Origin of the sequence: Flavobacterium adiutor, assembly GCF_048282555.1 — a bacterium.
Lineage (GTDB): Bacteria > Bacteroidota > Bacteroidia > Flavobacteriales > Flavobacteriaceae > Flavobacterium.
In genome coordinates this window covers 1268769-2191514 of record NZ_CP182487.1, presented here as the reverse complement: position 1 = coordinate 2191514, position 922746 = coordinate 1268769, and the positions used below count along the sequence as shown (strand labels likewise).

Annotated in this window: 740 protein-coding genes, 14 tRNA genes, 3 other RNA genes, 4 pseudogenes and 1 CRISPR repeat array (2 of these 762 running past the window's edge); of the genes and pseudogenes, 374 read left to right on the top strand and 387 right to left on the bottom strand. The window is 34.1% G+C overall.

Annotated elements, in window-relative coordinates; all coding sequences use genetic code 11:
- Together ACNC7R_RS09445 and ACNC7R_RS09440 are read right to left on the bottom strand one after the other, a co-directional pair.
- On the bottom strand, positions 1-1046 hold the 5' portion of the coding sequence (locus ACNC7R_RS09445) for a RagB/SusD family nutrient uptake outer membrane protein (RefSeq protein ID WP_417940750.1). The gene continues 550 nt to the left of window position 1, outside the view; 1046 of the gene's 1596 nt are visible here — the first part of the coding sequence; its start codon is at positions 1044-1046; its stop codon lies beyond the left edge, outside the window.
- Positions 1047-1051: 5 nt separating this feature from the next.
- Positions 1052-3991: a SusC/RagA family TonB-linked outer membrane protein gene (locus tag ACNC7R_RS09440; protein ID WP_417940748.1), complete on the bottom strand. Its 2940-nt coding sequence runs from the start codon at positions 3989-3991 to the stop codon at positions 1052-1054.
- A 525-nt stretch (positions 3992-4516) separates the two neighbouring features.
- On the opposite strand from ACNC7R_RS09440, the gene ACNC7R_RS09435 reads away from it, so the two are divergent.
- Positions 4517-8581, top strand: a complete 4065-nt coding sequence (locus tag ACNC7R_RS09435) for a hybrid sensor histidine kinase/response regulator transcription factor (RefSeq protein ID WP_417940746.1) — start codon at positions 4517-4519, stop codon at positions 8579-8581.
- 145 nt (positions 8582-8726) lie between these two features.
- Here the strand turns inward: ACNC7R_RS09435 and yiaA are convergent, their stop codons facing one another.
- Entirely contained in the window at positions 8727-9200 is a 474-nt protein-coding gene (yiaA, locus tag ACNC7R_RS09430; RefSeq protein ID WP_417940744.1) for an inner membrane protein YiaA, read from the bottom strand.
- Between the two features lie 128 nt (positions 9201-9328).
- Between yiaA and ACNC7R_RS09425 the strand changes: the two genes are divergently transcribed.
- On the top strand, positions 9329-10852 hold the full coding sequence (locus ACNC7R_RS09425) for a hypothetical protein (protein ID WP_417940742.1): 1524 nt from the start codon (positions 9329-9331) through the stop codon (positions 10850-10852).
- A 78-nt stretch (positions 10853-10930) separates the two neighbouring features.
- Here the strand turns inward: ACNC7R_RS09425 and ACNC7R_RS09420 are convergent, their stop codons facing one another.
- From ACNC7R_RS09420 to ACNC7R_RS09395, 6 genes are all read right to left on the bottom strand, one after another.
- A complete protein-coding gene (locus tag ACNC7R_RS09420) occupies positions 10931-12964 on the bottom strand; it encodes a heavy metal translocating P-type ATPase (protein ID WP_417940740.1) in 2034 nt (677 codons plus the stop codon).
- Between the two features lie 75 nt (positions 12965-13039).
- A complete protein-coding gene (locus ACNC7R_RS09415; RefSeq protein WP_417940738.1) occupies positions 13040-13450 on the bottom strand; it encodes a Fur family transcriptional regulator in 411 nt (136 codons plus the stop codon).
- 123 nt (positions 13451-13573) lie between these two features.
- Complete coding sequence (locus ACNC7R_RS09410) at positions 13574-14836, bottom strand: efflux RND transporter periplasmic adaptor subunit (protein WP_417940736.1); 1263 nt, start codon at positions 14834-14836, stop codon at positions 13574-13576.
- Between the two features lie 66 nt (positions 14837-14902).
- Positions 14903-19219, bottom strand: coding sequence for a CusA/CzcA family heavy metal efflux RND transporter (locus ACNC7R_RS09405; protein WP_417940734.1), 4317 nt, complete (start codon positions 19217-19219; stop codon positions 14903-14905).
- 165 nt (positions 19220-19384) lie between these two features.
- Positions 19385-19708 carry a DUF6660 family protein gene (locus tag ACNC7R_RS09400; protein WP_417940732.1) on the bottom strand — a complete coding sequence of 108 codons (324 nt, stop codon included), beginning with the start codon at positions 19706-19708 and terminating at the stop codon, positions 19385-19387.
- A 499-nt stretch (positions 19709-20207) separates the two neighbouring features.
- Positions 20208-20348 carry a hypothetical protein gene (locus tag ACNC7R_RS09395; protein WP_417940730.1) on the bottom strand — a complete coding sequence of 47 codons (141 nt, stop codon included), beginning with the start codon at positions 20346-20348 and terminating at the stop codon, positions 20208-20210.
- A 577-nt stretch (positions 20349-20925) separates the two neighbouring features.
- On the opposite strand from ACNC7R_RS09395, the gene ACNC7R_RS09390 reads away from it, so the two are divergent.
- A tRNA-Glu gene (locus tag ACNC7R_RS09390) sits at positions 20926-20997 on the top strand.
- Between the two features lie 294 nt (positions 20998-21291).
- Here the strand turns inward: ACNC7R_RS09390 and ACNC7R_RS09385 are convergent.
- The gene (locus ACNC7R_RS09385; protein WP_417940369.1) at positions 21292-22407 is read right to left on the bottom strand and encodes an IS91 family transposase; all 1116 of its coding nucleotides are present in this window, start codon (positions 22405-22407) and stop codon (positions 21292-21294) included.
- Positions 22386-23225, bottom strand: coding sequence for a tyrosine-type recombinase/integrase (locus ACNC7R_RS09380; protein WP_417940368.1), 840 nt, complete (start codon positions 23223-23225; stop codon positions 22386-22388). Before ACNC7R_RS09380 ends, ACNC7R_RS09385 begins: the two co-directional genes overlap by 22 nt.
- A 246-nt stretch (positions 23226-23471) precedes the next feature.
- On the opposite strand from ACNC7R_RS09380, the gene ACNC7R_RS09375 reads away from it, so the two are divergent.
- Entirely contained in the window at positions 23472-23837 is a 366-nt protein-coding gene (locus ACNC7R_RS09375) for a transposase (RefSeq protein WP_417939511.1), read from the top strand.
- Positions 23818-24801: an ISL3 family transposase gene (locus tag ACNC7R_RS09370; protein WP_417943130.1), complete on the top strand. Its 984-nt coding sequence runs from the start codon at positions 23818-23820 to the stop codon at positions 24799-24801. The genes ACNC7R_RS09375 and ACNC7R_RS09370 overlap by 20 nt, the downstream gene beginning before the upstream one ends.
- A gap of 134 nt (positions 24802-24935) precedes the next feature.
- Here ACNC7R_RS09370 and ACNC7R_RS09365 read toward each other — a convergent pair whose 3' ends face one another.
- Positions 24936-25403, bottom strand: a complete 468-nt coding sequence (locus tag ACNC7R_RS09365; protein WP_417940729.1) for a hypothetical protein — start codon at positions 25401-25403, stop codon at positions 24936-24938.
- A gap of 791 nt (positions 25404-26194) precedes the next feature.
- Here ACNC7R_RS09365 and ACNC7R_RS09360 point away from each other — a divergent pair.
- The 21 genes from ACNC7R_RS09360 to ACNC7R_RS09260 all read left to right on the top strand — a co-directional run bounded on the left by ACNC7R_RS09360 (position 26195) and on the right by ACNC7R_RS09260 (position 55649).
- The gene (locus ACNC7R_RS09360) at positions 26195-26797 is read left to right on the top strand and encodes a DUF4255 domain-containing protein (protein ID WP_417940727.1); all 603 of its coding nucleotides are present in this window, start codon (positions 26195-26197) and stop codon (positions 26795-26797) included.
- On the top strand, positions 26794-27636 hold the full coding sequence (locus ACNC7R_RS09355) for a hypothetical protein (protein WP_417940725.1): 843 nt from the start codon (positions 26794-26796) through the stop codon (positions 27634-27636). Before ACNC7R_RS09360 ends, ACNC7R_RS09355 begins: the two co-directional genes overlap by 4 nt.
- 21 nt (positions 27637-27657) lie before the next feature.
- Complete coding sequence (locus ACNC7R_RS09350; protein ID WP_417940723.1) at positions 27658-29757, top strand: phage tail sheath C-terminal domain-containing protein; 2100 nt, start codon at positions 27658-27660, stop codon at positions 29755-29757.
- A gap of 28 nt (positions 29758-29785) precedes the next feature.
- The gene (locus ACNC7R_RS09345) at positions 29786-30214 is read left to right on the top strand and encodes a phage tail protein (protein WP_007806487.1); all 429 of its coding nucleotides are present in this window, start codon (positions 29786-29788) and stop codon (positions 30212-30214) included.
- Between the two features lie 2 nt (positions 30215-30216).
- The gene (locus ACNC7R_RS09340) at positions 30217-30663 is read left to right on the top strand and encodes a phage tail protein (protein WP_417940721.1); all 447 of its coding nucleotides are present in this window, start codon (positions 30217-30219) and stop codon (positions 30661-30663) included.
- A 7-nt stretch (positions 30664-30670) separates the two neighbouring features.
- Positions 30671-30835, top strand: a complete 165-nt coding sequence (locus tag ACNC7R_RS09335; protein WP_417940719.1) for a DUF5908 family protein — start codon at positions 30671-30673, stop codon at positions 30833-30835.
- Position 30836: 1 nt separating this feature from the next.
- Complete coding sequence (locus tag ACNC7R_RS09330; RefSeq protein WP_417940717.1) at positions 30837-31532, top strand: CIS tube protein; 696 nt, start codon at positions 30837-30839, stop codon at positions 31530-31532.
- Entirely contained in the window at positions 31533-33278 is a 1746-nt protein-coding gene (gene vgrG / locus ACNC7R_RS09325) for a type VI secretion system tip protein VgrG (protein WP_417940715.1), read from the top strand.
- Positions 33279-33314: 36 nt separating this feature from the next.
- A complete protein-coding gene (locus ACNC7R_RS09320) occupies positions 33315-33605 on the top strand; it encodes a PAAR domain-containing protein (RefSeq protein ID WP_343696934.1) in 291 nt (96 codons plus the stop codon).
- Between the two features lie 2 nt (positions 33606-33607).
- Complete coding sequence (locus ACNC7R_RS09315; protein ID WP_417940713.1) at positions 33608-34018, top strand: GPW/gp25 family protein; 411 nt, start codon at positions 33608-33610, stop codon at positions 34016-34018.
- Between the two features lie 11 nt (positions 34019-34029).
- Positions 34030-37446, top strand: coding sequence for a baseplate J/gp47 family protein (locus ACNC7R_RS09310; protein WP_417940711.1), 3417 nt, complete (start codon positions 34030-34032; stop codon positions 37444-37446).
- On the top strand, positions 37434-40136 hold the full coding sequence (locus ACNC7R_RS09305; protein WP_417940709.1) for a hypothetical protein: 2703 nt from the start codon (positions 37434-37436) through the stop codon (positions 40134-40136). Before ACNC7R_RS09310 ends, ACNC7R_RS09305 begins: the two co-directional genes overlap by 13 nt.
- Before the next feature lie 11 nt (positions 40137-40147).
- Positions 40148-43582: a hypothetical protein gene (locus ACNC7R_RS09300; protein ID WP_417940707.1), complete on the top strand. Its 3435-nt coding sequence runs from the start codon at positions 40148-40150 to the stop codon at positions 43580-43582.
- Positions 43566-45419: a contractile injection system tape measure protein gene (locus tag ACNC7R_RS09295; protein ID WP_417940705.1), complete on the top strand. Its 1854-nt coding sequence runs from the start codon at positions 43566-43568 to the stop codon at positions 45417-45419. The genes ACNC7R_RS09300 and ACNC7R_RS09295 overlap by 17 nt, the downstream gene beginning before the upstream one ends.
- A gap of 11 nt (positions 45420-45430) precedes the next feature.
- On the top strand, positions 45431-46009 hold the full coding sequence (locus ACNC7R_RS09290; RefSeq protein WP_417940703.1) for a hypothetical protein: 579 nt from the start codon (positions 45431-45433) through the stop codon (positions 46007-46009).
- Positions 46006-46833, top strand: coding sequence for a DUF6734 family protein (locus tag ACNC7R_RS09285; RefSeq protein WP_417940701.1), 828 nt, complete (start codon positions 46006-46008; stop codon positions 46831-46833). Before ACNC7R_RS09290 ends, ACNC7R_RS09285 begins: the two co-directional genes overlap by 4 nt.
- 18 nt (positions 46834-46851) lie before the next feature.
- Positions 46852-47673: a DUF6734 family protein gene (locus ACNC7R_RS09280; RefSeq protein ID WP_417940700.1), complete on the top strand. Its 822-nt coding sequence runs from the start codon at positions 46852-46854 to the stop codon at positions 47671-47673.
- Positions 47674-47751: 78 nt separating this feature from the next.
- Entirely contained in the window at positions 47752-49305 is a 1554-nt protein-coding gene (locus tag ACNC7R_RS09275) for an eCIS core domain-containing protein (protein ID WP_417940698.1), read from the top strand.
- A 13-nt stretch (positions 49306-49318) separates the two neighbouring features.
- Positions 49319-53620, top strand: coding sequence for an eCIS core domain-containing protein (locus ACNC7R_RS09270; protein WP_417940696.1), 4302 nt, complete (start codon positions 49319-49321; stop codon positions 53618-53620).
- Between the two features lie 11 nt (positions 53621-53631).
- Positions 53632-54249 (top strand): hypothetical protein, encoded by a 618-nt coding sequence (locus ACNC7R_RS09265; protein WP_417940694.1) that lies wholly within the window; start codon positions 53632-53634, stop codon positions 54247-54249.
- A gap of 95 nt (positions 54250-54344) precedes the next feature.
- Positions 54345-55649 carry an ATP-binding protein gene (locus ACNC7R_RS09260; RefSeq protein WP_417940692.1) on the top strand — a complete coding sequence of 435 codons (1305 nt, stop codon included), beginning with the start codon at positions 54345-54347 and terminating at the stop codon, positions 55647-55649.
- Between the two features lie 88 nt (positions 55650-55737).
- Here the strand turns inward: ACNC7R_RS09260 and ACNC7R_RS09255 are convergent, their stop codons facing one another.
- From ACNC7R_RS09255 to ACNC7R_RS09235, 5 genes are all read right to left on the bottom strand, one after another.
- On the bottom strand, positions 55738-56580 hold the full coding sequence (locus ACNC7R_RS09255; RefSeq protein ID WP_417940690.1) for a DUF4249 domain-containing protein: 843 nt from the start codon (positions 56578-56580) through the stop codon (positions 55738-55740).
- 5 nt (positions 56581-56585) lie between these two features.
- Positions 56586-59204, bottom strand: a complete 2619-nt coding sequence (locus ACNC7R_RS09250) for a TonB-dependent receptor (protein ID WP_417940688.1) — start codon at positions 59202-59204, stop codon at positions 56586-56588.
- Positions 59205-59306: 102 nt separating this feature from the next.
- Complete coding sequence (locus tag ACNC7R_RS09245; RefSeq protein ID WP_417940686.1) at positions 59307-60146, bottom strand: FecR family protein; 840 nt, start codon at positions 60144-60146, stop codon at positions 59307-59309.
- A 6-nt stretch (positions 60147-60152) separates the two neighbouring features.
- Positions 60153-60368 (bottom strand): hypothetical protein, encoded by a 216-nt coding sequence (locus ACNC7R_RS09240; protein ID WP_417940684.1) that lies wholly within the window; start codon positions 60366-60368, stop codon positions 60153-60155.
- A gap of 46 nt (positions 60369-60414) precedes the next feature.
- On the bottom strand, positions 60415-60936 hold the full coding sequence (locus ACNC7R_RS09235; RefSeq protein ID WP_417940682.1) for an RNA polymerase sigma factor: 522 nt from the start codon (positions 60934-60936) through the stop codon (positions 60415-60417).
- A gap of 546 nt (positions 60937-61482) precedes the next feature.
- Here ACNC7R_RS09235 and ACNC7R_RS09230 point away from each other — a divergent pair.
- From ACNC7R_RS09230 to ACNC7R_RS09175, 12 genes and pseudogenes are all read left to right on the top strand, one after another.
- On the top strand, positions 61483-62073 hold the full coding sequence (locus ACNC7R_RS09230) for a DUF6934 family protein (RefSeq protein ID WP_417940680.1): 591 nt from the start codon (positions 61483-61485) through the stop codon (positions 62071-62073).
- 38 nt (positions 62074-62111) lie between these two features.
- Positions 62112-62315, top strand: coding sequence for a hypothetical protein (locus tag ACNC7R_RS09225; RefSeq protein WP_417940678.1), 204 nt, complete (start codon positions 62112-62114; stop codon positions 62313-62315).
- A gap of 199 nt (positions 62316-62514) precedes the next feature.
- Positions 62515-63120: pseudogene (locus ACNC7R_RS09220) on the top strand (DUF6766 family protein); the annotation flags it as partial.
- A 307-nt stretch (positions 63121-63427) separates the two neighbouring features.
- Complete coding sequence (locus ACNC7R_RS09215; RefSeq protein ID WP_417940676.1) at positions 63428-63808, top strand: SDR family NAD(P)-dependent oxidoreductase; 381 nt, start codon at positions 63428-63430, stop codon at positions 63806-63808.
- A 197-nt stretch (positions 63809-64005) separates the two neighbouring features.
- Positions 64006-66147 carry a catalase gene (locus tag ACNC7R_RS09210; RefSeq protein ID WP_417940674.1) on the top strand — a complete coding sequence of 714 codons (2142 nt, stop codon included), beginning with the start codon at positions 64006-64008 and terminating at the stop codon, positions 66145-66147.
- Positions 66148-66163: 16 nt separating this feature from the next.
- A complete protein-coding gene (locus tag ACNC7R_RS09205) occupies positions 66164-66763 on the top strand; it encodes a ferritin-like domain-containing protein (protein ID WP_417940672.1) in 600 nt (199 codons plus the stop codon).
- A gap of 234 nt (positions 66764-66997) precedes the next feature.
- On the top strand, positions 66998-67246 hold the full coding sequence (locus ACNC7R_RS09200) for a DUF2892 domain-containing protein (RefSeq protein WP_417940670.1): 249 nt from the start codon (positions 66998-67000) through the stop codon (positions 67244-67246).
- Positions 67247-67248: 2 nt separating this feature from the next.
- Positions 67249-67671 carry an SRPBCC family protein gene (locus ACNC7R_RS09195; protein WP_417943156.1) on the top strand — a complete coding sequence of 141 codons (423 nt, stop codon included), beginning with the start codon at positions 67249-67251 and terminating at the stop codon, positions 67669-67671.
- A 195-nt stretch (positions 67672-67866) separates the two neighbouring features.
- Positions 67867-68043: a hypothetical protein gene (locus tag ACNC7R_RS09190; protein WP_417940668.1), complete on the top strand. Its 177-nt coding sequence runs from the start codon at positions 67867-67869 to the stop codon at positions 68041-68043.
- 127 nt (positions 68044-68170) lie between these two features.
- Positions 68171-68581 (top strand): response regulator, encoded by a 411-nt coding sequence (locus tag ACNC7R_RS09185; protein ID WP_417940666.1) that lies wholly within the window; start codon positions 68171-68173, stop codon positions 68579-68581.
- A 104-nt stretch (positions 68582-68685) separates the two neighbouring features.
- Positions 68686-71958: a CheR family methyltransferase gene (locus tag ACNC7R_RS09180; RefSeq protein ID WP_417940664.1), complete on the top strand. Its 3273-nt coding sequence runs from the start codon at positions 68686-68688 to the stop codon at positions 71956-71958.
- Between the two features lie 270 nt (positions 71959-72228).
- On the top strand, positions 72229-72957 hold the full coding sequence (locus ACNC7R_RS09175) for a TIGR00730 family Rossman fold protein (protein ID WP_417940662.1): 729 nt from the start codon (positions 72229-72231) through the stop codon (positions 72955-72957).
- Between the two features lie 128 nt (positions 72958-73085).
- On the opposite strand, the gene ACNC7R_RS09170 is transcribed toward ACNC7R_RS09175, so the two are convergent.
- Positions 73086-73208, bottom strand: a complete 123-nt coding sequence (locus ACNC7R_RS09170) for a hypothetical protein (RefSeq protein ID WP_417940660.1) — start codon at positions 73206-73208, stop codon at positions 73086-73088.
- Between the two features lie 49 nt (positions 73209-73257).
- Here ACNC7R_RS09170 and ACNC7R_RS09165 point away from each other — a divergent pair, with 49 nt between their 5' ends.
- Together ACNC7R_RS09165 and ACNC7R_RS09160 are read left to right on the top strand one after the other, a co-directional pair.
- Positions 73258-76008 carry an aminopeptidase gene (locus ACNC7R_RS09165; protein ID WP_417943155.1) on the top strand — a complete coding sequence of 917 codons (2751 nt, stop codon included), beginning with the start codon at positions 73258-73260 and terminating at the stop codon, positions 76006-76008.
- A gap of 188 nt (positions 76009-76196) precedes the next feature.
- On the top strand, positions 76197-78608 hold the full coding sequence (locus tag ACNC7R_RS09160) for an alpha-ketoacid dehydrogenase subunit alpha/beta (protein ID WP_417940658.1): 2412 nt from the start codon (positions 76197-76199) through the stop codon (positions 78606-78608).
- Between the two features lie 218 nt (positions 78609-78826).
- Here the strand turns inward: ACNC7R_RS09160 and kdsB are convergent, their stop codons facing one another.
- The 3 genes from kdsB to ACNC7R_RS09145 all read right to left on the bottom strand — a co-directional run bounded on the left by kdsB (position 78827) and on the right by ACNC7R_RS09145 (position 82028).
- Complete coding sequence (gene kdsB, locus ACNC7R_RS09155; RefSeq protein ID WP_417940655.1) at positions 78827-79561, bottom strand: 3-deoxy-manno-octulosonate cytidylyltransferase; 735 nt, start codon at positions 79559-79561, stop codon at positions 78827-78829.
- 140 nt (positions 79562-79701) lie between these two features.
- Complete coding sequence (gene ygiD / locus ACNC7R_RS09150) at positions 79702-80532, bottom strand: 4,5-DOPA dioxygenase extradiol (protein WP_417940653.1); 831 nt, start codon at positions 80530-80532, stop codon at positions 79702-79704.
- Positions 80533-80618: 86 nt separating this feature from the next.
- The gene (locus ACNC7R_RS09145; protein ID WP_417940651.1) at positions 80619-82028 is read right to left on the bottom strand and encodes an ATP-dependent DNA helicase; all 1410 of its coding nucleotides are present in this window, start codon (positions 82026-82028) and stop codon (positions 80619-80621) included.
- 303 nt (positions 82029-82331) lie between these two features.
- Between ACNC7R_RS09145 and ACNC7R_RS09140 the strand changes: the two genes are divergently transcribed.
- Positions 82332-83153, top strand: a complete 822-nt coding sequence (locus ACNC7R_RS09140) for a DUF3822 family protein (protein WP_417940649.1) — start codon at positions 82332-82334, stop codon at positions 83151-83153.
- A complete protein-coding gene (locus ACNC7R_RS09135) occupies positions 83150-83755 on the top strand; it encodes an RsmD family RNA methyltransferase (RefSeq protein ID WP_417940647.1) in 606 nt (201 codons plus the stop codon). Before ACNC7R_RS09140 ends, ACNC7R_RS09135 begins: the two co-directional genes overlap by 4 nt.
- A 74-nt stretch (positions 83756-83829) precedes the next feature.
- Here the strand turns inward: ACNC7R_RS09135 and katG are convergent, their stop codons facing one another.
- The 3 genes from katG to ACNC7R_RS09120 all read right to left on the bottom strand — a co-directional run bounded on the left by katG (position 83830) and on the right by ACNC7R_RS09120 (position 90186).
- Positions 83830-86106 carry a catalase/peroxidase HPI gene (katG, locus tag ACNC7R_RS09130; RefSeq protein ID WP_417940645.1) on the bottom strand — a complete coding sequence of 759 codons (2277 nt, stop codon included), beginning with the start codon at positions 86104-86106 and terminating at the stop codon, positions 83830-83832.
- A gap of 448 nt (positions 86107-86554) precedes the next feature.
- Positions 86555-87304 (bottom strand): LytR/AlgR family response regulator transcription factor, encoded by a 750-nt coding sequence (locus ACNC7R_RS09125; RefSeq protein ID WP_417940643.1) that lies wholly within the window; start codon positions 87302-87304, stop codon positions 86555-86557.
- Positions 87301-90186 carry a histidine kinase gene (locus ACNC7R_RS09120; RefSeq protein WP_417940641.1) on the bottom strand — a complete coding sequence of 962 codons (2886 nt, stop codon included), beginning with the start codon at positions 90184-90186 and terminating at the stop codon, positions 87301-87303. Before ACNC7R_RS09120 ends, ACNC7R_RS09125 begins: the two co-directional genes overlap by 4 nt.
- Before the next feature lie 167 nt (positions 90187-90353).
- Here ACNC7R_RS09120 and ACNC7R_RS09115 point away from each other — a divergent pair, with 167 nt between their 5' ends.
- From ACNC7R_RS09115 to ACNC7R_RS09075, 9 genes are all read left to right on the top strand, one after another.
- Positions 90354-91532, top strand: coding sequence for a hypothetical protein (locus ACNC7R_RS09115; RefSeq protein ID WP_417940640.1), 1179 nt, complete (start codon positions 90354-90356; stop codon positions 91530-91532).
- A gap of 4 nt (positions 91533-91536) precedes the next feature.
- Positions 91537-91977: a hypothetical protein gene (locus ACNC7R_RS09110; protein WP_417940639.1), complete on the top strand. Its 441-nt coding sequence runs from the start codon at positions 91537-91539 to the stop codon at positions 91975-91977.
- A gap of 2 nt (positions 91978-91979) precedes the next feature.
- Positions 91980-92471: a lipocalin family protein gene (locus ACNC7R_RS09105; RefSeq protein ID WP_417940638.1), complete on the top strand. Its 492-nt coding sequence runs from the start codon at positions 91980-91982 to the stop codon at positions 92469-92471.
- Position 92472: 1 nt separating this feature from the next.
- Positions 92473-92940 carry a hypothetical protein gene (locus tag ACNC7R_RS09100; RefSeq protein ID WP_417940637.1) on the top strand — a complete coding sequence of 156 codons (468 nt, stop codon included), beginning with the start codon at positions 92473-92475 and terminating at the stop codon, positions 92938-92940.
- 6 nt (positions 92941-92946) lie between these two features.
- On the top strand, positions 92947-93381 hold the full coding sequence (locus tag ACNC7R_RS09095; RefSeq protein WP_417940635.1) for a hypothetical protein: 435 nt from the start codon (positions 92947-92949) through the stop codon (positions 93379-93381).
- Between the two features lie 45 nt (positions 93382-93426).
- A complete protein-coding gene (locus ACNC7R_RS09090; protein ID WP_417940634.1) occupies positions 93427-93687 on the top strand; it encodes a hypothetical protein in 261 nt (86 codons plus the stop codon).
- A gap of 335 nt (positions 93688-94022) precedes the next feature.
- Complete coding sequence (locus tag ACNC7R_RS09085; RefSeq protein ID WP_417940633.1) at positions 94023-94955, top strand: LamG-like jellyroll fold domain-containing protein; 933 nt, start codon at positions 94023-94025, stop codon at positions 94953-94955.
- Between the two features lie 90 nt (positions 94956-95045).
- A complete protein-coding gene (locus ACNC7R_RS09080) occupies positions 95046-96380 on the top strand; it encodes a T9SS type A sorting domain-containing protein (protein ID WP_417940631.1) in 1335 nt (444 codons plus the stop codon).
- A 424-nt stretch (positions 96381-96804) separates the two neighbouring features.
- Positions 96805-97863 (top strand): glycoside hydrolase family 130 protein, encoded by a 1059-nt coding sequence (locus tag ACNC7R_RS09075; protein ID WP_417940630.1) that lies wholly within the window; start codon positions 96805-96807, stop codon positions 97861-97863.
- 112 nt (positions 97864-97975) lie between these two features.
- Here ACNC7R_RS09075 and ACNC7R_RS09070 read toward each other — a convergent pair whose 3' ends face one another.
- Positions 97976-99100, bottom strand: a complete 1125-nt coding sequence (locus tag ACNC7R_RS09070; protein WP_417940629.1) for a taurine catabolism dioxygenase TauD — start codon at positions 99098-99100, stop codon at positions 97976-97978.
- A 259-nt stretch (positions 99101-99359) separates the two neighbouring features.
- Here ACNC7R_RS09070 and ACNC7R_RS09065 point away from each other — a divergent pair, with 259 nt between their 5' ends.
- The 8 genes from ACNC7R_RS09065 to ACNC7R_RS09030 are packed head-to-tail and all read left to right on the top strand — an operon-like array spanning position 99360 to position 110275.
- A complete protein-coding gene (locus tag ACNC7R_RS09065) occupies positions 99360-99995 on the top strand; it encodes a nitroreductase (RefSeq protein ID WP_417940628.1) in 636 nt (211 codons plus the stop codon).
- Between the two features lie 30 nt (positions 99996-100025).
- Positions 100026-101552, top strand: a complete 1527-nt coding sequence (locus ACNC7R_RS09060; RefSeq protein ID WP_417940627.1) for a pyridoxal phosphate-dependent decarboxylase family protein — start codon at positions 100026-100028, stop codon at positions 101550-101552.
- A complete protein-coding gene (locus ACNC7R_RS09055; protein ID WP_417940626.1) occupies positions 101530-103971 on the top strand; it encodes a GNAT family N-acetyltransferase in 2442 nt (813 codons plus the stop codon). Before ACNC7R_RS09060 ends, ACNC7R_RS09055 begins: the two co-directional genes overlap by 23 nt.
- 19 nt (positions 103972-103990) lie before the next feature.
- Complete coding sequence (locus ACNC7R_RS09050) at positions 103991-105361, top strand: lysine N(6)-hydroxylase/L-ornithine N(5)-oxygenase family protein (RefSeq protein WP_417940625.1); 1371 nt, start codon at positions 103991-103993, stop codon at positions 105359-105361.
- Position 105362: 1 nt separating this feature from the next.
- Positions 105363-107198: an IucA/IucC family protein gene (locus ACNC7R_RS09045; RefSeq protein WP_417940624.1), complete on the top strand. Its 1836-nt coding sequence runs from the start codon at positions 105363-105365 to the stop codon at positions 107196-107198.
- On the top strand, positions 107195-108601 hold the full coding sequence (locus tag ACNC7R_RS09040) for an MATE family efflux transporter (RefSeq protein ID WP_417940623.1): 1407 nt from the start codon (positions 107195-107197) through the stop codon (positions 108599-108601). The genes ACNC7R_RS09045 and ACNC7R_RS09040 overlap by 4 nt, the downstream gene beginning before the upstream one ends.
- 25 nt (positions 108602-108626) lie before the next feature.
- Positions 108627-108869, top strand: a complete 243-nt coding sequence (locus ACNC7R_RS09035; RefSeq protein WP_417940622.1) for an acyl carrier protein — start codon at positions 108627-108629, stop codon at positions 108867-108869.
- Positions 108870-108886: 17 nt separating this feature from the next.
- A complete protein-coding gene (locus ACNC7R_RS09030; protein ID WP_417940620.1) occupies positions 108887-110275 on the top strand; it encodes an AMP-binding protein in 1389 nt (462 codons plus the stop codon).
- 76 nt (positions 110276-110351) lie between these two features.
- On the opposite strand, the gene ACNC7R_RS09025 is transcribed toward ACNC7R_RS09030, so the two are convergent.
- Positions 110352-112691, bottom strand: coding sequence for a TonB-dependent siderophore receptor (locus ACNC7R_RS09025; protein WP_417940619.1), 2340 nt, complete (start codon positions 112689-112691; stop codon positions 110352-110354).
- Positions 112692-112874: 183 nt separating this feature from the next.
- Between ACNC7R_RS09025 and ACNC7R_RS09020 the strand changes: the two genes are divergently transcribed.
- The 4 genes from ACNC7R_RS09020 to ACNC7R_RS09005 all read left to right on the top strand — a co-directional run bounded on the left by ACNC7R_RS09020 (position 112875) and on the right by ACNC7R_RS09005 (position 116540).
- Positions 112875-113996: a PepSY-associated TM helix domain-containing protein gene (locus ACNC7R_RS09020; RefSeq protein WP_417940618.1), complete on the top strand. Its 1122-nt coding sequence runs from the start codon at positions 112875-112877 to the stop codon at positions 113994-113996.
- Between the two features lie 170 nt (positions 113997-114166).
- Positions 114167-115699 (top strand): ArnT family glycosyltransferase, encoded by a 1533-nt coding sequence (locus ACNC7R_RS09015; protein WP_417940617.1) that lies wholly within the window; start codon positions 114167-114169, stop codon positions 115697-115699.
- Positions 115692-116216 (top strand): DUF4269 domain-containing protein, encoded by a 525-nt coding sequence (locus ACNC7R_RS09010; RefSeq protein WP_417940615.1) that lies wholly within the window; start codon positions 115692-115694, stop codon positions 116214-116216. Before ACNC7R_RS09015 ends, ACNC7R_RS09010 begins: the two co-directional genes overlap by 8 nt.
- A gap of 251 nt (positions 116217-116467) precedes the next feature.
- Positions 116468-116540: transfer RNA gene (locus ACNC7R_RS09005), tRNA-Met, on the top strand.
- Between the two features lie 134 nt (positions 116541-116674).
- Here ACNC7R_RS09005 and ACNC7R_RS09000 read toward each other — a convergent pair.
- The 3 genes from ACNC7R_RS09000 to ACNC7R_RS08990 all read right to left on the bottom strand — a co-directional run bounded on the left by ACNC7R_RS09000 (position 116675) and on the right by ACNC7R_RS08990 (position 120381).
- Entirely contained in the window at positions 116675-117481 is an 807-nt protein-coding gene (locus tag ACNC7R_RS09000) for a hypothetical protein (RefSeq protein ID WP_417940614.1), read from the bottom strand.
- A 573-nt stretch (positions 117482-118054) separates the two neighbouring features.
- Positions 118055-118261, bottom strand: a complete 207-nt coding sequence (locus tag ACNC7R_RS08995) for a transposase (protein WP_417940613.1) — start codon at positions 118259-118261, stop codon at positions 118055-118057.
- Between the two features lie 5 nt (positions 118262-118266).
- Positions 118267-120381 carry a TonB-dependent receptor domain-containing protein gene (locus tag ACNC7R_RS08990; RefSeq protein WP_417940612.1) on the bottom strand — a complete coding sequence of 705 codons (2115 nt, stop codon included), beginning with the start codon at positions 120379-120381 and terminating at the stop codon, positions 118267-118269.
- 138 nt (positions 120382-120519) lie between these two features.
- Between ACNC7R_RS08990 and ACNC7R_RS08985 the strand changes: the two genes are divergently transcribed.
- Both ACNC7R_RS08985 and ACNC7R_RS08980 read left to right on the top strand, forming a co-directional pair.
- On the top strand, positions 120520-121878 hold the full coding sequence (locus tag ACNC7R_RS08985) for a sensor histidine kinase (RefSeq protein ID WP_417940610.1): 1359 nt from the start codon (positions 120520-120522) through the stop codon (positions 121876-121878).
- An 11-nt stretch (positions 121879-121889) separates the two neighbouring features.
- A complete protein-coding gene (locus ACNC7R_RS08980; RefSeq protein ID WP_417940609.1) occupies positions 121890-122579 on the top strand; it encodes a response regulator transcription factor in 690 nt (229 codons plus the stop codon).
- A 116-nt stretch (positions 122580-122695) separates the two neighbouring features.
- Here the strand turns inward: ACNC7R_RS08980 and ACNC7R_RS08975 are convergent, their stop codons facing one another.
- Positions 122696-123355 (bottom strand): hypothetical protein, encoded by a 660-nt coding sequence (locus tag ACNC7R_RS08975; RefSeq protein ID WP_417940608.1) that lies wholly within the window; start codon positions 123353-123355, stop codon positions 122696-122698.
- Between the two features lie 187 nt (positions 123356-123542).
- On the opposite strand from ACNC7R_RS08975, the gene ACNC7R_RS08970 reads away from it, so the two are divergent.
- On the top strand, positions 123543-123737 hold the full coding sequence (locus ACNC7R_RS08970; RefSeq protein WP_008467912.1) for a hypothetical protein: 195 nt from the start codon (positions 123543-123545) through the stop codon (positions 123735-123737).
- 107 nt (positions 123738-123844) lie between these two features.
- On the opposite strand, the gene ACNC7R_RS08965 is transcribed toward ACNC7R_RS08970, so the two are convergent.
- Together ACNC7R_RS08965 and rnpB are read right to left on the bottom strand one after the other, a co-directional pair.
- Positions 123845-125095 carry a cation:dicarboxylate symporter family transporter gene (locus ACNC7R_RS08965; RefSeq protein WP_417940606.1) on the bottom strand — a complete coding sequence of 417 codons (1251 nt, stop codon included), beginning with the start codon at positions 125093-125095 and terminating at the stop codon, positions 123845-123847.
- 30 nt (positions 125096-125125) lie between these two features.
- Positions 125126-125445, bottom strand: an RNA gene (gene rnpB, locus ACNC7R_RS08960) — RNase P RNA component class A.
- Between the two features lie 124 nt (positions 125446-125569).
- On the opposite strand from rnpB, the gene ACNC7R_RS08955 reads away from it, so the two are divergent.
- On the top strand, positions 125570-125863 hold the full coding sequence (locus ACNC7R_RS08955) for a hypothetical protein (RefSeq protein WP_417940605.1): 294 nt from the start codon (positions 125570-125572) through the stop codon (positions 125861-125863).
- A 107-nt stretch (positions 125864-125970) separates the two neighbouring features.
- Here ACNC7R_RS08955 and ACNC7R_RS08950 read toward each other — a convergent pair whose 3' ends face one another.
- Together ACNC7R_RS08950 and ACNC7R_RS08945 are read right to left on the bottom strand one after the other, a co-directional pair.
- Positions 125971-126342 carry a LysM peptidoglycan-binding domain-containing protein gene (locus ACNC7R_RS08950; RefSeq protein WP_417940604.1) on the bottom strand — a complete coding sequence of 124 codons (372 nt, stop codon included), beginning with the start codon at positions 126340-126342 and terminating at the stop codon, positions 125971-125973.
- A gap of 6 nt (positions 126343-126348) precedes the next feature.
- Positions 126349-126822, bottom strand: a complete 474-nt coding sequence (locus ACNC7R_RS08945; RefSeq protein WP_417940603.1) for a BON domain-containing protein — start codon at positions 126820-126822, stop codon at positions 126349-126351.
- A gap of 230 nt (positions 126823-127052) precedes the next feature.
- Here ACNC7R_RS08945 and ACNC7R_RS08940 point away from each other — a divergent pair, with 230 nt between their 5' ends.
- Together ACNC7R_RS08940 and ACNC7R_RS08935 are read left to right on the top strand one after the other, a co-directional pair.
- Positions 127053-127271 (top strand): hypothetical protein, encoded by a 219-nt coding sequence (locus tag ACNC7R_RS08940; protein WP_417940601.1) that lies wholly within the window; start codon positions 127053-127055, stop codon positions 127269-127271.
- A gap of 118 nt (positions 127272-127389) precedes the next feature.
- Positions 127390-128487 carry an IS4 family transposase gene (locus tag ACNC7R_RS08935; protein ID WP_417940600.1) on the top strand — a complete coding sequence of 366 codons (1098 nt, stop codon included), beginning with the start codon at positions 127390-127392 and terminating at the stop codon, positions 128485-128487.
- Between the two features lie 426 nt (positions 128488-128913).
- On the opposite strand, the gene ACNC7R_RS08930 is transcribed toward ACNC7R_RS08935, so the two are convergent.
- The gene (locus ACNC7R_RS08930) at positions 128914-129489 is read right to left on the bottom strand and encodes a hypothetical protein (RefSeq protein ID WP_417940598.1); all 576 of its coding nucleotides are present in this window, start codon (positions 129487-129489) and stop codon (positions 128914-128916) included.
- Positions 129490-129695: 206 nt separating this feature from the next.
- Here ACNC7R_RS08930 and dnaX point away from each other — a divergent pair, with 206 nt between their 5' ends.
- Both dnaX and ACNC7R_RS08920 read left to right on the top strand, forming a co-directional pair.
- Positions 129696-130781, top strand: coding sequence for a DNA polymerase III subunit gamma/tau (gene dnaX, locus ACNC7R_RS08925; protein ID WP_417940597.1), 1086 nt, complete (start codon positions 129696-129698; stop codon positions 130779-130781).
- A 332-nt stretch (positions 130782-131113) separates the two neighbouring features.
- On the top strand, positions 131114-131455 hold the full coding sequence (locus tag ACNC7R_RS08920; RefSeq protein ID WP_417940596.1) for a DNA polymerase III: 342 nt from the start codon (positions 131114-131116) through the stop codon (positions 131453-131455).
- Between the two features lie 106 nt (positions 131456-131561).
- On the opposite strand, the gene ACNC7R_RS08915 is transcribed toward ACNC7R_RS08920, so the two are convergent.
- The 4 genes from ACNC7R_RS08915 to ACNC7R_RS08900 are packed head-to-tail and all read right to left on the bottom strand — an operon-like array spanning position 131562 to position 135658.
- Positions 131562-132143: a TMEM175 family protein gene (locus tag ACNC7R_RS08915; protein ID WP_417940595.1), complete on the bottom strand. Its 582-nt coding sequence runs from the start codon at positions 132141-132143 to the stop codon at positions 131562-131564.
- A gap of 15 nt (positions 132144-132158) precedes the next feature.
- Positions 132159-133049, bottom strand: coding sequence for a Ppx/GppA phosphatase family protein (locus ACNC7R_RS08910; protein WP_417940594.1), 891 nt, complete (start codon positions 133047-133049; stop codon positions 132159-132161).
- 39 nt (positions 133050-133088) lie between these two features.
- Positions 133089-135167, bottom strand: coding sequence for a polyphosphate kinase 1 (gene ppk1 / locus ACNC7R_RS08905; protein WP_417940593.1), 2079 nt, complete (start codon positions 135165-135167; stop codon positions 133089-133091).
- A 5-nt stretch (positions 135168-135172) separates the two neighbouring features.
- Positions 135173-135658: a SixA phosphatase family protein gene (locus tag ACNC7R_RS08900; protein WP_417940592.1), complete on the bottom strand. Its 486-nt coding sequence runs from the start codon at positions 135656-135658 to the stop codon at positions 135173-135175.
- 560 nt (positions 135659-136218) lie between these two features.
- Here ACNC7R_RS08900 and ACNC7R_RS08895 point away from each other — a divergent pair.
- From ACNC7R_RS08895 to ACNC7R_RS08885, 3 genes are all read left to right on the top strand, one after another.
- Complete coding sequence (locus ACNC7R_RS08895) at positions 136219-143064, top strand: Ig-like domain-containing protein (RefSeq protein WP_417940591.1); 6846 nt, start codon at positions 136219-136221, stop codon at positions 143062-143064.
- A gap of 145 nt (positions 143065-143209) precedes the next feature.
- Positions 143210-144127, top strand: a complete 918-nt coding sequence (locus ACNC7R_RS08890) for a type IX secretion system membrane protein PorP/SprF (protein WP_417940590.1) — start codon at positions 143210-143212, stop codon at positions 144125-144127.
- A gap of 11 nt (positions 144128-144138) precedes the next feature.
- Positions 144139-146064, top strand: a complete 1926-nt coding sequence (locus ACNC7R_RS08885) for an OmpA family protein (RefSeq protein ID WP_417940589.1) — start codon at positions 144139-144141, stop codon at positions 146062-146064.
- Between the two features lie 124 nt (positions 146065-146188).
- On the opposite strand, the gene ACNC7R_RS08880 is transcribed toward ACNC7R_RS08885, so the two are convergent.
- The 7 genes from ACNC7R_RS08880 to pyrR form a co-directional block, all read right to left on the bottom strand.
- Positions 146189-146686 (bottom strand): CAP domain-containing protein, encoded by a 498-nt coding sequence (locus tag ACNC7R_RS08880; RefSeq protein WP_417940588.1) that lies wholly within the window; start codon positions 146684-146686, stop codon positions 146189-146191.
- A gap of 165 nt (positions 146687-146851) precedes the next feature.
- Complete coding sequence (pdxH, locus tag ACNC7R_RS08875) at positions 146852-147496, bottom strand: pyridoxamine 5'-phosphate oxidase (RefSeq protein WP_417940587.1); 645 nt, start codon at positions 147494-147496, stop codon at positions 146852-146854.
- A gap of 376 nt (positions 147497-147872) precedes the next feature.
- Complete coding sequence (locus tag ACNC7R_RS08870; protein ID WP_417940586.1) at positions 147873-148793, bottom strand: ribonuclease Z; 921 nt, start codon at positions 148791-148793, stop codon at positions 147873-147875.
- Positions 148794-148928: 135 nt separating this feature from the next.
- Positions 148929-149261, bottom strand: a complete 333-nt coding sequence (locus ACNC7R_RS08865) for a ribonuclease Z (protein WP_417940584.1) — start codon at positions 149259-149261, stop codon at positions 148929-148931.
- Positions 149262-149530: 269 nt separating this feature from the next.
- The gene (locus ACNC7R_RS08860) at positions 149531-150457 is read right to left on the bottom strand and encodes an aspartate carbamoyltransferase catalytic subunit (RefSeq protein ID WP_417940582.1); all 927 of its coding nucleotides are present in this window, start codon (positions 150455-150457) and stop codon (positions 149531-149533) included.
- 80 nt (positions 150458-150537) lie between these two features.
- Complete coding sequence (locus ACNC7R_RS08855; protein ID WP_417940581.1) at positions 150538-151179, bottom strand: DUF6891 domain-containing protein; 642 nt, start codon at positions 151177-151179, stop codon at positions 150538-150540.
- A 30-nt stretch (positions 151180-151209) separates the two neighbouring features.
- On the bottom strand, positions 151210-151749 hold the full coding sequence (gene pyrR, locus ACNC7R_RS08850) for a bifunctional pyr operon transcriptional regulator/uracil phosphoribosyltransferase PyrR (RefSeq protein ID WP_417940580.1): 540 nt from the start codon (positions 151747-151749) through the stop codon (positions 151210-151212).
- 183 nt (positions 151750-151932) lie between these two features.
- Between pyrR and ACNC7R_RS08845 the strand changes: the two genes are divergently transcribed.
- A complete protein-coding gene (locus ACNC7R_RS08845) occupies positions 151933-152304 on the top strand; it encodes a hypothetical protein (protein WP_417940579.1) in 372 nt (123 codons plus the stop codon).
- Positions 152305-152525: 221 nt separating this feature from the next.
- A complete protein-coding gene (locus ACNC7R_RS08840; protein ID WP_417940578.1) occupies positions 152526-153260 on the top strand; it encodes a hypothetical protein in 735 nt (244 codons plus the stop codon).
- A gap of 348 nt (positions 153261-153608) precedes the next feature.
- On the opposite strand, the gene ACNC7R_RS08835 is transcribed toward ACNC7R_RS08840, so the two are convergent.
- Positions 153609-155228, bottom strand: coding sequence for an ABC-F family ATP-binding cassette domain-containing protein (locus ACNC7R_RS08835; RefSeq protein ID WP_417940577.1), 1620 nt, complete (start codon positions 155226-155228; stop codon positions 153609-153611).
- Between the two features lie 291 nt (positions 155229-155519).
- A complete protein-coding gene (locus ACNC7R_RS08830; protein ID WP_417940576.1) occupies positions 155520-156293 on the bottom strand; it encodes a TlpA family protein disulfide reductase in 774 nt (257 codons plus the stop codon).
- A gap of 98 nt (positions 156294-156391) precedes the next feature.
- Between ACNC7R_RS08830 and ACNC7R_RS08825 the strand changes: the two genes are divergently transcribed.
- Genes ACNC7R_RS08825 through ACNC7R_RS08810 form a run of 4 tightly spaced genes read left to right on the top strand, consistent with a single transcriptional unit; the run spans position 156392 to position 158960 of the window.
- Entirely contained in the window at positions 156392-157153 is a 762-nt protein-coding gene (locus ACNC7R_RS08825; RefSeq protein WP_417940575.1) for a prolipoprotein diacylglyceryl transferase family protein, read from the top strand.
- Positions 157154-157162: 9 nt separating this feature from the next.
- The gene (locus tag ACNC7R_RS08820) at positions 157163-158551 is read left to right on the top strand and encodes a radical SAM protein (RefSeq protein ID WP_417940574.1); all 1389 of its coding nucleotides are present in this window, start codon (positions 157163-157165) and stop codon (positions 158549-158551) included.
- A gap of 21 nt (positions 158552-158572) precedes the next feature.
- The gene (locus tag ACNC7R_RS08815; protein ID WP_417940573.1) at positions 158573-158746 is read left to right on the top strand and encodes a hypothetical protein; all 174 of its coding nucleotides are present in this window, start codon (positions 158573-158575) and stop codon (positions 158744-158746) included.
- A 16-nt stretch (positions 158747-158762) separates the two neighbouring features.
- Entirely contained in the window at positions 158763-158960 is a 198-nt protein-coding gene (locus ACNC7R_RS08810; protein WP_417940572.1) for a hypothetical protein, read from the top strand.
- Between the two features lie 187 nt (positions 158961-159147).
- Here the strand turns inward: ACNC7R_RS08810 and ACNC7R_RS08805 are convergent, their stop codons facing one another.
- A complete protein-coding gene (locus ACNC7R_RS08805) occupies positions 159148-161217 on the bottom strand; it encodes a beta-N-acetylhexosaminidase (protein WP_417940571.1) in 2070 nt (689 codons plus the stop codon).
- A 145-nt stretch (positions 161218-161362) separates the two neighbouring features.
- A pseudogene (locus tag ACNC7R_RS08800) lies at positions 161363-161596 on the bottom strand (glucosamine-6-phosphate deaminase); the annotation flags it as partial.
- Positions 161597-162198: 602 nt separating this feature from the next.
- On the opposite strand from ACNC7R_RS08800, the gene ACNC7R_RS08795 reads away from it, so the two are divergent.
- Positions 162199-163668, top strand: a complete 1470-nt coding sequence (locus ACNC7R_RS08795; protein WP_417940570.1) for an MFS transporter — start codon at positions 162199-162201, stop codon at positions 163666-163668.
- A gap of 83 nt (positions 163669-163751) precedes the next feature.
- On the opposite strand, the gene fsa is transcribed toward ACNC7R_RS08795, so the two are convergent.
- From fsa to ffs, 4 genes are all read right to left on the bottom strand, one after another.
- Complete coding sequence (gene fsa / locus ACNC7R_RS08790; protein WP_163410361.1) at positions 163752-164408, bottom strand: fructose-6-phosphate aldolase; 657 nt, start codon at positions 164406-164408, stop codon at positions 163752-163754.
- Between the two features lie 145 nt (positions 164409-164553).
- Entirely contained in the window at positions 164554-164754 is a 201-nt protein-coding gene (locus ACNC7R_RS08785) for a hypothetical protein (protein ID WP_417940569.1), read from the bottom strand.
- A 4-nt stretch (positions 164755-164758) separates the two neighbouring features.
- Positions 164759-165562 carry an SDR family oxidoreductase gene (locus tag ACNC7R_RS08780; RefSeq protein WP_417940568.1) on the bottom strand — a complete coding sequence of 268 codons (804 nt, stop codon included), beginning with the start codon at positions 165560-165562 and terminating at the stop codon, positions 164759-164761.
- 172 nt (positions 165563-165734) lie between these two features.
- Positions 165735-165832: signal recognition particle sRNA small type (gene ffs, locus ACNC7R_RS08775), an RNA gene on the bottom strand.
- Positions 165833-165920: 88 nt separating this feature from the next.
- Here ffs and ACNC7R_RS08770 point away from each other — a divergent pair.
- Positions 165921-166973: a glutaminyl-peptide cyclotransferase gene (locus ACNC7R_RS08770; RefSeq protein ID WP_417940567.1), complete on the top strand. Its 1053-nt coding sequence runs from the start codon at positions 165921-165923 to the stop codon at positions 166971-166973.
- A 100-nt stretch (positions 166974-167073) separates the two neighbouring features.
- Positions 167074-168312, top strand: a complete 1239-nt coding sequence (gene hutI, locus ACNC7R_RS08765; protein ID WP_417940566.1) for an imidazolonepropionase — start codon at positions 167074-167076, stop codon at positions 168310-168312.
- 50 nt (positions 168313-168362) lie between these two features.
- On the opposite strand, the gene ACNC7R_RS08760 is transcribed toward hutI, so the two are convergent.
- The gene (locus ACNC7R_RS08760) at positions 168363-169241 is read right to left on the bottom strand and encodes a hypothetical protein (protein ID WP_417940565.1); all 879 of its coding nucleotides are present in this window, start codon (positions 169239-169241) and stop codon (positions 168363-168365) included.
- A gap of 95 nt (positions 169242-169336) precedes the next feature.
- Between ACNC7R_RS08760 and ACNC7R_RS08755 the strand changes: the two genes are divergently transcribed.
- Positions 169337-170374 carry a formimidoylglutamase gene (locus tag ACNC7R_RS08755; protein ID WP_417940564.1) on the top strand — a complete coding sequence of 346 codons (1038 nt, stop codon included), beginning with the start codon at positions 169337-169339 and terminating at the stop codon, positions 170372-170374.
- A 134-nt stretch (positions 170375-170508) separates the two neighbouring features.
- Positions 170509-171756 carry a DEAD/DEAH box helicase gene (locus ACNC7R_RS08750; protein WP_417940563.1) on the top strand — a complete coding sequence of 416 codons (1248 nt, stop codon included), beginning with the start codon at positions 170509-170511 and terminating at the stop codon, positions 171754-171756.
- Positions 171757-171793: 37 nt separating this feature from the next.
- On the opposite strand, the gene ACNC7R_RS08745 is transcribed toward ACNC7R_RS08750, so the two are convergent.
- Together ACNC7R_RS08745 and aroC are read right to left on the bottom strand one after the other, a co-directional pair.
- A complete protein-coding gene (locus ACNC7R_RS08745; protein ID WP_417940562.1) occupies positions 171794-173074 on the bottom strand; it encodes a dicarboxylate/amino acid:cation symporter in 1281 nt (426 codons plus the stop codon).
- 52 nt (positions 173075-173126) lie between these two features.
- Complete coding sequence (aroC, locus tag ACNC7R_RS08740) at positions 173127-174185, bottom strand: chorismate synthase (protein WP_417940561.1); 1059 nt, start codon at positions 174183-174185, stop codon at positions 173127-173129.
- Positions 174186-174372: 187 nt separating this feature from the next.
- On the opposite strand from aroC, the gene ACNC7R_RS08735 reads away from it, so the two are divergent.
- A complete protein-coding gene (locus ACNC7R_RS08735) occupies positions 174373-175197 on the top strand; it encodes a UDP-2,3-diacylglucosamine diphosphatase (protein WP_417940560.1) in 825 nt (274 codons plus the stop codon).
- A 151-nt stretch (positions 175198-175348) separates the two neighbouring features.
- Positions 175349-175843, top strand: coding sequence for a hypothetical protein (locus tag ACNC7R_RS08730; protein ID WP_417940559.1), 495 nt, complete (start codon positions 175349-175351; stop codon positions 175841-175843).
- Between the two features lie 55 nt (positions 175844-175898).
- Here ACNC7R_RS08730 and ACNC7R_RS08725 read toward each other — a convergent pair whose 3' ends face one another.
- The 11 genes from ACNC7R_RS08725 to ACNC7R_RS08675 form a co-directional block, all read right to left on the bottom strand.
- A complete protein-coding gene (locus tag ACNC7R_RS08725; protein ID WP_417940558.1) occupies positions 175899-176324 on the bottom strand; it encodes a protease complex subunit PrcB family protein in 426 nt (141 codons plus the stop codon).
- Positions 176325-176344: 20 nt separating this feature from the next.
- Positions 176345-177481: an N-acetyl-alpha-D-glucosaminyl L-malate synthase BshA gene (bshA, locus tag ACNC7R_RS08720; RefSeq protein WP_417940557.1), complete on the bottom strand. Its 1137-nt coding sequence runs from the start codon at positions 177479-177481 to the stop codon at positions 176345-176347.
- A 266-nt stretch (positions 177482-177747) separates the two neighbouring features.
- Positions 177748-178200, bottom strand: coding sequence for a hypothetical protein (locus ACNC7R_RS08715; protein ID WP_417940556.1), 453 nt, complete (start codon positions 178198-178200; stop codon positions 177748-177750).
- A 433-nt stretch (positions 178201-178633) separates the two neighbouring features.
- Positions 178634-179749: an IS91 family transposase gene (locus tag ACNC7R_RS08710; protein WP_417940369.1), complete on the bottom strand. Its 1116-nt coding sequence runs from the start codon at positions 179747-179749 to the stop codon at positions 178634-178636.
- Positions 179728-180567 (bottom strand): tyrosine-type recombinase/integrase, encoded by an 840-nt coding sequence (locus tag ACNC7R_RS08705; protein WP_417940368.1) that lies wholly within the window; start codon positions 180565-180567, stop codon positions 179728-179730. The genes ACNC7R_RS08710 and ACNC7R_RS08705 overlap by 22 nt, the downstream gene beginning before the upstream one ends.
- Before the next feature lie 179 nt (positions 180568-180746).
- Positions 180747-180983, bottom strand: coding sequence for a hypothetical protein (locus tag ACNC7R_RS08700; protein ID WP_417940555.1), 237 nt, complete (start codon positions 180981-180983; stop codon positions 180747-180749).
- Between the two features lie 99 nt (positions 180984-181082).
- Entirely contained in the window at positions 181083-181565 is a 483-nt protein-coding gene (locus tag ACNC7R_RS08695; protein ID WP_417940554.1) for an ABC transporter ATPase, read from the bottom strand.
- A gap of 88 nt (positions 181566-181653) precedes the next feature.
- Positions 181654-182445: a (Fe-S)-binding protein gene (locus ACNC7R_RS08690; RefSeq protein ID WP_417940553.1), complete on the bottom strand. Its 792-nt coding sequence runs from the start codon at positions 182443-182445 to the stop codon at positions 181654-181656.
- A 75-nt stretch (positions 182446-182520) separates the two neighbouring features.
- Positions 182521-183852, bottom strand: coding sequence for a 4Fe-4S dicluster domain-containing protein (locus ACNC7R_RS08685; protein ID WP_417940552.1), 1332 nt, complete (start codon positions 183850-183852; stop codon positions 182521-182523).
- 5 nt (positions 183853-183857) lie between these two features.
- Positions 183858-184823, bottom strand: a complete 966-nt coding sequence (locus ACNC7R_RS08680; protein ID WP_417940551.1) for an MlaD family protein — start codon at positions 184821-184823, stop codon at positions 183858-183860.
- A 51-nt stretch (positions 184824-184874) separates the two neighbouring features.
- Positions 184875-186005, bottom strand: a complete 1131-nt coding sequence (locus ACNC7R_RS08675; RefSeq protein WP_417940550.1) for an N-acetylmuramoyl-L-alanine amidase family protein — start codon at positions 186003-186005, stop codon at positions 184875-184877.
- An 80-nt stretch (positions 186006-186085) separates the two neighbouring features.
- On the opposite strand from ACNC7R_RS08675, the gene ACNC7R_RS08670 reads away from it, so the two are divergent.
- Together ACNC7R_RS08670 and ACNC7R_RS08665 are read left to right on the top strand one after the other, a co-directional pair.
- Positions 186086-188800, top strand: a complete 2715-nt coding sequence (locus ACNC7R_RS08670; RefSeq protein ID WP_417943154.1) for a putative LPS assembly protein LptD — start codon at positions 186086-186088, stop codon at positions 188798-188800.
- Between the two features lie 27 nt (positions 188801-188827).
- The gene (locus ACNC7R_RS08665; protein WP_417940549.1) at positions 188828-189208 is read left to right on the top strand and encodes a RidA family protein; all 381 of its coding nucleotides are present in this window, start codon (positions 188828-188830) and stop codon (positions 189206-189208) included.
- Here the strand turns inward: ACNC7R_RS08665 and ACNC7R_RS08660 are convergent.
- The 5 genes from ACNC7R_RS08660 to ACNC7R_RS08640 all read right to left on the bottom strand — a co-directional run bounded on the left by ACNC7R_RS08660 (position 189189) and on the right by ACNC7R_RS08640 (position 197375).
- Positions 189189-189563, bottom strand: a complete 375-nt coding sequence (locus tag ACNC7R_RS08660; protein WP_417940548.1) for a methylglyoxal synthase — start codon at positions 189561-189563, stop codon at positions 189189-189191. The two genes, ACNC7R_RS08665 and ACNC7R_RS08660, sit on opposite strands and share 20 nt — an antisense overlap.
- A 9-nt stretch (positions 189564-189572) precedes the next feature.
- Entirely contained in the window at positions 189573-190424 is an 852-nt protein-coding gene (locus tag ACNC7R_RS08655) for an N-acetylglucosamine kinase (RefSeq protein ID WP_417940546.1), read from the bottom strand.
- 125 nt (positions 190425-190549) lie between these two features.
- Positions 190550-191554, bottom strand: coding sequence for a type I glyceraldehyde-3-phosphate dehydrogenase (gene gap / locus ACNC7R_RS08650; RefSeq protein WP_417940545.1), 1005 nt, complete (start codon positions 191552-191554; stop codon positions 190550-190552).
- Between the two features lie 72 nt (positions 191555-191626).
- The gene (gene pfkA, locus ACNC7R_RS08645; protein ID WP_417940544.1) at positions 191627-192613 is read right to left on the bottom strand and encodes a 6-phosphofructokinase; all 987 of its coding nucleotides are present in this window, start codon (positions 192611-192613) and stop codon (positions 191627-191629) included.
- Positions 192614-192878: 265 nt separating this feature from the next.
- Positions 192879-197375 carry a translocation/assembly module TamB domain-containing protein gene (locus ACNC7R_RS08640; RefSeq protein ID WP_417940542.1) on the bottom strand — a complete coding sequence of 1499 codons (4497 nt, stop codon included), beginning with the start codon at positions 197373-197375 and terminating at the stop codon, positions 192879-192881.
- A gap of 191 nt (positions 197376-197566) precedes the next feature.
- On the opposite strand from ACNC7R_RS08640, the gene tsaD reads away from it, so the two are divergent.
- The 8 genes from tsaD (at position 197567) to ACNC7R_RS08600 (ending at position 204528) form a co-directional block, all read left to right on the top strand.
- Positions 197567-198589, top strand: a complete 1023-nt coding sequence (gene tsaD / locus ACNC7R_RS08635; protein ID WP_417940541.1) for a tRNA (adenosine(37)-N6)-threonylcarbamoyltransferase complex transferase subunit TsaD — start codon at positions 197567-197569, stop codon at positions 198587-198589.
- Between the two features lie 2 nt (positions 198590-198591).
- A complete protein-coding gene (locus tag ACNC7R_RS08630; protein WP_417940540.1) occupies positions 198592-199305 on the top strand; it encodes a 16S rRNA (uracil(1498)-N(3))-methyltransferase in 714 nt (237 codons plus the stop codon).
- A 17-nt stretch (positions 199306-199322) separates the two neighbouring features.
- Positions 199323-199961 (top strand): DUF4159 domain-containing protein, encoded by a 639-nt coding sequence (locus tag ACNC7R_RS08625; RefSeq protein WP_417940538.1) that lies wholly within the window; start codon positions 199323-199325, stop codon positions 199959-199961.
- 10 nt (positions 199962-199971) lie between these two features.
- Positions 199972-200466 (top strand): TrmH family RNA methyltransferase, encoded by a 495-nt coding sequence (locus ACNC7R_RS08620; protein ID WP_417940537.1) that lies wholly within the window; start codon positions 199972-199974, stop codon positions 200464-200466.
- 155 nt (positions 200467-200621) lie between these two features.
- Positions 200622-201581, top strand: coding sequence for a zinc metalloprotease (locus tag ACNC7R_RS08615; RefSeq protein WP_417940536.1), 960 nt, complete (start codon positions 200622-200624; stop codon positions 201579-201581).
- Positions 201582-201686: 105 nt separating this feature from the next.
- A complete protein-coding gene (locus ACNC7R_RS08610; protein WP_417940535.1) occupies positions 201687-202778 on the top strand; it encodes an AI-2E family transporter in 1092 nt (363 codons plus the stop codon).
- Between the two features lie 2 nt (positions 202779-202780).
- Positions 202781-203968: a THUMP-like domain-containing protein gene (locus ACNC7R_RS08605; RefSeq protein WP_417940534.1), complete on the top strand. Its 1188-nt coding sequence runs from the start codon at positions 202781-202783 to the stop codon at positions 203966-203968.
- On the top strand, positions 203965-204528 hold the full coding sequence (locus ACNC7R_RS08600; RefSeq protein WP_417940532.1) for a hypothetical protein: 564 nt from the start codon (positions 203965-203967) through the stop codon (positions 204526-204528). The genes ACNC7R_RS08605 and ACNC7R_RS08600 overlap by 4 nt, the downstream gene beginning before the upstream one ends.
- 1 nt (position 204529) lies before the next feature.
- Here ACNC7R_RS08600 and ACNC7R_RS08595 read toward each other — a convergent pair whose 3' ends face one another.
- The 9 genes from ACNC7R_RS08595 to ACNC7R_RS08555 form a co-directional block, all read right to left on the bottom strand.
- Complete coding sequence (locus ACNC7R_RS08595) at positions 204530-205192, bottom strand: M15 family metallopeptidase (RefSeq protein WP_417940530.1); 663 nt, start codon at positions 205190-205192, stop codon at positions 204530-204532.
- A 251-nt stretch (positions 205193-205443) separates the two neighbouring features.
- A complete protein-coding gene (locus tag ACNC7R_RS08590) occupies positions 205444-207627 on the bottom strand; it encodes a TonB-dependent receptor family protein (RefSeq protein ID WP_417940529.1) in 2184 nt (727 codons plus the stop codon).
- Positions 207628-207689: 62 nt separating this feature from the next.
- On the bottom strand, positions 207690-208853 hold the full coding sequence (locus ACNC7R_RS08585) for an alpha/beta hydrolase (RefSeq protein ID WP_417940528.1): 1164 nt from the start codon (positions 208851-208853) through the stop codon (positions 207690-207692).
- Between the two features lie 45 nt (positions 208854-208898).
- A complete protein-coding gene (locus tag ACNC7R_RS08580) occupies positions 208899-209036 on the bottom strand; it encodes a hypothetical protein (RefSeq protein ID WP_417940527.1) in 138 nt (45 codons plus the stop codon).
- Between the two features lie 211 nt (positions 209037-209247).
- Positions 209248-210372: an alpha/beta hydrolase-fold protein gene (locus tag ACNC7R_RS08575; RefSeq protein ID WP_417940526.1), complete on the bottom strand. Its 1125-nt coding sequence runs from the start codon at positions 210370-210372 to the stop codon at positions 209248-209250.
- 27 nt (positions 210373-210399) lie between these two features.
- A complete protein-coding gene (locus ACNC7R_RS08570) occupies positions 210400-211692 on the bottom strand; it encodes a glycosyl hydrolase family 8 (protein WP_417940524.1) in 1293 nt (430 codons plus the stop codon).
- A 96-nt stretch (positions 211693-211788) separates the two neighbouring features.
- Entirely contained in the window at positions 211789-212748 is a 960-nt protein-coding gene (locus ACNC7R_RS08565) for a glycoside hydrolase family 43 protein (protein WP_417940522.1), read from the bottom strand.
- A 51-nt stretch (positions 212749-212799) separates the two neighbouring features.
- Positions 212800-215397, bottom strand: a complete 2598-nt coding sequence (locus ACNC7R_RS08560) for a TIM-barrel domain-containing protein (protein ID WP_417940521.1) — start codon at positions 215395-215397, stop codon at positions 212800-212802.
- Between the two features lie 958 nt (positions 215398-216355).
- Positions 216356-218470 carry a thioredoxin domain-containing protein gene (locus ACNC7R_RS08555; RefSeq protein WP_417940520.1) on the bottom strand — a complete coding sequence of 705 codons (2115 nt, stop codon included), beginning with the start codon at positions 218468-218470 and terminating at the stop codon, positions 216356-216358.
- A 286-nt stretch (positions 218471-218756) separates the two neighbouring features.
- Between ACNC7R_RS08555 and ACNC7R_RS08550 the strand changes: the two genes are divergently transcribed.
- The 13 genes from ACNC7R_RS08550 (at position 218757) to ACNC7R_RS08490 (ending at position 247321) form a co-directional block, all read left to right on the top strand.
- Positions 218757-220223, top strand: a complete 1467-nt coding sequence (locus ACNC7R_RS08550) for an MFS transporter (protein ID WP_417940519.1) — start codon at positions 218757-218759, stop codon at positions 220221-220223.
- Between the two features lie 237 nt (positions 220224-220460).
- Positions 220461-224540, top strand: a complete 4080-nt coding sequence (locus ACNC7R_RS08545) for a two-component regulator propeller domain-containing protein (protein WP_417940518.1) — start codon at positions 220461-220463, stop codon at positions 224538-224540.
- An 803-nt stretch (positions 224541-225343) separates the two neighbouring features.
- Positions 225344-228397: a SusC/RagA family TonB-linked outer membrane protein gene (locus tag ACNC7R_RS08540; protein ID WP_417940517.1), complete on the top strand. Its 3054-nt coding sequence runs from the start codon at positions 225344-225346 to the stop codon at positions 228395-228397.
- Between the two features lie 10 nt (positions 228398-228407).
- Entirely contained in the window at positions 228408-229895 is a 1488-nt protein-coding gene (locus tag ACNC7R_RS08535; protein WP_417940515.1) for a RagB/SusD family nutrient uptake outer membrane protein, read from the top strand.
- A gap of 251 nt (positions 229896-230146) precedes the next feature.
- The gene (locus tag ACNC7R_RS08530; protein ID WP_417940514.1) at positions 230147-230689 is read left to right on the top strand and encodes a hypothetical protein; all 543 of its coding nucleotides are present in this window, start codon (positions 230147-230149) and stop codon (positions 230687-230689) included.
- Positions 230690-230858: 169 nt separating this feature from the next.
- Entirely contained in the window at positions 230859-232340 is a 1482-nt protein-coding gene (locus tag ACNC7R_RS08525) for a vanadium-dependent haloperoxidase (RefSeq protein ID WP_417940512.1), read from the top strand.
- A 24-nt stretch (positions 232341-232364) separates the two neighbouring features.
- The gene (locus ACNC7R_RS08520; RefSeq protein ID WP_417940510.1) at positions 232365-234575 is read left to right on the top strand and encodes an FG-GAP-like repeat-containing protein; all 2211 of its coding nucleotides are present in this window, start codon (positions 232365-232367) and stop codon (positions 234573-234575) included.
- A gap of 55 nt (positions 234576-234630) precedes the next feature.
- Positions 234631-237927 (top strand): VCBS repeat-containing protein, encoded by a 3297-nt coding sequence (locus ACNC7R_RS08515; RefSeq protein ID WP_417940508.1) that lies wholly within the window; start codon positions 234631-234633, stop codon positions 237925-237927.
- A gap of 540 nt (positions 237928-238467) precedes the next feature.
- Entirely contained in the window at positions 238468-239673 is a 1206-nt protein-coding gene (locus ACNC7R_RS08510; RefSeq protein WP_417940507.1) for a hypothetical protein, read from the top strand.
- 9 nt (positions 239674-239682) lie between these two features.
- A complete protein-coding gene (locus tag ACNC7R_RS08505; RefSeq protein WP_417940505.1) occupies positions 239683-240198 on the top strand; it encodes a hypothetical protein in 516 nt (171 codons plus the stop codon).
- A 69-nt stretch (positions 240199-240267) separates the two neighbouring features.
- On the top strand, positions 240268-243438 hold the full coding sequence (locus ACNC7R_RS08500) for a SusC/RagA family TonB-linked outer membrane protein (protein WP_417940504.1): 3171 nt from the start codon (positions 240268-240270) through the stop codon (positions 243436-243438).
- A gap of 17 nt (positions 243439-243455) precedes the next feature.
- On the top strand, positions 243456-244904 hold the full coding sequence (locus tag ACNC7R_RS08495) for a RagB/SusD family nutrient uptake outer membrane protein (protein WP_417940503.1): 1449 nt from the start codon (positions 243456-243458) through the stop codon (positions 244902-244904).
- A 254-nt stretch (positions 244905-245158) separates the two neighbouring features.
- Entirely contained in the window at positions 245159-247321 is a 2163-nt protein-coding gene (locus tag ACNC7R_RS08490) for a beta-glucosidase family protein (protein WP_417940502.1), read from the top strand.
- A 125-nt stretch (positions 247322-247446) separates the two neighbouring features.
- Here ACNC7R_RS08490 and ACNC7R_RS08485 read toward each other — a convergent pair whose 3' ends face one another.
- The 11 genes from ACNC7R_RS08485 to ACNC7R_RS08435 form a co-directional block, all read right to left on the bottom strand.
- Positions 247447-250158 (bottom strand): T9SS type A sorting domain-containing protein, encoded by a 2712-nt coding sequence (locus tag ACNC7R_RS08485; RefSeq protein ID WP_417940501.1) that lies wholly within the window; start codon positions 250156-250158, stop codon positions 247447-247449.
- Between the two features lie 48 nt (positions 250159-250206).
- On the bottom strand, positions 250207-250572 hold the full coding sequence (locus ACNC7R_RS08480; RefSeq protein WP_417940499.1) for a hypothetical protein: 366 nt from the start codon (positions 250570-250572) through the stop codon (positions 250207-250209).
- Positions 250547-251782, bottom strand: a complete 1236-nt coding sequence (locus tag ACNC7R_RS08475) for a glycosyl hydrolase 115 family protein (RefSeq protein ID WP_417940498.1) — start codon at positions 251780-251782, stop codon at positions 250547-250549. Before ACNC7R_RS08475 ends, ACNC7R_RS08480 begins: the two co-directional genes overlap by 26 nt.
- A complete protein-coding gene (locus tag ACNC7R_RS08470) occupies positions 251760-252755 on the bottom strand; it encodes a glycosyl hydrolase 115 family protein (protein ID WP_417940497.1) in 996 nt (331 codons plus the stop codon). Before ACNC7R_RS08470 ends, ACNC7R_RS08475 begins: the two co-directional genes overlap by 23 nt.
- Positions 252756-252791: 36 nt before the next feature.
- The gene (locus ACNC7R_RS08465; RefSeq protein ID WP_417940495.1) at positions 252792-255503 is read right to left on the bottom strand and encodes an alpha/beta hydrolase-fold protein; all 2712 of its coding nucleotides are present in this window, start codon (positions 255501-255503) and stop codon (positions 252792-252794) included.
- Positions 255504-255539: 36 nt separating this feature from the next.
- Complete coding sequence (locus tag ACNC7R_RS08460) at positions 255540-256766, bottom strand: SGNH/GDSL hydrolase family protein (RefSeq protein WP_417940494.1); 1227 nt, start codon at positions 256764-256766, stop codon at positions 255540-255542.
- 239 nt (positions 256767-257005) lie between these two features.
- Positions 257006-258949 carry a RagB/SusD family nutrient uptake outer membrane protein gene (locus ACNC7R_RS08455; protein WP_417940493.1) on the bottom strand — a complete coding sequence of 648 codons (1944 nt, stop codon included), beginning with the start codon at positions 258947-258949 and terminating at the stop codon, positions 257006-257008.
- Between the two features lie 12 nt (positions 258950-258961).
- Positions 258962-262051 (bottom strand): SusC/RagA family TonB-linked outer membrane protein, encoded by a 3090-nt coding sequence (locus ACNC7R_RS08450; RefSeq protein ID WP_417940492.1) that lies wholly within the window; start codon positions 262049-262051, stop codon positions 258962-258964.
- A 973-nt stretch (positions 262052-263024) separates the two neighbouring features.
- A complete protein-coding gene (locus ACNC7R_RS08445) occupies positions 263025-264143 on the bottom strand; it encodes an endo-1,4-beta-xylanase (RefSeq protein ID WP_417940491.1) in 1119 nt (372 codons plus the stop codon).
- A 108-nt stretch (positions 264144-264251) separates the two neighbouring features.
- Positions 264252-266417, bottom strand: a complete 2166-nt coding sequence (locus ACNC7R_RS08440) for an alpha-glucuronidase family glycosyl hydrolase (RefSeq protein WP_417940490.1) — start codon at positions 266415-266417, stop codon at positions 264252-264254.
- Positions 266418-266701: 284 nt separating this feature from the next.
- Positions 266702-267733, bottom strand: a complete 1032-nt coding sequence (locus ACNC7R_RS08435; protein ID WP_417940489.1) for a LacI family DNA-binding transcriptional regulator — start codon at positions 267731-267733, stop codon at positions 266702-266704.
- A 246-nt stretch (positions 267734-267979) separates the two neighbouring features.
- Between ACNC7R_RS08435 and ACNC7R_RS08430 the strand changes: the two genes are divergently transcribed.
- The 5 genes from ACNC7R_RS08430 to cas2 all read left to right on the top strand — a co-directional run bounded on the left by ACNC7R_RS08430 (position 267980) and on the right by cas2 (position 276104).
- A complete protein-coding gene (locus ACNC7R_RS08430) occupies positions 267980-270601 on the top strand; it encodes a glycoside hydrolase family 3 C-terminal domain-containing protein (RefSeq protein ID WP_417940488.1) in 2622 nt (873 codons plus the stop codon).
- Positions 270602-270653: 52 nt separating this feature from the next.
- Positions 270654-272699 carry a transketolase family protein gene (locus ACNC7R_RS08425; protein WP_417940487.1) on the top strand — a complete coding sequence of 682 codons (2046 nt, stop codon included), beginning with the start codon at positions 270654-270656 and terminating at the stop codon, positions 272697-272699.
- Between the two features lie 590 nt (positions 272700-273289).
- Positions 273290-274726 (top strand): FAD-dependent oxidoreductase, encoded by a 1437-nt coding sequence (locus tag ACNC7R_RS08420; RefSeq protein WP_417940486.1) that lies wholly within the window; start codon positions 273290-273292, stop codon positions 274724-274726.
- 158 nt (positions 274727-274884) lie between these two features.
- Positions 274885-275799: a type II CRISPR-associated endonuclease Cas1 gene (gene cas1, locus ACNC7R_RS08415; RefSeq protein ID WP_417940485.1), complete on the top strand. Its 915-nt coding sequence runs from the start codon at positions 274885-274887 to the stop codon at positions 275797-275799.
- Complete coding sequence (gene cas2 / locus ACNC7R_RS08410; protein WP_269236691.1) at positions 275775-276104, top strand: CRISPR-associated endonuclease Cas2; 330 nt, start codon at positions 275775-275777, stop codon at positions 276102-276104. Before cas1 ends, cas2 begins: the two co-directional genes overlap by 25 nt.
- On the opposite strand, the gene ACNC7R_RS08405 is transcribed toward cas2, so the two are convergent.
- The 20 genes from ACNC7R_RS08405 to ACNC7R_RS08310 all read right to left on the bottom strand — a co-directional run bounded on the left by ACNC7R_RS08405 (position 276101) and on the right by ACNC7R_RS08310 (position 311485).
- A complete protein-coding gene (locus tag ACNC7R_RS08405; RefSeq protein WP_417940484.1) occupies positions 276101-276676 on the bottom strand; it encodes a transposase in 576 nt (191 codons plus the stop codon). The two genes, cas2 and ACNC7R_RS08405, sit on opposite strands and share 4 nt — an antisense overlap.
- A gap of 486 nt (positions 276677-277162) precedes the next feature.
- A CRISPR array of direct repeats spans positions 277163-277463; the repeat unit is 37 nt; unit sequence TAATATCGTGTTTTCTAATCTTTAATCAAACCACAAC.
- Positions 277464-277564: 101 nt separating this feature from the next.
- On the bottom strand, positions 277565-277699 hold the full coding sequence (locus tag ACNC7R_RS08400) for a hypothetical protein (RefSeq protein WP_417940483.1): 135 nt from the start codon (positions 277697-277699) through the stop codon (positions 277565-277567).
- Positions 277700-277708: 9 nt separating this feature from the next.
- On the bottom strand, positions 277709-282346 hold the full coding sequence (gene cas9, locus ACNC7R_RS08395) for a type II CRISPR RNA-guided endonuclease Cas9 (protein WP_417940482.1): 4638 nt from the start codon (positions 282344-282346) through the stop codon (positions 277709-277711).
- 241 nt (positions 282347-282587) lie between these two features.
- A complete protein-coding gene (locus ACNC7R_RS08390) occupies positions 282588-283565 on the bottom strand; it encodes a M20/M25/M40 family metallo-hydrolase (RefSeq protein ID WP_417940481.1) in 978 nt (325 codons plus the stop codon).
- Positions 283566-283593: 28 nt separating this feature from the next.
- Positions 283594-283926 carry an L-rhamnose mutarotase gene (locus ACNC7R_RS08385; RefSeq protein ID WP_417940480.1) on the bottom strand — a complete coding sequence of 111 codons (333 nt, stop codon included), beginning with the start codon at positions 283924-283926 and terminating at the stop codon, positions 283594-283596.
- A 12-nt stretch (positions 283927-283938) separates the two neighbouring features.
- Positions 283939-284988 (bottom strand): sialidase family protein, encoded by a 1050-nt coding sequence (locus ACNC7R_RS08380; RefSeq protein WP_417940479.1) that lies wholly within the window; start codon positions 284986-284988, stop codon positions 283939-283941.
- 88 nt (positions 284989-285076) lie between these two features.
- Complete coding sequence (locus ACNC7R_RS08375; protein WP_417940478.1) at positions 285077-286645, bottom strand: SusD/RagB family nutrient-binding outer membrane lipoprotein; 1569 nt, start codon at positions 286643-286645, stop codon at positions 285077-285079.
- Positions 286646-286656: 11 nt separating this feature from the next.
- Positions 286657-289767: a SusC/RagA family TonB-linked outer membrane protein gene (locus ACNC7R_RS08370; protein WP_417940477.1), complete on the bottom strand. Its 3111-nt coding sequence runs from the start codon at positions 289765-289767 to the stop codon at positions 286657-286659.
- A gap of 260 nt (positions 289768-290027) precedes the next feature.
- Positions 290028-292688 (bottom strand): glycoside hydrolase family 3 N-terminal domain-containing protein, encoded by a 2661-nt coding sequence (locus ACNC7R_RS08365; protein WP_417940476.1) that lies wholly within the window; start codon positions 292686-292688, stop codon positions 290028-290030.
- Positions 292689-292700: 12 nt separating this feature from the next.
- Entirely contained in the window at positions 292701-294944 is a 2244-nt protein-coding gene (locus ACNC7R_RS08360) for a GH92 family glycosyl hydrolase (RefSeq protein ID WP_417940475.1), read from the bottom strand.
- An 11-nt stretch (positions 294945-294955) separates the two neighbouring features.
- Positions 294956-296440 carry an alpha-L-fucosidase gene (locus ACNC7R_RS08355; RefSeq protein WP_417940474.1) on the bottom strand — a complete coding sequence of 495 codons (1485 nt, stop codon included), beginning with the start codon at positions 296438-296440 and terminating at the stop codon, positions 294956-294958.
- A gap of 258 nt (positions 296441-296698) precedes the next feature.
- Positions 296699-298549, bottom strand: a complete 1851-nt coding sequence (locus ACNC7R_RS08350) for a glycoside hydrolase family 35 protein (protein WP_417940473.1) — start codon at positions 298547-298549, stop codon at positions 296699-296701.
- A 39-nt stretch (positions 298550-298588) separates the two neighbouring features.
- Complete coding sequence (locus ACNC7R_RS08345; RefSeq protein WP_417940472.1) at positions 298589-300901, bottom strand: beta-N-acetylhexosaminidase; 2313 nt, start codon at positions 300899-300901, stop codon at positions 298589-298591.
- Between the two features lie 337 nt (positions 300902-301238).
- Positions 301239-302261, bottom strand: coding sequence for an isoaspartyl peptidase/L-asparaginase family protein (locus ACNC7R_RS08340; RefSeq protein ID WP_417940471.1), 1023 nt, complete (start codon positions 302259-302261; stop codon positions 301239-301241).
- A 182-nt stretch (positions 302262-302443) separates the two neighbouring features.
- Positions 302444-303523 (bottom strand): putative glycoside hydrolase, encoded by a 1080-nt coding sequence (locus tag ACNC7R_RS08335; RefSeq protein WP_417940470.1) that lies wholly within the window; start codon positions 303521-303523, stop codon positions 302444-302446.
- Between the two features lie 2 nt (positions 303524-303525).
- Positions 303526-304671 (bottom strand): glycoside hydrolase family 18 protein, encoded by a 1146-nt coding sequence (locus ACNC7R_RS08330; RefSeq protein WP_417940469.1) that lies wholly within the window; start codon positions 304669-304671, stop codon positions 303526-303528.
- A gap of 49 nt (positions 304672-304720) precedes the next feature.
- Positions 304721-305788 (bottom strand): carbohydrate-binding family 9-like protein, encoded by a 1068-nt coding sequence (locus ACNC7R_RS08325; protein ID WP_417940468.1) that lies wholly within the window; start codon positions 305786-305788, stop codon positions 304721-304723.
- Between the two features lie 9 nt (positions 305789-305797).
- Positions 305798-306763 carry a glycosidase gene (locus ACNC7R_RS08320; RefSeq protein WP_417940466.1) on the bottom strand — a complete coding sequence of 322 codons (966 nt, stop codon included), beginning with the start codon at positions 306761-306763 and terminating at the stop codon, positions 305798-305800.
- 445 nt (positions 306764-307208) lie between these two features.
- Positions 307209-309086 carry a sodium:solute symporter family protein gene (locus tag ACNC7R_RS08315; protein WP_417940465.1) on the bottom strand — a complete coding sequence of 626 codons (1878 nt, stop codon included), beginning with the start codon at positions 309084-309086 and terminating at the stop codon, positions 307209-307211.
- Positions 309087-309244: 158 nt separating this feature from the next.
- Entirely contained in the window at positions 309245-311485 is a 2241-nt protein-coding gene (locus ACNC7R_RS08310) for a GH92 family glycosyl hydrolase (RefSeq protein WP_417940464.1), read from the bottom strand.
- Between the two features lie 122 nt (positions 311486-311607).
- On the opposite strand from ACNC7R_RS08310, the gene ACNC7R_RS08305 reads away from it, so the two are divergent.
- Together ACNC7R_RS08305 and ACNC7R_RS08300 are read left to right on the top strand one after the other, a co-directional pair.
- Positions 311608-312666: a sensor histidine kinase gene (locus ACNC7R_RS08305; protein WP_417940463.1), complete on the top strand. Its 1059-nt coding sequence runs from the start codon at positions 311608-311610 to the stop codon at positions 312664-312666.
- A gap of 66 nt (positions 312667-312732) precedes the next feature.
- Positions 312733-313446 carry a LytR/AlgR family response regulator transcription factor gene (locus ACNC7R_RS08300; protein ID WP_417940462.1) on the top strand — a complete coding sequence of 238 codons (714 nt, stop codon included), beginning with the start codon at positions 312733-312735 and terminating at the stop codon, positions 313444-313446.
- Between the two features lie 254 nt (positions 313447-313700).
- Here ACNC7R_RS08300 and nagB read toward each other — a convergent pair whose 3' ends face one another.
- The 6 genes from nagB to ACNC7R_RS08270 all read right to left on the bottom strand — a co-directional run bounded on the left by nagB (position 313701) and on the right by ACNC7R_RS08270 (position 328903).
- Positions 313701-315614, bottom strand: a complete 1914-nt coding sequence (nagB, locus tag ACNC7R_RS08295; RefSeq protein ID WP_417940461.1) for a glucosamine-6-phosphate deaminase — start codon at positions 315612-315614, stop codon at positions 313701-313703.
- Between the two features lie 144 nt (positions 315615-315758).
- Positions 315759-317858: an alpha-L-fucosidase gene (locus ACNC7R_RS08290; RefSeq protein WP_417940460.1), complete on the bottom strand. Its 2100-nt coding sequence runs from the start codon at positions 317856-317858 to the stop codon at positions 315759-315761.
- Between the two features lie 245 nt (positions 317859-318103).
- Complete coding sequence (locus ACNC7R_RS08285; protein ID WP_417940459.1) at positions 318104-318481, bottom strand: hypothetical protein; 378 nt, start codon at positions 318479-318481, stop codon at positions 318104-318106.
- A 2-nt stretch (positions 318482-318483) separates the two neighbouring features.
- Complete coding sequence (locus ACNC7R_RS08280; protein ID WP_417940458.1) at positions 318484-319389, bottom strand: hypothetical protein; 906 nt, start codon at positions 319387-319389, stop codon at positions 318484-318486.
- A 63-nt stretch (positions 319390-319452) separates the two neighbouring features.
- On the bottom strand, positions 319453-328017 hold the full coding sequence (locus ACNC7R_RS08275) for a LamG-like jellyroll fold domain-containing protein (protein ID WP_417940457.1): 8565 nt from the start codon (positions 328015-328017) through the stop codon (positions 319453-319455).
- A gap of 10 nt (positions 328018-328027) precedes the next feature.
- Positions 328028-328903, bottom strand: coding sequence for a tail fiber protein (locus tag ACNC7R_RS08270; RefSeq protein WP_417940456.1), 876 nt, complete (start codon positions 328901-328903; stop codon positions 328028-328030).
- 464 nt (positions 328904-329367) lie between these two features.
- Between ACNC7R_RS08270 and ACNC7R_RS08265 the strand changes: the two genes are divergently transcribed.
- Complete coding sequence (locus tag ACNC7R_RS08265) at positions 329368-331080, top strand: tetratricopeptide repeat protein (protein WP_417940455.1); 1713 nt, start codon at positions 329368-329370, stop codon at positions 331078-331080.
- A gap of 806 nt (positions 331081-331886) precedes the next feature.
- Here the strand turns inward: ACNC7R_RS08265 and ACNC7R_RS08260 are convergent.
- Positions 331887-332162: a DNA-binding protein gene (locus ACNC7R_RS08260; RefSeq protein WP_417940454.1), complete on the bottom strand. Its 276-nt coding sequence runs from the start codon at positions 332160-332162 to the stop codon at positions 331887-331889.
- A 587-nt stretch (positions 332163-332749) separates the two neighbouring features.
- Positions 332750-335179, bottom strand: a complete 2430-nt coding sequence (locus tag ACNC7R_RS08255) for a hypothetical protein (RefSeq protein ID WP_417940453.1) — start codon at positions 335177-335179, stop codon at positions 332750-332752.
- A 631-nt stretch (positions 335180-335810) separates the two neighbouring features.
- On the opposite strand from ACNC7R_RS08255, the gene ACNC7R_RS08250 reads away from it, so the two are divergent.
- From ACNC7R_RS08250 to ACNC7R_RS08235, 4 genes are read left to right on the top strand one after another with little or no spacing between them, the layout of a single operon-like run.
- On the top strand, positions 335811-336176 hold the full coding sequence (locus tag ACNC7R_RS08250; RefSeq protein WP_417939511.1) for a transposase: 366 nt from the start codon (positions 335811-335813) through the stop codon (positions 336174-336176).
- Positions 336157-337140, top strand: coding sequence for an ISL3 family transposase (locus ACNC7R_RS08245; RefSeq protein WP_417943128.1), 984 nt, complete (start codon positions 336157-336159; stop codon positions 337138-337140). The genes ACNC7R_RS08250 and ACNC7R_RS08245 overlap by 20 nt, the downstream gene beginning before the upstream one ends.
- On the top strand, positions 337133-337405 hold the full coding sequence (locus ACNC7R_RS08240; RefSeq protein WP_417940452.1) for a transposase: 273 nt from the start codon (positions 337133-337135) through the stop codon (positions 337403-337405). The genes ACNC7R_RS08245 and ACNC7R_RS08240 overlap by 8 nt, the downstream gene beginning before the upstream one ends.
- Positions 337406-337431: 26 nt before the next feature.
- The gene (locus ACNC7R_RS08235) at positions 337432-337863 is read left to right on the top strand and encodes an ISL3 family transposase (RefSeq protein ID WP_417940451.1); all 432 of its coding nucleotides are present in this window, start codon (positions 337432-337434) and stop codon (positions 337861-337863) included.
- A 113-nt stretch (positions 337864-337976) separates the two neighbouring features.
- On the opposite strand, the gene ACNC7R_RS08230 is transcribed toward ACNC7R_RS08235, so the two are convergent.
- The 3 genes from ACNC7R_RS08230 to ACNC7R_RS08220 all read right to left on the bottom strand — a co-directional run bounded on the left by ACNC7R_RS08230 (position 337977) and on the right by ACNC7R_RS08220 (position 338253).
- Positions 337977-338050, bottom strand: a tRNA-Arg gene (locus ACNC7R_RS08230).
- Positions 338051-338081: 31 nt separating this feature from the next.
- Positions 338082-338156, bottom strand: a tRNA-Pro gene (locus tag ACNC7R_RS08225).
- A 13-nt stretch (positions 338157-338169) separates the two neighbouring features.
- A tRNA-Ser gene (locus ACNC7R_RS08220) sits at positions 338170-338253 on the bottom strand.
- Between the two features lie 241 nt (positions 338254-338494).
- On the opposite strand from ACNC7R_RS08220, the gene ACNC7R_RS08215 reads away from it, so the two are divergent.
- The 3 genes from ACNC7R_RS08215 to ACNC7R_RS08205 all read left to right on the top strand — a co-directional run bounded on the left by ACNC7R_RS08215 (position 338495) and on the right by ACNC7R_RS08205 (position 341570).
- Positions 338495-339673 (top strand): acetyl-CoA C-acyltransferase, encoded by a 1179-nt coding sequence (locus ACNC7R_RS08215; RefSeq protein ID WP_417940450.1) that lies wholly within the window; start codon positions 338495-338497, stop codon positions 339671-339673.
- 65 nt (positions 339674-339738) lie between these two features.
- Complete coding sequence (locus ACNC7R_RS08210) at positions 339739-340500, top strand: NlpC/P60 family protein (RefSeq protein WP_417940449.1); 762 nt, start codon at positions 339739-339741, stop codon at positions 340498-340500.
- Between the two features lie 17 nt (positions 340501-340517).
- Positions 340518-341570, top strand: coding sequence for an SMI1/KNR4 family protein (locus tag ACNC7R_RS08205; RefSeq protein ID WP_417940448.1), 1053 nt, complete (start codon positions 340518-340520; stop codon positions 341568-341570).
- A gap of 139 nt (positions 341571-341709) precedes the next feature.
- On the opposite strand, the gene ACNC7R_RS08200 is transcribed toward ACNC7R_RS08205, so the two are convergent.
- Positions 341710-341853 (bottom strand): helix-turn-helix domain-containing protein, encoded by a 144-nt coding sequence (locus ACNC7R_RS08200; protein ID WP_417940447.1) that lies wholly within the window; start codon positions 341851-341853, stop codon positions 341710-341712.
- Positions 341810-342205, bottom strand: a complete 396-nt coding sequence (locus ACNC7R_RS08195; protein WP_417940446.1) for a hypothetical protein — start codon at positions 342203-342205, stop codon at positions 341810-341812. The genes ACNC7R_RS08200 and ACNC7R_RS08195 overlap by 44 nt, the downstream gene beginning before the upstream one ends.
- A gap of 284 nt (positions 342206-342489) precedes the next feature.
- Between ACNC7R_RS08195 and ACNC7R_RS08190 the strand changes: the two genes are divergently transcribed.
- Positions 342490-343101, top strand: coding sequence for an NAD(P)H-dependent oxidoreductase (locus ACNC7R_RS08190; protein WP_417940445.1), 612 nt, complete (start codon positions 342490-342492; stop codon positions 343099-343101).
- A complete protein-coding gene (locus ACNC7R_RS08185) occupies positions 343098-343376 on the top strand; it encodes a putative quinol monooxygenase (protein WP_417940444.1) in 279 nt (92 codons plus the stop codon). Before ACNC7R_RS08190 ends, ACNC7R_RS08185 begins: the two co-directional genes overlap by 4 nt.
- 101 nt (positions 343377-343477) lie before the next feature.
- On the opposite strand, the gene ACNC7R_RS08180 is transcribed toward ACNC7R_RS08185, so the two are convergent.
- Positions 343478-344185, bottom strand: coding sequence for a class I SAM-dependent methyltransferase (locus ACNC7R_RS08180; RefSeq protein ID WP_417940443.1), 708 nt, complete (start codon positions 344183-344185; stop codon positions 343478-343480).
- A 224-nt stretch (positions 344186-344409) separates the two neighbouring features.
- On the opposite strand from ACNC7R_RS08180, the gene ACNC7R_RS08175 reads away from it, so the two are divergent.
- The 3 genes from ACNC7R_RS08175 (at position 344410) to ACNC7R_RS08165 (ending at position 347826) form a co-directional block, all read left to right on the top strand.
- Positions 344410-345297 (top strand): LysR family transcriptional regulator, encoded by an 888-nt coding sequence (locus ACNC7R_RS08175; protein ID WP_417940441.1) that lies wholly within the window; start codon positions 344410-344412, stop codon positions 345295-345297.
- A 319-nt stretch (positions 345298-345616) separates the two neighbouring features.
- Positions 345617-346894 (top strand): DUF2130 domain-containing protein, encoded by a 1278-nt coding sequence (locus ACNC7R_RS08170; RefSeq protein ID WP_417940440.1) that lies wholly within the window; start codon positions 345617-345619, stop codon positions 346892-346894.
- Positions 346895-347247: 353 nt separating this feature from the next.
- Entirely contained in the window at positions 347248-347826 is a 579-nt protein-coding gene (locus ACNC7R_RS08165) for a hypothetical protein (RefSeq protein WP_417940439.1), read from the top strand.
- 180 nt (positions 347827-348006) lie between these two features.
- On the opposite strand, the gene moaA is transcribed toward ACNC7R_RS08165, so the two are convergent.
- The 9 genes from moaA to glp form a co-directional block, all read right to left on the bottom strand.
- Positions 348007-349014 (bottom strand): GTP 3',8-cyclase MoaA, encoded by a 1008-nt coding sequence (gene moaA, locus ACNC7R_RS08160; protein WP_417940438.1) that lies wholly within the window; start codon positions 349012-349014, stop codon positions 348007-348009.
- Entirely contained in the window at positions 349001-349915 is a 915-nt protein-coding gene (moaCB, locus tag ACNC7R_RS08155; RefSeq protein WP_417940437.1) for a bifunctional molybdenum cofactor biosynthesis protein MoaC/MoaB, read from the bottom strand. Before moaCB ends, moaA begins: the two co-directional genes overlap by 14 nt.
- A 1-nt stretch (position 349916) precedes the next feature.
- Positions 349917-350348 (bottom strand): molybdenum cofactor biosynthesis protein MoaE, encoded by a 432-nt coding sequence (locus tag ACNC7R_RS08150; RefSeq protein ID WP_417940436.1) that lies wholly within the window; start codon positions 350346-350348, stop codon positions 349917-349919.
- A 240-nt stretch (positions 350349-350588) separates the two neighbouring features.
- Positions 350589-351665, bottom strand: a complete 1077-nt coding sequence (gene moeB, locus ACNC7R_RS08145; protein WP_417940435.1) for a molybdopterin-synthase adenylyltransferase MoeB — start codon at positions 351663-351665, stop codon at positions 350589-350591.
- A 10-nt stretch (positions 351666-351675) separates the two neighbouring features.
- A complete protein-coding gene (locus ACNC7R_RS08140) occupies positions 351676-351912 on the bottom strand; it encodes a MoaD/ThiS family protein (RefSeq protein ID WP_417940434.1) in 237 nt (78 codons plus the stop codon).
- A 2-nt stretch (positions 351913-351914) separates the two neighbouring features.
- Complete coding sequence (gene cobA, locus ACNC7R_RS08135; RefSeq protein WP_417940433.1) at positions 351915-352703, bottom strand: uroporphyrinogen-III C-methyltransferase; 789 nt, start codon at positions 352701-352703, stop codon at positions 351915-351917.
- 6 nt (positions 352704-352709) lie between these two features.
- The gene (locus ACNC7R_RS08130) at positions 352710-353282 is read right to left on the bottom strand and encodes a molybdenum cofactor guanylyltransferase (protein ID WP_417940432.1); all 573 of its coding nucleotides are present in this window, start codon (positions 353280-353282) and stop codon (positions 352710-352712) included.
- 137 nt (positions 353283-353419) lie between these two features.
- Entirely contained in the window at positions 353420-354166 is a 747-nt protein-coding gene (locus ACNC7R_RS08125; RefSeq protein WP_417940431.1) for a sulfite exporter TauE/SafE family protein, read from the bottom strand.
- An 82-nt stretch (positions 354167-354248) separates the two neighbouring features.
- Positions 354249-355421 (bottom strand): gephyrin-like molybdotransferase Glp, encoded by a 1173-nt coding sequence (gene glp / locus ACNC7R_RS08120; RefSeq protein ID WP_417940430.1) that lies wholly within the window; start codon positions 355419-355421, stop codon positions 354249-354251.
- 943 nt (positions 355422-356364) lie between these two features.
- On the opposite strand from glp, the gene ACNC7R_RS08115 reads away from it, so the two are divergent.
- The 7 genes from ACNC7R_RS08115 (at position 356365) to ACNC7R_RS08085 (ending at position 366583) form a co-directional block, all read left to right on the top strand.
- Positions 356365-359490: a SusC/RagA family TonB-linked outer membrane protein gene (locus tag ACNC7R_RS08115; RefSeq protein WP_417940429.1), complete on the top strand. Its 3126-nt coding sequence runs from the start codon at positions 356365-356367 to the stop codon at positions 359488-359490.
- An 18-nt stretch (positions 359491-359508) separates the two neighbouring features.
- Positions 359509-360981: a RagB/SusD family nutrient uptake outer membrane protein gene (locus ACNC7R_RS08110; protein WP_417940428.1), complete on the top strand. Its 1473-nt coding sequence runs from the start codon at positions 359509-359511 to the stop codon at positions 360979-360981.
- Positions 360982-360985: 4 nt separating this feature from the next.
- Positions 360986-362554: an arylsulfatase gene (locus ACNC7R_RS08105; RefSeq protein ID WP_417940427.1), complete on the top strand. Its 1569-nt coding sequence runs from the start codon at positions 360986-360988 to the stop codon at positions 362552-362554.
- 90 nt (positions 362555-362644) lie between these two features.
- Entirely contained in the window at positions 362645-364558 is a 1914-nt protein-coding gene (locus tag ACNC7R_RS08100) for an arylsulfatase (protein ID WP_417940426.1), read from the top strand.
- 231 nt (positions 364559-364789) lie between these two features.
- Entirely contained in the window at positions 364790-365851 is a 1062-nt protein-coding gene (locus ACNC7R_RS08095) for a sterol desaturase family protein (RefSeq protein ID WP_417940425.1), read from the top strand.
- 4 nt (positions 365852-365855) lie between these two features.
- Positions 365856-366203 (top strand): rhodanese-like domain-containing protein, encoded by a 348-nt coding sequence (locus ACNC7R_RS08090; protein ID WP_417940424.1) that lies wholly within the window; start codon positions 365856-365858, stop codon positions 366201-366203.
- A 62-nt stretch (positions 366204-366265) separates the two neighbouring features.
- Positions 366266-366583, top strand: a complete 318-nt coding sequence (locus tag ACNC7R_RS08085; protein WP_417940423.1) for a thioredoxin family protein — start codon at positions 366266-366268, stop codon at positions 366581-366583.
- A 46-nt stretch (positions 366584-366629) separates the two neighbouring features.
- On the opposite strand, the gene ACNC7R_RS08080 is transcribed toward ACNC7R_RS08085, so the two are convergent.
- The gene (locus tag ACNC7R_RS08080) at positions 366630-368834 is read right to left on the bottom strand and encodes a bifunctional alpha,alpha-trehalose-phosphate synthase (UDP-forming)/trehalose-phosphatase (RefSeq protein ID WP_417940422.1); all 2205 of its coding nucleotides are present in this window, start codon (positions 368832-368834) and stop codon (positions 366630-366632) included.
- An 81-nt stretch (positions 368835-368915) separates the two neighbouring features.
- On the opposite strand from ACNC7R_RS08080, the gene ACNC7R_RS08075 reads away from it, so the two are divergent.
- Positions 368916-370715 (top strand): glycoside hydrolase family 15 protein, encoded by a 1800-nt coding sequence (locus tag ACNC7R_RS08075; RefSeq protein WP_417940421.1) that lies wholly within the window; start codon positions 368916-368918, stop codon positions 370713-370715.
- A gap of 80 nt (positions 370716-370795) precedes the next feature.
- Here ACNC7R_RS08075 and ACNC7R_RS08070 read toward each other — a convergent pair whose 3' ends face one another.
- Positions 370796-371248 (bottom strand): DUF1810 domain-containing protein, encoded by a 453-nt coding sequence (locus ACNC7R_RS08070; protein WP_417940420.1) that lies wholly within the window; start codon positions 371246-371248, stop codon positions 370796-370798.
- Between the two features lie 195 nt (positions 371249-371443).
- Positions 371444-372697: an ornithine--oxo-acid transaminase gene (gene rocD / locus ACNC7R_RS08065; protein ID WP_417940419.1), complete on the bottom strand. Its 1254-nt coding sequence runs from the start codon at positions 372695-372697 to the stop codon at positions 371444-371446.
- A 152-nt stretch (positions 372698-372849) separates the two neighbouring features.
- Between rocD and ACNC7R_RS08060 the strand changes: the two genes are divergently transcribed.
- The 4 genes from ACNC7R_RS08060 to ACNC7R_RS08045 all read left to right on the top strand — a co-directional run bounded on the left by ACNC7R_RS08060 (position 372850) and on the right by ACNC7R_RS08045 (position 376240).
- Positions 372850-373302, top strand: a complete 453-nt coding sequence (locus ACNC7R_RS08060; RefSeq protein ID WP_417940418.1) for an Lrp/AsnC family transcriptional regulator — start codon at positions 372850-372852, stop codon at positions 373300-373302.
- Positions 373303-373435: 133 nt separating this feature from the next.
- Positions 373436-374209, top strand: a complete 774-nt coding sequence (locus ACNC7R_RS08055) for a dienelactone hydrolase family protein (RefSeq protein ID WP_417940417.1) — start codon at positions 373436-373438, stop codon at positions 374207-374209.
- 33 nt (positions 374210-374242) lie between these two features.
- Positions 374243-375214 (top strand): DUF3667 domain-containing protein, encoded by a 972-nt coding sequence (locus tag ACNC7R_RS08050; RefSeq protein ID WP_417940416.1) that lies wholly within the window; start codon positions 374243-374245, stop codon positions 375212-375214.
- Positions 375215-375223: 9 nt separating this feature from the next.
- Complete coding sequence (locus tag ACNC7R_RS08045) at positions 375224-376240, top strand: M28 family peptidase (protein ID WP_417940415.1); 1017 nt, start codon at positions 375224-375226, stop codon at positions 376238-376240.
- Between the two features lie 166 nt (positions 376241-376406).
- Here ACNC7R_RS08045 and rho read toward each other — a convergent pair whose 3' ends face one another.
- Positions 376407-378233 carry a transcription termination factor Rho gene (rho, locus tag ACNC7R_RS08040; RefSeq protein WP_417940414.1) on the bottom strand — a complete coding sequence of 609 codons (1827 nt, stop codon included), beginning with the start codon at positions 378231-378233 and terminating at the stop codon, positions 376407-376409.
- 183 nt (positions 378234-378416) lie between these two features.
- Here rho and ACNC7R_RS08035 point away from each other — a divergent pair, with 183 nt between their 5' ends.
- The 3 genes from ACNC7R_RS08035 to ACNC7R_RS08025 all read left to right on the top strand — a co-directional run bounded on the left by ACNC7R_RS08035 (position 378417) and on the right by ACNC7R_RS08025 (position 381524).
- Positions 378417-378830 carry a DUF4293 domain-containing protein gene (locus tag ACNC7R_RS08035; RefSeq protein ID WP_417940413.1) on the top strand — a complete coding sequence of 138 codons (414 nt, stop codon included), beginning with the start codon at positions 378417-378419 and terminating at the stop codon, positions 378828-378830.
- 165 nt (positions 378831-378995) lie between these two features.
- On the top strand, positions 378996-379661 hold the full coding sequence (locus tag ACNC7R_RS08030; RefSeq protein WP_417940412.1) for a response regulator: 666 nt from the start codon (positions 378996-378998) through the stop codon (positions 379659-379661).
- A 174-nt stretch (positions 379662-379835) separates the two neighbouring features.
- Complete coding sequence (locus ACNC7R_RS08025) at positions 379836-381524, top strand: ATP-binding protein (protein WP_417940411.1); 1689 nt, start codon at positions 379836-379838, stop codon at positions 381522-381524.
- A gap of 82 nt (positions 381525-381606) precedes the next feature.
- Here ACNC7R_RS08025 and ACNC7R_RS08020 read toward each other — a convergent pair whose 3' ends face one another.
- Complete coding sequence (locus ACNC7R_RS08020; RefSeq protein ID WP_417940410.1) at positions 381607-381756, bottom strand: hypothetical protein; 150 nt, start codon at positions 381754-381756, stop codon at positions 381607-381609.
- Between the two features lie 211 nt (positions 381757-381967).
- On the opposite strand from ACNC7R_RS08020, the gene ACNC7R_RS08015 reads away from it, so the two are divergent.
- A complete protein-coding gene (locus tag ACNC7R_RS08015) occupies positions 381968-383662 on the top strand; it encodes a tetratricopeptide repeat-containing sensor histidine kinase (protein WP_417940409.1) in 1695 nt (564 codons plus the stop codon).
- Positions 383663-383717: 55 nt separating this feature from the next.
- Here ACNC7R_RS08015 and ACNC7R_RS08010 read toward each other — a convergent pair whose 3' ends face one another.
- Both ACNC7R_RS08010 and ACNC7R_RS08005 read right to left on the bottom strand, forming a co-directional pair.
- Complete coding sequence (locus ACNC7R_RS08010; RefSeq protein WP_417940408.1) at positions 383718-384215, bottom strand: metallophosphoesterase family protein; 498 nt, start codon at positions 384213-384215, stop codon at positions 383718-383720.
- A gap of 169 nt (positions 384216-384384) precedes the next feature.
- Positions 384385-386307, bottom strand: coding sequence for an SPFH domain-containing protein (locus tag ACNC7R_RS08005; RefSeq protein ID WP_417940407.1), 1923 nt, complete (start codon positions 386305-386307; stop codon positions 384385-384387).
- A 463-nt stretch (positions 386308-386770) separates the two neighbouring features.
- Between ACNC7R_RS08005 and truA the strand changes: the two genes are divergently transcribed.
- The 13 genes and pseudogenes from truA to ACNC7R_RS07940 all read left to right on the top strand — a co-directional run bounded on the left by truA (position 386771) and on the right by ACNC7R_RS07940 (position 405449).
- Positions 386771-387511 (top strand): tRNA pseudouridine(38-40) synthase TruA, encoded by a 741-nt coding sequence (gene truA, locus ACNC7R_RS08000; RefSeq protein WP_417940406.1) that lies wholly within the window; start codon positions 386771-386773, stop codon positions 387509-387511.
- A gap of 87 nt (positions 387512-387598) precedes the next feature.
- A complete protein-coding gene (locus tag ACNC7R_RS07995; protein WP_417940405.1) occupies positions 387599-389353 on the top strand; it encodes an ABC transporter ATP-binding protein in 1755 nt (584 codons plus the stop codon).
- Between the two features lie 26 nt (positions 389354-389379).
- Positions 389380-390957, top strand: a complete 1578-nt coding sequence (locus ACNC7R_RS07990; RefSeq protein WP_417940404.1) for a histidine kinase — start codon at positions 389380-389382, stop codon at positions 390955-390957.
- A 79-nt stretch (positions 390958-391036) separates the two neighbouring features.
- Positions 391037-393628 carry a zinc-dependent metalloprotease gene (locus tag ACNC7R_RS07985; RefSeq protein WP_417940403.1) on the top strand — a complete coding sequence of 864 codons (2592 nt, stop codon included), beginning with the start codon at positions 391037-391039 and terminating at the stop codon, positions 393626-393628.
- A gap of 22 nt (positions 393629-393650) precedes the next feature.
- On the top strand, positions 393651-396989 hold the full coding sequence (locus ACNC7R_RS07980) for a SusC/RagA family TonB-linked outer membrane protein (RefSeq protein WP_417940402.1): 3339 nt from the start codon (positions 393651-393653) through the stop codon (positions 396987-396989).
- Between the two features lie 11 nt (positions 396990-397000).
- A complete protein-coding gene (locus tag ACNC7R_RS07975) occupies positions 397001-398320 on the top strand; it encodes a RagB/SusD family nutrient uptake outer membrane protein (protein ID WP_417940401.1) in 1320 nt (439 codons plus the stop codon).
- A 202-nt stretch (positions 398321-398522) separates the two neighbouring features.
- Positions 398523-399287: a LytR/AlgR family response regulator transcription factor gene (locus tag ACNC7R_RS07970; protein ID WP_417940400.1), complete on the top strand. Its 765-nt coding sequence runs from the start codon at positions 398523-398525 to the stop codon at positions 399285-399287.
- 217 nt (positions 399288-399504) lie between these two features.
- Positions 399505-400089, top strand: coding sequence for an NUMOD4 domain-containing protein (locus ACNC7R_RS07965; RefSeq protein ID WP_417940399.1), 585 nt, complete (start codon positions 399505-399507; stop codon positions 400087-400089).
- Between the two features lie 335 nt (positions 400090-400424).
- On the top strand, positions 400425-401813 hold the full coding sequence (gene lpdA / locus ACNC7R_RS07960; protein WP_417940398.1) for a dihydrolipoyl dehydrogenase: 1389 nt from the start codon (positions 400425-400427) through the stop codon (positions 401811-401813).
- Positions 401814-402112: 299 nt separating this feature from the next.
- Complete coding sequence (locus tag ACNC7R_RS07955) at positions 402113-402355, top strand: hypothetical protein (protein ID WP_417940397.1); 243 nt, start codon at positions 402113-402115, stop codon at positions 402353-402355.
- A gap of 15 nt (positions 402356-402370) precedes the next feature.
- Positions 402371-402568, top strand: a pseudogene (locus tag ACNC7R_RS07950) (phage integrase N-terminal SAM-like domain-containing protein); the annotation flags it as partial.
- Positions 402569-402631: 63 nt separating this feature from the next.
- Positions 402632-403150 (top strand): tyrosine-type recombinase/integrase, encoded by a 519-nt coding sequence (locus ACNC7R_RS07945; protein WP_417943153.1) that lies wholly within the window; start codon positions 402632-402634, stop codon positions 403148-403150.
- A 952-nt stretch (positions 403151-404102) separates the two neighbouring features.
- Entirely contained in the window at positions 404103-405449 is a 1347-nt protein-coding gene (locus tag ACNC7R_RS07940; protein ID WP_417940396.1) for a hypothetical protein, read from the top strand.
- A gap of 226 nt (positions 405450-405675) precedes the next feature.
- Here ACNC7R_RS07940 and ACNC7R_RS07935 read toward each other — a convergent pair whose 3' ends face one another.
- Entirely contained in the window at positions 405676-406791 is a 1116-nt protein-coding gene (locus tag ACNC7R_RS07935; RefSeq protein WP_417940395.1) for an IS91 family transposase, read from the bottom strand.
- A complete protein-coding gene (locus tag ACNC7R_RS07930) occupies positions 406770-407609 on the bottom strand; it encodes a tyrosine-type recombinase/integrase (RefSeq protein ID WP_417940394.1) in 840 nt (279 codons plus the stop codon). Before ACNC7R_RS07930 ends, ACNC7R_RS07935 begins: the two co-directional genes overlap by 22 nt.
- Before the next feature lie 353 nt (positions 407610-407962).
- On the opposite strand from ACNC7R_RS07930, the gene ACNC7R_RS07925 reads away from it, so the two are divergent.
- Together ACNC7R_RS07925 and ACNC7R_RS07920 are read left to right on the top strand one after the other, a co-directional pair.
- Positions 407963-408235 (top strand): hypothetical protein, encoded by a 273-nt coding sequence (locus tag ACNC7R_RS07925; RefSeq protein ID WP_417940393.1) that lies wholly within the window; start codon positions 407963-407965, stop codon positions 408233-408235.
- Positions 408219-408710: a hypothetical protein gene (locus tag ACNC7R_RS07920; protein ID WP_417940392.1), complete on the top strand. Its 492-nt coding sequence runs from the start codon at positions 408219-408221 to the stop codon at positions 408708-408710. The genes ACNC7R_RS07925 and ACNC7R_RS07920 overlap by 17 nt, the downstream gene beginning before the upstream one ends.
- 219 nt (positions 408711-408929) lie before the next feature.
- Here ACNC7R_RS07920 and ACNC7R_RS07915 read toward each other — a convergent pair whose 3' ends face one another.
- Positions 408930-410045, bottom strand: a complete 1116-nt coding sequence (locus ACNC7R_RS07915; protein ID WP_417940391.1) for an IS91 family transposase — start codon at positions 410043-410045, stop codon at positions 408930-408932.
- Positions 410024-410863, bottom strand: coding sequence for a tyrosine-type recombinase/integrase (locus ACNC7R_RS07910; protein ID WP_417940390.1), 840 nt, complete (start codon positions 410861-410863; stop codon positions 410024-410026). Before ACNC7R_RS07910 ends, ACNC7R_RS07915 begins: the two co-directional genes overlap by 22 nt.
- Before the next feature lie 504 nt (positions 410864-411367).
- On the opposite strand from ACNC7R_RS07910, the gene ACNC7R_RS07905 reads away from it, so the two are divergent.
- From ACNC7R_RS07905 to ACNC7R_RS07810, 20 genes are all read left to right on the top strand, one after another.
- The gene (locus ACNC7R_RS07905; RefSeq protein WP_417940389.1) at positions 411368-413740 is read left to right on the top strand and encodes a TonB-dependent receptor; all 2373 of its coding nucleotides are present in this window, start codon (positions 411368-411370) and stop codon (positions 413738-413740) included.
- Positions 413741-413770: 30 nt separating this feature from the next.
- Positions 413771-414970: a hypothetical protein gene (locus ACNC7R_RS07900; protein WP_417940388.1), complete on the top strand. Its 1200-nt coding sequence runs from the start codon at positions 413771-413773 to the stop codon at positions 414968-414970.
- A gap of 358 nt (positions 414971-415328) precedes the next feature.
- On the top strand, positions 415329-415823 hold the full coding sequence (locus ACNC7R_RS07895) for a cbb3-type cytochrome c oxidase subunit I (RefSeq protein ID WP_417940387.1): 495 nt from the start codon (positions 415329-415331) through the stop codon (positions 415821-415823).
- A 157-nt stretch (positions 415824-415980) separates the two neighbouring features.
- Positions 415981-416934 carry an SPFH domain-containing protein gene (locus ACNC7R_RS07890; protein WP_417940386.1) on the top strand — a complete coding sequence of 318 codons (954 nt, stop codon included), beginning with the start codon at positions 415981-415983 and terminating at the stop codon, positions 416932-416934.
- The gene (locus ACNC7R_RS07885; RefSeq protein ID WP_417940385.1) at positions 416934-417176 is read left to right on the top strand and encodes a hypothetical protein; all 243 of its coding nucleotides are present in this window, start codon (positions 416934-416936) and stop codon (positions 417174-417176) included. Before ACNC7R_RS07890 ends, ACNC7R_RS07885 begins: the two co-directional genes overlap by 1 nt.
- A gap of 11 nt (positions 417177-417187) precedes the next feature.
- Positions 417188-418117, top strand: coding sequence for a hypothetical protein (locus tag ACNC7R_RS07880; RefSeq protein ID WP_417940384.1), 930 nt, complete (start codon positions 417188-417190; stop codon positions 418115-418117).
- A 33-nt stretch (positions 418118-418150) separates the two neighbouring features.
- Positions 418151-419107 (top strand): DUF6620 family protein, encoded by a 957-nt coding sequence (locus tag ACNC7R_RS07875; protein WP_417940383.1) that lies wholly within the window; start codon positions 418151-418153, stop codon positions 419105-419107.
- A gap of 530 nt (positions 419108-419637) precedes the next feature.
- Positions 419638-420363: an SIMPL domain-containing protein gene (locus ACNC7R_RS07870; protein ID WP_417940382.1), complete on the top strand. Its 726-nt coding sequence runs from the start codon at positions 419638-419640 to the stop codon at positions 420361-420363.
- 185 nt (positions 420364-420548) lie between these two features.
- Positions 420549-421094 carry a hypothetical protein gene (locus ACNC7R_RS07865; protein ID WP_417940381.1) on the top strand — a complete coding sequence of 182 codons (546 nt, stop codon included), beginning with the start codon at positions 420549-420551 and terminating at the stop codon, positions 421092-421094.
- Between the two features lie 405 nt (positions 421095-421499).
- Complete coding sequence (locus ACNC7R_RS07860) at positions 421500-422633, top strand: DUF4932 domain-containing protein (RefSeq protein WP_417940380.1); 1134 nt, start codon at positions 421500-421502, stop codon at positions 422631-422633.
- Between the two features lie 32 nt (positions 422634-422665).
- On the top strand, positions 422666-422842 hold the full coding sequence (locus ACNC7R_RS07855; RefSeq protein WP_417940379.1) for a hypothetical protein: 177 nt from the start codon (positions 422666-422668) through the stop codon (positions 422840-422842).
- 100 nt (positions 422843-422942) lie between these two features.
- On the top strand, positions 422943-423407 hold the full coding sequence (locus ACNC7R_RS07850) for an RNA polymerase sigma factor (protein ID WP_417940378.1): 465 nt from the start codon (positions 422943-422945) through the stop codon (positions 423405-423407).
- Position 423408: 1 nt separating this feature from the next.
- Positions 423409-423951, top strand: coding sequence for a hypothetical protein (locus tag ACNC7R_RS07845; RefSeq protein ID WP_417940377.1), 543 nt, complete (start codon positions 423409-423411; stop codon positions 423949-423951).
- A gap of 689 nt (positions 423952-424640) precedes the next feature.
- Positions 424641-425057 carry a hypothetical protein gene (locus ACNC7R_RS07840; RefSeq protein ID WP_417940376.1) on the top strand — a complete coding sequence of 139 codons (417 nt, stop codon included), beginning with the start codon at positions 424641-424643 and terminating at the stop codon, positions 425055-425057.
- A 333-nt stretch (positions 425058-425390) separates the two neighbouring features.
- Positions 425391-426008, top strand: coding sequence for a nitroreductase family protein (locus ACNC7R_RS07835; RefSeq protein WP_417940375.1), 618 nt, complete (start codon positions 425391-425393; stop codon positions 426006-426008).
- 17 nt (positions 426009-426025) lie between these two features.
- Positions 426026-426904: a helix-turn-helix domain-containing protein gene (locus ACNC7R_RS07830; RefSeq protein ID WP_417940374.1), complete on the top strand. Its 879-nt coding sequence runs from the start codon at positions 426026-426028 to the stop codon at positions 426902-426904.
- A 72-nt stretch (positions 426905-426976) separates the two neighbouring features.
- The gene (locus ACNC7R_RS07825) at positions 426977-427825 is read left to right on the top strand and encodes an NmrA family transcriptional regulator (protein ID WP_417940373.1); all 849 of its coding nucleotides are present in this window, start codon (positions 426977-426979) and stop codon (positions 427823-427825) included.
- Positions 427822-428211 carry a DUF5367 family protein gene (locus ACNC7R_RS07820; protein ID WP_417940372.1) on the top strand — a complete coding sequence of 130 codons (390 nt, stop codon included), beginning with the start codon at positions 427822-427824 and terminating at the stop codon, positions 428209-428211. Before ACNC7R_RS07825 ends, ACNC7R_RS07820 begins: the two co-directional genes overlap by 4 nt.
- A gap of 273 nt (positions 428212-428484) precedes the next feature.
- Complete coding sequence (gene xerA / locus ACNC7R_RS07815) at positions 428485-429522, top strand: site-specific tyrosine recombinase/integron integrase (RefSeq protein ID WP_417940371.1); 1038 nt, start codon at positions 428485-428487, stop codon at positions 429520-429522.
- A gap of 147 nt (positions 429523-429669) precedes the next feature.
- Positions 429670-430041 (top strand): hypothetical protein, encoded by a 372-nt coding sequence (locus tag ACNC7R_RS07810; RefSeq protein ID WP_417940370.1) that lies wholly within the window; start codon positions 429670-429672, stop codon positions 430039-430041.
- Between the two features lie 220 nt (positions 430042-430261).
- Here ACNC7R_RS07810 and ACNC7R_RS07805 read toward each other — a convergent pair whose 3' ends face one another.
- Positions 430262-431377 (bottom strand): IS91 family transposase, encoded by a 1116-nt coding sequence (locus ACNC7R_RS07805; protein ID WP_417940369.1) that lies wholly within the window; start codon positions 431375-431377, stop codon positions 430262-430264.
- The gene (locus ACNC7R_RS07800; protein ID WP_417940368.1) at positions 431356-432195 is read right to left on the bottom strand and encodes a tyrosine-type recombinase/integrase; all 840 of its coding nucleotides are present in this window, start codon (positions 432193-432195) and stop codon (positions 431356-431358) included. Before ACNC7R_RS07800 ends, ACNC7R_RS07805 begins: the two co-directional genes overlap by 22 nt.
- A gap of 352 nt (positions 432196-432547) precedes the next feature.
- Here ACNC7R_RS07800 and ACNC7R_RS07795 point away from each other — a divergent pair, with 352 nt between their 5' ends.
- Both ACNC7R_RS07795 and ACNC7R_RS07790 read left to right on the top strand, forming a co-directional pair.
- Positions 432548-432862 carry a hypothetical protein gene (locus tag ACNC7R_RS07795; RefSeq protein WP_417940367.1) on the top strand — a complete coding sequence of 105 codons (315 nt, stop codon included), beginning with the start codon at positions 432548-432550 and terminating at the stop codon, positions 432860-432862.
- 61 nt (positions 432863-432923) lie between these two features.
- Positions 432924-433322: a hypothetical protein gene (locus ACNC7R_RS07790; protein WP_417940366.1), complete on the top strand. Its 399-nt coding sequence runs from the start codon at positions 432924-432926 to the stop codon at positions 433320-433322.
- 354 nt (positions 433323-433676) lie between these two features.
- Here ACNC7R_RS07790 and ACNC7R_RS07785 read toward each other — a convergent pair whose 3' ends face one another.
- The 9 genes from ACNC7R_RS07785 to ACNC7R_RS07745 all read right to left on the bottom strand — a co-directional run bounded on the left by ACNC7R_RS07785 (position 433677) and on the right by ACNC7R_RS07745 (position 439467).
- Positions 433677-433913, bottom strand: a complete 237-nt coding sequence (locus ACNC7R_RS07785) for a hypothetical protein (protein ID WP_417940365.1) — start codon at positions 433911-433913, stop codon at positions 433677-433679.
- A 162-nt stretch (positions 433914-434075) separates the two neighbouring features.
- Complete coding sequence (locus ACNC7R_RS07780) at positions 434076-434276, bottom strand: hypothetical protein (protein ID WP_417940364.1); 201 nt, start codon at positions 434274-434276, stop codon at positions 434076-434078.
- Positions 434277-434284: 8 nt separating this feature from the next.
- Positions 434285-436033, bottom strand: coding sequence for a tape measure protein (locus ACNC7R_RS07775; RefSeq protein WP_417940363.1), 1749 nt, complete (start codon positions 436031-436033; stop codon positions 434285-434287).
- 3 nt (positions 436034-436036) lie between these two features.
- Entirely contained in the window at positions 436037-436915 is an 879-nt protein-coding gene (locus ACNC7R_RS07770; protein ID WP_417940362.1) for a hypothetical protein, read from the bottom strand.
- Positions 436916-436936: 21 nt separating this feature from the next.
- Positions 436937-437986 (bottom strand): head maturation protease, ClpP-related, encoded by a 1050-nt coding sequence (locus ACNC7R_RS07765; RefSeq protein ID WP_417940361.1) that lies wholly within the window; start codon positions 437984-437986, stop codon positions 436937-436939.
- Positions 437987-437996: 10 nt separating this feature from the next.
- Entirely contained in the window at positions 437997-438215 is a 219-nt protein-coding gene (locus tag ACNC7R_RS07760; RefSeq protein WP_417940360.1) for a hypothetical protein, read from the bottom strand.
- A gap of 16 nt (positions 438216-438231) precedes the next feature.
- Complete coding sequence (locus ACNC7R_RS07755) at positions 438232-438477, bottom strand: helix-turn-helix domain-containing protein (RefSeq protein ID WP_417940359.1); 246 nt, start codon at positions 438475-438477, stop codon at positions 438232-438234.
- A 97-nt stretch (positions 438478-438574) separates the two neighbouring features.
- Positions 438575-438964, bottom strand: coding sequence for a hypothetical protein (locus ACNC7R_RS07750; RefSeq protein ID WP_417940358.1), 390 nt, complete (start codon positions 438962-438964; stop codon positions 438575-438577).
- A gap of 206 nt (positions 438965-439170) precedes the next feature.
- Positions 439171-439467 carry a hypothetical protein gene (locus ACNC7R_RS07745; protein ID WP_417940357.1) on the bottom strand — a complete coding sequence of 99 codons (297 nt, stop codon included), beginning with the start codon at positions 439465-439467 and terminating at the stop codon, positions 439171-439173.
- 13 nt (positions 439468-439480) lie between these two features.
- Between ACNC7R_RS07745 and ACNC7R_RS07740 the strand changes: the two genes are divergently transcribed.
- From ACNC7R_RS07740 to ACNC7R_RS07720, 5 genes are all read left to right on the top strand, one after another.
- Positions 439481-439915, top strand: coding sequence for a hypothetical protein (locus ACNC7R_RS07740; protein WP_417940356.1), 435 nt, complete (start codon positions 439481-439483; stop codon positions 439913-439915).
- Between the two features lie 2379 nt (positions 439916-442294).
- A complete protein-coding gene (locus ACNC7R_RS07735; protein ID WP_417940355.1) occupies positions 442295-442720 on the top strand; it encodes a hypothetical protein in 426 nt (141 codons plus the stop codon).
- A 669-nt stretch (positions 442721-443389) separates the two neighbouring features.
- Positions 443390-443929, top strand: coding sequence for a helix-turn-helix domain-containing protein (locus ACNC7R_RS07730; RefSeq protein ID WP_417940354.1), 540 nt, complete (start codon positions 443390-443392; stop codon positions 443927-443929).
- Between the two features lie 89 nt (positions 443930-444018).
- Positions 444019-444930 (top strand): hypothetical protein, encoded by a 912-nt coding sequence (locus ACNC7R_RS07725; RefSeq protein ID WP_417940353.1) that lies wholly within the window; start codon positions 444019-444021, stop codon positions 444928-444930.
- Positions 444931-445837: 907 nt separating this feature from the next.
- Entirely contained in the window at positions 445838-446425 is a 588-nt protein-coding gene (locus tag ACNC7R_RS07720; RefSeq protein ID WP_417940352.1) for a super-infection exclusion protein B, read from the top strand.
- A gap of 141 nt (positions 446426-446566) precedes the next feature.
- Here the strand turns inward: ACNC7R_RS07720 and ACNC7R_RS07715 are convergent, their stop codons facing one another.
- Positions 446567-446983, bottom strand: coding sequence for a transposase (locus ACNC7R_RS07715; RefSeq protein ID WP_417940351.1), 417 nt, complete (start codon positions 446981-446983; stop codon positions 446567-446569).
- A 46-nt stretch (positions 446984-447029) separates the two neighbouring features.
- Between ACNC7R_RS07715 and ACNC7R_RS07710 the strand changes: the two genes are divergently transcribed.
- The 20 genes from ACNC7R_RS07710 (at position 447030) to ACNC7R_RS07615 (ending at position 464663) form a co-directional block, all read left to right on the top strand.
- Complete coding sequence (locus ACNC7R_RS07710) at positions 447030-447614, top strand: Crp/Fnr family transcriptional regulator (RefSeq protein WP_417940350.1); 585 nt, start codon at positions 447030-447032, stop codon at positions 447612-447614.
- 114 nt (positions 447615-447728) lie between these two features.
- Positions 447729-448256: a YceI family protein gene (locus ACNC7R_RS07705; protein ID WP_417940349.1), complete on the top strand. Its 528-nt coding sequence runs from the start codon at positions 447729-447731 to the stop codon at positions 448254-448256.
- A 29-nt stretch (positions 448257-448285) separates the two neighbouring features.
- Entirely contained in the window at positions 448286-448690 is a 405-nt protein-coding gene (locus ACNC7R_RS07700; RefSeq protein ID WP_417940348.1) for a DoxX family protein, read from the top strand.
- Positions 448691-448756: 66 nt separating this feature from the next.
- Positions 448757-449257, top strand: a complete 501-nt coding sequence (locus ACNC7R_RS07695; RefSeq protein ID WP_417940347.1) for a DUF4405 domain-containing protein — start codon at positions 448757-448759, stop codon at positions 449255-449257.
- 7 nt (positions 449258-449264) lie between these two features.
- The gene (locus tag ACNC7R_RS07690) at positions 449265-450242 is read left to right on the top strand and encodes a VOC family protein (RefSeq protein WP_417940346.1); all 978 of its coding nucleotides are present in this window, start codon (positions 449265-449267) and stop codon (positions 450240-450242) included.
- Positions 450243-450324: 82 nt separating this feature from the next.
- Positions 450325-450978 (top strand): alpha/beta hydrolase, encoded by a 654-nt coding sequence (locus tag ACNC7R_RS07685; protein WP_417940345.1) that lies wholly within the window; start codon positions 450325-450327, stop codon positions 450976-450978.
- Entirely contained in the window at positions 450979-451287 is a 309-nt protein-coding gene (locus ACNC7R_RS07680) for a 4Fe-4S dicluster domain-containing protein (RefSeq protein WP_417940344.1), read from the top strand.
- Positions 451288-451978: 691 nt separating this feature from the next.
- Positions 451979-452518, top strand: a complete 540-nt coding sequence (locus ACNC7R_RS07675; RefSeq protein ID WP_417940343.1) for a helix-turn-helix domain-containing protein — start codon at positions 451979-451981, stop codon at positions 452516-452518.
- A 90-nt stretch (positions 452519-452608) separates the two neighbouring features.
- Positions 452609-453520, top strand: coding sequence for a hypothetical protein (locus ACNC7R_RS07670; RefSeq protein WP_417940342.1), 912 nt, complete (start codon positions 452609-452611; stop codon positions 453518-453520).
- Positions 453521-454117: 597 nt separating this feature from the next.
- Entirely contained in the window at positions 454118-455155 is a 1038-nt protein-coding gene (locus tag ACNC7R_RS07665) for a methyltransferase domain-containing protein (protein WP_417940341.1), read from the top strand.
- A 535-nt stretch (positions 455156-455690) separates the two neighbouring features.
- A complete protein-coding gene (locus tag ACNC7R_RS07660) occupies positions 455691-456479 on the top strand; it encodes a PhzF family phenazine biosynthesis protein (RefSeq protein WP_417940340.1) in 789 nt (262 codons plus the stop codon).
- 270 nt (positions 456480-456749) lie between these two features.
- On the top strand, positions 456750-457733 hold the full coding sequence (locus ACNC7R_RS07655) for an alpha/beta hydrolase (RefSeq protein ID WP_417940339.1): 984 nt from the start codon (positions 456750-456752) through the stop codon (positions 457731-457733).
- A 481-nt stretch (positions 457734-458214) separates the two neighbouring features.
- A complete protein-coding gene (locus ACNC7R_RS07650; protein ID WP_417940338.1) occupies positions 458215-458571 on the top strand; it encodes a YciI family protein in 357 nt (118 codons plus the stop codon).
- The gene (locus ACNC7R_RS07645) at positions 458558-459802 is read left to right on the top strand and encodes an RNA polymerase sigma factor (RefSeq protein WP_417940337.1); all 1245 of its coding nucleotides are present in this window, start codon (positions 458558-458560) and stop codon (positions 459800-459802) included. Before ACNC7R_RS07650 ends, ACNC7R_RS07645 begins: the two co-directional genes overlap by 14 nt.
- Before the next feature lie 272 nt (positions 459803-460074).
- A complete protein-coding gene (locus ACNC7R_RS07640; RefSeq protein WP_417940336.1) occupies positions 460075-460443 on the top strand; it encodes an ester cyclase in 369 nt (122 codons plus the stop codon).
- A 73-nt stretch (positions 460444-460516) separates the two neighbouring features.
- Positions 460517-461563: a serine hydrolase domain-containing protein gene (locus ACNC7R_RS07635; RefSeq protein ID WP_417940335.1), complete on the top strand. Its 1047-nt coding sequence runs from the start codon at positions 460517-460519 to the stop codon at positions 461561-461563.
- A 221-nt stretch (positions 461564-461784) separates the two neighbouring features.
- The gene (locus ACNC7R_RS07630) at positions 461785-462318 is read left to right on the top strand and encodes a GNAT family N-acetyltransferase (protein WP_417940334.1); all 534 of its coding nucleotides are present in this window, start codon (positions 461785-461787) and stop codon (positions 462316-462318) included.
- A gap of 87 nt (positions 462319-462405) precedes the next feature.
- Complete coding sequence (locus ACNC7R_RS07625) at positions 462406-462987, top strand: TIGR00730 family Rossman fold protein (RefSeq protein WP_417940333.1); 582 nt, start codon at positions 462406-462408, stop codon at positions 462985-462987.
- Between the two features lie 95 nt (positions 462988-463082).
- Complete coding sequence (locus ACNC7R_RS07620; protein WP_417940332.1) at positions 463083-463769, top strand: DUF2490 domain-containing protein; 687 nt, start codon at positions 463083-463085, stop codon at positions 463767-463769.
- A gap of 213 nt (positions 463770-463982) precedes the next feature.
- Positions 463983-464663, top strand: a complete 681-nt coding sequence (locus ACNC7R_RS07615) for a 2'-5' RNA ligase family protein (RefSeq protein ID WP_417940331.1) — start codon at positions 463983-463985, stop codon at positions 464661-464663.
- 20 nt (positions 464664-464683) lie between these two features.
- On the opposite strand, the gene ACNC7R_RS07610 is transcribed toward ACNC7R_RS07615, so the two are convergent.
- Positions 464684-466831: a cation:proton antiporter gene (locus ACNC7R_RS07610; protein ID WP_417940330.1), complete on the bottom strand. Its 2148-nt coding sequence runs from the start codon at positions 466829-466831 to the stop codon at positions 464684-464686.
- Between the two features lie 297 nt (positions 466832-467128).
- On the opposite strand from ACNC7R_RS07610, the gene ACNC7R_RS07605 reads away from it, so the two are divergent.
- The 9 genes from ACNC7R_RS07605 to ACNC7R_RS07565 all read left to right on the top strand — a co-directional run bounded on the left by ACNC7R_RS07605 (position 467129) and on the right by ACNC7R_RS07565 (position 479652).
- Positions 467129-468556 carry an L-serine ammonia-lyase gene (locus ACNC7R_RS07605; RefSeq protein WP_417940329.1) on the top strand — a complete coding sequence of 476 codons (1428 nt, stop codon included), beginning with the start codon at positions 467129-467131 and terminating at the stop codon, positions 468554-468556.
- Positions 468557-468641: 85 nt separating this feature from the next.
- Positions 468642-469460, top strand: coding sequence for a 3-methyl-2-oxobutanoate hydroxymethyltransferase (gene panB / locus ACNC7R_RS07600; protein ID WP_417940328.1), 819 nt, complete (start codon positions 468642-468644; stop codon positions 469458-469460).
- 119 nt (positions 469461-469579) lie between these two features.
- Positions 469580-469930 carry a four helix bundle protein gene (locus ACNC7R_RS07595; protein WP_417940327.1) on the top strand — a complete coding sequence of 117 codons (351 nt, stop codon included), beginning with the start codon at positions 469580-469582 and terminating at the stop codon, positions 469928-469930.
- Between the two features lie 55 nt (positions 469931-469985).
- Positions 469986-470675 carry an RluA family pseudouridine synthase gene (locus ACNC7R_RS07590; RefSeq protein WP_417940326.1) on the top strand — a complete coding sequence of 230 codons (690 nt, stop codon included), beginning with the start codon at positions 469986-469988 and terminating at the stop codon, positions 470673-470675.
- A gap of 75 nt (positions 470676-470750) precedes the next feature.
- Positions 470751-472079 carry an aldehyde dehydrogenase gene (locus ACNC7R_RS07585; RefSeq protein ID WP_417940325.1) on the top strand — a complete coding sequence of 443 codons (1329 nt, stop codon included), beginning with the start codon at positions 470751-470753 and terminating at the stop codon, positions 472077-472079.
- A 121-nt stretch (positions 472080-472200) separates the two neighbouring features.
- Positions 472201-472992, top strand: coding sequence for a hypothetical protein (locus tag ACNC7R_RS07580; RefSeq protein WP_417940324.1), 792 nt, complete (start codon positions 472201-472203; stop codon positions 472990-472992).
- A 170-nt stretch (positions 472993-473162) separates the two neighbouring features.
- Positions 473163-477077: a PAS domain S-box protein gene (locus ACNC7R_RS07575; protein WP_417940323.1), complete on the top strand. Its 3915-nt coding sequence runs from the start codon at positions 473163-473165 to the stop codon at positions 477075-477077.
- Between the two features lie 86 nt (positions 477078-477163).
- Positions 477164-478009 (top strand): neutral zinc metallopeptidase, encoded by an 846-nt coding sequence (locus tag ACNC7R_RS07570; RefSeq protein WP_417940322.1) that lies wholly within the window; start codon positions 477164-477166, stop codon positions 478007-478009.
- A 251-nt stretch (positions 478010-478260) separates the two neighbouring features.
- On the top strand, positions 478261-479652 hold the full coding sequence (locus ACNC7R_RS07565) for an IS4 family transposase (protein ID WP_417940321.1): 1392 nt from the start codon (positions 478261-478263) through the stop codon (positions 479650-479652).
- 110 nt (positions 479653-479762) lie between these two features.
- Here the strand turns inward: ACNC7R_RS07565 and ACNC7R_RS07560 are convergent, their stop codons facing one another.
- The 26 genes from ACNC7R_RS07560 to ACNC7R_RS07435 form a co-directional block, all read right to left on the bottom strand.
- Complete coding sequence (locus ACNC7R_RS07560; protein ID WP_417940320.1) at positions 479763-481598, bottom strand: hypothetical protein; 1836 nt, start codon at positions 481596-481598, stop codon at positions 479763-479765.
- A 653-nt stretch (positions 481599-482251) separates the two neighbouring features.
- The gene (locus ACNC7R_RS07555; RefSeq protein WP_417940319.1) at positions 482252-482740 is read right to left on the bottom strand and encodes a hypothetical protein; all 489 of its coding nucleotides are present in this window, start codon (positions 482738-482740) and stop codon (positions 482252-482254) included.
- The gene (locus ACNC7R_RS07550; RefSeq protein ID WP_417940318.1) at positions 482741-484036 is read right to left on the bottom strand and encodes a hypothetical protein; all 1296 of its coding nucleotides are present in this window, start codon (positions 484034-484036) and stop codon (positions 482741-482743) included.
- A 93-nt stretch (positions 484037-484129) separates the two neighbouring features.
- Positions 484130-484627: a hypothetical protein gene (locus ACNC7R_RS07545; protein WP_417940317.1), complete on the bottom strand. Its 498-nt coding sequence runs from the start codon at positions 484625-484627 to the stop codon at positions 484130-484132.
- Positions 484628-484633: 6 nt separating this feature from the next.
- The gene (locus tag ACNC7R_RS07540; protein ID WP_417940316.1) at positions 484634-486280 is read right to left on the bottom strand and encodes a DUF3289 family protein; all 1647 of its coding nucleotides are present in this window, start codon (positions 486278-486280) and stop codon (positions 484634-484636) included.
- A gap of 3 nt (positions 486281-486283) precedes the next feature.
- The gene (locus tag ACNC7R_RS07535) at positions 486284-488092 is read right to left on the bottom strand and encodes a type VI secretion system Vgr family protein (protein ID WP_417940315.1); all 1809 of its coding nucleotides are present in this window, start codon (positions 488090-488092) and stop codon (positions 486284-486286) included.
- Positions 488093-488130: 38 nt separating this feature from the next.
- On the bottom strand, positions 488131-488526 hold the full coding sequence (tssD, locus tag ACNC7R_RS07530; RefSeq protein ID WP_417940314.1) for a type VI secretion system tube protein TssD: 396 nt from the start codon (positions 488524-488526) through the stop codon (positions 488131-488133).
- A gap of 146 nt (positions 488527-488672) precedes the next feature.
- A complete protein-coding gene (gene tssD, locus ACNC7R_RS07525; protein WP_012025247.1) occupies positions 488673-489059 on the bottom strand; it encodes a type VI secretion system tube protein TssD in 387 nt (128 codons plus the stop codon).
- Between the two features lie 181 nt (positions 489060-489240).
- Positions 489241-489672: a GPW/gp25 family protein gene (locus ACNC7R_RS07520; protein ID WP_417940313.1), complete on the bottom strand. Its 432-nt coding sequence runs from the start codon at positions 489670-489672 to the stop codon at positions 489241-489243.
- Positions 489673-489685: 13 nt separating this feature from the next.
- Positions 489686-490399 (bottom strand): hypothetical protein, encoded by a 714-nt coding sequence (locus ACNC7R_RS07515; protein WP_012025249.1) that lies wholly within the window; start codon positions 490397-490399, stop codon positions 489686-489688.
- 58 nt (positions 490400-490457) lie between these two features.
- A complete protein-coding gene (locus tag ACNC7R_RS07510; protein WP_417940312.1) occupies positions 490458-490985 on the bottom strand; it encodes a hypothetical protein in 528 nt (175 codons plus the stop codon).
- A gap of 98 nt (positions 490986-491083) precedes the next feature.
- The gene (locus ACNC7R_RS07505) at positions 491084-492454 is read right to left on the bottom strand and encodes a DUF5458 family protein (RefSeq protein ID WP_274253275.1); all 1371 of its coding nucleotides are present in this window, start codon (positions 492452-492454) and stop codon (positions 491084-491086) included.
- Between the two features lie 20 nt (positions 492455-492474).
- Entirely contained in the window at positions 492475-492924 is a 450-nt protein-coding gene (locus tag ACNC7R_RS07500; protein WP_417940311.1) for a hypothetical protein, read from the bottom strand.
- Positions 492925-492978: 54 nt separating this feature from the next.
- A complete protein-coding gene (gene tssO / locus ACNC7R_RS07495; RefSeq protein ID WP_417940310.1) occupies positions 492979-493491 on the bottom strand; it encodes a type VI secretion system TssO in 513 nt (170 codons plus the stop codon).
- Between the two features lie 26 nt (positions 493492-493517).
- Complete coding sequence (locus ACNC7R_RS07490) at positions 493518-494687, bottom strand: hypothetical protein (RefSeq protein WP_417940309.1); 1170 nt, start codon at positions 494685-494687, stop codon at positions 493518-493520.
- A 219-nt stretch (positions 494688-494906) separates the two neighbouring features.
- Positions 494907-495647 carry a hypothetical protein gene (locus ACNC7R_RS07485; RefSeq protein WP_417940308.1) on the bottom strand — a complete coding sequence of 247 codons (741 nt, stop codon included), beginning with the start codon at positions 495645-495647 and terminating at the stop codon, positions 494907-494909.
- An 11-nt stretch (positions 495648-495658) separates the two neighbouring features.
- Positions 495659-496243 carry a hypothetical protein gene (locus ACNC7R_RS07480; protein ID WP_417940307.1) on the bottom strand — a complete coding sequence of 195 codons (585 nt, stop codon included), beginning with the start codon at positions 496241-496243 and terminating at the stop codon, positions 495659-495661.
- 129 nt (positions 496244-496372) lie between these two features.
- Positions 496373-497263 (bottom strand): hypothetical protein, encoded by an 891-nt coding sequence (locus ACNC7R_RS07475; protein WP_417940306.1) that lies wholly within the window; start codon positions 497261-497263, stop codon positions 496373-496375.
- Between the two features lie 99 nt (positions 497264-497362).
- Positions 497363-498517: an SH3 domain-containing protein gene (locus ACNC7R_RS07470; RefSeq protein WP_417940305.1), complete on the bottom strand. Its 1155-nt coding sequence runs from the start codon at positions 498515-498517 to the stop codon at positions 497363-497365.
- 97 nt (positions 498518-498614) lie between these two features.
- Positions 498615-499730 (bottom strand): SH3 domain-containing protein, encoded by a 1116-nt coding sequence (locus ACNC7R_RS07465; protein ID WP_417940304.1) that lies wholly within the window; start codon positions 499728-499730, stop codon positions 498615-498617.
- A complete protein-coding gene (locus tag ACNC7R_RS07460; protein WP_417940303.1) occupies positions 499717-502416 on the bottom strand; it encodes a hypothetical protein in 2700 nt (899 codons plus the stop codon). Before ACNC7R_RS07460 ends, ACNC7R_RS07465 begins: the two co-directional genes overlap by 14 nt.
- Positions 502417-502427: 11 nt before the next feature.
- On the bottom strand, positions 502428-502922 hold the full coding sequence (locus tag ACNC7R_RS07455; RefSeq protein WP_417940302.1) for a DUF4280 domain-containing protein: 495 nt from the start codon (positions 502920-502922) through the stop codon (positions 502428-502430).
- A 52-nt stretch (positions 502923-502974) separates the two neighbouring features.
- The gene (locus ACNC7R_RS07450) at positions 502975-504048 is read right to left on the bottom strand and encodes a peptidoglycan-binding protein LysM (protein WP_417940301.1); all 1074 of its coding nucleotides are present in this window, start codon (positions 504046-504048) and stop codon (positions 502975-502977) included.
- Positions 504049-504067: 19 nt separating this feature from the next.
- Positions 504068-505039 carry a TssN family type VI secretion system protein gene (locus ACNC7R_RS07445; protein ID WP_417940300.1) on the bottom strand — a complete coding sequence of 324 codons (972 nt, stop codon included), beginning with the start codon at positions 505037-505039 and terminating at the stop codon, positions 504068-504070.
- Between the two features lie 2 nt (positions 505040-505041).
- A complete protein-coding gene (locus ACNC7R_RS07440; protein WP_417940299.1) occupies positions 505042-505986 on the bottom strand; it encodes a type VI secretion system baseplate subunit TssG in 945 nt (314 codons plus the stop codon).
- The gene (locus ACNC7R_RS07435) at positions 505970-506611 is read right to left on the bottom strand and encodes a C40 family peptidase (protein ID WP_417940298.1); all 642 of its coding nucleotides are present in this window, start codon (positions 506609-506611) and stop codon (positions 505970-505972) included. The genes ACNC7R_RS07440 and ACNC7R_RS07435 overlap by 17 nt, the downstream gene beginning before the upstream one ends.
- A 344-nt stretch (positions 506612-506955) precedes the next feature.
- On the opposite strand from ACNC7R_RS07435, the gene ACNC7R_RS07430 reads away from it, so the two are divergent.
- Positions 506956-508008: a PKD domain-containing protein gene (locus ACNC7R_RS07430; RefSeq protein ID WP_417940297.1), complete on the top strand. Its 1053-nt coding sequence runs from the start codon at positions 506956-506958 to the stop codon at positions 508006-508008.
- 7 nt (positions 508009-508015) lie between these two features.
- Complete coding sequence (locus ACNC7R_RS07425) at positions 508016-510472, top strand: AAA family ATPase (RefSeq protein WP_417940296.1); 2457 nt, start codon at positions 508016-508018, stop codon at positions 510470-510472.
- Positions 510473-510512: 40 nt separating this feature from the next.
- On the opposite strand, the gene ACNC7R_RS07420 is transcribed toward ACNC7R_RS07425, so the two are convergent.
- Entirely contained in the window at positions 510513-511283 is a 771-nt protein-coding gene (locus ACNC7R_RS07420; RefSeq protein WP_417940295.1) for an XRE family transcriptional regulator, read from the bottom strand.
- A gap of 87 nt (positions 511284-511370) precedes the next feature.
- Between ACNC7R_RS07420 and ACNC7R_RS07415 the strand changes: the two genes are divergently transcribed.
- The 14 genes from ACNC7R_RS07415 (at position 511371) to ACNC7R_RS07350 (ending at position 543340) form a co-directional block, all read left to right on the top strand.
- Positions 511371-511988: an alpha-ketoglutarate-dependent dioxygenase AlkB family protein gene (locus ACNC7R_RS07415; protein ID WP_417940294.1), complete on the top strand. Its 618-nt coding sequence runs from the start codon at positions 511371-511373 to the stop codon at positions 511986-511988.
- 312 nt (positions 511989-512300) lie between these two features.
- Positions 512301-517100, top strand: coding sequence for a hypothetical protein (locus ACNC7R_RS07410; protein ID WP_417940293.1), 4800 nt, complete (start codon positions 512301-512303; stop codon positions 517098-517100).
- Between the two features lie 2 nt (positions 517101-517102).
- Entirely contained in the window at positions 517103-519175 is a 2073-nt protein-coding gene (locus ACNC7R_RS07405; protein ID WP_417940292.1) for a hypothetical protein, read from the top strand.
- Between the two features lie 33 nt (positions 519176-519208).
- Positions 519209-520654: a hypothetical protein gene (locus ACNC7R_RS07400; protein WP_417940291.1), complete on the top strand. Its 1446-nt coding sequence runs from the start codon at positions 519209-519211 to the stop codon at positions 520652-520654.
- A 3-nt stretch (positions 520655-520657) separates the two neighbouring features.
- Entirely contained in the window at positions 520658-522421 is a 1764-nt protein-coding gene (locus ACNC7R_RS07395; RefSeq protein ID WP_417940290.1) for a SprB repeat-containing protein, read from the top strand.
- A gap of 3 nt (positions 522422-522424) precedes the next feature.
- Positions 522425-523837 (top strand): hypothetical protein, encoded by a 1413-nt coding sequence (locus ACNC7R_RS07390; protein ID WP_417940289.1) that lies wholly within the window; start codon positions 522425-522427, stop codon positions 523835-523837.
- Between the two features lie 3 nt (positions 523838-523840).
- Positions 523841-525283, top strand: a complete 1443-nt coding sequence (locus ACNC7R_RS07385) for a hypothetical protein (protein WP_417940288.1) — start codon at positions 523841-523843, stop codon at positions 525281-525283.
- 16 nt (positions 525284-525299) lie between these two features.
- Complete coding sequence (locus tag ACNC7R_RS07380) at positions 525300-531851, top strand: T9SS type A sorting domain-containing protein (RefSeq protein WP_417940287.1); 6552 nt, start codon at positions 525300-525302, stop codon at positions 531849-531851.
- Between the two features lie 96 nt (positions 531852-531947).
- Positions 531948-534404 carry a hypothetical protein gene (locus ACNC7R_RS07375; protein ID WP_417940286.1) on the top strand — a complete coding sequence of 819 codons (2457 nt, stop codon included), beginning with the start codon at positions 531948-531950 and terminating at the stop codon, positions 534402-534404.
- 46 nt (positions 534405-534450) lie between these two features.
- On the top strand, positions 534451-540798 hold the full coding sequence (locus tag ACNC7R_RS07370; protein WP_417940285.1) for a fibronectin type III domain-containing protein: 6348 nt from the start codon (positions 534451-534453) through the stop codon (positions 540796-540798).
- Between the two features lie 8 nt (positions 540799-540806).
- Positions 540807-541190 (top strand): hypothetical protein, encoded by a 384-nt coding sequence (locus ACNC7R_RS07365; protein WP_417940284.1) that lies wholly within the window; start codon positions 540807-540809, stop codon positions 541188-541190.
- An 8-nt stretch (positions 541191-541198) separates the two neighbouring features.
- Positions 541199-542200: an EndoU domain-containing protein gene (locus tag ACNC7R_RS07360; protein ID WP_417940283.1), complete on the top strand. Its 1002-nt coding sequence runs from the start codon at positions 541199-541201 to the stop codon at positions 542198-542200.
- Between the two features lie 7 nt (positions 542201-542207).
- Positions 542208-542570 (top strand): hypothetical protein, encoded by a 363-nt coding sequence (locus tag ACNC7R_RS07355; RefSeq protein ID WP_025572312.1) that lies wholly within the window; start codon positions 542208-542210, stop codon positions 542568-542570.
- A 314-nt stretch (positions 542571-542884) separates the two neighbouring features.
- Positions 542885-543340 (top strand): transposase, encoded by a 456-nt coding sequence (locus ACNC7R_RS07350; protein ID WP_417940282.1) that lies wholly within the window; start codon positions 542885-542887, stop codon positions 543338-543340.
- A 118-nt stretch (positions 543341-543458) separates the two neighbouring features.
- On the opposite strand, the gene ACNC7R_RS07345 is transcribed toward ACNC7R_RS07350, so the two are convergent.
- Positions 543459-543668, bottom strand: coding sequence for a hypothetical protein (locus ACNC7R_RS07345; RefSeq protein ID WP_417940281.1), 210 nt, complete (start codon positions 543666-543668; stop codon positions 543459-543461).
- A 41-nt stretch (positions 543669-543709) separates the two neighbouring features.
- The gene (locus ACNC7R_RS07340; RefSeq protein WP_417940280.1) at positions 543710-544684 is read right to left on the bottom strand and encodes a hypothetical protein; all 975 of its coding nucleotides are present in this window, start codon (positions 544682-544684) and stop codon (positions 543710-543712) included.
- 459 nt (positions 544685-545143) lie between these two features.
- Between ACNC7R_RS07340 and ACNC7R_RS07335 the strand changes: the two genes are divergently transcribed.
- From ACNC7R_RS07335 to ACNC7R_RS07320, 4 genes are all read left to right on the top strand, one after another.
- On the top strand, positions 545144-545866 hold the full coding sequence (locus tag ACNC7R_RS07335) for a sensor histidine kinase (RefSeq protein WP_417940279.1): 723 nt from the start codon (positions 545144-545146) through the stop codon (positions 545864-545866).
- Complete coding sequence (locus ACNC7R_RS07330; RefSeq protein ID WP_184166258.1) at positions 545839-546549, top strand: LytR/AlgR family response regulator transcription factor; 711 nt, start codon at positions 545839-545841, stop codon at positions 546547-546549. Before ACNC7R_RS07335 ends, ACNC7R_RS07330 begins: the two co-directional genes overlap by 28 nt.
- A 440-nt stretch (positions 546550-546989) precedes the next feature.
- Positions 546990-548153, top strand: a complete 1164-nt coding sequence (locus ACNC7R_RS07325) for an IS4 family transposase (RefSeq protein ID WP_417939148.1) — start codon at positions 546990-546992, stop codon at positions 548151-548153.
- Positions 548154-548714: 561 nt separating this feature from the next.
- Complete coding sequence (locus ACNC7R_RS07320) at positions 548715-549371, top strand: 3-keto-disaccharide hydrolase (protein WP_417940278.1); 657 nt, start codon at positions 548715-548717, stop codon at positions 549369-549371.
- Positions 549372-549426: 55 nt separating this feature from the next.
- Here ACNC7R_RS07320 and ACNC7R_RS07315 read toward each other — a convergent pair whose 3' ends face one another.
- From ACNC7R_RS07315 to ACNC7R_RS07240, 16 genes are all read right to left on the bottom strand, one after another.
- On the bottom strand, positions 549427-553053 hold the full coding sequence (locus ACNC7R_RS07315) for a PAS domain S-box protein (protein ID WP_417940277.1): 3627 nt from the start codon (positions 553051-553053) through the stop codon (positions 549427-549429).
- 10 nt (positions 553054-553063) lie between these two features.
- Positions 553064-553510, bottom strand: coding sequence for a response regulator (locus tag ACNC7R_RS07310; protein ID WP_417940276.1), 447 nt, complete (start codon positions 553508-553510; stop codon positions 553064-553066).
- A gap of 848 nt (positions 553511-554358) precedes the next feature.
- Positions 554359-555729: an alkaline phosphatase family protein gene (locus ACNC7R_RS07305; protein ID WP_417940275.1), complete on the bottom strand. Its 1371-nt coding sequence runs from the start codon at positions 555727-555729 to the stop codon at positions 554359-554361.
- 20 nt (positions 555730-555749) lie between these two features.
- Positions 555750-556997, bottom strand: a complete 1248-nt coding sequence (eboE, locus tag ACNC7R_RS07300) for a metabolite traffic protein EboE (RefSeq protein WP_417940274.1) — start codon at positions 556995-556997, stop codon at positions 555750-555752.
- Entirely contained in the window at positions 556991-558163 is a 1173-nt protein-coding gene (locus ACNC7R_RS07295) for a 3-dehydroquinate synthase (protein ID WP_417940273.1), read from the bottom strand. Before ACNC7R_RS07295 ends, eboE begins: the two co-directional genes overlap by 7 nt.
- A 16-nt stretch (positions 558164-558179) precedes the next feature.
- Positions 558180-559076: a UbiA-like protein EboC gene (gene eboC / locus ACNC7R_RS07290; RefSeq protein WP_417940272.1), complete on the bottom strand. Its 897-nt coding sequence runs from the start codon at positions 559074-559076 to the stop codon at positions 558180-558182.
- Positions 559077-559985 carry a TatD family hydrolase gene (locus ACNC7R_RS07285; protein WP_031457057.1) on the bottom strand — a complete coding sequence of 303 codons (909 nt, stop codon included), beginning with the start codon at positions 559983-559985 and terminating at the stop codon, positions 559077-559079.
- Between the two features lie 3 nt (positions 559986-559988).
- Complete coding sequence (locus ACNC7R_RS07280; protein ID WP_110306008.1) at positions 559989-560852, bottom strand: EboA domain-containing protein; 864 nt, start codon at positions 560850-560852, stop codon at positions 559989-559991.
- A gap of 35 nt (positions 560853-560887) precedes the next feature.
- Positions 560888-561325, bottom strand: coding sequence for a VOC family protein (locus tag ACNC7R_RS07275; protein WP_417940271.1), 438 nt, complete (start codon positions 561323-561325; stop codon positions 560888-560890).
- A gap of 68 nt (positions 561326-561393) precedes the next feature.
- On the bottom strand, positions 561394-562452 hold the full coding sequence (locus ACNC7R_RS07270; protein WP_417940270.1) for a ferritin-like domain-containing protein: 1059 nt from the start codon (positions 562450-562452) through the stop codon (positions 561394-561396).
- A gap of 13 nt (positions 562453-562465) precedes the next feature.
- Complete coding sequence (locus ACNC7R_RS07265; RefSeq protein WP_417940269.1) at positions 562466-564418, bottom strand: hypothetical protein; 1953 nt, start codon at positions 564416-564418, stop codon at positions 562466-562468.
- Positions 564419-565024: 606 nt separating this feature from the next.
- A complete protein-coding gene (locus ACNC7R_RS07260) occupies positions 565025-566572 on the bottom strand; it encodes a peroxidase, FMP-type (protein ID WP_417940268.1) in 1548 nt (515 codons plus the stop codon).
- Between the two features lie 75 nt (positions 566573-566647).
- On the bottom strand, positions 566648-568408 hold the full coding sequence (locus tag ACNC7R_RS07255) for a flavin monoamine oxidase family protein (protein WP_417940267.1): 1761 nt from the start codon (positions 568406-568408) through the stop codon (positions 566648-566650).
- A gap of 12 nt (positions 568409-568420) precedes the next feature.
- The gene (locus ACNC7R_RS07250) at positions 568421-569608 is read right to left on the bottom strand and encodes an FAD-dependent oxidoreductase (protein WP_417940266.1); all 1188 of its coding nucleotides are present in this window, start codon (positions 569606-569608) and stop codon (positions 568421-568423) included.
- 654 nt (positions 569609-570262) lie between these two features.
- Positions 570263-570659, bottom strand: a transfer-messenger RNA (tmRNA) gene (gene ssrA, locus ACNC7R_RS07245).
- 215 nt (positions 570660-570874) lie between these two features.
- The gene (locus ACNC7R_RS07240) at positions 570875-572077 is read right to left on the bottom strand and encodes a serine hydrolase domain-containing protein (protein ID WP_417940265.1); all 1203 of its coding nucleotides are present in this window, start codon (positions 572075-572077) and stop codon (positions 570875-570877) included.
- Positions 572078-572317: 240 nt separating this feature from the next.
- Here ACNC7R_RS07240 and ACNC7R_RS07235 point away from each other — a divergent pair, with 240 nt between their 5' ends.
- A complete protein-coding gene (locus ACNC7R_RS07235) occupies positions 572318-573520 on the top strand; it encodes an NAD(P)-dependent oxidoreductase (RefSeq protein WP_417940264.1) in 1203 nt (400 codons plus the stop codon).
- Between the two features lie 110 nt (positions 573521-573630).
- Here ACNC7R_RS07235 and fumC read toward each other — a convergent pair whose 3' ends face one another.
- The 3 genes from fumC to ACNC7R_RS07220 all read right to left on the bottom strand — a co-directional run bounded on the left by fumC (position 573631) and on the right by ACNC7R_RS07220 (position 578563).
- Positions 573631-575016, bottom strand: a complete 1386-nt coding sequence (gene fumC / locus ACNC7R_RS07230) for a class II fumarate hydratase (protein WP_417940263.1) — start codon at positions 575014-575016, stop codon at positions 573631-573633.
- A 632-nt stretch (positions 575017-575648) separates the two neighbouring features.
- Positions 575649-578123: a TonB-dependent receptor domain-containing protein gene (locus ACNC7R_RS07225; protein WP_417940262.1), complete on the bottom strand. Its 2475-nt coding sequence runs from the start codon at positions 578121-578123 to the stop codon at positions 575649-575651.
- Positions 578124-578212: 89 nt separating this feature from the next.
- Positions 578213-578563: an arsenate reductase family protein gene (locus ACNC7R_RS07220; protein ID WP_417940261.1), complete on the bottom strand. Its 351-nt coding sequence runs from the start codon at positions 578561-578563 to the stop codon at positions 578213-578215.
- 113 nt (positions 578564-578676) lie between these two features.
- Here ACNC7R_RS07220 and ACNC7R_RS07215 point away from each other — a divergent pair, with 113 nt between their 5' ends.
- Complete coding sequence (locus ACNC7R_RS07215; protein ID WP_417940260.1) at positions 578677-579609, top strand: CPBP family intramembrane glutamic endopeptidase; 933 nt, start codon at positions 578677-578679, stop codon at positions 579607-579609.
- A 6-nt stretch (positions 579610-579615) separates the two neighbouring features.
- Positions 579616-580656, top strand: a complete 1041-nt coding sequence (locus ACNC7R_RS07210) for an AMP-binding protein (protein WP_417940259.1) — start codon at positions 579616-579618, stop codon at positions 580654-580656.
- A gap of 74 nt (positions 580657-580730) precedes the next feature.
- On the opposite strand, the gene ACNC7R_RS07205 is transcribed toward ACNC7R_RS07210, so the two are convergent.
- The 3 genes from ACNC7R_RS07205 to ACNC7R_RS07195 form a co-directional block, all read right to left on the bottom strand.
- Entirely contained in the window at positions 580731-581945 is a 1215-nt protein-coding gene (locus ACNC7R_RS07205) for an RsmB/NOP family class I SAM-dependent RNA methyltransferase (protein ID WP_417940258.1), read from the bottom strand.
- Between the two features lie 142 nt (positions 581946-582087).
- Positions 582088-584052, bottom strand: coding sequence for a KUP/HAK/KT family potassium transporter (locus ACNC7R_RS07200; protein ID WP_417940257.1), 1965 nt, complete (start codon positions 584050-584052; stop codon positions 582088-582090).
- Between the two features lie 130 nt (positions 584053-584182).
- Complete coding sequence (locus tag ACNC7R_RS07195; RefSeq protein WP_417940256.1) at positions 584183-585523, bottom strand: hypothetical protein; 1341 nt, start codon at positions 585521-585523, stop codon at positions 584183-584185.
- A gap of 120 nt (positions 585524-585643) precedes the next feature.
- Here ACNC7R_RS07195 and ACNC7R_RS07190 point away from each other — a divergent pair, with 120 nt between their 5' ends.
- Positions 585644-586702: an oxidoreductase gene (locus tag ACNC7R_RS07190; RefSeq protein ID WP_417940255.1), complete on the top strand. Its 1059-nt coding sequence runs from the start codon at positions 585644-585646 to the stop codon at positions 586700-586702.
- A gap of 93 nt (positions 586703-586795) precedes the next feature.
- Here ACNC7R_RS07190 and ACNC7R_RS07185 read toward each other — a convergent pair whose 3' ends face one another.
- From ACNC7R_RS07185 to ACNC7R_RS07165, 5 genes are all read right to left on the bottom strand, one after another.
- Positions 586796-587254, bottom strand: coding sequence for a sensor of ECF-type sigma factor (locus ACNC7R_RS07185; RefSeq protein ID WP_417940254.1), 459 nt, complete (start codon positions 587252-587254; stop codon positions 586796-586798).
- 18 nt (positions 587255-587272) lie between these two features.
- Positions 587273-587683: a hypothetical protein gene (locus ACNC7R_RS07180; RefSeq protein WP_417940253.1), complete on the bottom strand. Its 411-nt coding sequence runs from the start codon at positions 587681-587683 to the stop codon at positions 587273-587275.
- Positions 587684-587716: 33 nt separating this feature from the next.
- A complete protein-coding gene (locus tag ACNC7R_RS07175; RefSeq protein ID WP_417940252.1) occupies positions 587717-588259 on the bottom strand; it encodes an RNA polymerase sigma factor in 543 nt (180 codons plus the stop codon).
- 68 nt (positions 588260-588327) lie between these two features.
- Positions 588328-589506, bottom strand: coding sequence for an SRPBCC family protein (locus ACNC7R_RS07170; RefSeq protein WP_417940251.1), 1179 nt, complete (start codon positions 589504-589506; stop codon positions 588328-588330).
- A gap of 143 nt (positions 589507-589649) precedes the next feature.
- Complete coding sequence (locus ACNC7R_RS07165) at positions 589650-589838, bottom strand: hypothetical protein (RefSeq protein WP_417940250.1); 189 nt, start codon at positions 589836-589838, stop codon at positions 589650-589652.
- An 81-nt stretch (positions 589839-589919) separates the two neighbouring features.
- On the opposite strand from ACNC7R_RS07165, the gene ACNC7R_RS07160 reads away from it, so the two are divergent.
- A complete protein-coding gene (locus ACNC7R_RS07160; protein WP_417940249.1) occupies positions 589920-590300 on the top strand; it encodes a hypothetical protein in 381 nt (126 codons plus the stop codon).
- A gap of 61 nt (positions 590301-590361) precedes the next feature.
- Here the strand turns inward: ACNC7R_RS07160 and ACNC7R_RS07155 are convergent, their stop codons facing one another.
- Positions 590362-591432: a branched-chain amino acid aminotransferase gene (locus tag ACNC7R_RS07155; RefSeq protein ID WP_417940248.1), complete on the bottom strand. Its 1071-nt coding sequence runs from the start codon at positions 591430-591432 to the stop codon at positions 590362-590364.
- A gap of 306 nt (positions 591433-591738) precedes the next feature.
- On the opposite strand from ACNC7R_RS07155, the gene mnmD reads away from it, so the two are divergent.
- Together mnmD and ACNC7R_RS07145 are read left to right on the top strand one after the other, a co-directional pair.
- On the top strand, positions 591739-592398 hold the full coding sequence (mnmD, locus tag ACNC7R_RS07150; protein ID WP_417940247.1) for a tRNA (5-methylaminomethyl-2-thiouridine)(34)-methyltransferase MnmD: 660 nt from the start codon (positions 591739-591741) through the stop codon (positions 592396-592398).
- Between the two features lie 172 nt (positions 592399-592570).
- Entirely contained in the window at positions 592571-592768 is a 198-nt protein-coding gene (locus tag ACNC7R_RS07145) for a hypothetical protein (protein ID WP_417940246.1), read from the top strand.
- A gap of 107 nt (positions 592769-592875) precedes the next feature.
- Here ACNC7R_RS07145 and ACNC7R_RS07140 read toward each other — a convergent pair whose 3' ends face one another.
- The 7 genes from ACNC7R_RS07140 to ACNC7R_RS07110 all read right to left on the bottom strand — a co-directional run bounded on the left by ACNC7R_RS07140 (position 592876) and on the right by ACNC7R_RS07110 (position 598869).
- Entirely contained in the window at positions 592876-593649 is a 774-nt protein-coding gene (locus tag ACNC7R_RS07140; RefSeq protein WP_417943152.1) for an ISL3 family transposase, read from the bottom strand.
- A gap of 190 nt (positions 593650-593839) precedes the next feature.
- Complete coding sequence (locus tag ACNC7R_RS07135) at positions 593840-594205, bottom strand: transposase (protein ID WP_417939511.1); 366 nt, start codon at positions 594203-594205, stop codon at positions 593840-593842.
- 142 nt (positions 594206-594347) lie between these two features.
- Positions 594348-594421: transfer RNA gene (locus ACNC7R_RS07130), tRNA-His, on the bottom strand.
- Between the two features lie 77 nt (positions 594422-594498).
- A complete protein-coding gene (bshB1, locus tag ACNC7R_RS07125) occupies positions 594499-595215 on the bottom strand; it encodes a bacillithiol biosynthesis deacetylase BshB1 (protein WP_417940245.1) in 717 nt (238 codons plus the stop codon).
- A gap of 79 nt (positions 595216-595294) precedes the next feature.
- On the bottom strand, positions 595295-596365 hold the full coding sequence (locus tag ACNC7R_RS07120; RefSeq protein WP_417940244.1) for a chorismate-binding protein: 1071 nt from the start codon (positions 596363-596365) through the stop codon (positions 595295-595297).
- Positions 596358-598418: a M48 family metallopeptidase gene (locus tag ACNC7R_RS07115; RefSeq protein WP_417940243.1), complete on the bottom strand. Its 2061-nt coding sequence runs from the start codon at positions 598416-598418 to the stop codon at positions 596358-596360. Before ACNC7R_RS07115 ends, ACNC7R_RS07120 begins: the two co-directional genes overlap by 8 nt.
- A 22-nt stretch (positions 598419-598440) precedes the next feature.
- Positions 598441-598869, bottom strand: coding sequence for a PaaI family thioesterase (locus ACNC7R_RS07110; RefSeq protein ID WP_417940242.1), 429 nt, complete (start codon positions 598867-598869; stop codon positions 598441-598443).
- A 129-nt stretch (positions 598870-598998) separates the two neighbouring features.
- On the opposite strand from ACNC7R_RS07110, the gene ACNC7R_RS07105 reads away from it, so the two are divergent.
- The 4 genes from ACNC7R_RS07105 to ACNC7R_RS07090 all read left to right on the top strand — a co-directional run bounded on the left by ACNC7R_RS07105 (position 598999) and on the right by ACNC7R_RS07090 (position 607913).
- Entirely contained in the window at positions 598999-600510 is a 1512-nt protein-coding gene (locus tag ACNC7R_RS07105) for a hypothetical protein (RefSeq protein ID WP_417943151.1), read from the top strand.
- Positions 600511-601387: 877 nt separating this feature from the next.
- On the top strand, positions 601388-603241 hold the full coding sequence (locus ACNC7R_RS07100) for an endonuclease (protein ID WP_417940241.1): 1854 nt from the start codon (positions 601388-601390) through the stop codon (positions 603239-603241).
- Between the two features lie 386 nt (positions 603242-603627).
- Positions 603628-607281, top strand: a complete 3654-nt coding sequence (gene purL / locus ACNC7R_RS07095; RefSeq protein ID WP_417940240.1) for a phosphoribosylformylglycinamidine synthase — start codon at positions 603628-603630, stop codon at positions 607279-607281.
- 200 nt (positions 607282-607481) lie between these two features.
- Positions 607482-607913, top strand: a complete 432-nt coding sequence (locus ACNC7R_RS07090; RefSeq protein ID WP_417940239.1) for a hypothetical protein — start codon at positions 607482-607484, stop codon at positions 607911-607913.
- Positions 607914-608077: 164 nt separating this feature from the next.
- Here ACNC7R_RS07090 and ACNC7R_RS07085 read toward each other — a convergent pair whose 3' ends face one another.
- Positions 608078-608710, bottom strand: coding sequence for a response regulator transcription factor (locus ACNC7R_RS07085; protein ID WP_417940238.1), 633 nt, complete (start codon positions 608708-608710; stop codon positions 608078-608080).
- Between the two features lie 588 nt (positions 608711-609298).
- Between ACNC7R_RS07085 and ACNC7R_RS07080 the strand changes: the two genes are divergently transcribed.
- Together ACNC7R_RS07080 and ACNC7R_RS07075 are read left to right on the top strand one after the other, a co-directional pair.
- A complete protein-coding gene (locus tag ACNC7R_RS07080; protein ID WP_417940237.1) occupies positions 609299-610384 on the top strand; it encodes an exopolyphosphatase in 1086 nt (361 codons plus the stop codon).
- 45 nt (positions 610385-610429) lie between these two features.
- Positions 610430-610804: a hypothetical protein gene (locus tag ACNC7R_RS07075; RefSeq protein ID WP_417940236.1), complete on the top strand. Its 375-nt coding sequence runs from the start codon at positions 610430-610432 to the stop codon at positions 610802-610804.
- 225 nt (positions 610805-611029) lie between these two features.
- On the opposite strand, the gene ACNC7R_RS07070 is transcribed toward ACNC7R_RS07075, so the two are convergent.
- From ACNC7R_RS07070 to ACNC7R_RS07055, 4 genes are all read right to left on the bottom strand, one after another.
- Positions 611030-612295: an MFS transporter gene (locus ACNC7R_RS07070; protein ID WP_417940235.1), complete on the bottom strand. Its 1266-nt coding sequence runs from the start codon at positions 612293-612295 to the stop codon at positions 611030-611032.
- A 53-nt stretch (positions 612296-612348) separates the two neighbouring features.
- Complete coding sequence (locus tag ACNC7R_RS07065; RefSeq protein ID WP_417940234.1) at positions 612349-612813, bottom strand: GNAT family N-acetyltransferase; 465 nt, start codon at positions 612811-612813, stop codon at positions 612349-612351.
- Positions 612814-613102: 289 nt separating this feature from the next.
- Positions 613103-613579: a hypothetical protein gene (locus ACNC7R_RS07060; protein ID WP_417940233.1), complete on the bottom strand. Its 477-nt coding sequence runs from the start codon at positions 613577-613579 to the stop codon at positions 613103-613105.
- 114 nt (positions 613580-613693) lie between these two features.
- Entirely contained in the window at positions 613694-614953 is a 1260-nt protein-coding gene (locus tag ACNC7R_RS07055; RefSeq protein ID WP_417940232.1) for an aminotransferase class I/II-fold pyridoxal phosphate-dependent enzyme, read from the bottom strand.
- Positions 614954-615239: 286 nt separating this feature from the next.
- Between ACNC7R_RS07055 and ACNC7R_RS07050 the strand changes: the two genes are divergently transcribed.
- Positions 615240-616022, top strand: coding sequence for an NYN domain-containing protein (locus tag ACNC7R_RS07050; RefSeq protein WP_417940231.1), 783 nt, complete (start codon positions 615240-615242; stop codon positions 616020-616022).
- A gap of 36 nt (positions 616023-616058) precedes the next feature.
- A complete protein-coding gene (locus ACNC7R_RS07045; protein ID WP_417940230.1) occupies positions 616059-617573 on the top strand; it encodes an FMN-binding glutamate synthase family protein in 1515 nt (504 codons plus the stop codon).
- A gap of 68 nt (positions 617574-617641) precedes the next feature.
- On the opposite strand, the gene ACNC7R_RS07040 is transcribed toward ACNC7R_RS07045, so the two are convergent.
- Positions 617642-618064, bottom strand: a complete 423-nt coding sequence (locus tag ACNC7R_RS07040; RefSeq protein WP_417940229.1) for a hypothetical protein — start codon at positions 618062-618064, stop codon at positions 617642-617644.
- Between the two features lie 2 nt (positions 618065-618066).
- Positions 618067-618516: a YhcH/YjgK/YiaL family protein gene (locus tag ACNC7R_RS07035; protein WP_417940228.1), complete on the bottom strand. Its 450-nt coding sequence runs from the start codon at positions 618514-618516 to the stop codon at positions 618067-618069.
- A 148-nt stretch (positions 618517-618664) separates the two neighbouring features.
- On the opposite strand from ACNC7R_RS07035, the gene ACNC7R_RS07030 reads away from it, so the two are divergent.
- The 4 genes from ACNC7R_RS07030 (at position 618665) to ACNC7R_RS07015 (ending at position 622642) form a co-directional block, all read left to right on the top strand.
- Positions 618665-619066, top strand: a complete 402-nt coding sequence (locus ACNC7R_RS07030; protein ID WP_417940227.1) for a DUF2809 domain-containing protein — start codon at positions 618665-618667, stop codon at positions 619064-619066.
- On the top strand, positions 619032-619610 hold the full coding sequence (locus tag ACNC7R_RS07025) for a non-canonical purine NTP diphosphatase (protein ID WP_417940226.1): 579 nt from the start codon (positions 619032-619034) through the stop codon (positions 619608-619610). The genes ACNC7R_RS07030 and ACNC7R_RS07025 overlap by 35 nt, the downstream gene beginning before the upstream one ends.
- A 194-nt stretch (positions 619611-619804) precedes the next feature.
- Entirely contained in the window at positions 619805-621694 is a 1890-nt protein-coding gene (locus ACNC7R_RS07020; protein WP_417940225.1) for a DEAD/DEAH box helicase, read from the top strand.
- A 174-nt stretch (positions 621695-621868) separates the two neighbouring features.
- A complete protein-coding gene (locus ACNC7R_RS07015; RefSeq protein WP_417940224.1) occupies positions 621869-622642 on the top strand; it encodes a carboxypeptidase-like regulatory domain-containing protein in 774 nt (257 codons plus the stop codon).
- Between the two features lie 107 nt (positions 622643-622749).
- On the opposite strand, the gene ACNC7R_RS07010 is transcribed toward ACNC7R_RS07015, so the two are convergent.
- The 3 genes from ACNC7R_RS07010 to ACNC7R_RS07000 form a co-directional block, all read right to left on the bottom strand.
- Entirely contained in the window at positions 622750-623601 is an 852-nt protein-coding gene (locus tag ACNC7R_RS07010; RefSeq protein ID WP_417939276.1) for an IS3 family transposase, read from the bottom strand.
- 14 nt (positions 623602-623615) lie between these two features.
- A complete protein-coding gene (locus tag ACNC7R_RS07005) occupies positions 623616-624044 on the bottom strand; it encodes a transposase (protein ID WP_417939275.1) in 429 nt (142 codons plus the stop codon).
- Between the two features lie 135 nt (positions 624045-624179).
- Positions 624180-625640, bottom strand: a complete 1461-nt coding sequence (locus ACNC7R_RS07000) for an aminoacyl-histidine dipeptidase (RefSeq protein WP_417940223.1) — start codon at positions 625638-625640, stop codon at positions 624180-624182.
- A gap of 109 nt (positions 625641-625749) precedes the next feature.
- On the opposite strand from ACNC7R_RS07000, the gene ACNC7R_RS06995 reads away from it, so the two are divergent.
- Genes ACNC7R_RS06995 through ACNC7R_RS06985 form a run of 3 tightly spaced genes read left to right on the top strand, consistent with a single transcriptional unit; the run spans position 625750 to position 627990 of the window.
- Entirely contained in the window at positions 625750-626811 is a 1062-nt protein-coding gene (locus tag ACNC7R_RS06995) for a DUF3810 domain-containing protein (RefSeq protein ID WP_417940222.1), read from the top strand.
- A 42-nt stretch (positions 626812-626853) separates the two neighbouring features.
- On the top strand, positions 626854-627348 hold the full coding sequence (locus ACNC7R_RS06990; RefSeq protein ID WP_417940221.1) for an RNA polymerase sigma factor: 495 nt from the start codon (positions 626854-626856) through the stop codon (positions 627346-627348).
- A 9-nt stretch (positions 627349-627357) separates the two neighbouring features.
- Entirely contained in the window at positions 627358-627990 is a 633-nt protein-coding gene (locus ACNC7R_RS06985; protein WP_417940220.1) for a hypothetical protein, read from the top strand.
- Positions 627991-628050: 60 nt separating this feature from the next.
- Here ACNC7R_RS06985 and ACNC7R_RS06980 read toward each other — a convergent pair whose 3' ends face one another.
- Positions 628051-628881 carry a lysophospholipid acyltransferase family protein gene (locus ACNC7R_RS06980; RefSeq protein ID WP_417940219.1) on the bottom strand — a complete coding sequence of 277 codons (831 nt, stop codon included), beginning with the start codon at positions 628879-628881 and terminating at the stop codon, positions 628051-628053.
- A gap of 127 nt (positions 628882-629008) precedes the next feature.
- Positions 629009-629659, bottom strand: coding sequence for an NUDIX hydrolase (locus tag ACNC7R_RS06975; RefSeq protein WP_417940218.1), 651 nt, complete (start codon positions 629657-629659; stop codon positions 629009-629011).
- Between the two features lie 128 nt (positions 629660-629787).
- On the opposite strand from ACNC7R_RS06975, the gene ACNC7R_RS06970 reads away from it, so the two are divergent.
- Positions 629788-630222, top strand: a complete 435-nt coding sequence (locus ACNC7R_RS06970; protein ID WP_417940217.1) for a DUF4268 domain-containing protein — start codon at positions 629788-629790, stop codon at positions 630220-630222.
- Positions 630223-630293: 71 nt separating this feature from the next.
- Here ACNC7R_RS06970 and ACNC7R_RS06965 read toward each other — a convergent pair whose 3' ends face one another.
- The 5 genes from ACNC7R_RS06965 to ACNC7R_RS06945 form a co-directional block, all read right to left on the bottom strand.
- A complete protein-coding gene (locus tag ACNC7R_RS06965) occupies positions 630294-630704 on the bottom strand; it encodes a hypothetical protein (RefSeq protein WP_417940216.1) in 411 nt (136 codons plus the stop codon).
- Between the two features lie 16 nt (positions 630705-630720).
- On the bottom strand, positions 630721-631665 hold the full coding sequence (locus tag ACNC7R_RS06960; protein ID WP_417940215.1) for an NAD(P)H-dependent flavin oxidoreductase: 945 nt from the start codon (positions 631663-631665) through the stop codon (positions 630721-630723).
- A gap of 8 nt (positions 631666-631673) precedes the next feature.
- Entirely contained in the window at positions 631674-633278 is a 1605-nt protein-coding gene (locus ACNC7R_RS06955) for a S8 family serine peptidase (RefSeq protein ID WP_417940214.1), read from the bottom strand.
- Positions 633279-633324: 46 nt separating this feature from the next.
- On the bottom strand, positions 633325-634512 hold the full coding sequence (gene mnmA / locus ACNC7R_RS06950) for a tRNA 2-thiouridine(34) synthase MnmA (protein WP_417940213.1): 1188 nt from the start codon (positions 634510-634512) through the stop codon (positions 633325-633327).
- 216 nt (positions 634513-634728) lie between these two features.
- Complete coding sequence (locus ACNC7R_RS06945) at positions 634729-635457, bottom strand: toxin-antitoxin system YwqK family antitoxin (RefSeq protein ID WP_417940212.1); 729 nt, start codon at positions 635455-635457, stop codon at positions 634729-634731.
- A 360-nt stretch (positions 635458-635817) separates the two neighbouring features.
- On the opposite strand from ACNC7R_RS06945, the gene ACNC7R_RS06940 reads away from it, so the two are divergent.
- Both ACNC7R_RS06940 and ACNC7R_RS06935 read left to right on the top strand, forming a co-directional pair.
- Complete coding sequence (locus tag ACNC7R_RS06940; protein WP_417940211.1) at positions 635818-636159, top strand: hypothetical protein; 342 nt, start codon at positions 635818-635820, stop codon at positions 636157-636159.
- A 147-nt stretch (positions 636160-636306) separates the two neighbouring features.
- Positions 636307-638085 carry an AMP-dependent synthetase/ligase gene (locus ACNC7R_RS06935; RefSeq protein ID WP_417940210.1) on the top strand — a complete coding sequence of 593 codons (1779 nt, stop codon included), beginning with the start codon at positions 636307-636309 and terminating at the stop codon, positions 638083-638085.
- 159 nt (positions 638086-638244) lie between these two features.
- Here ACNC7R_RS06935 and ACNC7R_RS06930 read toward each other — a convergent pair whose 3' ends face one another.
- From ACNC7R_RS06930 to ACNC7R_RS06885, 10 genes are all read right to left on the bottom strand, one after another.
- Positions 638245-638790: an exonuclease domain-containing protein gene (locus ACNC7R_RS06930; protein ID WP_417940209.1), complete on the bottom strand. Its 546-nt coding sequence runs from the start codon at positions 638788-638790 to the stop codon at positions 638245-638247.
- Positions 638791-638811: 21 nt separating this feature from the next.
- Positions 638812-639378: a metallophosphoesterase family protein gene (locus ACNC7R_RS06925; RefSeq protein ID WP_417940208.1), complete on the bottom strand. Its 567-nt coding sequence runs from the start codon at positions 639376-639378 to the stop codon at positions 638812-638814.
- A gap of 55 nt (positions 639379-639433) precedes the next feature.
- Positions 639434-640531, bottom strand: coding sequence for a slipin family protein (locus ACNC7R_RS06920; RefSeq protein ID WP_417940207.1), 1098 nt, complete (start codon positions 640529-640531; stop codon positions 639434-639436).
- 773 nt (positions 640532-641304) lie between these two features.
- Positions 641305-642090: a hypothetical protein gene (locus ACNC7R_RS06915; RefSeq protein ID WP_417940206.1), complete on the bottom strand. Its 786-nt coding sequence runs from the start codon at positions 642088-642090 to the stop codon at positions 641305-641307.
- 34 nt (positions 642091-642124) lie between these two features.
- Complete coding sequence (locus ACNC7R_RS06910) at positions 642125-642694, bottom strand: DUF5565 family protein (protein WP_417940205.1); 570 nt, start codon at positions 642692-642694, stop codon at positions 642125-642127.
- Between the two features lie 31 nt (positions 642695-642725).
- A tRNA-Leu gene (locus ACNC7R_RS06905) sits at positions 642726-642798 on the bottom strand.
- A 177-nt stretch (positions 642799-642975) separates the two neighbouring features.
- A tRNA-Pro gene (locus ACNC7R_RS06900) sits at positions 642976-643047 on the bottom strand.
- A 6-nt stretch (positions 643048-643053) separates the two neighbouring features.
- Positions 643054-643126: transfer RNA gene (locus ACNC7R_RS06895), tRNA-His, on the bottom strand.
- Between the two features lie 84 nt (positions 643127-643210).
- Positions 643211-643283, bottom strand: a tRNA-Asp gene (locus ACNC7R_RS06890).
- A gap of 20 nt (positions 643284-643303) precedes the next feature.
- Positions 643304-643375 (bottom strand) — tRNA-OTHER (locus ACNC7R_RS06885).
- Positions 643376-644273: 898 nt separating this feature from the next.
- Here ACNC7R_RS06885 and ACNC7R_RS06880 point away from each other — a divergent pair.
- From ACNC7R_RS06880 to ACNC7R_RS06870, 3 genes are all read left to right on the top strand, one after another.
- The gene (locus tag ACNC7R_RS06880) at positions 644274-644597 is read left to right on the top strand and encodes a WGR domain-containing protein (protein WP_417940204.1); all 324 of its coding nucleotides are present in this window, start codon (positions 644274-644276) and stop codon (positions 644595-644597) included.
- Between the two features lie 76 nt (positions 644598-644673).
- Positions 644674-644901 (top strand): hypothetical protein, encoded by a 228-nt coding sequence (locus ACNC7R_RS06875; RefSeq protein WP_417940203.1) that lies wholly within the window; start codon positions 644674-644676, stop codon positions 644899-644901.
- A 67-nt stretch (positions 644902-644968) separates the two neighbouring features.
- The gene (locus ACNC7R_RS06870) at positions 644969-645184 is read left to right on the top strand and encodes an SWIM zinc finger family protein (RefSeq protein ID WP_417940202.1); all 216 of its coding nucleotides are present in this window, start codon (positions 644969-644971) and stop codon (positions 645182-645184) included.
- A gap of 110 nt (positions 645185-645294) precedes the next feature.
- Here the strand turns inward: ACNC7R_RS06870 and ACNC7R_RS06865 are convergent, their stop codons facing one another.
- Positions 645295-645987 carry an outer membrane beta-barrel protein gene (locus ACNC7R_RS06865; protein WP_417940201.1) on the bottom strand — a complete coding sequence of 231 codons (693 nt, stop codon included), beginning with the start codon at positions 645985-645987 and terminating at the stop codon, positions 645295-645297.
- An 85-nt stretch (positions 645988-646072) separates the two neighbouring features.
- Between ACNC7R_RS06865 and ACNC7R_RS06860 the strand changes: the two genes are divergently transcribed.
- Positions 646073-646870, top strand: a complete 798-nt coding sequence (locus ACNC7R_RS06860) for a hypothetical protein (RefSeq protein WP_417940200.1) — start codon at positions 646073-646075, stop codon at positions 646868-646870.
- Between the two features lie 95 nt (positions 646871-646965).
- On the opposite strand, the gene ACNC7R_RS06855 is transcribed toward ACNC7R_RS06860, so the two are convergent.
- From ACNC7R_RS06855 to ACNC7R_RS06815, 9 genes are all read right to left on the bottom strand, one after another.
- Entirely contained in the window at positions 646966-652038 is a 5073-nt protein-coding gene (locus tag ACNC7R_RS06855) for a DUF4132 domain-containing protein (protein WP_417940199.1), read from the bottom strand.
- Between the two features lie 184 nt (positions 652039-652222).
- Positions 652223-652657: a hypothetical protein gene (locus ACNC7R_RS06850; RefSeq protein ID WP_417940198.1), complete on the bottom strand. Its 435-nt coding sequence runs from the start codon at positions 652655-652657 to the stop codon at positions 652223-652225.
- Positions 652658-652850: 193 nt separating this feature from the next.
- Entirely contained in the window at positions 652851-653477 is a 627-nt protein-coding gene (locus ACNC7R_RS06845) for a hypothetical protein (RefSeq protein WP_417940197.1), read from the bottom strand.
- A gap of 64 nt (positions 653478-653541) precedes the next feature.
- The gene (locus tag ACNC7R_RS06840) at positions 653542-654624 is read right to left on the bottom strand and encodes a DNA polymerase beta superfamily protein (RefSeq protein ID WP_417940196.1); all 1083 of its coding nucleotides are present in this window, start codon (positions 654622-654624) and stop codon (positions 653542-653544) included.
- Between the two features lie 2 nt (positions 654625-654626).
- The gene (locus ACNC7R_RS06835) at positions 654627-656351 is read right to left on the bottom strand and encodes a hypothetical protein (protein ID WP_417940195.1); all 1725 of its coding nucleotides are present in this window, start codon (positions 656349-656351) and stop codon (positions 654627-654629) included.
- Positions 656351-658222, bottom strand: coding sequence for a hypothetical protein (locus ACNC7R_RS06830; RefSeq protein WP_417940194.1), 1872 nt, complete (start codon positions 658220-658222; stop codon positions 656351-656353). Before ACNC7R_RS06830 ends, ACNC7R_RS06835 begins: the two co-directional genes overlap by 1 nt.
- 3 nt (positions 658223-658225) lie before the next feature.
- Positions 658226-658972, bottom strand: coding sequence for a DNA polymerase beta superfamily protein (locus tag ACNC7R_RS06825; RefSeq protein ID WP_417940193.1), 747 nt, complete (start codon positions 658970-658972; stop codon positions 658226-658228).
- 143 nt (positions 658973-659115) lie between these two features.
- Entirely contained in the window at positions 659116-660264 is a 1149-nt protein-coding gene (locus tag ACNC7R_RS06820) for a hypothetical protein (protein ID WP_417940192.1), read from the bottom strand.
- A gap of 11 nt (positions 660265-660275) precedes the next feature.
- Positions 660276-660572, bottom strand: coding sequence for a hypothetical protein (locus ACNC7R_RS06815; RefSeq protein WP_417940191.1), 297 nt, complete (start codon positions 660570-660572; stop codon positions 660276-660278).
- 205 nt (positions 660573-660777) lie between these two features.
- Between ACNC7R_RS06815 and ACNC7R_RS06810 the strand changes: the two genes are divergently transcribed.
- Genes ACNC7R_RS06810 through ACNC7R_RS06795 form a run of 4 tightly spaced genes read left to right on the top strand, consistent with a single transcriptional unit; the run spans position 660778 to position 663507 of the window.
- Positions 660778-661407, top strand: a complete 630-nt coding sequence (locus tag ACNC7R_RS06810; protein ID WP_417940190.1) for a response regulator transcription factor — start codon at positions 660778-660780, stop codon at positions 661405-661407.
- Between the two features lie 5 nt (positions 661408-661412).
- Positions 661413-662072: a hypothetical protein gene (locus ACNC7R_RS06805; protein WP_417940189.1), complete on the top strand. Its 660-nt coding sequence runs from the start codon at positions 661413-661415 to the stop codon at positions 662070-662072.
- Between the two features lie 53 nt (positions 662073-662125).
- Entirely contained in the window at positions 662126-662707 is a 582-nt protein-coding gene (locus ACNC7R_RS06800; protein WP_417940188.1) for a hypothetical protein, read from the top strand.
- Positions 662704-663507 (top strand): sensor histidine kinase, encoded by an 804-nt coding sequence (locus ACNC7R_RS06795; protein ID WP_417940187.1) that lies wholly within the window; start codon positions 662704-662706, stop codon positions 663505-663507. Before ACNC7R_RS06800 ends, ACNC7R_RS06795 begins: the two co-directional genes overlap by 4 nt.
- Here ACNC7R_RS06795 and ACNC7R_RS06790 read toward each other — a convergent pair.
- The 7 genes from ACNC7R_RS06790 to ACNC7R_RS06760 form a co-directional block, all read right to left on the bottom strand.
- Positions 663504-664304 carry a TatD family hydrolase gene (locus ACNC7R_RS06790; protein WP_417940186.1) on the bottom strand — a complete coding sequence of 267 codons (801 nt, stop codon included), beginning with the start codon at positions 664302-664304 and terminating at the stop codon, positions 663504-663506. The two genes, ACNC7R_RS06795 and ACNC7R_RS06790, sit on opposite strands and share 4 nt — an antisense overlap.
- Positions 664305-664635: 331 nt before the next feature.
- Positions 664636-666057: an RtcB family protein gene (locus ACNC7R_RS06785; protein ID WP_417940185.1), complete on the bottom strand. Its 1422-nt coding sequence runs from the start codon at positions 666055-666057 to the stop codon at positions 664636-664638.
- A gap of 93 nt (positions 666058-666150) precedes the next feature.
- Entirely contained in the window at positions 666151-666981 is an 831-nt protein-coding gene (locus ACNC7R_RS06780) for a hypothetical protein (RefSeq protein ID WP_417940184.1), read from the bottom strand.
- A 490-nt stretch (positions 666982-667471) separates the two neighbouring features.
- Positions 667472-667612, bottom strand: a tRNA-OTHER gene (locus ACNC7R_RS06775).
- 84 nt (positions 667613-667696) lie between these two features.
- On the bottom strand, positions 667697-668275 hold the full coding sequence (locus ACNC7R_RS06770) for a hypothetical protein (RefSeq protein WP_417940183.1): 579 nt from the start codon (positions 668273-668275) through the stop codon (positions 667697-667699).
- Between the two features lie 69 nt (positions 668276-668344).
- Positions 668345-669862 carry a TROVE domain-containing protein gene (locus ACNC7R_RS06765; protein ID WP_417940182.1) on the bottom strand — a complete coding sequence of 506 codons (1518 nt, stop codon included), beginning with the start codon at positions 669860-669862 and terminating at the stop codon, positions 668345-668347.
- Between the two features lie 205 nt (positions 669863-670067).
- A complete protein-coding gene (locus ACNC7R_RS06760) occupies positions 670068-671120 on the bottom strand; it encodes a hypothetical protein (RefSeq protein WP_417940181.1) in 1053 nt (350 codons plus the stop codon).
- Between the two features lie 143 nt (positions 671121-671263).
- Here ACNC7R_RS06760 and ACNC7R_RS06755 point away from each other — a divergent pair, with 143 nt between their 5' ends.
- The 8 genes from ACNC7R_RS06755 to ACNC7R_RS06720 all read left to right on the top strand — a co-directional run bounded on the left by ACNC7R_RS06755 (position 671264) and on the right by ACNC7R_RS06720 (position 680388).
- Positions 671264-671878, top strand: coding sequence for a hypothetical protein (locus ACNC7R_RS06755; RefSeq protein ID WP_417940180.1), 615 nt, complete (start codon positions 671264-671266; stop codon positions 671876-671878).
- Between the two features lie 271 nt (positions 671879-672149).
- On the top strand, positions 672150-673178 hold the full coding sequence (locus tag ACNC7R_RS06750) for a helix-turn-helix transcriptional regulator (RefSeq protein WP_417940179.1): 1029 nt from the start codon (positions 672150-672152) through the stop codon (positions 673176-673178).
- Between the two features lie 226 nt (positions 673179-673404).
- Entirely contained in the window at positions 673405-673884 is a 480-nt protein-coding gene (locus tag ACNC7R_RS06745) for a MarR family winged helix-turn-helix transcriptional regulator (RefSeq protein ID WP_417940178.1), read from the top strand.
- Positions 673885-673917: 33 nt separating this feature from the next.
- Positions 673918-676308: a 3-hydroxyacyl-CoA dehydrogenase/enoyl-CoA hydratase family protein gene (locus ACNC7R_RS06740; protein ID WP_417940177.1), complete on the top strand. Its 2391-nt coding sequence runs from the start codon at positions 673918-673920 to the stop codon at positions 676306-676308.
- Between the two features lie 2 nt (positions 676309-676310).
- Positions 676311-676865: a hypothetical protein gene (locus ACNC7R_RS06735; RefSeq protein WP_417940176.1), complete on the top strand. Its 555-nt coding sequence runs from the start codon at positions 676311-676313 to the stop codon at positions 676863-676865.
- 4 nt (positions 676866-676869) lie between these two features.
- Positions 676870-678051, top strand: a complete 1182-nt coding sequence (locus ACNC7R_RS06730) for a thiolase family protein (RefSeq protein ID WP_417940175.1) — start codon at positions 676870-676872, stop codon at positions 678049-678051.
- A gap of 132 nt (positions 678052-678183) precedes the next feature.
- Entirely contained in the window at positions 678184-678534 is a 351-nt protein-coding gene (locus tag ACNC7R_RS06725) for a four helix bundle protein (RefSeq protein ID WP_417940174.1), read from the top strand.
- A gap of 48 nt (positions 678535-678582) precedes the next feature.
- Positions 678583-680388: an acyl-CoA dehydrogenase family protein gene (locus ACNC7R_RS06720; protein WP_417940173.1), complete on the top strand. Its 1806-nt coding sequence runs from the start codon at positions 678583-678585 to the stop codon at positions 680386-680388.
- 112 nt (positions 680389-680500) lie between these two features.
- Here ACNC7R_RS06720 and ACNC7R_RS06715 read toward each other — a convergent pair whose 3' ends face one another.
- Positions 680501-681025: a DUF4251 domain-containing protein gene (locus tag ACNC7R_RS06715; RefSeq protein WP_417940172.1), complete on the bottom strand. Its 525-nt coding sequence runs from the start codon at positions 681023-681025 to the stop codon at positions 680501-680503.
- A gap of 33 nt (positions 681026-681058) precedes the next feature.
- Complete coding sequence (locus ACNC7R_RS06710; protein ID WP_417940171.1) at positions 681059-681418, bottom strand: META domain-containing protein; 360 nt, start codon at positions 681416-681418, stop codon at positions 681059-681061.
- A 270-nt stretch (positions 681419-681688) separates the two neighbouring features.
- On the opposite strand from ACNC7R_RS06710, the gene ACNC7R_RS06705 reads away from it, so the two are divergent.
- Entirely contained in the window at positions 681689-682216 is a 528-nt protein-coding gene (locus ACNC7R_RS06705) for a superoxide dismutase family protein (protein WP_417940170.1), read from the top strand.
- Positions 682217-682335: 119 nt separating this feature from the next.
- Positions 682336-683538 (top strand): LETM1-related biofilm-associated protein, encoded by a 1203-nt coding sequence (locus tag ACNC7R_RS06700; protein WP_417940169.1) that lies wholly within the window; start codon positions 682336-682338, stop codon positions 683536-683538.
- Positions 683539-683578: 40 nt separating this feature from the next.
- Here ACNC7R_RS06700 and can read toward each other — a convergent pair whose 3' ends face one another.
- The 4 genes from can to ACNC7R_RS06680 all read right to left on the bottom strand — a co-directional run bounded on the left by can (position 683579) and on the right by ACNC7R_RS06680 (position 686919).
- Positions 683579-684214, bottom strand: a complete 636-nt coding sequence (can, locus tag ACNC7R_RS06695) for a carbonate dehydratase (RefSeq protein WP_417940168.1) — start codon at positions 684212-684214, stop codon at positions 683579-683581.
- 82 nt (positions 684215-684296) lie between these two features.
- The gene (locus ACNC7R_RS06690) at positions 684297-685946 is read right to left on the bottom strand and encodes a SulP family inorganic anion transporter (RefSeq protein ID WP_417940167.1); all 1650 of its coding nucleotides are present in this window, start codon (positions 685944-685946) and stop codon (positions 684297-684299) included.
- Positions 685947-686021: 75 nt separating this feature from the next.
- Complete coding sequence (locus ACNC7R_RS06685) at positions 686022-686306, bottom strand: hypothetical protein (RefSeq protein WP_417940166.1); 285 nt, start codon at positions 686304-686306, stop codon at positions 686022-686024.
- 133 nt (positions 686307-686439) lie between these two features.
- A complete protein-coding gene (locus ACNC7R_RS06680; protein ID WP_417940165.1) occupies positions 686440-686919 on the bottom strand; it encodes a Dps family protein in 480 nt (159 codons plus the stop codon).
- 106 nt (positions 686920-687025) lie between these two features.
- On the opposite strand from ACNC7R_RS06680, the gene ACNC7R_RS06675 reads away from it, so the two are divergent.
- Positions 687026-687967, top strand: a complete 942-nt coding sequence (locus ACNC7R_RS06675; RefSeq protein WP_417940164.1) for a LysR substrate-binding domain-containing protein — start codon at positions 687026-687028, stop codon at positions 687965-687967.
- Positions 687968-688059: 92 nt separating this feature from the next.
- Here the strand turns inward: ACNC7R_RS06675 and ACNC7R_RS06670 are convergent, their stop codons facing one another.
- From ACNC7R_RS06670 to ACNC7R_RS06625, 10 genes are all read right to left on the bottom strand, one after another.
- The gene (locus tag ACNC7R_RS06670; RefSeq protein WP_417940163.1) at positions 688060-688803 is read right to left on the bottom strand and encodes a rhamnogalacturonan acetylesterase; all 744 of its coding nucleotides are present in this window, start codon (positions 688801-688803) and stop codon (positions 688060-688062) included.
- Between the two features lie 16 nt (positions 688804-688819).
- A complete protein-coding gene (locus ACNC7R_RS06665) occupies positions 688820-690169 on the bottom strand; it encodes a glycoside hydrolase family 28 protein (protein ID WP_417940162.1) in 1350 nt (449 codons plus the stop codon).
- A gap of 68 nt (positions 690170-690237) precedes the next feature.
- A complete protein-coding gene (gene pelA, locus ACNC7R_RS06660) occupies positions 690238-691338 on the bottom strand; it encodes a pectate lyase (protein ID WP_417940161.1) in 1101 nt (366 codons plus the stop codon).
- A gap of 34 nt (positions 691339-691372) precedes the next feature.
- Positions 691373-693004 (bottom strand): glycoside hydrolase 43 family protein, encoded by a 1632-nt coding sequence (locus ACNC7R_RS06655; protein WP_417940160.1) that lies wholly within the window; start codon positions 693002-693004, stop codon positions 691373-691375.
- Positions 693005-693014: 10 nt separating this feature from the next.
- The gene (locus ACNC7R_RS06650; RefSeq protein ID WP_417940159.1) at positions 693015-694247 is read right to left on the bottom strand and encodes a glycoside hydrolase family 88/105 protein; all 1233 of its coding nucleotides are present in this window, start codon (positions 694245-694247) and stop codon (positions 693015-693017) included.
- Between the two features lie 29 nt (positions 694248-694276).
- The gene (locus tag ACNC7R_RS06645; RefSeq protein ID WP_417940158.1) at positions 694277-695497 is read right to left on the bottom strand and encodes a glycoside hydrolase family 88/105 protein; all 1221 of its coding nucleotides are present in this window, start codon (positions 695495-695497) and stop codon (positions 694277-694279) included.
- Positions 695498-695532: 35 nt separating this feature from the next.
- Entirely contained in the window at positions 695533-696471 is a 939-nt protein-coding gene (locus tag ACNC7R_RS06640) for an alpha/beta hydrolase fold domain-containing protein (RefSeq protein ID WP_417940157.1), read from the bottom strand.
- A gap of 103 nt (positions 696472-696574) precedes the next feature.
- Complete coding sequence (locus tag ACNC7R_RS06635) at positions 696575-698266, bottom strand: RagB/SusD family nutrient uptake outer membrane protein (protein WP_417940156.1); 1692 nt, start codon at positions 698264-698266, stop codon at positions 696575-696577.
- A 10-nt stretch (positions 698267-698276) separates the two neighbouring features.
- Positions 698277-701393: a SusC/RagA family TonB-linked outer membrane protein gene (locus tag ACNC7R_RS06630; RefSeq protein WP_417940155.1), complete on the bottom strand. Its 3117-nt coding sequence runs from the start codon at positions 701391-701393 to the stop codon at positions 698277-698279.
- Between the two features lie 37 nt (positions 701394-701430).
- A complete protein-coding gene (locus tag ACNC7R_RS06625; protein WP_417940154.1) occupies positions 701431-702825 on the bottom strand; it encodes a glycoside hydrolase family 28 protein in 1395 nt (464 codons plus the stop codon).
- A 329-nt stretch (positions 702826-703154) separates the two neighbouring features.
- On the opposite strand from ACNC7R_RS06625, the gene ACNC7R_RS06620 reads away from it, so the two are divergent.
- Complete coding sequence (locus ACNC7R_RS06620; protein WP_417940153.1) at positions 703155-704183, top strand: LacI family DNA-binding transcriptional regulator; 1029 nt, start codon at positions 703155-703157, stop codon at positions 704181-704183.
- A gap of 267 nt (positions 704184-704450) precedes the next feature.
- Complete coding sequence (locus tag ACNC7R_RS06615) at positions 704451-705479, top strand: LacI family DNA-binding transcriptional regulator (RefSeq protein WP_417940152.1); 1029 nt, start codon at positions 704451-704453, stop codon at positions 705477-705479.
- A 158-nt stretch (positions 705480-705637) separates the two neighbouring features.
- Here ACNC7R_RS06615 and ACNC7R_RS06610 read toward each other — a convergent pair whose 3' ends face one another.
- From ACNC7R_RS06610 to ACNC7R_RS06575, 8 genes are all read right to left on the bottom strand, one after another.
- On the bottom strand, positions 705638-707251 hold the full coding sequence (locus ACNC7R_RS06610; RefSeq protein ID WP_417940151.1) for a UxaA family hydrolase: 1614 nt from the start codon (positions 707249-707251) through the stop codon (positions 705638-705640).
- A gap of 21 nt (positions 707252-707272) precedes the next feature.
- Entirely contained in the window at positions 707273-708715 is a 1443-nt protein-coding gene (locus tag ACNC7R_RS06605) for a tagaturonate reductase (protein ID WP_417940150.1), read from the bottom strand.
- A 210-nt stretch (positions 708716-708925) separates the two neighbouring features.
- Positions 708926-709597: a bifunctional 4-hydroxy-2-oxoglutarate aldolase/2-dehydro-3-deoxy-phosphogluconate aldolase gene (locus ACNC7R_RS06600; protein WP_417940149.1), complete on the bottom strand. Its 672-nt coding sequence runs from the start codon at positions 709595-709597 to the stop codon at positions 708926-708928.
- A 7-nt stretch (positions 709598-709604) separates the two neighbouring features.
- Positions 709605-710627: a PfkB family carbohydrate kinase gene (locus tag ACNC7R_RS06595; protein WP_417940148.1), complete on the bottom strand. Its 1023-nt coding sequence runs from the start codon at positions 710625-710627 to the stop codon at positions 709605-709607.
- Between the two features lie 13 nt (positions 710628-710640).
- Positions 710641-712047 carry a glucuronate isomerase gene (uxaC, locus tag ACNC7R_RS06590; RefSeq protein ID WP_223682679.1) on the bottom strand — a complete coding sequence of 469 codons (1407 nt, stop codon included), beginning with the start codon at positions 712045-712047 and terminating at the stop codon, positions 710641-710643.
- Positions 712048-712070: 23 nt separating this feature from the next.
- On the bottom strand, positions 712071-712862 hold the full coding sequence (locus tag ACNC7R_RS06585) for a gluconate 5-dehydrogenase (RefSeq protein ID WP_417940147.1): 792 nt from the start codon (positions 712860-712862) through the stop codon (positions 712071-712073).
- Between the two features lies 1 nt (position 712863).
- Positions 712864-713703 (bottom strand): 5-dehydro-4-deoxy-D-glucuronate isomerase, encoded by an 840-nt coding sequence (gene kduI / locus ACNC7R_RS06580; RefSeq protein WP_417940146.1) that lies wholly within the window; start codon positions 713701-713703, stop codon positions 712864-712866.
- A gap of 165 nt (positions 713704-713868) precedes the next feature.
- A complete protein-coding gene (locus ACNC7R_RS06575; RefSeq protein WP_417940145.1) occupies positions 713869-715314 on the bottom strand; it encodes an MFS transporter in 1446 nt (481 codons plus the stop codon).
- A 442-nt stretch (positions 715315-715756) separates the two neighbouring features.
- Here ACNC7R_RS06575 and ACNC7R_RS06570 point away from each other — a divergent pair, with 442 nt between their 5' ends.
- The 3 genes from ACNC7R_RS06570 to ACNC7R_RS06560 all read left to right on the top strand — a co-directional run bounded on the left by ACNC7R_RS06570 (position 715757) and on the right by ACNC7R_RS06560 (position 718128).
- Positions 715757-716635, top strand: coding sequence for an alpha/beta hydrolase (locus ACNC7R_RS06570; RefSeq protein ID WP_417940144.1), 879 nt, complete (start codon positions 715757-715759; stop codon positions 716633-716635).
- Between the two features lie 80 nt (positions 716636-716715).
- Positions 716716-717015 (top strand): ArsR/SmtB family transcription factor, encoded by a 300-nt coding sequence (locus ACNC7R_RS06565; protein WP_278010640.1) that lies wholly within the window; start codon positions 716716-716718, stop codon positions 717013-717015.
- A gap of 6 nt (positions 717016-717021) precedes the next feature.
- Positions 717022-718128 (top strand): NADH:flavin oxidoreductase, encoded by a 1107-nt coding sequence (locus tag ACNC7R_RS06560; RefSeq protein ID WP_417940143.1) that lies wholly within the window; start codon positions 717022-717024, stop codon positions 718126-718128.
- Positions 718129-718257: 129 nt separating this feature from the next.
- Here ACNC7R_RS06560 and ACNC7R_RS06555 read toward each other — a convergent pair whose 3' ends face one another.
- The 9 genes from ACNC7R_RS06555 to ACNC7R_RS06515 all read right to left on the bottom strand — a co-directional run bounded on the left by ACNC7R_RS06555 (position 718258) and on the right by ACNC7R_RS06515 (position 730855).
- A complete protein-coding gene (locus ACNC7R_RS06555; protein ID WP_417940142.1) occupies positions 718258-719391 on the bottom strand; it encodes an acyltransferase family protein in 1134 nt (377 codons plus the stop codon).
- A gap of 39 nt (positions 719392-719430) precedes the next feature.
- Complete coding sequence (locus tag ACNC7R_RS06550) at positions 719431-720081, bottom strand: DUF1349 domain-containing protein (RefSeq protein ID WP_417940141.1); 651 nt, start codon at positions 720079-720081, stop codon at positions 719431-719433.
- Positions 720082-720200: 119 nt separating this feature from the next.
- Positions 720201-722417 (bottom strand): glycoside hydrolase family 3 C-terminal domain-containing protein, encoded by a 2217-nt coding sequence (locus tag ACNC7R_RS06545; RefSeq protein ID WP_417940140.1) that lies wholly within the window; start codon positions 722415-722417, stop codon positions 720201-720203.
- Positions 722418-722625: 208 nt separating this feature from the next.
- Entirely contained in the window at positions 722626-724269 is a 1644-nt protein-coding gene (locus tag ACNC7R_RS06540) for a DUF6377 domain-containing protein (RefSeq protein ID WP_417940139.1), read from the bottom strand.
- A 25-nt stretch (positions 724270-724294) separates the two neighbouring features.
- Positions 724295-726553 (bottom strand): acyl-CoA dehydrogenase, encoded by a 2259-nt coding sequence (locus ACNC7R_RS06535; RefSeq protein WP_417940138.1) that lies wholly within the window; start codon positions 726551-726553, stop codon positions 724295-724297.
- 100 nt (positions 726554-726653) lie between these two features.
- The gene (locus ACNC7R_RS06530) at positions 726654-727058 is read right to left on the bottom strand and encodes a GNAT family N-acetyltransferase (protein ID WP_417940137.1); all 405 of its coding nucleotides are present in this window, start codon (positions 727056-727058) and stop codon (positions 726654-726656) included.
- Between the two features lie 67 nt (positions 727059-727125).
- A complete protein-coding gene (locus ACNC7R_RS06525; protein WP_417940136.1) occupies positions 727126-728592 on the bottom strand; it encodes a glycosyltransferase in 1467 nt (488 codons plus the stop codon).
- Between the two features lie 298 nt (positions 728593-728890).
- On the bottom strand, positions 728891-730471 hold the full coding sequence (locus ACNC7R_RS06520) for an NADP-dependent glyceraldehyde-3-phosphate dehydrogenase (protein WP_417940135.1): 1581 nt from the start codon (positions 730469-730471) through the stop codon (positions 728891-728893).
- A 72-nt stretch (positions 730472-730543) separates the two neighbouring features.
- Positions 730544-730855: a rhodanese-like domain-containing protein gene (locus tag ACNC7R_RS06515; protein ID WP_078226243.1), complete on the bottom strand. Its 312-nt coding sequence runs from the start codon at positions 730853-730855 to the stop codon at positions 730544-730546.
- Between the two features lie 355 nt (positions 730856-731210).
- On the opposite strand from ACNC7R_RS06515, the gene ACNC7R_RS06510 reads away from it, so the two are divergent.
- The gene (locus ACNC7R_RS06510) at positions 731211-731852 is read left to right on the top strand and encodes a Crp/Fnr family transcriptional regulator (protein ID WP_417940134.1); all 642 of its coding nucleotides are present in this window, start codon (positions 731211-731213) and stop codon (positions 731850-731852) included.
- Positions 731853-732028: 176 nt separating this feature from the next.
- On the top strand, positions 732029-732814 hold the full coding sequence (locus ACNC7R_RS06505) for a sulfite exporter TauE/SafE family protein (protein WP_417940133.1): 786 nt from the start codon (positions 732029-732031) through the stop codon (positions 732812-732814).
- Between the two features lie 281 nt (positions 732815-733095).
- On the opposite strand, the gene ACNC7R_RS06500 is transcribed toward ACNC7R_RS06505, so the two are convergent.
- Positions 733096-733500 carry a hypothetical protein gene (locus ACNC7R_RS06500; RefSeq protein ID WP_417940132.1) on the bottom strand — a complete coding sequence of 135 codons (405 nt, stop codon included), beginning with the start codon at positions 733498-733500 and terminating at the stop codon, positions 733096-733098.
- A 1130-nt stretch (positions 733501-734630) separates the two neighbouring features.
- Between ACNC7R_RS06500 and ACNC7R_RS06495 the strand changes: the two genes are divergently transcribed.
- The 4 genes from ACNC7R_RS06495 (at position 734631) to ACNC7R_RS06480 (ending at position 740452) form a co-directional block, all read left to right on the top strand.
- Entirely contained in the window at positions 734631-735479 is an 849-nt protein-coding gene (locus ACNC7R_RS06495) for a sensor histidine kinase (RefSeq protein ID WP_417940131.1), read from the top strand.
- A gap of 5 nt (positions 735480-735484) precedes the next feature.
- Complete coding sequence (locus ACNC7R_RS06490) at positions 735485-736135, top strand: LytR/AlgR family response regulator transcription factor (protein ID WP_417940130.1); 651 nt, start codon at positions 735485-735487, stop codon at positions 736133-736135.
- Positions 736136-736223: 88 nt separating this feature from the next.
- Positions 736224-737585, top strand: a complete 1362-nt coding sequence (locus tag ACNC7R_RS06485; protein WP_417940129.1) for a LamG-like jellyroll fold domain-containing protein — start codon at positions 736224-736226, stop codon at positions 737583-737585.
- A 32-nt stretch (positions 737586-737617) separates the two neighbouring features.
- Positions 737618-740452 carry a LamG-like jellyroll fold domain-containing protein gene (locus ACNC7R_RS06480; RefSeq protein ID WP_417940128.1) on the top strand — a complete coding sequence of 945 codons (2835 nt, stop codon included), beginning with the start codon at positions 737618-737620 and terminating at the stop codon, positions 740450-740452.
- 264 nt (positions 740453-740716) lie between these two features.
- On the opposite strand, the gene cydB is transcribed toward ACNC7R_RS06480, so the two are convergent.
- Both cydB and ACNC7R_RS06470 read right to left on the bottom strand, forming a co-directional pair.
- Positions 740717-741793, bottom strand: a complete 1077-nt coding sequence (gene cydB / locus ACNC7R_RS06475) for a cytochrome d ubiquinol oxidase subunit II (protein WP_417940127.1) — start codon at positions 741791-741793, stop codon at positions 740717-740719.
- A 2-nt stretch (positions 741794-741795) separates the two neighbouring features.
- Positions 741796-743142, bottom strand: coding sequence for a cytochrome ubiquinol oxidase subunit I (locus ACNC7R_RS06470; RefSeq protein WP_417940126.1), 1347 nt, complete (start codon positions 743140-743142; stop codon positions 741796-741798).
- A gap of 257 nt (positions 743143-743399) precedes the next feature.
- On the opposite strand from ACNC7R_RS06470, the gene ACNC7R_RS06465 reads away from it, so the two are divergent.
- The 21 genes from ACNC7R_RS06465 to ACNC7R_RS06365 all read left to right on the top strand — a co-directional run bounded on the left by ACNC7R_RS06465 (position 743400) and on the right by ACNC7R_RS06365 (position 764318).
- Positions 743400-744818 carry an MBL fold metallo-hydrolase gene (locus tag ACNC7R_RS06465; protein ID WP_417940125.1) on the top strand — a complete coding sequence of 473 codons (1419 nt, stop codon included), beginning with the start codon at positions 743400-743402 and terminating at the stop codon, positions 744816-744818.
- Positions 744819-744926: 108 nt separating this feature from the next.
- Positions 744927-745490: a YeeE/YedE family protein gene (locus ACNC7R_RS06460; protein ID WP_417943150.1), complete on the top strand. Its 564-nt coding sequence runs from the start codon at positions 744927-744929 to the stop codon at positions 745488-745490.
- 11 nt (positions 745491-745501) lie between these two features.
- Positions 745502-745978, top strand: coding sequence for a DUF6691 family protein (locus ACNC7R_RS06455; RefSeq protein WP_417940124.1), 477 nt, complete (start codon positions 745502-745504; stop codon positions 745976-745978).
- Between the two features lie 308 nt (positions 745979-746286).
- Positions 746287-747858: a glycerol-3-phosphate dehydrogenase/oxidase gene (locus ACNC7R_RS06450; protein WP_417940123.1), complete on the top strand. Its 1572-nt coding sequence runs from the start codon at positions 746287-746289 to the stop codon at positions 747856-747858.
- Between the two features lie 240 nt (positions 747859-748098).
- Positions 748099-748560: a MarR family winged helix-turn-helix transcriptional regulator gene (locus ACNC7R_RS06445; RefSeq protein ID WP_417940122.1), complete on the top strand. Its 462-nt coding sequence runs from the start codon at positions 748099-748101 to the stop codon at positions 748558-748560.
- 4 nt (positions 748561-748564) lie between these two features.
- Positions 748565-749197 (top strand): NAD(P)H-dependent oxidoreductase, encoded by a 633-nt coding sequence (locus ACNC7R_RS06440; RefSeq protein ID WP_417940121.1) that lies wholly within the window; start codon positions 748565-748567, stop codon positions 749195-749197.
- Between the two features lie 33 nt (positions 749198-749230).
- Positions 749231-749797, top strand: a complete 567-nt coding sequence (locus ACNC7R_RS06435) for a YceI family protein (protein ID WP_417940120.1) — start codon at positions 749231-749233, stop codon at positions 749795-749797.
- A 243-nt stretch (positions 749798-750040) separates the two neighbouring features.
- Positions 750041-751315 carry a hypothetical protein gene (locus tag ACNC7R_RS06430; RefSeq protein WP_417940119.1) on the top strand — a complete coding sequence of 425 codons (1275 nt, stop codon included), beginning with the start codon at positions 750041-750043 and terminating at the stop codon, positions 751313-751315.
- A 302-nt stretch (positions 751316-751617) separates the two neighbouring features.
- Entirely contained in the window at positions 751618-753018 is a 1401-nt protein-coding gene (locus ACNC7R_RS06425) for an anthranilate synthase component I family protein (protein WP_417940118.1), read from the top strand.
- Positions 753019-753115: 97 nt separating this feature from the next.
- A complete protein-coding gene (locus ACNC7R_RS06420; protein WP_417940117.1) occupies positions 753116-753682 on the top strand; it encodes an anthranilate synthase component II in 567 nt (188 codons plus the stop codon).
- Between the two features lie 154 nt (positions 753683-753836).
- Complete coding sequence (gene trpD, locus ACNC7R_RS06415; protein WP_417940116.1) at positions 753837-754832, top strand: anthranilate phosphoribosyltransferase; 996 nt, start codon at positions 753837-753839, stop codon at positions 754830-754832.
- Between the two features lie 72 nt (positions 754833-754904).
- Positions 754905-755684 (top strand): indole-3-glycerol phosphate synthase TrpC, encoded by a 780-nt coding sequence (gene trpC, locus ACNC7R_RS06410; RefSeq protein WP_417940115.1) that lies wholly within the window; start codon positions 754905-754907, stop codon positions 755682-755684.
- Between the two features lie 160 nt (positions 755685-755844).
- A complete protein-coding gene (locus tag ACNC7R_RS06405; RefSeq protein WP_417940114.1) occupies positions 755845-756477 on the top strand; it encodes a phosphoribosylanthranilate isomerase in 633 nt (210 codons plus the stop codon).
- A 12-nt stretch (positions 756478-756489) separates the two neighbouring features.
- Positions 756490-757671, top strand: coding sequence for a tryptophan synthase subunit beta (gene trpB / locus ACNC7R_RS06400; RefSeq protein WP_417940113.1), 1182 nt, complete (start codon positions 756490-756492; stop codon positions 757669-757671).
- Positions 757672-757833: 162 nt separating this feature from the next.
- Positions 757834-758151, top strand: coding sequence for a gamma-glutamylcyclotransferase family protein (locus tag ACNC7R_RS06395; protein ID WP_417940112.1), 318 nt, complete (start codon positions 757834-757836; stop codon positions 758149-758151).
- 114 nt (positions 758152-758265) lie between these two features.
- A complete protein-coding gene (gene trpA, locus ACNC7R_RS06390) occupies positions 758266-759027 on the top strand; it encodes a tryptophan synthase subunit alpha (RefSeq protein ID WP_417940111.1) in 762 nt (253 codons plus the stop codon).
- 10 nt (positions 759028-759037) lie between these two features.
- On the top strand, positions 759038-759385 hold the full coding sequence (locus ACNC7R_RS06385) for a lipocalin family protein (RefSeq protein WP_417940110.1): 348 nt from the start codon (positions 759038-759040) through the stop codon (positions 759383-759385).
- Positions 759386-759692: 307 nt separating this feature from the next.
- Entirely contained in the window at positions 759693-760322 is a 630-nt protein-coding gene (locus ACNC7R_RS06380) for a TetR/AcrR family transcriptional regulator (protein ID WP_417940109.1), read from the top strand.
- Complete coding sequence (locus tag ACNC7R_RS06375) at positions 760312-761634, top strand: TolC family protein (protein ID WP_417940108.1); 1323 nt, start codon at positions 760312-760314, stop codon at positions 761632-761634. Before ACNC7R_RS06380 ends, ACNC7R_RS06375 begins: the two co-directional genes overlap by 11 nt.
- Positions 761635-761646: 12 nt before the next feature.
- Positions 761647-762726 carry an HlyD family secretion protein gene (locus ACNC7R_RS06370; RefSeq protein WP_417940107.1) on the top strand — a complete coding sequence of 360 codons (1080 nt, stop codon included), beginning with the start codon at positions 761647-761649 and terminating at the stop codon, positions 762724-762726.
- A gap of 5 nt (positions 762727-762731) precedes the next feature.
- Positions 762732-764318 (top strand): DHA2 family efflux MFS transporter permease subunit, encoded by a 1587-nt coding sequence (locus ACNC7R_RS06365; RefSeq protein ID WP_417940106.1) that lies wholly within the window; start codon positions 762732-762734, stop codon positions 764316-764318.
- 214 nt (positions 764319-764532) lie between these two features.
- On the opposite strand, the gene yaaA is transcribed toward ACNC7R_RS06365, so the two are convergent.
- Positions 764533-765291, bottom strand: coding sequence for a peroxide stress protein YaaA (yaaA, locus tag ACNC7R_RS06360; RefSeq protein WP_417940105.1), 759 nt, complete (start codon positions 765289-765291; stop codon positions 764533-764535).
- A 516-nt stretch (positions 765292-765807) separates the two neighbouring features.
- Between yaaA and ACNC7R_RS06355 the strand changes: the two are divergent.
- Together ACNC7R_RS06355 and ACNC7R_RS06350 are read left to right on the top strand one after the other, a co-directional pair.
- Positions 765808-766791 (top strand): annotated as a pseudogene (locus ACNC7R_RS06355) (CCA tRNA nucleotidyltransferase); the annotation flags it as partial.
- 799 nt (positions 766792-767590) lie between these two features.
- A complete protein-coding gene (locus ACNC7R_RS06350; RefSeq protein ID WP_417940104.1) occupies positions 767591-768616 on the top strand; it encodes a COX15/CtaA family protein in 1026 nt (341 codons plus the stop codon).
- A 226-nt stretch (positions 768617-768842) separates the two neighbouring features.
- On the opposite strand, the gene ACNC7R_RS06345 is transcribed toward ACNC7R_RS06350, so the two are convergent.
- The 10 genes from ACNC7R_RS06345 to ACNC7R_RS06300 form a co-directional block, all read right to left on the bottom strand.
- Positions 768843-769610, bottom strand: coding sequence for a LytR/AlgR family response regulator transcription factor (locus ACNC7R_RS06345; protein ID WP_417940103.1), 768 nt, complete (start codon positions 769608-769610; stop codon positions 768843-768845).
- A 40-nt stretch (positions 769611-769650) separates the two neighbouring features.
- Complete coding sequence (locus tag ACNC7R_RS06340; RefSeq protein ID WP_417940102.1) at positions 769651-770043, bottom strand: 2TM domain-containing protein; 393 nt, start codon at positions 770041-770043, stop codon at positions 769651-769653.
- A gap of 18 nt (positions 770044-770061) precedes the next feature.
- Positions 770062-770367 (bottom strand): 2TM domain-containing protein, encoded by a 306-nt coding sequence (locus ACNC7R_RS06335; protein ID WP_417940101.1) that lies wholly within the window; start codon positions 770365-770367, stop codon positions 770062-770064.
- A 153-nt stretch (positions 770368-770520) separates the two neighbouring features.
- Positions 770521-771618, bottom strand: coding sequence for an IS4 family transposase (locus ACNC7R_RS06330; protein ID WP_417939753.1), 1098 nt, complete (start codon positions 771616-771618; stop codon positions 770521-770523).
- A gap of 84 nt (positions 771619-771702) precedes the next feature.
- On the bottom strand, positions 771703-771921 hold the full coding sequence (locus ACNC7R_RS06325; RefSeq protein ID WP_417940100.1) for a hypothetical protein: 219 nt from the start codon (positions 771919-771921) through the stop codon (positions 771703-771705).
- 1 nt (position 771922) lies between these two features.
- Positions 771923-772228: a 2TM domain-containing protein gene (locus ACNC7R_RS06320; RefSeq protein ID WP_417940099.1), complete on the bottom strand. Its 306-nt coding sequence runs from the start codon at positions 772226-772228 to the stop codon at positions 771923-771925.
- Positions 772228-773565, bottom strand: a complete 1338-nt coding sequence (locus ACNC7R_RS06315) for a 2TM domain-containing protein (RefSeq protein ID WP_417940098.1) — start codon at positions 773563-773565, stop codon at positions 772228-772230. The genes ACNC7R_RS06320 and ACNC7R_RS06315 overlap by 1 nt, the downstream gene beginning before the upstream one ends.
- Positions 773566-773582: 17 nt before the next feature.
- Positions 773583-774203, bottom strand: a complete 621-nt coding sequence (locus ACNC7R_RS06310; RefSeq protein ID WP_417940097.1) for a hypothetical protein — start codon at positions 774201-774203, stop codon at positions 773583-773585.
- 36 nt (positions 774204-774239) lie between these two features.
- A complete protein-coding gene (locus tag ACNC7R_RS06305) occupies positions 774240-774647 on the bottom strand; it encodes a DUF2141 domain-containing protein (protein ID WP_417940096.1) in 408 nt (135 codons plus the stop codon).
- A 258-nt stretch (positions 774648-774905) separates the two neighbouring features.
- Entirely contained in the window at positions 774906-777065 is a 2160-nt protein-coding gene (locus ACNC7R_RS06300; RefSeq protein ID WP_417940095.1) for a TonB-dependent receptor, read from the bottom strand.
- A 140-nt stretch (positions 777066-777205) separates the two neighbouring features.
- Here ACNC7R_RS06300 and ACNC7R_RS06295 point away from each other — a divergent pair, with 140 nt between their 5' ends.
- The 8 genes from ACNC7R_RS06295 (at position 777206) to ACNC7R_RS06260 (ending at position 783125) form a co-directional block, all read left to right on the top strand.
- Positions 777206-777664 (top strand): DinB family protein, encoded by a 459-nt coding sequence (locus ACNC7R_RS06295; protein WP_417940094.1) that lies wholly within the window; start codon positions 777206-777208, stop codon positions 777662-777664.
- Positions 777665-777724: 60 nt separating this feature from the next.
- A complete protein-coding gene (locus tag ACNC7R_RS06290; RefSeq protein WP_417940093.1) occupies positions 777725-778282 on the top strand; it encodes a sugar O-acetyltransferase in 558 nt (185 codons plus the stop codon).
- A 17-nt stretch (positions 778283-778299) separates the two neighbouring features.
- Complete coding sequence (locus ACNC7R_RS06285) at positions 778300-778689, top strand: VOC family protein (RefSeq protein WP_417940092.1); 390 nt, start codon at positions 778300-778302, stop codon at positions 778687-778689.
- Positions 778690-778876: 187 nt separating this feature from the next.
- Positions 778877-780154, top strand: a complete 1278-nt coding sequence (locus tag ACNC7R_RS06280; RefSeq protein ID WP_417940091.1) for a chloride channel protein — start codon at positions 778877-778879, stop codon at positions 780152-780154.
- Positions 780155-780282: 128 nt separating this feature from the next.
- Positions 780283-780882 (top strand): HPP family protein, encoded by a 600-nt coding sequence (locus ACNC7R_RS06275; protein ID WP_417940090.1) that lies wholly within the window; start codon positions 780283-780285, stop codon positions 780880-780882.
- A gap of 121 nt (positions 780883-781003) precedes the next feature.
- The gene (locus tag ACNC7R_RS06270; RefSeq protein WP_417940089.1) at positions 781004-781546 is read left to right on the top strand and encodes an IS1096 element passenger TnpR family protein; all 543 of its coding nucleotides are present in this window, start codon (positions 781004-781006) and stop codon (positions 781544-781546) included.
- Positions 781547-781663: 117 nt separating this feature from the next.
- On the top strand, positions 781664-782023 hold the full coding sequence (locus tag ACNC7R_RS06265) for a four helix bundle protein (RefSeq protein ID WP_417940088.1): 360 nt from the start codon (positions 781664-781666) through the stop codon (positions 782021-782023).
- A 43-nt stretch (positions 782024-782066) separates the two neighbouring features.
- Positions 782067-783125, top strand: a complete 1059-nt coding sequence (locus tag ACNC7R_RS06260; protein ID WP_417940087.1) for a nucleoid-associated protein — start codon at positions 782067-782069, stop codon at positions 783123-783125.
- 68 nt (positions 783126-783193) lie between these two features.
- Here ACNC7R_RS06260 and ACNC7R_RS06255 read toward each other — a convergent pair whose 3' ends face one another.
- Complete coding sequence (locus tag ACNC7R_RS06255; RefSeq protein ID WP_417940086.1) at positions 783194-783601, bottom strand: response regulator; 408 nt, start codon at positions 783599-783601, stop codon at positions 783194-783196.
- 3 nt (positions 783602-783604) lie between these two features.
- The gene (locus ACNC7R_RS06250) at positions 783605-785314 is read right to left on the bottom strand and encodes a PAS domain-containing protein (protein ID WP_417940085.1); all 1710 of its coding nucleotides are present in this window, start codon (positions 785312-785314) and stop codon (positions 783605-783607) included.
- Between the two features lie 167 nt (positions 785315-785481).
- On the opposite strand from ACNC7R_RS06250, the gene typA reads away from it, so the two are divergent.
- Positions 785482-787278, top strand: coding sequence for a translational GTPase TypA (gene typA / locus ACNC7R_RS06245; RefSeq protein WP_417940084.1), 1797 nt, complete (start codon positions 785482-785484; stop codon positions 787276-787278).
- Positions 787279-787579: 301 nt separating this feature from the next.
- Here the strand turns inward: typA and ACNC7R_RS06240 are convergent, their stop codons facing one another.
- Both ACNC7R_RS06240 and ACNC7R_RS06235 read right to left on the bottom strand, forming a co-directional pair.
- Positions 787580-788416 (bottom strand): ABC transporter permease, encoded by an 837-nt coding sequence (locus tag ACNC7R_RS06240; protein WP_417940083.1) that lies wholly within the window; start codon positions 788414-788416, stop codon positions 787580-787582.
- A gap of 3 nt (positions 788417-788419) precedes the next feature.
- The gene (locus ACNC7R_RS06235; protein ID WP_417940082.1) at positions 788420-789331 is read right to left on the bottom strand and encodes an ABC transporter ATP-binding protein; all 912 of its coding nucleotides are present in this window, start codon (positions 789329-789331) and stop codon (positions 788420-788422) included.
- 97 nt (positions 789332-789428) lie between these two features.
- Here ACNC7R_RS06235 and ACNC7R_RS06230 point away from each other — a divergent pair, with 97 nt between their 5' ends.
- Positions 789429-790481, top strand: a complete 1053-nt coding sequence (locus ACNC7R_RS06230) for a hypothetical protein (protein ID WP_417940081.1) — start codon at positions 789429-789431, stop codon at positions 790479-790481.
- An 11-nt stretch (positions 790482-790492) separates the two neighbouring features.
- Positions 790493-791353: a hypothetical protein gene (locus ACNC7R_RS06225; RefSeq protein ID WP_417940080.1), complete on the top strand. Its 861-nt coding sequence runs from the start codon at positions 790493-790495 to the stop codon at positions 791351-791353.
- Here ACNC7R_RS06225 and ACNC7R_RS06220 read toward each other — a convergent pair whose 3' ends face one another.
- Positions 791354-795088 carry a metallophosphoesterase gene (locus ACNC7R_RS06220; RefSeq protein WP_417940079.1) on the bottom strand — a complete coding sequence of 1245 codons (3735 nt, stop codon included), beginning with the start codon at positions 795086-795088 and terminating at the stop codon, positions 791354-791356.
- Positions 795089-795114: 26 nt separating this feature from the next.
- Between ACNC7R_RS06220 and ACNC7R_RS06215 the strand changes: the two genes are divergently transcribed.
- Positions 795115-796293: a Pycsar system effector family protein gene (locus ACNC7R_RS06215; protein WP_417940078.1), complete on the top strand. Its 1179-nt coding sequence runs from the start codon at positions 795115-795117 to the stop codon at positions 796291-796293.
- A gap of 22 nt (positions 796294-796315) precedes the next feature.
- On the opposite strand, the gene ACNC7R_RS06210 is transcribed toward ACNC7R_RS06215, so the two are convergent.
- The 5 genes from ACNC7R_RS06210 to proS all read right to left on the bottom strand — a co-directional run bounded on the left by ACNC7R_RS06210 (position 796316) and on the right by proS (position 800970).
- Complete coding sequence (locus tag ACNC7R_RS06210; RefSeq protein WP_417940077.1) at positions 796316-798682, bottom strand: GAF domain-containing protein; 2367 nt, start codon at positions 798680-798682, stop codon at positions 796316-796318.
- A 142-nt stretch (positions 798683-798824) separates the two neighbouring features.
- Positions 798825-799076 (bottom strand): 30S ribosomal protein S20, encoded by a 252-nt coding sequence (rpsT, locus tag ACNC7R_RS06205; RefSeq protein WP_417940076.1) that lies wholly within the window; start codon positions 799074-799076, stop codon positions 798825-798827.
- A 154-nt stretch (positions 799077-799230) separates the two neighbouring features.
- Positions 799231-799302 (bottom strand) — tRNA-Glu (locus ACNC7R_RS06200).
- Positions 799303-799341: 39 nt separating this feature from the next.
- Positions 799342-799413, bottom strand: a tRNA-Glu gene (locus ACNC7R_RS06195).
- Between the two features lie 78 nt (positions 799414-799491).
- A complete protein-coding gene (proS, locus tag ACNC7R_RS06190; protein ID WP_417940075.1) occupies positions 799492-800970 on the bottom strand; it encodes a proline--tRNA ligase in 1479 nt (492 codons plus the stop codon).
- 101 nt (positions 800971-801071) lie between these two features.
- On the opposite strand from proS, the gene ACNC7R_RS06185 reads away from it, so the two are divergent.
- The 5 genes from ACNC7R_RS06185 to ACNC7R_RS06165 all read left to right on the top strand — a co-directional run bounded on the left by ACNC7R_RS06185 (position 801072) and on the right by ACNC7R_RS06165 (position 806695).
- Positions 801072-802088 (top strand): hypothetical protein, encoded by a 1017-nt coding sequence (locus ACNC7R_RS06185; protein WP_417940074.1) that lies wholly within the window; start codon positions 801072-801074, stop codon positions 802086-802088.
- A gap of 48 nt (positions 802089-802136) precedes the next feature.
- Entirely contained in the window at positions 802137-803645 is a 1509-nt protein-coding gene (locus ACNC7R_RS06180) for an OmpP1/FadL family transporter (RefSeq protein WP_417940073.1), read from the top strand.
- A 215-nt stretch (positions 803646-803860) separates the two neighbouring features.
- The gene (gene rimO / locus ACNC7R_RS06175) at positions 803861-805174 is read left to right on the top strand and encodes a 30S ribosomal protein S12 methylthiotransferase RimO (protein WP_417940072.1); all 1314 of its coding nucleotides are present in this window, start codon (positions 803861-803863) and stop codon (positions 805172-805174) included.
- Positions 805175-805207: 33 nt separating this feature from the next.
- The gene (locus ACNC7R_RS06170; protein ID WP_417940071.1) at positions 805208-805750 is read left to right on the top strand and encodes a hypothetical protein; all 543 of its coding nucleotides are present in this window, start codon (positions 805208-805210) and stop codon (positions 805748-805750) included.
- A 33-nt stretch (positions 805751-805783) separates the two neighbouring features.
- Positions 805784-806695 (top strand): N-acetylmuramoyl-L-alanine amidase, encoded by a 912-nt coding sequence (locus ACNC7R_RS06165; RefSeq protein ID WP_417940070.1) that lies wholly within the window; start codon positions 805784-805786, stop codon positions 806693-806695.
- A 508-nt stretch (positions 806696-807203) separates the two neighbouring features.
- Here ACNC7R_RS06165 and ACNC7R_RS06160 read toward each other — a convergent pair.
- The 7 genes from ACNC7R_RS06160 to ACNC7R_RS06130 all read right to left on the bottom strand — a co-directional run bounded on the left by ACNC7R_RS06160 (position 807204) and on the right by ACNC7R_RS06130 (position 818199).
- On the bottom strand, positions 807204-808262 hold the full coding sequence (locus ACNC7R_RS06160; RefSeq protein WP_417940069.1) for an outer membrane beta-barrel protein: 1059 nt from the start codon (positions 808260-808262) through the stop codon (positions 807204-807206).
- A 564-nt stretch (positions 808263-808826) separates the two neighbouring features.
- The gene (locus ACNC7R_RS06155) at positions 808827-809792 is read right to left on the bottom strand and encodes a glycoside hydrolase family 5 protein (RefSeq protein ID WP_417940068.1); all 966 of its coding nucleotides are present in this window, start codon (positions 809790-809792) and stop codon (positions 808827-808829) included.
- A gap of 12 nt (positions 809793-809804) precedes the next feature.
- Positions 809805-811037 (bottom strand): glycoside hydrolase family 27 protein, encoded by a 1233-nt coding sequence (locus ACNC7R_RS06150; RefSeq protein ID WP_417940067.1) that lies wholly within the window; start codon positions 811035-811037, stop codon positions 809805-809807.
- A 91-nt stretch (positions 811038-811128) separates the two neighbouring features.
- On the bottom strand, positions 811129-812184 hold the full coding sequence (locus ACNC7R_RS06145; protein ID WP_417940066.1) for a hypothetical protein: 1056 nt from the start codon (positions 812182-812184) through the stop codon (positions 811129-811131).
- A gap of 16 nt (positions 812185-812200) precedes the next feature.
- Positions 812201-813802, bottom strand: a complete 1602-nt coding sequence (locus ACNC7R_RS06140; RefSeq protein ID WP_417940065.1) for a RagB/SusD family nutrient uptake outer membrane protein — start codon at positions 813800-813802, stop codon at positions 812201-812203.
- Positions 813803-813813: 11 nt separating this feature from the next.
- Positions 813814-817008 carry a SusC/RagA family TonB-linked outer membrane protein gene (locus ACNC7R_RS06135; protein WP_417940064.1) on the bottom strand — a complete coding sequence of 1065 codons (3195 nt, stop codon included), beginning with the start codon at positions 817006-817008 and terminating at the stop codon, positions 813814-813816.
- Between the two features lie 312 nt (positions 817009-817320).
- Positions 817321-818199: a helix-turn-helix domain-containing protein gene (locus ACNC7R_RS06130; protein WP_417940063.1), complete on the bottom strand. Its 879-nt coding sequence runs from the start codon at positions 818197-818199 to the stop codon at positions 817321-817323.
- Between the two features lie 304 nt (positions 818200-818503).
- Here ACNC7R_RS06130 and ACNC7R_RS06125 point away from each other — a divergent pair, with 304 nt between their 5' ends.
- The 7 genes from ACNC7R_RS06125 (at position 818504) to ACNC7R_RS06095 (ending at position 827271) form a co-directional block, all read left to right on the top strand.
- Positions 818504-819634 carry a glycoside hydrolase family 26 protein gene (locus ACNC7R_RS06125; protein WP_417940062.1) on the top strand — a complete coding sequence of 377 codons (1131 nt, stop codon included), beginning with the start codon at positions 818504-818506 and terminating at the stop codon, positions 819632-819634.
- Positions 819635-819670: 36 nt separating this feature from the next.
- A complete protein-coding gene (locus tag ACNC7R_RS06120) occupies positions 819671-821074 on the top strand; it encodes an MFS transporter (protein ID WP_417940061.1) in 1404 nt (467 codons plus the stop codon).
- Positions 821075-821086: 12 nt separating this feature from the next.
- The gene (locus ACNC7R_RS06115; protein WP_417940060.1) at positions 821087-822274 is read left to right on the top strand and encodes a glycosidase; all 1188 of its coding nucleotides are present in this window, start codon (positions 821087-821089) and stop codon (positions 822272-822274) included.
- 7 nt (positions 822275-822281) lie between these two features.
- On the top strand, positions 822282-823472 hold the full coding sequence (locus ACNC7R_RS06110) for an AGE family epimerase/isomerase (protein ID WP_417940059.1): 1191 nt from the start codon (positions 822282-822284) through the stop codon (positions 823470-823472).
- Between the two features lie 137 nt (positions 823473-823609).
- Complete coding sequence (locus ACNC7R_RS06105; protein ID WP_417940058.1) at positions 823610-824632, top strand: carbohydrate binding domain-containing protein; 1023 nt, start codon at positions 823610-823612, stop codon at positions 824630-824632.
- A 7-nt stretch (positions 824633-824639) separates the two neighbouring features.
- Positions 824640-825869 (top strand): glycoside hydrolase family 26 protein, encoded by a 1230-nt coding sequence (locus ACNC7R_RS06100; RefSeq protein ID WP_417940057.1) that lies wholly within the window; start codon positions 824640-824642, stop codon positions 825867-825869.
- Positions 825870-825981: 112 nt separating this feature from the next.
- Positions 825982-827271: a glycoside hydrolase 5 family protein gene (locus tag ACNC7R_RS06095; protein WP_417940056.1), complete on the top strand. Its 1290-nt coding sequence runs from the start codon at positions 825982-825984 to the stop codon at positions 827269-827271.
- Between the two features lie 95 nt (positions 827272-827366).
- Here ACNC7R_RS06095 and ACNC7R_RS06090 read toward each other — a convergent pair whose 3' ends face one another.
- From ACNC7R_RS06090 to ACNC7R_RS06075, 4 genes are all read right to left on the bottom strand, one after another.
- Positions 827367-828323 carry an aldo/keto reductase gene (locus ACNC7R_RS06090; protein WP_417940055.1) on the bottom strand — a complete coding sequence of 319 codons (957 nt, stop codon included), beginning with the start codon at positions 828321-828323 and terminating at the stop codon, positions 827367-827369.
- Positions 828324-828449: 126 nt separating this feature from the next.
- The gene (gene bglX / locus ACNC7R_RS06085) at positions 828450-830744 is read right to left on the bottom strand and encodes a beta-glucosidase BglX (RefSeq protein WP_417940054.1); all 2295 of its coding nucleotides are present in this window, start codon (positions 830742-830744) and stop codon (positions 828450-828452) included.
- A 238-nt stretch (positions 830745-830982) separates the two neighbouring features.
- Positions 830983-832359: a sialate O-acetylesterase gene (locus tag ACNC7R_RS06080; protein ID WP_417940053.1), complete on the bottom strand. Its 1377-nt coding sequence runs from the start codon at positions 832357-832359 to the stop codon at positions 830983-830985.
- Positions 832349-833443 (bottom strand): SGNH/GDSL hydrolase family protein, encoded by a 1095-nt coding sequence (locus ACNC7R_RS06075; RefSeq protein WP_417940052.1) that lies wholly within the window; start codon positions 833441-833443, stop codon positions 832349-832351. The genes ACNC7R_RS06080 and ACNC7R_RS06075 overlap by 11 nt, the downstream gene beginning before the upstream one ends.
- A gap of 184 nt (positions 833444-833627) precedes the next feature.
- On the opposite strand from ACNC7R_RS06075, the gene ACNC7R_RS06070 reads away from it, so the two are divergent.
- Entirely contained in the window at positions 833628-834140 is a 513-nt protein-coding gene (locus tag ACNC7R_RS06070) for a C40 family peptidase (protein WP_417940051.1), read from the top strand.
- A 160-nt stretch (positions 834141-834300) separates the two neighbouring features.
- Here the strand turns inward: ACNC7R_RS06070 and ACNC7R_RS06065 are convergent, their stop codons facing one another.
- Together ACNC7R_RS06065 and ACNC7R_RS06060 are read right to left on the bottom strand one after the other, a co-directional pair.
- Entirely contained in the window at positions 834301-835875 is a 1575-nt protein-coding gene (locus ACNC7R_RS06065) for a L,D-transpeptidase family protein (protein ID WP_417940050.1), read from the bottom strand.
- 131 nt (positions 835876-836006) lie between these two features.
- Entirely contained in the window at positions 836007-836420 is a 414-nt protein-coding gene (locus ACNC7R_RS06060) for a DUF1573 domain-containing protein (RefSeq protein WP_417940049.1), read from the bottom strand.
- A gap of 166 nt (positions 836421-836586) precedes the next feature.
- Here ACNC7R_RS06060 and ACNC7R_RS06055 point away from each other — a divergent pair, with 166 nt between their 5' ends.
- Together ACNC7R_RS06055 and ACNC7R_RS06050 are read left to right on the top strand one after the other, a co-directional pair.
- Entirely contained in the window at positions 836587-837858 is a 1272-nt protein-coding gene (locus ACNC7R_RS06055) for a sensor histidine kinase (RefSeq protein WP_417940048.1), read from the top strand.
- Positions 837845-838531 (top strand): response regulator transcription factor, encoded by a 687-nt coding sequence (locus tag ACNC7R_RS06050; RefSeq protein WP_417940047.1) that lies wholly within the window; start codon positions 837845-837847, stop codon positions 838529-838531. The genes ACNC7R_RS06055 and ACNC7R_RS06050 overlap by 14 nt, the downstream gene beginning before the upstream one ends.
- A gap of 127 nt (positions 838532-838658) precedes the next feature.
- Here ACNC7R_RS06050 and ACNC7R_RS06045 read toward each other — a convergent pair whose 3' ends face one another.
- Positions 838659-838970: a GIY-YIG nuclease family protein gene (locus ACNC7R_RS06045; RefSeq protein ID WP_417940046.1), complete on the bottom strand. Its 312-nt coding sequence runs from the start codon at positions 838968-838970 to the stop codon at positions 838659-838661.
- A gap of 98 nt (positions 838971-839068) precedes the next feature.
- Here ACNC7R_RS06045 and ACNC7R_RS06040 point away from each other — a divergent pair, with 98 nt between their 5' ends.
- Positions 839069-839833, top strand: a complete 765-nt coding sequence (locus ACNC7R_RS06040) for an MBL fold metallo-hydrolase (RefSeq protein ID WP_417940045.1) — start codon at positions 839069-839071, stop codon at positions 839831-839833.
- Here the strand turns inward: ACNC7R_RS06040 and ACNC7R_RS06035 are convergent, their stop codons facing one another.
- The 7 genes from ACNC7R_RS06035 to ACNC7R_RS06005 all read right to left on the bottom strand — a co-directional run bounded on the left by ACNC7R_RS06035 (position 839834) and on the right by ACNC7R_RS06005 (position 848425).
- On the bottom strand, positions 839834-842038 hold the full coding sequence (locus ACNC7R_RS06035) for a B12-binding domain-containing radical SAM protein (protein WP_417940044.1): 2205 nt from the start codon (positions 842036-842038) through the stop codon (positions 839834-839836).
- Between the two features lie 6 nt (positions 842039-842044).
- Positions 842045-842545 carry a hypothetical protein gene (locus ACNC7R_RS06030; protein WP_417940043.1) on the bottom strand — a complete coding sequence of 167 codons (501 nt, stop codon included), beginning with the start codon at positions 842543-842545 and terminating at the stop codon, positions 842045-842047.
- Complete coding sequence (locus ACNC7R_RS06025; RefSeq protein ID WP_417940042.1) at positions 842533-843789, bottom strand: hypothetical protein; 1257 nt, start codon at positions 843787-843789, stop codon at positions 842533-842535. The genes ACNC7R_RS06030 and ACNC7R_RS06025 overlap by 13 nt, the downstream gene beginning before the upstream one ends.
- A gap of 127 nt (positions 843790-843916) precedes the next feature.
- Positions 843917-844441 carry a tetratricopeptide repeat protein gene (locus ACNC7R_RS06020; protein WP_417940041.1) on the bottom strand — a complete coding sequence of 175 codons (525 nt, stop codon included), beginning with the start codon at positions 844439-844441 and terminating at the stop codon, positions 843917-843919.
- A gap of 32 nt (positions 844442-844473) precedes the next feature.
- The gene (prfH, locus tag ACNC7R_RS06015; protein WP_417940040.1) at positions 844474-845163 is read right to left on the bottom strand and encodes a peptide chain release factor H; all 690 of its coding nucleotides are present in this window, start codon (positions 845161-845163) and stop codon (positions 844474-844476) included.
- Positions 845164-845165: 2 nt separating this feature from the next.
- Positions 845166-846557, bottom strand: coding sequence for an RtcB family protein (locus tag ACNC7R_RS06010; protein ID WP_417943149.1), 1392 nt, complete (start codon positions 846555-846557; stop codon positions 845166-845168).
- A gap of 590 nt (positions 846558-847147) precedes the next feature.
- Positions 847148-848425, bottom strand: a complete 1278-nt coding sequence (locus tag ACNC7R_RS06005) for an MFS transporter (protein ID WP_417940039.1) — start codon at positions 848423-848425, stop codon at positions 847148-847150.
- A 265-nt stretch (positions 848426-848690) separates the two neighbouring features.
- On the opposite strand from ACNC7R_RS06005, the gene bshC reads away from it, so the two are divergent.
- Together bshC and ACNC7R_RS05995 are read left to right on the top strand one after the other, a co-directional pair.
- Positions 848691-850280, top strand: a complete 1590-nt coding sequence (bshC, locus tag ACNC7R_RS06000) for a bacillithiol biosynthesis cysteine-adding enzyme BshC (protein WP_417940038.1) — start codon at positions 848691-848693, stop codon at positions 850278-850280.
- Positions 850281-850639: 359 nt separating this feature from the next.
- Positions 850640-851059 carry a nucleoside-diphosphate kinase gene (locus ACNC7R_RS05995; RefSeq protein ID WP_417940037.1) on the top strand — a complete coding sequence of 140 codons (420 nt, stop codon included), beginning with the start codon at positions 850640-850642 and terminating at the stop codon, positions 851057-851059.
- 119 nt (positions 851060-851178) lie between these two features.
- Here the strand turns inward: ACNC7R_RS05995 and ACNC7R_RS05990 are convergent, their stop codons facing one another.
- Together ACNC7R_RS05990 and ACNC7R_RS05985 are read right to left on the bottom strand one after the other, a co-directional pair.
- Positions 851179-851475, bottom strand: coding sequence for a DUF721 domain-containing protein (locus ACNC7R_RS05990; RefSeq protein ID WP_417940036.1), 297 nt, complete (start codon positions 851473-851475; stop codon positions 851179-851181).
- Positions 851456-851896, bottom strand: coding sequence for a hypothetical protein (locus tag ACNC7R_RS05985; protein WP_417940035.1), 441 nt, complete (start codon positions 851894-851896; stop codon positions 851456-851458). Before ACNC7R_RS05985 ends, ACNC7R_RS05990 begins: the two co-directional genes overlap by 20 nt.
- A 233-nt stretch (positions 851897-852129) precedes the next feature.
- Here ACNC7R_RS05985 and ACNC7R_RS05980 point away from each other — a divergent pair, with 233 nt between their 5' ends.
- The gene (locus tag ACNC7R_RS05980) at positions 852130-853200 is read left to right on the top strand and encodes a serine hydrolase domain-containing protein (RefSeq protein ID WP_417940034.1); all 1071 of its coding nucleotides are present in this window, start codon (positions 852130-852132) and stop codon (positions 853198-853200) included.
- Between the two features lie 176 nt (positions 853201-853376).
- Here the strand turns inward: ACNC7R_RS05980 and ACNC7R_RS05975 are convergent, their stop codons facing one another.
- The 11 genes from ACNC7R_RS05975 to ACNC7R_RS05925 form a co-directional block, all read right to left on the bottom strand.
- Positions 853377-853814 carry a Zn-dependent protease gene (locus ACNC7R_RS05975; protein WP_417940033.1) on the bottom strand — a complete coding sequence of 146 codons (438 nt, stop codon included), beginning with the start codon at positions 853812-853814 and terminating at the stop codon, positions 853377-853379.
- A 231-nt stretch (positions 853815-854045) separates the two neighbouring features.
- Positions 854046-854999 carry a signal recognition particle-docking protein FtsY gene (gene ftsY, locus ACNC7R_RS05970; protein WP_417940032.1) on the bottom strand — a complete coding sequence of 318 codons (954 nt, stop codon included), beginning with the start codon at positions 854997-854999 and terminating at the stop codon, positions 854046-854048.
- Between the two features lie 303 nt (positions 855000-855302).
- Entirely contained in the window at positions 855303-855455 is a 153-nt protein-coding gene (locus ACNC7R_RS05965) for a DUF4295 domain-containing protein (protein WP_070261881.1), read from the bottom strand.
- A gap of 63 nt (positions 855456-855518) precedes the next feature.
- Positions 855519-855701: a 50S ribosomal protein L33 gene (gene rpmG, locus ACNC7R_RS05960; RefSeq protein WP_017495179.1), complete on the bottom strand. Its 183-nt coding sequence runs from the start codon at positions 855699-855701 to the stop codon at positions 855519-855521.
- A 27-nt stretch (positions 855702-855728) separates the two neighbouring features.
- Positions 855729-855965, bottom strand: coding sequence for a 50S ribosomal protein L28 (gene rpmB / locus ACNC7R_RS05955; protein ID WP_008468080.1), 237 nt, complete (start codon positions 855963-855965; stop codon positions 855729-855731).
- 74 nt (positions 855966-856039) lie between these two features.
- Positions 856040-857290: a CinA family nicotinamide mononucleotide deamidase-related protein gene (locus tag ACNC7R_RS05950; protein ID WP_417940031.1), complete on the bottom strand. Its 1251-nt coding sequence runs from the start codon at positions 857288-857290 to the stop codon at positions 856040-856042.
- A 153-nt stretch (positions 857291-857443) separates the two neighbouring features.
- On the bottom strand, positions 857444-857788 hold the full coding sequence (locus ACNC7R_RS05945; RefSeq protein ID WP_025572169.1) for an Hpt domain-containing protein: 345 nt from the start codon (positions 857786-857788) through the stop codon (positions 857444-857446).
- On the bottom strand, positions 857788-858399 hold the full coding sequence (locus tag ACNC7R_RS05940) for a fumarylacetoacetate hydrolase family protein (protein ID WP_417940030.1): 612 nt from the start codon (positions 858397-858399) through the stop codon (positions 857788-857790). The genes ACNC7R_RS05945 and ACNC7R_RS05940 overlap by 1 nt, the downstream gene beginning before the upstream one ends.
- A 62-nt stretch (positions 858400-858461) precedes the next feature.
- On the bottom strand, positions 858462-859232 hold the full coding sequence (locus ACNC7R_RS05935) for an exonuclease domain-containing protein (RefSeq protein ID WP_417940029.1): 771 nt from the start codon (positions 859230-859232) through the stop codon (positions 858462-858464).
- A gap of 164 nt (positions 859233-859396) precedes the next feature.
- Positions 859397-860704 carry a dihydrolipoamide acetyltransferase family protein gene (locus tag ACNC7R_RS05930; RefSeq protein ID WP_417940028.1) on the bottom strand — a complete coding sequence of 436 codons (1308 nt, stop codon included), beginning with the start codon at positions 860702-860704 and terminating at the stop codon, positions 859397-859399.
- A gap of 82 nt (positions 860705-860786) precedes the next feature.
- Entirely contained in the window at positions 860787-861950 is a 1164-nt protein-coding gene (locus ACNC7R_RS05925; protein ID WP_417940027.1) for a glycosyltransferase family 2 protein, read from the bottom strand.
- A gap of 248 nt (positions 861951-862198) precedes the next feature.
- Here ACNC7R_RS05925 and ACNC7R_RS05920 point away from each other — a divergent pair, with 248 nt between their 5' ends.
- Complete coding sequence (locus ACNC7R_RS05920) at positions 862199-862936, top strand: tyrosine-protein phosphatase (protein WP_417940026.1); 738 nt, start codon at positions 862199-862201, stop codon at positions 862934-862936.
- 77 nt (positions 862937-863013) lie between these two features.
- Here ACNC7R_RS05920 and ACNC7R_RS05915 read toward each other — a convergent pair whose 3' ends face one another.
- From ACNC7R_RS05915 to ACNC7R_RS05835, 17 genes are all read right to left on the bottom strand, one after another.
- Positions 863014-865410 carry a GumC family protein gene (locus ACNC7R_RS05915; RefSeq protein ID WP_417940025.1) on the bottom strand — a complete coding sequence of 799 codons (2397 nt, stop codon included), beginning with the start codon at positions 865408-865410 and terminating at the stop codon, positions 863014-863016.
- A gap of 25 nt (positions 865411-865435) precedes the next feature.
- Entirely contained in the window at positions 865436-866227 is a 792-nt protein-coding gene (locus tag ACNC7R_RS05910; protein WP_417940024.1) for a polysaccharide biosynthesis/export family protein, read from the bottom strand.
- Positions 866228-866369: 142 nt separating this feature from the next.
- Positions 866370-867788 (bottom strand): undecaprenyl-phosphate glucose phosphotransferase, encoded by a 1419-nt coding sequence (locus ACNC7R_RS05905; RefSeq protein WP_417940023.1) that lies wholly within the window; start codon positions 867786-867788, stop codon positions 866370-866372.
- A 34-nt stretch (positions 867789-867822) separates the two neighbouring features.
- Positions 867823-868569: a glycosyltransferase family 2 protein gene (locus tag ACNC7R_RS05900; protein ID WP_417940022.1), complete on the bottom strand. Its 747-nt coding sequence runs from the start codon at positions 868567-868569 to the stop codon at positions 867823-867825.
- 98 nt (positions 868570-868667) lie between these two features.
- Complete coding sequence (locus ACNC7R_RS05895) at positions 868668-868832, bottom strand: hypothetical protein (protein WP_417940021.1); 165 nt, start codon at positions 868830-868832, stop codon at positions 868668-868670.
- Positions 868833-868965: 133 nt separating this feature from the next.
- Positions 868966-869517 carry a WcaF family extracellular polysaccharide biosynthesis acetyltransferase gene (locus ACNC7R_RS05890; RefSeq protein ID WP_417940020.1) on the bottom strand — a complete coding sequence of 184 codons (552 nt, stop codon included), beginning with the start codon at positions 869515-869517 and terminating at the stop codon, positions 868966-868968.
- A 4-nt stretch (positions 869518-869521) separates the two neighbouring features.
- Positions 869522-870250 (bottom strand): glycosyltransferase family 4 protein, encoded by a 729-nt coding sequence (locus tag ACNC7R_RS05885; RefSeq protein WP_417940019.1) that lies wholly within the window; start codon positions 870248-870250, stop codon positions 869522-869524.
- A 513-nt stretch (positions 870251-870763) separates the two neighbouring features.
- On the bottom strand, positions 870764-872095 hold the full coding sequence (locus ACNC7R_RS05880; RefSeq protein WP_417940018.1) for an O-antigen polymerase: 1332 nt from the start codon (positions 872093-872095) through the stop codon (positions 870764-870766).
- A 12-nt stretch (positions 872096-872107) separates the two neighbouring features.
- Positions 872108-872647 (bottom strand): serine O-acetyltransferase, encoded by a 540-nt coding sequence (locus tag ACNC7R_RS05875; protein ID WP_417940017.1) that lies wholly within the window; start codon positions 872645-872647, stop codon positions 872108-872110.
- Positions 872644-873624, bottom strand: coding sequence for a glycosyltransferase family 2 protein (locus ACNC7R_RS05870; protein WP_417940016.1), 981 nt, complete (start codon positions 873622-873624; stop codon positions 872644-872646). The genes ACNC7R_RS05875 and ACNC7R_RS05870 overlap by 4 nt, the downstream gene beginning before the upstream one ends.
- A gap of 114 nt (positions 873625-873738) precedes the next feature.
- Complete coding sequence (locus ACNC7R_RS05865; RefSeq protein WP_417940015.1) at positions 873739-874881, bottom strand: polysaccharide pyruvyl transferase family protein; 1143 nt, start codon at positions 874879-874881, stop codon at positions 873739-873741.
- A gap of 18 nt (positions 874882-874899) precedes the next feature.
- On the bottom strand, positions 874900-875901 hold the full coding sequence (locus tag ACNC7R_RS05860) for a glycosyltransferase family 2 protein (protein ID WP_417940014.1): 1002 nt from the start codon (positions 875899-875901) through the stop codon (positions 874900-874902).
- A complete protein-coding gene (locus ACNC7R_RS05855; RefSeq protein ID WP_417940013.1) occupies positions 875898-877460 on the bottom strand; it encodes an oligosaccharide flippase family protein in 1563 nt (520 codons plus the stop codon). Before ACNC7R_RS05855 ends, ACNC7R_RS05860 begins: the two co-directional genes overlap by 4 nt.
- A 232-nt stretch (positions 877461-877692) precedes the next feature.
- Positions 877693-878775 (bottom strand): GDP-mannose 4,6-dehydratase, encoded by a 1083-nt coding sequence (gene gmd, locus ACNC7R_RS05850; protein ID WP_417940012.1) that lies wholly within the window; start codon positions 878773-878775, stop codon positions 877693-877695.
- Positions 878776-878852: 77 nt separating this feature from the next.
- Positions 878853-879803 (bottom strand): GDP-L-fucose synthase family protein, encoded by a 951-nt coding sequence (locus tag ACNC7R_RS05845; protein WP_417940011.1) that lies wholly within the window; start codon positions 879801-879803, stop codon positions 878853-878855.
- 5 nt (positions 879804-879808) lie between these two features.
- Positions 879809-880234, bottom strand: a complete 426-nt coding sequence (locus tag ACNC7R_RS05840; RefSeq protein WP_417940010.1) for an adenylyltransferase/cytidyltransferase family protein — start codon at positions 880232-880234, stop codon at positions 879809-879811.
- A gap of 39 nt (positions 880235-880273) precedes the next feature.
- Positions 880274-880891, bottom strand: a complete 618-nt coding sequence (locus tag ACNC7R_RS05835) for a hypothetical protein (RefSeq protein WP_417940009.1) — start codon at positions 880889-880891, stop codon at positions 880274-880276.
- Between the two features lie 603 nt (positions 880892-881494).
- Here ACNC7R_RS05835 and ACNC7R_RS05830 point away from each other — a divergent pair.
- The 5 genes from ACNC7R_RS05830 to ACNC7R_RS05810 all read left to right on the top strand — a co-directional run bounded on the left by ACNC7R_RS05830 (position 881495) and on the right by ACNC7R_RS05810 (position 887633).
- Positions 881495-882460: a T9SS C-terminal target domain-containing protein gene (locus ACNC7R_RS05830; protein WP_417940008.1), complete on the top strand. Its 966-nt coding sequence runs from the start codon at positions 881495-881497 to the stop codon at positions 882458-882460.
- A 397-nt stretch (positions 882461-882857) separates the two neighbouring features.
- Positions 882858-884168 carry an O-acetylhomoserine aminocarboxypropyltransferase/cysteine synthase family protein gene (locus tag ACNC7R_RS05825; protein ID WP_417940007.1) on the top strand — a complete coding sequence of 437 codons (1311 nt, stop codon included), beginning with the start codon at positions 882858-882860 and terminating at the stop codon, positions 884166-884168.
- A gap of 240 nt (positions 884169-884408) precedes the next feature.
- Positions 884409-886271, top strand: a complete 1863-nt coding sequence (locus ACNC7R_RS05820; RefSeq protein WP_417940006.1) for an ABC-F family ATP-binding cassette domain-containing protein — start codon at positions 884409-884411, stop codon at positions 886269-886271.
- 56 nt (positions 886272-886327) lie between these two features.
- Positions 886328-886798 carry an FKBP-type peptidyl-prolyl cis-trans isomerase gene (locus tag ACNC7R_RS05815; protein WP_417940005.1) on the top strand — a complete coding sequence of 157 codons (471 nt, stop codon included), beginning with the start codon at positions 886328-886330 and terminating at the stop codon, positions 886796-886798.
- Between the two features lie 55 nt (positions 886799-886853).
- The gene (locus tag ACNC7R_RS05810; protein ID WP_417940004.1) at positions 886854-887633 is read left to right on the top strand and encodes an O-methyltransferase; all 780 of its coding nucleotides are present in this window, start codon (positions 886854-886856) and stop codon (positions 887631-887633) included.
- Positions 887634-887689: 56 nt separating this feature from the next.
- Here the strand turns inward: ACNC7R_RS05810 and ACNC7R_RS05805 are convergent, their stop codons facing one another.
- Both ACNC7R_RS05805 and ACNC7R_RS05800 read right to left on the bottom strand, forming a co-directional pair.
- Entirely contained in the window at positions 887690-889081 is a 1392-nt protein-coding gene (locus ACNC7R_RS05805; RefSeq protein WP_417940003.1) for an IS4 family transposase, read from the bottom strand.
- A 55-nt stretch (positions 889082-889136) separates the two neighbouring features.
- The gene (locus ACNC7R_RS05800) at positions 889137-889793 is read right to left on the bottom strand and encodes a DUF6565 domain-containing protein (protein WP_417940002.1); all 657 of its coding nucleotides are present in this window, start codon (positions 889791-889793) and stop codon (positions 889137-889139) included.
- 277 nt (positions 889794-890070) lie between these two features.
- On the opposite strand from ACNC7R_RS05800, the gene ACNC7R_RS05795 reads away from it, so the two are divergent.
- From ACNC7R_RS05795 to ACNC7R_RS05765, 7 genes are all read left to right on the top strand, one after another.
- Entirely contained in the window at positions 890071-890757 is a 687-nt protein-coding gene (locus ACNC7R_RS05795; protein ID WP_417940001.1) for an ABC transporter ATP-binding protein, read from the top strand.
- 66 nt (positions 890758-890823) lie between these two features.
- On the top strand, positions 890824-891393 hold the full coding sequence (locus ACNC7R_RS05790; protein ID WP_417940000.1) for a cob(I)yrinic acid a,c-diamide adenosyltransferase: 570 nt from the start codon (positions 890824-890826) through the stop codon (positions 891391-891393).
- Positions 891394-891610: 217 nt separating this feature from the next.
- Positions 891611-891832 (top strand): DUF2795 domain-containing protein, encoded by a 222-nt coding sequence (locus ACNC7R_RS05785; protein WP_007138072.1) that lies wholly within the window; start codon positions 891611-891613, stop codon positions 891830-891832.
- Positions 891833-891919: 87 nt separating this feature from the next.
- On the top strand, positions 891920-895261 hold the full coding sequence (gene secA / locus ACNC7R_RS05780; RefSeq protein WP_417939999.1) for a preprotein translocase subunit SecA: 3342 nt from the start codon (positions 891920-891922) through the stop codon (positions 895259-895261).
- Positions 895262-895396: 135 nt separating this feature from the next.
- The gene (locus ACNC7R_RS05775) at positions 895397-895774 is read left to right on the top strand and encodes a hypothetical protein (RefSeq protein ID WP_417939998.1); all 378 of its coding nucleotides are present in this window, start codon (positions 895397-895399) and stop codon (positions 895772-895774) included.
- 94 nt (positions 895775-895868) lie between these two features.
- Positions 895869-898031 (top strand): TonB-dependent receptor, encoded by a 2163-nt coding sequence (locus ACNC7R_RS05770; protein WP_417939997.1) that lies wholly within the window; start codon positions 895869-895871, stop codon positions 898029-898031.
- A gap of 130 nt (positions 898032-898161) precedes the next feature.
- Positions 898162-899760, top strand: a complete 1599-nt coding sequence (locus ACNC7R_RS05765; protein WP_417939996.1) for a PepSY domain-containing protein — start codon at positions 898162-898164, stop codon at positions 899758-899760.
- Positions 899761-899857: 97 nt separating this feature from the next.
- Here ACNC7R_RS05765 and ACNC7R_RS05760 read toward each other — a convergent pair whose 3' ends face one another.
- Positions 899858-900520 (bottom strand): TrmH family RNA methyltransferase, encoded by a 663-nt coding sequence (locus tag ACNC7R_RS05760; RefSeq protein ID WP_417939995.1) that lies wholly within the window; start codon positions 900518-900520, stop codon positions 899858-899860.
- A 148-nt stretch (positions 900521-900668) separates the two neighbouring features.
- Between ACNC7R_RS05760 and ACNC7R_RS05755 the strand changes: the two genes are divergently transcribed.
- The 5 genes from ACNC7R_RS05755 (at position 900669) to ACNC7R_RS05735 (ending at position 907294) form a co-directional block, all read left to right on the top strand.
- The gene (locus tag ACNC7R_RS05755) at positions 900669-901979 is read left to right on the top strand and encodes a BNR repeat-containing protein (RefSeq protein ID WP_417939994.1); all 1311 of its coding nucleotides are present in this window, start codon (positions 900669-900671) and stop codon (positions 901977-901979) included.
- 15 nt (positions 901980-901994) lie between these two features.
- On the top strand, positions 901995-902696 hold the full coding sequence (locus tag ACNC7R_RS05750) for an SIR2 family NAD-dependent protein deacylase (protein WP_417939993.1): 702 nt from the start codon (positions 901995-901997) through the stop codon (positions 902694-902696).
- Positions 902693-903385, top strand: a complete 693-nt coding sequence (locus ACNC7R_RS05745; protein WP_417939992.1) for a sterol desaturase family protein — start codon at positions 902693-902695, stop codon at positions 903383-903385. Before ACNC7R_RS05750 ends, ACNC7R_RS05745 begins: the two co-directional genes overlap by 4 nt.
- A gap of 78 nt (positions 903386-903463) precedes the next feature.
- Positions 903464-904810, top strand: a complete 1347-nt coding sequence (gene purB, locus ACNC7R_RS05740; RefSeq protein ID WP_417939991.1) for an adenylosuccinate lyase — start codon at positions 903464-903466, stop codon at positions 904808-904810.
- Between the two features lie 237 nt (positions 904811-905047).
- Positions 905048-907294, top strand: a complete 2247-nt coding sequence (locus ACNC7R_RS05735) for a cation:proton antiporter (protein WP_417939990.1) — start codon at positions 905048-905050, stop codon at positions 907292-907294.
- Positions 907295-907418: 124 nt separating this feature from the next.
- Here ACNC7R_RS05735 and ACNC7R_RS05730 read toward each other — a convergent pair whose 3' ends face one another.
- Together ACNC7R_RS05730 and ACNC7R_RS05725 are read right to left on the bottom strand one after the other, a co-directional pair.
- Positions 907419-908057, bottom strand: coding sequence for a peroxiredoxin (locus ACNC7R_RS05730; protein ID WP_417939989.1), 639 nt, complete (start codon positions 908055-908057; stop codon positions 907419-907421).
- Positions 908058-908168: 111 nt separating this feature from the next.
- On the bottom strand, positions 908169-909080 hold the full coding sequence (locus tag ACNC7R_RS05725; RefSeq protein ID WP_417939988.1) for an AEC family transporter: 912 nt from the start codon (positions 909078-909080) through the stop codon (positions 908169-908171).
- A 104-nt stretch (positions 909081-909184) separates the two neighbouring features.
- Here ACNC7R_RS05725 and ACNC7R_RS05720 point away from each other — a divergent pair, with 104 nt between their 5' ends.
- The 5 genes from ACNC7R_RS05720 (at position 909185) to meaB (ending at position 912764) form a co-directional block, all read left to right on the top strand.
- The gene (locus tag ACNC7R_RS05720; protein WP_417939987.1) at positions 909185-909751 is read left to right on the top strand and encodes a Crp/Fnr family transcriptional regulator; all 567 of its coding nucleotides are present in this window, start codon (positions 909185-909187) and stop codon (positions 909749-909751) included.
- Positions 909752-909811: 60 nt separating this feature from the next.
- A complete protein-coding gene (locus ACNC7R_RS05715) occupies positions 909812-910300 on the top strand; it encodes a hypothetical protein (RefSeq protein ID WP_417939986.1) in 489 nt (162 codons plus the stop codon).
- Between the two features lie 125 nt (positions 910301-910425).
- Positions 910426-910833, top strand: coding sequence for an RrF2 family transcriptional regulator (locus ACNC7R_RS05710; protein ID WP_417939985.1), 408 nt, complete (start codon positions 910426-910428; stop codon positions 910831-910833).
- Between the two features lie 57 nt (positions 910834-910890).
- Positions 910891-911532, top strand: a complete 642-nt coding sequence (locus ACNC7R_RS05705) for an NAD(P)-dependent oxidoreductase (protein WP_417939984.1) — start codon at positions 910891-910893, stop codon at positions 911530-911532.
- A 143-nt stretch (positions 911533-911675) separates the two neighbouring features.
- Complete coding sequence (gene meaB, locus ACNC7R_RS05700) at positions 911676-912764, top strand: methylmalonyl Co-A mutase-associated GTPase MeaB (RefSeq protein ID WP_417939983.1); 1089 nt, start codon at positions 911676-911678, stop codon at positions 912762-912764.
- A gap of 19 nt (positions 912765-912783) precedes the next feature.
- Here the strand turns inward: meaB and ACNC7R_RS05695 are convergent, their stop codons facing one another.
- The 5 genes from ACNC7R_RS05695 to ACNC7R_RS05675 all read right to left on the bottom strand — a co-directional run bounded on the left by ACNC7R_RS05695 (position 912784) and on the right by ACNC7R_RS05675 (position 917805).
- Entirely contained in the window at positions 912784-913008 is a 225-nt protein-coding gene (locus ACNC7R_RS05695; RefSeq protein ID WP_417939982.1) for a hypothetical protein, read from the bottom strand.
- Positions 913009-913150: 142 nt separating this feature from the next.
- The gene (locus tag ACNC7R_RS05690; protein ID WP_417939981.1) at positions 913151-913942 is read right to left on the bottom strand and encodes a hypothetical protein; all 792 of its coding nucleotides are present in this window, start codon (positions 913940-913942) and stop codon (positions 913151-913153) included.
- A 236-nt stretch (positions 913943-914178) separates the two neighbouring features.
- Positions 914179-916119 carry an LTA synthase family protein gene (locus ACNC7R_RS05685; RefSeq protein WP_417939980.1) on the bottom strand — a complete coding sequence of 647 codons (1941 nt, stop codon included), beginning with the start codon at positions 916117-916119 and terminating at the stop codon, positions 914179-914181.
- Between the two features lie 45 nt (positions 916120-916164).
- On the bottom strand, positions 916165-916392 hold the full coding sequence (locus ACNC7R_RS05680; RefSeq protein ID WP_026727980.1) for a hypothetical protein: 228 nt from the start codon (positions 916390-916392) through the stop codon (positions 916165-916167).
- A 42-nt stretch (positions 916393-916434) separates the two neighbouring features.
- Positions 916435-917805, bottom strand: coding sequence for an MATE family efflux transporter (locus ACNC7R_RS05675; protein WP_417943148.1), 1371 nt, complete (start codon positions 917803-917805; stop codon positions 916435-916437).
- 323 nt (positions 917806-918128) lie between these two features.
- On the opposite strand from ACNC7R_RS05675, the gene ACNC7R_RS05670 reads away from it, so the two are divergent.
- Entirely contained in the window at positions 918129-918644 is a 516-nt protein-coding gene (locus tag ACNC7R_RS05670) for a hypothetical protein (RefSeq protein ID WP_417939979.1), read from the top strand.
- Between the two features lie 109 nt (positions 918645-918753).
- Here ACNC7R_RS05670 and ACNC7R_RS05665 read toward each other — a convergent pair whose 3' ends face one another.
- Complete coding sequence (locus ACNC7R_RS05665; protein WP_417939978.1) at positions 918754-919632, bottom strand: PPK2 family polyphosphate kinase; 879 nt, start codon at positions 919630-919632, stop codon at positions 918754-918756.
- A gap of 148 nt (positions 919633-919780) precedes the next feature.
- Here ACNC7R_RS05665 and ACNC7R_RS05660 point away from each other — a divergent pair, with 148 nt between their 5' ends.
- The 4 genes from ACNC7R_RS05660 to ACNC7R_RS05645 all read left to right on the top strand — a co-directional run.
- A complete protein-coding gene (locus tag ACNC7R_RS05660) occupies positions 919781-920617 on the top strand; it encodes a DUF6929 family protein (protein WP_417939977.1) in 837 nt (278 codons plus the stop codon).
- 3 nt (positions 920618-920620) lie between these two features.
- Positions 920621-921088, top strand: a complete 468-nt coding sequence (locus ACNC7R_RS05655) for a hypothetical protein (RefSeq protein ID WP_417939976.1) — start codon at positions 920621-920623, stop codon at positions 921086-921088.
- A 268-nt stretch (positions 921089-921356) separates the two neighbouring features.
- Positions 921357-921857 (top strand): RNA polymerase sigma factor, encoded by a 501-nt coding sequence (locus ACNC7R_RS05650; protein ID WP_417939975.1) that lies wholly within the window; start codon positions 921357-921359, stop codon positions 921855-921857.
- 2 nt (positions 921858-921859) lie between these two features.
- On the top strand, positions 921860-922746 hold the 5' portion of the coding sequence (locus ACNC7R_RS05645; RefSeq protein WP_417939974.1) for a hypothetical protein. The gene runs 55 nt beyond the window's last position; the window shows 887 of its 942 coding nt (coding positions 1-887); it begins with the start codon at positions 921860-921862; the stop codon falls past the right edge of the window.

The following is a 922746-nucleotide window of genomic DNA, read 5'->3' as shown; positions in this document are numbered from 1 at the left end:
AATTTAGTACCATCAAATTTTTGTACAAATTGTTTTCTGATACGTAATGCACCTGTCCATCCTTTAATACCAAAATCAACCGCATTGTTTTCCAGTTCTCCAATTTGCCCATTGATTAAGAAGGTTGTACCTCCCCAGTTTTGCGTAAGAATCCCGTCTGACTGAATTGTAAAAATCATTTCTTCTGATGTATGATTATCAGCCATAAAGTTTTCAAGATACTTTGGTTTTAGGGTATATCCTCCAGCAATGATTTCGTTACACATGGTAATACAATCATTATAACGATCAGTATCAGTATATACCTTGGCATTCAAATATATTTTAGCCAGAATCATACGTGCCACAGCCTGATCTACTCTTCCGTATACATTCGATCTTGCAGGTTTTAAATCTGGTAAAACCGCTTTTAATTCTGTTTCAATAAATTCAAATAATTGCTTTCTGTCGTATTCAGGTCCTGCAAAATTTAACGGATCCTTTTCTGTGTACATAGGCGCTTTACCAAACAAATCCATCATGTTGTAATAAGCATATGCTCTTAAAACACGAACTTCTTTTCTGTAAAGTTCAATTTCGGCCACAGTTCCGGCATCAGTAATATTTCTTCCTTTTAATTTTTCAGGTGTACTTTCACGTAAAAAATCATTAGCATACGCAACAGAAGCCATTGTACGGCTGTACATTCCCAGAATAATAGGGTTGGCAGCTGTCCATATATTTCGTTGTAATTCTGCGGTACCTTCGTCATTTTCATAACTCCATATCATTTCGTCTGTAGTCAGTTCCTGTAGATTCAGTAAACATCTTACGTACTGGCTGGTTCCCGCAGCTAAACCTTCTAATGAAGAATAAACCGGTCCCTGAGTACCTGTTAGCGTAAGGTTTCCGTAAACTCCTGCAAGTGCTTTTTTATAGCCTGCCGGAGAAGAGAACAAAGCATCAGCAGAAAGTACGTCGTCATCTTTAGAAACTACATTCATGTCATCCGTACAAGAATGAAAAACGGTAGCTATTGCTATAATAGTTATTATATACTTTTTCATTTTTATTAAAATTTAAGGTTGGCACCAAACAAGAAAGTGCGTTGTCTTGGATAAATCGTTTTATCAAAACCGTTATTTGTAATTTCAGGATCTAAACCACTGTATTTAGTAATTACAAAAACGTTTTGTACTCCTATTGAAAGTCGTAAAGAAACTTTTTCATTAATAACATTATCGAAAGTATATCCTAAAGAAATATTATCCATTTTTAAGAAAGAAGCATTCTCTACATAAATATCTGACATCAAGACATTTTCAGTAGTCTGAAAGTTCGTTTCATTGATCTGGGTAGGTATATTATTTAATACTCCGCCACTTGTCAAAGAGTTGTACTGTGCTCTTGCGGCATTTACTCCATTAAATATATTGTTACCTATGCTTGCCCTTAAATTGAAAGAGAAATCAATTTTTTTATAATTCATATTTGATGCAAATCCTAAAGTAACATCCGGATCAGGGTTGTTATAGATGTATTTGTCAGCTTCATTTTTGATATTATCACCGTTCAAATCAGCAAAAGCACCATCAATTGGTTTTCCTGCAGTATCGTATAATTGTTTGTAAACATAGAAAGAATACGGCGTAAAACCTTCTCTGAAAATTTGTGCAGTACTTCCGTTTCCGGTGATGTTGTCTCCTAAAAATATATCAGAGTTAAAAGCTAATTCACTAATTCTTCTTTCAAATTTAGATGCGTTAAAATTAACGTTCCATGAGAAGTTTTCAGTTTTAACAGCGGTTGCATTTACTGTAAGCTCAACCCCTTTTGTAGTAAATCTACCAATGTTTTGATATACTCTGTTAGAAAAATTACTTCCGTCAGATATAGCGACATTCGCTAATAAGTCTTTTGAGTCTTTGTAGTAAGCATCCACACTAGCCGTGATACGATTATCTAAAAATCCAAAATCTAAACCTCCATTATAAGTAGTTGTTTCTTCCCATTTCAAACCTTTTGTTAATCTGTATGGAAGTGCGATTGTAACGGGATCCGTTCCGAAATAATATTGAGAATTTCCTGTTCCTGATTCGTATTTTTTAAGATAACCGTTAGGTTCCGGAATATCCTGCTGACCTGTGATACCATAACTTAATCTTAATTTTACATCAGATAGTGTTTTGCTGTCTTTAAAGAAATCTTCTTTAAGTTTCCATGCAAAAGCAACTGAAGGGAAATTACCCCAACGATTTTCTTTATCAAATCTTGAAGATCCATCTCTTCTGTAAGATAAAGTCAGTAAATATTTATCTTTGAAGTTTAAGTTTGTTCTCGCAAAGAAACCGATTAAAACCGTTTCAGTATCTAAAGTAGTTTCAGGGAATGTTGCCGGTAAATTTACGTCTAAAACATTACCAGTTTCGAATCTTGAACTTTCAAATCTTTGGTACGAATAACCACCTGTTAATTCAACATTTAATTCGTCGAAAGTCTTATTATATACTAAATAGGCATCCAATAATTTATTCTGTCTTTTTGCCTCAGTATATTCATTAGCACCATAAGGGAAGTTGCCAAGAGTTGGACCTGAACCGGCATTTGGGTTCACCAGTCTTCTTCTGTCTCCATTAGATTCGTCAAAGCCTAAATTTACAACCGCTCTTACGTCCGGGAAAAAGTACAGCTTGTAATCTACTTCAAAATTTCCGAAAAAACGGTTACTTTTAGCTATATCCCTCGTGTTAAGTAATTGTGAAACAGGGTTTCTGGCTGCATTAGGGTTCAGTGGGTATTTATTATCTACAGGAGCACTAAGGTATTCGAAGAAACCATCATATGGTGCGCCTTCCACTCTTATAGGCTGTGTAGGGTCAAAACTAATAGCAGTTCCTTCTACAGCATCTGAAAATCTGTTTTTTTCGTATGCATAATTAGCAGAAAGCTTTACTTTTAAGCTATTTTCAAAAAATGCAGGATTCATTACTAATCCAACAGTATTTCTTTTAAACTCATTTGTGATACGTAAACCTTCCTGGTTGGTATTTCCTAAAGTAAGACTAGTAGGGATAATGTCGAACAAACTACCTCTAACCGCTAAACTCTGATCAAAAGATGATGTATTTCTGTAAATCGCTTTTTGCCAGTCAGTGTTGGCTGTACCTAACTTACCTGAATCCTGAGGTCTTCGGTCTGCGATAAGTTTTCTGAATTCGTCTGCACTAAAAACATCAACTGTTTTAGTCAGTTTTCCTGCACCAAATTGTGCATTATAATCAATAGATAATTTACTGCTTCCTTTTTTAGTTGTAATCATGATCACACCATTAGAAGCTCGTGAACCATAAATTGCCGTAGCAGATGCATCTTTTAAAATAGTCATCGATTCTATGGTAGCAGGATTCAGGGATGCCAAATATGAAGCAGAACCTGTATTAGTTGCGTTTTCAAGTGGTAATCCGTCAACAACAATTAAAGGATCGTTACTTGCAAAAAGCGAACTTCCTCCCCTGATTCTTATCTCAGATAAAGATCCCGGAGCACCGGATGAATTAATAGACAAACCAGCTACACGTCCGTTAAGAAGGTTTTCAGTTGTAATATTGTTCCCTTTATTAAAGTCTTTTGTTGTAAGTGCTACTACAGAGCCAGTTGCATCCTTCTTTTTAACAGAACCGTATCCAACTTGTACCACAACTTCCTGAAGTATATTAGGATCTTCCTCAAGAGATACAGTAAAGTCTTTTTGGGTACCAACAGTAATTGTTTGAGTTGTATAACCTGTAAATGAAAAAGTAATTTGAGCTTGTTCTTTCAAGCCATTAAACTGGAATTTACCGTCAAAATCCGTAGTCATGCTTAAATTACCTTGTGATACCTTTATATTTACTCCTGGTATAGGCTGTCCGGTCTTTTTGTCCAGAACAATACCTTTTACTGTGCTCTGAGCGAAAACACAGAAAGGAAGGAGTAATAATAAAAGTAAAAATTTGTTGTAAATTTTTTTCATACTTTTTTTTATTTATTTATTTGATTCGGGTTTTGTGATTTAATAAGTTCAAATGAAAATACATAACACTTATTCAAACATTCCGGCTTATTAATTCACCCTGCAAAATTAAGGATACTGTAGGGTGTTAAGACAGGGAAAAATTCATTTATAAAGGGGGGTAATTTCGTAAAAACATCAATATAAGGCATTATAAAATACACAGGCTTACTTATTGTGTCCTAAAAAAGTGATAAAACAAATAATCTGTCATCTTAATAAATATTTTATAAAATCAGCCAAATTGCTGTTAAAACCAGCAATACATTGGACAGACAGTCTTTCTGATCAGTATTTTAATACCGAAAAAAAAACATAGAAACCATAAGCCGTAATTATTCTAAAAAACAAATGCTAATTTTACGCGTTTTTAATACATTATTAATTCGGAGAGTAAACAGATTTCAACATTATTCAAAATATTGATTTGGCTTTCAGTTTACGTTCTTCTATTTTATATCAAACAGCAGCAAGCTTTTAAAATTTATGAAGCTAAAGTCATTTATCATTATTCTTTCGCATACTATATTTGGACAAAATTATCCGATAAAACATCTGGATATTTCATCAGGACTTTCTAATAATTCTGTTGCCACTATCTATCAGGATCAAAATGGTTATATGTGGTTTGGAACTTTTGACGGGCTTAACAGATATGATGGAAATGATTTTAAAATTTACCGCCATGTTCATACAGATCCCTACTCTATTCAGGGAAACGCGATTAGCTGTATAGAAGGTGACTTTGAAAATAATTTATGGGTAGGAACAACCGCCGGACCAGTAATTTTTAATGCCGAACGATCGTCTTTTACTCCTTTACAATATTATGACATCAACAAAAAAGTCAAACCTTTAAGCTTTACTGCCTACGAAATAATTGCTGTACATTCTTTACACCTTATTATGATCGCTACAAAAGAAGCTATCATACTTTTTAAGGAAGGAGAGAAAATTGGAACTGCCATACCTTTTAACGGTAAATTAAATTATATCGCAAGATCCATCGCTTATGATGCCAAGAAACAAATTTTCTACGTTTTTATAACCGGAACCGGCCTTTGCCAGTACGATATAAAGTCAAAAAAACTAACGCTGCTCAACAATACAATTACGGGTACAAATTGCATTAAACTGACCCGTGAAGGACTCTGGATTGGATCTGACGAAGGTGCTTATCTATATAATGAACACCACAATACCTATTCTAAAAACTACTTCAAAATAAAAACAGTCGTACGCGATTTTTTTCAGCAAAAAAACCGGCTTTGGATTGCGACTGACGGATCTGGATTATATACACTTACAAAAAACCAGACCACTCCTGTCTTATACCGTGCAAGCGGTCCTGTTACGTTGCTTAAAAGTAAATCGCTATATGATATATTTCAAAGTAAAAATGGAGAAATGTGGTTCGGATCATTACGTGGCGGAGTCAGTATGATGGGAGAAAAACCACTCGATTTTAATCATTATAAAAATAAGGATGCTCTGGGGAATAAAGAAGGCGATAACCCTGCTAAAAACTTTATGCTTTCTTTTTGTGAAGATGAAAAGAAAAACATATGGATTGGAACTGATGGTGACGGAATGCGCTATTGGGACAGAAAACAAAACACGTATGACACATACTCGACGACGTCATCTGCCGGCAAAAAAATACAGAGCGATTTTGTGACCAGTATCGTCCGGGATTCTGACAATGCCATCTGGGTTGCAATGTGGAAAGGCGGAGTGTGTCGGATTGATCCCAAATCAAAAGCAATTCAGAATTTTTCAATTTATAATCAGTTCACTAAAAAGGCAGAACAGGAATCATGGGTCCTTTTTTTGGATTCAAAAAAAACATTATGGCTTGGTGTTACGAATAACGGAGCGCTATATCAATTAGACAGAAAACAAAATAAATTTATTTGCTACAGTAATAAGTTGCGTGATGTTACCTGTCTCTACGAAACTCAAAACGGTAAAATATGGGGAGGAACTTTTAATTCTTTTTTCGAAATAGATCCAAAAACAAAAAAAGTAAAAACCTATCATTCGGATTATACAGTCAGATGCATCACCGAGGATCAAAATCGAAATCTTTGGATTGGAACTGTAGAAGGAGGCCTGTTTCTATATAACCCCAAAACGGGAACATCCAAAAAATACACTACACAAAACGGTCTTTCAAGCAACACGATACTTCGCCTTTTAGAGGACAAAAAAGGAAATTTATGGATGAGTACCTATGATGGGATTTCAAGACTAAACCCTAAAAATAATACTTTCAGGAATTTCGGAGTATCTGACGGACTTCAGGGCACACAGTTTAGCTGGAATTCAGGCACTAAACTTTCGACAGGCGAATTTATTTTTGGCGGTATAAACGGCTTCAATATTTTTGATCCAGACAACATAAAAGACCAAAAAAATACCGGTAAATTTTTATTAAATGATCTGCTTGTCAACAATCAGCCTTTAAAATCAGATAGTCCTTATATAACAGAAAAGAAACTTGAAATGATAAGCGCTGCCGAGCTTCCTTATGATAAATCGGCATTGAGTTTTGATTTTGTTTATCTGGATTACGTCAATTCCGAAAAAATCAATACTGCTTATTTTCTTGAAGGATGGGACAAAGACTGGAACTATACCTCAAAAAACAACAGAGCAAATTATTCGAGGCTATCAGAAGGAACTTATGTCTTTAAGGTAAAAACCACTGATGTTTTTGGAAACTGGACTAATGAAGTAACGCTCGCCACGATAAAAATCCTTCCGCCCTGGTACAGAACATGGTGGGCTTATACACTTTATTTAATCGCTATTTCCGGTGCCATTTATGCGTATGTGGATTATCAAAAAAACAAAGAAAGGCTTCGATACGAGATAAAACTTGCCCGTATGGAGCATAAAAAAGACAAGGAACATGCTGAAAAACAATTTTCTATGTTTACCTACATGGCGCATGAGTTACGCACTCCCCTGTCTTTAATTATAAATCCGCTAAAAAGTACCATCGACAGAAAAAATACCCCTGAAGATGATGCTGACCTGAATCTCGCCTATAAAAATGCAAAAAGATTATTGAGCCTTACAGATCAGCTGCTTTTATTCAGGAAAGCAGAAACAGATCTTGATGAGCTTAAAATTTCTAAGATTAATTTAAACAGCCTCTGCCGTGAAATCTACAACAGTTTTACGCAAATGGCGACTGTAAAAAATTTAAAGTATCAATTTATAGAAGAAAATACACCCTCTGAAATATATGGTGATTATGAGAAAATAGAAATTACACTCTTCAATTTAATCTCCAACGCTTTCAAGTTTACACCAAATGATGGCACTGTAAGCATTCAGATTATCGAAAAAACGGATAATGTTTCTATCATAATAGCAGACACCGGAAGCGGAATTCATGAAAACGATATGAATACTATTTTTGAAAAATTCAAGCAGATCCAGTCTAAAAGCAGTAACGGGTTTGGAATAGGTCTGTATGTGGCCAAATACTTTGTGGATAAACATCATGGAGAAATAACATGTACAAGTAAAGTCGGAAAAGGAACTTCATTCACTATTGTACTTCCAAAAGGAACAACACATTTTGCAGAAATGAGCATCAATGAGAATTGTCATCAGATGTCGCCTATTGTTGGAGAACTCCTTGAAGGAATGCCGGCAGATAACACCACTATACCTGAAAGCAGTAATCAGCCATCAAATCCTGAAAATATAAAATCAGCATTAATCAGTAGAAAGAAAGTAGTCCTGATTGTAGAAGATAACTCCGCAATGAATCACTATCTGGTAAAGCTTTTCTCTAACAATTATATTGTTTATTCGGCAGCTAATGGACTCGAAGGATTGAAACTAATGCAAAAACACATGCCTGATATTGTACTGAGTGATATCTCAATGGAAGGCATGAACGGTTTAGATCTATGCAAAAAAATCAAACAAAATGATTATTCAAGCCATATCCCGGTGATACTTCTGACAGCTACCACAAGCAATGACATTCATTTGCAAAGCATTAATGAAGGTGCAGACGATTATGTAACCAAACCTTTTGACAACAATATACTTTTGGCACGTGTAGATGCTGTACTTCGAAACAGAGGGCAATTGCGAAAATATTTTCTGGACAGCATAACACTTCGTGAAAATGAAAATAAGGTTCCTCTTGAATATAAGGAATTTTTGGATAAATGCATCGAAATCATTGAAAAGAATCTAGAAAATAGCGACTTTAATCTAAAGAGTTTCTCTGCTGCAATGGGCATGAGCCATTCCAGTCTCTACAAAAAGATTAAAGCAATCTCCGGACAAACTGTCAACGGTTTTATCCGATCTATCAGAATCCGCAGAGCCGCAGTAATTATGCTTACTGAAAGCATTAATATCGCACAGGCTGGACATCAGGTTGGTATAGAAGATCAACGGTATTTCCGCCAGCAGTTCGTAAAATTGTTCGGAATGAAACCTTCTGAGTATATCAAAAAATACAGGAATTCCTTCAATAAGGAACTGAATGTTATTCAGAATGGAGATGATATTGTGTAAAGCAGCTAAACTAAAAATAATATTTCTTCCGACTAAACAAAAACGCCACTTACAGCAAGTGGTTTTTTTGTTGTAAAAAATTAGACTTAAATTTAGAAAACCCCAAAACTGCACAATGGTGTGACAGTAATGAGGCCCGCTAAAACTATAGATTGAATAATTCAAATTGTTTAAGATCTCTGGTGTTTTTTTGCACAGCCAGAGCAGAAAACATGCCCAACACGAAAGACATACCAAAAAATCCTTTTTCACTGAGCAGCAAATCAGCATTCCAAAGGCCAATTATCAGTAATACAATCGAAGCAATAGTACTGAACCAGCTTATACTGTAATACAAATCGGTTACAGGTATTCCCTCCAGCCTGTCACGCACACTTTTTTGAACTGATATGACGGAGAAAAGACCAAAGAGGAGAATGGTAAAATAATATCCTTTTTCGTTGTAAGCCATATCCGAATTATTAAGACCAATACAATAGGAAGTAATACCAATAATTAAAGTCATCCATGATGCGCCTATAAAAGCTGCGCTTGGTTTTAAAGGACTATAGCCGTTATTATTTTTTTGATTGTTTGATTCTGAATTATTGATTAATTCATTTGATTTTAGCGGTTCCATAATTTTTTATGTTTATAATGATGAAGCAAATGTCAGCATCAAACAACTGTTATAAAAGTAATTTTATCTATAAAACTGACGATATAAAAACTCATTTTTAGTATTTTTACCGAATATATTATCGTACTATGAATGCACTTCACGAGATAGCAGATATAATGAATGAAACAGAAAAAAAGGCATTCATACAATATCTTTCAAAAAAAAACAAGCGTAAAGACACTGGAAACATAGCCTTATTTAATTCTTTTAAAACTGACGATATAAACTTTAAAAAAAATGTTTTAAAAAGTAAAAAAAGCACTGATTCTTATCATGCTCTTAGAAAAAGGCTCTACGACAGCATGATTGATTTCATGGCTAATAAAAGTTTTGAGAATGATACCTCGGAAGAAAGTACAGTACTTCGTCTTATTGTTGTAAGCCGTCTATTCTTTGAACATAAACTTATAAAAACAGCTTTTAAGTGTTTGGCAAAGGCAGAAGACATTGCGTTAGGGATTGAGCATTTTAACCTTTTAAATGAAATCTATCGGACACAGATACAATTTTCGCATTTTAATTTATCTGAACCCATCGAAAGAATTATTGAGAAGTTTACAGCCAATAAAAAACAGCTAGAATATGAGGAACAGCTTAATTTAGGCTACGCTGTTTTGCGCCGTGAACTTGCTGCTATTTATCATGAAGGCCGAATAACCGATTTTCAAGCCCTTATAAAAAACACAATTGAAACACACGGCATATCCTTAAACAAGGGACTAACTTTTAAATCCCTTTATCAAATATTATTTATTGCCAACGAATATGCATCTATTAATAACGATTTCTCGCTTATTCAGCCTTTTGTTGTTAAAAGCTACCATTTTATTAGTAAAAAAAACGATCTCACAAACAGACATTTATACTATCATATCTACATTTTATACTTTATAGCCAATTTCTATTTTAGGAATGGACAGTTTACGGAATCTTTGAGTTACCTTGATTTAATGTTTACAGAACTTCAAAAACAATCCCGTAAGTATTATCAGCGCTTCTGTCTCCGTTATTTTTTATTGCTGGCTTTTAATGAAAACTATCTTGGACATTCTGAAAAGGCCATTGAAATTGCTGAAAAAGCACTTTCTTCAAACAAAAAAGCAGATCTTAACGACAGTAATGACATCCGTCTTATGCTGATTGTTTTTTATATACAGCAAAGTGCAGGACGTGATGCCCTAAAAGAAATGGCAAAATTAAACCATACTGACAGCTGGTACGAAAAGAAGATGGGTATGGACTGGACCATAAAAAAATGTCTTGTAGAAATTCTTCTGCATGCGCAACAGGAAAATACTGAACTGGCTTTATCCCGTATAAAAAGTTTTAAACGACGTTATAAAAAATACCTTTTAACGGTAAATGAAGAACGTGTCGTGCAATATCTTCTTTTTGTTGAACAATATGTAATGAAACCCGAAATTATACAAACACAAAAATTTCAAAAAGCAATTGAAGACTTTATAATTACTGCACAAAAAGACCCTAAAGATATTGTAATTATGAGTTTCTTATCCTGGTTACTTGCAAGAGTCAGGAGAAAAGCAATCTATGATACAACCTTACAACTACTGAAGACATATTTCCCTGTAACAAATTCTATAGGATAGTCAAAATAATAAATTATGTTAGTTAAGGTTCCACTTCTTTGTTTCATTTAATAGGCGAATTGCAAATGCATCAGCTTATCAGAATCGCATTTTCTGAATTCTTACTGCATTTAAAATCGCCAGCAGAGCAACCCCAACATCAGCAAAAACGGCTTCCCACATTGTTGCCAGTCCTCCTGCTCCCAAAATAAGAACTCCCGCCTTTACTACAAATGCCAAAGTTATATTCTGCCACACTATTTTTTTGGTCTGTTTTCCAATACGAATAGCTAATGGTATTTTTGAAGGCTTATCATCCTGAATTACCACATCAGCAGTTTCAATAGTAGCGTCGCTTCCGAGTCCGCCCATTGCTATCCCTACGTCACTAAGAGCTACTACGGGCGCATCGTTAACACCGTCTCCCACAAAAGCAACTGTACCCATCTTTGCCTTAATTTCTTTGACCTTATTTACTTTATCTTCAGGAAGCAGATCGCCAAATGAGTTATCAATTCCTAATTTATCTGCCACAAACTTCACTACAGCACTTTTATCACCACTTAGCATTGTAGCTTTTACATTTAATTTATGCAACAGTTCTATAGTTTTTCGGGAATCTTCTTTTATGCTGTCTGCAATCGTAATATAACCCACAAACTTTTTGTCAAAAGCAACAGCAATAGTAGTGTACACAATTGAAGAAATATCGACATCGTAGCTAATACCAAATTTATCCATCAGCTTGAAATTACCTGCCAGAAGTTCTTTACCATCAATGAGCGCTTTTAGTCCGTGTCCGGCAATTTCTTCGGTGGTTTCAATTTTTATTGAACTGTCTGTTTCGCCAACATACTCATGTATAGCGGTTGCGACAGGATGCGAGCTTTGTCTTTCAACAGCATTCACCATCTTTAGTATTTCATGCTTGTCAAACTCAGGTTTAAAGACAGTTTCCTGAACTTTAAAAACGCCTTCGGTCATGGTACCGGTTTTATCCATAACCACATTTTGAATACTGGCCATCACATCTAAATAATTGCTTCCTTTAAATAAAATACCATTACGGCTCGCTGCACCGATTCCTCCAAAATAACCAAGCGGAATTGAAATAACCAAAGCACAAGGACAGGAAATAACTAAAAATACGAGCGCTTTGTATAACCAGGTATTAAAATCGTAATTATCTGTAAAGAAAAAGGGCAGAAAACAAATTCCGGCTGCAAGGAATACCACAATAGGAGTATAAATTTTTGCAAACTTTCTGATAAATAATTCTGTTGGTGCTTTTTGTGAAGTTGCATGCTGTACCAGCTCCAGAATTCTGCTGAGTTTACTCTCTGTATAAGCTGTAGTCACTTTAACCTGAGCAGCTACATTAAGATTGATCATTCCGGCCAAAACAGTTTCTCCTTTTGTTTTGGTATCAGGTTTGCTTTCTCCGGTTAGCGCAGCGGTATTGAATGAAGCACTATCTGTCAAAAGTTCACCGTCAAGCCCTAATTTTTCTCCGGGTTTTAACTGAATTATATCTCCAATATTAGCATCTGCTGCCTTAATTATTTTTGGTTTTCCGTCTATAAGAATAGTAACTTCATCAGGTCTTTGGTCTAAAAGGCTTTTAATATTTCTCTTTGCCCTTGAAACAGCAAGTGTCTGAAAAACCTCGCCTACTCCATAAAAAAGCATTACAGCCACCCCTTCAGGATATTCTCCGATACTGAATGCCCCAATAGTCGCGATACTCATTAGCAAAAACTCTGAAAAAAAATCTCCACGAATAATACTCATTATTGCATCTTTTATAACTGTATAACCTACAATTAAGTATGCCAGAATATACCATCCTAATCTTACTAATCCTGTAAACCATGACTGAGAAATCCAGTTATCCATAACAATTGCGGCAATCAAAAGCATGAAACACAAAACGGGTAAAAGAAGCATTTTAAACATACTTCCATCCATATTGCTATGGTCATGGCCGTGATCATGACTGTGTCCGGAATGGTCATCACCATCATCAGCCGAATGGTTTTCTGCACTTCTTTTTTTACCTACGTTTCCGTAAGCTTTTTCAGAATGTGCACAGCAGGAGGATCGTTCTGTATTATTGCGAAGTTTATTTTCCATGTTATATTTTTATATACTCTAATGAAATAGAGAACGATAGGGTTTTATTTGGATTCAGTATTTTTTTATATTCTGCTATTTTAAACATTTATCGCATATTCCTTTGGCCAGAATCTGAATTTCATCAATCTGCAGCCTGGAATCCATGTTTTCAGGAAAAACAATTTCTTCCTTACACGTGGTTTCATGACATTTTTTACAATAAAAGTGCAAATGCATGTCCTTATGATTTTCCTGACTGCATATTTCTGCACAAAGCTTATACTTTGTGGTATTTTTATCCAGAATTTTATGAACCAAACCTTTTTCCAGAAAGGTCTGTAGTGTTCGATATATAGTTACTTTATCTGCTTTATGAAAATATTTCTCAATTTCAGCCAGCGATAAAGCAGCTGTAACTGTTTCCAGATATTCATAAATTAAGATACGCATTGTAGTTAAACGCATATCTTTATCCTTAAAAACATCCTCTGTCGATTTTTTCATTTTAACTTACTTTACAGAACCAGAAGGTTTTAATTTTAATCATGCTAATCGTAAATTTACGAAGATATTTCCCTTGCACTTTGCCCTGATTCTATTTTAACAATTCAATATTTTTTCATCTGGTTAATGTTCGTGTTCCCCTGAATTACTTAGTTTGGCATTGACAAAAAAGGTACCTTTCGTGACAATTTTAGTTCCTTCCGGAATTTCTTTGACAGGTGTAATAGCAGTGTAACCCAATTCTGAAACTCCTTTTGAAACTTCAATTTTTTCAAAATTCAGACTGTTGGAAGCTATTTTTTTTTCTTTTTCTTCATTATGTTTCTCACCGGATTCACCGTGTTCATCATGCACTTGTGTTTTTTTATCCGTTTTAGCAAAAATGTAATATTTTCCATCTGCCTCAGCAATGGCATCATTTGGCACAGCCGCAGTCAAAGCATTTCCGATACTGATCATGGCAGTTATATTCATTCCGTCTATAAGTCCCGTTTTATTTCCTGTAACAGTACAATGAATGGCAACCGTTTTACTTTCGCTCTCGAATGAAGAACCAATATTAAACACTTTCGCTGTATAAGAAGTAGTGGGATTATTGGTTAAGGTAAAATTTACCGTTTGTCCTATTTTCACCATCGGAAGATCTTTTTCAAAAACCTGAAGATCAAGATGAATAAGGCTGTTATCTACAATTTCCACTACCGGGGAAGAAACATCTACGTAACTTCCGATTTTAGCAAACTCACTGCTGACTGTTCCACTTATCGGACTTGTAACGGTCAGCGCTGATCTTAAACCCGAAGCACTAATCCCTGCCGGATTTATTCCCATGAGCTGTATCTGTTTTTGAAGAGATGCTTTTCTTGCGCGAAGTGAATTCACTTCTGCAGTAGCACTTTGCAGGTTTTTTAAAGTCCCCGCATTTCCTGCCTGAAGCTCTCGCTGACGGCTTAACTCCTGATCTGCCAGTATCATTTTGCTTCCAATAGTCAGGTATTCTTCCTGAAGCTGAACAAACTGCGGATTTTCGATTATAGCGATAACCTGCCCTTTTCTCACGTGATCTCCTAATTGTACTTTGAGCGATTTAATTACGCCACCATACAATGACGTTGCGTTGGCTTTATTGTTATTGGGTACTCTTAAAGCGCCGTTTGCTTTAATCGAAGCAGTCAGATTTTTATTTTCAATAGTACCAAGAGTGATTCCAACAGACTTTATCTGATCTTCTGTTAGAGTGGCAATAGTAACTGTTTCTTCTTCGGGTTCTTCTACTCCCGATTTTTCGGTTTCAGAATTACCTTCCTCCACATTATTTTTTTGTCCACAGCTAATCATTGAAAAAACTATGGCAGCAACAATTAAAATTTTTATTTTGACTTTCATTTATGCATTATTTTAAATGATCTGATGAAATTCTGTTATTCTTACAACAGAAATCGCATAACATTGTTATTTATTATTAAAGTAATTAAACTGAACAGCAGATTGATTGTACTGGTTTAAAATATCCAGATAGTTTTGACGTATTCCAACAGCCTGACTTAGAAATTGTCCCAACTCTGCAAAACTGATTTCACCCGATCTGTAACTTAATGTAGAAGCTTTTATAATTTCATCTGCCTGTTTTAACCCTGTAGTTTCATAATAATTTAGCAAAGACAGATTCTTTTCGATTTCTGCAATTGCGGAAGCTTTCTGAGTTTGCATTTGCTGCGTCTGATAAAGCAGACTTTTTTGCTGTACTTCTTTCTCTGCCAAAGCCGCTTTTACTTTGTTACGCGCGTAACCTACTCCAAATAACGGAAAAGATGCCGTTGCCGAAAATCCCGTATAAGGATCATTTGCTCCCCATAACCGCTGACTGAAAACCCTTCCTGAAAATTCCGGCATATTACTATTTCTCTGAACAGAGACATTTGATTCAGCAATTTTCACATGTTGTTCCTGAAGTACCAGAAGCGGATGAATACCATTATTTTCAGATAGAACAACCTCTGCTTTTCCTAACGGAATTTCTAAAGGAAGCAGCCATGCATTCTGATTCAAAAGCATCATTAGCTGTTGTTGCTGAACGGTTATATCCTTTTTATTCTGGTCCGAAAAAGCTTTTAGTTCCTGCAGTTTTGCATCGGCGGCAATTTTGTCTAATGCTGCTACATCGCCAGCTTTTAAACGAACTTCTGCCGTTTTAAGAAGCAAAGTATAAATACTGTCCAGACGTTTGTATAGTAACTGTTTGTCCTGCAGGTACCACAGTTTATAGTAAGCTGTCCGCACATCTCTTTTGATTGTGGCATTTAAAAGTCCGGTATTTAATTCAGCATATTTTAACTGTTCATTAAAATAGTCTTTTCGTGCTGCGTAAAGTCCCGGCCATGCAACTGCTTGTGAAATTCCGATTTTTAAAATCCCTGTATTATCAGAAGGCCGAAGATCTTCATTCTCTGCAAATATTCCGGTCTTTGGAATATCAACAGCCGTTTTTACATTTAGTCCGGCAGTTCGAATTTCAGCTTCATTGACTCCAATCTGCTGATTGTTTTTTAAAGCCATTTCTACCGCATGATCCATTGAAATCCTTTCCTGTGCATTTGCAGATCCTAAACCTGCCAGAAAAAGGAGCATTATAACTGTTGTATTTCCCATTTTAAATTTTCCATTAAAATTGAATTTAGAATTAAAAATAATATACAGCAAAGGCAGTACAAATAAGGTCAAAAACGTAGCGGTTATCAATCCGCCAATTACTACGGTTGCCAAAGGTTTCTGTACCTCTGCTCCCGCACTGCTGCTAATTGCCATTGGCAAAAATCCTAATGAAGCTACTGTCGCGGTCATCAATACGGGACGAAGTCTGGTCATTGTGCCTTCTTTTACTCTTTCAAAAATATTTTTCATGCCTTCTTTTTCAAGCTGGTTGAAAGTTCCAATCAAAACGATTCCATTCAATACGGCAACGCCAAACAAAGCAATAAATCCGATTCCGGCGCTGATACTAAATGGCATTCCGCGAAGCATTAAAGCGAAAATTCCTCCAATAGCACTCATCGGAATTGCGGTAAATATCAAAATGGCTTGTTTGAAAGAACGGAATGTAAAATACAATAATGCGAAAATCAAAAGCAGCGAAACCGGAACGGCAATCATCAAACGTGCATTTGCCTTTTGAAGATTTTCAAACTGGCCTCCGTAAGTGAAATAGTATCCTGACGGTAGTTTTACTTTTTGAGCCAGCTTCTTTTCTATATCTTCAACAACGCTCTGCACGTCGCGTCCGGCTACATTAAATCCTACTACAATTCGGCGTTTTCCTGCTTCACGGCTTATTTGTGCTGGTCCTAATTTATAATTGACATTTGCAACCTGAGAAAGCGGAATCTGATTTCCTGTATTGGTCGGAATCATCAAATTGCTTACATCGTCAATTCCACTTCTGTGAATGCTGTCCAGACGAACAACAAGGTCAAAACGTCTTTCATTTTCATACACCTGACCCGCACTTTTTCCTGCAAATGCTGTACTGACTACGTCATTTACGTCCTGTATTGTCAAACCATAATTAGCAATACGGGTTCTGTCGTATTCGATATTGATTTGTGGCAAACCGCTCACTCTTTCAACTTGTGGAGAAGTTGCGCCTTCCACACTCTGAATAACTTTACTGACTTCTTTTGCATAAACCGAAAGTGTATCAATATTTTCACCGAAAATCTTAACAGCAACATCCTGTCTAATTCCCGTCATCAGTTCATTAAAACGCATCTGAATCGGTTGATTTTTTTCGAAGAAAACGCCTGGAATAACTTCAAGATTTTCGGTAATGGCATCAGCCAGTTCATTATAATCTCTGCCTGACTTCCATTCTTTTTGAGGCTTTAAGACAACCATCAAATCGGTTGCTTCAGGAGGCATCGGATCTGTTGGAACTTCTGCGGCTCCGGTTTTTCCAACAACCATTTTAACTTCATCAAACTGTTTGATAATTCGGGATGCCTGCATCGAAGTTTCGATACTTTGATTCAATGAACTTCCCTGTGGAAGAATACAGTGAAACGCATAGTCACCTTCCTGAAGCTGCGGAATAAATTCTCCTCCCATTCTGCTAAAACAGAAAATAGCCATCATAAATAAAAAACTGGTGAAACCCACTACAGCATATTTAATGTTTATGACTTTTTGAAGTAATGGCTGATACATACATTGTAGTTTCTGCATCATTTTATCACTGAAATTTTCTTTATGATTTGGTTTCTTAGATAAAAATAACGCACACATCATAGGGATGTAAGTCAGAGACAAAATCAAAGCCCCAAAAATGGCAAAACCAACAGTCTGCGCCATCGGGCGGAACATTTTTCCTTCAACACCAACAAGCGTCAGAATCGGAATATAAACAATCAGGATAATAATTTCCCCAAATGCAGCACTGGTTCGTATTTTAGAAGCCGACCGAAAAACTTCTTCGTCCATTTCTTCCTGGGTAAGGCTTCTCATAGCTTTTTGCATTCCTAAATGATGCAGCGTTGCTTCTACAACAATTACAGCTCCATCGACAATAACCCCGAAATCAATCGCTCCAAGCGACATTAAATTGGCACTTACGCCGAAAACATTCATCATACCCAGAGCAAAGAGCATTGCTAGTGGAATCGCTGAGGCAACGATTAAACCTGCTCTAAGATTCCCTAAAAATAAGACCAAAACAAAAATCACAATCAAAGCTCCTTCAACAAGATTTTTCTCAACTGTGCTGATGGCTCTTCCTACCAAATCGGTACGATCCAGAAATGGTTCGATGGTCACATCATCCGGAAGCGATTTCTGAATAGTAGGCAGTTTTTCTTTAATTCGTTTTACGACTTCATTACTGTTTTCACCTTTTAGCATCAGGACTACTCCACCCACGGCATCAACTTCTCCGTTATATGTCAAAGCTCCGTATCGAACTGCTTTTCCAAATCTGACTTCGGCAACATCACTCACATAAATTGGTGTATCTCCTGTATTTTTTACCACGATCTTTTTTACATCATCCAATGAAGTAACAAGACCTATTGCTCTAATAAAATAAGCATTAGGTTTCTTGTCAATGTAGGCTCCTCCGGTATTCTGATTGTTTTTATCAAGTGCCGTGAAAATATCCGGAATGCTCACTCCCATTGCTTTTAACCTGTCAGGATTAACGGCAACTTCGTATTGTTTTAATTCGCCTCCAAAACTGTTCACCTCTGCAATTCCGGGTGTACCATACAATTGTCTGGCTACAATCCAGTCCTGCATCGTACGCAGATCTTTTGCATTATATTTATGCTTGCTTCCTTTTTTAGGGTGAATAATATACTGATACACTTCTCCGAGTCCCGTACTTACCGGCGCCATTTCTGGTGTACCGGCGCCTTGGGGAATTTGATCTTGTGCTTCCTTCAGCTTTTCATTAATAAGCTGTCTGGCAAAATAAATATCAGTTTCATCATCAAAAACAACGGTTATTACTGAAAGCCCGAATCTTGAAATACTTCTGATTTCCTGAATTTTTGGAACAGTAGCTAAACTTTGTTCAATTGGAAAAGTTACTAACTGCTCCACTTCCTGTCCCGCCAGTGTAGGACAGTTTGTAAAAATCTGAACCTGATTGTTTGTGATGTCAGGTACGGCATCAATGGATAATTTAGTGGCGCTCCAAACGCCCCAAATTATTAAAAGCAAAGTCATTAAACCAATAACGATTTTGTTCTTTATACTGAACTTGATTATTTTATCTAACACAATGTAATTTGTTTTACGCTTATAAAACAGTCTTTTTCAACCAGTTGTGTCGAAAATAGGATTGTTCGCTAACAGATTGCATAACTGCAAAACTAAATTTACAGCATGCTTTTTAGTGATTCTTAAACAAAAAATCACTAACTGGGTTAACACATCAAAAGAAAATTAAGCGAAAATTTTAGGAGGTTCCCATATACTTCCGGAGTATCTGGAAATAATCTGGCAGTCTTTTATAACTATTTTTTTAAGGATAATAGCTTGTTGCTGAAAATTGAACTCCGGCATTTTAAAACTAAATTTAATAATCGAAACACTGCAGCAGGAGCACTGACAGAATGGAGTACAATGGTCGTCATGATCTTCATTATGACTATGGGGTACCTCTTTCTGATAAGATTTAGAATCTACACAATTATTATAAACATCACTACACGGAACTAAAAAAAGTCCCAGTATATAGATTAATAATATTGTTGTTTTCCATCTCATACCAGACAAATGTATAAAAAATTTTATGCAATCAGATTGCAAAGTGACATTACACCTAACAATAAGTATTAGGATTCTTCTATGCATTCTAAAAAGTTATTAAAAAACATTAGCATTAGAACGATTGAATGAATGCTGTGATTTTATCATTAAGCTTTAATTATGTAAGCACTTATTTCAATTATATAAAATAAAATATTCCAATCCTTGTAATTTTAAATTGAATATATACTAATGATCATTTAATAAATAAAATCATGGAAAACTTAGAGCCTGTTTAGATTTTATCTAATTGCTTTTTACGGCTTATTTTCCGCTATATTTCGTTAAATTTACTCAAAAATAAGTCTATTATTCTTTCAAAATTTGCCTCATCTATCGAAAAATAATCTCATAAAAATCTAAATATTTAAATTTTAAACAGGCTCTTAATTAATCAGGAAAATCTTGAGGAAATCAGAGAATTTATTGAAGATAAAATTGCGGATGTGCCGGGCAGTTATATACTCATTGGCGCAATTGGTTCTTTGCTTATATCTTCATACCTTGATAAAAAAGGTAAGAAACAAGCTGCTTCTGCAATTGGAAAATTAGCAATTCCTATCATCGGAATCGGGCTTGCCAAATACAAAGATGTCATAAAATCTGAGATTCAAAACCAGCTAGAAAGCGTACATTCTTAAAAAAATAGCGTTTTTTTCGTTTTTAGCATTAAGAAATACCCGGAATAAAATTAAAAGCCTGAGATTCGTCTGAGGCTTTACTATTTTAAATTAATGACTCATTTTATTACTGGTAATAATTCAGTTTTGAAATGCCGCACACATAATCCATACATAAGTACTGATATTTAATCGAACTTTTGATATCCGTTTGTTTTTAATCCTGTCTGGCAGGTTCGTTTTGAAAATAAAATTTCAGGTATTGAGTCAAAAACACAACACACTTAAGAAAGAAAAATCTTTCTTTACAACAATTCTTAAAAATAATTTTAAAATTATTCAATAGTATCATTAGATAAAAAACGAAGATGATTCCTTTTTTAAAACAAAAACAATATATTATTAATCAAACAAATGCATTCTAAAAACAACACCATTTTTTTTAAATGATTGTTTATTAAATACGTTATTTTCAAAAAAAACTAACGGCCTTATTAAAAAACATTTGGTGTATTCTAAAATTAATTGCATTTTTGCACCCGAAATAACAAAGCAGGTCCGTTCGTCTATCGGTTAGGACGCCAGGTTTTCATCCTGGTAAGGGGGGTTCGATTCCCCCACGGACTACTTAATTAAGACAAAGCTTCAGAGAAATCTGAAGCTTTTTTATTTTAAATAATTCGAATTTATCCTAATATAAAGATGGATCATAACAGCTAAGGGATTCGTTGCGTGCGTAGCACGAACAATGAAGCCCGTGTTGAACGGAACCGCTCAACATCCATCCCTATGGAGTTATCGTAAAGTTTTGATAGAGAATTTCAAGAGGATTTAGTGTCCTCTTTTTTTTTGAAGTGGTTTCAAAGATGGTTTTGTCGTGTTTTCCTTCACCTTAGCACATAAGTTCCCTTACCCGTAAAATTAACTTTCACGGGGAATTGGCTTTTGGCTACCGCCAAGATACCAAGCAGGTGGACCACGCTGGTCAAAAACTGCTATCCGATACAAATTGCCCGTTTTGCAACACGGACATTTGGGTAAAAAAGGCTTTTTATCCGCTTTTTCCAAGACTTTAACTTGGAGTTTCTCCTGTAAAAGCTTTAGCTTCCCACGCTTCCAAGTGCTGCTCAAAAAACCATAATGCCGAATCTTGACAAAGCGCTTGGGCAAAATATGCAAAGCAAATCGGCGAATAAACTCCCGATGTGTGAGTGTCATCTGTTTTCTAAAGCCATTTTGACGATAGTCCTTATAATCAAAAGTTACATTTTGGGCATCAATGCTTTTAATGCGATGATTGCTAATGGCGATCTTATGAGTGTATCTGCCCAGATATTCCACCACAGACTTTGTACTTCCAAAAGGTCGTTTGGCAAAAACTACCCAAGGCTTCTGCCATAATTCTTGCCGTACTTGCTCGTATTTTATGGGTTCTTTCTTTTTAAGTTTCTCACAAAATTTCGCTCTAAAAACCTTCGACAAGGCTTTGATTGGGAACAGAAACGTACCATTTGCCCTGATATTTTGCCATTGTCCCTCTTTATCAACTCCTCCGCCAGGCACAATACAATGCAGGTGCGGATGAAGGCTCAACTGCTGTCCCCAGGTGTGCAAAACAGCAATCATTCCCAGTTGTATTTCTTTGGCTTTGCCAAATTTTTGAAGCGTTTCCCAAGTCGCTTCAAACAGGGTCTCATACACCATTTTTGGCTGATGCATCGCCAAGGAATTAATGCTGTCGGGCAAGGTAAAAACCATATGAAAATAAGGAACAGGCAAAAGTTCGCTTTCTCTGGCATCTATCCATTGCTCTGATTTGTTACCTTGACACTTGGGACAATGTCGGTTGCGGCAAGAATTATAACTTATCGATATCTTACCACAACTATCACAGGCATCAATATGACCACCCATTTGAACGGTTCTACATTTTTTAAGAGCAGACAATGTGCGAAGTTGCCAAGTATTTAAGCCTAAATATTCAAGTCTTGTTCCTAACTTTCCAAGCACATCGGCTACTTCAAAGAGCGGCTGCATTGGGCAAAAAGAGTATCAAGGGGACTAAACTTTTGTTGGCTAGCAAGTTGGGCAATCTGTAAATACTCCAAAGTGGTTTCTAGGTTTTGGTGTCCTAAAAGGTCTTTGAGGGTTATAATATCCATGCCATCTTCGAGTAAATGCGTGGCATAACTATGCCGAAGTGTGTGCGTGTGAACCTCTTTTTTGACACCAGATGCCTTGGCCACTTGCCTCACTACCCATTGCACGCCTCGTTGCGAATACCGATTGTCAAAATCACCTCCTGATCCATTAGGCAAAGGTTGCCCATTAAAAAGGTAATCTTGTGGTTTTTCGGCTTCGATATATTTTTTGAGTCCTCGTATTAAATGAACAGATAAAGGAACATAGCGGTCTTTTTTACCCTTTCCTTGCACTACTTTGAGTTGCTTTCTATCGAAATCTAAATCTTGTAATCGTACAGAACGTGCTTCCATACAACGCAATCCGCAACCATAAAGCAATCCAATAAGGATTCGATGTTTGAGTAATTTAGCCCCTTGAAGCATAACCCAAACTTCTTCTTTACTCAAAACAACGGGTAGTTTTTTCTCGTGTTTTATGGACGGTAAACGCAAGTACTCATAAGGCAAGCCTTCTGATTTTAGAAGAAAGCGAAGACCATAAACACAATGTTTGAAATAAGTTTGTGAAGGGGTTTTGGACTTTTTCTGCTGGTAAAACAAGTAATCTTGTACTTGTTCAGGATCTAAATCCGTTGGGATTTTCCCAAAATACAATGATATAGAAGCAACATGTCGAGAATAATTATTAAAAGTACTTTGACTTCTGCCCAATACCGAAATAGTACGTTCAAAACGATTGATGAGTTCCTCAAATCCTGGAACTTCTCGTTTAGCCTGGTTGAGAATTTTGTTTTCTCTTAATTCTTCAACATTCTTTTTTTTGTAGTCATATCTTACCGAATTTAATTATATTCGTAAGGTACGAAATCACGGTAAGTGCTACCGAAGGTTTAGTTCAACATATTGTTGTGGGGAAATATTAAAATCTAGATATTTGTATGTTCAATCTATCCCCCAATGCAAGATTCTTTTATCGATATCCTTAAGTTGTTATTACCTGAGATAATAGTAGACTACTTCGAACTTACTTCTTATAAAAAGAAAGATGAAACACTCCATCTGTATTTAAAAGAGATTAATTCGATACCTAAAGAATACAGAGAATCAAAATTAAGCTCAAAAGGATTCTTCGAAGAGATAACGGTTCAGGATTTTCCTATCCGTGGACACCAAGTATATCTTCACATCACTCGCAGAAGATGGCTTAATGAAGATACTCGAAAGATCGTTTTTAGAGATTGGAATTTAGTAGCAGACGGAACTCGTGTAACCCAGGAGTTTGCGTCTTTTTTAAAAGAGATCAATAGATTCCAGTCCAAATGATTGTAATACCATTGCCTCTTTCTATGGAGTTTCTGGTAGAAACCTGCAATGTCAATACAAAGATTTTCTAAGTGATTTCAAAGTTTGGGATCAAATATCACATGCTAAAAAATGGCTTCTTTTTCCACAAAATATTGGAAAGCGTTTATCAATAGACGAAACCTCACTTTCAAATGGCGAACTCTATACTATTTTAACCAACAAATCCGGTAAAGGTAGAAAAGGAACTATAGTAGCTATGATTGCAGGAACTAAAGCAGAAACAGTTATTGGCGTTATTGAAAAAATTCCTCTTAAACAGCGGAATCTAGTCAAGGAAATTACTCTGGATATGGCCGGGAATATGGGATTGATAGCTAAAAAGTGTTTTGCTAATGCTACTCGAGTTACAGACCGATTCCATGTTCAAAAGCTAGCTGCAGAAGCCCTGCAGGAAATCAGGATTAAATATCGTTGGCAAGCCATTGATCAAGAAAATGATGCTATTGAAAAAGCCAAAAAGTCAAAAGTAAATTTCGAATCTAAAACACTTTCAAATGGGGATACCCTTAAGCAATTACTAGCGAGGAGTCGCTATTTCTTGTATAAATCCAAATCGAAATGGACTCAAAATCAAATAGAACGTGCTACCTTACTATTTGAGTTATATCCTGATATTCAAAAAGGATACAATCTAACTGAAGAGCTCCGTGGCATCTTTGAGAATACAACCGATAAAATCATTGGTTTTGCAAAATTAGCCAGATGGCATGAAAAAGTAGATCAATCTGGATTTAAGTCTTTCGGTACAATCTCTCGTACAATTATGAATCATTATCAAACCATCTTAAATTATTTTGATAACAGAAGTACTAATGCTTCTGCAGAATCATTCAATGCTAAAATAAAAGCATTTAGATCAAAATTTAGAGGTGTTAGAAATATAGAATACTTCCTTTTTAGGCTAACTAATATTTATGCTTAATTTTTGCATCCCCACAGGTTTTTGCTTTGATCCATAAAGATTAGGTTCCAAATGGGAAAAGTAATGGTTGGCTTAATCTGGTGAAATCTGTTCCTACCAGAAACTAATATATAAATAGCATTATCAGAATGATTCTAAAGATCATTTTTGCCTTTCTCAAAACTAATCCCCTTTAAATTTGAAGGAAGATTTTCAATACGAACTTCAACTTTATAATGCACGCTTTTATCTTTATGAAAATTGGATGATATTGTATAAGTCACCGGTCCTTTTGAAAAATCCTGCTGGTCTCCAACAGAGGGAGAAATACTGTATTTATTCTTGTCTAAATCGAATTGTTTTAAACTTAGTATCAAACCCTGATGCACAACGGGAATGATAATTTCAATCTCTCCGTGTTTTTTTTCTTCTCCTTTCACTAATTCAGGATGGACTATTCTGATGTCCAGATGAGAAACTTCAGACAAAGGAAAACTTTTTAACTGGGCTTTTTCTAATTCGGGATCTGGTCTCATTTCATTTGAATCCTCTCCCTGGCATGATACGATCAGAAGCAAACTAATAACGTGAAGTAGTAAAAACTTGGCTGTTTGGATTTTCATAGTTAACGGGATTTATAGATTTTGATACACAGAAGGCACTATTCCTGAAATACAGTTGCGCCTTTTTTACAAAAAAAAAATACAAACGAAGAGGTAAATTGACTTACGCAAGAAAACCATGTAATTTACATTCGCACTAAACAATTATTCAGTACTTATTTAAAGTAAACAATTTAACAAAAATAACCTTTCTTTTATTATTAATTTGACTTATTTTTCTTTACAATTTTAAAAATTTTGTGATTTTATATTTATTATTATGAATTTGCAAGAAAAAGGTCATGACTGTCTGCTACAAAATGTGAAGCAATAGCAGTTTGATATTATCGTTTAATTTATTTGCCTGTAGTCATCGTATCGGGAACTATTATTTTAGTAATGCCGAATAGATTATTAAAATTGATGAATGCGTATTTGCTGGTTATTATTACCTCAATCATTATAAAAATGGCTTGTATCATTTTACAATTCTTTGTTTCAAATTATAATTTGAAACACATTACCAACTATTATTTTGAGTAAAATTATTACAAAACAATACCTTTAGATAAAATTTCTACTACATTTTAAACTCCACAAATTTCTTATTGATTTAAACTCTTATTGGTTCAAGTAACCTGATGAGACTTTAAGTTTATGCCATTTATTTATGTGTATTTATGATTTAAAATTCATGATGTAATTCCAGAAATGTTATCAACTTAATTGACAGTAAATCATCCTTAAGCACCAAAATAAGCCTGTAAATTTTGGATTGCATAAGCCAAAATTGATATATAAAACTATTTAATATGATTTTTGAAGTAATTCAGATAATTTCAGAGCAAGTAAACAGCTATCTCGATGAAATTGGGTTAGACAAATCTGTTGTACCCGAAAACATTGCTTTTTTGGAGTCGCAAAATGAAGAGGTTGCGACAAATTTAAAAGATGCTGTAGCACTTACGCTGATTAATTTAGATGAAGAAATTACTTTAAAAAACTTTCCAAATCATACGATACAAAACACTAAAATGATCTATAAAAACAGTGTTGTCAATTTAAATCTATATCTGCTTTTTAGTGCCAATAGAGATAAATATGTCAACTCTCTTAAGGATATTTCAAAAATCATAGAATTTTTTCAGGGTAAAAAACTTTTTACTCAAGCCAATACGATCTTCAACAGAAACAGTAGCGCGATGAGCAGTGTAGACAATTTTAGGTTTACGGTCGAACTTTATACTCCCACTTTTGAAGAGCTCAATTATATCTGGGGAACACTTGGCGGCAAGCAGTTTCCATCGGCTTTATATAAAGTGAGCCTGATACAAATTGAACGCAATATTGCCCAGGCAGAAGGACTGCTTATAGGCGAGTTCAAAGGAACAACTAAAAGAAAAGAACAGTCATGAGTTTTTCTAATATATACGGATTATTGTTTGAGGTAACATTTCTTCATAATTATTTTTTGAATAATGGAGAAGAAACTTTTGCAAGTATGGCAGATGCTGATAAGGAAAAAATGCTGCAGCAATTTAATACCGATGCTTTTACGGAAATAACCCCAACGCTGGAAACCAATATTGCAATCAGAAACCACAAAATGCTGTTCAAAAAAACAAAAACTGGTTTTGGAGTTTACATTCGGGTGAAAGCGACAGATGAATCCGATCCATTTATAAAAGTTCCTATTGATTTGAACTTAAAATTTTTAATTAAAATTAATGATTATCAGTTTGAAAATTATACCAATCTTGATTTTGCTTTTACTCAGTCATATCTTTTCAGTAATGTCAAACCATTGACTGAACCGGTCTCATTTAAATATCTTCCTCTAATAAATGACAACAAGTTAATTTCAAACGATTATTTAGTATCTGAAGAAACTACAGTCGATTTGATTTCAACGCTTGGGCCGTCAGAACAACAAAATGTCTTCGGCATTATTTCTTTAAATCTTCAGGGAGACAACAGTTCGGGAAACATTATTGACAATTTGGGCAAAATGACCAGTCCAAATTTTAAAATTCATTTTGACAATCGAAAAACACTTTGGAAATACATCAACCGTAAAGCAGGAACTGAAATTGAAACCAATGCTGTAAAACCATTAACACGCTCCGGTTTTGTAGAAATTGACCCGCTTACCGATTTTACGCCTTCACAACCGGCAGAAAGTCAATATCCAAATCCATCTGTGAAATCAATAATAAAAATCAATAGTGATTACTATTCGGAAATATTTATTTAATAATTAAAAAACAAATCAATTATGGCAACAACTTACAAAACGCCTGGAGTATATGTTGAGGAAATCGTAAAGTTTCCTCCTTCTGTTGCCCAGGTAGAGACTGCGATTCCCTGTTTTATTGGCTATACTGAAAAAGCCACAAACAAGATTAATGGAGATTTAAAATTAAAACCAACCAGAATAACATCTCTTTTAGAATACGAACGGTTTTTTGGCTTTGCAAAACCAGAAACAACAATTAGTGTTACCATTAATGATGTTTCAACTGATAATGGAGATATAAGATCTATTGTTGTAGATCAGCCAACTTCAAAACAGCCTTTTTTAATGTATTATTCATTGCAATTGTTCTTTGCAAACGGCGGTGGTCCTTGCTACATTATTTCGGTTGGCCGTTATGGAAATGATTTGGATGAGAATGACACTCTGGTTACAGCAATCAATAACAGTGATGCTTTAAACGACGGATTAGCAGAATTAGAAAAGGTAGACGAACCAACTTTAATTTTATTTCCTGATGCAACAAAAGTAAGCGGCATCACTATAACGGATTTCTACGGACTATACAATAATGCCTTAATGCAATGTCAAAATCTTCAGGACAGATTTACTTTAATTGATACTTTAGATTATGATGAATCAAGTCCAACAGATTCTAACATAGGTGATTTGAGAGATAAAATTAGCTCTGAAAAAGATACTATTAAATACGGAGCTGCTTATTATCCTCATCTTGAAACTATACTGGACTATGCTTTTGACAGCAGTAAAATTATCTTAAAACATTACTCCTATACAGCAAAAGCGTATGATCAAATCGCTGAGGGATTAATCTCTATCGAAAATCCAACTTTAGGAATTGATGCAACTGTAGCTAAATTGGTTGACGTTACTACTACTCCCGGAGATATTTCGGGTCAAATAAGTGATTTATTTTTACAGATGTACAGTAACGATGCAACCGGTTTTGATCTAGGCGGAACTTTTGTTAGCAACCCTGCTAAAAAAACAGCTTTCATGAATAAACTGAATGTTGTACTTACTTCTTTAGAAAGTTTGTCTCTTTTAAGAAATTCACTAAATAACGAAGCAAATGCTGCAATCAGCACAATATCTGATGAAGATATGGTTATTGCAAACACCATTACCAGTACTTTGGCTACTTTTAATTCGAATTTTACTGTCGCAAATAAAATTGATTCTGTATATAAAAATTTAAAAACATTAAAGAAAAAAATACAGGACGAAAACGCCACTGCGAAACTGCTTAAAATTGTATCAACTGATCCTGTAAGTTTTGATAAAGAACTAAAAAAATTGGTAGACTATTCTCCGTTAACGACTAAAACCGGAATTACAGTAGCTACAAATAATTTTTCTGCTATCAAAGCAGACCTTCTTGCTCTTTTAAATGCTATTAAATCGGTTAGCGGAAAAGATGTAAATAACGGAGCATTAAACGGAAGAAAATTAAGCACTTTAGAATCTATCGACAATGCGACTTTCAACAAAATACTTACTGAAATTTACAATCTGCCTATAACACTTCCTCCAAGCTCAGCTATTGCCGGGGTTTATGCCAGAGTTGATAAAGACAGAGGCGTATGGAAGGCACCCGCAAACGTAAGTTTGAACTATGTAATAAAACCAACTGTAAAAATAACAAATACCATTCAAGACAACTTAAATGTTGATACTGTTGCTGGTAAATCTATCAACGCTATCAGAACCTTTACCGGTAAAGGAACCTTGGTTTGGGGATCAAGAACCTTAGCCGGTAACGATAGTGAATGGCGTTATGTACCAGTTCGACGCTTTTTTAACATGGTCGAAGAATCTATCAAAAAAGCAACCGAACAGTTTGTTTTTGAACCTAACGATGCCAATACCTGGATAAGAGTTAGAGCTATGATTGAGAATTTCTTAATTCTTCAATGGAGAGCCGGAGCTTTGGCAGGAGCAAAACCAGAACAAGCTTTTTATGTTAGAATCGGATTGGGACAAACCATGTCTGCAATGGATATTTTAGACGGTAAAATGATAATCGAAATCGGTATGGCAGTAGTTCGTCCGGCTGAATTTATCATCCTACGTTTCTCTCACAAAATGCAGGAATCTTAATTAAATCATCATTAAAAAAATATAGATCATGAGTTATCCGTTACCAAAGTTTCATTTCTCAGTTGACTGGGGTGGAACAAAAATAGGTTTTACAGAAGTTTCCGGATTAGATGTAGAAACTGAAGTTATCGAGTACCGTCAGGGCGCAAGTCCGGAATACAGCAAAATCAAAATGCCGGGCATGCAGAAGTACTCTAACATTACGATGAAAAGAGGCACTTTTAAAAGCGATAATGAATATTACGCATGGTGGAACACCGTAAAACTAAACACCATCGAGAGAAGGGATATTACCATCAAATTACTTAACGAGGAACACGAACCAGTGATTACCTGGAAAGTAAAAAATGCATGGCCGACTAAAGTACAATCGACTGATTTAAAAGCCGACGGAAACGAAGTTGCTATCGAGTCTATCGAATTGGTTCATGAAGGTTTATCTATTCAAAATGACTAGTCATGTCTAACTATTATCCACCCGTAAGCTTTCATTTTCTGGTTGAATTCGATCAACTGGGCACAAAAGAAAAAGACCATCAATTTCAATCCGTATCAGGACTTTCTGTAGATCTTGAAACAGAAGAAATTGTTGAGGGTGGAGAAAACAGATTCAAACACAAACTTCCCGTTAAAACCAAATATCCCAATTTGGTTTTAAAAAGGGGGATACTAATTGATTCTGATGTTATTGAATGGTGCAGAAAAGCATTAGAAAATTTTGAATTTAAGCCCGTTGATTTAACTGTAAAACTCTTGAATCAGAACCACGAACCTTTAATGCACTGGAAAGTGGTACATGCCTATCCTGTAAAATGGGCCGTTGAAGATTTTAGTGCCTTAGAAAGCAAAATCGTTATTGAAAGCTTTGAGCTTGCTTATAATTATTTCACTCTTCATAAAAAATAATTTTATCATGCCAATTGAAATCAAAGAGCTTCACATTAAAATAAACGTGAGCGAAAGTGCAAATTCGGGTGCAAAACCAGCTGCTTCATCATCTGCTGCTGCTGAAAAAGACAATGTGGCTGAATGTGTCGAGCAGGTAATGAAAATTATTGAACGAAAAAAAGAACGCTGATATGACAACGACTAATGGTGAATTAAAAAAACTGAAGATCATTGCCTATAGCGATCCTCAATTCAATAATCCCATTTCGGATATTGAAGAGTTCGTTACTTTGATGAATCCGGAAAAGTATACCTTTCATTACAAGATAGAGCAAGATACAACTCAGGCCGCCGGAACGAGCAGTCCCGCACCAAGATTTACTGCGATTGCTCCAGAGGAATTAGAACTGGATTTTGTTTTTGACAGAACTGGTGTTATTGCTGGCAAGGAAAGTACTGAAAATGGTGTTATCGAAGACATTGAGCATTTTAGAAAAGTAATTTTAGAATATAATGGTACCGAACATAAGCCAAACTATTTAAAAATTGCCTGGGGAAGTCTGCTTTTTAAAGGATCTCTCACTGAAATGACCATTGAGTATAAACTTTTCAGACCAGACGGAACGCCTATTAGAGCCATTGCAAAAGGAAAATTTAAAGGTGTTGTTGAAGATGAGTTAAGAGCGAAACAGCAAAACAATCAATCTCCTGATTTAACACATACCAGAATTGTAAAAGCTGGCGATACACTTCCGTTAATGTCTTTTAAAATCTATGGTGATTCAAAATATTATCTCGAAGTAGCAAGAGCCAACAAGCTTATCAATTTTAGAAAATTAAAAATTGGTCAAAAAATATTTTTCCCTCCTCTAAAAAAACAACAATAGATGAACAATAGCGGCGTCATACAAACCAGTAAAAGTGCAGATTTAATCACGCACAAATTGGTTATTGAGGGAACTGAGCTGTCTGGCGTTTACCAAGTCATGAGCATTGTAGTTCATAATGAGGTAAACAGAATACCTATGGCGCAAATTGTTTTGACCGATGGTGATGCTGCTTCTAAAGATTTTAAATTAAGCAATGAAAATTTGCTCATTCCGGGGAAAAAAATTGAAATAAAAGCAGGTTATCACAGTGACGAAGAAACTATTTACAAAGGAATAGTGGTAAAACATTCCATAAAAATAAAAGACAAATCATCTTTGTTGATTGTAGAATGCAAAGACGAAGCCGTAAAAATGACTATCGGCAGAAAAAGCAAATATTTTTATGATGTAAAAGACAGTGATGCTTTTGAAGACATTATTGGCACTTACGGATTGCAAAAAGATGTAGAAAGTACTAATTATAGTCACAAAGAGTTAGTGCAATACAATACTTCTGATTGGGATTTTATTGTTTCCCGTGCGCAGGCTAATGGAAAATTATGTTTTGTTGAAAACGGCAAAATCTCGATTAAAAAACCAGATTTGTATTCAGAACCAGTTGAAACAGTTGCTTTTGGCTCCAGTATGCTCGATTTTGATGCCGAAATGGATGCCCGTAATCAGTTTACCAAAGTTTCATCTTACAGCTGGAACGCATCTAATCAGGAATTATTAGCAATTGAGGCTAAAGACCCCATCGTAAATCTAAACGGAAATTTAGCTCCTTCAGATTTATCTGATGTTGTAAAACTGGAAAATTTAGAGTTGCGTCACGGCGGTCATGTTACCGATACTGAATTACAAGATTGGGCCGATGCCAAATTATTATTTCAACAGCTGTCAAAAGTTCGCGGAAGAGTTAAATTTCAAGGCATTCCTGCAGTAAAACCCAACACGATTATCACGCTTGAAGGTGTAGGCGATCGCTTTAATGGCAAAGCATACATTACAGGAGTTTTCCATGAAATTGCAAATGGTAATTGGACTGTAAACGCACAGTTTGGATTAAACCCTGAATGGTTTTCTGAAACTTATGATATCAATACGCCATCAGCTTCAGGAATAATTCCATCCATAAAGGGACTGCATATTGGTATTGTAACCCAACTTCAGGACGATCCTGACAGCGAAGACCGAATTTTGGTGAAAATCCCAATCATCAATAATGAAGAACAGGGTATTTGGTGCAGAGTGGCTGCCTTAGATGCAGGTGATAACAGAGGCACTTTTTTTAGACCTGAAATTGAAGATGAAGTAATTATTGGCTTCATCAACGAAGATCCAAATGATGCCATTGTATTGGGGATGCTTCACAGCAGCGCCAAACCTGCTCCATTAAAAGCAGCTGACGATAACCATCAAAAAGGGATTTTTACAAGAAGTGAAATGAAAGTTCTCTTTGATGATGAAAAAAAATCAATAGCCATTGAAACTCCTGCTGGTAAAAAAATAACGCTGGACGAAGACAAAGGCTCTATAGTTGTTGAAGACGAAAATTCAAACATAATTACAATTGACAGCGCCGGAATTAAGATGGAAAGTGCCGGCGATATTTCAATAAAAGCAACTGGAGATGTAAAAATTGAAGGCACGAATGTAAATCTAAAAGCGACCGCCCAATTTAAAGCCGAAGGAAGCGCAGGCGCAGAAATGTCATCTGCAGCGGTGGCGATTGTAAAAGGCAGTATTGTACAGATAAATTAACAATGCAATTTCAATAGCAATTTCAAATGAATAATTATGGGAGCACCAGCCGCAAGAATTAACGATATGCATGTTTGCCCAATGGTAACAGCAACTGTCCCTCATGTAGGCGGACCCATATTACCGCCAGGTGCGCCTACCGTAATGATAGGCGGTCAGCCGGCAGCCTGTCTGGGAGATATGATCACTTGTACAGGTCCTCCGGACAGCATTATAGCGGGTTCTGCCACAGTGCTCATTGGGGGAAAACCAGCAGCAAGAATGGGAGATTCAACAGCCCATGGCGGAACAATTATAATAGGATGCCCAACCGTTTTAATAGGTTAATTATGGAAAACAAAGAAGCTTTTTTAGGTACTGGATGGAGTTTCCCGCCAGAGTTCAAAAAGAACAACAAAACAGTCGTAATGACATCTGATGAAGCAGACATCAAAAGCAGTCTAGAGATATTGCTTTCTACCAAAATCGGCGAACGCATTATGCTTCCCAGATACGGTTGCAACATGAATGAACTGCTTTTTGAAACATTAGACAGAACACTCAAAACTTATGTTTCAGAACTTATAAAAACGGCCATTTTATATTACGAACCCCGAATTGATGTTGAAAAAATTGACATCACACAAGGCGATGATTTAGAAGGAGAATTATTGGTTATAATCGATTATAAAATAAGAAGCACAAACTCAAGAAGCAATCTTGTTTATCCATTTTACAAAGGAGAAGGCACTAATATTTAAAGCTATTACCCATGAGTACCGAAAGCAGTCATATAGACAATGTAATTTTTAAAAGAAATGGAGTTAACCAGGAAGAACGTTTTAGCGATGCGTTAGAGCCTGGTAACTTAAAACTTCATGATTTTACTATTGAAGACTGGCTGCTGTTTGCTTATAATTTTGCAAAGCAAGTCAGCTTTTTCGACATAAATAACGATACAAAACCAGAAGGGAATTGGCAGGAGTTTTTTAATTATTTCGGCTTCTCAAAAGAGGATCTTCCAAATGGCATCATCCCGAAAAGAACAGAAAGCCAATATACCGTTTTAAAAGAAAAGATTACCAAAACATTATCGACTGCCAAGATAAATCAAGACCTTACTCCTCACCTAACCTTGTTTGTGTGTTTCCTGAAATTATTGGAACTATCTCAAAACAAACTTAATCTCATCACAAAAAAGCATTTAGACTTTTTTTATAAAGACATACTGCAAATCGAAAAACTGCCTGCTAAAGCAGATAAAGTGAGTATCATTTTTGAACTGGCAAAAAAAATAGCCGAAGAAAAAATCGCTGCAAACACAGAACTTGACGCAGGCAAAGATCCCGATGGCAAAAAATTAATATACAAAACCACCGAAGAATTTATTGCCAACAAAGCCAATATCGCTTATCTAAAAAGTGTGTATAATGATATTGATTTGGGCGAAATTAAATACAGTGATATTGCCAATTCTCTGGATGGAAAAGGCGAGCCTTTAAAAGAAGAATCTCCTTATTGGTTTCCTTTTGGATACACTACAGAGGAAAAGAAATACCCAGAATTAAGCGATGCCAAGTTAGGTTTTGCAATAGCTTCAGAATTATTTAATCTAAAAGAAGGTGAAAGAAGTATTGACATCACCATTACTTTTGATGGAGATTTAAGTTTTCATCATCCATTCGACACAGCTGATCTTTTGGAAAACGTCAGCATTTTGTATAGTGGTAAAAAAGGATGGATTGGAAATTTCAAACTCAGCACAGCGATTGCTTTTAAAAATGTAAATCAATCTTCAAACATTGGCGGCAATCAATTAAGATTAGTTTTTCAGATCTCGAAAGACAATCCGGCAATTATGAACTACGATCAGAAAATTTTAGGCGAATTTTTCTCGACAGAACTGCCTGTAATTCGGTTTTTAATTGATACGCAAGATCAAAAAGGACATACTCTTTTTAGAGCTTTAGTTACAAAAGCAATAACCAGCATTACGGCAAAAGTTGAAATTAAAGATGTAAAATCTCTAGTATTAGAAAGTGATACCGGACTGCTTAATGCGGCAAAACCCTTTTTCCCTTTTACAACCCAGCCTGAAAAAAACAGTTCCTTTATCATAAACTATCCTGAAATTTTTTCTAAAAAATGGACAGATGCCTATATTAACATAAAGTGGAAAAACACTCCTTTATCATTTGTAACTCATTATGCTGCTTACAAAAATAGTTTTCTTGAAACTATAAGTAAACAGGGTTTTATTGATGCCATTTTCAAAAAGGACACCGTTAACAACTTAATGAATGCCAACCAGCCTGAAGATGGAATTGCTAAAAAAAACAATTCGGAAATAAAAGCTCCTGTAGAAATAAACGATTCAATAGAAGCTGTTGCAGAAAAAACTGAATCACGTGAAATAAACCCAGACGATGGGATTGTTATAGAAGATTATTTTAAAGCAACCTTATCTGTTTTAAACAAAGAAGTTTGGGACGAACAAGAGAAAGCGGTTAATTTATTTGATGATGATGATGAGAAAGAAAAAGCATTTGAATCTAATATCAATGTAAAAGGCGGTTATGAACTTGGCAAAAGCGGTCCTATAAGATTGACATTAAATCAATCCTTTTTGCATTCACTATTTCCAAAAGTATATACTTTGGCTATAATGAATGTGGCGACTGACCCAAACACACCAATTCCAAATGAGCCTTACACACCAGTTGTAGAAAGCATAAGTTTGAATTATTCTGCTGAAGAAAGTATTGATTTTACGGTTTCTGGCTACGAGTCTAACCGAATAAAATTGTTTCACGAAGCTCCGTTTGGTCAGCAGGAAGAGCATTCTTATTTGAAACAACAAGCCATCAATAAAGAAATTTTAGATGCAGCTACACCCATTACCAATTGTCTGGTTCCTGATTATTGCAATGGAGGCGAATTTTATGTAGGCCTTCAGGATGCCGAAATATCGCAGCAAATTTCATTATTATTTCAAATACTGGAAGGAAGCGAAAATATTAATGTAGCCACTTTTACAGGAAAGCAAAAAGTAGAATGGTACATATTATGCGACAACTATTGGAAAAATCTTGATAAGGATATTTTGGCAAATGGTATCGATAATTTTTTAAAATCGGGTATCGTGAAATTTAATATTCCAAAACAGGCAACAAATGACAATACGCTGTTTCCGGCTAATACTATTTGGGTAAAAGCAAAAATGCACAAAGACTATGATGCTGTTTGCAAAGTTATCGATGTGAAAACTCAGGTTGTTACCGCTCAATTTTTTGACAACAATAATAATTTAGCGCATTTAGACAGTACATTGCCTGCTAAAACCATCTCTAAATTAATTACCAGAGTTCCGCAGATTAAAAGCGTTGAACAGCCTTTTAATTCGTTTGATGGAAAACCCTTAGAGTCAGATCCCTCCTATTATCTGCGTGTAAGCGAACGCCTTCGTCACAAAAACAGGGCTATAACACTTTGGGATTATGAACATCTTATTTTACAGGAATTTCCAAATGTTTTTAGAGTAAAATGCCTTAACCATACTTTTATTTCGGGTACAAACACCTCGTTTTTATCTCCGGGAAAAGTAACGGTGGTTGTAATTCCGGATATCGTAGACAAAAATGTATTCGATATTTATGAGCCAAGAGTAAGCACTGCTGCATTAAACAGCATAGAGAGTTTTATTAATTCTAAAAACTCAATGTTAGTATCTGCAAAAGTAATTAATCCTGATTATGAAAAAGTTATCATAAAACTGGATGTAAAGTTTTATCCACAGTATGATGAGAATTTTTATAAAAAACAACTCAATGAAGATCTTATAAAATTTTTATCTCCCTGGGCATTTGATACTTCAAAGCAAATCATATTTGGGGTTGAACTTCAGCGTAGTGTTGTTATAGAATATATCGAAAATTTATATTACGTCGATTTTTTATCTAAGCTGGAAATGGCCATTTATATCGATAAAAAAACAGATAAAGAACATCCTAAACCATTAGAAGATACCGAAAACAACAAGGACAATGTAAATCTTTTAGACTTTCAAACTACACTGTCTCCATCGAGCCCAAAAAACATTTTAGTTTCGGTTAAAAACCATATTATCAGTACCAATATAATCACTTGCAAAATAACAACCCCAGAAGAACCTGAAAAATGTCAATACTAAACCAACATATCACCATTCCTAAAAATTCAGCTACTGAGGATGATTTGGATTTCTTTTACTTAAGGAAAAAAGGAATTGAATATATCGAGTCTTTTGGCAGCAAATTTTGGACCGATTTTAATGAGCATGATCCAGGTATCACGATGCTGGAAATGCTTTGCTATGCCGTTTCGGATCTCGGCATGAGACTCAATCTTCCTATAGAAAATATATTAGCATCTGATGATCGTAATAAAGGTATTCCGAAACAATTTTTTAAAGCTTCAGAAGTATTATCATCAAGCCCTGTAACGCAAAATGATTACCGAAAACTATTTATAGACATAAAAGGAGTTCGAAACTGCTGGCTTGTCAAACATGAGAAAAAAGTATATGTAGACTGCAAAAAAAATCAACTTTCTTATGATGTTAAGGATTATAATAATTTACCGGAAAATTTAAGAAAAACCTTTGACCTTAATGGTTTGTATGATTTGTATGTAGATTTTGAAAGCTCTAAACCTTCCGAAATAGAAATCGTTAAAGAAGAAATAAGAAAGCAGTATCATGCCAACAGAAACCTTTGCGAAGATCTTGTTGATATCAAAAAAGTGGTAGACTACCCTATAAAAATATGTGCTGATATTGAAGTAAATACTGAGGCCGATGAAGAACTGGTACATGCCAATGTTATTCATGCTCTTGAAAGTTACTTATCGACAACGGTCAATTTTTATTCGCTAAAGCAAATGATTGACAAAGGATATTCGACTTTGGAAATTTTTGACGGTCCATCTTTAGAAAACGGATTTATTGATACAAAAGAATTACTTACCGCTGATTTGAGAAACGAAGTGCGCCTTTCTGATATTATGAGAATAATAATGTCGGTACCGGATGTAATTTTAATAAAAGATATTTATTTAGGAAATTGCGGAGGCGATGATTTAGAAAACAAATGGCTAATTTGCCTTGCTCCTTACCAAAAACCTGTTATTTGTGCTAAAAGTGTTTTCAATTACAACAAAGGATTATTGCCTCTTAATATCAATCAGGCTCAGGTAAAAATTTATTTAGATGCCATAAAAGCCGAAAAAGACAAAGCCACAACCAATGCCAGCCAGGATAAAGAATTAGATATCCCAAATGGCGAATATCTTAATAGTGACATTTATACAACCATACAAAATGATTTTCCTGAAACCTATGGTATTGGCGAAGTGGGACTTCCATCGAGAGCCTCTGTTGAGCGTAAAGCTAAAGCAAAACAATTAAAAGGATATCTTTTATTTTTTGATCAGGTATTAGGAAGTTATTTTAAACAATTAGGTCAGGTAAGCGAATTGCTTTCTGTGAGCGGAAATTTGACCCGAACTCTTTTTACTCAAGTCGTTAAAGACATTGAAAGCGCAGATGACATTGTAAACGGATATGAAAATTACACGGATGATTCTATTACCGAACTGCTTTTTGACCAGCAGGACAATAATATTGAACGAAGAAATAAAATTTTAGACCACCTCCTGTCACGTTTTGCCGAAAATTTTTCGGAATACGTATTTGTCAACAAGACGATTTATGGAAATACCACAGATCAAGTCGTTTTGCGCGACAAAGAAAACTTTTTGAAAGATTATAAAGCAGTAAGCAAAGACCGTGGCAATGCTTTTGATTATTATAAACAGCCTATTGCTAATTTATGGGATACTAATAATGTTTCTGGAGCAGAAAAAAGGATTTCAAGACTCATTGGTATTAAAGATTACAGTCGCAGAAACCTTTCTAATTCATTTGTCGAAATGTATAATTTTATTGATACAGACAATCAATCTGTCTATAGATGGCGTATTGTAGATACTAATAAGGATATTGTACTTTCTTCTACAGCAGAATACTTCGATACTTCTGCAGCAAATAAGGAGCTTTATTTTTCCGTACTGCAGATTATTCAGACGCGGGAATATAAAATAAAGGAGGCTTTTAAAAACGGAACAATAAAGGATTTATCCATCATCGATAATATTTTAATCCAACAGTCAGACACAGGAAAATATTCTTACGATATTATAAATCAAGCCATTAAAGACAAGAAAAATCCAAACCGTATTATTGCCCGCCGATATGAATACTATGATAATTTACCTGATTTAGAAAAATCGATTCTGGACTTGATTCAATTCATGAAAGAAGATTTTACCGAGGAGGGAATCTTTTTGATAGAACACATGATGCTCCGTCCAGATGTCAATCAGACAACAGTAAATCCGGATACGTTCATGCCTATCTGCGCTGATGAATGCGGTGACTGCGAACCCATAGATCCCTACTCTTACCGTGTAAGTGTAGTGCTGCCGGGATATACATTGCGATTTGCCAATACCGATTTTAGAAATTATATAGAAAAAATTATTAAAGAAGAATTGCCGGCTCACGTTCTGGCAAAAGTTTGCTGGGTTGGATATAGGGAAAAAGATGTAAAAGACCCCGCTGAAAACCAGCTTGTTCAGTTTGAAAAAACATATAAAGACTACTTAATCGCCAAAACTAATTTGAATCAGGAACAGCCTGAACCGCAATTAATCAGTTTTATTAAATCACTTACCAGTCTGGACAATGTTTACCCAACAGGACGACTATTTGACTGCAGTGATGAAAACGAGCGATTGTCAGACAAAATTATACTAGGAAAAACGAATTTAGGATCACTATAAAAACTATTCCAATGTCAGCTAAACTTTCAACAATAACAACACAATACCGAAGATTCACAAAGAATCAGGTACTTACAGAAGGAAACCTTAACGAGGTTGTAGATTTTTTTGACGACCAGGACCGCCTGTCCCGCATTTACCTGAGCGGTGTTGGTATAGTTTGCGGACTTTATCCCGCTTATAATGAGTCTCAAAAAAACATTTCAATAACGCAGGGAACTGGTATAACTACTGATGGTGATCTTTTTAAAATATATCAGGCAGATGTATTAGGAAACAAAAAAATCAATTTTGACTCCAAAACCTATACGCACTGCAAAGTCTACGATAATACAAAAGCGGCTTATAAACCTTTTTTTTATGATGGATCAAACAAACAACTGCCTCTTTTTGAACTCTTGACAGAAGAACAGCAAAAAAAAGAAAAAGACCCTTATTTTGCTTTAACAGAATTTTCGGCAAATACAAAATTTGAGTTTAAAGAAGCCGTAATTTTTTTGTATCTGGAGTCTTATGAAAAAGAATCTGATCTCTGTGTAAGTCTTTCGTGTGATAATCAGGGATTGGAAATTGTTGGCAATTATAAAGTTTTAATTGTAAGCAAGGACGTTGCCGCACAAATAATGAGTCATGACAGCATGATTGGCAAAACCAATTATGTCAATTTGTATCATACATTACCAGACCTAAAATCAAACAGAATTGTACTAAAAAAAGAAGATTTTGCTCATCTGGAAGTATTAAAACAAACTTTTACCAAAGGAATTTTCAAAAACAATGTTGTTAAAATTTTGCAGGAAGGTTACAGCCAGCTGCTGACAGGTTTAAACATGCCAGTTGTTTTAGAATCGATTCTAAAAAATATAGACGAATTATTTAATTTTGAAGGAGACCCGCTGCTTCCGGCAGATTTTCAATATCGATATGATCTGCTTAACGATCTTGTTGATACTTACAACGAAACCAAAGCACTTCTGCTTAGCATAGACGATACGTATTGTCATCCAAATATTAATGCTTTTCCAAAACACTTAATGCTGGGCGAACTAATAAAAACAGAACCTTGTTTTGAATTCCGTCATGATTTTTACAAATCGCCTCTGCTTACAGAAGGAAACGGCAGCACTTGTAATGATTGTCTTGCAGATGATAAAAATTCAGAAGAAAAAGACGTAAAAGATGAAATACAAATATGTTATGGAGAAAGCACCGCCATACAAAGAATGTACAGTCTTATTCTGCGAAGCGCACAATTATTAGAAAACTACAATCCTGCTTATGATTTTATAAAAATTACACCTTCTTTACAATTGGGTAAATTGGGCAAAAAAGCCATTCCTTTTTACAATGATGTAAACGATTCGCTTATTAAAGCCTGGGATTTTGATAAAACTATTTTAGGATTAGAAAAAAACAATGTTAGTTACCATGATGATTTATTGAATACTAAATACCCGCTCGAAATACACCTTGACAGTGATTTTTATAGAATTGAAGGTCATCAGGGACGCAACTACAAAGAAGCACTAAAAGCGATTCAGCAAATTAGATTAGAAAACGGACTCGGATTTAATATCATGATTCTGGCTGTAAATGCAAATGAATTAGATAAAACCATCCAGAAATTCACCGAGTATTACCTCAACAAAAATCACGGTTACGAGCATAAATCAGGTGTAGTTCCCGGAGGTACTTTCATAATGATATATCTGGAAGAAAAAGTACCTTATTATTACTATTACAACACCCGTAAGCCATCTTTAACTGGTGATTTTGAAAAATTTACAGAAGGCATCCCTATTTTGAATCCCGTAGTGGCTGATTTTTCGATACCCTATTTATGTTGTGATGAAAACAACATTGGACTTACTTTACCAGTAGATAAAATTTGCTTTGACAGTAAAACACCTCCTCTGCCTTTTAAAGTAACTCCATCCGGAGGTTTTGTAAGAGCGAATGTTAGACCTGATCAAAACGGAGGAATAAAAGTAAATGAATTTGGAGCGCTTGTTTTTGATCCAAATTTAGTAAGCAAAGAATTGATTGGTCAGCCTATAACCTTTACAGTTAATAATTTTGATACGGATTGTAAGATAACCATTTTTGAAAAACCAAAATTCGATTTTACTGTAGTTCCTCCAAAACCATCAGGAGTTAACGAAACTGAAGTGACTTTTACCATAACCGGAGAAAATATCGAAGGCAATAAATATACCTGGGATTTTGGAGATAAAACCGATCTTGTAACAGACAAAACCGAAATAAAACACATCTACAAGTATAATAGCGAATCGCAAAAGAAATTTACATTTGATGTCACTGTTAGTGCAGACAACGGAAATTGCGGTTTCCAAATCACACATCCTGTGAGTTTTGAAATTGAAGATCCAAAAGTGCTCGTAGATGGCAAATTAGTAAACAAAATATCTTTTTGCCGAAACGATAAACCAGTAGAGCTTACTCTGGAACCTAATGTAAAAGGGGTACAAATTTTAGGAGAAGGAGTTCAGATTACATTCGGAGAAAAATATATGTTTGTTCCGGGTGAGGTATCTAAGGATGTTCAAACTGTAACCATTTTTATAGACGATAAACCGTCCAATCTGACCATTACACTTTTGGATCTGCCTACTGCCAGTTTCAATTTTGTTATAGATCCAACCGGAATGTTGACTTTAAATAACAACTCGGTAAATGCGGCAACTTATGTCTGGGATATTAATGGAGAAATAGTAAAAACAGATAAAAAAGAATCCTTAACAAGACCAGTTTCTTCATTTAAAGATCCTTCTATTTCTGTTTCATTAATGGCAGAAGGAAAATGCGGTTCTGTAACCGATGGGCCGAAAGTAATAGAAATTAGAAAACCCGCTGAAGAAAATATTTGTCTTAACAATGCTGATTTATTTATAAAAAATGCCATTGAAACGATTACCAGTTTAAAAGAAATTTCTGTTTCAAATAAATTCAATAGAGAAACCAAACTCTTGATTTCTGAAACTGAAAATAAACTGGGTATAGTTCAAAAAGATCTTGAAAGTTACATCAATGGCAATAATTTAAATGAAAAATTATCTGAATTATTCCCGCAGGAACATTTCAATTTAATATCGACCGTTGTTAGCGCCGCTATTAAACTACAAAATCCAGAACTGATTGCCACGGTACAAACACTTATATCGCTAAACACTTCATTGTTTTATACGATTTTGAGATGTCAAGATACAGAAACTTTGAAAGCATCAGAAAAACAGATTGTTCCAGTGGAATTACGTTTCAATAATTTATTTACAAGTTTTATCGAAATAAAATTCAATAGCGATAAGGATGGAACATTGAAAGCGTTTTTGACTAGCATGTTGAAGGTATTTCCGAAAATCGATTTTATCATATCTTCTTTAAACATACAAATAGAAGCTCTTACAGCTAATGCAAAACTTAAATAAACATATTATCAATAAAGTTTTCCTTGAGATAAATACCAATTCTAAAGAGAAAGGATATTATCTCAAGGATCATATTGATGCGTTTTTGCAAAAGGAAATATTCTCTTTTTTAGAAAATTATTTTAATGAAATCGCTTCAAAAAAACCTTCACACAGCATACAATTAGACAAACTCGACATTGATATTGCTATAAATCAAAATTTGGATTTCGAAAATATCAAAGATCAAATTCTGAAAAAAGTGACTAAACAAGTTGAAGAAGTTTTTGAAAAAGAAGATAAAAACACAGAAGGATATAAACTAATTAATGCTCAGGAAAAGGAAATAGGAAGCTTTTTTCATTTCCTAGAAACAGGCACAAATATCTGGTGGACAACCTTAAATCAGGATTTTAAAATAGTAGATGATAATGCATTTAATGAAATCCTAAATGATGAAACCTTTTCTTTAAAATGGAAAAATGCAGTTCAAAAACCAATTGTAAGAACAAGATTTATCAAACAATTTAGCGACAGCCAAATTGTAACCATTATTAAAAAAGGAATATTGCTAAAACAAAACAATGTCGAAAGCAGTGCCAAAATAATCAGGATTGAAACGATAAAGAAATACATTGAAATGTCTATTTCAAAAAATCAATTGATTGCCAATCAAAGATTTTTAATATGGGAAATGGTTGTTTTAATTCTTTTAGAAACAAGTAATGCAATCGTAAAACAAAAGCTTTCTAAATTGATTTGCAGTGTATTTGAATTTCATAAAAAACAAATCTTTTTAGAACACAAAAAACTTTTTCTAAGTGAAATTCAAAATCAGATAACAAACCAAAACGAACTCGAATTACTGGCTAATCTTGATGCTGTTGTTTCGATTATCGAAAACAAAATACAACAGTCAATTATTTTAAAAGAAAAAGAAACGAAAACACAAACAGTTTCAAAAATACAAGAATCAGTAAAAACTGAAACTGAGACAAAGTCAAAGACAAAACCAGAAACTGAAATAAAAACTAAGACAAAAGGAAAAACGGAAACTGAAAAAGGAACTGAAAATAAAACCGAAATAAAAACAGAAAGAATTCAGAAAAATAATGAAAAGGAAGTTTCCAGTTCAGATTTGGTTTCGTTAAAAAACAAAGATATACAAACTGAAAACGACACTGAAAACAACGAATCAGTATCAAATAATTCAATAGAAAAAACACTCAATACTCAAGAAAAAGTATTGGATAAAAAAGATTTTTCTATTGAAAAAGAAGAAAAAGAAAATACCGAAGAAGTTATACTAGATATAGAAGAAAACGTAACGGATGCCAATATTTACATAGATACAAATGTCAACGATTTATATGTTCAAAATGCAGGTTTAGTATTGATTCATCCGTTTATGAAATTTCTTTTTGAAAATTGCAAACTGCTCAATAAAGACGACAACACTATAAATAATCCAGAAGTTGCCGCACATCTTTTGCATTATATAGCCACCGGGCAGGAACAGGATTATGAAAACACTATGGCTTTCGAAAAATTCTTATGCAATATTCCAATCGCACAGCCAATTGAAAGAAACATTGTACTCTCTGAAGAAATGAAAAAAGAAGCGACTGCAATGCTTCAAGCCGTATTGAGTAATTGGGATATAATGAAAACATCATCGGCAGAATTGCTTCAAAACGAATTTTTGCAGCGTCCCGGAAAACTAAATGTTAATGGAGACGAAAGCCCTGTAATACTTATAGAACGAAAAACACAAGATATTTTATTAGATAAATTAAGCTGGAATTTAAGCATCGTAAAATTGGCCTGGAAAAAACGAATCATATATGTAAACTGGTAAAAATTAAAAGTATGAATATTGAAAATGCCTCTTTTTTAGAATACGATAGAAAAAATATTCGCAGTCTTCAGCAAATGGCTTTAGAATTTTTATTCAATAATGTAAACTTGTCTAAAGTCGTTTTTTGCGGAGGTATTGCAGACTATCTCAATCTTCGCCAATATTATGACATTACAATTAATGATATAGATCTGCTTTTTGAAAACGAACAGGATTTACAGCCCATGATGAACAAATTGGAAACCAAGAGATATAGGTCAAAATTCTATAAAACAAAAAACGGCGAAGCATTAGTACATATATTCAGAATTAGTGAAAATGCAATTAATATAGACACCTTTCCAAGAGATTTTTCTCATTCAGCCTTTATACAATCGCCTTTGTTGGGTAAAATGGTATGGCATACCTCATTTGAAGAAAGTAAAAAAAATCATAATAACGAAATACATCTCAATACATCAGCTGCAAAAGGTATCGATTATCAATGGAGACGATTGTATAAACACAGTCGAAAAGCTTCTTTATACAACAATGTAACTTTCCTTGAAGAAAAAAACTTAATTCATACTATTAAAAAAAATATTTTATGAAGGGAGAGCCTAGAATAATTTACAGCTTAGATGCATATCCCATTAGTAATAATCGATGGAATGAAGGCAATAAATTTAAAGAAACGATTTATTCGACTGCTTTAAGTATACTGTACAGCCATTTATGGTATCAGGATATCGAACTTTATGCTGATGAAACTGCCTATAAGTTTCTTTATATGCTTCCCTGCAGAGTTACTAAAATCAGCAGTAATAAAGATGCCGTGATTTGGATGAAATCGAAAATTGATGTTATGGAAAAACAAACCAAACCGTTTATTCATCTTGACAATGATGTTTTTATAAAGAAAAAAATACATTTTGATTTTGATAAGGTAATCGTTGAACAAAATGATTACGAATTATATGGCATGTACCAATATCGTTTAGATTTTTTTAATCAATACACTCAGGATTTAGACTATTGGAAACCCGATTTAGGATATGCTTTTAACTGTGGAGTATTGGGTTTTAGAGATTTTAAACTTCGGGATGAGTTTTTAAAAGTGTATTATGATTTAGAAAAAATTTTTATAAAATATAATAATCCGGAAATAGCACGGATAGAACCTTGTATCGTTTTAGAACAATATAATCTGGCTGCATTATTACATCATAAAAATATTAAACCAACATTATTGCTCTGGAAAAAAAACTTGTTCGAAAACAGTCAGCTGGCAGATAAAATTGGTTACACACACATTGCCGGTCAAAAAAAATATAGAATGGATATTGTTCAGGAAATAGAAGACAGGCTTATTAAAGTGTTTCCGTATTGGTACAAAGAAGTAAAAAGTGCTTTAGAGAAAGAAGGTATCGTTTAAAACTATAAATATCAATATATGAAACAAAAACACAAGATAATTTATAGCCTTGATGTCCTCCCGATAATAAACAACAGATGGAATATGGGAGACAAATTAAAGGAAACGATCTACATGACGGCTCTAAGTATATTATACAGCCATATGTGGTACGATGAAATTGAACTTTATGTAGATGAAACAGGCTTTAAATTCCTGTACATGCTTCCTTGTGCCGTTACTAAAGTCAATAATGACAACAGAATAGAGCTTTGGATGAAATCTAAAATTAAGGCGATGGAACTGCAGACAAAACCATTTGTTCATATAGACACTGACATATTTATTAAGAAAAAAATAGATTTTATTTTCGACGATGTAATCGTAGAACGAAAAGAAGATACTTATGAAATTCATTACAGGAAACAGGTAGAATTTTTTAATAAATACACCAAAAACCTATCTTACTGGCACACACATTTAGGCTATTCTTATAATTGCGGGATATTTGGTTTTAACGATATCAAGCTCCGTGACGAATTTATAAAAAGCTATTACGACTTGGAGAAAATATATATCGAAAACCAAGAAGGCTTTACTTCATTAAAACAAGAAGGTTATGAAACCTGCATTTTAATAGAACAATATACACTTGCATCGCTGTTAAATTATAAAAACAATACTCCGACAATGCTTTTGAAAGGTGACAATATAACCGAACAAGGAAAACATGCCGATAGTATTGGGTATTCTCATTTTTTTGGAATGAAAAAATATGACAAATATGTTGTTGACGAAATTGAACTTCGACTCTCTAAAATATTTCCGTATTGGTATAAGCAAATAAAAAATGCATTATAGAAAGAAGGTGTTATCGCGAATAATCTGCAGTTTGTTTAGAGAAACAAATTAGTATTTCAAAATGATAAAATAATAATCATGAGAGAGTTTGAACAAAAGAAAATAGCCAATCACTCCCCTTCTACTTTTTTTGGACCAAAAATTCAAAAGAAACTAACTACAGGCGCTGTAGGAGACAAATACGAAGTAGAAGCCGACAATGTAGCCGATAAAGTAGTGAACAAACGCAAAACTGGAGGTTTATTGCAATCCAAAAAAGAAGGAGGCGTTCAGCAAAAACCTATTTCAGAAACCATATCAACAGTTCAAAAACAAGATCTGGCACAAGAACAGCCTCTGCAAAAAAAGGGAGAAAAAGAAGAGGATAAAAAAGTACAAAAGAAATCTGACAAGGAAGAAGATAAAAAAGTTCAGAAGAAAGGCGAAAAAGAGGAAGACAAGAAAGTGCAAAAAAAGGGCGAAAAAGAAGAGGATAAAAAAGTACAAAAGAAATCCGATAAGGAAGAAGGCAAAAAAGTACAGAAAAAAGGCGAAAAAGAGGAAGACAAGAAAGTGCAAAAAAAATGTGCTGATTGTGAAAAAGAAGACAAGGTTCAGAAGAAAGGAACTAAAGAAGAAGAAAAGCCTGTTCAGAAAAAAACTCAAAATTCAGAAACTGAAATCCAAAATAATGAATTAGAGGGAAAACTCAACAGCTCAAAAGGAAACGGAAATAGTTTAGACAAAAATACAAAACACGAAATGGAATCTGGTTTTGGTGCCGATTTCAGTAATGTAAAAATTCATACCGACTCACGCGCCGTGCAAATGAGTCAGGAATTAGGCGCACAAGCTTTTACCAATGGCAATGATGTTTATTTTAACGAAGGAAAATACAATCCAGGTTCAAAAGAAGGAAAACATTTATTGGCACATGAATTAACACACACCGTTCAGCAGACAGGAATGGTGCAAAAATCTATGGAAGACCATCCTGAAAATCTTCAAAATCCTTCAAATCCGCAATTCAAAGGCAATCCTCCTCTTGAAAAAGCAAATGATAATGAAATGCTCATTTCAACCGGACATAAAGGAGGATATGTTTCAGAAATACAAAAAGGTTTATTGCTATGGAATAGTAATTCACTACCAAAATTTGGAGCAGATGGTGATTTTGGAAATGAAACCCGAAATGCTGTACTCGGCTTTCAAATCGATAATGAATTGAATGGTCAGGAAGGTATTGTGGGTCCGGAAACCATGGGGACATTGGATAATGTTGTTATGGAACAAAAAGGCGGAAAAAAAACAGGCGGCTGCGAGAGTACGGTTAATTTCAAAAAAGGGCCATTTCAGAGTGAAACAAGTGCCGGATTTTTTAGTACCGCAAAATGTCCAAATGTTACCATTACCATTGATGCTGTCGCACAAATAGTTGAATTTCATCATTGTTCTACTTTAGAAATTAGCATAGATCATGTTGGAAGAACAAAAAGAATAATAAAAATTGACAACAACGGAAAAGGACATTTTGAAGAAACATTTACAATGAAAAATCATAAAGACATTCATAAATTATTTTTCACCATGCCGGAGGAATGTAAAGGAATGGGCGATTCATTTACAGTAAGCGGAAGCATAAAACGTCATTAATAAATTTAATTAAATGCCAGCATTCAAACAAATATCAAAATCAAATCCTTCTGCCCCTTCTTCTGTTAATGCAAGCAAGGGAACGGATTTTTTTGGTGTTCAGGCAAAATTGAATATCGGAAAATCTAACGATAAATTTGAAGTAGAAGCCGATAGAGTCGCAGACCACGTGGTGGCCAATAAACAAACGCCAAAAGCAGACTCATTCTTTTCGCCATCGCCGGTAGTACAAAAGAAACTGGCGCGTAATGTTCAAAAGCAAGAAGAAAAAAATAAAGAAGCGCAACAAAAAACCGCAGCTCAAACCATAACACCTGTTGTACAACTCAAAACCGATTTAATCCAAAATAAACTTGATTCTAGAATTACTGAAAAACGAGAAGCCAATCCGGCTTTTTCCAGATCAAAAAGGTTAATTCAGCATAAGTTAGAAGATAAAACTCAGAAAAAAGAAGAGCCAATTCAGAATAAGACAGAAGTCAAAAAACCAGAAACTGCTCCAAAAAGTAAGCTGCCCATCAAACCTTTAATTCAAAATAAAGCAGAAGAGGAAAATGTACAGCAGAAAAAAGAAGAAGAAAAACAAACCTCAGACGAAGAAAAACAACTGCAAAAAAGCGCTGCTGGCGATGCCAATCCTAGCGATAATTCTAATATAGAATCCAAGCTAAACAGCAGTAAAAGCGGAGGTTCTCCTCTATCTGGAAAAATAAAAACCGAAATGGAATCTGGTATTGGAGCCGATTTCAGTAATGTGCGTATACACAACAATTCAACTGCTGTTCAAATGAATAAGCAATTGGGTGCTCAGGCTTTTGCTACCGGAAATAATATTTATTTTAACGAAGGAAAATACAATCCAAATTCGAAAGAAGGCAAGCATTTACTCGCCCACGAATTAACGCATACCGTACAGCAGGGAGCGGCAATTAGAAAAAAACCAGACCCCATCTCCCCTGCTCCAGAAATGATTCAAGGTTCATTCCTCGATTTAGTTCCTGACTGGATTATAGATGAGGCAAGGCATATTCCAGGTTACACTTTATTTACCGTTATAATCGGTTATGACCCGTTACGTCAAATTGATGTAGAACGAACTCCAATTAATCTGGTTGAAGGTTTAATGGGACTTATTCCTTTTGGAACCGCAATTTTCGATAAACTTCAGGAATACGGAATTTTACAACAGGTTTTTGACTGGGTAGAAGGAAAATTGAGCGAACTCGGATTAACGGTCGACAGCATCTTAGATTTGGTTGAAGAAGTTTGGGACGAAATCTCATTTCCTTACACAGGCATAATCGATTTAGTTACTGAAAAATTTAATGAAGTAGTTAACAGAATCACTTCTTTCGTAAGCGCAACGGTAGATCAGGTAATTACCTGGATCAAAGAAGCCCTCATTGATGTGGCTGAACCTATTTTAGCCGAAAACAAAGCCTGGTCATTAATCAAAAAAATAATCAAATACGATCCGCTTCGAGATGAAGAAGTTACAGCAACAACTGTAGAAATATTAGAAGATTTCTTAATACTGATAGACAAGCAGACTGAACTTGAGCAAATGCGCGAAAAAGGCACGCTGCAAAAAACTGCCGATTGGCTTGATACTCAGGTTGGAACTTTCAACTCCTTACTTGGCGAACTTCGCGGACTTATCACCGCAGCTTGGGATGCTATTCAACCATCCAATTTGGTCAATATTGCAGATAATCTCTCTGCGCTTGCCACTCAAGCTGGAGACTTCCTGCAAAGAGTTTGGGATTTTGCTTCGGGCGTGGCGCTAAAAGTATTAGAACTTGTTAAGGAGTCACTATTAGGATGGCTTTCCGCTCAGGCCGCTACCGTAAGAGGGTATTCACTTGTGAAAGTGATTATCGGAAAAGATCCTTTTACACAAGAAGTCCTACCTCGTACAGTTCCAAATATGATAAGAGGTTTTATGAGCCTTATGGATGGCGGAGAAGAACAATATGCACAAATGGTAGAGTCTGGCGCAATAGCCAGAATTGCAGGCGAAATTGAAGCGGCAGTAGAGACGCTCAACATGACGCCACAATCTATTATACAGCTCTTTACCGATATTTGGGATTCTATGTCTATTGATGACCTTATTCATCCAATAGATGCCTTCATGAGAATCATCGAGAAATTTGGAGAACCTATTGGCCGATTAATTGCTTTTGTGGCAGAAATTGTTAGAATCGTTATTATGGCCATTCTTGAAATCATGAATTTCCCATTTGATCTCATCGGAAATATCATTACGAGAGCTTTAGAAGCTATTGATGACATTAAGAAAGACCCAATTGGTTTCTTAAAAAATATACTCCGAGCACTTAAACAAGGATTTGTACAATTCTTTGACAATATTGTTACCCACCTAATCAATGGTGTAACGGGATGGCTAATGAGCGAACTAAAAGATGCTAATATTCCAGTCCTAACTGATTTCTCTCTACGCGGTGTTATTACCTGGATTATGGAAGTGCTGAATATCTCCATGGAAAGAATTTGGGAAAAACTAGCCGCACATCCGCGCATTGGTCCTGCAAGAGTAGCTAGAATTCGTAGCATGATTAATACGCTCGAAGGTATCTGGACATTCATCAAAGATGTTCAGGAACGTGGTATGGCAGCTATTTGGGACAAAATACAAGAACAGCTTAGTAATTTATGGAATACCGTTCTCGATGCCGTGAAAAACTTTGTGATGGAGCGTATTGTCAATAGAATTACAGCTAGACTTTTAAGCATGTTAGACCCAACCGGAATCATGGCTGTGATAAACGGTGCTATGGCGTTCTTTAATGCAATTCAAAGTTTTATCAAATACTTGCGCGAAATGCTCGAAGTAGTCAATTCGTTTGTCAATGGTGTAGCCGACTTAGCTCGAGGCAATGTCGCCACAGCCGCAGATTATCTAGAAAGAACCATGGGACAAGCTATGCCAGTCGTGATAGGTTTCTTGGCCAATCAAGTCGGTTTAACAGGTATTGGAGCAAGAATTGGCGAAATGCTGATTGCTGTTCGTCAAATGGTTGATGAAGCATTAACTTGGTTAGTGAATAAAGCTGTCGATACAGGAATGGCATTGTTAGACAGGGTGATGGCAATGGGTACTAGCGTAAGAGACGCTATTTTAGGATGGTTAGGATTGAGAAAACCTTTTAGCACAAGAGATGGTGAAAGTCATAACTTATACTTTCAGCCCGGAAGTACAAATGGTGTTTTAATGGTAGCTTCTACTCCTAAAACTATTGAGCAATTAGTCATTGACAGAAGAGCAGAAATCCAACAAGAAAATACAACAACTCCTGCGAAAGTAACCGAGAACCAACCGAAATTGGAGGCTTTAAATAGAATTACAACAAAACGAGCTGAAGTTCTTGCTTTAGTTGCTCAATATAACGCTAATCTAGACAATAGCAGCAGCAGACAGCCAAATGACTTACAGAGAATGATCGATCAGAAAATGACTGAAATTATTGGAGAATTAATTATTGCTGAGATCAGTTCTGGTGGTTCCAATAATATTCAAACAAGAGTAGTTCATACTTTAGATGCCGGTAGACCAAAATCTGTTATTGCAGAACCTTTAACTTCAATTCCGGGAAATACTGCTGGCTCTACTCCTCAAGAAGATCCTGTAGGATGGGATGATATATTGATTGCTAATGGAAATAATGTTGCAATCAGGACTAGTCATTGGAAGAGAGCGCATTTACTAAATCATAATTTACATGGACCAGGATTATCTTGGAATCTTGTTTGCGGTACCACTGAAACCAATAACAATATGAAAGAGGAAATTGAAAATTTTGCAAAAGACGAAGTCGAAGCAAATCCAGCTAAACAGTATTTTTATGAAGCAACGGTTTCATATTTAGCTGAACAACCGCATAGACCTTATTTAAAAAATTTCCCTTATCAAATTAATGTAAAATATGGAGAGCTAACCGGAAATCCTGGTAATTTTACAAGAGGAAGTTCAAAAGGAAGTTCTTTCACCCAAGATGTACCATCGTTAACCAATATATCAATCGCATCATTTAATGAATCCACAGCTGGAAGTCTTAAAGAAACTTCCGACGCTGTTACTTTACCTGGAGGAACTATATCTGGAACTGTATTTAAAAATATTGTCGAAGCTAGAAGAGAAATTCCTTCTCGATCATTTGGAAATTCAATAGAGGATTTGATAAGTCATATGGATAATTACTATACAACAAATGGTCTGAAACCCGCTTTTGCAGCAACATTTGGGCCTCGCTTAAGAATATTAGCTGCCAATTATATTTTTATGAACTATTAAAATCAACAACTATGGATGAACAAATAATAAAGAAATTCATCTCATTTGTAAATGAATTAAACAAACCACAAATCAGAACAATAAAATCGAATATAAAATATGGAAACTATTCTATCTCTGATAATGTAACATCAAACTTTCCAGAAACAATTAAAGATTTCTACTCTAGAATAGAAATTATGAATTGCAAATGGCAATTATCAGATAAAAATAATTCAATAAATTATTTAGATAAAGAAATCGATTTGGTTTTTGGAGAAGTGAATATTGCTATAATGTCTTTTTTAAATGAAATTTATAATCAAAAATCGATACTGGACTACCTTGATCCAAATAAAATAATGGACAACAACAACTTAGCCGATTATATTCCTTTTGATTATTTGGAAGGTGAACTTGCTGTATGTTATAAAATAAAAACCGATAATGTAGATTCAGACAATTTATTTTTAATTGATTTTACTGAAACTGGAACAATCAATCCTATTAATGTAGGAATCTATGAATATTTGTTTGTTGGAATTGAAAATTATTTCTTTTACGGATGGCAAAAAGCAATCTTTCTAAATAATTTAAAAAACAAAGAAGTTATAGATTTTTATTGTAATCAGTTGTTTAGAAAAATCTAAATTCTCTATCCTTAAAATATTATTTCTAAAAAGGTTTTCTAGATCTCTATTCAGAGTGAGATCAAAATTTACTTTATGAAAATTAAAAAATAAAAATGGAAACAATCTTCACATACCTAAAAAACCAATTCATATTTCAGCTTGATGCACTTTTTCAAGTTGAAAATCCGATGGAAAAGCCTGTTTTAAATCAGCTTGATTCTAATGATTTTGTAGATGAATTTATCATCGAAAATAATCTGAGCAAAACTGATATTCTCATTTTGGGATTAGCTTTGGTTCCGCACATGAAACCTGATTTTTTAAGTTCGATTATTGCTGAATATTTACCAAATGGTGGCGAATTACCGGAGTTTGGCGGAATAAAAACAAAAAACCACCGCGGGATTTTACCAACAGGTGAAACGGCTCAGTTTTTAATTGCCGGAAATGATCTCGACACAAGGATTGCTTTCTATAATTATTTACACAATCAGTCTTTTCTTTATCAAAAGGGAATCATTAAACTAGATAGCGTTCCTGCCGGAGAACCTAAACTGAGCGGTATGCTCATTTTAGAAGATGAATACATCGAAAAATTCATGACCGGAAAAATTCTAAAACCTCAAATGAGCAGTATTTTCCCTGCACAATTAATTGAAACACAATTAGAGTGGAATGATTTGGTTCTAAATTCCAATACTTTAAATCAGATAAAAGAAATAGAAACCTGGCTTAAATTCAACGATATTCTGCTTCATGAATGGAATATGAAAAGCAAAATTAAACCCGGTTTTAGAGTTATGTTTTACGGATCACCGGGAACCGGAAAAACGCTTACGGCCTCACTTTTAGGAAAATATACTCAAAGAGATGTTTATAGAATTGATTTATCGATGGTAATTTCCAAATACATTGGCGAAACCGAAAAAAACCTTTCCTCTCTTTTTGACAAAGCAGCCGATAAGGACTGGATTCTGTTTTTTGACGAGGCCGATGCTATTTTTGGAAAAAGAACCAATGTTCGTGACGCACACGACAAATATGCCAATCAGGAAGTTTCGTATTTGCTGCAGCGAATCGAAAATCATCCGGGACTAGTAATTTTGGCTTCAAATTTTAAAACGAATATTGACGCCGCCTTCACCCGAAGATTTCAATCTGTAATTGAATTTGAAGTCCCTTCGTATAGTGAACGTTTACAGCTTTGGAAAAATAACCTGCCAAAAGGAATTAAAATTGCTGAAGACGTGAATCTCAACGAACTTTCCAAAAAATATGACATTACCGGCGCCAACATTGTAAACATTATCCAATATGCCTGCCTGAGAACACTGGAAGACAAAAACGAGAATATTAAACTGGATCACCTTCTTCAGGGAATAAAAAAAGAGTATGTAAAAGAAGGAAAAATGATGTAACGAAATGTTATAACAAATTATAAAAAAGCACCTGCCAAATAAATATTTTAATGGCAGATGCATCGTATAAATAAGTTAAAAACTAATTTTATTTTACCACGTAAGCAACTTTGTCTGCCTCGCAAAGCCTGAAATATCCAAAGGCATAATTATCTGTATTAGTAGTATTTACAATATTCCCTCTGATATTGCCGGGAGGAACAGAAAAGGGATTACCTCCATATATTTCTAAAATTAATTTCATATAGTTATAGAAATTTCTGGAAATACCACGATGTGTAATAGTAACTGTTTTGCCGGGTTTTATTTTATCTTCGTCTGAGTATCGTGTTCTTACTTCATTTCCATTAAACAATTCATCATCTGTTATTTCATATTCCGGAAATAAAAGAAAGTCAGCCTGATAATCTGTCAGATAATAATTAATCTCATTTTTTGGATCCTGATAATAGAAAGTAAGTTCAATTACATCTTCGCCTCCAAAATCAGGAACAACTTTTTGCTCTACTTTGTTAATTGGTGTTACTGAAGTCAGTTTCTCTACTGCTGTGAAACTTTGCCCCTCGGCTGTTACGTAAAGTGTGTAATCCATATCGATTACAGGAACAAAATCAGTACACACATAAGTACCTGGTTCTGTTTCATTAAATGCAAAAACATCGCCATTGCTGTTTTCAATTCTTACCTGAGCTCCAGAAACTTTTGGCGTTGTATTATTGTAATAAGGAGCTGTTTTACTAATCTTTATGGTCTGTTGATTACCTGATGTCCCTTTTTGCCAGATAATTTCTGCATCTACCACTATCTTTGTTTCACCTGTTTCTAAATCGAGGGTTACCGTATCTTCACAAGATGAAAAAAACAGCACAAAAAGAACACTAAATAAGATCAGTACTTTATTTCTAAGATTATATTTTTCAAGCCTTTGCATATTCATTAAAATTTAAAATTATAAGAAACACCAGGAACCATCCCAAAAATAGATAGTCTTCTGGTCTCATTTGCCCCTGTGTCTTCATTTGTTGCGAAGGTCATAGAAGCGGCATTTTTTCTGTTGTAAATATTATAAATATTAAATACCCAATAACTCTGCCAGCCTTTCTTTTTATCCGGTTTAGGAGTGTAGGTAGCTGCCAGGTCTAAGTGATGGAAAAGTGGCAGCCTGTTTTCGTTTCTCAATGAAAAATTTGGGATTTTGATTCCGCCAAACTCATAATACCCATTTGCATAAGTTACGGGCTGACCAGACTGTAATGAAAAATTGGCATTAAAAGACCATTTTGGACTGTACAGATAACTGCCCACAATATTTAGATTATGCAGTTTATCATATCCTGATAAGTACCAGCCACCATTTGCTATTCCTGGTTCCCGAGGTGTTCTTCCCGGAGTTTTTTGCTCTGCTCTTGATAGCGTATAAGATACCCAGCCTGTAAAATTCCCTGTGTTTTTTCTAAATAATAATTCCATACCGTATGATCTGGCCTTCCCATTCAGAATAACCTGTTCAATATTATTATTTGCCAGTATATCTGCACCATCTATATAGTCAATTCGGTTTTGAATGTTTTTGTAAAACAACTCCCCTTCTAAAGAGTAATCTTTATCCCTGAAATTTCTGAAATATCCCAAAGCATACTGATCCAGCAGCTGTGGCTTGGTAAAAGGGCCACTAGGAGTCCAGATGTTCATTGGTAATGGAGACTGTGTGTTAGACAAAATATGAATATATTGCGCCATTCTGTTATAACTGGCTTTAAATGAAGTGTTTTCATTAAAAGCATATGACAAAGCAGCACGTGGTTCTAAGTTATTAAATTTAGTTATGGTTTCTCCACTCCCGTACGATATACTTCCGGTTGGAGTTCCTTCTTCGTAAATATTATACAACGGATTGTATACTACTGCCTGTCCATTTTCATAAGTACTGATCTCCTCTCCTCCTAAACGGTAAAACATACTATAACGAAGTCCGTAGCGGAGATTTAGTTTCTCCGTAATCTGATGTTCAAAATCAAGATAAACAGACGATTCTAAAGCGTATTTTTTATCTAACTGTTTGTAATTGAATGGCGAATCAATGCTGGTTGGCTGTACAGTACCCGGATTAAAATCATAATACTGCCCATCAATTCCGTAGCTAAGTTTTAGCTTTTCAGATACTATGTGATTCCAGTTATATTTTAGACCAAAGGTTTTAATGGTATTGTCCCACTCAAAATTCTCAGTTGAAATTCCAAGGTTGAAATGATAATCACTGAAAAAAACAGACAAATTAGTATTTAAATTATCTGAAAAATTATGCTTCCAGCTCAAAATACCCATTGTATTTCCGAAAGTACTTGAAAACCTTTCGTTTAAATCAAAAACATCATTTCCAAAGTAACCGGAAAACGCCAGCGTATTATTTGCATTCAGACGATAATTCAGTTTCGCATTAATATCATAAAACATAGCTGAATTATTATTATCGGCAAGCTTCAAAAATAAATGAGCGTAAGAGGTACGTGCACCCAATACAAAAGATCCTTTTTCTTTTTTGATAGGTCCCTGAGCCAGCAGGCGGCTGGATATCAATCCAATTCCTCCATTTACTTTATACTCTGTAAAATCTCCGGTTAACTGACTTACATCAAGAACAGAAGAAACCCTTCCTCCAAATTTAGAAGGAATTCCTCCTTTGTATAAATCCAGTCCGTTGACCACATCTGCATTAAAAATGGAGAAAAAGCCAAACATATGGGAATCTCCGTAAACAGGAGCTCCGTCTAAAAGAATCAAATTCTGATCAGCGGCACCTCCACGAACATTGAAACCAGAAGAAAGCTCACCGGCATTTGTAACTCCCGGCAACGTTAATATTGATTTTAAAGGATCCGGTTCTCCCATAGCAGAAGGTATTTTTTTGATCTCCTCCATGGTAAGCTTATTGACACTCATCTGCGTATTTCTCACATCAACTGCTTTTGAGTTGGTAATAATCACCTGTTCCAGCTGCTGACTGTCTGCATTCATAATAAAGTTTATTCTTTCATCATCAGAAATTGTGATTAGTTTTTCTCCATTTTTAAAACCAACATAACTAACGATAACCGTATAAGTCCCTTTATTCAATTCTAATGAAAACATTCCGTTTGCATCTGTTGTAACGCCTGTTTCCAGTTCCTTAATAAAAATATTGGCTCCAATCACGGGCTCTTTATTCTCATCAAAAACATGACCGGTTAACTTACTTTTTTTTTTGGCTGTAGCAGATTTACTATTTTTTTGCTTTACGAAAATATTATTTCCAACGATAGAAAACTGAATCGAAGTGTTGTTATTAAGCTCATTAATCAGTGCTTTTATTTCGATATTTTTATAAGTATGTTTTTGATCAAAATACTTTTGACTGGTATTTATCTGATCTGTAAAAGCAAACTTAAAATCTGTTTGACTCTCAATTTGCTTAAACACTTCTTTTAATGACATGTTTTGATCTACAGTTACAGTAATTGTTTGAGAGTAGATACATAAACTGAATAAAAAAAAGCACGCTGAAATTATATGCTTCATGAAATTTTGTATTTTTGAATTATTATTAAATGGGATAGCTCTATACTACCCTGACTATGAGGAGGATGTTTAGTTTAGCGGCTAGTGCATCCTTTTTCTTTTCTATCGAAAAATAATCTGTTTTAAATCTTCATTTATTTCAAAGTTTAGGTTATACATTTCTGATATTAATTGTACAATTGTTTTTAAATCTTCTTTTTTATTGATTCGAACTGTAATTCTTTGATTATTATATTCTTCTGGAATAGTCATTTTGTAACCATAATTTTCGCGTAAATAATCACTTAAAGTACTTAATTTTTCGTTTTCAAAATCTACGAACCTATTGAACTCTAAAACTTTAGCAACATTGTTTCCATAAATAAATTTTTCGCCCGGTTTAAGTATCCATTTTTTAACCTGATCTTTTATACTCATTTGAACACTTCCTTCGTAAAGGAAAACCGTCACTCCTTTTTGTATATTTCCCTCAACGGTAAAAGAAGTACCTAATACAGTCGTTGTAGTTTCATTGCAAAAGACCTGAAAAGGATGTTTTTTATCCTTTTTGACTTTAAAATAAGCTTCTCCTTGTACTATAATCTTTCTGTTGGTTTCAAAATTATTGGCATAGGTGATTTTTGAATCCGGACTCAGTTCTACTCTCGAACTATCTGGCAAGGCTACAATTTTTATTGTAGAGGTCTTATTTTCAATTGTATTTGAAGTAAGGTAAAAGGTGTCCTGTAATGGACTACTGTTGAGATAAATACCTGTTACTGTCAACATACAAATGATAACTGCTGCTGCCACATAGCGCCAAACTTTAATCTTTGGTCTTTTAGCGGCGAAGGTTTTAGACTGGAATTGTTCCCACGAAGCCTCTTTTTCATCCTCTGAATGCGAAAAAGGAGTTTCATTCCATAATTTTCTAAATTCCTTATCCAGTTTTTCTTTTTCCATGACTTTTTATGGGTTAAGCTTTTTACAATAAAATCCTTGTTTAAAAAAAACAGTATATACCATTTCCTGAATGTCTCTGTTGGTTTCTATTCGAAGAATTCTTTCTCGGTTTTTAAAATCAAAATTGATAATACAATCAGAAATAATGAATTGTAAAAGGGCTACAATCAGACTTGCATCTTTCTTTGTTCTGACATTCGTTTTATACGCTTCGATATACATTTTTTGTTCTCGTTTTTATATATAACAAACGAGAATAAAAAAGTTCCTAATCGTTTTCTACTTTTTTTCGAATAAATTTGCTGGCGAGATAAATATGATTGGCAATCGTTTTTTCAGAAAGGTCTGTAATTGCTGCAATCTCCTTATAACTAAGATTTTCGAGTTTGTGTAAAGTAAATATTTTTTGCTGCTGCTCAGGAAGCTGATTTATGAAAGTTTGCAGTTTTTGCTGTCTTTCTTCAAAAATTTCTGTTTCATTATCTTCCTGCTCTGGGTGAAATTGTGAAGGATCGAGCTGAATAATTTTATTTTCGCGGTTAACATGATTAATTATAATGTTTCTGCATATAATAAACAATTGTTTATCAAATAAAACATCTTCATTAAGTAACGCTCTTTTATCATACAATCTTAAAAAAGTCTCCTGAATAAAATCATGTGGAGTAAGAACACTAAAATTAAATCTTTTCGCAATGTTTATCAATTTGTCGTAGTAATTTAAATAAGCCTGTTTAAAAGCAGCTTCATTGCCTTTTTTTAAACTTAATATAAACTCTCTGTTGTCCATAATATAAACATGATAATAGATAACTCAATGCCTAAAATAATATTGCATTCAAATATTGTAACCTTCCTGTAATTTCTTTATATGGCTCAGTCAGTACAAAGAACAGAAATTTATTCTGAAAATTTATATGAAAATTAATTTTTAAGTGATATAAAAATACAGCCTATAGTTATGTCTCCTCACAAACTATAGCTTTTTGTTGTCTAAAACTTATTTTAAAAAATAATTTAAAAATAAAAATCTTACAATTATTTTTTTGTACTTTTACGTAATTATTTTAAAAGTTTTTTTTTAAAACTAAAAATTCTTTTTAATCGTATATACAGGTAAACGATAATCTAAATTAGAGAAATTCAATTCACTGAACTGTTTTTGGAAAAACATTGAATCCTATCTAGTTTCTGGTTGTCGTTTTTTTCTTTCATTAAATCATCTGTAAAACATTCCTGTAAGTTGTAAATCATTAATAAATAATATTTTTATTATTATAGGATTAATAAATCAAATTGGATTTTTATATTTACTTATAAATTGAAATAGATTAAATTGGATTTTTTAGAGAAAGCGTATAGCTATAATTTTGAAGGTATTACGAATGAAGTTTACCAATTTCGATTCATTAGTGAAGGCAAACAGGAAATAACTAAAATTGTTTCTATTGCGCCTATAAATAAAAAACTAAATTGGTACAGTGTAGGTTTTGGAAATCTGGAAAATCATGATAATACCATAACAGTTAATGATTTTGCCGAAATTAACAACAACGATTATGATGAAGTTTTAGCTACCGTATTTATGTGCATTCTTCATTTTTTCATCTCTAATCCGGATTATACTATTTTGTTTTTTGGCAATACACTTCATAAGCACCGTTTGTACAAACAAAAAATTTCTTCAAATATCAACCTTCTAAAACAATATCTGGAAATTTCAGGAGGGAGAACAGAAGAACAAATAAAATTCATAGAAAAAAAACAAACTATAACCCGAAAAGGGATACAACGTCTCAGGACTATTCGTGAAAAAGACCTGACATCACTTAGAAACAGTATTGAAATAAAAAGCATTGAGAAATACGACACATCCAAAACATCTGATTATCAATTTGTTTTACTTAAGTTAAAAAAAAACGTGTGAGTATTGAAATAATAAAAAAATAGTATATTTGTAACGTTATGGCAGCAAAACAATTAAGAGATTTAGTAGAAAAACACATAGAAAAATCTACTAATTTCTGGGCCGGTCGTCCTAAAATGACTATCCAGGAGTTAGAAGCCGTAGAGAAATTCGCCAAAGAAAAAAGTAAGCTTTTCGAAAAAGTATTTGATTCTCCGGAAAAAATAGATAAAATAATCAAAATGCAAAATAGTACCTTATAATAGCATTTTATTTAAGAGCAAAACCATCTAAGCAATTAGATGGTTTTTTTATTTCTTGGTATATATTTTATAATCCTGTAATTCCCGTAAGAAATTACATAAATAAAAGTATTTTTTAGTTTGTCAATTTGTAAAAACAAATGACATTGTGAAAACTTTTTTACGCAATAATGGTTTAGTTATCTGATTTTTAGTATTATTTATTGTAGCATTATTTGGGCAGATATTTTTCGGTTTTAAAGAACATAATAAAGAGCTCATAAAAAAAGGCAGTACAGCCATTGAATTTTCAGCTTATCTTGTTTCCGGCCACTTTATCCAGTCTACTTTCGAAAATTGGGAAAGCGAATTTCTGCAAATGTCCTTATTTGTTGTATTTACCATTTTTCTAATGCAGAAAGGTTCTTCTGAATCTAAAGATTTTGATAAGAAACAAGAAGTAGACAGAGAACCATCACCTATCCAAAAAGATTTACCATGGCCTGTAACAAAAGGAGGATTAGTTTTAAGCCTTTACAAACATTCACTTACCATTGTTTTATTTTTATTGTTTAAAGCATCATTTATAGCTCATTTTTACGGAAGTCTTAAAGACGAGAACGAACAGCTATCACTCAAAGGGCTGCCTGTGGAATCTGCATCAGATTATTTTGGTGATTCGAGGTTCTGGTTTGAATCTTTTCAGAACTGGCAAAGCGAATTTCTCTCTGTATTTGCAATTGTAGTACTTTCCGTTTATCTGCGGCAGATTGGATCATCACAATCTAAGCCTGTAGATGCGCCACATATGGAAACAGGCGAATAATACCTTAAATTTTAAAAAACGGATTTTATCAATTAAAAACTTATCATTATGCATACAGTTACACCCTGAAGCGCAACTGCCCAGGCAGATATTGAAAATAGTGCCATCCTTTTGGAAAGAAAATTTCTTAATTATACTTATCAATTTTACAATACAAGCGATTCACTCTTGATTTTAGTGCTCATGCCAGAAAATGGAAAAATAGCCTTTCGCGCAGCATTTGGTATGAATAGCTGTTTTGAAATTATCAATCTTTTCGATGACGAAGACACAATTGTCATTCTGCTAAATTCAAAACTTGGAGAGTATGAAGTACGGGTTAATTATGGAAAATTTAACGAACTACTTTGGACAAAATATAAAAGATAAAAGAATCATAATTACTGGTGGTACAACCGGAATTGGAAAAGCAATAGCAGATTTATTGATATCACTCGGCGGACGCGTGCTTATTTTTGGAAGAAACCACGAAGACTTTAAAAATTCCTTTGATAACATCAAACAAAAATTTCCTGACTGTGAACTTTATGGCACTCCGGCCGATGTAAATAAAAAAGAAGATGTGCAAAAAATAATGGAAATGCTGAAAGCAGAAGACATTTCTATGAGTGTTTTATTTTGTTTGTCTCAGCCTCAAATATGTGATATTGTAACTATGCAGATACGTCCACATCTGCAGATTATTTAGACAGTTTACGAAGAAATGGTAATTGTGAAATATACTTAAGCAATTGTATAAAATAGCCGTTTTTATATCATTTAAATTTGAAAAAGAGGAGAAATCTACAACATAATTTCCTGTTAATCTGCATCTATAAATAACAGATTTTCCAAAAAAGATCCTCCACGTTTTAATTTTAACTATGTAAAAATTCATTAATCATTATGAAAAATTTTCAAGACGACAAACAACGAGATTTGTCTATAAACAAATCAGACGGAACCAACAAATTCCTCACTACCGATCAGGGTGTCCGAATTAATGACGATAATAATTCGCTTAAAGCGGGCGAAAGAGGCCCTTCCTTATTAGAGGATTTCATTTTAAGAGAAAAAATCACCCATTTTGACCATGAACGTATTCCGGAAAGAGTCGTTCACGCACGTGGCTCAGGAGCACATGGCTTTTTTGAAGTAACCAATCCAATTCCAGAATTGACAAAAGCTGGTTTTTTAAAAGAAGCCGGAATTAAGACTCCCGTTTTTGCAAGATTTTCTACCGTTGCCGGTTCTCGCGGATCTACTGACCTTGCAAGGGATGTTAGAGGATTTGCTGTTAAATTTTACACACAGGAAGGTGTTTATGACCTGGTTGGAAACAATATTCCAGTATTTTTTATTCAGGACGCATCAAAATTCCCTGATCTCGTTCATGCAGTAAAACCTGAGCCACACAACGAAATGCCTCAAGCCGCGTCTGCACATGACACATTTTGGGATTTTATATCTTTAATGCCGGAATCAATGCACATGATTATGTGGGCGATGTCTGATCGGGCGATTCCAAGAAGCTATCGAATGATGGAAGGCTTTGGAGTCCATACTTTCAGATTAATCAATGAAGCTGGAGAATCTACCTTTGTAAAATTCCATTGGAAACCAAAATTAGGAACCCACGCCGTAGCCTGGGATGAAGCACAAAAAATTTCTGGTAAGAATCCGGATTTTCACAGAGAAGATTTATGGCAGGCAATAGAAATGGGTAATTTTCCTGAATGGGAACTAGGCATTCAGGTAATTCCATCAGAAGATGAAAATAAATACGAATTCGACTTATTAGATCCAACGAAAATTGTTCCCGAAGAATTAGTTCCGGTTACTATTGTTGGAAGAATGGTACTGAATAAAAATCCGGATAATTTCTTTGCAGAAACAGAACAGATTGCCTTTCACCCTGGACATGTTGTTCCTGGAATTGATTTCTCTAATGACCCGTTGTTACAAGGAAGATTGTTTTCTTATACAGATACACAGCTTACCAGATTAGGCGGACCAAATTTTCATGAAATTCCAATTAACAGAAGCGTTGCCCCCGTTCACAATAATCAGCGTGATGGATTTATGCGTCAGGAAGTTAACAAAGGCCGTGTAAGTTATCATCCAAATTCACTAGGCGGAGGATGTCCGTATCAGGCTCAAATTGCAGAAGGCGGGTTCTCTAGTTTTAACGAACGTATTGAAGCACATAAGGTGAGAGAAAGAAGCGAGAGTTTTGCAGATCACTTCGGTCAGGCAAAATTATTCTTTAACAGCCAGACCCCTGAAGAAAAAAGCCATATTGTAAAAGCGCTTCGCTTTGAACTTGGTAAAGTAGAAACTACTGCTATCAGAGTAAGAATGCTAGGACTTCTTTCGCAAGTGGATGCACAATTAGCTGAAAAAGTTGCATTAGGCTTAGGGGCTTCTGTACCTCCAATACCTGAATTTCCTGCTAATAAAGGAGTTTCTCCCGAAAATGAAGGCGGAAATCAGGAACCTAAAACGGTTGAATCATCTATTAGTGCATCAGAAGCATTAAGTATGGTTAAAAACCCAACTAACTCACCTACAATTGAATCACGAAAAGTTGCCATTCTTTGTTCAGACGGAGTATCTGAGGCAGCAGTAATGAATATCAAAAGTGCCCTTAAAAAACAAGGTGCAAAAGGATGTGTGATTGCCCCACATTTAGGATCTGTTGTTACAGATGCTGATGGAGCACTTGCTGCTGAATTTAGTTTCCTAACGGCATCGTCAGTTTTATTTGATGCAGTGTATGTGCCTCACGGAATTGGACTTAATGTTTTGGCAGAAAATGATGATGCCCTGGAATATCTTAATGATGCATACAAACATTGTAAAGTTATAGGAGCTGACGGTGAAGCATCTGAATTATTGAGCGCAACGACTTTTGCATCAAAACTAACAAATGATGATCCTGGAATTATTATTACCAGCGAAGTAGGATCTGAAGCATTTGCGCAGGAATTTATCGATGCAATGGCAATGCACCGTTTCTGGGATCGTGAACCAAATTTATATATTTAATTTAAAAAAAATAACCATGAAAAATTCAGAAAAACAGGGTCAGACAAATGCGCCCCAAGGAAAAGCAACTGAAACAAAAGCTATAAAAAATAATGACAAAACCAACATTGTAGCGCCAGCTCCTGATGCTACAACCGAATTAAAAGAACTTTTTGTTGACAGTCTGAAAGATATTTACTGGGCAGAGAACGCACTTGTTGGCGCATTGCCAAAAATGGCTGCTAATGCGAGTTCTCCTGGACTTGGAAGCGCAATTTTAGAACATCTTGACATAACACAGCTTCAGGTAGAAAGGCTGAAACAAGTTTTCGACCTTTTAGGCGAAAAAGCCGAAGGAAAAAAATGCGAAGCTATGGCCGGATTACTCAAAGAAGGCGACAGTATTCTTGAAGAAACAACCCCGGGACCTGTTAGGGATGCTGGTATTATTGCTGCTTCACAAAAAATTGAACATTATGAAATAGCTACATACGGAACGTTGGTTGCTTTTGCAAAAACACTGGGAGAAAATGATGCTGCAAAATTATTAACACAAACACTTGCAGAAGAAAAAGAGGCAGATTGCATACTTAACGATGTTGCTTTGAATGTTGTAAATTTGGTAGCAGCTAAGTAATCCTATTTTTATAAATTATATTAATATCTATTTTATTAGAACAGGCTGTCCGAAAAGTAAAGGACAGCCTCATTATTTAAACATTCTATCAAATCATTTAAAATACAACTAAGGATAAGCGCACAAAATTTTATAATTTATATGTAAAATAATACAAACCATTTTTTGCTAATCTGCTTATTTTTAATATTGAAACTAAAAAAAATATAATCGAGAAATATTAAAATAAAAATTATGGAAACCAACACATTTACACCGGCACCTGCACAAAAAAAATTAAAATTAAAAACTAAAGTATCGACAATCGAAAGAATAGCGATGATAACCAGCGGAACGTATTTATTATACAAAGGCTTGTCACAGGAAAAGAAAAGTCCTGTTCAAATAGGCACAGGCGGAGCAATGCTACTAAGGGGACTGTCTGGATATTGCCCTATATATGATGCGGTTGATCATTTAAAAATGATAAAGCTTCAAATGTAAATATCAAAATTAACAGTACAATCAATAAGCCTATAAGTGAAGTTTATGCTTTTTGGCGTGATTTTGACAATTTACCTAAATTCATGAATCACCTTGATTCAGTTAAACCAATAAGTTATACCACTTCTAAATGGATTGCTAAAGATCCGGCAGGAATTGGAAAAATTTCATGGATAGCTGAAATTGTTAAAGACGAAAAAGAAAGACTCATCAGTTGGAATTCACTTCCTGATTCATCAATCAAAAATGCTGGAAAAGTTGTTTTCAGACCTAGTGGTGAAGGCACAGAAATAATCGTGACCACCTCTTATCAAGCACCATTTGGAATTGCAGGCGAAGGTGCCGCAAAACTTCTTAATCCCTATTTTGAAAAAATGGTAAAAGATGATCTTTTAAATTTCAAAACTTATTTAGAATCAAATTAGCATTAAACATAACACTTTCATAATAAAACAACCCTGTAAATCATTTGCATTTGCAGGGTTATTTATTTTCAAGTCGTAAAATACTTATACCTATATGGGTATTGTATAACATAATAACAGAATTATATAAATTTAATGTTAATGTGCGAAATATTTTTATAAGAATTAATTGACTTACTAAATTTAGACCCAATTATGAAAAAACTATACTTAACAACTATTTTAATCATTGTTTTTGCCACCATTACTAATAGCAATCTTTCTCGCCATTGTGATGATGAAGGTTACATAAGAGATCAAAAGGAAGCCGTTCTGCATCAGAAAGATACGCTACAAACCCTGAACGGTTACTCTAATTTCACCTTAATTTAAAGATTTTTAAAACTGTACCTTCGTATATGAAAAAATACTACTCTTCTATATAATTACATCGTTTGAACTACCTTTTCACACATAATTTTAAAATAATTATTTAAAAATATTTTCAATCAGAACAATTATGAGATATAAAAATATTTTACAGATTGACGATGATTATGATGACTGCGATTTCTTTTTAGAAGCACTGGAAGAAGTATCAGCTTCCGTATTCTATACAGCTATTCATAATCCTGTCGATGCATTACAAAAACTTGCCAGCAATGAAATACAGCCAGACGTTATCTTTCTTGACATTAATATGCCTGTAATGAATGGTATGGAGCTGTTAATTGAAATGAACAAAAGAGAACTCATAAAAGGTATACCGATAATCATTCTTTCTACCTCAATCCCCTCAGAATTTGCAAATAAACTGGAGGATCTGGGTGTATCAGGCTACTACATCAAGCCAAACGATTTTGGTAGTATGAAAACGATTTTACAAAATTGTTTGGGCTTTCATGTTAATTTAATAAACAGTTTTCAATGATTATCTTGTATTTTAAAGTGCAAAGATTACATAATTCCCATTTAAGAATAAAAGGGTTGGTTTTATAGTAAAACACTGGTTATATTTGTTGAAAAAATTTTATCATGAAAGTAACCGAAGCTGATGAAATCCAATATACAGTCAAAAAATTTCCAATTGTAGGTATTGGTGCATCTGCTGGAGGATTGGATGCTTTTAATAAAGTAGTTTCTGCAATATTGCCAGATTCAGGAATGGCTTATATTATTGTACAGCATTTGTCACCAGATTATCCCAGCAGTCTTACAGAAATTCTATCAGAATACTCCCCTATACCTGTACATGAAATAATTAATGATATAAATCTTTTACCAAATAACATCTACGTAATTCCTGAGAATAATCTCCTTATCGTAGAAGAAGGCTCATTACGACTTAAACAGAGAACCCGAGGCGAAAGACGAAATAATACCATCGACATTTTTTTTGAATCACTTGCTGATGTTTACAGAACCTTTGCTATTGGTATTATACTTTCCGGAACTGGATTTGACGGTACAGCAGGGTTCAAAAAAATTAAAGAACTTGGAGGCGTTACCATCGTGCAGGATCCTGAAACTGCAGCTTACAAAGGGATGCCTCAGAGTCCTATAGACACTGATGCCGCCGATTATATTCTGGCTCCTGAAAAAATTCCGTCACAATTGATGGAAATACGAAACAGTTACATTTCAAATTATGGTTATACTGAAGAAGAACATATTCCTGGAAATGACGAGGAAATCATCTTACAAATCATCAACCTTATTTTTTCAAGAACAGGAAATGATTTTAGACATTATAAGCATCCTACTATAAGACGCCGTATAGCGAGGAGGATGGTTATAGCAGAGAAAAACAACATAGAGGATTACTATAATTTTTTAAGAAACAATAAAAATGAACAGGATCTCTTATTTAATGATTTCTTAATTCACGTAACCTATTTTTTCAGAGATGAGGACGCCTTTGAAAGTCTGTCCACAACAGTTTTTCCATCACTAATTAAAAATATCACAAATAACAACTTACGGATCTGGGTAGCAGGCTGTTCGTCAGGAGAGGAAGCTTATTCAATAGCAATTTGCCTTCATGAATATTTTTTAAAAACTAACTACAAAGATATTAAGGTACAGATTTTTGCTTCTGACATATCAGAAAAATGTATTACAAAAGCAAGATCCGGTATTTATTCTTATCAGGATGTTCAGAAAGTTTCAGAAGAAAGACTGCAAAACTATTTTACTAAAAGTGAAGGCAATTACCATATCAATAAAGTCATTCGTGACATGTGTATTTTTGCTGTGCATAATTTTGTGAAAGATCCTGCATTTGCGAGAATAGATTTAATTACGTGCCGCAATACGCTTATCTATTTTGATCCTTACCTGCAAAATAAAGTTTTAGGTACTTTTCATTATTCTTTAAAAGAAAAAGGGTTGCTGTTTCTGGGAAAATCAGAATCGGTAACCCACGCTCCGGATTTATTTGAGAGTATGAAAAAACATGAAAAAATTTATGTCAGAAAATTTGCACCAGGAAGATACACAACACAATCATATAAAACCGTTCCGGGCAATTTGCAGATAAAATTGCACAAAGCTGAAATGAAAACAGCTCCTGAAGATGATTTCAGAAAAATTACTTCAGAAATTTTACTAACGAAATATACCCCCGCCAGTGTCATTATCAATAAAAACCTTGATATTGTTCACTTTCATGGCGACACGAGTCCATTTTTATCCCCTTCACCTGGTAAGCCAAATTTTAATATTTTAAAAATGGCACGTGAAGGTATTGTATTTGAATTACAGAATGCTATTTCAAAAATAAAAGAAGAAAAAGAAAACATCTGGAAAGAAGAGAATGTTAAAGTGAAAGGACAATCTTATCAGATTTCTTTCGAAATATTTTCACTTCCGAATGATGATGAACATCTTATGGTTCTTTTTTACCAAATGCCACTCCCAGATGCAGATAACAAACTGCATGATAATTCTGCGCAGAAACGTATTGATGAACTTGAGCGTGAACTGACACAGTTAAGGGAAAACATAAAAAGAATTACTGAAGAGCAACAAACTGCTTTTGAAGAGTTGCAAACAAGCAATGAAGAATTGCTCAGCAGTGGTGAAGAACTGCAGGCTATGAATGAAGAACTTGAAACCACAACCGAAGAACTTCAGTCAAATAATGAAGAACTGATGTGCCTTAATGACGAACTTATCGATAGGCAGAAACAGCTTATATCTATGCGTAATTATTCAGAACTAATTGTGAATACCATTCGTGAGCCGTTATTAGTTATAAGTAAAGACTTCATCATTAAAAGTGCTAATCCGGCATTTTACGATTACTTTAATACAAGTGATAAAATTACTGAGGGGTACAGTCTTTTTGCAATTGGAAATTGTCAATGGGATATTCCGCAATTTAAGGAACAATTGGTTAAAATTAATGCTGAGTTTTCGATAGAAAACTTAAAAATAGATCTTGTATGTCCTGAGAACAACAAAAAAACCATAATAGTAAATGCCAGCCTTATAGTTAATTCAACACCTGAAGGTTTAATTCTTCTGGCTCTCGAAGACATCACAGATTTAGTAGCCACAAATGAATTACTAACAAATAAAAACACTGAACTTCAAAGACAAAACGAACAGCTCGAAACTTTTACTTCTGCAGCGAGTCATGATTTACAAGAACCTCTACGAAAAATTCATATGTTCTGCAAAAGAATTTTTGAAAATGAGGAAGGTTTAAGTGAAACTGCAAAGCATAATCTCGAAAGGGTATTGTTCTCAGTTACCAACATGAGTCAGTTAATTGCCGACCTTATTAATTATTCCAAAATTACTTTTGTAAAGAAAGAATATAAAAAGACAGATCTAAATATTGTTTTGAAAAAAACAGTTGCAGATATCAAGGATTCGATTGTAGAAAAAGAGGCCGTAATTACTATTTCACCCCTTCCTCAATTAAATGTTATATCCTATCAGATACAGCAGCTTTTTACAAATTTAATCCTCAATGCTATCAAGTACACAAAAGAAAACATCATACCACAAATTAAAATTGAAACAACACAGGCTCTGACTGCAGAAATACTTGAATTTGAAGCAAACAAAGACCGTAATTATGTAAAAATCACCTTAAGTGATAATGGTATTGGTTTTGATCAGGAATATGCAACTAAAATATTTGATCCTTTCTATAGATTACACAATAAAAATCAATATCATGGCAGTGGTTTAGGATTAACGCTAGTAAAGAAAATTGTTGCCAACCACGAAGGTTTTATAAAAATATTTAGTAAAGTCGATCAGGGAACTACTGTTCATATTTACTTACCTGAATAACGAAAGGCATCAAAAAAGATGGTGCCTCTCTTTTTAGTAAAATTACCATTTAGTTTTTATCCTCTTTTTAGGATGCTGAATTGATTTTGATTTTAACTAATAACATGAATTCGATTAATAATACTAAATTTTATAACAATTTTCAAAAAAAGAGTTAATTTAGTACAACAGCTTTGTCAATGTTTTCAAACATGTCAAAGCTGTTATTTTCTGGTGTAAACCATAAAAAACGAAAACATTTCAGCGAATAATAAATTAATAACACACAAAATGAGATTAGAAGATTTTGATAATGATGAAGATAAAGTAATACAGGATCGTTTAAAACAAAAAACGTGGAATGAAATCAGAACCAATGACAGTTGGGCAATTTTTAAAATCATGTCCGAATTCGTAAACGGATACGAAAGCATGGGACGTATTGGCCCATGTGTTTCTATTTTTGGATCTGCAAGAACAAAACCAGACGACAAATATTATTTACTGGCAGAAAAAATTGCCTATAAAATTAGTAAAGCAGGTTATGGCGTTATTACAGGCGGTGGACCAGGAATTATGGAAGCCGGAAACAAGGGCGCTCATTTAGGCGGAGGAACATCCGTTGGTTTAAATATCGAACTGCCTTTTGAACAGCATTTCAACCCTTATATTGATCATGATAAAAACCTGAATTTCGATTACTTTTTTGTTCGAAAAGTAATGTTTGTAAAATATTCTCAGGGATTTGTAGTTATGCCCGGAGGATTTGGAACATTAGACGAAATGTTTGAAGCAATAACCCTGATCCAGACTAAAAAAATTGGAAAATTTCCTATTATATTAGTAGGTGTTGAATTTTGGTCAGGACTTATTGAATGGGTAAAAACAGTATTGGTAGAAAAAATGCACACGGTGAGTCCTGATGACTTAAACTTATTTAAAATTGTAGATACTGAGGATGAAGTAGTTGATGTACTGGATAAATTCTACAAGAAATACGACTTAAGTCCTAACTTCTAAAATTTTAAATTATATAAGTACTATAAGGAAAGGTAAACTTCTGATTTTTTTAAACGCAAAGTTTAAAGAACTTATATTACTTATATCGCAAAATTTTCCTAACTTTTGTAAAAAATAAGAGCTGTCTTTTAAACAGCTTTTTTTTGTACTATTTTTACAACAAAACCAAAACATCCATAAGCCCGTAAATAAATTATACAACCAAATTCTAAGCCTGTATTGAAACCATTTTTTAAAATTTTTACTTCCATTTTTGTTTTGATGTCCTCATTAAAACAATTCGCACAGCACCAGTCTAAGATGGAGGTGGCAGTGAATACTGAACTTAAAACACTGCATATAAAACAAGTCATTAGTTATCATAATACGGCAAACGATTCTTTAGATTCCATTGTTTTAAATGACTGGAATAATGCGTTTTCTGACAAAAATACGCCTCTGGCTTTACGTTTCTCAGATGAATTTTATAAAGGTTTTCACTTAGCCAGACCGGAGGAGAGAGGAAATACAACCATAATTGAACTGACAGATACCCAATTTATGGCACTCGAATGGCAGAGAACAAATGAAAATCCTGATCTAGTTATAATTAAACTGAAAAAAAAATTGCCTCCAGGTAGCAAAATTGATTTACACCTTGCCTATATTGCCAAAATTCCGAGCGATAAATTTACACGTTACGGCTATAATCAAAATGGTGGTATGAACCTGAAAAACTGGTTTTTGAGTCCTGCCCGTTTTGAAAATCATAATTTTGTAAAATACCACAACTATAACCTTGATGACATTGCCAATGCTGTCACTGATTACGAATTAGAAATAAAAGTCCCGAATCAATACACCATCACTACAGATCTTGATTCAGTTTCAAAAGACTCTTCTGCTCCTGATTTTAGCACCTATCTTTTTTCAGGAAGCGGCAGAACAGATTTTAATTTATCTATCGAAAAACAAAATAGCTTCAACAGTTATAATAATGGTGAACTTGAAGTTCTTACCAATTTAAAAAACAAAAGACTTGATGAGATACAAAAAGCAATAATCATTAATAAAATAATCACTTTTGCGAATGATTTTATTGGAAAATATCCCCATAAAAAAATTATGGTATCTCAGACAGATTATGACCGGAATCCTTTTTACGGACTAAATCAGCTTCCATCGTTTATGAGTCCGTTTTCGGATGATTTTATATTTGAAATAACATTTTTAAAAACATTTTTGAATAATTACCTACAATACAGCCTTCGTCTGGATCCACGAAAAGACAATTGGATTCATGACGGAATCCAGATTTATACAATGATGAAATTCATGGAAGAAAACCACCTGGATCAAAAAATGCTAGGCAGGCTTTCCAAAATGAAATTGTTTAAAAGTTATAATATTACCAATCTGACTTTTAATGAGCAATACAGTTATTATTATATGCTTATGGCTCGTAAAAATCTTGATCAGCCATTGGGTGATCCAAAAAATACGCTTATAAAATTTAATGAACAGATTGCAGGCAAATATCGTGCGGGCTTAAGCCTGAGTTACCTGGACGATTACTTAAATCATAATATCGTGCCTGAAAGTCTTCAGGAATTTTATAACTTAAACAAGATACAACAAGTAAACCGGTATGATTTTGAAAAAATACTGACCCAAAAAAGCCCCAAAAAAATTGACTGGTTTTTTGAAACTATTATTGGTTCACGCGAAATCATAGATTATAAATTTGAAGATGTTTCCAGAAGCAAAGACAGTATTACTTTTTCGATAAAAAACAAAACAAATACATTTGTCCCGGTGCCGGTTTATGGACTCAAAAAGAATAATATCGTTTTCAAGCAATGGATCGAACCCCAAAAGAATGATTCTATTTACGTTTTCGAAAGAAAAAATGCTGACAAAATTGTTTTAAATTACAATAATGAAGTTCCTGAATACAATCAGCGAAACAACTGGAAATCGTTGAAAAGTCTGGTAATTACGAATCGTCCAATTAAATTTAATTTTTCGAAAGATTTAGAAGATCCTTATTACAATCAAATATTATATGTACCTACACTTACTTATAATTATTACGATGGTCTTACTCCCGGAATACGTTTACATAATAAAACCATCTTAGAAAAACCATTTATATTCGACATCAACCCTTCTTATTCTATTAAGGCGGGAACTTTTTCCAGCTCATCAGCTTTTTCATTTAATCATTATTACAGACAAAGCAGGCTTTACAATATCAGGTACTCTATAAGTCAGAATTACTTTCATTATGCACCAGATGCCACTTATTTCAGACTAAACCCAATGGTTCAGTTTCGAATCCGGGAGAAAGATTTCAGGGATAACAAAAAACAATTCATCATCGCACGTCAGGTAATTGTAAACAGGGAAGCGAGTGAATATATAACTGATAATTCAAGCCCTAATTATTCTGTTTTTAATCTTCGGTACATCAATACCAAAACCGAATTGATTAACCATTTTAGTTTTATTACAGATGCGCAGTTTTCAGGAGACTTTGGGAAATTAGCAGGAGAAATTGAATACAGAAGGTTATTTGAAAATAATCGTAAATTAAATTTGAGGTTATTTACCGGATGCTTTTTATATAATACAACCAATTCAGATTATTTCAGCTTTGGTTTAGACCGCCCAACCGATTATCTATTTGACTATAATTTCTACGGAAGATCTGAAAGTACAGGTTTTTTTAGCCAGCAGTATGTTATTGCCGAAGGAGGATTTAAATCTATGATCCAGCCCAGATATGCCAACCAATGGATGACTACTTTAAACGCAAGCTATTCAATATGGAACTGGATAGAAGCTTATGGCGATCTGGGTTTCACAAAAAACAAACACCAAAATCAACACTTTGTCTATGATAGCGGGATACGTTTAAACCTTGTACCTGACTATTTTGAGGTTTTTTTCCCTGTTTATTCCAATAATGGATGGGAAATTTCACAACCAAATTACAATCAAAAAATCAGATTTGTTATCACATTGTCTCCCAAAACATTAGTCAATCTTTTCACCCGAAAATGGCTTTAATCGTTCGTATTTTAAACAAAAAGATAAACAATTATCAAATTAACATCTTTTTTAATGCAAATTATTTAAAAAAAATACGTAGTTTTTTGAATTTACCTATAAATAATTAAATTATATTTATTTTAATGAATTATGATTATTGGTAGATTTTGAGTAATTTTGCAACCTTAACATGACCCTTCCAGATTATGATTACAGAAAAAAGCAATACTATATTAACCTTTGAGGATTTTAAAACTGAAGTATTAAATGACTATAAAATTGCAGTTACCAGCCGGGAATGCAGTCTGTTAGGCCGAAAAGAAGTATTGACAGGAAAAGCCAAATTTGGAATATTTGGTGATGGAAAAGAAGTACCGCAGCTAGCCATGGCAAAAGCTTTCAAAGACGGTGATTTCCGTTCAGGATACTATCGCGACCAGACCTTTATGATGGCTATTGGGGAGTTTACCCCCAAACAATTTTTTGCAGGTTTATACGGCCACACCGATTTAGATTTTGATCCAATGTCGGCCGGAAGACAAATGGGCGGGCACTTTGTAACACATAGTTTAAACGAAGACGGTTCCTGGAAAGACCTCACAAAACAAAAAAACTCAAGCTCAGATATATCGCCTACAGCCGCACAAATGCCAAGATTACTGGGATTGGCACAGGCTTCAAAAATTTACAGAAACGTTGACGGAATCGAAATCAAGGACAAATTTTCTGTAAACGGAAATGAAGTGGCCTGGGGAACTATTGGAAACGCCAGTACTTCTGAAGGTTTGTTTTTTGAAACCATAAATGCTGCAGGAGTTTTACAGGTTCCGATGGTAATGAGTATCTGGGATGACGAATACGGAATTTCTGTACACGCTAAACACCAGACTACCAAAGAAAACATCTCTGAAATCCTAAAAGGATATCAACGCGATGAAGATTCTGAAGGATATGAAATTTTAAGGGTAAAAGGCTGGGATTATGCCGAACTGGTTTCTACTTACGAAAGAGCCGGTGCTATTGCACGTGAGCATCATATTCCTGTCTTAATTCACGTAAATGAACTTACACAGCCGCAAGGCCACTCTACCTCAGGATCGCATGAGCGTTATAAAAATGGTGAAAGATTAGCCTGGGAAAAGAATTATGACTGTATCCGTCAAATGCGTTTATGGATGATTGCTACCAATATTGCATCGCCTGAAGAACTGGATGAAATTGATGCCCAATTGAAAAAAGAAGTTCTGGAAGCTAAAAAAGAAGCCTGGAATCTTTTTATTAACCCAATTATTGAAGACCAAAAAAATCTTTTGGCTTTATTAGAGCAAATTGCAGAAGCAAGTATCAATCATAAAGATAGAATTCAGAAATATATTGGCGAATTAAAAGCAATCAAAGCGCCTTTAAAAAAGGAAATGCTGGTTACAGCCCGCAAAATTTTACGCTTTATTGAAGTTCCAAACAGTAAAATATTATTGTCTGAATGGATTAGAAATTATATCGGAATTACACAGGAAAAGTTTAGCAGCAACCAGCATTCTGAATCGTCTCAGAACGTTTTTTCAGTTAAAAAAGTACTTCCTGTTTATGCTGAAAATGCCAAGCCTGATTTAGACGGAAGAATGATACTTCGTGATAATTTTGACGCCTTATTCAGCAAATATCCTGAAGCCTTAATTTTTGGTGAAGACGTTGGAAACATTGGCGACGTAAACCAAGGCCTAGAAGGTATGCAGGAAAAATACGGTGAACTTCGTGTTGCCGATGTAGGAATTAGGGAAGCTACCATTATTGGCCAGGGAATTGGAATGGCCTTGAGAGGTTTACGCCCAATAGCCGAAATTCAGTATTTAGACTATTTATTGTACGCCATTCAGATTATGAGTGATGATTTGGCTACTTTACAATACAGAACGGTTGGAAAACAAAAAGCACCATTAATAATCAGAACCCGTGGACACCGTTTAGAAGGTATCTGGCATTCAGGTTCTCCAATGGGAATGATTATTAACGCTATTCGTGGAATCCACGTTCTGGTTCCTAGAAACATGACTCAGGCAGCGGGCTTCTACAACACACTTTTAGAATGCGATGAACCCGCTTTAGTAATTGAATGTTTAAATGGTTATCGTTTAAAAGAAAAAACACCTTTAAATTTTGGCGAATTCAAAACACCAATTGGAGTTGTAGAAACTTTAAAAGAAGGTACTAACATTACATTAGTTTCTTACGGATCGACTTTAAGACTGGTTGAACAGGCAGCCAATGAACTTTTAGATTTAGGAATTGACTGTGAAGTAATTGACATCCAGTCATTGCTCCCTTTTGATATAAATAAGGATATTGTAAAAAGTATCGCCAAGACAAACCGCCTTTTAGTAATTGACGAAGATGTTCCGGGTGGAGCTTCGGCCTTCATTTTGCAACAGATTCTCGAAGAACAGGATGCTTATAAATATCTTGACAGCAAACCACAAACTCTTTCTGCAAAAGCTCACAGACCAGCTTACGGAACTGATGGTGACTATTTCTCAAAACCTTCTGCTGAAGATATTTTTGAGAAAGTTTATGATATGATGCATGAGGTTAATCCGGCTAAATTTCCAAACTTATACTAAAAATTTAAATATTCTAGATATTAAAACGCTCCAAAATTGGAGCGTTTTATTTTGCTTTTTTACTCAAAGTTTGTCATTTCGACGAAGGAGAAATCACACTAGAAGCTCGACAAAGATTAGCTATTTACTTTTGCGGAAATTTCTTGTGTGATTTCTCACTTCGGTCGAAATGACAAGATTACACATAAAATCTGTTTTATCAGCGTTCAATTAATTGATTAAATATCTCTCAATATAGCTCTAGCCTTTTCCAAATCCTCAGCCGTATCAATCCCAATTCCGACATGGGTTGTTTCGACCATTTTAATTTTTTTTCCGAATTCCAAATAACGTAGCTGTTCTAGTTTTTCGGAAGCTTCGAGAGATTTCATTGGCAGGCTGTAAAAGTCTAATAACGCCTGTTTTCTAAAAGCATAAATTCCGATATGCTGAAAATATCGCACGCCAGCATCCTTATCTCTCGGATACGGAATGACAGAACGTGAAAAATACAACGCAAACTGCGACTGGTCTACTACTACTTTTACATTATTCGGATTATTGATTTCATCTTCGTCTGTAATTTCACGCATTAGCGAAGCTAAATCAATCTTTTTATCCGGATCATTTTTAAAAACAGACAAAACCTGCTCCAAAGGTCCGGCTTCTGTAAAAGGTTCGTCTCCCTGAACATTTACCACGATATCAACATCAAGGTTAGCAACAGCTTCTGCTATTCGGTCACTTCCTGATTCATGCTCTTTGATACTCATAATGGCTTTACCTCCATTCGAAACAATTTCATCAAATATCAAATCAGAATCGGTTACAACAAATACATCATCAAACAATTGTGTTGAAACTGCCGCTTCATAAGTTCTTAAAATTACCGTTTTGCCACCCAAATCCTGCATTAGTTTTGCAGGGAAACGTGTTGATGCATATCGTGCCGGAATTACCGCTATTATTTTCATTTTTATGTCATTGCGAGGAACGAAACAATCTCATCCTCATTATTAATTTATTTTTTATTCTGCGAATCTTTGTGAAATCTTTGCGCGCCTTTGAGTAATAAGTCTTTCACAAAATTTCATAAAGAATCACAAAGCTCTTTTTATATGATTTTTACAGAAGTCATACTCAATGAACCGGCCAATAACTTATCATTAAACAAATCCAATTCATCTGTTTTATCTTTTAATCCTAAAGTATAAAGTAAAGGCAAATAATGATCCGGAGTAGGAATCGCCATTTGAACTGCTTTACTCATTTTTTCGAAATCTATTAATGGTTGAAAATTGCCATCCAACAGATAACGATTCACCGTTTCTCTGGCTTCAATTGCCCAGTCGAAACCGTAATTGTCTTTATCGAAATTCCTGAAATCAACCAATCGCAAGTTGTGAACGATATTTCCGCTACCGATAATCAGAACACCTTTGTAACGAAGCGACTGCAGTTTCTTTGCCAGTTCAAAATGATACTGACCTGATTTAGTATAATCAATGCTCAGCTGAATTACCGGAACGTCTGCGTTTGGGTATAAATGTTTGATTACGCTCCATGCCCCGTGATCCAACCCCCAGTGTTCGTCTAAATCGACCAAAACCGGATCTAATATTTTTTGGGTTTCCAGGGCCAGTTCCGGACTTCCTTTTGCAGGATATTGTACATCAAAAAGCGCCTGCGGAAAACCTCCAAAGTCATGGATCGTTCTTGGCATCTGCATCGAAGTCACTTTTGTACCTTTCGTAAACCAATGCGCCGAAATACATAATATCGCATTCGGCTGAGGCAACATTTTGGCCAGATTGCGAAAACCGGTCACAAACTGATTTTCTTCAATGGCATTCATGGGGCTGCCGTGTCCTAAAAACAGTACCGGCATTTTATCGGTATTCGAAAACGTTGAAGAAATCGAATGTAAGTCGTTTAGTGTTGTCATGGTAAATAAATTTAAACACAAATTGCACAGATTTTCACTAATCTTAATCTAAAATCAATTCGTGTTAATTTGTGAAATTAGTGTTTTTATTCCTCAAAACTCTCATCTTTAAATCCTATCAAATATAGCTTATTTTTAGCACGTGTCATAGCCGTATAAAGCCATCTGATGTAGTCACAGTCTATTCCGTTTGGGAGATACGGCTGTTCGATAAAAACCGTATTCCATTGCCCTCCCTGCGATTTATGACAGGTTATGGCGTAAGAAAATTTAACCTGCAGACCATTAAAATATTCGTTTTCTTTTACTTTTTGGAATCTTTTGTATTTGGTTGTTTCGGCTTCATAATCTTTCATCACCTCTTCATACAAACGATTGGATTCTTCGTAGGTCAATGATGGAGATTCACTTTTTATAGTATCCAGAATCAAAACCGTTTCAAAAGGTTTCTGATGCGGATAATCGACCATTCTGATTTTGACTTTCGCAAAAGTAAATCCGTACAATTCTTTGATTCCAAAAAGTTCCAGAACTTCAATAATATCTCCATTTGCAATAAATCCGGCTTCATCGGTTTCCTTTAGCCAGAAATAATTATTCTTTACTACCATCAAAAAATCTCCTACCGAAAGTTCGCTTTCTTTAAACAATATTCGGGTGCGGATTTGCTCATTATACTGGTTTGCTCTTTTATTCGAACGCACAATAAAAGCCGTATCTTCAATACTGTAATTGCTGTATGCGGTATTAATTGCATCCTGAATATCGTAACCGTCCGTTAAACGAACAATGTCTTTGAACTTTTTTACATTAAACCTGAATTCAGTTATAAACGATTCTTTTAATAACTCACGCAATTCGGTAGCATTAAATAAAATCCCTGAACTTTCTTCCTGACGCATAACCTCATCCAGTTCAATATGCTCAATTTCTTTATCGTAATGAACTCCTAAAGTCTGAATATCCAGAGCCGGGCTAATGTCTAAATTTACCGGAGGCAGCTGAGCCGTGTCTCCTAAAAGAATCATTTTGCAGTTGGTTCCGGAATACACATAATGAATCAAATCGTCTAAAAGAGAACCGCTATCTAAAGTACTGTCTGAAATCATTGAAGCCTCATCAACAATAAAAATGGTATTTTTATGTTTATTGACCTGTTTCGTAAAAGCCACACCTCCACCCGATGATTTCTTAGGAAAATATATTTTTTTATGAATCGTAAATGCCGGATTATTCGAATAATTCGCAATCACTTTTGCCGCACGGCCAGTTGGTGCCAGCAGAACATATTTTTTATTGATATCCCCAAGATTATTTACAATGGTCGAAATCACAGTAGTTTTTCCGGTTCCTGCATATCCTTTTAGTACAAAAATGGTATCGTTTTGAGGTTCGGTTAAAAAAATGGCAATTTTCTGAAAAAAAATATCCTGTTTGTATGTTGGTGCAAAGGGAAATCTTTTTTGCAGAACACTATAAAATAATGCTGAATTCATAAGGTGAAATTGAAATACAAAGGTCGGTTTTTTTAATGGCATTTTCAAAAATCAATGGCAAATGTCAATTACAAAAAAAATCAATTCTCACTAGAATAATAATTCAAAAAACAATCAAATAGAAACTATCTGCCCAGGTTATTTATTGTTTATGAGGTTGCAGTAGATTTAACCTTTGACATTGATATTGATATTGACATTGCCTTTTGCCTTTGATATTTGTTATTTTTTTTATTTGTAAGTTTGTCTGCGAATTAAATTCTTGCTCAAGCTGCAAACAAGTAAGGAATCATAAATACAATTATGGCATTTCAAAACACCAATATTACATCCAAACTTTATAAAAAACTTTCTATTCAGGTTTCGCTGACCGGATTTTCTTTCTGCTGTTTCGACACGTTAAACGATAGAATTACTTCTTTCAGTGAAATTAAATTTGACCCCTCAAAAAAAACAATTAAAATAGAGGATCATTACGCAGAAGCTTTCAAAAAACATTGCGAATTAAAAGATACCTATGATGACATTATGGTCATTCATAATAACAATTTTTCAACTTTTGTACCTGCGGCTCTTTTTGATGAAAATTATCTTGGCAGCTATTTGCAATACACCACAAAAGTTTTTGAAACTGATTTTTTTACCTACGATGAAATTTCCAATTACGAAATGAATGCTGTTTATATCCCGTATATAAATATCAATAACTTCCTGATTGACAATGTAGGATCTTTTGATTACAAACATGTGAACAGCATTTTAGTCGAAAAATTACTTGAAGCTTCAAAAAATAACGACGCCAGAAAAATGATCGTTAATTTTAATCCGGAACATTTTGAAATCATTGTAGTTGAAAATCAAAAACTGCTTTTATTCAATTCTTTTGAATACCAGACTCCGGAAGATTTTATTTATTATTTACTTTTTACAGCCGAACAACTGAGTTTAAATCCGGAAATTTTTCCACTTGAATTATTAGGCACTATCAATAAAAATGATCCGTTTTATGCTATTGCATATAAATACATCCGCAACGTATCCTTTTTGGATGTAAGCACTTTACAGCAAAAAAATAGCTTCTCTACTGCAGAAAATCAAAAACATTATATCTTATTTCAATCATGAGAATCATTTCTGGAAAATACAAAGGACGCCGCATTTTTCCGCCAAAAAACCTTCCTGTAAGACCTACGACTGACATGAGCAAAGAAGCATTATTTAATGTTTTGAATAATCATTTTAGTTTTGACGGCTTAAAGGTTTTGGATTTATTTTCCGGAACCGGAAACATCAGTTATGAATTTGCCTCACGCGGAAGTGCCCCAGTTACAGCTGTCGATGGCGATTTTGGATGTGTGAAATTTATTAAACAAGTAGCAGCAGAATATGATTTTGATATTGCAGCCACCAAAAGTGATGTTTATAAATTTCTGGAAAACTGCAAAACTTCTTATGATATTATATTTGCCGACCCACCTTACGGATTAGATCAGGCGGCATTTGAAAAAATTGTTCTGACCGTTTTCGAAAGAGAATTACTCCATGAAGACGGAATGATGATTATCGAACATTCTAAGTATACCAAAATGGATCATTTGAGTAATTTCTCTTTTCAGAAAAGTTATGGAGGCTCCTTTTTTAGTTTCTTCGAATTAAACTCCACTGATGATGACGAAGAACTTCCGGATGATTCATCAATAAAAGCAACAGAAGACGACGAAGGATAATTTTCTTTTTTTATAAAAAAGAGGCTGCCGGAACTTTTTCGGACAGCCTCTTTTATTTTAACTCAGTATGAATTCTAGTGAACTACATCAAATCGATCCAGGTTCATTACTTTATTCCATACAGCAATAAAATCGTTGATGAATTTTTCCTGTGCATCACTGCTGGCGTAAACTTCGGCAATGGCTCTTAATTCTGAATTAGAACCAAAAACAAGATCTGCACGTGTACCCATCCATTTTGGCTGGCCCGTATTGCGGTCGTTTCCGGCATAAAGTTCCTTATCATGAGATAAAGCCTGCCATTTTGTATTCATATCCAGTAAATTCACAAAGAAATCATTAGTAAGCTGACCCGGACGATGTGTGAAAACACCATTTTTACTTCCGTCAGTATTGATATCCAAAACACGTAGCCCTCCTAAAAGCACAGTAAGCTCAGGTGCAGTAAGTGTCAGTAAATTTGCTTTGTCTATAAGAAGTTCCTCAGTAGATACTGTCGATTTTGTACTTCTATAATTACGGAATCCGTCTGCTTTAGGCTCCAGATAACCAAAAGATTCAATATCTGTCTGTTCCTGAGAAGCATCCATTCTGCCTGGTGTGAAAGAAATATTAACGGAATGTCCTGCATTCTTAACAGCCATCTCTATTCCAGCATTACCCGCTAAAACGATTAAATCTGCTAATGAGACTTTTTTTCCATTTTCTTGTGCAGCATTAAATTCTGTTTGAATACTTTCAAGTTTGTCTAAAACCTGTTTAAGCTGTGGCGGATTATTTACCTTCCAGTCTTTTTGAGGTGCCAGTCTGATTCGTGCTCCATTTGCTCCCCCACGTTTATCAGAACCTCTAAAAGTAGATGCCGATGCCCACGAAGTAGCAACTAACTGTGAAATACTTAAACCCGAATTCCGTATTTTTTCTTTTAATTGAGTACTATCATTTTCATCAATTAAGATGTGGTTTACTTCCGGAATAGGATCCTGCCATAATAATTCTTCCTGAGGCACATCAGATCCCAGATATCTTGAACGCGGTCCCATATCCCTATGTGTCAGTTTAAACCATGCACGTGCAAAAGCATCTGCAAAAGCATCTGGGTTTTCCAGAAACTTGCGGGAAATCTTTTCATAAGCTGGATCAAATCTTAATGATAAGTCGGTTGTTAGCATTGTAGGAAGGTGCTTTTTAGAGCTATCAAATGCATCAGGAATAACAGGCTCCGCATTTTTAGCTACCCATTGGTGAGCTCCCGCAGGACTTTTAGATAGTTCCCATTCAAAACCAAATAAATTTTCGAAGAAATTATTGCTCCATTGCGTTGGCGTTTTTGTCCACGTTACTTCCAATCCGCTTGTGATGGTGTCTGGACCTTTACCTGAACCAAAATTATTTTGCCAGCCAAAACCTTGTAGTTCTATTTCGGAAGCTTCAGGCTCCTTATCTACATAATCAGCTGAAGCTGCTCCATGTGTTTTTCCAAATGTGTGTCCTCCTGCAATCAACGCTACTGTTTCTTCATCATCCATTGCCATACGTCCGAAAGTATCCCGAATGTCTTTGGCTGCAAGAACAGGATCAGGATTACCATCTGGTCCCTCCGGATTTACATATATAAGTCCCATTTGTACTGCAGCAAGAGGTTTTTCAAGATTTCTGGAGTGAACTTGCCCATCTGCATTGTCATCAGATGATACTACTCCATGATCTTTCGGTACTCCATCTGAACCATCAGCATAACGTTCGTCTCCTCCGAGCCAAGTGGTTTCAGAACCCCAATAAACTGATTCGTCCGGCTCCCAAACATCTGCCCGTCCTCCGGCAAAACCAAATGTTTTAAAACCCATAGATTCCAAGGCAACGTTACCGGTTAATATCATTAAATCTGCCCACGATATTTTTCGTCCATATTTTTGTTTGATTGGCCATAATAGTCTTCTGGCTTTATCAAGACTTACATTGTCAGGCCAGCTGTTAAGAGGTGCGAAACGCTGTTGTCCTGCACCGGCTCCCCCCCGCCCATCATGTACACGATATGTTCCTGCGCTGTGCCACGCCATACGAATAAACAAACCACCGTAATGACCAAAATCTGCCGGCCACCAGTCCTGTGAATCCGTCATAAGGTCATGCAAATCTTTTTTTAACGCGTCAAGATCCAAAGTTTTAAAAGCTTCAGCATAATCAAAATCATTTCCCATTGGATCTGATAAAGAGGAATTCTGTCTCAGGATATTTACTTTTAACTGTTTCGGCCACCAGTCTCGGTTTTTTGTTCCTGATGCCGCCGCTTTGTCTATGCTGCCATTATGAAAAGGGCACTTACTGATGTCATTTGATTGATTTTCCATACTATACTTTTTTGATTTATATATTTTGTAATGACTTTTAACTAAATGCTAATTTACAATCTAAACAGAAGAAGACTATGTGTTATCTATATTATATCAATCTACTTTTATAGGTAAAATCTATTAAAAAAGAGGGTAATAAAAGTGCTATCCAAAATAAAACAACTGATAATCAAGATATTGTTATTAAATCAAAGCATTATAATGATAATAAAGCCTGAAATAAGAATGTCAAAAATGATTAATGAAGTTAACGAATTTAAGTCAAATAAAAAAGTTAATAAAATCTCAAAACAAGGAATCAAATAAAGCAAATAGAATATAAATCAAATATCTGATTCATAAATCGACTCTGTCATAAAAAGTATGTAAATTGAAAAGTTAAGGCTTTGATTTTATAATCTGAGCCTTGACTTTTCAATTAGAATAGTACTGTCAAACTGTTTATTTAGCGTGTAATGATTTCAATTGCTTGTAAAATTATCTGGATTTTTTCAAATGAAACTGGTAATTGCAATCCGTTTTTTAGTATGAGACTTCCTCCATCAGATTTATTGTAAGCCTTAATAAAACTAATATTTACTATATAGGATTTATGGTTTCTTATAAAATTTTGATCAATACACATTATATCTTCAAATTTTTTTAAATTTCGACTTACGAGATGTTTTTCTCCATCAGAACAAATTATTTCAGAGTAAGCTCCTTCGCCTTTAATACAAACTATTTTGTCTTTCTCTAAAAAAACCAAACTGTTTCCGGTAGGAACTGCAATTTTTTTAAAGGTGTCCTGTTTGATGTTTTCTTTCAAAATAGAATAATTTTCGAGTTTTTCTTTGGTTTTAGAAAATCGTATTATGGCATCCCTTAGTTCATTCGGGTTAATGGGTTTCAATAAATAATCAACTGCAGAAAACTTAAAAGCCTGAATTGCATATTCCTGATAAGCTGTTGTAAAAATTATTTTAAAATCGATTTCATTTTCATCAAAAAAGTCTAACAATTCTAAACCACTATGCCCTGGCATTTCTATATCTAAAAATACTAAATCTGGTTTGTTTTTTCTAATGGCTTTTACTCCCTCAGGCAAGTTCTCACAAGAAGCAATTACCTCAACATTTGTACAGTATTCTTCAATTAGTAATGTTAAATTTAGCCTGGCTCGTTTTTCATCATCAATAATTATTGCCTGAATCATATTTCTAAAGGTATTTTTATGATCACTTTTGTTCCGGTTGGTATTTCATTTACACTATATTTATCGATAATTTGTATTGAAATATTTTTATGAGTGTATTGATTAATCAGATCAATTCTGTTTTGCAGTGCATCGGTAGCAAAAGACTGATGCCTTTTGTTCTTAATTTGTTTTAATTCATTGCTTTTTTTTCTGCCCACGCCATTGTCATCAACTGTAATAATTAAATCCTCCTTAACGGTTTCAAACAAAACCTTTACTTCTTTGTATCCTGACCGGTGCAACAATCCATGCTTGACTGCATTCTCTACAAAGGGCTGTAAAAGCATCGACGGTATTTTTGTGTTTTCTGTATCAACATTTGAGAAGGCAAAAACAGTAAAACTAAAATCATCTTCGAATCTAACTTTTTCAATTTCAAAATACAAGGTTAATGTTTTGATTTCATCAGCAATACTTATCCAGTCTTTTTCTGTCATTTCAAGAATGATCCGGGTCAAATTGGAAAATTTTGATAAATAATCAATAGCTTCCTTTTTTTCGTTAGCCAGAATATAAGATTGTAATGTATTTAGTGCATTATAAAAGAAATGTGGGTTCATTTGCGATTTAATTGCTTTCAGTTTGGATTGATTTACATTTTTTTCCAAATTCATTTTATCAAGTAATAACTGGTTTCTTTTTTGAATCCTCGCTATTTGCCATTCATAAATTAAAAACAAAATGGATAGAAATAAAATTATCACGAAAGCAATAAAACTATATTTTAACCAAAAAGGTTTTTTAATTTCTATCTTTAAGGAGGTTATTTCAGATTTTTTGTTTTCAAATTCTGTTTGAAAACAAATTGTATAAGATCCAGGTGAAAGAGAACTTAATTTAAAGTTACGGCTATCATCCTCTAATAACTGCCATCTTTCTGAATTAATTTTATAATAGAGGCGATTAACCTGATTGGGAATAAAAGATAAAATTGAAAAATTTATTTTTAAGTTATTCTGATCAAAAGCTAAATTCTCTAACTCTTTTTTTGTTTTAATTACTCCATTTACTTCAATAATATTAACTACAAATTTAGGTCGGTTTGCATTGTTAACATTGTTGCTGTCTAAGATCAGAAAACCATGAGTGTTGGCTAAAATAACTTTTGATGCGTTTCTGGCTATATCGCTTATTTCAAATTCAGGGTTTAAAGCTATTACTTTTTTAGATTTTTTCGAAATGAAATGATATTCATAAATACTGCATGGAGTAAATAAATAGAGATAATCTTTTATTATTTTAAATTTAATTACCCTTTCACTGTTAGTTAATTTTTTTGTGTCAAATAATTTTATTTCATTAGTTGGACTTATTGAATATAGCTGTTCATTTGTTGTCAACCCAATAACCTGATTACCAAAACATTTAATCTTATAAAAATAAAGTGATTTATTATCTTTTTTTAATTCCTTTTTATAGTTTCTATTTACCAGAAAGAGACCTTTGCTGGTTGCAAAATAAACAGTTTGATTAAACGGATTGTAAGTGGCTGATTTGCCCTGAACACCATTGAGAAGACTATAAAAATTAGTTGTCTTGGTGTCAACGGCAGCATTGTTTTTTAAATAATTATCCCAGTTACTTTTATTATCAGAGACCCTGTAAAAACCGCAAACACCACTTGCAGCAAATGCAAAAAATGACTGGTCTATTTTTTGGGCATCTTTTACTGCTAAAATATCTTCTGTTTTATTTTTTGCATAAAAGTCAAAAGTCTTAAACGAATTAGAAGTAAATAATACCTTTTGATGTAAGCTGTCCAGGCTTAAAAAATATACTTCGTGATTCGTACCTCCATCAAAGATTTTGTTAAACTTAAACGAATTAAGATCTGATTTGTAAATATTGTCGTTTGTAGTACCAATAAATAATTGATTGCCACAAACCGAAATAACATTGGCTCTCTTTTCAAAAGGAATAAAATTGTTTTTTATTGATGGCACAAGCAACAAACCTTCACTTATAGTTGAAAACCAATAATTTTGATGTATATCTTTAAACACATAGGAAATATTGAAATCTTTAAAATAAGTATTTTTTGTATTAATCTGATCGTCTTGATATCTTATAACGCCCTGAGTGGTACAAATCCAATTTGTTTCATGATCATAAGCAAGGTTTTGAATAAAGTTAAACTTTCCTTCAATTTGTTTTTTTATGAATTTCGTTTTATCAAAAACAAAAAAATGTTTTGCATACTTAGATACAAATAAAAGTCCTTTAGGACTATCCTGAAAAATTGGAGCCGGAAAATTTTCATAAAGCTCTTTCTGAAGTGGAACTGACTTTTTTTTCAGGTTTTTATCAATAAGGATAAGATCTTTACCCATCAAATAAAAAATATTTTTTGAACAGTGAGTCGCAATGAGATCCTTGGTATTTAATGCTATTTTTTTCTCAATTTTCAAATCTTTTAATCTGTAAGCTGCTAAATAATCTCTTTCGATTACTAAAAGATAGTCATTTGAGATCCCAAATTTCACATAACCTATTGTATTTGTATTATTTAACGCTTTTAGTTTTCCATTTTCTACATAATATAGATATCCATCAAAATTACTATACCAAATACGACCGTATTTATCTTCTTTAATATTAGATCCTGATTTAGACGTTTGAAAATCAGCTGTAAAGGAAAGAAAAGTTTTACCATCAAATCTACAAATACCCTGATTAGTAGCAAACCACATAAACCCTTTAGTATCCTGAAAAATATCATAAACATTGTTAGAAGGAAGCCCTTTTGATTTATCAATTTTATAATATAATGGATTTTGGCTCCAGGAAATTATGGAGAATAATAAAAAATAAAAGACAAGCAGGTGTTTTTTTATCAGCATTTATGCAAAAATAAAAATTTATAAACAGGATAGTATTTTGAGTTTACAAAAATAGTTTTTCGGTTAACGATGTTTTTCTGATTAACTCAAAAGAGGTGTTTGTTAACTGCTCTAAAGTCTTTTTGTATGACTAATTAGCTTTGCGGCATCATAAAACATAAACATCAATGAAAAACAATTATTTGAAAACAGCATTACTTGTGGTTTCAATTGTTCTAAGCATGAATCAGAGTCAGGCACAATTTGGAAAACTGATTAATAAAGTTGCCGAAAAAACACTAGGAACTCCAGAAGGAGATGCTAAAAAAGCTTTTATTCCTAATAAAAAAGAGCAAAAAATGCTGGATGAAGATGCAGCGGATTCCTTTTTAGAAAAGCAAACTTTTAAAAAAGAAGGTTCAAGCGGAATTTATTATTTTTCGGCTCCAGTAGGAGTTCGAAGCAAGAATACAGAAAAAATATACGCCGTCAAAAAAGTGTATTTAGAGTTTGATGATGCTAATTACAAAGTGAATTTGTATACACGCTATCATTTTGGTAAAACTGGAGGCGAAGCCATCGAAGCGTGTGGCTGGGGAAGTTCCGGAATAGATGCTAAAGCCAGAGCCGTGCTATTCAAACAAATGAAATCTAAAGGATTATTACATTACAGAGAAGCAGCTTTTGTTGATTTTGCCTATGTACAATACAATAGTCAAAATCCAACCGAAGGTGTGACAAAAGGAAATATAAAGGGATTACTGCAATTAGAACCAGGACTTTTTTATGCTGCTGATGAACCTTACGCAGCTTCAGGAGGAAACCCTTATGGACATAATTTATTTGATACTCAGGCTTATTTGTTTATCTACAAAGAAGGTATGCAGGATAAAATCAAAAACTATCCCCCTTCAAAAATTATTCAAATTTTTAAGGACATGGAGAAGAAAAAAGAAGACGCTTATTCTGCCAATGTAACTTTACCTCAAAAAGCAACACCGGCACAATCTCCTTCACAAAAAGCCATGATGGACGCCGTAAAAAAACGCGTAGCGGATTACAGCTGGAAAGAAACACCAATTTATTGTTACACTACAAGCGAATGGCTGCCTCAGTACCAAATGCTACCAAACAGAGAAGGCAAATACATGAGAACCTTAACATCCCGAATTATGGCTATTGTAACCGTATTTAAAAAACCTGACGGTAGTTGCGGATTCATGAAAATGCAAATCGAACAGATGAACTCTTACAGCACAGGTGGCGATTTAAAAGAAAATTACACTACACCTCCTGTAGATCATGCAAACTCCGGAATGGATCCTATTGCTTGTGAAAAAGCTAACATATACAAACCTAAACAATAAAAAAATGAAAAACATCATTAAAATAACACTGATTTTTTTAAGCTTTTTTTCCATTTCATCCTGCTCTAAAGATGATGATACTACTACTGCAATATCATTGGTTGGAAAATGGGAATACTATAAAACTGGTTCTAATGAAGATAGATTAAGCATTTACGAACATTTGTGTTCTACAAAAAATGATTTTATAGAGTTCACCCAAACTTCTTCCGCAGAAACTTCCTATGGCAGTGGTTGCGAAACCTACACTGGTACTTATCCTTCTTACAAAAATGAAAGTAATAGGATTACTTTTTATAAAGGAGGCAATCAAGTCGATTTTTATTACGAAATCATTTCCTTAACTGAAACCGAGTTAAAAGTAAAATTATTTTACAATACCGATACTTCAGCCAGACAAGTAATCGTATTTAAAAAAGTAAATAAAAACACAAGCAATAAATAAAAATGAAAAAAATTCTATCTACAAGTTTATTAATTTTAGTAACAGTACTATTTTTCTCTTGTTCCAGCGATGACGAGAAAACAACCGAACCAACAATCATAGGAAAATGGGAATTTTATAAATTGGGAAGCGTAAATTCAAACGGTATAGAAAATCTAGTTGATTACAATAACTATTGTACTTCAGAAAACGATAATATTGAATTTACTACATCTAACTTTTCAGAAACATATCACGGTTCCAATTGTCAAAAAAATGCTGGTGGAGGCACTTACACCAATGAAAACAATACCATTAGATTCTACTATTCAAAAAATAATGAAGGCTCTTACTATTATGAAATTATCTCTTTAAGTGCTAGTGAATTGAAAGTGAAAAAAATCTTCAATAATGCTGATGTAAGCGTTAGCAAAACTACAGCTACATCTGGTAAATTAGCCAGTTCAACAGAAATTGTTCTTTTTAAAAAAGTAATTGAGACTAAAAAATCTTAAAATGAAAAAAATCTTAACTACAAGTCTTCTCGTTTTAGTAACAGCACTATTTTTCTCTTGTTCCAACGATGACGAGAAAACACCCGAACCAACTATTATTGGAAAATGGGAATATTATAAAGACGGAAGTATGAACTCTGCCGGAGAAGAATATTGGGTTGATTATAATAAAATTTGTACAACCCAAAATAATTTTATTGAATTTACTGCGTCTAACTTTTCGGAAACAAACTATAGTTTCGGATGTCAAAAATATAACAACAGTGGTACTTATACTAATAAAGACAAGGAAATTAGATTTTTTTATAACGGAAATGCTGAAGCTACTTTTTACTATGTAATCTTGTCTGTAAGTGAGACAGAACTTAAGGTAAAAAAAATCTATCCAGGTGCTGTATACGTTAGTAAGCCGACCGCAACTACAACACCATTATTACTTTTTAAAAGAATAAATGAAACCAATAAATAAAAGAAAATGAAGAAAATAACAAACGTAGCCTTACTTATTTTGGCAACTACAATGTTTATCTCCTGCTCAAATGACGATGCTTCAGCAGATTCAAACGTAGTGGGTAAATGGGAGTTTTCAAAAGTACTTACTTATAATGAACTAAATCAGGAAGTATTTGAAGACTATAATCACAATTGCTCAACTAATAAAAATTTTATTCAACTGGATTCAAAAGGAGAAATCAAAGAAAACTTTTATGATGGTGATTGCGAAGTTGAAATTAATGCCTGGACCTATAAATACAAGGACAACATCATCAAATTATATAACGGAAGTACCTTAATAAGTTATCAAATAAAAGTTCTGTCTCTTACCTCAAAAGAAATGAAAATAGAATACATTTCAAATTCTTCTTCTCAGAGAAAAGGAACTAATACCTATATTTTAGTCAAAAAATAATTATTTGTCCGGCTGAATATTTTAGCCGGACATTATTTTAAAATTATGGCTTTTGCAGATGACAGCAACTTTTATTTGAATCAGGCAAAAAAATATTGCGAAAATATTCATTCTACTGTTGTTGAAGTTGAATCTGGTAGTCAATTAATCTTTATTCCCAAAACGAAAGAGAAATTCTCGTTTTCAACCACAGGTTTATTATGGAAGATTCTGTTTTTCAACGGAATAACAAAACCAGAATTAATTGATGTTACAAATTTACAAGAGGAAATGATTAGAGTTTATCATAAATCAAAAAAACACTAAAATTCTATTTGATTTTTAAAACCAGATGTTAACTAACTTCTATCCGCTTAGTATTTGACGCACTAAGTATTTTTAAATATTACAAGTTATTATTGGGGACAATCTATCATCATAACAAAAAATGTTTGGGTTATTATTTTTGTTGTGTTTTTATTAAATACAAGCGGGTATTTTATTTTGTCTGGAATAAATTTTGAATTTAAAATCGATCATTTTCAACTCGTTGACTTCGAAACCAGATTTGGTTAACTGAAAAACGCTCTTGCTAAACTCAGCTTATCTTCGGTCTTCTGATAGATTAATTTTGGTTACTGAATAATCTAAAAAACAACTTTATGAAAAAAATTTTACTTTCTATTTTTTTAATAAGCTTTACTTATACTAATGCTCAGACACTCATAAAACATTATACGTTTGATGGAACATTGTATGACACCACTAATCCTTTAGTTGACAGATTTATAATTAGCGATGGGAGCGCCAATGCTCATGCTGTAAATTATGCAACAGGGAGACATGGTATCGCGAATAGTGCTATTGATCTTAGTGCAGGTACATCGCTTTATTCAGGTATGAGTAATCTGCCAACAGGTACATCAGCCCGAAGCATTGTTATGTGGGTAAAATTCAAAGACTTCCAGTTTATACAATATGTATTTAGCTATGGCACAGCTTCTAATGGCAATTGTTTTGGATTAACGATCAACAACTACAATCAATTAGAACAATATAACTGGGGATCAGGCTATAGTATTATCCATGACTTTACAGCTAATGCACCTGGCGATTGGCATCATTTTGTTATTTCGTATGATAGTACTAATATCAAAATTTATCTAAACGGACAATTACTCAAAACACAAGCTCTGGCTATAAATACATCAAATGGATATTTTTACATTGGCAGTACTCCGAGTATTTTCAGTTCGCGCAGCATAAGAGCCTATATAGATGATCTTCAAATTTACAATGGAGCACTTTCTGATGCACAGGTTACTCAATTATATAACGGAGCCAGTCTGGGAGTTGCCGATTTTCAATCTGGTCATTTAAATGCTTCCGTTTATCCTAACCCGGTAAAAGAAACCCTTAACATTCACCTTGAAACAGAACTAAAATCAGTTGAAATATACAACCCTCAGGGGCTAAAAATTAAATCTTCAAACCAAAAACAAGTTAATGTATCAGAACTGAGTCATGGTATTTATTTTGTTCGAATTGAAGATCAAAACTCTCATGTTGTCACTCAAAAATTTTTTAAGAACTAATACCATACAAAAACTCCTTTAATCCCTTTTGGTTTTATTTCACGGAGTTATAAAATGAATTATAAATGCCGCAAAATCTTTAAATAAAAAATGAAAAAAAGTTTACTATTATTACTATTATTACTTTCTGTTAATTTATCTAACGCCCAATCCTGGACCAATATCCCGGACCCTGCAAATACAAGCTGGAATGCCAATCATTTTTATAGTACCGCAACAATAGGCAATGATGTTTATATCGCTTATCAAGACGCTGGAAACGGAAATAAAATTTCTGTCCGAAAGCTATCAGGCTCTACTTACAGTATGTTTAGTGAGGCATTAACCTCTGGCGGGGCAACAAATATAAAGCTTAAAACTTTCAACAATACATTATATTTAGCTTATACAGATTCTGCAAGGAATCAAAAAATGACTATCATGAAATACAACGGAACTTCATGGCAATTAGTAGGAAATGGTGGTTTTACCAGTGCAGCAGTAGTGACTATCGATTTTGATTTTGATAGTAATGGTAATATTTATGCTGTCTATAATGATTTATTCTATACCGGAAAAGCTACTGTTTCAAGGTTCAATGGTACTTCTTGGAGTGTTTTTGGTCAGGCAGGTTTTTCATACGATAATGCTCAGGCAGGTTTATCAATTGCTATAGACAGAAGCACGGATAAAGTTTATGTTGCGGCTATAAATTCTACTACTTACACCATCAGAACCTATGAATACGATGCGTCTAATTTTATTTTCTCTCTCCATAGCCAACTCAATGGTACATCGACAGGAACCAAAATTATTTCAAATTCTAATGGAAAATTATTTTTGTTAATGCAGTCTGGACAAAACTATCAGGTTTTTAAACACAATGGAAGTTCCTGGGCTGGTGTTGGTTCGTTATTTTCTCCGGGAGTTAGTTCAAACTCATTTGATATAGCCGTATATGGAAATGATTTATATATGTTTCATGCTTATAATAGCAGTAATACCAATGGTCTATCTGCTTTTAAATATACTGATGGAACAAGTACTTCATGGACTCAGCTAAGTACTTCGTTCGGAAGTAACGAAAACGTAGGTGCTTTTCTTTATGGCCGAATTGTAAAGACCGATGATAATAAACTCTATGTTACAGGAAAAAATGATTCTAATCTTATTCCATATGTCTATAAATACGATACTTCATTAGGCGTAGATGATTTCGAAAACGGGCTAAAAGTATCCTTGTATCCTAACCCTATAGAAAACATTTTAAATATCGAATTAGAAAACGAAATCAAATCGGTTGAAATATACGACATCCAAGGAATCAAAATTAAGTCTTCAAGCCAAAAGCAACTAGATGTATCAGCGTTAAGCCAAGGCGTTTATTTCGTCAGAGTCGTAGATGAAAATAATCTGATCAGTACTAAAAGAATCATCAAAAAATAAATCCACATTGTTATTACTACGATTCATCAAATTGATTCATTCAAGCTTTTTAAACGATTTTAATTTCTTTACTAAGCCGTTCTTTTGAGCGGCTTAGTTTTGTTTATATCAATATTCACAGATCATTATGTAAATACCGGAATCTCTTTTAGGACTTTTTTTTAGCGTTTTTTTTAGCGCTGTCATTTAAGTGCTCTTAGTAAAAATAATTTTAAAATTAGCACTAAGCAAGTTGTCCCGTAACGTACTCCAGAATAAAATATCCAGAAAGTCTATAAAAAACTAAATGACTCATTCAAAAATATTATAAATTCTTTACTATAATCTTGTAAAAAAATTTTATATTCAATTAGCTTTCTTTATACTGAATCCAGTTTGCATCAATATGGTTAGTCATTTAAAACATTAAAAAAACAATCCGATTATGAGTGATATAGCACGCCGGTTTCCCGAAAATCCAATATTAACACCTAAAAACCTTAAGGCCAGCAGTCCCGATTTACAAATTATCAGCCTGTTAAATCCTGGCGTATTTCTATTCGAAAGAAAAATATGGCTATTGGTACGTGTTGCAGAAAGTATTGCGCCAAAAGAAGGTGTTATTTTTTTTCCTGTAATTAATAAATTAGGGAAAGTAGAAATTATCGAAATTTCTCTGAATGATCCTGATCTTGTAGCTACTGATGCCAGAATTGTTCAATACAAAGGCCTGGATTATTTAACTACACTTTCACATTTACGCATTTTATGCAGTGATGATGGTAAACATTTTTATCATCCTGAAGGTTATAATTCTCTATTTGGTTCAGGGATTTTAGAGCAATTTGGCATAGAAGATGCCCGTGTGAGCAAACTGGAAGATACTTACTATATTACCTACACAGCAGTTTCCGCTAATGGCGTTGGCGTTGGAATGCGAATAACAAAGGACTGGAAAAATTTTGAACCAAAAGGGATGATATTTCCTCCGCACAATAAAGATTGTGCTATTTTTGAAGAAAAAATAAATGGTAAATTCTACGCTTTGCATCGGCCATCAAGCCCACAGATAGGAGGTAATTTTATTTGGCTGGCCGAATCCATTGACGGCATTCATTGGGGAAATCATCAGTTTCTTGTTGGAACCCGAAAAGGACTTTGGGACAGTGCCAGAGTGGGTGCCGGAGCAGCTCCGATTAAAACAGATAGAGGCTGGCTCGAAATATATCATGGAGCGAATGCTGAACACCAATATTGTCTGGGGGCTTTTTTAATGGACTTAAATTATCCATCAAAAGTAATTGCCCGCACTTTGAATCCCATCATGATGCCACAGGAAAATTACGAACTAAGCGGTTTCTTTGGGCATGTCGTATTTACAAATGGTCATGTTGTGGAAGGAGACAAACTGACTATCTATTATGGAGCAGCTGATGAATTTGTCTGTGGAGCTCATTTTTCTATTGCTGAAATTTTATCTTGTCTGGTTAGTGAACCCTGTTGATCTTTTATTAATCATTTCATTATAAATTCGTATTAATCTCAAAAAAAAGGCTGTCCTGACTTTTTAGACAGCCTCCTGAAAATATAATTAGTTCGTTTAAAGCCAATTACTTCTAAATTTCATCGACATCAAATATTTTCCCTAAGTGTTCTTCCATAATAAAATAAGGATTATTGGTCTGCGTAACAGCTCTGATGTGAATAAGACTTGTTTTACTCATCATTCTGAGCATCTGCCTGCGTTCGCATTTTATAATTTCACCATTTTCTATACGCTGACCGGCAACAAAAGCACTTCGCCCATGTGCACACAAATGATTGTTTACAAAAATAAGATCACCTGAATTTGGAATATAATCACTATTAATTAGTGTTTTTGCTTCATCCCAAAAATCCATTAAGTTATTTAGGGCTTCAGACGTCTGTCCTGCATTTTCATTAAATATTTGCTCAGCAGCATCAAAACGAATAAAAGGAAGTTCTCTGTTTCCATACAATACAGAAGCTAATGGCCCAGAATCTAAAATACCTTCATTTTCATAATTAGCATCTTTTGGACACTGATAAATAGGTTCAAATAACTTTTCCATTACAGCATTAACATCTCCATGTGAACGAATAGAATATAACGTTGAAGGAACTCTTTCTTCATTTCTCAGATAAAGAAAGCTCAGAAAATCGGCCTGATGAGATAAGAATGCATCCTCAGTATGCACAAATAAATCGGTTTTAGATCCTGATCCTGTTTGCGTCATAGCCATATTTTCATCCGGAATTACAGCATGCATGAGTCCTCCGCCCTTTCTTTGAGCATAATACTGCACAGGTTTTGAAGGTACAGCCCCATGAAGCAAAGAACATATAAATCCGTACTTATTTAGCTTTCGGTAATCTGCTCCCTGCCAGTTTGGAGGCGTAGGCCCCAAATCTTGCTGATCGACTTCTAAAAGTCCTTTAAAGATAATAGCACCATATTGTTCCGCTGAAAAATCGGTTCCAAACTGACTTAAAATTCGGGTAAGTCGTTCGGGTAATAATTGAAAAGCATGAAGATGAAGAGACGATATATATTCAGAATTTTCATAATGTCCAAATGCTTTTACCAAAAGATTGCCCACGTTTGATAAAATATTTCTTTCCTGAGGAGTTATTTCGATTATTATTGGTTTTGTAGGAATACTAAAAGACAATGGTTCATTAGCAGGTCTTTCAATTGAAAGTATTGATTGTGATTTCATTTTTTAATCCGTTTTTAGGTTGTTAAAATACAATTGAAATATCGAATACAATGCACTAAAAAAAAGCATTATACAAAATTAAATCTGGAACAAAAATTATTTTACGTACGGGCATTCGTATAAAATTTTTCATATTTATTTTTTTTATTCGTTTTAATTTATACATTTGTTTTTACTTAGTCTAAATAAGATTTACTTACAAATATATTTTTATTAAATCTAAATAACAATAAATTTCTTGGAAAAATTTAAAAAAAATATGAAAATCAAAGAAAATATCAGTAAAACCAAAGCTTCAGATTATTCTGATAAGGCAAAAAAAGTTTCAGAAAACATTCGTAACCGAAGGAGCATTTTTGGTGATCAGTTTGTAAAAGGAAAATTGTCTGATGAACTGCTTAATGAAATTTTAATAAACGCAACCTGGGCACCGAATCACAAAATGACTGAACCCTGGAGATTCATTGTTTTAAGAGGAAAGTATCTTGAAGAATACGGCGAATATATGGCTGATTATTACAAAGACTCTTATGCAAAAGAACTCACACCCGATGCGTTAGAAAAAAAACTGGATTATCTGCGTAATTATCCTTTGAACGCAGTTTGCATGATTGGAATAATTCTGGCTCGAAATACTAAAATCAATCTTCCTGAATGGGAAGAAATTGCCGCGGTATCATCTGCTGTACAAAATATGGCACTCACCTGTACTGCGAATAACATTGGAAGTTACTGGAGTACCAAAAATGTGGCTATTGATTACGTGAGCGAATTTGGCCTTGCTGAAAATGAAAAGTCCTTAGGCCTTCTTTATCTGGGCTATTATGCGGATGATTTAAAAATATCAAAAAAGAAAAGAACTCCTTTATCTAAAAAAGTGATTTATCTGCAATGAATTATTAACAAACCTTAAATAAAACCCATTATGAACAACACATTAATGAATGATGAGGCACAAAAAAAATCGGTGCTTACACACGATCAGGATTATTATAAAGATATTTTTCATCAACATGCGAATGATGAATACGCTGAAGCTATACAATTAGCACAAAACCGCGTTTCGGACTTTCTAAAAAACAATCGAAAACCTTTCAGTGGAATCAAACCTGATGAAATGAAAGCAAAAGTTGAAAATGTAGATTTAGATACGCCCCTGACTGATTACGAAAGTCTGCTTAATGAAGTGGACGAACTGTATGTAAAACATGCTACAGCGTACCATTTACCAGAATATATTGCGCATTTAAATTGTCCTGTCGTAATTCCGGCATTGGCTGCTGAAGTATTAATCAGCGCTATAAATTCATCTCAGGATACGTATGATCAGAGCGCAGGAGGAACTTTTATCGAACGAAAATTAATCGACTGGACCAGTAAACAAATTGGCTTTTCTGAAAATGCTGATGGCATTTTTACTGCCGGAGGTTCCCAAAGTAACTTAATGGGATTATTACTAGCAAGGGATTACTTCTCTCTTGAATATCAAAAATGGAACATCAAACTTGACGGACTTCCGCCAGATGCGGGTAAATTCAGAATTTTTGTTTCAGATAAAGCACATTTTAGCAATCATAAAAATGCATGGATTCTCGGTCTTGGTGAACAGTCCATTGTACACGTTGGTGTAGATTCGAGATTTCGAATGAATCCTAAACAACTTGAAAAGGCAATTGCTGCAGAAATAGAAAAAGGTAATATTCCGATTGCTATTACGGCTACAGCAGGAACAACCGATTTTGGAAATGTGGATCCGTTAACTGAAATAGCTCATATTGCCAAACGTCACAATATATGGCTTCATGTGGACGCCGCTTATGGCTGCGGATTATTACTGACAGAAAAATACAAATATCTCTTAAACGGCATTGAACTTGCAGATTCAGTTACCATTGACTACCATAAATCTTTCTTTCAGCCGATTAGCAGCAGTGCTTTTATAGTAAAAAACAAACTGCATCTTAACATTATCAAGCATCACGCTGATTATCTGAACCCGAAAGAGCAGGATTATGATGCATTGCCGGCACAAATCAATAAATCCATTATTCAGAGTACCCGTCGTTTTGATGCGCTTAAACTTTGGTTTACCCTACGTTATATGGGCAAAGAAAAACTTGGAAATTATACGGATACCATCATCGAAACAGCTCAGCAAACAGCTGAATATATAAAAAATGATGAAAACTTCGAACTTTTATGCCACTCAGATATGGGGGTATTGGTATTCCGTTTTATCAATGGGCTTGATCAGTCCAATTACTGCAACATCAATCAGTACATCAAAGAAAAATTATTTTTTAGCGGAGAAGTTTTGGTTGCCAGCACAAAAGTAAATGGAAATTTCTATCTCAAATTCACCATTTTCAATCCTTTGACTACGCTTAATGACATCAAAAACATTCTTAACCTCATTAAACAAAATGGAAATGACTACCAACAACTCAACTAATTTTCAACAGCAGGCAGAGCAGGTTAATTTTAAATCCCTGCTGAATTGTTATTGCAGGGAATTCAGAAACTGGAGCCGTTATGAGGGTATTCCGAAATACGATCTGGTTTTAGCTGATTATATGCAGACCATCCATCATACATCATTTCTTCGGTTTGATTTTACTGATATTGGTCAGGAAGTTTTTGCGCCTTTAACTTATTTTTCAGAAAGTGGGGTCCATTCTTTTAGTTTTCCAGTTGTCGCACGTAATACTGATTCTGATGAAATCAAAGAAATTAGTCCTTTGGATTTTGTCGAATTTGTAGCTGCATTTGCCAAAAAAGACTATCCGGAACTGGATTCGCTGCCTACGCAAAAACGTATGCAAAACAGCATTGATAACCTGGCATTCTATCTCGCTCAATACAAAGAGAATAATCTTGTGGTCAATAAAGCTGAACAATCGTTTATTGAGTCGGAACAATCTTTAATTTTAGGTCACAGTGTACATCCACTGCCTAAAAGCAGGGAAGGTTTTACACATGATGAACTGAAAAAATATTCTCCGGAAACTGCCGGGCAATTTCCATTGCATTTTTTCCTTATCCATCCGGATAATGTACTCGAAAAAAGTGCCGAAACGTATCTGATGACGGATTATCTTAGAAATGAAATTTCAAAATATGCAGATAACAACACTAAAGAATTACTTGCTTCTTATCCCGAATGGAAAGCAGTACCAACACATCCCTGGGAGGCTGAATATTTATTAAATCAGGCTGAAGTGAAAGAAATGCGGTCGAAAAAACTGCTTTTCAGTTTAGGTCAATTCGGACCATCCTATACTGCTACCTCATCGGTTCGTACGGTGTACAATGCCGAAAGCGAATGGATGTATAAATTTTCGCTTCATGTAAAAATCACCAATTCTTATCGTGTCAATTATCTTCATGAATTAAACCGTGGTTATGATGCCGGCAAACTCATGAAAACAGAATGGGGAAAAGGAATCCAAAAAGAGTATCCAGAAGTACAGCTTATTTGCGATCCTGCTTTTATTGCGGTGGTTTATGAAGATAAGGTCATTGATGGCTTTAGCACCAGTGTACGCCAAAATCCTTTCCATGGAGCAAATGCCCGAAAAAATGTAAGCATGGTTGCTTCTTTGTGTCAGGATGGTGTACTTGATGAATCAGCCAGAATACTGAATATTATTAACCAATCAGCCAAAAGGCTGGACAAAGAAGTTACTGAAACAGCTATTGACTGGTTTAAGCAATATCTTAAAGTTACTCTGCATCCATTAGTCGGTATCTTCAATAAATACGGATTTGGAGCAGAATTTCATCAGCAAAATATCCTTATTGAATTTGATGACCATCTTTTTCCGTCCAAAATGTATTTCAGGGACAATCAGGGCTATTTTTTCCGTGAGGGAATAGTAGAAGAATTACAAAAGATAATTCCGGATTTTGGCAGCGAAAGCAGGTCTTTTATAGCCGAAAGCCGAATAATTAAGCTCTGGGGATATTATTTTTTAGTAAATCATCTTTTTGGAATTGTAAATGTTTTAGGCAAAAATAAACTGGCGAACGAATCTTTGCTTCTGAACATGATTTATGAAGCATTAGAAGCCGAAAAAGCAACTGACACAACCGGTCTGGCTTCTCATTTTCTGAACAGCACTCAACTGTATGCAAAATGCAACCTGCTGACGAGCCTAAACAATATGGATGAAGCGAGTGCTCCAAGAACCAATCCGGCGGTATATTTAAATTATCCAAATCCGTTAAACAAGTACTTCTTTTCTAAGAAACTGATTAATCCGAAAGGAACGGATCTGGTTTTTAGCCGATACTTCGAAAAAGAAAATGTAACTATAACACTGCGTCCGGTTGATCCTGACCGTGATTTAGAAATGCTGCACGAATGGTTTCATCGTGAACATGCTCTCAAAATCTGGCAAATGAACTGGCCCATTAAGGAGTTGGAATTGTTTTACCGAACACTGCTTCCCGGAGATATTTCACACAGTTATATTGGCGAAGTTAATGGCGAACCTACCTTCAATATCGAAGTTTACTGGGCGAACCGTGATATTGTTGGAGGATATTATGACTCCCTCCCATCCGATTATGGAACCCATTTGTTTATCGCTCCAACAGATTCCAAATTAAAATTCACTTCTGCTGTAACCCAATCTATGATGGATTTTGTATTTGCAGAAGCCAAAGTTGGGAAAATGGTAGGTGAAGGAGCTGTAAATTCAATAGCATCAATGCTGAATAAAGCCCATGTTGGATTCAAAATTGAAAAAGTAATTGAAATGCCGCATAAAAAAGCCAACCTCAATTATTGCTACAGAGAATGGTATTGGCAAAAATTCCCTGCTGCCAAAGACTTTCAGAACATTCCGGTTTCAGCACCCCAGGTTTAATCAATTTAAAAAAATAACAATGCGTACAGAAAAAATATACTCGGTCATAGGCATCGGGATTGGTCCTTTTAATCTTGGTCTTGCCGCTCTTATGGAGCCGATAGACGAACTTTCATCACTGTTTTTTGATCAGTCAGCCACTTTTGACTGGCATCCGGGTCTGATGTTAAATAACGCCACACTTCAGGTTCCGTTTTTAGGAGATCTGGTTACCATGGCAGATCCCACAAGCCAATATACATTCCTGAATTTCATCAAAGAAAGCGGACGTTTGTATAAATTCTACATTCGCGAAAATTTCTTCATTTTCAGAAGAGAATACAACGAATATTGCAAATGGGTAGCCTCTAAACTTGATAATTTAAAATTCTCACACAAAGTCGTTTCTTTAGACTATGTTGATGGTTTGTATAAAGTAGTCGTAATGAATACAGAAACCTGTATTACCTCAGCCTATTATGCCGAAAAAATTGTTTTAGGAACAGGAACTTCTCCTTACATCCCGGATTTTATTGAGAAGGAGGAACTTTCAAATGTGATTCATGCATCCAAATATTTATATTCTAAATCAAGAATAAAAAACAATAATTCGGTTACAATCATAGGTTCAGGTCAAAGTGCTGCAGAAGTTTTTAAAGATCTACTTCCTGAAACAGAGAATGGTTTGCAGCTCAAATGGTACACCCGTTCCTCCCACTTCTTCCCGTTAGATAACAAATCTAAACTGACGCTGGAACTTACTTCGCCTGAATATGTGGATCATTTTTATAGCCTGACGTACGAAAAAAGGAAACAGCTTTTAGCACGACAACACGGACTTTATAAAGGTATCAATGAGGAACTGATTAATGAAATTTTCGACAGCCTCTATGAAATGAGTTTAGAAAACAAGCCTTTGAATGTGGAGCTGCGCTCGAATCTGCATTTGACAAACGTAACTGAAAACACCGATAGTTCTTACACCATGGATTTTATTCATACCGAACTTGAACAGCCGTTTCAGGATCAGAGTGATTATATTATTATGGCAACGGGTTATACGTATAAAGAACCAGATATCATTAAAGGAATTGAAAACAAAATTAAGCGTCTTGATAATGGCTTATTTAATGTAAATCGTAATTACACGATTGACAAAGAAGGCAAAGACATTTTTGTTCAGAATGCGGAACTGCATACCCATGGGCTTTCTACTCCCGACTTAGGCATGGGACCTTATAGAAATTCCATTATTATCAACCAGCTGGCCAACCGTGAAGTTTATAAAGTAGAAAAACGTATTGCTTTCCAGGAATTTGGCGTATTAAAATCAACAGATTTTTCACAAAAGGATACTATGGAAACCATCAACGAACAATTAGATATTGATGCCTTATTAAAAACAAATTAAGATGATAACTCCTGAAAATATATTCAACGACACGAAACATCTCAAGATTGAAGTCTGGAATAGAGTCAATCGAAATCTGTTAGCCAAAAGTATTTCTGAACTAATGCGTGAAGATCTGGCAAAACCACAAATCATAAGCAAGCAGAAAGATGGTCTTACCCATTTTAAATTAGCAGCAGATAAAGAAAATCTGTATTATACTTTTTCTGCTTATCCAAGATTTATCAATTACTGGCATATCGTAAAAGAAAGTATCCGCAGAAATGAAGGCGGACAAGAATCTGAGAAAATTGATGTTCCTGGTTTCTTTATCGAATTTCAGAAAACTTTTGGTATCAATTCCTTTACTCTGGCTCATTATGCAGAAGAATTGTTACATACTTTATATGCCGATGCTTTTATTCATTCTCAAAAACGTTTATCCGCAGCAGAACTGGCAGATGCTGATTTTCAGACGATAGAACACAGTCTGGACGGACATCCGTGGGTAATTGTAAACAAAGGACGCATTGGTTTTGATTCGCAGGATTATCAGAATTTCGCACCTGAATCTGGTCAGAATACCCGTTTAGTCTGGCTTGCTGCCCATAAAAGCCGTACCACTTTTCGTTTATTAGAAACTATGGATCAGCAACGTTTTTTCGAAGATGAACTGGGACAAGAAAAAATAAACTCTTTTAGAACTGCACTGACTAAAGCAGAGGTAAATCCTGATGATTACATCTTTATTCCGGTACATTCCTGGCAATGGCAAAATAAACTTGTCATGCAGTTTGCGCATGATATTGCTGCAAAATTCCTGATTCCTTTGGGACTTTCAGATGATTTGTATAGTCCGCAGCAAAGTATCCGCACTTTTTTTAATCAGAGTCAGCCACACAGACATTATGTAAAAACAGCGATGTCTATTTTAAACACGAGCCATATCAGAGGGTTATGCGCTAAACAATTATCGATTGCCCCTAAACTGACCGGCTGGATAAAAAATTTATTAGAAAAAGATCTTCATCTGCAAAACATGGGTGTTGTACTCTTAGGTGAAGTCGTTTCGGTAAGTTATACACATCCTAGTTACAGTAAAATTGAAAATCCTCCTTATCAGTACAATGAGTTTTTGGGGGCAATGTGGCGAGAGAGCCCTATTAATTTTTTAAAACCCGGAGAAAACCTGATGACGATGGCGGCTTTATTGTATGTAGATAATCAGGGAAAAAGCCTTATTCAGGAACTGATTGAAAAATCGGGTCTTTCTACAGAGCAGTGGCTTAAAGCTTATATGACCGCTTATCTTAAACCGGTGTTGCAGATTTATTACCAGCATTCTCTATGTATCGATCCACATGGGCAAAATGTAATCCTTATTTTAAAAGATTATGTGCCTGTCCGTATCGCTTTGCAGGACTTTGTGGGCGATATCTTAATCAACGAAGAAGGCAAGAAAAAACTGCCTCAGGAATTCATTGATAACATGTTCAATGCTTCTCCAAACCCTGAAAATGCTCCGTTAGTTATTCTGATAGCTGTTTTTGATGCTTTTTTTAGATACCTCAGCGATATCTTAATCACGACTGCACATTATTCTGAAGTTTCCTTTTGGAATTGTGTTTACGAAATCATCACAGAATATCAGGAAGAACATCCGGAACTACAGGATATGTTTGAAAAATACGATTTGTTGATTCCAGAATTCAAGCGTCTTATTTTCAATAGCCGACGTCTTTTTAATGGATATGAAGAAACTTCAGGCTTTCCACACATGAAAAAAAGCGGTTTTATTCCCAACCCTTTGTATCAGTTGGTCACATCTGAATTGGCAACTTTAAAAGAAAATTCATGAAAGAAGCCCTATTGAAAACACGTTCCTTTTTTAGTCTTTTAAGGCATTCTATATCGGGTAAGGAAAGTAATTTTACCTCAGGCAGTATCAACAGAACGATTATTCTGTTATCTGTTCCAATGGTAGCCGAATTACTCATGGAATCTCTTTTTGTCTGCTCGAACTTGTTTTTTGTCAGCAGATTAGGAACGAATGCTATTTCTATTGCAGGTGCCACGACTACTTTTATCACTTTCTGCTATTCAGTTTCTATTGGATTAGGAATTGCAGCTTCGGCTATGATTTCGAGAAGAATTGGAGAGAAAAAGTTTAAAGCAGCGGGACAAACTGCCATGCAGGTTATTTACATCACCACTCCAATTGCTGTTATTATCAGTATCGTTTGTGCTGTATGGACAGCCGAAATCATGAGCCTTATGGGACTCTCCCCTGCCATGATTCAGGAAGGATATCCTTATGGAGTAGCCATGTTTGCTTCCAGCGGATTTTTGATTCTGCGAATCGTAATCAACGGAATATTTCGTGGAGCCGGTGATGCTTCTACGGCCATGCGGATATTATGGGTCTCGAATGCACTGAATATCATTTTATGTCCCATCTTTATTTTTGGCTGGGAAATAATTCCTGCTCTTGGCTTACTCGGAGTCGGAATTGCAACCTTAATTGCCCGATTGATTGGAGTTCTTTATCAAATGTGGTACTTCATCAGAGGAAAAACCGTCATGAAAATAGGATTGGCCCAATTGGTATTTCATTTGGGAATTTTCAAAAGAATACTCAAGCTGGCTTTTAGCGGAACCGTTCAGTTTATCATCCCTGCTTCCAGTTGGGTATTTATGATCAAAATTATGTCCCATTTTGGAGAAAATGCACTGGCCGGATATATTTTGGCACAAAGAGTAACTTCAATTGCGACAATGCCTGCCTGGGGACTTGGGAATGCCGCTGGCATATTAACTGGTCAAAATCTCGGAGCCAGACAGCCCGATCGTGCCGAAAAATCGGTTTGGAGAGCCGGTATGCTGAATATGGGATTTTTGGTTCTAATTGGTATCTGCTGGATTTTTCTTGCAGCTCCTGTGGTCAAAATCTTTACAGACATCCCCGAAGTAATTTCCCAAAGTACCATGTATATCCATCTTATTTCTATGGCATACATTTTATTGGGTTATACTATGGTTATTTCCAGAGCCCTCAATGCTGCAGGCGAAGTAAAAGTCGTTACCTGGCTTTACATTTTGATGTTTTATATCGTCCAAATCCCACTTGCTTACGTATTGGGAATTGCTTTTAATCTTGGCTCCAACGGTGTTTTTACCGCCATTCTTCTTTCAGAAATTGTATTGGCAGTTGCCTGCATTATCATCTTTCGAAAGGGAAAATGGAAAACTACTAAAGTTTAATAAATTTTAAATCAATTAAAAAATTATGAATACGACAGAACAATTATACAGTGTATTTTCAAGAGCATTTGAAATACCGGTTGAGACTATAAATGAAGAGTTAAAATATCAGGGAATAGCCGAATGGGATTCTATGAGCCATCTGGTACTGGTGGAAGAACTGGAAAGAACCTATAATATTTCAATAGATATGGAAGACATATTAGATATGGGAAGTGTTGAAAAAATAAAAGGTATCCTTAAAAAACACGGATTTGAAATTAATTAGCAACTAACATCAGAATCATGGAATTATATGAATTAATCTCAAAAAACGAAAACTTAATCTTTACGGATGCTGCTACCGGTATTTCTAAATCTTTCCGGGAAATGCACCAATCGCTGGAAATTGATGATTTGCGATCTGTTGTTTTTATCTATAACGACAATCAGTTACCGGCTGTTGAAACCTTATTGAATTTTTATCAAAGCCGATATACCATCGCATTACTCGGACAAGGAACCAATACTGATTTCAAGGAAAACTTAGAAGCAAAATATACGCCTTATTATATCTATGATCCATCACGAAATACTATCGAAGGTTACACTGCTGTACATATTTCCGATAGTATCATGCTGTTCAGACGCAATGAAAATTCGATTTATCCGATACATCCCAAAATTAAATTACTGTTGAGTACTTCTGGAACAACAGGTTCTCCGAAGTTTGTAAGGCTTTCTGTTGATAATCTGGTACAGAATGCCAAATCTATCTTAGCTTATCTGCCTATAAAAGGAGATGATGTAGTGCCTTTGAATGTTCCTGTTCATTCGGTATTTGGGTTATCTATTTTTCATACCAATTGTATCAAAGCACATCAGATTGTGTGTACGGATAAAGATCCTTTTCAAAAAGAATTCTGGTCCGATTTGAAGCTTTATGGATATTCGACTTTAGGAGGCGTACCTTATTTTTATGAAATGCTCAATAGTATTGGTTTCTTCAGAAAAGATTATCCATCATTACGTTATTTCACTCATGGAGGCGGAATGCTGAGTCATAAATTAGTTGAAATCATTTCAGAATATACCGAAAAATACGGTAAACAATTCTTCGCACAATACGGGCAAACTGAGGCCAGCGGACGCATGTCTTTTTTACCTCCAAAAGATCTGTTACGAAAAGCAACTTCTATCGGAAGGGCTATTCAAAACGGACGTTTCGAAATAGACAATGAAACTTCAGAGCTTGTTTATTATGGCCCGAATATTTTTGGCGGTTATGCCGAAAGAAGAGCCGATTTGCAGTTTTATGACCAGGAAGAAAAACTGCATACAGGAGATCAGGCAAGAGTAGATTCTGAAGGGTATTATTTTATTACGGGTCGTTTAAAAAGAATCGTAAAACTATTTGGTACCCGTATCAATCTGGATGAAATAGAATTGCTGCTTAAGAATACTCTTGGTGGACAAACCTTTATTTGCCTGAATATCCATGATAAACATTTAGCCGTGTTGTATACAGATGAAAACGTAAACAAAGAAGTAATCGTAAACGTTTTAAAAGCAAAATTAAGCCTTCATTCCAGTTCATTAAAAGTAATTTACTTAGATAACGTACCGCTTACAGCTAATGGAAAGGTAAATTATCCTGTTATTAAAGAATCGCTCGAATCTGAAATAGTGGTGTAAAACTAAATAAATTATAAAACAAAAAGACCTCTATCCTTGTAAATAGAGGTCTTCTTTTTTCTTAGACAAAAACACATTAGAACTTAAACGTTAAACTTCCTAAAATAGTTGTTGGTGCCTGAGGTGCTCCCCATGTACTCCAGTATTTTTCATTAGTTAAATTATCTATCTTAAGTCCTACTCTCCATGTAGGCTGTTCGTAAAATACGGTAGCACTGTAAATAGTGTAAGACGGAATATAAAAGGTATTTGCTGTACTTAAATAACTTTCATCTACATAATTTGCTCCTAAACCTAAACCTAAACCTTTTAACTTATTTTGAAGTTTATAAGAAGCCCAGAAGTTTACTACATTCTCAGGTGCATCCTGAGCCTTATTACCTTCAATAGCTTTATTGGCATCACTAGTTTTTTCGATACGGTTATCATTATACGCATAACCAGCAGTAATATCTAAACCAGGTATAGGATTTGCCAGAAATTCAAATTCAACCCCTTTACTCACTTGTTTTCCATCCTGCAGATATACTAAATCAGCTTGTCTTATTAATGCGTTATCATTAGTGATTTCATAATAACTCACTGTTGTGCTTAATTTTTTGTTGAATAATTCCGCTTTTATTCCTGACTCCCATTGATTAGCATAAAGAGGATCCGGAACAAATTGCGCCCCGTCTGGCTGATTTACAGGCGCAATATTCTGAAAACCATTCATATAATTCCCAAATAACGATAACTGATCATCAAGAAGTTCGAATACCAATCCAAATTTAGGAGATACAGATGTTTGTTTGTAACCCAACACTGTACCGCTTTCTTTACGTTCGAAATCATCCAGACGCATACTTGTCATAATATGCAATCTTTCCGCAATACCCATTACATAAGATGCATACGCACTATATGTATTTTCGTCTCTGCCAGCTCGTATAACCGGAGCTAATAATACCGCATCAATATCTTTTTTTCTAACCGGAACAAAATTAGTTGTCACATCAATTGTTCTAAATGGAGCTGTTGGCGTTGGTGTAGATGAAAAGGTATCTGAATAATTTCTGTAATTTACTCCGGCAACTATTTTATGGTTTAAAATTCCTGTTTTAAATTCTCCATTAATATTTTCCTGAATGTTGGTATAGTTACTGGATATGGGGCCAAACATCGTAGCACGAATAGTAGCTGTAGTTGGAGAAGTCCAGGTTGGCAAAACCTGATAGCTATACTCTACGTTCTCACTTACATAAGAAAACAAAGTGGTAGATTTCCAGTTATCAGATATTTGGTATTCAGACTGTACGAAGGCTTTTGACGATGTAGATTTAGCATCGGCATCATCATGCACTAGCGATTTTTTATAATCTAATTTAATATCGGCTGGGTTTGTTACACCTGATGTAGCTGTTACAGCCGGATATAATGGTTTAGTACTTTTAGCGTTATATAGCTCTGCGTCGATATTAAATTTAAGCTTATCTGTTGCTTTGAAAGTAAGACTTGGAGTAAAAGACAAGGTATTAGAATAACCATAATCAAGGAAACTTTTTGCTTTATTTACACCAACATTAAGTCTGAAAAGCACTTTTTTATCTTTGGTAAGCGGTGTATTGATATCAGCAGTAAGCTGATGTGTACCATAACTTCCTGCAGTATATCCTACCTCGGTAGCTGTAGTTTCAAAAGGTTTTTTAGTAACTAAATTGACTACACCACCAAAAGAAGATGCCGAAGAACCAAATAAAGTTCCTGAAGGCCCTTTTAATATTTCAATTCGCTCAATATTTGCAATACCTACAGAAGAACGTCCTGACAAGGTTTCCATCCCGTTTCTGGCATTAATCCCAACCGTAAAACCTCTAAAAATAAGTGCAAAACCTCCGGAAGGATAATTAAGCGGCACTACTCCCGGTGCATTTCTCATAGCAGTAGTGATATCAATTGCTACCTGCTCCTGAAAAAGCTCTTTATGAATTACATTATATACCTGAGGATTTTCAAGGTTCTTCAGCGGCATTCTGGCTACTGTTTCTGTTTTTTTGGATAGCAAACTTTTTCTGCTGCTAATGACAACTTCCTGTAATTCTTTATTTGAAACTTTTAGTTGTAGATTAACCGTTGCTGTTTTATTATCTTCAACAGTAACCTCCTGTTCAGAAGTTTCATAGCCTGCTAAAGATATCTGAAGTGTATAGGTATTGGCTTTTATCCTGTTTATTTCAAAACTCCCATCATCATTCGTAAAAGTTCCATATTTTGAATCCTTAAGGATGATATTTACGTCTGAAGCAGGTTGTCCGTCAGAAGTTGTGATTTGTCCCTTTATCTTTCCGTGATTTTGTTGCGCAAACGATGAAATGACTGTAAATAAAAAGCTAATAGTAAATAAAAATTGTGATGTTCTTAAACTAAGATATTTCATTGATTCTTAAATTTGGTTAGTATTTGTTTTTATTTAGAATTAATAAAAACAATGCAAAAGTAAAAATTAATATTAGTTTAACAAGTAATCATCATGAAATTATTTAGAATGATACTAAAGAAGTGTGGGTTTATCTAAAAATAACTATAGATTTGCAGGAAATTAAATTCTTTAAAAATCCAAATGAAGAAAAAATTGAAGAAAAAAATTGGACAATTACACCTTTGGCTAGGGCTTGCTTCAGGTTTTATCTTGTTTATAGTAGCTTTGACAGGAAGCCTTTTAGTTTTCGAAAAAGAAATTGATCAGTTTATTAATCCAGAGTTTTATCATGTACCCAGTGTTGGCTCGAGTAAAAAAACAATTGATGAATGTACAGTTGCCATTCAGAAGCGATATGCTGTTGAAAAGATAAACCGAATCATAGTCTACAACGATCCTACCCGTACTATGATCATCATAGGAAAAGACAGCGAAGGAGACAGCCAGATTTTCTCTGTAGATCCTTATACAGGGAAAGTACTCGGGACTATCTCACAGGAAAGCCGATTTTTCTCTATTGTTTTAAACATACACAGGCATTTACTGATGCATGATATTGGGGAAATCATTACCGGATGTTCCTGCCTAATATTGGTATTCATGTTGATTTCCGGTCTTGTTTTGTGGTGGCCTAAAAAAGCTAAAAATTTAAAGCAACGTCTGACGGTTAAATGGAAAGCTTCTTTTAAAAGAGTCAACTGGGATTTTCATTCCACTTTTGGATTTTACACTTTTCTGTTCTTATTGATTATTGCCCTGACAGGATTAACCTGGTCTTTTAAATGGTTTGAAAATGGCATGTATTTTATAGCAAACGGTACTACGGAAAGACCATCCCCAAAAGTAGAAAACCCAAATAAAATTGATCCTCAGTCTAATAAAACTGCTTTTTATCAAAACCTATATCGAAAAACAGACAGTATATTTCCATACAAAGGCAACATCCAAATCAGAATGCCTGCCGATACCATCAACAGTATTCTGGTACTAAAAGAAAACTTAGAATTCAGTATTCCAAATCAGTCGAGTGCTATTTATTTTGACAAATACACGGGAAAAGATATTGAGATAAGGCCTTATGAATCTTTCTCCAAAGGAGACAAACTAAAACGTCTGATTTATCCCATCCATACCGGAAGCATTTATGGCTATCCAACTAAAATACTTGCTTTCATCGTCTGTCTTTTTGCTGTAACCTTGCCTGTTACTGGATTATTAATCTGGCTTGGGAAGAAAAAAAAGAAAGGAAAAACTAATTTTTAATCATTTAAGATATTTTTAATTGAAAACCAACCAAAGCTTCGGAAGAATCCGGAGCTTTTATTTTTTATATCACCCAAGTATATTGTTTAGGATAAAAACCCTAAATAAATTATATATTAGCTATGCCATTAGCGCTTTCAATCAAAGTTGCAACCTAATACAACAACTACATGACCAAAAAGAACCTGATTTTATTTGGATTTATAATTCTGAAATTCATTCTTCAGTATGTTTTAATAAGTCCGGAATACGATTTACAACGTGACGAATATCTGCATCTCGATCAGGCAAATCATTTAGCATGGGGCTATTTATCAGTGCCTCCGTTAACATCGTGGTTTTCTTATATTATTCTATTACTTGGAAATTCGGTTTTCTGGGTAAAGTTCTTCCCTGCCCTGTTTGGAGCCCTGACACTTTTGCTTGTCTGGAAAACTATCGAACTTTTAAAAGGAAATCTTTACGCTTTACTTCTTGGCTCTTTATGTATTTTGTTTTCATGTTTACTGCGTTTAAATATGCTTTATCAGCCGAATTCTTTTGATATTTTATGCTGGACTGCGATTTATTATGTTTTAATACAATACCTGACTTCAGAAAATACAAAATGGCTTTATTTTGGCGGAGTGATTTTCGCTTTAGGTTTCCTGAATAAGTATAATATCGTGTTTTTATTACTAGGGTTAACTCCTGCTATTTTACTTTCTAAACAGCGAAAAATAGCAGCAAGAAAAGAATTTTATTTTGCTTTGCTTTTAGGATTAGTTTTAATTCTGCCTAATCTTTATTGGCAGTACAGCAATCATTTTCCAATTGTGCATCACATGAAGGAGTTAAAAGAAACGCAATTGGTTCATGTTGATCTGGGTGGTTTTCTAAAAGAACAGATTCTATTTTTCATTGGCGGATTATTTGTGATTTTATCCGGACTTTATGCCGTTTTATTTTACGAACCTTTCAAAAAATACCAGTTCTTTTTCGCCTCATTTGTTTTAACACTTTTAATTTTTATTTATTTCAAGGCAAAAGCGTATTACACCATTGGTTTATATCCCATTTACCTTGCTTTTGGAGCAGTTTATATCTCTGAAATCATAAATACCGGATGGAAACGTTATCTAAAACCAGTTTTTATCCTGATTCCGTTATTGCTTTTTATTCCGATTTATCAAGTCGCTTTTCCAAATAAAAGTCCTGAATATATGGTTGCACATTCTGAACCCTACAAAAAACTGGGATTGCTTCGTTGGGAAGACGGAAAAGACCATCATTTGCCACAGGACTTTGCTGATATGCTTGGGTGGAAAGAATTGGCCAGAAAAACAGATTCTGTCTATGCTTTACTTCCAAACCAGAAAGAAACGATTGTGCTTTGCGATAATTACGGACAAGCCGGAGCCATTAATTATTATACTAAAAAAGGAATCAAAGCGGTTTCTTTTAATGCTGATTATCTGAATTGGTTTGATCTTAGTATTAAATATAAAAACCTTATTCGCGTTAAGGATTTTGAAGAAAATGATGTAGAAATGAAAGAAACGAGTCCGTATTTTGAATCGGCTGTTATTGGCGACCAGGTCACCGATAAATATGCAAGAGGTTATGGCGCAACGATTTTTGTTTTCACAAATGCAAAGGTTGATATCAATAAAAAATTAGAACAGGAAATCGAGAAAGAAAAAAGCGATATTATAAATGATTAATTTCAAAGACATAGCTTATTTACAAAACGGAAATCCTAAACAGCAAGCCGTATTTACTCTTTTAACCCATCATCAAATTTTAGAAAATCTTGCTGAATTTGAGCCTGTTTTAGTGGGCACAATTCCCATAAATATTGATATAGTAAGCAGCGATTTGGATATTCTCTGCCATTGGAAAAACAAAACTGATTTTATTGAAAAAGTAAAACAGCAGTTTGGCAAAGAAAATCATTTTGCCATTCGGGAAGAGCTGATAAATAACCAGGAATCTGTTATTGCCAACTTTTTTATCAACACTTTTGAAATCGAAATCTTCGGACAAAATATACCAACAGAACTTCAAAATGGCTACAGACACATGCTCATAGAGCATCAAATTCTAAATTCAAAAGGAGAAAACTTTCGAATGGAGGTCATCAGACTAAAGGAAAAAGGCTTAAAAACCGAACCTGCTTTTGGTTTGCTATTGGGCTTAAAAGGAAATATTTACGAAGAATTACTGGACTATAAAATCTGAGAAAAAATATCTCTTTTTAGAGCCTGTTTAAAATTTAAATATTTAGATTTTATGAGATTATTTTTCGATAGATGAGGCAAATTTTGAAAGAATAATAGACTTATTTTTGAGTAAATTTAACGAAATATAACGGAAAATAAGCCGTAAAAAGCAATTAGATAAAATCTAAACAGGCTCTTAAATTTTAAAAAATAAAATTCTAAAATCACTTGCAAAACCGTATTTAGTGTGTATCTTTGCACCCGAAACATCGCGGGATAGAGCAGTAGGCAGCTCGTCGGGCTCATAACCCGAAGGTCACAGGTTCGAGTCCTGTTCCCGCTACAAAGTAAAAGCTTCAGAGAAATCTGGAGCTTTTTTTGTTTAACTTAGATTTACTAAAAATTTGATTGGGACTGCAGGTCGAATTAGACACTGCACAGTTTTTCATGAGAATATTTCGTATAGCACTGTTGTTTTTATAAGTCAGTATTATAAGATAGATCAGTAATGGAGTTATCTAAAGTTTCAATATAAAATCCAGAATTCATATTATAATAATCATAAATTATATAAAATCCTTCTAACCTATCATCACTATTATAATGAAAGCTTGCACTTTCTACTCTTAATCCATCATACCATTCATCATCAGCCTTACCATAGTCTAAACGACCAATATGCCTCAAAATATCTTTATAATTCTCATTGTAATAATCAATTAACTCTTTATGAAAATTATTTGTCCAAGAAAAATGAGAGTTTATTTTTCCAATAACATTAGTAATGCTACTTTGCTTTTCAGCACTAAATTCTACCTCATCATTTAATACTCTTTTGTTTAACAATATTATATCATTGGAGCTTGGTTTTATACTTATTCTAATGAAATATTGATCCTCATTAAATACAAAGTCGTTTCTTGATAATGATTGTGATGCATTTCTTTTTTTTGCCATTCTTAAATCTCTAAATTCAACTAATTCAAAACGTCCCAATTCAAATAAGTCTTCAACTTTATTTAATAGTTGTTGCCATTTGTTTAAATCATCTAATGGATTTGAAGATTTATAGGATTTAACAAATTTTCTACATTTCCACTTTAAACCTAATTCATAATAAATCCGAGCTAGTAAATAATTTTGATCTTCATCTTTATTAGATTCTTCAAGTTCATACATAATATCAAAGAGAGACTCGGCACTTTTTGTGGCTATGTATAGATTTTCTTTTTGATCTTTTCGAAAATCTCCTATTGCTGTGATATATCTCTCGTATATATTCATAAAATCTCTCCCAACTTATTTATATGTGTGAAAAAACCATTCAAATTTTATTATATACATGACAAGTTTCACAAATTATTTATTTTCAAATATATAATTTCCTAATTGCAAAATATCAAAAGGACTAAAAATTTGGTTGATACTTTTTGACACTTATGAGTGTAGCTAAAAAACATGAAAAATCAAGTTGCGTATTCTAAAATACTGTAATAATCCCAGATAATTAGGTTAGATAATTGAATGCTTCCCGCTACAGAGAATGAGGCTGTCCGAAAAGGGCAGCCTTTTTTATGCAGCAAATTTTACGGATTGTTTTTGCGTTGGTTGATTTATGAAAAAATATTCTGTTACGGTTTTAAAAAGGTAAATTTCGATTTCTATCACTCTATTTCGAACTCGCACAGAAAATTCAGTATGAGTTTTATGCTTTTTATTGTTATTGTCCACCATTTTTCGAAAATTATGCCCGATAGCCATCAATAGAAATTCCATTTCTACTTTTTTATAAAACTTTGAAAGTAAATCGATTGAATTTATTATTGCTTTTTAGATGTCCAAAGACGACTTCAACTTCTATTGGGCGTTTACTTCTATTATTCTGTTTCCTTTGGCTTGATGGCACAAACTTCTAATTGGACATCCGTCACATCTTTTTACCTGATAATAAAACACTTGTGATTCGTATCCGTTGACCGATGTCCATTTTCCACTGCCAATGTTTTCCATTCTTTGTCCCATTGGAAACACATAAAAAATCCTGCTGTATTCGGACAGGCTCATTTATTTTAACGAATCCTGCTTTGATTGTCGTCTATGCTTTTTTCTTTAAACTCGGTTTCTTTTATTTTGCCAAATGAATAACGAAGCGAAATTGAAATTTCATTAGCATCAACTACATATCTTGCATTTGAGTGTATATTATTGATCGTAAAACTTTCGATATAAATCGTATTTTTAAAAACATCATTATAGTGCAAAGTACAATTCCAGTTTTTGCCAAAAGTTTTAGCCAGCGACATATCAAAAATAAATTTGGCATTCCGTTCAAAAACGCCTTCTTTTTGCTTTGTGGTTCCCCAAAATGAAAATCCAAACGTAAAATCTTTTGGAAGTTTAAAGGTGTTGTTGCTGTAATAATATAAAAAAGGTTTTGAGGATTCAAGCATTGCTGCATTATCTTCAATTTTGTTTTTTACAAAAATTAAGGAGTTTGTTGTATCCCAGAATTTATATGTAAACGGTAGTGTAAAATCAATATTAAATCCAGATTCCTTATCAAAATTAATTTCTGTAAATGTGAGTATATTAGTCTGATTGTCAAAAACAAAACTATTATAAACCGGATTTTTATTTTGATAATAACTCATTCTAAGCGATTTGTCTTGATATTGAAAAACCGTCGAAATTTCATTAGTGAAGGTCGGGTCTAAATTGATGTTCCTGCCATACAAAAAATATGGATTGATATAAGTCGTTCCTTGGCTTAAGGACGAATAATTAGGTCTCAAAATGCTTTTGGCATAATTCAAACTGATACTTTTGATACTGTCAACCGGAAACGTAAACTGTACTTTCGGGAAAATATTTGTATAATTTTTATTCACCAACGGCTGTAAATCTGTCGAGAATTTTCCGTTTACATTTGTGTTTTCAGCCCTAAGTCCCACTGAGTATTCCACCTTTATTATCTTTCCTGAAAACTGACTATAAAATGCTATGTTCTTTTCTTTAAACCTATAATTACTTAACTCATTTTCATTGGTTTCGTAGTCCAGAACACTGAAATTTGATTTGGAATTGGCTTCTAAATAAAGCCCGCCGTATTCTAATTTCATTTCATCTTTAAATTTTGTTTCCAAATCAGTCCTTGATGAAAAAACAGCTACATTGAATTTTTGAGTGCGATTCTGAGCCAATTCAGACTGAGTATCATTATAATTATTTTCAACCAAACTCCACAATCCCTGGTTTAAGTTTGAATACTGAATCCCAGTAAATAATTGTGTGTTAAGTGATTTTATTTTCTTCGAATAGTTCAAAAAAGAGTTTACAAAATTCTTCTTATTATCATTATCGCTAAAAGTAAAAACATCATTTTCAGCATCCTGATTCTTGTTGTAGGTCATTGTATTGATATCAAAAGAATCGCTTTGCAGTTTACTGTTGATGTTAACCGAAAAATAATCATCTTCGCTTATTTTATAAAACAAGCCACCGCCAAAAACAAACTGCTTCCGTTTGGTATGAGCAGACACACCATAATCAGATACTATTGCTGCCTGCGGAATTTCATACTCAATACTGTGACTTTCCCAGGGATTTAATTGATTGTAATTGAAATTGACTTTCCATTCGAGTTTGTTTTTTTTGAAACTGGAATTGAATCCGAGGTAATTGTTGTAATTTTTCTTAAATGAAGCAACTTCTGATATTTCAGTCCTGAAACTGTCTTTCTTACTGAATTTTCGGGTAATTAGAATAACAGACCGTCCTTCAGCTTCATATTTAGAAGACGGATTCTGAATGATTTCAATCGTCCTGATATCGGCTACAGCCAAAGCATTCAGATCATTAATACCCGCTTTTTGATTGTCAATATAAATCAGCGGATTTCCTTTCCCAATTATCGAAATATTTTCGCGATCCGGACTAATCTGTACGGTTGGTAGTTTGGAAAGCAAATCGACTGTATTTGGAATTGAATTGTAAACTGAATTAACCACATCAACCTTAATATTTCCATTTGTATTTGTAAAAGTCTTTTTGTTTTGAGTGACTACAACTTCGTTTAATTTATTTGAAATACTGTCTTTAGGTATCTCATTTTGGGCTTTGACAGCAAAAGAAAGAAAAAAAAGCAATAACACTATAAAAAGTTTATAAGGCAGGTAAATATTCATTTGACATTTTTTTTTAGATTCTACAGCTGCAAAAGTGCTTCGAAAAATGCATTGCGAAAGTTAATTGGAGGTTAATGCTGGGTTAAAGAGCAAAATGTAGCACAAAAGCCCTATTTTTGCGAAAGCATTTCGGATTGTATGAAACAAAGAATCAATTTATTAATAGGATTTTCAGTAGTGGCCCTGGTTGCTTTATCAACGGTGCAATGCTATTTAGTGAAGACCACTTATGAATACAAGGTGGCACAGTTTCATACCGAAATAAAAAACGAAATCGCACAGATATCGAATAATTACAGTGATATCGATTCGGTTATTGTTTCAAAAAAGGAAAACCTTTACAAACAATTATCTGAAAATTACATTCAGGGTAAAAAGAACAAAACTGATATTAAAAACAGCATTCTCAAAAATGAATACAGCGATGCTTTAACGCAAAAAATCAAACGCAAGTTTGAAAGGGATCTGCCAAATTTGAAAATTGATTTTGCGATTGTACTCAATAAATTCATTCTTTACAAAAATGCCCAGAAGGTCGATACTATTTTCTCTGAAAAACCTTTTATCCAAAACAGGTTATATGGCAATTTGGTTTCCTTACATGATGCCTTTCTGGTTCGGAATTACGTTGGAACAATCAACGGAACTTTTAAAAATCTGGATTACAAATTACTGACCGAAGACTCGATGTATGTCTCGGTTATTGACTGGGAAATGATTATTTTAAGACGAATGACTTTCATTCTGATACTGTCACTTCTTTCGATTTTAACCCTGATTACCCTTTTTGTAATAGCCATTAGAGCTTTAATCAAACAGAAAAAAGTCAGCGATGTCAAAACCGATTTTATCAATAATATTACGCACGAACTCAAAACACCTTTAGCAACTTTGGGTATTTCTACCAAAATTCTGGAACAGAAAAATATTCGTGAAAACGATGAAAATTTTAACGCAATTGTTAATACGATTTCACGTCAGAACAATCGTCTTCAAAATCTGATTGATCAGGTAATGGCGAATTCACTGGCAGAAAATGAAATCGAATTACAGAAAGAAAAGATAAATACCGAGGCTTTTTTACTTTCTATTGTTGAAGATTTTAAGATCGGGAATCCAAAAATTAGTATTCTAACCGATTTTCAGACTGAAAAAACGATTTTAGTTCTGGATAAATTTCACCTGACAACCGCTATTTTAAATGTGCTGGAAAATGCTGTAAAATATGGTTCAAGCAACATTCTGATTAAAACTAAGAATATCCAGAATCAGTTTTCTTTGAGTATTGAAGATGACGGAATTGGAATTCCTAAAAACAAACAAGCCTTGCTTTTTGAGAAATTTTACCGAGTTGAACAAGGTAATTTACACAATACCAAAGGACTAGGTTTGGGACTTTATTATGTCGATCAGATTATAAAAGCACACCACGGAACTATTGCTGTAATTAGCGATTTAGGCAAAGGTACCGAGTTTACGATGATGTTTAAAGCTTAATTTACTGTATTTTGAAAAAACTACTTTTAGCTGAAGATGATTTTGATTTTGCTGCGATTCTTAAAAGATATTTAGAACTGCATCAATTTGAGGTAGTGTGGGCTGAAAATGGCGAAATCGCTTTAGACTATTTTAAAAACCAAACCTTTGATATTTGTGTTTTGGATGTAATGATGCCTAAACTGGACGGATTCACATTGGCCGAAAAAATAATTACAATTAATCCCGATATTCCATTTATTTTTCTGACTGCCAGAAAGTTAAAAGAAGACAAAATTATTGGATTGAAACTGGGTGCGGACGACTATATTGCAAAACCTTTTGAAGTAGACGAACTAGTGCTTCGCCTGCAGAATATATTAAAGAGAATTGAACAAAAGAGAAGTCTGAACGGAAATAATAGAATTGAAATTGGTTCTTATATTTTTGATAACGAACGTTTAACTCTCAATTGTAAAAATCATATCCAACAGCTTACAGAGAAAGAAGCATCCCTTATCGAATATTTATATTTAAACCATAACCAGCTATTAAAACGAGATCAAATTTTAATGTCTGTGTGGAAAAAAGACGATTATTTCTCCGGGAGAAGTATGGATGTTTTCATCAGCAGACTTAGAAAATATTTTAATTCAGATCCAAAAATCAAAATTGAAAGTGTTCGTAATATTGGTTTGGAATTTAAAATAGAAAAACCTTGATTTGTCAAGGTTTTATGATATTACTAAATTATTTTCCGATTATCCAACCTAAAGCAAAATTCCTTAAGAGAACAAATTCTGTTTCATATTAAAAGAAGATTAAATGTAAAACCACATTATTTTAGCCTTTTGACACCAAAATAATATTTACACTCTATTCCAAAAACTCCCAAATTATCTGTGGGTTCTTTACCTGGATTCAACTCATCAAAAGAATCAGAAACACGGATAGTATTATAACACACGTTAATTACCAAAGAATTTGAATACCAAGTGTCAAAATTAGCAACAATTCCTACGCCCAATCCAAAATTATGGGTTGAAACTGCTAAATTTCTTTCGGTAAGAGGAGAGCCTATTGTATTATTACCATTCGTTTCTGTAACATCAATCAATGAATACATGTATTTTGGAAGTATTTGTATACAAAGACTGGAAGGATCATCATAATCACCAAAAAGTATTTTAGGGCAAAAACTAAAATTTACTGCAGAAAATGATCTGTCTGAAGCATGTAAAACATTCTCTAAATCACTTGAATCTGTCTTATTTTTATACTTACCATACATATAATTTATTTCTATTTCCGGTAATAAAAATCCTGTTGCTTTGTATTCTACTCCTGCAGAAAGACTAATAGCAGGTGATGATTGCAAATCTTTTTCAAAAGAATACAAATGAACGAACCCTCCAATTCCGGCAAATGGGCGAAATTCCTGTGCATTACCATTTAAGACTTTAAATAAGATAAAAAATATAAAAATGCTTTTTTTCATTCTGACTCAAAATTAATCGCAGGCAAAAATAGTATTTAAACAACATGAGTCTATAAAATCTTACAATATTATCTACTAAAAATGGAAATAAAATTCCTTTAAATCATATAAATTTCATAAACAATTGTATAACACCAATTAACAATTCTAAAGATAAATTTGTGATGAACCAATAAACATTACAATTATGAACCTTAAACGATTTTTCGGAGGATTACTTACCATTCTTGGTATTGTAGGCTTAATCTATACAGCAGTTATATTTGCCGGCACATCAGGCGAAACAAGAGATATTAAATCACTGATTATTTACGGAATACTCGGTATTGTGTTTTTCATGTCGGGAATTAGTTTAGTACGCACAACCAAAGACGAATCCTAGATTTTAAATACTACATTCTAAATACCACACTTTTAAATCACAAAGCGCTTAAGCAGATACAAACGTATTAAAGCCTGGCGCTTTGTGTATTTATAAAAACAAAATCTTTATTCCTCGCTAACAGGATTGAGATTCAGCTCTGTAAAATCCCGTTCCGTTTTCGAAATTATTATGGTTGCGACTGTATTTCCAATCAAATTGGTTATCGCCCTTGCTTCGCTCATAAATTTATCAACGCCCAATAAAAAGGCCAGTCCTTCAACCGGAATTTTATGCAATGCCGTTAAAGTCGAAGCCAAAACAATAAATCCGCTTCCAGTCACACCTGCCGCACCTTTTGAAGTAATCATCAGAATTCCGATTACGGTCAGGATTTCAAAAAAACTCAAATGCACATCATATAACTGAGCAAGAAAAATAACCGACATCGAAAGATAAATTGAAGTTCCGTCAAGATTAAATGAATACCCCGTAGGAACCACCAATCCTACAACCGATTTACTGCAGCCCATTTGTTCCAGCTTCACCATAATACTTGGTAAAGCCGCCTCAGAGGATGAAGTTCCGAGAACCAGTAAAAGTTCTTCTTTAATGTATTTTAAAATCGACAGGATATTGATTTTGTAATATTTCAAAAGACTCCCCAGAATCAAAAATACAAATAAAGCCATAGTCAGATAAACACATAACATCAATTTCCCAAGGGGAATTAAAGTCTCCAAACCAAATTTCCCAATCGTATACGCCATACCGCCAAAAGCCCCAAGCGGAGCCAAGTACATCACATATTTTAATCCGGTAAAAACGACTTTTGAGAAACGTTCCAAAACCAAAATCGTCTGTTCTCTTTTTTGATAAAAATTCAATGCGATACCACAGATAATAGCAGCCAAAAGAACCTGCAGCGTAAAATTCGAAAAGAAAAACTGCAGCCACGAAAAGTTTTCTGCGGCATGATTCGTGTACTTACTCGCATCCTGCAAAGCCAATCCCGATTTGTCAATTTTGCCTGGCTGAAAAAAATACGCAACTCCTACGCCAATTGCCAGCGCTATGGTCGAAATAACCTCAAAATATGCCAAAGCTTTTACACCAATTCGTCCCACTTTCTTAAGATTCCCCATTCCGGAAATTCCCAAAACAATCGTTAAAAATATAATTGGGCCAATAAAAAGTTTGATAATATCGACAAAAGTTTTACCAACAACTTCCATTTTTACACCATTTTCAGGCGAAAAATGTCCGAGCAAAATCCCTGCAATAATGGCAATTAAAACCCAAAAGGTAAGATTAGTAACTACAGAACGAAAAAGTGTTTTCTTAGTTTTTGAAGAAGAATTGTGAGTATTTATATTCATGAAAATGAATTAGAGCTTTCACAAATATATAAAAAATGCAGACCTGTAAGCCGGATTCTGTTCTTGTTATCACTAACAATACCTTATCATTTATCTAGATTCCGAATTACTTCGGAACTCAAGCTACCTACCCTTCAGCAACGAACGAGAAGCCCTTAAATGCTGATATACTTGGTATTTCACCGCATAGAGTTTACCTGGTTTCACTACAGCATTACCTGTACATACTTTCTGTTGCACTTGTCCTTGCGCCATTTCTAACGCCGACGGGTGTTACCCGCTATGCTTCTCTGTGGTGTCCGGACTTTCCTCCCTCCGCAAAAGCGAACGACGATAAGGCGGTCTGCGGTGCAAAAGTAACATTTTATCACCTAAGAAGCTAAAATATAAATTTAGGATTTTAGTAAAGTTTTGTAACTTATTAATCTCAAATTGGTTATCTTTAAGATTCTATAATTTTAAATTCAGTTTATTATGAAAAGAATGTATCATTACGCAACTGTTTCAAAAGCTTTAGATCAATTGAATGAAAAAGGATTTACCTGTGATTTTAATCGTAACTCGGATATGATTAAAAAAAATCCTGAGAAATTTGAAATTGTTCATGTGTATCGATACGAAGGGGAATCTGACCCGGGCGATGAGGCAGTTGTATACGGAATTAAATCGACTACAGGCAAAAAAGGCGTTTATGTAGCTGGCTTTTCTGCAGATTCAGATCAGGAAACCGCTAAATTTTTATTTGATTTAAGTATTAGGGGGAGGTAAAATTTTAAATTCCAATTGTTAAACTTAGACAAAATAAAATTCCAAATTCCAATGTTACATTTGTACTATTGGAATTTGGAATTTTTTAAATTGAATTTTTCTCAATTTTATAGTGTTGGTATTTTCAGTTTCCATCCCGGTTGAATCAGATCCGGATTTGAAATAATATCTTTATTTGCTTCAAAAATATCCTGCCAGGAAACGCCGTATGATTTGGCAATTTTAGAAAGTGAATCACCATTTCCAACAGTATATTCCCTTAAAACTCCCTGCGCAACTTCAATATTCATTACTACATCCGCTGATCTGTAATCTGGATCTATTTTATTGTAAGTATCCCAAAGTTTGTCTTTATCAGCTGCTGACTTAGCGTTGCCATCAATATATAACACGCTGTTTTGTTCTCTTACCTGCCATTTATCTACTCCTAAATCGGTAGCCAGATTAATTAATTCGCTGTATTTTTCCTGTAAGTCCATAACGTTTTATTTAATTATTAATTTATTATCGACTTTTTGAGGTTTCAATTCCTGTATGCTTTGGATTAAAGGCTGTAACTGGCTTCTTTTAATTTCTCCGGAAAGCGTAACCACACCGCCCACAACTGTTGCACTCACACCTTCATAAGATTTGACTACTTTACCAACCGATTTATCTAGATCAGCATCCGAATTGATTATGACAGCGGCAGGTTCTTCATTTGGAACCGGAATCTGGCAATTATTCACCACAGATTTTACTCCTTTAACGGCTTTCACAGAACGCTCAATGTTTTTTTTGAAAGACTCATCATCGCAAGTTCCTATAATGGTTGCAACACCTTCGTGAACTGAAACCTTTACTTCCGGCGTGTCTGCTAGTTTTTCATTAATTTCTTTTTGGATATCGGCATCTTTAGGGCTGCAAGCCAGTAAGGAAAGAGCCAGACTCATTCCTAATACAATTGATTTCATTTTCATAATATTTTTTTTTAATAATTAACTGTTTTTAAAATTAAACAGACTAATGATCAAAATTTTATAGGATTATGACTGAGGATTTATATGGTTTCCAGTAAATCCCTGCTTTCCAAATTCTGAAAATCAAAATTAGTAAAACATCCCCCCCTTAATTCTGTAAAGCATTTCTATAATAATATAACTCCTTTATTTCTAAGCAACTGTACTTTTATAAAAAATTTAATATTATTATGATACATCAATTAAAACCTTCAATATTAGTAGAAACACCGCTTGGAACGGGCCAGGCCATTTTTCTTATCGATTACGGAATGCATCAGAATACGTGTTGGGTTGTAGCTTTGCAAGAAAATGGAGTTATCAAGCATTTTGACTGTAACGATGTAATTCTTTCTACAAATTACACATACGGAATGAATATTAGAAAAAATAATTTTGAAGATAAATAGATCTTTAGTACATGACAAAATTATATTTTGCTAAAAATCAATAATATACAGGTTAATTAATTTGCAAAAAAGACTGATATTTCGTACATTATAGAATTATTACGACATAATTTTTATAATGAAGAATACCAGTCTTGAGGGTAAAGATACAGAGCTTATTTCAGTTTTACAAGGTCATTTCAAAGGGAAACTCAATTTAGCAAGGGTCAAGCTCATTTGTTTATTTATAACGGCTTTATGCAAAATAAAAACAGTTAATTATGATAGGTTAGCATCGGGATTTGATACAACCGCCAATAAAAATAGCTCTTATAGGAGGGTTCAAAGATTCATGAAGGAATTTGACTTTCCTATGAAAATAGTTTCTTCTTTGATATTCAATATATTACCGGTAAGATGCGATTTGGTATTGGTCTTAGATAGAACCAATTGGAAGTTCGGAACTAAAAATATCAACATTCTAATGTTGGGAGTCAGTTATAAAAATGTTGCATTTCCATTGATGTTCAAAATGTTGGATAAACGAGGAAATTCAGATATACAAGAGAGGATTGATTTAATCAAAACCTACATAGAATGGTTCGGGAGGCAAAGTATAGATTGTCTCTTAGCTGATAGAGAGTTTGTTGGGGATAAATGGTTAGAGTTTCTAAACCAAAACAATATTAGGTATTATATTAGAATCAGAAATAATTTCAAAATTTATTCTTATCAAAAACAGGAAGAGATTAAGGCTTTTTGGTTATTCAATAATTTAAAAATAGGCGAGTTTTACCACTATCCGAGAATTGTGGAGTTACATGGTCAAAAATGCTATCTTTCTGGGAGCAAGACCATTGCTAGGGATGGAAAAATAGAATTTTTAATTATTGTATCATTCAATAAACCAGAACAAGCAATGGTTTATTATAAACGAAGATGGCAAATTGAAACTCTTTTTAGAGGTTTAAAAAGTAGTGGTTTTAACATAGAAGACACACATGTGACGGATTTAAAAAGATTAGAAAAACTATTTTCTCTAACAATGATTGCTTTTGTATGGTGTTATAAAATTGGCGACTATTTGGATGAATGCATCCAGAAAATAATAATAAAAAAACATGGCAGAAGAGCAGTAAGTATTTTCAAGTATGGATTAGATTATTTGTCAAAATTTCTTTTGACAGGATTTAAATCTTTGGAAAACAATATGTTTTGCTTTTTGTCATGTACTTAAAAATAGATCTGTAAAGTTATATACTTTTAAATTTAAAGTACTAAATTCCAAAGCATATTGCTTCATATAGATTTGTTTAAGTTTTTATTTTTGAGTTAATTATTCATTTTCACTAAACCCATTTTGCCTTAATACGCTCAAGACATGTATTTTATAATCGAACCAGTGCACATCATTAGTATGTTCTAAATTGTCAATTTCAGCTAATAATTCTAATATTTTCGTTACGCCGTCAAAACTGTTTTCTTCATTTTCAATTATATCATTTATCTTCTTAGATATTGTAAATTCTGGTAAATACAGTTTATTTGATTTTGAATTTTACTCAAAATAGCGACACATCATCTACGTATTTTGAATTTTTTTTTGATTATGTATTTTCATTATTTTTTGATCTGAATAATTCTAATAATTTCTTTCCTTTTTTTACTTAGAAATGATATCAAAAATTGTTTTCTGCTTTAATAATCTGGCCTGTAAAAGAGAAATTCCAATAGGAAAACACCATGCTGCAGCGAAATAAAGGAGTTCATGTGTACGGCTGTTCTCTTGCAATGAGTGGATTTTTTTACCCACAAAATAACTTATATAAATGTAACTCGCAAACACAAACATCATGTAAAAACTTCCTGCTATTTCAAGAATGGTCCAGGTTGTGTTTTCTAATAAAATTGGATTCTTTATAATGTCCATTTCCAGACCTAATATAAATCTAATTAAAGCGTGAGAGAAGAATATCCAATAGGCAATTTTGAAATACTTTTTGTCTAATGCTACTTTTTCTTCAATATGATACATGACTCCCCAAACCCAGACAAAATAAATTATTCCGGCTATAGTTAGTGTAATTAAAATTAGCGGAAAGATAAATTCAAAATTGGCAAAAACACCAATAAACTGTATAATTCCGGTTACGATACATGAAATAAAAGGGATTATGGTGAATAGAAATATTAAGGTTATTGGTTTTAGATTAAGAACTTTAGAAGTTATTTTTTCCATTACAAAGTCGGTTAGTTTATTTAAAAATGATTTTTGGCTATCGCTAAAATAATGTTTTTTTGTTTTGTAAAATTCCTATAATTGTATTAATTAATTTTAAATAATTTTCTCAAAATATTTCAATTCAATAACTTAAAAATCTTTCAATTTTTAAATTTTCAAATCATTAAATTATACGCTATATTTGCTATCGAATAAAACAGAATATGGAACAATTTGTAGTATCGGCTCGTAAATACCGCCCTCAGACCTTTAAGGATGTTGTGGGACAGAAAGCCATTACAAACACTTTGTTAAATGCCATAGAAAGCAATCACCTTGCTTCTGCCCTTTTATTCACAGGACCGCGTGGTGTTGGAAAAACAACCTGCGCGCGTATTCTGGCCCGCAAAATAAATCAGCCCGGATATGATGATCCAAATGAAGATTTTGCTTTCAACGTTTTTGAGTTAGATGCTGCTTCAAACAACTCCGTTGATGATATTCGTAACCTGATTGATCAGGTTCGAATCCCGCCTCAAACCGGGCAATACAAAGTTTATATTATTGACGAGGTTCATATGTTGTCTTCGGCAGCTTTTAATGCTTTTTTGAAAACATTAGAAGAACCGCCAAAACATGCTATTTTTATTTTAGCGACAACAGAAAAACACAAAATCATTCCGACGATTTTATCACGCTGTCAGATTTTTGATTTCAAAAGAATTACCGTAAAAGATGCCAAGGAACATTTGGCTGATGTTGCACAAAGTCAGGGAATCAGTTTTGAAGATGATGCTTTGCACATTATCGCTCAAAAGGCAGATGGAGCGATGCGTGATGCTTTATCCATTTTTGACCGTGTGGTTTCCTACTGTGGAACCAATTTAACGCGTCAGGCCGTAACCGAAAACCTAAACGTTTTAGATTACGAGACCTATGTTTCGATTACAGATTTGCTTTTAGAAAATAAAATTCCGGATCTTTTACTGGCATACAACGATATCCTTGCAAAAGGTTTTGACGGGCATCATTTTATTGCCGGTTTAGCTTCGCATTTCAGGGATTTATTAGTAAGTAAAACCCCTGCTACTTTAAGTTTGCTTGAAGTTGGCGAACAGGCACAGCAGATGTACGGCATACAAGCTCAAAAATGTTCTCAGGAATTCCTATTGCAGGGAATAGACATTGCTAACGATTGTGATTTAAAATACAAATTAAGCCAGAATCAGCGTCTTTTGGTCGAATTATGTCTGATGCAATTAGCCTCTATCACCTTTGATGGAGAAAAAAAAAAGCTGAGCAATTTATAATTCCACCCACTTATTTTAAAAACGGAGGGTATTCAATAGTTGAAAGTCCAAAGTCTAAAGTCCAAAGTCATACTACTGAAGCTGAAATTCCAACATCTAAAATTGAAAATTCAGAAACTATAACTGAAGATACAGCTTCACAAAAAGTAGAAACAGTTGCATCTCAACAAGCACAAACTCCTATTGCCTCTCAATCTGAAGTTAGTAGTGAACCTAAAGTCTCCGCTTTTTCTCTGGCAAGTATCCGAAAGAAAAAAGAGCTGGAAGCCAATGGTAAATCTTATGTAAAACCTACTTCAGTACTGCTTACAGAAGAATTTACTGAAACAGACATGCTTTTGTACTGGAACAAATATGCGCAGCGTTTAGGTGAAAAAGGTTTCAAAATCATGGAATCGCTACTATTGATTAACGACCCTAAATTAAACGGAACCGTAATCACAATCGAATTGCCAAATGAAGGTTCTAAATTAGATTTTGAAAGTCAGATTAACGGCCTCTTAGGCTATTTAAAAGGACATTTACACAATCATGACATTACAATTGAAGTCATTGTAAATGAAACAATAGAAAATAAAAGAAGTTTTAACGACCAGGACCGCTACAATCGTTTATTGGAAATCAATCCAAATATTGAACTTTTACGTTCTACATTTGGACTGGATTTGCCTTAGTATCCTATTTTAAACCAATTTTACTTTTGTATTTGAAAAAAGGCTCCGATTATAAAAAAACGAAGCCTTGAACTTTTCAACTTACACACTTTTTGAGACAGTATCTTTACTCTTTTGAGTTAAAAACCTTTTCAATTCTCTTATCTGGAATAAGCCATAATAAGGCCACTGCCAGATAAGCTGCTCCAGAAATCCATTCGATATAAAAAGAAGAAGCAATACCTACAAGATATAAAATTGTAGATACTATCCCTTTAAAATCGGTTCCTATCGCTTTTGCCAGTACCGAATTTTCTCCTTCGTTAATAATGATAAGCCTTTGCAGAATGAAATACGCAATCGCAGATAAAAACAAAACGATACCATATAAAGTCATGGCTTCCGGTTTAAAATTATTTTCGCCCATCCATCCTGTCGCAACAGGGATTAAGGATAGCCAAAACAGCAAATGCATATTAGCCCAAAGAATTTTTCCGTTTACTTTAGACAAACCATGAAGCAAGTAATGATGGTTATTCCAATAAATTCCAACATATACAAAACTAATGACATAACTCAGAAACTTAGGGATAAGCGGTTTTAAATCGGCAAACTCATGTCCGTTTGGCACTTTAATTTCCAGAACCATAATGGTAATAATAATCGCCAAAACGCCATCACTGAATGCTTCAAGTCTGGTTTTATTCATTTACTAAATTCTAAATTAAATTTTACCGTAATACATTGCTTTTACGATTCCGTCAGAAAGCCCTATTTTTGGCACATAAATCTGGCGTGCCCCACTCCATTTCATCGCATTCAGATAAATACGTGTGGCATGGATAATTACATCGGCACGGTCGGAATTCAGACCTAATTCGGCAATTCTTTGTTCATAAGTCAAAGAATTTAAAAAAGCATATTGTGAATTGATATAAATGTATGAAAGCGGTTTTTCCTGCTGCTTCCCTGACATTTTAAATAACTTATTGATGTTTCCTCCTGAACCAATAAGGGTAACTTCCTCATAATCTTTGGTGTTGGTTTTGATCCATTTTTCAATCTCATCCCAAACCACATCATGAACCATGTTATTCAGCAAACGCACTGTTCCTGCTTTGAATGATCTGGAATTGATCATTTTCCCATCTGAAAAAAGAGTAAATTCCGTACTTCCACCCCCAACATCCACAAAAAGATAGGTCTGATCTGTTCTAAGCAAATGATGTAAATCTGTTGAAGCAATAATGGCAGCTTCTTTTTTTCCGTCTATAATTTCAATTTTTATATCGGCTTTTTTCTTAATCAGCCCTACAACTTCTTTGGCATTATAAGCTTCACGCATTGCAGAAGTTGCAAATGCCATATAACGTTCTACTTTATGAACTTTCATTAAAAGGTTAAATGCTTTCATAGCATCAACCATTCTATCTATATTTTCTTCCGAAATTTCACCAACCGTAAAAGCATCCTGCCCAAGACGTATTGGTACACGAACTAGTGAACTTTTATTAAACTGAGGCTCTTTGCCTTCCTGTTCTACAACATTGGATATTAGAAGCCTCATAGCATTTGAACCAATATCTATTGCTGCATATTTTTTTATTTTAATCATGCTCACTTTATGATTTGAAATTTAAAATTTATGTAATTATTAATTTGTTTTCTCGACAGCAGTTTCGGCTATTTCGATTTTATTCTGATAATATTTATATGTTTCTAATTGTGCCCTGAAAGGAGCATGATGATTTCGGGCTTTATATTTATTGTCTAATTTATAAGAATGGTATCTCACTTTTACATTCCCTTTCCAGGCAATATTAAAATTATCTATTAATTCTTTTTTAATAGATAAGTCATAAATAGGACAAGTAACTTCTACTCTTCCGTCAAGGTTTCTGGTCATAAAATCAGCTGAAGAAATATATACTTCTGTTAAACCTGCATTGCCAAAAATATATACCCGAGAATGTTCCAGATAATTATCAACAATACTGATTGCTTCAATATTTTCGCTCATTCCCGGAATTCCCGGAATCAGACAACAAATTCCTCTTACCTGCAATTGAATCTTAACTCCTGCGTTACTCGCTTCATATAACTTATCGATCATTTTAAAATCAGACAAACTATTCATTTTCAGTTTTATATGAGTTTTTCTACCTGCCAGGGCATGTAAAATTTCACGATCAATCAGTTTAATAAATTTGGTTCTGGTATAATGAGGTGATACTATTAAATGTTTGTACCTGTGTATTCTGTAATTGATATCGAAGAATTCAAAAATTTTAGAAACATCTTTTAAAATTCCCTGATGACAGGTAAAAAGCGTTACGTCAGTATAAATTTTAGCGGTAGCTTCATTAAAATTCCCTGTAGAAATAAATCCGTAACGACGTGTTTTTTCGTCTTCAACTCTTTCAATAACACATATTTTGCTATGAACCTTTAATCCTTTCATTCCAAAAATAAGTTCAATTCCTTCAGTCTGCATTTGTTCTGCATACGAAATATTCGAAGCTTCATCAAATCGTGCCTGGAGCTCTATCTGCACCACTACCCGTTTACCATTTTTAGCAGCATTAATCAGCGAACTGATGATTTGTGAATTCTTAGCCAGACGATATAACGTAATTTTGATGCTGGTTACTTTTGGATCTAATGCTGCTTCTCGTAAAAATTTAGTCAGGTATGAAAAAGACTGGTATGGAGCATGAACCAAATAATCTTTTTTATTTATTTTTTCCAAAATACTTCCGTCAAGACTCAATCCTGGAACCGGTAAAGGCTCATTAGGTTTATAGAGTAAATCGTATCGTCCTAAATTTGGAAAACTCATGTAATCACGGCGGTTATGGTATCTTCCGCCAGGAATAACACTATCCGTTTCTACAATTTTCATTTTATCTAAAAAGAAATGCAGTGTATCATCTTCAATCTGGCTATCATATATAAAACGAACCGGTTCTCCTATTCGTCGATCTTTAACAGATGTTGCAATTTTTTCTAACATACTTTTACTCAAATCGCTGTCAATATCTAATTGGGCATCACGTGTAATTTTGATCATATGCGCTGAAACGCTTTTAAAATCAAATATATTGAAGATGCTTTTTAGTTTATATCGAATAACATCATCGATTAGAATCACGTATTGTTTTTCGTCTTCTGAAGGAAGAACAACAAACCTGTTTATGTTTTTAGGAATTTCAATTAAAGCATAACGAATCTCATCATTTGCCAGTTCTAAGCGTACTGCGAGATACCCTAAAGTATCTTTTAGAACAGGAAAAACAGCGAGATCATTCAAAATAATGGTCACCAGTTCCGGACTTAACTTTTGCATGTAAAAGTCTTTTAAGAAAGCTTCCTGTTTTGGACTAATCTGATCTTCCGTTATAATAAAAATATTTTCATTTTCAAGTTCTGCTTCTATATTCCCTAAAATACGCAGACTTTCAGATTGCTGCTGAATAACAATCTCTGTAATATCTTTAATTAACCGATGGGCTGAAATACCACCTAAATATTTTTCACCAGAAATCCCAGAAAGGCTCAATCGCCGAATTGCAGCATATCGAACTCTAAAAAATTCATCTAAGTTATTTGAAAAAATTCCAACAAAACGCAGTCTGTCTAAAAGAGGAACCGTATTATCAGCGGCTTCCTGAAGTACTCTTGCATTAAATGCTAACCAGCTTTTTTCTCTGTCGATATATTTCTGTTCGTACACGTTATTTATTTTAAATCTTTGGGGAAAATAGTTTTATGTGTTTTGCCTTTACCAATAGTATCCCAGCTTTCTGAATCGAATTGGAGTGATACGAAACCTGAAGTTGGAACATTTTCTATAAAAACATCTCCAAATTTATTAACAAAATTTGTAATAGCCTCGTTATGTCCAAAAAGAATAACACTTTCTAAACTATTATCACATGATTTGATAACTTTTTCGAGATGCCTTTCATCAAAAGTGTACAATTCGTCTTTGAATAAAATACTTTCTAATGGGTAGGACAAATTTTGGGCGAAAATTATTGCTGTTTCTGAAGCTCTGGCTGCTGTACTGCTCCAGATTGTATAGGTTTTAGGGAGGAATTCCGCAATGGCACCTGAAACACTGTGGGCATCTAAAATACCTCTTTTCATTAAAGGTCTGTCAAAATCTTTCAAAGGAGCTTCCCAACTGGATTTTGCATGTCTTATTAAAATTAAATTTTTCATAAATAAGGATATTTTTAAAGATAGATACCAGAAATAATTCAATTTCTAATTTACAAAAGAAATTCTAAAAGCCTATGATTTTTTTATTCTGTTAACATTTAACGAAAATCTTCAACTCTAACAAAAAAATTATTCATCAAAAAATAGTGCCGATCATCTGTTAAAATCATCACTTAATCGATATTCACAAACAAGGAAACAACTGATTTAAAACACTTTTAATCTAATTAATAAATTTTAAAAAAGCTTAAACAACTAAAAAAATGAATTTTTAAGCTGTTATAATTATATCAAAAAACTCATTTTGAAACAGTTATTTAACAAAACAATATGTCATTCAACGTTTTTTCAGGTTAGTTACAGATAAAAGAAACATAATTAAACCAATGTATATAATTTTGATTCATAGATTTTCTGTTAATTTTTTGAAATAATCACAATACCACTTCATTATTTTCAAATTCATAATCTATAAGCCTTACAACAGAATATCCCCAAAAATTCTATAAAAGGCAGAAGTCTAAAAACATTTTAATCCTAACTTAATAAAATTAGAGATTATGAAAATCATTACTTATTTTTTTGCATTTAAGAATATTAGAAACGTTTTCATAACGTTCATGCTAATATTTATTACAAAAGGCTATTCTCAAAATACATTTGATGGAGATTATTGCCCAGGCCCCAATACAGTTGGTGATGAATATGCAACTGGCACTGTTTACAGCAAGCTATTATTAGCCAATCCTTCTTCAACGTGTCAAATTGGAACTATTCACGCTAAAGTTGACACTCAAAATCAAGTATTAAGATTAGGTATGGACATTGGTAATGGTGGTTCAGCTCTTTTTAGATTGTACTTAGATACCAATAATGATCCTTTAACCGGATTAACATCAGACTCATTTGGAGGTACCATCAGTGTAGGTGGTGCTGAATATATCTTAGAGATTAATTCTAACGGAAATGGTTTTACTTTATATACCGGAAATGGAAATGTTAAAACTCAAACTAACGTTATCCCTCCAGGCCTTGCTGCGCAGTCTGGTAACGCAAATTGTAATTCTGGTGCTACCTTTTTAGAATTTAATATTCCTTTTGGAAGTTTAGGAATTAATATTTGTGATCCAAATAACCCTGGTATAATCAATGTTACAAAATTAGCATCTGTTAGTGGGAACTCACCTAATTCAAGTCAATGTATTAATACCCCGCTTACTTTTGGAATTCCACTAAAAGGTACAGTTGGACCAAACGCGACTATTTGTTCAGGGGCTAGCAGCGCTTTAACAATAACCGGTCTCAATGCTAATTCTACTGTAAGTAAGTGGCAATCATCTGTTTCTCCATTTTCAGTTTGGGTAGATATTCCTAATACTGCAGGTTTAACAGCTTATGACATAGCTAATTTAACAGAAACTACCAAATTCAGAGCAATATTTTCTAATTCAGGTTTATGCTCTGGAAATGCTATTGCTACAAGTGAAGCAACTGTAACGGTAAATACTCCTACTGGTTGTTCCATTGCTGGTACTTCCGGTCCTGTATGTTTGTCTTCTTCTAATATTTATACGGCTCCAGCCAATATGACTACTTATGCGTGGTCTTTGCCTTCAGCAACTGCAAATGGTGCTACAATCACATCTGCTTCAAATGCACAAAACGTAACTGTTTTAGCTGGTTCTACTTGCAATACAACGTTTAAATTATTATTAACTACTACTTTAAACGGATGCAGTTCTACTTGTGAAAAAATAGTTACTGTTAATGACACAACTGCTCCAATCTGGACAACTACTACAAATGCCTTAAATTTGACTTTACAATGTAGTGATACATCAGGTTTAGCAACAGCCCAGGTTGCTGCTCCAATCGCAACCGATAATTGTGGAGAAACCGTAACCTATACCAAAACAAGCGGAAGCTTTACAGCAGGTTCTTGTATCAACTCCGGAACTTACACTAATACATGGGTTGCTAAAGATGTTTGTAACAACTCATCAACAACTTTCACCCAGGTAATCACCATTCAGGATACCACAGCTCCAATTTGGACAACTGCTGCCAATGCTTTGAATGTGACTTTACAATGTAGTGATGTTTCCGGTTTGGATACTGCTCAGGCTGCTGCTCCAATCGCAACCGATAATTGTGGAGGAACCCTAACCTATACCAAAACAAGCGGAAGCTTTGTAGCAGGCTCTTGTATCAACTCCGGAACTTATACCAACACCTGGGAAGCAAAAGATGTTTGTAACAATTCATCAACAACTTTCACTCAGGTAATTACAATTCAGGATACCACAGCTCCAATATGGACAACTGCTGCTAATGCTTTAAATGTAACTCTTGAATGCAGTGATCTTTCAGGTTTGTTAAACGCGCAAGCTTTGTTTCCAATAGCTTCTGATCTTTGTGATGCCGATGTATCCAATATCGTAAAAGTTAGCGGTCAGTTTATCGCTTCTGAAAGTTGCGCAAATGCAGGAACCTACACCAACACCTGGACTGTAAAAGACGATTGCGGAAACACTTCCGAGACTTTCACTCAAATAATAACAATCGAAGACACCACTGCGCCAACCTGGACAACTCAAATCAATTCTTTGAATATGACACTTCAGTGCAGCGATCTTTCAGGTTTGGCAAACGCGCAGGCCATGTTCCCGGTTGCTTCTGATCTTTGTGATGCCGATCTCTCCAATATCGTAAAAGTTAGCGGTCAGTTTATCGCTTCTGAAAGTTGCGCAAATGCAGGAACCTACACCAACACCTGGACTGTAAAAGACGATTGCGGCAATACTTCTGAGACTTTCACGCAAGTGATAACCATTGAAGACACCACTGCGCCAACATGGGCAACTGAAATGGGTTCTTTGGACATAACTCTACAATGCAGCGACACTTCAGGCTTGACAAACGCACAGGCCATATTCCCTGTCGCTTCTGATCTTTGTGATGCCGATCTCTCCAATATCGTAAAAGTTAGCGGTCAGTTTATCGCTTCTGAAAGTTGCGCAAATGCAGGAACCTACACCAATACCTGGACTGTAAAAGACGATTGCGGTAATACTTCTGAGACTTTCACTCAAATAATAACAATCGAAGACACCACTGCGCCAACCTGGACAACTCAAATCAATTCTTTGAATATGACACTTCAGTGCAGTGATCTTTCAGGTTTGGCAAACGCGCAGGCCATGTTCCCGGTTGCTTCTGATCTTTGTGATGCCGATGTGACCAATATCGTAAAAGTTAGCGGTCAGTTCATCGCTGCTGAAGGTTGCACAAATGCAGGAACCTATACCAACACCTGGACTGTAAAAGACGATTGCGGCAATACTTCTGAGACTTTCACGCAAGTGATAACCATTGAAGACACCACTGCGCCAACATGGGCAACTGAAATGGGTTCTTTGGACATAACTCTACAATGCAGCGACACTTCAGGCTTGACAAACGCACAGGCCATGTTCCCTGTCGCTTCTGATCTTTGTGATGCCGATGTATCCAATATCGTAAAAGTTAGCGGTCAGTTTATCGCTTCTGAAAGTTGCGCAAATGCAGGAACCTACACCAACACCTGGACTGTAAAAGACGATTGCGGAAACACTTCCGAGACTTTCACTCAAATAATAACAATCGAAGACACCACTGCGCCAACCTGGACAACTCAAATCAATTCTTTGAATATGACACTTCAGTGCAGCGATCTTTCAGGTTTGGCAAACGCGCAGGCCATGTTCCCGGTTGCTTCTGATCTTTGTGATGCCGATCTCTCCAATATCGTAAAAGTTAGCGGTCAGTTTATCGCTTCTGAAAGTTGCGCAAATGCAGGAACCTACACCAACACCTGGACTGTAAAAGACGATTGCGGCAATACTTCTGAGACTTTCACGCAAGTGATAACCATTGAAGACACCACTGCGCCAACCTGGACAACTCAAATCAATTCTTTGAATATAACACTTCAGTGCAGCGATCTTTCAGGTTTGACAAACGCGCAAGCTTTGTTTCCAATAGCTTCTGATCTTTGTGATGCCGATGTGTCCAATATCGTAAAAGTTAGCGGTCAGTTCATCGCTGCTGAAAGTTGTGCAAATGCAGGAACCTATACCAACACCTGGACTGTAAAAGACGATTGCGGTAATACTTCAGAGACTTTCACGCAAGTCATCACTATCGAAGATACCACTGCGCCAACATGGGCAACTGAAATGGGTTCTTTGGACATAACTCTACAATGCAGCGACACAGCAGGTTTGACAAACGCACAGGCCATGTTCCCGGTTGCTTCTGATCTTTGTGATGCCGATCTCTCCAATATCGTAAAAGTTAGCGGTCAGTTCATCGCTGCTGAAGGCTGTGCAAATGCAGGAAGCTACACCAATACCTGGACCGTAAAAGACGATTGTGGTAATACTTCTGAGACTTTCACTCAAGTGATAACCATTGAAGACACCACTGCGCCAACATGGGCAACTGAAATGGGTTCTTTGGACATAACTCTACAATGCAGCGATCTTTCAGGTTTGACAAACGCGCAAGCTTTGTTTCCAATAGCTTCTGATCTTTGTGATGCCGATGTGTCCAATATCGTAAAAGTTAGCGGTCAGTTCATCGCTGCTGAAAGTTGCGCAAATGCAGGAACCTACACCAACACCTGGACTGTAAAAGACGATTGCGGAAACACTTCCGAGACTTTCACTCAAATAATAACAATCGAAGACACCACTGCGCCAACCTGGACAACTCAAATCAATTCTTTGAATATGACACTTCAGTGCAGCGATCTTTCAGGTTTGGCAAACGCGCAGGCCATGTTCCCTGTTGCTTCTGATCTTTGTGATGCCGATCTCTCCAATATCGTAAAAGTTAGCGGTCAGTTCATCGCTGCTGAAGGATGCGCAAATGCAGGAACCTATACCAACACCTGGACTGTAAAAGACGATTGCGGCAATACTTCTGAGACTTTCACGCAAGTGATAACCATTGAAGACACCACTGCGCCAACATGGGCAACTGAAATGGGTTCTTTGGACATAACTCTACAATGCAGCGACACTTCAGGCTTGACAAACGCACAGGCCATGTTCCCTGTAGCTTCTGATCTTTGTGATGCCGATGTGTCCAATATCGTAAAAGTTAGCGGTCAGTTCATCGCTGCTGAAGGCTGTGCAAATGCAGGAACCTACACCAACACCTGGACTGTAAAAGACGATTGCGGAAACACTTCCGAGACTTTCACTCAAATAATAACAATCGAAGACACCACTGCGCCAACCTGGACAACTCAAATCAATTCTTTGAATATGACACTTCAGTGCAGCGATCTTTCAGGTTTGGCAAACGCGCAGGCCATGTTCCCTGTTGCTTCTGATCTTTGTGATGCCGATCTCTCCAATATCGTAAAAGTTAGCGGTCAGTTCATCGCTGCTGAAGGATGCGCAAATGCAGGAACCTATACCAACACCTGGACTGTAAAAGACGATTGCGGCAATACTTCTGAGACTTTCACGCAAGTGATAACCATTGAAGACACCACTGCGCCAACATGGGCAACTGAAATGGGTTCTTTGGACATAACTCTACAATGCAGCGACACTTCAGGCTTGACAAACGCACAGGCCATGTTCCCTGTAGCTTCTGATCTTTGTGATGCCGATGTGTCCAATATCGTAAAAGTTAGCGGTCAGTTCATCGCTGCTGAAGGCTGTGCAAATGCAGGAACCTACACCAACACCTGGACTGTAAAAGACGATTGCGGAAACACTTCCGAGACTTTCACTCAAATAATAACAATCGAAGACACCACTGCGCCAACCTGGACAACTCAAATCAATTCTTTGAATATGACACTTCAGTGCAGCGATCTTTCAGGTTTGGCAAACGCGCAGGCCATGTTCCCTGTTGCTTCTGATCTTTGTGATGCCGATCTCTCCAATATCGTAAAAGTTAGCGGTCAGTTCATCGCTGCTGAAGGATGCGCAAATGCAGGAACCTATACCAACACCTGGACGGTAAAAGACGATTGCGGCAATACTTCTGAGACTTTCACGCAAGTCATCACTATCGAAGATACCACTGCGCCCATGTTTGCAGGAAATCTTCCTTCAAACATTACTGTTTCCTGTGATGCAGTTCCTGAACCAGCCACAATAGAAGTTTCTGATAATTGTAATAGTAATTTACCAATTGTTTTTTCTGAAACAAAAAGTAATATCCAAAATGAATGTCCTACAAATTACACTTTAACTCGTACATGGACAACAATTGATTGCAGCGGAAATACTGCTTCACACACTCAAATTATAACAGTAAGAGATATAAAAGCACCTACAGGAACTGCTCCTGCAAGTGTAACTAATTTACAAAGTATTGAAAATATACCTGCCGGAAATCCAAAAGATATAATAGATGCAGCAGATAATTGCAGCGAGAGCGTAAACATTTCGATAACTGATTCGAACAATGGAGGAAGCGTCTGCGATGGAAATGCATATATTTTAACCAGAACCTATACCTTAACAGATTGTGCAGGTAACAAAACTGAACTGGTACAAACCTTTACTGTCGAAAATAAAATTTCAGTAACGGGAACAGCTTCGAATGTTACCTGCTTTGAAGGTAGTAACGGGGCTATTTTAGTGACTAGCAGCCCGGGTTCTGTAGTTGTCATCAGAAATCAAAATAATGAAGTGGTAGGTAATACTAATTTACGCGCCGGAGTCTATACACTTACAGCGACATCATCAGTAAACAATAACAACCAGTTTTGTTCAGCAACAGCTACTGTGACCATCACGCAACCTGAAAATGTTATTGTCAACCTTAACAGTGATGCCTGTAATGCTGACTCATCACCGCTAAACCTTTCCAATTTATTGCCTGAAGGCATTTCCAGAACAGGAATCTGGACAGACAAAAGCGGTACTAATGCATTACAGGGAAATATACTTACTGTTTTTGGTCTTACATTAGGCAGTTATACTTTTGAATATAAGACCACTAACGAAGATTGCCCAAAAAGTGTATCATTAAATTTAATCGTAAATGATGACTGCAGAGTACTAGCATGCGAGAATGTAGTAGTTCATAATGCTTTCTCTCCTAATGGTGACGGCATCAATGATTTTTTCAAAATTGACAATATTGATCAGACAATCTGTTATCCTGAAAATACTGTAGAAATCTTTAATCGCTGGGGAATACTGGTATTCGAAACTACTAATTACAACAACACTACTAACGCTTTTGACGGGACTTCCAGAGGCAGAACAACAATCAAACAATCTGAAGGGCTGCCTACAGGAACCTACTTTTATATCATTAATTACAAGTCATTAGACGGTAATAATGTACTGCAGTCTAATAGAAAAGACGGTTTTCTTTATTTGTCGAAATAAATACCTCTCGCAATTCTGTGTAAAGTTCTTATATAGAATTGCGAAATAATAAAAATCCTTGTTTGAGTAAGTGAATATCAGGACTTATTATTAAGGATTTTATTGGTAAAAATCATTAGTAATAATTGCAAAAAAAATATCTACTATGAGAACAAAATTATTTTCCTTCGCTATTATGTTCGTATCCATGGTAAGTTTTGCACAGCAAGATGCTCAATTTACGCAATACATGTACAACACCATAAACATCAATCCTGCCTATGCAGGTTCTCGTGGAGCTTTAAGCATTTTCGGTTTATACCGTACGCAGTGGGTTGGACTGGATGGTGCTCCAGAAACTGGTTGCCTGTCTTTCAATAGCCCAATAAACAACAGTAATTTAGGTATAGGAGCCTCTTTGCTTAATGACAAAATTGGCCCTACAAATGAAACCAACTTCTCTGTTGATATTTCTTACACTGTACAGACATCAGCTGATTTTAAATTGTCTTTTGGTATTAAAGGCACAGCAAACATGTTCAATCTAGATGTTAATAAATTGAATCCAGATGTTGCAGGAGATCCTCAATTTCAGGATTTTAACAATAAATTTTCTCCTAATCTCGGTGCAGGGATTTACTGGCATTCCGATAAAGCTTATCTAGGTTTATCTGTACCGAATTTTATCGAAACAAATCGTTACAATGACAATGATGTTGTCATTTATAAAGATAAGATCAATTATTACTTTATGGCCGGATATGTTTTTGATCTGGACAAATACCAATATATAAAATTTAAACCTGCGTTGCTGACCAAAATGGTAGAAGGAGCCCCACTACAAGTAGATGTATCCGCCAATTTCATGCTTATCGACAAATTTATAGTGGGTGTTGCTTACCGATGGAGTGCTTCATTAAGCGCTATGATTGGGTTTCAGATTACTGATGGCCTCTATCTGGGGTATGGCTACGATCGTGAAACCACCAACTTAAACAATTACAACTCAGGATCCCATGAAATATTCCTGCGCTATGAATTTGTCACTAAAAATGGTAAAATAACAACTCCTCGTTTCTTCTAAAAATAGTTATCATGAAAAAGTTTATACTACTTTGCTTCACAATAGTAAGTGTTTTTTCATTCAGATGTTATTCCCAACAATCGAAAGTGAACGCTGCTGATAAAAAATACGATGGTTATGCTTACATCGATGCCATAAAAACCTATGAAAGAGTAGCCCGGAAAGGATACAAATCAGAAAATATGTTTAAAAAACTTGGGAATTCTTATTATTTTAATTCTGATTTTGAAGGTGCTGTAAAATGGTACGGAGAGTTATTTGGCATGAATGCAAATCCTGAACCTGAATTTTATTACAGATATGCCCAATCTCTAAAATCGACTGGTAATACAGACCTGGCTAATAAAATTCTCTCTGAATTTAACTCTAAATATCAAAATGACAACCGTGCTAAACTTTACAAAGAAAATGTAAATTACCTTGATAAGATCAAAGCCAACTCAGGACGCTATACTATTGAAGATGCTGGAATCAACTCACAATATTCTGACTACAGTGCTTTTGTAGCGAACAATAAAATTTATTTTGCTTCGGCTCGTGACACCGGTAATTTTTCACAGCGTAAACACAAATGGACAGGTGAATATTTTACTAATTTATATGTTACTGATGTAGATTCTGCAAAAGTAAAAAAGTTTAGAACTGCACTAAATACCAAATTCCACGAATCTTCTCCTATACTTACCAAAGACGGAAAAACGATCTATTTTACACGTAATAATTATTTAGATGGAAAAAAAGGAAAAAATGAAAACAAAATTACTTTTATCAAAATTTACAAAGCAACTCTTGAAAATGGCAAATGGACTAATATTAGAGAACTTCCCTTCAGCAGCAACAATTACAGCACTGCTCATCCTGCACTTAGCCCTGATGAAAGAACTTTATATTTTGCTTCTGATATGCCCGGCAGTATTGGTCAGTCAGATCTCTACAAAGTCACTATCAATGAAAAAGGTGAATACGGCAAACCTCAAAATTTAGGAACATCAATCAACACAGAAGGCAGGGAAACATTTCCGTATATCAGTAATGAAAACGAAATTTATTTTGCCTCAGACGGTCATCCCGGACTTGGAGGACTGGATGTTTTTGTAGGCCAGATTAATCCTGATGGAAGCATTAATGATATCCAAAATATTGGTGCAGATATTAATTCAACTAAAGATGATTTTGCCTATACTATTAACATAGACACAAGAGAAGGCTATTTTAGTTCCAACAAAGATGGAGGTAAGGGTTCTGATGATATTTATAAATTTCTGGAAACACGAAGATTAAAATGTACTCAGGAATTATATGGTCTTATTACCGATGAAGCTACCGGAATGATTTTACCGGGGGCAAAAGTCAGTTTATATGACCGGAATTTGAATCTCAAAAGCACCATCAATGCTGATGATACCGGAAATTATAATTTTAAAGTTGAATGTAAAGAATCGTATTATGTGAGGGCAGAAAAACCAGAATATAACACCAAAGAAGTAAGTATTGAAATTCCTGATAAAACCGGCAGAACAAATCTTCCGATAGCTTTAGAAAGTGCTAAATGCAAAGTTACTATTGGGGATGATTTAGGAAAATGTTTCGGTATTAAAATGATTTATTTTGACCTTGACAAATCGAACATCCGGGAAGAAGCTGCGCTGGATTTAGAAAAAATATTAGATGTACTCAATCAAAATCATAAAATGAAACTTGATATTCGCTCCCATACAGACAGCAGGGCAAGTCATAAATACAACGAAACTTTGTCAGACAAAAGAGCAAAATCTACCATCGAATGGCTTATTACAAACGGGGTGGCAAAAAATCGTTTAACCGGCAGAGGCTACGGCGAAACACAACTTGTAAACGAATGTTCTGATAATGTAAAATGCAGCGAAGAAAAACACCAGGAAAACAGACGAAGCGAATTTATTATAACCGCTTTATAAAAGTAAAATACCAAAAACCAATTCACCTTAGCTACCCTTCGGGGTAGCTTCTTAAAAAAATAAGTCGTTGCAAACATCACTTTACAACGACTTAATAACTAAACCTGAATACTAACTCTCTTTTTTAAATTTTTGCAAAAATATTGGTATAATACTTTTTACCAGTTTCTGCATCAATTTTAACAGCAATACCAAAATGAGTATAATCTCCTTCGATATTTTGTTTATGGGATGGACTATCTAACCAGGCATTTAAAACACCTTCAGCGGTTTGATAATTATATGCAATATTTTCTCCAACTTTTTTAGCACCCAGAACGTTAATAATATTCTCTGAACGGGCTACAAAATCATTATGATTTACAACTTTATTTGCAATCATATAATAATCGTGTTCTTCTGATTTAAAAGAGATATGATTGACTGTTTTTAAACTATTCAATCCTATACTTACACGATACTCATTTATTAACTCAATCACTTCTAATTCTGAAGCATTGTAATTATATTGTGTCACAAGACCAGATGTAGATTCATTATTGCTTTCAACTGAATCTGATGAACAAGAACCAAAAATATTGACAACAGCCAAAAGCACTATTGTCTTAAGCAGTTTCTTCATAAAATAATTAGGTTAAAATATAAAGCAGAATTTGGGACAATTCTTTTTAATATTTGGAAACGTTATTAATTTACACTTCAAAAAAACAAAATTATCGTTTAATTGACAAATTTAATCGATGAAATGCGTTATTTTTTTAAATTTGTAATAAAAAGACTATTTTTTTTAGGGAGATAATCGCTGTATACTCCAACTATAATCCGGCTGACTTTTATAACAGATTCTGTCATGTAGTCTATTCGCTCTTCCTTGCCAGAATTCAACCTCTAATGGAGAAACGATATAACCTCCCCAGTTTTCGGGTCGCGATATTGATTTCCCTTCAAAAAAACTTTCCAGTTTCTTTAAATTTTCTTCTAAAAAAGACCTAGACGGAATTACTTCGCTTTGGTTAGAAACAACAGCGCCTAATTTACTTCCCTCAGGACGCGAATCAAAATAATTGTCTGATATAATCTCAGAAGTTTTTTGAGCTATTCCTTTTATAATAACCTGACGTTCCATTTCCGGCCAGAAAAAAGAGAGACATACGTGCGGATTTGCTGCAATCGCCTTCCCTTTCTCCGAATTATAATTGGTATAAAAAACAAATCCCTCTTCAGAGAATTTCTTTAATAAAACTACTCTCGATTTGGGGAAACCATCTAACCCAATGGTAGAAACAGTCATGGCATTTACTTCTCCGCTACCTCCAAAATCTTCTACTTCATGAAACCACCGGTTAAAAAGGTTAATCGGATCTTCAGGAATAGAGGATTCTAACAATTCACTTTTTTCATAGGATCGCCTATAATTGCTTAAATCGTTCATTTTTCATTTTTGCTACAGGTTAATTATAAGATGTGAAATGCAAAATAATAACAGTAAAACTAAAAAATATTACATCTCACTCTTTACTCTTTACTCTTTACTCTTTACTCTTTACTCTTTACTCTTACTCTTTACTCTTTACTCTTTACTCTTTACTCTTTACTCTTTACTCTTTACTATTTACTATTTACTATTTACTCTTTACTATTTACTATTTACTATTTACTATTTACTATTTACTCTTTACTATTTACTCTTTACTATTTACTATTTACTCTTTACTCTTTACTCTTTACTCTTTACTCTTTACTCTTTACTCTTTACTCTTTACTATTTACTCTTTACTATTTACTCTTTAGTCTTCACTATTTACTTTTTACTTTTTCACATCACTAAACTCAAAAGAAACTCCATCATCTGCTAAAACTACATTTGAAAAAATGGTTTCAGCTTCTTCCTTAAAACGTTGAATTGTTTCGTATCTTGTTGAATAATGCCCTAAAATTAATTGCTTCGCATTTGCTTTCAAAGCAATCGTTGCAGCTTCTTTGGCGGTTGAATGTAATGTTTTTTGTGCCAAAGCAGATTCGGATTCTAAAAAAGTAGATTCGTGATATAAAATATCAACATTTTCTATAATCGGAATAATAGCTTCATTATAAACTGTATCAGAACAGAAAGCATAACTTTTTGGCAGAATTGGATCAAAAGTCAGTTTTTCGTTTTCGATTACAGTTCCGTCATCCAACGTAATATCTTGACCGCTTTTTATTTTCTGATAATAAGCAACATTAATATTATAACGCTGAACCGCTTCAATATTTAATTTTCTTTCGTCTGGTTTTTCTATAAAGAGATAACCATTCGTATAAACCCGATGCTTTAACGGAATAGTTTTGATCATAACTTTCTTATCTTCAAAAACAACTTCACTTTCTTTTGATTCTAATTCATGAAAAAACAAACTGTAAGTAGTCCATGATTCGGTCAGTTTCAATTGAAGAAGGATCAGTTCTTTAATTCCTTTTGGTCCATAAATATGTAAGTCGGCAGTTCTACCTAACAGAGAAAAAGTCGAAACAGTACCAATTAATCCGTAAAGATGGTCTCCGTGAAGATGCGAAATAAAAATGTGATTAATTTTGGAGAATTTAATCTTATTTTTCCGAAGCTGAACCTGTGTTCCTTCACCACAGTCAATCAAAAACAGCCTGTTTTTGATTTCTAAAACCTGTGCCGTAGGGTTTGTAATTGTTCTTGGAGTGGCGGCATAGCAGCCAAGTATAGTTAACTTCAATTTTATATTTATTCGTTTATCAGGTAAAATCTTTTAATTGCCAAGGGCTAAAAATAGATAAAAAAATGATTAAACAGTCAAATAAATTTAATCTATTAATTTATTTAAACGAATGAATATATAAATAACGGAATACTAAAACCCTAAATCTCTTTCTATTTCCTCCATTTCGATAATGTCGTGAGCTTCCAAAAGAGAGGGAACAACAGTTAATTTATCAGAAATAGCATTAAAATCAAGTGCTGTGGCTACGATTACAAATGATTTTTTTGCTTTTTTTTGCTGTTTGGAAAGCGGTAAAAAAAGCTTCAGATCACTTTCAGATAAATTGGAATCCGAAGTTAAATCGATAATAATATTTTGTTTTTCAAAGGTTTTAAACTGCTGCGTCACTTTATCCAAAAAAGATTTAAAATCTCCCTGAGTATCTTTAATAGTAACGGTATGTCCTTTTTGATCTACTTTCATTTTATAATTTGTGGGGCTTATATAAAAATTGATATTTCTGAAGGCAAAGGTAAGAAGTTTTTTTATTTGTTGTTTCTTGTTTCAGGTTTTTGCTTTATCTTGAATATTTGTTTGAAAAGTTTTATCATTTCGACCTTTTTGGAGAAATCAACTCGTAAGTCGACAAAGATTGGCTCATACATTGCGGAGTTACTAGTGTGATTTCTCCCTTCGCTCAAAATGACAAACGTTACGCAACTTGAAACATTAAACCTGAAACAAAACTAAATCTACTGAATTTTAGAAGCCAAAAGATAAATAACCGCCATTCTAATCGCAACACCATTCTCTACCTGATTCAAAATCACCGAATGTTCAGAGTCGGCAACTTCAGATGTAATCTCTACTCCCCTGTTGATGGGTCCCGGGTGCATGATTACGATTTCTTTTCCAAGGGAATCCAAAAGCGGTTTATCCACTCCGTATTGCTGCGCATATTCACGTGTTGACGGGAAAAAATTCACATCCATACGTTCGTTTTGTACACGAAGCATGTTTGCCACATCACACCATTCCAGCGCTTTGCGTAAATTCGGTTCAACCGTAACACCAAGCGACTCAATATATCTTGGAATCAGTGTTTTTGGTCCGCAGACTTTTACTTCTGCACCCTGCATCTGCAGAGCATATATATTGGATAAGGCAACTCTTGAATGGAGAATATCCCCCACAATAACGACTTTTTTTCCGGCAACATCGCCCAGTTTTTCTCTGATTGAATAACTGTCTAACAAAGCCTGAGTTGGATGTTCGTGTGCTCCGTCTCCGGCGTTTACGATACTGGCTTTAACATTTTTAGATAAAAAATAAGCCGCTCCGGGATTAGAGTGGCGCATAACAACCATATCCACTTTCATCGAAAGGATATTGTTTACAGTATCAATCAGGGTTTCTCCTTTTTTAACCGAAGACTGAGCCGCAGAAAAACTGATAACATCAGCAGATAAACGTTTCTGCGCCAACTCAAAGGAAAGTTTGGTTCTGGTACTGTTTTCAAAGAAAATATTGGCAATGGTAATATCTCGTAATGAAGGAACTTTTTTAATTGGCCGGTTAATGACTTCTTTAAAATGATCTGCCGTTTCAAAAATCAGGTTTATATCATTTTCGTTGATATATTTAATTCCTAATAAATGATTTACGCTTAATTCTTTCATTTTTGTTTCTTTAATATTATTTGTCAAATTCTGAACGACGAAATGTCCGGCATCCAATGCTTCTTTAAAGAGCAGCTACTCTATTGGATCATTCGGTCTACAACTTCACTGTAATCCTGTAAATCCCTGTCATCTTCATCAAAAATCTTTTGCCATCTGAAACCCGGAATTTCAATTTTTGTCCTTGCCGATTCATTCCAGTTGACTTCAAAATCGTTGTTTCTTAGCACTTCCGCAACTTTCTTGCCTACAGCGATAGTAGTTGCTTCATCTGAATTATCTACTTTTTGAAAAGCGATATATAAAGCCGGATCTTCAATCGCAATTGCTCTTGCTAAATCTTGTTCATGATAAAAACAATAACCGTCTGACACCACTCCATTTTCCTGAAGTTCTCTTTCTACCTCGACAACCTCGTATTCGCCGTCACTTGTTGTATATCCGGCATTGTGAAGCGCAATGATGTTTTCGTCTGCCAATTCATCAAACGCTTTTATCAGCTTTTCGGTATCTGTTGGCGTTTTCCAGTGTTTGATTTCTTCCAGCAGTTTTTTGTATTCTTCGTCGATTATTTCAAAAGCCCATGCTTGTGAAATTTCGTCATCAAATTCGTTATCTTCAATTTCTTCTATAATGTTCTCTTTGATTTCATCAATAGAAAGAAATCCCATTCTTACCTGATTAAAAATTGATTCATAAATGAACGCTTCGTTTTCTGTCATGACTCAGTTTTCAATTTTTAACGATTTCTTTTAATTGGTAACCAAATACACTACATCTTCGCCGTCATTTTCTTTCCAGCTCACTTTTACTTTTTCGCCATTAATAGCATCTACCTGGCGGCCTCGGTAATCGGGCTGAATAGGCAAATTACGGCTAAAACGTCTGTCGATTAACACCAGTAATTCGATTTCTGAAGGTCTCCCGAAAGACTGAATGGCAGTCAAAGCCGAACGAATACTTCTTCCTGTAAACAATACATCATCGATAAAAATAACTTTTTTGTCTTCTACTATAAAATTGATTTGGGTTTTATTGGCTTCAAGCGGTTTATCCGTACGACGGAAATCATCTCTAAAAAAAGTGATGTCCAGATAACCTAAAGTAATTTCATGAACCTGGTATTCGTTCTCTAATATTTGTTTTAAACGTTCAGCTAAAAAAACGCCTCTTGGCTGAATTCCGACCAAAATGGTATTAGAGAAATCAAGATGTTTTTCGATTAACTGACAAGCCAAACGATGGAGTATGATAGTAACTTCTTTCGAATTAAGTAATACTTTTTGACTCATAAGTGATTGTAATGTTTGGTTGCGCAAATATACGGAATTGGAATTTATTTGTTGGGGTGTTGGGGTTGGAAATATTTTTTTATTCAACTTTTTAAAATTTATAAACATCCACTGTTTACTTAATAAATATTTACATAAAAAACTATATTTTAGCCAATTACCAAAAACTAACTAATTAAACTTATGGAAACAACTTCAATTAAAAACATTAGAATTATTCGTGATGAAATTAGAGAAAAAATAAAAACCGCACCGATTCGAGACAACAAAGACAATACATATGGAAGTGAAAATGAATATACATATAAAGGGATTATTGCAGGAATTGAAAATCTCCTTATTGATATTTCAACCTTGACAAGATCTCCAAACAAATTTCTAGCACTTTCAACATATTCAGAAAGAAGTACTATTCATAGTTATTTAGATACTATAAATACACATTTTTCAACTCCTAACAATTTTATCCCTCAATTCGAAGCCTTAAAAATACTTTTAAGAAGTTTCAATATTAGAACACAACAGATCGACAAATTGAATTCGAACAAGAAATAGGAAATATTTCGAGGCTAAAAATTGAGGCTCAAGAAAATTTAGAAGTAATTAAAGCTACTAAAGAAAATATTGAATCTGATAATAAAACCATAAATAAAAATATTAATTCTTCAAAAGAAAAATTAGAAGAGATCGAAAATGAATTAGAAGAAATACTTAAAAGAAGGGATGATCTAATTTCAGAATCTGAAAGAATAAAAAACTACAATGATGAACTTTCTTTGGCTAAAGGTAAAGCAGATAAAAATCTAGAACAAATAACAATATCAGCAAACGAAAGTAAATCAAATGAAAAACTAATCACATCTTTTGCAAATAAAGTTCAAGATCGAGAGCAAAAATTCACTGAATTAGAATTTGCTACAGAACAAAACTTCAAAAAATTAATAGAATATCAAACAGAGAGAGAAAACATAATTAATGAAGCTACGAATTTAATTGAGTCAGCCAAACAAGCCTTAAATTATAAAACTGCTGAAGGAATTAGTGCATCATTTCAAGTTCAATATGACAAAGCCAATAATAAATGGATTTTTGGAAGCTGGATAACTGGAGCTATTTTATGTTTAATCACATCAATATCCATCGGTATTTGGATCGTAACAGAAATCACCGATGATACTTTTATTTTTATTGCAAGAGTTTCATTATTGCCTTTTCCAATTATTGGAGCCGTTTTTTGTGCAAATCAATATATAAGACAAAAAAATATAATTGAAGATTACGCTTACAAAATGGTACTTGCTAAATCTATCGTCGGATTTTCAGAGCAACTCAAAAAGAATTGCAGTGAAGATAATGCAGAATACATTCATTACATAAAAACTGCATTGGAAGAAATCCACAAAGACCCTCTAAGAAAAAGAGTTTCTTCCGAAAGTTCAAAACCTGGAAATGTTAATTTAACTCAAATTGGTGATCTAGTAGAAAAACTTTCTAAGGCTGTTAAACCGTAACATAAAAAATACTATGGCCAAACGATAATCCTAAAACATTTCCAAAAAATTCTATAACACATCTTCCGGATTCGTAATGTAATTTTAAATTGAATTTAAAAACTCAAAATCATGCAAAATAAAATTACAAGATTGTTAATGGTATTGTTCATACTATTTTCATTTACAAGCTGCGAACTAGTAGGAGACATTTTTAAAGCCGGAATTGGTGTCGGCATCTTTATCGTGATTTTTATCATTGCGATTATTATCTGGATCTTTGCCAAAGTCTTCAAAAGGTAAAAAATAAAAAATCCCAAATTCATTTTTAATTGGAATTTGGGATTTTTAGTATTTGTTATTTATGGATTAAAGATTATACATCTTCTTTCTTTGCTCCTGAATCTTTTCATCATCAAGATATTCGTCAAATGTCATGTAACGGTCGATCACTCCGTTTGGTGTCAATTCTACGATTCTGTTACCCACAGTCTGTGCGAACTCGTGGTCATGCGTTGTGAAAATTACAGAACCTTTAAAGTTTTTCAATGAGTTATTGAAAGCGGTAATAGACTCCAAATCTAAATGGTTGGTTGGTTCATCCAGCATTAAAACGTTTGCGCGCTCCATCATCATTCTGGACAACATACAACGTACTTTTTCTCCTCCTGATAAAACTCTAGACGTTTTTAAAGCTTCTTCTCCAGAGAAAATCATTTTCCCTAAGAAACCTCTAATAAATACCTCATCACGCTCTTCTTCCGTTTTAGCGTACTGACGTAACCAATCTACTAAAGTTAAGTCATTTTCGAAGTATTTATGGTTTTCAGCTGGTAAATACGCTTGGTTGGTTGTAATTCCCCAGTCGAAAGTTCCAGCATCTGCTTTTTGCTCACCGTTTAAAATTTCGTAGAAAGCTGTTGTAGCACGTGAATCTTTAGAGAACAGCACGATTTTATCGCCTTTCGCCATATTTAAATCTACATCTTTAAACAGAACTTCCCCATCTACAGAAGCAGACAAACCTTCTACATTCAAAATCTGATCTCCTGCTTCACGATCCTGATCGAAGATAATCGCAGGATAACGACGGCTGGATGGTTTGATTTCGGCAATATTCAATTTCGAAATCATTTTTTTACGAGAAGTCGCTTGTTTCGATTTCGCCACGTTTGCGCTAAAACGACGAATAAATTCTTCCAGTTCTTGTTTCTTCTCTTCAGCTTTTTTGTTTTGCTGTGCACGCTGTTTTGCCGCTAATTGGCTAGACTCGTACCAGAACGTATAGTTTCCTGAGTAGTGATTGATTTTTCCGAAATCAATATCAGAAATATGGGTACAAACCGCATCTAAAAAGTGACGGTCGTGAGATACCACAATTACCGTGTTTTCGTAGTTTGCCAAGAAGTTTTCTAACCAGGCAATGGTCTCGAAATCCAAATCGTTGGTAGGCTCATCCATAATAAGCAAGTCAGGATTCCCGAAAAGCGCCTGCGCCAAAAGCACACGTACTTTCATTTTCCCTTCCATATCTGCCATTAAAGTATAATGATCTGCTTCTGTGATTCCTAAGTTAGACAACATCGCTGCAGCATCAGAATCAGCGTTCCATCCGTTCATTTCTTCAAACTGAACTTGTAACTCTCCTATTCTGTCTGCATTGGCATCGTTATAGTCTAAATAAAGCTCATCCATTTCTTTTTTAACAGCATACAGTACTTTATTCCCCATTAAAACGGTTTCTAAAACAGTATGTTCGTCGAACATGTTGTGGTTCTGGTTTAAAACCGACATACGTTTTCCTGGTTCTAAATGAATGTGTCCGGAAGTTGGGTCGATATCGCCCGAAATAACTTTTAAGAAAGTAGATTTTCCAGCACCATTGGCTCCAATAACGCCGTAAATATTTCCATGAGTGAAAGTTGTATTTACTTCATCAAATAAAACTCTTTTACCAAACTGAACTGATAAATTATTGACTGTTAACATGAATGTCTTTTTAATTAATTTGGTGCAAAAGTACGGAAAAAGGTTCAGAGTTGCAAAGATGCTAAGGTGCTAAGTTTTTTTATGTGAATGAGTATTTCCCCCGAAAGTCGTGAAGACGCAAAATTTTGTTTTACCAAGATTATTACTGCGTAAGTTTGTCATTTCGACGAAGGAGAAATCACACTCGTATATCGACAAAGATGGGAAACATACTTTACGGAGTTACTTGTGTGATTTCTCCCTCTGGTCGAAATGACAGCCATAATCTTAAATTATGCTTTTAAGTAAAAACTACATTTTACTTTCTTTCACTAAAGCTACTTCTAAACTTTCATAATTCGAAACTACTTTTTTGATTACTCCTTCTTTGTCCAAAATAAAATGGGTTGGAAATGCATTCAGCTGCAAAGCATTATTCATATATTCTTTCATATCGGGAATTACGGAATATGATAATGGTTTTCTTGCCAAAAAAGTTTTTAATTGTTCCGGTGTATCTTCGGCAAGGCTTAAAAAAAGAATGTCTTTTCGGTCTTTATATTTTGAAACTAATGCGTTGACCTGTGGGAATTCTTTAATACAGGCTGCGCAATGAATGTACCAGCATTTTATTACGATGATTTTGCCTTTCATAGATTCATTGGTAACCAGATTTCCGTCTAAATCTTTAAAGGAGAATTCCGGAAAAGGTTTTCCTTCCGCTTCATAATTTTTTAAGGCATCAAACGCTTGCTGGTTGATTGTTGCTTTAATACTGGTATCTGATTTAGGCTGAATTTTAAACAGCTTGTAATAGTAAATTGAGTCAGCAGATTTTAAACGGATTGGAATAACACTACCGTTCACCAATTGATCCAAAAATGATTCTTTTGAGATTTCTTTTGACTCAAGATCAAGTGCCGTAAAATCTCTTGAAAGCATAATGTTTTTGCTTTGGTAAGCTGACCACTCACTGAAATTCTTTTGAATTTGAATGGGATCAATCTCCGGGTTTCCGAGTTTATTTTGACTGAAACCAGAAGTAAAAATTAGAAATAAAAACAGTTGGCTGATGAATTTAGGCATGGTTTATTTGGACAATATTTAAGATTCAAAAATACTTAAAAAATAGTTTAAAAATCATTATTTAGATTTGCCTATATTCGTTAAAAATTCTGACCAAAATGACGTTTCCATTTCAATTTGAAATCTTTGAAAAAACCTTTTACTGGCATTTCATATTTGAAACTTTAGCCTTTTTTATTGGAATAAGGGTTTATTATTTTCTGAAAAAAAGAATTGAGGATCCTATCTCTGATACGAATCGCTTAATTATTATGATTGGAGCCATGATAGGCGCTTTGGCCGGATCGCGAGTTATTGCTTTATTCGAAAATCCGTCTCTGATTTCTAACCAGACTTTTTTAACTTTTTACCAAAATAAGACCGTTGCCGGAGGTTTTTTGGGCGGACTGCTGGGTGTTGAAATCATAAAAAAAATAATTGGAGTAAAAATAGCTTCGGGAGATTTGTATGTTATTCCAATTATTACTGCGCTATTTATTGGGAGAATTGGTTGTTTTTCCATGGGAATCGCTGAACCAACTTATGGAAACGTGACTACTTTTTTTACCGGAATGAATTTAGGAGATGGTTTACAAAGACATCCTGTTGCGCTGTATGAAATGTTTTTTATGGTTTTGCTTTTCTTCTTTTTTCAGAGTATAAAAAATAAAAGCCTGATAAATGGTGACCGTTTTAAACTTTTTATGGTTTTATATTTTTTGTTCCGTTTTATGGTTGAGTTTTTAAAACCTTACGAAGCTTTATTACTACATTTAAGCAGTATTCAATGGAGCGCTATTTTTATTTTTATATATTACCATAAATTTCTATTGAGAATAACTACTATTAAAAACAAACAAAAGACTTATTTTACATCTTAACTTATTTAAATGAAAACCCGCGATTATATCTTTTATGATTACACAAAAAGTCTGTGTCAGCATTGTTTGACTCTTGTTGATACAAAAATTGTATTTCAGGACAATAAAGTCTGGATGCTAAAACATTGCAAAATCCACGGAGAAATGAAGTCGATGATTGCAGACGATGTTGCTTATTACAAACAAATTCGCAATTACAACAAACAATCTGAAATGCCTTTGAAATTTAATACAAAAGTGCATTATGGCTGTCCGTATGATTGCGGATTGTGTACAGATCACGAACAACATTCGTGTCTAACTATTGTAGAAGTTACGGATCGCTGTAATTTAGCCTGTCCGACGTGTTACGCTAATTCAGCTCCAAATTATGGCAGACATCGAACATTAGAAGAAATTGAAAAAATGTTTGATGTGGTAGTTGCCAATGAAGGAGAACCGGATGTTGTTCAGATTTCGGGAGGAGAACCGACTGTACATCCTGAGTTTTTTAAAATTTTGGATATTGCCAAAACCAAACCTATCAAACATTTAATGCTCAACACAAACGGTATCCGTATTGCGAAAGACATTAAGTTTGTAGAAAGGCTGGCAAGCTACATGCCTGATTTTGAAATTTATCTGCAATTCGATAGTTTTAAACCTGAAGTATTAGAAAAATTACGAGGTGAAGATTTAACAGAAGTACGCAAAAAAGCAATCGAACATCTAAATGAATTTAATATTTCGACTACATTGGTAGTTACGCTTCAAAAAGGAGAAAATGATGATGAAATTGGTGAGATAATTGAATATGCTTTAAAGCAAAAATGTGTTCGTGGCGTTACTTTTCAGCCTACTCAAGTTGCGGGAAGAAATGATAATTACGATGACTTTTCAGGAAGAATAACACTAACCGAAGTACGCCGGAAAATTTATGAGCAGTTTCCGCTTTTTACGCCACAGGACTTAATTCCGGTTCCTTGTAATCCGGATGCGCTATGTATGGCTTATGCATTAAAAATTGATGGTGAGGTTTTCCCCATGACGTATTTGGTTAACCCGGAAGATTTACTAAATAATTCTAAAAACACGATAGTTTTTGAACATGATGAAAAGCTAAAAACACACATGCTAAATTTATTCAGCACCGGAATTTCTGTTGATTGCGCAGAAGGTGAATTTAACGAATTAATGTGCTGTCTGCCACGAGTTCAATCGAACTCATTAAATTATAGTAATTTATTTCGAATTCTGATTATGAATTTTATGGATGCTCATGATTTTGATGTCAGAGCAGTAAAAAAATCATGTGTTCATATTGTAAGTGACAAAATGAAAATTATTCCTTTTGAAACGATGAATCTTTTTTACCGCGATCATAAAATTGATCGGATAAGAGAAGAACTGAATGTCTAATTTCTAAAATCAACTTAAAACATGGCGTTTTTAATATCTATTGGTATCATTTTAGCAGTAATTTTTTTTATAGGCCTGGCAGGTTTGATTTCGGGCAAAGGAAATAAGAAAGTTTTTTTAACACTGCTGTTAATCCCCGTTGTCATCGTTACGATCGGATTTGGAACCTGCGTTGTAATTCTAAATGGTCTTTAAATTAAAAATAAAAAATATGGAAGATTTTTTCGTTCTGGTTGGTGGATCTGTGGCTTTTATGAGTGTTATTGCTTTTTTGGTTGGAATTATTCGTTTGATTTTTGTTTCGAGTAACAAAAAATTATCATTGAAAATTATCTTGTTTTCTGTGATTTCTTTTGTGATCGGTTTTGGAACATGTGCAGCAAATTTTTCATTGGGTCCTATGCATTAATAAAAAAAATAGCAAAAAATGCCCCGTTTATAATGCGCTTCGTGAGGATAAAACCAAATTTCTAAAATAATAAGAGTCAATCCTAACCATTTCTTTAAGATTATCTCTGCCTTATTTCTGGCAGAGATAACAAAAAACACTAAATAATGATCGTAACACGAAACGTACTAATTCAAATCAAACTTGATTATTTAATTACTTTTTTTAGACTTGTGTACACTGACAACTCCACATCTGCATAGTCTTTTGTATTACACTCTTCTATTAAATTCATTAATTCATCCGCTTTTAAAGTTGATTTATTTTCTAAAACAAGTAGTAATTGCTGCGAAGCATTACTTAATTTTTTAGCTAATGGCAAAATTGGCTGAACCAAAGGTGCATTGGCACTTAATTCGACTAATTCCTTATTAACACTGATCCATTTATTTAAAAAAGCAACGATTTTTGATTTGTTTTCAGCCGATTTATTCAACATATACTGGTTTACAGCTTCATCAAAAGCTACAGCATCTTTTGCGTCTGGTGTACAGGCATCTGCAAAAAGAGTTAAAGGTGAATACATTTGATATTCTGTGCCTCCTTTGTTTCGTGTGTAACCTTTTAGAGGCTCGCACACATTTGCAAACTCATGAAGCGATTTTATGTTTTGATTGTTCCCAATATTTCTTAAAATAACATCCCGGTTACGGATATGTGTTAGTCCTAATTCTTCTAAACGAAAAGAAACAGTTTCAAGACGTTTGCGCATATTAGCCACATCAGTAATATTCTCGGCAGACCAGAGCCTTTCTGCAATAGCAGCTGTTCTGGGCCATATTCTCGAATCAATTGTAACCGGACTAACAAGTTCTGTCCACATCGTAGCTTCGCCTCCTAAAATCATGGCTTTTTCATCGTCAGACAAATCAGCTCCTTTTGGCATCGGATCGTTTAAATAATGGCTTTCGATCGGATACATCAAATCAATATAAAACCCATTTGACAAAACCGTTTTGTAGCCTTTTTTAACCGCATCAACCAAAGATTTTCCTGCCGGTAAACCTTCATTGGGTCCTCTCCATGAGTGAATGATTGCTTCTTTCGAAAGATCTTTTGTCAAAATTTCTTCCCAACCCATTAACTGTTTACCGTGTTTTTTAAGCATCGGAACCAGCTGCATCGTAAAATACGTTTGGAGTTCATGATTCGTTTCTAAGTTATGTTTCTTTTTAAATTCCTGAATTTTTGGGTTAGCATCCCAGTCTTTTCCCTCATTTTCATCTCCCCCGATATGAAAATAAGACCCCGGAAATAGTGGACATACCTCATCAAAAAGTTCATTTAATATTTTGTACGTTTTAGGATTTGAAGGATCTAATGTTGGCGAAAAAATACCCGCATTTCTTTCAATCCCATAGGCTGCAATTGCCGTACCCTCAATATTCTTTTCGGAGGTCCCTCCATTTAATGTAATCACTTTACTGCCTATTTCAGGATAAGCCGTAAGAATAGCAGATCCGTGTCCGGGAACATCAATTTCGGGAATGATTAAAATACCACGGTCATCAGCATATTTAACCATATTTTTAATTTCCTCCTGTGTATAATACATTCCGTCTGAAGCCAATTCGATTAGCCTCGGATGTTTTTTAGTTTCAATTCTCCAGCCCTGGTCATCAACCAAATGCCAGTGAAAAACATTCATTTTCATCGCAGCCAGTCCGTCAAGATTTCTTTTTACAACATCTACGGGCTCAAAATGTCTTGCAGCGTCCATCATTAATCCTCTCCAGGTAAATCTTGGAAAATCTGAAATCTTTGAATTCGGAAAATAAAATGATGTGCTGTTGCTCTGCAACATTTGCAATAACGTTTCAAGACCATGTAAGGCCCCTAAATCGCTTGTTGCGTTTATTGTAATTTTGTTTTGATTAATATCCAGATGATAGCTCTCGTCTTCATACAAACCAATTTTTCCACTTTTAGCACAGTTTATCTGGAGCTCTGCATTTGGAACTTCGTTTAATTTTGTAATAAAACCCTGCTCGAAAAAAATTCCGGTTCTACCATCCAGTCTGCGTAAAAAACGAGTTACGCCTCCAAAAATTCGTGGATTTGGATTACCTGTTAGGTTAACTTTAAAATTTTTGGTTACTTTAAAATTTCCTTCGCTTAAAACAACACTCTGAGGCCAGGGCATTAGACTTAATTGCTCTTTTTGAATTTGGGCAGACGAGGTAATACCCGCTAATAGTAGGATAAATAAATATTTCATTTTTTTTGCTTGAAAAGATGTTATTCTGAAAGAACTTAATAAATAAAAAATCCAGATGATCTCAATGCCCCCTCACTATCAGTATGAAATCAATCTGAATTAAATAATTTAGATCCGTTCAGAAACGAATCTAAAAAATAGAATTTTAATAATCAAAACGTTTAAAGGCTTCAATAGCGACATACTCTGCAAATCTTAATTCATCATACAAAATAGCTGTATTTTTATTTCGGTCTTCGGCTCTAACCCAAAACTCTCTGGAATCGTTACGCTGAAACATGACTCTGTCTTTCTAATGAATGATGTTATAAAATTGCAGACGTTTCAATAATACTTCAAATGGAGAAAGTGAAACAACCCTATCAATTTCATGATTGTCGCAAAAAATTATAATCTTAACGTTTTCGATTATCTTGTAAAACGCATTCCGCTACCAAGATTAATGCAATATCGCTACCGAATATAATTAAAAAAACAATATCAAAACCGAAATTATTAAAGTAGATTCTCATATTTTTATAAAGTTCAATAAAAATAGGATGAAAATTAATATCGAAGATTTTTTTTCGCTTAAGGAATGAAAGAGCACATCAAAATTGTTACTCGTGACAAAACTTACACTACTCATAAATCTATTACGGTTCAGTTAGAAGAACTGCTTATAATAAATTCATCGCCATTCATAAATTCTATGTAATTGCTATTAATAAAGTTAAGTCTATTGAAGGAAACAGAATTCAAATCATTCACACTTAATTAAGAGTAGGTAGAAACTAAAATGAGGATGTGAAAGCTAAAATTTTAGAATAATCTCTAAATCGATATCGTTGATCTTAAAATAATAACACATTGTTGAATAAATTATGTTGTTCGTATAATTTCTTCATTTTTTATGCTTTTATATTTTTTTTTAAAAGTTGTAACAAATATATTTACCACTTTAAAAACCACTAAAAAAAACTAAAAAAACTTAATTACATTATGAATTCAGAAAATGTACAAACGAAATGGGGGCAATTTATTTCACTGATAATTGTCTTTTTCTTTTGGGGTTTTGTTGGCTCCGCCAATGATATCCTGATTCCCGTATTTAAAAAGGTATTTACTTTATCTCAGGTTCAGTCACAATTAGTAGCCTGGGCATTTTATGCAGCTTATTTTGTTGGATCCATAATCTTCTTTTTAGTTTCAATGAAAGTTGATGTTCTGCAGAAATTTGGATACAAAAAAACACTTTCAGCAGGTTTGATTCTTTCTTCTGTTGGTTCATTTTTATTTGTTCCTGCTGCTACAATGCAAAGCTTCCCTTTCTTTTTAACAGCCTTATTTACAGTTGGTTTAGGTTTTTCAATTCAGCAAATCGTAGCTAATCCTTTAGCCATCAAAATGGGAAGCCCAGCAACAGGTGCGCATCGTTTAACACTGGCTGGAGGAGTAAACTCTTTCGGGACCACCATTGGTGCCATACTATTAGGAATTGCTTTGTTTGGCATGGGAGATAACAAAAAAACGTCGCTTTCATTAGAAGACATTAAGCTGCCATTTATTATTTTGGGGCTTGCTTTTATTGTTGTGGCTGTTTTCATGAATTTTTCTAAAATTGAAGATCCTGAAAAAGAGGAAGAAGCACTTGAAAAAAATGCTCATGAAAAATTTAATATTTTAGACTATCCACAATTGTATTTAGGAATGCTGGCTATATTTATCTATGTTGGAACAGAGGTAACTATAATCAGTAATTTACCAGCCTTACTTCATACTTCAGAATTTGGAAATGTACTTGAAGATGCCATTGCGCCTTTCATTGCCCTCTATTGGGGAAGTTTAATGATTGGACGCTGGAATGGCGGTGTAAATGTGTTTGATTTGTCAAAAACAGCTACTACTGCATTGAAATTCATTGTTCCGGCTTTGGCTTTTGGTGTTATTATCGGAGCTAACATATTTGCAGGTCATGATGTTTCAGGGTTCTATATTTATCCAATCTGGATTTTAATCTTTATCGCAGTTAGCTTTATTGGAGGAAAAAATGCGGGTAAAACACTAATGCTTTTTGGTCTTTCCGGCGTTACGATGATGCTGATTGGATTAGTTTGTACCAATACTGAAATTGCAAAATTCTTTCTTATTTCCGGAGGTCTTTTCTTATCCATCATGTGGCCATCAATATTCGATTTAGCAATTGCAGGTTTAGGAAAAAACACAGGAAAAGCGTCTTCATTCCTTATCATGATGATTCTTGGAGGAGGAGTTATCCCATTAGTTCAGGGAAGCATTTGCGATATTGATCTTACGAGTCCAAACGGAATTTTCGGAATCTCATGGACGCATTTTTCTTATATTATACCACTTTTAGGTTTCGCCTACTTAGGTTTTTATGGTTACTATTGCCCTAAAATATTGAAAAAACAAGGTATCAACCATGTAGAAGGTGGCGGCGGAGGTCACTAATCTTCAAACTCATCATAAAGAAAGTCCCGTATTACGATTGCAATACGGGACTTTTCAATTAAAAACTTAAAAGGCTTTATATCTTATTTATTGCCTTTTTCAAAATCAGCTACAAACTGAGCCAATCCAATATCAGTCAAAGGATGTTTCAACAATCCAGCAATAGCAGATAATGGTCCTGTCATCACATCTGCACCAATTTTAGCACAGTTTACAATATGCATTGTGTGACGCACAGAAGCTGCTAAGATTTGAGTCTCATATCCGTAGTTATCATAAATTTCTCTAATTTCCTGAATCAAATTCAGACCATCTGTAGAAACATCATCCAAACGGCCAATAAAAGGCGAAACATACGTTGCTCCCGCTTTAGCTGCCAATAAAGCCTGACCTGCAGAAAACACAAGTGTTACATTAGTTTTAATTCCTTTATCAGAAAAATATTTTGCAGCCATCACCCCTTCTTTTGTCATAGGCAATTTTACAACGATCTGCTCATGCAATTCAGCTAATTCCTCACCTTCTTTTACCATTCCTTCAAAATCCAGCGCATTTACTTCAGCACTTACATCACCATCAACAAGATTACAGATGTCAACATAATGTTTCAAAATATTGTTTTTCCCCGTAATTCCTTCTTTTGCCATCAAAGACGGGTTTGTTGTTACACCATCCAAAACACCTAATGCCTGTGCTTCCTTAATTTGAGCTAAATTAGCTGTATCAATAAAAAATTTCATAATTATATTTATTTAATTGTGTTCATAATTTGGGCGTGACCACAAGGGTCGGGTGCTCCACTGTATCTTTTTGTTTTTAAAGAAAAAACAAAAAGGATGTCGCTTCACCCCTCACGCAAATCCGGTGCAAAATTACAATTTAAAATTACTTAGAAGAATTGTTTTTGTTTAATTCTCTCAATTCATCTCTGATTTCTTCCAGAACTCTTAGGGTATCCTCTTTATAAGCTTCTGAATTATTGACTTTATCACTTATTGAGCTTAGTATTCTGCGAATGACAAACCAAACCAAAATTAAAAATATAAGGCCTACGATACTGGGGTAAAATTCATTAATATTATCCATAATTCTATAATTTATAATGATTCATCAGCATTTTTTCATACACCTTATCCGGAAGCGCACGTTTTAAAACAATTGAAAACTTCTGCATAAAAACACCCACTTTATAATGCACTTTTGGGCTTTTCTCCTGCATAATTTTATAAACTGCTTCAGCCATTTCATTCGGATTACTTCCTGCATCTACATGTTCATTCATAGTTGCAAGCGTATCACCATATACTTTTTCATAAGCCGATCCTTTAATAACCGGAGCATGATAACGACCCGAAGCAATATTGGTAGCAAAATCGCCCGGTGCAACATTGGTAATCTCAATTCCAAATTGCTTTACCTCCATTCGTAAAGCTTCGGTAATTAACTCCAAAGCTCCTTTTGAAGCCGAATAAACGCTGCGATATGGCAATCCCATATAAGCCGCAATCGACGTAATATTGATAATCAAACCTGATTTTTGTTCACGCATCTGTGGTAAAACCGCTTTCATCACTTCAATCGGACCGAAAAAATTGGTTTCAAAGTTATTCTTGATTTCCTCCATCGGAATTTCTTCCAAAGGTCCCGTAATTCCAACACCTGCATTATTTATTACAACATCTAACCTTCCTGAAGTTTCTATAATTTTAGCGACAGCAGCTTTAATTGATTCCGCATTTCGAACATCCAGAGCCACTAGCGGAAAAACAGAATTTACTACTTTATCAGGATTTCTGCTTGTTCCGTAAACTACGAAACCTTTTTTATGCAAAAATTCTCCAATTGATTTACCAATCCCTGAGGAGCCTCCAGTTATTAAAACGACTTTGCTCATTTTTAAGTTAGATGTTAAATGTTATAAGTTAATAGTGACTGTCTGTGTGTAGAATTTGATGTAGCAGGTAAAACTTTTAACCTTTCACATATAACTTCTAACTTCCGACAGGGGTAAAAATAAAAAAATCCTCCCGAAGGAAGACTACATTTGTATAAATTCTAAAAATAAAAAATGGCAAGCGACCTACATCGCACCGCTCAACCGCTTACCCTTGCTATGTTCCCATCCTGGGGGAGTCTGCAGGAGCTGGTCGTGTAGGACTTGCCGGTGCAAATATACAATCTTTTTATATTTTTGCAAGAGCTTTGTTGCTATAAAAATATCATCGTATATTGGACTATTCAAATTTTAGACTATGAAAAAACATAACTTCCTAGCTGCCATTTTATTAGGAATCACATTAATTGGATGCGGCGATAAAAATAAAGGTGAAAATTCTTTATTTACTATAGACGATTCTGCTTTTCCGGCACATTTTCTGCCTCAGGAAGCTGTTTCAATTGCTGTTTTAAATCCAAAATCGAAAGAAATTGACAGTATCGCCTACTTTGTAAACGACAAAAAAGTGGGAAGCACAAAAGGTGCTGAAAAATTCAAATTTGAATTAAAGAACCAAAAATTAGGGTATCAATATCTAAAAGCAACTGTTTATTTTGGAAGCGATTCATCTGATGCTACAAAAAGAGTAGAATTAGTTTCAAACGTTAGTCCTAAATTATTAAAGTATAAAATTATCAATACTTTCCCTCATGATACCGCTTCATTCAATGAAGGTTTAGAATTTCACAATGATACTTTATACGAAGGTACTGGACAATACGGTACTTCTTACGTCAGAAAATACGATTATAAAACAGGTAAAATCTACAAACAGACTGACCTTGATAAACAATATTTTGGTGAAGGAATTACAATCTTAGATGGGAAATTATACCAACTAACATGGGAACAAGAAACCGGTTTTATCTATGATGCTAAAACCTTAAAGCTAGAAAAAAAGTTCAAATATGACAAAAAAATCCAAGGTTGGGGAATGACCAATGACGGAAAATACATTTACCATTCTGATGGAACAGAAAAAATCTGGAAAATGGATTCGGCTACTCAAAAACTGATTGATTATATTAATGTATATTCCGGAGATACAAAAATCAAAGCCGTTAATGAATTAGAATGGATTAACGGAAAAATTTATGCAAATATTTGGCAAAAAGATGCAATCGCTGTTATTAATCCGATTTCTGGAGCTGTGGAAGGAATATTAGACATGTCGGGTTTACGTAAACTAACAACAGGTATAACTAAAGATGATGTATTGAACGGAATAGCTTACAATTCAAAAACCAAAACCATTTTTGTTACCGGTAAAAACTGGAGTGAAATGTTCGAAATAACCGTTTCAGAATAAATCAGACAAAAAATAACCTAAAACACGAATTTCACAGATTTCACTAATTACAAAGTGACGTTTGCGAAATTCGTGTTTTTAATTTTATTAAATTTATACAATGCCAACTCTTATTACCAACATAAAAGAATTACTTCAGGTTCGGGAAACTTTTGTTTCTAAAGTTTCCGGAGCTGAAATGGCCATTCTTCCCACCATAAAAAATGCCTTTTTAATTACAAAAGACAATCTCATTGCTGATTTTGGTGCTATGGAAAATCTCCCACAAATAAAAGCTGATAAAATTATTGATGCAACAGGACGAATTGTACTCCCTGCCTGGTGTGATAGTCACACACACATTGTATATGCAGGAAATCGAGAGCAGGAATTTGTAGACAGAATTAATGGACTTACTTATGAGGAAATTGCAAATCGTGGAGGCGGAATCCTAAACTCTGCAAAAAAATTAAACGAAACCTCAGAAGAAGAAATCTACGAGCAGTCAAAAGTCCGTCTTGAAGAAGTAATGCATTTGGGGACCGGAGCTGTCGAAATAAAATCAGGTTACGGATTAACAGTTGAAGGTGAATTAAAGATGCTTCGTGTCATAAAAAAACTTGCCGAGAATTATCCAATTTCTATAAAAGCTACTTTTTTGGGCGCTCATGCTTTCCCATTACATTACAAAGAAAACAAAGCAGATTACATTGATGAAATCATAAGCAAAATGCTTCCTAAAATTGCCAAAAACAAACTGGCAGAGTATATTGATGTATTTTGTGAAAGTGGTTATTTCTCAGTAGAAGAAACTGAAAAAATAATGAAAGCCGGAATCACGTTTGGATTGACCCCAAAAATCCATGTAAATCAGTTTAAATCACTTGGAGGTGTAAAAGCAGGTGTTCAACACAAAGCCCTTTCTGTAGATCACCTTGAGATTATGAGCAGAGAAGATATTGAAGTGCTGAAAGATTCCGAAACTATGCCGGTTGCTTTACCTTCATGCTCTTACTTTTTAAGCATCCCTTACACTCCTGCCCGTGAAATGATCAATGCAGGTTTACCAATTGCCTTAGCATCCGATTTCAACCCAGGTTCTACTCCATCGGGTAATATGAATTTTGTTGTAGCAACTGCCTGTATCAAAATGAAAATGACCCCCGAAGAAGCCATTAATGCGGCTACAATAAATGGCGCATATGCAATGGGACTTTCAAAAACCCACGGAAGTATCACAAAAGGTAAAAGAGCCAATTTGATTATTACAAAACCTGTGTCATCATATTATCAGATCCCTTATGCTTTTGGAAGCAACCTGATAGAAAGCGTCATTATTGAAGGCAAAATTTTTACATAAAAAAAGAGGAGCTTTAAAAACTCCTCCTTATTATCTGGCAATTCAATATCTTATCTTAAAGAAAAGCTTGTTTTAGAAACTAATTCTCCATTATCAAAGATATTAATAAAATAAGTTCCTTTAGCAAAATCCTTACCTGGTAAGTCTTCAGAAACGTTTACAGTTTTATTTTCGTATTGTACTGTTGTTTTAAAGCTATAGGTTAATGAATTATCTCCAAAACTTTCTGTTCTCTTGTCACCTAGCACATTATTCTTGCTATCAATCACCTGTACATAATATGTTTTATCTCCTGACTTTGCGATTTGATTTTCAGCGATAGTAAAACTAACTTTTAAAACATCAGCACGACTTGCTTTATCCGTTTCTATTTGCTTACCTGAACTTTTCAATTTGTAAGCCGCTGTTTTTGTATTTAAAATAGATAATTTAGACCCTTTTTCAACTGTTTTAGATAATGCTTCGTTTTGCCCTACTAAAACTTCATTGAATTTTTTCGACTCTCCCAACACCACAATTGTACTATCTCTCTGAACTGTTAAAACGCCATTTTGTCTTTTTAATTCATCGTTTTCAGCAACCAGAGTTTTCATTTTAGTCTGTAATCCCTGAACTTGTGATCTGAATTTAGAAACATCACCTTTTGACTTGTTCAGATCATCCATTAAGGCTACAACTTTATCTCTTTCCTGAATCAATTCATCTGACATTGATGTATTTTCAGCAATAGCGGCATCATATGTTGCTTTCAATTCCTGAAGATCCTTCATTACAGATTCTTTTTCTGTCAGAGTGTGTGTCAGTTCTGTTTTTACGACATCTGAATCAGAAGAAAGTTTAAAAATATACACTAAACTACCAATTAGTAGGACTGCTAAAACAGCGATTATCGCCTTTAGACTTGAGTTGTTTTTGTTTGGGTTTTCCATATTTAATAATTTTCTTAAAAACAAATTTAAATAATTAATATAACGTAATAACGTAACTTCCCACAATTATATTATTTTTGGATAATATTTTTTTTATGGACAAATTAATTCCTTTTACTGTTAATGATTTAGCAAAAGTCACTAATCACCGCAGCGGTGAAATAAAATTTGGAGAAAAAATGATTACTATTCCGAAAGGAGTAGACATACACCAGTTTATAAAAGAGAGTGAAGCTAAATATGTTATTTTGGGTATTCCTGAAGATATTGGGGTACGTGCTAATTACGGAAGACCGGGGGCAGCTTCGGCCTGGGAATCTGCCATAAAAAGCATTGCAAATATTCAGCATAATCGTTTTTGCAAAGGCAGCCAGATTATTGTTTTAGGTAATATAAATGTTTCTGAGCTAATGCGTGAGAGTGAAAATCTTGATTTTAATGATATCGATGATCGCTCAAAGCTAAGTCAGCTTGTTGAAAAAATTGACAAAGAGGTATCTCATGTTGTTTTCACTATACTTAAAGCAGGAAAAACACCTATTATAATTGGTGGTGGTCATAACAATGCTTATGGAAATATAAAAGGTACAGCCTTAGCCAAAGGTAAATCAATAAATGCAATCAACTTTGATGCTCATTCCGATTTCAGAATTCTTGAAGGACGACATAGCGGAAATGGTTTTTCTTATGCCTATGAAGAAGGTTTTCTTAAAAAATACTTCATTTTTGGTTTACACGAAAATTACACTTCAAAAAGTGTTTTAGATATCATAAAAAAACTTGAAGACCGCGTACGTTATAACACATATGACAGCATAAGCATACGTGAAGAAAAAGATTTTACAAACGAAATGATTTTAGCACTTGAATTCATAAAAACAGATTCGTTTGGAATAGAGATTGACCTGGATGCTATCCCTAATATTGCCAGCAGTGCCATGACAATCAGTGGTTTTTCAATTGAACAGCTGCGACAGTTTATTTATTACTTTGGACAACACAAAAACGCAGCCTATCTGCATATTTGTGAAGGCGCACCTGATTTAGACAATTCTCCTAACAGCGATTTAATTGGTAAACTAATCGGTTATCTTGTAACTGATTTTATTAAAGCAAATCACGAAAAAATTTAAAAACCGGACAATATTAACCATTGATAATTATCACTTTTCCCAAATAAACCTAAATTCAATTAAACCATTGCCTGAATAAAACTATCTTTGCACCGAATTTTAGTACTTAAAACTAAGTTCTTAATACCTAAGATATGTTATTCGAAGATTTATCACTTTCAAAAAGTATACAAAAAGCCGTATTTGAAGAAGGCTACTTAAATCCCACCCCTATTCAGGAACAAGCTATTCCGATTGTCTTAGCGGGCAGAGATTTAATTGGCTGTGCACAGACCGGTACCGGAAAAACGGCAGCATTTGCCATCCCAATTATACATCAGTTACACCGAATTGTAGGCTCATCAAAAAAAGCTAAGCAAATCCGTGCCCTTATAGTTACTCCAACCCGTGAATTGGCAGTACAAATTGGACAAAGTTTCGACACTTATTCCAAATATACAAACTTGACACAATTGACGATTTTTGGCGGTGTATCCCAGAATCCACAGGTTGACACTTTAAAAAAAGGTGTTGATATTTTAGTAGCTACACCGGGCAGACTTTTAGATTTACAAAAACAAGGTTTTCTCGATTTAAATCATTTGCATGTTTTAGTACTTGACGAAGCAGATCAAATGCTGGATATGGGATTTGTAAACGATGTAAAAAAAATCGTAAAACTAACCCCTAAAAACAGACAAACGCTATTTTTTTCGGCAACTATGCCAATAGCAATACGTGAACTGGCTGAAATGTTTTTAACAGATCCCGAAACCGTAACTGTTTCTCCAGTGTCTTCAACTGCGGAAAATGTAGAGCAGCGCGTTTATTTTGTAGACAAAACTGAAAAGAGAAATTTACTTTATCACTTAATAAAAACAGAAGGATTATCCAACATACTGGTTTTTGCAAGAACCAAGCATGGCGCTGACAATATTGTTAAAGCATTGCGCAAAAAAGAAATCCCTGCTGAGGCAATTCACGGGGACAAATCTCAAAATGCAAGGCAACGTGTTTTAGATGCCTTTAAAAATAAAGAAGTAGGCGTATTGATAGCAACTGATATTGCTGCGAGAGGAATCGATATTGACCAGTTACCGTTTGTAATTAATTTTGATTTACCCAATATACCGGAAACTTATGTGCACAGAATTGGGCGAACAGGACGTGCAGGAAATGGCGGAATCGCAATATCTTTCTGTGGTAAAGATGAGCATCCATATTGGAAAGACATACAAAAATTAATAAAAGTGGATGTAAAAACAATTAGTGATCATCCGTACCAATGGCATGCCGGAAGTCCTGATGCAACTGAAATGCCTAAAAATTCAAACAGAAGCGGAGGCGCTCATAAATCACGAAAATCAAATGCTTCTAAGCAAAATAAAAAACGCTGGTATTAACACCAGCGTTTCTTGTATGTTGAAAAATTATATTTAACTATATTTCTGACCCCGATTCTAAATCATTATTGCCTTCCCATTGTCCAACTACTGAAGTTGCCAAAGCATTTCCTAAAACATTTGTCGCACTTCTGAACATATCACAAAAATGATCAATTGGCAAAATTAAAGCAATTCCTTCAACCGGAATATCAAACATACCGCAAGTTGCCGCCACTACCACCAGACTTGCTCGGGGAACACCTGCAATTCCTTTACTGGTTAACATTAAAACTAAAAGCATTACCATTTGGGTTCCAAGATCAAGATGCACCCCATAAGCCTGCGCAATAAAAATACTGGCAAAAGTCATATACATCATACTACCGTCAAGATTAAAAGAATAACCTAAGGGCAACATAAACGAAACTATTCTGTCTTTTACGCCAAATTCTTCCAGCTGTTCGGTTAATTTAGGAAAAACAGCTTCACTGCTGGTTGTTCCGAAAGCAATTACCAAAGGCCCAACAATTCTCTTCAATAACTCGTTCATCCTGTTTTTTAAGAAAACATATCCGACAACTATCAAAATAACCCACAAAGAGCTAATTCCAATCAAAAACGAACCAAAAAATTTAAAATACGTAATAGCTAATTCCTGAAAATCTCTTACGGCAAATACTCCTGCAATGGCTCCAAAAACTCCAATTGGAGCAAAGTTCATCACGTAATTTACCATTTTCAAAACGATATGAGATGTTTTATCAAGAGCTTTTATTACCGGCTTTACAGTATCTCCTAAAGATGCGGCAGCCAATCCGAAAAAGACTGAAAATATTACAATCTGTAAAATTTCATTGGTTGCCATAGCCTCAAAAAGACTTTTCGGCACAATATGCTCCACAAAATTTTCAAAAGAAATTGATTTTGTTTTAGCAGTAACTTCAGAAGCTGTTGTTAAATCTACATGTCCTAACTTTAGCCCTACTCCAGGTTCTAATATGTTTACATAAAACAAACCAATTAGCAAGGATATAAACGAAGCTGTAAAAAACCACCCAAGAGCTTTTCCTCCAATTCTTCCCACAGCTTTAATATCACCTAATTTTGCTATTCCTACCACCAAAGTCGTAAAAACCAAAGGTGAGATAATCATTTGAACAAGTCGAATAAAAATGGTTGCCAGCATCTTTATTTTATTGCTAAATGATTGGGCTGCCTCAGACGAAATCGAATTATGCAATATAATTCCTAAAATAGCTCCTAAAACCATCGCTATTAAAATTTGACCTGTAAGTCCTGAAAAAAAAGATGTTTTTTGCTTTTGGATTGTATCCATCGGTATGTTTGAATTTATAATTAAAAAAAGACCCTCACTGCCTGCTTTTAAATTAATATGTTTTGTTGATTAAGTAAAAATCCGCCAAAACAATAGCTGCCATCGCTTCTACAATAGGAACAGCTCTTGGTACTACACACGGATCATGACGTCCTTTTCCTGTCATTGGGGTGATGTTACCTTTATTGTCTAATGAGTCCTGAGTCTGCATGATAGTCGCTACAGGCTTAAAAGCTACCCTGAAGTAAATATCCATACCGTTGCTGATTCCTCCCTGAATTCCACCTGAAAGATTGGTTTTTGTAGTACCATCAGGATTATATAAATCATTATGCTCGCTTCCTTTCATTTCTGAACCTGAAAAGCCACTTCCGTACTCAAAACCTTTTACTGCATTTATGGAAAGCATTGCTTTACCTAATTCTGCGTGGAGCTTATCAAAAACAGGTTCTCCTAAACCAACAGGAACATTCTGAATCACGCATGAAACAACTCCTCCAACAGTATCTCCCTGTTTACGTATCTCACGGATATATTCTTCCATTGTTGCCGCTGATTTTTCATCAGGACAACGCACAGGATTGCTCTCTATCTTTGAAAAATCCAATTCCTGATACGGAATATCCAGATGAATTGGTCCTACAGATGAGACATAGGCATTAATTTTGATTTCCGGCAGCATTTGTTTAGCAATAGCTCCTGCCACTACTCTGCTGGCTGTTTCACGTGCTGAACTTCTCCCGCCACCGCGATAATCCCTGAAACCATATTTTTGATCATACACATAATCTGCATGACTTGGCCTGTAATTATCTTTTATATGTGAATAATCATCCGATTTTTGATTGGTATTCGGAATAATAAATCCGATTGGAGTTCCGGTAGTTTTTCCTTCAAAAATACCCGATAAAAACTGAACCGCATCCGGTTCTTTTCTTTGCGTAACAATTGCTGACTGTCCTGGTTTTCTTCTCGCCATATCCAACTCAATTGCCTCAAAATCAAGCTGAATTCCTGATGGACAACCATCTATGATTCCGCCTAAAGCTTCCCCATGAGATTCTCCAAATGTGGTAACTTTATATAGTGTGCCGTAGCTATTTCCTGCCATTATAATTAGTTTTGAGCAAATGTAAGTTTTATGAATTAAATTAAAAAATTTAAAATGAGTATTGACCACAATAGCACTCTTTAAAAAAATCATAATTTATTAAAACTAAAATCCAATTGATAACGTTTTGATAAAATAAAACCTATTTTGATTTACTTAATTTGCTAAACTTCAAATTTGAGAAAAATTGAAAAAAAGAAATGTCGAATTAGTCATCATTTCCGATGTGCATTTAGGAACTTACGGCAGTCACGCCAAAGAGTTAAACAACTACCTTTCAAGCATTAAACCCAAAACATTAGTTTTAAACGGAGATATTATAGACGCCTGGCAATTTAGAAAATCTTACTTTCCAAAATCACATCTGAAAGTTATTCAGCGAATTATCGGAATGGCTTCAAAAGGTACAAAAGTGTTTTATATTACCGGAAATCATGATGAAATCCTGAGAAAATTTAGTGATATGAATATGGGTAATTTTTCTTTGTTAGACAAATTGGTATTAGAATTAGACGACAAAAAAGCATGGATTTTTCATGGAGATGTTTTTGATGCTTCAGTACAACACTCAAAATGGATTGCAAAGCTAGGCGGATTAGGTTACGATTATTTAATCCTGATGAACCGATTTGCCAATTGGTGTTTAGCAAAATTAGGAAGAGAACCTTATTCATTTTCAAAAAAAATAAAAGCAAGTGTAAAAAAAGCTGTTAAATTTATTTCTGATTTTGAAACTACAGCCACTGATCTGGCTATCGAAAAAAAATACGATTATGTGATCTGCGGACATATTCATGAGCCTAAAATTATTGAAAAAGAAAATAAATATGGCTCAACCTTATATCTGAATTCAGGAGACTGGATAGAAAACTTAACCGCTTTAGAATATCACAAAAAAAGATGGAAATTATTCTCGTATTCTAATGCAGACTTTACCGAATCCGAAGAAAATCTTTTTGAAATGGAAGATATTTTGACTTCAGAATTATTTACCTCAATAACCAAAAAGTAACTTTTTAATAACCAACAACTTACTAAAACCCAAGATAAAATATAAATATACCGATACTAAAAATGGGAATTACATAACAATTTTGAACAATTTTATACGTTTGAGTGGAACAATAATTATAATTTTGAACAAAAATTAATAACCATTTTTTATGAAAAAAATCATTTTATCAGCTATTACGCTATTAGGTATAGCGTTTACTGCACAGTCACAAGAAATTTCTAAACACGCATTAGGATTACGCCTAGGAGACAATAACGGATTTGGAGGTGAAATATCATACCAATTAGGGCTGAACCAAAAAAACAGACTTGAATTTGACTTAGGATGGAGAGACGACAGATATGTTGATGCAATAAAAGGAGTTGCTCTTTATCAATGGGTATGGAATATTGATGGAGGCTTCAACTGGTATGCCGGTGTTGGGGGTGGTGTTGCAGCCTGGGATTATGATGGTCCTGGTGATTATGATGGAGATCGTAGTGACACATATATTTTTGCAGCTGGTGATATTGGTATAGAATACAGATTTAAGGAATTTCCTCTTACTCTATCATTAGATGCCAGACCTGAAATTGGTTCAGGATATTATGATGACGATAACTTTGGTTTCGATGTAGGTCTAGGAGCAAGATTCAGATTCTAAATTTCCAATAAAACTTTATAAAAAAACCTGTCGTTTAAAAGCGACAGGTTTTTTTTTACTTGATAACGATCTCTTTTTTAGAATGTATTTTCACAACCGTATAAGGGTAACTAACTACCTGCATTACCATAGCGTCTTTCGCAGGAGTATTTTCTTTGACCGTAATAATAATATTTTTATCTGTTTCTTCTACCTTTTCAACTCCTATTGAGTATCCTCCGGTATTTTTTTCTCCCATATTCAAAATCACATAATTCGAATTTTTAATATCATCATGTTTCATTTTATCCTTTAAAAGAGGATCGTTCTGAAGCATCATGATTTCATTTGGTTCAGTCAAAATTTCAAAAAATTTGATATTTCCACCCCCATTAGATTGCTCTGTGAGAATTTCATATAATGGAATCTTTGAATCCGATGTTTTTTTTGCTCCACAGGAAATCAGCATAAAAACTGCTAAAACCGAAACTACTTTTTTCATTTACTGTCCATTTAGGTTATCTATTCTTTATAATCGTCTATTGCTTTTTGATATAACGCTTCATATTTAGGTAATATGTTTTTAATATCGAATTTTTTTGCAACCTCAAGAGCATTATTTTTAAATTGTTTTAAAACCTTATCATCCTGAAGAATTTTTATAGCATTTGCCGCCATTTCTTCAACATTACCTACATCACTTAAATATCCTGAAACACCATCAAAATTTACTTCAGGCAAACCACCTGAATTACTCGAAATTACCGGAACTCCGCAGGCCATTGCTTCTAAAGCTGCCAAACCAAAACTTTCCGTTTCTGATGGTAGCAAAAACAAGTCTGTTAAAAGCAAAATTTTATCAATTTCATTACTATTACCAAAGAAAATTACCTTATCCAAAATTCCTAACTCCTGACATAACTGTTCTGCATTTTCTTTTTCAGGACCGTCTCCAACCATCATAAGCTTAGCCGGCATTTCCTTTTGAATATGATAGAAAATCTTAATAATATCAGGAATCCTTTTTACCTTTCTAAAGTTACTGATATGAGTAATAATACGCTCATTTTCATTTGCCATAACACTACGATGACAAGGCGCAGCGGGATCTTTAACCACTTTATCCAGTTCAATAAAATTCGGAATCACCTTAATTTTATTCTTGATTTTGAATAACTTCAACGTATCGTCTTTCAAACTTTGGGAAACCGAAGTCACATAATCTGATTTATTGATACTGAAAGTTACAGCCGGTTTATAAAAAGGATGATTTCCAACAAGCGTAATATCCGTACCGTGAAGCGTGGTAACCATCGGAAGGTTAATTCCTTCGTTTTTTAGCATTTGTTTTGCCATATAACCCGCATAAGCGTGAGGAATTGCATAATGTACATGCAAAAGTTCGATTTTGTACAACTTTACCATATCAACTAATTTGCTTGACAAAGCCAATTCATAGGGCTGATAATGAAAAAGAGGGTATTCAGGAACGTTAACTTCGTGATAATGAACATTTGGATTTAAAAGCGCCAATCGCACAGGCTGGCTATACGTAATAAAATGGATTTCGTGTCCACGTCTGGCTAATTCAAGACCTAATTCAGTGGCAACTACCCCACTTCCGCCAAAAGTCGGATAACAAACTATTGCTATTTTCATGTATTAAATTTAATTCTACGAAAATACTCAAAAATAGCGTTTAATTGAGCGTTTGATTTGTTAGATTTTTGTAAATCTTAGAGAGATCAGATTATTAGATAGTTAGATTTTTGATTCTAATTTTAATCAGAAGCAGAGAAATTTATTTTCAAAAGAAACACCTGTCCCGCTGTTCGCTGTATCTTTTGTGCCGAACCCCGGCCCAAAAGGATGCCGCTACCATCGGGGCTAGATTATAGGTTTTTGTTTTTTAAAGTAAAAAAGTATTACTTATATAGTTCATAAAAATTCATATAAATATTACCTGTCTCACTAGCTTTTCTCCTTTTTTTCAATAACAGATCTGGAAATGAAACTCTATTGTCTAAAATTGCCATAATATCAACACCATCCATAATTATTATAGATTGAAAGTGAGGAGAAATTGCCCCTGTAGTTACACCATCCATTGTAATGAGCAAACCTGCTGCAGTTTTAAACTTAGATTCAACTTTGTAACAAAAAGTTGCCAAATCAGTTCGACTAACTTCAACTTTCCATTTTGCTTCCAAAAGAAAATCAGTATTTTGAAAAGTAAAAGCCCCATCAATTTGCTCGCCATGAATTTTAAAAGAAGCTTTAGGATCTAAATCATAAAGCATAAATAGATCATATAGAAATTTTTCAAATTGAAATCCACGTTGTTGAAAATTTGTATTCGTTGCAATTTTATTAAACACTTCTTTTAAAACAACTAATTCACTATCTAGAGAAATGACTTTTTTTAGTTCTTGATTAGTTTTAGCTTTTCTTTTTTTTGCTTCTTCTTGCTCTTTAGTTATTTCAATATATCCTTTAGTATGAATTCTTAAATTTTTTACTGCTTCTTTGGCTTTTTTTGTTTTTGAACCATCATCATCCCAAAATTTTAAATTATCAAAATCGGTAAAATCGGTTACAGCTAACAGCTAAGGGATTCGTTGCGTGCGTAGCACGAACAATGAAGCCCGTGTTGAACGGAACCGCTCAACATCCATCCCTATGGAGTTATCGTAAAGTTTTGATAGAGAATTTCAAGAGGATTTAGTGTCCTCTTTTTTTTTGAAGTGGTTTCAAAGATGGTTTTGTCGTGTTTTCCTTCACCTTAGCACATAAGTTCCCTTACCCGTAAAATTAACTTTCACGGGGAATTGGCTTTTGGCTACCGCCAAGATACCAAGCAGGTGGACCACGCTGGTCAAAAACTGCTATCCGATACAAATTGCCCGTTTTGCAACACGGACATTTGGGTAAAAAAGGCTTTTTATCCGCTTTTTCCAAGACTTTAACTTGGAGTTTCTCCTGTAAAAGCTTTAGCTTCCCACGCTTCCAAGTGCTGCTCAAAAAACCATAATGCCGAATCTTGACAAAGCGCTTGGGCAAAATATGCAAAGCAAATCGGCGAATAAACTCCCGATGTGTGAGTGTCATCTGTTTTCTAAAGCCATTTTGACGATAGTCCTTATAATCAAAAGTTACATTTTGGGCATCAATGCTTTTAATGCGATGATTGCTAATGGCGATCTTATGAGTGTATCTGCCCAGATATTCCACCACAGACTTTGTACTTCCAAAAGGTCGTTTGGCAAAAACTACCCAAGGCTTCTGCCATAATTCTTGCCGTACTTGCTCGTATTTTATGGGTTCTTTCTTTTTAAGTTTCTCACAAAATTTCGCTCTAAAAACCTTCGACAAGGCTTTGATTGGGAACAGAAACGTACCATTTGCCCTGATATTTTGCCATTGTCCCTCTTTATCAACTCCTCCGCCAGGCACAATACAATGCAGGTGCGGATGAAGGCTCAACTGCTGTCCCCAGGTGTGCAAAACAGCAATCATTCCCAGTTGTATTTCTTTGGCTTTGCCAAATTTTTGAAGCGTTTCCCAAGTCGCTTCAAACAGGGTCTCATACACCATTTTTGGCTGATGCATCGCCAAGGAATTAATGCTGTCGGGCAAGGTAAAAACCATATGAAAATAAGGAACAGGCAAAAGTTCGCTTTCTCTGGCATCTATCCATTGCTCTGATTTGTTACCTTGACACTTGGGACAATGTCGGTTGCGGCAAGAATTATAACTTATCGATATCTTACCACAACTATCACAGGCATCAATATGACCACCCATTTGAACGGTTCTACATTTTTTAAGAGCAGACAATGTGCGAAGTTGCCAAGTATTTAAGCCTAAATATTCAAGTCTTGTTCCTAACTTTCCAAGCACATCGGCTACTTCAAAGAGCGGCTGCATTGGGCAAAAAGAGTATCAAGGGGACTAAACTTTTGTTGGCTAGCAAGTTGGGCAATCTGTAAATACTCCAAAGTGGTTTCTAGGTTTTGGTGTCCTAAAAGGTCTTTGAGGGTTATAATATCCATGCCATCTTCGAGTAAATGCGTGGCATAACTATGCCGAAGTGTGTGCGTGTGAACCTCTTTTTTGACACCAGATGCCTTGGCCACTTGCCTCACTACCCATTGCACGCCTCGTTGCGAATACCGATTGTCAAAATCACCTCCTGATCCATTAGGCAAAGGTTGCCCATTAAAAAGGTAATCTTGTGGTTTTTCGGCTTCGATATATTTTTTGAGTCCTCGTATTAAATGAACAGATAAAGGAACATAGCGGTCTTTTTTACCCTTTCCTTGCACTACTTTGAGTTGCTTTCTATCGAAATCTAAATCTTGTAATCGTACAGAACGTGCTTCCATACAACGCAATCCGCAACCATAAAGCAATCCAATAAGGATTCGATGTTTGAGTAATTTAGCCCCTTGAAGCATAACCCAAACTTCTTCTTTACTCAAAACAACGGGTAGTTTTTTCTCGTGTTTTATGGACGGTAAACGCAAGTACTCATAAGGCAAGCCTTCTGATTTTAGAAGAAAGCGAAGACCATAAACACAATGTTTGAAATAAGTTTGTGAAGGGGTTTTGGACTTTTTCTGCTGGTAAAACAAGTAATCTTGTACTTGTTCAGGATCTAAATCCGTTGGGATTTTCCCAAAATACAATGATATAGAAGCAACATGTCGAGAATAATTATTAAAAGTACTTTGACTTCTGCCCAATACCGAAATAGTACGTTCAAAACGATTGATGAGTTCCTCAAATCCTGGAACTTCTCGTTTAGCCTGGTTGAGAATTTTGTTTTCTCTTAATTCTTCAACATTCTTTTTTTTGTAGTCATATCTTACCGAATTTAATTATATTCGTAAGGTACGAAATCACGGTAAGTGCTACCGAAGGTTTAGTTCAACAATAAATTCATTAAATCTTGTTCATAAATATCCAAACGATTTGTCATTCTTGATATTAATTCCTTAATACTTTCCCTCTTAGTACCTTGCCAATTTATTGTACTAACAATCGTAGAATTATCAAGAACTAACTTCAAATAATCTTGTAAATTCTCTTTTTTCCAATATATTACTGTCAAAGCTTCTTTTAAAGAAAGGATAGCTTGCGGAGAAATTTTCTTTTTCATTTAAAAAATATCAATTATAATTCTATACTAATTAGAGCTTATCAAAAAAAAGGCATAAAACCTAAATTTCATGCCTTTTCAAATATACTATAATATCTTTTAGAAAAATCGACTGTGCCAGCTATCAGCCGCAGGAACTTCCCACGATTCATTAAACTCTTCGATATTGTTTACCAAATTATTAAACACAATCGTATTTTCAGAAACCGATTTATCTTTAACCATCTTTTTAAAATCAATCAATGGTTTGTGCGCTATGTGTTCTCCAAGTTTAAAAGTAACATTCATTTTATCAAGCAAATCAACGTTATATTTCTTCTCCAAACCCTGAATAAATTCAACCGAACTGTCAATTGAACAGCCTGTAGCTGCCTGTACTTCCTGATTAACTGCTAATACAATAAAACGATTGTATTTAAGTAAAAAAGAAGCTTCAAGACTTGTTCCGTGAGCTGCCCAGCCTTCTACGAATGCTTTTAAGTCAGCCTCTATTTCCGAAAATTCCTCCTCAGAAAATTTTCTGTTCGATTGATAAATCCAGACTCTGGATTCACCAGGTAAATTTTCAAAAGGTATATACATCTTTAAATTTTGTTTTTGTTTGTTTTTTTGTTTCAGGTTTAAAGTTTCAAGTTAAAAACTTTGAGTCTTTGCTACTTTAAATCTTAAATTACAAATCTTGTGCATTCGCAATTAACTCTGCAATATCCATCACTTTTACCTGTCCTTCTTTTTCTTTGTTTTTGATACCGTCCGTTAGCATAGTATTACAGAATGGGCAACCAGCAGCAATAATATCCGGCTGCGTTTCAAGTGCATCTTCGGTTCTTTCGATATTTACTTCCTTATTACCAGGTTCAGCATCTTTAAACATTTGTGCACCACCTGCTCCACAACACAATCCATTCGCTTTTGAACGTTTCATTTCAACGAGTTCAACATCCAGTTTCTGAATCAAATCTCTTGGCGCTTCATAAACTTTGTTGGCTCTTCCTAAATAACAAGGATCGTGAAAAGTGATTTTCTTTCCTTTAAACTGACCGCCTTCAACTGTGAGCCTTCCTTCGTCAATTAATGATTTTAAAAACTCTGTATGATGAATTACTTCATAGTTTCCTCCCAATTCAGGGTATTCATTCTTCAAAGTATTAAAACAATGCGGACATGCTGTAACTATTTTTTTAGCTTCGTATGCATTTAAAACCTCGATATTCATCATAGCCTGCATCTGAAACAAAAATTCATTTCCGGCTCTTTTTGCCGGGTCACCGGTGCAGCTTTCTTCAGTACCAAGCACTGCAAAAGAAACGTTTGTACGATTTAGAATTCGCACAAAAGCTTTTGTAATTTTTTTTGCCCTATCATCAAAACTTCCTGCGCAACCAACCCAAAACAACACTTCAGGCTGCTTTCCTTCGGCCAGCATTTCTGCCATTGTTGGTACTACTAAACTTTCTGACATCTTCTTTTGTTGATTTATTAATCGATATTTTAAATTCTTCGGTTACATTCTAAAAACAACCAAATAACTATAATTCTAATTCTCGTTTTTCCAGTTTAATCGATCCTGCTGACTGTATTGCCAAGGCGCTCCATTGTTTTCGATATTGGTCATCATCGCATTTAGTGACATTGGCGCAGCACTTTGTTCCATTACTAAATAACGACGCATATCCATAATAATAGACAACGGACTAATATTTACAGGGCATTCTTCAACACAGGCATTACAAGACGTACACGCCCACAACTCTTCAGGCGTTATATAATCGTTCAATAATGTTTTATTATCCGGAACAAAAACTCCTTTGTTGGCATCAATATTTTTCCCTACTTCCTGTAAACGATCTCTTGTATCCATCATTATTTTACGAGGAGAAAGTTTTTTACCCGTTTGGTTAGCCGGACACGCCGATGTACAACGCCCGCACTCGGTACAAGTGTAAGCGTTTAATAACTGTACCCAGTTTAAATCCTGAACATCACTAGCTCCAAATTTTGAAGGAACTGCATTTTCATCTACTGGCGCTGCCGCAAACGGATCGGCATTTGGATCCAGCATCAATTTCACTTCTTTAGTAACAGATGCCAGATTATCAAATTGTCCTTTTGGCTTCAAATCAGCAAAATAAGTATTTGGAAATGCTAAAAGAATATGCAGGTGTTTTGAAAAATACAAATAGTTCATAAAACACAAAATACCTACAATATGCAACCACCAGAATACTTCAAATAAAACGACAACCATTTCATTTGACATTCCGTTAAAAATTGGTGCTATAAACTGGCTTACCGGAAAACTTCCTGCTTTATGAAAAACTCCTCCCGGAACATTTTGTAAATGCAGGTCTGAAGCGTTCATCAATAAAAACAAAATCATCAGAACCGTTTCAAAGTACAGGATATAATTAGCATCATTTTTTGGAAACCCTTTCAAATCTGAATGTATAAAACGTTTCAGACGAATCAGGTTCCTTCTGATCCAAAAAACGGTTACAGCAACAATTACAAGTATTGCTAATATTTCAAAAGAAGCTATCAGGATATCATAAACACCGCCTAAATAAGGAGCAAACACTCTATGTGTTCCCAATAAACCATCAATTATAATTTCTAATAATTCAATATTTATAATTATAAACCCAACATATACAAAAATATGAAGTACGCCTGCTACAGGACGTTTAACCATTTTAGATTGTCCAAGTGCAATCATGACCATATTTGTCCAGCGAGCTTTAGAATTATCACTTCTGTCTACGTCAATACCTAAATTGATATTTCTTATAATTTTTTTTACCCCTGAAGCAAAAAAAACGAAACCTGCTATCAGAACTATAGCAAACAAAATATTATCTAGATAGCTCATATCTCTTATTTATTATTCGTCGAATTTTCCTCTTCTTTGGGAGCCACATAAGGCTTATTTTTCTTTCCAAAAACAGAAACATTTACGTAACGTGTTGGATTAAGACGTACATCCTGTAGCAATAATTCTAATTCTTTTGAAGTTTTAGATAAATTATTATACAAAGCATCATCATTTAGTAATTTACCTGCAGTGCCTTTGCCTGAATTTAAATTAGTCATAATACCATCTACTTTAGCTAATGTCTGGTTTAAGTTTTTAACCGTTTTACCTAAACCAGCCTTGTTTAAAGAATCTGATATCTTATTGAAATTACCTGACATTTTATTGAAATTTGTAACAATTCCGTTAATCTGTCCTTTGTTGGTATCTAAAATAGAATTCAGACTTCCCGAAGCCTTGTGAAACTGTTGCATAGTCTCACTCAATTCTGACAATGACTTTTTTAAATCTTCCTGCCCTTTTTTATCTAAAACATTATTTAAACCGGAAACCAGCGTATTGATATTAGCCAGCATTAGATCTAATTTTTGCTGAATAGGTTCAATTTTACCTCCTAAAGACTCCGTCAATCCTAATTCAACTGCAGACTCAAGAGCCTGTCCGTCTTCAGCAGGAATTTTATCAGCTAAATTTGGAATAATTTTAATTTGTTTTCCTCCAATCAAACTTGGGGAATACAATGACGCTTTGCTGCTTTTAGAAATTGGGAAATCAGTTTTTAACTGAAGTTCTACCAATAATTTACCAGTTGTTTCATTGATGGTAATTTTATTTACTTTACCAATTGCAAGTCCGTTTAAAGTTACCGGAGCTGATTGTGCCAAATCCTCAACATTATCATATTCTACATATAATGTTTTGTAGTTAGTAAAAAGATCTCTGCCTTTTAAAAAACTATATCCCCATATAAATAACAGAATCGACGTGATGACTAATATAGCCGTTTTAATTTCTCTTGTTAGTTTCAAAATTGTAAGTGTTTAATACAAAAATAATATAAATATTCGAACTTATCAGTATTATTTGATAGCATCCTGAATATTGATTTTCTCACCATTTCTGGTTGCGACTAAAAATGAAGCTCCATATCCTTTAGTCTTAGCTTCTTGCAGGTACTTCTTGGCCATTTCGTAATCTGAAGTTTCCTGATAGAAATATTTATAAATATTGTTTTCATAAATCATAGTTATATTTTTTAAACCTTTAAAGTTTTTAGGTTCTAATGGTGTCTTTTTTATACTTGCAATAAGCTGCACTTTGAAGAGAGTTCCTTTAGGAGCATCTTTAACTGCTTTTTCTACAGTTTCCAATGCCTTTGGCTTTGCAGGAACAGAAGTGTCTTTTGCAGGTTTAACTTCATTTATTTCCAGAGCTCCAGTTCCAAAATATTCCCTTTTATAACTTAGAATCGCCTGTGCAATAGCTTCTGCGATATCATTCTGACCGGCTTCTGAATTTAAAATATCGCCTTCAGTAGGATTAGATACAAAACCAGTTTCAACTAAAACTCTTGGCATATAAGCTTTATGAAGCACCATAAAAGGAGCTTGTTTTACACCTCCGTGACGAAGTTTCTTTCCTAATTTTGCAAAATTATCCTCAATTTTACTGGCTAATGAAATACTATTATCAAGATATTCCTCCTGCATCAGCATCATTGCAGTCATCGATTCAGGTGAATTAGGATCAAAGCCTTCATATTTACGTTTATAATCTTTTTCCAAAGTAATAACAGAGTTCTCTTTTTTAGCAGCTTCAAGATTCGAGGCAACTTTACTTAAACCCATAACATAAGTTTCTGTTCCATCAGCAGCTGTATTTTTATTCGCATTGCAATGTATAGAAACAAAAATATTTGAGTTGGCTCTGTTTGCAATATTAGCCCTTTCAACCAAATCTATAAAAACATCTGTTTTTCGGGTATAAATAACATGAACATTCGGACTAGCTTCTAATATTTTTCCAACTTTAAGTACAATAGCCAAAGCAATATTTTTTTCAATACGACCACTATAAACAGCACCAAAATCATGATCACCATGTCCTGCATCAAGGGTTACTTTAAAAACATTCGACTGAGAGTAAGCACAAAAAGACATTATCGTTAGAAAAGAAATAAATAGTAGTTTTGTTTTGTTAAAAACATTCATAATCTAAAAGTTAATTTTAATAAAATGCAAAGCTATAATTTTTACAATTGATTATTTTTGCCAAAAAATTATATGTAAGTTTGACATGTCAAAAAACAAGCCATACTTTTACAAAATTAGCATTTAAACCTTTGCATACAAACTTATTTAATATCGTTTTATTATCATTTTTCCTAAGTGTAGGATGTGGTAATTTATATTCACAAGAAAAAAAGACCAAAAAATCTCAGGCATCTTCTGCAAGACAAACAGATAAGACTAAAAAAGCTGTCTCAGATACTACAAAAACGGCTACAGATACAATTAAAACCGACAGTATCAAACCGAAAAAAGCTTTTTTAGACGGAATAGTAAAACGTACTGCAAAAGGGTATCAGAAAATCGATCAGAAAAACAAAACACTTACACTCTACGATGAGGCTGAATTGTATTATAAGGATATAGAACTAAAATCGGGTATTATTGTCCTTAATTATGATAAAGATGAAGTATATGCCGGAAGAATAAAAGATTCTGCAGGTGTTTTGATACAATATCCGAATTTCAAACAGGGTTCTAATGAGGTTCAGCCAGATTCAATTCGTTTTAATTTCAAAACTAAAAAAGCTTTAATTTATAATTCAAGAACAGAACAGGGAGAATTTAAAATAAAAGCACAAATAACTAAAAAAGAAAACGATTCTGTTTATTTTTTGAAGGGAGCCCGTTTTACTACCTCTACAGATGTTGATAACCCTGAATATTATTTCAGAACCAGCAGAGTAAAATTTGTTCCTGGAAAAAAAGTAGTGGTTGGATTGACTAATATGGTAATTGCAGATGTGCCTACTCCTATTGCGTTACCATACGCATACTTTCCAATGAGTCAGGAAAAAAGTGTTTCAGGTGTTATCATACCAAGTTATAACGATTCTAATACAAGAGGTTTTTCACTGCAAAATGGAGGTTATTACTTTGCATTGAGTGACAATTACGACTTAACAGTTTTAGGAGATTATTACACAAACGGAAGTTATGCCATGCGTTTTGAATCTTCTTATGCCAAAAGATACAAATATAGAGGGAACGTCAATTTTAGGTTTGAGAATTTAATTTCAAGTGAAAGAGGCTATCCTGATTATTCCAAACAAAACATCTACAACTTACAGTGGTCACATTCAAAAGACTCAAAGTCTAATCCAAATTCCAGTTTTTCTGCCTCTGTTAATATGGGAAGTAGTAAATATTTTAAGCAATCTATTAATCAGGCTAATATTGGTTCAAACTTAAACAATACCCTGAGTTCTTCTATTTCGTGGAATAAAACTTTTAATACAATTCCGCAAGCCCGTATTGCCTTGACAGCAACCCATTCACAAAACACACAAACGGAGCAAATCAATATGACATTGCCATCCTTACAAGGAAGTATTGATCGTATCTATCCTTTTGTTGGGAAAGATGGCGCAAAAAAAGGATTAATCAAAAATATCAATTTGCAATACAATCTGAGCGGTAAAAACAGTTTTGTAACTACTGATTCTTTATTTTTTAAGCCCCAAATGTTTAGAGATGCACAAATCGGAATGCAGCATAGTATTCCGCTTAGTACCAATTTTAAAATATTCAAGTATTTTAGTGCCAGTGCCTCTACAAATTATCAGGAAACCTGGGTAACCAAAACAATTAAAAGATTTTACGATGAAAATTCAAGTAAGGTTGTTGACGAAACAGTTAATGGTTTTGATGCTTTTAGAACTTATAACTTCAGTTCAAGCTTAGGAACTACAATTTATGGTACTTTCAAATTTGGCGAAACAAAGAAAATACAAGCCATACGTCATGTTATGCGTCCATCATTTTCCTACTCATACACACCAAGTTTTGAAAAATATTATGACACTTATGCAATAGATGCCACTGGGAAAACTTACAAAGATTACACCCGATTTGAAAATGGTGTTTACGGACAACCTGGTAAATCAAATTCCAATATAATAGGTTTTGATTTAAGCAACACTTTTGAAGCTAAAGTAAGGGATAAAGACAGTACTAAAACAGAACCTAAAAAGGTCATGCTTTTAAATAACCTGAACTTTAGCACCAGTTATAATTTTAATGCTGACGGAAAGACAACATTTGCTCTTGAACCTGTACGTGTGAGCGGAGGAACTCAACTTTTTGAAAACAAGATGAACGTCAATTTTGCAGCAACTTTAAATCCGTATGCAATCGATAATTCAGGTCAGCAAATTAATGTATTCAACATTAACAATGGAGGAAGCTTATTCCGGATGACAAGTGCCAATATGACACTTAATTATTCGTTTTCAAACAAAAATGATAAAAAAGAAGAAAACAAACAAAGCGAGCGAAACGGAGGACGCAGCGACGATTTATTTGGTACAAACACGGATTTGAATGACACAAGAAAAAGTCAGTTTTCTGAAGAAGAATCTGAGAATGTAATTACCGAATTCTTTAATTCAAAACTTCCCTGGGATATGACTATGGCTTATTCTTTAACTTACTCAAATACTCAAAGAGAAAATAAGATTACAGGAAATTCGATAATGGTTTCTGCTAATATGGATATTACGCCTAAATGGAAAGGCGGAATCTCAAGCGGTTATGACTTTGTACAAAAAGGAGTTACTTTTACACAATTGCGCTTTGAAAGAGATTTATTAAGCTGGAGAATGTCTTTTAACTGGACACCTCTTGGAGCATATTCAAACTGGAATTTCTTTATTGGAATAAAATCAGGAATGCTTAGTGACATCAAATGGAACAAACGAAGTACCTTAAACCGATAATCTTCAATAAAAAACTTAATATTTGATATGAAAAAAGTAATTTTTACGGAAAAAGCACCAGCTCCAATAGGCCCATATAACCAGGCTATATTATCAGGAAACACTTTGTATGCTTCAGGGCAAATAGCTCTAAATCCTAAAACAGGAGAACTTGTGACGGCAAACATCGGTGATGAAACACATCAGGTTATGCAAAATATTGCTGCTATTTTAGAAGCTGCAGAAATGACTTTTGAGAATGTTGTAAAAGCTACTATTTTCATAATGGATATGAATAATTTTGCTGCAATCAATTCTGTTTACGGATCTTATTTTAATGAAAAAACCGCTCCAGCACGTGAAACGGTTCAGGTGGCTTGTTTGCCAAAAAATGTAAATGTCGAGATTTCTATAATTGCTGTGCAATAGCGTCTAATAGTAATTGTGCCGTTGCTTCATTAGTAGCCAGCGGCACATTATGTACATCACAAACCCTAATAAGCATATTTATATCTGCTTCATGAGGATGACTAGACAAAGGATCCTTAAAAAAGAAAACCATATGCGTTAAGCCTTCAGCCACTCTTCCGGCAATTTGCGCATCTCCTCCCAAAGGTCCGGAAAGCATTCGTCTTGTTTTAAAACCTGCTGCTTCCGCTTTTCCTCCTGTTGTGCCGGTACCAATTAAACTTATTTTCTCATTCTGCAGAACCTCGGAATTTTTAATTAAAAAATTAATCAAATCCGCTTTTTTACCATCATGTGCAATAATCGCAATTTCCATTCTAATTCTTTATTTATTAGCAACGTGATACGCAATAAGCCCGTCAATTGGACGTCTTAAAACATTTCCTAATTTAAGTTCGTATTTATCAAATATTTCCTGTAGCTCGTCCTTTAAATAAAAAGCTATAGAACCAACGAAATGAACAGGAACTTCCTGGCAATTATCATATTGTCTGATGTAATTTTTAACGAAAGATTTCATTCCTTTAAAAATAATTTTTCTGCAAAAATCGGAATCTTTGTGCTGAATAAGAAATTTAGCAAAAGTTGCTAAATAAGCATTTGGATTTGGTTCTTTGTATAATTTATTTTTAATAAAATCTGGATCCACATCGTATTCTTTTTCAAACTCAACAGCCAGTTCTTTAGGCATTTTATTGAAATAATATTTTCGGATCAATTCTTTTCCAAAAACATTACCACTACAATCATCCATTACAATGTAACCTAATGATTGTACCTTTTGATGCAATACTTTTCCATCAAAATAACTGCAATTAGATCCTGTTCCTAAAATGCTGACAATTGCTTCTTCTCCTTTAGGTGTAGTAGCATATACCGCAGCATAAGTATCTTCCTGAACTTCTACAATAGCATTTTCAAAATATCCCTGAAATACCTGAGACAAAGACAGTTTCATTCTGTCAGTACCGCAGCCTGCACCATAAAAAAATAAATGAGTAGCTTCTTTTCTGTTCTGTGAAATATCAAAACGATCATTTACTCTTTCAATAATCTCCGGACCATCAAGGATCTCAGGATTTAGCCCTAAAGTTTGTGTTGTGAATAACACTTTTCCACTATCATCAATTGCAATCCAATCAGCTTTGGTAGATCCGCTATCAACTATTAATTTCATGTTAGTTTAGTTTTTTAGTTTAGTTTTCTTTAATTAAAAGTGTGTTTTTTACATTAATTAAAGACATTACAAAATAAGAAATCCCGTTATTTAAAAATAACGGGATTTTCTCACTTCATAAAATATTATTTTAAACCTGCGATATGCACAGATAAATCAATTAATTTACTAGAATATCCGTATTCATTATCGTACCATGATACTAATTTGAAGAAAGTTGAATTTAAACCAATTCCTGCAGTAGCATCAATAATCGAAGTTCTTTTATCAGAAATAAAATCCTGAGATACAACAGCATCTTCAGTATATCCTAAGATACCTTTTAATTCGTTTTCAGAAGCTTTCTTTAAAACAGCCATAATTTCTTCATATGAAGTTTCTTTAGCCACTTTTACAGTTAAATCTACTGTAGAAACGTCAGCAGTAGGTACACGGAAGGCCATACCTGTTAATTTACCATTCAAAGAAGGAATAACCTTTCCAACCGCTTTTGCAGCACCTGTTGAAGAAGGAATAATGTTTATTGCTGCTGCACGTCCACCTCTCCAGTCTTTTCTTGAAGGTCCGTCAGCAGTCATTTGAGTTGACGTTGTAGCGTGAACAGTAGTCATTAAACCTTCAACGATTCCAAAATTATCATTAATAACTTTAGCTAAAGGAGCTAAACAGTTGGTAGTACAAGAAGCATTCGAAACAACTAAATCAGAAGCTTTTGCAGTTTCGTGGTTAACTCCCATTACAAACATTGGAGCATCTGCAGAAGGAGCAGAAATGATTACTTTTTTAGCACCACCTTTTAAGTGTTCACTTGCAGTTTCGATAGTTGTGAAGATACCAGTACATTCTGCTACTACATCAACATCAACCTCATTCCATTTTAAGTCAGCCGGATTTCTTTCTGCTGTAATACGGATATTTCTTCCATTTACGTAAAGTTTCCCTTCTTTAACCTCAACAGTTCCGTCGAAACGACCGTGTACTGAATCATATTTTAATAAATAAGCTAAGTGATCTACATCTAATAAGTCATTGATTGCAACAACTTCTACATTATCTCTATTGAAAGACTCTCTAAAAACGATTCTTCCAATACGTCCAAATCCGTTTATTCCTAATTTTACTTTTGACATTTTACTCGATTTTGTTTTGTTTTTATTTAACTGATTTAAAGTTTAATTTCTCACTATAAACTTCGTTTCTTTTTATGTTGACATGATATCTGATACTCTTAGTAACTCCATATCAATTTCAGATTTCCCTTTAATTGCCTGTTCCAGTGGTGTCAAAGTCACTTTATCCTGTTGCAGACCAACCATATAATTTGATTTGCCATCTAGTAGTGATTCTACCGCTTTTACTCCTAAACGACTTGCTAAAACACGATCAAAACATGATGGAGAACCACCACGCTGCATGTGACCAAGAACTGAAACACGCACATCATATTCTGGTAAATTAGCTTCTACGTAATCTTTTAATTCGAATACGTTTTTACCAATTTTATCCCCTTCAGCAATAACTACTATACTTGATGATTTCCCTGAAGCTTTACTTTTTTGAAGAGAGTCCAAAAGCCTGTCAAGCCCTAAATCTTCTTCAGGAATAAGAATTTCCTCTGCTCCTGCACCAATACCTGCATTAAGAGCAATATGACCTGCATCCCTGCCCATAACCTCTACAAAAAACAAACGGTTATGCGAACTGGCGGTATCCCTAATTTTATCTATACAATCTACAACGGTATTTAAAGCTGTATCATAACCTAAAGTATGACTTGTTCCAAAAATGTCATTATCAATTGTACCTGGAATTCCCATTACAGGAAAACCATATTCAGAATTAAAAATTAACCCTCCGGTGAAGCTTCCGTCTCCTCCAATAACAACCAAAGCATCAACTCCGGCTTTTACAAGATTATCGTAGGCTTTTTTTCTACCCTCAGGTGTTCTGAATTCAAGTGAGCGTGCCGATTTTAAAATCGTTCCTCCTTTGTTTACAATGTTATTTACACTTCGGGGTCCCATTTCTTTGAAGTCTCCTTCAATCATTCCCTGATACCCTCTATAAATTCCCAAACATTCTATATTATGATAAGCGCACGTTCGAACTACTGATCGAATGGCGGCATTCATTCCTGGTGAATCTCCTCCTGAAGTAAGAACACCTACTTTTTTTATCGTTTTTGGCATTATTTAAGTATTAAAGTGTAAAATTAGCAAACATTACGCACTTTTCAGTTGATGCTTATAATAAATTAGTAAAAAAAACAAATTCAAACGTTTTCGGTTAATAAGTTTTTCTATACTTAAAAATTCATTTAAAATAATAAAAATGCCTTTTTTTAATTAAAAATGCAAAATTAACAATCTACAAATGAAGTGTTATAAAATTTCATTCTGTGATCATTCATAAAACTAAAAGATCGTGCAAATCTATTAAAATTTAAAATTCTGTTTAATAATCATTATCAGGAATTAATCCCTCATTGTTATTTTTGTTTTCTTGTTTTTCTTCCTTTTTTTCAGGTTTCTTTTTATCCTTTTCTGCTTCTTTTTTAGCGTTTGTAAAATTTATATAATCAGGGTTCAGATTAGAATCTTGTATATCATTTGAGCCTTTACTGGTTTTTCCTAATTTATTCTTCTTAAAGATTTTATTAACTAACTCACTAAAAGTATCAAAATCTACTTCATAACTAATACCTACACCCTGCGTGTAGCCAATACCCTGACCCACGTAGCTAAGGTCATTTTCTTTATTAAACAAACGCAAATTAGCCGTCCCGTCTTCATTAATACGATATTGCACTTCAATATCTCCCACTATTGCCGATTCATTTATACCTCCTACAGGCACTCCTACTTTTCCATTAATAGTAATGCGTTCATTAACTTGTGATGATACTGTTGCCACTACCTGTCCATCAGCCTCCTGCCCTATACGTCTGTCTGCAGAAACATAATTAAAACCAACATTAATTCTATCATTGTCTGATTTTATTATATCACCTAATAAACTGGAAGCTGTTTCAGCAAATGTCCCTGATAAATCTCCTTGGCTAAAACCATCCGTACTCATAAAAGAACCCGTTGATAATAAATATAAGGCCTGGGTCTGACGAATGTCCTTATCATCCAGCTTATATTGTATTTCTGACTTTAAAACACTACTTACAGAAGGAAACTGTATATCGAAATTAGGCTCTGGACTGGCTAAATCGCCTCTTAAACCAATAACTACTTCGACAGGAACTTTTTTATTGAATGAAGAGTTTTCCAATAAAACTGCAGGGTTTGCTATTGTTCTATATACAGCTTCCAAATTTAATTGTGCCCTCATAGGATTGCCCTCCCAAATAATTGAGCCTCCTTTTCTAACAGCAAATTTTTTATCAATTAATCCGCCGTATTTAAAATTATAAGTTCCTTCATAAGCCTGAAAATCCCCCCACATATTAAACTTACCTAGCGTATTGATTTTAAACAATAACGATCCATATCCTTTTCCTTTCATCCCATGTCCGGAATCCCTGTCTAAAATCACTTCAATTTCAGCATCTGGTGTAATATCAAAATCAAATTCTAATTCGAGACCATTATAGTTTTTTGTTCGCTCAACTATACCATTTGCTAAATTATACTTTTCCTTAGGTGTTATAAAATGTATAAAACTTTTTTCGCCCACACTTTGAACGTTGCTGATTGGAATTTTGATCTCAGTTCCTTTCTCAGATTTTGCATCTACTTTAATAAACAATGCCTCAGTTGGCCCTTTTATACTTGCAGCACCATTTATAAAAGCTGTTCCAAAATAGGCAGCATCCTCACTATCTTTTGTATCTAATGCCAGCAATCGTTTTGACGTTATAGTTAAATCTAATTTCCAGTCTCCAAATTTTTTATGCTCTATACTTCCGTTTAACAAACCTTTTGTTCCAAATTTAGTATCTGTTAGCTGATTATTTCTGAACAAAAATTTCTCATCGGTCAAATCTATTACAGTTCTGTTATTTAACTCATAATCTGTATTAAGATAAGTAACTGTCATTCCTGCCTTTTCAACATACAGTCTTCCGTTAATTTCTGGCTTTTTAAGATGACCTGCAATTGCCGCATTTCCTGATACACTCCCTCGTATATTAGACAAAATATCCCCGCCAATGGTACTCAAAGCAGCCAGATTAAATTTATCAAGCTTTAAGTTTAAGTCTAATAAAGTCTCTTTATTTTGAATAGAGAAACTTCCTTCTGCTTTGAAGGATTCGGCAAAATTATTCTGAATAGAGGAATTTATAGTGAATTTTTTAAATGTTTCATCCCCTGAGATATCAAACTTTAACGTTCCTAAATCTATCTTATTTAAGTTTAGATTATCAATTTCAATAGTAGCAGTAGGCTGATAGATATTTTTATTCTGCTTGAAATTTATATTTCCGTTTAATTTACCATTAATAACAAATTTATTGTTTAAAGGAGTAATTTTATTAATATCTACATCTTCAAAATTCAGAACAAGATCTTTGTAATCTGTTCCTTTTATAACCCCATTTAAATCTATTTTTTGATTTTCGTGCGACAATATAATGTTGTCAATGTTGAAATTTTTAAATTTTTTATCAAAAACTATCTGATTATCATCTTCCTCATATTCATTCAAATACCATAAATAGTCCTTAAATTTCATTTCTGATTTATGAATTCCAACTACGTTATTTTTATTTTTATCAATCGTGTGATAGAGATTCAGATTAAAATAATCTTCGCCTTTTGCCCCACCTTTAAATTCAGAACGAACAAACAAGGTGTCTTTTGACGTCACATTAATCAAATTAAAATCTCGAATCTTATAGTACGGCGTCTTAATACTATCCAGTTCGATAAAAGCATTATACAGTGGATTCTTATTATCAATATTAACACGAATATTATCGAATGTGTTTTCTGAAGCTGTAATTTTTTGCGAATTAAACCTGAACTTAAATTCCTGTTTATCAGAATCGATCTTACCACGCATCACCGTACTTGAATCAATTTGAATATCCGGGTACAACATTTCAACCACTTTATTGTAAACATGGAAATTAAAACGCAGAAATTGACCTTTTTTAACTTTGTAAGGTTTATAATTCGTATAAAGACTTCCGACAGAATTCATAACCAACTTATCTAATTGGTCAAATTGAAATTTCCCTACAATTTTCCCATTTACAACATCATTTGAATTAACAGTTATGGTACGCAAATTGTCTGAATCGAAACTTGAATTTACCGTTATTTCATCAAAAGCATATGTTGATTTTGGATTTTGGTAAACAGCATCTTTTATAAAAATATTTCCATGTAAACTTTGTAGAGAATTCCCGCTCACCTGCACAATTGCATCACCTGTAAAGCTGGAAACCGAATCATTAACGATTTTAAGTTTTCTCAAATCTGAATTTTCTACATTAATATGAAAATCATATTTATTTTCACGTTTGCTGAGATCAACTAAACCATCAAATGTCAGGTTTAAATTAGGATCGTTAACAGCAATCTGTCCTTTATAATAAGGTAGTTTAAAATTGCCATTTACAACAATATTATTGTATGTATATTTATTATAATCGAGTTTTGAAATATCCCCTTTTACAATTGTATTTAAATATTTCTTAGAAAATCCGATGCCATCAACGTTTAAGTTTAGAGTCGTTTTACCTATATCTTTCCTTTGCAATAATGTTCCGAGGTCAAAATTATTCAGAACAATATTTCCTGAATAGGAAGCTTTATCTATAAAATCAATATTATTCATATGCAGGTCGATTTCTCCATTACCGAGATCGCTGGCCATTTTGAATTTTGATTCTAAATCTGTAGTTGACACTTTTACAGTTCCAACTATATTAACTTTACCAATTCTTTTCAGTTCTTTAGGAAGTTTATTTCCTAAGACATCTGGCAATAAAACAACTAAATTATCGTAGCTGGTAATGAGTTTATCAAATTTACCATCCATAGAAAATTTTTGGGATTTGCTTCCCAAAAGATTTTTAAAATTGATATTTCCAATAATTCTTGTCCCGTTTCTATCACTTAATCTTAACTTTTTTAAATTAAGGTTGTTCAGCGGCCCCTGTATTTTAGTTTTAACTTTAAAATGCTGATTTTTACCTAATCCAGCATAAAAATAACGAATATCATTTGAAGCTAATGAAGCAGAGTCTAATGCGACATCAAACCTGACTTTATCAGTAAATTCTAAGAAATCTTTTACCTGATAATTTAAAATAGCCTTACCATAAATAGATGATCTTTTGGTAGTAATATCTAAATTTTCGAGCTTTATTTGTTTTTTGCTATAACTAAATTTTGAACTTAAATTTGAAACATAAAGACCTCTGTGATCGAGAAAAGAAAATCTGTGAATATTCGTATTGATTTCAGAACCATAAATTTTAAACTCACTAATATAAGTATTCAGGTTTTTAAAATCTATAATCTTTGGAGTCTTCTTGTTTTCGTCAACAGCAGAAAATGAACCTTGCGATATATAAGCATTTTTTGCTGTCAAAAGAAAATGTTTACTTGATTTTGTAGGTTTACCTGATTCAAATAATCGTATAAAAACATTAATATTATTTTCATCTTCGTCTTTATATGTTTTCAGGTTAAAAATTAATCCCGTTAAACGAACATCCCCAAAAATTAAATCCCCATCAATCAGTCTGGTTACACTTAATACATCAGTGGTAATAATATCGGAGTAGATTAACGTTTTTTTGTGATGATCTAAGATTAATACTTTCTTAAGTTTAACACCACCAAAAGCATTAATTGCTACTTTTTCGATACTGATGTTGGTTTTAAAATCAGTGTTAAGCCTATCTGCAATATAATGGGCAATTTTTGTCTGCACGAATGGTAAAGACAAAGTAATAGCAACTACCAAAACGAGTAAAACTAATCCCATAAGGGTTCTGGATATTATTTTCTTTACTTTTTTGATAACTGCTTTTATTTTTAGTTTATTTTAAAATTCATTTTTGAACAGACAAACAACGGCTGTTTTGATAAAAATTCTTTAATTTTGGCTTCTGTTTTACGATTAAACAAAGTTAAAAATTTGATTTGTCAAATATAATTCAAAATTTGTGCCTTTATATGCAAAATTCAGAGGTTTTTATTCTTGCCATCGAAAGTTCCTGCGATGATACTGCCGCCGCGGTTTTACATAACGACAAAGTACTCTCAAATGTTGTTGCAAATCAGTTAATTCACAATCAATATGGGGGTGTTGTTCCTGAACTGGCTTCGAGAGCACATCAACAAAATATCGTACCTGTAATCGATGCCGCATTACGCAAAGCTAATATACAAAAAGATCAATTAACAGCTATTGCTTTTACACAAGGTCCGGGTTTAATGGGTTCTTTGCTGGTTGGAAGTTCTTTTAGCAAGTCATTGTCGCTGGCTTTAAAAATTCCGTTAATTGCTGTCAATCACATGCATGCTCATATTTTGGCGCATTTTATTGATGAAGAAGGATTCGACAAACCGGAGTTTCCTTTTTTAGCACTAACCATTAGTGGAGGACATACCCAAATTGTAAAAGTGAATGGTTTTTTTGATATGGAAATCATTGGCGAAACTACAGATGATGCTGTTGGAGAAGCTTTTGACAAAAGTGCCAAAATTCTTGGACTTCCCTATCCGGGCGGTCCTTTGATTGATAAATATGCCAAAGATGGCAACCCAAAAGCTTTTCAGTTTACAAAACCAAAAGTTTCCGGTCTGGATTTTAGTTTCTCTGGCTTAAAAACAGCCATTTTATATTTTATACAGAATAACAAACAGAAAAATTCAAATTTTATTCAAGAAAACCTCAATGATATTTGTGCCTCCATTCAATATACAATCATTGAAATTTTGATGGATAAATTAAAAATAGCGGTAAAAGAAACCGGTATTAAACAAATTGCCATCGGCGGAGGTGTTTCTGCTAATTCAGGAATCAGAACCCGATTAAAAGAAAGTGAGGCTAAATATGGCTGGAAAACTTTTATCCCAAAATTTGAGTACACTACAGACAATGCCGCAATGATAGGAATTGTTGGTTATCAAAAATATTTATCAGGTCATTTTGAAACTTCATCTGTAGTTTCTAAAGCCCGAATTCAATTTTAATTATGCAGTTATTTTATAATCCGGATATAGACGAGACAACTGAAACTTTTTCTTTCGACAAAGAAGAAAGCCGTCATATTATTAAGGTTTTACGTAAAAAAGATTCAGATATCCTTCACGTTACAAATGGTCTGGGATTATTATTTGAAACTGAAATTACGCTTGCTTCTGATAACAAATGCACTGTAGAAGTCCGTTCGATAGAAAAATCTCCTGAACCAAAATTTCATTTGCATCTGGCGGTGGCTCCAACTAAAATGAATGAACGCTTCGAATGGTTTTTAGAGAAAGCAACTGAAATCGGAATTCAGGAAATCACGCCAATTATCTGCGACCGGTCTGAAAGAAAAGTAATCAATAAGGAAAGATTTGAAAAAATCATTCTTTCAGCAATGAAACAGTCCAATGAATCGTTTTTACCAAAATTAAACGAAGCAATTTCTTTTAAAGAATTCATCAAACAAAAAAACGAAGGCTTACAGTTCATCGCACATTGCGAAGAAACAGATAAAAAATCGCTAAAGGAGGCATTAAAACCAAACAAAAATGTTACACTTTTGATTGGCCCAGAAGGTGATTTTTCTGAAAAAGAAATTACATTGGCTATTGAAAATAATTTTCAGCCCGTTACTTTAGGAAATACACGTTTACGCACTGAAACCGCAGCGGTTGTTGCCTGTCATAGCGTTGTGTTTTTTAATGAAATATCAAATTAACCGACTCTAAAATTGATATGAAAAAAATATTTTGTGTATTTATATTAGCTTCAGTTTCTTCTTTTTCACAAGAAATTGCTTTATTAAAATATAGTGGCGGCGGAGACTGGTATGCAAATCCTACTTCACTGCCAAATTTAATTCGGTTTTGTAATTCGACTATTCATACTCAAATAAAAGCAAAACCATCAACAGTAGAACCAGCAAATCCAGATTTACTATCATATCCTTTTGTGCACATGACAGGACATGGAAATGTTGTTTTTAGTGATGCTGATGTAACCAACCTAAGAAACTACCTAAACGGAGGCGGCTTCCTTCATATTGATGACAATTACGGTATGGATCAATATATAAGAAAAGAAATAAAAAAAATTTTTCCAAACAATAGTTTAGTTGAAATTCCGGCTAATCATTCTATTTTCCAAAAACCTTTTCCTTTTCCTAACGGACTGCCTAAAATTCACGAACACGATGCAAAAAGACCCCAGGCTTTTGGAATTTTTGTAGAAAATAAGCTGGTTTTACTTTATACTTACGAATGTGATCTTGGTGACGGCTGGGAAGATCCTGAAGTCAATAATGATCCGGCCGAAGTACGCCAAAAGGCATTAAAAATGGGTGCCAATATCATCAATTATATTTTTACCAATTAATCTATACAAAGTGCAGCTTACTCACGAAGAAAATCAATTTGAAAATAAAACATTTCCCATAACCCTCGTTTGCGATCATATCTACTTTCAGCAAAATATTGGTTCTCTTTTTAGAATTAGCGAAGCTTTTGGCATTGAAAAAATCATTTTTTTAGGAAAAGATATTCCGTTAAATCCGAGAAAAATAAATAAAACTTCAAGAAGCACGCATCTTCATGTCCCTCATACTGTTATTGAGGAAACAGATGAGCTAATTCAATATCTACTTGAAAATCAATTTGAAATTATTGCTTTAGAAATTACTCATAACAGCAAGCCCTTAAAAGAAATTGTAATTCCAGTTGATAAAAAAATAGCACTTTTGATAGGAAGCGAAATTGATGGAATCTCTGGTAATCTCTTAAAAATTTCAAATCAAATTGTTCATATTACAATGTTTGGAAAAAACAGCAGCATGAATGTTGTTCAGGCTACAAGTATAGCTTTGTACGAATTAACCTCTTAAAATAAATTTTAACATCTTTATAAGAACTAGACTACATAAGGGATTGTAAATTTCTGGTAAACAAATTGTTACTAAAATTTTGTAAAATATAATTTTTGTTATAAAATTGTGTAATATTTAACTTATCAATTATTTTATAACAAAACCCCTTTATTATGAAAAAAATTCTTTTTTCCGCCTTCACAGCACTAATGCTGTTTTCGTGTCAAAATGACAAGACAGAATCTTCAGATCCTGATGTAAATGTAGCTTCAAGACGTGGCTGTGCGTCGCAAGAAGTTTTAGAAACACAATTAAAAGCTAATCCTGCTTTAGCTCTTAAAATGAATGAAATTGAAGCTTTTACAGCTAAACATTCCATGGATAAATTTACAGGTCGTTTAGTGAATGGTAAAATTGAAATTCCTGTGGTAGTGAATGTATTGTACAGAACAGCTGCTCAAAACATTTCGGATGCACAAATTCAATCACAAATTGATGTTTTAAACAAAGACTTCAATGCTTTAAACTCAGATTACAATAATGTACCTGCATTGTTCTCAGGAGTGAAAGCAAACATCGGAATCACTTTTGTTTTAGATCAAATTATTAGAAAATCTACAACTAAAACTTCCTGGGGAACAAATGATGCGATGAAAAAAACTGCTCAGGGCGGTTTAGCACCAACATCTCCTACAACAAAACTTAATATATGGTCATGTGTTATTGGAAATGACATTTTGGGATACGCGCAATTTCCCGGAGGATCATCATCAACAGATGGTGTTGTGATTGATTACAGATATTTTGGTTTATCTGGTGCGGCTAATGCTCCCTTTAATTTAGGAAGAACAGGCACTCACGAAGTAGGTCACTGGATGAATTTACGCCATATTTGGGGAGATGCAACTTGCGGAAGCGATTTAGTAGCGGATACTCCTACACACAATGAAGCAAACTACGGTGTTCCTGCTTACCCACACTACAGTACTTGTTCTGGAACGCCTGTAGAAATGACAATGAACTATATGGATTATACCAATGATAATGCAATGTATATGTTTACAACCGGACAGAAAAACCGAATATCAGCTATTTTTACAACTGGAGGAGCAAGAGCCTCATTTGCACAATAGTTAAAGTAAAAACTAAATCAAAGCGAGATGTTTTCATCTCGCTTTTTTTGTTTAAGCCTAGATTTTAGAATGCTTTTTCCTATATTTATATTCTAAATTTTAAACATGATCACGTCAAAAACCATTTCGAGAGGAATTTTAAGAGCCTTAGCTACAATCTTAATAATTGGCATCACTTTATACTTTTTATATGAAATTCAAACCGTAATTGTATATTTATGTATTTCTTTACTATTATGCTTAATTGCAAATCCGTTAGTTTTATTTTTAAAAAATAAACTAAAATTCAGCAATTCGATGGCTGCTACAACAACAATCGTACTTTTTATATTTCTGATTGTGGGTTTTATTCTTCTGTTTGTTCCTTTAATTATCTCACAGGCAAATAATTTGGCACTATTAGATACCGGTCAACTTCAGACAAAATTTATAGAAACTGAGAAACATCTTGAAAATTACTTTAATATTCAGGATATTGACTTAAATAAAATTATAAAAGACTCAAAACTTACTTCGGTATTAGATTTTAGTTATTTTACTGGATTTATCAATTCAATTATTAATTTCATGGCCGATATGGGAATGGGATTGGTTTCCGTTTTCTTCATCACTTTCTTTTTTATCAAAGATCAGGATGTTTTTAAAGATCAAGCCAGAAGAGTACTTCCTGATTCGAATGAAGATAAAATTCTGAATTCAATCACAAAAATAAACCACTTATTAACAAGATATTTTATTGGTTTGCTTTTACAATTAATCGTGGTATTTATTCTGTATTTAATTGTATTGCTAATATTTGGAAATGAAAACGCTTTTGTGATTGCTTTTTTATGCGCAATTTTAAACATAATTCCATATTTAGGACCAATCATCGGGACTACATTGGCGGGGATTTTAACCATGATTAGTATGATTGGTCAGGATTTTCAATCTGAAATAGTACCAAAAACAATCTATGTAATTATAGGCTTTTTGATAGTACAAGCGATTGACAATAATATTAGTCAGCCCATAATTTCATCAAAAAGTGTAAATTCGCACCCGTTAGAAATTTTCTTAGTAATCTTGATCAGCGGAATCACCTTTGGAATTGTTGGTATGATAATAGCAGTTCCGGTATTTACAATGATTAAAGTAATTTTAAAAGAATTTTTTCCTGACAATAAAATTGTGTCCGTATTAACCGAAAGAATTTAGCTTTGAATACCTCTATTTTGCATCCAGATATACAGAAATTTATAATTCAAAATACTGGTGCAGATGTAACAAAATTGGCGCTGCATAAAAATCCGTTTCCAGAAGTGGATTGGATTTTAATTTTAAATCAAATTGAAGCGCGAACAAAAGCTAAAGAAAAACTTCCGACTTGGTTTGCGGAAGAAAATATAATTTATCCAAACAAAATTTCAGTTGAACAAACTTCTTCAGAAAAAACAGCTGCTTACAAAGCTGCTTTAATTTCTGGAACATCTTTAATTGATTTAACTGGCGGTTTCGGTGTTGATGATTATTATTTTTCGAAAACTTTTAAAGTAGTTGCACATTGCGAAATTAATGAAGATTTATCTGCTATCGTGAAACATAATCTTCAACAATTTGGTGTGAAAAATTGCTTTTGTTACGCTACAGATTCTACAAATATCTTAAATGAATCAGAATTAAAATACGATTGGATTTATATTGATCCGTCGCGAAGAAATGATAGCAAGGGGAAAGTTTTTATGCTGAAAGACTGTTTACCAAATGTTCCCGAACTGCTCGATTTTTATTTTGAAAAATCTGATTCAATTTTAATTAAAACTGCTCCGCTGTTAGATATTTCAGCGGGATTGACAGAATTAAAAAATGTTAAGAACATTCATATTATTGCACTGGAGAACGAAGTTAAGGAACTACTTTTTGAAATTCACAAAGATTATTCAGGCAAAATAACCTTAAAAACGGCTAATATTTTAAAAGAAAAAACAGAAACTTTTGAATTTCTTTTAGACGAAGAAATCTCTTATCCTCTTTATGATTTGCCCAAAAAATATCTTTACGAACCCAACGCTGCGATTATGAAATCAGGTGGATTTGATAACGTAAGCATTGCTTTTGAAATGAACAAACTCCATAAACATTCTCATTTATATACTTCGGATGAGTTAATTGATTTTCCTGGAAGAACTTTTGAAATCGACAAAGTGATTTCATATAGCAAAAATGATATGAAAACGGCACTTTTGAATCAACAGGCAAATATTACCACACGTAATTTTCCTGAATCAGTAGAAAACATCCGAAAAAAATGGAACATAAAAAATGGAGGGAATTTATATTGTTTTTTTACAACTGATAAAAATAATAACAAAATAGTTTTAATTTGCAGAAAAATAACTCAAAAATGAAATACTTAATTACACTAGCTTTTTTTCTGTTAACTTATACCTCATTTGCCCAAAAACCTTGCGAATACAGTACGAATGTAACAGATTCAATCGGTACATATAAAGTTACAAATGAATATTTGGTAAGTGAAAAAAACTTTGGAAACACCTTTGATTATATCTTTTTTTCTTTGGCACAAACTGACGGTTTGCCAACATTAAACTTACAATTAATTCAAAAAAGCAAGGATTTTATAAAAGCCAATTGTTTTGATAAAAACTCAAAAGTATTTTTGCAATTACAGAATGGTAAAGTTGTTACCTTACTACATGTTAATCAGGAAAATTGTGGAACACTTCTTCATGATAAGGATTTTAACAACCGAATCAATAGCGGTATTTTTATGTTTATGAAAGATAATTATGAAGAACTCAAGAAATCTCCCGTAACCATTATGCGAATTAAATACTTAACGGCAACAGAAGACTATATCATAAGAGATCAAATTACATCAGAGATGAATGGAAAAAAATATAAGCCTGCTACTTATTTTATGGAAAATATCAGATGTGTTGAATAAATTATTCGCAATCCCATTTTTGATTAGAAACCTTATCTTTTAAACCTGTTTTTAAATTATAATGCCACCATTCTGAATCAAAAGAATTAAAGCCGTTTTTAACCATTATTTTTTTTAGAAATTTCCTGTTCGATAATACTTCTTTAGAAAGTTTAGTATAATTATGACTGGCCTGAATCCCAAAAAAGTCGAATGGAGTTCCCATATCAACTTCTTTACCTTTAGAATCAACTAAAGAAATATCAACGGCTCCTCCTCTGTTATGGATGGAGCCTTTTTTAGGATCTGCCACATACTCCGGATTTGAAACAATCTGCCACATTTTTTTCTGAATAGATAATGGTCTGTAGCAGTCATAAAGTTTAATTTTATAGCCTTTCTTCATGAAATCCTTATTAGCTTCTACCAAAGCCATAACAGTCTTTAAACGCAAAAAACATTCCGCACAATCATACACTTTCGCTTTTAAAAAATTATCCTCAGTAGCATATTTCATATCGTAGATAAAATCTTTACAGTAGTCATTTAAATTGACGAAAGTAGTATCAGTCAGAGAAACACCTGCATGTAACTCGTTCTGAGCACTTGAAGAAATTATCGAAAAAAAAGAAACTAAAAAAAATAAAAAATTAGAATATGAAATTACCTGTACTTTTGATTTCATTGTTTATAGTAACTGTGTTTAGGTAAATATAACAAAACATTTTTTATATCTCTTCTCAAATCATAACATTTTACTTTATACCTTTATTCTTAAGTATTCGGAAATGAGAGCGTACTGCATGATAAAAATTTTATTTTAAAAATTACTTTACTTTAAAAATGAACTGATTACTGATAAAGGCATTTCTGTACAGATAAAAAGAATAAACTTTGCATCAGTTAGTAATGGAGAAGGTCATGTTATGGTTTTTATCATATTTTTATGGATAGAGTTCCGGAAAAAGTTCTTCCGTCTGATGGCCATATACCTGGCCCCGGATAAAATTGTGGTCGCTTGGTAAAATACGGTTCATTTGAGACATTATTAACGTTAAACTGAAACTTTATTTTTTCTGTAATCCGGACTGAAAGATTTAAATCAAGCAACTGATATGCCGGTACTAATCCTACTGCGCCACTTGCAGACGGGACATTAGTATTAAATGCATCTGCAAAACTCTCAGAAGTATAACTGTATAATGCAGATAAACTAATTACATCATAATTGACAGTAATCCCGTTTCTTGAAATCCATTTGGGAACACTTTCAACCTTGTTCCCGCTAACACTTACATTATTATTGCCTGATCGTATTGTAGCATCCTGATAGCGAGCCTCCATGAAAGAAGTAGATGTAAAAATAGATAAACTGGCTTTTTTTCCTAAAGAGAAATCTCCTTGCAAAAACAATTCAAGCCCAGTGGTCCGCGAGTCACCGATATTAGTTCTGAAAATAATAAGATTATCTTCTGTATCAGTTTGTGCAAGCGTTCCCATACGGTTATTGTATTGCAGACAGAAACCTGTTAGATCCCATTTTAGAAATTTATATTTTCCCCTAAAACCAAATTCTGCATTGTATCCGTAAGCGTCTTTTAAGTTTTTGTCACTCACTTCATAAACAGATTGTGGAATGATGTCTTTGAAAATTACAGGTCGGTAAGCTTGTGAGCATCCTGCATAAAAATTAATATCGCCTGCTATGTCATATTGCGAGCTTACACCAAACAAAGGAAAGCTATGCCTGATTTTATTTGGCAATTCAGTATCTGAATAACCATTAATAATACCACTCATACTGGTTTCCCCTTTTTCTATTCTAACTCCTGTGTTTAAGGAGAATCGTTTGGTAAATAGCCATCGATTCTCTGCAAAAAATGCGATATTGCTCGTTTTAAAATGCAGGTCTCTGCCCCAGTCTGGTGATACAAGCGATAAATCAAAATCCGTTCCCGTTGTCCCTTTGCCTTGCTGCTGTCGGTGCAAGTCATTATTCATATATTGTATTCCTGCCGCAATTGAACTGGTTTGATTTAGAAATTTATAAAACCGGAGTACCCTCAACTCTGTTGTATAACTGTTAAAATGATCAATATCCACTTGTCTGTTATTATATTCAAGGGTAGCAGGCACAATCTCGTCAGGAATGTTGGCGGGTTTATCAAACATCACACTATTTCTTTCTCCCAGAACAGCAGAACTTGTGAATCGCAGTTTTGTTGAAGAATCGATGTTCCAATCAGCTGTTAAGGACGGTATATGAATATTTGGCTGATAATAATTCCTTGAGCGCGTTGACATTTTTGGATTGTCCTTAAACATATTATCAGTCAACGGTCCTGGTATATGTGTAATATAGTTTGAATGCGTCCATTCTAATTTAAAGCTTAAATCTTTTGTAACATCATAAAAAACAGATACGCCCTGAGCATCAAAACTCGAATCACTGTTTTCCCTGTAACCTGTTATCCATTTCCCATTTATCCATGCAGAGTAACGAAACTTGCCTATTTTACCAGATATACTGTTGTACGTGCTTACCAAACCGTATGAACCCAATGTGTTTATTGTTTCAAAAGTAATTTTTTTAATCGTGTCCGGCTGTTTGCTCACATAGTTAAGCATACCGCCAAACTGTGCACCATATTGAAGTGAGCCTGTCCCCCTAACCAACTCAATACGTTCAACCCCTTCCATAGGAGTATTGTAATGACTGGCTGGATAGCCGTACATATCAGAGTTAGTAATAATCCCGTCTTTACGCATATTGAATTCCCAACTCCGATGAGGGTCAAGTCCGCGGGTAGAAATATTTAACTGATTGCCTGTTCCGTCCATATCATAAACGAATACTCCTGGTATTTTTGCGAAAATCTGCCGGCCATATTTTTCAGTTATGGCAGCATTTTTTTGTGTCATGTCAATCACTTCAGTTTTTTTTCCAGAAAAAATATAAGTTCCTTGTATGGGTTCAAGCCGCTGAATATCTTGTGCTGTTTTATTGCCTTCAATTGTTACAGGAGCAAGATGGTGCGTTTTTACTGTGTCATTTGCTGTTTGAGCAACAGCAACAGTTGCATTCGCCAAAATTGCCGTGATAAACAAAAATCTCTTCATAATATAATACTGATTTATTTTTTCAGTAAACTAAAATTGTCTGATTATTTGATATCAAAATTTTACCTGAACAATTTTGTAGCAAATTGATATAAACATCTTCGCCATGTAAGCCATTCATGAGCCGTTTCAGGCGATTCATAATATACATATTTAATTTTTTGCTGATCTAACATCGCCCGAAATGCGCCAACAGATTTTGGAAAAGGACTAGGCTCTTTAGTACCTAAGCCTAACCAAAAAAGTTTTATTTTTTTATTGAGAGCATCGCCCTCTTTATATTTTCCGTCTAAGAATGTCGAAACATCAATTGCGTCTGTACTCGGATAATTTGACGTTCCACTAAATCCGCCGTATTGAGAAAAAGTTTCCAAGTGATTCATCATAATTCTCATCGTTTGATTTGCTCCCATAGAAAGGCCGGCAATTGCCCTGTTTTCACGATTGGCGATAGTTCGAAACTTTGTGTCAATCATTGGAATTACTTCTGTGATTAATACCTCTTCAAAAACAGATGCTGATTGCTCTTTTTTGTCCCCCTGATTATTTTGTGGTTTATAAGCATATCCGTTATCCATTACAATAATCATAGGAGTTGCTTGTTTTGCAGCAATCAGATTGTCTAAAATCAAATTTGCTTTACCTTGGGAAGACCAACCTGTTTCATCCTCAAAACTTCCGTGTTGTAAATAAAGAACTGGATAACGTGTTTTAATATTTTCATTATAACCTGGTGGAGTATAGATAAAACAACGTCTAAATGAATTTGTTAATTTTGAGAAGTAAATATTTTCGCTGACAAGACCATGAGGTACATTCTTTAGCGAAAAAAAATCCTGATCTTTAGCAGGAATTTCTATTCCGCTTCCTAATCGACCAGCACCATAGAAATATAAAGTTCCCGGATCCGGAACAGAAGCCCCGTCTATATTTAGCTGATAATAATGAAATCCTTCATCCTGAGGATTAGAATCCCCAGTCCATACGCCATTGGCATCTTTTACAAGATCATACTTAACACCTCCCAGATCAAGCTGGACTTTATTGGCATTTGACGCAGCAATACTGGCGCGAACCCTACCCTGAGAATTAACCTGAGGAAATTTTTTTTCAGGCTGATTGACTGCTGAAGGTTTAAAATCTTCTGTTATTGTTGTTTCCTGACCTACAACAGATTGAGGATACATGCAGGAAATTATAGCAATTATAATAAGTAATTGTTTCATTCTTTAGTTCTTTTTAAAGTTTATTGTTTTATAAAGCTAAATCGTTTACAGCATTTGCAAGAAAAACATAACAGGTCCTCCATCAGTAGTACATTGATTTTCGCCCCATAAAAAATGTGATTCGTCTTTATTTTCTAAATAGTCCGGTTGCAGAAAGCTAAGTCCCGGAACTACTGCAGCCATGTAGTTTTATTTTGTAATTATGATCCAAGCTAAAAAGTATTCTTTCGATAAAACTCTTTTGGAATTAAAAAGAATTGCTGAGGCTTTATTCCGTTTGTACATTATTCAGATTTTAATTTATTGATCCAAATAAGTGCTGATGAAATATTAGCTAGGCCGGTAAATAATTCATCAGCAAATGTTTAGATTAATCGCTTCATACAATTAAAATCTACTGTTTAAATAAAAGTGGAGCTAACTCTTTAAAGCTTCGACGCCAGGTCTGAAACTCATGTCCTGTGTTATCAGAAACGTAGGAAACAGCATTAAAACCCGCATTTTTAAGGTCTGATACAGCGTTTTTAACACCATCTGGACGTTCTTTGCTTCCACAGCTTAAAAAGATAAGATTTACTTTTGATTTATCCTTAATATCTTCAGGTTTGTAAGTTCCGCCACTAAGGAGTGCATAGTGAGAGAAAACTTCAGGTTTATTAAGTGTTATACTTTTTGTTTCCATGCCTCCCATTGATAAACCTGCCATTGCACGATTAGCATGATTAGCTAGTGTACGAAAATTAGAATCAATATACGGAATTAATTCATCTACAAGAACAGTTTGAAAAGGCTCTATTTTGAAACTTGATAAACCACCAAATTTCACTTCATTTGTCATTCCGTAAGTCATTACAATTATAAATGGTTTTATTTTACCTTCTGCAATCAAATTATCCATGATTAAATTTACACGCCCCTGATTGCTCCAGGCAGTTTCATCTTCTCCCCAACCATGCTGTAAATACAAAACCGGATATTGTTTAGCTTTATCTTTATGGTACCCAGGCGGAGTATAAACAAAAGCTCTTCGTGAAGTATTGGCACTTTTTGAAGAGAAAAGAATTTGCTGTACATTTCCGTGCGGAACATCTTTTAGAGCATAAAAATCCTGATCATGTGCCGGAATTTCGATACCGCTTTCCCAGCGTGTAGAGCCATAAAAATTGAGTGCTCCCGGATCATTAAAAACACCTCCGTCGACAGTTACATGGTAATAATGAAAACCTTCATCCATGATATTAGCAGTAGTGCCTCTCCAATAGCCATCTTCGCTTTTGGAGAGAGCAGTGCCCCCTTTTGCTCCTCCTAAACCAAGACTTACAACAACAGATTTGGCTTCAGGAGCCAAAATTTGAAATCGGACATAACCCTGAGAATTAACCTGAGGATATTCCTGACCTGGCTGATTAACTGTTGAAGGTTTAAAATCTTCAGCAATGGAGGCCTGACTTGTTTGTGAAAAACCGGCAAAACCTGATAAAATAAATGCATATAGCATTACAACTGCATATTGTTTCATATTTTTTTATTTTTTTAGATTAAAAATTTATTTTACTGTTGGATGTATAATTTGGTAGTTACCACTAAGATGCATCAGGCTAAAGAGATACATTAACCCATCATAATAGGGGTCAAAATAACCATCTTCATAAGGTTCCAGTTTAGCGTTCCAAAGCGCATGAACAAAATCCATACTCTTTTTATCTGGATTGACCAATGATGCTGTTGCCGAAGTTCCTACTAATCCTATTGAGTGTCTGAGTTTTTTGACTGGTCCGGCCTGTAGAATAAAATCTGGTGTGGAACCATCAAGATTGTATTGATCTACAAACGTTTCTATTCCTTTCGACCTAAGGAAGTTTTGAAATTTTACAGCATATTCTTCCTGCCACTTTTTATCTTTTCCATACCAGGTATAATCCATAGCGATATTCATAGGAACACGCCAGGAATCGTAACGAAATCCGGCAGGCATCCATGGTGTAGGATGTGGTTCTCCGCTAAACTCTGTATAATCCGAATTTAAGCCTGTTACAGGGTGACATGCCTTATGCAGAAAATTACGGGAAACTTCAGCACATTCTTTGTAAAACTGTTCATGTCCGTCTTTGGCATACAAAGCCCATATTTCATAGAATGCCGGAACATGATAGGATGGATCTGTCCATTCGTATCCGCGTCCTTCCGGCACAAATGATATTTGTTTATGCTCTGTGTTAATGATATTATAGATATTACCTGTACCCTCTTTTTTCCACATGGCATCTAATATCCTTCTTGCTTCATTATAATAATGAATCCCTGTATCATTCCCCCATTTGTTCGAAGCAAAAAGCAAACTGGTTATGTAATATAGCTCTCCGTCTGATGCAGAGCCAGGAGAGTTTTGTTTTTTGGTTTCAGGATTTACGCTCCATGCAAAATAACCTTCCCTTGGTCCATTCTGATGCTGCATGTATTTTACTGACCAGCGCCAAAGACGATCAAAAACATCTTTTTTATTGAACTGAACGGCAACCATCATTCCGTATGACATTCCTTCAGTACGTGCATCTTTATTTTTAACATCAGAAACATATCCTAAAGAATCGCCTTCTTCAAAATAAACTTTGTTAGGGCCTTCAAATACATCATAATAAGCTTTGGCAACTTTTTTATCTATTTCGTCCTGGCTATATCCTGCTTCTTTAAACAGATTACGATAATGCGGCATTTCAGAGTCTGATTTTTCTGCTTTCTTTTTATTCTGGCAGATGGCTAAAACCGGAACAAAAAATCCGAAAATAAGTATTAAAATAGAAATTTTAGCGCGCGAGTTTTTTTTAGATTTTTTATTCATTTTTATATTTTTTTATCTTAATATTAATCTGCAGAGCCTTATCATTCAAATAAAAAGAGAATGATTATTTCTTTGCTTAATTGAAACTAAAAAGTATTATTTGATTTTATTCACACCTTTAGTTGTTTGTACTATTTTTTGAATAGTTCCATCTGGATTATAATACATATAATCTACACATACAGAACGTCTGTAACTTCCACCTGTTGGCAAGCTTCCGTTGTGGTAAAAGAAATAAGATTTACCTTTATAATCAACAATACCTGGATGGGTTGTAAAACTATTGCTTACATTTTCTTGTATTAAACCCTGATGTTTCCAAGGTCCGGTTGGACTATCTGATGTACAATATTCTATTGTTTCTGCCTTTTCTCCTTTACTGGCATATACTAAATAATACATTTCTTTTCTTTTATATATCCAGGGACCTTCTATGAAGTTTTTTGGTTTCAAATAATTAATTTGACCATCCATCTCAATCATGTTTTCTTTAAGCTTTACCCATTTACAGCTAGCATTTCCCCAATACATATAGGCCTGCCCGTCGTCATCAATCATAACTGTAGGATCAATATCATCCCAGGAGTGTTTCATATCAGTTGTCATTTCATTAATTACAAGAGCTTTACCTATTGCATCCTTAAAAGGCCCTGTAGGTTTGTCTGAAACTGCAACACCTATAGCTGCTCCGCCTCCACTCTCCTCATTTTTTTTATGAAATGTCGAAACAAACCAATAAAATTTACCATTTCTTTCAATGCACTGAGCGGCATAGGCATCTCCTGTAGCCCATGAAAAAGTACTTGGTGAAAGTGGCGCCCCATGATCTTTCCATGTTACCATATCGGTTGTGGAAAAAACATGCCAATCGGCCATTTTATAATTAGTATCTGCTTCGGTCGCTACGTCATGTCCTGTGTACAAAAACAAAGTGTCTTTGTGAACAATAGGCGAAGGATCGGCAGTAAAAATGTGCTTAATGATAGGGTTTTGTGCTGTTATTTCAAATGTTGAAACACAACAAAACATCAATAAAATCCTGATATTTAATTTCATGTTTATAGTTTTTTTGGTTATAGATAATTATGTGGTTTTCTTATTTTCAGATTAATTACTTTTTATCAGCATCTGCTTGCCGCTATATTTTACTTTTTTAGGAACGCTTCCATTTTGTTTTACAGATATCCATACAATATTCATTGTGTAGTTTTTTGTCTGACCATTATAACTGCCAATTTGTTTTCCTATAGTTAAAGCTTGATTCTTTTCATTCCAGATTATTGGAATTTCGATATATTTTCCTTTTTCATAATTATAGTTATCGCCTTCATCATCATAAAAAGTGAAACTTGCATTCTTACCTGTATAAATACGAATTTCAAGTTCATCCTGCTTCACTTGCGTATTCTGAATCACATTTCCCATAGGAACGATCGAACCTTCTTTTACAAAAACCGGTATTTTGTCTAAAGCAGCTGGAGATTCTATTGTTTGTCCGCCTTCGAATCTTTTGCCGGTCCAGAAATCGTACCATGCGCTTTGTTTAGGTAAATAAACATTCCATTTCGTTACTTCAGGGGCTGTAACTGGCGCTATTAATAATGATTTTCCAAACATATACTGATATGCCTGACTTACAGCAGCTGTATCATAACTAAAATCCATTATTAATGGTCTCATTAAAGTTGAGTTATACTTAGCTATTTGCCAGGCCTCTGAATAGATGTAGGGCATTAGCTGATATCTAAGATTGAGCATAGAACGCATGTTATTTTCGACCTTTTCTCCATACTTCCACGGTTCAGTTTCAGTTTGATAACCATGCATACGGAATATCGGATTAAAAACGGCCCATTGAAACCAGCGAGTCAGAATCTCATGATACTTTTCATTTTTATACTGTTCTGCTCCCGGACGGAAAAAACCACCAATATCGGTTGTCCAATAAGGCATCCCTGTTAGATTATAATTTAAACCTGCGACGATTTGTCGTTTGTAAGCATCCCAGTCCCAGCCTATATCTCCAGACCAATTGATTGTACCATATCGCTGCTGTCCTAAAAATGCTGAACGGGTTAGAATCGTTACCCTTTTTTCAGGGTTTGTATTTTTTTGACCTTCATAAACAGCTTTGCTGACAAATAAGGGATATGTTAACCGATAAAAATCACCCAGTCCAAAATAAGTTTGTTTCCCTCTTAACGCATCATTTTCCGGCTCAGTTGCATCCATCCACCAGGAATCAACACCAAATGCAAATAAATTTTTATTAAGTGCGTTCCAATGTGTTTTTTGGGTTTCCGGATTAAAAATGTCTATCCACGGACTATGGGGAATAAATACGTTTTTTGACACATATTCTTTACCTATTTCCGATTCTTTGTTTAAATTCTCCCAAACCGAAATAGAAAAGTGGGCATTTAAATCATGAATTTCCTTTATAAATTTTTCAGGTTCCGGATAATGTGTTTCATCAAATTTAGGAACACCCCAGCCATATTTCCCCCAATATTGCCAGTCCTGTACAATTACATCTACAGGCAGATTACGTTTTCTGAATTCTTTGATTGTTGAAACCAAATGTTCGCCTGAGGTATATCGTTCGCGACACTGCCAAAATCCAAATGCCCATTTAGGCAGCATTGGAACATTTCCCGTAAGGTTACGATAATTCGCTATGACTTCATCTGTATTCTTTCCTGCAAAAACAATATAATCAAGCGATTTGGCATTGGGCGAATTAAAAACAGTTTCATCATTAGTAAGTTTTACACTAAGAGATGGTGTATTGCTAGATTTACAAACTATTTTAACAGTGTGTTCACCTGCTTTTAACGCAACCAGTTTGCTCACTGCTGGCGGCAGCCATAAATTAGATTGATTGATTACATCTACATCATCAATCAGAACCAAATGACGACTGTCCATATCTCCAAGATCCAGCATTAATGAATATTCTCCTTCTTTAGCTACGGAAAAATTTCCTGAGTAAACGGATTGCTGTTGCGAGACTTTTTGTGTACCTGATGTGGTAGTTACTTCAACCTCACGTTTTTCACCTTCGTTTACTGTATTTTTAACCAAGTCGATATTTTGACTGGTTGGATTAAAATAAGTCAGACCATACTGATGCCATAATAAACCATATCCCTTATTGGATACCAAAAACGGAATAGCAATCTGTGTATTGACCTGGATTAACTTTCTGGTTACATTCTTTAGATTGTAAAAACCATCCTGGAACTGTCCTAATCCAAATAAATATTCATCTTTAGGAGATTCAAAACCCTGTTCGGCTACAAAACAGGATTCCCCCATAATAGTAGCAGGTTTTAAGATTCGTGAATTTGCTTTTTCAGTTAGAAAAACTTTACCTGATGTATCACTATATGTAATAACCCCTGTTTTTTTATTAAAAGAAACAGATATTCCTTTTGTACTAAGTTGTAAATTTTCCGGAGATTCTTTTAATTTAAAATTAGGAATGTGTGATTTGTTTATGAGGACAAACTCTTGTTTTTCTTTTAACTCCCCTATTTCATATTGTATTCGTATGGATTTTTCGGTAAGAGGAATTATGTTTAATACACCATCAGATAATGCAATAGCCAATTTATCTTTACTCAGCGAATGCTTTTTATATTGTTGCGCACTAATTGAAGTGAATAAAAAACCTAAAATTAAAATGTAAACTGTTTTTTGCATTTTTATATATTAAATTATCATTTATTCAGTTGAAATCAATGAAACTTCAAAACCTTCTATTCGAAGTAGTTTTATGTCAATAACTGATTTTTCTGTTTACAACCATATAATCCTCCTAATTATATTAATAGATCCTTTTTCTCGGGCAACAGTTATTTCATGTCACAGATAACCGTCAATGAATCTTGTATATGGGGATATGTTTTAGAAAAGTCCTGATCGCTTCTGGGAAGCCCTATATTTATCTTTGAAATAATTCATTTTTTAAATCTGTGCCCTTTTTTCAAAAGTTCGGCAAACAAAATATGATTATGGAATGAAAAAGCCGAAAGGGATATGAACTTCCGGCTTTAATTTAAAAACTAACACTAACTAACATTAGTTATAAACTACTTATATAACCAAATATTAACTTTTAAATCTCGCTCAAAAAAATTACTTAGTTCTGGCGCCAACTATATTTTTAATTTTTATCAAGTAATAGAAAAGGTTTCTATTATTATCCAAATGCTTTTTAAAAACTCAAATACACCAATTTCCTTAGTATAAGAAAGCGTAAAACCAATTTTTACAATAAGTGTATTTATTACAAATATACAAAAACTTTTCGTAAAACAATCGGTTGTTTTATGTTTTTATTGTTAATTAAAAATAAATAATCCTGTTAAAAAACATTGTATGTATTAATATAGTTAAAAAAATAAACAATACTAAACAACCTCATTCGTTAATAACAAAATAAAGAGGAATTGAAAGTCTAAATAGTCTTTTCTTTAAAAAATCATAAAAATGAGATTTTACAAAATTTTACGGGAAACTGTAAAAGCAAATAAATTAGTCTGATTTATTTTCAAATTCCCAAGGAAGCCTTTGAAGCAACTAATTGTTATTATGAAACTTAAATATAACATCATACTTATTATAGAATAAGAAGATTTTATTATATCGCTAGAAATCCCTATAAACTATTTTTTATTTTAGAAACAGCTGTACTTACCTCATTTTCGGGTTTCTTACAAGCTTTATTAACACATACATAAATATACGTTTCATTATCTACAAAACGATCCTTTAAAATTGGAAGACTGCTTTCTTTTGTAGAGCCCGCTATAAGAATGTTAGGCAAATAGTAATTTTGAAACTGAAATGCTTTAGTTATAGCATCTTTTCCCGAAATGGCAACTTCAAAATAATTATCGGTATAATTCAGCATTAAATTCAGCCAGTTATAATATTCTGCTGGTGAATGCAATACATCATCTTTTATATTATTTAACATTCTTTCAGCTGTTTTTGCATATACATCATCAGAATAATAATGCCCTAAGTGAAATAAATTATTGGCAAAAATTGAATTTGAGCCCGGAATTACATTGTCAGCAATTTCCATCTTTCTGGCAATTAGATTTGTCGAACTGCCAGATGTAAAATAAAACATGTTTGATTTTTTATCCCAAAAATGCTTCATTGCATAATCTGTTAATTGCCTGGCCCTGCGTAACCATTGTTCGTCTAATGTAACTTGGTAAATGGCAATAAAGGCATCTGCAACAGTGGCATAATCTTCTGAAAAACCCGTGATAGTACTTTTGCCATCTTTATAACTGTGATGTAAACTTCCATCTTTTTTAAGCTGGTTATTGACAATAAAACGAGCGTTTTTTAATGCAATTTGCTTGTAATGCGGATTTTTGAATGCACGATAAGCATTAACATATCCTTTTATCATTAAAGCATTCCAGGAAGTAAGGGTTTTATTGTCCAAATGAGGCCGGGATCTTTTGTTTCTGGCTGTTAATACTATTTGCTTCCAGTTTTTTATTTTGGCTTCCAGTTCTTTTGGATTCAATTTATTTTTTATTGCAAAATCTTTATTTGATAGGTTTTTAAACAAAACATATTGTTGATTTTCCCATAAACCGTTTTCATTAATATTAAAATACTCCTGAAAAAGACTATAATCAGATTTTAATAAAGACTGCAACTCCTCTTTAGTCCAGATATAATAAGCTCCCTCTTCTAATTTACCTTCCTTATTTTTACTGTCTGCATCTAAAGAAGAATAAAAAGCCCCGTTAGAAGCCATAAGCTCCCTCTCTACAAAATCGAGTGTTTCATGAACAGCTTTTTTATAGGATTCATTTTTAGTAACCAAATATGCATCCGAATATAAACTCACTAACTGTGCATTATCATACAGCATTTTTTCAAAATGAGGAATATGCCATTTTGCATCTACTGAATACCTTGAAAAGCCACCCCCAATAGCGTCATAGATTCCTCCGTCAGCCATTTTCGTAAGTGTCGTTTCTACATATTTTTGAATCGGTTTATCATTGTTTTGAATACTGTATCGAAGTAAAAAACTTAACGCCCCCGGCATTGGAAATTTCGTTTCACCAACAAAGCCTCCTTCTTTATAATCTAAATCCTTCTGCCATGATTTTACAGTAGTAAAAATATCTGATTTTTTAAAATTAGTTTCATTATTATTGACTGTAATTAATTGTAATTCTCTGATTCCCTTTACTAATTTATCTGCATATTCAATTGCTTTTTGTGGATTGTTTCTATACAATTCAGAGATTTCAGTCAGCGCTTTAGTCCACTCCTCTTTTGTAAAATATGTTCCTCCAAAAATAGGGCGACCATCAGGAAGCGCAATACAGTTTAATGGCCAACCACCTTTTCCTGTCATCAATTGTACTGCATTCATGTAGATTTGGTCAATATCTGGACGCTCTTCCCTGTCTACTTTTATACTCACAAAATTATCGTTCATTAATTTCGCCACAGCTTCGTTTTCAAAACTCTCTTCTTCCATCACATGACACCAATGACATGCCGAATAACCTACAGAAATAATAATAAGCTTATTTTCTTCTTTTGCTTTTTGAAGAGCTTCATTATTCCATGCTTTCCAGTCTACCGGATTATGTGCATGCTGTAAAAGATACGGACTCGTTTCATCAATCAGGTCATTGGTATATTTATGATTTTCCTGATTATTCTGTTTGCTGTTACAACTAATAATAAGACATGAAATGATTAATAAAAGGGATAAAAAACGCATATAAAAGAAATAAAAACAAATGATTAATTATATGAAAAGGAGAGTATATTTTTAACTAAGAAGCTAAAATAACAATTTATATTTAATAGATTCAATGTTATCAAATTATGCTTCAAATATGCTATTAAACGCTTCAAAATTGACAATCATATTTCAACTTTCAAACTATTTTTACCGATTAGTTTTTATCAAAAATGAATAAAAACATGTTCATTCTGACAAAATTTATTAAATTTTTTTTTTTAAACAGGTATATAACTACTACTAAAAAAAACAGCATCTTACTATGAATAATACATCGCAAAAACTTTCAGTAATAGAAAAAATAGGTTATGGTTTAGGTGATTTTGCAGCAAATTTGATTTTTCAGACATTATTGACCTTTCTGGCTTTCTTTTACACAGATGTTTATAAAATTCCTGCCGGAACAGCAAGTATTATTATTTTTATTGGTGGTTTTATAGGTGCTTTTTTCAATATTATTATGGGAATTATTGCTGATCGTACTAAAACCAGATGGGGAAAGTTCAGACCCTGGATATTATGGACTGCATTTCCATTTGGGATTGCTTCAGTCCTCTCTTTTCTTACTCCGGATTTTTCACTAAGAGGCAAAATAGCCTATACATTCCTAACTTACTTTTTTCTAGTCTTAATTTATGCTGCAAACAATTTACCTTATGTTGCTTTAAGCGGTGTGTTGACAGGCGATATGAAAGAAAGAAACAGTCTCTCTTCCTATCGTTTTGTAGCTGTAATGATAGCTCAGTTTATAATTCAGTCGCTTTTATTGCCACTCGTTTTAATTTTAGGACATGGTGACAAAGCTGTTGGTTTTAAAAATACGATGCTATTATTCGCTATTATAGGAGTAACTTGTTTGCTGATTACTTTCTTCACCACAAAAGAAAGAATCGTCCCTAAAAAGAATCAGGAATCTTCCGTTAAGCAGGATTTTATAGATTTATCTAAAAACGGCCCTTGGATTGTGATGCTGCTAGTTACTATTTTGGTTTTTATAACCTTGTCCTTAAAGGGTGGCATGTATGTTTTTTATTTTAAATATTATTTAGATCCTGCTGCCCAAACTCTTTTTTTGAAGGATATTGGCTTCACTACATTTATTGGTTCGGTGAATAAGTTGTTAACAGGAATGGGATTAACAGATCTTCAGTGGCCAAAAGATGCTCCTACTTCTGCTTTCAGCCTTTTTAATGCTGGTGGAATTCTTTTTATGATTTTTGGGATTATGTTTTCAAAGTCGCTTGCAAATTCATTTGGAAAAAGAAATATTTACATCACCTTTATATTTTTATCAGCTATAAGTTTATTGCTTTTTAATTTTTACAGTAAAACAGCCATTACAATGGTTTTCGTTACGCAACTACTACATGGATTTATTTATGGCATAACAATTCCTTTATTGTGGGCAATGATCGCTGATGTAGCAGATTATAGTGAATGGAAAAACAACAGAAGAGCAACAGCAACTGTTTTTTCGGCAATGGTATTTGGATTAAAGACAGGAATAAGTATTGGAGGTGCTCTGGGAGCCGCTTTTTTATCCAAATACGGTTATGTAGCTGAAGAAGTTCATCAGGTATCAGCAACTATTGAAGGAATTAAATTATCAATAAGCATTTATCCTGGTTTTATATTTATTATAAGTGCTGTTTTATTATGCTTTTATGTAATTGACAAAGACATGGAAATTGAAATTGAAAATGATTTAAGAAAAAGAAGAGAAAACTAATACTCTTTTGAATAACCAAAAAAATAAGGTTTTTTAAACTAAAACTTATTTATTTATAATAAAAAACACACAACAATTATCATTCAAAATAGTACTAAAGTTGATTCGAAAAAAAACAAATAGTTGGTTTTCAATTAAAATAGTATATATTTAATTCTAATTTCACTAATCATAATATAAATGTTTTCACAAAAATGTTTTAGAATCTGCGTTATCTTATTCTTTACAATTCATTGTATGTTTTCACAAAATACATTTGAAAACTATCAGTTTAGACTCGTAAGTAAAGAAACTTCCAAAAGCGGCATTTACACCATTGCACAGGATCAGTCCGGAGTTATCTGGATTGGCACAAACGGAGCTGGTCTATACAAATTCGATGGAGTTAACTATGTGGCTTACGAACAAAACTCTAAAATAACCAATTCTATTAATAGCAATTTGATTTACGTTATTTACGTAGATAAACGCAACCGATTGTGGGTAGGCACAGACGAAGGTTTATGCCTGTACAACAGAAATTTGAATACTTTTGAAAATATCGAAATTCAAAAGAAAACCGGAAACGAAACGGTAATTTCTGTTAAAAGTATTGTAGAAGATAAAAATGGAAATCTTTTTTTGGGAACATTTAATGGCGGCCTATTAAAACTCAATACTGATACCCGAAAAATTACTCCAATAAAACTAGACATCCCAAATTCAGAAAGTTGCCTTATTAATTGTCTTGCAAAAGATAAAAATGGTACGATCTATTTAGGAACTAACTTTGGCCTAAAAGTAGTTGACCCAATAAAAAATAAAATTAAAAAATTAGAAATCAACAATGCTGATCAACTTCTTAAAGGTACTTTAGTATCGATGTGCATTGACAGCAAACAAAATTTATGGATTGGCAATGGCTATAAAGGTCTGGTAAAAATAGACTTAAATCAGAAAACCAAACAAGCTATCTTATATCCCATAACACGGAAGAGAATTATGTCTATAATGGCAACAGACCCTGAAACAATTTTGTGTGCTACAGAAAATGATGGGCTAATTATTGTAGATAATCATGGCGATATACAGAAAAAATATGTCAACAGCAAATTCAATACCCGTAGCTTAAGCTCAAACTCTGTCTGGTCTTTATTTTTAGATAAAGAAAAAAGAATCTGGCTGGGTTATTATAACAAAGGTCTGGGCGTTTTTGACAAGATAAACAGTAAAGTAAATATTATAGAAAGCCTCCCGGGAAATCCTCAATCATTACAAACCAGTTGTGTCACCGGTATTGCAAAGGATAGTGAAGGCCAATTATGGATTTCTATGGAAGGAGGTGGAGTTGATGTTTATAATCCGGAAACTAAACTTTTTAAACATATTACCAAATCTGACACCAGCCTGTATTCCGGGTTAACTAATGACAATATTACAAACGTATTTATAGATAAAAATCAGAACGTTTGGTTATCAAGCTGGAATGAAGGTATTTTTGTTTTAAAAAAAGGAAGCAGAAACTTTATTAATTACAATACAAAAAATACTCCTGGTTTGACTTCAGACAATATTATGAGTATTGCCCAGGATTCCAGGGGTGTTATCTGGATAGGTACTTTTGCAAAAGGGCTTCACTATTATACGCCATCAGATGGCAAATTTTATCATTGCGACTCTAAACCATTTTACACAAATAGACTCACTAATTTAGATATCCGAAAAGTAATTGTTGATTCTGAAAATGATGTTTGGATTGGTTCCACAACAGGTCTCTACAAAGTTAATACGGATGATTTTGTCACTTTTTCAATAACTTCTTTTCGGAATAAAATGTCTGAAAAGCTTAAAAATCATAAAAGTACACATACCATCAACACTTTATATCAAGCCAGCAACAAAGAAATCTGGATTGGTACTGATGGTGCCGGACTGTTTAGCTACAATAAAAAAACAGATGTGTTAAAATGGTATATTAATTTCAAAGGGCTACATGAAAAATCTATTTCTTCAATTTCTGAATCGAATGATGGATCTATTTGGATAAGTGGAAAAAAAGGAATTACCAAACTAGATTTAAAAAACAAAATTTCACTCAATTATTCTACATATGATGGATTGCTTGGAAACGACTTTAATAACAACTCTGTACTAAAAGATAAAAATGGACTACTTTATTTTGGAAGCTACGAAGGCGTAAATTATTTTGACCCTGCAAGTTTAGTCAGAAGCAAAAAACAGCTTCCGATTTACCTGACTGATCTAAAACTTTTTAACAAATCAGTAGGACCTCTCGAAAAAAACTCACCTCTGATTAAAGTGTTATCGGAGACAAAAAAAATAATCCTTAAACATGATCAGTCAGTATTTACAATTGATTTCATTGCTATTAATTATTCTTTTCCTGCCAGAAATGAGTTTGCTTATTATTTAGAAGGATTCGAAGATTCGTGGAATTATGTTGGGAGTAAACGTTCTGCTACTTACACTAACTTAGCACCAGGTAATTATGTCTTTAAGGTTAAAGCATCAGAAAAAAACGGCGTTTGGAATGATCAACCATTAGAATTGAAAATCGAAATTTTACCGCCATGGTGGAAAACATCTTTTGCTTATCTGTTTTATTCCTTATTATTATTCGCTGCAGTACATTTTGCTAATCAACACTATCAAAATCGTTTTAAACAAAAACAAATGATAGCGTTTGAACAGAAAAAAGCGATTCAGATTGAAAAATTAAACAACAAAAAATTACAATTCTTCACCAATATATCACATGAGTTCAGGACTCCTCTTACTTTAATTTTAAATCCATTAGCAGATATAATAAAGAATAACAGTACGGAATTACCTGAAGGGGTGGTGAATAAACTGAAAACTATTCAAAAAAGTTCAGACAGGCTTTCAAGATTAATCAATGAGTTAATGGATTTCAACCAATTGCAGTTTAACCAAATGACCATTAAACTACAACTTATTGAAGTGATAAGCTTTACGAAAGAAATTGTCAGTTATTTTGATGAAGAAGCATCCAGCAGGGGTATTGATCTGCAGTTTGAGTCTAATAAAACATCTTTAAAAGACTGGGTAGATCCTAAAATGTTCGAGAAAATTATTTTTAATGTAGTATCCAATGCTTTCAAGGTTACTCCCGATAATGGAAAAATAAAGGTAAAAATAGTGATGAATGAGGAATTTATAAATTTTCCGATGATCAATTCCACCAACACTTATCCCTCATTTGAAATTATTGTGGAAGACAACGGTGCGGGACTTGACAAAAAAGATATTAAGAAAATATTTGACCGTTTTTATCAGGTCAACAACTTAAACAAGGCTTATTACGGAAGTACCGGAATAGGATTAGAAGTTGTACGCGGGTTTGTGGAATTACATAAAGGAATTATTGAAGTAGAAAGTGAATTGGGAGTTGGTACAACTTTCAAACTAATATTCCCAATTGGAAAAGATTTTTTTAATGCAAACGAAATATCATTTGAAGAATATAAAAAAGAGAAAAAGATAAGCTACACACCAGCAATTGAAAAAACAGAAGATCAATCACAAGATGACCAGGAAAAACAAGATCGAATTTATACGATTTTGATTGTTGAAGACAATGTAGAATTGCGAAATTATTTAAAAAATGAGCTCAAAAAAGAATATAAAGTTTTAATGGCTGAAAATGGTCAGGTTGGTTTAGAATTAGCTCTGCAAAAATTGCCTGACTTAATTTTAACAGATGTAATTATGCCTGTAATGAGCGGTTTGGAATTGTGCAAAAATATTAAAGCCAACTTAAAAACAAGTCATATTCCGTTAATGATGCTGTCAGCTAAAGCCTTGATTAAAGATAAATTAGAAGGCATTGATTCCGGTGCAGATATGTACCTGAGTAAACCTTTTGATATGGACATTTTGAGGTCAAGTCTGATACAATTAATTAACAGCAGGCAGATTATGTTCAACAAATTCTACAATGGAATTACGCCAAAAGCAAAAGAAAAAACAACTACTTTAGATAACGAGTTTATAAAAAACACCCTGAATTACATTAATGAAAACATTAGCGAACCCGAACTAAGCGTTGAAGTTTTAGCTTCAAAAGTGTTTTTGAGCAGAAGCCAGTTGTATCGAAAAATTAAAACCCTAACAGGAGTCTCTGTAAATGAATTTATACGAAATGTCCGCTTAGAAAAGGCAAAAGAACTCATAGAACTTGGCAATGATAATATAACAGAAATTAGTTATAAAGTTGGCTTTAGTTCTCCTTCCTATTTTACAAAATGCTATAAAGAAAAATACGGATACCTGCCCACACATAATAACAAACAATAAACATTAAAAATAGTTACATTAAATTAAGACAGTTTTGATACTGTCTTTTTTTATCCCAGAGTACGCATTAGCCATTGTTATGATGCTGAATTATTCAATAAAAGCAAGTGCTCAAGGATTATTTTAAATGAGGAATACTTTTGTATTTTGATTTTAAAAATTGGAGTAAGTACTTGGTTTTGAAGAAGAATTCAAATGTAGTAGATTTCTAATGCGGACTCTGGGTTTATTTAGCATATCGATTACCTCATGTATGTTTGAATACATCCTCCTATTCATTCATCAGCTAATTATGAGTTAAAATTTTCTTCAATTTTATCTTACATTTCAATTTTTCAATATTATGAAATGTAAAAAAAAATTATTTTATTTTTTTTGATACTAAAAAAATAAGATAAAATTATTAATAATTTCTAAGCTAAATTTCTTTATGCAAACAATCCCTACATACTGATTTTACTGGTTTTGTACATTTTATGCTACAAATTTGATAGTTTTTGCATCATTTGTGATATGTGAAATTTATGTTAAGGTGATATTTTTGGATTTAACTATTATCAAATAACTAAAAAATAATTACTAACAATTAAAACAAATTTACAACATGAAATGAAAACCAATTTTTTTATTGAATACCATTTTTTAATAAAAAACCGAACAAGAAAAATATGATTTGAAATTATGAATTGAGAAAACATATTATTTACTATTTCAAAATTTTAATGAATATAAAAATAGAATTCAATAGAATAACAAATTTTACAACCGAACAATTATTTAACTAAACAAAAAACCAATTAACTATGATGTTAAAATTGAAATTTGCAATAATCGCATTGCTTATAATTAGCACTCAGAATGTGATGGCACAAACAAAAACCATAAAAGGTGTTGTTACGGATCCTTCCGGGGTTCCATTGCCTGGTGCCAGTATTAATGTACAAGGATCCAAAAATAGTGCATCAACTGATTTTGATGGTAACTACGCATTACAAGGAGTAAGTGCGACAGACAAAATAACATTTTCTTATGTTGGATTAACTTCACAAACGATAACTGTTGGAGACCAGACTGTGATTAATGTTAAACTGGCCGAATCTACACAAACCTTAAATGAAGTTGTTGTGGCCTATGGTACTCAAAAAAGAACAAAGGTTACCGGAGCAGTTTCAACAGTAAATTCAAAAGATATTGTGGCAGTACCCATTACTAATGCTGAGTCTGCTTTGCAAGGTAGAGCAGCCGGTGTTACTGTAGTAAATGGTGCACCAGGTTCAAGCCCAACTGTTAACATTCGTGGTATTGCAACAATGAATAATGATTCTCCTTTATACGTAGTTGATGGGGTTTTGGTGGGTAACTTATCAGGATTAAACCCAAGTGATATTGAATCTATGTCAGTCCTGAAAGATGCTTCTACAACCGCTTTATATGGTTCAAAAGCTTTTAATGGAGTCATTATGGTAACTACCAAAAAAGGAAAAAAAGGGCCTGGTCAGCTGAATTTCAGTTCGTATGTAGGTTTTCAAACCGTTACCAAGCGATATGATGTTCTAAATACGCAACAATATCTTAAGTATGCTAAAGAAGCTTTTAATCAGGATCTAGCGGCAAGGGCTGCTCAATTTGGTAATGTAAATACAAATTGGCAGGACGAAATTTTTCAGACTGGTTTGATGCAGGATTACAATTTGAGTTTTTCAAATGGAACAGAAAATTCTACAAGCCGTTATTCTGCCGGATATTTAAAGCAAGAAGGATCTATTATTGGAACAGGATTTGAACGTTATTCATTCAGGTCAAATAACACCCAAAACATTGGTAAATTAACTATAGGAAGCAGTATTGGGGTGTCTTTTAACAAAACAAATCCAGAACGTGCTTCAGGAGGCAGAACATTATTAGAGCATGCAATCAAAATGGCTCCATACATTCCTGTATACAATGCTAATAATACAGGCGGATATGAGGGTGTAATTAAAGATATCGATGGAACAAATGATGCAGAAAACCCTGTACGTGTTGCAAATAACGGATATCAGGAAATCATTGGAACTTCTATAATAGGAAACATATTTGCAGAATTAGAAATTTACAAAGGTCTGAAGTTCAGATCTCAAGTTTCTTTAGATTATTATCAAAATAGAGATCATACGTTTATACCAGGTTTCTATGAAGGTACAAATTTTCAAAACTATTCTTCAACTGCAGAAATTAATACTCAAGGTCAAACCATTGTTTTTGATAATAGTTTAACTTATAAAACTACTATTGCAGAGAAACATAATTTTGAAGTATTAGGTGTTATAACTAAAATTGAGAGTAAGAATCGCAATGTTACAGCTGGCAGCCGTAATTATATTTCTAACGACATTGATCAATTGAGCATTACCGATCCAACTTTAACCTCGGCTAATTATGAGACTAATAACTTAGGATATGTTGCTCGTATCAACTATGACTATAATGAAAAGTATTTATTTGCTGTTTCTGGACGACGAGATGGTTCTTCTCGTTTTGGAGCCAATAAGCGCTTCGGTAATTTTTATTCTGTAGCTGTAGGCTGGAATATAGCAAAAGAAAGTTTTATGGCAGAATCTATTTTTAGTACATTAAAGCTTAGAGGAACTGTTGGTACGACAGGTAATGATAAAATCGAGGATTACAGATATGCCTCTGCACTAAATACAAATTATACATATCCAATTGCTGGATCTGCTGCTTTAGGAACAACTGCAGGTGCTGCTCCAAATCCAAATTTACAATGGGAATCCAAAAACGACAGAAATATAGGTTTGGATTTTGGTTTATTTGATGAAAAATTTACGGGATCAGTCGAATATTTCAACAACAAAAGTAGTGATATTCTTTTTGCAGTACCATTAGCTACTTCTCTTGGTGCTCAAGGCGGAACTCAAATACAAAATATTGCCGATGTAAAAGTATCAGGTTTTGAAGTTTCGTTAGGTTACAATGACAGACAAGGTGATTTTACCTGGTCAGCAATAGCAAATCTTGGGACTAGTAAAAATGAAGTAACGGCTTTAGCTCCGGGAGTTACAAGTGTTTTAGGCGGCCCTGTACCTCGCGCTGGTTTAGAGAATTTCTCAAGATTAGAAGTAGGTAAACCATTATTCTATTTTTATGGGTATGAAACTAATGGAATTTATCAAAACCAGGCAGAAGTAACTGCTGCTCTTGGTAGCACTCAGACTGCTGTACAACCGGGTGACATTCGATTTGTTGATCGTAATGGTGATAAAGTAATTAACTCAAGTGATAAAACAGATATTGGAAATCCGTATCCAGACTTCACATACGGTTTGAATCTTACTGCTGCTTATAAAAATTTTGATTTCAACTGTTTCATATCAGGAGTTCACGGAAATGATATTTTTAATGCAAATAAATTTGACTTAGAGAGTATGGATCGTCTGTTTGGAGCAAGTACTGATGTTTTAAATAGATCAATTATTACCGGCGGTACTGTTAATAGTAGTGGAGGTCCCGGAGCCCTTACAGGTGGAGTAGTATCAAATCCATCAGCAACACTTCCAAAAGCTGTGGGTGTAAGTCAAAATGCAGGGTCATCAAGTACGAGATATATTGAAGATGGTTCCTATACACGATTAAAAAACGTAACTATAGGATATACATTCTCTGGAGATGCATTTAGTAAGTATTTTTCAAAAATACGATTTTATGTAAGTGGACAAAATTTGGTTACTATTACGAATTATTCTGGTTTAGATCCTGAAATAACACGTACTGATGGCAATGCAAATTCTGCTGGGATAGATTTAGGAAGATATCCACAACCTAAATCAGTAATTTTTGGCTTTGATGTTTCATTTTAATATTAAAATAATGAGAAAAATAAAATATACAGTTGTAGTATTATCTGCAATTTTTGCAATAAATTCATGCGACACTAAGGATTTGGAATTATCTAATCCAAATGCACTACTACCTGAAACTTTCTTTAAAACAGAAGGCCAGATACAGTCTTCTGTAAATGCAGCGTATGCTAATTTACAAACGAGAGGACTTTACGCAAGACATATCTTCTTTGCTTTAGACCTTATGTCCGGAGAAAATCAAGGAAATGGTGGACTGGAAGGTAATAAAAAACCATTTGGAAATTTTAGTTTTGATGCAAGTAGTGATATTATTCAGTACTATTGGGATACCTGCTATTTAGGAATAGCGAAAGCCAATTTTGTGTTGGATAATGAAGAAAAAATTAATGCTTTACAAACTTCAATTATATCTGAAGAAAAAAAGAAAAAATTTTTAGCGGAAGCTCATTTCTTGAGAGCCTATTATTATTTTTTACTAGTACCTCGTTTTGGTGATTTACCAATTTATACAGAACAAACCCTTGTTCCTAAAGCAAGAAGTCCGAAAACTGAAGTTTATAAATTAATTGAAGAAGATCTTGACTTTGCTTCAAAAAACTTATTAAGTAAAGACGTTGAAGAAAAAGGGAGAGCTACTAAAGAAGCAGCATATGCTTATTTAGGAAAAGTACTTTTGTATCAAAAGAAATATGATGAAGCTTTAGCAGCTTTTAATAAAGTTACTGGATTTACACTAGAACCAAAAGGTCAGTTCTATAATAATTTTATGGATGAAACAGAGCATGGTCCAGAATCTATTTTTGAGATTGAATATGATGAAGCTTTAGGAGTAGGTGATAAATGGGGTAGTGATACTTCCGGGGAAGGAAAAGCTGAATCGACACTTAGAGGTCAGGAATATGGTAATTTAGATTGGTACAATGTCTGCCCAACGGATGATTTGCTAGATGAATACGAACCTGGCGATCTTCGTTTCGGGGATACTTTCTATGTTCCTGGATCAAAATATAATAAGGGGAATAGTACTATGACAGCTGCAAATTTTGGTAATGGTAGTAGAAGAGCAGGCTGGAAAAAATACCAGAATTACTACAAGAGAACATCCGAATTACAACAATCAAGTATTAACTTTAAAGTTATGCGATATTCAGATGTATTACTTATGAAAGCAGAATGCGAAAATCAAAGAGCTGGAGGTTCACAAACTGCTGCTATTGCTTATATCAAAGAAGTTAGGGATAGAGCAGGTTTAACAACTAATATTCCAGCAACAAAAGATGATGTTTTTAAAGCCATTATTCACGAACGTAAGGTGGAATTAGCTGGAGAGCAAGTTCGTTTTGATGATCTTATAAGATGGGGTATTGCAGGCACTGATCCTCTATTAAAAAGTAAAGGTTTTCAGGTTGGTAAAAGTGAATTATGGCCAATACCAAACAGAGAAACATCTTCTAATCCGAATATAAAACCAAGTGATAATAATCCTGGTTACTAAAGATTGAAGTTAGTTAGGTTGAGTTAGTGTTTTGATAAACAGCGCATGTTAAATGCGCTGTTTATTTACTAAATTGATAAATAATCTGCCTAAATTATATTTTTAAACTTATACACCAAATTTAATTTTTAATTCCATTAGAATATAGCCTTAGAATATGTATTCTCCTAATTCCTATAGTTAATCATTACAAAAAACAGAATACCAATTATTAAATAATATTAAGAATACTGACCCAGTTTTTATTCCACATGAAAAAAATTGCATCACTTTTTTTAATCGTAACGTTGTTTTACAATGTTTTAGGATTTTATATCATGTTTGCTGAACAACAACAGCAAGTGTGGGTGAATGCTATGGAGAAAACTGACAACTCCAATTTTGAAGTAATTGAAATTAAAATTGATCCTTATGCATATGTTGTAGATTCTGGCTTTGAAGAAGCTAATGAAGATTTTGTGATAGAAAATAAAACCTATCATGTGTTCAAGAAAAGAATTATAAACAACGTTTTAAAATTATATTGCCTAAAAAACTCTCATCGCCAGATGCTGAGTAATGATTTAAAAAAAATTGTCGACAGTCAAATATTTGATACCGATTCAAATAAAGAAAATCCAAGTAAAAAATTAATGAAATCCTTTATACAGGATTACATACCTAATGACAGAATTAATTTAGCGACTAATAGTACTAAATTAGTTCATACTGTTACTCTAAATTCATATAATCCAAAAGGAAAACTTCTTTCAGGGTATTTTACTACTAACTACCCTCCCCCTGATATGGTATAGTATTTTCAGATGTTAAAAGATAAACAGGCCTGATATGATCATGCTCTGAAATTCCATCTTAGTATTCGGTTAAGATTGAAACGTTTATTTCAAGTTTAACATCCAGCTTTCAATTGTAAAAATTAATTGAAAAGAAAAACTATCAAAAAACCATATAAAACCACCAAAAATGAAAATTCATAAACTAGTATATAAAATACTATTATTTAGTATTTTAACCACATCTCTATTGGCGCAAACTAAAGATAAAAATAAACCTAAAGAACCAACAGCAGAAAACAACATGGCCTATAAATGGTCACAAATTGCAGTTACTGCCACCGGTAACGATACTGAAAGGTTCAAACCAAGACCAACAGTCACTTCCCGCTACTTAGGACTCACATTTGTTGCGGTTTTTGATGCATGGAGCCGTTACGATCAAAAAGCAATTCCGGTCTATTTAAAAGATACCGAAAGAAGACCTGCTAAAGAACACACTCTCAAAAATAAAGAGATTGCCATTAGTTATGCTGCTTATAATGCATTATGCGAATATTATTTTTCGGATAAAGAATTGTTTATAGACTTTATGACAAAATTAGGACTGGATCCAAATGATAAATCATTAGACCCTGCAACTCCAGTGGGAATAGGAAATTTAGCTGCAAAAGCTGTAATTGAAGCCAGAAAACATGACGGATCAAATCAATATGGAGAAGAAGACGGTTCAAATGGAACTCCCTATTTTAACTATGTAAATTACAAACCGGTCAATTCTCCAGACGAAATGATTGATGTAATTCATTGGCAACCAAAATATTTCTCAGATGGAAAAGGCGGTAAGTTTGCGCCTGAGTGTGCTACTCCATTTTGGAATAAAGTAAAACCTGTCGGATTAAAATCAGGAGATCAGTTTCGTGCTGTACCCCCACCTTCATTAGATTCAGAACAACTTAAAAATGAAGTTAAAGAACTACTTGATTTACAATATAATCTCACTAACGAACAAAAAGCCTTGGTTGAGTTTATGCGTGATGGCCCAAAATCTGTGCAGCAGGCCGGACACTGGCTAAAATTTGCTCAGGATGTTTCGAGACGTGATCACCATACTTTAGATCAGGATGTCAAAATGTTTTTTTACAATCAGGTGACTGCTATGGATTGTTTTATAGCCTGTTGGGATACAAAAATGTTTTATGATTTTGCCCGTCCTTATGCTTTAGTTCATCATTACTATAAAGATCAAAATATAAAAGCCTGGGGAGGCCCTGGTTTTGGAAATATAGAAATGAAAGGACAAAACTGGAGACCTTATTCACCGGATATCTTTTTATGCCCTGCTTTTCCAGGTTATGTTTCAGGACACAGTACAATTAGCGGCGGCTGTGGTGAAGCATTAAAATTATGGACCGGAAGTGATACCTTCGGAGAATCTGCAACATGGAATGAACCGGGTGCACTGACTGAACCGAATAACATTGGAAAACCTGTTGTTCTAAAATTTCCAACATTCACAGAAACAGCTAATATGGCAGGAATTTCAAGAGTTATGGGAGGTTATCACATTCAGGCTGATAATGTTGAGGGTCTTAAACTTGGTAGAAATGTCGCTCATGAAGTCTGGAAATTTTACAATTTTCATATAGGAAATAAAAAATTCGACAAGTAGCAATCCAATCTAAATATTTTAATTATGAAAATTAAACATTTCATATTGCTACTTACAACCGCTATTTTGACAGAATCGTGCGACTATTTTTCTAATCCTAATGACAAGATGATTAAGATTTTGGAGGCTAGAAACAGAATGTATGATGTCAAAAAAAATCCATTTGCTACAAATGCCGAAATCCTCTATCTTGATTCAATAATAAAAAATTCCTATGAAGGACATTTAAAATTATATTATGAATTAAATAAAGGAAATGCATTATTAAAACTCGGTAAAGAATCTGAAGCAATTTCAATTATGGAAAGCGCTATCAAAAGACAAAAAGCGATTGATGGCAGAGACAACGCCCAGTCATTAATTTTTTTAGCAATTGCTTACATGAGACTGGCAGAAAAACAAAATTGCGTCAATTACCATAATGCTGAATCGTGCATTATTCCGATACAAAAAAATGGAATTCATACGATACGACATGGTTCTCAAAAAGCAATTGAAATTTATAAAAAATTACTGGATATAAATCCTAATGATTATGAATCGAGATGGCTGCTGAATATTGCTTATATGACCATAGACGGATATCCTACTGATGTTCCTGAAAAATGGCTGATTCCTAATCTAAACAAAGAAAGTTCCAAATATACTTTAAAACCTTTTGTGGATGTTGCCACAAATGTGGGAATGAAAAGCATAAATATGTCTGGTGGAGTCATTGTAGATGATTTCAACAATGACAATTATTTGGATATTGTAACTTCTGACTGGAGTCTGGATGGAGTCATGCATTATTATCAAAATGATCAAAAAGGGAAATATATTGATTATTCAAAGGCATCAGAAATAGGGCGTTTCAAAGGAGGGCTAAATATGATACAAGCTGATTATGACAATGATGGCGATACCGATATTTTTGTTTTAAGAGGTGCCTGGATGCGTAAATTCGGGAGACAGCCTAACTCTTTGTTGCGCAACAATGGTGACGGAACTTTTACTGATGTCACTATAAAAAGTGGGTTGTATTCAGAATTTCCTACTCAGGCAGGGAATTGGAATGATTTTAATAATGACGGCTATTTGGATCTATTTATTGGTAACGAGTCATCAGATAATGACGTTTTCCCTTCTGAGCTGTATTTGAATAATCAGGACGGAACATTTACTAATGTTGCCAAAGCGGCAAAATGTGATGTTATTAGTTATATAAAAGGTGTAACATCTGCTGATTACGATAATGATGGTGACATAGATTTATTTCTTTCCGGAATGAATAAAAGAAAAATATTATTAAAAAATACCGGACTAAAAAATGGTATCCCACAATTTATCGACGTTACAGATAAAGCAGGATTAGCAGGAATTAATGTAATGACTTTTCCAACCTGGTTTTGGGATTACGATAATGATGGGTGGCAGGATATTTTTGTTTGTGGGTATCAATACGAAGGTTCTGTGGGTGGAGAAGTCGCAATGGAAGCATTAAATATCCCTAATAATAGCAGCAAAATGTACTTATATCGTAATAACCATGACGGAACTTTTTCGGATGCATCAAAAGCATCAGGACTATACAAAACTGTCCTTGCCATGGGGTCGAATTTTGGGGATATCAATAATGATGGTTTTTTGGATATGTACCTCGGAACAGGAAATCCAGACTACAAATCACTAATTCCTAATAAATTATTTGTAAATATGGGCAACGGAAAATTTGCTGATGCAACTGTGTCTGCCCGTGTAGGCAATTTACAAAAAGGTCATGCAGTAGCAATTAATGATTTGGATAATGATGGAGATACAGATATTTTTATAGAAGTTGGAGGTGCTTATCCAGGAGATGCTTTCAGTAATTCTTTATATCTAAATCCTGGTCAAAATACCAATCGATGGATCAAATTGCAACTAGAAGGTACCGATAGCAATCGCTCTGGAATTGGCACCAAAGTAAAAGTCAGTTTCAAGGAAAATGGGGTTTCAAGATCTGTTTACAGGATATTGAATTCAGGCGGTAGTTTTGGAGCATCAGCTTTAAGAATGGAAATTGGAATTGGACAAGCCACTAATATTGATCTGATCGAAATTACCTGGCCGAAAACACAAAAAAAACAAGTGCTGAAAAACATTAAACCAAACCAATACATTAAAATTACAGAAGGAGAAAAAAACTTCTCAAAAATAAATATCAAAAAAACAGTTTTCCCTACTGCTGGAGCGAGATCCCCAATTTGCATCTGATTGATTAAAATATAAAGTCTCAGAAATTACAGAGACAATAATAAAATTTATTATTATGAAAAATAAAAAAATAAAAATAGTTCTTTTTAGCCTGTTAAGCTTATTAATGTTGGTAAGATGTTCTACTAAGGATTCAGATGAAAAGATATTTTCTACTCTTGATCGTGCTGATACCGGAATTGATTTCAGCAATAATCTAACAGAAAACGATTCCCTAAATTATTTTACATATACCTATATTTATATGGGAGGAGGAGTTGCTACAGGTGATATTAATAATGATGGTCTTGTTGATATCTATTTCACAGGAAACCAAGTTTCTAACAAATTGTATTTGAATAAAGGAAATCTTAAATTTGAAGATATTACTAAAAAAGCCGGCGTTGAAGGTGATAACCGATGGTACACGGGAGTGACTATGGCAGATGTAAATGGGGATGGCTTTTTAGACCTATATTGCAGCGTAGGAGGAAAATTTAATCCAAAAAACAATCAATTGTATATCAATAATGGCAATGGTACCTTTACGGAAAAAGCGAAAGAATACGGTATTGATGATATAGGGAATAGTGTTCAGGCAACATTTTTTGATTATGATAAAGATGGCGATTTAGATTTATTTGTGGCCAATTACCCTCCTACTAAGTTCAGTTCACAAACTGACGATTATGTCCAGATGATGCGCCATGTCAAAGACAATGAATCAGGGCATCTATATCGAAATGACGGCAAACATTTTACCAATGTTACACAAGAAGCCGGAGTAAAAAACTATGGTTTATCATTAAGTGCGACAATAGGTGATTTGAATAATGATAGCTGGCCTGACATTTACGTTTCGAATGATTTTAATTCACCAGATTTCATGTATATCAATAATCAGGATGGTACTTTTAAGGAGGTTGTAAAACAAGCAATGGCACACAATTCTTTCTATGGAATGGGAGTTGATATTTCTGATTTTAACAATGACGGAAATTTAGATGTTTTCCAGGTAGACATGGATGCCAAAGACAATCGCCGTAAAAAAGCAAATATGTCCAGCATGAATCCAAAACTTTTTTGGGATGTAGTTGGTGCAGGTTTTAATTACCAATACATGCACAATTGTATGCAGCTGAATACAGGGATTTATGAAAACGGAATTCCGCATTTCGGAAATATATCACGTATAACAGGAACCTCTTCTACTGACTGGAGCTGGGGACCACTATTTGCAGATTTTGACAACGACGGAAACAGAGATCTGTTTGTAAGTAACGGAACCAGAAGAGAAATCAATAATAATGATTTCTTTAACAGTTTAGAGGCTTTAGATTTACAGCCTAAGGATCTTCTTAAAAAATCGCAGGAAATTCCATCTGAAAAAATCGACAATTTTATGTTTCAGAATAAAGGTAATTTACATTTTGAACAGGTGAATAAAAAATGGGGAATTGAATACAAAGGCTTTTCTAATGGTGTTGCATATGCTGATTTGGATAACGATGGCGATTTGGATTTAGTAGTGAACAATATCGATGATTATGCCTCGGTTTTTGAAAATTCCAGCTCTAAAATCAATAATTACATCAAAATTAATTTCAAAGGAAATTCAAAAAACACTTATGGTTTAGGAAACCGTGTTTACATCAAAACAAAAAAGGGAACCCAAATGCAGGAACTTACTTTAACGAGAGGTTTTCAGTCATCAGTAGCTCCTGAACTGCATTTTGGATTAGCAAAATACAAAACTATCGACGAAGTAAAAGTAGTCTGGACAAACGGTAAAGTTCAAAAGTTATACAATGTGAAGGCAAACCAAACGATAAACTTCAAAGAACAGGATGCTAAAGAAGAAACTGCTGCAAAACCAATTGCAAAAAATACTCTTTTTAAAACAGAAAATGGTGTATTTCCGGTTTTTAAACATGAAGACAATAAATACGATGATTTTAAAGATCAGGTATTGCTGCCTCATAAAATGTCTACTTTCGGACCCACTATTTGTGTTGGCGATCTGAATAAAGATGGTCTTGACGATTATTTCATCGGAGGTTCTGCAGGTTATACAGGAAAAATATTTTTACAAACTCAAAAAGGGTTTACAGAAAAAAAAGTTCCGGCATTTGAGGAAGACAAATTTAGTGAAGATACAGGATCATTGATTTTTGATGCAGATAATGACGGCGATAATGACTTATATGTAGTAAGCGGCGGTTATGAATTTTTGATAAATGATCCAAAACTACAAGACAGATTATACCTCAACAACGGAAAAGGCGATTTTACAAAAGCAACAAAAGGAGTACTGCCAACAATGCTCACAAGTGGTTCAAAAGTATATCCATTTGATTATGATAAAGACGGTAAAAAGGATCTTTTAGTACTAGGAAGGCAGGTTCCCGGACAATATCCATCACCAACTACAACGTATTTACTGCATAACACGAGTACTACAACTCAGCCTAAATTTGAACTTTCTAAAAAAGCACCAAAAGAATTTGTTAATCTGGGAATGGCAACAAGTGCTGTAATTACGGACTTTAATAATGACAAATCAGATGACATCATTATCGTTGGCGAATGGATGCCAATTCGTTTGTTTCAAAATACATCATCTGGTTTTAAAGAAGTCACCAAAAACATGGGACTTACTAATGACACTTCCGGCTGGTGGTGGAGCATTCAGCAAGGTGACTTTGACAAGGATGGCGACATGGATTATATCGTTGGAAACAACGGTTTGAATTATAAATATCAGGCTACTCCTAATGAAACCTTTGATATTTTTGTAAAAGACTTTGATAATGACAAACACAAAGATATTGTATTGAGCTACTATAATGATGGCAAGCAATATCCGGTGCGTGGACGTGGCTGTTCCTCTCAGCAAATTCCAAATATCAAGAAAAAATTCAAAGACTACGAAAGTTTTTCACAGGCTACTCTGGTAGATGTTTATACCGAAAAGTCACTTAAAGAAGCCTTACATTATAAAGTCAAATCGTTCGCAAGTATCTATCTGGAAAACAAAAACGGAAAATTCATCATTCATAAACTTCCTGTTCAGGCTCAGATTAGCTGTGTCAATCAAATAGCGGTTGAAGACTTTGATAAGGATGGAAACCTTGATGCTTTAATTACAGGCAATATGTTCAATTCTGAAGTGGAAACACCAAGAAATGATGCAGGTCATGGTTTGTTTTTAAAAGGTAACGGCAAAGGTGCGTTTACCCCGGTTTCAGCAGTGAAAAGCGGATTCTTTACTCCCGGAGATGTTAAAAACATGGAAAAAATTAAAGTAAAAGACAAAAATTACTTTCTGGTAACCAACAACAACTCGTTTTTGCAAACCATCAGAATTAATTAGAAGCTTTATTCAAACATTTACAGGCGATAGTTATTTGTGCTAAAATCTTAGGACAATTGATTTGCGGATTGGATATGAATTGAAATGCCTCAACAGGATATTTCTCTTTCAGATAGTATGTTAAACAATACTTACAAGGTCTTTTTTTTTTTGATCTTGTAAGGAATTGTTTTTCTAAAATTTGACATAGGAAACATCTCATCCTTTATGATTAACCAATTGTCAAGTAATTCAAGTCTGTTCTATTAATTTTACATAGTTTATCTCCTAGGTATCATGTTTTCGAACTAAATAAATCAGCTTTTCTAAAATCTAACAGCTAAATATTCTAATGATTTAATCTCCTTTTAGAAACAGACCAATTAGGTAGTGCTTCATTTGGGATTAATAAATTCCATCATGTTTGTTTTTTATGTGCAATCAGATTTATAAACTGATTGTCAATCCTAATGCATATTAGCTGTATTAACAATGTGCCATTTATGTGATGATTTAGCTGTAAATCAAAAGTCAATATTATGGCATTAAAATGATCAAACCATGAAAAAAACACCATCATCATATTCTGCATTTGTTTTTATAACATTTGTTTTAATCGCTTTTAGTCTGCAAAAAATCACTGCTCAGGGATGCGTAGCTGTTCGTCAAATGGGCGGCCTTTACATGAATTCTGCAAGTTCATATAATTTAAATAAGGGGGAATTTCAGGTAGGGACAAATTACCGTTATTTTCATTCCTGGAGGCATTTTGTTGGAAAAGAAGAACAATTAGAGCGTCAGACTTCGGGCGGTGGTCATGACGAGAACGGTGTAGAGAGAGGAAATGCCGTAAACATTTATTCACATGCGGTAGATTTCAATTTTTCATACGGAATAACCAGCAGAGTCCAGATAAATGCTACTTTGCCTTATGTCCATAATGAGCGTTCTCAGGTTCTAAGGCAAACATCCCCTGTAAAAGATAAGCTTAGATACAGCGTCTATGCGCAAGGCATTGCAGATGCAAGACTTAGTGTAAGTTACTGGTTTTTTGACCCAAAAACAGCTCATAAAGGGAATTTAATGCTTGGTCTCGGATTAAAATTAAATACAGGAAGCCATGATAAGATGGATGATGCACCTCAAGCAGACGGGACAACAAAAAGTGTGGTAATGGACCAGGCGATCCAGCCCGGTGACGGTGGAGTTGGAATTTCTGTAGAAGCACAAGTATTCAGACAATTAACAGGTCGCTTGTATGGATTTGCCAACGGTTATTATTTATTTAATCCAAAAGAATCAAACGGCACATTCAAATCGGCTCCTAAGCCAGGTCTGGAAGGATATGAAATTTATGCCAGTCCGGATCAATATTTTGCAAGAGCTGGTGTATCTGCAGGAATAGACAAAAAAGAAAATTTTAATGTCTCTCTCGCCGGAAGAATTGAAGGCATTCCCGCCTATGATGCTTTTGGAGGACAGATAGCCTATCGTCGTCCAGGATATGTAATCGCAATAGAATATGGTTTTTCTTATCATGTTGGAAAACATAATTTCAGCTTATTTATTCCTTACAATATCGTAAAAAACCGTATTCAGAGTGCTGCTGATATTGCCAGCCAAAATCTTCAAAATTCGGTTATTACTGATCCCTCTAAATATGTTCATGTACAAGGTGATGCAGCATTTGCAGATTATTCTCTGAATATAGGATATTCTTATCGCTTTAGGTTAGGAAAAAAAATGAAAGTAACGATGCTTAATTAATGTATTATTATGAAAACTACCTTTAACTTTTTCTATTTCTTATTAAGTGATAAAATAGGAAAGCATAGTATCAATCTGATGCGCATCGCGCTGGCTACAATTTACATTTGGTTTGGTGTTTTAAAAATCTTCGGAGTAAGTCCGGCGGGTGATTTAGTAGAGCAAACCGTTTTTTGGTTTAAACCTGAATTTTTCGTTCCAATACTTGGAGTTTGTGAAGTCTTTATTGGATTAGGGCTACTTATCAGAAAATGGATTCCGGAAACTATCCTCTTACTTTTACTTCACATGATGGCCACCCTCACTCCTATTTTTATCCTGCAGTCGAGCTGTTTTGAGATTTTCCCTTTCGAGCCAACGCTGACAGGTCAGTATATTATTAAAAATCTTGTTCTGGTTGCTGGGGCGCTTGTCATTTCCGGAAAATACAATGAGGAATATTATGCTGCAATCAAATTGAAAAAAGAACAGGACAAATTTGTGGCCACAACTCAAACAGGCAATCATCAAATTTTAAACGAATAATATGATGTTCTGCAAAATGTAGAGCATAGGACAGCTATAGACTATCTTCTGCATAATGTAAATTTAAAAATGAAATTAATATTTAATAATATGTTATTAGAAAAACATTTAAAATTAATGATCCTATTTTTCTTTTTTCTTACTGTACAGCTTTTTGCCCAGCAGCAAAATCTGAAAGGAAAAGTGATAGACGGGAAAGACAATATACCTTTAACTGGTGTAACGATTCAGTCAGAAACTGATGAAGTTAGTACCAATGAAGATGGCGAATTTATTATCGAAAATAAAAAATTACCATTAAGGTTAAAACTGAGTTATATAGGATATGCGACACAGGAAATTGTCGTAAACTCTTCTGATTTTTTGATAATCAAACTCAATAAGGACACAAATCAGTTAGACGAAGTCCTGATTTCGAGTGGCTATTTGTCGCAAAAAAAATCTGAGTTTTCAGGTTCAGTTTCCACAATTTCAGCAAAGCAGTTACAGAACCGGCCTACAACCAGCTTCGATCAGTTATTAGGCGGCCAGGCAACCGGAATCGATGTAATTCAGTCTACAGGCGTATTGAATAACACGCCTGTTATTCGGGTTCGCGGCTTAAACACCATTACATCAGGGCTTTTTCCTTTAATTGTGGTCGATGGGGTTGCGGTTTTTACGGGATCATTAGGTGGATTTATTGGCAACAATCCGCTATCAGGAATCAATCCCAATGATATTGCCTCTGTCGATGTACTGAAAGATGCTTCCGCTTCTGCGATATACGGATCCAGAGCAGCAAACGGCGTTATGGTTATTACCACCAAAAGAGGAAAAAACGGAAAAACCAGATTCAATTACAACAGTTGGTTCAGTCGAAGCACTCCTTACAATCTGCCTAAATTATTAAATGCAGAAGATTACACCATAATAAAAAATGAAGCTTTGGTTAATGCAGGCAAAGCACCCGGTTTTTTTCTTTCTCAAAATGCAGACGGAAGTACCGTAAATACAAATTGGTATGACGTCGCTTACGAACCCGGCTATTCAAGCAATCACAACATTAATGTTTCGGGTGGCAACGAAACCACTCAATATTATTTTTCATTAGACTATGCCAATCAAAATAGTTTTATAAAAAACAATACGTTTCAAAATTACATAACACGATTAAACATCAGTCATAAATTGAATAAGTTTATCAGGTCGGGTGTGAATCTTTCTTACAGCAACGCAAAAAATGTAGGCCCTAACACGGGTGCTGTTGCCGGAAACACTTTGTCTTCATCAACTTATAACACAGAGTATATTACCAATGAACCTTTAGGAAGAATGACCTATGTCTTGCCTCCCAATGTTCCAGTTTATAATCCGGATGGATCTTACAGCATTCAGAATGGGATAAGTGTAGGCTATGGAGCTAATATCCCGTCTATTATTGGTACAATCAATGCCTATAACTTAGCAATGGTTCAGGAACTTGACCTGACTACTTCAATTAGTAAATCAGTTTTAGGAAATGTCTATGGAGAGTTTGATATCACAAAAAAACTCATTTTCAGAACGAGTTTTGGTTTGAATACTATCGGGGTTGAAAACAAGTTGTTTTTAAATCCAATTCACGGAGGAGGTGCCGCTTACAATGGTGTGGCAACGAATATCAGTACTGATTTATCAAGAACCGACTGGGCAACTACCATAACCTATAAAGATTCTTTTAATGACGATCATAATTTGATGATTTTGGCTGGTTATGAAAGAATTAAAACCACTTTCGAAAGCTGGGGCGCTACGCAAAGTAATGTTACCGACACTTATTATAAAAATTATCAGGGAAGTTATGCGAATATTTCACCAATAGGCAACAACCTTTCAGAAAATGTCTTAGTCTCTTATTTTACCAACTTAAATTATAATTATAAAAACAAATACTTCCTGACCTTAAATTATAGAATTGATGGTTTATCTGCATTGTCTGAAGAAAATAAATTCGGTAACTTTTGGGGAGGCTCTGTAAGCTGGAATCTGTTGGAAGAATCCTTTTTTAATGATTCAAAACTAAAAGGATTTCTGAATAACTTAAAACTCAGGGCCAGTTACGGAATTGTAGGAAATAGCGAAATAGGAAATTATCCTTCCATCGGTACGTATAATTCATCTACTTATGGCGGTGCACCAACGTTAGGTTATTCGCAGACTGCCAATCCGAATCTAAAATGGGAAACCAGTTCTAAACTTGATTTGGGTTTGAATTTTGCGATGTTAAACAATCGTATTCAGGTTGATTTTGATTATTACAATAATAAAATCCGGGATTTGATCCTGAAAACACCTCAATCGCTTTCTGCAGGAATTCCGAATAACTATATCAACGAAAATGTGGGCGGCATGTACAATACCGGCTATGAAATCGGGATAAATGCACTTGCTGTTACTGCCAGAAACTTCAATTGGAATATTAATTTAAATGTTTCTACACTTAAAAATAAAGTGACTTCATTAGCCAGTGATGTATTTGTACCAAGTGTATTTGGCGTACAAAATATGACAAGGGTAGGTTATTCAATTGGGTCTGTTTTTGCGGTACCAAATAAAGGTGTAAATCCCGAGAATGGACAAATGATCTTCATAAACAGCGAAGGCAAAGAAGTACAGTACAATCATATTGGATCACCAAAATGGACGTATCTCGATGGGAGTGCTGCTCCGGCAATAGACAATTATAAAGATGGTGTGATACAGGGACCTTCATTGCCAAAACTATTTGGAGGATTAAACAATACTTTCAATTATAAAAAATTTGTTTTAGCTGTAAACCTGACTTTCTCACAAGGAAACAAACTGTATAACGGAACGCGTGCTACGAATTCAGATCAGCGTTATTTTAACAATGGCGAATTTATAAAAAACAGATGGACAACGCCAGGACAGATTACCGATATCCAAAAGTTGTATTATGGCGATAATGTTTCGGCAGGTTTTTCATTTTCGAGTACTTCAAAAGTAGAAGATGGTTCTTTTGTAAAACTGAAGAATGTTTCTTTAGGTTACAATGTACCACTGGAAGCTTCTTTTCTAAAAAACACATTCAGCTCAATTTATGTGTATTTACAAGGAAACAACCTGTACACGTTTACTAAATACAGAGGATCCGACCCAGAAGTTTCTATCAATGGGAACTCTATTAATTCCGGAAAGGATCAGAATGTGCCACCAAATGCTCAGGTTTATACTTTGGGATTGAATATTGGATTTTAATTAAAAGCTAAAAAAAAATGAAAAAATATATTTTAATCAGTTGGGTTGTTTTACTATTCACTTCAGCCTGCAATGACGATTTATTAGACACGAAGCCTGAAACCAGTATTCCCGAATCAATTGCATTTAGCACTCCGGCTAAAATTTTAGCTCAGACCAATAATTTATACAAACAACTGCAAAATCAAAGTTTTTACGGAGGCAGATTCATTGTTTTTAATGAACAACGTGCCGATCAGTTTGGGCAGAACGACGGAAATGCAGCAACCGGATCTGCTGTATGGAATCAAAACGTAGCATCAACAAATGATTTTGTAAACAATGTCTGGTCCGTTGGATACACTGCGATTAATGCATCGAATATTTTAATCAGTAAAATGAATGAAACTACGGTAATTTCTAAAGAGCTGGCGAAAAACTACATTGCTGAAGCCAAATTTGTCCGGGCCCTTTGCTATTTCAACTTAGTTCAGACCTATGCCAAACCTTATAATCAGGACAAAAGTTCTTTAGGTCTGCCATTGCGATTAACCCCCATAACCACATCCGGAAATAATGATTTGGCACGAAGCTCTGTAGAAATGGTGTACACCCAAATTCTAAAAGATTTAGACGAAGCCGAAACGGATTTACCTGTGAGCTACACGACTGCTTTGCTGAATACTTCCAGAGCTAAAAAATGTACGGCAATTGCATTAAAAACAAGGGTGTTATTAGTTCAGAATAATTTTGAGAAAGTAATTTCAGAATCTGAAAAAATCGTTTCTAATACCCCGCCTTTTCAATATACAGAAGGAAATTTGACTCACAAATTAGAAGCTAATTATGCGGCTATTTTTACAGGAAGTTACACCGGAACTGAAGCCATTTTTTCCATTCCATTTGCGAACTCAACAACCGAAACACCCTCTGCACAATATTCTCTGGCTTATAATTATTTAGCGCAGCCTATTATTTTTTTGGCTGCAGAAGGTATTGTGAGTGATCCGGTATTCAGCAACGCTACTGATGCGCGCTCCAGCCTTATTGGTAAAAGCACAGCGAATCAAAAAGTATTAAAAAAATTCAGTGTCACTACAGCACCTTTTAGAGACTATGTGCCTGTAATCCGCTATGCAGAAATACTACTGAATTATGCCGAAGCAGCAGCCCATATAAATGATTTAGAAACATCAAAGGCATTGCTGAAAGCGGTAAGAAACCGTGCAGATCCGGGTTATGTTTTTCCTGAAAATGAAATTGCAACCAAAGAAGCCCTGATTACGACCATACAAAAAGAAAGAGATATTGAACTTTTAGGAGAAGGTTTCCGATTGATGGATTTACAAAGGAAAGTACAAACTCTGCCTGCAAAAAAAGGGGCTATTGGTACAGCTCCATTAGTACTGCCAACCAGCAGCAATTATATCTGGCCAATACCAAGCGGTGAAATATCGACCAATCATTTGATGGAGCCTAATCCTTAAAACACCAAAAAATCATCAGATATGACGTAAAACATTTACCGCAAACAATTCCGGGGATGCATTTTTTATCCCGCTTTAAAAATTTAGCTTTTTTTCATTTAAGTCTGCTTCATTTATTATATAAAATGCTCGATTTGTATGATTCCAATATTCGTCATTCGGCTACTTTTGAAAACTTTAATCGGGTTTTATTCCGAATTTATCATTAAATCAAATTATTTAATTTAACCAAAAGGTTTTCTAAAACATATAAAATGAGATTACGATTTATGGCTATTGTTTTGTTTTCAGCATTTCAAAGTTCTTTTTCACAAACCGATAATGCTGTTGAAAAAAGAATTCAGGAGTTAATTAAGAAAATGACTTTGAAAGAAAAGGTCGGTATGCTGCATGGAAATTCAAAATTTTACACTGAACAAATAAAACATCTTGGTATTCCAGAATGGGCTTTATCTGACGGCCCACATGGAGTCAGGGCAGAAATGAATCGTCATAACTGGAAATATACAGGCCAAACCGATGATTTCTCTACCTCCTTTCCTCCAGGAACAGCAATGGCTGCAAGCTGGAATCTGAATTTGGCTAAACAGCGTGGGTTTGTTCTAGGTGAAGAAGCTCGTTTTCGTAAAAAAGATGTTTTACTTGGTCCGGGAATCAATATCATCCGTTCTCCTCTTTGTGGCCGAAACTTTGAGTATTTGAGTGAAGATCCTTTTCTTATTTCTCAACTTTCAATAAATTATATCAAGGCTTTACAAACAAAAGATGTTGCAGCCTGTGTAAAACATTTCGTAGCCAATAATCAGGAAGAAAATCGTTTTGTAGTTGATGTAACGATGAGTGAAAGGGCTTTACGCGAAATTTATTTGCCTGGTTTTAAAGCCTCAGTTGTAGATGCCGGAGCACTGGGAGTAATGGGAGCTTATAATAAATTCAGAGGAGAATATTGTACCGAAAACACTTATTTAGGACGAACAATTTTACGAAATGAATTTAATTTCAAAGGCGTTTACATGTCTGACTGGGATGCCGTGCATAGTACGGAAAAAGCAGCTTTGGCTGGTTTGGACTTAGAAATGGGAACCGAAAAAGAAAACTACAATGACTGGTACTTTGCTGATCCTTTGATTAAAGCAGTAAAGGAAGGGCGTGTAAAAGAAAGCGTGGTCAATGAAAAAGTGGCAAACATTCTGAGAGTCATGATTAAAACAAAAGTTTTAGATCCTGAAACGCGTGTAAAAGGTGCTATAAATACAAAAGAGCATCAGGAGGCCGCCTATCGTTCTGCTGTAGAAGCTATTGTTTTATTAAAAAACGAAAAAGAAATACTGCCTTTGAACATGAGTACGATTAAATCAATCGCTATTATTGGTGATAATGCGACCCGTACGCATTGCGAAGGTGGTTTTAGTTCAGAAATCAAATCTTTATATGAAATTACACCTCTGCAGGCTATGACCATGAAATATGGAAATTCAATGCAGATCAATTTTGCACAAGGTTATGAAAAACAGTCCCATGTTGTCGAAAGAAGCAGTGCCGGTCAATTGAATACCGATAAAATAGACTGGAAATTAATTGATGAAGCTGTCTCGCAGGCTAAAAAATCTGACGTAGCAATCGTTTTTGCAGGTTTAAACCATGATTTTGATTCAGAATCATTTGACAGACTGCACATGCGACTGCCATACGGACAAGAGACTTTAATTCAGGAAGTAGCTAAGGCAAATCCGAAAACGATTGTCGTAATTATTGCCGGTTCTCCTCTTGAACTGGCAGGTATTGAATCCCGAGTTCCGGCTTTAGTCTGGGGATGGTATGGCGGAATGGAAGCAGGGAATGCTATTACTGATGTATTGAGTGGCAAAGAATTTCCTTCAGGGAAACTGCCATTTACTCTTCCGGTTACTTTAAGCCAGTCTCCTGCTCATGCATTGGGAGCCTACCCGGGACACGATTTGAAAGTAAATTATGATGAAGATATTCTGGTAGGCTATCGTTGGTTTGACACTAAAGAAATTGAACCTCAACATCCTTTTGGTTATGGCCTGTCTTATACTTCCTTTGAAATTTCGAATGTTAGCGCCGATAAAAAAGTCTATGGCGTTAATGATGAAATAACAGTGAAATTCAATATTAAAAATACAGGAAAATCAAACGGTGCTGAAGTTGTTCAATTGTATGTTGGCCAAACTAATGCATCTGTTTTAAGACCTAAAAAGGAATTAAAAGCTTTCGATAAAATATTCCTTGCACCTGGAGAACCAAAAACTGTGGACTTAAAAGTAAAAGTAAAAGATCTGGCTTTCTATGATGAAAAAACTTCCGGATGGAAAATTGAACCTGGTGAATTTATACTTTATACTGCAACATCAGCCAAAAATATTGTGAGTAGTTTGTCTGTGACTGTCAAATAAACAAACAGCCTCATATTAAAAATTACCCCTGTAATAAGTAAATTATCGCAGGGGTAAAAATATTTGAGGTTCCGATTTTAAATTTACTATTACTCTAAAATCTTCATTTTTCCCAGCCAGTAATTTTATCTTTTTATAAACTTCTTCGTTATTTTAGATTGACCGTTTACTCCGTTAATAAAATAAACCCCGGCAGGCAGTGATTCTATTTTTATTTTGGTATTGCCGTTTTTCAAAGTCCCTGAGTCCACTAAACTTCCCTGAATATTGAAAATTTTATAATCAAAATCAGAAGACAGCATATCAACAAAAATTTCCTCTACTGCAGGATTTGGATATAATGTGAAATCTGTCTTACCGAATTCTTTTTGATTGGTACTTAATGTATTAAATTCAAAAGGAAGGACTGCAGCATTGTATCCGCTTTTTTCACTTAAATAGAAACGAAAAGATGAAATTAAGGGTTCACTTCCGACAGTTACAGGATAAAATGCCGTAACGTTATTTACTGTTTTCAGTGTGTAACTTCCAACAGGTGCTTTAATACCTATGTAAACCGGATTCATCTGATTAACTGTTAAAGCTTTTGGTGTTGAAACATTTCCGGTACCATTAAAAACAAATGTACCTGAACCACTTAATAAAACAGGCGTATTGGCCGGAATTACACCTTCAATTTTAGTACAGATTATTTTAGAAGGAGAAGGTTGGATTGTATAAGCTGTAACACCTTGAGGTATAGTTGCTTGAAATGGAAGAACTAAAACGTCATAATCTGCAATTGTTTTGGTAAAGGACGCTGCTGTAGCTGAAAAAGCGAAAGGAACATTAAAATCACCGCCCTGATCCGTAAGATTCAAATTACTGCACACCGCACCGGATATTACATTGGTTGAGGTAATGTTTCCATTTACATAAAATATACTGTTTTTATTGGCAGATTTGGCATGCCAGTCCTCAGATGAAGTTATACCTGTGACATTTCTAAAATCTAATGACACATATTTCGTACTTTCCAGTGCATCCATCAAAAGACTGTCATCATCTGAATATGTACCTCCAAATTCGGCTGCTTTTTCGTCAGCAATATTAAAATATACATCACCTAAATTTAAAGTAAGTACCGAACTGTAATTAGAATTTCTCAAACCAATAATTCCGGTACATCCATCTGTAAGAACTGCTTTAGAAATATCAAATGTCAAATCAAATTCAACTCCGGTAGGGAAATTGAATTTCCCATAATTTTTCGATTTTGCCTCCCCATTATCATTAATATAATATAATGTTGTGTTATCAGTATTAGACTGGTTTGCAGTAGTAAAACTTTTAACATGCATTATAAATTTATTGTAACGATGGTCTAATTTTAAATATCCATTAGAATTGGTCATATTAGTACTTATTAGCGGATTTGCATTTGCAAAAGTTACCGTTTTACCGCTAATCTGGTACGCTGTTCCAAATGCAGGATTTGTAACAGACTGGCTTTCGATCTTAGCGTAATGAACTTCTTTACTGGTCATTTGCGAAGGAACTCTTTCCTTACTCTTTTCAAAAGTTAAGGTAATAAAACTAGAAGGATCAATACTAACTACCGGACGAAATGTTTCTGAAAAATTAGCCACAGTATTCTGCAAATCAATACTCTGAGTTGTAATTGTTTTAGTCCCTTTTACAGTATAAAATGGCAAATCAACAGTCAGATTATATGTATTTTGAGAAGGATTAATTATGGTGAGAACCACTTTATCACCTGCATCATTGATGTATGAAGAGCCTTTAAGCTGTGCGGTCGCATCGCTCCATGTTGCTTCTATACGTGTTGTACCGGTAGTGAATTTTGCATATTGCGAAAGTATATGTCCTCTTTTGGTAATTTCTCCTGTAACTGTTCCGTTTGATCCATCACCCATCAGAGCATAATATCGCTTAGTGGCATAGTGAATCCAGGCATTCACATTTCCCAGCATCGCATCATTAACACTGTTAGCGAAACTAAAAGCGTCAATTCCCCAATTGAAATCACGAACGGTACTTCCTGAATTCCAGTTAATAAGATATTCTGTCATCCATATCTGCTTATTATAATTCTGAAATTGTTTGTATTTGGACTGAATACCACCATACTGATGAACGCCGTAAACTTCAAAATTTTGCATGACACTGGCATCCAGAAAAGCATTTGAATAAGAGTCTGAATAACCGACACTTTCAGGCGCAATAACTTTACAATTAATAAGATGCCCGAAATTTTTAACAAAATTAGCTATTTGTGCAGGTGTCCAAATACAGCCCTGATAAGTTGCTCTTTCGTCTGGTTCGTTCTGAATCGAAATATAATCAAGTTCTACCCCATTGTCGCGAAGATACGTTACATAACGATTAAGATACAAAGCATAATCCTCATAATGTTCTTCTTTCAGGTAGCCAATTTGCTGAACCCCGTTTTCGTCAGTATAAACGGCTACTTCGCTATTGTTGGTCTTCCATTCAGCAGGCATTGTCCAGGGACTAGCAAAAATCGTTAATCCCAGTTCATTTTTGGCTAATTTTGCAGTGGCAAGCGTTGAAGGCCAGTTACTCTCTCCCGGAATATAAAGACGCATAATAGTATAACCTGCATCACTATTTGTTCCCCACATTTTTTTGATTTCGTCAGTTGACATGTAATTATATCCAAACTGCGGACTGCATACAAAACCTCCAAAACCGGTGACTTTCTGGTAAGTTTTATTTTTATCAATTTGAACTTTTGCATTTTGCGCAAGCAAACTGGATGATAACACAAATAAAACGGCAAACACTACTAAACTTAATTGGTATAATTTTTTCATATTTTATTTTATTAGTTACTAAAAATTAAATTGTCTGAAGATTAGAATTTACTCATACACAATATCACTTTCGGGGGCGCCAAGGTAAGCTGGCTTTAAGCCACCGCAATCGATAAGGATTTTTTGCAGTATAATTCCAGGATCTAAGACACGGATGCGTAATGTATGTTTTCCTGTATTCAAAATATTATGTTTGGTAGCCGATTTAATAATATGTTCAGCCTGCCATTTTCCTAACTCCCCTTTGTAATGCCCATTAAAATTTATAATTTGAGGTTCGTTTCCATCAAAAGAGATTTCGTATTTCAGTCCTTTGTTACTATTAAAATTGAGAGTTGGGGCTAACCAGAGCTGAACACTCATTTCTCCTTTAGATTCAAAATTGATCTCATATTCCAGAAAAAATATTTTCATCCTTTTGGGGATACGCGTTTTGAGGAAAAGTAGTTATGCCCGATTTTGTTTTTCCAAAGTCAGGGATGACTTCCCAATGACTATTTTTAGAATTGTTTAAAGCCGAATAATTTTCAGCTTCTATAGAGACATAGCCGTTTTTTTCCTGAAAAACAGGTTTTTTAGAAACTTTTTCTTCAGCTACATAAGTAACTTCAGGAAGGATGTTTTTAGGACCATCATGCCATGCCTTGTATCCAATTCTCATCTGATCCATGATATGAGTCCATTTCCCACCTGAAATTTCATTATTATATTTATTTTGAAGAATGGAATCTCTTGCAAAAGTACTTTTCACCTGATCCGCAAAAGTGTTGGCTAAAATGTTTTTTTCTGAAGCCAGTTTTCTGTTCTTTGCCTGAGCAAAATACATTTCGTAAAGGTTGCTGCAGGCATCTATAGGATACAAAACAAGCTGAAAATAGGCATCTTTGTATTGCTGTGGAATATCATTGTAAATTCGATAAGCATCAAGTGACAAATTTTTATAATCAGTAACGACGTTTTGAAATTCATTGTAATTTTCAAGACTGTATGTCTTGCTGTCCAGCATTTCAGGAGTAACTCTTCTGTTAAATTTTGGATACGTATTTAATAATCTCGCAATTTCTTTAGCATGTTTCTTTCCGAACTGATCAGCTGCCCATTTTTCGGTAAATTCAAAAAGATTCTGAGAATCGAACTTTTTAGGATTCCAGGCCATCTCTAAAAAGAAACTAATTGGAAATTCCATTGGTTTAAGATCTCCTACATTGACGATCCATATTTGATCAACCCCATGTTCAAAGCTAAGATTCATTTGTTCCCAGACTCTTTGTATCGGATTTATATTGATCCATTTAGAATTTCTTGGTGCTCCAACATAATCAAAGTGGTAATACATTCCGTAACCGCCTTTGTGTAAAGGTTTTGTCTGGTCCGGAAGTTTTCGGACATTTCCCCAGTTATCATCGCAAAACAACAGAATAACATCGTCAGGAACCCGCATTCCCTGATCATAATAGTCCTGCACTTCCTTATATAATGCCCATACCTGAGGCGTTTGTTCGGCTTTTTTATGAGTAACCTCTGCAATAATTTTACGCTGTTCTTTTACAATATTCTCCAACAGACTTATGTTGGTTCCTTCACTCATGGCTTCATCACCGTCACCGCGCATTCCAATTGTCACCGCGCATTCCAATTGTCACCAGCTTTTCCCAGTTCTTACTGCGCTCAATTCCGCCTTTCCAGAATTCGTCTAAAACAGTTTTATTTTTAGCATAATCCCAAACATTTGGAAGATTGTTTTTTTTAATATACCGACGCCAGTCTGTCTGAGTCAAAGCCATAGGTTCGTGATGCGAAGTACCTACAATAATTCCCATCTCATTAGCAAGAGGTCCGCTGGCCACATCATCATCATAAAAAGCATTTCCCCACATCGCCGGCCAGATATAATTGCCTTTTAGACGAAGTAGTAATTCGAAAACTTTTTCATAAAACTTACTATTAAAGCCCCCAAATGTTGCTTTAGACCAACCGCTTAATGCAGGTGCTTCATCGTTGATAAAAATCCCCCTGTATTTTACGGCAGGTTCACCATCACTGTATACTCCTTTCAGAAAATAGATATTTTCTTTTGGCGCAACAGGTACATCAGCCCAGTAATACCATGGAGACACACCTATTTGTAGGGACAATTCATAGATTCCGTAAATTGTTCCCCGTTTGTCACTGCCTGCAATTACAAGAGCTTCTTCTACTCCTTTGAACGGATTTTTAACGCTTTGTATAACAAATTTTTCATTTTTACCTTTAAGGAGCTTTCCGTCAATTTTTTTCTGTTTTACTAAGTCATCAATGACAGAATTGGTACCCATTACCCCAATTATGATTAGTGGCGAAGACGAATTTGGATTCTGATTAAAAACCACTGGTTTTTGACCTGTTACCTTTTCAAAATCAGACTGGAGATTACTTACTGCACGGACAATTCCAGGATCTGTTCCGGGATTGACAAAAAAAGAAAGAGGAGTTGATTTTTCTTTCAGAATAAGAACATCACTTCCTTTTTTATCTGTTATAAAAGGCTGTGCTGCTTTTAATTTGCCCGATATAAAGGTAGTAAGCAGTATTATGAGAAATATTAAGAATCTTTTCATTGCATTTTTATTAAAATCAATTACAAAAATTACTTTCTATCTGAACAACAGAGGTGCAAACATAAATAAGTCATGCCTCCATACCGGCCAGCTATGCCCTCCCGGATATTCACTGTATTTATATTTGATGCCTATCTGGTCAAACCTGCTTAGCATTATTTTACAATTTTCAAAAGCAATATCTTCTTTACCTCCCATCGAAATCCAAAATTCTTTAATATTTGAATTAATAGCGGCGGTATTGTTTTTCATAAATTCATACTGAGGTTCTGATAGTGTTTGATTATTAGCCCACCAGCCTGAGCTAAATACCCCTATATAAGAAAACATATCTGAGTTTTTAACCCCTGTATAAAGAGTCTGCAATCCGCCCATAGATAATCCTGCCAAAGCTCTGTTTTTAGCATCGGTTGCTACTTTAAAATTATTTTCTACAAATGGTATTGCTCCCAATTTCAATTCAGTTTCAAAAGCTTTTAGGGAATTTTCATTAAACCCTTCAGTTCCTCCCATATTGCCGTCAAGCATTGCAATAACCATTGGTTTTGCATTATTCTCAGCTATCAGATTGTCTAAAATTAAATTCGCCTTACCCTGAGTGGCCCAGCCTCTCTGATCTTCTCCTCCACCATGCAATAGATATAAGACAGGATATTTTTCTGTAGCATTTTCTTCATAACCCGGTGGTGTGTAAACATACATTTCACGCCATGAATTGGTAGCTCTTGAAAAATATTTCTTAATCCTGATATCGCCATGTGGAATGTCCTTTAAAGCATAAAAATCTCCTTCTTTATTCGGTATTTCAATTCCGCTGGCCATACGTCCCATACCATAAAAACTTTCGCTTGACGGATCAGCAACAGCTACGCCATCAATAAGTAGCGAATAATAATTAAATCCCTTATTAATGACATCAGTAGTTACATTCCATGTACCTTCCCCATCTTTTATCAAGTCATATTTTTTTCCTAAATCAATTTGCACTTTTGTAGCTTCTGGTGCTTTGACTTTAAAAACCACCCGGTTATCCGGCAGTATTTGAGGATATTTAGCATTGCGGATATTTGTTTCTGCCTGTGTTCCTAAAACAGTATATTTCACAAAACTTGAAGGATCGACGGGCTTGAATAAAAACTGTGAGAACATGTACAAACCGTTTTTCCATACCTTAAAATCATGAACTCCCGGTTCAATATAATAGACATGCGGAATATCATTTTGATATAAATAATCGTGGGTACGTTTACTATTACTGATAAGCCAGTCGTTATCGCCACAGGAAATCCAGAGCAGTTTTAATTTCTTTTTTGCTTCTTCAGGATTAGGAAGTAATTCTTTGGGCATTTTAGTATTTGGAGCTGCAGAAAATGCGCCAACCCATGCAAATTTATCTAAATTGCCAAGTCCGAAATTCAGAGATTGACCGCCTCCCATAGACAAACCCGCAATAGCACGGTGTTCTCTATCTTTCAAAACCGGGTATTTTTTTTCTATAAAAGGGATGAGGTCATTTAATAAATCTTTTTCAAAAGTTGCAAATGCCTGCACTTTATCCGGAGCCATTATATTACCCGTAGTACTATCGTCTTTCATTGCCCTGCCATTTGGCATCACCACAATCATAGGTTCAATTGTTCCTTCTGCGTAAAGATTATCGAGAATAATCTGCGGATTACCTTCGTTGAGCCATTCTTTTTCATCGCCCCCTATCCCATGCAAAAGATATAACACAGGATATTTTTTCTTTTTATTGAATCCGGGAGGTGTATAAACAGTAGCTTTTCGGACAGAGCCTACCGTTTTAGATTCATAATTAATAGTCTCTATTTTTCCGGCAGGTAAGTCTGCATTCAACTGATCAAAGCCAACAGGAGCCTGCATTCTTAAAGAAATACCTTTATCAGAAAATTGATATCCCAACAAAGAAAGCATTTTCTGAGCATAGCGTTTTCCTAATTCTCTGTAACCTGAAGCATTAAAATGTAAAAAATCAGGTTCAACTGTACATCCTTTAGATGAAATTACATAAGAATTCGATATTGTTTTTGGCAGTGTCGCAATAATTTTATTCATGCTTCCACATTTGCCATTTTGCTCTTCATGTACTGTCTCACCAGAAAGAAGTGGCACTTTTTTTGGATCCAGATTCAGATCTTTCATCAAATTATCATAGACAATTTTTACTTTTTTAGGCCAAAGTGTATCACCGGTATTAGATTCTCCCTGATGTAGTAAAATACCTTTAATAACACCCTTTTTTTGTGCTATTTTTGCCATCTCAACCAGCCTTGCATAAGGATTTCCGTCGTATTCCTTAATCATGCCCTTCATCCAGTCAGGTGCTGTTGCAATGTATTCTGCTGACTTATCTTTATCAAAAAGCTCAATTTTACAGCCTCCAACCGCTACATTGATAACGCCTACTTTTACTTTTTTAGGAAGATTGGTAATCAGGTTTCTTCCAAAATAATCAACAGGTGTTAGTCCGGTATTACATCGGCATAAAGGTGGTACTGCTGTGTACCAATTCCCCATTTTACGTCCTGTCTCCGGACAGTTTACAGCTGCCAGTACCTGAAACCTGTCGTCAACTCCTACTTTATCCTGAGCTTCTATTTTAGCATATCCTTCCATATTTGACTGGCCAAAACTTAAATAAACATGAAAATCAGGATCCTGAGAGTATCCTTTTTGCGCTATTGAAAAAAGGATAGCAAATGCGAAAAATTTAGTTATTAATTTCATACCGCTATTTTTTTATTATCAAAAATTATTAAAATCTTATTTAAATAAATCCAGATCGACTGCTTCTCCCATCCTGAGATAGCCCGATTCGTTTGGATGCAAAAAGTCACCGTCATGCATGTCTGATAAAATAGTTTTCGATCCGATTTCTGAAGCCATTGCCTTATCAAAATCAATTACAGCATCGAAGGCATTACTATTTCGAATCCATTCGTTTACAATATCTCTTGCTTCCTGTCTGTAGGGCGCGTCATAAAACGATTTCTGAAAAGGTAATATGGTACATCCATATACTTTTATTCCCTTAGCATGTGCTTTATCAATCATGACTTTGTAAGCTTCGATTAGTTGCTGAGCTTTAAGAGGAGCATCTTCAGGATTTTTAATTCCTCCAATATCATTCACTCCTTCAAGAATTACTAGCCACTTTGTACCTTTTTGAGATAGTACATCCCTGTGAAAACGATTCAGTGCCGTTGGACCTAATCCGCCTTTAACCACGCAATTCCCTCCTATTCCTAAATTCAAAACCCCTATGTGGTTAGTGTTTTTATTGGCAAGTAATCTGGCTGATAAGATGTCTGTCCATCTGTTTTGTTTGTTTGCTCCTGATCCGCGTCCATCAGTAATAGAATTACCAAGGCATACAATATTAGCTGCATTTTCATTCTTAACATCTACTCCCATGATCGAGTACCAGTGATCCGTTTTTATCGCACCTGAAAAAGCAACATTAGTGACGTTATCACCCTGTAAAATATAAGAAGTTGTTCTGGAACCCGGATGACCTGATGTCTTATGGGAAGCTGCTCCGTAATGAATGGTAATGGCTAAAAGTTGTCCTGGTTTTAAATCAAAATCAAAGGCATCTGAAAAAACTTCCTGTTCCGGATTCATTGTTATTTCAGGATTTCCATTGAAAAGTAATATTTTTTGTGTTGACGGATCAATCTCAGGAGCAGTAACCACATTTGCCACACTTACCGATTTCAAAACAGTTGGCTGATCACTAAATATATTAGAGAAACGGAGACGTAACTGCTTTCCTCCTATTGAAACCCTGATAATCTGTCGAATCGTATTTTCTGCCAGACCAGGTTCTGGAGGCATGTTATTAGGCTCTACCAACATTTGTGCTGTTGCCCAGGTGCCTACCCAATTTTTATCTGTTCTTTCTACTGAAACTTGACTAGATTTACAACTAACAATAAAAATGAGCAGATTTACTAAGGCCAGAATCGATATTATTTGTCTTTTTTTCATAAGTTCACTTATTTGTATTATAGTATTTGACAGAGTTCTAAATAGACCAGACTGTTATTGGATTGATTTTTTTTAAATAACTATTACATACTTAATATATGAATTGTATTAGAATTCAAAAGCCGAGAGAGTTACCCTCGGCTTATTGTATATAAAACTTAGAATCAATTATGAGAAGGTATTCACTAGATTTACACTCAAATAATTATTTCTATTTTCATATTATGATATTAAAAATATTAATTGTAACCTGGATTCTGGTATTCTGCTTTTTCAGCAGCACTCATTTCCATTAAATCAATTTGTCCCTGAGGAATTGGTCGCAGATAATGATATGGCTGAATAGTTCTGGTCACAACTTGCGGTGTATGATCACCGTAAGTTGACCCTCCAATTGAATATTGACCAGCAATTTCATTCCATTTTTGAGTTCTTACTAAGTCGTACCAACGGTAACCCTCTCCATAATACTCTCGTGAACGTTCAGCCAAAATGTAATTAATAGTGATTACAGCCGGAGTTGCATTAGTCAATATAGAACTGTTGTCCTCACTTTTTGCAACATTACCATTATTATTCCAACGCCATTTTCCTGCACGGGCACGTATTACGTTTATAAGACTTCTTGCTGTCATGGAACCAGTTGCTCCTTTTACAGCAGCTTCTGCTGCAATAAAATAAAGTTCTGAAAATTTAGCTATCGGAAATGGTCTGGTACTACCTGCATTTGGCTGTCCTAATCCTCCTGCATTATCAGTGCGATATGGCCCTAACTTCCATAAACCTGGATAAACTATTCTGTTTATTCCGGATGGTGCAATAACGTAATCAGCTCTACCTGGTAAAACTCCTCCACCAACTCCGCTGTCACCTGCTCCTGTAGGATATGTTATTGGTGTCCCTGGTTCATCATTTAAGAAAGTTAAAATTGCACTATTAGGCGTCACAGACAATCCATTAGCATTAGTAAGTGTAGCTACATTTGTTAGTCCCGTACCAAGTAAATTCCAATTTCCTCGATAAACTGACGTAAATGTCCCATCATATCTGGAGTCATTAGTCTTGTCAGCAAATGTATTGGTGAATACTCCAATAGGTGGCGCCATTCTTACCCAAGGACGCCCTAAAAACTGATCAGCAGCTCTTTGTACAGACGAAACAGAAGCTGTTCCATTTTTACTTCTTATTGCGGTGTAATTGAATGTCCCCATCCATCCTGCAAAATTATCAGGTGAACCTCCGCTTCCGTAAGTAAGACTGGCACCATTGTAATATTCACTTTCTTCAGTATGGTCTGCGTAAAGCATTACCTCTTTATTACGGTCATTAGAACCCAAGTTAACATCATAATAATAATCCAACAATCCATATGAACCAGGATTATTAATTCCGTCTAAAGCTATATCGTAAGCTTTTTGAAAATACCATTGAGCATTGTGTCCATCAGGATCTACTCTTGGTGTATCAGGATAGGTTGGGATATTATTTGGATTTTCTAACCACCAGGCATATGTCAGATAGGCTTTTGCTAAAAATAAACGAGCTACTGTTTTAGTCACAGTACCAGTTAATCTAGGTGCAACAGGTAAATCATTTACAGCTGACACCAAATCCGGGAAAATAGCTTTAGTATAAACTTCTGTTACCGTATTACGTTTAGACGATCTAGAAGGCTTAGTGTTAAATTTCAGTTCGCCTGCACCTAAATCTAAAGGTACACCTCCAAAATTCTGTACCAATAAAAAGTAATCAAAAGCTCTAAAAAACCTTGACTCAGCAATTAAACTGCTTGCTACACCTACTGCTGCACCATTTTCAATAATTCCGCTGGCAGTATTAATATCATTATATGAGTTGTTCCAAACTACATCAGCTCGGCTTGAATTTGGATTTATTACTCCAACACCTGATAAATCATGATCTTTAAAGTTTCCGTCGGCCTGTTGCCCGTAAGTGTTTTCATCTGTACCGGTTTGAACAGAATTATAATAATATGCCTGTCCGTATATCCAGCGTAAATGTGCATAATGTGAAGTTAATCCTTGTTTTACTCCTGCTTCTGTTTTAAAATACCCTGGTTCATAAAAGTCGTGTGGTTTTTCTTCTAAAATATCAGAGCAGCCTGCAAAAGAGAACAATACTACTGATCCTATAATTAATTTTTTAAAAATATATCGTTTCATGGTTGTTCCTTATTAAAATGTTAAGTTAAGTCCGAATAAATAATTTCTGGTAGTAGGTGTATTGGTTCCAATAACCAAAAACCTTCTATTGTATGAAGCTACAGCCTGATTTTCATCCCCCAATGAGTTTGTCTCCGGATCCATTCCAGACATTTTATGGTAAGGAGAAAAAAGTACAAAAGGATTTTGTGCGGTTACATAAAGTCTAAGCTTCTGAATTCCTAAATCTCTCATAAACTGCTGATCTAACGTGTAACCTAACGTTAGTGCTCTGATTTTCACATACGATGCGTCAAAATAACCCATTGTTGACATATATTTTGGATTATCACCGCTTCTAATACCTCTTGGATTAGGAAATTCAGCATCTCTGTTATCTGGTGTCCAGTAATCAACGTCAACATTACTTCTACGCCCATTAAGAAGGTTCAGGTAACTTGCTCCTCCATAAAGAGTACTTATCAAGACACCACCACTTCTAAATGCTCCTACAGCAGAAAAATCGAACCCTTTGTAGGTTAAATTTGTATTGAAACCTCCCTGGAAATCCGGGTCAGTATCTATAATTTGTCTATCACTTGCATTAATTGCACGTGTTGGCGAACCATCTGGATTAAAATCACCTGTATATTTTACTTTAATGGATCCTACTACTGTTCCTTGTTGATTAATACCAGTTGGTCCAGGCTCATAGATTGACATATAAGGATCTCCTTCCTGCCAGATACCCACTTTTTGATAATCATAAATAGAATTGATATTATGACCAACAAACCAAGAGTTTCCTTCATCTCTTGTAGCTCCTGAAGCCAGTTTGACTAATTTATTATCATTAGCATATAAGTTAAAACCAACCGACCAACTGAGTCCTTTTGGATTATCAAGAATTACTCCGTTCAATGCTATTTCAAAACCTTTATTTTCAGTCTCTCCAACATTTCCAACATAATTACTTACACCTGCTGTTGCTGGTAGATTAACACTTTGCAGAACATCGGTAGTATGTGTTTTATAATATTCAATTGTACCAGATATACGATTATTAAAGAATCCAAAATCTAATCCATAATTCCATGTGGTAGAAAATTCCCAGCCTAAATTAGGATTAGGTGCCTGAGTAACATACACTCCTGTAGAGTTTGTACTTCCGAAATTGTAAGGCCTTGTACTTAAAGCTCCTAAAGTAGAATATGGAGCTACAGCCTGATTAGAAGTTGTACCATAACCGGCACGCAGTTTTACTAAATTAGCCCATGAAAGATTTTTCATAAAAGATTCGTTTGAAACTGTCCATCCTACAGATACTGCCGGATAGGTAAACCATTTATTGCCAGGTGCTAGTCTTGATGAACCATCTGAACGAACTGTTCCCGAAATAAAATATTTATTATCATATGAATACATTAATCTGGCCATATAGGAAGTTAATCCCCATTGTGTATAATCCTGATCTGCTGGATTTATAACTGCTTCTTCTTCACTCTGTCCTAAGTTGTAAAACTGAAATGCATCAGAAGTAATTCCATTTCTTCTTATAAGAGAACTATTACTTGTACGCTGTTCATTTGAATACAACCCAACAAAATTGATAGTATGTTTATTAGCAAAAGTTTTATCATAAGTTAACAAGTTCTCAATAAGCCATTGTGTTGCAAGTGAATTACCGATAGAAGCATTTGAAATAGTTGTTGGATTTACATCAAACACTCCATATCCTTCATAATATCCACTATTAGAAGTACGAAAGTTCAAACCACCATTCATGCGATATTTTAAACCTTCAACTCCAGGTATTTTGACCTCTGCAAAAATATTATTATAAGAACTAAAAGCTCTGGTTTGGTTTACATACGAATCTCCTAAACCTTCTATGGTGCTTCTTGTATAGACCCAATTTTCATCATTTGCCATTTTAACTGTCCTTTTCAAAGATCCGTCTGCATTATATGGATTTGCCAAAGGAGAAGTCCCTAAGATAGTTCCTGTTCCAATATTATCACCATTTGTAATAGCATAATTACTATTAGTAGTAAATCCTATACGGAAATTTTTCCCTATTTGCTGATCTAAACCTCCTCTAAGACTGAAACGTTCATACTTTTGACCTGGCAAAACAGATTCTTCTTTATAATATCCTAAACCTGCATTATAGCTACCACTCTCTGTACCTCCTGAAACACTCACATCATGACTAATCATTTCGCCAGAACCATAAAGAGAGTCCTGCCAGTTTGTATTAGTATCTCTTGACTCATCAACCCCGTCAGTGTAGAGACCAGAATAATCACGAAGCGCTGCAAATTTTACACCGTCCATCATATCATATCGACCAAAAACCTTCTTAATACCTGTAAATCCATTGTAAGTAAATGTAGCACTTTGATTTTTACGTCCTTTATTAGTTGTAATCAATATAACTCCATTTGCACCTCTGGAACCATAAATAGCAGTTGCAGACGCATCCTTTAAAACATCAACAGACTTAATATCCACCGGATTGATGTCTCCAATTTGTCCGCCAAATGGAACTCCATCCAGTACAATTAAAGGATCATTATCACCTGTAAGAGATCTTGTTCCACGTATACGAATCTGCATAGCAGCTCCCGGTTTTGTTGAAGTCTGCGTTAGTTCAACACCTGCAAGTCGACCCTGTAATGCCTGTGTTACGTTAGCAGATTGTACCTCATTTAATTCTTTCCCTCCAATTGAAGCTACAGATCCGGTTACCGCTTCTTTTCTTTGTGTACCGTATCCAATAACGACAACTTCTTTTAAAACGCCTGACTCTTCTTCAAGCTTTACATTGATTTGGTTTTGTCCATTTATGGCTACTTCTTTGGTTTTCAAACCGATAAAACTAAAAACAAGTACCCCATTTGAAGGAACATCAATAGAATAAGTACCATCAAAACCAGTACTTACGCCAGTTTTAGTCCCCTTTAAATTTACATTAGCCCCTGGAATAGGACCATTTGCATCCGATACCGTCCCTTTTACTTTCGTTTGCGCACCCGCATGGAGTGATAAGCCAAGCATTAAGATCAAAAAACAAAAGCATTTTAAATGCTTCGATTTAATTGTAACAAAATAGTTAGTCATAAAAATTGATTTAAATAATTAAAATTCATTTTTTGGTTTAGTCATAAGTGTATGTAACAAATGTAGAAAAAAACAATTAATACACAATCGGTTGTTTATTATTTTTTTTAATTATTGATAAAAATATGTATATAAAAAAACAATGTATGTAATATAAAAGAATAAAAAATAAATTATATTCATTTTTTTACAGATTTTGAGTTTAAAAATAATAATTTAAAAGTAAATATTCGAATTGTCTACGTAAATCGTAAATATTAAGATTTATTACAAAATATAAAATTAAAAAGTAAAATACTGTTAAAACAACTATACCTAGACATCATATACTTGATTTCTTAATAAAAAGTACTAATAATTTGTCAAAATTTTCCAAATTTTAATTAATAAGCATTACAATCGGTTGTTTGTTACGCAAAAAAAGCTCCCTGAATAAAGGAGCTTTTGAAAAATATCATTTTATGTTTTTATTAGGTAAAATCTATTTGTATTAAATAACGTTTCATAGCTATCAATATTTGAACATTATTTTATATGAAACTATAATTCATTTCTTTTATCGAAACATTTTTGCCGTTATTCCTGTAATCCATTTTAGTGAAACTTTATATGTTACAAATCCTGAATGCGTGTTAAAAAAGGGTAATTATGACAGAACAAATACCATTCATTATCCACCTCATATATAGAATGATAAACAGCTCAGCCTGTAAACGGATTAAATATTCTTCCCTTATATGTAAAAGATCCATAAGAACTATCCCCAATTGCATAGAAAATAAAATTACTCTCTTGTATTGAATAAGAGAAGTGAAATTTACCATCATATTTATAAATCCATGAATATTCGAAAAAGCTGCTAATTATTTGAAAACAATATAACAATTCCTTTTTCGTCCAGAATTTTATTTTTTTTGAGATCTTCAGTAAATTCTAAAATATCATCAGCAAGTATCACTACTTAAGGTTTCCGTTATTTTTTTATTTCTTTTAACTTTATCAAGTTATGATACGCTTTCTTAGGTTTTAAATCTTTATCAAATAATAATGGATAATTGGTCCTTCCTTTTATTGGCCAGTCATTTAACCACGATTGTCCGTCATGAACACCCCAAAATGTGACCCTGCTGATTTTATCTTTATGCTTTAAAAATAATTTAAAGATTGACGCATAGCGTTCAGCTAATTTCACCTGAACAGAATCAGGAAGTTTTTCAGGATATGGATTCATTTTTGCACTTCCTTCAAAATTTTGGTTTACATCAGCACCTTTTAAATCCCAAGGATTTGGCAGAACGGTAATATCTAATTCTGTAAAAGCTACTTTCAAACCCAAAGCAGAATATGCTAAAATACTTTCTTCGATCATTTCTATCGAAGGACTATCTAATCGCCAGTGAGCCTGTATTCCTACTCCATCAATTTTTCCTCCTCCGGCTTTGATTTTTTTGATCAGATCAATATTGCCTTTTCTTTTTGCAGGCTCTTCATTATTATAATCATTATAATACAAATCTACTTTTGGATCTGCAGCAGCTGCCAGTTTAAATGCATCAACAAGATATTGCTCTCCAAGTGTCTTCAGAAAAACTGATTTTCTTAATGTTCCATCATCGTTTAAAGCTTCATTGACAACGTCCCAGGAATCAATTCGTCCTTTATATTTAGAAACAATTGTCGTAATATGATCTTTCATAAAAGCTTTCATTTCTGTACTGTCTTTAATTTCTGCCATCCATGGAGCTAATTGACTGTGCCAGATTAGCGTATGCCCATGTATAAACATTTTATTCTTCTCTCCATAGGCAACAAATTTATCAGAAATTGCAAAATCATATTTATCTTTAGAAGGATGCAAAAACATCGATTTCATGATATTCTCTGCTGTAATAGCATTAAATTCTTTTTTGATTAAAGAATCTTCTTTGGCATTTTTTTCTTCAATCTGATTTAGATTTAAGGCAGTACCGATATAAAAGTCTTTTTTATAACTGTCTTTCAATGAAATAGCATTTTCTTTTTTTTTCTGTGCATTACAGCTGGTGAAGATGATTAGAGGTAAAAGCAGTAAATAATGATTAATTAATTTCATTTTATGGTTTTTAAGGTTGATCGTTTTTTATTTTGATTTCTGGTACAGTTTTTATTTGTCTCTTAATACAATCTGTAAGTAATAATGATGATTTTAGCTAAATATCTTTTAATTTCCGGGCGCAAAAGGAAACTTCAATGATTTAAAATATTCTAAAGATTGTGTTGGTTTCTCTACTCCAACAGGCAATTCCTTACCCGAATATTGCTGAAAATACAGCAGACATGCATCCCTCCACCATTTGGCTTCTTTATACTGAATTGCTAATAACATCTGAACTTCTTTGAAACGTTCGATATCAATATATTTTTCAGCTTTATTCCATGTATTTTGCATATTTTTTACCTGATCGACACCTTCCTGATACTTCAAAGCCAGACCATTCCAAAGTGTTTGCCCGTTTTTTAATTTATAATCCCAGGAAAGATGATGAAACCATAGCAAATCTTTTTCAGGACAAGTCTTTACATTATCAAACATTTTTTCAACTTCAGGAGCATATTGTGATGTTGCATTTGTTCCGGTTTTAGACCGGTCAAAACCTACTCCGTTTTTATCTGCTTTATGATAATACACCGGATTCCATTCCGGCCTTGATAAATTAGAAACCCATGGTCCCGGACCGTAATGATGTCCCGTATCCATAATATGATGTAAACCAAGTGGAGTCATATAATTAACAACTGCTTCACGAGATTCTATCATCATTCTTTTAATTGGGCTGATGAAATTTTCATCATTCGAAAACGTACATCTCAGCCATTCATCAGCGATAGTTTCAGAATCTAAATTGGGGTTCCAGGCCAGTCTCCCAAAGCCGTACCAGTTTGCCTGTGCAAAAGGATGCCCTGTCCAGTTTAAGTCATTTCCGATATTGGAAACTCCTGCAATACCTGTTAGCTTCGTTTTTGTATAAGAACCGTCAACTACTTTAGCAATGGTTGCTCCTTTTCCTTTTTGATAAGTATCTGCTTCTAAAACTTCCTGAAATAATTTAGGCAGAAAAACCAAATGTGTGCTAAAACCTAAATATTCCTGGGTAATTTGAAATTCCATCATTAAAGGCGTTTTTGGCATAGCTCCAAACATCGGATGAAAAGGTTCGCGGGGCTGAAAATCGATTGCTCCGTTTTTTACCTGGACGATCACATTGTCTTTGAATTTTCCATCATAAGGAACAAATTCAGCATAAGCCTGTTTTGCTCTGTCATTAGCGTCATGTTCAGAATAGACAAAAGCTCTCCACATAATTACTCCACCAAATGGCGCAACGGCATCGGCAAGCATATTGGCACCGTCAACATGATCTCTTCCGTAATTTTGTGGCCCTGGCTGACCTTCTGAATTTGCTTTTACCAGAAAACCTCCAAAATCCGGAATTCTTTTATAAATCTCTTTGGCTTTATCTTTCCACCAATTTACCACATCAGCATCTTTTGGATCAGCAGTTTTTAATCCCCCGATTTCAATAGGTGCTGAAAAACGTGCTGTCAAATAAACTTTTATTCCGTATGGTCTAAATACCTTGGCTAAGGCTTCAACCTTCTCTAAGTATTGAGGTGTTAAAATTAATGCGTTTGCATTTACATTAGTCAAAACGGTTCCGTTTATTCCAATCGATGCATTTGCCCTTGCATAATCAATATATCGTTGATCAATAAACTCAGGAAGTTTTTGCCAGTTCCATAACGAAAAACCGGCGTATCCACGCTCCACAGTACGGTCTAAATTATCCCAGTGATTTAAAATTCTGATATTTGTTTTCGGTGTATCAACAATATTAAGATTTTGAATTGGCTTATTTGTCTGAATCAATCTTAGAAAATTATAAACACCGTATAAAACTCCAATATCTTTTTTTCCTGTAATAACGATATGGTTGTTATTTTTTAGAGAAACCGACTTGATAACAAAACCTTCGTCATTTATAAAATCAAAACTGGAACCAATTGCTTTTTGAATTTCAGGACTTAATGCTAATTTTGAGCCTAAAATTATAGTATTATTGCCTTCTAATTTTGCATCTGTCTGAATTTTATTTCCCAGCATATCATGCAAAGCATTATGTAATTCATTTTCAGCAATTTTTAAAGTTTCTGTGTTTTCTAATACTACTATCCTTTTACTATTTGATAAATAATCTGAAATTTGTTTTGAATTCGTTTTCTTTTCATATTGCAACCACAATTTATAATCTCTTTGTGCCAACGCCGGGCAACTGAATACAAAAAACAATATGCTTAATTTTAAAAAAGTCTTCTCTATAGGTTTCATTACTCTTCTGTTTACTCCTTAATTATATACAAACATTATACTTACCTTAAACTGATTATTTAGCAATATAAATACTAAAAAAATGCAGTATCAAAAATATCATTATATTCGCAATCGGTTGTGCTAAAATACAAAAATAAAGCAATTAAAAAATAAAAAATCCATTTTATGCCTTATTTTAAAACATTATCAGAATAAATCCTACATTATATCAAAAGATATATTAACTATAAAATCGTTCATACAAAAAATAGATTTTTGCATAATCTATGGCTTATAAAAATTTATAGCTTTTTAGACGACTCACGTATAAGCACCTGAGTATTTAAGAATGTAATTTCTTTGGCATCCTCTTCTTTAACAGATTTGAGATTTTTAATAATTAATTCGGCGGCAGCTTTACCCATTTTCTCAGCTGGATGTGTGATAGTAGAAATGTTAGGCTCAATTATTTCAGAGATAGGATCATTATTGAATCCAATTACTGCAAATTGATCAGGTACCTTAATCCCTCTTTTTTTTGCGGTTTGAACTGCGCTTACTGCAAGAATATCTCCTGGAGCAAAAAGTCCGTCTGGTGGTGATTTCAAGTCAAACAATTGATTACAGGCTTTTACCCCCTCATCATAAGTCATTTCCTTTAAACTTACAATAAGATTATTTTCAACCTGAATACCATACTCTGATAAAGCATCAATATACCCTCTTTTACGTTCATTGTAAAGCGTCCCGAATTCTGATCCGGCTGTTAAATGAGCAATTCTTTTACATCCTTGTTCTATAAGATGTTTTGTCGCCTTATATCCCGCTAAATAATTATTGATCACAACACGAAAAGTATCATAATCTTTAGGTACCCTGTCAATAAATACTAAAGGAATATTGTTATTTGAGAACTGTTTAAAATGTGACGTATCTTTCGTTTCCATTGCAAGCGAACAAATAACCCCACTTACCCTATTACTGTATAAAGACTTAGCCATATCTACCTCCATCTGATATGAATCATGCGATTGCATAATAATGACGGAATAGTTGGCTTTTTGGGCAGCGATCTCAATACCACTAATTAATGATGATAAAAATGGCTGAGTAACGGTGGGGATCAAAATTCCAATAGTTTTAGTCACATTACCCCGAAGTCCAGCCGCTAAAGTATTAGGCACAAATCCCATTTCTTTAGCTGTCTGTTTTACTTTTTTAATTGTTTTCTCACTTATACTGTGATGGTCTTTTAAAGCCCGTGAAATGGTTGATGCTGCAAGATTCAGTTTTTCTGCAATATCATAAATTGTTACATGTCTGTGTTCTTCCATGAATTAAAGTACTAAATCAATGTAAATGTACTTATTTTAATGTTATAATAATATATTCTGCATTTATTTAGGAGATTATAAGCGTTTTTATAAAAATATATCGATACAAAATATTAAATTGTCATTTTTTCGAACATCTCTTCAGACATAATTTTTTTATTATGAAAAAAAGTTATTTCTTTACACAATCGGTTGTTTATGCAGCCTCTATTTAATTAAATTCTGCATCTCTATAAAATATAGTTTATGAAAACGAAAAAAATCACAACTCTAATTGTACTAATCATTTCATGCTATTGCCTTGCACAAGAAAAGGATAAATTCCGGTTTCAAAATACCAAATTAAGTTTTGAGGAACGGGTAAATGATCTCGTAAGCCAGTTAACATTAGAAGAAAAAGTATCACAGATGTTAAATTCGGCTCCAGCAATTACAAGACTTGGAATACCTGCATATGACTGGTGGAATGAGACTTTACACGGAGTTGCCAGAACTCCTTTTAAAACAACCGTTTATCCTCAGGCAATAGCGATGGCGGCCACATTTGATAAAAATTCACTTTTTAAAATGGCAGACTATTCCGCACTTGAAGGAAGAGCCATTTACAATAAAGCCGTAGCAGCAGGCCGAACCAATGAACGTTATTTAGGGCTCACCTACTGGACACCTAATATTAATATTTTTCGCGATCCACGCTGGGGACGTGGACAGGAAACGTATGGTGAAGATCCGTATCTGACAAGTGTTCTGGGAGATTCATTTGTAAAAGGCCTTCAGGGAGATGATCCTAAATACCTAAAAGCTGCAGCCTGCGCTAAGCACTATGCCGTACATAGCGGACCTGAATCTTTACGCCATACTTTTAATGTTGATGTCACCCCTTATGAACTTTGGGATACGTATCTGCCTGCATTTAAAAAATTAGTAACCGAGTCTAAAGTAGCTGGTGTTATGTGTGCTTATAATGCTTTCAGGACACAGCCATGTTGTGCCAGCGATATATTAATGACAGATATTTTAAGAAATCAATGGAAATTTGATGGCTATGTAACCTCGGACTGCTGGGCAATCGATGACTTCTTCAAAAATCATAAAACACATCCGGATGCCGAATCTGCTTCGGCAGATGCTGTTTTTCACGGAACAGATATTGACTGTGGTACTGATGCTTACAAAGCTTTGGTTCAGGCTGTAAAAAACGGAAAAATAAGCGAGCAGCAAATTGATATTTCTGTAAAACGTCTTTTTATGATTCGTTTCAGACTTGGAATGTTTGATCCCGTTGAAATGGTAAAATATGCACAAACACCGGCCTCTGTTTTAGAAAGTACAGTACATCAGCAACATGCCTTAAAAATGGCGAGACAATCTATGGTTTTGCTTCGAAATGAGAAAAACGTATTACCACTAAATAAAAACCTGAAAAAGATCGTAGTACTGGGTCCTAATGCGGATAATTCTATATCCATTTTAGGAAATTACAACGGAACTCCGAGCAAGTTAACAACAGTTTTACAGGGAATTAAAGAAAAAGCAGGTCCTAATACGGAAATCGTTTATGAAAAAGCAGTCAACTTTACCAATGATACTTTATTAGTATATCAGAATCTTAAAAATCAATACGCTTACGAAGGAAAACAGGGCTTTAAAGCCGAATATTTTAATAACAAAAATCTTTCCGGCGAACCTGAAGCTGTAAGAACCGAACCAGAAATCAACAACTTTTGGCAGGAAGGCGAAGTTGTTATAAAAAACATTAAAGCAAACCAATTTTCTGCACGCTATACCACAAACTTTACAGCAGAAAAGGATGGCTCTGTTACTTTTGAACTTAGCGCAGATGATGGATATCGTTTTTTGATTGATGGGAAAGAAGTTATAAATGCATGGGAAAGAAACAGATGGGGAGAAAAAACGTTTAAATTAATTACGAAAAAGAATACCGTTTATAAATTAGTTTTAGAATACTGGCAGGGTGAAGGAAAAGCCAATATTGCATTAAATACCGGTAATTTTGAAAAAACGGATTTCAAAAAAATAGTGGATAACCATAAAGATGCCGATGCGTTTATTTATGTTGGCGGAATATCCCCACAGCTGGAAGGCGAAGAAATGCCTGTAAACTTTCCAGGCTTTTCAGGTGGTGACCGTACCTCTATTCTTCTTCCAAAAGTCCAGACCGAGCTGATGAAAGCTTTGAAAACCTCTGGAAAACCAGTCGTTTTTGTGATGATGACAGGCAGTGCTATAGCCATCCCATGGGAAGCGGAAAATATACCTGCCATACTCAATGCGTGGTATGGAGGCCAGGCCACTGGAAATGCTGTATCAGATATTCTTTTTGGAGATTATAATCCTGCTGGAAGATTACCTGTTACGTTTTACAAAAGCGATTCGGATCTTTCTGCTTTTGTGGATTACAATATGGACAACAAAACGTATCGTTATTTTAAAGGTGATCCACTTTATGGTTTCGGGTATGGCCTTAGTTATACTTCATTTAAATACGATCAGTTACAAGTTCCTTCCAAAATAAAGAAAGGGCAGTCTGTGTCTATTTCTGTCAGAATAACCAATACCGGAAAATCAGAAGGAGAAGAAGTTGCCCAACTGTATATTATCAACCAAAATCCATCTGTAAAAGCACCTTTAAAAAGCCTCAAAGGATTTGAAAGGCTTAATTTAAAATCAGGTGAAAGTAAAACAATCAACTTTACACTTTCTCCTGAAGACTTATCATTAATTACTACAGAAGGTGACCTAAAACAGTCCTCAGGCAAAATTAAGCTTGCTATTGGAGGCTGCCAGCCAGATGAAAAAAATGAAATAAAAAACAATATCGTAACCCAGATTATTCAAATAGATTAGTCATAAAATCTAAGTTTAATCAATAACTCATAATTACATTAATTAACAAAAAATGAACAAGACAATAGACCAATTATCTGCGGATAATATTAGAGCATTGGCCATTTCAATGGTTGAAAAAGCGAATTCAGGGCACCCGGGCGGATCTATGGGTGGAGCCGATTTTATGCATATCCTTTATACAGAATATTTAAAATATGATCCATCGGATATGCAGTGGATTTTCAGGGATCGTTTTTTTATGGATGCCGGGCATCTTTCGGCTTTGATGTATGCCCAGTATCATTTATTAGGCAATTATGAAAGAACAGATTTAGAACATTTCAGACAATGGGGATCTGTTACACCAGGACATCCTGAAATTGACGTAAAAAGAGGAATAGAAAACACATCAGGCCCTTTAGGACAGGGGCATGTTATGGGCGTGGGTGCAGCCATTGCAGCGAAGTTTTTATCGGCCAGATTTGATAATTTATTCGATCATAAAATTTACGGATTCATAACAGACGGAGGCATTCAGGAAGAGATTTCTCAGGGCGCAGGACGTATTGCCGGACATTTGGGACTGAATAATTTTATTATGTTTTATGATTCAAATGATGTACAGCTATCATCAATGACCGATGAAGTAACGACAGAAGATACTGCTATGAAATACGAGTCCTGGGGATGGAAAGTTATTACGATCGATGGACATAGCCATACGCATATCCGTTCTGCTCTTAACGCTGCACATGCAGAACTGGAGAGACCAACACTGATTATTGGAAGAACTATTATGGGTAAAGGATGCGTAACCGCTGATGGTGAAATGTACGAAGGACAATGCGAACTGCACGGAAAACCGATTGGTGGAACAAAGGCGTGTTTTAAATCAACATTACTTAATTTAGGAGCAAATCCCGAAGATTCATTTGCTGTTTACCAAGACGTTGCTGCACATTACAAAAATGTTTTAGCAAAAAAAACAGCGGAAGCAGCAGAGAGAAAAACAAAAATTGCTGCCTGGGAAAAGCAAAATCCCGAACTCGCAAAAAAAATCCAGCAGTTTTTTAACGGTGAACTGCCGGAACTTGATTTTAATTCAATAGCACAAAAAGCCAATTCCGCTACCCGTGATGCTTCGGCAGCTGTTTTGGGATATCTGGCTGAAAATGTAGAAAATATCATTGTTTCTTCTGCTGATTTATCTAATAGTGACAAAACAGATGGTTTCTTAAAAAAATCATCGGTTCTGAAAAAAGATGATTTTAGTGGTGGATTCCTTCAGGCCGGAGTTGCAGAACTTACTATGGCTGCGATTGCAAACGGAATCGCACTTCATGGTGGAGTTATTCCGGTTGTAGCTACTTTTTTTGTCTTTTCTGACTATATGAAACCTGCCATTCGACTTGCGGCCATTCAGGAACTTCCGGTTAAATATGTCTGGACGCATGATTCCTTCCGAGTAGGAGAAGACGGACCAACACATCAGCCAATTGAACAGGAAGCTCAGATTAGATTATTGGAAAAAATCAAAAATCACTCGGGAAATCAAAGTTTATTAGCCCTGAGACCTGCAGATGCTGTTGAAACTTCTGTAGCATGGCAAATGGCTTTAGAAAATAAAAAGACACCAACGGGATTAATTCTTTCCAGACAAAACATCACAGATATTCCAACTTCAGGAAATTCAAGATTTGTAGAAGCTTCTAAAGCAAAAAAAGGAGGTTATCTTGTAAAAGCTGTTGAAAACCCAGATATAACCTTAATAGCAAATGGATCTGAAGTAGAGACTCTTATTGAGGCAGCAGCAGAATTGGAAAGCAGCATGAATATAAAAATAAACGTGGCTTCTATCATTTCTGAAGGCCTTTTCAGGTCACAGCCAAAAGAATATCAGGAAAGCGTTATTCCTACAAACGGATTAGTCTTCGGAATGACAGCGGGTCTTCCGGTTAATCTGGAAAATCTTGCGGGAAGCCGTGGAAAAGTTTTCGGACTAGATCATTTTGGTTACTCTGCTCCTGCTAATATTTTGGATGAAAAATTTGGCTTTACCAGTAAAAATGCCTGCGCAGAAATCATTAAATATTTAGAAGCAAATAAGTTAAACTAAATAAAAATGATTTAACTGAAAGCACCTTCATTCTGTTTTTACTAATGAGCCTCCAAATCGATAAATATGGAGGCTTTTTTCATACATTTCGACATACGAAGCTGCTTTCAGTTTAGACCAGGATGAAGACTTGATACCAATGTCATTAACTTAAGGATTAAAAAATAAAATGATTGCTGATTTTTGATTAACGATTTTTGATTTCTAATCTAAAAAAACCTCGTTAAATCGACAATCAACTATTTAGCCACATCAAATTTTAAATCAAAAATGGCTAATCCTCAATCTAAAATCTCTCAACTTAACGACATTGCGCTCGATACTGCTAATGGCAGAGAAATACGAAGTCACATTTTTCTCATATTAAAAAAGTCCGGAAATCTTAAATAAAAAACCTCAGCAACAATTGATAATACAATCAACAAAAATGAGCCGTGGAATAATCTAGATGATTTTGCCGATATTGGAAAAATTAGCGGAAGGATTTTCAAGTAAAACAATAAGATTTATAATCCCTTCTCTTTTATCTTAACTTTGCATTTTCAAAATACAGGTAATAATCATCAAGTAACAAAGTGGAAGCAGAAAAAGTGGAAAATAAACACTCAAGCTGGACTATCTGTCAGGAATGTCTGGGACGCGGAAAAAAAAGCCGAAGAATAAGCAAAAAAACACGGCTTCTTTACCAGATCGCATTGAATGAATTTGAAAAATTGGAAGGCAAAGGTACGGCACCGGTTCCGCCGAAGGGAAACCCATATTCATGTCCTCACTGTTCAGGATCAGGATTAATGGCTACTGCAAGCACTCCTGTAGTAAATAATGAATATCCACACATTGCTATTATTGGCGGCGGTATTGGCGGAATTGCACTTGCGGTTGCCTGTTTGCATCGCGGAATTCCTTTCACACTTTACGAACGCGACAACGACTTTAATGCCCGTTCTCAAGGGTACGGACTCACTTTGCAACAAGCCAGCAAAGCAATTCAGGGATTAGGAATTTTCTCTTTAAAAAAAGGAGTAATTTCAACAAGGCACCTGGTTCATACTCCGGATGGAAAAATAATTGCGGAATGGGGAACCAGAAAGTGGATTCAATCAGATACAAAAAAATCTTCTAAACGTACGAATGTGCATATTGCACGTCAATCTTTACGATTAGCTTTACTGGAGCAGCTTGGAGGAAATAATCAAATACAATGGGGCCATCAGTTAATAGATTTTAAGGAATCTGAAAAAAACATTAATCTCAGTTTTCAGGTCGATGGAAAGATTAAGAAAGCCAAGGCAGACCTTGTGGTTGGAGCGGATGGTATTCGAAGTTCTGTTCGAAGACTGTTGATTGGAGAAAAAACTACTCCTTTGCGTTATCTCGGTTGTATAGTGATTTTAGGTATCTGTCCATTAAGTACTTTAGAGCATCTTAATAGTCCTTTACTGGACTCCGCTACCATATTTCAGACGGCCAATGGCAACGAACGCATCTACATTATGCCCTATTCATCAGATTCGGTGATGTGGCAGCTTAGCTTTCCGATATCTGAAGAAGAAGCCAAATCATTAAGTGCTAAAGGACCTAAGGCACTCAAAGAAGAATCATGCAGAAGAACCCAATGGCACCATCCTATTCCTCAAATTGTATCAGCAACTGAGGAAACTTATATTTCCGGCTATCCCGTTTATGATCGTGAATTACTCAAACCGGAATTATTAGAAAACTCAGGACAAGTGACTCTGATTGGAGATGCAGCTCATCCTATGAGCCCATTTAAAGGGCAGGGTGCCAATCAGGCAATTCTGGACGCACTTACATTGGCAAGAAGTATTTTTAAAGGATGCAGACCCTCATCTGACTGGCGAAAAGCAGGAATAAGAAAAAGTGCAATAATGGAGTTTGAAGCAGAAATGCTGGAAAGAAGCGCTGTTAAAGTACAAGATTCAGCAGAAGCTGCACAGTTCCTGCATTCTGAAATTGTACTACACGAAAGTGATGCGCCAAGAAGATGGTTTGAGAAAAAAGACTAATAATTTATTGACACATACCATAGCGTGCTTTTTAATACGATAATATAATTCACTAATTAAGGAAAACCGTAAAAACAATACTTTTTTAAAGTTTAAATTTAAAACACTAATGAATGACATCTGTCTGTTAAATGACAGAAATCTATAATTTTAAATTTATGCTAAAAAGAAGTATTCTAATTGAAAACAAATTTTCTATTACGGCAAAAAACAATCAGCTAGTATTAAAATCAGAAACACGGGAGAGTACAATTCCTATCGAGGATATCGGATTTCTTGTTCTCGATCATAATGAAATCTACCTCAGTATTCCAGCTATGAATTTACTTGTTGAGAATAATTCTTCTGTTATTATCTGCGGAAAAAATCATCTTCCTAATGGCATGTTCTTAAACCTCAACAGTCATCATATCCAGCAGGAAATATTTAAAAACCAAATCGAAGCTTCCATACCACTAAAAAAAAAATTATGGCAGCAAACCATAATTGAAAAAATTAAAAACCAGGGGCAGTTACTTGAAAGAATAACAAAATCAAAAAATAGTTTTCCTTTCCTTGCCAGTAAAGTATTAAGTGGCGATTCGTCAAACATGGAAGGTGCTGCGGCACAACAGTATTGGAAACATTTTCCTCAGCCTCATTTAGAATTTGATGGTATCAAACGGGAACGGTATGGCGACTATCCTAATAATTTCCTTAATTACGGTTACGCCATTTTAAGAGCTGCAACTGCAAGAGCACTTTCTGGAAGCGGATTATTGAATACGTTAGGAATCCACCATAAAAGTAAATATAATGCTTTTGCACTTGCCGATGACATTATGGAGCCCTTCCGGCCTATTGTTGATGAAAAGGTCTTTGAAATTATGCAGCGTTTTAGTGAACAGGAACTAAACACTGCCATCAAATCTGAATTATTACAAATATTAACGAGAACAGTTTATTTTAAAGAGGAGAAAAGTCCTGTAATGATCGCTTTGCAAAAAACAGCAAGTTCACTTCAACAATGTTTCACAGGAACTCGGAAAAAAATTAAATATCCTGCACTATGGAACTTAACGGATATCGAATAATGTGGCTGTTTGTTTTTTTTGATCTCCCAACAGAAACAAAAAAAGACAGGCGAAATGCATCTGGATTTAGAAATAATTTACTAAAAGATGGATTTTCGATGATGCAGTATTCTGTTTATGTTCGTCATTGTGCAAGCGGTGAAAGTGCCGATGTTCATGAAAAGAGAATCCACAAACTGCTTCCTCCTTTAGGAAAAGTAAGCATACTTCGAATAACTGACAAACAGTTTGGTAATATTTTGAATTTCTGGGGAAAAGCAGCAGTACCGTCAGCCCCTCAGCCAACTCAATTAGAATTGTTCTAACGATTAGCAAAAAAAGTATCTGATACCCATTTTTGAGGATTCAAATCAATATAATTACTAATGTTGTGATATGATTTATCGTTTCGAATGATATGATCGTGAAAAGAACGCTGCCAGGAAAAAACTTCAAAACCAGCCTTATGAATCAATTTTGATGATGTGGTTTTAAACGCTCCTATTAAACCTGATAATGATTTTATTTTGATTTCCTGTACGGACAGCTCGCGAGCTGTCCCTTCTGTCCCTATCAATAATTTATTCCTATCAATTTCTATAATCATATGAACATGATTAGGCATTACAACATAATTATGAATTTCAACATATTTATATTGTTCGGCCAGCCATTCAATTTGCTGCTTTACGATTTTTCCAAATTCATTCAAATTCATTTTTACTACTGCACAATTATTTTCGAACTGATTTTCATTAGGATGATGTACGGACAGCTCGCGAGCTGTCCCCACGGATCCAAAACAACAAATTCTATCCTGAACACATATCGTGACGAAATATAAATTATCGCTGGAATAATCAAATCCCTGCATTCTATTTCTTTTTCTATTTTTCATTATCATTCAATTTATAATTACATCTGCCAAACATGCATATCAGTACGGACAGCTCGCGAGCTGTCCCTTCAAAAACCATCATGATTTCATGATAAAAATATTCAAATTCAAATTATTACCAACAAAAAAATGCCTCAATTCTGGGATATCAATACAAAAAAGAAGCCTTTTTTTATACGATATTTCGATTTAACACTATGATTATCCGAAGGAAACAGACCAACTAATATCGTATTTTCTAATCTTTTATCAAATAGAAAAATCCGAAATGTACTAATGAAACCCGATTATGACTATTTTTCGATTAACAAAGCACGGACAGCTCGCGAGCTGTCCCTTCGCAAACCATCATGATCATGATAAAAAAATTCAAATTATTACAAACAAAAAAATGCCTCAATCCTGGGGTATCAATCCAAAAAAGAGGCATTTTTTTATACGATATTTCGATTCAACTCTATGATTATCAGAAGGAAACAAACCAACTAATATCGTGTTTTCTAATCTTTAATCAAACCACAACTACAAACAAATTATACACATCTTCCACATTAATATCGTGTTTTCTAATCTTTAATCAAACCACAACAGTATTGCTACAGGTTTGTCAACTGGTGCTAATATCGTGTTTTCTAATCTTTAATCAAACCACAACCCTGACTTCTAAAAAGAAAAAGCGATCAATAATATCGTGTTTTCTAATCTTTAATCAAACCACAACTCAGAACAACTTAAAAATGAAGTTAAAGAAAATATCGTGTTTTCTAATCTTTAATCAAACCACAACTGAAAGCTACTGCATCCCTACAGGGCGGATGCCATACCTTTCAGTTGTGGTTTGAGATGTTTAAGATTTGATTTTTTATGTCAAAGAACGTTTTAAGCTTATTATAAGCCCAATTTCTTTTTTATTTTAATTAAAAGTTCTTCTTTTGTTTTAGTACTGAATCCACTTTTTTCAGCTTTATCAATTTTTGCTTGAATCTTTTTGATTTGCTCTTCTGTTAATTTTGAATGATCCATAATAACTTATTAAATTTCAACAACTCTTCCTGATGGTAAAATCTTAAAATCAATTCCTTCAATTAAAGCATTGAAATTACTTGCTTTAAACTTAATATATGGAAAATCTTTAAAATTATCAATAACATCTCCTCCTTTTGGAGTGGTCAATCCACTTTCCTTGAATTTTACATTTTTAATTAAGCCTTTTGAATCGTAAACATTATTCTCTAAATAATGTTTATTAAGTAAATCATTCAGGTTTTTAAAAAAAATAGACTTTTTTATATTATCATTTTTAAAATCTGAAAAAATATTACCCCACAAACCTAAATTTTCAATTTCGCTTCTTATTTGAAATAATTTTTGTTCATTTATGACATCATTCATATAAGCTATATTTTCTGTTGAGCCTTTAGCAGAAACACAATAAGTTAATTTTATTCCATCTTTATCTAATCCTGAAATCTTGTACAGCCTTTTAATTATGCTATTAGGATTATTAAAGTTGATTTCTTCCTTTTCATTTTTGTATAAAATTACATTTAAACCCTTTTTTAAAATTATAGGTTTATTATTGGATTTTAACAAATCAAACCCTGTTTCTAAATGCTTTTCAGGAATTAAAGAAATAATATTTTTTCTTCTTTCATTTTTATTTTTTAATTTATAATAATAACCAGCATCCATATAATTAATTAATTCAAAAGCTCTTTCCGTATTTCCTTTTTTATCTAACCCTTCATAAATTGCCATTGCAAAATTTTCATCATTTAATCCATAAACCTTTTGTTTGTGTTCGTGACGTGATTTTGACAATAAACTATGCTCTTTAATGTGTAAAGGATTTTTAACTGAATTAGCGTAAATTCTAACTTTCTTTATCGGAACTTGCTTTTCTTCATTCATCCAAACCTTTTTATTCTCGGCAATTTTATTTTTCTGTTGCGCATTCGAAGAAAGTAGCAAAACTTTATTGGCAATGGCTTCTTTTACTTTCTCTTTTACACTTTCATCAACAATGTTTTCAATATCGTTGGCTTTTAAACTTTCTAAATCTTTACGGATAACATAACGAATTTCATCAGTTTTTAATGGATTTTTAATTGCTCCATAAATACTATCCTGATGCAAAGAACCTCTTACTGTGTCACCTTGATGCAATCTTGGGATTTTTTCTCCTTTATCATTTACCTTATAGATTATTTTTCCATTAGCATCTTTTTTTGGTATTGCTTTTCCTTTTTCATCAGGCTCTATTTCGGCTACATATTGCTTTTTCCCACGAACTCTAACAATCTTTTTAGACTGCTTTTTAACATTATCGGGTGTGAAATGGGAAACCAAAATTTCATCCTCAATTTTCAGCAAATCTTCTTTGAAGGTCTTCCAGGGTTTTGCTTGTTCAATTATAGCTTTTGCCTCTTTTTTGTTTTGCTCGTCTTCCAATCTCCATGCGTGAGCCAAAACATCGTATTTGTCTTTGGTCATACAGGCAATCGTTATGGCATCAATTGTATGGTGTGTATGTTTACTTCGGTCTTTTTCTTTGTATTGCTTGAATCCGTTTTCATCAATATAACTTTCCTGAATTCCCCATTGTTTTCTAAATTCGGCGACCATACCACCTTTTACGCTTTCTACTCTTTTAAAATACGATTTTAAATAAGCTTGCGCATATTTGGTAATAATTCCTGTATCCGGGATTTGGCTGTTTTTGAATCCAACCTTTGGTTCTTTCCAAATAAATCTATCATATTTTCCTTGAAGATAATCTCGTTTCAAAGTCAGGTAATGCCTTCTTCGTATTTTTTTATCTTTTATTTCTTTTGTTGATGCTGCTTTTATGGAACGGCTAATTATCTCGATTTCTCTTGATAAATTATCTGCTTCTTCTTTCCAATGCGCAATTCTTGGTAAAATTTCCAAATGATTACTTAACTCAATTGGCATTTTTTGCTTTTTTATTTCTCTGTTAAACCTCTGACTACAAAGCGTTTTATTCATTTGAGAATTATCCTGCGAAATACTTCTTGGAATGGTATGCTCTATATCATAAGCAGGATTACTCCCTATTATATCACATATCCGTATATTTTTGCCTTGCTCGTATATCTCACATTTATCTTGCTCAATCCAAAGCTGATATCTTAGAATATCGTCTTCCGTTGGTTCTACTTCTTTACCACATTCATCCAAATACAATTTCTTGATTTCTTTTATGGCATTGTCTCTGAAATCTTTATTCTCCTTTTGATAATCCTGAATTCCCTTTCTTCGATTCGCATCATTCAATTCACGAGCCATCTCAATGTGAATTCTTGTGTTTTCGTCAACTTCACCTTCAAGAATAAGCGTATTCAAAACTTTTCGCAATTGATGCAAAGCTCGCATTGCCATAGGATTTTTAATGGATGAAGTCAAAGGGCTTCCTAAAACTACTTTTTCATTTCCAAACTCATCTTTGATAATTTTCTTTTTGAAAACCTCGATATCTGATGGATGATATAGTTTTTTTAGCCTATTATTTACTTTCTTTTCCTTCTCCTGGTCTGTTCCTTTTTCTTCACTACAAAATACTTGACCAGTTTCATTTTCTCCTTTCAGAAATTCTAAAACTTTTTCATCTAATCTCTTTATTTTGATGAACTCATATTTCTTTAATTGATCGATAAAAATTGGTAACAAATGATTGAAAATGGCTTGTTGCTCTCTTTCATCCTCCATCTTATTTGATTTGTAAAAACCAAGTAATTTTTTCTTCAAATCATTTGCAAATTCTGGTTCTGCTTCATTTGAATAATATACTTTTTTACCATCTTCATTTTCAGTTTTATATTCTTTTATTAAACCATTAACAACTTCCAACAAACCTTTTTCAAAAGTGTAATTTTCAATAATTTCTGCGATTTTATTTTGAATATAGTTTCTTTGTTCAACATCCTTCCAAATTTCGGCATCCACAATAGTTGAAATGTTTGCCATAAATACTGCGTGAGAATACAAAAGCCCTTCTTTTAGATAAGGCAAAATTTTAGTGATTGCAGATAAACTCAAACTGGCAAAATCCTTTTTCAATTTTATTTTACTAAAAGCTTTTGCACTTTTATCATCTAATCCTAATTTTTCTTTTGCATATTCATATAAATAAATATCCGAAGTAGAAACAGAAAGCAAATGCCATAAATCTTTGTAATCAACTGTTTTGGTTACTTCTTCCTTTTTAGCATTTAGTGTTTGATACGTGAATGTTTTTGTTTTCCAATCGTCCCCGACCGTGTTTTTCAACGAAGCTGAAACCTGGCAAGCCGAAACACTGTCTGTTGGTTTGTAGTTAAACCAATAAAAAAACTCATTCTTTTTTGAAGATTTGTAATAGCCGAAACTTGCTCCTTTTTCAACAAGTTCTTTAGCTAAAACTTCAAAATTAAAATCATTCTTTCTGTAGAATTTCGGAATCAATTTCAATTTCTCTTCTTGTGTCAGAAAACGCAATGTTTTTTCGCTTTGGGTTCCAATCTTTATGGTGTTCAAATACGTCCACATTCTGTACTCCTCAAAATCCGGATGAGAGATAGCGCAACGTGATTTGCTTTTTTCAAAAGAACACTTTCCAATCAAGCCTTTCTGTGATTGTAATGGTCGCTGAAAGAAAATGGCCTTATACAAATCTTTGGCTAAACCTGTAAATTTCTTTTCGGGTAATTTTTCGGTATTATCAATTCCTTCGATTCCCTGAGCTTCACAAATTATTTCAAATTCTTTAAGATAATGTTCCTCCCTTGAAGTATATTGATTTCTGATTTCTTCTTTGTTATAAAGACCATAAAAATATTGCCCTAAAGTCTTAAAATTCCTATCAAGCATTGCTTGTGAAATATCTTTTATTTTACCTTTTACTTTTCCTAAATCATCTTTTTTATTTAGCCTTGCAATAAGTTCTTCTTTACATTTCTCTACATTGTTTTCATTTTTCTTCGTTATGGCAACCAAGGAATTATAAAGTGTTTTTAGTTTTTTTTCACCTTCATCTAAATCTTTTTTAAAAACAACTTTTTCAGTTAATTCTATGATTCCTATATTCAGATAATAACCATTTAATTCTTCCAAAATCAAATTTGTGTTATCTAAATCCTCAATTAAAGCTTGGATTTGTGGATTATGTTCTTCGAAAACTCCTTCTGCTGATTGGTCAAGTCTGTTACTCAAAAAACCTCGTCTTTGGGCAATATGGTAGAAAGCTCGTCCAAGTTCAAATAAAGCTACTTTTTGTTTACTGGCTCTATCCCTAAAAACATAAGGGTTTTGATTTTCAACTTCATCAGTACGTAACCATTTCAGAAATTCAGGATTAAGCGGATATTTTTTAAACCCAGATTTTTTCCATTCTTCAACTTCTTCAATCGACAAAGGACACATCCCATTTACAGAAAGAACTTTTAAAGTTTCGTATTTCCTTAATTTTCTACGGTATTTTATTTTTCTTGCACTTCTGTAACCTGTTCTTTCAGCAGCACGCGAACTTTCAATGCCTTTTTCAGATTTTACTCCTTCGGAGAATATCCTAACTCCTTTATCAATAATTTGCTCCTTGCCTTCATTTTCAGTATCTCTAATCGCCCACCCAATCGAGTTCGTTCCTAAATCTAATCCTAAAATTTTTGCCATATCTCCTAAATTTTAAACATGAACGAAATATAAGACAAAATAAATTAAAGCAAATACGGTTTTCCTTATTCAAACTAATTTATTTTTTCTATACATTTGTAACTGATTAAAATTTCTAATCTTTAATCTTATCACAATAAGGCTATATGCCGTAGATGAAAATCTTTAGTCCTGCTTCGGTGGGACTTTTTTATTTAAAAAAATAAGATTCTCTCATAGAGATAATTAGATAAAATATTCCTTAATCTTGCTTAATAAAATAGAGTTGCTGCGGATTATTTGCAATTGCCACTAGCGCATTATAAATATATTGAGCGACCAAAGCACCTCCCTGACTATTTATTAATTCAATATCGTCTTCGGGTGTATGGTATTGCGGATGGCCTCCGGTATGAAATCCCACGGCAGAAATTCCAGCTTTATAAAATGAAACATGATCTGACCCTCCTACTCCGCCAGCATGTACCACCGGATTAAGAGCACTGCCTTTGCCTAATTTCTTCATCAATTCTACTCCATCTGGAAACGTTCCGGCACCTCCCATGTAAATTTGTTTCTCTTCATTTAGCCTTCCTACCATATCCATATTTAGCATAAGTTTTACAGCTTCTTTTGGAACAGGCAAATGAGATACGAAATATTGAGAGCCCAACAGTCCTTCTTCTTCTCCACTAAACGAAATAAAAATGATACTTCTTTTGGGCTTTACAATGGCTTTTGATAATTCTTCAAGAATACAGAGTAAAGCCGAAACTCCTGAGGCATTGTCATCTGCTCCGTTATGAATAGCGAAAGCTTCTTTGTTTTTACTGCCTGAATTTTGTCCGCCCCATCCCCAATGATCATAATGAGCGCCTATTACTATATATTCGTTCTTCAGTTTTTCATCGGAACCTTCAAGATATCCTACCACATTTTGAGTCGCAACACTATCCGATTTCATCTTGTTTATTCCTTCTTTCACAAAAAGGCTGAAAGGCTGATAATAGTTACTATCAAACGTTTTTAAACCGTATTTTTTAAAATATTTTTTGATGTAAGCAGCCGCTTCATTATTGCCTTTGGTTCCCGGAAAACGACCTTCTAACTTATCCGATGACAGGTATTTGTCATGTTTATAGAATGTCTCGGTGAGGTTATTTTTTTGGGCATTTAAAATGGTTGTCAAAAAAAATAGCCCTAAAACAATACTGCCCTTTGGTAAAAATTTTATTATCATTAATCCTAAATTAGAGGGAGGTACACATTTATTTGAGTTCAAAAATCTTATTCATTAAAATCCATTTTTCTCCAGATTTTGCCTGAGGAAGCGCCTTTTGGAATTTCCACATTAAGGTTTCCCATTCCTGAACTTTTGGGTTTTCGGCATCCATTTTTGCTTTTTCTTCAAATGAGAAATGATCAACGGCTTCAATAATCATAAATAAACGATCGCCAATGTTGTAAATTTCTAAATTGAGAATTCCGGAATCTCTGATGCTTTTTTGTATCTCAGGCCAGACATTTTTATGATGTTCTATATATTCGGCAATTAATTTTGGATCGTTATTTAAATCTAAAGCGAGGCAGTATTTTTGCATAATGGTGTTTTTTTATTGCAAATCAAATGTAGTGTGTTTGATAAACTTTCGGTTATAGGTGTACAAAATATGTATTTTTTTGTCTGAAGTCTGAATAATAGCGGGATAACTAAATTCGCCTTCTTTTTGATTTTCCAGATCAAATAATTTTTTCCAGTTTACACCGTTGTTTGAATATTCTACATCGAGAACATTTCTTCCGTTAAACCAGTCTTTCCCCATTTTTAAAGGATTATTGACCAGTAAAAATGATTTATGGGATAACGTTAGCGCATCTATTCCCGAATTCGAATTGATAACATTTATACTGTCTGTCTTCTGCCAGGTTTTACCATTATCTTCTGACCATGAAGCAATTAATTTATTATGCCTGCTTCGGGATAAAATCTGAATTTCTCTATCAGAATGTACTAAAAATGTCGGCTGGATGATATCGAAATTTTTCTTGTCATTAATATCCGTTATTGTCCAGCTGTCTGTAGATTCTGTATAAGTTTCTATAAAAACTCTCCACTTATTATCATCGATGCTTTCGGTACTGCTTCCGCACAAAATAACTCCGGGGGTAATTTCAATTGGTTTGTTTCGAATGGGTCCTAATATTCCTTTTGGGAGGTATTTTGCCTCACTCCAGGTGTTTCCATTGTCTTTTGAAACGATCATAGCCCCAGACCATTCTCTCGGGTTTTTGCCCACTTTATAAAACAAATATAAATTTTGCGCTTTACTTTTAAACAAAACCGGATTCCAGCAAGGCAGGGTATCTCCATCTTTAATTAGTGGCTCAATAATTTTTTTAGGCGCTGACCATTTTTTTTCTTTATAGGAAGAAATATAAATACTTACATCTGTTGCCCCTTCATGTTTTCCTCCAAACCAGGCAGCCAAAAGAACGTTAGGCTCTGTTTCAACCAATGTTGAGGCATGGCTTGCTGCAGTAACGGGTTTTTCGGCTATGTAATTTTGAGTGATAGTAATGGCTTTTGGCTCTTTCTTTAGCGAAGTACAGGAAAGCAAAAGAACATTTAATAAAAAGAAAGGAAAATATTTTTTTAAATGCATAATCTAATTTTTATATAAAAAAACAAAAGGAGAGTTACCTCTCCTTTTATTATTAAGCAACGAATCTCTTTATCATTACTTATTCAATTTATTTTACATCCCACCAAACTCGTGTACTGCCTTTATCCGGACCTCCAAGAAGTGTTATCCCATTATTTACAGCTGTTGCATTGGTACTGTATTCATCCGGTAAATATGTTAAACGTTTCATTACTCCTTTACCAATTGTAGGGTCTAAAGTTGTAATCAATGGATATAATATAGCTGCATCTGTTCTGCGTAAATCAGACCAGGCTTCCCATGATTCAGGAAAAAGTCCCAGATATTTTTGAACTGCGATTTGCTTCTTCTGGTCACTTGTACTAGCTGCCCATGCTACAGGCACATTAACCGGAGGAGTAGGATCTGGGTACATACTACCAAATGTTGGCACAGCACCAGTTGTAGTTCCTGCTATATAAGCATTAATTGCAGTATTATCTGTAACACCCCACTGCTGCATTGACAAACGAATACCATCTTCATAAAGAGTTTTAGCAGAGCCTGACATATTCCATCCTAATAAAACTCCTTCAGAGCGGCTAAAATTAGATTCTGAAGCCATCATTACTTCTATGTTTTTTGTAACATTGTCAGAAAATGTAGTTACTTGATTCGTTCCGCTTAAATCTTTACCCCAGGATATAGATGTTCCAATTCCGCTAGGCAAGCCAACGTATTGACCTTTATATGCAGAAGTAGCATCTGTAACAGGAGAAAACCAAATTTTCATTCTTGGATCATTATACCCTTTAAGCATACTTTCCATATCAGCCGTCATAGCAAAACCCCAATATTTCATGATATCTACAAAATTATTGTAAGTATCTTTAGTTACTTTATAATAAGCACTATCATCATTGGACTGCATAACACCCGCTGCTACAGCTGCTTCAGCCTGAGTTTTTGCTCTTGCTGCATCTTTATCCGAAATTCTTAAGGCTAAACGCAGTCTTAATGAATTAGCAAATTTTCTCCATTTCTCAACATTTCCTCCATATATAGCATCATAATCTTTAAATACCCCCACAGTAGTCTGAGATGTAGTACTCAAAGTTGTATTAGCCGCTTCTAAAAGTTTGAAAAAATCAGTGTACATATCTTCCTGAGAATCATAAGCTACTGACGATCCGCCAATACCAGCCTGAGAATATGGAACAGGTCCCCATTCATCTGTAAACCTGTGAAACATATACACTTTCCAGATATCTAAAACAGCGGTAGCTTCAGCATTCCCTTTAGCAGCTTTATAACTGTTTAGTAAAGAAGGAACAGCCAAAGTATAAAATCTTAACCAGCCTCTGCTTCTCCATCCATCATTAATCCCATTAACATCAGTAGCGGCACCGCCTGTGTACCCCATATAATGTGTGAATATCATTGAATGTAAGGCCGTTGCCAGTCCATATGTTCCATAATCATCTCCAGGAAGACTCCATGATGCATTTCCAGTTCCTTTATACAAGGCATTTGCAAAAGCAGGTCCTGCCATAGTTGCATCTAACTGATCAGAAGTAAGCGTATTTGGATTTGTATTGGTTTCATCAAAATCCGAAGTACATGCTGTTATCTGAAACAGAAAAACGATTGCAAAAAATTTGATTAAATTATTTTTCATGTTTTATTTTTTTAAAAGTTGAATTTCGCATTAAATCCAAAATCTCTGGTAGTTGGAATGTTATAAGATTCTATACCCTGAAGATTTCCAACACTTACGCCTTGTTCCGGATCAAAGTATTTCGCTTTATTAACAAAGAAAAACAGGTTTCGCCCAACGATAGAGAAATCAATACCGGTAAATGGCGAATTTCTTAACAATTTACTTGGCAAAGAGTACCCTAAAACTACTTCTCTTAACCTGATATTTGTTGCATCATAAACAAAATCCTCTGCTGACCTAGGATCTCTGCTTGCGACTTGCGACCAGTAATTTTCTGCTGTAATTGATGTTGTGTTTGGCGAATAAGTACCATTTCCGTTATCAACAACTCCATCAACCACAAAACCATCTCTTCCATTCAGCGTCATATCACTTACCCCTGCTCCGGCCATTCTAGCCTGAGAATAAGAGATTACATTACCGCCAATACGAAAATCAACCAAGAAACTAAGACTAAAATCTTTATATCTGAATTTATTTTGCAAACCGGCAGTCCAGTCAGGGTTAAAGTTCCCGGCAAGAACACTAAATCCTGAAGTAAACAATGGTAAACCACTTGTGGCATTCACAATAATTTCTCCATCAGCATTACGTTGGAAACCACGGATATACAAGTCCCCATAATCACCTCCTTTTTTCACAATGGTTTGTGCTAGTCTTTCATAACCAGTAGCAAGATTTAGTTCTGTTCGATCTTCAAAAATACTTAAAACTTTAGTTCTGTAAGTTGCAAAGTTAGCCGTTGCATCCCATGAAAAGTTAGTACTCTCTGCAATATTAGCATTTAAAACTACTTCAAAACCTTTATTACGGATTTCTCCTCCATTTACTACTTGTTTATCAAAACCTGATGATGGAGGTAAATTAATTGTAAAAATCTGATCTTTTGTATTGGTTTGAAACCAGGTGAAATCTAAACCAATTTTATTATTGAAAAGACGCGTATTCACACCAAACTCCATAGAAGAAGAGATTTCAGGTTTAAGATTAGGGTTACTAAGTAAAGTAGAAGATTGTACCACCCCTCCGTTAAAACCAAAATAGTTAAGCTGATCTGCTAAAAGATACGGGTTTGTATCATTTCCTACCTGTGCATAAGATCCTCTTACTTTTAAAAATGAAAGCACGTCAGATTTAATATCAACCATATCAGTAATGATACCAGTTAAACCAACAGAAGGGTAAAAGAAAGATCTATTGTCTGCAGGTAAAGCAGATGACCAGTCATTACGCGCTGTAAGATCTAAATATAAATAGTCTTTATAAGATAGCTGAGATGATCCGTATAATGAATTCATTTTCTTTTTACTATAATCAGGAGTAACACCTACAGTCTGAAGGTTAGTCAGTGTAAAATAATTTCTTTTGGTTAATGCACCTCCACTAGTTAATCCTTCACGTTTTTGAACTAAAGCATTTCCTCCAGCATTCACATTTAATTTAAAATCCCCTAATTGCTTTTTATAAGCCAAAAGAAAATCCGTGTTTAATTCTGTATTATCAGAAATTGATTCAGAATAGCTACCAAAATCCTGATTCAGTATTGGAACTGCTGCATAACGGGCAACTTTAGCTTTATTCGTAGCCTGATCAATACCAGTTCTTACCATCAAACTTAGGTCTTTTGTAAGATCGTAAGTTAATGATGTGAAAGCGATAATTCTGTTTCTTTCGTCTGCTCTTAAATTTCTTTTAGCAAGCCAGAAAGGATTGGCTCCAAGTGTGCTTACTGACTTTGCATCTCCTATGTAGTTATATCGTATTTGTCCTGCATCATCAATATATTCAAAATCTTTATATTGATCATAAGGTAAATTTCTTGGCATAGTATAAAGAGCTTCACCTATTGATCCTTCACCTGCACCTACAGCATTTTCAATTTTTTGAGTGATATAATTTACTTTAGCATCTAGTTTGAACTTATCAGTTAAATTACTCGTTAAACGCAAATTAAAATTATGCCTTTTTAAATCATTCCCTACCACAATACCTTTAGCTTCAGTGCTTGTATAAGAGAAATAACCCTGAGTTTTATCATTACCCATTGATGCTGTAAGGTTATTTGATAAGCTGTAACCTGTCTTAAAAAAATCTGTTGCGTTATTTGGCTGCGGAGTATATGCATAAGTAGCAGGTCCTGCATAATTAGGATTGGCTACAAGCTGCCATGCTGCTACTTGCTGTCCTTCCATTTTAGGTCCCCAGCTGGTTACAGAAGAGGCATTATAAACGCCTGCATTTCCCTGACCATATACATCTTGCTGATTTAATAAATTATATGCAGAAGAAGCCATAAAGTTTGAAGACACAGAAATATTAGCTTTACCATTCTTAGATCCTTTTTTTGTAGTAATTACAATAACTCCATTGCTTGCACGTGATCCGTATAATGCTGCCGCAGAAGGTCCCTTTAATACCGTCATAGACTCAACATCCTCAGGATTGATGTTTGAAATACCATCAAAGCTGGTGGTTCCTCCAATATCTGTAGAAGGTGAAGAAACAGTATTATCCATAGGGATACCATCAATTACAAATAACGGTTGGTTATTTCCTGTAAGTGAACGGTTACCTCTAAGTGTAATTCTGGAAGAACCTCCGACTCCTGTACCAGTAGTAGAGAAATTAAGACCCGCAACTTTACCCGAAAGTGAATTTGCCACATTCAGCGATCTCGCCTGAGAAAGTTCCTGAGTAGAAACCGTCTGAGCAGAATAACTTAAAGATTTTTTCTCTCTTTTTATCCCCAAAGCGGTTACTACTACTTCAGATAATTGCTGGTTGTTAGCACCCAAGGTAACGTTAATAGTAGTCAATCCAGCAACAGGGACTTCCTTAGTAGCACTACCTACATAAGTGAATACCAAAATTGCTGATTGGTTCGGAACAGTAATACTGTATTTTCCATCAAAGTCTGATGATGTACTACTTTTTGTTCCTTTAACAACAACATTTGCCCCTGGAATAGGCATCCCGCTGGCGTCTGTGATTGTTCCTGTTACTGCTGACGTTTGAGCCTGAAGGTTCTGAAACCCGAACAGGAAAAACAAAAACAGTAATCTTAGTACGTTTTGATTCATAGTTTAATTGTTTTGAGTTAATAACATGTTAAATTTAAGAATACAATTTATTAACGACTCATTATTTCGACAAATGACAATTTTGAAAAGGTGTAGGTGAAACTTTGACTAATCATAAAAAGAAAACGTTTGATTTGTAATCAAAATCCTCTTTATTTTAAAGGCTAAAATCTCATTTACTTTAGAGATTTTAGCCTTTTATAATTGTATTCATTTTTTATAAGTAAAAACATCGAAAAATATTCGGCATTTTTAATATTTTAGTTTAAAACCCTGAATTTTATTTTTAATAAATCTGTAGAGTTCCCGCCAACCATCACTTCAAAATCTCCAGGTTCTACCACTCGTTTCATTTCTCTGTTCCAAAGTGATAATTCGTCTGGTGTAAGTGTAAATTCAACCGTTTTAGTTTCTCCTTTTTTGAGGTTAAGTCTTTTGAATCCTTTCAATGTTTTTTCAGGTGTTGTTACAGAACTATATACATCATTAATATACAACTGTACCACTTCATCACCGTCCCGCTCTCCTGTATTTTTAACATCAACTGAAACTTTTAGTTCATCATCGGCTTTTATCGACGAAGAACTGATGGCGAAATTTGAATATTCAAACTTCGTATAACTTAATCCGTAACCAAAGGTGTATAACGGATGCTCGCTCTCTGCTACATATCTGTGAATCGCTGATGGTTTTTGATTATAATATATAGGCAACTGTCCAACTGATTTCGGAACTGTTATTGGCAGTCTTCCTCCTGGATTGTAATCTCCAAACAGAACATCAGCCACAGCTCTTCCTCCTAATTCTCCCGGAAACCAGCCTTCCAATACGGCCGGAATGTTTTCAGCAATCCAGTTTGTAGAAAGCGGACGACCGTTTAACAACACACAAACCACCGGAGTTCCAGTTTTTTGAATCGCTTCAATCAATTCCTGCTGCATTCCGTGCAAATTCAAATCGGCAACATCTCTATTTTCTTCTACCAATTCGTTTGATTCTCCTAAAACCACAATCGCAACATCAGCTTTTTTAGCAGCGTCGATTGCTGGCTGCATGTTTACTTTTTCTAAGTTCCAGCGTAAGTGAGCTCTGGCTCCCCAGCCTCCTTCCCACATTTCAATGCGGACTTTGTATTTTTTACCAGCTTCAATATTTTTTGGAGTGGTCACAATACTTGTTGCTCCTTTTGTCCAGTTGTCGATAACCAACTGATCATCAACCCACATTCTGATTCCGTCATCTGAACTCAAACCTAACCAACCGTCAAATGATTGGTCTGACTGGATATAACCTGTCCAGCGAATAGAGAAATCGTCGACATTTACACCGTCACCAGGCGCCCAAGGCCAGTCAAATTCCAACTGGCTGTCGATACGCGTTAAAGCCGGAGTTCCTTCAAGATTTCTGTTATTGAAATATTCTCCTTTTAATCCGTTTTGAGATCCGTCAGAAGTAAATAAATATTTAGATGGAATAGCCTGTCCTTTTACAATCAAAGGCACACCTTCTTCATAAACCACATTCGCTGTTTTTCCAACTAATTGCTGAACACCTTCAAAAACGGTCACTCCAACGCTATTTTTAGGAGCATACCCTCCCATTCTCGAAGCATTTGCATTTGGTCCGATAACCGCAATGTTTTTAAGATTCTTGCTTAATGGTAAAATATTGTTGTCGTTCTTCAATAAAACCATTGATTTCTGAGCCGCTTCTAAAGCAACAGCCTGGTTTTCTTTAGTATGAAAACGTTCTTTTATTAAGTTTTTATCGGTATATGGATTTTCAAATAATCCTAATAAGAATTTCAAACGCAAAACGTCTCCCGCAGCACGATCGATATTTTCCATTGTCAATTTCTTTTCGTTTACCAATTCAATAATGGTATTCTGCCAGAATTCGTTTGAAAAATCATAAAACTGCATATCCACTCCTGCAGAAACCGCTTCTCTAATACTTTCTTTTGGAGAATCAGAGACTTTATGCGTGGTTTGAATGTATTTAATAGCTCCTAAATCTGAAACCACAAGTCCTTTAAAACCCCATTCGTTTCGTAAAACATCTGTCAATAACCAATGATTTGCCGCACAAGGAATTCCGTCTAACTCAGAATACGCACACATTGTTCCCAAAGCACCGCCTTTTCTGAAGGCTTTTTCGAAAGATGGTAAATGATCTTCTCTCGCAGAACGTTCTCCAACTAAAATCGGAGAAGAATTTCCTCCGGCTTGTGGAATACCATGAACAGCGAAATGTTTAGGCTCAGCAATAATAGAACGATCTGATTTTAAATCGTCTCCCTGCATTCCTTTGATAAATGCCAAACCAATTTCACTGTTCAAGTAAGCATCTTCCCCAAAAGTTTCAGCAACTCTTCCCCATCTTGGTTCACGTCCTAAATCTAAGTTGGGTCCAAAACCAAAATGAACTCCGTGCGCTCTCGCTTCCATACCAATTACTTTTCCCACTTTGTCTAAAACAGAAGTGTCCCAAGTTGCTCCAAGACCAATATTCATTGGGAAAGCGGTACTCCCTTCGTCTAAATATCCGTGTAGCATTTCACACATAATCAAAGCTGGAATTCCCCAACGGTTTCCTTTGATTACATTGGTTTGCAAATCATTAATCATTTTAGCCGAACGCGGATAAAGATCATGAATGGCTCCAATGCCTAATTTCCCAATTTTTTCAGCCGATTTACCTTTAGCAAAATCTTCTTTTTCTTTAAAAAAATCTCCTCTGTACATATCCATCTGGCGTACTTTTTCTTCAAGTGTCATACGGCTTAACAAGTCTTTTACCCTATCTTCAACAGGTGCTTTAGGGGCTTGATATGGATACTTTTTCTGGGCATAGGTCTGGTTTAAAAAACCCACAGCCATTACACAAATAATGGCTGTTCTTTTGATTTTTAATTGTAACATAGTTGTGAGAGTTTAATTTTGGATTACTTTCAACGTTTTTCCATTCACAAAATCATCGTGCGAAATAAAATAACCGTTTAGTGGTTTTCCGTTTAGTTGTATTGCTTTGATTTTTCCATCGCTGTTGACCTCTTTTTCAATCACAATACTTTCCTTTTTATAATATCTTGGATCTAATTTGATCGTTACTTTATCAAACATTGGTGTTGTAATCGTGTACACTGGATCTCCGGGAGAAACTGGGTAAATTCCCATCATCGAATACACTAACCAGGCCGACATGGTTCCGGTATCGTCATTCCCAGGCAGTCCTTTCGGTTTGTTTTGGAAATATTCTTTAACCAATCTTTTTACATTTTCCTGAGCTTTATACTCTTCGCCTTTCACATAATTAAACAGATATGGATTTGCGATATCTGGCTCATTTGCCATATCAAATTGTTTCATGTCGAATATTTTCTGCAATTGTGCCGAAAATACTTTATCCCCGCCCATTAATTTTTTTAACCCATTGATATCGTGAGGAACCATAAAAGCATATTGCCAGGCATTTCCTTCGATAAAACCAATATTTTCTTGAAAATTAGCTCCAGAAGCCGGGTCAAAAGGTTCGTACCAATTTCCGTTGGCAATTCTTGGCCGAAGTAAATTGAGTTTTTTATCGAATAATTTTCTGTAGGATAAAGAACGGTCTTTAAAACGTTTTGCATCGGCTTTTTTCCCTAATGCAGTCGCTAAAAGTGAAATCGAATAATCTGAAATATTGTATTCCTGAGTGGTCGAAACAGGCCCTTTATCATCTGTTGTTAAATATCCTTTTTCGATATAGTCTTTCAATCCCGGACGAAGCGGATTATTTTCGATTTGGTCTGCTCCTTTTAACATCGCTTTGTAGGCTTTCTGAACATCAAAATCACGAATTCCTTTTAGGTACGTATCTGCAATTACAATACTTGCCGGATCTCCAACCATGGTAAAAGTTTCAGTTGAATTCAATTCCCATTTTGGCAACCAGCCGTTTTCATCGTACATTTCGATCATACTTTTTACCATATTCGATTGCTGCTGCGGATAAACCAGCGACATCAACTGATGCAAATTTCTGTACGTATCCCATAATGAAAATACGGTATAACGGGTACCATCGGTTTTACCCATTTTTTTTCTTTTGATTTCTGGATATTCTCCGTTAAAATCATTTAAAGTATTGGGGTGAATTAAGGTGTGATATAAAGCCGTGTAAAAAATCGTTTTGTCGTCTTGAGAACCGCCTTCGACTAAAATTTTAGAAAGTTCATCATTCCATTCGTTGTACGTTTCTTTATAAACAGCCTCAAACGATTTGTTTCCTACTTCTTTTGCTAAGTTTTCGCGGGCATTTTCGATGCTTACATACGAAATCCCAATTTTAACTTCAATGGTTTCTTCTTTGTCTAATTTATACGAAAAATAAGTTCCAATACTATCGCCCACAACCGTTTTGATCGTATTATCCATCATTCTCGCTTTGCCGTTATACTCCATCCATTGTGCTTCAACGCCGTTATATTTCGCAGGTTTTTTCCAAACACCAAATTTATCGGCAGGCTTCGAAAATTTAGCCACGAAATAAACCGGATAAGCATCTTCCGGACTATTGTAACAAAATGAACCAACAGAACGCATTCCTTCAATCTCTGTCGAAGAAACGACTCTTATCATCGCTCCTTCTTCGTTTGTTAAACCTAAACCAAGATTTAATAAAACATTAGATTGCCCTTTTGGGAAAGTGAATCTGCTGACTCCAACTCGTTTTGAAGCGGTAAATTCGCCTTTGACTTTATACTTGTTCAGATTAACGCTGTAATATCCGGCTTTTGCAACTTCATCAGAATAAGTTGACCCGTATTTTAAATGATCGATTTCTACTTCTCCTGTTGTTGGCATTACTAAAATAACGCCTAAATCTGGACAACCTACACCGCTTAAATTAACCTGACTAAATCCTGTTAAAAAAGTATTCTCATTTACATACGGATTCGAAAGCCACTGACTATCTTTTTCCATTGGTGTATTTTTTACTCCAGCCACGTTAAACGGACTTATACTTGCCATTCCCCTTGGTGCAATTGGGCCTGGAAACGCCGCTCCGTAATTTGATGTTCCAATAAACGGATTGACAAAATCAGCTGGTTGCTGCGCAAAAATGGTTATGCTAAAAAACAGCACGTACAAAATACATGCTGTTTTAAATTTATTTGTGGTATGTAAAACCATAGGTTTCCTTCTTATCTGTTGATCGCTTCGATTTTTAAAGTCCACGCTTCTTTTGCAGGAAGATTGTTTCTTAAGCTTTCTGGAATAATTACTTTAAATCCGTTTCCTTCTTTTGTCCATTTTAAAGAAGTTTTAGACCCTAACATGGTCATTTTTGTTCCTTTTTTCGGGCTGATCGATTTTACAGTAACTTCTGCAGGAATTTTATCTTCTCCTTCTTTAGCTAAATAAAATGCGAATACATTTCCTGTCTTATTTTGTGTGAAACAAATGTTTTCTTCTTTGTAAGGTTCGATTGGTTTTGTGTTGTAAATCGCTGTGCTGTTTACTTTCATCCAGTCTCCGTAAGCCTGTAATAAGTCGTAAGCACCCTTATCCCATTCTCCTTCCGGGCTTGGCGCCACGTTTAATAACAAGTTTCCACCTTTTGCCACGATATCAATTAACATGTGAATACCTTGTCTTCCAGTCATGTATTCAGCACCTGGCGAATATGACCATCCTCCACCTGCCGGAATACAAGATTCCCATGGGTAAGGCAACGTTTTAGCAGGAACTCGTCCTTCTGGAGTTAAGTAATTTTGGTTTTTACCGTGAACCGCTCTATCTACCACAATTAATCCTGGTTGTTTTTGTCGCGCTTTAATCACCAATTCATCCATTTTAGGATCCTGATCAACTACTCTGTGTTTGATGAAACCGTTTTTAGATTCGTTCTCCGTAAATTTCTCGTCATAGTTTTCTTTGATATTCACCTGGTCTCTTTTTCTCACCCATCCACCATCTAACCATAAGATATCAACTTTACCGTAGTTCGTTAAAATTTCTAAGATTTGGTTGTGCGTGAAATCAACATATTTCTGCCATTTTTCAGGATATAAGGATGGATCGTAGTTTACGTTTCTGTCGAATGGTGGAAAATACGGATCCCAGTAATATTCACTATGCCAGTCTGGTTTAGAAAAATAAGCTCCAGTTGAAATTCCTTGTCCTCTAAAAGAATTGAATATCTCTTTTAAAACATCTGCTTTAGGGTTTGTATGGAATGGGACATCTTTACTCGTAATCTTGTAATCAGAATATTTAGTATCATACATATTGAAACCGTCATGGTGTTTTGTTGTAAAAACCATGTATTTCATTCCGGCATATTTCGCTGCTTTAGCCCATTTTTCAGGATCAAATTTTACCGGATTAAACGTTTTTCTTAATCCTTCATAATCTTTAATATAGTCATTATAATTAGATGGATTACTTCCTTTTTTACGCTCGCACCATCCGTAATCTTCTGGGCAGATAGACCAAGACTCTACAATACCCCACTGGCTGTAAGTTCCCCAGTGCATTAACAGACCAAATTTTTTACCTTGCCATTCGTCTAAGTTTTTTAATACTGCCGGATCTGTTTCTGGTACGTATCTTTCATCTTCATAAATCGCCTGAGCGAATAACTGAGCTGAAAATAAAAGGACGACAATGAATATTCCTCTTTTCATCTTTAATCTATTTATTAGGTTTTATTTATTCTCTTGTTTTTTGTTTAATAGGTGATCTTAACTCGTTGGGTGAAATTATTTTCAACACATAGAAACATAGATTATGTAAACTTGAAAAAGGCGTTTCACTAGTTTAAATACACATAGCTTAGGTATGTGTGGAAACTTGTTTCTTCCATTTTCTTTTTTCGACACAAAAAGCTATATCTCTATGTGTTAAAATGTTTGTATTTTCTAATTTAACCCAACGGGTTCATCTTAATTTAATTTTTCAAGTATCGGCTGGTCTGTAAAAGTTAATTCTTTTTGTTTTTTTTCATTAAGCTGTTCCAATACAACAAACTTATTCTCGCCCGCTTTCAACCAGCAGCCTGGCACATATAGCGTTTGTTGCGGTCCTACTTTCCAGTAGCGACCAAGATTGTGTCCGTTAACAAATACAATTCCTTTTCCCCAATTGGTCATATCAAGAAAAGTATCAGCTGGTTTATCGATATTTACCGCAGCTTCATATAAAACTGGCCGTTCTGATTTTATCGTTTCATTTTTAATAACTGGTACTTCACTCATCGGCATTTTATACATTTCCCATCCACCACTAATTTCGTATTCATTAATGAATACTGGAGAAATAATACCTTTCGTATTATGTACAATTTCGGCTCCGTAATTAATACGGCCCATATTTTCAACCAGAATTTCTAAAATACCGTTAAAAGGAATAGAAACGGTCAACTCGTAATTTTTGAAAACTCTATTCAATTCACCCGCTTTAACTCCGTTTATATAAACTGTAGCAAAGTCTCTCAATCCCTCAATTTTCAATTTGCCTGAAATTGGCTGTGTAAATAGTTTGCGATATAAAACATATCCATTCCCCTGACCTAATTTTTCAAATGTTAAGGGCTGGTCATTGACAACCGCTTTTTCTTTTTTTATCCAAGTTAAAACATCCATACTCGATTTGATAAGCTGATTAGGATATTTTGCAACTGGTATTTTTTCTGGAATCGGCGCTAATTTTGTTTTAGAGTACTTTTGCATTACGTCACGAATAGCCATGAATTTTGGTGTTGCCCAACCTGCTTCGCTAATAGGCGCATCATAATCATAGCTTGTAATATCAGGCTGAATATCACTTTCTTCATTATAATTTGCTCCAGAGGTAAATCCAAAATTAGTACCACCGTGTACCATATAATAATTAAAAGAAACACCTGCATCAAGGTACCTTTTAGTTTGAATTGCAATCTCCTCTGATCCAATTTTAATAAATGGTTCTGCCCAATGATCCAGCCAGCCAGAATAAAACTCTGCGACCATGTAAGGCCCCTGACCTTTATGGTATTTATCAACCTGTTTTTTTAAATTTTCTATATTTGATTCTCCATTTGCAGTTGGAAGCACGCCTTCCACAGCACCGCCTTCAAACAACCAAGTACCGTCAGAAGTAAAAAAAGGCTCTGGAAACCCAGTTTCTTTAAGCATATTGTAAATTGCCGTTTTGTATGCTTTATGATCATCAGCGCTAATATCGGTTCTTTGAGAAACATAAGAACCAAATTCATTTTCAGCCTGAACCATGATAATAGGGCCTCCCTGGTTAGCAAAATTTCCTTTTACCACCTCATACAAATGTTCCAGATACGTTTTGCAAGCTTCTAAAAATGCTTTGTTATGGGCACGAATTACTAAATCTGGATTATTTTGGAGCCACCAAGGATATCCTCCAAATTCCCATTCTCCGCATGCATACGGGCCTGGCCTAAGAATTACATACAATCCTTCACTTTTAGCAATACGTAAAAACTCTGCCAAATCTTTATTTCCTGTTTTAAAGTCCCATACACCTGGCTCTATTTCATGATAATTCCAAAACACATAAGTCGCTACGGTATTCAATCCCATAGCTTTAAGCATTTGCAGTCTGTGTCTCCAATATTCTTTAGGAATACGCTCATAGTGCATTTCTCCTGAATGTATTTTTACAATTTTTCCATCTTTTTGAAATTCTCCATTAGCTATAGAAAATCCTTTCGTTTGCGCCTTTGTAAAAAACGGCATCAACCCAATCAATAATATCCCGAGCTTAAATAATATCTTATTCATTCTTTTATATTCCAGATTATACATTTATAAACTAAATATTTAATTCACCACAATCTCGTCGACAAACAACCAAGAACTTTCTCCTTTTGGACTTTTCTTTAAGTTGCCTCCAATTACTTTTATAAAACGTGCATCTTGTTTTTGGAAATTGATTTTAAAATCCTTCAATTCCGGAACTGCATTTACAGCATACGGACGCGTTATTTTTCCAACTTGTCTGTACTTAAATCCATCGTCAGAAATGAAAACTTTAACTTCGATAGGAAAATTAACTCCTGCACCCTGGCTTTCTAGTGTTCCAACTGACACTTGTTCTATGCTTTCTGTTTTTTCAAGATCAATTACCAATTCCATGTCATTTACTAACCAAGCCTGCCATTGTCCGTCATGGAAATTTTTACTCCCTCTGATTGTATTTACCATTGTATTCGCATCTCCTTTATAACTCTGATTGTAAGGCGTTAAGTATTTTACTTTTTTAGCAAAACCTTTATGGAAAACAAGGGTATCAGTATACGTTTTTCCTACTGGTTTGTCATCCTGAAATAAAGAAGCTTTTAAAACAGTTGTTTCTTTGATTTCAATTGGAGCAACATATTTTACAGCATGATGATCGATGCTTTTATCTCCTAAAACGTAACGGATATCTGGATTAGGAAACTCGTTTTTCAATTCTACTTTAATTTGTTTATTAGCCAAATCAGCTGTTGAAGAAGCCGTTACCAAATAAGCACTCTTCGCATACTTGATTCCTAAATAATCGTAACGTTTGAACAATGAAAACAATCTTGTTGTAAAATCATTCCAATTGCGTTTCTCTTTGGGACTCCATAACGTTTCTGATAAAGCCGCTAATCTAGGGAAAATCATATATTCAGAATCTTTTGGTTCTTTAATATGTTCTGCCCATAAATTGGCTTGCCCACCTAATACGTGCGCCGCTTCCTGAGGTGTCATAGTCGAAACTACAGGATCAAATTTGTACACTTCACTTAACGGATTGTAAGCGTCAAAAGCCAATGGTTCTTCGTTTTGCGGACCTTGATAAAAGTTGAAATAGCAAGGAGTTTCAGGTGTCATAATCACATCGTGACCTAGATCTGCAGCTTCGATACCGCCTTTCATTCCTCTCCAGCTCATTACAGTAGCTTCAGGAGCTAAACCACCTTCTAAAATTTCATCCCAGCCAATTACTCTTTTGCCTTTTGAGTTGATGTATTTTTCGATTCGTTTTACAAAATAACTTTGTAATTCTTCTACAGTTTTAAGATTGTTATCTTTAATTCTTTTCTGGCAGTGCGGACATTTTGCCCAATTGGTTTTAGTCGCTTCATCGCCACCAATATGAATATATTTTGAAGGGAAAATTGTAATTACTTCGTCAATTATATTTTGCAAAAACTCAAAAGTCGATTCTTTTCCTGCACAATAAATATCGGTAATTGGCCATAATCCTCCTGACGGAACACCTATTTTCTGATCAAAACAGGCCAGTTCAGGATAAGATGCAATGGCACTGCTTACGTGCGCCGGCATTTCGATTTCCGGAATAACTTCAATATTTTTTGATGCGGCATATTTTACAATTTCTTTTAACTCTTCCTGAGTAAAAAAGCCACCATAAGTTCCTTTTTGATCTGCGGTTACTGGAAGTCTTGCATTCCATGATAAATTTTCCTGATCTACTCTCCAAGCGCCAACTTCTGTTAGTTTTGGATATTTTTTAATTTCGATTCTCCAGCCTTGGTCGTCAACTAAGTGCAAATGTAAAACATTCATTTTGTGCATTGCCAAACGATCGATTGTAGTCAGAATATAATTTTTATCAAAGAAATGACGTGATAAATCCAGCATTAAACCTCTCCATTTAAAACGAGGTTCGTCTGTAATCGTTACACTTGGAATCTCCCATTTCGCGGTGGTGATTACAAATTTACTCTCAATCTCTTCTGGAAGTAGCTGTCTAACGCTTTCTAAACCATACATAAAACCAACATTTCCTTTCGCAGCAATAACAATGCTGGTTGGATTTACATCTAAAACGTAAGCTTCATTTTTTAAGTTCGGGTCAACTTTAAACTGAACAAAATTGCTTACTGGCGTTTTTGTTGTCATTTCTGGTTTCCATCCTGCTGCAAGTTCAAATTTAGAAGCTAAAACATTTGCAGCTTCTTTTTGGAAATCCCCGTTTACTACAAACTTTGTATCTTTTGTAAATTCAAAAACACCCGTTTTAATAAAAGTCTGACTCGGTTTCGGAATAATACGAATATCATTTTCCGTGTACACTTTCTGCGCATTAGACAAGAAAACTGAAGCGATTAGGGTTAATAGGAATAGTAATTTTTTCATTATTTATTTTTTGGTTTCTCTAACATTTACTTATAAAGCTACTTTTAGAGATGTCGTTCTTTAGTTTTTGTTTGTCATTTCGACTGAAAGGAGACTCTAGCGATAGCGTATCGGCGAAGCAAATCACACTAGAAACTCCGCTCAGAATGTCGCCAATCTTTTTCGAATCCCGAGTGTGATTTCTCGTTCCTCGAAATGACAAATATTGCGTTTAATCTCTTCAACGGATTAAAATCCGTTGCTACGAAATAATTCGTTCCTCTGGAACTTTTAACGAAAGAGCCTTAGGCTCGAAACATATTGTAGGGATGGATTTAATCCATCCAACGCAATCATATTATTTATCCCAAGACATTTTAAATTTCGCATCTTCCATTCTGTGTCCTTTTTCATCATCAGAAACAGCAAAATTGAAACCAGATCGCAAACTGAAACCAGCATGTTCACCGTTTTTATTCAAAGCAATAAAACCAACCTGTAGGTATTCCATGTCTTTGTGTTTTTTATGTTTGTTGTAAATACGTTCTGTGATTTCTTTGCAGGCATCATAAGGTGATTTTCCCTGACGCATTAATTCGACTACCATAGCGCTACCAGCAGTTCTGATTACGGCTTCACCTAAACCTGTTGCTGCTGCAGCTCCTACTTCATTGTCCAGAAAAAGACCCGCGCCGATTATTGGGGAGTCACCGATGCGACCGTGCATCTTCCAGGCAGCACCACTGGTGGTACACCCTCCCGAAAGGTTTCCGTCTTGATCCAACATTAGCATGCTTATGGTATCGTGATTTTCTATATTAATAACCGGTTTGTATTTTGAATCTTCCAGCCATTTTTTCCAGTCTTTTTCTGATTCTGGAGTTAAAAGATTCTCTTCTTTAAATCCTTCTGATAAAGCAAATTGTAAAGCTCCCTGCCCGGCTAACATAACATGAGGCGTGTTTTCCAGAACTCTTTTGGCGACCGAAATAGGGTGTTTAATTCCCTGAAGAAAACAAACAGAACCGCAGTTACTGTTGTGATCCATAATACAGGCATCAAGGGTTACTTTTCCTTCTCGATCAGGATATCCTCCATAACCTACACTTCTTACGTTTGGATCTGCTTCAGGAATTTTCATTCCGGCTTCAATCGCTTCCAAAGGTGATTTTCCGGCTTTAAGCTGTTTCCATGTTTCCTGATTGGCCGGTAGTCCATGATTCCATGTGGAAATGATAATTGGCTTTTTTACTTTTTTTGAAGAAAATTCTAAAACTTCTTCTTTTTCATCTTTCTCTTTCGCAAATCCGTTAAAACCAGCTGAACTTAAGGCTGCTGCGCCTAAAGCTGCTTTTTTGATAAAATCTCTTCTATTTGACATGCTGTTTACTTTTTAAAATGGAACAGTTAAATATTTTTTGTTTAACACATAGAGATAGCTTTTGAAATGTTATAGAATACTTTTCACTCACATTAATAAACATAACTATGTGTAAAAACTTGTTTCTTTTGCATTTTCTTTTGACACCAATTTAAACCTATGTTTCTATGTGTTTAAAAATACTATTTTAAACTTTCTTTAGTTGCTTTGATCGTTTTTAAATTGCTTTCAGATAAAGCATTTCCATCGAAGAAAGATACTCCTACAGCTCCGTTTTCTTTTGCCAGTAAAATAGCTTCTTTTAACTCTTGATCGTTTTTCAATCCCGGAATATAAATTCCTGTATTGATTTTTGTCTTTTTATCTTCTAAATCTACAACACCTTGCTTTGTGGCGTAACCCACCCAGTCAATTTCTTCATCATAAAAACTATGATAAATCATCGGATAAACCTCATCGATATTCCATTTGTCCCAGCGCTGGCGCACCATGTGATCTGCCATTTCAGGATAAGGAAAAACGGCCGCTGTTAATTGTTTGTTGTGTTGGTGTGCAATTTTATATGCATCGTCCACAACGGCTTTAATTGCATTTAGCCTGAAGTTTTTCCACTCCATATCGATGGAAGTATTATGGCTCTCTTTTGGATTTTTATGGTGGATTTTTTCGAATGCTTTTACACATTCATCACAATAACAAAAGTCAAATTGCGGTAATTCTACATCCTGAACCAGATTATATTTTGGCAATAAGCTGATTGGTAAAAAGATATCCGGGAAACGAATGTAATCTAAATGAACACTTTCGATTCCTTCAACTTTTGCCAGTTCTTCGACTAAATGCAAAACGTGATTTCTAGATTCTTTTCTTGTAGGACAAAGCCATTGGTAATAATCGACATAAGGGCGATTATCAAAACAGGATTTTCCTTCTTTGCTCACCTGATACCATTCTGGATGCTGCAATGCAACAGAATCTCCTGGTCTGTTCATCGCCATAATCCAGGCGTGCACTTTTAGACCTTCTTTTGTAGCTAAAGGCACTATTCTTTTTAAAAGTTTTGGATCAGTTCCCGTATTGATTAATACCTCATCGATTCCTCCATCTTTGTATTTTTTAAATTCTTTTGTATAATCAGCATCAGATTTTTTAGCATCTGCCGTTGTCCAGACTCCGAATTTAAAAGTGGTTTGTTCTTCTTTTTTTGCACATGAAAAAATACTAAGTGCCAATAAAAAAAGTAATAGTTTTGGTAGTTTCATACTTAATTGCTTTGTTTTGTTAGACTTGCACTTTGGTACAGTTTGTTTAATAATTCCTGATTATTGTCTAAACTATATTCCCAAAACATAGCACCGCCTAATTTTTTCTGTTTAATAAATGCAGTCTTTAAGGCAATTTCTTTTGGAGTTTCATAAGAAATAAAAATATTGTCCTGAGCATTCCATAAATAAGATGCTTTTGCCGAATCATCATATAATTCCTTAAATTTTCCTGATTTTAATGCTGCCGTAATTTCCCCGTATGCCACAATAGCACTTCCTGTTAAGGCTGACTGGTATAAACCATTATTTTCGGGTGTTACTTTTTCCCACTTTCTTCCGTAAAAAGGGATTCCTACAATAAGCTTGTTGGCAGGTACACCTTCCTTGAAGAATCTATCTACCGACTCACTGATACTGTTTCCTCCAAATTTTTCTTCTTTTGAAGGATATAAATTAGCATGGTGTCCTGTTTGATAAAACCAGCCATTATAAAAATCGTAGCACATCAGATTTATAAAATCAAGATATTGATGTGCTTTTTTCAAATCAGTGTGGTTCATATATTCCTGATCTGTTGCTGCTGCAATTGTAAGCAAGTAATGTTGATTATTTATTTTCGTTTCGATTTCTAATTGTTTGCGTAATTCGCTCAACAATAGAGTAAAATTTTCCTTGTCTGAAGGTCTGAAAATGTTGTCCTCTGCACGTTGCCCGGGAAACTCCCAATCGATATCTATTCCGTCAAAACCATACGTTTTCATTAGTTTAACAGCACTTTTAGCAAATTTTTCTCTTGATTGGGCATAAGCCGCTATGTTTGAAAACTGATCTGACCAAACCCAGCCGCCAATAGAATATAATATTTTTAAACCCGGATTTTGCTTTTTAAGCGCCATTACGCTTTCTATTTTCGCTTTATCTGTAGCTAGTTCAAACTGAACATTTCCGTCAACAATATTAGCAAAGGCATAATTAAGGTGAGTCAGCTTACCCGCATCAATTTTTGCCGGGTCAAAATTCTCATAGCCTGCAACATATCCAATTATTTTTAAATCCTCTTTGGGCTGATTTTGTTTTCTTTCTAATGATGAACAAGCAAAAAAAACACTCATAATCAGGACTAAAAAAACGGATTTAATTGCCATAGGATGTTGCTTAAAATGAATCATTTCTGATAAATTGTTTAATTGTTTTTTATTTTAAAAACTCACCATCTTCTTTGATGATAAAAGTTTGATTTGAAAATGGGCTTTTTACCAAAATATTATATCCCGAAGAATGATTTTCTAAGATAGGTTTTAAAACCTTACCATCGACTTTGATCGTTTCTTTCGTTAAAACTGTTAATGCTTTTGCCCAGACTTTATTTTTTTGATAATATTCTTTTTGAGCCCTGTACAAATTATAAAGTTCCCATTTTACTTTTTCGTCCTGCGGAATTGTAAAAGTGTCTTTCCCTTCTTCTTTTGAAGAAAAATAAACATAGCCCCATTTTTCAGGTTCATGCATATTGATGACTCCCATTGGCGACCAGACCCAATTGTACTCCGGTAGAAATTTTCCGTCTGCCCCTTTTTTGCGTTCGTATTTACCATCAACAAGTGAATGCTGCCAGTTTACTCTTGAGAAGTTTACACGCCAGAATTTATCTGTTGGCACATTATTTTCGTTGTACGATTTTCTATAACATGCCCAGGGAATTGCCATTTCTAACACCCAACCTCCATCAGTATCATTCGGGTTATTAAGTGTTCCGTTGATTTTTACCGCTGATTTAAGCCTTGGAATATCCCAGTCGTTTAATACAACATTATTTTCTCTATACGGTTTTGACAAAAACAGGTCCCAGGCTGTATTTAATGCATTTATCTCTAATTCATAATAATTAAAAGTGTCGCCGTCGGGATCAATAAAAACTTCAAAATCGTTGTTGTAAAAAATAATAGTATCGCGCTGTTTTAAATTGGCCCAAACATGCGGCTCTTCTATGTTTGCTAAAATATAAAAATTGTTTTCATCCCAGAGCATTTTAACTTTTGTTGCATATTTTGGTTTAATATCGTTTTCGATATCTTCAAAAAGATCTGTCCACTGTGCATTTTTCCAAGCCGGATCTGATGCATCTCCGTCAATTACAATTGGTTTTGTAATTTTATTCGCTGTATAGGTTTTAGGCACAATAGTATTTTTCTTCAATTGTGAAAACACTGCAATCGAAGAAAAAACTAAAACAATTGTTAACCATTGATTTTTTAAAAACATGCTTATTTTTTATAAACTATTATCTTTTGTAAACTGAATCACTTCACTCAATTTTCCAAAAGCTATTGCTACTGCCGTATCTGCTGCACCATAATAAACGGTTAATTTATCCTCTTCAGTATCATGCAAAGCAGCACATGGAAAAACTACATTGGGTACATCGCCAACCATTTCATAAAGTTCTGCTGGTCCTAACAAATAAGGCTGTGTTCTGTATTTTACTTTATCGGGTGAATCTACCTCTAAAAGTGCTGATCCCATTGCGTAGCGAAACCCGTTGCAGGTATTAATCACCCCGTGGTAGATCATTAGCCAGCCATCATTAGTTAAAATAGGAATTGGTCCTGCTCCCACTTTTGTACACTGCCAGGCACTGTCTTCAAAAGGAGTTGGTTTCATCACCAGACGATGTTCTCCCCAGTATTTCATATCCGGGCTGTAACTGATCCAGATATCACCAAAAGGCGTATGTCCGTTATCACTCGGACGGCTTAACATGGCATATTTCCCATTTATTTTTTGTGGAAATAAAACGCCGTTTCTGTTGAAGGGTAAAAAGGCATTTTCACATTGAAAAAATTCTTTAAAATCAAAAGTATAGCCAATTCCGATTGTTGGTCCATTATAACCATTACACCATGTAATCCAGTAACGATCTTCGATAAAAACCACACGCGGATCGTATTTATAAGCAGATTCGATCATTTCGGTATTTCCTGATTTCATCTCAATTGGTTCATGGTTGATTTCCCAATCGATTCCGTTTTTACTAAAACCGGCAAAAATATTCATTTGAACTGCTTTGTTATCACATCTGAAGACACCTGCAAATCCGTCCCCAAAAGGAACTACGGCACTATTAAAAATACTGTTTGAAGATGGTATAGCGTATCTGTCAATAATTGGATTTTCAGAATATCTCCACATTACATCATTGCTGTTTTCTGGTCTGTCTTGCCAAGGAATACTGCTCATTTTTTTGTTTTTTTATTTATTGTTTTATTGTAAATCTTTTTTGTTTAAACACATACAAACATAGTTTTTGAAACCGCATAAAGGCGTTTCACTTGCATTAACAAACATAGCTATGTGTTTAGAAACTAGTTTCTTTTTGTATTCTTTTTTAAACACATTTAAACCTATGTTTCTATGTGTTTAATTTTTTTATTCTCTCAATCTTGTCATCCTGACGAAGGAAGGATCTTCGTAAGTGACTCCACTTAGAAATTCGTCAATCTTTGTAGAGTTTCTCGTGAAGATTCTTCGTTTTTCGGAATGACAAGCTGTGACGTCAATCTTTGTCGAGTTACGCGTGTGATTTCTCCTCTGTCGAAATGACAAAATGAACGTTTAAGACTTTGACAAAGCTATCCTGCATTTTATATTTTCTAATTGACTAATTATCAAATTTTCTAATTCTCTAATCTTCTATTCTGCGAACTTTATCCAACCAGGTAAATTTCAAGATCGTTGTCGTTACTAAAAACACAATCAGGGCTGTTATTGCTTTTGGATAATCTCTGATGATGAAGAATATCGGAAGCAGGATCATACTTGACTGCCACACAATTCCAACTGCACAATTCATCATATCCAGCCAGAAATCACTGTTTTTTTCGAAAGACCGATCTTCAGCTTTTAATTGTTTATAAACCGGATTCCAAAATCCCCAGGGTCTTACGTTGGAATAAAACGATTTTAAAACTTCCATTTCTGTCGGCTGGCTTAAGTACGTTCCTAAAAGACATCCTAAAATTGAGAATCCGAATATTAATGGAAACAGGTAAATCGCCTGAACTTGTGATAAATCGTACAAGAAAGAACCTTCGGTTAAATTGGCTTTGTTCATTCCTAAAATAAATTGTAATGAAGCAATGATTAAACCAGCAAACATTCCCCAGAAGTAACCCCATCCGTTAAAACGCCACCAAATCCATTTTAAGAAATTGGCTGCGACATAACCACCGTATAAAGCACTTGTAATCCACAGCGTTAAAGAGTTGATAGAATCTGCAAAGAATCCCATGAAAACACCTAAACCCACTACAAGGAAAGACGAAATCTGGCTTACTTTAATATAATGTGCATTTGAAGCAACCGGTTTGAAGTATTTTTTATAAATATCATTTACGATATAAGCCGGCCCTGCATTAACAAATGCTGAGAATCCCGACATAAAAGCAGCTAATAAACCCGCTAAAAGAATTCCTTTAATTCCAACCGGAATGTATAAATTCACCACTTTTGGCATTAACAATTCTAAATCAGCTCCCGTTAATCCTGTATTTGCGTTTAATTCCGGTGCCAGGTTTACTAACGCAATTACTACGATTCCTGTAATTAATAAATATCTGGGAATAAACAAAATAAGATTAGTAAAACCACTCATATAAGCCGCTTCTTTAACCGATTTTGTAGAAAGAACCCTTTGTAAATCGTAACTTGGAGTTGGTCCTGCCACACTCGCAAAAAATCCTTTGAATAAAGTCATTCCGATGAAAGCACCAAACATTTTGTAGCCTTCTGAATCAATTAAATCATTAAAAGTCTGAAACTTATCACTCCATTGGGTTTCAAACTGCCATCCGAAAAAGACGTTTTTCCATTCTGGTGTAATAATCGAATTAATCTGAATGTCTGTATAATTAAGGAATGCATAACCCGCAATTAAAACTCCGGCTGTAATCATAATTAAATACTGTACCACTTCTGTTGCCACTACAGAAAACATTCCGCCCTTTACGGTATAAATGGTTGTTAGAAAAATAATTAACAAGGCATAAGAACGTTCTGATGTTAATATAATCATATCGCCATAATGAAGTGTCAAATCCCACGGAAGGATTATCGTTACAAATTTTCCGATTCCTTCAAAGAAATACGCAATAAAACCAATTGTGGATATAATTGCAAAAATGGCTACAATAATATGAGATGCTTTTCCGGCTTTGTCACTTCCAAAACGCGTTAAAATCCATTCAGAACCCGTCATAACTTTTGATCTTCTGATCCAAACGGCAAGGAACATCATGACGAAAATCTGGTTCCATATCGGCCAAAGCCACATGAACATAAAACTTTTTACTCCGTATAAAAACAAAACCCCAATCATCCAGGAAGTTCCTGAAACATCAAACATTCCTGATCCGTTGCTCAGACCTAAGAAATACCATTTAATTGTTTTTCCACCGAGGAAATAATCATCTAGTCCTTTTGATGCTTTTCTTGAAATCCAGATTCCTATACCTACTGAGAGCAGAATATAAGCTACGATGATTGATACGTCAATAATATCCATTAATTTTTTGTTGTTAGGTTAGTTCTTTTTTTAGTCCTGAGTTATTAGTGTTTAGTCCTGAGTTTTTTTGTTTATGGTTTTGTTGGTTGTATTTTATAGTTTTTTTGATAACTGATTACTACAAACTATAAACTATTAACTACATACTGAACACTAACCTAGTTCTTTCCCCAGTTTTTATTTGGCTGTGCTCCCATTACAAAATGTAAAGTCCCTCCTTTTAAAATCTGTTGATGTTTGATTGCTGTCTGGTTGAATTCAACTCCGTTTAAAGTTGCTGACTGGATGTAAAAATTTTTATCTGAAACATTTTCGGCTTCAATTACGAACGTTTTGCCTCCTTCAAGATTGATGGTTGCTTTTTCGAAAATCGGACTTCCAATTTCATATTCGCCTGAAGCCGGATTCATTGGATATAAACCGATTGAACTGAAAACATACCAGGCCGACATTTGTCCGCAGTCTTCGTTACCGCTTAGTCCGTTTGGTGTTGTATTGTATTGCGTATCTAAAATATGACGAACCCAATATTGTGTTCTCCATGGCTGGCCTGCATGATTGAACATATACGCAATGTGGTGGCTTGGTTCGTTTCCGTGAGCATACTGACCGATTAATCCCGAAATATCTGCCGAAACATTGTTTCCTGTAATCTCTGAACTTTCTGAAAATAGTTGTTCTAAACGTTTTGTAAAAACTTCGTTGCTTCCGTGAAGTGAAATTAAATCATCAACATGGTGAGGCACAAACCAACTGTGCTGCCACGCATTTCCTTCTGTATAATCAGTATGTTCTCTGTGATTGGAATGTTTTGGATCAAAAGGCTCGTTCCAAGATTTTCCGTCTTGTGATTTTCCTCTCATAAAGCCAGTTTTGGGATCAAATAAATATTGATACGCCTGAGAACGTTTTAAGAAAAACTGATAATCTTCGTTTTTTCCTAATGCTTTTGCCATCTGCGCCACGCACCAGTCATCATAAGCATATTCTAAAGTGATGGTAACCGATTCGTCTAATAAATTGTATGGAATGTAGCCGTATTTTTTATAGAAGTTCAATCCTCTTTCGTCTTGCATCATAGTCGTTTTCATCGCCAGATATGCTTTTTCGGCATCAAAACCTTTAATCCCTTTTAAATAAGCATCTACAATTACAGGAATGGAGTGATATCCTGTCATGGTATTGGTTTCATTAGCATATAATGTCCAGACTGGTAATATTTTTTTTGTATCGTAATACGTTAACATAGAGTTCACCATATCTGAAACTTTGTCTGGTGCCAGTAAAGTGAGCAAAGGATTTTCAGCCCTAAAAGTATCCCATAATGATAAGGTCGAATAAGCAGTATAATCTTTTGCTGTAACAATTTGATCATCCTCTTGTCTAAATTGACCGTTTTTATCACTATAAGTTACAGGGGCAACTTGTGCGTGATACAGCGCAGTATAGAAAATCGTTTTTAACGAATCTACCGGTGTTTCAACTTTAATTTTACTTAAAGCGGTATTCCAAATAGAGGAAGCTTTTGTTTTAGTTTCATCGAAATTGATTTTTGGATCGTCTAAATTATCCTTTGCACTGGCTACGCTAACTGATGAAAGCGCCACTTTTACAAATAATTCAGTTGAGTTTTTAGGGTCAAAAAATAATTGTACCGAAGTATTTTCTCCTTGTGTATTTTTAGCAGTAACAATTTGTTTATCAGCAGTTAAAACTGATTCAGAAATAGGTTTTGAAAATTTAGCAACAAAAAATACTTTTTGATTGGGAGCCCAGCCTTTACTATAACGATAACCACTAATGGTGTATTCGTCTTCGATTGTAATTCCTGTTTTCAGAGCTTTATCCCAGTTAATGGCGAATCCAAGATCAATCACAACGGATTGAATGTCATTTTTGGCAAACGTATATTTATGAAAAGCGGTTCTTTGAGATGAAGTTAATTCTACATTGATTTTAGGATCTTCAAGAAAAACCTGGTACGAACCTGGTGCAGCTTTTTCGTTAGCATGGCTGTATTTAGATTTATACGGTAATTGATCCCGTGAAGTTGTTTTTACAGTTAAATCAAGCTTTTTGTTGGTTGGCATAAACAGAATATCTGCCAAGTCGCCAATTCCGGTTCCGCTTAAGTGCAAGTGACTGAAACCGGCAACAATAGCATCTGAATAATGATAACCGGAACACCAGTCCCAGTTTGAAATACCATTGTCCGGACTTACCTGCAGCATCCCAAACGGAACTGTTGCTCCAGGATAAGTATGCCCGTGACCACCAGTACCTATAAAAGGATTAACATAGTCAGCAAAAAGTATTTCTTGATGATGATTTTTGTTTACATTTATTTTGCAACTTGCAATTAAAATAACAAACAAAAGCAGCAAGGTAAAATTCTTCATATAAAAACAATCTTAATTTAATTTTAAATTTAAACAAATTCAGCTTTTTATTAAAAGTAATTTAGACGGACGACATATAAACTAAGATAAACATCAAAAAATCATAAAAACATATCATTATTATGAATTTAAATTCCGGCAAATTTTATCGGTTACCATTGCATTATCACTTCTTTTTTTGGCTTATTTACTTTTTATTTAATACATTTCGGTGGGGAAGCTATTTTAATGATTATCTGTACTCGTTAAAAACAAACTTGCTGGGCTTTCCAATTCACATGACATTATGTTATCTGAATATTTTAATTTTTATGCCTTATCTGGTTTATCGAAAAAGATATCTTTTGTATGTATTGGCTGTTTTATTAACCATTTTTTTAATGGTGGTCATTAAATTCAATCTTACGTATTTATTAATTACCCACGAAGTATGGCCAGAAGGGCCTCAAACAATTCAAAAACTTACACTCAATTATACCATCGATATGATGATGGGAGAATTATATGTAATGACTTTTGTTACAGCAATTAAAATAACGTTAGATTTTAAGAAAGAACAAAAAAGAGTAACCGATTTAGAAAAATCACAATTGGAAACCGAATTACTTTTTCTTAAATCTCAAATTTCGCCACACTTTTTTTTCAATACATTGAATAATATTTATTCATTATCAGTAGAGAAATCAAACAAAACACCCAAAATTGTCCTTAAGCTTTCTGAATTGATGCGGTATATGCTCTATGATACAAAAGGCAAAAAACAATCTTTAGAAAATGAAATTTTATGTATCCAAAACTATCTGGATCTCGAACGAATCAGGAATGACGAAAGGCTGGAAATAAATATGTCCGTCTCGGGAGATATTCATGATAAAGAAATCTCTCCGGTCATATTGCTTACTTTTATTGAAAATGCCTTTAAACACGGTGTCAATAAAAATACAGGAAATGTAAAAATTAATATTAATTTTAAAGTAAAAAAAGATTTTCTTCATTTTACGATTTCAAATCCAAAACCCGAAATTACGGAGCACAAAGACAATTTTAACAAGTCAAGTGGTATAGGTCTCGAAAATGTAAAAAAAAGACTTGAGTTAGGCTATAATAAAAATGACTACAAGCTTTCTTTTAAAAATAAAAAGAATATTTTTGTTGTAAAGCTTGTGATTAAAGTCACCTAAAACAAATACCGCCCTTATTAATTTTACCTGCAAGATTATTTCGCTCGAATAACTAAGATTAAAGAAATGAAAATAAATTGTTTGATTATAGACGATGAGCCATTGGCAATTAATATTATTAAAAATTACTTAGAGCCACTTGAAAATTTTGAGGTAATAAATACTTTCAGTAATCCGATTGAAGGCCTTAATTTTATTAAAAATAATAATGTCGATGTTATTTTTCTGGACATAAATATGCCCGTTCTGGATGGAATTAATTTTATAAAAAGTCTTGAAAACCCTCCATTAATTGTAATCACAAGTGCCTATAGCCAGTTTGCCATAGAAACTTATGAACTTGACGTTTTAGATTATTTAGTGAAACCAATTGAGTTTCCGAGACTGATGAAAACGCTAAATAAAATAAGTAAAAGAATTGAAAAGAAAGACAATTCAATACAGGACAACCAGCAAGACAGTCCTTTTATATTCGTTAAAATTGACAAAAAGCGAATGAAAAAAATTTTCTTTAACGAAATTCTGGTGATCGAAAGCCTTAAAGATTATTTAAAAATAAATACTCTGACAGGCAAATATATAATCCACAGTACCTTGTCTGATTTTACCGATTTACTACCCGAAAAAAACTTCCTGAGAATACACCGATCCTATACGATTGCAATTGATAAGATCGATGCCGTTGAAGGAAATAGTATTGAGATCGAAGGATTGAGATATGTTATCGGAAGATCTTATATTGATTATGTAAAACAACGAATTTTGAATTCTTCTATATAGTTTTAACCGCAAAGAGCGCTAAGATTTGCGCAAAGGTTCGCAAAATTTATTCACAAAGCTTTGCGAACTTTTTTTTACATTCCTTTTTATAGCAAGCAAAAAAAACTTAGCGAACTTTGCGGTAAAAAAATCCTTTGCGGTTAAATAATCCCAAAAAATAAAGCACAAAAAATGCAGCCAACCACGGCTGCATTTTTAAACTTGGTAACTAACCAAAATAAACCACATGAAGTTTATTATATTTTAATAACACCTTAGAAGAAATACCTCTTAAAAGCTTCTATTGCTGAGTAATCTGCTAATCCTAAAGCATGATATTTTTCTGCTGTCATTCTGTTTCTGTCTTCAACTCTTACCCAAAATTCCCTACTGTCATCGCCCTGAAACATCACTCCGTCTTTTTGAGACTGGTGATAGAAGATAGCATGACGTTTTTTGAGTACCTGATCAGGACTCATTGGAACCGCCATTTCAATTTGGTAAGATTCCCATTCATGCCAGGCTCCTCTGTACAGCCATACCCAGCAATCATTCATAAAACTTTTATGCTTTAATCGTTTCAAAGCCTCAAACAAACTGTCTAAACAAACTTTATGTGTACCATGCGGATCTGCTAAATCGCCCGCAGCATAAATTTGATGTGGTTTTATTCTTTCGATAATATCACACATAATTTCTATATCAGCTTCGCCCAGATTATTTTTCTTAACTGTACCTGTTTCATAAAAAGGCAAATCCAGGAAGTTAACATTTGAATCCTGCAAGCCTAAATATCTGGTAGCTGCTAAAGATTCGCTCCTCCTAATTAACCCTTTTAATTTTCTAACCTCTAAAGAATCGATATCATTCGCTTTTTTATTCTTTAAAAAGTTAATAATCTCTTGGGATTCGACTGAATCTTTATTTAATGCCATGGAAATTTCGGCAAATTTCAATGCCTCTTCATTAGACACAGCAATATTTCCTGATGTCTGGTAGGCAATATGAACATCATGTCCCTGCTCTACCAATCTGTCAAAAGTTCCTCCCATTGAAATCACATCATCGTCAGGATGCGGACTGAATATGATAATTCTTTTTCGTTCCGGTGTTGCTCGTTCCGGTCTGTAAGTGTCATCTGCATTTGGTTTTCCTCCAGGCCAGCCCGTAATGGTCTGCTGCATTTTATTAAACATCTTAATATTTAAATGATAAGCAGTTCCCTCTTCACTTAGCACACTTGACATTCCGTTATCATTATAATCTTTATCAGTAAGTTTAAGAAAAGGTTTTTTCGTTAATTCGCTTAACCATACTACAGCCTTAAGTTTTAACTCTTCATCCCAGACCACTGATTTTACCAGCCAGGGTGTTTTTACCCTCGTTAATTCTGATGAAGCTTCCGTATCTAAAACAAATGTGGTATTACTGTGCTGTTGTAAATAGGTTGCAGGTACTCGTGCGGAAATCTCTCCTTCTATCGTCTTTTTGATGATTTCAGCCTTACTTATTCCCCATGCCAGAAGTACGATCCTTTTGGCTGCTTTTACAGTACCAATTCCCATTGTAATGGCTTTTCGGGGTACATTATCAATTCCTAAAAATGAAGATGCGGCATCAATACGGGTCAAATGATCAAGAGTAATACTTCTTGTTCCTGAATTTACGTGAGATCCTGGCTCATTAAACCCGATGTGGCCAGTTCTTCCAATCCCTAAAAGCTGGAAATCTAAGCCCCCGTATGATTTGATTTTCATTTCATAATCAATACAATATTGCTGTAAATCTTCATTGCTGATATTTCCGTCCGGGATATTAATATTTTCGGGAGAAATATCAACATGATCAAAAAGGTGTTCATGCATAAAATGCCAATAGCTCTGAATATTATTTCTTTCCATTGGATAATATTCATCCAAATTGAAAGTGATCACATTAGCAAAACTTAGACCTTCCTCTTTATGTAATCTTACAAGTTCTTCGTAAACTTTAACAGGTGAAGATCCTGTTGCTAATCCTAAAACACAAGGTTCATTTAATTCTTCCTTCCTCTGGATTATGTTTGCTATTTCCTGCGCAACTAATACAGAAGCTTCCCGGGATGATTCAAAAATCACATTATGAATCTTCTCAAATCGTGTTTCTTCAAATTTTCCTGCTTCTTTAAAATTTATACCTTCTTTTATCATTTGCCTGTTTCCTTTAATTATATAGTATAAAATTAACACTTAGTCTATCAGTAAGATTAAAAATTCGACTAATAACCTGTTAACTTCGGCAAAAGACAGAATAAGAAATAAAAAAGTGCATCCTCAACTAATGTTCGTTTGTATTTACTTTTCAATCACATTTATCTCACCAATAGAAAATACCTGACCTTTTCTTCCATCATTGGATTTAGCGACAAAACGCAGATACCTTGCTTTACTTTCAGTAAATATTTTTACCTGCTCTATCGGGTTATTTTTGATATTTGAAAATTCGCCCTGAGATTTCATAGTCCATTTAACATTATCTACACTGGTGTAGAACTCATATTTGGATATCAGGTTAAGATTGTTACCCACTTGCTGGGGAATATAAGTGAAGCCATTGATTTTGATGGTGGCTCCCATATCAATTATTACTTCCTCAGAAAGTTTATCACTCCCACCACCAAAATTCCAGTCTGTATCAGGGTTTCCGTCTATGATTCTATTTACCAAGTTCATGTCGCCGCTAGAAGCACTCACCACTTTCCATTTCTCTTTAGAAACGCCATACTTTGCTGTTGCGACAGCACTGTTAATATTTTCATTTTTATTGATTGCTATCGCTTTTATCTGGACTGCTTTATTGTACTTAAAAGACTCCTTGTACAAGGTACTTTTTAATGACGGCTTAGAACCATCGGTCGTATAATAAATATCATTTCCTTCCTCAGATTTCATAGATACGTTTCCATTTTTATCACGCCCAATAACAGGAGACTTCACAAAAGTTGGTGCATTATAAACCTGAATATTCGAAATTGCAATGCACGCTTTTGAGTCGCTAATGTTTATTTTAAGTGCCGAAGCCGTAATCCTGTCTATTCTTAAAATTCTTTTATAGCCAATAGTCGTTTCACTGGCAACCGTTTTCCAGTTTCCATTAATCTTGGCTTCAACAGTAAAAGCCTTAATACGTTGTCCTAATTTTATATATTCCTGAAGCAAAATCCGATTGATCGCTAGAGGTTTTTCAAAATCAAATACAATTGAAGCTGTTTTGACATTATCATCTGTAGCCCAGTAAGTATTTTTATTCCCGTCTGTTACATTTTTTGCCGCATATAAAGAGGCGTTTCCTCTTACATTATCAGCAGAAACTTTAGCCCAGCCCAATAATTCCGTTTTAAAATCGGCTTTTATGGTCGATACCAATTCTTTTAATCGCGCTTCGTCATTTTCATGAACCAACCCTCTTCTGTCAACCGGAAGATTCAATAATAAATTCGCATTACGACCAATGGATTCATAATAAATATCCACCATTTCATCAAGTGAGCGCACTTTATCATCTTCAATACTATGATAAAACCATCCGGGTCTGATGGAAACATCTGCTTCTCCCGGAACCCATTTTTCGCCGTCTTCATGCCCCGACATAAATTCGGTATAATGAACTTTGCCAGCTAATTCATCTTTCTGGCGTAAAAGCGACCAATTGGTTTTTCCGGCACGTCCCTCTTCATTTCCAATCCATCTCGCTTCAGATGGACCAACACCCCAGACTAAAGTTTTGGGTGCAGTTTTGTAAATTAGTTTATAAGTTTCATCCCAATCGTAGTATTCCAGCGTATTGATTTTTCTTGTTTCATTTGCACCTCCGTAATAACCATCACCGCCATTGGCTCCATCAAACCACATTTCGAAAACATCCCCATAATTAGTAAGCAACTCTTTTAGCTGGTTTCTAAAATAAGTAATATACTCAGGTTTTCCGTATTGAGCATGATTTCTATCCCATGGCGAAAGATACAATCCTAATTTTAAATCATATTCTTTGCAGGCTGCTGCTAATTCTTTTACAACATCACCATTTCCGTTCTTCCAGGGAGATTTTTTGACAGAACGTTCCGTGTAAGCTGATGGCCATAAGCAAAAACCATCATGATGTTTAGCTACCAGAATGATTCCCTTCATTCCTGCTTCCTTTGCAATGCGGGCCCATTGTCGTGCATCTAAAGCTGTTGGATTAAACAATTCCGGCGATTCATCTCCATATCCCCATTCTTTGTTTGTGAAAGTATTTAAAGAGAAATGAACAAAAGCATAAAATTCCATTTCGTGCCAATCTAGTTGTTTTTGTGTTGGCAATGGACCAAATGCTTCGGGAGGTTTCACTAATTCCTGAGAACAAACTGGAATTACTATTAAAAAATAACTAAGCAATAAAAAAATATTTTTCATTAGAATTCGAATTAATGTTTTATTAATAAAACTATTAAAAATTTAAATTTAAGATAAATCAATATTCTGGATTATACTATTTCGACCAACAACATTTTTAAAGGAGTATTGGAATGATTCTAATAGAAAAGAGTGATAAACAAAAAGAGGCTGTCCTTACTTTTCGGACAGCCTCTTGTTTTTCTTGTGAATACTTATGGTGAAAGTTTCGTTTTTTTACTGAAGGCTTTAGAAATTTTAAATAATTATTCTACCAATTCAAAATCTCCCTGATCAATATACTTGAGAACTGCTTTATAATTACTGCCTACTATTTGTGCAGCATTATCACCATTGGTCAAAGTAACCGGATTTACTTGAGAAGTAGAAGATGTAAAAGTCATTGTGTATAAAACTCCATTTACAGAATAATCCACTCTAAAAGGCCTGCTTGAATCAACCAGATTGGTTTCTATCTTTATGCCGTATTTTACATTTGGACTAATACATTCATTTTCTGTTATTTTTGAGCCATCAGCATGTACAAAAGAAATGCTTCGTGGAGTTATCTCTTCTTCATGATCTGAACAACTAAAAGAGACAATCATAACGAATAGTAAAATATAGTATTGTTTTATTTTCATTATTATTGTTTTTGATTTATTACTATTTCTTTATTAATACTGCCTACACTCACAGTATATTTCCCTGCTTCTAGATTATTAAAAACAGTTTCTCCATTCTGAATGTTTTGAGCCGTAATTTTAACAACTCCTTTTGTCAAAGTAGCCGTTGCTCCGTTTTCATCGTATAAAACTTTAATAACTCCGCCGGCATAACATACGGCATCTTTTTTATAAAATACTGCACTACCTAATTTAACCGTTATTGTCCATTGTTTTACGACAGATTGATCTTCTGAAAGCACCTGAAATTGAACAGGATTGGTAAAGTCTATAGTATTTGATCCTGAAATTTTATTTGTTGTCCCTATAAATAATTTTGCTCCTGGACTTAATTCAAATAAAGCATTTAATGCGGTTACGTTTGTTCCTTTAGCTGCATAAAGTGTTATTTGCGTACCTTGAATAGTTTTAGCAGTTTTTAAATCTTTAAAGCTAAAATCGGTAATTTCAGTTTCTGTTCGCAATGCAGGGCTTGCAAAACTATAAGACTGGAACAAATCGCCATAGTGTTTGTTGTTTTCAAATAGTTCTGTTTTATCTACATTTTTAACAACATTGTTTGCTGCATCATAGATTTTAAAACTAACAACTTCGTTATCTGTATTTGAAAACACGGTTAAATAAACCATGTATTTTTTTTCGCTTGACACATAAATCGGGCTGGCTATTCCGCGGCACTCTCCGTTAACAAACGCGGCTATTTTATCGTTCTTGCTTGTTAAGTTTTTTCCATCAACAGTCAGGAAACCTTCAAACGACATGGTGTATTGAAATTTATTTTCATTTACTGCCCAGTCTGGCGATTGGCCAAATACATTACTGCTTAGTATAAAAAGCAATAGTGTTATATGGATATAATTTCTCATTTTTAATTGATTATAAACTCCTAAAACAAACTTTAAAAGCTGTTTTAGGAGCTCAATTTTTAATTATTTCTTTTTTACAGCTTTAGTTCTTACCACTTTTCCATCTACTTCTACTTCTACTATATAAATAGCTTCAGCTATATTTGGAGAAATTGAAATCACGTTGCTGCCGCTTTCAATAATGGCCTTTTGACTAAATACCAACTGACCGCTTACGGCATAAAGCTGAACGTTTACTTCCTGCTTTTTAAGGGCATTAAGTTCGATATTCAAAGTAGTTGCAAAAGGATTTGGATAAATACTGTTTTCGCTTTTTGAAACTTCTTCTAAAATAACCGGATCCGTAATGGTTCCCAGTACTTCATTTCCTTTAAAAATAAATGATTTAGAAGTTCCTTTTTTCGTAAATCCGTCTCCTAGCGTAAAAGAAAGTTCTTCAGTATCCTCCCCAAAAATGGTGATGAAACTCAGCTCTTTTCCGTTTATCGTCTGATTTCTTGCAGTTCCTTTCAGAACACCTCTTGAATCGTATACAAACAATTCATCAAATCCCTGCGGAAGCAAAACAACTGCATTCATATTTTGTGAATACTGTTTGAACTCTGATGCGATGGTTTCCTGCTCATTGTTTGAAGCCGGTTTTCCGGTTTTGCTTTTCTCCAGATTATCCGGATATTTAAAAGTCTGCTGTTTACTTGATTTAATCATGTACCCTTTTCCAGCTTCTAAGTATTTTAATGTTCCGTTCCATCCAATAATAGGATCATAGATTGCAAACAAATTCTGCGATTTAATAACATCTCCGTCAGCTGCATCAAAATAAGCTAAGGCTTCGTTTGTTGTTTGGTTTGATGTTAAAGGATAAGCAAGCCAGTTCCAGTTTTCTTTAATTGGGAAACTCCATGTGGTAACGTCTACATTTTTCCCTTTGAGCTTTAATGTCTGTTCTTGTGTAACATTTACTTTATACATTTTAGAAGATGAAAGTCCCCCGTTTGCAGTAATTGTACCCGACCATCCACTATTTGCAGGATTCGATGCATCTTTAAAATACGTATCGAGCAATGCAGGAGAATGACTCAAAATACGGTTTGAGGTTTCTAAAGTTAGATTCTTCGTCAATGCATTTAAATCTGAGAAATTAGCATCGTTAGTATTTAACGAAATCCAAGTCCATCCTTTATTCAGTTTAATTTCCTGTTCTGTTAAACCAGAATTGGCAAAAATATAAGGCTTGCTTAAAGTTCCTAATACTTCATTATTCATAAAAGTAATAGACGGATTTAATTCTGCGGAGGCTTCTAAAATTTTACCCTGAGAAGCATCCCAGATTTTAAATTTCAGGTTTTCACCCGAATTTACATTACTGTAAATCGTTAAGAAGGCAAAGTATTCCTTGTACGCTTCATTGTAAACTAGTTTTGCAGATCCTCTTGTTTCCTCATTATAGAAAGCTCCAATTTTGTCATAGGAATCAACAGACAATACACCATCGACTTTTATTTTCGCAATGATGTTCATACTGTAATCAAAACGCGTCGGATCAACATTCCAATTAGGTTCTGGAGCCAATACTCTTAATTTTACCTGTAATTTCTGGTCGTAACCAAAATCAGTCTGCAAGTATAAATTCTCCAGATATTCGCCAATGGCAACATCCTGATCAACAGTTGCTTTAATGGTCGTTTTTGTATTAGGATCAAGAGTTCCTGATGTTTTACTTAAACTTAACCAGCTTGGCAGATTGTTAATTGCGTATGGCTGTTGTTTTCCGCCTTTGTTCACCAATGTAATATCAAAGGTTTTGGTTTCGCCGCTATTTTTTGTCAGATCAACAATTTCGTTGTAGCCTTCGGCAAACCAGCTTACCTCATTACGGTTAACATAAGCCGTCCAAGTTACTGGAGATTCCTGCATATTATTAGCACTGTCAAACATTCTGTGTACCGTAATATCCAGGATTTGTCCTTCTAATGAAGCCCAGTCTGTAATAACCGGTGCAATAATCATTTCACCATCTTTTATAACATTTGTAGTTACAAACTTAACTAACTGTCTCTCTGGCTTTATCGCTGGAGCATCGTTTGAATAATTTACTGTACCTCCGCTTAAAACGGCATTGTTTACTACAACTGTCTGATTTGCATCTGCATGATAATATCTCGGTCCGTTTGCTGTAACAGGATCAGGAACATTCATTCTTGAATACAACAATAAACCTATACTTTCTACATCAACTTCATTATAACTGTCTCTTGTTATTTGCTCCACATTACGAAGTGTATTCCACAAACGGAATTCGTCGATCTTACCTGTAAATGTTCTGTCAACAGTTTCTTTACCTGAAAGATCTTTTGCTCCTCTGGCTCCAAGCCAAATTTTATTTCCAGAGAAACCTCCAATAGCCGTCATTTGGTTTGAAGAAACTAGTTTGGTATCAACATAAGTTCTTAATGATCCAGCTCTATTGAATAATAAAGTTACATGGTGCCATGCATTGTCAGAAAGTCCTTTTGTTGTTAAAACATATGATTTTCCTTCACTTTTCAGTAAAAGATTACCTGAAGCATTCATATCAACAGCCCATTTATTCGATAATCCGTTGCTTTGAACAACATCTGAACCATCACCTTTACCGTTTGAGAAAATAGTCGCTTCTTGTGAAGTTGGTGTTTTAATCCAAAACTCCATCGTAGCGTCCATTTCTTTTGTGATTTGAACAAAATTTACATTGTCCATAACCAGATATTGTCCGTTAACAAAGTCGTATGAATTTCCTTTTGGCTTAATATCCCAAGATGTATTTACCGTTGCATGTTTAAATCTTACTAAATCTTTGGCTAAAGCGTCTCTTCCTTCATTCATTGGCCAATAACCAACTAAATTTGCTTCATTACCCATTAATTTTGCATACATTTTTGCATAAGCATCTTCTCTGCTTAAGGTTTTATTCCATAAACGAAGATCGTGCAGGTTTCCAGCAAATGTATTTCCACCAACAACTACAACATTATTGTTTGCAAATTGTACATTGGCTTTTCCATTGTTAGAAGCAATTTCGAGATCATCTTCAAAAATTCTATAATCACCGTTGCTGCTGTTATAAGTGAAAGCATAATGGTGAAATAGATTATCGTTTTTCAATCCTCCTTGTACAGTTATATCTCCTAATGTGAAAGAAATATTTCCGTTGTTTAATCCAACATTTAAACCTCCTTCTTGCGAAATGACAGACGCATTTGAAGCTTTCGTTTCGTTATTCAGCCAGAATTCAAGGCTTAAATTTCCTGAACTTATTTGAGGACTGTTTATTACAGCTGTATTATTACTTCCTTCAAAATGTAAACTTACATTGTGATCAATTTTTAATTGATTGGTTTGTCCTTTTATTTCAATAGTGCTTACTGCCGGATTATAGAAAATATTTTCGTTAAAGCTTATTTTCAGGTCTTCTCCTGCACTTAAAATACCGTTTGTCGGCAAAGGTGTACCAAATAACTGAGGAGTAATTAAATCTACTGTACCTGAGATAATTTCAGCGATAAATTCAGTATCATTCGTACAGGTGCTTCTTGCACGAATCTGATATTTACCATCTTCTAATTTTAAACCTGCAATATCAAAATTGTAACTTAAAGTCGACGCAGCACCTATAGATGAAATCTCCGTTTCTTTATTATTTACGGCTTCATTATAAAACTCAGGAGTTCCGTAGTAAGTGTGCAGACGAATCCAGTTTGGACTTGTCGCTAATTTATACTCAAGGTCAATTTTCTTGAAACTTTTAAATTTAGTATTGTAACCTGTCAGGTTTATTGCTAAAGGCTTAGTTGATCCATCTGTATTATAAGCTTTCTCTCTATTATAAACCCATGTGTTTAAAGGAGCGCTCACTGTTACACTTGAACATGACGGAACAAAACTTGCCGAAATAAGCACTTCAGAACTTACATCTTCGCCATCACATAATGACTGCAGTCTGATTTTGATGTCCTTATATTCATAAATATCTGAAATAGACTTTCCTAAAGTCAATTTATAAATAACTTCTTTTCCATAAGGTACGTGAACAATTGTTCCGTTTGGTTCAATATTAATTAAGGCATTATTCGGATTAGTAGTATTATCTACCACTAACAAGAAATCAGCATCAGAACCTGATACACTGTTGTTTTGAAGTTTTAATTCAAACTCAGCATTTTTAGTTTCAACTACATTCGTAATATCGTTATCTGTTACTGCAAGTACAGGAACTTCTACTTTTTGAGTAGCAAAACTTAATTTTTCACGTTTATCTTCCGGCAGCTCATTAATTGTAGTTGCTGTAGCACTGTAGTCTGTTTTATTATAAAAATGAGTTTGTTCTGCATCTTCATACGGACAAGAAGTTCTTCCGCCCTGCGTAATGAAAACAGGCCCGTTACCATCAAAAGAATTGACTACATCTACACTTAAAAAGTTCGCTTTATCATTATCTTTAAAAGTATAACTGATATTTGTGGTAGTTGTTTTTTCAGTAGATAATGATGAATTAATATCTTGCTGAAAGAATGCTTTTGTGTTAGATTCCATACCCACTTTATTTACTTCAAAACCTAGAATTAAAGCTACTGATTCGTCAATAACCAAGTTGTAAGAAGTAGTAGATGCAGATACCACACTTGTTTCTACACTGCGGGAATAAGATCCTAAACCTGCATCAAAAGAGACATTTTTCTCAAACTCAGAACCAAGCATATTTTTAATCTCATCAGAAGATGTAAGCTGATTGGTCAATCTTGCTTTTGCTGCTGGATCACTAATTCCGTCATAAGCTCCTTTCACCTGATTGTTAAAGTTTGTTATAACATTTGATAAACCTGTTTTATAAGCTGCACGATCATTTTTAGCAGCATATTTCATTTTTTCGTTATCCAAAATTACTTTTCGCCATAATCGTATTTTCTCTGCATATTCTTCTCTTTTTTGCTTGTTAGCAGCAGAGTTAGGATCTGGTCCATTCAAATTATTGGTAATAAACAATTCATACTCTGGAATCAAAGTAGTTAAAATATGTTTCTGCGAATAAATAAAGAATGTCTCAGTTGGTTTATCTACAAAACTAAGCGCTTTCTGCTTGCTGATATATATTGGAGCATTTGCAGTCCCTAAGTTTATATATTCATTTGAACTTAAAGGTACGGCTTGACCATTTACAAATTTTTGAGGGATTGTTTTAGACGTTTCAATGTTGTCATACGATCCATAAAATATGTTTTTCGAGTTTCCGATATATAAATCTCCGTCTGAACCTACATAATCTGAAGCGTCACTGGTAGAAATAGCTTTACTAAAAGTATAAGTGCTTGTTACAGTTTTACCATCTTGAGAAGTATTAGACAGAGACATACCTGTAACTCCAGAGTTTTTTGACTCGATTGATACTTTTGGTGTCGGTACTAAACCTCCCTGAAGTTCAAAATACATACCTCCTGCGATAGTAAGTTCTTCTTCAACACCTTCTTGGTGTGCCAAAGAAGCTTCTGATGTAAACGAAATACTTTCGCCTGCTTCAAGCGAGGCAAAACTATTAGATCCTGGAGGGTCTCTTAAAATAATCGCAGGAACATCTGGCGCTGCAGTGACAAAAGTCTGGCTTCCGTCTGCTTTTCCTCCTAAAATAATTCCGGTATCATTGAAATTCTCAACTGGATAATCTACTTCGTTTAATCTATATTTTAAAGTACTTTTTATTTCAAACGGAGGTGTAATAGAAGGAATACCTCCTTTAAAGGCATAGGTCAAAGTACTTCCATCTGCTGTAATCGTTTCTGAATCCGGCAGAGCAAGATTGTTTGTTTTTACCAATTCACCGTCTGTTACGGGAACTTTTACTTCTACAGCTGTTCCAGAATCATTATTGGTATAACGCTCAAAACGATTCATTACAATTTTGTACGCCATAAACTGCGTGTAAATTGGTTTTGCAAAGTTTTCTGTAGAAACTTTTGTGCCTGCAACGTCAATAGTTTTATCAGATGTCTGTTCGATAACCTGCAATACCGGAGTCGATCTGTAAGTAAAACTTTTCTCGTAATGATACGGAGTTCCAGTTAACGTTTTATCGACATTACTTTCTTTATACTTAAATTCAGGTGTTTTAGTAACCGGAATTTCGGTAAAATCAAATGTTTCAGTAGTGCCTGTTTTTAATAAATTAATGCTTGTATTGCTTTTAATAACCAAATCACTTGCTTCCAGATTATATTTTAAAGGCATTACAGCAACCCTGTATTCTCCTGAAGCTGCATTAGTAGTATAATTAAACTTGGTATAATTGGTTACATTGGCTCCAACTGGTGCATATCCTAACGTAAAGTTAGCTTTACCAATGTTATTTTTGGCACTGACTTCCAGATTTTTTGTAATTCCGGCGTCTGTAATAGATTTTGTTACGAGACCTTCACCTCCAAAACCAATTGGTTTTTCAGCTTCTACAGAGCCACCCACTACTTTACCAACAACGGTAACTTTAGTATTGTCTACAAAATAAACGGGTTCATTAGCATCTTCAAAAAACTCTTTAAATTCACTTGTAGAGGCAGGAAAACGCCCGTTATAAACAAATTGATGGCCGTCTTTTTTAATGGTGATATAATGTTTGCCAATAGGAACGCTAACATCAAAATATCCGTTATCATCTGTAACTACGGGAATGTTATTGGCATCCAGCACAATATTCCCATCAATAAATACGTTGGCTCCAGCTGTATAGATTGAAGCATAACGATCTAGATAATCGTCTGATTTATCTGCTGGAGTTCCCGCATCATTTTTCCAATATTTTGCTTTAGGAAATTTTTCACCGTTGATTTCATAGTAATTATACCCTTCATCAAGAATATTAGCTCCTCCGCCAATCCATGCATCATTTTGATTTTGAGTTGTTTTACCATCTACAGAAACATATGATGGGAAAACTCCTCTTGTATCATAGGCTACAACACCTTTGAAACTGAACGAAGACTGATCAACAAAATCAATTTTATTAACCACTTCAGAACCTACTCCTAAATAAACCAACTGCTGGTTCGGCTCAAATTTATGCTGACCGTACATAGGAGTAATGTTATAAGATTCTCCTGTACCAGAATACTGAATGGCACTGATTTGGTAATTTCCTTTACTGTCTGTTACTCCCAAAACACCTAATTGAGATGTAGTAGGATAATTATCAGCTTCTGATGCCCATAAAACTTTATTACTTTCCGGTGTATTGGCATCCCAAAGTTTACCGTGATTTTCATTATAGTTAAAACCGCTTCGAGACAAATCATAAGCAAATCTTCCTGCTTTTTCATTGGCTCTAAGGTAAGTTAACATTCGGGAGTCGTTTCCGCTTATAAATCTTGAGTAATCTGTTCTAATTACAGAAGATTCTAATGCTGCTTTCCAGATTCTTATTTCATCAATATAACTTGATCTTGCTCCTCCAACTTTAGCATTATCCCAGGTTACCCCAGAAAGTCTTACGGTGCCTGTTGGAATTACGGCACTGAAATAAGGAGCGGTATAAGAATCATCAACGCCTTTTAGTTTACTGTCGGCCTCAGTTACATACGCTTGTGTAATCTGTCTTCCGTTAACATATAATAACGGAACCTGATTATCATTGATCACAACAGAAAAGTGAACAAAAGATTTATTAAATTCTGAAACAGGCACAAGCAGATCATTTCCTCTTGAATTTAAATTTCCTGAAGGGAAATAATTCCTTAATGTGTATTTGTTTGTTCCAATATTAACATCAAGTGTCTTACTAACAGCATTTAGCTTTACAGTAACATCAAGGTTGTCTGAACTCGTAGAACTTGAAAGATTAAACAATCTAATGGCCGTTTCAGAATCACTTGTATAAGCGCCATTTGGTTTTACCCAAGCCTCAAAAGTTGCTGCGTTTGAAATTAAAGTACTCAATACGCTTAAATCTACAAAACCAGAAGCAGGAACATTCAAACCACTTCCTTTAACAGCACCGCTGCCATTTGGAGTTGCGGTAACCACAACATCTTTAACGGGATTTCCGCCTTTGTAGCTAATGTTTCCTGTTACAACAGCTGTTGGGTTTCTGTATCCAATTCCGGTAATATAAGTACTGTATAGAATTGGAGTGTTACTAATTCCCTGAGCTTCTACTTTATACTCGTATAAAACGCCTCCTTCTACATATTTATCTTCATAAGTAGTTTCTGTAGCAGAAAGTCCTACTACTAAATTGTAAGGAAGATTTCCGGCTTCTGTATAAACTCTTCTGTATATTTTTATACTTTTTACCAGATCCTGATTCGCTCTTAAATCCCAATTTATCAACACCTTATCACTATAAAAACCTTTTGAAACCCCAAAAGATTCTTCGGCAAATGTGTTGAATAAATAAAGAGTATTCCATGGAAAACGAATATCTGCAGGATTTGTTTTCCTTGTGCCTGTTTTATTTTGCCCTAAAAATGGAAGTCCAACCTGTATGCTGAAACCATTTTTTTGAATGGCCTGCGAAACGGGTGTTATTCTGGCTCCTCCAGTGTTATTTTGAGCATAGAGTCCCGATCCCAGAACAAATATTCCGAGAATTGCAATTATTTTCTTCATAATTGCAGCTTTATAATTTGATGATATAGTTTACACCATAATTAACAGGACGAGTCTCGTTTCCGCCTGAAGTAGCCGTTTCTCCAGAAATTGTATGAGTATGATTACCTGCATCGAGCATAGCTTTCATGCTCGTTAAATCAACTTCATTACCCGTACTATCTAATCCGTCAGATGTGTTGCTTCCTGTATAATTCATAAGCATATTACTGCTTCCATTAGCATGGTTGTGGTTACCAGCTGTTCCGGTAGTTAATGTACCTTTTCCATGTAAGTGACTCTTCAACTCTTCATTCTGTGTTGCTTTTAAAGACGGTCCAGCCTGATTATTTACTGGATTTGTTCCTGTACCTCTTAAAAACATACCTTGCAGATTTGGTGCATTATTCCCAACCATAGCAATCAAAGCTTTAGCAGTAGTGGGAAGGGCGGCTCCGTTGCAAAGTGCCCATCCTTCTGGAGCAACAGTCCCGATGAAAGGCATAATAGAACCGGTTGGAACACCGTTATTGGCAGCAATTGCATATGGCACATGACGCAATTTTTCATCAGAAATCATCTCTGAACCTTTTTCAATTCTAAGATAAGCAGCATTGTTAGCAAATAAGCTGTTATTAACTGCCGTTGGATCTACTACATCAGAAAATACCCCAAACGCATCGGTTGTGACATTTCTTGTAACTTTATAAATAGTCTGTTCGATACTTGAAGCATCCAGATAATAGAGCGTAAACGTAAGATTAATAGTCTGATTTGTTAAAGCTGTATTATTTGCATCTCTGGCAATTCCCTGTACTGCTATTCCTGACTGAGTGGCTGAACTTTGGGAATAATTGGAAATTGTTGACAAAAAAAGACATACCATTAAAAGTAATTTTGTTTTCATAGATATTATTTAAAAATTAAAAAATTTACATAAATTAAGATGTCTCACATCTCAAAAATAAATGCCGAAATTATTTCAAAAAAAATGATTAATTAAATAATAAGTAGAGACAAAAAGGGGACAAATTACGACCCTAAAAATGCAAATCCTTAATTTACAATCATTTTAAAAAAGACTTTTGGTGAGGATTTAGAAATTGCGGTAAAAGTGAAAATTTTAGGGTTTCTCTCCTGAGGAATTACTTTAAATTTCATTGTATAGGGAATATCTTTCAAAGAATTTATCTGATCCTATATCGCTTTTTAGATTGATCACCAATGCTTTTAAAAGCACGTAAGAAACATTTTACAATTAAGATTTTCAGACCATTAGTTATAAAAAAGTGTGCTATTGTGTTACTTTTTTCTTTAAGAAAGATATTAATTTTTATAGTTTAGCCGTCTCTAATAAGCCCCTATTTCAAAATGATTTTCTCTACAAAAAAAAACATACTCTTTTTTGTGTTATTCGCCTTTGTTTTTTTTCAAAATTTACAGGCACAAGAACTATCTTCTACTTCTACGGATTTTATTAAGAATATTGAATCTATAATTCTCAAAGAAAATAATTTTAAAAAAGACACTGTAGCACTAAAAAAACGCCTGTCTTATTTACATAAATCATCCAATAAAAAATCACAAATTTTATATCATGCACTGCTGGCAAATGGTTTCTCCGTTTTCTTTGACAGAACCAATAACAAAAGTGAATATTTTTATTTAAAATCAGTTGAAGAAGCTAAAAAATTAAACGATCCTGCGCTCATTATTTGGACCCAACTGAATTATTCACAATACTTGTATTATTATTGTCAAATTGATAAACTCATTCCAATTGTACTTAAAACAATGGATGAAAGCAATCACGTTGATCCCTCGGAAATGATTTTACCCGAAGTAACTTTCAAATTTTTTGGCTGGATCATGTCTACAATAGAAGATAATTCTGCTATTAGCTTTTATAAAAAATCAATGCAGTACATGGAAAAATTTTCTTCGGAATCTGCTGGTGTCTTAAATGCAATTGGCAACTGTTATCTCAGAAACAAGGATTTAGCAAATGCGATGCGCTATTTTAATGAATCTGAAGCTGTTGCATTAAAAATAGGCGACAGTATCAGGTATGCAAAAATCTTAGGCGATAAAGCAATGGTTTATGAAAAAAAAGGAAATCTAAAAGATGCTGCCCGTTTTTTAAAACAAGATATCTCTTATTCTCAAAAGTTTAAAATTGACAAAAATGAGATGTATGCTTCTATATTATTAGCCAGAATTCTTTTGAAACTGAAAGAGACAACTCAGGTTGAAAAAATTCTGGCAAGAGCCGGAACCATTGCAAGTTCAAAATCGTACTACAGGAGTTCATTAAAAGAAATAATCGAATTAAAACTTCTTGTTTTAAACGGAAAAAATGCTGAAAAAGAGTTATTATTAAGACGTCAGCTTAAATTAATTGAAGAATATTTACTGAAGACAAATGGTAATAGTGTATTGCAAAGATCTTATTGGCTTATTCAGAAAAAGAAATATGAAAATTACACTAAAAAAATTCAATTACAATTAGAGCAAGGAGAAAAAATGAAGAACCTCTATATTTTCATTCTATTTTTAACCATTGTACTAAGTTTCATCACTTACAATTCTTTAAATAAAAAATTAAAAGAAAAAAAAATAAAACTTGAGAATGACCGATTACTTTTTGAAAAAATGCTTAAGGACGCAAATTCTGACATCAATACTTATGCGGAATATCTTAAAAATAAAAACAAAAAGATATCATTTCTAGAGAATAAACTTGAAGAAATTAAAAATTCTAATGCAATACATTTAGAAGAAGAAAAAGGAAAACTTCACGAAATATTGAGTTCTCATTTGATGACAGATGAAAATTGGGGCGCCTTTAAAAGAGAGTTCATAAAACAGCATGGTGATTTTTATAATACTTTAATTAATAATTTTCCAGAATTAAAAGAATCTAATCTGAAAATAATAATGCTCAAGAAATTAGATTTAAATAATTACGAAATATCAAATTTATTGGGCGTGACTATCGATGCCATCAAAAAAAGTAAACAACGATTAAAGAAAAAATTAGGAAATAAGTATGATTTATTGTTTGAAATTATAGATATCAAATAGTGCTTTAAATTATTTCGGGATGAATAACGTTTTTCCCAGAAGCCCAATTTTTTTGTGAAAAAACAACAAAACAAAGTATGAACCAAAATACTACCCAATAGAGATACTCTCAAACAATTATCAACCCGAAGCTTTGATTCCTTAAAATTCTAATACCCCACAAGTTTTGGGATTGATGTGTTTTGGAATTGATTTTTAATTATTTAAATAAAAAAACCTCCAAAAGGAAAATATCCATTGGAGGTTTGTGATCCGCAGAAGGATTCGAACTACATAGCCGAATGTCCCATAAACGTTTATAATTTAATTTTAAAAATCCTCTGTGCCACGATTCTGCCACAGTTTTCATTTCATGCTTAAACATCTTAAAAAAGCCACTCAACAATCTTTCATTGAACATTAGAATTCGACAACAAAAGTAAACTATATTTCTTAAAACAGATCAGTTTAAGGACAAAAAAATAGGATATTAATCAGAAACAAAAAAAATGAGGTTGCCTTATTTTACTGAGACAACCTCTTAAAAGATAATTCAATTACACTTCTGTAGCCTGGATGATAGGAAGGCCTATACTTAACGTATCCAAAATCCTGCAGCTCTTTCATATATTTATAATAAGTCGGCAGTGTATTTATGTGCGATAAAGTCATAATTCTGTTTCTGCTTACATTTATTATGCGCCGCTGCCGCTGCCTGTACCCTAAATTTAATACCGCCGTCAAAATTGCAAGATGCCATACATTAAGGTCTGAATCATTTAAATAAATCGAAAATTAATTCATCACCTCATCCTGCCTGTTACATTTTACTGTTTTTCATCATCGAAAAGTTTTTGCAGGTCGTCTCTGTTGTAGTAATAGGAGTCTAATACTTTTGTAAATCTGACCTTACCTTGAATTCGCAGTTTCTGTACCGAACCTGCAGAGATATCCAACAATTTTCTGACTGCCTTGCTTTTTAGGCATTGAGACTGCAACAATCTGTTTTCGTTTTCCTTATCTTCTTTGATTATAGCTCGTATATTATCCATCAAAAGCAGACCGAACTGCCTTAGATCATCTTTGGTTAAATTCTCCTCCATAGCATAAGTTTTGTATTGTTGAATTTCTTTAATATGATCAATTATTCAACAAAACTATTATAATACCTATGTGAGATTCAATCCTACGCTTTCAAGGGAAATTTTTGGCTTTAATAGGCATAGTATTTATTTTGGATCCAATAGATTCTATCCTGTGATTATGTCAACAATAACTATCCATTAAAAAATTAAACACTCAGTTTTAAAAAACAGATATAATAATCAATCATTTATAAACTGATTCAATTTCAATTCAGTTTAAAGCAAACTCTGTCAATATTTTTTAGAAGCTAAAAGAACAATATGAAAATTTCTGAAAGTTAAATTTTATGAATACATTAGCACATTTGTATTAAATTGTGATTTTGACTTCAAGATGAAACTTGAAATAACAATTTATCCTCCGCCACATTCACTTTTTTACTGTATAGGCTTTTAGTTTAAAATTTATATTTTTTTAAGACCAAGCTTTATATTTATCAAAAAACAACTTCATCTCTAAATTATTTAGCAGATACAAAATTCTAAAAACGCCGACAAAAGGCCGAAATACTACAGAATGTTCGTAATTACTAAATATCACCCCCTCATTCCTTAATAACATAGTATGTGTTTTTAACTACAGGGATGCCTGTAGCAGTAATGCCTTCTAGAGCGACTTTCAATTTGGTTTGTGCCTTGATATTGTAGTAACTCACATTAACATTACCTGTCTTATCTGGATGAACATATGGATTCCAGTATACAGTGTTTCGTACTGCGTTTTTCACATCCAAATCTAAATTGGGTTTTTCTGGGTTTGATTGATAAAAAACGCGTGCAGTGTAAAATCCTTCTATTTCTTTTTTAATAGATTGAGAAGAAGATCCTTTTTTTGGTTGGTTGCCCTTATTTCCATTTGTGATGATGGATATGATGCCGTCTCTAGCTTCTTCTCCGTAAGCCATCGTTGCGACGCCACCTTTTATAGCTTCAATTCTTAGGACATCACTAGGCGAAATCATATATAATTCATTGTATTCCAATACAGGAAGCCCGTCTAATAATATAAGTGGAGATCCGCTTTCTTCTTCTTCCGTACGATGGGATCTAAGAAACCTAGAAGGCGGCATTTTTTCTTCAATAAGGTAGATAATATTAGTAAACCTTAGCGCATCTTTATCTGCTACATAACTATAGTCAGGAATACCATAGTAGGTAGCATATTGATATTTATTTTTATTTTTGGCACTAATGGTAACCTCTTTCAAAACATTTTCAGGTTTTACTCCAAAAGCAGTAAATTTTTTGTAAACATTTTCGACCAGTGGGTTTGTTGTTGATTCTAAACCAATTGTCTTTTTTTTCAATGAAACAGGAACTGGAGCTTGTTCAATGGAATCTAAAACAATTTCTCCTTTAAACTTTCCTTCTTTATCACGAGTACTCAGGAGCATAATGGTTTTTCCAGAAAACAACAGGTTTTCAAATTGAAAACGACCAATAGAGTCTGTAGTTGTATTAAATATACTTTGTTTCTTTTTACTCATTAAAGCTAAAGCCATATTACTATCTACTAATGTTTTTTTTCCTAAAAGTTGCTTTACCCTACCCGAAATTGTAATTCCTTTTTCTGCTTTATAACTTATATTACTGTTTTGCTTTGGTATTGTTTTCCATAAAAAATCTCGCCAGCCTTGCGTTAGAAGCAAATTATCTAAATGCTCTAATCGCTTTGCATTATTGAAATTAAAATAGTATCCGGGATTATACACTTCACCCCTAATATCTGATTCTATAAGAAAATTGGAGCAAATGTTTGTACCAAAATCATTATCATTTAAGACTCCGTTCATGTCAGTTACACTTACGGAAAAACTTGCTGATTTTGCCTCACCCGTTTTCGATTTAGAAGTAACACTAATCGTGGTTTTTTCTTCAGGCTTGTAACTTTCTTTATCTGTAATTAAAGTAACTTCTAAATCGTGTTCTTTTTCAATATAAACTAAGCGCTCACTTTGGGGTTTGCCGTCATTGTCAAATAAGGTAATCTGGCTTATGCCATCAGGAGTTTTATCTTTTGGTAATTCAAAAGACAATGTAGTTTCTATTAATGTTTGCGTAGTTTCTAAATAAGAATTTCCTCTTGCTTTACAGACCACTGTTAATGCAACATTCTTTTTCGCTAAAGTTTCAGGATTTGTAGTTATGCTTATAATATTTTTTCCTCTGAAAACTCTAAAACTTAACAAATATCCTTCCTTAAAAACTTTTGGTAGTTCTGCACGGACTTCTGTTCCGTTAAGAGTTTTAATCTTTGCGTAATAGTGTTTCCCTGTAATAGGTATCATTTGAAATTTTCCCATACCATCATGAGAACTCTCAAACGAGGTAATCATTTCATTATCGGAATCAAAAACTTCTCCCTTAACATCAATTGGATTTCCTTTGCTATCAACTGCCTTAATTCCCACAACGCTAGTCACATTTTCTAAAAAAGACCCTCCTTCAGGAAAAAAATCAACCTTAATCGTATTTTGAAAATCTGTTGTTAGATCCTTGCTTATCTCATTCTTATCTTTTAATACATGATGACTAGAATTTGTTTCAAAAACATCAAAAATTTCAATATCTTTTTTAAATACAAAATCTTCACCAAAATTTCTATTCCAATTAGTATAAGCACGTATTTGGTATCTCCCAGGTTTTATACCAAGTGAGTCTACTAATTTAAAATCACCATTTCCCAAGCCTATTTCTAAATTTGTTTTATTTCGCGCAACTATTTTAAAATCAGAAGAAATTAATTCTACATATAAAATATTGCTATTATCGTAAAGTATATTACTTGATGCATTTACATTATAGGCTTTGTACCATAAATCTTCCCCAATAAAATAACATGAGCGATCTGTATGCAAATATGATTTTTCAATATCAGAACTTTTTTCATTTACTTGTCCCTGCAAAATAACTGATGTCAAAACCAATTGTAAAAAACTTAGGTTGCGAAAATTTTCCCGAAAGAATTTAAACATATTTAAGCGTGTATATTTAGAAAGTGAATAATAGAATGCGGAAAATGTACTTTATTTAAAAAAATAAAAACTTAATCATTTAATATAACTTTTAGATGCTAGAATATAATTATGTAAATCCATTAAAATTTTGCTTTATTACGAAAACTTAACTTGTTAAAATTAATAATAAAGCATTTTCTTACTATCCTGTACCATCCTGTTAATATTTAAAAAAAACATCAATAATATAAAATAAAATTAAAAATTTATTAATTAAAAAACATTTATAAAAAATAAATTGATTTATTTATAATAAAAACACATATACAATAATAAGGATTTAAGTCTATAATATCTCAAAGAAGAAAGAACGGATATGTTCAACTGCAACTTTATATTATAACCAAAGGAACATTAAAAAAAGAAACCTAAGGTAACTACCGTCTGGACACATCTCTAAAGAGTATACAGCCTTGCATGACTGAATTGAATTTTTGCAGGCCAATCCAAAAAGTTGTGATACCAGGTTTTCTTTCAGAAAGATAACCTTTCCATCCTCCTAATCTAGCAATAGCCCATATGGGATCATAACATATTGTTGTGGGGAAATATTAAAATCTAGATATTTGTATGTTTAATCTATCCCCCAATGCAAGATTCTTTTATCGATATCCTTAAGTTGTTATTACCTGAGATAATAGTAGACTACTTCGAACTTACTTCTTATAAAAAGAAAGATGAAACACTCCATCTGTATTTAAAAGAGATTAATTCGATACCTAAAGAATACAGAGAATCAAAATTAAGCTCAAAAGGATTCTTCGAAGAGATAACGGTTCAGGATTTTCCTATCCGTGGACACCAAGTATACCTTCACATCACTCGCAGAAGATGGCTTAATGAAGATACTCGAAAAATCGTTTTTAGAGATTGGAATTTAGTAGCAGACGGAACTCGTGTAACCCAGGAGTTTGCGTCTTTTTTAAAAGAGATCAATAGATTCCAGTCCAAATGATTGCAATACCATTGCCTCTTTCTATGGAGTTTCTGGTAGAAACCTGCAATGTCAATACAAAGATTTTCTAAGTGATTTCAAAGTTTGGGATCAAATATCACATGCTAAAAAATGGCTTCTTTTTCCACAAAATATTGGAAAGCGTTTATCAATAGACGAAACCTCACTTTCAAATGGCGAACTCTATACTATTTTAACCAACAAATCCGGTAAAGGTAGAAAAGGAACTATAGTAGCTATGATTGCAGGAACTAAAGCAGAAACAGTTATTGGCGTTATTGAAAAAATTCCTCTTAAACAGCGGAATCTAGTCAAGGAAATTACTCAGGATATGGCCGGGAATATGGGATTGATAGCTAAAAAGTGTTTTGCTAATGCCACTCGAGTTACAGACCGATTCCATGTTCAAAAGCTAGCTGCAGAAGCCCTGCAGGAAATCAGGATTAAATATCGTTGGCAAGCCATTGATCAAGAAAATGATGCTATTGAAAAAGCCAAAAAGTCAAAAGTAAATTTCGAATCTAAAACACTTTCAAATGGGGATACCCTTAAGCAATTACTAGCGAGGAGTCGCTATTTCTTGTATAAATCCAAATCGAAATGGACTCAAAATCAAATAGAACGTGCTGCCTTACTATTTGAGTTATATCCTGATATTCAAAAAGGATACAATCTAACTCAAGAGCTCCGTGGCATCTTTGAGAATACAACTGATAAAATCATTGGTTTTGCAAAATTAGCCAGATGGCATGAAAAAGTAGATCAATCTGGATTTAAGTCTTTCGGTACAATCTCTCGTACAATTATGAATCATTATCAAACCATCTTAAATTATTTTGATAACAGAAGTACTAATGCTTCTGCAGAATCATTCAATGCTAAAATAAAAGCATTTAGATCAAAATTTAGAGGTGTTAGAAATATAGAATACTTCCTTTTTAGGCTAACTAATATTTATGCTTAATTTTTGCATCCCCACAGGTTTTTGCTTTGATCCAAAATTAGCCAGATGGCATGAAAAAGTAGATCAATCTGGATTTAAGTCTTTCGGTACAATCTCTCGTACAATTATGAATCATTATCAAACCATCTTAAATTATTTTGATAACAGAAGTACTAATGCTTCTGCAGAATCATTCAATGCTAAAATAAAAGCATTTAGATCAAAATTTAGAGGTGTTAGAAATATAGAATACTTCCTTTTTAGGCTAACTAATATTTATGCTTAATTTTTGCATCCCCACAGGTTTTTGCTTTGATCCGGGATACCCTTAAGCAATTACTAGCGAGGAGTCGCTATTTCTTGTATAAATCCAAATCGAAATGGACTCAAAATCAAATAGAACGTGCTGCCTTACTATTTGAGTTATATCCTGATATTCAAAAAGGATACAATCTAACTCAAGAGCTCCGTGGCATCTTTGAGAATACAACCGATAAAATCATTGGTTTTGCAAAATTAGCCAGATGGCATGAAAAAGTAGATCAATCTGGATTTAAGTCTTTCGGTACAATCTCTCGTACAATTATGAATCATTATCAAACCATCTTAAATTATTTTGATAACAGAAGTACTAATGCTTCTGCAGAATCATTCAATGCTAAAATAAAAGCATTTAGATCAAAATTTAGAGGTGTTAGAAATATAGAATACTTCCTTTTTAGGCTAACTAATATTTATGCTTAATTTTTGCATCCCCACAGGTTTTTGCTTTGATCCGGTTTTTGCTTTGATCCGATTGATCCTTAATTATTTAAATAAAAAAACCTCCAAAAGGAAAATATCCATTGGAGGGTTTGTGATCCCAGAAGGATTCGAACCTTCGACCTACGCATTAGAAGTGCGTTGCTCTATCCAGCTGAGCTATGGAACCATTCCTTTCTAAACTTATAGCAAAGTTTCTGTCGGGGTGGCAGGATTCGAACCTGCGGCCTCCTGCTCCCAAAGCAGGCGCGATAACCGGGCTACGCTACACCCCGAGGCAAAATTAAGCGGAGAGACAGGGACTCGAACCCTGGCGACGGTTACCCGTCGACAGATTAGCAATCTGCTCCATTACCGCTCTGGCACCTCTCCTTGCTTAAGGAATTGACTTCCTTTTTGCGGTTGCAAATGTAAGACAAGATTCGATATCTCACAACTATTTTTTCGCTTTTTTCAATCTTTTTTCAATCTTTTTTTTAAAACACTTCACAATCAAACAAATAGAATTAACAAAAAAAATGATTTAAATTTAAAATCTGCCCTATTCCATACAAAATTTGAATTTGTTCAAATAAACAGTAAATTTGCTTTACTAACTAATATAAAACAGAACATGAACAAAAGAGTTGCTATCGTTTCTGCCGTTAGAACACCTATCGGAAGTTTCATGGGAGGTTTATCTACCGTACCCGCGCCAAAATTAGGAGCTGCAGCCATAAAAGGAGCTCTCCAAAAAATCGATCTTGATCCAAAATGGGTCGATGAAGTTTTCATGGGTAACGTAATTCAGGCCGGAGTTGGCCAGGCTCCTGCCCGTCAGGCCGCACTTTTTGCAGGTTTATCTGAAAATGTTGTTGCTACAACAGTAAATAAGGTATGTGCTTCCGGAATGAAAGCTGTCATGTTAGCCGCTCAGGCAATTACCTGTGGAGATGCTGAAGTTGTGGTTGCCGGCGGAATGGAAAGCATGAGCCTGATTCCACACTATGTACAGATGCGTGCCGGAAATAAATTTGGCCCTGCAACTATGCTTGACGGAATGCAGAAAGACGGTTTAACAGATGCTTACGACAACAACGCCATGGGAGTTTGCGGTGATCTATGTGCCTCTGAATATAATATTACACGTGAAGAACAGGATGCTTTCGCTATTCAGTCTTACGAGAGAAGCGCAAAAGCCTGGGATACTGGAAAATTCGACAATGAAGTGGTTCCTGTCGAAGTTCCGCAAAGACGAGGTGAACCGATTATATTTTCAAAAGATGAAGAATACACGAATGTTAAATTAGATAAAATTCCAACTTTAAGTGCTGTTTTCACAAAAGGCGGAACTGTAACAGCTGCGAATGCTTCAACAATCAACGACGGAGCTGCAGCTTTGATTTTAATGTCTGAAGAAAAAGCAAATGCATTAGGCTTAAAACCGCTTGCATACATAAAAGGATATGCCGATGCAGCACAAGAGCCAAAATGGTTTACTACTAGCCCAGCAAAGGCACTTCCTAAAGCATTGGACAAAGCCGGAATTTCTATATCAGATGTAGATTATTTCGAATTCAACGAAGCATTCTCTGTGGTGGGATTAGCCAATGCAAAAATCTTAAACCTTGATAACAATAAAATAAACGTAAACGGCGGAGCTGTTTCTTTAGGACACCCTCTTGGAGCTTCCGGAGCACGTATCATAGTGACTTTATTAAATGTTTTGGAACAAAACAATGCCAAAACAGGAGCTGCTGCAATTTGCAACGGCGGAGGCGGTGCATCTGCTATTGTTATCGAAAGAGCCTAAATAAATATTTACATCAGGAGTTATGTGATTTTAACTCCTGATTTTTAACTTATAAATTTCCACACATGTTCGGAATTTGCAATTTAGCCATAGTACCCGTTCGATCTGAAGCCAGTGACAGAAGTGAAATCGTTACACAACTCTTATTTGGAGAACATATCGAAATTTTAGAACGCAAAAATCAATGGGCGCGAATCAGAATTCAGTTTGATGATTACGAAGGCTGGGTAGATTCTAAACAATACCAGGAAATAACAAAAGAGCAATTTAATCAGTTAAGCAAAGAAGCCATTATCTTAAATGCTGATTTAATTGATTATATCACGGCTCCAGATAATTTATTGCTGCCTATTCCGCTTGGAGCCTCTTTATCGTTTTTGAATAACAGCGAAATCAACACTTCAAATTTTGATTTTGAAGGTACTAAAACGAGTGGCATAAAACCTAAAAGCGCTATTATAAACACCGCTTTTATGTACTTGAACGCACCTTATCTCTGGGGCGGAAAAACACCCTTCGGCATTGACTGCTCAGGTTTTACGCAAATGGTTTACAAATTAAACGGTTATAGAATTCACCGCGACGCTTCTCAGCAGGCTCTCGATGGAGAACCTTTGAGTTTCATTGAAGAAAGCGAACCGGGAGATCTCGCCTTTTTTGATAATGAAGAAGGAAACATCATTCATGTCGGAATCATCATGGAGAATAATTACATCATTCACGCAAGTGGAAAAGTCCGTATTGACCGTCTGGATCATCTCGGAATTTACAATCCTGAATTAAAGAAACATACACACAACCTCAGAGTAATTAAGAAAATTATCTAACTTTCAAAAAAAGCAAAATGACTAAACTGGAATTATCTAAAACAGGCTTTCAGATTAACAATATAAACGCCGAATTCCCAATTGATATAACAGTTTTAAAACAAGCTTTAGGAGAATCCAGATACCTTAAAAAACAGTACAACCATATTTACACTTGGGACGATCAAGGTATTATAGCTTTTTCCAAAGAAGGAGATCAAGTAGAAAGTCTTGCTATTGAATTTGAGGTTAGAGATTATGATTACTGTGCAAAAAGTAGTTTTACAGGAGAATTTATTTTTGACGGACAAGAATTATTTCAATACTACGAAAACAACAAAAACCAGCTTGTAAAACTCTTTAAAGGTGACCGCAGCGGTGCTTTTATCTTAAACGGCATTAGTGTTTGGTTTGATAAAGAAAACGGTAAAATTACAAGTTTGAGCATTTCAGCTGCCGAAGAAAAAGAGAAAAAAATCTCAGCACCTCTTGATCCAGAATTCGCTTCATTTAAACCTTTGTGGCAGGAATGGATTTCAGAAATCAATAAAATTGTTTCGACTGATAATGATTATTACAATCTTGCAGATGGAATTTCTGCAGAAGATATTAAGCAACATTATTCTTTAGAAGACGGTATTACAATTCCACCAGCATTAGTTAACTTTTACAAAATTCAAAATGTAGATTATGATGCCGTTACTTCGGCTTTTCAGTTTGGAGTAAACAACTGGAGTTACGAACTTATTCCTTTTCAGGATATTAAGGAAGAATGGGAATCGATACAAGACCTGCAATTCGACGAAGAAGATTTACCGGAACAAAAAATAGATTTCGATAAAATCCAGACTAACAACTACGCCAATCCAAAATGGATTCCGTTTGCCACAGGACGCAACGGCGATTATTTGCTATACGACACAGATCCGGCTTCGAAAGGGAATTTTGGGCAAATTATAGAGCTTCAAAATGAATCCTGGTCACGAGATATTGTCGCAGATTCTTTAGAAGAATTAATCCAAAACGAAATCCGTAATTTGAAAGCGGGTAAAACGGAGCATTTTAGCTTTATTATTGAAAAAGAAAATTAATTTTTATTTGTCTCGCGGATTCCACATTTACTTTTAAAAAAATCTATTTAAATCTGCGAGAGAAAATATTAAGCCACAAAAGAAAATCTTTTATAATTCTTTTTCAAAAAGAATTAGTGATAATTAGTGCAATCCGTGTTTAAGCACTCAATCGAATCGTCTTTCTAAACTCTGAAGGACTATACCCTTTCTGCTTTCGAAAAAACTTATTAAAGTGGCTTTCGTCCGTGAAACCAAATTCATACGCAATTACTAATATATTGCTGCATCGTTTCGCTGGCATGTTTCTTAAAGTAACGCCCTAAATAGGTATTCGAAATTCCGAAATAATCACTAATCGATTCCGCTTTAATCTTTTCAGGATAGTAAATGTTGTTCTGAATATATTGCAGAATATCCATCGCTTTGGCCTCAGTACCAATAGCAACCTGCTCAGGAAGGTATTTTGCAATGTTTCGGGCAACAATAATAATAAGCGTATTGACCAACTGCTGAATCAACTCCTGATTGTAAATATCCTTATCCTTCTTTTCCCGGCAAATAGCTTCGATCATTACCTTTACCAGACATTTATCAGGATCATTTTTCAAAATACAGCCCGGCTGATGATTGGCATTTTGAAGAATATATTCCAAGCGCTGAATATTTTCATTCTTTAAACTTGAATTCTTCAAATAAATCTTTGCGAGAAAGCCTAAAAAGATTAGCGACTCTCAATGCGGAGCTACTTACGGAGATTCCTCGTTCCTCGGAATGACAAATTTTGAGAACTATGTGTTAAAACAAATTCACAACAATTAAAATAATTTGGGTGTGTCCCTACGGGTCGGGCTTTCGGCTTTATCTTTTGCTCCATTTCATTTCGCAAAAGGATACCGCCTCTATCCCTCACACATCCGTTTTCATAAGAACAATTAAAATGAAAAAGATATTTATAATTAATGGTGGACAAAAATTTGCTCATTCAGGCGGACAATTCAACCAAACCGTTCAGGACTGGACAGTTGAATTTCTTTCAAAAAACAGCACATACGAAATCAAAACAACCCATATCGAAAATGAAATCGATCTTCAGGAAGAAGTAGAAAAATTCGTCTGGGCTGATTTAGTTATTTATCACACACCTATTTGGTGGTTTCAAATTCCTAACCTTTTCAAAAAATACATCGACGATGTTTTCACGCAGGGGCACAACAACGGAATTTACAAAAGCGACGGAAGAAGCCGCATAAATCCCGACATCAATTACGGAACCTGCGGACTTTTACACGGACGCAAGTACATGCTTACCACCAGCTGGAACGCACCTGCAACGGCTTTTACACTACCTGGTGAATTCTTCGACGAAACTTCTGTTGACGATGGCGTAATGTTTGGCTTCCACAAAATGAATAAATTCACGGGAATGGAAAAAGTAAACGGATTCCATTTTCATGATGTCGAAAAAGGCGCAACACCTGAAAATATTGTTATCTTTAAAAAAAATTACATTAATCATTTAAAAGAAATTTTTAAAACTTTATCATCATGATTTCAATTACTGCCATTTTCAAAGGTAAACCGGAACATAACGACCAAATTCAAAAGATGCTGCATCACCTCATTACCGAAACCAGAAAAGAAGAAGCCTGTGTTCGCTACGATTTACATACAGCCGAAAATGTATTTATCATTTGGGAAGAATGGAAAGACCAGCCGGGACTTGACATACACAATTCACAACCCTATTTAGCCGATTTTATTTCTCAAATCAGAGATCTCGTTTCAGACCCGATTCAGATTTACAGGACCTCTCAGATTTTATAAATATTATTCCTGCAAGGTTTCCAAAACCTTGTAGGTATGCTATAACCTCATAAAAGATAAACCTACAAGGTTTTGGAAACCTTGCAGGTCAAAACAAAACTTTATTTTATCCCTCCAAAAGCCCCGAAACACATATTCTTATGTAAAATTTCGACTTTCGAAAAACCTACTTTTTTCATCAAATCCAATTGATAATTCATAGATCTTGGCGAATCCTCTTTTTCAATATAATCCAAAACTTTCCGGCGGTACTCTGCCCCTCCTATTCCTTCTAAATAATCTCCATAGCGCTGCCACGTATATGCATTTAACAAATCTGTGTCTTGCGTGATCAGATCCGAAATCATCAAGCATCCACCTGGTTTTAATAATCTGTACAATTTAGCAAAAGTTGTCTCCCAATCATTATCATCACGTAAATGATGCAAAACAGCACCGGCCAAAATAATGTCAAAACTATTTTCCTCTAAATCTACTTCGCGAATATCGCCCTGTTTAATTTCAACCTGTCCGTTTGTTTCCTTCGAAACTCTTTCAAAAGCACGATCCAACATCGGCAAACTCAAATCGACCAAAGTACAGTTTAAATCCGGTACTTTAGCCAACATCATTAAAGTATAATTTCCGGCTCCACAGCCAATATCCAAAACATTCTTCGCATTAGGAACAATTCGTTTTGAAGCTTCTGTTATTAATTCTAAAGAAATAGTAGCGTCGATTGTTGCAACCTGTCCCGTTTCTAAATTTGAAAATCGTTCGACATCATTGTCAAATCGTTCTTTAATTTCTTCAATGGTTGATTTTTTCATGATCTTTATTTTTTTAATCTCTCACAGAACTCAGCAGATTGAGCGAATCTTTGTGCTATTATATGATCGGGAATTATTATGATTAAGATGATTTTTTCTAAAATTAATAATCTGCTGTCTCTGCTTAATCTGTGAGAGAATTATTTTTTCTTTTTCAAAACTACTTCTTTCATGAATACTTTAAAAATACTATTTTTATCAATTAACAATACCTAAAAAGTATCATGGAACTACGACACTTAAAATATTTCATTGCTGTAGCGGAAGAACTAAACTTCACCAAAGCCTCAGAAAAACTTTTTATTTCCCAACCTCCCTTAAGCCGGCAAATAGCGGAATTAGAAGAAGAACTTCAGGCAAAACTTTTTATTCGAAATAATAAAAAAGTAGAACTCACAGAAGCTGGAAGATACTTTAAAGAAGAAGTGACAATGCTTTTTCAGAATTTAGAGCGTATTTCTTTGAAAACAAAAAAGATAGCAGAGAATGTTTCGGGCGAATTCAGAATCGCTTATATCAGTTCGATTTATTCGTCTGTCATTTCCGATTTGATAAAACATCTTAAAGCACAGTTCCCATACGTAAATTTCAAACTTTTTGAAATTTCAACCACCAAGCAAATTGATGCTTTAGAACAGGGAAAAATCGAAATGGGAATTATCAGATCGCCCATTCATTCGCCCAAAATAAAATCGCATTTATGGTTTAAAGATGGATTTTCATTGGTTTACAATAAAAATAACGTTCAGATAAAATCAGAAAATGAGATTTTAAAACTGAAAGATGAAACATTTGTTTTTTTTAATAAAGATTACGCACCGCATTACCATGAAGTTTTACTGGAACTGTGTGCTTTTTATGGCTTTACACCGAAGATAATTCACGAAGCGAATAATATAAACTCGATTGTACAATTAGTCAAAAACGGATTAGGAATTTCGATTGTGCCTTCGAATATTGCAAAAAATAATCAGGATTTAGAAGTTGGTTTTATTGAATTGAAAAAAGTAAACCTATTTACAAATGTTTCTTTAATTACTTCAAAAGATGATCATTCTGAAATCACACAATCAGCTGTTGATTTTTTGTTAAATAGAAGTAATTCACGCTGAGATATTTTATAATTTAATCTCGCAAAGTCTCAGAGACGCAAAAATTTATTTATTAAAGGTAAAAAAATAAGTTTCACGCAGATTCAGCAGATCTGAACAGATTTACTTTTTTTAAATCATCTGCAGAATCTGTTTAAATCTTATAAAATCTGCGTGAAATAAAAACCTTGCGACTCTGCGTCTTTGCGAGAGACACATTCAGAATACATTCCCACCATAACAAAAATTCGTTACAAATTAGTACACTAATCCACATCATAAAAAGAGAACTTTTAAATACCTTAGCAAATTATAATTCCACTCAATAAAATTAATAAAAATGGCTGAACAATCTTCAATTCAGTGCCCAAACTGCGGAACTCCTATCGATGTAAATGATGTATTAAAACACCAGCTGGAAGATAGCATCCGCAAAGAATTTCAACAAAAAGCCAATATTCAAAACCGTGAATTAGAGCTTAAAAACGAACAATTCGAAAAAGCTAAAGCCGAATTTGAAGCGAAGAAAAAGCAGGAAAATGAACTTTTTGCCGAGCGTTTGGAGCGTGAAAAAAGAATCGCTGAAAAAGAAATTAGCGAAAAGCTGAAAACCAAACTCGAAGAAGAAAACAAAGACCGTTTGTTATTGATGGAAAAAGAACTTTCTGAAAAGTCTGAAAAAATCCGGGAACTGAATAAAATGGAAGGTGAAATTGCTAAACTACAGCGTGAAAAACTGGAAATGAAAGATGCTATTCAGGCCGAAGCCGAAAAGCAATTGAATGTGCAATTAGCCTTAGAGCGCGAAAAAATCAGAAAACAGGAAGACGATAAAAACGAATTGAAATTCAAAGAACTTCAGAAACAGCTCGAAGAACAAAAAAAGCTGACTGAAGAAATGAAACGAAAGCAGGAACAAGGTTCGATGCAATTGCAAGGCGAAGTAATGGAATTAGCCATAGAGGAATGGCTTGCCAATAATTTTCCTCTGGACAGTATTGACGAGATTAAAAAAGGTGCGAATGGAGCAGATTGCCTTCAGATTGTAAACACCAGAGAACAGCAAAACTGCGGTTCTATTTATTACGAAAGCAAACGTACCAAAGCGTTTCAACCCTCATGGATTGAAAAATTCAAAAACGATATCCGAACCAAAAGAGCCAATATTGGAGTTTTAGTTACCGAAGTAATGCCGGCCGGAATGGAACGAATGGGAATGCGTGACGGCATCTGGATTTGTACTTATGACGAGTTTAAAGGCTTGAGCGCTGTTCTGCGTCAGTCAGTTATTCAGGTGAGTCAGGCTGTTCAGGCGCAGGAAAACAAAGGCGATAAAATGTCGATGTTGTACGATTTCTTAACCAGCAACGAATTCCGTTTACAGATTGAAGGAATCGTAGAAGGTTTTACCCAAATGCAAAGTGATCTGGATGCCGAAAAAAGAGCGATGCAGCGAATTTGGAAACAACGTGAAAAACAAATAGAAAAAGTAGTTCACAACACTTTAGGAATGTACGGATCTATCCGCGGTATTGCCGGAAATGCCGTTCAGACCGTTCGTGCCCTAGAACTCGATTTTATTGAGGATGGTAATGAAGATCCTAAGGAATTAGAATAGTTATAAATCAGGAGCTTTTTGACACTATATCTTTTATGCTCTCGTCCCAAAAACGAGATCATAAAAGGATGTCGTTCCCATCTGGGTCAGGCTGTAATTTCTTAAGCCCCTTTAAACTATCAGAAGTATTATTTTTCCCAATTATAGTCCAATTTTCCATGTAGAATTGTTAAGAAATTTTGATTCTTATTTTTAACCAAAAACACAAACAATTCTTTTTCAAACCCTTATCTTTATTTTTTCACTAAAAACTTAACATTGGAAAACTTGTTTTATAGTTATCTTTACTTAACTATGAGTTAACAATTTATTTACATTTATAAAGATAATCCTTATTTAATGCCCGTATAATTATGGAAAACAAGACCGAAGAAACAAATGCTGAGAACATTGATTCTCCAAAAACTGAAAATATTCAGCCTGCAGCAGAAAACGAGAATACACCAGAAATAAAAAAGCCTGTCCGCAGAACACCTGTTAAGGCAACTCCTGCTGTAAAACCTACTAAAGCTGCAACAGTAAAATCGACTACAGCAAAAACACCGGTAAAACCAGCAGCAATAAAAAAAGTTCCTGCAAAAGATATAGTACCTGCAACGATACAAACAGAAGAAATAGCTGCAGAAGCAGTTACTGAAACAATTCTGGATACAAAAGAAGCTGCTGTTACTGAAACCTCAAAAGACAAATCTGATAAAAAGAAGAAAAAAGTGAAAGACAAAGAAAAAGACAAAGCCAAAAAGAAATTAGCTAAGAAAAAAGAGGAGGCTAAAAAAGACAAAAAGAAAGAAAAAGCTAAAAAAGCAAAACTAAAAGCGGCAGCCAAGAAAAAAGAAAAAGCGAAAAAAGCGAAAGAAAAAGCGAAAGCTAAAAAAATAGCCAAAAAGAAAGCGAAGTCTAAAAAGAAAGCAAAAGCTAAAAAGAAAAAATAATTTCAGAAGAAAGGTTTGACTTGAATAAAGTTGAACCTTTTTTATATTTTATAGGTTCAGTTTGTCATTCTGAGGAAAGAAGAATCTCAGCAAAGAAGATCGACAAAGTAAGGCTTAACGATACGTAATTCCAGTTAAAATATTACTCATAGAATTGAATAACAATACTTTAAAAAAAATTCAGCCCCCAATTGCAATCATACTTCGATTGTCAAAATGTTTGGCAGGATCATCCATTTCAGAAATAGTCACCATTCCGGCACGAACTTTCTTTTTATTTTGAACAGATTGAGAAATCAATTCTGTAATCGATTCCCCGTTTCTGAAAGCCGACAGCAAATCGGTTTCAGAATTAGAAAAAAGACAGTTTTTTATTTTGCCGTTTGCTGTTAGACGGATTCGGTTGCAGTTATCACAAAACGGATTTGTAATCGAACTTATGATTCCGAAATCTCCCTGAAAACCTTTGATTTTATAAGTTCTCGCCGTGAAGTTCTTTTCATCAATAAGCTTTTGAATTTTATCAAAAGTAAAAAAGGTTTCGACCTGAGATAAAATTTCATTTTGTGATACCATTTTGCTCCTGTCCCATTCGTTTCCGGCAAAAGGCATAAACTCAATAAAACGCACCGAAATGGGTAAGGACTCTGTTAAATTGATAAAGTCAACAATTTCATTATCATTAAAACCTTTCATTAAAACTACATTTACTTTCAACTGAAAATGATTATTCAACAGTAGATGTAGATTATCAATCACTTTCTCAAACTGATTTCGAAGTGTTATCGAATGAAATTTTGAAGCTGCCAAAGTATCAAGACTAAGGTTAATTTTTTTAATACCAACCTGTTTTAAAATATCAATATGCCGGTCTATTAAAATACCGTTGGTCGTGATTGAAAGTGAAACTTCTAAAGTTGATAATTTCGAAACAATTTCAGAAAAATCTTTTCTTAGCAAGGGTTCGCCTCCCGTCAGCCTGATTTTATCGACACCATTTTCTACGAAAGTCCGGGCAATTGCAAAAATCTCATCGGCCGTCATTAAACCGGCTTTTGGAGACAGCGCAATTCCGTCAGCAGGCATGCAATACGTACAACGCAAATTGCATTTCTCCAGCAACGAAATACGCAAATAATGGTGTTTTCGCCCAAAGTCATCCGTTAAAATGGTCTTAGAGGGAGTCATGATTTTTTCCTTTTAAAATATGAAAAACGTGCATCACATGCGGAAAAATAGCATCCATTGATTCTCTTGCTCCGTTTGTAGAACCAGGTAAGGCCAAAACCAGGCTTTTTCCTAATGTTCCTGCCACTGTTCTGGACAACATGGCATACGGCATGCGCTGTTGACCGTAATCACGAATCGCTTCTTCAATTCCCGGAATTCTGCTTTCTAATATCGGCGAAAGTGCTTCGGGTGTTACATCCCTTGGCGACAATCCGGTTCCGCCTGTAAAAATAACCAGCTGATTCTCTTTGGCGAAAGCCTTCGTTCTTTCCTGAATAATTTCTAATTCATCCGGAATAACTTCGTAATGAGATGTTTCAACTCCGTACGAGTCTAACTTTTCTACAATGATTTTTCCGGATCGGTCTTCTTTATCACCGGCAAATATAGAGTCGGAACAAACAAAAACCGCTGCTTTTATCACATACGGAAATTTATTTTTGAAAGATGATTTTCCGCCTTCTTTATTGATTAATTTGATGGTCGAAATTTCTATTTCCTTGTCGATTGGTTTTAGCATATCGTACATCGTAAGCGCTACAATTGAAGCTCCATGCATCGCTTCTACCTCTACGCCGGTTTTGTAAACGGTTTTTACATTAAAGATAATCTGAATCGTTAAATGCTCAATTTTATATTCAACCGACGTATATTCAATTGGTAATGGATGACAATCCGGAATCGATAAATGCGTGTTTTTCACCGCAAATAATCCGGCTGTTTTGGCCATTTCGAGTACATTCCCTTTTGGAACCAGATTATTGACCACCGCATCAATCGTTTCTTGCTTGCTTACTTTGACAATCGCAGTGGCTGTTGCTTTTCGTAAGGTGTTTGTTTTATGCGTAATATCTACCATTTTAGGTGTTTTGTTTCCAGGTGAATGTATCGTTTTCAAACATTTCCTTACCAAAAATCGGAACATCTGTTTTGATCCAGTTTACAATAGCTTCTGTTGCTTCATAAACCTGTTTTCTGCGTGTTGCCGATACAAATACAAACAGACAGATCTCTCCTGCTTTTACTACACCTAAACTATGATAAATGTGCATGCAGGTCAAATCGAATTTGGCAAATGCTTTTTCACGAATTGTATGCAGGGCTTCGTTTGCCATATCAGTATAAGCCGAATAATCAATGGCCACAACCGTATTGTCATGGATTACATCTGCGCGAACCTGACCCAGAAAAATATTGTGTGCCCCAATGGTATGTTTGGATTGATGCTTGGCAATTGACTCCGCAATAAATTCCGGAGAAATTGATCCTTCTACAAATACATTTTTACTCATTTTTTTTATTTTTATATCAAAGATTTCACAGATTAAAAGTTTTATTTGCTACAAATTATACGAATTTTCACTACTTAATTCTACAAAAAGAATAATCGCGATATTGTCATTTCGACGGAGGAGAAATCCTCATAAGAAACTCTACAAAGATTGACGCCATTCTATACCGAGTTACTTGTGAAGATTCTTCGTTCCTCAGAATGACAAACTGTGCAGACAATTGTGTCTTTTAATCTTTGACTATATTTTTATTTCTTTTTTTAATAATTCTTTTATTGCCAACGCACCTCCAACAACACTTTTCACATCTTTAAACTCTTTCTTCTGAAACAATTCAACAGCCATTTTGCTTCGAATTCCGGATTGGCAGAAAACATAAATCGTTTGATCTGCATTCAGTTTTTGTATTTCATTTTCCAGATTCGATAACGGAATCTGAAGGCTATTTTTAAAAGCTATTTTTGGAAGTTCATCTTCATTACGAACATCTAAAAACAAGACTTCTTGATTATCTATTTGACCTAAAGCTGCTTCGGCTGAAATCTCTTCGACAGTATTTTCTTTCTGAGAATATTTCTCTTCAAAAGTATTTCTGTCCATTACAAAAGAATCACTTTTTTCAAAATCATATTTCTGCTGTTCATTATTGAGTATATTATAAACCAATATCTTTCCGCTTAAAACTTCTCCCGTTTCCAAAATCATTTTTATGACTTCATTGGCCTGCAACATTCCAATAATTCCAACAGAGATTCCGATAACTCCCGCATCCGTACAATTTACAGACGAACTGTTTTCATCAGGATATAAACATCTGTAGGTTGAACCATTTTGATAATTAAAAACCGAAACCTGCCCCTGAAACCTGAAAATTGATCCGTAAACCATTGGTTTATTTGTAATCAGACAGGCATCATTGATCAGGTATTTTATTTGAAGATTATCCGTTGCATCCACAACAATATCATATTTTTCGAATAAAGTAATAGCATTTTCACCGGAAAGTTTTTCAGCAATAGCGTTTACTTTAACATCGGGATTTAATGCTTCTATCATGGCTTTGGCTTCCTCAACCTTGTATTTTCCGACAGATGAACTTTTGTAAATCACCTGACGCTGTAAATTTGAAACTTCCACAACATCATCATCCACGATTCCGATTTCACCAACTCCGGCAGCGGCCAGATAAGGCAATATGGCAGCCCCCAGGCCTCCGGCACCAATAATTAAAACTTTGGATTTTAATAATTTGTACTGCCCTGTTTCTCCAATTTCGGGAAGCATTATTTGTCGGTTATAACGTGAAGATGGATTCATAAATTGTAAATTATCCTCCGGCAAAAGGAGGCAATAAAGCGACAACATCACTTGTTGTCAAAGCATAATCTGTTCCTTTTGAAACTATTTTCTGATTGACTGCAACACTAAATGATAACGACTCAAACTTGTATTTTTCTTCTAAATCCTGCAATAAATCCTGCAGGGAAATATTCGAAGTAAGCACATTTTCAAAAGCACATTTTGTTTTTTCGGCAACAGCTCCAAAATATTTAACTTCAATCATTATTATAAATTTAAATTCTGAAATATAAATTCATCTTCAAAATGTTCCTGAAAATAAGAAGTTAGTTTTGACGTATTTTTTACCACTTCACCAATTACAATAATGGCCGGTGATGAAATATTTTTTTCTGCGACTAATTTAGTAATTGAGCTAATGTTTCCCACTACCTTTTGTTCTGAATTTTTAGTTCCGTTCTGAATAATAGCTATCGGAAGGTCATCGGTACGATTGGTTTTATAAATAGCAACAATTTCGTTTAATTTATGCATTCCCATCAAAATCACTACCGTTGCAGCCGATTTTGAAGCCAAATGTACATCTTTTGACAATTCATGACTGGAAGTTGTACCTGTAATCACCCAGAAACTCTCCGCTACTTTTCGTTGTGTCAGACTGATTCCCACTGAAGCCGGAACTCCCAATGCTGATGAAATACCAGGAACCACAGCAGTTTCCAGACCAAATTTCTCTGCAAATTCAATTTCTTCACTTCCACGCCCAAAAACAAACGGATCTCCGCCTTTTAAACGAACGACATGTCCGTAACGATTTGCCATCGAAACAATCAATTCGTTAATTTGATCCTGTGTGTAAGCATGGCATCCTAAGCGTTTCCCCACAAAAACAATCTCTGCCTTAGTCGCATATTGCAATAATTCTTCGTTAACTAAAGCATCATACAAAACTACATCGGCATTTTCTAACGCTTTAATTGCTTTCAGCGTAATCAATTCAACATCTCCCGGGCCTGCGCCTACTACTGTTAACTTTGGTGTTTTGGAGTTTTGCATAATCTATTAACTTAAATTGATATTCAGGTCGTTTAATTCGTCGGCCGAATTAATATTGGTTAAAGGAGTGTTTTCGCTTTCTTCTATTTTTATCATCTGATGCGGCACTTTCGAGATAAATTCCATCATTTTCAGTTCATTATTGTCAATCACTTCTTTTATAACCGGAACTATTTTTTTCGAATAAATTCCGATTAAAGGATGAATTCTGCTTTCAGTCGCAAAAACAGTAATTTGAGCTTCCTGATTGTGTTTTGAAATTAATTCAGTTAGCAATTCCGAAGAAATTAACGGAATATCACAACTTAGAATCAGGTTAAATTCGGTTTCAGAATTTTCCAGTGCTGTATAAATCCCACCCAAAGGCCCTTTATCTTTCACTATATCAGCAGACTTCTTGTATGGCAAATAATCGTATTCCTTAGTATTTGTTATGAACTCAATTTTTTCTGTAACCGGTAAAACAGCCTGAATTATATGCTCAATAAATGGTTTTCCCTGAAACAGAACCAATCCTTTCTCAGACTTCATACGGGAACTTTTCCCTCCACAAAGAATAAATGCTGTTAGTTTTTCCATCTTTAATTTATTTTGTTTACATCGTCTTTTAGGCTTTCAGCCTCAAGTCAGGTTTCAGGTTTAAAGTTTGATGTTTTGCCAATCTTTCTTTTTATAAAAATAGAAACCTCTTGTTTCTGAGTGTTTAATTCTTCTTTTTACGGAAAAATCAATTTTATACTTGCCATCAAAATCACCGTTCCTAATACAATTTTTAAGGTCTTGTTCGAAAAATAACCGCTTCCGTAAAATCCGCCTAACATTCCGCCTACCACTGCAATCGGAACCAGATAAAAACTTTCTATCGGAATAATTTTTCCTCCCAAAAGAAATCCTAACATCCCTGCAAATGAATTTACAAATATGAACAGGCTCGAAATAGCAGCCGATTCTTTTACCGAAGCCCATCCCAGGAACAATAAAACCGGACTTAAAATAATACCACCGCCAATTCCCAGCATTCCAGATAACAAACCGATTACAAATCCGATTGCTAATGCAAAAGGTAATTTGATCTGAACAGCTTCTTTTTCCTTAAAATTAAATATTCCGAACAGTCTCAGAGCTGCAAACACCAGTACAATTCCTAAAATAAATTTATAAATTGTATTATCCAACGTGATGAATCCGCCAATAAAAGCTGCCGGTACAGAAGCGATCGCAAACGGATAAAAGAGTTTTGTTTTGAAATAATTCATTCTGTAATAAAACAAAAACGAAATACTCGAAACAAACAAATTCAGCAACAACGCCGAAGGTTTCATAATCGCCACCGGAAAAGCAAAAATGGTCATTAAAGCCAAATAACCCGATGCCCCGCCATGTCCTACACTGGCATATAAAAAAGCAATCACAATCAATGCGAAGCTGAATAAAATTATATTTTCGGAAGTAAGTAAATTCATTTAGTGTCAGGTTTTCTTTGTTTCTCGTTACGCTATATGTTTTTTTTTTACATACTGCGTTTTAAAACTGAAATTCTTTATTCTAATCAATCGGCAATAATGTTACCAACTGCTCTTTTTTAAGGTTCTCAACATCATTCGGTACAATTAATAAACAATTTGCTGTTGCAAAAGTGTTGAGCATTGCTGAACTCTGACCGTCTAAAACCGTTACATGGGTTTCGTCATACAAGGCTTTTAAGAACAATGTTTTACCAGATGTATTTGAAATTCCGGCATTTAATTTTCGGACTAATTTTGGTAAATGAATGTCCGAAAATCCCATTCGGTTTCGGATTGCCGGATACACATACACATAAAAATTAGTCAGTGAAGAAGCCGGATTTCCTGGTAAAGCAAAAACTAAAGTATCTTTTTTAGATCCAAAAAACATTGGTTTGCCTGGTTTTTGGTTGATTTTATAAAAGAGTTCTTGTACACCATTTTTCAGTAAAGCTTCTTTTACAAAATCATAATCCCCAACTGAAATACCACCTGAAATTAAAACCATATCGTATTTTTCCAGCATAATTTTTAATACCTTCTTCGTTGCCTTAAGATTGTCTTTTACCTTAAAAACCTTTGTTTTCTTTATGCCTATCGTTTGAAGCGCAGCCTCCAGCATCACTGAATTGCTTTCGTAAATTTTACCTTTTGGCAATTTCTTACCGGGTTCTCCCAATTCGTTTCCGGTTATCAAAATAGCAACTTTTGGCTTTTTGTAAACGGTAATTTCTGTAATTCCCAAACAAGCTAGAAAACCAATAGCTGCAGGTGTAATTAACGTATTTGATTCAAAAACTACTTCACCTTTATTGATCTGCTCCCCTTTTGCACGAACATTTGCATATCGCTCAGGCATTTGGGCAATTAAAATCGAATTTTCATTCGCCATAACATGTTCCTGCATTACCACTGTATCGGCATTATCCGGAACAAAAGCTCCTGTAAAAATTCTTACTGCTTCATTCCCTTTCAGTTTTATATTAGAATGATCTCCAGCTTGTAAGCTGCTTACCACATCATACTGATGTTTTATACTGTGGATGAAAGCATAACCATCCATTGCCGACTGGCGAAAAGGCGGCATTGCAATTGGCGAATAAACCGTTTCTGCTATCACATATCCTAGTGCTTTTCTCACTGCTATTCTTTGCAATGGCATTTTTGAACTGTTTTCAGCTACAATCGTTAAGGCTTCAGTTACTTGTATCATTTTTACAAAATATAAAACTAAGTATAAATACTTAATACAAATATAAGTATTTTTTACTAGTAGGATTAAAAAATTTAATTTATTTTTCTATTTATAAAATTACTCTAATTTATTTAAAATCATGGTTTAATTTGAATCTAGTTTTTGGTTTAAAATTCTGTTTTTTGAATACCAGCAGATACTTTTCAGTCATATTTGACGTCTTCTATTATTAAAATTGATAAATAATAAAGAATAAACTAAGTATAAAATACTACATTTCAATATCGTCTAAAATATATTTTTAACATTTATTTTAATTAACAAAAAAGCATAAAGCACTAATAAACAATTAATTAAAACAAAAGTTATTTCTTCAAATCATATTTATTTAATTATTACTCAAAAAAAATCAACAAATTTTTGGATTTTATTATATTAAAATTAACTTTGTCTATAGAATTAGTAGAGTTTAAAATTGTATTTAAAACCATAAAAAACTATATTTTGAAAACAGCCGAAAGCATAGCGTATTACAATCTTCAAAAAAAATATACTTATAACACTAGATGTTGTATGTGCTTCTGTTGTTAAACCTTACAGCAATAATCCTCTGTTTATAGTCAACTCTTCAAGAACAAACTGACTTTAAACAAATCTTATAAAAATTACTGGTAAATCTTACTGAACATTCCATAATCTTATTTGATGCAACAAATTTGTATCGAAAACGCTATTGAAACTATACCTGTTAACTAAGAAAAATGAAATAAAAAATAAAAACTAAAAACAATAAAATGAAAAAGATGCGCAACAGCTGCTGTAAATAAACAAAAAAGCCATTTCTGCGGCAACAGAAATGGCGAGGCTTAAAGAAAATTTATCGCTAAATAAAGGAAACACGAGAGAGTTGAAAAATCAACTTTCAGGACTCCTTGTTAATTACTTAAACCAATACAAAGAAATGAAAAAAAATATAAATGTTTACACATTATTATTTTTCCTGTTTTTAACATCAGGAATAAATGCACAAAATACAACACCTCTTATACAGTCTAAACTAGACGGAACGGTAGTAGATGATATTACAAACCAGCCCATTATTGGAGCTTCAGTTATTATTAAAGGAACAACACACGGAGTTCAGACAGATACTGAAGGGAAATTTTATTTTCAGACTGGTCAGAAATTACCTTATACTTTAATCATAACCTATATCGGATATAAAAAAACTGAAATTATTGTCGACAAAAATCCTGTCACTATCAGTTTAAAAGAAGAACGCCAGGAACTTGACGAATTAGTTGTTGTAGGTTATGGAACTCAAAAAAGAAAAGACATTACCGGTTCTGTAGCTTCTGTACCAAAAGCAAATTTATCTCAGGTAACTTCATCAGCAGATAATCTGTTGCGAGGCGCAGTTGCCGGAGTGGTAGTAACACAGAGTTCCGGACGTCCAGGCGCTTCTTCAAGCGTACGTATTCGTGGAGGAAACTCCATAACTGCAGGTAATGAACCTTTGTATGTAGTTGATGGAATCCTTATTTACAATGACAATAATAATGGTTCTGCCGGAATAGCAAATGCCGGAGCCAGCATAAATGTTTTGTCAACTATTAACCCTGTTGATATTGAATCTATCGAAGTCTTAAAAGATGCTTCTGCGACTGCAATTTATGGTTCACGTGGTGCAAATGGTGTTGTTATTATTACCACTAAAAAAGGAATAAAAGGACAAGATAATATTTCTTACCAGGGTTATTTTGGGTTTCAGAATGTTTCTAAAAAACTTCATGTTATGAATGCCAGCCAATGGGCAAGTTTACGAAATGATGTACAGGCAAGTATTGGTCAGGCTCCATCTTTTTCTGCAGCACAGATAGAAGCATTTAAAACTTCCGGAAGCTACGACTGGCAGGATGCAGCTTTTAGAAGGGCTGCTCCGGTTCAAAATCATCAATTGTCATTTTCAGGCGGAGACGAAAGATCAAGATATGCGGTTTCTGCAGGATATTTTGATCAGGAAGGTACTGTTTTGGGATCTGATTTTAGACGTATCTCTCTTCGTATCAATTACGAAAGAAACTATTCTCAAAACTTTAAATTTGGTATTAATGCCAATTATAGTAACTCACTTTCTAATGGTATAGCAAATAACGGAAGCGGCGGAAGAAATCCAAACCCTTTGGTTAGTGTTTTGTTAACTGCTCCTGTAGTGCCAATTAGAAATGAAAACCGAAGTTATAACGTAACTAACAATCCATATGCAACTTCTGTTAACGGTTTTGTTCCAAACCCTATTAATGATTTGGAAAATACAATTAACGAAACTAAAATCAACAGGATTCTAACAAGCTTATTTGGTGAATATAAAATCACTAAAAAACTGACTGCTAAAGTGGCTGTAAGCGGTGACGTAATCAATACAAAACAAAACTATTATGCCCCTGCCAATACATCAAATGGTGCAGGAACAAAAGGTTCAGCTTCAGTTGGAGACAGATTAGTAAGTTCTGTTTTAAATGAAAATACGCTGAACTACAATAGCAACTTTGGTGAAAACCATAAATTCTCGGCTTTGGGAGGTTATACACTTCAATATACGCAAGGAGAAGTTGTAAATGCCGGTGCTAATACGTTTGTAAATGATGCTAATACTTATAATGCTTTACAAGATGGTGTAGCAGTAAAACCATATAGTGACGCCTACGAAAGTGTTTTAAAATCCTGGCTTGCAAGAGTTAATTATTCTTATAAAGGAAAATACAACTTTACACTTTCTGCCCGTGCCGACGGATCTTCAAGATTTGGTTCTGAATCACGCTGGGGTTATTTCCCGTCAGCAGGTTTCTCATGGAATATTACAGATGAAGAATTTGCAAACAATATCAAAGGTGTAACTGAGGCAAAACTTAGAATTACTGCCGGAACAACAGGAAATCAGGAAATTGGAAACTATCTGGCGTTAGCTCAAATGGGTTCTGTAAACTATTCTTTTGGCGGAACATTATACACAGGACTTGCTCCTACCCGATTATCAAATACGGATTTGAAATGGGAAAAAACAACACAGTATAATGTTGGTTTGGATTTATCATTATTTGAAAGAAAAATCAATTTTGTTTTTGATGTGTATTACAAAAAAACAAACGATTTGTTAATCAGCGTTCCGGTGCCGCTTACTTCCGGATATGCAAGTGTACTTCAAAATATCGGAGGTGTTGAAAATAAAGGTATTGAGATTGGTTTAAATACAGAAAACCTAAAAACAGAAAATTTCTCATGGAATTCGAACCTTGTTTTTTCTGCTAACAGAAACAAAGTGGTAGCAATTGGAAACGGAGTCAATCAGTTTTTTCCAGTAGTTCCAAACGGATCTTTATTGCAGCAGCAGCCTGTTACGGTAAAAGTTGGCCTGCCATTAGGAACTTTCTGGGGATATAGAACAAACGGAGTTTTTCAGACTCAGCAAGAAGTCAACACACAGCCAAAAATCAACAGTTTAGCCAACACAAAAGTAGGAGACAGAAAATATGTTGATACAAACGGAGACGGTGTAATTACAGCTCTTGACAAAGGCAATTTAGGTTCTTCACAGCCAAAATTTGTTGGAAGTTTCAGCAATACCTTTTCATACAATGATTTCGATTTAAATTTCTCTTTTCAAGGATCATACGGTGCAAAAATCTTCAATGCTTTAAATCAGCAGTTAGAAATTTCAACTCTTGGAACAAATGCAAATGTGACTTTAGAAGATCGCTGGACACCTACAAATCCAAGTAATGAAATTCCGAGAGCATCCAGTTCTCCGTTAGGAATAGTTTCTGAACGATATGTAGAAGATGCTTCTTTCCTGAGGCTAAAACTGATTACTTTAGGATATACATTGCCTAAAAGCATTTCTAAAAAATTAGGAACAAAGAGTGTTAAGTTTTATGTATCTGCTGAAAACTTAATTACATGGACAAAATACACTGGATATGATCCTGAGGTAAGTTCATATGAACAAAACAACTTATATCCGGGAATTGATTTTGGTTCTTATCCAAACTCAAAAACATTCATCTCGGGCCTGAATATAACTTTCTAAGTAAAAAAATATATCAAAATGAAAAAGATTATAATAACATTCCTTTTAAGTGCCGGACTATTTGTATCGTGCACGGACCTGGAGGTAACACCAACCTCTTTTGTAACCGAAGATAATTACTTTATAAGCCAAGACGATGCTGTTGCGAGTGTAACTGCGGTTTATGCTTCTTTAAGCCTTGATCCGGGAGAGCAGAGTTTATTCGGGAGAAACTTGTATTTCTTAACAGATATGGGTTCTGATTATGCTGCGGCCGGAGTTTCTGCAACAAACCCTCAAGTTAGAGCAATGAGCAGTTTAACGCATGACGCTACAAATGACCGTGTACAAGTGGCGTGGAGACAAATTTATGCAGGAATCAACAGAGCCAATGTTTCTATTGATAATATCCCAAAAGTATCTGGATCTGAAGTTATAAAAACAAGATTAATTAACGAAGCAAAGTTTATCCGCGGATTACTGTATTTTCAGGCTGTTCGTATTTGGGGCGGTGTTCCAATTGTTTTACACGAACCAACTTCTATTCAATTAGAAAGTTTAAAATCAAGAAGAGCAACTGTAGACGAAGTTTATGCGCAGATTATTAAAGATCTTACAGATGCAGAAAGTTTACCAGCATCTTATACAACTGCTGATGCCGGACGCGCCACTTCCGGAGCTGCAAAAGCGATTTTAGCCAAAGTATATTTAACCCGAAAAGATTGGGCAAATGCTATTTTGAAAGCCAGAGAAGTTATCAACGGTGGATATGGTTATGCTTTATTCGAAAACTTTCAGGATATTTTCACGAAAACAAAAAAGAACGGAAAAGAGCATATTTTCTCAGTTCAGTTTGAGCCAAACCAGGCAGGAAACGGTTCTAGCGGAAGCACATTTCAATCTACTTCATTTACCGGATTTACGGCTACAGAACCTGCAGATATTATCTCAGATGTAGCTTTGTTTTATGATATTTATGAAACTGGAGATACTCGCAGAGATGTAAGTTATGCTAAACAATTGCTTAACCCAACTACAGGAACGCTTTATACTTTTCCTAAACCAATTTTCAAAAAATATCTGGATTTAACCAATTTGGCAACACCGTCAAACGTAGCGATCAATTTTCCTTTAATTCGTTATGCAGATATTTTATTGTCTTTGGCGGAAGCCATAAATGAGCAAGGTGCGCCAACTGCAGAAGCCTATGAATTGATTAACCAAGTAAGAAGAAGAGCTTACGGAAAACCAATTACAACGCCAGACGCAACTGTAGATTTAGTTGGATTAAACCAAACCACTTTTAGAGCTGCGATTCAGGAAGAACGTAAAAAAGAGTTTGTTCAGGAAGGACAACGCTGGTTTGACTTAGTTCGTTGGGGAACTCTAGTTACTGAAGTGAAAAAAGTAACCGCTAAAAACTCGGTTTCAGAAAGAAACAATTTATATCCAATTCCGCAAAGCGAAAGAAATATTGATCCGGTAGGATTACCACAAAATCCAGGTTATTAATAAAATGATAAAAAAACTGTTCATCCTTGCCCTCTTGGTTGTTGCACAATCTCACCTATTTGCACAGAAAAAGCAACCTAACATCATCGTCATTTTGGCAGATGATTTAGGTTTCTCAGATATTGGTGCTTTTGGCTCAGAAATTAAAACTCCAAATTTGGATAAGCTTGCCAAAAACGGGCTTATTTTAAATCAGTTTTACAATGCAGGACGTTGCTGTCCTTCACGGGCTTCGTTACTGACTGGTTTGTATTCGCATCAGGCAGGTATTGGAGATATGGTTCAGGACAAGGGGTTTCCTGCTTACCAGGGCTATTTAAACGAACATTGCATCACGATTGGACAGGCACTCAAACAGGCTGGTTACACTACTATCGTATCGGGAAAATGGCACGTTGGTTTGGTTCCGTCAGCCTGGGCGGTTAATAGAGGGTTCGATGATTCTTTTACTTTACAAAACAATGGGAGCAGTTATTTTAACTCAGAACCTTTATATAATGACGGAAGAACGGTTACTTTTTTGAAAGGAGATCAGGAAATCATCCGAACAGACAAATCTACTTATCTGACTCAGGAAATAACCCAATTTGCGATTAATTCTTTAGAAAAACATCGCCATGAACAAAAGCCTTTTTTCCTGTATGTTGCTTATAATGCACCGCATTGGCCTATTCAGGCATTGCCAGAAGATATTGCTAAATACAAAGGCAAATATCTTGAAGGCTGGGATAAGCTGAGAGCAAGTCGTTTTGAGAAATTAAAACAGCAAGGCATTATTGATAAAAACTGGAAATTATCCAATCGTTTTGAAAAAGTGCCCGACTGGGAAAAATTAAGTGTAGAAGAAAAAGATAAATGGGACACCCGCATGGCAATTTACGCCGCCATGATTGACCGAATGGATGCGGGAATTGGAGAAATTCTGCAAAAAGTAAAATCTCTGGGTGAAGAAAATAATACAATTATTCTTTTTCTTTCTGATAATGGCGGTAGTGCAGATGATGTAAAAAACTGGAATTATGTGATACAAAAAAATGGAACACAAGGTTCCGCTGCATCGATCGATAGTTATGAGAGCCCTTGGGGAAATGTGAGCAACACGCCATTTCAATTATTCAAAAAGAACACTCATGAAGGAGGCATTGCTTCGCCTTTTATTGCCTATTATCCAAAACACATTAAGGCTGGCACATTAAGTAATAGAGTAACCCATCTGATTGATATTTTCCCGACTTGTCTAGAGTATGCTGGTTTTGAATATCCGAATTCTTTTCAGGGAAAAAAACTCACACCATTAGAAGGTATTAGTTTAAAAAGGGAATTTGAAGGGCAAAAATCTGATCTACATGAAGCCTTGTTTTGGGAACATGAAGGCAGTAAAGCAGTACGAAAAGGACAATGGAAAGCAGTAGCCGAAAACAATCAGCCCTGGGAATTGTACAATCTCGCAGATGACCGAACCGAAACAAAGAACCTGGCAAAATCAGAGCCAAAACTGCTGCAACATTTAATTGAATTACATCAAAAATGGTCAGCAAAAGTTGGCGTAAAAGACTGGAATGTAATAAAATAAACAACCTTTTTTTTCTAATTGATGACTTCATAATTTGCTTAAAAATTATACTAAATATATAGAATTAATAAATATTTTAAAACATATAAAATGAAAAAGGACAGTACAATCAAAAGTCCAACAAGAGGGCTTATAATTACAGCATTGCTGGCTGCTCAGTTTGGCTTTGCACAAGAAAATCAAAATGCAGATTTTAAAGGAGTTGTTGGTAAAACATTGGCCGATTCTAAAGAATATTGGCCAGAGCCTGTAACCGCTCCAAAAGAGGCTCCAAATATTGTTTGGATATTATTGGATGACGTTGGATTTGGAGCTTCAGGCACTTTTGGAGGTTTAATCAATACACCAACTTTTGACAATCTGGCAAATAATGGTTTACGTTATACAAACTTCCATACGACAGCGATTTGTGCCCCTACCCGAGCCGCTTTACTAACGGGAAGAAACTCAGGAAGAGTTCACGTAAGCGGATTTTCCCATACCATTCTATCGGCTGGTTTCCCAGGTTGGGATGGCAGAATTCCTTCTGATAAAGGAACAATTGCAGAGATTTTACGTGACAACGGTTACAACACTTTTGCAGTTGGAAAATACGGAGTTACTCCAGATGAAGACGCTACAGATGCAGGACCATTTGACAGATGGCCAACTGGAAAAGGTTTCGATCATTTCTACGGATTCCTTGGTTCTCAAACAGATCAATACAATCCTGATTTAGTGGAAGATCAGGCGCATGTGAAACCAGACGGACGTCACTTAAATGAATTAATTACAGATAAAGCAATCAGCTACATTCAAAAACAACAAAAAGCGGCACCTGGAAAACCATTCTTTTTATACTATGCGCCAGGAGCTGTTCATGCACCTCATCAGGTTGCTGAAAAATGGATCGAGCCTTACAAAGGAAAATTTGACGAAGGCTGGGATGTTTACCGTGAAAAAGTATTAGCTAATCAAAAGAAATTAGGGATATTTCCTCAAAATGCTGGATTGCCAGAACGCAACGCTTTAATCACAGATTGGAAAAAATTAACTCCGGACCAAAAGAAAGTTTATGCGAGATTCATGGAAGTTTATGCTGGATTCCTGACGTATACTGATTACGAAATTGGAAGAGTTGTTGATTATTTAAAACAAAGCGGACAATTGGATAACACTTTAATCTTTGTTGCAATTGGTGATAACGGAGCAAGTAAAGAAGGAACTTTACAAGGAACAATTAATCAAAGTTTATTTTCTCAAGGAAAAACAGAAGCAGAAAATCTTCAAAGCAATTTGAACAATATTGGTGAAATTGGAACAGCAAAAGGTTTAAACACGAATTATCCGTTAGGATGGGCGCAGGCAACAAACGTTCCTTTTAAAAACTGGAAACAAGATGCACATTCTGAAGGTGGAACTCGTAACCCGTTAATTGTTTTTTATCCAAATGGAATTAAAGACAAAGGCGGAATCAGAAATCAATACAGCCACGTAACCGATTTACTGCCAACAACTTTAGAAATTGCAGGAATCAAAGCTCCGGAATATATCAAAGGAATTAAACAAGATATTATTCAGGGATCTTCTTTCCAGGCTTCTTTAGACAATCCAAAAGCAGAATCTTTGCACAAAGTTCAGTATTACTATATCTTCGGAAACAGAGCTATTTATAAAGATGGATGGAAAGCGGCTGCGGCACACTTACCAGATTCATTTGCTGTAAAACAATCATTAGGTAAAAACGCAAAACCAGTTGCAAGCAATTTTGATACTGATGTTTGGGAATTATACAACTTAAACGAAGATTTTAATGAACGTAATAATCTGGCGAAAAAATATCCTGAAAAACTAGCTGAACTTCAAAAATTATTTGAGGAACAAGCAAAAGAAAACAATGTTTATCCATTGATTGACTGGCAGGATGTTTACAACAGAAGAATTCATAATACTGGTGCCGATAAAGGAAAAACAGTTTCTGACTTGATCAAACAAGCAACTAAACCAGGCGCAACCCATAACTAATTACAGAACCTGCAAGGTTTCCAAAACCTTGTAGGTTTCAAATCTTATACATAAAAAACACCTACAAGGTTTGTGAAAACGTTGCAGGAAATAAAACGAAGAATTATGAAACGAGTAGATTATGAAATTATAGGAAAAAAGATTCTCATTGGGGCGATTCTTTTTTTGATTCCGCTTGTGATTTTGGCAGGCGGTTTAACATTAATCAATCAATTTTTAAAATAAGAAATCATGGCAACAGTTCAAAATTCAAACAAAAATCTGACAAGAGATTTAAGCATTAGTCTTTTTATTTACACGCTGCCTGTGTTGGCAATTTACCTATATTTTAAATTGAGTAACAACATTGTAAGTGAATCGCACATTGCATTACCGGCTTTTCTGGAATTTGCAAAACCTGCTTTCGAAAACATCAGAACCTGGGGATTAACCGTTTTTATGATTGTATTGGGAATTATCGAATTTACGGCAGGTTTATATGATGATGAATGGACAGGTGAAGAACGCAAAATTGACATCGTAAGTTTCCTGGCTCCAAAATTAATTTTACCTGCAGTTATTTCTTTTTTCAGCTTAAAGGTTTTACCGGTTTTTATTCCGAATCTTGAAAACGCACTTTCGTGGGTACCGTTTTGGGGAGGCTTTTTCTTAATCGCTGTTGCGGATGATTTAACACAATACTGGTACCATCGTCTGCACCATCAGGTTCCTTTTTTATGGCGTTTTCACAGAACGCATCATTCAGCTCCGTACATGGGAATGGCGATGCTTTCGAGACAAAACTTTATTTACACGATCTTTTTCTCTCAAATTTATTTAACAGCGACTTTAACCTATTTAGGTCTAGGCCTTCCTGCTTTATTTGTTTTGGTAATCAAAAGTTTCATTACTTTGGGAGCGCACTCAAGTATTCCATGGGACAAACCTTTCTACGAATATAAAGTTTTACACCCAATTGCATGGATTTTAGAAAGGTTGATTTCTACTCCAGCAACACACCACGCGCATCATGCAGATACAAGCGGAGACGGTGTTGGTCATTTTAAAGGCAACTTCGGAAACATGTTTTTTATCTGGGATGTCATCTTCGGAACAGGTTTAATTACCAGACAATTTCCAAAATCGTACGGAATCAAATCCTACAAGCAGGAAGAATGGTACGCACAGTTTCTCTGGCCGATATTCAAATCTAAAAAAGAAGGAAGCGCACTGGCAGAAGGAGTTCTTTCTGTACCCTTAAAACAAACTCCGGTTGTTGAAAATCAGCCTGTACTAGAAACCGTTCAATCCTAATATCATGAAAAATAAAATATTTAAAAGCAGCATTTCTGTATTAGCCCTTTTCGTAAACATCATTGGATTTACACAAAATAAAAATCCAAATACAATCTCACTGGAGGTTTATTACAGTAAAATCCAAAACGAGAAGAATCCGCAAATAATTGACGCGAGAGATCCTGAAGAATTTGCCCTGAACCACATTAACGGAGCGGTAAATTTCAATCTGGAATCAAAAGATTATGCCAAGCAAATAGCAAAATTAGATAAAACAAGACCCGTATTTACCTATTCTATAGGAGCCGGAAGAAGTGTCTGGCTGGCAGATGATTTACTAAAAAAGGTTTTAAAGAAGCGTATAGTTTAGAGGGCGGAATTGCCAACTGGATTGGCAACGGAAAGCCTTTTTATGTCAACTCCAAAAGCAAATTGACACTGGATGAATACAATAAAATCATCGCTGATAATAATACGGTTTTGGTGGACATCGGTTCTAAATATTGTGCGCCTTGTAAAAAAGTAAAACCTGTTCTGGAAACCATCAAAGCTGAATACGGAGAGAAGGTAAAAATTGTCGAAATTGAACTGGAAGAAAGTCCGCAGGTAATTGCCGATCTGAAAAATGTAAAAGTATTCCCTACCCTGATTTTATATCAAAACGGTCAGATCATTTTCAAAAAAGAGGGATTCTCAGATTTGAAAAAAGAGGTTGATGTAGCTTTGGCACAAAATATTTTTAGCAATTAAACAAAAGGCGATTGAATCAACAATCGCCTTTTGTGTTTGTCAAATATCATTTTAAGTCCTGTAAAATCTGTCGAACCTCTGAGATATCATTGACAAAATATCGAGCCGCTGTTTTTGCATTTCCTACTTTAATGGTATAAGCACTATCCATTAATTCCTGAAACATGAATTCGTCAGTCCAGTCATCTCCAATGGCTACAATAAAATCATAATTGCCCTCAGTTACCAGTCTTCCTGCTGCACGCCCTTTATTTACATTACTGCTCTTCACTTCAAGTACTTTGTTGCCTTCGAGCACTGAAAGCGAATTGTTAGCCAAAAGGCTTGTCAGGACATGTTTAAGTTCCATTGTTCTCAAATTTGCCAGATCTGCATCAGCTCTTCTATAATGCCAGGCAAGAGAATAGTTTTTTTCTTCAATAAAAGTTCCGGGTGTGCTATCTGTAAAGTTTTCAATAATAGGCCGGATATTTTCTTTCCATTCTGTTTTAATATGTTCGAGGCTTATCCATCCTTTTTCTTTTTTTCTAAGCCATACCCCATGATCCGTTATTAAAGTATAGTTTTTATGTCCGAACCAGCTTTCGAGTGTTTTACGATCACGTCCGCTGATTATGGCTATTTCTGTATTTTCATCTGCTGCAATATTGTCCAGAAGGGCATATAATTCATCATCCGGACTTGCCTCTTCTGGTATATTTTTAAATCCTACCAGTGTTCCGTCATAATCAAGCAAAAGCAGTCTTTTCGCGGAATTCTTATAATCCAGTGAAATATCGTGAAGTATTTCAGAGTTCAGTTTTTTGGTAATGCTGACGGGTTTTGAATTTTTAGTGATTTCAAGAGCATTCAGAAATGAATCGGCCCATTTTTCTACATTATAGCGCGACACTCTTTTCTGCAAAGTTTCCAGTCTTGATTTTTGTTCCGCTTCAGGCATTTCAAGAGCATATTTCAGGGTATCCGCAATCTGTTCAAAATTATTAGGATTTACTAAAAGTGCCTCATACATTTCTTTAGCAGCACCCGCCATTTCGCTTAGAACAAGGACACCTTTACCTTGTGTTTTTGTTGCAACATATTCTTTGGCTACAAGATTCATTCCATCTCTTGTTGGTGTAATAAGAGCAACATCAGCAGCAAGATATAAATCAATGAGGTCATCAAAGGGCATTGATCTGTAAAAATACCAGATAGGTGTCCAGTTTACCGTTGCCAGCTGGCCGTTTATCCTTCCAACCAATTCGTCTGTTTCCCGTTTTAAACGCTGATATTGCGGAACATTCTCCCTTGAGGGCACAGAAAGCATCACCAGACGTACTTTACCCTGATATTCAGGATATTTGTTTAGAAAGTATTCAAATGATTTTATTCTGTTTGGAATTCCCTTTGTATAATCCATTCTGTCGATTGACAAAATAAGTTTACTTTCAGAGAAAGACATATTATGCAGTTCGAGACTATGCATCAGATCAGACTTGTTGGCATCCGGACGCACTGCATGTTCAAGAGCTGAATTAAAGTACTTGTCATAATCAATTCCCATAGGAAAAGAATCTACTTTTACAATTCTGTCCTTATAAAATATTTCATTAAATCGAATTTCAAGTCCTGTAATTCTGGACGCAGAACTAATAAAGTGCCTTACATAATCATAAATGTGAAAGCCAATAAGATCGGCACCAAGCATGCCATATAACAATTCATCACGCCACGGACAAGTCCTGAAAAGCTCGAATGAAGGATATGGAATATGAAGAAAAAAACCAATTGTAAGGTTTATTGCTTTCTGTCTGAGTAATTCAGGAAGCAATAATAGCTGATAATCATGAATCCATACCGTATCCCCTTCATTTGCGTTTTCAAGGATAACATCAGCAAACTTCTGATTCACCTTTTTATAAGATTCCCAATGGGTAAGTTCAAATTCTGTATATGCCTGAAAATAATGAAAAAGAGGCCATAGTGCGGTATTACTAAAACCATAATAATAATTCTCAATATCGTATCCTGTCAGGGGAACACTGATGCACTTTTCTTTGGCCAGTGCAATTTCAACTTCATTTTTCCTTTCTGGTTCAATTTGTTCATCTGTAAGTCCAGACCAGCCTATCCAGATTCCGTTTCCTTCAGAGTGAACTGATTTCATTCCGGTCGCAAGTCCCCCAACACTTGATTTTACTACTAACTTTTCGTTATCAAATTTAAGGTCAACAGGAAGGCGATTGGAAACTATAATTGTTTTATTCATCAAAAAATGGTTTGGATTAATAACATCGTTTTAGTAAATTTAAATAATTAATACCCTTTTACCTAACTAAAAGATGACTTTATGAAGAATTTAAACTATGGTATAATTGGTAATTGTCGCAGTGCTGCATTGGTTTCGGATAAAGGAGCTATCGAATGGTGCTGCCTTCCGGAATTTGATTCTGCATCGGTATTTGCAAAAATATTGGATCAGGAAATTGGAGGCAGTTTTGAAATACAGGTGACTGATGATTACACGATTACCCAAAAATATATACCCAACACGAGTATAGTAGTAAGTACCTTTTCTAACGGCACAGATGCTTTTGAAATTAACGATTTCATGCCGCGGTACCGAAAAGAAAAAGGAGGATATATGGCCCCTCCGGAAATTATCAGGTATATTAAAAAACTATCTGGAAATCCTTCTTTCAAGGTAATTTATGATCCGCGTCTGGATTACGCATCAGGTGTAACAAGCAGTTATGTTAAAGAAAATCATATTGTCAGCCTTACCGGTACAATAAAATTCGATTCACTTTTCCTGTACAGCAATTTAGATTTGGAAAGTATCGCTAATGGAAACGAAATCACGCTTAAGGGAGACGGTTATTTGCTAATGGCTTATAATGAGAAAATTTTTATTCCAACGCTCACAAAAATAAATTTGGAGTTTGAACGAACCAAAACGTATTGGCTTAGCTGGAGTGATAAAACAACTGAATATAAAAAATACAATGAGCAGATTGCCCGCAGTGCCATTACGCTTAAATTACTTAGTTATGAAAAAACTGGCGCAGTTTTGGCAGCAGCCACAACTTCTCTGCCAGAAACTATTGGCGAAGTTCGAAACTGGGATTACAGATTCTGCTGGATTAGGGACGCTTCTATGGTAGTAAAGGTCATTTCTGAACTTGGACATAAGAAACTTGCTAAAGATTACCTACAGTTCATCATTGATTTAGTTCCTAATAAAGATGAGAAACTGCAAATCATGTATGGTATCAATAAAGAAAAAAAACTGACAGAAGAAACTCTCGACCATCTAAGTGGCTACATGGGCAGCAAACCGGTAAGAATTGGTAATGCAGCCTATTCACAGCGCCAGAACGACATTTATGGCATTCTTATGGATGTAATTCACCAACAGCTTATTACCTTTAGTAATGATACTGAAAATGGCGAAGAACTCTGGAACATCACTAAAGGAATAGTTTGGGTTGTAAATAAGCACTGGCAGGAACCCGACAAAGGAATCTGGGAATTCAGAACCGAAGAAAGACATTTTACATTCTCTAAAATATTATGCTGGACAGCCATAGACAGAGCCATCAAAGTTGCCAGAATATTGGGCAAAAAACACAAAGCAGAAAAGTGGGAACCATTGGCTGCTGCTATAAAAAATGACATTATGGAAAATGCCTGGAATGAATCCGTTCAGGCTTTTACACAGTCTTATGGTTCTAACGATCTTGACACTTCAGTACTCTTAATGGAAAGTTACGGGTTTATTGAAGAGATGGATCCCAAATATGTAGCAACAGTTAAAGCAATTGAGCGCGACCTGAGCAATGACGGACTTTTATACCGTTATAAAAACAAAGACGATTTTGGTCTTCCCTCCTCTTCTTTTACCATTTGTACTTTTTGGTTCATTAACAGCCTATACAAAATAGGAGAAGAAAAAAAAGCGGAAAAACTCTTTGAACAGTTACTTTCTTACAGTAACCATTTAGGATTATTTAGTGAAGATATCGATTTTAAAACCAAACGCCTTTTAGGGAATTTCCCTCAGGCCTATTCTCATTTAGCCCTTATTGAAACAGCTATAAATCTTTCCAGAATTACCAATGAAGAGGTCGTGCTTGATGCTATAAGATAATTTTAAACAATTACAAAAAAAGCGATTGCCACCGCAGACAATCGCTTTTTGATTTATATAACTAAGAAAGAAAGTGAAATTTAAGATGCCATAGCAATTTCTAATGGTGCAGCTATTTTTGCTAAAGTAAGAGGATCCGAATATCCTAAGAAAAAAACATCCAGTATTTCCTGAAATACAGGATCAGCATTTTGAGCCTGAGAAAAAAGAGTCATTGAAGAACGAAGCTTTCTTGCGTCTAATTCTCCAAGGATTGCCTCAATTGATTTTGCTTTATATTCTAACAGAACATGGCAAATTTCAATCAGATGTTTTGCTAATACAGGATGATTTAAAAAATCTTCTGCTTCTTTAAGATCTGCAAGTGCATAATACTTTGCTATTGTACTTTTCCCCAAACCTTTTAACTGAGGAAAAATAAACCACATCCAGTGCGTTTCTTTCTTCCCTTTTTTTAATTCGGAGTAAGCGGTAAGATAAAGTTTATTCTGTGCATCTAAAAAGCGTGTTAAATCATTATTTGTATAAGCCATTCTGAAATAATTTATAAGGTTAAACAATTTTTTAGGTCTTGTTTATAAAGTCCTCCAAAACTACTCAGCTTCCCGGCTTAATGATTTATATAATTATTAAAGTTACATTATATAATTTCAATTTCAAAACAACAAAACAGCTGCAAAAACAAGTAATCGCAGCTGTTATGAAGCTAATTATGATAAAAATAATTTTTAATTTTTGAAATCATTTAACGATTTCTCCATAATAGAAAGACATTCCTTAATTTGATCTTCAGTAATGACCAAAGGCGGAGCCAGACGAATTTTGTTTCCATGAGTTGGTTTTGCTAATAATCCGTTATCTCTGAATTTGAGACAGATTTCCCAGGCAAGATCCGATTCCTCATCAGAATTAATTACAATCGCATTCAGCAAACCTTTTCCGCGAACCAAAGTAATCAGGTTATTTCGTTCGGCAATTTCGTTTAATCCTTTTCTTAAAATAATTCCCAGACGTTCAGCATTTTCAGCCAGTTTTTCATCTTTTACCACTTCAAGAGCCGCAATCGCAACAGCTGCTGCAACAGGGTTTCCACCAAAAGTAGAACCGTGCTGTCCCGGTTTGATTACATTCATTATTTCGTTATTGGCTAAAACCGCTGATACCGGATAAACACCCCCTGAAATTGCCTTTCCTAAAATCAAAATATCAGGCTGTACATTTTCATGATGAACTGCTAAAAGTTTTCCTGTACGCGCAATCCCGGTCTGAACTTCATCTGCAATAAACAACACATTATGTTTTTCGCAAAGCGCTTTTGCTTTCGCTAAATAACCCTCAGACGGAACATAAACTCCCGCTTCTCCCTGAATGGGTTCTACCAGGAAACCGGCAATATTTTTTGATGATTCGAGTGCTTTTTCCAAAGCTGTCAGATTATCATATTCAATTTTTATAAAACCTTCCGTAAAAGGACCAAAACTCTTTCGGGCACTTTCATCATTCGAAAACGAAATAATGGTTGTAGTTCTTCCGTGAAAATTATTCTCACAAACAATAATCTGTGCCAGATTTTCATGGATTCCTTTTACTTCATAAGCCCACTTTCTGCACAATTTCAAAGCTGTTTCTACCGCTTCGGCACCTGTGTTCATTGGCAGGACTTTATCAAAACCAAAATAATTGGTTACGTACTCTTCGTAATTTCCTAATTTATCATTGTAAAAAGCACGGGAAGTCAAAGTCAGCTTTTGCGCCTGATCTACCATTGCCTCCACAATTTTAGGATGACAGTGTCCTTGGTTTACCGCAGAATAAGCCGATAAAAAATCATAATATTTCTTTTCGTCCACATCCCAGACATAGACCCCTTCTCCTCTGTCTAAAACTACAGGAAGCGGATGATAATTATGAGCTCCGTATTTGTTTTCTTTCTCTATTAAAACTTCTGATTTAGACGAAAGAATTTGTTTAGTCTGTTCCATGATTTTGAGTTTTATTATCTTTTCCAAAATTAATTATATTATTTTATTTTACAATAAAAATCAATACTTTTGACTTTAATTACTTAATTAAAAGTCAATATTAAAAAATAAAGATTAAACAAAAGTCAAATTTAATTTCAAACAATATAAAAATGGATTCATTAGACCAATTTGACATCAAAATCATCAAGGAACTGGAAAAAGATGGCAGAATAGCTTTTTCTACCATAGCAGCAAATCTCAAAATATCAAATACAATGGTGCATCAGCGGATGAATCGTTTAACAGAACAAGGGATTATTTCAGGTATTAAACCTTTGGTCAACGAAAAAAAAATTGGTTATGACTGGGCATCTTTTACCGGAATTACGCTCAATAAAGATTCAGATTCAGAAAGGATTATTGAAGCCTTAAAAGCCATACCGGAAATTACAGAGTGTTATTATGTGACGGGTTCATTCACACTTTACATAAAAATCATAGCCAAAAACCACGAACACATGCGAAATGTTCTTTACGAAAAAATAGACCGAATTTCCGGCATTGCCAAAACCGATTCGATTGTAGAACTGGGATGTGCTTTTAAAAGAAACATTACGCTTTAAAATTCCATATATTTAAATTTAAAATTTTAGTTTTCAATAATTTAGTTCCTGCAGAGGAACCTCAAAAGAAAAAAGCTTTGAGGTTTTTTTGTACGATTATATTTCAGATATTTGTTTAAAATTGTAAAAAATCATGAAAAAATCAACATTTTTAATTTTAGCTATTTCCTTGTATTTCAACACTATGAACGCGCAATTAAAAGCAGTCAAATACAACGACGGAGATCAGATCTTAAATGGACTATCTGTGAAAGCTGCAAAAAAAAGCAGTCAAAATCCCGGAATTTTACTTTTACCGGCCTGGCTCGGAATTGACAATGCTTCAAAAGAAATTGCCGAAAATTTATCCAAGCTAGGCTATACTGTTTTTATAGCCGATATTTACGGAGAAGGAAATTATCCTAAAAACAATTCTGAAGCCGGAAAACAAGCCGGTTTTTACAAAAAAAATTATGAAGCATATCAAAAACGTATTCAACTGGCTTTAGACCAGTTAATCAAATCCGGTGCAAATGCAGAGAATATTGTGGCTATTGGCTATTGTTTTGGGGGAACCGGGGTTTTAGAAGCTGCCCGCGGTAAATTAAATGTAAAAGGTGTTGTGTCATTTCATGGTGGATTAGGCAAAGATGCAGCAAGACCTTCTGAAACTATCACCGCAAAAGTCTTAGCATGCCATGGAGCTGATGATCCTTTTGTTTCAAAAGAAGAAATAACGGCTTTCCAGCAGGAAATGCGTGATAGCAAGGCTGACTGGCAAATGATTTATTATGCCAATTCGGTACATTCATTTACAAATCCAGAAGCTGGAAATGACAACTCAAAAGGGGCCGCCTACAATGCTGTAGCTGCAAGACGTTCTTTTGAACATTTACTGCTTTTCCTGAACGAGGTACTCAAAAAGTAACCCACAAACCAACCAAAACTAAACCAAAAACCGATGTCACATAATAAAATCAGAGAAGATAAAACCTGTCTTAACTGTCGTCATGTTGTAGAACAAAAGTTTTGTCCCAATTGTGGACAAGAGAATTCAGACAGCAGAAAAACATTTCATCATTTGTTTATCCACTTTTTTGAAGATCTGACACATTACGAAAATGCCTTTTGGAAAACGATACGAAATCTACTTTTTAAACCGGCAACTTTAACCAAAGAATATCTGTCGGGAAAAAGACTTTCCTATCTGGCTCCGGTTCGTTTATATATTTTCATCAGTTTCATTACGTTTTTATTAATTGCCATGTTTCCAGTTAAAGTCAACGAAAACAGTAATAAAAGTGAAAAGGAAATAAATGACGAAATCGCTAAAGCTACACAAGAATTAAACATCAAAAAAGAAAATAATAAATACTTCCATTTTTCAAACATGAAGAAAATTGATTCCATTCAGAAATATGGAAAACAAGAAGAAAAACTGAATGCTACCAGCTACTGGTTTGCTGAAAAAGCAATACACATCAGTGAAAAATATACCAAAAAAGAAATTTTTACAAAATTTGCCGAATCCTTCTTTCACAACCTTCCTAAAATTTTATTTATCATCATGCCATTTTTTGCTTTTTTCTTATGGCTTTTTCACAATAAAAAAAAATGGTATTATTTTGATCACGGTATTTTTACACTTCACTATTTTTCATTTTTATTATTAATTTTTCTTGTAATGTTTATCATTGACCGTGTTGTAGGTCTTTTTGGTAAAGATAATCCCCTGAATATTATTTCCACAATTACCAGCATTACTGGAACAATCTGGATGTGTTATTATTTTTATCCGGCTCATCATCGTTTTTATGGCGAATCAAGAATAGTTTCTTTTGTTAAAAGTGTATTATTATTCATTATAAACTCTCTTTTTATTCTATTTTTACTAACTATTTATGTTCTCTATACATTCATCAATATACATTAAAAACAAATAATGAAAAAAATTGCGATTCTATTATTAATTGTTTCTGCATTTTCATGTAAAAACGCTCAAAACATTGCCTCTAAAGACAATTCTGACCCATCTGAATACATTGGTAAAATTTCCGAAAAAAACTTAAAAACGATGCTTTACACAATCGCATCAGATGAAATGGAAGGGCGTGAAACTGGCTCGAAAGGACAAAAGAAAGCAGGACTTTACATGATAGAGCAATACAAAAAAAATGGAATCCCCTTTCCAAAAGGCGCTGCAGATTATTATCAGCACATTCCTGCTTCCTATTTAAATGCAAGACACAACGAAAACTTACCGGATTCAGAAAATATCTGGGCCTACATTGAAGGTTCAGAAAAACCCAATGAAATTTTGGTAATCTCTGCTCATTACGACCATGTAGGCATTCAAAATGCAGAAGTTTATAACGGCGCTGATGATGATGGTTCTGGAACAGTAGCACTAATAGAAATGGCTAAAGTTTTTGCAAAAGCTAAAAAAGAAGGACACGGACCTAAACGCTCCATTTTATTTCTTCATGTAACCGGAGAAGAACATGGATTGCATGGTTCTCGTTATTATTCTGAAAATCCATTGTTTCCTTTAGCAAACACAGTTGCTGATATTAATATTGACATGATTGGCCGCCGTGATACAGAACATGCTAAAACAAACAATTATGTCTATGTAATCGGAGCCGACAGATTATCATCAGATTTGCATAATGCTGTAGTATCCCAAAATGAAAAATACATCAAAATGGATTTGGATTTTAAATTTAATGATCCGAAAGATCCAAATCGTTTTTATGAGCGTTCCGACCATTATAACTTTGCCAAACATAGTATTCCGTCAGTTTTCTTTTTTAATGGTGTTCACGAAGATTACCATGGTAAGGACGACATAGCAGAAAAAATCGAATACGATGCTTTAACCAAAAGGACTAAACTGGCTTTTGTTGTTGCCTGGGAACTCGCCAACAGAGAAAGCAGACCTTTAGTGGATAAAAAATAATTTTTTTAAGATTTTGAGAAACTGAGAGACTAAGTTTTCTCTTAGGAATATAACAAAAAAAAGATGAGCAAAAACTCATCTTTTTTTTGTTATATTTTTTTAATTTTAATTCCTTCGAATGCTAAAAAACTTAGAAACTTAATATTTCAGAATCTTGGCATCTTTATCAGTCATTCATCGAAATCAAAAACTCTTCGTTGTTTTTTGTTTTCTTGAAACGGTCGTTTACAAAATCCATAGACTCTACAGGGTTCATATCAGAAAGGTATTTACGCATGATCCACATTCTTTGTAATGTTTTTTCGTCTAATAATAAATCATCTCGTCGTGTACTTGATGAAGTAAGATCGATGGCAGGGAAAATACGTTTGTTGGCAATTTTACGATCCAGTTGAAGTTCCATATTACCGGTACCTTTAAACTCTTCAAAGATAACCTCATCCATTTTAGAGCCGGTTTCTGTCAATGCTGTCGCGATGATACTCAACGAACCTCCGTTTTCAACATTTCTTGCAGCTCCAAAGAAACGTTTTGGTTTTTGAAGTGCATTGGCGTCAACACCTCCGCTTAATACTTTTCCGGACGCTGGCTGAACAGTATTATAAGCTCTCGCCAGACGTGTAATCGAATCCAGAAGAATGACAACATCATGTCCGCATTCTACCAGACGTTTAGCTTTTTCAAGCACAATATTGGCAATTTTTACGTGTTCCTGCGGTTCTCTGTCAAAAGTTGAAGCGATAACTTCTCCACGTACACTGCGCTGCATATCTGTAACCTCTTCAGGACGTTCGTCAATCAAAAGAACAATCAGATAAACTTCAGGATGGTTGGCTGCAATCGCATTAGCAATGTCTTTTAGCAACATTGTTTTACCTGTTTTTGGTTGTGCGACTATCATACCACGTTGCCCTTTTCCGATTGGAGAAAATAAATCAATTATTCGGGTAGATACAGAACTGCCTTTTTCGGCTAATTTGAATTTTTCAGAAGGAAAAACAGGTGTCAGGTGTTCAAAAGAAACCCTGTCACGAACTACCTGCGGATCGTGGCCATTAATTTTAAGAACACGAACCAAAGGAAAAAACTTTTCACCTTCTTTAGGAGGGCGGACAACCCCTTTTACAGTATCCCCTGTTTTAAGACCAAATAATCTAATTTGTGAAGTTGATAAATAAATATCATCCGGAGAGGCTAGGTAATTATAATCTGATGAACGTAAGAATCCGTATCCGTCTGGCATCATTTCAAGGACACCTTCACTTTCTATAATTCCGTCAAACTCAAAGTCTGAATCCCTGAAATTATTATTCTTTTTATTCTTATGATTTGGATTCTGGTTGCCGTTATTGCCATTACCATTACCGCTTTGATTTTGGTTTTGATTTTGGCTCTGGTTGGGATTCTGTTTTTTATTCTGATTAGGATTAGTCTTTTTTAATGAGACTGTTTCTTCTTCTTTTTCAGTTGTGGATATAACCGGAAGTTCTGTTTCGCCTTCGGCTGATGCTTCTTTAGTTTCCTCTTTTTCTATTTCTTTCTCTTTCTGCAAAGCAACCTTTTTCTCGTATGCTGATTTATTAAACTTAACGATTTTGGGTTCTTTTCGCTCTACTGTTTTTTTGTCTGATTCTTTGTTTTCAGGAGTTTCTTCTACTTTTGGCTTTGACTGAATTTTAGTATCTGGTTTTGAAGCCGGACTTTTTATCTCCTCACGTGTTTCTTCTACTTTATCAAATTCTAAAACAGGAGCATTTTTACCAACTGTCTTTTTCGCAGGGGCAATTCTGGCTCTCTTTGGTTTATCCTCGACTACTTCTGCATTTGCAACAACAGGTACTGGCTGTTCTGAAGTTGTTTTTTCCTGATGTGCTAAAATCTGACTGATCAAAGTATCTTTTTTGACACCATTAAATTTTATAGTTTTAGCTAATTTAGCTATTTCTTGAAGCTCAGAAAGCTTCATTTCTTTTAATGCAGAAATATCAAACATGAATGTTCTATGAATTTAATTATTTTTAAGGAAATACTGTAAAAAGAATAGGTAGATAATTATTTTGAATGGACCGCAGTATGAAGTGCTTACGGTAATATGATGCAATAATACGAATAATTTTTTATCATACAATAGTATTTATAAAAAAGAAAATATATTTTTGTAAAACAATTTTAGCTTATGATACAACGAATTCAAACAATATATCTGCTACTCACCTTTTTGGTAACCGGGGTTCTACTCTTTTTTGTCCCTCTCTGGACAATAAATGGAAAAAATTTTTATTTTATGCAGGATCAGATCTATACTATATTACTAGGTTTGAGTACAATGTTAACTATTATCAGTATTATATCCTACAAAAAAAGACAAAATCAGTTTGTTATGGGCAGGCTGAACATCATATTAAATTTAATTTTATTAGGATTATTTGTTTACCGTTCACTAAATTTATCTGGAGATTCAGTTGATACTGTTTCTGAGAAAGGTATTGGGATGTTTCTTCCTATTGTTGCTATCGTATTATTAGTTTTAGCTAATAAGGCCATCAAAAAGGACGAAGATCTTGTAAAATCTGTTGACCGTTTGAGATAAACCTATAAACTTAGTTTATTGCGCGAAGAGAACCCGAATTGTATGATTCGGGTTTTTTTGTGAAAAATACATTACAATTAATAACAAAATCAGAAAATAAATTTAAGAAACATCATGTTGTAAGTAGATTTTTCATAATTTCGCTATTGTTATTTCAATTTATTTATGGCACATAAAATAAGAATACACCTAGCAGATGACCATTTAGTACTTATCGATGGATTGATAAATTTATTAAGTACTGTTTCTAAATTCGAGATTGTAGGTTCATCCTCTAATGGCCTGAATATTTTCGATGAAGTAACAGCTAACAATGCCCACATTCTGGTACTTGACCTTAGCATGCCTGAGAAAGACGGTATTGAAGTTTTAAAAGAGTTTCAGCAAAAAGGATATCCTTGTAAAGTTATCATTCTGTCCAGCTATGATGATTTAAAAATAATCAGGGAGGTAATGAATTTAGGTGCCAGTGGATATTTGACTAAAAAATGCGCAGGTGAGAATATAATTGAAGCCATTGAAGTAGTCAATGAAGGACAAGAATATTTCTGCAACTCTGTAAGAGAAAAAATCTTCAATACTTTTACTGAAAACAATCCCAAACTAAATAAAAAGAATATTGTTCCTGAAAATTCAATTCTAACATGTCGTGAATTAGAAATTGTTACACTAATATCACTTGAGTATAGTGGAAAAGAAATTAGTGAACAATTGTTTATAAGCACCAATACTGTAGAAACGCATCGCAAAAACATCATGAAGAAGCTACAGACAAAAAATACCATTGGCCTTGTAAAATATGCTATCAAAAACAATTTGATTAAATCTTAAAACTACATCCTGCTGATGCATAAAATATTTTTTCAAATTTATGTTTCCTTTTTATTATTTTCTAATCTAAAGAATGGATATTTTAAAAAAAAAATCAGAAAAGTAACACATTTATTCCCTTCTAAATTTGTTTTTAATTTTATAAGCCATATTTTTATCCACTAATTTTTTAATATGTTGGATTTTATCAATTTTAGAATTCTTTTTTTAATTTCCTTTTTTTACATCCCTGCAATTGCTCAAAAGAAAGTTTTCACTGAAAAAGAATTATTAAAACTTTACAACCAGGCAACCACAAGTCTTCATAATGAAGATTATGAAAAATCATTAATACAATCCAGACTACTACTAAATCATTCTCTTTTATCGCAAAATAACAATTTAATAGGAAAAGCATACAATACAATTGCAGCCAATTTTGATGGTATTTCTGAGCCGGATAAAGCTCTCTTTTATTACCAGAAAAGCTTGATATACGCTGAAAAATCAAATGATTTAGAACTTCAAAACTGGCTTTACAATAATATTGGAAATATTTATTGTTTTGATAAAAAGAAATATGAAAAAGGAATTTCGCATTATATTAAATCATTGTATTTCAGCAAATCAATTAAGGATTCTTCGCAAATTTTTTTTACCAAACTTAATATAGCCTGGGCTTATTTTGATATTGGACGCTTCTCTGAAGGATATCCTTATCTAAACTATATTAATAAACACAACGACAAATATGGCATGGAAACCACAGCCGCCGTTATCAACATGCTTAATGGCATGTACTATAGTTATATAAAAGATAATCCAAAAGCAGAGTACAATTTTAAAAAGGGTATTGAAAATGCCATAAAATACGATGAGAAAACTGATTTGTCCTACATATATCAGGAATATTCCAAATTTTTATCAAAAAATAAAAATTTTGAAGCTGCTTATAAAAACTTAAGCGCTTTTCAGCAATTAAATGATGAAATCAATCTTCAGGATAAAGCAAAAAAAGCAAAAATTGCAGGAATAAATCTCGAAATTGATGAATACAAAAGGGAAATCGATAAAATGGGAATCGAAAGCAAAAAAAGAGAAAAATTATTTCACTCTGAAAGTGCCCGTAAAAACAAGATGACAACCATCATCTTATCTTTATTCCTCATTAGCCTTATTTTATTCTACTTTTTTTATCAGAATACAAAACTGAAACAAAAAAACAGAATTAAAGATATTCAGAATAAGATAAATGAAAATCTAATCAATGCCACTATTGACGGTCAGGAAAGCGAACGCAAAAAAGTTGCCTTATTTTTACATGATACTATCAGTGCCTCATTGTCATCGGCAGGAATGCATTTAAATGTTTTTTTATCCCAACATAACAGCCTTCCTTCTGAAATAACCAAGACAAAACTCATATTGGATGAAACCCACGACAAGGTAAGAGATCTCTCACATGATCTTATCCCTACCTTACTGGCCCGTTTTGGTTTGTTATATGCCCTGGATGATTTATGTGAAAAATATTCCAATTCAACCTTACATTTTGAATACCAAAACACGATTCCTATTAAAAAGAGATATACTGAAAAATTTGAAACAAGGCTCTATTTTATCATTTCTGAACTCTTAAATAATATCATCAAACATAGCGATGCGAGTAAGGCACAAATTTCATTGATTGAAAACAATAACGAGATGATTATTGAAATTACAGATAATGGAAAAGGATTTGATATTAACAAATTTAATTTTGTGGAAGGATTTGGCCTTAATCAAATCAAAGCCAGGATAAACAACCTGAATGGGAAGTTTGATGTAAGATCAAAAATTAATGAGGGAACCTCAATTAATATAAGTGTTCCATTAAATAGCTAAAAAAACGCTTCAAAAATGAAGCGCCTTTTTTCTCTAATTGTGTAATCCTTAAAAAAGATTTTTTTTTAAAAGATGCAACTATCTAGGCATCCGTTTTTCCGCCTTTTCTATCATTTTCTGGTTGATTTTTTTCTTCCTCTTTTGTTTCCTCTTCATCTGCAAAAAAATAGGTAGTTTGTTCTTCACCCGCTAAATCTTGAAATTTCTCTACTTCTAAAAATCTCTTTGTCATAATTGGTTTATTTTAGTTAATATTTAAATTTAGTCTCATTTTACAATTTCAAGATATTTCTAATTGATACCTCATAAGTAATTCAACCTTAAAACCTTATAATAATTTCATTACAATAATAATATATTTTTTTTTAATAAGAATAAATTTAATTATTAAATTTGAAACAAAATGTTGTAAAACAAACCACACAAATAATTCTATATTGTAAATGCATCAAGTCCGGGTTATTTTTCTATCGCTTATTTTACTAATTTGTTTTAGCAGCAATTTTTATTCTCAAAACAAAATCCTTCCTAAAAATGAAATTGAGAAATTAGTAACAGATGCGACTAAAAACTGGAAAATACATGACTATGAAAAATCATTGAGACAATCCAGGAATGCTTTAAAAAATGCTATTGCTATTAATGATAATTATCTAATTGCGAGGTGCTACAACCTAATAGGAGTAAATTTTGATGACTTACTTATGCTTGATAAAGCATATCCATTTTATACAAAAGCTTTATATTATATTAATAAAACAGAAAATAATATTTTAAAAAGTAAAATTCACAACAATTTAGCTAATATCTGTTTTTTTGAAAAAAAGCAATATAATCAAGGTATCTTTCATTACAAAAAAGCTCTTGAATACAGTAATAAAGCATCCGATAAAGTTAAAATATACCTTAGAAAACTCAATATTACCTGGGCCTATTTTGAGGTAGGAAATTTCAAAGAAAGTTTAGAATATTTCAAATATATAAATGAATTTAAACAACATGGAGATGAATCAACACAGGTTGCCTTTAATATGTTAAATGGGATTTATTATGACCATGTAAATGATACCCTAAAAGCAAATTTTTATTTCTCGAAGGCAATTGCATTAGGAAATAAAAGTGATGAGAAGTTTGATTTATCGGTAGCCCATCAAAAATATGCTTCATTTTTATTTAAAAATAAGAATTATAAAAAAGCCTATGAAAATATACTCGAATTTAATCGGCTTACTAATGAAATTGATGATTTAGCTAAACTAAAAAAAACAAAACTTGCCGGCGTTAATCTTGAACTGGATGAATTTAAAAGGGAAGTTGACAAAATAGAAACAGTATACAAAAACAAGCAAAAAGTATTGCTACAAGAGCAGTACCGACATAAAAAGGCATTCAGCATTATTGTTTTTTTATTTCTCATCATCACTATTCTTTTTTACTTTTTTTATCAAAACACAAAACTGAAACAAAAAAACAGGATAAAAAATATTCAGAATAAAATACACCAGAATATAATTAATGCCAGTATTGACGGACAGGAGAGCGAACGAAAAAAAGTTGCTTTATTTTTGCACGACACCATCAGTGCTTCACTTTCATCCGCAGGTATGCATTTGAATGTGTTTTTATCTCAAAACAAGATTGTTCCTGATGAAATCATAAAAACAAAATTCATTCTGGACGAAACACATGACAAAGTAAGAGATCTTTCGCATGATCTTCTTCCTACTTTATTGGTCCGTTTCGGATTATTATATGCTCTGGATGATTTATGCGAAAAATATTCCAATTCTACATTGCATTTTGAATATCAGAATACTATTTCAAGTAAAAAAAGATATGCTGAAAAATTTGAAACCAGACTCTATTTTATTATTTCTGAACTACTAAATAATATTATAAAACATAGCGAGGCCACCCGGGCTGAAGTTTCATTGTCAGAAACAGAAAACCATAAAGATCTGATTATCAAAATAACTGATAACGGAAAAGGATTTGATATTAACGACTTTAATTTTGTTGAAGGATTTGGACTTAATCAGATTAAGGCCAGAATAAATAATCTTAATGGTCAATTTGATGTAAAATCAAAGATTAATGAAGGAACTTCCATTAAAATAACGATTCCTCTTGAGGATTGAGTTTCCTAGTCTTTATTGTTAAGTTCATAGTCATTTTGTTTTGGATTACCAAAATCTAAACTCTTTTATCTATTTCGATGATTTCTAAATCTTTTATTTTATCCCCTTCAATTACAAAGCGCAACATTGTTCTTACCTGATGAAAACCGCTTTTACCGGCTGCACCGGGATTCATATGCAACAGGTTATTTTTTTTATCAAACATCACCTTCAAAATATGCGAATGCCCACAAATGAATAATTTTGGGGGATTGTTTTGCATTTCTTCTCTAATAGCAGGATTATATTTTCCGGGATATCCGCCTATGTGCGTCATCCAAACTGAAACTTCTTCACAAAAAAACCGATTGTGGAGCGGAAATTCCAACCGGGCTTGCGCATCATCTATATTTCCATAAACACAACGAAGCGGTTTTAATTTTTTGATAGAATCCGTAACATACAGATCTCCAATATCCCCTGCGTGCCAGACTTCATCAGCCTGGGCAACATATTTTAAAATAGTATCATCAATATGACTGTGCGTATCGGAAAGGAGGAGGATTTTTTTCATTCTGAGAAACTAAGATTCTGGCAGGCTAAGATAATGAGATTTTCAATACTATGTTATTCAACAAAAAAATCCGATTGCTTTCACAATCGGATTTTTATATTCCAGGACGATTCAGTTAGACGCACTTCTTTGCATCTCTAGATTATATGCTAAAATAAATTATTGGTTTTTAGGACTTTGGCTTTTTAACGTCTTTCAGATCTTTCGTGTCTTTAGTATCCATCATTTCCATTAGTTTCAAACCCAATAAACCGCTGATAGAACCATCAGATCCTCCGCTTCCGGAAATTAATACGTCCGGAATAACTTTGATGTTTCCTTTACCAATTTCTTCGGTCACTTTATAACGGGTAAAGTTATCTCCACCCATTGCACTCACCTGAAGCTGATATGCTTCAGCTGTTGATTTACCAATTGCCATAATCTTTTCGGCTTCAGCTAAACCTGTTTTTGAGATTCTTTCGGCTTCAGCACTGGCATTTAGTTTAGTTGCTTCGGCCTGTGCTCCTGCTCTGGCTTTTGTAGCCTCAGCTTCAGCATTTGCACGCATTTTTGTAGCTTCGGCTTCAGCATTTACATTCAGTTTCAAACTGGTTGCATCTCCTTCTGCTTTTTTCACGGTTGCATCAGCAGTTCTTTGTGCAATTTCGACACTCTGAGAAGCACGAACAATCTCTTTCTGCATATCTGCGATGGCAGTTTCTTTTTCCATACCCTGGCGCTGTTCCTGTGCCATTTTTTGGGTTTGATATGTCTTTTGTTCTTCTTCGGCTAATTTTCTATCCGTCAAAGTCTTCATCAACGAATCTGGCGGAACTATGTCTCCAATTAAGGTATCAACTGCATTTACGTTATATTCATCAAGAACTAATTTTATGTGGTTTTTAGCCGATTCCTGGCGCTCTTTTCTGGTTGTCAGGAACGAAATTACATCACTGTCCTGAGCGGAATTTCTAAAATAGTTACCAATAGTAGGCTCCAGAACCTGAGAAACCAGATTATTCATGCTTCCAAAACGCGCAATTACTTTTGGTGCTTCAGCTGCAGGAACGTGGATAATTTGTGCGACATCAAGATTGAATGGGAAACCATCTTTTGAACGAACCGTAATTGTAGAAAGATTCTTGTCTAAATCATGCGATTCACTTCGTGCGTTTGCCCAGTTTAGTACCAGATTTGTTGTCGGAACCGGTTCCAGCTTTGTGGTGTATTTATTCAGGGCATATTTCCCCGGTCCAAAAGGCTCCATCCAGACACCTCGCTGTCCTTTTGAAACAATATTTCCGTGTTTGAAAGTATCCCCGGTAACATCCTGACCATCTTCACCAATATACGAAATCACAACACCAACATACCCAATTGGCACATCAGTCATTGGATTTTGCTCAATTAAAATTCCCCAGGTATTGATGTAATAAGAACCTGCCAGCATAACCTGAGGCTGTAAACCACGATTTCCGCCATGCTCCAAGAACTTATCAAAATCCTGAAAATTATTGTGGTCTTCGACAAATTTCCCTGCAATCTGTCCTTGCGGAATCGGCTCTCCATCAAGTGCCGTTACGATTCCAATCATGTTTTCGTAAATCTTGATTTGATCTGCAATTACAATTTCGAACAGGAAAGTATTAATACGATACGAACCTGTGGTAATAAAAGCTGTCTGACGCCCTTTTTGACCTCCATTGTTCAGAAAAGCTGTAGCATCCTGAAAATTATCACTTTCTACTTTTCTGGCCAGGATTCGTCCGGTTGGAATTTCTTTTCCGTCTTTACTTAAAACCAATCCGATTTTACCTTCCGGGATAAGGGTAAATCCGGTCATATCGATTGAATATTGCCAGATCCACATTCCCCAGTACAAACCCGGCGCCAATGTTTGTGCCTGATAACCCGCCTCGCCTTTAGTGGCAATTATACGACCGTCTGGCAATGATTTGTCTGCACCAAACAGAACGAATTTTTTGGTCACTAGACCAATTCTGTCTTCTGGAACGATAACCATTCCGAAGAAAACACGCAAAATAAATTTGTAAAAAACAATGGCAAATAAAATTAAAATTATCCACCAGTAAGAAGTAATTTCATTCATGATTATTAGTTATTTAGACTACAAACATAAGAGAAATATTTCCTGTTAAAATTAAAAATTTTTAAAATTAACATTTGGCGTTTTATGCCTAAAAATGTTAAAAAATAGTTTCAATTATATCGTTGGAATTGTCAATTTCTGACACGATTTTTAGCCAAACAAACTATGATTTGCATTTTAGGTTTTAAAGGATTTTAACAAAGTTTCTGAGATGCTAAAATACTATGGCTATACATTTTTGTTTTTGGATTTGATTCTGATGGATATTAATCTATTTTTCATTTATATCAAAATATTATACCTAATATAAGTATGAATTTCTAATCTGGAGTTAGACGCAATACTGTGCTTCTTTACAAAATAAACGAGATGAAAAACCTTTGCATCTCTGAACCTTTGCATCTTTGTCCTGTAAAAAGAAAAAACCTTTGTACCTTTGCACCTTAGAACCTCTGCACTTCAAATGAGATATTTTATTCAATTTGCTTATAACGGAACCCATTATCATGGCTGGCAATTTCAGCCAAACGCCTCTTCAGTACAAGAAACCTTAAACAAGGCACTTTCTGTTTTACTGAATTCTGAGATAAATGTAATGGGCGCAGGAAGAACGGATACTGGTGTTCACGCCTCAGAAATGTACGGGCATTTTGATTTTGAAAAGTCTATTGATGTTCCGGTTTTGGTACATAAACTCAATTCGTATTTACCAAAAGACATTGCCATTTTTGACATTATTTTAGTTCATGATGACGCCCATTGCCGGTTTGACGCTACCAAAAGAACTTATGAATACCATATCAATACAGTTAAAAATCCGTTTTTAGAGGGACTAAGCTGGTATATGAATCAAAAATTAGATGTTGATTTGATGAATGAAGCGGCAAAAATATTATTAACGCATACCGATTTTCAGTGCTTCTCTAAAGTCAATACAGATGTCAGCACATTTGATTGCACGATTTTTGAGGCATACTGGAAAAAAGAAAAAAGCAAATTGGTTTTTACCATTTCAGCAAACCGTTTTTTGAGAAATATGGTACGGGCCATAGTTGGAACTTTGGTAAATATAGGTCTGCATAAAATTTCGCTGACTGATCTTGAAAGCATAATTGCCAGTAAAAGCAGAGAAAAGGCGGGATTTTCGGTTCCGGCGCATGGTTTATATTTAACCGAAATTAATTACGATTACATTATAAAATAGCCCTGATTGCAACGGAAATCCTTTTTTGTTTTTTCATTAAAAACAAAAAAGATTGAAGTGAAAAGCAGGAATCAGCTCCTAAAATAAATGAAAGCAAAAGCATTTGACACCGGATTATTTAAGCGAATCCTAAAATATACTAAACCTTACAAATGGCGCTATTACGGCGTTATTCTTTTTGCAGTATCCTTATCGGTTTTTGCTGCCCTTCGTCCCTACTTACTGAAACAAACTGTTGACGGCTACATTAAAACGCATGATAAACATGGTTTGCTGATGTACATTATCCTGATGGGAATTGTTTTACTGATGGAAGTATTCTCTCAGTTTTATTTTGTTTTTTGGGCGAACTGGCTGGGTCAGGATATTGTAAAAGACATTCGGAATAAGCTTTTCAAACATATTTTAAGCTTTAGAATGAAGTATTTTGATTTGGTTCCGGTTGGGCAATTGGTAACCCGATCTGTTTCGGATATTGAATCGATTGCCCGTATTTTCAGTCAGGGATTGTTTATGATTATAAGTGATTTGATGAAAATGCTCGTGGTTTTGATTTTTATGTTTTACATGAACTGGAAACTTACCTGGATTGTAGTTGTTGCGATGCCAATTCTGGTTTATGTTACCCGAATTTTTCAACGTAAAATGCAGGTGGCGTTTGAAGAAGTGAGAACACAGATTGCTAATATGAATTCGTTTGTTCAGGAACGCGTAACGGGAATGAAGATCGTTCAGCTGTTTAACCGTGAGAAAATCGAAGCAGAAAACTTTAAAAAAATCAACGAAAAACACCGTGTTGCCTGGATCAAAACGATTTTATACAACTCGATTTTCTTCCCTATTGCCGATATTATTTCTTCTATCACTTTAGGCTTAGTGGTTGTTTTTGGCGGATTTAAAATTCTGAACGGAGACAATTTTACGACTTTCGGAGATCTGTTTTCTTATACGATGTTCATTGGAATGCTTTTTAATCCGTTACGTCAGATTGCGGATAAATTCAATGAAATGCAATTAGGGATGATCGCTGCCAATCGTGTTTTTGACATTATTGATACGCAGGATCATATTCAGGACACAGGAACAATTGAAGCTCCAGATTTTAACGGAAGCATAGAATTCAAAGATGTTCGTTTTAGCTATATTCCGGAAGAGGAAGTAATAAAAGGTATTAATCTTTCTGTCGCTTCAGGTCAGACAATTGCAATTGTGGGTTCAACAGGAGCCGGAAAATCAACTATTATTAATTTACTGAACCGTTTTTATGAAATTAACAGCGGAAGTATTTTTATCGACGGACACAATATAGAAAACTACACTCTGGCTTCTTTGCGAAAACAGATTGCGGTTGTTCTTCAGGATGTTTTTTTGTTTGCCGATACGATTTATAATAATATTACACTTCATAATCCTGAAATTTCACGCATACAGGTAATTGATGCTGCCAAAAAAATTGGTGTTCATGATTTTATTATGAGCCTGCCGGATAATTATGATTTTGACGTAAAAGAGCGTGGTGTTATGCTTTCATCTGGTCAGCGGCAATTGATTGCTTTTTTACGTTCGTATGTAAGCAACCCGAGTATTTTGATTTTAGATGAAGCGACTTCCTCAATTGACACGTATTCAGAAGAATTGATTCAGCGTGCTACAGAAACGATTACCAAGGGCAGGACTTCTATTGTGATTGCGCATCGTCTGGCCACTATTATAAACGCTGATAAAATTGTGGTCATGGACAAAGGTCTGATAGTAGAGCAAGGGACGCACCAGGAATTATTAGCCAAAACTAACGGTTATTACAAAAACCTTTATGACTCGCAATTTTCGGTTGCTAATTAAAACACTCGTATTTTTATATTGTTCACTTGAAATTTAAATTAAAAAAAATAACTTCACAACGTGCATTCGTAATTTACGTCATCGTATCTATTCTCATTACGGTTTCTTCTGTTTATATGATCAGTAATCTAATTACCGATCTTACCGAAAAAGCAAATGAAGATATGGCGCAGCGTAACTTCCTAAAAAAGCAAGAATTCATGTCATATGAATTTTCAAAATTTCTGGAGCAGGAAAACCGAATAAAACATGTTTTAAAAATAAGCAAACCTGAAGATCTGGCTTCGAACATACATATCTTATCTTCGGTAGAGAACACCAATTTATTAGTAGCAGATAATTGGTTTCAGATTAACGATCATCAAATTCAGTTTGGAACAGATTCGATTTCCGATGTAGTAAAAAAAGAGGTAACCGATTTTATTCAAAAAAATAAAGATCAAGAGCATATCAGCGTTATTATTCCTCAGGGAAAAGAATGGGTTTGGAGAATTTATTTCAAACTCGCTTCAAAAAACACAACTGTACGTTATGGCTACGACATCAGCTTAAAAAAGCTTCTTGATTATTTTTCTACTTTAGACGTTAGATCGACTAGTAATTATGCTTTTATTTTTGATCAATCAGGAAGATGTATTTATCATCCTGAATCAAATTTTATAGGAAAAAATATTTATGAGATTTCTTCTACCCGCTCAATCGATACAATCTTTACCAAAAAACAAGATTATGTAAAAAGAGTTACGATGTCTGAATATTTAAAATTGGACGTTATCCGGTTTACCAAAAAATTAGACATTAGAAATTCACATTGGTTTATATGTGTTAATTTTCCAAAAAATGTTGTTGATGAAAATGTAACGTCGATAAAAAAATATTCGACATGGATTTATTCGATTACAACGGTTATGCTTCTGTTAATTTTCTATTTGTTTTCGTATGCCAACCGACGTGCTTATAGAGAAAAAGGAATTGCGATTAAAGAAAAAAACAGACTTCGTGTAGAAAATGAAAAAATTGTAAAAGAAAAAGCTCTGATACAGCTTCAGCAATTAAAGGAGCAGATCAATCCGCACTTTTTATTTAATTCGCTTAACTCTCTTTATATGTTAGTGGGAAGTGATGTAAAAACAGCTCAGAAATTCACATTGAATTTATCCCGTATTTATCGTTATTTAATTGATCCTCCAAAAAAGAATATCGTTCCGCTTAAAGATGAATTACTATTTATCGAAAAATATATTTTTTTACAGCAGACACGCTTTAAGGAAGAATTATTTTTTTCTGTAAAAATCGAAGACGAAACTGCTTTAGAAAAATTTATTCCCTATCTGGCATTTCAGGTAGTGATTGAAAATGCGATTAAGCATAATATGGCGACACAGGAAAGTCCTCTCATTACCGAAATTTTAATTCAGAAAGAACAGGTCATCATTACCAATAATCTTCAAAAAAAGACTCATGGAGAACCTAGTACTAATTTTGGTTTAAAATACCTGTCGAGTATCTATACTTTTTATTCCAGAACCAACTTTCATACCTCAGAAAAAGACGGCAATTTCGTATGTGTCTTGCCATTAATATCCATTCACTCCCAAAAATAAGCCATTCACTCCCATTCCTTTTTTATTTGAGTATGAAACAAATAGTTTCGCACAAGAATTAACCTAAAATTAACAACAAATGAGGGAAAAGGCATTCCTGCATACTATAAAATTATTCTGCTTACTAATTTTATTATTATTCATTCCTGTTAGTATTCTTGCTCAAGCGAAAAAGAAAAAAGAACCGACTGAATTGATAAAAAAAGATTCTACTGAAGTCAAAAAAGGTAAAAAATATAATGACCTCATAAAAAAGGGAACAATTAAAAAAGGACTATTCAACATCATTCAGGTTAAAACTGATGTTTATTTTGAAATTCAGGACAGCTTATTTAAAAGAGAATTTTTAGTTGTCAATAAACTATCTCAGGTTCCTTACGAAATTAACGATCGTGGTTTTAACAAAGGAATGAATTACGAAAACAAAATCATTTCCTTTTACAAAGACACTATTGCTAAGAAAGTCTGGGTTAAATCTTACGAACCTAAAGTCTCTTCCCCTAAAAAAGATGTCATCACAGCATCAGTTATGGATAATTTCTCTGAATCTATAATTGAGGTTTTTGATATTGAAACCAAAAACAACGATTCTAGCGCTGTTGTAATTAAAGTAAACAAGATTTTTGACGGAAAACAAAAAAGCTTTAATGATGTATTGAACAACATTGGCTTAAATGGTTCTGTAAAATCTGACTTATCCTATATTGAAGGAGTAAAATCTTTTCCTAAAAACATTATTGTAAAATCACAACTTACAACTACTATAAGCGAAGGAGGACCGACTTTATCGATTACCCTTGGCGTTACAAGCAATATTATTTTATTGGATAAAACTCCAATGAAACCACGTTTTTCTGATAACCGAATTGGTTTCTTTACCGAAAAGCATTGGTATTTTGCCGATGCACAGCAGGCAATGCTTGAAAAAGAATTGATTACACGCTGGCGTTTAGAACCTAAAAAAGAAGATGAAGAACGTTATTTGAAAGGTGAATTAGTAGAGCCAAAAAAACCAATCGTATATTACATCGATCCTTCTACGCCAAGGCAGTGGAGAAAATACATTATTGACGGGGTACACGATTGGCAGGCTGCTTTTGAAAGAGCGGGATTTAAAAATGCCATTATTGCAAAAGAACCTACTGAACAAGATTTAGATTTTGATATTGATGATGTACGTTATTCAGTTATTACTTATGTGGCATCTCCAAAATCAAACGCTATGGGGCCATCGGTTGTTGATCCAAGAAGCGGCGAAATTATCGAGTCAGACATTATCTGGTGGCATAATGTAATGACTTCACTTCAGAGCTGGATGCGTATTCAGACTGGCGCAATTGATCCGAAATCCAGAGGAAACCAATTTAGTGACGAACATATGGGAGAAGCAATTCGTTTTGTCTCGTCTCACGAAGTGGGTCATACTTTTGGTCTTAAACATAATATGGGTGCTTCTTTTGCTTATGATGTTGAATCTTTAAGATCTAAAGAGTTTACAGCAAAAATGGGCGGAACAGCACCGTCTATCATGGATTATGCGCGTTATAATTACATCGCACAGCCAGAAGATAATGTTAGTGTTATTACTCCAAAAATTGGAGAATATGATAAATATGCTATAGAATGGGGTTACAGATGGTATCCGCCTAACGAAAACGAAACAACAAAACTAAACGCATTAATTACAAAACATCAAAACGACCCTATTTACTTTTATGGTGAACAGCAGGAAAGCATAATTGACCCTCGTTCTCAGTCTGAAGATTTAGGAAACGATGCTGTTAAGGCAAGTGAATATGGCTTAAAAAATCTTAAACGTGTTGTTGATAATATCGTCAACTGGACTTATGAGAAAGATGAAACGTATTACGCGACGGGTAAATTATATATTGGAGCTATTGGTCAATGGCGAATGTACAATTTTCATGTGATAAATAATATTGGCGGCGTTTACTTAAATCCTACTGTTCATGGTGATAACAAGCAAAGTTACATTCCGGTTGCCGCTTCAATGCAAAAAAGAGCAGCAGATTATTTAGTAAAAAATTTAATCACAATGCCAAAATGGTTGTTTTTTAATGACATTTTAGACAAGACCAATCCGTTAAGAGATTCTCCGATAGGTCCTTTTGAATATACTCCTTATACCCTTTCGAGAGAATTACAATACGACGCCATGTATAATTTATTAAGCGATGATCGTTTGCTTCGAATGACAGAAAACGAATTATACCAGCGAAATAAAACCACAGAAAAGGTTTTTACTGTAAATGATTTGTTTTTAAAAATGCACCAAAGTGTATTTTCAGGAACGATTCAAAACAAATCTTTATCGATTCTGGAACGTATGACTCAGAAAAATTATGTAGATATTTTGATTGTTTCTACAAATAAATTGTTCGAAAAAACAGATCCAAAAAAAATAATCAACATACAAGAAACATTGCAAATGCCTCATTTATGTTCTTTAGACGACACGCATAAGGTTAGAAATATCAATCAATCTTTTTTAAAGAGAGTTACAGAAGTGACTTCTGACAAAAAAGGAGAATTATATAAAGTGCTTCAATTATTAAAAATGAAGAAAAGCACAGGTGATCAGTCCACCAAAAATCATTACCTCGATTTGATACAAAGAATCGAAAAAGCTTTGAATAATACAACTTTTTAATACATAACCCAAATCCAAAAACATGAAAAAAATTTTACATGCCTTACTGCTTTTCCTGTGCATCGCAGGATATTCGCAGGAAACCCGAACCATTACGGGAATAATACTGGACGAAAGTGACAAATCCCCTATTCCGGGAGCTTCTATTTTTGTTGAAAACAATTCCATTTCTAACAAAACTTCAATGGCTGGAATTATACAAAGTTCAACAATCGGAACTACTACAGATTTTGATGGTAAATTTCAATTAAAAATAGCCAAAAATGTAACTTCACTGAGAGTAACCTTTATGGGATATGTTTCCTATACTTTAGATCTTTCTGCACAGAGAGATTATACTATCAACTTAAAATCTGAAACAGCAAAACTGCAGGAAGTTGTGGTTACAGGTTACCAAAAAATCGAGAAAAGAAAACTTACTGCTGCCGTTAGTAAAATTGACATGGCTGCTATCCAGCAGACTGGGGTTTCGAGCATTGACCAACTATTGGTAGGACAAATTGCTGGTGTTGCTGTAAGTACTCCATCTGGAGCGCCTGGAGCACCTGCAAAAATCAGAATCAGGGGTACAGCTTCTCTAAGCGGTACACAAGATCCGTTATGGGTACTTGACGGATTGCCATTAGAAGGAAATGAAGTTCCTAAGAACTTTGACAAAGATAACATCGATGTATTAAGCAACTACTCTATTTCTGGTTTAAACCCTGATGACATTAAAGATATTACCATTTTAAAAGATGCCGCTGCAACAGCTATTTATGGTGCACGTGCTGCAAATGGGGTAATTGTTGTTACTACTAAAAAAGGTAAAGCGGGTAAAATGGTTGTTAATTTTAACACCAACGTATTTATTACACAAAGACCTGACTTTGCTAAATTAAACTTAATGAGCGCAAGTGAAAAAGTCGATTTAGAACTTAACATGGCAAGTCGTTCTGATTTGACTTACAGAGACTCAGGCGGAGAAATTGCCCGTATCTTAAACGGATCAAATGAATTAGCAGCTTTCAGATCAGGCGGATTCTCTTCTTTGAGTCCTGCGACACAACAATCTATCAATGATTTAAGAAATAACAATACAAACTGGGGTAACTTATTATACCAAAATGCAGTGAATACACAGCACGGTTTGAGCTTATCAGGCGGTGGAGAAAAATCGGATTACTATTTCTCTTTAGGATACTACGATGAAAAAGGAACAACGGTTGGAACTGGTTTCAAACGTTACAACTTAACCTTAAAAAATAACTTTGAAATAACGGACAAATTCAAAGTGGGTGTTGGTATTTTTGGTTCTGAAAGCAAAAATATTTCTTACTTAACAGATTCTTATGCATTTACAAGCCCTTCAACTTATTCCAGAAATGTAAATCCATATTTAACTCCATATAATGCTGACGGAAGTTATAAATACGATGATGATATTGTAGGTTATTCAGAGCGAAAAGTACCTTTTAACTTTTTAGAAGAAAGAGAAAATACTTCTCACGAATTAAAGACAAGAGCTGTAAAAGCTTTATTGGATGCTGAATACAAAATCACTCCGGATTTAAAATTAACTTCTCAGTTAGGTTTACAATTAGATAATTCAGCCAGCGAAAAATTTGCTGGTAAAGACACTTATTATACCCGAAACCTAAGAGAAAAATCCAGTTATTTTAGCGGAGGAAATCAGCAATATTTTCTTCCGGTTGGTGGTGTTATGCAAAATTCAAATACAGACTTTTTTCAGTATAACCTGAAAACAATGGCAAATTTCTCAAAAAAATTAGGAGAGAAACACGAAATTGAAGCCATGGTTGGTAATGAATTAAGAAGAAATTATTCAACATCTATTGCAACTAAAGGATTTGGTTTTAACGAAAAGAATTTAACAACGCAGCAAATTGTTTTCCCAAATGCAGGTATGGCTAAAGAATCAGATTGGATAACCTATGCTAAAGCTAAGAATGAAAATGCTTTTGCATCATTCTTTGCAACAGCTTCTTATACATATGCAAGAAAGTACAGTATATTTGGTAGTGTCAGATATGACGGTTCCGATTTATTTGGTGTAGACCCAAAATATAAATATTTACCATTGTGGTCAACATCTGCTTCATGGACAGTTTCTGAAGAAGACTTCTTAAAAGAAAACTTAACACTTTCAAACCTAAGACTTCGTGCTTCTTACGGTTTACAAGGAAACATAGACAAAAATACGTCGCCGTATGTAGTAGGTACTAACGGTACAGCAATTATTCTTCCGGGACAATCAGAGCCTACTATTTCGGTAACCAGCCCTCCAAACGATAAATTACGTTGGGAAAAAACTTCAAATGTTAACCTTGGTGCTGATGTAGGTCTTTTTAATAACCGTATCAGTATTGTAACAGATTTCTACGGAAGAAAAAGTACAGATTTAATTGGAACAAGAGCACTTCCATTAGAAAACGGTTTTGAATTCACCTCTATGAACTGGGCACAAGTAAGTAACAAAGGTTACGAAATCACTTTGTCTACAAAAAACATTGAACATCCAAACTTTAAATGGAATACAAGCATTAACTTTTCTCATAACAAGAGTAACATAGACCGTGTACAAGTCCGCGATAGTGATTTTATGCCAAACAGAGAAGGACGTCCTGTAAATGCTGTATTTGGATTTAAAACAAACGGAATTGATGAAAACGGTTATCCTTTATTTGTAAACAAACAAGGAGAAACAGTAAATGCACAGACTTTCTTTGGTTTATATGACGTATGGGCAGATTTCTTCCCTGGGGAGTTCTCTGACACCAAATTAACTTCGGCTGAATTTAGAGATTTATTTGTTTATTTAGGAGACAAAGATCCTAAGTTTACAGGTGGTATTACCAATACGTTTACAGTAAAGAATTTCGACCTTACTATTGCAGCAGCTTTTAATCTAAAACAAACTGTAGTAAAGACACCTCCATACAACGGAACTCAGGTTGACAGAGGACAAAATTACAGCAGAGACATCTTAGATGCATGGTCACCAACTAATACATCTTCTAATTTACCTGGAATCACAAGTCAGACATCTGGTACTGGAGATTCATGGATGGCATATCAGTACTTCTCTGGAAGAAATGCAATCCCAACAATGAATTATTTAGACACATGGGCTAGTGAGATGAGTTATATGAGATTAAGCAGTATGCGTTTGGGTTATACATTCCCAAAAGCTTTTACAGATCACATCAATATTCAAAGCATTAGATTCAATGTAGAGGCAAGAAACTTATTCGTGATCAGTTCAGATTACAAGGGTTACTTTGATCCTGAAACTTTCGGAAATATTTATGCTCAACCAGTTCCTAAATCATTCACTTTAGGGTGTAACGTAACTTTCTAATACAATTAAAGATGAAAAAATTCTCAAAATATATAGTGCTTTTTGTTGCTACCTTAGCGATAACAAGCTGCGATGATTATTTAGATATTCAACCGGTAGGACGTGTTATTCCGGAAACTTTAGATGATTATCGTGCCGTTTTAACGAGAGGATATGATGCCTATCCTGAACACAAATCATTAACAGCTGTTCGTACTGACGAATTAACAATGGATGAATTTGGAGATGAAATTAGCCTTTACAAAGATATTTATATCTGGAAAGATGCTAATCCGGATCGTGCTACAACAGCTTTTCAGTATCAGGCATTGTACAATGTAATTTTTTACACTAATGTTATCATCAACGATGCATCATCAAAACTAACTGATTCTTCAGACAAAAATCAGCTAATTGGAGAAGCTTATGCATTGAGAGCAATGGCATATTTTGATTTGATTAACCTGTTTGGAAAGACTTACAATGCTGTAACTGCTGCTTCTGACAAGGGAGTTCCTCTGGCTTTAGAAATTGATTTAGAGCAAGTATTTGTACCACAAAGCGTTGAAGTAATTTACAATCAAATTATTTCTGATACCAACAAGGCTGAAGAATTAATTAATTTAAATATCCAGCCAACAGGCAAAAATTACCGTTTTTCTAAAGCAGCATTATACGCTTTCGAAAGCCGTATTTATTTATACCAGCAACAGTGGCAAAAATCATTTGATGCAACAACTAAAGCTTTAGCAATCAACAATACACTGGTTGACTTAAAAACAACTCCGGTTTTGGCTACTAAATACAACTCTTTAGAGTCCATTTTAGCTCTTGAAGACGGATATATCAATGGTCTTAAACGTACTTCTTATGCTTCATCAGACCTAATCAGTGCCTTTAATAAAACTACAGATTTACGTTATCCACTTTATTTTACAGGAAGTGGAAGTCGTGTGAGAATCCAAAAAGGAGGTAATGACGATCAAAAATGCTCTTTCAGAACTTCTGAGTTGTATTTAACAAAAGCAGAAACAGCATTAAAACTGAATAAAATTTCTGATGCAAAAACTACTATTTTAAGTTTCATCAAAAACAGATATACAGCCGTAGCTTATACACAGCTTGAAAACGATATCAATGCTATGAATGCTGCCGATTTAACCAACTTCATCTATGCTGAAAGACAGCGTGAATTTGCAGTTGAAGGACACCGTTGGTTTGACTTGAGACGAACCTCACAAAAGCAAATCGTTCACACTTTTAATGGAGAAAATTATACATTAATACAAAACGATCCACGATATACCATTGTTTACCCTGCTAACGCAAGATTAAACAATCCTAATCTTTAATTACCTATTGTTTTTGTAAAAGGGCCCGGTTTTTCAACTGGGTCTTTTTTTTACTTTTAAAACTAAACAAAATTTAAATAATTAAGAATTCTGTAAACTCCTAAAAAAAGATATTGTAAAAAAATCTCAGTCAGTTATATTTGTAAAATCAAATCAGAGCTTCATTTCTAAAATGAAACTTTTATTATAGTTGAAAGGAAAAATGAAAATTGCTATTATTGAAGACGAATACCTGGCTTCGAGTTATCTGAAATCTATTTTACAACAACAGGATATTTTGCAGATTACCGAAATTACACTGTTAAAATCTGTAAAAGAAGCTGTCGCCTTTTTTACCCAAAACAATGTCGACCTTGCTTTTATGGACATTCACCTTGGCGACGGAAAAAGTCTTGAAATTTTTGAAAAAGCAACTGTCTCCTGCCCTGTTATATTCATTACGGCTTATGATTCTTATGCTATATCTGTTTTCAAACATTTTACGATTGATTATCTTTTAAAACCTTTTGAAGAACAAGAATTAGTAGAAGCTTTAATCAAATTTAAAAAAATCAAGGATAGCTTTAATTCAGACAACACCTTACAATCACTTGTTGCCCTTGAAAATCCGGAAACAAATAAAATACAACGTCATTTTTTAGTCAATTATGGCTATAAACTAATATCGGTAAACGAAGCCGAAATCACTTATTTTGCTGCATCCGGAAAACATTTATTTATTTATGTAAAATCCGGAAACAGCTATTTATACAATAACACCCTTACAGATATAATTCACTCCCTTGATCCTTTTTTATTCTTCAAAGTAAATCGGAAATATATCGTAAGCAGAAATATCATTAAGGAAGTTGTAAAACATTCTAATCAGAAAATAGAACTCATTATTACCGTTCCCGCTATAGAAAATGATCCTATTATCATCAGTAAAAAAGAAATAAATAATTTTAAAAACTGGCTTGACCAATAAATCAGTCATTTCACCCTGAAATATATCCCAGAATATATAAAAAGCAGTCAATACTATTAATTCCTGAATTTTGACTGACTAATAGAACCTATATTCTTTTTAAAAGTTAAAAAAGCGTTATAAGAATCATAAAATTCACACTTCATAATCAATCAGATAGCTTTGTTTTCTTTGAAATTGTATCTTTGGAATAATAGAATTACTAATGCAAAAGAATATGCCACAGATTAGATTTTATCCAAACGAAGAATTTAAAGAAATAGATATTAATGCATCTCTACAATTTAGATATGCTATTTCCAATAAAGGAAGATTAGTTAGCTTTACCGATGAGATCCAAAACGGACGTCTTTTAAAAGGCGGCCTGAGCGACGGATATCCAACATTTCGGTTCAAAATCAGACAAGGTGATAAAATTGTCAATAAATACCTTTTTCTGTACAAACTAGTTGCCCAGTATTTCCTTCCGAAACAATCTGAAGAACAAACCTATGTCCTTCATCTGGATTATGTCAGAAACAACGATGATGTGAACAACCTGCGCTGGGCTACCAGAGAAGAAATGATAGCGCACAGCCGTAAAAGCCCGCACGTTATTCAGGCCAAAAAGAATCTTATTGAACATAATATAAAATCAGACGGCAGAAAACTAACTACTACAAAAGTCATGCTGATCAAAAAAATATTAGCCCGCCCCGAGCAAAAAACACGACTTAAAATGATTGCTAAACAATTTGGCGTAAGCGAAATGCAGATCAGACGCATAGCCAGCGGAGAAAACTGGGGACATGTAAAAATTTAATAGCAAATGCATCATCGTAAATTATTTAATGATCCCATACTGAGCAAAGTCTAAGAACTGTAAAAGTCCCTTAGACTTTGTTTTTTTGAAACATTTTGATTTTTCAGATTTATATTCAAAATTTTCATTTACAGTTCATAATTCATAATTTACAATTAACAATTCCCTCATTTTCTGTGAAAAGATTAAAATTTCCAATGGTAAAAACAATTTTACAAGTGTTTTTTAAAATAAATCATTAAATTCGCAAGCACAAATAACAAAAGAATAAATCGGAAAATGAGTTTCGGAAATATGATCTCATTTTTCAGTAGTTAATACTAAAACCCAAAAAAATGAAATACGACGTTATTGTTTTAGGAAGTGGTCCCGGCGGATATGTAACAGCCATCAGAGCATCACAATTAGGCTTTAAAGTAGCCGTAGTTGAAAAAGAAAACTTAGGTGGTGTATGCTTAAACTGGGGATGTATCCCAACAAAAGCATTATTAAAATCGGCTCAGGTTTTTGATTATTTAAAACATGCTTCTGATTACGGATTAACCGTTTCTGAATTCGATAAAGATTTCCCGGCAGTTATCCAACGCAGCCGTAATGTTGCTGAAGGAATGAGCAAAGGGGTTACTTTCCTGATGAAAAAAAACAAAATCGACGTTATTGAAGGTTTCGGAAAATTGAAACCTGGAAAAAAACTTGACGTTACCGATAAAGACAATAAAGTTACAGAATATAGCGCTGATCACATTATCATCGCAACAGGTGCCCGTTCGCGCGAATTGCCAAACTTACCTCAGGATGGTGTAAAAGTAATTGGATACCGTCAGGCAATGACATTGCCAACACAGCCAAAATCTATGATCATTGTAGGTTCAGGAGCTATTGGAGTTGAGTTTGCTCACTTTTACAACTCAATGGGAACAGACGTTACGATTGTAGAATTCATGCCAAATGTTGTACCGGTTGAAGACGAAGACATCTCAAAACAATTTGAAAAATCGTTGAAAAAAGCGGGAATCAAAGTAATGACCAATTCTTCTGTAGAAAAAGTTGACACTTCAGGAGCTGGTGTTAAAGCAACTGTAAAAACAGCTAAAGGTGAAGAAATCCTGGAAGCAGACATCGTTCTTTCTGCAGTTGGAATCAAAACTAACATCGAAAATATCGGTTTAGAAGAAGTAGGTATTGCTGTTGACCGTGATAAAATCTTAGTAAATGCTTTCAATGCAACCAACATTCCTGGTTACTACGCCATTGGAGACATAACTCCGGGTCAGGCTTTGGCTCACGTTGCTTCTGCTGAAGGAATCAACTGTGTGGAAAAAATCAAAGGTTTACACGTAGAGCCAATCGATTACGGAAACGTACCGGGTTGTACGTATGCAACTCCAGAAATCGCTTCTGTTGGTTTAACAGAAAAACAAGCTAAAGAAAAAGGATACGAATTAAAAATTGGTAAATTCCCGTTCTCAGCTTCAGGAAAAGCAAAAGCTGCCGGAAATGCTGACGGATTCGTAAAAGTAATTTTCGACGCGAAATACGGAGAATGGTTAGGATGCCACATGATTGGTGCAGGCGTTACAGATATGATTGCTGAGGCAGTGGTAGCCCGTAAACTGGAAACTACAGGTCATGAAATCCTTAAATCGATCCACCCTCACCCAACGATGAGCGAGGCAGTTATGGAAGCGGTTGCAGATGCTTATGGCGAAGTAATTCACTTATAATCAATAGCCGTTTACGGTTACATATAATTTTCAATTTAAGAAATCCGGTTTGCGATAAGCAGATCGGATTTTTTTATGGCATGCCCCGCAGAAAAAGCGGGTCGGGCTATTCGCTAAATTTTTTGTTCCGTTTCTCTTCACAAAAAGATACCGCTGCTATCCCTCATGCGGCAGTTGGTTTTATAATAAACTTCACTTTTTAATACAAAAAGATTGTCAAAATTAAATTTATAAACATCAATCCAAATTAAAATAAAGCAGAATATTCTTATATTTACCCCGTATTTTAATTTAAAAAAATGAATTGGTCATCCAAATTAATCCTCCATAAAAAAGAACTCCGAATAGCAATTTACTTTGAAAAAAATGCAAAATGGATTGCGCGCATCAAACAATTTGAAGGCGCAAAATGGAGCCAAACCTTAAAAGTCTGGCATTTACCGGACAATGAACAGAACCGGATTCATTTTAAAATACCCGCAGCCTATTTATCATTACCATCAGAGGAAGGGATTTTAGCTATCCAAAAATTCAGTAATTAGCTCACTTCCAGACGTTATAGTTCCAATACTGTAAAAACATATACTGAAGCTTTAAAGTCCTTTTTGGTTTTTCATCGGGAACTTCCTGTTTCCGAAATCACAAATGAGCATATCATACTATATAATAACGATTACATTTTAAAAAATAACCTTTCGGCTTCCTATCAAAATCAGATTGTGAATGCTGTAAAATTATTTTTTAAAATTATTGAATCCCGAAAAATAATCCCTGAAGAAATTTTTCGTCCTAAAAATGCAAAAACTTTACCCAACATTTTGAGTAAAGAAGAGGTATTGCGAATTATCGATTCTACCACTAACCTAAAACACAAAACATTACTGGCATTACTTTATTCTGCCGGACTTAGAATCAGTGAAGCCATCAATATGAAACTTACTGATATTGATAGTCAGCGTATGCTAATACACATCAAAAATGCGAAAGGAAAAAAAGACCGTTATACATTATTATCCAATAAAATTCTTCTTTTGTTACGGGAATGTTACAGTGTATACAAACCTCAGTTGTATTTATTTGAAGGACAATTTAAAGAACAATATAGCAGCCGAAGTGCACAAGCCATTTTGCAAATAGCAGCCCGAAAAGCCGGAATTACAAAAAGGATTAGTTTACATACCTTACGACATAGTTTTGCTACTCACCTGTTAGAATCAGGAACCGATTTACAATATATTCAGGATTTATTAGGACATAGCAGTCCAAAAACAACTATGATTTACACACATGTATCTAGCAATTCATTACAAAAAATCATCAATCCCTTCGATATGTAAGAAATAATTTTATTTTTGTAATGCAATAAAACGCAAAAACACAAACCAAAACATGCGCATAACATGCCAATATAGTATAAAACAGGCTAAATTTATTCGCATATAAATTAGTTGGCAAACAGCTTATGACGAGCCGTTTAAGAAAGACGTTTAGAAATAACTAAACAAAAATGATTTATTTTATTATATCTCTAACTCTTGTATTCTTTCTTTGTTATAAAGTAAATAAGCACAAAATATCAAAATCAATGTACTTTTTGTTTATGCTTTTGAGTTTAACTTTTTTATTAATGTTCTTGCTATCCAAGCTAATGTTGGTATTAATAAAATTATAAATATCACAAACGAAAAAGAAAGTATTAAAAAATACCTAAAACATAAATTGAAGTAATAGCTTATTAATACAGAAATACAAAGACAAAAAACAGCTATAACATTTGAAATTGGTATACCATAGGTAGTATATTTATCATCTACTATAAGTAGAAACCAAGAGGTTAGTATTAAATTAATAAATAACCAAACAAAAGAAAGTGAAAATATTAAAGAAAATTGAGCATAAAAAGGATATGAAAATATTTCGGGTTTAAATAATATAAAAGGTATAACCCAAAAACAGTTCAAAATAGTAAATGAAAGTAATATAAGTTTCCAATAAAGATTGAGAGATTTGAAAAAGTCTATAATTTCCTTCATATTTTGAGTTAAAGTAAGCTGTAAAAGTAAGAAAAGAATTTAATGTATTTGGAAAAAAAAAAATAAAGCCGATTTGCCAACAGCGGTTTTGCAAGATGCGGGCTAAAGGCTAAAACAAACAGAATTTTGTACTTGCGGAGTACAGTGAAAAATATAAACAATAGGCATTTCGAGTTCCGCACCTCGCAAAGCCACAAAACGTTACCTGCAATGCTGCAAGACTCGACAAGACAACTAAAATGAAAATTAATAACAAATGAAAAAAACAATGAAAAAAATAATTCTTCCTTTTTTGCTTTTACTGGCAACCACAACTTTTGCTCAAACCGGAGTAATAGGCGTTATAGCAGGTGGTGAGTATGTAAAGAACATTCTCAAAAAATTTGAGATTACAGCAAACCAATTGATGAGCAATGCGAATAGTACAGGTAATGCATTAATTGCAAAAACATCTAATGAATTAGATGTGACAACAAAGAACCTAAATCTGCTGCTTGAGAAGGATTTGGACAAAACTTTTAGCAAACTGAGCAGTGAAAATCAAAAACTATTAAACCAAATTGAATCGTTTAGACTTACGGCTGAGAAAATGACAAGTGCTACTTTTGAATTAAAGGACGCAATGGTCGTAGACATAAAAAAGGTTGTCGGTGATGTTGCTCCATGGGCAAAAAGCAACTTTTTTGTTCAAAGAGTTGACGGCATAACTCAACTAAAACAAGACCAAGCAGACTATCGTATTAAAATTATGGGTATTGGTTTTGGTTTTAATTCAGATAAATACGAATCAAGAATTAAGTCTTTGACAATTAATGGTGCAGTAATTACGAATTTTTCTGAAAATAAATTATCGGCAAGTGAAAGTGAACTTATTGTTTCATATCCGACAATTAACAATCTAACTTCGGATGGAAAAAACTCTCAAATTAAAATTAATATAACGGTTGAAACAAAAACAAAAAAGGGATTTATTATAAAGAATTGGGTACTTAAAGATTTCAGTTTACCCGTTACTTTAACTGTGCTTCCAAGACAAATATGTTCTGTTCATCTAAGTTATACAAGTCCGAAGTTTGATTGGGTAGCTACCGAGACACCATTTACCCAATATAGCCATACAACTCAAAATCACCACCAAGAAAGTAAACCAATAATACATTATCCAGAAGAAAAGGAAGTAAGACTACCTGATAACAAAAGATACATAAATAAAGTCGCCAACAGTCAAGGTGCAAATGGACAAGGTTGTCCTTGGACAAGTTTTAACTCACTTGATATTTTAGAGGACGGAAAACTTTTAAAAGCAAAATTTGACACTTGGGGCTATCCTTGTACCTATTATTTTGGTGCGACAATACAAGAGTTTAAAGAAGTTGGTAGTGAAGATATAAATCTGCCGGACATTTGTATGGAATATGAAAAGAATATAATAATTGAATTACCTAAAGATACCAAATTTTGGCGTATTCAAGCACAGACAGCAGACTTTAAAACAATTGACATTATAGGACAAAACAATTACGGCAATCTAATACGTTTTGACAATGTTATTACCGTTGGAGACAAAATGAGAGTAATTTATAAAGTTAATTTACCATACTAAGGACAGAAGCACTGCAGGTAACAGCAAGGGATTCGTTGCGTGCGAAGCACGAACAATGAAGCCCGTGTTGAACGGAACCGCTCAACATCCATCCCTATGGAGTTATCGTAAAGTTTTGATAGAGAATTTCAAGAGGATTTAGTGTCCTCTTTTTTTGAAGTGGTTTCAAAGATGGTTTTGTCGTGTTTTCCTTCACCTTAGGACATAAATTCCCTTACCCGTAAAATTAACTTTCACGGGGAATTGGGTTTTGGCTACCGCCAAGATACCAAGCAGGTGGACCACGCTGGTCAAAAACTGCTATCCGATACAAATTGCCCGTTTTGCAACACGGACATTTGGGTAAAAAAGGCTTTTTATCCGCTTTTTCCAAGACTTTAACTTGGAGTTTCTCCTGCAAAAGCTTTAGCTTCCCACGCTTCCAAGTACTGCTCAAAAAACCATAATGCCGAATCTTGACAAAGCGCTTGGGCAAAATATGCAAAGCAAATCGGCGAATAAACTCCCGATGTGTGAGTGTCATCTGTTTTCTAAAGCCATTTTGACGATAGTCCTTATAATCAAAAGTTACATTTTGGGCATCAATGCTTTTAATGCGATGATTGCTAATGGCGATCTTATGAGTGTATCTGCCCAGATATTCTACCACCGAATTGGGACTTCCAAAAGGCTTTTTGGCAAAAACTACCCAAGGCTTCTGCCATAAATCCTGCCGGATTTGCTCGTATTTTATAGGCTCTTTTGCTTTGAGTTTCTGGCAATATTTAGCCCTAAACACTTTCGATAAAGCTTTGACAGGAAACAGGAATTTGCCGTCTGTTCGGCTGTTTTTCCACTGTCCTTCTTTATCGATTCCTCCGCCAGGCACAATACAATGCAGGTGCGGATGAAGGCTCAACTGCTGTCCCCAGGTGTGCAAAACAGCAATCATTCCCAGTTGTATTTCTTTGGCTTTGCCAAATTTTTGAAGCGTTTCCCAAGTCGCTTCAAACAAGCTGTCATACACCATTTTTGGCTGATGCATCGCCAAGGAATTAATGCTGTCGGGCAAGGTAAAAACCATATGAAAATAAGGAACAGGCAAAAGTTCGCTTTCTCTGGCATCTATCCATTGCTCTGATTTGTTACCTTGACACTTGGGACAATGTCGGTTGCGGCAAGAATTATAACTTATCGATATCTTACCACAACTATCACAGGCATCAATATGACCACCCATTTGAACGGTTCTACATTTTTTAAGAGCAGACAATGTGCGAAGTTGCCAAGTATTTAAGCCTAAATATTCAAGTCTTGTTCCTAACTTTCCAAGCACATCGGCTACTTCAAAGAGCGACTGCATTGGGCAAAAAGAGTATCAAGGGGACTAAACTTTTGTTGGCTAGCAAGTTGGGCAATCTGTAAATACTCCAAAGTGGTTTCTAGGTTTTGGTGTCCTAAAAGGTCTTTGAGGGTTATAATATCCATGCCATCTTCGAGTAAATGCGTGGCATAACTATGCCGAAGTGTGTGCGTGTGAACCTCTTTTTTGACACCAGATGCCTTGGCCACTTGCCTCACTACCCATTGCACGCCTCGTTGCGAATACCGATTGTCAAAATCACCTCCTGCTCCATTAGGCAAAGGTTGCCCATTAAAAAGGTAATCTTGTGGTTTTTCGGCTTCGATATATTTTTTAATCCCTCGTATTAAATGAACCGATAAAGGAACATAGCGGTCTTTTTTACCCTTTCCTTGCACTACTTTGAGTTGCTTTCTATCGAAATCTAAATCTTGTAATCGTACAGAACGTGCTTCCATACAACGCAATCCGCAACCATAAAGCAATCCAATGAGAATGCGGTGTTTGAGTAATTTAGCCCCTTGAAGCATGCTCCAAACTTCTTCTTTACTCAAAACAACGGGTAGTTTTTTCTCGTGTTTTATGGACGGTAAACGCAAGTACTCATAAGGCAAGCCTTCTGATTTTAGAAGAAAGCGAAGACCATAAACACAATGTTTGAAATAAGTTTGTGAAGGGGTTTTGGACTTTTTCTGCTGGTAAAACAAGTAATCTTGTACTTGTTCAGGATCTAAATCCGTTGGGATTTTCCCAAAATACAATGATATAGAAGCAACATGTCGAGAATAATTATTAAAAGTACTTTGACTTCTACCCAATACCGAAATAGTACGTTCAAAACGATTGATGAGTTCCTCAAATCCTGGAACTTCTCGTTTAGCCTGGTTGAGAATTTTGTTTTCTCTTAATTCTTCAACATTCTTTTTTTTGTAGTCATATCTTACCGAATTTAATTATATTCGTAAGGTACGAAATCACGGTAAGTGCTACCGAAGGTTTAGTTCAACAGGCGTTTGGCAAAAGTGGCGGTTCAGTACTCCGCAGACACATTTGTGGTTAATCAAATTTTGGTTCTCCGCATCAACATTTGTGGTGAAAATCGCCACCTTCGCCAAGCCCGGGAACGTTGTGTGAGATTATAAAAACCAACGTGCTAAAAACACGAAAGAAAATGAAATTGCTTTGGAGTAAAATTTTTACTATATTTGACAGAATAAACAAAACAGAAATTATGAAAAAGTTAAGAGTAACAACAGAATCAATCCGAAGAGCTAACAGTAGTTTAGTTGCTCGTGGGGTAGATTTTACTGTTAAACATAATTATAGTGGTGTTATAGTTGCTAAAACAAATTTAAACGGTGTAGTTAGAGTTCGTGAAATATCAAAAGAGAGGATAAACGAATCTTACGAAAAAGCTTTAAAAATGTATGCAGAGAAATTATAATTTTATTTACTCAAAACTTGTTGAAAAAGACTCTGACCTAATCGGACACATTGCGTACTCGCTTTACAAAAAAAGTAAAATAGAGTATATTGAAACTCAAAAACAAGCGGGTAAAACGCCAACAGATACAGAACTTATACCATTCAATGACTTTTCTTCAACAGAAAGTTCTTTAGAAAGTTATAGACTAAAAGCCGAACTTATTATTCAAGGTTTTATTGAAAATGCTCTTGAAGAAGAATTAGAAAGTTTTAAAGAACAGGTAGTTAATAACCAAATCGAAATTCTTGGCGATGTTGTAAAACCTTTAGTAACACCAACTTGGAAGAATGTATTAATCGGTGTTGCAGGTTCATTTGTTTTTGCTTTAATATCTGTTGCTTTTTACTTTATAATAACTTACGGAAACTACTCTATTAAAATTAAAGTAGAACAGCCAATAGAAACTACAAAGACATTTACTCCTAAAAAATAACCTCACACAATAGCTAGAGTTTCGTTGCGGCTGCAAGCCGAACAATGAAACTCCTGTTGAACGGAACCGCTTAGATTCCGCTACTATGGGTTTTTCGATAAAGGAGTCAGAAGAATTTCAAGAGGATTTAGTGTCCTCTTTTTTTTTTTGAAGTGGTTTCAAAGATGGTTTTGTCGTGCTTTCCTTCACCTTAGGGCATAAATTCCCTTACCCGTAAAATTAACTTTCACGGGGAATTGGGTTTTGGCTACCGCCAAGATACCAAGCAGGTGGACCACGCTGGTCAAAAACTGCTATCCGATACAAATTGCCCGTTTTGCAGCAGGGGCATTTGGGTAAAAAGGGTTTCTTTGCTACTTTTTCCAGTACTTTTACTTGGAGTTTCTCCTGTAAAAGCTTTAGCTTCCCACGCTTCCAAGTGCTGCTCAAAAAACCATAATGCCGAATCTTGACAAAGCGCTTGGGCAAAATATGCAAAGCAAATCGGCGAATAAACTCCCGATGTGTGAGTGTCATCTGTTTTCTAAAGCCATTTTGACGATAGTCCTTATAATCAAAAGTTACATTTTGGGCATCAATGCTTTTAATGCGATGATTGCTAATGGCGATCTTATGAGTGTATCTGCCCAGATATTCTACCACCGAATTGGGACTTCCAAAAGGCTTTTTGGCAAAAACTACCCAAGGCTTCTGCCATAAATCCTGCCGGATTTGCTCGTATTTTATAGGCTCTTTTGCTTTGAGTTTCTGGCAATATTTAGCCCTAAACACTTTCGATAAAGCTTTGACAGGAAACAGGAATTTGCCGTCTGTTCGGCTGTTTTTCCACTGTCCTTCTTTATCGATTCCTCCGCCAGGCACAATACAATGCAGGTGCGGATGAAGGCTCAACTGCTGTCCCCAGGTGTGCAAAACAGCAATCATTCCCAGTTGTATTTCTTTGGCTTTGCCAAATTTTTGAAGCGTTTCCCAAGTCGCTTCAAACAAGCTGTCATACACCATTTTTGGCTGATGCATCGCCAAGGAATTAATGCTGTCGGGCAAGGTAAAAACCATATGAAAATAAGGAACAGGCAAAAGTTCGCTTTCTCTGGCATCTATCCATTGCTCTGATTTGTTACCTTGACACTTGGGACAATGTCGGTTGCGGCAAGAATTATAACTTATCGATATCTTACCACAACTATCACAGGCATCAATATGACCACCCATTTGAACGGTTCTACATTTTTTAAGAGCAGACAATGTGCGAAGTTGCCAAGTATTTAAGCCTAAATATTCAAGTCTTGTTCCTAACTTTCCAAGCACATCGGCTACTTCAAAGAGCGGCTGCATTGGGCAAAAAGAGTATCAAGGGGACTAAACTTTTGTTGGCTAGCAAGTTGGGCAATCTGTAAATACTCCAAAGTGGTTTCTAGGTTTTGGTGTCCTAAAAGGTCTTTGAGGGTTATAATATCCATGCCATCTTCGAGTAAATGCGTGGCATAACTATGCCGAAGTGTGTGCGTGTGAACCTCTTTTTTGACACCAGATGCCTTGGCCACTTGCTTCACTACCCATTGCACGCCTCGTTGCGAATACCGATTGTCAAAATCACCTCCTGCTCCATTAGGCAAAGGTTGCCCATTAAAAAGGTAATCTTGTGGTTTTTCGGCTTCGATATATTTTTTGAGCCCTCGTATTAAATGAACCGATAAAGGAACATAGCGGTCTTTTTTACCCTTTCCTTGCACTACTTTGAGTTGCTTTCTATCGAAATCTAAATCTTGTAATCGTACAGAACGTGCTTCCATACAACGCAATCCGCAACCATAAAGCAATCCAATGAGAATGCGGTGTTTGAGTAATTTAGCCCCTTGAAGCATGCTCCAAACTTCTTCTTTACTCAAAACAACGGGTAGTTTTTTCTCGTGTTTTATGGACGGTAAACGCAAGTACTCATAAGGCAAGCCTTCTGATTTTAGAAGAAAGCGAAGACCATAAACACAATGTTTGAAATAAGTTTGTGAAGGGGTTTTGGACTTTTTCTGCTGGTAAAACAAGTAATCTTGTACTTGTTCAGGATCTAAATCCGTTGGGATTTTCCCAAAATACAATGATATAGAAGCAACATGTCGAGAATAATTATTAAAAGTACTTTGACTTCTGCCCAATACCGAAATAGTACGTTCAAAACGATTGATGAGTTCCTCAAATCCTGGAACTTCTCGTTTAGCCTGGTTGAGAATTTTGTTTTCTCTTAATTCTTCAACATTCTTTTTTTTGTAGTCATATCTTACCGAATTTAATTATATTCGTAAGGTACGAAATCACGGGAAGTGCTACCGTAGGTTTAGTTCAACAAGGTATTGGCAAAAAAGCGAGTTTAGTACTTAAATGAAGCTTTGTGCTTCGTATTAAGTTCAGTGCAGTGCTGCCAGACTGTTTAGTGCTTCGAAATCCGCTTCTTCGCCAAGCACCCAAACGTTATCTGCAACCCTAACGTACACCCTGCAAAAATTTAACGGTCAGACAATACAGTCCCCAAAGACCCAAGCCCACCCACCACCCCACATTGAAAATATTTTGACAAATTTTTAATGCAACAATGTTGCGTTTAAAATAATTGTATTACTTTTGCAACATTGTTGCATTTAGGAATTAAAAATATTTATTTGATGAGATTAATTTTTATGCTTCTTACATTTTTCTACGGTCTAACAGCCAATGCCCAAAAAAACTTTGTGTTGAATGGGACTGTAACCGATAGCAAAACAAACGAACCATTAGAAAATGTTTCTGTGGCAATTTCAGATATTAAAAAAAATACCTTAACTAATGTCCAAGGCTTTTTTGAAATAAAAAACCTTAAACAAGGTATTTACTTTTTATCAACTTCTATTGTAGGTTATACACCAACTCAAACAAAAATTACTCTAAAATCGGACAGTGTTCTTACAATTCAAATTAAAATGGTTTCAAAGACAACAGAATTGTCCGAGGTAACTATAATTGGCGAAACAGAAGAACAGACAGATGCAAAAAAAGTAAAACAAAATGTAATGCCCGTTACCATTATAACCGCCAAACAAATAGAAAACCGAGCAGGAAACTTAAACGAAATTTTGGCAAGGCAGGCAGGCATACAAATAAGATACAGTGGTGGTTTGGGTAGTGATTCCCGAATTTCAGTTAGGGGTTTGGAAGGTAAAAGAGTCCAAATCTTTATAGACGGAAACCCACTCAATACACCAGACGGAAGTTTAGGAATTAATGATTTACCTGTTCAAATCATTGAACGAATTGAAATTTACAAAGGCTCTGTTCCTGCGTGGCTCGGTGGCGATGGTTTAGGTAGTGCTGTGAATGTGATTTTTAGGCATAGAGATGTAAGTTATATTGATGCGTCAGTTTCACGACAATCATATAATACACAACTTACCAGTTTAATCCTTAAAAAATCATTTGATAAACAAGGCATAGAAGCAGGTTTTGGTGTTTTTGATACCCGAAGTGATAACGATTATACGATGCAATCACCATTTCAACCCGAACTAAAAATTAGACGAGACCACGACAAATATCATTCACTATTGATGGGTGGTGCAATTCGTTTTCATAAATTTTGGTTTGATGAAATTGAAATAGAAGGGGCTTATGTTCGTAATGACAAGCAAATACAAGGAATTTATCAAAATATCCAACACGTTGAAAGTAAATCTAATGCTTATGTTGGTGTATTGAGTTTAACCAAAAAGAATTGTGCAAATAACAAATTAGGCTTAAAGTATAATTTGATTTATGCAAAATTTAATGTGAAACTTACTGACACTTCTTCTTTTAACTATAATTGGGATGGTACAAGGATTCCGAGTAGATTCGGAAAAGGCGAATTAGGGAATGGTCCTAATCTATCCACCAACTTACAGCAAGACCTACGCCAACGATTTAATTTAGATTACAGATTAAGCAAAACCTTTACACTCAATTTAAACAACACTGCACGGTATGTAACTTTTAATCCAAACGATGATGTGGGAAACGCCTTTTTGGGGTACAATGTCTATAATTACCCAGGTAGTGTAAAAAACAGCATCACAGGTTTTACAGCGGAAAGCAGGTTTAAAGAAGAAAAATTATTGTTTTCAGCAGCTATTAAACATTATTATAACATCGTTGATGGTTATAATACAAGTATATATTTGAATAATAGCAAACCCGATAAATTAAGAAACATTACTACCGAAATAGGCTATAATGCGGGGTTCAGATACAATTTTACCAAATCTTTTTTAACAAAAGGGAGTTATGAAAGGGGGGTAAGATTACCTAACAATACAGAACTTTTTGGTGATGGTATTTTAATAACCCCAACGACAACTCTCAAACCTGAAATTGCTGATAATTTTAATTTAGGCTTGATTTATGACCACTCAGATAAAAAAGACAAAAGATTGCAAGTAGAAACCAATGGTTTCTATATGAATGTGGAGAATCTTATCCAACTTTCGGGTAACGGGCTGACACTCGGTTATGTAAATTATGCAAAGGCTAATATTATAGGTGCTGATGTGGATATTAAATATGATGTTACCAAAAACATCTTTACAAGTTTTAATGCTACTTACCAAATACTAACCGACATTCAAAAATTTATTCCTGAAACAAACGTACCCAACCCAACCTATAAACTACAAATACCTAATACACCACAATTTTTTATGAATTGGAATGTGGAATTTCATAAAACAGGCTTATTGGGTAAATCTTCCAAAACCAGAATAATGTATGATGGAAGTTTTGTTGAACAATACAGTTATGGCTTTAATATCAGTATTTATGACAAGTTTTTTATTCCACAATATTTGACGCATACCATTTCTGTTGAACAATCATTCAAACATGGACGCTACACCATAACCTCAGAGGTCAATAATATTACAGACCAAATCATCATCAACAATTTTAACCAGCCATTAGCAGGAAGGACTTTTCGCTTGAAGTTACGCTACTTGCTATTAAATGAAGGCTCAAATCATTCTCATCATTAATCAATTCTTAAATTTTAAATTCAGATAAATATGTTCAGACAAGTTTCAAAATTCGTAACAGTTGTATTGTTAGCACTTACATTAAATGCTTGCAATAAAGATGAACCAACACCAGACCCAACAGCAGGGCTTGACAAATTAGTAATTGGTACGAATATCACTACAGCCAATCCAGTTGTTGGATATGTAGGCACACTAAAAGACCTTAGTGTAACCACTTTTACAAACGCCAAATCTCGGCAGGCAGCTGAATACCCATACATTACGGTTTATAAAAACGATGTTTTTGTAATGCCTCAACGTTTTGGCGACATTGTAAGGAAATATACAAGACAAGCGGACGGCACACTTGCCGAAACAGGAAGTTTTACAGCACCTGCGGCATCATCACCTATCTGTACGGTTATTGAAAGTGATACAAAAGGTTACACAGCACTATTTCAAGCAGGAAAAATTATTGTGTTTAACCCAAGCACAATGGCAATTATTAGCACAATAGATTTGACAAGTTATGCTTTGGGTGGCGATGGCAACCCCGACCCAAATGTAATGGCTTTCAGAAATGGCAAATTGTACGTGGCTTGTAGCCAAACTTCAAACGGATTTACAAGTACCCACCCTGTGCAAGTGCTAATAATTGATACTCAAAACGGAAATACCATTACATCTGCAACGGATAGCAGAAGTTTTTGGGCAGGAAGTATCAACGAGCAAAAATCTATTTTCTTTGACGAAAGTGGCGATATGTATATTTATTGTGTTGCTTCTTACGGCTTTGGCGGTGCAAATCAAAAAAGTGGATTTTTGAGAATTAAGAACGGACAAACAGCCTTTGACCCAACTTATTTTTTCAATACAGCCGATTATAACATTGCAGGTATTGCAGGAAATAAAGTAGATTATTTGCAACGAATGCGTTACTATAAAGATGGTATTGTGTATTCAACAGGCAATATTTATGCTTTGGCAAGTAATCCCCCAGATTATATAAAAGATAGAACGTATGGTTCTTTCAAAGTGGACATCAAAAACCAAACCATTACCAAGTTAAATATCCCATACTCAAATGGTTATGCTGCATCAGTAGGGCTATTTGACAACAAAGTACTATTTGGTATTGCAGGAACAGCAGGGGTAGGTATTTACAGTTTTGACCCAGCGACAAATACAGCAAGTTCAACACCAGTTGTTACCACACAAGGCGACCCAAATGCAATAGAAAGTTTTTAACAAAATTTATACATCAAAAAAGTCCCTAAATGTCAAAATATTTAGGGACTTTTTTATTGACAAATTACGACCGACCAAAAGAAGGGCAGCAGATAATAGCTAGAGTTTCGTTGCGGCTGCAAGCCGAACAATGAAACTCCTGTTGAACGAAACCGCTGAGATTCCGCTACTATGGGTTTTTCGATAAAGGAGTCAGAAGAATTTCAAGAGGCTATTGCGCCTATTTTTTTGGAAATAGTTCACCCCAGATAGTTCATCAGATATACTTTCATATTTGGATGGCAGATTTAGCTTAATTTAAGTTCCCTAAATCGTTTATTGTCATAAAAGTGAGAAGAACGACATAAAAAAGAAAAAAATGAGTAAAATCTTAATTAACTTAAGAAAAATTAAAATATACAGTTTGTTTTGGTCGGTTGCTTTAATAATATTAATAGTAGGATTAATCCAGACCAATAATGAAGATACCACTTTTGATATCAATATTCATGATACCTATTTTGTAATTGCACATATTTATGCTGCTCTGTTTTTGAGTTTAGTTTATTATCTAATAGGACTTGGGTATTGGATTGTTCAAAAAGTCATGGAGAGAAAACTAATTCGTGTTTTGACAATAATTCATTCCGCAATCATGAATGGAAGTTTTTTAGTTTATTGGTTATTAATTGGGTATAGTAGAGCTTTTCCAGATACCTCTTTTCCTTTATTTGATAATTATGAATTAATTAACCTAACACTTGTAGTGCTAACAGTATTGATAGTATTAATTGGACAACCAATCTATATTATAAATTTAATGATAGGTATTTTTAGAAAGAGAAAAAATCCATCCACTAAAAACCTACAATAAATTTCAAAACTGATAAGACCTGTCTGATCTTCTCATAACAATCTTTATTTTTTTTAAACAACTCCCATTATTAACAAAAAAATAGTAAAAATTTCATAGAAAAAAAGTTTTTACAGCGTATTAAAATTCCTATTTTTAGTCCTGTAAAAAATACCGTATGAAATTACCCTTTATAGAAATAATTGAAGCCACAACAAGCAATCCTAACTTGTTAATGTGGAAATTCCATGATGAAGACAAAGAAATAAAAAACGGGGCAAAACTAACGGTTCGTGAAAGCCAACAGGTAATGCTATTAAATGAAGGACAGCTTGCCGATGTGTTTTCTGCCGGACTTCACACTCTGTCAACAGAAAACATTCCTATTTTAAGTTCCTTAAAAGGATGGAAATACGGATTCGAAAGTCCTTTTAAGGTTGATGTTTACTTTTTCAATACACACCAGTTTATCAACAACAAATGGGGAACTCCCGCTCCTATCCTACTCCATGACCCGCAATTTGGACAAATCAGGGTAAGGGCTTTTGGAAGCTTTGATATCAGGATAATTGATGTTGCCAAATTCTTCCGTCAATACGCCGGTACTTATGAACAGCTGACCATTTTTGAACTCCAAAACCAATTAAGGGATTTTGTAGCTCCAAAGTTTGGAGAAGTTCTGGCAAATGAAAACATCACCATTACAGATGTCGCCGGAAACATTACACAATTAGGTCAAAAAATAGAACCCTATCTTAAACCTTATTTTGTTCAATTCGGAATTGAATTGACACAGTTTGTCATTACCAGCGTAACCTTACCCGAAGAAGTTACGGCCCATTACGACAAAATCACCAATATGAATATGGTAACCGATATGGATAAATTTACCAAATTCAATACCGCAACGGCAATTGGAGAAAAAGGAACTGCAATACACGATGCCACCCAAAATGCCTTAAGTATGGGAATTCTTTTAAACCAAATTCAGCAAAACAAAGAAATGTCAAAAGAAGAACCCAAAGACGACCTGACTTCCAAACTTCAAAAACTGAAATCATTGTTTGATGCCGGTTTAATCGAGGAAGATGAATTTAAAACTAAGAAAACCGAATTATTAAGCCAATTGTAATGGAAGAGAAAAAAGTGACTTCGTTTCTGAATAAATTAAAAGAAAAGGCGCAAAAACAAACCAATTATGGAGGCGAAACTGAAATGACCGATTCCCAGATGAGTCTTAAAGATTGTCCAAACTGCGGAGCCGGAAGAGCCAAACATGACGGGCTGACAAATTGCGCCTATTGCGGATATGAATTCATACAAGTAAAACTTACAAACGGATTTTATATCAAAAAGGAAGATAATTCAATTTAAAAAACAACAAAGTGTTCGGATTATTCAACAAACAAAATAACGAAACATCTGCAATCCCAGAATGGAATGCAGAACTTCAGGAATCAAAAGAAAGATGGTTTACTTTTCTGGAAAAACTGGAAGCCAAAATGGAAGAACTCTCAACAGCCGCAATTCCCGAATTAAAGCAGCTCTTACAAGACGATGACGACCTTTATAAACGAACTTTTCACAGAGTTTTATCGGGAGTTAATGGTCAGTTAAACAACATCAGAGAAAAAGCCAGAGATACATACGAACAAAAAATAAACACTCTTTATTACGACCTCAACACTCAGGTTTCGGTTTTGAGCCCAGATCATAATTTGCTTTCTGATTTTAGAACGGCCTGCTCAGACCGACATAATGAATTTGAAAGAAAATTTGAATATTGGAGAGCCCAAATAGAAAAAACACAGCAACGTGACCTGGAAATTGAGTACCAAAAAATCATCAATGAATTTGAAGCCATTAAAGATAAATTCAGCTGCAAACAATGTGGGGGAAATATCACTATTGATAAGATTTTTTTAATCGAAACTTATATTCCGTGTCCGTACTGTAAATCTCAAAATACTTTTGCACCGAGCACGCAGGCCCGAATGCTGCAAAATATTGCGAGAGGTCTTGCAGAACAACGAACAGTTCATTTATACGAAGCTTTTGAAATTGAAAACAACAAAGAACGTGAACTGTATCATCAGCGTCATGAATTAAGCCTGAGTAAAATTCATGAAAAAGACAGTAAAGCCCTGAGTGAAATCAATGCTAAAATGGATCAGCTGGAAAACGAAAGACAAAATGCAATAGAGAATGCGCCAAAATTATATCAGGTGTATTTAAGAGCGATGTATGATGAGTGGAACAAAATCACACCTGATTTAAAAGAGCACAACGAAAAAATGTTTCAGAATCAATTGTAATACAAATAAATTAATAACCTTAAAAACAGAAAAATGTTTAAAAAACTTTTTGGTTCCCTAACCGGAGACAACAAACAAGAAAATCAGATTGATGCACAAACTTCAAATGATAGTTATGAGAATAATTATGAAAACGGGTATCAGGAAACAGAATACGACCCTGAAACTTTGCACGGAACGCATTATGATGTAGAAGATTTTGACAATGAAGTAGAAACAAGAGCAGAAGCCTGGATTCAGGATGAACGTGCCAGTGGCGAAAACTTACAGGAAAGTGACATTAAAAGCATTTATACGAATTACAGAAGAGAAGTGTACACAGAATGGAACAACTGCGATTCTGATCAAATGATTCGGTTTGAGCATGCCAATTCATTAAAATACAGCGGTGTTCAGACTTCAGGATTTGTAAAAGTAGAAGATAACAATCCGTTTCTTGAGCCTGTGCACGGTATTGACTTGAGAACATATACTGCCATGTGCCTGAAAATTAGTGCCGGAGTAGATTACAACGAAGTCTGCAAAGCAATGGGCATCGAATCGGTAATCTGGGAAGAACTAAATACGATCTGGCCACAGCGTATGGGCGAAGATACTTCGTTTACGGTTACCACTTTATTCGGTCAGTATTATGCCGAAAACGTTACGGTTCCGCAATTAGAAAATATTAATGTTGAAATCTCTGAAGAAGGTCAGGCAAATCTTGAAAGAATCAAAACAGACCGCTATTTCTACGAAGAACTTGCCGGCGCAAGACAAGCTGCCTACGAATACGGAATCGACGGAGCACAATGGATTCTGGATAACTACGGAATTAATCTGGCCGATTTCCAGTCGGTTGCCATGCAGTGGATGACCCAACAGAATCAAAACTGGAACTCAGAAGAGATAATGGAGTTTTCAAATTACCAGCAGGAAAAACAAAAAGAATACGCCGCAAAATTTGCCGCAGAACAAGGCGGAAATGTAGCAGATGACGTAGAGTTCTAAACTATTTCCAGTACATCAATTAATCCGGTTTGTAATTGCAGACCGGATTTTTTATGGGCATGTCCCGCAGAAAAAGCGGGTCGGGCTCATTCGCTAAATCTTTTGTTCTGTTTCTCTTCACAAAAGGATATCGCTGCTATCCCTCATGCAGCATCAGGTTTCATAATTAAATTATTCTTGATTAAGGACTCTTTTTGAGGATTTATAAGAAATTATCATATATTTGAAAGCATTAAAATCTGATTTTTTTTTCAGACAATTTGAGTTAGATAAGTCTAATGTTGTTGTACCCCAAAAAAAACAGAACTATGGACAGTAGAATAATAAAAATTAACTCTTCCAACGACACGTTATCTTTGAAATTACTTATACTCCAAAAGTTAAAACTGATTGATTTTGTCTGCTAAATGTCGCTCCGGTAATAAATCTGAAGAATGGTGTTTTAATCGCAAATCCGCTGTATTACCAGAAAGTTGTGTGGCACTTGAGCAACACAGAACAAAAAAACTGAAAAAACAAATTAAAATAAAATGAAAAAAACAATTATAATCTTAATCTTCTCATTTTTCACAATTCAAACATTTTCACAAATCAAAACTGGACATGAACTTGTAGCCGAAGGAATTGCAAAAACAAAAATAAAGCCAGATTTAGCAAATTTCAAAATAACAGTTACAAAGCAAAGTACAATAGAAAAAACTGCAATAAAGGAATTAAATCAAGAAATAGAAAAATTACAAAATGTACTTTTCAAGCAAGGTTTTACCGAAAAGAATGTAAAAATATCTGAGTATAAAATTTCTAAAGATGATTACGAAAATAGAAAAGAATTCTCTGCTACAAATACATTATCTGTAGATTTTATATTGGACAACAAAAGAATTGAAGGATTTTATCAAGAAATTCAAAATGAAAACTTACAAGATGTGGATATTGAATTTGAAACTCAAATATCAGAAAATTTAGAAAAAAACACAAGACAAAAGTTAGTACAAAACGCCATTCTAGACGCAAAAAATAATGCTGAAAATATAGCAACTGCTTTAAATGTGAAATTGAATAATGTTAAGCAAGTTTCTAAATATAATTTACGTGATATTGCATATTCATCAGTGAAAATGGATGATGTAAAATTTTTCAAACCTCGTGTAGCGAGTGAAATGATGAATCCTAAAACTTCATTTGATAAATTTGAAGTTATGGAAGTTGAGTTAGAAGAAACTATAACTATAGTTTATGAAATAACTAATAAATAAAAAAAGTGTCTCACAACTACTACAATTAATTTGGGCATTTGGTTTAATTTAAAATGGTATTGTATTTGGGAAGTACATACAAATCCGAAAATAAGGCTTAATTTAATCCCAAACCTTATGTAGAAAGGGAATGTTATTCGTAATTTTACAAGACCATAAATAATCAACAGAAAATGACATAAACAATGGTCAATAGTGACATTTTAGAAATTGCAACCCACGCCAATTTAAATATAATTGCTGATGACAAAAATGTCGAAATAAAACACAAATTACGTTTAGCTGACAAATCAATTTGGGGTATTCTATTCTTTTTATGTGGCGGAGTTTTACTAATTATTGCTCCTTTTATTAAAACCTCAGACACCACTACCAAAATTTTAGGAATTGTAATTGGACTTTTATTGGTAGCTTTATCTATCCTGACTCTAATTCGGCAATTTACAGATGGAATAAAAATCAAAGATAATACTTTCTCATTTCGGTATAATCTTAAGAAGACAACACTTCCTTTAAACAGAAGTATGGAAATCAAAATGAGAACAGAAACAATAAAGATAAAACGTGTTGGGAGAATAGGCACAGACTTTATTGTCGTTACGCATTTTCTTCAGGATTTAAACAACGAAATTATTGTTCTAAAGTTTCAAATGGATAATTTATATGCCGAAAACGCAAGAAGATTAGGAAACAAAATAACACGAATAATTAATGACAAATTTCGTTCATAATCAAACCGTTGCAGACATAGTAACTCTACAATATTTTCTTAGACAGATGCTGCAACATTACAACCAATTTTATAAAACACTATTAACAATAAATCAACAGACAACGACAGGAATTATTACATGGTAACTGGCCGAAATAAAACACTGTCTAAAAACAATCTACAAAATCCGATTTGCAATTGCAGACCGAATTTTTGTATGGACATTGCCAGCAGAAAAAGCTTGTCTAATCAATAGTTCTTTTTGAGGATTCATAAGAATTATTATATATTTGGTGGCAACAAAATCTGATACTTTACAGATATTGCAGTCCAATTCGAAGTACATAAATCGAATGTTGTCAGACATAGATACCATGTGCCAACAATTCTAAAAATGAACACGTAATTAAAAAATGAAAATTATATGATAAAAAATTTCTTATTCGCTTTATTCTTGAGTTTGCCTTCAATCAGTACATATGCACAGGAAAAATTTAAGGAAGTAAACTTTGACGAAAAATTTAAAAAAGAAAATCAAGGAAAAGCTGAAATTAAAATCAATGAAGTCAAGGAATTAATACATATAATGATAGCAATAACTGGAGTTGGTTTAGAAAATGATGATATGGTTGCACAAACCGGAACTTATTATAAAGATATTATTCAAGATTTCAAGCCTTTTAAAGATGAACAGATTATCACAAAATTTGATTCTTTAATGAAAGCGAATCCGCTAAATTACATTTTTCTTTCAGGTAATGCTTTGAGTTACGATTTTAAAGGAAACAAATTAGTAGCCAATAAATATTATCTTTTCCCTGCTCAGAATGTTTCTTCTCACACTACAATCACAGTAAATCCAATTACAACTTACAGAAAAGAGATTGAGAATTTTGCAAAAAAAACAGGATTTCGAAAGTTCTATAAAAAGCATAACGACTATTACAACAAAATCATTTCAGATTACAACAAATTCGCGAATCTTAAAGAACAATGGAGCTGGTTAGAAAAGCAATTTTCTACAAGAGTCAATAATTATACGATAATGTGTTCACCTCTGATTAATGGGTTGAATTATACGACAAGTTATACAGACGATAATTTTAAACAAATTATGATGGTCTTGCCACCGCTTGAAGAATTACCAAATATGACAGACTCTGAAAAAGTTGTATTTAATACCAGAACAATGTTTACCGAAATTGACCACAATTATGTAGGAAAACCAACAAAAGACAATATTGATATCATAAATCAAGTTCTTGGAAATAGAGAAAAATGGGTTAATACGAAGCAGTATGGTATAGAATATTATCCAAATGCTGAACGAGTTTTTGATGAATACATGACATATGGTGTGTTTTTATTATATTGCAAAGACCATTTTGATACAAATACAACCGCAAAGGCAACTAAAAATGTTATCGATTTAATGACAGAAAGAGGGTTTATAAAAATGCAAGAGTTCACAGACACTCTTTTTGATGTGAGTTCTAAAAACCCAAACAAAACAATAGAAGAATGGTATCCGGAATTTATTAAACAACTCGGAAAATAAAAAGCTGTATCTATATACCATAAGATTCAAAAATGCTTTCATCAGGTCAAGTACTGAAAGAATTAAACAACCAATATACAAAATCCGGTTTGCAATTGCAGACCGGATTTTTTATGGGCATTCACAGCAGAAAAGCCGGATTGGGTTGTTCGCTAAATCTTTTCTCCCGTTTGACACCAGAATCGGAAAAACCGAAGTTAAAAACTTAAATTAGATACTTTTAGATTTTTTTTAAATAGTGTAATTTTTTTTATCTATATGACAACTAATAAAGTATTAGAATAATCAAATAACTTTAAGCTTTGATTGATGAAAGAAGACTTTATAAAATCCATTAATGAATATCAAAATATAATTCACAAAATTTGCAGGCTATATAGAAACAGCCATGAAGACCGTGAAGATTTATTTCAGGAAATAGTTTATCAATTATGGAAATCATATCCTAAATTTAAAGGAGAATCAAAAATAAGCACCTGGATATATCGAGTCGCTTTTAATACTTCAATCGCTACATTTAGAAAAAACAAAATTTCCATTTCTAACTATAAAAATATTCCCGAAAAGTTCCATCCTACACAAGAAAATTCATATTCGGAAAACGAAGAACGTATTTTTGAACTTCTTAGTAAATTAAATAGTATTGAAAAATCTATTATCACACTTTATCTCGAAGATTACAACTATGAAGAAATTGCGACTATAATTGGGATATCCGAAAATAATGTAGGAGTCAAACTGAACAGAATCAAAAACAAATTAAAAATAAAATAATATGGACTTACAAAACTTAAAAACAAACTGGAGTAAAATGAACTATTTACCAAAAAATGATATAGAATTAGAAAAAATGACTTCAATAAAAAATCATCCTGTCTTTAAAAAAATAAAAACAAAACTTATAATTGAAACTTTGGCTATTAGCATTTTCTTACTCACATATTACAGTGGATTCGACGGTGATAAAAAACCTCTTTACGCTAATATTCTTCTTGTTTTTAGTGCTATTACGTATATTATCAACGGTTTATTAAGTTTACAGGTAATTCAAAAACCAATTCAGGGAGAAAACTTAAGAGAATCAATTTACAATTATTATAAAAAAGTAAAGACTATTTCAAAAATTTCTTTGAGCATTACGATAGTATACACTGCTAGTCTGTTACTATTTTTTGGATCAGCAATCAATTTTAGAGAAGAAAAAAAATGGATATTACTATTTGGTTTTATTGTACTGATCCAACTACTATTTTTGTCATCCAGAATTTGGAAATTCTGGTTGGAAAAGTTAAAAATCGAAATCGAAAATTTTAACTAATCCACTCTAGACTTTTAATTCAGTGTACTTAAAAACCAAAAAGTGTTAGTTGTAAATTGAGTAACAAAAACGAGCAAACCTGAATTTAAGTCCCCCCCTTACTAAAACATTGTCCGAAAGAAATAATCTACAAAATCCGATTTGCAATTGACGATTGGATTTTTTATGGCATGCCCCGCAGAAAAAGCGGGTCGGGCTATTCGCTAAATCTTTTGTTCCGTTTCTCTTCACAAAAGGATATCGCTGCTATCACTCATGCGGCATCCGGTTTCATGATAGAATTATTCTTTAATCATGAGTCATATTCTGACAAGGAAAAATATTTTGTTCGAATAAAAAAATAGAAACTCCTATTGATTTGGATAAATTTATGGTAGAAACGCTTTTGAGTTTAAAAACGGATTGGAGCGCGCTTGAGTTTATGGATTCGCCAACTGAAATAGAATCTGAATATAAGAGCCCAATAAAACAATAAAAAAACTGCTTTCCATACTTGCTACAGGAGAATATTGATGAGTACAATCATTATTTCACATTTGCTTTTATTCCGCCAAAAAAACTAGCGGGATTGCACAAGAAGCCATATGCTGCCAGAAATCACAGAATATGCTGGACAATATAATAACTTGTTAAGCAACCCTTTCATAAAAATTACATCTATTAAGTAAAATATTCTAAAATTTTAACCCATGAAAAAATTTACTTTACTATTGATTTTCGTAGTGCTAACTTCTTGCAGTAAGGACGATAATGATATATCTTCCAAAAATAATTTAAACGGCAAATGGAACTGGATTCTTACCTCAGGAGGTTTTGGTGGCGGATCATTAACTCCTGAAAAGCTAAATCAAACCATGATTATTGAATTCTCAGGCAATACTTTAAAAACGTATATAAATGGCAATCTTTCAAAAACACAAAAATTTTCAATTCAGACCAAAGCATCAATTTTTGGCGGCAATCGAAAAGTAATTGTAATCGACAAAGGGAATTCAGATACTGCTGAAGCTTTCATTGATCAGTCTTTTGAAATTATTGGCAAAAAACTCTATGTAAGACAAGAGTGTATTGATTGCTCTACATCTGAATATGAACGTATAAAATGATACTTTTTCTCATTTTTAAATTCTTATAAAAACGAAACCTCTACTCTAGCCCTGATCGAAGCGGTATCCTCTGGCTGCAGGGTTTGCAGGCAGAGATATAGCGAAGAGCAGGACAAAATTTCTAATGAAAAAAGATATTTCTGCTTCTAAAATTCATCCCAGAAATTGTTCGAATTGAGGCTAAAATTGTCTTTAAAACGAAAGAAAACTGAGTGCTGGCAAATAATACTGTTCTAAAAAGCAACAATAAAATATACTCCGTTACAAAACTCCGGCCACAATTGTCGAAATATTCAGCTTATCAGCTTAACTTTGCAGTCAATAAAAATATAAATGTTAAAATACAGCACTATGGATATTTTGGAATTAATGAAAAAAAGATACTCTGCGAAAAAGTACAACGCTGAAAAGGCTATTCCGCAGGAAAAAATCGAAGCTTTAAAAGAGGTTTTATACCTGAGTCCTTCTTCTATAAATATTCAGCCGTGGAGATTTACATTTGTGCAAAACCCTGAAATTAAGGCGCAATTGGCCGAAGTTTCGATGCACAATAAAGAAAAAGTAAATCAGGCGCAGCTGGTAGTGGTTTTTAGTGTTGCCGATGACCTGGATGCTTTTCAGCAAATTGTTGATACCCAAATGCCAGAAGCCCGCAGAAACTGGTACAATCAAATTAAGGCAAGCAGACCTGAAGCCGATATGAAAACATGGCTGTCTCAGCAGGTGTATATTGCCCTTGGCGTTGGTTTGACGGCCAGTATTGCGTTAGGCCTTGATTCTACAGCTATGGAAGGAATTGAATCCGATAAATACAAAGAAATTCTTAACATGTCTGATTTTAAACCGTTGTTTGCTATGGCGGTGGGTTATGGTGCTGAGGATGATTTTAACCGAATCGAAGTCATGCCAAAATCAAGACGATTACTGGACAGTGTGATCGAGAGCATCTAAATTTTACATCTAAAAACATGACCACCGACATCATTGAGTTAAACAATTTTATCGTCCTGATCGAACATTCCAATGCAGAGAAAACCTTTGTTCAGAAGTGTGAAATCGACGGAGATGCGGTGGGTTTTGCTTTTTATGGTTCCGGCAATGTCGAGTTAGAAATCAAACATAACAAGCAGACCAAATATTTAACCAATACTACCGGACTGGCGATTTCGTTTTTTGGCAATCAAAAAGTAGCTTTTGCCCATAAAATCGCTCCTGACAAACCCCTGCAATCCATCAGTATTTTTACGAAACTTAAAAACCTGCATACATTACCGCAAGTCGAAAAAGAAATTTTCGAAAAACACCTGCCCGAATTATTAAATCCAAAAGAGCATTTTGTAAAAGGCCCCACTTTTTTCATGACGCTGGATATGCAGCTTGCCGTTCAGAAGATTTTCAACACCACTTACTCCGGCAATACAAGATTGTTATTTTTAAAAAGTCAGGTCAACGAATTACTGTCTCATTACTTTGCCCTTTTATCTGATGCTAAAAAAACAGAACTAACCGATAAGGACAAAGAGAAACTTTTTCAGGCAAAAGACATCGTGAGCACGCAATATGCTAAACCGCCTACTATTTCAGAATTGTCAAGACTCATCGGACTTAACAGTACCAAATTAAAAAAGAACTTCAAAGAATTATTTGGCATTCCGATTTATAAATACATTCACGAAGAGCGGCTGAACAAAGCATATGAACTGCTTTCACAAACCGAAAAAACCGTTCAGGAAGCCGCCTGGGAAGTTGGATACGAAAGCCTGAGTTCGTTTTCGAATGCGTTTCAGAAAAAGTTTGGTTCTAGGCCCAACGAAGTAAAAAAACAATTCCTTTCAAACAAATCTTAATTCTTTTCCGACAAATGATTTGGTTATGAGCTGTGCAACTTTGCAGTATCATTAATCTTAAAATCATATAACATGGAAAATCAGAAAATTTTAGTCCTTGGCGGAAACGGAAAAACCGGCCGCAGGGTAGCAAAATTATTAAAAGAAACCAGCAATGCCGAAGTTTACATTGGTTCCAGAAACGGCATCCCTCCTTTTCACTGGGAAAATCCGGAAACCTGGTCTGAGGTAATCGAAGGTATTGATACGATTTACATCACTTTTCAGCCCGATCTGGCCATTCCGTCAGCACCGGAAACTATTCAGAAATTTACAACTTTGGCCACTCAAAACGGTGTTCATAAAATCGTACTTCTTTCCGGAAGAGGCGAAAAAGAAGCGCAGGTTTGCGAAGAAATTGTAAAATCAACCGCAAAAAGCTGGACGATTGTAAGAGCCAGCTGGTTCAGTCAGAATTTTAGCGAAAGCATCTTTTTAGAACCTATTCTGGCAGGTTATCTAGCCATTGCACGTGCTGAAACACCAGAACCATTTACTGATGCCGATGATATTGCAGCTGTGGTAACCGAAGCACTTTTAAACGAAAAACACAACGGAAAAACATACGAGCTTACCGGTCCGAGACTGCTTAACTTTCAACAGGCCGTGGCCGAAATAGCCCAGATTACGAACAGGGAAATTCAGTTTCAGCCGCTTTCTGTAGACGAATATATTAGTATGTTGCGTGAATATCGGGTTCCGGAAGACGAACTTTGGCTGGTAAACTATCTTTTCACTGAAGTTCTGGATGGCCGAAATTCCAGCATCACCAGCGATATTGAAAAAGTCTTAGGCCGAAAAGCCAAAGATTTTACCGACTACGTAAAAGAAACAGCACAAACAGGTATTTGGGATGCGCCAAAATTAGCAGAAACGCCATGAATTATCCAAGAGCTATCCTGTCTGGCATTATTGCATGGCTTTGTGTTGTGATTACTTTTTATGTTCTGGAACACATTCCGTTTTTTAAGGAATCGACAACTGCTCTGGCCTTCATTGCCACTTTTACCATTATATTTTATGCCTGGTTTGCCGCCTGGTTGTATTATAAAAAAGCAGCCAAAAAATCGGGGCTTCTCGTGGGAATCGTCATCACCGCAACCGCCTTGGTTCTGGACGTTTTGGTAACAGTTCCGTTTATCGAAATCCCAAAAGGAAATAGTTATCAATCCTTTTTCAGTAATCCTTTGTTGTGGACTCTGGCAGTCATCAATGTACTCACGGTGTTTTTATATTTAAAGCGAAATACAAAAGCAAGCCAAAACTAACAAACTCTATTTCAGAATCCGGTTTGCGATAAGCAGATCGGATTTTTTTATGGCATGCCCCGCAGAAAAAGCGGGTCGGGCTATTCGCTAAATTTTTTGTTCCGTTTCTCTTCACAAAAAGATACCGCTGCTATCCCTCATGCGGCAGTTGGTTTTATAATAAACTTCACTTTTTAATACAAAAAGATTGTCAAAATTAAATTTATAAACATCAATCCAAATTAAAATAAAGCAGAATATTCTTATATTTACCCCGTATTTTAATTTAAAAAAATGAATTGGTCATCCAAATTAATCCTCCATAAAAAAGAACTCCGAATAGCAATTTACTTTGAAAAAAATGCAAAATGGATTGCGCGGATCAAACAATTCGAAGGCGCAAAATGGAGTCAAACCTTAAAAGTCTGGCATTTACCGGACAATGAACAAAACCGGATTCATTTTAAAATACCCGCAGCCTATTTGTCATTACCATCAGAGGAAGGAATTTTAGCTATCCAAAAATTCAGTAATTGGCTAACTTCCAGACGTTATAGTTCCAATACAGTAAAAACATATACTGAAGCTTTAAAGTCCTTTTTGGTTTTTCATCGGGAACTTCCTGTTTCCGAAATCACAAATGAGCATATCATACTATATAATAACGATTACATTTTAAAAAATAACCTTTCGGCTTCCTATCAAAATCAGATTGTGAATGCTCTAAAATTATTTTTTAAAATTATTGAATCCCGAAAAATAATCCCTGAAGAAATTTTTCGTCCTAAAAATGCAAAAACTTTACCCAACATTTTGAGTAAAGAAGAGGTATTGCGAATTATCGATTCTACCACTAACCTAAAACACAAAACATTACTGGCATTACTTTATTCTGCCGGACTTAGAATCAGTGAAGCCATCAATATGAAACTTACTGATATTGATAGTCAGCGTATGCTAATACACATCAAAAATGCGAAAGGAAAAAAAGACCGTTATACATTATTATCCAATAAAATTCTTCTTTTGTTACGGGAATATTACAGTGTATACAAACCTCAGTTGTATTTATTTGAAGGACAATTTAAAGAACAATATAGCAGCCGAAGTGCACAAGCCATTTTGCAAATAGCAGCCCGAAAAGCCGGAATTACAAAAAGGATTAGTTTACATACCTTACGACATAGTTTTGCTACTCACCTGTTAGAATCAGGAACCGATTTACGATATATTCAGGATTTATTAGGACATAGCAGTCCAAAAACAACTATGATTTACACACATGTATCTAGCAATTCATTACAAAAAATCATCAATCCCTTCGATATGTAAGAAATAATTTTATTTTTGTAATGCAATAAAACGCAAAAACACAAACCAAAACATGCGCATAACATGCCAATATAGTATAAAACAGGCTAAATTTATTCGCATATAAATTAGTTATGCGCTATATTTCCAAACTTAATCCTTAAAATTATGTTCAATAGAAATTGGAATCGAAATCATGAAGAATCTTGGAAAACTCCATTAGAATTAAACAACGAAGGATTAAGCAATTTTCAAGCAGAACTTCTGAAAAAAATCAAAGAACTTCTTTATTCTAATTCGATTAAATTCATTGTGAAAAACACTGAACATATTGATTTAAATAATAGCGACCGAAAAGTAAAAATGATAACAATACTTTTAACTGATCTTAAAGAATCCCAAATTTGGATTTATAATGACATGGCGGAATATGAAATAAATAAAATTCATCATATTTATGAAGAATGGGGATATTTAACTCCTATTGAATTACAAGAAAAGTACATCAAAAACATTAGAGAAATTCTTAAAATCAAATAATACAGCGCATAACAGCTAAGGGATTCGTTGCGTGCGTAGCACGAACAATGAAGCCCGTGTTGAACGGAACCGCTCAACATCCATCCCTATGGAGTTATCGTAAAGTTTTGATAGAGAATTTCAAGAGGATTTAGTGTCCTCTTTTTTTTTGAAGTGGTTTCAAAGATGGTTTTGTCGTGTTTTCCTTCACCTTAGCACATAAGTTCCCTTACCCGTAAAATTAACTTTCACGGGGAATTGGCTTTTGGCTACCGCCAAGATACCAAGCAGGTGGACCACGCTGGTCAAAAACTGCTATCCGATACAAATTGCCCGTTTTGCAACACGGACATTTGGGTAAAAAAGGCTTTTTATCCGCTTTTTCCAAGACTTTAACTTGGAGTTTCTCCTGTAAAAGCTTTAGCTTCCCACGCTTCCAAGTGCTGCTCAAAAAACCATAATGCCGAATCTTGACAAAGCGCTTGGGCAAAATATGCAAAGCAAATCGGCGAATAAACTCCCGATGTGTGAGTGTCATCTGTTTTCTAAAGCCATTTTGACGATAGTCCTTATAATCAAAAGTTACATTTTGGGCATCAATGCTTTTAATGCGATGATTGCTAATGGCGATCTTATGAGTGTATCTGCCCAGATATTCCACCACAGACTTTGTACTTCCAAAAGGTCGTTTGGCAAAAACTACCCAAGGCTTCTGCCATAATTCTTGCCGTACTTGCTCGTATTTTATGGGTTCTTTCTTTTTAAGTTTCTCACAAAATTTCGCTCTAAAAACCTTCGACAAGGCTTTGATTGGGAACAGAAACGTACCATTTGCCCTGATATTTTGCCATTGTCCCTCTTTATCAACTCCTCCGCCAGGCACAATACAATGCAGGTGCGGATGAAGGCTCAACTGCTGTCCCCAGGTGTGCAAAACAGCAATCATTCCCAGTTGTATTTCTTTGGCTTTGCCAAATTTTTGAAGCGTTTCCCAAGTCGCTTCAAACAGGGTCTCATACACCATTTTTGGCTGATGCATCGCCAAGGAATTAATGCTGTCGGGCAAGGTAAAAACCATATGAAAATAAGGAACAGGCAAAAGTTCGCTTTCTCTGGCATCTATCCATTGCTCTGATTTGTTACCTTGACACTTGGGACAATGTCGGTTGCGGCAAGAATTATAACTTATCGATATCTTACCACAACTATCACAGGCATCAATATGACCACCCATTTGAACGGTTCTACATTTTTTAAGAGCAGACAATGTGCGAAGTTGCCAAGTATTTAAGCCTAAATATTCAAGTCTTGTTCCTAACTTTCCAAGCACATCGGCTACTTCAAAGAGCGGCTGCATTGGGCAAAAAGAGTATCAAGGGGACTAAACTTTTGTTGGCTAGCAAGTTGGGCAATCTGTAAATACTCCAAAGTGGTTTCTAGGTTTTGGTGTCCTAAAAGGTCTTTGAGGGTTATAATATCCATGCCATCTTCGAGTAAATGCGTGGCATAACTATGCCGAAGTGTGTGCGTGTGAACCTCTTTTTTGACACCAGATGCCTTGGCCACTTGCCTCACTACCCATTGCACGCCTCGTTGCGAATACCGATTGTCAAAATCACCTCCTGATCCATTAGGCAAAGGTTGCCCATTAAAAAGGTAATCTTGTGGTTTTTCGGCTTCGATATATTTTTTGAGTCCTCGTATTAAATGAACAGATAAAGGAACATAGCGGTCTTTTTTACCCTTTCCTTGCACTACTTTGAGTTGCTTTCTATCGAAATCTAAATCTTGTAATCGTACAGAACGTGCTTCCATACAACGCAATCCGCAACCATAAAGCAATCCAATAAGGATTCGATGTTTGAGTAATTTAGCCCCTTGAAGCATAACCCAAACTTCTTCTTTACTCAAAACAACGGGTAGTTTTTTCTCGTGTTTTATGGACGGTAAACGCAAGTACTCATAAGGCAAGCCTTCTGATTTTAGAAGAAAGCGAAGACCATAAACACAATGTTTGAAATAAGTTTGTGAAGGGGTTTTGGACTTTTTCTGCTGGTAAAACAAGTAATCTTGTACTTGTTCAGGATCTAAATCCGTTGGGATTTTCCCAAAATACAATGATATAGAAGCAACATGTCGAGAATAATTATTAAAAGTACTTTGACTTCTGCCCAATACCGAAATAGTACGTTCAAAACGATTGATGAGTTCCTCAAATCCTGGAACTTCTCGTTTAGCCTGGTTGAGAATTTTGTTTTCTCTTAATTCTTCAACATTCTTTTTTTTGTAGTCATATCTTACCGAATTTAATTATATTCGTAAGGTACGAAATCACGGTAAGTGCTACCGAAGGTTTAGTTCAACAGCGGTTTCACGAAATGGCGAGAGCTGTTTAAGCCGGTTGCCGATTTTCCGCTGGAAAATCTTATATTAGCAGAAACAAATCAGTCACGAACTTCGCCACTTCGTGAAGCCGGCGGGACGTTAGCAGTGATTTTACCGAAAGACAACCTTTAAAAAATTATTAATGGACTATTTAATGCTTTTTTCAATATTACTAATAATTCTACCTATGATTTTCCAATTTCATTATGGAAGAAAAGCTATTTCCAAAAGTATAAATTTAAGTTTTGGAGATGTCTGCTTAACAAGCTTTGTAGCACAATTTATCTTGACTTTTTTAAGTTTTACTATCACATCTATCAGTTTAAGTAATAGAGGTTACAAATGTGTAACACCAGCAGTTGGTATTTTTGGTTTAAGCTTTTTTTTTACATTGATTCTTCTATTAATAATTGGAATTCAACTTATTGTAAAAATAACTTATAAAAAAAATGATTAATAAACTACTCACAAAAACTAGTTAATAGTGATTTCAAATCACGTTTAGTAAAACATAAGAAATGAAACAAACAATTAAAATATTAGCTTCAATTCTATTTGCTCTTTTGGCTTACGCCTATTTGAACTTTTTCACAAGTATTGTTTTTCCGTGGCAAAAAACCGAAGCAATTAAAACAACATTAAATTGGGGCGGATTATCAGAACTACCGAAAGAAGCAGAAAATATAAGCGTTGAAAAATCAGGAAGTATGTTTACCCGAACTTTTACTATTGAATTTAAAGCTGACCAAACGGCAATTGAAAATTGGATTCTGAATAGCAAAAGACTTAAAGACAATAAGCCAAAAGTAAAAGGTGTAAACAAAACTTATGAAATTTACCCAGGCGAAAATGAATCACTCGGTGGAAAAGTAAACGTTGAAAAAGGTAAGGTTACAATCCGAATGAGTTGGAGTTAAAAAAACCACTGCTAACCGCCGTTAGCCTCAATTGCTGGTTTTGTTTTAAATTGAAACTAAAAATTCACGTAGAAAATTATACCTTAACCGAAAATAATTAGCTCGCTTTTCCGCAACTGCGGCTAGCGGCCAAACGTTATGCCTCATTGTAAAAAGCAGACGTTGAAAAAACAGAAAATTACAGTGATTACAAAAAATGAATACTATAATCGCAAAAATGAAATGTACACAAATTTAAAATGAAATGTACATTTTTTGAGCAAAATTACAACATCAAAAGTATTTTTAAATAGATTTTAAAGACCGTTTAAAAGCAATAAAAAAGCCCCAAACAGGGGCTTTTTATATATAAAGTCATCGAATACCAATATCTTCTAAATAAATGGTTGCATCAGTATAGATACCTTCATTAAATGCATCTGCCTGATTATCGGTTTTAAGATATAAGCGTTTTCCCTCGGATTCTGCCCGCTCAATTAAAAATAGAAAGTCTTCAAAACAAAACATTTTAAGGCGTAGCAAGAACTCAGAGTAAGAAGTATCTACCTGATTATATTTTTCAATTATACTATTTAGGTTTTCAAGCTTCATAAAACAAAGTTACAAACTTTTTAAATTATTAATTTATACAAGGTAACCATAAAAAAAAAGCCCAAAATGGGCTTTTTTATGCTGTCGAACAATAGAAAAAGTATAATATTATCTATTGAGCTTTGCCTGACCCGCAAGCCTGACGATGCAAATATATAAAAACTATTTAGTTTTCTTGTAAATACCTTCAAAAGAAATAATTGCATCGATAGTTCTAACAGATAAAAAGAAGTCGTATGCAATACTATCCAAAACGGCGTCAATTGTCCATTTTGGATTTGCCTTTGTTTTTTTCTCAAAAGCTATTCGGATTTCCTTATTTCGCCTTAATAAACGCTCTTCTTTACTTTCTATTTTACTCATAAATTAACTTAACTAATTTGCATTTGGTTAACACTATTTACAGCACGCAATAATATTTCTTGTACTTTTTCACCAAGATTTTCAATACCTTTTTGCGTGTTTTCTACATAAATTTTTGTATCATCTTGGAGCTTTGAAATGGTAACATTAATTGTTGTCATTTTTGAACCTCCTGAAACAATAGAATCGGAACTTTTATCTTTACCTTTTTTGCCTTTGCCTGTATCGTTCATTAGATCGGCAAAAACTTTTGATTTAGGCTGTTTTAAATAATCAGGTGCGGTTTTATTTTTAGTTGGTTTTAAATCTACACCCAACTCTTTAGCTTTCATATTCACACCATCATTATAGCCTTTAGAAAAAGATTTAGCGGCTTTCATTCCGTCTTGCATCAATTTTTTTCCCGAATCAACTCCCATTAAATCGCCAACAGCTTTTTTACCAATATCAAAAGCGCTTTTAAAATCTCCTTTAAAGAATGCCACCAGTGAACTACCAATACCCGTAATACCCGATAATAACTCATGAAATCGATTAATTACATAGTCCTTTATAGCAGTACCAAAACCTTTGATTACTTCCCAAGTTCCCATTATTACACCTCGAAAGCCCTCAAAACGATTCCAACAAGCCCAGACTATCGCAACTAATGCGCTTATCGCTATTACAACCAATCCTATTGGATTCATACTCATGACAAAGTTAAAGGCACTTTGAGCAGCAGTAGCGAGCCATAAACGAGCCTCAAAAAGTGCAAACTGCGCCGAAAATATCCAAAAACTTGCATTTGTAGCAATAAAACTTATACCGAGTGTTGTGACCAGGGATGCAAAGAAAAACATTAACGGCTTAGCTTGAACTATCCATTTAACAACACCTGCAATTGCAAGACCAAAAGGAATAATGTTTTCGATTACAACAGTACCTATATCGAATAAAGGCTTTATCCATTCAGCAAAAGCCATTCCTATTCTCGAAACAACGTTTTTAAATGTTCCCATCATAGTATTCCATTTACCGCCTGCCGATTCTGCCATATTCTTTGCCATATTATGGTATCTACCACCCTCAGAAGTTGCAAGCCTAAAAGATTCCTCAATCATACCAGCAGTAATTGCGCCCTGTTCCATTTTATTCTTCAAATCTCCCATTGATATACCTGTATTTTCTGAAATTATTTGAAGTGGGTTAAATCCTTGGTTAATCAACTGGTTTAAATCCTGCCCCATTAATCGACCTGTAGCCATTATTTGAGAGTAAACCAAAGACAAGCCGTTTAGCTTTTCCTGATTACCCATTCCAATATCCCCAAGCATTCGCATATTACCCATAACTTTTTCCTGAGCAATCCCAAAACCGAGCATTGTTTCAGCACCTTTTATAATCCCCTCATTACTATATGGTGTGGCATCGGCATAAGAATTTAACTGTCCGAGCATATCCCGTGCCTTTTGTACAGAACCAAGCAGAACCTCAAACTTTATATTGGTCTGCTCCATTTCGACGCCCATATTAAAAACGGCTTTAATCCCCGCGACGACTCCTAGGGAAATACCCAAAGCACCGACCAGACCAATTAAACCCCTAAAGCCTGAACCCATTGAAGAAAAAAAGGAATTTGAAGTGTTTGAAGCACTTTGAAACGAGCTATTTAACCCCTGAACCCGATTATTAGTTATACCAACACTCGACGCTATCTGTGATAGCGACGAACTGGCATAGTTTTTCATTCTTATTATAAATTCGTATGCATTCATAAGTTATGATTTTGCTGATATAATTGCACCTAACCCCTTGTTTCTAATTGGTAAAGCCACAAATCTTTTATCAAATCCGACAATTGTAGCTCTTAGTTCTGGATCGTTGATTCTGTCATACATATTAACACTACCATCAGCTTTCATTACTTCCTCAGAACTAAAAGAAAACGAGCCGAAAGTTGTATTAGAATCTGATTCAGCACCCCAAGGAAGTTTTGTTTTTGTGGTTACATTGTACTTAGGCGTTTTCGTGTATTGCAAAATATTAAATCCTGCAAATCGATTTGGTTGACCGTTAACAAAATCAGTAATATCTTTAAAGGACTTCAAATCAAAAAGAATCAAATCCTCAATATGGTTTGGGTCTAAAACTAAATATCTGTTTTCAAAAGGAATATCCTGCAAATCATATTTCTTTTTTAATCTCAAAATATCAGCAGGAACTAACCTTTTATAGCCTTCCCCGTTATCTTCTCCAGTTGTTAAAAGAACAGGTGTGTTAGCGCTGTCGGTATTTGGAGCATAAGCGTGTGCTGCTTTTTCGCCTGCTTTGGCTTTTAATACATTTCTATGACCATAAATAACACTTTCTAATTTATCATAAGCCAACTCTACAGCTTCAGGATTTCTAACAAGTGTATTTTCTGTTTCATACAAATCCAACTCAAGTGATAAAGGTGTATCGGTTCTTTGTACTGTCGGAATAGGATAAGTTGTATTATTGATGTAAACATCGGGGTCAAAACCGCAATCAGCTAAGTTTATTTTGTCGTTGTCTACATGCTCGGTCATATCCTTTGCATAATTTAAAAAGGATGCTTCCGGATAAAATTTCTCCATAATTTGGCTTATCCAAACCTGCTTATTTAATGTACTCATAATTTAAAATATTTATAATTTTTATTGTTTATATTCTTCCTTTACTAACTTTTGGTATAACTCTTTGTCGTTTTCGAGTTCCTTTGGGGCGTGCTTTCTATAATCCTGCAAAGTCCATTCAATTCGGGGCTTTTCGGCTATAGTTTCTTTTTGCTTATTTTTAGAACCCAAAATCACTTCCTTAATTAGGTTGTGATTTGTCAATTGAACATTTGAGCCAACCTTTTCATTTATTTCAGCCAGTAAATCTTCTTTTGTCTTTTTGAAATCATTTTCAAATGCAAGCAATTGAATGCGCTCTAAATTTTTGGATATTACACCTTTTGAAATAGCAAGGGCAATTATATTTTTTGCCTCTGCGGTCTGATCTGATTTAATTTGATTTTTAATCCTGTTCAATTCAGCCTCTTTTGATACTAATTTGTTTTTTAGGGAACTAATAGCCTTTAAAACAATTTCTGTGTCTGAGGTTTCAGAAAGCCCTAAAATTTTGCATAGCGATTCCATTTTTGGAGCTTCCTTTTTGAAAGTCATGTAAATCGCTTTTGGCTTTTTGTTTTTCATGTTAGCGACTGGGGTTCTAACCAGAACATCATCGGTAATCTCATCTATAAAACCTTTTTCAAGTGCTTCCTGAGCGGTCATCCATGTTTCTTGGTTCAGCATTTCAGAAATTTCATCAGGGCTTAAACCTGTACGCTCTGAGTAGCTGTTAACGGCTATATCCTTAACTTTACTTAAAATTTCAGCGTCCTTCTTTTCACGATTTGAACTCAATTGCCCTGAAAAATCGGGGTTATGAATCATAATTAAAGCGTTTTTTGAAGCGGATATTTTGCGAGCTGCCAACATTATAACGGTCATCATTGAAGCGGCTAAACCGTCAATTTGCACATCACATTGTCCATGTTCTTTAATGGAATTATACATTGTCAATCCTGCAAAAACTTCACCTCCTGGGGAGTTTGCTCTAATCAAAACATCCTGACCTTTAAAGAGGTTTAATTCTTTATTAAATTGCACGTCTGTTATATCAGTGCCTATCTCTCCATACATTAAAATTTCATTCATATTTTCTTTATTAAATTACTTGTTTGATTTTTGATAAAGTAAAATCTATTTTAGACTGTAGATTTTTTGAATGTTCAAAAGGCTTGTAAATAATCAAATCATCATTCATTAGTATTCCTCTTTCCTGATTTATGCAAATCCTTTCTCCAACCGTGAAAACAGATTTATTTTTAGATGTGCAGTATTCTAAAATCATTTGCAATTCATTAAGCCTTTTTTCAATTTCCATTTTACTTTATCTTTATTTAGTATTGTGCTTTATCTGCAATTATTGCTCTTAATTGGGCGTTTTCTTTTTTTAATTTCCGTACTTCAGCTTTCAATTTTTGCTCTCTTTTTTTAGCTTCACTTTTGATATTAAAATCAAGCTCCCATTTTCTAACTGTCTTTTCGGTAACTTTTAGGAGTGTCGCTATTCTCTTTTTTGTAAAGCCTTGTTTTAGTAACAATCCTGCTTTTTTCTTTTCAACATATTTTCTTGTGAATCCCATACTTAATCAATGTTTAAAGGGTTATTAAAAACACTTAAAGCCGTGATAAATCACGGCTTTAAGATTGTTGTATTGTATAAATAGAATTTAATTTTTTTTAGCATGTAAATGTTTCTTGCGTTCGTTTCTTGTGTTTTAAATAGTATGCATAACCGCCATTTGTTTCAGTTATCTTTTCTTGGTCAGAAAATATTTTTCTATCATAGAATATAAACGGCTTTACAGTTCCGTTTTCCATTTTGCAAATTGTGTGTTTAACTGAAACTACCTCATGCTGTAATACAAAACCTTTATCTAATCCTATAATCATAGTTTCATAATCTGTGAGATTGTTAAACAGGGTCATTGTCTGACCTGTTGTATTATTGTCATACTCCAATTCTGAAACTACAACACACTTAAAAGAAAATGCGGTTTCAAATTGTTGCTGAGATGGTAAATGTGTTTGTGTTTTAACTGCTGTTTGGTTAATTACTTGATTTTTCATAATTTTGTCGTTCTTAGATGTTAGAAATTCGTTTTTAGCATTTTTAAAGGTGGCTTTCGCAAGAAGTCACCTTTTTTATTTATTGTTTTAAAATCTTTAAAACACTTTTTAAAGTAGATTCGTAAACCTCCTGAGAGTTATTTTTTAATTCCTCTTTTAAAATTTCTCTTATAATTGGCGTGATAAGCTTTTTATTAATCTCTTTATCATGCGTATTTCTTTTTTAGTTTACTTATTAATTTTTCTTTCTCTGAAATTATACTTTGCATACATAAAACTGCTTTTATATTATTTCTTGAATGGCTTATTAAAGCTGTATTTCTTTTTACTCCTAAAACTTTGGCTAACGTTACAAAATCGCCTCTTTCAATTTTTTCATTATTTTGAAATTTTATTGCTTCAATTTGTTTCGGTTGCATATATTTGATGTGTTGTTTTAAATACACAGCAAATATATTCGCTTTTGCGAATAAAACAAACAAAACAATGTTAAAATTACTCAAATGAGTATTTGTTATGAATATCAACAAGCGTATTGAAGAAATCATAAACACCTTATTTAATGGCAAAAAAAGTCATTTTGCTAACAAAATAGGGGTTTCACCTACTGTTGTAGAGAATATTGTAGGAACAAGACAAGGAAAACCTTCCTTTGGGGTTTTAGAAAAAATAGCATTCGCAATTGAGAATATTAATACTCATTGGCTTTTGACTGGTACGGGAACAATGATAAGGAAAGAAAAAAAGGAAACTATTAATAATGAATATGTTGAGATAAAAGACGTTTATAGTTATAAAATCGATTCTCTAAAAAAAGAACTTGTGAGCGTTTCGGATTTATTAGAAAGCAAACAGGAAACTATAGAAACTCAAAAAGAACTAATCAAAAAATTAAAAGAAGAAATTAAACGCCAAAACGCACAAATTGAATCTTTAAACTGTGGTAAATAGGCCAGAAAAAATGTAAAATGCATCATAAGCCTAAAGATGTACGATTAAGCGAAATAGCCGCAATTGGGCTTGTGCGTGCTTCGATAAGGCTACACAACTAATTAAGCACTTGCAAAACAGCTACTTACAATAAGAATATGATATAATTAAGTAAAATAAAGGGGGCATTCGAGCCTTATTTTTGTACTTTATTGGTTAAAAAGTGTAATTATAGGGTATCGTTCAGCTTATTTTTTTGCATCAATGAGGTTACCCATGAGGTTACCCATTAGGTTACCCAATACAAAAAGACCGTTTTTTTAAATATCGTTAAATACTTTTTAAAAGGCTTTAAAAACCTCTTTAAAGTTTATTTTAAAGGCACAAAAAAAAACCGTAAATGTATTTTTCATATTGTGAACATATTCCAAACATCCGAAATTGTATGTTTTCCAGCAATAAACATTGGCAAAAATCACTTGAAGCCCCGAAAGCAAAGGGATTGTAGATTATTTATTTTAAAAATAAGTGAATTAAAGGGGGTGTTTCGAGCCTTATTTTAGCCGTTTTCATGTTGAAATATGTAATTATAGGGGGTTATACAGGTCTTTTTTTTGCAAGCAAGAGGCAAAGCAAGAGGTAAAGCATTAAGTAAAGCAAGCAGTAAAAAAGCTTTTTTTAGAGAGTAATGTTCACAGTTTTAAAATTATTTTAAAAGGTTTTTAAACAGTTTTAAACAGAGCATCTTTAGGTTTGTTTTATGACTTTAAGCCTTGATAACAGTAGTTTTAGTTATATTTGTCGCTATAAGTAGCACTTTAAAGCTTATACGGGTAATTGTCGGTTATTTGAAGGGTATTTAATCGGTAATTAAAATCACATTTTGAACATTTGATTTTTTTTTGTTTTTCGACCTTTTTTGCTGTGAAGTATTGATTTTATTGGACTTTTCGACCTTTTTTATATTTATGTATATTGTATATTTGAATTATAGCCCCATAATACTTAGATATAAAAGATTTTTATTCGAACAATCTAGTTATTAAAATTCACGCTTTCTTAATTATTTCGTTTCTTTTTCTCTTATTTTTCCTCCACAAAGCAAAATCGCCGTTAATAAAAGAGGTAAGGCGTGAAAATAAAGTATTAGAAAATAGACAGAAGTATACAAACCAATATATTTTTTACAAGTGTAATTTATAATTATTAGGATAGAGACCCAAAGTGTTAGATTAACAACAGACGTAGTTTCTACATCTTTTAGCTCTCTTTTATATCTGTCATTATATAGATGTGTACCGACAGAGTGTATCAGTTCTGCTGGAAGAGTTATGCAAAAACATACTATAACTTTTAAGATTAAGTCTGATTTTGTGTAAAAATTATTATCGAATAAGTATAAAATTAGGTACCAAAACGGTAGAATAATTACTATTGATAGCCTTACTTTTATAAACTCGCTGTATTCTATAAATTTATCTAACATCTTGTGAATTTTTTCTAAACGTACAAAAATATAGTAAATTTGACAAGCATATCCGACAAAAAACAACGAAGCATAACAGCAAGGGATTCGTTGCGTGCGTAGCACGAACAATGAAGCCCGTGTTGAACGGAACCGCTCAACATCCATCCCTATGGAGTTATCGTAAAGTTTTGATAGAGAATTTCAAGAGGATTTAGTGTCCTCTTTTTTTTGAAGTGGTTTCAAAGATGGTTTTGTCGTGTTTTCCTTCACCTTAGGACATAAGTTCCCTTACCCGTAAAATTAACTTTCACGGGGAATTGGCTTTTGGCTACCGCCAAGATACCAAGCAGGTGGACCACGCTGGTCAAAAACCGCTATTGGGTGTAAATTACCTGTTTTGCAGCAGGGACATTTGGGCAAAAAAGGCTTCTTTTCTGCTCTTTCCAAGACCTTTACTTGGAGTTTTGCTTGCAAAAGCTCCTACATAAATTAAAAGATAAATTGTAGCATTTGTAATGCGGTTATTAAAACAAAAGTTCATTATAAATTTGTAGGGAATTCATGTAAACAGCCGCGTTACATACGCTTTATTTAGTTTCTATAAGTAAACAGATACTCGTTGCAAACGAGCCAGATTGAGACAACTCAATGAGCGACTACTAAAATGGGTGAAATGGGAAAAAGGATTGTACAAAAAGGCAGCGGTTAGATACCTCAAAACAAAGTACAAAGAAAAACCCGATTTATTCGTACATTGGTTACTGGTACATCCATAAATGTAAGTACATTTGTGTGATTTAATACTATGAAGAGCCGTGTGAAGGGAGACTTTCAAGCACGGTTCCGTGAGAACGTAAGGGTGAAATTCCATTGCGTGACTCGATTGGCAGTAAGACTAAAACGGAAAAACTAATAAAGACCTAATGCAATAAATGGGGAAATTTAATATAAAGAAATTACCAAAAGGTTTTCGATTTTTGTTTACGTTGAAAGAAATCAAGAAAATTGAAAATTTTGCTGGAGTAAAATTTAAAAATGTGACTAACGGAAACTTAACTAACTCTAACAAGTTTGATAATGATGCATATATACAAAGTAGTTTCCGAGCTTTCTCGATTCACGGCATAAAATCAGAATCAAATTGGGAGTTTAGTTTACATCAAGGCGGTTTTAGAGAAGAATTATTGCCTAATATACACGAAGAAGAAATAAAGATATTATCATCAAAGAAAATAAAAGATTATTTAAATCAAGTTAACCATTCAAAAGAAACAGATTGCTATAAAACCCCTGAACTTTGGTCATTTATTATGATAACGGAAAATAAAGCGAAAGTTACTTGGAAAGAAATCAAATAGTAAAAAGTCCTACTGCCAACAGCAAGGGATTCGTTGCGTGCGAAGCACGAACAATGAAGCCCGTGTTGAACGAAACCGCTGAGATTCCGCTACTATGGGGTTTTCGATAAAGGAGTCAGAAGAATTTCAAGAGGCTATTGGGCCTTTTTTTGAAGTGGTTTTTAAGTGTTTTGCCTCACTTTTGATCATCATATTAAAAAGAACTTTGACTACTCCCTAAAACCGAAACCGTACGCTCAAAACGATTGATGAGTTCCTCAAAACCCGGAACTTGTTGTGTGGCTTGATGAAGAATCTTGTTGAATCCTAATTCTTCAGAATTCTTTTTTTTGTAGTCATAACTTACTGAATTTGACTATATTCGTAAGGTGCAAAATCATGGTAAGTGCTACCGAAGGTTTAGTTCAACAGCGGTTTTGCGCCATAGGTCGTTTTATCTTTCTTGGAAAATACGCTAAACATCAGAATTTCTTATTACATTTATTCTTATCTTGCCGCTATGGCGAAAAGCCGCAAAACGTCAGGCTGTGAAAAATTAAAATCAACGTCTTGAGAATCTCATATTTGAGATTTTTCTCCGTTAACTCTCCGGATACTCTCTAAATTTGAAGAGTTTTTTTCACAGTCTGACGTTAGCAGAAAGTTTATCAGACCGCAACCAAAACGAAAATGAAATCAATAGTAAAACAATTAAGAGAAGAAAAAAACTTAACACAAAGCGAACTTGCCGAAAAAAGTGGACTTTCTTTAAGGACAATTCAAAGAATTGAGGCGGGTAACATTCCAAAAGGATTTACTTTGAAAACTTTAGCGAATATCTTTGAAACGGAACCCGAAAAGCTAGTTCCTTCTAAAGAAATTGTAGAACTTGATAGAGCAAAATTAATTAATCTATCTAGCTTAATTGGACTTTTAATACCATTTGGTGGAGTTCTTTTTCCATTGATATTAACTTATAAAACAAAAGATTCTAAAAACAAAGAATTAGGAAAAAGCATTGTAAGTGTTCAAATTATTTTAGCTGTTGCACTGGCTGTTTCTCAAATCGCAAGTCCATTCATTCAAAAATCATTATCACTACATTTTCCTCTTTTTTTAGTACCATTATTACTCATTTTTTGCCTAAAATTATTGATAGTCATTTTCAATGGTATTAGTTTAAATAATAAAAATGATTTACATAAAAACTTAAAAATAAAATACTTATAGTATTTACCAGCAAATTGACGTAAAATTGGCGTATCACTTTTGTAAAGAAAAAGTTTTCTAAAATAGACATTTGCAAAAAAAATAATCAAATGAAAATTTTAAAGAAAATTGTATTGACCTTTTTGGTCGTTTTGGTTTTGGCTGCAATTGGTGGCTACATTTATTTTGACCGAAAATTTACGCCCGATGAAAATTATTTGGCTATAGAAAATGAAAGCGGATTTATTCCATTAAAGTGGTTGGGTAAAGAGAAAAATGTTCTGTTACTTCCCATATATTTTGAGGGAGACTCAACAAGCTATTGTTTGCAATTTGATACCGGTTCGCCTTACACCGTTTTTTATTCAGAATCAATTAAAAATATCTATCAAATATCTGTAAATGAAAAAATTGCAAAAACTTCTTTTTATATCGGAAAAACAAAAGTCACTTCCGATAAATTCAAAATTTACAATCAAGGAAACAACAACGATGACCTTTCGTTAAAAATAATTGGAACAATTGGTACAGACATTTTGGAAGACAGAAAAACCCTTATCAATTTTAAAGAAAATTATATTGCTTTAAATTTAGCAAAAACACCTTCTCAATTTCAAACAAAACTATTTGATTTCAAATTCAAAAAAAGAAAAATCATCTTTAAAGGTTTATTAAAAGACAAAGAAGAAAGTTTTTTATTTGACTCAGGTACAAGTTCTTATGAATTGTTGACCAACAAAGAAGTTTGGACAGACTTAAAACTACCAAATTCAAAAATAGATATTGAAAAATCGCAGTCCTGGGATAAAGTTTTAACTACATATACAACGAATTGTAACCAAAAAATTCAATTTCAAAATAAAGAAATAACTTTAAACAAGGTAACTTATGTTGAAGGATTTTCACAAGTACAATATGTAATGATGAAATTTTCAGGGATGACAGGAATGTTGGGCAACAAAATATTTTTGAATAATACATTGTACTTCGATTGTACACAAAACAAGATGGGAATTGAATAAAAGACCTTCTGCTAATAGCTAGAGTTTCGTTGCGGCTGCAAGCCGAACAATGAAACTCCTGTAATAGCTAGAGTTTCGTTGCGGCTGCAAGCCGAACAATGAAACTCCTGTTGAACGGAACCGCTTAGATTCCGCTACTATGGGTTTTTCGATAAAGGAGTCAGAAGAATTTCAAGAGGATTTAGTGTCCTCTTTTTTTTGAAGTGGTTTCAAAGATGGTTTTGTCGTATTTTCCTTCACCTTAGGACATAAGTTCCCTTACCCGTAAAATTAACTTTCACGGGGAATTGGGTTTTGGCTACCGCCAAGATACCAAGCAGGTGGACCACGCTGGTCAAAAACTGCTATTGGGTGTAAATTACCTGTTTTGTAGCAGGGAAATTTGGGCAAAAAAGGCTTCTTTTCTGCTTTTTCCAAGACCTTTACTTGGAGTTTTGCTTGCAAAAGCTCCTACATAAATTAAAAGATAAATTGTAGAATTTGTAATGCGGTTATTAAAACAAAAGTTCATTATAAATTTGTAGGGAATTCATGTAAACAGCTGCGTTACAAACGCTTTATTTAGTTTCTATAAGTAAACAGATACTCGTTTCAAACGAGCACCAGATTGAAAAATAACACGCTGTAAGATTTGTATTCTATTTCAAAATTTGTATTTTCGAATTTTTATCAAAGCTTACAGCGTATGTCCTGCTTATACAGGGCGCACAAAGCCACTACAACGGATTTGGGCATTAGACTTAATTTGAAAATGGTTTTGTATTTGGGATGATTTGCTTCGCCTGTTCGCTATCGCTCGGGTGGCAAATCCGAAAATAGGACTTAATTTAATCCCAAACCCGCTGTAGTACCAAGACGATATGCAACATTTTAGAAACCGAAGCACAAATAATAAATTCATATAGACATGGAAAACTTGAAAGCTCTTTTTGACTTGACAAAATTACCCGCAAAATTTTTCTTTTTGTTTGCAGTTTTATCCGGATTTATATTATTTGCTGATTCAAATCTTTTAAAAAAAGTTCATCTTGAAAATCTGAACGATTTACATGGATGGAAAATCGGGTTAGTTTTTATATCTACGTCAGGATTAGTTTTTGTAAATTTTATTATTTGGTTGTTTAAAACTCTTTCTTATAAAGTTGAATTTTTCAAAGTGAAAAAAGAATATATCGAACGTTTGAAAAATCTTGATTTCCATGAAAAAGCAGTCCTAAGGGAATTCATTATTAATCAAAAATCATCCATTGAAGCACCTATTGATGATGCAACCATAACAGGATTGATTAGAAAAAACATCTTAACAATCAATAAACAGTTTGGTAATAGCTTTATTATGACAGGAATGAATGCGTCAATTTCAATGAATAAGTTTGTTGAAAAACACTTAAAGTTATCTGATATTGATTTAGCAGAAAACCCAACTGAAGAGGAAATACATATCATTAGATCGAACAGGCCAAATTGGATTGAACGACATCCTTGGCGTTATTAAAAAAACGTTTTACAGTCGAGTAGGTAAAGGGGAATCTCACCCCTAAACCTCTCACAGAACCGTACGTGAACCTCTCGATTCATACAGATCTTATTATGCAGTCGATTTACCCTTCTTTATTAGACTAATTTGTAGCCTAGTTCACAATGATAAAATAAGTTTGAATAGGATTTTAATGTAGTTGGGGCGGATATCTTCTAACAACCACTGCATTTCGATGTTTCTCAAACATTCTTTTTCCAGCTTGCGACTGCTTCTTAATCCGTTAAGATAGCCGTACAAATAGATTTTCAGAAATACTTTGATATTATAGCCCAGTCGACCTTCTGATTTAATAGAAGTAACTGCAAAACCAAGTTTTTCCAAATCTAAAAATGTCACAAAGGCATCTATGAAACGTACTTGATTATCGGCAGATATTGCCTCTTTTAAACTTGAAAAACGCATTTGTTGGCGGGAAATTCCTAGGATATGTTGCATTCTTAAAAATACGAAAAATCCTGTTTTTAAACAATACTTTTCTATATTTGTTGAAAATAAAAACCGAAGTTTTTTCACAGACTGACGTTGGTGGCAATTTTATGACGACTCAGATAAATAGAAAATGATAGACAAACTTATACAACATATAAATACAAAAATTGACAACAAATTAAGCGAAAGCGACATTAGTTTGCTTTCTGAAGTTTTTCATACAAAGAAGTTGCGTAAACATCAATGCTTAATTCAAAGTGGCGAGGTATGCAAAATTGCAGCATTTGTGGTAAAAGGTGCTTTAAAAAAGTATACAATAGACAATTCAGGCAAAGAAAATATTTTGGAACTCTATATCGAAAATTGGTGGGCTGGTGATAAGGAAAGTTTTATGATAGGCACGCCAACACCTTATTATATTGATGCATATGAAGATACAGAATTGTTAATTATATCCAAAGAAGACTTTACAAACAAACTCAGTAAACTCCATTTTATTTCGGAACTCAATAATGTTTTAACGCAACGACAGTCCTATCAATTAATGAAAAGATTGCATTCTTCTCAAACACTTACAGCAGAAGAAAAATTAGAACAATTACAAAACTCCTATCCCGAATTTTTTCAAAGATTTCCACAACATATTATCGCATCCTATTTAGGTATGGCCAAGGAAACATTTAGCCGAATTAGAAATAATTCTTCGAAGAAGTAAAATTAATTTTATAAAAGACGTTGACATAGATCAACGTTTTTTTTTGATTTAACTCATCGTTTTAATAATGTGTATTCCTGCAACTTTGCGGTATTAAATATTAAAATTTATAAAATGAAAAAGTTAAATTTACTTCTCATGTTTCTTGCTGTAATTATTTTATCAGCATTCACGGTGGTTTCTACCCAATGGAAAATTTCTAATGGGTATTCCATAAAATTCTTCAATGAACACGCTACAGGCGAGTTTGAAAAAATTTCTGGAACTATTCATTTTGACGAAAATGATTTAGCAAATTCTTCTTTCAATATGCAAGTAGATGTTAAATCTATTGCTACAGGCAATTTTTTAAAAAACAGTCATGCAAAAGGAGAAAAATGGTTTGATTCAGACAAATATCCTAAAATTACCTTTGTATCAACCAAAATTTCAAAATCAGCAAATGGTTTTGTAGTAGAGGGTAATTTAAAAATGAAAGATGTTACAAAGGCAATTGAAATACCTTTAACCTTCAAAAACAATGTTTTTTCTGGAAAATTTAGTGTAAACCGAATGGATTACAACATAGGTAGTATGGAAGGAATGTCAAAGAAAGTTGGAAATAAAATCGATTTAGAAATATCTGTACCAGTAATCAAATAATTTAATTATAACTATAAAACAGTAACAAAATGGAAACTACAACATCATCAAAAGGACTAAATATTACATTATGGATTGCTCAAGCACTTATAGCATTAACCTTAATTTGGGGGGCATATGCTAAATTATTGCAACCTATAGAAGAAACGGCAAAAATGTTGCCTTGGGCATTAGACAATCCTGGATTAGTAAAATTTACTGGTATTATAGATTTATTAGGCGGTTTAGGGATTATTTTGCCAGCGGCTTTAAGAGTTCAACCTAAATTAACTGTTTTGGCTGCTTATGGTGTTATAGTACTTATGATTGTAGCATCTGTATTTCATATTTCAAGAGGCGAAGCATCACTTATCGGAATGAATATTTTCTTCTTAGTGTTAGCTGTGTTTGTGGCTTGGGGAAGAACCAAAAAAGCACCTATTCTAGCTAAATAATATAGAAGTACTACATCAAAATAGTCGAGTAAAAAAGGTGAAAAGTTATAAATAATTTAGTTTAATATGAGATTGATTCAGTTCTATAGACAGTCCAAAGCACATCAAAATTATATAGTTGAGTTATTGGCTTTTTCTCCTTTTTTTATAATGATTATCAGTGGTTTAGTAATGCTAGTTTATCATATAAGCGAAAATGAGTCTCTATTAATATTCGGTATTAATAAAAGTAGCTGGTTGCTTTTCCATAAAATAGCATCTTGTGTTGCTCTATTGATGGTTATTTGGCATTTAATACAACATGCTTATTGGATTAAAAATTTATTTTCTTTAAAACAAAAAAGTAAATTCAAAAGAGTAAACACCGCATTATTTATAGTATTTACTCTTGCAGTTTTAACAGCATTGTTCTCTTGGTTGGTTTTTCCAGAAACTGCTATAAGTGAGGGATTAAAAGGAATTCATAGCAAATTAGGGTTTATTACAATTATTCTTTTTTTCTTTCACATCAAAAATTATTTTTCTTGGTTAAAAAAAATGACCTTAAAGCTTATCAATTATAAATAATAAGCCAATGGAACGTAAAGATTTTATAAAAGGCATTTTAGGAACAACAATTTTATTATCTATGGACAGTATCTCAAGTTTAGCAAATGCGTTTACATTAGAAAACGCTAAAAACACAATGAACCCTAATGAAATAGCTACTTTTGGCGCAGTTCATCTCAATAATACCTCAATTGAAAAAGCGATTAATTTTTGGACAAAGGTAATTGGTCTGAAATTAAGAAAACAATCTGCTTTAGAGGCTGAATTTGGAACAGAGAGTAAAACTCTTGTTGTAGTCCATCAAACCGCCAAAAAATCTTTTCAAGAAGGTTACAGTGGTTTGTATCATTTTGCCATTCACCTTCCTAACAAAGCGGCATTCGCAAAGTCAATTTATCGTTTGCAACAAAACAAGTATTCTTTCTCGCCAATAGATCATACTATGACCCAATCTCTTTATTTATCCGATTTTGATAATGTTATGGTTGAGTTGGCATTGGAAACACCTGAGCGATTTAAAAGAGTAATTACAGAAGGTGGTTTGTTTATGGAAGATACAGATGGAACTATTAGAAGTGCATCAGCCCCATTAGATACTGATGAAATACTAAAAAATCTTACAGATAAAGATTTCAGTAAATTTATCGAAGAGGAAACTAAAATTGGTCACATTCATTTTTATGCCAGAGATGTAGATGAAAACAATACATTTTACAAAAAGTTAGGATTTAGTCAATCTAATTATTTTCCGAATTACAAATTTGCTGATTTAGGAGCAGGTTCTTCATACTCACATCGTATAGCCATGAATTCTTGGCATGGAAATAATAGACCATTGGCTCCAGAAAGTAATGCTGGTTTAAACTATTATCACATTACTTTCAAAACCAAAGAAAAACTTCAATCCGCCATTAATGCCATTGGAGATACAGAGGAGAAAGAAGGTAAACATTGGACAAATGATCCTACTGGAATCAAAATCTTACTTTCGCATGATGTATAAATTTTTAAAAATATATATTTTTCTATTCAATATACAATTGGCTCTCATAAGCAGTTGTAATGCACAAAATAGTTATAAAGTTATGCAAACAGAAACACCGCTACATCATATCATTAGAGAAAGTAAGGACAGTGCGGTAAAATCGCCTCTTTTGATTTTGTTGCATGGATATGGCAGCAATGAAAATGATTTATTTTCGTTAAGCAATAGCGTTCCTAATAATTGGATAGTAGTATCTGTACGCGGACCCTATCAAATAGCCGAAAATAGTTATCGATGGTATGATGTTAAAAAGGCGAATGGAAAAATTGTCATTACTATTGATGAAGAAGAAAAAAGCAGAAAAAAACTAATGCAATTAATTTCTGAAATAGCAACAAAGTACAAGGTAGATAGCCAAAAAGTAATTGTTGCAGGGTTCAGTCAGGGAGCAAATATGGCTCAATCTTTAGGCTTAGGTGAACCAAATTTAGTTTCAGGATTCGGTGTTTTTAGCGGAAGATTTATTGAAGAATTTATTCCTTACATTAGTAATTCTAATACATTAAAAAACAGCAAAGCTTTCATTTCTCACGGAAGTGGCGATACTATGTTGCCCAAAACGTATGCCGATGAAAATATCACTAAATTAAAAGAGTTGGGTATTCAGATAACCTATTGTGAAGACACCAATGGTCATTCCATTTCAATAAAACAATGGAATGATTTTTCTAAATGGCTTATAATTTTTAACTAGATGAAAAAGAAGTTAGACCAATCAAATTGTTCAGATGTTGCTGAAAAACTAATGCCTATTGTCAATTTTAATAGTTGTGGCGGAAAAAAAGACTGTGTTGAGGTTTGCCCATATGATGTCTTTGAAATGCAACCCATTTCTCAAGAAGACAAGGCCAAACTCAATTTAAAAGGGCAAATTAAAACCTTTTTTTTTAAACAAAAAGCTTATGTTATTAATCCAGATCAATGTCATTCTTGTGGACTTTGTGTTCAGGCTTGCCCCGAAAAAGCAATAAAATTGACAAGATTTATCAAGGGAGAGAAATAAAACTGTCGCTAACAGCTAAGGGATTCGTTGCGCGCATAGCACGAACACCCGAGCCTTGGCGAACGGACGAAGTAATGAAGCCCGTGTTGAACCGAACCGCTCAACATCCATTCCTATGGGGTTTTGGATAAAGGAGTCAGAAGAATTTCAAGAGGCTATTGGGCCTTTTTTTGAAGTGGTTTTTAAGTTTTTTTCCTCACTTTTGATCATCATATTAAAAAGAACTTTGACTACTGCCTAAAACCGAAACCGTACGCTCAAAACGATTGATGAGTTCCTCAAAACCCGGAACTTGTTGTGTGGCTTGATGAAGAATCTTGTTGACTCCTAATTCTTCAGAATTCTTTTTTTTGTAGTCATAACTTACTGAATTTGAATATATTCGTAAGGTGCAAAATCATGGTAAGTGCTACCGAAGGTTTAGTTCAACAGCGGTTTTGCGCCATAGGTCGTTTTATCTTTCTTGGAAAATACGCTAAACATCAGAATTTCTTATTACATTTATTCTTATCTTGCCGTTATGGCGAAAAGCCGCAAAACGTCAGGCTGTGAAAAAATTAAAATCAACGTCTTGAGAATCTCATATTTGAGATTTTTCTCCGTTAACTCTCCGGATACTCTCTAAATTTGAAGAGTTTTTTTCACAGTCTGACGTTAGCAGAAAGTTTATCAGACCGCAACCAAAACGAAAATGAAATCAATAGTAAAACAATTAAGAGAAGAAAAAAACTTAACACAAAGCGAACTTGCCGAAAAAAGTGGACTTTCTTTAAGGACAATTCAAAGAATTGAGGCGGGTAACATTCCAAAAGGATTTACTTTGAAAACTTTAGCGAATATCTTTGAAACGGAACCCGAAAGGCTAGTTCCTTCTAAAGAAATTGTAGAACTTGATAGAGCAAAATTAATTAATCTATCTAGCTTAATTGGACTTTTAATACCATTTGGTGGAGTTCTTTTTCCATTGATATTAACTTATAAAACAAAAGATTCTAAAAACAAAGAATTAGGAAAAAGCATTGTAAGTGTTCAAATTATTTTAGCTGTTGCACTGGCTGTTTCTCAAATCGCAAGTCCATTCATTCAAAAATCATTATCACTACATTTTCCTCTTTTTTTAGTACCATTATTACTCATTTTTTGCCTAAAATTATTGATAGTCATTTTCAATGGTATTAGTTTAAATAATAAAAATAATTTACATAAAAACTTAAAAATCAAATACTTGTAGTATTTACCGGCAAATTGACGTAAAATTGGCGTATCACTTTTGTAAAGAAAAAGTTTTCTAAAATAGACATTTGCAAAAAAAAATAATCAAATGAAAATTTTAAAGAAAATTGTATTGACCTTTTTGGTCGTTTTGGTTTTGGCTGCAATTGGTGGGTACATTTATTTTGACCGAAAATTTACGCCCGATGAAAATTATTTGGCTATAGAAAATGAAAGCGGATTTATTCCATTAAAGTGGTTGGGTAAAGAGAAAAATGTTCTGTTACTTCCCATATATTTTGAGGGAGACTCAACAAGCTATTATTTGCAATTTGATACAGGTTCGCCTTACACCGTTTTTTATTCAGAATCAATTAAAAATATCTGTCAAATATCTGTAAATGAAAAAATTGCAAAAACTTCTTTTTATATCGGAAAAACAAAAGTCACTTCCGATAAATTCAAAATTTACAATCAAGGAAACAACAACGATGACCTTTCGTTAAAAATAATTGGTACAATTGGTACAGACATTTTGGAAGACAGAAAAACCCTTATCAATTTTAAAGAAAATTATATTGCTTTAAATTTAGCAAAAACACCTTCTCAATTTCAAACAAAACTATTTGATTTCAAATTCAAAAAAAGAAAAATCATCTTTAAAGGTTTATTAAAAGACAAAGAAGAAAGTTTTTTATTTGACTCAGGTACAAGTTCTTATGAATTATTGACCAACAAAGAAGTTTGGAGAGACTTAAAACTACCAAATTCAAAAATAGATATTGAAAAATCGCAGTCTTGGGATAAAGTTTTAACTACATATACAACGAATTGTAACCAAAAAATTCAATTTCAAAATAAAGAAATAACTTTAAACAAGGTAACTTATGTTGAAGGATTTTCACAAGTACAATATGCAATGATGAAATTTTCAGGGATGACAGGAATGTTGGGCAACAAAATATTTTTGAATAATACATTGTACTTCGATTGTACACAAAACAAGATGGGAATTGAATAAAAGACCTTCTGCTAACAGCTAAGGGATTAGTTGCGTGCGTAGCACGAACACCCGAGCCTTGGCGAACGGACGAAGTAATGAAGCCCGTGTTGAACAGCTTGTCCCGTTTTTACAGGAGAACCGCTGAGATTCCGCTACTATGGGGTTTTCGATAAAGGAGTCAGAAGAATTTCAAGAGGCTATTGGGCCTTTTTTTGAAGTGGTTTTTAAGTGTTTTGCCTCACTTTTGATCATCATATTAAAAAGAACTTTGACTACTGCCTAAAACCGAAACCGTACGCTCAAAACGTTTGATGAGTTCCTCAAAACCCGAAACTTCTCGTTTAAACTGGTTGAGGATTTTGTTTTCTCTTAATTCTTCAACATTCTTTTTTTTGTAGTCATAACTTACCGATTTAAATTATGTTCGTAAGGTAAAATCAAACAATGTGCTACAGATGGTTTAGTTCAAAACACGCTGCAACGGATTTGAGCAATTGACTCAATGGAAAGTTGGTTTTGTATTTGTGACAATTTGGCAAATCCGAAAATAGAGCTTAATTTCGTCCCAAAACATCTGGTAGTAACAGAACGTTGTAACCAATTTAAAAAGGAAGCATGGAAAAATACACTCAAGAAATAGAATCTTACTATACGGAATCACTAAGAGATTACGAAATTGTCTGGCAATTAAAAAGTACCATGGCTCTACATTATGGTTATTGGGATGAAAATGTAAATACACATAGACAAGCACTTTGGAATATGAACTATCAAGTTGCTAAAAATGCCCAAATTAAAAAGTCTGATTTTGTTCTTGATGCAGGTTGTGGTGTTGGAGGTACTTCTTTCTTTCTAGCAAATAATATAGGTTGTAAAGTAGAGGGTATTTCTCTTTCAGAAGGGCATATTCAAAGAGCTTTAGAATACAAAAAAAATAATGACCCTAACAATCTAATATCATTTTCATGTCAAAATTATTGTTACACTAACTTCGCTAATAATAGCTTTGATGTAATTTTTTGTTTAGAAAGTCTTTGTAATTCTGATGATAAAAGTGCCTTTTTAAAGGAAGCTTACAGACTTTTAAAACCTAATGGCAGGTTATTAATATCTGATTATTTCGTAACAAAAACAGACGATAAAAAACAGATAAAAATACTAGATAAATGGGCCAAATCGTGGGTTATTCCTCATTTTATAAATACTGAAGATTTTTCAGAAGAAATTAAAAATGTTGGTTTTAAAAACTTCTTTTTAAAAGACTTGTCTAAGTATGTTTATCCGTCAATTAAATTGATGCATCGTTCTTATTATCCAGGTGTTTTTATTAGTAAAATATCAAATTTCTTTGGATACAGAACTGATAAACAGTTAGAAAATAGTAAATCAGGAAGATATCAATACTTAGCTTATCAAAACAAGAATTGGAAATATACGCATCTATTAGCTTTTAAAAACCCAGATGATAAGTATAGTTCGTTTGAAGATTTTGTCAAAGAAGAATACTCTTTTAAATATTATATTGATGAAGAATCATTCAAAAAAAGATTTCCAATTCTTTCAAAAAAAGGATTTTCGGTAAGAAATATTTTAAAAAGAGTAATGCATTTCTATTTAGAAACTGACATTAAAAATCCTGATAAGAAATTTTGAGAATGCTCATTAACTGGTTACAATCAAGCTGAAGGCTCTGCCTCAAACGGAACGGAGTGCGCCTCTCCAATATTTATATTCACGAATACCCCAAAAACAGACTAAAAAATAGCACATCACCTTACCTACTGGGCATCTCGTTTTAAAAACAAGAGCGGTTCGCAAAATAATAGGTTCTATTCGATGTAAACATACGTTAAAGATTGATAACCTCGCTGTTTTAACTATTTCAAGTTAATAATAGTATGGGAAACCTGTCAAATTGTATTTTTTTACTTTTATGAAAGCGTACAGCGTGTATCGCGTTCATGAAGGGAACACCCAGGACACAAGCGCTTTAGGCATTTGGCTTAATGAAAAAATGGTTTGCATTTGGGAGATTTTGCTAATCGGAAAATAAACGCTAATTTAGGCTCAAACTGAGTGTAACCCCAGAACGTTATATTTAGGCCAAAAATTGAGCGCCTCTGCTAACAAAAGAAAGTAAAAATTTAGTTAGATTTTAAAACGTTAGTTAGATTTTTTGACAAACACAATGAAGTATAGATTATATCAAATAGACGCTTTTACCGACACCATTTTTGGAGGAAATCCTGCTTGCGTGGTGCCGCTTGACAATTGGTTATCAGACGACATCCTGTTGAAAATAACGAAAGAGAATGCCGTTGCAGAAACAGCATTTTTTGTGGATAAAGGAGAAAAAATCCATGTAAGATGGTTTACACCCGAAATTGAAATGGATTTGTGTGGACACGCTACACTTGCAACAGCACATTGTTTAAAGGCATTATTAGATTACAAAAAAGATGAAATTGTTTTCGAAACATTAAGTGGCGACTTAATTGTTAGAGTTGAAGATGGCCTTTACAAAATGGACTTCCCAGCAAGAATGCCTGTTGTTGACAACTTACCAACGACAATTTCAAAATCTTTAAATATTCAACCGAAAGAAGTTTTGAAATCAAGAGATTATGTTTTGATTTATGAAAACGAAGCTGAAATCAGAAACATTCAAATTGACAGACAATTATTCGACCAAATAAATCTTGATCCAGGAGGCGTAATTGTAACGGCAATCGGAGATAACTGTGATTTCGTTTCAAGGTTTTTTACACCACAAGCATCCATTCTAGAAGACCCTGTAACAGGTTCAGCACATTGTTCTTTAATTCCATTTTGGTCAAAAAGACTTAATAAAAAAGAACTTTATGCCAAACAAGTCTCTGAACGATTAGGGAAGTTGTATTGCGAAGACAAAGGAGACCGAGTGATTATTAGTGGACAAGCAAAAATATATTCGATTGGAGAATTTTGGACAGAATAAAACTGCCAACCACTCAGGGATTCGTTGCCTTTAAAGCACGAACAACCAGCCTGTTTTGAACAGAACCGCTGAGATACTACTACTAGGTGTTTTTCGACAAATTGAGTTATAAAAATTTCAAGAGGCTATCGCGGCCTCTTTTTTGGGAAGTAGTTTCTGAATACAACTATATATCTAAAACGTTTCTGTCCTAAGTAACCAATAAATTTTAGAAGCCATACGAAAGAATTCATGAGGGAAATTTACAGCTTTAACCTATTTTTTTAATCTATGCAACCTGAAGTTAGTGGTCATTTTACCAACGAACCACCAAACAATAAAATACCTGTGAAGAAAATATACTTAATCCTATCTTATATCTTAACATCACTGACAATACATGCACAACCAAATAAGATTTACTCAAAATCGTATGGACAAAAAGAAAATCCAGCCATTATTTTCATTCACGGCGGTCCAAGAGGAAATTCAACACTGTTTGAAGGAACAACAGCTGCTAAATTAGCTGAAAATGGATTTTATGTAATTGTTTATGACAGACGAGGTGAGGGTCGTTCTGAGGACACAACTGCTACTTTTACTTTTAAAGAAGCAATAAATGATTTGAGTAATCTTTACCAAAAATACAACATCAAAAAAGCAAATATTATAGCTCATAGTTTTGGCGGTATAGTGGGGACACTTTTTACAGAAAAAAATCCTGAAAAAGTAAATTCATTACTACTTACCGGAGCATTGTTTTCTCAGCAGGAAACCTACGATCATATTTTAGAAACTACGAAAAAAATATATTCAGAACAAAAAGACAGTTTAATGCTTTCTAAAATTTCAGAAACCGAAAAACTTCCAAAAAATTCTGCTGAATATCGAAAACAATGTTATGAAGTAGCAAGCACAAACAATTTTTTCAAAATGCCATTTCCAACAAAAGAAGCAAACCAGCTTCGAGAAGATTATGAAAAAAGCGAATTTGGAATAAATAATATTAGAAATGACAATGCGCCTACTTTTTTCTACAAAAATGAACTAAAAAATAATATTGATACAAAACCTATTTTAAAAAAACTTAAAAAACAAATCCAATTATATGCTATATACGGACAACAAGACCAAATTTTTTCGCAAAAGCAATTAATTGACATGAAAAAGATAGTCGGAAAACAAAATTTTAAACTTATTAACAATTGTTCCCACTATCTCTTTGTTGACCAGCAAACAGAATTTATTATCACAATTGAAAAGTGGCTAAAATAAAATTACCGCCATGCCAAAAAAGGAAATGAATGAGTTCGATTGGACATTCGTACAAGGTTCAACCTTTATGCTTTCATTGGACTTTAACACTAAAATACACACAGTCGGTAACACTAAACATTTGCAGAAAGTCAATAACATAAGAATAATACCCAAAAACATTTGACAACCTGAGTGAAAATATCTGAGTTGGAAACACATACGACATCCAAAAGTATTTTCAGGTGAGCTTAGGTTAATTTTATCTATTAAGAAACTTATTTACAAATAATTACGGAAGATTTTATTATTTTATTACATCTTTAAAAACACGTAAATTAACCTTTTTGACCAACTATTTTAGTTATATTTGAATGCGTTTGTGAGTTTTTTCATAAGCTTAAGTTAGTGGGAATTTCACAAGCCTATATATTTTTACAAAAAAAATGTCCCCGTTCTGAAATATCAATCGTCATTAGGATGAACTTTAAATTTATAAACAATGAAAGAATTCGTTTTAATTTTCAGAAACAGCTTAAGTCCAAACGCTAAACCATCTCCTGAACAGATGCAACAGGTAATGACAAATTGGATGAATTGGATGGGAAGCATTGCTGCCCAGAATAAACTGGCAGACAAAGGTAATCGTCTTTCTATGACAGAAGCCAAAACTGTGCAAGCCAACAACGTGGTTACTGATGGTCCATACACCGAAATTAAAGAGTTCATCAATGGTTACATTGTAGTAAAAGTACAAACTATTGAAGATGCAATTGGAATTGCAAAAGAATGTCCAATCCTATTGATTGGTGGAAATGTTGAAGTTAGAAAAGTGGTTACTCCGGATGACAACAGCTAACCAAAACAAAGAACTCTTACCTCATCTATTCCGGCAGGAATACGCTAAAATGACGGCTGTTTTATGCCGCCATTTTGGCTTAAAAGATATTGAAATAGCCGAAGATATTGCAAGCGATACATTTTTGAAAGCATCAGAAGACTGGGCAGTTAAAGGAATCCCTGACAATCCTGTCGCATGGCTTTATACAGTTGCAAAAAACAAAACCAAAGATTATTTCAAACACATTTCCGTTTTTGAAACAAAAATAAAAGGAGCGATAAAAACAACTGAACCTGAAAATGAACATAATTTTGAATTTAACAATCAAAACATTTCGGACAGCTTGTTAGCAATGATTTTTGCGGTTAGTAATCCAACAAACTCACCAGAAAGCCAAATTTGTTTATCTCTTCAAATTCTTTGTGGCTTCAGCGTAGAAGAAATTGCCAATGCATTTCTTACAAAAAAAGAAACTATTAAAAAACGACTTTTAAGAGCCAGAGCCAATCTTCGCAACGACAATATTCAAATCAAAACATTGAGCGAAACAGACATCAAATCACGGTTAGATACCGTTTTAAAAACTTTGTATTTACTTTTTAACGAAGGCTATTTTTCCAAAACTAACAATCAGGCAATAAGAAAAGAGCTTTGTACTGAAGCGATTAGACTGACTTTGATATTGATCGAAAACACGCTGACAAATACTCCGCAAACGAATGCTTTACTTGCTTTAATGTGTTTTCAAAGCTCAAGGCTTGAAGCAAGAACAGATGCCAAAGGTGAAGCTGTATTGTTTGACGAACAAGACAAAAGTTTATGGGACAAAACGCTGATTGAAAAAGGAAATTACTATTTGGTAAACGCTTGCAACGGAAAAGAAATTTCAAAATACCATTTAGAAGCTGGCATAGCTTATTGGCATACTACTCAGAAAGATCAAAACAAATGGTACCATATTTTACAAATTTACAATCGATTAATTCTTATTGAATATTCGCCAATAACAGCACTGAACAGGGCATTTGCCTATGCCAAAGTTTATGGAAACAACAAAGCAATCTCCGAAGCCGAAAAACTAAAGCTGACAGATAGCAATTATTATCATGAATTATTAGGGTACTTGTATGCCGACACAGACATTGGTAAAGCAATTTATCATTACAAACAAGCAATGGAACTGACAAAATCCAAGACAGAAAAACAAACACTGAAAAAAGAAATAGAACGCCTGAAAAAAAACGTCTAACCACCTTTATAAGAAATTCAGGCATTCATGACAAACGAATAGAATACCGTTTCAAGTCTTATTTAGAAAACGTAATCAACATAATAAAAAATATCACTGAACTTTCCGAATATAATGGTAAAAAAACTTCGTAAACTGAACACAAGTAGGCAAAATAAAAAATTTACAATTACGAAACTTATTTAATTTTGCCTGTCTCTTAAGCTTTAGAAATATTATGAAATTATAAAAACTTTATTTCATAACTTAGATTTCTTTTAAAGCGTCATATCATGACTAAGAAATCTATAGCCCGAAACTTCTTGAAGCTCGCTGCAACAGGACATTCCCATGAAGCATTCCGTTTATATGTAGCCAGAAGTTTTAAACACCATAATGCCTATTTCAAAGGTGACGCTGACACACTCATGCTGGCTATGGAAGAATCTTCAAGAACAAATCCTAATAAAATTTTGAAAATTCATCATATCCTGAGTGATGGTGATATGGTCGCAGTGCATTCACATGTTCAACAAAATTCAACAGATTCAGGCGTAGCCGTCGTTCACATATTTCGTTTTGAATCTGACAAAATAGTTGAGCTTTGGGATTTAGGACAGCCTATTCCCCAAAAAAGCATAAATGAAAACGGGATGTTTTAAACTAAACTTACCAGTAAAAGAATACACTGAATAAAAAAATCATCCAACAAAATCATCCAACAAAATCATCTTAATGAAGCTTATTTTTAGAATATCCTTACTATTTACTTTGCTTTTTCTTCTATCCAACTGCAATTCATTCGCTCAAAAAAAAGACAATTATACTGTCCAAATTGACAGTTTAATTACAATTGTCGAGCCTAAATTTAATGGTGTTATTTTAATTACTCAAAAAGGAAAAACTTTATATAACAAAGCGTATGGTTTTGCCAATTTTGAAACTAAAAAACCTTTAAAATTAGACAGCCAGTTTGAAATTATGTCGAACAGCAAACAAATTGCTGCCGTTCTGATTTTACTGGAAGTTGAGAAAGGCAAAATCGATCTGAATGCTCCAATAAAAAAATATCTGCCAGAACTTACACAATCGTGGGCAGACTCTGTGACGGTTCATCAGCTCTTAAATCATTCACACGGAATTATTGATTTGCAAAAACCTTTACTATTTAAACCCGGAACGCAATTTAAATACGGAAATCTAAATTTTAGTCTGCTTGGAAAGATTGTAGAGTTCAGTACCCAAAAAAGGTATTCAGAAGTTGCAGATTCACTTTTTAAAAAATTAAAAATGAACCATACTTTTTGTTATTCTAAAGATAAAACTCAAAATCTGGCAACAGGTTATTACAATGCAAAAAATGTTCTGAATCCGGTTAATTCCAGTCAGATTAACTCCGAAAACTTAGGTGCAGACGGCATAATTTCAACTGCTGAAGATTTAGCTATCTGGAACAACAATCTCCATAGAGGAAAAATGCTACAACCTGAGTCTTACAAAATGATGACAACTAATACTATTTTGTCTCAGCATGATTTTTTCGGAAAAGAAAAAGAAGGTTATGGTTACGGAATTAGAGTTATTGAGAAAAATTCTGTAAAACATCTGGGACATACAGGCCTTGGCGATGGATTTTCTTCTGTCAATTTATATTTCGCAAAAAATGATATAAGCATGATTGTTTTAGAAAATCAAATGAATGAGGATTCTAATTTGTTTTATGCATCAGCATTCGAAATCAAAAAAATTCTTTTAAAAAGCAATCTCTTCAATAAAGATTGACTTATTATGGCTAAAAATAAAACTAAAAAAAGAAATAAACTGAATAAGTTAAACTTAATAATAACAAACAGAAATTTAAACAATGGAGGAAAGGTCTGAAAATATAGAAAAATGATAAGACCGCAACATGAAAACGGTCAGAGAATTTAATCGATTTCTAACAAATCAAAAAGAGTTTTTATAACATGCTATTTGAGAATAAAACTATAACAACCCTAAAAATGACAATTTCAAATTTTAATTTACAACCAGAATTTTTAGAAAATGAAATAGTAAAATTAATTCCACTTCAGGAAGACCATTTTGAAGCTTTGTATGAAGTGGCCTCTGACCCTTTAGTATGGGAACAGCATCCTGTAAAAGATCGCTATAAAAAAGAGGTTTTTAAACCTTTTTTTGAGGCGGCACTAAATTCAAAAGGTGCTTTTTTAATTTCAGACCGAAAAACAAACGAAGTAATCGGTACTACCCGATTCTATGATTACAATCCTGAAAAATCAAATGTAGGGATTGGCTATACTTTTATCGGTCGAACATTCTGGGGTGGCTCTTATAATGCAGCAACAAAAAAGCTACTCATTGATTATGCCTTTGAAACCGTTAATTCTATCCTTTTTCATGTTGGCGCAGAAAATATCCGTTCTCAAAAAGCTGTTTTAAAATTGGGCGCGGTAAAAATAAACGAAATTTTTTTTCCTCTTAACGGGGTCGATTTACCTCACTTTGAATATGAATTGCGTAAAGTGGGAAGTTAAAAATTATTATTTTTACAACTCAATGTAAGTCATATGCGTAATGCCCTACCCCTTAACTTATGACTAATAACCTGTAAATCAAAAACAATGAAAAGAATAACTGTCTTTTGCGGATCCAGTTTCGGCACTGACGAAATTTATACAGAACAAGCAGTATTATTAGGAGAAACTTTAGCAAAACAAAATATAGAATTGGTTTATGGCGGTGCCAATGTAGGTTTGATGGGCGCAGTTGCAGATGGCGTCCTAAATAACGGCGGAAAAGCTATAGGCGTTCTTCCTAATTTTTTAAGATCAAAAGAAATTGCGCATCTGGGGTTAACAGAACTCATTCTGGTTGAAAGCATGCACGAAAGAAAAACCAAAATGAATGATTTATGTGATGGTGTTATTGCATTGCCCGGTGGATTTGGAACTCTTGAGGAACTTTTCGAAATGCTTACCTGGGCTCAATTAGGACTACATAAAAAACCAATTGCAATTTTAAACATCAACGGGTTTTATGATTCACTCCTACAACTAACTGAAAACATGGTAAGTAAAGGCTTATTGAAAGACATTAATCAGCAGATGCTTTTAGTAAGTGATAACATTGATGAGTTACTGGACAAAATGAAAAATTATAGAGCTCCTACTGTTGGAAAATGGATTGAAAAAGAAGAAGTTTAGTCTGTTTTGACAGGTTGATTTTCAGTTTTTAACACAATTTCCGGAATAACTTTATTATCTTGTGTCTCCAAAAAACTGAAAAACCATTATCCAAAATGAAAAATTTAAAAGCCTGTTACCTTCTATCCGCCCTTATTCTATCTGTAAATCTAACAAATGCTCAGGATACTGATACCGGAAACTGGCTTATGTATTTTGGAAATCAGGCCATCAACAAAAAATGGAACTGGCATAATGAAGTACAATACCGTAATTATAATTTTGCAGGAGATACTCAGCAGTTATTATTAAGAACGGGAATTGGCTACAATCTTACCGAAAACAATAACAATATTTTATTAGGTTACGGTTTTATCAATTCACAAAATTATATTCCCGGAACTGATGATAAGAAAGGTAATAACGAACATCGTATTTTCCAGCAGTTTATAACACGTCAAAATTTTGGAAGGCTTTATTTGCAGCACCGTTATCGCTTAGAAGAACGTTTTTTAGAAGATGATTTTCAAATGCGTTTCCGTTATTTCTTAGGATTGAATATTCCTTTAAACAAGCCAAAAATGGAAGATAAAGCCTTTTATTTTTCAGCATATAACGAAATTTTTATAAATGCAGAAACTCCTGTTTTTGACAGAGACCGTCTTTATGGTGCATTAGGTTATGTCATCAATAAGAATTTCAGGGTTGAAGCAGGTTTTATGAGACAGATTCAGGAAAAAACCGGACGAAACCAATTTCAGATTGCCGTTTACAACAATATACCTTTTAACAGCAGTAAGTAACCTTTCAAAATCCTTAGATATGGCAACAGTAAAAAATAATTTCCAGGTGGCCATGACGAATTTAAAGAAACTCTTTCTAAATATAAATCGGGTAAAGGTTCTGTACAGTTTCCGTTAAATCAGCCAATACCATTTGATTTAATTACCAAGATTGTAAAATTAAGAGTACAGGAAAACCTTGAAAAAGTAAAAAGTAAAAATAAATAATCAATTATGAATTTATCTGAACATTACAATACGCTTTTCAAAACATCATCTGAACTAATTTTATCTGAAAATTATTCTATAGATTCTAAAATTAGGGATAATTCAGATCAACGATTCGGGATTACTTTGCTAATTCGCCCGAATGATGAAATAAAAAATAATATTCAGGCATTTCTAAAAGAAATAAAAAAAACAGAACCTGAACAGTATTACTATCCAAATTCTGATATTCATATAACTGTTCTCGCCATTATTTCATGTGCTGAAGATTTTACACTGAATCAGTTTTCTATGTCAGAATACGTTGAAATTATTGAAAAAAGTCTGGTAGATATAAATAAAATTGAAATAGAATACCAAGGCGTTACATTATCTCCTTCAGCAATAATGATTCAGGGTTTTCCTTCTGATGATTCATTAAACACCTTTCGTAACAAACTACGTGAAAACTTTAAAAACTCTTCCCTCAGACAAAGTATGGATAGCCGTTACACTATAACTGCTGCACATTCAACTGTAATGCGATTTCAGAATAAACTACAAAACCCAAAAAAGCTTGTTGAAATTGTTGAAAAATTCAGAAATTACAATTTTGGAAAATTCACGGTCGATAAAATTGAACTGGTTTTTAACGACTGGTATCAGCGTAAAAAGAACACTGTAAATATTTGTGATTTTTTTCTTTAATCTTATTCAGACAAAATATTCTATCCTTTCTTCAGTATATTCCCTAATCCTTTACCAATCTGTTCAATAGCCTCAATACCTTTTGTCAGTGGAGTTGCTGTAAAATCTTCATAAGCATCCATGGCACTTTCTTTTCGTCCATCCTGCGGGTAAACGAGAATAAGGTTGTTATCACTGAAAGATTTTTCAAATTTTTGTGGCAGTTTATCAAAGATAGACTGATACGAAACCGATCCTTTTCTTGACATATTAAATACAATCAAATCAGTTGGTTTAATTTCATCGGAAATAGCTTCAAAATCTTCCCAGTCTAAAATACTTTTAAAGGCCAGTTTTGTATTTAGCTTCAGCCCATTTACTATTTGCTGAATTGCCTGATGCGTTTTATATTCACCATAAATAACGATTTGAGTACTTAATTCCTGTGCTAACCTGCATATTTTCTGAATTAAAGGACGAAATCCAATTCCTCTTTCAGAAAAAGGCGGACAAATGAAAACCAGTCTTTTCTCTTCAACAAAAGGTTTTTGAAACCTGCAGATAAACAGGTTTTTATCAACATTATTGATTATAGAATCAACGTTTTCTCCAAAAATCTTATCCAGAAATCCTGTTTTTCTTGGCCATCCAATGATTACAATATCCGACATTATTTCTTTGGAAGTCCTTGCTATCCCACTAGCCGGGTTGTGATCTATTCTTGCAATTGTATTGATCTTAATTTCAGAAGCAGATCCCTGGATAACAAACTTATCAACTGCTTTTTGATACTTTAAAATATTAATTTCCGCCTGATCATTATTAGGAACAATAGTCAATAGTGTAACTGGATTGGCTGATTTTTTGTCCTTGATTAAAAGAGCAAAATCCAGCAAAGGTTCCGTTGCCGATGTTTTGGCTAAGGGAATCAGAATGTGTTCATCCAGAATCTGATCTTTATGAGCATCCTGAGGAGAAATCTCTTCTTCACAAATCGCAATTTTTTTAGCAGCTTTTTCGGTAGCAAAAGAAGCGACAATGCAGGTAATCAATATCAAGATAATAGTTCCGTTTAATATATTTTCGTCCAGAATATTTGCTTTAAATCCAACCAGAATGACTGCCAGAGTAGCAGCAGCGTGAGCACTGCTTAATCCAAAAATAAGCTGTCTTTCAGTTCTGGTATATTTAAAAACAATCTGCGTAAAAAATGCAGCAATCCATTTTCCAAAAATAGCTACTACACTCAAAGTACCGGCAACAATAAGAGCTGTTGGGCCACTTAATATCACACTGATATCCACAAGCATCCCCACAGAAATCAGGAAAAACGGAATAAACAATGCGTTCCCTATAAACTCAATTCTGTTCATTAAAGCAGAAGAATGCGGAATTAAAGAATTTAAAGCTAAACCTGCTACGAAGGCCCCAATAATAGGCTCTACTCCTGCTACTTCGGCTAAAAATGCAGCAAAGAAAACGACAGAAAGGACAAAAATATAATGGGCATGTTTTTCACTTTCTAATTTTTTAAAGAACCATTTTGCCACTCTTGGAATCAACAAAAACATGATCGCTGAAAAAATAGCCAGAGAAATGGTTAATTTTATCCAGAAAGCCTGATTTAGACTTCCCTCACTGCTTCCCATAATGACGGCCAGTATAATCAAAACTGCTGTATCCGTGAGAATAGTACCTCCTACTGTTATAGCCACCGCCTGGTTTTTAGCAATACCTAATTTACTTACAATCGGATATGCTACCAGAGTGTGGGTTGCAAACATACTTGCAGTTAAAAAACTGGCGTTGAAATCATATTGTAGTAAATAATAACAAACCGGAAACCCAATGGTAAGAGGAAAAATAAAAGTAAAAAATCCGAATAACAAACTTTTGTTACGGTTTGCTTTAAACTCATTCATGTCAAGTTCGAGACCAGCAATAAACATAATATAAAGCAATCCGATAGTTGAAAACAAATCGACTGCAGAGTTTTTCGCTAAAATATTAAGTCCGTGAGGTCCAATTACAACGCCCGAAATAATCAGACCAATAATCCCCGGAATATTAATTTTTTTAAGCAAAATGGGACTTAATAATATTATGAAAAGTATCAACGAAAAAATTAATACGGGATTACTAAGTGGTAATTCAAATTCTTGTATTAAATGCCTGAAAAATTCTATCATAGTGTAATTTTAGCTGCTGGGTATGTTGCTTTCTTAGTTAAACCAATTAGTTAAAGTTCTCGTTTGTATCAATTATTAAAAACTAAAAACTGAGTTTTTTTTAGAGAAATTCTCTTTACAAAAATACCCAAAAAAGGACTCCACTTTTTATCAAAGCCCTATATTAAGTAATTAATTTTATTTCATTGACAAATTATTATTATTTAATATATTTTTTAACAAAACCGCAACATTAACAAATAAAAAAGAAACTTCATTGCATTATTCAATTATCTTTGTTTAAATAAAATTGGAACAATGGAAGAATGTATTTCTGTTTTCGACATGCTTAAAATTGGTGTTGGCCCATCAAGTTCCCATACACTGGGACCATGGAGGGCAGCTGAGCGCTTTTTAAAAGAACTGAGAGAGCAATCCATTTTAGATCAGATCACCAAGGTTAAGGTTGATCTTTACGGATCATTATCCCTAACAGGAAAAGGTCATGCCACCGATTTAGCAGTTATGCTGGGGCTAAGCGGCCAGGATCCCGAATATATCCCGGTGGAAAATATTTCGGAAATTATCAAAACAATTGAAACCAAAAACGAGATTGTTTTGGGTAATGAGTTTACCATTCCGTTTTATTTTCTTCAGGACATTGTTTTCAACAAAGACTTCCTTCCGTTTCATGCCAACGGTTTAAAATTTACAGCCTATAAAAATGATGATTCTGAATATGAATCTACTTTCTATTCTATTGGCGGCGGTTTTGTGGTAAAAGAAGAGCGTACAAATGCCCTAAATAAAATTGCTATAAAATGTGCTTTTCCGTTCATGATCGATAATGCCGATGATTTATTAAAATACACCATTCAGGAAAATAAAAATATTTCTGAAATTGTATTTGAGAATGAGAAATCGATGCGCTCTGAAGAAGAAATCCATACAGAATTAATGCGAATATGGAACACCATGCTCGAATGCATGTACATTGGCTGTCATTCTGAAGGAATTCTTCCAGGCGGGCTACATGTACGCCGAAGAGCTTTTGATATGCACCAGAATTTAATCGGTTTATCTCATTATAATAATCCGCAATCCTGGCTGGAAGAAATCAGAAAAACCGAAGTAAAATTTCGTCAGATTTTAAAATGGGTAAGCTGTTTTGCTTTGGCAGTTAATGAAGTCAATGCATCATTAGGACGCGTTGTTACAGCTCCTACTAATGGCAGTGCTGGTGTAATTCCGGCAGTTCTAATGTATTATTTAGTCATCGAAAACCATAATGCAGGTGAAAAAGAAATCAAACAGTTTTTGATGGTAGCCGGAGAAATAGGGAGTTTGTTTAAACAGGGCTCTACTATTTCAGCAGCTATGGGCGGCTGCCAGGCAGAGATTGGCGTTTCTTCCTCAATGGCTGCTGCGGCACTATGCGAATTGATGGGCGGAAGTCCTGCTCAGGTTTTAATGGCTGCCGAAATTGCCATGGAGCATCATCTGGGCTTAACTTGTGATCCTATTGGCGGCCTGGTTCAGATTCCGTGTATTGAGAGAAATACTATGGGCGCCATAAAAGCCATCAACGCAGCCGAACTGGCTCTTGAAACTGATGCCAAAAATGCTAAAGTACCACTGGATAAAGTAATCAATACCATGTGGGAGACGGCAAAAGACATGAATTCAAAATACAAAGAAACTTCGGAAGGCGGTTTGGCAATTGCCGTAAATATGGCCGATTGTTAGTATAATATTGCTTAATTTCGCAGAAAAATTTCGTTTTAAAGAAAATCAGCTTTAAGACTATTCAAAAAAACTAAAAAAAGTATCAATGTCAGTAGCAAAAAAAGATTATAAAAGAATCACTACAAAGTCGTTAATCGAAATGAAAAGCCATGGAGAAAAAATTTCTATGCTGACGGCTTACGATTATACAATGGCAAAAATTGTTGATACTGCAGGTGTAGATGTAATTTTGGTAGGAGACTCTGCTTCAAACGTAATGGCCGGACACGAAACTACCCTGCCTATTACTTTAGACCAAATGATTTACCACGCTTCATCAGTTGTCCGTGCAGTAGAAAGAGGTCTTGTGGTGGTTGATTTACCTTTTGGAAGTTATCAGTCTGATCCTAAAGAAGCTTTGCGTTCTGCTATCAGAATCATGAAAGAAAGTGGCGGACATGCTGTAAAACTTGAAGGAGGAAAAGAAATCAAAGAGTCTATCCGAAAAATATTAAATGCAGGTATTCCTGTAATGGGGCATTTAGGTCTAACACCTCAGTCTATTTACAAATTTGGTACTTACAGTGTTCGTGCCAAAGAAGATGAAGAAGCCGAAAAACTGATTGAAGATGCCAAAATGCTTGAAAAAGTAGGCTGTTTTGCAGTAGTTTTAGAAAAAATACCTGCTGATTTAGCCGAAAAAGTAGCCAAAAGTATTACAATCCCGGTGATCGGAATTGGAGCCGGAAGCGGTGTTGACGGACAGGTTCTGGTTATTCATGATATGTTAGGAATGAACAATGAATTCAGCCCGCGTTTCCTTCGCCGTTATCTGAATTTGTACGAAGAAATGACCAAAGCAATCGGTCAGTATGCCGCTGATGTCAAATCGAAGGACTTTCCTAATGAGAGAGAACAGTATTAAGTTTAGATTTTTAGACTTCTTAGATGTTAGACTTCTTAGATGTTAGACTTCTTAGAGTTGAATTCTAAATTAATCTAAAAGTCTAAGCCAGTCTAATGTCTAAATAATCTAAAAATAATATGCATCAATTTAAGGAACTTTTAATTTGGAAAAAAAGCAGATTGTTTTGTTCTAAAATTTACAATGTAACTGCTAATTTTCCAAATGAAGAAAAATTCGGAATAACTAATCAATTACGAAGAGCTGCTGTTTCTATTGCCTCAAATATTGCTGAAGGATCTTCACGAAATTCTAATAAAGATTTTGCACGATTCTTAGAAATTGCCATTGGTTCTGCTTACGAGGTAGAAACCCAACTTTTAATTTCATCTGATTTAGGATTTATTAATGAACAAGACATAACAGAATTGATAAATCTTCTGGAAGAGATAACTAAAATGACTTCAAGATTCAGAGCAACTTTGTTATAATCCTGAAAATTAAATCTAAAAAGTCTAAGCCAGTCTAAAATCTAAGTAAGTCCAAATGAAAGTTCTTTCCAACAAAAACAATCTCCAAATACTCCACGAAGACAACCATATTATTGTAGTCAATAAACGTGTAGGCGATATTGTTCAGGGCGATAAAACAGGCGACAAACCTTTATCTGATATTGTAAAAGAATACATCAAGGACAAATATAATAAACCCGGTGATGTTTTTCTGGGTGTAATTCATAGGCTAGACCGTCCCACAACCGGGATTGTGGTATTTGCCAGAACGAGCAAGGCACTGTCACGAATGAATGAATTGTTCAGTAATCGGGAAACTAAAAAGACGTATTGGGCCGTAGTAAAAAATAAACCTCAGGAAGCATCAGCCAAACTCGTTCATTATTTAAAAAGAAACGAAAAGAACAATACCTCAAAAGCGCATTTAAAAGAAGTTCCAGACAGCAAACTGGCTAGTCTGGATTATAAAATTATTAAAGAACTTCAAAATTATACCGTTTTAGAGATCAATCTTCATACCGGACGCCATCACCAAATCCGTGCCCAGTTATCTGCTATTGGCTCTCCCATAAAAGGTGATTTAAAATATGGGGCTGACAGAAGCAACCCTGACGGAGGGATTCACCTGCATGCCAGAAAATTGGTTTTAATCCATCCGGTTTCAAAAGAAAGCATTACTATAACAGCACCCACCCCGGATGAAACGATCTGGAACGCTGTATGAGTTTTATGATTTAATTGTCACATTTTCAATTTATATCCTTTAACTTGCATAGTAAAAATTTAAGTTTTCATTAAAATGGACTATAAAAACGATATAAAGTACCGAAAAGAAACGCTGAAAAAATTACTTTTCAATATTCAGAAAAACGAGGATTTAATTGTAAAAGCTTTGTTTGATGACTTTAAAAAACCGGAATTTGAAGCAGTTCTGACAGAAACTAATTATGTCATTTCAGAATTAAAAAACACCATCAAAAATATGGACAAATGGGTTAAACCCGTGCGTGTTTGTCCTTCCCTGCTCAATTTTCCTTCTACCGATTTCATTTATAAGGAACCTTATGGAAACGTATTAGTCATCGCTCCCTGGAATTATCCTTTTCAACTTGCTTTATGTCCCGTGATTTCTGCAGTTGCTGCCGGAAATAAAGTGGTTTTAAAGCCCTCTGAACTTACTCCGAACACAGCTGCCATTATTGCTGAAATCATCGAAAAATCATTTCACATCAATCATGTTGAAGTTGTTCAGGGTGGTGTTGAAGTCTCTCATCAGCTGCTGGCCAGACGATGGGATTATATTTTCTTTACAGGCAGTGTGCCGGTAGGCAAAATTGTAGCCAAAGCTGCTGCAGAACACCTTACGCCTGTCACTTTAGAATTAGGCGGCAAAAATCCGTGTGTCATCGATCAGACTGCTAATTTAAAACTAGCTGCCAAGCGTATTGTGTGGGGAAAATTTATCAATGCCGGACAAACGTGCATTGCCCCGGATTATATTCTGATCCAAAAAAACATGAAGATCAACTTTATTACGTATCTGATTGAAGAGATAATCCTGGCTTATGGAAAGAAAATAAAGAACTCTCCTGATTATGCCCGGATCATCAACAGTAAAAACTGGGTACGTCTAACCGGCATGATTGCTTCAGAAAAATTAATTTTTGGCGGAGAATCGGATGCCAATGATTTTTTCATTTCGCCTACTCTTGTTGACGAACCCAGATTAGACAGTCCTGTGATGAAAGAGGAGATTTTTGGTCCGATATTACCCATTTTAGTTTATGAATCTGAGAATGATATTGATACCGTAATGCGTCAATATGAAAAACCGCTTGCCTTTTATGTTTTCAGCGAAAATGATTCTTTTGCTAAAAAAATAATTACACGCTATTCTTTTGGCGGTGGCTGTATCAATGATACTGTGGTTCATTTCACCAATAAACGACTGCCTTTTGGAGGCGTAGGTCATAGCGGGATGGGTGCTTATCACGGAAAATTAAGTTTTGACATTTTTTCTCACCACAAATCAATTGTTAAAAAAGCTAACTGGCTTGATCTTCCTATGCGTTATGCCCCTTATAAAGACAAATTAAAGGCAATTAAGAAAATTTTAGACTGGATTTAAAGGTACGAAAGCCAGACTTGTACTATTATCGTACATTATAGATTGAAATTGATTAAAAGTACTATATTTACGTTTAAATAATTCATTTAAACACTAAAAATACAAAACAATTCCAGTCAATATGAAATCTACTCTTAATCAAATCGATGACATAAAAAACAACGGATATTTTTTAGATTTTTCGAATGTTTTTAATCATGCTTTTGAAAATTATAAAAAGATAGCCTTATATGCAGGCCTTATTTTATTAGTGGTTTCTATCTTATGCTTTTTCCTTGGCGGCGGCATATTAGTGGCACTATACGGAGCTGAACACTTCAACAAAGAATTTTTTGAAAGCTTACAGCAAAATCAGCCACAAGGCACAGACCTTTTAATCTATACACTTGTTATCACTTTTATAACTGCCCTATTTACTCCTTTTACTGCAGGTTTTTTGAAAATGGCAGACTGTGCTGACAAAGATGAAACTTTTAATTTCTCGACTGTTTTTACGTATTACAAAGCTCCTTATTTTTCACGTCTTTTTAGTACTGCTTTATTGATTGGCCTAATCAGCGGAGGTATTTCTGTGGCATTCAATCTCATTGGAATTCCTGTTGTCGACAGTATTATTGCCATCGTTATTTCTTTGTTTACCTCCATGACCATCCCGCTAATTGTTTTTGGGAATCTCAATACAACAGAAGCCATTAAATCAAGTATTACTATTGTCAGCAAACAGCCCCTTGTTATCGCCTTGCTATTTATAGTGGCCGGAATTGGTTCTGCTATTGGCTTTATTGGCTGCTGTATTGGTGTTGTATTTACGATTCCTATTACCTATTCTGTAAAATATGCTATATACAGTGCTATTCTGGAAATTGATAACCCGGACTCTATTGATGCCATCGGTCAGTCTGATGAGGAATAGAGAAAGATTATTTAAAAAAACAAGATCTAAATTCTATGGTATCCAGCTATAGTCTTTTAAATTTTTTATTTCCAGGGCTGTCTCCTTTTGGATGCGCCCTGAAATTATTTTGGATAAATTATTTTATTTTAAAATCCAGTACTATTTTTTACAAAACCCATAAATTAATCATGCTGGAGATATGCCTGATTGTTTTTATGGGTGTTCTCATTTACCATTTTTTTAATATTAAAAACAAAATTGGTTCTTTCATCGAAAAAAACAAAGAGAAAGAAGTTTCCCCAAAAGAATATCAGCTGTATCTTTTGTTTTTGAGTATTACTATTATTGTAATCGAAATCATTAATGAAATTTTTAAATTACGTCCCCATAGTCTTTTGTATGTCAATTTAACGATTGGCGGCTCGATTTTGTTATTTTATTATCTGGCGATTAAGATTGAATATCTGAGAGATAAAATTTCAACCTTTTTTATTTCTATCTTCATCTTATTCACGGGGCATATTGCACATAACATTATCATACATCCCCATGATGTTGTGCCTATTATTGCTCTCTTAATTACTTTTTACTTTTCATACAGCGTCCTGAGACCTATAAAAATTTACTGGTTCTATGCAGGAGCTCTGTTCCTTTTTCATATCATTAATCTTTCGTTTGATTACGTTCCGCTGAAATCCTCTGTTTTAGTTATTACCTTTTCGCTGGTCATTTTTGTGATTAATCAGGTAAAATATGCTATATTTTTGAATACCCGCGATAATTTCAGATTTACCAATGAGATTGTGCATAAAGGAAATTCCCTAACCATCGCTTCCAACAAAAAAGGCGAACTCATTTTCTGCAGTGAATCCGTCACCGAAATACTGGGCTACACACCTGATGAAGTTATGGGAATGGGTTTCTGGCAGCTTACAGAAGATCCTGAGTTTATTGGCGAACAATTTCTGGATCATTACCAGGACAACGTTTTGTACACACGAAAATTAAAATGCAGAAACGGTGATTACAAGTATATACAATGGAAAGATAAACGTTTTTCTGAAAACCTTTTTATTAGTATCGGACAAGATATCACTGAGCAGATCAAACTTCACGATCAGTATAAAAACCTGATCCAGACTGCTGCAGATATCATTTTTGAAATTGATACTAATGGGAATTTCACTTTTATAAACGAATTTGCCTTTTATGTTTTACATTATACCGAAAAAGAAGTCATCTCTAAACATTATGCTAATTTTATCCACCCTGATCATCGAAAAAAGGTTGCCGATTTTTATAAAACCCTTGAAGAAAAGGAATTTAATTATGACACCATTGCATTTCCTATTTTAAAGAAAAACGGTGATGCCATATGGATATCCCAAAAGGTCATCATCCGCAAAAACGATATGGGAGAGACTATCGGTTTTGCCGGTATCGCCAGAGATATTACGGACCTAAAGAACAATGAAAAGGAAAAACGAATCAGACTTGAAAAAATTGAGGCTTATACTCTTTCTACCAAAAAATTATCCACTACCGATTTCAGTCATTATGAAAACCTTCACAGCGTAATCGATTTTATTATTGAAGAAGCCGCTGTTTCAAAAGCCAGCAGAATCAGCTTCTGGAAATATTATAATGACACTATTAGCTGTAAAAACATTTACAGCCAGGACAAATCTGATGTTTATTATAAAGAGAGCATCGATAAGACCTGCTATCCTATTTATTTTGAAACCTTAGAAAACAAGACAGTCATTAACGCCAGCGATGTATTCAATACACTGGAAACTTCTGAATTTAAAAAAGCGTATTTTATCAAAAATAAGATTCAGTCGATGCTGGATGTTCCTATTTTTTTTAATGGAAAACTTGCAGGAGTCGTATGCTTTGAGAGTACCCTAAAAAAAAGAGAATGGGATAATGAAGACATTAATTATGCCCGTACTATTGCTGACATCATCTCGCTTGCCATCTCATCGCAAATGCGATTGAAGGCAGAGCGGAAATTAGAATTCAAAAGTCAGTTATTATCTGCGCTAGCCCTTTGTACTGAGAAATTCTTACTGAGCAAGACGACTGAAGAAATGTTCAAAGAAACCTATAATATCATTGGGAAAGCCGCACATGCGGATCATATCTATTATTACGAAAAAGATTTTGACACTAATACTATTAGCCAAAAATATAAATGGTCGAGAGCAGAGAACTCTGACAAAAGCATCATCCTTCAAAAATTTACAGAAGAGAACTTAAAAGAAATTATTGAAAAGGCAAAAAACAAAAAAATCCTCAATATCCTGACCCGCCAACTTGGCGATACTTTTTTTAAAAAATTACTTGAAACCCATCATATCAAATCGATACTGATCCTGCCTTTGTATGTTGAGGATGTTTTTAGCGGTTTTATCGGTTTTGATGACTGTCATACCGAACATAAGTGGTCTGAAGAAGAAATCTATATTTTTCAAACCCTTGCCAACAATATTTCTTCTGCTTTGGAGCGAAACCGAAACCAGAGCAAGATTATTGAAAGCGAAGAGAAATTTAAGCTGATTACCAATAATATTCCCGGTACGGTTTACCTGTCTAAGTTTGACACTTTTTCTACCAAAATATTCCTGAATGACCAAATTTTTAATCTTACCGGCTATTCAAAAGCGGAATTTCAGGAACATAACCTCTCTTTTATCTCGCTTATCCATCCTGATGACAAAAAAGAAGTCATCAACAGCCAGTTTAATAATCTACAAAGCGGAAAGGCACTGCACAACACTTATCGAATTAAGCGAAAAACAGGAGAATACATCTGGATTGAAGAATTTGGAGATGTGATTAAAAAAGGCAATGAAATTGAATATATCGGGGGTATCTATTTTGATATTACCGATAAAAAACAAACTGAAGACGCCATCAAAGCGAAACAACTTGCCGAAGCTGCGAATAAATCAAAGTCAGATTTTCTTGCCAACATGTCGCATGAAATCCGAACACCGCTTAACGGGATTATTGGTTTTACGGATCTTCTGATGAAGACCGAACTTGGAGAAATACAGAAAAAATATATGACTACGATTAACCAGTCGGCCCACTCACTGCTGGACATTATAAACGATATTCTAGATTTTTCTAAAATTGAGGCCGGAAAACTGGAGTTGTTTATCGATCTGTACGATATCCATAAAATTGCGGGTCAGGTTTTTGACCTGATTGTGTATGAATCTAACCTTAAAAAACTGGATTTAAAACTTCATATAGCTCAGGATGTGCCCCAATATATCTGGACCGATATTGTAAGACTCAAGCAGATCCTGATCAACCTGCTCTCTAATGCTGTGAAATTTACGCATCATGGTTCGATTACAGTAAGTATTGTAGTTTTAGAAAGAAAAGAAGATGATATCTGTGTCATACGATTTTCTGTAACTGATACTGGTATCGGGATTTTAAAACAAAACCAACAGAAAATTTTTCAGGCTTTTTCCCAGGAAGACAGCTCTACCACCCGAAAATTTGGCGGAACCGGTCTCGGCCTTACCATCTCTAACCACCTGCTTGCCCTTATGGAAAGCCGCCTGCAGCTCAAGAGTAAAATAGAAAAGGGAAGCACCTTTTATTTTGACCTGACCTTAAAAACGAGTTCACATAACAGCAGCGAAAGCTATAAGACCGATTTTAACCATTTTAACACTAAAGCAGTACACATCCCTGAGTATACCCATACAGCACAATTAACCTTTATGATTGTAGAGGATAACAAGGTTAACATGCTACTGCTTAAAACCATTGTCAAAAACCTATACCCCAATGTCCGCATCTATGAGTGTGAAAATGGCTATGAGGCCTTAAAAATATTGGAGAATGTTACTCCTGATCTCATTTTTATGGACATCCAAATGCCGATCATGAACGGCTATGAAACCACTGTCGCCATACGCAACTCCCCAAACGGACAAAAAATCCCTATTATTGCCGTGACGGCAGGTACTGAAAAGGAAGAGCGCAATAAATGCCTTATCTCGGGCATGAATGATTATATACCCAAACCGATCATGAAAGGTTCTGTAGAAGAAATCTTAACAAAATGGCTAGAATAATTCCTCGTTTTTATTAGCCATTTGTTTAAAAAAAATATAAATTCGTGTAACATAAATTCCCCAATTAACTTAAAACACATTCTTTTATGAAATGGTTAGGCAGAAGACAAAGTGACAATGTTGAAGACAGAAGAGGCTTCTCTGGCGGCAAAGCGGTACTGGGAGGAGGCGTACTTGGGATCATTATTTTGCTACTTAATGTTTTTGGGGGTGAAACCGGACAAACTATAGGAAATGTCCTGGAACAACTTCAAGGCAGTCCGCAGCAAACTGAGACATCAGCCCCGTTAAGTGCAGCCGATAAAGAAATGGGCGATTTTGTGCGTGTTGTACTAGCTGACAATGAAGATATCTGGGGGAAAATCTTTGCGGAGAACGGTATGACTTATAAAAACCCAAAACTTGTTCTATTCAGAGGATCTGTGCAAACCGCCTGTGGGGGTGCTTCTTCGGCATCCGGCCCTTTTTACTGCCCTGGCGACCAGAAAGTATATATGGACCTTGATTTTTTTGATGAGCTTAGAACCAAGTTTGGTGCAAAAGGCGGTGATTTTGCGATTGCTTATGTCATTGCCCACGAAATAGGCCACCATGTGCAAACCCTGCTGGGCACCTCAGCCAAAATGCGTGAGGCGCAGGAAGGAAAAAGTGAAGCCGAGGCCAATAAATTATCTGTTGCCTTAGAACTACAAGCTGATTTTTATGCGGGTGTATGGACCCATTATAATAAAGAAAACCTGGATACCGGTGATATTGAAGAAGCTCTGAGTGCTGCAAATGCTGTTGGTGACGATGCCATCCAAAGCAAGATGCAGGGCCAGATCGTGCCTGACTCGTTTACACACGGCACCTCTGAGCAACGCATGCACTGGTTTAAAAAAGGATTTACCAGCGGTGATATCAAGTTAGGTGACACTTTTAAAGCACTATAAATATTACAAAACCGACCCATAATAACCAGGATAGGCATGATTTAACCGTCATGCTTTTTTTATTTTTTTAACTAAAAATCCATTTAACCCAGAGCCCGCATTAGAAATCTACTATACCTGTATTCTTCTTCAAAACCAAGCACTTACTCCGATTTTTAAAATCAAAATAAAAAAGTATTCCTCATTTAAAAATAGTGCGTGAGCACCTACCGTCTGGACACAAATATTTTTTTAATTATATTTGATAAAAAGTGCAGACTAGATATTTTGAAAATTTAAAAGACAAGCGATTGTTGAATAGAGGTAATTCTATTCTCAATCGCTTATTTGCTAATAGCATTTATTCGATAAGACAATTAGCAGAAAGTGACTCTGAAGCCAAAGCGATTTATCGATTTTTGCAAAATGATAATGTCAGTGAGGCTGATATTATAAAGAATATGTCTTTTAATTGTGTAAGCTGTGTGGAAGAGAAATCTGTTTTGTGCATTCAGGATAGCAGCGAAATAAACCTCTATAATCACAAGAATAGGATAAAAAAGGATGAATCAATTGGACTGACTAATGCTTCTGTTGGTGGACTTGGCTTCTTTATTCATCCAAGTTTTATTATAGATGCAGATACCTTAATGCCTTATGGTTTTTCTGATGTGAAAATATGGAATAGAGGTCATGAACTGCCCCCTAAAATGAAGACCAATACTCACAATCGTATACCTATTGAAGAAAAAGAATCTTATAGATGGATAGATTCTTCTCTTGAAACTAAGAAAAGACTAAGTAAAGCAAAAGAAATAATCATTATTCAGGACAGAGAGGGAGATATTTTCGAACAATTTTGTCTTGTTCCCGATAGTAAAACGCATTTATTGATTAGATCTCGATTTAATCGATTGTTGGATAATAAAATAAAACTTTTCGATCATCTTAGTTCTCAGCCACTTCAAGGAACTTACACAATTGAACTAGAAGGAAACAGAAGGAGAAATATCCAGAAAAGAACAGCTACTATAGAAGTACGTTTTTCAGAAATAACAATAGGCAAACATCAATATTCGGGTAAACATCTCCCAGACAAAATCAATCTTTACGCTATTGAGGCAAAAGAAGTAGGAGAAAATATTGAAAACCCAATACTTTGGAGATTATTAACTACTAAAAAAGTTGAAGATTTACCAACTGCATTACTTTGTATCGAATGGTATACCTATAGATGGACTATTGAAGAAGTATTTAGAATTTTAAAGAAAGAGGGCTTCAATATAGAAGCCAGCGAATTATCTCAAGGAAAAGCAGTTCGTAAACTATGTCTTTTGATGCTGGAGACTATTATAAAGCTCTTTATAATGCAAATAGCCTATGCCACGGAAGAAGAGACTGAACCAAGAAGCTGTTTTTCAGAGCAAGAAATGGAATGTTTAGAATTGCAAATTATACAATTAGAGGGTAAAACCGAAAAACTAAAAAACCCATATAAATCGTCAGATTTGAAACGATATATATGGGCTATTGCTAGATTAGGAGGATGGAAAGGCTATCTTTCTGAAAGAAAACCTGGCATCACAACCTTTTGGATTGGTCTGCAAAAATTCAATTCAGTCATGCAAGGCTGGACACTCTTTAGAGATGTGTCCAGACGGTAGGCGTGAGCACCTGCTTTTATTGAACAATTCAGCTTAATAACAATGTCTAATGCGAACTCTGGGTTTAACAACAGTCAATGGATTTTTAATAATTATTATTTTTTTATAAATTAATTTTCTACAACCAATCTATACGGAAATACATTGGAGGATCTGTTCTTAAGCTGTTTCATAAAGCTGTCACATAGATACTCCCATTCTGTATCAGACAGATACTGTTTTTCAACTGGATTTACCTGTAAATAAATATCTACTGTACGGCTGAAACCTGCTTTTACAGAAATCTCTTTTCGTGTTCCTTTTTCTATTCTAATATCTAAAATGCAGCTTTTAAAATGATGAAAACCAAATGCTTTGATATCGGCAAACGTTACAATTCTGCCACGAGTCAACAGCGCATTCCGGTATGCTAAGATTCGGTCTTTATTGTTTTGTTTGTTCATTCCACCGACAGTATTGGTAATCAATACAGCTTCCTTACTTACAAACAGCATATCTTTGGTTTCCAAAACAGTTCCGGCTTTGATGTCATTTGCTTCTTCTGCACAGGTTGACCAATAATGTATCGAAAATGATTTACCTATAGATTCATCAATCTTTGGCTTAATCATTAAATAAGGATCATTATTTTTAGAAAAGCTGCTTTCTCTCGCCTGCTGTTCTACAGATGCCAAAAGCTGATTAATTTCAACCAATGAGCTGTTCATAAAATCTTTTCCTAAACCTGCAAAAGAAGAACTTTCGTCTTTTAGCAAGTCTAATACATTTTGAAGTAGTTCTGATGCACTTCTTGAATCAAATCTTGAAACCCCGCCTGTTCTTAGTACTGCATTTCCTTCTTCAATAACACCATCTTTAAATTCCTTTATTTCATAATGATTATTGAATCCATCGATAACCGTATCCACATCCAGATAAATATTGTTATCCGTTTCTAATGCGATATAAGATAAGAAATTACCAAGCGTTTTATTGATGATATGTTTCTTTTTGTTAATTACCGGAAAACAGTTTGCCGTAAAAGAAACATTATCTAATATTTGAGGAATTAAGGATTCCGGGAAAACCATTTTTATCCAAATAATAGGATTATCATTTCTATTGGTTATAGCTTCAAAATACTTGTATTCTTCGCCGTATTGATTAATTGGCTTGTAGTTTAATGATCCTTTAAGTGTATAAAAGTTATCAAAATAAAACTCGTTTACCTCCTGCATTATTTCGCTCAGATGTCTGTAATTACGATTTATAATGCTCTTAATATCAATATTATCTATAGGAACATTATAACCTTCTTCTACCGTGATTTGTATGTCATCCTGAAAACATTTCATTTGTTTTAAATAGTAATGAAACATCTCTTTCTGATGTGTATTTTTAATGTCTATATACAACATTAAATCTTCGATGTATTCAACTTTCAGATTTGTTAATTCAATTCCTAAAAACACAACACCTGAAGGCAGTGAATGTTTGTAATCTCGTATGGCATCTTTATAAAAAAGATTTGAAGTTTCGAACAAATTGCGTTCATAAGCTACATATTTTATTTCTGCCGAAGACAGCTTTACTTCTAATGTTGGCGATAAAGCGATCTCTTTAGTAATGGGTGCTAAAGGATTGTAAATGTTATGAATTCTTCGACTTGCCGACATTTGGTTCTGCAATGAAACTTTCATACCATTCTCTATTGGTAAAGCATGTAAAATGGCTCTTGCTGGTTTTACTCCTGCTGTAACTTCAGGAAACATAATTTCCAGAACTCTTTCTACAACTCTTGTCTTAGAGTCTTCGAGTTCGTGGGCTACTTTTTCTAATTCGTAAGACAATGCATTAAGCATCATTGATACAACAGGATCAAATGATGTTTCCATCTCAACATCAGAAAAGCCCCATGATCTAGCCGCTCTTTTTAGCACTCTGTCTTTTATTCGATCTTGTCTCATTTTTTTATTCTTTGCATATACAATGTGTCAGATTCTTTTCTAATAAATCTATACTTTAAATTTTCGACATGTTGTGACCAAACTGTAACAATAGTATCAGTTTTATAATCATCACAAATAAAAATAAAGTCTCCTATAGACTCTGAATTATTTTCAATCTTAAAATATCCTTTTTCATTACTAAATGTAGATTTGAAATTCTGACTGAAATTTTCCTTAACCAATACCCGGTTTATTGGTTTTCTTGAAGTTTCATCATACACGTATCCACTATAACATTTTTGTAATTTGGTGCAATTTATCAGCATCATTAAAACGGGCAGTAGTATATATTTTTGATTCTGTTTCAATCAGCAACTATTTAATTATTAATTCCCATTCGTCAGCTTTGTATTTTTCTTGTACTTTTTCAATTTTTGGTTCTGATTTTGATTCTTTATAAAACAATTCTTCATAATAACTTTTAATTACCTTAAATACTGAATCTTTGATTATAACTTTAAAATTTATTGGAAATCGAACAATTCCAAAGTACTGCTAATAAAACAACATATATAATCACTGTAAGGTTTACAATCCAAATAAATAATGAACCAGCCGGGGATACTTTTTTGTAACCTTGACTGCCGGCTTTTAAAAATTTCGTATAAAAACTACTCCAGAAAAACATTTATAGTATCGAAATTCTCAGAACTATCTTCAAAATCTTTGTTAGAAGGAATACTTTTATAATATAGATTACAATAATATTCGCCTATATTCTTTCCTGCGTTGATTTTTGATGCTGTATTTTTAAAATCAAAAAATTTGTATTTCTTATCTCCTTCTGTTTCAATTATGAGAGTATCCGACTTTAAAATTTTAGATTCGATATAATATTTAGTGTCTGAATCTTTAATTCTTTGATATTCTACTTTCTTAGCTTTTCCATCTTTTCCAATTAAGATTATTTGAAAGTTTTTTACCATTTTCGTTTTACTTATATTTCTATAAAAAGAAATATAAATTCTTCCGCCATCTGCAATAAATTCAGATGAATTACAACGATTACTATTTGTATAATCTTGTATTTTAAAAAAACAGTAGCGAAAAACAAAAAAAACAATAATAACACCTAATAAAATTGATACTATTTTTTTCATTTATTTACATTTAATATAACCATTATAATTATTCATAAAATGGGAAGAAGATATTGCTTTCTTTAAATATCGAGAAGCTCCGTTTGGATTTGTTCCCCATGTATAAACTTTAAAATCTATTTCGTCTTGCTTCGGAGTAAAAAAACCAGGAATATAATTCCATGTTATTGGAGATTCTAAAACTACCCAATGCAAGTCTAATGCCGAAACGTCCCACACATCACTAATTAGATCAGAATCTATCATTAAAATTAATTTATAACCTGCGTTAAATTGCTCATTGATATCATCAATTTTCTTTTGAATATCGAAAGTTGTATAAGCCAGAGGTTTTACCGGATTGTAAATTCCTTTTGAATATACATCTTTGTAGCCAAGAAATTTTTCGGACAATTTAGTCATTAAAGGAGGCCAATTAATAGCCTGAAATTCCTCATCTCCTCCCTTATATTTAGGATTATCTGTATTCCTAGTTGAGGCCATAGTTATGTAGTCGACTGCCGGCATATTTGATGTTTTCATAGGAAAACCTGATTTATTAACCATTTTCTCTAAAATCTCAGTATCAGGTTTCACTGTGAAATTGTTTACTGAAGAAATACCAGTTCTAAAAAGTTCTTTGGCAAATTTTTTATATTGTGCTGGCTGTTCCTTTGCAAACAAATAAAAAATACATGCCATGCCACATAAAGATGTTCCTGCCTGGTCTATTTTCCAAGGCTGATTATTATCAGTTCTATCCTTTATTTCTTCTTCGACCTGCATTCTGTCAAACCATCTAAATCTGTTATGTTTCCATACTTTTAGTTCAGCCTCAGTTTTATGATCTTTAACATAAGCACGGATATATATAAAACGTCCACACATATCCTCTTCATTCATAGTGATTTTTAAACTCTCCCCTTTTTGTGATAGTGAAATTTCTTTCCATGAATTATCTGCTAAACTATGATATCTTAACATCCATTTTATATTCAATTTATTCTTGGGAGAATCCTTGACATAACTTTTAACTTTAAAATGATATGTTTTGCCAAAAATCATTCCATCCTGAAATGTACCTGTTTTATCATTTGCAGAACCTTGATCTAATTTAGTTATTAGTTCAATTTCTTTAACAGCTTCATTTACTTCTTTTACAGGTGCATCTTTCGGATCTCCGTACTTAATTCCTGTGTCACTTGTCTCGTTTACTGTCTGACCAGAATTATATACAATATTACCTCCAGAATAAATATTGTGATCACCTCCGGTAGTTTTTGTTATAGTACCTCCAACTAATCTTATTCTGCTCATAATGAATCTTTCTGTAATTTTAATTCAATTAATTTAATATTTACTTTGGGGAGATTTAATTATTTTAAAAGTGATTAAAACTCATGGAAGATTTTACTTTTTATCATTTTTACAATTGTATAAAATAGTATCTTTTAAATTTCTTTGCATATCAAAATACGAAATTTTGGCTGTCCAATCTTTGTCATTTCCGCATTTATCAATTGTAATTTCTCCAATACCATTTTTTGAATAGTAATCTTGTAAAACCTGACTTGTTAGCCCGCCTGGGTCATCGGCATTTTCAATAAAATAGGATGTAGAATTATTTTTCTCGTAAAGAAAAACAGTAAATGAATAAGCATCTTTGTTTATAGCAGCATCTTTCAAATTTTGATTTTTATATTTAATAAGCATATCTAGTATTTCTTTATCTCCATGAGGAGCATTCTCTACCAAAATGCTTTTATAAATAAATTTTTCTCCTTCGCGATCTCCTCTATCAAAAAAACCTTCTCCGCTGTGTTTCTCTAAATTTATAAACGTAACTTTCTTCTCTTGGCAAGAAAATAAAAATGCTGTTATGCTTATTAAAAAAAATAGTTTTTTCATCCTTTTTTAAAATTTTGGCTCCCTCATCATTTTTGCTCTTTCTTCCTCTGCCCATTTTTGTGCTTTTGCGCGTTCTTCAGATTTCCTTTTGTCTGTTCTTTCTTTTTTACCTTCTTCAATATTACCAGAAAATGTTCTTTCGAAAGTCATTTTAGTGATAAAAGGCTTGTATCCTCTTAAATGCTGTAAAACAAACCATGTTACAAAAGTTTCTCCAACACTTGGAATAATATTAAAAACTTTTTCCATATCGGGTAAATCAAGTCCAAAATGATCCCATAGAGTTACTTGATATTTTCCTGTATAGCTGTCTTTATCAAATTTTAATTCTTGTAAAAGTACTTCTGTAGCCCAAATATCATTTAAAGCAATAGTTAAGCCACCTGTTACATTACTTAAATTGTCATAAGAATACATTGGTTTAGTAAAATACTCTTTATTCTTCGTTTTTCGATTTCTCGTTATGGTTTCAGGACTCCCGAAATAAGGTTTAGCATCTTCTGCCTTTTTCAAATCTGCCACATTTTGCTTTAACTGTTCTGCGATATAATCCTCAACATTCATACAATATTTTTTTGTATTCGGATTATCACTTACATACTTAGTTAATATTCTATCTTCATAAACACCGCCTTCATTTTTTTTGAATTTAGCAATCATACGTTCTATATTTCCTTGTAACTCGCCAGAAGCAAAATATAAAGTTGCTGTCTGCTCAAAATCCCAAAACAAACTCTCTGTAGAAAGTTTATCAAATAATCGTACATCTAAACCTGTTGAAATTTCCGGAATTAATTTCTTTATAATTGGAATATTAACCTTGTAACTTGTATTATAACATTCCTCTTTGCTGTATTTAGCTTTATTTTCGACATTGTCCTGATGTGAAAAAGAGACATGCTTTTGATTATCAAAACCTCGCTCTTCATACTCTTTTTTAAATTTTTCAAGGACATCTTTATAATAGACTTCTCCAATATGCTTTACACCTTTTCCGTAGGTCATATCGTCAGCAATCTTTGAGCCATCACTGTTTAATCCCGGCATTTTGTAGCGGTCAATGACTATTGAACCTACTTCCAGATAATTTTTTCTGTCTGCTGGATATTGAACATTTTCACTTTTATAACTACAGCGAAAATAAAGCTCTAAACATTTATCCTGTTCTTCAGAAATTAATGATCCTAAACCTGTTAAGTTTATTTCTTGTACTATTTTATTATCTGTTACTTTGGCAACAAGAACCTGTTTTTTTGATTTTGTATTAATTAATTTAATCGCATCATCTTTATCTTTCCTGCCATCTTTATTTGGAGCTTCTTCTTTTTCATGATTGTCTTCATCAAATAAGGATAAAAATACTGCATTACCATTAGGGATTTCTTTAGTTTTTAAATGAAAAAAAACTATCATACCGGGTACTGCCCTTTTTATTTTTTTCTGTCCTTCTCTATCCAAAGCCCACCAGCCGTCAACGAAATGTAATTTTGAAACAGGTGGAAAACTTTTAGGTTCTCCGTAAGTAATCCCTGCATCACTTGTTTCGGTAACAACTTTACCCGAATTATAAACAATATTACCCTCAGAATATATATTGTGATCGCCGCCTGTAGTTTTTGTTATAATACCTCCAACTAATCTTACCCTGCTCATACATTAGAAGGATTTAGATTTCTCGGCGCTATTAATCTGTATTTCTTTTTTAGAGTGCTTATTTATTCCGCCTTCACTACTATTTTCAATTCCTTTAACTCCAACTTCCTGCCTTTCTTTAGCCGTATGAGATTCAAGATTGCCTTCAATGTTTTCCATAAAGTTTCCTGTAACATTAAGCATATGATCACCTCCAACGGTAGTATTAAGCATCATTCCTACAATGCTCATTTTATCGGCTCCGGCACTTTCTGTAATATTCATTCCAGCACTTATACTAATATTTTGAGAAGCATTAAAATTGATATTTTGAGCATTAAGATCAATAGTATTGTTTGCAGTAATACTAATATTGCCACCAATCGTGTCAAATACAATTTCGTTACCATTTTTATCAGTAATTAAGATGCTCTCATCTTCAGTAAATTTTATAACATGCCCACTTCGGGTATGAATTGCTTTAATATTGTTTTGTGCATCGGCATAACCACTTGAGTCTTGTCCGTTATATTGCGCACCAATTACGTACGGATTTTGAACGTTATTGCCTTCAAAACCAATTAAAACCTCTTCTCCGATTTCTGGTACAAAATAGAATCCTTTTCCTGCTCCTGTATGGGGCTGAATCATACGAATCCATTCGCTTACAATGGTGCTTCCGTTTCCATAAAACTGTACCTTAACACGTCCTAATCCTTCTGGATCGTTGTTGTTTTTAACTTCGGCTGGCTGACTCTCTGCTTTTGCAAAAACATGAACATCGGTATAATGAGGTGACGCAACATCGGCAGGAATGGCTTTAAATTCGCATGAATAATTTCCGTGTACCTGAGAATGATGCGTAACTTCTATCGCAATTAATTCGTGTTCTACTGTTTGATTTTGTATTGTAAAGACTTGTCCGAGTCCGATAGGAAAATAGGAGATTCCGCTATAGTACACACTATTGGCATCGTTCCCAGCAGTCTGTAATTTAACCATCTCTTCAAGATCCTCTTTATTCATAGCATTTGTAGTGTAAACACCATTGCTCAATTCTGCATTTGCTACGGTTCCCTGATTATAATTTACCACAGCTGAAAAACTGTCTTTACTGCCGGAACTGGTTTTAGCAGCAGCGTTTTGAATACTACTCACATTGCTATAGTCATATCCTGCCAAAGAGACTTTATGAGAAACCATATTGGCCTGAATCTTAAAGCTATGGAGTGAGGCTCCGTTGATTAATTGGGTCTGACTGTTTTTTGTCTGCCCAAACTGCATACGCATTCCATCAAAATAAAACCACTGTCCATAGCGGGCTGATAACCTCTTTAAGAACTCAAAACTGGTTTCATTGTATTGTAAAAGATTTTTAAATTCCTTTTGATAAGTCGATTTGATTGAATCCCGCTGATAAAATTCACCCGGACCTTCGGCAAAAATACTCAACACGACATCATCCATACTACGATCTTTAAAGGCTCTTGATTTTTTTATATCATCAATCACAATACTGTGACTCACACCGGAAACGTGTAATCCTGCCGGGCTTCCATCAACATCTACTGATGAAAGTTCAGTAATTATACCTTTGCTCATTAATCTGATTCCGGTAAAACTTTTAAAAGTAAAAATCACCTCATCGCCAAGGTATTTTCTCAATGCTTTTGCCTGTTCAGCCGGATTAATTACAGCTTTACCTGTATATTGCCAAACAAAAGAAAAATGATGATGATCGGCCATTTTTTGAGATAGCTTTAAATCATAATAAACAACGTTTTGGGTAAAACTTCCTATAGTTATATGTACTTGTTCTGAAAAATGTGCCATAATGATGTCCTTGGGGTTTTTAATTAGCTTTTAAACAATTAATCTAAAGCAATCCAATTGTTTGAGAATTTAGCATCTCCAAAAGTCAATTCTTTTGCTACTAACTCCATAGTAATTCTCATTGGGATTTCGGTAGTGCTCGTAAACTGTTCATCATAGCCCACACAAAATGCTTTTGTAAACGAAAGTTCTTTCATCTTACTTAAAGCATCTCTTCTGTAAAAAACAATTTTTCCGTCTTTGGTTAAATCACTATTTAACATCCATGATAAAAAATGACTATTCTGACTTGCTTCGATAATCATTTTTATAACCCCGCCTTTGGCATTACCGGTAGGTTTACTTGTTGTATCAATTTCTTGTTTAAAACCAATATTAAATTCAAGAACATTATATTCTTCTCCGTCTATATGTAATTTAGATAAAAAACTCATGATGTAGATTTATTAAGATTATTAAATGGGGACTATGATTAATCTTTGTAAGATTGGGTTTAGCCTAAAAAATTAAAAACAAAAAAGGAAGTCCAAATTAATGGACTCCCTTAATAGCTTAATTAAAATTGATAAAGTCCAAAGGATTATACCCAAGCATTATCAAATTCTCCTCCACCCATCGAAATTTTACGAGCAGAAATCATAAAAGTTTCCGTTAATGGATTTTCACTGTTATGATCAAAGTTTTCTTTGTACTTAACCATGTAAGCCTCTGTAAACTTTAGCTCTTTTAAAGTAGCATTTGAATCACGTTTGATGAATTTTACTGACCCGTCTTTTCTTTCGAAATTGTTAGTCATCCATTCAAATAATTCAGTACTTCCAGTTGATTCAACTTCGATCATGATTCTTCCACCGCGTGTTACCGTAGATGGACGCCCAGAAGCATCTGTTTCTTGAGCTAAATCATAACTTACGTTTAATACTTTGTAATCTTTTCCTGCTACTGTTAATGATGTTAAAAACGACATAATGAAAAATTTTTAATTATTAATTTATTTATTTATGCAGTAAATATATAAATAAAATCTTATTATAATAATAAATTTAGTAAAATTTTATTTACATTACAGAGACATCAGATTATCAAGTATTTAATAAATTAAAAATTATATTTTCTAAACAAAATGATATAAAAATAGTACTAAAAACCTATTTATATGATAATGGACCAACAAAAAAATAACCTCTAAAATTAAAATCTCTGTTTGTACTTTTAATAGTGGCTTCAATTATAATATCCACTTTCTTTTTAGCTCTGCTTACATCATCAACGAAATATTGAGTTTCTGACAATTCAACTCTTAATTCATTTACCTTTATTCTTTTTTCATGAAAAAGCAGCGATTGTTTCATTGTTTTTGAAATGATTTCTTTAAGGGTATTTTCATTCATCAGCAAATCAAAATCAATCTCCCAGATTTTTGAGCCAAACGTTTCATCAAACTTACATTCTCCAAATGTAGTTGTAGCCAATAAAATAATCTGCTGTGCGATAGAGTGTTCTATTGATGTTTTTTCCAGCTCCTTTTTTTGTATGACGCTGTTAAAGTCTATAGGCAGTTTATAAAATGCTCCTTTCATATTTTGGTATTTATTAAATATAAATCAATCTGTCTGTACGTCCCTTTTTATCGGTTTCCATTTCTTTTGAAACCTGTTTACGCTTAATGATATGCAGTTTTACTGAAGGCGTAAGCTTTAGAAATTTCTCTCTGTATAATATGTCGCCTATAAAACGCTGTCCCTTTTTTTCATCTACAATTACAAAATAGCTGATTCCTTTTTCGACTTTCAGCGTATTTATATCACCGGCAAAAATTTGAATGTTTTGTTCGTCTTTTTGAAAGCTGTAAGTGAGTTCATCTTTATTTAATTTTCTGTATCTGGAAATGTCATACGTTTCCATTTCTTCTTTTAAAGGTTCGAAAGGAATGTTTTCAAAAAGAAAGTTTTTGGGTGCTAAAAATTTCAGTCCAAAAAAACGCCACAATCCTTTTTTCTTTGTCTGCTGTTTATAGAAAAAAGTATCACGGGTGACTTTATAAATTTCTTTTTCGTTAGTTTTATCATCTGTAACAATCATTTGATAAGTCGGCACTTCAATTTCAGCAGGAATTTCGGCACCTTCAAAATGAGTTTTCAAATACACAGACCCAATCTGCTGTTCAGAGATAATAATATTAATACTGTGTTTTTTTAGCGCAGAATCTGTTCTTACAATCACTTTCCCTTCTCCGCTTCCTGCATAAAAAACAGAACCGTCGTTATCTGTAAGTCCTAATGAAAGGTTTAATTCCGGAAATGGCATATTTTGATTTTTTTGATATTATACTTGAGTGTTGTTTGCGTTTATTTCGACTAAAAAATTATCTTTTTTTCCTCACTTTATAGCGTTTTAAACAGTGCAGATAAAACTTTATATTTTGATTATCAACTTCTGTCGGGCTAAATTCATAGTCCTTTTTTAGTGTGAAAAATTTTATGGTATTGATATTATTTGACATTAATTTTTTTATATCTCTTCGGGTAAGTTCAAGGGCAGCGATTCCGTCACAATTTACCTTAAAAGTATTTTTAAGAATATACATTTCTCCATTTTTAAAATAGAGTTCCAACGGCTGTTCTTGTTTTACACAGACATTATCTGTGAAAATTTTAAAATATAAATAAATACTGCCTCTTCTTTTTCCTAACTGAAAAACAGCATATTCATAATCTTCATTATATACACGAAGTAAAATGGGTGCCGCACTTGCAAATAACTTTCCTGAAAGCAATAAATCGTTTTGCGTTATAGGGCAGCTTAAAGTATCAATTTGATTTACTTTTTGTGCTTTAATCGAATTTGAAATTAAAAACAAACCGACTAAAAGTAATATTTTAAGTACGTTCATGAATTTGAATTATTTGATTTGATCATTCAAAAGATCAATGTTTTGTTTAAAAAAGGAAACACATAAACGTGTTCCCTTTTTTTCAATTTACTGTACAATTATTTTTGTTCGTAATCTGTATCCCATTCTGTTCCGTCGTCACCTTTGTGACCATCCATTTTAATAAGGAAGTTTTTAGCAGGGAAATAAGGTTTCATATGGATATCCATATAAATTCTGTCTTTTTGAATTGGATCTTGTTCAAATCTGCGGATTTCAAAATTCTCAATTAATTTATCCGGACCAGTGATTCCGTCAAGGAAAGCCACGATCTGATTCATAATTTCTTTACGCGTTTTAGCAGTAAAGTTTTCGAAAGCACGACGATTAAGGAAATCCATTAATACTTTAGTCACATAATCAAAAACACGAACTACAGAGTACGTTTGCAATCCTAAATTATCTCCGCTGAATAATGTTTTAGCAGAAAAAGCCATTACTTTTCCGTATTCATTTACCATCGGAACCAATCCTAAGTTTTCAAGATTAGCGATTTCACTTTTCTTAAGATCAAATTTTACTCCGTCAACTTCATTAATCCCTCCAAATTTCTTACCTGCAGTAACCTGAGACATTAATGTTTTGTATATTTTTCCTGCCAATGCAGCTGAAGGTGCAACGTGTAAATCTTCGCTTTCTCCAATTTGATCAAATCTGCCGCGGCCAACAAGCCAGTTGCAAGTCATGATTACGTTAGAACGGTAAACATCTCCTCCAGTCAATGAAGCCGCATCAAACATTTCCATTACATCATCCGGTTCATCAAGATGTTCGAAATCTGTAACCAACATTACTTTATTTTCATGCGCAATTTTTGCCCATTTTTCAATCACTTTATTAGAACCTAAATATCCAGGAATTACCAAAATTCCGTAGTTGTTTTTAAGATCTAAACGATCATAATTATCAACTAATTCTGAGTGAATAGCATCAATAAAACGAGTATTGTCAAGGTCTTTTAACTGATCTAATTCTGCGTTTACAATCGTAACATTTTTTACCTTATCAGATTCTGTGTTTTTAAAGAATAAAGCCAGTGTTCTGTAAGCAGCTTCAATTTCTCTTGTATCTTCAACAGCTTTAGCAAGGTTTTTTTGAAGTAAAGCTTCAGATTCTTTGCATTTATCTTCACTTTGTGCCACCATATCAGTCAAAGCTTCATTATTGCTTAAAACTGAAGACCAAAGTTCTAAAGTCTTTAAAAGAGTTTCTCTTTCTTTTGCTTTGTTTACTTCACCCAAAAAGATTTTTCTTCTTGCTTTTCTATCCGGGTTAAGGTTTTGAACTCCTTCAATTGCCATTTCTAATAAATCAAAACCGCCGTATTTAGCCAGTTTTTCAACATTTTTTTCAATTGAAATTCCTTTTACTGCTTTTGGTTCTAATACTGCTGTATCAAGATCACCTTTATATGCTTCTTTGCTTGACATATCTAAAATATTTTAATTTCTTATTTGTTTTCTTTTAACTCGTTGATCAGTGCTCCAAGACTTTCTAGCAAAGCTTGTTTTGCTTCTCCGTCTTCTAAAGCCGCTTTTAAAATCTTATTTGATTTTAACTGACGGATAATTTTTTGATACTGATCTTTTTCTGTTTCAAGATCAGATAAAAAATTGCTTTGTGTTGTAATTCCTTTTATACCAAAATCACCTAAGTTTTTAAAGTTTAAAGGCTCAACTTTCGTTGCACCATCAGCAGTTTCAAAATTTACTTTTACTTCTGGTTTAAAGTGTTCAAATGCTTTTTCGATACTTGTAATTCCTTCTACCAATTCTGGTTTTACAGGAGCATCTACTGTTAATTTTTGAGCAACAAGTGTTCTGTTTTGAGGGATTGCAGTGATCGCTTCATCTGCATCTATTTTTACTTCATTACCTCCAATTCCATAGTTTGACAACATAATTTCAAATTTTTAAATGATTAGTTTATTAATTTCTTTACTCTAAATTTCTAATTATTGATTTTGATAAATCTGACGGCATACATCCAGATCTCTGCTTACTTTTTCTAATTCTTCTTTGTATGTTTTAGCCGACTGGTTCAAACTGTCTATTAAGTGCGAATTGTGTGTAAGGCTTCTAATTTGTTTTTTATAATCAATAATATTCTTGTAGGCCAGAATAACATTGTTATATAATTTTTTGTTTTCAGTTGTGTCTTTTGGTACTTTTTGATAGATATTCGCAATCATAACATTTGCCAGACGCTGCTGAAAATCATTATCAACTTTTGGTGAATTGATTGAGTCGATTATCATTCTGATACTGTCAATTTTTACCGAAAAATTAGTTTGATAATCGTATTCTCTTTTCATCATTTCATTTTCTGCTTTCAACATTTTATTTTCTGCCACCGGCATATAAAAGTTGAACGAAACCGCAATCAGCATAACACAGAATGTCAGGGTAAAGGCAATTAAAAAAGCGATAAATGCTTTCTGGCGTTCTTGTTTATTTAATACTTCCATAATTTTATATTACTATTTTATTTTTTTTAATCTTTTATAAAGAAACCGTGACGTTTTGGATTATGAACGATGTCTTTTTTCTCTGTTTCGGCAACAAACAATTCGATGTTTTCTTTTTTCTTACCGATGTAATCCAGTTTATTCAGTGTTTCGAATAGTTTCTCTATTCTCGTTAAAGCATTTATTACAAGCGTAGCAGTTTTATCAATATGCACGTGATCGTAACCGGCATTTATAAGAGTGGTAAACATTATTTCAAGATCTCCCTGTGAAATATCACACCATTCGGCAAAATAATTTAGCAGCTCTTCTTTTCCTGCTCCCGATTTTGAATCGATAAAGTTCTTCATCACTCTGGCAAATGCTACAACCGTGCTTAACATTGAAGCCGGATGCTGGTGCATTGAAAACCAGCGGAATTGCGTTAAACAACTTCCTAAATAATATCCTGTATTATCTGCCAGCTGCATTACTGTTTGAGGTAAAACTCCTGCCTGTTGTCCTCTGTTTATTTTTTGAGAAATCTGAACCGAGTAAATTTCAATCTGACCAAACGAACGTGCAATCTGTGCTTGTATGTCTACTAATTTTGGATGACAAGCCACTGTTACAGAAGGCGGAATATAATCTTCATCTAAAACTGTTGTATCTCCAATAAGAACTTTACCAATAGCAAGATAGAAACCTCCGTATCCAATTCCTGAACGGAATTCTTCGGCTTTAATTAAATGCAATTTGTATTCTGGCTGTGTGAACGGATATCTTGGCGGTACTTCATCTGGATCTGGCTCGCCAAAAGGGATTCTCTTTTTTGAATTAACCGATATACAGGCCAATAAAACCAATTGTTCGCCGTCTTTTATTTCATAAGTATCTTCCGGATACGGAACCTGAAGATCTAATGTGTCTGTATTACTTTTACTGATTTCAATTCTGGATCCGTTTGGTGTTATGGCGTGGCATTCTTCTACACGAACACGAAGCAGTTTGTGATTATCAATTCCTAAGGTGATTTTTGTGGCCTCTTTATTTTGGTTACCTGAATCCAGCAGACCATAACTTATAGGCGTAGTATGAATACCAATTGCATCATTTACCAACTCAGAAACGTTGTCCTGAATAGATAAAAAATGACTCTTATTTATCTTCATCCCATCAATCCAGTTTACGGGAAAATGATTTAATTTTTCTATCATAATTCTATATTTTTTTATTTTGAACTGAGAGTGTTTTGTTTATCTCTTTTAGTATGGTTAGTTTTTAATGTGCTATTCTTTTGACTTCATCAATTATAACAAGATTTTTCGGGTTAAATAGTAACAATTTCGCGCACTGAGCCGGATTTTAAGCTTTTATCTTGGAGTAAATTTTTAAACCAGAAAACGTTTTATGGCTATATTTTTGTTTTTCTGTATTTAGTAACAAAAATCAAACATGATAAGTTTACATGAATTTTCTTTCCACTTTATCCATTTTGTAACATCTTTATATTCTTCAATATAATCACATGATGTTTTTGCAACTGATTTGATTTGCATAGAGTCTCCTTTAATCTTCAAAGCTTCATAATAATACCTTTGTTCCTCTTTTGAACTGTTTTCAACTTTTGAAGTAAGATGAATAAAAGCTGTTTTAATATATGCTTCCCATGAATGGAATTTATATTTACAGTCTTTCTTACTAACTAATCTTTTTTCGTTATTTATATAAATAATTAAAAAATCATTATCAGTTTCAGGCTGTTCTGCATCGAAACAAAATATTTTATATTCTATATTTGGAATTATTTCTCTAGCAATAACCATTTTCGGGAATTTAATATTAAAGGGCTCTTCTGTGTTATTTTTCAATTTTATACTGCCATATACAGTCTTATCTAAATTTAAAATTTCAAAATCCTTATCAATTGATAATTGAACTACACCAGCACCTCTTAACTCATTTTCAGTATAAAATTTAATTCCTCCATATTCTGTACTCATCATATTAAATGAATCTATTAAACAGGAATTATTACTTAATTTCTCTTTATCATTATCTACAATTGGTCTATTAGAGTAATTTCTTTTTTCAACATTATTATGATTTGTTGGTTTTTTATCATTACAAGAAATCAATATTATTACCATTAAGAAATTAAATATTACTTTCTTCATTATAAATTTCATTATTTTTTTATACTCTTAATTAAATTAATTTTCCCATTATTTTTATCAATCCTATATTGATTCCAAGAATTAAAATTAATACCTTCTTCATCTTCATTAATTTGTAACAACCATAAATCCAAATTAGAATTTATATAAAATAAACGCGTTATTACAACTAATGCTTCAGAATAATTCTCGTTTTTATAAATAATAATTTTGTCAGTTTTTTTATTGTTTTTGTAAATTGAGAGACTAATGTGAGCACAAATAGTGGCATCTGAATTATCTACTTTTTCCTTTTTTAGCTGTAAACTAATATCTCCAATATTTTTCTTCTCAATAGTATTAAAATCCCACTCATTAAATTGATCATAATCAAATTTAATTTTCGATAGATTTTTTCTTGTATACGCTATATCTGTACTATTCTTTATCTGGCTAATAAAATCATCTTGTGAAATTATTTTATCTCCAAATGATACAAACTTAATATCTTTAATACTTAGAGTATCTTTTGTCTTGTTTACTGCCTTATCAACTATTACTTCCTTTTTACAAGAAATCAGTAATAGAATTATCAAAGGAAAAATTATTCTTTTCATCTTCTTTTATCTTTTATTAATTCCCTCAGCTAACAAAAGCATAAAACTCCTGCTAGCTGGGGCTTTTCTTTTCAATATGTCAAGGATCATATTACTCTTTAATAAATTCCAATAACCTTTATTGTCTAATTATTTCTTATCAACTATAGCACCTTTATTATCAATAACATAAGACTTATAAAGAACTTTCTTTTCAGTTGTGTTTTTTCTTTTATATAAACTTATTGTGTAATCTTTTGAAATATTGAACTGAGTGATAGATTCTCCATCCATTAATCCAATTTCTAAAGAAGAAATTATTTTATTATCACTAAGGACTACTAAATCATACGACTCTATATCTGAATCAGTATTACATAAAATCATGGGCTGATAATCTTTAATTTTGGGAAGATACATATAATCACTAGGGTGAAAATTATTACCAAAAACCTTGGCGATTGCATTATCTTCTTTAAAAAAGTATTTTGGATAATTATTATCACATTTGATACTATCATATGGATTTACACACGCCTTATAGTATTCATCAAATTCTATTGGCAAAATAGAATATCGAATCTTTTCATTAGCAAAATCTTTTTTAACTTCTTTTTTTTCTATTTTACATAAACTGAAAATATCATTCTGTGATAAAATATTCGTATCGAATTCTACTTCAATTGGATTATCTGGGTCTGCACTTGTATTGTATAGTTTACGATCATTAACATTTAATACCAACCAAGCAATTGTACTTTCAACTATTTGTTTAACCTTTGGATCTTCAGGTACATTATTTTCAATGTACACTTGAATAGTCACATTATCACCTTCAATTCTATCTATTTTAGTTAAAAAGTCATTTTGTCCTCTTAAATCTAATTTACTTGATTTAACAATTTGATAAACAATGTCTCCACAGGTTATTTCTACATTTTCAGCAGAAGTCTCTTTTAATGAATCATTTGGCTTATTTAATTTGGAATCTTTACAGCTTATTAAAATAAGTGATATTATTATTATTAATATTTTTTTCATTACGCTTATATTATAATTCCCTCAGCTAACAAAAGCATAAAACTTTTGCTAGCCGGGATTTTTCTTTCAATATGTCAAGGAGCTTTTGTTTTATTTATACTATTCAGCTTTAATCTTAGTTTTATAAACATATCCTTTATTCCCAGAACTTGTTTTGATCAGCCACCAATTACCTGAATCATCTAATACTTCAACTTCCGCATTATTATTTATTTTTTGTAAAATCTCTGATGAAGAATTTTTCTCTTTTCTAAGATTCGTAAATCCATCTGGATCCGAGATTTTAAAAATCTTACTTACTTCATCGGAATCTGAATCTCCTCCATAAACATTTTCTACATAATCTTGAAGTCTCTTAAGATTAAAGTAATTATTTTCCTTTAAAAAAGTTTTATACTTTGTATTCTCACTTAAATTAGATTCTATATGACCTACTACACCAACTCTTAAATCTTTTTCATATAAGAAAGCAATGTATTTTTCTGCATCTAAATAGTTGTTTGAATTACTTCTTATTTTTTCAATTATATCAGAAAAACTGTTATAACCATTACCATCTTTTGCCTCTGTATAGCCTTCAACTGTTCCTTTATAGATAATATTTTCAATATCATTTAGAATACTTTCTCTTAAAATATACTTTTTAGATTTTACATCGTATGTAAAAATTAAATCATGGAATGAAACACTATCATCAAAATCGAAATTTTTAAATACAATTTTTACCAACTCTTTATCAGAATTATAGCCGTATTGTACAACTAAATCTATTAACTGCTGTTTATAACGAGACTTCAACCAATTAAATGCGATTTTATCCTCATAGAATACATAAGAATTATAATAAAGTTCAAGGTTTTCATTAACAGCATTTTCACTACCATCAGTTTCTTCATCTTCAATTAAGATAAATCTACTTTCTTTGATCGCAATTTCAGTAAACATTGCAGGTCTCAAAACAATAATATTGTTTTTATAATCATACAAATTTACTTTAAAGACCTCTAAAGTTCTTTTTCTAAATGTCTGTTCATCTGGAAATTTAAAATTATTCTTTACGAGGCTTGTTTTCACCTTGTTAATATAATCTATAGACAAAGTATCATAATTAAACTTTTTACCATCTCCTAAATCCGTTAAATTATAAGGGGCATCTTTTGAATCATTAGAATTCCCTAAATTATTTTTTTTGCTGTCTGTTTTTCCAGTACAAGAAACTAGCAACAGAATTATTAAAAAAATTATATTTTTCATCTTTTTTTATTAATTCCCTCAGCTAACAAAAGCGTAAAACTCCTGCTAGCTGGGGCTTTTCTTTTCAATATGTCAAGGAGCTTGTTTTTATTTTCTTTTATTCCGATTTTATTTTAGTCTTATAAACATATCCTTTTTTACCTGATCTAGATTGGATAAACCACCAATTTCCAGAATCATCCAATACGTCTATTTCTTCGCCAGATTTAACTTTACCAACTATTTCTGAGTTACTATTTTTATCTTTCCTTATATTAGAGTAACCATCAGAATCTTGGATGTAATATTTTTTTGTTTCTGAATTTTGATCGTTATTATTTTGTGTAGTACGAAATACTTTTGTAAAAAAAGCTAAGTCAGTATGTCCGTAATAATTTATTTTTTCGAAAGAATTAATAATTTTAGGATGAGAAACAAGAAGATTATTTAAAAGTCTATATGACATATCATTATCTGTATCTATATCAGCATTTGATTTGCCTTCAAGACCAAGATTTAATAAATATGCAATAGCTTCATCTATTTTTTCCGTTGATAACTTATTGGTATTCATTATATTCTTTCTATTATCGGCTAAATAAAAAGTTAAGTGATATATAAGCTCTTGTTTTTTTGAAAGGTATTTAAGAATTTTTTTTCTAATAGTATGATCTCTATTATAAAAGACCATTGATAATTTGAAATTATTTGAAAAATCATCCCAATCACCAATATTATCAGAAACTTTCTTTATTAAAGATTCATTTTTTTCGTAATTAAATAATACAACCACATCTCTTGCCAAATCAATATCCTTTAGACTGGTCCCTAAAGTAGAAGCCATATCATTTAAATATATAATTTTATTTAAATTTGTTAGAGATTTCATATATGGATAACTTATAAGCTTATCTTCTTTGATTTTATCTATATCTGGTAAAATATCTTCTCCTATTTTAATATATTTCCCTTCTTTACATATTTGATAGTCTATAGATTCACCAAGAATGTTAATGTCATTATAACCTTCTTTCAAATTACGATTATCAATACCAATAATGTCTTTATTAACATTTTCAAAATTTTCATTGGTATTTTTATAATTCGATTTATTCAAAACATTGATAAACATCTCTATTTCTTTTTTTTCTATGTTATTTACTTTATTATCCTGACCTTGGCATGATATATTTAAAAAAATCAATAAAATATAAGTATACTTACTGAGCGTCATTTTTTTTATTTTTTCTATTAGTATTTGAATCTTTAGGATCTGCAATTGTTTCATAATCTGTGAATAATTGATTTAAGTTTTTAGGATTAACCTCTTCGACATATACAAAAACTTTTTTGTTTGAACTTAAACAATTTGAAAAATGCTTTGTTATTTCTGGCATATCTGCATTATAAACTCTAATACATCCATGAGTCACCATAAGTGCCCCATTATCAGTTAATCCAGTCTTTCCATCACCAATTGTATGTCCACAATGTATTAATATACCAGATCTAGAAGAAGCTTTTAATGCATCTCCAGCCTTAGGAGAAAGTCTAATTACTCCATGATTACCGAATGACACTCCTACATTAGCAGTTTTTAGTTCTAATCCTGCATTCCACAACCCATTAGGTACATTTCCATAACCTCCATTGGTATATCTGTCTTCACCTCCTGTGCCCAAAGCCAATGCATAACATTTGAATAAAATGCCCGAATCATCGAAAAAAACCAATAATCCTTCTTTTTTTCTATCAGAAGGGACTATTATGTTTATGTATGCAGTTTTATTATCTGCTGTATAATTATTATCGTATGTAGAATACTTACCAATTACCTTTGGTTTAGGCACTTTTGTTCCCCATTTACATCCGTCAATATTAAATTTTTTAGATGTTATATCATTAAAATTTTTCTGTTTTTCATCATAATTTGTCGTTATTTTCTTATTGTTTTTATCTTTAATATCTACATTATTCCCTACTAAAGGACAAATGTCATTTTTTACATCCCTAGTCTTATTTGCTTTAATATTTATTTTCTTCCATAAAAAGAAAATCATTGATGTAAAAACAGCTAAATCTAAACGCTCACCTACTAAATGTGGCTTAGATAGAATATCTATTTTTTCATATTTTTGTATAAACGAATTACAAAATGTATAAATTTCTCTACCAGTTATTTGTATTAGTCCTCTACCTCTAAAATTCCAACCATCACTTCCTCCTTTATTTCCTAATTCTTTTCTATTACTATAAGCTGTATTTGCTATCATTTCTTTATTAGCACTTTGATATTGAAGCTTTGGCCTATTGTAATTGCTTTGAAGAGTCTTAATGTTATTTTTATCGATTCTTCCATATTTAAATGCTAAATCATTTGGAGGACCATAACGCTTTCCTGTTGTACTAAATGCAGAAAAAGTATCTGGTAAAGCTTGTACCGCAAAATTCATTAACTCTCCAGTCTTTAACTCTAATGATTTCCCTCCTTCTACCATCGCTTGTGCAAAAAAGTGAGCTTTATTCCAACAAGTATCCATTCCTAAATCTTTCATATACTTAGTGTAGGTGGATGCTACCTTTTCTAATTTTGTTGGATCAGCATTTGGGAAGATATCTTTTAATTGGTCAGCTGTTACTGGATCAATACATTTTTGACAAACTCCTTTTCCTTTATCTTTCTTATCATCATTCGCGTCACCAACCTTCGCAGTCTTATTAGTTTGTTCAACCGGATCCGGTTTAAAAACTTTAGCATCTACATCAACTACTTCACTTTTGCTATGTATACTAGTTTGTATAACTTCAACATCAGCAAACAATTCCTGCTCTGCTCCTTCACCAGAAATTCCTCCTTTACTTCTTAGTATTCTGTCTAAATGCACAGTAATTGGAAATATATCGCTGGTAATCTTAAATTTTTGATCAACTAATAAATCATTACTTAAATAATCTTCATCGTATAATTTAAAACGGATCTCTTTTCCAATCAAACCTTGTGAGTCAACCCAAACGATAATTTCTTTTTCCTTGTGAGTTCCTTTTATAGGCTGTTTAGCAGAGTTTGTAATATGTACTCTGGTAATTTCTGCTTTAACTTTTGGAGCTGATGAAGATCCCGTGGCTGGAGCTTTAGTTTTTGGCTGTGTCGGTTGTGGTAGAGAAGCTTTGGGTTTAGCTGGTGCTTGCTGCTGTACCGGAACTTTACCTTTAAATGGTGCTACAGGAGCTTCGAGATCATTTACGTTTACGTTGTTACTTGCAATTTTATCTTTGTTAAAATCAACGGTAACATAGTATTCGTGAATTTTACCTTCTTCCGGCCCATTTTGTTTAGCAATTTTAGCAAAACTTGGTCTCAGCAAAAAGTCAACATCTGCTTTACCGTTTGCAACAACTCCTGAAAGTGTTTGTATGATATTTTTCTCATTTGCTTTGTTATGTCCGGCACCAATAGCATCATCTTCCCAAAGTGTTACAAATACTTTGTGTTTTTCCATGTGCAGACAGTGAACCCTTGCTTTTAGAGTCTGTCCATATGAAAGCGGTTTTGCTGGTTTCTGTCCGTTTTTATCTAGCAGTTCAATACTCTCAATTTTTGGTTTTTCGGCGGGATGTGTCGTTACATTCAAACGCGCCACATCTTCTCCTCTTCTTGCCAGAATACGAATACCTTTTCTTTCTAAACTTTTTTGAAGAAAGGTGTAAGAGATTCTTTTTCCTGTTTTATCATTTTCTTTTGTCTTACGCCATCTTCCGTTTTCGAGAATATATATTTCCCATTTTACAGGCTGTTCAAAACTATTACTAGAAGCTGAATTTTGAAAAGGCAGAACACTCGGTAAAAAAGTATTTACTGAGTAGAATTCTTCCTTACCTACAACAGGATCCGGATTTCCAATTATTTTAAAATCTGACATACTATTTTATTTTATTTACAAATAGAATCACTCTCTTCTAAACTCTCTTGAAATTTTGATGTATTAACCAGCGGATTTAACTGATTATTTACTTGCGGCTTCGCCTTTTTTGCATTTTGTTTGCTCGCTTCTACTTTTTGACCGTGTTTGTCTACTTCTATACAATCCGGTCCTCCAATAGGACAGGTTCCTTTACTGTCTTCAAGCAGAATTTTTCCCTGATTACTTAAGGTTACTTTTTCATAAAAAGCACTCCACTTAGTAATTGTAGCCTGACATGGCAGATAATCACCGCTTCCATTTGGCTGCATTTTGCATTTCCCGAAGGTATTTTTCTCTAATGTCTGCCCAATTTCTTTGTCAGTAGCAATGAGTTTTTTCTCTGCATCTTTATCATTAGCATAATGTTTATCCTGCGATTTTACTTTTAATATATCTGTTTTTGGTTCTACGCTAAATTTACATTTAAGTGAAGCTCCCTGAACTACTATATGTTTCTCACTCATTGCCTTACCATTTATGAATATTACATTCGCTAACTACTCTGTTTTTAACTCTTTAGTTTTGAGTTTCTTCATTCTTTAAAGATTCTATTTGTACGATAACTTTTATTGGTTCATCATACTCGATACTGCATTCTAAATTTATCTTTTCGATACAATAACTATGTTCATCAAGAAAATATGAAGCGTTGATTTTTCCTTTCCACGGGTCAAATCCAAAACTGGCTTCACCTCCAGAATCTACATAATCTCCTTTTTGTTCTACTTTTACCAAATTTGATTCATCTAAAATCGAATCTATCTTTTGCTGTACCGCAAACTTCGATTCTTCATCTTTCTCTAATGGAAAAAAGACTTCGTTTTGAAACGAATAATTTGATGTATAACTAACGTAAATGCCGTTAAAAAAAGCTCTTAAAAAATAGTCTGAAGAAAGAGACTCAAATAATGTTTCAGAATTTTCTAAAGCATATTCTGTATGTTCAATATAATTTTCTGCAACCTCACCTTCAAAATAATCCAGAACTTCTTCTTTAGTATCCTTCCATCGATTTTCTATTTCATCATAATTGTAAATATCAACCCACTTTCCAGATTCATCTACCACAATCTTTAATGGATATAAAACAGCAGCGGTTTTAGCTGCCAGTTCATCCATAACTGTATCTGGTATGGTATTGTTGACATAAATAGATCCTTTATTTATTTCAAACAAATGATAATTATTTCTATCAGTAGCAAGCCATTTTACACTTACTTTCATTTCTATTGTATCTACATCATCTCCAAAAACAGTTGTATAGTTAACCTGGTAATCATTATTAATTTTGTCTGCAACAAATGGCAGTGTATAATTACTAGCTAAACTAACTTTCTGATATTTTTTTTCTGTTTGTTCCTTTTTAGCTTCAATAGCTTTTTCGGGTGCTAAAATCAAATACTCTAAATAACTCTTAAAATCAGCTTCTATTAAATCAGGAATTTCACAGTACATATTATGATACCTTCTAAGTTCCTGAGCATCGATGCCAAGATCACGAGCAACACTTTCGAGCGCATCTCCTTTCTTGATTTTATAAATACGAAACTTATCGTATGATGACTTTTCAGGTTTATCTATATAGTACATAACATTTCAAAAAAAAATATTAAACTGCAGCCTCTTTTTCCTTCTTTTCAACTTTTGGTTCAAACATAAAATCTTCTCCTTTTCCTTCTGCTTTTTTCGTTTGATTAACTTTTTTAATCTTTTGTCTTTTACAAATGATAACTGAGTTTTCGGTAATACCATTCATTCCTAAAGTATATTTTGCATCTACATATTTTGCCGTTTGATACCATTTTGGTTGTAAAAAAAATACCCAGCTGCAATTTTCACCGTTTTCTTTTAAATCAATTTTACTGTCGGCGTTATGTTCATTATATCCTGAAACAGTATGATAAAAAAGTGCCCCGAAATCAATTCTTACCGGACCTTTGGATCTTAAAGAAGTATATTTTGTATCGGTTTCTTTTTTCTGAATTAATAAGGTAATCAACAATAAATCTTTCATTTCAACGTTTTCAATCTCAGGAAAAGGATTTTTTCTTTCCGGAATTTTCCACGTAACATATTCTTTCGGAGGTATCTGCATCATATAGTTAAAAACTGCGTAAACGCCTGTCGGGACTATAAATACCAAGAAATGAGAACACATTAAAAAAGTCAGCGCAATCCCATTTAAAGCAGTATAAATAATCACAAATAACACACTTGAATAAAGTGATATTAAAAGTGAAAACAATAATTCGATACCCACAACGCTTTTTAAATTAAACTCATTAAAGTACCATCTGTACAGGTAAACATTAAGGATTCCGAAAAGCAGTGATGCAATTTGATAAAATAGAAATTCGTCTGACAACTCTGTAAATAATTTGTTATACCCCAAAAAACCCACCAGGGCATAAATCAATACAAATGAAAAAACATAGATGTAAAACTTTCTTTTATACTGTACCGTAAATTCTTTTATTTTATCACTGAATACCATTGTAAGTATAAAACTTACCGCTATAATTACTACTAAAAATACAATAAGCCTAATATCAATGAGGGCTAATAAATGCTTTTTTACCATTACTAAATTCGTGTTGTGTACCCTAACACAGGTTCTTTACTAAAATTAAACTCTTCTGTTTCCTCATTAATCAATAACACTGTTTTTACTTCTACTTCCATTGGAAAAAAATGTTCGCAAAAACAATCTATAAATATTTTTATCTCGCCGTTTTTAAGGTAATGCTGATAAGGTTTGTTCGTTATAGGACCTATTTCTATCCTTAAATTCAAAGAATAATCCATATAATCTTTTCCGGTAATAAAATCAACCCCTAATCTGTTTTCTCCTAACTTGATCTGTTCACTTTCTTCGCTGTATTCTTTTGAAGTTGTAGTGGTATAAGTAACTTTTTCTTCAATGATACTAGACAAACAATAGCAGGCCAAATCAATATCTCCGACAATTTTATAGGCATAAGGCAAGAGCTGGATAAACTTTGAAACTAAAATTTCCGGATAAATGTGCGACAATCCCCAAAAATCATAGAAAAAATCTAACGGTTTACTTCCATTAAGCTTATACAAAAAATTTCTTTCAACACTTTCTATTTTCGTCCGATAATGAAAAATTTCATTTTCAAAAGGAGTAAAAAAAACACGGGCTTCAGCTTCTTGTTTTTTCTGGTGTTTATGCTCTCTTATCATCTGTTTTACAGATTTATCAGAGTTATTTTCAGTCAAACTATGAACAAAACCCTCAGGAAGCGCATCATATATGCTGTCTCGCGAAAGTTTAATATTAAGATATTCCTGTTTATCATAATTATCATCCTGAATTGCCGCTCCCAAAACATCGCTTCTGTATGCGCGTGAAAACTGCCCGTGATTCGAAATCGTAATTTCATCCTGTACCACAGCTTTATTTTCAAGAAGTTCATTTGCAATAACTTCTGCCCTAATATCGTACGAAATATTTTCAATTTCGTACACAAGATCTTCAAGACTTTTTTTACTTTTTCTTTCCATCCTCGTTAATTCGTCCTGCGCCTATGTATCGTAACTGAAAATATTCATCATTGAAATTATATATTGCCAGACCTCTCTCTGTACAAGCCAGAATTCTGTCATTATGCAGGTACAAACCAACATCTGATATGGGATGGTCTTTGTCGTATCGAAAGAAAACCAAATCGCCTTCTGCAAGAAAATTTCTGCCTGTAAAGATCTGGATCGATTTAGATTTCCATATTCCAGCCGGGTCTTTAGGAAGCGTAACTTTATAAACATCACTGTACAAAGACTGAAGGAAATAAGAACAGTCAATTCCTTTTTTAGAAAAGCTTTTCTCCTTGTATGGCGTATTCAGCCAGGGATCTATGTAAGAGTATAATTTGTAGTTGGTAATTTTATTTGGCATTACAGCCAGAATAATAGAGTATTTTTCTTTTAGAGCCAGAAGTTCATCATTTAAATTCTCTGAATTGTCATTAACGACGGTTTTATTTTTTAAACCTGTTTCTTTCATTTGAGACTGTTTCTTTAGCAGCTCTAAAGAATAATCATATTTAAATGGAATCTCCAAAATATATTTTTGAGCATAACATTCTGTAAATAAATGCATCATAAGAATCATTATAACAATCTGCCTCATAAAAATATTATTTAGTATTCTTTTTTTTAGATAATTAAAATATTATTTCACACCCAAATGGGTAACTTTTACATTTTAGCAACGATAAAAAACAAACTTTTGATTTAGTTTTCCATTTTTTAACTTGAGAAAATTCTCATTTTTGAACGTAACTCGTTTATTATGAATTTATTTACTTTTTGGAACGAGATGGTTACAAACCTAACAAAATATTTTGTAAGAATACAAACATTTTTTGTAAATTTTATATTATAAAAAATAGTATTTTTAATTTTTTTAAAACTACATTTGCTTCCGTTTTTTGTTAAAATTATCTTACATAGTAAAATATTCAAAATCTAAAAATGAATCAAAAAAATATTGATATCAGGGTTGTTTTTTTTTTCGCAATTCTCTTATTAGCTGGAATCATTGCATTTATAGTGCAGTTTTTTTATCATGTTGACTGCGATGATGCTAAATTTTATATTTTCGCAGACCATTCTCAATCTGAAGAATCGATTGAGTTTTATGACAAAACTCCAAACGCAAAATCATGGATTTGGGACTTTGGAGACGGATCAGAAAAAGATGTCAGAAAACATACTTTTCACATCTATAAGAACCCGGGGAAATACTATGTTTCTTTAACAATAAACGGCAATTGCACCCATACAAAAGAGATCACGATAAAGGATAAATTTGCTGCAGATAAAATAGGCACTCCAAAAATTATTGTACCCAAAACTATTACCGTTGGACAGCCCGCCTATTTTAAATCAATTTCTGATGATGCCAGAACCTGGGAATGGGCATTTGGTGAAAATAAAGGCATTGATGAAACCTCTTCCAACCCCGTTTACAGCTTTATCACACCAGGTGAAAAAACGATTACTTTAGTCATAAACGGAGATTTCAGCCGCGTGGCAAAAAAGATAATTTATGTGCATCCAAGAGTTATAAAAAAGACGAATCCGCTGGATGTAAGCTCTTATGAATTTGAGAAAAAAGCCGAAGCTTTTGCTTTGCCGAGAGGACCAGTTAAAAAAGATCCGCTTGAAGAAATGCTGCAATATGTTCCGGTTGCACCAAAAGCAAAAACTGTAAAAGACACTGTTGCCACGATCAAAAAAGCACCTAAAATGTCTGAAGATCAATTTGAAATTTTGTTTAAAAAAGTAGCCGAAGGTAGTAAAGTTAAAGATGATTTTGCTGAGTTTTTATGTGATGATCTGGATATCCCGGTTGTAAAAAATGATAAAGATCTCTTAACTTTTGCACAATTATGTGCCTCTGTAAAAGGAAAAAAAATAAAAATTGAGTCAATACGCTTAAACAAGGACAAACAAACTAACTGCATTAAAGGATTAAATATCAGCTATAAAGTAAAAAAATATCTGGTATGGTCTAAAGATTAAAATTGGTATGAAAGAAGAAAAAAACGTTTTCAGTGCAGAATTATTAAGCGCATTAGAAATTGCGAAGAAAATCGCTAAAAACAATTCGAACAAATATTACTCGGCACCGCATTTACTAAAAGCCATTTTAAACAGAGACTTATCACTTTTAAAACGACTTGAAGCGATGGGCAAAGATGTTTATTATCTTGATGAATGGGCCGAAGTTCGAATTGAAGAAGAACCAAAAACTACTCATGTTCTTGATGCTGAGCCAAGTGATTTAATTGATGACATCATAAAAGAGGCAGAATCTGTACGTATAGCACTTAACGAAGATGAAATTAGTCTTTATGCTGTTATAATTGCTTTAAGTTCTCCAGGCGTAGGTTTCAATTTCGACCAAATGAAGTCCTATCCTATTTCCAGAAATGAATTACTTGAAGATCAGATTGTTATTCGACAAACTGAGAATGGCACAAAACAAGAAGTAAAAAAAGGGTTTTTAAGCAAATACTGTATCCATAAAAATCTGGAGAAAAATAAAAAAAGAGTCCTCGCAATTGGGCGAGAAGCCGAATTGAATGCCATAAAAGAAATTCTCTGCCGATTCTCTAAACCTAATGTTCTGCTTATAGGCGACCTAGGTATTGGAAAATCGATTTTAATTGATACTCTTGTTCAAAATGTAATAACAAATCAGGTTCCGGATGCTTTAAACAAAGTACAGCTTTTTGAACTGGACTTATCTTCTCTTATTGCAGGGGCTTCATACAAAGGCGAAATTGAAGATCGTTTAAAAAACTGCATTCAGGAATTAAAACAATATCCCAGAGCTATTTTAATTATTGAAGAAATTCATATTTTACTTGATAAAAACGGAGGAGATTCCGGCGTTTCAAATGTTCTTAAAGGCGAACTGGCAAAAGGATTAAATATTATCGCGACCTCAACAATTGATGAATTTTCAAAAAGAATTGAGAAAGAACAAGGACTTTCTGGAATGTTTGAAATCGTTAAATTAGAAGAATCTGATGATGATACTTTGTTCCGAATGATTCGCGAATCTATCAAAACCTATCAGGAACATCATAAAATACAAATAGACGATGAAACCATTTCAGAATCTATCCGATTATCCAGAAGGTATTTAAAAGAAAAAAGGCTTCCTGAATCTGCAATTAATCTGATCGATCATACGATGTCGGTTTTAAAAACTTCAGGAGAAACTTTTCTTAATGAAAAACAATCTATCATCAACAAATTAAATCTTTTAAAAGAAAATACCAGCAATTTATCTGAAGATCAATTGATAAAAGAATACAATTGGTTTCTGATTGATTTAATAAACAAAACAACATTTTTGATGGATGTTGATGAACAAAATGAAAAAAGAAATTTTGAAACATCAGAATTGATCTTAAATTATATTGAAAACCTGATTAATACGCTTGAAGAAAAAGCACTTGATAAACGCTCTCATATTGAAGCTTTTGATTTGTCCTTAATTATTGCTAAAAAAACCGGAATTCCGGCAGGAAAACTTAAGGAAGAAGAAAAACAGAAATTAAACAATATTGAAGAAGTTCTAAACCGAAGAGTTATTGGGCAGGATCATTGTATAGCAACGGTTGCTGGCTCTATTTTAGAGTCAAGATCCGGATTAAGCAAAGCCGGACAGCCTATTGCATCTTTCTTTTTTCTTGGACCAACAGGAACAGGAAAAACAGAATTAGCCAAAAGTTTAGCTGAGTTTCTGTTTCAGGATGAAAATGCTATCATCCGATTTGATATGTCAGAGTTTAAAGAAGAACATTCAGCTGCACTTCTTTACGGTGCGCCTCCTGGATATGTAGGTTATGAAGAAGGTGGTCTGCTCGTGAACAAAATCAGGCAGAAACCTTATTCTATTGTTTTATTTGACGAAATTGAAAAAGCGCATCCTTCAGTATTTGACGTATTCCTGCAAATCATGGACGAAGGAAAACTACATGATCGTTTAGGAAAAGAAGGTGATTTTTCGAATGCCATTATTCTTTTTACTTCAAACATTGGGTCAGATCATATTGTACAAACCTTCAATAGTGGTCAAATACCAGATTCGTCTTCACTTATGGAAATTATGGCAAATTACTTTAGACCAGAATTTTTAGGACGCCTGACAGAAATTGTACCTTTTGCGCCTATCAGCAAAGAAAATGCTTTAAAAATATTTGAAATCCACCTTAAAAAAGAGTTTTCTGATTTACTTAAAAACATTAAAATCGAAGTTGAAATCCCGATGGAAACTAAACTTTATCTTGCTGAAAACGGATACAATGCAAAATATGGTGCAAGACCCATAAAAAGCATCATCAGAAGTCATTTGCGAAGACCTTTGGCTAAGAAAATAATTTCGGGTGAAGTTAAAGATGGAGATAAAATGATTGTTGCTGTGGAAAATGGAGAGGTTAAATGGATTAAGGAAAATATTCTCGTATTATAAAAACCAAGTACGGTTTGTAAAAAAAAATTCGGTTTGCCGCCTACTTGTCCTTATTCTTTCTTATTTCGTTTACTTCCCTCTTTACCTCTAAAATCAATTCTTTCAGGTCCTGAATTTCATTTAATTCCTGCTTTTTATCTGAGCGCCCTATATTGCAGCGGTATTCCCAGATTTCGATAATGTCTGAGAGCCTGACTTCATAATTGGGATAGAAATTATTGTCTGATTCTAAAACCAAAGCGTTTTTTTTATTTTTATTGAGGCGTTTGTACACCATTCCTTCATTTTTAGTAATGAGTATATATGTTTTGCCATCCTGTACATCTCCCAATCTTTCTACATAACGTCCTACAATAATACTTCCGTCTTCGTGCGGTGGCATTGAATCTCCTTCGACAGGAAATCCCCTGTGTTTCCCCGGCCCCAGAAAAGGAAGCGAAATCTGCTGAAGGCTTTCAATATATTCCGGATCTGCGTATCCATTAAGATAGCCTGCTTTTGCTTTTTGTGTTACGATTTCGATAAAATTTTCACCTCCATGATCTACGAGAATCGGCAGAACCAATCTGTTGCTTTCGAGTTTAATCAAATGCTGCATATCAATTTTACGGATATCGACCGAAAGCAGCAAATCAATACTCATATGATAGTAGCGGGCTATTTTTTTTAAAATTTCATACGGAGCCTCAGAAGTGCCGTCTTCATATTTAACATACCTGCCTCTGGTAATCTGAAGGCTTTCTGCTAATTTTTCCTGAGATATTTTTTGCCTAACCCTTAAAACCCTGATGTTATCTGAAAATAAGGACATATTTGATTTGTTACAATTTATAACCACAAATATAAAAAAAATTGTTACCACCTGTGCTATTTTTGTATATTCCAAAAACAATCAAAAATGACACTTTTTAATGATACCGAATTGTTTTCGAGCGGTACAGGAGGCAAAAAGCAGTTTGAGGTTCCTGATGCTGAACTTCTTTTAATCGATAATTTTTTCTCGAAAGAAGAATCGGATTATTATTACACTACCTTACTCTACCAAACGCAGTGGCTGGAATATGATATGCCTATGTATGATAAAGTAGTTACCGCGCCCAGAATGATTTCTTGGTACAGCGATGCTAATTTAGATGCACCTGAATCCAGTCAAAGCTGGCCGACTGAACTGCAAACAATCAGAGAGCGTGTGGAAAAAGAAACCCATATACAATTTAATGCCGTCCTGCTTAATCTTTACCGAAACGGAAAAGACGGTGTGGGATGGCACAGCGACAAGACAAAAAGCAGCAATACGAATATGGATATTGCCTCTGTTACCTTTGGAGAAACCAGAATGTTCAGGCTGAGGCACAAGTTTAGAAAAGAGATTTCGCAAATTGAGATTCCGCTCCATCATGGCACATTCTTACTGATGACAGGTAGTACAAACAGTTTCTGGCAGCATCAGGTTCCTAAGACATCCCGTGATGTGCTACCTAGAATCAACCTCACTTTCAGGAGGATTCATAAATAATTACGACATATCTCATACAATTCTTACTATAAACAACTGGTCTTTTTAATAATATTCCAGGAAATAAATGAATGTTTATAGTTTCAATCTTACCATATAATTGCACTATAACTATGATTTAACCCCCTAAAATAGCGTTTTTGTATTGCCTCATTAGTATTAAAAAACACGTTAAAAAAAAGTTTAAAATTCTATTTTTTCCTGTTAAATTTATTTTATATTTGACCGCCGTTAAATCTATTATAATAAGTCTTTCTTTACAAAGGTTTCTTTGCAAAGAAAAGATCTTATGCCACTTAACCAGTCCTGCAATTGAAAAAAATTACCCCAAAGTTCACTTATTGCCTTTTTTGTATTGTTTTATTTATCATCTTCGGCACTTTTGCCCATGCAAATGATACCATTACTGGTCAAAAAAAACAATCTATTTCATTAAAAAATATATCCCAGAAAGAAATTCCTTCCCTTAGTCCGTTTTCGATATCGGCACCAGCAGAAAGTGAATTTACCAGTTCTTTTATCCAAAGCCATTTCCCAATTTCAGCCCAAACCAGCGATGACCTGGGTAAGGCGATGTCAACCTGTGAAGAAATTGACAAGAACATGAGCCTTCTGACTGATTTTCTGGAGCCACAAAAGCTTTCGACCCTTCCGTTAGGAATCAAAAAAACTATTGGTGGCATACAATATCTGCTAGGTATCAGCAATGCTAAATTCACTCCTGAATACACCGAACTAACTGCATTTGTTAGGATTACACTTCCTCAAACTGATGAAACGGGAAAACAAAAGCAGCTATTTTTTGGTGCCAATAATATAAAACTTTCCCATAAAGGCGGCTTAGTCGGGGCTACTAACCTCGTATTGCTTGGTGATGTCCCTATAAAAATCAATGGTGAGAACCTGCTACTGATTTTAAAAGGCGGTATGAATATGGATACCGGAGAAATCAAGAATAAAACCTATGTTACAATAGATTGTAATGGTTTTAAGGAACTGGGACTTGAGGCGGATGTTGTTTTTTCTAGAAATTTATTAGAGCCGGTCGATGCCAGCTATAATGCGCTTCCTGCTAAAGAGAGAGTTACGGCATCCTTTAAAACGATTGTAACGAACTGGAATGATATTTTAATCGAAATATCCCTGCCTACATTTCAACTGACGAATTATAAAGGAACCTGTTTTGAACTCAACAAAGCTGTAATTGATTTTAGTGACCTTCATAATTCGAGTTCTATTGTCTGGCCACCTGATTACCAAAAAGATTATCTGGTGCCGGGAAATGAGAATTTATGGAGGGGATTGTTTGTAAGTTCGCTAAAAGTAGTACTCCCATCCCAATTCAAAGAAAAGGGCAGCGACAACCGACTTAGCTTTAAAGCCACAAACCTGTTAATAGACCGAATGGGCGTTTCGGGCAATTTTTCAGCCGATAATGTCCTTGATTTAGGAAAAGGCAGCGCTGCCGGCTGGCAATTTTCTGTTGATCATATCGAAATGGAGTTCAGAGCAAATTCCTTAATGCATGCCAAATTTAATGGCGCCATTGTTTTACCATTATCGGACAAATCAAAAAAATGTGCTGCCAAAACACGAGGTGAAATTGCTTATAACGCGCTTATCAACCCTGTTGACGATGAATATTTATTAAAAGCAGAAGTCAGTGAAAATGTCTGCTTTCAGGCGTTTAAAGCTACTGCCCGATTTGATAAGGGATCTTATATCGAATTAAAGGTCAAAGAAGGTAAATTTTTACCGAGAGCTTTTTTAAATGGTAGTATAGCCATAAAAGGAAGCAATAAGCCAAATGCTGAGCAAGAACCTGAAACCACCGATCCGAACCTCTCTCCTATGGGATTACAGATGGCACAAGGAACTCAGACTAAAACCACAACTGCACCACTAACTCCCACACAGGAAGATGAGGATGAGGATCAAGATGAGGACGAAAAAGGGGCTGTTGCTTTTAAGGGTATTATATTTCAGGATCTGGAATTACAAACGGTAACGCCAATTTTCAAAGCCAAGTACTTTGGGTATAAAAATGAGGCCGAAACTGATCCTAATTCTTCCAAAGTAGCTAATTTTCCCATCACTATTCATGAGATTGCCCTTGTAGCTGACGACGTATCCGCTTCATTAAAAATAGATTTGTCCGTCAACCTGATGAAAGATCAGTTCAGCGGCCGGACAAAATTTAATATTGTCGGGAAATTCGGAAAAGATGATGGTATTCAAAAGTGGAAATTTTCTCATTTGAAATTTGAGCGTGTAGATATTGCTGCGGATCTAGGCGGTATGAAATTGAAAGGCAGTATTGAGATAATGGATAATGATCCTGTATATGGCAAGGGCTTTAAAGGATCATTAAAAGCTGATTTTACAGGAGGGATATCTGTTGAAGCCAATGCGATTTTTGGCTCTACCACTTTTAGGTACTGGTATGTAGATGCCATGGTGGACAACCTAAATATACCTGCTGGAGCCATTACTTTTAAAGGTTTTGGCGGTGGTGCTTATTACCGAATGAAAAAAGATGGTTTCAGCAACAGATTTGCCGCTTCAGGCTCTAATTATGTTCCAGATTCAGAATCCGGACTTGGGGTAAAAGCCATGATTAAATTTGCAGGAACTGCCACAGCAGATGCTTTTTGGGGAGGTGCAGGTTTTGAAATCGCTTTTAATAATCACGGGGGGATAAACAGAATCAGTATTTATGGAGAAGGCCATGTAATGCAGCCATTTGAAATACCGGGTGCAGAAGAGCTGCAAGGTGCCCTAAAGGCCGTAGCCGAGAATGAAAGCCTTATGTCAAAAGTAGCCTTAGAAGCGTTGAAGACTTCTAATTTATCAGAAGCTGCAGCTACATTGTATCCTAATGATGTAAAAAGTTCCATGGGAATCAATGCCTTTGCTGCTATCGAATATGATTTTAGAGCGAAAACTTTACATGGGTCATTTGACTTATATATTGATACTCCTGGTGGTTTTATAAAAGGCCGTGCATCTGGTAACAGAGCGGGATGGGCTGTTTTGCATTTTGGTCCTGATAAGTGGTACATCCATATGGGAACCCCTACTGACAGGTTAGGCATTAAATTAGCAGTAGGATCAATCGAAGTAGAATCAGGGGGTTACTTTATGCTGGGTGACGATATACCGGGCAGTCCTCCACCGCCTGCTATTGTGGCACAGCTTTTAGGAGTGGATGCATCCAAACTGGATTATATGCGAAATGAAAATATGCTTAAGGCAGGACGAGGATTTGCTTTTGGAGCTGATTTCAGTATTAAGACCGGCAATTTGAGTTTCTTAATGTTTTATGCCAATTTTCAAGCCGGATTTGGATTTGATATTATGGTAAAAGATTACGGTGAAGCCGAATGTAAAGGCTCCGGACAAATTGGTCTGAACGGCTGGTATGCCAACGGTCAGTCTTATGCTTATATGCAGGGTGAGTTAGGCATCAACATAAAGTTACTTTTTGTGCGCAAGAAAATATCAATCATCAAAGGAGGAGGTGCTGTTTTACTTCAGGCAAAACTACCAAACCCCTTATGGATACGTGGTTATATGGCCGGTAATTTTAGTATTCTGGGAGGAGCAATCCGAGGCAGTTTCCGATTTAAACTGCAGTTTGGAAAAGAATGCGAATTTATAAACGCAGATCCATTGGCAGGATTAAAATCTATTGCTGACGTAACACCAACCGAAGGATCAAAAGAAGTAGATGTTTTTGCGATTCCACAAGTTGCCTTTAATATGCCCGTAGATAAAAACTTTACCCTGGAAGATGATAATGGAGTGAAAACATACCGCCTTAAGCTGGAAGAATATACTATTAAAAAAGATGGTGTACCGGTAATTGGTACATTAAGCTGGAATAGCACCAAAGATTTACTAAGTTTTAATGCCAGTGAAGTTTTACCTCAGAATTCTAATTTAGTGTTGACGGCAAAAGTAAGTTTCCAGGAAAATGTAAACGGAACATGGAAAACCATTATGGACGAAGGTCAGGTTGCCATGGAAAATGAGGTTCGAAACTTTACTACCGGAGCAGCTCCAAAAAATATTCCTGTAAGTAATATTGCTTACAGCTATCCTGTATTTGACCAGAAATATGTCTATCAAAACGAAAGTAAGGAAGCTTATATCGTATTAAAACAAGGACAGACGTATTTATTTGAATTAAAGCCTGGTCAATCCCAACAAGCTTTTTTCAAAACCGGAACTAAAACAACCAGCACTGCTATCAGATATAATACTGATTTGAAAAAAGTAATTATTGATTTCCCTGTACTGGAACAGACAAAGTCTTATAATCTATCGTTAATGACACTAGAGAAACAAAATGAAGCCAACAACAATTTAACTGAAAATTACCAAACGCAAAATCTGGCAGACGATAATAATCTGGACGTAAAAGACAATGAACTTAAGGAAGTAGTTTCTGGTGCAGAATCGATTGAGCTTGTACAATACAATTTCAACACCAGCCAATACAATACTTTTCAGGAAAAAATGGCTGCTAAAAAACCTAAACAGACATTGGTAGAAATTATTTATATGGATGTACATGCTTTACAGTCCTTAAACAGTTCGACTGAACCCTTTGATGAAGCAGAACTTATCGGCAACTCAAAAACATTTTTTCAACCTTTGGTAAGTACTGAAGCTATTTTAGATAATAGTTATTATAATAATGAAATCTATCCACTTATTTACCAGGGTTATCCTATGGAGGCTGATTTAAGATTAGATAAGGCTATTAATATTAGTTTAGGTGTTCCTCCTGTAAGGGGAGTCGAAACGATGGCATGGTATCAGGATTATATTTTTAACAATCCAACCAGTTTTATGCTAAAAGAATATCTGCCATATCGTTATAACCTGCCGTTTTATTTTAAAAATGATTTTATCGATTTACGATATAAGATTGTAAACAAATATCTAAATACGTCTAATCAAGCCATGATCGCAAAATATGATCGTATCATAAATGGAGAATTTCCTTATATTAAAAAGGGGCTTTATAACATTAAACTGAATTATACCCTACCAGGCGGACAGGCAGGAACCAGTTCTGTTTTTACTTTCAACAAATCAAATTAAGCATGAGATCCCTATTTTCACTCCTATTTCTTCTTATGATAGGTTTTACCAGTTTTTCACAAAACAAAAAAGATACTATTGTTGCTGAAAAGAAACCTGAAATACAAGTTATCGCCCGGGTTCAAAAAGACAGAATCTTATTAAGATGGGCTGTCAACACTCCGATTGCGTGGAAAAAGCTGAACACTTATGGCTATACATTAGAAAGATATACTGTAACCCGTGACAATAAAACCTTAACACAACCTGAAAAACTGGTTCTTGCCAAAGTTATAAAACCTGAACCTCTTGAGGCATGGGAAAAACTTATCGAAACTAATGATAATGCCGCCATTATTGCACAGGCTATTTATGGTGAAAGTTTTGCTGTTGAAGGAGGAGGTACTATCCAGAATATTGTGAATTTATCTGAAGAAAATGAACAGCGATTTACTTTTGCTTTATTTAGTGCTGATAAAGATTTTGAAATTGCCAGAAAAGCTGGTCTGGGATTTGAAGATAAAACAGCCAGAATAAATGAAAAATATGCCTACAGAGTAGTTTCAAATGTTCCTGAAAATGAACTAAATATAAACTATGGCGGAATATTCGTGGGGCTTAAAGAATATGAACCCCTACCAAAACCACTTGATTTTACGGTTCACTTTACGGACAAAAGCAGTATGCTGAGCTGGAATTTTAAAACCTTATCACAAGTGTATGGAAGTTATTATATAGAACGCTCCACAGATAAAAAGACTTTTGAAAGAATTACTGATAAACCGTATACCTCTTTAAATCAGGAAAACGCCAATAATAACCGTATTTTTTATGTCGATTCTATTGCCAACAATAAACCGTACAGTTACAGAATACAGGGGATTTCTCCATTTGGCGAACTAAGCCCTTATTCTGAAGTTATTACCGGAAAAGGAACTACCATCTTGAAATTTGTACCTCATCTAAAAGTGAAGGAATTTAAAGATGATACAACTGTTACCTTATCATGGGAATTTCCGGAAGAAGGTGATGCTGAAATTTCAGGATTTGAATTAAACCGTTCTGACAGTGATGATATCAACTACACCACAGTTGTAAAAAACATACCGGCAAAAAGTCGTTCTGTAACGTATAATAAGCTTTTATCAACCAATTATTTTACTATTACTGCGATAGGTAAACAAGGGAGCAACAGAACTTCTTTTCCAATGCTCGTTCAGCCTGTAGATTCTATTCCTCCTGCAAAACCTGTGGGACTAAAGGGTGTTATTGACAGTTTGGGTGTCGTAAAACTTACCTGGACTGCTAACAAGGAAAAAGATTTGTTAGGATATCGTATTTATAAAGGAAATACTGCTCAGGAAGAATTCACTCAAATAACCGTGAGTCCACATGAATCTATTGCTTATGACGATAAAGTGCAGATTAAAAACTTAAATCCTAAAGTATATTATAAAATCATTGCAGTAGATAACCGCTATAATATGTCTGATTTTTCAGAAGTATTAGTCATTAAGAAACCTGATGTAATCCCTCCTACTTCTCCTATATTTTCAGATTTCGAAATAAAAGAGGGAGCCGTTTTCCTGGAATGGGTCAACAGCCAGAGCGAAGATGTCGTGAGCCATCAGTTATACAGAAAAGAAAATGACCAGAAAGACTGGACGCTTATTCTGGATACCAAAAACAAAGAAGAAAAATTTCAGGATAAAACCGTTGTTGAAGGCAATACCTACCGTTATGCCATATTTGCTAAGGACGAAAGTAATTTAACTTCTAAAGCATCACCCGAAGTCGCTATGTTTGTGCCAAAGTATTCAGTAATGCCTGCTGTAAAAGGATTTTTTGCACAAGTAAACAAAACCAACAATACTATTGATTTGTCATGGGAATATGCAAATACCGAGGTAAACAGTTTTGAAATTTATAAGGCATCAGATACCGAACCTTTACAGCTGATTCAGGTACTTAATGGAAAAATAAAACGTATGTCTGACCCAACCATTACCATTAATACCACTTATAAATATGGTGTCAGGGCAGTTTTTAAAGATGGGAGGACTTCTAAAATGGAATTTTTTACTGTTAAATTTTAACGATTTTAGAAAAGCATAACAAATTAAAAACATATGAATAAACTGTTATTTTTTATTTTATTTATCGCTTCATTTAACTTATCTGCTCAAAGTCTTTCTTATTCCGTTGATGTAGAATACTATAGATTTGCATTTGGATGTAATGGTACAAATGTTCCCGCACAAACTACTAAAACATGTGATATAAACACACATAGATGGACTTTAAAAAATGCCGCTACTACAGTTGCAACAGAAATACTATCAGCTGCAAATACAAAAAAAACTTACAGCATACCTCTTGCCTCTTCATATACTTTATCAGCACAATCCATTTGTGCCTGTAGCGGTGGAATACCTTTCGTTCCATACTATCAATGTGACGTTATAGGGAATCAGACTATTGGAGCAAATGCTACTACTTATAATAGTAATACTATTGCCCAGGGAATCGAAAATTCAATAAAAACAGGAGATAATGCCGCGGGATATTCACTAAGTCCTGCAACTCAAATTTGTATAGGCACAGTTATTTTAAAGAATTTCAGACCTAACGGACTTGCTATGAGTAAACCCGGATATGATCCTAATCCTAATGGAGTCCCTACTCCTTTAGAAATCATTGCTGGACAGACTCTAGACCTGGTAGTAACAAAGCCAACTAGTTCAAATAATTTTCCTAGTCTTGTTTATCATTGGCAGTACAGTTTAGATAATCAGGTAACATGGATTGAAGTTCCAAATACAGTTATAAATGGTTTACCCACCAATTATGTTCAAAACCCAAGATTTACGATGGAAAACATTTTAGGTCCTGACCATATAAATCATTTCGGTACTATTCATTTTAGCGTTGGCTACGGAAACAGACTTTTTACAAATGTTATAACTGTAGATTATAGTCCTGGAACATTAGTATTAAAAGACAGAAAATATTTTCCGCCAAATTGTAATGGAGATGTTGTAAAAAGTATCGTTGCTTATTTTGACAGAGATTTAATTCAAAATGAAATTTTATCTACTCTCCAGGTTATACCATACCCAAAAGTAAATGGTGATACTCCAAAATTTTCGCAGTCTGAGGTAACTGCACTTGTATACGATCCGGAAACTCAATTGTATAAATATACGTTTGATCTTTCTAAAGCCGATAAACTTGAAAATAGATATTATGTAATTGAATATCAGTCGCAGATAAATGGAGAAGTAAAAGGAACTCTCGCAATAGGTGCACCTTTTTTATACGAAGATCCTACTCCAGTAAAATTTGAAATAAAAAAAGCAGACAACCCAATATGTTTTGGAGACCTTGCAGAAGTTTCTATCGCTGTAACCGGCGGAACAGGAGATTATAAATTTTACGTCGATGGTCTTGAAAAAACTAACCCAAAACCCCTAAAAGAAGCAGATGGTTATTATCATATCAGAGGATTAATCCCTACAGCAGTAAATAGTATTAAGGTAATGGATGGAAATAACTGTATTGAGAAAACACTTTAGTTTATGAAGAAACTTTTATTCCTTTTTGTTTTTATAAATTCTTACTGGACATTTGGACAGCTTACCTATACTTTTGATGTGGAGTATTACAAGTGTGACGGTTTATCACAGTATTGCATGCCCAATACAAATTTGGGTAATAACAGTCTAAGTGGTGAATTGATTGATACTTTTGAATGGTTCATTGGTTCAACTGCTTACGGAAATTTCCGTAACACTACACAATACCCACCGAAAATAGAAAGTTTTACTATACCTATTGATGATGAATTTAAGTTAGCATATTATTACGAATACTTTAATGATCTTTATACCCTTGATGTTAAAGCACCTCCGCGAAGTTTAGGTACACAATATTGCGCTTCATGTGATTATCAACGTTTTTATCTTGCGGATCGCTTAAATGGATCTATTGTTAATGATGATTTCATATATTTTTATCCTGACAGATACAGAGATTATGATGTGGGAATTATGAAAGGTCGTATCTCATTTCAAGATCGTATTATAAATTGGCATTATGAAACACTTCGAGAAAGATATGATAGTTGGTCAACCGCCAAAACTAAGGATTATCTAGTTATTAATCTACCCATTTCAAGAATGACAGGTTCTAATTGTTATAATAGAAACAACTCTAGCGAACAGGAATATCAATTTGCAGATAATATTCAAGAACGTGACTATTGTGTAGAATGTTCTGTAGTTACTGGCGGAATTGCTTATGATGGAGGGGATGATGTAGCTAATGGGCATATAGAACTTAAAAACTTCCGCCCAAATGATTTAGTCATTTCACGAACAGATAAAACTTCAACTAATATTATTGCAGGTGAACAAATAACACTGGAAGCCAAAACACCTGCAGCAAATACTACTAATAAATTTCCTGTTTTTGTATATAACTGGCAGTACAGCACTGATGGTGGCGTTTCCTGGGAAAATGTACCAGATAAAATAGTCAACGGCGAGAAAATAAACAAAACACACGTAGTTAAGTTTTCTATGCAGGAAATGCTTGGTGCCGGACATACCGCTGTTTTTGGCCCTATCGATTTCAGGCTGGGATATGGAACCGGAGACAGGGCTTTTTGCAATATCTTACATTTTAATTATGACCCTGGTGCCCCTGTAGTAACGGGAGTAGAATATGTAGCCCCTAAATGCAGTGGTGATCCCATAACAAGTGTGGATGTTTACTTTGACAGAAAATTAGAAACAGGAGAGACAATATGGCCTCTTCAAATTGTTCGTTATCCTAAAATAAGTCAGGATCAGCCTAAATTGTCACAAGAAGAAGTAACCAATCTGGTTTATGATCCCATAAAAGGAAAATACAAACATTCTTTTATTATATCCTCAGCAACTGATAGCAAACTCATTAATAACAATGTTTATGCTGTAGAATACCAGGGAATGGTTAATGGAGTTGGAAGAGGTTACCTTCTTTCAGAACAGCCTTTTGTATATCAAGATCCAGAGCCACTTACTTTTACAATTAGCCCCACAGATCCTTTATGTCATGACGGAGAAGGAGGCTTAACAATCAATGTCAAGGGAGGTTCCGGAGTTTATAGTTACTCGCTTGACGGTGGTACTCCAATCCCGTTTACTGCTACAACCGTTGAAACCTCAACTACGACAAATAATATTACCACTATAAGCCGAAGTGCAAGCCAGCCTATAACTTTGCCTGTAACCGACACTAAAAAAAGTTATAACATAAAAATAACCGATGAATATGGGTGTATTGAAAAAACGCTTTAGTTTATGAGAAAATTTTACTTATTATTTTTTTTGATATGTGGATCAATCGGGTTTGGACAAACCCCAACCTATACCTTAACCTACAGCATAGATTTTTTTGGTGATCTTGGCTGCCCTTTCAATTATTCAGCTGGAGATTATTATTGTTCTTTCAATGGCTATGTCGATCGCGATATTCTTCCTGCGCCTGTTATAGGAAATGTTAAGACAAAATTAGTTACCTATACAAATGTACCCGCAAATCTAAATCAGACTAATTTTGAACTAACCTTTCATTGTGAATGCGAAGACGAGGAGCTATACTATAATCCTCCACGCCAGGAAAGGATTTATTTATTTCCTGTTGGCAATTTTATAGAAAATGGAATGTGGGGTAGTTTTACCAGTATGATATGTCCTATTAGATTTTATAATGCTGACATAAAACCAAATAATCTTTCCATAAGTAATATAGGATCAAAAACTGAAGTGTGTGCCGGAGAAATGTTAAATCTTGCAGCAACCCCAGATGGATTTCACAAAGAAGTTTATCATTGGCAATACTCTTTAGACAACAAGGCTACCTGGAAAGACGTACCTGCAAAAAAAGTTAATGGACTTGATATTACGAATGTAAAAACTTCCAATTTTACAATCTATGATATTTTGGGGGACGATCATGTTAATCATTTTGGGCCAATCGATTTTAGAATCGGCTATGGAGGAGGAAGTCTTACCCCTATAAATTACTCCAGTTATCATAATGATGGTCCAAGCAGACCATTTTCAACCAATACTATCAGAATAAATTATATTCCTTGTGCTCCTGTTGTAACCGATGTAAATTATGAAGGTCCTAAATGTAATGGTGATGCTATACAAAAGCTAGAAATTTCTTTTGACAGACCTTTGGATGCTTCAAAGGGAGAATCAATATATCAATTATATGTAAGAGAAACAACAAACAATGCCTCTCCGATTAAAACAACGCCAATGTTTTCTGTAGGTAATGTAACATACCCTGATGATTCTAAAATTTATTCGTATTCAAACTTCTCACAATTTTCAGGTTTAGAAAATGGTCGCGAATATGAAGTAATGTATCAGGCACAAATGAACCACCCATTTAGCACCGAAAAAATACCAAAAGGATTAATGGTTTCTGCAAAGAAATTTACTTATAACGAACCAGCTGTCCTAAAGTTTGAAATAAAAAAAGCAGATAACCCTATATGTACTAATGATCCTGTAGAATTGTCTATAGCTGTTACCGGCGGAACAGGTTACTATAAATTTTATGTAGATGGTGTAGAAAAAACAAGCCCTAAACCTGTAAAGGAAGCTGACGGTTATTATCATGTCAAAGGATTAGTCCCAACAGCGGTAAATAGTATTAAAGTAATGGATGAGAATAACTGCATTGAAAAAAATCCTTAGTTTATGAAAAAAATATACTTATTATTTTTCGTTTTTTTCCTGAATAGTTATATACAGGCTCAGGCTACTTACGACATCGTTATTGCCTACGAGCGACAGCCATCGCCTGAAAAGGCTCAAGAGTACTCTAATACCTATCCCAGTGTTTCAGCTGAAAATCTATGCTGGGGGTTAAATGGTAACAGTAACAGGTTAGTAAAGATGAAAAGCAGTGACAACAATAACGACAGTCATATTGATGATAATCTTGGTTATTACATAAGAAAAACTTATGGATCAAATCTAACCTACATTAATTTTATAAATATGCCAGCGGAGCAGGAATTTATTGATTATTTTATTGATGTTTCATTCGTATTCTATAATGGACAAAATTTGTATCATGTGGATTCTGGGGAATATAATATTGAGTTTAATAATTTACTAATGGCTGGGAATGTTAATGAATTTGATAAGATTCACACCTACATGGGTAATTTTTATGTTAAGTCTTTTAAACCAAATGTTTCTATAGGATTTCCCGCAAACAGAAATCCGGCTACGGGAACCAAAACTATTTGTGCAAATGAACAATTTGGCGTATTTGCTTATCCTGAAGGATTTCCTAGAGAAGTTTATAACTGGCAATATAGTCTTGACAATAAGGCTACATGGCGTGATGTACCAGATGAATTTCATAAAGCGAATCCGAATTTTACAATTTTTGATCTTTTAGGAAATAATCATTTGAATTACATTGGTAAAACCATCTATTTCCGTATGGGTTACAACTCTATGGTTTTTGCAGGAGGAATTGAATTCCCTTTATACTATTCATCCTGTGCACCACTTGTAGAGAACATTGAATATCTTCCTCCTCTCTGTAACGGTAATAATGTTCGCAGTATTACAGTAACTTTTGACAGGGATTTATATATTGGTGAAGAACTACACAATTTTCAGCTAAAAGCCGTAAATACAAATACAAATGTCCCAGACGGTACACCACCTATTGTTTATCCTTTTTTTGCTGAAGGGGATGCGAGAAATGGCCAGATTACAAGGCTTGAAGAAAAAAGCCCGGGTATTTACAGCTATTCTATGTCAGACCTCAAAGGTTTAAATCCGAATGCTACCTATCAAATACGATATCAGGCTTTTGAAAATAATAAAAACAAAGGTCTAGGTATTTCAATTGAGGAACTAAACATCAAATATAAAGAACCTGAGCCTGTTGAGTTTGCAATTATTAAAGCCGACAATCCTGTCTGTTCTGATGATCTTGTAGAAATTTCAATAGCAGTAACAGGTGGTACAGGAGATTATAAATTTTATGTCGATGGTCTTGAAAAAATGAATCCAAAACCCGTAAAAGAAGCTGATGGTTTTTATCACATCAAAGGATTAAATCCTTCCGCAACAAACAGTATTAAAGTAACAGATTCAAATAACTGCATTGAGCAATAATCCTAAAATAAAAACTATGAAAAAATATTTACTCTTACTATTGGTTTTCACAAGATTTTTGGGTTACTCTCAAACAACTCAGGCTACTGTCTCTGGCTTATCAGAAGGATCAAGAACGGTAACTTTTGTCAATCCTGCGCCTATTGTCGTTAATGGTACACCGACCATTAAAGATGCAACAGGTTTTGGTTCAGCAAATGGCTCTATTAACATTGTATTTAAAGGAGGAACCGAGTCTTATACTTATAGCTGGACTAAAGATAATCAGCCTTTCAATCCCGGATCCTGGCCTTGGAATACTCTTGGAGCAGGAGTTTATACGATAACTGCAACAGATACTTCATTACCAACTGGCTGCTCGAGTCAACCCTATTCTTTTGAAATTAAACAGCCAAATAAACTGGAAGTTTTTATTACCGGTACTCCCATATCCTGTTTTGGGAAAAATACAGGAACGCTTTCCGTAATTGAAACACGTGGAGGTATATTAACTACAGCTTATACTTATGAATGGTACAAAAGCAACGGAAGTACATTCGAATATACAAACTCAACTGGAATATCGATTAGCAATTTGTATACAGGAACCTACAAGGTAAAAGTTATTGACAATGCCTATCCTGATAAAAATTCAGCATGGTCTAATGAATTCTTTATCTCACAGCCTTTAGCCCCTGTAACCGTGACAGAATCCTATACCAACGTAAGCTGTAACGGTGGAAGTAATGGCTCCATAACCCTTACCATCAATGGTGGTACTGCCGGATATACTATTAACTGGAGTGATGGTGTCACGACCAATCATATTGCCGGGCAGCCAGACAGAACAGGATTGGCACCGGATGATTTCTCTTATACTATTACTGATGCGAATGGGTGTACTTATGACAGCCCTGCTCCTATAAAAATTACAGCTCCGCCAGTACTGAATATCTCTTCCATAACACCAACACAACCAACAAATGCGACCAGCCATGATGGGAAAATAACGATTACAGCTTCCGGGGGAACAGGCGCTTACACCTACTTCCTTACCAAGGGAGGAATTACTACAAACTACAGTAACAATACCATTACAAATCTTGAAAACGGTACTTATGACGTTTTTGTAAAAGACGCTAACAATTGTACTTCTTTATCTTCGACAGTAAAATTAGAAGCATTAGCAGTGACTTTAGTCAGCCAGCAAAATGTGAAGTGTTTTGGAGAAAATACAGGTTCGCTCACCGTACTGGCTACCGGAGGAACTCTTGCCAATAATTCTTCTTATAAATACCAATGGTATAAAGGTGGCACTAAAATAGATACCGAAATAAATGCAGAAATTAAAAATCTTGAAGGAGGTTCTTACTCTGTTCAGGTAATGGACGATAAAATGATACCGGTAACCTCTGCTATTTATACCATTACTTCTCCGTTACAAGAAATATCCGTTACAAGTGATGCTGTAACTCAGCAACAAAATGTTTCCTGTAATGGCGGAAGTGATGGAAAAATCGAAATCAATGTAGCAGGTGGAACACCAGCATATACTTTTAAATGGAGTGACGGACCTACGACCAAAGACCGATATGGATTAGTAGCAGGAACATATTCTTTGACCGTAACAGATGCTAACGGATGTACAAAAAGCCTTAATGATATTATAATTTCACAGCCTTCAAAAATAACTATTCCGTCTCCGGTTGTAACACACGTTGCCATCAATGGCCAGAGTACAGGATCTATCATTTTTCCTTCAGATCCTACTGGTGGTAATGGCACCTATAATTACCAATGGACGTCCAACAATAGTTTTTCAGCAAACATAAAAAACATCTCCGGACTTAAGGCGGGAAATTACTATTTAAAAATATTCGATCAAAAATCCTGTGAATCAACACAATATACTTTTACCATTCTCGAAAAAACCAAACTGGAAGTAATTATTAAAGAATCTGCATTTATTAAATGTAATGGAGATTCTAATGGTCAGTTGATTGCAGAAGTTACAGGAGGAGTCGCTCCTTACAAGTATAGATGGGAAAAAAACGGGATTACTCTATCCGGAGAAAATTCACCGAGCCTCTCAGGTATAGGATTTGGCAACTACAGTGTTTATGTAACTGACAGTGCAAACCCTGAACCGGGACCATTTGCATCTGCGCAACAAATCAATTTTAAATTAGCACAACCTGACGCTTTAAAAGTATCAGTTGCTAAACAAACCAATGTTTTATGCTTTGGTGAGGCAACAGGCGCTATCGAAATTACTATCGAAGGAGGAACTGCACCTTACACCCAGCAATGGACAAAAGATGGCACAAGTTATACAGGAAACTTAAATACGCTTGAAGCTGGTGAATATAATGTAATTGTCAAAGATGCAATTGGACATGAATGTACTGCAACTCTTAGCCAGCCGGTCAAAATTACCCAACCCAATGCCCCACTTCAGGTTTCAAGTCCGGGACCTGTACATTTAAAAGGTTTTGAAACCAATGATGGAAGTATATCCGTTACTGTTACCGGTGGAAAACCAAATTATAGCTACGAATGGAGAAAAGGCAGTACAGCGTCAATAATTGGTACTGGAGCGTCAATAGCTAATCTAAGCGCCGGCATCTATCACTTAATTGTAAAAGATGCTAATGGCTGTACACTACCTCAAATTGATTATTCTGTTACCCAGCCTGATAAACTTGAAGTGGTTAGTTTAATCCAAACTCCTTTTACAAATATTCTTTGTAAGGGGGATCTCTCTGCAGAGTATGTCATTAGTGTAAAAGGAGGTGTAAAAGAGTATAGTTTTGAATGGCTAAACACTACGACCTCAAAAAAATATAGTTCAACCGAGACAATTTCAGCGATTTCAACGGCTTCAAAAGCATCTGGGTTAGGAGCAGGCAGTTATGTGGTTACTGTTAAAGATGCAAATAGCAATGCTCTTTTTGGCACCAATACCTTTACTGTGAATGAACCTGATCAATTAGCTTTTACATATACTGTCCAAAATGTATCTTGCTTTGAAGGCAATAATGGCAGTATAAAACTAAATATTACAGGCGGAACAAAAAGTACTGATAGTACAAAACCTTATACAATCATTAGCAATGCAGGAGCAATAGACCATCAAAATGGTATCATTTCGGGGTTAAGTGCCGGAACGTACATTATAAAAGCAGGCGATGCCAATAATTGCCAGACCGCTGAACAAACAATCAAAATCACAGAACCTTCTGCTTCCGTATATATTGCAAACAATACAATAACTCCTGCGACAGGTTTTGGATTAGCTACTGGAAAAATAGCAATAACAGTTTCGGGAGGCGCTGCTGGGTATAGCTACCAATGGAAGAACAATTCAGGTTATGTGGTAGGAAACAACAGCGCAGGTTTAATTAATGTAGTTGCCGGAACTTATAGTGTATTAGTTACTGATGCAAGCGGCTGTACGGCTTCTGGTATTTACACTATTGAACAGCCTACAAAACCTGTTCTTACCGAAACACATCTGAATTCAAAATGTAATGGCTTTTTAGGTTCATTAGAAGCCAAAGCAACCGGAGGGGCAACCTATAATCAAAATCAGGCAAACAGAACTTATACTTACAAATTAAAAAATAAAACCAGCGGAACTGTTACTTCAATCAGCGGAAATACGGCTAATTTTACCAATATTGCTGATGGCGGTTACACACTTACGGCTACTGACATAAGCGGAGTTGATTCTAACACTATTGATGTAGTTTTCACACAGCCTTCGCCAATTGTAGTTTCTTTAGTTTCGAAAACCAACGTTAACTGTTTCGGGGATAAGGATGGTTCAATAGCTATTTCTGTTTCAGGTGGAACTCCACTCATAGTAAACGGAACTCCTGAATATACATACCAATGGAAGAAAAAAAATACTGCAACCAATACTTACGAAAACTTCACTCCTACCGCATTAGACCAATTATATGCCGGCATATATGCTATTGAAGTCCGCGATGCTAATTATAATGCCAGCAATGCTGCTCATTGTATTGGTATATTAGAAAACATCGAAATTACACAACCTGATGATTTTGGTTTTGATATCGAAAAAATAACTTATTCGAATCCTACTGCTCTAAATGGTAATGATGGGACATTACACTTTGAAATTACAGGTGGAAAGCCAAATTATGAGTATAAGTTTTATACCAAAAATACTTCAGGAACTGAAATAATAATCAAAACGATTTCTGATAGTTCTTTAAAAACTGCAGATTTCACAGGGTTGGTAAAAGATCATTATTATATCTCAGCCAAAGATGAAACAGGCTGTACAAAATATACAGACTTTGATTTCAGAGACAATCCATTAACCATTAGTGTGAACCAAACTCAAAACATAAGTTGTCATAATGCCAATAATGCCGTATTAAAATTAAATGCAAATGGCGGTTTTGGACAAAAAACATTTTCATGGTACAGAAATAATGTTTTATTAGTTAACGAAACAAATGATATTCTTTTCAATGTAAAACCTGGTAATTATTATGCTGTCGTAAAAGATTCTAAAAAGGTAGAAGTGACCAGTAACATAATCAGTGTTACACAGCCCGATGCGTTACTATTCACGACAATGCAAGAACCTGTAAAATGCTTCGGAGACAGCAACGGAAAAATTACACTGACAGCTTCAGGAGGAAATGGAAGTTTCAGTTATCGTTATTTTAATAAAGGAATATTAGTTAAAGACTGGCAAAGTTTCACTAATGTAGCAAATACTACTATTTCAGATGTAGCAGAAGGAGATTATACTATTTATGTGAAAGATTCTCAGGAATGTGAAAGTCCGGGTAGTATTATCAAAATTACTTCTCCATCAGTATTAAGTATAACTACTAATACATCGCCGGCTACCGGAAAAGGCCTAAACAACGGATCTGCCACTATTACTGCTCAGGGGGGCAATGGCAGCTATACGTATAAATGGTTTAAAAGTGATAATACTGCTATAAGCCAAAATACAGATACAGCAACCAACTTAGGTGCAGGCAAATATTATGTAATAGTTTCTGATCTAAAAGGCTGTGAACTGACTTCTCCATTATTAGAAGTGACAGAACCTCCATTGCTGGAAACCGTTATTGCCGTCCAAAATGTCATTTTATGTAATGGCGATAAAAACGGAAGCTTAAAACCAACGACTACCGGCGGATTTTTAAAACCTGGTGATTCTTATATGTATCAGTGGTTTGAAAACGGAAATCCAACTGCTTTGACATCAACTCCCATCTTAAACGGTATAGGAAAAGGTTCTTATTTTGTAATTGCTACGGATTCTAACGGCAATCAGGCTACGAGTCCAATTCTAGCGGTTACCGAGCCTGCTGTTTTAACAAATTCATTAACTTCAGATTATGCACTTTGCGGGGATTTTAATGACTGGACTATTAATGTAACCCCTTCAGGAGGAACCCAGCCTTATACTTATGTATGGAATACCGGAGCTAAAACAGCCAGTATTCAAAATGTTCCTCCAGGAAATTATTCTGTTCTGATAAGTGACAGCAATGGCTGTACTACTACCAAAACCATTACATTGACTGCCCCAGCACATCTGGACGCTACTGCTAACACAAAAATACCAACCTGCTATGGCGGTTCTGACGCAACAATTGTGGTAACACCTGTAGCCGGAATTGCTCCTTACACCTATTCATGGAGTACAGGAGAAAAATCAAATACGTTAAAAAATGCCTCAGCAGGGAACTATACAGTTGAAATTTCAGATTCCAAAGGATGTCTTATTTCTAAAACTTATACTATTGAAAATCCGTCTAAAGATATCATAGACCTTGGTAAAGATGTAACACTATGTTTTGATCAGAGTCTGACCATTAATGCTACAATTAACGATGAAATGGCAACCTATTCATGGAAATCTGATAAAGGTTTTACCAGTAATAAAGCTATGATTACTGTTTCTGAGCCTGCTAATTACACAGTCACAGTAACCAATAAATTAGGCTGTGAAGCTACAGATACCATTCAGATATTGAGTCAGAACACCGCTATTAGTGCTGAGTTTGCCATGTCGAGCCAAGTATTCAAAAATGAAAAAATTGTCATTGTAGATATCAGCAGCCCTGCCGCTGATGAAATCGAATGGGTTTTACCAGCTATGGCAAACATTGTAACTAAAAATAAGGATTATGCCGAAATCAGCTTTAGTGAAACTGGTGAGTATGAAATTACTTTAAACACCAAAAAAGGAAATTGCACCGCTTCCCAGACTAAACAAATTCTGGTTACCGAAGGTGAATACGAAGAAAATCCGGACGAAGATCCTGTGACTGAGAAAAAATTTGACCTAAAAATTTATCCAAATCCATCACAGGGAATTTTCACAGTAGATGTATCGCTCGATAAAGTTATGCCTGCCCATGTAAAGGTTTACAATTTAAACAACAACCTGCTTATTGATTCTAAAACTGAAGAAGGAAAGGATAATTACCTTTTCAACTTTAATCTAAGCGGGCTGCCTCCTGGGCTTTATTTTGTACTATTTGAATCGCAGCAGGGAAGTAAATTGAGAAAAATAATCATTCAGTAAATTTTATCTTCTCTAACAGCAAACATCAATTTCAGTATTAATGGGCTTTCAAAAAAGGAAATTTTTTTTCAAGTTGACGCTCGCAGCATATAAAGAATGAATTTAAAAAAACTATTATTTAATACTTCCTTGCTTTTTCTAAGTGTATTGGGTTTTTCGCAAAACTTTAATGTACAGGAACTGGGCAAAGCCAAATTAATCAATGTCAGTGGTGGCGCATCTGCCAATTCCGTTTTCTATTCAGGAAATGCTTCACGAGAGCCGTTTAGTTATTTCTTGAACGGAAACATTAATATAAATGTGGCAGGATTATACAATTTACCTTTTTCATTTTCCTATACCAATCAAAAATTAGGTTATGGAAAACCTGTTCTAATGAACCGTTTAAGCATTCACCCTTCTTATAAATGGATCACCGGACATATTGGAGATGTCAGCATGACTTTTTCTCCTTATACACTAAGCGGACATCAATTTTCAGGAGTAGGTGTTGACCTTACTCCGCAGGGGAATTTTAAAATTAGTGCGATGTATGGACGATTATTAAAAAGCAGTGAATACAACATTGCTTATCCTGATATTGTACCGACCTACAAAAGATTAGGATACGGTTTTAAAACGTCATATGCTTTTGAAAAAATCAACCTTGGTGTTACTTTCTTTAAAGCAAAAGATGAAGCCGGTTCTTTATCCACTCCTTTTCCTTTTGAATTAGGAGTAGCTCCAAAAGATAATGCGGCAGTAAGCATCGAATCTTCTTTTAAACTCCTGAAAAAACTTCAGGTTTTTGCAGAGTATGCTAACAGCAGCATTACGGAAGATTTACGTGTTGATGATAATGGAAAAGGGAAGAGCCTATCCTCTTTCTTCATAAATAAAAACAGTACTACCACAAGCTATGATGCTTTTAAAGGCCAATTAACTTATCCAGCCGGTAAAGGAACACTTGGAATTGGCTACGAAAGAATTGACCCTAATTACAGAACATTAGGAGGTTATTATTTCAATAATGATCTGGAGAATATTACCGTAAATGCGACGCAGAATATAGTAAAAGACAAAGTTTCGCTAGCCTTAAACCTTGGTCTTCAAAAAGACAATCTGGACAAACAAAAACAAAGCCAGATGAAACGAGTGGTATCTTCTTTTACTGCCGATTTCAGGCCTAATGATAAACTAAACCTGAATATAAACTATTCTAATTTTCAGTCGTATACTAACAGCCGAAACCAGTTTGATTACATCAATCAGGTTTCTGATTATGACTATCTTGATACCTTAAATTTCAGACAGGTAAATCAAAATGCGGCTTTAAACATCAACTATCTCATAAAAAATGACAAGCAACTGAAAAAAGCGATAAACGCTAATTTTTCTATGCAGGATGCTGTGAACCAACAACAGGGCAGAACGATAGAAGGCGGTGCTTCAATTTACTATAATTCAGGTATTGCTTATACTGTAGGCTATCCTGAAAAAGACCTGAACTTTACCGGATCTATAAACAATACTTACGGGAAAACTGATTCCGGAAAAAATATTATTATTGGACCAACTATTGGTGCTTCAAAACTCTTTTTCGAAAAAAAACTGACCACGAATGCCTCAACAAGCTACAACACCACTTATAACAATGGTGAGAAACAAAATGACATCTTTAATTTCCGGCTAAACGGATCTTATATTTATCTCCAAAACCACAATTTTAATATGGGTGTAATTGCTTTATTCAGTAATTCATCAACCCAAAAGAATAACGACATTACAGCTACCCTTGCTTATACTTATTCATTTGATAAGATCCGAATGCGCCCAAAAAGAGAACCAATACCTGAAAATCAGGAGAAAACAGTTTCTGCTCCTGTCTTAAAAATTAATTTTAAAAATCAGCAATTTGAAGGAACACGTGAGGAAATCATAACGCAGCTGAAAAAAACCCAGCTTACTTTACCTCTTCTGCCAACAGCTGAAAAAGACAATTTGGAGCATTTAATAACACTAGCTACCCTTACTTCCGATGACAAAGAACTGAAGGAAAAAACACTTGATTATCTGGAGGCATTTGCTGCAGAAAAGGATAATTCAGAAAAATACACCAGCTATTTAGCTGAGACCACTCAAAAACTGGAAAAAGAATTGTACCAGAAAGATGAAGGTCTTGAAAATGCCTATGTGACAACACTGGGAAGAGTAAACAGTCACCCGCTTCATAATGTAAATGAAGCAGATATTGCGGATAAAACCAACTATAACTCATACTTGAAACTTGTCGAAAGAAGCGAAAACAGCCGCAACCAATTAAAATACCACCGATGGATGTTGCGGGAAATGGCCGTACTCTCAAAAATCCCTGCCAATGAAATACAGCAAAATGAAAATGCAGCCGAATTCAGCAGACAGAATATTGAAGCTGTTTTTAAATTAATAAAGGACAAGAAAAACGCGACTGAAATAGTAGATGCGATTGAAACAAAGATGATTCCATTTTATCATGACCTCGCAGTCAAGAATGCTTCTAATGATGAAATTGATTTAAAATATATTCCAAAATAAAAGATATTAAACTTCCAAGATAATGGATAAACCTAACCTACCTAAAATGCTAAAAAAACTATACCTGTTTCTATTGCTGATAAGCTCTTTTGTTGGCTTTGAGAGCTATTCGCAGAGTTATCCGATATCGGTATCAACGCAAATTAAACAGCCCTCTCCTATTTATCTGAGCCATTATGCAGATGCGACTACTATTAACAGCCCGATAAAAATTCAGATTGTTTTAAACGATTTAACCATTTCGAACCGACAGGTAAAACTGAAAATTTACTTTCAGGGCAACGGAATATCGTTTACTACCAATGATTTTATTGCCGGTGCCCGTCCGCTGTATCTTGAAGGAGGAATCCCATTACAATTAACGAATGTAGATCTGGCTCCCTACTTTGAGTATCAAAACCTGCTGGGACTTACTCCTAATCAATACGCAGAGCCTTTACCAGAGGGTCTTTACAATATTTATGTAGAGGTCTACGACTTTGCTACCGGCAAAAAACTATCTAATAAAACCGGTACAAATACCATCATTTTTCAAAACGATCCGCCGTTTTTAAACCTGCCTTTGAATAATGCTTCTTTTATGCAGCAAAATATTCAGAATATTGTTTTTAGCTGGACACCAAGAAGCATCAATGTAAGCAATGTAGAATACGAATTCTCACTAGTAGAAATCTGGGACAAATATACTCCCATTCAAAATGCATTTGCCTATTCTCCTCCATTATATACTACTACCACCAGAAACACAACACTACAATACGGTATTAATGAGCCGCAATTGATTCCCGGAAAAAAATATGCATGGCGTGTGAAAGCGAAGGCTATTTTTGGTGCCGAAGAAATAGGTGTTTTCAAAAATAACGGATACAGCGAAATTTTTTCTTTCGATTATGAAGCTTATTGTACCGCCCCTCTTGCCATAGCCACTTCGGGAATCAGTGAAAATCAGGCCAAAATAATCTGGAGCGGTAATATCGATAATTATGATTATCAGGTGAATTATCGTGAAAAAAATGCTGATTCAGAATGGTATAAACTCGTTACTCCAAGAGAAAATGTAACGCTTAGCAATCTAAAACCAAATACTGTTTACGAATACACCGTAGGAGCATCCTGTGAAGTTGGAAAATACACCCACAGTACAATTAAAGAATTTACAACCCTTGTAAAAGACGAGATTGCATTTCAGGGATGCGGCATTAAACCGGATCCAGCAGATTTAGCCAATAAAAATCCGCTTCCGGAGCTTTTTGCAAATGATGTAGTCACCGCTGGTGATTTCCCAATTGTGGTGCTGCACAGTACCGGAAGCAACGGAACTTTTACCGGAGACGGTTATGTAACTCTTCCCTTCTTAGAGAAATTTAGAAAACTCATTGATGCTGCTGATGCCCTTGGTGGAGAGAAAATCAATATTGGGCAATTCTCACGCATCAAAATTACTTTCAATAATATTGGTGTCAATACCGATTTCAAATTGATTTCGGGTGAAATTGTGGCCAGTTATGATAAAGCTAACTGGGATAAAATGCTCGATGTCGATAAAATCACTAATGATATTGCCGGAAGTAACGGTAAGCCTATCGAGGGCAAGTTAGCTTATGAAGTAAAAGAAGACGGAGTTACATTGAATCCGGATGGCAGTACGACCATCAAAGGTACTAATGGCGAATCGACCACATTGCCAAAGTCAGTTTATGACCAGGTTTATATTGATAAAAGCGGTGATGTAGTCAATATTCCGGCCAATGGCAGCGGTCAGCCTACCTTTATCAAATCTGCAGAAGGCGGCAGAGCCGTTGCGGCAAACACCAACGGAATTTCAAGCGGCGGTGAGGTTGCACAAATATCCTCTCCCGATGTTTCCATTACTTTTGAGGACGCTCCTAAAGCCCTTTATGCTTTTGATGAACTTCCGGATAATGGTTCTAAAAAACTTAAAGATACGTATGAGACTCTTCCAACAAAAGACGGAAGTGTCTATAACGTAAATTATAAAGCCGTCTCAGATTTGAATGGTCCCGATGTCTTAATCGCAGAAGCTGATTTTGAAAACGGAAAAACCAAAGACGATATTGTTTTTAAAACCAATACCGGAGCTGCCATTGATGTAAAATGGACAAGCGCTACCAAAGCCGAGATAAAACTGAAAAGAACACTAAACTTCTCTAAAGAAAGTATCCTTGCAACGGTAAAAGGGGCTAAAGAAAAAGATCCAAAAGATGCTGCCAAAACAATTGACGGAAAATCTGACATCGCCGGTAAAGTCAATATCTGGCAATTAACCCAAAAACCTGCTATAAATATTACTCTTCTAAGTGTAAACGGAGCAAAAACCCCAGCCGCTGATGAAGCCAAAAATTTCTTTAACGAAGTTTATAACAAAGTTGGAATTAAGTTTGACGTTACTACTCAAAAAGTAGCCATTGGTTCATTACCAGATGAAATACAATGTGGCGAAAGTGGTGTCTTTGATGTTTATACGAATGATCAGAATAATATCATCAACCAGATTGAATCCAGTGCTGATTTCAAATACAACGATAAAACGTATTATGTTATTTATACCGGAAAAGCGGGACAAAATAACTATAAAGGTTTTATGCCTTTAGGAAGTCAGTATGCTTTTGTATTTAACAATGGTAATCTAAAAACAGCTGCACACGAATTAGGTCACGGTATTTTTGGTCTGAAACACCCATTTGAAACCGAGGCTGAATCAGGAAAAACAGACCTTTTAATGGATTATGATGAAGAAGGAACAAGACTCTCTCATAATGACTGGGATATTATTCATAGCGGTGGTTGGAAATTTTATGGGTTTCAGAAGAGTTCTTCTGGGGCTCATGTTGAGGTAGGCAATATGGAACAGCTATATGCTAATTTTAAAAATGAAGATGGCTCACTTACGTTCTTAACTCCTGCCGGAAAACTATTTACAATTAAAGAAAAAATTAGTAGTGTAGGATTCTCTTATTTTGATGATGATTGGACATCTAATAAAGCTAGCTTTGAAAATACTGTCTTCCCTATTGGTACATTAAAAAAATTCACCTTAACAAATGGTAAAACATATTCAATTGTACATCCGGTAAAAGACGATGATAAAATAGACATTGTAGGATATTCAGAAATAGATAATAACGGAGAAGTAATTCAAAATAAATTATACATTGATAAAACAAGTTTTGGATTAAAAAGCAAAAATATTATTGTAGGAATTCCTGCTGTTGAAAAAGGGCAGCTTGTTTTTAAAGTCCAGAAGATCGATGATTACAAAGATGCAACTGTTGCAAAAGAAAATTATGGGGATGGTCCTCAACAAGAAGTCTATTTCTTAAATCGTTATATTCAGGTTGCCAATAAAGGAATAAATATTTCAAGTTCGATAAGTCCTTTAGATATAAATGAACTTTATTTTATAAGTGAATTCAGTTCTGATCTTTACGGGATGAATGCACTTCATGCTATACGTATAGCTTTCTTTCTACGAAATAATCCAGATTTAATAAATTGTCTTGGATATGCAAAAGATCAATTAGGAAAAGAGGTAAGCATAAGATTCAATAACGACATGAGAGACGGATTGCGTAACGAAATGTCAAAAAATCAAGGAACTACAAGAGTATCTATTCCTCTCTTCTATGCAGACATATCAAATCAAGTTGAAAAAGATATTTTTACCTCAACGAAATATATAGCTAGTCTGGATAATCTTCTTCGTATATATTACACTGATCTAAAAAACAAAGGTAATGTTTCAAATGATTTGTCTTTAAGTGATTTATCAGAAGTATTCAATGGTAAAGGTAGAGAATGTTTAATGAGTAATATTCCTATTGCTAAAAGGTTAGAATTTTTACAACAATACAAAACCTGGAAATTTTCTGTTTCAAAAGAAGAGATGCTTCTTGAATTGTTAATAAACATAAGACCTGATGACATTCCTGAATTACTAAATGGATTATCAAAAGATAATTATGAATTATTAAGAGGTTTGTATAATGACATGAATAGTAAAAATGATTACTATACATTATTGTCTGTCATATCAAAATATGTTGCAGAACAAAAAAAGAATACTCCTGAAGCAGCTAGTTTACAAGGAAATTGGAAAGCAGGAGGAGAAAAATATGTATATGTATGTAAAGATGCAATGCATATTTTAACTTGTGGAGTAGAAATAACAGAACTTAATGAAGCCAAAGGAAAAATAATTATAAAATTTCAAGACTTCTCTAATACATTCAATAACAAGCCTGTTTTTAAAACAGTAGAAGTTGATCCATTTGATTTGATTCGAATTAAATTTGAAAATGATTTCGATATAAAAAATATTAAAGGTCAGGATATCAAAGAAGGACAAGAGGCTGTAGTACCCGCGATTTATCTTTACTGGATAATGAAACAGCAACAAGATAAAACTTCAGAAGTACAGCTTAGAATTGCTCTTGACATAATAGCAATAATTCCTGCCGTGGTCACTGCAAATCCTGAAATAGTTGTTTTAGTTGATGCTGCTGTTGCAGGAACGGATATAGCTTTTCAACTTTCTGCAGATGCAATAAAAAGTTCTGACAATGAGTTCCTAAACAGTGTAATTGACGGATGGGATGATATATATAAGGCATATTCTCTAGGACGCTTAATATCATCAGCTCCTGCTTTAATAAAAGGAGGTAAAGATTTAGGTAAAGTTGTATTTAACAGAGAGAATTTAAATAAAACAATAACAAGGGCAAAAGCCATACCTGGCGAATTAAAAAATATAAGTAATGCATTTTATAAATTTTACAAAGCCATAAAAAATAGCGAAGGAATATCCATTGTAGCCACAAAAAAGCAAATTTTAGAGAACACTATTTATGGAGCTTACATAGAGATATCACTAGCTGAAAAATGTACAAACCTAGATGAATTTAAATTACTATTTCAAAATGACAATGTCATTATTGGTGTTAATACTAAAATGGCAAATGGAGCAAGTTATGCACAGGGTGTTAGTGTAGCCAAGGTTATAGAAACAAATGGCTCAATAATTTTATCTGAATTAAGAAATTTACCGGCTACATACAAAGGAACAATCAAAGTTGTTGAAACTATTAAAAATATTGGCATCTCTGGTAAAGGAGTTCAAACCATTGAAATTATAACAACAGATGTCGGTCAATTTTATGCAAGACAAGTTATTGGAGCTTCGACAGAAGTTAACTTCCTAACTTCTATTGAAAAAAATTACCCAACAATATTTAATAAATTAAACAATGAAGCAAGTTTAAAAAACAAATTTGAAATAGATTTTAAAAACGCTGATGCTTCTGTTTTAAAAGAAATTGAAGACATAGCACATTTTGATGATGATTATAATTCTTTTGTAACTTTATGGAAATCTGCAAGCACTACTGAAATATCAAATGTTATAAAAGATTTAGATAAATTTAAGGCTTGGTGGTACCCTCAGAAAGTAAAAGTTGTTGATGAATTATTTACTAATCAACAAGCTTTTGAAGGCACCCTTAATAATAGATTTACCAATATTGAAAAAATACCAAGTACAATAAGGGGCGAAGCATGGAATTACTACAAACAGCAAAAGTGGGATAAATTAGAAGCTCTTTTCAAAGAGTATAAAATTAACCTTCAAAAGGTTGAAAAAGACGGAAAAATTATTGAAATTATCTGGCCGCCTGCGAATGGTGGATTTAATAAATCCGAATTATTGTTAACAAAAGGTCTAAAGTTTGACCGTTACGGAAGTGTCTTAAAAATAGAAAACGATGTTCCTATTTTAACTGGTAACTTTACAAGTCCAATAGAAAATGGTAATAAATATACTTTTGTACAGCGAGCGCTTAATCAGACAGAAAACCAATATGATGTTTACTATGAAATAGAGATATTAAAAGATTTACCATTTACTGGAGAGACCACAACAATTATTCCTTGGTTCAAAGAATTAGGCGGTATTGGAGGTGGTAAACAAACCATGTGGAACATTGGTAAAGGAACAGATGGTTTTACTAAATCAATGACAAAATTATCAGAGGAAGGATTTATAAAAATTACAATTAAGAGTTCTCCTAACAATAAATATCCTCAATTCATAAATAAAACTATAGTTGATGGAAAAATTAGTAGCCATCCTATTTTTAATAAATTGAATTCAATTGGAAATGATATTCAGGATTTAAGTATTTGGTTAAAACAGCCTAGTATACCAGAAAATTTATTAAATAATTTAGAATCATTAACCACATCACAGTTAAAAGCATTAAGTTTAGATATTAAAGATGGTACATCATTACAAAACTTGTTAAAAACTAATCCTGAAAACGGATTACAAGCCTGGAAGATATATAGAGAGAACCTGCCAACGGATGCATTATGTAAATAGAATTAAAAATGAATCAAATTTCAATTATAAAAAAAATACAACTGGGAGAAAATACATTTCCTATCGAAACTCCTTATTCTAATCTGCATTTTAGTTTTTATTGCGGAAATGGAGGAATAAAACATAAGGTTATTGTTTCCTTAGAAAATTCAAAATTATTATACTCTCTTATAGGAAGCGGTCAAATAACTAACGATGAATTAGCGAAACAAGATGTTGCGAAATTAAGCGATTTAGAAAATGAAGAAAGACCATTTCCTTTTAGATATCAGATTTATAATTCTAACGAGTGCAACAATAATTACCTTATAATTTTCGATATTTACGAATATAGAGGATATTATGGCTACACTGTATATGCCGTTTTACAATTAGAATCACAAAATAATTAGAAATTATTATGAAAAAAATTAATAAATTTATATTATCGTTACTTTTTGTTCTCTCTGTAGTACAGTTATATCCAAACTCAATCGATCCGGAGTGTCCTATAGTTGCATTAGCAAATGATATGTCCTCAGCTAGTTCTGAGTTTAGAGCCTTAATTCAAAATCGAGATATTTTTAAAGCTTGGGACTTATTAAATAGAGAATCTCCAGCTTTTAGAACCAACGTTGATGAGCTTAAATTAGTTTCAAAAAATTTAACTGAAATTAATAACGCTGGCGGATATACTAAATGGAAATCTTTACAGCCTACTGATAATATAATAAATGATTTTTCAAACTTATTAAATTCAAAAGGTTATTCGTACTTAAAAAATCAATTTAATGCGTTAGATGATATTACTAAAAACAAGTTCATGCGTAATTTTCCTAAAGAAACACCAGATAATATATTGGCTGCATTGAACGATCCTAAAAAAGGATTATTAAACAAATGGAAAGATGGTACAATAAAAGGTAACCCAGAAGGGTTTGATAGATATTATTATGCTTCAAACAATCCAATTACGCATGCTGACATAGGAGATTTTAAAAATCCAAATAACCCAAGTACATCTTTAGAATCTGGCAAAATGACTGGTGGGGGGCATGGACAAAGTAATATTGATTATTTAGAGGCTACAGGCAAGCAATATAATATTGAACATACTTTTGATAATGGGGTAAGAACAGGAAATATACCTACACATGATCTTGCAGGTAAAAGAACTGGTGTTGGTCAATCTTGGTTTCCATCGAACTGGACAAAGCTGGAAATTGACGCTGCCTCAAAATATATTATTCAAAAAAATCAATCTGCCTATAATGCTTTAGCTGATGGAGTATCTATATATGATACATATAAAGGCGTAAGAGTAGGGATAATAAAAACAGATGGTAAATTTGCAACCATTTTTCCTGATAGTGAATTTCAACCGAATGCTCTAGACCAGTTAATAAAAAATCCAAAATACTAGAAAAAAAATGAATTTTGACACTAACTCAATAAATTGCATTTTCTCATTTCGAGATGCTGAATTATTATTTTTAATTCACAATAAACAAAAGCTGCATGTAAATGATTATGCTAATATATTATATTCAAACATTATTGAGACGTTATTAATGATAAATGAAATTAAAACAATTGAGTTTGTTGAACGAGTAGATAACGAAGATGACTTTGAAGTTGTATCAAATCATTTTGCTAGATTGAGCGGTGTTTTTCAAAGTGGAAATTTTATAAATAGAATTGAAAATGCCGCTAAAAAATATACAAACAGTAAATATTACAAATGGATATTGGATAATATAGCCGAAGCAAAAAATGCTCTTGATAATAACTAAAGCCCCCCCGCTCTACGAAGTGTTTCCATGAAAAGCTGCGCAAATGTCTCTGACTTTGCGCAATTTTTTTCAATGTTATTATAATCCTAAATCTCTCAAAAGTCTCCCGACTTTTACGAAATGTCTTCAATAGGTTAAGACAAATACGGTACATTTATAAAAAACTTGATATGAAAGAAGGATACATAATTCGTGACCAAACTTTACCGCATTTTATAACGACAACTGTTGTAGACTGGATTGATGTTTTTACGAGATAAACTTACAGAGATATAATAATTGAAAGTTTGGATTATTGTATCAAAAACAAAGGAATGATTTTATATGGTTATGTAATTATGAATAATCATATTCATTTAATCATACAATCAGAAGAAGGAAAATTATCAGACTTAATTAGAGACTTAAAAAAGTTTACAGCTAAATCGATTTTAGAAAAAATACAAAACTCCCCTGAAAGCAGAAGAGAATGGATCCTTGAGCGTTTTATGTTAGCAGCACAAAATGATAGCAGAAACAAAAATTATCAATTTTGGCAATACGGAAATCATGCCGAAGAAATTTATTCTAACAATTTTATGTGGTCAAAGTTAGATTATGTCCATTTAAATCCGGTAAGGTCAGGTCTTGTAGCAAGAGCATCAGATTATATTTATTCCAGTGCCAACAATTATGTAAATAATGAAGGATTGCTTAGTATTGAAAAAGCAGATAATCCTGTCGTTGATGTTTTAAACTCTAAGTCATTTACAAAGTATAATTTGTACTAATTTTGGTTTAAAGTCGGAGACTTTTGACAAGTGTACGGTTATAAGAAATTTTAAATTGGCGCAAAGTCGGAGACGTTTGCGCAGCGTTGGGAAGGAACACTTCGGAGAGCGGGGGTTTCTATTCTAGAGGAACACAGATATATCCTTGAAGATTTAAGTGTTCAATAATTTGTTTGGGATTAAAACAACCTCCTTCAATTCTTAATATTCTGTCACAATCTTCTAAGTCAAAGTTAATTTTACAATCTGGGAATTGTTGCTTAATAATAGAAATGATATAGTTTGAATCTGACTTTTTTTGAACATTTGTTTTAAAAATTTCTATCATGGTTTATTCATTTTTAATACTTTTTATAATCGATTTAAGAGCTAAAAGGGATTATAAGATATTCCCAATCTAAAATAGGCTTGCGGGTTTTCTTTATGTTCATATACATATTTGGTGGTTCGTTCACCTCTTTCGGTAATTCGAGTATTTATAATGTTATTGATACCTACTTTAAATAATCCATGTACTTTTGCAGAGAAACGATGTTCATAAGTTATGCCTGATTTTAATTCTAGTTGGTTTAATTCATAAATTCCAGTTAATGGTTTGGCTTTTAGATTCAAATAAAAGTTCTCAGAATTGAGTTCAGTACCTAAAGAAAAACGTCCGTTTTCAAATAAATCTCTTCTGAATAAAAGGCGTTGCGGTAGGATAAAATCAATATCCCATGTTGAGTTTTTGAATTTATGATTATAGGTAAAAAGCGGTGTAATTGGAATTATTGATGAAGGATCCATCATGACTAAAGCACCAATTGTGATTGTAGTACTAGTTGTTTTTTTTAGCACTAAAGTGGCTGATACAAATCCTTTTATTCGTTGAATATTTTCTTGATTTCCATCTACAGTTGTAGTTGCATTATAGATGATAGGTTTATTAAATAATTTTGACATATAGGTTGCACTAATGGCGCCTGCGAAATAATGAAAATCTTCTTTTTCATTTGGAAAAGGACCGCTCAAAGTATTTGTCCCTCGATTATCAAATGCATACGATTCATATTTGTACCGTAGGGAACTGGTTAAAATAAAGCGTTTTGAATTTGAAACATAAAAAGGCAAATTAAAAGCAATTTTCAGTCTATTGTGATCATCAATTCTTCCTTGCTCAAATTTTTCTCCAAGGAGTTTGGAGTTGAATTCAGTAGCTCCCAATTGTTCATATTGAATATCAAAAATCCTTGTTGTTGGAAATTTCTCGGTAACTGATTTTCCAAAGGTTTTCATGCTTGTTTTTTCCTGAGCTAAAATTTGTATGGATGTACATAAAAATAAAAAGCAGATATTTTTTTTCATAAACGGTACTCACTATTAATGATTGTTTTTGGATGATGATTGAAACTTTGGACAAATGTAATTTAGTAGGTTATTTTATGATAGTGAAATTATTTAAGTGGCGTAACATTTATACCAATGGCGTTAGTGTAATTTCATGTCGTTAATAACCATAGGTTGTAATATTACTTTAAATTTGCAGTTATGACGATGCTCAAAATTTATCAAAACTTTTTTCTCCGAAATCTTATACTAAATGCTATTGTTTTTGGGGTTATTTTTGTTTGTGTGTTTGATGAAATGAAATTTGAAGAGCATAGCTGGGTTTATGTTTTTTCCAAAATTTGTTTAGGGTATTTTCCTTGTATTGTTTGGATAACGTGCTTTAATCTTTTCATCATTAAGCCTTTTTTATTCAAAAAGAAGTATGAGCTTTTTTTTGTTCTTCTTTTGGTGTATTGGGCGGGCTTTTATTTTTTTATGCGTTGGTATTTTCCAATTGCAGATCTTGGAAAATTTAGAACATTGTCTATTTTATCACTTGTCGTGAATGGAATTGCGTTCTTTTTTATTCACATAATAATCACTAAGAAAGTTTCACAGACTGATAAGGATATTATTAATTTCAAGGCAGAACTTTCCTTTCTAAAGCAACAACTCAATCCTCATTTTTTGCTTAATGCTATGAATAATTTATATGGGGAATCGTTAACTGAACCAGATAAATTACCTGACAGAATATTAAATCTTTCTGAGATGCTTCGGTATCAAATAGAAGCTACCAAAAAAGATTATGTTTTGTTAAACGAAGAGATAGCTTTTGTTGAAAAGTATCTGGAATATTATACTTTTCGAAACGAACGTTTGGCAATTGCAAAAAATTATGAAGGGTCTTTTGATGCAATCGAAATTCCTCCATTATTCTTTTTGCCTCTGTTTGAAAATGCAATTAAGTTCTCTGGAGAAACAGAAGCACCTTTTATTGTGGCAGATTTAAAATTAAAATGCAAAAGTTTATCTTTTACCTTAAAGAATAATTTTTTGAATACAGGTTCAAGGCTTTCTAGTACTGGAATTGGGATAGAAAATTTAAAACGACGTCTCGAAGTTTATGGATTGAAGCATGAACTTATTTGTAAAAAAGAGAGTGAGATTTTTGTTATAAAACTAAAAATATGGAACCTACCTACCGCTGCCTTATAATTGACGATGAAACACCAGCGCATAAGGCTTTGACGGCACATATTGCAAAGTGTGAAGAACTGGTGTACTCAGGAAGCGCCTTCAATGGTATGGAAGCATTAAAAATGTTAAATGAGAACAGTTACGATATTATTTTTTTAGATATTAATATGCCAATTATTTCTGGAGTGGAGTTAATGGAAATGCAGCCCAATCGGCCTCTTACGATTATAACTACAGCTTACTCAGATTTTGCTCTTTCTGCTTATCAAAATGATGCAATTGACTATTTACTGAAACCAATTTCGTTTGAAAAATTCTTAAAAGCAATCGAAAAAGCCAAGACCTATTACTCTGGTTTTAGTCTGAAAAAAGAAAATAATACGAAAGAAAAAGTGCTTTCCTGCAGAGTAAATGGTCAGATTACTGAAATACCCTTAGATGACATTATTTATATAGAAAGTTTGGGTAATTATATGAAATTGTTTAGTTCAAGAGTAAATTTACCTATAATTATTTACGGTTCATTATCAAGTGTTTCATCGGAATTGCAAGTCAATAATGTGGTTCAAATACATCGTTCTTTTATTGTCAATACCAATAAAATACAAAACTTTACCTCAAAAAGCTTAACAATGATCAACGGTGAAGTTCTTCCTGTTGGTAGAAAATATCAAATTTTATTGGATAATTTGTTAAAGTAAGCCATTGGGAGGAAAGGATTTTTGATGTTTTGAACAGAAAATCATATTGTCAGTAGAAGTTATTTACCTTTGGAATAGCATATAAATTTTTAGCCTATGACAACGCTTCTTCAGAAAAACATCGCAGCTCATATTTCACTTTCAGAAACCGAAATGGAATCATTTTGTAATTTATTTGAATACAAAACGATCAAGAAAAAAAGTTTTTTGTTGCGAGAAGTTGAAATTTGCAAGTTTGAAGGTTTTGTAACAAAAGGCCTTTTTAGAGTCTATCACATTGATAAAAATGATTTTGAGTATAATTTTATATATAATTCCACTAGTGTCCACTAAAAATTAAAATAAGTTCTTTGAAATTATTGTAAATCTGTATTTTGAGAGTCATTTTAGAGCGTGACGATTTGAAATGATTATTATGTTCGTAAATCAATATTACGAATATGAATCACGGTAAATATGTCTTTTCTCAACTGATTGAATTTCTTCCTCAACGTGTTTTTGACAGGTTAACTAGTAAATATTCTGGCAATAAATCGGTCAAACATTTTACTTGTTGGAATCAATTATTATGTATGCTTTTTGGTCAACTTTCAGCAAGAGAAAGTTTAAGGGATTTGATAATTCTTATAGAAGCACATCAATCAAAATCATATCATTTAGGATTTGGCAAAAATGTAACTCGTAGTAATTTATCCAAAGCTAATGAAAATCGTAATTATAAAATATTTGAAGAGTTTGCCAATCATTTAATATTGATTGCCCAAGATAAAAAAAGCAATGATACCTTTGAAATAAAAGGCAATATTTATGCTTTTGATTCTTCAACAATTGATCTATGCTTGAATGTATTTTGCTGGGCTCACTTTCGAAAAACTAAAGCAGGGATAAAATTGCACACTCTCTTTGATATTAACACGCAAATCCCGGTATTTATTCACATTACAGAAGCAAATGTACACGATGTTAAGGCAATGGATGTAATAGATTATGAACCATTTGCTTATTATATTTTTGACCGTGCTTATGTTGATTATGATCGACTTTTTCGAATTACAAAAGCTAATGCTTATTTTGTAGTTAGAGCAAAATCTAACGTGAAATTTAAAAGAATGTATTCTTCAAAAATTGATAAAACCACTGGAATTAAATATGACCAAATCGGTAAAATAGAAGGTTTTTATACCTCAAAACATTATCCAGAAAAGATACGAAAAGTAAAATTTTTCGATACTGAAAATAAAAAAATGTTAGTCTTTTTGACCAATAATTTTGAATTATCAGCTCAAGATATTGCACTACTCTACAAACAAAGATGGCAAGTAGAACTGTTCTTTAAATGGATAAAACAGCACCTAAAAGTTAAGACCTTTTGGGAAACAACAGAAAATGCTGTTCGTATTCAAATTAATGTAGCAATTGTGACTTACTGCTTGGTCTCTATAATAGCAAAAGATTTAAAAATCAATCGCTCAACCTACGAAATTCTACAAATTTTATCCGCATCATTACTCGATAAAACATCTGTAAATGAACTACTTATGAAATCAGATTACAATAATATCAATGAACATAATACTAACCAGCTGGTTTTTAACTTATTTTAAGTGGACACTAGTGATATAATTCATAATCAAATTTGTAATTAGGGTCTGCTGAAAAACTAACTTAACGCAAATTAGTGTCAATTTTCTCCCAAAATCCTCAACTTTAGTAGTTTTTGAAAGGTTTTAATTCATTTATAGCCTTTAAAATGGACCTTTAAAAATATAAATTGTAAAAATTGAATTATATAGGTGCAAGGTTTTTTTAGGATGATTGTGCAAAAACCTTGCACCTAATAATAAAATTCAACTTCTAAACTACTGCTTTTATAAGGTTTTGAGTATTTCAGCAGACCCTAATTAGAAGTCAAAAGATTAAAAAAAGGTTGTGGCAGTTGACTTGCTACTATTGGGATTTTACAAAAAACTTTATATAAGAGAAGATTGGGTTTAACGTTATCTTTCTGCCAACATACCGCTCCACGAAGGGTTCTCATTAAAAACGAAACTGCTTGCTGCGTATTCTATGATAAAAAACATCATTTAAATCATCCGCTTACATTTTCTATTGCTTATTTTTACAGCTTCAAATATTCAGATTCATTCAGTTCTAAATTTCTAAATATGTTCCCAAAAACAGCTTTTGCTTTCGTTTTACTTTTCCTTTTAAGTTCCTGTACAGTTCAGCAAAAAAGCTTAGCTATTAATGACTGGTATGCTTTTACAAAAAATAGTACTGAGAGACAACAGCCTTCAGAAGTTTATGATTTCTCAGATAACATGATTAGAATGTATGGAGAAACCAATGGTTATCTCATGACTAAAAAAAGTTATAAAAATTTTGAACTGAGTTTAGCATACCGATGGAATATCGAAGAAAAGTTTAAAACCAAGAGCAAAAAAAACAGCGGCGTTATGTACAATATTCCTGCAGATTACCCTGATAAGATCTGGCCAAAAGGAATTCAGTTTCAAATCAAAGAAAATACTACCGGCGATTTTATCTTTTTAGATCAGGTAACTGCAAAAGTAAACGGGAAACTGGTTGAGGCAGGCGCAAGCGTAACTTCTGCCAAATTTATTGAAAACGAAAAGCCTTATGGTGAATGGAATTCTATTGTAATCAAATCCCTGAATGGAAAAATCACCCAATTCCTGAACGGAAAACTGGTAAATGAATGTATGGAAGCCAGTACAACAGAAGGCAGAATTTCGTTAAACTATGAGGGTGCTCCTATTGATTTTAAAAATATAATCGTCAAAAATATTACTAAAGAGTAAACCTGAAAAAATTAGGCCTCTCTACCCCTCTTTGCCGAAATAAACTTCAATAGTACTATTGTGAGTCATTTACAGGGATATAGATATCAAAAGTGGCACCTTTATTTTGCTCACCGCTTGCTGTAATAAATCCGTTATGGTTATCGACTATCTTTTTTACAATAGCCAGACCTATTCCTGTTCCTGTATATTCGAGTTTTCCGTGTAAGCGCTGAAAAACTTCAAATATCTTTGCACTATATTGCTGATCAAAACCAATACCGTTATCTGAGATGGTGATATGACAATAGTCAAAAGCATCTTTTGCTTTATTATTTCCCAGCGTTGATCCTTTAATTATTTTGCAATTAATTTTTATTACCGGGGAAACCTCAGGCTTAGAAAATTTAATCGAATTGCTTACTAAATTATACAACAATTGCCTAAACTGAAAAGGAATAAGGTCAATTTCAAAGGTTTTGCCTTTTTCTATAACGGCTTTCTTTAGTTCTAATTCTTCTTTGAGGTCTTCTTCTACCTCATCGATAATCTTCGATAAATCTGTTTTTTCAAATATTCTTTCCTGAATATTGGTTCTGGAATAAGACAAGAGATCATTAATTAAAGTCTGCATTCGCTTAGCGGCATTCTGCATTCTTTGAAATTTGTCTTTTCCAGAATCTGATAAATTATCTGATTCCTTTTCTATAATCTGGGTTGCAAAAGTCTGTATTTTTCGCAGAGGTTCCTGTAAATCATGACTTGATATATACGCAAACGACTGAAGTTCTTTATTCATCTGCTCCAGTTCGGCATTTTTCTGTTCGAGTTCCAGTGCATTTTGTTTCAGTTTATCGTTGGCTTGTTTTTTTTCTGTAAGGTCATGTGTCACTTTTGAAAAACCTATAACCTCCTTTTTTTTATTATGCACGGCCGTGATAACAACATTTGCCCAAAATAATGTCCCGTTTTTTCGAATACGCCATCCCTCGTGGATTGCTTTACCTTTCTCTCGGGCAATTTGAAGCACTTGGTAAGGAAGATCTTTTTTTCGGTCTTCTTCTGTATAAAAAACAGAAAAAAATTGCCCTATGATTTCCTCACTTTTATATCCTTTAATCTTTTCGGCTCCGATGTTCCAATTCTCTACAATCCCTTCATGATTCAGATACAAAATAGCATAGTCCTGAACTTCTTCTACCATTAAATGATAACGTTGCTCACTTTTTCTAAGTGATTCGTTCATCAGGTTTAATTCTCTTGTGCGCGTATTAACCTGCTTTTCTAATTCATGAGCAAAAGTTTTATCGGCGTGAATATCGGTAAATGCCCCAACCCATTTTATGATTTCATTGTTTTCATTTCGAATAGGCTCGCCAATTACTGCGTGCCATCTGTAAGTTCCGCTTTTACTTTTTATCCTTACATCAGCTCTGTACCTTTCTCCAGTTGTTAAGGAATGATGCCATATTTTTATATTTTCCTCAAAATCTTCCGGATGTATCATTTTTTCCCAACTGTCATCTTTTCCTGGATGAATCCCTGTATATTCGAACCATTTTCCTGAGGTAAATAAGGCATTCCCGTTTTCATCGGTTTCCCAGATTAACTGTGGAAGACTTTCTGTTAAGGAGCGAAACCTTTTTTCGCTTTCTTCTATTGCCTCCTGATGTTTATTTTCGGCTGTAGTGTCCCTGACTGTTCCGATCAGTTTTTCAGGATTACCATTTTCATCATAAAATACTTTTCCCTTTCCTTCCATCCAGTGAATGGATTTATCTTCCCAGATCAAACGGGCTTCATAATTTAGATTTCCTGAGATGAGTGCTTCTTTAAAGGCCTTGTTTCTAATGTGCATATCATCCGGATGAAGATGTTCCAGCAGCTGTTCGTGTGTTAGATTAACATGCTCTTTATATCCACCAAGAATTTCGAGATATCTCTCGGAATAAAGGAGCTCTTTGGTCTTTACATTCAGTTCCCAGGTACCTAGTTCACTGGCTTCAACTATAATATTTAATCTCTCTTCATTCTGTTCTGTTTTTTTTCGGGTCAGTACTTTTTCGCTTACTTCAGTAACCGTTACAATAATACCTGAAATAGTGCCGTCTTCTTCTTTTAATGGATAATAAAGAAAGTCGAAATAAGAAATCTCCAGCTTCCCAAAACGGTTTAAGGGAACCGGTACTTCGTTCCCATGATATGGAATTCCTGTTTGTAAAACATTCTCCAGCAATGAACTGACCGTTGTTTCCACTTCGGGCAAAGATTCAAACAAAGGTTTGCCTACAAAAGCATCCTCTTTCCTGTCTATTAATTTTAAATAGGCCTCATTGGCCATTTCTACAACATATTGATGTCCTCTAAGAATCGTAATTCCAACCGGAGCCTGTTTAACCGTATTTCTAAATCGTTTATCTGCCTCTTCTATTTTTTTCTTGGCAAGATTCAAATCAGTCAAATCAACACCTGTATTCATCACGCCATATACGTTTCCGTTCGTATCATACAATGGGGTAAAGCTGTAATTAAAGTAAAAAGTTTCTAATTTACCCTCTATTGTGAGATCTAACCTAGTATTTTTACTGTGAAAAGATTCCCCCGTTTCAAAAACAGTATTTAGCTGTTCAAAAACATGTTGATTTTCAAGTTCTGGCAGAATGTCTTTATATAATTTTCCTATTACATCATTTCCTTTTCCCCAAATATCCATAATAGACTGATTGGCGAGTTCGATTCGCATTTCTTTTCCAACATAAACACCAATAGGAAACGGGGCGTTTTCTACCAATTGCCTTGCTTTTTGTTCGCTTTCTTCTACGTTTGAACGTGCCATAACCTTTGCCGTTACTTCAATTGCAATTGCCACAACGCCAGAAATGATTCCGTTTGATTCTTTAAGGGCTTGATAAACAAAATTAACATACTTGCTTTCTGCATGACCATTACGCATTAAAGAGACAAGCTGTTCATCAGCCATAAAATTTTTACCTGTTTTATAAACATTATCTAAAACGTCTTCTAAATATTTTGACTGTGGCAACACTTTAAAAATAGGCTGATTTATCACTTTTTCTGCTTCAATACCCATTAACTGAATCATTTGTGCATTTGCAATTTCCACAATATGATCTTTGCCCCTAAACACACACATAGGCACAGGCATCTGCATAATATTATTTATAAACCTTTCATTACTTTCCTTTAATGCCTCAGCAGCTTTCTTCTTTTCTGTGGTCTCTATTACGGTTACCAAAACTCCGCCTACCTTTCCTTTTTCATTTTTTATCGGGCTGCAAGAAAAATCAAAATAGCAATCTTCATCAAAACCATTTCTGTTTGATACTATCTTAAAATCAGAAAAGCCAACCGACTTCCCATTCATTACATCATCAAGCATAGAATCTATCTTATGCCAAATTTCTGAAAATGTTTCTTTTGAACTGCTTCCCAGAGCATGGGGATGTTTGATGCATCCTAAAACAGGACGAAATGCGTCATTGTAAAGCTGGGTATAATCATTACCCCAGGCAATGTACATACCGAAAGGGTTGTTGAGCATTACTGACACCATTGTTCGAAGACTTTGTGGCCAGTTATCAGGATTCCCTATCGGTGTTTTGCTCCAGTCTTTGGATCGAATTAACTCTCCCATTTCTCCTCCATCAGCCAAAAAATAATGCTCCTGATCAATAAAGCTCATAGAAAAAAGATTAGGATTGAAGAATAAATTGCTCTTTTACAGGCTGTTTAAAGCTGCTTTCGAATGCTTTTGTGAGTGCATCTGAAATTACTTTTTTTAATTTTGAAAAATCACCGGGTTTACGAATGTAGTAGATCGCCCCCATGTCATAGAGTAAATCGACAACTTTACTGTCAAGAGAGGTCGAAAAAATAATGACAGAAAGCTTTTTTAATTCTTCTATGCTCTTAATTTCTGCCAGACATTCATGTCCGTTTTTGCGTGGCATATTTAAATCCAGAAAAAGTATATCCGGTAAATTATTAGGCGAATTTACCAGATACTGCATAAGCTCTACTCCATCATGAACAGTTTTAAGTATTGCTGAAAGTGAAAGCTCATCAAGTGCTTCCTTAAAAAAAATACAATCATCGTCATCATCGTCAGCTAATAGAAGATTGTAAATCTGTTTGTTCATCTTGTGGAGGATAAATTAATTATTGTCATTTTTTCGGATCGGTATAGTATTTTTTTTTTAAAATAAATCCGAATTAAAAAATTTTCATTACTGCTAAGATAAAACTAATTTTGATATCAGTTGTCAATGCCTCATTGTAAATTAACACTTATCTTATATTTTATCTATAGTTTTTATTTCTTACCAAATTGGCAATTAAATCTGCTAACTTAGCGTGCAGTCCTACTTAATAATTAAATGTTAACGTTAGTGCATAAAAGAGATCCTTAAAATATATAAACCTAATTTTTAGTAAAAACCTCACAATTAAGCTCCTAAAGACATAATATCTCATATATCATCACAATTAGTCAAAAACTCTGAATAAAAACCTCTTAGCTGAAACTTAATTTTGTACTTCAGCTTTTTTTGCATGTCATACTATTCTAAGGTATGTAGCAGATTTTGAGATTGATGATATTATTTATTCCTGAATAGCATTGCATTCGAGAAAACTATTTTTACTAAAAACATCAAAAAAAAGTCTGTAAACTATATATTTACAGACTTTTTTTTAGTGGAGTCAACGATGCTACAATCGAAGAGCTTATTCCTGTTATAAAATCTCCTAATAGCTTGACATCATGTTTTTATATGTTAATTTATTACTTAACAAAAGTAAAAATGTTTAAGAAATAATAATTTTCGATGGTGATATATTCGAATGTTCCGAACCAAAGGATAAATTATTCTTTAGTTCAAAATTTTTATTTCTAATTTGAAAAAAAGTGAATTAAAATAGCTGTCCACAAAACATTGAAGCGTCAGATATTAAAACGATCGAAATTATCATTTAGCCCTTCCCTGCTTCACTTTTTAAAGATAGTGTCCAATATATATTGACATACGAAGTTGCTCTCTATTTTACCAGAAAGTTTTTTTTTACTGATCAATACTGGTTTATCCTGCTCTTTTTCAGGAATACATCCATGGGAACCGTTAACCAATTTGGCATCAAGGGGAATCACATTCATAAGAGTGCGAAATCCCAGTTTCTTTTTAATTAATTTTAAAATAATACGTGGTAAAATAAATTTCTTTTTAGGATCCAAAAACAATTCTACAGGATCATATCCTGTTTTTTTATGAATTTCTACCGTTCGGGCAAAGTCGGGCGCTTTACTATCATCCAGCCAATAATAATACGTAAACCAACTATCTTGTTCTGCCACAAGTATAAGATCGCCTGCACGTTCGTGATTGAGATGATACTCTTTTTTTCCTGCATCATCTAATACTTTTGCTACTCCTGCTATTTTTTCCAGTCGTTTTTTGAGCTCAGGAATATCATTTTTATCTTTTATATATATGTGAGCTATTTGATGATCTGCCAATGCAAAAGCGCGACACTCACCAGTATCTAATAATTCTAATCCTCTTTCTTCTCTAATTTCCAGATAACCATGGACGCGTAAAAACCTATTGATATGTACTGGATTAGTCACCTTGGTGATGCCATACTCAGATAAAACAATAACTTCTACGCCATTACCTTCGAAAAATTCAATTAAATCTTTACATAATTTATCAATATCTTTTAGATCATTGCTGATTTCAGATGATCCGGGCTCAAATTTTTGACAGCAATAATCTAAATGAGGCAGATAAATTAAGGTAAGTGTGGGATTGTACCATTCATAAACCAGTTTTGATGCTTTGGCAATCCATTCACTGGAACGGATGGTTGTTTTTGGTCCCCAAAAATCAAAGAGCGGAAATACTCCTAATTGGTCTTGTAAGCGATCCCGTAAATGGGCAGGTTTTGAATACGAATCTGGTTTTTTCTGTCCATCAGCCCAATATTGAGGACGAGGTGTTACCGTAAAATCAGCGTCTGAATACATATTGTACCACCAAAATAAATTGGCACAAGTAAAGGCTGGATCAATCTTTCTTGCTAAATCCCATATTCTTGGAGATTGTATCAGCTTGTTCGACTGTTTCCACATTTTTACTTCGGCATCAGTTCTATCATACCATCCATTACCAACAATTCCGTGTTCTGAAGGCCATTTCCCTGTTAAATAAGTGGTTTGAGCTGAACAGGTAAGGGCAGGAAGTACAGGTTCAATGATACTTAAATGTCCATTCTTCTTTAGCCATTGGTTCAAAAAGAGATCTGGATTTTGAAGCAAAGTAGTTGTAAGTCCTACTACATTAATAACGACTGTTTGTTGCATTGTTTTGGTTTTACTATTTTTTAAAGCATATTTACATTTATAATTTGCTCTTTCAGATTATGGGTTACCCTGTTGATAACCCATTTTAATTCTCTTTCGATAGATTTAGCCAAATCCGTTTGTAAATGAGCTGGCAGAACTTCCCATGTATAGGTCTCAACTTCTAAATGTTTGGTAAATTCTTTTTTGCGCCAGCTTTTCAAAATAGTTATAATATCATTTTGGGTAGATTGCAATAGTTGGTAATCCTCAACAAATATCGGGACATGAAAATGCGTGCGAAGCTCTTTAAAATCGGAACGTTTCATGGCTTCTATTCCATTTTTTAAGTCATTAAATTTGAGAAACTCTCCATTTATCGTCTTAATTACTGCCTGATGCAAATAGGTCGGTTCGTCAAAAGTACGCAGGCATTCCTGTAGTTCATTAATCGTTACATTCGCTGAAGCTGTACATTTGAGAGCGGCACTAATTTGTAATTTCCCAATCTTTAACCCATGTTTTTCCATTTTTTGAATTACTTCTTCACTTTCTTCAAATCCAATGGCAAAATGACAAACATCGTAACAAAGCTGTATATGGTTTCGCATATATTCCTGTGCCTGCAATAAGCTGCAATCAAGAGTTGAAGCTAATAATGCAGCTCCTTCCCTGAGTAAATAATCTTCAAAAAAAGCAATATATTCGGCACTGTTTTCAATGATGCCGTCGGGTTCAGGTTCTATATCCAAATGCATCATTATCCCTTTACTTTCATGAAGATTTACTAACTGTGTGACCACTGCGACCAATTGTTTTGTGGCTGTTTTTTGGGCTTCAATCAAACTGGCTTCGGTGGGATACCAATGTTTGTAGGAGAGTGGAGAAGTAGAAATTCCGCCTTCTAAACCAGAGGGCAAAAGTTCTGCCAAAATAGTAAAAAGTAACTGGGTATACTGCAATCTGTCGTCGCTTGTCCAATCCGGAAAATGAACTTTGTCTTTGACTGGCTCGTTATGAAAATTTCCATACGGAAACCCATTCATCGTAAATACGTACATTTCATTGTCTAGTAGCCAATCTTTAAAAATCGAAAGATTATCATCCAGTATTAATTCGGTCGCGGCTTGGTATGAAAGGCGTAAACCAATTCCAAAAGGTTTATCCGGTGACACTTCTTTCTTGAGAGGAATACAATACGTTTCAATGCTTTTAAAAACAGCCTCCCATGACTCACCTGCGTGAATATTGGTACAATAACTTAAATGACCACTTGTACTTATTAACATACTTCGGTATTTAATTGACAAAATGAATACAGATATTGAACAGATTCTGCAATTAATGTATTATCGAGCGAGTGTACTTCTTCTCCTGTTCCAATATTACTTAATAACATAATGGTAAGCTGACCACCAAGATGTTCTCTAAACTCGTCTAATCCTTTTATAACCTCATCAAGATGCGTATCAAGAATAGGGTGAGTTATAGCAAAACCTAAGGTTAAGAAACATTTTAAGATTCGATTCAGGCTGGGTTTGTCAATTTTATGTGCTAAAAAAGAATAAGTAACATCAAGTGCGATACCTATTGCCACAGCTTCTCCGTGTGTCATTTCATAATCAGTAAGCTGCTCCATTTTATGTGCTGCCCAATGTCCAAAATCTAAAGGACGCGAAGAACCTTTCTCAAAAGGATCGCCTTCTTTGGAAATGTGATCGGTATGTAAAGCTGCACAACGAATAATAAGTGTTTCCATAACCGGAATATCTCTATTGTTGAGTGCTTGTGCGTTTTGTTCTATCCAGTCAAAAAAAGAGGAATCTTTAATAAGAGCCACTTTTATGGCTTCGGATATTCCGGATCGCCAATTGCGTTCACTTAAAGTCTTCAAAAAATCAGAATCATTAAGTACTGCGTATGGTGGCGCAAATGTACCCAGAAAGTTCTTTTTGCCAAAATAATTCATGCTGTTCTTTACCCCGACACCCGAATCATTTTGTGATAAAACTGTTGTCGGTATTCGGATCAGGCGTACACCACGATGTGCAATCGCTGCAGCATATCCCACAGCATCGAGTACTGCTCCCCCTCCTATTGCTATAAGAAAAGAATGTCTGTCTATTTTGTTATTGTTTACTAATTGCAGTACCGCTTCTATATAATCCGGACTATTCTTAACGGCTTCACCTCCCTGAACTACAAGTATATTGGATTCTGTGATTCTAAATTGATGATAATTAAAATAATTGATAACCTTTGTAATAAATTGGTTTGTACAATCGACAACACCTTTATCAATTACAATTGTTACTTTGGGCTGTTGGAAACCAGGCTCTTTTTTAATCACCTCAATAAGCGACGAATTGTTAACATCAAATAAGGAACGACTAAAAATAATGTCATAATTAAAGTTGACTTGAAAATTTTGCTGAAGTATATATTGGTGTTTCATTTTTTGTAAGATATAATCAGGTGACTGCAAATTTTTTGGATAACAAAATGGATAATGGTAATAAAGACAGAACAAATAACGCATAAAACAATCCTGCTGAACCTGCTACATAACTCGCATTAAGCGGAATTAATGACAATACTCCTGTTTTTACAGCTTTTTGTATAGTCGCTGGTTGGTTGTAAATGAAGGCCTTATATTTTGCAAAAAAATTAATTCCGTACCAAAAAAGAAGAAAAGGCAATAAAATCCAAAACCGAAACCCAAGTAAGTGTCCTACATAAACAAATAGAATTACAACAATAGCATCCAGCAGTAAGGCAACAAGTATAGCGGCTTTGTTATTACCTGATGCTTCTTTTTTGGCAGTCAGTGTAATAGCTGCAATAAATAAAATAGGAATAATACCGATATACCAATAATTAAAAACGGCATCGTTACTAATACTCATTCCTAAAAGCAAATTACCTCCCCGACAAAGTCCCATATTTAATGGCCCTACAATAGGATAATGTTTACTTATCTTATCATAACTAAGCGCCAGAAGGCTAATAATAAATGCTAAAACACCACTAAGAACCGATACTATAAAAGCAAGTCCAACGCCCATTAACAACATTAGGCATCCTAGTAAAATTGCCTCATTTTTGCTAACTAAACCACGAGGAAGTATTCTTTCTGGACGGTTTATGGTGTCCGATTCCAAATCAAAAATATCATTAAATACAATCCCTCCTCCATATAAACCAATGGTAGAAAATAGCAGTAACAGCAAATCAACTATAAAATGACTGCTGTTGGTATTAAAAACTAAAACTCCCGAAATTGCAATACCCGCAAGAATATCCGTGATGGCTGTAATGATATTTGCGGGACGCAGTAAGGTTAGTAAATAAAATGGCTTGCCTGACATTTAGTTTTCTATAATAATATTAGGATACACAATTTCTTTGGCTTCCTGCCCTCTAAGGACACTACTCCCTTCAAAGAGTGTATCCTGTGTAATTACCATTTCATTTTTCCAGTCTTCTTCATGCATTTGCCCGCTTTGAGAATAAGCTGTTAATGCATTTTTATAACACGTTAAATGAACGTCTTCTTTGGCAATTCCTCTTTCCAGCATTAAAGCTGCTGTTTTAGGAACAGACAAAGGATCACTTACACCCCAATCTGCAGAACTGTCTACAATAATACGCTCAGAACCATATTGTTTTACAACTTCAACCATACGTTCATTACCCATTTTGGTATTAGGATAAATTGTAAAAGCCGCCCAGTATCCCCTATCCAAAACATGTTTGGCAGTTTCTTCATTATTGTGGTCAATAACTACCATATGAGGAGCAATTCCGTGTTCTTCCAACACATCCATACTTCTAATGGTCCCGTTTTTTTTATCTCTGTGTGGTGTATGAACCATTACCGGCAAATTAAATTTTAGTGCAAGTTCAATCTGCAATCTAAAATATTTATCCTCGGCCGCGGTCTGATCATCATAACCAATTTCTCCAATAGCCACAACTCCTTCTTTTGCAGCGAACAAAGGCAATAAGTCCATTACTTTTTCAGCCAGTGCTTCGTTGTTTGCCTCTTTTGAATTTAAACCAATCGTACAGTAATGTTTGATTCCGAATTGCGAAGCCCTGAATCTTTCCCAACCCACCAAAGTGCTGAAATAATCTTTGAAAGAAGAAGCTTCTGTTCGGGCTTGACCTAGCCAAAAAGCCGGTTCTATAACTGCCACAATACCTGCAGCGCGCATTGCCTGGTAATCATCAGTCGTTCTGGATACCATGTGAATATGTGGATCAATGTAATACATATACTAAATTTTTAATTGTGAATAATATTGGGTTCCTATTGCTTCCCATGTTACTGTACTTTGAGACAATACCTTTTCAGGAATTTCATTTTCGTTGAAAAACGAACTTTCTTTTAATGCTTTCACAGCAGCTTGTTGGGTCAATAACTCCCCTGTTTGTATTGCTTTTATCAGATCGGCTGCTACTTCCCAATTTACAAAACCGGATACCAGTCTCCATATTTCCGGCGATACCAATCGGCCTGCCGACCATCGTTCATGAATATAATCGTGTATGATTAAAGCTAATTTTTCGTTTTTACGTAAATCTAAATCAATGATTTGATACAGCGGACGTCCCATAAAAAGAGCTTTTAAAACCAATTGATTCCAGGCATCAACCGGCAGGTATTTTGCAGCAAAAGGATTCGCTAAAGCTATAGCATCAAATACAGCGACCATATTAGTTCTGATTCCCTCCTGAACTGTCAAAATGAAATCGGCTGCATTTTTTAAGAAAAAAAGGCTCTTATACAAAACAACCAATTCTTTTATATCAGCCATCTCTGCGAGGTTCTTTATTATTTCAACATTTTGATGCACCGGAAGCTGTGTCATTAGCAAACCACGACAAAGCTGTTGTAAATCCCAATTTCCTTTTGTGAAACCGGGATATAATTCTTCAAGTAAAACTGTTTCCTGTATAGTCCATTCTGGAACTACAGGCGAAATTTTTCTGGCGATTAAACCAAACGTCTGAAAAAACTGTGCGTTATTTTCAAACCTGATATTGTTTTCAAACCAATCTGCTTCAGCTTTTGAAAGTCTGCATTGAATGATGGTTTGTATGATTTCTTCTGAGCCGGTTTTTAGTGCTATTGCTGTCATGTAGCTTTTTATTTTACAAACATTTCTCTGCCTAATTACTTCAGAATATTCTCCCGTACAACGAGTGAATTATTATCCGGATCTCTGAAAAAGAAAAAACGATCCATATAACCTTCGTCTGAGGTATTCGTGTTTATTATGACGCCGTCTATTTCATCAATTACCACCTCATGAATTCTTAAATAATCAAGTGTTGACTGAATGTTTTCTACAATAAAACTGGGTACAGTTCCTGTTTCGGGCAACGGATTAAAAGGAGTCTCAATATCTTTGTACAATCCCAGCATAAAACTTTTTTCATCTTTATCCCCAAGATATAATTGTAGAAAAGATGCTGTCCCATAATCCCCATCAGAATTGAGCGTATATCTGTCATCTGTTTTAAAATTGAGGATTTCCTCATAGAATTTTTTAGATTTAAGAATATCACTCACTGATAATTTTATCACTACTGCTTTTGGGCTGAATTTCATAAATGGAAAAATTGTTTATGGCCGGTCATTGTGCCCGGTCAAGTGATTTTAATAGTGTTTTTAAATTTTTAAGGAGTAACCGAATGGGCTCCTACCTTTACAAATTCGTATGAAGGCCCAATAGTGTATCCTTCTACACCAGGAAAAGGTGTTTCTGCCAATTTTTGACAAATCAGTCTAAGATCAAACATCACTCCGATAGTATTATTAAGGTAACCAGGCTCTCCATTGAAGGTGCGGTGCAAACCGTATAATAAATCGCTATAGGACTGATTGAATAAATCTACTTGCCTTCTTTCCTGAGAACCTGCAGGCAGCATACTGGCCTTTGTATTAGGAAACATAGGCAGTACGTTACTTTCATCAAAAGGAATTTCCGGTCCGCTAAAAGAGTAACCGTGTGGTGCTGTTGGATCTTTAACCAGTTCTTTGCCCACATATATTTCCTCAAATCTGTAGTAATGTGCTATTTCTCCCTCTTGGTCTACCGGTGAAGTTGAAGTTCCTTCTCCTTGCTCAATAATAATATTAATGGCATTTATCGCATCTTCTTTTGTTAAGATAGGGTATAACTGGTCTGAAGGAAAAAATTCTGAGGTTACCTGTCTGGCGGGGTCACCCGGCAATATCTCCGGAGCTATCTCGTCTATTTTTGCCTGCAAAGCCATATAAAATTCTCCAATTGTTTTGAATGTTGTTATTTCATTGGCTACAAACCTCTTGTTAAGATCTAACGGCTCTTCGGGCTCTTCAATTTCCATAAAGACATTCTTCACCAAATCACGCGAAAATTTTTCAATAGGCACAATTAAGCTTCCTCCAATACCCATTGGCAAATGTGTTGGATATTCGGGTACAAAATTCGGATTGGCAATATCGGGTTTCCCGCCAAGTGCATTCAGTATATTTGCTGCTATACTCATGTGCAGCATTTCTTCGATTACAATAGAATGGATAATACTTCTAATAGCTGTTTCCGTATTAGGTTTAAACGAAAACAAGGCTGTTAAATACGGAGGAATAGTGGCATGTTCTAATTCTATTGCATTTTGCAATAACGGATACAACTCCTCTAAACTTTCAGCATTAACTATAGCATTTACAAATTGTGGGCTTATCTTTAGCATAATATTTTATGTATTAAAATTCAAACAGGTTAGTAATTTCCGGCATATTGAAGTCTGCCCCATTTTTTGCTCTTACAGCATCTCTTAGTCGCAGTTGATTATTTGTTAAAGGAATAACCTCCGTTACTGTATCTTCCTGAATTAGATTTATTTCTCCTTTCGCTTTTTGTTGTGTTACAACGATCGCTTCTCCTTCAATAATTGGATTTCTAAGCCATTTGAGAATTGTCAGTCTCTTCGTTTCGGATAAATCACGAGTAACCGGCATGTAGATAGGGTCCTTAATATCTCTGTCAAAAGCAAAAATCAGAAGTTCCTTTTTGGCGATAAGTGCATTCGGGTCACTAAAATCAATAAAAAATTTACTCATAATTGGATACAAATTAGCAAACTGTACCATTGTAGGCTGAATATCAGCCCAAACTGGTGTTTCCGGAATTTCGAAATAATCTCTTAAGTGTATGGCAATAAAATTCTGCGGCATTACAGAACCAGATGCAGGATCTGTATTAACACCAGCCAAATCATAATCCAAAGTATATATCTGACCGTCGAGATACCCTCTCGGACTATCAATACTGTTTCCTGTTAATTTTAACACCCCTACACCATTTACGTCGGTAGTAATTACAGGATCGAAAGTCAAACCGTCTGCCGGATAATTATTCCCTGGTACGTCACAAATCGGAGGTGTATTTTGGAGTTTAGGAGTTATGGGAGTAGGTGGTTCCAAAGTAATGTATATAGCATGATTTGGCAACGGCAATCCATACTGAGAAGCATAAAAACTAATTTCATTGGTTTGATTCGTGTCCAGACGCTGTACAAATTCGTCTGCCCTCAAGACTATACCATCAACAGCTTCTCTGGCAATAACTACAAACTGATCTGCTTTTGAAGAAGCTCCAAGCAACAATAACTGGTTGTCTTTTAATGCTGAAAGAACTTCATGTGACAAATTATTAAAATCAACAATACCACTTGTACTGTTAAGCCAGCCTGTTCCGTTTTGATATTCCAGTTTTCCTATAAATAGTACACCATCAGGAGAAACCATATAAGGTGTTGCGCCGGGAGAAGATCCTATTGCTGTTTTGCTAACAGCAAGAAATAATTCAGTATTAAGAGCAATAGTGCCAATTGAATCTGATACCGGAAATGAACTTCCAAAGTCAATAGAAAGTCTTGCATTTTCTTTATCCAATATAAAATTAGAAGCGGCAAAGAAAACATTATTGTTATTTGAAAGAATCCCATACAGTCTTCTGGCCGGTGGAAAAAGTTTTGGTTCACCCGAAAACCAGGGACCTACACTTCCTAATATACGTCCCAACGAAAATCTGCCATCAGCAGCATGGGTATAATAATATCCAAATCCATTTAAATTAATACTAAGTCGGTTTTCCTGTGTTTTGCTTTTTAAGCTCATCAAAAAAAGTGATTGATATGCAAGATCTCCCCAGACAACATCTTCAAGAACTGAAGTCCAGGTGCCTCCTAAAGGCTGCCCGTTAACTCTGGCTCCTGTTTGCTGGCGCATTTGCAAATCTCTAAAACCAGTAGGTTCAATTTTTCCTTCAAGCAACAATTCATTCTTAGCAGTAAGAATTCTAAAAGTTACCCCCCAAAGCTGTGAAACCATCTGCTGCTGTGGATCTAAATCGACCATTTTTCCTGAATTTCTTCCTTCAGCACCACATACAATCTGGCCTATAATACCATCCAGTAAAGGGTCTGAACTGCTATTTCCATCTTCCCCTGTAATTTGCTGTACATGACAATCCTGAAAACCAAAAGTAGCACCACCCTCAGGATTCCACCATCCGTTGTTTGATCCTGTACCAAATTCCTGAAATGATTTTTTAAAAGTGTTGTTGTTATAATGTTGTGTATCATTATTTACAGTAGAAACATCTGAAATGAAATCTCCGGAAAATGTAAGACGAGGGACGTTTAAGTATGACATATTTTTTATGTTTTTAATTAATAATTATTAATGAAAAATAAACCTGCTGAATAACCTTCTCTGGTAAATTTATTTTATCATAACCCTTTTTTAGGATTAAATGTCATGAGGAAGCTTTTTTTAGACACAGAACGGATAAAATAGTCTATACATTTTTGGACAAAGAAGTATAAATGTCGGTACTTAAAATTAAGCACCTACATTTTAATATGCCACATTTCTGATACATTACCTGCGCAAAGAAGTATTTATTATAAATAAGGCAGACAAACAGAAAAGTAGTTTTGCTTTTGTAAGCAAGCTGTTAAGAGAGTTTAGTTACAGTAAGTGAAAAATGTATTTTTTCTTCTTCTTTTAGCTTTTTTTTAGAAATTACTTAAAAATCACTAGTCAATTTTATAAAATATAAACTATTTTCAATCAAGAAACAAGCAAAGCATAAAAACCTGTTTTTATCCATGTGAGATTACGTCCGGACACAAATTATAAAGCCCAACTTTAAAGAAATTGGGCTTTATTAAGCATATATTTGTTTAAATACTCTGTTCTTTAGATATGAATATTTTCGTTTTTTACTTTATGCTCCTTGGGCATTTCATTTTTTTTCTACTCTTTATGATAAGGACATCCTGAAGCAGCTGCCTTTTTTTTAGCGCTAAAAAACTGCTCTTCAATTAAGCGTCTCTGATCATCAGAAACATCTTCAATTTTTCGAAGTGTATTTACCTGAATATGCGGCCAGCTAGTAGTCCCTCCGTCATCTCCAAAATCAAATTCGAAGAATATAATTTGTTCGTATTGTAACTGAAGGATTTCTTTTCCGTCTTCAACAACAGTTTCAATCCACATGTTCATATTCATTTCGACAGTAGGAACAAAACGATTTACAAACGGAATATTTAAGATACCTCCTTGCGCTCCGGTTTTATTTTTGGATGACATTTGAATAAAAACATAATTAATGATATTACTGTCTTTATTGGAATCACGAAGACGTAAATCTGGTCTTACGGAATAAGGATATAAAGGATCTGCAAGTATTCGCTGTGTGTAAATTTTATTTTCTCCAGGATCGTTAATATCATTAAGTTTTTCAAATACCCATGCAGGTGGCGGTGCATCAAGGTTAATAGGATTACTTTCGCTTGCACCAGCTCCTCCCATGGTTCTTGAAATTGAAAGATGATCGTATTTCCAGGCATTATCACCCTCTGGAAATGGTGGTGGCCCTATGAATAAGAATTTTTTGTCATCTTCAACTCCAGCAGCATTATTTCGAACCAAATCTCCTAATAAAGTTATAGTACTTCCATGCGGAATTACACCACTTCTGGAAATAGAGTAATCCGGTATAAAATATTGCCCTGTTTGACCTGCTCCAACTTTAAGCTCTTTGGCAGCGATAATTTCATAATATTTTCGACCATTTAAATTTTCCTGTGTTACATATTCTTTTTGCCCCAAATCATTTATAATCAAAAACAGCGTTTCGTCCTGATAGCCGCTTTTATATAAATCTTTGTTGGGATTAAGTGGTGATACTGGGTGTATACCACGATCTTCACTAATCGTTTTTTCAGTGGCTGCATAATTAAATACATCGCTCAACCATAAATACATACCGGTTTCTTCGTGAATTGGGGTATATTGCAAAGCATCCTGACCTTCAACTTTAGTTACACTTTTAATGCTTTGGTCGTATTTTACAGCTCCGCAAAATTGTTCGTTTGCACCACCTCGATTACGAACTCCTCCTGGAACCAGATCAAATGTTAGTTTCTCTATATACTCCTGACAATCAAAGCTATACTTCCCAGGAATTGTTCCTGCATTTGTACCAGGCGAAGGCATGATGGTAGTATGTATACCGCTCCCAATCATTTTTCTGTCCTTGTCACTATTGTAGCTGACCCAAGTACCCTGTAATGCTTCTAAAACACCATAATCTACATTGTTTACTATGTTTTGCAAATCATTTTCATAAAAAGGTCTAATAGGATCTTCAATTTGAAGTTTTGTATAACCTTTCATTAAAGAGGCTAATACACCTTCGTTAGCTTCCTGAACAGCTCCCAGGAAGACTTTATTTTTGTTTTCATCTGAATTGACCTGAAATAAATTTATCTCATCTTCAGCGTTTTTACGTTTTAACATGACATCGTTTCTAAAATTAATAATTTGTGCATAACAGGGTTGACAGCATCTCTTTTTTTAAGAAGCAGCTTCATTTTACCATCCCAAATAATAATCTTCTGGCAACCAGAATGGACGATCGAGACCAAAATATTCTTGTAGCATTTTTTCTGCTTCACAGAAAGCACCCTCAACCCAGCCTTGCTGATCAGAATAGGCTTCTCCGCAAATATGGATTTGCTCGTCAGCTACCGGTTTTCTCATGTACTGCATTACATTTTTAACAGAAAATCCTGCTTTCCATGCATGATATCCTGCGCCAAAAGGTTCGTCTGTCCAATCTTTAAAATAAGTTACATAAGGTTCCGGTATTTTTACATCCGGACCGTGCAGTTCGCGAAGCTGGTTCATTAATTCGCCTACCATCATTTTAGTAGCCTGAACATCATTTAGTTGACGAAGTTCTTTTAATGATGCTGATTTGGCTGCTTTTACTTCAAAAAGTATTTTATCATCCGAAAGTGCTTTCCAGAAGGTTTCTGTTTCCATATCTCCATAACTTCCCAGCAACATCGAATTATCATTTTCTGTATCTGTACCAAAATAATAACACTGTCTCATTGGTAAATCGGTGATGGAATGTCCTGAATCAATTCCTAATTCTTTCCACCAGGGATGAGTGAAACCCATTAATATCTTAAAAGCCGGTTCCATAATTACGGATCGGATATTGTTATTTAAAACCGAATTTTCGTTAATGTTGAAAAAGAAATTATTCTGATCTAAAAGTTCCAGAGATTTTCTAGGCATGGCAAGAACTAACGTATTAGCATACACCTTCCATTCGGTATTGGTTTTAAGATTTAGAAAAGTCAGTTCATATTTATGTGTATCTTTTGAAGAATGCTCTTTTGTGAAAGTAAGTAGTTTGTTTTCAGACCAAATGCAGGCGCCTTCATGATCCATATATGAATTAGCTATTGCATAAGCGATACTATCATAACCCTCTTCAATGGTTTTATAAATTGTTCCTGCTGAGAAATCTCCAACCATATAAGGAAAAGCTTCTGCTGAATTCCAATTGATGGTATTTGAATAATATCCACCGGCATTGGCTAAAAATTCATATCCTTCCTGTGAAACCTGATCTTTGATCAAATTCCAGAATCCTAAATCGTTTACTTTACGTTTGTTGTAAGGAGAATTGGGGAAATTGTATACCAGTTTAGGTTTTATATCATCCCAATCTCTACTGGTTAATTCAAATGCATAATCATAGATTGAAGGACCTTGCTTAATTTTTTTTCCATAAGTTGCAGCAACCCAAGAATCAGCCATTAAAACATCATAAATGATTTTATTGAACAATTGATCTGAACTGAAACCAATATCATTATTATTCAGGTAATATCGGGTTGGTAATTTCTGATTTTGTCCCTGAGCAACCGTCCAAGCATCTTGTTTAAAACGCTCTTTTCTAAGATACATTAATAGTTTTGAAGATTCACCCATAGGAAACGGAACAGGCGTCATTTTGTCTTTTAAAACAGGAATACGTGTGTTCGGATTATCCAGAGGTACGTAGCCTTCAATTAATGTTGTTACAATTTTCTGAGAAGTCAGGTAACGCATACCTCCCAGTTCACCCCAGAAATTCATTCCCGGCATAATAACAGATTCGAGTCTTCCGCCAAGTTTACTGTTCATATCAAAAATTTGCACTTCGCTGGCTGTAAACTTTTTATCTGTTACAAGCCGATATGCCGTGTACAACCCTGAAGTTCCGGCACCAATAATAGCTACTTCTGTTTTTAAACCAGGATGCAGTCCTGTGTTTAGATAAGTATTTTTATTCATAATAATATATATTTAAAATGCTTTAAAGAATTTATGTCCTAATTGAAATGGCGTAATATCAAAATCTGTATGCCCGTCTAATACAAGGTCTGACATGATTTTACCTAAAAAAGGAGTGAATTTTGCTGCCCATCCTGTGGCATATAGTACAATATTTTCATGATTGGGTACATAACTTGGTGCAAAATCAATTAGTAATTCTTTATTGGGTATTGTGCTCAGGGCGATAAGACATGTTGAGGTATATTCAGGCTCTGCGCTTAATCCTTTCATGTGTTCTTTTACCCAATCAGAAGTATAACCCAGTTCTTGTCGATTAGGGATTAATGTTCTGTCGCTGGGTTGTTCTAAAGGTTCTATTACAAAATCAGGTGCAACACGGATGTATTCCGGATGATCCCAATCGACTTCTGGAAAACCATAAAACTGATTGCCGTTTTCACCTATTGGATTTTGAAATACAAACCAGGTTGGATATTGTATAGCAGGATCGGTCTTTTTAAAATAAGCCGAAGACATATTCCAATAAACAGCATCAATTTTAAAATCAAGTAAGTTAATTACGCTATTAATATACGGACCAGGGACGATAGCTAGTTTTTTAGTAATATAAGATCCGTTTGGCGTAATAATTTCAAAGAGTTCACCAACATGATTGATTTTAAGCACTGGTGAATTCTCTTCTAAATGAACGGTTTCTTGTTTGATACACAAATTTAAAAGTGCTTCATTTGTTGCTTTAAAATTAATGCTGGCACCATCGGCCTGAAACAATCCGGTATAGGTCTCAGGCAGATTTTTAAAATGGTATTTTGCTTCAATTTCTTTCGCTGTTAAAGTGGTATACGGAACGTTTAATGCTTTTAGTGCTTCTTCGGCCTCTGCTATATTTCCTTCTGTAGAATGTACTTCCGGGTCTCCAAACCAAAGTGTGCCTACTTTATCAAGTAATTTTGTATCGGTTTCTTTTTCCAGTTCATCCCAATAAGGCTGTGCGTCTAAGGCCATTTGCACCATGTATTCATCTGGATATGGAATTCTAAACTGGCGTGAAACTCCGGCAGAACTACCTAATTGGTTTACAAACGTAAATTGTTCTAACACCAATGTTTTTGCTTTTCGTTTACCAAGATGATATGCAGTAGCCAAACCTATTGGTCCTCCACCAATAACAATTACATCATAATTTTCTGTGTTCATAGTTTTTCTTTTTATAGTAGATTTTGTATGCACATTGAGAACAATACACAAGCATTGTCATGTGTCTAAATTACTGGAGCTACAAAATCAATAAAAAAAAAATGACACAAAGCGGAAATTAAAGGTTACAAGACAAACTATATGCTGAATGAGAGATATAAAAGCATAAAAAATGTGCACAATCCGTAGATATTTTCACTTATACTTCAAATCAAAGTTTTAATCTTATTGAAATTGGAATTAATCAACCTTTTTAGAATAAAACTTTACAAGGTTTGTATAGATTTGGTTGAAGTATAATTACATGAAAGAAATATTTCTGATTTCCCCTTAAATCACTTTAAAGAAATAGAAAAATTAAGAAATACCGCTGTCCATACGAAATTAGCCAAAGACAAAACTGAAAGAGAAGAGGAATTAGGTATAAGTAATTTTGATTGTTTTAACCATATTATAAAATATTTTGGGTTATAATTTTGATTCCTAAAGAAACGCTAAACTATTTACATTGATGAGTCTTGGCAAATTCAAATTCTTTTTCAAAGAATTGTTTCGAGTAAACAATTAATCAACAAGGAATTTGAATAGTACCAAAAACAAAAAAGCCTGTAAATCATACGATTTACAGGCTTTTGAACCAATTTTAATTTGTTTTAGTGGAGTCGCCGGGAATCGAACCCGGGTCCAAACAAGCAACTAAAGAGCTTTCTACACGCTTATTTCCTGATTAGATTTTCGATGTTAAGCAAGGCCAGAAACAGCCACTCAACACTTATCTTCTTAATTTTCGAAATCCACCCGAAGCTCATGGAAATCTAGGTTTATTTTTACGGTTCCCCTAAACAGAACGCCACAAACCAAGGCTTTCAAGGAGAATCCAGCTTCCCTACCTTGTAGAGACGTGGCTAATCGTACTATGATTCGGATTATGCAGCTAAAGCGTAGTTATTTTCGCCGTGTAAAAGTGTGAGATCTTATATTTACGAGCAAGGTCTCAATGCTCGACGTGCTTACTTTTCAATTCGACTTGCTGTCAAAACCAGTCGACCCCAAAAATTAGTTTGCAAATTTATACTATTTGAAATTACTTTCTATTAAAATTTTCAGAAAAATTAGAAAGCCAAAAGTCGAAAGTTGTAAAGTCTTAAAGCCAAATGCTTTCTTAATGTTCTTTCTTTTTATTTCACCTAATTGATGTACTTAAAAAAGAACAATTCAATATTGCCAATAACTTTAAGACTTTTGACTTTCGACTTTATGACTATTTTATTCTTCGTCTTTAAACTGAAAAGGGTAATCTCCAAAAATTGGAGCCAGTTTACGAACTGCATACGTGTTTCTTGTCATTTTATTAGATAAGGCAATTATGGTTACTCCCTCTTTCATAAGAGTGATATAAGAAGAGGTATTCCCGTGCCACCAGCCATTATGAAAATAGAAATTCTGACCAGTTTCCCAATTGATCATCCTGATTCCGAGTCCATAATTTTTGGTCCCTTTACGTTCATTACTCTGCCCGGTGTAAACCTCTTTTAATAAAGCCGGTTTTAAAAAATCGGGTGCATTTCTCGCTCTGTCAAATTTTAAAAGATCACGAACTGTTGAAAAGATATTTTTATCGCCATACACATTATCCAGATAATCAAAACCAATTTCAACTCCATTGCCTTTATACGAAGGAACAATATTTTTTCTCTCTTTATCATCATCAAAAACATACGTATGTGTCATTCTCAGAGGTTTGAAAATCATTTGAGACATGGCTTCTTTGTAAGTCAGTCCGGTTATTTTTTCAATAATAAGTGCCAGCATGGCATAATTGGTATTGCAATACGCGAAGCGGGTACCGACTCTTGACTCCAAACCTACATTTTTGGTTGCCAGAATATCTAAAATATCTTTGTTGGTTAGCTGGTTATGTCTGTCCCAAACCGATTTATCGTGATCTGTGAAATAAGCGTAATTTCGCATTCCGCTGCGATGACATAACAGCATTCGAACAGTACATTCTTCGTACGGAAACGTTTTTAAAATGGTATTTACTTTTTGATCCAGGCCAATTTTGCCTAAATTGATTAATTTTAAAACAGCAGTTGCAGTTAGTACCTTGCTTACAGAGGCAATTTGTACCGGAGTATCCGCAGTAATTTTTGTGTCTTCATTTTTATTGGCAAAACCGTTATATCTTTCAAAAATAATCTGACCATTTTTTGCAACCAGAAAACTTCCGTTCATACTATTGTTGGGCCAGTTTTTATTGTAAAAATGATTTATCCGACCTTTTACAGAATTAATATAAGCTGCAGTTATTTTTTTTTCAGGTCCCATCGGAACCATTTTACCTAATGTATCTTTTTCTTTTACAGCTTCATTCTCACTGTTATTTTTATCTTTTCCACAGGAACTTAAAACTAAAATTGAAAAAAGTATTTGTGGTATATTTGCTTTTTTAAGGAAACTCATTTTCATTATTCTTTAAAAACAAATATATAGAATTCAATATTTATGTTTAAAGATTTTAACCGATGAAAATTCTTAAAATTAACATACAATTAACATCATTTTTCGCCAGCTTATTGTACATCAGACCTTAAGCATTCATAATCATTTAAAATAAGAAAAGTGCAACAAAATTTTAACTATATTTGTTATATTTAAAACAAAATAAACAAAAAAAGTTATATTATTAAAAATTAAAAAATCCTTTAAATGAAATTCGGAATTATAAAAGAAAGAAAAAATCCACCTGACAGACGTGTTGTGTTTTCTCCTGATGCATTAGCCCAGTTAAAACAGCTTTATCCACAGTCTTCTGTAACTGTTGAAAGCTCTGATATTAGAGTTTTTTCTGATTTACAGTACAAAAGTGTGGGCATTACCGTTGCTGATGATGTTTCGGATTGTGATATCCTATTTGGGGTTAAAGAAGTTCCAGTTGAGCATTTAATTCCGAATAAGTCTTATTTCTTTTTTTCGCACACCATAAAAAAGCAGCCTCACAACAAAAAGCTTTTACAGGCAATTTTAGAAAAAAATATCACTTTATACGATCACGAAACCATTGTTGATGAGCATAACCGCCGATTAATAGGATTTGGAAAATACGCCGGAATGGTTGGAGTTTACAATGCAATTCGCGCATTCGGAATAAAATTCGAGTTATTCAAACTTCCAAAAGCAGAAACCCTTTCGGGAAAAGATGCCCTGATCGTGCATTTGAAAAGAATTACCCTGCCTCCTTTAAAATTTGTACTCACCGGAACCGGAAAAGTAGGCAGCGGAGCACAGGAAATCTTAAAGGCGATTAAAGTAAAAGAAGTGACTATTGATAATTACCTGACTAAAAATTACACCCAATCTGTTTATGTACAACTGGATGCATTAGAGTACAACAAAAGAACTGACGGTCTGATTATTGACTTTAGAGATTTCACCCAACACCCTGAACAATACACTTCTGATTTTGAAAAGTTCACCAAAGTCAGTGATATCTACATAGCTGGTCATTTTTACGGAAATAATGCACCGATGATTCTGACTCAGGAAATGCTGAATGCTAAAGATTGTAAAATAAGAGTTGTAGCAGATGTTTCGTGCGATGTAAACGGTCCTATTGCCAGTACGCTTCGTTCTTCAACCATTGCAGAACCTTTGTATGGTTATCTCCCTTCAGAAAATAAAGAGGTAGATCTTTTTCATCCAGCCGCAATTGTAGTGATGGCAGTAGATAATTTACCTTGTGAAATTCCTAAAGATGCCAGCGAAGGTTTTGGAGAACAGTTTATGGAACATGTTATTCCGGCTTTTTTTAATGGAGATAAAGACGGAATTCTGGAACGGGCAAAAATTACCGAAAATGGTAAATTAACAGAGCACTTTAGCTATTTACAGGATTATGTTGATGGGAAATAGTTTTTATTTCAGATTCCAGGTTAATAAAAAAGGGAGGATTATAAAATTTTCTCCCTTTTTTATCTTCATTTTACCCGTTTCCGAATGTAAACTTTAAACCTAAAACAAAACTACACCATTTCCTGAGGTTTGACCCAGGCATCAAAATCCTCCGAAGTTACATATCCTAAACGAACGGCTTCTTCTTTTAGTGTTGTTCCGTTTTTGTGGGCCGTTTGGGCAATTTCTGCTGCTTTATAATAACCGATTTTTGTATTGAGAGCTGTTACCAGCATCAATGAGTTATCTACTAATTCCTTGATGCGTTTGTAATTCGGTTCAATGCCCTGAGCGCAATGTTCATCAAATGAAACACATGCATCGCCCAATAATCTTGCTGACTGCAGAAAGTTGGCCGCCATAACAGGCTTGAAAACATTCAATTCATAATGTCCCTGCATTCCTCCTACCGAAATTGCTACATCGTTTCCCATAACCTGAGCACAGACCATTGTTAAGGCTTCGCACTGCGTTGGATTTACTTTTCCGGGCATGATAGAAGAACCCGGTTCATTTTCAGGAATATGAATTTCACCAATTCCGGATCTTGGTCCTGAAGCCAGCATTCTTACATCGTTAGCAATTTTATTTAACGACACGGCTAGTTGTTTTAAGGCTCCGTGTGTTTCAACAATTGCATCGTGCGCTGCAAGGGCTTCAAATTTATTTTCTGCAGTTACAAATGGATGACCGGTAAATTGAGCAATGTATTCTGCTACTTTTACATCATAGCCTTTTGGAGTATTAAGTCCCGTACCAACAGCAGTTCCTCCCAGAGCGATTTCTGATAAATGTGCTAATGTATTTTTAAGCGCTTTCAATCCGTATGCTAATTGAGCTGCATAGCCTGAAATTTCCTGTCCGAGAGTAAGCGGCGTTGCATCCATGAGATGTGTGCGGCCAATTTTTACAACGTCTTTAAATTCGGCTGCTTTTTTTACTAATGTTGCATGCAGTTGTTCGATACCCGGAATTGTAGTTTGGACTACCATTTTATAAGCTGCAATATGCATTCCGGTTGGAAAAGTATCGTTGGATGATTGTGATTTATTAACATCATCATTGGCTTTGATAAATGGTTCACCTTCGCCAATTTCAAAACCTTTGAGAACCTGAGCACGATTAGCAATTACTTCATTGACGTTCATATTACTTTGTGTGCCTGAACCAGTCTGCCAGATTACAAGAGGAAACTGATCATCTAATTTACCTTCTAAAATTTCATCACAGACTGCTGCAATTGCATCTCTTTTTTCGATTGCCAAAACTCCTAAATCATGATTGGCATAGGCAGCTGCTTTTTTAAGATAAGCAAAACCTTCTATAATTTCTTTTGGCATGGATCCTGAATTACCAATTTTGAAGTTATTTCGGGAACGTTCTGTTTGTGCTCCCCAATATTTATCAGCTGGCACTTGTACCTCGCCCATGGTATCTTTTTCTATTCTGTATTTCATAATTTCATATTTTTGAGTTCTTAGTGATTAGTCCTTAGTAATTAGTGTTTTGTAATTCTTTCTTCTATAACCAGATTTCCTGAAAATCAACATCCTAGCCCTGATGGAAGCGGCATCCTTTTTGTTTTTCTTTAAAAACAAAAAGATACAGCGGACAGCAGGAATAAGCTCCTGAAAACACTCATATTCCTTTCTTTGAGATCCTTAAATAAATCCCTTATTTAAAATCAGTATAAATATAAGGATTATTGCTCTTTTATAAAAATTGATTTGGTTTTTATTGCCAGCAAAAGATATATAAACTACATTTGTCGTAACATTCAAAAATTCCGGAAAACATGTTTGAATTTTCACAGTACTTAGGTTTTTTACTTTTCTTAACCATACTAACTATAGGGTTTTGGTTAATGTTTTTCTTGGTTAGCTTTATATTTTACTGGGTTACAGGTGCTAGCTGGGAAATGTACAAAGAAAAAAAAGCCAAAAAAAGACAAGAACAATCAATTAAAGCTTAATTGATTTCATAAAAAGGACCCGTGAAAACGAGTCCTTTTTTTATGCTATAAAATAAAATTCCAAATCCCAATCTGTTAAATTGGAATTTGGAATTTCTTTTTTAAAGTTTAAACTAATTACCCCTGGAATTCACCACCTTCATCACCGCCGTTTCCATTATTTTTTGGTGCATTTTTATCTCTGTCGGTTTTCTTCATATTCAGCCTGTAGGTAAATGACAAGTTGATTTGTCTTTTTCTCCATTGAAATTCACTGTAAGAATTCACACTTGGCAGATTCGTTTCATTTTTCATTTTTCTTGAATTGAAAAGATCACTTACATTTAAAGCAATGGTACCTTTATCTTTTAAAACATCTTTGCTAAATGCTGTATTTACTACATAGTTACCCAAACTTTTTCCCTGGGCCGTATTTTTTGGGCCAAAATACATTCCGGATAATTGCCAGTCAATTTTATAAGGTAATGTTAAACGTGAATTTACTCTTCCAAACCATGAGAAAGTTTCATTGTTTAAATTGGTTGTAATTTCTTCGCTTTGAGTATTTTTATACGTATAACTTCCTGTAGTTTTGACGTCTGAAAGATTAAAACTACTGTTTATTTTCCAGATTTTAAATGGCGTGTAATTCAATGTAAATTCAAAACCAAATTGTTGCTCTTTTGCCAGATTAATAGGGCTGCTTAAAACAACTGGATTATCACCTACAAATTCTCCTGTTTCAGTTCTGACAAATGAGAACACATCTGTAGTGTATTCATAAAACAGCGAAGTACTAAAAGTTACTTTTTCCCAACGTTTTAAATAACCTAAATCAAATTTATCAGTAAATGACGGATCTAAATCCGGATTACCTCTAAACAAGTTAATATTACTGGAATAATTTGTCGCCGGATTCAGGAAACGTCCTCTCGGTCTTGACAAACGCTTACTGTAGCTCAAAGAAACACTACCTGCATCTGATATTTCATAATTTACGAATGCGCTTGGAAAGAAATTATTGTATTTTTTCGTATTATAACTTGGCGTATCCAATAAATTAACATCAATAACCGTATCCTCCCAACGCAAACCAAACAAATAAGAAAATCTATTAACCTTAAAGCCATATTGCGTATAAAATGAATTGATACGCTCATTATACTCCAAAGTATTAGAAAGATAGCCGTCGATAGGATTCCCCTGATCATCTGTGTTGACGCTGTACATATTATCCATGTAGTTAAAATTTCCTTTATAACCTGCTTCGAATTGGCCTCCGTTTTTTAATGGCAAGACATAATCAGCCTGAAGCTGTAACTGTTCCTGGTTTTGATTATTAAAAGTCTGGTCGATAGTTGCAGGCTGACCGCTTCCGATTGTCTCATCGGTGATATACGCATTATCCGAATCTTTGTCTTTAGAATATGAAAAATCTAACGTTAATTTATGACCTTTATCGTTGAAGTTTTTCAGGAAATTAGATGAATATTCGAAATCCCTTCCTGTATCGTTTCCTTCACTTAATCGGTATCGGCTTGAAGTAAATACACGATTGGGATCAAAAGAATTATAATTTACCAAATCATTATTAGAACCGCTATTATCTCTGTAGCTGATAGCATTTGTCCAATACGTATTAGGGGCTATGGTCCACTCAAGACCTGTTTTTGTCGATATTCCTTTTCTTAGACGTTCCGTTTCCTTGTCTTCATCGGTATATCCAATGATTTGATTATCTTTAATATTGGTAGAATTGGTTACTCCAGCTCCTTCACTAGTTCTGTAATCATATCCGGTAGAAGTAAAAAAGTTTACTTTCTCTGTCTTGAAATTCAAATTGGCACTTGCTCCATACGTTTCCGGAACTCCGCCTGAGACAATAAAACTTCCGTTTAAACCTAAGTTTTTACCTTTTTTCAGCACGATATTCAGGATTCCCGCACCTCCTTCAGCGTCATAACGCGCAGATGGGTTTGTAATAACTTCGACTTTATCAATGGCATCTGCCGGAATCTGACGTAAAGCTTCTGCCATATTTAATGCGTTTGAAGGACGACCGTCTATAAAAATTCGGACATTTTCGTTTCCTCTCAAACTCACGTTTCCTTCAACATCTACAGAAACAGAAGGAACATTTTCTAATACATCACTTACGGTTCCCCCTTTTACAATCATATCCTGACCAACGTTGTAAACTTTTTTGTCTAATTTAATTTCTACAGTTGACTTTTCTGCGCGCACCACAACTTCATTGAGTTGCGCTGCGTCTTCAGACAGATTAATTATTCCTAAATTCGTATCGCCAGAAATTTCTTTTCCTTTGATATCAGTTGACTTAAACGAAATGAATTCAATTTTTATATCGTAAACTCCTGGAGTAACAGCTACCTCGAATTCCCCTTTTGGATTTGTAATTCCGCCTGCAATCACTTTAGAGTCATTTACAGCTGTAATTGAGATTGTAGCATATTCCAGTGGCTGTTTTGTCACTTTTTCTAAAACTTTACCACTAATTTTTACTTTGTTCTGTCCCGAGGGTGGTTGTTGTGCATAAATACTTAATCCCGAAAATACTAACAGGATCAATATCGCAAATCTGATTTTTTTCATTATTTTTCTGATATATCTTTTTCTCTTAGACACCAAATATAGCCTTTGGTTTAAAAGAGAAAATCACAAAAAAATGTTAATGATTCGTTTTATATTTCTTCTAAAAAAGAAGCAACTTTATCCATATCCCGACCAATAATCGCTTTTCCGTCTTTAATTACGATTGGTCTTTCAATTAATATCGGATTCTCAATCATAGCCTCGATGATTTCTGCATCAGTTAATGTTTTTGCTTTATAATTTTCAATCCATATTTTCTCTTTCGTTCTGACAAGCTCAATAGGTTTCAAATTTAATTTCCTGATCAAATTTCTTAATTCCTCAAAAGAAGGCGTTTCCGTAAGATAATGGATAATTTCATATTCCTGATTTGATTCATCTACAAAAGCCAGGCAAGTCCTTGATTTTCCGCAACGGGGATTATGATAAATTTGTATCATTGTATTTTTTTTAAAATGTTGTAAAATAATTGAATTTAAAAAAGGTATTTTAGCTATCCCCAAAAATAAGATTTACTTATTAAACTCAATTCTAATCTTAAATTTTTAAATACATGTTTTTAGAACAGGGAATTAAGCCTGAAAATAAGTTTTGGAAGTATCTTTTAGGCTCCGCATTCATAATATTAGTATCTGTTGTTGGGTATATACCATTGAGGCTTGCTATTAAATATGAAACTTTAATAAACAAAAAGCCTTATCCTGAAAATGACAAAATGTTAATGAAAATGTTTGATTCAAATCTTACGTTATTTTTGGTTATGATATCATTTGCTTTTGCTTTAGCAGGAGTTTTTTATGTAGTCAAACAGCTCCATAATCAAAGTATTCTATCGATCACAACCTCCCGAAGGGCAATTGATATCAAGCGTATTTTATTTTCATTTTTTTTATGGGCCGGATTTTCTATAATAAGCTTTTTGTTTGTTTATTTACAATCTCCTGAACAATTTGTCTTGAATTTCAAACCCATTCCTTTTCTAATTCTGGTTGTAATAGCAACCCTGCTCATTCCGATACAAACCAGTACCGAAGAATATGTTTTCAGGGGATATCTCATGCAGGGATTCGCCCGCTTAGCGCGTAACAGATGGTTTCCATTAGTAATGACTTCTCTTATATTTGGCTCTATGCACTGGTTTAATCCAGAAGTGACAAAAATGGGGAACATTATAATGGTTTATTATATTGGCACCGGTTTATTTTTAGGAGTGATTACATTAATGGATGAAGGAATGGAGTTAGCACTGGGTTTCCATGCCGCAAACAACCTGATTGGTGCTTTATTGGTAACTTCAGATTGGTCCGTTTTTCAAACTCATTCTGTCTTTATAGATTTGTCTGAGCCTTCAGCTGGTTTTGATGTTATTTTCCCAATAGTGATTATCTACCCCGTTTTACTTTTTATTTTTAGTAAAAAATACAATTGGAAAAACTGGAAAGAAAAGTTAACAGGCGATATAACACTTACTAAAATAATAAAATAGCAAATCATGAATCAATTAACACATAAAAACGTTCATAATTATTTTAAAATAAATGGCCATCATCTCAATGGTGATGAGCTCAGCAGTGTAGCTTACAGTTTCATTAAAGAAGGTGATCTTAACGAACAGGCAATTGGAGAATTCTTATTGGACTGGTTCGATGAAAAAGAGTACATCGAAATGAAAACATCCGGAACTACAGGGCTTCCAAAATTAGTTCGGTTACAGAAACAAGCCATGATTCAATCTGCTTTAGCTACTGGGGATTTCTTCGGTTTAAAACCCGGAGACAAAGCTTTACTCTGCCTTCCGGTAAAATTTATAGCTGGTAAAATGATGCTGGTAAGAAGCTTTATTTTGGGACTTGATTTAGAGATTACAGAACCAAGCACAGCCCCTTTAGTATTTAATAAGACTACATATGATTTTGTAGCAATGGTACCTTTGCAAGTACAAAACTCTATTAAAACTTTAGAAAAAGTTAAAAAACTTATCGTTGGCGGCGCAAAGATGGATGCCGAATTAGAAGAAAAACTACTGCCTTTAAAAACAGAAATTTACGAAACTTATGGAATGACCGAAACTATTACTCACATTGCAGCCAGAAAAACAGGTGAAAAAGTTTTTACAGTTCTTCCAAATGTAATCATTGCAAAAGACAATCGGGGATGCTTAGTAATTACTATTCCTGCTATTTCTAAGGAACCCATTATTACTAATGATTTAGTAGAATTAATATCAGAAAATCAATTTACTTTTTTAGGCAGAATAGACAATGTAATTAACAGCGGGGGGGTAAAATTAATTCCTGAACAAATTGAAGCTAAACTGACTGGTAAAATCAATTCCCGGTTTTTTGTTACAGGGATTCCGGATTCTCTTCTGGGCGAAAAGTTAATCCTGGTAATTGAAGGTGAGAAACAAAAGTTTCAAGATGATTTCTTTGACATTTTAGATAAGTATGAAAAGCCTAAAGAAATCGTTTTTATTCCTAAATTTAAAGAAAATGAAAACGGGAAACTGCTTCGTAAACCAAGCTTAGCCTGAAAAATTCCAATTAAAAAATCCCAAACTCCATTTTAAATTGGAATTTGGGATTTCAAATATTTAGAATTCACATATTATTTTTTGCGTTCTAACAGCGCCATATAAAAACCGTCAAAACCTGAATCTGATGCCAGTAATTTACGGTCTTCAATAAAAGTAAATTGTTTTCCGATTTCAGTTTTAAGAAATTTCTCCACCTGCTCCTGATTTTCAGAAGGCAAAACAGAACATGTCGCATACACCAATTTTCCGCCCGGTTTTACGATTTTAGAATAACTTTCTAAAACCTCAGACTGAACTTTACGAATATTATCAATAAATTCAGGCTGTAATTTCCATTTAGAATCCGGGTTTCTTTTTAACACCCCTAATCCGCTGCAAGGAGCGTCAATCAAAACACGGTCTGCTTTTTCATGCAGTTTTTTAATCACTTTTGTCGTATCAATAATACGGTATTCAATATTAAAAGCACCATTTCTTTTGGCTCTTAATTTTAATTGCTTGAGTTTACTTTCATACAAATCCATTGCGATTAATTGCCCTTTGTTTTCCATCAAAGAAGCAATATGCAATGTTTTTCCACCTGCTCCGGCGCAAGTATCTACTACACGCATTCCTGGTTTCACATCCAGAAAACCGGCAACCAATTGTGAATTAGCATCCTGAACCTCAAAAAGTCCTTGCTTGAAAGCATCTGTTAAAAACACATTTGCTCTCTCTTTTAAAACCAAAGCTTCAGGCTGATCTTTTAAATATTCTGTTTCAATATTTAAATCCATCAATGTATTTCTAAGACTTTCTTTAGTTCCTTTAAGCGTATTGGTTCTTAAGATAACTTTTGCAGGCTGGTTTTGGGCTGCTATTTCTTTTGCCCAGACTTTTTCGCCTAATTCTTTTACGCCTAATTCATCCATCCAGTCAGGTATAGATTCTTTTAAAGCTCTAACCTTTGAAAGCTCATCAAAACGGCCTTTTATTTTTCTTTCAGGAGTACCTTCTAATTGTCTCCAGTCCGGAATTGGGTATCCTCTTAAAACGGCCCAAACCGCAAACATTCTCCACAAATTATCTCTGTCGTAAGGTTCTTTAACCTCTGCAATTTCAGCATATAAGCGTTTCCAGCGAACAATTTCGTATATCGTTTCAGCAACAAACTTCCTGTCAGAACTTCCCCAACGCTTGTCTTTCTTTAAGGCTCTCGCTACCACTTTATCTGCATATTCCCCTTCATTGAAAATAGCATTCAAAGAATCGATGGTAGTATAAACTAAATTTCTGTGTAATCTCATTTTAATTATTTGAGTTGCAAAGGTACTATTAATTGATTGAAAGTTAAATTTTTAATTTTGATTGTTGTTTTAACTTTCATTAAAAAAGAAAAACACTCTGATAAAGTATAAAAGAGTGTTTTGAATCTATTTTGTAAAATATTTATTTAATAATTCTTGTTAAACCTATATTCTCCGGAGCGTGGAGTACCATTGGGAATTTTTCAATTTTCACTGAACTGCTATCTAATCCAAAAGCACTTTCTTCAGACAAACTCAATTTTTTAATAAGGAAATAGGAGTTCATGATAATCTTCTCATGCCATAATAAATCGGAGTCATTCGACAAGAATTTCTCAGACAATACAAATTTGAAATCACCAACAATGTTATTTTTATTTAATGATTCGTAACGGCTGGTAATATCAACCTCTCCATTTTTCACCATATCCCGAATAACTTCCCTAAACATCAAATTGATTTTAGTAGGTTCTCTAAAACCTAAGTTGAAATCAATTCTGTAAATATCGTCTTTAGCAATTTCTGTTACCTTATATTGTGTTTTATATGGTTCTGTTAGAATATTTACGTGCACAAACCAATAGATATCTGCTCTTTTTGGACGTTTCTGTAAAATCGAATACATTACTTTTTGCTCTAACTCATCAACCCGGTTTGCATTGGTCATATAAACCAAATGGGTAGCATATTTAGGAATAGATAAATCTTTACTCAACTCCATTAAGACTTTTTTGTAATCGCCAATTTTGACAATTTTAGTATAGCTTTTATTAATTTGTTTGGCTACATACCATACCGTCATTACCGAAATCAAAATAATGGCAATAATAAGGGTTACATAACCACCTTCTGCAAATTTGGTAATATTAGCAAGCAAAAAGCAGCCTTCAATTATTAAATAAATTGTAATTAGAGGAACCATAAAATATAGCTTTACCCTTTTCATGATTAGATAATAATTCAACAAAATGGTCGTCATAATCATACAAAGTACAATTGCCAAACCATAGGCATGCTCCATATTGCTTGATTTTTCGAAGTGTAAAACGATTCCGACACACCCAAAAAACAGTAACCAGTTAATGGAAGGAATATACAATTGTCCTTTTACCTCAGTAGGGTATTTAATTCTTACTTTTGGCCAGAAATTCAGTCGCATCGCTTCGTTTATCAAAGTAAAAGAACCGCTGATAAGCGCCTGAGATGCAATAACCGCAGCTAAAGTTGCTATTACGATACCTGCTGGTTGAAACCAATCCGGCATTATTAAGTAAAACGGATTACCATTTTCCCCTCCTAATGCCTGCAGAGTCTGTCCTTCGTGATGAATTAGATAAGCTGCCTGACCAAAATAATTCAGAACTAAAGTCAACTTTACAAAAACCCAGCTAATTCTAATATTTTTTCTTCCGCAATGCCCCATATCAGAATACAATGCTTCTGCTCCTGTAGTACATAAGAATACAAATCCTAATACAAAAAAACCATCAGGATGTATCGATAATAAATGGTAAGCATAATATGGATTAATGGCTTTAATAACTTCCGGATGATCTAAAATCTGAACGACTCCTAAAGTTCCAAGCATTGCAAACCAAATAAGCATCATTGGCGCAAAAAACTTACCAACCAACTTAGTACCAAACTGCTGAATTGTAAACAACACAAATAAAATCCCAATAACAATTGGTATTGTATTTATTTTAGGATAATATGTTTTTATTCCTTCAACAGCAGAAGAAACTGAAATAGGCGGTGTAATAATTCCATCTGCCAATAAAGCACTACCACCTATAATAGCGGGTACAATCAGCCATTTTATTTTGGTTTTCTTGACTAAGGCATATAATGCAAATATTCCTCCTTCCCCATGATTGTCAGCACTTAGAGTAATAATCACATATTTAATTGTCGTTTGAAGGGTTAAGGTCCAGAAAACACAGGAAATACCTCCTAAAACAATATCTGCATTAATAGAATGTTCACCTAATATGGCTTTCATTACATATAATGGAGAAGTGCCAATATCTCCATAAATAATCCCTAATGTAATCAACAAACCACCTATAGATAACTTACTGTGTAAGTTTTTATGCGCTGCGCTCATGTATAATTTTATAAAAGACGGTTGCAAATTTACTCTTTTAAAATAAATTAGCATCAATTATAATTTAAAATAACAAAAAAAACACAACTGTTAGATTGTGCTTTTTTGATTTAAAAACGGATTTTTAAAATTAAATTCTTCTCCCGCCTCCTCTTGACTCTGAACTATTTTCTCTTTGTATATTCCCGCCTCCTCTTGATTCCTGACTTGCCCTTGATGATTCAGTACGTTGTGAAGCTTGAACTCTTGCTGTTGTGCCTTCAGAAGATGTTCTATTTTGAGCATAACCTCTCGAAGATTCTGGTCTTTGGCTTGAAGACGCTCTGTTTTCATTCATTCTGTTTTCAGAATTACCTCTTGAAGAATTCATTCTGTATTCATTAGAATTTCCTCTTGATTGGTTTCTTGAGTTGTTTTCAACTCTTCCCGGGCTATTCACAGTTGCCGAATTATCTCTTCCTGAAGCTACTCGGTTTGAATTAAAGTTTCTGTCAGACGCATTTCTATTATCATTAGAATTTACTCTGGACTCGTATCTTGGGCTATTTTCAACTCTCACAGGATTACCATTTCTGTCTGAAGCAATTCTGTTTGAATTATAGTTTCTATCAGATATATTTCTGTTATCATTATAACTTCTGTTTGAATTTCTGTTTTCGACAGCAATTCTTCCAGAATTAGATCTGTTAGTGCTGTAAACATTTTCGTTTCTATTATATTCTCTGCTTGCTAAACGTCTTTGATCCAAATCATATCTGTTGCCTACATTCACATGCCTGTGATGGAAACTGCGGTCAGGATATTGTCTTTCATACCCAGAACAACGTCTGGATTCATATAAAACAGGAGCTCTGTAACTTCTTCTGTAGTTTACATAATCATAATGATTGTTTACATTTATACAAACATTAACGTTTCTTCTATATCTATAAATTGGATAAGGTCTCCAGGCTACATAATAGGTTGGAAAAAAATTCCATCTCCATGTAGAACAATAAGGTCTGTAGTTTGTAACCCAGAATGATGAATAAATAACAGGTGTTACATTATAAACGGGCTCATATATATAATTTGGACCGTAAAAATAACTGTTACCTACGACCTGAATACTTACTTTGTTATAGTTATCCCTCTCTACATCGATAGTCGCAACATCCTGATAAACATCACGATCAAGAATCGCCTGTATGACAATAACATGAGTTCTATTTTCTACAGTTTCAATAACACGTAAATAATCAACCTGATCATCATTATTCAAATCAAGATTTGAAATTTGATATTTCGGATCATTTAAACGTTCTTCAAAATCCTGAAGATTAGCAGACTCTCCAAAAATAGAAGCTACAGCCCTTAAATCTAAATTATCGCTAATATCTGAGTTTTTTGCATAAACGGTTGTTTGGCTTTGTACTGCACAAGAACTTAAACCTATAGTTACTAAAGCTAAAAAAAGTATTTTGGTTTTCATGGCAAATCATATTAAGATTAATATTCTGGAATATCCAATTACTGTGCCAGAAAAAAACTAAAATATATTTTACATATTGTAAATAATTGTATTTTAGCAACAACTAAATCTTAACCTATTATGAAAAAAGTAATATTATTTAGTGTCTTTGTTTTATTTTTATCTTTTAAACCACTGAGCCATAACAACAAAACAACTTTTTATGGTGGTTTTACATCAATGGAAACAGACACCTTATTTCAGGACAACATCAGTATCAGGGCAATTTCTATTGACAAAAATAAAGTTTGGTATGGTGCCGATAATTGTCGCTTTGGATATTATGATTTAGATAAAAAAGAAAAATTTGAGGAACATATTTATCGCGATAACTTAAAATTAGAATTCAGAAGCATCGCTCAAACTTCAAAGAATATTTTTTTATTGAGTATCGGAAACCCGGCTTTACTTTATTCCGTTTCGAAAAAAACACAACAAGTAAAATTAGTTTACAAAGAAGTTAATGAGAAAGTTTTTTACGACAGTATGCAATTTTGGAACGACAAGGAAGGAATTGCTATTGGTGATCCAACAGAAGATACTTTTTCGATCATCATAACCCGTGATGGCGGAGAAACCTGGACAAAGTTACTATCAGATAAATTACCAACTAACGCCAAAGGTGAAACGGCTTTCGCTGCAAGTAATTCAAATATTGTCATAAAAGGAGATGATACCTGGCTGGTCTCAGGAGGTAAAAAATCACGAGTTTTCTACTCTCCCGATAAAGGAAAAACATGGAAGGTTATTGAAACCCCTATTGTCCAGGGAAAAGCAATGGCTGGGATTTTTACAGCAGATTTTTACGATTCAAAACATGGATTTATTGCAGGAGGTGATTTTGAACTTCCAGACCAAAAAAAAGACAACAAAGCTTTTACAACAGATGGCGGCAAAACATGGGAATTAATAGGTCAGGGTATGGGATTTGGATATGCATCATGTGTGCAGTATGTACCCGGAGGAAATGGTAAAGAAATCATCTGTGTTGGTTCTGAGGGAATTCAATACTCTCAAAACGGGGGTGCCAACTGGACACAATTATCTACAGACACAAAACTTTTTACGATTCGTTTTGTTAACAGGAATACTGCAATTGCTGCAGGTTACAATAAAGTTATCAGACTTCGTTTTAAATAAAAACAAGCCCCCTAAATAATAAAGTAAGTATATTATATAGGGGTCTTATTGCTGCTGTTCCTTACGGTATTTGGAGCGAAATTATATTTTTGATTAGTTTTTTCCCGCTCTTTCCTTATATTGCTTCAACAATTTTCGGTTAAAATCATCTTCTGATTTCTTTAATTTCAATATTTTTTTAGCAGAAAGGACTTTGCGAAGATTACTCATATATTTTTCTCTTAAAAAATACAGTTCCTTATCGGTACTTTCAATTTGTGACAAAAGCGTTGCGGCTTCTTTTTCTGAAAGCGAATTAACATTTTCATCATTTAATTTTCGAAAATACGTTTTCATTTTTTCATGACGTAATTCATATTGCTTATCGTCAAAAGCATTATAAATTGGCCAGAATTTTTCAGCTTCATTTGATGTAAGCTCCAGCTCTGTAGTTAAAAAAGACACCTTGAAAGCTTTAATCTTTTCGCGTTTTTCATCTATTTTTTCACTTTGTGCATAAAATGAAAAACTAACTAAAAACAGCACTATGGACAGTATATTTTTGATTTTCATCTCTGTAGTTTTTTATTTTTATTCTGAAATTAAATTTTCAATATTTGGATTTGAAGACAAAACATCTTCAAGTGTTTCCTGTTCGAGAACCATATTTTTATTTATTGCCTCGATATCTTTAGTATCTAATTCACGGATTAAATCATATTGGTTTATGCCAGACTGATAAGATAAATAGGCCTCTAAAGTAGCCTCATCAAGTTCTTTTGATTTACTGTAATTATTTACTACCGGAATCATTAATGCAACAACAATTACTGCAGCCGCAATCATCGCAATAATATTTTTACGTTTGTATATTGGAATAATTTTCACTTCCTTTTCATTAATTTGCAGTAAAATCTTTGCTGAAAAATCATCAAAATAATGATCCGGAGTTTTAAATCCTGGTTTTATTTTAGGTTCGTTTTCTAATTTAAATGTTTCCATAATGTTTATAAGATATATTTTATAACAAAAGGTTTAATTTGATGTAACAAATAATTCAATTTTTTTTACGGCATGATGATAAGAAGCCTTCAACGCACCCACTGATGTCCCAAGAATTTCTGATATTTCTTCGTATTTCAATTCTTCAAAATACTTCATTTTAAAAACTAATTGCTGTTTTTCAGGCAATGTAGCTATGGCTTTCTGAAGCTTTATTTGAATTTCATCACCATCAAAATAAGTATCTGATTTTAAATTATCAATGGTCTTGTTCTGCAAAGCTTCTGACGTCAACCCATTTAGTTTTGCTTTCTGACTTAAAAAAGTCAGTGCTTCATTGGTTGCAATTCTGTACATCCACGAAAAAAGCTTGCTTTCTCCTTTAAAATTCTTCAGATACTGAAATACTTTTACAAAGGTATTCTGCAAAACATCGTCTGCATCATCATGATTGAGAACAATATTCCTAATATGGGAATATAATGGTTTTTGATATTCTGCCAATAGCATATGGAACGCAGCATTTTGCGTTTCAGGATTTAATAATCGTGCTATAAATTCCTTCTCGTTTGTCAAGTCTCTTCGCTATCTTGTTTATTTGAATGAATTTATCACAAAAGGTTTAATCTGGTTTTATATTTTTTTTAAAACTCTGAATCTTCCTCTTCAGCAGCATTCGTTTTAGCCGGAGGTGCTACTACAGGCTTTTGTTTTTTAACGACCGGATCAGTGGTAGTTTTTTCAACTGCAGGATCAGTTTCTGTTTTGTAAACAGGCGTTACCTCTTCTACAACCGGTTTTACTTTCGGAATAATCGGATAATAAATTTCAGTTATTAACTTAGAGGAACTTTTAACATCTAATTTACCTGCAGTTAGAATTTCAAGGTGCGACCAGCTTAAATCCTGGACAATTTTTTCTTTATTAATAAAGGCAATTGTTTTTGAAATCGCTTCATTAGTATGGGAATAATCTCCCTTTAAAGTAGTCTTTACAGCTTCAAAACTATTTAATTTTCCAGATAAGATATCACTTCCCGCACTTATAAAAATTTCCTTACTTATTGGTAAACAAATTGAGATTTTCGCAAGATTAGTCTTTGTATCATAAGTATGATAAATAATAAAAGGCTTTCCACTTGTATATAAATTGTTTGTTTTACTAAATTCTATCAATTTTGGAATAACAATTCTGGCATTTTTATTTACTTTCTGAATTTCACTTGTAAAAGTTTGTTTAATATAAAAACTCTCTGTCTTTTTTACAACACCATTTACTTTTACAGCATAAGTTTTAGTTTCGTAATCCAGATTTTTGTCAATATTTACAAGTGTTTTTTCATACATAGTTCCTATAATTTTATCAGAACCGCCATTCAAAACAGTGTAAATTTTAAATAAAAAGCTCATTTCACCTTTTGCCTTCCAGGTAACTTTTGTTTTTCCATTGAGAGTATCCTTAAAAATCCAATTTACATCTGCTTCCGTCCCGTCAAAACTGATTTTCTGATGAATACTTTCCCCTTCTTTTACCTGCAATGTTATTCCACTTCCTTTTCCTTCACTGTTTTCCCATGAAAATGAAGCCCCACTTCCAACTGTTTTTTCCGGAAATGACATTTTCATTGTCGGGTCTTCAACAGCCCAGGATTCAAAATCTTCAAAATTCCTAAAATCATTTACATAGTGATATACTGTTGTTCTGGGAGAATTAATCACTTTACTTCTCTCAACAGTAAAAAAACCTTTTTGAGTAGCCACAAAAACACTTAAAGCGATAAAACTTAATAATAGTAAAAGAAAAAGATATTTTAGAATTTTCATTGTGTAGGTTGTTTGGTGTCGTAAAGTTATAAATTTATTGCTGCGTTATGAATAACAAAAAAATAAAAACAATTCTTTTTATTATATCAAATAATAAACATATAACAAACGATTTTTAAAAGCTCTAAGCATAATTTCACTCTTTATCTTTTAAAAAAGAATTTGATTAAAAACAAAATGACGATAAAGATCAGAAAAACAATTAAAACCTTATAATTTCCTTTGTAGAAAATTTTGTGTAAGGCAAGATCTTTTCGATAAGCAAAAATCATTACGATTACAAATGCAATAAAAAAACACACTGCGAATATTAATTGTCCCTGACTAAACATAGTTGAAAATTATTTTTGACAAATTTAGAGAATTGTATACGAATTGTTGCTAATTTGGCTATCCAATTAATAAATAAAAAAATGAAGAAACAGCTTGATGCAGTAACTGAATTTCATACTGCTTTTAAAATAGGTCATAGCCAGACTCCTATTGCCGACATTGGAGAAACTAAAAAATTACTTCGTTACAATTTAATGAAAGAAGAGAATGAAGAATATCTTGAAGCTGTACAAAATAATGATTTAACAGAAATTGCTGATGCTCTTGGAGACATGATGTACATATTATGCGGAACCATAATTGAACATGGCTTACAGGACAGGATTGAAGCTGTTTTTGATGAAATTCAGCGCAGTAATATGAGTAAATTAGGTGAAGATGGACAGCCTATTTATCGTGAAGATGGAAAAGTAATGAAAGGCCCTGGTTATTTTAAACCCGATTTTTCGAAACTTTTATAAAAAACAAAACCCGACTAATTTTAAATGTCGGGTTTATTTTTATAAAAATATTCTTTTTTAACTATTGAACTTTTACAGTCCAGCCAAAAGTATCTTCTGCAAGTTTATTTTGGAGATTAGTCAATTTTTCTTTTAAAAATGAAGCGTATGAATTCTCGATTGGAGCCATCTCATAATAAACATCCTGATAAGAGAATCCTTTAATCACACTTATAACAGCAGCCGTTCCAGCTCCAAAAATTTCTTTTAAAGAACCATTTTTAGCTGCTTCAACCAATTCTGAAACAACAACAGGACGAACTTCAACATTTAGACCTTCTTTTTCAGCCATAGCAATTAAACTTTTTCTGGTAATACCATCCAAAATTCTTTCACTTGTTGGAGCGGTCAATAATGTATCATTAATTCTAAAGAATACGTTCATTGTACCAGCCTCTTCCAGTTTAGTATGCGTTGCATCATCAGTCCAGATCACCTGTTGAAAACCGTCTTTGTTGGCAAGGTTGGTTGGATAAAACTGAGCAGCATAGTTTCCAGCAGCTTTTGCAGCTCCAATTCCACCATTAGCAGCTCTACTGTAATGCTCTGCAATAATTACTTTTACTTCTCCGGCGTAGTATGATTTTGCAGGAGAAAGTAAAATCATAAATTTATATTCATCTGAAGGATTAGCTACAACTCCCGGACCTGTTGCAATCATAAAAGGACGGATGTACATACTGCTTCCGTTGCCTCTCTGAATCCATTCTTTATCAATTTTCAATAATTCATTCAAACCATCCATAAAAATAGATTCAGGCACTTCCGGCATAGCCATACGCACTGCTGAATTATTAAAACGCTTGTAGTTTTCATCAGGTCTGAACAACCAAACATCATTATTTTCATCTTTATAAGCTTTCATTCCTTCAAAAATTGCCTGACCGTAATGAAAGACTTTAGAAGATGGATCCATTAAAATAGGAGCATACGGTTTAATGACCGGTGTTTGCCATTCCCCATTTTTAAAATCACATTCAAATAAATGGTCTGTAAACACAGCACCAAAGCTTAAGTTTTCAAAGTCTACACTACTAATTTTAGAAGAAGTGGCTTTTCTGATTTCAATTTTGCTTGCTTGAGTTGTACTCATAATAATGTAAGTTTTACTTAATTTTCATCACTAAAGAAGCTTCCTTAAAGTAACGATATGATATAAAATAGAATTTATTGAAGGCAAAATTAAGTAAAATTATATAAAATACTTGCCAAAAAACCATTAATTACCTCATTTAACTGCGATTTATTTATCCTTTAATAAACTTAATTTTTTAACTGGTTTTTATAAAGAATTTATGAAAAAAGCTTGGTTTTTTAGGGCTTTACGCATTAGTTTTGAGTAAATTTGACATAAAACATATTGTCTAGTTTAAAATTAAATAAATAAATTAAGGATTTAATGAAAAGAGAGATTATTAAAACACTAGATGGCTCAACCACAATTCATTTACAAGAGTGGGACGAATGTTATCATTCAAAACACGGCGCTATACAGGAAGCTAAACATGTTTTTATAAAGAACGGACTGAACCTGTTTGAAGGAAAACCGGTAAGTATTCTGGAAATTGGTTTCGGAACAGGCTTAAATGCCTTTATTACCTTTCTTGAAGCAAATAAACAACAACAAACTATCGATTACACTGGCGTAGAAGCCTACCCCGTTGCTCCAGAAGAAGTTTTGGCTATGAATTATGTTTCTGAATTACAAGCCAACGAATTTGAAAATATCTTTAAGAAGATGCATAATTGCGAATGGAATCTGAAAAGCAGTATCACTCCTGATTTTGCATTAACAAAAAGAAAACAATTTTTTCACGAAATAGACGATTTTGAAACTTTTGATTTAATTTACTTTGATGCCTTTGGCTACAGAGTACAGCCTGAATTATGGAGTACCGAAATTTTCAAGAAAATGCACAACGGCTTAAAACCAAATGGTGTTTTAGTTACTTATGCCGCCCGCGGAGTTATTAAAAGAAGCATGATAGAAGTTGGATTTACAGTTGAAAAATTAGCAGGACCACCCGGAAAAAGAGAAATGTTTAGAGCTGTAAAATAATTCACACAATACTATTTAAAACAAATCTAAATTGCTTTATATTCAGCAAGAAAACGTATTCGCCCTTACTATTTTAAAAAAAATAAGTTAAAAACATCTTTTATATGCGATATTTATTTAAATTTGGCTTGAGTTTAAAAATAAAGACAACCCCCCAAAATCTTATTTTATTATGTCAAAAATGATGTTTGATTACACGAAATCAATACTTGAAAGAGTAAGTTTCGACCCGGTGCTTTTTTGTAAAGAATTAGAAAAGGCTATTAAAACACTGTTACCTTACGAAATGGAACAATTGCAAGAATGGTTATTAAACTTCATCGTCGAAAAACCAGAATTAAAAGAATGTTTACTATTAGTTAAAGCATAAAAATAAAGAGGCTGTCCGAAAAGGGCAGCCTTTTTTATGCAGCAAAATGTTTTGGTTTGATCTTAAACAAATCTGGATCAAAGCAAAAACCTGTGGGGAGGCAAAAATTAAGCATAAATATTAGTTAGCCTAAAAAGGAAGTATTCTATATTTCTAACACCTCTAAATTTTGATCTAAATGCTTTTATTTTAGCATTGAATGATTCTGCAGAAGCATTAGTACTTCTGTTATCAAAATAATTTAAGATGGTTTGATAATGATTCATAATTGTACGAGAGATTGTACCGAAAGACTTAAATCCAGATTGATCTACTTTTTCATGCCATCTGGCTAATTTTGCAAAACCAATGATTTTATCGGTTGTATTCTCAAAGATGCCACGGAGCTCTTGAGTTAGATTGTATCCTTTTTGAATATCAGGATATAACTCAAATAGTAAGGCAGCACGTTCTATTTGATTTTGAGTCCATTTCGATTTGGATTTATACAAGAAATAGCGACTCCTCGCTAGTAATTGCTTAAGGGGATCCCCATTTGAAAGTGTTTTAGATTCGAAATTTACTTTTGACTTTTTGGCTTTTTCAATAGCATCATTTTCTTGATCAATGGCTTGCCAACGATATTTAATCCTGATTTCCTGCAGGGCCTCTGCAGCTAGCTTTTGAACATGGAATCGGTCTGTAACTCGAGTAGCATTAGCAAAACACTTTTTAGCTATCAATCCCATATTCCCGGCCATATCCTGAGTAATTTCCTTGACTAGATTCCGCTGTTTAAGAGGAATTTTTTCAATAACACCAATAACTGTTTCTGCTTTAGTTCCTGCAATCATAGCTACTATAGTTCCTTTTCTACCTTTACCGGATTTGTTGGTTAAAATAGTATAGAGTTCGCCATTTGAAAGTGAGGTTTCGTCTATTGATAAACGCTTTCCAATATTTTGTGGAAAAAGAAGCCATTTTTTAGCATGTGATATTTGATCCCAAACTTTGAAATCACTTAGAAAATCTTTGTATTGACATTGCAGGTTTCTACCAGAAACTCCATAGAAAGAGGCAATGGTATTACAATCATTTGGACTGGAATCTATTGATCTCTTTTAAAAAAGACGCAAACTCCTGGGTTACACGAGTTCCGTCTGCTACTAAATTCCAATCTCTAAAAACGATCTTTCGAGTATCTTCATTAAGCCATCTTCTGCGAGTGATGTGAAGATATACTTGGTGTCCACGGATAGGAAAATCCTGAACCGTTATCTCTTCGAAGAATCCTTTTGAGCTTAATTTTGATTCTCTGTATTCTTTAGGTATCGAATTAATCTCTTTTAAATACAGATGGAGTGTTTCATCTTTCTTTTTATAAGAAGTAAGTTCGAAGTAGTCTACTATTATCTCAGGTAATAACAACTTAAGGATATCGATAAAAGAATCTTGCATTGGGGGATAGATTGAACATACAAATATCTAGATTTTAATATTTACCCACAACAATATGTTATGATCCTTAAAACAAACAATAACATTGACTAATTTAGCCCACAAAAAAAGCCCTGAATTTCTTCAAGGCTTTAAATTTCTGGGTGGCTGACCGGGTTCGAACCGGCGACCCGCGGCACCACAAACCGCTACTCTAACCAGCTGAGCTACAACCACCATTTTTGCTTAGCGAGTGCAAATATATAACAAAGGTTTACTTCTACAAAGAAAAAATTAAAAAAAAATTCATCTTTTTACCTCAAATCTCCTAAACTATTGACTGCCAAACATCTTTCAACCGTAAAACCTTCAGCAAAATCTTTATTAACCAGCCTTCCTAAATCCTGAGCTCTATAGTTTAAGCTTTCCAGAAAGTTTTTACTTGTAATAGGCGTTGCAGGTTCTTTTGAATCTGGATCATAAAATTGCGTTTTATAAGCAAGGATTGCTTCCACTTTTTTTTCTTCAAATCCCGTAATATCTACCACAAAATCAGGTTCGATATTTTTCCATTGAATATAATGATACACAACCTTAGGTCTCCAGGCTTCCTGCTTCTCTCCATCAATTGATGTTTCGATTTTAATTAAACCAGACAAAAAACACGAATCAGAAACTAATTTACTTCCTTTTCCGTGGTCAATATGCCGGTCATCAATGGCATTGCATAAAACAATTTCAGGTTTATACCTACGAATCATTTTTATAACTTCTAACTGGTGTTTTTCGTCATTGGTAAAAAATCCATCACGCATGCGCAAATTTTCCCGCACAACAACTCCTAAAATTTTTGCAGCTGCTTTTGCTTCCTGATCACGAATTTCTGCCGAACCACGTGTTCCGAGTTCACCACGTGTCAAATCAACAATTCCGACTTTTTTCCCAAGTGATACTTCTTTTAAAATGGTTCCGGCACAACCCAATTCTACATCATCTGGATGTGCGCCAAAGGCTAATATGTCTAATTTCATTATTTTTGCTTTTTTTGTTTTCTTCTTTGTTTTAGGTTTCAAGTTTCAGTTTAAAGTATGAACCCAAAACTCATAACCTCTAACTCATAACATTCAAGACTTTTTTCATTGTCATCGATTTATTGACACTTTCCTCCCACTCTTTTTCAGGCATACTTTCTCTGGTAATTCCGCATCCCATATACAAAATGGCTTTGTTTTCCTGAATTTGCATGCTTCGTAAATTTACAAATAAATCAGAACTTATACTATTACCTGAAAAACTACTGTTTAATTCGCCCAGGAAACCGGTATAAAAAGTCCTGTCATAATTTTCGTTTTCTATAATAAATGCTTTCGACTTTTTCTTTGGCAAACCACAAACAGCGGGGGTTGGATGAAGGGTTTCAATCACTTCTTTTAAAGTCAGATTATGTTTTAAAACTCCGGAAATATCTGTTTTAATATGCCAGATTGATCCGGCTTTAAAACTGTAAGGATCTGAAACCGCAACTGAAGCTGTAAATTCACGAAGCCGTTTTATTATAAAATCAGTTACATACTGCTGCTCGTCTTTTTCTTTTTGCTTCCAGACAATCTCATTTTCCGAAAATACTTTTTGTGTGCCGGCCAAAGCTGTTGTTTCAAAAACATTTCCGTTTGCCTTCAATAATTGTTCGGGTGTAGCTCCCATCCAAAAACCAATTTCAGGATGAAAAAAGCAATAACAAAAAGTAGTTGGGTAGAATTGAACCAAATGCTGAAATGTAGTTACAAAATCAAAATCTGTTAAATCTATAGCTTCACTTCTGGATAAAACTACTTTTTTAAATTCATCATTTTTAATGGCTTCAATTCCTTTTGCAACTAACTCTTCATATTTTTCTTTTGCTTCAGGATTCAGATTAAGATCTTCAATTTCAACCGATTCAAATGCTGTTACTTCTTTATCAATCCTGATCATTTCCGATTCACTTTCTGGAATTAAAATCAGTTGTTTTTCATCGAAAGAAGCAAAAACAAATCCTTTTTCGCTATAATCTGAAACTTTATACAAAGTATGATTTTGCTGTAAAAGCCCAATAATATTCGAAGTATTAGGTTTTGCATACACTACAAAAGGCAAATTTTGATGGTAATGTTGTTTTATTCTCGAGAAAAAATTATTCATGATTTAAAAGTTGAGCCTGATATTCTAAAAGCTCTTTTTTAGTTTGAAAGAATGTTTTTGATATAACAGTCTGATAATTGTTCAAAGATTCAGAAAGTAATTTTAACTCCTCTTCGCTATATTGATTCCCATTAAAATATTTCCAGTCTTCAGATAAATATTTATTAAAAGCAATTCTCATTTCGATTGTTATAGCTTTTCTATAAATATTATCTTCCAGTATTTTTTCTATTTGATTCTTAAATTTATCTTCCTCATTCTTTAGTAAACGCATGTTTTGATCAATAACATCAACTGTGCAGGTGGTATAAATAAATTCAGAAGCATCCATCATTTTAATATAAAAATCGATCTTTTCGTCGTAACTTTTATCTAACTCAAAAAGATCTTTATAGTGTTTTTTTAATTCTTCGCTTTTATTCTGGCTATCAGCCAAAGCTAAAAAGCAGAAATAAATTTGTTTGTCGTTTTCAAAAACTTCTTCTTTAACTCTCTTCAAATCCGGTTCTAATTCGTTTATTAATTCCTGAGCATCTTCAGAAGACATTTTATATCCATCATATGAAAATGATTTTATTTTAAAATTCCCGTTTGCAATTTGCTTTAATGTATTTATATCATTTTCTAATGAGATAGAATTATAAACTAAATCTACTGTCTGATTACTGAATAATTCTTTAATATCTCTCTTTGGATATTCTTTTGCCAATGAATCAACATCAAAAACCTGAGGATTTTTGTTATCGTAATATTTATTAAAGATCTCATTAAATGAGTTTGCAAAAAAATCTTTCTCATACTCATTAATAAAATCTTCGTTTTTATGAAAAACAACTGCGCTAGAATATTTTATTGATGAAAAGAGTTTATTGGTAAATTTACTCTGCAATGCAATTCCGTCCTGAAACAAGTCAATCGCTAATGCTTTACTATCATTTGTTACATCCAGATTTAATCTTTCTAATTCTTTAATTCGATCTTCGGTACTTGGATGCGTTTCCCATTTATTTTCGATAACCAGTTTTGATTTATTAAATCTATTTAGAAAATCAGGAGTTAATTGAGGCAAATCATTTTCAACTTGCAAATTGCTGTTTGTGGCAATAAAATTCATTACAAATGATTGCTGCTGATATAAATTTTCTGTTGCGATTGAATCTGGAATTTTCTTCCCATAATAATCTAAAACTGTATTGAAAGAATGATCTGCAAGGTCTAATCTCAATAGTGATGTAATTAAAGGTCTTGATCCTGTAACGCTTGCTGCGACTGCATCTGCATGAAATTCCATTTGTCTCGACAAAGCGCGGTAACTAACATTTACAACATTATAAACCTGCTGCAAAACCCACTGAATTCCGATTACAATTTTAACAGCAAGTGTAGTAAAAATGGCAAAATATCCATTTACACTCCCCCAGCTTTGCGCAATAGAATTATACGAATCATTATCGTAAAGCATGTTATGAATAATTTGATTTACATTGTAAACATAACTTCCAACTTTCATACTTTTTTGAGAAAAATGCCCAAATTCATGCGCCAAAATAGCTTTTAGTTCCATTTCTGAAACAGAATTCACAAGTCCAACCCCAATCTGCAAATTTTTCTTGATAGGCAAAAACATGCTCCAAAAAGTAGAATCATAAAAAACACAAGCATTTACATCAGATGACAAATACACTTTTTTAGGAAAATCTGTTTGTACTTTATTTACAATTTCATCAATAAAAGCAAATAATTTTGGTTCTTCTGTGCGCGTAATTTCGATTAAATGAGAGCGGTCTGCCTTATGCTTAACAAACATAAATTTGAAAAGAAAAATCAAAACAAGCAATGCCATGCACAATAATCCTGCTCCAATCATAATGGTTATAAACATTGGTTTCGCCGCTATAATTGCTATTCCGCCAATAACTGCTAAGGCCGTTATACCTATCCCACAAAGAATTAAAAGAATATAAATTAATAAAAAGAATAAAACAGAAAGAATTGCTTTTGCCGTCATCTTTCTGAATGCAGAAGAAACTGAAACGGTGTTTTTTGGCGTCATTAATTTTTTGAAATGTAAATTATTAAACTTTCTTTTTATCCAAAACAATATTTGTCAGTTTGCAAAGCGAAATCAGATTTCCGGCTTCGTCTGTAATTTTAATTTCCCAGAGATGCAGGCTTCTTCCTTTATGGATGATTCTGGCTGTTCCAAAAACAACTCCTTCACGGATGCTTTTTAAATGATTTGCAGAGATTTCTATACCGCGTACTTCCTGTTCTTTCGCATTAATAAAAAAATGAGAAGCAGCACTACCAACACTTTCTGCCAGAGCTACTGAAGCTCCTCCATGAAGCAATCCCATCGGTTGATGAACAGAGGGATTTACAGGCATTTTAGCAGTCAAAAAATCTTCTCCGGCATCGATATATTCTATTTTTAGCGTTTCCATTAAGGTATTTTTAGAAAACTCATTACAATACGCTAAAACCTGCTCTTTTGTGTTATTCATTACTAGTAGCTTTAAAAAAAACGTAAAATTAATTAAAAGATGAGACACTATTTAGAAAATGCCATTCTAAAATTAAAAATCCCTTTTCGCATATCAGATTTTTGTTATTTTTACAGAAAAACAATTCGAATGCGTCATTATTTTATGCTCTTTATTTTCGGAATTCTTTTGGCTGCTACTTCATGCAGAACAGATTTTGACACCGTTGCCAGTTCCGGGGATTTAAAATTTTCAAAAGACACTGTTTATTTGGACACCGTTTTTAAAAATATCGGATCGAGCACTTATAATTTAAAGGTTTATAATCGAGGTAAAGACGACATTAACATTCCGGTTATTCAGTTAAAAAAAGGTTTAAACTCAAAATACCGAATGACCGTTGACGGTATGAACGGAAATAATGGTAAGATTTTCAATAATGTTACGCTTTTAGCCAAAGACAGTTTGTATATTTTTATTGAAACCACTGCCGACATAACAGATGCTAATCCAGTTGATTTTTTATATACCGATGAAATTCAGTTTGACAGCGGCGCCAATCTCCAAAAAGTAGCTTTGGTAACCCTGATTCAGGATGCTGTATTTTTATATCCCAAGCAAAATGCTGATGGGACAAAAGAAAAAATTCAGATTGATGGTAAAGATGTGGACGGATTTTATCTGGACGAAAATGATGAAACCAACGGAAATGAATTGCTTTTTACGAATAACAAACCTTACGTAATTTACGGATATGCAGCAGTTCCCGAAAACAAAACGGTAACTTTTGAAGCCGGAGCCAGAGTGCATTTTCATAATAATTCGGGGCTTTTTGTAAGTAACAACGCTTCACTTCAAATTAACGGAACTGTTTCCACAACCAAAAACTTAGAGAATGAAGTTATTTTTGAAGGCGATCGTTTAGAACCTGAATATTCTGATGTTCCCGGACAATGGAATTCGGTTATTTTTGCTGATGGAAGTACTAATCATTCCATAAATCATTTTACTTTAAAGAATGCCAAAACCGGTCTGGATATACGAAATCAGGATGCTATTGCTTTTCAGATTAAAAACACACAGATTTACGATTGTTCCAATTACGGAATCCTGGCTCAAAATGCTAAAATCGACGGAGAGAATATTGTTATTAATTATGCTGGCTTAGCGGCTTTATCCTGTGTTTACGGAGGTGATTATAAATTTACGCACTGTACATTTAACAACACCTGGTCCGGCGGACAGCAATTTGCAGTTAATTTAAGTAATAAACTGTCGGGAGCAACTCCAGAAACCAATCCGCTGACTCAGGCTACTTTTAACAATTGTATCATTTACGGTTCAAATACCAACGAATTCAATTTAGACAAAAATGCTACTACTGCTTTTGTTTATCAGTTAAATAATTGTTTACTGAAATTCGGAAGCACTTCAAATCCCGACTATCAATTCAACACAGATACAGCACATTATAACGCTATTATTTTAAACGAAAACCCGAAGTTTTATAACGTTTCTAAAAATCAATTGAATATTGATAAAACTTCTTCCGCTTTCGCAAAAGGGAATCAGGCGTATATTATTCCACTTGATATTTTAGGAATTAGCAGAACTTCTCCTCCTGATTTAGGCGCTTATCAAAGTAAAGATTTTCCGAAGTAAATTTTTTAAACCATATAAGTTATATAAGACATTTAAGTCCTGCGTGAATTTTGTCAGCAAATCTAAGAAGTCTCAAAGTTTAAAAATTCAATATTATCAAATGAATAGAAGTTTTTTAACCATCATTTTTTCTTGTAGCTTGTATTTTTACATTTGCTCAGCGTACAAAAACGATTCAGTGTGATTCTATTTATAAAAACAAAGGAATTACAATACAACTAAACAAATTTGAAACCGAAAAAGATGGTTACGGTGGTGAAAAAAAATTCAATTTTAATTATCAGCCAAAAGACAAATAACAAATCTTCTGTTTTAGTAAAAGATTCGATTTTTAGCAGTACTCAAAAAATCGAATTCCAAGATTTCAATTATGACGGAATAAAAGATATTTTGATTCAGAATATTTCTGATGTAAGAAGCAATTGAACCTATAATTTGTATATCTACAATTCTAAAAAAAAAGTTTTATAAAAATATTTGGTTTTGAAGAAATCAAAAACCCAACATATAATTCAAAATATAATATTGTAGAAAGTTATGCTGCATCTGGTCAAGATTGGATTTCCTTTTACAAAATAAAAAAGAACCTCATTTACGATTATGGCATCACAATCGTTGATGATCAAGGAAAGAATTTTGAAAAAGAATACCAGAAAGCCATAAAAAAGATTTTAGCAAAAAGGTAAACCTCAACCCTTCATCTTATACAGTTAAAAAAAACACGTAAGAAAATATACCTAAAATTAAACATCACTTAACGTATTAGACTCATAAAAGTAGTAAATTTGTTATAATCCGTTTTTAATTAACTAAAATTCAAATATTTAAAAGTTAAAAACAAACCAAAAAACGTAACCAAATTTTAAACTATTAATTTATGAAAAAAAACTACTATTTACTGTTATTGATGTTTGCCACAATTGGTTTTGCCCAAATCCCTTCGGGTTATTACAGCACTGCAACTGGAACGGGTTATACTCTAAAAACACAATTGTATAACATTATTAAAGACCACACCAATAACGGTTATGCCGGACTTTATACCACTTATCAAACTTCTGATGTTGATAATTTTTATGAAAATGACGGAACTATTTTAGATATGTATTCTGAAAATCCATCAGGTGGGGACCCTTACAATTACACTACCGGAACAACACAACGATGTGGCAGTTATTCTGTTGAAGGCGATTGTTACAACAGAGAGCATATTATTCCGCAATCGGTTTTTAATGAAGCATCACCAATGGTTGCCGATGCTCATTTTATTACGCCAACTGACGGAAAAGTAAACGGGATTCGTTCAAATTACCCACACGGAACTGTAAATTCAGCTACTTATACTTCTCAAAACGGAAGCAAACTAGGATCAAGTTCTGTATTCGGTTATTCAGGAACCGTTTTTGAACCCATAAATGCTTTTAAAGGCGATATAGCCCGAATGTATTTTTATTTTGCGACACGATATGAAAACACAGTCTCAGGTTATTCCTTTCCAATGTTTGACGGTTCAAGCAATAAGGTTTTCACAACTGCCTTTTTAAATGTTCTTTTAGCCTGGCACGCTCAGGATCCTGTAAGCGCAAGAGAAATTGCCAGAAACAATGCTATTTATGCACGTCAGAACAACAGAAATCCGTTTATCGATCATCCGGAATACGTAAACCAAATTTGGGGTAGCACTCCTCCTTCTGGAGATACTCAGGCGCCAACAACTCCAACAAATTTAGCTTCAACCGCAAAAACAGCAACTTCAATTTCACTTAGCTGGACAGCTTCTACAGATAATGTGGGGGTAACAGGATATGATGTTTATGCCAATAGTGTTTTAAAAACAACTGCTTCTGGAACTACAGCTACCATTACAGGTTTAACCGCTTCTACCGCTTATTCAATTTATGTAAAAGCAAGAGATGCGGCTGGAAACACTTCTGCTTCAAGCAATACCATTTCAGTTACAACCAACAGCAGCGGAACAGAAACTGCAACAGACCTTCTTTTCTCTGAATACATTGAAGGTTCCGGAAATAACAAAGCTTTAGAAATTGCCAACAATACAGGAAGTTCTGTAAACTTATCTGCTTATACTATCAAAAAACAAACGAATGGTGCAGGTTCCTGGAGTACCGGCTTAGCTTTAAGCGGAACTTTAGCAGCCGGAAGCAAATTTGTTATTGTAAACAGTTCTATTTCTTCAAGCTGTTTTTCTACAAGTTCGGCTAATATTGCAACAACAGCTACTGAATTGACTTTTAATGGAAATGATGCTGTTGGTTTATTCAAAAATGGTACTTTAATTGACATCATCGGAACTTTTAATGGCGGAACAGCCAATTTTGCTATTGATGTTACTTTAAGAAGAAAATCTACAGTAACTTCTCCAAGCACCACTTTTAACTTAAGTGCGCAATGGGATTCATTTTCATCAGATACCTGTAATAACTTAGCCAGTAAAATGGCTTTTCCAGCAGAAATTGAAGAAGAAATTATTTCCAATTCTAATGAAATTACCATTTACCCTAATCCCTCAGAGGGCAATTTTGAAATTAAATTAGACAATACCGATCTTCCTTATTCTATTGAGATTTTCTCCTTCTCCGGACAGAAAGTTTTCGAAAAACAAAACACGACATCTTCAGAAATTTTTACACAAAATTTATCACCTGGAGTTTATATTATTAAAATCATCAAAGGAGAAAAAACATTCTTAAAAAAGATAATTATTAATTAAAATGATTTTTTTCCTCAATTAAAAAGCGGCAAATTGTCGCTTTTTTTTGTATCTTTTGAGAAGTTTTTTCAAAAAATGTTTTTTTTAATTCCCTCTTTAATTTCATAATTTTTGCAAATCCGTTATCTCAAAAAATCAAAAAATAAAGATTCCTTCCCTCCGTTTTATATTTCTAAAACTTCAATTTAACAGAACAAATCTGTTGAGAGTTTTTAATAAATCTTGAAATTTTAAAGGAGAGCCAAACCAGCTGATTTTGCGTCTTTTTGGTAGAAAAAATACAAGAAAAAGGCAACTTTATTTTTTTTGAAAAGAGATCGTTTTCAAATTTGCGCTTACTATTTATTTACACTAAATTTGCCCCTTCAAAACAACAAACTACACAAATGATCCATTTCTTTGAAAACCAAAGCAAAACTGTTTTTGCTGTACAAACGCAAAACGAAATTTCAGCTCAAGACATTTCAAAATTAAACTGGCTTTTTGCCAACGCAAATAAGATAGAAAAATCTGCATTGACAGGATTTTTTGTTGGTCCTCGCGCTACCATGATTACCCCTTGGAGTACAAATGCTGTAGAAATCACTCAGAATATGGGGATTCCGGGCATTATCAGAATTGAAGAATTTCATCCGGCAACGGAAAATTTTACTGATTTTGACCCAATGCTTTCTCAAAAATTCAACGAATTAGATCAGGAAATCTTCACTATCAACATTCAGCCGGAACCAATTTTGGAAATTGATGATATTGCAGCATACAACAAAGTGGAAGGTTTAGCTTTAAGCGAAGAAGAAGTAGATTACCTCAATAATCTTGCAACTAAATTAGGAAGAAAACTAACTGATTCTGAAATTTTTGCTTTCTCACAAGCGAATTCAGAACACTGCCGCCACAAAATTTTCAACGGAACTTTTGTTATCGATGGCGAAGAAAAAGAAACTTCTCTTTTTAAATTAATCAAAAAAACGTCACAGGAAAATCCGAACGATATTGTTTCTGCTTACAAAGACAACGTTGCTTTTGTAAAAGGACCAAAAGTGCAACAATTTGCACCAAAATCTGCTGACAAACCTGATTTTTACGAAATAAAAGAATTTGATTCGGTTATCTCATTAAAAGCCGAAACACACAATTTCCCAACAACAGTTGAGCCTTTCAACGGAGCTGCAACAGGTTCTGGTGGAGAAATTCGTGACCGTTTAGCGGGTGGACAAGGTTCATTGCCTCTTGCTGGAACTGCTGTTTACATGACTTCTTACTCTCGTTTGAAAGAAGACAGAAAATGGGAAAATGCTGTTGAAGAAAGAAAATGGTTGTACCAAACGCCAATGGATATTTTGATCAAAGCGTCAAACGGAGCTTCTGATTTTGGAAATAAATTTGGGCAACCGCTTATTACAGGTTCTGTTTTAACTTTCGAACACGAAGAAGAAAACCGTAAAATTGGTTACGATAAAGTAATCATGCAGGCCGGAGGAATTGGATACGGAAAATTAGATCAATCAATCAAACACAAACCAAAAGAAGGCGATAAAATCGTTATTCTTGGAGGAGAAAATTATAGAATCGGAATGGGCGGTGCTGCGGTTTCTTCTGCAGATACAGGTGCTTTCGGTTCAGGGATCGAATTAAATGCGATTCAGCGTTCCAATCCTGAAATGCAAAAACGTGCTGCAAACGCGATTCGTGGTTTAGTAGAAAGCGACAATAACCCAATTGTTTCGATTCACGATCACGGAGCTGGAGGACACTTAAACTGTCTTTCGGAATTAGTGGAGGAAACTGGAGGTTTGATCGATTTAGATAAATTACCGGTTGGAGATCCAACGCTTTCTGCAAAAGAAATTATTGGTAACGAGTCTCAGGAAAGAATGGGATTGGTTATTGGTCAAAAAGATATTGATACCTTACAAAGAATTGCCGACAGAGAGCGTTCTCCAATGTATCAGGTTGGAGATGTAACGGGAGATCACCGTTTTACTTTCGAATCAAAATCGAATGGTTCTAAACCAATGGATTATGCTTTGGAAGATTTCTTTGGAAGTTCTCCAAAAACGGTTATGACGGATAATACGGTTGACAGAAAATATGCTGATGTTGCGTACAATGCGGGAGATTTTGAAAGCTACTTAAAAGATGTTTTACGTTTAGAGGCTGTTGCATCAAAAGACTGGTTAACCAACAAAGTGGACCGTTGTGTTGGTGGAAAAGTTGCGAAACAACAAAATGCTGGGCCGCTTCAATTGCCTTTGAATAATGTTGGAGTTATGGCTCTGGATTATTTAGGGAAAGAAGGTATTGCTACTTCTATCGGGCACGCTCCTATAGCAGCTTTGATTGATCCAGTTGCAGGATCTAGAAATGCTATTGCAGAATCGTTATCAAACATTATCTGGGCGCCAATAAAAGATCAGTTAAAAGGAGTTTCATTATCGGCAAACTGGATGTGGGCTTGTAAAAACGAAGGTGAAGACGCTCGTTTATACGCTGCTGTTGAAGGCTGTTCTGAATTTGCAATTGAATTGGGAATTAATATTCCAACAGGAAAAGATTCACTTTCGATGAAACAAAAATATCCAAATGATGAAGTAATCGCGCCGGGAACGGTTATTATTTCGGCTGCTGGAAACTGTACCGACATTAGAAAAGTGGTTGAGCCTGTTTTACAGAAAAACGGAGAATCAATTTATTATATCAATTTGTCTCAGGATGATTTCAAATTAGGAGGTTCGTCTTTTGCACAAATCAGAAATACAATCGGAAACGAAACTTCTACTATTAAAGATTCGGCTTTCTTCAAAAATGCATTTAATACAGTTCAGGAATTAATCGGGGAAAGCCAGATTTTAGCGGGTCACGATATCGGAAGCGGTGGTTTGATCACAACTTTACTAGAAATGTGTTTTGCTGATGTAAACCTTGGTGCTAAAATTGATTTCAGCGCTTTCGCTGAAAAAGACTTATTGAAAATCCTTTTCGCAGAAAACATCGGAATCGTTTTCCAGGCAAAATCTGATGCAGCTGTTGAGGCTAAATTAAATACAAACAACATCGAATTTTTCAAATTAGGAAAAGCGACAACTACTGAGACTTTAGACCTTGGACTTTGGACTTTAGACATAAAAGCTTACAGAGATGTTTGGTTTGAAACTTCTTATTTATTAGATCAAAAACAATCTAAAAACGGAAGAGCTCAGGCACGTTTTGAAAACTATAAAAATCAGGTTTTAAATTATACTTTCCCTGCACATTTTACAGGAAAAAAACCAGAAATCGACAACTCTAAACCAAGACCAAAAGCGGCTATTATTCGTGAAAAAGGAAGTAATTCTGAGCGTGAAATGGCAAACGCAATGTACTTGGCTGGATTTGATGTGAAAGACGTTCACATGACCGATTTGATTTCTGGTCGTGAAACGCTTGAAGATATTCAGTTTATCGGAGCAGTTGGAGGTTTCTCTAACTCAGACGTTTTAGGTTCTGCTAAAGGTTGGGCTGGAGCTTTCTTATACAACGAAAAAGCAAAAACAGCTTTAGATAATTTCTTCAAAAGAGAAGACACTTTATCTGTTGGAATCTGTAACGGCTGCCAGTTGTTTATGGAATTGGAAGTGATTAATCCTGAACATGAAGTTCACGGAAAAATGCACCATAACGAAAGTCAGAAACACGAAAGTATCTTTACTTCTGTAACGGTTCAGGAAAACAATTCGGTTATGCTGTCAACTTTGGCAGGAAGTACTTTAGGAGTTTGGGTTTCTCACGGAGAAGGTAAATTCAAATTGCCTTATGCAGAAGATCAATACAACATTGTTTCTAAATATGCTTACGAAGGTTATCCTGCAAATCCTAACGGTTCTGATTATAACACTGCTATGATGTGTGATAAAACAGGAAGACATTTAGTTATGATGCCTCACATTGAGCGTTCGACTTTTCAATGGAACTGGGCACATTATCCAAAAGACAGAAATGACGAGGTTTCGCCTTGGCATGAAGCTTTTGTCAATGCCCGAAAATGGATTGAAAAAAACTAAATTTAGTTTTCATTATATAGACAGCCTCAGCAATATGTATTGCTGAGGTTTTTTTTAAAAGAATTATCTCTTTTCAAATAATTACTATTTTGGGTTTAACTTTTAAAAATGAATCGTTATTTTCTTGCAAAAATTAAAGTATATTAGCTAAAGAAATACCTCATTTTAAAAAAAGTTTCAAAACCTAAAACCTATGTAAAATGAAAATCCTAAAAGCATTCTTCTATATCTTATTTTTTGTTACTATAAAATCTCATTCACAAGTTCAGGTTGATCAAATCATATATAAATCAAAAGAACATTATATTACTACTACTCTTCCTTATCATATTACCGGTACATTCCTTCCTCCAGACAAAAAACAGCCAAGTACAGTTTTAAACGATGACGGAACCGGAGTGATACAATATGATGATATGACCAAGAAAAAAATAAATTGGGGAATCGAATGCAATTGGGAAGGTACTGCTATACGTAAGGACGGATATAACAGTGCCTCATATACATTTTGGTACAGAACAGAAGACAGCGACGAATGGATGTACAGCCAGTTTTCTATTCATTTTACTAAGAAAAAAATGTTTCTGATGGGTGAAAGAATAAAATTTTACGAAGATTATAACGTACAATAAAGGCTTCGGATACTCTAAAACATTATATCGTTATTCACTTTTCAATTGTTTTAATCCCGAATTATACATATAGTTATTACAGAGAAAAAACTAGACCACTCTTTACTTTCAATTAAATATAAGAGTTTTTAAATGAGTATTTTAAACAATAGTACTGCAAAAAATCAAGTGCGATATATGTTTAAAATATCAATTAATTTTACAATATTATTGATCCCAAGTTTTTCAAAAATTCTACTTTTAAAAGTACTGACGGTTGTCATCTGGATATTTAGTTTATTCGATATTTCGATATTTCCATCACCACTTACCAGAAGTTCCGCCACTTCAATTTCTCTTTCAGATAACTTTTCTAATGGATTTACCGGAAGATTATACAAAGCGTTTTCGACAATTTTGTTTTTTACAACATTACTAATGTATTTTCCTGTTTTAAGCACAGATTCTACAGCCAGAATAATTTCTTCATCTTTGCTATATTTATTTAAAAAACCATTGGCTCCTGCATGAATGTAGCGTAATGCATAATGTGATTCATCATAAGCCGAAAACATCATAATTAACAAGTCAGGATAATTAAGTCTGATCTCCTGAACCATTTTTGTACTATTGCCACCTGGAATGCTAATATCTAAAAAAATCAAATCCTGACTTTCTTTTAGTTTATTTATAAGGTCTTCAAAACTATCAGCATGAGTAATTTCAACTTCATTCCAAATTTTTTTTAATAACAAAGAAAGACCATGCCTCACAACACTGTGATCATCAACTAATAAAACTTTAAATTTATTTTTCATGGCGCTAAATAATTTTGAAATGTAAATTTTTCTTAATTCATATTTTACTATATCAAAATCAGAATTGATTAATCTGCAAATTTATATTATTAATTATTAATTATCAACACAATAACCAAATTAGTTGCTTTAACTTTAGCTATAGTTAATTACTGATAAAACCCAAAAATATGTTACCGTTTTTTTCATAAATATCTTCAGTAATGATTTTTTTTAGTACATATACGGATTTTTTGTTTTTTAAGTTTTTCGAAAATCGTTTTCTAGGCGTTTTTTTTTAAAATGCAGGTTACTTTAGATAATATGACTTTTAAATTAAAAACAAATCACATTTTATTGAAATAGATCAGGTTAAATTATTAAGACATAGAACAAATCCTAAAAACTATTATTAGAATAATTTTAACCATCAAAACTATAAAATAAAGAAAGGTAAAGATTGTAGAATTAATTCTACGTAAGATTAATGGATCGACTACAAATTGCTCTACAGTTAATAGTGAAATTTGCTCCTTTGAAACACCTCACTAATTGATAACCAGCATTTAAAAATAATTTACTCATTAAAGTATTCAACAAAAAAATACAATGCATAAAAAATCAACATATTATCTATTAACCGCAATTCTTTTTTTCTCCTTAAAATCTTTTGCGCAAAAAGATATTTATGCGGGAATAGAAATTGGGAGTAAGGGAATAAAATTTTCGGTAATTGATGTGAATAACATCAAAAAAGGAGATTACAGCATACTTGCTTTCTGGACGGAAAATGCTGGTATTGCTAAAAACATTTCAATTGATGGAAGCCTTGCTCAGAATGATATAAATAATGCGGTTAACATTGTATATGGAAATTTGCTGACTATTAAAAAAAAGTACAATGTATTGGATGAAAATATTTTTATTGTTGGCTCTTCAGGAGTTGCTATGGCAAATAACACATCCGATTTAATCAACAAAATAAAATCTGTAACCAATAAAGATCTTGATTTCATTGATGCTGATACTGAAGGTAAAATGCTTTTGAAAGGTTCTATACCACCTACAGAATACGGTGATGCATTAATCCTTGACATTGGCGGGGGCAACACAAAAGGTGGTTATGTAAATGTGCTGGAAAATAAATTTGAGTTTTTTCCTCTAAACCTGGAATATGGCACAATTACTTTAACAGAAGCTATAAATAAAACCATTGTAATACCAAGTGAGATTACTAGCATGTCTGTTTATAAGGAGAAAGCATTTGATTATGCCCCTATTTTGAGAGAAAAAATAAAAGATATGCTTAACTCTAAGCCAACTTCATTAAATAAAAAGAAAATTTATTTGTCCGGGGGCGCTCTTTGGGCTTTTACTACGCTTTTTTATAATCAAAATAATGAGGATGATCATTTCGTACCATTAAAATTACAAGACATTATTGACTATGATGCCATTTTGAAAAACAATTTTACTGCATATGAAAACTCGGCCAAAACCAACAAAAATGTAAGTAAGGTTATAAACACCTATAGTCAGAAGCATTTGATTGCAGCGAACACCATTTTGATAGCCAGCCTCGAGAGTATTCCTAATCTGAAATCAAAAAAAATATACTTTGCTAAAGAAGGTCAAATTGCATGGCTGGTTTCGTACGTAGTTGACCGTTCAAAAAAGATTAAGAGTGTTTTTTAGCTTTAAAAATTCAATAAATAATAACAATTAAAAACAAATTAGAATATGTCAGATTTTTTACAACAATTTGGGGACGAAATCAAAAAAAATGTTCCTGGTTATATCGCAATTGCAATAACCGAAATTAAAAGTGGTATTTCTTACTACAGCGATTCAGCACTAGCTAGCTTTGATCCTGAACTTGCTTCTGCATTCAATCTTGAGGTGGTTAAAGCAAAACTGAATGCTATAAACGCATTAGGTTTATCACAATCAATAGATGAAATTATGATTTCGCTAACAGAACAAATTCACATCATTGATATTTCTGAAAACAATGAATATTTTATTTATTTAGCAGTAGATTCTACTAGAGCTAATTTAGGTTTAACCAGAGCCCTATTGAACAAATACAAAAAAGAGATTTCAGGCAAATTATAATTCTTTACAAATCTTACCTGATTATTAAAATCTGATAAAACTGAATGTAAGTCAATGTATTGAAGACTTACTTTGCGATTAAAAAGAGAGAGGCTGTCCGAAAAGGATAGCCTTTTTTATGCAGCAAAAAGGCTGTCCTTATTTTCTCGGACAGCCTCTTTTTATTAATCGTTTCATTTGAAACTGTTGTTTTATTTATTTACTAGGAATACAATTACCTACCTGCTAATCTATTTTTGATTCAGAAAATATAGATTGAATAATTTTAGTTTTAATATGTTCCTTTTCTTTTTTTACAATAAAAATCAGGCGGTATGCGATAATAGATCCTGCAAAACCAAGACAGGACAGAAATAACCAGTTTACTCTATATCCATATTGTTCAATAATTGCCATTCCGGATTTGGTACTGAATATATGAGCAACACTATAACTCATCGTAAAAGCAGCCATGAATTTACCTTCTTGTTTTTTGAGCGACCTATTTTTAACAAATGAATTCGCAAACGGAAACGTTAGCATGATACCGATAGTCATAAAAATCATCATTAAGACTAAGGCCACCACACTATTTTCAATCAATAAAAATAAATAACTAACACTCATTGCAAGAATACCATAAGAAACCATTAAAAGTTTATTGATATTTTGCGATTCTACAAAAGACACAATTGAGAGTTCGAAAAGTAATATTATCACTCCGTTTAGAGCCAGAAACAAACCACTTTCGATACTGCTAAAGTTAAAGACCTCTTTATAATAAAGGGATAAAGTTGTAAACATTTGAAAAAATAATATCCCTGTTATCAGTGTAACTACAAGATGTATTAGAAATGGCTTATCTTCCAATAAAGAATTTTCTTCCTTTAAGTATTTAAATGCATTCAGTTTATAAAGAAGTTTTCTCTCTTTTACAAAAAACGTAAATAATAAAATACTCAAAATACAGGTTAGACCATCGATGTAAAATAAAAAGCTGTAATTTGAAAGTGTAATAATAATTCCACCAATCAATGGTCCAAACATAAAACCTAAATTAACAGAGGATCGGATTAAGGATATTGCTTTTGTACGTTCTTTTTTATCTGCGTATGTATCTAACGAAACCAGCATTGCTGGTCTGTACATATCCGAAATCGTGGTGAGGAGCAAAACCCCACAACAAAAACTGTAAAAAGTAGTTAGAAACTGAAGCAAAATAAATATCAACCCGCTAGTAAAAAGACTAAAAACCATTACTTTATAAAAACCTATTTTATCTGATAGCTTACCACTAATCCAGGTCCCTATAAAAGAACCAATACCAAAAAAAACCATAACCCAACCAATCTGGCTATAACTAAAGTGTAATTCTTCGAGCATATATTTAGACAAAAAAGGTACAACCATCGCTCCTAGTCTGTTAATAAATGTGGTGACAGCCAACACTTTTACCTCGACAGAAAATTGGGTAAAATTCCTTACATACCCTTTGAGTAATCTTATTATCATATGTTTAGTACTTATATTTTAATTGAACGTTTTCATTAATCAAAATCATATTGCTAAAGTTTAATTTCATAGTAATAATAATTTGAGATAAAACTTTTTCTGATGAAACCAAAACTTTCGTAAAGCTGGTGCGCTGCAAAATTCTCAGTATCTGTATTTAATGAAATATGCTTGACATTATTTAGGCGGGCATGTTCAAAACACGCTGTCATAATTTCTCTTCCAATGGATTTTCTTCGAAAATCAGTTTTAACATAAAGATAGGAGATATGCCAATTGTATTCAAGAACAGACAACGGATTTATTTTATAATGCAATACGGCAAAAGCAACTACATCATCCTGCTCTTTTTTGGCAAAAATCTTCGCTTTTTTACGGCTTAATTTATCTTTAATAAACAGCACGGCATTTTCTAAATTAAGCAGTTTCTCATCAATTAATTTAGATTCATAAATGATGTCTTTTACCGAGTCAAAATCATCAGGGGTAATCTCATATACATCATTTAATTTACTCATAAAAAATCACCAGCACTTGATTAGTATTCCCTTTAAAATCACAAATTTAATTTTTATAAGTCAGAATCAAGAAGCTTTTCAGCCGAATAATAGCTCTGTTTGTGTAGAATTAAAACTACATCAGAAGTAAAAAACACAAATAAATTAGCTTTTTATAAAAGCTACATTAATATTAGTTTTTCTGCAAAACTTATTATTTCCTCCATAGACATTTATTAGGATATCTAAAATGCAAAACGTCCGGAAAAATTCCGGACGTTTTCTTAATTGCTATATATTCAAGAACTGATTACTCAGCACAATCCACTTTGGTCAATGTGTTTTTAACATCAAATTTTAGTTTTTTTCTATCTTTAAAACTTACTTTTCCATTGGCTTCTGCGACATCTCCGTAACCTTCAATATAAGTCCCGTCTTTTTGCAAAAATGCGACTTCCCGAATTGATGAAACACCTTCAGAATTAAAAGTATAATCAGCTATAAGAGTATCTCCATAGATATTTCCGATTAAAGTCCCTTCGTTTTTATCCTTTCCTAATATATTATAACTTAGTTTTCCGTTTACTTCCTGATGTGAGTTTACGTTGAAACTCATTTCAATTACACTTCCATTAGAATTCCAGGTATAACACTGATCTCCTGCAGGCTCAACAACTTCTGCCTCTTTAGGAGCGCTTGGAGTGATTTGAGGTTCAGGCTGTGTTGTTTCTTTTTTACAAGACATAACACTAAACATAATGATTAATAACGATAATACTTTTTTCATGATTTTTTATTTTTACTGTTAACTCTTGTAAAATTAATTCAATATAAAAAAATCCACTCTTATCAGGAGTGGATTCTTTTATATAATTTCCATATTAGGAACTCATTTATTTAACTAAGAAACATCAACTGTAGTGCGTTCTGCGATCTCTTTGTAAGTACCATTAACTAATTTTTCACGAATAGCTTCAAACGCCGTAAGTGTCTCTTCAATATCTGTCAAAGTATGAGAAGCCGTAGGAATCATTCTTAATAAAATAATCCCTTTTGGAATAACCGGATACACAACAATAGAAAGAAAAATACCGTAGTTTTCTCTTAAATCATTTACCATCACCATCGCTTCTGGAATACTTCCTTCTAAATAAACTGGTGTAATACAGGTATTTGTATCTCCAATATTAAATCCTTTTTCTTTAAGACCACTTTGCAATGCATTTACGTTTTCCCAAAGTTTATCTTTAATAGCAGAAGATTTACGTAATAATTCCAAACGTTTCAATGAGCCTATAGTCTGAATCATCGGCAATGCTTTTGCAAACATTTGAGAACGCAAGTTGTATTTCAAATAATCGATAACTGTTTTATCAGCCGCTACAAAAGCACCAATATTAGCCATAGATTTTGCAAAAGTAGAGAAGTAAACATCGATACCATCCTGAACTCCCTGCTCCTCTCCTGCACCGGCTCCAGTTTTCCCTAACGTACCAAAACCATGTGCATCATCTACTAATAATCTGAAATTGTATTTTTCTTTGAAGGCAACGATTTCTTTTAATTTCCCCTGCTGACCACGCATTCCGAAAACACCTTCAGTAATAAATAAAATACCTCCACCTGTTTCTTCAGCCATTTTTGTAGCACGCTGCAGGTTTTTCTCCATACTTTCAAGATCATTGTGTTTGTAGGTAAAACGCTTACCCATGTGTAAACGAACACCATCAATAATACACGCATGAGAATCAACATCATAAACAATAATGTCATTTTTAGTCACCAGAGCATCAATGATAGACACCATTCCCTGATAACCAAAATTCAATAAATAAGCAGATTCTTTCATTACGAATTCAGCCAATTCATTTTCTAATTGTTCGTGATACGTAGTGTGCCCAGACATCATACGGGCTCCCATAGGGTAAGCAGCACCAAACTGAATGGCCGCATCTGTATCTGCCTGACGAACTTCAGGATGATTTGCCAAACCTAAATAATCATTTAAACTCCAGTTTAAAATATCTTTTCCGTGAAATTTCATTCTTGGACCTAATTCACCTTCTAATTTTGGAAAAACGTAATAACCTTCTGCCTGAGAAGCCCATTTTCCTAAAGGTCCTTTATTCTCCTGAATTCTTTCGAATAAATCTTTTACCATAATATAATAGTGTCGTAATAATTTTGACTAAAATCAGCGAGCAAAAATAAATATTTATTCATTGGTATCATAATAATTTAAAAATGATTCGGATTCAAAATCGACGTTTAATAAATTTTTAAGGCATTTTTTGTAAAGTTGAAGTAAATTTCTTCGTAAAATCGCAATTCGTTGTTAATGAGCAAACAATTTATTCGTTTTTATAAATTCCTTATAAGACCCAATAATTGTTTATTTTTTTATTAATTTTAAAACTCTTATATAAAAAATCTTAACACCTGATCTAATGGCTTTAACGAATACTAAAGACTTAAAATTAGCCGTACTTATCGATGCCGACAACGTGCCTTACAGCAATGTGAAGGGGATGATGGAAGAAATTACAAAGTTTGGAACCCCTACTACAAAGAGAATTTATGCTGACTGGACCAAACCAAATTCAAATGGATGGAAAGGTGTTTTATTAGAACACGCTATTACCCCTATCCAGCAATATAGCTATACCGTTGGAAAAAATTCTTCAGATTCAGCTTTGATTATTGATGCGATGGATTTGCTTTATTCAGGAAAATTAGATGGGTTTTGTATTGTTTCAAGCGATAGTGATTTTACCCGGCTTGCCATTCGGTTACGGGAATCTGGTATGAAAGTAATTGGTATTGGCGAAAAGAAAACCCCTAACTCCTTTATTGTAGCCTGCGATCGTTTTATTTATATTGAGGTTTTAGATGGCGCTATTCAGAAGAAAAAACCAAAACCTGCCACAACAGTCGATTCTAAAAAACCTGTTGAAAAACAAAACATTAAAGCTCTGGACAAAATTGATGCTGCTACCATTGAGCTTATTGAAGCTACCATTGAAGACATCGAAGATGATGATGGCTGGGCATTTTTAGGAGATGTTGGAAACTTAATTGTGAAGAAAAAACCTGAATTCGATCCCCGAAATTACGGTTTTTCTAAACTGACACCCATGCTAAAATCGTTAACTGATATTCTCGAAATAGACGAAAGAGAGTCCGACAAAAAAGGAATCAAACATGTTTATGTGAGATTGCGATTTAATTAATTCAAATTATTACATTTTTAAAGTTTTAAAACAAACATGAGAAAGAAATTCTTCATCTACGGCTTCTTATTGTTTTTAATTGTTGCTGCCATTTATTATTATACTAACCGTGGTTTCCTATTGATAATTGTTCTTCCTATTTTGTTACTTGTTGGTACCTACAACGCTTCGCAGGAAAAACATGCCATTTTAAGAAACTTTCCTGTTTTAGGTTATTTCAGATATTTGTTCGAAATGATAGCGCCTGAAATTCAGCAGTATTTTATCGAAAGATCGACTGACGGAAAACCTTTCTCCAGAAATCAGCGCTCATTGGTTTATCAAAGAGCAAAAAATATCGATTCGAGCACTCCTTTTGGAACGCAACAAAACTTAAATACAGACAGTTACGAAGGAATCAAACATTCGATTTTTCCGGCAAAAGTAAACGAAGAATTACCACGGGTTTTAGTAGGCGGAAAAGATTGCAAACAACCTTATTCTGCATCTTTATTTAATGTTTCCGCAATGAGTTTTGGCTCACTGAGTGAAAACGCGGTTCGTGCCATCAACATTGGGGCTAAAAAAGGTAATTTTTATCAAAATACGGGAGAAGGCGGATTAACCGAATATCATCTTGCGGGTGGCGGCGATATAACCTGGCAGATAGGCACGGGTTATTTTGGATGCCGTGATGCGGAAGGGAATTTCAGTCCTGAAAAATTTTCAGAAAAAGCGAATCTTCCAAATGTAAAGATGATCGAAATCAAACTCTCTCAGGGTGCAAAACCAGGTCATGGAGGCGTATTACCTGCTGCGAAAAATACGGAACAAATTGCAAAAATAAGAGGTGTCATTCCTCATACTATGATTCTTTCTCCTCCCGGACATACTGCCTTTTCTGATGCAAAAGGATTGATTCATTTCATTAAAAAATTACGTGACTTATCAAACGGAAAACCTATCGGATTTAAGTTATGTATTGGAAATACGAATGAATTTGAAGCAATCTGTCATGAAATGATTGCCGAAGATATTTATCCTGACTTCATTACTGTTGATGGTGCCGAAGGTGGAACCGGAGCTGCGCCTCTGGAATTTGCTGATGGCGTCGGAATGCCTTTTGAACCGGCTTTAATTTTTGTAAACCAAACTTTGACAGCATTAAATATTCGTGACAAAATACGCATAATTGGCAGTGGTAAAATCATTTCTGGTTATTCTATCCTGCATGCTGTTGCTTTGGGTGCGGATATGTGCAACAGTGCGAGAGGCTTTATGTTTTCTCTTGGATGTATTCAGGCATTACGCTGCCATAATAATGAATGCCCAACAGGAGTCGCAACTCAAAATAAAATGCTTATGAAAGGTTTGGTGGTTACGGATAAATCAGAACGCGTTTATCATTTCCATAAAAATACGCTTCATGCTGCAAATGAACTTTTGGCAGCAGCCGGTAAAACATCTTTTGCTGATGTTGATATCAATATATTCATGCGCGGAGATGAATTCACCAACTTATCTGAATTATATTTCCCGGATAATTTAACAAACGTTACGAAACGCAATTAAACATAACAAAGCCTCTTTGTTCGATTACAAAGAGGCTTCGTTTTTTTTTAGAACTTTTTCCTAAAATATTATTTCAGAAATTTATTTATTTCTTCCTTATTAATAACTTCTTTGACAAAAACAGTATTATCATCAGCTAAAAAATAAACATGAAATAGTACTCCTTCATCAATTAATTCTTTAGGAATTTGATTTTTCTTAAGCATTTCTTTTAACAAAAGAGGAAAGACTGCTTCAGCCTTTTTTTTATTCGTTTCGTTCTGTTCTAAATCGGTTTCAAATCTTAATTCAATTTTACTATCGTTAATATACCCTCTGGCCGTAGTTAGGGTTACGTCATCTGCCTTAAATTTTACAGCCTCTTTATTATAAGCAACAACATACTCCTGTAATTTTTGTTTCGTGTTTTTACAGCTAATCAGAACTATCAAAGCAAGAAAAGCAAATACAATTTTGAATGGTTTACGAATCATACCTATATCCTTTGACAATATTAAATCTCCACTTTTATCACAATTTTATTTAGCACTCCATCAGTTATCATTGGTGCATGCACATCTTCAGGAAAAAGAATTACAAATTGATTTTCTTTCAATTTAAAAAACATATCCGGCGCATCACTAAAAAAACGAACATCTTTCTCATCATTATAACCTCCGTTTGGCGTTTTACAATTGGCTCTTGGTTTCCATGCAAAAGTTTCATTTTCACTTATACAAAACTGAATATCAATGTTTTTGTCATGACATTCAAAAGTAGTTAAGCTTTCTTCGACTGTTTTTCCTTTTCCCTGAAATCCAAAAAATTTAACTCCTTCAATTTCATGTTTAAAATCAGCGGAAAGATTTTCTAAATTATTTTCACGCAGATAATCAAATGCTTTTTTAAAGGAAGGATGCAAAATTTCGTATTTTGATGCATTCTCTAACGAATCTATAATCATATTTTATTGTAATTTAAGTGAGTTTTTTTTGTAAAAATAGGACTTAATTTATTTCAATCTCTATAAATCGTATGATTTAGCAAAACACTTATCACTTCTTTGTAACTTTGTTTATCACTAATTTCTTTAAAACAAGAACATATTCACTTTGAAAAGCCTCAGAATTCGTTATTTCATTCTATTGATTATCATTATTTTTCTTGGAATTATTTCACGAAAAATTAATTTTATTCCTCTTTGTTTAGGAGACTTTCTTTATGCAGTTATGATTTTTCTTTTGATAAGAATCTTTCTGATTAATCACAAACTCATCCAAATTGCAGTTATTTCAATACTGATTTGTTACAGCATTGAACTCTTTCAGCTTTACCAATCAGACTGGATTATTGCCGCTAGAAAGACCCTTTTTGGAAAATATCTATTAGGACAAGGTTTTTTATGGTCTGATCTTGTTGCTTACACCTTTGGTATTACCTGCTCTATTATAACTGATCATTATTTTAAAAACGACAAAAATGAAACTCGTCTTCGCATCAAACAACAAAAATAAGATAAAAGAAATCCAGAACATCTTAAACGGATCCATACAAATTTTAAGCCTTGAAGAAATTGGCTGTCATGAAGAAATTCCAGAAACTGCAGATACAATTGAAGGAAACGCTATTCTAAAAGCCAATTATGTAACTGAAAAATACGGCTACGATTGTTTTGCAGATGATACCGGCTTAGAAGTTGATGCACTAAATGGAGAGCCTGGCGTTTATTCAGCAAGGTATGCCGGAGAACAAAAAGATCCGAACGAGAATATGAACAAGCTTTTGGAATCTTTAAAAAATAAATCAGACAGAAGCGCACAGTTCAAAACCGTTATTGCATTAAATTTAAATGGTTCGAAGCATTTGTTTACCGGAATAGCCAAAGGAAATATAACTTTCTGCAAAACAGGAAATCATGGTTTTGGATACGATCCGGTTTTTCAGCCGGAAAATTATACGGAAACATTTGCTGAACTGGCTTCTGAAATAAAGAATAAAATTAGCCATCGCGCAAAAGCAACTCAGCAACTAATTGATTTCCTGAATTCAAGAAAATAATTGTTTAAAATACAACATTTAAATAGGTGAAATTTATATTTTCAGACGTGAAATTTTTCATTTAATTAACAAATCGATTTTAGAATAAACATAACTTTTTGATTATCAAATCATAACAAATACACAATTCTTAGAAATGCATTAGTTTATCTGGAATATTAGCAGTAATTTTGCACCCTATTTTAAAAATACATATGAATAAATTTGAACAATTAGGATTGAATGAATCGTTACTGAAGGCGATTTTAGATCTAGGATTTGAGAATCCGTCAGAAGTACAGGAGAAAGCGATTCCCCTATTATTGGAAAAAGATACAGATATGGTTGCGTTGGCTCAGACAGGGACAGGGAAAACAGCAGCTTTCGGTTTTCCGCTAATCCAAAAAATTGATGCTGACAACAGAAATACACAGGCATTAGTTTTATCGCCAACAAGGGAACTTTGTTTACAAATTACCAACGAACTTAAAAACTACTCAAAATACGAAAAAGGTATTAATGTGGTAGCAGTTTACGGAGGAGCTAGTATTACAGAGCAAGCCAGAGAAATCAAAAGAGGTGCACAAATTATCGTGGCTACTCCAGGAAGAATGCAGGACATGATCAACAGAGGATTGGTAAACATTAAAAATATAGATTACTGTATTCTTGATGAAGCTGATGAGATGCTGAACATGGGATTTTATGAAGATATTGTATCTATTTTATCGGATACTCCGGATGAGAAAAGTACATGGTTGTTCTCTGCAACTATGCCACAGGAGGTTGCCAGAATTGCGAAACAATTCATGAGCGAACCGGTTGAAATTACCGTTGGAACTAAAAACTCAGGATCTGCAACGGTTTCTCACGAATTTTATTTAGTTAATGCACGTGATCGTTACGAAGCATTAAAACGTTTAGCTGATGCTAATCCGGATATTTTCTCTGTAGTTTTCTGCCGTACAAAAAGAGATACTCAGGCTATTGCCGAAAAATTAATTGAAGACGGATATAGCGCCGCAGCTTTACACGGAGATTTATCTCAGGCACAGCGTGATGGCGTAATGAAATCTTTCCGCGGAAGACAAATTCAGATGCTTGTTGCTACTGACGTTGCTGCACGTGGTATTGATGTTGACAATGTAACTCACGTTGTAAATTATCAATTACCTGATGAGATCGAAACATACAACCACCGTTCAGGACGTACTGGTAGAGCCGGAAAATTAGGAACTTCTATTGTAATTGTTACAAAAAGTGAGTTGCGTAAAATTTCTTCTATCGAAAGAATTATCAAACAAAAATTCGAAGAAAAACAAATTCCTTCCGGAATCGAAATCTGCGAAATTCAATTACTGCACTTAGCAACAAAGATTAAAGATACTGAAGTTGATCACGAAATTGACAACTATTTACCAGCAATCAACAATGTTCTTGAAGATTTATCTAAAGAAGAACTGATCAAAAAAATGGTTTCAGTAGAATTTAACCGTTTCATTACTTACTACAAAAAGAACAGAGATATTTCTGTTCAATCTTCTAACGAAAGACGTGAAAGAGGTGATTCTGAGCCAAGAGAATTTAATAATAACGGTGCCGTACGTTATTTTGTAAACATCGGTTCAAGAGACAATTTTGACTGGATGACCTTAAAAGACTATCTGAAAGAAACATTAGACTTAGGTCGTGATGATGTTTTCAAAGTAGATGTAAAAGAAGGCTTTTCTTTCTTCAACACAGACCCTGAACACACTGATAAAGTAATGGATATTTTAAACAATACTCAGTTAGAAGGACGTCGTATTAATGTTGAGATTTCTAAAAATGACGGTGGCGGAAGACGCGATCATAATAACCGTGGCGGAAGACGTGATGCTCCAAGAAGAGAAGGAAACTTTGCACCAAGACGTGAAGGAGGTTTTAGAAGTGACAGAAATTCCGCTCCAAGACGTGATGGTTCCGGAGGAGGTTTTAGAAGTGAAAGAAATGCTGCTCCAAGAGAAGGAGGTTTCAGAAGAAACGAAGGAGGCTCTGACAGAGCACCAAGACGTTCTGAAAGCTTTGGAGATTCGTCAAGACCAAGAAGACCAAGAAGAGACTGATCATTTGATTATCTTTAAATATAAAATCCCGAATTCCAATTATCTCTGGAGTTTGGGATTTTTTTTTACATCTAAGAATCTTCCTCCAGTCTTTGTTAATTTTCTGATAATTATATTCAGATACTGCGAAATATTTAATCACGATTTACTACTTTTAGTGCTTTAAATCAGGATATGAAATATTTCGCAGTTTTCTTTTTTACATTATTGTCAGCTATTGGTTTCACTCAGGAAACAACACCTGCTTTTCCTCAAAGGGTTTCAGGTTACATCTATAATGACAATACCAAGGAACCGATTCCTAACGTAAATGTTATCAACACCAACAAAGTACGTGGTGCTATGTCCGATGCGAAGGGATATTTTGAAATTGATGTACAGGTCAATGATACACTCCATTTTTCTATCTTAGGCTTTCAATCGCTAAGAATCAGAGTAACAAATGACTGGGTAAAAAATAAGGTAACAAGAATTCAGCTTACAGAAAAAGCAATTGCCCTTGAAGAAGTTGTTATTGCGCCATTTCATCTAACCGGTTATCTGGAAGTAGATTCAAAATTAATTCCAACAAAGGAAAACTATCGTTACAGCATTTCAGGACTCACACAAGGTTATGAAGCTGGCGAATATTCTCCAAACGCTTTCGGAAAAGTTTTGGGATCTATTTTTAACCCTGCCGATATGCTCTATAATTTCTTTGGAAAAAATGCACGGGAGCTCAAAAAACTTAAGGAAATGAAGAAAGACGATACTGTTCGTAATTTATTAGAATCTAAATATGATCGTGAAACAGTATCAGTACTTTTGGGTGTGAGTAAAGACGAAATTCCTCAAATTCTGCAACGTTGCAATTATTCAGAATCTTTTATTCAGGAAGCAAATGATTTACAGATTATGGATGCTATTAGTGCTTGTTATGAGCAATATAAAGTTTTAAAAAGAAACTAATCTAAAAAGTGGTCAGTGGTCAGTGGTCAGTGGTCAGTTTTTTTATTGATCAGTTTGTCTAGTCCTGAAAAAGTGATACAGGATTAATAAAAAATAAAAGTACAATTTTAGACAGTAGCAAGCTCAGGTTTGCTACTGTTTTTTGTTTTATAGGTTCTCATTTTAATTTTGTTTTGGTTATGCATCTGATTTGGAGTAAGCATGTAATTAGAATAATGAGGTCTGATTTCATTATAGATATCAATAGCTTCTTTTACAATTTTTTGCATGATTTCTGCTTTTTGGTTGTATTTGTCAACCCTAAATTCCTGTTTTAAAATACCATTAATCCTTTCTGCCACTGCATTTTCATAAGGGTCAGAGTTTTGTGTCATACTACATAGAATTTTATTTTTATTAAGCTGCTTTTGATAGTCATTAGCACAATATTGAATCCCTCTGTCTGAGTGATGTATCAATGGTAAGTTTTTGTTGTTTCTGTGTTTAAGAGCCATTTTAAAAGCCTTCAAACTGCTTTCTGTGTTCATGTTATCGGCGACATAATATCCCATAATCTTTTTAGAATAAGCATCTGTGACTAAGCTTAAATAGCAAGGATTATCTCTTTTTCCTATATAGGTTATATCAGAGACCCAAACTTGCTCTGGTCTGTTAATTTCTAAATCTAGAATTCGATTTTGATGTTTATTAAATCGATGATGTGAGTTAGTCGTTACATGATAACTTCGTTTAGAATGTATCAATAAATGATTGGCTCTGAGTATATCAAAGAACTTATCTCTTCCAATTTTCATTAATTGAAGTTTATCCAACAAAAGATAATATAGTTTTCGAGCACCTATTCTAGGCATTGTCTTCCTGATATTATTCACCATCAAAATCACTTCTTTGGCTTTGTTTTGTTTGGATGCTATTCTTCTAGTCTTTCGATAATAAACCTGTCTGTCTATCCCGAACAAATAACAGGTAAACGCTACTGTTTTTTGTTCTTTTGCTTTAAAGCGGGCGATTGTTCGGGTGCAGAGTTTTTTCGGATATCGATATGATATTCTTTCTCAGCTAAATCAATCATCATGTCAAACAAGATTGCTTTTTTATCTGCAACGTAAGCTTGTCGTTCTAAAAAAGCCTTTTGTTTTTCTAATAGCTTGACTTGGGCTTCAAGTTCCATAATTTTTTGTTCGGGTGACTTTGCCATATTCAAAGGGGATTGGTTTTCCCAATCAAAGTTACCAAATTTTCGTAACCAGCCCAGAACTGTAGCATGGCTTTGAATACCATATTGTTTTCTAATTTGGGTAATTGATGAACTACCTTGCTCAACTTCTCTAACGATTTGAAGTTTTAAGGACATGCTGTAATCTCGCTGGGTGCGCTTTACATAATTGCTGTATTCTTCCATAACGATTGTTTTTGTGTATCGCTATTTCAGGACGGGACAGTTAAAATAAAAAAGAAAGCGATTCAAATTTGAATTGCTTTCTTTTTTATATAAGCATGAGTATTACTGAACACTAAAAAAACTGACCACTAAATACTACTTCAACGGTATATTCGAAAGAATTTCCAAAACAAATTTCCAGTATTTCTGAGCCGAAGAAATACTTGCCCTTTCATCTGGAGAATGCGCTCCGTGAATCGTTGGGCCAAAAGAAATCATGTCCATTTCAGGATAATTAGTTCCTAAAATACCGCATTCCAAGCCAGCATGACAAGCTACCACTTTTGGTTTTTCGCCATTTTGTTTTTCGTAAATAGTCTTTAAAACTTCTAATATTTCAGAATTTACATTTGGTGTCCAGCCTGGATAAGACCCTGAAAACTCAACTTCACAACCTACCAATTCAAAAACAGAACGCAAAGAATTGGCAAGGTCAAATTTGGATGATTCTACAGAAGAACGCGTTAAACATCCTACCAGAATCTCTCCGTCTTTTATAACAACACGTGCAATATTATTTGACGTTTCTACTAAATCAGCCATATCTGCGCTCATTCTGTACACTCCGTTATGAGCAGCATAAATTGCCCTGATAATACCTTCCTGAACTCCTAAATCCATTACTTTTTCAGGCAGAGCGCTTTTTACGATCTCTATAGATAAATTAGGTTCAGTAGTTTTATATTCCGTTTTAATATCGTTAATAATTTCCTGCATATCAAAAATGTAGGCTTCATCAAACATTTCAGAAATAATCACTTTTGCAACACTTTCTCTTGGAATCGCATTTCGTAAACTCCCCCCGTTAATTTCTGCAATCTGCAAACCAAAATTTTCAAAAGCATCAAATAACAAACGATTCATTATTTTATTGGCGTTACCTAACCCTTTATGAATATCCATTCCTGAATGTCCGCCATTCAATCCTTTTACCGTAATCGTATAACCTACCGAACCTTCCGGAACTTCCTCATTGTGATACGATCTTGTAGCTGTAACATCAATTCCACCAGCACATCCAATATCAATTTCATCATCTTCTTCTGTATCCAGATTCAATAAAATCTCACCTTGTAAAATTCCGCCTTTTAAGTTTAAAGCTCCGGTCATTCCGGTTTCTTCATCAATTGTAAACAAAGCTTCAATCGCAGGATGCGGAATATCTTTGCTTTCGAGGATAGCCATAATTGTAGCCACTCCCAAGCCATTATCTGCTCCAAGTGTAGTTCCACGAGCACGTACCCAGTCACCGTCTACATACATATCGATTCCCTGGGTATTAAAGTCAAAAACAGTATCCGCATTCTTTTGGTGTACCATATCAAGGTGTCCCTGCATTACGATTGGCTTGCGATTTTCCATTCCAGATGTTGCTGGCTTTCTAATGATTACGTTTCTGATTTCATCTTCAAAAGTTTCCAAACCTAAGCTGTTTCCAAATTTTTTCATAAATTCGATTACACGTTCTTCTTTTTTTGACGGACGCGGAACAGCATTCAAATCTGCAAATTTATTCCAAAGTACTTTTGGTTCCAGATTTCTTATTTCCTGACTCATATATTTTGTTTGATGTTTAACAATTAAGAACTCCAAAGTTACAAAGTTTAAATTCTTTTTCGATACTAATTAATATTGTATTTATATTTACGTATCCAAAATATATACTGTGAAAGCAAAATACATTTTACCACTATTTCTTTTAATTCAGATCATCTTTTTAAAAATCCTGCCTTTTTATCCGGATTTTATTGAAGGAGCTTACAGTAACAATCTTTATATCAGAATTTCACATTTTTCGAGAACCCTTTTGGGTAAAATTCCGTTTTCTGTTGGCGACTGTATTTATGCAATTTTAATTATTTCTATAATTGGCTGGTTTTGGAAAATCAGAAAAACATGGAAAACAGACTGGAAAGATCATCTTCTTAAAATATTAAGCAAAGTTTCCGTTTTTTACTTTTTGTTTCATCTTCTTTGGGCATTCAATTATTACCGTGAACCGCTTTTTCAAAAAATGGAAATCAAAAAAGAATACACGGATGCTGAGCTGCTGGCTTTTACTAAAAGATTAATTATCAAAACGAATGAAATCCAGCTACAGATTACCAAAAATAAAAATGCAAAAGTGATATTTCCGTACTCTCAGAAAGAAGTCTTTCAGATGAATCTCAACGGATACGACAATCTGGCTAAAGAATACCCCTATTTTAAATACAAAACCTTAAGTATTAAAAAATCATTATTCAGTATTCCACTGACTTACATGGGATTTGGCGGATATCTAAATCCATTTACTAATGAAGCTCAGGTAAATGATTTGTTACCCATGTATAACTTTCCGTTGACAAGCGCACATGAAATGGCACATCAGATGGGGTTTGCAAGCGAAAGCGAATGTAATTTTATTGGCGTTCTGGCATCAGTTAAGAATGATAATTTGTATTATCAGTATTCCGGATATAGTTTTGCACTTCGCTATTGCCTTGGTATCTGGCAATTTAAAAACGAGAAAGTTTTCAAAAAGTTAAAAGAACAAACCCACACCGGTATTTTAAAAAATTATCAGGAGAGCCGTGATTTCTGGAAAAAATATGACACTTTTATAGATGAAGGTTTTCATTTCATGTATGATAATTTCCTAAAAACAAACAATCAAAAAGACGGAATGGAAAGCTATAGCAAATTCATTGACCTGATGGTGAATTATTATAAAAAAAGAAAAATTTAATTATGCTGTAACAAAAGTAACCACAGCACTACTAATACCTATATGAGCGAAAACCCAGAACATTCTTTTGTTGTGCAATTGCAGGCAAACCAGAATATAATCCACAAGATTTGTAGATTATATACTGCCGGCGAAGATGCCCATAAAGACCTATTTCAGGAAATCACCATTCAGCTCTGGAAGGCATATCCAAAATTCAGGGGTGACAGCAAATTCTCGACCTGGGCTTATCGCGTTGCCTTAAATACTGCCATTACCCTATACAGAAAAACAAAACGATCCGTATCGACAGTAGAATATGAAAACCACCTGCATTTTGTTAAAGATGTTGAATACAATTATGAAGAAGAAGAGCAGATCAAACTGATGTACAAAGCAGTTTATCAGCTAAACGATATTGAAAAAGCATTAGTATTTATGTATCTTGAAGACAAAGATTATCAGGAAATAGCCGAGACTTTAGGAATCAGTGAAGTGAATGCACGAGTGAAAATGAACCGAATTAAAGGGAAACTTAAAAAAATATTAAATCCTTAAAATACCACTATGAAAGAACTGGATTTATTAAAAAAAGACTGGAAAAAGAATGCAAATTCTTTCACACAAATTTCTGAAACAGAAATTTACAATATGATTCATAAAAAATCATCCTCCATTGTGAAATGGATTTTAATTATAAGCATTCTGGAAGTTTCCTTCTGGACTTTTTCGAATATATTTATTAATACCGATGATGTTTTACAAAAAACAAATCACCCGGAAATTGTATTTGGATTAGAATTTCTAACGTACTTTAATTATATCGTAGTTCTTGCTTTTGTTTTTATCTTTTACAAAAATTACAAAACCATTTCAACAACAATAGCCACAAAATCCCTAATGAGTTCCATTTTAAGAACACGTAAAACAGTACAATATTATGTATGGTATAATTTAGGCATGATTTTAATAACAACAATATTGAGCATATTTGCTGCCTTTGTTTACAATCCGGACATGCTATTTTTAAAAGAAAAAATAGCAGAAAACGGAATAGCAATGTTTCTCACTATTAGCATTTTAATTATTGTGATATTAGGTTTCCTTGGGATATTCTGGTGTTTTTACAGATTACTATACGGAACATTACTCCGCAGATTATATGCAAATTATAAAGAATTGAAGAAAATAGATTTCTAAAAAGAATCCGACAAATAAAGTTCTCAAAAATCTTACCTTAAAGATGCTATATTTACAAAACTAGCATTCATTTTCGGATGACTTATAACTCCATCTTCTCATTTCATTAAGTTCTTCTTCGGCTTTGATTTCTTCTGCCGGAATAACTTTTAAAAATGATGGATGCTGCTCTATTGCATATTCAACTTTTTCCACAATTTGTTCAATCGTGTCATTCTCATAATCAACATCCAGAGGTTCTTTGATGATAAATGACTGGAGAATATTTTTCTTTTTCATTCGCAATCCTTTCTTATCAAATGAACGGCGAAAACCGTCAATAACAATTGGAATAACGATTGGTTTGTGCTGTTTGATGATATGGGCAGTTCCTTTACGGACAGGTTTAAACGATTTTGTAGTACCCTGTGGAAAGGTAATCACCCAGCCGTCGTTAAGGGCAATTTTAATATTTTCAGTATCATTTGGATTAACATCTCGTTTTTCAGTAACATCAACGCCTTTTGAACGCCAGGTTCTTTCTACTGTTATTGCGCCTACATAAGCCAAAATTCTTGGCAGTAAACCGGCCTGCATCGTTTCTTTGGCAGCAACATAATAAATATTCATTTTAGGCTGCCATAAGTAACCAATATTTTTAATAGTATCCTGACGACCGCTTAAACTTGCATTAAAAACATGAAACATCGCTACTACATCGGCAAAATAAGTCTGATGGTTCGATATAAACAAAACGTTGGTATCCGGTAATGTTTTAATGATTTCAGATCCTTCGATCTGCAATTCGTTAAAACCTCTATATCTTCTATGTGTCATGGCTCCCAAAATACGGATTAGCCATTTTTTTATGAATAATATATGTCCGAAAGGATTTCTCTTAAACAATCCCATAGCAGTGAATTATGTTGTTTTTCTTAGGCCGCAAACATACAAAATTTATTTTTTTGAAAAATTTTATAAAAAATTCCCACCAATAAACAGTTATTACAATGAATATCAAAACATTAAATTTACGTTTTTAAATCTTTTCTTCAAAAGTAATTTTCAAAACTTCTCTCAATTCACTTAACATCATGGCTGTTGCACCCCAAACCACATGATTCTGAACATTAAAAGCCGGAACCAAAATATTGGCTGCATAAGAGGTTGATAGCGTGGCCTCGATTATTATTTCATCATGTAAAAAAACAGATAATGGGAGTTCAATAATATCTGCAACTTCTCTGACATCGGGGTAAAATGACAATTCCTGCACAGAAATACCTAAAAAGGGATGCACTAAAAAATTACTTGGCGGAATGTACATTGGCGTAAACTCTTTGACAATTTCTATTTTTTCAGATGAAACTCCAATTTCCTCCTGTGTTTCCCGCAAAGCCGTTTCCCGAAAATCCGCATCTGAAATTTCATACTTACCTCCAGGAAAAGCAATTTGAGAAGAATGCACACCATTATAAGCATTACGTACAATCAGAACTAAATGTGTTTTATTATTTTTAGGATACAGCAGCATCATAACCGCAGCAGCTCTTGGACTTTTGGTTGACAAATCAAGGTTTTTAATTAGCTGAATCCTTTCAGGGGGAGCCATTTTTACATGTGCATTTTCTGCCGGAAGCGCAACCGGAATTAAATTAGGAACATGTTGTAAAAAATCTTGAAAATCCATAATCAAAGTTTATTTTTGTACTATTGAATTTTGTCTAAAAATATAATTCCAAACAGAATCCCAAATAAAATATAAATATAGTCCAGAAAACGCGGTTGCACAAGTTTTCTAAAACCAAACCCCTGAAAATGTACAGCAGAGAAGAATCACAAAAACTAAAAAGAGAATTTTGGGTAGCTTTTGCAGAGAAATATCCCAGAAAATGGGTGCTTTACGATACTAAGATCAAAGACTTTTCTTTTAAATTTTATATAGATAATAAAAAAGCTCAGGTGTTAATCGACATCGAACATCGAAGCAATGAAAAACGAATGGCTTATTTTGAAAAATTAGAAGCATTAAAAAACATCTTAGAAGAAGAATTCATCAAAGATTTGGTTTTCGAAAAAAATCATACACTTGAAAGCGGCAAAAACATCAGCCGGATTTGGGTTGAAAAGTCGGGAATTGGTTTCAGCAACCGAAATAACTGGGATACTATTTTTGATTTCTTTTTCGAAAAAATGAATGCTCTGGAAATGTTTTATTTAGAATATGATGAGTTTATTAAAGATATAGAATAAGTAATCCTAACAATTATTCAATACCGCTTATTAGCATTAAAACTAATAAGCGTTTTTTATTCTTTAAATCATTATACGTTAAAAATATTATACACAATAATATGCTTATCATAATTAATATAAAGCTGTTTACGGTAGTCTTGCTTTTTGCGGGTAATAATTGAAATTTTGCAGTCAGTTCCGCTATTATCTTTGCACACAAATGAATAGACAATATCCGTGTCATTTTCTTCCCGTTCGATATATTCAATGATATTAAAAAGCTGTATTTCCTGTGAATATACCACAATTCTATGTTTTTGTGTATCCAGTACGACAGAAAGATTCACCAAATCAAGGTTTGACCATTCACCCCATTTACCTTTATCATTTTTTTCTAAAACACTGAAACCCGATGTTCTAAAGCGATAAGACTGACTGTAAGTTTGCTGGACTCCTAATGCAAGAAAAAGAAGTATGATATAATTGCGTAAAATATTCATAATGTTAGAGGCGCTATTAAAAGTCAAATTTACTTTTTTCCTGATAAGCAGCTTTAAAATCGGCTATTATTTCATGAATTATTTTTTCTGCTGGTAAAATTTCATGAATCAATCCTGCTATTTGTCCTATTTCCAGCTCACCTCCTTCAAGATCTCCTTCAAACATTCCTTTTTTTGCTCTTGCTCTTCCTAAAAGCTGTATTAAGTCCTCTTTGGAAGGGCACTTTTTATATAATTCCTGAATATCTTCATAAAATTTATTTTTAATCAAACGAACAGGCGCTAATTCTTTTAGAGTCAATTGTGTATCACCTTCATTTATATCCACTATCTTTTGCTTGAAATTAGGATGTGAAGATGATTCTGTCGACGCTGCAAAACGGCTTCCTATCTGAACTCCGTCTGCCCCTAAAATCATCACTGCCAGCATTCCTCTTCCTGTAGCGATTCCACCCGCTGCAATAATCGGAATCTGAATTTTTTCTTTTACCATCGGAATCAAAGTCAGTGTTGTGGTTTCATCACGACCATTATGACCTCCGGCTTCAAAACCTTCAGCTACGATAGCATCAACTCCTGCTTCTTGTGCCTTTAAAGCAAAAATGCTGCTGCTAACCACATGAACAACCGTAATCCCTTTTGACTTTAAAAATGAAGTCCAGGTTTTAGGATTTCCTGCCGAAGTAAAAACAATCTTTACCCCTTCATCAACGACAATATTCAGGATTTCTTCAATATTTGGATATAACATCGGAATATTGACCCCAAACGGTTTATCAGTTGTCTTTTTGCATTTCTGAATATGTTCACGTAAAACTTCGGGATACATTGAACCAGCTCCAATAAGTCCTAAACCACCCGCATTACTTACTGCTGCAGCTAATTTATAACCGCTGTTCCAAATCATCCCTCCCTGAATGATTGGGTATTTAATATTAAAAAGCTGCGTAATTTTATTCATTGATAAAGTTATTGTTTTAAAATCTTTCCGGTTTTGTGCAAACCATTCGCATCAAAAGTATAAAAATAGAGTCCACTTTTTAATGATTCAACAGAAAGATCTGGATTTTGAGCCGTTATCTTTTTATCCATTACTTTTTGTCCTAAGATAGAGTAAACAATAACCGATGCTTCATTTATTTGATCAGAAAACGTGAATGTTATAGTAGTTTTAGCAGGATTTGGATAAACAGCAAAATCTTTATTTACAAAGCTGTCAAGTGTCAATGCAGTACTGAAATTTGGAATTCCGTAGCCGTTATTATTATCAGGTGTTAAATACTTATCTGAAGACTGAATTACCATATTTCTAATTTCCTGATTTGTTTTTTCAGGGTAGACCTGCCATAAACAGGCAATCATACCAGCCATAATTGGGCATGAAAAAGAAGTTCCGTCCGAAACGCCAATATTTCCAAAAGGATCAGCAACGACAGCATCTGTACCTTGTGCCATAACATCCGGTTTTATTCTTCCATCATAACTTGGTCCTATAGAACTAAATCCGGATCTCACCTTTGAAGCCGTAACTGCACCAACTGTAATAACAGAAACTGCATCTGCAGGCCCTCCAATATGTTTTTCAGTTTGTGTTCCTTCATTTCCTGCTGATGCGACAACAATGATTCCTTTACTAAAGGCAATTTCAGCACCGCGGGATATAAAATTAGTTGTTCCATTCATATCGCTATAGGTGTGATTGTATTCGGGTTTTGTAAAATCACCAAAATACCCTAACGAAGTTGTAATAATATCAACACCCAGCCTGTCTGCTTCTTCGGCAGCCTCGACCCAAAGCGATTCCTCAACCGGCCCTTCTGAAGCATCATCTTCTGTAATAAACAAATAATAAGAAGCATCCGGAGCTGTCCCTATCAACTGATTTTCTTTATATCCTGCCATAGTCGAAAGCACTAAAGTCCCATGACTGTCACCTGTATAAAAATTAGCGTTTCTGGAAACATAGTCATATCCACCCAGAATTTGGTTATTATCCCTTACTTTTTGAAAAGGCTGCGCCGTATTTACTCCTGGAAAACCGCCGTCCAATACAGCAATTATTTTTCCGGAACCTGTATAATTCTGCTGGTGCAAAACATGACCGTTCAGCATCTGAATCTGGTTTGCAGAGGTTCCGTAATTATAATTAATGCTTGTTTTAAGTTTATTATTTGTTGCAGTAATTTCATTTTCACTACCCTTCTTAGAAGTTAGGTTTAATGCCTTATTTGCAAAAACAACTTTATCAACAAATGATAACGCTTTTACCGCATTAATATTTACCTGGCTTCCCCTGATATGAAGTGCATTCAGCCATTTAGACTGTGCCATAACCGTAATTCCTGTACTGGTTTTTATCTGATTAACATATGCTGCTTCCAAAGGAACATCCGTAAGATTCAGCACTATACTCTGAGCAGATCTTCTGTCCAGGGCACGCTGAGAAAGCATTAAATCAGGATTATCAAAATAAGCTTGTGCATTGGGTTTATCCTTAAAATAAACCCAGGCATCTTCCTGCGAAAACATTGCAGTTGAAATCCATAAGAAAAAAAATAAGTATTTTATCTTCATAGCGAATTCATTTAAAAAAGCAAGTGCCTTTGTTAAAAGTATAAAGCTATGAAATTACTCCCGAACCAACTAATTCATTTTCTAAATACCAGGCAACAAACTGTCCCTCGGTGATTGCAGATTGTGGTTCCTCAAAACAAACATACATTCCGTCTTCAAATTGGTGTAGTGTTGCTTTCTGCAGAGGTTGTCGGTAACGGATTCTTGCCATAACTTCAGCAGTTTCACCTGATTTTAAAGTCAGATCAGTTCGAATCCAGTGAACCTCAGATTTTTCTATAAACAGTGCTTTTTTAAACAACCCGGGATGATTGCTTGTTAATCCTGTGTAAATTGTATTAGTTTCAACATCTGTTGCAATAACAAATAGCGGATCAGTAGTTCCGCCAACGTTTAATCCTTTTCGCTGCCCAACTGTAAAATAGTGAGCTCCCTGATGTTTACCCATAAATTTGCCCATTTCCGGACGATAATCCAGTTTTTGCGCTTCGATTTTTAAATCTTCTTCCAAAGATAATCCTGCTGGTTTTTTAATATTGTAAATCGGATCATTTTTATCAATCTGAACAATATTTCCTTCTTTAGGCTGCAATTTTTGCTGTAAAAATTCCGGCAAACGCACTTTACCAATAAAACAAAGTCCCTGAGAATCTTTTTTCTCCGCAGTTACCAATTCCATTTCAGCAGCAATTTCTCGAACTTGCGGTTTAGTCAAAGCACCAATGGGAAATAACGCTTTTGATAATTGTTCCTGAGACAACTGACACAAAAAATACGATTGATCTTTATTATTGTCTGCTCCTGCTATTAATCGATAAACAGTCTTTCCATCAACTTCAGTTTCGCTTTTTTGACAATAATGTCCCGTTGCTACATAATCCGCACCAAGACTTAAAGCAATTTTCATGAAAACATCAAATTTGATTTCGCGGTTACAAAGCACGTCAGGGTTTGGAGTTCTTCCTTTTTCGTATTCGTTGAACATGTAGTCCACGATCTTTTCTTTATATTCTTCGCTCAAATCAACAGTCTGAAACGGTATGCCTAATTTTTCAGCTACTAACAGAGCGTCATTGCTATCTTCTAACCACGGACATTCGTTTGAAATAGTTACAGAGTCATCATGCCAGTTTTTCATAAAAAGACCTATAACTTCATATCCCTGCTGCTGTAATAGATAAGCTGCGACACTTGAATCTACCCCACCGGAAAGTCCAACAACTACACGTTTCATCCTAAATTTATTTATATTTTTAAAAGGATGCAAAGATAAATCAAATTATAGACAATTATGCTCGCTTTGATTAGTTTATACAATTAAAGAGTAGATAAAACTTATCGTAATCTATTTTTCCTCCATAACCTTTCGATTTGTTTTTTTTTCTTCTTCGGTCAATTACGTTATGTTTTTATCAGGTAAATAAAAACACCCAGGATTACTGCTGCTTTCCTATTGTTTCTTTTCAGCCGGATTTTTCTTTATTCCTGTTTTTTCAGAAATTTTATTGATGTTCTTCGGGTCACTCATATTCAATTCTTTCGTAAGCTTTCCTTTTACATAAAATTTCCAAATTCCTGCTTTTTTTCCATTCAGAAATTTACCTTTGGAAGCCACCACTCCATCTGAATCATAAAAAACTGCCTCACCATTATACTGGTCATTAACATAGGTAGTCTGCTCTAAAATGATCCCGTTTTGTCCAAATTTTTTATAAACACCCTCTTTAAGTCCGTTTTTATAGGTTACCTCCTCTGCAACTTTTGCATTTGGATAATAAACCGTTCTTTTGCCATCAAGCTTACCGTTTTTATAATTTTCGACAGTCATTAAGACTTTTGAAGCTTTATGGTAATATTTCCATTCTCCTTCATAATTTTTTCCGACCACTTTTCCTTCACTTACTATATTTTTCTTCTGATCGTAAAAAATGGTATAAGCACTTCCGTCATTTGCACTAAAATCACGGGTTGCTATCACGTCTGCATTTTTAGTATCATCAAAAAATTTAAAAATACCTACTTCTTTTCCGTGGCTAAAAGTGCCTTCATAACGTGGTCTTTTCGAATTTTCATAAGTGCCTTTCCAGACACCGTCTTTTTTTCCATTAGCATCCAGTTTATTAAAATCCTGCGCAAAACCTACAGCGCTTAACAAAAATAAAATCCAAAAATTTTTCATATTTTCTTTTTTTCTATATAACAACAAAGATTGGTTTTTAGTATGGCAAAGGTATAACCATTAAACAAAAACTCCTTTATCTATTACTAAAAAGTCATTAAGAGCTGAGATCAAAATACTTCTACCCATTTTCCATATCAATAAATAAAATTTAAAAAAAGCTTTTATAATAATTGAATAACTTTTACAAATTAAACTATATTCGCAAAAAATAATATAGCAAAAAAATATAACCCAAACTAAATCCGGAGTCTGATGAAATCTTTAAAATTATTCTTACTTACCCTTTTTATAGGTACCTCACAATTACATGCGCAAGCAAAGGTTGAATCTATCATATATAAATTCCACCCACATTATATGACTACTGATATAGGTCAGACTGTTGCAGGGACTTATTTGATTGAAGGAAAAAAACAACCCATTATTCAAATTAATGCCGATGGCACTGGTATTATTCAATTAGCCAATTTATCTAAAAAGAAAATAACCTGGGGAATAGAATGTTCTGACGAAGGTATTCCTATCTTCAAAGAAGGATACGATAGTTCTTCTTATACATTTTGGTATAAAATAACGGGAACCGGTGAATGGCTTTATACACAATTTTTAATTATTCCTGGCAAGAAAAAAATGTACCTTATGGGAGATCGCGTAAAATATTATGGAGAAACTCCGGTAAAAACTGAGGAGGAGGAATAATAAACCATTTATATGAAGTAAAGCAAAAATAAAAACGTTTTAGCTGATTTTATCAACACTACTGAAAATTTCAGTTTTTTATTTCATGAAACAAAAAATTATACCTAATTTTTATTTAATTTGCAATAAACTTCAATATCTTATATAATGGTTACGATCACACGCCTTTTTGATTTCCCTTATTATCAACAAGAAACTTACAATCTTCAGGTTGCATTGGCTACCAAAAAAAATGGGGTTTGGGAAAAAACATCCAGCATTGATTATGTTGTTAAAGCGAATGTTATTTCAAGAGCGTTATTGCGTATGGGTGTTAAAAAAGATGATAAAATTGCTTTAATTACCTCCAATAATCGTACAGAATGGCATATTATGGATATTGGAATTTTACAGACTGCTGCGCAAACAGTTCCCATTTATCCAACAATTACAGAAGACGATTATGAATACATTTTGAATCATGCTGAGGCAAAATATGTATTCGTTTCTGACATCGAACTATTAGATAAAATAAATAGTATAAAAGCTAAAGTTCCTTCATTAAAAGAAATTTTTTCGTTTAACGAAATTGATACATGTAAAAACTGGAATGAATTATTAAAACTTGGTGAAGATACCAGCAACCAAGCCGATGTAGAGGATCGAAAAAACAGTATAAGTCCGGAAGATTTAGCCACCATTATTTATACTTCAGGGACTACAGGAAGACCAAAAGGTGTAATGCTTTCACACAAAAATATTGTCTCCAATGTATTGAATTCAGCAGATCGTATTCCTTTTGACCCAGGTGTTAGCCGCGCATTAAGTTTCTTGCCTATTTGTCATATTTATGAGCGAATGGTTACTTATATCTATCAATTTTACGGCTGTACTATTTACTTTGGAGAATCAATAGAAAAAATATCAGAGAACATCAAGGAAGTAAGTCCTACCGTAATGACAGGTGTTCCAAGACTAATCGAAAAAGTCTATGACAAAATCATAGCAAAAGGCTCAGAATTAACTGGGATCAAAAAGAAACTATTCTTTTGGGCAGTTGAAGTAGGTTTAAAATACGAACCTTACGGAGCAAATGGTTTTTGGTACGAATTGCAATTAAAAATAGCCCGAAAATTAATTTTCAGTAAATGGAAAGAAGGTTTGGGCGGAAAATTAGATCTAATTGTAAACGGAAGCGCCGCTTTGCAACCTAGATTAGCCAGAATTTTTGCGGCAGCAGAAATCTATATCATGGAAGGTTATGGTTTATCTGAAACTTCTCCTGTAATTTCAGTAAACGATTACAGAAACAGAGGTTTTAAAATTGGAACCGCCGGAAAAGTAATTAATAATGTAGAGGTAAAAATTGCAGAAGATGGCGAAATTCTTTGCAAAGGTCCTAGTGTTATGATGGGATATTTTAAAGATCCTGAAAAAACAGCTGAAGCCTTACAAGGCGGTTATTTCCACACCGGAGATATTGGAGAAATTGATAGTGAAGGTTTCTTAAAAATCACCGATCGTAAAAAAGAAATGTTTAAAACATCAGGAGGAAAATACATTGCACCTCAACTGATAGAAAACGCAATGAAACAATCGCGTTTCATTGAACAGATTATGGTGATTGGTGAAGGCGAAAAAATGCCGGCAGCTTTAATTCAGCCAAATTTCGAATTCGTAAAAGAATGGGCGAAAATCCATAAAATTACTTTAGGGAATTCTACTGCTGAAATTGCTTCAAACCCTGATGTGATTAAACGCATTGATGAAGAAATTGAAAGCATCAATAAGAAATTCGGTCATTGGGAACAAATCAAACGTTTTGAGCTTACTCCGGATATATGGTCAATCGATGGCGGACAGCTAACTCCTACTTTAAAATTAAAACGTAAAATTATCAAAGAGATTTATAAAGATCTTTACGCAAAAATCTACGGAAACAATTAATCAAAATACCTAACCAAATGGAAACGGCTGTCTTACGACGGTCTTTTTTATACCTAAAACTAAAGTAATTAAAACACAAAAACTGCAAACATATCTATTTGCAGTTTCTTGCACAGTTATCTACTATTCTTTTTGATAACCGTTCTAACAAATTAAATTCTAATTTTTAAGACACCAATGCAAAATCTTGGCGATATTTTTGGCATCGTCAATTCCACGGTGATGTGTTCCTTCAAGCGGAATATTCAGCATGTGTAAAGCTCCATTCATTCCAGTTGCCCTCTGCAGGCCAAATTTTTCTGCAAAATATTCTTTTACATTAATATGCTCTTCTCCCATTGGGTATTGAATACCGAAAGATTTACACTGTTTTTTGAGCATATTCAAATCGTACTGACCGTAACTTGCCCATGTAAATAAATCGGGATTATATTCGTCGATTAACAAATCGACAGCATCTTCGAAACTTACTCCGTTTTTATCCAGCAAATCCTGAGTAATAGTGGTTAATTCTGTACAAAACGCACTCACACTTGAACGCTGTGGCTTTATCAAAATACCTTTGTTCTTGGAAATTTGTCCCGTTTCAGTATCTAAAACCGCAAGTCCGATTTCGATAATTTCGTTTTGCTGACCCTTCGGGACTGCGCCCTGCCAACATGTGGCTTCTAAATCAATGATAATAATTTTATCTGTAGTTTTCATTTTTTCTAATTTTTAAATATTTTATAGTTCTCTGTCTCCAAAAGGAGCTTTCCAATTTTTCTTCATAATGAGAGCTTTTACTTCTTCATAAGAAAGAGGTTCGTAATTGTGGCAGTCTACACCAACATCAAACGAACGGGATGTTTCATCATCAAACAAATGACCGTGTGAGTGACCGTACAAGTGCCATGTTCCTCTAAAAGAACTTCTCCAGACTTTCATGGCGTAGTGAAACAAGATTATTTTCTGTCTTCCGTTTGATCCTTCTGCATCTTCAACACTTAATTCATAATAATCTTTAATCCACTCAAATCGTTTCGCATAGCTTAATGCCGATTTATCATGATTTCCCTTTACAAGAAAAATAGATCCATTCAATTGATCTAAAATTTCTTTTGTCCGTTCAGGTCTTGCGAGCGAAATATCACCTAAATGATAGACAATATCTCGCGGACTTACCTTTTCATTCCATCGCCTAATGAGCTCCGCATCCATTTCTTCAACGGTAGCAAAAGGACGCTCACTAAACCGGATTATATTCGTATGACCAAAGTGATGATCAGACGTAAAAAATATTTTTTGATTCATTTCTAATTTAAATTTTCAAACTAAAACCATCAGCATTCCCGTTGATGGTTTTTCTTTATTTCACGAAGATTTCCTTCAATTGACCGATTACGTTTCCGCTTCCGGAAATTGTAATTTCTCCAATTTTATCCGCGATTTTTTCAACGTATTCCATCTCTTTCAACTTCCACAACATTTCGTTTTCTTCCATCAGTTTTGCTGTATTAAGTAAACTTCTTGTTGCAGCTGTTTCTTCTCTTCTCATGATACTATTTGCCTGCGCTTTCTTTTCAGCAACCAAAACCTGATTCATGATTTCTTTCATATCACCTGGCAGGATAACATCTCTAATTCCTGCATCAGAAATTTTCAAACCTAAGTTTTCAATTTTAGAAGCTGCTTCTTTTAAAATCTCTTCGGCAATAGTATCTTTTTTACTCAATAATTCGTCGAGAGTCAGACTTCCAACAAAAGCTCTCAAAGCCAGTTGCATCACAACATACAATTGTTTCTCAAAATCTTTGTTTTCAATCAAAGCCTTCATAATATCAACAACCTGATATCTCACAAAAAAGTTGATTCTCAATCCTGCTTTATCTTTAGTCAACAATTCCTGACCTGAGATTTCAACTTGCTGTTGTCTCATATCAATCGTTTTAACTTCGATTGTAATGGCGTTATTCCAAAAATAATGCGTTCCGGATTTTAATTCTTTTACAAAATTCCCGTTTACAAACAACAAAGCTTTGTCGTTGCTTGCTACAATAAATTTTCTTGTAAAATATCTTAACTGATTACTTTCTAATAAGTTTACTGGAACATTTTCAGTGATTTCAATTTTAGAAAGATCTGCTTTTGTAAACTCATTTTTTACAATTCCTTTCCAGAAAGCGTGTCTTCCAGGAGTTAAAACACCTTTAAAGTTTCCGTTTACGAATTGCAAAACAATCTCGTTATCACCTATCTCAACAACTTCTAGCATTGAGGCCAGAACTTCATTCTGCAACAAAACACTCAACTCAAACGGAGCCTGAAGAACGGCATTCATATCATAGATCAACACATTTTTGTCTCCAAAAATCCAGTGTAAACCCTCTTCTACTACTTTTACTAATTTTCTGTTTTCGAAAACCAAACCTACTTGGTAACCTTCGATTTTAATTCTTTTAATCATAATATTTTTGTTTCAAGTTTCAAGTTTCAGGTTTTGAAACAGTTGAAAACTTCATTTATATTTTTACTTTTAACTTTTTACTTCTAACATCTAACTTTTTAATAAAAAAACCTCTTTGCCTTTCTCCTCCGAAAAAACGGATGAAGAGTTTGTTATTTGTTTACTTGAATTGTTTTCAATCGTATTTTGTAGCGACGATCCCCAAATCATCTTCACAATCAAATCGAGAAGAAAACAAGTATTTCAAAAAACAGTACTTTTCGCACTGGCTTTATCATGAGTGTGAAATTTTAGATTCTAAAACCTTAGTTTCACTGACAAAGACAAATCAGCTTTTTTTCTGGTCATCTTTTTAAGAGTGATGGTCTCTACTGTTTACAGATTTTCAGTCTGTTGACATACCAATTTGTCTAACCGAAACGTATTCGGTGCAGGACTCGAACCTACATAAACACTCTAATGTTCTATCCTGTTTGAACTACCGCATTACTACGAGTGGGATTCGAACCCACAACCCTTAGATCCCTTGTGTCGAATAGTTTTTTGGAAAACCATACGAAAACCTCCAAACCAAGCTGCATAGAAAAACATAATTCGCTTTCGCGGAAAGTTCACTACAATGGTGCTATACAGAAACACGCAACTGGGCTTGTTTGATATTTTTAATCAAGGCCGAAGCTTTGATGTATTTCATTTTATAAAAGAACTTGTTTTATTTCCTGAACAAATATTCAAATTACACTGCGCAGTAATTTTGCGCAGTGCAAAAACTTTTAGTTAATCCATTCTATTACAGTCGATAAATAGACTTGTCTAACCTCTTCAAATCGGGTTATGTTCGGAATGTGATTGACTTCTAATAAATATTTAGAACCGTCTTTTGCAACGATGTAATCATTTCCTATCATATCCATCTGCAAAACATTCTTGATATAAAGTGTGTCTTCTAATAAATCCTGATCCACAGGCATAAAATTGGCATTATCAGGATGGATAGATTTTAACCAATCGTCACCTTCTAGTTTTATCTGCCAATAGGTTTCGCCAATCATCATGATACGAACCGCATCTCCTTCATAATAAGGTTCAATGGTTGCGGTAAATTCGCTTTCCCATTCTCCCGTAAAGCGATGTTTGTTTTCACCGCAATGCCAGTTTCCCCATTTTGCAATCGTATCTCTGGTTGTGTTTACAGAAGTGCCTGCACTTATAAATCCGTGTGGGGCACTGAATCTTGAAAGAGACAACGCTTTTACCAGACAAGGAATTTTAAAACGGCAGTCCAGCATTGCTGAAGCCTTTGGATAACAATCGCCATTCCAGATCGCAAGCCCCGCAATAAAATCGAAATCATTATCGTAAATTCCGAAATAGACTACTTTATCTACAGGCAACATCCCAATTCCGTTCGATTTTTCCATATACAAAACGGTATCTTTAACCACAATTTTTGGTATGGACTGGTGCCAGATAATATGTCCTGAATATTGGGCTTTTATACTATCGTATTCTTCCTGTTCAATACCCACAAGGGCAATTCGGTTGTATTTTTGTTTCATCGTTTTTAATTTTAAATGTTACTTGTTTTTGCTTCTAAACGGCTTCCAGTTTCAGGCGTTTAATTCCAAAATCTGTTTTTCTCAATTTGCACATTCTTTCATCTGAAATGTGGTGGAAAACAATTCCTTCAATATCATTTTCCGACAAGAAATTTTCTAAATCATCGAAATTGAGACTTACAGAATCTATTATTTCTGCACCGTGTTTTACCAAAGTATGTTTCTCAAACTTTTCAGGATTTCCTTGTACTTTCGGGCCGCATAATTCGTATGTTCCGTCAACTTTGTTTTCTAATTGATCGAAAGCTTCGAAAAAATGTTTATCCTCAGATTTTGATCTGTCGCATTTCAGCCAGTGTGGGTGATGTCCTGAAATTGGATCGGCTTCCTGACACGGAATTGCTCCAGCCGGAATTTTTCTTCCTTTTTTTGCATCAAATCTTTTGAACAATTCTCCGCCTATAATGGCTGCTGACGTACCGTCGAATTTTCTGGTTGCAATGGCTTTTCCATCAAAAACCCATTTATTTTCGATATTGATTTTATTAATTACCCTTCCTAAATCAGCAGGGTTTTTAGCAAATAATGTGGTTATCTTTTTCATTGTTTCTTTTCTAATTAAACGTTTCTTTTTGTACAGGAAGAGAGACTCGAACTCTCAAAATACAGATCCTAAGTCTGCCGCGTCTACCATTTCGCCATTCCTGCTTTTATTAATCCTCAGTATTTCAAAACTGAAATTGGTGGAAATAGTAAGATTCGAACCTACTCAGTCAAAGACAACGGTGTTTAGCTCATCATTTTTATTGTTTTTTTGGTTTCGCTGAATGAAAAATTTCATTTCAGACCGCCCTAACTCTTCAGCTTTAGCGTATTTCCATTTTGTCTGGGAAGCAGGATTCGAACCTGCGACCTCCCGCGTCCAAGGCGGGTAAACAACCACCGTTATCTTCCCAGATTTTTGGGTGTCTTCGGGAATCGAACCCTGTTCTGCGGATCCACAAACCGCCGTTTTACCAAATAAACTAAAAACACCATTTTTTTTAAGCCTCTAAGATTCTAAGGTTCTAAGTTTTATTTTACTTTGAACCTGTGTTCCTCAGAACCTTTTCATAAAAAGCGGCTCATACGGGAGTCGAACCCGTTTCTCCCGAGAGACAGTCGGGAAGGTTAGCCAGTAACCCTAATGAGCCAGTTCCTTCTAGAGAACAAGTGGTTTTGGAAGGGTTCGAACCTTCAACCTCCAGCAAACTCGCTGACTATCTACCAATTGCTATACAAAACCATTATTTTTTGGGCATAAAAAAAGCACCCGGTTAAAGGTGCTTACAAGATTTATAAGATATACGTATCCTATTGCCCATGTTCATGCACCTGTATTGTGTTACATCCAAGATCGTGTCCCGGGTGTAGCTGTTCTAAACTGTATATTTTTAAATCAAAAATCATTTTATATGTTGTATTATATTTTGAAATCATTTTTATCTGAAAATCTTTGTTCTGATTTTCTTCGGCAAAGATAAAGTCGAAAAAATCAATTATCCAAATTATTTTTTAAATTATATTACTGAATATCAATTACTTAAGCCTTATTAAAGTCCATAAAAATCCCTGTCCGCTTACTAGTGCAGATCCCTTTTTGTATCAAATGACTGTCTCTCATCAGATTACTTTCCAAGATTATATTTCACTATTTTGATTAATCATTAAACATTTTTTGTACAATTTTTTTTAATTATTTTTAGTTAAAGATTATTTTTCTATCATTTTAGTCTTCTTTTCTGTCAGATTTAGCGATATCAAAATGCTGTAAAACAAAAAAAGCGTCCCGATGAGGGCGCTTTTATATTTCTATATTGAATTTTAAATTACAATTTATTCTTCAATTCTATACAATACCTATCACGTCCATAACCACCAGCAGGAAAATTTCCTATCAGATTATAGTTTTTATGTGCTACAGACAGTTTCATAAATTTATATTTTATTCTATTTCGGGAGCAAATGTAATTATTTTATTAATATGTACTAAAAAATTAATCTTCTTAATCCTGTTTTTTGAAATTATACACATAATTTTTAACCAATATTTTCTTTATTCGCCACATAATCTTTTTTAATAATTTATATTTTTGAGAATATTCTAAGCCTAAACTTTTTTATATAATCCCTATAAAAACAGCATGAAGAAACATCTTAAATACATTGACGGAAATTCAGATAAATTTTGGCAAATAGAAGCCTCAGGACTTGAATTTACAGTAACCTACGGTAAAAATGGCACAAGCGGAACCAGTCAGACCAAAAGCTTTTCAAGTCCGGAAGAATGTCTTAAAGCGGCTGAGAAAATACTGGCCGAAAAAACAAAAAAAGGATATTCTGAAACAGGCGAAGTTGTAGTTACTGCTTCATCGGGAGTGAAAACCGCTTCGAATTCAAAAAGTAGCGATACAGCAGCAATTTTAGAAGAATATGACTCTATTGTAACATCAAAAAAATCGAATTAGTACTTCCTTTTCTTAAAGAAAAAGCAAAAGGAAATATTGAAGTTATAAAAAAGCATATCAAAAAATGCAATTGCTAATGGCTTTTTCTCCCGATTCGTACCGCGGATTTTCAGGCGAAGGAAATGTTCTGGAAACCATGACCGAAAACTTACCGATAGAATGGGTTTACGGTTTAAATAGTTTATTAAAATCGAATGAAACTTTTGATCCCAACATGCTTTCTATCGAAAATGATATTGATTTTGGAACGATGGACAATCTGACTTCTAATTATCATCAATGGTATTATTGGGTTATGATTTAAGCGAAAAAGCGCATTTTTACAGACTTCTTCCTTTTAAACAGAGCGTATTTTATCGTTAAACCCAAGATTGAAAAATGCCAAAAAGCTAATCGCTAACGAAGACATCGAAATCATCGAACGAAGAGCCGATTATATTGAAGCCAAAGTAAAAGGTTCCGGCGTGGTACACAAAGTGATTATTGATCATGCTTCGCAAAGATGTACCTGTGAATGGTTTACCGCCTATCAGGGAAAACGAGGAATCTGCAAGCATATTCTGGGTGTAAAAATGATGGTTTCCTGATATTATATTTTTTCTGATAAAATCAAATCAAATAGTCGGCTCTTCGCAGTCGCAACAAAAAAAGGCTGCCTTTTTAAGAAAGCCGTTTTTATTTTTATAAATATGCGCTTTTAGTCATTATCAAAAAAGTAGGTAAAAGAAAGACTAAAATAATTCTGTTTTGCTTTAGTTTCATAGGCCATATTATAAAATGGCGCCTTCTTAAAAGGATCGGATAACCCCATATTGTATCTTAAATTACAGGCCAGATTATGATATTCTACCCTAAACCCAAGTGGAATGTATGTATTTATTGATATTCTCTCGTTCTCTTGGTCAAAATTTAAATACTTTACCTGTAGATTCAACGGTTCCAGAATATAATTTTCTTTACTATCGTCAGCAGGTATATATTGTTGAGCAAAACTAACTGTAAATCCTGCATTTACTCCAATCTTCAGATTATCATCATCAAAACTTAAAAAGTTATAATTCAAAACAAAAGGAACATCAAAATTTTCTAATGTAAATTTTAAATCTTCCGGTTCGGCATCCAAATCAGCTTTTCCAACAAATATCATTCTATGATGCACATAATTTAAACCAATCGAAAATTCCAGGTCTTCTGTAAATTCTGCTGTTCCTACTATTCCAATTAAGTAGCCAGGCTGGGATTTCGTAAAAAGGACATTTGAATCTAAAGCATAATTGGTATAACCGGCTGTAATACCAAATCTCCCATCAAAAGCCCCATTCTGACTGTAAATATTAAAATTTAAAAGAATAAAAAAAAGAACAAAAAACTGAATTTTGAATGACTTCATGAAAGAAAAAATATAAATTATTATTAAAAAATAATAGTACAAATATATTGTTAAATCTATACTTTTGGCCAAAAAATACTTTTAGATGAAAAAAATTTCCATATTGCTTTTAATCCTAATTTTGACTGGATGTGAAATAGAAAACATAAACTACTTAACGCCAGTTGTTTTGAGTTATGAACCCGAAAATGTTTTAACTAATTCAGCAAGTCTGGGAGGTGAAGTAGGCAGCGAGGGTGGAAAAAAAATTACTGAATATGGTATTGTATGGTCTAAAAGTGAACACCCGACCACAAGTGATAATAAAATAGTAGAAGGTTCCCGAATAGGAGAAACTTTTAAAACCTATTCTGTATTTGAAGGTAATACTACTTATTATTATCGCTTTTATGCTATTAATGAAATTGGAACAGGATATGGCAAAGAATATTCTTTTAAAACTACCGCCGAGGCACCTTGCAATCCGACCATAAATAATAAAGTCTATTTAATAGGCAATACAAATCCCATAAACATAACAAATGTCGAATTATCAAATCCGAGTTGGGGATTTGATGAAGGAAATGTAGAATTTGAGACCAGTTCCTATAACTCAACAGTCCGAATTTTTGTTCAATTTAATGAATACAATCAAAGAATGCCTTTAACAGGTATCTACACAGTGGTTTTAGGCGATTTTGGAAATGGTGAGAAGTTATCAACCGGCGAAGCCAAATTATTTATTTACGACTACGGGCTTTACGGCTACGGTGGGGCAGTCGCTGAAGCCGGAACAAAGTTTTATGTTAAAAACGAAAATAATATTGTGACCATTATTTTTTGTGATACACCAGTGGGAAAGAAGTATATCCTGAACGGAAAATTTTCTTATATCATTAAATAAATTCTACTCAAAATTAAATAAATCAGAATAATATAAACCAACGAGAAACGGCTGTCCTCAAAAAGACAGCCGTTTTTTTATATGGAATAGTTTACTTAAACAAACATTTTATCAATCTGACTTAAAATAGTTGGGTCCTGAATTTCATTATCTTTGGCAAATAATAAAACTTTAGACATCACCTCAGCCGATTTCGGGTCATCATCAGCAAATGGGAGGAACAAACGTCCTCTGTGCTGTGAATGAATTGGCAGAACCGATAAATATTTACCCGGAAGCTGATACACAACAGCACTGCCTAAATGCACGCTGTAATCCGCCATTTTTCCTTTTATGATGGCGTGGTTTTCTTTGATTTCCACATTTTTCACTTTAAATAATCGCAATGTTTCTCTCAATAAAACGCCTCTCATTTCGATAGAAGAATGACTTGCTTCCGGATCTACTCCGCCAACATGGGCAACGCTGACCACCAAATCAATGTCTCGCATGACTTCTGAGAAGATTCTAGGATTAATATCTTCAAAAGGAATGTTTTTATAGTCCTTTAAAGAGTGAAATTCAATCGTTTCTAAAGTTGGACTTTCAACATCTGCTGGCGAAAACCAATCTGCCATCGCATACATTTTTACCTGATAACCTTCTTTATGGAAAACTTTCTGTAATCCTTCTTCATAATCTACTTTCCAGCCTCTTGTTTTCAATAAAGCCAAAGTTTGTTTAGGCTGTACCTGATGTCCTGCATAACGTCTTGACACTGATTTCTCTTTCAATTCGTCTGGCGTTGGAACATACAATTCTCTGAAAACCTGTTTAAACGGCTGTTGTAATTTAGTATCAAAACAATATTTCTGATAATCAACCCAAACATTATTTTTGTGTAAATCAAAACAGTGCGCGATTCTAAAAGTCTGCTTTTCATTTAATGAAATCATTTCGCCTAAACCCGTTACCAAACTTCCATCCACATAAAAACCAATCTGATCGTCATTTGAGATAAAAACTAATTTTTCTAAATGTTTCGAAATAATGGGATGTTCAAAAAGATTTTGCATCTCTGCGAATAAAAACTCGTCTCCACGAATCATGCTTTCTTCCAGACCTTTTCTGGAACGTGTCCATTGCTCGCGCATGGTTTTTCTGTAATTGGTCAATTCCAGAATGCCTTTGTCTTTTTTGTATTTTGGCGGAATCGATTTTAATTCTTTCCCTGCTTTATACGTAACCAAATCAGCTTTTCCTTCTTTGTTAATGACCAAACTAATTGTGACATCATCTAAAACCACTTCGGTTTCTTTTGATAAGATATTCTGAACTTGCTTCGTTTCCATTGCCCAGGTCAGACGAACCGGATCCGGATAACCGGCGTTTCTTGCCAGGTTTTCTAGCGCCACACGAATTGCCAAAGCTTCGCTCGCCTGCTTCATCGAACCGAATTCTTTACTTTCTTTTTTGAATTGCTGTAAATATTCGTAACGCGCCAAAATATCTTTTTCCGGACTTGCCTTACTCAAAGGAACTAATCCGTAAACTCTTAAATAATCCTGATCACGTTTGTCTTTTACTTTGGCGGTCACTTCCCTGATTTTTAAATCTCCCGTAATCGTGTCAGCATACAATCTCGCACGTCTGTGGCCGTTTCCGTCTGTTACGTATTTGGCAGATTCGTATAAAAGTTCCCATTTTGCTTTTCCTAATTTTTTGTAAGCCGATGTAAACCAGTCTTTATCTACAGCGCCATCTTTAAAATCCTGCAAATCTAAAGTCGAAAATCTTGCTGCTTCACTTTCCAGTTCTGAATTTGTAGCACTGTAAGACGCTGTTTTGGTGTGCGCATGAAACCACCAGATTCCTTCATCAAGACCCTTCCAGTCTAAATAACTGCTGATAAACTTTTGCCATTGCGGCGCATAAATCGCAGTCTGGATCAATCTTTCTTCAGAGATTTTGGCTTTTTTAATTAATGCATCAAAACTTTCCTGTGTATCGGTTTCCAACGGATAACATCTTTTCAATAAGAAACTGAATAATTTCTGTTTCGTTAAATCGGTATAACCCCATGAATAGACATAACCTTTGTACAAACTTGCTTTTCCGAGAGCTGTAATTAGTTCGACCAAACGGTTGGCGCCAAAAATCTTCTGGAAACTCTGCACCAAATGCGTTACCGAAGTATTCGAATCGCCTCTTTTGACCTCAGCATCCAAAAATGTTTCCCTTATTTTGTCCATCATCGGAACCAGAAAAGGGAATCTTTTAATTAAATCCTCACTACCAAAATGTCTGTAATGTTTACTTTCACTGGTTAAAACAGAAATTCTTTCACTTTCTAAAATACCTTCGTACAATTCGCCTTCAGTAATTAATTTTTGCTCAAACGCAACACAATACAAATGAATTGGCGGCTTAGCAAAAGGTCTGTTTTTTTCTAAACCGTTTAATTGTCTCCACCTGTGCAGATTCCAGACTTTAGTATTTTGTTCTTCTGTTAAATCAAGCAATCCGATTTTATTCAAATAAATATCAAAAAAGCCCTGACTCTGCCAGCCATTCCCGTTGTTATTGTTGTAATAATACTCGTCTTTAGCAGGTTTGTAATCAAACTCGATTACCGATTTCGGAAGATCCGCATACAAAGTGCTGCAGGCGTCAATTAAGAAATCAGCTTTTTCTTCAAAGGAATATTTTAATTGTAAAGCATTTAAAATCTGTAAAATAGCATTATCCCAATCGTAACCTCTTTTGTTTTGGTGCGGCAATAATTCTTTATAATAAAAAACATGCTTTTCCAGAAAATCCCTCCAGATTTTTCGGTCACAATTGCTTACCAGCGTCATTAAAAACAAATCTCTTTCAGCTAAACCTGATTTTTCAAACCATTCTGCCCAAACCTCATACAACGGATAATTGGTTGCTGCTAATTCTGAGTCTTTTTCGTCTTTCAGATATTTTATTTCCCTAAAGGTATTACCTAGTAAAACAGTAGTTTTGCTGTTGTCGTAGTTTTCAATTTCGTATTCGTAGTTTCTGTTCGCTTCATACAATTTATACAGCTTCGCAATCTCAGTTTTAATATGCGACATCGGTTTAGAGAAACCGTATTGTTCTGCTTTTACTGATTTAGCATACAAAGAGTCTGCTTTTGGTTTTGGCAGTTCGTAGGGAGAAAATTCATTTGGCGTAAAAAACCCATAACCATTTTCTGCACTTAAAAGATCTTTCTTTTTAGAAGGTTCTAATTGCTCGATAAATTTGGTCTCTTTCTCGGTAATTTTCGGTCTTTGCTGATATTCTTTTACCCAGTCATTCACTTTGTCCGTCAGTTTGTTATTTTTCTGAAGCTGGAGCATCAAATCCAAAACCGACATACGCTGTTCTAAATCGCCTTTTTCTAAAGTCTGATCAACAAAATTGATCACTTTTTGATCTTCCTGCTTTATCAGAATTGCCGTTAAATTCTTCTTTAAATTCGAATTTTTACGTTTAAACAATTCCTGAAAACCGGCTAATTCCTCTTCTGTCAAACTCAGATTATTCAAAACATTAACCGCCGAAGCCACAAGAGATTCCCCTCTGTCCTTTAGAATTCGCAACGCAAAACTCCTCTGAAAATCGGTTGGTTCAGTTTTCGTTTGATTGTTATTATTTTGCTGACTGTAGAACGAATAGCTGTAAAAACTGCCCAATAAATTTCGGGTCAGTTTCTCTCTCAAATTGATAGAAAATCCTTCAAAATGATTTAAAACCGTTTGTAATCTTTCGTAATTATCGCCCACCAAATTAATCGCCGAAGAGAAAAGCGTATCTCTTTCGAACTTGACATTCAGCCACGAAAAGACTTTTCCTTCAAATCTTTTTTCTTTTTCGGTAATAGTTTGCGCGAGATGATACACTTTATCAAAGAAGTTCGGATAATCCGTGTTTTCAATATAAAACTTCGATTTTGTATTCGCTTCCAATAAAGCATTCATTCTCGGAAGTGCAAATGCCAGAACCTGTAGGTTTTCATCTTCTAAAGCTTTAAAATATAATGGCATTTCGATATACGGATCGTTGGTTTCTCCTGCAAATTTCAGCGCCAGACATTTCTTTTCGGCAGTTCCCTTTTCTAATAATTCGTGCAAAAACGGAACTGTTTTTTCGACATCAAAAACGCCCTGAACCCAAAGTGCCATATAGACTTCGTTATTATTTTTGCTTTTTATACCCGTCGGAATCGTTTCCGGATTGGTAAAATATCCGTAAGCCAATTCGATAATATTTCGAACCGTAGTTTCTTTTTCAGATTCCCAGCCCAAACCTGTCCACGTATCAATTGCTCTTACAACCGATGAAAAACGGGTCAGTTTATTATCTATCAGCACTTTAATCATGTATTGTAAAGCTCCGATACTCGTTTCGTCTAAAGCTTCCAGAATCGTCTGACGCAATCCTTCCTGACGCTGAGCCGCAAGAAGCAGTTTTTCTACCAACTCCCAGTTTTCTTGTTTTTCGCTGTTTAAAAGCGCTTTAATGATATTTCTCGACACTTTTCCGTGCGAATCTTTATTAAAAACAATGTCTCCAAATAATTGATAAAGCCCTTCTTTTCCAGCATCTAATGCCGAAGACCAAACCATAAACTTATTCATCGAATTTGAAATTTCTGTATCGTAACGAATTTCATCTTCAAGACTTAAATTATAATAAAAAGTACCGCCGTCCTGATAATTGTACTTGTAAGGTCCGTTTAGCAAAGAACGTAGAAAATTAATCTGATTGACAAGCAAATATTTTTTATGATTGGGTGCTCTAAAAGCTCTTCGTGTATAACCCGTCTGATACATTTTTTGAGGCAGTCTGTTCCATGCTTCTTTTATGTAAGCCGCGTTTTCTTCTCCAAAAAAATAAAGCAATAAATCATAGTAGTTTTTATCGTCCCACATATCCTCCTTTACCAAAGTGGCAAACTTTTCGGCTTCATTTGAACCAAGAGAGATATAATTGCTGTAATAATTGTCCTGAAGTTTCAACAGTTCGAGACCAAACTCCGCCACTTCTTTTTTCAGTTTTGTTTTTGAAAGCAATTTCGAAAGCAAACTGCTGTTTACGATTTCTTCCAGTTCTTTCTTGAATCTCTTAATTGGATTTTCAATTACTTTACTTTTTAAAAGATCTTCTATTGTCATGATTTTTTGAAGTTAAAAGTTACGTGTTTAGGCTGCGAGCTTTGGGCTATAGCTTTGAGTTATCGTTGTTTCGTATTTTATTGAACTAAATGTCACATACTATAATTACTGACTTAATTCATTTTTGAAATTGACATTTAAATTGTTTTTTTGACATTGCCATTGCCATTGCCATTGATATTGACTACCAATAGCTACCCGCCAAAAAGGTCAGCCTGATAAACATAATTGTTTTATTTTGAGATAAATCAATTTGTTCCGTTAGTGTTTCGAGTTGATCGTCACCATAGAAAACAGCAAATAAACCGTCTTCAAAAGCCTGAATCGCTGTTTCCTGCGCTTTTACCAGATTGACTTTGTTGTGGTTGTAAATTGCCCCGAAACCTGCTTTTCCCGTATCGGTTAAGATGGGAAGGTAATTTTCTTTTGGAAGATGGATTTTGTCTTCGTCTTCAAACTCAAATGAAGAAGCATGGAACAATTGTACCTGATGATCTACAATCGATTCTATGAGCTTTTGCGTGGTAATGAGAGGACTTTCTATCGGCAGCGCTATACTTTTTTCCTGCAGGAGCGGATGTTTTTTTCCTAATTGTTTAACTGAGATGTTTATATTCATTAATACCGGCTTTTATTTTGAAAGATGTAAAATACTAAATTAAAAAATAGGATTATACTGAGGTAACCTTATTTTAATGTTAAAAATAATGCTCATCAACTGACTATAAAAGTAGTCTTTGATTCCAAAAAAATACCCCGCCAATTGGTATTGGCAGGGTTTGGGTTTTTATTGGGAGTGAATTTATTATTGTTCACGGTTTGTAAAACTGCTCTGTAATGTAGAAAACGGTGTCGATAAAAAACAAACCTTGCTTAAAAGTCAAAACATTTTCGTCGTGCAAATCTTCAAGAATAATACCTAATTCAGGATTAAAATAATCATTATTTCTAGTGTTTACAAAACCGTTTGAAGTCAAAAAATGTTTTACGTTTTCTAATTCTGTATCACAATCAGATTCAACAAATTTCTGTTCAACTACTGCAAAAAGTATATCAGCATGTTCATAAAAACCGATTAATTGATATGCGGTATCGGGGAAAAAATAATTATTAAGCAATAAATTATTTAAATAATCTTCCCAGCATTCGTAATAAATACTATCATTTAGCTTAATTACTTTATGCTTATTTTGAAGATAAACTTTTTGCTCAGCCCCCGAAGAAATAAAAGCGTTGATATTTATCGAAGTAATCCAGAAGCTATTTCGATTACAGAATTGTTTTATTAACGCTGTTTCTTCTCTTTTGATTTGCTTGCCTGACTCAAACGTTCCGCTTGGGCTCTTGCTTTTTCTAAGGTAGTTGGAGATTGTTTGGATAGTATCTCCATGCCTAACCTGGCCCTTTCCTGAAATGATATTTTGTAGTTCATGTTTCATGCATTAATAATGCAAATATAAAGATTTTAATATTAAGATTTATTTCCCTCTTTGGCTGCTGTTATTACGAATACAACTCTTCTCTGATTTTAATTAAAGTCTGAATGGCTTTTGCCTCATCCGGCTTTTCAGGCAAAGTTGATGTTTGATAATGATTTTCGATTGAAGCAATTAAATTATCTGCCATTTCGAGTAAATCATCGTATTCTCTGTTTCCGGCTTTTATGTCAAGTAACTCCTCCCGATTTGAAACCCTAATATTTAATTTTCCGGTTGACAGAATCTGCTCGGCGGTTTGCAAAAGCCTGATGGTGTGCATCATGTTTTTGCTGTCGTAATTTTTGCCGTGCTGCTGGTTGGTGTTGTAGCGGTCTTCATTGCGTTTTTCGATCCAGTTCCAGTACTCGGTGTATTCTTTGCAGTATTTAGAATAACCGTCCTGATTGCAGGACAAATAACCGATTAGTTTTTCCTCTTTTGGAATAGAGGAAAGCGAAACTTCATTGGAGTTTTCTTTCTGAATAATGCCTTTGTAACCTAAGGTTTTATTTTCGTCGTAAAACATCGCAAATGTATCCTTGATATGTGGCATTTTTGCTAATCCAATTTGGGAGGCATGAAAAGAATGCTCCATCAACCAATTTTGAACAGGAATTGCTCCCTGTACGGACAGGTCGCGACTTGTCCCTGCAGGCAATACATAACAAAAATCCAAAAGGCTTTTCTTTTCCTTTGGCAGCGGATTTACGATTTTCTTGTTCAGACCTCTCGCTTTTTTGATCTGCGTTACGGCATAACCCGCAAAAGAATCTTTGCAGAGTTTCGAGAGAAAATTTTCCAGTTGCAAATGCTCCATCAATGGATCTTTGTACAAAATACAATCTTCCGGCGAAGCCAGAATCTCCAGAATATTAGGATTGTTTTTAAGCAGCAATTCTACAAAACGACCAATTTCGTAATACACCTCATCATTGGTTTCATTACTGATCTGCGGAATATAATCTAACCCAAAGAATTTTTCTTTAGGCAGATAATAAACGCCTTTAATATCAGTATCTGATGTTGGTGTATGTAACCCAAACGATTTACTTCCCGAAATGACTTCGAAGAGGATTAGGTTTTGGGATTTTAGATCTTGAATGGTCATAGCTAATGTTTTAAATTATAACGCCAATAATCTGGAAAATATGGAGTTTTAAAGTAATAATGTGCAATTGTTCTTAATGAAGAAAATCCATATTTATCAGTCCTGTATTCATATTGAAATTCATCTTTTCTTTTTAAAATTTTACTCTTGAAATCTTGAAATGATAATTCTTTGTCAAATTCAGAATACATACTTGTTTCAATTTGATAACCGTCATTAATTGACCTCGAGAATAATTGTTCTTCTAAATCATTCTCAGTATCTTCAATAAGATGTTTTGAATTGGAATTTATGCTATGATGTGGTATAAATAAACCTAAAGTAATATCATTTTCAATGATGAATTTCCTAGTTTCATAGTATGTTTTTTCTAAATCTAATATTGCGATATATTCCATTATAATTGCTAATAATGGTGAAACAGAATCAATATAATAAACAGGTTTTATGCCAGTAACGGTATATTTTATGACGCTTTCTATATTGTTTGCTGCATCAGGAAATTTATTATATTTCTTTTTAAGAAACTTTAAATAACCTAATATGTTAAGAAGATATTGCTTCGCTGATTCAACATCGCCAAAATAAATTAACAGATTAATATTGTCTATTATTGGAATTGAATGAATATCGAGTAATGGTCTTGATAGAACATTTATATTCTGCAAGGTATTGTTTATTCTATCATTATAGCCTTTATACTGGTCTTTTTGAATTTTATCTTTGAAAGAGATAATAAAACTATTTAGTAATACATTAAAATCATAACTTCTAATTGTATATCCTATCTGTTCATATGTACCTCCATTTTCATAGTGTAAGCCATCTTTTAATTCTAATAGATTTAAATTCCTTTCTAAAAGTTCTTCAATAGTGGAATTAAAAAAGATGTAAAATTGATTGAATAATGCTAAAACTTCTTTGTTTGTTTCTAATTTGTTTTTTAAAATCCAATACCAATATTTTAGTATTAAATGAGTTAAGTATTTTTTTGCAATTGATAAATTATTGTAGTTTTTTGATTCTGTGTAAATTATATATGCTATTAAGTTAACGGATTGAAAAATAAGTTTTTGTGAACGACTTAATCTGCCTTTTGTTATAGAAAATGAATTATTAAATAATAAATTATTTAATAATGAATCAAAATCATTCGAAACATTTTCACCTACATTTAGATTTACTAAAACTCTATTGAAAAGTCTAATATTTTCATCATTAATTAATAAATATTTACTAAAAATTTCATTGGATAATAATTCAGATATTTTATAGATATTCCATTCTTCAAATTCAATACCTTTTTCAATAAATTCTTTTTGTGAAAAACCATTAAGTGATGTTCTGATTTTTTCACTTACCATACCATTAAATACCAAAACAACTTTAATTGGTAACTCATCAAAGTCTTTATAAGTAGTTTTAAAATCTGCATCGACCGTCATTCTTAGAGTATCTCGTACTCCATTATCTGGCATATTCCATTTTTGAGAGTCAATATCACCAGCTTTTAACTCAAAATAAAAGCGTTTCTTTATACCATCTATTGGATCAATTTTTACAGCAACAATATCTTTACCATATTGTGAAAATCCTTTATATTCTTTAGGAGTAGAAAGTATTTCATATTCCAAAGTTTGAAGAAGAATTGTAAAAATTACATCTAATTCATTATCTTCTTTTAAAGATTCTAAATACTCTTTTATTATTGTTGGTTTAATATTCATTATTTATTAAATCTTTCAAGTTGATATTCATATAATTCGGGATTTTTATATACTCTTGTATCTATGTACATTTGAGATTCTACTTTACCTAAAGGCATTACATTCTCCTCGTGTTCAAATTTCCAACTGTTCCCTCTGATTATCAAACTGTTTTTGAATAGACTAGATAGTCCAGAAGGATTATTTCTAACGCTTTCCATCATTTTAGCTCTATTTTCGTTTTCTAAGCTATAATATAAATCCATTAATGATTTTTCATTGTAATAAGGATTTAGGTCGTTATTCTTATATTTTAACTCTTTAATCTCTTTATATAGTTCAAGTGATTGTTTTATAGGCTTCAAGAACGCTGTTTTTTTTCTTGATTTCGGGATTAAGTTTTCTAACCATTCAATTAATGTTTCGTTATAGCATTCATAAACAAGAATGCTTAGCTGCATTTGAAGGTTTTCAATCACTTTGGGGAATTTAGAATCTTTTAATTTGATTAATATTGGTAATAGTTTGTCAAATGAATGTGGGAAATTGCAAATCATTGCTATCGCTAAAACTTGTTCTTCTTCAGTATTAAGTTTTAATAAATCAATTTGCATTGGGGTTTCTCTACCAGTAATCATTATTTCAATAGGTAATATTCCTGTTCTTTGTTTGGTAGATATTAATGATAAAATAAATTCTTCTGTTTTGTCTCTTGAAGTTGACCAAAAATGTGATAAAGGTTGTTCAAAAAGACTTATAGAGTTTCTATGCCAACCATTATTATAAATTACCCCAATTAGATGAAATAAATATTTAGGCTCTTTAAAATTATAAAAGAAAGAACCTATTGCTTTGATATTCTGTGTTCGGTTTAGATAACCATGTAAAAGTTCGTATTTTAAATCTTCAAATTTTTCAAAACCATATGTAATTGTATGGAAATAGCTGTGTATTTCATTATCATCAGGATTTTCAAAAAAATCAAATAATTTGTTAGAAAGTGTTTCAGAATCTTTAGGTGTTATAAATAAAGAGTTCATCAAACTTTCAATGATTCTAGTTTTATGGAATAAATATTCTGTGCTACTATCCTTAACTAATACTTCTAATAGTTCATTATAAATTATTTGAGAATTAATATTCAATAAAGAATAAACCCAAAATGCTTCTTTAGTAGAATTTAATAAACGTTTTTTTAGTTTTTCTAAATATTCAATTTTTCCCTTATTTATTATTGAACTAATTAAAATAACTAAATAATGAGGTGTTTCATTCTTATATTTATTCAAAAGATAATCAATCAGACTTATTGAAAAATCTTCTTTTCTATCGACAATTGAAAACAAATATTCATTTAAATAATGTCTGCGTTCTTCTTCGTTATTAGAATTTAAAAAATCACTGATTTGTTCAATACTTATATCTTTTGAAACAAGAAAAGCATAAAATATTTTTTCGAAGTTTCTTAATTCATAAATTACATTTGATTTTTGATTTAATTCATTTTTAAATGATACAACATCAGTTCCTTTACTATCTAATTCTACTAAATACTTAACTCTAAAGGCATCAAATATTTCAGTGTAAGCATTTATAATATTACCATAACTATACTCATTTTTTATAAGTTCCTCAAATTCGTGAATTGTTTTAAAAGATTCTTCAATATTATCAGATAAGCTAATAGTTAGCTTAGAAGTAATCATTGTTTTTAAGTAATCATATATTTCTGTGGAATATAAATCTACTACATAATTACCATCGGAATTCTTTATAATAATCCCTTTTATTTCTAATTCAGAATACTTCTTTAGATCAAGAGAATCAATTAAAGTTTCTCTAGTTTTGAAAATATGTGTGAATAGATTCTCTAGTTGTTTCGATTGTTCCATAATCTATTTTAGCATTTTTAAAAAAAACAAATCCAACTCCTCACTCATCTTCTTCCCACTCCCCAACTTACTCGCGTTTTCCTGATTAAATTTTACGGTTTCCAGTAAAAAATCAGTTATTAAAACTTCTTTTGGGTGCAGGTATTTTTCGTCCTGAGTAGCTTTTATTTGTTGTAATTCCAGTATTTTTTCCTGTATGTTTTTCGGTGCAATTGGTAATACATCAGCAAAAGCTACTGGCGGAAATGTATTGTTTTCTATAATCCATTTTCCGGCTAATGCGGTGCGTAAGGCGTAGAAATAACTTTTTAGTTTTACTTCTTCCGTTTCGCAGACTTCCATGAAATTTTTTGTCGTTCCTAAATAATGGTGCAAAACCGCTATTGGCGAAAAACATTCCGTGGCTATCTCCTGCATTTGTTTTGCGAAATCATCATTTGCATAATACACAATTGGCGAAAACAACCACTCCAACAAAGGTGCGTTAGATTTTGCTAATAATTTTACGGCTTTCCGTAAATCCCAACCTGAACCGTCAAGATCGTCTTCGGTCATGAACTCAATCACATCGGGTTGTTCCCAAAGTGACAAATAATACTCGGGTTTGTGTTTGTAGATAAAACGAATATCGTAGTCACTGTCCGGAGATGCAAATCCCCAGGCACGGCTTCCTGATTCTACTGCAAAGAGTATTTCTACGTCTTTTTGCAGTTCTATTTCTTTTAATTTTTGGAGTATTTTTTCTTTCATGACTGGTTTCAAATGTAAATAAACAAAAAAGCTTTAAACCAAGTAATAATACGTGATTTGAATTTGAAGTTTCAAAATAAAACCACTGCTACGCAATTATTTTGCGCAGCAGTGGTTTTTATCAAATTATTAAGGTTTTATAATTAAAGTTTATTTAACTTGAGATCACCATTTGAATCCGAATTTCCAAAATTATAGGTTATATTTAAAAAACCAAGAAAATTAGATTTCTCAATATCATACTTGATAGTTAAAGGAATCCAAAGATCATCAGTAACACGCAGTCTGAAATCGGAACTGGCTAAAAAGGTATTCTTTTTTTCATCTGCTAATTGATTTTTCAAAATCGAATTATACTCCATATATAATTTTATTTCAAATACACTTTGTTCATTTCTTTTAAACATTTTATAGTTAACACCAGCTGAACTTTTCGATTCAATTCTTTTAAGACTATTATTAATTAAGGTGTCAGAATAAATTAATTTAGATTGTATATCTAATTCAAAATGCTTAAACCCTTTTAAAAAAATACTCCCAAAAGACACTTTTTTATTATCACCTTTATCATTCGTTGTTCCTAATAAAGAGACTGTCCAAAGCGGTTTCTTTTCGATTTCTGAATATAAATTATCTTTTAATAAATGAAGGTTCTCTACATAATTTTTGAGTTTTATTGATTTGTTTCTCTTTTCAAACTCTGTAATGATTTTTTCGAAATAAATATTCGACTTGTCTATTTTATCAAATTCTTTGTTTATTAAAATTTTGGTTGCTACATCTAAAGAATTTATTTCGACACTTATATCCACTGCACTATTTGTGATTTCTTCAGCAAACTTACTTTGTATTGCAGATAACTCATCAGCTAAAAAACTCCAATCAAATTCAAGTACTGTATTTGTAAAATCGGCTACATCTTTATCTCTTTTATTAATTAAAGCATAAGTAATTCCTCCTGAAACTCCATTGTATTTAAATTGTTCATCTAAATTTAGTTTCGCGTTAAATTGAAGGTTTCTTGAAAACCGCTCTCTCTTAAAGTACTTATCTTCTAAAATATGGCTATTAAAGATGGATTTAATACCGAATAATGTAGCATTAAATTCGATACTCTTATTGTCAGATGTTAAATTGGTAGTCCCTAATTGAAAAATACTGGAAAGTATATCTTTATAGTTCCCGGATTTTGATTTCTCGGTCATCTCTCTAAGCTTTTGAATTGTATCATTTTGAGCTAGTACAATATCAGACCCCAATAAAGTTAAAAAACATATAAAATATTTTTTCATGATCTGTTTATTTAAATTTCGAAATAAAATAATTCAGTAATGAATGGTTTCGTTGTCACTCTCTTGGCATTATGAAATGGCCCTCTGGTAAAACTACCCAATACCTCAATTTCTGTTTTTCCATTTTTAGAGTTCATTCCAAATAGTTGAAGGGTATATCGACCGCTTTCTATATTAAAATCTTTATTAAAAGAAGTTGGAGATTCATACTCAATTTCTTCACGAGTATCCACATTTTTAATTTCAACTTTAATTGGCATTGGTGCTAGTCCACCAGTAATTCTGATTTTCACATTAATTGTTTTCATGATTTCTATTGCTTTTAGTTAACCTTTCAAATGTATTCTGACAACACTATATCAATCAATTACCCTTTCGGGTGATATTTTCCCTTACTTTCTTATTTATTTTTTTGTAAGTTTATACATATTCCGTTTTGCGCAAAAAATCACCCAAAAGGGTAATTGTGGTCGAAATACTTTTTCCACAACTTTGTAATGAAAATGTAACAACATGAAAATAAGAGTTGCCATAGTAGAAGATGATAGACATTACAGTCAGGCACTGAAGAATATCATCGATTTTCAGGAAGATATGGAATGCATCGCTCAGTTTTTTAATGGTAAAAGCGCTTTACAAAAATTACAGGACATCGAACCAGACGTGGTTTTAATGGACATAAACCTGCAGGATTTATCAGGAATTGATGTCGTTTTTGAGTTAAGAGAACTCATGCCCGGAACTCATTTTATAATGTGCACCAGTTTCGAGAACGATGAAAAAATCTTCTCGGCCCTGCGTGCAGGCGCAAGCGGTTATCTGGTAAAAGGGGATCCTCTTGATAAAATCATTCAGGCGATTCTGGAAGCTCATAAAGGAGGTGCCCCTATGAGTTTTACCATTGCAAAACGCGTTTTACAACATTTTCAGGAATCAAGAACACAAGTACAAAGTTTATCGTTGCTGACTGTAACCGAAAAAGAAGTCCTTGAATTGCTGGCACAAGGACTGCTCTACAAAGAAATTGCCGATAAAAAAAATGTCACCATCGACACCATTAAAAAACATATTGGTAATATTTACAGAAAACTGCAGGTAAGCAATAAAATTGAAGCTATTAATAAGTTGAACACCAAAAACTAAAAATCATGGAACTAGAAAAATTAAAACAAGAAAAAATTGATCAAATTTACTTTTTTAAAAAAATAATTAAAAAAGATATCGAAGAACTTTTTATGGAAAACTATAAAAATATTGGGATTGAGGGATTAACTAAAAGTTTTTTATTAGATTTAGAAATATTCGAAGATATACTTAAGAATAATGAAAATAAGGCATTTTGCAAATTTTATCTCATTCAAAATGGTGATTCTCTCAATCTGGGTTTATCTTTTTCTGATAATGAAGAATGTGATATTAAACAAAATAAACTTACTGACGATGATGTTTTATACATCTTAGAAAATGATCAATTAATACCGAAAGATTTCAGGCAAATGAAAAAGGATTTTATGAGTAAAATAGGAGCTAAATTACCTATTCATCCTGGAAATAAGAAAGACACTTTAATCTCATATTCTTTACAAGAAATTAATAGCTTCTTACATTTTATGGAAGGAGAATATCATGATGTTTATAGCTTAAAGTTCAATATGTTTAAGTATTCACCTACAGATAAAGATTCTACACTTTCAGCCCATTTTACGGCAAGGGAAAATAGAATTGCTTTTTGTGTTCATGCCCTATTTAATAAAAAAGACCTATACGGCGAAAGCGAAGGTTACGATCTAGGAAACCTTAGACCTTAATGATATATCTTTATGAAATAATATTACTTATAACACTATTAAAATCAGTAGTCTTGGCTAGAAAATTTAGTCTTTCTAGTCAAAACTATTTGTTTGTATATCTTCTTATTACCTTTTTTATAGAATTATCTTCCTGGATAATTATTTTAATTAAAAAAGACTGGAGTTTTCAATACACAGCTTATTGTGTTTTCTGTATTGCATTTTTCTGGTTTTATTATACTCAATCCTTTCAAAAAACATTTAGAAAGAAAGTTCACTTTGTATCTGGTTTAATCTCTTTAAGCGTTTTATTATTCCCATTTTTTTCAAAAGAAGATATAAGTTCTACGTTAATAATAGCATTGCCTATTTTTTATATAGTGTTTAGCATATTTTGGTTTTATCAAAAAATGGCTTTACCCTCAGAATCCAAAATTACAGATGATCCTATTTTTTGGATTTCTACCGCTTTACTTCTTTGGAGTTGTTTTTTTATCTTTAGAGTTGTTCCAAGAGACTTTTTTAATATCGAAGATCAGGCTTTTTTAGAATTGCTCAGAGAATTTTTATATGCGATAAACTGCGTTATGTATCTCTTATTCTTTAAAGCTCTAATTGAATACGAAACCATCTCAAAAAACATAAAAAAATGAGAGAACTGCCTCCAGAAATAAAACTCACCTACATTATCGCCATTATCATAATGCTTTTGTTTGTATGCTTTATTATTATGATGGTGTTTATTTACAACAAAAAACAGCTTATTCAGCAGCAGGAAAACCAAATAAAAGAAAGCGAATTCCAGAACCAGTTACTGCAAAAAGAGTTAGAACGCCAAAAAGCCATTCAACTCGAAAGAGAACGTATTTCGCAGGATATGCACGATGATTTGGGTGCGGGGATTTCGGCTATAAAACTGCAGGCCGAATTTTTAAAATATAAAATGCCACAGGGAAATTATTCCGACGATATCGAATCAATTATTACAACCTCCGAAGAAATGAATCTGGCCATGCGGGAAATACTTTGGAGTCTGAACTCCCAAAATGATACCGTTCGTAATTTCATAGAATATACGGTTTTATATGCAAAGCGCTTTTTGGACAAAACGGCTATTGATTTAAAAACCGATTCAAAAATTACAGAAAAAGAAACACGTTTATCTGTTAAAGCCAGACGGAATCTTTTTTTAGCCGTAAAAGAAGCGGTGCATAATATTTACAAACACAGCCAGGCCAATGAGGTTTTTATTGTATTTGAACAAACGGAAGCTGTTTTGAACATCACGATTACCGATAACGGAATTGGACTATCTGATACGAACCAAAAAGGAAACGGCTTAACCAATATGTTCATGAGAATGGAAGCTATAAATGGAATATTTGAGATTTGTCCTGCTCAAAGAGGAGCTTCTTTGTTATTTACATACCCCTTTGAACAATATTTATATTAAATTCCAAAAAAGCTTTTAGCATTCCTCGTCGTTTCCTTCGCCACTTTATCCAAAGCAATCCCTTTAAACTGTGCAATTGTTCCGGCAACATACGGCAGAAAAGCAGGTTCGCAACGGCGTTCGTGGTATTTCTTTAAAAGGCTGTTCGGGACATTTTTAGGAAGCATAAACGGCGCGTCGGTTTCAATCATCATTCTGTCGAGCGGTACGTACTGAATCACTTCCTTTAAATGGCTGAAACGTTTGGCATCTGAAATCGCTCCTGTAAACCCGAGATAAAATCCGTTATCGAGATAAGTTTTGGCTTCCTGCAGACTTCCTGTAAAACAATGCACCACGCCCTTTGGCAGTTTCGGCAGATAGTCTTTTGTGATATTCATAAAACTATTAAAAGCGGCTCTTTCGTGCAAAAACAAAGGTTTCTGAACTTCAATCGCCAATTCGAGCTGGGTTTTGTAACATTCTTCCTGTTTGTTTCGGGGCGAAAAATCACGATCAAAATCGAGCCCGCATTCGCCAACCGAAACGACGTGTTTCAGTTCTAATAATTTCCTGAGTTTCGAAATACTCTGCGCATCAAAACTTTTCGCATCATGCGGATGGATTCCGGCTGTCGCATACAACACGCCCGGATATTGTCTGGCAATCTTTGCAGATTCTTCGCTGTTTCTTACGCTAGTGCCCGTTAGTATCATTTGCGATACATCGGCGTCGAGCGCGTCTTGTACGACATCGTCTATGTCGTTTTGAAATTGTTTGTTGGCTAGGTTGATTCCTATGTCTATGTATGTTTTCATTTTTTTTAAAGTTGCTAAGGTTCTGAGAGGCTGAGATGCTAAGGTTTTTTCTCTCTGGAATCTTAAATTAATATTTATTTTTTAAGCGTAATATTTGTCATTTCGAGGAACGAGAAATCACACTAGAAACTCTACACAGAATGTCGCCAATGTTTATCGAATCCCGCGTGTGATTTCTCCCTTCGGTCGAAATGACAAACTTTGTGTAAAAATTTTTTGTGAACTTTGCGCAATTCTTAGCGCTCTTTGCGGTTAAAATTACCACAAAACGTTAGACGCACATCAGTGCGCCTCTACACTGAAAACTGCGACTGCGACTGAACACTAAAAATCAATCCTCACGGCTTCCATCGTCAGCCATTCTAACTAATTTCGGTGTAAACTTAGCTACCACATCGACCAGATCTTTCTGCGCTTCCATGACCTGATTGATATCTTTATACGCCATTGGGGCTTCATCCAGACCTGCGCCAATAAGCGTTACGCCATGATCTTTTAGAATGGACTGCATTTCGGTTTTAGTGATTGTTTTGATAGCTTGGGTACGGCTCATTTGTCTTCCTGCTCCGTGTGAAGCCGAATTAATAGCGTTCTCCTCTCCTTTTCCTCTCACCAAAAATCCCGGTGCGGTCATACTTCCCGGAATGATTCCCATAACGCCTTTTCCGGCTGGGGTTGCTCCTTTTCTATGTACGATCACTTCTTCGCCATTCCAGATTTCTTTCCATGCAAAATTATGGTGGTTTTCGACTTTGGCTAAAATCGCTGCTCCTAAAGCGCGTTCCATTTTGTTATGGATAATCTCGTGACAAGCCGAAGCGTAATCTCCCGCCAAATTCATCGCCAGCCAATATTCCTGACCCAATTGTGAGTTCATATCCAGATAGGCTAAATTTCTCGCCACTTCCGGAAGTTTACAAACGTCTTTAGCCATTTTTGTGTAATGCCCTGCAAGGGTTGCCCCCACTCCTCGTGAACCGGAATGCGTCAACAAAGCGACATATTTCCCTGTTGGGATATTCAATATCGCATCGTCTTTGGCAAATTCCATGATTCCGAATTCCACAAAGTGATTTCCACCTCCGGAAGAACCCAATTGTGACCAGGCTTTATCTTTTAAATTCTTCACAAATGGATTCATATTAAATGTGTCGTTTTCTAAAACCTCATGATCTGATTTATACTGACCGTGAAATCCGTGACCTGCTCCAAAAATCGAATTCGCGATTAATTCTCTTTTGAATTTGGCTTCGTTTTCAAAGTAAAAATCTTCTGGAATATCGTAAACCGACAACGCCATTCTACACCCAATATCAACCCCAACACCATACGGAATAATGGCATTTTTAGTAGCTAAAACACCGCCTATTGGTAATCCGTAACCTTGGTGAGCATCCGGCATTAAAGCTCCGGCAACGGTAACAGGCAGTTTCATGGCAACTTCCATTTGTTTTCTGGCTCCGTCTTCAATATGTTCGGCTCCGTAAGAAGCATAAGCATTCGGATTTTGGTTTAAAGCGATAAAATCTTCCGGTTTTTCATTCGATTTTTCGATTAAAGCCACAGCCAGTTTGCTGAAGATTTTATCGTCGATATAATTTTTCGGAGTTTCTAAGACGTTTTTGAAGTTTGTAATCATTTCGTCTCTTGTGAATCCGTTTCTTTTGCTGTTTATTTTTAAGGCAATCCCAATTATTTTTCCTTCAGGAAATCCTAATTCTAATATATCTGTACCGTTTATTTGTTTATTCATTGTTTTGTTTTTTTGAATCTGATTGCAAACTATTGAAAACCTCTAACTAAACTAAACCTTGAATCTGAGAAAAGCAATTTTAGTAATTTATAGTTAATTTTTAATATCAATTTCCACTAGTAAATCAGAAATATACTTTAAAAGAGAAATTACTTTTAAACTATTTTCTTTAGTTCCATAATCAGTATTTATTCCGTGTAAAATTTCATGTCTATTTAATTTACATGGAAATTCTGAAATTTGTTTTTCTTGAGCCATTATTGGAGTTTGATTTCTTAATGGAGACAAATAGATTGCTACAAAATTTCCAACAGATTTTTCTAATTCAGAAGATATTTGGGGTAGATATTTATTATCTTTCTCTTTTATAAAAAATTTCTTTTTAGTGAAATCAAAACAAATACCATCAACTTGTGATAATATACATGGTATAATTGTATAATATTCACCTTTATTAAAACCCGATAAAATTTGTTCGAAAATTTCTTTTCTGTTAATATGTCTTGATGATAGTTCTTTAAAAATTCTATTAAGATTTTCAGTATAATATTCTGTCATCTTTTTGTTTGCAACATCAGATTTATCAGCTTCAAAATCTTTAGCTATTTCAGAAGGTAGTTTCATTTCGCAATCAAATTCCAAATACCAACCATTTTGAGCAATTAATAATAAATAATCCGGAGTTTTCTCCTCATATTCTTTTAATCGATTTCCAATCTCTTTAAAGGATTCTAATCGCTCTAAAAAAGCATTATTAAATTTAGGAATAGTAGATGCAAATACTTTGCTCATATTTTCAAATGATTTTTGAACTCTGCTCAAATCCTCCATTCTTTTTTGAGTTTCTATCATTGGTTTTAACCTTTCTTGCATTTCCCGAAATGGTTTCATAATCTTTTCAATATGTTCAAATGAGTTCTTCATGTTTTTATATATTTTTAAATTTAATTATTTGATTATTTCAATTTATATTTTAAAAGAGGTAATGTTTAGGAATGGGTTTATATTCTTTGGACAAAGTATCCATTTCCTGACGACACTCTTTTTAGAGCAATATACTATAAGTGACATTTAGGATTCGAACCTAATTAAATCAACCAACGAAGTAACACTTATATACGGCATCTTATAATTTTGAAAAAGTAACAATTGGCAAGAGTCTGTCTTTGAAACCTTACGAAGTAACTCTAACATACGACATTTTTCAGTTTTAAAAAGAAGTAAAAAGCAATAAGAGAAACGGGGCTTGTCTTGTCAGAGTCGAACTGGATAACCTTGTTGATTTTACAACTTCGCTATTCCTCCCCAAATTTGGACGAAGTAACTCTTATTTACGACATTCTTTTTTATTTTAAAGTACTGGATAATAATCAACAAGAGACTATATAATTGTGTGTTACCATTTCACTATCAGCAAAACTGAACAGGATTCGAACCTGTACTACAATTCCCCCGAAGTAACTCTTATCTACGAAACCAATACTTATATTTTTAAAACGAGGCAACAACCAATAAGTGACTGTTCATCTTGCTCTAACCGCTGAGCTACATTTTTATTACTAAACAAAAATGGAGAGATTTGAACTCCCGACCGAGACGTTTGAATCGAAGTAACACTTATTTACGGCACTTGTTTTTATTAAATTATAAAACGTCCTCCCTTTTCTCTTTGAATTAACAAAATTTGATGAATCCTATTAATCTCATCTATTATTGGTATAAGTTTATATTCTTTATTTAAAACTTTAAAAATTGTTTTATCGCTGAAGTATGCTCTAAAAAAGATTGTATTTTCATTTCTTAAGGGCTTATTACCTACATAGCTCGGAATTATATTTTTTGCTCCGTATTTATTTAAAAAATCATCTAAATTTTCGTCAAAATGTTCAATAAGATTTCTCATTTGCCTATTTTTAAGAGGACTTAAATTACCAATATTATATACCTCGCGTAATTTTTCAGCTCTATTATTATAAAATCCCTCATTTCTCGAGGGCCAAAAAAAGCGAGAAATCCCAGCGACATTTATAATCATATTTTGAAAAATATTCAATATCATTTCATGATTCTCATCAATATCTAAATTGGCATTATCCCAAATTTCATTTACAAATTGTAATTCACTTAATATTGTATGTGTTTTGGCAAATAAGCTTTCTATATAAAACACTTCATTAAAGGGCTGTATTTCTTGATTTATATTTTTTAGATTTTCCATAAATATGTTTTTTATTATTCAAAGATTCAAATGCTACTGCGCAATAATTTTACGCAGTAGATTTTTTTTCTACAATTCTATTCGATTAATGTAATTCAATGCGCTGTTTTTATCTTCTAAAGCATTTAAAACATCGAATACTTTATCTGACCAGCCCGCGATTAAATACACATCTTTTTTTTCGATGTTTATAGGTGCTTGACCATAACCTGCCAAATCAAATAAATACAATTTAGCATTTGGTGCGATAGTTTTATATCGGTTCCAGGAATTTGCAAATGAATTGTTTGTCGAATTGCTATTCCACATTTGAACATCGGTAAACATCATTACTTTATCGACTATTTCATTTCGGCTGATCAAATCTTCCAAAACCAAATAACCATTTGTTGCGTAACCAACTTCACCTTCTCGTTTGTAATATTCATTAACGTTTGCCAATATGCTTCGTTTTGGCATGTTGATTATTTTCCATCGGTCACCAAACATACCGCTAACGACATTTTTGCAACGACTTTGTATCAACATACCCAACATCAAACCAATATCGTAAAGCATCACTTTACTTTTTGGAGAAATATTTTTTTGCATCGAACCTGAAACATCACAAGCAATCACAACAGATGTATTGATGCCAAAACCTTTTATATTTTGTGCGCTTATCATAACGGCGTCTTCCAAAGCATCCAAAACCATCGAAGTATATTTCAACTTCAATTCTTTCAATTCACGATAAGCAGCTAAAAATCGAAAAGGCAATTGTTTTGAATTCAAAACCGCTTTTTCATTAGTAAGGTAATCACATACTTTCATTACATGAAAACCAGAAACATTTGCTTCTAATATATTACGCAAATTACGCATCAAAGCCATATAGCCAATTTTGTTGCTGTCTATCAATTCCTCCCATTTTTGAGTGAAGGCTTTTTGCTTTTCGGTTTCGTTAGCATACTTAAATTGACCCAAATTTGACAACTCAGTTTCCCAAGTATAAGGTGTCTCCAAAGTATCATTTACAATTTTGTTGAACAAGATTTGCTGTGCTTCATCTTTTGCCTTAGGGTGTACCAAAAACAAAGCATCTTTCAATTTCACAGCACCGTCCCGATTGTATTTTGCGAATTGGTATTCATCAAATTTATTGAAAGAAACAGCCAAACCTTTTTGTATTTGTTTAGACAAACGGTTTAATTTTTTAACATCATTGCGATTATTTGCCATTTGATAATACGCCAACAATTCGGTTATCTCATCGGCACGCTGTATTACATGAGAAATCATTTTACTGATCAAAGAATCACCAGAATATATTTTGGCCAATTCAACAACCAAAACCAATGGCACCGAACGCATATGCATTTCATTTCGGGCATAAACCGCCAATTTTGCTACGAATACTGGATTGCTTTTTTGGATTAAACTTTTGATTCTTTCCAAACGATCGGTGTCTTTTTCATAGAAAGAAGTATTTAAACTTGTTGTTACAACAGCTGCATACAATTCATATTCTGGAGTTAATGGAAAAGCAACAGCATTTTCATAATTAACAATGGTATTTTTCTGTTTGGTTAAAAAATTGAATTTCATAATTTCTAGTTTTAAAATTAAACAATCATTTGTTGTTTCTTTTTGATGGTACAAAGATGTCACTATTACTACGCAGTTATTTTGCGTAGTAAAATGAATTATTTTAAAAAACAAAAAAAAGCGTTCGGTCTGAACGCTTTTAAAACATTAAATTCAATCTAAAATTGACTAATATGCACTAAATCAAATTTTTTGTATTTCGATATTATTTTACCAAAACCGCATTTACTTTGTTATTGGGAAATTTGTATTTAGCAACAAAATCTAAATTGTTAAGGTTTGATTCCCAAATTTTACCTTCATCGTTCATTCCTTTTTCATCTAATCCGGATCCCGCAGTATAAATTTTATTGTTTTTGATAATGATAGATTTAGGATTAGCTCCATTAATTTCCTTAACAAGAGTTCCGTTTTTCCAAATTTTACCAACAAAGTCATATTGATGTGTGTCGATATGACAACCTACGACATATACATCTGTGTTGTGGACAAATAAAGCATTGGCTTGTGAAAAGTCGTTTTCATCAGACAATGTAGCAGGACTATTATTTTTCCAAAGTATAGCCTTAGATTTAAATGAATTTCTTAAATATCCGGTTACATAAATGGTATTAGCATCCACATAAATATCTGTCGCTATACTCTCCAAATCATCTTCCTCTGAAGTTAAAACAGTTTCAACGCCATTTTTCCATACAATTGCTGTTTTTTTATCATCGATTATTTTGTAACCCGTTGCATATACATCATTTTTATACAGATAAATAGCATTGGCTTCTGAAGTTTTATCACTTAGGCGAATGGCTTGTCCGTTTTTCCAGATCGTTGCGATTGAGGAATTCAAGGTTCCAATAAATTCATTTCCGGATATATAAACATTTCCCTCGTTTACAGTCAGATCTGTTGCTTCTACCGTATGGTTTCCGTCTGTTAAACTTTCACCGGTATTATTTTTCCATATTTTTAGTATAGCGTTGCCATTATTCAAAGATTCAGTTCCAACAATATAAGTGTCATTGTTATAGAAAGTAACAGCATTAGCCACAGATGACGATGCAGTGTTTGATAGAATAGTTGGTTCCCCATCTATCCAAACCGAAGCAAGCTGGGTAAAATTATTGTCTTTATTTTTTCCGTATGTACTGCCAACCGCATAGTATTTTCCGCCGCTTATCTGATTGTCCTCAGCGGAATCATCTGAATTAGAACAAGAAATAATCGATTGGGTAAGTATTAAAAATGCAATTATTTTTTTCATGTTTTTTTTGTAGGTTAATTAACACGCAATAATACAAGTTTTTTCTACTATTAAAATCATCATATTTAATGATTTATAAGATAATCTTTTACGCAATTGTTTTACGCAGTTAAAAAAGAATCTTATTTTTGAGAAAAAACATCATGAACCTCAAACAAAAATATTCTGAACTGCTTTTGAATATTGGTTTTAATGAAAAAGAGATTCAGCAAAACTGGCTTGATTTGGAAAAAGCATATTCAAAAAAATCAAGGCATTATCATAATCTGACGCATCTAAAAGAAATGATTGATGCTTATGAAACGTATTTTGATCAACTTCAGTTTCCGAACGAAATATTATTATGCATTTTTTATCATGATTATGTTTATCTAAGTTCAAAAAAAGATAATGAACTAAAAAGTGCTGAATATGCTTTAGCCATTTTACCTGAAAATGCGAAACTTGATAGGCAATTGGTTTTTGAAGCCATTTGTGCGACACAACTCCATCAGCATAATGAGATAGAAGATATCAACTGGCTGATTGATTTTGATTTGAAAATCCTGTCAAAAGAGTGGGAAGATTACAAAATTTATTTTGAGCAAATACGAAAAGAATACCGCATTTACCCTGATTTTTTATACAAACCCGGGCGTGCGAATGCGTTGAAGCATTTTTTGGAGAATGAGTTTATTTTTCAAACCGACAAGTTTAGGAGTTTGTATGAAGAAAAAGCTCGGTCTAATATTGAGAAAGAAATAAAGTTATTAAACTAAAAATTGAATCTCGCAAAGACGCAGAGTTGCAAAGTTTTTATTTAAAGTATTAATTAAACGCACAGTTTGTCATTTCGGCGTAAGGAGAAATCTTCGCGAGAAGCTCTACAAAGATTGGCTTCTCGATATGGAGTTACCTGTGGAGATTTCTCCTTAGTCGAAATGACATAAAATGAGGAAAATCCTTTTAATCCTTTATCCCGATAGCTATCGGGAGTGGCAAAAAAAACTTTGCGCCTTCGCGACTTTGCGAGCAAAACCACACACAACCATGTCACAAAACAAAAATGCCTTAATACGATACAAAACGATCGACAAATGTCTGCAGAATAAATACCGGCAATGGACACTCGAAGATTTAATAGAAGAATGTTCTGAAGCTTTATCAGAATATGAAGGCCGTCAGAACCCAATAAGTAAGCGAACTATTCAAATGGATATTCAATTGATGCGAAGTGAAAAACTGGGTTATAATGCGCCAATTGTAGTTTACGATAAAAAGTATTATAAATATGAAGATGAAGATTTTACGATAACCGATATTCCGCTGACAGAAACCGATATGAATGTTTTGACTGAAACGGTTTCGATGTTAAAGCAGTTTAAGGATTTCTCTTTATTTAATGATGTGTCCGATATTTTACAACGATTAGAGGATAAAATCTATGCAGAAAAATCGCACACCAAGCCGGTTATTTATCTGGATAAAAATGAAAAACTCAAAGGCCTTCATTATTTAGACGAAATTTATCAGGCGATTATCAAAAAAATGGTTTTGATTATTACCTATAAATCGTTTAAATCACGAGACGAAACCAAATTTCATTTTCATCCTTTTATTTTGAAGGAATTTAATAATCGCTGGTTTTTAATTGGGAAGAAGAAAAAATCACAGCCTATTACCAACTTGGCTCTGGACAGAATCATTTCGATTGATTATGATTTTAATCTTCCGTATTTAGAAGAAGATTTTGATGCCGAATCATATTATAAAAATGTAATTGGCGTTACAGTAAATTCAGGTTTACAGCCCAGACGCATTGAGCTTTGGATTGATGCTGAAAATGCGCCTTATGTCCTGACAAAGCCTTTGCATCCTACACAAAGACTGATTCAGGAAAATAAAGACAAGAGTATTATTATTCATTTGTTTATTATTCCGAATTATGAGATGGAGCGATTACTATTGGGATTTGGTTGCGGAATTGAAATTTTGCGTCCTGAAGGTTTTAGAAAACGGATGAAGGGAATACTTCAAAAAGCACTGACTAAATACGATGAACAAATCCCAACAGAATAAAACCGGGTTTCTGAAAATATCAATTAAAGGCTTCATTTAGTATAACAAGAATTTATTATGATGATAAATTCACTAAAACTAAAAACAAAGAGTCGTATATTTCAATTAAAAAATAATCCCTTAAACACCACAAATTCAAAAGCATTTACTAATTAACCAAAATTTATGAAAAATAATATGCATGCATAGTATTTTTTCGTTATATTTGAAATCGATATAGTTATTTATGAAAGACAAAACGATAGATTATATTTTGAGAGCAACATGGCAGGCTGTATCCAGAATGTATAATGAAGAAGCTGCAAAATACGATGCTACAATGGCAACAGGATTCGCTTTGTTAAGCATTGACAAGGAAGAAGGAACTCCATCAACCGCTCTTGGTCCAAGAATGGGAATGGAAGCCACAAGCTTAACCAGAACATTAAAATCTATGGAAGACAAAGGCTTGATTGTTCGCAAAAAGAATCCAAGCGACGGACGAGGTGTTTTAATCTACCTAACCGAATTTGGAAAAGAAAAAAGAGAATTATCTAAAAATACAGTCCTGAAATTTAATGAGACAGTCAAAAAACATGTAACAGATGAAAAACTGAAACATTTTATCGAAGTTTCTGAAATCATCAACGAATTAATTCAGGACAAAAACATATTTAATCATACAGAAAATGCAGAAACGAATACCCCTTCTCAAGAAAACAAGTAATTCGAAAACTGCAAATAATAAATTAACTAAAATATGAAACGCACAATTAAAAAAGTTGCTGTAATCGGATCCGGAATTATGGGTTCAGGAATAGCTTGTCATTTTGCCAACATTGGTGTTGAAGTTTTACTGCTTGACATCGTCCCTCGCGAGTTGACAGAAGCTGAAGCTAAAAAAGGATTAACGCTTGAAAGTAAAGCCGTTCGCAACCGTGTGGTAAATGACCATTTGGCGAACTCATTAAAATCGAAACCCTCTCCTATTTACAGTCAGAAATTCGCAAGCCGAATTACTACTGGAAATACGACAGACGATATGGCAAAAATTGCTCATGTTGACTGGATTATTGAGGTGGTAGTAGAACGTTTGGATGTTAAGAAATTAGTATTCGAACAAATCGACAAATTCCGTAAACCGGGAACTTTGGTTACTTCTAATACTTCTGGTATTCCGATTCATTTTATGAGCGAAGGAAGAAGCGAAGATTTTCAACAGCACTTCTGCGGAACGCACTTTTTTAACCCTGCGCGTTACTTAAAATTATTTGAAATTATTCCTGGCCCAAAAACTTCAACTGAAGTATTGGATTTCTTAAACGATTACGGATCAAAATTCTTAGGAAAAACTTCGGTTGTTGCTAAAGATACTCCGGCGTTTATTGGAAACAGAATTGGTATTTACGGGATTCAGAGTTTATTCCACTTGGTAAAAGAAATGGGATTAACGATTGAAGAAGTGGATAAATTGACAGGACCAGTAATTGGTCGTCCAAAATCGGCTACTTTCCGTACCGTTGACGTTGTTGGATTGGATACTTTGGTACACGTTGCCAACGGTATTTATGAAAACTGCCCGAACGACGAACAGCACGAATTGTTCAAACTTCCTGATTTCATCACAAAAATGATGGAAAATAATTGGTTAGGAAGCAAAACCGGACAAGGTTTTTATAAAAAAGTAGATGCAGCTATTCTTTCTTTAGACTTAGATACATTAGAATACCGCGCTGCAAAAAAAGCAAATTTTGCTACACTTGAACTAACAAAAACTATCGATAAACCTATCAATCGTTTTAAAGTTTTAGTAAAAGGAACAGACAAAGCGGGAGAATTCTACCGTAAGAGTTTCTCCGGAATGTTTGCTTATGTGTCAAACAGAATCCCTGAAATCTCAGACGACTTATACAAAATTGACGATGCCATGAAAGCTGGTTTTGGATGGGAAAATGGTCCATTCGAAATCTGGGATGCGATTGGTGTTGCCAAAGGAATTGAAATAATGAAAGCGGAAGGTTTAGAGCCTGCTGAATGGGTTACTGAAATGTTGTCTTCTGGAAGTGACAGTTTCTATACTGTAAAAGAAGGAGCGACTTATTTCTATAACATTCCTACAAAATCACAAGTTAAAGTTCCTGGACAAGACTCATTCATTATCTTAAACAACATTCGCGAAAGTAAAAAAGTTTGGAGCAATAGCGGTGCAATCATTCAGGATTTAGGAGACGGAATCTTAAACTTAGAATTCCAGTCTAAAATGAATACCATTGGCGGTGACGTTCTTTCAGCGATCAATAAAGCAATTGAATTAGCAGAAAAAGAACACCAAGGTTTGGTTATCGGAAATCAGGCAGCGAATTTCTCTGTTGGAGCTAATATCGGAATGATTTTCATGATGGCAGTTGAGCAGGAATACGACGAATTGAACATGGCGATCAAATTGTTCCAAGACACGATGATGCGTGTTCGTTACTCTTCTATTCCAGTTGTAGTGGCGCCTCACGGAATGACTTTTGGCGGTGGATGCGAAATGAGTTTACATGCTGATAAAGTGGTTGCTGCTGCAGAAACCTACATGGGATTAGTTGAATTTGGTGTTGGTGTTATTCCTGGTGGTGGTGGCTCTAAAGAATTAACTTTAAGAGCTTCCGATTTATTCCGAAAAAACGATGTGGAATTGAATGTTCTGCAAGAGTATTTCTTGACAATCGCTATGGCAAAAGTATCAACTTCAGGTTATGAAGCTTTTGACACTGGACTTCTTCAACATGGAAAAGATGTTATCGTAGTAAACAAAGATCGTCAGATCGCTGAAGCTAAGAAACATGCTTTGTTAATGGCAGAAGCTGGGTATACTCAGCCTATCAGAAGAACCGATGTGAAAGTATTAGGAAAACAAGCTCTTGGAATGTTCTTAGTTGGAACTGACCAAATGGAAGCTGGAAAATACATTTCTGAGCACGACAAGAAAATCGCCAACAAACTGGCTTATGTAATGGCTGGTGGTGATTTATCTGAAGCGACTTTAGTATCTGAACAATATTTATTAGATATCGAACGTGAAGCTTTCTTATCTCTTTGTACAGAAAGAAAGACTCTTGAACGTATTCAATACATGCTAACAAAAGGTAAACCTTTGAGAAACTAATCATGAGTAAAGAAAGTAGAAAATATTATTCTGTTGCCGATAAAATATATTTAGAGACAGATAATTCAAATAAAGCAATTTCCATTCATGACGAAAATGATATTTTAGAAAATTTTGATAACTATAAGCATCTAAAAAAAGATATTTTTACTAATGAAGATTTTATAAAAAAAATAGGCTTTAAACTTTCTTATACTGATTTTTCTACTTCCGGAGAATTAGTAAACGTGAGTGTTGGAAATGAAATTTATTATAACACACCTGAAATTTCAACTCGTAAAAGAATTTATGAAAAAGAAAATTTAGATTGGAGTATAATTGACTATCGTAGAGAAGAATTCAAAAAAGACGAAAATAATGTTTTTAGATATCAAATAGATAATACAGGATTTAGAATTGGTAATAAAGATTCAATTTCAAAATTAGTTAAAAATGATAAATACTTCGAATTACAAAGTCAAACTAACATTTCTTTTATAAATGATTTATTTAAAGAACTCGATAATATTGGGGTTCAATTAACAGAAGAACAAGAAAAATCAATACTATTAAACTAAGAAAATGAAAACAGCATATATAGTAAAAGCATATAGAACAGCAGTTGGAAAAGCTCCAAAAGGTGTTTTTAGATTTAAAAGACCTGACGAATTAGCTGCAGAAACGATCCAGTTTATGATGGACGAACTGCCTAATTTCGATAAAAAACGTATCGATGACGTTATGGTAGGAAATGCCATGCCGGAAGCTGAACAAGGACTTAACGTTGGACGTCTGATCTCTTTAATGGGATTAAAAGTGGAAGACGTTCCTGGAGTTACGGTAAACCGTTACTGCGCATCTGGATTAGAAACTATTGGAATGGCGACTGCTAAAATCCAATCAGGAATGGCAGATTGTATCATTGCAGGTGGCGCAGAAAGTATGAGTTTTATTCCGATGGGAGGTTACAAACCAACTCCGGATTATAAAGTTGCCGCTGCAGGTCATGAAGATTACTATTGGGGAATGGGTTTAACTGCTGAAGCGGTTGCTAAACAATACAATGTTTCTAGAGAAGATCAGGATGAGTTTGCTTACAATTCTCATATGAAAGCTTTAAAAGCGCAAGCAGAAGGAAAATTCGATAAACAAATCGTTCCCATTACGGTTGAGCAGACTTTCATCAATGAAAATGGTAAAAAGGAAACAAAATCATACGTTGTAAATAAAGACGAAGGACCAAGAGCTGGAACTTCTAAAGAAGCTTTAGCAGGTTTAAAACCCGTTTTTGCTGCTGACGGAAGTGTAACGGCTGGTAACTCTTCTCAAATGAGTGACGGTGCTGCTTTTGTTTTAATCATGAGCGAAGATATGGTAAAAGAATTAAATCTTGAGCCAATCGCGCGTTTGGTAAACTTTGCTTCTTCTGGTGTTGAGCCAAGAATTATGGGGATCGGACCTGTAAAAGCTATTCCGAAAGCTTTAAAACAAGCGGGTTTAACATTAAACGACATCGAATTAATTGAATTGAACGAGGCTTTTGCTTCTCAGTCTTTGGCTGTAATTCGTGAGTTAGGCTTGAATCCTGATATCGTAAACGTAAACGGTGGAGCAATTTCGTTAGGTCATCCTCTGGGATGTACTGGTGCTAAACTTTCTGTTCAGTTATTCGACGAAATGAAACGCAGAGGAAATAAATACGGAATTGTCTCGATGTGTGTGGGTACTGGGCAAGGTTCTGCAGGGATTTACGAGATATTGTAGTTTTTGAGAGGAAAGAAGCAAGAAGCAAGAAGCAAGACTTTATTTTTGGAATTAATATGTTCTGAAAATGCATTTTTTAAAAGTAGTAAAAAACCTACTATTAAATTTTCTTCTTATCTTGCCTTGAAAAACATGAGACACAATTTTAAGAATTTGAAAATTTGGATTTTAGCTATGGAAATCACTAATGATATCTATAAATTAACCGCTACTTTTCCAAAATCAGAAACGTATAGTTTAACAAGTCAAATGAATAGATGTTCTGTTTCAATGCCTTCTAATATTGCTGAAGGTTCAAACAGAGGAAATAAACATTTTCAGCATTATTTGAATATTAGTTTAGGTTCATCATTTGAATTACAAACACAATTATTGATAGCTTTTCAAAATGATTATCTATCCAAGACAAAAACAGAAGAAATAGAAAACAAAATAATTGAATTTCAAAAGATGACCACAGGCTTCATAAATAAGTTAGATTAAAAATCTTGCTTCTTGCTTCTTTCATCTTTTACCTAAACAAAAAATAAAATGGCAGATACAATCGAAAAAAACGTGACTCGTGGCGGTCAGTTTTTAGTTAAAGAAACAAAATGCGAGGACATCTTCACACCAGAAGATTTCTCAGAAGAGCAGTTAATGATGCGTGACTCAGTAAAAGAGTTCGTAGACAAAGAATTATGGGCGCATAAAGATCGTTTTGAGAAAAAAGATTACGCTTATACAGAAGCTTCTATGCGTAAAGCAGGTGAATTAGGACTTTTAGGAGTTGCTGTTCCAGAAGAATACGGCGGATTAGGAATGGGATTTGTTTCTACCATGTTAGTTTGTGACTACATTTCTGGAGCAACTGGATCTTTCTCTACCGCTTTTGGTGCTCATACCGGAATTGGAACTATGCCAATTACACTTTACGGAACCGAGGAGCAAAAGAAAAAATACGTTCCGAAATTAGCTTCTGGAGAATGGTTTGGAGCATATTGCTTAACTGAGCCAGGTGCAGGATCTGATGCTAACTCCGGAAAAACAAAAGCAGTTTTATCTGAAGATGGAAAATACTACTCAATTACAGGTCAAAAAATGTGGATTTCGAATGCTGGTTTCTGCAGCTTATTCATCGTTTTTGCTCGTATTGGAGATGATAAAAATATTACAGGTTTCATCGTAGAAAACGATCCTTCAAACGGAATTTCTATGAATGAAGAAGAGCATAAATTAGGAATCCGTGCTTCTTCTACTCGTCAGGTTTTCTTCAACGAAACAAAAGTTCCAGTTGAAAACATGTTATCTGAAAGAGGAAACGGTTTCAAAATCGCTATGAACGCGTTAAACGTTGGTCGTATTAAATTGGCTGCTGCTTGTCTTGATGCTCAAAGAAGAGTGACTTCTGGAGCCGTAAAATACGCTAACGAAAGAATTCAGTTCAATACTCCTATTGCTACTTTTGGAGCAATTCGTTCTAAACTGGCTGAAATGGCAACTAATGCTTATGCTGGAGAAAGTGCTTCTTACCGTGCTGCAAAAGACATCGAAGACAGAATCGCTACTCGTGAGGCTGAAGGGACAAGCCACCAAGAAGCAGAATTGAAAGGCGTTGAAGAATATGCTATCGAGTGTTCTATCTTGAAAGTAGCGGTTTCTGAAGATGTTCAAAACTGTTCTGACGAAGGAATTCAGATTTTTGGTGGAATGGGATTCTCTGAAGATACTCCAATGGAAAGCGCCTGGAGAGATGCCCGTATCGCTCGTATCTACGAAGGCACAAACGAAATCAACAGAATGCTTTCTGTGGGTATGCTGATCAAAAAAGCAATGAAAGGTCACGTTGATTTACTTGGACCAGCAATGAAAGTTCAGGAAGAATTAATGGGAATTCCATCTTTTGATACTCCGGATTTCTCTGAATTATTCTCAGAAGAAAAAGTAATCATTGCTAATCTGAAAAAAGTTTTCTTAATGGTTGCCGGAAGCGCAGTTCAAAAATACGGCCCTGAATTAGATTCTCACCAGCAATTATTAATGGCTGCTGCCGATATCTTAATCGAAATCTATATGGCTGAAAGTACTATCTTAAGAACTGAGAAATTAGCTAAGAAAGAAGGCGAAGAGAAAGTACAAGAACAAATCGCTATGGCAAAATTATACTTGTACAAAGCAGTTGACATCGTAAACTTAAGAGGAAAAGAAGGAATTGCCTCATTCTCTGAAGGAGACGAACAACGTATGATGTTAATGGGACTTAAACGTTTCACTAAATATACTAATCTGCCAAATGTTGTGGCGCTTAGAGAAAAAATTGCAGAAAAATTGGTTGCAGAAAACACATACTGCTTCTAATATCACGATAGTTTTTAGCTTTTAATTTGTTTAAACCCGCACTTGTCCTAAACTGTGCGGGTTTAAAATTTTTATGAACGTAATAATGAAAACGTCATCTATTATTTATACTTCACTTTTCTACTTCATCCAAAATTGGCGCTTTAATTTCACCATCATAAGAAATTGATGACCTATTATTACTATCAATTGAAAGAGAAGTACTCCCATCTAAGAAAACAGTAAAAAAAAGATTGTAGAAATCATCTTTGCCTTTTACGGTTGCCTTTATATTATATGATTTTTTCTTTTTTTCAATCGCAATATTTTCAGGAACTCCTTCGAATTTTATTCCACCATCACCTCCTCCATATGGTACATTGAATCCACGTCCAAAAAAAGGCAGGTCACACGTTGTTTTGGCTTCATTAAATTTCAAAAAATAACGATTGTAATCTAAATTTAAAAGTCTTCCTCCTTGCGGTATAACTTTCTGTGCTTCAAAAACAAAATTCTTAGAATTAATTAGAGATTCCATTTCTTTTTGTTTCTTTAATTGTCTTTCAGCCTTAAGGTTTTTTCTTGATTTTTCCTGAGCTGATCCGGAAATAGTTAAAAAGAATGATATTGCTGTTAATACAAATAGTTTCGTTTTCATAAATTATATAATTAATGGTTTAAGAAATATTTTTTACCTTTTTGTAAATCGCATCGTCACAATATCACCAGAAATAAGATTTAAAGTTTTTCCATCATCAGTGATACTATAAGATCTTATTTTTGATAAGGTGCTCATAAAAACCTTTTCACCTTGGCCATCAAGACACATCATTCTGGTAGATGTCATCGGCTCTGGAAAATTGATTTTATTTCCCGTTAAACTGAATTTACCTGTGTAAGAATTACAGCTATTATTTCCCGAAACAAGGTTTTCTTTACTATTAAAATTTATCGTAGGCTTTTTTTCTGGATACAAACCATCAAAAGCGATTCGGAGTCCCGTAACATAATTGAGCTCCCAATTGCCTTCTAATTTAGAAAGATTATCCATTTTGTTACATTTGAAAACATTGCAGGAAAATAGCATCAAACAAAATAAAACAAGGGTGCAAATATTTTTCATCATAATATTAACTTTTAAAATAGAAATGGTAACAAGATCGTAGTATAAAATCTCATACTAAATTTACTTATTTTTTTTCTCATCATCCAAACAAAGTAAATTAGTATCAATAGTTTTGTTTTTTTTAACTTAAAATCGCAAAGAATATATTCTGTTTTATATTAAATTTACTATATCATTAATTTTAAAAGTTCATACATGAAAAAAATAATTGTTTCTTTCGCAATAATTACAGCCTTAATTATTGGTTGTAAGACTAGTACAAAATCAAACGATGCAAAAACTTTAACTGTAAATTTAGAGCCAAAAAGTAACAGTACAGTTACAGGAACTGCTACTTTTACAGAAAAGAATGGTAAAGTAACTTTTACAGCAAAGATAGCCGGTTTGCAACCAGGCGTTCATGCTATACACATTCATGAAAAATCCGATTGCTCTGCTGCTGACGGAAGTTCTGCAGGCGGTCACTGGAATCCAACTTTTAAAAAACATGGAAAATGGGGCGTTGGCGAATACCATAAAGGAGATATCGGCAATTTTACTGCAGATGCAAATGGGAACGGAACTATCTCCCTGACAACAGACGAATGGGCTATTGGTGGTGATGACGAAACCAAAAATATCTTAGGAAAAGGACTAATTGTGCATCAGGGAGCAGATGATTTTACTACTCAGCCTACAGGAAATGCAGGAGGAAGAGTTGCTTGCGCCGGAATCATCAAATAATATAAAAACATACGCCATGTGATAACCACTATTTTCTAAAAAATATAGTGGTTATTTTATTTAAAAAATAATCTTCACATAAGAAAAAGATATAGATTTGTATCCTCAAATTCAACTTAATGATTAACCCATCGGCACCAGGCTGGATAGATAAGTTTTTTAATGAACAAAAGTTTTCAGAAGCAATTCCTTTTGAAACAACTGACTCATTTTACTACAAGGTAAGAGAAACCGGGTTTATTTACGGTCATATCATTTCTATCAATACGCAGATTCCTATTCCGATAAAAGGCTGGTTTAAAACCGAAATTTCAAAAACTGCTTTATTAAACACTTTATATCATGTTTTCTGTTTAGAAAAAAGAAATTCTGAACCATCTAATTTCCTGACAGAAGTTTTAAAGTTTTATAAAGAAATGAGTCCGGAAGGGTTTAGTTTATTTAAAATGCTACTACCAAAAGATACTCCTGCTCTTTCATTGGAAAACATAATTGATCAGAGGGTACAAACCAATGAAAGTATCATTAGTAAAAACTTCTCACATTTAGTGACTAACGCGCTTTTGTTTATTGATGTTCTTGCCTTTAGAAAATATTTGGAAGAAGGAGAAATTCCTGAAAAATATATCAAAAGAATTGAAGAAACTGTTTTAGGAATTGTAGGTTTAGCATTAAAAACCAAGACTGTAAAATCACAGTACGACGATTTACTAATTAAACTTTTTGAAGCTTCTATACGATATTCTAAATTCTCAAAAGTAACCGTTGATACTTTAGAAACTTTAAATCTTGATTATTTCAAAAACAAACTAGAGCAATATTATTTGATCGATATGGCAGGAATGGCTTTATGGAGTGACGGTATTGTTGAGAATGAAGAAGCATATTTTTTATATTCATTAGGATCCATGATGAATGTTTCGGATGAATTTGTAACCGATAGTATTAAAACGACTAATTTATTTATAACAAGCCATAAAAGCAAAATACCGTATTTTAATTATTCGAATCCGGTAAAGCATTTCTATGATCAGATGACACACATGGTCTTAAAACTGATTATTAGAAACAAAAACAGGTTAGTCAAGGAAATTATTCAAAGTAAAGAATTAATGATTCTTTTGGCCTATTCTACAACAAGGGATTTAGATGCGAAAGAAAAGAAAAAAGTAAAAAAACAGCTTTTAGATATCTGCAAGACGATTCCATCGCTTACGATCTTTTTACTTCCTGGAGGGAGTTTATTACTACCAATTTTAATAAAGTTTATTCCCACAATGTTACCGTCAGCTTTTAATGAAAATCTGGATGAAAATGAATAAAAAAAATCGCCTAATTGGCGATTTTTTTTAAGCTTTAAGGCTATAAATCTAACTGATAAACCTCATCTAGTTCTTCATTTGAACTAATTGTTACATTCAAATCTGTTACAAAACCTGAATTTAATCCATAAACCCAGCCGTGAAGCATTAAGTCCTGACCACTTTTCCAGGCACCCTGAACAATTGAAGTCTTCGCAAGATTATAAACCTGTTCTTTCGCATTGATTTCAACAAAAGTATTAAAACGGGCATCTTCATCCTGAATAGAATTCAGATATTTATCATGCAAGCGGTACTCATCTTTTATGTGACGAAGCCAGTTATCGATGATACCTACAGACTGGTTACCCATAGCCGCTTTCACACCACCACACCCGTAATGCCCACAAACAATAACATGCTTCACTTTCAGAACATTAACCGCATAATCCAGAACACTTAGCATATTCATATCTGAATGGACTACCATATTGGCAATATTTCTGTGTACAAAAACTTCTCCTGGTTTTGCACCAACAATTTCGTTTGCAGGAACACGGCTATCAGAACATCCAATCCATAATAATGGGGGTTGCTGCCCTTTGGCCAGATCAGCAAAATAGTTAGGGTCTTTTGCTAATGAAGTTTCAACCCACTTTTTATTGTTTTCTAATAGCTGTTTATAAAATTCTCTCATCTTTTTATTTGTTAGAATGGTATTTCTATGTAAAGTTACCAAAATTCTAAAGGTTTTTAAGTAATAGTTAATTTTATTTGTTTTAAAAATCTTCTTTTACTTCTTCTTTTTTAACCAATGTCCTTTTAGCTACATCATAATAATGTTCGATAGAGACATGGTTATTATTTTCAGGCGTATTCTCCAGCTCATAAGCTTTTTTAAAGCCTTTAAGCTTCACTTTAATATTTTCGTCTATAGCACGGGTTTCTTTAAACTCCCGAATCAAATCAAGTACATCATGCGCAATATACTCCGTATCATGAGCATTAATTACTACTTTAGAATTCTCGGGAATATCATTTAGAGTCTGTTTTATAGCCGCTTTATTCAAAAAAGAAACTTCCTGAGCTAAATCGATGTGAATAATATCCCCATCTTCATATTCTTCTTTTTTGAAGTTGTATGCTCTCTTCAAATTCCCTTTTAGTACAAATATGATACTAATTATGATTCCTAACGCAACACCTTTCAGTAAATCTGTAGCCACAACAAAGACTAATGTTGCTATAAAAGGGATAAACTGGTATTTTCCTTTTTCCCAGAAATGCATGAAAGTTGCCGGTTTTGCTAATTTATATCCTACTAAAATCAGAACAGTTGCCAAAGTAGCCAATGGGATTTTATTTAATACTACTGGAATAGACAATACACTGATTAATAAAAGAACGCCATGAATTATGGTTGACATTTTAGATTTAGCACCTGCATTATTGTTTGCAGATGATCTAACTACAACAGATGTCATAGGTAAACCTCCTAAAAGTGCACTTGCCATATTTCCTAATCCCTGCGCTTTAAGCTCAACATTTGTATCTGTATAACGTTTTTGAACATCCATCCTATCTGAAGCTTCAATACACAAAAGCGTCTCAATAGATGCAACAATAGCAATTGTAATACCTACAACCCAAACTTGTGGATTTGTTACGGCTGCAAAATTTGGCACAATGATAATCGATTTAAAGTCCTCAAAAGATTTTGGAACCGGTAAGGAAACCAAATGCTCTTTTCCTATAGCAAGCGAACTTCCAGAAGATATAAAGAACTCATTTAATACTACACCCAAAATTACAGCTACCAGAGCTCCTGGAACTAATTTTAATCTCTTTAAAAACGGAACTTTATCCCATGAAATCAAAATCACCAATGATACCAGAGAAATGACTACGGCTCCTAATTGAATATGGTTAATTACATCAAATAAAAACGAAAAAGAATTACTTCCGTCATTTTGAATAAAGGCCTGGTCGCCTTCAAAATCGGCATCATAACCAAAAGCGTGTGGGATCTGTTTTAGAATAATGATAATTCCGATACCCGCCAACATCCCTTCAATTACGTTTGTCGGAAAATAATTTGAAATACTACCTGCCTTTAAAAATCCTAATGCTAACTGAATTAACCCAGCTATAAATACAGAAAGTAAAAACACATCAAAAGCACCAAAATCAGTTATGGCTGTTAATACAATTGCTGTTAATCCGGCTGCAGGTCCGGAAACACTGATATGTGACTGGCTTAAATAACCAACTACAATCCCGCCAATAATTCCTGAAATAATTCCTGAAAACAAAGGTGCTCCCGAAGCCATTGCAATACCTAAACACAATGGAAGAGCCACCAGAAAAACCACTAAACCTGCAGCAAAATCAGATTTAAGGTTGGCAAAAAGATTAATTTTTTTTGTCATGATATAATACTAATAAATAGATAAAAAAACTACTGCATTTATATAAATACAGTTAGTTCAAAATAGTCGGAAGTATTATACGAAGTTTGGTGGTGGTGCAAAAATGCTTGGAGAAATATTATCCAGTTTTACAATATTACCTATTACTATAATTTTTGATTCTGTAAAAACAGGCAATGTCAATTCGTGATCAAAAGTGTCTATATAAACAGCTGCCTTAATTTCTTTATGAGATTTTTCTTCTTCAGAAATACTGATACTTATAGCCGCATCATTACTCTTCTTTATCAACTCCACAATTGTTGGGGTTGATAAGAATGCGATAAATATGAATAATAATATGCGGGCTACTAATTTCATCTGAACAAAAATAATGTTATAGACGTAAAATCAAAGTGTAAGGTTAAAATTTTCATAGAAATTTAACATTTATAAAAAAGCTGAATAATCAAATTTGGTTATTCAGCTTTTTAAACAATTCATAAAAAACACCTTACAACTCTTCTTCAAGCCATGCATTCATCATCCAAATTGTTTTTTCCTGTTCAGCAATAAAGTCACTCATCATTGAATTTGTACCTTCATCATTGATTTCTCCAGATTGATTAAGGATATTTCTTTCAATTTTCAACAAATCAGATAATGAATTTACAATCAGCTGAACTGCTTTTTCATCGTTCGAAATATTCTTCCCAACTGTAAGTTTATTGTTTTTAATATAATCTTCAAAAGTATGCAATGGTGTTCCGCCAATTGTCAAAACTCTTTCGGCTATCATATCAATTTTTAACTGTGCATCAGTGTAAAGTTCTTCAAATTTCACGTGCAAATCGAAGAACCTTTTTCCACGGATATTCCAGTGAATCCCTCTTAAATTCTGATAATAAACCTGAAAATTAGAAAGTAAAATATTCAATTCATTTACTAACAATTCTGATTCTTCAACTGGTAATCCTAAAATATTTGTTTTCATATTGTCTATTTTATAGTAAGTTTTTTACAAATTTAAAATAACTTCTTCGAAAAAAGGATAACTAAAAATTATATTTTCTTATTTTTGCATCACAAAATACTATGAAATGACTATTACGCAATTACAATATGTTTTAGCAGTAGCTGAGCATAAAAATTTTACGTTAGCTGCAGAAAAATGTTTCGTGACTCAGCCAACATTAAGTATGCAAATACAAAAAATTGAAGAAGAACTTAATATTTTAATCTTCGACAGAAGTAAAAAACCCATTCAGCTTACTGATATTGGCCAAAAAATCGTGAATCAGGCCAAGAACATTGTAAACGAAGCAAATCGTATTCAGGATATTGTGGAGCAGCAAAAAGGTTTTATTGGAGGGGAATTCCGTTTAGGGATAATTCCAACCATCATGCCTACACTTTTACCGATGTTTTTAAATAATTTCATAAAAAAATATCCTAAAGTAAAGCTTTTGATTGAGGAGTTAAATACAGATGAGATCATTGTAAAATTAAAAAATGGCCATTTAGATGCTGCTATAGCTGCCACTCCTCTCGAAGATGAAAAAATAAAGGAAATTGTTTTGTATTTTGAGCCTTTTGTGGCTTACATTCCTGAGCATCATTCTGTTTACCAAAAAGATGAAATAGAAGTTTCTGATTTAAATATCAATGAAATTTTATTATTACAGGACGGACATTGCTTCAGAGACGGTATTTTGAATTTATGCAAAAATGCTACTGAAATAGAACAAAACAATTTCCAGATACAAAGCGGAAGTTTTGAGACCCTTATAAAATTAGCAGACGAAGGTTTGGGTACAACATTGCTCCCTTATCTTCATACTTTAGATTTAAAGGAATCTGATAAATTAAAACTGCGTAATTTTAAAGAACCGAAACCTGCGCGTGAAGTCAGTTTAATTTACCCGAAAAGCGAGTTGAAAATGCAGATTATTGATGCTTTAAGAAGCACAATTGCGGGTGTTGTAAAAGGAGCAATTGTTTTTCAGAATGTTCAAATCATTAGTCCTTTGCAAAAAAAATAATTCGATTCATAATTAGTCTAAAAAAAAAATCGTAATCCGGAGTTTCAAAACAAACTATTCGAATACGATTTTTTTTATGCCTTTAAAGAAGTTTATTTAATTCCTTTTTTGAGTTTTTCAACAGAAGGGTCTTCTAAAAGTTTTATTTGATTAATAACAATTTGTGCTATCTCTGTGGCTCCTTTTAAAGAGAGATGTGTATCATCTGCTTTATCCTCTTTATAAAAAGGATTTTCTCCTGCTTTAAAGTGCAAATGCAATTGTTTTGATTTCTCAGGACCGTAAGATTGTTCTAAAAGTTCAGTATAGTACTCTAAATCTATAAAAGGAACTTTGTATTCCTGGGCAACCAGTCTTGTTTCCAGCGGATAATCTCCATGCGTACCAATTAAAACCCCTTTTTCATTAAAGTTTCTTCTTGCAATTGAAGTCAGTAAAATTGGAATTGCCCCCTTTTCACGGCTTTCTTTAACAAACCGTATTAAATTATGTCTGTACGCTGTGTGCGGGTTGGTGTAACGCAATGAATCCATATTTTTACCATCATTATGCCCAAATTCAATAAAAACATAATCCCCTTTTTTAAGACTATTATAAACTGCTTCCCATTGTTTTTCTGCGATAAAGCTTCTGGTGCTTCTTCCGTTTAAAGCCCTGTTATCTATCACAATATTATCTTTAAAAAAAGGCTGCAATACCTGAGCCCAACCGTGTTCCGGATTTTTATCCGGATCTTTTTTGTTTGCCATTGTCGAATCACCGATGGTGTAAACGGTAGTTTTTTGTGCAAAACAAACTGTTGAAAGGAACCAAAAAATTAATATGTACTTTTTCATTTTAATATGTATTAAACTATTTTGCTGCTGAAGGAACTGTCGCTTTTTCTCCTATGAAAACTTCATTCAGAATGACATTTTCAGCATTTGTACTTGAAATAGCATCTTTTGCGGACTTAATTTCGATGTTGTTCAAAGAGATATTCTTGATTTTTTTATCTGCAAAACCCTGAATAACAATACCGGAAGCAGATGCTTTGTTACACGAAATATCATAGAAAGACACATTTGAAATTTCAGACTGATATCCTTTTCCCTCTCCGTGGTAATTTGAGGTTATATAAAGACAGTCTTCGACTTCATCCATCTGAATATTTCTAACAAAAACATTTTTTATGAATCCTCCTCGGTCAGGATTAGTTTTCAGATAAATTCCTCTTTTTAAATAACCAATAGTTTTACAGTTTTCAACAAATACATTTTGAACGCCGGCAGACATTTCGCTTCCGATAACCACTCCGTGAAGTCCTTTGAAATTGCAATTTCTAATAATAATGTTTTCACTTGGGGTAGCTCCATTCGCTCTCCCTTCATGATCTCTTCCTGCTTTTATGGCAACATTATCATCGCCATTATTGAAAGTTACGTTTTCAATCAAAACGTTTTTAGCATATTCAGGATCTATACCGTCATTATTATAATTTAATGACTTATAACTTATTCCTCTAATTGTGATACTTTCTGATTTTAATAAATGCAAACACCAAAAAGGAGAATTCTCAATACGAACATTTTCGATCAATATATTGGAACAGTTAAAAAGCTGAATCATCTGCGGACGCAAAAAGTAACCTGTTCCAAATTTTCTGTCTTTTAACGGAACATTCGTATGGTTCATTTCGCGACTGAGTTCTTTTCCTTTTCCTTCCTTTGCTTTAAAAGTTTTCCAGTTCTTCCCTCCTTCTCCATCAATTGTTCCTTCACCGGTTATAGCAATATTTTTACAATCATAAGCATATATCAACGGACTGTAATTGTATAGCATTGTACCTTCCCAGCTGGTTAAGACCATTGGCAAATAATCCTCTGGCTTATCACTAAATTTGATCTTAGCACCTTTTTCAATTCTCAAATTCACATTACTGACAAAATGAATCGGGCCATTTAAAAGATAAATTCCTTTTGGAACTACAATTGTCCCTCCATTATTCTTTTTGCACAAGGCCATTGCCTTATCAAAAAAAGGTTTGCTGTTGGAAACTGAATCACCTTTTGCACCCAGTTTAGCGATATTAACCTGATAAGAAGGAATTTTTGGCAGCTTAATGATATTTAAAATGGAATCTGCCTTTGCTGTTGGGAATTTATTTTCCTGAGCAAAGCCAATTACTGAATACCATAAAAAGAAAAGAAGTCTAATATTCATGATTTATATTTTATCAAGCAAAATCTCTATTCCCTGACTCAGAAAAAACAATTGTGTAATTAAAAAAATTACTCAGAATCACTGCTTTCTAAATTATTCATTTTTGCCCATTTCTTATATTTTTTAAGAACTTCTTTAGGCTCATTAGAATACCAAGAATAACCATTTCTTCTTTCTTCTCCAATATCGGTTATAAATCTCTTTTTAATTCCGTCGCGGTCACAAAAAATGGCCTCATTAGTATCAAGTTCTGCAAATCTTGGCCAAATTGGCGCACTATCTACCATAGGATACATTTTTTTTCCTATAATCTTACCTTCATCATCATATATGCGTTCTTCCTTAAGATTGGTTATTTTGGTTTTTTCAAACCAGTCATAAGCACTTTTAACAGCCGTCTTAATTTCCGGTGAAGGATTATTTATAGACATTAAAAACAATACCACTTTTGCAGATTCCTTTCCGCTTAAAGAAGCAAGTTCATAAGCTCTTGCATCAGCTGGTGCAAGAGTAACCTCGTCGTGTTGTGCACACCAAACTGTCAAAATACCATTTTGCTTATATTGGGTTTTTAAAATACATTCAATTCCTTTATTAACTGCAATTTTGGCTTTTTCAATAACCTCCTGAGATGGTTTAATACTGTAATATGGGGTTTCATTTGCTATTTCCTTTAATACATTCAAAACATCCACCATTGAATTGTCGTTATAAGTGATATGTGAATAATAGCCCTTTTTTAAAGGAAAATACTGAGGCCAGCCACCATTTGGATATTGTGCAGAAAGCAAATAATTCACTGCTCTTAAAAATGAGTCTTTGTATCTTTCATCTTTTGTCTGTGCATACATTTTTGAAACAAAAAGTATTTCCTGTGTCGTAGCTCTGTTGTCGATTGTACAATCTTTTGCAACTGGCTTTAAGGATACTAATTTCGCTTTTTCTTCCTCAGTTAATTCCTTCAGCATAGGAATATTTTTTGGCCATCCGCCAATATCCCTTTGATAAAGCAAAACATTTTCACCTACTTTTTTACCTTCCTCAGATCCAAACCAAGCGGAATAACTTTTCACAATTAAGTCCGGCCATTTTTTGGCTTTATCCTGTGCATTCACATAACAACCCGTAATCATTAGAAATACTAACGCAGTCTTTTTAAGTTGATTCATTTAATTGGTTAATTTTAGTTATTTATTTAGTCATTTATTTAGTTATTCTGAACCAATCAATAGCGACGCTTCCTGCATCATTTATGATTCCTTCTCTAAGCGCGAGAAATCCTATTTTAGCACCAATCCACTTTCCTTCCCTTGCTGTAAAGCTATCCCCTACAGGATTGAATTTTTGTCCATCTTCACTGTAGAAGAAATTACAGACTCCTCCCGATTTTACTTTTACCTGCAGGTAAATTGTTTTGTCTTTTATTTCAATTCTCCTACTTTCAGATTCCATTCCTTTTTTATCTGCTTTTAAAGCCGTTTTTTGCGAAAGAAATAATTTCCCCTCATTTTGCTTCAGGCATAAAAAACTATAATCCAGTCCCATAATAACCAAGCCCATATATTCTCCATCGAATCTGGAATTGAAAGTAATTTTTGTAGTAGCCGTAAACTCATTTGCAGGCAATTTTTGCAAAAGCAAATTGGGAACATCAAAGAGGTTATTATAATCTTTAGGAACAGGGATACAATTCAAATTATAGTAACCCATTGAGGTAGGAAGTCCCCATGTTATCTGAGGATTTGCATGCCACTGCCACTGAAGCCCAAGTTTAGGATTATTAAATTCATCACTTTCAGGTGGTGTTGCAACAGGAAAAATCTTTTTGCCCACATTTGGTTTTTTATACACAATAAGAGGCTCTCCAATACCATTATTATCCTCATCGCTTCCAATTACCGGCCAGTCATTTAGCCATTTCATAGGCTGTAAATGAACAACTCTTCCGTAAGCAAACTGATCCTGAAAATGAAGAAACCAGTCTTCACCTGTTTGTGTCTGAACCCATGCCCCTTGATGTGGACCATTAACAGTTGCTTTTCCCTGTTCCATCACTTTTCTTTTTTCATAAGGCCCAAAAATATTTTTAGACCTCATAACGGTCTGCCAGCCGGTGGCAACTCCTCCGGCAGGAGCAAAAATATAATAATAACCATTACGTTTATAAAATTTAGGGCCTTCAATGGTTGGTTCATCCGGGTGACCGTCAATAATCATAACATCATCATTATTTGCAGATAAGCCATCCTGATTCATTGAACAGACTGCCAAAAGGCTTTTTACTCCTGCACGGCTGCCAGCAAAAGCATAACCCAGATATGCTTTACCGTCTTCATCCCACAAAGGTGTTGGGTCAATCAACCCTTTTCCTTCTTTTACCATAACAGGTTCAGACCATGGACCTTCAGCTTTTTTTGCCTTCACGACATAAATCCCAAAATCAGGATCGGGATAGTAAATATAAAATTCATTTTTGTGAAAACGAATACAGGGAGCCCAAACTCCGTTTCCATGCTGAGCTTTATTGTATATTTCTAATGGTTTTTGTCTGGAAAGTGCATGTCCAATCAATTTCCAGTTTACTAAATCCTTCGAATGAAGAATAGGCAGACCTGGAATACAATTAAAAGATGAAGCAGTCATATAATAATCATCTCCCACCCTGATTGCATCCGGATCAGAATAGTCAGCATATAAAACAGGGTTTTTATAAGTACCGTCGCCCTGATCTGCTAACCAGACATTTGAATAATTGTTTTGGTTCTTTTGCTGCGCATTTAAATTCTGCATCAAAATACTACACAAAAAAAGAGATCTTATTATGATAAATTTCATTTGAGAGGTATTATCTGTTTAATTCTAATGCTGCCAGAATAAAAGGTCCTGTTGCTTTAGGGTCATTGTCTTTCTTTTTTTCATTCACATAATATTCATAAGAACCATCTCTGTAAGGAGTTCCCCCAAGTCCAGCTACCTGGCAAGCCTGAGTTAATGTAATAGTTCCATCTGCATCAACTTTGATTAACTGAGTAGTTAATCCATCAAAAGCTTTGTTGGCTATTTTTTTGAATTTTGAAGGCAAATATCCTTTATTAACTCCTTTTGCAAATGCGTAGGCAAACATGGATGAACCTGAAGCTTCAAGATAATTTCCTTCCTTACCCATTTTATCTGTGACCTGAAACCATAAACCGGATTTATCCTGATATTTCGCTAAACTTTCCGAAACGTTATTTAAATAACCAACAAGTTCTTTTTGTTTTGGATGATCTATAGGGAAATAATCTAAAGCATCGACAAGAGCCATTACATACCAGCCAAGAGCTCTGGACCAGAAGTTTGGTGAGTTTCCTGTTACTTTGTTTGCCCATGGCATCTGTTTGCTCTCATCCCATCCGTGATATAATAACCCTGTAGCCGGATCTGTTGCATGTAATTGAATTTGTTCGAACTGATGCGCAACATCATCAAGGTTTTTTCCTCCTTCAAAAGTTGCTGTATATTCAGCATAAAAAGGTTCTCCCATGTACAAACCATCTAACCACATTTGATTAGGATAGATTTTTTTATGCCAGAATCCTCCAGACTGCGTTCTTGGATGCACTGTTAACTGCTGTCGTAATAATTGCATCGCCTTTAAATATTTCTCCTCTTTTGTTTTATCATAAGCATTAAAAAGCAAACGCCCGGCCACAATCATATCGATATTGTATTTTTCAATTTCATACGTTTTGATTGTGCCGTCATTTTCAATTAATGCATCGAGATATCCCTGCACATAAGAGGCATATGCCGGATTTGGATTTTTTTTATATAATTCCTGGAATGAATACAAAACAAGACCGTGAACGTAGTCCCATTTTGGAGCTTTAGAATCATCAATCTGCCAGGATTCAGGATGGCGTTTCATTAATGTCAACGCCATTTTGTCTGACCATTTCAAATCTTTAGAAACTACTGTTTGATTTGTAGAATTTGCATTTTTTCCTGCTTCAGGCGATGCTGTCTTGCATCCTAAAATTGCAAATGAAACGAAAAGTGTGGCGACTTTTAAAGTGTTGATTGTGTTGTTTAACATAATAATCTATTTTGAATATATTGAAAATTCTATTTGTCTAATTCTATTGCTGCCAACATAAAAGCTCCTAATCCATGAGAATTATCGGCAACAATTCTTTCGCTCATATAATATTCGAATGAACCATCCCTGTAAGGACTTCCTCCTAATCCTGCACTTCCACATACTTGGGTAATGTGAACCTCACCATTTTTATCTACTTTAATAACATTCTTAATTAATCCATTAAAGCCTTTATTGGCAATTTTTTCATATTTGAAAGGCAAATAATCTTTGTGTACTCCTTTTGCAAGCGCATAAACCAGCATTGAAGAACCTGACGCTTCTAAATAATTCCCTTTTTGCTTTTGCAGATTCGGAATTTGATACCATAAACCCGATTTGTCCTGATATTTTGTTACTGCAATTGCTAATTCATTCAAATATTCAATCAATTCACTTCGTTTTGGATGCTCTTTTGGAAAATAATCCAATGCATCGACTAAAGCCATTCCGTACCACCCAAGTGCTCTTAACCAAATATGAGGGGCAGTTCCTGTTTCTTTATTAGCCCATGGTATTTGTTTGCTTTCGTCCCAGGCATGAAAATATAAATTTGTTTTTTTATCAAATGTATACTTGTGTAGCAACTCGAATTGATGTGCAACATCGTTCAATTTTTCTCCTCCTTCAAATTCAATGGTATATCTTGAGTAAAAAGGTTCTCCCATATAGAGCCCATCCAGCCACATTTGATTAGGATAGATTTTCTTATGCCAAAATCCGCCAGATGGTGTTCTTGGATAGTTGTCAAAATTATTTCTTAGTGTTTTTAATGCTGCCAGATATTTTCCTCCTTTTGTTTTATAGTATAAATCAAAAAGTATTTTCCCTGCATTTATATTATCAAGACTATGATTTTCAGGATCAAAATTTTTGATTGCACCCATTTCATCAATGAATATATCTGCATATCCTTTTACGTAATCATAATATTTTGGATTGTTTGTTTTACTATACAATTTCTGATAAGCAGTCAAAATCATACCAATTTTGTAATCCCATTTTGGTGTTTCGTGACCATCAATTTTCCAGGCTTCAGGGGCTCTTTTTATAATGGATAATGCCATTCTTTCTGACCATTTTAAATTATCCGAAATATTTGTCTGGCTCTGACTAATATCCTGAGCAATTATTTTACTGCAGCAAAGAAATAGTAAAATAATTACACTTTTGTAGAAATTAGTTTTCGGAGAAATTATCGTGTTCATTAAAATTTATCTTTAGTTCTTTTTATCACAATGTCTTATTTTAAAATTTTATCCAAAAATCGGGTTGTATAAAGAACTGTTTCATCAAACCACGGATTAAAAAACCAAAAAGAATGAGGCGAATCATTAATTGTATGCACCTCACTATAAATATGATTACGATTCAAAATTGCAATCATATCATCTCTTCCTGCGTGAAATCGTAGAATACTGCTATTTATAAATAATATTGGCGGTGTTTTTTTACCTGTATGTGTCAAAGCCGAAGCATTTTTCCAATTTTCCGGATTCTCTGCAGAAGTCCCTTTTAACCAAAAAGCGGCCATTTCTCCTTCAGAAGATTCCGGATGTTTAAAAGCTAAAACGCCGTCTATATCAATAATTGCATTTACTTTTGATGAAGATTTACTTTTATTCAAAACATCATCAAAAGCCAAATTATCATTTGTAGTACCAATCAAAGCAGCCATTTGACCTCCTGAAGAGCATCCTAAAACGGCAATTTTGTCTGGATCTACATTGAATTTTCTGGCATTATCTTTTATAAACTTAATCGCATTTTTAACATCATAAATCCCTTCAGGATATTTTGCTTCAAGCGACAATCTATACTCTATTGCAAAGCAGGAATACCCTTTTGAGGCAATTTCTTGTGCCATTGTTTTCATCTGACTCTTATTTCCTGATCTCCAGCCTCCACCATGAATCATGATTACAGCAGGGTTTCTTTTTTTTGCTGTGTTAAAGAAAGCATCGAAATGCAATGCTCTTTTTTTATCTTGATTATAAACTACATCACTAATTCGTTTGACATTTTTGTTTTTTGTCTCTTCAGCTATTCTTATAAAAGTATATTTTTTTATTAGTTTATTGTAGGTACTTTTTATAGTATATGATGTATCAATACTATAAGTGCTTTGTGCGCAAATAACATTTGATAAAAAAAGTAATCCTAATAAAAAAACATTTTTCATAACTAATAGTACCTAAATTTATTTAAGAAAGGAGTCCGGCAAAACACCAAACTCCTTATAAAACTAACTCAAAAAACAAATATTTTTTTTAATCATTAATGTATTAATATGCAGGGTTTTGTGGAAAATTTTTATTTTGATTTAAGTCAAGAGCTAATTGAGGAATTGGTCTCAATATTTTCTTCTCACCATTTTTGCCATCAAAATTAGCAGCAGATTTGATTGTATAATTATACATTGAAGCTCTTGCAATAAGAGTTCCTGTACGTTTCAAATCAAACCATCTTGTGTATTCCCCTAATAATTCTCTTCCTCTTTCATCAAGAATATAATCGATGTTGAACTGACCAGCAGTAGCATTGGCAACACCAGCCCTTCTGCGTACTTCGTTTAATCTAGCCAATCCAGTTGTAGGATCGCCTGCTTTTAAATAGGCTTCAGCAGCAATTAAATATGTTTCAGCTAAACGAGCTACCATAATGTCTCTCGTACTTACATTTCCTGTAGTTATAGGTGTAGTAGGAGTTGGATCGTCAAATTTCTTAACTGGTATAGTACCACAATCATTGGCTTTGTCTGGAGATGATGGATCATAAGTCCCCCATGGATGGTACTTATAGTTTGATGATTTTCTTATAGACGCTTCATAAGCAATTTTGTCAGCTGCGGTAAACCATTTTGGTTCGTAGAAATGTCTAACTTTTAAGTTTACATCTGTAGGCGAAATTGATTTGTCATAGTACGGAACATATAAAACGATTTTACCGTCAGAAGGTCTCTTATATTCATAAATTTCAGTCATAAAAGTAGCAGCCCATCTTGTGTCTCCTTTTTCGTATAATCCCAATGCGTAAGCAGTCGGACATAAAGTGTAGCTTCTTAAAGGAGCTCCATTTGTTTCAGCTCCACCTAAGTAAGGACCAAAATAATAGAATTGATTGTTCCCTAATGAAGTAGGACTTGTACTAGTTGAACTTAAATCATATTGAATTGAAAATAGTACCTCTGCATTCAAGTCATTATTTGCATTTGGTGAAATAGATATTTTAAACAAATCCGCAAAAGGCAAATTTAAAGCTTGCCCGGCAATAGCAGCATCAGCATATGCAGCAGCAGTTGCAAAATCTGTTGATTTTCCAAAAGTTTCATAACCTCTTGTTAGATATACTTTAGCAAGTAAATCATTTACAGCTCTTTTGTTTATTTTTCCGGAACTAGTATAAGAAGTTGTTCCTACGGCAACTAAAGATTCTTCAAGATCTTTGATGATATGATTATATACTTCTTCAGCAGTATTTCTATTGAAGGATAATACAGAACTTGTAATATGTTCGTCTACAATCGGAACTCCTCCGTAGGTTTGTACCAACAAGAAATACGCTTGAGCTCTAATAAATTTAGCTTCACCAACGAGTATAGGAACATCAGTGTTTTGTTCAGTTAAAGTTGAATAATAGATAGTTTTGTTTACCGATTGAATTGTTTGGTAACAACTCTGATATAATTGTTCAACAAATTGTGAATCTGGGATTAATTGTATGTACTGACTTAATCCTGCTGGTTCAGGATTTCTTCCTTCGGCATACATGTCGGTTCCAGCACAAAATAACCAAGGAGCACCGCCATATATATTTTTAAGACTAGCATAATTAGAATTAACTAATAGTTTAAAACCTGAAGCTGTTTTATAAGTTGCATCAGCTGGAACGTTAGAAAGACTTTCTTCTTCGATATAATCGTTGCATGAGGTAAACAAAGCAGCGAAGAGGCCTAATAATATAATAGTTTTTTTCATTTTCTTAAGATTAAAATTTAGCACTTATACCTAATTGTGTTGTAACAGAAGCTGGACGGTTTACTCCAAAAGAAGAAGAAGCCCATTCTGGATCGTATCCATCAAAATCAGTAAATACAAATGGATCCAATACATTTATATAAAGTCTAAGATTGCTCATTTTTATTTTTTTAAGTAACTCTGAATTAAATGTATATCCTAAAGAGATATTTTTGATTTTTACATAATCAACTCCCCTGTAATAAGCCATTCCTGAGCTCCAAAATGCACCTGCACCTGTTGCTACTGGCCCCGGACGTGGATTTGTATTATTGGCATTTGCAGGAAGTCCTGCACCATTAGTAGGTACGAAGTATTCCATAGCTATTTTTTGGAATGACCTACCGCTTACATCTGCAAAATTTTGGTGGAATGTACTAAGTACTGTTTGCCCTTGGCTGGTAAGTATAGAGAAATTAAAATCGAATTGTCCTATATTTAATTTTGAATACATACTTCCCTGCCATTCAGGGTTAGCATTACCAATTACTGTTCTGTCTTTTGCATCAAATTTACCATCGCCATTTAAATCTTTTATTTTAGCCTGGCCAGGAGCCATACTGTATTTAGCAGCTTCAGTTGCTTCACTTTCCTGCCAAACACCATCATAAATATAATTATAGTTAGGGTTTAATTCAGATCCTAAAATTAATTTATTTCCAATATCACTTACCTGATCTTGGTTGTATATTGATTCCAAGCTGTTTACGTTTTTAGTAAAAGTAAAAGTAGTTTCCCATGTAACAAGACTAGATTGTATGTTTTTCGTTGTTAATCCTACCTCAATTCCTTTGTTACTTACCGATCCAACATTAGAATAAGTATTATTCCAACCTGTTTCATAAGGTAATTTTTGCAAGTAAATTAATTTATCAGATAAACGATCGTAAACATCGACAGAACCTGTAATTCTATTATTTAAGAAACCAAAATCAAGACCTAAGTTAAGCTCTCTGGTTTTTTCCCAAGTCAAATCAGTATTGGCTAAGTTTTTAGATTGCCAGCCAGGAACAACATTACTTCCATTAGCATAGAATGTTTGTTGGTCCAATAGTGCTTGAGAAGTATAAGGAGCTACATTGTCATTTCCAGTATAACCAAAACTAGCACGTAATTTTAAGTTAGAAACGCTACTGCTATTTGCTAAAAATGATTCTTTACTAATGTTCCAACCTAATGCTACAGAAGGGAAACTTTCCCATTTGTTTCCTTCAGCCAAAACTGAAGATCCATCCCAGCGAACAGATGCTGTTAGCAAATATTTGTCTTTGTACCCGTAGTTTACACGAGCAGCATATGAATTTAAAGTGTTTTTAGCATAAGCAGACGTAATTTGGTAACTTGTTTGCACTCCAGAACCCATATTGTTCGATTCAACATTAAAAGGTTGATTGTTAGAATACATGTATTGGTTTTCATCGACATTAGAGTAGAAACTTTGTAGTAAAAGCCCACTTACAGCATGGTCTTCATTGAAAGTGTATTTCATATCAATTTGGTTATCCCATGTATAGTTGAAGTTTTGTATGTTTCTTACAGAAGCTGAATTTTTATTAGTTAATTGTACCCCTGCTTCAGTTTGAGCTGTGTAAGCAGTGCTATTTTTGCCATTAAGGATTCCTGCAGCAAATGTTGTCTTGAATGATAACCATTTTAAAGCTTGGTATTGGAAATATACATTTCCGATAGTTTGCCAGCTTTTTTCAGTCTGTGACGAATTAGCAATTTCCATTAGAGGATTCACTACACTGGTTTTATTTATAGCAAATGATCCATTAGGATAAGTCAGTTTTCCAGGTTGAAAAAATAAAGTCCCTACTAACTCTTGTCCATTTTCATCAACTGCCCATGGTGACATAAGCGGATTTATTCTAAATGCATTTTGCATTGCTAAGTCACTTCCAAGTTCTGTTTCTACTCGTGCAACGGTAAGATTGGCACCTGTTGAAAATTTATCATTTATTTTATGGTTTACACCTAATTTGAAAGAGTATTTGTCCATAGAATCTTTATCGATTAGACCTTCATCGTTTTGAATACCGAAGCCTAAATTGTAAGATAAGCCATTATCTCCACGACCAGATAAGTTAATGTAATTGTTGGCTGTCATACCTGGTTTAAGTACGGCGTCATACCAGTCAAAATTATAACCGCTGTTAGCTCTTGAAAGTAAAAGTGCATTTTGATTTGGTGTAAGTAATACTGATGATGCAAGTTGTGCCGGCGTTTGAGTTAAAGGAGTAGCGCTCAAAAAGGCAGCTTGGTGATATGCCCACCATTCAGCTCCTGTCATCATTTTCGGTAATCTTACAGCTGTTTTGGTTCCGTAAGAAGATTCCAAAGAAATGTTTACACCGCTTTTAGCAGTTGTTCCACTTTTTGTTGTAATAATGATAACCCCGCTAGCTCCTCTAGAACCGTAAATTGCTGCAGAAGAGGCATCTTTCAATACATCCATACGAGCAATATCTTGTGGGTTCAAAAAGTCAATATTATCTGTTGGTACACCATCTACAACATATAGAGGGGTCGCATCAGATAATAAAGAGTTTTTTCCTCTAATTACTACATTGTATCCATCTCCAGCACGACCAGTACTCGAAGTAATTTGTACCCCAGGAGTGCTTCCTTGAATAGCTTCTAATGGATTGGTTGAATTTCTTTCAGTAATTGTAGCAGCACTTATGGTACTAATAGAACCAGTAACATCAGATTTTTTTGCAGTACCATACCCCACAACCACAACCTCTGTAAGAGTGTTTGATTCTTCTGAAAGAATAACATTCACTTTCGATTTTCCGGCAACACTTACTTCCTGAGTCTTAAATCCTAAATAGCTAATTACTAAAATCGCTTTGCTGCTTGAAACATTTATTTTAAAGCTTCCCTCAAAATCTGTTGATGTACCGTTTTTAGTTCCCTTTTCCACAACATTCACTCCAGGAAGCGAAAGCCCAGAAGCATCTGTAATTTTTCCTTCTATAACTGTTGACTGAGCATATATGCTATTACTCAACAGAAAATTAACAAAGAACAAAAACACAAGATTGTATTTTATTCTTTTTTTCAATAATTGTTTAATGTTCATAATTTGGTTTTAATGGTTAATTGATAGTTGTTTTTCCTTAATTTTTAATTGATTCTAGATTTTTGTCATTGATATAAGTATTTATAAAATTAAAATTCTTGATATTTTTCAATAGATAAATGGAGTCCGCCTTTTCGATAATAACGTTCTTAAGCGTAATATTTTCGACCGGGGATTCTTTATATCCTTCAGCCCAAATGCCATATTTACCTGCTTTTTTTACTTTTACGTTTTCTAAACTTACATTTCTGATTACCGGAATGAAATTTCCTGTCTGTGAACCGTATACGTTATAAAACATATTTAACTTCAAGACACATTCTTTAACCGTTCCTACTTCCAGATTCCTCACATAAACATCTTCAATAACTCCACCTCGTTTAGAATTTGTCTTGATGCGAATTGCCCTGTCTAAATTTGGACTATCCATAACACAATTCTCTACAAAAACATTATTTACGCCTGCAGATATTTCGCTACCAATTACAACTCCTCCATGACCGTCTATCATTTTACAATTTTGCACAATAATATTTTTACTTGGTATCCCTACTCTTCTTCCATCAGCATCTCTTCCTGATTTTATGGCAATGCAATCGTCTCCTGTGTTAAACACACAATTTTTAATTATTACATTTTGGGAATATTCAGGATCACAACCATCATTATTAGGTCCATGACTATCAACTGTTATCCCGTCTATAATTACATTATTGGATTTTATTGGATGTAAAATCCAAAAAGGAGCATTGATTACTTTAATATCTTTTATTAAAACAGTATTACATTCAAAGAATTCAATAAAATTAGGTCTCAGATAACGTCCCTCGCCAAAAATCCTTTCTGAAACAGGAACACCTTTTTCGGCCATATCAACCAAGACTTCACGGTTTGCAGGATCATTTTGTGACGGCACTCCTTTTTCCCAGCCATAACTTTTACCGCCGGACCAAATCCACCAGTTACTACTGTTGGCCTGACCATTCAAAATACCTTTCCCTGTTATAGCAACATTTGTTTTATTTTTAGCATAAATAAGCGGAGAATAATTCATTAATTCTGTTCCTTCAAAAGAAGTATGAACTATAGAATAATCTTTTGGATTTGTACTAAACAGAATTTCTGCATTATCTTCCAAGTGCAAATTCACATTATTTTCTAAATGTATTGGCCCTGTTAAGTATTTCCCTTCTGGAACAATCACTCTGCCCCCCCCGTTAGAAGTACAAGCACTTATTGCCTTTTCAAACGCAATTGTATTGAACACTGTTCCATTTCCAACTGCACCAAAATCTTTTACATTATAATCTTTCTTTAAAAAATTAACTTGAGGCATAGTCTTTATAACAAAGTCCATTTTTTTCCATGGATCTTCAATTGATGTTTCTAATGTTTTGAGCCTGCAAGACATAAAAACAATACAACATATCATTATTAAAAATGAGTAATTATTTTTAAAAACATTATACACCACCATTTTATAGTATTCTATTTATTAATCAAGACTTTTTTAGACTATGTAATCGATTACACGAAAGTAAAGAAATCGAATTACATCAACAAATAAATTTGAATAAAAATTATGCATTTATTTTTAAAAAGTAATTTTAATTATAATTGCTATAAAAAAAAACATAATTTTTTAGCATTGCTCCATCATATTTAACAACTAGCTTTTTTTTGGTAATCGATAACATTTTATCCATGTGTTTACAAAAAAAATGTATTTTTGTGTTAAAATAATCAAAATATGAATTTTGAATGAGCGAAAAAATAACCATTTATGATATTGCAAAAAAACTAAATATAACTGCTGCAACGGTGTCAAGAGCACTTAATAACAGTCCTAAAATAAAGGATAGCACCAAAAAATTAGTTCTTGAAACAGCTGCATCGATGAACTATAAACAAAATAAATTAGCTTTAGCTCTAAAAAGCGGGAGAAGCAATAATATTGGTGTTATTGTACCTCGTATTGACAGTAATTTTTTTGCATCGGTAATTAGAGGAATAGAAGAAGAGCTTTACCCTCATGGTTATCAGGTTATTATTTGCCAGACACACGAAAATCCAAAAAGAGAAAATGAAAACCTTTACACCTTAATTGATGCCCAGGTCGATGGCATTTTAATGTCAGTTACAGACGTTACAAATGAAAATGATGACGCTTTTCGCAACGTATTAGAAAAGAATGTACCATTAATTTTCTTTGACAGAAGCAAACATATAGACGGTGTAAGTTCTGTTACAATAAATGATTTTAAAGGCGGTTACATAGCTACAAAACAATTAATTAGCCAAGGATGTAAATATATTGCACATCTATCTGGAGATCTGTCTTTAGAAATTTTCAAAAATAGATTTTTAGGATACAAACAGGCTTTACTGGATAACGGAATCCAGTTTAACGAAAAATATGTTATTCAATGCAAAAGTAGTGTCGAAGCTGGGAAAAATGCCATCAATATTTTATTGGAACTTGAAACACCTCCTGACGCTATATTTTCTTCAAGTGATTTTGCTGCTTTAGGTGCTATTCAGGAGTTAAGAGACAGAAACATTAGTATTCCACGAGAATTTTGTGTTGCAGGTTTTAGTAATGAACCTTTTACTAAGTTTATGGAGCTATCGATTACTTCCGTTGACCAATCTCCTCTTGAAATGGGAAGAATGTCTGCACGCGTCTTTTTAGAACAAGCTGGTAAAACAGACACTATTAAAATTGAAAAAAAGGTAGTCTTAGCACCCGAATTACATATTCGTAAATCTACGTCCAGAATAAATTTATAATTACTCTTGCAATTTTTAATTTATTTTTTCCGAACAACGTTTACTTTTTCTGTAAAAATCTAATTCTCTTTCTATTCATAATCAAAACTTTTGCATCACATGTTCTCAATAAAAACAATTACATTAATTGCAAAATAAAAATTCCCCAACATTACTTTTATAAAAATTCACAACCAAATAATAAGATTTTATCAATCGATGACATTTTATATTGAATTATTCAAAAAAAAAGTATTTTTGTTCTAAACAAACAAAAGAATATTTTGAATGAGTGAAAAAACCACTATATACGATATTGCCAAGAGATTAAATATTACTGCAGCTACTGTATCAAGAGCTTTAAATAGCAACCCAAAAATTAAAAAAAGTACACGAGAATTAGTACAGGAAACAGCCGATTTAATGGGTTACAAACCTAATAAGCTGGCATTGGCTTTAAAAAGTGGAAGAAGCAACAATATAGGTATCATCGTTCCTCGCGTTGACAATAATTTTTTTGGAACCGTAATCAGAGGTATTGAAGAAGAATTGTATCCTCACGGCTATCATGTTATTATTTCACAGACTCATGATGATCCCAAAAGAGAAAATGAAAACCTGTATGCTTTAATCGATGCACAGGTAGATGGTATCTTAATGTCTGTTACAGATGTTACCGATGAAAATTATGAAGCCTTTCAAAATGTTCTCAAAAAAAATGTCCCTTTAATTTTCTTTGACAGAACCAGACATATTGAAGGAGTTAGCTCAGTAACTATTAATGACTTTAAAGGAGGTTATCTTACTACAAAGCATTTAATCAATGAAGGCTGCAGACATATCGCTCATTTTTCCAGAGACCAGTCACTTGACATATTTAAAAATAGATTTTTAGGCTATAAACAAGCATTACTGGATAGCGGAATGCCATTTAAAGAAGAATATGTTATTCCTATCAAAAGTAGCGTAGAATCAGGAAAAGAAGCCATAGAAATTTTATTACAGCTTGAAACTCCTCCGGACGCTATATTTTCTTCAAGCGATTTTGCTGCTTTAGGTGCCATTCAGGAATTAAAAGAAAGAAATATTTCTATTCCTGATGAATTTTGTGTAGCAGGATTCAGTAATGAGCCTTTCACCAAGTTCATGGAACTATCAATAACTTCAGTTGATCAGTCTCCACTTGAAATGGGTAAAATGGCTGCAAAAGTATTCTTAGAGCAAATAGGCAAAACCGAAACCATTAAAATAGAAAAAAAAGTTGTCCTTGCCCCAGAATTGCATATTCGCCAGTCTTCAACAAGAATTACCTTTTAATTTTCACCAAATAAATTATCTAAATCATTTAATTTGCACTTTGCTATTTTTTGCAAATTAACGTATATTTTATCTGCGCCAAAAAAACAAAAGGGAACTCTAATCAGCTGCCTTTCACATAGTAAAAATTACTTATATAACTTAAACGTTGGAAAAAATTATAATGAAACTCCTCTTTTCCAAGGAATAAACACATCCTGTTTCAACTGATCTGCTTTTGTTTCTACATTTCCGCTCGCCAATTCTATAATATAATCAACGAGTTCCTCTCCAACTTCAGTGATGTTTTTTTCACCAGTAATCACAGTTCCAGCATTGAAATCGATAATATCCGACATTCTATTGGTTAATGCTGTGTTTGAAGCAATTTTAACAACGGGCGCTACCGGATTTCCCATAGGATTCCCTAAACCTGTTGTAAATAAAACTATTGTTGCTCCCGCTCCAACCAATCCTGTGGTACATTCAGCATCATTTCCTGGCGTATTTAGAAGATTTAAACCCGGTTGTGAAATATATTCACCATAATCCAAAACATCAACAATAGGTGCAGTACCTCCTTTTTTAGATGCTCCTGCAGATTTCATAGCGTCTGTAATTAATCCGTCTTTAATGTTTCCAGGGGATGGGTTCATATCAAACCCTGAACCTGCATCTACAACTGATTTTTCAAAAGCTTTCATCAAAGATAAAAACTTGTCTGCTTTTTCTTCGTTCACACAACGATTCATCAATTCTTGCTCAACGCCACATAATTCTGGAAACTCTGCCAAAATGGATTTTGCTCCCAAAGCTGCGAAAATATCTGAAACAATTCCCAATGCCGGATTTGCCGATATTCCTGAAAATCCGTCGGATCCACCACATTCTAAACCAATACTTAATTTTGAAATAGGAGCAGGTTTTCGTTCAATTTTATTGGCTCTTTTAATAGCTTCATAAGAATCTTTAATCACCATTTGAAACATTTGATCGGTAGTTCCAATTTGTTGTTGCTCATAGATTAAAATTTCTTTATCACAGTTTGGGCTAATTGCTTTTAATGCAGCTTTAAAAATATCGACTTGTAAATTTTGGCAGCCCAAACTTAAAATAGTAGCACCTGCAACATTTGGATTATTAACATATCCAGCAAGTAATTTTGCCAACAATTCCGAATCTTGTCTAATTCCACCACAACCACCTTGGTGATTAATGAATTTTACTTCGATATTATCTAAAAGATTTTCATTTGAATTTCTCTCAGCAACTTCTTCTACGCTTTTTTCTTCAATTAACGAGCGTAATAAATTCTTGTACGAAACTTCTTTTTTCGGTAGTAATTCGTTTTCGAAAATATCTTTCAGTTTTTCGATATTTTTATTTTCACAAAAAACCAATGGAATAAACAACCAAACATTTTTAGTTCCAACTTGTCCATCTGAACGGTGGTATCCGTTAAAAGTTTTATCTTTCCAACGATCAACATTTGGTGGTGTCCAACCTAGATTTCCGGTTTTACCAAAAACTTTTTCGCTTTCATGTTTTACATTTTCAGTGGTGATTACTTCTCCTTTTTTTATAGGTTTTACAGCTTTCCCTACCAAAACTCCATACATTATAATCTCATCTCCAATTGCAAAATCTTTCTCAGTAATTTTATGTTTTGCCTTAACATCAGTTGTTGGAGACACAGTAGTTCCTTCAAACATAATCTGTTCATTTTGCACCAGATCGGTCAAAGCAACAATCACGTTATCTGCTGGATTTACTTTTATTAATTTTTTTTGCATGATACTATTTTTTAAATATAATTAGGCTTTTGCACTGAAATTAGCATACCCTTTTTCAATCCCGTTAGCTTCAATTTCTGTTAAAGCTACAACTAATGCTTCAGAAAGACCATTAATTTTTGTTAAATCCTGCCCCCAAAAATCAGTGTTGGCTAAAACAGCCGCCACAACTGAATCTAAAGCTCCTAATTGCCATGCTTTGTTAAATGCTTCAACTAATTCTGGAGTATCTTTTACTGGTAGTGCTTCATTATTCCATGTTCCTTTATAAAACTGTATCAAAGAAGCCAATGAAAAAGTTAAACTAATTGGCAATTTTTTGTTTGCATCGTAATAACCTAGTAAACTTGGTAAAACCCTTACTTTAAATTTTGATATAGAATTTAAAGCAATATCAGAAAGTGCATGTTTGATAAACGGGTTTTTAAAACGATCCATTACCTCTTCAGAATAGGCCGCAATTTCATTTTTGTCCATCGCAAGAGTTTCGCTGATTTCACTGATAACGCTGTTTACAAATTTCCCGGTAAAATCACCATTAACAGTTTCCATTACCAACTTGTTACCATACAATAGTGACGTAGGAACCATAGCAGTATGTGCACCATTCAAAATACGAACTTTAATCATCTTGAAAGGACGAATATCATCTACAATTTTTACATTCAAATCCGTTTTATAGAAAGGCAGTTTTTGTTTTAAATCTTCTCCCCCTTCAATAGCCCAAAGGAAGAAGGGTTCAGCAGCAACAATTAAATTATCCTGATAATCTAATTTACTGTTATAATCTTCAATTTCAGCTCTTGGGTATCCCGGAACTATTCTGTCAACCAAAGTACTGTGGTATGTACAGGCTTCTGTTAACCAGGTTTTGAATAAATCCTCTAACTTCCATAAATCTGCATATTGCAAAATATATTTCTTGAGAGTCTCAGAATTATAATCGATCAATTCACAAGGAATGATAGTCACACCTTTAGAAGCATCTCCGTTGAAATGTTTGAATCTTTCATATAACAAAACAGTCAGTTTTGCAGGAAATGCTGCTGGTGGCTGCATATCGGGAGTGTCAGTATCAATAAATTCAATTCCGGCTTCAGTAGTATTTGAAACAATAAACTGAAGTTCTTCTTCTTTAGCCAAAGCTAAATAATCAGCAAATTCAGTATATGGGTTTATAGCTTTTACAACATTATCAATCAACTGGATATCCTGTATTTTTTCACCCTTTTTAATACCATTCATGAACAAAGTATACAAACCATCCTGCTCATTAATCATGCTTACCATACCATCTCTTAATGGCTGAACAATTGCAATACCGGCGTTAAAATCAACCTCTTTATTTAGTTTGTAAAAAGCATAATCCACAAATGCTCTAAGGAAGTTACCTTCACCAAACTGAACTACTTTAATTGGATTTAATTTTTCTAAACCTGTATTTACTCTGTTTAATTTTTTCATTTTGATTTTTTGTCTAATAGTGTTATAAATAACCTCATTACCCCTTACTTGTTTTTTAATTGTAAAAGAAACATTACACTTGTAAAAGATTAAAATAAAGTTTGCTGTGAGGAGTGACAAGCTTTATTTTTCAAGCGTAATGTTCAATTACAACCTTTAAAACTCTAAAAAAAACTGCTTTACAACAAGGAATAACTAATTATCCCTTATTTATTTTTTTCTAATATCTTTTATAATGTTTAAAACGTCACTTACCTTATTTTTTAATCCTTCAAAATCCTGTTTATCCAACAAATCTTTTGATATCAATTGTGAACCAAGACCAACACAAGTAGCACCAGCATTTAACCATGAAGATAAACTTTCTACAGTTGGATAAACACCTCCTGTAGGCATAATTGTAGTCCACGGACATGGTCCTTTAATTGCTTTAATAAATTCTGGCCCATAAGTATCAGCAGGAAACAATTTTACCACTTCACAACCTAGCTCTTCGGCTCTTGCAATTTCTGTAAGTGTTCCACAGCCAGGCGACCATAAAACTTTTCTACGGTTACACGCTATTGCAATATCTTCCCTAAATACCGGAGTTACAATAAAATTAGCGCCAAGCTGCATGTATAATGAAGCCGCCGCCGCATCAGTAACAGAACCAACACCTAAAATCATCCCCGGCAGTTCAGCCAATGCATATTTATTTAATGCTCCAAAAACTTCGAAAGCAAAATCACCTCTGCTGGTAAATTCCATTAATCTGGATCCACCATCATAACAGGCTTTTAATACTTTTTTACTGATTTCAATATCCGAATGAAAAAACAAAGGAACCATTCCATTGTCTTTCATCGTCTGAGCTACTTCAATTCTTGAATACTTTGCCATACTTTATTTATCTTGATACTAATCCGGCTGAATTTCCTCCTGCCATGTTTTCAACTTCTTTTAATGTAACTAAATTATAATCTCCGGCAATGGTATGTTTCAGGCAACAAGCAGCTACTGCAAAATCCAATGCTTTTTGTTTATTTTCTTTATATTCGACTAATCCGTAGATTAATCCGCCCATAAAAGCATCACCGCTACCTACCCTGTCGATTACAGGAGTTACTTCCTGTACAGCGGCATTAAAAATGGTTTTACCGTCAAATAAAACACCTCCAATTCTTTGATGTGAAGCACTAACTGAATAACGCAATGTAGTTGCCACTGTTTTTAAGTCCGGACAAAGCTCATATAACTTAGAATATAAAGCTGGTAAAGATTCCTCATCCTGATAATCCGGATTTACTTTAGGAATTCCTAACATAAAATAGGCTGTATCTATATCTCCTAAAATAACGTGACTGTATTTTAATAACTCTGGCATAACCTCACTTGGAGTTTTGCCATATTGCCATAATTTTGATCTGTAATTCAAGTCACATGAAATCGTCAAACCTAATTCATGCGCAATTTGAACTGCTTCAAGACATGCTTCTGCGGCACTTTGGGAAATTGCAGCTGAAATTCCGCTAAAATGGAACCAGGTAGCGCCTTCAAGTACTTTCTTCCAATCAATATCTCCTTTTTGAATCGTTGCCATCGAGCTATGCGCGCGATCGTACACCACATTGCTTCCTCTGGTTCCTGCTCCAGTTTCTAAATAATACGTTCCTAAACGTTCTCCGCCGTAAACAATACTTTTAGATTCAACATTCATTTTACGCATCTCCTGAACTGCACAGTAACCAATTTCGTTTTCAGGCAATCTGGTAACAAACTCTGTATTAATTCCGTAATTCGCCAGAGAAACACAAACGTTAAATTCACCTCCGCCATAAGACGCTGTAAACGCTTTAGCCTGAGAAAAACGCAAATGTCTTTCTGTAGAAAAGCGCAACATTATTTCGCCGAATGCAACTACTTTACTCATTGTCAATATTTAATTAAAATTTAAAATATTCTTTTGCATTATTATACGAAATATCAGAAACCATTTTCCCGATCCATTCCATATCAGCAGGAAGTTCTCCTCTCTGAATTTCATCTCCAAGAAGATTACAAAGAATACGTCTGAAATATTCGTGTCTTGGGAAAGACAAGAAACTTCTGGAGTCGGTCAGCATTCCAACAAAACAGCTAATTAATCCCATGTTTGAAAGGGCATTTAATTGTTTTGTCATTCCGTCTTTCTGATCCAAAAACCACCATCCTGAACCAAACTGCACTTTTCCTCTCACACTTCCGTCATTAAAGTTACCAATCATGGTAGCCATTACCTCGTTATCAGCAGGATTTAGGTTATAAATAATTGTTTTTGTTAATTTATCTTTACTATCTAAAGCATTTAAAAAAGCAGATAATTTTTGAGCCTGAGGATAATCCCCGATAGAATCCCATCCTGTGTCAGGTCCTAAAATTCTGTGCATACGCGCATTATTGTTACGTAAAGCTCCTAAGTGAAATTGCTGAACCCATCCCAATTCATGGTATGTTTCAGATAAAAACAATAATACTGCACTCTGGAATTTCAATGCTTCTTCAGGAGTAATCGTTTGATTTTCTCTTTTCTTTTTGAAGATTGCATTTACTTCAGATTCAGTAAAGTTTTCGAAATAAATCTGATCTAAACCATGATCACTTAACTTACATCCGTTTGCATTAAAGAAATCAATTCTTTTTCTTAATGCTGAAAGTAAATCAGCGTAAGTACTGATTGCTACTCCGGACACATCCCCCAATGTGTCCAGATAAGCATTGTAACCGTCATTTGAAATCAAAATAGCTTTATCAGGCCTAAAAGCCGTGCTCATTTTAGTTTCAAAAGGATTACTGTTTAATTTTTGGTGAAACTCTAAAGTATCAATAGGATCTTCTGTAGTACAAACTAGTTCAGCATTTACTTTTTTAAGCAAATTGCGTGTACTGTATTCTGCCGAGTTTACTTTTGCCGAAGCTTCCTCATATATTCTTTCAGCAGATTTTTCATTCAGCAAATCGTAAATATCAAAATAACGTGCTAATTCTAAGTGAGTCCAATGATACAAAGGATTACGCATTGTATACGGAACTGTTTTTGCCCAGTTTAAGAATTTATCTTTATCAGAACCATTACCTGTAATAAACTGCTCGTTAATTCCTAATGTACGCATTGCACGCCATTTGTAGTGATCTCCGTTTATCCACACATTTGTGATATTGTCAAAAATTTTATCCTCTGCAATAAACTGTGGATTTAAGTGATTGTGATAATCAATAATAGGCTGATTTTTCGAATAGTTATGGTATAACTCCTCAGCGTATTTATTTTCAAGTAAAAAATTATCGTTTATGAATGTTTTATTAGAACTCATGATTTTTTAATATAATAGAAAAATTATTCTTCGTTTGATGGTTTTCCAATTGTAGCAAGGATTCCACCATCAACATATAAAATGTGACCGTTAACAAAATCACTGGCTTTTGATGACAAGAATATTGCAGCTCCAGCTAAATCACTTGGATCTCCCCATTTTGCAGCAGGAGTTCTGCTAATGATAAAATCGTTAAAAGGATGTCCGTCAACTCGGATTGGCTTAGTTTGCTCAGTTGCAAAATAACCAGGTCCGATTCCGTTAATCTGAACATTATATTTTGCCCATTCTGTTGCCATATTTTTGGTCAGCATTTTCAAACCTCCTTTTGCGGCAGCGTAGGCAGAAACCGTATTTCTACCCAATTCACTCATCATTGAGCAAATATTAATGATTTTCCCTTGTCTTCTTTCGATCATTCCTTTAGCAACATGCTTAGAAACGATAAACGGACTAACTAAATCAATATCAACAACCTCTCTGAAATCAGCAACTTCCATTTCCAGTAAAGGGATTCTTTTAATGATTCCTGCATTATTGATTAAGATATCAATTGGTCCAACTTCGCTTTCAATTTTGGCTACAGCGGCACTAACTTCTTTTTCTTCTGTTACATTAAATTTGTAACCAACAGCATTAATTCCTTCACTTTTTAATTCTGCTACAGCATTATAAATTTTTTCCTGAGAAGAATTTCCGTTTACAACAATCGTTGCACCCGCCTGACCTAATCCTTTTGCCATTGCCATTCCCAATCCGTGAGTACTTCCTGTGATAAGGGCAACTTTTCCTTTTATATCAAATAAATTTGTCATTTTATCTTAAATCAGTGATTTTACAAACATCCATATCTCCATAATCTAAATTCTCTCCAGCCATTCCCCAGATAAAAGTATAATTACTTGTTCCGGAACCGGAGTGGATAGACCAAGGCGGAGAAATAACTGCCTGATGATTGTTCATCCAGATATGTCTTGTCTCCTGCGGCTGTCCCATAAAATGACAAACTGCCTGATTTTCCGGAATATCAAGATAGAAATAAACTTCCATACGACGATCGTGAACGTGTGCAGGCATGGTATTCCAGACACTTCCCGGTTTTAATTCTGTCATTCCCATTTGCAATTGGCAAGTTGTAACCACGCTTCCAATAATCATTTGATTAACGGTACGGTGATTAGCCGTTTCCATTGTTCCCAATTGCAATTTATTAGCTTCAGCTAAACTTACTTTTTTAGTTGGGTAAGTCGTATGTGCTGGTGCAGAGTTTAAATAAAATTTAGCCGGATTACTGCTGTCATCACTTTTGAAGATTACTTCTTTGTTTCCAGCTCCGATGTACAAAGCATCTTTAAAACCTAACGTGTAAGTTGTTCCTTCAACAACAACAGAACCACTTCCTCCTACATTAATAATCCCTAACTCTCTTCTCTCCAAAAAATAAGGAGCTTTAAGCGGATCAATAGTTTCTAAAACTAAATCTCCTTTAACAGGAACTGCAGAACCGGTTATATATCTGTCATAATGAGAATAAACGAATACTACTTCATCTTCCTGCATTAGATCATCAATTAAGAATTCTTCTCTCAATTGCTGGGTATCATATTTTTTTACAGCCTCTGGGCTTGATGCGTATCTGGAACTATATTTTGTCATAATTTTAAATTAATGTAATCGATTGCACAAAATTATATTTTTATATTTAAATATCATAATAGAAACGAAAATTTATTTGTGTAATTATTACACTTATGATAGTTTTTTCAATTATTAACATATTTTTCCCATTACAATATTCATATTGCAATGAGAAAAATAATTTTAAAGATCAGTAATTGGAGCATATTTTGGAACCAAAGTTTTCATCACAATCCAGCCTGTTAAGTAACATACTGCACAAATTGAAAAAATGATAAAATATCCAGCCTCAATTCCTTGAAAGCCCATAAAAGACATATTTGTATCTTTACTATAATCGAATAATAATCCGGAACCTTTGTTAATTAATGTCGAACCGATTCCTCCTGCCAAACCCCCAATACCTGTAATCGTTGCAATTGCTTTTTTAGGAAACATATCTCCAACAGTTGTAAAAATATTTGCTGACCATGACTGGTGAGCTGCCCCGGCAATACCTATGATAATTACCGGCACCCAGTAACTAATATAACCTAATGGCTGTGCAATCAAAGCTAATAGTGGAAAAAATGCAAAAATAAGCATCGCTCTCATCCTCCCTTCATACGGATTCATCCCTTTCTTTTCAACGAAATAAGTCGGAAGCCATCCTCCTATAATAGACAACAATGTAATCATATACAAAACAAACAGCGGCAAGGCAGCCTCAGTAGAATCCATTCCATAAACCGAACTCAAATAAGCAGGAGTCCAGAACAAAAAGAACCACCAGACACCATCAGTCATAAACTTTCCAAAAGCGAACGCCCAGGTTTGTTTGTATTTAAAACAATCTACAAGAGAAACTTTGGTTTTAGTCTCAGGCACATAACCAACTATTTTACTATCTTCTATTTCATCTTGTTGAATATAAGCTAATTCAGCTGCACTAACTTTTGGGTGTTTTTCAGGTTTATCATACATAAAAATCCAGAATCCCATCCATACAAAACCTAATGCCCCAATGATAATGAATGCCATTTCCCAACCAAAAGCCTTAGCTATGAACGGAATTGTTATTGGCGCTGCTAAAGCTCCCACTGTTGCTCCGGCATTAAAAATACTTGTTGAAAATGCCCTGTCTTTTTTAGGAAAATATTCTGCTGTAGTTTTGATCGCTGCAGGAAAATTCCCTGCCTCCCCAACAGCCAGAACAAAACGCGCAAAAATAAACAATGTTACACTGACATTAATTACTAACGCTGTATCATTTACTGTATGAATTACATCTTTAGCACCTTCAAAACCTACGAACCAGTTACCTGTGATAATCCCAGAAGTTGCAATCCCACAAAAAGCATGTAAACAAGCACCTAAAGACCATATTCCGATAGCCCATAAAAATCCTTTTTTAGTATCCAGCCAATCCACAAATCTTCCAGCAAACAGTAAAGAAACTGCATAAAAGATAGAAAACAAGGCCGTAATGTTTCCATAATCATTATTCGTCCAGTGAAATTCAGGAGCAATAAAGTCGCTCCACGTTAACGAAAGAACTTGTCTGTCTAAATAATTAATGGTTGTTGCAAAAAACAACAATGCACATATACTCCATCGATAATTTCCAATAGATTGGTTTTTTTGACTCATAGTAATTATGTTTGTTCGGCTTATTTAAAGACCGTTTAATTAATTAAAAATGTATTTTTTACAATTACAAACAAACGTAATATTTTTATATTAACCATACGTTTTTACGATATAATTAATTTTCAAATAAAACCAAAAAATGTAATCGATTGCACAAATATAAGTTTAAATACTTATATTCCAAATAAATTATTTAAAAAATTATTTCGCAGTACAAATTAAACATATATAATAAAAAAACATGCTGAAAATTAAACATTAAACAATACATTTGTTAAATCAATTATCTCAAAAAAGCAATTAAAACATTGATATGAAGCCAAATAAATTTCACCATCAATACATACTTTTTACTAAAAAATCCAATCCTAAAAATTTAAGAAAGTCAAAAAAAAATAATTCAAAAATTTTCTTTTTCATATGTTATTTCACATTTGGAATTATGCTGAATTTACATGCTCAAAATGAAACTTTACCAATCTGGAAATCTATTCCTGATGAAATAATTGCTCATGACTATAAAGAAAAAGAAGTAATAAAAGAAGGCAAAATTCAACGTACAAGTTTTGTAACAACCCCAATATTGAATGTTTTTATTCCGAAAGAAATAAAATCTAATCAAACCGCAGTCCTTATCTTTCCTGGTGGAGGATATGCGCACTTGTCAATGGAAAAAGAAGGAAGCAATGTAGCTGAATGGCTAAACTCTTTAGGGATTATTGCTTTTGTTGTAAAATATAGGCTACCCAGTGATCTAATCATGAAAAACAAATCTATCGGACCTTTACAGGATGCTCAGGAGGCTATTCGTTTTGTCCGGTCTAATGCTGCAAAATGGAATATTGATCCGAATAAAATTGGTACGATCGGTTTTTCAGCAGGTGGTCATTTAGCATCAACGCTTGCAACTCATTTTAATGACAAAGTATATGAATCCAAATTGAATAGTAGTGCCAGACCAGACTTTTCAATATTAATTTACCCGGTGATCTCAATGGATAGTAATATAACACACAAAGGTTCACAGACGAATTTGCTAGGTAAAGAACCTTCGCAGATTCTTATTGATAATTTTTCTAACGATAAAAAAATTACATCGCAGACACCTCCAACTTTTTTAGTGCATGCTTCAGATGATAGTGCTGTTTTACCTGAAAACAGTATCAATTATTATTTAGCTTTAAAAAAGAACAACGTTTCAGCCGAATTGCATATTTACGAAAAAGGCGGTCACGGTTTTGGTTTGGGAGTACAGGATACCAGTCAGTTCTGGATTAACGACTGTAAAGAATGGCTTAAAGCGAATCACTATATTTTTTAAACACAAACAGTTATCATAAAATTTATCTAAAATTATTTTTAATTAATTTACATATCGGGAAAAGTCGATATATTTGCATTATGGAACAAGTAGAAATTTTTAAGGCATTGTCTAACAAATCCAGATTGCAAATGCTGGAATGGCTAAAAGAACCAGAACTCAACTTCCCGGATCAGATCACTGCAGGATTTGAACATGGCGTTTGTGTTGGTCAGATACAAGCCAAGGCAGGCCTTACTCAATCTACCGTTTCAGAATATTTGTCGATTTTACAACGCGCAGGTTTTATAGAATCTACGCGCGTTGGACAGTGGACATACTACAAACGCAACGAAAGTGCCTTTGAAGCACTCAGTAAATTAATTCAATCTAATTTGTAAATTATTATGAGTACAAACAGTCTGTTTTCTCCATTCTACCTGAAAACACTACATCTTAAAAACAGAATTGTGATGGCGCCAATGACGCGATCCTTTTCTCCAAACGGAACTCCAACCGAACAAGTTGCTTCATACTATCAAAAAAGAGCAGAAGGCGAAGTTGGACTTATATTATCTGAAGGAACTGTCATTAACAGACCTTCATCATCAAACGATGCAAACGTACCTCACTTTTATGGCAGTGAAGCATTGAAAGGATGGAAAAAAGTAATCGATGAAGTTCATACAGCCGGAGGTCAGATGGGACCGCAAATCTGGCACATGGGAATTATGGACAATCATCACTCCGGATGGGTTCCTCCTGTTCCTTTTGAAGGTCCTTCAGGATTGAATCGTCCTGATTTCAGAAATGGTATTGCCATGTCTGAAAAAGATATTGAAAATACGATCTTAGCTTTCGGAAAAGCAGCTGCTGATGCTAAAAATTTAGGTTTTGATACTATCGAAATTCATGGTGCTCACGGTTATTTAATCGACCAGTTCTTTAGAGCAGAAACCAATCTTCGTGAAGATATTTACGGCGGAAAAACACTTCCGGAACGTAACCGTTTTGCTATTGAAGTTATAAAAGAAATCAGAAAACAAGTTGGTGAAGATTTTGCTGTAATTATGCGATTCTCTCAATTCAAGCCTTCTGACTATAATTACAAACTGGCTAAAAACCCTCAGGAATTAGAAGCTTGGCTTACCCCACTTGTTGATGCCGGAGTAGATATTTTACATTGTTCGCAAAGAAGATTCTGGGAGCCTGAATTTGAAGATTCTGACCTTAATTTTGCCGGCTGGGCTAAAAAAGTAACCGGAGCACCAACTATTACTGTAGGTTCTATCGGATTATCAAGTGATTTCTTTGGCGCTTTTGCAGGAGAAAGTTCTGAACCCACTTCTTTGGAAGAACTAAACAGACGTTTCGATAGAGGTGATTTTGATTTGGCCGCCGTTGGAAGACCTTTATTATCAGATCCGAATTGGGTTGCCAAAATTAAAGCTGGTAAAACGGATCAATTAAAAGGTTTCAGTAAAGAGGCTTTAACGGAATTGATTCTAGAATAATTTATATTGCAAATGTAGAACAGACGCACTGCTGTGCGTCTCTACAAATGTACGTGTCTAAATAAAAAATAAACATAAAGGGATGAACCGTTTTAAAGTTCATCCCTTTTTAAATTTTAATTCGAAAACTTATTCCGTAACAACAATTTTCCTTTTTTGAAATTGATTTTGCAACCAATTACGAACCGGTTCATCGTACAATTTCAAACATAAATAAGCGAGTACAATACTGGCAACTAAAACTCCAATTCCAACCACATAGCCATCTTCTAAAGAGACATTATTATCTACAACCCAGGCTGTAAACCAATAAATCAACGGATAATGCGTAATATAAAGCGGGTACGAAATGTCGCCTAAGACTTTGCAGATTTTAAGAGAAAATGCATTTTTTATTTCTCCTCCTGCTCCAATTGATACTACCAACGGAAATATCAGAATAATACAAAACGATTCATACAAACCGTTCATCCACAAACTATTTTCATCTCCAATTCTTGGTATCATCAGCACAATTGCTATCAATAAACTGCATACCCAGAAAGCACCTTTTATATGAATTAATTTTCCTAATCGGGAAAGCAAAATTCCGGCAAAGAATGGATACAATAGACGTGTAAATCCAACATTCATTTGCTCCAGATTCAGTGACCATCCTCCAATAACATCTCCTTTTGGTCCAAAAACAGTATAATTAATCAGTAAACCTGCAAATATCAAAACAAAAACTCCGAGTACTTTATTTGAGAATTTACGAAAGAACAAAGCATACAGGATATTCGCTATATATTCGAAAAAAAGCGACCATGCAGGTCCGTCAAGCGGATGCATTTCACCCCAGCCTCTGATTTCCATTGATGGCGGAACTGGAAGCAATGTGAAACCAATAATCATGGTTAAAATTACCTTCCACACCTCCATCCCGGCAATCATTGGGAACAAAATATCCGAAGCCTGAAAGTAATAGAATATGGCGCCAATAATCATTCCCAAAATGACCATGGGCTGCAGGCGAATCAAACGACGTTTGTAAAATTCCCATTGCGTCATTTTTCTCCAACGGTCATCATATGCATAGGCCACAACAAATCCTGATAAAAGAAAAAAGAAATCTACGGACAGATAACCATGATTGATGATTTGCTTAAAACGGTTTCCTCCTGCAAAGGCTTCAAAAATATGAAAAGCAACTACTAAAATCGCAGCTACCCCACGTAAACCGTCTAAAATTTCATAATGTTTTTTGGGTTTAATCTCGGTCATAAAATGGTTAATAATTAGTGGTTAATGGTTAATTGATAACTAATCCTGATGATTCTTTAGCCATTCTAACCTGCGCTGATCCGGTAAATGTGTTACTTTGAAGTTTTCAAATTTGGCTTCAAAACCTTTTCCGTCAGGTGAAGCTGCCATCAAACCTACCATTACGGGAGTATTATCCTGCAAAGGTGCATTACGGGTCAGAATATAGTTTTTATCATCATAAGAAAAGAATATTTCAACTGCATCCAATCTTCTCACTACTTTTATCCAGACAAATGGCGGGGCTTTATCTAAAGTGGTTACGCTCCAGTCGCTTTTATCATGCGTTACAACCGTGCTTATATTGAATTTTCCGTCAACAAACTCCACTCCGGTTTTAATATAGTTTTTTTCATCTACTCGAATCATCAGTCCCATTTGATCAAAACGTGCAATATAATTGCCGGTCAGTTTTACTTTGGCTTCAAATTCACCACCATAAGTTGCATAATAAAAAGGCGCATCATCAACGGTGAATCCATAATGCGAAATACGCCAATAATCACTCCCAGCGGTTACGTTGATAATTAAGGAATTGTTTTTAATTTCCCACTTTTCAGGTTCATTAAACCACTGCATTTTGTTCAGGCTTTGCGCCGAAAGGTTTTGCATTAGAAACGCAACCATTGCAAATAAAACAACTCGTATCATCATTATTATTTTTTAGAGTAAAACATCAAACATTGTATATCCAACTTTTTTTAAAAGCAAAGCTGCAATTTTTTACAATTACAGCTTTTACAACCAACCAATTTAGATAATTATTGAAATTATTGAAGCGAAAAACTCACTTTAGATTTTATATCTGTTGAAGATGCGCCAATGATTGCTTCAAAAGCACCTGGTTCTGCAATCCATTCGTGTTTTTTATCGTCAAAGAAACTTAAAGCCGTTTTATCTATTGTAAAAGTTACTGTTTTTTCTTCTCCCGCTTTAAGCGAAATTTTCTCAAAACCTTTTAATTCTTTTACTGGACGCACCAAAGAAGATTTTAAATCACTGATGTAAAGCTGAACAATTTCTGAACCATCTCTGTTTCCTGTATTTTTTACTTTAACAGAAAAGGTAATCTGATCTCCTGCTGACAATTGTTTTTTATCGGCAGTTACTTTTCCGTATGCAAAAGTCGTGTAGCTTAAACCGTGTCCAAAAGAGAATAATGGTTTTGTTTTCTGTTTGTCTGCCCAACGATACCCTACAAAAATGCTTTCGTTATATTTAACCTCATCGCCACCCGGAAATTCACCTAAAGCATGTGCCCCATTATCAGACAATTTCACTGGAAAAGTAAAAGTCAACTTTCCGGACGGATTCACATCGCCAACCAAAACATTTGCCAGCGCATTTCCTGCTTCTGTACCTAAGAACCATCCCTGTACAATTCCGGGAACTTCTTTTACCCAAGGCATTGCCACTGCATTTCCGGAGATATTTACAAAAACTATATTTTTGTTTACCTTAACTAACTCATTTATTAATTTATCCTGATTGTATGGAAGTTGTAATTCCTTACGATCTGCTCCCTCAGCATCCTGGTTATCGCTTTTGTTTAATCCTCCAATAAAAAGTACAATATCAGCATCTTTCGCAGCTTTTAAAGCTTCTGCTGTTAACTCGGCTGCTGAACGTTTGTCTTCTAAACTAACTTTAGCCACAACTCCGTTATAATTGCTGGTAGGATCTCCAACATAACCTCTTGCGTAAACAATCTCGGCCTGATTCCCAATTCTTTGCTTCAAACCTTCAAGCGGTGTGATTTCATATCTTGCTTTTAAGGATGAGCTTCCTCCTCCAACTGTCATCATTTTAATAGCATTCTCACCAATGACAGCGATTTTCTTCGTTTTAGAAAGATTGATTGGTAAAATGTTATTGTTATTTTGAAGCAATACTATTCCTTCTTCGGCAATTTTCAAACCTGCTTTAGCATGTTCTTCAGTTCCAAAAGATCCGAAAGGTCTGTTTTTATTCATATTAGTAAGGAAAGACAAACGCAGAATACGACGTACTTTTTCGTCTAATTCCTTAGTTCCCACTTCACCTTTTTTGATCATTTCCGAATAAGGTCTTGCTAAATAATAGTTGTCGTATGCATTACTGGTTCCCCATGAAAGTCCGTTTGTCCAGGAACCAAATTCCATATCCAAACCATTATGAATCGCTTGTTTTGTATCATTAACTCCTCCCCAATCAGAAACAACCACACCTTTGAAACCCCATTCTCCACGCAGAATATCATTCAGCAAAAACTCATTATGGCAGCATTGCTGACCTTTATATTTATTGTAAGACCCCATAATTGCCCACGCATCACCTTCCTGAACAGCCGCTTTAAAAGCCGGGAGATAGATTTCGTACAAAGCACGATCATCCACAATTACGTTTACTGAATTACGATTGGTTTCCTGATTGTTCAGTGCAAAATGTTTGACACAGGCTGCCACTCCATTTGACTGAACTCCTTTAATATAAGAAACCACCATTTTTGAAGCAAGAAAAGGATCTTCGCCCATATATTCGAAGTTACGTCCGTTTAATGGTGTTCTGTAGATATTCACTCCAGGGCCTAATAATACGTTTTTGTTGCGATAACGGGCTTCTTCTCCCAATGATTTTCCATATAATGAAGCTAACTCTTTATTCCATGTGGCAGATAAAGCCGTAAGAGCTGGAAATGCAATACAGGAATCATTCGTCCAGCCTGCCTGATCCCATTCGTCCCATTTCACTTCAGTACGAATTCCATGAGGCCCGTCAGTCATCCAGTTTTCAGGAATTCCTAAACGCGGTACACCCGGCGAACTAAATTTAGACTGCGCATGAATCATGGCAATTTTTTCATCAGTAGTCATTCGCGAAAGCGCATCTTCTACACGCTCATTAAGTGGCTTTTTATCATCCAGATAAATTGGAACTTTATTTTGTGCATTACTTCCAAATGAATTCAGCAATAGTAAAACAGCTATTGCTTTAACGTTCTTAAACATACCATTTTATTTATTAGTCATTAATCAGATTATCCAGCATTAAGCATTTAAAATGCCTTCTAAATAATTATGGTAAAACTAAAACGATATCGTGTTTGTCTAAATCACAAATAAAAAAAAGTAGTGGTTTCAAAAAATAAAACACTAAAAATAAGCACTTTAAACAAAAACAAACACTAAAAAAAGTAGTAATTTTAAAAACAAATAATTAAATTTTTTGAGAAATCAGGCCAATTTTCATCACCATTTCCTCAAAATCATTTCGGGAAACTATGGCTTTGTTTCTGGCTCTGGTACGATAATTATAAATGGTGCTTAAAGAGTAGCGAAGAAAGGCAGCAATTTTTACACTATCTGTTATTCCGAGCCGAATCAAGGCAAAAATTCGAAGCTCTGTATTGAGTACTTCTCCCTGTTTCAATACAATCTGCTCTTCGTTAATAAGCAAGGCATTAAAATCTTTTACAAAAGTGGGATATAAATTCAAAAAGATAATGTCGAAATTTTTGTATAACTCTTCCAGTTCATTATCAACTAAAGTAGTCGATTTCAGCATCCTGAAGATCTCATCAAATTGTTTGGAAGTTGCTTTTTTATTTAATATGACACGATAGTTCTCAAGCTTATTGATGTAAGCTGAGCAAAGGTTAAAAAAATGTGCAATATATTCTTCCTTTATATGGTTTGACTCTGACAACTGGGCATTACGTTCCTGAAGCTGATTATTGGTCTCTGTGATATTTTTGTTTAACTCAGCTAATTTCTGACTAGTTTCATAAAGTTCTCCACGAATTCTGGAAACCTTTTTCATTTGCTTATAAACGTATATGACGGCAAAAATTAAAAATAAAGACAGCAAACTAATACAAAAAAGGTAAACCTGAAGTTCTTTCCTGCGCTGTGCTTCACGCTCTAAATAAGCGGTATTGATAATAGAATACAATTGCGACATCAAAAGTGTGCGAAACTGCACATTACAATAAAGCGCATCTTCAATAGCAGATTGCGTGAGTTTGTATGCCATATCAACATTTCCTAAGTTATAAAAAACGATAGCCAGTTCTTGTATTGAAGCATTATCTTTTATGGCTTGTTTAATATCTGAAACCGCAGAAAGGGCATAATATTTTTTTACTAATTCTATTTTATGGGTATTTTGTGAAATATTCCCCAAAAGATATGTAACCATAGGATATTGAGGGTGATCATCCTTCATGCCTTTCAATAAACTTAGTAACTCTTTGTGAGCAGCATCAAATTCCCTGTGATAAATTCTTTTCTGAATTTTAGTAATCTTATAATCTAAAGAATTAGGATTTAAAACGCCCAGCAGCGAATCACGATATTTACCTATCTGCTCAAAAAACTCACTACTTCGACTGTTTGCGCCATAATGCTCATAAAATTCACGATACGTAATATAATAATTAGGCAGTAGTGATTTTTCTAATTCTTTTTTATTGATATTTTTTAAAATCGCTTCTGATTCCCGGTATTTCCCTGTTGATGAATACAGGTTTGCCAGTTGCAGTTCCGCCAGATTCAACAACTCATTCTTATGAAGTTCATCAGCGATTTTCAGATTTTTCTTTACATAAAAAATAGCCGAGTCTGAGTTAAACTTCTGATATTCTTTATATAATGTCTGATTATAATTGTACTCTTGTTCTTTAGAAAAATCCTGTGATTTTATTTTTTTAAAATTTAAAATTCTTTCTTCTTTTAGCCGGACATAATGCTGTTTATTTTTCACAGCATTGTTTAGCTTATCCAGAACAGCATCTGTAGTATTCGATGCGTAACCTGAAAAGCAAAACAGAAGAGTGATAAAAAAAAGACAATACTTTTTCAAACGATTAAAAAAATAAAATTTATAATTATACCGCAATTGGCGCTGCCAGACAGCTTTGTGGAATGTCAAATGCATTTACCAAAGAAACCGCATCGGGTCTGATGTCCCAGCAAAGCTGATTGACCATTTTACGAATTGCTTTGGTTTTCACAGCTTCCATATATCCGTCTTCCAGATACCAGGCCTTGTTTTTTTCAATCTGAGAAAGGGCATACAACTGATTTAATTTTGCCAGAATTGCTTTTGTTTTTTCATCTTCCACTTTAGAGATCGCGATCTGAAATTGTTCCAAAACTAATCGATCCAGATAGGCTTCAGCAACTTCAATCATTTGGTGTTGTACCACATTAAAAGCATCATAAGCCTCTAAACCGCCATCTACTAATTTCTTAATACGCCTTGCAGCAGATGCCAAAATGGTTTTTTCTCTGTGGATGAAAGCCTGTAAATGAAATTCTGAATCCAACAGATGTTCATCATCGGTTCTTCTGGTTACGATTGGATTTTTCTCTGCTAAAGCCGTTTTGGCATTTTCAAAAACATAATTAATGATGCCAAAAGACCCCATTTCTCCAAATGCTTTTCTGAATTCTGCTAAGCGGTTTTTGGCTACCAATTGCATCAAAACTGTATTATCACCTTCAAAAGTGGTATAAATTTCTGTATCATTTTTTAGAGCGTCAATTCTGTTTTCAGACAAATATCCTTTTCCTCCGCAGGCTTCACGACATTCCTGTAAAATATCTCTTGTACTCCATGTAGAGTATGATTTAAATCCGGCTGCCAATGCTTCAATTTCCTGCATTTCGTCTTCTGTTTTGTTTAGAAAGCGACTAGTAAGATATTGCAATCCAAAATGAACGGCATAGGTTTTTGCTAAATGCGGAATCAATCTTCGCTGATGCATCCTGTAATTTAAAATCGGGACTTCAGAACCTCCTTCTGGTCCAAATTGTCGTCTTTGATCGCTATAGCGAATAGCAATCGTAAGTCCTGATTTCGCTGCTGCCAAAGCCGAACACGGAATTCCGATTCTACCTCCGACCAAAGTACCCAACATGGTAAAGAAACGTCTGTTATCACTCGGAATCGGACTCTCGAATTCTCCTTTGTCGTTCACAGAAGCAAAACGATCCAGCATATTGTCTTTCGGAATCACAACATTATTAAAACGAATGGTTCCATTATCCACACCATTCAGTCCCATTTTATGACCGCAATCGCCTATTGTAATTCCGTTTAAAACATTTCCATTTGTATCACGTAGTGGCACGACAAAAGCATTTACACCATAATCGTGACCGTCAATAATCAGTTTGGCAAAAACCGTTGCCATTTGTCCATGAACGGCAGCATTTCCAATATATTCTTTCTGGGCTTTTTCGTGAGGTGTATGAATGGTAAAAGTCTGATCGTTATGATTGTAAGTTGCTGTTGTTTCAAGACCTTTTACATTTGAGCCATGATGTGTTTCAGTCATTGCAAAACAGCCAGGAAGTTTTAATTCGCCAATATCTTTAAGGTATTTAGCATAATGTTTTTCGGTTCCCAAAGATTGAATGCTCATTCCCCAAAGTCCAAATTGTACACCAAATTTAATCACCAGACTTAGATCATGATAACTCAACGTTTCCATGATGGCAAAATAATCCGCTATGTTTTCACCTCCTCCATGCTTTTTCGGATATGCCATATTACCGAGATTTTCGTCTGCTAAAATTTTACACCAATTGAAAACTGTCTGACGATAAACATTAATATCTGTTGAAGTTTCATAAGCAAATTCAGGTCTTGAAATTACTTCTTTTACTTTTTTGATAATACTGGCCTGATCCCCATCCAGGATTTCAGTCAATTTTTGGATTTCAAAATTATCATTGGTTTTAGTAGTCGCCGTCAGAGATTTTCTCTGCGTTTTGAAGTTCTGAATTAATTCTTCACCCAAAAGACCCAAATCATTTTCTAATTTTGTAAAGTTTTGTTCCAGTACTGAAATATCTAAATTCTTTTCAGAAAGTGCTACCGCGATATCAAAAATGGACTTTATAGCCGATTTATCATTAATACTATTCTCGATGTCCAATTTCCATTTTGTAAGTTCATTACGCGAAGGCGGATTCGAAATATCTACTTTCGAAAGTAGAAACTGTTGCTCTTCAGGCGAAAGAATCGTTAGAGAAGTAATAAATCCCTGTAAAGTCGAAAACTCTTTTTGCGTTAAAAGATCGTCAGACCAAACAAGGTATAAAAGTGGTATAAAAGCCTTAATTTTTGAATTCTGCATAGTAAACTAAGTATTAATTTGTCTGTGGTTAAATTAATATAATTAATTGAAGTTTTCTATAAAACAGGCTCAATTAGGATTTTTTTCACACTTCAAAAAATCATAAAGAAATTTCCATGATTGTAAATTCCTGACCTGCTTTGCTAAAGGTTTGAAAAGTATCTTTCATTCCCAATTTCTCATAGAAAGATTTTTTGCCGTTTCTGGCATTGCACCAAATTCTTTTTAAATCTTTTTCTCTGGCCAATCCAAAAATATGCTTCAAAAGTACAGAAGCTATTCCACGACCCTGAAATTCCTGTAAGGTGGCAAGTTTTCTAAACTGCATTTCATTTTCTGAAATAAAACAAGATACGATTGAAACCAGTTTCTCTTCTATAAAAACACCAAAATGCAGCCCAGATTCATCTTCGTCCAGCTGAACAAATGCTAAAGGCTGATCCGGCCACATTACTTCATACCTGATTTGCCAGGTATCGGAGGGATTGATTGATTTTATTATCATATAAAAAATAAAAAGGAACCGTCTAATCCATATGGAAAAGACGGTTCTAAAATAAGCTATTTTTTTCTTATTTAGCTACCTGGCTATACTGTTCCAAAGTAACATATCCTTCTAGTTTTTTTTCAGACAAACCACGTGTCAGCCATCCTTTTTTATGCGCAGTGATAATGGCATACGGAGTGATCCAAAACAGACTAAAGCTGTAAAAAATACTATATGAATAAGCCCAAATTGCTTCAGAAAAATTATATTTTTTAGCATAAAAGAAAGCCGGAAAACTTGATATAATGAATATGCTTACGAGTGTTGAGCTAAAAAACAAAAGTGGATGGATTGCAATAAAAAAGAACATGAAAAGTAAAAATGGTACAGACATAATAATTTTTGCCGTTTGGTCTAAGTATAAGAGTCTTGTTCCTATTTTAGATCCGGTTCTGAAATTTTTAAAAACATACTTTGCCATCATTATATTTTCCCTAACATTGCTTCTGCCCCAACGGATAAACATTTTATACAATCCAGTATATCCTTCCGGAACATTCGTAAGTACAACTGAATTTCTTTGAAATAAAACCTGATATCCCTGTTTCAAAATCATATTAGTCATTGCACGATCCTCGCCAATATCTGAAGGTTCTCCCATAAAAGTCTGATTGATCCATTCTTCAAGACAGGCAAATACAGCAGTTTTTCGATATGCTGCCAAAGCTCCGGGAGTACAAAATACGGATCCTAATACGCTTTCTACAGAGCGTACAAACTCAAAGCTCATTACAAAACTCACATTAAGCATTTTAGGAAGCATTGCTGTTTTATTGTTCAAAACATGAACATTTCCCGCAACAGCTCCACATTTTTCATTGTACACAAAAGGACTAACTAAGTTTCGCAATGTATCTTTCTTTACAATCGAATCGCTGTCAACAGTCACAAAAACATCTCCTGTCCCTAATTTAAATCCTCTGTAAAGTGCGTGACGTTTTCCTTTATTTTGTGGCTGCTGATAAATAGCCAAGTGATCACCAAGCTGTATCTTGGCTTGCTGAATCCAATACCACGTATCATCTTTACTGCCATCGTCAATTGCTAGTATCTGCATTTTCTGCTCCGGATAATCACTATCTGCCAGGCTTAATAGGGTATCCCAAACCAGTTTCCCTTCATTATAAGCCGGAACAATTATGGTAACCATAGGCAGTAATTCATCTGAAACAGATTCTATTGATTTGTACTTAAAATAAAGAAAAGACTTATATAGAAAAACACCTGCTTTAAAAAGAAACAAAGCTGTTGTCAGAATTAAAAATGGATAACCCCAAGTAGAATTTATTCTGTCAATATGAAACTGATCAAAGTCGGATTGGAATTTATAAACCAGAAAACCTCCGGTCATCATTAGTAAAAAAGTTCCTATAAGTATTGCAATACCGGTTGCACTTGTAGTCTGATTATTATTTATTGAGTATTGGTGTTTTTTTGCTTCGTTAAGACCTGAGTCATAAAGCTGCTCTGAAGTAATTGATTGGCTTTTCATTTTGGATTGTATTTTTTATATAAAATGGCATTTATTTTTAATTCTTTATCTGAGAGAATTGCTACAATCCTGAATAAGCAAGGCTTATGCCATTTGAATTTACAGTTGATATTAAGCTATTTAAGAAAACAAACCTTTTTTTTATGTGTATTTATTACACACTTTCCCTAAACAATACACACTTTTTAAGTTTTAATGAATGAAAAAAGACGAGTCAATTTCAAAACATATCAAATAGAAAAACCGCCTGATTCTAAAAGAAAAAGACGGTTTTGAAAATTAATATATAACCTTAAAATTATAAAATATAATCTGTATTGATGAAATTAGATTCTTTACTGTTTAATAACTCTTGAAGGATTTCATTGTTATAAGCTATATCTTTTGAAGCTACGAAAGTACGGATTGAGAATGAACGCAATGCATCCGGAATACTCAAAGTTCCTACTGCAGAATCTTTACGTCCAGTAAACGGGAACGCATCAGGACCTCTCTGGCAAGAACTGTTCAGATTCACCCTGCACACTAAGTTTACCAAAGCATCGATAAGCGGTGCCAAGGTTTTAATATCTTTTCCAAACAAACTTACCTGTTGTCCGTAGTTTGATTCGGCCATATCGTCAAGCGGTTCGTTAATATCTTTGAAAGAGATAATTGGCACAACTGGTCCAAATTGCTCTTCATGATACACTCTCATTTCTTTGTTGACAGGATATAGAACAGCAGGGAAAATATAATTCTCTGAGTGCTTTCCTCCTTTTTCATTTAGTATTTTTGCGCCTTTACTTTTTGCATCGTCGATTAACCCCTGAATGTAAGCTGGTTTATCTTCCTCTGGAAGCGGAGTCAAAGAAGCTCCTTTTTCCCATGGATTCCCAAATACTAAAGCATCTACTTTTTCAGAAAAACGTCTGTTAAATTCTTGAGCAATAGACTCATGAACATATAAAACCTTCAAAGCTGTACAACGCTGACCGTTAAAAGATAACGAACCTGTAATACACTCCTGAATTGCCAAATCTAAATCGGCATCCGGTAAGATAATAGCAGGGTTTTTAGCTTCCAGACCTAAAATCAAACGCAGTCTGTTTTTATTTGGATGCTGATCCTGTAAAGCGATAGCTGATTTACTGTTTCCAATCAATGCCAAAACATCAATTTTTCCTGATTTCATGATTGGAGAAGCCACTTCACGACCTCGTCCGTAAACGATATTGATAACTCCCTTTGGGAAGCTGCTTCTAAAAGCTTCTAATAATGGAGAAATACATAAAACTCCGTATTTTGCCGGTTTAAAAATCACGGCATTCCCCATAATCAGTGCAGGAATCAATAACGAGAACGTTTCGTTAAGAGGATAGTTGTATGGTCCAAGGCACAAAACCACTCCAAGAGGTCCACGGCGGATCATTGCGTTTACTCCCTGAACTTTTGAGAATTTAGAACTACGTCCGTTTAATTCTTTATAACTGTCAATAGTATCCTGAATATATTCTACTGTTCTGTCAAATTCTTTTTGCGAATCGCCAAGGTTTTTTCCGATTTCCCACATCAAAAGCTTTACCACCTCTTCACGGGTTTCTTTCATTTGCCTAACGAAATTCTCCATGCATTTGATACGGTCAATCACTTTCATCGTTGGCCATAAACCTTGTCCTTTATCATAAGCAGCAGTTGCAGCTTCAACTACCTCAGCAGCTTCTTTTTCTGCCATGAACGGAATAGAACCCAATAATGTCGGCGCATATTTTTCTGTAGAAGAAATAGTCGAAAAAACAGGTGTTGTCTGGCCTATCCACTTTTTCAATTCTCCATTAACAAGATAAGTATCCTGATTCAGAAGATCTTTAATTTGATATTCTTCGGGTATAAAACTCATAATCTGGTAATTTTAGTTTGGTTATTTATTTATTTTTAAATGAAAAAAGAGGCTTTACCGCCTCTTTCACTTTTATGGATTTACGGTATCACCTTCCCAATCCAGGATTCCACCAAGCAGATTATAGGCGTTCTCAAACCCCAACTCATTCATAATCTGACATGCCTTAGCACTTCTCGCCCCGGAACGACAATACACATAATAATTTTTGTTTTTATCAAGCTCTTCTATCTCATAAATAAAAGCCTGACCTTTATTAATGTCAATATTAACAGCATTTTCAATGTAGCCGTCGTTAAATTCGTCTTCAGTTCTTACATCAAGTATAACTGCATTTTCATCAGACTTTAATTGCTCAACCCAATCTTCTTGTGATAAATTCATAGCATTGTGTTTTTTGTAAAATTAAATGTTTTTACTAAATAAAATACGTACAAAATACGATTTCTATTATTATTCACAGAAAACGTTTTAGAATAAATATTATACTTAGTGTTTTACAAATTTACTCACTATTTTCAAAAAAACATACTGTAATACCTATAGAAAATAGGATATTTTCATTTTAATAATTCTCATCTTAAAAATAGTTTTCTGACATTTAATCCCATTTCAAACTCCTATCTTTACAAAAAAATATATTTTATTAACCTTTTGATAAAATAATCAGCAAACTTAGGTTATAGCACGCAAAAGCGTACCATTAGAAATCTACTAATGTCACAAATTCATTACTCAAATGGAAAATTCATTAAAAAAAGTGTTCCCTAATTTCTCCAACGAACTCATTGGAACTATTGAAGAAAACGGCAATCTTCAGTATTTTAAAGCTGGCACTATCCTAATGCGAACAGGACAATATATTAGAAACACGGTTTTAATTACCAAAGGAAAAATCAAAATCTATCGTGAAGGCGAAGATGGCGGCGAGTTTTTAATGTACTATTTACAACCAGGACAAGCCTGTGCTATTTCGATGATTTGTACTGCAAAAAGCGAGAAAAGCAAGATTATGGCTAAGGTTGTAGAAGATGTTTCAGTGATGATGATTCCGCTGCAAATGATGGACAAATGGATGATGGAACACAGATCATGGTACGAGTTTGTTATCGAAACCTACCGAAGCCGTTTTGAAGAAGTCTTAGAAGTAGTGGATAACATCGCTTTCCGCTCTATGGATGAACGCCTGGAATTCTATTTAAAACGCCATTCTGACGCTTGTGGCTGTTCTGAAGTCAAATTATCACATCAGGAAATTGCATCCGAATTAAATACCTCCAGAGAAGTCATTTCGAGATTACTCAAAAAAATGGAGCAGCGTGGTCTTGTCAAACTAAACCGCAACCAAATTGAATTACTAAACAATAATTCCATAAAATAACACAAACGATTTTGTAAGCTTTGACAGAACCGGGAATTTCAAAGCATCCGGATACTGTGTATGATCCACTAAAAAAATATTAAAATTTTGTAAAATTCGTGTTTGCTATACCTTCTGTGATAAATGTTACTGTGAGTTTCTAAATTCCAAACCACCTTTGCATCAAAACAATTGCAATGGAATACGCAGGTTATTTTGCTTCAATAATTATCGGAATCTCGCTTGGCTTAATAGGCGGCGGCGGTTCTATACTCACAATACCAATTTTAGTATATTTATTTAAGGTAAATCCGGAACAGGCCACTTCATACTCCTTATTCATTGTGGGAATAACCGCTATGTCAGGAAGTTACAGTCATTACAAAATGGGAAACCTGAAACTTAAATCAGCTTTGTATTTTGCGATTCCGTCTGTGATATCCATCCTTATTATCCGCGAAGTTATTTTTCCTCATATTGCCGCTACCTTATTTTCAGTTGCTTCCTATTCGGTTTCAAAAGATTTCCTGATTATGATTGTGTTTTCTATTTTGATGATCACAGCAGCGATTTCGATGATTCGGAAAGATCAGCCCGAAATAAAAGCAATCAAAACTAATTATATTCAATTAAGTGTAATAGGTTTTGTAGTTGGAATCGTAACCGGATTTCTGGGTGCCGGAGGCGGATTCTTAATCATACCGGCTCTGCTTTTTTTCGCTAAATTACCAATGAAACAGGCTGTAGGAACTTCGTTATTAATTATCACAATCAATTCTGTAATAGGTTTTGGAGGAGACTTATACATCGGGACGCCAATAGATTACCCTCTTTTACTACGTATTTCTGCTGTGGCATTAACAGGAATGTTAATAGGAAGCCAGCTTTCTAAAAAAATAGACGGAACAAAACTGAAGCCTCTTTTTGGCTGGTTTGTACTTGTTATGGGAATTTATATTATTACTAAAGAAGTTTTGTTTTAATTCTTCATAAAAAAGCTTTTAGCCCAAAAAGATTTTGGGCTAATAACAGGACACATTTTATCTGGGGTTATATCAAATTTCCCCAAATTTTTGTTTATAACACCCAGACTCAACTTATGTCCTGCTTAAAAGCTTTTCTATTTATATTAATTTATTTTGTAAAGTTCTTTCCGCTGCTTTATTTCATTATTTTTTTCTGATAGTGATAAAATAACCATACATCATGAAAAACAGATTCTACTGCGAAATTCCAAATACATACATTTTCTTTTTTTCATTATTTAAGCAGTATTTTTTATACTTCTTTCAAACTGAAAATACAGATATTGATCTATCTGCCTGCCTATCAGAAAACGATCATTTGATTCAATTTTAATTCTTGTTTCTTTTTGATAAATATCTTTTACATAAACAAAATATATAAATTCTGAAGCATTATGAAATCTTGCGATTATAATACAAGCGTAACATACAACTGTGGCGATAATACAGTATAAATCCATCATATCAGTAAAAATCATACAACAATATGCTGCGGCTGTTACGGCAATAAAAGCAATGCTTTCAAGAAAATATTCTTTCTTTTTTCTTACCAGTCCAAGTTCTTTAATTTCATCAAATTTATACTGCCAGTTTTTTGATTTGTATTTAAATTTAATTGTGTCGCTAAAAATCGTTATGAACATAATAAAATAAGAAATAAAAGTTTGAATAAAACATCTTTCTTAAGACAACTTCCGGAAAAATCTTAGGTGTGCAATATTACGCATTATCCTCTTTTTTTTCCTACAAACCAAATTATAAAACATAACTCATAGTTATAATTAAATACTTAAGAAAAATAAGTCAAATTGTCTTGGGTTTTATTCCTATTTGCTAAAAATAAAGAATATCATCATACATTTCGTAAGGCTGGACTATCCGCTAAAATCCCATTACAAACTAGGGAAATTTAGTATGGAGTAGTTTTAAATACGAGGAAAAACAACCTGAATAACAAGCACATACCTATCTATTTCATCACATTAGGTTTTGAAAAATAAGAGAAGACCATTTTATAGTGATTACAAATTGACTAAATTCAAGTATAAAAAATAAATTACTACTTTTGCTTCTAAGGTATCCATAACACATACAAAAACTTCATGAAAGATATAATTGCATTCTCTTCAAGTTTATTAGGTTTGTTTTTTCTAATAATCAATACCTTTCTATTTTTTAAAAATAAACGAGTTCGCAAAAAAACTGAAAAGACATTTTTATGGTATCTATTTTCTCTTTGTATTGTAGAAATACTATGCCATTTGATAGGATTTTTATACTTTGGACAAAACTTTTTTGTATCGCATTTTTATTTTTATTTCCAACTATTATTTTTATCCATACTTTTCAAAAAATTAATTTCAAATACGATTTTGAAAAACCTTATATGGACAGTTTTAATCACACAAACAGTAATTTTAGCGTCGATGTATATAAAAGATCCAAATTCATTTTGGAACTTTAATAATTATGAAATTATTTCCATCTCTATAATTTTAATACTTTATGCGCTTTATTATATCTTTTCCAATTTATCTACTGAGCATCGTTATTTCAACTTTTCAATTGGTTTAATTCTATATTTTGCGTGTAGTGTCACGATTTTTTCTGTAGGCAATTTAGAATTAGTTTTATGTGAAGATCCTTTTATAGATATATGGATTTTTAATATTATTTTCTATATTATTTTTCAAATCTTTATCTTTAAGGAGTATCTTTTCCTGAAATCAAAAAAATAAATGGAATGAACATTAAAATGTTTCTAAAATCTATTTTGTTTATTTTTTATATAGTCGTTTTTTTAAATACGTCGCTTGTTTTTTCTTTTCAAACAAAGATTTTTTTACAACAAAACCAGGGTAGTAACGTTATACAAATTGAAAAAACATTCCTAAACAAAAAACAGCCTATATCAAACCAAACGATAAATGAAGTAAAAAAAAGTCAAATTTTATTACTGATTATTGTGACTTTTTTTGTGACTGGGTTTCTGTTCTTAATTTATCATTTAAAAAAAGTAAGAATTATAAACCAGCAGTTAGAAAGTTATTCCAAACAAAACGAATTTTTAATTAGCGAAACCAATCATCGGGTCAATAATAATTTACAGCTAATTTCATTACTTATAGCTGATACACTCCGAAAAAAGCATAGTGAAGAAAATAGAAATGATTTTATCAAGCTCTTATCGAAAGTAGAAACCATTGCTTCTTTACATAGACATTTGTATCAAACAAAAACCAACAATGAAATTGACTTAAAGGAATATCTTTTGGAAGTAAAAAATAATTTTACAAGTCTAGAAGAAGATAAAGAATTTGAGATCACTTTTGAGATCGATTCTATTCAAATTCATTCTGATAATGCTATGTATATTGGTTTACTAGTTACCGAATTAATTATAAATTCAGTAAAACATGCCTTTGAAAAAAATCATGAAAAACGAATGAGTTTAGAAATTAACAAAGAGAATGATGTGGTTTCTTTTGATTATAAAGACAACGGAGTAAATTCTATAGATAAAAAACTTAGTCCTAAATTAGTCCTACAACTTTGTCTGCAATTAAAAGTCAACCCAACAATAGAAACAGCCAAAGGGTTTCATTTATATTTTAATTTATAGCCTTTATGCCAAAAATAGTAATTGTAGAAGACCAAGTTTTAATTGCAAATCATATAAAAAATATTTTAACAGATTGCGGTTATGCGTCTATTGAATTGGCTTTCAATTTAAATGATGCTACAATTACTTTACATCAGTTTTTACCCGAAATTATTTTATTAGACATCAATGTAGAAGGTCACGATACCGGAATTGAATGGGCAAAAATGAACCTAACTAATAAAAAAGTCATTTTCATCACGGGTCAAACGGAAATGGAAACCTTAAAAAAAGCAATAAAAATTCAGCCTGTTGCCTATTTAACAAAACCTATAAAAAAAATCGATTTAATTGCCGCTATCGAACTAGCAAGAGAACAATTCAAACCAAAATCAATCACTGTTAAAGATGGTTATAAGGATGTAAAGATTTTATTAGATGCTATTTTATTTATTAAAAGTGATAAAAATTATATCGATATTATAACCACTTCTAAAACCCATACCATTCGAACTACTTTAGATAATTTTCATAAAGAATTAGATGCTTCCACTTTTTACAAAGTTCATCGCTCATATATTGTAAATAAAGATAAAATTTCCATAAAATCCAGTTCGTTTGTAAAAATTGAAGAGTATGAAATTCCTGTTTCCAGAGATTTAGTTTTAAACCTTTAAATTCGTCCACAAAGCTCTGCATTTCGTCCCAAGTTAAATCTTAGGGTGCTTTTTTGTTATATTTTTGGGTATTAAATACCACATTTATATGAAACAAAAATACTTCTCTACACTTTTACTGTCTTTACTTTTTGGTATCACAAACGCACAAAACAATGCATTACAAATGAGTAATGATAGTTATTTTAGTTGTTATAATGTAAACAACATAAACTATTCTGATTATTACTTAAATGAAAGTTCTTTTACCATCGAGTATGATTTTTATTTAAACGCGTTAACAAATTTCAATGCTCGAATTAGTTCTTTGGCAGATAGTGGTCTTTATGCTAAACCTATACATTTTTATGTTAATGATACAGGAGCTTCTATCCTATCATTAGGAAATGGCTACTCAGAAGAAGTGATTCCTAGAATGCCTACGTTTAATGTACAACAATGGTATCATATTGCTTTGGTAGTAACCAATGATGCTGCCAAAAATGTAAAAGTTTATGTAAACGGAATACCTATGGTAGATTATAATTTTACTACGACTTTAGAAGGTTTTTATAATCAAAACCGATTAAATCTTGGCGCTAATAGTTCCTATTCTTGGACAAATGTAGGGAATGCGAAATATGATAATTTCCGAATATGGTCTACTGCACGAACTGCATCAGAAATTGCGAACAATTATGCTTCTTGTGTAGCAAGAAATGAACCTGGACTGGTTAGTTATTTTAATTTCGATGGGTTTAATGGTAACCAAATTGAAAACTTGGCAACCAATAGCCTTAATTATAATCTGTTTTATGTGTATAATTCCTATTCCTATGTAACAGGTAGCGGGTGTTCTATAACTCCTTTACAAGCACCGATATATGTTTCAGGTGGCTTTAATGCTATTTTTTATTATGTAGATCAAGTAAATGGGAAACCTCATTATAAAACAGATAATTATTATTGCGCTACGAACATAACTCAGGCAACATGTTCTGGTGCTGCATCACCTTTTTCTGAAATAGTTTGGGAAAACAATCAATGGAAAATGCGTTCTGCCTATTGTGTTATGTATCTTAGTGAAGAATGTGGCCCTGCAGAATTTAATGGTATTAATGATAATATTATTGGTATTAATTCTAATGACACACCTTTACCTCCTTGCACAGGATGGACAAATAATTTGACGATTACTACTTCCGATTGCACTACACTAGCAACCGTTAGTCAAAAATTAGAAGACCACATTACTATTTACCCCAATCCAACCCATACGATCTTGAATATTGAAGTCAAAGAAGAGGTTACTATTCAGGTTTTTGATGTGATGGGTAAAATGATTTTATTTAGAAATAATGTACTGAATTCAGAAAAAATAAACCTCACTAACTATCCTAATGGGGTCTATTTAGTAAAAGTAACCGATGCTACTGGAAACAATAAAAGTTATAAGATAATTAAAGAATAATTTCCTAATTATAAACATTTTATAAAAAACATATGAAAAAAAATTACGTTATTCTCTTTATATTGCTTTTTGGAATAACCACTGCATTACAAGCACAAAATAATGCAATCAATCTTGATGGCACGGCTAATTATGTAAGCATTCCTAATACCTATTCCTTAAATAATAGTGCTTTTACTGTCGAATTTGATTTTTATATGAATTCCTTACAGGATTATAATGGCGGGGTTTCCTCAACCAATAATGCTGGCATCCCTCAACCCTTTGATTTCTATGTAAATAATCTGGGTGAAGCTAAACTGGCTTTAGGCAATGGTTCAAAATCTGAAACGACTAATTTAACTACTTTAAATGCAGGGCAATGGTATCATATTGCCATAGTGGTAGATAATGGATATTTGAGCGTACAGATAAACGGCAACCTAGCAGCACTTTCCATTATAGATGTTCCATTATCAAGCACGGGAAATATTAGAATAGGAGACCGTATGGATGGCGTTACGAACGCCAATGCTAAATTTGACAACGTTCGCATCTGGTCTGTAGCCAGAGCTTTTTCAGAAATACAAAATAACAGAAGTACCTGTTTAACCGGAAATGAAGCTGGTTTAGATATTTATTACACCTTTGAAAACATTTCTGGAAATACCGTTCCTGATATTGCTGGAAATAACGGCAGCCAAAATGGTACTATTACAGGTAGTTTTTCTAATACGGTTGGTACAGCTTGTACACCAATGATTCCAGCTGCTCCCACAACAAATTATGCTACACAAATTTTTGCAGGCGACGACAAAACACTAGCCGATCTTCAAATTACTGGAAACAACATCAAGTGGTATTATGAACCTCCAGGAAATTACTTACTATCCAACGATTATCCGTTATTTGATAAATTAATGTATTATGCGACACAAACTGTAACAGGTCTAGAAAGTACCAATCGATTAGCCATACCCGTAAACAGAATTTCTAATGCTACACAAATTGTTCCTCCAGCCAGTACTGTTGCCAATTTAGTTGCTAATACACAAACAGGCGCAACAGCACAATGGTTTACAACTCCGTCTGGCGGTACTCCTTTAGCAAGTTCGGATGCTATTACTTCTGGGACTTATTATGTAGAACAAGTTATACCTGCTACTGTAAACACTTTAGGATCTGGCTTTAATCTACCAACAGGAGTTGCGGTACAAGCCGATGGCAAAATTTTAGTGGTAGATAGTGGTAATCTTGCAGTAAAACGTATGAATGCTGATGGAACAGGTATTGAAACCTTAGGGTCTGGCGGATTTAATTCTCCATATGATGTTGCCATACAAGCCGATGGTAAAATTCTGGTAGCGGATTCTGCTTATGGTGTTAAGCGTATGAATGCTGATGGAACTAATATAGAAACAGTAGCTTCAGATTTTTTTTCCGCACTTGCAGTTGCGGTACAAGCTGACGGTAAAATTCTGGTATCCGATTATTTTGGTGGTGCTATAAAGCGTATGAATGCCGATGGTTCCGGTATTGAAACATTGGGGCCTAGTTTTGATCTACCTAACCTACCAACTGGAGTTGGCGTACAGGCGGATGGTAAAATTTTAGTGGTAAATTACGATGCTATTAAACGTATGAATGCCGATGGGAGCAATTTAGAAACAGTACGGTCAGGATTTAGTGCCTCAAACGGCGTTGCGGTACAAGCGGATGGTAAAATTGTGGTCGCCGATTTTATGAGTGCTGTAAAACGTATGAATGCTGATGGTACAGGTTTTGAAACGTTAGGATCTGGATTTAATTCTCCATATGATGTTGCCATACAAGCCGATGGTAAAATTGTAGTAGCAGATTATAATGATAATGCCATAAAACGCATCACCGAAGCCTCAACTAGTAATCGCGTGGCGGTACAAGTAGCCACTACAACTACTCCTGCTACTCATTTAAATTTTGATGGTATTAATGATTACATTTCATTAACTCATTTTGAAAAACCAAACGAATTTACCATCGAGGCTTGGGTAAAAAATGATTATAATACTGGTACTATTATCTGCTGGGGTAAAAACACCAATGATACCAGTCATACTAAATTACGTGTACATGATGGAAATGTAAATTTCTACACTTATGATAATGTGAACGATCTAAATAGTACTGTTTCATCTTCCATTCATATCAATAGCAACTGGCATCATATAGCCGTAGTAAAAAATGCAAATCCTACAAACAACCTTGAAATTTATGTGGATGGCGTTTTAGGCGCAACGAGTACGGTAAATATTAATATTACCTCAGATAATTTATTGATTGGAGCAAGAAGCTATAATAATTCAGATCCTTTTGATTTTTTTGAAGGCGAACTAGATGAAGTGCGCATTTGGAATGTTGCCAGAACAGCTACGCAAATTAATGCGTCTAAAGACTGCGAATTACTTGGAAGTGAAAATGGCTTACTAGCCTACTATAAATTCAATCAAGGATATGACCAAGCGAATAATGCCGCTACTAGTACGTTGACCAACTCAGTTACTGGAGGTTCTAATGGTTTTTTGAATAACTTTAATCTTTATGGAATCCAATCAAATTGGTTAAACGGCTCTCCTATCACCTCTGGAGTAACCTGCGCCAGTCTTGGAACTGATGACTTTCTAAGTTCGAATGATTTTCTAGTTTACCCAAATCCATCCTCAGGAGTTTTTAACATACAAACCCAAGAAAACACCTTATTGGAAGTATATGATGTTTCAGGTAGAAAAGTAAAATCTCAAAAAGCTACTTCAGAAACTTCACAAGTAGATTTGTCTGGGTACAATAATGGGGTTTATTTCCTGAAAACTAATCAAGGAACAACAAAGTTGATTAAAAAAGGTTTATAGTTATTCTTATAAAAGCCAATTACTAAAAGACTAAAAAGCGCAAGGAGATGTATTTCTTCTTGCGCTTTTTTTGGTTTGCTTTTTAATGAATAATATTTTTTAAATAAATAACAATATAATTTTATTGAAAAAAACTAAATGCACATAAACCCATAATTTTTTTTTGTGATTAATATTTCTCCTATTTGATCCAGTCACATTTTGAACTCTTCAATCGTATTCTATATAACTATGCTCATTTTTTGAGTAGAATACTAAAATAGTTTAATGCTCCCCATACCCAACATCATCCATCTTCCCGCTAAACACACGATACTGAATAATAAAATACACAATAACCAGAAACAAAGCCACAAAAAACCAGCTTAAACCGGCGTTTAAACCGTATTCCCCTGCTGCTGTATTGTAAATCGTTAATGAAGGGTTTACTTTATTCGTTGAAGGCAAAACATTCGGAAAAATGGAAACCGCTGTTGAGGCAAATCCGCCCACTAAAAACAAAGTTGAGAAAAGAAATCCGTAACCATCTTTTTGAAATGTACGCACTTTGAACAATCCCAAAATGCCAACAAAGGTTAGTATCGGAAAAAACCATAAAACCGGATTTTCTATAAAATTATGAAATGGCTTAGGTTCTATAAAATGCCAAACCTGCAGTGAAATAAAAACCAAAATCAATAAAACAATGTTCAGTTTAAAAACCACATTTTTAAGCTTGGGATTCAAAGATGAATTGGTTTTGTAAATAATCCAGTTTGCCCCGTGAATGGTCAAAGCGACAACACTCACAATTCCCAAAAACAATGTAAACCAGTCAATAATCCCTAATTCATTCGCCTGTGGACTAAAAGTCGGATTCCATAAAGGCAGAAAGAAATAATGGGCTTCCTGAGTTGAAACTCCGTTTTGAACCATTCCGAGATTGACCCCGCGAACGATATTCCCTAAGGCAATTCCGAAGAAAAGTGCCAAAAGCAAACTCGCTATTCCGAAAGCTTTGTCCCAAATTGCTTCCCACATGTGATGATGTACCTGTCCACGCATTTCCAATCCGATGGCACGGAAAATCAAAAGCCACAAAATCATAATCAAAGGCAGGTAAAATCCGCTAAAAGAGGAAGCGTATAAAGTAGGAAAAGCAAAAAACAAAACCCCTCCGGCGGCAATCAGCCAGACTTCATTAGCATCCCAAAAAGGACCAATAGAGTTTGTAATGACTTTTTTATCTCTTTCCGTATCGGCAAAAAACAAATGAATAATTCCTGCTCCAAAATCGTAGCCGTCCAATACCAGATAGACAGCCAGAATTCCCATTAAAACTACATACCAAAAAAATTCCATACTTATATTTTTTCTGTTGAAAGTTCCACATCATGCGGCCCTTTATTGATAATTTTTCCAATCAAAAGCAAAAACAGCATCCCAAGTAAAAGATACAATCCAATAAAACCCAATAAGGTAAACAAGGTATTTCCGGATGAAACCGTAGGCGAAGCGCCCGATGCTGTTCGAATTAAATTATAAACCAGCCAAGGCTGTCTTCCTAATTCGGCAGTGTACCAGCCTGTGGTATTCGCGATATACGGAAACGGCATCATAAACAGCAGTGACCATAAAAGCCATTTAGTTTCAAACAATTTCCCTCTGATTAACTGGAAGAGTGAAAGGACCATCAAGCTGATAAATACCGTTCCCAATCCTACCATAATATGATACGCATAATATAATCCTGAAATATTGGTTGGGTGGAGGTCTTCTTCAAACTGATCTAGTCCTTTAATTTCCTGATTCCAGTTTCCATACGTCAGGAAACTCAAAATATTCGGAACGGCTATTTTATTATCGAGTTTTTTGTCTTTCACATCCGGCTGACCAATTAAAACAATTTCAGAACCTTTCTTTTCGGTATGAAAAATCCCCTCCATAGCGGCAAAAGTTACAGGCTGGTACTTCACCACGTTTTTAGCCAGTAAATCTCCTGTTGGAACTGCAACGATGATACTTGAAATTAATCCAAAAATGACTCCGGTTTTTAAAAACAATTTTCCAAAAAAAACATTTTTTCTGCTTAAAATATAAAAAGCACCAATTCCGGCAACCACAAACGAACTCGTTACCAAAGAAGCCGCCTGATTGTGCAGGTAAGAAGGCCACAGCCAGGGATTTAAGAACAACGCTTTGAAATTCGTCAGTACAAATTTTCCATTTTCTAAAATTTCATAGCCTACCGGATTCTGCATCCAGGAATGCGTGGCAATAATTAAATAGCCACTGGCCCAGGAACCAATCATAATTAATAACCCGGTTACAAAATGCCATTTATGCCCGAGAAGTTTTTCTCCAAATAAAAATAATCCCAGAAAAGAAGATTCGAGAAAGAAAGAAAACATTCCCTCCATGGCCAGTGTCTGACCAATAATTCCTCCGGTCAATTCAGAAAACTTGGCCCAGTTGGTACCAAACTGAAACTCCATTGGAATTCCCGTTACAACGCCCATTGCAAAATTGAGAGCGAAGATTTTCATCCAAAAATGGGTGGCGTGATTGTATTGTTCGTTGTTGGTTTTGAGATATTTCCATTTGAAGTACACAATAATGAGCGAAAGACCCATTGTAAGCTGTGGAAAAAGATAGTGAAAAGTAATGGTGAAGGCAAATTGCATTCGGTCATAAAAGAGCATTTCTTCCATAAGGTAATTTGTTTATGAAGTTCCACAAATTTACCCATTAAAACCGGAATTTCTGTCCTGTAAAACTAGTTTATTTGTAAATTTTTAAACCATATGAGTAAATATAATTTTACGAAAAATCTAAAATGAACTTGTATCACTTATATCGTGAAATTATTTAAAGTTTTTTCTACAAAACCAGATTTCTGTAACATTAGTCACTTACTTTAGCCCAAAACAAACTTACCTTTGTCATCCAATTATTTACTAAGAGAATCATGAAAATCGAACAAATTTATACCGGATGCCTCGCACAAGGTGCTTATTATATTACTTCAAACGGTGAAGCCGCCATTATCGATCCGCTTAGAGAAATCCAGCCTTATCTGGATCGTCTGGAACGAGACAGCGTTAAACTGAAATATATTTTTGAAACGCATTTCCACGCCGATTTCGTTTCTGGTCATCTTGATTTAAGCAAAGAAACCCAGGCTCCAATCGTGTACGGACCAAATGCCAAACCTGAATTTGAATGTATTGTTGCTAAAGACGGACAGGATTTTAAAATTGGAAATATCACTATCAAAGCTTTGCATACTCCAGGCCATACAATGGAAAGTACGACTTATTTACTTATTGATGAAAATGGAAAAGATTACGCTATTTTTTCCGGGGATACTTTATTTATAGGTGATGTCGGACGCCCTGACCTTGCTCAAAAAGCTGCCGGAATGACTCAGGATGAATTAGCCGGGATTTTATTTCATTCGCTAAGAGAAAAAATTATGACTCTGGCTGATGATATTATTGTTTATCCTGCACACGGGGCAGGAAGTGCCTGCGGAAAAAACATGAGTAAAGAAACGGTTTCGACCATCGGAAATCAAAAAGCAACCAATTATGCTTTGCGGGAAAATATGACCGAAGCCGAATTCATCAAAGAGGTCACAGATGGCTTGCTGCCTCCCCCAGCCTATTTCAGTATGAATGTGGCCATGAACAAAAAAGGGTACGAAAGCTTCGAAACGGTTTTGTACAATGGAATGAAAGAAATCAAAGCCGAAGATTTTGAAGCTGTAACAGAAGAGACCGGAGCATTAATTTTAGATACAAGAAATGCAGTAGATTTTAGTAGAGGCTATATTCCGCAATCGATCAACATCGGAATCAATGGTGATTTTGCTCCATGGGTTGGAACTCTAATTGCCAATGTAAAACAGCCGATTATTCTGGTTACCGAAGCTGGTATGGAAGAAGAAACCGTAACCCGTTTAAGCCGTGTAGGTTTTGATACAATCATCGGACATTTGAAAGGAGGTTTTGAAGCGTGGGAAAAAGCCGGTTATGAAACAGATTCTGTAAAACGAATCACAGCAGAGCAATTTGCAAACGAAGCTGACATTCAAAAAGACAAAATAATCGATGTTCGAAAAGAAACCGAATACGAAGCTGAACATATTGAAGAAGCCTACAGCAAACCTTTGGCTTATATTAATGACTGGGTAAAAGATATCGACCCTAAAGAACATTTTTATCTGCATTGTGCTGGTGGTTATCGCAGCATGATTGCCGCATCTATTTTACAGGCTCGAGGATTTAGAAATTTTACTGAAATTGAGGGTGGATTTGGAGCAATATCCAAAACAAATGTTCCAAAAACAGATTTCGTTTGTCAAAGCAAAACTCTAAAATCATAAATATTGAACATAAATTCCCACCATATAAGTTATATTAGTTAACTCAATTAAAGCTTACTTATATTTACTTATATCACTTATATGGTTCAAAACATTTTAAAAATGAGCATATTAGAAATCATTAAAGAACCATGGCCTTGGTACGTTGCCGGTCCGTTAGTCGGATTAACGGTACCTGTATTATTAATTATCGGAAATAAATCTTTCGGAATCAGTTCCTCATTGCGCCATATTTGTGCTGCATGTATTCCTGCTAATATTTCCTTTTTTAAATACAACTGGAAAAAAGAAAGCTGGAATTTATTTTTCGTTCTAGGAATATTTTTTGGTGGTGTTATTGCTGCTTATTTCCTGTCAAATCCAAACGCTGTTGTAATCACTCCCGAATTGTCAGCAAAATTAGCCCATTACGGAATCACAGATCACACCGGTTTAGTTCCGTCACAATTATTTTCGTGGGAAAGTTTATTCACACTTCGAGGGTTTATCATGATTGTTGTGGGCGGATTTTTAGTAGGCTTCGGAACCCGTTATGCTGGAGGCTGTACAAGCGGACATGCAATTATGGGATTATCAAACCTGCAATGGCCGTCATTAGTCGCTACAATCTGTTTTATGATTGGTGGTTTTATAATGTCCCTTTTGATTTTGCCTTATATTCTTTCACTTTAAAATTAAAAAAAATGAGTTTAGAAAATAAAAATACAGACAGCGAAGGAATCAACGCAAGTCAGCAAAATGAATCCGTATTCGGAAACCTAAAATATTTAATCGTCGGTATCTTTTTCGGAATCATATTCGTAAAAGCCGAAATCATCAGCTGGTTCCGTATTCAGGAAATGTTCAATCTTGAATCGTTTCATATGTACGGTGTGATTGGAAGTGCCGTTGCTGTTGGATTACTATCGGTTCAATTGATAAAAAAATTCAATATCAAAACTCTTCAGGGAGAAAAAATTGAAATCCAGCCAAAAACTTTCAACAAAGGACAAATCTACGGAGGTTTGTTATTCGGTTTCGGTTGGGCGATTACCGGAGCTTGTCCAGGACCTTTGTTCGCTCAAATTGGTACTGGTGCTACAGTTATCGTTGTAACTTTAGTAAGTGCGATTGCCGGAACCTGGGTCTACGGATTGGTAAAAAACAAACTTCCTCATTAAAAATTTATTTCAGGTTACAAGTCGTTTCAGTCTTCAGGTTGATATGCTTTGAATAAAGTTTAATCGAACGCTAAGATATACGCAAAGTTCACAGAGTTTTTTCACAGAGTTTTTTCACAAAGCTTGTGAACTTTGCGTTTTTCATGAGCTTTCTATTTAAAAAACATTACGCTCTTTGAGGTTAAATATGTTCAAAAGTCAACTTGAAACTTGAAACAAATAAAAACCAAATCCGTTTCTTCATCAATTTTTAATTTCCTTTTGCTAAGTTTGCTTTCAACAACATTTTCCAAAAAGTAAAATAAAATATGATTCGTTCCGAACAGTTCTCTCAATTACAAAATACCGAAAAATGGGACATAATCATAATTGGCGGAGGAGCAAGCGGTCTTGGAACTGCGCTCGATGCTGCAAGTCGTGGTTACAAAACAATCTTACTGGAAGCCGTTGATTTTGCAAAAGGAACTTCGAGCAGAAGTACAAAACTCGTACATGGAGGAGTTCGTTATTTAGCCCAAGGCAATGTGCATCTCGTACGCGAAGCATTAAAGGAAAGAGGGTTACTGGCTCAAAACGCAGGACATTTAGTCAAAAATCAATCATTTGTAATTCCGAATTACAATCGCTGGAGCGGCTATTTCTATACGATCGGATTAAAAATTTATGATTTATTAGCCGGAAGCCTAAGTTTAGGCACTTCAAAATATATTTCAAAAGAAAAAACCATCGAAATGCTTCCGAATGTACAGGAAAAGGGATTGGTAAACGGCACCGTCTATCATGACGGACAATTCGATGATTCGCGTTTGGCTATCAATCTTGCACAGACTGCTGTAGAAAAAGGTGCCTGTGTTATCAATTATATAAAGGTTATTAATCTAATAAAAGATGATACAGAAACTATTATTGGTGTACAGGCAATAGATCAGGAAACGGGAACAAAATACGATCTAAACGGATCGGCAATCATAAATGCCACAGGCGTTTTTACGAATGCCATAATGAAGCTCAACGATAAAGTGTATAAAAAATACATTGTTCCCAGTCAGGGAATCCATTTAGTATTTGACAAATCTTTTTTGCCCGGCGATCACGCACTCATGATTCCAAAGACAAAAGACGGGAGGGTTTTATTTGCTGTTCCCTGGCATAACCGTATTGTCGTAGGGACTACTGACACTCTAATCAAAAGTCACAGTTTAGAACCTGTTGCACTGGAAAGCGAAATTGAGTTTGTTTTGGAAACAGCACAACGTTTTTTAGCAAAAAAACCAACAAGAGCCGATGTCTTATCTGTTTTTGCTGGTTTACGTCCGCTGGCTGCTCCTAAAGAAGAGGGTAAAATCACCAAAGAAGTTTCAAGAAGCCATAAAATACTGGTTTCTAAAACAGGTTTAATCACGATTACTGGAGGAAAATGGACTACTTATAGAAAAATGGCTGAAGAGATTATTGACAAAGCTATCAAAACAGGAAAGTTACCTAAAAAAGATTGTGTTACTGAACATCTTACTATTCATGGAAACAAACTCACCACTACTGCTGATCGGGAAAATCACCTTTACATTTATGGCTCAGATATTCCTAAAATAAGTGAATTACAAAAAACTGAACCAGAACTAAACGAAAAACTGCATCCCGATCACGAATTTACAATGGCAGAAGTAGCTTGGGCTGTTCGTTATGAAATGGCAAGAACTGTTGATGATGTTTTGGCCAGACGCGTTCGCTTATTATTCATAGACGCCAGAGCTGCAATTGAGTCTTCTGAAAAAACAGCAAGATTGATAGCAAAAGAACTTAACCACAATGAAGCGTGGATTACAAAAGAAATTTCAGATTTTAAAAAGATATCCAAAGGATATATTTTATCCAAATAGCACAAAAAAACTACAATTCAGTTACATAAAAAACAGCATTACAAACTGAATATAAGACTTTTATTAATTACATTTAATGAATATTTTGAATTTAAAAAGCCTTATTAGATTTGTACTACTTATATAGAGTTATAGCATTAATTATCCTTTTTAATTATTAACGAAAAATTAACACAGACATTTGTATATACAACTATTAAAATATATACATTTGTATATACAAATTATACACTTACAACTATGACAATTGAAGAGGTTATAAAAAGTACTGTTAAGCTGGATAATGCGAAAAAAGCTATTCTGAATATCATGTATACACAAAATGTGATTCAGGATCATTTCAACGAGTTGATAAAACCGTATGATCTGTCTGGAGAACAATATAATGTACTACGCATATTAAGAGGACAAAAAGGAAACCCTGCCAATATGTGTGTCATACAGGAGCGCATGCTTGCCAAAACAAGTAACACAACCCGATTAGTGGATAAACTATTATTAAAGGAATATGTAACCCGGAATGTCTGTCCGGAAAACAGAAGAAAGATTGAAGTTTTAATCACCCAAAAAGGACTTGATGTTTTAAAAGAATTAGACCCAAAAGTAGATGCACATGAGCGCAGATTTGCTTCCAATATAAGCCCAGAAGAATTAGAATTATTAAATCAATTATTAGAAAAATACAGAACCCAAGAAAATTAACATCATGAGTACATTATTAGACAATTTAAACTGGAGATACGCAACGAAAAAATTTGATGCAGCCAAAAAAATCTCAGAATCAGATTTAAATACATTAAAAGAAGCTGTAAGATTAAGCGCTTCTTCATACGGATTACAGCCATTTAAAGTGGTTATTGTAGAAAACCCTGAATTAAGAGAAAAATTAAAAGCAGAAGCCTGGGGACAAACTCAAATCACAGATGCTTCTCACCTGTTCATTTTTGCAAATGATGTAGCTCTTGATGCAAATTCAGTTGATCAGTACATGAAAAACATCAGCGAAACAAGAGGTGTTCCTGTTGAAGCCTTAGAAGGTTTTAGCGGTATGATAAAAGGGCAGATTTCTGGCTTATCAAACGATGCAAAAAACGTCTGGACAGCTAAACAAACTTACATTGCTTTAGGAACATTATTAAGCGCAGCGGCCGAATTAAAAATTGATACTACGCCAATGGAAGGTTTTAACCCTGCAGCCTTCAATGAAATTTTAGGTTTAGACAAATTAGGCTTAAATGCTGCAGTTGTTGCCACTATTGGATACAGACATGATGAGGACGAGGCTCAGCATTATAAAAAAGTTAGAAAATCTCAGGAAGAATTATTTATCACACTTTAATTATTTAATAACAATCAAAATCAATTTTACAACATGAAAAATTTAAAAACAATTGCAATAGCATTATTCGTAGCAGTGGCTGGTGTTTCAGTAAACGCACAAACTAAAAAAATCGATGTAAAAGCTTCAACTATCAAATGGGTTGGTAAAAAAGTAACTGGAGAACACTCCGGAACTGTAAACTTCAAAGAAGGAGCTTTAGTTTTCAAAGGAAAAAAATTAACTGGAGGAAGTTTTACAGTTGATATGACTTCATTAACTGCAACTGATTTGACAGGAGAATACCAAGGAAAATTAAATGGTCACTTAAAAGCTGACGATTTCTTTGGAACTGACAAATACCCAACTTCAAAATTAGTTTTCAAAACAATTGGAGCAAAATCAGCTGATGTTTATACTGTAACTGCTGACTTAACTATCAAAGGAATCACTAAACCTGTAACTTTTGACATTGCTGTAAAAGGAAATACTGCAACAACTGAATTTAAAGTTGACAGAACTAAATACGATATCAAATACAACTCTGGTAACTTCTTCCAAAACTTAGGAGACAAAACAATCAATGACGATTTTGAATTGGCTGTAACTTTAAAATTCTAATATTTCAGACTTACTAATTTGAGATTCAGCCCCCCAACAATTTAAATTGTTGGGGGGCTCTTTTTTTACTTAATCATCGACAAATGGTTTAAAAATTCTGATAAAAAACACAATAGTAACCTTCTTAATATTGTTCTAACATTATGATAACATGAGGAAATGTTTTGATTAACATTCGGCTTTTAATTTTGACTTCGTTAAAAAACAATAAAAATCAAAAACTAGAAATCAAAAATTATAGTTATGAAAACTAAATTACTCATTCTCATTATAACATTTATCAGCACTTTTACTCTTCAGGCACAACAAAAAGGAATAACAGGAACATCCAACTGGATGAATAACTGGACTAACTTTAAACCAGCAGCGATAGAATATAACGAAGCCACAAATATAATTGCAGGAACAATTGATAAAGACACGAAGCTAACCAAATCCAATACCTATCAATTGGTTGGTATTGTTTATGTAACCAATAATGCGATCCTTACAATCGAACCCGGAACTGTTATCAGAGGTGATGACAAAACTTGTGGCACATTAGTAATTACAAACGGCTCAAAAATTATGGCCGAAGGTTTAGAAACTGATCCCATAATTTTCACTTCTAATAAAGAAACTACCGAAAGAAAGCCTGGCGATTGGGGCGGAATCATTATTCTGGGAAAAGCTCCTATCAATAAACTGGGCGGTATAAGCACATTGCCTTTCAACTTGGATCCAATATTAAATCATTATGGCGGTCAGGATGGAGAAGATAATTCAGGAATCCTGAAATATGTACGCATTGAATATTCAGGAAGAAAATTAAGTGCTTTGAAAGAGCTTAACGGACTTTCACTTGCGGGAGTTGGAAGAAAAACAGTTTTAAGTAATATTCAGATAAGTTTTTCTAATGATGATTCTTTTGAATGTTATGGTGGCGATCTGAATATGAATAACCTGATTTCATACCGAACTACAGACGATGATTTTGATTTTACTCAGGGAGCCCAAATAAATATCAGCAACAGTATTGCTATCCGCCATCCTTTTTCATCGGATATTTCAGGTTCAAGATGTTTTGAAGTAGATTCATACGACAAAATTGAAAATACAGACGTGACTAAAAAAATGACCCGAATAAATGCCAGCAACATCACTCTTGTAAATCTGGAAGAAAATAATCAGGGACTGGTTCGTGAATCTGCTCATATTGGAGAAAATACATTTTTCAACTTAACCAATAGTGTCGTTTCAGGCTTCACGCCTTTCATACTTTTAAATGGAAGCATCGGAAATGGAAATGAGAATTTATCAAAAATTACATTAAAAAACGTAATCGCTAACAATTGCAATGGCGGAATCATAAGCGAATCTGCAAGCAATGATCCCGGAATTAAAAACTGGTACAGCAACCCTGAATTTGGAATAGAAACTACCAAAATAAAAAGTGAAGAATTATTCGTAACACCTAATATTAAAGGGAATACGGACTTTAGAATAAAATCAAACAATGCAGTCGCAAGCGGAAAATAAACAATAAAAATCTAATGTACTTTTTACATATGTAACAAATTTATAAATTAAGAAAAGTTTTTTTTTGCTTTGAATGCATTCTAATTCAAATTACATTTATATATTTGCCTTATCAAAATAAGATTATGAAAATTACAATGAACAATACTTGGTGGTGGAAGAATTTACGTCAGACGTCGTGAACAAAGCTTCCTATGGTATTGTAAACTATAAAATATAAAAGGCTTGTCATCACGACAGGCCTTTTTTTTTGGTCGCAATTAAACTAACAGAAAATATTAAAAATTAAAAAACAAAATACATTGAAACCTTTTATACTCAACACACACTACAAACAAATTCTGGCAGATACTATTACGCCGGTTAGTATTTATTTTAAAATCAGGGATAAATTCCCAAATAGTTTATTACTGGAAAGTAGTGACTATCACGGAAATGACAATAGTTTCTCGTACATCTGCTGCAACCCGATTGCAACGATTAAAATTGAAAACGAAACTATTACCAAAACTTTTCCTGACGGATCATCAGAGCAAATTTCGATAGATGCTTCAACAAATATTCCGGAAGTAATTCAGGAATTTTCAGGTCAGTTCAAATCAGAGAAAAACGATTTCAAATTCATCAATAATGGTTTGTTTGGCTATATTTCTTACGATGCTGTCCGTTATTTCGAAAAGGTAGAAATTGCCAAAAAAGATTCGGCAACCTTAATCCCGGATGTTTTTTATGCGGTTTATCAAAACATTATTGCCATCAATCACTTCAAAAACGAAGCGTATATATTTTGCCACAGTGTTGATGGAAGAAACAATATTTCAGAAATCGAACAATTATTACAATCCCGAAATATTGCTTCATATAAATTCACTAAAGAAGGCGAAGGTTTCTCTAACCTTACAGACGAAGAATTCAAACACAATGTAGCTTTGGCTAAAAAACACTGTTTCCGTGGAGATGTTTTCCAATTGGTTCTTTCTCGACGTTTTACACAAGGCTTCAAAGGCGATGAATTCAATGTTTACCGTGCTTTAAGAAGCATAAACCCTTCTCCTTATTTATTCTTTTTTGATTATGGCGATTTCAAAATATTTGGATCTTCACCTGAAGCACAAATTATTGTAAAAAACAGAAAAGCCGAAATTCATCCAATTGCCGGAACTTTCAGAAGAACTGGTAATGATGAAAAAGATGCCGAACTGGCAAAAAAATTATCCGAGGATAAAAAAGAAAACAGTGAGCACGTAATGCTGGTCGATCTGGCGAGAAACGATCTAAGCCGAAATGGTCATGATGTGAACGTTGAAAGATACAGAGAAGTTCAGTTTTTCTCGCACGTGATTCACCTGGTTTCAAAAGTTTCCGGACATTTACACGATAAAGCAACAACCATGCAGGTAGTTGCCGACACATTTCCCGCAGGAACTTTAAGTGGTGCTCCAAAACACAGAGCAATGCAATTGATTGAAGATTATGAAAAAACAAACCGTAATTTCTACGGAGGAGCTATTGGCTTTATGGATTTTGAAGGCAATTTCAACCATGCGATTATGATTCGTACTTTCCTTTCAAAAAATCATCAATTACATTATCAGGCCGGAGCCGGAATTGTAGCAAGTTCTGATGAAGAAAGTGAAATGCAGGAAGTTTACAACAAATTAAGAGCATTGAATACGGCTTTGGAAATGGCTGAAAAAATATAGTTTAAAAACAGTTTCAAGTTTTCTTTGTTTCAAGTTTCAGGTTAACTGTAATTTGAAAACCTGAAACTTGAAACCTGAAACAAAAAAAATAAACACAATGAAAAAGATTTTAGTTATAGACAATTACGATAGTTTCACTTACAACTTAGTACACTATCTGGAAGATTTAAACTGCGAAGTAACCGTTTACAGAAACGATGAATTTGATATCGATGAAATTGCTTCTTTCGACAAAATATTACTTTCACCAGGGCCCGGAATTCCAGATGAAGCAGGTTTACTAAAAGATGTAATTCGTAAATATGCCCCAACAAAAAGCATTTTAGGCGTTTGCTTAGGACAGCAGGCAATTGGAGAAGTTTTTGGAGGAACGCTTTCAAACCTGGACAAAGTATATCACGGAGTTGCTACCAACGTAAAAAAAGCAGTTTCAGACGAATCCTTATTTGAAGGACTGGAAGACGAATTTGAAGTAGGAAGATACCATTCGTGGGTTGTTGACGCAGATCTTCCGGAGGTTTTAGAAGCCACTTCATTTGAAGAGCACGGTCAGGTAATGTCACTACGCCATAAAACATACGATGTACGCGGAGTACAATTTCATCCTGAAAGTGTATTAACACCAAACGGAAAAAGAATTTTAGAGAACTGGATTAAGGATTAGAAATCAGCCAAAAGTTTTAAAGTCGAAAGTCATAAATTCAAACACAGCATAAAACTTAGTATTTTAAAACAAACGCAAGTAATCAATTCTAAAAATAAATAGTAAAAATCAAAGACTTTAAGGTCTTTGCCTTTAGACTTTAAGACTTATATAAATGAAAACTATATTAAACAAATTAATCAATCATGAAGTGCTTACAAAAGAAGAAGCAAAAAATGTCTTGATTAATATTTCAAGCGGTCAGTACAATCCAAGTCAGATTTCGGCTTTTTTGACCGTATTTATGATGCGGAGCATTACAATTAATGAATTAATCGGTTTCAGGGAAGCACTTTCTGAATTGTGCATCCGTATTGATTTATCCGATTATAACACTATCGATTTGGTAGGTACCGGAGGAGATGGAAAAGACACTTTTAACATTTCGACTTTGGCATCATTTGTAACAGCCGGAGCCGGAATAAAAGTCACAAAACATGGCAATTACGGGGTTTCTTCTATTACAGGTTCCAGTAATGTTATGGAAGCTTTAGGAGTTAAATTTAGTAATGATCCAAGTTTTCTCGAAAAATGCGTAGATAAGGCTGGTATTTGTATTCTGCATGCTCCTCTGTTTCACCCTGCTATGAAACATGTAGGTCCACTTCGTAAAGAGTTGGCAGTCAGAACCATTTTTAACATTCTCGGACCACTGATTAACCCTTCATTTCCAAAAAATCAATTACTAGGGGTTTTCAATCTGGAATTGGCCAGAATGTATGCTTATCTCTATCAAAATACCGATAGTAATTTTACGATTGTACACGCTTTGGACGGCTACGATGAAATCTCTTTGACTGGGCCAACCAAAATAATTACACATAGTACCGAAGGTATGGTAAATCCCGAAGATTTTGGTGTTCAATTAATCAAACAAAGTGACATCAAAGGAGGAGAAACTGTTGCGGAATCGGCAGAAATTTTCACGAAAATCATTTCAGGAAAAGGAACCGAAGCACAAAATAACGTTGTTTGTGCTAATGCTGCAATGGCGATTGCAACTGTCACAAAATGTTCTCTAATTGAAGGATTTGAACTGGCAAAAGAAAGTTTATTATCTGGAAAGGGACATCAGGCATTAAAAAAATTACAGGAATTAAGTAAAAATTAGTTTCATGTTTTATGTTTCAAGCTATTGGAACGTGAAACTATAAAGACTTGAAACTTGAAACAAATCAAGACAATGAACATTTTAGACAAAATCATAATAGACAAAAAAAGAGAAGTAATTCTCAAAAAATCCATCATCCCGGTTTCTCAGTTAGAAGCTTCGATATTCTTTGGAAAACAGACTATTTCGCTAAGTCAGAAATTAAGAGAAAGCAACTCCGGAATTATCGCAGAACACAAACGGCGTTCGCCTTCAAAATCAATCATCAATAACAATTTTACGGTTGAAGAAGTGGTTAAAGGCTATGAAGATGCAGGCGCTTGCGGAATTTCAGTTTTGACTGACGGAAAATATTTTGGGGGTTCTTTAGACGATTTGCTTTTAGCCAGAGCGAGCGTAAATATTCCACTTTTGCGAAAAGAATTTATTGTTGACGAATACCAGATTTTGGAAGCAAAAGCACATGGAGCTGACTTAATTTTATTGATTGCAGCGGTTTTAACCCGTGAAGAAATCAAATCTTTATCTGAATTTGCTAAACAATTAGGATTAGAAGTTTTGCTTGAAGTACACAATCTTGAAGAACTACAAAAATCAATTATGCCAACTTTAGACATGATTGGCGTTAACAACAGAAACCTAAAAACATTCGAAGTAAGTCTGGATTTTAGCAAAGAACTGGCTTCTCAAATTCCGGATGAATTTGTAAAAGTTTCTGAAAGCGGAATTTCATCTGTAGAAGCCATTCAGGAATTAAAACCTTATGGTTACAAAGGCTTCTTAATTGGTGAAAACTTCATGAAAACCGATAACGCAGGTCGGGCTGCAACAGAATTTATTAATCAGTTATAAAAAGCTACCACAGATTTCGCAGATTAAAAAGATTTTCTGATATTAAAATCCTTTTTATCCGTGGCATAAAATCATCACAAAGCTTTGCGAACTTAGCGTTTTTAAACATCATTAAAATCAAAAAACCTTAGCGCACTTTGCGGTAAAAAAACACAACGAAATGAAACTCAAAATATGCGGCATGAAATATCCTGAAAATATTCTCGAAGTAGGTTCGCTCCTACCCGATTATATGGGATTTATTTTCTGGGAAAAGTCCGCGAGATATTGCAACGGAGATGTTCCAGAACTGATCAGAACCATCAAAAAAGTTGGTGTTTTTGTTAATCAAAGCAAGGAAGAAATTCTTGAAAAAGTGGAAAAATACCATTTACAAGCCGTTCAGTTACACGGGAATGAATCGGTTGAATTTTGTTTAGATTTAAGAGAAAAACTTCCAAAGAAAATCGAAATTATTAAAGTATTTTCAACAGATGAAAATTTTGATTTTGAAATCATTACACCTTTTGAAAATGTCTGCGATTATTTTCTGTTTGATACCAAAGGAAAATTACCCGGCGGCAACGGAACAACTTTCGACTGGAACATCTTAAAAAAATACAATTCGAAAAAGCCTTTCTTTTTAAGCGGAGGCATCGGAATGAATGAATTAAAAGCCATTGAAGAGATTTCAAATAGTAAATTACCTATTTATGCTGTTGATATAAACAGTAAATTTGAAATCGAACCAGGGCTGAAAAATAAAAATCTATTAAGCAATTTCAAACGCAAATTTGAAATCATCAACATTTAAACTTTAAACAAAATGAATTTTAACGTAGACGAAAAAGGATATTACGGAGAATTTGGAGGAGCTTACATTCCTGAAATGCTCTATCCGAATGTAGAAGAATTACGCCAAAAATATCTAAGCATAATGGATGAACCGGATTTTAAAGCCGAATTCAACCAATTACTAAAAGATTATGTAGGACGTCCTAGTCCGCTGTATTTTGCAAAACGTTTGTCTGAAAAATACAATACTAAAGTATATCTTAAAAGAGAGGACTTAAATCATACTGGAGCGCACAAAGTAAACAACACCATCGGGCAAATTTTGCTTGCGAAACGTTTAGGCAAAAAAAGAATTATTGCTGAAACCGGAGCCGGCCAGCATGGTGTGGCAACAGCAACAGTTTGCGCTTTAATGGGAATACAATGCATTGTGTACATGGGCGAAATAGACATTGCACGTCAGGCTCCAAACGTGGCCCGTATGAAAATGCTGGGGGCTGAAGTTCGTCCGGCTCTTTCGGGTTCAAGAACTCTAAAAGACGCTACAAACGAAGCTATTCGTGACTGGATCAACAATCCGGTTGACACCCATTATATTATCGGATCGGCGATTGGACCTCATCCTTATCCGGATATGGTAACACGTTTCCAAAGCATTATTTCAGAAGAAATCAAATGGCAGCTAAAAGAAAAAGAAGGACGTGAAAATCCGGATTATGTAGTCGCTTGTATTGGCGGAGGAAGTAATGCAGCCGGAACCTATTATCACTTTTTGCACGAGCCAGAAGTTGGAATTATTGCGGTTGAAGCTGCCGGAAAAGGCGTTGACAGCGGTCATAGTGCTGCAACAAGCAAATTAGGAAAAGTGGGGGTTATTCATGGCTGTAAAACGCTCCTGATGCAAACCTCTGACGGGCAAATTACAGAACCTTATTCGATTTCTGCAGGTCTGGATTACCCTGGTGTGGGGCCGATGCACGCACATTTGGCACAAACCGGACGTGGCGAATTTTTCTCAGTAACTGATGATGATGCAATGAACGCAGGTTTACAGCTTACAAAACTAGAAGGTATCATTCCGGCAATTGAGAGCGCACACGCTTTTGCCGTTTTAGATCAAAAGAAATTCAAACCTACAGATGTTGTGGTCATTAGCCTTTCTGGTCGTGGAGACAAAGATTTAGACAATTATATTGACTATTTTAAATTGTAATAAAAGTTGTATTTTTGGGCGTTACCCAATCCCGATCGCTATCGGGAGGACTGTCTGCTAAATTCCCGATAACAAAAACTACGGCAAAAACCTTGTTTTTCTAATCGGGCGATGCCGCTCCCATTACTAACGCAAACAAATAACGAGAAAAAATAAAGATTTATGGAACAGATATTCTCCTACGGAACATTACAGTCAAAAGAAATTCAGATGCAGGTTTTCAACAAACTGTTAACCGGAACACCAGATCAGTTAACCGGTTATAAATTAAAAGACCTTCAAATAGAAGAAGAATTTGGAATAGAAGACTATTTTGTAGCAACGCCAAGCGAAAATCCATCGGATACAGTTGACGGTATTGTTTACACTATTTCCAGTGCTGATCTGGCAAAAGCGGATCAATTCGAATCCAATGCCTACAAAAGGGTTGAAATAACACTGAAGTCAGGAACTGTTGCATGGATTTATATTGAAAATTAATTTGAAAACAGATTAATTTAATCTGCAGGACTTTCAAAAAAACTGACAGATTTAAATTAACAAAAGACAATACCACAAGGTTTTGAAAACTTTGCGGGCAAATAAAACATTAAAATGAACAGAATAACTCAAAAATTACAAGAAGATAAAAAGATCCTTTCTATTTATTTTTCTGCAGGATATCCAAACTTAAACGATACCGTTCAGATTATTCAGGATTTAGAAAAAAACGGCGTGGATTTAATCGAAATAGGTCTTCCGTTCAGCGATCCTTTGGCAGACGGACCAACCATTCAGGCGAGTTCAACATCGGCGCTTCATAACGGAATGACTACTCAGATTCTTTTTGATCAGCTGAAAAACATCCGCGAAAGCGTAAAAATTCCACTCATTATTATGGGGTATTTTAATCCGATGTTACAATATGGAGTGGAGGCTTTCTGCCAAAAATGTGCCGAAATTGGTATCGACGGCTTAATTATTCCGGATCTTCCGGTTGATGTTTACGCAGATCAATACAAGGCTATTTTTGAAAAATACGGTTTAATCAATGTATTTTTAATTACACCGCAAACTTCAGACGAGCGTATTCGTTTTATCGACAGCGTTTCAAACGGATTCATTTATATGGTAAGTTCGGCAAGTGTTACGGGATCACAATCTGGTTTTGGAAATGTTCAGGAAGAATATTTTGAGAGAATTTCAAATCTTAATCTAAGGAATCCTCAGATTGTTGGTTTCGGAATTTCGAATAAAGAAACTTTTAATCAGGCTACGAAATATGCAAAAGGGGCGATTATTGGAAGTGCTTTCATCAAACATTTATCTGAAAACGGTTCTGGAAAAATCAAGGAGTTTGTTGGAGAGATTCGATAATTGGATTCAAATGAAAGTCGTAAAATATTTAGTAGTAATAATTCTTCTTATTTCAATAATTTCATGTCAAAAAATCCAAACCGAAAAACTTATCGGAAGTTGGAAGATGAAGGATTTAGTAAATACGACTGAAAAAAACATAGAAGACAAAACGACTTTTACAAAAGACAGTTCATTGATTTTTGAATTAATATCTAATGGAAAAACTATTGATAAAGAAATTGCTAATTATAGTTTAAAAAACAATATAATTACTGTAAAATTTAAAAAACAAAATCTATACAATTTCAAGATTTTAAAACTGAATAATTCTGAAATGGAATTATTAAATATAAAAGAAAAAAGAGCTTACAGATAATGTAAAATAGATATTAAAATTCTAGTTTGTCATTTCGACGAAGGAGAAATCTTCGTTGCAAAATCGACAAAGATTGGATTTCACTTTACGGAGCTACTTGTCGAGATTTCTCCTTCCTCGAAATGACAAGATTGCGAAAAAAAGCCTGAAAGACTAGATTTTTCAGGCTTTTTTTTTTAAATTAAGAAAATCAATTAGTGACAAAAAACACCGAAACTGTTTTATGTTAATATTGCGTTAAAACAAAACTAAACAAGCGTTTAAATTAAACAAGTGTTTAATTTTGTATTCGATTAGAAACACTATCATGTCAAACATCGAATTAAACGACAAAAAAATTCAGATTCTGGAAGTGGCTGAAAAGCTGTTTTCTGAGAAGGGATTTGAAGGCACCTCAATACGGGATATTTCAAAGATTGCAAAAATTAATGTGGCTATGATCTCGTATTATTTTGGTTCAAAAGACCGACTACTGGAATCCCTGATTATCTACAAAACATCTGATTTAAAATTAAAACTTGAAAATTTATTTCAGGAAGATATCGAGCCTCTTGAGAAAGTCAATAAATTAATTGAAATTTATATTACCAGAATCAATTGCAACAAAGGAATTTTCAGAGTTTTACATTTTGAACTTAATTCAAAAGAGAGAGAAAAGAGCATGACCGCCTTTACCGAGCTAAAAAAAGGAAATCTAAAATCTGTAGAAAGCATTATTACTCAGGGCCAGGAAAAAGGCGTTTTTAGAAAGGATGTCATCATTCCGCTTATTACCCCTACAATAATTGGAACCTTTTTTCATTTTCATATGAATAAACCTTTCTTCGTAGAATTACTGAATTTAAACACCGAAGAATTGTATGACAATTACATCAAAACCACTCTTAAAAAGCACATTCAACAAACTATAAAAGCACTACTTGTTTATGAAAATTAGTCCATTAATGCTCTTTGGAGTTTTCTTTATCGGAATATCTTCAATAGAAGCACAAGAAAAAACAAGTTTAACCTTAGACGAAGCCGTTAAGCTCGCATGGGAAAAGAGTAATGAAGTTACACTTGCCAACACTAAGGTAAACACAAAAAAATACGAATTACAGTCAGTTAAGAATAATCAGTACCCTGACTTAAAAGTTTCGGGTCAATACCAGCGTTTAGGAAAAGCTTCTATCGACCTTCATAACGACGGATCAAGTTCTGAGTCTATGGCATCGCCGGATCGCGCTATGTTAGGAATGGCTAATCTTAGTCTGCCAATCTTCTCGGGATTTAAAATTCAGAGCAGTATTGATACTTATGAAAGTTTATACGAAGCCGAAACTGCAAATGCAGCTAAAACGAAAGAAGATGTTGCGCTTCGTGTAATTACCTATTATACGGCATTATACAAAGCGCAAAAAACACTAGACCTTTTAAACGAAAATCAGAAACAGGCGAAACAGCGTGTAACTGATTTTACGGAATTAGAGAAAAACGGAATTATCCCGAGAAATGATTTATTGAAAGCACAATTGATGGTTTCCAAAACGCAATTATCTATTGATGAAACGAATAACAACATCAATAACATAAATTTTTATCTCACAACATTGCTTAAATTAGATCCTTCAGTAAAACTTCAGGTTAATGAGCAGGACTTCTTTAATTTAAAAACAAACAATGCCCCAACATCTGATGCATTGGCACTGGAAAACAGAAAAGATTTAGAAGCTATTCGTTTACAATCTAAAGCAAGTGAGGCTAATATTAGAGTTGCAAAAGCAGGTTACTATCCAACTTTAGCTTTATTAGGAGGTTATACAGCTTTCGACCTAAAAGATTTTATTACTGTAAAATATGCCATGAATTTTGGCGTTGGTCTTTCTTATGATTTATCTGGAATTCTAAAAAACAATTCTCACGTAAAAGAAGCTGAAAGCAAAGCGATGGAAGTAAAAAATTCTGAAGCACTTTTAAGTGATCGCATCAAAGTAGAAGTTCAAAAATCTATTGAAGATTATGACTTAGCCATTAATCAAAGTGTAGTTTATAATGAAGCACTACAACAGGCATCTGAAAACTACAGACTGGTAAAAGACAAATTCGACAACGGTTTATCTGACACTAATGATCTTGTTGAAGCTGATGTAGAACATTTAAGCGCTAAAATTAATACGGCTTTATCAAAAGCAACTATTATCCAAAAGTATTATGAATTACTTTCGGTATCCGGACAATTATCTCAATCATTCAATTTTTCTAAAATATAATCGCTAGCTCTCATGGAAAAGAAAAAGACAAATAAAAAATTCATCATCATACTAACCGTTTTGGTTTTAGTGGGAGGAACTTACGGAATATCTAAATATTTACACTCTCAGGCACACGAAGAAACCGATGATGCCCAAATTGAGAAAAGAATGAATCCGATTATTCCGCGCGTATCGGGATACATTAGCAAAGTATATGTAAAAGATAATGATTTTGTAAAAAAAGGAGATACTTTGTTTACAATTGACAAAAGAGATTATCAGTTAAAAATTGATGAAGCACAAGCGGCTTTATTAGGAGCTGAAGGTCAGTACGAAGCTGCAAAAGCGGATATCGGAAGTGCCTACGCAAGCATTAATGTATCTGATGCGAACATGAAATCTGCAAGCGGTTCTATCGAAAGTGCTAAAATCAGACTCAGACAATTGACAAACGATTACAACCGTTATAATAATTTATATAAAACGCATACGATTACGAAACAACAATACGAGCAGGCATTGACAGCAAAAGAAGAAGCCGAAAACCAAGTTCGCGTTTTAGAGCAGCAACAAAGAGCAAGTTCATTCCAAAAATCAGTTATCGAATCTAAATCTAAAGCTTCTGACAAACAAACAGAAGTAGCTGCTGCTAATATCAAAAAAGCACAAACAATGCTTGAAGTAGCAAAATTAAACCTTACCTATACAGTTGTAACAGCTGCGATTGACGGACAGGTTTCTAAAGTTGATATTCAGCCGGGACAATTGGTTCAGCCTGGTCAGTCTTTATTTTATATCATTAATAATAACGAAGCATGGGTTGTAGCTAATTTTAAAGAAACACAATTAAACAAAATGGTTGTGGGACAAAAAGTAAGTTTAAAAGTCGATGCTTACCCTAATTACGAATTTAAAGGAACTGTAACTTCTTTCTCACCGGCAACAGGATCCCGATTTTCATTATTACCACCTGACAATGCAACAGGAAACTTTGTAAAAACGATTCAGAGATTACCGGTAAAAATCAGTTTAGATTCTTCAAACGATCCTGAAAAAGTAAAATTACTAAGACCAGGTATGAATGTTGACGTAGATGTACATTTGAAATAAAATAAATGGCAAAAGCAGTACAAGACGACGATTTAGTAGAATACGGTTTCAGACGTATCATCATTACCATTACAGCAGTACTTTGCGCATTGCTTGAAATTGTAGATACGACGATTGTAAACGTAGCACTGACAGACATGCGCGGAAGTCTTGGTGCCACCTTGACCGATGTTGCATGGGTTATTACAGCATACGCAATTGCGAATGTTATTGTAATTCCGATGACGAGCTGGCTATCGCAGCAATTTGGAAGACGAAATTATTTTGTGGCTTCGATCATAATATTTACCGTCTGTTCCTTTTTATGTGGAAATGCCACCAATATTTGGGAACTGGTAGCTTTCCGGTTCGTACAAGGTATGGGCGGTGGAGCACTATTGGTAACAGCACAAACCATTATTACAGAAAGTTATCCGGTAGCAAAACGTGGAATGGCACAGGCGATTTATGGAATGGGTGTAATTGTTGGACCTACCCTAGGACCACCTTTAGGGGGATATTTAGTTGAACATTATTCCTGGCCCTATATTTTTTATATCAACATACCGTTAGGAATTATTGCTACAGTTTTAGCTATTTCATTTGTAAGAAGCCCTAAATATGGTGAAAAATTAAAAGCCAATCAAGTTGACTGGTGGGGAATCATATTATTAGCTACTTTTATTGGATCTTTACAGTTTGTTCTGGAACACGGGCAACAAGATGACTGGTTTGATGATTCTTTAATCATAACCTTAAGTATTGTAGCAGTTTTAGGATTGGTTTTATTTATCTGGAGAGAGCTTACTTATAAATACCCAATTGTAAACTTAAGTGTTTTAAAAGACGGAAACTTAAGAATTGGAACCGTAATGTGCTTTATTCTTGGCTTCGGTTTATATGGATCAACTTTGATTATTCCGATTTATACACAGTCAATTTTAGGATGGACAGCTACTGAAGCCGGATTATTACTGATTCCCGGATCAATCACAACTGCATTAATGATGCCTATTGTTGGGAATATGATTCAAAAAGGCGTTCCTCAGGGTTATATGGTGGGAGTTGGATTTCTAATTTTCTTTTTCTTTACTTTCATGATGCATAATCGTTTGACTCCTGACACAGGTGAAGAACATTTATTCTGGCCATTAATTTTAAGAGGTGTTGGTTTGGGATTGCTTTTTGTTCCTATTACAACACTTTCTCTTTCAACTTTAAAAGGGAAGCAGATTGGTGAAGGAGCTGCGTTTACCGGAATGATGCGTCAATTAGGCGGATCTTTTGGTATTGCGATTATTACCACTTTCATTACACGTTTTAGCCAGGAACACAGAGTAAATCTAATCAACAATTTAGATCCTGCAAAATTTGATGTTCAGCAACGTATTTCAGGAATGCAGCACGCTTTTATGGCAAAAGGATATAGTGCTGATGTCGCTTTGAAAAAAGCCTATCAGGCTATTGATCTTTCTGTAATGAAACAAAGTACTGTAATGGCTTATATGGATATTTTCCTTTATCTGGGAGTTATGTTTTTATGTTGCATACCGATTATTCTCTTTATCAAAAAAGGGAAGAACAAAATTAATGCAGCCGACGCAATGCATTAATGCTAATAATAATTTTATAATACGCAGAAACGCCGAATTCTAATTGTTGAATTCGGCGTTTATTTTTTTGTTTTTATAATAAATCTTCTAAATCAACACGGATTAAAATCTACATCAATATTATTTAAATCATCAGGGTTGAAATGCTTGCCTGAAATATGTCCCGAGCCTTAGGTTCTCTACTAAAAAACGTTGCCCCTTTCTCCCTAAAAATTTACCTTGTAAAAACCAAGTGATTTTCTTTTGAAAGATTCGCATCAAACTGATATCCTTCGTAATTAAACCCTTTTAGATCATCAATAGTTTCTGCATTCGTATCGATTATGTAACGAACCATCATGCCTCTCGCCTTTTTTGCGAAGAAACTGATCATCTTTAATTTTCCGTCTTTGTAATCTTTAAAATCAGGAGTGATAACAGGTACTTTTAAAGCCTTAACATCTACAGCAGAAAAATATTCATTGCTTGCTAAATTCACGAACAGTTCATCTTTTTTTAATTCTTTGTTTAAAGCTTTCGTAACTGTTGGCTTCCAGAAATCATGCAGGTTTTTAGATTCACCAACCGGCATTTTAGTTCCCATTTCTAAACGATAGGCCTGCATTAAATCTAATGGTTTTAAAAGACCGTAAAGACCTGATAAGATTCTTAATTTATCTTGCAGCGCCTCTAATTTATCTACCGGAATTGTATAAGCATCCAAACCGGTATAAACGTCCCCATCGAAAGTATAAACTGCAGGGCGGGCATTTTTGGGTGTAAAAGGCGTTTTCCAATCCTGATTTCTTTTCCAGTTTAAATCGGCCAGTTTTTCTGAAATTGACATTAATTCTGATAATTCGGCTGGCTTTTTTTGCTTTACGACTTTATGAACTATTCTCGCTTCTTTTAAAAATGAAGGCTCAGTATATTGAGATGTTGGTAATTCTTTTTCGAAATTCAGTGATTTCGCCGGAGATATAACAATTTTCATTTGTACGTTTTTGTATGACTCAAAAATACAAATTGAAATTTTAAAAATAGATTATTGCAATTGATTTGTTTTATTGTTGTATAAATGTGTTTTAACCACAAATTACACAAATTTTCACAAATTGCTTTTCAATTCTGCTGTAGATTACAGAAGATGGTTGAAAAATCTATGTAAATCTTTTAATCTGTGGCAAAGAGCCTCAAAGAATAATTTGTGAAAATTTGTGTAATTTGTGGTAAATCATATTTATCTACATATAGAATAAGATTGTACAGATTTTTAATCTTTTTTAATCTTTTTTAATCCTTTTAATCTGTGGCTAAAAAAAATAATTCGTGGAAATTCGTGCAATTCGTGGCAAACCTTTCCCAATTCATAAAAATCGACGCTGCAAAATGTGAAATTCTTCAAAAAAGTGAGCGATAGATTATAAAAGGCATTTTCTATGTTGTAAATTTGCGTGCATTTCATTTCGACAGAAATCAAATTGCATTTACTCAAAAAATTAGTGAATTCGTGGCCATACAAACAAACTACAAAACTGCTTTACAAAACAAAATCTTCGATATCATTTCGAAAGCTTCTCAGGAATTAAGCGTTGACTCTTATGTAATAGGAGGATTTGTTCGTGATTTGCTTTTAAACAGAGGTTCTAAAAAAGACATTGATGTTGTTGCTGTTGGAAGCGGTATCGAATTAGCTTTAAAGGTTTCTGATTTACTTCCTAACAAACCAAAAGTTCAGGTATTTAAAACTTACGGAACGGCCATGCTTCGTTTTGAAGATACGGATATTGAATTCGTAGGAGCGAGAAAAGAATCCTATAACCGAGACAGCCGAAATCCGATTGTAGAAAACGGAACCCTACAGGATGATCAAAACCGTCGTGATTTTACAATCAATGCTCTGGCTTTATCTTTAAACGAAAATAACTTTGGTGATCTTTTAGACCCTTTTGACGGATTAACCGATTTAGAAAATAAAACGATCAAAACGCCTTTGGATCCGGATATTACATATTCTGATGATCCATTGCGTATGCTTCGTGCGATTCGTTTTGCAACACAATTGAATTTCGAAATTGAAGAAAACTCCTTAAATGCGATTACCAAAAATGCTGAAAGAATCAAAATCATTACAGGTGAAAGAATTGTAGATGAATTGAATAAAATTCTTTCTACAGACAAACCTTCAACCGGTTTTTTACTTTTATATAAAACCGGACTTTTAGATTTAATTTTGCCTGAATTGACAGCATTGAATCAGGTAGAAGAAATTGAAGGCCATACGCATAAAAACAATTTTTACCACACACTTGAAGTTGTCGATAATATCTGTCCTAATACAGATGACGTTTGGCTTCGCTGGGCTGCATTGCTTCATGATATCGGAAAAGCACCAACAAAACGTTTCAACAAAAAACAAGGCTGGACGTTTCACGGGCATGAATTTCTTGGTGGAAAAATGGCAAAGAAAATCTTTGAACGATTGCATATGCCGTTAAATCAAAAACTGAAATTTGTACAAAAAATGGTAGTCATGAGTTCACGTCCGATTGTTTTAGCAGAGGATATAGTAACTGACAGCGCTGTTCGCCGTTTGGTTTTTGATGCCGGAGAAGATGTAGAGAGTTTGATGACTTTATGTGCAGCAGACATCACAACCAAGAATCCGGCGAAATTCAAGAAATATCATAAAAACTTTGAAGTTGTCCGCAAGAAAATTGTTGAAGTTGAAGAGCGTGATCACGTTCGTAATTTCCAGCCGCCAATTTCCGGTGAAGAAATTATGGAAATGTTTGATTTGAAACCTTCTCGTGAAATTGGAGTTTTAAAAGAAGCTGTAAAAGAAGCTATTTTAGAAGGAGATATTCCTAATGAATATCAAGCCGCGTATGATTTTGTGATTAAAAGAGCTGCGAAGTTAAATTTAACTCTTAAGAAATAATAATGATAGCTATCGGAGTAATCTTTTTGTTAATTATTATAGCAGTCTTTTTATCAACTAATATACTTTTTTATAGAAAGCTTAAAAACATTGATAAGGTACGACTTAAACATATTATACTTTATTTTTTGTTCTCTGTTGGTTCAGCTTTTATAATTGCAATACTATATTATTTTTTTGAAAAATATATTCTAATTAGTTTATTTGGAAATGAATTCCATGCATCTATTACTGAAAGGATAATAAAATTTATTATGCTATTTTCATCTTTTATATATGGGAGTTTTTATTTTTCAAAATTTTACATCAACAAACTTACAAAAACAAACGAAATCGAATTAATCGGAAAAGAATGAAAAAAGAGAATAAATCAGTAATCATTTGGTTACTATCAGGTTGTGTTTTATTATTTTTAATGGTTGTCGTGGGCGGAATCACGCGTTTAACCAATTCAGGCTTATCAATGACGGACTGGCATTTGGTAACCGACACATTTCCACCATTAACTGATGCAAAATGGCAAGCCGCTTTTGACGAATATAAAAAGTTTCCTGAGTATCAAAAAATCAATATTCACAACAATTTTCAATTAGCAGATTATAAATTCATTTATTTCTGGGAATGGTTTCATCGTTTCATCGGGCGTATCATTGGACTGGTTTTCTTTGTTCCTTTTGTTTACTTTTTAATAAAAAAGAAACTAGACACTCCAACCATTAAAAAATGCATTGTTCTTTTGGCAATGGGTGGTTTTCAGGGTTTTCTTGGGTGGTTTATGGTCCGCAGCGGGTTAATTGACAATCCGGATGTAAGCCACTTCAGACTTTCACTGCACCTCACTTTCGCCTTTATCACTTTTGCTTACACGCTTTGGGTTGCGCTTGATCTGATTTATCCGGAAAGAAACATCAATAAAATTCTTCCGCTTCTTAAAATCGCAAGATATGCTTTAGTAGCTTTATTGATCCAGATTATTTATGGTGGATTTGTAGCCGGACTTAACGCCGGATTAATTCACAATCACTGGCCATTAATGAGTGACGGAGAATTTATTCATGAATCGGTTTTTATTGAACAGTCTTCTCTAATCAAAAATTTAATTGAAGGAAAAAGCGGTGTTCAGTTTGTACACAGAACTTTTGCGTATGCAGTAGTGGCGATTATTCTTTTTCTGTATTTCAAAAGCAAAAAATATTCACTTACCGATACCCAGTCAAAAGGAATTAACATTTTGGTGATTTTTGTTTTTGTTCAGTTTGCCCTGGGCGTTTTCACTTTATTATACAGTGTGCCTTTGGCTTTAGGATTAATTCACCAGATTATGGCATTTTTCCTTTTGAGTGCGATGACGTATACATTGCATCGATTGAGTAAATAATTATATGAAAAAGGGCGGAAAAATTTCGACCCTTTTTTTATATATGATATTTGGAAAAATACGTTTCGTTAAACCGGATTGAAATCCGGCCCTACAATATAAACCAAGCCTTTGGCTCTTTTTTGCATAATTTTAAAATTCTGAAGGAATGATTCATATTGTAGAGACGGATTTCAATCCGTCAGACAATCCATCCAAAATAATAATCATTTAAAACAAATCAATTTTATCCCAGCCACGATTTAAAATCCTGAACCTTTTCCCGGCTTACAATTACCTCATCTTCTTTATAAGTAGGTAAAATTACTTTTAAACGTGAATTCGTGTAAACCTGGATTTCTTTAATTGCTTTTAACGGTACAATAAATTTTCTGCTTACGCGAAAGAAATCCTTTTTGTCTAATTCCTGTTCCAGAATTTCTAAAGTTGAATCAATGAGATAATCACGATTGTCATAAGTATGAATATAAGTTCCTTTGTTTTCACTAAAAAAACATTCTATTTCATCGGTAATAATAACTTTTAAATGCTGACCTATTTTAACGGTAAATCTTTTTTTATAAGTTTTCTCAAAAGGATTAGACAGCATTTGGCGAATCTGTTCAAAATCTAACTGCATATTTGAACTTTCGGTCGTAGTTTTCGGAACTCGGGATTTGAATTTAGAAACCGCCGTTTCCAGATCATCTTCATCAATTGGTTTTAAAAGATAATCGATACTATTTAGTTTAAAAGCTTTTAACGCATATTCGTCATAAGCTGTTGTAAAAATGATAGCACTTTTAATGTCTATTTTTTCAAAAATTTCAAATGATAAACCATCTGACAATTGAATATCTAGGAAAATCAAATCAGGATGCGGGTTGTTACTAAACCATTCTACTGATTCTTCTACCGAATGAAGCATCTTTTCTACTGTAACATCTAATTTCTCAAGCTTTCTTTGCAGCAGTCTTGCTGCTGGTTTTTCGTCTTCTATAATTAATGTAATCATTTATTATAATGTAAAAATTTAGAAAAATAGTGTTTCAAAGTTACTCCCATTTCTTTGCATTAGCTGCCTCTTTTTCCATATATTTTTGAATTTTTTTCTGCTCCCAGTCTTCATTAAAGAAAAAATCACGCCCGAAAACAGATATTGCATGAGCTAATAAACCGATACCCCAGAAAAATGCTGTAGAATAGGTATGCCAATCTGTTAAACTGCTGGCGTAAATCCCTTCAGAAAAAATATCCTTATTCAGATTAGCTACAATTATAATTAAATTCACGATTACATAAATTCTCAAATGCGAATAAAATCCTTTAATTTTTTTTACTTTTCTATATGCTGCTTTATAGCTTTCGTCACCGTTAAATTCATTTTGATAGTGCTTTTTATACTCACTTTCTAACTCATCATAGAATTGTCTTCTAAAACGTCCCATATTACTTTTGTTTAAAAATTATCTCCATTTATTTTTATGCTCTTTTTCTTTTTCCATGAATTCTTTGATTTTTCTTTCTTCCCAGCCTTTTCCAAGAACCGGAAATACTTCAAAAACTTTTAATCCATGAAAGACAACCCCAACTCCCCACCACATTAAAGGCCAGAAAAACCATAAATATTTTGGTGAAGTATATAGATTTATAAAAATCAAAATTGCGTTTACCAATATATAAGCAACCAGATTCCCGTAAAATCCTTTCATTTTTTCTACTTTCTTTTTTGCCTGAAAGTATTTATCGTCTTCATTAAAATTCATTTCCATGATTATTCCCATTTTTGTGTTTTATTTTTCTTTTCTAAAAGACTTCTTAATTTACGTTCTTCCCATTCATATCCAAAAACTCTGAAAGAGACAAATATATCGATAGCTGATCCAACATATACCGCCGACCAGATAATAATTACTACATCATTTTTAAGTACATGACAAAAAGCAAAACATATTGTTTTCCAAAGATTTAAATCCTGTCAAAAGAAATTTTGACAAATAATCTAATCCATACTTGAAAATACTTACTGCTCTTCTGCCATGTTTTTTTATTATTATTTTCTGGATGCATTCATCCAAATAGTCGCCAATTTTATAACACCATACAAAAGCAATCATTGTTAGAGAAAATAGTTTTTCTAATCTTTTTAAATCCGTCACATGTGTGTCTTCTATGTTAAAACCACTACTTTTTAAACCTCTAAAAAGAGTTTCAATTTGCCATCTTCGTTTATAATAAACCATTGCTTGTTCTGGTTTATTGAATGATACAATAATTAAAAATTCTATTTTTCCATCCCTAGCAATGGTCTTGCTCCCAGAAAGATAGCATTTTTGACCATGTAACTCCACAATTCTCGGATAGTGGTAAAACTCGCCTATTTTTAAATTATTGAATAACCAAAAAGCCTTAATCTCTTCCTGTTTTTGATAAGAATAAATTTTGAAATTATTTCTGATTCTAATATAATACCTAATATTGTTTTGGTTTAGAAACTCTAACCATTTATCCCCAACAAACTCTCTATCAGCTAAGAGACAATCTATACTTTGCCTCCCGAACCATTCTATGTAGGTTTTGATTAAATCAATCCTCTCTTGTATATCTGAATTTCCTCGTTTATCCAACATTTTGAACATCAATGGAAATGCAACATTTTTATAACTGACTCCCAACATTAGAATGTTGATATTTTTAGTTCCGAACTTCCAATTGGTTCTATCTAAGACCAATACCAAATCGCATCTTACCGGTAATATATTGAATATCAAAGAAGAAACTATTTTCATAGGAAAGTCAAATTCCTTCATGAATCTTTGAACCCTCCTATAAGAGCTATTTTTATTGGCGGTTGTATCAAATCCCGATGCTAACCTATCATAATTAACTGTTTTTATTTTGCATAAAGCCGTTATAAATAAACAAATGAGCTTGACCCTTGCTAAATTGAGTTTCCCTTTGAAATGACCTTGTAAAACTGAAATAAGCTCTGTATCTTTACACTCAAGACTGGTATTCTTCATTATAAAAATTATGTCGTAATAATTCTATAATGTACGAAATATCAGTCTTTTTTGCAAATTAATTAACCTGTATATTATTGATTTTTAGAAAAATATAATTTTGTCATGTACTAAAACATCATTTAGAAAATTAATCGGACTGAAATGCAGCGGCAATTCTGTATATTCTTTTAAAAGGTAAAGCGTTAAAGCAATGAAGTAAAAAAAGGTATGTTTATAAAATGACTTTAACTTAAGTACTTTTTTGCTTGCCAATTGCTGTAATTCGTATTCCTCCGGGTCATTATTAGAATTTGTTTCCATATTATTCCCAAGTTTTTTGATTATTCTCTTTTTCTAAAATTTCTCTAATCTTTCTTTCTTCCCATTTTTTATTGAAAAAAGGCGGAAAGCTAAAAACCTTCAGTCCATGTAAAACAATCGCCATTCCCCAGCCCATCAAACACCATATAAACCATAAATATCCAGGCGAAGTCATAATGTTTACCACAATTACAATAGGATTTACAAGAATGTAAACCGTTAAATGTTCGTAAAACTCTCTAATTTCTTTTACTCTTTTTTGAGCTTGATAATATCGTTCTCCCTCAAGATGATTTTTATCGGTCATTATTTCCAGGTTTTTTGATTATTCTCTTTTTCTAAAATTTCTCTAATCTTTCTTTCTTCCCAGTCAGAGCTGTAACCGAAAACTTTAAAAGCATGCATCGCAACACCAAATCCCCAGCCTAAAGCTGAAAACCAAAACCATTGAAATCCAGGTGAGAACTGTAAATTGATAAAAACCAAACACGGAATCACACAGCAATACGAAATTAAATTTCCATAAAATCCTTTCAACTCTTCTACTCTTTTTTTAGCCCTGTAATACGCTTTAGCTTCGTCGTTGTATTCTGTACTTATATCCATAACAGTAATTTGTTTTGTTAAAATTGGAATCTTAACCGAGAAGTTTTTCTCATCTTGTTCGATCAGCACCTTTCTATCGGTTATAATTCCGTAACGATTTACAATATTCTGCAGTCCAACACCTTGCCTGTCCTGGAGAACTTCTTTTTTCTGAAGATCATTTTGTATAACTAAATAATCTTTATCAATAAAAATTCTAATATGTAATGGTTTTTGCTCACTCACCACATTATGCTTTACCGTATTTTCGAGTAAAAGCTGTAAGGAAAGCGGAACCACTTTGGCATCCGGATTAATGTTTATAGCTGGCAGTTCGTAAAATAAACTATTCTCGAAACGCATTTTCAGCAGGTTCATATAGGTTTTCGCAAATGACAGTTCGTCTTCTACAGAAACCAGTTCTTTATCTTTTTGTTCCAGAACATATCGGTAAATTTTAGATAAAGAAGTCGTAAACCGCTGTGCATTGTCCGGATTTTCTTCAATTAAAGAACTAAGAACGTTTAAACTGTTAAAAAGAAAATGCGGGTCGATTTGATTTTTTAAACTTTCAAATTTGGCATTTGCCGTTCCCGCAATAATCTTTTGCTGTATAACTTTATTTTCCTGATACATTTTAAAAAAATGCAGTGCATGAAAAATAAGCAGGATAATAAAAGTAATGACTGAATTTTCTATATAAGTCGAAGCTTCTTCATTTGCTAAAAAAGTTAATATTGGTCGTTTTTCAATTACCACATTGGTAAAAATCCTCAATAAGAAAATAACAAAAATCGAAATAAAAAAGGAACTTATAAATCCAATAAAGATTCGTCTATTAGAAAATCTGTTATCCTTAAAAACCTTATCTAAGTATGTAAAAATAGACGCATTAACAATATATAATACAACGCTGTAAAGCATACAGTACAAGAAAAATATGTACAGCCTTTTATTGAAAATTGCAGTCCCAAATGAAGCAAAACGAATCAGAAAGGAGAATATAAAAACGATTCCGCCTACTAAAAACGCTTTAAGTAGATTTGGTTTTAAAGTCATTACGCTTTTGAATTAAATTATTTACAAGTTTTTTGTGCTTCCAAAGCTCTGTCTAATCCCCATTTTGGCGAAAAAGGGGTTTCTGGTTTAAAAGTAGCAAAAAGTTCAATAGCTTTATCAACCTGCACACAAAGCGGTTTCGTATCAACTCCGGTCCATTTTGCTCCTCCCAACTGATAATCAGCTTCTCCAAAAACAGCTCTAGGGTTATTTGGATCAATCGCTTTTGCTTTAGCGTAAGCTTCCATAACTTTTGCAGAATATTTCATTCCGTTTGTCATTGGGTCAGCGACAACATATCCTGTGTAAATCAAAGCCTGTAAAACATATAACTCGGCATTATTTTGATCTTTTATAATTTCCTTATCCAAAGCATCTTGTGCCTTTGTTAATAACAAATCAATTTTTGTTTTGTCTTTTTCAGTAAAAACGGATGTGGTGTTGATTAATGCAACATAATAATTTGGCAGATAGCTGGTTTTTTCTGCTGCTGCAATTCTTTCAAACATAGCTGAAGCTTCGTCGTTTTTTCCTTCTTTCCAAAGTCCGAAAGCTTTCTCCATTCCTTTTTCAAATTGTGTCTGAGCTGAAGCTAATGCGACTACAAATAGCGCGATTAAAGTGATGATTTTTTTCATTTTATAAGTTTTTAATGGTTTAATATGATTAGTTATTTATAATGTAATTTGAATTTTAGAGTCTTTACCAACAGTGAATTTAGCATCTTTATAGGAAGGTGGCCCCATAAATCCTTTCGCACTGTTGGAAGCGGCGTAATCCTCAGAAGGAATTCCCATTGCGTTTCTGTCGAGTTGACCATTATTATTTTCATCGTGATAGGTAGAAATCGCATATTCGCCAGCAGGAAGGTTATCAAATGTTACCACAGCTTGATTATTTTTAATTTCAGAAGCAAGGCTTTTGTAAGTTGTTTTTAGAAATGTTCCCTCAGAGTTATACAATCCAACTTTAACAACTCCTGTATTGTTTTTTACACCTGAAACGGTAACGGTTAATTTCACATTTTGAGCAGACATTAAGCTGCATATAAACAAGATAGTAAGGGTAATAATTTTGGTCATGGTTTCTTTTTTTAAGGTTCTAATTTACTAAGGTTCTGTGATTTTATTTTTTTTGATGATTAAAACTCTGCTTAATTAATTTATACTTCAAAAGTATGCTGGTTTTTAGTTTTATAAAATTAAATGGTACTCAGTTGTCGATTTTGGTTACTGAATCGTTTTTTGAAGGTTCTAAGGTTCTGAGATGCCAAGTTGCTGTATTGCCGATTGTTAAAACTTAACAACTTAGAAACCTCGCCTCTTCATCGCTTTCTACGGCTATAAGTTTTTCAATTGATTCTCATTTTTATTCTGGCTGATGGTCCAGAAGAAACCAACGAAGAAGAATCTGTCTGCAGTTGGCTCTATAGCCTGTCTTTGGTAAACTCCTGATGCATCAGGCGTTCTTGCATAATCATAGCCAAAAATATTTTGTGTCCCTAATATATTTGAAACAGAGAAATATAGGATTTTTTGTGTTGTTAATAAATACGCCCAGTTAAAACTTAAACTGTTATAGGATTTTGTTTTTCCGCTCATAAACTGTGTTTGGTTTGGATCATTATAAGGACGTCCAGAGCTGAAACTGTTTGTAAAGCCAATTTGCGATTTCCAGTCTGTTATAAAATATTTGGTTACAACAGATAAGTTATGATTGGCCACAAAACTAGGTGTTACCATATCTGGGAAGTTCTTGTATTGTCTTTCTGAATCGATATAAGAATAGGAAATCCAATATTCTAAGTTTTTATGCAAATTACTGTCTCTCCAAAGTAAATCAAAACCTTTTGCGTAACCTGAACCGTTGTTACTGAAAACCGAGTTATACTGAATATCTCTCGTGTCGTACTGCACTAAATTTTTATAATTTTTATAATACAACTCTGTTCTAAGCAATTGTCCTGGTTTTGAAAACGTGTAATTTAAAATATAATGACTTGCTTTTTCACTTTCAAACTGATGATATTTTGAATATTTAATATAATCCACAACCGGAGTCTGAGTAAAATCTCCGTAAGCAAAAGAAAACTGACTCGTTTTTGAAAGTTTATAACCTAATGAAGCTCTTGGCGCAATATTATTTTCATTTAATAAGCTATTATTTGAATATCGCAAACCAACTTTCAAAGCTAAATTTTTAGAAAATGAAACATCTCCCTCTGCATAAGATGCGAAAATATTTGAATCGTAACCGTTTTCAAGAGCTGTAGCAGCAGCAATGTCTTGATTGTATGTGGTAATAAAATAATCTGCACCAAAAGACAATCTAAAATAATTAGAAACTTTTTTAGATAATTTAAGTTTTAATTGTGCAGCATTTTCCTGACTGTCAATTCCGGTAATGTCATATTTCAATTTATTTTTGCTGTAACCGTAACTGATTCCTGATGTTAACTGCCATCCTGGTCCGATACTTCCTTTATAAGATGAATTCAAATAGAAGTTGTTATTGTTCATATCGGTTCTGACCGGATTCTCAAAATTGATGTTTTTCTGATTTAAATCGAATCTTTCTGAATCGAAAGAAGCGTAAAGTTTGAAAATTCCGTTTGTAAATTTATACCTATAAACCGTTTCACCGCCTAAAGACTGATACGGATTATTCCAATCTACATTTTGTGGAATCACTGCCTGATAAGGTGCAAGGTTAACATACATCATATTTACACTTAAGGAACTTTTTTTCCATTTCTGTGTATTTCCCAGACTCAAACCAACCGTCATAAATCCGATATCCGTTTTTTCGTGATCTTCTTCGTCCTGCGTATTTAAAAGCAAAACACTTGATAAAGCTTCGCCATATTCAGCAGAATAACCTCCGGTAGAAAAAGCGATTCCGCTAAATAAGAAAGGAGAAAATCTGCTTCGGGTTGGTAAATTATTAGTTGTCGCACCGTATGGCTGTGCTACTCGAATTCCATCAACAAAAGTTTGGGTTTCGTTTGCTTCACCTCCACGTACAAACAAACGTCCGTCTTCACCAACACTTTGTGTTCCAGGTAACGTTTGTAAAGCCGCTACAATATTTCCGGCAGAACCTGCTGTTGTCACAATATCAAGAGGCTTTAAAACAGACACTCTTGCTTTTTCTCCAGATTCTAAAGTTCCGGCGGTGATGACAACAGCATCCAAAGCATTTATATTTTCTCTTAATTTAATTGTTTGATCTTTATAATTGGCAACATCAATTTCTGTTTTGAAAGTTTCGAAAAGTAAAAAGCTTACTACCAAAAACTTATTTCCCGTTTCTGTAGTTTCAAAAGAAAAATCGCCTGTTTCAGAACTTGTTGCGCCGTCATAAGTACCGTCTAAATAAATATTAGCACCGGCAACGGGTTTCCCTTTTGAGTCCAGAACTTTTCCCGAAATTGTATTTTGAGCGAAAAGAAATGCCGTAAAAAATAAAAAGGGTATTGTTAAAAATAATTTGGTTTTCATGTTTGTTTTGATTTTGATGAAACAAATGTATTTTAACTTTTCTTGTTAAAAAATATTAAATAACCCAATTGTAGATTTTTAGGGATGAGTTGTAAAATACTAATTTGTATCTTAGCTATGAATTGTAAAAAACAGTTTTTATGTCAGAAAGTAAGAGAATTTCAAATCTATATCAGTCCATTTATAATGGAAATCCCTGGCTGGAAGTCACTTTAGCACATACTTTAAGAGATATTACCGCCGATCAGGCATACAGGAAAGTTAATCCTAATCTCAATACAATCTGGGAAATTGTCAATCATCTTATTCAATGGAGAAGGAATATTTTAAAACGTGTCCAGGGAGAAATAATCATTACTCCAGATCATAATTATTTTGTACCTGTTTTAGATCCGTCTGAAGCTGCCTGGGAGCAGTCACTTCAAAACCTGGCAAAATCACAAGAAGCCTGGAATGCTTTCTTTGAAGATTTTGACGATGCAGATTTAGCAAAAATATATGCCAACAATAATCACACCTATTACGAACATATTCACGGAATCATTCAGCACGATGTTTATCATTTAGGGCAGATTGTTATTTTGAAGAAAATGCTGTAATCTACAATTAGTCAATATAGCACAAAAGACATCAGAGAAATTTCCATGAATAAAATAATTATGAAAACAGAGAAAGAAAAAATGATCAGCGGTGAATACTATAATGCTTTTGATGCTGAATTAGTAAAAGGCCGCAGGAGAGCAAAAAACCTGCTTCATAGTTTAAATGTAAAAGAGTACCGGGTTACTAAAAAAGCAAAAGAAATTTTAAAGGAATTGATTCCGAATACCGGAACCGGTTTTTATATTGAGCCCCCTTTTCATTGCGATTACGGATATAATATTATTGCGGGAGACAATGTCTATTTTAATGTAAATTGTGTTGTTTTGGATTGTGCGCCTGTAACTATTGGTTCAAATGTATTTATTGCACCCAATGTTCAGATTTACACGGCATCGCACCCACTTGATGCTGAATTAAGAAAAACGCTCGAGAATGCGTATCCTGTTTCAATTGGAGATAATACCTGGATAGGCGGAAACGCTGTAATTTGTCCGGGTGTAACTATTGGAAAAGGTTGTGTTATTGGAGCCGGATCAGTTGTTACGAAAAACATTCCTGATAATTCACTCGCTGTTGGAAATCCCGCAAAAGTAATAAGAAAGTTAAATCAGTAATCTGAATCAAATACATAATGCTTACACTAAACAAAGTTCACCACATCGCTATTTTATGTTCTGATTATCACAAATCTAAAACCTTTTATACTGAAGTTTTAGGATTAACCATTATTAGAGAAATCTACCGCAAGGAACGCCAGTCTCATAAACTTGATTTAGCCCTGAACGGCATTTATATTGTCGAGTTATTTTCATTTCCAAATCCACCCAAAAGACCTTCAAGACCTGAAGCTTCGGGTTTACGTCATTTAGCTTTTGAAGTGATTAATTTGGAAGAAACTATTGAATTCTTAAATTCTAAAAACATTGAATCAGAACCTATCCGAATTGATGAATACACCGAAAAGCGATTTACTTTTATCACCGATCCCGATTTATTACCAATAGAGTTTTATGAAAGATGATGATGTCTTTATGAAGATTATTCTCTGAGATATTTCTGTGTTATGCCACCAAAAAAACAACGAAAGATTTTTCCTTCATTACTAATTTTAACATAATATACTGGGTATTTATTATTTAAAACCCAATTTGATTCTCTAATTTTGTAATCCGCATCAAAAAAAAGCAATACTACAAATTTATAGTCTGATGAACAAAACGGCGCAAATCAAAGAAAATCATCAATTTATTAAGTTTCGAAAATTAGTTATTGTTTCCTTATTAATTAGCTTTCTCTCAACCTTTCTCGGAATTTCACTTAAAAGAATAACAGAATACTACGAAGAAATCTTCTTTCACGAAGTATCGGTAAATCCCATTTTTTATACCATTTTTCCCGTTTTTGGATTATCCGTAATTTATTTCCTAAGACAATATCTTTTCAAGAAAAAAGAAAATAAGGGAATCAAAGAGGTTTTTGAAAGTACCGGTTCTAAATCTAAAAATTTACCTTCTTATAAAATTCCTTCTCACTTCATCAACGGATTATTAACTGTTATTTTTGGAGGATCAACCGGAATCGAAGTTTCTACAGTAGTAGCCACGGCAACAATTGGCTCTGTAGCTCACGAAAAAGAATATTTTTTCCGTCAATACAAAACTGAATTAATTTGCGCAGGTGTTGCGGCTGGAGTCACAGCACTTTTCAGCAGTCCGATTGCAGGGATTTTATTCGCCTTTGAAGTTATTTCCAGAAAAGTAACCCGCGCATTTATCATATCAAATGTCATAGCCGTTTCAATTGCTTTCGGATTGCTTACTATCCTAAAAGAAGAACCCTTATTTGCGATCTCAATCACGACCTGGCATTTAAAAGCGATTCCTTATTTTATTCTTTTAGGAATTTTAGCAGGGATGAATTCTGTTTATCTGACCCGTTGTGTTTTGTTTTTCAAATCTCAATTTGGAAAAATTGATACTCATTATTACAAAGTCATAATCGGATCAGCAGTTTTAAGTATCTCATTGTTTATTTTTCCGCAATTATACGGAGAGGGATATCATGCAATTAAAACCAGTTTCATTGCTCCAAATCAAATAATGACATTTACTTTAGCCTTAACTTATATTGGCATATTAGTTCTTAAACCTATTGTTACTTCCATTACATTAGCTTCCGGAGGTGATGGAGGTGTTTTTGCACCAAGCCTTTTTATCGGTGCTTTTTTAGGATTATTACTAGCCTCTGTTCTAAATACTTTTTTTCAGGTTCATGTAATTCCGGTAAATTTTATGATTATCGGAATGGCAGCAGTATTGAGTGCCAGTATCCATGCACCTTTTACAGCTATATTTTTAGTATGCGGACTCACAAACGATTATACCTTATTTTTTCCGATTCTTGCAGTCTCTTTGATTTCGAAATACACGGCAAAAATGATTTATCCTTATACTGTATACAGTTATTCTCCTGGTTTAACAAAATAGTTTCATGCTAATCATCGTAGATTAACAGAATCTTAAGGATAATAAACTATAGCAAAGTATATTTAAAAGCATAACAACGGAAGAAAAAAAGAAAAAAAAATCCATTACAAGCAAAACAATATTATATAATGCCTGTTCAAAAAATAAAAAGAGGATATCGCAAAACACGCTACATTCTTTACAAAGAAACTTTAGTTGATTATAAAGAACATTTTTGGTCTTTTTTAGGATCATTTGTCGGTATTGGAATCCTTGCTTATATTCAATCGATCCATTTTTCAGGAAATGATGCAGTTTATTTAATAGGTTCTTTTGGTGCATCGAGTGTACTTGTATACGGAATTATTCAGAGTCCGTTTTCTCAGCCCAGAAATTTAGTTGGAGGACATTTAATTTCTGCGTTCATTGGTGTTACCGTTCATAAATTAGCACCTGACATTATCTGGATTGCGGCGCCATTAGCAGTTTCACTCGCTATAATTTTAATGCAGATTACTAAAACTTTGCATCCACCCGGAGGTGCAACAGCTCTTATTGCTGTTATTGGGTCTGACAAAATAAAAGATCTGGGGTATCTGTATGTTCTTTCTCCGGTATTAATTGGCGTTTTAATTTTGCTTTTTACAGCGCTAATATTCAACAATATGACTTCAAGCAGAATTTATCCAAGCCATAGCACTTATCATAAACGCTATCACAAAATCAGAAAACGACTGGTAAAAAAATAGTAAACAGATTTGTTTTAGTGAATTTTAATTTTTCCCTAAAATGTTTTCAACAAATCGTATTTACTAATTCATAAATCATAATTTATATTTTACCTTTGGCTTTTCAAAAAATACAAAGATTATGGTTTATAAATTTAGAGTAATTCTGGACGCCGAGGAAGATATTTTTAGAGACATAGCAATTCTTGAAGATGATACCCTTGAAGATTTACACAATGCAATTTTCAATGCTTTTGGCTTTGATGGATCAGAAGTGGCTTCATTTTATACTTGTGATGATACATGGAATCAGGAAGATGAAATTCCGCTTTTTGACACAGGAGATGTTCCCGGTGAAATCAGAACCATGAACGATTATCCGTTATCTAGTATTTTAGATAAACAAAATACGAAGATTATTTACGTCTATGATTTCATCAGCATGTGGACTTTTTTAGTCGAATTGGCTGCCATCGAAGACGAACAAGTTGGAGTTACTTACCCGGAAACTTTATTTTCCCACGGTGAAATGCCTGATGAAGCTCTAGAAAAAAACTTCGAATCTGATGATATGCACAATGATATCTACGGTGAATTTGAAGATGATTTAGACGAAGACGATCTTGACATGTTCGAAGGAGACGACAGCTTTGAGGATTTTGGTTTTGAGGAGAATTGGAATTAGTTTTTTGAACATTCAAAGTGACAGAGTGACAAAGTCGCAAAGGTTTTCTTTTGAAAGCCAATATTTAAAAATGCAAGTTTTTACTTATTTTTATGTTTGTATTTTTAAACATAAAATATGAAAACTTTTAGAGATCTTTTTATCTGGCAAAAATCTATGAATCTGGTAACAGAAATTTACCAACTAACAAATTCATTTCCAAAAGAAGAAATTTACGGATTGTCTTCGCAAATTAGAAGATCATCAATATCAATACCTAGTAATATTGCTGAAGGATACGGCAGAGATGGAAAAACTGAATTATTACGATTCCTAAATATTTCTATGTCATCATTATTCGAAATGCAGACACAACTTGAAATTTCATTCAATTTAAAATATATAAACGAGCATCAATTCAGTAAAACAAACGGAGAAAGTAGAGAATTAGAACGAATGCTGAGCGCTTTTATAAAAAAATTAAAAGACCGCAAATAACCTTTGTCTCTTTGTCACTCTGACTCTTTGAAACTAGAAAAAAATGATAAACCTTTTCAATACCCACATCGATACGCTGGCAATACACCGCGTAGGAAATAAAAGCCGAAACGAAGCGATTTTTTTATCGGAGCAGCCATTTAACTTAAATGATGAAATTGTTCCTTTGATAAAAGAATTCTTTTTTAAACCTTTTAGAGAAAAAGAAGAAAACTATTATCAGTTCGCACACGAAGTGGATCTGGACTACAACGACATGTTTAAATTTGCAACCGAAATTTTTACAAATCCATCTAATGTTCATGAAGTTTCTAAAAAAATTACGAAACATTTATACGAACAATCCAATCATCCACACATTAAAAACGGTGAGGTTTATGTAACCTATTTGACAAATCTGAGTATTGATAACAATGTTGTTGATGCAATTGGGATTTTTAAAAGCGAATTACAAGCCGACTTTTTACAATTTGAAGAAAAAGGAAGCAACCTTGAAATGATTTTGCAACAAGGAATCAATCTGAATAAATTAGATAAAGGATGCTTAATTTTTAACTACAAAAAAGAAGAAGGATACAAAATCCTGACTGTAGATAGTAATCGCTATGACGCACGTTACTGGTTAGAACACTTTTTGTCTGTTGATGCCTTTGAGGACGAAAATTTCATCACTAAAAAATATTTAAAATTCTGCCAAAACTTTGCAAAAGATGTCGTTTTACCAGCAGAAGACAAAAAAGAAGAAGTAATGTTTATGAACCGTTCTGTAAATTACTTCGCTAAGAATGATCAGTTTGAAGAACAGAATTTCCTGAATGAAGTATTAGACAATCCTGATTTAATCCCTGAGTTTAAAAACTATAAAGTAGATAAAGGAGAAAAATACAGCATCGAAGATGTAACCTCATTCCCTATTGCAAACGCAGCCGTTTCTGACGCCAGAAAATCGATTAAAAACGTTATTAATCTCGATACTCATATTCAGATTAAAATGGACTTTATTAATCCTGAAAGCGCAGAAAAATTTGTTGAAAAAGGCTGGGATGAAGAAAAACAAATGTATTACTACTTAGTATATTTCAATAAAGAAGAAAAAAACTAAGCAGCATTCATTTTCTATTACTTACTTAAAGAAAGAAACGGCGATTAAATCTAATTGCCGTTTCTTTATTATAGTTCGATTTTATTTTTCAGATATTCAAGCATTTGTAAGGTTATAGGCTTTGAAAGAAAATCAATTATGATAGGATATTTTTTTGCTCTTGCTAAATCTTCAGGATTAATTGTAGAAGATAAAACAATAATATTTACAGAATTAAATTCCTCATAATCAGGAGTTGTAAAATGATCTAAGAACTCCCAGCCTCCCATGACTGGCATATTCAAATCCAGAAAAATCAATTGCGGTTTTTTTACCGGCTGATCTTTACTATATTTTAAGGTATTGAAATATGACAAAGCTTCTTCACCATTTTGAGCTGTGATGATTAAATCAGAAAAACCTGCTTTTGTAATTACTTTTTTAGACAACATCAATGTAATTGGATCATCATCAATACATAAAATTTCTTCCAGCATAACTTAATTTTTAAATGTTATGATAAATGAGGTTCCTTTGTTAACCTCGCTTTCAATACTAATTGTTCCTCCCATAGTTTCAACCTGAGATTTCACAAGATACAAACCAAGACCTTTACTATCGGGATAATTATGGAATCTTTGATATAATCCGAAAACTTTATCACCGTTTCTTTCTAAATCAATACCTATTCCATTATCAGTAAAAGTCAAAAAAACCGTCTGCCCCACCTGTTCAGCAGTTATTGAAATTTTTAACTTTCTATTCTCAGATTTGTATTTAATAGAATTCGTTAACAAATTTAATAATATACTTTCAATATATGCTTTATTAGTATTAAGTAATGGAACTTTATCCAGCTTAAGTTTTATTATTGGCTTATGTGTCTCTATTTGAAAAGACAACTGACTAAATACATTTTCAAAAACTTCAGCCAGAGAAACCATTTCTTTTTGCATCGAAGGATTATCTTTTATAATGATAACCTTTACCAGGTCATTAATTGTTTCATTTAGAAGATACGTTGACTTATAAAAACCATTAAGAATTTCCTGTAACTCAGGATTATCAATAGGTATATACTCAATCAGATTTAATAAGCCCATTAAATTAGACAGCGGAGCCCTGAGGTTATGCGAAGTTATATACGAAAACTGCTTTAAATCTTTATTATTCTGAGTTAATTCACGAATTAAATGCTCTTTTTCGGTTTCCAGCTTTCTTTCTTCTGTAATATCCTGCTGAATTGATATCCAATGCGACAAAATACCTTCTGAGTTAAAAATTGGAATCATAGAAAAGCGAACCCAATATTCCTTTTTATCTTTTCTGTAACTTATAGTTTCTATTAAACATTCCTTTTGTTCTTTGATAGCCTTCAATACTTTTTTTAATGTCTGCGAGTCTGAGTTTGGCCCTTTAAAAACATTGGGTGACTGCCCCAGAATTTCATCAGATTCGTAACCGGACATTTTAGAAAAAGCTGGGTTTACGTAAACGATTTTCGGAATTTTACCATCAGTAGAATTTGCTTCTGTAATTAAAATAGAATCCTTAGACTGTATAATTACGGTTTCTAAAAGTTTAAGGCGCTGCTCTTCTTCTTTTTGCTTTGTGATATCCTGAATGGCCCCTATCATTCTGATAGCCTTGCCGTTTTCATCTTTTAAGAGAAAACCTCTGTCCAGAACATATTTATAATTTCCATCTGCACACCTGAAGCGATATTGATCCTGCCATTTTTCAGTTTTCTGTTCAATAAAAGAGTACAATTTCACAGACATCCTGATACTGTCCTCAGGATGAATTTTATCGAACCACCATTTAGAAGTCATTCCTACATCTTCCTGCTTATATCCAAAAACAGTTTCAATCCCTTTATTCCATGCAATGTAGTCTTCCTGAATTCTCCAGTCCCATATGGTATCACTGGTAGCTTTTGCAACTATATCATACTTTTCATTAGACTCTTTAATCTCTTCATTTGTAAGCTGCATTTTCTTTAAAATGGAGATATTTTTACTTTCCTTTTTAGATAAAATATAATTAAAAACAACTCCGGTAATAAATATATAAATAATGTCTTTTACAAAACTAAGATAAAAGAATTCAGTTTTTAAAGCATAGCAAACCAGAAACTTATGACACAAGACGGCCATAAATAACGAAATAATAACGTATATCAGCGTAATTTGTCTGGGTTTACTTTTCATTACTCAAATATAGGCAAATAAACCAAAATGCACCAAATAGAAGTGTGTTTAAATCTATTGAATTATTACTATTTCGTTAAACTAATTCACTGGCATTACGTAAACTATCCTCAAAACGTTTTTTATTAAAAAATAAAGTGTACCTTTGCGCCCATTAAAAATCACAGATGGAATCTATTAGAAACATTGCAATTATTGCCCACGTCGATCACGGTAAAACCACTTTGGTTGATAAAATTATGTATCACTGTCAGTTATTTCGTGAAAACGAAAATACAGGTGATTTAATTCTTGATAATAACGATTTAGAGCGTGAAAGAGGTATTACAATTACTTCTAAAAACGTATCTGTTCAATATAAAGGAACAAAAATCAATATTATTGACACTCCTGGTCACGCTGACTTTGGAGGCGAAGTAGAACGTGTATTGAACATGGCCGATGGTGTATGTTTACTTGTGGATGCTTTTGAAGGTCCGATGCCGCAAACTCGTTTTGTATTACAAAAAGCCATTGATTTAGGTCTTAAGCCTTGTGTAGTTATCAACAAAGTGGATAAAGAAAACTGTACTCCGGAAGAAGTTCACGAGAAAGTTTTTGATCTAATGTTTGAATTAGGCGCAACAGAAGAGCAATTAGATTTCCCGGCTGTTTATGGTTCTGCAAAAAACAACTGGATGTCTGAAGACTGGAAAGTACAGACACAAAATATTGAGCCTTTGCTAGATATGGTTATTAGCAATGTTCCTGCACCAAAAGTATCTGAAGGAACTCCTCAAATGCTGATTACTTCTTTAGATTTCTCTTCTTTTACAGGCCGTATCGCAATCGGACGTCTTGAAAGAGGCACTTTAAAAGAAGGAATGCCAATTTCTTTGGTAAAAAGAGATGGAAAAATCATTAAATCGAGAATTAAAGAACTCCATACTTTTGAAGGTCTTGGCCGTAAAAAAGTAGAAGAGGTAGTTGCTGGAGATATCTGTGCTGTTGTTGGTGTTGAAGGTTTTGAAATCGGTGATACTATTGCAGATTTTGAAAATCCTGAAGCATTAAAAACAATTGCTATAGATGAGCCAACAATGAGTATGTTATTTACGATTAACGATTCTCCTTTCTTTGGTAAGGAAGGTAAATTCGTTACTTCAAGACATATCCGTGACAGATTGACAAAAGAATTAGAGAAAAATTTAGCAATGCGAGTTGCTGATACTGATTCTGCAGATAAATTCATGGTTTTTGGCCGTGGCGTATTACACTTGTCTGTACTTATTGAAACCATGAGAAGAGAAGGTTACGAGCTTCAAATCGGACAGCCACAAGTTATCATCAAAGAAGTTGATGGTGTGAAATGTGAGCCAATTGAGGAACTGACTATCGATTTACCAGAAAACCTTTCAGGTAGAGCAGTTGAATTCGTTACGATCCGTAAAGGTGAAATGCTTTCTATGGAAGGTAAAGGTGAGCGTATGATTATTAAATTCAACATTCCATCCCGTGGAATTATCGGTTTAAGAAATCAATTACTTACTGCTACAGCTGGTGAAGCTATTATGGCACACCGTTTTATCGGATACGAACCATACAAAGGAGAAATCCCTGGACGTAACAACGGTTCATTAATCTCTATGGAAAATGGAAAAGCAATTCCTTATTCTATCGACAAATTACAGGATCGTGGTAAATTCTTCGTTGACCCTAACGAAGACATTTACGAAGGTCAGGTTATTGGAGAAAACACTCGTAGCGATGATATGACAGTTAACGTTACTAAAACAAAAAAACTTTCTAACGTACGTTCTTCAGGAGCTGATGATAAAGCCAGAATTATTCCTGCTATCAAATTCTCTTTAGAAGAAGCTTTAGAATACATCCAAAAAGATGAGTATGTTGAAGTTACTCCAAAATCACTTCGTTTAAGAAAAATTTACTTAAGCGAAACTGACAGAAAACGATATAAAATCTAATTATATTTAATTTTCAATATTAAAAATCCCAAATTCCAGACAAAATGGAGTTTGGGATTTTTTTTTAAAACCTTCATTTAATTTATAAAGATCAAAACTTAAAATGAACCTAGAAACTTTATCTTTTTTTAACTACCCCCCCTTTATGCTTAAAGTAAATGCATTTTTTACTTTATACCATTATTATCATCAGCCGGAAGTAAAGTTCCTAAATACACTATCCTGTCTGTGCCTGAAAGTGAAATTTGACTGATTAGTCTTCCATATTCCAATAATGCAAAAAAATAAATTATTCAAAACACTACAAATCCCTTTTTTTCAATAGTTTGTATGAAGAATAAACAAACAAAAATGTCCAGACCAGGACAATTAAAACAGAGAAATAGTCAACACTGTAATCCTTCCCATTTTCAACTCCCATTTGATCACCAATAGTTTTAATTACTGACAATCTTGTAAAGGGTTCAATAATTAAATTTGACATCGCTTCTAATGGAAAAAACTGTGTGATTTTTTCATCAATCGTGCTGTTAGGAAAGATCCAAAATGCTAAAATCCCTCTAGCTATTGATTCAATAAAAAGCCATACTAAAAGAAAACCTAATGCAAAAGCCGAGCGTTTTACTAAAATCCCCAAAAACAAGCAAAAAGAAAAGAAACCTGTCAACTTAACAAAAAAAGCTAAGAGATAATCTAAATCCATTAAAATCACATCGAACTCATTATAAGATGAAAAACACAAACCAAGAATTAAACTCATCACAAAAACGAAAATGGTAGAGCCCAAAGCAAAGAGTATTACAGTCAAAAATTTAGACAACACAAATTCTGTTTTGCTTAGTCCATCGATCAAATTCTGTTTTAAAGTACCGTAACTGTATTCATTCGCCATCATAGAAACAATAACAATGGCCAGAAAAAATTTCAGCCATGCGGCTACATAGGTATTAAAATGCCAAATGAAAGGAAAATTGAAGATTCCCATTTCTGCTAAATGAAATCGAAAAATTCCTAAATCAAATTTTATTGAGGCAATTAAAGCTATAAATGAAAGTAATATGAAATATGTTAGTGTCAATACTTTACTCACTTTGTTTTTCCAGATTTTTTGCAATTCTATTGAGATAAGTCTGTTCATGGTTTAGTTATTTTGAACGTTGGAATTTTGGGTTAATTCTAAAAACTGGGCTTCTAAACTGTTTTTGCGTTTTACTAAATGGCTTAGTACAATATTTTTTGAGAATAAAAATTTATTTAGTTCAGAAGCAGACAATTCTGATTTTAGATAAACCAAAACTTTTCCTTCTTCTTCATTCATTCTGTCAACTGCTGGATGTTGATTCAAAATAGATTTCAAAGTTTCATTGTCCTCTGACTGGATTTCAAAGAAGCCTTCATTTGCAGACATTCCGTCAACAGATCCTGAATAAAGCATCTCCCCTTTTCTCAAAACCACTACATGCGAACATACTTTTTCAACTTCGTCCAATAAATGTGAAGCCAGCAGAATAGTCGTTCCCTGTGAGGCAATTTTTTTAATAATATCACGAATCTGATGAATCCCCTGTGGATCTAAACCATTGGTAGGTTCATCCAAAATTAAAATTTCAGGATCATTTAAAAGTGCTGAAGCAATGGCCAGACGCTGTTTCATTCCTAAAGAAAAAGTACTGAATTTACTGTTTTTTCTTTCTGTCAGACCAACCAAATCAAGCTTTTCATTTATTTTAGAATAGTCAATCCCTTTTATTTTACAAACCAGCTTTAGATTTTCTTCGGCAGTCATGTAAGGATAAAAATTAGGGCGTTCAATTATCGCGCCTACTCTTTTTAAAGCTTCATGAGTTTGCATTTTACCTCCAAACCAGCTGTAAGTCCCTGATGTACGGTTTACAACATTGAGAACAATTCCTAAAGTGGTTGATTTTCCACTTCCGTTTGGCCCTAAAATACCATAAACGCGTCCTTTTTGTATTTCAAAAGATATATTTTTCAAGGCCTGAATTCGCCCATATCTTTTATGAAGATTTTGAATTGTAAGTATGGTTTCCAAATTTATTTCGGTTTTAGTTTTTTAGTAAGACGTTTCAACTTAGATATTGTTACTTCTAAATATAAATTAATGTAAATTTGCATTAAAGATATTGAAAATGAGCGAGCCTTTAATGCTGTTAAAAAAACCTACTTACCCTCTGACACAACCTCTTTTAAGTTACTTAGAACGATACGAAAGAATCTCAAAAGTTTCTGTGTTTTATGACGACTTATTGCGCTTTTCAGGTTCCATAAATGTATATGATAAGAATGATGCTGACACTTTATGGATCAGAGTCTATTATAACGAATTTGAAAGAAATGAAATTGATCTCAACCTAAAGAAAATTTACTCTCTTTTACATTCTGACGGAAATAGCGAAATTATCCAATTTCTTAATATTGATGCTATTGATTACTGTACATTTGGTAATTCAAAACCTTTCCGTATTAAGGTTCGAAATATCCTAAACGATAATTATGTTCATTTTTATATTAAAAAAGCGGACGCATCCAGAATTTACGGCCTGGAATTAGAAGATATTTTATCTCCTGACAAAATCAACTTTCTGGTTTATAATGATACCCTGATTGAAGAACATATTATTGGCATTCCTGGCGATGTTTTCATGGACACCTTATTGGATTCATGTACAGAAACCGAAAAATCACAAATTGCAAAAGAGTTCGTAAAATTCAATGAACGCTGTATGATTCGACTTTTAGGTGATATGCGTGCCTATAATTATGTAATTGTACCTATTCACGATTTTGATCAGGTAGTCTATAAAATACGTCCGATCGATTTTGACCAGCAATGCTATGAAGGTAATTTCAAAGTGTACCGCCCTCAGTTTTTCAAGGAAAATTATCCAATGATCAAACTAATCAAGGATAAACTTGAAGAACGCTCTATTTTTCAATACAAAGACGAAGAACGTGCTATTTTAGCAAAGCGAATACATTCTGCCGAAAACAGAATTAAAAAACTTTTAAATATAATGTGCCATGATACTATTTCAACAGAGGAGCATTTAAATCAGCTAAAAATGGAATTATACCGCTACACTAATGATATGAAATTTAAAAATGCTAAATCGATGGGACATATTATGCATGCCGCTTTTGAATTTATTACACGTAACTTTAAAAACACAAACCTAATTTAAAAATTTATTTTATGAAAAAGTCCTTCTTAATTGTAAATTCTCTCGTTTTACTCGCTTGCCAACAGCAATCAAATAGTGATTTAAAAACGCTTTATTCACTCCCAAAAAAACTTAAGGAAGTTTCAGGAATCACTTATTTTCCTGAGAGTAATTTGATTTATACTTTGGAAGACAGTGGAAATAAAAATGAAATTTACGCTATAAATTCAGAAGGTAAATTAGAAAAAACTATCGCCATTACAAATGCCAAAAATGTAGATTGGGAAGATATCACAAAAGACAAAGCAGGAAATATTTACATAGGTGACTTTGGCAATAACGATAATGAACGTATGGACTTGTGTATTTACAAAGTAGCCAAAAGCGAATTAAACAAACAAAACGCCGTTATTGAATATAAGGTTTCTTTTTCCTATCCTGAACAGAAAGAGTTTCCACCCAATAAAAAAGAATTATTCTATGATGTGGAAGGCTTTTTTGAATTTCAGAATTACTTTTACCTATTTACCAAAAACCGAAGCAAAGGTTTTGATGGAACTGCTTTTATTTACAAAATTTTAAATGCGCCAGGAACACAAAAAGCGGTTAAAATTGGAGAATTTAAAACCTGCAAAAATTATAATCATTGCGTCTTAACAAGTGCAACAATTAGTCCTGACGGAAAAAAAGTCGCACTTTTAAGTCACGATAAAGTTGTTTTATTCAAAGATTTCAAAGCAGATTCTTTTAACAAAGGCTCTCAAACAGAAATTGTCCTGAATCACTTCTCACAAAAAGAAGCTGTTGTTTTTAAAGACAATACTACTTTATTAATAGCTGATGAAAAAACCAATAAAATCGGCGGCAATGTGTATGAATTTAGGTTAAAATAGCTAGAAGCTGTAAGCAGCTCCTACAACTACTCTTCCTCTTTCATCCGGTGATTTGAAATAGGAAACTCTCGCTGTAATCACATTTACGCCATTAAGCCAGATCCCGCCTCCAAAATCATTATGCCATTTTTTTGAATTTTCGCCATCCAGCCAAATACGACCATAATCAAACCCTGCTAAAATTCCATAAGTAAGTGGCGCAATTGTTTTTCGGATTTTTCCGAGACTTAGACGCAAATCCGTGCTTTGCGAATAAGACGTATTTCCTAAAAATCTTTCCGTTCTGTAACCACGTAAATCTTTATCTCCACCTAAAGTCACACCCTGATAAAACTCGTAGTTGCTATTTAAAATCGCTTTTGTCTTAAAAAAAGTTGCAAAAACTAATTTGCCATGCGAATCGATTTTATGTACAAAACTTAAATTACTTTCGACAGTAGGGAAATTTTGTTTAGAATTATCCAGATTTGTCAGCCAGCTGCCTGAAATCATAAAAGCCATCCCTAATGAAGGTTTTGAAACAAAATCAGTATTTTTAAAACTATATTTTATGATTGCACCAGCAAATTGCTGGCCTTCGAAAACAGTAGATTTTACAACACCAGGCACATCAATAAAGCGTGCTTCTGTATCATCAACCTTCATCTTTTCAAAAACAGGCTGAAAACTCAATTCACTTCCATAACGACCAACGTGTCTTACAGCAGGTGCCACTCTTAATTTCTGGATCCGAACACGATTGAAATCCATTCCCAAATCCTTATCTTCATTGACCGTTTCATTTCCATATCCAAAATAATTAATTGCAAAATTTGGCGTAGTATATTTTGCCTCAAGGTCAATAATCCAATTTCCTAATAATCCGGGAAAATGTGAGTTGTAATCCAACTCAAAACCTGCTGTAGCAAAATAATAGAACCCATTTAGAACATGCTTTTGTGTATACGGATTTTGTTTAAAATTATTAACTGTATAATTAAGATTGACTCCTATTTTCACACCATCATCAGGATTAAAACCGGCGGTTGGTAAACCTGAAAAAACGTTATATTTCGGTTTTTCAAAATTATACAAATTCACATCGTAATCATCTGTAAGTACTTTTTTTGCTTTTTTATCAAGGTTATAGGTATTGTTTTTTGATTTAAAATCATAAATTCTTACTCTTTTTCCATTATCAACAGCATATAAATCATTGTTTTGTCCTCCGATTAACCGAATCAAAATTTTCGAATTGTATCTTCCCTTTATTTCATAAACATCATCATCATCTAAACCGTAAATCCAAAGATTTTTAGTCAATTTATCGTTATACTTTTTTGTATAAATCAGTTCTTCACCCTCTTTTTTAAGGCGATACACTTTTAGTTCGAGAGTATTTTTAGAAATGTGATTTATAACAAACTTATCTTTTTTGTCTGTTCCTGCTACCATTACTGTACGAGAAAGAACATCAGAATAAACTGCTGCATATTTTTGAAGCTCTTTTTTTCTGCTTTTCAATTTTCGCTTTATATCTTCAATAGTTTCATCCTGAACTTCTTTTGGCAGGTTTTTAAAAGCATTATCAATATCAGCATCCAAAAGATTTTCCTGAATATACTTTGCCTGTGCAATCCAGTCGTTTTTATCGGCTACTCTGACAAAAGCCAAATCTAAGGGATAAGGTTCCCTATTAAGCCATTTTACATTATCAATTTTATCTTTAAAGCTTCGCATGTGCCGCAATGCGGGAATATTCATTAATAAAGAAAGTAAGGTGCCGTCATATTTTGTAAAAGCCTGGTCACGATCACGAGGTATAGGTCTATATACAATTTTATCTCCTTCCTCATATTCTCCCCAGCGCCATTGATCCTGATGCCTGTCCCAATCACCAATAAGCATATCAAATAATCGTGCTTTCATGTATGCTTTTTCATCAACACTATATTTTTCGTCCTTATGAAGATTTTTCATCATATCCTCAGTACTGATAATATCATTTGGTTTTCCAAAACTGCGGGCATCTTTTTGATTATCTGAAGCACGCTCTTCGACCATGTATAATGCATCACCAAAATTTGAATTAAACTCTTTTAGAGCATTTTGCTTCGGAATGTAATATAAAACCGGATTAGAATGTGCTAATCCTAATTTATCAGCCATATTTCCAATTGAAAAAGGTGTATATGGATGTGCCGTAGTATAAAAATCAAGTAAAAAACCCTCAGCATAAGTATCCTGAAAATCTGTTTCTACATACTGATCCTTAAAAGCAACAGATTGAAGAAACTGTGTAGCACTCTTTTTTAAGGCACGTATAACGTATTCTCTTTTCTTAGAATCTACGACTCTTAATGATATTGATTGATGTCCGCCTCCTTCTCTTAGGGGTTTCAGACCTCCTTTAAGCGTATCCAGAGTTGCAGTTTGCGCTTCTATCGGAAGACTGTAATATTTACGGTAATGATTTCCAAAAAGAAATTTATGCACTGCACTTTTTCTGGTCATCTCTTTAGTATAAATTGAAGAAGAAACTGTTTTAGGAAAATCATTAGAAGCTTTTTTGTCCCAGTTAAATTCTTTTGCTTTTATAATTTCACGTTCAAAAAGCATTTTTTCTTTATTATTTTCATTGCCATAGAAGTTTACTTTTGCATCGCCGCTTTTAAACAATGTCAATACTGCATAACCATTACCGCCATAAGAGAAATCGTTTGGATTGATTGCTCTAGCAGCTTCTGATTTTGAACCAGCCCCGCTAATAATCTGATTGATATTCTCATTATTAATGAACTGGAGATTGTGATCATGCCCCGAAACTACAATGATATTTTTTTGACCCTGAATAAGTGCTTTTATTCTTTTTGCAAGAATAGTATATTGCTTATTCTGAAGATCCTGCGGGCTAATTCCTGATGTCTTTCTAATTAAATTAATCATAGAACCAATAACCGGAAGCGGAATTTTATTCTCTAAAGGGAACAATTGCTTCTCTAATGAAAACTGTCCGCCATGTGTCCCATTACTCATTAAAGGATGATGCATAGCCAGAACAACTGTCTTTTCCTGGTTTTTATTCAGAATATTTTCAAGTTCGTCAAAAAAATCTTCCCTGGTTTTAATGTCACAATTATCATTTATAGTCGGATGTTTGTTCCAGTCTTCTAAAAACCATTGGCTGTCAATGGTAACCAAAGAGGTAATACTATCCATTTTTACCTCTTCAATTGGGCAATTTTTTCTTGGTAAAAAAGTCTTTTTATCATTTAGGTATTTCGTAACAAAATCAGCCTGAAGCTCGAGTCCTTTTGTACCATTGTACCAATCGTGATTTCCCGGAATAAAAATGGTTTTCCCCTTAAAACCTTTAGTTAGTCTGAGCTGACCGGTCAGTTTCGTTTCTGCAATTTTTACTTCAGCCTCCTTTTTGCTGGCCGGAAAACCTTTAGGGTAAATATTATCTCCTAAAAATAACAATGTAGCTCTTTTATTTGATTTCTTTAATTTATCATGCAGTAATTCAAGTGTTTGCTTCGCTTTTTCTTCATCTGCATTTCCCGCATCACCAACTAAATAAAAAGTGTGTGCAATTTTTATGGTATCAGTTGCGTTTTCGTTTTCGTTGGCACTTACATTTTTACCATATTGAGGATGCCGGGTTGCACATGAATAAATTAAAGACAAAAGTAAAAATGGAAGAATTTGGCTTTTAATCCTTACAACAAAATGATTATCCAGAAACAATTTCATAATTTAGTGGTATAAAAATATTCTCTATGAACCTAATACAACAGTCCGAAGATTTCGTTACTAATTTACTCAAAGATAAACTATCTGCTTTATATTCTTACCACAATTTCAACCATACTTTTAGTGTGGTAAATGCAACTAAAGAACTTTGTAAAAAAGAAAATGTAAATTCTGATGACAGAGAATTACTTTTAATAGCTGCATGGTTTCATGATACCGGATATATTATTGGATATGAAAACCATGAAAACGAAAGCATTAGGATTGCTTCTCAATTTTTAAAAGAAAAAAACCAAACAGATGAATTCATAAAAAAGGTAGGAGATTTAATTTCGGCTACAGCCAAAGAATACATTCCGAAAAATCATCTTGAAAAGATAATAAAGGATGCCGATTTTATTCATATTATCAGTCCTGAATATGTTAGCTCCTGCGAATTATTGCGCCTTGAATTAAAAAACACAGGAATTGTAGATTTTACAAACCTAGAGTGGGCTACAGAAAACTTCAATTTTTTAATGACAAAACACCACTTTTATACGGATTATGCCCAAAAAAACTGGCAGCCTCTGAAAGAAAAAAACTTAGTCAAAATTCAGAAAAAGATAAACAAGCAGAAAACCCAAAAAAAGGCTGAAGTTGAAGATGAAAACAAAAAAAAGGAAAAATCAGAGAAAACAGATCGTGGTGTTGATACCTTATTTCGTGTTACTTTAGGAAATCATACACGTTTGAGCGGGATTGCAGATAGCAAAGCCAATATTTTATTATCTGTAAACGCAATTATAATTTCAATCGCACTCTCTTCTATTATTCCAAAATTAGACAGCCCAAAAAATGCCCACCTGGTAATCCCGACCTTCATAATGTTGATTTCTAGCGTAATAACTATTATTTTTGCTATTCTATCCACAAGACCTAAAGTAACTTCCGGTATTTTTTCACGCGACGATGTTGAAGCTAAAAAAGTTAATTTAATGTTTTTTGGCAATTTTTATAAAATGCCTTTACATGAATACGACTGGGCCATGAACGAAATGATGAAAGACCGCGACTATTTGTACTCTACAATGATAAAAGATTTATACTATCTTGGTTTGGTTTTGCAACGAAAATATAATTTACTCCGAATCGCTTACAACTTTTTCATGACTGGAATCATTATTACGGTAATTGCTTTTGTAATCGCATTCAGATCAATTTAGAACTCTTTTTAAAACAAAAAAACTATTTAAGTTCATCCAATAAATCCTGATACGTGATTTTTTGAGAAATCAAATTTTCGGTATTATTAATAACTTTTACACGAATAGCCCTTAATCCCGAAACCCCTTGCAAGTCTTCAACTTCAAATTGCTCAATAGCAGGTTCAAGTATTTTTTTGTGCTGCAAATATTTTATGTATTTTAAGTATTCCGCTTCCTCATTGTTTTGCGTATATACAATTGTAATTTTTTCTTTTTCTGTAATTCTGTCTTTTGTACCTTTTATATTTGATTTATCTATTCGTTTCTTCACAACTTCATAACGGGCATTATAGGTTCCATCAACGTCAAATCGTTTCTCATCCATTCTAAAACGAATTGAAAGCGGAGAGCTGAAAACCAAAATTAATGAAGTTACATCTAATTCGTATGGTAAAGAAGCTTTAAGCTGATGATGTTCTAATTCCATTTCGCATAAGGTCTGCAATTGCCATAAGCGCAGATTATGCAAATACATTAAATCAAAAGGCTGTGAAGGTGTAATTGAAGAACCAATATATAGATTATGCTCAACACCATCTGTTTTAAAACGTTCGTAGTAATGCGGATAAATTTGCTGAGCTTCAATTTGCTTTTTATCTAAAACAGAAGCCAGTTTCTTGTTAATAATAGACATCGCATTATCAAATTTCTTTCTTTCATGATAAAACAAGCCCGATTTTTCATCTAAACTCTCAAAATACTTTTTTTGTAATTTTTCGCTTTTAACAGTCTCTTTTGTGTTTTTTAAAATAGGATGAATTTCTTCTTCGATATAATGCTGAACATGCTGTTCTGTATCTGCTTTCAAAGGGAACTCTAATTCCTGAAGCATCGATTCCAGTTCAAACTTCCTTTGCTCCAACAACATCAGATTAGCGTCAGACTTCAGGGTTTCGAAAATTTCTAAAAGTGCCGTTAGCTGATTTTTCAAGTCTTTCTTTACTGTTTCATTTCGATGTTCAGATGAGCTTTTAATATCAATTTGTCCATATAACGGAAACACCTCTTTAAAAACAATCTCTTTAAAAATATAATCTTTAGAATAATTAATATTTTGAAAATAATTCTGAGATTCTTTTTTAAATTTCCAATAAACACTGGGGTGAATTGTAGTATATTCACGCTGAATAATAGCTTCTACCTGATGCTGCATATCAGTATTGTAACGATCAATTGTATCTGTTAAATACGGTAAGATCAACTCTAACTTTGTCGAATTTATACTATTTAATTCTCTTGGGTTTTGAGATACAATTTCTAATATCCCTAAAAAAAGATCATCTTTGATTATTGGAGCAAAAATACAGCTTTGAATATTCTGCTGAAGCAAATGCTGCCCTAGCCTTTCATTGCCTGCCTGTTGTGAAAATTTTTCAACATTTGAAATTACAAAAGGTTCCCGTTTTTCTAATAAGTTTTCAAATGAGCATCCAAATAAGGCATTTTTACAATCTACTTCCTGATTATCCGAAAGTAAAAAGCTATGCATTTGGGTATCAAATTTGATTGGTCTAATCAATTTTTCCTCATCAGAACTGTAAATTACAAAACCGAATCTTAACCCTGGTATTTTAAATAACGATATAAAAATAGATTCAATAATTTCAGTTGGTGTAATGGTATCATCTGGTTTTAACAGATTACTTTTTAAATTCGAAATAGCATTTTCAGTAGTTGCGTCAAATAAGGAAACTATCCCAAAACCTTTTATAATCCAGCTCCCTACCGGAAATTTTGATTCCCAGAGTTCAATATCTGTATAATTATCAATAAGTAAATCAATATCTTCTTTTGTAAGCTGTATAGAATCTTCCGTTGGAATTATTTCAAGGAAATCAGCATTGTACAAAATACGATAATGTCTGGTAACCCCTTTTTCATCCGGAATATCATAAAAAAAAGGTTTATTAAAATCTACATCCTGTTTATAATAAGTACTTAAAATAAGACAACAGTTATTGATATAAAATTGATGCTCATCAAAATCCCGAATTTCCATATCAAATGTTGAGCCTGCATTACTCAAAATTTTCTTGAAACGTTCTGTATAATTGAAAGTTAAATTCTGAAATGGAATTGTAACAGCTTTTATTTCGTTGTTTGTCAGAGCTGTTGGAAACAAATCAGCCAAAAGATTTTTTATCAGACCTTCCTCCTTTCGGATAATCTTATAATCTTCAATCCCCGTTCTAAACTCAGGAATAGCTTCTATTTCTTTCAGTATTGCTTTTGCATAATTTGATCGGTAATCAATATCTGATAAAGCAATTTCTTCAAAAGATTCAATTAATTTATGAAATGATATTATAGTTTTAAAAGGGCTTTTCTTAAACGAATGAGCATTCATCTGAAATATAGTTTAGAATGCAAAATTAGGTAATTAGTCCATCTGAAACTCTATTTCTTTCCATTATTTTATTTGTTCAATATGATGAAAATAAAAAAAGTCCTCATAAGAGGACTTTTTCTATATTAAGAATTGTAATTAATTACAATTTAGCAACATGTTTCGTTAATTTAGACTTCAGATTAGAAGCTTTATTATCGTGAATAACGTTCTTTTTAGCTAATTTATCAATCATAGAAATTACTGTTGATAACTTAGAAGCTGCATCAGACTTATCAGTAGCTAATCTTAATGCTTTAATAGCGTTACGAGTAGTTTTATGTTGGTATCTGTTAAGAACTCTTCTTTTTTCGTTGCTTCTGATTCTTTTTAATGCTGACTTATGATTTGCCATTTTCTTAATTTTAGATGTAATAATTTATTATAGATACTAGTTAAAAAAGAAAAACCTCCCACAATTGCAAAACAATCACTTTGGTTTTAACTAATAAAACAAAAACCGAGACACCAATTTCTATTTTACAAAACTTATTCACAACTAATTTTAGTAGTCCGTGGGGGAATCGAACCCCCCTTACCAGGATGAAAACCTGGCGTCCTAACCGATAGACGAACGGACCATAATATCAAGTAAAACACTTAAAGTGCAAGAAAAAAAGTAGTCCGTGGGGGAATCGAACCCCCCTTACCAGGATGAAAACCTGGCGTCCTAACCGATAGACGAACGGACCGTGTTTCTCTAATGCGGATGCAAAAATACAACTATTTTTAAAATGTACAAGACCTGATGTAAAAAAAAATAAAAAAAATCAATATGCCTTTGCAAACAACACTCTTTTTGTAGAAGGATTCCCAGTAAATACGCAGCTTCCCGCCTCTTCCACATGACTTAAAGGAACACAGCGAATCGTTGCTTTTGTAAGATCTTTTATTTTCTCTTCCGTTTCAGCTGTTCCGTCCCAATGAGCCGAAACAAACCCTCCTTTACCTTCTAAAACTTGTTTAAATTCCTCAAAATTATTTACTTCCGTAATATGCTTATTACGATAGTCTAATGCTTTATTAAATAAATCTGTCTGTATTTGCTCTAATAATTCATTTATGTAGTCTACAATTCCTTCCCCAGAAACCGTCTCTTTTGTTAAAGTATCACGTCTTGCTACCTCAAAAGTTCCGTTTTCTAAATCTTTTGGACCTACTGCAATTCGAACAGGAACTCCTTTTAATTCCCATTCAGCAAACTTAAATCCAGGTTTTTGGGTCGTTCTGTCATCATACTTAACTGAAATCCTTAATTTCCTTAGTTTAGCAGTCAAATCATTAACAGCAGCTGTAATTTCAGCTAATTGCTCATCTGTTTTATAAATTGGCACAATTACAACTTGTATAGGCGCTAAATTTGGAGGTAAAACCAACCCCTGATCATCAGAATGTGTCATTACCAAGGCTCCCATTAAACGAGTTGAAACTCCCCATGAGGTACCCCAAACATGCTCCTGTTTTCCTTCTGCATTTGCGAACTTCACATCAAAAGCCTTTGCGAAATTCTGACCTAAGAAATGAGATGTTCCTGCCTGCAATGCTTTCCCGTCCTGCATTAAAGCCTCTATACAGTATGTTTCATCTGCTCCGGCAAAACGTTCTGTTTCGGTTTTTACCCCTTTTACAACCGGAATCGCCATAAAGTTTTCTACAAAATCCGCATACACATTCATCATTTTTTCAGATTCCTCTAGCGCTTCTGCCTTTGTAGCATGTGCAGTATGTCCTTCCTGCCATAAAAATTCAGCAGTTCTCAAAAATAAACGCGTACGCATTTCCCAACGTACTACATTTGCCCATTGATTAATCAATAAAGGCAAATCTCTATACGATTGTACCCATCCTTTGTATGTTGACCAGATAATTGCCTCACTTGTTGGACGAACAATAAGTTCTTCCTCTAATTTGGCATTCGGATCAACCATTAGCTTCCCTGGTTTATCAGGATCGTTTTTTAATCTGTAATGCGTTACGATTGCACACTCTTTTGCAAATCCTTCGGCGTTTTTTTCTTCGGCTTCAAACATGCTTTTTGGGACGAATAAAGGAAAATATGCATTTTGATGTCCGGTTTCTTTAAACATCCTGTCTAACTCAGCCTGCATTTTTTCCCAAATAGCATATCCGTAGGGTTTGATTACCATACAGCCTCTTACACCTGAATTTTCGGCTAAATCTGCCTTAACAACCAGTTCGTTATACCATTTCGAATAATCTTCTGCTCTTGTAGTGAGGTTCTTGCTCATATTGAATAGTTTGGCACAAATTTTGTTTTATTTTTTTTAACTAAATAGTTTCGCAAAACTAACTATTTTTGTAATGTGCAACAATAAAAAACACCACAGATATGAAAACTTATACTTCTCTCCGACAAAACTCAGCTCATTTCTATCTAATTGGATTGTTGAGTTTTTTATTAACATCGTGTGGTTCTTACCAAAACAGTTCGTATAACGATAATGATGGAATTTATAGCAATAGCCGTAATTACGCTCAGTCAAACACCAATTCGGTCAACAACCAATATCAGGATTATTTTAGATCACTGCAAAATGACGGAATGCCTACTGAAATATTTACTGATGTAGATAGCTATGGTAATTACGCAGAAGACGACAGTACACAAGTTGCATTAGTTACATCTTACCCTTCATGGGGGAGCAGTAATTCTGAGGTATCAGTAAATGTTTATTCCAGCCCAATGTGGCCTATGGGATTTGGTTACGGCTTTGGATACCCATATTACGGATGGGGAGGATACGGAGGTTATTGGGGGTATTCCGGATACGGATGGGGTTACCCTGGATATGGATGGGGTTACCCTGCTTATTGGGGACCAGGATGGGGATATTCCGGCTATTGGGGACCTGCTTATGGTTATGGATACAGACACAACAACTATTCCTATAATTACGGCAGAAGAGGATCTGCCGCTTACTATGGAGGAAGAAATTATAGCTCTAACAGAAGCTATAACACGAATAGAAGTTACACAACAAACAGAAGCTATAACAGCAACAGGACGTACAGTACAAACAGAAGCTACAATACAAACAGACAAAACAGCTTTTCCGACTACAGAAGAGGATCTTCTGCAAACAGAACATCAAGTCCTACTTTTTCAGACAGAAGAAGCTCGAATTCATACAATAGCAGTTACGATTCAAGCAGAAGATCAAGTACTACTAACTCAAACAGATCTTACAATTACAACAATAATAGTAACAATTCATCAAGAAGTTATTCAACACCAAGCTCTTCTCCTTCCCGTTCATATAACAGTAGCGGAGGTGGCGGAAGTATGAGATCCTCTGGAGGAGGCGGTGGCGGCGGCAGATCCTATGGCGGTGGCGGAAGAAGGTAACAATTTCATTCTTCAGCGTATTTAGTTACAAATCAAATTCAACAAAAAATGAAAAAAATATTCATCCTACTTATAACAGGATTAACTGTCAGCGTGTCCTATTCACAGGAAATTTCAGATGGTGTACGCTATTCTCAGGACAATTTAACAGGAACTGCCCGTTTTAGAGCAATGGGTGGCGCCTTTGGAGCACTTGGAGGAGATTTATCATCATTATCTGTAAACCCTGCGGGATCTGCAATATTTATAAACAATCAGGTTGGAATTACTTTTAGCAATCAAAGTATCAAAAATAATTCTGATTATTTTGGCGAACAGACCAGCGACAAAGAAAACTCTTTTATTTTAAACCAAGCCGGGGCTATTTTTGTTTTTAACGATCATAATCCGAATAATAATTGGAAAAAAATTGCAATTGGTGCTACCTATGAGAACACCAATAATTTTAACAATAATATTTTTTCAAGAGGCACAAATAAAGACAAAAATTCAATTGACCGCTATTTTTTAAATTATGCGAATGGAATACCTTTAGGAGATATTACTGGTTTTGACTACACAGATTTGTTTTATAATGAACAGCAAGCTTATTTTGGATTTTATGGAAAAGTAATACTCCCAACTAACCCAAACGACACTAACAATACGCAATACAACACTAATATTCCTTCTGGTGGAAATTATATACAGGAAAATGAAATTTATGCTCGAGGATATAATAGCAAATTAAGTTTCAATATCGCAACATCCTATCAAGACAGGATTTATCTGGGAGCCAATTTAAACGTTCATGTTACCGACTACAGAAGATCCAGCAGTTTTTTCGAAAGAAACACGAGCGACCTGGAACCAACTCAAACTATATCCAATGTGCGTTTTAACAATGACTTGTACACTTATGGAAACGGATTTTCTTTTCAATTAGGTGCCATTGCAAAAGTTACAGAATCATTTAGATTAGGTTTAGCTTACGAATCAAATACTTGGTATGAATTGTACGATGAAATCTCGCAAAGTTTATACTCAACAACAGAAAATAACGCAAATCAAGCTATTGACTATGAAGTAAATCCTAATATAACAAACGTTTATGACTCATATACTTTGCAAACTCCGGGAAAATTCACTTTTAGCGGTGCCTATATATTTGGAAAAACCGGTTTAATCAGTGTTGACTATTCTATTAAAGACTACGGAAATACTAAATTCAAACCGACGAGTGATTCCGGATTCAGGGAACTTAACAATGATATAAACAACCAACTAACAACAAGCGGCGAATTAAGGATTGGGGGCGAATACAAAATTAAACGATTAAGCTTACGCGGAGGATACCGTTTTGAAGAAAGCCCTTATAAAGACGGTAAAACAATTGGAGATCTAAACAGTTATTCCGGCGGTTTAGGGTATAACTTTGGAGGCACAAAAATTGATCTTGCCTATTCTTATACTGAAAGAGAATCTAATCAGGGATTTTTTGCAACCGGATTAACTGACCCTGCAAAAATTAATTCTAAACTCAACAATGTTTCCCTGACTTTATTATTTGAATTGTAATTAAAAATCAAAATAGAGGATTGAAAATTTCCGTCTGGTTTTCCTGACGGATTTTTTTTTAGCCCCGATAGAAGTGAAAATCCTTTTATGCCGGTGTTCGGCGTAAAAGATTGTAACGGATAGCGGGAATAGCTTCTGAAAAAACACCTAAATGAATCCTAAACAAGCGGTGTTTGAATAAAAAAGTGTAATTTTGCACTCCAATTTATAAAAATATGAGAACCAAGTCTTTAAAAAAGAACAAAATTAACGTAATCACTCTTGGGTGTTCGAAAAATGTATATGACAGTGAAGTGCTGATGGGACAACTTCGTGCCAATGGTAAAGAAGTACAACATGAAGCTCCTGAAAAAGAAGAAGGGAACATTATCGTAATCAACACTTGTGGTTTTATTGACAATGCGAAAGCAGAATCAGTAAACATGATTTTGGAATATGCTGATAAAAAAGACAGAGGCTTAGTTGATAAAGTTTTTGTAACAGGATGTTTATCTGAACGCTACAGACCGGATTTAGAAAAAGAAATTCCGAATGTAGATCAATATTTTGGTACTACAGAATTACCCCTGCTTTTAAAAGCTCTGGGAGCCGACTATAAACATGAATTACTAGGAGAACGTTTAACGACTACTCCAAAAAATTACGCTTACTTAAAAATTGCTGAAGGCTGCGACAGACCCTGCAGTTTCTGTGCTATTCCGTTAATGAGAGGTTCGCATGTTTCTCAGCCAATCGAAAAATTAGTAAAAGAAGCCCAAGGCTTAGCCAAAAATGGCGTAAAAGAATTGATTTTAATCGCTCAGGACCTGACTTATTATGGCCTTGACCTTTATAAGAAAAGAAATCTTGCAGAATTATTAGAAGCACTGGCAGCTGTAGAAGGCATTGAATGGATACGCTTGCATTATGCCTACCCTACCGGTTTTCCGATGGATGTTCTGGAGCTAATGAAACGCGAACCTAAAATTTGTAATTATATCGATATTCCATTGCAGCATATTTCAGATAATATTCTAAAATCGATGCGCCGTGGTACCACTCAGGCCAAAACGACTCAGTTACTAAAAGATTTCCGTGCTGCGGTTCCGGGAATAGCTATCAGAACTACTTTGATTGTTGGTTACCCAGGGGAGACTCAGGAAGATTTTGAAATTTTGAAAGACTTTGTTCAGGAAATGAAATTTGACAGAATGGGCTGTTTTGCTTATTCTCATGAAGAAAACACTCACGCTTATTTATTGGAAGATGATGTTCCCGCCGATGTAAAACAAGCCAGAGCTAATGAGATTATGGAATTACAATCTCAAATTTCATGGGACTTGAATCAGGAAAAAGTAGGACAGATTTACAAATGTATTATTGACAGAAAAGAAGGTGCTCATTTTGTGGGAAGAACAGAATTTGATAGTCCGGATGTTGACAATGAAGTTTTAATAGATGCATCAAAACATTATGTAAAAACGGGCGAATTTGTTAATATAAGGATAATAGAAGCGACAGAATTTGATTTATACGGAGAACCTGCTTAAATTTACGCTAACCAATCATCAATTTTAAAGTTTATGAAACCTATTCACTCTATTTTTCTTTTAGTTTTTGCTTTATTAGGCTATAATTCTGTTTCAGCACAATACGGAAATGGTTACAATAATGGGTATGGGAACGGTTACGGCAGAGGTGGAATGGGCATGGATAGAAGTATGATGCAGGGACCTCAAAGCAGCCCAAGCAAACCAAAAGAAGTTCCTGTAGAAGAAACAGCTGCAAAAATTGTAGAGCAAATGAAACCCGAAGTAAATCTTGATGAACTTCAGGCTATCGCTATCACAAACGTTCTGGCAGACAGCATGAGAGAACAAGGGGTTCTTTTGAAAAACGAAAGCAGCAGCCAGGATCAGAAAATTGAACAGATAAACGCATTAAGAGAAGTTACGACGAAAAAAATAACAGCTTTTCTAAATCCTGGACAAATCGAAAAGTACACTACTTTTATGGCTAATTTTAAGGAAATAAAAAAAACGAAATCTAAGAAGAAAAAAGATAAAGATTCAAAAGACAATAAAGAAGTCAAAGAAGACACTGAAGCAGCAAAACCTGCTGAATAACATTCCTGACTCAACCTTAAATGTAATTAAAGCATGTTAAAAAAACATTTTTTTTATCTGATTTCAGCCATTATTATTACTTCCTGCGGAACAAAAAACCCATACAGAACAACAGAAAAAGTTTATGATCAGCAGCTTAAAACTTTAGAAAATCAAATTACGAGTAAAGAAGTCCAGCCAATACCATCTGTTGTTCCTCCTGTAGTTATAGACACTACTTATGCTTCACAATTAGGAATTGTAAAGGACACTCTTTCAAAAACAGGATCTACTTCTTTACTAAATGGTATTACAACTGAATGGATAGGAACTGTCAATTTCAATTTAAGAAAACCAAGTTTTATTATTATTCATCATACCGCTCAGGACTCACTCCAGCAAACCGTTAGTACGTTTACAAAAACAAAAACGCAAGTCAGCGCACATTATATCATTTCTGAAAACGGAAAAGTAGTTCAGATGTTAAATGATTATTTGAGAGCATGGCATGCAGGAGCATCAAGTTGGGGAAAAAACACCGATTTAAATTCCTCTTCAATAGGCATTGAACTTGACAACAATGGCTTCAAACCTTTTACAGAAGCTCAGATCAGCAGTTTAATGGCTCTTTTGACTAAACTGAAAAAAGATTACAATATTCCAACACAAAACATTCTAGGCCACGCTGACATAGCTCCAGGCAGAAAACAAGATCCAAGCGCCTTATTTCCATGGAAAACTCTAGCAGAAAAAGGTTTTGGAATTTGGCCTGATGAAGTTTTAGAAGAAGCACCTTTTGACTTTAAAATTGAACCTGCGCTTCGAATTATTGGGTATAATACTAAAAATCTTTCCGCAGCTATTCAGGCTTTTAAACTGCACTATATACAAACTGATACTTCTTCTGTTTTAGACCGAAAAACAATAGATACTATTTATTCGATTTATAAAAAACAGGTTCAATAAACGACGCATTTAAAAATAAAAAACGCATTCCTGATAAAATTTAGAGAATGCGTTTTTTTATTGCATTTTAAGACCCATAAAAATAGTATTCAAAAAGAAAAATCATCCGAATACTTACTCTCTCCTATTCCATGGATAATTACTGATAATCCCTGAAGCAAAAACTCCTCAAATATTAATACCAAATACTTCTTTTAATAGTATTAGATAAAAAACACTGAACAGAATGAAGTTATTTACCAACACGAATAATTTAATCCGCCACATCCTGCTTTTTTTTCACAGAAAGACATACAATAAAAAGTATTTAATCAAAGAGTTAAAAATCTTTCCTTAAAGACATTTACTTTAGCTCTTAGCCGAATGATTTCGGATAATAACTATAAGTTTAAATTCTATTAAATATAAAAAAGCTGCCAAAAATTTATAATTTTTGACAGCTTCCAAAAAAAAAAAAAAATATCAATCTTTATCTCTTTTCCAGAAAGAGTATGTTTTATAATTTATTTTAGAATCCGTAAACTAAAGCCAGAAGCACTTGAGAAGCAGATTTAGCAGGCACTAAATCAGAATCTACAAACTTAACTTTATCTGAATTTGAATCAAATCTGAACTCTGGAATAATAGTCAAACCGTTTATTTTGTAGTTCCCAGACAAAGTCAAAGCTGTAATATCTGTGTCATCTGACCCCTCTTTAGATTTAAAATATTCACCACGTATTCCCAAAGCAAAAGCATCACTAATTGCATAAGATGGGTATAATGCGGCTCCTGTATAACCTACATCACCTTCGTTTGAAAAATCAGCAGCGTTTAAACCTAATTTGAATTTATCCGTTAATTGGAATGTTGCAGTCAAATCAACAATAGTACCACTTACAGAGCCATCCATAAAATTCAAATAAGCACTTGCTTTATCTGTCACATAAGACAATTGACCTCCTACAGCATTTAATCCTTTTATTGGATCCGCTTTATAGGAATTCCAAGTATCATTAAACAAACCTACCATTGCTCCAAATTTCTCCGTTATGGCATAATTCGCTTTAATACCTGCATTTTGGAATGGACCATTGGTAAACATATAAGAAGTTGAGTAATGAAAGTTACCTACCGGAGAGATTACCTCATAGCCAATAAATGTACCCATATAACCTGCTGTCATACTAAATTTATCAGTAAACGCATAAGTAGCATACAAGTTTTGGAGGTGGAATGATTCCCCAGAAGTAATTGTATTAGGAATAGGATCACCATTTTGATCATATACTACATCTAGCTCATTTGGTATTGATTGCCTTTGTCCTCTTGGTCCAAAAGAAATTTCACCAACAAAAGAAATGTTTTTTATTTTTTTCTTCAAAGCGATATCCAACATTCCTAAAGAAACTGAATTCTGATCTGTTGCAAAACTTGTAGGAATGTTAGGGACTTTAGCAAAATCATATTTGTAATATATATCCCCCGAACCTGAAATTTCTAAAGGAGTGGTTTCTGATGTTTCATCTTGTGCAAATGCAAAACTTGTTGTTAGTGCTAATGATAAAATACATAATACTTTTTTCATGTGTAAATTGGTTTTAGTTATTAATTGATTCTGGTTAGTTAAATTTTTATCTTTTTATAATTACGATTGCTTTTTTTTGAACTTCAAATCCGTTTAAATCATCATCATTTTCTTCAGCGAATTTATTAACTTTTGCATGAGTAGAAGAATCGAAAACTATTTTTTTGATGTTTTTAGAGCAGAATTATGGATTACAAAAATTAAATCAAAAATAATCATTATTTCATATTTATAGGGATTGGTTTTTAAAAATACAATAACACATTTTTAGTGTTTACAACAAAAAAATAGGGGTTTAAAATCAAAAAACACGTTAAAAACAAATATTAAAAACCCAAAAAACAACTTTAAAAAAACAAACCCCTATAAAAAACAGGGTAAAAACATAAAAAATAAAAAACACCAAATCAAAAACAAGTTTTTAATATACAACAAAGAAATATTTAAAATTCTTACAAAAACAAATACGAAAGAATATCAAATATTAACTTTTACAAGCAGATAAAAACGCAAAAAGCCTATCCAAACTGAACAGGCTTTTCTAGCAGTTTTTTTTCATTATCACTAATCTGTACTATTATATTTAATTAAAAAATCACGGATTTTAATTCCAGACTCTTTCAAATCCTTATCTTTCCAGTTTCCTTCTGATTTTGCTCTTTTTTGTAAAACAGAGCAGGTTTCATCCTTATCGGAAACTGACCAAGTAACCCAGCTTAGTTTTCTGGTCTCCATCCATTCTATATATTCCTGCCATGACTTCATATTGAGAGGTCCGTCTCCAGAAGCTTCCATTCCGGCAGATTCCGATATAAATACTGGTAAACCGCTTTTTATTGCCTGATCCGTCCTGTCTCTCAACTCCTTACCATGTGTAGCGGCATAAAAATGCATTGTATACATTAAATTACCATACCCTCTAATAGGATCTGCAGCAGGAAGATCAACATCCTGATCCCAATGAGGACAACCAACTAAGATAATATTGTCAGGATCATTTTGTCTGATAACCCTAATGATTTCTTCAGCATAACTTTTAACTTCCGGCCAGGTTTCATAATCAGGCTCATTGAATATTTCATATAATATATTGGGATATTTAGCATATTTTTTTGAGATCGCAGCGAAGAATTCTTTTGCTTCCTTTAGATTGACGTTATGACTGTGCCAATCTACAATAACATATATATCTGATTGTATGGCTCCTTTTATAACTGCTTCGATTTTTTCTTTGGAAAATTGCGGGTCTTTACTGTAGGAATGTTCCCCTAATTCAATTCCCATAGCGGCACGAACCACATTGCAATTAAAATCCTTCTTTAACCAGCTTACGGCTTTTTCATTGTAAAATCTTGGCCACATACTATGCCAGCCAAAACTCATTCCTCTTAAAACAATTGGCTGATTATTCTGATCTGTCAATTGAGTCCCTTGGACACTTAAAAAACCATGTTTCTTTACAAATTGTGCATTCGAAATAGAAAACATCAGTAATACACCTATGTATAGTATTATTGTTTTTAACCTCATCTTGCTTTTATTTTAAAGAGATAATTTCAAGATTATACAATCGTGAGAAGCCAGATCTGCAGTAAAGTTCTTTTTGGTGTTTCCAGTTTCTTTATTCGTCCAAAGATTTTTTAGTTTAAAAGTTACTTTATTGAAGTCAGCTTCATAACCAAAATCAGTATCTTTTATAGTATTTTTCTTCCAGTCAAAATTAACTTTTTTAGCCACTTCGCTTCTATTTAAAAAAGTTACAGCCCAGTTCCCATCTGATAAAGGTTTAACCCAAACTTCTAATCCATCTTCTGCCAAATATTTAAATCCCTGAATTCCCAGTTTATCCTGATTAATAGCGATTAATTCTTTATTGGTCAAAAGAGCCAATGTTTCTTTGGTCATTTTTCGGTAATCATTTCCGGTAAATAATGGAGAGGATAACATACACCACATTGCGAAATGCGATTTATCTTCGGTATGATTCATTTCATTGCCCACTTCCATCATATCAAAATCATTCCAGTGATCCGGACCGGAATATTTACGAATGTCTTTACGCATGTCTGCAATTTTCATGAACCCCCAGGAGGACCAATTTTCAGGATGCTTAAATTCACAATCAAAGCACGGATAAATATCTCCAGAAATCCTCCAAAGGTTGCCAACAGGCTTCCCCCACTCCCAAGGCTGGTTATCACCCCATTCACAAAGACTAAAAACAATAGGCCTTCCCGCTGTTTTTAATGCATTACTCATTGTTGCATAAGCTTCAGGAGCCGTAATTCCTTTTGTATTACACCAATCATACTTTAAGAAATCAATTCCCAGTTTCGCATAAAAACGGGCATCCTGATATTCATATCCTCGTGTACCCGGATAACCAGCACAGGTTTTGGTTCCGGCGCAATTATACAAACCAAATTTAAGCCCTTTGTTATGCACATAATCTACTACAGCTTTCATTCCGTTTGGAAATTTAACCGGATCAGGTACTAAATCTCCGTTTGCATCACGTTCTTTTGCCATCCATCCATCATCCAGTACTATATAATTGTAGCCCGCAGCTGCCAAACCTGAAGAAACCATAATATCTGCTGTTTCTTTTACCAATTTTTCATCGATATTGGTTGCAAAAGTGTTCCATGAATTCCAGCCCATTGGCGGTGTCATGGCCAGACCTTCAAATTTCCCTGCTGATTGCGTATGTGTATTTCCCTGGCTGAAGACTAATATTGAAATATGTAAAGCCAATACTAAAATTATCTTTTTCATTTTTTTTAAATTTTAAAACACTTTATAAAAAATGTTCCCTAATTTTTCAATCAGGGAACATTTTAGACTAACTTAAAACCAAACAAATTATCTATTTCAAAACAAAGCCTAAATCATCAAACAAAACAGTATTTCCCCCATCATTATTTGATTCTTGAAAAGTAATCATCGTAACGGCAGTTGGACTTCCTAATTTATCTAAAGGAATTTCCATATAAACCCATGATGTTGAAACTGGAATAACATAATTTGGACCTCCGTTTAAACTAAAATTAACTTGTCCGTTTTTAGATCCTTTAACCGCAATCCTAAATGCTTTGTATGGAGTCATGTCAATATTAAAACCCCAATTTCCTCCATCCCATTGACCAAATTCCCATTGCCAGGATTTTTCTCCTTGAAAAGAATCACCATCATAATTAAAATTAACCCCCTTACCTGCCCAAGGTCCTCCCCATTGCATTCCATATAACTTATCATCGTATAAAGCGGTTCCTATTGCTTCTTTCGAGACCGCTGTTCCCGATATATTTGTAACAGCTAAATGTCTCTTGTCTGCATTTGCTGGTATTTTAATGACAATTTGCTCCAAAGTGGATGAAAGAATTGTAACAGGCACTTCTGGCTGCGTAGGTGTTTCTGCAAGTGTTACAACTGGTTCTAAAAAGTATTTCCCTTTAATTATAACCTCATCTCCTTCAGCACAATTAATAAAATTAAATCCACTAAATGTTGGAGCAGGAGGAGCCACCACTATATCATAAACTGCAGTTCCTTTGTCTGTAACTACCTTTAATTGATTAGAAGCATTAGCATACGGAGTATTTTCATCGACCAAAACAATAATATCAGTATCAGTTACGAAAGTGGGTCTAAAATAAGTCTCGTAATCATTAAAATAAATTTTTTGTGCCGAAAGAAATCCTTTACCATGGATAACATAATAATTTTTAGGATCAACTTTAGTTACGGGCTCTAATGGCTTTAAGCTCCCGTCTGTATTATACCCAGAGGGCATTACCGATTCTATTACAGGCGGTCCTGCATGAGCATCATTATCATCATCATTAGAACAAGAACTAAAAAGCAATACAAATAACACCCCTATAACACATGTTGTTAACGAATATATCTTGAAATTTTTCATCTCTTTATTTTTTAAATTATTTAAAATTATAAGGAGCTACTTCCTTTAATTTTGGATTTTTAATTAAATCATCCGCAGGGTAAGGCAATAACAAATTAGATGCAGAGATAGATATATGTTTCTCTACTTCTTGATTTCCTCTGTTTTGAGCCTCCATAATTTGCTTCGCTTTTGCGAATGGCAAACGACCTAAATCAAAATAATAATCTCCTTCACAAGCTAATTCAGCACGTCTTTCTTTAAAAATATCATCAAAAGTTATAGATGTTTTCTCTGCCAGCCCAGCTCTTCTGCGAACCGCATTAAAAGATTTTAACGCATTGACATCAGAAGTACTTCCGGTTTGAGAACCCAAAATGGCTTCTGCATGAATTAATAACAACTCTGCATAGCGCATCATATAACTATTCATACTACTTTCACCATTAAAAGGTTTATTAAAAACTCCTGTAATTGGGATATTTTCTTTACCGATTACATATTTTTTTAAACCTGCACCTGAATTTTGAGCTTCATTTTCTTCTTTAAAAGTATAACCTAAAAGTATTTTAGAATCTACATCTAAAGTTTCTGCATAGCTCAAATTTGGATAATAATCACCTGGTAGCATAAAAGTTTCTTTTCTTCTTTTGTCTCCATTTTCATAAACATTTTTAATTAAGTCCTGAGATGGGGCAATTTGTCCAGAATATGTTGTTTCAACCAATCTGTTTTCCGGAGCAAATAATGTATTACTAAAATTACCCTCAAAATAAGTACCGGTACCTGTCCATTGCCAGGAAAAAATTGACTCTTGATTGTTATTGTTTTTTTGCAAAAACAAATCTGCAAAAGACATTGTTGGCAATTCATCTCCACCTAATAATTTAAATTCTCCACTATTTATAACTTCCTGAGCCAATGCGGCAGCTTCAGCATATCTTTTTTGATACAAATAGACTTTAGCCAAAAATGCTTTAGCAGAACCACTAGAAACGTGTGCATTTGCAGCATAATCACTCCCTCTGGTTTTTTTTCTTAAATTTTCAATAGCATATTTCAAATCCATTTCGATGAATTTATATACATCTTCAGTTGGATTACTCGGAATCACAAAATTCTGAGTATAATCAGCTGTGTTTTCAATAATAGGAACATTTCCCCACAATCTTACTAAGAAAAAATATGAAAATGCCCGAATAAAATGACATTCTCCCAATGTATTTTTAAGTGCTTCATTACTTACATTAGGACCAACACTTTGTGGCAAAACATTTATATACGCATTACAGTTAGCAATAGCCCCGTAACAAGAGCGCCATGCATCTGAAATAAAAGACTGCGAATTGGTAAAACTTAAATCTGTAAATTTTCCGAAATCATTATAAACATCTGCATACATATTTCCAGAAATAACATCGGTAATTCCAAAAAAAGCCGATTTATTCATATTAAACCACACAATTCCATACAATCCATTTGTTGCATTATCAAGCTTTTCATCAGAATCATAATAATTCCCCATTGTAGGAGCACCTTCAGCAGGCACGTCTATAAAATCTTGCGAACATGAGGATGATAACAACATTAGCCCGGCTAATAATATACTACCTGTTCTTTTAAATATATTTTTTTTCATTGCTTAGTTAATTAAAATTCAACATTAAAACCAAAAGTAACTTGTCTTGGCACTGGATAACGTCCATTATCTATCCCTGATAATAAAGCATCTTGGTTAAATGATCCAACTTCAGGATCGTAACCTTTATAGTTTGTAAAGGTGTAAAGGTTTTGACCTGATACATAAACCCTTAATCTGGATAATTTGATTTTAGAGATAAGATCCAAAGGCAAAGAATATCCTAAAGTTACGTTTTGAATTCTTAAATAAGTTCCATCTTCAATCATACGACTTGAAATAGCATTATTAATATGGTCGTAAGTTGAAGGTCTTGGCAAAGAAGCATCCAAATTAGTAGCTGAATAAAAATCAGCTGCATCGGTTAAATAATTTGTACCTATATTGCTATTCATGGTTCCTGAATGGCGTGTTAAGTTCATTAAATCATTACCAACAGTTCCTTGAAGAAAAATAGATAAATCTATATTTTTATACTTAAAATTATTTGTAAAACCGTATGAGAATTTAGGATTAGGATTTCCAATAGCTACAAGGTCATTTTGATCTATTACCCCGTCATTATTTTGATCTTTATAAATTACATCACCTTTAACAAAATTTGGCAACAAAGAGTTTGTACCGTTTTTCAAAACTACTTTATTTCCACCCGCATCAGTATGTCCGTAAGTCATTAAATCGTCATCTGTACGATAAATCCCCCTTGCTTCATATCCATAAAATGACCCAATTGGCAAACCTTCTTGCGTTCTTGAAACCGATACCGTATTATAGGCAAGTGTATTCATCGTTTTTGTAATATTCAATCCCGCCATATCCGAAACTTCATTTACATAACGTGTAAAATTCAAACTAGAATTCCATGAAAAATTTTCAGTAAATTTATTATCATAACCCAAAGTAATTTCAAAACCTTTGTTTTGCATACTCCCTAAGTTAAAATAAGGTGGATCAACACCTCCTTCGTAACTACCGCCCCCGGAAAGGAAGTATGGCAAAGGCACCTGGTAAAGAAAGTCTTTAGAAACTTTTTTATAAGCATCAAACGTTACTGCCAACTTAGAATCAAACAAAGTAAAATCTAACCCAAAATTAGTTTGCTCTTGTGTTTCCCATTTTACATTTTTATTATTTGAATTGGCAGGTAAATAAGAAGTTCCCATTGTACTGTTTACGATATGCAAATTAGAGTCGTACACATTATTTGGAATCTGGTTGTTCCCTGTTTGTCCCCAACCTGCTCTTAATTTAATATTATCGACATATTTTTTAGTCCCTTCCATGAACGACTCATTTGAAAGCTTCCAAGAACCACTTACCGAACTAAAAACACCCCATTTATTTCCTACGAAAAATTTTGAAGAGCCATCCGCTCTTACAGAACCTGTTAACCCATAACGATCAGCGTAATCATAAACTACCCTTCCTAAATAAGAAGACAATGTTTGTGTTCCGCTGTACGGGCTACCAATAATTGCTTTATTTAAATCTGAGGCTGATAACGAATGATCGCTATTATCTTTAAATCCTGTAGCATTTATAGAATACCCTTCCCAATGCGCTCTATTGGATTCCTGAACTCCCAAAAGAGTAAAATTATGTTTACCAATAACATTACGATAGGTTAGCATATTCTTTAAGTTCCAGGAATTTCCTTCAGATGGGTTATAATATAAATTTGCATAAGCCTTTACTGCATTACCCAATGAATACATCGGATCATATTGTTGCCCAAGATTATTATAAATATACCCCCCTACTTCAAAACGATACTCTAACCCTTTAAGAATATCAACTTGTGTATAAAAATTTCCGGCATAATTTTTTCTTACTAATGTATTAGATCCTAATAAAGATGTTGCCACAGGATTAACAAATGAAGTTGCCCCACCTGAAGGAGGTCCCGAAAACGCTCCCGAAAGTTCATAAACAGCAACATCTGGAGTTGCCAATAAAGAAGTCGCAATTACTCCGTTAAATTGACCATTCAAAGTTAGCTTCTCATCTGTAATTGTCCCACTTACATTAGCCCCTACTTTTATAAATTTATTTACTCTTGCATCAATATTTGTTCTAAAATTATATCTTTTAAATCCTGATTCGATTACAATACCCTCCTGATTCAAAATACCTCCTGAAACATAGTAGCTAATCCCTTCTTTTCCACCTGAAAAGGACAATTGATTAGATTTCATAATTCCTGTTTGGTAAATCGCATCTTGCCAATCTGTTCCTGCTCCCAAAAGTTCAGGATGAGCAAATTCAGGACGTTTTGAAGTTGGATCGTAAACCTCTGCTAATGCATTTTGATGAATTGCAAATTGTTGCAAATTCATAGATGATAATTTTTTAGGAAGATTACTAATCGAATATGAATTTTCAAAAGTTAATTTCCCTGTCCCTTTCTTTCCTGATTTAGTGGTTACAATAATAACTCCATTGGCTCCTCTGGAACCATAAATAGCTGTTGCAGAAGCATCTTTCAAAATATCAATTGACTCAATGTCATTTGGATTAATCAATGAAAGTGGACTTAAAGTTATATTTCCAGCATTTGAAAAGTTAGAATTTCCTGAAGCATTTCTTCCAGAAGTAGACGAATTACGTGCATCACCAGAAATTGGCACACCATCAATTACATATAATGGTTCGTTGGTCCCTGTTAAAGAAGAAACCCCTCTAATACGAACAGAAACATTACTTCCTGGCTCACCTGAATTGCTATTCACTACAACTCCCGCAGCCTTACCCTGCATCATTTGATCAAAAGAAGCAACTTTTAAATTTTCTATATCTTTTGAAGCAATACTTGAAATTGCACTGTTTACATCTTTTCTTTTTACAGTTCCATATCCAATTACTACAACTTCTTTAAGATCTTCCGACGTTGGCTTAAGAGAGACATTGATAGCCGTTTTTCCATTAACCGCTACTTTTTGAGTATTGAATCCTATAAAAGAATACACTAAAGTTGCATTTGCCGGAACATCGATTGAATATTTTCCGTCAAAATCAGTTGAAGTCGAAACTTTAGAACCGTCTATCGAAATGTTGGCACCAGGAATCGACATTCCTTTTTCATCAGACACGACACCTGATACTTTTACCTGAGCTGTTATGAAGTTACTCAGCAATAGAAATAACATCAATGGAATAACCTTGTGGTTAGCATTCCAATGAATAAAATTAGTCATTAGTTTTTTCATAATAAATGTTTGGTTAGTTGAAAGTTTAATACTTTATAAAGCGGTAAAAAAAAGATCGCATTTTACCGATTTATTTTTAACAAATCTATAACAGAAGATTATAGGAAGTTAATAGTATTATATCATTTAATGATAATATTTTTACCATGCTGTTTTAAAAAAACACATAATAAAATAAAAATATTAATTTATTGAAATATTCGCAATTAAACAGCACAAAAACCCAAGAACAAATAAACAATAATTAATAAAATCGAAAAAATTAAAACGATTTCGTTAAAAATAATATTTATTTATGAAAAAAAAGTATCACTACAAAATGCGCTTCAATCCCGAAAAATCCTCACGATACTGACTGGGTGTACAGTTTTTAATCGCTTTAAAACTGCGATTGAAATTAGCTATATTATTAAAACCAGATTTAAAAGCCACCTCTGAAACACTCATATCTTTTTCAACCAGCCAACGGGCAGCATATCCTATCCGGATATCATTAATGTAGTTTACAAAAGTTTTTCCGGTACGTTTTTTAATGAACCGGTTAAAAGAAATTATAGACATGCTCGCCACATTTGCCACATCTTCTAAAGTAATTTTATCAGCAAAATGTTTCTGTACATATTCATAAACCAGCTTCATTTTATCATAATCATCAAAAGTATCATAATCTACTGTATACGTAGAAAGCAGTCTTTGATTTCTGGAATTTGCCAAATCATACAACAATGAAGTGATTTCTAAAAAATAATCCATACCATCTAATTTAGAGAGTTTTATCAATCTTGGAGCTAATTCTTCGGCAGTTTTTTTAGAGAATAAAATTCCGTGAATTGAGCGATTAAACATATCCCGAATCGGATTCATAATACGTCGGGCAAGCAGTGATTCATGAAAAAGATCATTATGAAACTGAATGGTTATTTCATGTATCTTTTTATTAGTGCACTTATTCAACTCCCAGCCGTGATATAAATTGGGACCAATCAAAACGAGTTCAATATTATCTATTTCTTCAATATTATCTCCCACGACACGTCTCACTCCTTTTCCGTTTAAAATAAAATTAATTTCAAATTCAGGATGGTAATGCACCGGAAAATCAAAACTATCTTTAACTCTGTCAAAGACTAAAAAGCTGTCTCCACTTGAAAGAGGCGCTATCTCTCTGTAAAAATTTTTAGTTGTACTCATTTATTAATATTTCTTTTTAACACAAAAAACAACAAATTCAATTGCAATAATATGATATATAATTGATAAAATAATATTAAATGAAGTATAAACATCGGATTATCTTTGAAAAATAAAATTATCATTTGTTCAAAACAATAATTAATTATTAAGTATTATTGATTTTTAAACTAATATATTTTTATAGTTTTAATAATTTTAAAGAAATTATCACATTGAATTCCTATTCAAAAAAAATCAAGAAACTTGCTACCCGCCGTTTTATGAATTAATGGATTACTACTCTTAAAAAACAATATTATAAATGAAAAAAAACATAATAATCCTTATAATATCAGCCTTTACAGGAATTTCATGTTCTTCACAGAAAGCTACAAATAATATTAATTTGTCACTTTCAGACAAAAAATCAACACCTGAAACAGTTTCACTTTATAAAAAACTGAATTTACTAACCCAAAAAGGATATCTTTTCGGACATCAGGATGACCTTGCTTATGGTGTAAACTGGAAATATGAAAACGGAAGAAGTGATATAAAAGATGTTGTAGGCGATTATCCTGCCGTTTACGGATGGGATATTGCTGGTTTAGAAAAAGGAGATATTAATAATATTGACGGAGTACCTTTTGCTAAAATGAAACAATATATTATTGAAGCCAATGAACGTGGAGGAATTTCAACAATTAGCTGGCATTTTGACAATCCGTCAACTGGAAAAAATGCCTGGGACAACACGCCAAACTCTCTAAAAACCATTTTACCTGGCGAAAAGAATCATGTAAAATTCAAATCCTGGCTTGACAAAGCAGCTATTTTCTTTTTGTCCTTAAAAGATAGAAAAGGAAAAAATATTCCAATTCTTTTCAGGCCTTACCATGAATCAACAGGCAGCTGGTTTTGGTGGGGAAAAGGAAATTGTACTCCCGAAGAATTTAAAGCAATCTGGAAATTCACTTTCGAATATCTGCAAAAAAAAGGAGTACATAATTTAATTTATATCTACAACACCGGTAGTTTCGACTCAAAAGAAGCTTTTTTAGAAAACTATCCGGGTGATGAATTTACTGATATTTTAAGCTTTGACAGTTACCAAAATGCTGATGACAAAAACGGCGAAAAGTTTATCGCCGAAGTACAAAGTCAGTTTAAAATTATAAACGAAATCGCTCAAAAAAAACATAAACTGATTGCTTTGGCTGAAGCAGGTTATGAAGCTATTCCAGACCCCAAATGGTGGACAGGAACTTTTTCTAAAGCGATTGGCGATTTTAAAATTTCGTATGCCTTGCTCTGGAGAAATCACGGCTGGCAGGAAAAAGAGCAGAAAATGCATTATTATGCGCCATTTAAAGGTCAGATCAGCGAAAAAGATTTCATCGATTTTTACCAGCTGGAACAAACCTTATTTGAAAAAGACATTAAAAAACTTTAAAACTATACTAAAAACAAAAATCTTAAACATCAACCAATGCACGACAAAATTCACTTAAAAGAAAAAATCGGTTATGGACTTGGAGATGCCGCTTCTTCAATGTTCTGGAAAATCTTCAGCATGTATCTACTGTTTTTCTATACCGACGTTTTCGGTCTGGCTCCGGCTGTAGTGGGAACAATGTTCCTGATTACCAGAATCTGGGATTCTTGTTTTGACCCGATTGTAGGAATCATTGCCGACAGAACAAAAACAAAATGGGGAAAATTCAGGCCTTATTTACTTTGGGTAGCCATACCTTTCGCCGTGATTGGAGTTTTAACTTTTTACACTCCTGATTTTGACGAAAAAGGGAAAATCATCTATGCCTACGTAACCTATTCGCTAATGATGATGATTTATTCTTTAATCAACGTTCCGTATGCTTCCCTTTTAGGAGTAATGTCATCAGACAGAAAAGACAGAAACACATTATCATCTTATAGAATGGTTTTTGCCTTCGGCGGAAGTCTTTTAGCACTTTGGTTAATCGAACCTCTGGTGAACTATTTTGGAGGAAATTTAAATTCTAAAACGGGCTGGCTCGCTACCATTACGGTTTTCGGAATTATTACCACTGCTTTTTTCTGGGCTTGTTTCTTCTTCACTAAAGAAAGAGTAAAACCTATTGAAAGCGAACAATCAAATTTAAAAGAAGATTTAAAAGATTTAGTCCAAAACAAACCGTGGTGGATTTTATTAGGTGCCGGAATTGGAACTTTGATTTTCAATTCTATCAGAGACGGTGCAGCAGTATATTACTTCAAATATTACGTAAGCAGCGCTGTAAACTTTGATTTTTCAATTTTGGGAAGTGATTTTCACATGACCCCCACTTCTATCTATTTGGTTTTAGGGCAAGCTGCCAATATCATCGGAGTAATTATTGCTACGCCAATTGCCAACAAAATTGGTAAAAAGAAAACCTTTTTTGGCGCTATGACACTCGCTTCAATTTTAAGTATAATTTTCTATTTCTTCGGAAAAGAAGATATTTCCCTCATCATGAGTTTTCAAATTTTAATCAGCATTTGTGCCGGATGTATTTTCCCATTAATCTGGTCAATGTACGCTGACAGCGCTGATTACTCAGAATGGAAACAAGGCCGTCGTGCCACTGGGTTAGTTTTCTCAGCATCATCAATGTCACAAAAATTCGGATGGACAATTGGCGGAGCCGGAGCCGGGTGGCTTTTGGGATACTACGGTTTTCAGGCAAATGTTGAACAAACAGCTACAGCCCAACACGGAATTCAGTTAATGTTAAGTATTCTGCCTGCCATCGCTGCAGCAATATCAGTGAGCTTCATAGCCTTCTATCCTTTAAACGAAGAAAAACTGCAAACTATAGAACAGGATTTAAATACAAAAAGAGACCAAAAAAATAAAATACAGATTTAGAAATCAATTTATATGACAACAATAACGGCCGCTACATTTCAGGATAGAAAAGTAGCATTAGAAAAGGAACATCAAACACTCATTGAACTTAAAAATGAACCTCAGAATACAATCGGCAACGGTATTTATCAGCGATATAAAAATCCGGTAGTAACCGCTGCTCATGTACCGTTGAACTGGCGTTTTGATTTCAACGCAGATACAAACCCTTTTTTACAAGAACGAATTGGAATGAATGCCGCTTTTAACGCCGGAGCAATGAAATGGAAGGGGAAATACCTTCTTGCCGTTCGAGTAGAAGGAATTGACCGAAAATCATTTTTTGCCATTGCAGAAAGTCCAAACGGAATCGATAATTTCAAATTCTGGGACAAACCATGCGTGATTCCGCAGAATGCAGAACCAGATACAAACGTTTATGATATGCGTTTAATCAACCACGAAGACGGCTGGGTTTACGGTATTTTTTGTACAGAAAGAAAAGATACTAAAGCTCCGAAAGGCGATACAAGTTCAGCTGTAGCCAATGCAGGCATCGTTCGTACTAAAGATTTAATCAATTGGGAAAGACTTCCGGATTTAATTTCAAATACAGGACAGCAGCGAAATGTGGTTTTACACCCAGAATTTGTAAACGGAAAATACGCTTTATACACACGTCCGCAGGATGGATTTATTGATGTTGGTTCAGGAGGCGGAATTGGTTTAGGATATATTGATGATATGACGAATCCGGTTGTAAAAGACGAAAAAATCATTTTTGGGAAACAATATCATACTATTTATGAATTGAAAAATGGTCTTGGTCCTGCTCCTATCAAAACGTCAAAAGGCTGGCTGCATCTGGCGCATGGAGTTCGTAATACCGCTGCAGGATTACGCTACACTTTATATATGTTCATGACTGATTTACATGATATTTCGAAAGTCACTCATATTCCTGCCGGACATTTTATGGGACCTGAAGGAATAGAAAGAGTTGGCGATGTATCGAATGTATTATTCTCAAACGGATGGATTGAAGATACAAACGGAACTGTTTACATCTATTATGCGTCATCAGATACCAGAATGCACGTTGCTGTTTCATCAATAGAAAAATTAGTCGACTATGTAACCAATGCGCCGACAGACACCTTTATATCAGCAGGTTCTGTAGAAAGCATCATCACTCAAATCAAAAAAAACAACGCAATATAATAACCAAGTGTCCGAAAAATTAAAACAGTTAAAATCAGCATTCGAAAACGAACTGGATTCGATTCTTACATATTGGTCAAAAAATACCATCGACAATCAAAACGGAGGTTTCATTGGCCAGATTGATTTTAACAATCACATTATAGCAGATTCAGAAAAAGGTTCAGTTTTAAATGCCCGCATTTTATGGACGTTTTCAGCAAGTTATCAGACCACAAAAAACGAAAACCACAAAAAACTAGCTGAAAGAGCCTTTGAGTTTCTGTCTGAACATTTTTACGACAATCAATTTGGCGGTCTGTTTTGGAGCATCAATGCCGATAAAACGCCAAAAGACACCAAAAATCAAATTTATGCGCTGGCATTTGCAATCTACGGATTATCTGAATTTTATGCCATTTCTAAAAATGAAAAAGCTTTAGAAATGGCCATTAATTTATACTCAAAAATTCAAGATTATAGTTATGATCCTGTAAACAAAGGGTATATGGAAGCTTTTACAAGAGATTGGAAACCCATTGATGACTTGCGTTTAAGCGAAAAAGACGCCAACGAAAAGAAAACCATGAATACGCATCTTCATATTATTGAAGCCTATGCGAATTTATATAAAGTGTGGAAAAACAAGACGCTTCAAAATAGTATGATTGAGCTTCTTGAAACCATTGAGAAACATTTTATTAATACCAAAACCGGACATCTTCGTTTGTTTTTTGATGAAAAATGGATCGAAAAACCAGACGTTATTTCATACGGACACGATATTGAAGCAGCCTGGCTTTTACAGCAATGTGCGGAAATTTCTGAAGATAAAACGTTAATTGCCAAATATCAAAAATACGCAATACAGATTGCCGAAACCACAAAAAAAGGAATCGATTCTGATGGCGGCCTATGGTACGAATATGATCCAGAAAAAAAAGAATTAATTGCCGAAAAACATTGGTGGCCACAAGCCGAAGCCTTAATCGGGTTTTATAATGCGTACCAATTAACCGGTAAAGAAGAATATCTGGATATTGTGTACAAAAACTGGGAATTCACCAAAAAACACATACTCGACAAAGAAAACGGCGAATGGTTTTGGGGCGTTTACAGTGATTATTCTGTAATGCAAAAAGACAAAGCGGGTTTCTGGAAATGCCCTTATCACAACGGCAGAGCCTGTTTGGAACTGATACAAAGAATAAAAACTTAACTTATTTCACTTTCATAAAACTGATTATTGCATTAAAAAACAATTATGAAATCGCCTCTAACAAGTTTACAAAAGCAAAAACCTACAAATAAAAGGCGATACCATATATGACCTCTAAAAAAACAAATTTCACATATATGAAACAACTCTTTTTCTTTAGTTTATTATTTTTTAGTGCGATAAACCATGCACAAACCAATCTGGTTAAAAACGGTGGTTTTGAATCTGAAACATTAAACTGGAATGGTGATGCCGCCACCCTTTCTCCTTACGACAAAAAAACAGGTAATAACAGTGCTGTAATCAATCAGTTTACTGGTGCTGAATGGAAAGCAATAGATCAAATTATAAATATTCCAAAAGACACGTATGCGGTAGAATTCAGCGTTTGGGTAAAAGCTGATCAGATCGAAGGCGGCAAAGAATCGTATAATGCAGGTTTAATGATTGCCGAATTTACAAACAGCGGTGGAAAGAAGATAATTTCCGAAAACATAGCGCAAGTAAAAGGGTCTGTAACCTGGACCAATTATAAAAAAACGGTTTTAGTTCCTGAAAACGCCAAAAAAATCAGAATCATGCTGGCATTGGCGCAAACAAATGGTTCTCTGTTTTTTGATGACGTAAATGCAACTGCCCTTTCTGAAGAAGAATATTTTAAGCTAAATCCAATAATTACAATTCAAGAAGGTCAAAAAACAATTTCAACTCCAAAACAATTTTCTAACGGAAATTTCGAAGACAATCTAAACTCATGGAATGGTGCCGGAATTATTTCGGCTACAGATAAAAAAGAGGGCAATACCGCTGTAGAAATCACTTCAAAAACAGCCGAATGGAAAGCAATTGACCAGATAGCTGATATTAATAACGGAGATAAAACCATAGAAATTTCAGGGTGGTTAAAAGCAAAAGATATTCAACAAGGTAAAGATCCGTGGAATAACGGAATGTTTATCATCGAATTCAAAAAAAACGACACAACCAAAGCCTCAGAAGACCAAATTATTGGAACTGTAACTGGAACTACTGACTGGACCGCTTTCAAAAAAACGTTCCCAATTCCGGAAGGTGCAAAACAATACCGGATTATGGTTGCAATGAGTGCTTGCACAGGAACTTTATTAGCTGATAATATTGAAGTTAAGCTATTAAAATAAATTAAAAATGAAAAACAGATTTCTAAAAACAGCATTTTTGAGTTTCTTGTCTTTGGCACTTACAAGCTGCTCATCTGATAAAGAATCAGATAACGAAGTTATAGTTGATCCGCCAACGCAGGATGATCCTCTGACTATACAAAATGTATCAAATTATATGGCTGATGCAAACGCATCAAAAGAAACTATAGCGCTATTTTATAACTTAAAGAGACTAGGTAAGACCAAAACTGCCGTTGGTCAGCAGGATGCTTTCAACAGCTTTTACCAAGATGCAGGCGGTGAATCTGATATCAAAAAAAACACAGGTTTTGATCCTGCCGTTTTGGGTTCGGATTTTATGTTCATCACTGATAAAAAAAATAATGAACAAGCCAGTAACTGGTTCTATCAACAAGAACTTAAAATTACCTCAGATGTTAAAAAGGCTTACGCAAAAGGCATAATCAATACTTTCAGCTGGCATATCAGAGAACCGTACAACGATGAGTCTTTTTATACAGCCGACATGACTTCGGAACAAAAAGCAACAGCATTTAAAAGTATTTTACCTGGCGGAGCCAACAATGAATGGTATAAGAAAAAATTAGACAAAGTAGCCAGTGTTGTTTCAAACCTAAAAGGTGCAAAAGGCGAGTTGATTCCGATTATTTTCAGACCTTTTCATGAATTTGACGGAAGCTGGTTTTGGTGGGGAGCTGACTTCTGTACGGCCGACGAATACAAAAAAGCCTATCAGTTTACTGTTGATTATTTAAAAAACGTAAAAGGCGTTCACAACATTTTATATGCCTTTTCTCCTGACAATTCCTACACAACCGAATCTGCTTATTTAAGCCGATATCCAGGCGATAAATATGTTGACATTATTGGAATGGACAATTACGGAGATTTCAATAATCAAGGACAAACCGGATCTGACAAAGCAAACTCTAAATTAAAAATCCTTTCTGATTACGCTAAAGCAAAAGTAAAAATCGCTGCTTTGACGGAAACTGGTTATCGTGTAACCAACAAAAACCCAGCTATTACCGATTGGTTTTCGACTTTATTGTATAATGCTTTAACTAAAAATGATATCCAAATAAGTTACGTTATGTTCTGGAATAATAATACAGATGGTTATTATGTTCCGAATGGTTCGGTTTCGAATGCAGCTGATTTTAAAACCTTTGCCACAAAACCCAAATCGGCATTAGTAAATTCGTTGCCAAAAATGTATGAACTCCCAAAATAGTTTATTCAAGAGCGTAAACTCCTAGCCCTGATAGCAGCGGCATCCTTTTGTGCCGGGGTTCGGCACAAAAGATACAGCGGATAGCAGGATTAGCTTCTAAAAAATATCAAGCATGAAAAACAGATTTTTAAAAACCCTCGGATTAGCTTTACTCGTATCGACAATAACGTGTCAGGCGCAGGAAAGAATTACCGTAAAAGGAAACGAATTTTACAAAGGCGACAAACCTTATGCTTACATTGGAACCAATTATTGGTACGGAAGTATGCTGGCTTCTAAGAAAATAGGTGATCGTAAAAGACTTTTACGCGAATTGGATTTCATGAAAAAAAACGGAATCGATAATTTACGTATTTTGGTTGGTGCTGATGGCGGAAAATATGATTTCACCGTTCGTCCGGCTTTGCAATACGAACAAGGAAAATATGATGAAGATTTATTAGACGGTTTGGATTTCTTGATTAACGAAATGAGCAAACGTAAAATGTATGCTGTTTTGTACCTGACCAACAATTGGGAATGGTCGGGCGGAATGTCACAATATTTAGAATGGAACGGCAAAGGTTCTGTTCCAATTCCAAATATTCCGCCAAATACATGGCCTCAGTTTATGTCGTATACCGAACAATTTCACAGCTGCGAACCTTGTATGGAAGCGCTGAATAATCATGTGAAGTTTATTATTGGAAGAACTAACGCTTATTCTAAAAAGAAATACAACGAAGACAACACGATTATGGCATGGCAGGTTGGAAATGAACCTCGAACTTTTACGCCAGAAAACGAAGTTAAATTCACCAAATGGCTGAATAATATTGTCGATTTAATTAACAGTTTAGACCAAAATCATTTGGTTTCTACAGGTTCTGAAGGAAAAAACAGCTCAAATGACAGCATGGAAATTTTCGAAAGAACCCATCAAAATCCGAATATCGACTATCTGACCATGCACATCTGGCCAAAAAACTGGAACTGGTTTAAAGCCGATAATGCAGAAGCAACTATTGCTGCCACTATTGAAAATGCAGGAAAGTATATTGATGCCCATGTTAAAATTGCCAATAATCTGCAAAGACCTATTATTATTGAAGAATTTGGACTCCCGAGAGAAAATGAAAATTTAAATGCTGGCGCGTCTTCCGTTTATCGTGATCAATTCTATAACTATATTTTTGGAAGAGTCGTTGAAAGCCGTAAAAGTGGTGGGCCTTTGCAGGCCGCTAATTTCTGGGGTTACGGCGGTGAAGGAAAAGCAGTAAACGAAACCGGAAAATGGAATCCCGGAGATCCGTTAACTACAGATCCTCCGCAAGAGCCGCAAGGTTTGAATTCTGTTTTTAACGGAGACAAATCTACTCTTGAAATTGTAAAAAAGTACAATTTAGAATTGAAGAAAAAATAATTTATTTAAACCATATAAGTAATATAAGAAAATATAAAAAATAGTTTTAAACGCATTGTAAAATGAACTTATATGACTTATATGGTAAAAAAGCATTACGCTAAAATCTTTTCAATCGCATTTAATTCATCTTGTGTAAAATCCAGATTTTGCAGACATTCAATATTATTATTTAATTGTCTCACTGAACTTGCACCAATCAATACCGATGTAATGCGTTTGTCTTTCTGAAGCCAGGCCAATGCCATTTGTGCTAAAGACTGATTACGGTTTTGAGCAATTTCATTTAACCGGATTAGCTTTTGAATTCGTTCTGCTGTCACCTCATCTTCTCTCAAATGTCCGTTTGGATTATGAGCACGGGAATTTTCAGGGATTCCGTTTAAATATTTATCGGTTAAAAGCCCTTGTGCCAAAGGAGAAAAGGCAATACACCCTACTCCTTTTTCTTCCAGAACATCTAATAAGCCTTCTTCAACCCAACGTACTAACATTGAATATTTAGCCTGATGGATCAGACATGGGGTTCCTAATTGTTTCAAAACGTCAACGGCAACTCTGGTTTGTTCTGCCGAGTAATTACTGATACCTACATACAATGCTTTTCCGCTTCTAACGGCATAATCAAGTGCCATCATGGTCTCTTCAATTGGTGTTTCAGGATCCGGACGGTGTGAGTAAAAAATATCTACATAATCAATCTTCATTCTTTTCAAACTCTGATCTAAACTAGAAAGCAGATATTTCCTTGAACCCCAATCGCCATAAGGTCCATCCCACATGGTGTAACCCGCTTTTGTAGAAATCACGATTTCATCACGCAGATTCCCCTGAAAATTATGCCACAATATTTTTCCGAAATTAGTCTCAGCAGATCCTGGAACCGGTCCGTAATTGTTTGCCAGATCAAAATGAGTTATTCCTTTATCAAAAGCTTCTAAAGCTATACTTTCAGCATTTTCAAAATTATCTACCGATCCGAAATTATGCCATAATCCTAAAGAAATTTCAGGTAACAATAACCCGCTTTTTCCACACCTGTTATATTTCATTGTTTTAGTTTAATAGTTGAAAGTTAAAATAGGTTTTAAAAATACAAAAAAACTCACGCAGATTTAACAGATTATCGAGATAAAAAATCTGCAAAATCTGCGTGAATAAATATTTTTAGAGTCTTTTTACTTCAACTCAAATCCACTCTCTAAACCTGAATCAGAACTTCCTCCAACCTTAAGTTTAAAAGTCCCAGGTTCAACCAAGTAATTTCCGTTATTATCATAAAAACCAAGTTCAGCATCCGTCAAAGTAAAAGTTACGGTTTTTGTTTCTCCCTTTTTCAGATTCACCAATTCAAAACCTTTCAGTTCTTCAACCGGTCTGGCGATACTGGCAAAATCATCATGGATATACAACTGAACCACTTCTTTTCCATCATAATTACCTGAATTGGTTACCTCAACACTCACCTGAATGGGCTCACCTTTTGCAAAAGCAGTTTTATTTATTTTTAAATTTTTATAATCAAACTTCGTATAACTTAATCCAAAACCAAAAGGAAACTGAGGTGTTTTTTCTACATCTGAAAAGTGCGACCAAAACACGTTTTTATCCACATTTACAGGCCTTCCTGTACTGTAATTGTTGTAATAAATTGGAACTTGACCTACATTTCTGGGGAAAGAGATTGGTAATTTCCCGCTCGGGTTATAATCTCCGTATAAAACCTGTGCTACGGCATTTCCGGTTTGTGTTCCCAAATGCCACGCTTCAACAATAGCCGGAATATGTTCTGCCGCCCACGGAATAGTCAACGGACGTCCATTATTGAGAACCAAGATAATATTTGGATTCACTTTGTAAATTTCTTCTAACAGTTCCTGCTGTAATCCCGGTAAATCAAGGTTTGTTCTGCTGCGTCCTTCCCCACTCTGAAAACCATGCTCACCCAAAACCATCACCACAACGTCTGCATTTTTAGCTGCCGTTTTCGCAGCTTCAAATCCGCTTTTATCCGTTGTATTAAAAACAACCTCATCTAAAAAAGTAGCTTTTCCAATAATCAAGTCTGCTCCTTTTTCAAAAACCAGTTGATTGTCTTTGTATTGCTGCATCCCTTCTAAAACCGAAACTGCAGTATTGTCCTCTGCTGCAATTCTCCAGCTTCCCAGCGGGCTGTTTTTATCATTTGCCAAAGCGCCGATTAAAGTAATTTTTTGTCCTGATTTCTTTAGCGGAAGCAGATTTTTATCGTTCTTTAATAATACAATTGATTTTTTCGCCATATCCAGAACACCATCATTATTGGCTTTATTTCCGATAGTTGCTTTTTCACGTTTTTCATCACAATATTTGTATGGATCATCAAATAAGCCCAGTTGAAATTTCACGCGCAAAATTCTTCTCACCGCATCATCAATCAAAGTTTCTTTTACTTTTCCGGCTTTAACTAATTTCACTAGCTCCACAACATACAAATGCGATTCCATATCCATGTCAGAACCTGCTGTAACCGCTTTTAAAACAGCATCTTCACCATCTTTGGCATAACCATGCATAATCATTTCACGAACCGAAGCCCAGTCTGAAACCACAAAACCATCAAACTTCCATTTGCCTTTCAAAATGTCTCTTTGGAGAAAAACATTTCCCGTTGCCGGAATACCATTCACCAGATTAAAGGAGTTCATGAAGGTTCTTACACCCGCTTTTGCTGCCGCTTCGAAAGGAGGTAAAACGGTATTGAATAACTTTGAATTACTGATGTCAACCAAATTATAATCACGCCCGGATTCTACATAACCATACGCTGCAAAGTGTTTGGCACAGGCTGCTATGGTGTTTACTTTTGCCAGATCAGCAGTTGTCTCTCCCTGAAACCCTTTTACTCTTGCAATCGCAATTTTACTCCCCAGATACGGATCTTCTCCGGCGCCTTCCATCACACGTCCCCAGCGGGCATCGTTTGTAATATCTACATTAGGCCCAAAAGTCCAGTTAATTCCGGATGCCGATGCTTCATCTGCCGCAATCGCAGCCGATTTTTTAATCGCTTCCAAATCCCAGCTTGCCGCTTCTGCCAACGGAATAGGACTTAACGTTTTATAACCGTGAATGACGTCAAAACCAATAATCAGCGGAATTCCCAATCGGGTTTCTTCGACCGCAATTTTCTGCACGGCACGAACTTCTTTCACGCCGCGAACTGTCAACATGCTTCCCACCCATCCTTTTCTCAGATGTTCGTATTTCAATTCGGCATTTCCACCTTTTGGAGCCGGCCCGGTCACATCCCAAAAACCATTATATTGATTCATTTGTCCCACTTTTTCTTCCAAAGTCATCAATGGCAAAAGCAGTTCAATTCGTTGTTCAATCGTTTTATTTTTATCCAGATACGGTTTCTTCTGTGCATTCATATTTCCGGCTGTAAACAGGGTCAAAACCCCAATAATTAATATTCTTTTATTTTTCATGATAGTTAGTTTTATATTTTGGGCGTGTCCTTACGGGGCGGGCTATCCGTTTCAAGTCCTCGCCCTTCCTCCGTCAGGCTGTGGGCTTTACTCTACTATCCCTCACGCAACGGGTAAACAAGAATTTTTGATTTTAATAACTAAAGAACCCCTCATGATTTTGTCCTTCCAAGAAAGAGAAAATGACAAAACACGCAAAATCTTAAATCAAAAATCGTTAATCGAAAATCTTAAATCCTCACTCCGAAATAAAACAGGAAGCCGGCAGATTCGCTTTATTAAACAAATCGGACTGAATTGTATTTCCCCATGCAAATCTTACTTTTGCAGGATTCGGTACTTTTTTACTCGTTACGATTACCTGATTGTTTTTTATTGAAGCTTCCGCAGGATAAAAAGTTCCATCGGTTCCGGCAACTTCAAACTGTTTAGTCACTTTGTTTTTAAAATATAATCCGTCAGCATAATCAAAAGAAACAATTGCCTTGTTTTTATCCATTTTGATTTCTTTAAAAAGCGGACCGTTTACCAGATTAGAGTTGGTTTTATAAGTATTTGCCAAAGCTAAATTTGCTAAACGAATTCCAACTGATTTTTTATCTTTCGGGTGAATATCAATTGTATCCGAAACATCGCTAATCACGACCATTCCGGTGTTATTGATTTCTTTTAGAAGTTTCCGCTGGGAGTTGCGAAGGATAACATTGGAGAAATTGTTGCTGCCTGTTTTAAAAGGCGCAATTTGAACATAATAAAACGGAAAATCATCCTGCCACACTTTTCGCCATGACGTAATCAAAGCTGATAAGGTTTTATCATAAACTTCTGAACCTACATTGGATTCGCCCTGATACCAGAGAGTTCCTGCAATTTTAAATCCAGCAAAAGGAGAAATCATGGCATTGTAAGCACGGCCTGGCTGTCTTGGTCCGTACTCCTGCTCGTTTAGTTTTTTGGCATTTTCTAATAAAACAGCATCATTCTGAACGACTTCTTCAGGCATCCAGATTTCTGCGGGAGTTCCGCCCCAGTTGGAAGAAATTAATCCGATTGGAACATTTTTTAAATCTTCTCTTAAACGTTTGGCAAAGAAGTAGCCAACCGCACTAAAGTATTTCATGGTTTCCGGAGTCGATTCGATCCAGTTTCCTAATAAATTATTCTGCGGATTCTTAGCTGTTAATTTTGGAACGGTAAAAAAACGAATATTAGGATTCATAGCATTTTTGGCTTCTTCCTCCCCGTTATCGATTCCCCAGCTTACAGACATTTCCATATTGGACTGACCGGAACAAACCCAGACTTCACCAATCAAAATATTTTTCAGCATCACTTCGTTATAGCCTTTTATCGAAATGGTATAAGGCCCTCCGGCTTCAGGCGTTTTGATCTTAAGTTCCCATTGCGCCTGATTGTTTGTTGTAACTTTATATTCCTGATTGTTCCAGCTGGAAACCAATTTGATTTCTTCTTTTGGATTGGCCCATCCCCAAATTTTCACTTCAGAGTTACGCTGCAATACCATATTATCGCCAAAAATATTCGGAAGAGAAACGTTTGCCATCATCGTACCAGAGATCAGAGAAAAAACAAACTTAAATATATTATTTTTCATTTAGCAGATTTTTTAAAAATGATCCGTATTCTGCAGCCATAATTTTGTGTTCTTCAATATTCGGGTGGCCTGAACAACCGCTTGGTGTCATAGGCTTGAATTTGAAAATCAGAATGGGCTTGTGCGATTTATCAGCATCAAATTCGGCTTTTATCTTATTCAGACAGTCTTCAAAAATTACGGCTTTTTCTCCGTTTACCATTGGGCTGTTTGTTAAAACCAATTGTGCATTTGGATTATGCTGGTATAACATCTTTATAAAATTGACATAATTCGAAACATATTTTTCAGGACTAAAAGGCGAACGTTCTCTGATGCCGTCACCTTTAGAAAAATCATTGGTTCCTAAAGCAATACTGATAATTTCAGGCTGAAAAGCGAAATCATATTTAGGTTTTGAAGCATCTTTTGTCAAATACAAATTTTCATACACAGCAGGCATGATCGGCACTTCAGAACCTTCATCATTCCAGTTACGGTAAATCCCAATTCCGGAAACAGAACTCATCAAATAGTTAACATCAATATTTCTTGAAATAATCGGTCCATAGGCATAATAACCGTTATGATGATCAAAATATTCTCCCTGATCACATGGAATTGTTGACGGATCATTTGCTGCTCCACTTGTTATGGAATCTCCAATAAATTCGATTTTTTTCTTTCTGACTGGAGTTATTGTCATCAATTTTGCTGTAGTTCCTGCAAATAATACATTCCCCATTGTGGCTTCAGTCCCTTTATAAATAGTTAGAGTATGTACTTTTTGTTTAGAAGTAGCCTTAATTTCAAAAGACTGAACCGGTCCCTTTTCGATTCTGACTTTTCCCATGTACTGCCCATCGAGCTCTAACACCACATAATTATGATGTTCCCAGGAATCAATACTTTGAAGTAAAACAGAACATTTTTCGCCTGAAAAATTAAACGATACCGAAGCTGCAGTTCCAATCAGAACAGCTTTACTATCCTGCATTACCTCTACCCTTCCTGAGTACAAAAAGGTTTTTGGCGTTTCTTGTGAAATTGCCAGAACAGAAATCAGTAAAAACAAAATTAAAAGCGGTATTTTTTTGATAACCATAATTTATTCGTTAAAATATAAATATATTTCACAAATATATCTGAATTACATTTCGCAGAAAGATACTAAAATGTCAAAAAGCAATAAAAAAATACCAAAAAGCGTTTTCCAGAATTCAGACTCATTTTGATATTGTAAACAAACGCTTTACTTTTATACACTCAATATTTATCTGCCCGCTCACATGAAAACTACAATTTCTGCCCTGTTTCTTCTGCTTACTGTTTTATTTTCTTCTTTTGCTTTAAAAAAAGACAATAAAAACGAATTCGTTTCAAAAAGAAACACCCTGACTGAAATTGAGCGGGATTCTGTCATTTCATATGCAAAACAATATTTAGGAACACGATATTTGTATGCAAGCAACAATCCAAACAAAGGTTTTGACTGTTCGGGGTTTGTATCTTACGTTTTCAGGAATTTTGGTTTAACCTTACCGAGAAGTTCCGGCGGATACAAAAATATAGGCAAGACCCTGAAACCTGATGAATTTAAAGTGGGAGATGTATTAGTCTTTTATGGATACAAAGACAGAAGTGTTATTGGACATGTTGGTATCATTTGCGAAGCCAACGGAATGCAGTCAAAATTTATACACGCTTCCTCCGGAAAAGCACAAAAAGTCACCATTACGGGACTTGATGAAGAGCATTATACCAAACGATTTTATAAATGTGTTGATATTTTATCGCAATAGTTTTGTACAATGCGATGAACCTTTAGGATATAGGAAAGGATTTCCTAAATTGTTTTTCACGCAGATTCAAAAAAGATTTAAGCAAATTTTTTATGAGACATGCCAAAAAATCTAATTAAATCTGCTGTAATCTGCGTAAAAATTAACGTAGCTGCCTTATTTACTCTTCCGTCAATAATTTAATCAGGCTTTCATCTCTTTTGTAAATATCTTTATAGAAATTCAGCTGTCCTTCGCGATCTACCCAGGCGGTAAAATAACCAATATAAACCGGAACTTTTTTCTTAAGGGTGTACCAGCTTTCTTTTCCTGCATGCATGGCTTTGTCAATTCTTTCCGGAGTCCATTTCGGGTCATCTTTCAACAATTCAATGGCCAGTTCACGAGGTTTCGCTACACGTACACAGCCATGGCTAAAAGCCCTGCTTTCTCTTTCGAATAAACTTTTAGAAGGCGTATCATGCAGATAAATGTTACTGGAATTTGGAAATAAAAACTTTACAAGTCCAAGTGAGTTATTTTTACCCGGAAGCTGCCTTACCGCCCCGTTGTTCCATTCCAGATTTTTCTTTGCCAGATAATCTTTGTCTTTCGCAATTCCCGGTTTTATTTCGCTTTTGATAATGCTTGGCGGAACATTCCAGTACGGACTAAAAACAATATTATTCATCATTCCACTGAAAATAACCGTTTTGGTCATTGTCCTTCCCACTACAACCGACGATACAAATGCAATCTTACCATCTTCGACTATATACAGTCTAAATTCCGGAATATTGACTTCAATATATTTTTTGCCTTTTTCCAGTTCAGGATCAATCCAGCGACAGCGCTCCATATTGGCAATAATCGTTTTGATTCGGTCAGAAACCGGAATATTCAAATCATTGATATGTTCTAATAAAATCGTATTCTTTGGTGCATAGCCATGGCGTAATTCATAATTTTTGACCGCTTTCATCAAAACCGTATCACAAACAGCACTTTTATTATCTTCCTTAATATCTCCGGTTATAAAAAGCCTTTCTCTGATTTGACCAACTATTACCGAAGAATCTCCTAATTTCAAACCTGTATAATCTTCTCCAACTTCAATTGTTTTCCAGCCTCCCTTTTTTTCAATATCCCTGTATTGGTGAAGTGCATCGCGAAGTTTGTAATACTGGCTGAACATTTTACTCTTCCTGTCATCGCTTATAGTCGATTTTTCAAAAAGAGAATCGGTTAAAACCTGATAATTGAGTTTCTTTCTCGGAAGCAGCCATTCTAGTGAAATAGATGTTTTCTCATCAAAACCTCTGTATACTTTTTCCGTATAATAGAAATACAAATTGGTAATCATCAAATCGGTATCAACTTTTGAAAGTTTATTAACCGAGTTGTTCTCAAAAACAGCATTGATTTCTTTATAGGGGAAATTAGCTTTCAAACCTTCATTTTCTAACCCTTTGTATTTATTATACAGCGTATTTCCGAACTCAACAACACCTTTGTTATCAAGCCACAATTGAGTCGATTGTTTTTTAATATATAAAACAGCAACCTTGTCCTGAAAATTTTTCAATTTGGGATACGTCTCATAAAATCGGGCGATTGCTAAACTGTCAATTGAAAGTTTAAGTTCCGGGATTACAACCTTTTCTTCTTTTTGGTCTTGTTTTTTATCTCCTTTTGAGTTGCATGAAACAGCAATAGAAACAAGTATAATAACAGTAAAACTGTACCAAATTTTCATAATATTTTTTTGAATAAAAATAGAAAAGTTTCCGTAAAAACAAATTCATTTCAAAATAATATTTCGGCATAAAAAAAACTCCCGACACATCACATGCCGGGAGTTTCCACCTTTATATAATCAACTTTATTTTAGATAACTGTACCTTTCAAAGTCAGTACTTTAGGAGTTGCTTCTCCACTTGTTGTAACGGTAACCGTTTTGGTAAAAGCACCTTTGTTTGCTGCATTATAAGTTGCTGTAACTTTTGCAGATTTGCCAGGAAGGATTGGTTCTTTCGTATAATCAGTGGCAGTACAGCCACATGATCCCTGCACATTTGTAATTACAACAGCCGTCTTTCCCGTATTTTTAAATTCGAAAACAATTGCTTTTGGCGTTCCTTGTGGAATTTGTCCTACATCAATTGTTTCTGCTTTCCATACAATAGTAGAAGCATCAAACTTACTTTCTACTTTTGAAGCGATCACTTTTATAGGTGTAATTGCCGAAAATGACATTAATCCTAAAGCTAATACCAACATTGTAATTTTTAAAATTTTCATAGTATTTTTATTTAAATTGGTAAATGGTTTACTTTTATATTTCAAAAGTACCTTACCCAAAATCAATTCGCTGTTAACCGGTTTCAAATGTTTGTTAATGACCTGTTAACTGCTATTTTTAATTTAAAATTTGATTAATATTACACTTTCTAAAAAGGAGATTCCCTTGAAAATAAACAGACTCAACAGCATCATTATCCTCGGATTAATAGCCATTATTGGTATATTGATCGCTCAATTGCTGTGGACAAAAGAAGCTTTTACATTAGAACAAAAAAAGCTGAGCCAGAAAACACATATTGCCCTGCTGGAAGTTGCAAAAAAATTATACGAAGGCACTAATCACGAGTTGCCGGCACAAAATCCGGTACAAAAAATTGCTAATGACTATTATATTGTAAACATTGATAATGATTTTGAACCTGATATTCTGGAGTTTTATCTGAAAACTGAGTTTAAAAAAATGAATATCACGACAGATTTTGAATACGCCATGTACAACTGTCAAAGCGACGAAATGGTTTATGGAAATTACATTTCTTTATCGAATAAAGGAAGAGCTAAACAATCTGTATATTTTCCGAAACACAAAAATCTGGTGTATTATTTTGCCGTACGTTTTCCTCATGAAACGACTTATTTATTTAGTTCCATGCGTTTTTGGTTTGTATTGTCTATTGTTTTGATTTTTATTTTACTGATTTATGTCTATTCGATTTTGACTCTTCTGCAGCAAAAAAAATATTCAGAACTGCAGCGTGATTTCATCAATAATATGACCCATGAATTTAAAACGCCTTTATCTTCTATTTTAATTGCTTCTAAATATTTAATCGGGCAGGAAAAAATTAAGGAAGACAAAAAACTGTACACTTATACCGATATCATCATCAGCCAGAGCAACAAACTAAACAACCATATTGAGCAGATTTTGAACATCGCAAAATCTGATTATACACCACTGGAATTAAAAAAAGAATCCTTATTAATCATCCCTGTTATTGAGGAAGTAATTGAAAATATTCGTTTAAAATATCCGGAAGCTTCCATTAAAATTAAAACAGATTCGAACCATTACGAACTCGAAACCGATAGATTTCATTTTACCAATCTGGTTTATAATTTACTCGATAATGCTGTAAAGTACTGCAATGAAAAACCTGAAATTACGGTTGAAATTTTTACAGAAAATAAGTTCTTAAAACTGTCCTTTGAAGATAACGGAATCGGAATTGCTTCTAAAAATATTTCATTTATATTTGATAAATTTTACCGGATACAGAATGAAAAAAGTAATGAGGTTAACGGTTTTGGATTAGGTTTGTATTATGTAAAAAAGATTTGCGACCTTCAAAACTGGAAAATTTCCGCACTAAAAAACCATACAAGAGGTATCACCATAACTTTGTCAATCCCATATAAAAATGAGCAGCTTTAAAATCCTTTATACCGAAGATGATGAAACATTAGCCTTTTTAACCAAAGACAACCTAGAACAAAACGGCTATGATGTAACACATTGTTCTGATGGAAAATCAGGTTTAGAAAGTTTTAAAATGGAGGATTTCGATATTTGCATTTTTGATATCATGATGCCAAAAATGGATGGTTTCGAATTAGCATCAGAAATTAGGAAACTCAATACTGATATCCCAATTATTTTTCTCTCTGCTAAAACTTTAAAAGAAGACCGGATTAAAGGACTGCGTTTAGGGGCAGATGATTACCTCGTAAAACCTTTCAGCATTGAAGAATTAATATTAAAAATTGAAGTCTTTTTAAAACGTTCACAAAAAAACAACAAATCCGAAAAATCGATTTATGACATAGGAAAATATCAGTTTGATACTAAGAACTTTATTCTTTTTAATAACGAAGAAAAGATTGGTCTTACACAACGCGAAGCTGAATTGTTGAAATTATTTCTCGATAATAAAAATTCTGTATTAAAAAGGGAACAGATTTTAAACGCACTTTGGGGAACTGATGATTATTTTATGGGACGAAGCCTAGACGTTTTTATTTCGCGTCTTCGAAAAATCCTGGCAAATGAAAAAGAGATATCTATTGAAAACCTGCATGGAATCGGGTTTCGATTTGTAATTGAATAGTTGGTTTTTGTCATTCCGACGAAGGAGGAATCTCCACAATACTATTCCGCATAGTTAAGAACTTAAACAAATCTTTGGCGAGCTACTTACGAAGATTCCTCCTCCGTCGGAATGACAAACTAAATTTTTATTCAAACATGGAGTTTAAAAAATCTAAATCAGGATTAATTGTTTTAATTAATGCTATTTTTTTCTCTCTCCTCCATCCTTTTATTTCTTTTTCTCTCGCTATTGCTTCTTGAATCCAATTAAACTTCTCGTAATAAAGCAAAAATCCAACATTGTATTTTGAAGCAAAAGTTTTATTATTTGTAGTTATATTTTCTACATGCTCAATCAATCGCTTTTTTATATTATTTGTTACAACTGTATAAAAAACAGATTTGGCTTTATTTGTAATAATATATATGTAGTAAGTATGAACCCTTCTTGAAAACACATGATGTAAATAATAACAATTCAACTACAAATAAAGAATATTCTGTAAATATAATTTAAAAAATCATTTGTATTTTTAAGTTCTAATTTTGTCAGATTATGAAACTGCATCATTTACGCAATGCCACTTTAGTTATTGAAACAGAAAAACATGTCCTACTAATTGATCCTATGTTAGGAAAAAGGAAAACTACAACTCCTTTTACGCTCTTTCGTTACCCGCCAAAGAGAAACCCGTTGAAAGCACTTCCAAAAAACAGCAGGGAAATCCTGAGTAAAGTTACACATTGCCTGATAACACATTTACACCCGGATCATCTGGATAAAGCCGGTGAAGTTTTTCTAAAAAGAAAATCAATTCCGGTAATTTGCAGCGTAAAAGATGAAAAAAAGATAACCCAAAGAGGTTTAACCGTCATACAAACCCTTGATTACTGGAAACCTCAAAATTTTCTGGACGGAAAAATAACAGGTATTCCGGCCGTTCACGGATATGGCTTCATAGCCAAATTGATGGGAAATGTGATGGGCTTTTTTATAGAACTTCTCAACGAAAAAACAATTTACATCAGCTCTGATACTATTTTTACAAAAGATACCGAAAAAGTCCTGACTGAACTAAAACCTGACATTGCAACCGTTGCCTGCGGTACTGCAAGATTAGATTTTGGACAGCCACTATTAATGAGAATGAATGATATCCTGAAATTTACTGCACTGGCACCTTCGAAAGTTTTTGCTAATCATTTAGAAGCTTTAAATCATTGCCCGACAACAAGGGAAGAACTTAAAAAAGCCTTGGCTGAAAATAATCTTTTATATAAAACCGCTGTTCCTAATGATGGTGAATGTGTGGAATATTAGCTACAAAACAAGCAATCCAAATTCTCTTAAAGTATTTATTGGTTTAGAATACCAAAACAATTCGAAATCTTCCAAAGTGGTTTCGAAATCATTTTTAACTTCCTGAAAAGTGTAGTTTTTAGTATTCGAAATCGAGATTTTAGTCAAAATAGAAATTAGCCACTCACCTTCGTCTTTACTCGTCTGAATAGTAAAACTTTCTTTTTTATCGTGAAAAGTCAGCGACATCATTTCCCAGCTTCTTCCTTTTTTTGATTTTGTAAAACTTTCTACCGAAGGTTTTCCGCCTAACCAGACCACTTTTGCGTTTGGTTTGGTATTGAAATCGTTTTGTTCTTCTAAAGCATTAAAAATAAAATCCGGATGAATTTTTGTCTTCGGAATTTTAAAATCGAACCAATCCTGCAATTCATAATCAAAACAGATTCCGTGCATGAAATTAAAAAGTGATTTCTTTAATCCAAAGCTGAATTTATCATGATTGATTCCTGTTGAATCGGTATAATCAATGTCGTTATTGGCAAAAGTTCCAATCGCTTCCGTCTTTTTGGTCACACCAAATTGTTCCGGATACAATCCAACCGGACTATGCGCTGTTAATGCAAACTGGTGCCAGAATCCGGATTGCAAAACCCCGGCTTCAAATAACTGACGTACCATTTCGAGACTATCAACAGTTTCCTGAATCGTTTGTGTTGGATATCCGTACATTAAATAGGCATGCACCATGATTCCGGCTTCCGTAAAATTTCGGGTTACTTTGGCAACCTGTTCTACGGTTACGCCTTTATCAATGAGTTTCAGTAATCGGTCTGAAGCCACTTCCAAACCTCCTGAAACGGCAATACAGCCTGAAGCCTTCAATAATAAACATAAATCTTTTGAAAAGCTTTTTTCGAATCGAATGTTTGTCCACCACGTTACAGCCAGTTTTCTTTTTAAGATTTCAAGCGCCAAAGCACGCATCAAGGCTGGCGGAGCCGCTTCATCAACAAAATGAAAGCCGTTTTGACCTGTTTTTTCAATTAACTCTTCTATTCGGTCACAAAGTAAATTGGCCGCAACAGGTTCGTAAACTTTTATATAATCTAAAGAAATATCGCAAAATGTACATTTTCCCCAATAACAGCCATGCGCCATGGTCAGTTTGTTCCAACGTCCGTCACTCCACATTCTGTGCATGGGATTCACGATTTCGATAACCGAAATATATTTATCCAAAGGCAGATCTGAATAATCCGGTGTTCCAACCTGAGATTGTTTATAATCGTGTTTTAAAGAATTGTTTTTATAGACAACTTCTCCATTTTCTAATAAAAATGTTCGTTTATAAGAATCGGAATTTGGATTCTCTAAATTAAATATTAATTCTTCAATTGGCACTTCGCCATCATCTAAAGTGATAAAATCAAAGAATTCAAAAACACGCTTATCAGAAAGTGAGCGTAATTCTGTATTCGGAAAACCGCCACCCATTGAAATTTTAATTTCAGGATGATTTTGTTTGACCCATTGCGCACATCGAAACGCACTGTATAAATTCCCCGGAAAGGGAACAGAAATTAAAAACAATGTTGGTTTTACAGCTTCTATTCTTTCTTTCAGAAGTGAAATTAAAATCGAATCAATATAAGTCGGTTTCTGTTGCAAAGCTTCGTATAATTCATCAAAAGAATTGGCACTGCGTCCTAAACGTTCAGCATATCGGCTAAAGCCAAAATTTTCATCGACACATTCGACAATAAAATCCGAAATATCTTCGAGATACAAAGTCGCCAGGTGTTTCGCTTTATCCTGAGTTCCCATAGTTCCAAAAGCCCAATCGAGTTCTTCTAATTGTGCAAAACGGGAAGCTTCGGGAAGAAAATCTTCCTGACAAATCTGAAGCGCCAAAGTTGGATTTTTTCCCTGTAAAAACTGAATTACCGAATCAATCGTTTTAATGTATTCGTCCTGTAAAGCAAAAATGCGTTTAGAATTATCTGAAACTTCTTGATTAGAAACTTCAAACCTGAAACTTGAAACCTGAAACAAATCAACCAATCCTTTTTTCGAAAACAATTCCAAAATCACGTCAATTCCCAAATCAGCCTGAACCGATTCAATATTTTTGGTATTCAGAAAACCTTTTATATACGCAGTTGCTGGATACGGAGTATTCAGTTGGGTAAATGGTGGGGTGATTACAAAAAGTTTTGTTTTCAAAAGGAGTTATTTAATATTTAAAACTGTTTTTACCGATAAACCAAAACCAGTTTCTTCTCTAAAATCGAGACATCTTTCGTGAGAAATAGTTGAAGTTGGCCTCGCTGTATTAGAAACAACAGCGGACTTTTTTACAAAAACCAAATCAGGATGACATATTTTAAACAAACAAATTGTAGATTTAATTTGACTAATACATTCTTCAACACTTTTGTGACAACTTTCAGTAAGTTCTACAAAAATCAAGTGCTTATCAAATTTCAACATTCCATCACAAGTACTCTCTTTATTTCTAGAATTTTCTTTATAAATTTTAACACAATTATCAATTGGATAAAACTCAATAGATTTACTGTTAGAATTTAAAACTTCAAGTGTCCATGTTTTTTGAGAGTCAAAAACTAAATAAGCTTTAGTGTTATTATCCAATTCATCATGAATTCCAAACTTGTCTGATTTTGTTTCTTCGAAACCACAATCTGAATTAAAAAAATCTATTTGTTGCATTCCTCAGCGATATCAAGTAATTCATTAAACAATTCGTTAGTATCTTCTAAACTCGTATTCAGAAAATTATTATCTAAAATCAAACCTCTTTCTGATTTTATGGAAAAAACTGTACCATTATCATCTATTTGGTAAATACCTGTTTGATCAGGATTAACACAAGATTTTATTGGCACAATATCTTCAAGTCTTTTTAACAAATCATGATTTTCATTTGTATTCTCTTTTACTTTAAAAGCCTTCATCGCAAGACTTGTATAAGCTATTATATAAGGACTATGAGTAGTAATTATTAGATGATTATCTTGTTTATTGTTATTGAATTCAAAAGATTTAAACAGAATGTTTTTTTGACTTTCTGGAAATAGATTTTGTTCTATTTCTTCGATTATTGAGAAAAGGTTTTGAGGCAAGAACATTTTATTTAAACTCTCTATTCTTTCAGAATATTCACTAAGAATCGATATTGTATCTTTATTTATCACCTTTAATAATGATTTGAACTTTTCACTCTCTGCAAAACTTAAATTATCAATATCCTGAGATATTTTGCTGTTTATAAATCCTTCCAAATAGGAAAGCACAACTACCAAAGGCACAACCGATTGAATTCCGCTTGATGCTTCTGCAAGTTTTAGTTTGTCAAACCCTTTCCCTGAAATATAGGACACTTTAGTACTATCATCATATTCAAATTCAATATCATTAATATAAATAGGATATGTTTTTATTAAACTTCTTCGAGCCTTAATAAACTCAGTAAGCGTCCAACTCAAGGATTTTGGCAATCCTTTAATATTCTCTAAATCTTCTAAAACACTTAGAAAATTTCTTTCAGCAGGTATGTATGTTATTTTAGGCTGTTCATAAACAGCGTTCTTTATAAAAAGTATTTCAGCTTTACCAAAATCATATTTAAAATGAATGTATTTCCCTTTATATTCAATAAAAGAATTTGTATTAAAATAATTTTGAATAGATTGAAATTCACACCATTTAATTCTAAAAGCATCATTTTCCTCAATATCTTTAACCAAAATTGTACCTTTAACCAATGCTTTTTCCAACCAAGTTAGAGTAGATATTAATTTTACAATACTGCTTTTACCACTACCTTGTCCACCAATAAATATCATTAATTTATCAATTGGTAAAAAACCATCATTATCTGTATAACCTTCTTTTATAGGTCCAAAATTTTTAATTCTAATTGATGACATTAGCGTATATTTTATGTTTAACAAATGTATAGCTTTTTGCTTTAAATTAAATATTGATTAAACTAAATCCAACTAGTTAAACTTAACCAACATTTTAATATTTTGAAACTTTTAACCAAGAAAGGATGCCGTAACTGACATCCTTTATTATTTACTTATTCTTCTTTTTCTTCTTGACCGATTTATCCTTTTTCGAATCGCTATTCAGTTTCTTGTTTAGCCTTTTTTCAGATTCTTCAATTGTATAATCATAAGAAGTATTGATTGTGGTAAGTTTTACTTTTTTAATCACTTTCAATGCCTTCTTAAATTCCTGCTGACGCTCAAAAAGTATTACTTTCTTCAAAAGAATCTCAGTTTTATTGATTCCTTTGACTGTCAATGCAAAATCAATCAGTTTCATTGCTTCTTCGTAATCTTCATTTAAAATCAAAGTATGAATATAAAAAGGATACACCTCTAAAGCATAAATATTAATCGAAAGTGCTCTCTGAAAATACTCTTTTGCTTCTTCATATTTGAATAACTGATCTGAAAAAACCTGACCGTATAAACACAATGCCATGGTATTTTTATCATCGTAAGACAAGGCATAATCCAACGATTCGATGGTTCCTTCCAACCAATATGGATAATTGTCTAATGCCTGAAAAAGATATTTATCTACTGTTTTCATAATTTTTCTATTCGGAATGCAAAATTCTATTATTATTCGCGGTCGAAATAATCTTCCCGTTTTAATCTTTGCCGCTCCTGTTTGTAATTTTTAACTTGTTTTTGTTTCTTAAAATCTGAACCCTCAAAAATCCGAATCGGATTCCCACGCTGAATCTGCAATTGGTTCATCCACTGTGCCTGAAATTCGGCTTTGAATTGTTTTACCGTTTCGTCCTTAAACTTCTGAAGCAATCTTTCGGTTGCCAGTTTTTTATTCTGGTGCTGAGATCGAGAATCCATAGCCACTACACTAATTCCTGTTGGAACATGAGTCGCCCGTACTGCCGAACTTACTTTGTTTACATGTTGTCCGCCGGAACCGGAACTACGCATCGCCTGATACTGAATGTCTTTCTCTGAAATTTCAGTAGTTGTCACTTTATCAAATTCAAAAATTCCGATAAACCAGTTTTTACGTTTATGAAATTTTCTAAACTGACTCTGCCCAATCCACTGAATGGTTCCTACCCATGAATTAACAAACGCATTCAGATTATCACTTTCGAGTAAAATTGTTGCCGTTTCTACCGTTCCATTTTCGATGCCTTTTTCCCGCTGAAGCAAGGTTGTTTTAATTTTATTCTCATTTGCTTCTTCCAGAAAAGTTTTCAGCACCTGAGCCACAACCCAACCGCATTCAGCCGGACCGCGACCTGAAGTTATTTGAATTATTTTTTCCATAATTATCTGTCCATTCTAACGATTTTTGGTGTAAATGTGCCTAATACATCCACCAGTTCCGTTTGGTTAGTCATTACTTTATTAATGTCTTTATAGGCCATGGGTGCTTCGTCAATATTACCTCCAATTAAAGTCACATCGTTTGCCTTCAGGACTTTTTTAATCTCACTTTGGGTAAAGGATTCTTTGCATTTTTTACGAGAAAACAATCGCCCTGCACCATGAGAAGCCGAATTTAAACTCCCTGCATTTCCTTTCCCCTGAACAATAAATCCGGGAGCAGTCATTGAACCGGGAATAATGCCCAGTTCACCAACGTTTGCAGGAGTTGCTCCTTTTCGGTGAACAATTACTTCCTTGCCGTTTACGATTTCCTTCCATGCAAAATTGTGATGGTTTTCAATGGTTACAACTACTCGTTTTCCTATCGCTTTTGCAATTCGACGGTGAATATCATCATGACAGGCTTTGGCATAATCACCTGCTAAATTCATAGCCAGCCAGTATTCCTGACCGTCGTGCGTATTCAAATCGAGCCATGCCAGATGCTGTACATTTTTAGGCAGCGGACATTGTTTGGTTGCCAGATACGTGTAATGTTTTGCGATATTAGCACCTAAACCTCTTGAACCACTATGCGAAAGCACTGCAAAATATTCCCCAACTCCAATCTTCCATTCGTTGAGCGGATCGGTGATTTTTGCAATTCCGAATTCAACAAAGTGATTTCCTCCACCGGATGTTCCTAGTTGTTTGTACGCTTTACTTAAAAGGTTTTTCAAAAGCGGAATATCCTGAAATTCACTTCGGCTAAACACTTCGTGATCTGTGCGAATAGTGTGCGTTTCATACATTCCAAACTTGGTATTATCTTTCAAAATTGCTTCCAGCTGATGTTCTTTTCCTTTAAAGAAAAAAGCCGGAATATCAAAAATTGACAAACTCATTCGACAGCCGATATCTACACCAACTCCGTACGGAATCACGGCATTATCTGTTGCCAGAACTCCGCCAATTGGTAATCCATAACCGGAATGCGCATCCGGCATTAAAGCTCCGGCAACTGAAATTGGTAGTTTCAAGGCATCATACAATTGATATTTCGCCTGCTCATCAATTTCATTTTCTCCGAAAATTGAGAAAGGCGCTCTTGTATTGTTAAGCTGATGCATTCTGACTTGTACCGGATTTACCAATCCTTCGGCAACTTTTCCCCAGGTTCCGTGTCCGGTAAATTTTTCTGGAAACAGTAACACTTCTTTGGCTTCGGTTAATATACTTTCTTTTTTTTCTCTTTTTCTGTATCGGTTGATTTGCCCCAAGGCAATATTGATACTATTATTTTTTGGAAAACCTATTTTAATCAGGTCTTTTCCGGATAATTTATTTCCCATTTGTTTTTTTACTATTGAAATTCTTCCAAAATCAATATTGCCTTTTTCTCTTTCACAAAATGAAATACTTTCTCTTAAAACATTTAAGGCATAAGAATATGTACAAAACATCATGCAAAATCTGAGCAAATAGATTTTGATAAACATTTTATCTGAAACAGATAAATTCAGTTCGGATATTCGGGAATTTTTGAAGGGTCTAGAATAAAAAAAGCCCGAAAGTTATTTTCCTTCGGGCTTGTTCATATCTCTAAAATTAATTTGCTATGATTGAGAAAAGCCACGAAGACACATGCCAACAGAATCTAATCCTGATGCGATGTTTTGAGAGGTAAAGTTTAATACAAACATTGTCTTCGTTTATTAATAGTTAATTATTTATTTTCTGATGCAAATTTTGTGAATTATTTTTTTAATAAACAAATTAAATCACAAAATTTTCTTAAAAAAAAATTCGATAAATTAAAAATCAAACACTTACATATTTGAAACAAATTCCATAAAGCATAAAAATCAAGGTTTTTTTAAGATTATTCCAAAAAAAAGGTAACGAATAACTCGTTACCTCGGTATAGTTAGTTTCAGAAATATTAAAACTGATGTACTTTTTTAGAAATCACTAAAAAGGAAACTAAAGAAATAATAGCTGCAATGGTCAGGTAAAAACCAACATAATTCAAACCATACGTACTTGCCAGCCAAATGGCAATCATGGGCGCAAATGCTGCTCCTAAAATTCCTGCGAGATTAAACGTCAAAGAAGCTCCTGAATAACGAACAGTGGTTGGAAACAACTCTGATAAAAATGTCCCCAGAGGCCCATAAGTAAATCCCATCAAAGACATTCCGATACAAACAAAAGCGGTTACTAAAAACGGACTTCCTGAATTAAGGAATAATGAAAAGAAAAATCCAAAAGCAGCAATTGCAATTGTAGTGAAAATTAATATTTTTCTACGTCCAATTTTATCGGCAACCAAAGCTGAAATTGGAATAAAAAGGGCAAAGAACAATACCGAAAACAATTGAATCAATAAAGCATCTCTTTTTACATAACCTAAATCTGAAGTAACCCAACTCAGGGTAAACACTGTCATTAAATAAAACACCAAAAAGGTTGTTACAGCTCCTAATGTTCCAAAAATCAATTGATTTTTATACGATTTTACCAAAGTTAAAAACGGAACTTTTACTTCTTCGTGGGCATTTTTAGAATTTTCAAAAGATGGCGTTTCTGAGATTTTAGTCCGGATATAAAAACCAACTATAACCAAAAGAGCGCTGGCAATAAAAGGAATTCTCCAGCCGTAATTCATAAAATCTTCATTACTCATTGAATCCGTCAATACTAAAAAAGTCCCTCCGGAAAGCAGTAATCCAATTGGCGCTCCCAATTGCGGGAACATTCCGTACCATGCACGTTTATGTGGTGGCGCGTTTTCAATGGCCAATAAAACGGCTCCTCCCCACTCTCCTCCTAAACCAACACCTTGCCCAAATCGGCAGAGCATCAATAATAACGGAGCGGCAACACCAATACTGGCATAACCAGGCAAAAATCCTATGGTAACTGTCGAAATCCCCATAGTTAACAGTGCTGCAACTAATGTAAATTTACGTCCGATTTTATCTCCGTAATGTCCAAAAAAAGCAGAACCCAAGGGGCGGGATAAAAAGGCAATGGAAAAAGTTGCAAGAGATTCTAAGGTAGCCATTGTGGGATCAGCACCCGGGAAAAATAATTGCGGAAAAACCAACACGGCTGCATTGGCATAAATATAAAAATCAAAAAATTCGATTGTGGTACCAATAAGGCTTCCAAAGAGAACATGTTTTAAGGAGTTCTTTTGATTGGGATTATTTTTCATGTAAAAACTGATATAACTTTTTTTTGATTACAAAAGTATAGTTTCATTGTGAATAATTCAGTTTTAGAAGAATTAGTTTTGCAACACCAATACTTTTTAACAAATTTTATAAATTTTCAATGTTACACAACTTTTTAAAAACTAAAAACCTGATTATAAAGTTTTTAAATCCAAAAACAAAAATCAAATCATAAGCTATAGTTAAAACCAATTTTAAGTGTATATTTTCATTAAATTTACAGCTGTCAAAAATAAAATCAAGATTATGCCAAGCGACTGTATCAGCTATCAAAACTCAGGATATTTCTCTAAATTGATGCAAGATTATTTAGATCAGAAATCAGAATTAAAACCGCTGTACAATCGCTTTCCAACACTTGAAAATTTCGAAAAACAAATCGTCGAAAAGCAATCAAATTTTGATAATGCAAACCGGATTACTTTGGTTAATACTTTAAAAAATCAATATCAAGACATCGATATTTCAGATGCTACTAAACAAAATATTGATATTTTAGAACATCAAAATACGTTTACAATCACCACAGGACATCAGCTAAATTTATTTAGCGGTCCATTGTACTTTTTGTATAAAATCATTTCGACGATTAATCTAACCAAAGAATTAAAGTCAAAATATCCCGCTTACAATTTTGTACCTATCTACTGGATGGCTACTGAAGATCATGATTTTGAAGAAATTAATTATTTTAATTTTAAAGGCAAGAAATTCAGATGGAATAAGGAAAGTACAGGTCCTGTCGGCAGACTTTCAACTGAAGGTCTAACTGATTTTTTTGAAATTTACTCTAAAGAATTAGGTTCAAATACCAACGCAAATGTTCTCAAAAAACTATTTGAAGAAGCTTATTTAAAACACGAAAATCTGGCTGATGCTACCCGGTTTTTAGCCAACAGTTTGTTTGCCGAGTATGGTTTAGTCATTATAGATGCTGATAACGCTGATTTAAAACGCGCTTTTATTCCTTTTGTAAAAGAAGAATTAGAAAATCAGACATCCTTTAAAATGGTTCAAAAAACCATTGAACAGCTTCAGGATTACAGCGTTCAGGTAAATCCGCGTGAAATCAATTTGTTTTATATCGAAAATGAGCTGCGCGAGAGAATCATTTTTGAAAAAGATCAATATTACGTAAACAATACCCGAATTTCATTTTCAAAAGAAGAAATTCTGCAGCTATTAGAAAGTAATCCTGAAAAATTCAGCCCAAACGTAATTATGCGTCCTCTTTATCAGGAGATTATTTTACCCAACCTGTGTTACATTGGCGGAGGAGGAGAAATCGCTTACTGGCTCGAATTGAAATCTTTTTTTGATGCTGTAAATATTTCTTTTCCAATGCTTTTAGTTCGAAACTCAGTTCTTTTAGCAACTGAAAAGCAAGCTAAAAAAGCTGACAATTTAAATTTAAGCTGGGCTGATTTGTTTACTAAACCTGCTGATTTAGTGAATACAATCACACATAAATTATCTGCGTTTCCAATTGATCTATCTGTTCAAAAAGAAACATTAGAAAAACAATTTAAATATCTTTACGAATTAGCACATCAAACCGATAAATCATTTTCCGGAGCCGTAAAAGCCCAGGAAGCCAAGCAGAAGAAAGGGTTGGAAAATCTGGAAAAACGTTTACTGAAAGCGCAAAAAAGAAAATTAGACGAAGAATTACAACGTGTCACCGATTTACAATTTGAATTATTCCCAAATAATGGTTTACAGGAACGCCAGACTAATTTTTCTGAGCTTTATCTGGAGAAAGGAGAGCAGCTCATTCCGCTTTTGATTGAAAAACTAAAACCATTAGAACACAACTTCGATATCATAACAATATAGCTTAACACCCAAAAAAAAACTTAATTTACAGCAAAACAATATGGTAATAATACTGAGAGACAAACAACCACACTCTCTTCTTTAAATTATTATTCTCTTTTGATCTGGTATTTCCTTTTATATATGCACCCGAACCTTTAGTCTATAGATTTCATACAGTAACAAATTGATTCTGAAGGCATCATTTAGAACATCCTATAAAGTGATACAAAACGTTGTGGATACTGTTTAGATTCACAATTGATCTATTTTTACATTTCCTCAATAAAACACCATTATACTATATTTTAATTATGAATTTATTAAAATCAATTCACTAAAAAGTACTATTTTTGCACCAAATTTAAAAAACACAAAAAATGGCTACAAATAGAACTTTTACCATGATTAAACCAGATGCAGTTGCAAACGGACATATCGGTAATATCCTGGCAATGATTACTAATGCAGGTTTCAAAATCGTTTCTTTAAAATTAACACAATTAACTGTTGCTGATGCAAAAGCATTTTACGCAGTTCATGCAGAAAGACCTTTCTACGAAGAATTGGTAGCATTCATGTCTCGCGGACCAATCGTTGCTGCTATTTTAGAAAAAGATAACGCTGTAGAAGATTTCAGAACTTTAATAGGCTCAACAAACCCAGCCGAAGCTGCTGAGGGAACTATCCGTAAAGCATACGCTACTTCTATTGGAGAAAATGCAGTTCACGGATCTGATAGCGATGAAAATGCGGCTATCGAAAGCGCATTTCACTTTTCAGGAAGAGAACAATTTTAGTATTCATTGTTCAGCTTTAAGTAGGCAGTACTTACTGATAAAAAAATCCCGATTCTAAAATGGAATCGGGATTTTTTTATGGATACTGAAACTGAACACTAGGATCTGACCACTGATTACTACCTCAAAACCACATCCTTCACGACCTCACGCCCTAGTTCTTCATTAATCATTTTCACTATTTTAGACTTTCCATGGCTTAACTCTTCACGTAAAACAGCCGACCCCAGTTCTACATATAATGTACTCCCCTTCAATACAACGTTTTTGGTATACCTTTTAACACCGTTCCCCATCAAATTTGCCCACGCATCCTTTACATCAACCAGATCCATTCCGGGCTGTAATTTATTTACCTGAATAATCTGTTGCAACACAGCTCCAATAGTACTTTCATTATTTATTCTTTTCGCCATCTTTTAATAAATTTACTGGTCCTGATTTTTTATAATGGTATTCTTTATTCTGATCATTTTTTACAACAAAAGCTTCATCTGAAACCGAAATTAGTTCCTCACTCCATTTGGCATAATCCGTTTTATAGTCCAGAAAAGTTCCTTTATCTGTAAAACGAACTGATACATTTTCAAAAGTATTCGTTGTCAAAAAAGTCCCGTCAAATTGCGCCATCACTTTTGTTCGCCTTCCTTTTGTTCCTTTAATCTGAAAATAGTCAAAATTCTCATTCATTCCGTAAGCCTTCTCCTCTCCCTTATCAAAAACCACCTTTTCAATTTCCCAGTAGCCGTTCAGTTTTGCAATATCCGCTGGTTTGATTTCCTGTTTGCAGCTTACAAACAAAAACGATAAAACCAAAATCATAAAAGTGTTTTTCATATCATTATATATTTTAACAAGAAGCTCTTTCCTGCTGTCCGCTATATCTTTTCCCTGCTGGAAGCAGCAGGAAAAAGGATGTCACTCCCATCAGGGCTAGGGCTCCGGTTTTCAAAAGATCTTTAGAGAACTACAAAGTTAACTTTATAAACCTTAAAAGAAATAAAAATCTGCTAAACACATTAAACTATTTTATCTATTTTTGGTCATACCACAAACCAAAAACAAAAACCATGACTAAAACATTTTTTAAAATCCTGATCCTGGTATTCTTTGTAAGTTGCAGTAAAGATGACAACACTTCGGATACCACTCCAACACAAACAATGTACTTTCCTCCCGTAACCGGAACCGCCTGGGAAACAACATCAATTTCAGAACTAAAATGGAACCAAAATGCGGTACAGCCACTTTTAGATTATCTGGAACTCAAGCATTCTAAATCATTCATTATTTTAGTAAACGGAAGAATTGTTTTAGAAAATTACTTTAACAACCATTCTGCAACAACAAACTGGTATTGGGCAAGTGCAGGAAAAACATTAACTTCCACTGTTGCAGGAATTGCCCAGCAGGAAGATCTACTCAACATCAATAACAAAGTTTCACAATATCTTGGCACAGGCTGGACAAGCGAAACACTTGCCAAAGAAAATTTAATTACCTGCAAACATCTGCTAACAATGACTTCAGGACTTGATGACAGCACGGATGATGTTGAACCAGCAGATCTGGTTTACAAAGCCGATGCAGGTACACGCTGGGCATATCATAATGTTTACGTAAAACTACAAGACGTTGTTGCTGCTGCAAGTAAACAAAACTGGTCAACCTATTTTAACGCTAAATTGAGAGACAAAATTGGAATGAATGGTACTTGGGTACAAATTGACAATAATAGCGTCTATACAAGTACATCAAGAAGCATGGCCCGCTTTGGGCTTTTGATGCTCAATAAAGGAAAATGGGAAAATACCACTATTTTAAACGAAACCTTTTTTAATGAAGCAACAACTACATCACAAAACATAAATTTAGGATACGGCTATTTATGGTGGCTCAACGGAAAAGCCAGTTATCATTTACCGCAATCTCAACTACAATTCAATGGAAGCTTAATCCCTACCGGTCCAAACGACATGTTTATGGCTTTAGGTAAAAATGACCAAAAAATATACGTGATTCCAAGCAAAAAAATGGTAGTCATTAGAATGGGTGATGTTGCAAATCCTGAAAATCCAACTTTTGCCTTATCCGGTTTTGATGAAGAATTATGGACAAAAATTAGTGCTTTATACCAATAATTTAAAACTCTTAATTTATAAAGTCAATAGTTTTTAGATTAATTTCCAGCCTTTTCTTTTTAAAAAGCTTTTACATTCTCTGCAAAAGCTTTTTTCCTGATTAAAAGGATTGCCTCCTTAAGCATCCCGCATCAGGCAAGTTTTTATTTCACAATGAGACAAAGCGGCTGTATGCCCTATAAAACTAATTTATAAAACTGTTCGTTTTTATTTTTACGGGATAATATAAAATCAGAAATTACACAGGCTTTTCCGGGTTTATAACCCAACCCCATCACACCCCAGTCTTTAATTCCATTTTTGGTCGTCCTGATATCGGCATGTGATAATGCCACAATTACAGAATCTGTGCCGATATTATTTTTAAGATTTTTAATAATACTGTCGGCACGATATCGGTTTCTGGGTTTATAAAAAGAATTTTCAGGAAAAGAAATATTTTGTCTTAAGAGCACATTAGAATTGATCGTTTTGATTTGTTTAAAAACTGTTACAGCCTGATTTAGTTTAAAATTACCCAAAGGCTGAATAACAATTACCTTTTGATCTGTTCGAAATTGTTTATCATCTCTATCATTTTTCTTGTTTGTACAGGCAAAAAAGGTAAACAGCAAGAGACACCAAAATATTTCATGAAATATAGATAAAAGTAACTAAAAACGGGGCTATCTTTTTGTGCGGATTCTTTTCAACATACCTGCAAAAAAGAAAGCAAGTCCCAACACCAATAAAATATAATAAAAAGACAAACTTTTATCTTTTGAAACATTTGCAAAAACAAAACACAGAACACTTGCAAAATAAAATGCAATAGGGGGTATATTTTTCATTTTACGTTTAAGAAATTATTTAAAGAAACTGTCTACGAATTCGTATTTATTAAAGACTTGCAAATCTTCAATTCCTTCACCGACACCAATGTATTTTACCGGAATTTGAAACTGATCTGAAATACCAATTACAACGCCTCCTTTTGCAGTTCCGTCTAATTTTGTAACAGCCAGAGAAGTTACTTCAGTTGCTGCTGTAAACTGTTTTGCTTGTTCAAATGCATTTTGACCTGTAGAACCATCCAAAACCAAAAGCACATCGTGAGGCGCATCAGCAACTACTTTCTGCATCACACGTTTTACTTTTGAAAGCTCATTCATCAGATTGATTTTATTGTGCAAACGTCCTGCTGTATCAATAATAACCACATCCGCATTTTGAGCAACAGCAGACTGTAAAGTATCAAAAGCTACAGAAGCAGGGTCGCTTCCCATATTTTGTCTCACGATTGGAACATCAACACGGTCTGCCCAAACCTGCAATTGATCGATTGCAGCGGCCCGAAACGTATCTGCCGCACCTAAAACCACTTTATGACCGGCTTTTTTAAACTGATAGGCAAGCTTACCAATTGTAGTTGTTTTACCAACTCCGTTTACCCCAACAACCATTAAAACATAAGGCTTTTTATCTTTTGGAATTTCGAATTCGGTTGCTTCACCTGTATTGGTTTCAGACAACAAAGCACCGATTTCATCGCGAAGAATCTGGTTTAATTCGTCTGTTCCTAGATATTTATCTTCAGCGACACGTCTTTCAATTCTTTCAATAATTTTCAGAGTAGTATTTACCCCTACATCAGATGCGACCAGAATTTCTTCCAGATTATCTAAAACATCGTCATCTACTTTAGATTTTCCGGCCACAGCCTTGCTTAATTTCGAAAAAAAAGATATTTTCGATTTTTCAAGACCCTTGTCTAAAGTCTCTTTTTTATCAGAAGAGAATAATTTTTTTAAAAAACTCATTTATTTTGTAGGTTTTAATATATTAAGAAGATAATCTGAAATCCAAATCTTTAAAGAAAGCCTATTGCTTTAATTTAGCCCCGATTACTTCACATAATTTTCATTTCAAACTTGGCTCTAAGAACTACGTTTGCAGCGAAAATACTTTTATTCTGGGGTTCAAAATAAAATATTGCAACAAAAAGCGGTAATCCATTGCCAAAAAAAGCCAATTTGTGATGCTTCTTTAGATTTTAAACAAATATAAAAAATAAAAAAGCTACTTCCGAATGAAAGTAGCTTTTCTATATAATGTAATTGTAATTATTTCTTTTTCAAGAATTCGTCAACTTCTTCAGGAGCCATAATAGATTCTACGAATGTATATGCACCCGTTTTAGGAGATTTTACCATTTTGATGGCTTTTGATAATCTCTTAGAAGCTGTTTGTAACGATGCTACGGTTTTCTTTGCCATGATTCAAAAGTTATTTGAAATTAAACAAAATCTCTAATAGAGACTTTATAAAATCTCTAATTATTATTTAATTTCTTTATGAACAGTTACTCTTTTTAAGATTGGATTAAACTTTTTAATCTCTAATCTGTCCGGAGTATTTTTTTTGTTCTTAGTTGTAATATATCTAGAAGTTCCTGCAACACCAGAAGTTTTGTGTTCAGTACATTCTAAAATTACCTGGATTCTATTACCTTTCTTTGCCATCTTGCTATATATTTATTTAGGAAAAGATTATTTGATAAATCCTTCTGACTGCGCTTTTTTCAAAACAGCAGTGATTCCGTTTTTATTAATTGTTTTTATCGTAGATGCTGCTACTCTAAGAGTAATCCATCTATCTTCTTCTGGAAGATAAAAACGCTTTTTAACTAAGTTTACAGAAAACTTTCTCTTAGTTTTGTTCATAGCGTGAGAAACGTTATTTCCTACCATCGCTCTTTTACCTGTAAGGTCACAAACTCTTGACATTATACTTATCTTTTATCGTTATTCAAAATCAGGGTGCAAAGAAAAGAAAAATAAACGATTGTAGCAAAAAAATATTACACAATTTTCAAAATTTCTTTCTGCAACATCTCCAGACTCTTAATGGTCGCTCTATCTATCACTTTTTCACGAGGTTGTCCAAAGTTAAATTCTTCTACAACAACTCCATTTGGTGTCGCCAGTGCTATAAACACAGTTCCAATTCCAGCATCTGAATCCCCTTTGGAAGGACCTGCATTACCTGTTGTAGCAAGCGCATAATCTGTTTTCAGCAAGCTTTTCACATTCAAAGCCATAGCCGACGCTACCTCCGCACTTACTACCGAAAATTCATCTACAACGTTCTGTGAAACCCCAAGAACATTCACTTTAGTTTCTGTTGCATACGAAACAATACTGCCTTTAAAATAATTTGACGCTCCAGGAACAGCAGACAACAATGAAGCAATTTTTCCGCCAGTAAAACTCTCGGCAGTCGAAATAGTTTTATTTTGCTGAAACAATAATTTTCCCAAAGCAACTTCGATAGTTTCATCATCATCAAAACCGACTATAATATCATGAATTATAGCATCTAATGACTTTACATTCTCTTCTATCGCCGCCTCTAAGATCTTTCTATCTGTACCTCTCGCAGTCAGCCTTAAACGTACACGCCCAGGATTCGGAAGATAGGCCAGTTTAATAAAATCAGGCAGATTATTTTCCCAATGCTCAATACGCTCTGCAACCAAACTCTCGCCCTGCCCATACGTTAAAATAGTTTTATGAATAATATAGGGACGTTTGTATTCACGGATAATTTTTGGAATTATTTCTTCCTCAATCAAATATTTCATCTCATAAGGCACGCCAGGAAGTGAAATAAAAACAGTATTTTCTTTTTTCATCCACATTCCAGGTGCTGTACCAACTTTATTATGAAGTATCGTACAAGTGGAAGGGACCAGAGCCTGATCTTTATTCATCTGCGTAATCGGACGCTTAAAATAACCTTCGATTAATTGAGTAACATGAGCCAAAACTTCCGGATTCACAACCAGCTGGTCATCAAAATATTCGCAAAAAGTTTTTTTTGTGACATCATCCTTAGTTGGCCCTAATCCTCCAGTTACAATCACTAGGTCGACTTTATTCTGGAGTTGCGAAAAAGTATCTAAAATATGCTTTTTATCATCGCTTATCGAAATCATCTCTCTCACCTCAACCCCAATTCTATCTAATGCCTTAGCAATGAATCCGGAATTAGTATCAATAATCTGCCCTATTAAAATTTCATCTCCAATAGTAACGATTGTTGCTTTCATTTTTTTGATTTTCTATTCATTTATATTCCTGCAGAAAGATACTGCATGTAAAATGGATGCTGGAGGGAGCAAAAAAAGCAACCTATTACAACATGAAAAAAGGCTCGTTAAACAAAAATTTCTAAATAAATTTTCATTAAACAACCTTATCTGCTAAACATCGAAATCTTTTTTAATTTCCTTAACAGCATCATTTACCTGTTTTTTAATACTTTTAAAAGTTTCTATAATTTCTTTCTTTTTACCTTCTGCCTTAGTCCACGCCTCAACCTGCAAAATTTCTTCAAAAGCAACATTTAACCCCATCAAATCGAGAGTTGGTTTAATTTTATGTGCATAAGAATAGGCATGTTTATGATCCTTCTTCTTAATACCTTCTTTTATTTGCTTCAAATCTTCCGGCACTTCAGTAACAAATAGTCTTAGAATTTCATTCACAAATTCCGAATCATTGTCCGAAAGCGCATATACTTTTGATAAATTATATTTTAATGCCATTATTTTACTTGTATTCTGAATAATTTTTTATCCTCTAAAAAGCCTTCTAAAACATCATTTGGCTTAACTGCTGCAACTCCTGCAGGCGTTCCGGTAAATATAACATCACCAATTTTTAGTGTAAAATATTGAGATACATAGGAAATAAGCTCATCTATTTTCCACAACATAAAACTAGTATTGCCTTTTTGAACCGTTTTAGCATTATTTTTCAATTCAAAATTAATATTTTCAACAGAACTAAAAAGTGTCTTTGACAAAAAATCCCCAATTACTGCTGAACCGTCAAAAGCTTTGGCTTTTTCCCACGGCAATCCCTTCTCTTTTAATTTCGTTTGTAAATCACGAGCTGTAAAATCAATACCCACACTTATTTCATCATAATATTTATGTGCAAATTTAGGTTCAATATACTTACCTACTTTATTAATTTTTACAACAATCTCTATTTCATGATGAATATCTTCTGAAAACTCAGGAATAACAAACGGATGCTGCTTTAATAAAACCGCCGAATCTGGCTTCATAAAAATAACAGGCTCAGAGGGTTTCTCGTTTTTTAATTCTTCAATATGATTAGTATAATTTCTCCCGATGCAAATTATTTTCATTTTATTTAATTACTGGTTCTTAGATTTATTTATTAACAAAACAGTCAATAAACAACTACAACTTATTTCGTATTTAACTTTCTTAGTTTAATTGCCGTCAAAACTTTTTTAGTATATAAAGGAAAATCAGCATTTTGAATCCAGTTAAAATAGCCAGGTTCTAACTCTAAAACTTTATCCACTTTTGCCCCTTTATGCTTACCGAAAGTAAAAATTTCTTCATTGTCTTTATCAAAAGCAATCATCCCGGCAAAATCAGCGATTTTTTTGCGGGTTGTAAATTCCGACAATGATTTAATATCATTTTCCAGTTCAGGATAACGATCTAACTGTGCTTTCAATATTTCATAAGTCGCCATTGTATCTGCTTCTGCAGAATGTGCATTTTCAAGACTTTTTCCGCAATAAAATTTGAATGCGGCACTCAATGTACGTTCTTCCATTTTATGAAAAATAGTCTGAACATCTACAGACACCTTGTTTTTCATATCAAAATCAACGCCTGCACGAAGCAATTCTTCAGCCAACAAAGGAATATCAAAACGATCCGAATTAAACCCTCCCAAATCGCTGTCTTTAATCATATTGAATACTTGTGGAGCCAACTCATTAAATGTTGGTTCATTCGCTACTTTTTCGTCTGTTATCCCATGAACCTCGGTAGTATGCGGCGGAATTGGAATTGTTGGATTCACTAACCAGGTCTTACTTTCTTTATTTCCGTTTGGAAAAACTTTAAATATTGAAATTTCTACAATCCTGTCTTTTCCGATATCAATTCCGGTCGTTTCTAAATCGAAAAAGCAGATTGGTCTGCTGAGTTTGAGTTCCATTTTTTTTGTTTTTGAATTTACAAAAGTAATTCTTAAAGCCGAATTATCACTAATTTATCAGGGCAAACAACTGTTAAATTATTTTTACAAAGGTCGATATTACGAAAATAAAAAATCCGGCAAAATTGAATTCTGCCGGATTTAACATTTTTAATGTATTATTTTTAAAAATCCCTATCAACATCAAATGCTTCCAAATACTCAGCTACTCGCTTCACAAAACTGCCTCCTAAAGCACCGTCCACAACCCTGTGATCATAAGAGTGTGATAAAAACATCTTCTGACGAATCCCTATAAAATCCCCTTCAGGTGTTTCAATTACCGCTGGCACTTTCCGAATAGCACCTAAAGCCAGAATCCCAACCTGTGGCTGGTTGATAATTGGGGTTCCAAAAACACTTCCAAAAGTACCAACATTTGTCACGGTATAAGTCCCCCCCTGAGTATCATCAGGTTTTAGCTTTCCTGCTTTAGCCCGATTAGCCAAATCATTTACCGCTTTTGCCATTCCAACAAGATTTAACTGATCTGCATTTTTAATAACAGGCACAATCAGATTACCGTTTGGCAAAGCAGCCGCCATTCCTAAATTTATATTCTTTTTTTTGATAATGTAATCCCCCTCAACTGATATATTAATTCCGGGAAAATCTTTTATTGCTTTGGCAACAGCTTCCATAAAAATAGGGGTAAAGGTAAGTTTTTCGCCTTCTCTTTTTTCAAAAGCAGCTTTAACCTTTTCTCTCCATTTGACAATATTCGTCACATCCACTTCAATGAAAGACTGAACATGCGCAGAAGTTTGAAGCGATGCCGTCATATAGCCAGAAATCAACTTACGCATTCTGTCCATTTCAACAATTTCATCCTCTCCATTTACAGAAACAGGAACAGCCTGCTGACTTTTTTGAGGTGTAGGTTCAACTGATTTTGGAAGTACAACTTCTACTTTTCTATCATCAGATTTACGGTTCGCAATATACTTTAAAATATCTTCTTTCGTAACACGCCCTTCTTTTCCTGAACCAGAAATACCTTCTAACTCAGAAACAGAAATCCCTTCTTCCTTAGCAATATTTTTTACTAATGGGGAAAAGAATTTATCGGAATCAGAGAAATTCTGAGGAATTGAAACAGCTTCTCTGGCAGCATCAATTGTTTTTTCAATTTCAATAACCTCTGCAGGAATTAGATCTTTTTCAATCGATTTTACCTCTGAAGCAGCATCTCCTTCTGTTTCAATAATCGCTATAACTTGTCCAACCTGAACCAGATCATCTTTACCAAATAATTGTTCAACCAAGACCCCTGACACTTCACTTGGCACTTCACTATCAACCTTGTCTGTTGCAATTTCCAGTACTGCTTCGTCAGCTTCAATTTTGTCTCCAACTTCTTTCAACCAGTTTGTAATGGTTGCTTCGGCTACACTTTCTCCCATTTTCGGAAGTCTCAATTCAAATCTTGCCATATTATTAACTTAAAAGGTGATTTTGATTTTCAGATTGCGAAATTACTAAATATTTAAAATATAAATTACATAAAATTTAATTTTAGTCAATTTTTATCACTTCACCTTGTTTATTTTTAGAATTACTTCCAATTAAAAAGTTAGCCTTTTTGGGTAAAATTTTAAAAGTAATATTAGGTTGCTTAAAAGTTTCTACGATTTCGATACATTTTTTAAAAGAAACATATTGATTATCCAAAATAATCTCAACTCTTTTACCCCCTGAAACGAGGGACGAATTTACCATTTTTTCCTTTTTTAAATCCAAAAAAGCGACTTTATTTTTTAAAACTGAACATAATTGGCTACAGAAAATTTCATTTGAAGAAAAGAAAACATAGCTTTCTGGTAATGGATTTGACTTAGGTTTACCCTGAAACATTTTTACTAAAGAAAAAAGAAAAATTCCAACTTTGATAAAAACCAAAAAAAACAGAGATTTTCTAAAATGCTTCTGATAGAAAAACTCCATTGCCTCCTGAAATCGTCTCATGTACTTTTCATTTTTAACAGTACTCTCTCCTTTATAATGTATTACTGATGTTTCATGAAAATAGTAATTGTTTTTTTTCTTTTGCAAAACAGAATAGGATAAATCTATGTCGTCTGCATACATAAAACAATTTTCATCAAAACCTCCTGTCTCAAGATACAATTCGCGTTGCATTACCATAAATGCACCTACCAAAATATCAACCTTTCCTGTTTCATTTTCTGACAGATGTTGTGCATAATACTGATTGAAAAGCTTTTGATTTGGAAAAACTCTATACAAACCGAAAATTTTTGTAAAAGCAACCCATGGTGTTGGAATTCCTCGTTTGCTTTCGGGCAGAAAATTTCCTGTACCGTCAATTAATTTACAGCCAATAATACCGAGATTCTTTTTTCCTTCGGCGAAAGCCAGTATTTTTACAAATGTATCTTCTGCCACTACTGTATCGGGATTAAGAATACAAATATATTTGCCTTTAGCCTGAGCAACACCGATATTATTTCCTCTTGGAAATCCTAAATTTTCTTTATTTTCGATTAATTGCAGCTCCGGAAACCTACTTTTCATCATGATACAGCTATCATCATCAGAATTATTATCTACTACAATGATTTCCCCATCAATACCGGAAAGGGCTTCCTGCACACTTAACACACACTGTTCCAGAAAATAGCGCACATTATAATTCAGAATAATAACGGATAACTGCATTAAAAATTTAAGTTGAAATATTTGGGGAAGTTAAAAATTTTCAATCAAACCCAACGTAAAAACAGGCTTTTTTGCTATTTTAAAGACACCAAATCAGATACTACTATTTTTATTTGTATAATCACAGATGATACCAAAATAAAACTAAAAACATTCGAAGAAAATGAACTCAAGTTTATTCGCAACTTAGAAGGGTAAAACTCCAGCAATAAACAAAATAATTCTTCCATTTTTTCTACTTTTGCCTCATGCTATCATTCTTAAAACAAAAACCGCATTTAAAGGATCTTTTATCAGGCGATTATATTGATATACATTCGCATTTATTGCCTGGCATAGACGATGGAGCCAAAACCATATCTGATACAGAGAGCTTAATAAAATCATTCGAAAATATTGGCGTTTCTCAATTCATAACTACGCCTCATATTAGTCATTATATATGGAATAACACTCCTCAGACTATTCAGGAAAATCATGCCGAAACAAGTCAGCTATTAAACAAAACCAACACCTTCAAACCTTTCCTGGCTGCAGCTGAATACTTTATGGATGACTGGTTTGAAAAGCATTTTCAAAATGAAAAACTTCTTCCTTTAAAAGACAATTATGTACTGGTAGAGATGTCCTATATCAATGCACCAATACAGTTGTATAAAATTTTATTTGATTTACAGGTCGCAGGATACAAACCTGTTTTAGCGCACCCGGAACGTTATTTATTTTATCACAAAAATTTGATTGAATATGAAAGACTAAAAAAAGCAGGCTGTTTGTTTCAATTAAATTTATTAGCTGTCATAGGCTACTACGGTGAAGAGGTTACTAAAATTGCTGAACAGTTGTTAAAAAACAGAATGTATGATTTTGTGGGTACGGATGTACATCATAGCAATCACATAGATGCGTTTGATAAAAGAATAAAAATAAATACAATCGAAGGATTAAAGGAAATTATATCCAATAATCAGTTTTTCAAATTCTAAAAACCATTTGTTTCACGAAACATCACAAAAAAAGGTTCAAATAAATTTTGAACCTTTTTTTGTAGAACACCTATTACTTAACTTATATCTTTTTTGATTTTACTAAACCAGGATTTTTTTTCTATTTTGACTCCATAGCCATATCCATACCCATACCCTTTGGTAGAATCAGTATCATTAAGTACTATACACATATTGGGCAATTTCTTTTCTCTGTAAAATGTATTTGCTATAGATAACATTCTTTTCTCTAAAAAATTAGCACGCATTACATATACAAAAGTATCTGCATTTTTAGCTACGAGTAAGGTATCAGCTACTAAACTTACAGGAGCTGTATCAACTATAATATAATCGTATTCTTTTTTTAATGTTTCAAATAGAGTATCCACATTTTTACTCATCAACAATTCAGCCGGATTTGGAGGGATTACACCAGATGGTAATATGTAGAAATTTTGGTAATCATTATGTTTAATAATGAATTTATTTATGTCTGTATCGTTTGAAGACAAATAATTGGTTAACCCAAAATTTGGCATTGCAAAATAATCCATAAATTTTGGATTTCTAATATCCATTCCTACCAGTAAAACTTTCCTTCCGGATAATGCAAATGTAGCAGCCAGATTTACTGATACTAATGTTTTCCCCTCTGCAGGAAAGGTAGAAGTTACAAAAATAGTTTTTGCTAAACCATCTGGAACATTGGTCAGCATAAACTCAAGGTTTGTCCTGACAATACGTATAGCTTCTGCTGAACTCGTCCTGCTTTCTGTTTTTATGATCTCGTTGGCATCATCAGAAGTAGGGATATCCCCAATAAAAGGTATTTGGGTTTTACCTTCCAGATCTAGTCTGCTTTTAATTTTAGTATCTAATAAATCATAACCGTAGATAATTCCAAAGGGAATCAAAAGACCTATTAACAATGCTGCAAAATAAATAACTTTTTTCTTTGGACTTACTGGAATTTTATTTGCTTTTGCAGCATCAATAACGCGTGCATTGGGCTCAGTAGCTGCTAAAGAAATCGCAGTTTCCTCACGTTTCTGCAGCAAATACAAATACAATTCTTCTTTTACCTTTTGCTGTCTGGCAATAACCCTGAACTGACGTTCCTGTACGGGAATTTTACCAATTTTACTATTTAGAATTCTTTCCTGACTTTTTAAATCACGGTTTTGAATCTTTAGATTAGACTGCATTCTTTTTAAACTTGCAGCTACATTGGCTTTTAAGGATGATATCTGCTGATCTAGTTTTATTACCGAAGGGTTTTCAGTTGTAGCCGATTTTAAAATCCGGTTACGGTCTAAAACTAACTGGTTGTATGAGGTAATTAAACCTCCTGCATCACCATTATCGGTTATAATATTGGTTGGTAACAAATCTGCATTCGTACTTTTTTTTATAAAATCCAGTAAAGACGAAACCACATTTAACTGAATTTCAGTTTCAATACCTTTTTTATCATATTCATTTGAACCTTCAATAAAAAGTTTGGCTTCCGATTCTATATCTGTTAATTGGTTTGATTTTTTAAAACTTTCTACATCCTGTTCTACGCCATCCAATTCCTTTGTAATCAATGCCAGACGCTCAGCTATAAATTTAGATGTATTCTCTGATATAAAATTTTTATCCTCAGCTGCGTCTTCATTATATATCTGAATCATAGTGTCCAAAAAATCTTCTGCTTTTTTTTGAACAGGATCAGTTATAGATACATTAACAACACTACTTGTTTTGCTTATGGGTTCTACTTTTAATCTGTTTCTAAAATTTGCTGCTACATTTTCAAGCGGACTTACTATAATTCGAATGGACTTATCTTTTCCAATGTCATTTTGTTTATAAAATGCAGTCCTTCCTACAACTAATACACCTAGAGTGGTAGGTATCTTTTCACCAAATTTAAATTGTTTTTTCGAGGAAAGAATTACATTTTCACTCATCGTTTCATCACTAATTACATCTTCCAAAGAGAAATTATCATTAGATAACATACCAAACTTCAATACAATGTTTGCTCCCTCAAATAGTTCTGTTTTATTCAAAAAATAAACATTTATTGGTGCGTTTCCATAGACATCACGATCTACTACATTTCCTTCAACAAGTAAAGCAACATTTAAATTGAGTTTTTTAACAGTTGATTCTATTAAAGTTCGTGATTTTAAAATCTCTATTTCGTTATCAACATTATTTATAGATCCACCGCCTAATCCTAAGTCAGAAAAAGCAGACAGTTCAGAAAGCATCCCTCCTTTTTTTTCATCTTTTACCAAAATAGAAGTACTGGCTTCATAATTTGGCGTAGTATATCGTAAATATAAAAATGCCAAAACCATACAAAGTAAAGCGCTTAAAACAAACCATCTCCAATGGATTATGTATCTATCCAGCTGCTCCCGAAGATTTACTTCTCTTGTTTCATCTTCTATTCCCTCACTATAAAAATCATCTTGCATTTGTCTTAGTCTTAGTTTAATCAATTTATTTAAAAAGCAGAACAGAAAGCGATATTAAGATTGAAATCGCTGATATAATAACAGAAGTATTAGGCCCCACGGCTGCTGCATTTACTTTCGTATTATTAGGTTCTACATAAATTATGTCATTTTGTGCCAGATAATAAAAAGGAGAATTGATAAAATCAGCTTTTGTAATATCAACTCTGTTATATGATTTGACACCATTAATCTCACGTATAACAAGGATGTTTTTTCTTTTACCGTAAATGGTTAAATCTTTTGCCATACTCAAAGCTTCAATCAATGTAACTCTTTCCGAAGCGACACTATATGTTCCGGGTGAATTCACCTCACCCTGCAGAGAAACTTTAAAATTCATAATTCGCAGGTTGATTATTGGATTTTTAATATAAACCCCTATTTTGTCTTTTAAAGATTGTAGAACCTCTGTACGAGTCAGTCCACCAACTTGCAATTTTCCTAAAACAGGAAATTCAATATTACCATTTCTATCCACCAAATAGGACTGAATAGTTTGTTGTCCCATTGCAGACTGCAAATTAGATGCATTAGGAATTGTTACTGTAGTTAAATTGAAAGGCATGGCAATTTCAGGATCTTCAGCAGAAACTATGATCATCAATAAATCGTCTGGCTGAATTTTAACTTCGTAAGACGCGATATTTTGTGAGGTATTAATACCATCAATATTTTGATAGTAAACAATATCTTTTTTAGAGGCACAGGAAAAAAATAAAGACAAAAGCATCAAAAGAATGCTTCTATTTGAAAAACTGGAAAAATTAAAATACATTAGAATTGTGGTTTTATGTGGCAAATATAAAGCTATAACTTTAATTTCATTATCTAATTAATCTTTTTAGACAACAAAACACATTTAATTGTTTATAGAGTTAAATTACTACTTTTAAAATAAAATTACAAGCAAAAGCAAATTAATACGCATTTTCTTCACCCTTAAATATATTGAAAACCGTTTTTATGATTATCTTTATATCTAATAAAATACTCCAATTTTCGATATACCAAATATCATACTCTACTCTATTTTGCATATCAATCAATTCTCTGGTTTCTCCCCGATAACCATTAACCTGAGCCCAGCCTGTAATACCTGGCTTCGCATATTGACGAACTAAATAATTTCCGATCAGATCAGTATATTGCTTCGTATGATTGACCATATGTGGACGTGGTCCTACTACAGACATGTCACCTAAAAAAACGTTGAAGAACTGTGGCAATTCGTCAATACTGGTTTTTCTAATAAAAGCCCCAAATTTAGTAATTCGCTGATCTCCTTTTCCGGCTTGTAATTTATCCGCTTCTTTGTTAACCCTCATACTTCTAAATTTCCAGCAAAAAAAAGATTCATTGTCACGACCAGAACGCTCTTGTTTAAAGAAAACAGGCCCTGGTGATTCTATTTTTATTAAAATCATTATTATCGGAAAGAGCCATGGAAAAATTAACACGATAACACCTAAAGAAAAAACAATGTCAAATGATTTTTTTAACAATCTGTTTACTGTGTACTCCAAAGGCTCTGTTCGAAACATTAACACAGGTGTGTTTTCATAAAAGGAAATTTCGACCTTACTCGACCTTGTATATAGCTGAAAATCAGGAATAAACTTAACCCGAACCATGTTTTGTTCACAAATTTTTATCAGATCATGAATAACATTCACATTATCAATATGCAATGCTATATACATTTCATCTACCTCATTAGAAATTAAATATTTTTCAATATCCTGAAATCCTCCTAATATGGGTGATGAAATAAAAGCAAAAGGATCCACTTTTTCATCGAAAAATCCCAAAAAACGATAACCATAGGTTAAATCTTTTGATAAAATTTTCCGCATTCTTTCTCCTGTATCATTTGCTCCTACAATAATTACGTTTTTAAAATTATACCCTTTTGCACGTATATACTTTAAAACCTCCATTGACAAAAAGCGGGAGAGCATTAACAAACAAAAAAAGCAGGTGTAAAAATACATCAGCCTGAGTCTGGAAATCTGAGAGTATTTTAAAAAAAGTACAAAAAAAGCAATTATGGCAATATGAAAAATGAATTTTTTTGTTGTACGTTTTAAAATAGATTCCAGAGGCTCTATTCTTACAATGCGATAGGAATCATTACGCAACAATAAAGCAATCCAAATTAAATTGGATAAAAAAGAAACTGTCTGTACCTCTTTTAAAAAAAGCTTATCTAAATTTCCAAATCGTAACCAAGCTGATAAAACGATAGAAAAATTTAGAAGTATCACATCCCAGAGGACAAACAAGAGTTTGAAATAACGGGAAAACCGGTGACGAGATAAGGCATCTAAAACCTTCATAAAATTGAAAAAAACTTTTTATTATTCATAATTCTTATTTTTTAACGTATTGCAATAGTGCTAATACTTTTTTTTGGAAAACAACCTTAAATCCATTCATCTGATGAAATTTATAAATCTTATAATCTTCTTTTAAAACCTTAAAGACTCTTTTGTAATCTGTACTCAGACCTCCCATGCGCATTTTTACAATATAACAATTAAGATAGGCGATATTTATTTTATATTTGTATAAATAGCGTAATAAAAATTCTGTATCAGAAGCGATTTTAAAGTCTAAATTATAGTTCCCATATTTATCTAAGACTGTTTTTTTTATATATACAGTTGGATGTAAAGGCAGCCATCCCGCTTTCAGTTTATTAAATTTATACTCCCCTCCAATTCTGTTTCGTACTGTTTTTTGTTCATCATCATTTGTAACATAGATACCATCTCCATATATAGCATCTGCATTAGGATTATTTTTAAAACCAAGTACTATTTTAGAAACTACAGCTGTATCATAAAAAACGTCATCAGAATGCATTAAGCCTACCACATCTCCTGTAGCCATGGCTAATCCTTTATTAATTGCATCATACATACCTTTATCAGGTTCTGAAATGTATTTTGTGATTTTATCTGAATAGGATTTAATGATATCCTGCGTCCCATCAGATGAATTACCATCAACAATTATATATTCAATGTCCGGATAGTCCTGATCTAAGACACTCTTTATTGATTGTTCAATAGTTGCTTTTCGATTGTAACTAACTGTAATAATAGAAACCTTCATACAATAAATTATTATTTCAACTTTAGTAATCCCTTTGTTTTAAACAAAGCGGCCATGCATATTGTTTTGACTGCATCCCTTTGTTTTTTTTTGTAAGCCTATTGCAGGCTGTCTACACTTTCTTGATTTCTCCCTTCAACCACATCTAATACTACTCCTGTAGATTCATCTGCCAATATACCAAAATAGTCATACCAGCGTGATACTGATTTTTCATCAACACTCAAATAATGATATCTGTCATTAAGCTCTATTTTACTCATTTCTCTTGCTACAAAATTAAAAAACAACTAAATTAATTTCACTCATCGTTTTTTTAGTTTAATCTAATTTTATCAAATTGTCTTTCAACTAAAATGTTATAATTTAATGTTACATAAATTCATAGGCTCGAAATTAATTTATAAATCTATTTTTTACCATCTTAGCTAAATTACCCTGATATATTTTATTTTGAAGCATTTTACCTACAATAACAGATCCGGCAGTTAAAATTGAATTTTCTTCTGCTATAACACCTGGGCATACCACTGTCTTAGCACCAATCCAAACACCATCCATCAATATGATAGGAGAATTTCTGAAAGGCATATTATAAACAGTATAGTCATGATTTCCGGTAAGCAGCATAGCTCCTTGCGATACGCATACGTTATGTCCTATCTTCACCACATCCAGATTATCTATCCACACATTCTCTCCTATCCAACAATGGTCTCCTATTTCCAATTTCCAAGGAAACTTAATAATTACATTATTTTTTATTACTAAACCCTTTCCTATTTTGGCCCCAAATAGTTTTAATAAAAATATTTTAATCCCCATAAAAGGATTCCAGGAAGCACGCACAAAAAAAGCATTTATAAAGTACCATAGCATTTGTTTTATAAAACCTGCCCCTTTATCAAATTCGTCTCCCTTAAATTTATCTAATGCTACTTTTTTCATACTGTTAACTTAGTTTAGCAAAGATGGCTTTCATATTATCTATGTATTGCTTTTCGGTATAATTAGTAAGTACACTTCTATAATTGTTTTCAAGGATTTTAACTAATGCTTCCCTGTCATCATCTATTTCTTTTATGTACTTATATAGCACATTAATGTCTATAACATCTTTATCTACCACCAGCCCGTTAGTATCGTTTTGAACTATATCTGGTATACCAGCATGGTTAGTAGTTATTACAGTCATACCATTACCCATAGCTTCTAATATAGAGATAGGCTGTCCCTCGTTAGGGTAACGGGTAAGCAATGTAAAAGCATGACAACTTTCAAGCAAGTTTATTTTAGCTTTGCCACTTACTACGCCATGGTACTTTACATATCCGTTAAGATTATGCTCCTTAACATAAGATGTAAAAAACTCTTCTTCTTTACTTTCAAAAAACTTACCTGCAAAATGAAACTCAAAATCTGAACCCGAATCTTTAACCATTTTTGCGAGGTAAAGTACCTCTTTATACCCTTTGGTTTCAATAAAATTACTCAGGTATAATAGCTTTATTTTATCTCCTGATTTTAAAAGTTGCAACTTATCATTAAATTTTTCCGGTGATATAAGATATTGGTCATCCACACAGTTTGGGACTTGAAAAACTTTATCAGGGTCTACTAATCCATCAAAGATATACTCCAAAGATTTACCTAATATTATGGCACCGCTAATTTTTTTCATGGCAGAATAATTCAGTTTTCGCTGAAAACTGCCACAATCATTTTCTATAAGGGTACGATAATACCCTCCATGTAGGTGGATTAATGTTTTAGCTCTTTTTAATCTCAGTATAGCAAAAAAAATCAAGTCCCTAAGATTCCCGCCTTTAGTCTGTGAAATGGTAAAATAATACAGGTTGCTCTTCGAAAACAATAGTTTAAACACATTAACAATAAATTTTTTATTGCTTGTAAGGTTTATGTGTCTAAAATCGAATTCCCTATTTAAAGGTGAATCATAAAGTGTTTCCACAGCCTTAGACAACCCATGTATGGGAGGAGGAAACTGGGCAAGGAAGGTTATTTTTGTTTTTCGGTACAAAATTTGATTATTTTATTTAACTACTTTATCCATTGGAAAAGAGAGCTTAAAAGAAAACTGCTTTTATTATTTTCATTAGACCAGCCGTATTAAGAAAACCTGTTGGCAAGGGTGTGAAGATTATTTCAGGAGCATAAAACCAGTTAGGCTTTACTACTTAAATCTTAAAACAGAATATACTTTTTCTATTTTTATAACAACCCACATAAATAATATAAAATACACCAAGCGAACTCCAAAACCTGTATACCATGCAGGTAAAGTAGCTGTGAGCCCAGCAATGGTAACTAAAAATACTTTTCTCCATTTAGATTCTGGTGTTGCATTTATTTTGTATTGTATAAGTCCTATGGCGTAACCTAAAACTATCATCCCTAAAAAAACACCGAGCAAACCAAAATCATAATAAAATTCACCCATAGGCGTAGGAGCAAATCCTCCGATGGACTCACTTTCGAACCCATAAAGCTTATAAGAAAGTATCCTGCCCAACTCCATAGGCTTCCATGTAAATGTAGCCCTAGGCAAAAAGTTAACAAAAGGATAAATCATTTGATTTGGCTGATAAATAGGATCTAGATTGTTATATATATATATTAAGTTGCCTGTACTATCAAAAGTAGGAGAGCTAAAAACATTTTCCTTTGCATCCTTTAAAACATCAAAAGAGAATTCTGAATAGTTATTTCTATTAAAACGGATAAGCATTCCTGCTATTAGCCCAAAACCCAGCATAAAATAGATATATTTTTTAAGGATTGATAATTCTTTCTCCTTAGATATACTCAGGTATCTATAAAACAACATTGAAATACCAAGCCCCATTATTCCTAATGAAGAGCCTGATGCTACAGACATTATTAGCAAAAGCAAGAAATATGAGTACACAACCAATTTTGAAGGGTCATTTTTATCCTTCGAAAAATAATACGGTAGGTTTAATGATTTGAAACAAGTAAAAAATCCTGTTAAAACAAACAGCAATGTCTTGTTTTCAGCCCCTCCTTTATCTTGATAGTCTGCAAGAAAAAAAGCAGTTATTCCTCCACCAAGGACAATTGTATAAGCGACAAACGCAAGATATAACAAAGAAACTATATAGTATGTTATTTTACTTATTTTAAAATTTGCAATAAATGAGTATCCTGTAGCCTTAATATTTCTTGAAATTAAAATGCCACTCTGTAATAATAAAGTTGAAACAATAAGGAAAGAATAGCTTATCCATAACTCTTCTGTAGTATATTTTTTTATGTATGACATTCGGATTAATCCCAAACTATTATAAACAAACCACCAAAAAAATAGATAAACAAAAATAAAATTTAACTTAACGTTTTTTTTCCAATAATAGATCAGGATTGATATATTTATTATCTCAAAAACATTAAATAAAACTACAATAGATTCACCGCTTTCAACAAGATATTCATACCCTATGATATTAAATAGAATTCCGAGAAAGACAAAAATAAATACCTCCATAATAAAAACCTACTAAATAATGTGTTTCACAATTTTAGCCGGAACTCCTGCAACAACCACATGGGATTCTAAAATGCTTTTCGTTACAACAGCTCCAGCAGCAATTATCACATTATCGGCAATTGTAATATCACCTATAATTATAGCGCCCACACCAACATCTACATTATTTCCTATAACGGGATTTTTATTATCTTCCTTTCCGTTATTACCAATGCAATTATTACCGTGAAGTATGCAATTTTTCCCGACTTTTACCATTGCATTAACTACGACATTACCATAATGCCATATCAGTAAACCCTCACCAAAAACATTTTTAGGGATAGTAAATCCCAGCCTTTCTCCCAAAAGATTTTTTCTTCTTCTGTAATAAGCGCTAAAAAGCATATTCCCTTTAGCGTGGTAATACTCTTCCTTACGAAGAAGTTTGATATATTTCCAAATAATATATTCGTGTTCTCTGAAAAGGAGTTTCTTTAACCATTCCTTTTTAGAAAACAAAAAAGGGTATTGCTCCTTGTCTTTTTGGATATATTCGCTATATGTCATACCGCATTTTTTTTTTTTCTGACTGCCGTATATATCTTTTTAATTCGTACATAAAAAGGTGAAATCACTGAAAGTATAGATAATTTATCTGAAAGCTTTAAATCTTTGTTACTAAAAATCTTGAAAAAATTACCTATTAACTCGTTTTTAAGTGATACAAACTCATCTCTAAAGCCTGCATTGTCTTTACTATTTAAAAATACTACACACAAATTTTTAATCATCCTGTAGTAATAGGCCTCAACATTTTTTCTCAATTCAGTTTTATTATGAAGTAAAGCTTTTGTATGTTTAATGTTTTTTAGAATTACCAAACTTCTCGCAGAAAACTTTTGCTTAGTAATACTTTGTTCCCTTTGTCGGTAATGGTATAAGGGACTCGCAACATGCACACATTTGCTAATCTCAAGAAAAATATCGAAGATGATAGCCATATCTTCATGTATCTCCCCTTTAGGAAATTTATATTTATCAAAAAATCTTCGCTCATACATTTTATCCCAACTTGCAACATCCATAGTATCGCCTTTCAGCATGTGCTTTATGGCTTCTGTTTGTGTATATATAGTCTCTTTATTTAAAGTGTATTTTATATAATTATAACTTTCACATTCATATATACGACCACAACATGCTATTTCTGCCTTATTTTGAATACAACCATTATAGAGTTTTTCAACAAAGTCGGGTTCTACCCAATCATCAGAATCTATAAAAGAGACATATTTTGCGGTTGCTATTTCCAAACCGGCATTACGCGCATCAGAAAGCCCTCCATTTATTTTGTGTAAAACTTTTATTCTATTGTCTATTAAAGCATATTCATCGCAAATCGAACCACTTTTGTCAGTAGCCCCATCATCAACCAAAATGATTTCTATATCTTTTAATGTTTGGTTGATCACACTATCTATGCACTCCCGTAAGTACACTTCTACATTATAAATAGGAACTATTACAGAGACAAGTACATTCATTTTTTCCTAAATTTATCTAAAATTAATTAAACCTATAAATACTTACTTAAGTAGGTTTTTCGAAATGAATTTTACCACATTAATTCTTTTCTTTATTTTACTCAAAATTAAATTTTACGATTCTAATGCTTCTTTTAAATAGCCTTTTGATAACTCTCTTAATTCCGTCAATCTTTCTAATAATTCTTTTCTATTCCACTCGTCTTTTATCTCATTAAAAGGAGTACCCACCTTTACAGCTCTGTTACTTATTCCCAGTTTAGTTAATAAACTCATCTGTCTACTATCCTTACCTGAATCTTCATTAACTACCGAATATAAAGGACTGCCAAAATTTGCAGCAAATGCAGTACCATGAAATGACGAAGTAATAACCAGTTTTGCGTTCTTGAATAAACTAACAAAAAGTTCCGGGCTTACTGGATCAGGTCGCTCCACAAGACCAATTAACTCTTCAGGCAGTTTAGCTTGCTGGTCAAGATATATAACGCGATAACCGGTTTTTTCTTTATAATATTTAATGAGTTCGTAAATATAAGGTGTACATTTAACAGCATAATCCAAAACATATGCAAAAATATAATTTTCATCTTCATACAGTTTATTATCTCTCTCGCACATTTTCTCCCAGTCTTGAGATGTGAGCAAAAAAGTTGGATCAAGTGCAGTTATTGACTCTTTACCAGTTAGAGTCTTTACAATATTTTCGCCACTAGTTTCCCTAACAGAAATCCTGTTATAGCTGCTTAGCAGTTGCGTATATGTATCTTCATAATTTTTATCTATTTCATCTGATGAAAAACTTGAAGAATATGAAATCTTTTTCGCAGAATCAGGAGCAAAAGACAATAAAAAAGAAGTATCCCCTTTCACAAAGCGAGTATTCCAAACCTGGTCGCTTCCAGTTATATAAATATCATAAATTGGTGGGTTTTGCTGTAATTCTTCTTTTGAATTATACGTTTTTGATAATTTATAATTCTTTTTCCAAAACTTTTTAATCTCCACATTATCACGATATGTAGCAGATAAAAATTTATTTGGAATTATTGATTTTAAAAACGAATACTTGATAGATTTATTCTCATTAAATTGTTTATGATATTTATTAGGAAATATATAATCTATTATTTCACAATCATAACCAAAATCACAAACTATTTTCTGTAAAGCATAAGCCTGTAAAGCCGAGCCAAAATTTTCAACTTTGTGCATTGTTATTATGCCTACTTTTTTTACATTTTTCTGTATAGTCATATTACCTAAATTAAATTGTCATCTTTTACTTTTTATCTTGTCAAGAAGATTGCGCACTTTTAAAACAAGTTCTGGATTAACACAGTACATCCATATTTGTATTTTTAAGCCAATTGCTACATCTGCTTTAATGAAACTTAAAGCACCTTTTCTTATAATAGACAAGTAAGTATTATATTCTATTTGATAAATTTCTTTCGATTTAGTTAATAATATAGTACTCAATCCCATAAAAGCAGCAAGATATCTATGAAATTCTAATGCTTTCATAAAATGAGAGGTATGGATTATTGATTTTTTTTCTATATCATCCAAAGCGGCTAATGCATTAGCAAACTTAGGAACATTTAATACCGTTGTTGCACTATTAAGGTTGTCCTTCCTGTAATAGTAAACTCTCCTGTTTCCAACACCTACCCCTTTTGATAATTGCGCAGCTACTACAATAAAATTTAACCCTTCCCCCATATAAAATTCGCTTAAAAAAGAAATCTTATTTTTAACAAGAAACCCCCTTTTAAACATTTTATTCCAGCAACCTATTTCAACGTAACCTGGGTATAAAAGCAACGCAGCTGCTTCGTCAGGTGTATAAATTTTTATTTCATCATTTTCTACTTGTTGTACATTGCCTGGGAACTTGAAGCAGTATTTTGACATTACAAAGTCAGCATTTGTCTTTTCAACTATCCCTAACATATATTCAACATAATCAGAACCTAAATAATCATCTCCGTCAACAAATACAATATATTCACCAATAGATTTTTCAATTCCCAGATTACGCGCAATACTAACACCTTGATTTTTTGTATGAATAACTCTTATCCTATCGTCCTTTTTCGAGAAATCATCAGCAATATGTCCCGAATTATCCGGTGAGCCATCATCTACCAATATAAGTTCAATATTTCTATAGGACTGTCCAATAATTGAATCAATACATTTCACAATATACTTTTCAACATTGTACATAGGAACTACAATAGAAATTAAAGGAGCATAATCATTGTCTTTCATCTTGTATTACTTTTTTTGTTACCTGGCAACAGTCTCTGCATTAAAACTACTATTTGATTTTTTTCAACGGTTTCTAATCCAATAAAATAAAATACCACTGGAAACAGAATAAAGCTGATTGCTAAAGTTAGAACAAAACGAATACCTGAATGCTGAATCCAATTTGTAGCTAGATAAACTAAGGCACAAGTAATACAAATCGGTATAACCATTTTTATTACTGATTTCAAATATTCACTAATAGGTACTCCTGATTGTTTCTTTAAAATAACGATCTTCAAAAATCCTGTAATAATTTCAACCGTCACAATAACAACAAAAACGAAAGTTGTTGACATTCCTCCATATTTCAGCGATAAATAACAAATAGGCAGAGTAAGTAACGCAACACTTCCTATAGTTATCTGAAATTTTTTTATATTACCCATGGCCTGAATAGCCGGAGTTATACCTACTGTTAGTTGATTAATTAGCGTAGCAATTAAAAATAACGAACAAAAAACATCTGTGTTTTCTGGTACATTTTTTAGCCAAAATTTTAACACCACTGGCATTTGAAAAATAAGCGGAATTGCAAAAAACGATACTAAAAAGAAGCCTAGTTTAGTTGCCCACATAGCAGTTGTCAATGTACGCTGCCGATTATTCATCCCTTCACTTTTCATAATTTGCGGGTTAAGTGCCTGTAATAAAGTGAATGAAAGACCTCTTACTTGCCCATTCACCTGGTTTGCTATACCATAAGCAGCATTAACCATTATACCAAAGAACACATTCAATAGAACATTAATCCCCTGTGTGTTTAGAACGTAACATATATTCGCAAACAAATTCCACCCCGCAAAACTTCCTAACTCCTTCAGCAGAACTTTATCTACTGCAAACCTTCTTATGCTACACTCTTTGTATTTTTTAAAGCAAAAAATGGCATAAAGTACGAAAGAGACAATCGTAACACCTACCATTAGAAATCCATAAAAAAACAACCTGTCTTCCTCAGCAAACCAAGTTAATGAAAAAGCTACCACTAATTTCAAAAATGACTCTATAATCATTACAACAGCTAGCCACAACATATTTTCGTGAGCATTAAGCAAAGCTGTGAATGGAACAGTAACAACTGTAAAGAACATAGACGCAGCAAGAAAATAATATATTGACTTCGCCGTAGAAACACGGTCAATAGGTATATTTAAAAAACCATCAAAAAAAAATGGAGAAAGAGCCAGTAGCACTATTACAATAATCAATCCAATTATTATATGTAAAATCCAGCTGTTTGCAAAAACTTTAACTTGCATACCTAAGTCACCTGCACCCTGGTAAAATGAAAGATATCGCTGTGTTGAGGTTGTCATTGCTGCATTCAAAAACGCAAACATTGCTATGACGCCTGTAATCAAGTTAAAAAGTCCAAAATCTGCAGCCCCTAACGCATTCAACACTAAACGCACAGAGTAGAATGAAATCCCCATCGAAATAAGCATCCTAGCATATAACACACCTGTATTTAGTGCAACCTGTATACTTGTACTTTTTTTTTGTTGTTTTTCTATCATAATACATTACATACTTTTATTGAGTTAAATTACTCAAATCAATAATAACCCTATATAGAAATGTAATTAGTAGAACATTTCAATAATTAATTTGTTTTATTCAAGAAATAACAATTTCAACATCACTTTTCGCAATCACAATTCTGTGTATATGATTTTATTCTGTGTAAAAACGACCCCTTATTGGTGATAAGGAGTTACGTATTCACTCTTCTTTTTATAATCGCGTTGATTAATACAACTTCAAATCACTCTCCACCATCTCTTTAACAAGCCCGGCAAGATCATATTGAGGTTTCCACCCTAGTTTTGTCTTGGATTTAGTAGGATCTCCAATTAGTAAATCTACTTCAGTAGGACGGTAATATTCCGGATCTACTCGCACTACTACCTTCCCTATTTCTAACTGGTAAAGTGGATTATTGCAAGATGCTACTTTAGCCACTTCATTTTCATTTTCTCCTTCAAAAGTCAATGTAACTCCTATCTCTGCAAAAGCCATGATTACAAAATCTCTAATATAAGTGGTAACTCCTGTTGCGATTACATAATCTTCCGGTGTATCTTGTTGTAAAATTCTCCACATTGCTTCAACATAATCCTTTGCATGCCCCCAGTCTCTTTGTGAGTTTAGGTTTCCCAGATAAAGGCAATCCTGTTTTCCTTTTGCAATAGCTGCTGTTGCCATCGTAATTTTTCGGGTTACAAAAGTTTCACCACGTCTTGGAGACTCGTGATTAAACAAAATACCATTACAGGCAAACATATTATAAGCTTCACGGTAATTTTTTGTGATCCAGAAACCGTAAATTTTAGCTGCTCCATATGGCGAACGAGGATAAAAAGGTGAATTTTCATCATAGAAGCCTTTGTCATTTTTATTTTCTGCCATACCGCCATAAAGCTCGGAAGTAGAAGCCTGATAAATTCTGGTTTTTTCAGATAGTCCCAAGATTCTTACTGCTTCTAATATTCTTAGTGTACCTATACCGTCCACATTCGCAACATATTCTGGAGAATCAAAAGAAACTTTTACATGAGACATAGCCCCTAAATTATATATTTCATCAGGCTGTACTTCCTGAATTATCCGTATAATATTAGTGGAATCTGTCAAGTCACCATAATGCAACTTAAAATCTACATGTGATTCATGCTGATCCTGATAAATATGATCAATTCGCTGCGTATTAAAAGAAGATGCACGTCTTTTCACTCCGTGTACCTGATACCCTTTTTCTAATAATAATTCTGCTAAATAAGATCCGTCCTGACCTGTGATTCCTGTTATAAGGGCTACTTTATGTGTACTCATCTATTGTTTTTTTAGTTACATTTTATTTTCAAGTTAAGATATTACATTCTTAATTCCTAACTTTTATTAATCTAAAACTACATTTTTACTTGCTTAAAAGCGTCTTTATTTTCCAAAAACCAATTATAAGTTTTTTGTATTCCTTCTTCTAAATTTATTTTATGTTTCCATCCTAAATGATGCATTTTTGAAACATCCATTAGTTTTCTAGGCGTTCCGTCCGGTTTAGTTGAATCCCAGATAATTTCTCCTGTATGACCTGTAATCTTCTGAATAGTTTCTGCCAAATGCTTAATGGTTAAATCTTCACCGGTACCAACATTATATAAATAATCCGGTAATTTGTTTTCTAAAGCAAAAACAACTGCCTGAGCCATATCATCAACGAATAAAAACTCACGCATTGGCGTACCGCTTCCCCACAGCGTTACAGGAGCATGATTATTTTCTTTGGCTTCATGAAACTTACGAATCATTGCTGGTAAAACATGAGAGGTATTCAAATCAAAATTATCATGTGTACCATATAAATTGGTTGGCATCAAACTCACATAATCTTTTCCAAATTGATTTCTAATGGCCTGACAGGTTTTTACACCCGTTATTTTAGCAATTGCATACCATTCATTTGTTGGCTCTAAAGTATCTGTTAGTAAGTAGTCCTCTTTCAAAGGCTGTGGTGCAAATTTTGGATAGATGCATGAACTTCCTAAAAAAATAAATTTTTCTACATTATTTTGTAAAGCCGAATCGATCAGATTATTCTGGATTTGCATGTTCTCCATAATGAACTGGTAAGGATAATCATTGTTGGCTAATATGCCTCCAACTCTTGCTGCAGCATCAATAATTACTTCCGGTTTTTCTTTGGCTATAAAATCCTGAACAGCGAGCTGATTCCTAAGATCAAGGTCTTTACTCGAAACCCCTATCAGATTTGTAAATCCTTTATCGGCAAGTATTCTCCAAATTGCACTTCCCACCATTCCTTTATGGCCTGCAATATAAATTTTTGTGCTATTTTTCATTTTACTTAAATTACCTTTAATGCTTCTTTTTCGGCTACTACTTTACGTAAGCCACTGCTTGAAAAACGATGATCTCTGGCATTAAAATACAATTCAATTCCCTTAGACTCACAATATTCACGGCCGGTAAAGTTTTTTTCTCTGTATTCGTCTCCTAAAATTCGTACGTCAATTTTAAAAGATCTCAAAATATCTTCTAAATCCTGTTCTGTTGCATAAGGAACAATTTCATCTACGAACTTACAGCCTTTTAATTGAATGTAACGTTCTACAACTGTTTGTGTAGGTCTGTTTTTTTCCGGACGATCTAATGTCGGATCTGTTTGTAATGCACAAATTAAATAATCACATTGACGCTTAGCTTCTTCAAGCATTGTAATATGCCCCGCATGTAGTAAATCGAAGGCACTAAAAGTAATTCCTATTTTCATAATTCTTTTATTTGAAAATATATTTGATAATTCTTTCGCTTAATATGCTGAATCAGCATGGAAACGATTTTGGCCCAAAGCGACCATAAAACCAAAAGTAAGCCCTAAATTACTCCCTGTTATATCTTTTCCTATTAAACTTCCATTATAGTAAATTTTTTGCGACAAGGTAGATTTGTAAGTCAGGTCTGCAAAAAATGAAACTTTTTCATTTATAAAAACATACGGTCTCGCACCTATCATTAAAACACCTATTTTATCACGATTGAAATATTGGCTTGACATCACTCCTGCCCCAGCTCCTGCATGAACCAGTAATCCAAATTGTCCTCCTGTGCTTCTTGACATTTCAATAAGATTGCCCAAATTATAGCAAAGTTCCAGACTTCCTACTAACTGATCACTCTTTTTAATACCCTCATTAAACTGATCAAAACTTAATAGCCCCATTACCCCTACATTCTCAGTAAACATATAACGGAATCCTCCCTGACCATGAACCAATGATAATGGTTTGTCTTTTCCAGATGGTGAAAGTTGAGTTAAAGGAACAGCCATTCCTACTCCAGCTTCCATAAAAAGCTTATCATATCGTAATCTATATTGCGATTGTGAAACTGTGGTAATTAATAATAAAGCAAAAAACATTCTTTTCATAAGTCAGGTAATTTTGGGATTGTTATATTTATAATTATTTTTTTAAAGTTCCTATTCTCCATATTTAAACATTTTCCATTTCATATTAGTTCTGCAATTACGGTACTAATACAATTTGAAAAAAACAAAATCTCATTTCTAAATGTTAAAATTACAATCATATATTTTAAAAAATATAGTAGTATTTTTCTTTTTAATTTAAAAAGCAAATAGCTTTAAGATACAGCTTCGCTAGTCTAACCCCCATTTTTAAGGATTAGAAATAAAATAAAATTTCTGCAAATGTATTGACATTTTTTAAATTATATACTTAAAATCATCGCTGTATAATGAATAATGCTTACACAAAAATACACTAATCTCATTATCAACCACATACAAATAATCATAAATTATAGTGATTTTGAGAATTTACTTTAAAAAATAAATTTAACTTAATTTAACAACTTGAAAAAAATCATATTCGTTTTTTTGGTGTTAAATTTCTGACATATAATAATTGACAGTAAACTGGTTTTGAACCTAATTTGTAAATTATTTTATAAATTGTGAACAAATACCCAAAGGATAACTTTTAAAATTTAAGTTTATTGCATCATTATTATGAAACAATGTTTATTTTTTTTGCTCTTTTTCAGTTTTACAACTCATAGCCAAATTTTAGGATGTACAGATCCGCTTTCAAAAAATTATAATCCTAATGCAACTCTAAACGATGGAAATTGTTTGTACCAAAAAATCAATATAAAACCTCAATATTCATTTTTTTTGAATGATACTCTTAAAGAAACATCAGGACTTATTGCTTTTGACCATTTATTATGGACTCACAACGATGACCGGGATAAAACGGTTTACGGATTAGACTCGCTTGGAAAAATCAAAAAAAGAATAATGCTGAAAAACACCACAAACCATGACTGGGAAGAGATTTCACAAGATAGCTCTTATATTTATATTGGGGATTTTGGAAATAATTATTCCGGTAACAGAACTGACTTAAAAATCCTGAAAATCGAAAAAAAAACATTTTTAAAAGCAGATCCAATCATCGAAACAATTTCTTTTGCTTACTCTGATCAAACCAACTTTGATAAAAAAAAAGCCAATACAACCGATTTTGATTGCGAAGCTTTCATTATCATAAAAGATAGTATTTATCTGTTTACAAAAAAATGGAAGTCATCAAAAACCAGTATTTATAGTTTGCCAAATAAACCTGGAAATCACACGGCAAAATTAAAAGAAACACTAGATGTAAAAGGATTAGTTGCAGGTGCTACCTACTTAGAATCAAAAAATCTAATCGCCCTTTGTGGTTATTCAACAAAAGGGAAACCTTTCATATATCTCTTGTATGACTTCAAAAATCATGATTTCCTATCAGGAAACAAACGAAGAATCAGCCTTAAACTTTCTTTTCATCAAATAGAAGGAATCACAACTAAAGACGGTTTACATTATTATTTAACCAACGAAGCCTTAATTAGAAAACCTATTCTCAATATTAGACAACAACTACATTATTTCGACCTAAGTTCAGTTCTAAATTTTTACCTTGAGAAATAATTCGCAAATCGAAATATTATCAAGTGTATTTCCGTTTAATTTCAATTTGTCTTTTTAAACTGTATAGGTTTAAGCGGTTGATTAAACAAAACCTCAAAATAATTATGTAAATATATATGATGGTATCTGATCGCTTAAAACGGTATAATTTTTTCCAGTTGACCTATATTTTTTCTTTATATAGGTTGTACTAATCAGGAATTAGAGAGACGAGAAATACTGTAATTACTGCAAAAGCGAAATTTTTCAAGATAGAGCAAAAAAAAGATCACATTAACATTCATAAGGATAAAGTTAGTTTATCAAAAGTTGTAAATTGCACCTCCAAATTAGTGTTGACAGTCTATACCCTCACATTTTATGTAACTCAGAATTTCTAACTATTAAATATAAAACAATGTCATCAAACCAAAATTCGAAAAAATTCGAAACACTTCAGATTCATGCAGGGCAGGTTCCGGATCCTACAACAGGATCAAGGGCAGTACCTATATACCAGACAAGCTCTTATGTATTTGAAAATGCGCAGCATGGCGCCAACTTATTTGCACTAAAGCAATTTGGAAATATTTACACCCGACTTCAAAATCCTACTACTGATGTTTTCGAAAAACGTGTTGCTGCGCTAGAGGGAGGTGTTGCTGCATTGGCAACTGCTTCTGGTCAGGCGGCACAATTTATAGCATTGAACAACATTTTAGAAGCCGGAGATAATTTTATATCAAGCAGCAATATCTACGGTGGTACTTACAATCAGTTCAAAGTAGCTTTCAAAAGAATTGGCGTTACAGTTCAATTCACAAATGAGACAACTGCCGAAGCTTTTGAATCACTGATTAATGAAAACACAAAAGCATTATATCTGGAAACAATCGGAAATCCAAGTTATGATATCCCGGACTTTGATAAAATTGCAGACGTTGCTAAAAAATATGATCTCCCTTTGATTGTTGACAATACATTTGGAGCAGGAGGCTATTTATTCAGACCTTTAGAACATGGAGCTTCGATAGTAGTTGAATCTGCAACAAAATGGATCGGCGGTCATGGTACAAGTATTGGAGGTGTTATCGTTGATGGTGGTACTTATAATTGGGGGAATGGAAAATTCAAACAATTTTCAGAGCCTTCAGAGGGGTATCACGGAATGGTTTTCGCTGATGTATTTGGTGTAAACAGCCCATTTGGCAATATTCAGTTCGCCATCCGTGCACGCGTTGAGGGACTTCGTGATTTCGGCCCTGCTATCTCTCCGTTCAATTCATTTCAGCTGATTCAGGGTCTGGAAACCTTATCACTTCGTGTCCAGCGTCATGTTGACAATGCATTAGAAATTGCGAAATGGCTGGAAGCACATCCACAGGTAGAAAAAGTAAACTATCCAGGGCTGGAAAGTTCACCAAGTTATTCCAATGCACAGAAATATTTTAAAAAAGGATACGGTGCAGTTCTTTCCTTTCAAATAAAAGGTGATGTAACAAAAGCAGATGACTTTATTGACAGTTTAGAATTGATCAGTCATTTAGCAAATGTGGGCGATACAAAATCCCTGATTATCCACCCAGCAGCTACAACACATCAGCAGTTGAGTACCGAGGAGCAGAAAGCGGCGGGGGTATTCGTTGGACTGCTTAGGTTATCTGTGGGGATTGAACACATTGATGACATCAAAGCAGATCTGCAACAGGCCTTTGATAAAATAAAATAACAATGAGTAATCACCAATTATACCGTTATCATTTTTTATAATATTGAAAAAAAATATTTGGATAATTGACTAATAAAGATTCAAAGTAAAAGATAGCCTGGTGCTATCTTTTTTTGTTACGTTCAAAAGGGTATATTTGCCGCTTAAATAGAAAAAAATCAGTCTTTTAAATTAGAGACAAATTAGTGAACTGTATGTTTAAAAACATTACAACTATTTGATTTTAAACAACCTAACAACATGAATTACTTATCTGTAGAAAATATATCAAAATCATTTGGTGAAAGAACACTTTTTGACAACATCTCATTTGGAATTAATAAAGACCAAAAAATTGCTTTTATAGCTAAAAATGGTTCCGGAAAAACAACCATCATGAGCATCATTAACGGTTTGGACGAACCAGATACCGGACAAGTAGTTTTAAGAAAAGGAATCAGAATGGCATTTCTTTCTCAGGATAATAATCTCCAGGAAGAACTGACTATCGAAGAAAGTATTTTTGCTTCTGATAATGAAACGCTAAAAATAATTGAAGCTTACGAAAAAGCGCTTGAAAACCCGGAAGACGAAGAAGCTTATCAAAAAGCTTTTGACGGAATGGACCAGCATAATGCATGGGATTTTGAAACGCAATACAAGCAGATTTTATTTAAATTAAAACTGGAAGATTTCAAACTTAAAGTAAAAAATCTCTCCGGAGGACAAAAAAAACGTCTTTCGCTTGCTATAATTCTAATCAACAGACCGGATTTATTGATATTGGATGAGCCAACCAATCATTTAGATCTTGAAATGATTGAGTGGCTTGAAAGTTATTTTGCCAAAGAAAACATCACCCTGTTTATGGTAACGCATGACCGTTTCTTTTTAGAACGCGTCTGCAACGAGATTTTGGAATTAGACAACGGAAAATTATATCAGTATAAAGGAAATTATTCTTATTATTTGGAGAAAAAAGAAGAGCGAGTTACTTCTGAAAACGCCAGTATTGACAAAGCCAAAAACTTATTCGTAAAAGAATTGGAATGGATGCGCCGACAACCAAAAGCCAGAACAACCAAATCTAAATCGCGTCAGGATGACTTCTATATTATCAAAGAAAAGGCTCAAAGCAGAAGAAAGGAGAACAAAGTCGAACTTGAAATTAATATGGAAAGAATGGGAAGCAAAATTATTGAGCTTCATAAACTTTCTAAAAAATTTAAAGACAAAGTTATTCTGGATAATTTTAGTTTTGATTTTCAACGTGGCGAAAGAATCGGGATTATTGGTAAAAACGGAACAGGAAAATCAACATTTTTAAACCTGCTGACAGGTACAATTCCACCTGACAGTGGTCGTGTTGTAAAAGGGGATACTATAAAAGTCGGCTATTATACACAATCCGGAATCAATCCAAAACCAGGTCAGCGCGTTATTGACATTATTAAAGAATATGGTGAATACATTCCGCTTGCCAAAGGCAGGATGATTTCGGCTTCACAATTATTGGAACGTTTTCTGTTTGATGCGAAAAAACAATATGATTATGTCGAAAAATTAAGCGGTGGCGAATTAAAACGTCTCTATTTATGTACTGTTTTGATTCAGAATCCAAACTTTTTAATTCTGGATGAGCCAACAAATGATTTGGACATTGTAACTCTGAATGTTTTAGAAAGTTTTCTGTTAGATTATCCCGGATGTCTGCTTGTAGTTTCGCACGACCGCTATTTCATGGATAAAATTGTCGATCATTTATTTGTTTTCAGAGGAAATGGTGAAATCGAAAACTTCCCGGGGAACTACTCTGATTTCCGAGCTTACGAAGACAGTGCGGATGTTGCCCAGAAAGAAGAAAACAAAGCCGAAAAAAAAGACTGGAAACAAAATAATCCAACTGGAAATTTAAGCTTTAATGAACAAAAGGAATATCAAAAAATTGAACGCGAAATAAAAGACTTAGAAATAGAGAAAAGCAAAATAGAACAATTATTCTCTGACGGAAAAGTTGCTGATACTGATATTGAAAAAAAAGCAAACGAATTGCAAAATATTATTAATAAGATAGAACAAAAAGAGGAACGCTGGTTTGAGCTTTCTGCCAAAATAGAAGGATAATTGAATGAATCGTCAATTAAAACAGAGAATTGTAATAATAACTAAACCAATATAAAATGAAAAAACTTTTATCTGCCTTATTAGTTTTCACACTTTTTTCATGCCTAAGCCCTGAAAATGACCCCTATACACCGCCCAAAGATTTTACAACAGAAAACGAAAAAGAAATTACCGATTATATTGCTAAGAACAATTTAACAGCTCAAAGAACCAGTTCAGGTCTGTATTATGTTATCAACGAGCCTGGCGAAGGAACGCAACCAACAACCTCTTCTAATGTTACAGTAATTTACAAAGGATATTACACCAACGGAACTGTCTTCGATACGGGAAAACCTGAAGGCGTTTCGTTTGGACTAACACAAGTAATTCAGGGCTGGACAGAAGGGATTCCTTATTTTAAAACAGGGGGAAGCGGCATTCTTCTGATTCCTTCACATCTGGGATACGGACCTTATGATTACAGAGGCATTCCAGGAGGATCTGTCCTTGTTTTTGATGTAAAATTAATTTCAGTCAATAACTAAATTATAAATTACTATTGGCTCTATGTATGAATAGAGCCAATACTAGAAATTAAAAATGCTGTTCCAAATAAAATCATATCTAAAGTTTCTTTGGCATTCTAAAAACGAACATGCCGTTCATTCGCCGTTTGTTTTTAATTTATTGACAAAATGTTTTTATGATAAGAAAACAAAACCAGAATATGCAATTCTAAAAAAATACAGAAAATCGCTTTTAGAAAACAAAAACTTCATCGAAGTATCTGATTTTGGAGCGGGTTCAAGAGTTTTTAAATCTAATAGAAGGCAAATTTCTAAAATTGCACAAACAGCTGGAATTTCGCCAAAACGAGCAGAATTATTATTTCGTGTTACGAATTACTTCCAGCCTGCAACTATTTTAGAAATAGGAACATCTTTAGGTTTGGCAACTTCTGCTCTAGCTTTAGGTAATCCGAAAGCAAAAGTAGTTACAATTGAAGGCTGCCCAAATACAGCAAATGTTGCTCAAAATCAATTAGCTGAATTTGATTGCAATAATATTAAAAATGTAATTGCTGAATTTGAATCTTTTTTTATTTCGGAAAACATTCAAGCCACAAATTACAACCTCATATATTTCGACGGCAATCATTCTAAAAAAGCAACTTTAGCTTATTTTGAACTTTTACTGCCAACTACAGACAATGATTCTGTTTGGATTTTAGACGACATTCATTGGTCTGAAGATATGGAAGAAGCTTGGGAAATGATCAAAAATCATCCGCAAGTAAAAGTTACAATTGATACCTTTCAATGGGGATTTGTATTTTTCAGGCGCGAGCAGGAAAAAGAACATTTTATAATTCGTTCATAAAAAAATGACAACCATTTCTGATTGTCATTTTCAAAACTAAAATAAACCTAACTAACCTACCGTCTGGACACATCTCTAAAGAGTGTCCAGCCTTGCATGACTGAATTGAATTTTTGCAGACCAATCCAAAAGGTTGTGATGCCAGGTTTTCTTTCAGAAAGATAGCCTTTCCATCCTCCTAATCTAGCAATAGCCCATATATATCGTTTCAAATCTGACGATTTATATGGGTTTTTTAGTTTTTCGGTTTTACCCTCTAATTGTATAATTTGCAATTCTAAACATTCCATTTCTTGCTCTGAAAAACAGCTTCTTGGTTCAGTCTCTTCTTCCGTGACATAGGCTATTTGCATTATAAAGAGCTTTATAATAGTCTCCAGCATCAAAAGACATAGTTTACGAACTGCTTTTCCTTGAGATAATTCGCTGGCTTCTATATTGAAGCCCTCTTTCTTTAAAATTCTAAATACTTCTTCAATAGTCCATCTATAGGTATACCATTCGATACAAAGTAATGCAGTTGGTAAATCTTCAACTTTTTTAGTAGTTAATAATCTCCAAAGTATTGGGTTTTCAATATTTTCTCCTACTTCTTTTGCCTCAATAGCGTAAAGATTGATTTTGTCTGGGAGATGTTTACCCGAATATTGATGTTTGCCTATTGTTATTTCTGAAAAACGTACTTCTATAGTAGCTGTTCTTTTCTGGATATTTCTCCTTCTGTTTCCTTCTAGTTCAATTGTGTAAGTTCCTTGAAGTGGCTGAGAACTAAGATGATCGAAAAGTTTTATTTTATTATCCAACAATCGATTAAATCGAGATCTAATCAATAAATGCGTTTTACTATCGGGAACAAGACAAAATTGTTCGAAAATATCTCCCTCTCTGTCCTGAATAATGATTATTTCTTTTGCTTTACTTAGTCTTTTCTTAGTTTCAAGAGAAGAATCTATCCATCTATAAGATTCTTTTTCTTCAATAGGTATACGATTGTGAGTATTGGTCTTCATTTTAGGGGGCAGTTCATGACCTCTATTCCATATTTTCACATCAGAAAAACCATAAGGCATTAAGGTATCTGCATCTATAATAAAACTTGGATGAATAAAGAAGCCAAGTCCACCAACAGAAGCATTAGTCAGTCCAATTGATTCATCCTTTTTTATCCTATTCTTGTGATTATAGAGGTTTATTTCGCTGCTATCCTGAATGCACAAAACAGATTTCTCTTCCACACAGCTTACACAATTAAAAGACATATTCTTTATAATATCAGCCTCACTGACATTATCATTTTGCAAAAATCGATAAATCGCTTTGGCTTCAGAGTCACTTTCTGCTAATTGTCTTATCGAATAAATGCTATTAGCAAATAAGCGATTGAGAATAGAATTACCTCTATTCAACAATCGCTTGTCTTTTAAATTTTCAAAATATCTAGTCTGCACTTTTTATCAAATATAATTAAAAAAATATTTGTGTCCAGACGGTAGCCTAACTAACCTATTTTTTTGCTGCTGCGTTTTCTTCAGATTTTGCGCCCATTCTGTTTACAGTATACATTGGTGCAAATTTTATTTTTAAGCCGGCAATTTTTCGATTATCATCAGCTGTTAAACCTTCTTTTTCAACTGTATTTTTACGGCTGTCAAGTGCTTCATACATTAATTTTATTTCATCCCAATCTTCACGTGAGTAGCTGTCTTTATTATTTTGTACAGTATTCACAAATTGATCGTAAACACTAAGAATATTTTTAGCATTTACCCATGCAAAACTCATATCTTCACCTATTTTCCCTTCTCCAAATAATGCATTACGTAATTTTTGTTTCGGACTTACCTCTGGCGCAAGCTTAGCTGCCATTTGATTTTTAAACTCTTCATATTTAATTTTACTCTCATTGATTCTTTCAGTCTCAGCAGTATTATCCTTAAGATCTGCAAGAGCTAATTGTGCATTTTCAGCTTTTCTTTCATATTCAGCTTCAACATCTTTCCAGTCAGCTTTCAAATCCTCTTCCGCTACATTTTTTACTGAATCAACATATGCTATATAAGAATCTATTTTCTTTTTTGCCTGTTCTTGTTTTTCGTCTTTGCATGATGTAAAACCTAATGCAATGAATACAATACCTGATAAAAGTTGTATTTTTTTCATAATCTTGATTATTTAATTATTAGATATCCAAATTTACTCCCTATCAAATCAAAACAAATTACATTATTTTCATGTTTTTTAAATTAATTATATTTTAAAAATGTAAAACATGAAAAATAATGATAATTATATAAAATAAATTCAAAAAAATATAATAAACTCAAGTCTTAAAATCGCTTTATGATAAATGATTTTTGTAACAAAATGTGATTATAAGCTACTTATACTTTTTATTGAAAAGTGTTTTGTACTTTTAAATCCAAAATTGTAAAACGAAATGGCAAATCCATTAATTCAAATAACTGACATTAAACGAAATTTTGTTCTTGGGAACGAAATAGTGTATGTTTTAAAAGGTATTAATTTAGAAATCAACAAAGGAGAATATGTAGCTTTAATGGGACCGTCCGGTTCCGGAAAATCTACTTTAATGAACTTACTGGGATGTTTAGACACCCCAACTTCAGGACGCTATGTTTTGAACGGAAAAGACGTTAGCCAGATGCGTGATGATGAATTGGCCGGAATTAGAAACAAAGAAATCGGCTTCGTTTTTCAAACCTTTAATCTTCTTCCAAGAACTACTGCCTTAGACAATGTTGCTTTGCCAATGATTTATGCCGGATATCCTAAATCAGAACGAGTTGTTCGTGCGACTGAAGTTTTAAAACAAGTAAATCTTGCAGACAGAATGGATCATCAGCCCAACCAGCTTTCAGGAGGACAGCGCCAGCGTGTTGCTATTGCCCGTGCATTGGTAAACAAACCTTCTATTATTCTCGCAGATGAGCCAACAGGAAACCTGGATAGTAAAACTTCTGTCGAAATTATGAAGCTTTTTGGAGATATTCATGCGCAAGGAAATACTGTGATTCTGGTAACACACGAAGAAGATATTGCAGCTTATGCGCATCGTGTTATCCGCTTACGGGATGGCTTGATTGAAAGTGACACATCAAAATAATTATAGTTTTTTGATTTAGACTATTTTCAACAAAACTTAGCATCTCAGAATCTTAGCTTTAAAAAAATGAAAATATATACCAAAACAGGTGATAAAGGTACAACTGCCCTCTTTGGGGGAACCCGGGTACCAAAAGATCATATCAGAATTGACAGTTATGGCACTGTTGATGAACTGAACTCCTATATAGGATTAATTCGTGATCAGGAAATTAACTCACACTATAAAATTATTTTAATCGAAATTCAGGATAGACTCTTCACAGTTGGTGCCGTTTTGGCAACTCCTCCGGAAAAAGAAGTTTTAAAAAACGGCAAACTTAGACTAGAAAATCTAGGAATAATTAATTCAGACATCGAACTACTCGAAAACGAAATAGACAAAATGGAAGAAAGTCTTCCACAAATGACTCATTTTGTTTTGCCTGGCGGCCACCCTACAGTGTCACATTGTCATATTGCACGTTGTATTTGCCGTCGTGCTGAGCGCTTAGCAGTACATTTAAGCCATAATGAACCCGTTCCTGAAATCGCAATCATGTACTTAAACCGACTTTCTGACTACCTTTTTGTCTTGGCACGGAAGTTGTCTTCTGACCTTAAAGCAAAGGAAGTGAAATGGATTCCTAGAAAGTAGGCAGTAACAGTTTTTTAGTTTTCAGGCTATAAGCACAAATAAAAAACGAACACTAAAAAATCCAGGAATTAGCAGTAAATATGAGTTTTCATACTGCAAACTGCCACAGAAAACTGATCACTAACAAGGACGTTCTTAAATTTTACTAAAATAAATCAATTTTTACTTGTCTTTTTCAGTAAAAAAATTATTTTTGCACAAACTAAATCGACAAAAGATGTATTGGACATTAGAATTAGCATCCTATTTAAGCGATGCACCGTGGCCTGCTAACAAAGACGAACTTATTGACTACGCTATTAGAGCCGGAGCTCCTTTAGAAGTAGTAGAAAACCTACAGTCGATTGAAGACGAGGGAGAGATATATGAATCAATGGAAGAAATTTGGCCTGATTATCCAACAGACGAAGATTATCTTTGGAATGAGGATGAATATTAAAAAATAAACCTAATGAAAAAGTCTCATCACAGAGGCTTTTTTTTTGGTTCAAATACACATTTACATAAAATAGAAATACAATAAATCATGAGTTTTATAAACAGCATTATTAAAGTCTTTGTAGGTGATAAATCACAGAAAGATGTTAAAGCTTTACAACCTTACTTAAATAAAATTAAAGCATTCGAAGCTCCTTTAATGAGTCTGTCAAACGACGAATTAAGAGAGAGAACTGTTTACTTTAAGGACAGAATTAAAGAAGCAAGATCTGATAAAGATGCTAAAATTGCTTCGCTTAAAGCGGAAGTAGAAAAAATTGAAGACATCGATAAAAGAGAAGATTTATATGATGCAATAGACGCTCTCGAAAAAGAAGCTTATGAGATTTCTGAAAAAACTTTATTGGAATTACTTCCTGAAGCATTTTCTGTTGTAAAGGAAACAGCCCGCCGTTTCAAAGAAAACTCACATATTGAAGTTACTGCAACCCCAAAAGACCGTGAATTTTCTGCAACAAAATCATATATTACTATTGATGGCGACAAAGCGATTTGGGCAAACAAATGGAACGCTGCCGGAAAAGATATCACTTGGGACATGATTCACTATGATGTTCAGCTGATTGGCGGTATGGTATTGCATGAAGGTAAAGTTGCCGAAATGCAAACAGGAGAAGGTAAAACTTTAGTAGCTACCCTTCCGCTTTACTTAAATGCGTTGACAGGAAACGGAGTTCACTTAGTAACAGTGAACGACTATCTGGCAAAACGTGACAGCACATGGAAAGCACCTTTATTTGAATTCCACGGTTTATCTGTTGATTGTATCGATAACCACCAACCAAGTACAGAAGCTAGAAAAAAGGCTTATGATGCTGATATTACTTACGGAACCAACAATGAGTTTGGTTTTGACTACTTAAGAGATAACATGGCACACTCTCCAAGCGATTTAGTTCAGAGAAAACACAATTTTGCTATTGTAGATGAGGTAGACTCTGTATTAATCGATGATGCCAGAACACCGCTTATCATTTCCGGACCAGTTCCTCAGGGAGATCGTCACGAATTCAACGAATTAAAACCAAAAATCGAAAATCTGGTTGCACAACAGCGCCAGTTAGCGAATGGTTTCTTAGCTGAAGCTAAAAAATTGATAAAAGAAGGGAATACTAAAGATGGAGGCTTCCAATTGCTAAGAGCTTACAGAAGTTTACCTAAAAATAAAGCATTAATTAAATTTTTAAGTGAAGAAGGAATTAAACAATTACTTCAGAAAACTGAAAATCAATATATGCAGGATAACAATCGTGAAATGCACAAAGTGGATGAAGCTTTGTATTTTGTGATTGAAGAGAAAAACAATCAGGTAGAATTGACCGATAATGGTATCAAATATTTATCAGGAGATACTGATTCCGATTTCTTTATTTTACCAGACATTGGAACAGAAATCGCAGCAATTGAAAAACAAAAATTAGACAAAGACGCTGAAGCTGAAGCAAGAGAGAGACTTTTTCAGGATTTTGGTGTAAAAAGCGAACGTATCCATACGCTGACACAGCTTTTAAAAGCATATACTTTATTTGAAAAAGATGTAGAATATGTGATCATGGACAACAAAATTATGATTGTCGATGAGCAAACAGGTCGTATCATGGACGGACGTCGTTATTCTGACGGTCTTCATCAGGCGATCGAAGCAAAAGAAAACGTAAAAATCGAAGCTGCAACTCAAACTTTTGCAACTGTAACACTACAAAACTACTTTAGAATGTACAGCAAATTAGCTGGTATGACAGGTACTGCTGTTACGGAAGCGGGCGAGTTATGGCAAATCTATAAATTGGACGTAGTTGAAATTCCAACCAACCGTCCAATTGCAAGACATGACAAGGAAGACTACATCTACAAAACGACACGTGAAAAATTCAACGCTGTAATCGAAGACGTTACTGAATTATCAAAAGCAGGAAGACCTGTATTGATTGGAACAACTTCTGTAGAGATTTCAGAATTACTAAGCCGTATGCTTAAAATGAGAGGAATCACACACAATGTATTGAACGCCAAAATGCACAAGCAAGAGGCGCAAATCGTTGAAGAAGCTGGTAAAGCCGGAGTAGTAACCATTGCAACAAACATGGCTGGTCGTGGTACGGATATTAAATTATCTCCGGAAGTAAAAGCGGCAGGAGGTCTAGCAATCGTGGGTACAGAGCGTCATGATTCCCGTCGTGTAGACAGACAGTTACGTGGTCGTTCAGGTCGTCAGGGAGACCCGGGAAGTTCTCAATTCTACGTTTCTCTTGAAGATAACTTAATGCGTTTATTTGGTTCTGAAAGAGTTGCGAAAGTAATGGACAGAATGGGACTTAAAGAAGGAGAAGTTATTCAGCATTCTATGATGACCAAATCTATTGAACGTGCTCAGAAAAAAGTAGAAGAAAACAACTTTGGCGTTCGTAAACGTTTATTAGAATATGATGACGTAATGAATTCTCAGCGTGAAGTAGTTTACAAACGTCGTCGTCACGCATTGTTCGGAGAGCGTCTGAAACTGGATATCGCAAACATGCTTTATGATACCTGCGAACTGATTGTAGACCAAAACAAAGTAAATAACGATTTCAAAAATTTTGAATTTGATTTAATTCGTTTCTTCGGAATTACATCTCCTATTACTGAAACTGATTTCTCAAAATTATCTGAAATCGAAATCACTGGAAAAGTGTACAAAGAAGCTTTGGCTTTCTATACAGAAAAAACCGAAAGAAGTGCCAGAGAAGCTTTCCCGATTATCAAAGGCGTTTTTGAAGAACCTAACAATCATTTTGAAAGAATTGTAGTTCCATTTACAGACGGAATCAAAACGTTAAATGTTGTTACAGATTTAAAGAAAGCTTATGAAAGCGAAGGTGCTCAGTTGATTGCTGATTTTGAAAAAAATATCACGCTTTCTATTGTTGATGAAGCCTGGAAAAAGCACTTACGCAAAATGGATGAATTGAAACAGTCTGTTCAGTTAGCTGTTCACGAACAAAAAGATCCATTGCTTATTTATAAATTAGAAGCTTTCAACTTGTTTAGAGGAATGCTGGATAACGTAAACAAAGAGGTGATTTCATTCTTATTCAAAGGTGATCTGCCAGCTCAAAACGTTCCTGAAATTCACGAAGCAAGAGAAGTTCGTCAAAAAGAAAACTTACAATTAAGTAAAGACGAGATTCCAAATAGTGAAAGCATGAACCGTGAGGCTGGAGAAACTCAGCAGCGTCAGGTTACGGAAACTATCGTTAGAGATATGCCAAAAATCAACCGAAATGATAGTGTAACGGTTCAGGAAGTTGCTACAGGAAAAACGGAAACAATGAAATTTAAAAAAGCTGAAACCTTAATTGCCAATGGCACCTGGGTTCTTGTGAAATAATATTTTCTAAAGTAATACATTCTAAATCCCCAACTACTTTTGTAATTGGGGATTTTTTTATGTAAAAAAACTAATATTTGTTCTTTCTAAAACGAATAAAATGTACTTTTGCATTCGAAAACAAAGAAACAACTTTTGAAAAAGTTATTAATCATATTTCTTTCCTGCATGCTATTAGTTCCTTCTTTTGGCAGTTTCTTTGTTTACACCTCATTCAAATTAAATCAGGAGGAAATCTCTAAAACGATCTGTGTTCAGCGAAAAATGATCTTTAATTCGTGTAACGGCCGATGTGAACTTCAAAAGAGTCTAAAGAAATATGCTGACAACGAAAAAAAGATGCAAAACAACCTCAAAGAAAAAGTTGAAGTTGTTTACATTCAAAATTCTCCAACAGCTAATTTCAAATTAGTTACACCTATAGAATCAGCAACAGCACTTTTTGCTTCTTATGATTCAAAACCAATCTCGGTTTCCAATAGTACTTTTCATCCTCCGTCCTATTTTATATAAGTTTTAGTACACTTTTCAATTCAAAACTGAAAAGATTTTTCTTGTCTTGATGTCAGGAAATAACATGCTGCTTTTAAAATTTATATAATTTAAAATGAAAAAAATATACTTTACCCTTTTAATCATAGGGCAATGTGTTCTTGCACAAAATGAAGTGAAACAAGACACAACAAAATCTCAGGAACTCGAAAATGTTTTTATAACTGCCAATCGTACCGCGAGTTTACGCAAAGAAACGCCTGTCGCTATTAGCAAATTAACGGCAAAAACAATTAACGAAGCTAAAGCAACAGCTGTCTATGAAATCATAAATAAAACGCCTGGAGTTCTCATGGTCAATTTAGGAAACGAACAGCATATGATGTCTATTCGTCAGCCTATGACAACCAATGCCTACTATCTATATCTCGAAGATGGTCTGCCAATTCGGCCTATGGGAATTTTCAACCACAATGCTTTATTAGAGATCAATCAATTCAATTTGCAAAGCATTGAAGTGGTTAAAGGTCCGGTTTCCTCTTTGTATGGTCCCGAAGCTGTAGGCGGAACTATCAATTTAATTTCGATAAAACCACCTGTTGATCCTGAGTTTAAATTTGGAATTCAGGCTGACAATTATGGCTACAGGAGATTTCAGGCTGCCGGTGGTGCAACAATAGGAAAAGTAGGTTTTCATATTGCCGGAATTTCCAGTTTACAGGAAAATGGCTGGATGACGTATTCTGATTATAATAAAGACAATCTGAATGCGAGAATCGATTACAACATCTCACCTTCTACCCGATTGATCAGCAATACCATGTACGGAAAATATTATTCTGACATGAGCGGAAGCGTCAACGAAGAAGCCTTTAACAACAGAACCTACAAAAGTACAACCGATTTTACGTATAGAAAATCAGATGCTTTACGAACACGTTTAACCCTTGAACACGACTGGAACAGCAATTCAAGTAGTTATATCACAGGATATTTACGTGATAATAAACTTGGGCAAAATCCTTCTTACGGAATAAAATGGAGTGCAACAGTAAATCCTACAACGGCAAAGGGAGAGGTCAATTCGAACAACTTTAAAAGTTATGGAGCAATTGGTCAGCATATTCAACAATTTAATTTCTTAAATACCAAACTGGTTGCAGGTGCTTTATATGATTACTCTCCTGTAACTTACTGGTCTTATGTAATCGATTTGAAAGCGAATTTAAACCCCGGTGAAACAGGGAAACAAACGGTAGATTCTTATGAAATTATTGCAGAACACCCTGACTCCAAATTAGCCGATTATTCTGCTGATATTTTCAACACAGCTGGTTATGCTCAATTGAGTTTTAATCCAATAGAAAAATTAGTTATTACTTTGGGCGGTCGCTATGACAACATGAAAGTAGATTACGAAAATTCCCTGGACAATTCTACAGGAAATAAAATCTATGACAAAATGACTTTTAAGGCTGGAGTAAATTACAACCCTTTTGATTTTGCAGGCTTTTATGGTAACTATTCACAAGGTTTTGCACCTCCTGGTATTACTTCAATTTTCAGGGCTAAACCGGGAACAGGCGGTTCAACAGGTGTTCCCGCCGAATTTTATTACAACTTAAAACCAGCAGATTTCGATAATTTTGAAATTGGCGGATGGGTTTCTTTCCTTCAAAATAAATTAAACTTTGATTATGCCTTTTATTATATGGAGGGCAAAAATGAATTGTTAAGTATTAAACTGCCCGATAACTCAACGGATTATCGCTCGGCTGGAGAAACTCGCCACAAAGGAATCGAATTTGGAACTTCTTACCGTCCTTCAAAACAATTCAATTTTCGTCTTGGCGGAACTTATACACAACATACCTACATCGATTTTAAACTTTCAGATAAACCGTCAGATTCCGTACAGGATTTAAACGGAAAAGAGATGCCAGCTGCGCCGAGATGGTCCGGAAATTCAGAGGTAAGTTATTACCCGAACTGGCTTCCAAATTTAAGAACTTCTGTTGAGTGGCAGCTTGTAGGCAGCTACTATCAGGATCAGATCAATACGGTAAAATATGGTGGTTATAATTTATTCAATGCCAGAGTTGGCTACCAATGGAAAAGCATAGAAGTTTACGGAAATGTCATGAACCTAACCGATAAATTATACGCATATAACGTTTCGAGAACGAATATTGTAAACGCTCAGCCAACCTACACAGCAGCTGCTCCACGAACTTTTGTTTTTGGAATACAATATAATTTATCATTAAAAAATAAGTAGTTAATCCCAACTCTACGCTATATCTTTTGTGGCGATCCCCGCCACAAAAGGATATCGCTTTAAATGAAATTCACTGAACTCCGATTAAAATTATTGTCAAGTGAAGTAATCGGTGCTAAAAAACGGAACAATGAGCAAAGAAATAACAGCCAAAAAATCCAAAAAGAAAGATTCTAAAATAATAAAGAAGATCAAACAGCACATGTACAAATGGCATCGTGCGATAGGTTTAATTACAATTATTCCTGTAATCTTCTGGACATTATCAGGTTTGATGCACCCGTTTATGGCGCACTTTTTCAAACCCGAAATTGCACATAACAAACTGGAACAACAAGTTTTTGATAAAAGTCAGCTGCACTTTTCGATTCAGGAAGTTTTACAGAAAAATAGACTAACACAATTCAAAAATTTCAGAATTGTATCCTTCAACAATAAAACGTATTACCAGCTTAAAACGATAATTGGTGAGTTATGGTATTTTGATGCCTCAACAGCCCGGAAATTAGAAAACGGAGATCAGAAATATGCCGAATGGCTTTCCAGATATTTTCTAGACGATCAAAAAAACACTATTAAAAAGAGTGAAATTGTAACCGAATTTAATTCGCAGTACAAATATGTAAACCGTTATTTACCTGTCTATAAATTGAGTTTTGATCGCCCGGATTCTATGGAAGTTTATGTAGAAACCTCATCAGACAAACTGGCTACTTTTAATCCGGCTTCCAGACAATGGTTTATCTGGTTTTTCGATACTTTTCACAACTGGTCATTTATAGATGCCATTTCAAACAACAGTATTCGAATTATTACCATGATTTTCCTGTTGTCTATTATTGGATTTTCTGCCCTGAGCGGAATCTTAATTTACGGTTTACTTTGGAAACAATTCAAAAAAACGGATAGTGTACAACCTAAAAAAGGGCTTCGGAAATACCATCGTCAAATCGGGATCTGGATTTCTCTTTTTACATTAACTTTTGCTTTTAGCGGTGCGTATCATGCCACTACAAAATGGGATCCCTATACCTTATCCCAAATGGTTTACGAACCCACTTTTGAAACTAAAGAAATCCCAGGAGCGAATAACAGGCTTGATTTAGACTGGAATCGTTTTCAAAACATGAGCATTATTACACTAAACGACACGACTTATTATCGTTGTCAGTTGGCTGAAAAAGAAACAAAAAGTTTCAAAAAACCAAAATCAGATTCTAAATGGAACAAAAAAGAGGATAAAAAATCGGAAATCGTTTATATCAACGCAGCTACAAATAAAATTGCGCCAAATCTGGATTTAGAATATGCCGAATTTTTAGCTTATTATTTTACAGATGGAGCACCAAAAGCTTCGTGCTGCGAAATGATTGATATATCAGAAGATAATTCTCAGCCTTCATTTGAAAATATAAAATTGCTTGAATCAAAAGTTCTAAATGACTTTGAAAGCAGAGAATACGGCTTTGTCAATAAAAGGCTTCCAGTCGTAAAATTGGCTTATGATACGCCTGAGAAAACAACTTACTTTATAGAAACTTCAACCTCAAGATTGGCCGCAGTTATCAATAATTCAGACCGGATTGAAGGTTATTCCTTTGCCATTCTCCATAAATTTTTATTCATGGACTGGGCCGGAAAAAACATTCGGGATCTGACCATGGTTTTGGCTGCATTGACGATATTAATTGTTAGTATTTTTGGGTTTATTTTGTTTTTGAAGAAATAATATCGTTTTATTCCTGCAAGGTCTTTTTTGACCTTGTAGGTATTTAAACCAACAACATAGCAAACCTAAAAGGTTTTAAAAACCTTGCAAGAATCATTTATCGGGGATTCTCCTCGTAATAACGTGCTTCAATCCGTTTAATATCTTTTATAGAATTTTTCGCCCAATCCAGACGTTTCACTAAAATTTCTTCATCAGACAACTGCCATTTTATATCTGATCTTCGAAGCCTGTTGGTAAGATTCTGAATTATAATGGCTGCAGAAACGGAAATATTCAGACTTTCGGTAAAACCAACCATTGGTATTTTCAAAAAACCATCTGCATTGTCCATGATATCTTTAGATAATCCTTCTTTTTCTGTTCCAAAAAATAATGCACTTGGTTTTGAAATGTCAAAATCTTCCAACATGCAGTCTTGTTCGTGAGGCGTTGTTGCAATAATTTGGTAACCCTTGCTTTTTAAATCCGAAAGACATCCTGAAACCGAATCAAATCGATTAATATCTACCCACTTCTGAGCTCCAAGGGCGATTTCTTTATCAATTCGTTTCCCAAAACGCTGTTCGATAACATTTAGTTCCTGAATTCCAAAAACCTCACAGCTTCTCATTACAGCACTCGTATTATGCATTTGGTACACATCTTCTACTGCAACCGTAAAATGTTTGGTGCGGTTTTCCAGAACATGCAGAAATCGTTCCTTGCGGTTGTCAGTTAGTATATTTTCAAGAAAAGCTAGGTAATCTAAATCAATCATTTTGGTTTTATTTGGCGCAAAAATAGTAATATTTTATCATATCGGGTAAAACCCAAAGCTTGCCTATCCAAAACTGGTATGCTTTGCTACATACTATACTTAAAATCGGTTATTTTTACGAACTACTAACGACCTCAAAAAAAACTTAATGAACAAGGATCTTTACAAAAGCCTTTTATGTGCTTTATGTCTCATATCTTTTTCCTGTGTAACAAAACCTGCAAAAGAAATTCCCGTTGGCTATGGCTGGAGCAATAATTCAGTTAATACAGTTAAATTTCGAAAAAATGCTGTAACTACTTTTAAAAATTTTCAGTTTACAGCTTATTATGATGATACTGGTACAGTAGTTTTAGGCAAAAGAAAACTAAACACCAACATTTGGGAAATCGTAAAAACACCTTATTCCGGTAATTCAAAAGATGCCCATAACAGTATTAGCATTGCTGTAGACGGAAATGGTTTTTTGCATGTAAGCTGGGATCATCATGATACCAAACTCCGTTATGCAAAAAGCAAATCGCCTTTAAGTTTAGATTTAGGTAATGAAGAATCTATGACCGGAATTGCTGAACAAAAAGTAACGTATCCTGAATTTTATAATTTACCAAACGGAAATTTAGTATTCTTCTATCGCTCCGGTTCTTCGGGAAGGGGAAATCTGATTATCAATTCCTATGATGTAAAAGACAAAAAATGGTCGCAAATTCAAAGCAACTTATTAAATGGCGAAGATAAAAGAAGTGCTTACTGGCAGGCAAAAGTAGATAAAAAGGGCTCCATCCATCTTTCGTGGGTCTGGAGAGAAAGCTGGGATGTTTCGACTAATCACGATATTTGTTATGCATGCTCTTTTGATGGCGGTTTGACCTGGGAAAAATCAAATGGAGAAAAATATAATTTACCCATAACTGTAACATCTGCAGAAATTGCCTGGGAAATTCCGGAAAAGTCCAGTTTAATCAACCAGACTTCGATAACGGCTGATAAAAACGGAAATCCATATATTGCGAATTATTGGAGTGAAAACAATATTCCGCAGTTTCAGATTGTGTATTTAGAAAATGGTATCTGGAAAAAATCGAATACAGGTTTCAGGCAGACTTCTTTTTCTCTGGGAGGCGGTGGAACCAAAAAAATCCCGATTTCAAGACCCGATGTATTAATTAAAGAAGAAGGAAAAAATCGTTATTTATACCTGCTTTTTAGAGACAGCGAAAGAGAAAACAAAGTCTCAATAGCTTACAAGAATTTAAGTAAAAACAGCAATTGGAAAATAACCGATTTAACCTCAGCCTCAATAGGCGAATGGGAACCTAATTATGATATTTCACTTTGGGAAAAGCAAAAAAAACTTCATATCTTTCTTCAAAATGTACATCAGGTTGACGGCGAAGGTCTCGCAAAATCAGAACCGACAATGGTCCGGATATTAGAAATGAATCAACTACCAAAATAATTGCAATACAACAAAATGAAAAAGAAATTAGTGGTACTAACCGGAGCCGGAATAAGTGCCGAAAGCGGTATTAAAACATTTCGTGACAGCGACGGATTATGGGAAGGTCACAACGTAATGGAAGTAGCAACTCCAGAAGGCTGGCATAAAAATCAGGAACTGGTTTTGGATTTTTACAATAAAAGACGCCAACAGCTTAAAGAAGTCGAACCAAATTTAGGACACAAAATTTTAGCCGAATTAGAAAAAGATTTTGATGTTTACATCATCACTCAAAATGTTGATGATCTACATGAAAGAGCCGGAAGTTCCAAAGTTTTACATTTGCATGGAGAATTACTAAAAGTCAGAAGCACCAAAAATCGGGAATTGATTTTAGACTGGACTGACGATTTAGTAACCGGAGATCTGGATGAAAACGGATACCAATTGCGTCCGCACATTGTCTGGTTTGGCGAAGATGTTCCGGCACTTGAAGAAGCCATTGCCATAACAGAGACCGCTGATTATTTTGCCGTAATCGGAACATCTCTTCAGGTATATCCTGCAGCAGGTTTAATCAGTTATACCTATAGTATTACGCCAGTTTTCTACATTGATCCTAAGCCAATTGCAATTACGCATATTCGAAATAAAGTTGAAACGATTGCAAAATTTGCTTCAGAAGGCGTAGCTGATCTAAGAGATAAACTATTGAATTTAGAAAACAAAAAATGATTTTTGAAAGCTGGCTGCAGCAATTAGCAGAATTAAACCTCGTTTATCTCGTTGGTTTCTTCCTGATAGAAAACTTAGTTTTAATCTATATCTCAGTGTTAATCGGACGAATAATTGAACCTGAGAATACCTTTTTAAAAAAGTCTGATCGTAAATGGGTATTCTCAACTCTCATTTGTAATACATTTATAACAGTATTGGGTTTCGAATTGTATCAATTGGGAATCCTGAAAATAGATTTTTCACCATCGCTTGTTACTTTATTATTGCACATCTTATTGCTGATTATTTTAATGGACTTTTTAATGTTCTGCTTTCATTTTCTAGCGCATCGCTTAACATGGTTCAACCCTATACACAGGCTTCATCACACGCATATTGACACCAGTGTTTACAGCCTTTATGTCCTTCATCCAATTGAAACTTTAGGCTTTGGTTTTATTTGGCTGTTTTTAATTACGATTATAAAATTTAACTTTTTAAGTATTATTATTTACCTCGTTTTAAACTTGTCGTACGGCATATTTGGTCATTTAAAGACCGATGTTTTCCCGGATTTTTGGTATAGAAATCCTTTTACAAAATGGATTTCAACTACAAAATTCCATAACGATCATCATAAAAATGAATCCCGTAATTATGGTTTTTATTTTACTATTTGGGATAAAATTTTCAAAACCATATTTTAAAGCCATAATATAGCTTCAGTAATTTTCAGAAGTTTTAACAATACCTTATATTTGCACCTTTCGAAAAACAACATAACAATGACTACTCTAAACGAATTGAATGCTATATCGCCAATTGACGGAAGATATAGAAATAAAACCCAAAATTTAGCCCCTTTCTTTTCTGAAGAAGCTTTAATAAAATATCGTGTACTAGTTGAAATTGAATACTTTATTGCTTTATGCGAAGTTCCGTTGCCACAACTAAAAGACGTTGATCCAAATTTATTTGACAGTTTACGAAACATCTATAAAAATTTCTCTACTAAAGATGCGCTTTGGATTAAAGAAACAGAGAAAGTAACCAACCACGACGTAAAAGCAGTGGAATACTTTATCAAAGATGCTTTTGAAAAATTAGGGCTATCACAACATAAAGAGTTCATTCACTTCGGATTGACATCTCAGGATATCAACAATACTGCCATTCCGCTTTCTACAAAAGAAGCTTTCGAACAGGTTTATATGCCAACCTTAGTTTCTTTAATTGCAAAATTGAAAGAATTAAGTGTTGAATGGAAGGATATCCCAATGCTTGCGCGTACACACGGGCAGCCAGCCTCTCCAACTCGCCTAGGAAAAGAAATATTAGTTTTCGTAGAACGTTTAGAAGAGCAGATGCGTTTGTTATTCAACATTCCGTTTGCTGCTAAATTTGGCGGAGCAACAGGAAATTTCAATGCACATCATGTAGCATACCCACAAATTGACTGGAAACAATTTGGAACTAAATTTGTCGAAACCTGTTTAGGTTTGCAGCATTCTTTCCCAACCACTCAAATTGAGCACTATGATCATTTTGCTGCATTTTTTGATGGTTTAAAAAGAATCAACAATATCATTATCGATTTAGACCGTGATATCTGGACATATGTTTCAATGGATTATTTCAAGCAAAAAATCAAAGCCGGAGAAATTGGATCATCAGCAATGCCACATAAAGTAAACCCAATTGACTTTGAAAATTCAGAAGGAAACTTAGGAATTGCCAATGCTATTTTTGAACATCTGGCTGCTAAACTGCCAATCTCCAGATTACAGCGTGATTTGACTGACAGTACCGTTTTAAGAAATGTCGGGGTTCCGATAGGACATACTGTAATTGCTTTTGAAGCTACTTTGAAAGGTTTAAACAAATTACTTTTAAACGAAAGTAAATTTGCTGAAGATTTAGAAAAAAACTGGGCAGTTGTAGCAGAAGCTATTCAGACTATTTTACGTCGTGAGGCCTATCCAAATCCTTATGAAGCATTGAAAGGCTTAACCAGAACCAATGAAGCGATCGATAAAAATGCTATTCATAATTTTATTGCCACTTTAGAAGTTTCTGATTCCGTAAGAACCGAATTGATGGCGATAACCCCTAGCAATTACACAGGAATTTAAAGAAAACCTAAAATATTTTCTCAAAAAAAGCTATCTTTATCCGGATAGCTTTTTTTATTTAAACCCGAGTATTAGCCCAGATTGAAATGGAAAGCCTTTTGTGAAAAAAGCCATATTTTTTTTGCAGGTACAGAGCGACCAGCGGAAGCTCCTGGCCCGGCACCAAAAAATAGGCATTTTGAACAAAAGCTTGAAATGGAAAGCTGGATTTGCTCCTGAAAAAAATACCTCCTTTATATGCTTGCCTTAAACGCCGCTGCTGAAACTACACACCATTTACAACCTTTAATCAGTGATCTGGGATTAATCCTGATGACTGCCGGAATTGCTGTACTTATTTTTAAAAAAATGAAACAGCCTCTTGTTTTGGGATACCTGATTGCTGGGTTTTTAGCCGGAAACCATTTTGATTTTTTCCCTTCAATAACAGATATAAAAAGTGTTGAAGTCTGGGCAGAAATCGGAGTTATATTTTTACTCTTTAGTCTTGGACTTGAATTCAGTTTTAAAAAACTAATGAAGGTTGGAGGGACTTCATCTGTCACTGCCATAACTCAGATTATGTCCATGACATTTATAGGTTATTGTGTAGGACAATGGATGGGCTGGGGGAAAATGGATAGTATTTTTCTTGGGGCTACGCTTTCAATTTCATCTACAACAATTATCATCAGGGCATTTGATGAATTGGGAGTTAAAGGGAAAAAGTTCGTTGGGATTGTTTTCGGTGCCCTTATTGTTGAAGATATTGTTGCTATTTTGATGCTTGTTTTGTTATCTACGATTGCAGTAAGTAATGAAGTTTCAGGAGGTGCTTTGCTACAATCTGTTTTAAAATTGGTATTCTTTTTAATTATATGGTTTTTGGGCGGAATCTTCATTATTCCGACCATCCTCAAAAAGGCTAAACATCTTTTGACAGATGAAATGCTGCTTATCATTTCATTAGCCATGTGTTTAATGATGGTGATTTTTGCGGCAAATGTTGGTTTCTCTCCTGCACTAGGGGCTTTTATAATGGGTTCCATTATTGCCGAAACTACTCAGGCAGAAAAAATTGAGCACTTGATTAAGCCCGTAAAAGACTTATTTGGAGCCGTTTTCTTTGTATCTGTAGGAATGTTAATCAACCCTGAAACATTAGTTGACTTTGCACTTCCGGTTTTAATTATCACACTGGTAACCATTTTTGGAAAAGCATTAAGTTCTTCATTTGGAGCATTATTATCCGGTCAGCCTTTGAAACAATCGGTACAAACCGGGATGAGTCTGGCACAGATTGGAGAATTTTCTTTTATCATTGCGACACTTGGTATGACACTTAAAGTTACAAGCGATTTCCTCTACCCCATAATTGTAGCCGTTTCTGCTATTACAACTTTTACCACGCCTTTTCTAATAAAACATTCAGAATCATTTGCTCATGCTATAGAACAAGAAATGCCAAAAAAATGGGTCAAAAACATTAATCGTTACAGTGTAAATGCTCAGGCAATTAAATCGGTCAGTACGTGGCAGATTGTATTGCGGTCTTCTATAACACAAATCATTCTTCATACCATCATCATTATGGCAATCATTTTAATGTCAGCCAAATTTGTGGCACCTCTGGTAGCTGATACACGTTTCGGAAATACATTAGCAGCCTTTTTAACTCTTGTCGCAATTGCACCTTTTTTATGGGCACTCTCCCTGCGTCGTGTCAAAGTTGAAGAAGTTGAAAGATTATGGGAAGAACGTAAATACCGAGGGGCACTTTTAATGCTAATCTTAATCCGAATGAGTATTGGATTATTTTTTGTTGGATTTTTATTAAATATATTCTTTTCGCCAACAGTTGCTTTTGTTGCTTTGATTATTGCCATTGCTGCTTACCAGATATTTCCGAAAAAATTAAATGAGCAATATCATAAAATCGAAAATCACTTTTTAAAGAATCTGAATGACCGCGAAAATAAAAAGATAGACAGAAGATATGCCAATTTAATGCCCTGGGACGGTCACATGTCTATTTTTGATATTGGAAAAGAATCAAACCTTGCCGGAAAAACATTAGAAGAACTTCATATCCGAGAACAAATGGGAATCAATATTGCCTATATAAGACGCGGTGAAATCACAATTGCAATTCCAACTAAAACCGAACGTTTATTTCCTGGCGATGAAATTTGTGTAATTGGTACTGATGCGCAAATTACTGAGTTTAATAAATATCTTACCCAGAATGAAATTGAGGCTCCTAAAAACATAGAAGAATCTGAAATTGTACTGCGTCAAATGGAAGTTTCCAATGAAGACTTCACAGAAAAAAGCATTGGCCAGTTTAGAGGTAAAACCGGCGGAATGGTAGTGGGAATTGAGAGAAACGGAAACCGAATCCTAAACCCTGATTCCAGTTTAATTTTACAGCTAAATGATATTTTATGGGTCGTTGGAGATAAGAAAAAAATGGCTGATTTGTTGAAAAAGCCAGTGAGAAACTGATTACAGATCCTTGAGATTTTCTCCCTAAAATATTCGATCAATAAATTAAGGTGCTACTTTTCCAAAAACATAAAAAGTCTTAGAAACTTAGCACCTTCGTATTTTGGGAGCTTAATAAAAATAATTATTTATTAGGCTGTGGCGTCAAACGCAAATAGGGTTTGATTGGTGTGTAGCCTTTTGGGAATTTTGCCGGAATATCACTATCAGGAATTGCCGGAGCGATTACTACATCCTGCCCGTCTTTCCAGTTTGCCGGCGTAGCTACGCTATAATTTGCTGTTAACTGTAAACTGTCTATAACACGCAGCAACTCATCAAAATTTCTTCCCGTAGAAGCAGGATACGTTAAAGTCAGTTTAATTTTTTTATCAGGTCCAATTACAAAAACAGAACGTACTGTAAATTTATCACTTGCATTTGGGTGCAGCATATCATACAAATTCGCTACTTTTTTATCTTCGTCTGCAATGATTGGAAAATTAACCTCAGTATTTTGAGTTTCATTGATGTCTTTAATCCACTCCTTGTGTGATTCTAAACCATCAACACTCAAAGCAATAACTTTAGTATTTCTTTTGGTAAATTCCGGAACATAATTCGCTACAGTTCCTAATTCAGTGGTACAAACCGGAGTAAAATCCGCTGGATGCGAAAATAAAACACCCCAAGAGTCTCCTAACCATTCATGAAAATTAATTGTTCCCTGTGTTGTTTCGGCCTGGAAATCGGGTGCTATATCGCCTAATCGTAATGTTGACATAATTATATTTTTTTTTAGTTTCTCTAAAATTAACTAAAAAATGCATTCGAAAAACATTCAAAATTTAAAAATTAGTTAAAATTCTATTTTCCCTATATAATTAAATAGTGACTATATAAAAGTCAGGATAAAGTACCAAATAGCAAGGGTTAAAAACGAAATCGGAATTCCGAAACCAACCATCATACTGCTTAATTTTGGCTTTAAGCCATAAGTAGAAGCTAAAATTGCGCCCGTAATCATGGGAGCCATAGCGGTTTCCATGATCGTAATTTTCGCAGGCTCTGAATGCTGGTTGAAAATAAAGACATATAAGACCAAAATGACAGAAGGTACTAAAACAAGCTTGAAGAAAAGTCCAAGCCGCAAAAATTTCCAATGCTGGCTTTTTCTGTCAAAATTGAGTTGCAATCCGACTGACAATAAAGCCAGAGGTGTTACAAAACTTCCCGCTTTCAATAATATGGATTGAATATTCGAATCTAAATCGTAGTCATAAACATTCATCAAACAAGCCAGAACAAACATAATGAACGGAGGGAATAAGAGTATCTTCCTGATGATGTTCAAAGCGTCCGGGCTTCCTTTAGAATAAAAAGCAGCCACAAATACTCCTAATGTTGAAACGACCACAAATGTTCCGGGCTGATCTACCAGTACTGCCGTTTCTAAACCTTTTTTTCCAAATAAAGCTTCAATTATAGGATAACCTAAAAATGACGAATTGCTTAATCCCGCAGTTAGAATCAGACAGCCTATTAGTTTATGGGACCATTTTAATTTCTTTCCTAAAAAATGAAAAAACACAAATGCCAGAATAAAAGTAATCCAGCCAGCTCCTATCGGGAACAACAATTCGTTGCTCCATTTAATTTTCGGAATATGATATAGAGTGATGGCAGGAAGACATAAATAAATGACAATTTTATTTAAAACCTTGTAAATATTAGACGGAAATCCTTTGACTCTTTGCAAAATCAATCCTAAAAATAAAAAGATAAATATTATAATAAAGTTGTTCATATCAATAGCTGATTACAAAAGTAGGGATTTATTAACTGTTCAGATAAACAAATCACAGACACCTTTAAGTTTTTTGTTACTTTTATATATAATTCTAAAAAGTAATGCAGCAAATAAGAGACAATTTCGAGCGAATGGCAAAACTTTCTGATCAGGACTGGAATACTTTTTCATCAAAGCTCGTCAGTCAGCAATTTCCAAAGAAATCAACTATACTTAAAACTGGTCAAGTTGAGAATTATCTTTCTTTTGTAGAAAAAGGAATCGTTAGATTTTATGTCCCCTCAGAAAACAAAGACCTCACATTTACTTTTGGATTTGATAGCGAATTTGTAAGTGGCTATGATTCTTTCATTACCAGATTACCCGCAAACTACACCATTGAAGCTCTTGCAGACACAATACTTTGGCGCATCTCTTACAATGATCTACAAGAAATTTATGCGGTGACCGAAATGGGTAATACAATCGGCAGATTTGCTAGTGAGGGATTATTTCTAAAAAAATCGAAGCGAGAACTGTCATTACTGAACGAGTCAGCAGAACAACGATATCGTAATTTATTCACAGAACAACCGCAGTTAATTCAAAAAATACCTCAAAAATACCTTGCCTCCTATATTGGGATTACTCCACAAGCTTTAAGCAGAATACGAAAGCGAATTTATTAACCCAGGTTCATTGTTTTAGGTTTGATTAGTGTGCAACTTTGCATGATAAATCAAAAAGATATGGAAACCTTACTTGTGTTATTTGGAGCTTTTACCCTTACATTACTTATTATTTGGCTTACAACCAAACGCCTTGATCTTAAATTTTCAGCCAGAGTGGCTATGGCAATCATGCTAGTATTTACAGCTATAAGTCATTTTGTTTTTACAAAAGGAATGACAATGATGATTCCTTTTCTACCCTTGCCAACTGTAATTGTGATTCTTACAGGAATCATAGAGTTAATCGCAGCCATTGGACTACTGCTCCCCAACACCAAAGTCCTTACCGGAAAACTGCTTATTTTATTTTTCATTTTACTGTTCCCTGCTAATATTTATGCCGCAATTCACCATATTAACCTGCAAACTGCAGACTATACAGGCAAAGACATATCGTATTTATGGGTTAGAATACCTATGCAACTTCTTTTTATTGCCTGGGTATATTTTTCGACTATAAATCAATCAACAATCAAAATAAGCCATCAGGAAAATACACATCATTAAAATCAACGATGTGCAATTTCCTTTAGTTTCACGTTTATAGTTTTTACTGTCGTAAATTAATTTTTAGTTAAAATTAGTTTTTGTACTATAAAATGGTTTAAATTTGTAACATAATTTATTACAGTATGCTTTCAGGCAAATTTGCAATATCGGTTCACATCTTAACTTTGCTCACTAAATTCCCAAATGATTATTTGTCATCGGAATTTATTGCTGGTAGTATGAACCTGAACCCAGTTTTGGTTCGAAAAGAAATAGCAAACCTAAAAGCACATCATATTGTAGAAAGTAAGGAAGGTAAAAATGGAGGTACAAAATTATCCAAAGCTGCTTCGAATATTAGTTTAAAAGAAATATTTGAAATGACTTTTGAGAATATTGGTTTAGGTTATGCCAAAAACCAGCCCAATCCGGATTGTCCGGTTGGAAAAAAAATCAATGAAAACCTTGATGCCTTATACGCCGAAATGAATCAAAAAGTCTGTGAACAACTGGAAGGTATTTCACTAGAAGATTTTTCGACACAATTTTAAAACCTTTTTTTAAACAAAACTGTAACATTTTTTATTACTAAATAAATTTATATATCTATGAAAATTGCACTTATTGGAGCCACAGGCTTCGTTGGAACAGCTATCTTAAATGAATTAGCAGACAGAAAACATGAAGTTACTGCCATCTCAAGAACACCTAAAGACACTACAAATGCAACCTGGATTGCTGCTGATGTTTATGATGCTGACTCATTGGCAGAAACTTTAAAAGGTCATGATGTCGTAGTGAATGCCTTTAATCCGGGTTGGACAAATCCAAACATTTATGATGATTCGATTAGAGGATCAAAAGCAATTCAGGATGCGGTTAAAAAATCTGGCGTAAAACGATTTATTACAATTGGAGGTGCCGGAAGTTTATATGTTGCTCCAGGATTACAGCTTATTGATACACCTGATTTTCCTAAAGAAATTTATGATGGTGCCAATGCTGCCAGACATTATTTAGAAACGATTAAAGAAGAAAAAGAATTAGACTGGGCCTTTTTTAGCCCTGCAATTGAAATGCATGCAGGAACTAAAACCGGAAGAACAGGAAAATACCGTTTAGGTCTGGAAAATCCTGTTTTTAATGATGAACAAAGAAGTATTTTATCTGTAGAAGATTTAGCCGTTGTGATTGCTGATGAAATCGAAACGCCAAAACACCATCAGGTTAGATTTACTGCAGCATATTAATGAAACACAGATTTCACAAATTAGCATAAATTCAAAAGTGAGATAAAGAATTCGTGTTTTAACAAAAAACAGTTTCCTAGGCAGTTTTCTGCTTTTGAAACTGTTTTTGTTTTCAGTACTTTTACCATTCTAAAAAATGTGTTTTGTCAAGTTCAAACAAGCAGGCCGGCAGTTTAAACGAAAAGGCTGGAATTTCATCTTCCGAAATCACCAATGCTTCTGCTATCAGCCAAATTAAAAACAAACGCAGGCAACAGCCATCCGCTGAAGAACTCATTTCAGGAATCCTTTCCGGTAACCGTACCGCTTTAAGTCGTGCCATAACCTTAATTGAAAGTACAAATTCGGAGCATACTGAAAAAGCAAACGAAGTTATTAAAGGATGTTTACCTAAAGCGAATAAATCGATTAGAATAGGAATTACGGGAGTTCCGGGTGTTGGAAAAAGCACTTTTATTGAAGCTTTTGGAACTTTCCTGACCCAATTAGGAAAAAAAGTTGCTGTTTTAGCAGTTGATCCCAGCAGTTCTCTTTCTCACGGCAGTATTTTAGGCGATAAAACCCGAATGGAAGAATTAGTAAAAAGCGAAAATGCTTTTATTCGTCCGAGTGCTTCTGGAGAAAATTTAGGTGGTGTTGCCCGCAAAACAAGGGAAACTATTATTTTATGCGAAGCAGCAGGTTTTGATACTATTATTATCGAAACTGTTGGAGTTGGTCAAAGCGAAACTGCCGTTCACAGTATGGTAGATTTTTTCTTATTATTGAAAATATCAGGCGCAGGCGATGAACTTCAAGGCATTAAACGAGGCATAATGGAAATGGCAGATGCCATCGTAATCAATAAAGCAGATGGCGATAATATAAAGAAAGCCAATCAGGCAAAGGTTGAATTTAATCGTGCGCTACATTTATTCCCTCCAAAAAAATCTACATGGCAGCCAAAAGTTACAACTTGCAGTTCCGTCACCAAAGAAGGAATTTCAGAAGTTTGGAAGATAATTTTGAAATATTTGGATATAACCCATGAAAATGGATTTTTTCAGGAAAAAAGAAACGAACAAAACCAATTCTGGATGATCGAAACCATTAACGAACAGTTGAAACAAAATTTCTACAATCAGCCTGAAATTATTTCATTATTAGAACAAAATAAAAAAGCGGTGCAAAATAATGAAATATCACCTTTTGCAGCCGCTCAGTTATTATTAGAAAAGTATTTTAAAGCATAATTTATTAAAGTGGAAAAAGTTAACGAATATTGCTTATTGAGTTTTTAGCTGTTTCATGTCTGGTTTTCAAACGTCTTTTATCAAATGCAAGACCAGCTTGTGTTTGTAATGTAGTTTTCAACTCCGAATCCGAATTAGATTTAACTGATTTTTCTTTTACATTTTTACTATCCTGAGCTTTTACGTTTGTTAAGCAGCATAATACAAATGCTCCTGTAAAAATTGCTGTTTTAAAATTTTTCATGTAGATTAAGTTTTAATATTTGATATAGATAAACAAAGTTTGTTTTTTGTTACCTCCTGCTGGAAGAAAAATATTTATTTTAAAACTAAAAAGCTGCAAAAGATAAATACTGCCTTTGACAAGCCCACGCTATTAAGAGTTTTTAACGAATATTACCAACTGAATTTTTAGCGGTATCGTGTTTGGTTTTCAAAACACCTTTTTCTATTGTAAAAGCCATTCTGACTTGAGTTTTTAAAGTATCTTTCAATCCTGAAGTTGCTTTTTCAACGACAATAAAACTTAATTCATATTCGCCATCTGTCAGGTCAAACGCTGCTTCATTTTGGTTGTCCTGAATTTTTAAAACCTTATTTTCAGAATCAGGTGTTGCTGTTTTTCCGGTACGAGCATAAGAAGCTGCTGCCGCTCCTCCTCCAGCTCCAGCTAAATTGCCAACACTGGAAACCGCAGCCGAAACAATAGAACCGCCCGGCATGGCCCCTCCCAATAACGAAACTCCCTGAGATACAACGCTACCTGCTGTATGTAAACCCTGATTGACTTTTTCGCCAAAAGTCGCGGCTTCAGTTTCGCTCAGTTCGGTTATACTCTTATTTGCTGTATTGACTTTGTAGCCTTCACTTGAAGAAAATAAAACGATACATCCTCCTTCTACTAAGGTTACATTAATTTTACCTGAATTTACTTTTTCACCAAAAGTTGCTCCCTGAGTTTGTTTGGCAACTGTTACATTCATCGAAATCCTGTTTGGCATTCCGTTGTTTATAGCATTTATACTGCTTTTTTGTGCAGATCCGTCTAAAATATTTTCTGAAACAGAACCGGATTTAATCGCTTTTTCCTTAACAACTTTACCTTCCTGTGCTTTTACATTTGCGAAACAACATATTATAAATACGGCTGTAAAAGTGATTGTTTTAAGATTTTTCATATCGATTTAGTTTTAATCATTTATAAACAGATAAACAAAACTCATTTTTTGTTACCTCATTTTACTTGAAGGGCAAAAGAACCATAAGAAACTAAAAATCAAAACATTAAATTTACAACAATTTCATATAAATTGTGATTTTGTTATTGTTTAAAATTCAGGCAATAAAACAAAAAAAGCTGCTAAAGAAGAAATTCATCTTTAGCAGCTTTTCATCATCAAAATGAGTTGCAAAATTATTTTTTTACCTCTCTCAGCTTATATTTATTTTCCTTATACAAATTCCCCGCAGTGATCACATGAGCCAAAGCATCTTTTGCTAATTCTTCATTTAATTTAACGGGAACTAAAGTTGTATCGTTTTTAATTTCGAATTGCAGCGGTTTCAAATTTGGCTGCATGATCACGACCTGATTTTCAACTCTAAACGCATTGATATCATTAAACTGCATAATCGATCTTCCCTGCACTTTTGGATCTAATTTATTTAAATTACGACCAACCATCGGCGTTTCAAACGGAATTCCTAAATAGCCTAATAATGTGGGTGGAATATCAATCTGACTTGCCAATTTACTATACGAAACTCCCTTTGGAACTCCAGGACCCAAGATCAAAGCCGGAATGTGAAATTTATTAATCGGCACTAAATTTTTTCCGTATGTTCTGGTATTATGATCGGCAATTACAATGAAAATGGTGTTTTTAAAATACGGTTCTTTCTTAGCCATTTCGAAGAATTTACCAATAGAAAAATCAGCATATTTCATCGCATTATTAACTGTTGCGGGCTTCTTGTCATACGGTTTGATTCTTCCTGCCGGATATTCAAATGGTTCATGATTTGAGGTAGAAAACATTAAAGAAAAGAAAGGTTTATCTTCTTTTGATTTAAAATAATTATTTGCCTTGGTCACCAAATCTTCATCAGAATAGCCCCAGGTTCCTTTGAAAACATATTTATTCCCATCTGATTCAAAATCTGTCTGATCTACAATATCCTGAAAACCATTTCCGTTAAAAAATGAGGCCATATTATCAAAATTGGCCATTCCGCCATAGATAAAACTAGTATCGTAACCTTTATGCTTTAAGGCATCCGCCAAAGTAAAAAAACCTTGTTGGGAGTTTCCTAATTTGACTACACTTTCTGATGGTGAAGGCAAAAATCCGGTTACAACCGCTTCTATTCCGCGAACACTTCTTGTTCCTGTGCAATATAAATTGGTGAACAGCAAACCTTCTTTTGACAATTTATCAAATTCAGGTGTTAATGGTTTCCCTCCGAGGATACCAACATATTCAGCCCCTAAACTTTCCTGAAGAAATATGACCAGATTATAGGGTTTCTTCAAAACAGAATCAGGCTGTTGTAGGTGTAGAAACGGAATCTCTGCATCAGTAAAATCATTTGGTCCCGCAATCATGTATTTCTTTACTCGCGCAATAGCTTCTGCCTCATCCATTTTGCCATACATCTTGGTATTTCCTTCGTTTTTAATCGAATAAGCAGCAAAAGCAACGGTGTAAAAAGAATTTAAGCCCAACGTATTAGTAAGCTGATCTGTAGAAAAAACAGCATTACTGGCATTAATAGGACGTTTTGAAATCAGACTTGAACGAGCCCCGAAAAACAACAAAAATGCCACCAAAGGAAAAACCATTAATTTGAACTTATAATCGGCGGCAGTTGTATGGAAAAATTGTTTCCCTTTTTTGAAAGCCAAATAAATAACTACTCCTAAAATCAGGAAAGTAACAGTAATAGAAGTCAGATAACTTTTTAAGAGCATTCCAACAACTTCCTTTGGATAAATCAGATAATCAAGGAAAATCTTATTCGGACGTGTATCATACTGTTTTACAAAATCCGGTGAAGCCAATTCTACAAAAAGAATTAGAAACAGAAATATAAAACTATACATTACCAAAAATGAATTGGTAAACTTCAGCCATTTGTTAGGCAAAAAGGTAATCAAAACCGCAGGCAGAAAAGATAAATAGCACAGTAAAATTAAATCCATTCGCAGACCGATTGGAAAAATATACCAGAAATTAGGTGTTTCGACAACCCTTTCCTTAAATATAAAAAATAAAAATATCCTGCTTAAAGTAGTGATTAGCAAACCGGTTAAAATAAAATTTAAAACCGGTTTTAAAAAACGTAGTTTTTTCATTGAAAAAAATTTAATCGTTCATAGTACAAACTCAATACGTAGAATCTACTCTTCGTAACGATTTATTTCACGGTCGTAAAAATCATTTGCTTTTTCAATTAAACTCTCCATTTCTGCATTTAATTCGGCCTCATCAAGGTCTTCGGCCTCTTCCAGAAATTCTACCTCATCATCTTTAAGATTGATGATAAATCTTGGATAATCAAGGTGTATGATAAAAATATCGTCGGGAAAATCAGTATTATCTCCAAGTAAAAATTTAGGTAATTCCATAATTATGTATTTTTTAAAGCTTCAAATGTAGTTATTTGAAACTTAATTTTTGATTAATTTTTTGGTTAAGTAATTAAAGCGGATATACAGAAAAAGTGCAGCTGCAGTTAACCCTGCCAAAAGTCCGACCCAAACTCCCGCTGCTTTCATAGGAGTATATTCTGCCAAATAATATGAAACAGGAAAACCAATGATCCAATACGCCACAAAGGTAATATACATAGGAATTTTCACATCCTGTAATCCGCGTAATGCACCCAGCACGACGACCTGAATTCCATCAGATATCTGAAAAACAGCTGCAATTAATAATAGTTTTGAAGCAATGGTAATAACTTCTGTATTATCAGTAAGCTGTATCGTGTTTTCCATATTCAGAAAAATATGTGGCAGGAATTGATGGAAAGCCACAAACAAGACGGCAAAAACACTTTCTATAATAATTGCTAGTAAAAAAATTGAGCGTGCCACAATTACTAATTTTTTATAATCCTGCAATCCTCTCTGATTACTCACGCGAATCATGGAAGTAACACTTAAACCCATTGCAAACATGAAAGTCATAGAAGCCAGGCTAAGCGCGATTTGATTAGCCGCCTGACTGGTTCTTCCAATATTTCCGCAAAGCCAGATCGAAGCGGTAAACAATACTACTTCAAAAAGCATCTGCATTGCCGAGGGAAAACCAATGCTTATTATTTTTTTTATTGTTTCTTTCTTAATTTCCTCAAAACTAAAATCTTTAAAGAAATGTTTCAGATCCTTTCTTCTGGACAGCATAATATGCATGAACATGACTAAAAACATTCTTGAAATTACTGTTCCTATAGCCGCTCCGATAATTCCCAGCTTCGGAAAAATCCAGATCCCATAAATCAAAACATAATTCATACCTACGTGGAGTACATTAGCCATGACCATAGCGTACATCGAATATTTAGTTAAGGATAATCCGTCTGCAAATTGTTTGTAACCCTGATACATGATTAACGGAATCAGTGAGAAAGCCACCCAGTCCAGATAAGGTTTGGCAAGCACAATCACTTCATGAGGCTGATGCAGCATTTCCATTATTGGTTTTGCCAAAACAATGAGTCCAAAAAGCATTAATCCTAAAATGGTACACAAAAACAATCCATGATGAAATGCAGAACGAATTTTAGTGTCATTTTTCTCAGCATCTCCTTCTGCCACGATAGGTGTAATAGCTGTAGAAAATCCAATCCCTAAAGACATTGCAATAAAAATCATACTATTCCCTAAGGAAACTGCCGCCAGCTCGGTACTCCCTAGTTTACCCACCATTATATTATCGACCATTCCAATTAAGTTATGCCCTACCATTCCTAAAATGACTGGATACGCAAGCCTTAAATTGTATGAGAACTCTTTTGTGTATTGCTTTAAATTCACCTTACATTCTTTTTTAGCCTGCAAAGATAAACAGATGCTTTTGATTCTGTTTAAATATTCAGTCTTAATCAATTCCCATTTTATTAAAGCAGCAAATAATGATGCCATTTTAACATTTTAATGATAACTCAGGAATAAAATTCGGGAGGTGTTTTTTTTATAAAACTCAAGAAAACCAATAAAAACAAGGCCTCTAAAGAACTACAAGCTTCTTGAAATTTTAACAATATTTACATTATATAACGATTTTTGAAAATTATATAACTACTCAGCACCACCTCGAAAGTAATTTTACATCATAGTAATTAAAAAAAAATACAAGCATGAAAAATTTACAAAACGTCCGAATTTTATTTGTTGCAGCCATTGCAATGTTTTACACTATAACAGCATCTGCTCAATCAACAGAAATTGAAAACTATGATCAAAAATTCAAATTAGGATTTGGTGTGAGCGCTGGAATTCCGACAGATGGTGATGACTACGACTGGGCTCTTGGGGGTGATGTGAGACTTCAATACGATTTATCTAAAAAGACTTCATTAACACTTACAACTGGTTTTACTAATCTATTTGTGGGTGACGATGTTCCGGATTTAGGATTTATTCCTGCAAAAGCTGGTTTCAAAGCTTTCTTCTGGGAAGATCAGTTCTACGCTATGGGAGAAATCGGTGCCGGTTTTGCTGTAACAAACGGATATAATGAAACTTCTCTTTTATGGGCTCCAAGTATTGGATACGCTGGAAAACATATTGATATTAGTTTAAGATATGAAGATTATAACAAATTCAAAACCAATCAAATTGGACTTCGTGTAGCTTATGGTTTTGAATTATAAAAACTAAGTTCAAGTTATTTTTATTTTTTTGTAAAACCCGACAGACTTTCTCAGTCCGTCGGGTTTATTTTTTTTACTCCTATTCAATTCTAATAATAGTGAGTAATCTTTACTTTTCTCCCAGTTGTTTTTTATACATTTCAATATTAGCTTTAACTTCATCGTCAAGCTCCGGTTCTTTAATATCGGTATATTTCTGCATTTCTTCCCAGATAATTTTAGCTACAATATAACGAGCCATATCCTTGTCATCTGCAGGAATGATATACCAGGGTGCATAATCTGTCGAAGTTTTATTAATCGTCTCTTCATAATATTTTTGGTATTCTTTCCAGTGTTCTCTTTCTTTTAAATCTCCTGGCGAAAATTTCCAATGATGCTCCTCCTCTTCCAAACGGCGCAACAAACGTTCTCTCTGCTCCTCTTTGCTCAAATGCAGAAAAAACTTCATCACAATCGTTCCGTTTTCAGTAATATGTTTTTCAAAATTATTGATTTGCTTAATTCTCTTTTTCCAGAATTTAGGCGTAATATCCTCAACCGAATTAATTCCTGGTAAGTTCTCTGACAGAACATATTCAGGATGCACACGCGTCACTAAAACGTTCTCATAATGTGTACGGTTAAAAATCGCAAACTTTCCTTTCTCTGGCAAAGCAATATAATGTCGCCATAAATAATCATGTTCCAACTCACTCGAATTCGGCGTTTTAAAACTATGCACGACCACTCCACGCGGATTAAATTCCTTAAAAACTTCCCGAATCAGACTGTCTTTTCCCGACGTATCCATTCCCTGCAGACAGATTAAAACACCATATCTGTTGTGCGAATACATCACATCCTGCAGATCGCTGAGTTTTGCCTGTACTTTATCCAGTTTCTCTTCCTTCTCGTCATCATCAGCTTGAATATCTAACAAAGTCGGAATCTTTGCTAGCTTTATTTTATCTGTAACTTTAAAATCTTTTGGATCTATTGATTGCATATTTTCAATTTTTTTTATATCATAAATATACTACTTTTACGAAGCATATTCCTGCTATACGTTACAATCTTTTACCCCGCTAAAGAAGCGGAGCAAAAGGATTTTCACTTCTATCAGGGCTAGGCATTGGTTTTCAAAACAACATCTCATGGAAAAATTCACATTAGAAATACTATTTCAAATCATCGGAATCGGTTCTGCCTCAGGATTATTTTTAAATAATGATTCACTTTATATCATTGGCGACAGCAGCGGATCCTTATACGAATACAACATGCAGAATCAGCAATTAAGTCAGCATGCTTTAATTGACAATCCAACGCAAAATATTGCAAAAAATATAAAACCCGATTTTGAATCGATCACGCATCATAACGATACGCTTTATGTTTTTGGTTCCGGTTCTACCGAAAACCGAAATAAAATGATTGCATTCGATCTCAAATCAAAAACCGTTTTACAAAAAAACAACCTCGTTGATTTATATGCGTTGATGCAAAATTTCGGTGATATAAAATCGGAAGATTTCAATCTTGAAGGTGCTATTTTTGATGGCGAAAACTGGTATTTATTCAATCGTGGCAACGGAATTTCAAACAAAAACACCATTTTTACCATCCACGCCAAAAATCTTGGAGAAGAATTTGCCCTGATTGCTGTCAATTACAAATTGCCAAAAATAAAAGGTGTCCGCTCGAGTTTTACCGATGCCGTTGTGGTCGAAGACAAAATCTATTTCCTTTCTACCGCCGAAGACACCCAATCAACTTACGATGACGGCGAAGTTCTGGGAAGCTTCATAGGAAGAATCGATCTTAAAACCATGAAAATCGATTTTACCCAAAAAATCACTTCAACCCATAAATTTGAAGGTTTGACACTTTACAAAAAAGATAATAATAAAATCGAGTTTTTGCTTTGTGAGGATAACGATACTGAACTTTTAGAAACTAAGATTTATAAGTTGACATTGCCGGTTAAGTAAATTATGAAAAAAATAGTATTTTCTTTTTTAATATTTCTAATGTCTTCATTAAATGGAAGCGCATTGTATAACTTTAAAAACGATAAAATAGGGCAGCATAAATTTTTATATCCTAAAGATTTTACCCCACAATCATTTATTACGCTTTTTACTAAGCAATATAATAAGAATAAAACACTCAATAATATAACTATGGCTGGAGAATTCCCTAATAACTGGGTTAAGCCAAAAGATGTCGGATATTTGATTTCAATTATGCGATCAAAACAGAAATGTTGCAACTATATGAATGTATTTTCATCACATATTTTAAATGAAAAATCTGAGGTTGGTGGCTTTGCAATTATTTTTTTAAATTCTTATATTTCAGGAAACAGAATAAACTTAGGCTTAAATTGCAGTCCTAAAACAAATTTAAAAGAAATTCAAAAAATAGAAAACTGGTACAACAATGTAAATCATAAAAATTAAGTTTACAGTAAATAATTCACTTTTCGAATCTTCGTACAGCTTTTATGAATCTCTGCGAAAGAGCTTTTCCCCAAAGATTCACAAAAGATTTCACAGAGATTCACAAGAAAATGCATTTTAGACGCAGTACCGTAGGTCTCTACGAATAACCAATAAAAAAATAAAACTTTTTTTCATCTTCGTCCCAACCTTTTTCCCTTTTTCGCTCTCTTTATAATTAAAGACCAAAATTGTGATAAACGAAACGCTAATTTCTAACTGCAAAAAAATGAACCGTGATGCCCAACGTCAGGTTTATGAGCACATGGGGCCAAAATTATATCGCGTTTGCAAACGATACCTCAAAAAGGAAGAAGAAATAGAAGAAGCTCTTGCCGATGCTTTCTACACCATCTTTACAAAACTCGACCAGCTCAAAGAAGAAAAAGCCTTTGAGGCCTGGGCACGAAAAATTGCCGTAAATCACTGTTTGGCCACTATTAAAAAGAGCACCAATTTCAATATGTATCTTAATGATGTAAAAGTGCTTTCACAGCCATTTACAGATGAGATCAACGCATTAGAAGAAGAAGATTTACTCAATTTATTAAACCATATTCCCGAAGGCTGTAAAACAGTTTTCAATCTTTTTGTCATTGAAGGTTTCGGACATAAGGAAATAGCTGAAATGCTAAAAATCTCTGAAGGCACATCAAAATCACAATTGAATGCCGCCAAAACCAAACTGAAAGAACTGGTGAATAAATTGTATTACCAAAAAGCAAAGTAGTCATGGACAATCACGATAAAATATTCGATAAATTCAAAGAAGCCGCATACAACTCAGAAAAGAAAGATTTTCCGGGAATGGAAAAAATCTGGTCGCGTATTGAGGATAAACTGGACAAAAAAGAAGACAAAAAAACCATTGCCTTATGGAAAAAAATTGCAATCGCAGCTTCATTTCTGCTATTACTATCTCTTGGATTTCAATTTTTAAAGTCAGATAAAAATACGGCGATTCAAACAGACGAAATTGTTGTAAATAAAACTCAAAAAGAGAGCAATCAAAACCAAATAAAAGATCATGATGTTGTCAAAAATGATCCTAAAATAATTTCAGAAGAAGAAGCCAAACGTATTTTAGAAAATCCAATTAAGAAACAACAGGATGTAGTGAGCAGCGAAGCAAATGGTTTAAGCGATGTTATTGTAACTGCGCCTAATGCAGTTTCTATGCCGGCACCAATACAGGCAGAAACAGAAGACTCAAAGGATGAAAATTTTACAGAAACAGACAAAGCAGATCAAAGTTTTGGCTATTTAAAAATAAAAGAAAGAGAATCTTCAAGAGTTGCTTTTGCAGATAAACAAGAGCAAAAGGCTAAAAAATCAGCTCCTTTAGTTGTACTGAACGGAAATGCAATTTCTCACAGTAATGATGCCAAAAGAGATAAAATGATGCAGGATGAACTTCCTAATTTAAAGCCGGAAAATGTAGAATCTCTAGTTATTCTGGATGAACCATTATACATTATTGACGGAACCTATTATTCGGAAAATGATTTATTTGGTACAAACCCTACAAGTCCTTACGCACCTTTAAATAAACAGGAAATTAAAACCATTACCATCCTTCAGGATCTGGGAGCTACAGAAAAATATGGTGAAAAAGGAAG

What these genes read in the sequence shown, in the direction of transcription:
- ACNC7R_RS06280 (WP_417940091.1), top strand. Translation starts at nt 778,877, where the DNA reads ATGAACAAAACGGCGCAAATCAAAGAAAATCATCAATTTATTAAGTTT.
- ACNC7R_RS06325 (WP_417940100.1), bottom strand. Translation starts at nt 771,921, where the DNA reads ATGGAAACAAATTCTAATAATGACCCGGAGGAATACGAATTACAGCAA.
- ACNC7R_RS08710 (WP_417940369.1), bottom strand. Translation starts at nt 179,749, where the DNA reads ATGCAGCCGCTCTTTGAAGTAGCCGATGTGCTTGGAAAGTTAGGAACA.
- ACNC7R_RS08125 (WP_417940431.1), bottom strand. Translation starts at nt 354,166, where the DNA reads ATGAATTTACTTACTTCCGAAAATATAATTTTATTCAGCTTCGCATTG.
- ACNC7R_RS06185 (WP_417940074.1), top strand. Translation starts at nt 801,072, where the DNA reads ATGAAAACTTATACTTCTCTCCGACAAAACTCAGCTCATTTCTATCTA.
- ACNC7R_RS05940 (WP_417940030.1), bottom strand. Translation starts at nt 858,399, where the DNA reads ATGAAAATAATTTGCATCGGGAGAAATTATACTAATCATATTGAAGAA.
- ygiD (WP_417940653.1), bottom strand. Translation starts at nt 80,532, where the DNA reads ATGACAACACTAAACGACTTACATTCGATTTCTTCAACGTTTTCGAAT.
- ACNC7R_RS06340 (WP_417940102.1), bottom strand. Translation starts at nt 770,043, where the DNA reads ATGGGACGTTTTAGAAGACAATTCTATGATGAGTTAGAAAGTGAGTAT.
- ACNC7R_RS05810 (WP_417940004.1), top strand. Translation starts at nt 886,854, where the DNA reads ATGCTGTTCCAAATAAAATCATATCTAAAGTTTCTTTGGCATTCTAAA.
- ACNC7R_RS07335 (WP_417940279.1), top strand. Translation starts at nt 545,144, where the DNA reads ATGCGTTGGTATTTTCCAATTGCAGATCTTGGAAAATTTAGAACATTG.
- ACNC7R_RS08430 (WP_417940488.1), top strand. Translation starts at nt 267,980, where the DNA reads ATGAAAACGAAAAAAATCACAACTCTAATTGTACTAATCATTTCATGC.
- ACNC7R_RS08390 (WP_417940481.1), bottom strand. Translation starts at nt 283,565, where the DNA reads ATGATAATAAAATTTTTACCAAAGGGCAGTATTGTTTTAGGGCTATTT.
- ACNC7R_RS08845 (WP_417940579.1), top strand. Translation starts at nt 151,933, where the DNA reads ATGGAAACAACTTCAATTAAAAACATTAGAATTATTCGTGATGAAATT.
- ACNC7R_RS08495 (WP_417940503.1), top strand. Translation starts at nt 243,456, where the DNA reads ATGAAAAAATATATTTTAATCAGTTGGGTTGTTTTACTATTCACTTCA.
- ACNC7R_RS05895 (WP_417940021.1), bottom strand. Translation starts at nt 868,832, where the DNA reads ATGAGTAAAATAGAGCTTAATGACAGATATCATTATTTGAGTGTTGAT.
- ACNC7R_RS05920 (WP_417940026.1), top strand. Translation starts at nt 862,199, where the DNA reads ATGCTATCATTCTTAAAACAAAAACCGCATTTAAAGGATCTTTTATCA.
- ACNC7R_RS07980 (WP_417940402.1), top strand. Translation starts at nt 393,651, where the DNA reads ATGAAAAAAATTTTACATGCCTTACTGCTTTTCCTGTGCATCGCAGGA.
- ACNC7R_RS06970 (WP_417940217.1), top strand. Translation starts at nt 629,788, where the DNA reads ATGTACAGCAGAGAAGAATCACAAAAACTAAAAAGAGAATTTTGGGTA.
- ACNC7R_RS07190 (WP_417940255.1), top strand. Translation starts at nt 585,644, where the DNA reads ATGAAAAAAGTAATATTATTTAGTGTCTTTGTTTTATTTTTATCTTTT.
- ACNC7R_RS06510 (WP_417940134.1), top strand. Translation starts at nt 731,211, where the DNA reads ATGGAAAATTCATTAAAAAAAGTGTTCCCTAATTTCTCCAACGAACTC.
- ACNC7R_RS06555 (WP_417940142.1), bottom strand. Translation starts at nt 719,391, where the DNA reads ATGACCGAGATTAAACCCAAAAAACATTATGAAATTTTAGACGGTTTA.
- ACNC7R_RS08895 (WP_417940591.1), top strand. Translation starts at nt 136,219, where the DNA reads ATGAAAATCATTACTTATTTTTTTGCATTTAAGAATATTAGAAACGTT.
- ACNC7R_RS07350 (WP_417940282.1), top strand. Translation starts at nt 542,885, where the DNA reads ATGATTTTATATGGTTATGTAATTATGAATAATCATATTCATTTAATC.
- ACNC7R_RS08815 (WP_417940573.1), top strand. Translation starts at nt 158,573, where the DNA reads ATGGCGTTTTTAATATCTATTGGTATCATTTTAGCAGTAATTTTTTTT.
- ACNC7R_RS09055 (WP_417940626.1), top strand. Translation starts at nt 101,530, where the DNA reads ATGACTACCAACAACTCAACTAATTTTCAACAGCAGGCAGAGCAGGTT.
- ACNC7R_RS07875 (WP_417940383.1), top strand. Translation starts at nt 418,151, where the DNA reads ATGTTTAAAAAACTTTTTGGTTCCCTAACCGGAGACAACAAACAAGAA.
- ACNC7R_RS07210 (WP_417940259.1), top strand. Translation starts at nt 579,616, where the DNA reads ATGAATCAATTAACACATAAAAACGTTCATAATTATTTTAAAATAAAT.
- ACNC7R_RS07330 (WP_184166258.1), top strand. Translation starts at nt 545,839, where the DNA reads ATGGAACCTACCTACCGCTGCCTTATAATTGACGATGAAACACCAGCG.
- bshC (WP_417940038.1), top strand. Translation starts at nt 848,691, where the DNA reads ATGCCAAGCGACTGTATCAGCTATCAAAACTCAGGATATTTCTCTAAA.
- ACNC7R_RS08935 (WP_417940600.1), top strand. Translation starts at nt 127,390, where the DNA reads ATGAAGAATACCAGTCTTGAGGGTAAAGATACAGAGCTTATTTCAGTT.
- ACNC7R_RS06060 (WP_417940049.1), bottom strand. Translation starts at nt 836,420, where the DNA reads ATGAAAATTTTAAAAATTACAATGTTGGTATTAGCTTTAGGATTAATG.
- ACNC7R_RS06180 (WP_417940073.1), top strand. Translation starts at nt 802,137, where the DNA reads ATGAAAAAAATATTCATCCTACTTATAACAGGATTAACTGTCAGCGTG.
- ACNC7R_RS06150 (WP_417940067.1), bottom strand. Translation starts at nt 811,037, where the DNA reads ATGAAAAAGATAATTTTAGTATTGGCTTTACATATTTCAATATTAGTC.
- ACNC7R_RS05760 (WP_417939995.1), bottom strand. Translation starts at nt 900,520, where the DNA reads ATGATTGATTTAGATTACCTAGCTTTTCTTGAAAATATACTAACTGAC.
- ACNC7R_RS08150 (WP_417940436.1), bottom strand. Translation starts at nt 350,348, where the DNA reads ATGAGTAAAAATGTATTTGTAGAAGGATCAATTTCTCCGGAATTTATT.
- ACNC7R_RS07925 (WP_417940393.1), top strand. Translation starts at nt 407,963, where the DNA reads ATGAAATTGCTTTGGAGTAAAATTTTTACTATATTTGACAGAATAAAC.
- ACNC7R_RS06605 (WP_417940150.1), bottom strand. Translation starts at nt 708,715, where the DNA reads ATGAAAAAATTAAACAGAGTAAATACAGGTTTAGAAAAATTAAATCCA.
- ACNC7R_RS09255 (WP_417940690.1), bottom strand. Translation starts at nt 56,580, where the DNA reads ATGCAAAGGCTTGAAAAATATAATCTTAGAAATAAAGTACTGATCTTA.
- ACNC7R_RS08385 (WP_417940480.1), bottom strand. Translation starts at nt 283,926, where the DNA reads ATGCAAAAATACTGCCTCGCTTTAGATTTAAATAACGATCCAAAATTA.
- truA (WP_417940406.1), top strand. Translation starts at nt 386,771, where the DNA reads ATGAGATATTTTATTCAATTTGCTTATAACGGAACCCATTATCATGGC.
- cydB (WP_417940127.1), bottom strand. Translation starts at nt 741,793, where the DNA reads ATGGAATTTTTTTGGTATGTAGTTTTAATGGGAATTCTGGCTGTCTAT.
- ACNC7R_RS06445 (WP_417940122.1), top strand. Translation starts at nt 748,099, where the DNA reads ATGACAATTGAAGAGGTTATAAAAAGTACTGTTAAGCTGGATAATGCG.
- ACNC7R_RS08660 (WP_417940548.1), bottom strand. Translation starts at nt 189,563, where the DNA reads ATGGAAATTGCGATTATTGCACATGATGGTAAAAAAGCGGATTTGATT.
- ACNC7R_RS07280 (WP_110306008.1), bottom strand. Translation starts at nt 560,852, where the DNA reads ATGACAGCAATAGCACTAAAAACCGGCTCAGAAGAAATCATACAAACC.
- ACNC7R_RS05655 (WP_417939976.1), top strand. Translation starts at nt 920,621, where the DNA reads ATGAAAAAAATAGTATTTTCTTTTTTAATATTTCTAATGTCTTCATTA.
- ACNC7R_RS05830 (WP_417940008.1), top strand. Translation starts at nt 881,495, where the DNA reads ATGAAACAATGTTTATTTTTTTTGCTCTTTTTCAGTTTTACAACTCAT.
- ACNC7R_RS06535 (WP_417940138.1), bottom strand. Translation starts at nt 726,553, where the DNA reads ATGCAGAATTCAAAAATTAAGGCTTTTATACCACTTTTATACCTTGTT.
- ACNC7R_RS05950 (WP_417940031.1), bottom strand. Translation starts at nt 857,290, where the DNA reads ATGAAAGCAACAATCGTTACTATTGGAGATGAAATTTTAATAGGGCAG.
- ACNC7R_RS09400 (WP_417940732.1), bottom strand. Translation starts at nt 19,708, where the DNA reads ATGAGATGGAAAACAACAATATTATTAATCTATATACTGGGACTTTTT.
- ACNC7R_RS07365 (WP_417940284.1), top strand. Translation starts at nt 540,807, where the DNA reads ATGAATCAAATTTCAATTATAAAAAAAATACAACTGGGAGAAAATACA.
- ACNC7R_RS05795 (WP_417940001.1), top strand. Translation starts at nt 890,071, where the DNA reads ATGGCAAATCCATTAATTCAAATAACTGACATTAAACGAAATTTTGTT.
- ACNC7R_RS06380 (WP_417940109.1), top strand. Translation starts at nt 759,693, where the DNA reads ATGTCAAACATCGAATTAAACGACAAAAAAATTCAGATTCTGGAAGTG.
- ACNC7R_RS08350 (WP_417940473.1), bottom strand. Translation starts at nt 298,549, where the DNA reads ATGAATAAGATATTATTTAAGCTCGGGATATTATTGATTGGGTTGATG.
- ACNC7R_RS06310 (WP_417940097.1), bottom strand. Translation starts at nt 774,203, where the DNA reads ATGAAAAAAATCATCACTTTAATCGCGCTATTTGTAGTCGCATTAGCT.
- ACNC7R_RS07820 (WP_417940372.1), top strand. Translation starts at nt 427,822, where the DNA reads ATGAATTATCCAAGAGCTATCCTGTCTGGCATTATTGCATGGCTTTGT.
- ACNC7R_RS09250 (WP_417940688.1), bottom strand. Translation starts at nt 59,204, where the DNA reads ATGAAGCATATAATTTCAGCGTGCTTTTTTTTATTCAGTTTATGTATC.
- ACNC7R_RS06080 (WP_417940053.1), bottom strand. Translation starts at nt 832,359, where the DNA reads ATGAAAAATAATATATTTAAGTTTGTTTTTTCTCTGATCTCTGGTACG.
- ACNC7R_RS07055 (WP_417940232.1), bottom strand. Translation starts at nt 614,953, where the DNA reads ATGGTAAAAGATTTATTCGAAAGAATTCAGGAGAATAAAGGACCTTTA.
- ACNC7R_RS08625 (WP_417940538.1), top strand. Translation starts at nt 199,323, where the DNA reads ATGAAAAAAATATTTTGTGTATTTATATTAGCTTCAGTTTCTTCTTTT.
- ACNC7R_RS08380 (WP_417940479.1), bottom strand. Translation starts at nt 284,988, where the DNA reads ATGCATTTAAAAAAATATTTTCCTTTCTTTTTATTAAATGTTCTTTTG.
- ACNC7R_RS07090 (WP_417940239.1), top strand. Translation starts at nt 607,482, where the DNA reads ATGAAAATCCTAAAAGCATTCTTCTATATCTTATTTTTTGTTACTATA.
- ACNC7R_RS06530 (WP_417940137.1), bottom strand. Translation starts at nt 727,058, where the DNA reads ATGATAATAAAATCAATCAATCCCTCCGATACCTGGCAAATCAGGTAT.
- ACNC7R_RS05670 (WP_417939979.1), top strand. Translation starts at nt 918,129, where the DNA reads ATGAAAAATTTACAAAACGTCCGAATTTTATTTGTTGCAGCCATTGCA.
- ACNC7R_RS06830 (WP_417940194.1), bottom strand. Translation starts at nt 658,222, where the DNA reads ATGGAACAATCGAAACAACTAGAGAATCTATTCACACATATTTTCAAA.
- ACNC7R_RS08590 (WP_417940529.1), bottom strand. Translation starts at nt 207,627, where the DNA reads ATGAAGAGATTTTTGTTTATCACGGCAATTTTGGCGAATGCAACTGTT.
- ACNC7R_RS06785 (WP_417940185.1), bottom strand. Translation starts at nt 666,057, where the DNA reads ATGAATAAACAAATAAACGGTACAGATATATTAGAATTAGGATTTCCT.
- ACNC7R_RS06875 (WP_417940203.1), top strand. Translation starts at nt 644,674, where the DNA reads ATGGCTTTTTCTCCCGATTCGTACCGCGGATTTTCAGGCGAAGGAAAT.
- ACNC7R_RS09345 (WP_007806487.1), top strand. Translation starts at nt 29,786, where the DNA reads ATGAGTTATCCGTTACCAAAGTTTCATTTCTCAGTTGACTGGGGTGGA.
- ACNC7R_RS08955 (WP_417940605.1), top strand. Translation starts at nt 125,570, where the DNA reads ATGAAAAGAATGTATCATTACGCAACTGTTTCAAAAGCTTTAGATCAA.
- ACNC7R_RS09165 (WP_417943155.1), top strand. Translation starts at nt 73,258, where the DNA reads ATGGAGGTGGCAGTGAATACTGAACTTAAAACACTGCATATAAAACAA.
- ACNC7R_RS08435 (WP_417940489.1), bottom strand. Translation starts at nt 267,733, where the DNA reads ATGGAAGAACACAGACATGTAACAATTTATGATATTGCAGAAAAACTG.
- cas9 (WP_417940482.1), bottom strand. Translation starts at nt 282,346, where the DNA reads ATGGCAAAAATTTTAGGATTAGATTTAGGAACGAACTCGATTGGGTGG.
- ACNC7R_RS06515 (WP_078226243.1), bottom strand. Translation starts at nt 730,855, where the DNA reads ATGAATTTATCACAAGAAGATTGGGTTGAGCAATTAAAGTCTGATGAA.
- ACNC7R_RS07170 (WP_417940251.1), bottom strand. Translation starts at nt 589,506, where the DNA reads ATGAAAATTCTAAAATATCTTTTTCTTTTACTATTATTAAGTTTTATC.
- ACNC7R_RS07635 (WP_417940335.1), top strand. Translation starts at nt 460,517, where the DNA reads ATGAAGCTTATTTTTAGAATATCCTTACTATTTACTTTGCTTTTTCTT.
- ACNC7R_RS08445 (WP_417940491.1), bottom strand. Translation starts at nt 264,143, where the DNA reads ATGAAATTAATTAATCATTATTTACTGCTTTTACCTCTAATCATCTTC.
- kduI (WP_417940146.1), bottom strand. Translation starts at nt 713,703, where the DNA reads ATGACAAAATATAGTTCCAGATACGCATCAAGCCCAGAGGCTGTAAAA.
- ACNC7R_RS07160 (WP_417940249.1), top strand. Translation starts at nt 589,920, where the DNA reads ATGAAGAAACAGCTTGATGCAGTAACTGAATTTCATACTGCTTTTAAA.
- ACNC7R_RS09265 (WP_417940694.1), top strand. Translation starts at nt 53,632, where the DNA reads ATGGATGAACAAATAATAAAGAAATTCATCTCATTTGTAAATGAATTA.
- ACNC7R_RS05985 (WP_417940035.1), bottom strand. Translation starts at nt 851,896, where the DNA reads ATGAAAAACACTTTTATGATTTTGGTTTTATCGTTTTTGTTTGTAAGC.
- ACNC7R_RS06600 (WP_417940149.1), bottom strand. Translation starts at nt 709,597, where the DNA reads ATGGCAAAGTATTCAAGAATTGAAGTAGCTCAGACGATGAAAGACAAT.
- ACNC7R_RS06820 (WP_417940192.1), bottom strand. Translation starts at nt 660,264, where the DNA reads ATGAAAAAATATTTTATATGTTTTTTAACTTTATTGGGGTCTGATATT.
- ACNC7R_RS06345 (WP_417940103.1), bottom strand. Translation starts at nt 769,610, where the DNA reads ATGATTACATTAATTATAGAAGACGAAAAACCAGCAGCAAGACTGCTG.
- ACNC7R_RS06115 (WP_417940060.1), top strand. Translation starts at nt 821,087, where the DNA reads ATGACAACAATAACGGCCGCTACATTTCAGGATAGAAAAGTAGCATTA.
- rpmG (WP_017495179.1), bottom strand. Translation starts at nt 855,701, where the DNA reads ATGGCAAAGAAAGGTAATAGAATCCAGGTAATTTTAGAATGTACTGAA.
- ACNC7R_RS08175 (WP_417940441.1), top strand. Translation starts at nt 344,410, where the DNA reads ATGGAACTACGACACTTAAAATATTTCATTGCTGTAGCGGAAGAACTA.
- ACNC7R_RS08280 (WP_417940458.1), bottom strand. Translation starts at nt 319,389, where the DNA reads ATGAGAAATTATATCCATATAACACTATTGCTTTTTATACTAAGCAGT.
- ACNC7R_RS08755 (WP_417940564.1), top strand. Translation starts at nt 169,337, where the DNA reads ATGGACAAATTAATTCCTTTTACTGTTAATGATTTAGCAAAAGTCACT.
- cas2 (WP_269236691.1), top strand. Translation starts at nt 275,775, where the DNA reads ATGGAACTTAACGGATATCGAATAATGTGGCTGTTTGTTTTTTTTGAT.
- kdsB (WP_417940655.1), bottom strand. Translation starts at nt 79,561, where the DNA reads ATGAAAATAATAGCGGTAATTCCGGCACGATATGCATCAACACGTTTC.
- ACNC7R_RS08945 (WP_417940603.1), bottom strand. Translation starts at nt 126,822, where the DNA reads ATGAAAATGAAATCAATTGTATTAGGAATGAGTCTGGCTCTTTCCTTA.
- ACNC7R_RS08750 (WP_417940563.1), top strand. Translation starts at nt 170,509, where the DNA reads ATGTTATTCGAAGATTTATCACTTTCAAAAAGTATACAAAAAGCCGTA.
- ACNC7R_RS07470 (WP_417940305.1), bottom strand. Translation starts at nt 498,517, where the DNA reads ATGAAAAATATAATTTTTTTAATAATTCTGTTGCTAGTTTCTTGTACT.
- ACNC7R_RS07805 (WP_417940369.1), bottom strand. Translation starts at nt 431,377, where the DNA reads ATGCAGCCGCTCTTTGAAGTAGCCGATGTGCTTGGAAAGTTAGGAACA.
- ACNC7R_RS08825 (WP_417940575.1), top strand. Translation starts at nt 156,392, where the DNA reads ATGACGTTTCCATTTCAATTTGAAATCTTTGAAAAAACCTTTTACTGG.
- ACNC7R_RS05650 (WP_417939975.1), top strand. Translation starts at nt 921,357, where the DNA reads ATGAACCGTGATGCCCAACGTCAGGTTTATGAGCACATGGGGCCAAAA.
- ACNC7R_RS09225 (WP_417940678.1), top strand. Translation starts at nt 62,112, where the DNA reads ATGGCAGCAAAACAATTAAGAGATTTAGTAGAAAAACACATAGAAAAA.
- ACNC7R_RS05820 (WP_417940006.1), top strand. Translation starts at nt 884,409, where the DNA reads ATGAATTACTTATCTGTAGAAAATATATCAAAATCATTTGGTGAAAGA.
- ACNC7R_RS08910 (WP_417940594.1), bottom strand. Translation starts at nt 133,049, where the DNA reads ATGATTAAAATAAAAAAATATGCAGCAATAGATATTGGTTCAAATGCT.
- ACNC7R_RS06760 (WP_417940181.1), bottom strand. Translation starts at nt 671,120, where the DNA reads ATGAAAAAAATAATTGCATTTTTAATACTTACCCAATCGATTATTTCT.
- ACNC7R_RS08055 (WP_417940417.1), top strand. Translation starts at nt 373,436, where the DNA reads ATGAAAAAATCAACATTTTTAATTTTAGCTATTTCCTTGTATTTCAAC.
- ACNC7R_RS09170 (WP_417940660.1), bottom strand. Translation starts at nt 73,208, where the DNA reads ATGGAAGTAAAAATTTTAAAAAATGGTTTCAATACAGGCTTAGAATTT.
- ACNC7R_RS08425 (WP_417940487.1), top strand. Translation starts at nt 270,654, where the DNA reads ATGAACAAGACAATAGACCAATTATCTGCGGATAATATTAGAGCATTG.
- ACNC7R_RS07535 (WP_417940315.1), bottom strand. Translation starts at nt 488,092, where the DNA reads ATGGCACATTTTTCAGAACAAGTACATATAACTATAGGAAGTTTTACC.
- ACNC7R_RS09010 (WP_417940615.1), top strand. Translation starts at nt 115,692, where the DNA reads ATGATTAATTTCAAAGACATAGCTTATTTACAAAACGGAAATCCTAAA.
- ACNC7R_RS06095 (WP_417940056.1), top strand. Translation starts at nt 825,982, where the DNA reads ATGAAAAACAGATTTTTAAAAACCCTCGGATTAGCTTTACTCGTATCG.
- ACNC7R_RS07485 (WP_417940308.1), bottom strand. Translation starts at nt 495,647, where the DNA reads ATGAAGAAAGTAATATTTAATTTCTTAATGGTAATAATATTGATTTCT.
- ACNC7R_RS08970 (WP_008467912.1), top strand. Translation starts at nt 123,543, where the DNA reads ATGAACCTTAAACGATTTTTCGGAGGATTACTTACCATTCTTGGTATT.
- ACNC7R_RS09190 (WP_417940668.1), top strand. Translation starts at nt 67,867, where the DNA reads ATGAAAAAACTATACTTAACAACTATTTTAATCATTGTTTTTGCCACC.
- ACNC7R_RS06565 (WP_278010640.1), top strand. Translation starts at nt 716,716, where the DNA reads ATGGAACAAGTAGAAATTTTTAAGGCATTGTCTAACAAATCCAGATTG.
- moaCB (WP_417940437.1), bottom strand. Translation starts at nt 349,915, where the DNA reads ATGGTAGATATTACGCATAAAACAAACACCTTACGAAAAGCAACAGCC.
- ACNC7R_RS07955 (WP_417940397.1), top strand. Translation starts at nt 402,113, where the DNA reads ATGAATTGGTCATCCAAATTAATCCTCCATAAAAAAGAACTCCGAATA.
- ACNC7R_RS05720 (WP_417939987.1), top strand. Translation starts at nt 909,185, where the DNA reads ATGCAGCAAATAAGAGACAATTTCGAGCGAATGGCAAAACTTTCTGAT.
- ACNC7R_RS07250 (WP_417940266.1), bottom strand. Translation starts at nt 569,608, where the DNA reads ATGAACACAGAAAATTATGATGTAATTGTTATTGGTGGAGGACCAATA.
- ACNC7R_RS07445 (WP_417940300.1), bottom strand. Translation starts at nt 505,039, where the DNA reads ATGGTAAAAAAGCATTTATTAGCCCTCATTGATATTAGGCTTATTGTA.
- ACNC7R_RS08950 (WP_417940604.1), bottom strand. Translation starts at nt 126,342, where the DNA reads ATGGACTTACAGGAAAAATACAGCGAATTAATTAATCTGGCTACCGAT.
- ACNC7R_RS07935 (WP_417940395.1), bottom strand. Translation starts at nt 406,791, where the DNA reads ATGCAGTCGCTCTTTGAAGTAGCCGATGTGCTTGGAAAGTTAGGAACA.
- rocD (WP_417940419.1), bottom strand. Translation starts at nt 372,697, where the DNA reads ATGGAACAGACTAAACAAATTCTTTCGTCTAAATCAGAAGTTTTAATA.
- ACNC7R_RS08525 (WP_417940512.1), top strand. Translation starts at nt 230,859, where the DNA reads ATGAAAATTCATAAACTAGTATATAAAATACTATTATTTAGTATTTTA.
- ACNC7R_RS05925 (WP_417940027.1), bottom strand. Translation starts at nt 861,950, where the DNA reads ATGCAGTTATCCGTTATTATTCTGAATTATAATGTGCGCTATTTTCTG.
- ACNC7R_RS06230 (WP_417940081.1), top strand. Translation starts at nt 789,429, where the DNA reads ATGAGCGAGCCTTTAATGCTGTTAAAAAAACCTACTTACCCTCTGACA.
- ACNC7R_RS07560 (WP_417940320.1), bottom strand. Translation starts at nt 481,598, where the DNA reads ATGAGACAAGATCGAATAAAAGACAGAGTGCTAAAAAGAGCGGCTAGA.
- ACNC7R_RS07735 (WP_417940355.1), top strand. Translation starts at nt 442,295, where the DNA reads ATGGGGAAATTTAATATAAAGAAATTACCAAAAGGTTTTCGATTTTTG.
- ACNC7R_RS07305 (WP_417940275.1), bottom strand. Translation starts at nt 555,729, where the DNA reads ATGCAACAAACAGTCGTTATTAATGTAGTAGGACTTACAACTACTTTG.
- ACNC7R_RS09030 (WP_417940620.1), top strand. Translation starts at nt 108,887, where the DNA reads ATGGAATTATATGAATTAATCTCAAAAAACGAAAACTTAATCTTTACG.
- ACNC7R_RS08820 (WP_417940574.1), top strand. Translation starts at nt 157,163, where the DNA reads ATGAAAACCCGCGATTATATCTTTTATGATTACACAAAAAGTCTGTGT.
- ACNC7R_RS07605 (WP_417940329.1), top strand. Translation starts at nt 467,129, where the DNA reads ATGGAAGAATGTATTTCTGTTTTCGACATGCTTAAAATTGGTGTTGGC.
- ACNC7R_RS08360 (WP_417940475.1), bottom strand. Translation starts at nt 294,944, where the DNA reads ATGGTTTTACATACCACAAATAAATTTAAAACAGCATGTATTTTGTAC.
- ACNC7R_RS08270 (WP_417940456.1), bottom strand. Translation starts at nt 328,903, where the DNA reads ATGAAAACAAAATTACTTTTAATGGTATGTCTTTTTTTGTCAACAATT.
- ACNC7R_RS09215 (WP_417940676.1), top strand. Translation starts at nt 63,428, where the DNA reads ATGAAGTACGGGTTAATTATGGAAAATTTAACGAACTACTTTGGACAA.
- ACNC7R_RS05875 (WP_417940017.1), bottom strand. Translation starts at nt 872,647, where the DNA reads ATGACATATAGCGAATATATCCAAAAAGACAAGGAGCAATACCCTTTT.
- ACNC7R_RS06330 (WP_417939753.1), bottom strand. Translation starts at nt 771,618, where the DNA reads ATGAAGAATACCAGTCTTGAGTGTAAAGATACAGAGCTTATTTCAGTT.
- ACNC7R_RS07670 (WP_417940342.1), top strand. Translation starts at nt 452,609, where the DNA reads ATGAAAATTTTAAAGAAAATTGTATTGACCTTTTTGGTCGTTTTGGTT.
- ACNC7R_RS07380 (WP_417940287.1), top strand. Translation starts at nt 525,300, where the DNA reads ATGAAAAAATATTTACTCTTACTATTGGTTTTCACAAGATTTTTGGGT.
- ACNC7R_RS07740 (WP_417940356.1), top strand. Translation starts at nt 439,481, where the DNA reads ATGAATATCAACAAGCGTATTGAAGAAATCATAAACACCTTATTTAAT.
- ACNC7R_RS09340 (WP_417940721.1), top strand. Translation starts at nt 30,217, where the DNA reads ATGTCTAACTATTATCCACCCGTAAGCTTTCATTTTCTGGTTGAATTC.
- ACNC7R_RS08190 (WP_417940445.1), top strand. Translation starts at nt 342,490, where the DNA reads ATGAAAAAGATATTTATAATTAATGGTGGACAAAAATTTGCTCATTCA.
- ACNC7R_RS07405 (WP_417940292.1), top strand. Translation starts at nt 517,103, where the DNA reads ATGAGATCCCTATTTTCACTCCTATTTCTTCTTATGATAGGTTTTACC.
- ACNC7R_RS07685 (WP_417940345.1), top strand. Translation starts at nt 450,325, where the DNA reads ATGCAAACAGAAACACCGCTACATCATATCATTAGAGAAAGTAAGGAC.
- ACNC7R_RS06265 (WP_417940088.1), top strand. Translation starts at nt 781,664, where the DNA reads ATGAAAACTTTTAGAGATCTTTTTATCTGGCAAAAATCTATGAATCTG.
- ACNC7R_RS06240 (WP_417940083.1), bottom strand. Translation starts at nt 788,416, where the DNA reads ATGAACAGACTTATCTCAATAGAATTGCAAAAAATCTGGAAAAACAAA.
- ACNC7R_RS06745 (WP_417940178.1), top strand. Translation starts at nt 673,405, where the DNA reads ATGAAAGACAAAACGATAGATTATATTTTGAGAGCAACATGGCAGGCT.
- ACNC7R_RS06655 (WP_417940160.1), bottom strand. Translation starts at nt 693,004, where the DNA reads ATGAAATTTATCATAATAAGATCTCTTTTTTTGTGTAGTATTTTGATG.
- ACNC7R_RS07595 (WP_417940327.1), top strand. Translation starts at nt 469,580, where the DNA reads ATGCATCAATTTAAGGAACTTTTAATTTGGAAAAAAAGCAGATTGTTT.
- ACNC7R_RS06305 (WP_417940096.1), bottom strand. Translation starts at nt 774,647, where the DNA reads ATGACCAAAATTATTACCCTTACTATCTTGTTTATATGCAGCTTAATG.
- ACNC7R_RS07765 (WP_417940361.1), bottom strand. Translation starts at nt 437,986, where the DNA reads ATGAATGAAATTTTAATGTATGGAGAGATAGGCACTGATATAACAGAC.
- ACNC7R_RS06285 (WP_417940092.1), top strand. Translation starts at nt 778,300, where the DNA reads ATGCTTACACTAAACAAAGTTCACCACATCGCTATTTTATGTTCTGAT.
- rho (WP_417940414.1), bottom strand. Translation starts at nt 378,233, where the DNA reads ATGTTTGATATTTCTGCATTAAAAGAAATGAAGCTTTCTGAGCTTCAA.
- ACNC7R_RS08545 (WP_417940518.1), top strand. Translation starts at nt 220,461, where the DNA reads ATGTTTTCACAAAATACATTTGAAAACTATCAGTTTAGACTCGTAAGT.
- ACNC7R_RS08080 (WP_417940422.1), bottom strand. Translation starts at nt 368,834, where the DNA reads ATGAATAAAACAATTATAGTTTCCAATCGCCTTCCTGTTGACCTTAAA.
- ACNC7R_RS09100 (WP_417940637.1), top strand. Translation starts at nt 92,473, where the DNA reads ATGAAAAAAATCTTAACTACAAGTCTTCTCGTTTTAGTAACAGCACTA.
- ACNC7R_RS07000 (WP_417940223.1), bottom strand. Translation starts at nt 625,640, where the DNA reads ATGAGTCAGGAAATAAGAAATCTGGAACCAAAAGTACTTTGGAATAAA.
- ACNC7R_RS06215 (WP_417940078.1), top strand. Translation starts at nt 795,115, where the DNA reads ATGAACCTAATACAACAGTCCGAAGATTTCGTTACTAATTTACTCAAA.
- ACNC7R_RS09290 (WP_417940703.1), top strand. Translation starts at nt 45,431, where the DNA reads ATGAATATTGAAAATGCCTCTTTTTTAGAATACGATAGAAAAAATATT.
- ACNC7R_RS07205 (WP_417940258.1), bottom strand. Translation starts at nt 581,945, where the DNA reads ATGAGATTACACAGAAATTTAGTTTATACTACCATCGATTCTTTGAAT.
- ACNC7R_RS08805 (WP_417940571.1), bottom strand. Translation starts at nt 161,217, where the DNA reads ATGAAATATTTATTTATCCTACTATTAGCGGGTATTACCTCGTCTGCC.
- ACNC7R_RS08665 (WP_417940549.1), top strand. Translation starts at nt 188,828, where the DNA reads ATGAAAAAAGTAATTTTTACGGAAAAAGCACCAGCTCCAATAGGCCCA.
- ACNC7R_RS07920 (WP_417940392.1), top strand. Translation starts at nt 408,219, where the DNA reads ATGCAGAGAAATTATAATTTTATTTACTCAAAACTTGTTGAAAAAGAC.
- ACNC7R_RS05765 (WP_417939996.1), top strand. Translation starts at nt 898,162, where the DNA reads ATGAGCAAAGAAATAACAGCCAAAAAATCCAAAAAGAAAGATTCTAAA.
- ACNC7R_RS07965 (WP_417940399.1), top strand. Translation starts at nt 399,505, where the DNA reads ATGCCACAGATTAGATTTTATCCAAACGAAGAATTTAAAGAAATAGAT.
- ACNC7R_RS09335 (WP_417940719.1), top strand. Translation starts at nt 30,671, where the DNA reads ATGCCAATTGAAATCAAAGAGCTTCACATTAAAATAAACGTGAGCGAA.
- ACNC7R_RS06915 (WP_417940206.1), bottom strand. Translation starts at nt 642,090, where the DNA reads ATGAAACAAAAATACAACCGAATTGCCCTTGTGGGTATTGAACAGGAA.
- ACNC7R_RS05910 (WP_417940024.1), bottom strand. Translation starts at nt 866,227, where the DNA reads ATGTATTTTAATTTTTCCAGTTTTTCAAATAGAAGCATTCTTTTGATG.
- ACNC7R_RS08770 (WP_417940567.1), top strand. Translation starts at nt 165,921, where the DNA reads ATGAAAAAACATAACTTCCTAGCTGCCATTTTATTAGGAATCACATTA.
- ACNC7R_RS07345 (WP_417940281.1), bottom strand. Translation starts at nt 543,668, where the DNA reads ATGATAGAAATTTTTAAAACAAATGTTCAAAAAAAGTCAGATTCAAAC.
- ACNC7R_RS07790 (WP_417940366.1), top strand. Translation starts at nt 432,924, where the DNA reads ATGAAACAAACAATTAAAATATTAGCTTCAATTCTATTTGCTCTTTTG.
- ACNC7R_RS08675 (WP_417940550.1), bottom strand. Translation starts at nt 186,005, where the DNA reads ATGAATGTTTTTAACAAAACAAAACTACTATTTATTTCTTTTCTAACG.
- ACNC7R_RS08165 (WP_417940439.1), top strand. Translation starts at nt 347,248, where the DNA reads ATGGAAAACAAGACCGAAGAAACAAATGCTGAGAACATTGATTCTCCA.
- ACNC7R_RS07015 (WP_417940224.1), top strand. Translation starts at nt 621,869, where the DNA reads ATGAAATATTTCGCAGTTTTCTTTTTTACATTATTGTCAGCTATTGGT.
- ACNC7R_RS08655 (WP_417940546.1), bottom strand. Translation starts at nt 190,424, where the DNA reads ATGAAATTAATAGTTGATAGCGGATCTACCAAAGCTGATTGGATTGCA.
- ACNC7R_RS07700 (WP_417940348.1), top strand. Translation starts at nt 448,286, where the DNA reads ATGGAAACTACAACATCATCAAAAGGACTAAATATTACATTATGGATT.
- ACNC7R_RS07270 (WP_417940270.1), bottom strand. Translation starts at nt 562,452, where the DNA reads ATGCTAAAGATAAGCCCACAATTTGTAAATGCTATAGTTAATGCTGAA.
- gmd (WP_417940012.1), bottom strand. Translation starts at nt 878,775, where the DNA reads ATGAGTACACATAAAGTAGCCCTTATAACAGGAATCACAGGTCAGGAC.
- ACNC7R_RS05915 (WP_417940025.1), bottom strand. Translation starts at nt 865,410, where the DNA reads ATGCAAGATGATTTTTATAGTGAGGGAATAGAAGATGAAACAAGAGAA.
- ACNC7R_RS09435 (WP_417940746.1), top strand. Translation starts at nt 4,517, where the DNA reads ATGAAGCTAAAGTCATTTATCATTATTCTTTCGCATACTATATTTGGA.
- ACNC7R_RS08780 (WP_417940568.1), bottom strand. Translation starts at nt 165,562, where the DNA reads ATGAGCAAAGTCGTTTTAATAACTGGAGGCTCCTCAGGGATTGGTAAA.
- ACNC7R_RS08140 (WP_417940434.1), bottom strand. Translation starts at nt 351,912, where the DNA reads ATGATTGAAGTTAAATATTTTGGAGCTGTTGCCGAAAAAACAAAATGT.
- ACNC7R_RS07295 (WP_417940273.1), bottom strand. Translation starts at nt 558,163, where the DNA reads ATGAAACACCAATATATACTTCAGCAAAATTTTCAAGTCAACTTTAAT.
- ACNC7R_RS06940 (WP_417940211.1), top strand. Translation starts at nt 635,818, where the DNA reads ATGACTACTGATATAGGTCAGACTGTTGCAGGGACTTATTTGATTGAA.
- ACNC7R_RS08050 (WP_417940416.1), top strand. Translation starts at nt 374,243, where the DNA reads ATGTCACATAATAAAATCAGAGAAGATAAAACCTGTCTTAACTGTCGT.
- ACNC7R_RS06050 (WP_417940047.1), top strand. Translation starts at nt 837,845, where the DNA reads ATGAGCAGCTTTAAAATCCTTTATACCGAAGATGATGAAACATTAGCC.
- ACNC7R_RS05710 (WP_417939985.1), top strand. Translation starts at nt 910,426, where the DNA reads ATGCTTTCAGGCAAATTTGCAATATCGGTTCACATCTTAACTTTGCTC.
- ACNC7R_RS06700 (WP_417940169.1), top strand. Translation starts at nt 682,336, where the DNA reads ATGATTAACCCATCGGCACCAGGCTGGATAGATAAGTTTTTTAATGAA.
- ACNC7R_RS08105 (WP_417940427.1), top strand. Translation starts at nt 360,986, where the DNA reads ATGATAAAAAAACTGTTCATCCTTGCCCTCTTGGTTGTTGCACAATCT.
- ACNC7R_RS08275 (WP_417940457.1), bottom strand. Translation starts at nt 328,017, where the DNA reads ATGAAGAAAATAATTGCAATTCTCGGAATATTTGTTCTGGGATCGGGA.
- ACNC7R_RS06935 (WP_417940210.1), top strand. Translation starts at nt 636,307, where the DNA reads ATGGTTACGATCACACGCCTTTTTGATTTCCCTTATTATCAACAAGAA.
- ACNC7R_RS07860 (WP_417940380.1), top strand. Translation starts at nt 421,500, where the DNA reads ATGATAAAAAATTTCTTATTCGCTTTATTCTTGAGTTTGCCTTCAATC.
- ACNC7R_RS08570 (WP_417940524.1), bottom strand. Translation starts at nt 211,692, where the DNA reads ATGAATAAAAAATCTAAAAAAAACTCGCGCGCTAAAATTTCTATTTTA.
- ACNC7R_RS08325 (WP_417940468.1), bottom strand. Translation starts at nt 305,788, where the DNA reads ATGTTTTTAAAAAATCAATGGTTAACAATTGTTTTAGTTTTTTCTTCG.
- ACNC7R_RS07240 (WP_417940265.1), bottom strand. Translation starts at nt 572,077, where the DNA reads ATGAAAATGAGTTTCCTTAAAAAAGCAAATATACCACAAATACTTTTT.
- ACNC7R_RS08835 (WP_417940577.1), bottom strand. Translation starts at nt 155,228, where the DNA reads ATGTTAACAGTCAATAATTTATCAGTTCAGTTTGGTAAAAGAGTTTTA.
- ACNC7R_RS08310 (WP_417940464.1), bottom strand. Translation starts at nt 311,485, where the DNA reads ATGAAGAATTTTACCTTGCTGCTTTTGTTTGTTATTTTAATTGCAAGT.
- ACNC7R_RS06350 (WP_417940104.1), top strand. Translation starts at nt 767,591, where the DNA reads ATGAAAAAAGAGAATAAATCAGTAATCATTTGGTTACTATCAGGTTGT.
- ACNC7R_RS06020 (WP_417940041.1), bottom strand. Translation starts at nt 844,441, where the DNA reads ATGAAAACAGTAGATAAATATCTTTTTCAGGCATTAGACAATTATCCA.
- gap (WP_417940545.1), bottom strand. Translation starts at nt 191,554, where the DNA reads ATGTCAAAAGTAAAATTAGGAATAAACGGATTTGGACGTATTGGAAGA.
- ACNC7R_RS09095 (WP_417940635.1), top strand. Translation starts at nt 92,947, where the DNA reads ATGAAGAAAATAACAAACGTAGCCTTACTTATTTTGGCAACTACAATG.
- ACNC7R_RS06920 (WP_417940207.1), bottom strand. Translation starts at nt 640,531, where the DNA reads ATGATTAAAAGAATTAAAATCGAAGGTTACCAAGTAGGTTTGGTTTTC.
- ACNC7R_RS07775 (WP_417940363.1), bottom strand. Translation starts at nt 436,033, where the DNA reads ATGAATGCATACGAATTTATAATAAGAATGAAAAACTATGCCAGTTCG.
- ACNC7R_RS05995 (WP_417940037.1), top strand. Translation starts at nt 850,640, where the DNA reads ATGGCTACAAATAGAACTTTTACCATGATTAAACCAGATGCAGTTGCA.
- ACNC7R_RS07895 (WP_417940387.1), top strand. Translation starts at nt 415,329, where the DNA reads ATGAGTAAAATCTTAATTAACTTAAGAAAAATTAAAATATACAGTTTG.
- ACNC7R_RS05870 (WP_417940016.1), bottom strand. Translation starts at nt 873,624, where the DNA reads ATGAATGTACTTGTCTCTGTAATAGTTCCTATTTATAATGTAGAAGTG.
- ACNC7R_RS07195 (WP_417940256.1), bottom strand. Translation starts at nt 585,523, where the DNA reads ATGAAAACCAAAATACTTTTTTTAGCTTTAGTAACTATAGGTTTAAGT.
- ACNC7R_RS07065 (WP_417940234.1), bottom strand. Translation starts at nt 612,813, where the DNA reads ATGAGTAAATTAAATGATGTATATGAGATTACCCCTGATGATTTTGAC.
- ACNC7R_RS09160 (WP_417940658.1), top strand. Translation starts at nt 76,197, where the DNA reads ATGATTACAGAAAAAAGCAATACTATATTAACCTTTGAGGATTTTAAA.
- ACNC7R_RS07085 (WP_417940238.1), bottom strand. Translation starts at nt 608,710, where the DNA reads ATGAAAAATAAATTTAAAGTTTTATTAGTTGATGATCACAGTGTTGTG.
- ACNC7R_RS05695 (WP_417939982.1), bottom strand. Translation starts at nt 913,008, where the DNA reads ATGAAAAATTTTAAAACAGCAATTTTTACAGGAGCATTTGTATTATGC.
- ACNC7R_RS07755 (WP_417940359.1), bottom strand. Translation starts at nt 438,477, where the DNA reads ATGGGATTCACAAGAAAATATGTTGAAAAGAAAAAAGCAGGATTGTTA.
- ACNC7R_RS07080 (WP_417940237.1), top strand. Translation starts at nt 609,299, where the DNA reads ATGCATAAAAAATCAACATATTATCTATTAACCGCAATTCTTTTTTTC.
- ACNC7R_RS07315 (WP_417940277.1), bottom strand. Translation starts at nt 553,053, where the DNA reads ATGAGCTTTATTGATCAGGAGCATTATTTTTTGGCTGATGGAGGAGAA.
- cobA (WP_417940433.1), bottom strand. Translation starts at nt 352,703, where the DNA reads ATGCAAAACTCCAAAACACCAAAGTTAACAGTAGTAGGCGCAGGCCCG.
- ACNC7R_RS07060 (WP_417940233.1), bottom strand. Translation starts at nt 613,579, where the DNA reads ATGAAAAAAGTATTATCGTTATTAATCATTATGTTTAGTGTTATGTCT.
- ACNC7R_RS06690 (WP_417940167.1), bottom strand. Translation starts at nt 685,946, where the DNA reads ATGACAAAAAAAATTAATCTTTTTGCCAACCTTAAATCTGATTTTGCT.
- ACNC7R_RS06670 (WP_417940163.1), bottom strand. Translation starts at nt 688,803, where the DNA reads ATGAAAAAGTACATATTAATTTTTTGGTTCCTTTCAACAGTTTGTTTT.
- ACNC7R_RS08530 (WP_417940514.1), top strand. Translation starts at nt 230,147, where the DNA reads ATGAAAAAAATTGCATCACTTTTTTTAATCGTAACGTTGTTTTACAAT.
- ACNC7R_RS08690 (WP_417940553.1), bottom strand. Translation starts at nt 182,445, where the DNA reads ATGTCAGAAAGTTTAGTAGTACCAACAATGGCAGAAATGCTGGCCGAA.
- ACNC7R_RS07725 (WP_417940353.1), top strand. Translation starts at nt 444,019, where the DNA reads ATGAAAATTTTAAAGAAAATTGTATTGACCTTTTTGGTCGTTTTGGTT.
- ACNC7R_RS05905 (WP_417940023.1), bottom strand. Translation starts at nt 867,788, where the DNA reads ATGAAGGTTTTAGATGCCTTATCTCGTCACCGGTTTTCCCGTTATTTC.
- ACNC7R_RS09395 (WP_417940730.1), bottom strand. Translation starts at nt 20,348, where the DNA reads ATGACATCTTTGTATTTGGCAAGCCCGATTCCGATGATAGGAATTGCT.
- prfH (WP_417940040.1), bottom strand. Translation starts at nt 845,163, where the DNA reads ATGGAAAAAATAATTCAAATAACTTCAGGTCGCGGTCCGGCTGAATGC.
- ACNC7R_RS08810 (WP_417940572.1), top strand. Translation starts at nt 158,763, where the DNA reads ATGGAAGATTTTTTCGTTCTGGTTGGTGGATCTGTGGCTTTTATGAGT.
- ACNC7R_RS09350 (WP_417940723.1), top strand. Translation starts at nt 27,658, where the DNA reads ATGGCAACAACTTACAAAACGCCTGGAGTATATGTTGAGGAAATCGTA.
- ACNC7R_RS07900 (WP_417940388.1), top strand. Translation starts at nt 413,771, where the DNA reads ATGTTCAGACAAGTTTCAAAATTCGTAACAGTTGTATTGTTAGCACTT.
- ACNC7R_RS08115 (WP_417940429.1), top strand. Translation starts at nt 356,365, where the DNA reads ATGAAAAAAAATATAAATGTTTACACATTATTATTTTTCCTGTTTTTA.
- ACNC7R_RS07760 (WP_417940360.1), bottom strand. Translation starts at nt 438,215, where the DNA reads ATGGAAATTGAAAAAAGGCTTAATGAATTGCAAATGATTTTAGAATAC.
- ACNC7R_RS07975 (WP_417940401.1), top strand. Translation starts at nt 397,001, where the DNA reads ATGAAAAAATTCTCAAAATATATAGTGCTTTTTGTTGCTACCTTAGCG.
- ACNC7R_RS07360 (WP_417940283.1), top strand. Translation starts at nt 541,199, where the DNA reads ATGAAAAAAATTAATAAATTTATATTATCGTTACTTTTTGTTCTCTCT.
- ACNC7R_RS07115 (WP_417940243.1), bottom strand. Translation starts at nt 598,418, where the DNA reads ATGACGCCAAAAAACACCGTTTCAGTTTCTTCTGCATTCAGAAAGATG.
- ACNC7R_RS07985 (WP_417940403.1), top strand. Translation starts at nt 391,037, where the DNA reads ATGAGGGAAAAGGCATTCCTGCATACTATAAAATTATTCTGCTTACTA.
- ACNC7R_RS08515 (WP_417940508.1), top strand. Translation starts at nt 234,631, where the DNA reads ATGAAAAATAAAAAAATAAAAATAGTTCTTTTTAGCCTGTTAAGCTTA.
- tssD (WP_012025247.1), bottom strand. Translation starts at nt 489,059, where the DNA reads ATGTCGTTTTTAACATCATTAACAGTAGCAGGAAAAGATTACAAAGTA.
- ACNC7R_RS06250 (WP_417940085.1), bottom strand. Translation starts at nt 785,314, where the DNA reads ATGAAAAGTAAACCCAGACAAATTACGCTGATATACGTTATTATTTCG.
- ACNC7R_RS08630 (WP_417940540.1), top strand. Translation starts at nt 198,592, where the DNA reads ATGCAGTTATTTTATAATCCGGATATAGACGAGACAACTGAAACTTTT.
- ACNC7R_RS05750 (WP_417939993.1), top strand. Translation starts at nt 901,995, where the DNA reads ATGAAAAAGAAATTAGTGGTACTAACCGGAGCCGGAATAAGTGCCGAA.
- ACNC7R_RS06625 (WP_417940154.1), bottom strand. Translation starts at nt 702,825, where the DNA reads ATGATATGTTGTATTGTTTTTATGTCTTGCAGGCTCAAAACATTAGAA.
- ACNC7R_RS06910 (WP_417940205.1), bottom strand. Translation starts at nt 642,694, where the DNA reads ATGAAAAAGATAACCACATTATTTGCTAAAAACCCTGCTGATTTAGGA.
- ACNC7R_RS09300 (WP_417940707.1), top strand. Translation starts at nt 40,148, where the DNA reads ATGTCAGCTAAACTTTCAACAATAACAACACAATACCGAAGATTCACA.
- ACNC7R_RS08995 (WP_417940613.1), bottom strand. Translation starts at nt 118,261, where the DNA reads ATGAGCCTGTCCGAATACAGCAGGATTTTTTATGTGTTTCCAATGGGA.
- uxaC (WP_223682679.1), bottom strand. Translation starts at nt 712,047, where the DNA reads ATGAGTTCTAATAAAACATTCATAAACGATAATTTTTTACTTGAAAAT.
- ACNC7R_RS08200 (WP_417940447.1), bottom strand. Translation starts at nt 341,853, where the DNA reads ATGCCAGCGAAACGATGCAGCAATATATTAGTAATTGCGTATGAATTT.
- ACNC7R_RS07865 (WP_417940381.1), top strand. Translation starts at nt 420,549, where the DNA reads ATGGTCAATAGTGACATTTTAGAAATTGCAACCCACGCCAATTTAAAT.
- ACNC7R_RS09235 (WP_417940682.1), bottom strand. Translation starts at nt 60,936, where the DNA reads ATGGACAACAGAGAGTTTATATTAAGTTTAAAAAAAGGCAATGAAGCT.
- pelA (WP_417940161.1), bottom strand. Translation starts at nt 691,338, where the DNA reads ATGAATCAACTTAAAAAGACTGCGTTAGTATTTCTAATGATTACGGGT.
- ACNC7R_RS07395 (WP_417940290.1), top strand. Translation starts at nt 520,658, where the DNA reads ATGAAGAAACTTTTATTCCTTTTTGTTTTTATAAATTCTTACTGGACA.
- ACNC7R_RS05685 (WP_417939980.1), bottom strand. Translation starts at nt 916,119, where the DNA reads ATGAAAAAACTACGTTTTTTAAAACCGGTTTTAAATTTTATTTTAACC.
- nagB (WP_417940461.1), bottom strand. Translation starts at nt 315,614, where the DNA reads ATGATAAAAGAAGGTATAAATTTTAAAGAAGCAGGAAAATTTGAAGAA.
- ACNC7R_RS07465 (WP_417940304.1), bottom strand. Translation starts at nt 499,730, where the DNA reads ATGACGCTCAGTAAGTATACTTATATTTTATTGATTTTTTTAAATATA.
- ACNC7R_RS07120 (WP_417940244.1), bottom strand. Translation starts at nt 596,365, where the DNA reads ATGAATAATTTTTTCTCGAGAATAAAACAACATTACCATCAAAATTTG.
- ACNC7R_RS07795 (WP_417940367.1), top strand. Translation starts at nt 432,548, where the DNA reads ATGGACTATTTAATGCTTTTTTCAATATTACTAATAATTCTACCTATG.
- ACNC7R_RS09120 (WP_417940641.1), bottom strand. Translation starts at nt 90,186, where the DNA reads ATGCTGATAAAAAAACACCTGCTTGTCTTTTATTTTTTATTATTCTCC.
- trpC (WP_417940115.1), top strand. Translation starts at nt 754,905, where the DNA reads ATGAACATTTTAGACAAAATCATAATAGACAAAAAAAGAGAAGTAATT.
- ACNC7R_RS07310 (WP_417940276.1), bottom strand. Translation starts at nt 553,510, where the DNA reads ATGAACAAACAGATTTACAATCTTCTATTAGCTGACGATGATGACGAT.
- ACNC7R_RS08520 (WP_417940510.1), top strand. Translation starts at nt 232,365, where the DNA reads ATGAAAATTAAACATTTCATATTGCTACTTACAACCGCTATTTTGACA.
- ACNC7R_RS08370 (WP_417940477.1), bottom strand. Translation starts at nt 289,767, where the DNA reads ATGAATCAAAACGTACTAAGATTACTGTTTTTGTTTTTCCTGTTCGGG.
- ACNC7R_RS08260 (WP_417940454.1), bottom strand. Translation starts at nt 332,162, where the DNA reads ATGGAGGAGAATTTAACCAAAGATGATCTAAGGCAGTTCGGTCTGCTT.
- ACNC7R_RS06765 (WP_417940182.1), bottom strand. Translation starts at nt 669,862, where the DNA reads ATGAAATTCAATTTTTTAACCAAACAGAAAAATACCATTGTTAATTAT.
- ACNC7R_RS08865 (WP_417940584.1), bottom strand. Translation starts at nt 149,261, where the DNA reads ATGAAAGTAGATCAAAAAGGACATACCGTTACTATTAAAGATACTCAG.
- ACNC7R_RS06980 (WP_417940219.1), bottom strand. Translation starts at nt 628,881, where the DNA reads ATGGGATTGTTTAAGAGAAATCCTTTCGGACATATATTATTCATAAAA.
- ACNC7R_RS06450 (WP_417940123.1), top strand. Translation starts at nt 746,287, where the DNA reads ATGATTCGTTCCGAACAGTTCTCTCAATTACAAAATACCGAAAAATGG.
- ACNC7R_RS08725 (WP_417940558.1), bottom strand. Translation starts at nt 176,324, where the DNA reads ATGAAAAAAGTAGTTTCGGTTTTAGCAGTTTTTATGCTGATTTCCTGT.
- ACNC7R_RS05945 (WP_025572169.1), bottom strand. Translation starts at nt 857,788, where the DNA reads ATGGCATTAAAATATAATTTATCAAAAGTATATGCGCTTTCGGACAAT.
- ACNC7R_RS06295 (WP_417940094.1), top strand. Translation starts at nt 777,206, where the DNA reads ATGTCAGAAAGTAAGAGAATTTCAAATCTATATCAGTCCATTTATAAT.
- ACNC7R_RS06795 (WP_417940187.1), top strand. Translation starts at nt 662,704, where the DNA reads ATGAGAGAACTGCCTCCAGAAATAAAACTCACCTACATTATCGCCATT.
- ACNC7R_RS07585 (WP_417940325.1), top strand. Translation starts at nt 470,751, where the DNA reads ATGGACTATAAAAACGATATAAAGTACCGAAAAGAAACGCTGAAAAAA.
- ACNC7R_RS07255 (WP_417940267.1), bottom strand. Translation starts at nt 568,408, where the DNA reads ATGAATAAAAATACTTATCTAAACACAGGACTGCATCCTGGTTTAAAA.
- ACNC7R_RS06430 (WP_417940119.1), top strand. Translation starts at nt 750,041, where the DNA reads ATGAAAACTAAATTACTCATTCTCATTATAACATTTATCAGCACTTTT.
- ACNC7R_RS06810 (WP_417940190.1), top strand. Translation starts at nt 660,778, where the DNA reads ATGAAAATAAGAGTTGCCATAGTAGAAGATGATAGACATTACAGTCAG.
- ACNC7R_RS08185 (WP_417940444.1), top strand. Translation starts at nt 343,098, where the DNA reads ATGATTTCAATTACTGCCATTTTCAAAGGTAAACCGGAACATAACGAC.
- ACNC7R_RS05885 (WP_417940019.1), bottom strand. Translation starts at nt 870,250, where the DNA reads ATGAAAAAAATTAGCGGTGCCATAATATTAGGTAAATCTTTGGAGTAT.
- ACNC7R_RS08180 (WP_417940443.1), bottom strand. Translation starts at nt 344,185, where the DNA reads ATGAAAAAATCAACCATTGAAGAAATTAAAGAACGATTTGACAATGAT.
- ACNC7R_RS05770 (WP_417939997.1), top strand. Translation starts at nt 895,869, where the DNA reads ATGAAAAAAATATACTTTACCCTTTTAATCATAGGGCAATGTGTTCTT.
- ACNC7R_RS06455 (WP_417940124.1), top strand. Translation starts at nt 745,502, where the DNA reads ATGAGTTTAGAAAATAAAAATACAGACAGCGAAGGAATCAACGCAAGT.
- ACNC7R_RS08595 (WP_417940530.1), bottom strand. Translation starts at nt 205,192, where the DNA reads ATGAAATCAAAAGTACAGGTAATTTCATATTCTAATTTTTTATTTTTT.
- ACNC7R_RS08440 (WP_417940490.1), bottom strand. Translation starts at nt 266,417, where the DNA reads ATGAAACCTATAGAGAAGACTTTTTTAAAATTAAGCATATTGTTTTTT.
- ACNC7R_RS06975 (WP_417940218.1), bottom strand. Translation starts at nt 629,659, where the DNA reads ATGGATTTTCAAGATTTTTTACAACATGTTCCTAATTTAATTCCGGTT.
- ACNC7R_RS07615 (WP_417940331.1), top strand. Translation starts at nt 463,983, where the DNA reads ATGAATTTATCTGAACATTACAATACGCTTTTCAAAACATCATCTGAA.
- katG (WP_417940645.1), bottom strand. Translation starts at nt 86,106, where the DNA reads ATGGAAAATCAATCAAATGACATCAGTAAGTGCCCTTTTCATAATGGC.
- ACNC7R_RS05665 (WP_417939978.1), bottom strand. Translation starts at nt 919,632, where the DNA reads ATGCAATCAATAGATCCAAAAGATTTTAAAGTTACAGATAAAATAAAG.
- ACNC7R_RS08615 (WP_417940536.1), top strand. Translation starts at nt 200,622, where the DNA reads ATGAAAAAAATTCTTTTTTCCGCCTTCACAGCACTAATGCTGTTTTCG.
- ACNC7R_RS07550 (WP_417940318.1), bottom strand. Translation starts at nt 484,036, where the DNA reads ATGAGCAGAATAAGATTAGTTGGAGGTACTATAACAAAAACTACCGGA.
- ACNC7R_RS07440 (WP_417940299.1), bottom strand. Translation starts at nt 505,986, where the DNA reads ATGGAAAGAAAAAGTAAAAAAAGTCTTGAAGATCTTGTGTACGAAATT.
- trpB (WP_417940113.1), top strand. Translation starts at nt 756,490, where the DNA reads ATGAATTTTAACGTAGACGAAAAAGGATATTACGGAGAATTTGGAGGA.
- ACNC7R_RS06500 (WP_417940132.1), bottom strand. Translation starts at nt 733,500, where the DNA reads ATGTTCATAACGATTTTTAGCGACACAATTAAATTTAAATACAAATCA.
- ACNC7R_RS07035 (WP_417940228.1), bottom strand. Translation starts at nt 618,516, where the DNA reads ATGATTATAGATTCGTTAGAGAATGCATCAAAATACGAAATTTTGCAT.
- ACNC7R_RS06790 (WP_417940186.1), bottom strand. Translation starts at nt 664,304, where the DNA reads ATGAAAACATACATAGACATAGGAATCAACCTAGCCAACAAACAATTT.
- ACNC7R_RS09375 (WP_417939511.1), top strand. Translation starts at nt 23,472, where the DNA reads ATGCAAGATTCTTTTATCGATATCCTTAAGTTGTTATTACCTGAGATA.
- ACNC7R_RS06855 (WP_417940199.1), bottom strand. Translation starts at nt 652,038, where the DNA reads ATGACAATAGAAGATCTTTTAAAAAGTAAAGTAATTGAAAATCCAATT.
- ACNC7R_RS07830 (WP_417940374.1), top strand. Translation starts at nt 426,026, where the DNA reads ATGACCACCGACATCATTGAGTTAAACAATTTTATCGTCCTGATCGAA.
- ACNC7R_RS08170 (WP_417940440.1), top strand. Translation starts at nt 345,617, where the DNA reads ATGGCTGAACAATCTTCAATTCAGTGCCCAAACTGCGGAACTCCTATC.
- ACNC7R_RS06955 (WP_417940214.1), bottom strand. Translation starts at nt 633,278, where the DNA reads ATGAAGATAAAATACTTATTTTTTTTCTTATGGATTTCAACTGCAATG.
- ACNC7R_RS08255 (WP_417940453.1), bottom strand. Translation starts at nt 335,179, where the DNA reads ATGTTTAAATTCTTTCGGGAAAATTTTCGCAACCTAAGTTTTTTACAA.
- ACNC7R_RS08355 (WP_417940474.1), bottom strand. Translation starts at nt 296,440, where the DNA reads ATGAAAAGAGGAATATTCATTGTCGTCCTTTTATTTTCAGCTCAGTTA.
- ACNC7R_RS09020 (WP_417940618.1), top strand. Translation starts at nt 112,875, where the DNA reads ATGAAGAAAAAATTGAAGAAAAAAATTGGACAATTACACCTTTGGCTA.
- ACNC7R_RS07450 (WP_417940301.1), bottom strand. Translation starts at nt 504,048, where the DNA reads ATGTACTATATAGATAAACCTGAAAAGTCATCATACGATAAGTTTCGT.
- eboC (WP_417940272.1), bottom strand. Translation starts at nt 559,076, where the DNA reads ATGTCAGGCAAGCCATTTTATTTACTAACCTTACTGCGTCCCGCAAAT.
- ACNC7R_RS07075 (WP_417940236.1), top strand. Translation starts at nt 610,430, where the DNA reads ATGTCAGATTTTTTACAACAATTTGGGGACGAAATCAAAAAAAATGTT.
- ACNC7R_RS07730 (WP_417940354.1), top strand. Translation starts at nt 443,390, where the DNA reads ATGAAATCAATAGTAAAACAATTAAGAGAAGAAAAAAACTTAACACAA.
- ACNC7R_RS06675 (WP_417940164.1), top strand. Translation starts at nt 687,026, where the DNA reads ATGACTATTACGCAATTACAATATGTTTTAGCAGTAGCTGAGCATAAA.
- moeB (WP_417940435.1), bottom strand. Translation starts at nt 351,665, where the DNA reads ATGAATCCATCTTCACGTTATAACCGACAAATAATGCTTCCCGAAATT.
- ACNC7R_RS06470 (WP_417940126.1), bottom strand. Translation starts at nt 743,142, where the DNA reads ATGGAAGAAATGCTCTTTTATGACCGAATGCAATTTGCCTTCACCATT.
- ACNC7R_RS05815 (WP_417940005.1), top strand. Translation starts at nt 886,328, where the DNA reads ATGAAAAAACTTTTATCTGCCTTATTAGTTTTCACACTTTTTTCATGC.
- ACNC7R_RS08535 (WP_417940515.1), top strand. Translation starts at nt 228,408, where the DNA reads ATGAGAAAAATAAAATATACAGTTGTAGTATTATCTGCAATTTTTGCA.
- ACNC7R_RS08730 (WP_417940559.1), top strand. Translation starts at nt 175,349, where the DNA reads ATGAAAAAAATCATTTTATCAGCTATTACGCTATTAGGTATAGCGTTT.
- ACNC7R_RS08900 (WP_417940592.1), bottom strand. Translation starts at nt 135,658, where the DNA reads ATGAAAAATTTAATTTTAATAAGACATGCAAAATCCAGTTGGGAAGCT.
- ACNC7R_RS09275 (WP_417940698.1), top strand. Translation starts at nt 47,752, where the DNA reads ATGAGAGAGTTTGAACAAAAGAAAATAGCCAATCACTCCCCTTCTACT.
- ACNC7R_RS05890 (WP_417940020.1), bottom strand. Translation starts at nt 869,517, where the DNA reads ATGAAAAAAGTAGCATTAGATAAATTTAAGGGAGACGAATTTGATAAA.
- ACNC7R_RS06735 (WP_417940176.1), top strand. Translation starts at nt 676,311, where the DNA reads ATGAGTAAAGAAAGTAGAAAATATTATTCTGTTGCCGATAAAATATAT.
- ACNC7R_RS07200 (WP_417940257.1), bottom strand. Translation starts at nt 584,052, where the DNA reads ATGAGCGCAGCGCATAAAAACTTACACAGTAAGTTATCTATAGGTGGT.
- ftsY (WP_417940032.1), bottom strand. Translation starts at nt 854,999, where the DNA reads ATGAGTTTTTTAAAAAAATTATTCTCTTCTGATAAAAAAGAGACTTTA.
- can (WP_417940168.1), bottom strand. Translation starts at nt 684,214, where the DNA reads ATGAGAGAATTTTATAAACAGCTATTAGAAAACAATAAAAAGTGGGTT.
- ACNC7R_RS08375 (WP_417940478.1), bottom strand. Translation starts at nt 286,645, where the DNA reads ATGAAAAATAATTTAATCAAATTTTTTGCAATCGTTTTTCTGTTTCAG.
- fumC (WP_417940263.1), bottom strand. Translation starts at nt 575,016, where the DNA reads ATGAAATACAGAATAGAAAAAGATACCATGGGCGAGGTACAAGTGCCA.
- ACNC7R_RS06930 (WP_417940209.1), bottom strand. Translation starts at nt 638,790, where the DNA reads ATGAAAACTACAGATAAAATTATTATCATTGATTTAGAAGCCACATGT.
- ACNC7R_RS08300 (WP_417940462.1), top strand. Translation starts at nt 312,733, where the DNA reads ATGAAAATAAATTGTTTGATTATAGACGATGAGCCATTGGCAATTAAT.
- ACNC7R_RS09245 (WP_417940686.1), bottom strand. Translation starts at nt 60,146, where the DNA reads ATGGAAAAAGAAAAACTGGATAAGGAATTTAGAAAATTATGGAATGAA.
- ACNC7R_RS06490 (WP_417940130.1), top strand. Translation starts at nt 735,485, where the DNA reads ATGCCAAAAATAGTAATTGTAGAAGACCAAGTTTTAATTGCAAATCAT.
- ACNC7R_RS08450 (WP_417940492.1), bottom strand. Translation starts at nt 262,051, where the DNA reads ATGACTAACTATTTTGTTACAATTAAATCGAAGCATTTAAAATGCTTT.
- ACNC7R_RS07285 (WP_031457057.1), bottom strand. Translation starts at nt 559,985, where the DNA reads ATGTATTACATTGATCCACATATTCACATGGTATCCAGAACGACTGAT.
- ACNC7R_RS07220 (WP_417940261.1), bottom strand. Translation starts at nt 578,563, where the DNA reads ATGATACAAATTTATCATAATCCCCGTTGCGGAAAATCAAGGACTTGC.
- ACNC7R_RS07555 (WP_417940319.1), bottom strand. Translation starts at nt 482,740, where the DNA reads ATGAAAAAAATAGTATCAATTTTATTAGGTGTTATTATTGTTTTTTTT.
- ACNC7R_RS06170 (WP_417940071.1), top strand. Translation starts at nt 805,208, where the DNA reads ATGAAACCTATTCACTCTATTTTTCTTTTAGTTTTTGCTTTATTAGGC.
- ACNC7R_RS06105 (WP_417940058.1), top strand. Translation starts at nt 823,610, where the DNA reads ATGAAACAACTCTTTTTCTTTAGTTTATTATTTTTTAGTGCGATAAAC.
- ACNC7R_RS07780 (WP_417940364.1), bottom strand. Translation starts at nt 434,276, where the DNA reads ATGAGTAAAATAGAAAGTAAAGAAGAGCGTTTATTAAGGCGAAATAAG.
- ACNC7R_RS09060 (WP_417940627.1), top strand. Translation starts at nt 100,026, where the DNA reads ATGAACAACACATTAATGAATGATGAGGCACAAAAAAAATCGGTGCTT.
- ACNC7R_RS07045 (WP_417940230.1), top strand. Translation starts at nt 616,059, where the DNA reads ATGAGAAAGAAATTCTTCATCTACGGCTTCTTATTGTTTTTAATTGTT.
- pfkA (WP_417940544.1), bottom strand. Translation starts at nt 192,613, where the DNA reads ATGCCAAAAACGATAAAAAAAGTAGGTGTTCTTACTTCAGGAGGAGAT.
- ACNC7R_RS08480 (WP_417940499.1), bottom strand. Translation starts at nt 250,572, where the DNA reads ATGAAAATATTTTTTCTGGAATATGAGATCAATTTTGAATCTAAAGGA.
- ACNC7R_RS06595 (WP_417940148.1), bottom strand. Translation starts at nt 710,627, where the DNA reads ATGAGTAAAGTAGTTGCATTCGGCGAAATAATGTTGCGCTTTTCTACA.
- ACNC7R_RS05660 (WP_417939977.1), top strand. Translation starts at nt 919,781, where the DNA reads ATGGAAAAATTCACATTAGAAATACTATTTCAAATCATCGGAATCGGT.
- ACNC7R_RS06850 (WP_417940198.1), bottom strand. Translation starts at nt 652,657, where the DNA reads ATGAATATAAACATCTCAGTTAAACAATTAGGAAAAAAACATCCGCTC.
- cas1 (WP_417940485.1), top strand. Translation starts at nt 274,885, where the DNA reads ATGCTAAAAAGAAGTATTCTAATTGAAAACAAATTTTCTATTACGGCA.
- ACNC7R_RS08075 (WP_417940421.1), top strand. Translation starts at nt 368,916, where the DNA reads ATGAAGAATTTAAACTATGGTATAATTGGTAATTGTCGCAGTGCTGCA.
- ACNC7R_RS06160 (WP_417940069.1), bottom strand. Translation starts at nt 808,262, where the DNA reads ATGAAAAAAGTATTATGTATTTTATCATTAGCACTAACAACAAGTTTT.
- ACNC7R_RS06255 (WP_417940086.1), bottom strand. Translation starts at nt 783,601, where the DNA reads ATGCTGGAAGAAATTTTATGTATTGATGATGATCCAATTACATTGATG.
- ACNC7R_RS06100 (WP_417940057.1), top strand. Translation starts at nt 824,640, where the DNA reads ATGAAAAACAGATTTCTAAAAACAGCATTTTTGAGTTTCTTGTCTTTG.
- ACNC7R_RS09015 (WP_417940617.1), top strand. Translation starts at nt 114,167, where the DNA reads ATGACCAAAAAGAACCTGATTTTATTTGGATTTATAATTCTGAAATTC.
- ACNC7R_RS06645 (WP_417940158.1), bottom strand. Translation starts at nt 695,497, where the DNA reads ATGAACACGATAATTTCTCCGAAAACTAATTTCTACAAAAGTGTAATT.
- ACNC7R_RS06505 (WP_417940133.1), top strand. Translation starts at nt 732,029, where the DNA reads ATGGAATACGCAGGTTATTTTGCTTCAATAATTATCGGAATCTCGCTT.
- ACNC7R_RS07940 (WP_417940396.1), top strand. Translation starts at nt 404,103, where the DNA reads ATGAAAAAAACAATGAAAAAAATAATTCTTCCTTTTTTGCTTTTACTG.
- ACNC7R_RS08975 (WP_417940608.1), bottom strand. Translation starts at nt 123,355, where the DNA reads ATGAAAAAAAGCATTTTTATATTTTTTATCTTATTTAAAGTCTTAAAT.
- ACNC7R_RS09105 (WP_417940638.1), top strand. Translation starts at nt 91,980, where the DNA reads ATGAAAAAAATTCTATCTACAAGTTTATTAATTTTAGTAACAGTACTA.
- vgrG (WP_417940715.1), top strand. Translation starts at nt 31,533, where the DNA reads ATGAACAATAGCGGCGTCATACAAACCAGTAAAAGTGCAGATTTAATC.
- ACNC7R_RS07710 (WP_417940350.1), top strand. Translation starts at nt 447,030, where the DNA reads ATGATAGACAAACTTATACAACATATAAATACAAAAATTGACAACAAA.
- ACNC7R_RS06730 (WP_417940175.1), top strand. Translation starts at nt 676,870, where the DNA reads ATGAAAACAGCATATATAGTAAAAGCATATAGAACAGCAGTTGGAAAA.
- ACNC7R_RS07785 (WP_417940365.1), bottom strand. Translation starts at nt 433,913, where the DNA reads ATGAAGCTTGAAAACCTAAATAGTATAATTGAAAAATATAATCAGGTA.
- moaA (WP_417940438.1), bottom strand. Translation starts at nt 349,014, where the DNA reads ATGACTCCCTCTAAGACCATTTTAACGGATGACTTTGGGCGAAAACAC.
- ACNC7R_RS08100 (WP_417940426.1), top strand. Translation starts at nt 362,645, where the DNA reads ATGAAAAAGGACAGTACAATCAAAAGTCCAACAAGAGGGCTTATAATT.
- ACNC7R_RS06780 (WP_417940184.1), bottom strand. Translation starts at nt 666,981, where the DNA reads ATGAAGAACTCATTTGAACATATTGAAAAGATTATGAAACCATTTCGG.
- ACNC7R_RS07225 (WP_417940262.1), bottom strand. Translation starts at nt 578,123, where the DNA reads ATGAAAAAAATCAGATTTGCGATATTGATCCTGTTAGTATTTTCGGGA.
- ACNC7R_RS06965 (WP_417940216.1), bottom strand. Translation starts at nt 630,704, where the DNA reads ATGAATATTTTACGCAATTATATCATACTTCTTTTTCTTGCATTAGGA.
- ACNC7R_RS07050 (WP_417940231.1), top strand. Translation starts at nt 615,240, where the DNA reads ATGGCTTTAACGAATACTAAAGACTTAAAATTAGCCGTACTTATCGAT.
- ACNC7R_RS06520 (WP_417940135.1), bottom strand. Translation starts at nt 730,471, where the DNA reads ATGAGTTTTATACCCGAAGAATATCAAATTAAAGATCTTCTGAATCAG.
- ACNC7R_RS08575 (WP_417940526.1), bottom strand. Translation starts at nt 210,372, where the DNA reads ATGAAACAATATGCAGTTGTAATGCTATATGCATTTATTTTATCAGGT.
- ACNC7R_RS06040 (WP_417940045.1), top strand. Translation starts at nt 839,069, where the DNA reads ATGAAACTGCATCATTTACGCAATGCCACTTTAGTTATTGAAACAGAA.
- ACNC7R_RS07260 (WP_417940268.1), bottom strand. Translation starts at nt 566,572, where the DNA reads ATGTTAAAACGTAAAAACGCTGAAGATGAGATAAATTTATTTCAGGTC.
- purL (WP_417940240.1), top strand. Translation starts at nt 603,628, where the DNA reads ATGATCCATTTCTTTGAAAACCAAAGCAAAACTGTTTTTGCTGTACAA.
- ACNC7R_RS09205 (WP_417940672.1), top strand. Translation starts at nt 66,164, where the DNA reads ATGAAAAATTCAGAAAAACAGGGTCAGACAAATGCGCCCCAAGGAAAA.
- glp (WP_417940430.1), bottom strand. Translation starts at nt 355,421, where the DNA reads ATGATACAAGTAACTGAAGCCTTAACGATTGTAGCTGAAAACAGTTCA.
- ACNC7R_RS07825 (WP_417940373.1), top strand. Translation starts at nt 426,977, where the DNA reads ATGGAAAATCAGAAAATTTTAGTCCTTGGCGGAAACGGAAAAACCGGC.
- ACNC7R_RS07515 (WP_012025249.1), bottom strand. Translation starts at nt 490,399, where the DNA reads ATGCCATTTCCGGAATTAAACCTTTCATTAGGACTTACAGATAACGAC.
- ACNC7R_RS06090 (WP_417940055.1), bottom strand. Translation starts at nt 828,323, where the DNA reads ATGAAATATAACAGGTGTGGAAAAAGCGGGTTATTGTTACCTGAAATT.
- ACNC7R_RS07340 (WP_417940280.1), bottom strand. Translation starts at nt 544,684, where the DNA reads ATGAAAAAAAATATCTGCTTTTTATTTTTATGTACATCCATACAAATT.
- ACNC7R_RS08470 (WP_417940497.1), bottom strand. Translation starts at nt 252,755, where the DNA reads ATGAAAAGATTCTTAATATTTCTCATAATACTGCTTACTACCTTTATA.
- ACNC7R_RS08880 (WP_417940588.1), bottom strand. Translation starts at nt 146,686, where the DNA reads ATGAAGAAACTGCTTAAGACAATAGTGCTTTTGGCTGTTGTCAATATT.
- ACNC7R_RS07770 (WP_417940362.1), bottom strand. Translation starts at nt 436,915, where the DNA reads ATGAGTACATTAAATAAGCAGGTTTGGATAAGCCAAATTATGGAGAAA.
- ACNC7R_RS08285 (WP_417940459.1), bottom strand. Translation starts at nt 318,481, where the DNA reads ATGAAAATAAAACAATACTATATTTTACTATTCGTTATGATTGTCTCT.
- ACNC7R_RS08335 (WP_417940470.1), bottom strand. Translation starts at nt 303,523, where the DNA reads ATGAAACTACCAAAACTATTACTTTTTTTATTGGCACTTAGTATTTTT.
- ACNC7R_RS06075 (WP_417940052.1), bottom strand. Translation starts at nt 833,443, where the DNA reads ATGGTTATCAAAAAAATACCGCTTTTAATTTTGTTTTTACTGATTTCT.
- ACNC7R_RS06210 (WP_417940077.1), bottom strand. Translation starts at nt 798,682, where the DNA reads ATGAATGCTCATTCGTTTAAGAAAAGCCCTTTTAAAACTATAATATCA.
- ACNC7R_RS06770 (WP_417940183.1), bottom strand. Translation starts at nt 668,275, where the DNA reads ATGGAAAATCTAAAAAATATAAATCAAGAAATACAGCCCTTTAATGAA.
- ACNC7R_RS09145 (WP_417940651.1), bottom strand. Translation starts at nt 82,028, where the DNA reads ATGAATTCAGCATTATTTTATAGTGTTCTGCAAAAAAGATTTCCCTTT.
- ACNC7R_RS07520 (WP_417940313.1), bottom strand. Translation starts at nt 489,672, where the DNA reads ATGAAAGGAGCATTTTATAAACTGCCTATAGACTTTAACAGCGTCATA.
- ACNC7R_RS08210 (WP_417940449.1), top strand. Translation starts at nt 339,739, where the DNA reads ATGTTCGGAATTTGCAATTTAGCCATAGTACCCGTTCGATCTGAAGCC.
- bglX (WP_417940054.1), bottom strand. Translation starts at nt 830,744, where the DNA reads ATGAAAAATAAAAGAATATTAATTATTGGGGTTTTGACCCTGTTTACA.
- ACNC7R_RS09185 (WP_417940666.1), top strand. Translation starts at nt 68,171, where the DNA reads ATGAGATATAAAAATATTTTACAGATTGACGATGATTATGATGACTGC.
- ACNC7R_RS08025 (WP_417940411.1), top strand. Translation starts at nt 379,836, where the DNA reads ATGTTGGATTTTATCAATTTTAGAATTCTTTTTTTAATTTCCTTTTTT.
- ACNC7R_RS05755 (WP_417939994.1), top strand. Translation starts at nt 900,669, where the DNA reads ATGAACAAGGATCTTTACAAAAGCCTTTTATGTGCTTTATGTCTCATA.
- trpD (WP_417940116.1), top strand. Translation starts at nt 753,837, where the DNA reads ATGAAAACTATATTAAACAAATTAATCAATCATGAAGTGCTTACAAAA.
- ACNC7R_RS07840 (WP_417940376.1), top strand. Translation starts at nt 424,641, where the DNA reads ATGAAAAAATTTACTTTACTATTGATTTTCGTAGTGCTAACTTCTTGC.
- secA (WP_417939999.1), top strand. Translation starts at nt 891,920, where the DNA reads ATGAGTTTTATAAACAGCATTATTAAAGTCTTTGTAGGTGATAAATCA.
- ACNC7R_RS06635 (WP_417940156.1), bottom strand. Translation starts at nt 698,266, where the DNA reads ATGAAAAAAACTATTATATTATTAGGCCTCTTCGCTGCTTTGTTTACC.
- ACNC7R_RS07640 (WP_417940336.1), top strand. Translation starts at nt 460,075, where the DNA reads ATGACTAAGAAATCTATAGCCCGAAACTTCTTGAAGCTCGCTGCAACA.
- ACNC7R_RS09070 (WP_417940629.1), bottom strand. Translation starts at nt 99,100, where the DNA reads ATGAAATCACAATCAATACTTTCAATTGAAAGACCTGCTAATGAACCA.
- ACNC7R_RS07430 (WP_417940297.1), top strand. Translation starts at nt 506,956, where the DNA reads ATGAATCAAAAAAATATTGATATCAGGGTTGTTTTTTTTTTCGCAATT.
- ACNC7R_RS08885 (WP_417940589.1), top strand. Translation starts at nt 144,139, where the DNA reads ATGAAAAAGTTTATACTACTTTGCTTCACAATAGTAAGTGTTTTTTCA.
- ACNC7R_RS07625 (WP_417940333.1), top strand. Translation starts at nt 462,406, where the DNA reads ATGAAAAGAATAACTGTCTTTTGCGGATCCAGTTTCGGCACTGACGAA.
- ACNC7R_RS06630 (WP_417940155.1), bottom strand. Translation starts at nt 701,393, where the DNA reads ATGAACATTAAACAATTATTGAAAAAAAGAATAAAATACAATCTTGTG.
- ACNC7R_RS09000 (WP_417940614.1), bottom strand. Translation starts at nt 117,481, where the DNA reads ATGAATATATACGAGAGATATATCACAGCAATAGGAGATTTTCGAAAA.
- trpA (WP_417940111.1), top strand. Translation starts at nt 758,266, where the DNA reads ATGAACAGAATAACTCAAAAATTACAAGAAGATAAAAAGATCCTTTCT.
- ACNC7R_RS08035 (WP_417940413.1), top strand. Translation starts at nt 378,417, where the DNA reads ATGATACAACGAATTCAAACAATATATCTGCTACTCACCTTTTTGGTA.
- ACNC7R_RS07370 (WP_417940285.1), top strand. Translation starts at nt 534,451, where the DNA reads ATGCTAAAAAAACTATACCTGTTTCTATTGCTGATAAGCTCTTTTGTT.
- ACNC7R_RS09415 (WP_417940738.1), bottom strand. Translation starts at nt 13,450, where the DNA reads ATGAAAAAATCGACAGAGGATGTTTTTAAGGATAAAGATATGCGTTTA.
- ACNC7R_RS08340 (WP_417940471.1), bottom strand. Translation starts at nt 302,261, where the DNA reads ATGTCAAATAGAAGAGATTTTATCAAAAAAGCAGCTTTAGGCGCAGCA.
- ACNC7R_RS08785 (WP_417940569.1), bottom strand. Translation starts at nt 164,754, where the DNA reads ATGGATAATATTAATGAATTTTACCCCAGTATCGTAGGCCTTATATTT.
- ACNC7R_RS06220 (WP_417940079.1), bottom strand. Translation starts at nt 795,088, where the DNA reads ATGAAATTGTTTCTGGATAATCATTTTGTTGTAAGGATTAAAAGCCAA.
- ACNC7R_RS07500 (WP_417940311.1), bottom strand. Translation starts at nt 492,924, where the DNA reads ATGTTGTCAAACTATGGAATTGGAGGTAATGAAGTAAAAATAGATGCA.
- ACNC7R_RS06335 (WP_417940101.1), bottom strand. Translation starts at nt 770,367, where the DNA reads ATGGAAATGAATTTTAATGAAGACGATAAATACTTTCAGGCAAAAAAG.
- pyrR (WP_417940580.1), bottom strand. Translation starts at nt 151,749, where the DNA reads ATGAGTCAAAAAGTATTACTTAATTCGAAAGAAGTTACTATCATACTC.
- ACNC7R_RS08985 (WP_417940610.1), top strand. Translation starts at nt 120,520, where the DNA reads ATGAAACAAAGAATCAATTTATTAATAGGATTTTCAGTAGTGGCCCTG.
- ACNC7R_RS08920 (WP_417940596.1), top strand. Translation starts at nt 131,114, where the DNA reads ATGCTTTTGTACTGGAACAAATATGCGCAGCGTTTAGGTGAAAAAGGT.
- ACNC7R_RS07475 (WP_417940306.1), bottom strand. Translation starts at nt 497,263, where the DNA reads ATGAAAAAAATATTAATAATAATAATATCACTTATTTTAATAAGCTGT.
- lpdA (WP_417940398.1), top strand. Translation starts at nt 400,425, where the DNA reads ATGAAATACGACGTTATTGTTTTAGGAAGTGGTCCCGGCGGATATGTA.
- ACNC7R_RS06880 (WP_417940204.1), top strand. Translation starts at nt 644,274, where the DNA reads ATGAAGAAACATCTTAAATACATTGACGGAAATTCAGATAAATTTTGG.
- ACNC7R_RS07320 (WP_417940278.1), top strand. Translation starts at nt 548,715, where the DNA reads ATGTTCCCAAAAACAGCTTTTGCTTTCGTTTTACTTTTCCTTTTAAGT.
- ACNC7R_RS08600 (WP_417940532.1), top strand. Translation starts at nt 203,965, where the DNA reads ATGAAATACTTAATTACACTAGCTTTTTTTCTGTTAACTTATACCTCA.
- ACNC7R_RS06140 (WP_417940065.1), bottom strand. Translation starts at nt 813,802, where the DNA reads ATGAAAAAAAATATATTTAAAAGAACAGGTAGTATATTATTAGCCGGG.
- ACNC7R_RS07545 (WP_417940317.1), bottom strand. Translation starts at nt 484,627, where the DNA reads ATGAAAAAACTATTTTTTTTAATAAGCATAACAGCATTTTTATTTTCT.
- ACNC7R_RS07480 (WP_417940307.1), bottom strand. Translation starts at nt 496,243, where the DNA reads ATGAAAAGAATAATTTTTCCTTTGATAATTCTATTACTGATTTCTTGT.
- ACNC7R_RS05990 (WP_417940036.1), bottom strand. Translation starts at nt 851,475, where the DNA reads ATGGCGAAAAGAATAAATAATGAAAGTACTATTGGAGCTGTGTTGCAA.
- ACNC7R_RS09360 (WP_417940727.1), top strand. Translation starts at nt 26,195, where the DNA reads ATGATTTTTGAAGTAATTCAGATAATTTCAGAGCAAGTAAACAGCTAT.
- ACNC7R_RS07180 (WP_417940253.1), bottom strand. Translation starts at nt 587,683, where the DNA reads ATGGAAACATTTAAATTAGAAAACGAACCTAAAATAAAACCAGGATTT.
- ACNC7R_RS08965 (WP_417940606.1), bottom strand. Translation starts at nt 125,095, where the DNA reads ATGAATATAAATACTCACAATTCTTCTTCAAAAACTAAGAAAACACTT.
- ACNC7R_RS06405 (WP_417940114.1), top strand. Translation starts at nt 755,845, where the DNA reads ATGAAACTCAAAATATGCGGCATGAAATATCCTGAAAATATTCTCGAA.
- ACNC7R_RS06385 (WP_417940110.1), top strand. Translation starts at nt 759,038, where the DNA reads ATGAAAGTCGTAAAATATTTAGTAGTAATAATTCTTCTTATTTCAATA.
- ACNC7R_RS05785 (WP_007138072.1), top strand. Translation starts at nt 891,611, where the DNA reads ATGTATTGGACATTAGAATTAGCATCCTATTTAAGCGATGCACCGTGG.
- ACNC7R_RS06440 (WP_417940121.1), top strand. Translation starts at nt 748,565, where the DNA reads ATGAGTACATTATTAGACAATTTAAACTGGAGATACGCAACGAAAAAA.
- ACNC7R_RS06145 (WP_417940066.1), bottom strand. Translation starts at nt 812,184, where the DNA reads ATGAAAAATTTCAAGATATATTCGTTAACAACATGTGTTATAGGGGTG.
- ACNC7R_RS08005 (WP_417940407.1), bottom strand. Translation starts at nt 386,307, where the DNA reads ATGAATGAAATTACTTCTTACTGGTGGATAATTTTAATTTTATTTGCC.
- ACNC7R_RS05790 (WP_417940000.1), top strand. Translation starts at nt 890,824, where the DNA reads ATGAAAATATATACCAAAACAGGTGATAAAGGTACAACTGCCCTCTTT.
- ACNC7R_RS07690 (WP_417940346.1), top strand. Translation starts at nt 449,265, where the DNA reads ATGGAACGTAAAGATTTTATAAAAGGCATTTTAGGAACAACAATTTTA.
- ACNC7R_RS06130 (WP_417940063.1), bottom strand. Translation starts at nt 818,199, where the DNA reads ATGAGTACAACTAAAAATTTTTACAGAGAGATAGCGCCTCTTTCAAGT.
- ACNC7R_RS07105 (WP_417943151.1), top strand. Translation starts at nt 598,999, where the DNA reads ATGCGTCATTATTTTATGCTCTTTATTTTCGGAATTCTTTTGGCTGCT.
- ACNC7R_RS09310 (WP_417940711.1), top strand. Translation starts at nt 34,030, where the DNA reads ATGAGTACCGAAAGCAGTCATATAGACAATGTAATTTTTAAAAGAAAT.
- ACNC7R_RS06010 (WP_417943149.1), bottom strand. Translation starts at nt 846,557, where the DNA reads ATGGGAAATAAATTATCCGGAAAAGACCTGATTAAAATAGGTTTTCCA.
- ACNC7R_RS07235 (WP_417940264.1), top strand. Translation starts at nt 572,318, where the DNA reads ATGAAATTCGGAATTATAAAAGAAAGAAAAAATCCACCTGACAGACGT.
- ACNC7R_RS07610 (WP_417940330.1), bottom strand. Translation starts at nt 466,831, where the DNA reads ATGATAGAATTTTTCAGGCATTTAATACAAGAATTTGAATTACCACTT.
- ACNC7R_RS07185 (WP_417940254.1), bottom strand. Translation starts at nt 587,254, where the DNA reads ATGAAAATCAAAAATATACTGTCCATAGTGCTGTTTTTAGTTAGTTTT.
- ACNC7R_RS08265 (WP_417940455.1), top strand. Translation starts at nt 329,368, where the DNA reads ATGATTTTCTCTACAAAAAAAAACATACTCTTTTTTGTGTTATTCGCC.
- ACNC7R_RS08290 (WP_417940460.1), bottom strand. Translation starts at nt 317,858, where the DNA reads ATGAAAAATATTTTTTTATTGCTTAGTTATTTTTTAATAGTAATTCCA.
- ACNC7R_RS06275 (WP_417940090.1), top strand. Translation starts at nt 780,283, where the DNA reads ATGCCTGTTCAAAAAATAAAAAGAGGATATCGCAAAACACGCTACATT.
- ACNC7R_RS07490 (WP_417940309.1), bottom strand. Translation starts at nt 494,687, where the DNA reads ATGATAGAAAAATTAAATCATTTTCCCGTAAACTGGATTGATGGGATG.
- ACNC7R_RS06685 (WP_417940166.1), bottom strand. Translation starts at nt 686,306, where the DNA reads ATGAAATTAGTAGCCCGCATATTATTATTCATATTTATCGCATTCTTA.
- ACNC7R_RS05705 (WP_417939984.1), top strand. Translation starts at nt 910,891, where the DNA reads ATGAAAATTGCACTTATTGGAGCCACAGGCTTCGTTGGAACAGCTATC.
- ACNC7R_RS08010 (WP_417940408.1), bottom strand. Translation starts at nt 384,215, where the DNA reads ATGAAAAAAATCCTCCTCCTTTCCGATACGCACAGTCATATTGATGAT.
- ACNC7R_RS07835 (WP_417940375.1), top strand. Translation starts at nt 425,391, where the DNA reads ATGTTAAAATACAGCACTATGGATATTTTGGAATTAATGAAAAAAAGA.
- pdxH (WP_417940587.1), bottom strand. Translation starts at nt 147,496, where the DNA reads ATGAACGATTTAAGCAATTATAGGCGATCCTATGAAAAAAGTGAATTG.
- ACNC7R_RS06135 (WP_417940064.1), bottom strand. Translation starts at nt 817,008, where the DNA reads ATGAAAAAACTAATGACTAATTTTATTCATTGGAATGCTAACCACAAG.
- ACNC7R_RS06805 (WP_417940189.1), top strand. Translation starts at nt 661,413, where the DNA reads ATGGAACTAGAAAAATTAAAACAAGAAAAAATTGATCAAATTTACTTT.
- ACNC7R_RS05735 (WP_417939990.1), top strand. Translation starts at nt 905,048, where the DNA reads ATGCTTGCCTTAAACGCCGCTGCTGAAACTACACACCATTTACAACCT.
- ACNC7R_RS08490 (WP_417940502.1), top strand. Translation starts at nt 245,159, where the DNA reads ATGAGATTACGATTTATGGCTATTGTTTTGTTTTCAGCATTTCAAAGT.
- ACNC7R_RS08560 (WP_417940521.1), bottom strand. Translation starts at nt 215,397, where the DNA reads ATGCAAAAAACAGTTTACATTTTAATTTTAGGTTTTTTATTCACTTCA.
- ACNC7R_RS09045 (WP_417940624.1), top strand. Translation starts at nt 105,363, where the DNA reads ATGATAACTCCTGAAAATATATTCAACGACACGAAACATCTCAAGATT.
- ACNC7R_RS06705 (WP_417940170.1), top strand. Translation starts at nt 681,689, where the DNA reads ATGAAAAAAATAATTGTTTCTTTCGCAATAATTACAGCCTTAATTATT.
- ACNC7R_RS09035 (WP_417940622.1), top strand. Translation starts at nt 108,627, where the DNA reads ATGAATACGACAGAACAATTATACAGTGTATTTTCAAGAGCATTTGAA.
- ACNC7R_RS09355 (WP_417940725.1), top strand. Translation starts at nt 26,794, where the DNA reads ATGAGTTTTTCTAATATATACGGATTATTGTTTGAGGTAACATTTCTT.
- ACNC7R_RS09285 (WP_417940701.1), top strand. Translation starts at nt 46,006, where the DNA reads ATGAAGGGAGAGCCTAGAATAATTTACAGCTTAGATGCATATCCCATT.
- ACNC7R_RS06125 (WP_417940062.1), top strand. Translation starts at nt 818,504, where the DNA reads ATGAAAAAAAACATAATAATCCTTATAATATCAGCCTTTACAGGAATT.
- ACNC7R_RS05865 (WP_417940015.1), bottom strand. Translation starts at nt 874,881, where the DNA reads ATGACTATACAGAAAAATGTAAAAAAAGTAGGCATAATAACAATGCAC.
- ACNC7R_RS08795 (WP_417940570.1), top strand. Translation starts at nt 162,199, where the DNA reads ATGAATTCAGAAAATGTACAAACGAAATGGGGGCAATTTATTTCACTG.
- mnmA (WP_417940213.1), bottom strand. Translation starts at nt 634,512, where the DNA reads ATGAAACGTGTAGTTGTTGGACTTTCCGGTGGGGTAGATTCAAGTGTC.
- ACNC7R_RS06720 (WP_417940173.1), top strand. Translation starts at nt 678,583, where the DNA reads ATGGCAGATACAATCGAAAAAAACGTGACTCGTGGCGGTCAGTTTTTA.
- ACNC7R_RS08465 (WP_417940495.1), bottom strand. Translation starts at nt 255,503, where the DNA reads ATGAAATTAATAACTAAATTTTTCGCATTTGCTATCCTTTTTTCAATA.
- ACNC7R_RS06070 (WP_417940051.1), top strand. Translation starts at nt 833,628, where the DNA reads ATGAAAACTACAATTTCTGCCCTGTTTCTTCTGCTTACTGTTTTATTT.
- ACNC7R_RS07325 (WP_417939148.1), top strand. Translation starts at nt 546,990, where the DNA reads ATGAATCACGGTAAATATGTCTTTTCTCAACTGATTGAATTTCTTCCT.
- ACNC7R_RS06845 (WP_417940197.1), bottom strand. Translation starts at nt 653,477, where the DNA reads ATGAAACATGAACTACAAAATATCATTTCAGGAAAGGGCCAGGTTAGG.
- ACNC7R_RS06945 (WP_417940212.1), bottom strand. Translation starts at nt 635,457, where the DNA reads ATGAAAAATTTTTGGATTTTATTTTTGTTAAGCGCTGTAGGTTTTGCG.
- ACNC7R_RS07590 (WP_417940326.1), top strand. Translation starts at nt 469,986, where the DNA reads ATGAAAGTTCTTTCCAACAAAAACAATCTCCAAATACTCCACGAAGAC.
- ACNC7R_RS08095 (WP_417940425.1), top strand. Translation starts at nt 364,790, where the DNA reads ATGGCAACAGTTCAAAATTCAAACAAAAATCTGACAAGAGATTTAAGC.
- ACNC7R_RS08695 (WP_417940554.1), bottom strand. Translation starts at nt 181,565, where the DNA reads ATGTATATACCTTTTGAAAATTTACCTGGTGAATCCAGAGTCTGGATT.
- ACNC7R_RS06420 (WP_417940117.1), top strand. Translation starts at nt 753,116, where the DNA reads ATGAAAAAGATTTTAGTTATAGACAATTACGATAGTTTCACTTACAAC.
- ACNC7R_RS07505 (WP_274253275.1), bottom strand. Translation starts at nt 492,454, where the DNA reads ATGTCAAGCAAAGAAGCATATAAAGGTGATCTTGATACAGCAGTATTA.
- ACNC7R_RS09365 (WP_417940729.1), bottom strand. Translation starts at nt 25,403, where the DNA reads ATGAAAATCCAAACAGCCAAGTTTTTACTACTTCACGTTATTAGTTTG.
- ACNC7R_RS09175 (WP_417940662.1), top strand. Translation starts at nt 72,229, where the DNA reads ATGAGATTAGAAGATTTTGATAATGATGAAGATAAAGTAATACAGGAT.
- ACNC7R_RS06985 (WP_417940220.1), top strand. Translation starts at nt 627,358, where the DNA reads ATGAAAGAACTGGATTTATTAAAAAAAGACTGGAAAAAGAATGCAAAT.
- ACNC7R_RS09305 (WP_417940709.1), top strand. Translation starts at nt 37,434, where the DNA reads ATGTCAATACTAAACCAACATATCACCATTCCTAAAAATTCAGCTACT.
- ACNC7R_RS06370 (WP_417940107.1), top strand. Translation starts at nt 761,647, where the DNA reads ATGGAAAAGAAAAAGACAAATAAAAAATTCATCATCATACTAACCGTT.
- ACNC7R_RS08215 (WP_417940450.1), top strand. Translation starts at nt 338,495, where the DNA reads ATGAACAAAAGAGTTGCTATCGTTTCTGCCGTTAGAACACCTATCGGA.
- ACNC7R_RS07005 (WP_417939275.1), bottom strand. Translation starts at nt 624,044, where the DNA reads ATGGAAGAATACAGCAATTATGTAAAGCGCACCCAGCGAGATTACAGC.
- ACNC7R_RS09330 (WP_417940717.1), top strand. Translation starts at nt 30,837, where the DNA reads ATGACAACGACTAATGGTGAATTAAAAAAACTGAAGATCATTGCCTAT.
- ACNC7R_RS09040 (WP_417940623.1), top strand. Translation starts at nt 107,195, where the DNA reads ATGAAAGAAGCCCTATTGAAAACACGTTCCTTTTTTAGTCTTTTAAGG.
- ACNC7R_RS07100 (WP_417940241.1), top strand. Translation starts at nt 601,388, where the DNA reads ATGAAAAAAAACTACTATTTACTGTTATTGATGTTTGCCACAATTGGT.
- ACNC7R_RS06860 (WP_417940200.1), top strand. Translation starts at nt 646,073, where the DNA reads ATGAAAAAAATTTCCATATTGCTTTTAATCCTAATTTTGACTGGATGT.
- rpmB (WP_008468080.1), bottom strand. Translation starts at nt 855,965, where the DNA reads ATGTCAAGAGTTTGTGACCTTACAGGTAAAAGAGCGATGGTAGGAAAT.
- ACNC7R_RS06375 (WP_417940108.1), top strand. Translation starts at nt 760,312, where the DNA reads ATGAAAATTAGTCCATTAATGCTCTTTGGAGTTTTCTTTATCGGAATA.
- ACNC7R_RS08700 (WP_417940555.1), bottom strand. Translation starts at nt 180,983, where the DNA reads ATGAAAAAGAAAATTTCTCCGCAAGCTATCCTTTCTTTAAAAGAAGCT.
- ACNC7R_RS05845 (WP_417940011.1), bottom strand. Translation starts at nt 879,803, where the DNA reads ATGAAAAATAGCACAAAAATTTATATTGCAGGCCATAAAGGAATGGTG.
- ACNC7R_RS08745 (WP_417940562.1), bottom strand. Translation starts at nt 173,074, where the DNA reads ATGGATACAATCCAAAAGCAAAAAACATCTTTTTTTTCAGGACTTACA.
- ACNC7R_RS06715 (WP_417940172.1), bottom strand. Translation starts at nt 681,025, where the DNA reads ATGAAAACGAAACTATTTGTATTAACAGCAATATCATTCTTTTTAACT.
- ACNC7R_RS09085 (WP_417940633.1), top strand. Translation starts at nt 94,023, where the DNA reads ATGAAAAAAATTTTACTTTCTATTTTTTTAATAAGCTTTACTTATACT.
- ACNC7R_RS05980 (WP_417940034.1), top strand. Translation starts at nt 852,130, where the DNA reads ATGACTAAAACATTTTTTAAAATCCTGATCCTGGTATTCTTTGTAAGT.
- ACNC7R_RS07660 (WP_417940340.1), top strand. Translation starts at nt 455,691, where the DNA reads ATGAAGTATAGATTATATCAAATAGACGCTTTTACCGACACCATTTTT.
- ACNC7R_RS06165 (WP_417940070.1), top strand. Translation starts at nt 805,784, where the DNA reads ATGTTAAAAAAACATTTTTTTTATCTGATTTCAGCCATTATTATTACT.
- ACNC7R_RS08460 (WP_417940494.1), bottom strand. Translation starts at nt 256,766, where the DNA reads ATGAAAAAAAGACAAATAATATCGATTCTGGCCTTAGTAAATCTGCTC.
- ACNC7R_RS08685 (WP_417940552.1), bottom strand. Translation starts at nt 183,852, where the DNA reads ATGAGCTATCTAGATAATATTTTGTTTGCTATAGTTCTGATAGCAGGT.
- tssD (WP_417940314.1), bottom strand. Translation starts at nt 488,526, where the DNA reads ATGAGTTTTTTATCTAAATTACATATAGACGGAGAAGAATATAATGTT.
- ACNC7R_RS07750 (WP_417940358.1), bottom strand. Translation starts at nt 438,964, where the DNA reads ATGAAAAATCAAGTAATTAACCAAACAGCAGTTAAAACACAAACACAT.
- ACNC7R_RS08540 (WP_417940517.1), top strand. Translation starts at nt 225,344, where the DNA reads ATGATGTTAAAATTGAAATTTGCAATAATCGCATTGCTTATAATTAGC.
- ACNC7R_RS08020 (WP_417940410.1), bottom strand. Translation starts at nt 381,756, where the DNA reads ATGACAAAGAGATTTTTAGAAGTAGAGAAATTTCAAGATTTAGCGGGT.
- ACNC7R_RS09110 (WP_417940639.1), top strand. Translation starts at nt 91,537, where the DNA reads ATGAAAAACATCATTAAAATAACACTGATTTTTTTAAGCTTTTTTTCC.
- ACNC7R_RS05745 (WP_417939992.1), top strand. Translation starts at nt 902,693, where the DNA reads ATGATTTTTGAAAGCTGGCTGCAGCAATTAGCAGAATTAAACCTCGTT.
- ACNC7R_RS09295 (WP_417940705.1), top strand. Translation starts at nt 43,566, where the DNA reads ATGCAAAACTTAAATAAACATATTATCAATAAAGTTTTCCTTGAGATA.
- ACNC7R_RS09240 (WP_417940684.1), bottom strand. Translation starts at nt 60,368, where the DNA reads ATGTATATCGAAGCGTATAAAACGAATGTCAGAACAAAGAAAGATGCA.
- ACNC7R_RS08365 (WP_417940476.1), bottom strand. Translation starts at nt 292,688, where the DNA reads ATGTTACAATTAAAAATCAAAAGAACAGCCATTATTTGTGTAATGGCT.
- ACNC7R_RS06570 (WP_417940144.1), top strand. Translation starts at nt 715,757, where the DNA reads ATGCTGAATTTACATGCTCAAAATGAAACTTTACCAATCTGGAAATCT.
- ACNC7R_RS08830 (WP_417940576.1), bottom strand. Translation starts at nt 156,293, where the DNA reads ATGCCTAAATTCATCAGCCAACTGTTTTTATTTCTAATTTTTACTTCT.
- bshA (WP_417940557.1), bottom strand. Translation starts at nt 177,481, where the DNA reads ATGAAAATAGCAATAGTTTGTTATCCGACTTTTGGCGGAAGTGGGGTA.
- ACNC7R_RS08110 (WP_417940428.1), top strand. Translation starts at nt 359,509, where the DNA reads ATGAAAAAGATTATAATAACATTCCTTTTAAGTGCCGGACTATTTGTA.
- ACNC7R_RS08580 (WP_417940527.1), bottom strand. Translation starts at nt 209,036, where the DNA reads ATGGCTGCAGTAGTTCCGGGACTTAGCTTTCTGCAACCGGACTATTTA.
- xerA (WP_417940371.1), top strand. Translation starts at nt 428,485, where the DNA reads ATGAATTGGTCATCCAAATTAATCCTCCATAAAAAAGAACTCCGAATA.
- ACNC7R_RS05715 (WP_417939986.1), top strand. Translation starts at nt 909,812, where the DNA reads ATGGAAACCTTACTTGTGTTATTTGGAGCTTTTACCCTTACATTACTT.
- fsa (WP_163410361.1), bottom strand. Translation starts at nt 164,408, where the DNA reads ATGAAATTTTTTATTGATACAGCTAATTTAGCTCAAATTAAGGAAGCA.
- ACNC7R_RS07165 (WP_417940250.1), bottom strand. Translation starts at nt 589,838, where the DNA reads ATGTTTAGTCAGGGACAATTAATATTCGCAGTGTGTTTTTTTATTGCA.
- ACNC7R_RS07845 (WP_417940377.1), top strand. Translation starts at nt 423,409, where the DNA reads ATGGACTTACAAAACTTAAAAACAAACTGGAGTAAAATGAACTATTTA.
- ACNC7R_RS07215 (WP_417940260.1), top strand. Translation starts at nt 578,677, where the DNA reads ATGTTTTTAGAACAGGGAATTAAGCCTGAAAATAAGTTTTGGAAGTAT.
- ACNC7R_RS07415 (WP_417940294.1), top strand. Translation starts at nt 511,371, where the DNA reads ATGACACTTTTTAATGATACCGAATTGTTTTCGAGCGGTACAGGAGGC.
- ACNC7R_RS09200 (WP_417940670.1), top strand. Translation starts at nt 66,998, where the DNA reads ATGGAAACCAACACATTTACACCGGCACCTGCACAAAAAAAATTAAAA.
- ACNC7R_RS05840 (WP_417940010.1), bottom strand. Translation starts at nt 880,234, where the DNA reads ATGAAAATAGGAATTACTTTTAGTGCCTTCGATTTACTACATGCGGGG.
- ACNC7R_RS05860 (WP_417940014.1), bottom strand. Translation starts at nt 875,901, where the DNA reads ATGAAAGACAATGATTATGCTCCTTTAATTTCTATTGTAGTTCCTATG.
- ACNC7R_RS06575 (WP_417940145.1), bottom strand. Translation starts at nt 715,314, where the DNA reads ATGAGTCAAAAAAACCAATCTATTGGAAATTATCGATGGAGTATATGT.
- ACNC7R_RS08060 (WP_417940418.1), top strand. Translation starts at nt 372,850, where the DNA reads ATGGATTCATTAGACCAATTTGACATCAAAATCATCAAGGAACTGGAA.
- hutI (WP_417940566.1), top strand. Translation starts at nt 167,074, where the DNA reads ATGCCAACTCTTATTACCAACATAAAAGAATTACTTCAGGTTCGGGAA.
- ACNC7R_RS06120 (WP_417940061.1), top strand. Translation starts at nt 819,671, where the DNA reads ATGCACGACAAAATTCACTTAAAAGAAAAAATCGGTTATGGACTTGGA.
- ACNC7R_RS06465 (WP_417940125.1), top strand. Translation starts at nt 743,400, where the DNA reads ATGAAAATCGAACAAATTTATACCGGATGCCTCGCACAAGGTGCTTAT.
- ACNC7R_RS05680 (WP_026727980.1), bottom strand. Translation starts at nt 916,392, where the DNA reads ATGGAATTACCTAAATTTTTACTTGGAGATAATACTGATTTTCCCGAC.
- ACNC7R_RS07385 (WP_417940288.1), top strand. Translation starts at nt 523,841, where the DNA reads ATGAAAAAAATATACTTATTATTTTTCGTTTTTTTCCTGAATAGTTAT.
- ACNC7R_RS09410 (WP_417940736.1), bottom strand. Translation starts at nt 14,836, where the DNA reads ATGAAAGTCAAAATAAAAATTTTAATTGTTGCTGCCATAGTTTTTTCA.
- ACNC7R_RS07885 (WP_417940385.1), top strand. Translation starts at nt 416,934, where the DNA reads ATGGAAGAGAAAAAAGTGACTTCGTTTCTGAATAAATTAAAAGAAAAG.
- ACNC7R_RS05825 (WP_417940007.1), top strand. Translation starts at nt 882,858, where the DNA reads ATGTCATCAAACCAAAATTCGAAAAAATTCGAAACACTTCAGATTCAT.
- ACNC7R_RS08305 (WP_417940463.1), top strand. Translation starts at nt 311,608, where the DNA reads ATGAATTTAAATTCCGGCAAATTTTATCGGTTACCATTGCATTATCAC.
- ACNC7R_RS05730 (WP_417939989.1), bottom strand. Translation starts at nt 908,057, where the DNA reads ATGTCAACATTACGATTAGGCGATATAGCACCCGATTTCCAGGCCGAA.
- ACNC7R_RS05880 (WP_417940018.1), bottom strand. Translation starts at nt 872,095, where the DNA reads ATGGAGGTATTTATTTTTGTCTTTCTCGGAATTCTATTTAATATCATA.
- tsaD (WP_417940541.1), top strand. Translation starts at nt 197,567, where the DNA reads ATGCAAAATTCAGAGGTTTTTATTCTTGCCATCGAAAGTTCCTGCGAT.
- ACNC7R_RS08030 (WP_417940412.1), top strand. Translation starts at nt 378,996, where the DNA reads ATGGCACATAAAATAAGAATACACCTAGCAGATGACCATTTAGTACTT.
- ACNC7R_RS07460 (WP_417940303.1), bottom strand. Translation starts at nt 502,416, where the DNA reads ATGTCAGATTTTAAAATAATTGGAAATCCGGATCCTGTTGTAGGTAAG.
- ACNC7R_RS06560 (WP_417940143.1), top strand. Translation starts at nt 717,022, where the DNA reads ATGAGTACAAACAGTCTGTTTTCTCCATTCTACCTGAAAACACTACAT.
- ACNC7R_RS09140 (WP_417940649.1), top strand. Translation starts at nt 82,332, where the DNA reads ATGGCATTTCAAAACACCAATATTACATCCAAACTTTATAAAAAACTT.
- eboE (WP_417940274.1), bottom strand. Translation starts at nt 556,997, where the DNA reads ATGTTAATAAGTACAAGTGGTCATTTAAGTTATTGTACCAATATTCAC.
- ACNC7R_RS08400 (WP_417940483.1), bottom strand. Translation starts at nt 277,699, where the DNA reads ATGGATCATTCAAAATTAACAGAAGAGCAAATCAAAAAGATTCAAGCA.
- ACNC7R_RS05800 (WP_417940002.1), bottom strand. Translation starts at nt 889,793, where the DNA reads ATGAAAAAAATACAACTTTTATCAGGTATTGTATTCATTGCATTAGGT.
- ACNC7R_RS06610 (WP_417940151.1), bottom strand. Translation starts at nt 707,251, where the DNA reads ATGCAAAAAAAATTAATAAAAGTAAATCCAGCAGATAACGTGATTGTT.
- ACNC7R_RS07390 (WP_417940289.1), top strand. Translation starts at nt 522,425, where the DNA reads ATGAGAAAATTTTACTTATTATTTTTTTTGATATGTGGATCAATCGGG.
- ACNC7R_RS06615 (WP_417940152.1), top strand. Translation starts at nt 704,451, where the DNA reads ATGAGTGAAAAAACCACTATATACGATATTGCCAAGAGATTAAATATT.
- ACNC7R_RS06650 (WP_417940159.1), bottom strand. Translation starts at nt 694,247, where the DNA reads ATGTTAAACAACACAATCAACACTTTAAAAGTCGCCACACTTTTCGTT.
- ACNC7R_RS08915 (WP_417940595.1), bottom strand. Translation starts at nt 132,143, where the DNA reads ATGAATAAAACCAGACTTGAAGCATTCAGTGATGGCGTTTTGGCGATT.
- ACNC7R_RS09385 (WP_417940369.1), bottom strand. Translation starts at nt 22,407, where the DNA reads ATGCAGCCGCTCTTTGAAGTAGCCGATGTGCTTGGAAAGTTAGGAACA.
- ACNC7R_RS06290 (WP_417940093.1), top strand. Translation starts at nt 777,725, where the DNA reads ATGAAAACAGAGAAAGAAAAAATGATCAGCGGTGAATACTATAATGCT.
- ACNC7R_RS07645 (WP_417940337.1), top strand. Translation starts at nt 458,558, where the DNA reads ATGACAACAGCTAACCAAAACAAAGAACTCTTACCTCATCTATTCCGG.
- rpsT (WP_417940076.1), bottom strand. Translation starts at nt 799,076, where the DNA reads ATGGCAAATCATAAGTCAGCATTAAAAAGAATCAGAAGCAACGAAAAA.
- ACNC7R_RS08555 (WP_417940520.1), bottom strand. Translation starts at nt 218,470, where the DNA reads ATGCGTTTTTTATCCCTTTTATTAATCATTTCATGTCTTATTATTAGT.
- ACNC7R_RS05965 (WP_070261881.1), bottom strand. Translation starts at nt 855,455, where the DNA reads ATGGCAAAGAAAACCGTAGCATCGTTACAAACAGCTTCTAAGAGATTA.
- ACNC7R_RS09115 (WP_417940640.1), top strand. Translation starts at nt 90,354, where the DNA reads ATGAAAAACAATTATTTGAAAACAGCATTACTTGTGGTTTCAATTGTT.
- ACNC7R_RS07705 (WP_417940349.1), top strand. Translation starts at nt 447,729, where the DNA reads ATGAAAAAGTTAAATTTACTTCTCATGTTTCTTGCTGTAATTATTTTA.
- ACNC7R_RS07575 (WP_417940323.1), top strand. Translation starts at nt 473,163, where the DNA reads ATGCTGGAGATATGCCTGATTGTTTTTATGGGTGTTCTCATTTACCAT.
- ACNC7R_RS08455 (WP_417940493.1), bottom strand. Translation starts at nt 258,949, where the DNA reads ATGAAACGATATATTTTTAAAAAATTAATTATAGGATCAGTAGTATTG.
- ACNC7R_RS06960 (WP_417940215.1), bottom strand. Translation starts at nt 631,665, where the DNA reads ATGAATAAAATTACGCAGCTTTTTAATATTAAATACCCAATCATTCAG.
- ACNC7R_RS08585 (WP_417940528.1), bottom strand. Translation starts at nt 208,853, where the DNA reads ATGAAACAATTACTTATTATAATTGCTATAATTTCCTGCATGTATCCT.
- ACNC7R_RS09420 (WP_417940740.1), bottom strand. Translation starts at nt 12,964, where the DNA reads ATGGAAAATAAACTTCGCAATAATACAGAACGATCCTCCTGCTGTGCA.
- ACNC7R_RS07455 (WP_417940302.1), bottom strand. Translation starts at nt 502,922, where the DNA reads ATGAGTGAGAAACATATAGTAGTTCAGGGAGCTTCACTTAAATGTAAA.
- ACNC7R_RS07265 (WP_417940269.1), bottom strand. Translation starts at nt 564,418, where the DNA reads ATGTCATACTTAAACGTCCCTCGTCTTACATTTTCCGGAGATTTCATT.
- ACNC7R_RS09180 (WP_417940664.1), top strand. Translation starts at nt 68,686, where the DNA reads ATGAAAGTAACCGAAGCTGATGAAATCCAATATACAGTCAAAAAATTT.
- ACNC7R_RS08860 (WP_417940582.1), bottom strand. Translation starts at nt 150,457, where the DNA reads ATGAAAGAATTAAGCGTAAATCATTTATTAGGAATTAAATATATCAAC.
- ACNC7R_RS08330 (WP_417940469.1), bottom strand. Translation starts at nt 304,671, where the DNA reads ATGGCAATTAAATCCGTTTTTTTAGTCCTGATTATGAGTGTTTTTTTT.
- ACNC7R_RS07665 (WP_417940341.1), top strand. Translation starts at nt 454,118, where the DNA reads ATGGAAAAATACACTCAAGAAATAGAATCTTACTATACGGAATCACTA.
- ACNC7R_RS07970 (WP_417940400.1), top strand. Translation starts at nt 398,523, where the DNA reads ATGAAAATTGCTATTATTGAAGACGAATACCTGGCTTCGAGTTATCTG.
- ACNC7R_RS06545 (WP_417940140.1), bottom strand. Translation starts at nt 722,417, where the DNA reads ATGTTTAAGAACGTTAAAGCAATAGCTGTTTTACTATTGCTGAATTCA.
- ACNC7R_RS07145 (WP_417940246.1), top strand. Translation starts at nt 592,571, where the DNA reads ATGTCAAAAATGATGTTTGATTACACGAAATCAATACTTGAAAGAGTA.
- rimO (WP_417940072.1), top strand. Translation starts at nt 803,861, where the DNA reads ATGAGAACCAAGTCTTTAAAAAAGAACAAAATTAACGTAATCACTCTT.
- ACNC7R_RS09320 (WP_343696934.1), top strand. Translation starts at nt 33,315, where the DNA reads ATGGGAGCACCAGCCGCAAGAATTAACGATATGCATGTTTGCCCAATG.
- ACNC7R_RS08015 (WP_417940409.1), top strand. Translation starts at nt 381,968, where the DNA reads ATGCATCAAGTCCGGGTTATTTTTCTATCGCTTATTTTACTAATTTGT.
- ACNC7R_RS05935 (WP_417940029.1), bottom strand. Translation starts at nt 859,232, where the DNA reads ATGGAACTCAAACTCAGCAGACCAATCTGCTTTTTCGATTTAGAAACG.
- dnaX (WP_417940597.1), top strand. Translation starts at nt 129,696, where the DNA reads ATGGAACAATTTGTAGTATCGGCTCGTAAATACCGCCCTCAGACCTTT.
- ACNC7R_RS07425 (WP_417940296.1), top strand. Translation starts at nt 508,016, where the DNA reads ATGAAAGAAGAAAAAAACGTTTTCAGTGCAGAATTATTAAGCGCATTA.
- ACNC7R_RS08640 (WP_417940542.1), bottom strand. Translation starts at nt 197,375, where the DNA reads ATGGGATTAGTTTTACTCGTTTTGGTAGTTGCTATTACTTTGTCTTTA.
- ACNC7R_RS07890 (WP_417940386.1), top strand. Translation starts at nt 415,981, where the DNA reads ATGAAATTACCCTTTATAGAAATAATTGAAGCCACAACAAGCAATCCT.
- panB (WP_417940328.1), top strand. Translation starts at nt 468,642, where the DNA reads ATGTCAGTAGCAAAAAAAGATTATAAAAGAATCACTACAAAGTCGTTA.
- ACNC7R_RS07620 (WP_417940332.1), top strand. Translation starts at nt 463,083, where the DNA reads ATGAAAAATTTAAAAGCCTGTTACCTTCTATCCGCCCTTATTCTATCT.
- ACNC7R_RS07695 (WP_417940347.1), top strand. Translation starts at nt 448,757, where the DNA reads ATGAGATTGATTCAGTTCTATAGACAGTCCAAAGCACATCAAAATTAT.
- ACNC7R_RS05690 (WP_417939981.1), bottom strand. Translation starts at nt 913,942, where the DNA reads ATGAAAAATCTTAAAACAATCACTTTTACAGCCGTATTTATAATATGT.
- ACNC7R_RS07510 (WP_417940312.1), bottom strand. Translation starts at nt 490,985, where the DNA reads ATGAACGTACTTAAAATATTACTTTTAGTCGGTTTGTTTTTAATTTCA.
- ACNC7R_RS07020 (WP_417940225.1), top strand. Translation starts at nt 619,805, where the DNA reads ATGAATAAATTTGAACAATTAGGATTGAATGAATCGTTACTGAAGGCG.
- ACNC7R_RS07070 (WP_417940235.1), bottom strand. Translation starts at nt 612,295, where the DNA reads ATGATAATAAGATTACTCAAAGGGTATGTAAGGAATTTTACCCAATTT.
- ACNC7R_RS07655 (WP_417940339.1), top strand. Translation starts at nt 456,750, where the DNA reads ATGCAACCTGAAGTTAGTGGTCATTTTACCAACGAACCACCAAACAAT.
- ACNC7R_RS06550 (WP_417940141.1), bottom strand. Translation starts at nt 720,081, where the DNA reads ATGATACGAGTTGTTTTATTTGCAATGGTTGCGTTTCTAATGCAAAAC.
- ACNC7R_RS06925 (WP_417940208.1), bottom strand. Translation starts at nt 639,378, where the DNA reads ATGAATCAAAAAATATTTTTTACGTCTGATCATCACTTTGGTCATACG.
- ACNC7R_RS05855 (WP_417940013.1), bottom strand. Translation starts at nt 877,460, where the DNA reads ATGATAGAAAAACAACAAAAAAAAAGTACAAGTATACAGGTTGCACTA.
- ACNC7R_RS07025 (WP_417940226.1), top strand. Translation starts at nt 619,032, where the DNA reads ATGAAACTCGTCTTCGCATCAAACAACAAAAATAAGATAAAAGAAATC.
- ACNC7R_RS07110 (WP_417940242.1), bottom strand. Translation starts at nt 598,869, where the DNA reads ATGAATAACACAAAAGAGCAGGTTTTAGCGTATTGTAATGAGTTTTCT.
- ACNC7R_RS08070 (WP_417940420.1), bottom strand. Translation starts at nt 371,248, where the DNA reads ATGGCTTATACAAATAATGATTTAACACGCTTTTTAGATGCACAGAAT.
- ACNC7R_RS06030 (WP_417940043.1), bottom strand. Translation starts at nt 842,545, where the DNA reads ATGCAACAAATAGATTTTTTTAATTCAGATTGTGGTTTCGAAGAAACA.
- ACNC7R_RS06835 (WP_417940195.1), bottom strand. Translation starts at nt 656,351, where the DNA reads ATGAATATTAAACCAACAATAATAAAAGAGTATTTAGAATCTTTAAAA.
- ACNC7R_RS06755 (WP_417940180.1), top strand. Translation starts at nt 671,264, where the DNA reads ATGAACCTCAAACAAAAATATTCTGAACTGCTTTTGAATATTGGTTTT.
- tssO (WP_417940310.1), bottom strand. Translation starts at nt 493,491, where the DNA reads ATGGAAGTATTAAATAAACAAGAACGCCAGAAAGCATTTATCGCTTTT.
- ACNC7R_RS08940 (WP_417940601.1), top strand. Translation starts at nt 127,053, where the DNA reads ATGATACATCAATTAAAACCTTCAATATTAGTAGAAACACCGCTTGGA.
- ACNC7R_RS09270 (WP_417940696.1), top strand. Translation starts at nt 49,319, where the DNA reads ATGCCAGCATTCAAACAAATATCAAAATCAAATCCTTCTGCCCCTTCT.
- ACNC7R_RS08345 (WP_417940472.1), bottom strand. Translation starts at nt 300,901, where the DNA reads ATGAAAAAATTACTATTCCTATTAACCCTAATCGCTTCAGTTTTCTTG.
- ACNC7R_RS05835 (WP_417940009.1), bottom strand. Translation starts at nt 880,891, where the DNA reads ATGAAAAGAATGTTTTTTGCTTTATTATTAATTACCACAGTTTCACAA.
- ACNC7R_RS07650 (WP_417940338.1), top strand. Translation starts at nt 458,215, where the DNA reads ATGAAAGAATTCGTTTTAATTTTCAGAAACAGCTTAAGTCCAAACGCT.
- ACNC7R_RS06270 (WP_417940089.1), top strand. Translation starts at nt 781,004, where the DNA reads ATGGTTTATAAATTTAGAGTAATTCTGGACGCCGAGGAAGATATTTTT.
- ACNC7R_RS07580 (WP_417940324.1), top strand. Translation starts at nt 472,201, where the DNA reads ATGAAATCTACTCTTAATCAAATCGATGACATAAAAAACAACGGATAT.
- ACNC7R_RS09315 (WP_417940713.1), top strand. Translation starts at nt 33,608, where the DNA reads ATGGAAAACAAAGAAGCTTTTTTAGGTACTGGATGGAGTTTCCCGCCA.
- ACNC7R_RS07870 (WP_417940382.1), top strand. Translation starts at nt 419,638, where the DNA reads ATGAAAAAAACAATTATAATCTTAATCTTCTCATTTTTCACAATTCAA.
- ACNC7R_RS07850 (WP_417940378.1), top strand. Translation starts at nt 422,943, where the DNA reads ATGAAAGAAGACTTTATAAAATCCATTAATGAATATCAAAATATAATT.
- ACNC7R_RS08405 (WP_417940484.1), bottom strand. Translation starts at nt 276,676, where the DNA reads ATGAAAAATAGAAAAAGAAATAGAATGCAGGGATTTGATTATTCCAGC.
- ACNC7R_RS06480 (WP_417940128.1), top strand. Translation starts at nt 737,618, where the DNA reads ATGAAAAAAAATTACGTTATTCTCTTTATATTGCTTTTTGGAATAACC.
- ACNC7R_RS06710 (WP_417940171.1), bottom strand. Translation starts at nt 681,418, where the DNA reads ATGGATAATCTTTCTAAATTAGAAGGCAATTGGGAGCTCAATTATGTT.
- ACNC7R_RS08565 (WP_417940522.1), bottom strand. Translation starts at nt 212,748, where the DNA reads ATGAAATTAAATATCAGGATTTTATTGATGTTTTGTTGTGTTTCAACA.
- ACNC7R_RS09135 (WP_417940647.1), top strand. Translation starts at nt 83,150, where the DNA reads ATGAGAATCATTTCTGGAAAATACAAAGGACGCCGCATTTTTCCGCCA.
- ACNC7R_RS07810 (WP_417940370.1), top strand. Translation starts at nt 429,670, where the DNA reads ATGTTCAATAGAAATTGGAATCGAAATCATGAAGAATCTTGGAAAACT.
- ACNC7R_RS08760 (WP_417940565.1), bottom strand. Translation starts at nt 169,241, where the DNA reads ATGGAAAACCCAAACAAAAACAACTCAAGTCTAAAGGCGATAATCGCT.
- aroC (WP_417940561.1), bottom strand. Translation starts at nt 174,185, where the DNA reads ATGGCAGGAAATAGCTACGGCACACTATATAAAGTTACCACATTTGGA.
- ACNC7R_RS06485 (WP_417940129.1), top strand. Translation starts at nt 736,224, where the DNA reads ATGAAACAAAAATACTTCTCTACACTTTTACTGTCTTTACTTTTTGGT.
- ACNC7R_RS06815 (WP_417940191.1), bottom strand. Translation starts at nt 660,572, where the DNA reads ATGAAAACAATTAATGTGAAAATCAGAATTACTGGTGGACTAGCACCA.
- mnmD (WP_417940247.1), top strand. Translation starts at nt 591,739, where the DNA reads ATGAAAAGAGAGATTATTAAAACACTAGATGGCTCAACCACAATTCAT.
- ACNC7R_RS06840 (WP_417940196.1), bottom strand. Translation starts at nt 654,624, where the DNA reads ATGACCATTCAAGATCTAAAATCCCAAAACCTAATCCTCTTCGAAGTC.
- ACNC7R_RS06725 (WP_417940174.1), top strand. Translation starts at nt 678,184, where the DNA reads ATGAGACACAATTTTAAGAATTTGAAAATTTGGATTTTAGCTATGGAA.
- ACNC7R_RS08500 (WP_417940504.1), top strand. Translation starts at nt 240,268, where the DNA reads ATGAAATTAATATTTAATAATATGTTATTAGAAAAACATTTAAAATTA.
- ACNC7R_RS09065 (WP_417940628.1), top strand. Translation starts at nt 99,360, where the DNA reads ATGAAAATCAAAGAAAATATCAGTAAAACCAAAGCTTCAGATTATTCT.
- ACNC7R_RS06620 (WP_417940153.1), top strand. Translation starts at nt 703,155, where the DNA reads ATGAGCGAAAAAATAACCATTTATGATATTGCAAAAAAACTAAATATA.
- ACNC7R_RS08855 (WP_417940581.1), bottom strand. Translation starts at nt 151,179, where the DNA reads ATGACAGAAAACGAAGCGTTCATTTATGAATCAATTTTTAATCAGGTA.
- ACNC7R_RS09080 (WP_417940631.1), top strand. Translation starts at nt 95,046, where the DNA reads ATGAAAAAAAGTTTACTATTATTACTATTATTACTTTCTGTTAATTTA.
- ACNC7R_RS05725 (WP_417939988.1), bottom strand. Translation starts at nt 909,080, where the DNA reads ATGAACAACTTTATTATAATATTTATCTTTTTATTTTTAGGATTGATT.
- yiaA (WP_417940744.1), bottom strand. Translation starts at nt 9,200, where the DNA reads ATGGAACCGCTAAAATCAAATGAATTAATCAATAATTCAGAATCAAAC.
- purB (WP_417939991.1), top strand. Translation starts at nt 903,464, where the DNA reads ATGACTACTCTAAACGAATTGAATGCTATATCGCCAATTGACGGAAGA.
- ACNC7R_RS08205 (WP_417940448.1), top strand. Translation starts at nt 340,518, where the DNA reads ATGACTAAACTGGAATTATCTAAAACAGGCTTTCAGATTAACAATATA.
- ACNC7R_RS07905 (WP_417940389.1), top strand. Translation starts at nt 411,368, where the DNA reads ATGAGATTAATTTTTATGCTTCTTACATTTTTCTACGGTCTAACAGCC.
- ACNC7R_RS08930 (WP_417940598.1), bottom strand. Translation starts at nt 129,489, where the DNA reads ATGGAAAAAATAACTTCTAAAGTTCTTAATCTAAAACCAATAACCTTA.
- ACNC7R_RS06990 (WP_417940221.1), top strand. Translation starts at nt 626,854, where the DNA reads ATGAGCGAAAACCCAGAACATTCTTTTGTTGTGCAATTGCAGGCAAAC.
- ACNC7R_RS07680 (WP_417940344.1), top strand. Translation starts at nt 450,979, where the DNA reads ATGAAAAAGAAGTTAGACCAATCAAATTGTTCAGATGTTGCTGAAAAA.
- ACNC7R_RS06640 (WP_417940157.1), bottom strand. Translation starts at nt 696,471, where the DNA reads ATGAAAAATGTTTTTTTATTAGGATTACTTTTTTTATCAAATGTTATT.
- ACNC7R_RS09025 (WP_417940619.1), bottom strand. Translation starts at nt 112,691, where the DNA reads ATGAAATATCTTAGTTTAAGAACATCACAATTTTTATTTACTATTAGC.
- ACNC7R_RS07995 (WP_417940405.1), top strand. Translation starts at nt 387,599, where the DNA reads ATGAAAGCAAAAGCATTTGACACCGGATTATTTAAGCGAATCCTAAAA.
- ACNC7R_RS06155 (WP_417940068.1), bottom strand. Translation starts at nt 809,792, where the DNA reads ATGAGGTTAAAAACAATAATACTATACATAGGTGTATTACTGATGTTT.
- ACNC7R_RS08890 (WP_417940590.1), top strand. Translation starts at nt 143,210, where the DNA reads ATGAGAACAAAATTATTTTCCTTCGCTATTATGTTCGTATCCATGGTA.
- proS (WP_417940075.1), bottom strand. Translation starts at nt 800,970, where the DNA reads ATGAGCAAGAACCTCACTACAAGAGCAGAAGATTATTCGAAATGGTAT.
- ACNC7R_RS07855 (WP_417940379.1), top strand. Translation starts at nt 422,666, where the DNA reads ATGCTTTCATCAGGTCAAGTACTGAAAGAATTAAACAACCAATATACA.
- bshB1 (WP_417940245.1), bottom strand. Translation starts at nt 595,215, where the DNA reads ATGAAATTAGACATATTAGCCTTTGGCGCACATCCAGATGATGTAGAA.
- ACNC7R_RS08045 (WP_417940415.1), top strand. Translation starts at nt 375,224, where the DNA reads ATGAAAAAAATTGCGATTCTATTATTAATTGTTTCTGCATTTTCATGT.
- ACNC7R_RS06825 (WP_417940193.1), bottom strand. Translation starts at nt 658,972, where the DNA reads ATGAAAGAAAAAATACTCCAAAAATTAAAAGAAATAGAACTGCAAAAA.
- ACNC7R_RS08485 (WP_417940501.1), bottom strand. Translation starts at nt 250,158, where the DNA reads ATGAAAAAATTATACCAATTAAGTTTAGTAGTGTTTGCCGTTTTATTT.
- ACNC7R_RS08320 (WP_417940466.1), bottom strand. Translation starts at nt 306,763, where the DNA reads ATGAGCAGTATTCCTTGGCAAGACAGACCAGAAAACAGCAATGATGTA.
- ACNC7R_RS06750 (WP_417940179.1), top strand. Translation starts at nt 672,150, where the DNA reads ATGTCACAAAACAAAAATGCCTTAATACGATACAAAACGATCGACAAA.
- ACNC7R_RS09090 (WP_417940634.1), top strand. Translation starts at nt 93,427, where the DNA reads ATGGCTTTTGCAGATGACAGCAACTTTTATTTGAATCAGGCAAAAAAA.
- ACNC7R_RS09075 (WP_417940630.1), top strand. Translation starts at nt 96,805, where the DNA reads ATGAGTGATATAGCACGCCGGTTTCCCGAAAATCCAATATTAACACCT.
- ACNC7R_RS08315 (WP_417940465.1), bottom strand. Translation starts at nt 309,086, where the DNA reads ATGGATATTATTGACGTATCAATCATCGTAGCTTATATTCTGCTCTCA.
- ACNC7R_RS07420 (WP_417940295.1), bottom strand. Translation starts at nt 511,283, where the DNA reads ATGTCCTTATTTTCAGATAACATCAGGGTTTTAAGGGTTAGGCAAAAA.
- ACNC7R_RS06740 (WP_417940177.1), top strand. Translation starts at nt 673,918, where the DNA reads ATGAAACGCACAATTAAAAAAGTTGCTGTAATCGGATCCGGAATTATG.
- ACNC7R_RS06435 (WP_417940120.1), top strand. Translation starts at nt 749,231, where the DNA reads ATGAAAAATTTAAAAACAATTGCAATAGCATTATTCGTAGCAGTGGCT.
- ACNC7R_RS09425 (WP_417940742.1), top strand. Translation starts at nt 9,329, where the DNA reads ATGAATGCACTTCACGAGATAGCAGATATAATGAATGAAACAGAAAAA.
- ACNC7R_RS06525 (WP_417940136.1), bottom strand. Translation starts at nt 728,592, where the DNA reads ATGAAAAGCCAATCAATTACTTCAGAGCAGCTTTATGACTCAGGTCTT.
- ACNC7R_RS08610 (WP_417940535.1), top strand. Translation starts at nt 201,687, where the DNA reads ATGATCACGTCAAAAACCATTTCGAGAGGAATTTTAAGAGCCTTAGCT.
- typA (WP_417940084.1), top strand. Translation starts at nt 785,482, where the DNA reads ATGGAATCTATTAGAAACATTGCAATTATTGCCCACGTCGATCACGGT.
- ACNC7R_RS08130 (WP_417940432.1), bottom strand. Translation starts at nt 353,282, where the DNA reads ATGGAAAAACTAACAGCATTTATTCTTTGTGGAGGGAAAAGTTCCCGT.
- ACNC7R_RS06260 (WP_417940087.1), top strand. Translation starts at nt 782,067, where the DNA reads ATGATAAACCTTTTCAATACCCACATCGATACGCTGGCAATACACCGC.
- ACNC7R_RS06005 (WP_417940039.1), bottom strand. Translation starts at nt 848,425, where the DNA reads ATGAAAAATAATCCCAATCAAAAGAACTCCTTAAAACATGTTCTCTTT.
- ACNC7R_RS09260 (WP_417940692.1), top strand. Translation starts at nt 54,345, where the DNA reads ATGGAAACAATCTTCACATACCTAAAAAACCAATTCATATTTCAGCTT.
- ACNC7R_RS06395 (WP_417940112.1), top strand. Translation starts at nt 757,834, where the DNA reads ATGGAACAGATATTCTCCTACGGAACATTACAGTCAAAAGAAATTCAG.
- ACNC7R_RS09050 (WP_417940625.1), top strand. Translation starts at nt 103,991, where the DNA reads ATGCGTACAGAAAAAATATACTCGGTCATAGGCATCGGGATTGGTCCT.
- ACNC7R_RS07375 (WP_417940286.1), top strand. Translation starts at nt 531,948, where the DNA reads ATGAATTTAAAAAAACTATTATTTAATACTTCCTTGCTTTTTCTAAGT.
- ACNC7R_RS07915 (WP_417940391.1), bottom strand. Translation starts at nt 410,045, where the DNA reads ATGCAGCCGCTCTTTGAAGTAGCCGATGTGCTTGGAAAGTTAGGAACA.
- ACNC7R_RS05930 (WP_417940028.1), bottom strand. Translation starts at nt 860,704, where the DNA reads ATGGCAAGATTTGAATTGAGACTTCCGAAAATGGGAGAAAGTGTAGCC.
- ACNC7R_RS09440 (WP_417940748.1), bottom strand. Translation starts at nt 3,991, where the DNA reads ATGAAAAAAATTTACAACAAATTTTTACTTTTATTATTACTCCTTCCT.
- ACNC7R_RS07135 (WP_417939511.1), bottom strand. Translation starts at nt 594,205, where the DNA reads ATGCAAGATTCTTTTATCGATATCCTTAAGTTGTTATTACCTGAGATA.
- ACNC7R_RS07570 (WP_417940322.1), top strand. Translation starts at nt 477,164, where the DNA reads ATGAAATGGTTAGGCAGAAGACAAAGTGACAATGTTGAAGACAGAAGA.
- ACNC7R_RS09125 (WP_417940643.1), bottom strand. Translation starts at nt 87,304, where the DNA reads ATGATTCAGGCAATAATTATTGATGATGAAAAACGAGCCAGGCTAAAT.
- yaaA (WP_417940105.1), bottom strand. Translation starts at nt 765,291, where the DNA reads ATGAAAATTGTTATATCTCCGGCGAAATCACTGAATTTCGAAAAAGAA.
- ACNC7R_RS07675 (WP_417940343.1), top strand. Translation starts at nt 451,979, where the DNA reads ATGAAATCAATAGTAAAACAATTAAGAGAAGAAAAAAACTTAACACAA.
- ACNC7R_RS06865 (WP_417940201.1), bottom strand. Translation starts at nt 645,987, where the DNA reads ATGAAGTCATTCAAAATTCAGTTTTTTGTTCTTTTTTTTATTCTTTTA.
- ACNC7R_RS09210 (WP_417940674.1), top strand. Translation starts at nt 64,006, where the DNA reads ATGAAAAATTTTCAAGACGACAAACAACGAGATTTGTCTATAAACAAA.
- ACNC7R_RS07275 (WP_417940271.1), bottom strand. Translation starts at nt 561,325, where the DNA reads ATGAAATTCAGCCCAAAAGCAGTAGTGATAAAATTATCAGTGAGTGAT.
- ACNC7R_RS07400 (WP_417940291.1), top strand. Translation starts at nt 519,209, where the DNA reads ATGAATAAACTGTTATTTTTTATTTTATTTATCGCTTCATTTAACTTA.
- ACNC7R_RS08510 (WP_417940507.1), top strand. Translation starts at nt 238,468, where the DNA reads ATGAAAAAAACACCATCATCATATTCTGCATTTGTTTTTATAACATTT.
- ACNC7R_RS07435 (WP_417940298.1), bottom strand. Translation starts at nt 506,611, where the DNA reads ATGAGGCAGATTGTTATAATGATTCTTATGATGCATTTATTTACAGAA.
- ACNC7R_RS06365 (WP_417940106.1), top strand. Translation starts at nt 762,732, where the DNA reads ATGGCAAAAGCAGTACAAGACGACGATTTAGTAGAATACGGTTTCAGA.
- ACNC7R_RS07720 (WP_417940352.1), top strand. Translation starts at nt 445,838, where the DNA reads ATGGAAAACTTGAAAGCTCTTTTTGACTTGACAAAATTACCCGCAAAA.
- ACNC7R_RS06320 (WP_417940099.1), bottom strand. Translation starts at nt 772,228, where the DNA reads ATGACCGATAAAAATCATCTTGAGGGAGAACGATATTATCAAGCTCAA.
- ACNC7R_RS07540 (WP_417940316.1), bottom strand. Translation starts at nt 486,280, where the DNA reads ATGAGCAGGGTAAGATTAGTTGGAGGTATTATAACAAAAACTACAGGC.
- ACNC7R_RS09280 (WP_417940700.1), top strand. Translation starts at nt 46,852, where the DNA reads ATGAAACAAAAACACAAGATAATTTATAGCCTTGATGTCCTCCCGATA.
- ACNC7R_RS06680 (WP_417940165.1), bottom strand. Translation starts at nt 686,919, where the DNA reads ATGAAAACAAATATTTTAGGATTACCAGTTGAAGAATCAGAATTGTTA.
- ACNC7R_RS07155 (WP_417940248.1), bottom strand. Translation starts at nt 591,432, where the DNA reads ATGAGTACAACTCAAGCAAGCAAAATTGAAATCAGAAAAGCCACTTCT.
- ACNC7R_RS06315 (WP_417940098.1), bottom strand. Translation starts at nt 773,565, where the DNA reads ATGACTTTAAAACCAAATCTACTTAAAGCGTTTTTAGTAGGCGGAATC.
- ACNC7R_RS08505 (WP_417940505.1), top strand. Translation starts at nt 239,683, where the DNA reads ATGAAAACTACCTTTAACTTTTTCTATTTCTTATTAAGTGATAAAATA.
- ACNC7R_RS06065 (WP_417940050.1), bottom strand. Translation starts at nt 835,875, where the DNA reads ATGAAAATTTGGTACAGTTTTACTGTTATTATACTTGTTTCTATTGCT.
- ACNC7R_RS08550 (WP_417940519.1), top strand. Translation starts at nt 218,757, where the DNA reads ATGAATAATACATCGCAAAAACTTTCAGTAATAGAAAAAATAGGTTAT.
- ACNC7R_RS08240 (WP_417940452.1), top strand. Translation starts at nt 337,133, where the DNA reads ATGCTTAATTTTTGCATCCCCACAGGTTTTTGCTTTGATCCAAAATTA.
- ACNC7R_RS06225 (WP_417940080.1), top strand. Translation starts at nt 790,493, where the DNA reads ATGAAAAAGTCCTTCTTAATTGTAAATTCTCTCGTTTTACTCGCTTGC.
- ACNC7R_RS07630 (WP_417940334.1), top strand. Translation starts at nt 461,785, where the DNA reads ATGACAATTTCAAATTTTAATTTACAACCAGAATTTTTAGAAAATGAA.
- ACNC7R_RS06585 (WP_417940147.1), bottom strand. Translation starts at nt 712,862, where the DNA reads ATGACAAATTTATTTGATATAAAAGGAAAAGTTGCCCTTATCACAGGA.
- ACNC7R_RS08250 (WP_417939511.1), top strand. Translation starts at nt 335,811, where the DNA reads ATGCAAGATTCTTTTATCGATATCCTTAAGTTGTTATTACCTGAGATA.
- ACNC7R_RS06300 (WP_417940095.1), bottom strand. Translation starts at nt 777,065, where the DNA reads ATGAAAACCAAATTATTTTTAACAATACCCTTTTTATTTTTTACGGCA.
- ACNC7R_RS06665 (WP_417940162.1), bottom strand. Translation starts at nt 690,169, where the DNA reads ATGAATATTAGACTTCTTTTCTTTTTATGGTATTCAGTAATTGGCTTT.
- ACNC7R_RS08090 (WP_417940424.1), top strand. Translation starts at nt 365,856, where the DNA reads ATGAAAAATAAAATATTTAAAAGCAGCATTTCTGTATTAGCCCTTTTC.
- ACNC7R_RS07355 (WP_025572312.1), top strand. Translation starts at nt 542,208, where the DNA reads ATGAATTTTGACACTAACTCAATAAATTGCATTTTCTCATTTCGAGAT.
- ACNC7R_RS08990 (WP_417940612.1), bottom strand. Translation starts at nt 120,381, where the DNA reads ATGAATATTTACCTGCCTTATAAACTTTTTATAGTGTTATTGCTTTTT.
- ACNC7R_RS05900 (WP_417940022.1), bottom strand. Translation starts at nt 868,569, where the DNA reads ATGAAGGTTTCTATTATTACAGTTAGTTACAATCGAAAAGCAACTATT.